This window comes from Maridesulfovibrio ferrireducens, from assembly GCF_900101105.1.
Taxonomy (GTDB): Bacteria; Desulfobacterota; Desulfovibrionia; order Desulfovibrionales; family Desulfovibrionaceae; genus Maridesulfovibrio; species Maridesulfovibrio ferrireducens.
Map to the genome: position 1 here is coordinate 57672 of NZ_FNGA01000001.1, position 922746 is coordinate 980417.

843 protein-coding genes, 5 tRNA genes, 1 other RNA gene and 3 pseudogenes (2 of these 852 running past the window's edge) are annotated in these 922746 nt (G+C 43.6%); 509 read left to right on the forward strand and 343 right to left on the reverse strand.

Annotation, left to right across the window (positions count from 1 at the left end):
• The 24 genes from BLT41_RS00210 to gltX all read left to right on the forward strand — a co-directional run.
• Positions 1-105, forward strand: the final stretch of a protein-coding gene (locus BLT41_RS00210) for a hypothetical protein (protein WP_092157127.1). 186 nt of this gene lie to the left of the window's left edge; only the last 105 of its 291 coding nucleotides appear in the window; its start codon lies beyond the left edge, outside the window; the stop codon is at positions 103-105.
• A gap of 30 nt (positions 106-135) precedes the next feature.
• Positions 136-2082: a penicillin-binding transpeptidase domain-containing protein gene (locus BLT41_RS00215; protein ID WP_092157128.1), complete on the forward strand. Its 1947-nt coding sequence runs from the start codon at positions 136-138 to the stop codon at positions 2080-2082.
• 12 nt (positions 2083-2094) lie between these two features.
• Entirely contained in the window at positions 2095-3552 is a 1458-nt protein-coding gene (locus BLT41_RS00220) for a UDP-N-acetylmuramoyl-L-alanyl-D-glutamate--2,6-diaminopimelate ligase (RefSeq protein ID WP_092157129.1), read from the forward strand.
• Positions 3549-4940, forward strand: coding sequence for a UDP-N-acetylmuramoyl-tripeptide--D-alanyl-D-alanine ligase (locus tag BLT41_RS00225; RefSeq protein WP_092157130.1), 1392 nt, complete (start codon positions 3549-3551; stop codon positions 4938-4940). Before BLT41_RS00220 ends, BLT41_RS00225 begins: the two co-directional genes overlap by 4 nt.
• Complete coding sequence (gene mraY, locus BLT41_RS00230) at positions 4937-6013, forward strand: phospho-N-acetylmuramoyl-pentapeptide-transferase (RefSeq protein ID WP_092157131.1); 1077 nt, start codon at positions 4937-4939, stop codon at positions 6011-6013. Before BLT41_RS00225 ends, mraY begins: the two co-directional genes overlap by 4 nt.
• Positions 6014-6018: 5 nt before the next feature.
• Positions 6019-7323: a UDP-N-acetylmuramoyl-L-alanine--D-glutamate ligase gene (gene murD / locus BLT41_RS00235; RefSeq protein ID WP_092157132.1), complete on the forward strand. Its 1305-nt coding sequence runs from the start codon at positions 6019-6021 to the stop codon at positions 7321-7323.
• Positions 7320-8435 (forward strand): putative lipid II flippase FtsW, encoded by a 1116-nt coding sequence (ftsW, locus tag BLT41_RS00240; protein WP_092157134.1) that lies wholly within the window; start codon positions 7320-7322, stop codon positions 8433-8435. The genes murD and ftsW overlap by 4 nt, the downstream gene beginning before the upstream one ends.
• Complete coding sequence (gene murG, locus BLT41_RS00245) at positions 8435-9517, forward strand: undecaprenyldiphospho-muramoylpentapeptide beta-N-acetylglucosaminyltransferase (RefSeq protein ID WP_092157135.1); 1083 nt, start codon at positions 8435-8437, stop codon at positions 9515-9517. The genes ftsW and murG overlap by 1 nt, the downstream gene beginning before the upstream one ends.
• 53 nt (positions 9518-9570) lie before the next feature.
• A complete protein-coding gene (gene murC, locus BLT41_RS00250; protein ID WP_092158752.1) occupies positions 9571-10992 on the forward strand; it encodes a UDP-N-acetylmuramate--L-alanine ligase in 1422 nt (473 codons plus the stop codon).
• A 29-nt stretch (positions 10993-11021) separates the two neighbouring features.
• Entirely contained in the window at positions 11022-11894 is an 873-nt protein-coding gene (gene murB / locus BLT41_RS00255) for a UDP-N-acetylmuramate dehydrogenase (protein WP_092157136.1), read from the forward strand.
• Positions 11891-12757, forward strand: coding sequence for a cell division protein FtsQ/DivIB (locus BLT41_RS00260; RefSeq protein ID WP_092157137.1), 867 nt, complete (start codon positions 11891-11893; stop codon positions 12755-12757). The genes murB and BLT41_RS00260 overlap by 4 nt, the downstream gene beginning before the upstream one ends.
• 39 nt (positions 12758-12796) lie before the next feature.
• A complete protein-coding gene (gene ftsA, locus BLT41_RS00265; protein WP_092157139.1) occupies positions 12797-14026 on the forward strand; it encodes a cell division protein FtsA in 1230 nt (409 codons plus the stop codon).
• Between the two features lie 90 nt (positions 14027-14116).
• Positions 14117-15370 (forward strand): cell division protein FtsZ, encoded by a 1254-nt coding sequence (ftsZ, locus tag BLT41_RS00270; protein WP_092158754.1) that lies wholly within the window; start codon positions 14117-14119, stop codon positions 15368-15370.
• A gap of 68 nt (positions 15371-15438) precedes the next feature.
• Complete coding sequence (locus tag BLT41_RS00275; RefSeq protein ID WP_092157140.1) at positions 15439-17139, forward strand: radical SAM protein; 1701 nt, start codon at positions 15439-15441, stop codon at positions 17137-17139.
• A 189-nt stretch (positions 17140-17328) separates the two neighbouring features.
• The gene (locus tag BLT41_RS00280) at positions 17329-17814 is read left to right on the forward strand and encodes a Spy/CpxP family protein refolding chaperone (protein ID WP_092157141.1); all 486 of its coding nucleotides are present in this window, start codon (positions 17329-17331) and stop codon (positions 17812-17814) included.
• Positions 17815-18005: 191 nt separating this feature from the next.
• Entirely contained in the window at positions 18006-18887 is an 882-nt protein-coding gene (locus tag BLT41_RS00285) for a DUF4405 domain-containing protein (protein ID WP_092157151.1), read from the forward strand.
• 20 nt (positions 18888-18907) lie between these two features.
• Positions 18908-20623 (forward strand): two-component system sensor histidine kinase NtrB, encoded by a 1716-nt coding sequence (locus tag BLT41_RS00290; protein WP_092157153.1) that lies wholly within the window; start codon positions 18908-18910, stop codon positions 20621-20623.
• Between the two features lie 3 nt (positions 20624-20626).
• Positions 20627-22027, forward strand: a complete 1401-nt coding sequence (locus BLT41_RS00295) for a sigma-54-dependent transcriptional regulator (RefSeq protein ID WP_092157155.1) — start codon at positions 20627-20629, stop codon at positions 22025-22027.
• Positions 22028-22659: 632 nt separating this feature from the next.
• Positions 22660-23850, forward strand: coding sequence for a quaternary amine ABC transporter ATP-binding protein (locus tag BLT41_RS00300; RefSeq protein WP_092157158.1), 1191 nt, complete (start codon positions 22660-22662; stop codon positions 23848-23850).
• Between the two features lies 1 nt (position 23851).
• A complete protein-coding gene (locus tag BLT41_RS00305) occupies positions 23852-24682 on the forward strand; it encodes an ABC transporter permease (RefSeq protein ID WP_092157160.1) in 831 nt (276 codons plus the stop codon).
• 25 nt (positions 24683-24707) lie between these two features.
• The gene (locus BLT41_RS00310; protein ID WP_092157162.1) at positions 24708-25559 is read left to right on the forward strand and encodes a glycine betaine ABC transporter substrate-binding protein; all 852 of its coding nucleotides are present in this window, start codon (positions 24708-24710) and stop codon (positions 25557-25559) included.
• Between the two features lie 156 nt (positions 25560-25715).
• Positions 25716-26771, forward strand: coding sequence for an HDOD domain-containing protein (locus BLT41_RS00315; protein WP_092157163.1), 1056 nt, complete (start codon positions 25716-25718; stop codon positions 26769-26771).
• A 79-nt stretch (positions 26772-26850) separates the two neighbouring features.
• On the forward strand, positions 26851-27075 hold the full coding sequence (locus BLT41_RS00320) for a NifU family protein (protein ID WP_092157164.1): 225 nt from the start codon (positions 26851-26853) through the stop codon (positions 27073-27075).
• Positions 27076-27228: 153 nt separating this feature from the next.
• Positions 27229-28623: a glutamate--tRNA ligase gene (gene gltX, locus BLT41_RS00325; RefSeq protein ID WP_092157165.1), complete on the forward strand. Its 1395-nt coding sequence runs from the start codon at positions 27229-27231 to the stop codon at positions 28621-28623.
• Between the two features lie 60 nt (positions 28624-28683).
• Here the strand turns inward: gltX and BLT41_RS00330 are convergent, their stop codons facing one another.
• Positions 28684-29367, reverse strand: a complete 684-nt coding sequence (locus tag BLT41_RS00330) for a substrate-binding periplasmic protein (RefSeq protein WP_170830275.1) — start codon at positions 29365-29367, stop codon at positions 28684-28686.
• A gap of 237 nt (positions 29368-29604) precedes the next feature.
• Positions 29605-30276, reverse strand: coding sequence for a substrate-binding periplasmic protein (locus tag BLT41_RS00335; RefSeq protein ID WP_170830276.1), 672 nt, complete (start codon positions 30274-30276; stop codon positions 29605-29607).
• Between the two features lie 306 nt (positions 30277-30582).
• Here BLT41_RS00335 and ggt point away from each other — a divergent pair, with 306 nt between their 5' ends.
• Positions 30583-32253 carry a gamma-glutamyltransferase gene (gene ggt / locus BLT41_RS00340; RefSeq protein ID WP_092157169.1) on the forward strand — a complete coding sequence of 557 codons (1671 nt, stop codon included), beginning with the start codon at positions 30583-30585 and terminating at the stop codon, positions 32251-32253.
• A 36-nt stretch (positions 32254-32289) separates the two neighbouring features.
• On the opposite strand, the gene BLT41_RS17360 is transcribed toward ggt, so the two are convergent.
• From BLT41_RS17360 to BLT41_RS00345, 3 genes are read right to left on the reverse strand one after another with little or no spacing between them, the layout of a single operon-like run.
• A complete protein-coding gene (locus BLT41_RS17360; protein WP_170830277.1) occupies positions 32290-32433 on the reverse strand; it encodes a hypothetical protein in 144 nt (47 codons plus the stop codon).
• 18 nt (positions 32434-32451) lie between these two features.
• The gene (locus tag BLT41_RS17730) at positions 32452-32574 is read right to left on the reverse strand and encodes a hypothetical protein (protein WP_280141287.1); all 123 of its coding nucleotides are present in this window, start codon (positions 32572-32574) and stop codon (positions 32452-32454) included.
• A gap of 32 nt (positions 32575-32606) precedes the next feature.
• Positions 32607-32939, reverse strand: coding sequence for a CGGC domain-containing protein (locus tag BLT41_RS00345; protein WP_092157171.1), 333 nt, complete (start codon positions 32937-32939; stop codon positions 32607-32609).
• A gap of 558 nt (positions 32940-33497) precedes the next feature.
• Between BLT41_RS00345 and BLT41_RS00350 the strand changes: the two genes are divergently transcribed.
• The 3 genes from BLT41_RS00350 to BLT41_RS00360 all read left to right on the forward strand — a co-directional run bounded on the left by BLT41_RS00350 (position 33498) and on the right by BLT41_RS00360 (position 36908).
• Entirely contained in the window at positions 33498-34487 is a 990-nt protein-coding gene (locus tag BLT41_RS00350; protein WP_092157173.1) for a TAXI family TRAP transporter solute-binding subunit, read from the forward strand.
• A gap of 29 nt (positions 34488-34516) precedes the next feature.
• A complete protein-coding gene (locus tag BLT41_RS00355; protein ID WP_092157174.1) occupies positions 34517-36445 on the forward strand; it encodes a TRAP transporter permease in 1929 nt (642 codons plus the stop codon).
• A 100-nt stretch (positions 36446-36545) separates the two neighbouring features.
• Positions 36546-36908, forward strand: a complete 363-nt coding sequence (locus BLT41_RS00360) for a SpoIIAA family protein (RefSeq protein ID WP_092157175.1) — start codon at positions 36546-36548, stop codon at positions 36906-36908.
• Positions 36909-36986: 78 nt separating this feature from the next.
• Here BLT41_RS00360 and rpmB read toward each other — a convergent pair whose 3' ends face one another.
• A complete protein-coding gene (gene rpmB / locus BLT41_RS00365) occupies positions 36987-37208 on the reverse strand; it encodes a 50S ribosomal protein L28 (protein ID WP_092157176.1) in 222 nt (73 codons plus the stop codon).
• 183 nt (positions 37209-37391) lie between these two features.
• Between rpmB and BLT41_RS00370 the strand changes: the two genes are divergently transcribed.
• The 24 genes from BLT41_RS00370 (at position 37392) to BLT41_RS00485 (ending at position 59293) form a co-directional block, all read left to right on the forward strand.
• Positions 37392-37910 carry a YceD family protein gene (locus tag BLT41_RS00370; RefSeq protein ID WP_092157177.1) on the forward strand — a complete coding sequence of 173 codons (519 nt, stop codon included), beginning with the start codon at positions 37392-37394 and terminating at the stop codon, positions 37908-37910.
• A gap of 47 nt (positions 37911-37957) precedes the next feature.
• On the forward strand, positions 37958-38137 hold the full coding sequence (rpmF, locus tag BLT41_RS00375; protein WP_092157178.1) for a 50S ribosomal protein L32: 180 nt from the start codon (positions 37958-37960) through the stop codon (positions 38135-38137).
• A complete protein-coding gene (gene plsX, locus BLT41_RS00380; protein WP_092157179.1) occupies positions 38130-39155 on the forward strand; it encodes a phosphate acyltransferase PlsX in 1026 nt (341 codons plus the stop codon). Before rpmF ends, plsX begins: the two co-directional genes overlap by 8 nt.
• A 114-nt stretch (positions 39156-39269) precedes the next feature.
• A complete protein-coding gene (locus BLT41_RS00385; RefSeq protein ID WP_092157180.1) occupies positions 39270-40253 on the forward strand; it encodes a beta-ketoacyl-ACP synthase III in 984 nt (327 codons plus the stop codon).
• A 190-nt stretch (positions 40254-40443) separates the two neighbouring features.
• Positions 40444-41187, forward strand: a complete 744-nt coding sequence (gene fabG, locus BLT41_RS00390) for a 3-oxoacyl-[acyl-carrier-protein] reductase (RefSeq protein WP_092157181.1) — start codon at positions 40444-40446, stop codon at positions 41185-41187.
• A gap of 30 nt (positions 41188-41217) precedes the next feature.
• On the forward strand, positions 41218-41445 hold the full coding sequence (locus BLT41_RS00395) for an acyl carrier protein (RefSeq protein ID WP_092157183.1): 228 nt from the start codon (positions 41218-41220) through the stop codon (positions 41443-41445).
• A gap of 128 nt (positions 41446-41573) precedes the next feature.
• Positions 41574-42812, forward strand: coding sequence for a beta-ketoacyl-ACP synthase II (gene fabF / locus BLT41_RS00400; protein WP_092157184.1), 1239 nt, complete (start codon positions 41574-41576; stop codon positions 42810-42812).
• A gap of 45 nt (positions 42813-42857) precedes the next feature.
• Complete coding sequence (glyA, locus tag BLT41_RS00405; RefSeq protein WP_092157186.1) at positions 42858-44096, forward strand: serine hydroxymethyltransferase; 1239 nt, start codon at positions 42858-42860, stop codon at positions 44094-44096.
• Positions 44097-44219: 123 nt separating this feature from the next.
• Positions 44220-44675, forward strand: coding sequence for a deoxycytidylate deaminase (locus BLT41_RS00410; protein WP_092157189.1), 456 nt, complete (start codon positions 44220-44222; stop codon positions 44673-44675).
• Positions 44650-45792 (forward strand): bifunctional diaminohydroxyphosphoribosylaminopyrimidine deaminase/5-amino-6-(5-phosphoribosylamino)uracil reductase RibD, encoded by a 1143-nt coding sequence (gene ribD, locus BLT41_RS00415; protein ID WP_244512157.1) that lies wholly within the window; start codon positions 44650-44652, stop codon positions 45790-45792. The genes BLT41_RS00410 and ribD overlap by 26 nt, the downstream gene beginning before the upstream one ends.
• 11 nt (positions 45793-45803) lie before the next feature.
• Positions 45804-46469, forward strand: coding sequence for a riboflavin synthase (locus BLT41_RS00420; RefSeq protein WP_092157190.1), 666 nt, complete (start codon positions 45804-45806; stop codon positions 46467-46469).
• 220 nt (positions 46470-46689) lie between these two features.
• On the forward strand, positions 46690-47910 hold the full coding sequence (locus BLT41_RS00425; RefSeq protein ID WP_092158758.1) for a bifunctional 3,4-dihydroxy-2-butanone-4-phosphate synthase/GTP cyclohydrolase II: 1221 nt from the start codon (positions 46690-46692) through the stop codon (positions 47908-47910).
• 12 nt (positions 47911-47922) lie between these two features.
• Positions 47923-48393, forward strand: a complete 471-nt coding sequence (gene ribH, locus BLT41_RS00430) for a 6,7-dimethyl-8-ribityllumazine synthase (protein ID WP_092157191.1) — start codon at positions 47923-47925, stop codon at positions 48391-48393.
• Between the two features lie 182 nt (positions 48394-48575).
• On the forward strand, positions 48576-49037 hold the full coding sequence (nusB, locus tag BLT41_RS00435; RefSeq protein WP_092157192.1) for a transcription antitermination factor NusB: 462 nt from the start codon (positions 48576-48578) through the stop codon (positions 49035-49037).
• A gap of 70 nt (positions 49038-49107) precedes the next feature.
• Positions 49108-51606 carry a leucine--tRNA ligase gene (gene leuS, locus BLT41_RS00440; protein WP_092157193.1) on the forward strand — a complete coding sequence of 833 codons (2499 nt, stop codon included), beginning with the start codon at positions 49108-49110 and terminating at the stop codon, positions 51604-51606.
• An 86-nt stretch (positions 51607-51692) separates the two neighbouring features.
• The gene (gene lptE, locus BLT41_RS00445) at positions 51693-52199 is read left to right on the forward strand and encodes an LPS assembly lipoprotein LptE (protein ID WP_092157197.1); all 507 of its coding nucleotides are present in this window, start codon (positions 51693-51695) and stop codon (positions 52197-52199) included.
• A gap of 112 nt (positions 52200-52311) precedes the next feature.
• Positions 52312-53298 carry a DNA polymerase III subunit delta gene (holA, locus tag BLT41_RS00450; RefSeq protein WP_092157198.1) on the forward strand — a complete coding sequence of 329 codons (987 nt, stop codon included), beginning with the start codon at positions 52312-52314 and terminating at the stop codon, positions 53296-53298.
• A gap of 245 nt (positions 53299-53543) precedes the next feature.
• A complete protein-coding gene (gene radC / locus BLT41_RS00455; RefSeq protein WP_092157199.1) occupies positions 53544-54221 on the forward strand; it encodes a RadC family protein in 678 nt (225 codons plus the stop codon).
• 28 nt (positions 54222-54249) lie between these two features.
• Positions 54250-54522: an acylphosphatase gene (locus BLT41_RS00460; RefSeq protein ID WP_092157200.1), complete on the forward strand. Its 273-nt coding sequence runs from the start codon at positions 54250-54252 to the stop codon at positions 54520-54522.
• A 148-nt stretch (positions 54523-54670) separates the two neighbouring features.
• On the forward strand, positions 54671-57190 hold the full coding sequence (gene lon / locus BLT41_RS00465; RefSeq protein ID WP_092157201.1) for an endopeptidase La: 2520 nt from the start codon (positions 54671-54673) through the stop codon (positions 57188-57190).
• A gap of 167 nt (positions 57191-57357) precedes the next feature.
• Entirely contained in the window at positions 57358-57606 is a 249-nt protein-coding gene (locus BLT41_RS00470) for an FmdB family zinc ribbon protein (RefSeq protein ID WP_092157203.1), read from the forward strand.
• 31 nt (positions 57607-57637) lie between these two features.
• Entirely contained in the window at positions 57638-58570 is a 933-nt protein-coding gene (gene hemC, locus BLT41_RS00475; protein WP_092157206.1) for a hydroxymethylbilane synthase, read from the forward strand.
• Positions 58539-58820, forward strand: coding sequence for a helix-hairpin-helix domain-containing protein (locus tag BLT41_RS00480; protein ID WP_244512158.1), 282 nt, complete (start codon positions 58539-58541; stop codon positions 58818-58820). The genes hemC and BLT41_RS00480 overlap by 32 nt, the downstream gene beginning before the upstream one ends.
• A gap of 248 nt (positions 58821-59068) precedes the next feature.
• Positions 59069-59293, forward strand: a complete 225-nt coding sequence (locus BLT41_RS00485; RefSeq protein WP_092157209.1) for a hypothetical protein — start codon at positions 59069-59071, stop codon at positions 59291-59293.
• A 110-nt stretch (positions 59294-59403) separates the two neighbouring features.
• Here BLT41_RS00485 and selD read toward each other — a convergent pair whose 3' ends face one another.
• Complete coding sequence (selD, locus tag BLT41_RS00490; RefSeq protein ID WP_139167309.1) at positions 59404-60447, reverse strand: selenide, water dikinase SelD; 1044 nt, start codon at positions 60445-60447, stop codon at positions 59404-59406.
• A gap of 23 nt (positions 60448-60470) precedes the next feature.
• On the reverse strand, positions 60471-61550 hold the full coding sequence (cobT, locus tag BLT41_RS00495) for a nicotinate-nucleotide--dimethylbenzimidazole phosphoribosyltransferase (protein WP_092157218.1): 1080 nt from the start codon (positions 61548-61550) through the stop codon (positions 60471-60473).
• 84 nt (positions 61551-61634) lie between these two features.
• Here cobT and BLT41_RS00500 point away from each other — a divergent pair, with 84 nt between their 5' ends.
• Complete coding sequence (locus BLT41_RS00500; RefSeq protein ID WP_092158760.1) at positions 61635-62468, forward strand: WcbI family polysaccharide biosynthesis putative acetyltransferase; 834 nt, start codon at positions 61635-61637, stop codon at positions 62466-62468.
• A 34-nt stretch (positions 62469-62502) separates the two neighbouring features.
• On the opposite strand, the gene BLT41_RS00505 is transcribed toward BLT41_RS00500, so the two are convergent.
• From BLT41_RS00505 to pyrR, 3 genes are read right to left on the reverse strand one after another with little or no spacing between them, the layout of a single operon-like run.
• Positions 62503-63102: a hypothetical protein gene (locus tag BLT41_RS00505; protein WP_092157219.1), complete on the reverse strand. Its 600-nt coding sequence runs from the start codon at positions 63100-63102 to the stop codon at positions 62503-62505.
• 24 nt (positions 63103-63126) lie between these two features.
• The gene (gene thrB, locus BLT41_RS00510; protein WP_092157220.1) at positions 63127-63663 is read right to left on the reverse strand and encodes a homoserine kinase; all 537 of its coding nucleotides are present in this window, start codon (positions 63661-63663) and stop codon (positions 63127-63129) included.
• Positions 63664-63707: 44 nt separating this feature from the next.
• Positions 63708-64247 carry a bifunctional pyr operon transcriptional regulator/uracil phosphoribosyltransferase PyrR gene (pyrR, locus tag BLT41_RS00515; protein ID WP_092157221.1) on the reverse strand — a complete coding sequence of 180 codons (540 nt, stop codon included), beginning with the start codon at positions 64245-64247 and terminating at the stop codon, positions 63708-63710.
• Between the two features lie 136 nt (positions 64248-64383).
• Between pyrR and BLT41_RS00520 the strand changes: the two genes are divergently transcribed.
• Positions 64384-66870 carry a heavy metal translocating P-type ATPase gene (locus BLT41_RS00520; RefSeq protein WP_092157222.1) on the forward strand — a complete coding sequence of 829 codons (2487 nt, stop codon included), beginning with the start codon at positions 64384-64386 and terminating at the stop codon, positions 66868-66870.
• A 67-nt stretch (positions 66871-66937) separates the two neighbouring features.
• Here BLT41_RS00520 and BLT41_RS00525 read toward each other — a convergent pair whose 3' ends face one another.
• Entirely contained in the window at positions 66938-67492 is a 555-nt protein-coding gene (locus tag BLT41_RS00525) for a TetR/AcrR family transcriptional regulator (RefSeq protein WP_092157223.1), read from the reverse strand.
• Positions 67493-67686: 194 nt separating this feature from the next.
• On the opposite strand from BLT41_RS00525, the gene BLT41_RS17575 reads away from it, so the two are divergent.
• The gene (locus BLT41_RS17575) at positions 67687-67998 is read left to right on the forward strand and encodes an IscA/HesB family protein (RefSeq protein ID WP_244512159.1); all 312 of its coding nucleotides are present in this window, start codon (positions 67687-67689) and stop codon (positions 67996-67998) included.
• Positions 67999-68103: 105 nt separating this feature from the next.
• Here BLT41_RS17575 and BLT41_RS00535 read toward each other — a convergent pair whose 3' ends face one another.
• Positions 68104-68760, reverse strand: a complete 657-nt coding sequence (locus BLT41_RS00535; protein ID WP_092157226.1) for a CBS domain-containing protein — start codon at positions 68758-68760, stop codon at positions 68104-68106.
• Positions 68761-69076: 316 nt separating this feature from the next.
• Here BLT41_RS00535 and BLT41_RS00540 point away from each other — a divergent pair, with 316 nt between their 5' ends.
• The 8 genes from BLT41_RS00540 to BLT41_RS00575 all read left to right on the forward strand — a co-directional run bounded on the left by BLT41_RS00540 (position 69077) and on the right by BLT41_RS00575 (position 75517).
• The gene (locus tag BLT41_RS00540; RefSeq protein ID WP_092157227.1) at positions 69077-69424 is read left to right on the forward strand and encodes a hydrogenase maturation nickel metallochaperone HypA/HybF; all 348 of its coding nucleotides are present in this window, start codon (positions 69077-69079) and stop codon (positions 69422-69424) included.
• A gap of 20 nt (positions 69425-69444) precedes the next feature.
• Positions 69445-70101: a hydrogenase nickel incorporation protein HypB gene (gene hypB, locus BLT41_RS00545; RefSeq protein ID WP_092157228.1), complete on the forward strand. Its 657-nt coding sequence runs from the start codon at positions 69445-69447 to the stop codon at positions 70099-70101.
• A gap of 116 nt (positions 70102-70217) precedes the next feature.
• Complete coding sequence (locus BLT41_RS00550) at positions 70218-71552, forward strand: sigma-54 interaction domain-containing protein (RefSeq protein ID WP_092157229.1); 1335 nt, start codon at positions 70218-70220, stop codon at positions 71550-71552.
• Between the two features lie 235 nt (positions 71553-71787).
• Positions 71788-72132 (forward strand): NifB/NifX family molybdenum-iron cluster-binding protein, encoded by a 345-nt coding sequence (locus BLT41_RS00555; RefSeq protein ID WP_244512160.1) that lies wholly within the window; start codon positions 71788-71790, stop codon positions 72130-72132.
• Positions 72129-72488, forward strand: a complete 360-nt coding sequence (locus tag BLT41_RS00560; RefSeq protein WP_092157231.1) for a NifB/NifX family molybdenum-iron cluster-binding protein — start codon at positions 72129-72131, stop codon at positions 72486-72488. Before BLT41_RS00555 ends, BLT41_RS00560 begins: the two co-directional genes overlap by 4 nt.
• Before the next feature lie 164 nt (positions 72489-72652).
• Complete coding sequence (locus tag BLT41_RS00565) at positions 72653-73906, forward strand: iron-sulfur cluster carrier protein MrpORP (protein WP_092157232.1); 1254 nt, start codon at positions 72653-72655, stop codon at positions 73904-73906.
• Positions 73907-74091: 185 nt separating this feature from the next.
• Complete coding sequence (locus BLT41_RS00570; protein ID WP_092157233.1) at positions 74092-74814, forward strand: SDR family oxidoreductase; 723 nt, start codon at positions 74092-74094, stop codon at positions 74812-74814.
• Positions 74815-74935: 121 nt separating this feature from the next.
• On the forward strand, positions 74936-75517 hold the full coding sequence (locus BLT41_RS00575) for a flavodoxin family protein (protein WP_092157234.1): 582 nt from the start codon (positions 74936-74938) through the stop codon (positions 75515-75517).
• A 22-nt stretch (positions 75518-75539) separates the two neighbouring features.
• Here BLT41_RS00575 and BLT41_RS00580 read toward each other — a convergent pair whose 3' ends face one another.
• The 6 genes from BLT41_RS00580 to rfaD form a co-directional block, all read right to left on the reverse strand.
• Complete coding sequence (locus BLT41_RS00580) at positions 75540-76724, reverse strand: ABC transporter substrate-binding protein (RefSeq protein WP_244512161.1); 1185 nt, start codon at positions 76722-76724, stop codon at positions 75540-75542.
• Positions 76725-76815: 91 nt separating this feature from the next.
• On the reverse strand, positions 76816-77004 hold the full coding sequence (locus tag BLT41_RS00585) for a hypothetical protein (protein WP_092157235.1): 189 nt from the start codon (positions 77002-77004) through the stop codon (positions 76816-76818).
• Positions 77005-77062: 58 nt separating this feature from the next.
• Positions 77063-78187, reverse strand: a complete 1125-nt coding sequence (gene alr, locus BLT41_RS00590) for an alanine racemase (RefSeq protein WP_092157237.1) — start codon at positions 78185-78187, stop codon at positions 77063-77065.
• Positions 78188-78219: 32 nt separating this feature from the next.
• Positions 78220-80103, reverse strand: a complete 1884-nt coding sequence (mutL, locus tag BLT41_RS00595; protein WP_092157240.1) for a DNA mismatch repair endonuclease MutL — start codon at positions 80101-80103, stop codon at positions 78220-78222.
• 146 nt (positions 80104-80249) lie between these two features.
• Complete coding sequence (locus BLT41_RS00600) at positions 80250-82562, reverse strand: LPS-assembly protein LptD (RefSeq protein WP_244512162.1); 2313 nt, start codon at positions 82560-82562, stop codon at positions 80250-80252.
• A 36-nt stretch (positions 82563-82598) separates the two neighbouring features.
• Positions 82599-83576, reverse strand: coding sequence for an ADP-glyceromanno-heptose 6-epimerase (rfaD, locus tag BLT41_RS00605; RefSeq protein ID WP_092157242.1), 978 nt, complete (start codon positions 83574-83576; stop codon positions 82599-82601).
• Positions 83577-84210: 634 nt separating this feature from the next.
• Between rfaD and BLT41_RS00610 the strand changes: the two genes are divergently transcribed.
• The 3 genes from BLT41_RS00610 (at position 84211) to BLT41_RS00620 (ending at position 87244) form a co-directional block, all read left to right on the forward strand.
• Positions 84211-85530 (forward strand): L-cysteine desulfidase family protein, encoded by a 1320-nt coding sequence (locus BLT41_RS00610; protein ID WP_092157244.1) that lies wholly within the window; start codon positions 84211-84213, stop codon positions 85528-85530.
• A 113-nt stretch (positions 85531-85643) separates the two neighbouring features.
• Entirely contained in the window at positions 85644-86708 is a 1065-nt protein-coding gene (locus BLT41_RS00615) for an OmpA family protein (RefSeq protein WP_092157245.1), read from the forward strand.
• A 116-nt stretch (positions 86709-86824) separates the two neighbouring features.
• Positions 86825-87244: a PH domain-containing protein gene (locus tag BLT41_RS00620; RefSeq protein WP_092157246.1), complete on the forward strand. Its 420-nt coding sequence runs from the start codon at positions 86825-86827 to the stop codon at positions 87242-87244.
• Positions 87245-87339: 95 nt separating this feature from the next.
• On the opposite strand, the gene BLT41_RS00625 is transcribed toward BLT41_RS00620, so the two are convergent.
• Both BLT41_RS00625 and BLT41_RS00630 read right to left on the reverse strand, forming a co-directional pair.
• The gene (locus BLT41_RS00625; RefSeq protein WP_092157247.1) at positions 87340-89343 is read right to left on the reverse strand and encodes a methyl-accepting chemotaxis protein; all 2004 of its coding nucleotides are present in this window, start codon (positions 89341-89343) and stop codon (positions 87340-87342) included.
• Between the two features lie 10 nt (positions 89344-89353).
• The gene (locus BLT41_RS00630) at positions 89354-89833 is read right to left on the reverse strand and encodes a cytochrome c family protein (RefSeq protein WP_092157248.1); all 480 of its coding nucleotides are present in this window, start codon (positions 89831-89833) and stop codon (positions 89354-89356) included.
• 522 nt (positions 89834-90355) lie between these two features.
• On the opposite strand from BLT41_RS00630, the gene BLT41_RS00635 reads away from it, so the two are divergent.
• The 8 genes from BLT41_RS00635 to BLT41_RS00670 all read left to right on the forward strand — a co-directional run bounded on the left by BLT41_RS00635 (position 90356) and on the right by BLT41_RS00670 (position 97579).
• The gene (locus BLT41_RS00635; protein WP_092157249.1) at positions 90356-90916 is read left to right on the forward strand and encodes a 4Fe-4S dicluster domain-containing protein; all 561 of its coding nucleotides are present in this window, start codon (positions 90356-90358) and stop codon (positions 90914-90916) included.
• Positions 90913-91803, forward strand: coding sequence for a CoB--CoM heterodisulfide reductase iron-sulfur subunit B family protein (locus BLT41_RS00640; protein WP_092157251.1), 891 nt, complete (start codon positions 90913-90915; stop codon positions 91801-91803). The genes BLT41_RS00635 and BLT41_RS00640 overlap by 4 nt, the downstream gene beginning before the upstream one ends.
• A 41-nt stretch (positions 91804-91844) precedes the next feature.
• The gene (locus tag BLT41_RS00645; RefSeq protein WP_092157254.1) at positions 91845-93803 is read left to right on the forward strand and encodes a CoB--CoM heterodisulfide reductase iron-sulfur subunit A family protein; all 1959 of its coding nucleotides are present in this window, start codon (positions 91845-91847) and stop codon (positions 93801-93803) included.
• A complete protein-coding gene (locus tag BLT41_RS00650; RefSeq protein ID WP_092157256.1) occupies positions 93791-94255 on the forward strand; it encodes a hydrogenase iron-sulfur subunit in 465 nt (154 codons plus the stop codon). Before BLT41_RS00645 ends, BLT41_RS00650 begins: the two co-directional genes overlap by 13 nt.
• A 29-nt stretch (positions 94256-94284) precedes the next feature.
• Complete coding sequence (locus BLT41_RS00655; RefSeq protein WP_092157257.1) at positions 94285-95244, forward strand: 4Fe-4S dicluster domain-containing protein; 960 nt, start codon at positions 94285-94287, stop codon at positions 95242-95244.
• Positions 95244-96308: a 4Fe-4S dicluster domain-containing protein gene (locus tag BLT41_RS00660; RefSeq protein ID WP_092157258.1), complete on the forward strand. Its 1065-nt coding sequence runs from the start codon at positions 95244-95246 to the stop codon at positions 96306-96308. Before BLT41_RS00655 ends, BLT41_RS00660 begins: the two co-directional genes overlap by 1 nt.
• 2 nt (positions 96309-96310) lie before the next feature.
• A complete protein-coding gene (locus tag BLT41_RS00665) occupies positions 96311-97141 on the forward strand; it encodes an FAD/NAD(P)-binding protein (RefSeq protein ID WP_092157259.1) in 831 nt (276 codons plus the stop codon).
• Positions 97142-97204: 63 nt separating this feature from the next.
• A complete protein-coding gene (locus BLT41_RS00670; protein ID WP_092157260.1) occupies positions 97205-97579 on the forward strand; it encodes a response regulator in 375 nt (124 codons plus the stop codon).
• A 123-nt stretch (positions 97580-97702) separates the two neighbouring features.
• Here BLT41_RS00670 and BLT41_RS00675 read toward each other — a convergent pair whose 3' ends face one another.
• Positions 97703-98890 carry an aminoacetone oxidase family FAD-binding enzyme gene (locus tag BLT41_RS00675; protein ID WP_092157261.1) on the reverse strand — a complete coding sequence of 396 codons (1188 nt, stop codon included), beginning with the start codon at positions 98888-98890 and terminating at the stop codon, positions 97703-97705.
• Between the two features lie 283 nt (positions 98891-99173).
• Between BLT41_RS00675 and BLT41_RS00680 the strand changes: the two genes are divergently transcribed.
• Positions 99174-101651: a tetratricopeptide repeat protein gene (locus BLT41_RS00680; protein ID WP_092157262.1), complete on the forward strand. Its 2478-nt coding sequence runs from the start codon at positions 99174-99176 to the stop codon at positions 101649-101651.
• A 112-nt stretch (positions 101652-101763) separates the two neighbouring features.
• Entirely contained in the window at positions 101764-102864 is a 1101-nt protein-coding gene (gene ychF / locus BLT41_RS00685; protein WP_092157263.1) for a redox-regulated ATPase YchF, read from the forward strand.
• A gap of 75 nt (positions 102865-102939) precedes the next feature.
• Here the strand turns inward: ychF and BLT41_RS00690 are convergent, their stop codons facing one another.
• A complete protein-coding gene (locus BLT41_RS00690; RefSeq protein ID WP_092157265.1) occupies positions 102940-103866 on the reverse strand; it encodes a DMT family transporter in 927 nt (308 codons plus the stop codon).
• A 197-nt stretch (positions 103867-104063) separates the two neighbouring features.
• Here BLT41_RS00690 and BLT41_RS00695 point away from each other — a divergent pair, with 197 nt between their 5' ends.
• Positions 104064-105227 carry a DUF697 domain-containing protein gene (locus BLT41_RS00695; RefSeq protein ID WP_139167310.1) on the forward strand — a complete coding sequence of 388 codons (1164 nt, stop codon included), beginning with the start codon at positions 104064-104066 and terminating at the stop codon, positions 105225-105227.
• 9 nt (positions 105228-105236) lie between these two features.
• Here BLT41_RS00695 and BLT41_RS00700 read toward each other — a convergent pair whose 3' ends face one another.
• A complete protein-coding gene (locus BLT41_RS00700; protein ID WP_092157266.1) occupies positions 105237-105683 on the reverse strand; it encodes a PACE efflux transporter in 447 nt (148 codons plus the stop codon).
• A 194-nt stretch (positions 105684-105877) separates the two neighbouring features.
• Between BLT41_RS00700 and BLT41_RS00705 the strand changes: the two genes are divergently transcribed.
• From BLT41_RS00705 to BLT41_RS00850, 30 genes are all read left to right on the forward strand, one after another.
• Positions 105878-107053: a CDP-glycerol glycerophosphotransferase family protein gene (locus BLT41_RS00705; protein WP_092157267.1), complete on the forward strand. Its 1176-nt coding sequence runs from the start codon at positions 105878-105880 to the stop codon at positions 107051-107053.
• Between the two features lie 19 nt (positions 107054-107072).
• Entirely contained in the window at positions 107073-107759 is a 687-nt protein-coding gene (locus BLT41_RS00710) for a phosphocholine cytidylyltransferase family protein (protein ID WP_092157268.1), read from the forward strand.
• Between the two features lie 25 nt (positions 107760-107784).
• Positions 107785-108468 carry a pseudaminic acid cytidylyltransferase gene (pseF, locus tag BLT41_RS00715; RefSeq protein ID WP_092157270.1) on the forward strand — a complete coding sequence of 228 codons (684 nt, stop codon included), beginning with the start codon at positions 107785-107787 and terminating at the stop codon, positions 108466-108468.
• Positions 108461-109498: a PseG/SpsG family protein gene (locus BLT41_RS00720; RefSeq protein ID WP_092157273.1), complete on the forward strand. Its 1038-nt coding sequence runs from the start codon at positions 108461-108463 to the stop codon at positions 109496-109498. The genes pseF and BLT41_RS00720 overlap by 8 nt, the downstream gene beginning before the upstream one ends.
• A complete protein-coding gene (locus BLT41_RS00725) occupies positions 109495-110418 on the forward strand; it encodes a class I SAM-dependent methyltransferase (protein WP_092157274.1) in 924 nt (307 codons plus the stop codon). The genes BLT41_RS00720 and BLT41_RS00725 overlap by 4 nt, the downstream gene beginning before the upstream one ends.
• Before the next feature lie 6 nt (positions 110419-110424).
• Complete coding sequence (locus BLT41_RS00730) at positions 110425-111174, forward strand: SDR family NAD(P)-dependent oxidoreductase (protein WP_092157275.1); 750 nt, start codon at positions 110425-110427, stop codon at positions 111172-111174.
• Positions 111175-111212: 38 nt separating this feature from the next.
• Complete coding sequence (locus BLT41_RS00735; RefSeq protein ID WP_092157276.1) at positions 111213-112043, forward strand: transketolase; 831 nt, start codon at positions 111213-111215, stop codon at positions 112041-112043.
• Positions 112043-112975: a transketolase family protein gene (locus BLT41_RS00740; protein WP_092157277.1), complete on the forward strand. Its 933-nt coding sequence runs from the start codon at positions 112043-112045 to the stop codon at positions 112973-112975. Before BLT41_RS00735 ends, BLT41_RS00740 begins: the two co-directional genes overlap by 1 nt.
• 26 nt (positions 112976-113001) lie before the next feature.
• Entirely contained in the window at positions 113002-114531 is a 1530-nt protein-coding gene (locus BLT41_RS00745; protein WP_092157278.1) for a TIGR04372 family glycosyltransferase, read from the forward strand.
• A 19-nt stretch (positions 114532-114550) separates the two neighbouring features.
• A complete protein-coding gene (locus BLT41_RS00750) occupies positions 114551-115756 on the forward strand; it encodes a methyltransferase domain-containing protein (RefSeq protein WP_092157279.1) in 1206 nt (401 codons plus the stop codon).
• A gap of 4 nt (positions 115757-115760) precedes the next feature.
• Positions 115761-116996, forward strand: coding sequence for an ATP-grasp domain-containing protein (locus tag BLT41_RS00755; protein ID WP_092157280.1), 1236 nt, complete (start codon positions 115761-115763; stop codon positions 116994-116996).
• 1 nt (position 116997) lies between these two features.
• Positions 116998-118947, forward strand: coding sequence for a glycoside hydrolase (locus BLT41_RS00760; protein ID WP_092157281.1), 1950 nt, complete (start codon positions 116998-117000; stop codon positions 118945-118947).
• Positions 118947-119924 (forward strand): UDP-N-acetylglucosamine 4,6-dehydratase (inverting), encoded by a 978-nt coding sequence (pseB, locus tag BLT41_RS00765; RefSeq protein ID WP_092157282.1) that lies wholly within the window; start codon positions 118947-118949, stop codon positions 119922-119924. Before BLT41_RS00760 ends, pseB (BLT41_RS00765) begins: the two co-directional genes overlap by 1 nt.
• Before the next feature lie 19 nt (positions 119925-119943).
• A complete protein-coding gene (locus BLT41_RS00770; RefSeq protein ID WP_092157283.1) occupies positions 119944-120963 on the forward strand; it encodes a sialidase family protein in 1020 nt (339 codons plus the stop codon).
• An 8-nt stretch (positions 120964-120971) separates the two neighbouring features.
• The gene (locus tag BLT41_RS00775; protein WP_092157284.1) at positions 120972-121847 is read left to right on the forward strand and encodes an N-acetylneuraminate synthase family protein; all 876 of its coding nucleotides are present in this window, start codon (positions 120972-120974) and stop codon (positions 121845-121847) included.
• 46 nt (positions 121848-121893) lie between these two features.
• Complete coding sequence (locus tag BLT41_RS00780) at positions 121894-123423, forward strand: PfkB family carbohydrate kinase (RefSeq protein ID WP_092157285.1); 1530 nt, start codon at positions 121894-121896, stop codon at positions 123421-123423.
• Positions 123424-123429: 6 nt separating this feature from the next.
• Entirely contained in the window at positions 123430-124422 is a 993-nt protein-coding gene (locus BLT41_RS00785; protein WP_092157286.1) for a GSU2086 family protein, read from the forward strand.
• Positions 124412-124978 (forward strand): SIS domain-containing protein, encoded by a 567-nt coding sequence (locus BLT41_RS00790; RefSeq protein ID WP_092157287.1) that lies wholly within the window; start codon positions 124412-124414, stop codon positions 124976-124978. The genes BLT41_RS00785 and BLT41_RS00790 overlap by 11 nt, the downstream gene beginning before the upstream one ends.
• A 14-nt stretch (positions 124979-124992) precedes the next feature.
• Positions 124993-126063, forward strand: coding sequence for a radical SAM protein (locus tag BLT41_RS00795; RefSeq protein WP_092157288.1), 1071 nt, complete (start codon positions 124993-124995; stop codon positions 126061-126063).
• 10 nt (positions 126064-126073) lie between these two features.
• Positions 126074-126703 (forward strand): HAD family hydrolase, encoded by a 630-nt coding sequence (locus tag BLT41_RS00800; RefSeq protein WP_092157289.1) that lies wholly within the window; start codon positions 126074-126076, stop codon positions 126701-126703.
• Entirely contained in the window at positions 126690-127724 is a 1035-nt protein-coding gene (locus BLT41_RS00805; protein ID WP_092157290.1) for a hypothetical protein, read from the forward strand. Before BLT41_RS00800 ends, BLT41_RS00805 begins: the two co-directional genes overlap by 14 nt.
• A 42-nt stretch (positions 127725-127766) precedes the next feature.
• Positions 127767-128573, forward strand: coding sequence for a transketolase (locus BLT41_RS00810; protein WP_092157291.1), 807 nt, complete (start codon positions 127767-127769; stop codon positions 128571-128573).
• A complete protein-coding gene (locus tag BLT41_RS00815; RefSeq protein WP_244512163.1) occupies positions 128563-129489 on the forward strand; it encodes a transketolase family protein in 927 nt (308 codons plus the stop codon). The genes BLT41_RS00810 and BLT41_RS00815 overlap by 11 nt, the downstream gene beginning before the upstream one ends.
• Positions 129490-129516: 27 nt before the next feature.
• Positions 129517-130164: a class I SAM-dependent methyltransferase gene (locus tag BLT41_RS00820; RefSeq protein ID WP_092157297.1), complete on the forward strand. Its 648-nt coding sequence runs from the start codon at positions 129517-129519 to the stop codon at positions 130162-130164.
• Between the two features lie 2 nt (positions 130165-130166).
• Positions 130167-130775: a hypothetical protein gene (locus BLT41_RS00825; RefSeq protein ID WP_092158766.1), complete on the forward strand. Its 609-nt coding sequence runs from the start codon at positions 130167-130169 to the stop codon at positions 130773-130775.
• Between the two features lie 20 nt (positions 130776-130795).
• Positions 130796-131455, forward strand: a complete 660-nt coding sequence (locus BLT41_RS00830; RefSeq protein WP_092157299.1) for a class I SAM-dependent methyltransferase — start codon at positions 130796-130798, stop codon at positions 131453-131455.
• A 20-nt stretch (positions 131456-131475) separates the two neighbouring features.
• Entirely contained in the window at positions 131476-132543 is a 1068-nt protein-coding gene (locus BLT41_RS00835; RefSeq protein ID WP_092157301.1) for a radical SAM/SPASM domain-containing protein, read from the forward strand.
• An 18-nt stretch (positions 132544-132561) separates the two neighbouring features.
• On the forward strand, positions 132562-133413 hold the full coding sequence (locus BLT41_RS00840) for an SDR family oxidoreductase (RefSeq protein ID WP_092157303.1): 852 nt from the start codon (positions 132562-132564) through the stop codon (positions 133411-133413).
• Positions 133410-134537: a class I SAM-dependent methyltransferase gene (locus BLT41_RS00845; protein WP_092157305.1), complete on the forward strand. Its 1128-nt coding sequence runs from the start codon at positions 133410-133412 to the stop codon at positions 134535-134537. The genes BLT41_RS00840 and BLT41_RS00845 overlap by 4 nt, the downstream gene beginning before the upstream one ends.
• Positions 134538-134603: 66 nt before the next feature.
• Positions 134604-137189, forward strand: a complete 2586-nt coding sequence (locus tag BLT41_RS00850; protein ID WP_092157309.1) for a radical SAM/SPASM domain-containing protein — start codon at positions 134604-134606, stop codon at positions 137187-137189.
• Between the two features lie 82 nt (positions 137190-137271).
• On the opposite strand, the gene BLT41_RS00855 is transcribed toward BLT41_RS00850, so the two are convergent.
• Positions 137272-137655, reverse strand: coding sequence for a pancreas/duodenum homeobox protein 1 (locus tag BLT41_RS00855; RefSeq protein ID WP_092157317.1), 384 nt, complete (start codon positions 137653-137655; stop codon positions 137272-137274).
• A gap of 147 nt (positions 137656-137802) precedes the next feature.
• On the reverse strand, positions 137803-139755 hold the full coding sequence (locus tag BLT41_RS00860; RefSeq protein WP_244512164.1) for a methyl-accepting chemotaxis protein: 1953 nt from the start codon (positions 139753-139755) through the stop codon (positions 137803-137805).
• A 170-nt stretch (positions 139756-139925) separates the two neighbouring features.
• Here BLT41_RS00860 and BLT41_RS00865 point away from each other — a divergent pair, with 170 nt between their 5' ends.
• Together BLT41_RS00865 and BLT41_RS00870 are read left to right on the forward strand one after the other, a co-directional pair.
• On the forward strand, positions 139926-140285 hold the full coding sequence (locus tag BLT41_RS00865; RefSeq protein ID WP_092157319.1) for a translation initiation factor Sui1: 360 nt from the start codon (positions 139926-139928) through the stop codon (positions 140283-140285).
• A gap of 100 nt (positions 140286-140385) precedes the next feature.
• Positions 140386-141777: a two-component system sensor histidine kinase NtrB gene (locus tag BLT41_RS00870; RefSeq protein ID WP_092157320.1), complete on the forward strand. Its 1392-nt coding sequence runs from the start codon at positions 140386-140388 to the stop codon at positions 141775-141777.
• Positions 141778-141832: 55 nt separating this feature from the next.
• Here BLT41_RS00870 and BLT41_RS00875 read toward each other — a convergent pair whose 3' ends face one another.
• The 5 genes from BLT41_RS00875 to BLT41_RS00895 all read right to left on the reverse strand — a co-directional run bounded on the left by BLT41_RS00875 (position 141833) and on the right by BLT41_RS00895 (position 149342).
• Positions 141833-143023 (reverse strand): anaerobic nitric oxide reductase flavorubredoxin, encoded by a 1191-nt coding sequence (locus BLT41_RS00875; protein WP_092157321.1) that lies wholly within the window; start codon positions 143021-143023, stop codon positions 141833-141835.
• Between the two features lie 52 nt (positions 143024-143075).
• On the reverse strand, positions 143076-146321 hold the full coding sequence (locus BLT41_RS00880; protein ID WP_092157322.1) for an efflux RND transporter permease subunit: 3246 nt from the start codon (positions 146319-146321) through the stop codon (positions 143076-143078).
• Positions 146318-147478 (reverse strand): efflux RND transporter periplasmic adaptor subunit, encoded by a 1161-nt coding sequence (locus BLT41_RS00885; protein WP_092157334.1) that lies wholly within the window; start codon positions 147476-147478, stop codon positions 146318-146320. Before BLT41_RS00885 ends, BLT41_RS00880 begins: the two co-directional genes overlap by 4 nt.
• A 95-nt stretch (positions 147479-147573) precedes the next feature.
• A complete protein-coding gene (locus tag BLT41_RS00890; RefSeq protein ID WP_092157337.1) occupies positions 147574-147951 on the reverse strand; it encodes a cupin domain-containing protein in 378 nt (125 codons plus the stop codon).
• 152 nt (positions 147952-148103) lie between these two features.
• Positions 148104-149342 (reverse strand): alpha/beta hydrolase, encoded by a 1239-nt coding sequence (locus BLT41_RS00895; protein ID WP_170830278.1) that lies wholly within the window; start codon positions 149340-149342, stop codon positions 148104-148106.
• Positions 149343-149572: 230 nt separating this feature from the next.
• Between BLT41_RS00895 and BLT41_RS00900 the strand changes: the two genes are divergently transcribed.
• The 3 genes from BLT41_RS00900 (at position 149573) to ablB (ending at position 152939) form a co-directional block, all read left to right on the forward strand.
• The gene (locus BLT41_RS00900; protein WP_092157341.1) at positions 149573-150409 is read left to right on the forward strand and encodes a LuxR C-terminal-related transcriptional regulator; all 837 of its coding nucleotides are present in this window, start codon (positions 149573-149575) and stop codon (positions 150407-150409) included.
• A 390-nt stretch (positions 150410-150799) separates the two neighbouring features.
• Positions 150800-152113 (forward strand): lysine 2,3-aminomutase, encoded by a 1314-nt coding sequence (kamA, locus tag BLT41_RS00905; RefSeq protein ID WP_092157343.1) that lies wholly within the window; start codon positions 150800-150802, stop codon positions 152111-152113.
• Positions 152103-152939, forward strand: coding sequence for a putative beta-lysine N-acetyltransferase (ablB, locus tag BLT41_RS00910; protein WP_092157345.1), 837 nt, complete (start codon positions 152103-152105; stop codon positions 152937-152939). Before kamA ends, ablB begins: the two co-directional genes overlap by 11 nt.
• Before the next feature lie 17 nt (positions 152940-152956).
• On the opposite strand, the gene BLT41_RS00915 is transcribed toward ablB, so the two are convergent.
• Both BLT41_RS00915 and BLT41_RS00920 read right to left on the reverse strand, forming a co-directional pair.
• A complete protein-coding gene (locus tag BLT41_RS00915; RefSeq protein ID WP_092157347.1) occupies positions 152957-154036 on the reverse strand; it encodes a protein-tyrosine phosphatase family protein in 1080 nt (359 codons plus the stop codon).
• Positions 154020-156479, reverse strand: a complete 2460-nt coding sequence (locus BLT41_RS00920; RefSeq protein ID WP_092157349.1) for a PEP/pyruvate-binding domain-containing protein — start codon at positions 156477-156479, stop codon at positions 154020-154022. Before BLT41_RS00920 ends, BLT41_RS00915 begins: the two co-directional genes overlap by 17 nt.
• Before the next feature lie 325 nt (positions 156480-156804).
• Between BLT41_RS00920 and nhaB (BLT41_RS00925) the strand changes: the two genes are divergently transcribed.
• The 14 genes from nhaB (BLT41_RS00925) to BLT41_RS00990 all read left to right on the forward strand — a co-directional run bounded on the left by nhaB (BLT41_RS00925) (position 156805) and on the right by BLT41_RS00990 (position 178363).
• A complete protein-coding gene (gene nhaB, locus BLT41_RS00925) occupies positions 156805-158427 on the forward strand; it encodes a sodium/proton antiporter NhaB (protein WP_092157351.1) in 1623 nt (540 codons plus the stop codon).
• Positions 158428-158663: 236 nt separating this feature from the next.
• The gene (locus BLT41_RS00930) at positions 158664-160343 is read left to right on the forward strand and encodes a DUF389 domain-containing protein (RefSeq protein WP_092157353.1); all 1680 of its coding nucleotides are present in this window, start codon (positions 158664-158666) and stop codon (positions 160341-160343) included.
• A 327-nt stretch (positions 160344-160670) separates the two neighbouring features.
• The gene (locus BLT41_RS00935) at positions 160671-161702 is read left to right on the forward strand and encodes a response regulator (RefSeq protein WP_092157355.1); all 1032 of its coding nucleotides are present in this window, start codon (positions 160671-160673) and stop codon (positions 161700-161702) included.
• 51 nt (positions 161703-161753) lie between these two features.
• Positions 161754-166559 carry a PAS domain S-box protein gene (locus BLT41_RS00940; protein ID WP_139167311.1) on the forward strand — a complete coding sequence of 1602 codons (4806 nt, stop codon included), beginning with the start codon at positions 161754-161756 and terminating at the stop codon, positions 166557-166559.
• 134 nt (positions 166560-166693) lie between these two features.
• Positions 166694-168061 carry a sigma-54 interaction domain-containing protein gene (locus tag BLT41_RS00945; protein WP_092157359.1) on the forward strand — a complete coding sequence of 456 codons (1368 nt, stop codon included), beginning with the start codon at positions 166694-166696 and terminating at the stop codon, positions 168059-168061.
• A gap of 423 nt (positions 168062-168484) precedes the next feature.
• The gene (locus BLT41_RS00950) at positions 168485-169414 is read left to right on the forward strand and encodes a DMT family transporter (RefSeq protein ID WP_092157361.1); all 930 of its coding nucleotides are present in this window, start codon (positions 168485-168487) and stop codon (positions 169412-169414) included.
• A 175-nt stretch (positions 169415-169589) separates the two neighbouring features.
• Entirely contained in the window at positions 169590-170087 is a 498-nt protein-coding gene (locus BLT41_RS00955) for a (2Fe-2S)-binding protein (protein ID WP_092157363.1), read from the forward strand.
• Positions 170087-172456, forward strand: a complete 2370-nt coding sequence (locus BLT41_RS00960; protein ID WP_092157365.1) for a xanthine dehydrogenase family protein molybdopterin-binding subunit — start codon at positions 170087-170089, stop codon at positions 172454-172456. Before BLT41_RS00955 ends, BLT41_RS00960 begins: the two co-directional genes overlap by 1 nt.
• Positions 172456-173439, forward strand: coding sequence for an FAD binding domain-containing protein (locus BLT41_RS00965; RefSeq protein WP_092157367.1), 984 nt, complete (start codon positions 172456-172458; stop codon positions 173437-173439). The genes BLT41_RS00960 and BLT41_RS00965 overlap by 1 nt, the downstream gene beginning before the upstream one ends.
• A gap of 10 nt (positions 173440-173449) precedes the next feature.
• Positions 173450-174079: a nucleotidyltransferase family protein gene (locus tag BLT41_RS00970; protein WP_170830279.1), complete on the forward strand. Its 630-nt coding sequence runs from the start codon at positions 173450-173452 to the stop codon at positions 174077-174079.
• Between the two features lie 9 nt (positions 174080-174088).
• A complete protein-coding gene (yqeB, locus tag BLT41_RS00975; protein ID WP_092157371.1) occupies positions 174089-174901 on the forward strand; it encodes a selenium-dependent molybdenum cofactor biosynthesis protein YqeB in 813 nt (270 codons plus the stop codon).
• 2 nt (positions 174902-174903) lie between these two features.
• Positions 174904-175728, forward strand: coding sequence for a selenium cofactor biosynthesis protein YqeC (gene yqeC, locus BLT41_RS00980; protein ID WP_092157373.1), 825 nt, complete (start codon positions 174904-174906; stop codon positions 175726-175728).
• A 21-nt stretch (positions 175729-175749) separates the two neighbouring features.
• Entirely contained in the window at positions 175750-177318 is a 1569-nt protein-coding gene (locus BLT41_RS00985; protein WP_092157375.1) for a BCCT family transporter, read from the forward strand.
• A 25-nt stretch (positions 177319-177343) separates the two neighbouring features.
• On the forward strand, positions 177344-178363 hold the full coding sequence (locus BLT41_RS00990) for a molybdopterin-binding protein (RefSeq protein ID WP_092157377.1): 1020 nt from the start codon (positions 177344-177346) through the stop codon (positions 178361-178363).
• 109 nt (positions 178364-178472) lie between these two features.
• On the opposite strand, the gene ptsP (BLT41_RS00995) is transcribed toward BLT41_RS00990, so the two are convergent.
• The 3 genes from ptsP (BLT41_RS00995) to nagE are packed head-to-tail and all read right to left on the reverse strand — an operon-like array spanning position 178473 to position 182358.
• The gene (gene ptsP, locus BLT41_RS00995) at positions 178473-180185 is read right to left on the reverse strand and encodes a phosphoenolpyruvate--protein phosphotransferase (RefSeq protein ID WP_092157378.1); all 1713 of its coding nucleotides are present in this window, start codon (positions 180183-180185) and stop codon (positions 178473-178475) included.
• A gap of 44 nt (positions 180186-180229) precedes the next feature.
• Positions 180230-180487: an HPr family phosphocarrier protein gene (locus BLT41_RS01000; protein WP_092157380.1), complete on the reverse strand. Its 258-nt coding sequence runs from the start codon at positions 180485-180487 to the stop codon at positions 180230-180232.
• 11 nt (positions 180488-180498) lie between these two features.
• Positions 180499-182358, reverse strand: a complete 1860-nt coding sequence (gene nagE / locus BLT41_RS01005; RefSeq protein WP_092157382.1) for an N-acetylglucosamine-specific PTS transporter subunit IIBC — start codon at positions 182356-182358, stop codon at positions 180499-180501.
• A 258-nt stretch (positions 182359-182616) separates the two neighbouring features.
• Here nagE and nagB point away from each other — a divergent pair, with 258 nt between their 5' ends.
• From nagB to BLT41_RS01020, 3 genes are all read left to right on the forward strand, one after another.
• Positions 182617-183414 (forward strand): glucosamine-6-phosphate deaminase, encoded by a 798-nt coding sequence (gene nagB / locus BLT41_RS01010; protein WP_092157384.1) that lies wholly within the window; start codon positions 182617-182619, stop codon positions 183412-183414.
• Between the two features lie 8 nt (positions 183415-183422).
• Complete coding sequence (gene nagA, locus BLT41_RS01015; protein WP_092157386.1) at positions 183423-184559, forward strand: N-acetylglucosamine-6-phosphate deacetylase; 1137 nt, start codon at positions 183423-183425, stop codon at positions 184557-184559.
• Between the two features lie 90 nt (positions 184560-184649).
• The gene (locus BLT41_RS01020; protein WP_092157388.1) at positions 184650-186623 is read left to right on the forward strand and encodes a 7TM diverse intracellular signaling domain-containing protein; all 1974 of its coding nucleotides are present in this window, start codon (positions 184650-184652) and stop codon (positions 186621-186623) included.
• Between the two features lie 55 nt (positions 186624-186678).
• Here the strand turns inward: BLT41_RS01020 and BLT41_RS01025 are convergent, their stop codons facing one another.
• The gene (locus BLT41_RS01025; protein WP_092157390.1) at positions 186679-189291 is read right to left on the reverse strand and encodes an FG-GAP repeat protein; all 2613 of its coding nucleotides are present in this window, start codon (positions 189289-189291) and stop codon (positions 186679-186681) included.
• A gap of 442 nt (positions 189292-189733) precedes the next feature.
• Between BLT41_RS01025 and BLT41_RS01030 the strand changes: the two genes are divergently transcribed.
• Genes BLT41_RS01030 through BLT41_RS01045 form a run of 4 tightly spaced genes read left to right on the forward strand, consistent with a single transcriptional unit; the run spans position 189734 to position 194703 of the window.
• On the forward strand, positions 189734-190528 hold the full coding sequence (locus BLT41_RS01030) for a FadR/GntR family transcriptional regulator (protein ID WP_092157392.1): 795 nt from the start codon (positions 189734-189736) through the stop codon (positions 190526-190528).
• A gap of 6 nt (positions 190529-190534) precedes the next feature.
• On the forward strand, positions 190535-192172 hold the full coding sequence (betA, locus tag BLT41_RS01035; RefSeq protein WP_092157394.1) for a choline dehydrogenase: 1638 nt from the start codon (positions 190535-190537) through the stop codon (positions 192170-192172).
• Between the two features lie 52 nt (positions 192173-192224).
• Positions 192225-193706 (forward strand): betaine-aldehyde dehydrogenase, encoded by a 1482-nt coding sequence (betB, locus tag BLT41_RS01040; RefSeq protein ID WP_092157396.1) that lies wholly within the window; start codon positions 192225-192227, stop codon positions 193704-193706.
• A 46-nt stretch (positions 193707-193752) separates the two neighbouring features.
• Entirely contained in the window at positions 193753-194703 is a 951-nt protein-coding gene (locus BLT41_RS01045; protein WP_092157398.1) for a glycine betaine ABC transporter substrate-binding protein, read from the forward strand.
• A 134-nt stretch (positions 194704-194837) separates the two neighbouring features.
• On the opposite strand, the gene BLT41_RS01050 is transcribed toward BLT41_RS01045, so the two are convergent.
• The gene (locus BLT41_RS01050) at positions 194838-195083 is read right to left on the reverse strand and encodes a GlsB/YeaQ/YmgE family stress response membrane protein (RefSeq protein ID WP_092157399.1); all 246 of its coding nucleotides are present in this window, start codon (positions 195081-195083) and stop codon (positions 194838-194840) included.
• Positions 195084-195521: 438 nt separating this feature from the next.
• Between BLT41_RS01050 and BLT41_RS01055 the strand changes: the two genes are divergently transcribed.
• The 3 genes from BLT41_RS01055 (at position 195522) to BLT41_RS01070 (ending at position 199560) form a co-directional block, all read left to right on the forward strand.
• Positions 195522-197084: a sigma-54 interaction domain-containing protein gene (locus BLT41_RS01055; protein WP_092157401.1), complete on the forward strand. Its 1563-nt coding sequence runs from the start codon at positions 195522-195524 to the stop codon at positions 197082-197084.
• 392 nt (positions 197085-197476) lie between these two features.
• Complete coding sequence (locus BLT41_RS01065; RefSeq protein ID WP_092157405.1) at positions 197477-198370, forward strand: sugar phosphate isomerase/epimerase family protein; 894 nt, start codon at positions 197477-197479, stop codon at positions 198368-198370.
• 143 nt (positions 198371-198513) lie between these two features.
• Positions 198514-199560 (forward strand): tRNA dihydrouridine synthase, encoded by a 1047-nt coding sequence (locus BLT41_RS01070; protein ID WP_092157407.1) that lies wholly within the window; start codon positions 198514-198516, stop codon positions 199558-199560.
• A 98-nt stretch (positions 199561-199658) separates the two neighbouring features.
• On the opposite strand, the gene BLT41_RS01075 is transcribed toward BLT41_RS01070, so the two are convergent.
• On the reverse strand, positions 199659-204893 hold the full coding sequence (locus BLT41_RS01075; protein WP_092157409.1) for a hypothetical protein: 5235 nt from the start codon (positions 204891-204893) through the stop codon (positions 199659-199661).
• 275 nt (positions 204894-205168) lie between these two features.
• Between BLT41_RS01075 and BLT41_RS01080 the strand changes: the two genes are divergently transcribed.
• Both BLT41_RS01080 and BLT41_RS01085 read left to right on the forward strand, forming a co-directional pair.
• Positions 205169-207187: a sensor histidine kinase gene (locus BLT41_RS01080; RefSeq protein ID WP_139167312.1), complete on the forward strand. Its 2019-nt coding sequence runs from the start codon at positions 205169-205171 to the stop codon at positions 207185-207187.
• A complete protein-coding gene (locus BLT41_RS01085; protein ID WP_244512165.1) occupies positions 207180-207809 on the forward strand; it encodes a response regulator in 630 nt (209 codons plus the stop codon). Before BLT41_RS01080 ends, BLT41_RS01085 begins: the two co-directional genes overlap by 8 nt.
• 449 nt (positions 207810-208258) lie before the next feature.
• On the opposite strand, the gene BLT41_RS01090 is transcribed toward BLT41_RS01085, so the two are convergent.
• The 9 genes from BLT41_RS01090 to BLT41_RS01130 form a co-directional block, all read right to left on the reverse strand.
• Positions 208259-208588, reverse strand: coding sequence for a hypothetical protein (locus tag BLT41_RS01090; protein ID WP_092157415.1), 330 nt, complete (start codon positions 208586-208588; stop codon positions 208259-208261).
• Positions 208589-208712: 124 nt separating this feature from the next.
• A tRNA-Thr gene (locus BLT41_RS01095) sits at positions 208713-208788 on the reverse strand.
• 46 nt (positions 208789-208834) lie between these two features.
• Positions 208835-209758, reverse strand: a complete 924-nt coding sequence (locus BLT41_RS01100; protein ID WP_092157417.1) for a formate dehydrogenase accessory protein FdhE — start codon at positions 209756-209758, stop codon at positions 208835-208837.
• 63 nt (positions 209759-209821) lie between these two features.
• Positions 209822-210556, reverse strand: coding sequence for a 4Fe-4S dicluster domain-containing protein (locus BLT41_RS01105; protein ID WP_092157419.1), 735 nt, complete (start codon positions 210554-210556; stop codon positions 209822-209824).
• A gap of 47 nt (positions 210557-210603) precedes the next feature.
• Positions 210604-213642, reverse strand: coding sequence for a formate dehydrogenase-N subunit alpha (gene fdnG, locus BLT41_RS01110; RefSeq protein ID WP_092157421.1), 3039 nt, complete (start codon positions 213640-213642; stop codon positions 210604-210606).
• A 141-nt stretch (positions 213643-213783) separates the two neighbouring features.
• A complete protein-coding gene (locus tag BLT41_RS01115) occupies positions 213784-214203 on the reverse strand; it encodes a winged helix-turn-helix domain-containing protein (protein WP_170830280.1) in 420 nt (139 codons plus the stop codon).
• A 10-nt stretch (positions 214204-214213) separates the two neighbouring features.
• On the reverse strand, positions 214214-215902 hold the full coding sequence (locus BLT41_RS01120; RefSeq protein ID WP_092157423.1) for an FmdE family protein: 1689 nt from the start codon (positions 215900-215902) through the stop codon (positions 214214-214216).
• A gap of 190 nt (positions 215903-216092) precedes the next feature.
• Positions 216093-216608, reverse strand: a complete 516-nt coding sequence (tpx, locus tag BLT41_RS01125; RefSeq protein ID WP_092157426.1) for a thiol peroxidase — start codon at positions 216606-216608, stop codon at positions 216093-216095.
• Positions 216609-216691: 83 nt separating this feature from the next.
• Positions 216692-217738 (reverse strand): TOBE domain-containing protein, encoded by a 1047-nt coding sequence (locus BLT41_RS01130; protein WP_244512166.1) that lies wholly within the window; start codon positions 217736-217738, stop codon positions 216692-216694.
• Between the two features lie 134 nt (positions 217739-217872).
• Here BLT41_RS01130 and modA (BLT41_RS01135) point away from each other — a divergent pair, with 134 nt between their 5' ends.
• From modA (BLT41_RS01135) to BLT41_RS01240, 22 genes are all read left to right on the forward strand, one after another.
• Entirely contained in the window at positions 217873-218607 is a 735-nt protein-coding gene (gene modA / locus BLT41_RS01135; protein ID WP_092157428.1) for a molybdate ABC transporter substrate-binding protein, read from the forward strand.
• 1 nt (position 218608) lies between these two features.
• The gene (modB, locus tag BLT41_RS01140; RefSeq protein ID WP_092157430.1) at positions 218609-219262 is read left to right on the forward strand and encodes a molybdate ABC transporter permease subunit; all 654 of its coding nucleotides are present in this window, start codon (positions 218609-218611) and stop codon (positions 219260-219262) included.
• Complete coding sequence (locus tag BLT41_RS01145) at positions 219262-219966, forward strand: ATP-binding cassette domain-containing protein (RefSeq protein ID WP_092157432.1); 705 nt, start codon at positions 219262-219264, stop codon at positions 219964-219966. Before modB ends, BLT41_RS01145 begins: the two co-directional genes overlap by 1 nt.
• Positions 219966-220688 (forward strand): molybdate ABC transporter substrate-binding protein, encoded by a 723-nt coding sequence (gene modA, locus BLT41_RS01150; protein ID WP_092157434.1) that lies wholly within the window; start codon positions 219966-219968, stop codon positions 220686-220688. Before BLT41_RS01145 ends, modA (BLT41_RS01150) begins: the two co-directional genes overlap by 1 nt.
• Positions 220689-220696: 8 nt before the next feature.
• Complete coding sequence (locus BLT41_RS01155; protein ID WP_092157436.1) at positions 220697-221368, forward strand: molybdate ABC transporter permease subunit; 672 nt, start codon at positions 220697-220699, stop codon at positions 221366-221368.
• A 30-nt stretch (positions 221369-221398) separates the two neighbouring features.
• Complete coding sequence (locus BLT41_RS01160) at positions 221399-222130, forward strand: Rossmann-like domain-containing protein (protein ID WP_092157438.1); 732 nt, start codon at positions 221399-221401, stop codon at positions 222128-222130.
• Between the two features lie 486 nt (positions 222131-222616).
• Positions 222617-223636 (forward strand): molybdopterin-binding protein, encoded by a 1020-nt coding sequence (locus tag BLT41_RS01165; protein ID WP_092157440.1) that lies wholly within the window; start codon positions 222617-222619, stop codon positions 223634-223636.
• Between the two features lie 68 nt (positions 223637-223704).
• On the forward strand, positions 223705-226428 hold the full coding sequence (locus tag BLT41_RS01170; RefSeq protein ID WP_092157442.1) for a molybdopterin-dependent aldehyde oxidoreductase: 2724 nt from the start codon (positions 223705-223707) through the stop codon (positions 226426-226428).
• A 74-nt stretch (positions 226429-226502) separates the two neighbouring features.
• Complete coding sequence (locus tag BLT41_RS01175; RefSeq protein ID WP_092157444.1) at positions 226503-228782, forward strand: pyridine nucleotide-disulfide oxidoreductase/dicluster-binding protein; 2280 nt, start codon at positions 226503-226505, stop codon at positions 228780-228782.
• Positions 228779-228994, forward strand: coding sequence for a DVU_1557 family redox protein (locus BLT41_RS01180; protein ID WP_092157446.1), 216 nt, complete (start codon positions 228779-228781; stop codon positions 228992-228994). The genes BLT41_RS01175 and BLT41_RS01180 overlap by 4 nt, the downstream gene beginning before the upstream one ends.
• A gap of 2 nt (positions 228995-228996) precedes the next feature.
• Positions 228997-229668, forward strand: coding sequence for a DVU_1556 family methyltransferase (trsM, locus tag BLT41_RS01185; protein WP_092157448.1), 672 nt, complete (start codon positions 228997-228999; stop codon positions 229666-229668).
• An 18-nt stretch (positions 229669-229686) separates the two neighbouring features.
• A complete protein-coding gene (locus BLT41_RS01190; protein ID WP_092157450.1) occupies positions 229687-230151 on the forward strand; it encodes a DVU_1555 family C-GCAxxG-C-C protein in 465 nt (154 codons plus the stop codon).
• Positions 230141-231505: a radical SAM (seleno)protein TrsS gene (trsS, locus tag BLT41_RS01195; RefSeq protein WP_092157452.1), complete on the forward strand. Its 1365-nt coding sequence runs from the start codon at positions 230141-230143 to the stop codon at positions 231503-231505. Before BLT41_RS01190 ends, trsS begins: the two co-directional genes overlap by 11 nt.
• Positions 231498-232811: a DVU_1553 family AMP-dependent CoA ligase gene (locus BLT41_RS01200; protein WP_244512167.1), complete on the forward strand. Its 1314-nt coding sequence runs from the start codon at positions 231498-231500 to the stop codon at positions 232809-232811. Before trsS ends, BLT41_RS01200 begins: the two co-directional genes overlap by 8 nt.
• Before the next feature lie 24 nt (positions 232812-232835).
• Positions 232836-233882: an XdhC family aldehyde oxidoreductase maturation factor gene (locus tag BLT41_RS01205; RefSeq protein ID WP_092157456.1), complete on the forward strand. Its 1047-nt coding sequence runs from the start codon at positions 232836-232838 to the stop codon at positions 233880-233882.
• Between the two features lie 2 nt (positions 233883-233884).
• Positions 233885-235066 (forward strand): DVU_1551 family NTP transferase, encoded by a 1182-nt coding sequence (locus BLT41_RS01210; protein WP_092157458.1) that lies wholly within the window; start codon positions 233885-233887, stop codon positions 235064-235066.
• Positions 235063-235665: a histidine phosphatase family protein gene (locus tag BLT41_RS01215; RefSeq protein WP_092157460.1), complete on the forward strand. Its 603-nt coding sequence runs from the start codon at positions 235063-235065 to the stop codon at positions 235663-235665. Before BLT41_RS01210 ends, BLT41_RS01215 begins: the two co-directional genes overlap by 4 nt.
• Positions 235666-235745: 80 nt before the next feature.
• Positions 235746-236888, forward strand: a complete 1143-nt coding sequence (locus BLT41_RS01220) for an iron-containing alcohol dehydrogenase (protein ID WP_092157462.1) — start codon at positions 235746-235748, stop codon at positions 236886-236888.
• A complete protein-coding gene (locus BLT41_RS01225; RefSeq protein ID WP_092157464.1) occupies positions 236888-238072 on the forward strand; it encodes a two-component system sensor histidine kinase NtrB in 1185 nt (394 codons plus the stop codon). Before BLT41_RS01220 ends, BLT41_RS01225 begins: the two co-directional genes overlap by 1 nt.
• A 10-nt stretch (positions 238073-238082) precedes the next feature.
• Entirely contained in the window at positions 238083-239423 is a 1341-nt protein-coding gene (locus BLT41_RS01230) for a sigma-54-dependent transcriptional regulator (RefSeq protein WP_092157466.1), read from the forward strand.
• Positions 239424-239724: 301 nt separating this feature from the next.
• Positions 239725-240906: an iron-containing alcohol dehydrogenase gene (locus BLT41_RS01235; RefSeq protein WP_092157468.1), complete on the forward strand. Its 1182-nt coding sequence runs from the start codon at positions 239725-239727 to the stop codon at positions 240904-240906.
• Positions 240907-241266: 360 nt separating this feature from the next.
• Positions 241267-242436, forward strand: a complete 1170-nt coding sequence (locus BLT41_RS01240) for an ATP-grasp domain-containing protein (RefSeq protein WP_092157470.1) — start codon at positions 241267-241269, stop codon at positions 242434-242436.
• A 69-nt stretch (positions 242437-242505) separates the two neighbouring features.
• Here BLT41_RS01240 and BLT41_RS01245 read toward each other — a convergent pair whose 3' ends face one another.
• Positions 242506-244185: a SulP family inorganic anion transporter gene (locus tag BLT41_RS01245; RefSeq protein WP_092158772.1), complete on the reverse strand. Its 1680-nt coding sequence runs from the start codon at positions 244183-244185 to the stop codon at positions 242506-242508.
• A 202-nt stretch (positions 244186-244387) separates the two neighbouring features.
• Between BLT41_RS01245 and BLT41_RS01250 the strand changes: the two genes are divergently transcribed.
• Positions 244388-244681 carry a hypothetical protein gene (locus BLT41_RS01250; protein WP_092157472.1) on the forward strand — a complete coding sequence of 98 codons (294 nt, stop codon included), beginning with the start codon at positions 244388-244390 and terminating at the stop codon, positions 244679-244681.
• 109 nt (positions 244682-244790) lie between these two features.
• Here BLT41_RS01250 and BLT41_RS01255 read toward each other — a convergent pair whose 3' ends face one another.
• Positions 244791-245657, reverse strand: coding sequence for a hypothetical protein (locus tag BLT41_RS01255; RefSeq protein ID WP_244512168.1), 867 nt, complete (start codon positions 245655-245657; stop codon positions 244791-244793).
• A gap of 172 nt (positions 245658-245829) precedes the next feature.
• Here BLT41_RS01255 and BLT41_RS01260 point away from each other — a divergent pair, with 172 nt between their 5' ends.
• The 6 genes from BLT41_RS01260 to BLT41_RS01280 all read left to right on the forward strand — a co-directional run bounded on the left by BLT41_RS01260 (position 245830) and on the right by BLT41_RS01280 (position 252283).
• On the forward strand, positions 245830-246660 hold the full coding sequence (locus BLT41_RS01260) for a hypothetical protein (RefSeq protein ID WP_092157476.1): 831 nt from the start codon (positions 245830-245832) through the stop codon (positions 246658-246660).
• A gap of 373 nt (positions 246661-247033) precedes the next feature.
• The gene (locus tag BLT41_RS01265) at positions 247034-248509 is read left to right on the forward strand and encodes a class I SAM-dependent methyltransferase (RefSeq protein ID WP_092157478.1); all 1476 of its coding nucleotides are present in this window, start codon (positions 247034-247036) and stop codon (positions 248507-248509) included.
• Positions 248509-249276, forward strand: coding sequence for an exodeoxyribonuclease III (locus tag BLT41_RS01270; RefSeq protein ID WP_092157480.1), 768 nt, complete (start codon positions 248509-248511; stop codon positions 249274-249276). The genes BLT41_RS01265 and BLT41_RS01270 overlap by 1 nt, the downstream gene beginning before the upstream one ends.
• Positions 249277-249451: 175 nt before the next feature.
• Positions 249452-251608, forward strand: a complete 2157-nt coding sequence (locus BLT41_RS01275) for a methyl-accepting chemotaxis protein (protein ID WP_092157482.1) — start codon at positions 249452-249454, stop codon at positions 251606-251608.
• Positions 251609-251824: 216 nt separating this feature from the next.
• On the forward strand, positions 251825-252001 hold the full coding sequence (locus BLT41_RS17365; RefSeq protein ID WP_170830281.1) for a hypothetical protein: 177 nt from the start codon (positions 251825-251827) through the stop codon (positions 251999-252001).
• Between the two features lie 84 nt (positions 252002-252085).
• Positions 252086-252283 carry a hypothetical protein gene (locus tag BLT41_RS01280; RefSeq protein ID WP_092157484.1) on the forward strand — a complete coding sequence of 66 codons (198 nt, stop codon included), beginning with the start codon at positions 252086-252088 and terminating at the stop codon, positions 252281-252283.
• A 26-nt stretch (positions 252284-252309) separates the two neighbouring features.
• On the opposite strand, the gene BLT41_RS17370 is transcribed toward BLT41_RS01280, so the two are convergent.
• Both BLT41_RS17370 and BLT41_RS01285 read right to left on the reverse strand, forming a co-directional pair.
• A complete protein-coding gene (locus BLT41_RS17370) occupies positions 252310-252486 on the reverse strand; it encodes a hypothetical protein (RefSeq protein WP_170830282.1) in 177 nt (58 codons plus the stop codon).
• Between the two features lie 172 nt (positions 252487-252658).
• The gene (locus BLT41_RS01285) at positions 252659-253978 is read right to left on the reverse strand and encodes a malic enzyme-like NAD(P)-binding protein (RefSeq protein ID WP_092158774.1); all 1320 of its coding nucleotides are present in this window, start codon (positions 253976-253978) and stop codon (positions 252659-252661) included.
• A gap of 259 nt (positions 253979-254237) precedes the next feature.
• On the opposite strand from BLT41_RS01285, the gene BLT41_RS01290 reads away from it, so the two are divergent.
• From BLT41_RS01290 to BLT41_RS01325, 8 genes are read left to right on the forward strand one after another with little or no spacing between them, the layout of a single operon-like run.
• Complete coding sequence (locus BLT41_RS01290) at positions 254238-255008, forward strand: RNA methyltransferase (RefSeq protein WP_092157486.1); 771 nt, start codon at positions 254238-254240, stop codon at positions 255006-255008.
• Between the two features lie 57 nt (positions 255009-255065).
• A complete protein-coding gene (locus BLT41_RS01295) occupies positions 255066-255809 on the forward strand; it encodes a tetratricopeptide repeat protein (RefSeq protein ID WP_092157488.1) in 744 nt (247 codons plus the stop codon).
• Between the two features lie 27 nt (positions 255810-255836).
• Positions 255837-257213 (forward strand): cobyrinic acid a,c-diamide synthase CobB, encoded by a 1377-nt coding sequence (locus BLT41_RS01300; protein WP_092157490.1) that lies wholly within the window; start codon positions 255837-255839, stop codon positions 257211-257213.
• A gap of 44 nt (positions 257214-257257) precedes the next feature.
• Positions 257258-258436: a DNA polymerase IV gene (gene dinB / locus BLT41_RS01305; RefSeq protein ID WP_092157492.1), complete on the forward strand. Its 1179-nt coding sequence runs from the start codon at positions 257258-257260 to the stop codon at positions 258434-258436.
• A 12-nt stretch (positions 258437-258448) separates the two neighbouring features.
• Entirely contained in the window at positions 258449-259549 is a 1101-nt protein-coding gene (gene cbiD / locus BLT41_RS01310; RefSeq protein WP_092157494.1) for a cobalt-precorrin-5B (C(1))-methyltransferase CbiD, read from the forward strand.
• Between the two features lie 14 nt (positions 259550-259563).
• Complete coding sequence (cbiE, locus tag BLT41_RS01315; RefSeq protein ID WP_092157496.1) at positions 259564-260784, forward strand: precorrin-6y C5,15-methyltransferase (decarboxylating) subunit CbiE; 1221 nt, start codon at positions 259564-259566, stop codon at positions 260782-260784.
• 3 nt (positions 260785-260787) lie between these two features.
• Positions 260788-261546, forward strand: a complete 759-nt coding sequence (gene cobM / locus BLT41_RS01320; RefSeq protein ID WP_092157498.1) for a precorrin-4 C(11)-methyltransferase — start codon at positions 260788-260790, stop codon at positions 261544-261546.
• 2 nt (positions 261547-261548) lie between these two features.
• Positions 261549-261950, forward strand: a complete 402-nt coding sequence (locus BLT41_RS01325; RefSeq protein WP_092157500.1) for a secondary thiamine-phosphate synthase enzyme YjbQ — start codon at positions 261549-261551, stop codon at positions 261948-261950.
• Here BLT41_RS01325 and BLT41_RS01330 read toward each other — a convergent pair.
• Positions 261925-262194, reverse strand: a complete 270-nt coding sequence (locus BLT41_RS01330; RefSeq protein WP_092157502.1) for a hypothetical protein — start codon at positions 262192-262194, stop codon at positions 261925-261927. The two genes, BLT41_RS01325 and BLT41_RS01330, sit on opposite strands and share 26 nt — an antisense overlap.
• Positions 262195-262384: 190 nt before the next feature.
• On the opposite strand from BLT41_RS01330, the gene BLT41_RS01335 reads away from it, so the two are divergent.
• From BLT41_RS01335 to amrA, 4 genes are read left to right on the forward strand one after another with little or no spacing between them, the layout of a single operon-like run.
• Entirely contained in the window at positions 262385-262699 is a 315-nt protein-coding gene (locus BLT41_RS01335; protein WP_092157504.1) for a DUF4389 domain-containing protein, read from the forward strand.
• A 13-nt stretch (positions 262700-262712) separates the two neighbouring features.
• The gene (locus BLT41_RS01340; protein ID WP_092157505.1) at positions 262713-264851 is read left to right on the forward strand and encodes a SpoIIE family protein phosphatase; all 2139 of its coding nucleotides are present in this window, start codon (positions 262713-262715) and stop codon (positions 264849-264851) included.
• Position 264852: 1 nt separating this feature from the next.
• Entirely contained in the window at positions 264853-265110 is a 258-nt protein-coding gene (locus BLT41_RS01345) for a cysteine-rich small domain-containing protein (protein WP_092157507.1), read from the forward strand.
• Complete coding sequence (gene amrA / locus BLT41_RS01350) at positions 265107-265664, forward strand: AmmeMemoRadiSam system protein A (RefSeq protein ID WP_092157509.1); 558 nt, start codon at positions 265107-265109, stop codon at positions 265662-265664. The genes BLT41_RS01345 and amrA overlap by 4 nt, the downstream gene beginning before the upstream one ends.
• A gap of 14 nt (positions 265665-265678) precedes the next feature.
• On the opposite strand, the gene BLT41_RS01355 is transcribed toward amrA, so the two are convergent.
• From BLT41_RS01355 to BLT41_RS01370, 4 genes are all read right to left on the reverse strand, one after another.
• A complete protein-coding gene (locus BLT41_RS01355; protein WP_092157511.1) occupies positions 265679-266584 on the reverse strand; it encodes a phosphotransferase in 906 nt (301 codons plus the stop codon).
• Between the two features lie 18 nt (positions 266585-266602).
• A complete protein-coding gene (purN, locus tag BLT41_RS01360; RefSeq protein ID WP_092157512.1) occupies positions 266603-267286 on the reverse strand; it encodes a phosphoribosylglycinamide formyltransferase in 684 nt (227 codons plus the stop codon).
• 178 nt (positions 267287-267464) lie between these two features.
• A complete protein-coding gene (gene cobA, locus BLT41_RS01365; protein WP_092157514.1) occupies positions 267465-268979 on the reverse strand; it encodes a uroporphyrinogen-III C-methyltransferase in 1515 nt (504 codons plus the stop codon).
• 31 nt (positions 268980-269010) lie between these two features.
• The gene (locus tag BLT41_RS01370) at positions 269011-271665 is read right to left on the reverse strand and encodes a valine--tRNA ligase (RefSeq protein ID WP_092157516.1); all 2655 of its coding nucleotides are present in this window, start codon (positions 271663-271665) and stop codon (positions 269011-269013) included.
• A 194-nt stretch (positions 271666-271859) separates the two neighbouring features.
• Here BLT41_RS01370 and BLT41_RS01375 point away from each other — a divergent pair, with 194 nt between their 5' ends.
• Entirely contained in the window at positions 271860-273101 is a 1242-nt protein-coding gene (locus tag BLT41_RS01375) for a BPL-N domain-containing protein (RefSeq protein WP_092157518.1), read from the forward strand.
• 142 nt (positions 273102-273243) lie between these two features.
• The gene (locus tag BLT41_RS01380; protein ID WP_092157520.1) at positions 273244-275193 is read left to right on the forward strand and encodes a FapA family protein; all 1950 of its coding nucleotides are present in this window, start codon (positions 273244-273246) and stop codon (positions 275191-275193) included.
• On the opposite strand, the gene BLT41_RS01385 is transcribed toward BLT41_RS01380, so the two are convergent.
• From BLT41_RS01385 to BLT41_RS01405, 6 genes are all read right to left on the reverse strand, one after another.
• Positions 275194-276990: a hypothetical protein gene (locus tag BLT41_RS01385; RefSeq protein WP_092157522.1), complete on the reverse strand. Its 1797-nt coding sequence runs from the start codon at positions 276988-276990 to the stop codon at positions 275194-275196.
• Entirely contained in the window at positions 276938-277741 is an 804-nt protein-coding gene (gene truA / locus BLT41_RS01390; RefSeq protein WP_092157524.1) for a tRNA pseudouridine(38-40) synthase TruA, read from the reverse strand. The genes BLT41_RS01385 and truA overlap by 53 nt, the downstream gene beginning before the upstream one ends.
• Before the next feature lie 101 nt (positions 277742-277842).
• Positions 277843-278484 carry a MotE family protein gene (locus BLT41_RS01395; RefSeq protein ID WP_092157526.1) on the reverse strand — a complete coding sequence of 214 codons (642 nt, stop codon included), beginning with the start codon at positions 278482-278484 and terminating at the stop codon, positions 277843-277845.
• Entirely contained in the window at positions 278441-278878 is a 438-nt protein-coding gene (gene fliJ / locus BLT41_RS01400; RefSeq protein ID WP_092157528.1) for a flagellar export protein FliJ, read from the reverse strand. The genes BLT41_RS01395 and fliJ overlap by 44 nt, the downstream gene beginning before the upstream one ends.
• A gap of 28 nt (positions 278879-278906) precedes the next feature.
• A complete protein-coding gene (locus BLT41_RS17375; RefSeq protein ID WP_170830283.1) occupies positions 278907-279071 on the reverse strand; it encodes a hypothetical protein in 165 nt (54 codons plus the stop codon).
• A 29-nt stretch (positions 279072-279100) separates the two neighbouring features.
• Entirely contained in the window at positions 279101-280324 is a 1224-nt protein-coding gene (locus tag BLT41_RS01405) for a hypothetical protein (protein ID WP_092157530.1), read from the reverse strand.
• 167 nt (positions 280325-280491) lie between these two features.
• Here BLT41_RS01405 and larE point away from each other — a divergent pair, with 167 nt between their 5' ends.
• Positions 280492-281247 carry an ATP-dependent sacrificial sulfur transferase LarE gene (gene larE / locus BLT41_RS01410; RefSeq protein WP_170830284.1) on the forward strand — a complete coding sequence of 252 codons (756 nt, stop codon included), beginning with the start codon at positions 280492-280494 and terminating at the stop codon, positions 281245-281247.
• A 51-nt stretch (positions 281248-281298) separates the two neighbouring features.
• Here larE and BLT41_RS01415 read toward each other — a convergent pair whose 3' ends face one another.
• On the reverse strand, positions 281299-281490 hold the full coding sequence (locus tag BLT41_RS01415) for a ferredoxin (protein ID WP_092157534.1): 192 nt from the start codon (positions 281488-281490) through the stop codon (positions 281299-281301).
• A 399-nt stretch (positions 281491-281889) separates the two neighbouring features.
• On the opposite strand from BLT41_RS01415, the gene BLT41_RS01420 reads away from it, so the two are divergent.
• On the forward strand, positions 281890-282330 hold the full coding sequence (locus tag BLT41_RS01420) for a hypothetical protein (RefSeq protein ID WP_092157536.1): 441 nt from the start codon (positions 281890-281892) through the stop codon (positions 282328-282330).
• A 122-nt stretch (positions 282331-282452) separates the two neighbouring features.
• Here the strand turns inward: BLT41_RS01420 and BLT41_RS01425 are convergent, their stop codons facing one another.
• The 11 genes from BLT41_RS01425 to aprB form a co-directional block, all read right to left on the reverse strand.
• A complete protein-coding gene (locus BLT41_RS01425) occupies positions 282453-283166 on the reverse strand; it encodes an ABC transporter ATP-binding protein (RefSeq protein WP_092157538.1) in 714 nt (237 codons plus the stop codon).
• A 3-nt stretch (positions 283167-283169) separates the two neighbouring features.
• Entirely contained in the window at positions 283170-284339 is a 1170-nt protein-coding gene (locus BLT41_RS01430) for an ABC transporter permease subunit (RefSeq protein ID WP_092157540.1), read from the reverse strand.
• Positions 284340-284367: 28 nt separating this feature from the next.
• Entirely contained in the window at positions 284368-285270 is a 903-nt protein-coding gene (locus BLT41_RS01435) for a branched-chain amino acid ABC transporter permease (RefSeq protein WP_092157542.1), read from the reverse strand.
• Between the two features lie 66 nt (positions 285271-285336).
• Positions 285337-286470 (reverse strand): branched-chain amino acid ABC transporter substrate-binding protein, encoded by a 1134-nt coding sequence (locus tag BLT41_RS01440; protein ID WP_092157544.1) that lies wholly within the window; start codon positions 286468-286470, stop codon positions 285337-285339.
• A gap of 27 nt (positions 286471-286497) precedes the next feature.
• Entirely contained in the window at positions 286498-287253 is a 756-nt protein-coding gene (locus tag BLT41_RS01445) for an ABC transporter ATP-binding protein (protein ID WP_092157546.1), read from the reverse strand.
• Between the two features lie 574 nt (positions 287254-287827).
• A complete protein-coding gene (locus BLT41_RS01450) occupies positions 287828-288508 on the reverse strand; it encodes a hypothetical protein (RefSeq protein ID WP_092157548.1) in 681 nt (226 codons plus the stop codon).
• Positions 288509-288529: 21 nt separating this feature from the next.
• A complete protein-coding gene (qmoC, locus tag BLT41_RS01455) occupies positions 288530-289750 on the reverse strand; it encodes a quinone-interacting membrane-bound oxidoreductase complex subunit QmoC (protein WP_092157550.1) in 1221 nt (406 codons plus the stop codon).
• A 14-nt stretch (positions 289751-289764) separates the two neighbouring features.
• On the reverse strand, positions 289765-292065 hold the full coding sequence (locus BLT41_RS01460) for an FAD-dependent oxidoreductase (RefSeq protein ID WP_092157552.1): 2301 nt from the start codon (positions 292063-292065) through the stop codon (positions 289765-289767).
• 6 nt (positions 292066-292071) lie between these two features.
• Entirely contained in the window at positions 292072-293310 is a 1239-nt protein-coding gene (locus BLT41_RS01465; RefSeq protein ID WP_092157554.1) for a CoB--CoM heterodisulfide reductase iron-sulfur subunit A family protein, read from the reverse strand.
• A 162-nt stretch (positions 293311-293472) separates the two neighbouring features.
• Positions 293473-295464, reverse strand: a complete 1992-nt coding sequence (gene aprA, locus BLT41_RS01470; RefSeq protein ID WP_092157556.1) for an adenylyl-sulfate reductase subunit alpha — start codon at positions 295462-295464, stop codon at positions 293473-293475.
• A 67-nt stretch (positions 295465-295531) separates the two neighbouring features.
• Positions 295532-296017 carry an adenylyl-sulfate reductase subunit beta gene (aprB, locus tag BLT41_RS01475; RefSeq protein ID WP_092157558.1) on the reverse strand — a complete coding sequence of 162 codons (486 nt, stop codon included), beginning with the start codon at positions 296015-296017 and terminating at the stop codon, positions 295532-295534.
• Between the two features lie 889 nt (positions 296018-296906).
• Here aprB and sat point away from each other — a divergent pair.
• The 13 genes from sat to BLT41_RS01540 all read left to right on the forward strand — a co-directional run bounded on the left by sat (position 296907) and on the right by BLT41_RS01540 (position 310805).
• Positions 296907-298184 carry a sulfate adenylyltransferase gene (gene sat, locus BLT41_RS01480; RefSeq protein ID WP_092157560.1) on the forward strand — a complete coding sequence of 426 codons (1278 nt, stop codon included), beginning with the start codon at positions 296907-296909 and terminating at the stop codon, positions 298182-298184.
• 181 nt (positions 298185-298365) lie between these two features.
• Entirely contained in the window at positions 298366-300087 is a 1722-nt protein-coding gene (locus tag BLT41_RS01485; protein ID WP_139167313.1) for a chorismate mutase, read from the forward strand.
• The gene (locus tag BLT41_RS01490) at positions 300047-300307 is read left to right on the forward strand and encodes a hypothetical protein (protein ID WP_092157562.1); all 261 of its coding nucleotides are present in this window, start codon (positions 300047-300049) and stop codon (positions 300305-300307) included. Before BLT41_RS01485 ends, BLT41_RS01490 begins: the two co-directional genes overlap by 41 nt.
• Before the next feature lie 70 nt (positions 300308-300377).
• Entirely contained in the window at positions 300378-302294 is a 1917-nt protein-coding gene (locus tag BLT41_RS01495; protein WP_092157563.1) for an aconitate hydratase, read from the forward strand.
• A gap of 104 nt (positions 302295-302398) precedes the next feature.
• A complete protein-coding gene (locus BLT41_RS01500; protein ID WP_092157565.1) occupies positions 302399-304303 on the forward strand; it encodes a SurA N-terminal domain-containing protein in 1905 nt (634 codons plus the stop codon).
• Positions 304304-304461: 158 nt separating this feature from the next.
• Positions 304462-305646, forward strand: a complete 1185-nt coding sequence (gene argJ / locus BLT41_RS01505; RefSeq protein WP_092157567.1) for a bifunctional glutamate N-acetyltransferase/amino-acid acetyltransferase ArgJ — start codon at positions 304462-304464, stop codon at positions 305644-305646.
• 65 nt (positions 305647-305711) lie between these two features.
• Entirely contained in the window at positions 305712-306326 is a 615-nt protein-coding gene (locus tag BLT41_RS01510; RefSeq protein WP_170830285.1) for an HD domain-containing protein, read from the forward strand.
• Between the two features lie 217 nt (positions 306327-306543).
• A complete protein-coding gene (locus BLT41_RS01515; RefSeq protein WP_092157571.1) occupies positions 306544-307356 on the forward strand; it encodes an MlaE family ABC transporter permease in 813 nt (270 codons plus the stop codon).
• Between the two features lie 9 nt (positions 307357-307365).
• A complete protein-coding gene (locus BLT41_RS01520; RefSeq protein ID WP_092157572.1) occupies positions 307366-308205 on the forward strand; it encodes an ABC transporter ATP-binding protein in 840 nt (279 codons plus the stop codon).
• Positions 308206-308224: 19 nt separating this feature from the next.
• On the forward strand, positions 308225-308671 hold the full coding sequence (mlaD, locus tag BLT41_RS01525) for an outer membrane lipid asymmetry maintenance protein MlaD (protein WP_092157574.1): 447 nt from the start codon (positions 308225-308227) through the stop codon (positions 308669-308671).
• Positions 308672-308705: 34 nt separating this feature from the next.
• The gene (locus BLT41_RS01530) at positions 308706-309356 is read left to right on the forward strand and encodes a Tgt2/MlaC family protein (RefSeq protein ID WP_092157576.1); all 651 of its coding nucleotides are present in this window, start codon (positions 308706-308708) and stop codon (positions 309354-309356) included.
• 30 nt (positions 309357-309386) lie between these two features.
• Positions 309387-310307, forward strand: coding sequence for an MlaA family lipoprotein (locus tag BLT41_RS01535; RefSeq protein ID WP_092158776.1), 921 nt, complete (start codon positions 309387-309389; stop codon positions 310305-310307).
• Positions 310308-310313: 6 nt separating this feature from the next.
• Positions 310314-310805 (forward strand): YfcE family phosphodiesterase, encoded by a 492-nt coding sequence (locus BLT41_RS01540; protein ID WP_092157578.1) that lies wholly within the window; start codon positions 310314-310316, stop codon positions 310803-310805.
• Positions 310806-310912: 107 nt separating this feature from the next.
• Here the strand turns inward: BLT41_RS01540 and BLT41_RS01545 are convergent, their stop codons facing one another.
• The 6 genes from BLT41_RS01545 to BLT41_RS01570 all read right to left on the reverse strand — a co-directional run bounded on the left by BLT41_RS01545 (position 310913) and on the right by BLT41_RS01570 (position 317872).
• Positions 310913-311134 carry a hypothetical protein gene (locus tag BLT41_RS01545; RefSeq protein ID WP_092157580.1) on the reverse strand — a complete coding sequence of 74 codons (222 nt, stop codon included), beginning with the start codon at positions 311132-311134 and terminating at the stop codon, positions 310913-310915.
• A 30-nt stretch (positions 311135-311164) separates the two neighbouring features.
• Positions 311165-311764 (reverse strand): MarC family protein, encoded by a 600-nt coding sequence (locus BLT41_RS01550; protein ID WP_092157582.1) that lies wholly within the window; start codon positions 311762-311764, stop codon positions 311165-311167.
• 92 nt (positions 311765-311856) lie between these two features.
• Entirely contained in the window at positions 311857-314370 is a 2514-nt protein-coding gene (secA, locus tag BLT41_RS01555; protein ID WP_092157584.1) for a preprotein translocase subunit SecA, read from the reverse strand.
• A 78-nt stretch (positions 314371-314448) separates the two neighbouring features.
• Positions 314449-315585, reverse strand: coding sequence for a (Fe-S)-binding protein (locus tag BLT41_RS01560; RefSeq protein ID WP_092157586.1), 1137 nt, complete (start codon positions 315583-315585; stop codon positions 314449-314451).
• Complete coding sequence (locus BLT41_RS01565) at positions 315585-316973, reverse strand: FAD-binding oxidoreductase (protein ID WP_092157588.1); 1389 nt, start codon at positions 316971-316973, stop codon at positions 315585-315587. Before BLT41_RS01565 ends, BLT41_RS01560 begins: the two co-directional genes overlap by 1 nt.
• Before the next feature lie 20 nt (positions 316974-316993).
• On the reverse strand, positions 316994-317872 hold the full coding sequence (locus tag BLT41_RS01570) for a LysR family transcriptional regulator (RefSeq protein WP_092157590.1): 879 nt from the start codon (positions 317870-317872) through the stop codon (positions 316994-316996).
• A 181-nt stretch (positions 317873-318053) separates the two neighbouring features.
• On the opposite strand from BLT41_RS01570, the gene BLT41_RS17380 reads away from it, so the two are divergent.
• Positions 318054-318212 (forward strand): hypothetical protein, encoded by a 159-nt coding sequence (locus tag BLT41_RS17380; protein WP_170830286.1) that lies wholly within the window; start codon positions 318054-318056, stop codon positions 318210-318212.
• 100 nt (positions 318213-318312) lie between these two features.
• Here the strand turns inward: BLT41_RS17380 and smpB are convergent, their stop codons facing one another.
• The 13 genes from smpB to ffh all read right to left on the reverse strand — a co-directional run bounded on the left by smpB (position 318313) and on the right by ffh (position 328165).
• Positions 318313-318780 carry an SsrA-binding protein SmpB gene (gene smpB / locus BLT41_RS01575; RefSeq protein ID WP_092157592.1) on the reverse strand — a complete coding sequence of 156 codons (468 nt, stop codon included), beginning with the start codon at positions 318778-318780 and terminating at the stop codon, positions 318313-318315.
• Between the two features lie 8 nt (positions 318781-318788).
• A complete protein-coding gene (ptsP, locus tag BLT41_RS01580) occupies positions 318789-320573 on the reverse strand; it encodes a phosphoenolpyruvate--protein phosphotransferase (protein WP_092157593.1) in 1785 nt (594 codons plus the stop codon).
• Positions 320573-320890, reverse strand: a complete 318-nt coding sequence (locus tag BLT41_RS01585) for an HPr family phosphocarrier protein (RefSeq protein WP_092157595.1) — start codon at positions 320888-320890, stop codon at positions 320573-320575. Before BLT41_RS01585 ends, ptsP (BLT41_RS01580) begins: the two co-directional genes overlap by 1 nt.
• Positions 320891-320939: 49 nt before the next feature.
• Positions 320940-321695: a PTS system mannose/fructose/sorbose family transporter subunit IID gene (locus tag BLT41_RS01590; RefSeq protein WP_092157597.1), complete on the reverse strand. Its 756-nt coding sequence runs from the start codon at positions 321693-321695 to the stop codon at positions 320940-320942.
• A gap of 29 nt (positions 321696-321724) precedes the next feature.
• Entirely contained in the window at positions 321725-322567 is an 843-nt protein-coding gene (rsmI, locus tag BLT41_RS01595; protein ID WP_092157599.1) for a 16S rRNA (cytidine(1402)-2'-O)-methyltransferase, read from the reverse strand.
• Positions 322509-322931: a YraN family protein gene (locus BLT41_RS01600; RefSeq protein WP_092157601.1), complete on the reverse strand. Its 423-nt coding sequence runs from the start codon at positions 322929-322931 to the stop codon at positions 322509-322511. Before BLT41_RS01600 ends, rsmI begins: the two co-directional genes overlap by 59 nt.
• A complete protein-coding gene (locus BLT41_RS01605) occupies positions 322913-323581 on the reverse strand; it encodes a ribonuclease HII (RefSeq protein ID WP_092157603.1) in 669 nt (222 codons plus the stop codon). The genes BLT41_RS01600 and BLT41_RS01605 overlap by 19 nt, the downstream gene beginning before the upstream one ends.
• Positions 323582-323728: 147 nt before the next feature.
• Positions 323729-324076 carry a 50S ribosomal protein L19 gene (gene rplS, locus BLT41_RS01610; protein ID WP_092157606.1) on the reverse strand — a complete coding sequence of 116 codons (348 nt, stop codon included), beginning with the start codon at positions 324074-324076 and terminating at the stop codon, positions 323729-323731.
• Between the two features lie 48 nt (positions 324077-324124).
• On the reverse strand, positions 324125-325435 hold the full coding sequence (gene trmD, locus BLT41_RS01615; RefSeq protein ID WP_092157608.1) for a tRNA (guanosine(37)-N1)-methyltransferase TrmD: 1311 nt from the start codon (positions 325433-325435) through the stop codon (positions 324125-324127).
• 43 nt (positions 325436-325478) lie between these two features.
• Positions 325479-326012, reverse strand: a complete 534-nt coding sequence (gene rimM, locus BLT41_RS01620) for a ribosome maturation factor RimM (RefSeq protein ID WP_092157610.1) — start codon at positions 326010-326012, stop codon at positions 325479-325481.
• A gap of 35 nt (positions 326013-326047) precedes the next feature.
• The gene (locus BLT41_RS01625) at positions 326048-326281 is read right to left on the reverse strand and encodes a KH domain-containing protein (protein WP_085102901.1); all 234 of its coding nucleotides are present in this window, start codon (positions 326279-326281) and stop codon (positions 326048-326050) included.
• Between the two features lie 75 nt (positions 326282-326356).
• Positions 326357-326593 carry a 30S ribosomal protein S16 gene (gene rpsP, locus BLT41_RS01630; protein ID WP_092157612.1) on the reverse strand — a complete coding sequence of 79 codons (237 nt, stop codon included), beginning with the start codon at positions 326591-326593 and terminating at the stop codon, positions 326357-326359.
• A gap of 69 nt (positions 326594-326662) precedes the next feature.
• Positions 326663-328165, reverse strand: a complete 1503-nt coding sequence (gene ffh / locus BLT41_RS01635; RefSeq protein WP_092157614.1) for a signal recognition particle protein — start codon at positions 328163-328165, stop codon at positions 326663-326665.
• 286 nt (positions 328166-328451) lie between these two features.
• Between ffh and BLT41_RS01640 the strand changes: the two genes are divergently transcribed.
• The 6 genes from BLT41_RS01640 (at position 328452) to BLT41_RS01665 (ending at position 334436) form a co-directional block, all read left to right on the forward strand.
• On the forward strand, positions 328452-329021 hold the full coding sequence (locus BLT41_RS01640) for an OB-fold protein (RefSeq protein WP_092157616.1): 570 nt from the start codon (positions 328452-328454) through the stop codon (positions 329019-329021).
• Positions 329014-330087 (forward strand): (Fe-S)-binding protein, encoded by a 1074-nt coding sequence (locus BLT41_RS01645; RefSeq protein WP_244512169.1) that lies wholly within the window; start codon positions 329014-329016, stop codon positions 330085-330087. The genes BLT41_RS01640 and BLT41_RS01645 overlap by 8 nt, the downstream gene beginning before the upstream one ends.
• 66 nt (positions 330088-330153) lie before the next feature.
• On the forward strand, positions 330154-331317 hold the full coding sequence (locus BLT41_RS01650; protein ID WP_092157620.1) for a hypothetical protein: 1164 nt from the start codon (positions 330154-330156) through the stop codon (positions 331315-331317).
• A gap of 428 nt (positions 331318-331745) precedes the next feature.
• The gene (locus BLT41_RS01655; RefSeq protein WP_092157622.1) at positions 331746-331982 is read left to right on the forward strand and encodes a hypothetical protein; all 237 of its coding nucleotides are present in this window, start codon (positions 331746-331748) and stop codon (positions 331980-331982) included.
• A gap of 54 nt (positions 331983-332036) precedes the next feature.
• Positions 332037-332525 carry an acyl-CoA thioesterase gene (locus BLT41_RS01660; protein WP_092157624.1) on the forward strand — a complete coding sequence of 163 codons (489 nt, stop codon included), beginning with the start codon at positions 332037-332039 and terminating at the stop codon, positions 332523-332525.
• 405 nt (positions 332526-332930) lie between these two features.
• Positions 332931-334436: a catalase gene (locus BLT41_RS01665; protein WP_092157626.1), complete on the forward strand. Its 1506-nt coding sequence runs from the start codon at positions 332931-332933 to the stop codon at positions 334434-334436.
• Between the two features lie 92 nt (positions 334437-334528).
• Here BLT41_RS01665 and sfsA read toward each other — a convergent pair whose 3' ends face one another.
• A complete protein-coding gene (sfsA, locus tag BLT41_RS01670) occupies positions 334529-335236 on the reverse strand; it encodes a DNA/RNA nuclease SfsA (RefSeq protein ID WP_092157628.1) in 708 nt (235 codons plus the stop codon).
• Positions 335237-335666: 430 nt separating this feature from the next.
• Between sfsA and BLT41_RS01675 the strand changes: the two genes are divergently transcribed.
• From BLT41_RS01675 to dsrP, 6 genes are all read left to right on the forward strand, one after another.
• Positions 335667-336197 (forward strand): RsbRD N-terminal domain-containing protein, encoded by a 531-nt coding sequence (locus tag BLT41_RS01675; protein WP_092157630.1) that lies wholly within the window; start codon positions 335667-335669, stop codon positions 336195-336197.
• 48 nt (positions 336198-336245) lie between these two features.
• Positions 336246-337241 (forward strand): sulfate reduction electron transfer complex DsrMKJOP subunit DsrM, encoded by a 996-nt coding sequence (dsrM, locus tag BLT41_RS01680; RefSeq protein ID WP_092157632.1) that lies wholly within the window; start codon positions 336246-336248, stop codon positions 337239-337241.
• Positions 337242-337303: 62 nt separating this feature from the next.
• On the forward strand, positions 337304-338911 hold the full coding sequence (gene dsrK / locus BLT41_RS01685) for a sulfate reduction electron transfer complex DsrMKJOP subunit DsrK (protein ID WP_092157634.1): 1608 nt from the start codon (positions 337304-337306) through the stop codon (positions 338909-338911).
• A gap of 3 nt (positions 338912-338914) precedes the next feature.
• Positions 338915-339292, forward strand: a complete 378-nt coding sequence (gene dsrJ / locus BLT41_RS01690) for a sulfate reduction electron transfer complex DsrMKJOP subunit DsrJ (protein ID WP_092157636.1) — start codon at positions 338915-338917, stop codon at positions 339290-339292.
• Positions 339292-340077 carry a sulfate reduction electron transfer complex DsrMKJOP subunit DsrO gene (gene dsrO / locus BLT41_RS01695; RefSeq protein ID WP_092157638.1) on the forward strand — a complete coding sequence of 262 codons (786 nt, stop codon included), beginning with the start codon at positions 339292-339294 and terminating at the stop codon, positions 340075-340077. The genes dsrJ and dsrO overlap by 1 nt, the downstream gene beginning before the upstream one ends.
• A 12-nt stretch (positions 340078-340089) precedes the next feature.
• The gene (gene dsrP / locus BLT41_RS01700) at positions 340090-341262 is read left to right on the forward strand and encodes a sulfate reduction electron transfer complex DsrMKJOP subunit DsrP (protein WP_092157640.1); all 1173 of its coding nucleotides are present in this window, start codon (positions 340090-340092) and stop codon (positions 341260-341262) included.
• Positions 341263-341463: 201 nt separating this feature from the next.
• On the opposite strand, the gene BLT41_RS01705 is transcribed toward dsrP, so the two are convergent.
• Complete coding sequence (locus BLT41_RS01705; RefSeq protein ID WP_092157642.1) at positions 341464-341946, reverse strand: hypothetical protein; 483 nt, start codon at positions 341944-341946, stop codon at positions 341464-341466.
• A gap of 285 nt (positions 341947-342231) precedes the next feature.
• Here BLT41_RS01705 and BLT41_RS01710 point away from each other — a divergent pair, with 285 nt between their 5' ends.
• The 4 genes from BLT41_RS01710 (at position 342232) to BLT41_RS01725 (ending at position 346212) form a co-directional block, all read left to right on the forward strand.
• Positions 342232-342672, forward strand: coding sequence for a universal stress protein (locus tag BLT41_RS01710; protein WP_092157644.1), 441 nt, complete (start codon positions 342232-342234; stop codon positions 342670-342672).
• A gap of 171 nt (positions 342673-342843) precedes the next feature.
• Positions 342844-343938: a histidinol-phosphate transaminase gene (gene hisC, locus BLT41_RS01715; RefSeq protein WP_092157646.1), complete on the forward strand. Its 1095-nt coding sequence runs from the start codon at positions 342844-342846 to the stop codon at positions 343936-343938.
• A complete protein-coding gene (gene cmk / locus BLT41_RS01720; RefSeq protein ID WP_092157648.1) occupies positions 343938-344609 on the forward strand; it encodes a (d)CMP kinase in 672 nt (223 codons plus the stop codon). Before hisC ends, cmk begins: the two co-directional genes overlap by 1 nt.
• Positions 344610-344769: 160 nt before the next feature.
• A complete protein-coding gene (locus BLT41_RS01725) occupies positions 344770-346212 on the forward strand; it encodes an HAD-IIB family hydrolase (protein ID WP_092157650.1) in 1443 nt (480 codons plus the stop codon).
• A 117-nt stretch (positions 346213-346329) separates the two neighbouring features.
• Here BLT41_RS01725 and glf read toward each other — a convergent pair whose 3' ends face one another.
• The 3 genes from glf to hflK all read right to left on the reverse strand — a co-directional run bounded on the left by glf (position 346330) and on the right by hflK (position 349542).
• Positions 346330-347454, reverse strand: coding sequence for a UDP-galactopyranose mutase (glf, locus tag BLT41_RS01730; protein WP_092158778.1), 1125 nt, complete (start codon positions 347452-347454; stop codon positions 346330-346332).
• Positions 347455-347608: 154 nt separating this feature from the next.
• Positions 347609-348466 carry a protease modulator HflC gene (hflC, locus tag BLT41_RS01735; protein ID WP_092157652.1) on the reverse strand — a complete coding sequence of 286 codons (858 nt, stop codon included), beginning with the start codon at positions 348464-348466 and terminating at the stop codon, positions 347609-347611.
• Positions 348466-349542 (reverse strand): FtsH protease activity modulator HflK, encoded by a 1077-nt coding sequence (hflK, locus tag BLT41_RS01740; protein ID WP_092157654.1) that lies wholly within the window; start codon positions 349540-349542, stop codon positions 348466-348468. Before hflK ends, hflC begins: the two co-directional genes overlap by 1 nt.
• Before the next feature lie 265 nt (positions 349543-349807).
• Between hflK and BLT41_RS01745 the strand changes: the two genes are divergently transcribed.
• The 3 genes from BLT41_RS01745 to rnhA all read left to right on the forward strand — a co-directional run bounded on the left by BLT41_RS01745 (position 349808) and on the right by rnhA (position 352344).
• Positions 349808-351175 (forward strand): phosphomannomutase/phosphoglucomutase, encoded by a 1368-nt coding sequence (locus tag BLT41_RS01745; protein ID WP_092157656.1) that lies wholly within the window; start codon positions 349808-349810, stop codon positions 351173-351175.
• Positions 351176-351282: 107 nt separating this feature from the next.
• On the forward strand, positions 351283-351855 hold the full coding sequence (locus tag BLT41_RS01750) for a hypothetical protein (RefSeq protein ID WP_092157658.1): 573 nt from the start codon (positions 351283-351285) through the stop codon (positions 351853-351855).
• A gap of 24 nt (positions 351856-351879) precedes the next feature.
• Positions 351880-352344, forward strand: coding sequence for a ribonuclease HI (gene rnhA, locus BLT41_RS01755; RefSeq protein WP_092157660.1), 465 nt, complete (start codon positions 351880-351882; stop codon positions 352342-352344).
• A gap of 1 nt (position 352345) precedes the next feature.
• On the opposite strand, the gene hemW is transcribed toward rnhA, so the two are convergent.
• The 5 genes from hemW to BLT41_RS01780 form a co-directional block, all read right to left on the reverse strand.
• Positions 352346-353542, reverse strand: a complete 1197-nt coding sequence (gene hemW / locus BLT41_RS01760; protein ID WP_092157662.1) for a radical SAM family heme chaperone HemW — start codon at positions 353540-353542, stop codon at positions 352346-352348.
• Between the two features lie 31 nt (positions 353543-353573).
• Positions 353574-354410, reverse strand: coding sequence for a universal stress protein (locus BLT41_RS01765; protein WP_092157664.1), 837 nt, complete (start codon positions 354408-354410; stop codon positions 353574-353576).
• 112 nt (positions 354411-354522) lie between these two features.
• Complete coding sequence (locus tag BLT41_RS01770) at positions 354523-355077, reverse strand: epoxyqueuosine reductase QueH (protein ID WP_092157666.1); 555 nt, start codon at positions 355075-355077, stop codon at positions 354523-354525.
• A 93-nt stretch (positions 355078-355170) separates the two neighbouring features.
• On the reverse strand, positions 355171-356637 hold the full coding sequence (locus BLT41_RS01775; RefSeq protein ID WP_092157668.1) for an Rne/Rng family ribonuclease: 1467 nt from the start codon (positions 356635-356637) through the stop codon (positions 355171-355173).
• Positions 356638-356694: 57 nt separating this feature from the next.
• Positions 356695-357675, reverse strand: coding sequence for a radical SAM protein (locus tag BLT41_RS01780; RefSeq protein WP_092157670.1), 981 nt, complete (start codon positions 357673-357675; stop codon positions 356695-356697).
• 430 nt (positions 357676-358105) lie between these two features.
• Here BLT41_RS01780 and BLT41_RS01785 point away from each other — a divergent pair, with 430 nt between their 5' ends.
• The gene (locus tag BLT41_RS01785) at positions 358106-359101 is read left to right on the forward strand and encodes a tRNA (adenine-N1)-methyltransferase (RefSeq protein WP_244512170.1); all 996 of its coding nucleotides are present in this window, start codon (positions 358106-358108) and stop codon (positions 359099-359101) included.
• Between the two features lie 149 nt (positions 359102-359250).
• Here BLT41_RS01785 and BLT41_RS01790 read toward each other — a convergent pair whose 3' ends face one another.
• From BLT41_RS01790 to BLT41_RS01820, 7 genes are all read right to left on the reverse strand, one after another.
• Positions 359251-359949: a hypothetical protein gene (locus BLT41_RS01790; RefSeq protein WP_092157672.1), complete on the reverse strand. Its 699-nt coding sequence runs from the start codon at positions 359947-359949 to the stop codon at positions 359251-359253.
• A 1-nt stretch (position 359950) separates the two neighbouring features.
• Positions 359951-360697, reverse strand: a complete 747-nt coding sequence (locus BLT41_RS01795) for a hypothetical protein (RefSeq protein ID WP_092157674.1) — start codon at positions 360695-360697, stop codon at positions 359951-359953.
• Positions 360698-360761: 64 nt separating this feature from the next.
• Entirely contained in the window at positions 360762-361424 is a 663-nt protein-coding gene (locus tag BLT41_RS01800; protein WP_092157676.1) for a hypothetical protein, read from the reverse strand.
• A 158-nt stretch (positions 361425-361582) separates the two neighbouring features.
• The gene (locus BLT41_RS01805) at positions 361583-362221 is read right to left on the reverse strand and encodes a hypothetical protein (RefSeq protein WP_092157678.1); all 639 of its coding nucleotides are present in this window, start codon (positions 362219-362221) and stop codon (positions 361583-361585) included.
• 62 nt (positions 362222-362283) lie between these two features.
• Positions 362284-362976, reverse strand: coding sequence for a hypothetical protein (locus BLT41_RS01810; protein WP_092157680.1), 693 nt, complete (start codon positions 362974-362976; stop codon positions 362284-362286).
• Positions 362977-363290: 314 nt separating this feature from the next.
• The gene (locus BLT41_RS01815) at positions 363291-364205 is read right to left on the reverse strand and encodes a caspase family protein (protein ID WP_092157682.1); all 915 of its coding nucleotides are present in this window, start codon (positions 364203-364205) and stop codon (positions 363291-363293) included.
• A 42-nt stretch (positions 364206-364247) separates the two neighbouring features.
• Positions 364248-364712, reverse strand: a complete 465-nt coding sequence (locus tag BLT41_RS01820) for a DUF2628 domain-containing protein (protein ID WP_244512171.1) — start codon at positions 364710-364712, stop codon at positions 364248-364250.
• Between the two features lie 244 nt (positions 364713-364956).
• On the opposite strand from BLT41_RS01820, the gene hisS reads away from it, so the two are divergent.
• The 6 genes from hisS (at position 364957) to BLT41_RS01850 (ending at position 371817) form a co-directional block, all read left to right on the forward strand.
• A complete protein-coding gene (hisS, locus tag BLT41_RS01825; RefSeq protein ID WP_092157686.1) occupies positions 364957-366189 on the forward strand; it encodes a histidine--tRNA ligase in 1233 nt (410 codons plus the stop codon).
• A 19-nt stretch (positions 366190-366208) separates the two neighbouring features.
• Positions 366209-368032, forward strand: a complete 1824-nt coding sequence (gene aspS / locus BLT41_RS01830; protein WP_092158780.1) for an aspartate--tRNA ligase — start codon at positions 366209-366211, stop codon at positions 368030-368032.
• 164 nt (positions 368033-368196) lie between these two features.
• Positions 368197-368718: a peptide deformylase gene (gene def, locus BLT41_RS01835; RefSeq protein ID WP_092157688.1), complete on the forward strand. Its 522-nt coding sequence runs from the start codon at positions 368197-368199 to the stop codon at positions 368716-368718.
• Complete coding sequence (fmt, locus tag BLT41_RS01840) at positions 368682-369695, forward strand: methionyl-tRNA formyltransferase (protein ID WP_092157690.1); 1014 nt, start codon at positions 368682-368684, stop codon at positions 369693-369695. The genes def and fmt overlap by 37 nt, the downstream gene beginning before the upstream one ends.
• A 2-nt stretch (positions 369696-369697) precedes the next feature.
• Complete coding sequence (locus BLT41_RS01845) at positions 369698-370516, forward strand: DUF116 domain-containing protein (RefSeq protein ID WP_092157692.1); 819 nt, start codon at positions 369698-369700, stop codon at positions 370514-370516.
• Positions 370517-370533: 17 nt separating this feature from the next.
• Complete coding sequence (locus BLT41_RS01850) at positions 370534-371817, forward strand: transcription antitermination factor NusB (RefSeq protein WP_092157694.1); 1284 nt, start codon at positions 370534-370536, stop codon at positions 371815-371817.
• Positions 371818-371840: 23 nt separating this feature from the next.
• Here BLT41_RS01850 and BLT41_RS01855 read toward each other — a convergent pair whose 3' ends face one another.
• The gene (locus tag BLT41_RS01855; protein ID WP_092157696.1) at positions 371841-372593 is read right to left on the reverse strand and encodes a tetratricopeptide repeat protein; all 753 of its coding nucleotides are present in this window, start codon (positions 372591-372593) and stop codon (positions 371841-371843) included.
• A gap of 328 nt (positions 372594-372921) precedes the next feature.
• On the opposite strand from BLT41_RS01855, the gene BLT41_RS01860 reads away from it, so the two are divergent.
• From BLT41_RS01860 to BLT41_RS01890, 7 genes are all read left to right on the forward strand, one after another.
• Positions 372922-373488 (forward strand): helix-turn-helix domain-containing protein, encoded by a 567-nt coding sequence (locus BLT41_RS01860; RefSeq protein WP_092157698.1) that lies wholly within the window; start codon positions 372922-372924, stop codon positions 373486-373488.
• A gap of 21 nt (positions 373489-373509) precedes the next feature.
• Positions 373510-375156 (forward strand): AMP-binding protein, encoded by a 1647-nt coding sequence (locus BLT41_RS01865; protein WP_092157701.1) that lies wholly within the window; start codon positions 373510-373512, stop codon positions 375154-375156.
• A gap of 105 nt (positions 375157-375261) precedes the next feature.
• Positions 375262-375819 (forward strand): helix-turn-helix domain-containing protein, encoded by a 558-nt coding sequence (locus tag BLT41_RS01870; protein WP_092157703.1) that lies wholly within the window; start codon positions 375262-375264, stop codon positions 375817-375819.
• Between the two features lie 18 nt (positions 375820-375837).
• On the forward strand, positions 375838-377484 hold the full coding sequence (locus tag BLT41_RS01875; RefSeq protein WP_092157705.1) for an AMP-binding protein: 1647 nt from the start codon (positions 375838-375840) through the stop codon (positions 377482-377484).
• Positions 377485-377555: 71 nt separating this feature from the next.
• Positions 377556-377963, forward strand: a complete 408-nt coding sequence (locus BLT41_RS01880) for a hypothetical protein (RefSeq protein WP_139167314.1) — start codon at positions 377556-377558, stop codon at positions 377961-377963.
• Between the two features lie 117 nt (positions 377964-378080).
• Positions 378081-379415, forward strand: coding sequence for a MerR family transcriptional regulator (locus tag BLT41_RS01885; protein ID WP_170830288.1), 1335 nt, complete (start codon positions 378081-378083; stop codon positions 379413-379415).
• A gap of 62 nt (positions 379416-379477) precedes the next feature.
• Positions 379478-379678 carry a MerR family transcriptional regulator gene (locus BLT41_RS01890; protein ID WP_092157711.1) on the forward strand — a complete coding sequence of 67 codons (201 nt, stop codon included), beginning with the start codon at positions 379478-379480 and terminating at the stop codon, positions 379676-379678.
• Between the two features lie 106 nt (positions 379679-379784).
• Here the strand turns inward: BLT41_RS01890 and epsC are convergent, their stop codons facing one another.
• The 5 genes from epsC to buk all read right to left on the reverse strand — a co-directional run bounded on the left by epsC (position 379785) and on the right by buk (position 385151).
• Entirely contained in the window at positions 379785-380681 is an 897-nt protein-coding gene (gene epsC / locus BLT41_RS01895) for a serine O-acetyltransferase EpsC (RefSeq protein WP_092157713.1), read from the reverse strand.
• Positions 380682-380691: 10 nt separating this feature from the next.
• Entirely contained in the window at positions 380692-381615 is a 924-nt protein-coding gene (gene cysK, locus BLT41_RS01900; RefSeq protein WP_092157715.1) for a cysteine synthase A, read from the reverse strand.
• A gap of 164 nt (positions 381616-381779) precedes the next feature.
• Positions 381780-382967: a cysteine desulfurase NifS gene (gene nifS, locus BLT41_RS01905; protein WP_092157717.1), complete on the reverse strand. Its 1188-nt coding sequence runs from the start codon at positions 382965-382967 to the stop codon at positions 381780-381782.
• 1 nt (position 382968) lies between these two features.
• Complete coding sequence (nifU, locus tag BLT41_RS01910) at positions 382969-383805, reverse strand: Fe-S cluster assembly protein NifU (RefSeq protein ID WP_092157719.1); 837 nt, start codon at positions 383803-383805, stop codon at positions 382969-382971.
• Between the two features lie 233 nt (positions 383806-384038).
• Complete coding sequence (buk, locus tag BLT41_RS01915; RefSeq protein ID WP_092157721.1) at positions 384039-385151, reverse strand: butyrate kinase; 1113 nt, start codon at positions 385149-385151, stop codon at positions 384039-384041.
• A gap of 234 nt (positions 385152-385385) precedes the next feature.
• Between buk and BLT41_RS01920 the strand changes: the two genes are divergently transcribed.
• Positions 385386-386006 carry a TetR/AcrR family transcriptional regulator gene (locus BLT41_RS01920; RefSeq protein WP_092157723.1) on the forward strand — a complete coding sequence of 207 codons (621 nt, stop codon included), beginning with the start codon at positions 385386-385388 and terminating at the stop codon, positions 386004-386006.
• Positions 386007-386045: 39 nt separating this feature from the next.
• Here BLT41_RS01920 and BLT41_RS01925 read toward each other — a convergent pair whose 3' ends face one another.
• Positions 386046-386345 carry a hypothetical protein gene (locus BLT41_RS01925; RefSeq protein ID WP_092157725.1) on the reverse strand — a complete coding sequence of 100 codons (300 nt, stop codon included), beginning with the start codon at positions 386343-386345 and terminating at the stop codon, positions 386046-386048.
• Positions 386346-386618: 273 nt separating this feature from the next.
• On the opposite strand from BLT41_RS01925, the gene BLT41_RS01930 reads away from it, so the two are divergent.
• From BLT41_RS01930 to BLT41_RS01945, 4 genes are all read left to right on the forward strand, one after another.
• A complete protein-coding gene (locus BLT41_RS01930) occupies positions 386619-387200 on the forward strand; it encodes a TetR/AcrR family transcriptional regulator (protein WP_092157727.1) in 582 nt (193 codons plus the stop codon).
• A gap of 121 nt (positions 387201-387321) precedes the next feature.
• On the forward strand, positions 387322-387960 hold the full coding sequence (locus BLT41_RS01935) for a DUF1007 family protein (RefSeq protein ID WP_092157729.1): 639 nt from the start codon (positions 387322-387324) through the stop codon (positions 387958-387960).
• Positions 387957-388922 carry a nickel/cobalt transporter gene (locus BLT41_RS01940; RefSeq protein ID WP_092157731.1) on the forward strand — a complete coding sequence of 322 codons (966 nt, stop codon included), beginning with the start codon at positions 387957-387959 and terminating at the stop codon, positions 388920-388922. Before BLT41_RS01935 ends, BLT41_RS01940 begins: the two co-directional genes overlap by 4 nt.
• 140 nt (positions 388923-389062) lie before the next feature.
• Positions 389063-395470, forward strand: a complete 6408-nt coding sequence (locus tag BLT41_RS01945; RefSeq protein ID WP_092157733.1) for an ATP-binding hybrid sensor histidine kinase/response regulator — start codon at positions 389063-389065, stop codon at positions 395468-395470.
• A 6-nt stretch (positions 395471-395476) separates the two neighbouring features.
• Here the strand turns inward: BLT41_RS01945 and BLT41_RS01950 are convergent, their stop codons facing one another.
• A complete protein-coding gene (locus tag BLT41_RS01950) occupies positions 395477-396451 on the reverse strand; it encodes an SAM-dependent methyltransferase (protein WP_092157735.1) in 975 nt (324 codons plus the stop codon).
• Between the two features lie 418 nt (positions 396452-396869).
• On the opposite strand from BLT41_RS01950, the gene BLT41_RS01955 reads away from it, so the two are divergent.
• From BLT41_RS01955 to BLT41_RS01965, 3 genes are all read left to right on the forward strand, one after another.
• Positions 396870-398471, forward strand: coding sequence for a peptide chain release factor 3 (locus tag BLT41_RS01955; RefSeq protein WP_092157737.1), 1602 nt, complete (start codon positions 396870-396872; stop codon positions 398469-398471).
• A 375-nt stretch (positions 398472-398846) separates the two neighbouring features.
• The gene (locus BLT41_RS01960; protein WP_092157739.1) at positions 398847-399443 is read left to right on the forward strand and encodes a 3'-5' exonuclease; all 597 of its coding nucleotides are present in this window, start codon (positions 398847-398849) and stop codon (positions 399441-399443) included.
• Between the two features lie 73 nt (positions 399444-399516).
• Positions 399517-400683 (forward strand): hypothetical protein, encoded by a 1167-nt coding sequence (locus BLT41_RS01965; RefSeq protein ID WP_092157741.1) that lies wholly within the window; start codon positions 399517-399519, stop codon positions 400681-400683.
• Between the two features lie 86 nt (positions 400684-400769).
• Here the strand turns inward: BLT41_RS01965 and BLT41_RS01970 are convergent, their stop codons facing one another.
• From BLT41_RS01970 to BLT41_RS01990, 5 genes are all read right to left on the reverse strand, one after another.
• Positions 400770-401735, reverse strand: coding sequence for a hypothetical protein (locus BLT41_RS01970; protein WP_170830289.1), 966 nt, complete (start codon positions 401733-401735; stop codon positions 400770-400772).
• Positions 401736-401741: 6 nt separating this feature from the next.
• On the reverse strand, positions 401742-402011 hold the full coding sequence (locus BLT41_RS01975; RefSeq protein WP_092157743.1) for a hypothetical protein: 270 nt from the start codon (positions 402009-402011) through the stop codon (positions 401742-401744).
• A 53-nt stretch (positions 402012-402064) separates the two neighbouring features.
• A complete protein-coding gene (gene panB, locus BLT41_RS01980) occupies positions 402065-402919 on the reverse strand; it encodes a 3-methyl-2-oxobutanoate hydroxymethyltransferase (RefSeq protein WP_092157745.1) in 855 nt (284 codons plus the stop codon).
• 192 nt (positions 402920-403111) lie between these two features.
• Positions 403112-403798, reverse strand: a complete 687-nt coding sequence (locus BLT41_RS01985; RefSeq protein WP_092157747.1) for a LexA family transcriptional regulator — start codon at positions 403796-403798, stop codon at positions 403112-403114.
• A gap of 458 nt (positions 403799-404256) precedes the next feature.
• Positions 404257-405648 carry a sensor histidine kinase gene (locus BLT41_RS01990; RefSeq protein ID WP_092157749.1) on the reverse strand — a complete coding sequence of 464 codons (1392 nt, stop codon included), beginning with the start codon at positions 405646-405648 and terminating at the stop codon, positions 404257-404259.
• 174 nt (positions 405649-405822) lie between these two features.
• On the opposite strand from BLT41_RS01990, the gene serB reads away from it, so the two are divergent.
• Positions 405823-407034 (forward strand): phosphoserine phosphatase SerB, encoded by a 1212-nt coding sequence (gene serB / locus BLT41_RS01995; protein ID WP_092157751.1) that lies wholly within the window; start codon positions 405823-405825, stop codon positions 407032-407034.
• A 60-nt stretch (positions 407035-407094) separates the two neighbouring features.
• Here serB and rlmN read toward each other — a convergent pair whose 3' ends face one another.
• The gene (gene rlmN / locus BLT41_RS02000; protein ID WP_092157753.1) at positions 407095-408132 is read right to left on the reverse strand and encodes a dual-specificity RNA methyltransferase RlmN; all 1038 of its coding nucleotides are present in this window, start codon (positions 408130-408132) and stop codon (positions 407095-407097) included.
• Between the two features lie 24 nt (positions 408133-408156).
• Entirely contained in the window at positions 408157-410085 is a 1929-nt protein-coding gene (locus tag BLT41_RS02005; protein WP_092157755.1) for an ArnT family glycosyltransferase, read from the reverse strand.
• A gap of 167 nt (positions 410086-410252) precedes the next feature.
• Between BLT41_RS02005 and BLT41_RS02010 the strand changes: the two genes are divergently transcribed.
• Positions 410253-412961 (forward strand): tetratricopeptide repeat protein, encoded by a 2709-nt coding sequence (locus BLT41_RS02010; RefSeq protein ID WP_092157757.1) that lies wholly within the window; start codon positions 410253-410255, stop codon positions 412959-412961.
• Positions 412962-412974: 13 nt separating this feature from the next.
• Here the strand turns inward: BLT41_RS02010 and BLT41_RS02015 are convergent, their stop codons facing one another.
• Positions 412975-413217 (reverse strand): phage regulatory CII family protein, encoded by a 243-nt coding sequence (locus BLT41_RS02015; protein ID WP_092157759.1) that lies wholly within the window; start codon positions 413215-413217, stop codon positions 412975-412977.
• A gap of 361 nt (positions 413218-413578) precedes the next feature.
• Here BLT41_RS02015 and BLT41_RS02020 point away from each other — a divergent pair, with 361 nt between their 5' ends.
• Genes BLT41_RS02020 through BLT41_RS02030 form a run of 3 tightly spaced genes read left to right on the forward strand, consistent with a single transcriptional unit; the run spans position 413579 to position 417337 of the window.
• The gene (locus BLT41_RS02020; protein WP_244512172.1) at positions 413579-415354 is read left to right on the forward strand and encodes a sensor histidine kinase; all 1776 of its coding nucleotides are present in this window, start codon (positions 413579-413581) and stop codon (positions 415352-415354) included.
• Between the two features lie 47 nt (positions 415355-415401).
• Positions 415402-416637 carry an inorganic phosphate transporter gene (locus tag BLT41_RS02025; RefSeq protein ID WP_092157761.1) on the forward strand — a complete coding sequence of 412 codons (1236 nt, stop codon included), beginning with the start codon at positions 415402-415404 and terminating at the stop codon, positions 416635-416637.
• Positions 416638-416659: 22 nt separating this feature from the next.
• The gene (locus BLT41_RS02030) at positions 416660-417337 is read left to right on the forward strand and encodes a DUF47 domain-containing protein (protein ID WP_092157763.1); all 678 of its coding nucleotides are present in this window, start codon (positions 416660-416662) and stop codon (positions 417335-417337) included.
• A gap of 104 nt (positions 417338-417441) precedes the next feature.
• Here the strand turns inward: BLT41_RS02030 and acs (BLT41_RS02035) are convergent, their stop codons facing one another.
• Positions 417442-419325 carry an acetate--CoA ligase gene (gene acs / locus BLT41_RS02035; RefSeq protein ID WP_092157765.1) on the reverse strand — a complete coding sequence of 628 codons (1884 nt, stop codon included), beginning with the start codon at positions 419323-419325 and terminating at the stop codon, positions 417442-417444.
• Positions 419326-419481: 156 nt separating this feature from the next.
• A complete protein-coding gene (locus BLT41_RS02040; protein WP_092157767.1) occupies positions 419482-420348 on the reverse strand; it encodes a LytR/AlgR family response regulator transcription factor in 867 nt (288 codons plus the stop codon).
• Between the two features lie 231 nt (positions 420349-420579).
• On the opposite strand from BLT41_RS02040, the gene BLT41_RS02045 reads away from it, so the two are divergent.
• The 18 genes from BLT41_RS02045 to BLT41_RS02130 all read left to right on the forward strand — a co-directional run bounded on the left by BLT41_RS02045 (position 420580) and on the right by BLT41_RS02130 (position 433940).
• Positions 420580-420966, forward strand: coding sequence for a Fur family transcriptional regulator (locus BLT41_RS02045; protein ID WP_092157769.1), 387 nt, complete (start codon positions 420580-420582; stop codon positions 420964-420966).
• A 163-nt stretch (positions 420967-421129) separates the two neighbouring features.
• Positions 421130-421705, forward strand: coding sequence for a rubrerythrin (rbr, locus tag BLT41_RS02050; RefSeq protein ID WP_092157770.1), 576 nt, complete (start codon positions 421130-421132; stop codon positions 421703-421705).
• A 27-nt stretch (positions 421706-421732) separates the two neighbouring features.
• Complete coding sequence (locus BLT41_RS02055) at positions 421733-422116, forward strand: desulfoferrodoxin (RefSeq protein ID WP_092157771.1); 384 nt, start codon at positions 421733-421735, stop codon at positions 422114-422116.
• A gap of 26 nt (positions 422117-422142) precedes the next feature.
• Positions 422143-422322 carry a rubredoxin gene (locus BLT41_RS02060; protein WP_092157773.1) on the forward strand — a complete coding sequence of 60 codons (180 nt, stop codon included), beginning with the start codon at positions 422143-422145 and terminating at the stop codon, positions 422320-422322.
• Positions 422323-422354: 32 nt separating this feature from the next.
• A complete protein-coding gene (gene rd / locus BLT41_RS02065; protein WP_092157775.1) occupies positions 422355-422513 on the forward strand; it encodes a rubredoxin in 159 nt (52 codons plus the stop codon).
• A gap of 93 nt (positions 422514-422606) precedes the next feature.
• Complete coding sequence (locus BLT41_RS02070; protein WP_092157777.1) at positions 422607-423809, forward strand: FprA family A-type flavoprotein; 1203 nt, start codon at positions 422607-422609, stop codon at positions 423807-423809.
• Positions 423810-423870: 61 nt separating this feature from the next.
• The gene (locus tag BLT41_RS02075; protein WP_092157779.1) at positions 423871-424569 is read left to right on the forward strand and encodes a DVU0298 family protein; all 699 of its coding nucleotides are present in this window, start codon (positions 423871-423873) and stop codon (positions 424567-424569) included.
• A gap of 27 nt (positions 424570-424596) precedes the next feature.
• Entirely contained in the window at positions 424597-425907 is a 1311-nt protein-coding gene (locus tag BLT41_RS02080; protein WP_092157781.1) for a cytochrome ubiquinol oxidase subunit I, read from the forward strand.
• A 36-nt stretch (positions 425908-425943) separates the two neighbouring features.
• Positions 425944-426957 (forward strand): cytochrome d ubiquinol oxidase subunit II, encoded by a 1014-nt coding sequence (gene cydB / locus BLT41_RS02085; protein ID WP_092157783.1) that lies wholly within the window; start codon positions 425944-425946, stop codon positions 426955-426957.
• A 34-nt stretch (positions 426958-426991) separates the two neighbouring features.
• The gene (locus BLT41_RS02090) at positions 426992-427501 is read left to right on the forward strand and encodes a ferritin (protein WP_092157785.1); all 510 of its coding nucleotides are present in this window, start codon (positions 426992-426994) and stop codon (positions 427499-427501) included.
• 185 nt (positions 427502-427686) lie between these two features.
• A complete protein-coding gene (locus tag BLT41_RS02095; RefSeq protein ID WP_139167315.1) occupies positions 427687-428529 on the forward strand; it encodes an RHS repeat domain-containing protein in 843 nt (280 codons plus the stop codon).
• A 145-nt stretch (positions 428530-428674) separates the two neighbouring features.
• Positions 428675-429088 (forward strand): hypothetical protein, encoded by a 414-nt coding sequence (locus BLT41_RS02100; RefSeq protein WP_139167316.1) that lies wholly within the window; start codon positions 428675-428677, stop codon positions 429086-429088.
• Between the two features lie 80 nt (positions 429089-429168).
• A complete protein-coding gene (locus tag BLT41_RS17790) occupies positions 429169-429468 on the forward strand; it encodes an RHS repeat-associated core domain-containing protein (protein ID WP_425283306.1) in 300 nt (99 codons plus the stop codon).
• A gap of 29 nt (positions 429469-429497) precedes the next feature.
• Positions 429498-430607, forward strand: coding sequence for an iron ABC transporter substrate-binding protein (locus BLT41_RS02110; protein WP_092157793.1), 1110 nt, complete (start codon positions 429498-429500; stop codon positions 430605-430607).
• Between the two features lie 3 nt (positions 430608-430610).
• On the forward strand, positions 430611-431678 hold the full coding sequence (locus tag BLT41_RS02115; protein ID WP_092157795.1) for a FecCD family ABC transporter permease: 1068 nt from the start codon (positions 430611-430613) through the stop codon (positions 431676-431678).
• A complete protein-coding gene (locus tag BLT41_RS02120; protein ID WP_092158786.1) occupies positions 431678-432508 on the forward strand; it encodes an ABC transporter ATP-binding protein in 831 nt (276 codons plus the stop codon). The genes BLT41_RS02115 and BLT41_RS02120 overlap by 1 nt, the downstream gene beginning before the upstream one ends.
• Positions 432509-432517: 9 nt before the next feature.
• Positions 432518-433129: an FmdE family protein gene (locus BLT41_RS02125; protein ID WP_092157797.1), complete on the forward strand. Its 612-nt coding sequence runs from the start codon at positions 432518-432520 to the stop codon at positions 433127-433129.
• Between the two features lie 67 nt (positions 433130-433196).
• Complete coding sequence (locus tag BLT41_RS02130; protein ID WP_092157799.1) at positions 433197-433940, forward strand: substrate-binding periplasmic protein; 744 nt, start codon at positions 433197-433199, stop codon at positions 433938-433940.
• 76 nt (positions 433941-434016) lie between these two features.
• On the opposite strand, the gene BLT41_RS02135 is transcribed toward BLT41_RS02130, so the two are convergent.
• The 5 genes from BLT41_RS02135 to arfB form a co-directional block, all read right to left on the reverse strand.
• Positions 434017-437052, reverse strand: a complete 3036-nt coding sequence (locus BLT41_RS02135) for an efflux RND transporter permease subunit (RefSeq protein ID WP_092157801.1) — start codon at positions 437050-437052, stop codon at positions 434017-434019.
• Positions 437049-438158 carry an efflux RND transporter periplasmic adaptor subunit gene (locus BLT41_RS02140; RefSeq protein ID WP_092157803.1) on the reverse strand — a complete coding sequence of 370 codons (1110 nt, stop codon included), beginning with the start codon at positions 438156-438158 and terminating at the stop codon, positions 437049-437051. The genes BLT41_RS02135 and BLT41_RS02140 overlap by 4 nt, the downstream gene beginning before the upstream one ends.
• A 64-nt stretch (positions 438159-438222) precedes the next feature.
• The gene (locus tag BLT41_RS02145; protein ID WP_092157805.1) at positions 438223-438804 is read right to left on the reverse strand and encodes a TetR/AcrR family transcriptional regulator; all 582 of its coding nucleotides are present in this window, start codon (positions 438802-438804) and stop codon (positions 438223-438225) included.
• A 57-nt stretch (positions 438805-438861) separates the two neighbouring features.
• Positions 438862-439434, reverse strand: coding sequence for an OmpA family protein (locus BLT41_RS02150; RefSeq protein WP_092157807.1), 573 nt, complete (start codon positions 439432-439434; stop codon positions 438862-438864).
• A 105-nt stretch (positions 439435-439539) separates the two neighbouring features.
• On the reverse strand, positions 439540-439956 hold the full coding sequence (gene arfB / locus BLT41_RS02155; protein ID WP_092157808.1) for an alternative ribosome rescue aminoacyl-tRNA hydrolase ArfB: 417 nt from the start codon (positions 439954-439956) through the stop codon (positions 439540-439542).
• Between the two features lie 113 nt (positions 439957-440069).
• Here arfB and BLT41_RS02160 point away from each other — a divergent pair, with 113 nt between their 5' ends.
• Positions 440070-440429, forward strand: a complete 360-nt coding sequence (locus BLT41_RS02160; protein ID WP_092157810.1) for a NifB/NifX family molybdenum-iron cluster-binding protein — start codon at positions 440070-440072, stop codon at positions 440427-440429.
• A 47-nt stretch (positions 440430-440476) separates the two neighbouring features.
• Positions 440477-440959 (forward strand): YchJ family protein, encoded by a 483-nt coding sequence (locus BLT41_RS02165; RefSeq protein WP_092157812.1) that lies wholly within the window; start codon positions 440477-440479, stop codon positions 440957-440959.
• Between the two features lie 117 nt (positions 440960-441076).
• On the opposite strand, the gene BLT41_RS02170 is transcribed toward BLT41_RS02165, so the two are convergent.
• The 7 genes from BLT41_RS02170 to BLT41_RS02200 all read right to left on the reverse strand — a co-directional run bounded on the left by BLT41_RS02170 (position 441077) and on the right by BLT41_RS02200 (position 445145).
• Positions 441077-441664, reverse strand: coding sequence for a peptidylprolyl isomerase (locus BLT41_RS02170; RefSeq protein ID WP_092158788.1), 588 nt, complete (start codon positions 441662-441664; stop codon positions 441077-441079).
• A 155-nt stretch (positions 441665-441819) separates the two neighbouring features.
• Positions 441820-442185 (reverse strand): Hsp20/alpha crystallin family protein, encoded by a 366-nt coding sequence (locus BLT41_RS02175; RefSeq protein WP_244512173.1) that lies wholly within the window; start codon positions 442183-442185, stop codon positions 441820-441822.
• Between the two features lie 9 nt (positions 442186-442194).
• Positions 442195-442608, reverse strand: coding sequence for an Hsp20/alpha crystallin family protein (locus BLT41_RS02180; RefSeq protein WP_092157814.1), 414 nt, complete (start codon positions 442606-442608; stop codon positions 442195-442197).
• A gap of 157 nt (positions 442609-442765) precedes the next feature.
• On the reverse strand, positions 442766-443443 hold the full coding sequence (locus tag BLT41_RS02185; RefSeq protein ID WP_139167317.1) for a hypothetical protein: 678 nt from the start codon (positions 443441-443443) through the stop codon (positions 442766-442768).
• The gene (locus tag BLT41_RS02190) at positions 443394-444284 is read right to left on the reverse strand and encodes an RHS repeat domain-containing protein (protein ID WP_483127845.1); all 891 of its coding nucleotides are present in this window, start codon (positions 444282-444284) and stop codon (positions 443394-443396) included. The genes BLT41_RS02185 and BLT41_RS02190 overlap by 50 nt, the downstream gene beginning before the upstream one ends.
• Positions 444285-444453: 169 nt before the next feature.
• Positions 444454-444888 (reverse strand): FKBP-type peptidyl-prolyl cis-trans isomerase, encoded by a 435-nt coding sequence (locus BLT41_RS02195; protein WP_092157820.1) that lies wholly within the window; start codon positions 444886-444888, stop codon positions 444454-444456.
• A 71-nt stretch (positions 444889-444959) separates the two neighbouring features.
• Positions 444960-445145: a Trm112 family protein gene (locus BLT41_RS02200; RefSeq protein ID WP_092157822.1), complete on the reverse strand. Its 186-nt coding sequence runs from the start codon at positions 445143-445145 to the stop codon at positions 444960-444962.
• Positions 445146-445277: 132 nt separating this feature from the next.
• Between BLT41_RS02200 and BLT41_RS02205 the strand changes: the two genes are divergently transcribed.
• The 6 genes from BLT41_RS02205 (at position 445278) to BLT41_RS02230 (ending at position 451706) form a co-directional block, all read left to right on the forward strand.
• The gene (locus tag BLT41_RS02205) at positions 445278-446135 is read left to right on the forward strand and encodes a PHP domain-containing protein (protein ID WP_092157824.1); all 858 of its coding nucleotides are present in this window, start codon (positions 445278-445280) and stop codon (positions 446133-446135) included.
• Positions 446136-446154: 19 nt separating this feature from the next.
• The gene (locus BLT41_RS02210; protein WP_092157826.1) at positions 446155-447438 is read left to right on the forward strand and encodes a peptidase U32 family protein; all 1284 of its coding nucleotides are present in this window, start codon (positions 446155-446157) and stop codon (positions 447436-447438) included.
• Positions 447439-447597: 159 nt separating this feature from the next.
• Positions 447598-448275, forward strand: coding sequence for a CBS and ACT domain-containing protein (locus BLT41_RS02215; protein WP_092157828.1), 678 nt, complete (start codon positions 447598-447600; stop codon positions 448273-448275).
• Between the two features lie 211 nt (positions 448276-448486).
• Positions 448487-450463, forward strand: a complete 1977-nt coding sequence (locus BLT41_RS02220) for an RHS repeat-associated core domain-containing protein (RefSeq protein WP_092157830.1) — start codon at positions 448487-448489, stop codon at positions 450461-450463.
• A 49-nt stretch (positions 450464-450512) separates the two neighbouring features.
• Positions 450513-450875, forward strand: coding sequence for a hypothetical protein (locus tag BLT41_RS02225; RefSeq protein WP_092157832.1), 363 nt, complete (start codon positions 450513-450515; stop codon positions 450873-450875).
• A gap of 177 nt (positions 450876-451052) precedes the next feature.
• Entirely contained in the window at positions 451053-451706 is a 654-nt protein-coding gene (locus BLT41_RS02230; protein ID WP_092158792.1) for a DUF2959 domain-containing protein, read from the forward strand.
• Positions 451707-451764: 58 nt separating this feature from the next.
• Here BLT41_RS02230 and BLT41_RS02235 read toward each other — a convergent pair whose 3' ends face one another.
• The 13 genes and pseudogenes from BLT41_RS02235 to BLT41_RS02295 form a co-directional block, all read right to left on the reverse strand.
• On the reverse strand, positions 451765-452148 hold the full coding sequence (locus BLT41_RS02235; protein ID WP_092157834.1) for a hypothetical protein: 384 nt from the start codon (positions 452146-452148) through the stop codon (positions 451765-451767).
• A 21-nt stretch (positions 452149-452169) separates the two neighbouring features.
• Positions 452170-452406: a helix-turn-helix domain-containing protein gene (locus tag BLT41_RS02240; protein ID WP_092157836.1), complete on the reverse strand. Its 237-nt coding sequence runs from the start codon at positions 452404-452406 to the stop codon at positions 452170-452172.
• Positions 452407-452684: 278 nt separating this feature from the next.
• Positions 452685-454277, reverse strand: coding sequence for an ArnT family glycosyltransferase (locus BLT41_RS02245; protein WP_092157838.1), 1593 nt, complete (start codon positions 454275-454277; stop codon positions 452685-452687).
• A 175-nt stretch (positions 454278-454452) separates the two neighbouring features.
• Positions 454453-454698, reverse strand: a pseudogene (gene fliN / locus BLT41_RS02250) (flagellar motor switch protein FliN); the annotation flags it as partial.
• Positions 454699-454829: 131 nt separating this feature from the next.
• The gene (locus tag BLT41_RS02255; protein WP_342025600.1) at positions 454830-455474 is read right to left on the reverse strand and encodes an AAA family ATPase; all 645 of its coding nucleotides are present in this window, start codon (positions 455472-455474) and stop codon (positions 454830-454832) included.
• A gap of 2 nt (positions 455475-455476) precedes the next feature.
• Positions 455477-455782, reverse strand: coding sequence for a hypothetical protein (locus tag BLT41_RS02260; protein WP_092157844.1), 306 nt, complete (start codon positions 455780-455782; stop codon positions 455477-455479).
• The gene (locus BLT41_RS02265) at positions 455769-456737 is read right to left on the reverse strand and encodes a metallophosphoesterase family protein (RefSeq protein WP_092157846.1); all 969 of its coding nucleotides are present in this window, start codon (positions 456735-456737) and stop codon (positions 455769-455771) included. Before BLT41_RS02265 ends, BLT41_RS02260 begins: the two co-directional genes overlap by 14 nt.
• Complete coding sequence (locus BLT41_RS02270; protein ID WP_092158794.1) at positions 456727-458067, reverse strand: AAA family ATPase; 1341 nt, start codon at positions 458065-458067, stop codon at positions 456727-456729. Before BLT41_RS02270 ends, BLT41_RS02265 begins: the two co-directional genes overlap by 11 nt.
• A gap of 120 nt (positions 458068-458187) precedes the next feature.
• Positions 458188-458922, reverse strand: a complete 735-nt coding sequence (locus tag BLT41_RS02275) for a tRNA1(Val) (adenine(37)-N6)-methyltransferase (RefSeq protein ID WP_092157848.1) — start codon at positions 458920-458922, stop codon at positions 458188-458190.
• A 3-nt stretch (positions 458923-458925) separates the two neighbouring features.
• On the reverse strand, positions 458926-460449 hold the full coding sequence (gene murJ, locus BLT41_RS02280; protein ID WP_092157850.1) for a murein biosynthesis integral membrane protein MurJ: 1524 nt from the start codon (positions 460447-460449) through the stop codon (positions 458926-458928).
• A 36-nt stretch (positions 460450-460485) separates the two neighbouring features.
• Positions 460486-461310: a bifunctional DNA-formamidopyrimidine glycosylase/DNA-(apurinic or apyrimidinic site) lyase gene (gene mutM, locus BLT41_RS02285; protein WP_092157852.1), complete on the reverse strand. Its 825-nt coding sequence runs from the start codon at positions 461308-461310 to the stop codon at positions 460486-460488.
• A gap of 38 nt (positions 461311-461348) precedes the next feature.
• Complete coding sequence (locus BLT41_RS02290) at positions 461349-462527, reverse strand: ChaN family lipoprotein (protein WP_092157855.1); 1179 nt, start codon at positions 462525-462527, stop codon at positions 461349-461351.
• 13 nt (positions 462528-462540) lie between these two features.
• Positions 462541-463806, reverse strand: a complete 1266-nt coding sequence (locus BLT41_RS02295) for a phenylacetate--CoA ligase family protein (protein WP_092157857.1) — start codon at positions 463804-463806, stop codon at positions 462541-462543.
• Positions 463807-464223: 417 nt separating this feature from the next.
• On the opposite strand from BLT41_RS02295, the gene BLT41_RS02300 reads away from it, so the two are divergent.
• The 4 genes from BLT41_RS02300 (at position 464224) to BLT41_RS02315 (ending at position 468483) form a co-directional block, all read left to right on the forward strand.
• Positions 464224-464299 (forward strand) — tRNA-Lys (locus BLT41_RS02300).
• A gap of 137 nt (positions 464300-464436) precedes the next feature.
• Positions 464437-464512: transfer RNA gene (locus tag BLT41_RS02305), tRNA-Lys, on the forward strand.
• Between the two features lie 285 nt (positions 464513-464797).
• Complete coding sequence (locus BLT41_RS02310; protein WP_092157859.1) at positions 464798-467044, forward strand: hypothetical protein; 2247 nt, start codon at positions 464798-464800, stop codon at positions 467042-467044.
• Entirely contained in the window at positions 467041-468483 is a 1443-nt protein-coding gene (locus tag BLT41_RS02315) for a hypothetical protein (protein WP_092157861.1), read from the forward strand. The genes BLT41_RS02310 and BLT41_RS02315 overlap by 4 nt, the downstream gene beginning before the upstream one ends.
• Positions 468484-468619: 136 nt before the next feature.
• On the opposite strand, the pseudogene BLT41_RS17795 reads toward BLT41_RS02315, so the two are convergent.
• Together BLT41_RS17795 and BLT41_RS17800 are read right to left on the reverse strand one after the other, a co-directional pair.
• Positions 468620-469522: pseudogene (locus BLT41_RS17795) on the reverse strand (methyl-accepting chemotaxis protein); the annotation flags it as partial.
• 318 nt (positions 469523-469840) lie between these two features.
• A pseudogene (locus tag BLT41_RS17800) lies at positions 469841-470491 on the reverse strand (CZB domain-containing protein); the annotation flags it as partial.
• A 426-nt stretch (positions 470492-470917) separates the two neighbouring features.
• Between BLT41_RS17800 and BLT41_RS02325 the strand changes: the two are divergent.
• Both BLT41_RS02325 and BLT41_RS02330 read left to right on the forward strand, forming a co-directional pair.
• Positions 470918-471589, forward strand: a complete 672-nt coding sequence (locus tag BLT41_RS02325; RefSeq protein ID WP_092157865.1) for a tetratricopeptide repeat protein — start codon at positions 470918-470920, stop codon at positions 471587-471589.
• Positions 471579-472952: a glycerate kinase type-2 family protein gene (locus BLT41_RS02330; protein WP_244512174.1), complete on the forward strand. Its 1374-nt coding sequence runs from the start codon at positions 471579-471581 to the stop codon at positions 472950-472952. The genes BLT41_RS02325 and BLT41_RS02330 overlap by 11 nt, the downstream gene beginning before the upstream one ends.
• Before the next feature lie 94 nt (positions 472953-473046).
• On the opposite strand, the gene BLT41_RS02335 is transcribed toward BLT41_RS02330, so the two are convergent.
• The 3 genes from BLT41_RS02335 to BLT41_RS02345 form a co-directional block, all read right to left on the reverse strand.
• Positions 473047-473478 (reverse strand): glycine zipper domain-containing protein, encoded by a 432-nt coding sequence (locus BLT41_RS02335; RefSeq protein ID WP_092157867.1) that lies wholly within the window; start codon positions 473476-473478, stop codon positions 473047-473049.
• Positions 473479-473579: 101 nt separating this feature from the next.
• Positions 473580-474383: a class I SAM-dependent methyltransferase gene (locus tag BLT41_RS02340; protein WP_092157869.1), complete on the reverse strand. Its 804-nt coding sequence runs from the start codon at positions 474381-474383 to the stop codon at positions 473580-473582.
• 158 nt (positions 474384-474541) lie between these two features.
• On the reverse strand, positions 474542-475174 hold the full coding sequence (locus tag BLT41_RS02345; protein WP_092157871.1) for a peroxiredoxin: 633 nt from the start codon (positions 475172-475174) through the stop codon (positions 474542-474544).
• 250 nt (positions 475175-475424) lie between these two features.
• Here BLT41_RS02345 and BLT41_RS02350 point away from each other — a divergent pair, with 250 nt between their 5' ends.
• Positions 475425-478310, forward strand: a complete 2886-nt coding sequence (locus BLT41_RS02350) for an insulinase family protein (protein WP_092157873.1) — start codon at positions 475425-475427, stop codon at positions 478308-478310.
• Between the two features lie 76 nt (positions 478311-478386).
• On the opposite strand, the gene BLT41_RS02355 is transcribed toward BLT41_RS02350, so the two are convergent.
• From BLT41_RS02355 to BLT41_RS02365, 3 genes are read right to left on the reverse strand one after another with little or no spacing between them, the layout of a single operon-like run.
• Complete coding sequence (locus tag BLT41_RS02355) at positions 478387-479019, reverse strand: LysE family translocator (RefSeq protein ID WP_092157875.1); 633 nt, start codon at positions 479017-479019, stop codon at positions 478387-478389.
• 4 nt (positions 479020-479023) lie between these two features.
• Complete coding sequence (gene asnB / locus BLT41_RS02360; protein WP_092157877.1) at positions 479024-480877, reverse strand: asparagine synthase (glutamine-hydrolyzing); 1854 nt, start codon at positions 480875-480877, stop codon at positions 479024-479026.
• A 51-nt stretch (positions 480878-480928) separates the two neighbouring features.
• On the reverse strand, positions 480929-482074 hold the full coding sequence (locus BLT41_RS02365) for a glycosyltransferase (RefSeq protein ID WP_092157879.1): 1146 nt from the start codon (positions 482072-482074) through the stop codon (positions 480929-480931).
• A gap of 358 nt (positions 482075-482432) precedes the next feature.
• Here BLT41_RS02365 and BLT41_RS02370 point away from each other — a divergent pair, with 358 nt between their 5' ends.
• The 3 genes from BLT41_RS02370 (at position 482433) to BLT41_RS02380 (ending at position 484604) form a co-directional block, all read left to right on the forward strand.
• Positions 482433-482648 carry a flagellar biosynthesis anti-sigma factor FlgM gene (locus tag BLT41_RS02370; RefSeq protein WP_170830291.1) on the forward strand — a complete coding sequence of 72 codons (216 nt, stop codon included), beginning with the start codon at positions 482433-482435 and terminating at the stop codon, positions 482646-482648.
• A 103-nt stretch (positions 482649-482751) separates the two neighbouring features.
• Positions 482752-483618, forward strand: a complete 867-nt coding sequence (locus tag BLT41_RS02375) for a ChbG/HpnK family deacetylase (RefSeq protein ID WP_092157883.1) — start codon at positions 482752-482754, stop codon at positions 483616-483618.
• Positions 483618-484604 (forward strand): glycosyltransferase family 2 protein, encoded by a 987-nt coding sequence (locus BLT41_RS02380; RefSeq protein ID WP_092157885.1) that lies wholly within the window; start codon positions 483618-483620, stop codon positions 484602-484604. Before BLT41_RS02375 ends, BLT41_RS02380 begins: the two co-directional genes overlap by 1 nt.
• A 152-nt stretch (positions 484605-484756) precedes the next feature.
• Here BLT41_RS02380 and BLT41_RS02385 read toward each other — a convergent pair whose 3' ends face one another.
• The 3 genes from BLT41_RS02385 to BLT41_RS02395 are packed head-to-tail and all read right to left on the reverse strand — an operon-like array spanning position 484757 to position 487455.
• On the reverse strand, positions 484757-485497 hold the full coding sequence (locus tag BLT41_RS02385; protein WP_092157887.1) for an OmpA/MotB family protein: 741 nt from the start codon (positions 485495-485497) through the stop codon (positions 484757-484759).
• Between the two features lie 18 nt (positions 485498-485515).
• Positions 485516-486292, reverse strand: a complete 777-nt coding sequence (locus BLT41_RS02390) for a motility protein A (protein WP_092157889.1) — start codon at positions 486290-486292, stop codon at positions 485516-485518.
• Positions 486292-487455 (reverse strand): cyclic nucleotide-binding domain-containing protein, encoded by a 1164-nt coding sequence (locus BLT41_RS02395; RefSeq protein WP_092157891.1) that lies wholly within the window; start codon positions 487453-487455, stop codon positions 486292-486294. The genes BLT41_RS02390 and BLT41_RS02395 overlap by 1 nt, the downstream gene beginning before the upstream one ends.
• A gap of 233 nt (positions 487456-487688) precedes the next feature.
• On the opposite strand from BLT41_RS02395, the gene chrA reads away from it, so the two are divergent.
• The 11 genes from chrA (at position 487689) to BLT41_RS17805 (ending at position 498887) form a co-directional block, all read left to right on the forward strand.
• The gene (gene chrA / locus BLT41_RS02400; RefSeq protein ID WP_280141298.1) at positions 487689-488816 is read left to right on the forward strand and encodes a chromate efflux transporter; all 1128 of its coding nucleotides are present in this window, start codon (positions 487689-487691) and stop codon (positions 488814-488816) included.
• A gap of 21 nt (positions 488817-488837) precedes the next feature.
• The gene (gene cls / locus BLT41_RS02405; RefSeq protein WP_092157895.1) at positions 488838-490223 is read left to right on the forward strand and encodes a cardiolipin synthase; all 1386 of its coding nucleotides are present in this window, start codon (positions 488838-488840) and stop codon (positions 490221-490223) included.
• Between the two features lie 127 nt (positions 490224-490350).
• Complete coding sequence (locus tag BLT41_RS02410) at positions 490351-491271, forward strand: zinc dependent phospholipase C family protein (protein WP_092158798.1); 921 nt, start codon at positions 490351-490353, stop codon at positions 491269-491271.
• Between the two features lie 660 nt (positions 491272-491931).
• Positions 491932-492186: a hypothetical protein gene (locus BLT41_RS02415; protein ID WP_092157897.1), complete on the forward strand. Its 255-nt coding sequence runs from the start codon at positions 491932-491934 to the stop codon at positions 492184-492186.
• 157 nt (positions 492187-492343) lie between these two features.
• Positions 492344-493309, forward strand: a complete 966-nt coding sequence (sppA, locus tag BLT41_RS02420) for a signal peptide peptidase SppA (protein WP_092157899.1) — start codon at positions 492344-492346, stop codon at positions 493307-493309.
• A 121-nt stretch (positions 493310-493430) separates the two neighbouring features.
• A complete protein-coding gene (locus BLT41_RS02425) occupies positions 493431-493778 on the forward strand; it encodes a hypothetical protein (RefSeq protein ID WP_244512176.1) in 348 nt (115 codons plus the stop codon).
• Between the two features lie 77 nt (positions 493779-493855).
• Complete coding sequence (locus tag BLT41_RS02430; protein WP_244512177.1) at positions 493856-494962, forward strand: amidohydrolase family protein; 1107 nt, start codon at positions 493856-493858, stop codon at positions 494960-494962.
• A gap of 62 nt (positions 494963-495024) precedes the next feature.
• The gene (locus tag BLT41_RS02435; RefSeq protein ID WP_092157902.1) at positions 495025-495948 is read left to right on the forward strand and encodes an aspartate carbamoyltransferase catalytic subunit; all 924 of its coding nucleotides are present in this window, start codon (positions 495025-495027) and stop codon (positions 495946-495948) included.
• Positions 495949-495963: 15 nt separating this feature from the next.
• The gene (locus BLT41_RS02440; protein WP_092157904.1) at positions 495964-497232 is read left to right on the forward strand and encodes a dihydroorotase; all 1269 of its coding nucleotides are present in this window, start codon (positions 495964-495966) and stop codon (positions 497230-497232) included.
• Positions 497233-497312: 80 nt separating this feature from the next.
• Positions 497313-498647: an HD domain-containing protein gene (locus BLT41_RS02445; protein ID WP_092157906.1), complete on the forward strand. Its 1335-nt coding sequence runs from the start codon at positions 497313-497315 to the stop codon at positions 498645-498647.
• Between the two features lie 87 nt (positions 498648-498734).
• The gene (locus BLT41_RS17805; protein WP_092158802.1) at positions 498735-498887 is read left to right on the forward strand and encodes an RHS repeat-associated core domain-containing protein; all 153 of its coding nucleotides are present in this window, start codon (positions 498735-498737) and stop codon (positions 498885-498887) included.
• A 250-nt stretch (positions 498888-499137) separates the two neighbouring features.
• On the opposite strand, the gene BLT41_RS02455 is transcribed toward BLT41_RS17805, so the two are convergent.
• The 11 genes from BLT41_RS02455 to BLT41_RS02505 form a co-directional block, all read right to left on the reverse strand.
• A complete protein-coding gene (locus tag BLT41_RS02455; RefSeq protein WP_092157907.1) occupies positions 499138-500478 on the reverse strand; it encodes an ATP-dependent 6-phosphofructokinase in 1341 nt (446 codons plus the stop codon).
• A 48-nt stretch (positions 500479-500526) separates the two neighbouring features.
• Positions 500527-501912 (reverse strand): WD40 repeat domain-containing protein, encoded by a 1386-nt coding sequence (locus BLT41_RS02460; protein WP_092157908.1) that lies wholly within the window; start codon positions 501910-501912, stop codon positions 500527-500529.
• Positions 501909-502307 (reverse strand): DnaJ family domain-containing protein, encoded by a 399-nt coding sequence (locus BLT41_RS02465; protein WP_092157910.1) that lies wholly within the window; start codon positions 502305-502307, stop codon positions 501909-501911. Before BLT41_RS02465 ends, BLT41_RS02460 begins: the two co-directional genes overlap by 4 nt.
• Before the next feature lie 14 nt (positions 502308-502321).
• Positions 502322-502936 carry a hypothetical protein gene (locus BLT41_RS02470; protein ID WP_092157912.1) on the reverse strand — a complete coding sequence of 205 codons (615 nt, stop codon included), beginning with the start codon at positions 502934-502936 and terminating at the stop codon, positions 502322-502324.
• Complete coding sequence (locus BLT41_RS02475) at positions 502933-503892, reverse strand: MlaD family protein (RefSeq protein WP_092157914.1); 960 nt, start codon at positions 503890-503892, stop codon at positions 502933-502935. The genes BLT41_RS02470 and BLT41_RS02475 overlap by 4 nt, the downstream gene beginning before the upstream one ends.
• Positions 503893-503908: 16 nt before the next feature.
• The gene (locus BLT41_RS02480) at positions 503909-504712 is read right to left on the reverse strand and encodes an ABC transporter ATP-binding protein (protein ID WP_092157916.1); all 804 of its coding nucleotides are present in this window, start codon (positions 504710-504712) and stop codon (positions 503909-503911) included.
• Between the two features lie 6 nt (positions 504713-504718).
• Positions 504719-505468, reverse strand: coding sequence for an MlaE family ABC transporter permease (locus BLT41_RS02485; protein WP_092157918.1), 750 nt, complete (start codon positions 505466-505468; stop codon positions 504719-504721).
• Positions 505469-505520: 52 nt separating this feature from the next.
• Positions 505521-505829, reverse strand: coding sequence for an STAS domain-containing protein (locus tag BLT41_RS02490; protein WP_092157920.1), 309 nt, complete (start codon positions 505827-505829; stop codon positions 505521-505523).
• A 27-nt stretch (positions 505830-505856) separates the two neighbouring features.
• Positions 505857-507116 carry a GAF domain-containing SpoIIE family protein phosphatase gene (locus BLT41_RS02495; protein ID WP_092157922.1) on the reverse strand — a complete coding sequence of 420 codons (1260 nt, stop codon included), beginning with the start codon at positions 507114-507116 and terminating at the stop codon, positions 505857-505859.
• Between the two features lie 120 nt (positions 507117-507236).
• Complete coding sequence (gene rfaE1 / locus BLT41_RS02500) at positions 507237-508247, reverse strand: D-glycero-beta-D-manno-heptose-7-phosphate kinase (RefSeq protein ID WP_092157924.1); 1011 nt, start codon at positions 508245-508247, stop codon at positions 507237-507239.
• Positions 508248-508292: 45 nt separating this feature from the next.
• Positions 508293-509207: a ParB/RepB/Spo0J family partition protein gene (locus BLT41_RS02505; RefSeq protein WP_092157926.1), complete on the reverse strand. Its 915-nt coding sequence runs from the start codon at positions 509205-509207 to the stop codon at positions 508293-508295.
• A 133-nt stretch (positions 509208-509340) separates the two neighbouring features.
• Between BLT41_RS02505 and BLT41_RS02510 the strand changes: the two genes are divergently transcribed.
• Positions 509341-509778: a hypothetical protein gene (locus BLT41_RS02510; protein WP_092157928.1), complete on the forward strand. Its 438-nt coding sequence runs from the start codon at positions 509341-509343 to the stop codon at positions 509776-509778.
• Between the two features lie 64 nt (positions 509779-509842).
• Here the strand turns inward: BLT41_RS02510 and BLT41_RS02515 are convergent, their stop codons facing one another.
• From BLT41_RS02515 to BLT41_RS02550, 8 genes are all read right to left on the reverse strand, one after another.
• Positions 509843-510622: a ParA family protein gene (locus BLT41_RS02515; RefSeq protein ID WP_092157930.1), complete on the reverse strand. Its 780-nt coding sequence runs from the start codon at positions 510620-510622 to the stop codon at positions 509843-509845.
• A 294-nt stretch (positions 510623-510916) separates the two neighbouring features.
• Positions 510917-511924 (reverse strand): NAD-dependent epimerase, encoded by a 1008-nt coding sequence (locus tag BLT41_RS02520; protein ID WP_092157932.1) that lies wholly within the window; start codon positions 511922-511924, stop codon positions 510917-510919.
• On the reverse strand, positions 511921-512709 hold the full coding sequence (locus tag BLT41_RS02525) for a slipin family protein (RefSeq protein ID WP_092157934.1): 789 nt from the start codon (positions 512707-512709) through the stop codon (positions 511921-511923). The genes BLT41_RS02520 and BLT41_RS02525 overlap by 4 nt, the downstream gene beginning before the upstream one ends.
• 27 nt (positions 512710-512736) lie before the next feature.
• Positions 512737-514050, reverse strand: a complete 1314-nt coding sequence (locus tag BLT41_RS02530; protein ID WP_092157936.1) for an NfeD family protein — start codon at positions 514048-514050, stop codon at positions 512737-512739.
• A 98-nt stretch (positions 514051-514148) separates the two neighbouring features.
• On the reverse strand, positions 514149-514922 hold the full coding sequence (locus BLT41_RS02535; RefSeq protein WP_092157938.1) for a hypothetical protein: 774 nt from the start codon (positions 514920-514922) through the stop codon (positions 514149-514151).
• Positions 514898-516109 (reverse strand): bifunctional phosphopantothenoylcysteine decarboxylase/phosphopantothenate--cysteine ligase CoaBC, encoded by a 1212-nt coding sequence (gene coaBC, locus BLT41_RS02540; protein ID WP_092157940.1) that lies wholly within the window; start codon positions 516107-516109, stop codon positions 514898-514900. The genes BLT41_RS02535 and coaBC overlap by 25 nt, the downstream gene beginning before the upstream one ends.
• A complete protein-coding gene (locus tag BLT41_RS02545; protein WP_092157942.1) occupies positions 516109-516600 on the reverse strand; it encodes a hypothetical protein in 492 nt (163 codons plus the stop codon). The genes coaBC and BLT41_RS02545 overlap by 1 nt, the downstream gene beginning before the upstream one ends.
• A 172-nt stretch (positions 516601-516772) precedes the next feature.
• Positions 516773-517450, reverse strand: coding sequence for a hypothetical protein (locus BLT41_RS02550; protein ID WP_092157944.1), 678 nt, complete (start codon positions 517448-517450; stop codon positions 516773-516775).
• 145 nt (positions 517451-517595) lie between these two features.
• Here BLT41_RS02550 and queA point away from each other — a divergent pair, with 145 nt between their 5' ends.
• The 7 genes from queA (at position 517596) to BLT41_RS02585 (ending at position 523376) form a co-directional block, all read left to right on the forward strand.
• On the forward strand, positions 517596-518681 hold the full coding sequence (gene queA, locus BLT41_RS02555) for a tRNA preQ1(34) S-adenosylmethionine ribosyltransferase-isomerase QueA (RefSeq protein WP_092157946.1): 1086 nt from the start codon (positions 517596-517598) through the stop codon (positions 518679-518681).
• Between the two features lie 165 nt (positions 518682-518846).
• A complete protein-coding gene (locus BLT41_RS02560; protein WP_092157948.1) occupies positions 518847-519080 on the forward strand; it encodes a 4Fe-4S binding protein in 234 nt (77 codons plus the stop codon).
• Position 519081: 1 nt separating this feature from the next.
• The gene (locus BLT41_RS02565; protein WP_092157950.1) at positions 519082-520149 is read left to right on the forward strand and encodes a 3-methyl-2-oxobutanoate dehydrogenase subunit VorB; all 1068 of its coding nucleotides are present in this window, start codon (positions 519082-519084) and stop codon (positions 520147-520149) included.
• A gap of 2 nt (positions 520150-520151) precedes the next feature.
• Positions 520152-520916: a thiamine pyrophosphate-dependent enzyme gene (locus tag BLT41_RS02570; RefSeq protein WP_092157952.1), complete on the forward strand. Its 765-nt coding sequence runs from the start codon at positions 520152-520154 to the stop codon at positions 520914-520916.
• A 4-nt stretch (positions 520917-520920) separates the two neighbouring features.
• Positions 520921-521466 carry a 2-oxoacid:ferredoxin oxidoreductase subunit gamma family protein gene (locus BLT41_RS02575; protein ID WP_092157954.1) on the forward strand — a complete coding sequence of 182 codons (546 nt, stop codon included), beginning with the start codon at positions 520921-520923 and terminating at the stop codon, positions 521464-521466.
• Between the two features lie 99 nt (positions 521467-521565).
• Positions 521566-522384 (forward strand): shikimate dehydrogenase, encoded by an 819-nt coding sequence (gene aroE / locus BLT41_RS02580; protein ID WP_092157956.1) that lies wholly within the window; start codon positions 521566-521568, stop codon positions 522382-522384.
• A gap of 35 nt (positions 522385-522419) precedes the next feature.
• Positions 522420-523376, forward strand: coding sequence for a sensor domain-containing diguanylate cyclase (locus tag BLT41_RS02585; RefSeq protein WP_092157958.1), 957 nt, complete (start codon positions 522420-522422; stop codon positions 523374-523376).
• An 83-nt stretch (positions 523377-523459) separates the two neighbouring features.
• On the opposite strand, the gene BLT41_RS02590 is transcribed toward BLT41_RS02585, so the two are convergent.
• Positions 523460-525076 carry a LysM peptidoglycan-binding domain-containing protein gene (locus BLT41_RS02590; RefSeq protein ID WP_244512178.1) on the reverse strand — a complete coding sequence of 539 codons (1617 nt, stop codon included), beginning with the start codon at positions 525074-525076 and terminating at the stop codon, positions 523460-523462.
• Positions 525077-525529: 453 nt separating this feature from the next.
• Between BLT41_RS02590 and rlmB the strand changes: the two genes are divergently transcribed.
• Positions 525530-526285, forward strand: coding sequence for a 23S rRNA (guanosine(2251)-2'-O)-methyltransferase RlmB (gene rlmB, locus BLT41_RS02595; protein WP_092157962.1), 756 nt, complete (start codon positions 525530-525532; stop codon positions 526283-526285).
• Positions 526286-526370: 85 nt separating this feature from the next.
• Here the strand turns inward: rlmB and fliQ are convergent, their stop codons facing one another.
• From fliQ to BLT41_RS02685, 18 genes are all read right to left on the reverse strand, one after another.
• Positions 526371-526640, reverse strand: coding sequence for a flagellar biosynthesis protein FliQ (fliQ, locus tag BLT41_RS02600; RefSeq protein WP_092157964.1), 270 nt, complete (start codon positions 526638-526640; stop codon positions 526371-526373).
• Between the two features lie 72 nt (positions 526641-526712).
• The gene (fliP, locus tag BLT41_RS02605; protein ID WP_092157966.1) at positions 526713-527498 is read right to left on the reverse strand and encodes a flagellar type III secretion system pore protein FliP; all 786 of its coding nucleotides are present in this window, start codon (positions 527496-527498) and stop codon (positions 526713-526715) included.
• On the reverse strand, positions 527440-527808 hold the full coding sequence (gene fliO, locus BLT41_RS02610) for a flagellar biosynthetic protein FliO (RefSeq protein WP_244512179.1): 369 nt from the start codon (positions 527806-527808) through the stop codon (positions 527440-527442). Before fliO ends, fliP begins: the two co-directional genes overlap by 59 nt.
• On the reverse strand, positions 527801-528478 hold the full coding sequence (gene fliN / locus BLT41_RS02615) for a flagellar motor switch protein FliN (protein ID WP_092157968.1): 678 nt from the start codon (positions 528476-528478) through the stop codon (positions 527801-527803). Before fliN (BLT41_RS02615) ends, fliO begins: the two co-directional genes overlap by 8 nt.
• A gap of 98 nt (positions 528479-528576) precedes the next feature.
• Positions 528577-529077, reverse strand: coding sequence for a flagellar basal body-associated FliL family protein (locus tag BLT41_RS02620; protein WP_092157970.1), 501 nt, complete (start codon positions 529075-529077; stop codon positions 528577-528579).
• Between the two features lie 34 nt (positions 529078-529111).
• The gene (locus tag BLT41_RS02625) at positions 529112-529843 is read right to left on the reverse strand and encodes an OmpA family protein (RefSeq protein WP_092157972.1); all 732 of its coding nucleotides are present in this window, start codon (positions 529841-529843) and stop codon (positions 529112-529114) included.
• Positions 529844-529857: 14 nt separating this feature from the next.
• Positions 529858-530697, reverse strand: coding sequence for an OmpA/MotB family protein (locus BLT41_RS02630; protein WP_092157974.1), 840 nt, complete (start codon positions 530695-530697; stop codon positions 529858-529860).
• Between the two features lie 64 nt (positions 530698-530761).
• Entirely contained in the window at positions 530762-531523 is a 762-nt protein-coding gene (locus BLT41_RS02635) for a motility protein A (protein ID WP_092157976.1), read from the reverse strand.
• A 35-nt stretch (positions 531524-531558) separates the two neighbouring features.
• Entirely contained in the window at positions 531559-532260 is a 702-nt protein-coding gene (locus BLT41_RS02640) for a YggS family pyridoxal phosphate-dependent enzyme (RefSeq protein WP_092157978.1), read from the reverse strand.
• A 178-nt stretch (positions 532261-532438) separates the two neighbouring features.
• Positions 532439-533353: a GTPase Era gene (gene era, locus BLT41_RS02645; protein ID WP_092157980.1), complete on the reverse strand. Its 915-nt coding sequence runs from the start codon at positions 533351-533353 to the stop codon at positions 532439-532441.
• Positions 533354-533644: 291 nt separating this feature from the next.
• The gene (gene topA / locus BLT41_RS02650) at positions 533645-536038 is read right to left on the reverse strand and encodes a type I DNA topoisomerase (protein WP_092157982.1); all 2394 of its coding nucleotides are present in this window, start codon (positions 536036-536038) and stop codon (positions 533645-533647) included.
• A gap of 116 nt (positions 536039-536154) precedes the next feature.
• Positions 536155-536454: an Hpt domain-containing protein gene (locus BLT41_RS02655; protein ID WP_092157984.1), complete on the reverse strand. Its 300-nt coding sequence runs from the start codon at positions 536452-536454 to the stop codon at positions 536155-536157.
• Positions 536455-536503: 49 nt separating this feature from the next.
• Complete coding sequence (locus BLT41_RS02660; protein WP_092157986.1) at positions 536504-539677, reverse strand: efflux RND transporter permease subunit; 3174 nt, start codon at positions 539675-539677, stop codon at positions 536504-536506.
• A gap of 52 nt (positions 539678-539729) precedes the next feature.
• Entirely contained in the window at positions 539730-540743 is a 1014-nt protein-coding gene (locus BLT41_RS02665; RefSeq protein ID WP_092157988.1) for an efflux RND transporter periplasmic adaptor subunit, read from the reverse strand.
• Positions 540727-541377: a TetR/AcrR family transcriptional regulator gene (locus BLT41_RS02670; protein ID WP_092157990.1), complete on the reverse strand. Its 651-nt coding sequence runs from the start codon at positions 541375-541377 to the stop codon at positions 540727-540729. Before BLT41_RS02670 ends, BLT41_RS02665 begins: the two co-directional genes overlap by 17 nt.
• Positions 541378-541554: 177 nt before the next feature.
• Positions 541555-542178, reverse strand: a complete 624-nt coding sequence (locus BLT41_RS02675) for a DUF3431 domain-containing protein (protein ID WP_342025610.1) — start codon at positions 542176-542178, stop codon at positions 541555-541557.
• Between the two features lie 35 nt (positions 542179-542213).
• A complete protein-coding gene (nhaA, locus tag BLT41_RS02680) occupies positions 542214-543590 on the reverse strand; it encodes a Na+/H+ antiporter NhaA (RefSeq protein WP_092157994.1) in 1377 nt (458 codons plus the stop codon).
• 198 nt (positions 543591-543788) lie between these two features.
• Positions 543789-544178, reverse strand: a complete 390-nt coding sequence (locus BLT41_RS02685; RefSeq protein ID WP_092157996.1) for a hypothetical protein — start codon at positions 544176-544178, stop codon at positions 543789-543791.
• Between the two features lie 171 nt (positions 544179-544349).
• Here BLT41_RS02685 and BLT41_RS02690 point away from each other — a divergent pair, with 171 nt between their 5' ends.
• From BLT41_RS02690 to hisG, 3 genes are all read left to right on the forward strand, one after another.
• Entirely contained in the window at positions 544350-544787 is a 438-nt protein-coding gene (locus tag BLT41_RS02690) for a Fur family transcriptional regulator (RefSeq protein WP_092157998.1), read from the forward strand.
• Positions 544788-544924: 137 nt separating this feature from the next.
• Positions 544925-545329 carry a phosphoribosyl-AMP cyclohydrolase gene (hisI, locus tag BLT41_RS02695; protein WP_425283307.1) on the forward strand — a complete coding sequence of 135 codons (405 nt, stop codon included), beginning with the start codon at positions 544925-544927 and terminating at the stop codon, positions 545327-545329.
• Positions 545329-546204: an ATP phosphoribosyltransferase gene (gene hisG / locus BLT41_RS02700; RefSeq protein ID WP_092158002.1), complete on the forward strand. Its 876-nt coding sequence runs from the start codon at positions 545329-545331 to the stop codon at positions 546202-546204. Before hisI ends, hisG begins: the two co-directional genes overlap by 1 nt.
• A gap of 192 nt (positions 546205-546396) precedes the next feature.
• Here hisG and BLT41_RS17385 read toward each other — a convergent pair whose 3' ends face one another.
• A complete protein-coding gene (locus tag BLT41_RS17385) occupies positions 546397-546534 on the reverse strand; it encodes a hypothetical protein (protein ID WP_170830292.1) in 138 nt (45 codons plus the stop codon).
• A 62-nt stretch (positions 546535-546596) separates the two neighbouring features.
• Between BLT41_RS17385 and BLT41_RS02705 the strand changes: the two genes are divergently transcribed.
• The 4 genes from BLT41_RS02705 to BLT41_RS02720 all read left to right on the forward strand — a co-directional run bounded on the left by BLT41_RS02705 (position 546597) and on the right by BLT41_RS02720 (position 552433).
• On the forward strand, positions 546597-548486 hold the full coding sequence (locus tag BLT41_RS02705) for a molybdopterin-dependent oxidoreductase (RefSeq protein WP_092158004.1): 1890 nt from the start codon (positions 546597-546599) through the stop codon (positions 548484-548486).
• Positions 548487-548771: 285 nt separating this feature from the next.
• The gene (locus tag BLT41_RS02710; RefSeq protein WP_092158006.1) at positions 548772-549722 is read left to right on the forward strand and encodes a MerR family transcriptional regulator; all 951 of its coding nucleotides are present in this window, start codon (positions 548772-548774) and stop codon (positions 549720-549722) included.
• Between the two features lie 175 nt (positions 549723-549897).
• Entirely contained in the window at positions 549898-551241 is a 1344-nt protein-coding gene (locus tag BLT41_RS02715) for a glutamine synthetase family protein (RefSeq protein ID WP_092158008.1), read from the forward strand.
• An 85-nt stretch (positions 551242-551326) separates the two neighbouring features.
• A complete protein-coding gene (locus BLT41_RS02720) occupies positions 551327-552433 on the forward strand; it encodes a hypothetical protein (RefSeq protein WP_092158010.1) in 1107 nt (368 codons plus the stop codon).
• Positions 552434-552459: 26 nt separating this feature from the next.
• Here the strand turns inward: BLT41_RS02720 and BLT41_RS02725 are convergent, their stop codons facing one another.
• From BLT41_RS02725 to BLT41_RS02740, 4 genes are all read right to left on the reverse strand, one after another.
• Entirely contained in the window at positions 552460-553833 is a 1374-nt protein-coding gene (locus BLT41_RS02725; protein ID WP_092158012.1) for a sigma-54-dependent transcriptional regulator, read from the reverse strand.
• 47 nt (positions 553834-553880) lie between these two features.
• The gene (locus BLT41_RS02730) at positions 553881-555314 is read right to left on the reverse strand and encodes a sensor histidine kinase (RefSeq protein WP_170830293.1); all 1434 of its coding nucleotides are present in this window, start codon (positions 555312-555314) and stop codon (positions 553881-553883) included.
• Between the two features lie 243 nt (positions 555315-555557).
• Positions 555558-556901, reverse strand: a complete 1344-nt coding sequence (locus tag BLT41_RS02735) for a glucose-6-phosphate isomerase (protein WP_092158014.1) — start codon at positions 556899-556901, stop codon at positions 555558-555560.
• 110 nt (positions 556902-557011) lie between these two features.
• Positions 557012-558187: a pyridoxal phosphate-dependent aminotransferase gene (locus BLT41_RS02740; RefSeq protein WP_092158016.1), complete on the reverse strand. Its 1176-nt coding sequence runs from the start codon at positions 558185-558187 to the stop codon at positions 557012-557014.
• 314 nt (positions 558188-558501) lie between these two features.
• On the opposite strand from BLT41_RS02740, the gene BLT41_RS02745 reads away from it, so the two are divergent.
• From BLT41_RS02745 to ilvD, 4 genes are read left to right on the forward strand one after another with little or no spacing between them, the layout of a single operon-like run.
• Positions 558502-558861 (forward strand): hypothetical protein, encoded by a 360-nt coding sequence (locus BLT41_RS02745; protein ID WP_092158018.1) that lies wholly within the window; start codon positions 558502-558504, stop codon positions 558859-558861.
• Positions 558862-558888: 27 nt separating this feature from the next.
• Positions 558889-559575 carry a cell division ATP-binding protein FtsE gene (ftsE, locus tag BLT41_RS02750; protein WP_092158020.1) on the forward strand — a complete coding sequence of 229 codons (687 nt, stop codon included), beginning with the start codon at positions 558889-558891 and terminating at the stop codon, positions 559573-559575.
• Positions 559572-560453 (forward strand): cell division protein FtsX, encoded by an 882-nt coding sequence (locus BLT41_RS02755; RefSeq protein WP_092158022.1) that lies wholly within the window; start codon positions 559572-559574, stop codon positions 560451-560453. The genes ftsE and BLT41_RS02755 overlap by 4 nt, the downstream gene beginning before the upstream one ends.
• Positions 560454-560478: 25 nt before the next feature.
• On the forward strand, positions 560479-562146 hold the full coding sequence (ilvD, locus tag BLT41_RS02760) for a dihydroxy-acid dehydratase (protein ID WP_092158024.1): 1668 nt from the start codon (positions 560479-560481) through the stop codon (positions 562144-562146).
• An 88-nt stretch (positions 562147-562234) separates the two neighbouring features.
• Here ilvD and BLT41_RS02765 read toward each other — a convergent pair whose 3' ends face one another.
• The gene (locus BLT41_RS02765; RefSeq protein WP_092158026.1) at positions 562235-562903 is read right to left on the reverse strand and encodes an HAD family hydrolase; all 669 of its coding nucleotides are present in this window, start codon (positions 562901-562903) and stop codon (positions 562235-562237) included.
• A 111-nt stretch (positions 562904-563014) separates the two neighbouring features.
• On the opposite strand from BLT41_RS02765, the gene BLT41_RS02770 reads away from it, so the two are divergent.
• Complete coding sequence (locus tag BLT41_RS02770; protein WP_092158028.1) at positions 563015-564157, forward strand: geranylgeranyl reductase family protein; 1143 nt, start codon at positions 563015-563017, stop codon at positions 564155-564157.
• Here the strand turns inward: BLT41_RS02770 and BLT41_RS02775 are convergent.
• Positions 564154-565035, reverse strand: a complete 882-nt coding sequence (locus BLT41_RS02775; protein WP_092158030.1) for a DMT family transporter — start codon at positions 565033-565035, stop codon at positions 564154-564156. The two genes, BLT41_RS02770 and BLT41_RS02775, sit on opposite strands and share 4 nt — an antisense overlap.
• Before the next feature lie 154 nt (positions 565036-565189).
• The gene (locus tag BLT41_RS02780) at positions 565190-566362 is read right to left on the reverse strand and encodes a homocysteine biosynthesis protein (RefSeq protein ID WP_092158032.1); all 1173 of its coding nucleotides are present in this window, start codon (positions 566360-566362) and stop codon (positions 565190-565192) included.
• Between the two features lie 252 nt (positions 566363-566614).
• Between BLT41_RS02780 and BLT41_RS02785 the strand changes: the two genes are divergently transcribed.
• The 5 genes from BLT41_RS02785 (at position 566615) to BLT41_RS02805 (ending at position 574974) form a co-directional block, all read left to right on the forward strand.
• Positions 566615-567919, forward strand: coding sequence for a DnaA ATPase domain-containing protein (locus tag BLT41_RS02785; protein ID WP_092158034.1), 1305 nt, complete (start codon positions 566615-566617; stop codon positions 567917-567919).
• 134 nt (positions 567920-568053) lie between these two features.
• The gene (dnaN, locus tag BLT41_RS02790; RefSeq protein ID WP_092158036.1) at positions 568054-569217 is read left to right on the forward strand and encodes a DNA polymerase III subunit beta; all 1164 of its coding nucleotides are present in this window, start codon (positions 568054-568056) and stop codon (positions 569215-569217) included.
• A complete protein-coding gene (gene gyrB, locus BLT41_RS02795) occupies positions 569217-571610 on the forward strand; it encodes a DNA topoisomerase (ATP-hydrolyzing) subunit B (protein WP_092158038.1) in 2394 nt (797 codons plus the stop codon). Before dnaN ends, gyrB begins: the two co-directional genes overlap by 1 nt.
• 35 nt (positions 571611-571645) lie before the next feature.
• Complete coding sequence (gyrA, locus tag BLT41_RS02800) at positions 571646-574096, forward strand: DNA gyrase subunit A (protein WP_092158040.1); 2451 nt, start codon at positions 571646-571648, stop codon at positions 574094-574096.
• Positions 574093-574974 (forward strand): tetratricopeptide repeat protein, encoded by an 882-nt coding sequence (locus BLT41_RS02805; protein ID WP_139167318.1) that lies wholly within the window; start codon positions 574093-574095, stop codon positions 574972-574974. The genes gyrA and BLT41_RS02805 overlap by 4 nt, the downstream gene beginning before the upstream one ends.
• Positions 574975-575038: 64 nt before the next feature.
• On the opposite strand, the gene BLT41_RS02810 is transcribed toward BLT41_RS02805, so the two are convergent.
• Positions 575039-577852 carry a DEAD/DEAH box helicase gene (locus BLT41_RS02810; protein WP_092158808.1) on the reverse strand — a complete coding sequence of 938 codons (2814 nt, stop codon included), beginning with the start codon at positions 577850-577852 and terminating at the stop codon, positions 575039-575041.
• Positions 577853-578321: 469 nt separating this feature from the next.
• Here BLT41_RS02810 and BLT41_RS02815 point away from each other — a divergent pair, with 469 nt between their 5' ends.
• Entirely contained in the window at positions 578322-578831 is a 510-nt protein-coding gene (locus tag BLT41_RS02815; protein WP_092158042.1) for a nitroreductase family protein, read from the forward strand.
• 58 nt (positions 578832-578889) lie between these two features.
• Here BLT41_RS02815 and BLT41_RS02820 read toward each other — a convergent pair whose 3' ends face one another.
• The 4 genes from BLT41_RS02820 to BLT41_RS02830 all read right to left on the reverse strand — a co-directional run bounded on the left by BLT41_RS02820 (position 578890) and on the right by BLT41_RS02830 (position 582328).
• Positions 578890-579633, reverse strand: a complete 744-nt coding sequence (locus BLT41_RS02820) for a dienelactone hydrolase family protein (protein ID WP_244512180.1) — start codon at positions 579631-579633, stop codon at positions 578890-578892.
• Entirely contained in the window at positions 579626-580561 is a 936-nt protein-coding gene (locus BLT41_RS02825; RefSeq protein WP_092158044.1) for a cation diffusion facilitator family transporter, read from the reverse strand. Before BLT41_RS02825 ends, BLT41_RS02820 begins: the two co-directional genes overlap by 8 nt.
• 162 nt (positions 580562-580723) lie before the next feature.
• Complete coding sequence (locus BLT41_RS17285; RefSeq protein WP_139167319.1) at positions 580724-580819, reverse strand: MetS family NSS transporter small subunit; 96 nt, start codon at positions 580817-580819, stop codon at positions 580724-580726.
• A gap of 3 nt (positions 580820-580822) precedes the next feature.
• Positions 580823-582328 (reverse strand): sodium-dependent transporter, encoded by a 1506-nt coding sequence (locus BLT41_RS02830; RefSeq protein WP_092158046.1) that lies wholly within the window; start codon positions 582326-582328, stop codon positions 580823-580825.
• A 630-nt stretch (positions 582329-582958) separates the two neighbouring features.
• On the opposite strand from BLT41_RS02830, the gene BLT41_RS02835 reads away from it, so the two are divergent.
• Both BLT41_RS02835 and BLT41_RS02840 read left to right on the forward strand, forming a co-directional pair.
• A complete protein-coding gene (locus BLT41_RS02835; protein ID WP_092158048.1) occupies positions 582959-583315 on the forward strand; it encodes a response regulator in 357 nt (118 codons plus the stop codon).
• A gap of 358 nt (positions 583316-583673) precedes the next feature.
• Complete coding sequence (locus BLT41_RS02840) at positions 583674-584597, forward strand: ACP S-malonyltransferase (protein WP_092158050.1); 924 nt, start codon at positions 583674-583676, stop codon at positions 584595-584597.
• 52 nt (positions 584598-584649) lie between these two features.
• Here the strand turns inward: BLT41_RS02840 and BLT41_RS02845 are convergent, their stop codons facing one another.
• A complete protein-coding gene (locus BLT41_RS02845) occupies positions 584650-584916 on the reverse strand; it encodes a hypothetical protein (protein ID WP_092158052.1) in 267 nt (88 codons plus the stop codon).
• A gap of 269 nt (positions 584917-585185) precedes the next feature.
• Here BLT41_RS02845 and BLT41_RS02850 point away from each other — a divergent pair, with 269 nt between their 5' ends.
• From BLT41_RS02850 to BLT41_RS02865, 4 genes are all read left to right on the forward strand, one after another.
• Entirely contained in the window at positions 585186-585623 is a 438-nt protein-coding gene (locus BLT41_RS02850; RefSeq protein WP_092158055.1) for a 4Fe-4S binding protein, read from the forward strand.
• Positions 585620-587401, forward strand: a complete 1782-nt coding sequence (locus tag BLT41_RS02855; protein WP_092158057.1) for an aldehyde ferredoxin oxidoreductase N-terminal domain-containing protein — start codon at positions 585620-585622, stop codon at positions 587399-587401. Before BLT41_RS02850 ends, BLT41_RS02855 begins: the two co-directional genes overlap by 4 nt.
• A 63-nt stretch (positions 587402-587464) precedes the next feature.
• Positions 587465-587540, forward strand: a tRNA-Phe gene (locus tag BLT41_RS02860).
• A 160-nt stretch (positions 587541-587700) separates the two neighbouring features.
• Positions 587701-587776: transfer RNA gene (locus BLT41_RS02865), tRNA-Phe, on the forward strand.
• Positions 587777-587992: 216 nt separating this feature from the next.
• Here the strand turns inward: BLT41_RS02865 and BLT41_RS02870 are convergent.
• A complete protein-coding gene (locus BLT41_RS02870; protein ID WP_092158059.1) occupies positions 587993-588349 on the reverse strand; it encodes a winged helix-turn-helix transcriptional regulator in 357 nt (118 codons plus the stop codon).
• A 508-nt stretch (positions 588350-588857) separates the two neighbouring features.
• Between BLT41_RS02870 and BLT41_RS02875 the strand changes: the two genes are divergently transcribed.
• Together BLT41_RS02875 and BLT41_RS02880 are read left to right on the forward strand one after the other, a co-directional pair.
• Positions 588858-590012: an iron-containing alcohol dehydrogenase gene (locus BLT41_RS02875; protein ID WP_092158060.1), complete on the forward strand. Its 1155-nt coding sequence runs from the start codon at positions 588858-588860 to the stop codon at positions 590010-590012.
• 120 nt (positions 590013-590132) lie between these two features.
• Positions 590133-591368 carry an NAD(P)-dependent oxidoreductase gene (locus BLT41_RS02880; protein WP_092158061.1) on the forward strand — a complete coding sequence of 412 codons (1236 nt, stop codon included), beginning with the start codon at positions 590133-590135 and terminating at the stop codon, positions 591366-591368.
• 70 nt (positions 591369-591438) lie between these two features.
• On the opposite strand, the gene BLT41_RS02885 is transcribed toward BLT41_RS02880, so the two are convergent.
• Positions 591439-591861 carry a GNAT family acetyltransferase gene (locus tag BLT41_RS02885; RefSeq protein ID WP_092158062.1) on the reverse strand — a complete coding sequence of 141 codons (423 nt, stop codon included), beginning with the start codon at positions 591859-591861 and terminating at the stop codon, positions 591439-591441.
• A 110-nt stretch (positions 591862-591971) separates the two neighbouring features.
• Here BLT41_RS02885 and BLT41_RS02890 point away from each other — a divergent pair, with 110 nt between their 5' ends.
• The 15 genes from BLT41_RS02890 to BLT41_RS02960 all read left to right on the forward strand — a co-directional run bounded on the left by BLT41_RS02890 (position 591972) and on the right by BLT41_RS02960 (position 606982).
• Complete coding sequence (locus BLT41_RS02890) at positions 591972-592316, forward strand: DsrE family protein (protein WP_092158063.1); 345 nt, start codon at positions 591972-591974, stop codon at positions 592314-592316.
• A gap of 42 nt (positions 592317-592358) precedes the next feature.
• Positions 592359-592742: a hypothetical protein gene (locus tag BLT41_RS02895; RefSeq protein WP_092158064.1), complete on the forward strand. Its 384-nt coding sequence runs from the start codon at positions 592359-592361 to the stop codon at positions 592740-592742.
• On the forward strand, positions 592723-593328 hold the full coding sequence (locus BLT41_RS02900) for a hypothetical protein (protein WP_092158065.1): 606 nt from the start codon (positions 592723-592725) through the stop codon (positions 593326-593328). Before BLT41_RS02895 ends, BLT41_RS02900 begins: the two co-directional genes overlap by 20 nt.
• Positions 593329-593549: 221 nt before the next feature.
• Positions 593550-595850, forward strand: a complete 2301-nt coding sequence (locus tag BLT41_RS02905) for an Orn/Lys/Arg family decarboxylase (protein WP_092158066.1) — start codon at positions 593550-593552, stop codon at positions 595848-595850.
• A 75-nt stretch (positions 595851-595925) separates the two neighbouring features.
• Entirely contained in the window at positions 595926-597392 is a 1467-nt protein-coding gene (locus BLT41_RS02910; protein ID WP_092158068.1) for an amino acid permease, read from the forward strand.
• An 82-nt stretch (positions 597393-597474) separates the two neighbouring features.
• Positions 597475-598818 (forward strand): amino acid permease, encoded by a 1344-nt coding sequence (locus BLT41_RS02915; RefSeq protein WP_092158070.1) that lies wholly within the window; start codon positions 597475-597477, stop codon positions 598816-598818.
• 207 nt (positions 598819-599025) lie between these two features.
• Positions 599026-599817 carry a hypothetical protein gene (locus tag BLT41_RS02920; RefSeq protein ID WP_092158072.1) on the forward strand — a complete coding sequence of 264 codons (792 nt, stop codon included), beginning with the start codon at positions 599026-599028 and terminating at the stop codon, positions 599815-599817.
• A gap of 400 nt (positions 599818-600217) precedes the next feature.
• Positions 600218-600997: a molybdate ABC transporter substrate-binding protein gene (modA, locus tag BLT41_RS02925; protein ID WP_092158074.1), complete on the forward strand. Its 780-nt coding sequence runs from the start codon at positions 600218-600220 to the stop codon at positions 600995-600997.
• A gap of 80 nt (positions 600998-601077) precedes the next feature.
• Entirely contained in the window at positions 601078-601767 is a 690-nt protein-coding gene (locus BLT41_RS02930; RefSeq protein WP_244512181.1) for an ABC transporter permease, read from the forward strand.
• Positions 601764-602825: an ATP-binding cassette domain-containing protein gene (locus tag BLT41_RS02935; protein WP_092158077.1), complete on the forward strand. Its 1062-nt coding sequence runs from the start codon at positions 601764-601766 to the stop codon at positions 602823-602825. The genes BLT41_RS02930 and BLT41_RS02935 overlap by 4 nt, the downstream gene beginning before the upstream one ends.
• A 14-nt stretch (positions 602826-602839) precedes the next feature.
• Positions 602840-603334: a tRNA (N6-threonylcarbamoyladenosine(37)-N6)-methyltransferase TrmO gene (tsaA, locus tag BLT41_RS02940; RefSeq protein ID WP_092158079.1), complete on the forward strand. Its 495-nt coding sequence runs from the start codon at positions 602840-602842 to the stop codon at positions 603332-603334.
• A gap of 37 nt (positions 603335-603371) precedes the next feature.
• Entirely contained in the window at positions 603372-604424 is a 1053-nt protein-coding gene (locus tag BLT41_RS02945; RefSeq protein WP_092158080.1) for an ABC transporter substrate-binding protein, read from the forward strand.
• Positions 604405-605454: a FecCD family ABC transporter permease gene (locus BLT41_RS02950; RefSeq protein WP_092158081.1), complete on the forward strand. Its 1050-nt coding sequence runs from the start codon at positions 604405-604407 to the stop codon at positions 605452-605454. Before BLT41_RS02945 ends, BLT41_RS02950 begins: the two co-directional genes overlap by 20 nt.
• Complete coding sequence (locus BLT41_RS02955; protein ID WP_170830294.1) at positions 605445-606224, forward strand: ABC transporter ATP-binding protein; 780 nt, start codon at positions 605445-605447, stop codon at positions 606222-606224. Before BLT41_RS02950 ends, BLT41_RS02955 begins: the two co-directional genes overlap by 10 nt.
• 41 nt (positions 606225-606265) lie before the next feature.
• A complete protein-coding gene (locus BLT41_RS02960) occupies positions 606266-606982 on the forward strand; it encodes a substrate-binding domain-containing protein (RefSeq protein ID WP_092158083.1) in 717 nt (238 codons plus the stop codon).
• Between the two features lie 71 nt (positions 606983-607053).
• On the opposite strand, the gene BLT41_RS02965 is transcribed toward BLT41_RS02960, so the two are convergent.
• Positions 607054-607932: an NAD(P)-dependent oxidoreductase gene (locus BLT41_RS02965; RefSeq protein ID WP_092158085.1), complete on the reverse strand. Its 879-nt coding sequence runs from the start codon at positions 607930-607932 to the stop codon at positions 607054-607056.
• A 104-nt stretch (positions 607933-608036) separates the two neighbouring features.
• The gene (locus BLT41_RS02970; protein ID WP_092158086.1) at positions 608037-608627 is read right to left on the reverse strand and encodes a LysE family translocator; all 591 of its coding nucleotides are present in this window, start codon (positions 608625-608627) and stop codon (positions 608037-608039) included.
• 90 nt (positions 608628-608717) lie between these two features.
• On the opposite strand from BLT41_RS02970, the gene BLT41_RS02975 reads away from it, so the two are divergent.
• A complete protein-coding gene (locus BLT41_RS02975; RefSeq protein ID WP_092158087.1) occupies positions 608718-610079 on the forward strand; it encodes an aminotransferase-like domain-containing protein in 1362 nt (453 codons plus the stop codon).
• A 119-nt stretch (positions 610080-610198) separates the two neighbouring features.
• Here BLT41_RS02975 and BLT41_RS02980 read toward each other — a convergent pair whose 3' ends face one another.
• Positions 610199-610582 carry a hypothetical protein gene (locus BLT41_RS02980; protein ID WP_092158088.1) on the reverse strand — a complete coding sequence of 128 codons (384 nt, stop codon included), beginning with the start codon at positions 610580-610582 and terminating at the stop codon, positions 610199-610201.
• A 54-nt stretch (positions 610583-610636) separates the two neighbouring features.
• Positions 610637-611662, reverse strand: coding sequence for an RHS repeat domain-containing protein (locus BLT41_RS02985; protein WP_139167320.1), 1026 nt, complete (start codon positions 611660-611662; stop codon positions 610637-610639).
• A gap of 155 nt (positions 611663-611817) precedes the next feature.
• Between BLT41_RS02985 and BLT41_RS02990 the strand changes: the two genes are divergently transcribed.
• Entirely contained in the window at positions 611818-612759 is a 942-nt protein-coding gene (locus BLT41_RS02990; protein ID WP_092158090.1) for a sulfite exporter TauE/SafE family protein, read from the forward strand.
• Between the two features lie 376 nt (positions 612760-613135).
• On the opposite strand, the gene BLT41_RS17735 is transcribed toward BLT41_RS02990, so the two are convergent.
• Both BLT41_RS17735 and BLT41_RS17810 read right to left on the reverse strand, forming a co-directional pair.
• On the reverse strand, positions 613136-614323 hold the full coding sequence (locus tag BLT41_RS17735; protein ID WP_092158091.1) for a helix-turn-helix domain-containing protein: 1188 nt from the start codon (positions 614321-614323) through the stop codon (positions 613136-613138).
• A complete protein-coding gene (locus BLT41_RS17810) occupies positions 614304-614618 on the reverse strand; it encodes a type II toxin-antitoxin system HigB family toxin (RefSeq protein WP_425283308.1) in 315 nt (104 codons plus the stop codon). Before BLT41_RS17810 ends, BLT41_RS17735 begins: the two co-directional genes overlap by 20 nt.
• 120 nt (positions 614619-614738) lie before the next feature.
• Here BLT41_RS17810 and BLT41_RS03005 point away from each other — a divergent pair, with 120 nt between their 5' ends.
• The 8 genes from BLT41_RS03005 to BLT41_RS03040 all read left to right on the forward strand — a co-directional run bounded on the left by BLT41_RS03005 (position 614739) and on the right by BLT41_RS03040 (position 622596).
• Entirely contained in the window at positions 614739-616034 is a 1296-nt protein-coding gene (locus BLT41_RS03005; protein WP_092158093.1) for an ATP-binding protein, read from the forward strand.
• 265 nt (positions 616035-616299) lie between these two features.
• Positions 616300-616857: a GAF domain-containing protein gene (locus BLT41_RS03010; RefSeq protein ID WP_092158094.1), complete on the forward strand. Its 558-nt coding sequence runs from the start codon at positions 616300-616302 to the stop codon at positions 616855-616857.
• A 26-nt stretch (positions 616858-616883) separates the two neighbouring features.
• A complete protein-coding gene (gene gap, locus BLT41_RS03015) occupies positions 616884-617903 on the forward strand; it encodes a type I glyceraldehyde-3-phosphate dehydrogenase (protein ID WP_092158095.1) in 1020 nt (339 codons plus the stop codon).
• 90 nt (positions 617904-617993) lie between these two features.
• Complete coding sequence (locus BLT41_RS03020; protein ID WP_092158097.1) at positions 617994-618758, forward strand: RHS repeat-associated core domain-containing protein; 765 nt, start codon at positions 617994-617996, stop codon at positions 618756-618758.
• A gap of 334 nt (positions 618759-619092) precedes the next feature.
• On the forward strand, positions 619093-619452 hold the full coding sequence (locus tag BLT41_RS03025) for an RHS repeat-associated core domain-containing protein (RefSeq protein ID WP_280141299.1): 360 nt from the start codon (positions 619093-619095) through the stop codon (positions 619450-619452).
• Positions 619373-619777 (forward strand): hypothetical protein, encoded by a 405-nt coding sequence (locus tag BLT41_RS03030; protein WP_092158101.1) that lies wholly within the window; start codon positions 619373-619375, stop codon positions 619775-619777. The genes BLT41_RS03025 and BLT41_RS03030 overlap by 80 nt, the downstream gene beginning before the upstream one ends.
• A 258-nt stretch (positions 619778-620035) precedes the next feature.
• Positions 620036-621595: a hypothetical protein gene (locus BLT41_RS03035; protein ID WP_092158103.1), complete on the forward strand. Its 1560-nt coding sequence runs from the start codon at positions 620036-620038 to the stop codon at positions 621593-621595.
• A gap of 110 nt (positions 621596-621705) precedes the next feature.
• Positions 621706-622596 (forward strand): alpha/beta fold hydrolase, encoded by an 891-nt coding sequence (locus tag BLT41_RS03040; protein ID WP_092158105.1) that lies wholly within the window; start codon positions 621706-621708, stop codon positions 622594-622596.
• A 12-nt stretch (positions 622597-622608) separates the two neighbouring features.
• Here BLT41_RS03040 and BLT41_RS03045 read toward each other — a convergent pair whose 3' ends face one another.
• Together BLT41_RS03045 and BLT41_RS03050 are read right to left on the reverse strand one after the other, a co-directional pair.
• On the reverse strand, positions 622609-624279 hold the full coding sequence (locus tag BLT41_RS03045) for an FAD-dependent oxidoreductase (protein ID WP_092158107.1): 1671 nt from the start codon (positions 624277-624279) through the stop codon (positions 622609-622611).
• A 159-nt stretch (positions 624280-624438) separates the two neighbouring features.
• A complete protein-coding gene (locus BLT41_RS03050) occupies positions 624439-625470 on the reverse strand; it encodes an elongator complex protein 3 (RefSeq protein WP_092158109.1) in 1032 nt (343 codons plus the stop codon).
• 177 nt (positions 625471-625647) lie between these two features.
• Between BLT41_RS03050 and BLT41_RS03055 the strand changes: the two genes are divergently transcribed.
• Both BLT41_RS03055 and BLT41_RS03060 read left to right on the forward strand, forming a co-directional pair.
• Positions 625648-626067: an HIT family protein gene (locus tag BLT41_RS03055; protein WP_092158111.1), complete on the forward strand. Its 420-nt coding sequence runs from the start codon at positions 625648-625650 to the stop codon at positions 626065-626067.
• Between the two features lie 125 nt (positions 626068-626192).
• Positions 626193-626483: an integration host factor subunit alpha gene (locus BLT41_RS03060; RefSeq protein WP_085103387.1), complete on the forward strand. Its 291-nt coding sequence runs from the start codon at positions 626193-626195 to the stop codon at positions 626481-626483.
• Between the two features lie 100 nt (positions 626484-626583).
• On the opposite strand, the gene BLT41_RS03065 is transcribed toward BLT41_RS03060, so the two are convergent.
• The 6 genes from BLT41_RS03065 to BLT41_RS03090 form a co-directional block, all read right to left on the reverse strand.
• A complete protein-coding gene (locus tag BLT41_RS03065; protein ID WP_092158113.1) occupies positions 626584-627453 on the reverse strand; it encodes a septal ring lytic transglycosylase RlpA family protein in 870 nt (289 codons plus the stop codon).
• A gap of 110 nt (positions 627454-627563) precedes the next feature.
• Entirely contained in the window at positions 627564-628076 is a 513-nt protein-coding gene (locus BLT41_RS03070; RefSeq protein ID WP_092158115.1) for a cyclic nucleotide-binding domain-containing protein, read from the reverse strand.
• Positions 628069-629217 (reverse strand): ion channel, encoded by a 1149-nt coding sequence (locus tag BLT41_RS03075; RefSeq protein WP_092158117.1) that lies wholly within the window; start codon positions 629215-629217, stop codon positions 628069-628071. The genes BLT41_RS03070 and BLT41_RS03075 overlap by 8 nt, the downstream gene beginning before the upstream one ends.
• Positions 629218-629408: 191 nt before the next feature.
• The gene (locus BLT41_RS03080) at positions 629409-629879 is read right to left on the reverse strand and encodes a LysM peptidoglycan-binding domain-containing protein (protein WP_092158119.1); all 471 of its coding nucleotides are present in this window, start codon (positions 629877-629879) and stop codon (positions 629409-629411) included.
• Between the two features lie 58 nt (positions 629880-629937).
• Complete coding sequence (locus BLT41_RS03085; protein ID WP_092158121.1) at positions 629938-630708, reverse strand: hypothetical protein; 771 nt, start codon at positions 630706-630708, stop codon at positions 629938-629940.
• A 26-nt stretch (positions 630709-630734) separates the two neighbouring features.
• Positions 630735-633149 carry a Lon protease family protein gene (locus BLT41_RS03090; RefSeq protein WP_092158123.1) on the reverse strand — a complete coding sequence of 805 codons (2415 nt, stop codon included), beginning with the start codon at positions 633147-633149 and terminating at the stop codon, positions 630735-630737.
• A gap of 384 nt (positions 633150-633533) precedes the next feature.
• Between BLT41_RS03090 and BLT41_RS03095 the strand changes: the two genes are divergently transcribed.
• The 5 genes from BLT41_RS03095 (at position 633534) to BLT41_RS03115 (ending at position 636259) form a co-directional block, all read left to right on the forward strand.
• Complete coding sequence (locus BLT41_RS03095) at positions 633534-633794, forward strand: AtpZ/AtpI family protein (protein WP_092158812.1); 261 nt, start codon at positions 633534-633536, stop codon at positions 633792-633794.
• Positions 633784-634203 carry an ATP synthase subunit I gene (locus tag BLT41_RS03100; RefSeq protein WP_092158125.1) on the forward strand — a complete coding sequence of 140 codons (420 nt, stop codon included), beginning with the start codon at positions 633784-633786 and terminating at the stop codon, positions 634201-634203. Before BLT41_RS03095 ends, BLT41_RS03100 begins: the two co-directional genes overlap by 11 nt.
• Positions 634204-634208: 5 nt before the next feature.
• The gene (gene atpB / locus BLT41_RS03105) at positions 634209-634895 is read left to right on the forward strand and encodes a F0F1 ATP synthase subunit A (RefSeq protein WP_092158127.1); all 687 of its coding nucleotides are present in this window, start codon (positions 634209-634211) and stop codon (positions 634893-634895) included.
• Positions 634896-634970: 75 nt separating this feature from the next.
• Complete coding sequence (gene atpE, locus BLT41_RS03110) at positions 634971-635294, forward strand: ATP synthase F0 subunit C (protein ID WP_092158129.1); 324 nt, start codon at positions 634971-634973, stop codon at positions 635292-635294.
• 335 nt (positions 635295-635629) lie between these two features.
• Positions 635630-636259 carry a redox-sensing transcriptional repressor Rex gene (locus BLT41_RS03115; protein ID WP_092158131.1) on the forward strand — a complete coding sequence of 210 codons (630 nt, stop codon included), beginning with the start codon at positions 635630-635632 and terminating at the stop codon, positions 636257-636259.
• Positions 636260-636343: 84 nt separating this feature from the next.
• Here the strand turns inward: BLT41_RS03115 and BLT41_RS03120 are convergent, their stop codons facing one another.
• Together BLT41_RS03120 and BLT41_RS03125 are read right to left on the reverse strand one after the other, a co-directional pair.
• The gene (locus tag BLT41_RS03120; RefSeq protein ID WP_092158133.1) at positions 636344-637819 is read right to left on the reverse strand and encodes a sigma-54-dependent transcriptional regulator; all 1476 of its coding nucleotides are present in this window, start codon (positions 637817-637819) and stop codon (positions 636344-636346) included.
• An 82-nt stretch (positions 637820-637901) separates the two neighbouring features.
• The gene (locus tag BLT41_RS03125; RefSeq protein ID WP_092158135.1) at positions 637902-639065 is read right to left on the reverse strand and encodes a lysylphosphatidylglycerol synthase transmembrane domain-containing protein; all 1164 of its coding nucleotides are present in this window, start codon (positions 639063-639065) and stop codon (positions 637902-637904) included.
• A 207-nt stretch (positions 639066-639272) separates the two neighbouring features.
• On the opposite strand from BLT41_RS03125, the gene BLT41_RS03130 reads away from it, so the two are divergent.
• The 3 genes from BLT41_RS03130 to rsmG are packed head-to-tail and all read left to right on the forward strand — an operon-like array spanning position 639273 to position 641886.
• Entirely contained in the window at positions 639273-639728 is a 456-nt protein-coding gene (locus tag BLT41_RS03130) for a MarR family winged helix-turn-helix transcriptional regulator (RefSeq protein ID WP_092158137.1), read from the forward strand.
• 31 nt (positions 639729-639759) lie between these two features.
• Positions 639760-641196 carry an MFS transporter gene (locus BLT41_RS03135; protein ID WP_092158139.1) on the forward strand — a complete coding sequence of 479 codons (1437 nt, stop codon included), beginning with the start codon at positions 639760-639762 and terminating at the stop codon, positions 641194-641196.
• On the forward strand, positions 641197-641886 hold the full coding sequence (gene rsmG / locus BLT41_RS03140) for a 16S rRNA (guanine(527)-N(7))-methyltransferase RsmG (protein ID WP_092158141.1): 690 nt from the start codon (positions 641197-641199) through the stop codon (positions 641884-641886).
• On the opposite strand, the gene BLT41_RS03145 is transcribed toward rsmG, so the two are convergent.
• From BLT41_RS03145 to BLT41_RS03155, 3 genes are all read right to left on the reverse strand, one after another.
• On the reverse strand, positions 641883-642074 hold the full coding sequence (locus BLT41_RS03145; RefSeq protein ID WP_092158143.1) for a hypothetical protein: 192 nt from the start codon (positions 642072-642074) through the stop codon (positions 641883-641885). The genes rsmG and BLT41_RS03145 overlap by 4 nt on opposite strands.
• A gap of 138 nt (positions 642075-642212) precedes the next feature.
• Positions 642213-642683 (reverse strand): 23S rRNA (pseudouridine(1915)-N(3))-methyltransferase RlmH, encoded by a 471-nt coding sequence (locus BLT41_RS03150; protein WP_092158145.1) that lies wholly within the window; start codon positions 642681-642683, stop codon positions 642213-642215.
• Between the two features lie 6 nt (positions 642684-642689).
• Positions 642690-643361, reverse strand: a complete 672-nt coding sequence (locus BLT41_RS03155; RefSeq protein WP_092158147.1) for a metallophosphoesterase family protein — start codon at positions 643359-643361, stop codon at positions 642690-642692.
• 287 nt (positions 643362-643648) lie between these two features.
• Here BLT41_RS03155 and BLT41_RS03160 point away from each other — a divergent pair, with 287 nt between their 5' ends.
• Together BLT41_RS03160 and BLT41_RS03165 are read left to right on the forward strand one after the other, a co-directional pair.
• On the forward strand, positions 643649-644233 hold the full coding sequence (locus BLT41_RS03160; RefSeq protein ID WP_244512183.1) for a 5-formyltetrahydrofolate cyclo-ligase: 585 nt from the start codon (positions 643649-643651) through the stop codon (positions 644231-644233).
• Positions 644221-644967, forward strand: coding sequence for a purine nucleoside phosphorylase YfiH/LACC1 family protein (locus BLT41_RS03165; RefSeq protein WP_092158151.1), 747 nt, complete (start codon positions 644221-644223; stop codon positions 644965-644967). The genes BLT41_RS03160 and BLT41_RS03165 overlap by 13 nt, the downstream gene beginning before the upstream one ends.
• Positions 644968-645055: 88 nt before the next feature.
• On the opposite strand, the gene BLT41_RS03170 is transcribed toward BLT41_RS03165, so the two are convergent.
• The 3 genes from BLT41_RS03170 to BLT41_RS03180 all read right to left on the reverse strand — a co-directional run bounded on the left by BLT41_RS03170 (position 645056) and on the right by BLT41_RS03180 (position 648986).
• Positions 645056-646027, reverse strand: a complete 972-nt coding sequence (locus BLT41_RS03170; RefSeq protein WP_092158153.1) for a chemotaxis protein — start codon at positions 646025-646027, stop codon at positions 645056-645058.
• A 212-nt stretch (positions 646028-646239) separates the two neighbouring features.
• A complete protein-coding gene (locus tag BLT41_RS03175; protein WP_092158155.1) occupies positions 646240-647334 on the reverse strand; it encodes a glycosyltransferase in 1095 nt (364 codons plus the stop codon).
• Positions 647328-648986 (reverse strand): glycosyltransferase family 4 protein, encoded by a 1659-nt coding sequence (locus BLT41_RS03180; RefSeq protein ID WP_092158157.1) that lies wholly within the window; start codon positions 648984-648986, stop codon positions 647328-647330. Before BLT41_RS03180 ends, BLT41_RS03175 begins: the two co-directional genes overlap by 7 nt.
• A gap of 352 nt (positions 648987-649338) precedes the next feature.
• Between BLT41_RS03180 and BLT41_RS03185 the strand changes: the two genes are divergently transcribed.
• The 4 genes from BLT41_RS03185 (at position 649339) to BLT41_RS03200 (ending at position 653599) form a co-directional block, all read left to right on the forward strand.
• Positions 649339-650823: a GGDEF domain-containing protein gene (locus tag BLT41_RS03185; protein WP_092158159.1), complete on the forward strand. Its 1485-nt coding sequence runs from the start codon at positions 649339-649341 to the stop codon at positions 650821-650823.
• A 319-nt stretch (positions 650824-651142) separates the two neighbouring features.
• Positions 651143-651814 (forward strand): queuosine precursor transporter, encoded by a 672-nt coding sequence (locus tag BLT41_RS03190; RefSeq protein WP_092158161.1) that lies wholly within the window; start codon positions 651143-651145, stop codon positions 651812-651814.
• An 83-nt stretch (positions 651815-651897) separates the two neighbouring features.
• Positions 651898-652746, forward strand: a complete 849-nt coding sequence (dapF, locus tag BLT41_RS03195; RefSeq protein ID WP_092158163.1) for a diaminopimelate epimerase — start codon at positions 651898-651900, stop codon at positions 652744-652746.
• 367 nt (positions 652747-653113) lie between these two features.
• Entirely contained in the window at positions 653114-653599 is a 486-nt protein-coding gene (locus tag BLT41_RS03200; protein ID WP_092158165.1) for a phage regulatory CII family protein, read from the forward strand.
• Between the two features lie 116 nt (positions 653600-653715).
• Here BLT41_RS03200 and BLT41_RS03205 read toward each other — a convergent pair whose 3' ends face one another.
• Positions 653716-653931, reverse strand: a complete 216-nt coding sequence (locus tag BLT41_RS03205; RefSeq protein ID WP_092158167.1) for a hypothetical protein — start codon at positions 653929-653931, stop codon at positions 653716-653718.
• Positions 653932-654216: 285 nt separating this feature from the next.
• Between BLT41_RS03205 and BLT41_RS03210 the strand changes: the two genes are divergently transcribed.
• The 9 genes from BLT41_RS03210 to BLT41_RS03250 all read left to right on the forward strand — a co-directional run bounded on the left by BLT41_RS03210 (position 654217) and on the right by BLT41_RS03250 (position 666981).
• The gene (locus tag BLT41_RS03210) at positions 654217-656439 is read left to right on the forward strand and encodes a methyl-accepting chemotaxis protein (protein WP_092158169.1); all 2223 of its coding nucleotides are present in this window, start codon (positions 654217-654219) and stop codon (positions 656437-656439) included.
• Entirely contained in the window at positions 656439-656924 is a 486-nt protein-coding gene (locus BLT41_RS03215) for a chemotaxis protein CheW (RefSeq protein ID WP_092158171.1), read from the forward strand. The genes BLT41_RS03210 and BLT41_RS03215 overlap by 1 nt, the downstream gene beginning before the upstream one ends.
• Positions 656925-656927: 3 nt before the next feature.
• On the forward strand, positions 656928-658172 hold the full coding sequence (locus tag BLT41_RS03220; protein ID WP_092158173.1) for a CheR family methyltransferase: 1245 nt from the start codon (positions 656928-656930) through the stop codon (positions 658170-658172).
• Positions 658172-658828, forward strand: a complete 657-nt coding sequence (locus tag BLT41_RS03225; RefSeq protein ID WP_092158175.1) for a chemotaxis protein CheW — start codon at positions 658172-658174, stop codon at positions 658826-658828. Before BLT41_RS03220 ends, BLT41_RS03225 begins: the two co-directional genes overlap by 1 nt.
• Before the next feature lie 39 nt (positions 658829-658867).
• Positions 658868-662140: an Hpt domain-containing protein gene (locus BLT41_RS03230; RefSeq protein WP_092158177.1), complete on the forward strand. Its 3273-nt coding sequence runs from the start codon at positions 658868-658870 to the stop codon at positions 662138-662140.
• Entirely contained in the window at positions 662137-663141 is a 1005-nt protein-coding gene (gene cheB / locus BLT41_RS03235) for a chemotaxis response regulator protein-glutamate methylesterase (protein WP_092158179.1), read from the forward strand. Before BLT41_RS03230 ends, cheB begins: the two co-directional genes overlap by 4 nt.
• 22 nt (positions 663142-663163) lie before the next feature.
• Complete coding sequence (locus tag BLT41_RS03240) at positions 663164-664357, forward strand: SpoIIE family protein phosphatase (protein ID WP_092158181.1); 1194 nt, start codon at positions 663164-663166, stop codon at positions 664355-664357.
• Positions 664358-664390: 33 nt separating this feature from the next.
• A complete protein-coding gene (locus tag BLT41_RS03245; protein WP_092158183.1) occupies positions 664391-666211 on the forward strand; it encodes a methyl-accepting chemotaxis protein in 1821 nt (606 codons plus the stop codon).
• Between the two features lie 83 nt (positions 666212-666294).
• Entirely contained in the window at positions 666295-666981 is a 687-nt protein-coding gene (locus BLT41_RS03250; protein WP_092158185.1) for a response regulator, read from the forward strand.
• A 106-nt stretch (positions 666982-667087) separates the two neighbouring features.
• Here the strand turns inward: BLT41_RS03250 and BLT41_RS03255 are convergent, their stop codons facing one another.
• The gene (locus BLT41_RS03255) at positions 667088-667813 is read right to left on the reverse strand and encodes an SPOR domain-containing protein (protein WP_092158187.1); all 726 of its coding nucleotides are present in this window, start codon (positions 667811-667813) and stop codon (positions 667088-667090) included.
• 35 nt (positions 667814-667848) lie between these two features.
• Entirely contained in the window at positions 667849-669492 is a 1644-nt protein-coding gene (gene argS, locus BLT41_RS03260; RefSeq protein ID WP_092158189.1) for an arginine--tRNA ligase, read from the reverse strand.
• 205 nt (positions 669493-669697) lie between these two features.
• Between argS and BLT41_RS03265 the strand changes: the two genes are divergently transcribed.
• The 4 genes from BLT41_RS03265 (at position 669698) to BLT41_RS03280 (ending at position 673621) form a co-directional block, all read left to right on the forward strand.
• Entirely contained in the window at positions 669698-670552 is an 855-nt protein-coding gene (locus BLT41_RS03265; protein ID WP_092158814.1) for a YitT family protein, read from the forward strand.
• A 3-nt stretch (positions 670553-670555) separates the two neighbouring features.
• Positions 670556-671362: an SAM hydrolase/SAM-dependent halogenase family protein gene (locus tag BLT41_RS03270; protein WP_092158191.1), complete on the forward strand. Its 807-nt coding sequence runs from the start codon at positions 670556-670558 to the stop codon at positions 671360-671362.
• Positions 671359-672102, forward strand: coding sequence for an adenosylcobinamide-GDP ribazoletransferase (locus tag BLT41_RS03275; protein ID WP_092158193.1), 744 nt, complete (start codon positions 671359-671361; stop codon positions 672100-672102). Before BLT41_RS03270 ends, BLT41_RS03275 begins: the two co-directional genes overlap by 4 nt.
• A gap of 106 nt (positions 672103-672208) precedes the next feature.
• Positions 672209-673621 (forward strand): sensor histidine kinase, encoded by a 1413-nt coding sequence (locus tag BLT41_RS03280; RefSeq protein ID WP_092158195.1) that lies wholly within the window; start codon positions 672209-672211, stop codon positions 673619-673621.
• A 77-nt stretch (positions 673622-673698) separates the two neighbouring features.
• Here the strand turns inward: BLT41_RS03280 and BLT41_RS03285 are convergent, their stop codons facing one another.
• The 3 genes from BLT41_RS03285 to acs (BLT41_RS03295) form a co-directional block, all read right to left on the reverse strand.
• Positions 673699-676233 (reverse strand): cache domain-containing protein, encoded by a 2535-nt coding sequence (locus BLT41_RS03285; protein WP_092158197.1) that lies wholly within the window; start codon positions 676231-676233, stop codon positions 673699-673701.
• 116 nt (positions 676234-676349) lie between these two features.
• Complete coding sequence (locus tag BLT41_RS03290; RefSeq protein WP_092158198.1) at positions 676350-676835, reverse strand: pyridoxamine 5'-phosphate oxidase family protein; 486 nt, start codon at positions 676833-676835, stop codon at positions 676350-676352.
• Positions 676836-676855: 20 nt separating this feature from the next.
• On the reverse strand, positions 676856-678835 hold the full coding sequence (gene acs / locus BLT41_RS03295; protein ID WP_092158200.1) for an acetate--CoA ligase: 1980 nt from the start codon (positions 678833-678835) through the stop codon (positions 676856-676858).
• A gap of 224 nt (positions 678836-679059) precedes the next feature.
• Between acs (BLT41_RS03295) and BLT41_RS03300 the strand changes: the two genes are divergently transcribed.
• Complete coding sequence (locus BLT41_RS03300) at positions 679060-681765, forward strand: bifunctional acetate--CoA ligase family protein/GNAT family N-acetyltransferase (RefSeq protein ID WP_092158202.1); 2706 nt, start codon at positions 679060-679062, stop codon at positions 681763-681765.
• 80 nt (positions 681766-681845) lie between these two features.
• On the opposite strand, the gene BLT41_RS03305 is transcribed toward BLT41_RS03300, so the two are convergent.
• From BLT41_RS03305 to BLT41_RS03330, 6 genes are all read right to left on the reverse strand, one after another.
• Positions 681846-683582: a dipeptidase gene (locus tag BLT41_RS03305; protein ID WP_211477645.1), complete on the reverse strand. Its 1737-nt coding sequence runs from the start codon at positions 683580-683582 to the stop codon at positions 681846-681848.
• A gap of 61 nt (positions 683583-683643) precedes the next feature.
• Positions 683644-683814, reverse strand: a complete 171-nt coding sequence (locus BLT41_RS03310) for an RHS repeat-associated core domain-containing protein (protein ID WP_092158206.1) — start codon at positions 683812-683814, stop codon at positions 683644-683646.
• A gap of 50 nt (positions 683815-683864) precedes the next feature.
• The gene (locus BLT41_RS03315) at positions 683865-684167 is read right to left on the reverse strand and encodes a hypothetical protein (protein WP_170830296.1); all 303 of its coding nucleotides are present in this window, start codon (positions 684165-684167) and stop codon (positions 683865-683867) included.
• A gap of 64 nt (positions 684168-684231) precedes the next feature.
• Positions 684232-684987 (reverse strand): RHS repeat-associated core domain-containing protein, encoded by a 756-nt coding sequence (locus BLT41_RS03320; RefSeq protein WP_092158209.1) that lies wholly within the window; start codon positions 684985-684987, stop codon positions 684232-684234.
• Positions 684974-685369 (reverse strand): hypothetical protein, encoded by a 396-nt coding sequence (locus BLT41_RS03325; protein ID WP_092158211.1) that lies wholly within the window; start codon positions 685367-685369, stop codon positions 684974-684976. Before BLT41_RS03325 ends, BLT41_RS03320 begins: the two co-directional genes overlap by 14 nt.
• 12 nt (positions 685370-685381) lie before the next feature.
• A complete protein-coding gene (locus BLT41_RS03330; protein WP_211477646.1) occupies positions 685382-686242 on the reverse strand; it encodes an RHS repeat domain-containing protein in 861 nt (286 codons plus the stop codon).
• 249 nt (positions 686243-686491) lie between these two features.
• Here BLT41_RS03330 and BLT41_RS03335 point away from each other — a divergent pair, with 249 nt between their 5' ends.
• Positions 686492-687190 carry a carbonic anhydrase gene (locus tag BLT41_RS03335; protein WP_244512185.1) on the forward strand — a complete coding sequence of 233 codons (699 nt, stop codon included), beginning with the start codon at positions 686492-686494 and terminating at the stop codon, positions 687188-687190.
• A 7-nt stretch (positions 687191-687197) separates the two neighbouring features.
• Here the strand turns inward: BLT41_RS03335 and BLT41_RS03340 are convergent, their stop codons facing one another.
• The 4 genes from BLT41_RS03340 to BLT41_RS03355 form a co-directional block, all read right to left on the reverse strand.
• The gene (locus tag BLT41_RS03340) at positions 687198-688583 is read right to left on the reverse strand and encodes a sigma-54-dependent transcriptional regulator (RefSeq protein WP_092158213.1); all 1386 of its coding nucleotides are present in this window, start codon (positions 688581-688583) and stop codon (positions 687198-687200) included.
• 11 nt (positions 688584-688594) lie between these two features.
• Positions 688595-689998 (reverse strand): HD domain-containing phosphohydrolase, encoded by a 1404-nt coding sequence (locus BLT41_RS03345; RefSeq protein WP_092158215.1) that lies wholly within the window; start codon positions 689996-689998, stop codon positions 688595-688597.
• Positions 689999-690138: 140 nt separating this feature from the next.
• The gene (locus BLT41_RS03350; protein ID WP_092158217.1) at positions 690139-692331 is read right to left on the reverse strand and encodes a sensor histidine kinase; all 2193 of its coding nucleotides are present in this window, start codon (positions 692329-692331) and stop codon (positions 690139-690141) included.
• 19 nt (positions 692332-692350) lie between these two features.
• Positions 692351-692959, reverse strand: coding sequence for a DUF4390 domain-containing protein (locus BLT41_RS03355; RefSeq protein ID WP_092158219.1), 609 nt, complete (start codon positions 692957-692959; stop codon positions 692351-692353).
• A 167-nt stretch (positions 692960-693126) separates the two neighbouring features.
• Here BLT41_RS03355 and BLT41_RS03360 point away from each other — a divergent pair, with 167 nt between their 5' ends.
• The gene (locus tag BLT41_RS03360; RefSeq protein ID WP_092158221.1) at positions 693127-696807 is read left to right on the forward strand and encodes a DUF748 domain-containing protein; all 3681 of its coding nucleotides are present in this window, start codon (positions 693127-693129) and stop codon (positions 696805-696807) included.
• Positions 696808-696836: 29 nt separating this feature from the next.
• The gene (locus tag BLT41_RS17390) at positions 696837-697007 is read left to right on the forward strand and encodes a hypothetical protein (protein WP_170830297.1); all 171 of its coding nucleotides are present in this window, start codon (positions 696837-696839) and stop codon (positions 697005-697007) included.
• Positions 697008-697092: 85 nt separating this feature from the next.
• Here the strand turns inward: BLT41_RS17390 and BLT41_RS03365 are convergent, their stop codons facing one another.
• The 8 genes from BLT41_RS03365 to BLT41_RS03400 all read right to left on the reverse strand — a co-directional run bounded on the left by BLT41_RS03365 (position 697093) and on the right by BLT41_RS03400 (position 705110).
• A complete protein-coding gene (locus BLT41_RS03365; RefSeq protein WP_092158223.1) occupies positions 697093-697659 on the reverse strand; it encodes a hypothetical protein in 567 nt (188 codons plus the stop codon).
• Positions 697660-697799: 140 nt separating this feature from the next.
• Positions 697800-699782 carry a transketolase gene (gene tkt / locus BLT41_RS03370; RefSeq protein ID WP_092158225.1) on the reverse strand — a complete coding sequence of 661 codons (1983 nt, stop codon included), beginning with the start codon at positions 699780-699782 and terminating at the stop codon, positions 697800-697802.
• A 91-nt stretch (positions 699783-699873) separates the two neighbouring features.
• The gene (gene rpiB, locus BLT41_RS03375; RefSeq protein WP_092158227.1) at positions 699874-700305 is read right to left on the reverse strand and encodes a ribose 5-phosphate isomerase B; all 432 of its coding nucleotides are present in this window, start codon (positions 700303-700305) and stop codon (positions 699874-699876) included.
• 144 nt (positions 700306-700449) lie between these two features.
• Positions 700450-700773 (reverse strand): hypothetical protein, encoded by a 324-nt coding sequence (locus tag BLT41_RS03380; protein ID WP_092158229.1) that lies wholly within the window; start codon positions 700771-700773, stop codon positions 700450-700452.
• 21 nt (positions 700774-700794) lie between these two features.
• Positions 700795-701607, reverse strand: coding sequence for a hypothetical protein (locus tag BLT41_RS03385; protein ID WP_092158231.1), 813 nt, complete (start codon positions 701605-701607; stop codon positions 700795-700797).
• Entirely contained in the window at positions 701604-703358 is a 1755-nt protein-coding gene (locus tag BLT41_RS03390) for a tetratricopeptide repeat protein (protein ID WP_092158233.1), read from the reverse strand. Before BLT41_RS03390 ends, BLT41_RS03385 begins: the two co-directional genes overlap by 4 nt.
• Entirely contained in the window at positions 703355-704143 is a 789-nt protein-coding gene (locus tag BLT41_RS03395) for an HD domain-containing protein (protein WP_092158235.1), read from the reverse strand. The genes BLT41_RS03390 and BLT41_RS03395 overlap by 4 nt, the downstream gene beginning before the upstream one ends.
• The gene (locus BLT41_RS03400; RefSeq protein ID WP_092158237.1) at positions 704136-705110 is read right to left on the reverse strand and encodes a sigma-70 family RNA polymerase sigma factor; all 975 of its coding nucleotides are present in this window, start codon (positions 705108-705110) and stop codon (positions 704136-704138) included. The genes BLT41_RS03395 and BLT41_RS03400 overlap by 8 nt, the downstream gene beginning before the upstream one ends.
• Before the next feature lie 181 nt (positions 705111-705291).
• Here BLT41_RS03400 and BLT41_RS03405 point away from each other — a divergent pair, with 181 nt between their 5' ends.
• The 9 genes from BLT41_RS03405 to BLT41_RS03445 all read left to right on the forward strand — a co-directional run bounded on the left by BLT41_RS03405 (position 705292) and on the right by BLT41_RS03445 (position 715736).
• Positions 705292-707712 (forward strand): homocysteine S-methyltransferase family protein, encoded by a 2421-nt coding sequence (locus BLT41_RS03405; protein WP_092158239.1) that lies wholly within the window; start codon positions 705292-705294, stop codon positions 707710-707712.
• 117 nt (positions 707713-707829) lie between these two features.
• Positions 707830-708315, forward strand: a complete 486-nt coding sequence (locus BLT41_RS03410; protein ID WP_092158241.1) for a TlpA family protein disulfide reductase — start codon at positions 707830-707832, stop codon at positions 708313-708315.
• Between the two features lie 5 nt (positions 708316-708320).
• Positions 708321-708779 carry an N-acetyltransferase gene (locus BLT41_RS03415; protein WP_092158242.1) on the forward strand — a complete coding sequence of 153 codons (459 nt, stop codon included), beginning with the start codon at positions 708321-708323 and terminating at the stop codon, positions 708777-708779.
• Between the two features lie 28 nt (positions 708780-708807).
• Entirely contained in the window at positions 708808-709332 is a 525-nt protein-coding gene (hpt, locus tag BLT41_RS03420) for a hypoxanthine phosphoribosyltransferase (RefSeq protein WP_092158244.1), read from the forward strand.
• Positions 709333-709406: 74 nt separating this feature from the next.
• The gene (locus BLT41_RS03425) at positions 709407-710792 is read left to right on the forward strand and encodes a DUF3426 domain-containing protein (protein WP_092158246.1); all 1386 of its coding nucleotides are present in this window, start codon (positions 709407-709409) and stop codon (positions 710790-710792) included.
• A 132-nt stretch (positions 710793-710924) separates the two neighbouring features.
• On the forward strand, positions 710925-712247 hold the full coding sequence (radA, locus tag BLT41_RS03430; RefSeq protein WP_092158248.1) for a DNA repair protein RadA: 1323 nt from the start codon (positions 710925-710927) through the stop codon (positions 712245-712247).
• Between the two features lie 68 nt (positions 712248-712315).
• Positions 712316-713419 carry a non-hydrolyzing UDP-N-acetylglucosamine 2-epimerase gene (wecB, locus tag BLT41_RS03435; protein ID WP_092158250.1) on the forward strand — a complete coding sequence of 368 codons (1104 nt, stop codon included), beginning with the start codon at positions 712316-712318 and terminating at the stop codon, positions 713417-713419.
• 167 nt (positions 713420-713586) lie between these two features.
• On the forward strand, positions 713587-714033 hold the full coding sequence (trxC, locus tag BLT41_RS03440) for a thioredoxin TrxC (RefSeq protein ID WP_092158252.1): 447 nt from the start codon (positions 713587-713589) through the stop codon (positions 714031-714033).
• A 26-nt stretch (positions 714034-714059) separates the two neighbouring features.
• Entirely contained in the window at positions 714060-715736 is a 1677-nt protein-coding gene (locus tag BLT41_RS03445) for a mechanosensitive ion channel family protein (RefSeq protein ID WP_092158254.1), read from the forward strand.
• Positions 715737-715774: 38 nt separating this feature from the next.
• Here BLT41_RS03445 and BLT41_RS03450 read toward each other — a convergent pair whose 3' ends face one another.
• Together BLT41_RS03450 and BLT41_RS03455 are read right to left on the reverse strand one after the other, a co-directional pair.
• The gene (locus tag BLT41_RS03450; RefSeq protein ID WP_092158256.1) at positions 715775-716749 is read right to left on the reverse strand and encodes a ketoacyl-ACP synthase III; all 975 of its coding nucleotides are present in this window, start codon (positions 716747-716749) and stop codon (positions 715775-715777) included.
• 278 nt (positions 716750-717027) lie between these two features.
• On the reverse strand, positions 717028-717618 hold the full coding sequence (locus BLT41_RS03455) for a hypothetical protein (protein ID WP_092158258.1): 591 nt from the start codon (positions 717616-717618) through the stop codon (positions 717028-717030).
• A gap of 208 nt (positions 717619-717826) precedes the next feature.
• Here BLT41_RS03455 and BLT41_RS03460 point away from each other — a divergent pair, with 208 nt between their 5' ends.
• The 36 genes from BLT41_RS03460 (at position 717827) to BLT41_RS03635 (ending at position 756416) form a co-directional block, all read left to right on the forward strand.
• On the forward strand, positions 717827-719350 hold the full coding sequence (locus BLT41_RS03460; RefSeq protein WP_092158260.1) for a glycosyltransferase family 39 protein: 1524 nt from the start codon (positions 717827-717829) through the stop codon (positions 719348-719350).
• A complete protein-coding gene (locus BLT41_RS03465; protein ID WP_092158262.1) occupies positions 719347-720321 on the forward strand; it encodes a glycosyltransferase family 2 protein in 975 nt (324 codons plus the stop codon). The genes BLT41_RS03460 and BLT41_RS03465 overlap by 4 nt, the downstream gene beginning before the upstream one ends.
• Positions 720314-720685: a GtrA family protein gene (locus BLT41_RS03470; RefSeq protein WP_092158264.1), complete on the forward strand. Its 372-nt coding sequence runs from the start codon at positions 720314-720316 to the stop codon at positions 720683-720685. The genes BLT41_RS03465 and BLT41_RS03470 overlap by 8 nt, the downstream gene beginning before the upstream one ends.
• Before the next feature lie 142 nt (positions 720686-720827).
• The gene (locus tag BLT41_RS03475; RefSeq protein WP_092158266.1) at positions 720828-721862 is read left to right on the forward strand and encodes a glycosyltransferase family 9 protein; all 1035 of its coding nucleotides are present in this window, start codon (positions 720828-720830) and stop codon (positions 721860-721862) included.
• 32 nt (positions 721863-721894) lie between these two features.
• A complete protein-coding gene (gene mrtJ / locus BLT41_RS03480; RefSeq protein WP_092158268.1) occupies positions 721895-722347 on the forward strand; it encodes a JDVT-CTERM system glutamic-type intramembrane protease MrtJ in 453 nt (150 codons plus the stop codon).
• 174 nt (positions 722348-722521) lie between these two features.
• On the forward strand, positions 722522-724531 hold the full coding sequence (gspD, locus tag BLT41_RS03485) for a type II secretion system secretin GspD (RefSeq protein WP_244512186.1): 2010 nt from the start codon (positions 722522-722524) through the stop codon (positions 724529-724531).
• Between the two features lie 12 nt (positions 724532-724543).
• The gene (locus tag BLT41_RS03490; protein ID WP_092158270.1) at positions 724544-726028 is read left to right on the forward strand and encodes a GspE/PulE family protein; all 1485 of its coding nucleotides are present in this window, start codon (positions 724544-724546) and stop codon (positions 726026-726028) included.
• Positions 726029-726315: 287 nt separating this feature from the next.
• Positions 726316-728205 (forward strand): STT3 domain-containing protein, encoded by a 1890-nt coding sequence (locus BLT41_RS03495; protein ID WP_280141301.1) that lies wholly within the window; start codon positions 726316-726318, stop codon positions 728203-728205.
• Positions 728206-728336: 131 nt separating this feature from the next.
• Entirely contained in the window at positions 728337-730352 is a 2016-nt protein-coding gene (locus BLT41_RS03500) for a hypothetical protein (RefSeq protein ID WP_092158274.1), read from the forward strand.
• 237 nt (positions 730353-730589) lie between these two features.
• Entirely contained in the window at positions 730590-732233 is a 1644-nt protein-coding gene (locus tag BLT41_RS03505; protein ID WP_092158276.1) for a hypothetical protein, read from the forward strand.
• Positions 732234-732458: 225 nt separating this feature from the next.
• Entirely contained in the window at positions 732459-733064 is a 606-nt protein-coding gene (gene cysC, locus BLT41_RS03510; RefSeq protein ID WP_092158278.1) for an adenylyl-sulfate kinase, read from the forward strand.
• A gap of 389 nt (positions 733065-733453) precedes the next feature.
• The gene (locus BLT41_RS03515; RefSeq protein WP_092158280.1) at positions 733454-734455 is read left to right on the forward strand and encodes an AAC(3) family N-acetyltransferase; all 1002 of its coding nucleotides are present in this window, start codon (positions 733454-733456) and stop codon (positions 734453-734455) included.
• Complete coding sequence (locus BLT41_RS03520; RefSeq protein WP_092158282.1) at positions 734452-735144, forward strand: SDR family NAD(P)-dependent oxidoreductase; 693 nt, start codon at positions 734452-734454, stop codon at positions 735142-735144. Before BLT41_RS03515 ends, BLT41_RS03520 begins: the two co-directional genes overlap by 4 nt.
• The gene (locus BLT41_RS03525; protein WP_092158284.1) at positions 735141-735854 is read left to right on the forward strand and encodes a methyltransferase; all 714 of its coding nucleotides are present in this window, start codon (positions 735141-735143) and stop codon (positions 735852-735854) included. Before BLT41_RS03520 ends, BLT41_RS03525 begins: the two co-directional genes overlap by 4 nt.
• Positions 735855-735866: 12 nt before the next feature.
• On the forward strand, positions 735867-736106 hold the full coding sequence (locus BLT41_RS03530) for a hypothetical protein (RefSeq protein WP_092158286.1): 240 nt from the start codon (positions 735867-735869) through the stop codon (positions 736104-736106).
• On the forward strand, positions 736099-737067 hold the full coding sequence (locus tag BLT41_RS03535; protein ID WP_092158288.1) for a 3-oxoacyl-ACP synthase III family protein: 969 nt from the start codon (positions 736099-736101) through the stop codon (positions 737065-737067). Before BLT41_RS03530 ends, BLT41_RS03535 begins: the two co-directional genes overlap by 8 nt.
• A 17-nt stretch (positions 737068-737084) precedes the next feature.
• Entirely contained in the window at positions 737085-738185 is a 1101-nt protein-coding gene (locus BLT41_RS03540) for a DegT/DnrJ/EryC1/StrS family aminotransferase (RefSeq protein WP_092158290.1), read from the forward strand.
• A 39-nt stretch (positions 738186-738224) separates the two neighbouring features.
• On the forward strand, positions 738225-738761 hold the full coding sequence (locus BLT41_RS03545; RefSeq protein ID WP_092158292.1) for an acyltransferase: 537 nt from the start codon (positions 738225-738227) through the stop codon (positions 738759-738761).
• 1 nt (position 738762) lies between these two features.
• Entirely contained in the window at positions 738763-739506 is a 744-nt protein-coding gene (locus BLT41_RS03550) for a polysaccharide deacetylase WbmS family protein (protein WP_092158294.1), read from the forward strand.
• Between the two features lie 20 nt (positions 739507-739526).
• The gene (locus BLT41_RS03555; protein WP_092158296.1) at positions 739527-741305 is read left to right on the forward strand and encodes an HAD-IIIC family phosphatase; all 1779 of its coding nucleotides are present in this window, start codon (positions 739527-739529) and stop codon (positions 741303-741305) included.
• A gap of 3 nt (positions 741306-741308) precedes the next feature.
• A complete protein-coding gene (locus BLT41_RS03560; protein WP_092158298.1) occupies positions 741309-741533 on the forward strand; it encodes an acyl carrier protein in 225 nt (74 codons plus the stop codon).
• Between the two features lie 3 nt (positions 741534-741536).
• A complete protein-coding gene (locus BLT41_RS03565) occupies positions 741537-742403 on the forward strand; it encodes an LbetaH domain-containing protein (protein WP_092158300.1) in 867 nt (288 codons plus the stop codon).
• A gap of 25 nt (positions 742404-742428) precedes the next feature.
• Positions 742429-743535 (forward strand): glycosyltransferase family 4 protein, encoded by a 1107-nt coding sequence (locus BLT41_RS03570; protein WP_092158302.1) that lies wholly within the window; start codon positions 742429-742431, stop codon positions 743533-743535.
• Positions 743536-743548: 13 nt separating this feature from the next.
• The gene (locus BLT41_RS03575; RefSeq protein ID WP_092158304.1) at positions 743549-744268 is read left to right on the forward strand and encodes a class I SAM-dependent methyltransferase; all 720 of its coding nucleotides are present in this window, start codon (positions 743549-743551) and stop codon (positions 744266-744268) included.
• A 168-nt stretch (positions 744269-744436) separates the two neighbouring features.
• Positions 744437-745030, forward strand: a complete 594-nt coding sequence (locus BLT41_RS03580) for an acyltransferase (RefSeq protein WP_092158306.1) — start codon at positions 744437-744439, stop codon at positions 745028-745030.
• A 2-nt stretch (positions 745031-745032) separates the two neighbouring features.
• Positions 745033-745770, forward strand: a complete 738-nt coding sequence (locus tag BLT41_RS03585; protein WP_092158308.1) for a polysaccharide deacetylase family protein — start codon at positions 745033-745035, stop codon at positions 745768-745770.
• A complete protein-coding gene (locus BLT41_RS03590; RefSeq protein WP_092158310.1) occupies positions 745767-746783 on the forward strand; it encodes a methionyl-tRNA formyltransferase in 1017 nt (338 codons plus the stop codon). Before BLT41_RS03585 ends, BLT41_RS03590 begins: the two co-directional genes overlap by 4 nt.
• Before the next feature lie 25 nt (positions 746784-746808).
• Positions 746809-747804 (forward strand): Gfo/Idh/MocA family protein, encoded by a 996-nt coding sequence (locus tag BLT41_RS03595; RefSeq protein ID WP_092158312.1) that lies wholly within the window; start codon positions 746809-746811, stop codon positions 747802-747804.
• 5 nt (positions 747805-747809) lie between these two features.
• A complete protein-coding gene (locus tag BLT41_RS03600) occupies positions 747810-748772 on the forward strand; it encodes an NAD-dependent epimerase/dehydratase family protein (RefSeq protein ID WP_092158314.1) in 963 nt (320 codons plus the stop codon).
• A gap of 88 nt (positions 748773-748860) precedes the next feature.
• Positions 748861-749979, forward strand: a complete 1119-nt coding sequence (locus tag BLT41_RS03605; protein ID WP_092158316.1) for a radical SAM/SPASM domain-containing protein — start codon at positions 748861-748863, stop codon at positions 749977-749979.
• Positions 749980-750554: 575 nt separating this feature from the next.
• A complete protein-coding gene (locus BLT41_RS03610) occupies positions 750555-751601 on the forward strand; it encodes a glycosyltransferase family 2 protein (protein ID WP_092158318.1) in 1047 nt (348 codons plus the stop codon).
• Positions 751598-752443: a hypothetical protein gene (locus BLT41_RS03615; protein WP_092158320.1), complete on the forward strand. Its 846-nt coding sequence runs from the start codon at positions 751598-751600 to the stop codon at positions 752441-752443. The genes BLT41_RS03610 and BLT41_RS03615 overlap by 4 nt, the downstream gene beginning before the upstream one ends.
• A gap of 27 nt (positions 752444-752470) precedes the next feature.
• Positions 752471-753457, forward strand: a complete 987-nt coding sequence (locus BLT41_RS03620; RefSeq protein WP_092158322.1) for a lysylphosphatidylglycerol synthase transmembrane domain-containing protein — start codon at positions 752471-752473, stop codon at positions 753455-753457.
• A gap of 201 nt (positions 753458-753658) precedes the next feature.
• On the forward strand, positions 753659-754423 hold the full coding sequence (gene rfbF / locus BLT41_RS03625; protein WP_092158324.1) for a glucose-1-phosphate cytidylyltransferase: 765 nt from the start codon (positions 753659-753661) through the stop codon (positions 754421-754423).
• Positions 754408-755493, forward strand: a complete 1086-nt coding sequence (gene rfbG / locus BLT41_RS03630) for a CDP-glucose 4,6-dehydratase (protein ID WP_092158326.1) — start codon at positions 754408-754410, stop codon at positions 755491-755493. The genes rfbF and rfbG overlap by 16 nt, the downstream gene beginning before the upstream one ends.
• Entirely contained in the window at positions 755493-756416 is a 924-nt protein-coding gene (locus tag BLT41_RS03635) for an NAD-dependent epimerase/dehydratase family protein (protein ID WP_092158328.1), read from the forward strand. The genes rfbG and BLT41_RS03635 overlap by 1 nt, the downstream gene beginning before the upstream one ends.
• Before the next feature lie 74 nt (positions 756417-756490).
• Here BLT41_RS03635 and BLT41_RS03640 read toward each other — a convergent pair whose 3' ends face one another.
• The 31 genes from BLT41_RS03640 to BLT41_RS03790 all read right to left on the reverse strand — a co-directional run bounded on the left by BLT41_RS03640 (position 756491) and on the right by BLT41_RS03790 (position 791094).
• Complete coding sequence (locus BLT41_RS03640; protein ID WP_092158330.1) at positions 756491-757354, reverse strand: polysaccharide deacetylase family protein; 864 nt, start codon at positions 757352-757354, stop codon at positions 756491-756493.
• Positions 757351-758772, reverse strand: coding sequence for a capsular polysaccharide export protein, LipB/KpsS family (locus BLT41_RS03645; RefSeq protein WP_092158334.1), 1422 nt, complete (start codon positions 758770-758772; stop codon positions 757351-757353). Before BLT41_RS03645 ends, BLT41_RS03640 begins: the two co-directional genes overlap by 4 nt.
• A gap of 25 nt (positions 758773-758797) precedes the next feature.
• Positions 758798-759583 carry an imidazole glycerol phosphate synthase subunit HisF gene (hisF, locus tag BLT41_RS03650; protein ID WP_092158336.1) on the reverse strand — a complete coding sequence of 262 codons (786 nt, stop codon included), beginning with the start codon at positions 759581-759583 and terminating at the stop codon, positions 758798-758800.
• 4 nt (positions 759584-759587) lie between these two features.
• Positions 759588-760205: an imidazole glycerol phosphate synthase subunit HisH gene (gene hisH / locus BLT41_RS03655; protein ID WP_092158338.1), complete on the reverse strand. Its 618-nt coding sequence runs from the start codon at positions 760203-760205 to the stop codon at positions 759588-759590.
• A 2-nt stretch (positions 760206-760207) separates the two neighbouring features.
• Complete coding sequence (locus BLT41_RS03660) at positions 760208-761413, reverse strand: N-acetyl sugar amidotransferase (RefSeq protein ID WP_092158340.1); 1206 nt, start codon at positions 761411-761413, stop codon at positions 760208-760210.
• Positions 761414-761445: 32 nt separating this feature from the next.
• Complete coding sequence (pseI, locus tag BLT41_RS03665; protein WP_092158342.1) at positions 761446-762495, reverse strand: pseudaminic acid synthase; 1050 nt, start codon at positions 762493-762495, stop codon at positions 761446-761448.
• Between the two features lie 7 nt (positions 762496-762502).
• Entirely contained in the window at positions 762503-764029 is a 1527-nt protein-coding gene (gene pseG, locus BLT41_RS03670; RefSeq protein WP_170830300.1) for a UDP-2,4-diacetamido-2,4,6-trideoxy-beta-L-altropyranose hydrolase, read from the reverse strand.
• Positions 764016-764786: a cytidylyltransferase domain-containing protein gene (locus tag BLT41_RS03675; RefSeq protein ID WP_092158346.1), complete on the reverse strand. Its 771-nt coding sequence runs from the start codon at positions 764784-764786 to the stop codon at positions 764016-764018. The genes pseG and BLT41_RS03675 overlap by 14 nt, the downstream gene beginning before the upstream one ends.
• A gap of 8 nt (positions 764787-764794) precedes the next feature.
• Positions 764795-766117 (reverse strand): aminotransferase class III-fold pyridoxal phosphate-dependent enzyme, encoded by a 1323-nt coding sequence (locus BLT41_RS03680; protein ID WP_092158348.1) that lies wholly within the window; start codon positions 766115-766117, stop codon positions 764795-764797.
• Positions 766110-766673 carry a GNAT family N-acetyltransferase gene (locus BLT41_RS03685; protein WP_092158350.1) on the reverse strand — a complete coding sequence of 188 codons (564 nt, stop codon included), beginning with the start codon at positions 766671-766673 and terminating at the stop codon, positions 766110-766112. Before BLT41_RS03685 ends, BLT41_RS03680 begins: the two co-directional genes overlap by 8 nt.
• Before the next feature lie 12 nt (positions 766674-766685).
• Entirely contained in the window at positions 766686-767588 is a 903-nt protein-coding gene (locus BLT41_RS03690) for an aldo/keto reductase (RefSeq protein WP_092158352.1), read from the reverse strand.
• Positions 767589-767591: 3 nt separating this feature from the next.
• Positions 767592-768743: a UDP-4-amino-4,6-dideoxy-N-acetyl-beta-L-altrosamine transaminase gene (pseC, locus tag BLT41_RS03695; RefSeq protein WP_092158354.1), complete on the reverse strand. Its 1152-nt coding sequence runs from the start codon at positions 768741-768743 to the stop codon at positions 767592-767594.
• A gap of 9 nt (positions 768744-768752) precedes the next feature.
• On the reverse strand, positions 768753-769745 hold the full coding sequence (pseB, locus tag BLT41_RS03700; RefSeq protein ID WP_092158356.1) for a UDP-N-acetylglucosamine 4,6-dehydratase (inverting): 993 nt from the start codon (positions 769743-769745) through the stop codon (positions 768753-768755).
• A 24-nt stretch (positions 769746-769769) separates the two neighbouring features.
• Positions 769770-771461 (reverse strand): ABC transporter ATP-binding protein/permease, encoded by a 1692-nt coding sequence (locus BLT41_RS03705; RefSeq protein ID WP_092158358.1) that lies wholly within the window; start codon positions 771459-771461, stop codon positions 769770-769772.
• 27 nt (positions 771462-771488) lie between these two features.
• Positions 771489-772448 (reverse strand): NAD-dependent epimerase/dehydratase family protein, encoded by a 960-nt coding sequence (locus BLT41_RS03710; RefSeq protein WP_092158360.1) that lies wholly within the window; start codon positions 772446-772448, stop codon positions 771489-771491.
• A complete protein-coding gene (locus BLT41_RS03715; RefSeq protein ID WP_092158362.1) occupies positions 772441-773619 on the reverse strand; it encodes a glycosyltransferase family 4 protein in 1179 nt (392 codons plus the stop codon). Before BLT41_RS03715 ends, BLT41_RS03710 begins: the two co-directional genes overlap by 8 nt.
• Positions 773620-773623: 4 nt before the next feature.
• Positions 773624-774781 carry a glycosyltransferase family 4 protein gene (locus BLT41_RS03720; RefSeq protein WP_092158364.1) on the reverse strand — a complete coding sequence of 386 codons (1158 nt, stop codon included), beginning with the start codon at positions 774779-774781 and terminating at the stop codon, positions 773624-773626.
• A gap of 17 nt (positions 774782-774798) precedes the next feature.
• The gene (locus BLT41_RS17740) at positions 774799-776367 is read right to left on the reverse strand and encodes a Gfo/Idh/MocA family oxidoreductase (protein ID WP_092158366.1); all 1569 of its coding nucleotides are present in this window, start codon (positions 776365-776367) and stop codon (positions 774799-774801) included.
• A 12-nt stretch (positions 776368-776379) separates the two neighbouring features.
• The gene (locus tag BLT41_RS03730; protein WP_092158368.1) at positions 776380-777537 is read right to left on the reverse strand and encodes a DegT/DnrJ/EryC1/StrS family aminotransferase; all 1158 of its coding nucleotides are present in this window, start codon (positions 777535-777537) and stop codon (positions 776380-776382) included.
• Between the two features lie 41 nt (positions 777538-777578).
• Positions 777579-778106: a winged helix-turn-helix domain-containing protein gene (locus BLT41_RS03735; protein WP_092158370.1), complete on the reverse strand. Its 528-nt coding sequence runs from the start codon at positions 778104-778106 to the stop codon at positions 777579-777581.
• A gap of 135 nt (positions 778107-778241) precedes the next feature.
• Entirely contained in the window at positions 778242-780113 is a 1872-nt protein-coding gene (locus BLT41_RS03740) for a polysaccharide biosynthesis protein (RefSeq protein ID WP_092158372.1), read from the reverse strand.
• 3 nt (positions 780114-780116) lie between these two features.
• Positions 780117-781256, reverse strand: coding sequence for a DegT/DnrJ/EryC1/StrS family aminotransferase (locus BLT41_RS03745; protein ID WP_092158374.1), 1140 nt, complete (start codon positions 781254-781256; stop codon positions 780117-780119).
• Positions 781257-781390: 134 nt separating this feature from the next.
• Positions 781391-782014: an acetyltransferase gene (locus tag BLT41_RS03750; RefSeq protein ID WP_092158376.1), complete on the reverse strand. Its 624-nt coding sequence runs from the start codon at positions 782012-782014 to the stop codon at positions 781391-781393.
• Positions 782015-782149: 135 nt separating this feature from the next.
• The gene (locus tag BLT41_RS03755) at positions 782150-782749 is read right to left on the reverse strand and encodes a sugar transferase (protein WP_092158378.1); all 600 of its coding nucleotides are present in this window, start codon (positions 782747-782749) and stop codon (positions 782150-782152) included.
• A gap of 3 nt (positions 782750-782752) precedes the next feature.
• Positions 782753-783862, reverse strand: coding sequence for a glycosyltransferase family 4 protein (locus BLT41_RS03760; protein ID WP_092158380.1), 1110 nt, complete (start codon positions 783860-783862; stop codon positions 782753-782755).
• Complete coding sequence (gene asnB / locus BLT41_RS03765; protein WP_092158382.1) at positions 783859-785820, reverse strand: asparagine synthase (glutamine-hydrolyzing); 1962 nt, start codon at positions 785818-785820, stop codon at positions 783859-783861. The genes BLT41_RS03760 and asnB (BLT41_RS03765) overlap by 4 nt, the downstream gene beginning before the upstream one ends.
• 6 nt (positions 785821-785826) lie before the next feature.
• Positions 785827-786828: a KpsF/GutQ family sugar-phosphate isomerase gene (locus BLT41_RS03770; protein WP_092158384.1), complete on the reverse strand. Its 1002-nt coding sequence runs from the start codon at positions 786826-786828 to the stop codon at positions 785827-785829.
• Positions 786829-786840: 12 nt separating this feature from the next.
• Entirely contained in the window at positions 786841-788052 is a 1212-nt protein-coding gene (locus tag BLT41_RS03775) for a type II secretion system F family protein (protein WP_092158386.1), read from the reverse strand.
• Positions 788053-788066: 14 nt separating this feature from the next.
• The gene (locus BLT41_RS03780; RefSeq protein ID WP_092158388.1) at positions 788067-788843 is read right to left on the reverse strand and encodes a PDZ domain-containing protein; all 777 of its coding nucleotides are present in this window, start codon (positions 788841-788843) and stop codon (positions 788067-788069) included.
• Positions 788844-788914: 71 nt separating this feature from the next.
• On the reverse strand, positions 788915-789820 hold the full coding sequence (locus tag BLT41_RS03785; protein WP_092158390.1) for a response regulator: 906 nt from the start codon (positions 789818-789820) through the stop codon (positions 788915-788917).
• A complete protein-coding gene (locus BLT41_RS03790; RefSeq protein WP_139167322.1) occupies positions 789817-791094 on the reverse strand; it encodes an ATP-binding protein in 1278 nt (425 codons plus the stop codon). The genes BLT41_RS03785 and BLT41_RS03790 overlap by 4 nt, the downstream gene beginning before the upstream one ends.
• Positions 791095-791273: 179 nt before the next feature.
• Between BLT41_RS03790 and BLT41_RS03795 the strand changes: the two genes are divergently transcribed.
• From BLT41_RS03795 to mnmM, 10 genes are all read left to right on the forward strand, one after another.
• Entirely contained in the window at positions 791274-792650 is a 1377-nt protein-coding gene (locus tag BLT41_RS03795; protein WP_092158391.1) for a WD40 repeat domain-containing protein, read from the forward strand.
• 36 nt (positions 792651-792686) lie between these two features.
• Positions 792687-793148: a type II secretion system major pseudopilin GspG gene (gene gspG, locus BLT41_RS03800; RefSeq protein WP_092158392.1), complete on the forward strand. Its 462-nt coding sequence runs from the start codon at positions 792687-792689 to the stop codon at positions 793146-793148.
• Between the two features lie 23 nt (positions 793149-793171).
• A complete protein-coding gene (locus BLT41_RS03805) occupies positions 793172-793600 on the forward strand; it encodes a pilus assembly FimT family protein (RefSeq protein ID WP_092158393.1) in 429 nt (142 codons plus the stop codon).
• A 1-nt stretch (position 793601) separates the two neighbouring features.
• A complete protein-coding gene (locus BLT41_RS03810; RefSeq protein WP_092158394.1) occupies positions 793602-793967 on the forward strand; it encodes a type II secretion system protein in 366 nt (121 codons plus the stop codon).
• The gene (locus tag BLT41_RS03815) at positions 793964-794548 is read left to right on the forward strand and encodes a prepilin-type N-terminal cleavage/methylation domain-containing protein (RefSeq protein ID WP_244512187.1); all 585 of its coding nucleotides are present in this window, start codon (positions 793964-793966) and stop codon (positions 794546-794548) included. The genes BLT41_RS03810 and BLT41_RS03815 overlap by 4 nt, the downstream gene beginning before the upstream one ends.
• A complete protein-coding gene (locus tag BLT41_RS03820) occupies positions 794535-795482 on the forward strand; it encodes a type II secretion system protein GspK (RefSeq protein ID WP_092158395.1) in 948 nt (315 codons plus the stop codon). The genes BLT41_RS03815 and BLT41_RS03820 overlap by 14 nt, the downstream gene beginning before the upstream one ends.
• Positions 795483-795563: 81 nt before the next feature.
• The gene (locus tag BLT41_RS03825) at positions 795564-796679 is read left to right on the forward strand and encodes a hypothetical protein (RefSeq protein ID WP_092158396.1); all 1116 of its coding nucleotides are present in this window, start codon (positions 795564-795566) and stop codon (positions 796677-796679) included.
• A gap of 22 nt (positions 796680-796701) precedes the next feature.
• On the forward strand, positions 796702-797199 hold the full coding sequence (gene gspM, locus BLT41_RS03830) for a type II secretion system protein GspM (protein ID WP_092158397.1): 498 nt from the start codon (positions 796702-796704) through the stop codon (positions 797197-797199).
• 9 nt (positions 797200-797208) lie between these two features.
• The gene (locus BLT41_RS03835) at positions 797209-797943 is read left to right on the forward strand and encodes a hypothetical protein (protein WP_092158398.1); all 735 of its coding nucleotides are present in this window, start codon (positions 797209-797211) and stop codon (positions 797941-797943) included.
• Positions 797944-797980: 37 nt separating this feature from the next.
• A complete protein-coding gene (gene mnmM / locus BLT41_RS03840; RefSeq protein ID WP_092158399.1) occupies positions 797981-798556 on the forward strand; it encodes a tRNA 5-(aminomethyl)-2-thiouridylate-methyltransferase MnmM in 576 nt (191 codons plus the stop codon).
• 92 nt (positions 798557-798648) lie between these two features.
• Here mnmM and BLT41_RS03845 read toward each other — a convergent pair whose 3' ends face one another.
• From BLT41_RS03845 to BLT41_RS03870, 6 genes are all read right to left on the reverse strand, one after another.
• On the reverse strand, positions 798649-799746 hold the full coding sequence (locus tag BLT41_RS03845; RefSeq protein ID WP_092158400.1) for a DegT/DnrJ/EryC1/StrS family aminotransferase: 1098 nt from the start codon (positions 799744-799746) through the stop codon (positions 798649-798651).
• The gene (locus BLT41_RS03850; RefSeq protein WP_092158402.1) at positions 799733-800155 is read right to left on the reverse strand and encodes a sugar 3,4-ketoisomerase; all 423 of its coding nucleotides are present in this window, start codon (positions 800153-800155) and stop codon (positions 799733-799735) included. Before BLT41_RS03850 ends, BLT41_RS03845 begins: the two co-directional genes overlap by 14 nt.
• Positions 800152-800907: a glycosyltransferase family 2 protein gene (locus BLT41_RS03855; RefSeq protein ID WP_092158404.1), complete on the reverse strand. Its 756-nt coding sequence runs from the start codon at positions 800905-800907 to the stop codon at positions 800152-800154. Before BLT41_RS03855 ends, BLT41_RS03850 begins: the two co-directional genes overlap by 4 nt.
• A 128-nt stretch (positions 800908-801035) precedes the next feature.
• On the reverse strand, positions 801036-802016 hold the full coding sequence (fliM, locus tag BLT41_RS03860) for a flagellar motor switch protein FliM (RefSeq protein WP_092158406.1): 981 nt from the start codon (positions 802014-802016) through the stop codon (positions 801036-801038).
• Between the two features lie 211 nt (positions 802017-802227).
• Positions 802228-803073: a M15 family metallopeptidase gene (locus tag BLT41_RS03865; protein ID WP_092158407.1), complete on the reverse strand. Its 846-nt coding sequence runs from the start codon at positions 803071-803073 to the stop codon at positions 802228-802230.
• Positions 803074-803219: 146 nt separating this feature from the next.
• Positions 803220-803609 (reverse strand): Ros/MucR family transcriptional regulator, encoded by a 390-nt coding sequence (locus tag BLT41_RS03870; RefSeq protein WP_092158408.1) that lies wholly within the window; start codon positions 803607-803609, stop codon positions 803220-803222.
• Between the two features lie 572 nt (positions 803610-804181).
• Between BLT41_RS03870 and BLT41_RS03875 the strand changes: the two genes are divergently transcribed.
• The 3 genes from BLT41_RS03875 to BLT41_RS03885 are packed head-to-tail and all read left to right on the forward strand — an operon-like array spanning position 804182 to position 806027.
• Complete coding sequence (locus BLT41_RS03875) at positions 804182-804478, forward strand: hypothetical protein (RefSeq protein ID WP_092158409.1); 297 nt, start codon at positions 804182-804184, stop codon at positions 804476-804478.
• Positions 804479-804530: 52 nt separating this feature from the next.
• Positions 804531-805784 (forward strand): response regulator, encoded by a 1254-nt coding sequence (locus BLT41_RS03880; RefSeq protein WP_092158410.1) that lies wholly within the window; start codon positions 804531-804533, stop codon positions 805782-805784.
• 9 nt (positions 805785-805793) lie between these two features.
• The gene (locus BLT41_RS03885; protein ID WP_092158411.1) at positions 805794-806027 is read left to right on the forward strand and encodes a hypothetical protein; all 234 of its coding nucleotides are present in this window, start codon (positions 805794-805796) and stop codon (positions 806025-806027) included.
• Here the strand turns inward: BLT41_RS03885 and BLT41_RS03890 are convergent.
• Both BLT41_RS03890 and BLT41_RS03895 read right to left on the reverse strand, forming a co-directional pair.
• Positions 806024-806494, reverse strand: a complete 471-nt coding sequence (locus BLT41_RS03890; RefSeq protein ID WP_092158412.1) for an HAD family hydrolase — start codon at positions 806492-806494, stop codon at positions 806024-806026. The genes BLT41_RS03885 and BLT41_RS03890 overlap by 4 nt on opposite strands.
• Before the next feature lie 40 nt (positions 806495-806534).
• Positions 806535-808298, reverse strand: coding sequence for an N-acetylmuramoyl-L-alanine amidase (locus tag BLT41_RS03895; protein WP_092158414.1), 1764 nt, complete (start codon positions 808296-808298; stop codon positions 806535-806537).
• A 289-nt stretch (positions 808299-808587) separates the two neighbouring features.
• On the opposite strand from BLT41_RS03895, the gene glpX reads away from it, so the two are divergent.
• Positions 808588-809571 (forward strand): class II fructose-bisphosphatase, encoded by a 984-nt coding sequence (gene glpX, locus BLT41_RS03900; protein ID WP_092158416.1) that lies wholly within the window; start codon positions 808588-808590, stop codon positions 809569-809571.
• Between the two features lie 92 nt (positions 809572-809663).
• Here glpX and BLT41_RS03905 read toward each other — a convergent pair whose 3' ends face one another.
• Positions 809664-809903, reverse strand: coding sequence for a hypothetical protein (locus tag BLT41_RS03905; protein WP_092158418.1), 240 nt, complete (start codon positions 809901-809903; stop codon positions 809664-809666).
• A 186-nt stretch (positions 809904-810089) separates the two neighbouring features.
• Between BLT41_RS03905 and BLT41_RS03910 the strand changes: the two genes are divergently transcribed.
• The 4 genes from BLT41_RS03910 to BLT41_RS03925 all read left to right on the forward strand — a co-directional run bounded on the left by BLT41_RS03910 (position 810090) and on the right by BLT41_RS03925 (position 814016).
• A complete protein-coding gene (locus BLT41_RS03910; protein WP_092158420.1) occupies positions 810090-810485 on the forward strand; it encodes a YidH family protein in 396 nt (131 codons plus the stop codon).
• A 40-nt stretch (positions 810486-810525) separates the two neighbouring features.
• Positions 810526-811581 carry a lipopolysaccharide heptosyltransferase II gene (gene waaF, locus BLT41_RS03915; RefSeq protein WP_092158824.1) on the forward strand — a complete coding sequence of 352 codons (1056 nt, stop codon included), beginning with the start codon at positions 810526-810528 and terminating at the stop codon, positions 811579-811581.
• Positions 811575-813425: a C25 family cysteine peptidase gene (locus BLT41_RS03920; protein WP_244512188.1), complete on the forward strand. Its 1851-nt coding sequence runs from the start codon at positions 811575-811577 to the stop codon at positions 813423-813425. The genes waaF and BLT41_RS03920 overlap by 7 nt, the downstream gene beginning before the upstream one ends.
• A gap of 102 nt (positions 813426-813527) precedes the next feature.
• Complete coding sequence (locus BLT41_RS03925) at positions 813528-814016, forward strand: hypothetical protein (RefSeq protein WP_092158424.1); 489 nt, start codon at positions 813528-813530, stop codon at positions 814014-814016.
• A 93-nt stretch (positions 814017-814109) separates the two neighbouring features.
• Here the strand turns inward: BLT41_RS03925 and BLT41_RS03930 are convergent, their stop codons facing one another.
• From BLT41_RS03930 to rimO, 3 genes are all read right to left on the reverse strand, one after another.
• Complete coding sequence (locus BLT41_RS03930) at positions 814110-815516, reverse strand: alanine/glycine:cation symporter family protein (RefSeq protein WP_092158426.1); 1407 nt, start codon at positions 815514-815516, stop codon at positions 814110-814112.
• A gap of 123 nt (positions 815517-815639) precedes the next feature.
• Positions 815640-815954, reverse strand: a complete 315-nt coding sequence (ppnP, locus tag BLT41_RS03935) for a pyrimidine/purine nucleoside phosphorylase (RefSeq protein ID WP_092158428.1) — start codon at positions 815952-815954, stop codon at positions 815640-815642.
• Positions 815955-815988: 34 nt separating this feature from the next.
• On the reverse strand, positions 815989-817305 hold the full coding sequence (gene rimO / locus BLT41_RS03940; RefSeq protein WP_092158430.1) for a 30S ribosomal protein S12 methylthiotransferase RimO: 1317 nt from the start codon (positions 817303-817305) through the stop codon (positions 815989-815991).
• A gap of 198 nt (positions 817306-817503) precedes the next feature.
• Between rimO and BLT41_RS03945 the strand changes: the two genes are divergently transcribed.
• The 3 genes from BLT41_RS03945 (at position 817504) to glmS (ending at position 821546) form a co-directional block, all read left to right on the forward strand.
• Positions 817504-818958 (forward strand): two-component system sensor histidine kinase NtrB, encoded by a 1455-nt coding sequence (locus tag BLT41_RS03945; RefSeq protein ID WP_092158432.1) that lies wholly within the window; start codon positions 817504-817506, stop codon positions 818956-818958.
• Between the two features lie 101 nt (positions 818959-819059).
• The gene (locus tag BLT41_RS03950) at positions 819060-819668 is read left to right on the forward strand and encodes an XTP/dITP diphosphatase (RefSeq protein WP_092158434.1); all 609 of its coding nucleotides are present in this window, start codon (positions 819060-819062) and stop codon (positions 819666-819668) included.
• A gap of 54 nt (positions 819669-819722) precedes the next feature.
• Entirely contained in the window at positions 819723-821546 is a 1824-nt protein-coding gene (gene glmS, locus BLT41_RS03955; protein ID WP_092158436.1) for a glutamine--fructose-6-phosphate transaminase (isomerizing), read from the forward strand.
• Between the two features lie 180 nt (positions 821547-821726).
• On the opposite strand, the gene BLT41_RS03960 is transcribed toward glmS, so the two are convergent.
• The 7 genes from BLT41_RS03960 to BLT41_RS03985 form a co-directional block, all read right to left on the reverse strand.
• The gene (locus BLT41_RS03960; RefSeq protein ID WP_092158438.1) at positions 821727-822416 is read right to left on the reverse strand and encodes a GntR family transcriptional regulator; all 690 of its coding nucleotides are present in this window, start codon (positions 822414-822416) and stop codon (positions 821727-821729) included.
• A gap of 270 nt (positions 822417-822686) precedes the next feature.
• Positions 822687-823919: a dicarboxylate/amino acid:cation symporter gene (locus BLT41_RS03965; protein WP_092158440.1), complete on the reverse strand. Its 1233-nt coding sequence runs from the start codon at positions 823917-823919 to the stop codon at positions 822687-822689.
• Positions 823920-824083: 164 nt separating this feature from the next.
• Positions 824084-825085 (reverse strand): D-cysteate sulfo-lyase, encoded by a 1002-nt coding sequence (gene cuyA, locus BLT41_RS03970; RefSeq protein ID WP_092158442.1) that lies wholly within the window; start codon positions 825083-825085, stop codon positions 824084-824086.
• Positions 825086-825109: 24 nt separating this feature from the next.
• On the reverse strand, positions 825110-825286 hold the full coding sequence (locus tag BLT41_RS17290) for a RidA family protein (protein WP_139167323.1): 177 nt from the start codon (positions 825284-825286) through the stop codon (positions 825110-825112).
• A gap of 441 nt (positions 825287-825727) precedes the next feature.
• Positions 825728-826633, reverse strand: a complete 906-nt coding sequence (locus BLT41_RS03975) for a cation diffusion facilitator family transporter (RefSeq protein WP_092158444.1) — start codon at positions 826631-826633, stop codon at positions 825728-825730.
• The gene (locus tag BLT41_RS03980) at positions 826630-827808 is read right to left on the reverse strand and encodes an HlyD family secretion protein (protein ID WP_092158446.1); all 1179 of its coding nucleotides are present in this window, start codon (positions 827806-827808) and stop codon (positions 826630-826632) included. Before BLT41_RS03980 ends, BLT41_RS03975 begins: the two co-directional genes overlap by 4 nt.
• 85 nt (positions 827809-827893) lie before the next feature.
• On the reverse strand, positions 827894-829213 hold the full coding sequence (locus tag BLT41_RS03985; RefSeq protein ID WP_092158448.1) for a hypothetical protein: 1320 nt from the start codon (positions 829211-829213) through the stop codon (positions 827894-827896).
• Positions 829214-829581: 368 nt separating this feature from the next.
• Between BLT41_RS03985 and BLT41_RS03990 the strand changes: the two genes are divergently transcribed.
• From BLT41_RS03990 to BLT41_RS04035, 9 genes are all read left to right on the forward strand, one after another.
• Complete coding sequence (locus BLT41_RS03990; RefSeq protein WP_092158450.1) at positions 829582-829815, forward strand: thioredoxin family protein; 234 nt, start codon at positions 829582-829584, stop codon at positions 829813-829815.
• 43 nt (positions 829816-829858) lie between these two features.
• Positions 829859-830269, forward strand: a complete 411-nt coding sequence (locus BLT41_RS03995; RefSeq protein ID WP_092158452.1) for a thioredoxin family protein — start codon at positions 829859-829861, stop codon at positions 830267-830269.
• Between the two features lie 4 nt (positions 830270-830273).
• Positions 830274-830990, forward strand: a complete 717-nt coding sequence (locus BLT41_RS04000) for a cytochrome c biogenesis CcdA family protein (RefSeq protein WP_092158454.1) — start codon at positions 830274-830276, stop codon at positions 830988-830990.
• 173 nt (positions 830991-831163) lie between these two features.
• On the forward strand, positions 831164-831886 hold the full coding sequence (locus tag BLT41_RS04005; RefSeq protein ID WP_092158456.1) for an urease accessory protein UreH domain-containing protein: 723 nt from the start codon (positions 831164-831166) through the stop codon (positions 831884-831886).
• Between the two features lie 15 nt (positions 831887-831901).
• Positions 831902-832318 carry a MarR family winged helix-turn-helix transcriptional regulator gene (locus BLT41_RS04010; protein ID WP_092158458.1) on the forward strand — a complete coding sequence of 139 codons (417 nt, stop codon included), beginning with the start codon at positions 831902-831904 and terminating at the stop codon, positions 832316-832318.
• A 557-nt stretch (positions 832319-832875) separates the two neighbouring features.
• Positions 832876-834966: a ribonucleoside triphosphate reductase gene (locus tag BLT41_RS04020; protein ID WP_092158462.1), complete on the forward strand. Its 2091-nt coding sequence runs from the start codon at positions 832876-832878 to the stop codon at positions 834964-834966.
• Between the two features lie 175 nt (positions 834967-835141).
• Positions 835142-835372, forward strand: a complete 231-nt coding sequence (locus BLT41_RS04025; RefSeq protein ID WP_092158464.1) for a hypothetical protein — start codon at positions 835142-835144, stop codon at positions 835370-835372.
• Between the two features lie 243 nt (positions 835373-835615).
• Positions 835616-837931 carry a methyl-accepting chemotaxis protein gene (locus BLT41_RS04030; protein ID WP_092158466.1) on the forward strand — a complete coding sequence of 772 codons (2316 nt, stop codon included), beginning with the start codon at positions 835616-835618 and terminating at the stop codon, positions 837929-837931.
• 268 nt (positions 837932-838199) lie between these two features.
• Complete coding sequence (locus BLT41_RS04035; protein WP_092158476.1) at positions 838200-840512, forward strand: methyl-accepting chemotaxis protein; 2313 nt, start codon at positions 838200-838202, stop codon at positions 840510-840512.
• Positions 840513-840608: 96 nt separating this feature from the next.
• Here BLT41_RS04035 and nhaB (BLT41_RS04040) read toward each other — a convergent pair whose 3' ends face one another.
• From nhaB (BLT41_RS04040) to BLT41_RS04070, 7 genes are all read right to left on the reverse strand, one after another.
• Complete coding sequence (gene nhaB, locus BLT41_RS04040) at positions 840609-842099, reverse strand: sodium/proton antiporter NhaB (protein WP_092158478.1); 1491 nt, start codon at positions 842097-842099, stop codon at positions 840609-840611.
• Positions 842100-842152: 53 nt separating this feature from the next.
• Positions 842153-843592, reverse strand: coding sequence for a transferase (locus tag BLT41_RS04045; RefSeq protein ID WP_092158480.1), 1440 nt, complete (start codon positions 843590-843592; stop codon positions 842153-842155).
• 134 nt (positions 843593-843726) lie between these two features.
• A complete protein-coding gene (locus tag BLT41_RS04050) occupies positions 843727-845199 on the reverse strand; it encodes an SLC13 family permease (RefSeq protein ID WP_092158482.1) in 1473 nt (490 codons plus the stop codon).
• 6 nt (positions 845200-845205) lie between these two features.
• On the reverse strand, positions 845206-845775 hold the full coding sequence (locus BLT41_RS04055; protein ID WP_092158484.1) for a CBS domain-containing protein: 570 nt from the start codon (positions 845773-845775) through the stop codon (positions 845206-845208).
• A gap of 31 nt (positions 845776-845806) precedes the next feature.
• A complete protein-coding gene (locus BLT41_RS04060) occupies positions 845807-846184 on the reverse strand; it encodes a response regulator (RefSeq protein WP_092158486.1) in 378 nt (125 codons plus the stop codon).
• A gap of 263 nt (positions 846185-846447) precedes the next feature.
• Positions 846448-846783 carry a dinitrogenase iron-molybdenum cofactor biosynthesis protein gene (locus BLT41_RS04065; protein WP_092158488.1) on the reverse strand — a complete coding sequence of 112 codons (336 nt, stop codon included), beginning with the start codon at positions 846781-846783 and terminating at the stop codon, positions 846448-846450.
• Between the two features lie 4 nt (positions 846784-846787).
• Entirely contained in the window at positions 846788-848188 is a 1401-nt protein-coding gene (locus BLT41_RS04070; RefSeq protein ID WP_092158490.1) for a sigma-54 interaction domain-containing protein, read from the reverse strand.
• Positions 848189-848338: 150 nt separating this feature from the next.
• Here BLT41_RS04070 and BLT41_RS04075 point away from each other — a divergent pair, with 150 nt between their 5' ends.
• Together BLT41_RS04075 and BLT41_RS04080 are read left to right on the forward strand one after the other, a co-directional pair.
• Positions 848339-849328 (forward strand): glycosyltransferase family protein, encoded by a 990-nt coding sequence (locus BLT41_RS04075; protein WP_092158492.1) that lies wholly within the window; start codon positions 848339-848341, stop codon positions 849326-849328.
• A gap of 12 nt (positions 849329-849340) precedes the next feature.
• On the forward strand, positions 849341-850165 hold the full coding sequence (locus BLT41_RS04080; RefSeq protein ID WP_092158494.1) for a TatD family hydrolase: 825 nt from the start codon (positions 849341-849343) through the stop codon (positions 850163-850165).
• A gap of 22 nt (positions 850166-850187) precedes the next feature.
• On the opposite strand, the gene BLT41_RS04085 is transcribed toward BLT41_RS04080, so the two are convergent.
• Positions 850188-852833, reverse strand: coding sequence for a cobyric acid synthase (locus tag BLT41_RS04085; RefSeq protein ID WP_092158496.1), 2646 nt, complete (start codon positions 852831-852833; stop codon positions 850188-850190).
• Positions 852834-853264: 431 nt separating this feature from the next.
• Between BLT41_RS04085 and BLT41_RS04090 the strand changes: the two genes are divergently transcribed.
• The gene (locus tag BLT41_RS04090) at positions 853265-853984 is read left to right on the forward strand and encodes a hypothetical protein (RefSeq protein ID WP_139167324.1); all 720 of its coding nucleotides are present in this window, start codon (positions 853265-853267) and stop codon (positions 853982-853984) included.
• A gap of 43 nt (positions 853985-854027) precedes the next feature.
• Here BLT41_RS04090 and BLT41_RS04095 read toward each other — a convergent pair whose 3' ends face one another.
• The 3 genes from BLT41_RS04095 to BLT41_RS04105 all read right to left on the reverse strand — a co-directional run bounded on the left by BLT41_RS04095 (position 854028) and on the right by BLT41_RS04105 (position 857437).
• Positions 854028-855035: a sensor domain-containing diguanylate cyclase gene (locus BLT41_RS04095; protein ID WP_092158500.1), complete on the reverse strand. Its 1008-nt coding sequence runs from the start codon at positions 855033-855035 to the stop codon at positions 854028-854030.
• A gap of 151 nt (positions 855036-855186) precedes the next feature.
• Positions 855187-856608, reverse strand: coding sequence for an NADPH-dependent glutamate synthase (gltA, locus tag BLT41_RS04100; RefSeq protein ID WP_092158502.1), 1422 nt, complete (start codon positions 856606-856608; stop codon positions 855187-855189).
• Entirely contained in the window at positions 856598-857437 is an 840-nt protein-coding gene (locus BLT41_RS04105; RefSeq protein WP_092158504.1) for a sulfide/dihydroorotate dehydrogenase-like FAD/NAD-binding protein, read from the reverse strand. Before BLT41_RS04105 ends, gltA begins: the two co-directional genes overlap by 11 nt.
• A 278-nt stretch (positions 857438-857715) precedes the next feature.
• Between BLT41_RS04105 and BLT41_RS04110 the strand changes: the two genes are divergently transcribed.
• The 6 genes from BLT41_RS04110 to BLT41_RS04135 all read left to right on the forward strand — a co-directional run bounded on the left by BLT41_RS04110 (position 857716) and on the right by BLT41_RS04135 (position 864258).
• The gene (locus BLT41_RS04110; RefSeq protein WP_092158506.1) at positions 857716-858135 is read left to right on the forward strand and encodes a hypothetical protein; all 420 of its coding nucleotides are present in this window, start codon (positions 857716-857718) and stop codon (positions 858133-858135) included.
• A gap of 418 nt (positions 858136-858553) precedes the next feature.
• The gene (gene lepA / locus BLT41_RS04115) at positions 858554-860359 is read left to right on the forward strand and encodes a translation elongation factor 4 (protein ID WP_092158826.1); all 1806 of its coding nucleotides are present in this window, start codon (positions 858554-858556) and stop codon (positions 860357-860359) included.
• Positions 860360-860422: 63 nt separating this feature from the next.
• Positions 860423-861025 carry a signal peptidase I gene (lepB, locus tag BLT41_RS04120; protein ID WP_092158508.1) on the forward strand — a complete coding sequence of 201 codons (603 nt, stop codon included), beginning with the start codon at positions 860423-860425 and terminating at the stop codon, positions 861023-861025.
• A 202-nt stretch (positions 861026-861227) separates the two neighbouring features.
• Entirely contained in the window at positions 861228-861722 is a 495-nt protein-coding gene (locus tag BLT41_RS04125; protein ID WP_139167325.1) for a bacteriohemerythrin, read from the forward strand.
• A gap of 117 nt (positions 861723-861839) precedes the next feature.
• A complete protein-coding gene (locus tag BLT41_RS04130) occupies positions 861840-863366 on the forward strand; it encodes a YifB family Mg chelatase-like AAA ATPase (protein WP_092158512.1) in 1527 nt (508 codons plus the stop codon).
• Between the two features lie 13 nt (positions 863367-863379).
• Complete coding sequence (locus BLT41_RS04135) at positions 863380-864258, forward strand: 4Fe-4S binding protein (RefSeq protein ID WP_092158514.1); 879 nt, start codon at positions 863380-863382, stop codon at positions 864256-864258.
• On the opposite strand, the gene BLT41_RS04140 is transcribed toward BLT41_RS04135, so the two are convergent.
• On the reverse strand, positions 864251-864736 hold the full coding sequence (locus BLT41_RS04140; RefSeq protein ID WP_092158516.1) for a methyltransferase family protein: 486 nt from the start codon (positions 864734-864736) through the stop codon (positions 864251-864253). The two genes, BLT41_RS04135 and BLT41_RS04140, sit on opposite strands and share 8 nt — an antisense overlap.
• Before the next feature lie 221 nt (positions 864737-864957).
• On the opposite strand from BLT41_RS04140, the gene murI reads away from it, so the two are divergent.
• Complete coding sequence (gene murI / locus BLT41_RS04145) at positions 864958-865788, forward strand: glutamate racemase (RefSeq protein WP_092158518.1); 831 nt, start codon at positions 864958-864960, stop codon at positions 865786-865788.
• 2 nt (positions 865789-865790) lie between these two features.
• Here murI and BLT41_RS04150 read toward each other — a convergent pair whose 3' ends face one another.
• The 4 genes from BLT41_RS04150 to BLT41_RS04165 all read right to left on the reverse strand — a co-directional run bounded on the left by BLT41_RS04150 (position 865791) and on the right by BLT41_RS04165 (position 869337).
• The gene (locus BLT41_RS04150) at positions 865791-866408 is read right to left on the reverse strand and encodes a TetR/AcrR family transcriptional regulator (RefSeq protein WP_092158520.1); all 618 of its coding nucleotides are present in this window, start codon (positions 866406-866408) and stop codon (positions 865791-865793) included.
• Between the two features lie 141 nt (positions 866409-866549).
• A complete protein-coding gene (locus BLT41_RS04155) occupies positions 866550-866828 on the reverse strand; it encodes a DUF4911 domain-containing protein (RefSeq protein ID WP_244512189.1) in 279 nt (92 codons plus the stop codon).
• Between the two features lie 75 nt (positions 866829-866903).
• Positions 866904-867980 carry a M24 family metallopeptidase gene (locus BLT41_RS04160; RefSeq protein WP_092158522.1) on the reverse strand — a complete coding sequence of 359 codons (1077 nt, stop codon included), beginning with the start codon at positions 867978-867980 and terminating at the stop codon, positions 866904-866906.
• Positions 867981-867984: 4 nt separating this feature from the next.
• Entirely contained in the window at positions 867985-869337 is a 1353-nt protein-coding gene (locus BLT41_RS04165) for a protoporphyrinogen/coproporphyrinogen oxidase (protein ID WP_092158524.1), read from the reverse strand.
• Between the two features lie 217 nt (positions 869338-869554).
• Here BLT41_RS04165 and BLT41_RS04170 point away from each other — a divergent pair, with 217 nt between their 5' ends.
• The 3 genes from BLT41_RS04170 (at position 869555) to pstA (ending at position 872856) form a co-directional block, all read left to right on the forward strand.
• The gene (locus BLT41_RS04170) at positions 869555-870376 is read left to right on the forward strand and encodes a PstS family phosphate ABC transporter substrate-binding protein (protein WP_092158830.1); all 822 of its coding nucleotides are present in this window, start codon (positions 869555-869557) and stop codon (positions 870374-870376) included.
• 574 nt (positions 870377-870950) lie between these two features.
• Positions 870951-871868, forward strand: a complete 918-nt coding sequence (gene pstC / locus BLT41_RS04175; protein ID WP_092158832.1) for a phosphate ABC transporter permease subunit PstC — start codon at positions 870951-870953, stop codon at positions 871866-871868.
• Between the two features lie 139 nt (positions 871869-872007).
• On the forward strand, positions 872008-872856 hold the full coding sequence (gene pstA, locus BLT41_RS04180) for a phosphate ABC transporter permease PstA (RefSeq protein WP_425283309.1): 849 nt from the start codon (positions 872008-872010) through the stop codon (positions 872854-872856).
• 64 nt (positions 872857-872920) lie between these two features.
• Here the strand turns inward: pstA and mnmL are convergent, their stop codons facing one another.
• Entirely contained in the window at positions 872921-873895 is a 975-nt protein-coding gene (gene mnmL / locus BLT41_RS04185) for a tRNA modification radical SAM protein MnmL/YtqA (protein WP_092158528.1), read from the reverse strand.
• Positions 873896-874127: 232 nt separating this feature from the next.
• On the opposite strand from mnmL, the gene BLT41_RS04190 reads away from it, so the two are divergent.
• The 23 genes from BLT41_RS04190 (at position 874128) to BLT41_RS04295 (ending at position 895337) form a co-directional block, all read left to right on the forward strand.
• Positions 874128-875168 carry a rod shape-determining protein gene (locus BLT41_RS04190; protein ID WP_092158530.1) on the forward strand — a complete coding sequence of 347 codons (1041 nt, stop codon included), beginning with the start codon at positions 874128-874130 and terminating at the stop codon, positions 875166-875168.
• A 205-nt stretch (positions 875169-875373) separates the two neighbouring features.
• A complete protein-coding gene (gene mreC / locus BLT41_RS04195) occupies positions 875374-876219 on the forward strand; it encodes a rod shape-determining protein MreC (RefSeq protein ID WP_092158532.1) in 846 nt (281 codons plus the stop codon).
• A gap of 1 nt (position 876220) precedes the next feature.
• Positions 876221-876685 (forward strand): hypothetical protein, encoded by a 465-nt coding sequence (locus BLT41_RS04200; RefSeq protein ID WP_092158535.1) that lies wholly within the window; start codon positions 876221-876223, stop codon positions 876683-876685.
• Entirely contained in the window at positions 876669-878480 is a 1812-nt protein-coding gene (mrdA, locus tag BLT41_RS04205; protein ID WP_092158537.1) for a penicillin-binding protein 2, read from the forward strand. Before BLT41_RS04200 ends, mrdA begins: the two co-directional genes overlap by 17 nt.
• Positions 878480-879595 carry a rod shape-determining protein RodA gene (rodA, locus tag BLT41_RS04210; protein ID WP_092158539.1) on the forward strand — a complete coding sequence of 372 codons (1116 nt, stop codon included), beginning with the start codon at positions 878480-878482 and terminating at the stop codon, positions 879593-879595. Before mrdA ends, rodA begins: the two co-directional genes overlap by 1 nt.
• Before the next feature lie 49 nt (positions 879596-879644).
• Positions 879645-880013, forward strand: coding sequence for a bactofilin family protein (locus tag BLT41_RS04215; protein ID WP_092158834.1), 369 nt, complete (start codon positions 879645-879647; stop codon positions 880011-880013).
• A 142-nt stretch (positions 880014-880155) separates the two neighbouring features.
• Positions 880156-880572: a F0F1 ATP synthase subunit B gene (locus BLT41_RS04220; protein WP_092158541.1), complete on the forward strand. Its 417-nt coding sequence runs from the start codon at positions 880156-880158 to the stop codon at positions 880570-880572.
• A 30-nt stretch (positions 880573-880602) separates the two neighbouring features.
• Entirely contained in the window at positions 880603-881175 is a 573-nt protein-coding gene (locus tag BLT41_RS04225) for a F0F1 ATP synthase subunit B (RefSeq protein WP_425283305.1), read from the forward strand.
• A complete protein-coding gene (locus tag BLT41_RS04230; RefSeq protein ID WP_092158545.1) occupies positions 881172-881723 on the forward strand; it encodes a F0F1 ATP synthase subunit delta in 552 nt (183 codons plus the stop codon). The genes BLT41_RS04225 and BLT41_RS04230 overlap by 4 nt, the downstream gene beginning before the upstream one ends.
• A 4-nt stretch (positions 881724-881727) precedes the next feature.
• The gene (gene atpA / locus BLT41_RS04235) at positions 881728-883236 is read left to right on the forward strand and encodes a F0F1 ATP synthase subunit alpha (RefSeq protein ID WP_092158547.1); all 1509 of its coding nucleotides are present in this window, start codon (positions 881728-881730) and stop codon (positions 883234-883236) included.
• 15 nt (positions 883237-883251) lie between these two features.
• Positions 883252-884130 (forward strand): F0F1 ATP synthase subunit gamma, encoded by an 879-nt coding sequence (locus BLT41_RS04240; RefSeq protein WP_092158549.1) that lies wholly within the window; start codon positions 883252-883254, stop codon positions 884128-884130.
• Between the two features lie 17 nt (positions 884131-884147).
• Entirely contained in the window at positions 884148-885551 is a 1404-nt protein-coding gene (gene atpD, locus BLT41_RS04245) for a F0F1 ATP synthase subunit beta (protein ID WP_092158551.1), read from the forward strand.
• A gap of 14 nt (positions 885552-885565) precedes the next feature.
• Complete coding sequence (locus tag BLT41_RS04250) at positions 885566-885994, forward strand: F0F1 ATP synthase subunit epsilon (RefSeq protein ID WP_092158553.1); 429 nt, start codon at positions 885566-885568, stop codon at positions 885992-885994.
• A 364-nt stretch (positions 885995-886358) separates the two neighbouring features.
• Positions 886359-887741: a bifunctional UDP-N-acetylglucosamine diphosphorylase/glucosamine-1-phosphate N-acetyltransferase GlmU gene (gene glmU, locus BLT41_RS04255; RefSeq protein ID WP_092158555.1), complete on the forward strand. Its 1383-nt coding sequence runs from the start codon at positions 886359-886361 to the stop codon at positions 887739-887741.
• A 31-nt stretch (positions 887742-887772) separates the two neighbouring features.
• On the forward strand, positions 887773-887949 hold the full coding sequence (locus BLT41_RS17395) for a hypothetical protein (RefSeq protein ID WP_170830301.1): 177 nt from the start codon (positions 887773-887775) through the stop codon (positions 887947-887949).
• 97 nt (positions 887950-888046) lie between these two features.
• On the forward strand, positions 888047-888295 hold the full coding sequence (locus BLT41_RS04260; protein ID WP_092158557.1) for a cell division protein ZapA: 249 nt from the start codon (positions 888047-888049) through the stop codon (positions 888293-888295).
• A gap of 40 nt (positions 888296-888335) precedes the next feature.
• Positions 888336-888517: non-coding RNA, 6S RNA (gene ssrS / locus BLT41_RS04265), on the forward strand.
• Positions 888518-888711: 194 nt separating this feature from the next.
• Positions 888712-890268, forward strand: coding sequence for a ribonuclease Y (gene rny, locus BLT41_RS04270; RefSeq protein WP_092158559.1), 1557 nt, complete (start codon positions 888712-888714; stop codon positions 890266-890268).
• Positions 890269-890363: 95 nt separating this feature from the next.
• Positions 890364-891155, forward strand: a complete 792-nt coding sequence (locus BLT41_RS04275; protein ID WP_092158560.1) for a TIGR00282 family metallophosphoesterase — start codon at positions 890364-890366, stop codon at positions 891153-891155.
• A gap of 65 nt (positions 891156-891220) precedes the next feature.
• The gene (gene tyrS, locus BLT41_RS04280) at positions 891221-892489 is read left to right on the forward strand and encodes a tyrosine--tRNA ligase (protein ID WP_092158561.1); all 1269 of its coding nucleotides are present in this window, start codon (positions 891221-891223) and stop codon (positions 892487-892489) included.
• A gap of 145 nt (positions 892490-892634) precedes the next feature.
• A complete protein-coding gene (locus tag BLT41_RS04285) occupies positions 892635-893078 on the forward strand; it encodes a DMT family transporter (protein WP_092158563.1) in 444 nt (147 codons plus the stop codon).
• Positions 893079-893180: 102 nt separating this feature from the next.
• Positions 893181-894002, forward strand: a complete 822-nt coding sequence (locus BLT41_RS04290) for a UbiA-like polyprenyltransferase (RefSeq protein ID WP_170830307.1) — start codon at positions 893181-893183, stop codon at positions 894000-894002.
• A gap of 15 nt (positions 894003-894017) precedes the next feature.
• Entirely contained in the window at positions 894018-895337 is a 1320-nt protein-coding gene (locus BLT41_RS04295) for a mechanosensitive ion channel family protein (protein WP_092158567.1), read from the forward strand.
• A gap of 108 nt (positions 895338-895445) precedes the next feature.
• On the opposite strand, the gene BLT41_RS04300 is transcribed toward BLT41_RS04295, so the two are convergent.
• Together BLT41_RS04300 and BLT41_RS04305 are read right to left on the reverse strand one after the other, a co-directional pair.
• Positions 895446-896765 (reverse strand): histone deacetylase family protein, encoded by a 1320-nt coding sequence (locus BLT41_RS04300; RefSeq protein WP_092158569.1) that lies wholly within the window; start codon positions 896763-896765, stop codon positions 895446-895448.
• Positions 896766-896777: 12 nt separating this feature from the next.
• Complete coding sequence (locus BLT41_RS04305; RefSeq protein WP_092158571.1) at positions 896778-898442, reverse strand: hydantoinase/oxoprolinase family protein; 1665 nt, start codon at positions 898440-898442, stop codon at positions 896778-896780.
• Between the two features lie 84 nt (positions 898443-898526).
• Here BLT41_RS04305 and BLT41_RS17400 point away from each other — a divergent pair, with 84 nt between their 5' ends.
• Positions 898527-898667, forward strand: a complete 141-nt coding sequence (locus tag BLT41_RS17400; protein WP_170830302.1) for a hypothetical protein — start codon at positions 898527-898529, stop codon at positions 898665-898667.
• An 18-nt stretch (positions 898668-898685) separates the two neighbouring features.
• Here BLT41_RS17400 and BLT41_RS04310 read toward each other — a convergent pair whose 3' ends face one another.
• A complete protein-coding gene (locus BLT41_RS04310; RefSeq protein WP_092158573.1) occupies positions 898686-900236 on the reverse strand; it encodes a sigma-54-dependent Fis family transcriptional regulator in 1551 nt (516 codons plus the stop codon).
• A gap of 321 nt (positions 900237-900557) precedes the next feature.
• On the opposite strand from BLT41_RS04310, the gene BLT41_RS04315 reads away from it, so the two are divergent.
• Positions 900558-900791 (forward strand): hypothetical protein, encoded by a 234-nt coding sequence (locus BLT41_RS04315; protein ID WP_092158575.1) that lies wholly within the window; start codon positions 900558-900560, stop codon positions 900789-900791.
• A 223-nt stretch (positions 900792-901014) separates the two neighbouring features.
• Here BLT41_RS04315 and BLT41_RS04320 read toward each other — a convergent pair whose 3' ends face one another.
• Positions 901015-901896, reverse strand: a complete 882-nt coding sequence (locus BLT41_RS04320; protein WP_092158577.1) for a metal ABC transporter solute-binding protein, Zn/Mn family — start codon at positions 901894-901896, stop codon at positions 901015-901017.
• Between the two features lie 404 nt (positions 901897-902300).
• Here BLT41_RS04320 and BLT41_RS04325 point away from each other — a divergent pair, with 404 nt between their 5' ends.
• The 6 genes from BLT41_RS04325 (at position 902301) to purE (ending at position 909930) form a co-directional block, all read left to right on the forward strand.
• Complete coding sequence (locus BLT41_RS04325; protein ID WP_092158579.1) at positions 902301-903503, forward strand: ammonium transporter; 1203 nt, start codon at positions 902301-902303, stop codon at positions 903501-903503.
• A gap of 22 nt (positions 903504-903525) precedes the next feature.
• The gene (locus BLT41_RS04330; protein ID WP_092158581.1) at positions 903526-903864 is read left to right on the forward strand and encodes a P-II family nitrogen regulator; all 339 of its coding nucleotides are present in this window, start codon (positions 903526-903528) and stop codon (positions 903862-903864) included.
• Positions 903864-906386 (forward strand): [protein-PII] uridylyltransferase family protein, encoded by a 2523-nt coding sequence (locus BLT41_RS04335; RefSeq protein ID WP_092158583.1) that lies wholly within the window; start codon positions 903864-903866, stop codon positions 906384-906386. The genes BLT41_RS04330 and BLT41_RS04335 overlap by 1 nt, the downstream gene beginning before the upstream one ends.
• A 35-nt stretch (positions 906387-906421) precedes the next feature.
• Positions 906422-908098 carry a methyl-accepting chemotaxis protein gene (locus tag BLT41_RS04340; RefSeq protein ID WP_092158585.1) on the forward strand — a complete coding sequence of 559 codons (1677 nt, stop codon included), beginning with the start codon at positions 906422-906424 and terminating at the stop codon, positions 908096-908098.
• 66 nt (positions 908099-908164) lie between these two features.
• Positions 908165-909436, forward strand: a complete 1272-nt coding sequence (gene purD / locus BLT41_RS04345) for a phosphoribosylamine--glycine ligase (protein ID WP_092158587.1) — start codon at positions 908165-908167, stop codon at positions 909434-909436.
• Entirely contained in the window at positions 909433-909930 is a 498-nt protein-coding gene (gene purE / locus BLT41_RS04350; RefSeq protein WP_092158589.1) for a 5-(carboxyamino)imidazole ribonucleotide mutase, read from the forward strand. The genes purD and purE overlap by 4 nt, the downstream gene beginning before the upstream one ends.
• A 97-nt stretch (positions 909931-910027) precedes the next feature.
• Here purE and BLT41_RS04355 read toward each other — a convergent pair whose 3' ends face one another.
• The 4 genes from BLT41_RS04355 to BLT41_RS04370 form a co-directional block, all read right to left on the reverse strand.
• Positions 910028-910393 (reverse strand): response regulator transcription factor, encoded by a 366-nt coding sequence (locus tag BLT41_RS04355; RefSeq protein ID WP_092158591.1) that lies wholly within the window; start codon positions 910391-910393, stop codon positions 910028-910030.
• A gap of 105 nt (positions 910394-910498) precedes the next feature.
• On the reverse strand, positions 910499-910852 hold the full coding sequence (locus BLT41_RS04360; RefSeq protein WP_092158593.1) for an Hpt domain-containing protein: 354 nt from the start codon (positions 910850-910852) through the stop codon (positions 910499-910501).
• A 191-nt stretch (positions 910853-911043) separates the two neighbouring features.
• Positions 911044-912942: a molecular chaperone HtpG gene (gene htpG, locus BLT41_RS04365; protein ID WP_092158595.1), complete on the reverse strand. Its 1899-nt coding sequence runs from the start codon at positions 912940-912942 to the stop codon at positions 911044-911046.
• 126 nt (positions 912943-913068) lie between these two features.
• Positions 913069-913701 carry a MerR family transcriptional regulator gene (locus BLT41_RS04370; protein ID WP_092158596.1) on the reverse strand — a complete coding sequence of 211 codons (633 nt, stop codon included), beginning with the start codon at positions 913699-913701 and terminating at the stop codon, positions 913069-913071.
• A gap of 464 nt (positions 913702-914165) precedes the next feature.
• Here BLT41_RS04370 and BLT41_RS04375 point away from each other — a divergent pair, with 464 nt between their 5' ends.
• The 4 genes from BLT41_RS04375 (at position 914166) to BLT41_RS17295 (ending at position 917700) form a co-directional block, all read left to right on the forward strand.
• Positions 914166-914951 (forward strand): type III pantothenate kinase, encoded by a 786-nt coding sequence (locus tag BLT41_RS04375; protein ID WP_092158597.1) that lies wholly within the window; start codon positions 914166-914168, stop codon positions 914949-914951.
• A 90-nt stretch (positions 914952-915041) separates the two neighbouring features.
• A complete protein-coding gene (gene eno, locus BLT41_RS04380) occupies positions 915042-916334 on the forward strand; it encodes a phosphopyruvate hydratase (RefSeq protein ID WP_092158598.1) in 1293 nt (430 codons plus the stop codon).
• A gap of 106 nt (positions 916335-916440) precedes the next feature.
• Positions 916441-917298, forward strand: a complete 858-nt coding sequence (folD, locus tag BLT41_RS04385) for a bifunctional methylenetetrahydrofolate dehydrogenase/methenyltetrahydrofolate cyclohydrolase FolD (protein ID WP_092158599.1) — start codon at positions 916441-916443, stop codon at positions 917296-917298.
• Between the two features lie 132 nt (positions 917299-917430).
• On the forward strand, positions 917431-917700 hold the full coding sequence (locus tag BLT41_RS17295) for a hypothetical protein (protein WP_139167326.1): 270 nt from the start codon (positions 917431-917433) through the stop codon (positions 917698-917700).
• 90 nt (positions 917701-917790) lie between these two features.
• On the opposite strand, the gene BLT41_RS04390 is transcribed toward BLT41_RS17295, so the two are convergent.
• A complete protein-coding gene (locus tag BLT41_RS04390; protein ID WP_092158601.1) occupies positions 917791-918978 on the reverse strand; it encodes an iron-containing alcohol dehydrogenase in 1188 nt (395 codons plus the stop codon).
• A 212-nt stretch (positions 918979-919190) separates the two neighbouring features.
• Here BLT41_RS04390 and BLT41_RS04395 point away from each other — a divergent pair, with 212 nt between their 5' ends.
• From BLT41_RS04395 to uvrA, 3 genes are all read left to right on the forward strand, one after another.
• Positions 919191-920063 carry an AraC family transcriptional regulator gene (locus BLT41_RS04395; RefSeq protein WP_092158603.1) on the forward strand — a complete coding sequence of 291 codons (873 nt, stop codon included), beginning with the start codon at positions 919191-919193 and terminating at the stop codon, positions 920061-920063.
• Between the two features lie 100 nt (positions 920064-920163).
• The gene (locus tag BLT41_RS04400; RefSeq protein WP_092158605.1) at positions 920164-920973 is read left to right on the forward strand and encodes an HD-GYP domain-containing protein; all 810 of its coding nucleotides are present in this window, start codon (positions 920164-920166) and stop codon (positions 920971-920973) included.
• A gap of 168 nt (positions 920974-921141) precedes the next feature.
• A protein-coding gene (gene uvrA, locus BLT41_RS04405; protein ID WP_092158607.1) for an excinuclease ABC subunit UvrA crosses the window boundary here: on the forward strand, positions 921142-922746 show its 5' portion. The gene runs 1143 nt beyond the window's last position; only the first 1605 of its 2748 coding nucleotides appear in the window; it begins with the start codon at positions 921142-921144; its stop codon lies off the right edge, out of view.

Consider the following 922746-nt stretch of genomic DNA (forward strand, 5'->3'; position numbering starts at 1 on the left):
AACCTTCTCTCCCCGATAAGATTAAGAAAATTGGCGAAAAAGTACGGATTCGGCCCAGCCTCACAGGGGCAAATAAGAAGACCCCGTGAGAACAGAAAGCAATAGCACCGACAACTAAAAACAGGAGCCTGAATCGTGGCAAAAAGGAAAAAAGAAAACCTGAAGTCGAGCAAAAATAAAATGCTCTTCGTCATGGTTCTTTTCGCCCTTTTGTGGACAGGGCTACTTGGTAGAGCCGCATGGTTGCAGCTTTATAAAGGCGCTGATCTTTCACGACTTGCACTGCGCCAACATCTTGCGGCGGAACTTGAACGCGGAGAACGCGGTTCCATTTTTGACCGAAACGGTAATTTACTTGCAACAAGTGTTGAAGCTTCATCGCTTTATATACGCCCTGTAAATGTCAAAGACGTTGGAAGGACTGTAACTAAGCTTTCAAAGATCCTTGGAATATCAAGGTCTAAACTTAAAAAAAGTCTTTCCAAGAAATCGAATTTCATCTGGATTAAAAGGCAGCTCGACGATAGAGCCGCCAATAAGATAAAAAAGGCAAAATTGCCTGGAGTTTACCTGACAACGGAATTTGTCAGGCTGTATCCCTACAACCATCTGGCAGGACAACTGCTCGGATTCGCAGGGATTGACGGAAAAGGTCTTGAAGGTCTCGAAAAAGAATTTAATGACCGCCTTGCAGGACGCAAAGCACAATTCGTGGTTCAAAGGGACGCATCAGGACGCAGGCTCTATCTTGATGAGATGGGTCGTGAAGTTGATATCAGAGGCAAAGACATTCACCTGACTATTGATTCGCATCTGCAATCAGTGGCTGAAAATACTCTGGTTGAAACTATAAAAAAATACGATGCGAAATGGGGTACGGCAATTGTTGTGGAAGTTGCGACAGGAGAAATCCTCGCACTGGCCAACTGTCCGAGATTCAACCCGAATATTTTCCGCACCAGCTCTCCTAAGACATGGAGAAACCGTGCGGCGATTGACGTGGTCGAGCCGGGTTCTACAATGAAACCCTTCTTGATCGCCGCCGCTTTAAAACATGGAGTAATAACTCCTGAAAAACTCATCGACTGCGAAGGCGGAAGATGGAACCTGAACGGAAAGTACATAAAAGATACGCATAAATATGGCTGGCTGCCGGCTCATAAGGTGCTCAGATATTCCAGCAATATCGGCTCAGCAAAAATCGGACTTGAACTTGGTGCTCAAAATTATCACAAGTTTCTGATCGACGTTGGATTCGGTAGAAAAACAGGTTTGCCTCTACCCGGTGACCGGGTCGGTTCAATCCGCCCTGCCGCAGACTGGAACGAAATTGATCTTGCAGCGGGATCATTTGGACAAGGCATAGGGGTCACGGCTCTACAAATGGCGAAAGCCTTTTTATGTGTTGCCAACAAAGGAATTGCGAAACCTTTGAGATTGGTGCAATTGCCCCGGTCCGAAGAAGACGAAGCACCTAAAAGAATTTTCAGTGCAGACGTAGCAGAAAAAGTTCTCTCCATGATGCGTGAGGTTGTTCAGGAAGATGGGACTGGAAGACGCGCCAGAATCAGCGGAACAACCGTTGCTGGTAAATCCGGAACGGCGCAAAAAGCAGGCAAAGGCGGATACGGCGATCAATATATGGCCTCTTTTGTCGGCATGGTTCCGGGATACAACCCCGAATATATCGTGGTTGTACTAGTCGACAGCCCGACTGTGAATCATTACGGCGGAACAGTTGCCGCGCCTGTAGTTAAAACAATCATGACCGAGGCTCTTGCCTACTACGGCAAGTTGCCGGAAAAGCAGAACTCGCTTCCGGTCATGGCGGCAAAGATGGAAACATCTTCTGAAATGCCCAAAAAAGCGGTGAGGTTAAACTCAACGCTTAAAGCTGTTTCCGGAGAAACAGTACCTGATGTAAAAGGAATGCCCATTCGCAGGGCTGTTGAAATAATGGTGAAGAAAGGATTCATTCCCAAACTGAAAGGTCAGGGAATGACAATAATCAAACAGGTTCCCCCCGCAGGCGATAAATGGCCTGAGGAAAAGAACGCAGAAATCGTTCTCTGGTTATCTTAAAGAAAGGCGAAGATGTCAGACATTATTATGGACATAGCAAAATGGAACAGACTCCTCGATAAAGTAAAAGAGGGGCTCATGGTTCGTACCGATTCGCGGGAAGTGCAGGATGGCGACGTTTTTGTCGCTATTTCCGGCCCTCTTTGCGATGGCGCTGATTTTGTGAAACAAGCCATTAAGAACGGAGCCGCATATATTGTTTGTGCCTCTCAGATCGACACAGAATCAGCAGAACTGATTCTTCACTCTGATCCCCGCAAAGCGCTGGTGGATCTCGCTAAAGCATATTTCAAGACCGACAGCAGCACAGTTAAAATTGTCGGGATTACCGGAACAAACGGTAAAACAACTACATCTTACCTCATCGAGCAGATGCTTACCTCAGCAGGTATGAAAGTGGGAGTTATCGGAACCGTCAGTTACCGCTGGCCCGGTTTCGAGATGGATGCACCTCTCACCACTCCCGGCTGTTGGCAACTGCATGAAATGCTCGCGCAGATGAACGAAGCAAATGTCGACGTCATGGTGATGGAAGTGTCGTCACATGCCCTTGATCAGGAACGCGTCGCCGGGCTGAATTTTAATGCGGCTATTCTGACAAATGTCACTCAGGATCACCTTGATTATCATGGTGATATGGAATCATATTTTGAAGCTAAATCTCTGTTGTTCAGCCACTATCCTCTGACTGACAAGCGTGGAATCATAAATTTTGATGACCCATACGGGAAAAGACTTCTGGAATCTTACTCTCCTTCCATCGGATTCGGGCTTGGATCTCCTGACGAACTCAGCGGTGACAATCTTTGCGGTGAAATGATTTCATGCACTGGCAAAGGAATGGTTCTGAAAATGACTTTCGGTACGGATACATGGGAAATAGAAACCGACTTTATCGGTAAGCATAACGGCTCAAACCTGCTTGCAGCTCAAGCAGTGGGACTGCATCTGGGCCTTACGCCTGAACAGCTGAAAGCAACATCTTTTCATGGAGTTCCCGGAAGGCTTGAAAGAGTAAGAAATGATCACGGGTTCGATATTTTTGTGGACTACGCTCATACTCCCGATGCTCTTAAAAATGTACTTTCCACTTTGAAGGATTTGAATTTCAAAAGAATCATCACTGTTTTCGGATGCGGCGGCGACAGAGACAAAACAAAACGTCCTCTCATGGCAGAAGCTGCATGCAAATATTCGGATGTGGCTGTGCTGACATCAGATAATCCGAGAACAGAAGATCCCCTTGAGATAATCAAAGACGTCCGCCCCGGCATGAAAGGTTGCCCTATGACTATAGAGGAACCGGACAGAGCTGTAGCGATTCGTAAAGCTGTAAAAGAAATGACCTCCGAAGATGTCCTGCTTATAGCCGGAAAAGGTCATGAAACATATCAGATCATAGGAACGGAAAAACGCGACTTCAGCGATGTGCAGGAAGTCACTCTGGCAATCAAGGAGATATACGGTTGAAACTAACCTTATGTGAACTTGAAAAACAGCTCAGAGGGGGAAGTGAAATCCCCTGTGCAGAAGACACCGAAATCACAGCCGTGCGTATAGACAGCAGGCTCGTGAGAAAAGGTGATGTTTTCTTCTGTGTAGACGGTGCAAATTACGACGGCCACAATTTTGCGGCAGCCGCTCTTAAGGCTGGAGCTGTTGCAGTTGTTACATCACAGCATATGCCGGAGCTTGATGGCAAACCGGTCATTATGGTGAGAAACACAGTAGCGGCTCTCGGTAAACTTGCTGCATATTGGCGCACTCGCTCAAAAGCAAAAATGATCGCGGTGACAGGTTCAGCCGGGAAAACCACCGTTAAAGAAATGCTGGCTCATGTCATTGCCGGAAAGCACTCTGTTCACAAAAATTTCATGAACCTGAACAACCAGATAGGACTGCCCATGTCCATGCTGGAAGCTACAGGTGACGAAGATTTCTGGGTAATGGAACTTGGAATAAGTCTTCTGGGAGATATGGCGGAACTCGGACCCGTGGCAATGCCGGACATGGCAATTATCCATAACATCGGTCCCGCACACCTTGAAGGTCTAGGCTCAATGGAAAACGTTGCAGCTTCAAAAGCATCGCTTTTCAAATATCTGCAACCGGATGGAAAAGGACTGTGCTGTAAAGATCACACTCTGCTCTGGAACGCAGCATCCGAGCTGACCGAACCGATTTCTTTTTCTTCTCAGGATAAAAGAGCATTTTATTATAGCGAACTGCTTGAAACCCTGCCGGACGGCACTGGACGTTTCCTTATTAAAGCCGGAAATGAAACGGCTGAGACAATTTTGCCGACCTGCGGTTCTCATTTCGCTGAAAACGCTGCCGCTGTAACCTGTGCGGCTTCACTGCTCGGGTTCAATCTGCAGGAAATTGCTGACAGATTAAATACTGTACAATTGCCGAAACAAAGATTTCACTGCCACGCTCTCGGAAAGTGGACACTTATAGACGATTCATACAATGCGAATCCTCTTTCCATGAACAAGGCAATAGACACAGCAAAACAGATTGCTAAAGAAAGACCTCTGGTTCTGGTACTCGGAGATATGCTCGAACTTGGTGATGATGCTGTGGAGGCTCATCGCGAACTAGGCAAAAAAATCGCTGCGATCAAACCGGATGTAACTTTCTATTACGGTAAACATTACGATGATGTTGCTTCAAGCACAAACGGCTCAACTTTTGTTCCGGTGAACAAGCCATCGGAATTTTTGAACGGAATACATGAGCTTGGACTGAATGATGCGGTGGTTCTTTTTAAAGGGTCAAGATCCTGCCGCATGGAAAATTACTTCCACGCACTTAATAACGAGGTCACTGGGGAGACCGGAGGAAACAAAGCATGATTTATCATTTTCTTGTCCCCCTGAGCGCACAAATCAGTGCTTTGAATGTTTTCAGATATATCACATTCAGATCAATCTACGCCCTGCTGACTGCACTGATAATTACTATCGTTCTCGGCCCTGCCATGATGCGCTGGCTGCAAAGAATCAAGTGCGGTCAATACATTCAGGAAGACGGCCCTCAGCATCAATGCAAAGCTGGAACCCCTACCATGGGCGGCCTGCTTTTAGGATTCGGAGTATTAATTTCCACCCTTCTTTGGGCGGATCTTTCAAACGTATATGTATGGTTGACAATGTTCGTGTTTGTGGGATTCGGAGCTGTCGGTTTTGTCGATGACTACATCAAAGTGGTCAAAAAACAAAATAAAGGTCTCTCAGCCGTTGCAAAACTCGGAGGACAGTTGATCGTTGCCGGAATCGCAGTTGCGCTCCTTATTATGCAGCCCGCTTATTCCACGGAACTTTCAGTCCCGTTCTTTAAAAACATAAGCCCTGATCTAGGCTGGTTCTATCTGCCGTTTGCACTGCTGGTTCTCATTGGTTCATCCAACGGAGTAAATCTTACAGACGGACTCGACGGACTGGCTATCGGACCTTCCATTGTCGGAGCGAGTTGTTTTGCATTTTTTATTTATGTTGCGGGACATGTCGGAATAGCAAGTTACCTGAACGTCACCCACGTTCCCGGAGTGGGAGAAGTAACCGTTTTTTGCGGAGCTTTGGTCGGAGCAGGACTGGGATTCCTCTGGTACAACGCCTATCCCGCTCAAATTTTCATGGGTGATGTGGGATCGCTCAGTATAGGTGGAGTTTTAGGTTTTATCGCGGTTCTAGCCAAACAGGAACTTCTCTTGACCATCGTAGGCGGAGTTTTTGTTTTCGAAACTCTCTCGGTAATTCTTCAGGTTGGATATTTTAAATTCAGCGGTGGCAAACGGATTTTCCGCATGGCTCCGCTTCATCATCATTTTGAACACAAAGGCGTTCCTGAATCAAAGATCGTCATAAGATTCTGGATACTTTCAGTATTAATGGCCTTAATGGCTTTAAGCACCCTGAAACTCAGGTAAATAAAATGGATAGCGAATTCGTCAAACAGGTCACTAAGACCCGCATGTTTACTAACCGACTGGCCGTTGTTGCCGGAGCCGGACGCTCAGGGCTTGCCGCCGCAAGGTTGCTTCACGCCCTCGGTGCGACAGTGCGTATTGTTGATGAAAACAAAAATATTACTGAAGATATTCTGAACGGTCTCGGTGCGGATGCACAGCTTATGATCGGCCCCGCTTGCCCGGAACAATTCAAAGGAGCCGACGTTATAGTCGTCAGCCCCGGTGTTCCTGTCCGGAAAATCAAACCGATGCTTGGCGACATGCCGGAAAGAAAAATCATTTCCGAATTGGAACTGGCTTCATGGTTTGCAGACGAGCCTATGATTGCCATCACCGGAACGAACGGAAAAACAACGACCACTGCACTCATAACGCACATACTTGAACACTCGGGCAGAAAAGCATTTGCGGGAGCCAACTACGGAACTCCCCTCTCCGAATACATTCTGGCTAAAGGACAGTGTGATGTTCTTGTTCTTGAAGTTTCAAGCTTTCAATTACAAAACTGCCACCTTTTCAGACCTGATGTTGCGATTCTTCTTAACATTTCAGCTAATCATCTGGATTACCATCTGGATATGGATGAATACGTTTCCGCTAAGCTTAAAATCTTCGAACGGCAGGCTCCGGATGCACTTGCAATCCTTCCGGCTTCGATGTGCAATGAACTGAATCCGGCTGAATTCACAAAAGCTTCAGTCAAATGGTTCGACGGAAAAAACGTTAAAGAACAACCGAATCTTCCCGGCATACATAACCGCTCTAACATCGAAGCGGCATGGCTTGCCCTTGAAAAATTAGGACTGACCAAAGAAGAAATTCAAGCGGGTATTGATTCATTCAAAGGAAAACGCCATCGCATTGAAAATCTAGGTTCTGTAAACGGAGTAACCTTTATTAACGACTCAAAAGGTACAAACCTTGATGCGGTCGTTGCCGCGCTCGGCAGCTTTGACGGTCCTATAAGACTCTTGCTTGGCGGAGTGTTTAAAGGCGGAAAGGTTGCGGATCTAATTCCTGCTATGAAAGGAAAAGTTACAGAAGTAGCGCTGTTCGGAGCTGGACGGGAACATTTTGAATCCCCTTTGAAAAACGATTTTAAAATTTCGTGGCACGAGAATCTCGAAAAGGCAGTTAATACTCTTTTCGCAAACTCAATGGCAGGAGATACAATTCTGCTTTCACCTGCCACTGCAAGCTTTGACGCATACACAGGATATGATGCCAGAGGCGATGATTTCAAAAGGATCATGGAGGAGCTGTCTTGAATAAAAAGAAGACACTTTCCGATAAACCGGAACGCCCGGACTATTGGCTCTTAGGTGCCGCATTATTGCTGGCATGCTTCGGGCTTATGATGGTTCTCTCTGCCAGCGGCATTATGGCGGAACGGTTTTTCGATGATAAATACCTGTTTTTCAGAAAACAGGCTATCTTCCTTGCGACTGGCGTCTTTATGATGTTCATATGCTCAAAACTGCCTAAGTCCTTTTTTTACAATATGGTTTATGTATGGCTTATGGTGGCGTTCCTGCTATTATTTCTATGCGATTTCACGCCTCTTTCTATCTCAGCCGGCGGAGCTAAACGGTGGATTGCAATGGGACCGCTAAGAATACAGCCACTTGAGTTCTGTAAACCAGCGCTAATACTGTATCTGGCCTACTTTTTCTCGCGCAAGCAGGACATGATCAGATCGTTCAGCATAGGCTTCCTGCCGCCTTTCGCCATTACCGGTGCATTGTGCCTGCTGCTTATGCTTCAGCCTGATTTCGGTGGAGCAGTATTCCTTGCCATGATCCTGTTTTTCATGAGTCTGGTTGGCGGAACCCGCATATCATATCTGTTTACCTCCCTCCTTTTCGCAGGCGGCGCAGGATATCTGCTGATTACAAGCTCGCCTTACAGACTAAAGCGTATGACAGCTTTCATGGACCCCTTTAAAAGCGCTCAAAACGAAGGTTATCAGCTAGTTCAGTCGCTATATGCTTTCGGTTCAGGAAACATTTTCGGACAAGGTCTTGGCGCCGGTAAACAAAAATTATTCTTCCTACCGGAAGCACACAATGACTTCATCATGGCTGTAGTCGGCGAAGAACTCGGTTTTGCGGGAGTTACAGTCGTATTTCTTGTTATCGGATTCCTGCTTTGGCGTGGCTTTAAAATAGCTCTGGCACAGGATGATCTTCAAGACAGATTCACAGCTTACGGAATGACAATCATGCTTGCACTCGGATTTACTCTGAATCTAGCTGTGGTCATGGGCGCTGTACCTCCGAAAGGAGTCCCGATGCCCTTCGTAAGTTACGGTGGTTCCAGCATGCTGATATCATGCGTTTGTATAGGCATTCTCCTCAACCTTTCGAGGGGGAAAGTCTGATGAAACGCATCATCATCACCACAGGAGGCACCGGTGGACACGTTTTCCCTGCTTTGGCAGTTGCTGCTAAAATTCAGGAAAAACACCCACACTGTGAAATCCTTTTCCTCGGCGGCAAAGGGCCGGAAAAAGACATGGTAAGACATGCAGGAATCGAATTTATAGGTCTTCCGGCAAAGGGAGTTCTAGGCGGCGGGTTTAAAAGAATTTTCGGTTCGTTTTGGATATTTAAAGCTTTTGTTCTTTCAATAAAAGAACTTGTAAATTTTAAACCGGAAGCAGTCATAGGTTTCGGTGGATATGCCGGATTCTGTCCAGTGCTCGCAGCATGGATGCTCGGAATTCCTACTGCGATACACGAACAGAACAGCATTCCGGGAATTACAAACAGGATACTCGGTAAAATTTCAAAGGCAGTCTTCACCTCTTTTGAAGATGAAAACGAAGCTTTCCCGGCAGAAAAGGTTGATGTTGTCGGAAATCCTGTTCGTAAAGAAATAATTGATTTCGGCAGTCAGGCAAAAGAGATGAATGTACTTATTTTTGGCGGAAGTCAGGGTGCGACCGCAATCAACAATGCAGTTATCGAAGCACTGCCCATGCTCAAAGATGCAGATATCAATCTGCGGCACCAGACAGGGAAAGAAGATTTTGAACGAGTTAAAACTGAATATAAAAAGGCAGCTGTAAATTCCATGACAGTGTCTTCGTTCATTCATGATATGTCCGCCGCATATTCAGACGCTCAGCTTGTGGTTTGTCGCGCGGGAGCATCTACAGTTTTTGAAATTGCGGCAGCAGGAAAACCGGCGATTTTTATCCCGTTTCCACAGGCCACGCATGACCACCAGACCGCCAATGCCGATTCTCTGGAAAAACTCGGCGCGGCCAAGGTCATTCCACAGAATAAACTGACCGGAAAAGTGCTGGCCCATGAAATATTGAACTTAATTTTAGATCAGGACGCGCTTCAAGAAATGGGCAAACAGGCCCTCAAATTTGCACGCCCGGAAGCAGCCGCCGCAATAGTGGACGGCCTCGAAATAATTATTCGCATGAAAAAGGTGAGAGGTTTAGCATGATCGCAGCAGAAGGACCTAACGTACCGGCAAATATGGACACAGCATGTCCCCTTATGCGCAGCAGAGTAAGTACCATTCATATGATCGGTATCGGCGGCTCAGGCATGAGCGGAATAGCCGAAGTTCTGATCAATATGGGCTTTACCATTACAGGCTCTGACCTTGCGGCAGGAGATCCGGTTAAAAGGCTTCTCAAAATGGGCGCACAGGTTTTCATCGGACACGGCGCTGAGAACGTAACTGACGCGGATGTTGTGGTAAAATCCACTGCAATTGCAGATGATAATCCAGAACTGATCAAAGCTCGCGAACTGGGTATTCCAATTATTCCAAGAGCGGAAATGCTTGCTGAGCTCATGAGACTGCGCTCCGGTATAGCCGTTGCCGGAACACATGGCAAAACAACGACAACTTCATTGCTTGCAACAATTTTTACTGAAGCAGGACTTGATCCTACTGTAATTATCGGCGGCAAATTAAATACATTCGGCAGCAACGCCCGCCTAGGCGATGGACAGTTTCTCATCGCGGAAGCAGACGAATCAGACGGTTCATTCCTCTGCCTGTCACCGATCATCACCGTTGTGACCAACGTTGATATGGATCACATGGATTTCTATCCTGATCAGGAAGCCATAGACACATCATTCAGAACTTTTATGAATGCCATTCCTTTCTATGGAATGAATGTTGTCTGCGGAGATGATCCCGGAGTAATGAGACTTCTGCCTTCCATCAAACGTCCGTACATCACTTACGGTCTGGGCAAGCAGAACAGACTCAGAGCTGAAATCCTTTCTTGCGAAGTACGCAGTCTTTTTAAAGTTTTTCTTGATGATGAACTTCTCGGTGAAGTTTCACTTGCCCAGCCCGGGAAACACAATGTGCTGAATGCTCTTGGAGCAATAGGCGTGTCCCTTGAAGCCGGACTCGATAAAAAAGCAATTCTTCAAGGACTCTCAAACTTCATGGGAGTCGGGCGCAGATTTGAAAGAAAAGGTGAATGCAAAGGTGTTCTGGTTGTGGATGACTACGGACATCACCCCGCAGAAATCAGAGCGACCATTGAAACAGCAAAAGCCTGTTATCCTACAAGACGACTGGTCATAGCTTTTCAGCCGCACAGATTTACACGGACACAGGCACTTTTCGGAGACTTCTGCAAGACTTTCGAACTGGCTGATGAGCTTCTGCTCACTGAAATTTATCCGGCATCTGAATCCCCAATTCCCGGCGTTAACGGGATGTCACTGGCTCAGGGAATCAGACAGGTGAGTTCAACTAAAGTACGTTTTTATCCAGACTTTGAAATGATGGAAAATGAGCTCCCGAACATTTTGAAACCCGGTGATATTTTCATAACCCAAGGTGCAGGATCTATTTATCGTATCGGTGAAAACTTTTTGAAATATCTGGAAAATGAATCTGAAAATGATTCAGCATCCGAAACAGCTGAAACAATTACTCAGCTTTAAAAGCGAAGAGTAATGGCAGAGGAAAAGTAATGACACTTGAATTGCTTCATGAACCGAAAATGGCAGACCTTACCTCTTTAGGTATAGGCGGAACTGCCAGAGCGCTCGCAAAAGTGCGGGACGAAGCGGGTCTGGACGAGCTGGCTTTCTTTCACGAGAAAGAGGCAGCCGGACTTATCGCTATCGGGGAAGGAAGCAATATGCTCGCAGCTGATGGAAAGCTGAATATTGCATTCGTGCATATGGCCCTTGCAAAAAAAACCGAGCCTGAAATATCCGGTCTGACAGTCAGAGTCTCTGCCGACACAAGACTGCCCGGTTTGCTCGCATTTCTAATTCGCAACGGCCTCAGCGGAATGGAAGGATTAGCAGGAATTCCCGGTTCTGTAGGCGGCAGCATCGCCATGAATGCCGGTTCGTACGGCACAGACATGGCTGCTTCAGTCACGAGAGTACGACTCTGGACTCCAAGCAAAGGGCTGTTCTGGAAAAACGTAGATGAAATGAACTTTGGATACAGACACTTTTCTCCCGAAACAGGTGAATTCACCTTGATATGGGAAGCAGAATTTTTACTGAACCGCTCCACTGAAGCAGTAGTTAAGAGCAAAGTTCAGGAAGTTTTCAGTAAAAAGAAAAGCTCACAGCCTGTTCTTGAAAAAACAGCAGGCTGCGTTTTCAAAAACCCGGAAGGTTACAGCGCTGGAAAACTTCTGGATGATGCAGGATTCAAAGGCAAGACTTTAGGGGGCATGGCTTTTTCTGAAATGCACGCAAATTTTCTGGTGAATAAAGAACAGGGGACGGGAGCAGAGGCATTAGAGCTTTTGGACATGGCCACCGAAGCCGTTAGTAATAAATTCGGTATAACTCTTGAGACGGAGGTCATAGTACTACAATGAGCGTTGCAAGATTAAACAAAAGCCGTCTGAACCTGAATAACACCGACAGGAAAACACGTGCCCGCAATGTCAACAAGATGCGTAGAGAGCCGTCTCGTCCGCTTTCAGATGTTTTAACAACTCTGTTTCGCAAGACGTGCATATCTTCCGTCTGCCTGCTGATGCTGGCAATAGTAGGACTCGGCTGCCTTGCCGGATATCGCTGGCTTACAGCACATCCCTACTTTGCATTGCAGGATATCAAGGTCACTGGAAACCATCGACTGTCTTATGGGGAAATTCTTGGAATTTCTGAGGTTGGACTGAATAAAAACAGTCTTGCTGTTAACATCGGAGACGTTGAAGGCAGACTGAGCCAGAACCATTGGATTAAATCCGCAGCGGTAAAACGTGAACTTCCGGGCAATCTGTCTATCCATGTAAGGGAAAAAACTCCTCAGTTCATGGTTAGACAAAGCGACAAACTTTTCTATTGTGACAGTTCAGGAGAACTGATTGCACCGGTTGCACCGGGCAAGTTCACCTCTCTGCCATTTTTAAATATTGAATCAGATGCCATGGGAAAAGCTGAAATACTTCCGGAATTTATGGCAGTTTTAAGCAGAAGAGAGCTTCCTTTTGATCCGGGCCAAATCGCATGGATCAACATCAAAGGCGGCGACAGAATGGAAATTTTCATGGACAACCTCGGCCTGACAATTAGGCTGGGGCTGGACAACTGGCAAGAACATCTTTCGGACCTGAACATCGTCTGGCATGACCTTAAAAACCGGGGAGAGTTCAGGAATGTTGCGACTATATCAGCTGGAAATGGTAGGGTCTGGGTTGAAAAACGGACTTCCGGCCAAGTAGCGTCGCAATGAAAAATGCCCCAATATCTAAGGTGATGAGGAGAAAATATTATGGCCAAATCTGATCTGATAGTCGGCCTCGACGTAGGCACCACTAAGATCTGTGCTGTTGTCGGAGAGGCTACAGCTGACGGAGTCGATATTGTAGGCATCGGCACTGCACCTTCTACGGGACTTCGTAAAGGGGTTGTGGTTAACATCGAGCAGACAGTTCAGTCGATAAAGAAAGCTCTTGAAGAAGCTGAACTGATGGCTGGATGTGAAATCCGTTCCGTTTACGCAGGCATAGCAGGAAGTCACATCAAAGGTTTTAACAGCCATGGAGTCATAGCTGTTAAAGGCGGAGAAGTGACGCAAAAGGATGTGGACAGAGTTATCGACGCAGCGAAAGCTGTTGCTATCCCACTTGATAGGGAAGTAATTCACACCCTGCCGCAGGAATTTATAGTAGATGACCAGCGCGGTATTGCAGATCCGCTGGGCATGGCCGGTGTGCGCCTTGAAGTTAAGGTTCACATTGTAACCGGTGCTGTGACATCAGCGCAGAATATCATTCGCTCATGTCACCGTTCAGGACTGGATGTATCAGACATCGTCCTTGAATCGCTTGCTTCAAGCAAGGCTGTTCTTTCTGAAGAAGAAAGAGAAATCGGCGTTGCCATTGTAGATATCGGAGGCGGCACAACCGACCTCGCAATTTTTGCAAATGATTCAATTAAGCACACCTCGGTTATCGCCCTGGGAGGCAATAACCTGACCAATGATATCGCTTTCGGCCTTAGAACGCCCATGGGTTCGGCAGAACAGATCAAGGTCAAATACGGAACGGCTCTGACCGATCTCGTCACAACTGATGAGACCATCGAAGTTCCTTCCGTTGGAGGACGTGACCATCGCAAGATGTCTAAACGTGTTCTTGCTGAAATATGCGAGCCGCGTTGTGAAGAGATCATAGCCTTGGTGGATCAAGAACTGGTTCGAAGCGGCTACAAGAATCTGATTGCAGCCGGAGTTGTACTTACCGGTGGAACTTCACTGGTGGATGGCATGCAGGAACTTGCTGAACAGGTTTTCGACCTTCCGGTACGCATTGGTTATCCAGCCGGAATCGGAGGCCTTAAAGACGTTGTTCACAGTCCCAAATACGCAACTGCGGTGGGTCTGCTTATGTACGGCGCTGAAAAGGAAGGCAGCACTGAACAAGTATTCCGTATTCGAGATGAAAATGTTTTCAACCGCATTCTGGGCAGGATGCGTAAGTGGTTCACCGATATAGCTTAGTCACGGCTGCATCAGGTGAAGGCTTTCCCGGACCCGATCATCCGGGGAATTGAAATTAATGGAAGCTTAAACAGGGGAATGAAAATGATGATGGATTACATGGAAATCGAAAACGACGGTCATGCAAAAATTAAGGTAATCGGTTGTGGTGGCGGTGGTGGAAACGCTATCAACAACATGATTCAATCCGCTCTTACAGGCGTTCGCTTTATTGCTGCGAACACCGATGTTCAGGATATCAACAAATCTCTTGCTGAATACAAAATTCAGCTCGGCGACCAGCTGACTAAAGGTCTCGGCGCCGGCGCCAACCCGGATATCGGTAAAAATGCCGCACTCGAAAGCATCGAGCTGATCCGTGAACTCGTCTGCGACTGCGACATGGTTTTCGTCACAGCCGGTATGGGCGGCGGAACCGGAACCGGAGCAGCTCCTGTTATCGCTCAGATTGCGAAAGAAGCAGGCGCCCTCACAGTAGCAGTTGTCACCAAACCTTTCTATTTTGAAGGCAAACGCAGACTTCTTCAGGCTGAAAAAGGTATTGAAGAACTCAAAAGCGTTGTTGACTCAATTATCACTATTCCTAACGACCGCCTTCTCCAGCTTGCAGCTAAAAAAGCAGCCTTCTCGGAAATGCTGAAAAAAGCTGATGAAGTTCTTTACTACGGTGTTAAAGGTATTGCCGATCTGATTACTGTTCACGGTTTAATCAACCTTGACTTTGCTGACGTTAAAGCAGTTATGTCCAGCTCAGGTCTCGCTCTCATGGGAACAGGAATCGCAAGAGGCGAAAACAGAGCTCGTGAAGCTGCAATGAAAGCTATCACAAGTCCTCTTCTTGAAGATGTTTCCATCGAAGGCGCTAAAGGCGTACTCATCAACATCACCTGCTCTCCTGACATGACCATTGATGAAGTCAGCGAAGCAGCAAGTATTATTTATGAAGAAGCTCACGAAGATGCACAGATTTTCTTCGGAACTGTTTTCGACCCTGAAGCAGGCGACGAAATGCGCATCACAGTTATTGCAACAGGCATCGAAACTGCTGAAGAAAAAACTATGCAGCCTGTGTGCGAAATACAGCAGCCTGTCCGCTCGAACATTACTCCGAGAGGAATGGCTCCAAGAGCAAAAGAACACGGTAACGTAAGACAGCTCGGTAACCCTCATTCAGAAGAAGACCGTTCTATCCCCGCATATCTGCGCACCGGTGCAAAACCTGCGGAAGCAGCCGGAAAACCGGAATCAGTTAGAAGTGCTGCAAACTCCGGAGGAGAAGAATTTATCTTCCACGATGATGACGATTTTGAAGTTCCTACTTTCATCCGCAAACAGGCTGATTAATTCTGTCTGCATATGAATAATAATACGGAAACAACTCGGATGAACCGGAACACATCGGACCTTGATACATGTCAGTAAAAGAAGATTTCTTCTATTATGGACGTGAAGAACCCGCAGCCGAAGAGACTGGTGGACGTCTGCCCACGGCCCTAGTCTTCCCCGGCAGAAAGGGTGCTGCGCTCTCCACTTTAGGATGGCAGGCTGTTTATCGCCTGCTGGCTCCTGATACGGAACTTGCAGTAGAAAGGTTTTTTATAAGTGAACCGGGTAAACCTGCTGTTTCCATGGACAGTGACAAAGATCTGTCCGAGTTTCCCCTGATCGGCTTCAGCATAAACTTCGAGGAAGAGTATCTCTACCCCGTAAGAATGCTGAAAGATTCGGGTGTTCCGGCCTTAGCGTCGGAACGCCCGGGCTTCCCGCTGGTTATGGCCGGAGGTCCGGTTGCATTTTTAAATCCTGCACCCATTGCGGCTTTTTTCGATTTTTTCTGGGTTGGAGAAGCCGAAGCCGGACTTAAAGATTTATGCGTCGAACTTAAACGGCACATATATGACGGTGGAAGTAAAGATGACTTTCTTGAACTAATTAAGGACAGATACGGAGTATATGTTCCGGGTAAGACCATGAATAAGGTCAAACGAGCCGTTGTTCTCCCTGAAACCAACGCGGAAAATAATCAAGTCCCTTTATTAACAACACCTGCATACTCATGCTTCATCAGTCCTGAAGCTGTTTTCAAAGACATGTTCCTCGTTGAAGTAAACAGAGGATGTCCTTACGGATGCCGTTTCTGCGCGGCAGGATATATTTATAGACCTCCCAGACACGCATCTATTGATAAGCTGAAAGAAATTGTTGAACTCGCAGATCCGCCTAAAGTGGGACTAATCGGAACAGCTCTTACCGACTGGCCCGATCTTCTTCCATATATCAACTGGCTCAAAGACAGAAAAACAAAATTTTCCTTATCCTCAGTCAGAGCTGACGGACTTACCGAAGAATTGCTCGACACTTTACGAGCTTCCGGTGTTCGCACTGTGACCTTGGCTTTAGAAGGTGCAAGTAAGCGACTGCGGGACAGTGCAAGTAAAAATCTTGAAGAAGAGGATTTCCTGCGCGCTGTAGAACTTTGCGCATCCAAAGGTGTAAATCATTTAAGAATTTACATCATCGTAGGTTGGCCCGGTGAAACCGACGAAGATTATGAAGAATTTGCCTGCATGCTCGAAAAAATTGATCAGGCCCGTAACCGCGGACAGGGTAAAAAGAAAAAGCAGTACATGCGCATCACCCTTGGCGCCAGTTGCCTCGTGCCGAAACCGTGGACTCCATTACAATGGTCTGCCATGCCTTCTGAAAAAGAGCTTAAAGATGTCCTTTCAAAAGTGAGTTCGCTTACAAAAAAATATAAAGGTATCGCCTTTTCCGGAGATTCGCCTTTCCAAGCCAGACTGCAAGGAATTCTTGCCCGCGGAAACGAAGAACTGCATAAATTTATTATGATAGCAGCAGAAAAAGGCGGCTGGAAAAAAGCTTTCAAATACTACGAAGGCGACCTTGAAAATATTATTGACCACAATCTGGATAAAAACGATCCGCTACCATGGGATTTTATTGATACGGGCATAAACAAAGCTTATCTGTGGCGTGAATGGGAACGCTATCAGCAAGGAGTTATTACACCTCCATGTCCTCCGAAAGGTTGCGCCGAATGCCGGTCCTGTGGAATGTACAAATGGATCACAGACGAAGCTGAAAACCACTAATCAGCCTGCACCATAGCTCTCCTCAACCTGCACTTGTGCAGTTAATGTGCAGACAACTGCACATAAACAGACACTCACATCTTACGTAAAACAACATAAGACCCTAATATTACATAACTAAAAATTTTGGCACGCATACTGCTATAAGTTAATTCGAGAGGGCAACAACTTTTAACAACAGGAGATCATATGAATAAAAAAACCTTGATCCCATTAATAGTCGTGTTTGTATTATCAATGGCAGCAGTAGCCATGGCACGCGGTGGCTCCCAGAACGGATACCACAATGGGGGCAACAGGGCTGTATTCAACCAGCTAACGCCAGAAAAACAGCAGCAAGCTCAAGCAATCATGGACAAGTACACACCTACTTTCCAAACACTCCAGAATCAGCAGTGGGCCAAACGGACCGAACTTAATGCTCTTGTAAATTCAGGCAAGGCAGACAAAGAAACAATCCATGCATTGGTAAAAGATCTCTCTGATGTAAGAGAAAAAATGTTTACCACTCATCAGAAGATGGCCGCTGAATTAGAAAAAGAAACCGGAATTACTTTCTCCGGACCAAGAAACGGATCTAGAGGGATGATGCAGGGCGGCAATAATGGCTGCGGCAACAATTACCAAAAAAATCAAAATTGCGGTTCACCGCAGGGATGTCCCCGCTTTAACTAAGCAATTGAATTAAGCGTTCATCTACACATAATTAGGAAAACGGGTAAAAAGGAGGACTTCTTAGTCCTCCTTTTTTATTAATTGCCTTTCTAACACGACAAGATTTACGCTATACGTAACAGAACGAAAACAAATGAATCAGGTTACTCAATATTTTTCATTAAACGTTCCATACGAATAGGAGGCTTTGCATGTTTAGAAAAATCACTTCACTAATCAGTTTCTTCGCAATTATCGTTATGTCTTTAACAAGTGTAATTCTCTACCTCGTGCCTCAAGGAAGAGTTGCATACTGGGCCGACTGGAAATTTCTATGGCTTACAAAAGAACAATGGGGTGATATTCATATCTGCACCGGAGTCCTATTTCTTTTTGTTTCAATCCTTCATATCTGGCTCAACTGGAAACCCATCACCGCATATTTGAAAAAAAAGGCAGCAGCAGCGACCTTTTCATCCACAGCTTTCTTTATCAGCATTTTCATCACTCTGTACGTAGTAGTGGGAACTTTAGCCGGACTGCCCCCTATGAAACAAGTACTTGAATTTTCGACACACCTGAAAACTCAGGGAGAAATTAAATACGGAGTTCCACCTTACGGTCATGCAGAACTCAGCCCTCTTTCAGTTTTCTGCAAACGCATGGAGCTAGATATTGATAAGGCTGTTGCTTCAATCAAAGCAGCCGGAATTGAAATTAAAAATCCCGCACAATCAATCAAAGAAATTGCCCATAAAGCCGGACTTACTCCAAAAGAACTTCACGAAATTATTTTGAAAGATCAGCCGAACCAAGCTGCCAATATAAAATCCGGAGCTCCGATCAACAAATCCGGCATAAATCAAAATTCAGGGAACATTAAAGGCGCTGGAATGCATAACGGTGCCGGAACAGGTCTAGGCCAAATGACACTTGAGCAATATTGCGAAAGACAGAATCTTGATCTGAATACGGCTCTCGGAATACTTAGAGAAAAAGGTGCGGTTGTTGACAAGTCTACAACCATCCGAGACATTGCCGGGATGCTTGAAATGACATCTCCGCGTCAAATCGGAATACTTCTGCACCCTTAAGAGAATAAATAGAATCATCCATGGAATTAAGTTCACAAAGATCACAAAAACTGCCGCTCGCTTTAGCGCTTCTGGCTCTGCTGTTACTTGGAGCAGGTTCCCTCTACCTTACGTGGCAGAACCTGCGTCAGATGCACCAGACTGTGTTTGAGCATATGCTTCTTTCTGCTAAATCCATCACCCGCGGGCTTGATATTCAGCTCTCCGACGGAATGCGCAGAATGAGACGGCAGGGAATGCACAACAAACAGGCACAAGAAAACCTTACTCCGGCGGCAAGAGATCTTTTCAAAGAAATGGTTGCACAGGGAGATCTGCTTTTTATCGGGTTATACGGTCCCGATAACAAACCTATCGTGGTCGTCGGACAAGGAAACGCTGCGACATCATTCACTCCCCCGGCCCCCATCTTTAATATGATCCAAAAACTCAACGAATCCAGTACTCCGGCTATGATCAACGGAAAAGCGGCTTTACTGTACGGTACGCTGGGACAACCGCATCTGCTCAGATTATACGGTCATAGAAACAACAAATTTCTACCACCTCAAAAAAGACAGACCTATCTACTGCTTGGTTTGAATGCCGAAAAACACCTCGCCCAGTTTAAACAGTACAGGCGTGCGGCACTCATGCAGACTGGCTATATTTTTCTAGCTGGATTTGTTCTATGGCTACTTGCCGTCGCCTACTTTCAACGCCGGGAAGAAGACAAACAGCTTATGAAACTTGAAAGATTTCAGGCTAATCTACTCGACAATATGCCGGATGGATTACTTACCCTTTCACCGGAGGGATCTATTTTAGCTGCCAACGGATCTGCCCATTCACTGCTCAACAGCACAGATGGAGAAACCCTTGTCGGCCGGAACTGGAAAAATTTTTCTTTTGAACCAATTCAAAAATTCAGACGGGGTGAAGTTCTTTGGGAGCATGTTAAACTTAATGGAAAAAATCTTGAGCTGATCATTTTCCCGTACTTTGAAAGTCCCGAAGAATACCGGACCATGATCATTATAAGAGACAGAACAGATATCGCCGTACTGGAAGACGACCTCAGCGAAGCCCGGAGACTGGCCTCAATAGGCTCACTTGCAGCAGGTGTCGCGCATGAAATCCGCAATCCACTAAGTTCTTTACGAGGTTTTGCTCAACTTTTTGCTGACAAATTAAAAGATGAAAAACCTTACGGAATGTATGCAACCACCATGCTCGAAGAAGCCGACAGGTTAAACCGGGTTGTTACCGACCTGCTGTACCTGTCAAAACCTCATGAGCTGGAGCCGCAAATCGTTAACTTAAACGACATATGTGAAACCATGAATACCCTTATGGGGTTTGAACTGGAACACAAAGGGGCTACCATTGAAAGTAACCTTGAAGTGCATGAAGTTTTTGCAGATCCAGACGGAATTCGTCAGGTTCTCTTAAATCTTCTGGTAAACAGCCTTGACGTCGTCCCGGAAGGTGAAGGTAAAATATTCATCAACGCAAAAACAGATGAACACGGTGTCTGGATAAGCGTCTGTGACAACGGTCCCGGCATGCCAGAAGATATACGCAAACATGCGCTTGAACCTTTCTTTACGGCTAAACCGAAAGGGACCGGACTCGGTCTTGCCATAGTAAACACCATTATGCGCGGCCATAGCGGCCGAGTAACAATTCCTTCTTCCGCTTCGACGGGAACGTGTGTAGAACTTTTCTTCCCAAGCTTACGCAACGAAGGATCATAACATATGACCATAAATGATAAAAATGTACTTATTGTAGATGATGAGCCCTCTCTGAGATTGCTGATCAGAGCTATTCTTGAAGATGACGGCTGGACTGTTCACGAAGCTGTTTCAGGCGAACAAGCCCTTAAAATGCTTCCCTCCCTTACACTGAATACCGCACTGATTGATATGCGCATGGACGGCATGGACGGCATGACTCTACTCACAGAGATACATGCAAAAGTTCCGGGACTCCCGATCATAATGCTCACAGCTTACGGCAACGTCGGTTCTGCGGTTGTGGCAATGAAGCATGGCGCTTTCGACTACCTCACTAAACCGGCAGACAATGAGGAGCTTAAAGCCGTTATGGCAAAAGCTCTCGATTATTCCAGACTTGTGGGCGAAAATAAGAGGTTGAGATCTGCGGTTGAAGCTACTGAGCGGATGATCGGAAACAGTCAGGCGATGCGAGATGTTAAGGAACTCATAGAACAGGCCGGACCTTCCGAAGCAACAATTCTGGTGCTCGGAGAATCCGGTACAGGTAAAGAACTTGTAGCCGAAGGTCTGCACCGCGCAAGTCACAGAGCGAACAAACCTCTTATAAAAGTCAACTGCGCCGCCCTTCCTGCCAACCTTCTTGAAAGTGAACTGTTCGGTTATGTAAAAGGAGCCTTCACAGGAGCCACAATAAACAAACCGGGTAGATTTCAACTGGCATCCGGCGGCACTCTTTTCCTCGATGAAATCGGAGAATTGGAACAAGTTCTTCAAGCAAAAATTTTAAGGGCAATTCAAGAAAAAATAGTTGAACCCCTAGGCAGTGTTGCTCCTGTCGAAACAGATGTCCGCATAATTGCCGCAACCAACCGGAACCTGAAAGCGGAAGTGGAAAATGGAACCTTCAGAGAAGACCTTTTTTACAGACTGAGTGTTCTGGAAATACGCATTCCTCCTTTGAGAGAAAGACCCAGCGACATTCCCGCTCTGGTTGCACATCTACTGGAAAAACTGGGACGCAAGAATAACAAAAAAGTTCGTTCAGTCAGCCCTTCTTTCCTTGATGCTCTCAGCCGTTACGGATGGCCCGGCAACGTCCGCGAACTTGAAAATGTACTTGAACGGGCTATCATACTAAGCAGGTCGGAAGTACTCGGCACCGAACTTCTGCCTCCGCAAGTACTTAGTCCTTCTCCTGCCCCGGTAAAAGGGGGCTCAGCAGAACCTGCTTCTAAACCCGACTATGTACCGTTGCCGCGCAAGACAACTTCGACATCACTTGATGACGCAGAACGCCAGGCATTAATTGACGCGCTTGAAGCAAATCAAGACCACCGCGAACGGACTGCGGACGCGCTCGGGATCAGCCGCAGAACGTTGCAGTACAAACTTAAAAAATACGGGCTTACCAGAAGGTAATTTTTCTACCCCGAACAGACTCCCGTCTGCACTAAAAAAACCTGCAATCAGGACAACTCAATACAAGTTGTCCTGATTTTTTTTAGCCTCATTCTATGCTTACCCTTTGAGCAACTTTAATTCACATAAAAAGGATGATTTTCGAGATTTTAGTAACACCTGCTTAACCCCCACCATGCCTACATTCACACGCTTTTATGTATTAAAATAATTTTTGCATTTTTATCGATTTAATTCTCAAAAAATCTAGCCTTTTTTACGCAAAACTTGTAACATTTGACAACGTACTCTTATTTAACTAACCTTAATAAAAGAAAAGACCCGTTCACTTCCCATAAAAAACAACAAATTGCTGTTTCAAATCAAACTTGTTTAGCAATTAAAAATCAAATTTTGCATCCAAAGTAAAACACATATACATATAGCATCATCCCCAATTTACAACAGTAAAACAAACACACAACAATACTTCATAATGTTAATTTTAAATACTACATTAAAAGTTACTTTAAAAGTACATTAAATACATTAAAAAGGAGAACGGACGCAGAAAAAAAATCTGCGAACCTCTTCTTTTTGCCCGCTTCAAAATAAAACGAAAGCGGCTCTTTTTCATTTTAACCGGAGAAGTCATGGAAAAAATTCGCGTAGAAAACCTTTACAAAATCTTTGGCCCGCAATCGGGAAAAGTCATCCCGATGCTCGAACAGGGAATATCTAAAGATGAGATCATGAAAAAAACCAAACACGGTGTCGGCGTAAATAACGCCTCATTCTCAGTTGAAGAGGGTGAAATCGTGGTGGTAATGGGCTTATCGGGTAGCGGAAAATCCACTCTCGTCAGGTGTATCAATAGACTTATCGAGCCTACTAAAGGCCACATTTATATCGATGGTATCGACATCACAGCTTTAGATAAAAATGAACTTCGTAAAGTAAGACTTCAAAAATTGGGAATGGTTTTCCAGAATTTCGCTCTCTTCCCTCACCGTACAGTCCTTCAAAATACTGAGTACGGACTTGAAATCAAAGGGATGGACCCCGAAGAACGGAGCAAAAAAGCATATGAAGCTCTTGAGCTTGTAGGACTTAAGGGATGGGAAGAATCACTTCCCAGTCAACTTTCCGGAGGAATGCAGCAACGTGTGGGATTAGCCCGCGCTCTGGCTTTAGACCCGGACATCCTTCTTATGGATGAAGCATTCAGTGCACTTGACCCACTCATCCGCCGCGACATGCAGGATGAGCTTATCAGCCTTCAAGAACGCATGCAGAAAACCATCCTTTTTATCAGCCACGATCTTGATGAAGCCCTGAAACTGGGCGACCGTATTGTGCTTATGAAAGATGGTGAAATTGTTCAGGTCGGCACACCGGAAGACATTCTCACCAGTCCAGCTAATGATTATGTACGCCGCTTTGTTGAAGATGTAGATATAACAAAAGTACTCACAGCTGAATCAGTAATGAAGAAAAGTGAAGCAGTTGGACATATCAAAACTGACGGACCAAGATCTTCTCTGAGAAAGATGCGCAAAAACAACATCTCCAGTCTTTTCATTTTAAATGAAGACCGCAGACTCATGGGCGTAGTAAACGCACAGGACTGTGCCCGTCTTGTTGAAAAGGACTGCCGCGATCTTACAAGCGCCATCTGTACATCCTGCAAAACAGCTCACCTTGATACCCCGGCTCAAGATCTATTTATCATCATGCAGGACCTCGGCTACCCGCTGGGTATTGTTGATGACGATAACCGTTTCAGAGGCGTAGTTGTCCGAGGTTCTCTAATAGCCGCCTTGGCCGAAAGAGGAGGTAATTAAAATGGATATACCACGTATTCCCGTAGGAAAAACAATTGAAGCCGGTATTGATTTTCTGGTCGAACATTGCTCATTTGCAACCAGAGCTTTCTCTGACGTGCTTGATACAGGTTTGGATATTGTCCAGACCGGCATGCTCGCCCTTCCTCCATTGGTCTTTATCCTCATAGTCGGACTGGTCACATGGAGACTTTCTAAAAGCTATAAAATTGGTATCTTTTCAATTGCCGGACTGCTGCTGATCCTGAACATGGGATTATGGAAAGCAACCGTCAGTACCATAGCACTGGTCATAGTCTCAACCCTTATGGCTCTTATGATCGGCGTGCCCACCGGCATTCTTGCCGCCATGAACAAATACGTAAACAAGACAGTCATGCCTGTGCTCGATGTAATGCAGACCATGCCGGCTTTCGTATACCTCATTCCTGCAATCCCTTTCTTCGGACTGGGTAAGGTTGCCGCTATTTTCTCAACTGTCATTTTCGCAATGCCTCCGGCCATCCGGTTCACATGTCTCGGCATTCAGCAGGTTCCAAAAGAACTCATTGAATGTTCAGAAGCCTTCGGTTCCACCCGCTGGCAACGACTGGTTAAACTTGAACTGCCGCTTGCTACCCCAACTATTATGGCAGGAATCAATCAGACTGTTATGCTGTCTCTATCCATGGTCGTTATTGCCGCCATGATCGGAGCCAAAGGACTCGGTGGAGAAGTCTGGAAAGCTATCCAGCGCCTCCAGATGGGTAAAGGATTTGAAGCAGGCATCGGCATTGTTATCGTTGCCATAATCATGGACCGCGTACTTCAGAAATTAGGTTCAAGAAAATAATCACTCTTACAACACGGAGAAACGCATGAAAAAGATTCTTACACTTCTTATGGCTGCCCTGCTTATTGCCTCGCTCAGCGCTACGGCTTTTGCTGGCGATAAAAAAGTTAAACTAGCCTACGTCGAATGGGACTGCGCAACAGCAACAACAAATGTAATCCAGGCAGTACTTCAAGAACGCATGGGATACGAAGTAGAAATCCTCCCCGTTGCAGCTGCAATCATGTGGCAGGCTGTCGGAACAGGTGATGTTGACGCTACAGCAGCAGCATGGCTACCTATTACTCACGCTGACTATTTGAAAAGAGTTGAAAATAATGTCGTAGACCTCGGCCCTAATGTAACCGGTGCAAAACTCGGATGGGCTGTTCCTTCATATGTAACAGTCGATTCAATTGCAGACCTCAATCAATATGCCGACAAATTAGACGACAGAATAATCGGAATTGATCCCGGTGCCGGAATCATGACTCTGTCTGAAAAGGCTATAGAAGAATATAAACTTAAAGATTTGGAATTAATGGAAGGCTCAGGAGCAACCATGACTGCAAGTCTTAGCAACGCAATCAAGAACAAAGAGTGGATTGTTGTTACAGCTTGGTCTCCTCATTGGCTTTTCGGTCGTTGGGATATGAAATTTTTAAAAGATCCTAAAGGCATCCTCGGCGGAGAAGAAACTATTAACACTGTCGTTCGCAAAGGACTCAAAGAAGACAAACCTGAAGTATACGCATTTCTGGATAAATTCGCATGGAAAGATGCTAAACAGTTTCAGATGGTGATGGCTTGGAATCAGGAAGAAGGCGCTGATCCTTATGAAAATGCTAAGCGTTTCATCAAGGAAAACAAAGAACAGGTCGACTCCTGGCTTAAATAAGCTCTATCTATAGTCTCTCAAAATTCAAAGCCCGGGAAAAGTTTTTTTCCCGGGCTTTGTTATGGACTTCGCATTAATTGCAATCACTGCTTTGCTAACAACTTTTTTTAATGTAATATTAATATAGAGATTTAACCTAAAGCAAGGCGAAACCATATGACCCAAGATACAACCATCCCCGAGCACACACTTCAAGCAGCTACAGCCCTGATGGAAGATCGCTTTGCACATGCCGACAAAAACAAGCCTGTCCTGAACACACTATTTGAACTCGGAGTTGCTCAGGTAGCAAGGGATTTGGCAGAGCACCCGGAACTTTATAAAGAATCCCCTCCCTTGCCCATGCCCACGGAAAGATTTGAACCGGTCGACCCCATATCGCTCATGCATTCCGATATAAAACTCCCATCCCTGCCGCAGGTTTTTCTTGAAATGAGACAGGTTATTAATGATCCGGCCAGTTCCGCAACAGACGTTGCTAGAGTTATTTCACAGGACACAGCTTTATCCGCTTTTCTTCTACGCATGGTAAACAGCGCTTTTTACAGTTTTCCTTCCCAGATAGACACTATTTCGAGAGCTGTAGCGGTTATCGGAACAAAACAACTTTCGACTCTTGCTTTAGGCACCTCCGTAATGGACATGTTCAAAGGCATTCCTACCAACATACTTGACCTTGAACTCTTCTGGAGACACAGCTTTGCCTGTGGCATCATTGCCAGTCAATTAGCTAAAATGTTCAAAAACGGTTCGCCGGAAAAATGTTTCGTAGCAGGACTTCTGCACGACATAGGCCGCCCTGTATTCATGATGGCCCTGCCGGACAGAGCTATTGCCGCAACAGCCATATCCAGAAACAAAAAAGCTCTGATGTTCAAGGCCGAAAGAGTTGTTGCCGGATTTGACCATGCAGAACTTGGCGGCATGCTTCTGCGCAAATGGAATCTCCCCTTCTCTCTTGTTACAGCTGTTCTTTATCATCATAATCCTGCCAAAGCTGTAAAAACGCCCGAAGCTCTCTATGTTTACTTTGCCAATATTATTGCAAAAACACTCGGCATAGGCGGCAGCGGAGACTTTTTTATTCAGGACGTAAAAAACCAGAGATGGGAAGAGAACGGCCTCACCCCGGAAAAAATTAGGGAGCTTAACAGCGGGCTTGCCCCGATTCTGGATGACGCCTTTGCTATTTTGACCACCATGAAATCTTAACCAACTTAAATCCTCCCTGCGTTGACAAGGTCAGTTAAAGGCATTATTTGACAATGCATAACAAACCGGAGGATTTACCATGTACGATAAAGTCGAAGCTGCACTCGAAAAAGTCAGACCCTTTTTACAAGCTGACGGCGGCAACGTTGAACTCGTTGAGGTAACAGATAAAGGCTTTGCAATGGTCCGGCTTCAGGGCGCATGTAAAGGCTGTCCCATGTCTCAAAAGACATTGAGAAGTGTTATCGAACGCACCTTACTCAAGGAAATTCCTGAACTTAAAGGTGTTGAATCTGTTGATTAAATACATGTCCGGGACTTTAAAACCCCGGTCAATTTAATATAAAAAAGCACTTACGCGTTATAAAGCGCACTGACTTCAAGTACTCTGACCGCCCTACGAGGCGGATTTTTCAATTATAAGCCTTTTTCATAACAAAGGTCAGGAGATATTCCGATGAGCAATACAGTAACACGCTTCGCCCCCAGCCCTACCGGGCATTTACATATCGGCGGCGCAAGAACCGCACTTTTTTCATGGCTTCTGGCCCGTCGCAACAACGGAAAATTTGTTCTGCGTATTGAAGATACAGACCAGAAAAGATCTACTCAGGAATACACAGACGCCATTCTTGATTCCATGAGATGGCTTGGCATAGATTGGGACGGCGAACTGATGTATCAGAGCGAACGATTTGATCTATACAACAGCTACATAGACAAGCTCCTTGAAGATGGAAACGCCTATTGGTGTGACTGTACATCCGAGCAGGTTGATGCCATGCGCGAAAAGGCCATGCTTGAAAAACGCAAACCTAAATATGACGGTTCCTGCCGCGACAAAAACATCGGCCCCGGCGAAAACCGGGTAGTCAGATTTAAAGCTCCTCTCGAAGGGCGTACCTCTTTCAATGACATGATCAAGGGGCCTATCGTCATAGAAAACGCTGAAATGGATGACATGATCCTTCGCCGCTCCGACGGTGCTCCGACTTATAACCTCGCAGTTGTGGTTGATGATCATACCATGGGAATTACGCAAGTTCTGCGCGGAGATGACCACATTAACAACACTCCCCGCCAGATTCAGATATACAAGGCTCTCGGCTGGGATATTCCGCGCTTCGGTCATGTCCCTATGATTCTGGGACCGGATAAGAAAAAACTTTCCAAAAGACACGGCGCTCTTTCCGTCATGGAATATGAAAAGATGGGATATCTGCCCGAAGCTGTTGTGAACTATCTAGTGCGCCTCGGCTGGTCACACGGTGATCAAGAAATATTCTCCAAAGAAGAACTGTTCGAACTTTTCAACACTGAACATCTCGGCAATTCACCATCAGTTTTCGACACCAAGAAACTGGACTGGGTGAACTGTGAATACATCAAGGCAAAAGCTCCGGCGGAACTTATTCCCGGAATGCGCTCTTTCCTTCCTGAAGGAACTGAAGTTGCGGATGAATATCTGGAAAAAATTATTCCTCTGCTTCAGCCACGCGCAAGCAACTATAAAGAAATGGCCGACATGTGCGATTTCTTCTTAGTAAGCGCTGATAAATTGGAATATAATGAAGCTGCTGTTGCAAAAGTATTCACACCCGAAGCGATAGCTCACCTCAAAGAGTTGACCTCTAGAATTGAAGCAGACACTGAATTCAGCCATGACTCTCTTGAGGCTATTCACACTGGATATCTTGCTGAAAAAGGACTCAAATTCAAAGCAATCGGACAGCCTGTACGCCTCGCACTCTGCGGAAAAGTACAAAGCCCCGGTGGACTTTACGATCTGATGCTCGTTATGGGTAAAGATGAAAGCATTGCACGTATGAAAAAAGCTATGACACTAGTCTAAGCCTCTATTCCCAATTACCAAAAACTGAAAAAGCTCCGTACTTACTAAGTACGGAGCTTTTTATTTTTCCTTACATGGCTCAAAATAACTGTCTATTATGAGCTGATAAGCTCCGCCTTTTTTTATTCCGTCTAAAGCTTTCTGCCATTTCAAAACAACTCCATCCGGAATGTGAGCTGCAAAAGCAATATACCCTTCCGCCTTCATCACACATGGACCTACTTTTTCGAACATTGACTCATCAATATCCGGAACCTCTTTTAAAAATTCCCGTATGATTCTATCGCCCATTGGAACAAGGTCAACATACCCTTTTAATAACTTGCGGAAATCTGATCTCTGACAGGAACTCACATCAAGATTAGTAAATCCCTTCTCTTTTAAAAATTGGTGATAAAGATCATCGCGAGTAACAGAAATTTTGCCTACCTTTTTAGCATCTTCAAAGCTGTCGATATTAATAGATGATCCTTTTTTGCGATAAAAATGAACCTCATTACTGAAAACAGGGCCTACAAACTTAAAAAACTTCTCCCGTTCCGGCGTGCGCGCCATAGGAAAAAGCACATCACTCGAGCCATCTCTAAGTTTTTGATAAGCTCTGGGCCAAGGATAAAAGACTATTTCGGAAGAATGCTCACCAACCTGCCCCATAAGCAAACGAACAATATCCACAACAAACCCTTCGGCATGATCATCAACTTGATAGCTGTATGGAGGATAATTCTCCGTCATTATCTTCATATGGCCTGCAAAAACCTGAACAGGCATAAGTAATAAAAAGAATACGAAGACTGATGTGCGGATATGATTATTCATGATTTAAAAATAGATCAGAGAAAAATAAAAAGCAATTCCTTATGGAATTTAATCCGCTAAAATGCTTTTAATCCGTATTTAGCCAATTTTTTCAGCACAGCAATATCAAATTTCTTAAAATTTAAGCAGCATAACCGCTTAAACGACACAGGAGAATAAACTTTATTCGTTGTGCAAATTTAGATATTTATCCACAATTTTCTGATATTCTCCCGATTCTTTCAATTCATCTAAAGCCTTTTGCCATTCCAAAACTACCGTATCCGGCACATGAAGACCAAAAGCAATATACCCCGAAGCGGAGCAGATTGGAGGACCGACTCTTTCAAACATTGACGAATCAAGATCAGGCAAATCAATAAACATCCGTTGCAACATCTCGTCAGAAATAGAAATTAAGTCAACACGCCCTTTCAAAAGTTTATGAAATCCTGCTTCATAAGACGACCCGGCATCAAGATTAGTAAAGCCTTTCTGGGCCAGAACCTGATGAGGAAAAGTGCTGCGGACTACTCCGATTTTACTCACTGCTTTAGCGTCATCAATAGTTACAACATTAACATTTGAACCTTTCTTGCGATAAAGAAACTCAGAAGTTTTAAAAACAGGTCCCACAAATTTAAATTTATTTTCTCGCTCAGGTGTTCTGGCCATGGAAAAAAGAACATCACCAGATCCATTCTCAAGGCTACGATACCCTCTTGCCCACGGAACAAATACAATATTGGTTTCACTCTCTCCGACATTTTCCATAATCAAACAGACTAGATCGTAAACGATCCCTTTTGCTATCCCGTCTTCTTTATAATTATATGGAGGATGGTTTTCTGCCATTACTTTTAAATCTCCGGCACAGGCAGGAGAGTTATTCAGCAGCAAAACAAAAACTGAAAGAAAAATAATTATTTTTTTTATCATTATTATTCAGAACTAAAACAAAGATAATTTAAAATCAATTCTTGCATGAACTTTTCAACAAGAATATATTACTGGTACAATATTAATGTAACTAAAAAATAATACACATACACTAAATAATGCTATCAACATTTCTGCAATAGCCATTTTCACCTTATGTAATTAATCATTTTCAGGTAAATTCAAGTTTGCAATAAGCTAATTTAAAATGGAGAATTATATATGTCCTCCTTTGAAATATCCCGACACGCTCAACCGGAATTCACCTTCAATTCTAGAAGAACACCAGTCTACTCTACCAAAGGTATGGTTGCATCCAGCCAGCCGGCAGCCACCGAAGCGGGACTTGAAATGCTTCGCGCTGGAGGAAATGCGGCAGACGCTGCCATTGCTACTGCCGCCGCTCTTGCTGTGCTGGAACCATGCAGCACAGGTCTCGGCGGAGATGCATTTGCTCTCTTCTACAATGGAGCAAACAATAAAGTCTCAGCCCTTAATGGATCAGGTAAATCGCCACGTGAAATGACTCTTAAAAAGATTCAAGACATGGGCATCAAACACTCACTGCCCACGCGCCATGCCCTGACTGTAAATGTTCCGGGAGCATGTGCCATGTGGTGCGACATGGTAGACAGATTCGGCAGCCTGCCGCTTTCAAAAATTTTCGCTCCGGCAATACGATATGCAGAAGAAGGCTTTCCCGTAAGCTCTGTTACAGCAAGCCTCTGGAAAAACGGGGAAGAAGAAATTCTCACCACAAGCCCCGGCGGAATGACTTTGCTTCTGAACGGCAAAGCTCCCAAAGCCGGAGATATCATGCACAACAGAGCGCTCAGCGAAGTATTGCGACAGCTTTCATCGCACACCCCGCAAGAAGCTAAAAAGCTATTTTACACCGGAGAAATTGCAAGAAAAATAGTAAAGGCCGTCCGCGAAAATGGAGGTATGCTTTCCACCGAAGACATGACTTCTCATGAAAGCTTATGGGGAGAATCCATCAAAACCGACTACAGAGGTTACGAAGTTCACGAATGTCCGCCCAATGGACAGGGACTCGCGGCTCTGCTTGCTTTAAACACCCTCGAGAACATCGATCTTGCGGGTAAAGGTTCTCCATACTCCGCTAAAAGACTGCACTACCAGATAGAAGCAATGCGCCTCGGTTTCGCAGATGCAAGACAGCATATTGCGGACCCTCATGTATATGAAACTCCTTTGAGCGCTCTCCTTTCTAAAAAATATGGAGCTAAAAGAGCTGAGGAAATATATTCAGACAAAGCAAACCCGGATGCGAAACACGGCGTACCCGTAAACAGTTCCGACACAGTGTATTTTAATGTTGTGGATAAAGAAGGCAACGGATGTTCCATGGTCAACTCAGTTTACATGAATTTTGGAACCGGCATTGTCCCGGAAGGGTTAGGATTTTCATTGCAGAACCGTGGACACAACTTCTCTCTGAACCCTGCTCACCCGAATGTGCTGGCTCCGGGCAAAAGAACCTATCACACTATCATTCCCGGTATATGCTTGCGCAAGAATGGATCACTCCACTCTGTTTTCGGGGTGATGGGCGGTTTTATGCAGCCGCAGGGACATTTGCAGGTAATATCAGCCATGCTGGATGACGCAGCTAATCCGCAAGAAGCTCTTAACCGTTTACGCTTTTGTATTGAACCGGGCGAGGCTGGAGGAAAAGTTTGCGTCGAGGAAGGTTTCCCCGCTGAAACGCTCAATCAACTTTCACAAATGGGACATAAAATTGAGGTTAGAGAGGGATATAAACGAGTACTTTTCGGACGTGGACAGATCATTTCAAGAGACGAAACAACCGGAATACTTTGCGCAGGATGTGATCCTAGATCAGACGGAACGGCAAACGGTTTGTACTAAAAAGGCCACCTTATTAAAAGGCGGCCTAATAAAAATCTAAGAATTATCCAATGCCGTTACAATCGCAGCACATACAGCAACTGCAGCACGGGCATCATCCACAAAAAAGTCCACACCGTCTTTTGAAAACTTTGCGCGCCACATACAATCATCCATGCTCCGTCGGCAGAGATCTTCCATTTGAAAAGAATATCCCTTCTACTTCATATTTTCCGCAGCCTGCAAGGCGATATTAACATCTTGCGCAGCATGGGCAGGAGCATCCGCACCCATAAGTTCTACAAGACGTTTTTCCAATTCTTCAGTCTTTAATTCGGGCATTTAATGTCTCTCAATAAAAGTTTTCAATTCACCTAATGGGTGTAATCCAGAATTTCAATTTCCGGGCCTACTTTCCGAATAACAGCACTCTTAATCTCTTCAAAAAAAGGGCAGGCATATCCAATTGGATTTCCTTTCGAGATACATGAAGCAAAAGCAATAATTTCTGCACCCCGATCAACCATCATTTTTGCACGGGCTACAGCCCTTTTTCCCGGACAGCCACCGCAACTGACAAAACCGACAATTTCAACAGGACCAGTAGACTCAAATCCTAGTGTCCCATTTGCTGTAACTTTGAAATCCATTGATCCCGGGCAGATATCCTCTGTTTGCAAACACCGAATAATTCCAACTTTTTTCATTTGATCTATTTCCCGTACTCAGTACTTGGTACCCATCCCTCAAGAACGGAACAAAACATCCTTTGAATCGAACCAATTAAATTAGCTTTGCGACTAATTTAATACACGCTTATAACACTCAGACCACTTATGACAAGAATCATACTCTATTACGAGGAAATACTAATAATTAACTTAGAAATCTTAAATTAATATTAAAGTATCCAACAAAAAAACACTTCACTCATTTCACATTACAATATCCAAAAATGCTTTTATAAAACATTTCATTTTTACTATATTGTAAAACACACATCACTTCCTTTAATCTTTACGCAAAAACACAACATTATTATGTGTTTTTTAACATTCCTATGCATTAAAATTTCTTATTACATAATAACAGAAGAACAAACATATTGTTACAGTTGTGTCTGATTCCCCAATCAAAGAGAAGAAAACGTCACAACTTCATTACAACTGGAGTTTTAAACAATTTTATAATACATATTTTCATACTTAAAAATTTTAAAATAGCCATTGATCTCAACTGATAAACAAAGCAACTCTGGAGAAAACATGTTTAAAAGACTTTCCTGTCTGCTCTTAACCTGCATCATCGGTATAACCTTTTCCGTAGCACCTTCACAGGCAAGCGATAAAAACCTCATCATAGCAACTGCAACAACGGGTGGAACTTTCTACCCCGTCGGAGTTGCAATCGGCACGCTCATAAGTATCAAGCTTTCAAAAAAGGATAAAATAACCGCCACTGCTATCAACTCCGCAGGTTCCGGTGAAAACATCCAGATGCTTAAAAACAAAGAAGCCGATGTTGCTATCCTGCAAGCTCTTTACGGCCTCAATGCGTATAAAGGAGAGGGACCATACAAAGGAAAAGCATACAAGGATTTCAGATCCATCACTATGCTCTGGGAAAACGTTGAGCATTTCCCGTTGCTGAAAAAGTACGCAAAGAAAGGTAACATTGAGGACCTGAAAAATCTGGATCAAAAATTTTCAATAGGTAAGCGAGGCAGCGGATCCGAAGGTTCAGGACGGACTCTGCTAAAGATCATGGGAATAGATGTAGACAAAGACGTTATACTTGAATTTATCGGCTACACTCCTTCCGCACAGGCTATGATGGACGGCCGTATTGCCGGTGCAAACATTCCTGCCGGACCTCCTGCCGCAGCCATTACTCAACTTTATGCACAGCTCGGTTCAGACGATGTAACCGTTCTAGAATTCACTGATGCTCAGCTTGCCAAAATTCAGGAACAGTACCCCATCTGGAACAGATATGTGATCCCCGCCGGAACATACCCTTCACAGAAAAGCGACATCAACACTATTGCGCAGCCTAACTTTCTGGCATGCCGCGCCGACCTCTCCGATGAAGTTGTCTACCTAATGACTAAAACTATTTATGAGAATCTGTCTTTCCTGAACAATATCCACAAGGCAACCAAAGCAATGAGCCTTGAACGAGCCACAATAGGTCTTCCCGTTCCGCTCCATCCCGGCGCCGAAAAATATTACCGCGAAGTCGGTATAATTAAATAAAAGTTTCAGACCAGATTTAGGAAAAACTCATGGCTGAAATTAAAAAAGCACAACCCGAGGTTAAAGAAGATTCCGAAGGGGAAACTCTGGCTATAAAAAGAGTTCTGGAAGGCCGAACCGCTCAAATTATTTATGCAATGGGCATAATTTGTTCATTGTTTCATCTATGGGTAAACACAATCGGAGTGATGCCCGAGATTCAGCGAAATGCTATCCATTATTCTTTTATGCTGTTTATCGGATTCCTTCAGTATCCGCTTTTAAAAAAACATGGACGGGCAACCCTGCCTATAGATTATTTTCTGGCAATCCTGTCTTTTGCAATAGGTCTTTATCTGGTCTTTTTTGAAGATGCCCTGCATATGAGAAATGAAGTCCCGATCATGGTGGACCTTATTGCGGCAGGGCTGGCTGTTGTTCTGCTCATGGAAATAACCAGACGCACGACAGGATTTTTAATACCGGCTCTGGCAATCGTATTTCTGGCATACGGCCTCGGCGGCGGGCGCTACCTTGACGGATTATGGCATTTCCCGGGCGTAACAGTGCCTAGAATGCTTTACCGCATGTATTTTGCTCCTGACGGAATATTCGGAACCATTGCGACAATATCCAGTACATTTGTATTTCTCTTTGTTCTTTTCGCATCATTTCTAATTAAATCAGGAGCCGGAGATTTTATAATAAAACTGGCTTTAGCAACTATGGGCCGGACCATCGGAGGTCCTGCCAAAATGGCTGTTTTCGCCAGCGGAATAATGGGATCTATATCCGGCAGCGCAGTTGCAAACACAGTCGGAACAGGTTCCATAACCATTCCCATGATGAAAAGAACCGGATTTCCAAGCAAGTTTGCAGGAGCAGTTGAAGCGGCCTCATCCACAGGGGGACAGCTGATGCCCCCGATTATGGGTGCGGGAGCGTTTATAATGAGCCAATGGACTCAAATCCCTTACCTTACAATCGTCGGAGTGGCATTCATTCCTGCAATTATGTACTTCGTCAGTGTGGCTTTCTTCATCCATCTTCGGGCAAAAAAATTAGGTATAAAGCCTATCCCGAAAGAAGATATTCCGAAACTTCGCGAAGTAATAAAAGAAGGCTGGAATTTTTTCATCCCCATCGGGATACTGATGGGACTGCTGATGGTAGGATACACGCCTACATTTGCAGCCTGCGGCGGGATAGTCGCAATTGTGATATCCAGCTGGCTTAATCCCAGAACACGCATGTCGGGCAGGGATATCCTCGACGCGCTTGCCGGCGGCGGCGTGAACATGGTCACAACAGGTGTAATTCTGCTTTGCTCCGGCATTGTGGTAGGCGTCGTTCTCATGGTCGGCATGGGAATCAAGTTCTCAATGCTGATAACAATGCTCGCAGGAGACAGCCTGCTTCTAACCATCCTGATGGTTGCCATAGCATCCCTTATTTTGGGAATGGGACTACCCGTAACCGCGTCCTACATAGTTTTAGCGGTGCTAGCCGCCCCTGCCATGCAAATGCTCGGCACAAGCCTGATTGCAGCTCACATGCTTATTTTCTGGTATTCGCAAGATGCCAACGTAACCCCTCCTGTATGTCTTGCGGCTTACAGTGCAGCTGGAATATCCGGCTCGAAACCTCTTGAAACAGGCATTGAGTCATGGAAAATTGCTAAAGGGCTTTATATTATACCGCTACTATTCTGCTACACCCCGATCCTTTTTGAAGGCCCTTTATGGATGGTTGCGGAAACAGTTATCACCGCGACAGCAGGCTTATTCTGTTTTGCTGTGTTCTTTGAAGGATTCAATACATATACCCTTAATATTCTTCAAAGAACTGCCTATGCAGGCGTGGCGGGACTGCTCCTCTGGCCCGACATAAAACTTCATGCGCTGGGCGCTGTTTTATTGACAGCCATGTTTTTGCGGGAACGGTCAATATTTAGAAAACAGGCTTTCGAAGTTGCATAATTATTTTTTTTTAACATAGAAAAAAAGATGAAAAAGTTTTATACAGTCAAGTAGCGCACTCTCTCTTTAATGCACAATTGAAAACCAATGGAGACTGACCATGATTGAAATTATGCCTGAAAGTAAAGGTCGTATGCTGGCTGTAAGAGCAAGTAAGAAATTAACTGAAAACGATTACGCGGAAGTTTGGATTCCAGCTCTTCAAAAAGTAATTGAGGAACATAAATCAGCCAATGTACTGCTCTACATGGATGAAAATTTTGAAGGATGGGAACTCAAAGCCATGTGGGAAGACGCCAAATTCGGCTTTGCCCATCGCAATGATTTCAATAAAATTGCAATAGCAGGCGGATCGGCATGGGTGGAATGGGGATCAAAAATAGCTTCGGCTCTCATAAATTGCGAACTTAAAGTATATGAACCGGAAAAATTATCTGAAGCTCTAATCTGGGTGGCAAAATAACATTTCGTATGACAAAAAAAGCCCCGACCAATAAAGATCGGGGCTTTTCACACGGCAGCCGTGTAGAAATTAAGAAGTCTAATCAGCTTTATTTTCAGCTTTCTTAGCAACGGGCTTAATGACCGAGCCAGAACGAATGCAACGAGTGCAAGCTTTGATGCTTTTTACTTCACCGCTAGGGAGCTGAGTGCGAACACTCTGAAGATTAGGCATAAAACGTCTTTTGGACTTGTTGTTAGCGTGAGATACGTTGTTGCCTGTCTGGGGCCTTTTACCACATATATCGCATACTTGGGACATGATGAACCTCCTTATTGAACTTACCTTTTCGTATTTGCATGAAACTCACAAACCTTGCCAAGAAGAATTGCTCCTGCCACGCAAAAGAGGTATCATTTAAACGTTGGCTCAGAAAAATGCAAGCTCTTTTTCCTTGACATTAGAAAAAAAACTCATATAGGAAACCATTCCGCGAGGAAAAATATGGCAGAACTTTGGATTACATTAAACGACATCCCTGAAGAGGGCAAAGATTTAGTTTTTGATGATCAGACCTTTTGGACTGATGCATGGAAAAACTATAACATAGACGCTCGTCCAGCGACACCTCTTATTTCGGAAGTATTTATACTCCCACAGGATAACGGATGTCTCGTCCGGGGTAAAACATCCGGAGCAATCACACTTGTTTGCGACAGATGCACGGCAGACTACAAGCAGAATATTTCAACCAAGTTCGATGAATTTGAGCAGGTTGCAACCGCCGAGGACACGGAACCGTCCCCGGTTGTTAAAACCAAAGAAGGCTTAAAAATCGAAATTGGGGCTCTCCTCTGGGAGCATTTCGTCATGGCTCTACCCGTAAAACCCTTATGCAACAACGATTGCAAGGGACTTTGCGACAAATGCGGAGCTGATTTAAACAAAGACGGATGCTCCTGTAAAAAAGAAGAGGGCGATCCAAGGCTTGCGGTTTTCCGCAATCTTAAGATAAAGAACTAAATTCCGGTTCGAATGGACCGGGTCAAAATCACTCTCAGGAGACAGTCATGGCACAGCCTAAAAAGAAAACTTCCAAGTCCCGTAGAAATATGCGCAGGTCTCACGACCACGTAGAAACTCCTAACATCCTATTCTGTGATTGCGGTGAACCTATCATTGCTCACAGAGCTTGTTCCTCTTGCGGTACCTATAAGGGTCGCCAGGTAATCACTTCTGAAGATGCCTAAAACCCTTCCCCGCATTGCAGTTGACGCCATGGGTGGCGATCACGGTCTTACGGGAATAGTTTCCGCTGCGGTTAGTTCCGCAAAGAAAGGAACTCCGATAACTTTGGTTGGAGATGAGTACATGATCCGGTCCGAGCTTGAAAAGCTTGATACCGGATCATGTACTATTGACGTTGTTCACGCATCACAGGTTGTCACAATGGAAGACAAGCCTGCCGATGCCATGCGTAAAAAAAAGGACTCGTCAATTCAGGTTGCCTGTAGACTTGTTAAGGATGGCCTCGCTGACGGAGTTGTCAGCGCAGGTAACTCCGGAGCAACTGTAGCCGCCGGCATGTTTATCATAGGAAGAATCAAAGGTGTGCTAAGACCCGGAATGGCCGGTATTCTGCCCACCGAAAAAAGACCTATGGTGCTTATCGATGTTGGAGCCAACGTCGATTCCAAGCCGGAACACCTTCTCCAATTCGGAATTATGGCCGATGTTCTTGCCCGTGACGTTCTTGGTTTTAAAGAACCTCGCATAGGACTTTTGACCATTGGTGAAGAAGAAGGCAAAGGGAATACTCTGGTAAAAACCACCTACAATATGCTCAAAAGTTCTTCACTGAATTTTGTCGGTAATATTGAAGGCAGGGATATTTTTACCGGAGATGTTGACGTTGCAGTCTGCGACGGATTTGTCGGCAATGTTGCACTCAAGCTTTCAGAAGGTCTTGCCAACAGCCTTGGCAATCTCCTTAAAGGAGAGCTAAAACGCGATATTGTTTCAAAAATCGGTGCAATGCTGGCAATGAAGGCTTTCAAAAGATTCGGTAGACTGGTAGATAAATCTGAATATGGCGGAGCACCCGTACTCGGATTAAAAGGTATTGTCCTTGTCTGCCATGGTAAAGCCGATAGTCTGGCAATTGAGCGAGCCATTGAAATGGCCGCACGATTTGTAAAAAACAATGCTGTTGCTCATCTAAAAGAAGGTCTGGCCGCGCACAGTGCAATAACCGAGCGCAAACTATAAAAAGTAGCCGGATAAGTTAATTCTTCATACCCGGATGTATACAGATATTTTTTACAGGAAGGCTTCGTTCACAGGAGAACTTCACCCTCCCAGTCAAAAACAGGAACTGTAACAATGAGTAATTTCTCCTATATCAGAGGGCTTGGCTATCATGTCCCTGAAAGAGTTTACACTAATGCCGATCTTGAAAAATTTGTCGACACCACAGATGAATGGATAAGCTCTCGAACTGGAATAAAACAGCGTCACGTTGTTGAAAATGAAACGTGTCTTGATCTGACTTTTGAAGCGACTCAGAAAGCTCTCAAAAATGCAGGAATGGAAGCGGACGAACTTACGCACATTTTAGTTGCAACTTTCACCGCCGACACAATAATCCCCTCAACAGCATGTCTGCTGATGGAACGACTAGGCCTCAAACATAGAATCCCGATGGATATCTCTGCAGCTTGCTCGGGCTTTGTATACGCCGTAGAAGTTGCCAGAGCTCTTATCAATTTAAATCCCGACTCTAAGATCCTTGTCTGCGGAAGCGAAGTCTTAACCAGCCGCGTAAACTGGGAAGACCGTTCCACCTGCGTTCTCTTTGGGGACGGAGCCGGAGCAATCATCCTCACCTCGGAAGACTGCGAGAATTCAGGTAAAGTAATTGACGTACTGCTTTCCTCCGAAGGCGAAAGTGAAACATTGACTGTAAGAGGGTCCGGCTCAGCCTACCCATACAAGTTAGGTGATGTTGTCGGAGAAGAACACTTTATCCAGATGCAGGGTCGTTCAATCTACAGAAAAGCTGTCAGATCCATGTCTTCTATTTCAAATGAAATACTCGCAAAACATGGTTTTACAACTAAAGACGTAGATCTACTCATTCCGCATCAGGCCAATTTGCGCATTATTGAGGCTGTCGGTAAAAAACTTGAACTTCCTACCGAGAAAGTTTTTGTAAATGTTGATAAATTCGGCAATACCTCAGCAGCATCAATCCCGATTGCTCTTGCAGAAGCAAAGGAAATCGGCGCGATAAAAAGTGGAGATCTCGTCCTGTTAGCCACTTTCGGAGGCGGATTGACCTGGGGATCAACCTTGATTCAATTTTAAATTTCATACATTTGCACGGTTCTGTCTACCAAAACAGACACTCTCAACAGTCAGAAATAATTAAATTTTATTTAATTTATTAAACATATTGAGATCAACTTTCGCAGAACGCGGATAGATTAAATTTGCAGTCAAAGCCGCTTTAGGCTATGAGACGCAGGACTAGACAAATTATACAGAGGAAATACCTATGAGTGATCTGCCAAGCACCGCCCTTATTACGGGCGGATCAAGAGGCATAGGAGAAGCTTGCGCCAAGAAAATGGCTAAAGACGGCTTTGAGGTAATCATTACCTACGTGAGCCGCCCTGACGGAGCGGACAGAGTCTGTTCCGAAATTGAAGCCGCCGGCGGAAAAGCAAAATCCTACAAACTGGATTCTTCTGACAGTGAAGCTGTTACCTCCTTTTTCAAAAATGAAATTAAAGGAAAGGTAAAACTTGACGTTCTGGTAAACAATGCCGGAATCACTAAAGATGGACTCCTTGTCCGTATGAAAAACGATGACTGGAACAAAGTTCTGGACATCAACCTTACAGGCGCTTTCACTTTTCTACGCGAATCCGCAAAGATTATGATGAAACAGCGTTATGGAAGAATCATTAATATTTCCTCAGTAGTAGCTCAGGCCGGCAATGTCGGTCAGGCAAACTACGTTTCGGCCAAGGCCGGTCTTATCGGACTGACTAAAGCCAGCGCCATTGAACTTGCTCCGCGCAATGTCACCGTGAATGCCGTCGCACCGGGATTCATAAAAACAGACATGACCGCTGAACTGTCTGAAGAAGTGGTGGCGCATATGCTGGAAAATATACCGCTGAAAAAACTCGGAACATCCGATGATATAGCTAATGCAGTTTCCTTCCTCGCGTCGGAAAACTCCGGTTATATTACGGGACAGACTCTCGCTGTTAACGGCGGGATGTACATGTAAAGAAACAAACTTAATGATTTGGAGGGGACCATGTCCGCAGCTGAAAAAGTAAAAGCAATTATCGTAGACCAGCTTGGCGTATCCGCAGATGAAATTAAAGACGAAGCTTCCTTTGTTGAAGATCTCGGTGCAGATTCTCTTGATCTGACCGAACTCATCATGGCAATGGAAGAAGAATTCGACATCGAAATCGAAGACGAAGACGCTCAGAAGATCCTTAAAGTCAAAGACGCCATCAGCTTTGTTGAAGGCAAATAGTCGACTCTACTTGATCTAGACAAGGCTTTTGAATGAGCGCCTTACTCAGCCCTAGCGGGCGTAAGGCGCTCCTTTTTTTCAATGGCCATTGATAATAATCTCCAACACATCTTACAGGCTATAATACCATGAACAGGGTAGTAGTAACCGGCCTTTCCGCCATCACCCCTATCGGTAATGACATAGATACCAGCTGGAACAACCTCCTTGCTGGTAAATCCGGCATCGCTAAAATAACATCTTTTGATGCGAGTGAATTCACATCTCAGATTGCTGGCGAAGTCAAAAATTTTGACCCCAAAGATTTCATCCCTCACAAACAGGCTAAACGCATGGAACGGTTCACACAGCTAGCTGTGGCCGCTGGCGAGCAGTTGCTCGAAAATGCGAAGTTTAAGCCTGAAGGTGATGATTGCAAACGCACAGGCGTGGTTATCGGGGTAGGTCTTGGCGGTCTTCAGACCATTGAGACCCAGCACGCAAAACTGCAAAAAAGCGGTCCTAGAAAAATTACTCCTTTCTTTATCCCAATCATCATCGGAAATATGGCAGCCGGACAGGTCTCCATCTTTTCGGGAGCACGTGGACCGAACATGTGTATGTGTACAGCATGCGCTTCCGGTACACATTCCATCGGCGCAGCATATACCGACATTATGCTCGGACGTGCAGACGTTATGATTTGCGGTGGTACAGAATCAACCATTACTCCTTTGGGTTTTGCAGGATTTACTTCCATGAAAGCCCTTTCCACCCGCAACGACGATCCCGAAAAAGCTTCTCGCCCATTCGATAAGGGTCGCGACGGGTTTATTATGGGTGAAGGATGCGGTCTGCTCCTTCTGGAATCACTTGATCACGCAAGAGCACGCGGCGCTGAGATCCTTGGTGAAGTCGTAGGTTTCGGAGCTTCATCCGATGCTTACCACATGACTGCTCCACCGGAAGATGGACGCGGAATGGCTTTAGCCATGGAAGCTGCCATCCGCGAAGCGGGCATTGATCCTTCACAGGTTGATCATATCAACGCACACGGAACTTCTACATATTTGAATGATTTTTGCGAAACGAAAGCTATCAAAAAAGTTTTCGGAGACCATGCACGCAACATCGCGATAACCGCGAACAAATCCCAGACCGGCCATCTCCTCGGCGGAGCGGGCGGCATGGAAGCTGTCTTCAGTATAAAAACGCTTGCAACCGGCATTATCCCCGGAACAGCAAATCAGCTTGAAGCAGATCCAGACTGTGATCTTGATTACGGCAAAGACGGAATGCGCAAAAAACAAGCAAATTACGTTCTGAGCAACTCATTCGGATTCGGTGGAACAAACGCCTGTATGCTCTTCAAAAAATTTGAAGATTAATTGGCCCCCTCTTTGTAAGGGACCGTCAAACTCTTGGAGCTTGTCATGGAAGAACTAATGATGAAAGATCCGGCTGTAGCCGCAACCATCGCCCGCGAAGTAACTCGCCAGATGACCGGCCTTGAACTTATCGCTTCGGAGAACTTTACCTCCACCGCGGTTCGTCAGGCAATGGGCAGCGTTATGACACATAAATACGCTGAAGGTTATCCTGGCAAACGTTATTACGGCGGTTGCGAGTTCGTTGATCAGGTTGAAGATTTAGCACGCGACAGAGCTAAAGAAATCTTCGGCTGTGAATATGTCAACGTTCAGCCTCATTCCGGTTCACAGGCCAATATGGCTGTATATTTCGCTGCGCTTAAACCCGGCGATACTGTCCTCGGTATGGATCTTTCTCATGGTGGACATCTTACCCATGGAAGCCCGGTAAACTTTTCAGGTAAACTTTTTGATGTACACTTCTACGGAGTGGACCCTGAAACTAAAACTATCAACTATGACAACGTCTTGAAGATTGCTAAAGAATGCAAACCCAAGATGATCATAGCCGGTGCAAGTGCATATCCCCGTATTATCGATTTCGCCCGCTTCCGTCAGATTGCTGATGAAGTAGGAGCTGTCCTCATGGTTGATATGGCTCACATTGCAGGACTTATCGCCGCAGGCGTTCATCCTTCCTGCATCGAGCATGCACACTACACAACCACTACCACTCACAAGACCCTTCGCGGGCCTCGCGGCGGTATGATTCTTTCCAGTGAAGAAAATGCAAAAGCACTGAACTCCAACATCTTCCCCGGAATTCAGGGTGGACCGCTGATGCACGTAATTGCAGCTAAAGCAGTTGCTTTCGGTGAAGCTCTTTCTCCTTCATATGTTGAGTACCAGAAACAGGTTGTTGCTAATGCTCAGGCTTTAGCCGGACACCTCACCGGAGCAGGTTTTGAACTTGTCTCTGGCGGAACCGATAACCACCTTATGATGGTCGACCTGACAAACAAGAACATCACCGGCAAAGATGCTGAGATTGCTCTTGATGTAGCAGGAATCACCGTCAACAAGAACACCATTCCTTTTGAAACTCGTTCCCCGTTCGTCACTTCCGGAATCCGTATCGGAACCCCGGCTTTGACAACAAGAGGAATGAAAGAAAAAGATATGGAAAACATAGCATGCTGGATTACCGCTGCTATCGGTTCCATCGGCAACGAAACTAAACTTGCCGGAATACGTAAAGAAATCGCTGACTTCGCAAAAGATTTCCCATTATTTGCTTATTAGTAAATATTGGAAATCAGCTGATATTCAGCTGAAGTCTTAAATTACATATCAAATTCATTGACATAAAGGCGGATTCGGGAGTTATTCCGAATCCGCCTCAGCTTCAAAAGCAGGGTGCTTCCCATGGATAATAGACTTCCTTGGCCTGAATATTTTATGCGCATAGCGCATCAAGTTGCGGAACGTTCCACATGCATAAGACGCAAAGTCGGTGCTATTGCGGTCAAAGATAAACGAATCCTTGCCACCGGATACAACGGATCTCCCTCCGACATAGCACATTGTATCGATATAGGCTGCCTGCGTGAAACACTCGGAATACCTTCCGGGCAACGTCACGAACTCTGCCGAGGTTTGCACGCTGAACAGAATGTCATCATTCAGGCTGCTGTTCACGGTATCAAACTTAAAGGCTGTGAAATCTACTGCACCACTCAGCCCTGCCTCATCTGCACAAAAATGCTTATCAATACCGGCGTAACAGCTGTATATTTTTCAGAAAGCTACCCTGACGAATTATCTGAAGCCATGTTTAAAGAAGCCGGAGTAAAGTTTGAACTTCTGCAGTTCGACATTTAATTCATCTGAACAGTTCATGGCTCGCGCCGTGACTCTGGCCTTGCGCGGCAGGGACCGCACAGCACCCAACCCGACGGTTGGAGCTGTCATGGTTCGTAACGGGCATATTGTCGCCGAAGGCTGGCATCATTACTGCGGAGGACTGCACGCAGAACGCGAGTGCATAGCCGACGCAATCAGTAAAAATGTGGACATGACAAAATGTACCATGTTTGTAACTCTTGAGCCATGCAACCATTTCGGCAAAACACCTCCCTGTACCGAAGGAATAATTGAAGCCGGAATTCCGCACATTGTCATAGGTACAAGAGATCCTAATCCGAAAGCTGCCGGTGGACTTGAATTCCTCGAATCCAAAGGCGTTAAAGTTGAAACCGGCGTGCTTGAAGAACAATGTCTCGACCTCATCTCCGACTTCCTGCTCTGGCAGAATAACGACCGTCCATATTCAATTTTAAAACTGGCCTCGACAATCGATGGTAAAATCGCCGGAACAACAGGCAAGCAGGAAGCTGTATCCTGCCCTGACTCTTTCGCTGATGTACAAAAACTTCGTGCCATGGTCGGTGCAGTTCTTATCGGCGGCAACACCCTGCGCGAAGATAATCCGTCCCTCAATTGCCGACTTGAGATCAAGCCGGAAAATTTTGTGCAGCCTAAAGCCGTGGTTGTAACTACCAGACTTCCCGAAAATCACGACGAATTCACACTGACGACAACACGCGCCAAAGAAACAATTTTCTGGACAACCGCAGAACAAGCCTCCTCTGAAACAGCAAAAGTGCTTATTAATAAAGGTATTGAAGTTATAGGTCTTCCCTGTGACGAAAAAGGACTTATCTTTAAATGCGGATTCAAATTTTTGCGCGAAAAACACGAAGTGCTCCGTACCCTCTGCGAAGGCGGCGGAAAACTGGCTTTATCACTTGCCGAGCAAGGGCTGATTGATGAATTCGTAATGTATCAAGCGCCGCGCATTCTGGGTAACACACTCGGAAGACCTAATTTTGCAGGATCAGATAGACAGTTTATGGAAGAGGCCCTTAATTTCAGGGTCAACCGTGTAGAACAAAGCGGCTTGGATTTAAAAATAGTTTTCAAACCCGCTGATAGATAAAGGACCAATAAATGTTCACCGGACTTATTCAGGGTAAAGGTTCTATTGCAAAGGCTGAAAATAGGGGGAAAGAAACCCGTTTTACAGTTAATGCCCCTGATATTAAAGATTATGCAAAAGGTGAGTCCATCGCTATAAATGGAGTTTGCCTCACAGTTGAAACTTTCAGTGACAGCTGGTTTTCATGTTACGCAAGTAAAGAAACCATGGACTGCACCAATCTCGGCAGCTTAAAACCGGGATCTAAAATCAACTATGAGCGGGCACTGGCTATGGGTGACAGACTCGGAGGACACATCGTCAGCGGACACGTTGACTGTATAGCTTCTGTGGAATCTGTGCGCCCTGCCGGAGAATCCCAAATATACAAAATCAAATTTCCGGCTGAACACGGACCTTTCGTTGTACCTAAAGGGTCCATCGGACTGGACGGAATAAGCCTTACAGTGAACGACTGCGGTCCTGATTTCCTTGAGGTCAACATCATTCCTGAAACTCAGGAACAGACCACAATTTCAGACTGGAAACCGGGATACCCCGTTAATATGGAAACAGATGTTATCGGCAAATATGTTCAGAGAATGCTGGGACCATGGACCGGTCAATCCGGATCGGCTAAATCCAATAGTCCGGAAAGTAAGTTAACTATGGATTTTCTCCAAAAAAACGGTTTTTAAGACCGTTTATAGAACAGACTATTGCCATCAGATGATAATTTAAATTTAAAAACATGTTTTATCTCTTTTTAAGCACCTAATATAAAAAGATATTTAAACATAAAAAAACATATTTCACCCTTTTTGTTTTTTAAGGTAAGAAGACTTCTCCTGTTCGTAAAAATTGAACTGGGAAAATATAATGAACTGCTCCGAGATGCCGGAGCATGAGGATATCAAAATGCCTTTCTGTACAATTGAAGAAGCGATTGAGGATCTCCGCGCAGGTAAAATGGTCATCATGGTCGATGATGAAGATCGTGAAAACGAGGGTGATCTCGTTTGTGCAGCGGAAAAAGTAACTCCTGAACTCATCAACTTCATGGCCACTCACGGCAGAGGTCTTATATGCCTCTCCATGTCCGGTGAAATGGTTGATGCTCTCAAGCTCCCGCTGATGGCTCAGAACAACGACTCTCAGTTCGGAACTAACTTCACGGTTTCCATCGAAGCCCGTAACGGCGTAACAACCGGTATTTCCGCGCAAGACAGAGCTACAACAATTTTGGCAGCAGTCGCTGACGATGTCCAAGCTGACGACATAGTTTCTCCCGGTCATATCTTCCCTCTCCGGGCTAAAGATAGCGGAGTTCTTGTCCGCGCAGGTCAGACTGAAGGCAGTGTAGACCTTGCTCGTCTGGCAGGCCTCAAACCTGCGGGTGTCATTTGTGAAATCATGAAAGATGATGGAACAATGGCCAGACTCCCTGATCTTAAAATTTACGCAGAAAAACACGATCTTAAAATTTGCAGCACCGAAGATCTCATCAAATACCGCATGAAATTCGGCAGCCACACCGTAAAACGTCAAGCTGAAGCAGAACTGCCTACCCGCTGGGGTGATTTTAAAGCTGTGGCTTTCCATTCCACTGAAGACAACCGCACACATATAGCATTGATTATGGGTGAACTTGATCCCAAAGAACCTACTTTGGTCAGAGTCCACAGCGAATGTTTAACTGGTGACGTTTTCGGATCAATGCGTTGCGATTGCGGAGATCAGCTTTCTGCAGCAATGTGCATGATCCACAAAGAAGGCAAAGGCGTTTTCCTTTACATGAGACAGGAAGGACGCGGAATCGGCCTCGGCAACAAAATCAAAGCCTACCATCTTCAGGATCAGGGTTGCGATACTGTTGAAGCAAACGAAAAACTCGGATTCAAAGCTGACCTTCGTGAATACGGTACAGGCGCACAGATTCTGGTACAGCTCGGAATTTCTAAAATGAAGCTTATGACCAACAATCCTAAAAAGATTGTAGGTCTTGAAGGATACGGACTTGAAGTAACCCAGCGCGTTCCGATTGAAATGGATGCGTGTGAAGTTAATTTAAAATATCTCAAGACTAAAAAAGAAAAAATGGGCCACCTTCTGACTCACTTGGATGACAATAAGAAATAACGGAGACGGGACATGCATCATATCAAAACTATCGAAGGACAGCTTGACGCAAAGAATCTTAAAATTGCTCTGATTGCCGGACGTTTCAACGACTTTATCGTTGAAAGACTCGTCGGCGGAGCTGTTGATTACCTCGTGCGTCACGGTTGTGACAGAGCAAACATCACTTTGATTAAAGTTCCAGGCGTGTTTGAAATGCCCGTTGTCACCAAAAAAGTTGCAGAAACAGGCAAGTACAACGGAATAACTTGTCTCGGAACTGTTATTCGTGGTGCAACACCTCATTTTGATTATGTTTGTAGCGAATGCGCGAAGGGAGTTGCTCAGATAAGCATGGACAACAACCTGCCCATCGGATTCGGAGTCCTTACTTGTGACACACTGGAACAGGCTATCGAACGTGCCGGTACCAAAGGTGGAAACAAAGGTGTTGAAGCTGCTTCTGCGATGCTCGAAACCATCAGGGTTATGGAGCAGATCTAAGCAACTTATTTTAAGCTGCTACAGCCTTCATATGGCTGTATTCTTTAAGAATATCCACATGGGCAGCCGGACTCCGGTTAAAATCGGAGACCGTTTGCCCATTGTGTTGTTTTAAAAACAATTTAATTGTATCTTACGGACACGGCGCAAGTGCGCCTGAACCGACAGGATTATAAAGTCAGATGTCCCAGACAAAAGGTTTACGCAGAAAAGGCCGTATTTTAGCTTTTCAAGTTCTCTACGGCATTAGTTTTGTCCCCCCTCACGGTGGCTGGACATGTGAACGTATATACAACCAGAGCCCGGCAGTTACCAGGGAAACAGATGAAGACCTCATTCTGTACGCCCGTGAACTTCTGCTTAATGTTTGGAATACGCTTGAAGAATTAGACGAAATCATCTCAAAGTACTCGAAGCACTGGAAGATTGAGCGGATAGCTAAAGCTGAACTCGCAATCCTCAGACTCTCCGTATATGAGCTGCTCTACAAGGCGGATATTCCCCTTAAAGTAGGCATCAACGAAGGGATTGAACTTGCTAAGAAATTCGGTGATGACAATTCACGCAATTTTATCAACGGTATTCTCGATGCTGTGGCTCGCGATATAGACAGCGGAAAATTTTCAGTTACTAAAAAATTCTGATTAAAAACATCCTTTCAACGGGAGCATGTCGTTTTTCCGCTCTCATAAAAGACTAAGCAAGGATTCTACAATGGGCTTCGGGAAATACAACCCAGAAATAATTGAACAAAAATGGCAGAAGGCTTGGGAAGATCAAGGATCTTTCCATGTTGAAACAGACACATCACGCCCCAAGTATTATGTCTTGGAGATGTTTCCGTATCCTTCCGGCAAAATTCACATGGGACACGTGCGTAACTACTCCATCGCTGATGTAGTTGCCCGTTATAAACGAATGAAGGGATTCAACGTCCTTCATCCCATCGGTTGGGATGCTTTCGGTCTGCCTGCAGAAAATGCGGCGATCAAAAACAACACCCATCCGGCAGAATGGACCTATGCCAATATAGATGACATGCGTACTCAGCTTTCACGCCTCGGTTATTCCTATGACTGGAGCCGAGAAATGGCGACCTGTCATCCCGGATATTATAAATGGGAACAGCAGTTTTTCCTGGATTTCCTGAAAAAAGGTCTGATCTACCGCAAAAAATCTCCAGTTAACTGGTGTGAAAACTGTAATACCGTTCTTGCAAACGAACAGGTTGAAGACGGTCTTTGCTGGCGTTGCGAAACTCAGGTTGAGCAGAAGGAACTTTCCCAGTGGTTCATGCGCATCACCGATTACGCAGAAGAACTCCTTGAAAGCCTTAACAAGCTTGAAGGCGGATGGCCGGAAAGAGTTCTGACCATGCAGCGTAACTGGATCGGTAAAAGTGTCGGTGCTGAACTTGATTTTGAAGTTGCCGACAGCGATGACACAATCAGCGTTTTCACCACCCGTCCCGATACACTTTACGGTGCGACTTTCATGTCTCTTGCCGCTGAACATCCCATGGTGGAAAAACTCATCAAGGGCAAAGCTGAAGCCGACAAGGTACGTGAATTCGTAACAAAAGTTTCAAACATTGATCGCATTGTTCGTTCCGCTGACGACCTTGAAAAAGAAGGCGTATTTACCGGCGCGTACTGTATCAACCCGCTTAACGGCGCAAAGATGCCGATCTATGTGGCAAACTTCGTGCTCATGGGTTACGGAACCGGCGCAGTAATGGCCGTCCCCGCACACGATCAGCGCGACTATGAATTTGCTAAAAAATATGACTTGCCGATACAGGTTGTAATTCAGCCTAAAGGTGAAACTTTAACTCTCGATGAAATGACAGAAGCTTTCACCGCGCCCGGAGTTCTGGTTAATTCAGGTGAATTCGACAATCTGCCCAACGACGAAGCAAAGAAAGCCATTGTTGATTACTTAGGCAAGAGCGGCAAAGGCAAAAAATCTATCAACTATCGCCTGCGTGACTGGAATATTTCCCGCCAGAGATTCTGGGGTTCTCCTATCCCGGTTATCTACTGTGATCATTGCGGAATTCAGCCTGTCCCTGAAGAAGATCTTCCAATTATTCTGCCGGAAGATGCGATTATGAACGAAGATGGACGCTCTCCACTGCCGCAGATGGAATCTTTCATCAACACAATCTGCCCTAAGTGCGGAAGACCTGCCGAGCGGGAAACCGACACAATGGACACCTTTGTTGAATCGTCATGGTATTTCCTGCGCTATACTGACGCGCGCAAAGACGACGGAGCTTTCAACCGTGACGCTCTGGATTACTGGTTGCCTGTCGATCAGTATATCGGCGGAATTGAGCACGCTATTTTGCATCTGCTATATGCCAGATTTTTCACTAAAGCCCTGCGTGACGAAGGTTACACAGGCCTTGATGAACCTTTTGCAAACCTGCTCACTCAGGGAATGGTACTCAAAGACGGCGCCAAGATGTCAAAATCCAAAGGCAACGTTGTTGACCCCAAAACCATGATTGAAAAATACGGAGCAGATGCAACAAGACTTTTCATTCTGTTTGCTTCGCCTCCTGAAAAAGATCTCGAATGGAGTGATCAGGGACTGGAAGGAGCTTCCCGCTTCTTAAACAGAGTCTGGAGACTTGCTGAAGCCTTGGAAGACGTAGTTTCTCCGGTCGGCTCATGCGCCTCTCCCGAAGGAATAAATCTTTCCTCCGAAGCGAAAAAACTTCGCCGGAAAGAACACGAAACCGTCAACCGCGCAAGCCGTGACATGGAAAACAAATTCCAGTTCAACACGGTAATTGCCGCGACAATGGAACTCGTCAACGAAATGTACGCCCTTAAGGAAACACTCGTTGAAACCGACGGCGGTAAATTTGCTTTGTCATCAGCTTTCAGCACTGTCCTTACTGTGCTGGCTCCCATAACTCCGCACATGTGCGAAGAACTCTGGGAAATTCTTGGTTACAAAGGAAGCGTTGCTGAAGCCGCATGGCCTGAATATGATGAATCTGCACTCGTCACTGACGAACTGCTTATCGTCATTCAGGTAAACGGAAAAATGAGAGCAAAACTCTCTGTTCCCGCTTCCGCCTCAAAAGAAGAAATTGAAAAAGAAGCTCTTGCCCACGAAAATGTTGTTAAAAACATCACAGGCAAGACCGTCAGAAAAGTGATCGTTGTTCCGGGTAAACTGGTCAACATCGTAGCTAATTAGTTTATTATTGCGGGACGGTTTTTGCCGTCCCGCATTTCCACTTTAACAGCAACCCGCCGAACGCGGCTTACAGGGAAACCCTCAGAATGATCGCCATTAACACCGTAAAACGACTCTTATTACTTCTATGTCTCGTTTTCTTCGTCAGCGGATGCGGTTATCATAATTCTGCGAGCGAACCTAACAGACTGCCTGAAGCGTTCCGGGAAGTTGCTATAGCTGAAGTGACCAACCCAACTCTTGAACGCTGGCTTGAACCTAAAATCAGATCCGGCCTCAGAGATGAAATCACACGCCGCGGACAGCTCACATGGGTTGAAAAATCAAAAGCAGAAGCACTTTTCAACATTAGAATTGTAAGTTATTCAAATGGCAGCCGCGTGCTCGGTGACAAAGACAAAACTCTGAAATATGACGCGACCCTCAAAGTCCAAATGAAAGTAGTTGATGCCGCTGACGGTCATCTCATCTGGAATTCCGGCAATGTTGAGGTTACGGAATCCTATTATACCGGACAGGAAGATGCTACAGATCAGCTAGTCGTAAAGCTTCTGATCCGCAGACTTGTCGACCGCATGAATCAGGCTTACTAATTCAAAAATTTCTCTGCAAAATAGATCTGTATCCGTCGCAAAATCTTTGTGACGGATACAGTTAAACCAGTAAAAAACAATAAATCAGAAGCAACACTTAAGCAGGATAAACATGTCCAGACCGGGATACATTTTTCTCACCTGCCCTGATGCGGAGCTGCTCCATAACCGCATTACCGAAATTCTTGAAAGTAACAAAGCTTCTGATTTTGAAAAAAAAGTATATTGGGCTGACGACGAACTTCCTTCACAATTCTGGGACGACCTCACTCTCCAGACCCTTTTCGGTTCCAGCAAAGCTATAATCTTAAGGCGTGCCCACACTCTTAAAGTTGCTACATGGAAAACTCTCGACAAAGCTCTATCATCTCTTTCAGAGTCTTCTTTTCTATTCTTATGCCTTGAAGGCAAATGGGATAAAAAAGGCGCTCCTGTCCCTGCCGTCCTAAAAAAACGCAACTGCTGGAAATATGCTGAAAAGCAAAAATGGTTCTGGAACTCCGCAGGACTTGATGAAAAATCCATTACAGGATTCGTTAATAAATGGTCTGCACAAAATTCCATCATAATGGATAATGCGGTCAAACACGCCCTGACTAAAGCTTTACCCAAAGACGCACGAGCAGCGAAACTCGAACTTGATAAGCTGGAACTTGCTGCCGGACCTGAGAAAAAACTACTCATGGATCACTTGAGTCTGATAGCTTTTTCCGAAGAGATGAATTTTTTCGAGTTTATGAGTTCCATGTCACAGGGCGGCGACCCTGTAGAAATATGGAGACGTGTTCTAACAAATCACATGGAAAAAGATTCCATGATCTTTATGCTTACCGCATCTCTTACCCGTGAAGCCAGAGCCTTATGGATGATGCTCCACGGAGAGGACTCCTCTGTGAGACTGCCTCCCTTTGTTAAAAAACAAAAAGCAGCGCTCGCTCAGCGCATAGGTGCGGCCCGCATCGCAAAAATTTTCGACATCGTTATGGAAGCTGAAATAGGAATTAAAACAGGAAACCGCAGACCTGATCAGGCTCTCGAACTTCTTGTAGCCGCGCTCACAAATCTTTTTGCAATACAGCCTTCAAATCGGCGAAGATAACCTTTCCCCTCACTTTCTGTCCAAAAAACACATTATTTAACGCCAAATGATGTTTTTTTATCAAAATAAGCCAAAATCCCTACTCACGCAGGTTGATTTGCCGCGCCATCCGGTTTATCTCTTAAAAATAGATATCAGCGTTAAAAACATTAATTTCATGCTTTTTACACCTTTTTTTAATGTTTTTACTCTTTTTACATACTTTTTAACTATACGACTTGCCAAAGCAGACTTACTATCTATTTATGAATGACAAACCGCACTACCATGGACACCGTCAAAGGCTTAAAGAGCGGCTTTGCGTTAATTCACAAAATCTGGCGGACTATGAGATTTTAGAACTTATGCTCGGTCAGGTGCTTCCAAGGCAGGACACAAAACCTATAGCCAAAGAGTTACTTTCAGAATTCGAAACTCTGGGCGGGGTTTTCAAAGCTTCGGATGAAAGGCTTAAAAATATCAAGGGTGTCGGCCCCGGAGTTTTAACTTTTTTTACACTTCTTCGTGAATTCTGGGCAAGAATGGCCGAAGAACCCATGTTTGTTCAAAGTGCACTTTCATCACCAGACACGGTTTCAAAGGCAGCGATGGCCAGAATTGGAAATTTAGCGATTGAACAATTTTGGGTAGCACTGGTCAACAATGGTAATAAAGTGATATGCTGGGAAAAGCTTACGGAAGGAACAGTTGATAAAACTGCTGTCTTTCCCCGCGAGATAGTTGCTCTGGCACTCAGAAACAACGCGAGCGGAGTTATCCTGGCCCATAATCATCCCGGAGGAGACCCTTCGCCGTCTCCTGAAGACCTTGCAAGAACTATGGAAATTGCATCGGCTTGCCGGGAACTTGAAATACGTCTGCTTGATCATGTTATTGTCACCGCAGACAGATTTTACAGTTTTATGGAATCAGGACGATTATAATTCCACCTCAAGCCAAAAGGAGAGCTCGATGATTAGAAGTTATCATTGTGTTGTTACCGGTAAGGTTCAAGGCGTTTTCTTTCGTTCATGGGTTAATGATCAGGCGGTAGCACTGCACTTAGGCGGCTGGACTCGCAATTTAGACGATGGGCCAATTGAAGTTCTGCTTCAAGGCCGTGAAGCCGATATTGCAGAAATGAGAACAAGGCTTCTTGTCGGTCCTCCTTTGTCACAGGTTACAGACCTTAAATGCAATTGGATCGACTACGACAAAAAGCATGATTCATTTGAAATTAGGTAATTTGGTAGCCAACGGGATTTTTTTGCTAAGTTTCTGAAATGCATTTTATAGTATACTTTTTCAGCCTCTTACTTAGAGATATGAGGCTGAAAAAGTATGCTCTTTATATAGTTAAATAAATAACCACTTTTGACATAAGGATCTTCCGTTGAAAAAAAAGAAATCCCCGATCAAACCTCTCAAGCTGCGTAAAAAAGACAAAGCTGGTTCAATAAAAAATATTAAGGCGACAAAAATATCTGATGCCGGAAACAATCAGGGACTGAATAAACCGCCTGTTTCTCCCCTGAATGTTCTTCATGACGCAGCTGATCTGTTGGACGATGCAGGGAATATTTCTGAAAACGTACATACAAACATTCCTACAACTCTTCCAGTTTTGGCAGTACGCGATATAGTTGTATTCAACTACATGATTCTGCCTCTGTTTGTAGGCCGTGAAAAATCCGTCAACGCGGTTGAAGCTGCAATGACCGGAGACCGCTATGTACTGATTCTCACACAGGAAGATGAAAGCATCGAAGCGCCTGAACATGACGATCTTTATACAACCGGAACAGTCTGTATGATTATGCGCATGCTCAAAATGCCTGACGGCAGACTGAAAGTGCTGGTACAAGGCGTATCAAGAGCTAAAGTAAAAAGATTTATTGGTTCCGAACCGTTCCATATTGCTGAAATAGAGACCATATCTGAAGCAGAAGCGGGAGCTGTTTCCTCCGAACAGGAAGCACTGGTCAGATCTTCACGCGAGCAAAGTGAAAAGATTCTCTCACTGAGAGGCATTTCTTCCACCGACATTATGAGCGTGCTCAATAATGTTAATGAACCGGGAAGACTCGCCGACCTCATCGCTTCCAACCTTAGAATGAAGGTTCCTGTTGCGCAGTCCATCCTCGAGTGCGAAGAACCTGTCGCGCGCCTAACTCTGGTCAACACACAACTTACTCAGGAAGTTGAAGTTGCCTCCATGCAGAACAAGATTCAGAACAGAGCCAAAGAAGGCATGGATAAAGCTCAGCGCGATTTTTATCTGCGTGAACAGCTCAAGGCCATCAAGGGCGAGCTTGGAGAATCTGCTGACGAAGCGGAGGAAATGGACGAAATCAGAAAGGCAATTAAAAAAGCTAAAATGCCTAAAGATGTGCGCGTTGAAGCGGAAAAACAGCTCCGCCGTCTTGAAGCAATGCACCCTGATGCATCCGAAGCCACCGTTATCAGATCTTATCTTGACTGGATGACTGAAATACCTTGGAAAAAACAGTCACGTGACCGCCTCGACATCAAAGAAGCCAAACGAATTTTAGATGAAGATCATTACGATCTCGAAAAAGTAAAAGAACGTATCCTTGAATATTTGAGTGTCCGCAAATTAAACCCTGCGATGAAGGGTCCTATCCTTTGTTTCGTAGGCCCTCCCGGTGTCGGTAAAACGTCACTTGGACGATCAATTGCGCGAAGCCTGCAACGTAAATTCCACCGTATGTCCCTCGGTGGTATGCGCGACGAAGCGGAAATTCGCGGCCATCGCAGAACCTACATAGGTTCCATGCCCGGACGTATCATTCAGGGAATGAAACAATGCGGAACTCGCAATCCGGTTGTAATGCTGGATGAGATTGATAAACTAGGTTCAGATTTCCGAGGCGATCCTTCTTCCGCACTGCTGGAAGTTCTCGATCCTGAACAAAATTTCTCTTTCACCGATCATTACTTAAACGTTCCTTATGATCTCTCGAAAGCAATGTTCATTTGTACTGCCAACGTTCTGGACTCTATCCCCCGTCCTCTTTTGGACCGCATGGAAGTTATCAGGCTTCCCGGATACACTGAGCACGAAAAGGTCAAAATCGCCCGTCGTTATCTTCTTTCCCGTCAGGCAAAGGAAAACGGACTCGGCGAAGATGAACTGGTTATGGACGATGAAGTTTTAGCTAAGATTATTAAAGAATACACCCGCGAAGCAGGTCTTAGAAATCTTGAGCGCGAAGTAGGCAGTGTCTGCCGTAAACTGGCCCGCAAGAAAGCCGAAGGCGAAGAAGGCCCGTTTGAAGTAACTATAGATAATCTTGAGAAATTACTGGGAATCCCCAGATACCTTGAAGATGAAAGAGAACACATACTGCCTCCGGGCGTAGCAGTCGGTCTTGCGTGGACTCCAGTGGGCGGAACAACCCTGCATATTGAAGTCTCAGCCATGCCCGGTAAGGGTAAGCTGCTCCTGACCGGACAGCTTGGCGATGTAATGAAAGAATCTGCGCAAGCCGCAGTATCCTTTGCCCGTCGCCATGCGGATGAATATGGAATCAGCCCTAAGTTCCACGAAGAGCAGGATCTACATATTCACGTTCCTGACGGCGCAACTCCGAAAGACGGACCTTCTGCCGGTGTTACACTGGTAACGGCGCTTCTTTCCGCGCTCACGAATACTCCGGTTAATCCGGAACTTGCGATGACAGGTGAAATCTCTTTGCGTGGACGCGTTCTGCCCGTTGGCGGAATCAAAGAGAAAATCCTTGCCGCTGTATCTCTCGGAATGAAACGGGTTCTTATCCCGTCACAGAATGTGAAAGACCTTGAAGATATTCCAGACGAACTTCGCAGCATGATCGAAATTACCCCGATCGAAAGAATAGAAGAAGTATGGCCGATAGCTAAAATGAAATAGCATTGGTATTTAATTGCCTTAAATTAAACGCGGCTTACCTACAGGTAGGCCGCGTTTTTTTATTGCATTTCTCAGAACCGGACTTATATGGGTTCAAGACATTGCCCACCCGACTGTTTTGGGCTATGCAATTTTCTCCACTATACTTTCAAAACATGGAGTAATTCATGCCAATATACGAATATAAATGCGCGGACTGCGGAAAAGAGTTTGAAGAGCTTGTCTTTAAACGTGACGAATGTCCTCCCTGCCCCGAATGTAAATCAGAAAAAACCGGAAAGCTTATTTCAGCCTGCAAGTTCAAAAACGGCGGAGCTTCGGACTCAAGAGATACGGGAGCATCTGCCCCATCTTCGTCCTCATCAGGCAGCGGCTGTGCAGGATGCTCCGGTGGCAACTGCTCCACTTGCGGTTAATTAACTAATTTTTAAATAAAACGGCGGCACAATGAGAAAAATCACCATCGCGACCCGCGGAAGCAAACTTGCTCTCTGGCAGGCCAATCATATTTCGGACCTCCTTCGTAACGAATATCCCGGTATCGAAGTTCAGTTGCTCAAGATAAAAACCAAGGGCGATATAATTCTGGACGTTCCACTTGCAAAAGTCGGTGGCAAGGGTTTGTTTGTGAAGGAAATCGAAGAAGCTCTGCTCGCTAAAAAAGCCGATCTTGCAGTACACAGCATGAAAGACGTGCCGACAGAACTGCCTGAAGGACTTGAAGTTGGGATCATCCCGCCGAGAGAAGCTGAGACAGATTCCCTGCTCTCCGTCAAATATGATTCACTTAAAGACTTGCCGATTGGCGCGGTTGTCGGAACAAGCTCCCTGCGCAGACAGTCGCAGCTCCTCACCCTGCGTAGCGACCTCAAGATTGAATCACTACGCGGAAACCTTGATACCCGTGTAGGCAAACTTCTCGCTGGCAAATTTGACGCCATTGTTGTTGCCACAGCAGGTATGAACAGACTGAATCTCACCGCCCCTAAAAGCGAAATACTCGGCCCTCCTCGGTTCCTACCGGCAGTGGCTCAGGGTGCACTCGGAATCGAATACAGAATTGAGGACACGGAAATTCAGGATATTCTCGGATTCCTTCACCATGAAGAAACTGCGCGGCAGGTTCGTGCTGAACGCGGTTTCCTGACCGGCCTTGACGGCGGTTGTCAGGTTCCCATCGCAGCATGGTCTGTGCGCGAAGGTGACAATATTAAACTAACCGGATTTGTAGCGGATATCGACGGTAGCAGTCCTATCAGGCTCGAAAGAACCGGCCCCGCAGATGAAGCTTGGGATCTTGGAATGAGCCTTGCTGATGACGTTCTTGCTGCCGGAGCCAAAGAGATTCTTGATCGCGTCTATGACAAGTGCAAAGCCTGATATCCTGAAAAGTTTCCGCACCCTGCCCGGGGTAGGTAAATCAATTGCCGAAGATCTCTGGGATATGGGTTATCGCTCCCTTGATGAAATGAAGAGGGAAGATCCGGAAACCATGTATCTCCGGCTTGAAGAATTAGCCGGAAAGCATGTGGACCGTTGCATGCTTTATGTTTTCAGGTGCGTTGTCTACTGCGTCAATAACGAACAACGCGACCCGCATCTCGAAAAATGGTGGAGTTGGAAAGACTGATTATTTCTACCTTACCTAAATATAATTTTAAGCCCGAAATCTTTTGCATTCAATATAATGCATGGATTTCGGGTTTTTTATTTTAAAAACAAAATAAATTGTGTGTCAAAACGACAACCATGTTAAATCGTTAATCATATATATTTAGTCCACATCTTAAGTTTTGAGGGTCTCAACCGATAAGATTATTAAAGGGGAAACATTTACTAATGCATTCTACTTATAACTTCCACGGACGGAGGTCTTAAATGACTAACTCTCTAGATTTGACACAAGTGGCTCAGGCCCCTCCTCAAAGGGAAACAGAAAATCTGGCTAACACGATGAAGACGCTGCAACGCAAGAGACTGCATAGACAAGCTTTTGCCGATCCTTCCATGCACCGCGAGCTCGTAAAGATTGAATCCTCGCCGGTATATAATGCCAGCGGAAATCTAATTCAGGCTGTAACTTCCAGCCACGGCAGTGCATAACTTTCAGGACCTCCTCCATGCGACTTTAAGACTTACTTATCTATGATTAAAGCGCGAACCTGCATAACAGATTCGCGCTTTATTATTTCTATAAATAGCAACAGGCAGGCTTATCCGATTCTGAGGCGCCCTCGCTTCTTATCAAATGAAACAACCTGCCCCACATGCTCGGCTAAGTCTCCAGCTTCAAGCAACATGTCCTTAGCCTGCTGTAGCTGAGCCGCAGGAACAGCTAAAATTAATCCGCCCGATGTCTGAGCATCAAAAACAAGATCAGTCTTAATCAGATCCGCGCCTGCCGCAGTTTCCACCTGTGAACTGCAAAAATTGCGATTGGCAAAACTTCCGGCCGGAATCAAGCCCATGGATGCAAGATCAATAACATCATCCATGAACGGAACTTTATCCAGCCACAACTCAACAGCTACGCCGGAGGCATCAGCCATTTCAAGAACGTGACCGCCCAGACCGAATCCTGTGATGTCCGTAGCCCCTTTAAGGCCGAGTTCACGAATTACCCTTCCACCCGCGATATTCAAACGGGATGCCCACTTATAGACATCCTTTTCAAAGCGTTCAGCGCCGTCCCAGTCGGCCTTTAAGGCTGTTGCCAGCACACCTGTCCCAAGAGGCTTGGTCAGAAGTAACTGATCGCCTTCCCGCAATCCTTTATTCGAAGCAAACTGGTCTGGGTCAACAAAACCTGTGACGGAAAGACCATACTTCATTTCGTCATCTTCAACACTGTGACCGCCTGCGAGAACAGCTCCGGCCTCACGGGTTTTATCCATACCGCCTTTGAGGATTTCGCGCAGAATCTCGCCGCCCATTTTTTTCATGGGATAACAGACGATGTTCATCACAGTCCAAGGCTCACCGCCCATTGCGTAAACATCAGAAAGAGAGTTAGCTGCAGCAATCTGCCCGAACCAATACGGATTATTTACAACAGGTGTAAAAAAATCCACGGTCTGAACAAGAGCTTTGCCCGCAGGAAAAGACACTATGGCGGAATCCTCATTCCCCCCCAGTCCGGTCAGCAGACGTTCGTCTTCCACAGCCAACCCTTCAAGCACCTGCTCCAGGTCCCCCGGAGCAATCTTGGCGGCTCAACCCGCGGATTTGACAGTCTTGACCAGTTCCCAAGCGGACATAGTCATTCTCCTTTCAGTAAAAATTAGTTACCGGAATCAACTCCGGCATCATCAAATGTCGCCATATCATTATAAATATTAGCCGCTGCCCGAAGCATAAACATGCTCAATGCGGCTCCTGAACCTTCACCTAAGCGCATATCAAGGTGCAATAAAGGCTTTCTGCCGAGAGCTTTTACAACTCCAGCATAACCAGGCTCTGCGGACGCATGACTCAAAACAGAATAGCCACCGACAGCGGGACAAAGCTTACACGCGACAGCATACGCGGCTGTTGAAATAAAACCGTCAATACAAACCATCTGCCTGTTCTTTGCGCCGCCGATAATCAGTCCTGCAAGAGCGGCAATCTCATACCCGCCCAAGGCTGCCAGAATAGAAAGAGAATCACCAGCTTCAATAACAGCTTTATTCGCCGACAGCGCGCGATGTATTACTCCGGTTTTCCTGATCACGCCTTCGGCATCTATTCCGCCACCGGGTCCCGTCACAGATTTTGGATCAAGTCCGAAAAAAGCGCAATAAAGAGCTGTGGAAGGCGTAGTATTTGAAACGCCCATCTCACCGGTTCCAAGAGTATTTATACCTTCACGGTGAGCCTCATCCGCCAGATCAATACCAAGGAACACAGCCTTTAAGCAATCACCCTCAGTCATGGCAGGGCCTTTAGAAATATTTGCTGTTCCGCAATTGATTTTGCGCTGAATCAAACGGGGATGCTCTGGAAAAGTTCCGCCCATACATCCGGCATCAACCACCACAAGCTCTACGCCGGAAGTCGTTGCAAGCACGTTAATTCCAGCTCCGCCTCGAAGAAAATTTTCTACCATCTGACGGGTTACTTCCTGCGAAAAGAAACTCACATTTTCGGCATTAACACCGTGATCTCCGGCAATTGCATATATACGCGCCGGATCAGACTTTGGTGGATTACCGCCGGAAGCCATATACATCTTGACCGCAAGGTCTTCAAGCCGGCCAAGACTGCCTATCGGTTTAGTCAAATTATCCAGATGAGCGCGCGCAGATTTCTCAAGCGCAGGATCAACTGCTGCGACTTTTGAAATTACCGCTTCTAAGTCTGTTCTGGAATAATTTTTCATATATTTTGCCTTGAAGTAATCATAAGGGAAGAGGGTTATCTTTATTGTGCTATCATAATGGATTATGCTAATCTGTGTTCCATAATGAAAAGGAAAATCTGCATATTACAGGCGAACTGCCAAGGTGAACCTATTGAAAACCTTTTGAACTTAAGTTCTAATTTTACGGAAACTTATGAGGTTCACCGTTTCACCAATTATATAAGAGAGCCGATCCCCGATGAGCTTCTCACAAAATGTGATCTTTTTCTGTACCAGCATCTTGCCGAAAATTGGGGAGAATTATCCTCGGCAACCCTTCGCAACAAGCTGAAACCTGAATGCAAAACCATCGCCTTTCCAAGCATGCTTTTTATTCACTACTGGCCGCTCTGGTCCGGCAAAAAAGGATTCGACTACCCAGATACTTTTCTGGAGTCTCTATTTGAAAGAGATCTCAGCGAATCTCAGATTCTGCACCTTTTCCTGAATGCCAAGCTCACAAAAATATACGATTTCGATTCAATCATTGCTAAATCTGAAAAAATAGAAAGACAAAAAGAAACCTACTGCTCTACAAAATACGTTGATTTCATCCTTTCGAATTACAAACATAGAAAACTTTTCAATACAATAAACCACCCCGGAAAAGAGCTGCTGCTTAACACGGCAAACGGGGTTCTGTCCGAACTCGGTTTCTATGAACTTGGAACAGGGCTTACTGAATCAGTCGCTGACCCGTTCCCCGATTTTGAACAACCTATCCATCCGCAAATCGCAGAGTATCTAGGCTTGGAATTCTGCGGACCTGACACACGCTACCATGTATACGGAGCGGACCTGACCTTTAAAGAATACGCCATACGCTATATAAAATGCCGCCGAATGGGCATGGAAGATTTCATAGGATTTCTGCAAGCTACGGCTCGTAACCGCTAACACTGAAAAAACTATTTAGCGAAATCACCCAATCTTATTTCTTATTCAAATCAGGCGGGCCCATGACTATCATCTCAGCTAGAGTCAGATCTACTTTGGGCATAGTCTTGATTTTGTTGCCGAGCAAAGCCATTTCAAGCCCTACTAAATCTCTGTAAAGCGGGGTTCTATCAAGAACCGGCACATTCTCCATATTTTCTGTGAGAGCCTGACACTTAAAACATCCGGGGAAAGCATGCTGCTTGCCATTCGGCTGACGTAAAGTATTCACAACTCCGTGCATACGGCAGATCATGAGGCGATGTTTGTAAACTCCGCAAAGACCGTTATCATTCAAGGGGCACAGAATCTTGGGACGTACTCCGGTTTCGAGCATGGCACGAGAGCCGCGCACGTAATCCTCAGCCCGCTGCACGTATTCACTTCTTTTTTCTTCAGTAAGCAGGTTTAACCCCTGCCATAGGTACAGCCATTCAACATATGTATGGTGCTGAAAATAACTGGTACAGCAATTGTCTTCACAATTTTCACACGAAAGACCGATACGTGCGGAAGTATCTGCATAAACGGAGGCCATGCGTTCATAAAGGGAATCAAGTTTACGATAAACGGCTTGTCTTGTAATTTTTTTCATGAATTATTAAACCCTAACTTACTTTTATTCTTGTATTGATTTCAACCACTGGAAAATTTTCTCAGCACATTCATCAGACGAAAATTTATCTGTATCTACCGTAAAATCAGCATAACGCGCATAAAGAGGGACGCGTTCATTGTATAGACTTTCAAGACTTTGATCTGGCTTTATAGCAAGCCCACGACCATATCCCTCTCCGACCCGCTGAAGGCAGGTTTTGCATTCCATGCGTAGATAAACAACAGGCCCGAGACTTTTAAGCCTTTCCATCGCTTTTTCACCGTAAACAACGCTCCCTCCAGTGGAAACGACTGTTCTGAGAACTCCGAGGGTGGAAAGTATTTCTTCTTCGGCCTTACGGAAATCTGCAAGACCCAGATAATCAACAATATCCTGCAACGGTTTACCGTAAAAAGACTCAACGACTTGATCGGTATCGATAAACTGCCAATCTAATTTGGCAGCAAGAAGCGGTGCAAGAGTGGACTTACCGGCTCCGGCCATGCCTATAAGGCTGACTGCGCATCCATCTGAAAAAACTAATTCCCTGTCACTCATATAGAAACGGACCTTCCGGTTTTAATACAATTTTTAAGCGGAAATTATTCAGGTAAAAGAAGAACAACTTTATCCTCATCATCACGTTCTTTCACCAGCACATTTACATGCTGATCTTCACCAGTCGTAACTTTTTTACCCACATAATCAGCGCGAATTGGCAGTTCGCGATGCCCACGATCAACCAAAACAAGCAATTCAACTCTGCGTGGCCTGCCGAAATCCAAAACAGCTTCAAGGGCAGCGCGGACTGTTCTTCCAGAAAAAAGAACATCGTCAACCAGAATAATTGAAGTTCCTTCTATCTCAAAAGGAATCTCTGTACAATTAATGCTTGGCTGGCGACTCAGATTTGTCCAATCATCACGATAGAGATTGATATCAAGCTTACCTAAGGGTATTTTCCTACCAAGCCGCTCGTCCAGCAACTCTTTAAGCCTTTGGGCTAAATCTGCACCTCGGCGCTGAATACCTATAATAGCAAGCTTTTCGCAATCACCTCGGCGCTCTGTAATCTCAGAAGCGAGTCTATCAAGGGTGCGAGTCATATCTACTTCTGAAAGGACAATCTTTTCTTTTTGCATATTACTCCGCCTTAAAGAGGTTGAGAATTATTATCAAAGCTGTTTTAATCTTTAAACGAGACTCCCCGTCGGGAGTAGCTATAAAAAATGTAACCGGGTAATGCAATCCCCGCGAGTACCCCAAACAGGATATATTATGGATGCACTTTTTGAAATAAAAGGGATGACCTGCTCTGCATGCTCATCAAGACTTGAAAAAGTTATCAACAATATGGATGGAGTTAACCATGCCAGCGTCAATCTGGCTACTGAATCCTTAGCCGTAAATTTTGATAAAGAATCAACTTCCGTTACGGAAATAATTAAATCCGTCGAAATGTCCGGTTTTGAAGCTACTGAAAAAATTGAAGGAACTGAAGTTGCTCTACCCATATCAGGAATGACCTGCTCTGCATGTTCATCAAGACTTGAAAGGGTTTTAAATGCGACTGACGGGATAGTCAAAGCCGGTGTCAGCCTGCCGGGAGAATCCGCAACAATAAAATTCAATTCCGCAATTATCTCACTGAGACAAATCAGACAAATCATAAAAGATATCGGATTCGAGGCTGGAGAAATTCAATCCGCACAGGATGCACAAAAAAACTTTGAGACACGACGTAAGCAAAATGAAGCAAAATTAGCTTTAATGAAAAAAAAGCTGATCTATGCTCTGACATTTACCGTCCCGCTGCTCATCATAACCATGGGACACATGGTGGGCATGCCCCTGCCGGACTTTATAAGCCCCCATCATTCACCGCTTGGCTTTGCCCTTATTCAACTTTTTCTGACTATGCCTGTACTTTGGTTCGGTAAAGATTTTTATATTCACGGATTCCCGAATCTCATGCGCGGCACACCCAATATGGATTCCCTCATTGCTGTGGGAACCTCTGCGGCTGTCGTTTATTCACTTTGGAACCTTATTGAAATAGTATTAGGAGTTGATCCTCAGGCAAGAGCTATGGATCTTTATTTTGAATCCGCGGCAACAATTATAACCCTTATTTTACTTGGCAAATTTCAGGAAGGACGAGCTAAATCACGCACATCAGAAGCCATTGAAAAATTAATGGACCTGACTCCGGCAAAAGCCATCCTACTTGAAAACGGCGAACAAATTTCAACACCTATCGAAGAAATCGGTCCCGGTGATAATATTCTAATCCGGCCCGGTGACAGAGTCAGCGCAGACGGCACTGTATATGACGGGCATTCAGAAATAGATGAATCAATGCTTACAGGTGAAAGCATGCCTGTCTCCAAATCTGAAGGAGACGCAGTTGCCGGCGGTACTGTTAATACTGGCGGGGGTGCACTTAAAGTACGAGTGAAAAATGTCGGAGAAAACACAGTACTTTCCCGCATCATCAAGCTTGTACAAGATGCTCAGGGGTCCAAAGCTCCGATTTCCTCCCTTGCGGACACCGTAAGTTTTTACTTTGTGCCAACGGTAATGACTATCGCGGTTCTTTCCGGTCTCAGTTGGTACTTTTTCAGCGCTGAGCCTTTTTCCTTTGCTCTGCGCATTTTTATCAGCGTAATGGTCATTGCCTGCCCTTGCGCGATGGGACTTGCCACCCCGACCGCAATAATGGTCGGAACGGGGCGCGGGGCACAGCTTGGCGTGCTTGTAAAATCTGGAGAAGCCCTTGAGACTGCCGGAAAGATCAACACCATGATCTTCGACAAAACCGGAACTCTTACCTACGGACAACCCGAGCTGGTGGACACCTTTGTCGCTTCAGGCCAAAACGGAGAAGAATTACTGGCACTGGCTGCTTCGGCAGAAAAACAATCCGAACATCCTCTTGCAAGAGCAGTACTCCGCGCAGCCGAAAAGACAGGCATATCGTTACCGGAAACAACATCATTTAATGCTGTAGCAGGTCTTGGCATTGCCACAAAAACAGGTGGTCATTCCATGCTGCTCGGCAATCAAGAATATCTGAACCGCAATTTTGTCGGCGGACTTGACGATAAAAACGCCAGAGATGCGGCCTCCAGTTTCGAATCTGCGGGGCAAAGCCCGCTCTACATTGCCAAAGACGGAAAGCTTGCCGGAATTATGGCCATCGCTGATAAAATAAAAAAAGAAGCCCCCGCGACAATCAAAAAACTTCACGCTCTAGGCGTAAAAACTGTCATGCTTACCGGAGATAACGAGAAAGTAGCCCGCACAATCGCAAAAAGCGCAGGAATCGACGAAGTGGTCGCGCAGGTTATGCCGGACCGTAAAGCTGAAGTTGTGAACAGAGAAAAGGCTCAGGGTCGGAAGGTGGCTATGATAGGCGACGGCATCAATGATGCGCCCGCTCTTGCCTCGGCAGACCTTGGAATTGCCATGGGCACCGGGATTGATGTCGCAATTGAATCCGGCGACATTGTGCTTATGAAAGGGGATCTATCAGGTGTTTTAACAGCTCTGGCACTAAGCCGGGCTACGGTTAGAAATATCAAACAGAACCTTTTCTGGGCTTTTGCTTTCAACGTACTGGGAATTCCTGTTGCAGCCGGAGCACTCTACATTTTCGGAGGCCCGACTCTTTCACCTATGTTCGCCGCTGCGGCAATGTCGCTCAGTTCAGTAACAGTGGTGACAAACGCACTGCGGCTGAAATTTTTCACTATCGAAAATTAAAAATATAAAAACATAAAAAAAAGGCCGCTCATTACTGGGCGGCCTTATAAAAAACTTTTTAAAAAAACTATTTGAGAAGACTGCGACGACAGAAATCAATAGCTTCTGTACGAACATCTCTCTGGTTAGGCCAGTACAGATGCATTCTGGTCAGACCAAAAATAATTGTCATGATAATTGTGGAATTTTCCTCCACAGCAACATCTCTGAGGATTCCTTTTCTGATCCCTACCTTGATACAATCTTCAAGGATAAGTTCTAGATTTTTAAGGAAAACAGCCATCAACCGCTTAGAAGAATCAAGCAATCCGTATGTGGAAAGCATAATCTTCATGTCAACTTCATTATCTTCAACAAAAGTGAAATAATCAGCCATTATCATGTCAAACGAACATTCATCTTTATCAAGCTTCTGACGGACGCCTTCAATATAATATGAGAAACTCTCTTCAAGCTCTGCAAGAATATGAAGAAGAATGTCTTCTTTACTTTCAAAGTGCCTGTATATGGTACCTTCCGAAATATTAGCAGCCTTAGCTAAATTAGAAGTCGTGGCTCTATGGAAACCCACCTGAGAAATCATTTCTTTGGCTGTTTCCAATATAAGATCTTTAGTCTTCATTATGATGACTCCCTATAAACGACGGAAGCGTTTAATTTGTCTTGTTGAAATATCTGAAACAAATAATTATATTGGTAAAACTGAACAGGAGTATATTTCCTACCTTAAGAGACTATCAAGGTCAACATGGAGCATTTGACAAAACCAAATAGAAAACTTATTTTTGGATCGAGAAGTCCTATAAGGAGGGAATAATGGTTGAAATAACAGAAGCTGCCTCTAAACAGCTTGAAAGCTACTTTGCAGATAAAGAAAGAACCCCTATACGCATCTACCTCTCTACAGGTGGCTGAGCAGGCCCCAGATTGGCATTGGCTCTGGATGAGCCAAAAGACACTGACGAGAACCTTGATGCAGCGGGATTCACCTTTCTGATAGACAAAGAACTTAACGGACAGGGAAGCCCTTTCAAAGTCGACCTTAGCTATAGCGGATTTGTTATCACTTCTGCTATGGAAATGGGCGCCGGCGGAGAATGTGGTTCATGTTCAGGAACCTGCGGTTAATAAGCAGACAATTATACCGTTTAATTCCGGGGTCGCAGACCCAATAGGAAAGGGCCGCATCATAAAGATGCGGCCCTTTTTATTTTCTAAAAAAAGAACTAAAAACTATGATTTCCATTCATGTTTAAAGTCATCGGGACCGACAACCTTATGCCCGCGTTCCCTTAAAGCTTCTATTATAGGGGAAGGGTCTTCAGTATCCACACGAACAACAACCATTCTGCGGTTTTTATGGTAAAATAATCCGGTACTGATAATGCTGTATTTCATATTTGAAATAATTCCAGCGAGTTCATAAAGAACTCCGGTCCTTTCTTCCGCCTCAACGACAATACGCGAACCACCTTGCTTAAGTCCCATTTCTTCGACAAGAACTTCCAGCATCTTGTTCCGGTTAATATAGCCGATGAGTTTTTCTTCTTTATCCACCACGGCCAGACCAGAAAGATTCATCTCATACATAAGATCTGCAGCAGCTTCGATGTCGGTTTCAGGCGGAATTGTGGTTATGTTTTTACGAACTACGTCCCTGACAGTAATTTTACTGAGCAAGTAATTCAGCTCATGCTTTTCAAGAGAGCTGATAACTGAGGGCAAAGCGGCCCGGACGTCCTCTTTTGTGACATAACCAACCAGTTCGTCACCATCTTTGACAAGAAGCATCCACAACTGATTATCTTCGAGAAGTTTGTCCGCATCCTTCACTAAAGTTTCAGGAGTTACCGTAACAAAATCCTTGAGCATTTTCAGTCCTACATACATCTATAAGTCCTCCAGAATCCGGTAAAACCGGGTTCGTAAAAAGTTATGCTTCAAGCATTAACATTAAATCTGAATACGTGTCTAAAAAAACGCACAGCCCAAACGTTTGCAGCGCATTAATGGTCGATAAAACACTCCCATCACTTACGCAAGGTTTATGAGAGTGTAATAGAATCCTGAAGAACATTATATCAATCCTATTGATCTCTTATGTATTTTCAAAATAAACCACCTTAGATATGAAATAATAAAATTCCATTCAATTTCTACTTTGAAGTATCTTGCCCCTGATACTTTTTTGGGGTAGTCCAAATTCATGCATGAAATGTCAATAGCTCAAAGCATACATACGATAGTCCTAGAGGAATTAGAGAAGCACCCGGATGCCACACTTAAAAAAGTATTGGTAAACAACGGAGCTCTCGCGGGAATCGTCTCAGAAGCTCTGACCTTTGGCTGGGAAGCCATTACCATGGATACCCCGCTTCAAGGCTCGATTCTCGTTGTTAACGAAATCCCTATAAAAGTCAGTTGCGGCTCATGCCAGAAAGAGTTTACCCCCAACGATAGACTTTACATGCCCTGCCCTGACTGCGGTCTCGAAATCGGACATAAAGTTCTTCAAGGAAAAGAATTGCAGATCGAAGGTATCGAGATTGAATAAGATTTAATAAGGAGACTCGAATGAGTGAAATACCTATTGTACGAAATATTTTAGAAGCCAACGATAGAATCGCAGCGGAACTGAATAAATTTTTTACTGAGAAAAAGATCTTGTGTCTGAATCTCATGAGTTCCCCAGGATCAGGTAAAACCAGCCTTCTGGAAAAAACCCTCGCAGACCTCAAGGGTGAATTCAAAATGGCTGTTATCGAAGGTGATCTTCAAACAGATAACGATGCCCGTCGCGTAGCAGCGACCGGAGCACAGGCTGTACAGATCAATACTGAAGGCGGCTGCCATCTTAATTCAAATCAGGTAAAAGAAGCTCTTTCTCTTATCGATACCGATGGACTGGATATTCTTTTTGTAGAAAACGTCGGAAACCTCGTATGCCCTGCAGAATTCAATGTAGGTGAGCATCACAAAGTTACACTGCTGACTGTAACTGAGGGCGATGATAAACCTGAAAAATATCCTCTCATGTTTCATATTTCTTCTGTCATGATCCTCAACAAAATAGACTTGCTTCCATATGTTGATTTTGACCTTGAAAAGGCAAAAAAGCATGCCCGCAAGCTAAACAGTGACATTTCTATCTTCCCTCTTTCCTGCCGCTCACGCGAAGGACTTGAAGGTTGGTACCAATGGCTCAGAGAAGCCAGAGCATCAAAGGCATAAAACCGTAAAAAGGTTTTGTCCGCTGTAAATAAAAGCTGAACGCGCCCCTTGAAGATGACAAATCGATAGGGGCGCATTAATTAGATAAGAACAACCGGAATAGTGCGGAGCGGAAAATGAGATTTCCCAGCAACCTTCCTTGTTCTGCAGTACTCGACTCCCTCGCAGACGGAGTTTTCACTGTGGACAAAGAATGGAACATTACGTTCTTCAATGAAGCCGCCAGCCGAATCACAGGAATCCACTGTGAAGAAGCTGTCGGCTACAAATGTTGGGAAGTATTTCACTCCAGCCTGTGCGACGGGAATTGTGCACTGCGCTCCTGCATGAAGCACAACGGACGAATCAGTAACAAATCTATCTTCTTTATCCACGCTGACGGTAAAAAAGTACCTGTATCCATAAGCGCGGCCCCGCTTGTTGATTCCGCGGGCAAGATTATCGGCGGAGTAGAAAGCTTTCGAGATCTCACTGACATTCAAATTATGCGCCGCGAAGTTCAGGACTCGTGGAGATTTGAAGACATTATCGGTAAAAGCAAACCCCTTGCCAAAGTTTTTTCAATAATGCCGCAGGTAAGTAAAAGCGAAGCTACCGTTTTGCTTTTAGGCGAATCCGGCACAGGAAAAGAACTCTTTGCCAGAGCCATTCATAATCTCAGCGACCGTAAACACGGCCCATTCGTTGCCGTAAACTGCGGAGCTTTACCTGACAATCTGCTCGAATCTGAACTTTTCGGATATAAGGCCGGAGCATTTACTGATGCCCGTAAAGATAAACCAGGAAGGTTTGAACTTGCAGCCGGTGGCACTATTTTTCTTGATGAAATTGGAGATATGCCGCCAAAACTTCAGGTAAAACTACTTAGAGTCCTTCAGGAAAAAACTTTTGAGCCGTTGGGCGCTGTCTCCAGCGTTAATGCTAACGTTAGAATTGTAGCTGCTACAAACCGCAATCTTGCAGAACTTGTAGAAAATGGAACCTTCCGTCAGGATCTATTTTACAGGCTTAACGTTGTAACCCTCAATCTTCCATCTCTTAAACAACGGGCCGAAGATATTCCCCTGTTAATCAACCACTTCATAAACAGGCTTAATGCACTGCAAGGCAAAAACATCGACGGCCTTTCCGAAGACTCTCTGCAAATACTCATGCGGCACCCCTACCCCGGCAATGTTCGTGAGCTTGAGAATATCCTTGAATTTGCCTTTATCCTTTGCCCGTCAGGCTTCATTCAAATTGAGCATCTACCCGAATATTTGCAACCGCAATTAAAAAGCTCTCTTTCTTCCGGTGATCAACCAATGACGCTGGAAGAAGTTAAATGCCTCGCCATCAGTCGCGCCCTTGAAAGAAATAACGGCAAAAAAATGGCCACCTGCAGAGAGCTTGGTATTTCCAAAGATACCCTGCGCAGATCTATCTCCCGCTGTGAAGAGATGGACGCATAACAAGCCCTAATCTTATTTTACAGACGCAAAAAAAGCCTTAAGCACTCTCTCTTCACACCTCTATATCTAACCAAGTATCCAGAATATCAATATTATTTTAAACAGGCACGTCCAGTGCTTTGTCGTTGTCATGAGAGGACACAAAGAACGCAATATTAATTCGGCGACAACACTTTGTTTAGCTTGTTTTGAAAACAGGTTGGCCTCTGTATTTGACAACGCAACGGAACTTAAAATGTTCCAGTTAATCGACAATAAAATTTGCCCCGCAGGTCTCCTATCCCTTCCCTCAAAAGACCCAAAGGACAGGACATCCGCCACTTTGACCTGCGGGGCAACATTTCTCATATGCGGCGCTATTTGCGGCTGCACACGAAACGCCCTGGAGCACGCCGGAATTAAAGTTATTCCATGGGTACGAGGAACAGTCGATGAAATCCTCGAGGCCTACAGGCTGAATCTACTTGAAAACTTTATCATGCCCGGTTGTTCGGGAAGATTAGGAAAAAACGGCAGATGCAGACAAAGACAAGGCAAAGAAATTAATCCCAAACATAGGTTCAAGGAGAAAATAAAATGAAAATTGCAATCAGCTGCCAAGGTCCAAACCTGAGTGATTCAGTTGACCCCCGTTTCGGTCGCGCTAAAGGTTTTGCTATTTTAGACACCGACAATGACGCTTATGAATTTGTAGATAATACTCAGAACTTAAACGCCCCTCAGGGAGCCGGAATCCAGTCAGCGCAGAATGTTGCAGCGACAGGAGCAAAGGTTATTATTACCGGACATGTGGGCCCAAAAGCTTTCACAGCTCTGGAAAAAGGCGCAATTAAAATTTTCTTAACTGGAAACGGTACTGTTGAAGATGCTTTTTCAGACTATAAGAATGGCAAACTGGAAGAAGCTTCAGGCGCAGACAAACCAGGCCACTGGTAGAAAAGACAAAGCATAATAAGACTCGTTACATCCGCACATTGACAACTCGGTAACGGGTCTTATTTTATACTAATATTTATTATCATTCAGACTTAGGCCGCTCTCAATTTTTAAGTGACCTAAGAAAAACATTACCCCTAATATTAAGGGGCAGGAGATTATATATGAGCGATCATGCTTGCGGAAGTTGTTCTTCCTCCGGTTCAGGATGTTCCTCTCAGGATTGCAGTCCTGAAGATATGAAACTTAAAAAGACTCTTTCCAAAATCAAACATAAAATCGTTGTCATTTCAGGCAAAGGCGGAGTCGGCAAAAGTACTGTTGCAACAAATATTGCTGTAGCTCTTTCACTTGCCGGAAAACAAGTCGGTTTACTTGATGTTGACGTTCACGGACCAAGTGTCCCTAGATTGCTTTGCCTTGAAGACCAGAAACCTCATATCGGTCATGAAATCATCGAACCTATTTCATACAGTAAGAATCTTTGGGTCATGTCTCTCGGATTCATGCTTCCAAGTAAAGAAGATCCTGTCATCTGGCGTGGACCTGTAAAAATCGGTTTAATAAAACAGTTTGTTCAGGACGTAGCATGGGGAGATCTTGATTTCCTTATTGTAGACTGCCCTCCCGGAACTGGTGATGAACCTCTTTCCGCACTCCAGACTCTCGGATCTGATGCTCAGGCCATAATCGTTACAACTCCACAAGGCGTTGCAATTGATGATGTCCGCCGCTCAGTTAACTTTTGTAAGCAGGTCGGTAACCCCATCCTCGGACTCGTTGAAAACATGAGTGGTTTTGTCTGCCCGGATTGCGGCAGCATTCATAATATTTTCAACACCGGCGGCGGTGAAGCTCTTGCAAAAGAAACAGGTGTTAAATTCCTCGGAAGAATTCCTCTTGATCCAGAAGTAGGACGCTCCGGAGATGAAGGCTACCCTATTGTTCGAGTTGATCACGAAGGAATCACTGGTAAGGCATTAAACGCAATAATTAAGCCTATACTAAACATTTCTGAAACATTGCAGGAGAATTTAAAAATGCCTTCCGTTAATGATTTAAAAGCTAAAAACGGCATGATCAGAATCGCTATCCCTGTTGCAGGCGGAAAACTCTGCATGCACTTCGGACATTGCGAACAGTTTGCACTGCTGGATGTTGACACTGTGACTAAAGGCGTTGTCGCCACTAACATGGAAACACCTCCAGCTCATGAACCAGGCATTTTGCCTAGATGGATTGCAGATCAGGGCGTTAATCTCGTACTTGCTGGTGGAATGGGCGCAAAAGCTCAGTCCCTGTTCACTGATGCAGGTGTCAGAGTAGTTGTAGGCGCCCCCGCAGAATCTCCTGAAAATGTAGTTGCAAGCTATCTTGCAGGAACTCTTGTCACCGGACAAAACACCTGCGATCACTAAGATACTTTTGTAGTACAAAGTATATCGCTATTCCTACTCCTTAAGTACCGATGGCCCACAGAACTCATCTTCTGCGGGCCATCGGGCTTTTTAGGTTTTACCCTTCCAAACTTTAAGTCTGAATCACTTTATGATAACATTTCAAACTGTTTCAAAATCAACTTAAACCGAAAAGGACATATCACATGAGCAAGGAACTCGTAGTCATCACCGGAGCAAGTTCAGGAATAGGAGAGGCCACAGCCAAAGCCTTCTCACTTGCCGGTCACCCTTTACTTTTACTTGCGCGCAGAGTTGAAAGACTGGAAGCTTTAGAACTGCCAAGCACCATGTGTGAAAAAGTTGATGTAACCGATCTTGATTCTTTTAAATCCGCCGTTAAAAAAGCCGAAGCCAAATACGGTCAGGTAGACTGCCTTGTTAACTGCGCGGGTCTTATGCTCCTCGGCAACATTGACACTCAGTCTCCCGCAGAATGGAAAGCCATGTTTGATGTAAATGTCATGGGAGTTTTGAACGGGGTAAAATCAGTAATTTCTGAAATGAAAGCTCGTAAAGGCGGCACAATTGTGAACATAAGTTCCGTTGCAGGCCGAAAAACATTCCCCGAACATGCAGCATACTGCGGCACCAAATTCGCGGTCCATGCAATGACCGAAAACATTCGCGAAGAAGTCTGCGGTTCAAATGTCAGACTCGTTACCATCGCACCCGGAGTCGTTGAAACAGAACTTCTAAGCCACACAACCTCTGACGAAATCATCAGCGGATACAACGAATTTAAAAAATCAATGGGATCTGTTCTAATTCCGCAGGATATTGCCGGAGCAATTATGTTTGCCTACCAGCAACCTCAAAATGTCTGTGTACGTGAAATAGTTATTGCCCCCACAGGACAACCTCAGTAAACAAACGCTAATCGGCTTTAGCTGCTAACTCATGCTGAAGCCGATTTTACTTTTGCTCTACAGACCTAATTAATACCAATAATTCAAAAAATTCAGTTTGTTAAAACAAGGATACGATTAAATGATCACCGCAATTGAAAGTAGTCCCAGGAAAAAAGGCAACTCACACACTATGTTGCAGGCTGTACTCGCTGGAGCACACGAAGTGGGCACCATTACCAATGAAGTACATTTGCGAGATCTTAAATACGATCCTTGCGTAGGATGTGAGGCTTGTAGAAAAGCAAAAGCTTGTACCATGTTTGATGACGGTATGACGACATTATATCCGCTCATTGAAGAATCTAAAGGGCTGGTTCTTATCTCGCCGGTACATAACTACAACGTAACGGCATGGATGAAAGCCTTTATTGACCGCATGTATTGCTACTATGATTTCACCGACTCACGCCCAAGAGGATGGTCCAGCAGACTTGCCGGACAAGGACGCAAAGCTGTCATCGGAGCTATTGCCGAACAAGCTAATAAAAAAGATATGGGCTTTACCTTGGATGCCATGCGCATGCCGCTGGAAGCGCTTGGTTACGAAGTAATAAGCGAAATTTCAGTATTAAGACTCTTTGATAAAGGAATCATAGTAAATCACGCGAACATCATGGAAGAAGCAAGACTTGCAGGTAAAAATCTTGCGGAAGCTTTGTAAATTCTAGAGCACGACAGCGAACCTACTCCACATAAATAGTATCACTCAAAACAACACGCCCGTTCTTAATGTGTGAAATGAATACATCTTTATCAGGATCGCCATTGTTGTTATAATCGAAAGTGCCAGTCACCCCTGCATATGGCGGCATATCGACAAGACCGTCGTGTATTGTTGCCGGATTTGCAGAATGAACATATTTAACTGCAGCGAAAAGACTCATTGCCGCATCATAGGTTAGAGCTTCAAGCTCTGTGGCTTCAACTCCGTTTTTTTTCTTAAAATCAGCTTCAAACTCTGCATCTCCGGGAATAGGAAGACCGGGAAACCAGTGATCTGTAAAATAGCTATTTTTGAAAGCATCATTTCTCAACAAATCCACAGAGTCCCATGAATCACTGCCCAAGAAAATTCCTTTGAAACCTAGTTTTCTGGCTTGACGCGCCTGTAGCTGTACTTTCTTTGTATTATTGGGAAGAAATAAAATTTTAGGATGAGTTGCAATAATTTTCTTGAGCTGCTCCGCATACTCGCGCGCGCCTTCAGGATAATTTTCAAAAGCAGCGATAATGCCGCCATTCTTTTCATAATTATTTTTGAATAAAGTCGCTAATTCAACACTGTAAGGATTGTCAGCTCCATATAAAACAGCAACCGATTCACGATTTAAAGATTCACTCACAAACGTTGCAATCGCCGCAGCCTGTACTGAATTTGTATATGAAACTCTGAATGAATATTTAAATGCAGTCAGCTTATTTGTACTGGCGACCGGAGTAATAAAAGGAACTTTCTTTTTTTCGCAGACTTCGGCGACAGCCAAAGCAACGGAACTGCTTGCTCCGCCGATAATAACTGAAACTTTATCCTTCTCAATCAAACGGAGTGCCATCCGAGTCGCAATTTCGGGAGATCCGCCGCTATCAACAGGATAGAGAACGACCTTATGCTTAACACCGGAGATATCTACCCCGCCTTCGGCATTAACAATATCAGCAGCATAACGAACAGCCGTTACTATATACGTGCCTCTTCTGAACAACTCACCGCTGGTAACAGCAATGACGCCCACCTTGAACTCAGAAATTTTTTTAGCTTTATCACTGGAACAGCCCCCCAAAAAAGAAACCATCATAATTGTCAGACATAAAAATGCCAGACATATAATCTTGGGGCACGAAATCATCGCTGCTTTTTTAATATTCATGGGCAGAATGACCTCCGGTGAGAATTTTAAAAGAATCTATACAATAGCAAAACATTAAGGGGCGGTTCCAAAAAAAACCACCCCTTAATAACTAAATTCCAGCCATACAATCCCATAATTCTATGCTTACTTCGATGCGGACAATACCGTCTTCGATGTAAACTCGAACATTTTTTTCTGGAATTAAAGCCATATCAATTGCAATTTCTTCCCATTTATACCTAAGTTCAGCAGGATCAACATCCTTAAGGGGATAACTTTCAGCTACTTTCCAACTCATATCAACATCCTCCAAAAAACAGTTTTAACTTCAGTTTGAAGCGTATTCAATGCACCATTTATTCAACATAACTCTTCGGGTTAAGCCCCAGAAGACAGAAAACTTCATAAGTAATTGTGCCCCACCAAGAAGCCAAATCATCGGGAGAAATAGCACCTTCACCTTCTCCGCCAAGCAAATAAGCTGTATCACCGAATTTTACGTCAGGAATTGAACTGACATCCACTGCGGTAAGCTGCATGCACACACGCCCGACAATCAAAGCCCGCCGACCATTTATGCACACTGCTCCTTTACTGGAAAGCCCTCGGCTGTACCCATCGGCATATCCGGCACAGACAATGGCAACTTTCATATCTTTCTGCGCGGTATAAGTACAACCGTAACTGATCGATTGCCCTTTTTTAAGTTCACGCACAGCAGCAATCTTAGTACGGACCTGCATTGCAGGCTTCAAACGGGAACCAAGATCTTCCCATGATGTTCCGCTGAGTGGATTGGCTCCATACAGAGCAATTCCGCCCCGTTGAGCCGTAAAATGAACATTATCATGTTTTAAAATTCCCGCTGAATTTGCAAGACTAGCTTCAACCTTAAATCCGGCGGACTCGAGAGTATTCAAAATAAACATGAACTTCTCAGCCTGCTTATCCACATAACCTTCGTAAGCCGGATCATCGGAGGTTGCAAGATGTGAACTGGCCATTACAGGTCGAATCTGCGGACCAGCTTTAAGGGTCTTAATCAATTCAGCAAGCTCATCAATACTAAAACCCAAACGAGACATTCCTGTCTCAAATTTAAGGCTGATTTCAATCTCAAGCTGATGCTTTTCCGCTACAGAAACAAGCATATTAAGTTGATCAAAACAACCTACAAACGGAATGATACTATCTTCAGCAAGAGCTAAACAATCAGCCTCATTAAGCGGACCGAGCAAAGAAATAATTCTCTTTTCACATCCACTGCGCCGTAACTGAACAGCTTCGCCGACAGTTCCCACAGCAAAAGTGTCAGCGCCTTCGCTTTCAAGAGCACGCGCAACCTCAATCATTCCGTGACCGTATGCGTCAGCTTTAATCACTCCGTAAACATTAGATCCTTTCTCGCAAAGGATTCTGTAATTATGCCGTATAGCTCTTAAATCAACGCCGACTTCAAAAGTATTATATCGAATTGCCATTTTTTTTACCGTATGCCTGTCTAAAACATATTCTATTTACGTTTAAATAGTTTTTCCATTTCAGAAAAAGACCAACTTATTATTACAGGTCTGCCGTGAGGACAATATTCACGCTGCGGGCATTTTGCCCATGCCTCAAGCAATGCCAAAGCTTCATCCAAAGCAAGAGGCTGATTTGCCTTAATGGCCGACTTACAGGAAAGCATAATCCAGAGATCGTCAAGATTTTTAGCCTGCCCGTCAACCGCTGCTTTCAAATACCCTTTAGCTTCTCCGGTTTCAAGACTTGGCGGTATTCCGCGCATAGAAAGATTTGAGCCGTTTTCAAGTTCGAGCATAAAGCCGGCCTGACGCAATTCTTCCCACATCTCCTGAACTCGAGCCACTTCACTTGGATGAAGCGTCAGTTCTATCGGAATGGCAAGGGGCCGGGAATCCCCCTTAGTACGCTCAGCACGCATATGATAGTAGATTACCCGCTCATGAGCCGCGTGCTGATCAAGAAGCCCGAGTGATCCGTTTACAAGCTTAAGAACCAGATAAGTATCAGCGACCTGTCCCAGATATTCAATTGATGTGCCGGGCACAAAGTGACTTCGCCTGCCATCAGAAACGCTTTGAACGTCTGTTGAATATACAGGTGAATTATATTCAGATTCGCTCGAAAGACCAGACTGAGACATCATTTCATTGTGAGCTTCATAACCGACAGGTTGCTCGCGAACAAACTCCCGAGAAACATCTTTTGCCTCGCCTGGGGGAGCAGACGGAGCCGTAAAGTCGAGTTTCTCATCAGAATAATCAGTATTCTTGAACTCATTCCAACTGGAAAATTTTGCGCGAGGTTCAATGGGCAAACTTGCACGTGAGGCAGCAGGTATATTTTGTGACGGAGTATCCAATCCTTCAACAACTCCAAGCTCATAACGGGAAAGGGCCTGAGAAATACCATTATGAATGATGCTGTAAATTGAACGTTCGTCCTGAAAACGAACTTCCATTTTTGCGGGATGAACATTCACATCAACCAGATCAGGTGGAAGCTCGAGAAAAATTACAGCTTGAGGGTATTCACGGGAAATCAATCTCCCCTTGTAAGCGCCCCTGATAGCACTGAGTAGAAGCTTATCCTGAACAGGACGCCCATTCACAAACATCAAAATTCTATCGCCGCGACCCTGTGCCAGCGAGGGAATTCCGGCGCACCCGGACACTTTCATTTCTCCGGCCTCGTGCGAAAATGTCAGCAAAGATTCACAAATATTACGCGGCCAGAATACGGCAAGTCTATCAGGAAGCGTTTGATTAGGAGGAAGTCTGAATTGTTCCCTGCCGTTTGAAATAAAAGAAAAACCTGTTTCAAGGTTCGCAAGACTGATCTTGAACAAAACCTGATTACAGCGACGGGCTTCGGTAGATTCAGTTTTTAGAAATTTAAGTCTGGCAGGCACATTATAAAACAGATCCTTAACCTCAACCGATGTCCCAGCGGGCATAACTGTCGGACCTTCATCAACGACTTCTCCGCCTTCAACATTTATGAACCATCCTTCCTGTGCATCCGCTGTGCAGGACCCCATTTTAAATCTTGAAACCGATGCGATACTGGGCAACGCTTCGCCCCTGAAACCGAAACTTGTAATGGCGGAAAGATCTTCTACATCCGATATTTTACTTGTGGCATGTCTTGTTACCGCAAGATTGAGCTCATCCGAAGAAATTCCAAAACCGTTATCGCGCACAGCAAGAAGCCCCTGTCCACCGCGCTCGACGGTAACATCAACCTGAGAACTTCCTGCATCAATAGAATTCTCCACCAGCTCTTTAACCACGCTGGAAGGACGTTCTACAACTTCACCGGCAGCAATCTGATTTCTAAGTGCAGCGGGAAGAACATGAATTTTACTTCTAGTCATATCCAGATACTCAAATCCTTGATGTTGGCTTATTAAAATTACAGCTCTCTTTCATTACTTGTACTGAAAACAACCTACAAGAAGGAAGGCCCCCCGTCCATCATATGAACGGGGGGCCTAAAATTTTCAAACACTTTTTTAGTGAACTAGAACACTCCGAAATCAACAAGATTGAAGTTCACAGCGTATCGTTCGTCAATAGTCGTTTTTGAAGCGAGAAACTCAACGAAGAAACATTGATGATTCCATCCGAGTGAAACAGTCTTTTCAAGGTCTTTGCTGTTGTTGATATCGGCGCGATATTCACCACCGACAACCAATCCCCAAGGCAGGTAAGCTTTAGCCGCGTACCTGACAATCTGCATGTCTGATTCCTGTTTACGCTTATATTCATCAATCTTACGCAGGTAGTCATATCCAAACAGAATTTCACCGTATGAGTCATTGAAAAGTTTCAAAATATTTTCATGCTCTGTAACATCACCGAGATAAGGGGAGACCCAAGTACGGGAGGTCAAATTCACATAATTATACGGGGTCAGAATAATTTCACCCATGACATCCGAGAACGGGCGGCGTTCATACTGACTGAGGTCTGCGGAACGTCCAGCTTCGTCAATGTCATAACCCTGTTCTAAACGGAATCTGAAAAATTCGAGATATTCGCTTTCCAGAACAGCCTCACCGTCTCTGCCAGCCACAACCGTGGACTGACTGCGGTCCAAAACATTTGTCAGCGAGAAAGTAATATCATTAGACTTTGTAATGCGGTCTCTGGAATCGAAATAAGGAAGCTCTTTCTGGTTAGGATCATCCTGTACCCAGTTATATTCGAGACGAGGAACAATATTATGTTTCATTTTGGTCCAGCTGCTTTTCCCGATATTCTCTTTGGAAGCAACCGGGTCTGAACCTACATCAAAAACTCTGAAAAATTCGGAAAACGCGGTGATACCGGCATCAGCAATCAAGCGGCCTTGAGTTGAGTCTCGTTTAATATCTGAGCTTGCGTTCTGATAAGAATCCATCAGATACGAAGTAGCTCTTACTCCTGCACGAGGAATGAAGGTAACGCCGCCAGCTGTAACCGGCATGCTGAGTGTAGGATGAACATCAAAACGAGCACCGGTCATACCGAATTCACGCCAGAAATAGTTAGCGCTGACTTCAGCTTCCCACTCGAGAGGAGTTCCCATCAGATTTTCTTTGAAAGCGAACGCATCCAACTGAGGCAGCTTTTGCAAAGTAGGATTTTTATCACCGGGATTATTATCGTTACGGTAGCGCAAGTCTTCATCATATTGAACGAGTCCTGAAACCGCGAATTGATCCCAGCTTTTAGCGACTAACGCGGTACTGATTCTATGATTGGAATCCATCGGGTTAATATCACGACCGAATTCATCAAGGAAACCTTCCCTACTTGCTTCGTAACCGTTTGCACCGGATCTGAATTCACGCAGGTAATCCTGATCAGAAACCAAATCAAGGTCAACGATTGTCTGCCAATCAGGTGAGCCTACGTATCCGTTATATTTTGATCTGATCCACCATCTGTTATTGTTGGGTCTGATCATCCCTTCGTCTTTGAATACACTCTCGGAATCAGCGGCGTTGTCATATGTTTTACCGTCATACAACCAATCGGCCCGCCATTGCCCTTTTGTGTTCACATCTTCTGTGTGTCGGAAATCTACGCCGGGTCTGAAACCACGTTTGGCCAGATATTCACCGTAAACGGTAAGATCCATTTCTTCGTTAATAGCCCAGTAATAAGGAATACTAACCTTTGTGCCCATCTTTTTAGAGGAGCCCACTTCAGGAGTCAGAAAACCGGACTGACGCTTTTGATCAATCGGAAGACTCATATAAGGCGTATACGCAACCGGCACACCTTTAATTTTAAACTTGGAATGCCAAAGTCTTGCATATCCATTGAGAGTAATATCACCTTCTCCGGCCTCAAAAGACCAGGCAGGATTATCTCCGTCACAGGCAGTCACTTTTGCATCTTTAAAGCTGTAAGTGGCGCCGTTATGTTTTTCTATAAATTCACTTTCAAAATAGACATGAGGCTTTGCAACAAAAACACGCCCTTTTTTCAGCCATCCGACCATGTTATTCAGATCGAATTCAGCTTCAGCAGCATCGTAGAAATCGCCTTTCCACTGAGCTTTGACATTGCCTTTCAGGTAAATCCATTTGGTAGCCTGATAAAAGCGTGCAAAGTCAGCTTTGATATAACTTGTTCCGCTTCGGACCGTTACATTACCATAGGCCTGCACATACTCACTGTCATTCTCGGCGACAACCTTATCCGCAGAGAACTGCCACTCCTGTTGTGCCTGAGCTGTACCGTTACCGTCAGGCGCAGATATTATTACCTGCTCTTGGGCAAAGGCATATCCCGAAGTGCACAAAAGGAGGCAAAATATGAGTATGATAAACCTTGATTTCAAAACGACCTACCCCTGATATTCAACAAATTTAAACTGTTAGCTTTTTAGATACGGATCTTCTTGAGCGAGATAGTTCTGCACATAATCTTTAGCCGCGTCTTCAAGTGAAGTGAACGGTTTTTCATACCCGGCAGCAACCAGCTTACTCATATTAGCTTGAGTAAGGTACTGATATTTATCCCTGATTGACTCAGGCATTTCGATGTAGCTGATATCCGGCTTAACATCCATGGCAGCAAAAACAGAATTAGCAAGTTCATTCCACTGACGAGCCTGCCCGGTTCCGATGTTGAAGATGCCGTTCTTATCCTTGTTCTGAAGAAACCACCACATAACATCCACGCAATCTTTGATATAAACAAAATCGCGCTTCTGTCCGCCATTGGAATATTCAGGTTTGTAGGATTTAAAAAGCTTCATCTCACCGGTTTCGCTAATCTGGCGGTGAGCTTTGCAGATGACACTTTTCATATCATCTTTATGATACTCATTCGGTCCGAATACATTGAAAAATTTGAGACAGACAAGCTTATCCAGAATCCCGCCGCGAAGAGCCCATAAATCAAAAAGCTGTTTGGAATAACCATACATATTCATGGGTTTAAGCTGCTGAATCCCAGCATGGTCATCATCAAACCCGAATCTGCCGTCACCATATGTTGCAGCACTGGATGCGTTGATAAAACGAACATCGTGCTGGAGACAGAAACGACAAATCATCTGGGTATAACGATAGTTGTTCTCCATCAGAAAATCTGCGTCCAGTTCTGTGGTGGAGGAACAAGCTCCCATATGAATGATTGCGTCAGTTTGAAAAGGATCTTCCCCTTCGAGAAGAATCTTATAAAACTGATCTCTATGAACATAATCTTCGTAACGAAGATTTACTAAATTTTTCCATTTATCGCTCTTTGCAAGGTTATCAACGATCAAAATATCGTCAATTCCCATCTGATTGAGCTTCCAAACCATGGCACTGCCGATGAAACCGGCACCGCCGGTAACAATATACATATATCAATTCTCCAGCTTTTTTAAGCAGATATGACTATTTATCTAAGTAATCTCACAGTTCAAGATGACGGATGTTACTTATTTTTCTATCTTTTTTCAACTACATTTCGACACTTAAACAAAGATTAACTGATACTTGCTAGTCCAGACATAAATATAATAGCCCGGAAACAATGCTATGAAATTTTAAATTAGAAATTATCACCCCGTAAAAACTAACTAAAATCCATAAAACTCTTCACGCTTTGCAATTTTACCCGAAACATTTTTACAGCTTACACCTATAAAATCTTGTAAACACTGCAACACATTAATATACACCAGTTATATCATACATTAGTTTTTATTGTATAACGCATTATCCATACTATTGATTTACATATGACGAACATTTCATACATAGTAAAATAAATTTACAACATTATTAACCTTAATAGCACCCGTTCAACAGGGAATCACAGGTCAAAAAAAATTAAATTAATGCTTGATTGCTTTTCATACCATGCTATAATCAAAGAAATACTTACTTTTATCATGATTATTTCTAGACTTTCTTAATAGTAACGGTATAGATTCTTCACACAAAAGGATTGCCTTAAACACTTATAGAACTCAGCACCAAACGAGAACGAATATGAATTATACCGTAAAAGAAATACTCCACCTTGAGGTGGCTCCGGCACTTGGGTGTACTGAACCTGTAGCAATTGCCCTTGCTACAGCGGCGGCCGCTTCAGTTATTAATAATGAACGCCCGGATCATATAGAAATATGGGTTGATCCAAACATTTATAAAAATGGACTGGCTGTTATTATTCCCGGAACGGGTGGACTTAACGGGCTTGATACTGCGGCGGCTTTAGGAGCTTTATGCGGCGATCCGGCTCTTGGACTTGAAGTTCTGGAACCCGTCACTGATGAGGGTGTCAACGCAGCCTGCAAATTTAAAAATGAAAACAAAGTTGCAGTTAACCTGCTTCAGGATCAAAAAGGAATCTATGTCAGAGCCTTATTGACCTATAAAGACCACGTAACCGAAGCAATCATCGAAGGTGTTCACGACAATATCACCAGCCTCACGATGGATTCTCTTCCGGTTACAGATTCTCCGCTGGTAAAAAGAACACAAGCTGAAAAAGCTGACGTGTTCAAGCTTGAAGATTTCATTAAAAAACTTTCTCTGGATGACTTGATCGATATGATCAACGACCTTGATAAAGATGATTTTACTTTTCTCAAAGAAGGTATCACATATAATATGAGGCTCGCCGACTACGGCCTCAAACACGGTTCGGGACTTGGTGTAGGTCTTGCCCTTGAAAGACTTGCCCGCTTGAAACTCCTGACTCGCGATATGATTCTTTCTGCCCGGATTATCACCTCCGCGGCGGCAGATGCAAGAATGGGTGGAATTAAACTCCCCGCCATGAGTTCCGGGGGATCTGGAAATCACGGTTTAACAGCTATTTTGCCGATTTATGCGGTCAGCAAGTTTGTCGACTGTGATGAAAAGACCCTACTCGAAGCAATCGCACTCAGCCACCTTGTGACAGCTTACGTTAAAGCTCAGACAGGCAGACTGTCAGCTGTCTGCGGATGTTCCGTTGCAGCAGGCGCAGGAGCTACAGCAGGTACTACCTATTTAATGGGAGGAACTTCAAGCCAGATGGCCGGAGCCATAACCAACCTCACTGAAGATCTGGCAGGCATAATTTGTGACGGAGCAAAATCAGGTTGCGCTTTAAAGCTCGCAACAGCTGCCGGAACTGCTGTTCAAGCCGCACTGTTTGCAATCCACGGTGTAAATGTCCATTCGACTGATGGTATTATCGGAACATCCCCCGAGCAGACAATGCAAAACATAGGAACTCTCAGTACGCAGGGAATGATAGACACAGACAGAACAATCCTTAAAATAATGCTCGAAAAACACTTTGCGGCTACAAATATTTAAGAACTAAATAAAATAACACAATAATTGTTGCCTAAAAAAAAATAATGCCTTAATAATTAAGGTCTAAATATACATTTAAAACCTATTACCCTACTGATCGGAGGAATGTAATAATGAAAAGTAAAAAACTAATTTCACTTCTGGCTCTTACACTGATTACCTTCATGGCCCTTGGTTCAATGGCTTCTGCCGAAAGCAAAATTGTGCTTAAACCTAAAGTTGATGCCTTTGCATTATTTGTAGATACTTCACCTTCAATGAATGAAGCATACAAAGCTACCGGTAACTCTAAAATAATTGCCGGACTCAATGCATTAAAACATTTGAACGGAGTTATTCCTAACCTTGGATACCAGTCAGCGCTTTACACAATGCCTGATTTTATAACTTATTCTCCAAAGGCTACTTACAACAAAAGCGCAATAGCAAAAGGATTGGCCTCCACTCCTACTGACTTGCCTTTTTTCAAGTCTACACCAATGGGCAAAGGCTTTGCTGACTTAGACGGCGTACTTTCCACATGGAAAGGGAAATTAGCTGTAATCTTTGTTTCTGACGGTCTTTCCAACACCGGTAGAAACCCTGCAGCGATTATTTCCAACATGTCCAAAAAATACGGTGACCGTTTCTGCCTACACACAATCAGTGTTGCTGACACTCCAAAGGGACTCGCAATGATGAAACGTCTTGCTTCCCTCACTCCTTGCGGAGTATTTGTTGAAGCATCCGACCTTTCCAACAAAGCAGTACTTGATAAGTTTGCTCAGGATGTTTTCTACACTCAGGAAGAAGAACTTATCGTTGAAATCGTTCCAATTGTAGTTGTTCCACCTGTTCAGGAAAAAATTGTTTTCCGTAACCTGAACTTCGGCTTCGACAAGTTCCAGATCACCGAAGAAATGGAACCTTCCCTCGTTGAAGCAGCTGCAATGCTCGAAGCATATCCTAACCTGAAAGTTATGGTAGGCGGACACACTGACAGCACCGGCCCAGAAGCATACAATAAGGGTCTTTCCGAGCGCAGAGCAAAATCTGTAGCAGACTGGATGGCTGCCAACGGAATCGCATCAGATCGTATTGTTGCTACCGGATACGGCGAAATGAATCCTAAGTACGAAAACACCACTAAGGAAGGCCGTAAGCTTAACCGTCGTGTTGAAATCGACGTAGAAGAGTAGTATAAAAAGTAAAGATTAAGACCTCTTGTCGGGTTCTTGTTTTCAAATTCGATTTAGAGTAACAATAGGGTGGAAAGGGCATTGCTCTTTCCACCCTTTTTTTAGTTGGAGAACAAATGAACCTTACCAAAATAAAAACGTTTGCAGTCATACTTTGCCTACTACTTTCTACAAATGCACTCGCCAGTGAACTAGCCGGACAGACCGAACTGAGCCACTTCCAAGTCTTCTCTCAGAGCTGGGTAACCAAGCTCAACCGAAGTCATATAAAAGGCATACAGCGAATGGAGATCCTTCCGCGAGAGAACGGAGCATACCTCGCCAGATATCATGCCATAGACCCGGGCAGCATTAAGTGCATTGTCAAAAGAACAAGCTCAAAGAAAAAAGGTCTTATAGGTCTTCTTAAATATATAGAGACCGTATATGAAAGTACCGGTAAAACGCCTGAAATAGCCCGTAATAACCACTTCACGGCAACAAAGAGAACCCGCATCACAGAAATTTTCAGTAATACCGGCAAGGGCTGGCGTTAAGAGCCAGCGCTTCATACCTTTTTAACTGCTCACAAAAAAACCGCCCCGCTGAAATATTTCAGCGGGGCGGTTATTTTTTACTCTTTATTCAGAATCTATTTGAAGCGGGAGACAAGCTCACTTAAGTGTTGAGCCATTTCAGATACTTCCTGAATTCCCTCATTCGCATTCATGATCCCCTGTGACAAAGTCTGTGAGAGGCCGTTAATCTCAGTAACGCTGTTGTTAACCTCGTCACTGGTTGCAGACTGCTCTTCAGCCGCAGTGGCAATTGCTCTTACCATGTCGGCAATATTTTCAGATTCCTTGACGATAGCCTCAAGAACTCCACCTGCACCTTCAGCCATCGTGACGGTTCTGCCGACACGCTCACGGGCATCAGACATTTCCGTTACGACTTTTTTAGTACTCTGCTGAATCAAGTCGATAGCGCCCTCAACCTCATTGGTTGCGGACATCGTCTTTTCTGCAAGTTTACGGACTTCATCCGCAACAACCGCAAATCCTCGTCCGGCTTCACCGGCACGGGCTGCTTCAATAGCTGCGTTAAGAGCCAGAAGATTAGTCTGGTCTGCTATATCATTAATTACCGACATAACGGCACCGATATTCTCAGCGCGGACAGATAGATCATTCAAAAGTTCCGCAAGCCTATCAGTGGTCTTGGTAACCATATGAATTTCTTGAACGGTATTCCTGACAACTTCACCGCCATCACGGGCAACGGTGTTAGCTCTTTCAGAAGCCTCAGCTGTTTCACCGGTGTTCTGCGCAACCTCAAGAACAGTTGCATTCATCTGCTCCATAGCCGTTGCAACCTGTCCGGTCTGCATCGCAGTGGTATCAACACCAATAGTGAGTTCATTCATCTGCTGTGACAGTTCTTCAGAATAGGAAAGCAGTTTCGCTGAAACTCCGGTAACTTCGTTGGCAACCTCAAGAAGAGCTTCCTGCTGCTTCTCAATATGCATCCGGCTTTCTTCTTCTTCAGTGAGATCAACCATGACGGCAATAGCTCCGACAATTTTATCCTCAGCATTTAAAAGAGCGCAAACCTGATACCTAAGCGGGAATTCAACTCCGTCTTCCCTAATATAGCGAAGCAAGTCTTGAGGGCATCCATCATTTTGAAGGGCATCGGTAGTAATAGCTTTGCCGTCTTTCATAAAGAGACTACCGACCGGTGAACCGATAATTGCTGCTTCTGTTTTTTGCAGAATCTTAAGCATCGGTCCATTTACAAACCCGATATTATTATTTTCATCAGCTACAAACAAAGGCACGGTTATTCCGTTCAACACACCCTTATTATATTGTAGCTGATCTTTAATCTGTCTGGCCATTTCGCCGAGATTGTTTCCGAGCAAACTAAGTTCATCACTTCCGGCCACTTCAAAGTGAGCATCAAGGTTGCCGCTTGTAAACTCATCAGTAGCTCCGGTGATAACTTCAATCCTGTTAACAATAGACTTGCGCATAAAGAACAGTAACGCTCCAAGCAAAACTACAAACCCGGTAAAAGAAAGCATTGCCGCTTTAATCTGGGAGTCTACCAAGGAGCCAAACTGACTGGATACATCCTGAACCATTACTAACGAACCAAGGATCTGCTGCCTGCTACCATGGCAATGATAGCAACGTTTTTCATTTTTTACTGACTCTACTTGAACAAAAACGTCCTTACCACCAATCTCGGAAAGCATTCCTCCCTTAATCACGGACTTAAGGCTCTTCGCGTAGAGGGCTTTAATTTCAGGATTATCAAATTTAGGAGCTAACTCTGAGCGCAAATCATTTTTAGAAGTAGAGTAAGTAATATTACCTTTATAATTAGTAAGATACACACTTACATCATTATAGTTTTCTGCAACTGTGACGAACTTTTCAGTGGTCGCTTTATTGTTACCCTTAGCCATAGGCTCTCTAATCGCAAGCTGCAACAAATCGGCAGTTCTTACAGCTGAACCTTCAATCTCGTGCAACATTGAATTTTTCTGCCAGTAAGAGTTTGCTGCAAACAGACAAATAAAAACTGTCGCTGTCAACAAAGAGGTCAAAACCAGAACTTTGTTTCCAAGGGAGTCTTTGATAAAATTCATAATCCCTCCCTTAGTGTGCGCCGCCATAAATCAGCGGTTTAAAGTTAAAGTTCTCAACTCTGTCGGCATTATGACAGGTTTCACAGTCCTTGATATCAACCTTAGCTTTAATAAGCTCAGGATCTCCATCTTCAACATGAAGTGACCCCGGTCCATGACAAACTTCACAACCGGCATCAGCTAACTGAGGCGTTTTTTCAAATGAAACAAAACCGCCGGGTTTGCCATATCCTGTGGCATGACAGGAATAACAATCCTTAAGTTCGTCCTGAGCAAGATCAGAAGCCATAATTTTAATACTTGCACTGGAGTGAGCTTTTTTAGAGTACTTGCTATAGTTTGAAAATTCTTTCTCATGACACTCTGCACAAGCTTCTGATCCAACATAGGTTGCCGAATTTGTGACACCATAACCAACGAACGACAGCCCGAACACGGTCAGTATCGTTAAAAAAACACCGATTCGTATGGTATAGCTTTTTCCTCGCATAAAGATTCACCCCAAATTTAAATGTAAAAATTACACTTCCCCTTCACCCAACTCAACCTCGCGTTATTCACCGTCCCTAAAAATCTTTTACTATGAATTCAAAGAGATTGCCCTATTACTCTATAAATAATTCACAGCTTCATTAATCATATATCGACCATTCCATTACTAGCTTTAGGGGTATATGTGAAGAGAAATATAACTATACGACTATCCACTATGTAATAGCCAAAACAACAGTGGTACTACAAATTCAATTCTCAAATAGTTTTACGTTTATACATTAAAATATTCTTTATGCACACTCCTTTTCACATGATTATGCAATCAATTTAGTACTTTGACAAAAAAACAATTTTATACAAAGGTTCAAAGTCTGTGAATACTACTTGCGGTAAGGATGGATCTTCTGGCAGTATGCCTCATCTTAAGAATCCATCCTCTGTTATGAATCTTTAAGCCAATCTACACACAGCAAGTTCGCTCCACCGGACTTCAAAGCGTAAAGGCGGCTACTCATTTATGGAAATAGTTAATATTACCAAAACTTACGACGCTAATTTTGTAAGGCAAGTCGAAGAAGAAAGCGGCCAGAACATGAGCCTCTGCTATCAATGCGGTAACTGTACCGCAGGGTGCCCATATACATTTGTATATGACATACCTGTGAATCAGATTATGCGCCTTGTACAAACTGGGCAGAAAGAAACTGTTCTGAAATGTAAATCTCTTTGGCTATGTGCAACATGTGAATCATGCACAACAAGATGTCCAAACAACATTGATGTAGCACACATAATGGACGTATTACGCCACATGGCCCGCCGTGAAGGCTATGCTCCAGTGCCTACTGTTAAATCCTTCTGGGACAGTTTCCTGTCATCAGTTGAAAATAACGGACGAGTCTTTGAAATAGGGCTTCTAGCGTCCTATATCACTAAAACCGGACGCTTCTGGACAGACGTCGATCTGGGACCAAAAGTTCTGCCCAAAGGGAAAATGCACTTCACGCCTCCCCAGATACAGGGCAAAGAAGAAGTCAAAAAGATCTTTAACCGATTCAAAGAGGAGTCTCGTAAATGAGTGATTCCTTAACTTATGCGTATTATCCAGGTTGCTCCGGTACCGGAACTTCTATTGAATATGACATGTCCACCCGCGCAGTCTGTGCAGAACTGGGCATAACGCTGACCGAAATCCCCGATTGGAGTTGCTGCGGTTCCACCCCGGCACACACAGTCGATCATACTTTGTCCTCAGCTCTTTCGGCCCGCAATCTTGCTCTGGTCGAAAAAATGAGTCTGGACACAGCGATCACACCTTGTCCCAGTTGCCTGACCAACCTCAAGACAGCCACTCATAGAATGAAAAATGACGGCTTTCGCGACAAGGTAAACAAACTGCTCGACACCCCCTATCAGGGCGGAGTCGCAACGAAGTCCGTATTGCAGATTATTGTTGAAGACATGGGACTCGAAGCTCTGAAAGCCAAGGTTGTTAAACCACTTAAAGGACTTAACGTCGCGGCATATTACGGTTGCATCATGAACCGCCCGCCGGAAGTCATGAACTTTGACGACCCTGAGCACCCCATGGCAATGGACAATATCATGACAGCTCTGGGAGCAACGGTCCTTCCTTACCCGCTTAAAGTTGAGTGCTGCGGAGCCTCATTCGGTATCCCTCGTAAGGATATTGTTATGAGCCTTTCCAGCAAACTGCTTGACGCAGCAAAAGACATCGGAGCTGAAGCGCTGGTTACGGCCTGCCCTTTGTGCCAGATGAATCTTGATCTGCGACAGGATCAGGTAAACTCTGCTGCCGGAACCAATCACCATATCCCGGTGTTTTACTACACCCAGCTTATCGGATTGGCTCTCGGACTAAGCGAAAAGGAACTCGGAATCGACAAGCTCTGCGTGGACCCTCGCAAAGTCATTAATGCCATCGGCAGGGACGAGACCTCCTAAGAGCTCCCACCCCGGTCAAGAACGTCAAGGAGAAGACTTAAATGAAAATAGGAGTCTTTATCTGCCACTGCGGAACTAATATTGAAGGAACCGTGGATACTGCCGCGGTTGCTGAAGCTTCCCGGGAATTTCCCGGCGTAGTATTCGCAACAGATACAATGTACGCCTGCTCCGAACCCGGACAGGATGGTATAATAGAAGCTATTAAAGAACACCGTCTAGACGGTGTGGTTGTTGCATCCTGCTCACCAAGAATGCACGAACCTACTTTCCGCCGTACTTTGGAAAGAGCGGGTCTGAACCGCTACCTTTTCGAAATGGCGAACATAAGAGAACACGTTTCATGGGTAGGGAAGGACAGAGAAGCCAATACCAACAAGGCATCTGATCTTGTTCGGATGGCGGCTGCAAAACTTCTCAAGAACCGTCCACTGTTCTCCAAACAATTCCCTGTAAACAAGAGTGTCATGGTCATCGGTGGCGGTGTCGCCGGTATTCAGGCAGCTTTGGACTGTGCCAACGGTGGACTAAAAGTAGTCTTGGTTGAAAAAGAAACCACCATCGGCGGCAAGATGGCTAAACTGGATAAAACATTCCCTACTGTGGACTGTTCCAGTTGTGTCCTCGGACCTCTCATGGTTGATGTTGCACAGCATCCGAACATTACTCTCCACGCATATTCAGAAATCGAAGAAGTTAACGGTTATGTCGGAAACTTTGAGATCCAAATTAAAAAGAAAGCCAGCTACGTTAACTGGGATCTTTGCACAGGCTGTGGTCTATGTATTGAAAAATGTCCCAGCAGAAAAGCTACTGACTTCTTTAACGAAAAACTTGCAACGACAAAAGCTATCAATATCCCGTTCCCGCAGGCCATTCCTAAAAAAGCAAAGATCGACCCTGAATTCTGTATGAAAATACAGAAAGACAAATGTGGCGTCTGTGCAAAGGTCTGTCCTTCGGAAGCAATCGATTTTACTCAGCAAGATGAAATTATCACTGAAAATGTCGGCGCAGTTGTCGCGGCAACAGGATATGACCTCTTCGACTGGACTGTATACGGAGAATACGGCGGCGGAAAATACCCCGACGTTATTACCTCCCTGCAATACGAACGCATGCTTTCCGCTTCAGGACCAAGTGAAGGACACATCGTACGTCCTTCCGATGGCAAAGAACCTAAAGATGTTGTTTTCATCCAGTGTGTAGGATCTAGAGATAAATCTGTCGGCCGTCCGTATTGTTCCGGCTTCTGCTGTATGTACACAGCCAAGCAGTCAATTCTGACCAAAGACCACCTTCCCGATTCTCAGTCACATGTATTCTATATGGACATCCGCTCTCCCGGTAAAATGTACGACGAGTTTACCCGTCGCGCTATGGAAGAATATGGAGCCAACTACATCCGCGGTCGCGTTTCAATGGTCTATCCTAAAGGGGATAAACTGGTTGTCCGCGGTGCAGATACTCTTATGGGTGCTCAGGTTGAAATTGACGCAGATCTCGTTGTTCTCGCAGTTGGAGTAGAATCCTCTGTCGGAGCGACCGATCTGGCTAAAAAACTGCGTATCTCATACGATGCTTACGGCTTTTATATGGAAGGACATCCTAAACTTAAGCCTGTTGAAACAAACACTGCCGGGGTTTACCTCGCCGGAGCCTGTCAGGGACCGAAAGATATCCCTGCTTCAGTAGCACAGGGCAGCGCGGCAGCATCTAAAGTTCTGGGATTGTTCTCGCAAGACATGCTTGCAAGCGACCCGCAGGTTTCAGTAGTTGATATCAAGCGCTGTATCGGATGCGGAAAATGTATCCAGACATGCCCCTTCGGAGCCATCAAGGAAATTGATTTCCGCGGCATGAAAAAGGCCGATGTGATTGAAACAATTTGTCAGGGTTGCGGAATCTGTACAGCCACCTGTCCTCAGGGCGCAGTTCAGCTCCAGCATTTCACTGATAACCAGATTCTCGCGGAGGTTAACGCAGTATGCCGATTCTAGAAGGTAAAGAACTTAGAATCGTCGGTTTTCTCTGTAACTGGTGTTCCTATGGCGGTGCTGATACCGCCGGAGTAGGAAGATTCAAACAACCGACAGATTTGCGAGTTATAAAGGTTCCCTGTTCAGGTAGAATTGACCCCCTGTTTATCGTCAAGACTCTCATGTCCGGCGCTGACGGAGTGCTGGTTTCCGGCTGTCATCCTAGAGACTGCCATTATACCGAAGGCAACTTCTACGCCCGCCGCAGATTGGAAATGCTGAAAAGATTCCTTCCGATCATGGGTATTGATGCCAAGCGTTTTGAATACACTTGGGTTTCAGCCTCTGAAGGGCAACGCTGGCAGGAAGTCGTGACGAAATTCACCGAGCAAATCCATGAGCTTGGACCCGCCCCTAAAATAGCTGGAGCGGATGCAGAAGAGACTCTCAAATTGATGGAAGCGGCTCTTTAAGCTGCCGTTTTCAACCAAGGAGATACAGGGTGCAAAATCTGAAAGATCTGAAAGAACAAATCAGGAAAGCCCTGCCGGAATTAGATGTTGTGATAGGATGGACGGGTGGATATGACCCGCTTCACGCCACTCCGCATTTCATTCGCAGGGATGAAGATATTGATAAACTTCAAGTGGACGCGCTTTGCGTTCATAACCTTGCCACCTATCTGCCCGCCCTGCGCGGCAAAAAGGTCGGCATTGTAGTAAAAGGTTGCGACAGCCGCTCCGTAGTTGAATTACTACAGGAAAATCTTATCGACCGCGCAGATGTAACCATCTTCGGGTTCGGTTGTAACGGTGTCGTAGACCAGACCAAAATCCGTAGAATAGTAGGAGACGTTGGAAACATCGACTCCTGTGAAATCTCCGGATCAGACGTCACGGTCAGCGCTTCCGGCGCAGAACACAAACTCCCCCTGGGAGATGTTCTTGCCGACAAATGCGCAACCTGCCGTTACCCTAATGCAGTGCTGAGCGATCACTTTGCAGGAGAAGAAGTAACAACCACAGCAACATTTGAAGACGGTTACAAAGATGTAGTCGAATTTGAAGAAAAGCCTGTGGAAGAAAAATTCGGATTCTGGCTGAAAGAAATGGACCGTTGCATTCGCTGTTACGCATGCCGCAACGCATGCCCGTTATGCGTATGCCGCGACCACTGTGTTGCTCAAAGCCGCGATCCTCACTGGCTGAGTCAGGAAGCCCATGTTCGTGACAAATGGATGTTTCAGGTTATCCACGCCTATCATCTTGCCGGACGCTGCACTGAGTGTGGAGAATGTCAGCGGGCATGTCCTGTAGATATTCCCATCCTCCTGTTCAAGAAAAAAATGAACAAAGAGATCAAAGAAGTCTTCGACTATGAAGCCGGAATAGATCCGGAAGCGACACCACCGCTCATGACCTTCAAAACCGAAGAAGATAAGATCAGAGAGAGGAAATGGTAATGGCGCAGACTAAATTCATAAAAAAAGAAAGTTTGTCGGCATGGCTGGAAGAACTGGGACAAGATCACGAAGTGCTCGCCCCCCGGTTCGAAGGTGACTCTATCATTTTCCGGCCCTATGATTCAGAGAAAGGTTTCTTCATTGACAGGGAAGCAACTGCCCCTCCTAAAAAGGCAATCTTCCCGCAAAGTGAAACACTTCTTGAATACAGCCAAATAAAAGACATGGAAAACCTTTCCAAGATCGCTATGGATGTAAAGGAAACTATTCCGACCACATCCTACGTTGTTTTTGGAAACCGTCCCTGTGATGCTCGCGGTTTTACTATGTTCGACCGTGTTTATCTGAATGGCGATAAAGTCGACGTATATTACAAGGCTCGTAGAGAAAACACCTACTTCATCACTCTGTCATGCGAAAAAGGTGAAGCCACCTGTTTCTGCAACGCAGTGGGAAGCGGGCCGTCTGATCCTTCAGGATCAGATCTTCTCATGACTCCTGTAAAAGACGGCTATTATATCGAATCTATCAGCAAACGAGGCGAAGAACTTCTCAAAAGTTCTCTGCTCACTGACGGCTCCAAAATGAAAGCCGAAGCTGAAAAATATAAAAAAGCTGCTGATGCTTCCATGAACAAAGCTCCTGATTTCGCAGGCAGCCCTGAAAAACTTCTGGCTGTTTTTGATAACGGTGCGTTCTGGGAAGAAATGTCAGACAAATGTATTAGCTGCGGAGCCTGCACATACCTGTGCCCCACATGCTACTGCTTCAATATAACAGACGAAGCAAACGGCCTGAAAGGAACACGCATCAGATCATGGGACAACTGTATGTCAGCCCAGTTCACATCTGAAGCAAGCGGACACAATCCGCGTCCCGCCAAGGCCAACAGGCTCAAGAATAGAGTCGGTCACAAATTCAGCTACTATCCCGACCTGCACGACGGAGTTATCTCCTGCTGCGGTTGCGGACGCTGTATCAAGAGCTGCCCGGTCGGCGTTGATATCCGCCAGATAGTACTGAGTGCAATCGCCTACAAGCCAGCAACCAAGAAGGAGGCCTAACAATGAATAGTAATCCTTATCTGCCGGCAATGGCGACTATTCAGGAAGTAATTGAAGAGACTCCGACTATCAAAACCTTCCGCGTTACGCTGAACAACCCGAACTTGAAAAAAGATTTCACTTTCGGTCCGGGTCAGGTCGGACAGCTGTCCGCATTCGGAATAGGAGAGGCTACTTTTGTAATCAATTCCTCCCCTACCCGCATGGACTACCTGCAATTCAGCGTAATGAAGACTGGTGAAGTGACTTCAATGCTTCACACCTTAAGCGCCGGAGATCAGATCGGAGTTCGCGCTCCGCTCGGCAATGCGTTCCCTTACGAAGATATGAAAGGCAAAGACATCGTCTTCGTCGGTGGCGGAATCGGTATGGCACCGCTTCGCACACTGCTGCTTTTCATGCTCGATAATCGTAAAGATTACGGCAAAATCACTCTGCTCTACGGAGCAAGAAGCCCGGTAGACATGGCGTTCAGCTATGAACTTCCCGAATGGCTGGAAAGAGATGATCTTGATACGCATCTGACCATTGACGCAGCTTTTGAAGGCTGGGAGCACAACGTGGGTCTAATCCCGAATGTACTTCTGGATATTAATCCTTCTCCTAAAAACTGCGTAGCGATAACTTGCGGTCCGCCGATCATGATTAAGTTCACAGTTCAGGCGCTCGCAAAACTCGGCTTCGAGGATGAGCAGATTTATACCACCCTTGAAAAACGCATGAAATGCGGTGTCGGCATATGCGGACGTTGTAACATCGGAACCAGCTATGTTTGTCAGGATGGCCCGGTTTACACATATGCACAGCTGAAAAAGCTTCCTAACGAAATGTAATTTAATTCAGCGCCCTGTTTCCAAAAAACGGGGCGCTGTTAAAAAATCAAGCACACGAGCTGGATGAAAATACTTTTAGCCGACGACGAAAAAATAAATCTGCTCTCCGCCTCCAGACTGCTGGAAAAACACGGATATACGGTGACCACGGCAGTAAACGGCTTGCAAGTGCTTGAGTTGCTAAAAGATAACGACTTCGACTGCATCCTCATGGATATAGAGATGCCGGAAATGAGTGGACTTGAAGCCGCCACAAGGATTCAGGACAGTTCCGTTTTCGGAGAAAAATCAAAAACGCCAATCATTGCCATGACCGGACATTCCTTACAAGACACTCACAACGATTTTGAAAAAGCAGGCATAAAATATTATGTCAGCAAACCGTTTGATATCGAAATATTAATTCAGACCATAGAAAAATCGACTTCCGGTAATTAATATTTACCAAAAGTCGATTTATATTTTCAGCTACAAGCCTTCCCCCTAATAGGGATTCCAAAGGGGATTATTCCCTTTGGTCCAGCCGAAGGCGAAATCACCCATTCTTTATTCTTCTATTCTTTACACATACTCAGCAGCAGCAAAAGCAGATGACCAAGCCCATTGCAGATTATATCCGCCCAGCCAGCCTGTTACGTCCAAAACTTCGCCGATAAAGTATAATCCGGGAACCTTCTTAGATTCCATTGTCTTAGACGACACTTGATTAGTATCCACTCCGCCCACAACAACTTCAGCCTTGGCGTACCCTTCTGTTCCCTCTGGCTTAAGAGTCCAGCAATGAACACGTTCAGACAATGCAAGACGGCGCTCTTTAGTAAGCTGGCTGACGGGAGTTTCCTCGTCTTCACCTGTGAGCAGTACGTCCACGAGTTTGCGGGAGAAATATCTAGCCATGAAAGAATGCAAAGCAATATTTTCAGTGCGGAAATCTTCAAGCACATCACCAAAGTTCTGACCGGGCAGCAGATCAATATCTATGCTGGAACCTTTGCGCCAGTAAGATGAAATCTGTAATGCCGCAGGGCCGGAAATTCCTTTGTGAGTGAAAAGCATATCACCTTCAAAGCTCACACCATCGCAACTGATGCGGACAGGCAGTGAGTTGCCGCTAAGCTCTTCACATATTTTACCGTTCGGGCCGCCAATCATAAGCGGAACAAGGCCGGGATGAGGGTAGACAATGCGGTGTGCGTACTGGTCGGCAATGTTATAACCGAGAGCTGTTGCGCCCACAGAAGGCCAAGTAGGTGAACCGAGCGCCACAACAAGTGATGGGGCTTCAAAAATTTCAACACCGGTTTTCACGGTGAAAGGTCCACGCCCTTCTACGGAATCAATGTTGCGGTCAAGCAGAGTTTCGACACCAAGGCGGTGACATTTGGAAACGAGAAGCCCGGCAATCTGTCCGGCACCATCCAAAGTGAAAAGCTCACCTTCGTTACGATCTTCGTAAACAATGCCCGCTTCGGTGATAAATTCTATAAAGTCCCACTGGTTATGACGAGCCAGTGCGGATTTACAAAAATGAGGGTTTGCACCGAGATAATTCTCAGGCTCGACACTCAAGTTAGTAAAGTTACATTTTCCGCCGCCGGTAACCCGGAGCTTACAGGCAGCCTTGCCCGCATGGTCCAGAACCAGCACACGTTTGCCCCTTTTGGCAGCGTGCATGGCACAGTAAAGACCGGATGCGCCCGCACCTAAAATAATTACGTCGAAGTCAGTGTTAATATCGGAGTTGTTCATACGCGCTTTGTAGAATTATTGTGGGAATGCGTAAAGGGGATTGTTTAGGGTATGAAATGCGGGAGATCGTGCGAGGGCAGCTCCCCGGCAGCTAAAAAGGCATGCCTCTTTAGAATCTCAATTAAGGGGAAGGTTCATTTGTTTAGGTAGTTAGCGGGATATGTATGGGTTATTTTATTTATTGAAAGACTAGACCTGCCTCAGTAGAGACAGTACAAGAGTTCAGATATTATTTTTTGATAAATATAATTTTAGATATTAATGGTTGAGTAAGGATATAAATATGTGCGGTTTTAATATTCGGTTTGCGGGATTTGGGCGGATTGTTATTGCTGCTATTGCTGTTTGTTTCGTGATGGGGGTTGTGGGGTCGGCGGTTGCAAAGCCGCTTGTCGAAACTAAAACTCAAATGCCAACTGCAACTATAAATTCTGTTAAGATTGAAAGTGTTCAGAAAGATATTTCTGTTGTTAAGACGCAGGTTGAAAAGATTCGTGATGCTCAGCTTAAGGATAGTGGGCAGATGTGGTTTGAGCGGACGAAAGATAAGGCTGAACATGTAAAAGAATGGGTTGAAACTCAAAAAAATTATACTGAAAGATTTTATGAAATACTTACATATATAACTATAGCAGTTGGACTGATCCTCACCTTTTTGGGTATTTTATTTATTCGCCAACAAAGACAATCCGCAATAGAAAACAAAAGAAAACTTGAAGATGAAATCAAAGAATTTACAGACGGTGCAAAAAATAAAAAAAAAGAAATAGAGATCTTAGCCAGTAAATGTGAAGAAATGACAAAACAATGCGAACTAAAACTTTCAGAAATAGATGAGATAGTTCAAAAAGGGAAAGTAATAGTTCATGATTTAAACACACCTGAAGCAAAAGACATGTCAGATTCGGACAAAGAAGCTGTCAAAACTGTAGCTGAAAGTGAATCAAAATCATTTTATACTCACCTTAAAGCAAAAGCTCTTTACCATGAATTAAAAAAAGAATGGGATAAAGCTATCACTTTGTGGAAGACTATATCCCAAGAATTTCCTATTGATATAGAAAATAACTTTAAGCTGGGGTATTTATTCCAAATGAAGGTCGACCAATATTCTAACTTTGAAGAAAAATCTCATTATTTTAAGTTAGCAGAAGATAAATACCAAATTACTACCGAATTAAATAAAAATCATTCTATAGCATGGAATAATTGGGGCTCATTACTAACAGACATGTATAAAACTGCACCAGAGGAGCAAAAAGAAGCTTTATTTATTAAGGCCCAAGATAAATACAAAAAGACCACGGATGCAGACGGAACTTTCGCTAGCGCATGGAGTAATTGGGGATCATTACTAACATACAAATATAATAATGCACCAGTAGAACAAAAAGAAACGTTATTTATTCAGGCTCAAGATAAATACAAAAAGGCCATTTATGCAGACGAAAGTTTCGCTGGCGCATGGAGTAATTGGGGATCATTACTAACAGACAAGTATAAAAATGCACCAGTAGAACAAAAAGAAGAGTTATTTATTCAGGCTCAAAATAAATACAAAAAGGCCATTGATGCAGACGGAAGTTTCGCTGGTGCATGGAATAATTGGGGATACTTACTGGCTGAAAAGTATAAAAATGCACCAGAGGAACAAAGAAAAACTTTATTAATTGAGGCCCAAGATAAATACAAAAAGGCCACTGATATAGATGGGAGTTTCCTCAGCGCATGGAATAATTGGGGTGAATTACTAGCATACAAGTATAAAAATACACCAGTAGAACAAAAAGAAGAGTTATTTATTCAGGCTCAAGATAAATACAAAAAAGCCACTGACATAGATGGAAGTCTCCTCAACACATGGAATAACTGGGGTGACTTACTAGCATACAAGTATAAAAATGCACCAGAAGAACAAAAAGAAGAGTTATTTATTCAGGCTCAAGATAAATACAAAAAAGCCACTGACATAGATGGAAGTCTCCTCAACACATGGAATAACTGGGGTGACTTACTAGCATACAAGTATAAAAATGCACCAGAAGAACAAAAAGAAGAGTTATTTATTCAGGCTCAAGATAAATATAAAAAGGCCACTGATATAGATGGGAGTTTCCTCAGCGCATGGAATAATTGGGGGTACTTACTAACATACAAGTATAAAAATACACCAGAAGAACAAAAAGAAGAGTTATTTATTCAGGCTCAAGATAAATACAAAAAAGCCATTAACGCAGACGAAGAGTACTCTAAAGCATGGAATAATTGGGGATACTTACTGGCTGAAAAGTATAAAAATGCACCAGAGGAACAAAGAGAAACTTTATTCATTGAGGCCCAAGATAAATACAAAAAAGCCACTGGTACAGACGAAGGTCTCCACAACGCATGGAACCTTTGGGGAATATTATTAGTCTCAAAAGCAACTCACAATCAAAACAAAATCGACAATTCTTTATTAGAAGAAGCCAAAGAAAAATGTCTTAAAGCTGAATCTATTAAAACAGGATACGGAGCATACAACCTTGCCTGCATAGCCTCGCTACAAAAAGACTTTAAAGAATGCCAAAAAAGGCTTGAGTTCTCAAAAGAACAAAACAACAACTTTGTGGACAGCAAAAGCCTTAAAACAGAGAATTTTCTAGACAACGTCCGCAACAAACAATGGTTCGAAAATTTCCTAGCCGAAGTATGCCGCGAAGAACAAGAAGCCAAAGACGCTGACTCAAATAATACCGAGGGCGACCCCGAGCCAAAATAACGTGCCACCCATTCTTCCCTTGCCCATCACAGCGAAGCAAGGTATTGAGGGCCGCGTAGGTCTGTTTTAAACACCCTACCCCCACAATAAAGAATTCAGGAGTACCACCGATATGGCCCTTAGTATAGGAATCGTGGGCTTGCCAAATGTCGGCAAATCCACACTTTTTAATGCCCTCACAAAAGCTCAGAACGCAGAAAGTGCAAACTACGCATTCTGTACCATTGAACCTAATAAAGCTGTTGTCCCAGTGCCGGACGTTCGCCTTGATAAGCTTTCCGAGCTTGTTAAGCCTCAGCGGGTTCAAAGTTCCACTGTAGACTTCATCGATATCGCCGGACTTGTTGCCGGAGCTAGTAAAGGTGAAGGACTCGGTAATAAATTTCTTGGTAACATCCGCGAAACACAGGCCATTCTCCATGTTGTCCGCTGTTTCGACAACGACGATGTTATCCATGTTTCCAACTCTGTCGACCCTATCCGCGACATTGATATCATTGAAACCGAACTCATTCTTTCCGATGTTCAGGTTCTTGAAAACCGTGTTGAACGCATGGCTAAGCAGATCAAAGGCGACAAGTCTTTCGGTCCTAAAGTTGAAGAAGGCAGAAAACTGCTTGAGTTCATGAACGAAGGCAACCAAGCCAACACATATGATAAACTCGACACCGACATCATGGATGAGCTGCTCAAAGACCTGCGCTTGATCACTTCTAAAAAAGTTATCTACTGCGCGAACGTTGATGAAAACGGTCTGACAGATGATAATGATTACGTTAAATCCGTAATGAAGTTGGCAGAAGAACGCGGCGCTGCGTTCGTAAAAATTTCCGCCAAGATGGAAGAAGAACTTATCGGTCTTGAAGATGAAGAATATCAGGATTTCCTTGAATCTTACGGCGTGACCGAATCCGGCCTTGCTAAAATCATCCGCACAGGGTTCTTGACCCTCGGCATGATCAGCTACTTTACTGCCGGAGTAAAAGAAGTTCGCGCATGGACCATTAATGACGGGGATAAAGCACCACGTGCTGCCGCCGCTATCCATACGGACTTTGAAAAAGGATTCATCCGCGCTGAAGTTATCGGTTACGAAGACTACGTCACGCACGGCACAGAAGCAGCCTGCCGCGCGGCCGGAGTTCTGCGTTCCGAAGGTAAAGAGTACGTCTTCAAAGATGGCGACGTTGTTCATTTCCTCTTCAACGTATAGAGATTTTAAAAAGCACCAAATTAAAAGGGGAACCGTTCGCGGCTCCCCTTTTTTTATGACCAATGATGTATAATTTTAATTTCGCCTCTTAAGCAGAACAACCCCGCCGATAATCATAAAGCACCCCGCCCACTGCATCGTGGTCATAAATTCTCCCAAAACCGGAATGGCAACCAGTGCTGTCATCATGGGTTCTGTGGTCAATAAAATATTCACCACTGAAGGAGACAAACGGGACATACTCATATTGATGAGCATCCAGCCGATCATGGTCGGCCCGATAGCAAGTGTCAAAATGATACCCCACACCTTAAGTGGCGCATCGGGCAATAGAATCTGTGCAGGTTCGCTTGCGGCTCCGGGTATCGCCCCGCCCGAAAATAAATTTGCGATGAGCATAAAAAACGCGGCAAAGCCGAAAATATACATGAGCACGGTAAATGGATTCAGCCCTCGAAGGGCACACGCTCTGCCCATAAGACCATATGCCGCATAAAAAATGCCCGAAAATAATCCCAGAAAAATGCCTATAGGAGTCAGCGCAAAGTCTGAAATACCTTGCACTCCGCAAACAAGCGCGCAACCTACCAAACAAAAAACAATGGAAGGAATAATCTGAGCAGAGGGTTTTCCGCCCCCTAGCCACCATTGGCCCAGAACAGTGATAGGCACGGAAACATACACCAGAACTGTTGCCACTCCAGCCCCGTTGAAAAATACGGACCCGCCCCATATACCGTTCAACAACGCCAGAACCAGCCCGTAGCTTCCCAGCAAAAAGATATTTTCACGTCCGGCACGCAACAATGCGGGACGCTTAATTTTCAGCGCCACCAGCAAAATTAAGCAGACGAACAAATTACGCCAGAATCCCATAACCAGAATGGGCAAAGCGTAATCAACAACTAGTATTTTTATAAAAATGCCCACCAGTGAAATTAGTGCAGATCCGGCAAGAACCTGTGCTATTCCGACTCGTACGGCTGACCTTTCGCTATACAATTACTACTCCATTGCGAATTTACGCAAAGTGCTACAATGATTTTAAAAATTGACGATATTGAATTTGCTTGAGAGTTAAAAGAGAAATTAAGCGTAAAAAAATATATTCATGATTTTTCCCTGTTTGACGTATGAGACTGCAATTATATAGAAGGGAATAAGACCGACTAAAAAGTCCGAAACGGGCGAGGTATATAATGTCAAAAACGCTGACCAGATTAATATCTGCCGGAATGTTTCTGCTGCTTGCAGGTTTTATTCTATTCATGCTGAATCAGATTTCAGCGCTGGCACAGCTTTGTGCCTCATACTTTCCACAGTCATATGATTACATTTTATTCGGACTGAGCGGGTTGTTTTTGATCATATGTATCAGTCCTCTGGTGATGTTCATTTTCCGCCCCGGCCCTTTGACCATGCCGGACAACCCCACTCCCGCCGAACAAGAAAAATATATTCGCAAGCTGTGTAAAAGACTGCGCAGTAATAAACACGTGCGAAAAATGAAGCTTAATCTTTCAAGAAATGAGGACCTCGACCTTGCTTTGAACGGTCTGGACGAAATTTCCACAGAAAAAATGAAATCCGTAGCCTCGCGAATATTTCTAAGCACGGCTATTTCGCAAAACGGCAAGCTTGATTCATTTATCGTGTTGGGTTCGCTCACCAAGCTGGTATGGGATGTCTCTAAAATATACAATCAACGCCCGTCCTTACGGGATATGATTTCCGTATACTCAAATGTCGCGGTAACGGCTTTTTTTGCAAGTGCAGTGGAGGATCTGGACATTCAATCGCAAATTGAAGCGATAATGTCGCCCGTTCTGGCAGGTTCAGCACTCGGTATGATTCCCGGCGCCGGCGGGCTGACCTCTATAATAACCGCGTCTATACTGGACGGTTCCACAAATGCGTTTCTAGCTCTGAGAGTGGGCATTATCACACGGGGTCATTTCAGTTACAGGGCGGACAAAAAAACCGCCGGATATCGCAGAGGAGTGCTCAAAGAGGCCGCAGGCTTGCTGCTCTCCATTGCCGTCAATTCTACAAAAATGATAACCTCAGCCTACTTGAAAACAATTACCCGTTCAGCTGGTGATAAGGCCATGAGTGCGGCAAGAAAGGTTGTGGATTCAAAAGATAAGGCATTCGAAGCAACAGGAAAGGCCGCACGTTATTCAGCACGGCAAGCCCAGAAGGTTGCACATTTTGCAAGTTTTTCAGGAAAGAATAAGGAAGAAGCAACAGAACCTGATTATCAGGAAGGGAACAGTGCTCAAGAAGAAAATTGTGACCACGACGAAAGTGCAACAAGCAAAAAGAAATCTGTTCTCGGGAAATTATTTAGACATAGAAAATAAACAACTGAATTAACTATTTTCAGCCGTAGCAGGAACAAGAGTTACCGGCATTGGAAACACAACATCGTACGTCCAGTTAAAGAAAAAGGCATAAACCAAAAAGAATAAAGCAAAGCCCAAATCCGTAACAAACGCATCCCACATAGTCATCTCCAGCCACCATGCAACGCCGGGAAGAGTGAGGGCAAGCAAGGTAACCTCAAACAACGTAGCATGAAATATTCTCATCCATGCCGGCCTGACATTTACCGGCCTTCCAAGCTTGATCAACGCTTTATCAAATGACAAATTAAAGATAAAATTCAGACACATTGCGGTAAATGAAATCGCTAAACTCATTGTTCCCAACTGCGCAATACCTTTATCAAGAATCCACGATGCAAGAGGAACGCAAGCAGAAATGCCAATTATTTCAAAAAGTAACGTATGTCTAATTCTATCAGCTGTGTTTCGCATGGGCGGAAACTAGCGTACAATAATACGATTAACAAGGCCATTTTTATAAAATTTAGTAATTATAAATAGTAAATAAAATAATGAATTATTATGTACTATTCACTTTTCATTGTTTTTGGCATTTAATTTGAATAGCCTATGAATAAACGTCAAAAAAATCATACTTTTCAATAAAACCTTAATAGAGAGCTTTCATGCCGCAAAATGAAATGACAAAAATTCAAGAACTGGCTTCATCCATTCCCAAACAAAAGAATCTCACCATATTCTTTGGACGTGCGGGCAGTCGTTTCATGGATAATGTTAAATATTTCTTCCTTTATTGTGTGAAAAAACGACCGGAACTGGAGTGCCATTTTATGGCCTTCGACAGAAAAGAAGCTGATATTCTTAAAGCGCAGGGACTACCCGCAACATGGGTGAATCATCCTGATGCCGCGGATATTATGGCAAGAACAGGAATTGTTGTTTCCGATGATTTTCATTGGAAAGATCAAGAGTTTCTGTGGGCCTTACTCTCAGGCGCAAAAACAGTACAACTCTGGCATGGCATCCCCTTAAAAGCCATCGGCTTTCCAGAAATAAACTCCACTGTGAACATGAATCCTGAAAAAGCGAAGCATTTAACTTTCGTATACTCAGGTTATGATGCTGTGGTATCAACTTCACCATTTTTCACTGAAAAAGCTTTTGCAAAAGCATTTAAAGCCGAAGAATTTATCGAATCAGGTTACCCGCGCAACGATGTTCTCAAACGTCGCCCGACAAAATACGACATGATCAATGCCGACCGCGATCTTTATGGAGAGCTTGTAAAGTTTCGTAAGCTTGGTGGCAAAACTGTATTTTTCATGCCTACTTTCCGAGACACCGGCGGCAGCCCATTCGAAGACGGAGCCATAGACTTGATGCGCATGTCAGAATTCTGCAAAAAGAATAATATTATGTTCATCTGTAAATTTCACCCATATCTGACAATCAATAAGGTAACCCTGCCGGAAAACATCCGGTTGATGGATTCAAAAAGTGATGCATACCCGCTCCTTCCGCTTTGCGATGTTCTGCTCACAGATTATTCGTCCGTTTATTTCGATTTTCTGCTGGTTGATAACCCTATGGTTTTCTATCCATACGACTTTGAACAGTATGTCAGTAAAAACAGAGAACTGCTTTTCGATTACGACTCAATGACACCGGGCAAAAAAGTTATGAATGAGAATGATCTCTATACCGCTTTTGAAGAGATCATGCTAAATAACATTGATGATTTCGTAGATGTCAGGCAAAAAATTAGAGACTTATCTTTTAGCAATGCGGACGGTCTCGCGGCAGAAAGACTTGGTAAACATGTAGTTTCTAACTATCTCTAGCAAACAGGGAGTAAATATCATGAAAGCAGTCATCCTTGCAGCAGGTATCGGCAGTCGGCTCAGCAGACCTTTCCCGAAATCTCTTTCAGTTCTGCCTTACGGAGAAACCATTCTCGGTAGACAGGTCAGAATTCTCAAAGATCTGGGAGTAAATGAAATCATCATTGTCGTGGGTTTTAAGATGACCCTGATCATGGAAAATTTCCCCGAAGTCTACTACAAATACAATCCCAACTACTACATCACCAATACCTCCAAGAGCCTCCTTTGCGCCATTGAAGATCTGGATGATGACATTCTTTGGATGAACGGGGATGTTGTTTTTGATAAAGCAATTATTCGCGAAGTTTTAAGTATTAAAGATGACAGCTTTGTCTGTGTTGATTGCAAATCCTGCGGCGAAGAAGAAGTCAAATATACTCGCGACGATCAAGGTTACATCAATGAAATTTCTAAAGAAGTCGTAAACGCGGAAGGCGAAGCGGTCGGTATAAACATGATCCTCAAAAAGGATCTCAAGACTTACGCCGAAGCACTGCGCAAATGTGACGACAACGACTACTTCGAAAAAGGCATTGAAATGATTATTCATGACGGTGTTAAAATTAAGCCCGTAGATATCTCTAATTACAAGTGTATTGAAGTTGATTTCGAAGAAGACTGGGTTTCCGCACAGGCATCTTTCCAAACACGCGATAACAAATAATTTTAAGCATCGGACAAGTGAAAATATGCAGGTAGCAATCATTCCCGCTCGCGGCGGCAGCAAACGTATTCCTAAAAAATCGATCCGCCCGTTTCTGGGAAAACCTCTCATTGCCTATGCCATTGAAGCCGCCCGCGAGAGCGGCTTTTTTGATCACATCATAGTGAGCACCGACAGTGAGGAGTTTGCCGAAGTGGTGAAAGAATACGGCGCAGAAGTTCCGTTTATGCGCCCGGCAGAGCTTGCCGGAGATTTTGTTGCAACTGCTCCGGTCATAGAACACGCTCTCGACTGGGTAAAAGAAAACCTTGGTCAACCAGAAAGATTCTGCCAGTTTTTTGCAAACCCCTTTATCACAGCTGAGACTTTGCGCGGAGGCTACAAACTGATGCGCGAAAAAAAAGCAAACTGCGTTCTGGGCGTAACAGAATTTGCATATCCCATACTTCGAGCTTTTAAGCTGAACGAACAAGGCGGAGTGCAATACGCATTCCCCGAATATGCACCAAGTAGATCTCAGGATTTACCGACATTCTTTCATGATGCGGCGCAATTTTACTGGCAGGAATTAACTGACCTTCCTCCCGACAGAACTGAAGGTCTGAATCTGCCCTACTTCCTGCCCCGCCACATGGCCGTGGACATTGACACAATTGAAGATTGGGAAATTGCCGAGCGGCTATACAAGGCTTTCGTCCTCGATGCGTAAACCGCTCAAAATACTTTTATTCTGCGAAGGTTCCCTCGAAAGAGGATTCGGACATGTAGGAAGATGTCTGGCCCTTGCCACTGAGCTTAGAGATGAACACGAAAGCAAGTGTATTTTCGTATTCAGAGGCAATGAAGCCGCCCGGAACAAAATATGTAATGCTGGATTTGAGGTCATAGAAGTCTCGGATTTCAACTCGTATAAATTTACAGACGAAGCCGCCGTTGTTCTCGACCTGCTCATTTCTTTAGAAGAAGCTTTCTTCGCGAACGCATCTGCTAAAAATATACTCATATGCACTATTGATGACCCCACACCGAATCGGTTAAAAAGCGAGTTGGCTTTTTATCCTCCTGTCCCGCAAGTTCAAGAACTGGACTGGGATAACTTTTCAGGTGAACTTTTTTGTGGCTGGCAATACATCCCCTTACGTAAAGAATTTACAGCTATTGCCGGAATAGAATCACATAAGGAAGAATCTTCCATACCCAAACTTCTTATAACGGCAGGCGGAAGCGATCCGGCAGAACTGACCGCAAAAATATTACAAAGTTTATCCTCCGTAAAAGAACCTTGGCATGCAAAAGTCATCATCGGTCCCATGTTCAAAAATCTGGACAGAATCAAAAAGATAGCGGTAAAGCTTGGCGACAGGGTTGAACTTATTAGCAATGTTCAAAATATTGCCCGGCTTATGGTCCAAAGTGACGCGACTGTGGCCTCATTCGGCATAACAGCTTATGAACTGGCTACCTGCCGCACTCCGCAATTGCTATTAAACCTGACTGACAACCACGTCCGCTCGGCATCAGCATTGCATGACACTGGTGCAGCTATATCACTCGGCAGATATGACCTTGTGACAGATCAAGAACTTATAGAAAGCCTTCAAAAATTTATTTCCGATGCGAAACTACGGGCGGAAATGGTTTCTAATGCCGAAAAATTAGACATAGGACACGGAGCCTCAAACATTGCAACAGCCATAATCAAGCGGCTGGAATCCAGAAACATTGGTGATGAAAAGTGAGTGATAAAAAAAGCTGGAAAGAACACGAAGGAACAGTCCTGCACAGCGTGGAAGATTTTGATGTGATAGACTGCGAACTTTGCGGTTTCAAACACATCATTCCTATCCCGGATGAGGATGAACTTCGTGAAATTTACAAGCACGATTATCATGTAAAAGATAAACCTCTCATGCTTGAGCATCAGCTTGAAGACAGAGAATGGCTGGACAGCATTAATGATGCACGGCTTGCAACTCTCGAAAAAATTTCAAACGGAACTGGCAGCTTTTTAGACATAGGCTCCGGTAATGGATTCCTGCTCGGTCAGGCAAAAAAACGGGGCTGGACAGTTAAAGGAATTGAGCCTTCCGATAAGGCCGCACAGTATTCCTGCTCGCAGGGACTTGATGTGGAATGCGCTGTCTTTGATCAGGAATGTGCAGATCGTCTGGATCAATTCGATGTGGTCCACTTAGGCGATGTTCTGGAGCATGTTCCGTATCCCCGCGCAATACTGAACCTCTGCAATCAGGTTTTGCGTCCGGGCGGACTTATCGCTATCGGCGTTCCAAATGAATATACTCCCGTTCAAAAAATTTTAAGCGAAGATATGAGTACACGCCCTTGGTGGGTGAATCCTCCGCATCATATTAATTATTTTGATAAAAATTCACTCGAAGGATTGCTCTCCCGTTGCGGTTTTACTACCTGTCATTCAGAAGTTTCGTTTCCGATGGAACTCTTTCTACTCATGGGTAAAAATTATCTCGATGACCCCAAGCTCGGACGAGAATGCCACGCCATGCGCAAACAACTTGAGCTGAATCTGACTAAAAGCGGAAACAGAGATTTTCTGGACAAAATATACGGCTGCTTTGCCGAGGCTGGAATGGGCCGAACCGTACTTGTGATTGCACAAAAAAATACCGAACAGGAATAATTTCCAATGAATAGATTGAAAAACAAAATAGCTTTGGTCACAGGCGGCGGACGGGGAATAGGTAAAGCTATCAGTTCCAAACTGGCTGAAAACGGTGCAGAAGTAATTCTCACATGGGTATCAGACCGCAAAAGTGCAGATGAAACCGTCAACTCAATCATTGCAAACGGCGGCAAAGCCCGCACTCTCCAACTTGAAGTCTGTGACGAAGCTTCTGTCGACGCAGTTGTTGCTAATATCGCTGAAAAAGAGGGACGACTGGATATTCTGGTCAATAATGCCGGAATTAATAACCCAACCGACTTTGATAAAATAACTTCTGATGACTGGGATAAAATTTTAGGGGTAAACCTCAAAGGCCCGTTCCTTTGCACTCAGCGTTGCCTTGAACTTCTCAAAAAAAGTAATGCCGGAAGCATAATCAATATAGGTTCGGTCAGCGGTCAATACGGCGGACCACGTACAGCTCACTATGCGGCAAGCAAAGCCGGACTTATCTCCCTTGGGCAAGTTGCCGCCAGATTCGGTGCAGAGTGGAATATCCGATGCAACACAATATCCGCAGGCCTCATTGCTTCCGAAATGGCCGATGCAGGGCTTAAAGATCCGGCTGTTCAGAAAGCGGCTGAAAATGTGCTCATGAAAAGATTCGGTGGAACTTCTGAAGTTGCCGACACCGTAGTATATCTGGCTTCCGATGATTCATCATACATCACAGCGCAGACAATTAACGTCAACGGCGGCCTTTATTTTTAACAGGTGCAGTATAGATATCGACAGGAGAAATCATAAACGTGTCCAAATATGACGAACTTAAAAACTTTGCTGCCGAACTGAGAAAGTCAATCATCATAATGAATTGCCATGCAGGATCAGGACATCCCGGCGGTTCACTGTCGTGTGTTGAAATCATCAGCTGGCTTTATTGCAACGAGATGAACTACTGCACGGGAAATATGAATAATCCTGCACGTGACCGGTTCATACTATCCAAAGGACACTCCTGCCTTTCTCTTTATGCGGCTCTTGCTGAAAAAGGATTCTTCTCCAAAGAAGAATTCAAAACTCTGCGCCATGCCGGGGGAATGCTGCAAGGTCATCCCGACCGGATCAAAACTCCCGGAGTGGAATTCAACTCAGGCTCACTTGGTCAGGGTTTTTCCTTTGCTATCGGATGCGCCCTTGGAGCCAAAAGAGCAGGCAGAAAAAACCGCACATACACCCTGCTCGGTGACGGCGAATTAAATGAAGGTCAGATATGGGAAGGCTGCATGTTCGCTGCTCATCATAATCTGGACAACATGGTTGCCATCGTTGATTACAACAAATTTCAAAGTGATGATCTGAACACCAATATTACCGCCCTCGAACCTTTGAACGATAAATTCAAAGCGTTCGGATGGCATGTAATTGAAATTGACGGTCACGATTTCCGAGAAATTGATAACGCATTCGGACGAGCAAGAACTATGGCCGGAAAACCGACCATGATTATAGCCCACACAGTTAAGGGAAAAGGAATTTCGTACATGGAAAATGTGCCGAAATGGCACGGCAGCCTCTGCCCCACCGGAAAAGAAAGAGAATGTGCCATGCGTGAATGTGGCTGCGAGGATCTGATATAATGGAAAATATGAGAGACGCGTTCGGGAAAATACTTACCGAACTTGCCGGACAACGCGATGACTTCGTTGTTCTTGATGCTGACGTTGCGGGCGGAACTGGAACTTATCATTTCCGCGAAGCATATCCTGACAGATTTATTCAATGCGGAATCGCAGAGCAAAACATGTTCTCAATGGCCGCAGGTCTTGCGGAATCAGGGATTATCCCGATTGTTACCTGTTACGCTGTTTTTGCATCCATGCGGGCACTGGAACAAGCCAGAAACTCAATAGCCTACCCTGAATTCAATGTAAAAATTGCCGCCAGCCATCTAGGACTGGATGTAGGCCCGGACGGAGCAACCCATCAGGCTCTTGAAGATATAGCCATATATCGCAGCATCCCCAAAATGAGCGTTGTCTCACCTGCCGACCCGATAGAACTTAAAGCACTGATGCCATATCTGCTCGACAATACAGGGCCGTTATACCTGCGAACCGGACGCAGTCCGCTGCCTAATGTTTTTGACGAAAATACATTTTTTGAACACGGCAAAGCCCACGTTCTCCGCGAAGGAAACGATGCCACAATAATGGCTGTCGGAGTCATGGTTCACCGCGCACTTAAAGCCGCAGAACATCTCGCGAAAGAAGGTATATCATGCCGCGTATTGAACATGTCATGGCTTAAACCTATGGACGAAGCGGCTGTCATCAAGGCCGCAAAAGAAACAGGCGCAATAGTTACTTGCGAAGATCACAACAAGTACGGTGGACTCGGCGGGGCTGTGATGGAAATAGTTTGCGAAAACGTTCCGGTTCCTGTTGAACGAGTGGCTGTGAATGACATTTTCGGTGCATCTGGCGAGCCGGAAGATCTGGCTAAAGAATACGGCCTTACATCCGAAGATATTGTTAAAGCAGTTCACAGGACTTTGACCCGCAAGAGATAAGCAAAAACAGGATTAATCGGATTTCAATGAAAAAAAAACGTTTGCTTATTATAGGTACAGCTAAACAAAGCTATATCAAAGACTATCTAGCAAAGGTTGACTACAACACTACGGAAGTCCACCTTCTTGTCCCCGAACGGGACAGGGAAACCTACAGCCTGCCCAATATAAGTTATTTCAAAGGTAATTTTCACCCACTTTTTCTGCCACTCTTAAAAACGATGCTTTTTTTCAAACCTGATGAAGCCGTCATTGTCTGCGGCATGACTTATGACCATGACAATGTGGTCAAAGCTGTCAGTTTCTATTCATGCTTTAAAAGTCTTAAAGTTAAAATTTCAGTCAGGAATATTGATGTACCAGCCGATGCAAACCTGCGCCCCTCACCTGCAAAAGAAATAGCTAAGTGGGCTGGGTTAGGGACAATCGCCCTGTTGATTAAAGCTGTAAGCTTTTTTAAAAAAATCAGAGTCGGTGAAATATATTCAACCCGTCTTGGGCACTTGACTCTGGAATGTGAAATTTATCTATCTGAGACAGATCTAGGCAGGCATGATGGTTACTTAGACCTCTTTTATTTTAAAGATGACAAAGTCGCCAACAAGACAATTGCCTCACTTTATGCCCGGAAAATGAAAATTCACAGATTCAATAAACATCTGCTCGACGCAATCCGCCGTTTCAATATGGCCGAGCAACACGAACTCCTTTTGAATACCCGTATTATTGCGTTTTCCCGCGATTTCGAGTGCATGCTGCAGCAGGCTGACCGTCATATAGCTTTTACCGAAGCTCAGGTAATCAAGGGGAGTGAAACGCTGAAATCAATGGGTGTTGATCCGACTCTCCCGCATGTATGTTTGCTGGGGCGCGATTCCGTATTTCTTCAAGGGGCTATTCCTGTCTTTAATGATGGCGATATGCAACGGCCTAGAAATATGGACATAGACACTTTTAAGTCAGGAACGGAAGAACTGCTCAAACATGATTACAATGTCTTGAGGATGGGAAGTGTTGTCAAAGCTCCGCTCCAAATTGATCACCCGAACTTTATAGACTACGCCACAAGCGGAATTCGTTCTGATTTCATGGACATTTATCTCACCTCTAAATGTTCGTTCTTTGTGGGGATTCAAAGCGGCTTACAACATGTCGCCAGCGCTTTCAGAATTCCCTGCCTGAGAGTTAACGTTGCCCGTCTCGAAATGATTGAATATTGCTACCCTGAAGATTTAATTCTTTTTAAATTGCTCTGGTCCAAACGCGAAAAAAGGATTCTCAAAGTTTCGGAACAATTGGAATCAGGAATCAGCCGCTGGCCGATTGAAAAGTTCATAAACTCCGACATTGAGGTTATAGACAACACAGGGGATGAACTTCGCGAGGCAATGCTTGAAATGCACCAGAGAATTAACGGTACATGGAAAACCTCTCCCGAAGATATTGAACTACAGAACAAATATAGATCGTTTTTCAAAGTTTCTGAATTGAACAGTCGCTTTGACACTCCTGTCAGCTCATACTTTTTGCGTAAACATGCAGCAGAACTCTTTTAACAGGCACAAGAGGGATTAAATGAATAAACCGATCATTCTGATACAGGCAGCATCCCGTGCATGGAGCGGTGCGCCGGACTGGTGCATGAATGAAATAGATGGTCGCCCTGTTGTTGCCCTGACAGTTGAAAGCGCACTCAATCAATTTCCCGACGCTGAAATTCATATAGTTGCACCAGCTTTTGATAAAGGGGGACGGCTTGACGACCTGCCTTCAATGTTTCCTACACACAAAATTAAAGTTTTTTACGGCTTTGATGACAGCCCCTTGGAACGCATGATCAATGCTCTTCAACATGTTCCTGACGAGACATTATTCATGAGAGTTGATGGACTTCACTTCGGATGGCTTCCTGAACATGCGGCTGAAATGCTGAAAATTGCGGAGCAGAATAATCTGGACTGCATAAAAATGGAGGATGATTTTCCCATCCAGCTTACCGCGGACATATACAGGCTGAGCGGGTTAAAAAAAGTTGTATCCATGCTCAAAAATTTACCGGAAGCAGGAGTCTTCAAAGTTCATCCAAAATTTTTCATGTTCAGCAACAGCGCAGATTTCAAGTGCGAACGATTCAAATCATACTCCCCTGTCAGCGATGAATGGCTTAAAAAATGCCGAAAAATTGCGCATGGTGTTTATGTTGAAGGAAGAATGCAGGTCAGCAATAAAAGCATAAAAACCGGCGACCAGCTCAGGTTTCATTATGAACTGGCTCTTGACTTCATCAATCCGAAAATGACCGTTCTCGACTGTGCCTGCGGGCCGGGTTACGGAGCAAAAATGCTTGCTGAAAAAGCTGCGCATGTTATTGCTGCCGACCTTGATGAAACAACTGTCAGCAACGCGGCCGCCGAAACAACACAGGAGAACCTGACCTTTAAAATTGGTGATGCTACCGCCTTTGATTGTGCGGATCAAACCTTTGATGCAATCACCAGTTTTGAAACAGTTGAACATGTTGATCCGGCCCCTTACTTCAAGGAAATGTTCAGAATTCTTAAACCCGGCAGACGGCTGATTTTGAGCACTCCTCAAAACAGTCTGGGACATATTCCAGTGAACTCCCAGCACCTGAGAGAGTTTTCACTCGAAGAAATTACAAATCTCTGTTCGGAACATTTCGAAATAGAAAAGATTATAGGCATAAAACAGGGAAGAGTCGTGTTCCCTCACGATCACAAGGGACAGAACACTTTTATGGTCTGTAAAAAACCGGAATAATCTTATGAAAAAGACTCTGATCATAATTGGCGCAGGACTAGAAACAATCCCTGTAATTCAAAAAGCTGTTGATATGGGACTCCATGTGGTCGCCACCGACCTGAATCCCGAAGCGCCGGGGTTCAAATATGCCCATGAAACTGTGATCGGATGCGTCTACACCTCTGGAAAAAGCGTCGAAGCTCTCAAGCTTTGGGCTAAACAAGGGAGAAAACCTGACGGAGTAATGTGTGCGGCTGTTGATGCCCCGCACACCGTAGCGGCTGTTGCTGATTTTTTTGGCATTCAGGCAGTAAGCAGCGAAACGGCAGCCCTCGCCACTGACAAATTGGCAATGAAAAACCGCTTCAAAGAAACAGGCATACCCATTCCGTGGTATAAAGAAATTTTTGATGCCGATGAACTTAGAAAAAATTTAAAAAAACGAAAAGAAAGTCTCGTCATCAAACCGGTGGATAGCAGAGGAGCCCGCGGAGTGTTGCGCCTTGAATATGGTTCAAACACCCTCCCCGATTTGCAATGGGCTTTTGAACATGCACAACATGAATCACCTGCCGGACGGGTCATGATTGAGAGCTATCTGAACGGTCCACAAATCAGCACCGAAGGTTTTGTGGTAAACGGAGAAACATACACTCCCGGATTTTCAGACAGAAACTATGAATATATTGACAGATTTTCTCCGCATATAATTGAAAATGGCGGACAACTGCCCTCATTTCTATCAGACGAAACCCAACAGGAAGTGAAAGAACTTACCGGAATGGCGGCAATTGCTTTGGGTATCAATAACGGGGTATTCAAAGGTGACATGGTTGTTCATAACGGCAAACCTTACGTAATCGAAATAGCGGCTAGACTTTCCGGAGGATACTTCTGCACACATGAAATACCGTGGAATACAGGTGTGGACTTTATCGGAACAGCCATTCGCCTTGCAATAGGTGAAACTCCCGCGCCAAAGGACATGATTCCTGTATTTCAGGAAGGAGTAGCACAGCGTTACCTCTTCCCAGATCAGGGGAAAGTTGTCAGAATAGAAGGAATCGAAGAGGCTCGTGCTGTTGACGGAATCCGCATGGTCGAAATCCGTACGCAAACAGGTTCCATTATTCCTCCGACGACAAACCATCCCGCCCGCGCCGGAGTCGTTATGGGTGTTGCTGAAACAAGAGAAAAAGCTGTCGAGAACGTGAATAAAGCTGTTAACTGCATAAAAATAATCACCGAAAAAAGTTGATATGAAACTGTTTGCAATATTTCATCTCAACCTCATGTTCTCTTCCATACCGGAAGAAAGCCGCATGGAGGTAATTGAACGCTGCTATTGGCCGCTGCTTAATCTTATTGAAAAACACGACTTTCCGCTCGGTATTGAAGCCTCGGGCATAACTCTTGAAATAATTAAAGACCTTGCACCGGAATGGATTGAAAAATTTAAAGACCTGCTCAAAGACAATAAAACTGAATTAATAGGCAGCGGCTATGCTCAAATAATAGGGCCTCTGGTTCCGGCATCGGTTAATGAAGCGAATCTGCGCATCGGTAGAAACGTGTGCAGCGATATTCTGGAGACGACACCCCGTATAGCTCTTGTTAATGAGCAGGCATGGTCCGCAGGACTTGTGGAACATTATATTAATGCTGGCTATGAAGGGGTCTTTATGGATTATGACAACCCCGCCAGATTCTCCGGATGGGATGAACATATTCAGCATTTCCCGCAACGGGTCTCAGGCATTGACGGTGAATCAATCCCCGTGCTCTGGAGTCGCTCAATGGTCTTCCAGAAACTGCAACGGTTTGCCCACAAAGAATTGGAACTGTCCGAATATCTTGAATACGTTGAAAGTCTTGGGACCGAATCAGGCTGGCTGCCTGTTTATGGAAACGATGCCGAAATATTCGACTTCAGGCCGCAGAGATATAAAACCGAAGCAGTGCAGGAAGCAGACAGTGAATGGTCCCTTCTTCTGTTAGCCTTCAAGGCTCTTCAAAACAGAAAGCATACATTTCACCTGCCCTCGGAAGTTCTGAACGACCTTGATCATCCGCAGGGGGGCAACAAACTTTCATTATGCTCGGCGCAGCAACCCGTCCCTGTAAAAAAACAGAGTAAATATAATATCACCCGCTGGGCAGTCAGCGGACGAAACGATTTCTACATAAATTCGCTATGCCGCGCAGTTGCCGCCAAACTTGAACAGCACTCCTGCTCTTCCCCTGAGACAGAACAAAAATGGCGGAAATTATGTTTCTGCTGGTCCAGCGATTTCCGCACCCACATAACGAAAGAAAGATATGCCGAAGCCATCCAAAAGCTTACAAATATAGCAGAAAAATCAAGTGCGATTGTAGAAGAACCACTTTTCAAAGTTGAAGGCGACACCGTTGCCATGAGGGGAAGAAAGCTGAATGTGGACACCCCCTCTGTTTCAATAACACTGAATACAGCCAAGGGGCTGGCAATACATAAAGCATCCTTTGCTTCACACAACCGGTATCCTTCGTTCGGAACCCTCGGGCATGGCTACTTTAAAGATATAGATCTCGGAGCAGATTTTTTCTCCGGCCACATCATAATGGAAGGCCCCGGAATACCTAAAGATACAGATCTTGCTAAAATTACCCCCAGAATAAAAAAAACTTCCGAATTCACAACCATCTCCTGCACCATGAATCTATATCAAGGCTCCCTTGATAAGGCTGTCAGAGTTTACAGAGATAAACAGCAGATTGATGTTCTTTACAAATTTTCTTTAAACGGACCGCCGCGAGGTTTTATGCGTCTGGGGCATGTGACCCTTCTCACCGGAACAATGAATCCGAACAAGCTTTTTTACGCAACTTCAAGCGGCGGCAAACGGGAAACACATTTCCTGAAAGACTACTCTTTCGATCATAGCGACCATGTTTCTTTTCTCGTATCGTCATCTCAAGCTATCGGAATGACCGACTCAACCGTGATTCTGGGAGGAGAGGAAAGAGCTCTTGAAATATCCCCTCTGATTAAAGAGCATGCGTTCATCGGTATGATTAAATGCCAGCAGGCAACCCCCTCTCCTTTTGTCAGAGTTTTTTTCTCTATGCAGGAAATGGATGAAACCAGCCTGCAAACTTCCTGCGAAGGTTCAAATTATATTTTTTCCACCGGCTTTTCTATCAAGCCATACATGGAGGATAAGTTCTAATGATTAACAACAAGTCTGTATTAATAACCGGCGGAACAGGTTCCTTCGGGCAAAAATTTGTGGAAATTGCTCTCACCCAATATAGACCGCAAAGACTTATCATCTTAAGCCGCGACGAACATAAACAGCAGGAAATGCAGGAAAAATTTTCTCCGGAAGATTACCCATGCCTTCGTTATTTTATCGGAGACATCCGCGATAAAGACCGGCTTCTCAGAGCATTTTGTGGAATTGACCTTGTCATCCATGCGGCGGCGATGAAGGCTGTTCCTTCCTGCGAATACAACCCCTATGAGGCTGTAAAAACTAATATTTTAGGGACTCAAAACATCATAGAAGCGGCTATAAACGAAAAAGTCTCGCGGGTAATAGCCCTCAGTACCGATAAAGCTTCAAATCCGATGAACTTGTACGGAGCAACAAAATTATGCTCTGACAAATTATTTATCAATGGCAACAGCTATGCAGGAGTCAACGGAACAAGATTTTCAGTCGCCAGATATGGAAATGTTCTCGGAAGCAGAGGAAGCATCGTTCCCAGATTTTTAAAATTAAAAAAAACAGGACGGATTACCATAACTGATCCGGATATGACACGATTCTGGATTACTATGGAACAATCGATAGATTTTGTTATCAACAGTCTGGAAGTAATGCAGGGCGGAGAAATTTTTATACCTAAAAGCCCAAGCATGCGCATAGGCGACATGGCGGAAGCCCTCTGCCCCGACTGCGAAATGAACATAATCGGAATACGCCCCGGCGAAAAAATGCACGAACTTATCATCCCTGCAAACGAAGCCGTAAATACTTACGAATTTGAAAACTATTACGTAATCCAGCCGGCCTACCGCTACTTTGAACGGGATAAAATAACCTGCAACGGTGTTAAAGTTCCCGAAAAATTCGAATACAGCTCCGACACCAACACCCAATGGCTGAGTAAAAGCGACCTTCTTAAAATGGTTTCAGTATAAAAACGGCACGGCGAAAAATATGAATCAATCACGACCTAAATTATCTGTTTCCATACTCGACACGAAACGAATTACTCCGGCGGAATGGGACGGCTATCAATCTTTTCCGACTATCACAAAAGTTAACGAAGACTTTCTGGTGGGTTTCCGCAGAGCTGTTAATATCCACCCGGATTTACGGGGAGTGATGGATCACGGCATGGCCGGAGATATTTATACAACCAGATCAACCGATGACGGTCTGACTTTTGAAAAACCGAACCTTGTAATCAGCCATGCCACGGACAAAACCAACGAACATGACGCTCTGGTCACAGTTCTTGATGCAGAGCGAGTGGCAATGATCACCCGTACTCATACCTCTGAACTGCGCCGGAACTATTTTTCGCTGAGCACCGACGGAGGGAAGAGTTTCCCGCAAAGACGCCCCCTTGATCCTCCCGGCGGAGAATGGGCATCCTTCGGACACTTCATCCCGTCGCAGGACAAATCCGTTTTTATCGGAACATTCTATAATGGAACAGGATGCGGAACGTTCAGGTTGAATCCTGAAACGCTTGAAATATCTCATCAGTCATTTATGTTTAAACACACCGCAAATTTCAGAATGAACGAGACATCTATCACTCGTTTAAAATCAGGCAGAATTCTTGCCATGATCAGACAGCAACCCTGCTATGAAGGTATCTTCAAATCTCACTCTGATGACGAAGGACTGACATGGAGCACGCCTGTTCCTGTAGGTCTATACGGAGAAGCCCCTGCGCTCCTGTTGCTACCGAATGGAAACGTTCTGATGATATACAGAGGAATGATCCGCAAAAACCGCCGATGCCGCGTTGCACTGTCCCTGTCCAAAGACGGGGGAGAAACTTGGAGTCATCCGCAAACCCTTGCATGGTACAAAGGCGGCAGATTTCACGGTGGATACGGAGACCTTGCTCTGAATTCAAAAGGACAAATTATTGCCGTATATTATATCTCAAGAAAACATGAAGCCCCTACAGTTGAGCGGATGATACTTGAGGTTAATCAATAAAAACAAAAATGAAGAACACCCCCTCCAATCACCCCATCTTCGTATCAGAAGTTTCAAGCAACCATGCCTGTGACATAAGCCGTTGTTTCGAATTTATAGAAACCTCCGCCCGCATAGGATGCGATGCTATAAAGTTTCAACTATTCAAAATTGATAAGCTTTTTGCTCCTGAGATTTTAGCAAAAAGCGAACAGCACAGAAACAGATCTGCGTGGGAACTTCCTGAACCTTTTATCCCTGCAATCGCAAAACGGTGCAAAGAAACAGGAATAGGCTTTTCATGCACCCCCTTTTATCTGGGCGCTGTCGAAATTTTAACTCCATATGTAGACTTCTTTAAAATTGCCTCATACGAACTGCTCTGGAATGACCTGCTTATTGCTTGCGCGCGGACAGGAAAACCCGTTGTCCTCTCAACAGGGATGGCTGATATGGATGAAATATCCACAGCAGTTTCCACCCTTCGCAACGCCGGCTGTAAAGATCTTACCCTGCTGCACTGCGTTTCCGGTTATCCGGCACCTGCGGAACAGGCAAATCTTTCGGCAATAAACACGCTGAGAAATGAATTCCATTGCAAAACAGGCTGGTCTGACCATACAGTAAGCGAAGGTGTTGTCCAACGCGCAGTGCATAAATACGGTGCTGAAATGATTGAATTTCACCTTGACCTGGATATGTCAGGGGCTGAATATTCTTCGGGGCATTGCTGGCTGCCTGATGATGCAGAGAGACTTATAAAAAATACACTGACAGGCTTTAAAGCAGACGGCGATGGAATAAAGATTCCTACCCCTGCGGAACAGCCGGACCGGGAATGGCGCGCGGACCCCGAAGACGGATTGCGACCGACAAAATCAATCAGAGAAAGCTGGAAAGCTTAAAATTAAATTGCAAGATCTGAATTAAGCGGTGGAAAAGGATATAGAAATGACAAGTATTGATAATAAAATAAAAAGCATCTCTGAGCTTTCTGAAATTGCGGCAGAGCTTAAAAGTCAGGGCAAAAAAATAGTTCTTTGCCACGGGGTATTCGACCTTCTCCATATAGGACATATCCGTTACCTAAGTCAGGCCAAAGAACATGGTGATATTCTCATCGTGAGCCTAACGCCTGATCACTATGTTGATAAAGGACCGGACCGTCCTGCTTTTACTGAAATATTGCGTGCAGAAGCGCTGGCTTCACTGGGTGAGACTGACTATGTAACCATCAATGAATGGCCTACAGCCGAAGAACTTTTGCGACTCATCCGTCCTGACGTTTATGCGAAAGGTGATGAATTCAAAGATGTTGATAGCGATCCTGCCGGGAAAATAGGTGGCGAGGCTGACGTTGTTAAAGAGATTGGTGCAAAACTTATATTTACTTCGGATATTGTTTTCAGTTCATCAAATCTGATTAATCGCTACCTGACTAAAAACAGCGAAGAACTTGACGAATATCTCAAAATGTTTCGGAATCGCTACGAGTTGAACGATCTTCTGACCATGCTTGATGATATGAACAATTTAAAGGTTCTGATCGTCGGCGATACTATTCTCGATGAATATCAGATTGCTTCAACTCTGGGTAAATCATCCAAAGATCCTATTCTTGCTCTCAAGTATCAATCCCATGAAATGTATGCAGGCGGCGCTCTGGCAGTTGCAAATCATGTGGCAAATTTCGCGGGAGAAGTTACCCTGCTGTCCATGCTTGGTGACACAGACCGTTACGAAGATTTTATCAGAGAAAAACTTAATCCCAAAGTCGTTCCTCACTTTTTCACACGCTCCAAAGCTCCTACCACTCTAAAGAGAAGATTTATTGATGCATATTCCCTGAGCAAGATCATGGAAATCTACATAATGAATGATGATCCATTAGCCAAAGATCTTGAGCAGGATATATGCAGCCAGCTTGAACAATTGTTAGACGGATATGACATTGTTATCGTCGCTGATTTCGGACATGGTTTCATAACTCCGGCGATGGTCAAACTGCTCTCTGAAAAAGCTCCGTATCTTGCCGTAAACACACAGGCAAACGCCGGGAACAGAGGTTTTAATACTATCGGTAAATTTCCCCGCTTAGATTTTTTCTCTCTGGCAGAGCATGAATTAAGACTTGAATCCCGTGATCAGATAAACGAACTGAGACCATTGCTGATAGAAGTCGGCGAGAAATTAAACGCAAAGCTGGCAATGGTAACTCAAGGCGGACGCGGCTGTTCCTTATGGAATCCTGCCAGTGAATTTGTCAGGATACCCTCTTTCAACTCTAATGTAGTAGACAGAGTCGGAGCAGGAGATGCACTGTTCTCCATATCCGCAATGGCAGGATGCATGGGACTTCATGAAGAGCTTGTAGGATTTTTCGGAAACATCGCAGGTTCTCTGGCTGTTCAGATTATGGGGAACGATAAATCCATAAGTAAGCAGGATATGCGAAAATATATTACAGCCACGCTAAAGTAGGTTTTTATGTCCAGCAAATATCAATTATTCGATCGCTCAAAACTGAGGGTTCTTCCCATTTCTGAAAGGAAAAGCCTCCTCGACACTTCAATAATAGCCATTCCAACGCCTTGTGAAAAAGTCCATCCATCGCTGGAAATAATCGCTGAAAGCTTAGCTACGGCACGCGATAACGGCAATTCCAGAATCCTCATGATCGGAGCTCATGTTCTGCGTTCAGGGATGCAGAAATACCTGTTCGATATAATGGAAAAAGGATTAATCAGCTGTATTGCTGTAAACGGAGCGTGTGCAATTCATGACTTTGAATATGCGCTGCACGGCAGCACCACCGAAAGTGTTGCAACTTATATATCAAACGGACAGTTCGGATTGTGGCAGGAAACAGGTATACTGAACGACATTATCAATGAAGCCGCTAAAAACGGACGAGGTTTCGGTGAGGCTGTTGGTGAATATATCGTAAAAAACAAACTGGACCATGCAGATATCAGCCTTTTTGCCAAAGCTTATGAACTGAATATTCCCATAACGGTTCATGTCGGCATAGGCTATGACATCGTCCATGAGCACCCGAATTGTAATGGTGCGGCAGTCGGACAGGCAAGTTATACTGATTTTCTGATTTTTGCAGCGGCTCTTGAATCCCTTGAAGGCGGTGTTGTTATGAATTTCGGAAGCGCAATTATGGCTCCTGAAATTTACCTCAAAGCCTTAGCAATGATTCGCAACGCAGCTACAGTTTCCGGCAAAGAAAAAGCCATTTGCCATTTTACAACCTTAGTATGCGATTTGCATGATTTACCTGAAAAGGTAAATATTGAAGCCCCCAAAACAAGTGCCGAATATTATTTCAGACCATGGAAGACTATGCTGATACGAACTGTTGCAGATGGCGGAAGGAGTTACTATGTCCGAGGATTTCATGCCGACACAATCCCGCAGCTCTGGACAGCAATCAAAAAACAATCACCCGCAGGACAAGACTTTGTGGAATAACCATACAGATTTATTACAGAACTGCCTGAACTCTCTGGAAGTGGAATGTAAACCGGAATTCAATACCACCTGTGATCAAGCCTTTGAATTTTGGAAGGAAAAGACTGTTAAACTTCGCAGCAATGGAAATATTATCTATCTTATCGGCAACGGCGCCAGTGCATCTATGGCAAGCCACATTTCTGCCGACCTTGCAAAAAATGCCCATGTACATACGCAAGTCTTTACCGATCTGGCGCTTATTACCGCCCTTGCCAATGACATTTCCTTTGATCAGGTTTTTGTCGAGCCTCTGAGACGAAGGCTGACTCCATCTGACATGCTTGTGGCTATCAGCAGTTCCGGCAACTCGCCCAATGTTGTTAATGCCTGCCGCTTTGCTTCTGAACTGGGAGCTGCGGTTGTAACTCTCACGGCCATGGCTCCGGCAAACAAGATGAGGCAGATCGGCGATCTCAACTTCTGGCTCCCCGCCGAAACATACGGCATGGCAGAGACAGGACACGCCTGCATCCTGCACTACTGGATGGATTCTGTTTCTGTTAATAATATCTGATAAAGGAAAATTTCATGAGCGATAAATATAAAATTGATTCACACAAACTGCATCTCCACCCTGCAAGAGTTGCAAAATGGCTCGCCGGAGAAAATATCGGCCCCATTTATATGGAAGTCAGTCCAAGCGGATGCTGCAACCATCGCTGCCGATTCTGCGGCTATGATTTCATGGAATATGTACCTAAATTTCTTGATTATGAAATCTACAAGAAGCGCATAAACACAATTGCTGACACAGGATTAAAAAGCATCGTGTTCTCGGGTGAAGGTGAACCGTTCATGAACAACAAATTCACCGACATATGTATTGCTACGACCGAAGCCGGAATAGATATAGGAATCGCCACCAACGGAGTTCTCATGACTCCTGATAAGCTGGAAAAGATAATTCACGGCTTGTCATGGGTAAAAGTCAGTTGCAATGGAATAACACCCGGAAGCTATCAGGAAGTACACAAGTCACCTGATGGAGACTTTCAAAAGGTTATGAACAACCTTAAAGAAGCCGTCGCCATCCGCAAAAGAACAGGCTCCGACTGTGTTTTAGGACTGCAAAGTTTGCTGCTACCTGAAAACGCATCCGAGATGACAAATCTGGCCGAAATGTGCCGGGACATAGGTTTAGATTACATTGTAATAAAACCCTACTCTCAACACCCTCAAGGAATTACAAAAGAATTTGAGGGACTTACTTACGAAGAATTTGTAGATCTTGGAAATGAACTCAGAGCACTGGAAACAGACTCATTCAAAGTGATATATCGCGAAAAGACCATGGACAGACTGCAAGAGCAGGACAAAGGATATGAACGCTGCCTTGCTCTCCCTTTCTGGTCTTACATGGATGTTGATTTAAATATCTGGGGATGCGGAATTTTCATAGGCGATAATAAATTTTTATACGGCAATCTCCGGGAGCATAATTTCAAAGAAATATGGGACGGCGATAAGCGTGCCCAGTCACTCAACTGGTGCAATGACAACCTTGATCCGCAAAAATGCAGAGTAAACTGCCGCATGGATAAAATGAACATATATCTGTGGGAATTGTGTCACCCCGGACCTCATGTAAACTTCATCTAGGCGGCCTATTGTGCTAATCGGATTTGATCTGGATAACACCATCATACGCTATGATAAGTCTCTGCATAAAATTGCACTTGAGCGTGGGCTTATTCAAAAAGACGTGCCGAGGCTCAAGCGTTCCATACGCGATGAAGTCAGGCGGCTGCATGGAGATGAAGAGTGGCAGAAGCTTCAAGTAGCAATATATGGAACTGAGATTGATAAGGCTGAGCTGATGCCCGGAGTATGGGATTGTCTTCTCACCTTAAAACAAGCCGGACACTCCTTTCAAATTGTCAGCCACAAAACCCGTTACCCCAACTACGGACAACTGAAAATTGACCTGCGAAAATGTGCTTTGAATTTTTTAACGGAAGCAAATTTTTTCTCAAGTGACACACTTTCAATGTCAGTAAATGACATATTTTTTCTTTCTACAAGAGAAGAGAAAGTAAGAAAAATAGCCGACCTTGATCACCATTATTTTATTGATGACCTTGAAGAAGTTTTCACTGAACCTCTTTTCCCTGACAGTGTTCATAAGATCCTTTTTTCTCGTGAAAAAAACGGACGCAAAATACCCGGCTGTTCTGTCTTTTCAACATTTGAAGAAATCAGTAATTTTATTTTAAAAAGGACAGCTAATGGGACAATCTGAAATTGAACAGCTTGTCCATAATTCTTTAAGGAAAAAAGTCCTTTCAACAAAAAGAATCTATGCCGGACGAAACAGCAAAGTATACAAAGTCCTTTGTGAGTCAGGAGAAACTTACGCCGTCAAATTCTACACCCAGCTTACAGCTGACGGGCTTAGCAGACTTGAACAGGAATGGGCTGCAATATCTTTTATGACACAAAGCGGGATTGAAAATATTCCAGCTCCGGTTGCCATTGATTCCTCTAAACAGGCCGCCATCTATACGTTTATAAATGGAACGCCTGTTGATAGAATAAAAGATAATGATATTCATGAAGTTTTGACATTTCTTAAGAAATTAAAAAAAAGTTCCGCTAACGAAAAGGCGCCAAATATATCTTCTGCAGCGGAAGCCTTTTTTTCTCCGGCGGAAGTTGTGGAGAATATTTACAAACGGCTTAATATTCTTACGGCACTCCCCGGCGAGGATGAACTTTTTCGTGAAATGCACCTTTTTCTGGAAAAAGATTTTTCAGAGGAACTAGAGAAAAGCACAACCTTTGCAAAAAGCCAGCTCGGAATTGAAACTTGGAACTCCCCTCTGCCCGAAGAATTAAGGACATTAAGTCCATCCGACTTAGGATTTCACAATGCGTTACGCACCAGTCATAACAACTTATATTTTGTAGATTTTGAATATTTCGGATGGGATGATCCTGTGAAAACAGCTTCTGATTTCCTGCTCCATCCTGCTATGAACTTAACGGAAACAGATATAAAAACATTTTATGACGGTATTAGTGAAATTTTTAGGAACGACAAAAACTTTGAAATTCGATTTAAATCACTTTTACCTCTTTTCCGTTTAAAGTGGAGCTTGATCCTGCTTAACGAATTTTCTAATAAAACATTGAAAAGACGAGCTTTCGCATCTGGAACACCGGACAATGTCCAAAGTTTGAGAAAAGCTCAACTTGAGAAAGCAAAACTTTTTTTAGCTAAAGATAAAAAGATACTTAATACTCTTTTTGAGACTTATTGAACCATTATTACATTTTATTTTTAATAATACAGGAGGTCGACTTTGGATCAGAGATCAAAGTTGCTCAGAAAAAAAATTGTAGATGTTTTGCATAGTGCAGGACGAGGTCATATCGGCCCGTCTCTTTCTTTAGTTGAGATAGTACGGGTTCTCTACGACTCAGTACTCAAATATAACTCTGCCTCCCCTGAACACAGCGACAGGGATCGCTTTATCCTCAGCAAAGGACACGGCTGTCTTGCTCTATATGTAATGCTGGAAGAAAAAGGCTTCATCACCGAGGATGAACTATTCAGCTTCTGCCGCTTTGACGGACTACTGGGCGGACATCCAACAGCGAAAATTCCCGGAATTGAGTTTGCCACCGGCAGTCTGGGGCATGGTCTATCCTTTGCCGTGGGAATAGCTTCTGCGCTAAAAATAGACGGATCAAGCAGCAAAGTTTTCACGGTTCTCGGCGACGGAGAATGCGGTGAAGGTTCTGTATGGGAAGCAGCAATGAGCGCAGGAAAACAAAAGCTCAGTTCTCTAACCGCCATTATTGATTACAACAAGCTGCAATCATATGGATGCACTGAACAAATTTCGGGATTGGAACCTTTTGCGGACAAATGGAAAAGCTTCGGCTTTGCGGTAAAAGAAGTAGACGGGCATAATGTTAAAGAACTTGAACAAACATTTACAGCACTTCCCTTTCAACAGGACAAACCTTCAGCCATAATTTGCCACACGGTGAAAGGTAAAGGAATTCCGTTTGCTGAAGGGAATCCTGCATGGCATCATAAAACAAAAATGTCTGCGGAAGAACATGAGCAGATGATTAAATGTATCGAGGATTATGATGCGTAAAGCTTGTCTGGAGCAGGTCTACGAGCTTGCAAAAAAAGATAAACGGGTTGTCTTTATCGGCTCTGACCTCGGGGCGGGAACTCTGTGTCATTTTCAAGAAGAAATGCCGGATCGCTTTTTTATGGAAGGCATAGCCGAAGGACACGCTGTCGGCATGGCAAGCGGCATGGCCCACGAAGGCAAAATTGTTTACATCAATACAATCCAGAGCTTTCTGACTCGCCGCTGCTATGAACAAATTGTTCTTGATGCCTGTCTGCACAACTTAAACGTAAGATTTATCGGAAACGGCGGCGGGCTGGTTTATGCCCCGCTAGGTCCGACTCATTGGGCCACCGAAGATCTGTCCATTTTAAGGGTCATCCCCAATCTGACTATCCTGTCTCCGGCTGACGCTGAGGAAATGGTAAGAATCATGCCTCACACACTCAGCCATCCGGGCCCCATTTTTATCAGACTCGGCAAAGGATATGACCCCATCGTTACCAAAGAGAAGTCATTTAAAGTAGGTAAAGCCTACAGCTACGGGGAAGGTAAAGATGTACTGCTTGTCGGGTGCGGAGTGACGTTGGGAGTGATGCAAAAGGCAGGAGAAATGCTAGCAAAAGAAGGCATTGAAGCCTCAATTCTTCACACGCCCACAGTTAAACCTCTTGATGCTGAAATGATTATTTCCAAAGCCCGCAACACTTCATGTGTCATCAGTGTAGAAGAAAATACAATACTCGGCGGACTAGGCGGTGCTGTTGCTGAAATTCTTGCGGAAGCATGCCTTGATAAACCTCTAAGGTTTAAACGTATCGGGTTGCCGGACACTTTTTCTGCTCATTATGGTTCGCAGCTTGAACATTTTGCTCACATAGGAATCACTGCGGAAAATATTTTATGCGAAGCGCAAAAACTGCTCCGAAAATAACATCGGCATAACTAAAAAGAATCCACAATGAAGAACAAAAACAAACAGGCAGATAAGCAGATCAGATTGTCTCCGCACATGGCCTACAATCTGAAAAAAGATCCCAAAAGACTTGCTTTTGTGCTGGCTCGCTATGCCTTTGCCGCCCAAATGACAGATAATTGCGAAAGCATTCTTGAACTGGGTTGCAGTGAAGGGGTCGGCGCACCGATGCTTCATAAAGGGACAAAAAAATATTTAGGGTTGGATCTCGATGCACCTGCAATTGAAGCCGCTGAAAAGAACTTTTCAACTGATAATGTACGCTTTGAAAACACAAATTTTTTAGGCCTTCAAGAAAGCATTTTCGATGCCGTCGTCAGTCTGGATGTAATAGAGCACATTCTCCACGGCAAAGATGAAGACGCATTCTTTAAAACCATCAGTGATAACATCCATGCTGACGGTGTATGCGTGATAGGCACTCCCAATGAAACGAGCACTCCTTACGCATCCCCTGAAAGTCAAAAGGGACACGTTAATATGTTTGATGCCAACCGGCTCAAATCAACAGTTGAAAAACATTTCAAAACAGTGCTCATTTTTTCAATGAATGATGAAGTTGTCCACACAGGCTACTACCCTATGTCCCATTATCTTTTTGCTGTGGGTTGTAACAAGATAGAGCAAGGATGAATATGACTGATCAAAAAGCAAACAATCCGGAAGAAAGCTGGAAAGAAATGATTGAGGAATTCGGGGATGATCACTCCCCTCTCGGTCCTAAGCTTTCCAAAGCTTTTACTGAGGATTCATATTCTCTTATGTGGCATATTTCATGGTTCAAATTTGCAGGCAAAATGATTGGCGAGAAAGGTAAAACGCTTGTCTTTGATCCACTTGAAGGACTTGGAGCATGGACTGTTGCCTGCGAAACTAAAGATGTTATCGCGGTCCTTCCCGTCATTGATTCATACGAAAAAATACGGGCTGATTGGCCTTCCGAAAATATTATTTTTGAAAAAAATGCGGAGATACTGCTTTCCGCTGACAAACTTTTCGCCGGAGTGGTCTGCTTTGACATTACCGAACACAAAAGCAGGACAGAATGGGATTCGTTTTTTGAGGACGGTTCCCGTATTGTTGTTGACGGAGGAATAGTGATAGCAGGAGGAAGAGGCGACGGACTTGCACAAATTTTGAAAGAAACTGCTTCTGCAAATTTTAAACATGTATTCATGTTCGGGCAGGGACAGTCTCATCCTTGCATATCTCCCGCCGATGCAGTGATTGTTTTGGCCTGTTAATTACAAAAGATAGGATACGCATGGGCAAACTGCTAAATTTAATTACTCCGGTTCACACCGGCACACACCGCGAATATCTGCCGCGTATGGTGGACGATAAAGTCGGTTGCATGCTCAAAGCCAAAGAGTATGAACTTGACTACTGGGACGGCAGCCGTCGTTTCGGATACGGTGGTTACAGTTATATGGAGGGACGCTGGACTCCAATGGCTCAGGGGCTAATTGATACTTATTCGCTCAAAAAAGGAGCGAAAATTTTAGACGTGGGATGCGGCAAAGCCTTCCTGCTCTATGAATTACATAAGCTGGGCATGGATGTGCACGGTTTTGATATTTCACAACATGGACTAAGCGGAGCTCCAGAAGCAATCAGGAACAGACTTTTCACTCATAGAGCTGAATCTGCCTATCCATTTAAAGACAATAATTTTGATCTGGTTATTTCAATAAATTCATTACATAATCTTCAAATTTTTGATCTTAAAAAAGCACTCAAAGAAATGGAGAGAGTTGGAAAGAATAAGTATGTATGCGTTGAAAGTTACAGAAATGAACAGGAACTATTCAATCTCCAATGCTGGGCTCTGACCTGTGAATCTTTTTTCGACAAACAGGAATGGGAATGGCTTTTTAAAGAATTTAATTACGCAGGCGATTACGAATTCATATATTTTGAATAATTTTTATATAAGGATATTTCATGCAGCTCTACACGAACCTCAAGATATTTCACTATCAGGACAAGCTGGATTCTCTCCCCCGCGAAGCTGAAGAATCAACAGCCCCTATCCACATACGCATTAAACCGACCAACACCTGTAATCACAACTGTTCCTACTGCGCCTATAGGGCTTCTGACATGCAGCTTGGAAAAGATATGGTTATCAAGGATAAGATACCTGCGGAAAAAATGGCTGAAATCGTAGAAGACATCATTGAAATGGGAGTTAAAGCTGTAACATTCAGCGGTGGCGGAGAGCCTTTTTGCTACCCTCACCTTGCCGAGACCGCACTAGCTCTTGCGGACGGAAACGTCAGTATTGCGGCTCTGACCAATGGCAGCCTGCTGACAGGTGAACCTGCCGAGATATTTGCACATAAAGGAACATGGATACGGATTTCCATGGACGGCTGGGATGGCCCCAGTTATGCAAAATATAGAAGTGTACCTGAGGATGAATTCAATAAGGTTTTGAAAAATATCGAAAATTTCAAAGCGCTAAAAGGCAAATGCTTTCTCGGTGCCAATTTCATCATTAACAAAGACAATGCTGATCATGTTTTTGAAATGGGACAAAGATTGAAAGATCTAGGCGTCGACAGTTTAAAATTTTCGCCTTGCATCGTAAGCAATTCCGGCAAAGAAAATAATGATTACCATGATCCTATTTTTGATAAAATTAAAGAGCAGACTCAACGGGTGGTTGCAGATCTTTCAGATGCAAACTTTGAGATTTTCGACTCGTACCATCGGTCAGAAGTCTTTTTTAATAAAGAATACAATTGGTGTCCTTACCAGCAAATGCAACCAATCATTGCCGCCGACCAAAGAATATATTCCTGCCACGACAAAGCATATAATTTAGATAGCGGAGTTCTTGGATCGATTAAGGATCAACGCTTTAAAGAGTTTTGGTTTAATGATCGAGAAAAGTTTTTCAGCATAGACCCCAGCCGGGACTGCAACCATCATTGTGTTGCAAACAGCAAAAACATGCTGATTCATGAATACCTGGAAGCCGCTCCTGATCATCTGGCTTTTGTATAATTAAAGAGCGGAGTTTTGATGAAAATTCTTGTTATCGGAGATGGAACTCTCGGGAAAAGTCTGGCAAAAGAGTCGGTAAAACGGGGCCACTCCGTTTTCACAACTTCACGTAAAGATTCAAGCTGCCTTTCTCTCGACCTGTCTCGCGAAGTGGATGTAACCACTCTCCCGGAAACAGAATGGGCCATTATTGCTGCGGCAGTATCCGGCTTTGAGTCATGCGAAAAAGATCAAAAAGCTTACACTGTAAACGTTACAAACACCATTAATCTCACCCATGATTTGATGCAACGAGGAACAAAAATTCTTTTTCCGTCAAGTACTGCTGTTTTCAACGGAGAAGAACCTTTTTATACCCCAACTGCGCATCCTTCCCCGCAAACTGAATATGGACGGCAAAAGGCTGAAGTAGAACGATTCTTGAATAAAAATAGCGGCAAAGCTTTGGTTGTAAGGTACACAAAAATCCTGACTACCGAATCTGGAATACTTTATAACTGGCTAAACTCGTTTCAAAAACAAGAAGAAATTACGGCCTTCACCGATTTATCTCTTGCTCCGGTCCTGATCGGAGACGCGGCTTTTGCGACATGTAGACTTATGGAAGAAAATAAAACAGGTGTTTATCACTGCTCGTCATCTGAAGAAATCAGCTATTACGATTTGGCGCAAAGGCTTTGCAAACACTATGGCTTTGATAAAAGACTCATTAAAGAAGCCACGTGTAAAAGCAATAAGAACATGTATTGTCCTCCTTTTTCTTCTTTGAATGCGACAGAAACAGAAAATATTATCAACTGGAAATTCCCCAAAACCCCGAAACTGATTCAAAAATTATTACCACCTAAAAACTCAAAGGCGAAGCTGTGAGACATTGTTTAATATGCGGAAACTCTGAACTGCATATATTCGAAAACCTTATTCCTTTTCACGGAATAACATCCGATTGCAAACCATGGCCGAGAGCCGGACAATTTATGGTGTGCAATTCATGCGGACACCCTCAAAAAGATATTTCTGAGCAATGGCTGGCTGACATAAATGAAATATATTCCAAATATGAAATGTACCCGTTAAGTGAGGGGAGTGAACCTCTCCTGTTTTCCGACACCGGCACTCCCACCCCCAGAAGCAGAGTTCTACTGGAAAATTTTCTCTCAACGTTTCCTTTAAACCAATCAGGAAAACTACTCGATATAGGGTGTGGCAACGGATCTTTATTAAAACAATTTCATAAATTAAAACCGCATTGGAACCTTTACGGACATGAGCAATCCGGCAGACAGGAAGACATACTTTCCTTGGATGGAGTAGAAGGATATTACTCCGGTGAGCTGGATAGCATTTCAAATCAATTTAATGTGATTATAATGACTTATGTAATTGAACATCTTATCAACCCAATTGAAATTTTAAAAAAGATACAACATCTGCTGCTTCCGGGCGGACTCTTTGTGGTGCAAACCTCATATTTTAATGACAACCCTTTTGACTTGATGGTTTGCGATCACTGTTCCCACTTTACGCCTGAAACTCTTGCTGTTGCAGCCCAAAAATCAGGTTTCTCCATAAAGCATGTAACTGATCAATGGATAGCAAAAGAAATAGGTTTCGTTGCTCAAGCAGGAACAGACAAAGAAATATCAATTGATGCAGATAAAACTAAAACGAATCTGGACAACGGTCTGCTATGGCTGCAAAAACTTGCGGAAGATTCAAAACACAAAGCCAATGATAAGGTCGTGGGCATATTCGGAACAGCGGTAGCAGGAACATGGCTTGCCGCGTCTCTTGAGGGAAAGGCTGCTTTTTTTGTCGACGAAAACCCGACTCAACATGGAAAATTTCACATGAAAATTCCTATTATTTCCCCTGAAAAAGTTCCCGCAGGCGCAGCAGTCATAATGGGCTTTCTGCCAAACCTTGCATGCAAAATTGCCGCCCGCTTGAGCATACAATATCCTGAAATAGAATTTATCATACCCAATTCATAAGCTTTTTATTGCCGTTCACATTGATATTTAACCTGTTTAACGTTTTTATTCTCATTCGGAGAGAAAATGAAAAATACAGAAATACTGGATAAAGCCTCTATTCTTCTTACTGAAAAAAAATTTCTGGATGCTGAAATATTAGCTAAAAGAGTTCTTAAGTCCGACACTAACAATACCAGCGCTCTAAAAATTCTGACCAATATAGCTTTACAGTGCGGAGCCCCCTCCCTTGCTACTTGTTTTTTTGAAAAGTATTCGGCTTTAGCTGAGCCGGATTTAGATTTTTCAAATAATCTGGCTGAGACCTATGCCATCCTGGGACAACATGAAAAAGCAAAAAAAATGTTTTACAAAGCATTTTCTTCGACCCCTGAGAATGAAACAATCCGCAAGCAATACTTCCAACACGGATACAATTCCGCCGACTTTGATATATTCCCTTATGAAGATTTCAGACTCAATCCTGATGAGCCTCTAAATAAACCTGATAAAATTTATTTCCATGCGATAATTGTTGTGTGGGGCGAAGAATTTACTTCCTGCTTTATGAACTCCATATTGCCAACCCAACTCGGTGCCGGAAATATCGATGCCCTGAATACAGATTCGAGATCGCTGTACATTATCTACACAACCCCTAAGGATGCTAAATATATTAAATCTTCTCCAACTTTTACTAAGCTTAAAGAAACCATAGACGTTCGCATTTATTCAATAGATTTGTGCTACACAGACAAAAAAAACAAGCATGAAATGATGATTCTTTGCCATAAACACTCTGTCCGCAAAGCTCACCTAGCCGGAGCTCGTTTAGTTTTTCTGGCTCCTGATGCAGTTTTTTCTGGGTCAACATTTAAAAAAATTTATCAGAAAGCTTCAGAAGGATATAATGCGGTCATGATAGGGACAATGCGGGTCAGTAAAGAAGACTTTTTGCCTGCTCTGAATAATATTTTTTTGTCTGACGACAAGCTCGAAGTTTCTATCAAAGAAAGAGATTTAGTTGAAATGGCTCTTGATCGTTGGCATCCTGACACAAAAAGTTGTTTTATTGATGCGGAAAAGTTCAGTGGATGGCCATCTCAACTTTTCTGGGAAGTCCCAGGTGAAGGGGTCGTTGCTCACAATTTTCACCTGCACCCATTAATGGTATATCCTATTAAATTGCAGGCTTTTAAAGGAACAGTTGATGATGATTGCGTTCAAAAGATATGCGGAGATTTCAATGACATTTATATTGTACAGGATTCCGATGAAATGGTCGGCTTTGATTTGAGCAAGTGCGAAACGAGAATTATTCAAACAGACGCAAAGGTTGAGATGAGTTCTCTTTTGGGATGGATAAAGGATTATACTGATGAATTCCATCGGAAATATGTAACACATGAAATTTATTTTCACTGTAATCAGATAAGTGAAAAATGGAATGAAATCAGCCGGAAAGCAGAAGCTACCATCAGCTCTCTTCTTGCATACCCCGAGAATGAAAAAAGTCATTGTTTTTCTGAAATTCTTACTGACCATGACTTAAAATACCCGGCTCCAGTTCTTGATACTGTTTGTTTTCAGCTCACCTCTAAAGGTACTAAGGACATGGACGAATTAATGGTTCGTCAAATCGTTGATTATATTAAAAACACAGGTGTTAAACACTCTACTCTTGGTTTCTACGGTGAAATGCTGAACCGTAAAGGGTGGACTAAGTATGCACAGGAACTTCTGGATCAAGGAGTTAAGTTACATATCTGTTCAAATTTTAATATGAAATTAACGGATGAAGAGCACCTCATTTTAAGCCAATTCGATCACATCCAATTGAGTATTGATACTGCTGACGAAAAAACACTTAAAGAAATTCGCCCCCCTGCCAGCCTTAAAACCATGCTTTTAAACATGCATAAAATTAGTGCCGCAGCTCTTAAAAATGGCCGGAAACAGCCAATAATTCAATGGTGCTGCACCCTTGTTGATGAAGTTGTTTCACAATTAGGAGACTTGGTAAATATGGCGAATTCTAATAATGTAACGGAAATACAGCTCAACGAATTAGGCTATTTCGATGAACATAATTTGCCTGTAAACAGTATTTTTGCATTGAAAGATGACCATTTCCTTAAAGCTGTAGAACAGGTCAACGCCGCTCGCAAACTTGCAGAAGAAAACAATATTTCACTTAATCTCATAGCAAATTGGGACCAGATGGTTGAAAGCAAGATAGCCATTGAGCAAGCGAAATCTGAGTTCGATGTCGACATTGATATAGCCGTAAAACCTGTTGAACTCGGATCACCGATGCAAAACATTCAGGGCGTTGGAAGATTTTATGAACAGAAAGCGACAATCCCCGGACTGGGAGAAACAAGAGAGTGTATGTATCCGTGGAACTCTGCTTACATAATGCCCGACGGAGATTTATACTCTTGTTGTATACGTGGTAAATCAATGGGCAAGATAGGGCCTGACAATTCTATAAGTGAAGTAATGCATAATGCAGAATACTATGATTTGCGAAAACAACTGATAACCGGAAATATTACCGATCCGGTGTGCCTGCGTTGCCCGGCGACAGCTGTTGTTCCTGTAAGAAGACTTAAATATCTGGTTGCAAATTTAATCCGCAGAAGCAAAAAGTCACAAAGAGCTCACAAATAGACCATAAAACAAATAAAAGCCTTAAGACCTTGGCTCCCGCCAAAGGTCTTCCAACCCGAAAAGTCTATTTTTCAATAATTGATTATGAAAGGGAAACAATCAACGGGATGACGTGCAACTGCTTATTCTTCTCTTGCGTGGAACCGAGTTTCCAACTTACGTTTTCGCTTTTACCTACTGCTTCGCCAATTTTTTCAGCCAGCCCTTGAATATTAATAATGGGGTGACGCGAAAAAACCTGTGGCAAACCATAAGTCAAATTACAAGCAAGACAGCATCCGGGACGCTCTTTTAGACGCAACTCAAAATTCACAATATCGCCTGAATCTCCAACATATCCAAGCTCAATATCATAGCTGCCTTCTTCCGCATCTCCGAACAGAGCCTCAAAAAAATCATTAGAACGGCTTGCCGGGAAAAGAGATTCAAGCAGTTGATCGATAAAAACATCACCATACTGACCCATAGATTTTCTCCTGTACTGTCTATTAATAAAAGCAATCTAGTGTTGCCATACAAAAAAGCATAATTCTTTTCAACCATAAATAAAAAATAAAGCCGGACAGAATCAATATCCTGCCCGGCGTTCATCTTTTATTTACTCAAAAACCAACTAGAATTTATCGAATTCATTATCGCTTATTGCACGCATATTTTTAACACTTGTTGCACCATATGCATTTGTATCATCGATCTTGAAGAAGGACATAGTCTGGTGCAAATGGGAAGCCTGCCCCGCTAACTCTTCAGATGTAGCGGACATTTCTTCCGCCGCCGAGGCTATCTGCTGTATTACTTGATCAAGCTGGGTTACCGCACGATTGACCTGCTCAGCTCCCGAGTCCTGCTCTCTTGATGCAGCAGCAATTTCTTGAACAAGTTCTGCTGTCCGCTGAATATCAGGAACCATTTTGCTAAGCATGTTCCCGGCAGACTCAGCAACAGCAACACTTGAGGCGGATAGAGCATTAATTTCGGCAGCAGCCTGTCCGCTACGTTCGGCCAGCTTGCGGACCTCTGCCGCGACAACGGCAAATCCTTTACCATGTTCACCGGCACGAGCCGCTTCAATAGCCGCATTCAAGGCCAGTAAATTTGTCTGGCGGGCAATATCTTCAACAATTGATATTTTATCTGCAATCTGACGCATAGCCTCAACAGTCTGGGTCACAGCCCTTCCGCCTTCTTCAGCATCCTCTGCCGAACGACGAGCCATTCTCTCAGTCTCAAGAGCATTCTCGGTACTCTGGGTAATATTCGTCACCATTTGAACCATGCTTGCTGCAACTTCTTCGACATTAGCCGCCTGCTCAGTTGCACTCTGCGAAAGAGTTTCAGCAGTGGCAGATAATTCGCTACTGCCGGAGGCAACCAAATCAACAGATTCACGTACATTGCGGACTACTGCCCGGAGCTTATGCCCCATCCCTGTCAAATCGGCAGCAAGCTGACCTATTTCATCCTTTTGTTTAATATCAAGTGAAGCATTCAGATTTCCTGAAGCTATCTGCTGAGAAAAAGCAACTCCTTCGCGTATGGGAGCTACGATAGATCTGGCAAGAATATAAATAATGAAAATCAAAATAAGGATAGAACCAATACTCATAAATACGGACAGCCAGACAACTTCATTAGAAGCTGCAAGCACTTTGCTCATGGGAAGAGCAACGCCGAGACACCATCTCTCGTCAGTCCCGCTAATCGAAAATGGCGAAAATATCAGCTCGTATTCTTCCCCGTCTTTCTTCAAATAATTAATAGCAACTTTACCAGTCTTCAAAGAAGAAGAAATTTGCTGCGCCATTTGAGAAGGGACAATTTTGCGAACGCTTTTCCCTATATAATTTGAGTCAGGATGCGCTACCACTTTTCCAGATTGGCTTATCAAAAACCCGTACCCTGTTCCGAATGGAGCAACTGACTCTGTCAGCTTAGCCATCTGCGCTACGTCCATATCGACACCGGCCACACCGATAACAACTCCATTGTGTCTAATAGGAACACATGCAGTAACCAGCGTAACTTTTGATCCCCCAAAATCATATTCTGTAGGATCTACAAGATAATCTTTCCCCGTGCGAAAAGAGACCTGATACCAGTCCCCATTCAACCCTGTAGCATATGACATACTCTGTCCGGTACGATACCACGGAACATATCGCCCATCTTTATTAGCCCCGGGAGTTCCAACAAAATCAGCATCCCTACCGTCAAATTGATCAGGCTCAAAAGCCACCCATGAACTAACTATCGCTGGATTAGAATCAGCAACTTTTTTGATAATTTCATTAGCTAAACCGCGTTCTGGTGTGGCTGAAAATTGTTTTATACCTTCAAAAGTCTGAGCTAAAGATTTTGCGGCAGTTAAAGCTCCATCCAAATCAATTTTGATAGTCTGCCCATACCGCGCAGACATCTCCATACCGATACTTTTTGCATCATCATGGGTTACATCCTGAAAACGAGTAACCAGCACAGCAAGAGTAATCCCCATAACCAACAGGACTACAAAGCCCACAGGAACCATAATTTTATTCCGTAAACTCATATTTCTATATAACTTCATACCTCTCCCGACAGGAACAACCTATTAAAATTACAGACACTATGCCATTTAAGCGAACCTCTTATACATCTCAATTTAAAAATAATAAAGAGCGATTAAGGTTGTAAAATAAAGTGGAAATAATTATCTCCATCAGAGACTGCAAACCCAAAACAACTAGGTTAAAAAATATGGCTCAAAACAAAAAACAATCCACCATTGTATATTCCACCGACCACGGAACCATATGTCCGGCCTGCAATCGCCCAAAAGCAAACTGCACCTGCGGTCAAAAATCCATCCCCAAAAGCGACGGAATTGTACGTATTGAACGCCAGACCAAAGGACGCAAAGGTAAGGGAGTCTCACTTATTACAGGTCTGCCTCTTGAAGGGAACGATCTCAAAAAGCTAGCCAAGACTCTAAAAGCTAAATGCGGAACCGGCGGAACTCTCAAGGACGGAATTATTGAAATTCAGGGAGACCACAGACAAGCTCTGAAGCTTGAACTGGAAAAACTCGGTTATAAAGTCAAACTGGCTGGAGGGTGAAACGTAAAATTAAAATTCTCAAGGTTGCGTAGAATTCTTAATAAATGCTACATTACCTGTAAGTCTCTTTTTTTGAATTAACTCAATTCGGAGAACACAGGTGGCGGGTAAAACCAAGCTTTCCTTAATAGCTATCAGAATAGCATCCATTTACGCCGCTTTCGGTTGTTTATGGATACTTTTATCCGACAAAATTTTACTACTCCTTGTACAGGATGCAGACAGGGTTAACCGTCTTCAAACTTACAAGGGATGGTTTTATGTCTTTGTAACGGCTTTATTAGTTTATGGATTGATAAAAAAACACCTTCGTTCACAGCAACTAAGCCACAGGCGCTACCAACGATTGCTGAACAATATCGCTGATCCTATCTATCTGGCAGATTCACAGGGAAATATCATTGATGTCAATAATTCTGCATGCGAAAAGCTAGGCTATACCCGGGAAGAAATACTTGGCCTTGAACTTAATGACATTGATGCCGATGCCAATCTTCACGAGTGGTCTGATTTTATTAACACAGTTAATAATGATCACTCCTTTTCTCTGGAGAGTCACCACAAGCGTAAGGATGGATCGATTTTTCCCATCGAAATATCTGCATACATATTTGACGAAGATCAAAATCGTTACTGCTTGGGGGTCGCTCGAGATATAACCATGCGGAAAAGAACTCAGGAGCTTCTGGTTCAAAGTGAAAAAATGAGTTCTTTAGGTGAATTGGCAGCCGGTATCGCTCATGAAATTAATAATCCTCTCTCTGCAATCATGGGGGCATCTCAAAACATTTATAATCGTATATACGCTGACACAGACAAAAATATTGCAACAGCGGCAGAAAACTCAATTTCATTAAATGATATGCGTAGCTACCTAAACAAAAGAGAGGTCAATCGCATGTTAAATTCTATTTCTGATTCTGGATTAAGAGCTTCAAAAATAGTGCACAACGTGCTCAGTTTCAGCCACAAGGCCGTTAAACAACTTTGCATTTGTGAAATCAATGAACTTTTAAATGAAACAATTGAATTAATTTCTAACGACTACAATTTAAATAAAGAATTTGACTTTAAACAGATAAAAATCACGCGCGAATTTGGAAAAGATATTCCCCAGATCTGCTGCCTTGCGAATGAGATCCAGCAAGTTTTTCTGAATGTGCTAAAAAACGCCACGGAAGCGATGTCTGAAAAAAATTACGAGAAAGGAACAGCACCAGAACTTATACTGCGGATAAGTTCAAAAGAGTCAAAGGTTACTCTTGAAATCGAAGACAATGGCCCGGGGATGACTGAAGAAATCCAAAACAAGATTTTTGATCCATTCTATACATCAAAAGAAGTAGGAAAAGGAACCGGATTAGGCTTATCTATCTCCTATTTTATCATCACAGACTTACATCACGGCCAAATGAGTGTAACCAGTGTCCCAGAAGTGGGAACATTGTTTACCATCACACTGCCAAGCAGAGTAGAAGAGAAGTGCTCTTAAAGATCGCACCAGCGCCAAAGATAAAACCTGATGCGATCCGTATAAAACATCTATCTTATTTAAAAGAGCTTACAAATTGACGACCGAATTCTCGACATTTTTCCGAGGCTTCATCATCCGGTTGCCACATTATTTTAAGTCCTTCCCCGACAAGTTCAAATCCGGCTTCATCTAATCTGTTCGCGATTGCCTTCGGAGATTCCCCACTCCAACCATAAGACCCGAAAGAGGCAGCTTTTTTGTTCTTAAAAGCCAATCCGCGCATTTCTTCTAAAATTCCAGCAACAGATGCCAGCATACCTTTATTAAACGTAGGCGAACCGACAAGAACACCCTTGGACTTGAAAACTTCAGTGATAATATCGTTCATATCTCCGGTGGCGCAGTTATAAATCTTAACTGCAAGCGAGTCATCAGCTTCACGAAGACCCTGCGCAATAGACTCCGCCATAAGTCTGGTTCCGTCCCACATGGTGTCATATATGACAGTAATCTGGTTTTCCTGATAATCTGCGGCCCACTCCAGATACTTATTTACAATCTGCATAGGGTCGGACCGCCAGACCACCCCGTGGCTGGGACAGATAAAATCTACCGGCACGCCCAGACTGACAACTTCATTAATCTTGGCGGTTACAAGTTTGCTGAACGGAGTAAGTATATTCGCATAATATTTCATTGCTTCCTGAAACAATTCGCATTCATCAACAAGATCATTATATAATGATTCTGTGGCAAGATGTTCCCCGAAGGCATCATTACTGAAAAGTATATTATCACCTGTCAGATAACACATCATTGTATCAGGCCAATGCAGCATCGGCGCAGGAATGAAAACCAGTTCACGTTTTCCAAGCGAAAGAGTCTCACCCGCTTTAATTACCTTGAAATTCCAATCACCATGATATTGCCCTTTAAGAGACTTAACGCAGTTGGCTGTACAATAAACCGGAATATCCGGAATACGCCGCATTAATTCTTTAAACCCGCCACTATGATCAGGTTCGCCATGGTTCATAATTACATAGTCGATATTCTGTAGACCTACTTCTTTTTCAAGCAGATCAAGAAATTCAGAGGTAAACGGGGTCCAAACGGTTTCCACTAACGCTATTTTTTCATCCCGAATCAGATAGGAGTTAAAACTCGTTCCATGGTGAGTTGAATACTCTTCACCATGAAATTTTTTAATCTGCCAATCAACCTTGCCTACCCAACTGACTGCATCCGTTATCTGTACTGACATACTTCCGCCTTTGTTAGATGGTTCAGTAGCAATTCAAGAAACGTAATTTTAATTAATCCCTCTCAAAAACATAATATCCAACGGGAATAACAACCAAAGTAAACAGAGTTGAGGCCAGCAATCCAAAAATCAAAGCCCATGCGAGGCCGGAAAAGATCGGGTCCAAAGTAATGGGCCATGCTCCGAGAGCAGTTGTGGCAGCCGTCAACACTATAGGGCGTAAACGCACAGCCCCGGAACGGATAAGAGCCGTTTTAAGTTCCATTCCTTCAGCCATCGATTTACGCACAAAATCAATAAGAACCAGAGAGTTACGAATAACAATTCCACCCAGCGCAATCATCCCGATCATACTGGTCGCTGTAAAAAATATCGGATCAGCAAAAGCTTCACCGACCATTCCCGCAACTTCTCCCGCCCCTATCAGATTGAGCAGCCAGAATCCGGGCATAATTCCCAGCAAAGTCAAAGGTATCGCGCTCATAATAAGAAGAGGCATACCGAATGAACCTGTCTCCACCACCAATAAAATATATATACCGAGCAGGGCCGCGGCAAAAGCCAGTCCCAGATCACGGAACACATCAAGCGTGATCTGCCATTCACCTTCTCCCGCCCATTCAGACCAGATAAACGGCGGCAGGGGATCAGCTTTCAACTTCGACTGCATATCAAGCACAGCTTCACCCGGGGCACGCCCGGCCATTTCAGCGAACACATAAACAACCCGTTTAAGATTCTTATGATAAATCGGTTGTTGCTGATCAATCTCTACAAGTTCACCAAGTTCAGCCAACGGAACAGATTTACCATCTAAAGTTTTAACTTTGATTTGTGAAAGAGTACCCGCATCAGAACGACGCACTCGCGGAAGAATAAGTTTCACAGGCAAGGGGCGACGTTCCCCTTCAACATGCACCGTAGCCGGAACCATACCGGATAATGCCATTTGCAAGGTCGCCACGACGCTACGAGCGGTAACCCCGTGCAAAGCCGCTTTTTCTTTATCCAGCACAAAATCAACCATGATCCGGTCAGCTTCGGTGGAATCATCCACATCGACTACCCCGGATTCAGTTGCCATAATCCCCTCAATCTGATCCGCCCCTTCAATCAGAGCTGAATAAGGACGGTCCTCTGCACCATAAACTTCTGTAGTAATGGTCGATATAACCGGAGGTCCGGGAGGAGATTCAACAATTTTAATCCGACCGTTGTTGCGCTCGGCAACAGCTTCAAGTTCATTCCGAAGCCTGAGCACAATGGCATGACTCTGTTCACTGCGTTGAGATTTATCCGCCAGATTAACGCGGATATCTGCCATATGCCCACCGTTTCTCCAATAATAATGGCGGACCAGCCCGTTGAAATCCATTGGAGAAGGCTCGCCTGCATAAGTTACGAAATTTGTAACCTCCGGCACACCCCGCAAAATCTGCTCGAACTCACGAACCACTCTGTCGGTCTGCTCGAGAGGTGTTCCCTCATCCATATCAATAACAATCTGAAATTCATTTTTATTATCAAACGGAAGCATTTTGAGTGGAACAAATCGCATTCCAGCAAGCGCAATTGAGAAGACCAGCCCTAAAACAATACCACATAACAGCATCCAGCGTTTAACTGATGATTCAAGAAACGGTGTAATAATCCATGAATAAAAACGCTCAATTTTACCGGGACCGGAATCAAGCTCGGAGCCGGGTTTAGGCTTAATATCTTTTAAAAGGCGGAAGGCCAGCCACGGCACAATAGTAAGTGCGCAAATCGTTGAAAATATTACTGTCAGTGGCACATTGGCAGCCATAGGGGCCATATAAGGCCCCATCATTCCGGTAATAAAGAAAAGCGGAACAAAGGAAACTATAATTGCCAAAGTGGACATGATCACCGGCGGCAGAACTTCGGAAACAGCATCAAGGGTAGCCTCGGCCGGCTTCTTTTTTTTCATGAGAATGTGGCGCTGAATGTTGTCCACATTAGTAATAGGATCGTCCACCACCAGCCCGAGTGAAAGAATCAAAGCAAAAAGAGTTACACGGTTAATAGTGAACCCCAGCATATAATTGACGAACAGGGCCAGAGAAAAACTGACAGGAACAGCAAGAGCAACAATCGCCGCTTCTCGCCAGCCGAGAGTGAAAGCAAGTAAAAGAACCACGGTAAAAACCGCAAAACCGAGCGAATTTAACAGATCGCTGACTTTCGCATCAGCAGTTTTGCCGTAATCACGGGTGATTTCCACCTCAATTCCAGCGGGTAATACTGTCGTTCTAAGCTGATCAAGGCGTGCAAGAACAGCTTCGGAAACGTCGACGGCATTGCTTCCTTTCTTCTTTGACAAGGCAATAGTCACTGCCGGAAGTGAAGGCTGTTCTGCATCCTGTTCTATGCGGGATAAATAGAGCCTTGAGAAACCTATCCTTGAATAAGACGAAGGTTCTTCCGGTCCGTCCTCTATAACTGCAACATCACGTAAGTAGACAGGCTTTGAATCAAAAACCCCAACTATCAAATTGCGTACATCTTCCGCAGATTCAAGAAAAGAATTGGCTGATATAGTTATCTCACGGTTACCCGAAAGAACAGTTCCGGCCACGGCAGACTGGTCTGCGCCGTCCAAGGCTTTGACGATATTCATGGGCGAAACATTTAATCCCGCCATACGTTCGGGATAAAGCTCAACCCGAATCTCACGGGATCTACCGGAAACCAGAGAGATACGCGAAAGATCTTCCACTTCCGCAAGTCGCTGCGACAGTTCTTCTGCCACGCGGCGCAGTTCAAAATCTGAAATTTCGGGATGATCGGAAGAAGGATATAAAGTTAACGCAACTATCGGCACATCATCAATCTCAACAGGCTTAATAGCCCACCCTGAGACTATACCCGGAACAAGCTCTGCGTTTTTAGTAATGGCATTGTGCAGCTTGATAAGTGATTCTTCCCGATTCTCCCCGACAAAAAAGCGAACCGTCACCATAGAGGTATCGCGGCGGGAAATGGAATAAACATACTCAACACCGTCAATCTGCCACAAAAGGCGTTCAAGAGGCGTGGTAATAAGCTTCTCAACCTCCTCCACCCCCGCACCCGGCGCCTGAACCACAATATCCGCCATAGGCACAACGATCTGTGGTTCCTCTTCTCTCGGGGTCAATTGAATAGCGGCAACTCCGAGCAGGACAGAAGCGATCACCAGAATAACGGTAAGTTTTGAATGTAAAAAGAAACGGACAGTCGATGCAATCAGACCTTTGGACTTTTCACCTTCATGGTTTGCGTCAGGAGTACTCATTTTGATTCTCCACCTGCCTCCAGTGCGGTCATCCCCAGAGTCTCATTACCTCGCAAACCGGACAAAATTTCTATCTTATCTTCGTAGACATTTCCGGTACGGACATACACGGGTTCCCATACTTCTCCGTTCTTTATCAAAACAGTTTCAAGCTGCCCCACCCGCGAAACTGCATGCACTGGCACAACTACAACGTCCTTTTCCCTGAGCGGAACGAGCAGACGCCCGAACATACCGGGATATAATCCGGGGATAGGGTCCAGTCCTATTTTAACCAGAAAAGAGCGTGTGGAAGGATCGGCAGACGGAACAACTTCTTCTACAATTCCGACTGTCCGCTCACCGAGAGCCTGAACCTCGACCGACAATTTTACACCGGGCCTGACCTTTCCGATTACTCCTTCACGAACCAGAGCTTCCAGACGAAGCGATCCGCTGGTCTGAATAAGCATAAGACTTTTACCGGGAAACGCGATGTCACCAGGCTCAACCATCCGCTTGGCAACTTCACCATCTGTATTAGCGGAAATTGTAGTATACCCTAAATTTATTTGGGCTTCTTCTACAGCCTTCGAGGCTTGCTTAACTCCGGCAGAGGCCGCCGCAAGCCCGTCATTAGCCTGTGCAAGATATGCCTTTGCCTGTAAATATTGAGCTTCAACGCGATCAAGTTCGTCAAGTGTGGCAACCTTACTGTCAAATAAGGTCTTCATGCGCTTCCATGTGGATGTTGCTGTATATGATGCAGCCTTTGCCGCGTTGATAGCCTCTCCTGCCTGACGGTGTGAAGCTTCGGCAGACTTGAGCCCCTGCTCGGCACTTTCCAGACGGGTCTGAAAACCGCGACTATCGAGCACTATAAGCTTGTCATCCTTGCGGACTTTGTGACCGGCGCGAACCAGTACACTAAGAACTTTACCTGTGACTTGAGCTTCAATATTGGTTTCGGTCTTAGGCCGTATAGTTCCGACAGCTTCATACATAACCGGAACTACGATTATTTCAGCCTGATCGGTCAAAGCCGGTTCTTCAACGGGTCTGGTAGGAACAACCCGCCCCGGCTGAATTACACCTGAATTAAAAACACCTGCCAGCCATAAGACCAGCAGTGTAACTCCGACTCCCAACCCGGCAACCAAAAAACATTTTTTACCCATCTTAAATCTCCGAGAGTCAAAGACTTCTCAACCCTTTAAAACATAAAAAGGAGAAGGCCCATTTGAACCTTCTCCCGTTTAAAGTTATTTATAAATTATACTGCTTTTTCTTTAATAAGGGTCAGCAACATTTTAAAGCGCTCCTTGGCCTTAAGGCCATGAGGAGTATTCGCAGGCATAACAATCGACTGTCCTGTCCCGACAGTGAAAACATCCCCGTCTATTGTAACCTCGGCGGTGCCGTCAAGCACCTGAACCATGGCATCACCCGGAGTAGTATGAGTGCTGATCCCTTCTCCAGTTTCAAAGGCGAACAGGGTAAGAGTCACTGTTTTGTGTTGCGACAACGTTCTGCTGACGACCTGCCCATCCTGATAGGTAACCAGATCAACCAGATTTACAACTTTGCCATGATCAATATTTTTAATAGTCACCGGATTAGGAACTTTTGAAAGGAAGCTTGAGTCTGCCATGACTTCTCCTTTGAATGAATTTTCGAACTATGAAGACAGAATACACCATTTTTTAAAACATAGAAAACGAAACTCGAGAATTACATGTATTAATCATAAGGATACTGAAAATACGACACAACGATTATATCGTAATTATACGAAGGGCCGCATTATTCAGCATTTCTCGGAGTTTTTGCGAGAGCTCCATCTGAAGTACTTTTGGACAGTCTCCGCGTTAGATCTTCCTTCAATCTTTCCATGTAATCAGCCGGGAATGTCCAGACAGGCCACCCTTCTTCCATTACTAATCCTCGCTCCTTCGGCGATGCATTATACATAAGCGTCATCAAAATATCACTGCTGACCCACGGACTTTGCCGAAAATAGGCATGACCGTTTCCTGTATTTGCCGAGGAAGCCTTAGTAACGTCTATCAGTCGTAGCTTAGGATTATCTTCAAGATATGTTTTCACAGACTCCGCCATATCCTTGGGAGCCTGTCCAAGTCTGGCCCTGTTAAATATCCAGCTTGAAAGACCTAAAGCAGTATCAGTTCCAGACATATAAACAGTCATGTCATCCGCCACATCAAGCATTCCTTCCTGAAGATTGGCTCCGAATATCTCCGCATCAAGATCACTTCCTACAAGCATAATATGCCCGAGACGGAGATTCTTGATAGAGTCCTTAGGCGCATGCTTATATGCAAGTGTCAGTTGAAACATAGCTTTTTCCACAACCTGAGTTCCGGCACTATATCCTAATACGTGAATTCGTTCAGCCTTGGTTGATTTTGCCAGATATTCAATAAAAATCCGCAAATAATAAGATGACAATTCGGCTGTTTCAAGATCCGACAAATAAGCAAGCGTCTTTGGAGTTGCAGGCCATGAAAAAGCCACGAAAACACCTTTATAGCCAAGAAAATGCCAAAGCTCCGAAGCCACGAGAATCGGGTTATCAAAGTTAACCTTGTACCCCGGAACATATATATAAATATCTTTGCCGCGTGATTGGGCTAACTGACGATTAATTCGAGAAGCAAATTGAACATCTTTGACAACAGCTCCCTTTTCTAGAATTTTGTCGGCGTAAAAAGGAGTTAAACTGAGACCGAGGATACCTATTTCGTTTACACTTCTAACTTTAAGCGGATACTTGTCTGTTCTGTTTTTAAGCAGAGAAATACGACGAGCCTCTTCCCAACTGAAATCCCCCTTGCCCATCATAATCTCGGCAGTACCCAAATGAAGCACTCCTCCGCGTTTAACTCCATACATTTCAGAAGGGTCAGGCGAAGGCTCTCTATTCGTTGCATAAAACAACTCAGGTAGATCCGCCCCTGTAAAAGGATAGGTTAAATTGAAAACTTCCGAAGTATTCTGATGATACAATAAAGGAGCAGGCATTAAATCTATAGTATAAGAGCTTTTCGCGGAACAACCTATTACGAAACAACTTAATGTTGCCAATAAAATCAATATATAAGGTCTGATATATGAGAATATTTTTTGCATAATTATTACAATAAAGGGCTCTTAATCTTTTGTCTATACAGGTTGTACTTTTTTACGACCATTGTATTCAGTGCAAAAGAAATCTATATACAGTAAATCAACATTAAATAAGGAGATACTTTTTGGATTCTGAATATCAGGACAACCCAGATCGTTTGCCGGAACAAATATCAGAAGTATTTGAATCTTTTTCTGATTTCATTCTGTTTGCAGACAACGAAGGAATTATCTGCCGCGCCAATAAACCCGCGCAATCTTTTTTCGAGGACAAGTTAATCGGCAACACTCTTTGGAGTGTCTTCAGAGTAGAAACTGACAACATATCTAATTTTGTTAAACTCTACCCCACAGAAAATGTTCATGAAATACCATACGGAGAAAGCGGTGGGAGCTATTCCTTAAGACTCATCTCACTACCTGTCCCGTTTTGCTCAGACGGATTTTTAGCCATTGTTACCAACAATGCCCCTCTGGTTGAACTCCATGAGACATATGAAGAACGTCTTGAAAGTGGACTTGAAAAAACTCGTGAACAGGTCGACGGTATGAATGTTGCCTTACGGTCCGTCATCGAATCGGTAGAAGAAGAAAAAAAAGACATGCACGAAGATTTTGCATTGCAAGTACGCGAGCAGATCATACCCGCTCTTGATAGAATGATTAAAGAACCACTCCCTCAAATGCGAAAAAGCTTCGGAAAATTTATTAAAGAACGATTAGAAGCTCTTACAGGAAAAACAGGAGATCAATTCGAAGATCTTCTACTTAAGCTTACTCCTCGCGAAATTGAAATATGCCGCTACATAGAAGCGGGAAAAAGCAGTGAACATACCGCGGAACTGCTGGGTCTTTCTGTAGATACGATTCTGACTCATCGTAAAAATATCCGGCGCAAGCTCGGCCTGCGCGGGAAAAAAATTTCACTCATTTCCTACCTCAAGCATCAAAACAACTCATAGTTTAATGGGTACCAAAACTACCCATTAAGTACCCAGTAAGTCACCTTGTGACTTACCTGTTAGTTTGATTTAATTAAAAAATAAGAACAATTACTCAATTTATTTTTGTTTTTTTTAATGCTTTACACTCTAAAATTTAATTTTACTGATGTAAAACAAATTACTTTTATTGCTATTTAATATCTATTTGCATTCTCAATGCGTTAAAATATATATTTTACATACTCATAATATGCTTACAAAGCATATTACTGACTTTTTTTACGACATACAAAAATTTAACATTAAAAATTATCGCGTGTAACAACAGGCTTTAATAACCCTTTTTAACGCCTTCTACCTTATCGATTTTACATTATTTATAACGACACGGCTGTCAAAGGACTTACAATGGAAGTATACAATTCACATCAGCAGCAATTATCCGACATTTTAGACGAAGATTCGTCCAAAACGGACTGGACTGATTGGAAATGGCATATCCGCAATTCAATAAAGACAGTTTCCGGTTTTGAAAAAGCGCTCGGCATAAAATTCACCGATAAGCAACGAAGGTTACACGAACAAACACTCAAGAAATTCCCTCTTGCTGTAACACCTTATTATTTATCTCTTATTCATACAGATAATTACGAAAACGACCCAGTATTCAAGCAGTCATTCCCAAATCCGCGCGAACTGATAATCAGCCGCTGCGACATGGTTGACCCCTTACATGAAGATGAAGACAGCCCTGTACCGGGCCTTACTCATAGATATCCGGATCGAGTTCTATTTCATGTCAGTAATCTCTGCGCAATGTATTGCAGACATTGTACCCGCAAAAGAAAAGTGGGAGATGTAGACTCCATTCCCGGCGAAGCCCAGCTTGAAGCAGGGTTGGAATACATCCGCAACACTCCGCAAATCAGAGATGTTCTGCTTTCCGGAGGAGATCCATTCATGCTCTCCGATGAAAAACTGGACTGGTTGCTCACTAAAATAGGTGAAATTGACCATGTGGAAGTTGTAAGAATCGGAACACGTATGCCTGTTGTCCTGCCGTATAGAATAACGGACAAACTCGTAAATATGTTGAAGAAGCATCATCCTCTTTGGATCAATACCCATTTCAACCATCCACGTGAACTGACTGCATCTTCGCGAAGGGCTTTAACAAAACTTGCCGATGCCGGAATTCCACTCGGTAATCAAAGTGTCCTTCTAGCCGGAGTCAATGACTGTCCGCGTCTTATAAAAACGCTCAATCATAAATTAGTAAAAAACAGAGTCCGCCCATATTACCTTTACCAGTGCGACCTTTCCGAAGGGCTGTCACATTTCAGAACTCCAGTGGGTAAAGGGATAGAAATCATGGAAAGCTTACGCGGACATACCAGTGGATTTGCTGTTCCGACCTATGTCATTGATGCTCCCGGCGGTGGCGGTAAAATTCCGGTAATGCCGAACTATATTGTATCGTGGGCTACAAACAAGGTCATTTTGCGAAATTACGAAGGAGTAATAACCACTTACGCCGAGCCTGATTCCTACGAATGCAATTATTGCGACCGCGACTGTGAGAATTGCAACCTGCAATTAATGGAAGATGACGCAGAAGAAAACCCCATCGGAATTGCAAAACTGCTCTCCGATTGGGATGAAACACTCAGCCTGACTCCTGAAGAAAACGAAAGAACTGAAAGATGTGCCAATGATTCCTGATAAAATAATTTCAATCGGTCAAAGCAAAATTCAGATTGGTCCGCTTAATGACAGAATTTATTTGATGGACCTGTCACCGGACGATATGCCTGAAATTCTTTTTAAGCTTAAAAGCAGAGCCGAAGCAGCCAATGTCTCAAAGATTTTTGCTAAAATTCCAAGAGCTTGCTTGCCAGACTTTGTAGCAGAAGGATTTACAGAAGAAGCGTCAGTTCCGAATTTGTTTTCTAATGATGACGGATCTTTTTTAAGCTTATACAGACAACCTTGGCGTGAAACCATTAAAAATCAGAGTGAGCTTGATAAAGTCATTGCTGTTGCTAAAAGTAAATCCGGAGCAGGGGTTGATAACAAACTTGAAGAAGGGTTGAAACTTAGAAAATTAACTGCTCAGGATTGCCAATCCCTAGCGGATTTATACAAAGAGATATTCAGCACCTATCCCTTCCCTGTCCATGACGCTGATTTCATTAAACATGAAATGGATCAAAACGGTTGTTTTTATGGAGTTTTTCACAATGACAAATTAATCGGCGCGGCTTCAGCCGAAGCTGGATCAGACGGTTGGAGTGCGGAACTAACCGACTTTGCAGTTCTACCCGCATATCGCAAAAAAGGCATAGCCGGGTCATTACTGCACAAGCTCGAAAAAGAATCCGCCGCAACAGGTAAAAAGTGTTTTTTCACAATTGCACGGGCCTGTTCATATGGAGTAAATTCTCTTTTTGCCAAAGCCGGATATACTTATTCTGGAACAATCCCGAATAATACTAATATCAGCGGAGGACTGGAAACAATGAATATATGGTTTAAGCATCTATCCTGAAGAGCTTCATTTATAAGCTACTCACTAATACCCTGCTCCATCATACGTTTGAAAAGAGTTTCTATAAACTTACCGGAAACAACGTCCGGCAAAGAAAAGAGCGGCATTTTTGCGTCAGACAAAACTCCGGTGTAAGCAAACCAAATCTCCGAAGAAATCTTATTCAATGCGGGAATCAGAAACTCGCCCCACAATTCTCCATCCTCTGAAAGATCCAACCCGAAAGCCCTGCATTGCAAAGGACGATCATCAAATAGAAGGCAGGATTTATTTTTAAGCAGCGGACAAACAGAGCCTGCCCCGGACAAACAAAACTCAAGAACTCCTTTTTCTTTGCTCAATTCAGATGAAGCCCTCCTTTCAGCCCAAGCCGTTTCAACAGCCTGTTCAATAACAGCAAGACGTTCTTCGTGACCAAGCTCCAGATTAATCTGATGACTGAGATGTACGGCTTCCACCAAGGTGAGACTGACCGGAGTCCGGCAACACTGATCATTATTAAGTCCACAGGCTACAACTTGTGCAGACTCACGAGCTACAGATTCAACGCGCTGAATCAATTGATCATAATCATTAAAAAAAGGTGACAGATCAACCAGCCTTTTGAATTCCAGATAAGGTTCACGAATCGTTAACTTGCCGCTCTTTTTGCCGTATTTACGAATGACCCACCACTGCTCGAAATTGGCAGGTTTGGATCTCAGTTTTCTTAAAGCTTTCCAAGCCAGTCTGTGACCCAGCCCCCGACGAAGCAGATAAGCATTGAGAATTGTTCCGGTCCGCCCGATACCGTGACGACAATGAATCAAAACCTTTTTACCTAGATAAATAGCTTCATCCAGCCATTCCAGAGTCTTTTCAAGTTCAATAAGCCCCGGAGCCTCTTCATCCTCGAGCGGAAGATAATAGACATCAAACCCGGCATCTTTCTCGATGTCATACAGGTCGCAAAACTCACCGCACAGGTTCAGGATGGCATCCACCCCTTGCTCCTCCAGAGATTTAAGCTGGACAAAGCTCATGGGAGCACACCCCACGGCAAGCTGATCCGTAACCCATGTCAGATGATAAGCCGGTTTATTATGAACAGTTTCCATCAAGCCTCTCCGCACTCTCAATAAACAGCCGGACTTCGGCTTTCACTTGTTTTTCATTTTGAAGACGCATATCCATCAGTCGCGTAACCGCCAGCAGATACCCCAATATATTTAACAAAACACAGGTATCTTTCTCACTGATTCTGGAACATATGGCGTCAAGCATATCCCCGTGTATTTCTATTTCGAATCCGTAATGATCAAGCACACGGCGAATAAACTCCAACCGTAAAAGCCTGTTTTCAAGTTCAGATCCGCCGCCTCTAAATCTAAAATTAATATAATTCGCCCCTGCGTTGGGTCCGCAGATGGAATCCACTACAGAAAAATGATAGCCGAAACGAATCATAAGATGAAGATAGTCTTCCGAAACAATGCCGTAACTAGCAAGCAACTTAGAATTAACACTGAATATTCCGGCAGAGACCCGGTCAAACTCCTCCCAGTCTATGTGAGTCAGTCCCTTTGACCATTTCACCATAGGACTGGCCAGCCCCCTCCAAAGCTCCAACATCGGCTGACTCTTTATATCCTGAGGAGTTATGTGACCCCTTTTAGTTGTGTTTAAAACCAATCCCTTACCGAGATCAAGAATATACATAACCAGAGGTAATTCACTTTTCAATTCCTTTGCCGCGCCCATACCGCGACCCATTTTATCCACCAATGAAAACATTTCTTCTACTGATTTTTCATGGCAAAAACGAACTAAATCATGCAGCGAACAACACCCTTCAGCCGTAAAATCAGCAGACTCAGGGTCCGTAAGGTCCAGTTTTACAGTAAAAGGCGCAACCTTGGAGGAAAAATCAAAGACTCGCTGTGCAACTTTCTCTTTCTTAAAATTTCTAGTTACCACTTCCTCCACACAGCCATCGAACACCGCTCCATCCACCCCGTCAACCGTCACAAATTGTCCTGCTGAAAAACTCCCTAGAGTGTCGCCGACCAAAACAGGTAGACCACACTCACGTGCAACGGATGCAAAATGACTTGCCCGGCTGCCTGTGCCGGCAATAACCCCGTTCATTTTAGAGATAAACAGAGAAAGTACGGGCTTAAGAGTCGGTGTAACAACGATCGACCCTTCAGGAATATTCGCAAAATCCTTACCGGTTACTGCAAAATAAATCTCACCGCATCCCACTCCCAGTGACGCACGCTCAAGCCCTTTGACTATAGGAGTGTTCTCTATTGGTGAGTGAACCTCGGCAGCTTTATCTGTATTCTGCTGTATCGGACGTGTCTGTAAGATATAAACATTGCCGGAAGAATCTTTAGCCCACTCAATGTCTTGCGGAAAGCCGAAAAGAGATTCAAGCCGCATGGCAATCCGTCCGAGCTCAAGAATAGTTGCCTCACTTGGAAGAGCATCCCTCTTTGTAGAATTGATTCGGATCAATTTAGGTTCAGGATCTCGGGAGAGAAAAGCTTTTGCCGGAGAAATACTTCCATCTACCAAAGAATCACCAAGCCCGTGAACTCCATAGATACAGATATTTTCACTACGGAACTGAGAGTCAGGATTCTTAGAATAGATAACCCCCGCTTTTTCAGCTTCAACCATAGGAAGAATCAACACAGCCATAGCCGTTTCGCTGTCGGAAAGTCCGTTAGAAATCCGATAAAAAACAGCTCGAGGGCAGAATTTACCAGCCAAAACCCGTTTATAAGCTTCAAGCACATCTTTTTTCTGCACACTGAGTTCACTGGCATATTGTCCGGCAAAAGAAATATCACCGTCTTCGGCCAACGCACTTGAGCGGACAGCTATCAACCCCTCCTCCGAAAACATCTCCGACATAGCCAAACTGATACCGTCCGCAATTTCATCGGGAACATCCGCGGCCAAAATCAGTTCCTGTATTTCAAGGGTAAGCTTCGCAAGGAGGGAATGGTTATCAACTTCCATGAGACTTAAACGACTTTCTATAGCCTCTCTCAACCCGTTAAAATCAATAAACAGATTAAAAGCATTCGCAGTCACAACAAAACCGGGCGGAACATTAACACTGCTTTCATTAAATGCACGCCCAAGATTAGCCCCTTTGCCTCCGGCCAAACCAGGAAAGTCTGCTGCACTACCAAGAGAGAGAATATAAGGAGGGGTTGAGTCAGGCAGATCATGATCAACAGCAAGCTTTACGCAGTCGTCTATTCTACGAAAATTTTCCGCTAAATTCATATAACGAAGGGGGTTCATTTCGACCAGTTGCCCGGTCATAGCCTCAACTGCCAATGATAACCGATGAATCAGCCAGATCACGCGCTGATTATCAACCTTTTTTTTACTGTAGAAGACGTCTTCAAGATCAGCAATTAATTCAAGGGCAGTAGCATCATGGACTAAAAGAGACTTAAACGCCGAATACTTATGCCTAAGGTGAGCGCCCGGAGCAAAAAAAAGATACGTCCAATATTTAAAAAGTTGTTTGACCTGCATGAGCCCCGTTCCCTTTCAAGAATTTATACACTCTTGGATTCGAGTTCATCGACACTAAAGATCCAGAGATATTATTGCCTGCTATGCAACCCTACTCCAAGATGGCAGAAAACCAACACTAATTTTATATATGAAAATAATAATCTCAAATCAACAACCTATTATTACACTGGACTGATTAAATACTCAGGAGTAAAACACTTTTGCGTTTTGTATGCTATAGCCGAAAGGGAGTAAGTCCTTATAATTATTGCGGTAATAAAATATATTAATAACGACAATACTCGCTAACAGCCTAATTATGTCCATCAAAAAGGAGAATTTGATGCAACCTACATTTTTGCAAGCACTAGGCAGCAACTTTCTGGGAGCTGCCCCTAAATGGTACAAACTGACCATTTTATTTTTTCTGGCCTTGAACCCGTGCCTTATGCTCGTTGCCGGACCATTTGTAGCTGGCTGGGCACTTATTGCAGAGTTCATTTTTACACTGGCAATGGCTCTGAAATGTTATCCTTTGCCAGCCGGTGGATTACTTGCATTTGAAGCAGTCTTTCTGGGCATGACTTCAAGTGAGACAATTTATCATGAAGCTATCAAAAATTTTGAAGTAATCCTGCTGCTGATCTTTATGGTCGCAGGGATCTATTTCATGAAAGAATTTCTGCAATTCACATTTACCCGCATTCTCGTTCGAGTTCGTTCTAAGATAGTTATCTCAGTACTGTTCTGTCTTGCGGGTGCTGTGTTATCAGCATTTCTTGATGCTTTGACTGTAACCGCTGTTATTATCGCCGTGGCTTATGGATTCTACAATGTCTATCACAGATTCGCCTCGGGAAAGACCCTGCACTGTGACCATGACCTGTGTAACGATCAGGCTGTCATTGCTAAAAACCGTGAAGATTTGTTGGAATTCCGAGCTTTTCTGCGCAATCTTATGATGCACGGTGCTGTAGGAACAGCCCTCGGCGGAGTTTGCACACTGGTCGGAGAGCCTCAGAACCTGCTCATCGCCAGTGAAATGGGCTGGCACTTCGTAGAATTCTTCATGAAAGTCGTGCCTGTATCAATGCCTGTTTTAGCTACAGGACTGCTGACCTGCGTAACCGTTGAATACTTTCATATCTTCGGCTACGGAGCACAGTTGCCCGGAAACATTCGTTCTCACCTACTTGAAACAGCTATTAAAATGGAAGAACAACAAGGGCAGAAAGGTAAGGTCCGTTTATTCATTCAGGCAATAACAGGTATATGGCTCGTTGCTGCCTTAGCTTTACACCTTGCTGCGGTCGGTATTATCGGCCTGTCAGTTATTATTCTGCTCACTTCTATGAACGGTGTTATTGAAGAACATCATTTAGGAAAAGCTTTCGAGGAAGCACTGCCTTTTACCGCTCTTCTCGTAGTATTCTTTTCAGTTGTAGCCGTAATCCATGATCAGGGTCTATTTCATCCTATCATTAATTACGTGCTCAGCCTGCATGGCCAAACCCAGCTTGTTGCATACTATATTGCCAACGGCTTGCTCTCGGCTATTTCTGACAATGTCTTTGTCGCTACCGTTTATATCTCCGAAACAAAAATGCACTTTGTTCACTTGCTCGGAGCCATTCCCGACATCGGAATGACCGGGCAGGCTCTGATGGACAAACTGACCGACCCTCATATTGCAAGGGCTGATGCAGTTGCTGGCTTACCACAGGCAGCAGCAACTCAGGCGCTCAGTATTATGACAAATCTGGATAAGCTGGCAGTAGCAATCAACACCGGAACCAATATTCCAAGTGTTGCAACTCCTAACGGTCAGGCAGCATTCCTTTTCTTGCTGACCTCGGCTCTTGCTCCGGTTATCAGGCTTTCTTATGGTCGGATGGTGCTTCTGGCTCTACCTTACACCATCACTATGTCTCTCATGGGTCTCGCGGCTGTTAACTATTTGTTATAGTTTTGATCTAAACATTTTAACTACAAATTACTTTGCAAAAAAAGGCTGTCTCCATCAGGAGGCAGCCTTTTTAATATATTAAAAAACAACTTGGATCACATCATAAAACACAGCACTCAACCTAAAAAAAACAAGGATTAATAGACTCCTCAATTAAAAAAGGCTAACAACATATAACCAATATAATCTTCAATTTTGTACCCCGAAACGATTAAACTTTTTAATCGGAGGAAATAATGGGCTTTTTTTTTATTAGAAAACCGAGAACAAAAGCCAAGGTTCCTTTACTGTTTGTCAGTGATGCCCGTCGTGAATTTCTTATCACTGACATCACCCGCAACTCAGTAGCCAGCGGCATGTACTATCTGCTTATGGTGGTTGCCGCTTTCATTGCCTCCATAGGACTTATGGCAAACAGTCCGGCGGTTGTTATCGGGGCCATGCTCGTTTCTCCTCTTATGATGCCCATCTTTGGAGTATCTCTAGGACTGGTACGCGGAGAATTTCCCCTTATACGTGACTCTGTTTTTTCCGTGACCGCTGGGATTTTGCTTGGAGTAGGCGGAGCATTCCTGATTGGGTGCTTCCCGATATTCTTTGAAATAACTAATGAAATTATAACCAGAACAAAACCCAACCTGCTGGATCTCGGTGTAGCAGCATTTGCCGGAATTGCCGGAACAGTGGCCCTGATTGATGAAAAAGTAAGTCCGGTCATGCCGGGGATCGCTATCGCAACCGCACTGATGCCTCCTCTCTGCACCAGCGGCCTATGTCTTGCCCTTCACCAATACACTAACGCCTGGGGAGCATTTCTGCTATTTTTTGCCAACTTTCTGGTTATTCTTTCAGTGGCAAGCGCTTTGTTCATTATGACCGGCTTCATTCCACATTCCGAAAATGAACCGCTACCAAGACTTATCAAACATTTTTCAATAACGACTATCGGGCTTATCCTTGTAGCGGGACTTCTCACCAAATCACTCATAGAGGTCTCGACTTCCCGGAAAATAAACAAAAACCTGAGAACAATCACCATGCAGGCCATTTCCTCCACTCCCAATACGGCCATTAAGGACGTGCAGCATGAAATTACAGACGGCATTATCAGCGGATTTATTATCTTACAAGGACCCAAGTCATTAGATGCAAAGGTGGTAAATAAAATTGAAAAAGAATCCTCACAGACCCTTAATATGCCAGTACAAATCATCGTACGCACAAATATAACCCAAAGCATTTCATCAAGCACCAAAATCAACAGCAGTGCTCTTGTCAATGCAGAAGAAAAAAAGAAAGGAATTAAAGCTGACAGCAAAGTCATAATTCTTGAGCACACAGAACTATTACTACGCAGTCTCATGTCTGACTATCCGTGGTACACTCTCTCCTCTATTAACCATATGAATCTTAAAAATGGGCACGCAGTCATCGCAGAAATCAGCGGACCGGAAAAACCGCTGCCTGAAGATGTTGAAAAAATTGAACGTATGCTGAGAGACAGAACTAAACAAAAAAACCTGACTTTAATCGTCCGTTTCTTCAAAAGTAATGACATCACACGTAACGGCAGAAACCTTTTTGGAACAGTCTACTCAGAAAAAGAGTCCCCAAAAGCGAAAAAAGTAAAAGATTCAGCCATGCAGCTTCTCAAAAACATACGTAATATTTTCCCTATCTATGTTGACACACAAAAAACTGCAGATGGCTGGAAGGTCCTTGCCGACATCACAGGCGAGCGATTGATTACCAGCAAAGAAATCAACAGCATAGAGAAAAAACTTACTAAAGAAATTGGAGCCCCGGTCAAACTTTATGTCTACTCAAGAACTGAGGCAATTATCAGTAGAGAGGGGCTAAAACCTCTTGAATTCTTTTCAACCACAGGCTCCCGTAAACGATTCAAAGTGGACTGATCACTTTTCACTGGGAAGACATCGTTAATTTCAGACATAGTTGATTTATGAAAAAGGCTTGCACATTTTCAAGTGCAAGCCTGCATCGCCCCACATTAGATCGTTAATAGATGACGTTTGCACCATGTGTTGATAATGAATTAATAAATTTAATAAGTATGAGTAAACATTTCGCAAAGAAAATGGTATCAAATTAAGTAAACTTTTACCTAAAATATTGTTGGATAATATAATTCAAAAAACTCCAATTTCTCAACCGAGCAAACGGAATGTGCTCTAAAAGTTGTTTTATATAACAAACCACAAGCAGAAAATAGAGAGCAGAAAATGAATGATAAAATGTCCAGACAGACGGTTCTTGTCGTTGACGATGCCTCTAATAACATTGCTATTTTTTCTAATATTCTATCCCCAAAATACAGAGTTAAAGCAGCTAAAAACGGTTCAAAAGCACTGCAAATAGCTTTTGAAACCATTCCCGACATAATCCTGCTGGACATAATGATGCCGGAAATGGACGGATACGAGGTCTGTCGCAAGCTCAAACAAGACCCGCGAACAAGAAATATTCCGATTATTTTTGTTACAGCGATGGTGAACGTTGAGGATGAGGCTCACGGATTTGAGATTGGGGCTGTCGATTATATAACCAAACCTGTAAGCCCTCCGATTGTGCTGGCCCGGGTTAAAACTCATTTACAACTATACGATCAGAACAGGTCACTGGAAGAAAAAGTCCGCCGGCGGACCACAGAACTGGACAACAGCCGCCGTGAAATTATCCGCAGGCTGGGCAGAGCTGCCGAATATAAAGACAACGAAACAGGCATGCATGTTATTCGCATGAGTTACTATTCGCACATTATTGCCAAAGGGATAGGCATGAACGAGGTTGAAACCGACCTTATACTGAATGCCACTCCCATGCACGATATCGGCAAGATCGGAATCCCGGATATAATTCTGCTCAAAGCAGGCAAACTCGATGAGCATGAAAGGAAGATCATTCAGAAGCATTGTGAATTCGGAGCCGAGATTATAGGAAAGCATGACAACCCCCTACTGCAAATGGCTTACTCAGTGGCTCTTACACATCATGAAAAATGGAATGGAAAAGGCTATCCTCACGGTCTCAAAGGGGAGGACATTCCTCTAGAAGGAAGAATTGTCGCAATTGCTGATGTATTCGATGCCTTGACCAGTGAAAGAACCTACAAAAAAGCCTGGCCTGTTGAAAAAGCAGTCGCTCTTATTCTGGAAGAATCCGGACAGCATTTTGACCCGGCACTCGTGACAGTGTTTATGGATAATCTGGAAAGTATTCTTGAAGTTAAAGATCAGCATGCTGAAAAAGAATAACTTCCTTACATATGTCCACAAGTAGCTAAAAAACGAATTCGGAGGTTACCATTGAAGCTACGCCATATGACCATACTGAGTATTATTTTTATAACATTATTTTTTGCAGTCGGTCATTTCCTAGTTTCCACTTTAGTTGTCGAAAAAGGATTCCAAGACCTCGAAAATGAAAAAGTCTTTGCCAGTATCAATTCTGCGCAAAAAAGTATCCAAAATGAATTACAAAATCTGGATGATCTTGTCTTGGACTGGTCTGCCTGGGATGATACTTATTTATTTGCACAGAACCTTAACTCTGCCTATATCGAATCAAATCTCAGCATCGAAACATTTCTGAATCAATCTCTTGCTGCAGTGATTCTACGAGACACAAGTGGAGATATTCTCTTTGCAAGAGCAGTCAATACTCACGGTGAAATAAATGAAGCTTTGGCAAACACTATTATCCAGCGCTGTAGTAAACAACTGCCGATAATAGCAGGTAGTGAAGGCGCGCGCGGTGGAATAATTGAGCTGGACGCTGGAGAACTCGTATTAATCTCAGAACGACCGATTTTAACAAGTGACAGTGAAGGCCCCGCTATGGGGACGTTTATCACAGCCCGCCCTCTCTCCTCTAAAATACTTGAAACCTCTTCCAGCTTGTTAGGTTTTCCCATTACAATTCAGCCTGTAACCACTCATTTAGATTTGCTGAACAGGCTTTTAAGCACAAACCAAAACAAAACCATCACATATCCAGACGAGGATATTGCCACCGGCTCAGCGCTCATTTTTGATGTGAACCAAAAAGCTGTCGCAATATTGAAAACCACTGTTAACCGCCGAATTTCTGAATATGGCAAAATTATATCTCTTTATAATTACGGGGTTGCGACCTTTATTATTCTTACAGTGGCCTTTCTTGGTTATTTTCTGCTTCACCGAAAAGTCCTTGCCCGTTTAGAGAAACTTAGCGAACAGGTCTCATCTATAGGGGAAACCGGATATGCAAAAGGGAGAGTAAGTGTACTCGGAAATGACGAAATTTTTGAGTTAAGTAAAAACGTCAATTCAATGCTGGATTCAATCGAATATTCTCAAAATGAGGTATTCCTGAGATCCGAAGAAGTTGCAAAAAATGAACAATACTTAAACCAGCTTTTCAATTCAATATCAGCCGGGGTTTTTCTTGTTGACCCTGAAAACAGAACAATACTTGATATTAATGATTTTGCATTGAAAATGATGGGCCGCAGTCGTGACGAAATTATAGGAAGTCATTGCAGCAAGCTTACTTGCTCAGCGACCTCCAGAACTTGCCCTATTATTGATTTCGGCCAACCGTATGATTCCTCCAAACGAAGCCTTCTTTCAAAAAACGGTGAAATAATTCCGATCATGAAATCTGTTTCCATTATTGATAAAGGCGGACACCAAGTCTTATTGGAAACATTTATCGATATAACCGAGATGGAAAAATCGCGACGCGATTTGGAAAAAGCCAAAAAAGAACTGGAAGAAAAAGTAGCTGAACGTACTGCCAGCCTGCGCGGAATTATCGACACCGCCAAAAATGGAATTATTGTCATAAATTCTAAAGGATTAATCTCTGAATTCAGTCCCGCTGCCGAAGAAACATTCGGCTATAATAAAAATGAAATTCTCGGCAAAAATATCAGTTTGCTCATGCCTTCCCACATTAGTGGGAAGCATGATCAGTATATCAAAAACAACCTTCAAAGCGGTTTATCCAAAATAGTTGGAAAACAAGTTGAAGTGCCTGCAAAACGTAAAAACGGATCTATCTTTCCCATGGAAATTGCTGTCAACTCGGCAGTCGTTAATCAAGATACCATTTTTGTTGCCGTCGTCCGTGATATAACTGACCGCAAAGAGATGGAGGAGGCATTAGCAAGCGAAAGGGAACGCCTGAAATATCTATTTGAAACCAGCCCGGTAGGAGTGGGTGTTACGGTGAATGGAATAACCCAATTTGCCAATCCTGCTATGGCACAAATGGGCTTCAAGGTCGGCGAAAATGCGGTAAATAATTATGTACATCCCGAAGAACGGAATTACGTACTGGATGAGCTGAAAAGAAGCGGAAGTTGTAAACATTTTGAGACTCAACTCTATGGAATAAATGGAAATATAATTGAAGCACTGCTTTCTTATTATGATTTTGACTACCAAGGAGAACATGGAATTCTCTGCTGGGTCGTCAACATTTCAATCCGTAAAGCAATGGAAAATGAAATACGCCACAGTCAGGAAAAATATCAAAAACTGGTAGAAGAAATCGGCAATAAGTTTGTCATTTTCAGTCATACACCTGATATTAAACTGTTGTTTGCCAGCGAAGGTTTTGTCTCAGTATTCGGGCTTGATAGAGACGCACTGTTAGGCAAAACATGGATAAATCAGATCAGCTGGCTGCCGGGAGAACTTGAAAAAGCCTCAGAACTGGTTCAATCAATGGTAAATGAAAAGCTCAATTTTCAACAGTTTGAGATGAACTATATTCATCAAGACGGCAATGAGCGAGTCATTCTTGTTTCCGAGCACCCAGTCTGGGATCAAACAGGTACCCTTTTTTCTATTGATGGAATTATCGAAGATATTACTGACCGCAAGAAGGCTGAAAAAACACTGGCAGAAGCCAAAAAACTTGCTGAAGAAGCCACGCAAGCCAAATCGGATTTTTTGGCAAACATGTCACATGAAATTCGCACCCCCATGAATGCCATCATAGGCCTGTCTCACTTGGCCTTGCAAACGGATCTTAACGAAAAACAACTAGGCTACATAAACAAAGTAAACCGTTCAGCTGAAAACCTGATGGGCATCCTTAATGAAGTCCTTGATTTTTCTAAAATTGAAGCCGGTAAACTTGACATGGAAAATATTAACTTCCGTCTGGAAGATGTACTGGACGATCTTGCCAATATCATAGGACTTAAAGCGAAGGAGGAAGGGCTTGAGTTACTGTTCGACATACCTTCTGATTTGCCGACAGCTTTAGTTGGTGATCCGCTACGCTTGGGGCAGGTGTTGTTAAACCTCGGTAACAACGCACTGAAATTTACTGAACAAGGTGAAATTATCATTAGTGTCAGGATGACCGAACAGGATGGACAAAACATCACGCTGCATTTCTCGGTGCGGGATACCGGCATAGGTATGACTGAAAAGCAGCAAGAAAAATTATTCAAACAATTCAGTCAGGTTGATGCCTCCACCACCCGTGAATACGGAGGAACAGGACTGGGGTTGGCCATTTCCAAAAAACTAACCGAGCGAATGGGTGGAGAAATATGGGTCGAAAGCGAACCCCGCAAAGGAACGACCTTTAACGTCACCGCCCGTTTTATAATGCAGGAAGACTTTAAGCCTAAGGTCGAATCAGCTAACATAGATTTGGGACCACTGAGTATTCTGGTAGTGGACGACAATGCCAATGCAAGAACAATCCTATCGAAAATGCTAACCAGTTTCGGCTTCCGGGCCGAGGAAGCAGACAGCTCCAGTGTAGCTATTGATTTACTGGAAAAACAAACTGATTCTAAAAAATACGATCTGGTACTCATGGATTGGAACATTCCAACTATGGACGGAATTGAAATATCCCGTGCCATGCAGGACAATAATCAGCTTAAACATATACCGAAAGTTATCATGGTGACTGCCTATGGCCGTTCTGAAGTAATGTCTGCCGCTGCCGGTATTGAAAACATAGTTGGTTTTTTGAGCAAACCGGTTATGCCCTCAATGCTGCTCGATTCCATCATGATTGCAAAAGGTCGCAAGGTTAAATCTGAAAGACGTGCGGCATCCCGACAGGACAAAATTAATGAAGCTACAGCAAAACTTCAGGGAGCAAAAGTCCTTCTGGTTGAAGATAACGAAATCAACCAGAATGTAGCAGTTGACCTACTGTTAAGCTACGGTGTTTCTGTTAAAATTGCAGGCAATGGCAAAGAGGCTCTGGATATACTCGAAAAAGAATCATTTGACGGAGTGCTGATGGATTGCCAGATGCCAGTAATGGATGGTTACACAGCGAGCCTGAAAATACGTGAGCAAAACAAGTTCAAAGATCTTCCGATAATAGCCATGACCGCCAACGTCATGAAGGGAGACCATGACAGATCGCTGCAAGCTGGGATGAATGACCACATAGGCAAGCCCATTCAGATTAATGAGATGCTTTATATCATGAGCAAATGGATCACCCCTTCCCGCCCTTCTATAATCCCTGCTTCAAAGAATTTGGAAAAAGGGCTTGAAGAAAAATCTTTTTACGAACTGCCCGGTATCGATGCAAAGTCCGGCCTTGCAAGGCTTCAGGACGACACCAAGCTATACACTAAAATATTGTCCATGTTTAGTAATGAATACAGTGACTTTAAAACCTTATTCCGCACGGCTCAACACGATGCAGATACCAATGCAGCCGCTCGTTGCGCCCATACACTTAGAGGAATTGCAGGCAATGCCGGAGCCGAAGAGGTGCAGAAAACCGCAAAAGCTTTAGAATCTGCCTGCAGCAACAAAAGACCTAGTCCGGAAATTGATGAATTGCTGGACAATGTCCTCACATCTTTGGCTCCGGTTCTAGCCGGGCTGAAAAGGTTTGCAGAGACTGACAAACCTCACATTGAGCGAAGTGGGAAGCTTGAACCGGAGAAGATCAAACTTCAAATTGAACAGTTGCGGACACTGCTGAAGGAATCGGATACTAATGCCGTCGCACTGCTGGAAGAGATACAATCGTTATCCGGGTGGGGTGAGCTGGCTGACAAATTAAAACTTATGAAGAAAGCCCTTGATAATTATGATTTTGAAGAAGCACTGGCAATACTTGATCAATTGTAATTTTTTGAAAAGGTACCTGCAATCACTGGATTGACTTGTCATATGCGTCAGACTAAAGATCATAATTTCAAGAACTGCAGCTAGATATAAATATAATACGACAACACGATTTTCAGGGGCGGATATTAAAAATCATGAACAAGACAGAGCATTTCGGACTTGATTTTGAAACATTTGCAAAACTTATCGACAACCTGCACGATGAGATAATTATCTACGATAATAATTACCGCATGCTCTACGTAAATAAAGCTTGCGAACGTCACTACGGATTCTCGCAACAGGAAATGATCAACATGCCTTTCTGGGATGTAGTGGAAAAGCATAACTCCTGGGACCGCCCCATTCTGCCCCTTGTTTACGAAAAAAAAATTCCGGTTAAACAAGAACAAAAGACCTATCTGGGTCTTGACGTTTTAACCATTGCGATCCCTCTTCTGAATGAAAACAGGGAAGTACAATACGTCCTTTTAAGTATCAGGGACAACTTTCACGAAGGCCGGATTCTCCACCCCGAAGATCTGATTTTCGATCAGGAAGACCCTGCTTCAGCCAGGCCTGAAGATCTTATCTACCATAGCAAACTGATGGAACAAACTGTCAACGCGGCTCGCAAGGTAGGCAGCATCAGCGCTCCATGCCTGCTTCTGGGCGAATCCGGTTGCGGCAAAAGTCTTTTAGCAAAATTCATTCATGCCAACGGAAAACGGGCCGACAAACCCTTTATCGTGGTCAACTGTGCTGCCATTCCTCAGGAACTTTTTGAATCTGAACTTTTTGGACATGTAGAGGGAGCTTTTTCCGGTGCAACCAAATCCAGAGGCGGACTTTTTGCCAAGGCAGAAGGAGGAACTCTTTTTCTGGATGAAATATCCGAACTCCCTCTCCCCATGCAGGCCAAACTTCTTTATGCGGTGCAGGAACTTGAATACCGCCCGGTAGGCAGCTCCTCCACGGTGAAAGCAGACGTGCGCATTTTAGCTGCCTCCAATCGCAATATGGACCGCATGGTCGAGTCTGGAGCCTTTCGACAGGATTTATATTTCCGGCTCAATGTCTTCGATATCATAATCCCCCCGCTGCGAGACAGACTGGATGATCTCATTCCCTTGTTACACTTTTTTCTAAACCGCTACGGAAAAGCCCACGGCAAAGGAAAAAGATTTTCCTCCAATGCCCAGAAAGTACTCTGTCTCTACTCATGGCCCGGCAACATCCGAGAACTGGCCCACCTTGTGGAACGACTTGTCGTCACAGTGGAAGATGACATTATCAACGTGGATCACCTGCCCTCATCCATCTATGAAACAACATGCAACTACTTATCTCCCATTCTTGGAGCAGGCTCCCTTGACGAGGCCATGCAGGCTGTTGAACGCCAACTGGTTCTTGATGCCTATGCCGAACACGGCAGCAGCCGCAAAGTTGCTGCAGCCCTTAAAATAAGCCAGTCACGAGCCTCCCGCCTGATTAGAACGTATACACATACCACAAAGCCATAACCTCCGAGTCAACACAGACTCACCGAGTCACTATAGACTCATCCTTTGTCATAACAGCACCCACATCACTTTCGCCAATAATCGAGTCTAAAATGACTCAATTCACAATTATTGATTGAATGATCATACAGTGGTTATATTCCTTAACATGCTAAAATTAAAGACTTTAGTTTGGGAAAAACTTCACTTTTCCATTGGCACACACTTTGCTCATACAGAGTTAAAGACATAACCCAAAAACAAGATGCAAAGCCTGCCGTGAGGGAAGGTAAAGTTATGGAGGTAACTTTTTCAGGCAGATTAAAATGCATAGCATTTATCTGCATTCAGGCAGCATCATAGTTATGTGAGTGGAGGCGGCCGCAGCAATAGACATGTGTGGCAATTAAATAAGGCGACTTACTTATCAAGGGAGAAGACTGTATGTTTAAGAATCGCAGATACTACGGAATGGCGTGTGCACTGCTTGCCACAATGCTTTGGGCAGGTGCTTTTGTTGTCGCAAGACTGGCTGTAGGACAAATTTCCCCAATGACACTTGGAGCAACCCGCTGGTTTATAGCTCTTCTTATTTTGTGTACTTTCACACTGCCGAGAGTGAAAAAAGAATGGCATGTTGCCAAAAAATTTCTACCCCAGATTATAGCAGCGGCTCTTACCGGTGTAGCGGCATATTCCCCGTTAAGCTACTTTGCAGCCCAGACGACTTCGGCTATCAATCTATCCCTGATTTCTGTTACCACACCGATCTTTATCGTAATCATCTCCTCAATAATGGGACAAAAACAGTCAAGCAACACTTGGATAGGCTGTACAATCGCCCTTTTCGGCTCATTTTATCTTGTCTGTAACGGCGACATAGAAAGACTGGTTGGACTGCATTTTGCCGCAGGTGATATCCTCATGCTTCTGGCAGCAGTCGGGTTTGCTATATACAGTCTCATTCTGAGAAAGATCCCCGAAGGACTCTCCCAGATCACTATCATGTCTCTCATGTCCTTCTTTGCCGTACTGATGCTCATCCCCTGCGTTATCTGGGAATCCACTCAGCCTTCCATGATTTTCAACATGAACGGCATAGTATTCTTCAGCATCGTGTTCTCAGCTGTCTGTTCCTCAGTCATCGCATGGCTCACATGGAACATCGGCCTTGAAAACGCCGGTCCTGCAACCTCCGGTATGATTTACTACAGTCTCCCTCTCTGGGGTGGACTCTTTGCCTTCCTTTTCCTTGGCGAAACAATGGGCATGGTCCATCTTGTCAGCGGAATCATGATTATCGGCGGTATCTTCTGGGCCAGCCGTAGCCCCAAGACAACACCCGCCAAAGACGCATTACCAAACGAAGCTTAACCGCATCTCGACTCCATAAATAGACGGGCGGGCATATTGCCCGCCCCGCCTGAAACTTATTCAGCTTCCATCCGGGGACTTTTAACCCGGAAACAGGAGCGGTGCGTTCTGCAAACTATATACTTCGGCCTGTAAAAGGCTCCATCGATTAACGAACCACTTAAGGAATTGGACTATGAATCGCGACGAACAACAGAAAAAGCTCATTCACCTGACAGTAAACGGGGAAACCTGCTCGCTTCACGTAGAGCCACACTGGACTCTCTCAAAAGTTCTGCGCAACGACTGCGGTCACACCGGAACAAAAGAGGGTTGCGGCGAAGGTGCTTGCGGCTCCTGCACTGTCCTTATCGACTCTGTGGCAGTACCGGCATGTATGATTCTTGCTGTTGAGCAGGAAGGTAAAGACATTGAAACCATCGAAGGACTGTCCAAAGACGGTAACCTTCATCCCATTCAGGAAGCGTGGCTTGAAGAGTACGGTTCACAATGCGGTTTCTGCTCTCCCGGCATGATCATGTCCACCAAAGCACTACTGCTGAAGAACGCTTCTCCGACTGACGATGAAATCAAAGAAGCCCTCGGCGGCAACATCTGTATCTGCAGCAACTACGAGCACATCATCAATGCAGTAAGAAGCGCAGCCAAGAAAATGGCAAAGGAGCAGATCTAATGATTGAAACAAAATCCATCGGAACATCAGTCCGCCAGAAAGACGGCCCTGCGCGCGTCACCGGATCAGCAAAATATTACGCCGATTTCATCTTTCCGGGCATGCTCCAGACACGCATTCTGCGCAGCCCCTATCCTGCAGCCGACATTATATCTATCAATACCAGTGAAGCAGAGGCTTTACCGGGTGTACGCCTCGTAATGACTCACGAGAACTACCCCAAGGCTTTCCGCTCTTCACTTTATTATGTAGGCGATCTCGTTGCCGCAGTCGTTGCCGACGATGAAACCATTGCTCAGGAAGCCATGGCTCTCATCAAGGTCGAGTACAATAAAAAGAAATTTGTGCTGAGCATTGAGGACGGCATCAAGCCGGACTCCCCACAGGTTTTCGAAGGCATAGACAACTGTCAGGACTGGGCATTCCATGCAATACTGAGTGATCGAGATCCTGAATCCCGCCTTTTCAAGACCAAAACTCCTTCAGACTACAACGGATTCGGAGACATTGAGCAAGGTTTTGCCGAAGCGGACGTCATCGTCGAGCAGAAAGGTCTGAAATATGCTTATTGCAAAGGTCCGGCAATGGAACCTCGCGGATGTTCAGCCAATTTTGATGGCACCAAGTTGCATATTTATACTCATTCACAAGGACTGCATGATGAAAAGCTCTGCCTTGCTCAGGCTCTCGGCATAAATGCCAACATGCTCAACTACGTGTCCCCTTTCACCGGATCAAGTTTCGGTGGCAAGAACGCTTTCCCGCTGGACCGCAATATTGCGTCGCACTATCTGGTGATTGCCGGATTGGCCTGTCTTGATCTGAAAAAACCAGTGCACTGCCCTTATTCCCGCGAAGAAGAAATGGTTTCCGGCTGGTCGCGCGGTAGTATCGGAAACGTAAAAATAGGTTTCAAAAAAGACGGAACCCTGACCACCATGGATCTGGAACACTGGCAGGAAACAGGCTCAGGCGGCGACAAATATCCCGCCAAAAACGCCATGCTCGCCACGGGATCTGTCCTTTATTCCCGTAACTGCAAGCACTTGCGCGGCAAAATAAGATATGTAAATACCAACCGCTTTCCCGCTTCCGGATGGCAGGGCTACGGAGCTCCCGAAGGAGTCTTCGCGGTTGAAACAACCATGGATATAGCCGCTGACCAGATGGGAATTGACCCGGTAGAAATCCGCAAAATGAATTGTATGCGCACCGGAGATATCGATTCCGGCTGGGATACGCTATCCTATAAGTCATGTTACATTTCCTCATCCGGTATCCGCGACTGCCTCGATGAAGGGGCCAAGCATCTGGACTGGAAAAATAACTGGCAGCACCCCAGCAAAAAAACCGGACGTATCCGTCACGGCCTCGGGGTTGCAATCTTCGCCATGGGCGCAGGTCGTCCCGGACCGGGCAACTCCAGTGAAGCCATGGTCAAAATATATCCTGACGGTTCAGCCGCGCTAGTTTGCGCAATCGCCGATATAGGACAGGGACAGCACACAGTACAGTGCCAGATTGTAGCGGATGTCCTCGGACTTCCTTATAAGAATATCGGCATTGTCTGCCATGACACCGACTCTACTCCTTTTGCAACTCTGGTTGCCAACAGTTGCGGAACATGGATTCAGGGCTGGGCTACTTACGAAGCAGCAATCGACGCTAAACGTCAGGTGCTTGATCTGGCTGCGCTAAAACTCGGAGTCCCTACGCAGGCCCTTTCCATGAATGAAAAAGGTGTCTTCGTAACCGCTGAACCGGAAAAATGCCTGACCTTTGCCGAAGCTTTCGGAGCACGCGGTCATTACGGCGGTATCCATGAAGTCACCGGATACTACATCAACAACTCACCGCACCCGAATGGACTCAAAGACGGCAAAAAAGATCAGGTTTATATCCCAAAAGAAAAGGGAGCACAGTTCATTTCTCTGGATGTAGATACTGAAACAGGTATGATTTCCAACGTAGAAGTAGTCATGGCTCAAAATGTAGGCAAGGCTCTCAATCCTAAAATCGTAGCAGGACAGCTCTCAACTTCCAGACATGGTGTAGAGAATGCCATTCTCGCCAACGACTGCATTGTGGATAAACGCAATGGCTGGCTCATGACCCCCAACTGGGTGGATTACCGCCACTGCACGTCCATGGACTGCGACGTTAAACCTATCGTCATCGAGAAACCCGGAGATCCTACGCATCCGTTCGGCGCAACAGCCTGTGGTGAAGGCGCAGCCTGCCCTTCGCTTGCTGCTTTTTCCAATGCAATCTTCAACGCCACCGGTGTGAGAATTATTGAAACTCCGTTTACACCTGACAAAATCCTCTTGGGCCTTGGTAAAATTCAGCCCAAAAGGAGGGCAAAATAATGAAACGTTTTAATCACTATGATGCTTCCAGCGTGGAAGAAGCTGTTTCCCTTTTACAGGAACACAAAGGTTCTTCGTACGTAATCGCAGGCGGAAGTGACCTGATGGGCTGTCTGAAAGATCACCTCTGGATGGAATATCCCGAAGCGATCATCAACCTGAAGACCATTCCCGGCCTGAAAAAAATTCAGTTGAAAGAAGACGGACTGCATCTCGGCGCACTGGTTACCCTCACCGAGCTTTCCGAGTCGCACACTGTTAAAGCAACGTGGCCCGGTCTTGCAGAAGCTGCGAGGCGCACAGGCTCTCCCATTCTTCGCAACATGGGAACTTTAGCCGGAAATATCTGTCAGGAAAACCGCTGCTGGTACTACCGCTATCCCGATAAAATCGGTGGACGTATCGACTGTGTACGTAAAGGCGGCAAACGCTGTCTTGCAGTCCCCGGCGATCACCGCTTCCACTCCATATTCGGCGCAGTGAATAAGTGTATCGCAGTTAATCCCAGTGATACTGCTCCAGCCTTTGTAGCTTTAAATGCCGTAGTTAAAACAACTAAGCGTGAAATTCCCATTGATGAATTCTTCACCGCAGAAAATGGCGCAGCATCAACCATTCTGGACCGCGACGAAATAGTAACGGAGATATTCGTTCCCCGTCCCGCAGAAGGTTCAAAAAGTGCGTTCATGAAAATATCATACCGCAAATCCATCGATTTTGCGCTTGTTAACTGCGCTGCAGCTTTAACCATTGTAGACGGGAAAATCAGTGCAGCCCGCATCTGTTTGAACGCAGTGCACAATAATCCCCGCCGCTGTGAAACTTCAGAAGCTGCTCTCATCGGTAAAGAGCTTACTGAAGAAACAGCACAGGAAGCAGGTCAGCTTGCTGTAGCAGAAGCAAAAGCCCTGATCCAGAATATATACAAAGTTCAGATAGCCAAAACAATCGTGGCTGACACTCTCATGGAGTGCACCCGATAGGGGCATGAAAATGAAGAACCAAAGCTTAAAGCAAGAAATAGCAAGAACATCCGGTATTATACTCGCAGCCGGTAGTGCAACCCGTATGGGCAGGGATAAATTATCCCTGCCCTTCCGGGGAATACCTATGGTACAGCACGTAATCAATGCTGCAAGAGAATCTCAACTTAACGATGTAACCGTCGTGCTGCCCTGTGATTCAGAGCTGGAAAAAATACTCGACCTCGAAGGGTGTACAGTAGTGACCAGCCCGGACCGTAAACAGGGACAGGCTGAATCCTTCAAGGCCGGACTGCGTCACGTAAAAGACCACACGCAAGGGGCCATGTTCTTTCTCGGAGATCAGCCACTGATCACTTCTGAAACCATTGACCGTCTGGTCTGGGCTTTTTCACAAGAGCCTGAGTGCTGGGTGGCTCCCATTCAGGAAGGTATGCGCGGTAATCCCATAACTATTCCGGCAAGCTGGTTTGATAGAGCTCTTGAGCTGAAAGGTGATACTGGTGCAAGACCTCTGCTGGCTGCTCAGGGTCTGGCTCTGCGATTGGTGCGAATTCACGAAGTAGGACCGTTCCTTGATGTCGACACCGACACCGAATACCAGCAACTACTTAAACATTACGACAGAAAAAGCGCTTAGGAGTATGAAATGAATAAATTAACTCCTCCAATTATAGCTATTCGCGGAGCAGGAGATCTCGCCACGGGCGTGGCCTTGCGTCTTTACCGTGCAGGTCTGAAACGTATTGTAATGCTTGAAACAGATCACCCATTGGCAGTACGGCGTACAGTTGCACTATCTGAAGCAGTCTATCATGGACAGGTTCAGGTGGAAGAAGTAAATGCTCAGTTTGCTGATGCAATAGAGAATATTCCGGCAATCTGGGAAGCTGGGAAAATTGCCATTATATGTGATCCCTCTGGATTGCACCTGCCGGCTATCAAACCTCAGATTCTCATTGATGCGATCATCGCCAAACGAAACCTTGGCACCGAAATAACGATGGCTCCGCTCGTAATAGGTCTCGGCCCCGGCTTCACGGCAAGAAAAGATGTACACAAGGTTGTTGAAACCAAACGTGGTCATCATCTAAGCAGAGTTATTTCATCAGGCTCAGCGGAACCCAACACAGGAGTCCCCGGCAACATCGGCGGCTACACTATTGAACGGGTTTACTGGGCTGAACATGGCGGAATCTTTTCCACCCGTCACGATATCGGTGATAAAATTTCTAAAGGTGACGTTCTGGGTGATGTGGACGGAACAGAAGTGATAGCTGCCATTTCCGGTGTAATTCGAGGCTTGTTAAGCAACGGAACCCCGGTCACGAAAAAGACCAAGCTCGGTGATATCGATCCGCGGGCGACCATCTCATATTGCAACGAAGTTTCCGACAAAGCTCTCTCCATTGCCGGCGGAGTTCTTGAAGTCGTAAGCGCACATATTTTTTCACAGGAGTAATTATGAGCAACTTTATGGACTTATCAGGTCCGAACTCGCTCATATCAGATAAACACAGACTCATTGCCCTCACTGGAGCGGGAGGAAAGACTACGCTTGTGCGCTGGCTGAGCATGTTTTTCAAAGCAGAGAAAAAACGTGTTATTTCCACCACCACAACAAAAATACTCCCGCCCCCTCGTGGACATATTGTTTTGCAAAGTGACGGCCCCCATTTTGCCGAGCGGATTCACTCCGCTCTTAATTTATTTTCTTCCATTACCGTCGCACGTGATTTTGATACGGCCTCCGGCAAGCTTCTCGGCTTAAGCAGGGAGGCCATTTCTGCTTTATACAAATCAGATACAGCAGACATCATTCTAGTGGAAGCAGACGGTGCAGCCCGCAAACCACTCAAAGCCCCAGCTGAACATGAACCTGTTATCCCGCTTGCGGCCGACCTCTGCATCGGAGTCATGGGACTTGATGCGGTCTATCGCTCTCTGCATGAAGCAAATGTCCACCGCAGCGAAATATTTTCAAAAATCACTGGAGCTGGAAAAGGGTGCGGAGTTACCCCTAATCATCTGATTGCGCTGGCTGAATCAAAAAACGGACTATTCAAAGAGTGCCCTGAAAATTGTGACAAAATCGCCTTTCTTAACAAAACCGACAGCCCCGGCGGTGAAGAGCTTCTTTCCGAATTTGCACGCCTGCTGCCGACACGAAAAAAAAGATCAATTAAATGGTTTGCAGGCAGCGCACGAAACGGGATTATTTTTCCTGTTTTAAACAATATTCAAAAACCGCTGGCCACGCCGGAAATCCGGTTTGCATTTTCACAATAGTTCTGAAAGGAGGAGGTCTCTATGGATAATCAAACAAAGAATAATGAACTCGCACCATGCCCCACCGGCAGAAAGGGAGTCTGTAAAATATGTTTTTACGGAGCCTTTTCCCTTATTATTGCCACCTGTATCCCTCTTCTCACCTATCCGAAAGAGGGCGAACTAATCATCAATAAACTTTTCAAGTTTGTAACAGTGCAGATGGGCTGGCTATACATGCTCGCCGCCATAGGCTCCTTCGCTTTGATTCTCTGGTTCGCTTTCGGTCCCTTAAGTTCTAAACGACTCGGCGACAAAATCGAATATTCAACCTTTTCATGGATTGGAATGCTCTTCTGCGCCGGAGTCGGAGCGGGAATCATGTTCGGCGGCTCCATCGACTGGGCTTATTACATGGCCTACCCCATGCACGGCGAACCTGCCGGATCATGGAAAGCTGCGGAATGGGGCACTGCTTACGGCATGTTTCACTGGGGACCGATCTGCTGGTCCATTTACGCCATCCTAGCTATCCCCATCGGCTATAGCTACTATGTAAAAAAAGTTCCCATTCTAAATATTTCTCAAGCATGTAAAGGACTTCTGGGTGAGCGTGTTCACGGCTGGCCCGGCAAGATAATTGATATATTGTTCATGACCGGACTTGTGGCAGGTTCCGCCACTGCGCTTGGACTGGGTATCCCTATTGTTGCGGCGGGAGTCGTCTCGGTTACCGGACTGGAGCACTCTTTTCAGTTAGAATTCGGCATACTTATTTTCGTAACTCTCATATTCTCGATTACTTCCTGTCTGGGTCTGAAAAAGGGTCTCAGCAAGCTTTCTGACCTCAATGTTTACATAGCATTAGGATTGATGCTTTTCGTATTTATTGCCGGCCCCACAGTGTTTCTAACCGACATGGCAATTTCATCACTGGGGCTTATGATTTCCGAGATCGTGACCATGGCAACATGGATGGACCCAATCGGCAACAAAGGATTCACTCAGGACTGGACAGTATTCTACTATGCATGGTTTGTGGCCTACGCCCCGTTTATGAGTCTGTTCATCGCGAAAATATCACGAGGCCGGACAGTACGCGAAGTGGTCCTCGGCCCGGTTATCATTGCGTCCCTCGGTTGCGGATGTTTCTATCTCATCTTCGGAAACTTCGGATTATATCTGCAAATAACCGGACAACTTGATGCGGTCAGCATGGTTCAACACCTGAAAGGCGCTACCGTCATCATGGCTATTGCCGATTTCCTGCCCTTTGCCTCATTGTATAAACTAGTATTCTCCGCAGTCACGGCTATCTCCATGGCCACTACATTCGATGCTGTTTCTTTTGCATTGGCCGCAACCACAACAACTATGCTTTCCCCCGACGAGGAACCAGCACGCTGGAACCGTCTGTTCTGGGCTATTTCATTAGGACTGGTCCCCACGGGGATTATGCTTATCGACGGCCCGCTTTCCGTATTGCAGACCGCATCAATCGTTGTGGGTCTGCCTGTGCTGGGAATCATTATCATCGGTGTGACGGCTTTCCTGAAAGAATACAAAAGCACCGGATGGGTTGAAGCCCGCTGTGCACCTATCAATAAATAATTATTCGAATATATAGAGGTTAAAAATGAAAACCATTAATGTACAGGATGCGATAGGCACAGTTCTCTGCCATGATATAACCCGCATTGTTCCCGGAGATAATAAAGGACCGGCTTTCCGCAGAGGTCATGTCGTCTGTAAAGATGACATTTCCACCCTTCTGGATATCGGCAAGGAGCACCTTTATGTATTTGATCCCGAAGACGGTTATGTGCATGAAGATGACGCGGCTCTGCGCATAGCAAAAGCAGCCGCAGGTCCGGGCATTGAACTCAGCCTTCCCACTGAAGGAAAAATCAACCTCACCGCCGCATATGACGGACTCATCGATATAGACACCGACACTCTGTTCAAACTGAACTCTGTAAAAGATGTCATCTTCGGCACCATACACAGCAACCAGTTGGTAAAAAAAGGCCGAGGCCTTGCCGGAACACGGGTTATTCCTCTAGTCGTGCCCGAAGAAATTATTGCTGAAGCAGAACAAATATTACGTGCAAATTCTCCGCTGATTCAGGTGCGCCCCCTCAAAACCTGTAAAGTCGGTGTTATTACAACGGGAAGCGAAGTCTTCAACGGACGTATCAAAGATAAATTCGGCCCGGTAGTGACCAAGAAATTTGAAGGGTACGGCAGCACAATTATCGGACAAACCTTTGTTTCCGATCAGCAAGAAATGACAGTACAGGCTATCCACGACTTTCTTGAACAGGGCGCTGATTTCATCGTGCTCACCGGAGGCATGTCAGTTGATCCAGATGACCAGACCCCGTCATCCATCCGCGCCGCCGGAGCTGAAGTTGTAACTTACGGAGCTCCGACCTTCCCCGGTGCCATGTTCATGCTCGCCAAAATCGGAGACATCCCCGTAGTAGGGCTGCCCGGTTGCGTCATGTACTATAAAGCAAGCATCTTCGACCTGATAATCCCCCGCATTCTGGCAGGAAAAGAAGTGTCCCGCGATGACATCATAGCCCTTGGACACGGCGGATATTGTGAAGGTTGTAAAGAATGCCGTTATCCGGTTTGCGGATTCGGGAAATAATGATTTTAAAATAACTGCCACTGCAATCACAACAAAAGCTCCAAAGGTGACAATTCCCTTTGGAGCTTTTACTAAAAAACTTTTCACTATGATCTGAACAAAATTATTCTCAGCCCAGACATTTCTCCAATTTCATTTTGACCTCAGTGGCGGTGGCCAGTCCCAGCACTTCTTTTGCAATTTCGCGGAGTCTGACGCGGCTGTGTTTTCTTATCGCGTTTTTCACCCTTGGAATATGCACAGGACTCATACTGAGTTCCTCCACTCCCAACCCCACTAAAAGCAGAGCTGAATTAACATCCCCAGCCATCTGTCCGCAGACGCAGACCGGTTTACCTGCCTCGCGGGCGGCATCGACAGTATACTTAATGCCAAGAAGAACCGCTGGCGAAAGTTGTTCAAAAAGATCAGCTATGCGCTCATTCTGGCGGTCCACAGCCAGAGTGTACTGAGTCAGATCATTTGTGCCGATACTGAAAAAATCCGTTTCACGAATAAGGTGCGGTGCCAGAAAAACCGCTGCCGGAGTTTCGATCATCACTCCTAATGGCAGTTCCTTGGCGTGGGCAATCCCTTCATTCTCCAAAGAACTTTGGGCCTCGGCGAGAAATTTCTTAAACCTGCGGACTTCATCCAGAGATGAAATCATGGGGATGAGAATTCTGATATCACCATGCACTCCAGCGCGGAGCAAGGCTCTCAGTTGACTGAGTAGCAGACTAGGACGCTCAAAACATAAGCGTATGCCACGGCAGCCAAGGAAAGGGTTCTCCTCTTTGGGAAGAGCCAAGTAAGGTAAGCCTTTGTCTCCGCCCACATCCAGCGTGCGAATAACCACTGGCATACCTTTCATGTCGTCAACAACAGACTTGAAGGCCTGATATTGCATTTCTTCATCAGGGGCTTCGCTGGTTTCCATGAATAGAAACTCAACCCTATATAAGCCTACGCCCTCGGCCCCTTTGCTTAGGGCTGGCCCGCTATCTGCGGGCGAACCGATATTAGCAACCAGCTTAATCATTACTCCGTCACTGGTCTGGGCGGGCAGATCACGCAACTCTTCCAGCAACGTACGTTCCTGTATATATTGCTCGCGCCAGTACTCAACCAGCTCAAGCTGAGACGGGGTGGGATTTACAATAATCCGATTCTGCTCAGCATCCAGCACGACCATATCACCATTCTGGATTGCAGTGGTGGCCCCTTCAGCTCCGACGATAGCCGGAATTTCCATAGAACCCGCCATAATCGCAGTATGCGAGGTGCGGCTCCCACGTTCAGTGATAATCCCTTTGACCTTGGAACTGTCCAGCACCGCAGTCTGTGACGGAGTAAGCTCCTCAGCCACGAGAATGATCTCACGGTCAAAAGTATCAAGACTTTGCGGAACAATACCCAGACAATTAGACACAAGCCTTTGTCCTAAATCTCGCATATCCACGCCACGGGCTCTGAGATACTCGTCCTCCAGTTCTTCCATGGCAGAAGCATGTTCATTAATGACTTCCTCTACTGCCGCCGGAGCCGGAAAATGCTGTTCACGAATCTTTTCAATCACTGCTTCGGATAATTCTTCATCCTCCACCAGCATAAGGTGGCCCTCAAATATTGCAGCCTTATCATCACCCATTTTTTTACGCACATGAGCTTCGATCAAGGTCAGCTGTTTAACGGATTCAACTACCGCATTCTTGAACTTATCAATTTCTCTTTCAATAAATTCAAATGCGACAGGAGAACTATCAAAACTGACCGGTTCACTGCTCAGCACAAATGCCTGAGCAAGAGCCACTCCCGGCGATACAGATATTCCACTAACCATTGCAATACCTCCGCGTCCTGATTTCAGATCATGGCTTTAGGTGGTTATTTCAAAGACACTAAAAAATCTGAAAGAGTTTCAACAGCGTTCTGCTCATCACTACCCACCGCTTCAATAAGCACATTCGCGCCCTTAACAAGCTCCAGCAATTGCAGTTTAAAAAGACTTTTGGCGTTGGCAGACTTACCAGCCACGCTCACTTTAATATCAGATTCAAAACCCTTGGCCATTTTGACGAATTCTGCCGCAGGTCTGACATGCAAACCATCTTCGGCCTGAAGTGTGATTGTTTTATTAGACATAATATTACGCTCTATTTTTTCTTGATAAACAGAATGGGATCGCCGACAGCGACCTTGCCGCTAACCTTGGTCATCTCCCCGAACTCGTCCATATTGCTTATGACTACAGGGGTAATTACAGACTTAGCTTTTTCGGAAAGAAGCTCCAGATCAAAACGGATAACCGGATCGCCCTTTTTGACGGTTGCCCCTTGTTCAGCCACCCGGGTAAATCCTTCTCCCTTGAGATCTACGGTATCTAAACCAAAATGAACAAACAACTCGATTCCGTCATCGGTGAGCATACTGAAAGCATGATTGGTCGTGTAGATCTTTTCTATTGTTCCATCAGCCGGAGCAAACATAGTGTCACCGCTCGGAATGATCGACACACCGTCTCCCACTATTTTTTCAGCAAAAACAGGATCAGGAGTCTCTTCAATAGGAATGACCTCTCCTTCAACAGGAGAAAAAATCTTAAAAGCTTGAGATTCCAGAAGTTCGGTTTCTTCTCTTTTCATGCCGCCCATGGCGATAGCCACCAGCTCTGCCTGCGTTCCGAGAATAACCTGAACGCCCTTCTTGCCGACACGGACAATACCTTTGGCTCCGCAACGCTTTAAACCTTCATCATTAATGATAGAAGGATCATTCACTTCAAGGCGAAGTCTGGTAATACAGGAATCAATGGAAACAACATTGGAAAGACCACCCAATTCCCTGATGCATGACTGGGCAAGGGTTAATGTCTCCTTATCCGAAAGATCCACAAGAGCAGTGCTTGCGTCGTCTTCTCTACCGGGAGTCTTAAGATCGAACAGCTTGATAGCGAAAACAAACAAGAAATAATAAACAAAGAAAAAGATTACTCCAAGCCCTAACCCGAACAAAGGATTCGTGGCGAGCCCGTAATTCAACACATAATCAATGGCACCTGCTGAAAACCCGAACCCGAGTTTGATGTCGAACAATGTACACAAGGCAAGAGAAACCCCGGTCAACACTGCATGGAGAGCATAGAGAACCGGAGCAATGAACATAAACATATATTCGATTGGTTCCGTAACTCCGGTGAGAAATGCAGTGAAGGCAACGGAAAACAGTATCCCTGCAACTTGCGCCCGATGTTCAGTTCTGGCTGTTTTGTACATTGCAAGGGCAATGGCGGGCAGACCGAACATCATTATCGGGAAAAATCCAGCCATAAATCCGCCTGCGCTGGGATCTCCTGCAAAGAATCTGTGCAGGTCACCATGCACAACCTGACCGGCGGCATTGGTGAAATCTCCGAACTGAAACCACACGATATTGTTCATGATATGATGCAATCCAGTAGGAATTAACAGTCGGTTCAGGGTTCCGTATACAAAGGTTCCGATAGGACCGGACCCGATAACCCAGTTAGCGACAGCGTCAATTCCGGCTTGAAACGGCGGCCATGCAAAATTGAAAAAATAGGCCAGAATCAGAGCACAACCAGAGGTGGCAATCGGCACAAACCTTCGGCCTCCAAAAAAAGCAAGCCATTCAACAAGTTTGATTTGATAAAAGCGGTTATACAGCGTCCCGGCTACCAGCCCCATAATTATACCGGACAGAACCCCCATGTTCACATCTTTGTTCAGACTGCCTATCGCCGCAGTAAAAACAAGATAGCCTATCGCCCCGGCAAGAGCTGCTGCTCCGGCATTGTCTTTGGAAAGTCCCACCGCAACACCGATTGCGAAAATCAGCGGCAGATTAGAAAAAATTGCATCTCCGGCTTTAAAAATAAATGGGATATCAAGCAGATCCCCCGCTCCAAGGCGTAGCATCAAAGCTGCAACCGGCAAAACAGCGATGGGCAACATCAATGAACGGCCCAGCTTCTGCAATCCTTCCAAAATCCTCATAATTATTCTCCTGACCTTTTTTACTTTTACCGGACACAAACCTCAAAGAAATGGACCCCGCCACCCCAAACAATCTATGATATGAATTGCTACTTACATAAAAACAGCACAACATTAAAAATAGTTCAACAAAAAAAAGAAGTTATACCTTTACGCATAGCTCAATATGACTAAAATAAGTCCGCTAGGTTGTACAATTTACAGTATAAGTAATAGTCTCAAACTGAAAATGGGTTTTGAAGTTGCAAGGAGAAAAGTATGAGACTGATTCCAGTTCAGAAAAACCCCGGTTGGTGGGCTGCTCGTTACATTGCAAGGAAAATAAAGAAATTTAATCCTCATAAAAATAACCCCTTCGTTCTCGGACTGCCGACCGGAGGAACCCCCATGAGTATGTATAAGGAATTGATCAACCTGCATAACGGAGGCGAGATCAGTTTCAAAAACGTCATCACCTTCAATATGGATGAATACGTAGGACTGCCCGAAAATCACAGCCGGAGCTATCGGCGATATATGTTTGAAAACTTCTTCAACCACGTGGACATACGACCGAGCAATATCAATATGCTGAACGGCGGAGCCGATGATCTGGATACGGAATGTGAAGAATATGAAGAAAAAATCAAAGCGTGCGGAGGAATACAAATTTTTGTCGGCGGAGTTGGCACTGACGGACACATCGCCTTCAACGAACCAGCCTCTTCTCTTTCATCACGCACACGCATCAAGACCCTGACCATTGAAACTCGTCAGGCAAATTCACGATTCTTCGACAACAACATTGAAGAAGTCCCGCGATACGCCCTGACCGTGGGCATTGGAACTCTACTTGATTCAAAAGAAGTCATCATTCTGGCTTCCGGCCTGAACAAAGCTTTGGCTGTCTATTACGCAGTTGAAAACGGGGTTAACCACCTTTGGACCGTTTCAGCCCTCCAGCTTCACCGCAAGGGAATTATTGTCTGTGACGACGAAGCCACCATGGAACTCAAAGTAAAAACACTCAGATACTTTCAACAGATTGAGTCTGAAAACCTGCTAGACCCCAAATAGGCAAGGCCATGTACGCACTTACCAACTGCACTATTTTCACCGGACTGAAAATTCTGAAAGACTCGGCAGTCATAATTGACAACAAACACATCCTTAATGTGGTGAATAAAAATTCAATCCCGACGCGGGCTGAGATCATTGACCTGAATAACGCCATACTCGCACCGGGTTTCATTGATCTGCAACTTAACGGATGCGGCGGGCGTTTTTTTAATGATGACATTTCAGAGGAGACTCTGGACATTATGACCGAAGCGATTCTGCCGACGGGGTGCACTTCATTCCTGCCGACTCTGGTAAGCGGACCGGAAAAAGACATCGTAAAAGCACTAGAAATCGTGCGTAAATATCGGGAAAAGAATGGCGAAACTGTTCTCGGCTTGCATCTGGAAGGCCCCTATCTCAGCCAAAAACGCAGAGGGATACACAATCCGGAAATGATCAGCCGACCGAACGACAAAATGATTTCTCTTATTGCTAAATATGGCCCGGAAGTGACCAGAATATGCACCATGGCTCCTGAAAAAGTAGAACTGAGACATGTTGAACAGCTTGAAAATGCCGGAATAAGAGTTTCCGCCGGACACAGTGCCGCAAGTTGCCCGCAAGCCCGTAAAATGTTCAAGGCCGGAATAAGTATGGCTACTCATCTTTTCAACGGCATGGAACCGTTGCAGGGACGGGAACCAAGCCTCGTAGGGGCGATATACCTTGAAAAGCCATGGACCGGAATTATCGCCGACGGTGTGCATGTCTCTTGGGACAACATAGAACTGGCAAAAAATATTCTGCAAAACAAACTTTTTTGCATTACTGACGCAACTTCAGCGGTGGGAACGGATATCACAGAATTCGTTCTGGGCAATCAGACTGTTTATGTGAAAGACGGCAAGTGTTCCGCCGCTGACGGCACCATCGGAGGCTCAATGCTGACCATGGATAAAGCTGTGTTTAACTGCGTCAATCACGTAGGAATAGAGCTTGCCGAAACACTTAAAATGACCTCGTTATACCCGGCCAGAGCTATCGGAATTGATTCGGAATATGGAATGATAGCCCCAAACTACCACGCTGATCTGGTTGTTCTGGACCATGAAAGTCTTAAAGTCCGTTCGGTAGTGAAAGGTGGAAAACTACAACTTTGACAAGATTGAATTATTTTGCAACAAATTCATTAACAACTACTAGCAGTTCAAATCCGATCAGATTTCAACAACATAGCTCAGTCGGAATAAATGCCCAACACGAAGTTCACCCGTCTATTTTTATTAGCAGCTTTTTTATTTTTGTTACTGCTCAGCGGGTGTGTTCAAACAACCGACAACAACCACTTTAAGGCTGTAAAAGGCTACCTTGACCTTTCCGGCTGGGACTTTAACACACAAGGCCCGGCTCCGCTGGATGGCGAATGGGAATTTTATCAACACTCTGCCGCACTCCCCCGTAATCCTGAAAAAATATTACTAAACGAAAAAAAAGATTTCTTCCCCCTCCCCTCAATCTGGAAAGGAAAAACAGCTCAAGGTATTCCCCTGACGAAACAAGGACAGGGAACATATCGCCTGAAAGTAAAGTTTGAACCCAATTTTGAAGTAAATTCATTATATATTTCCGGCGTACTTTCTGTGTGCCGCGTCTGGGTAAACGGGAACGAAATTGCCTCCTCGGGTACTATTGGCAAAAACAAACAATCCGAAATTCCACGCAAGCACTTCCTCTCCCCGATTTTCCCCTCCGCAAACGGATATGCTGATATTGTTCTGGAGGTTTCCAACTTTCACAATGAAGAGGGAGGGATCAATTCCTGCATACTCCTCGGCAGTAACGAACAAATTCAGGATGTTCTTAGTTACCGCCGAATTTCTGGAGCCATTCTCAGCGGAGTACTTTTCATCATGGGGCTCTACCATCTTATCATCTTTCTGGTAAGACGATCCAACAAAGAAAACTTATACTTTGGCCTTTTTTGCCTTGTCTGGTGCATCACAACAATTTTCAATCCTCCATCCGCTTTTCTAGTAACCAAATTTATAACAATGGACTGGAGTTGGTACATAAAAGCATGTCTTTTACCTCCTGGTATTGCGATCCCTTTACTGCTTATATTTTATCATTCACTTTTTCCTAAAAAATATGGAAAAATTATCAATTGGACATATAGCGCATTGGGAGGATTATACATTATGTATATTCTCGTCGCACCTCCAATTGCTTATTCTGCTGTAGCTGTTTCATACTTCATCATCAGCAGAACCGCTTACCTCTATCTTTTCACAACATTCTTAGTAGACCTGTTCCGGGGTAAAAAAGGAGTTATATTTTTAGCTCCCGGCTATGTGGCTTTGGCATATTCTGAATTAGATGAAATTCTTTTTGACCTTAACATCATCAGTTCAGCGGAATTCGGCCTTTACGGAGCATTTATTTTCATCATTTCGTATTCAATATTTATGTCGGTACGTTTTGCAGAGGCTTTATCCAGAGTTGAAAAAATTTCCGGAGAATTGGAAGCGCAAAAAAAGACCGAACAAAGCCATAAACTTATACAGATACGGCTTTCGAAAATGCTGGATTCAGTTGATGACGCAATATTGGCAGTAAATCGTAAATACGAAATAAATTTCAGTAACCGCGCTTTTACAAACCTCACGGGCTATCACACCGAAAATCTTCTGGGACAGCAATTAACAAGCATACTTAGCAAACCGGACTGCGCAACAGTTACGGATTTTATGCGAAAAATCCCACAACTGCATGCCACGGCTGAGAGCAACATCAAACAGGATAATTTTCAAATAACCACTGCCGGCGGGAGCATCCTGAACACCTCTGCTCTTGTAACTCTGCTGGATGTTGAAGATGAGCTTATCTATACGCTGGTGCTACGCCCGGAAGAAAAACCACTCGACAAGCGACAATTTGCTGTGTGGATAATGAAAAAGACTCTCAAAGACTGGGAATCAGCAACAAAATTTAGCAAAGCAGACCTAGCCTTCCGATCAGGCTTATGGAACGTTTACATGGAAAAAGACGGTTACGCTCGTACTCAGACTCTGGATAGGTATTTAAGTGAAGAGACTCTTCCAAGTCGTCCAAGGTGGAAGAATGTTTATGCGACAGTTGAGTTTGTTCTTGCCAATAGTCAGCTTTCGGAGGATTCATCCTCAGAGTTACAAAAAGCTCTTGCGCGGTTAAAAAAGATGTCATGATCAAATATAAAATATGACCATGACATCTTTGGAATAGATATTTTTTTAGTGATATTTAAGCCGTTTTGCGGCGCAGACATAGCCCTATAAGGGCAACGATAAACAGCCCGACCAGTTCCATAGAAAAACCCGCCTGCGGGTTCAGCACACATCCGGAACTACTGCCACTGCTTCCACTACTGCTACTACTCGCACCCCCGACTGTTCCGGGTACAACCGGGTCGGTAATTATGCCTAGTGCACTGTTTAAATCGTATTCTCCGTTATCTTTAACAGCATAGTTGACGGTGTAGGTACGTGCTCCCACCAGAATAGTTTTGGGGTCAATATATTGTCCGCTGTTCCCTTCGTCAGTAATCCAGAAATACCCTTCACTATCGGGATTCTTGCCCGAACTGTAGGTGAAACTTTTAGACGGCTTGTCTGGAAATAATTTAAACAGACTTACTTCTCCAGCCGCGCGCTCACCAAGGCTTGAGCTGTTAAAACAAAAATAGGCGATCTTATTGGCTGTAACTGTTGCAGTAAATTCGTAAACATTAGCTCCGAGCATACTGCCCATGGCCGGGGTCTGATGTTCATCCTTAATTTCTTTAGTGGTCTTTACTCTCTTGGCTACTGAATTCATTAGAACAGATGTTCCCGTGGGTTGAACTTCAGTTGGAGTAACTGTTTTGTCAGCGCAACCGGAAGGTTTCATTACGTTGGGAGTTTTAAATATATATGCGGCTCCAGCATTTGCCAGAGTCAACTCAGTCTTTCCACTGGAACCAATAACGTAATCATCACCGCAAATGGCTACATTTGAATAAAGTGCAGAAGAAGGCTCGGTTTCACTCTCTCCTATTTTTTTAACAATTCCCCAAACGCCCACATCAGCCTGACTTTTAGAATAAAGGTATGCTCCGAAATTTGAAGACACAATTGCTAAATCACCAGAAATTGATACTTTTTTACCAAACTCTGCATCCTTAAAAATATACTCATCACCATTATCCTTTTGTGCTACTAACTTCTTAACAATTCCCCATTCATCTGCGCCGTCTTTATCCTTGGAATAAATGTAAGCCACTCCGGCTAATCTTTTTGCACCTATCTGATAGTCTGGAGAGCCGACTATAGCCAGATCTCCTGAAATATCTAATGATTCACCATAGCTTGACCACGATTGAACATCCACATCTCCATTATCTTTTCGTGCGATAATCTTTTTAACTATACCCCAATTATTGGGACTACCTGCATCTTTTGAATAGATATAAACAGCTCCAGCCACAGAGAGTCCGTACTCAGCATTGTCGGCACTCACAATAATTGCATTTTCGGAAACAGCAAGACTCTTAGAAAAACTCGCACCCCTTCTATAGTCAGGAGTTCCGGCTTCTGTCTGCGCTGTTATAAACTTGAGCAATTGCCAAGTGTTTGGAACCCCGGGATTAGGGATATATATGTAAGCAATTCCAGCATATACCTGACCTCCTACCGTTTGACTCTTACGCCCTATGACAAGAACATCTCCGCACACAGCAACACTGTTGCCAAAATGGCCGTTAAAAATTGCGCCATTAGTGATTCTTTGAGAAAACCCCCATTCATCAGCATGTCCTTGATCCTTGCTAAAGACATAAACTGCTCCGGACTCGTAATTTGTACCTATATTTTTTACGGGGCACGCTACCACAAGAGTATCACCGGAAAGAGCAATGCGCTCGCCAAACTTCATGCCTGATTGCAGCTCTATGTCTCCGCCAGCGTCAGCTGCGGTAATTTTTTTTATAAAACCCCAATTATTATCTCCGCCTTGGTTTTTAGAAAAAAGATACACCGCTCCAGCTTCAATAGTCGTACCGACTGTTTTGCCGTAAGCACTGATAGCAATAATATTCCCAGAGATGTCCACCTCATGCCCAAAAAATGCATCTTCTTGTGGTTCTCCAGCTCCGGCGCTTATTGCCGTTACTTTTTTAACATAAGTAACCGTTGGATCGATAGTTACGGGGTAGGCGGCATCTGAATCGTCAACAGCCCAAATCAATTTTCCATCAGCAACAGACATTGAACAAATAAGATCTTTTCCCGCAACATCCCAAGCCTTAATCCCTGCATAGCGCATGGAATCTTCACCGATAAAAACAATATCATGCCCATCTTGCTTCGGAGTCAGATTACCTGATGTAATGAAAGCAATATTTAGCAAACCTAAGCCTTTCGGTTTATCATTTAAAACCATGCCATGCTCAAGACTGGCTCCATGATTAACATACCACTCAGTCATACCTTTTCTGATAAGACTCAATTTTGTGCCGTCAGGATTAAGTGTCGGTTCGGCGGAATTTAACATCACTCCGGCCCGTCCTACTGAATGAAGCGACAGAGAAAACCAGCTGTTGCCACTTTTAAAGCGGGTGTCATATGTACTTACATTCAGACTTAAACCACCATCTATAATAGATGACGACAGAGAGTCATCAGTCTGTTGTTCAAAACGACACATCTCCTGTTTCAAATGGATTTGTATTTTAGAAGCGGCATCCTGCGGTACTTTTTCCCAGCCGGATTTTAAAGAGGACTCTACAGGAGCGATTGATTGAAAGGGCAATGCCGCCATACAGATATTTGGAAACACAAATAAGCCCAAAAGAAAGATGACGAAAGTTGTTTTCTTCAATTTTATGCTCCTGTCTTAAACAGAGTAAGAATGGTCAAAGTGTATTTTGAAAAAAGAATTGCGGCTGATCTTTTTGTTTTACATGAACGACGCTCTTTGCGCGTGCGCAGACATTTTATATAAAAACTCAGTATAATTCATCACTTTGAACAACTTACTTGTCAAAAACTTTTCACGTGAATTCACGTGAAAATACGGATATGCCTTCAATTTAATTAGTCTTTTAAAAAAAGACAAAGAAGAGCTAAATCTTTAGATATTAAGCACAACAAAAACATTTTGCCCCGGAATCTGCCTACCTGCTCAACCTTTTCCTGAAAAAATAAGTTGACATAAAAGCAAAATCACACCTATCAATGGTACGACCATTAGCGAAGAATAATATAATTTTTCGGTTAAAAACGACTTAAACAGCCTCAAAAAGAACATAAAGGTACGACCAATGAGTGAAGAAAAATCTATTAAACAACTTTTTATTCCTGTGTCCATTGGCCGGATAAGTGAAGAAGTTGTTTTACAGATTGAAGCCGCCATCTTTGATGGAAGACTTAAACCGGGCGAGCGGCTGCCCAGTGAACGGGAAATGCAAACCCAGTTCGGAACTGGCCGAGGCGTCATCCGTGAGGCTGTCAAAATTCTCAAACAGAAAGGGCTTCTTGAGGTCCGCAAGGGCGTCAAAGGCGGCGCGTATGTCAAACATCTGGAAGTATCAAATATTTCTGAATCACTGGCACTTTTTCTGAAACAGAATCAGGTGTCCCCTGAAACGCTCATTGAATTTCGTGAAAGCATGGACCGCACAATTACCACTCTGGCAATTGCCCGCTCCACCGCTGAAGAAAAAGAGGAACTGCTCAAAGAAGCTCTGCGCTTTGAAGCTATACTACGCGAACCTGAACCAGATCTGGAAGCCACTGCGGAACTAGACCGTAAGCTGAATATAATGCTGGCCTGCATGGCTGGAAACGATCTTTTTGAATGGGTGATGCGTGCGTTGCAAATGGGACTCAGTTCACACGATTTCACTTTGTATGAGAACGCTTCCTATCGTGACAAGGCTGCGACCAACTGGAGAGAGACAGCCCGTGCTGTTGCCGAAGGAGAACCGATGAAAGCTCTATCCTTCATCGGCCTGCACTATGCGCTGCTGCGTCAGTGTGTCGAAGAAATGAATGGCGATGCAGCCTCAAAGAATGCACCGTTTCTCGATGAAAATACCGAAGAAGAAAGGAGTTAACTACGTATGAAAAAATATAATTATATAATTGTCGGTGGCGGATCAGCCGGATCAGTTCTGGCCAACCGCTTGAGTGCCAATCCTAAGAATGAAGTACTCGTGCTTGAAGCCGGACTTCCCGATTACAAGATGGATTTTCGTATACACATGCCTGCAGCATTGACTTATCCGCTGGCAGGAAAGACATATAACTGGTGGTATGAATCTGATCCCGAACCACACATGAAAAACCGTCGCGTCTACCAGCCGCGCGGAAAAGTACTTGGCGGTTCCAGTTGTATTAATGGTATGATCCACATTCACGGAAATGCAATGGATTACGAAAAGTGGTCTAAAGAAGACGGCCTTGAAGACTGGTCTTACTCACATTGCCTGCCCTACTTCAAAAGATTTGAATGCCGGATGGCCGGAGCTACAGAATATCAAGGCGCTGTCGGCCCTGTTTACCTGACCACTCCCGAATGCGACAATCCACTCTTTGACGCTTTCTTCAGTGCAGTGCAGGAAGCTGGCTACCCTCTCACCGATGATGTGAACGGATATCAGCAGGAAGGGTTCGGTAAATTTGACCGCACCACCTATAAAGGACGTCGCTGGAATGCAGCCCGTGCTTACATTCATCCGGTTAAGAGCCGCAAAAACCTCACTGTAAAGTGCGGGGCCATGGCAACACGCATACTTTTCGAAGGTAAACGCGCTGTTGGTGTTGAGTATGAAAAAGGCAAAAAAACTATAAAAGCTTATGCCAAGGAAGTAATTTCCTGTGGTGGTTCAATCAACTCTCCTCAGTTACTTCAGCTTTCCGGTATCGGTAACGCAAAAGAACTTTCAGCTCTGGGCATTAATGTTGTTCATGATCTTCCCGGCGTTGGTGAAAACCTGCAGGATCATCTTGAACTATATGTACAGTATGCCTGCAAAAAACCAGTCAGCATGTACCCATGCCTACAATGGTACAATCAGCCTAAGATCGGTCTGGAATGGCTGCTTAAAGGAACTGGCGACGCTGCCACTAACCACTTTGAAGCTGGCGGTTTCATCCGCAGTAATGATGAAGTGGAATACCCCAACTTGCAGTATCATTTCCTCCCTATAGCAATCCGTTACGATGGATCAGCTCCAAACGAAGGGCATGGTTATCAGGTTCACGTAGGCCCTATGAACACAGATGTTCGCGGTCACGTGAAAATTAAATCCAAAGATCCTAAAGAATACCCAAGCATTTTGTTCAATTATCTCTCCACAGAGAATGAACGTAAAGAATGGGTTCAGGCAATACGCAAAACCCGTGAGATCATGACCCAGCCCGCATTCGACGAATATCGCGGCAAAGAATTATCTCCCGGTGAGCAAGCTCAGACCGACGAAGAGATTCTCGATTACGTTGCCACCGAAGGTGAATCTGCCTACCACCCAAGTTGCACATGTGCCATGGGAACCCATGACATGGCAGTTACGGATTCGCAGTTACGAGTCCACGGTGTAGAGGGACTTCGCGTTGTTGACGCCTCGGTCATGCCTTACGTGACCAACGGCAACATCTACGCACCGGTTATGATGATTGCTGAAAAAGCGGCAGACATTATTCTCGGGAACACCCCGCTGCCTACGGAAGACGCTCCTTACTACAAACACAGTAAATAAATATCATTTAAAGCTCTCCTGCATAGCGGGGGAGCTTTTTTGTGAGGTCATTATGATACAGGGAAAAATGTTCATCAACGGCGAATGGGTTTCGGCTCTTTCTGGTGCTGAGCGTAAAATTATAAATCCTTTTGACAGTTCTGTAATTGCCGTAGTTGCCGAAGGCGGACGGAAAGACTCAGCACTGGCAATCACCGCAGCAAGGCAGGCTTTTGACTCCGGCGAATGGAGCAAAACTCCGGCCTCTGAACGTGGCAGAATGATCTTCAAACTCGCTGATCTTATCGAACGTGATCGCGAAGAACTTGCCCGTCTTGAAAGTCTGGATACTGGTAAAACAGTTGAAGAAAGCCGCTGGGACATGGACGATATCGCAGGAATTTTCCGCTATTATGCGGGTCTTGCCGACAAAGATGGCGGCGAAGTTATAGCCTCCCCCGTACAGAACTCCACAAGCATAGTTGTCCGCGAACCTGTCGGTGTATGCGGCCAGATTTCCCCATGGAACTATCCTTTACTACAAGCCGCATGGAAGATGGCTCCAGCCCTTGCCGCCGGAAATACCATCGTGATGAAGCCCAGCGAGATAACCCCGCTGACTGCAATCAAAGTTACCGAACTTGCTGAAGAAGTCGGGTTCCCAAAAGGAGTAGTCAACCTTGTTCTTGGAGCCGGAGCCGAAGTCGGAGCCGAACTTGCCGAAAGCGTTGACGTAGACCTAATTTCTTTCACCGGCGGAATTGCAACAGGCAAAACCATCATGCGTGCAGCAGCCGGTAATGTAAAAAAAGTAGCCCTTGAACTGGGTGGCAAGAATCCCAATATTATTTTTGACGATGCCGACTTTAATGTAGCGGTTGATTACGCTCTCAATGCGGTGTTTTTCCATGCCGGACAGATCTGTTCCGCAGGAGCACGGCTTATGGTACAAGACGGTATTCATGATCGCTTTGTGGAAGAGTTACGCAAAAGAATTGAAGCTATTGTAGTAGGTAACGGCTTTGATAAAGGAACCCAGATGGGACCGCTGATTTCCGCTGAACACCTGTCGAAGGTGGAAAAATATGTGGAAATGGCCCCTTCCGAGGGAGCAAAGCTGCTTACCGGTGGGAAAAGACCTTCTGACCCGGCGTTAAAGGACGGTTTTTTCTTTGAACCCACTTTACTAACTGAATGCACGAACGAAATGAAGATCGTGCAGGAAGAAGTCTTCGGCCCCGTAATAACTGTAGAACGTTTTCATACTGAAGAAGAAGTTGTTCGCTGGGCCAACGACACAGTTTACGGCCTTTCCGCCGGATTCTGGACCCGTGACCCGGACCGTATTGAAAGGGTTTCCAAAGCTCTGAGATTCGGAACTGTTTGGATAAATGACTTCAATGTGTACTTTGTACAAGCCCCTTGGGGCGGTTACAAACAATCCGGAATGGGCCGTGAACTCGGTCACATCGGGCTGGAGGAATACACAGAGGTAAAGCATATATTTAGAAATCATGCCCCGGAACCATTTAATTGGTTCGGCACTTCCTCTTGATAGAAAGTGCTTTGTGAGAACTTAAACCTTCAACTCAGGAGTTATGATGTTAACCCACTCTAAGCGGGTTCTTTTTGTTTTAGTTTTAGTTGTTTCACTTTTCAGCTTTTCTGCCTTTGCACAGGCTTCCTCTAAAATCACCCTCGCCAGTGTTGGTTGGACAGGCGTAACCATCAAGACTGACATTGCCGTCTCCGTACTTAACAGTCTGGGCTATGACGCCGAAAATCTAATGGTTTCCGTCCCCATCGCCTACAAAGCGATGTCTACCTCCGATGCCGATGCCTTCTTAGGTAACTGGATGCCCTCCATGGCCTCTATTGCCGATAAATATTTTGAAAAAGGCACAGTACTCAAATACGCTATCAATATGGATGGAGCCAAATACACATTGGCAACCCCTACTTTCTGCGCTGATGCAGGATTGAAAGATTTCAAAGATATCGTAAAATTCGGTGACAAGCTTGACTGGAAAATTTATGGAATCGAAGCCGGAAATGACGGTAACCAAGTCATTCAGAACATGATTGACAAGAACATGTTCGGCATGGGTAAATTCACTCTTGTTCCCTCCAGTGAAGCCGCAATGCTTGCTCAGGTGCAGGGCATGGCAAGAGAAGGCAAATGGTCGATTTTCCTTGGCTGGGCTCCTCACAGCATGAACGAATATATCGACATGACTTATCTCACCGGAAGCACAGATGAAACTTTTGGCGGCAATGACGGTACCGCAACTATCTGGACCAACATCCGCTCCGGGCTTGTCAAAGATGAACCCAACGTAGCCAGACTACTCAAGAATATGACCTTTTCCGTTTCCATGATAAATCAGATCATGATCACGGTGGAAAAAGACGACTCTTTGTCTCTTGGACAAGCCGGCTTGAACTGGGTAAAAAAACACCCTGAAGTTTATAAAAAATGGCTTGAAGGAGTCACTACTATAGACGGAAAGTCCGCAGTAAACGCATTTGAAGCATCCCTGAAGAAACAATAGAATAGCTCTTTAAACAAAGCTCCACAGTATGTTAAATGCTGTGGAGTTTTGTCATTTCTGGTAAAACCACTTAAAACTGATACTAATTTGGTACTTCATTTTAACTCTGAAGAATGGACTACGGAGGGCAGTGATCAGCCCCTTCTGATTAGGCGCAAAATAAAGATCAAAACTAGCGCTCCGACTGTCGCGACGATTATCGCCCCAAGGAGCCCATTAGCGCCTATGCCAAGGAATCCAAAAAGGAAACCACCAATCACCGCCCCTAGGATACCTACAATAATATCCCCGATGATACCAAAGCCACCACCCTTCACAAGCACTCCGGCTAACCAACCCGCGACCAGACCTACCAAGACGAAAACGATTATTCCACTCATTAAAAACCTCCCATAAGTTAATTTTTATGACTATTAAATCCATAGCAGGCTTTCGGGGAACAATCAAAATTATTTGAAACTATGTTGGTACGTTGAGTACGAACTTCATAATCTCTGCGAATAATATCTAGAATGGTCGGAATATAAAGACGAAGAAAATGGATAATTTTAGCTATAGATTTTGTTACTACTCAACTATTGTGGTTTAATTACCTGTCCAGAAAGTGTAGCAAGATCGCTTGCTTACCATTCCCAAATCACATACTAATTATTAATCAATTACTTTTTTTGGGGACCATATGGGGACGGAGCTAAAAAAAGTGAAATCTTTCTTTACAACGTCAGAACCCTGAAACTCGACATGGGCCTTAATAAAACTGATATATTGTATTATACAAATGTTTTAACTAGCACCTTTTTTAAGCGGTAAAGATAACAATGAAGCCAATTGCGATTCATAACCTGTTCCCGGATGTCGACCCATCCTCAATTCCCTTCCTCTCCATCCTCGATCAGTTTTACGCGGGAGTGGTAATTGCGGACGCTGCGGGCAAGATTCTCTACTACAACGATGCCCAGGGATGTATCGACAATCTTGATCCGAACAAGGTGATCGGAAGAATGGTCACTGATTTATACCGCGTGGATGACGACGATACCCCCATCATCAATTGCATGGAATCCGGCAAACCCCTGAAAAATCATGCCTGCTATTACCGCACCTGGCTGGGAAAAATTGTCAACTCCATACACAATGTTTATCCCTTGTACTCCCATGAAAAACTGCTCGGAGCGATCTGTTTCGTGAGTGATTACAGCATCACCCGGCAGACCTTAGAAACCATTTCCCAACCCTATGCAAGCCGCGAAATAAAGACCTTCAAAATTCCAACAACTCCCGCCAAAAGTAGCGACAAGGGAAACGGAACCCGATTTTCGTTCAAAGATATCATCGGGGAATCCCCGGAATTAGTTAAAGCGGTAGAATCTGCCCGCATGGCCTCGGATTCGCCTTCCTCCATCATGCTCCATGGAGAAACCGGGACCGGGAAAGAACTTATGGCCCAGTCCATCCACAACACAAGCGCTCGGAAGGACAAGTCTTTCATTGCTATCAACTGCGCAGCAATTCCCGAACACCTGCTGGAAGGAATCCTGTTCGGAACCGCCAAAGGAGCCTTCACCGGAGCCTTAGACAAACAGGGGCTTTTCGAGCGGGCTGATGGCGGGACGCTGTTTCTCGACGAGATAAACTCCATGTCCATTGGCCTGCAGTCCAAGCTGCTGCGGGTTATCCAAGAACGCAAAGTTCGGCGTGTCGGCTCCTTGAAAGAGACTGATATGGATATCAGAATAATCAGTTCGGTGAACGAGGATCCCCACCAGGCCGCAGAAAGGGGGGCCCTTCGATACGATCTGCTCTACCGTCTGGGCGTCCTGATCATTCGGATTCCACCACTCCGGGAACGAATATGGGACTTGGAGAAACTGGTTCGCCATTTTCTCCATAAACACAGCACCCGTCTGGGCAAAAAGATTAACGCCATCTCGGCCGATGTGATGGAATTGTTTCACAATCACCACTGGATCGGCAATGTCCGGGAGCTGGAACATGTTATTGAAGGGGCCGTAAACTTGGTCTCGGATGGTGAAGCCATCAAAATTAGACATTTGCCGGATCACATCAACAAAACGACCGCTTCGTTGCCTAACGCATCCCGAACTCCCTCTCGTCTGACAGAAAAGGGGACTGCATTTTCAGCAGACCCGTTCAACGTTATCTTTCCAACGGATCACCAAGCACCTGCTACGACCGTATCCCCTCAGGGAAAATCTCTGGCGAAAATTCAGGCCGAAAACGAGAGCCGGACGATCCGAGAGATGCTGAAATTTTTTCAGGGCAATGTTTCAAAAGCCGCTAGAAAGCTGGATGTTTCTCCCCAGCTGCTCAATTACAAGATGAAAAAACACAACATCCATCGAAAAGATTTTCTCCTATAAAAATCACGGTTCCCGCTCAAGGACGCTTTATTTTTTTTCAGCCCCCTTCACGGGCGCAAACGTTTTAAAATGAGGTTTTGTCTTTTTAAAGCTGCACTTTAAAAAGACAAAACCTCATTTTAAATATCACTCCCCTATCTTATCCGTCCACTTTCACTAGTCATACCAATTTAATTTATCTTTTCAGCATGTTGAACAGTTTTACGCTGTGTGTTTTCGTAAATGGCATATCCATTGCTTTATTAGAAAGAATCAGAATTTGATGAGCAAGCTTCCCATGAAATTTCAGTGGGGGAATTGCAAGCAAGAGGAGTGTGCTGTTTTGAAGTGAAGCCTGAAACGTTTCACGGAGGAAGGGAAACATTTTAAACCTTAATCAAGGAGAGATCGTCATGGGAAAAAAAATGAAATTGGGATTGCACACCTATACCCTTCATCTTTGGGGACTCGGCCAGAACTGGGGCGTGGTAGCGGATCCTCGTCCCAAAGAAATGAACCTGATCCAGCTGATGGACAAGGGCGTTGAATGGGGTCTTGACGGGCTTCATATTACGGGTTGCGACCTGGAAACCAAGGACGATCAGCGTCTGAAGGAAGTAAAGGAAGCCGCCGAGGCCCGGGGCCTCTACCTGGAATACAACTTCTCCCTGGATGAAGAGTTCGACTCCCGGTTGACCGACAGTGTGAAGGAAGGCATCCACATCGCGGAGAAGATCGGTGCTAACCTAGGCAAGATCAGCCTGGACATCCGCCGCCCCACTCCGCTTTATGGCAGCTGTTTTCACCCAGAGGTCATGAGACAGCTTTGCGACATCCATGATGAGGTGAAGGCGGCCCTTCCCCTACTGGAAAAAACCGGCATAAAACTGGCTCTGGAAAACCATACCGAAACCTTTGCCGATGAAGTCCTGTGGCTGATCAAAAAAATCAATCATCCTCTTGTGGGGGCATGCGTGGACACGGTGAACTCCATGGGCGTCCTTGAAAATCCGGAGACGGCTGTGGAAAAAATGGCACCTTACGCATTTTGTAACCACTTCTGCGATCATAAGCTCGATCGCGACCAGTTCGGCATTCGATTCCACGGGGTCGCACTGGGCGACGGGGATATCGACTGCTTCAAAACATACAACACCATAAGAGAAGAGTCTCCCACCGATCGTATCACCTTCGAAATCGAATGGGATATGGGCGAAGACACCATTGAGGTTGCCCGGGTAAAACAGATGGATGCTTGCATCAGAAGCATCAAATATGCCCGTGAAGTTCTCAAGATAGGGATGTAAGAGAATCAAAATACCGCCTCCGGAAGCCCATGTGCACGGAGGCGGAAAAGCTCCTTTTCTAGGTCTCAAGACTTGCACCTTGTGCAACAACAGTATACGCAATGCTGCATCCCATGACACCCATAACTCATCTTGCAGCCTCTATGAACAAACCCATCCCCCCCCATTTCCCCAAGCTAGCGGCCCAACTCAGCACCCCCATTGCAATTGGCGAAAAAACCATTCCCAATCGGTTGTGGCTAGCTCCTATGGCCGGATTGAGCCACAGCGCCTTTCGTCAGGTTCTCGCCCACTATGGTTCCTGCGGCTTAATCTTTACAGAAATGTGCAACGCCAAGGCTGTGCCATCAGAAAACCCCAGGATATCCCCGGTATTTCGGTGGCATGAGTGGGAACTCCCAAATTTGGTCTGTCAATTGGCGGGGAGCACGCCCGAAGAATTTGTGATTGCAGCAAAGCGCGTAGAGCGCGAAGGCTTCTTTGGCGTGGACATCAACATGGGGTGCTCGGCACGGGGAATGATCAAACGCGAGGGGGGAGCTGCCCTGCTCAAGATGCCAGACAAAGCCATGGCCGTGGTGGAAGCAGTACGAAAGGCTGTATCCATTCCTGTTTTTGTCAAATTTCGCACCGGATGGTCCAAGGATATCGGCCCCGCAGTGGCTCTGGCCAAAAAGCTTGAGGCGGCAGGAGCCGATTGCCTGGTCTTCCACCCGCGTGTGGCCCCGGACAAGCGCACCCGTCCCCCTATCATTGACCACATACGCTTCATCAAGGAAGCGGTCTCCATTCCCGTCTTTGGCAATGGCAATGTAACAACCCCGCAACACTGTCAGGATATGCTGGACACGACAGGCTGCGATGGCGTGTCCGTAGGCCGTATGGCAGTGGCCCGCCCCTGGCTCTTTGCCCAATGGACAGCTGGCTACACGCCCGACGACAATATTTTTCAAGACTACATCCTGCGTCTGGCCACAGCCTTGGAACAGGAGTTCGATCCCGTCCGAAGAATCAAAAGATTTCGGATGTTCATACCCTATTTTGCAGCCAATTTCCTATTTGGTCACAGCTTACTAGCCACCTTTTCCACGGCAAAGACCATGGATGATGTCCGCCGGTTGGCTAAAGAACACATCAGGCCAGACATGCCCTTAAACCAGTCTCCCAACATGAATTTGTACAACCTCTGAGCCAAAACAAAAAAGCCCCCTTGGTGTGCACACCAAGGGGGCTTGAGATAAAAGGGAAACTTTATACGGGGAGTATTGTCTCTCTTTGGGGTCTTAGATTATTTCCGATAACCTTTACGCCTCCGCAGAACCATTCCTACCAGCGCAATCAAACACAATCCCGCCAGTTCTATAGATAAATCCGCTCGTGGATTAAGAACACAACCTGAATCTCCACTGGAGGACGATGCTCCGAGTACAACTGGATCGGTAATTTTACCTAGTTCGGTATTAATATCATATTCACCGTTGTCTTTTACTGAATAGTTCACCGTGTAGGTTTGCCCACCAGTCAGGACCATATTGGGGTCCATGTACTGACCGCTATTGGTTTCATCGGTTATCCAAAAAGAACCTTCCTCAGTGGGCAGTTTATCTGCGCTGTAAGTGAAAGTTTTGCTGGCTTTATCAGTGAATAATTTGAATAGGGCCACATTTCCGGCTCTGCGCTCGCCAAGGCTGGAACTGTTAAAGCAGAAATATGCCACCTGCCCTGATGTTACTGTAGCGTTGAATTCGTATACATTTGCACCGAGCATAGCATCCATGTTCACGGACTGATACTGTTCCTCTACCTCGGTCTTGGTGTGCACATTTTTGCAACAATTATCGATTGTTACAACAGTGCCTGAAGGCTGAGCTGTTGCGGGAACAACTATTTTATCGTGATTGTTGGTTATAGTGTATGTATATGCGGCTCCGGCTTTAGCCCGGGAAACGCCAGCCGCGTCGAGTTCATTATTCTTAGAAGCCCCCACAATTGCTATGTTTCCGGAAACAGACACCCCACAACCGAAGTTAGCTTTCTCCTGTATATCCGAATCTCCATCATCTTTTGTGGCAGTTATTTTTTTAACTATACCCCAATCGTTTGTCCCGCCTTGATCTTTGGAAAAGATATAAGCAGCTCCAACATCGGCATCAGCAGGAGAGGCGGATGCGTCCCATTCAGCAGACCCCACAATTGCTATGTCGCCAGAAATAGAGACGCTATCACCGAAATGAGCATCCTCCTGAATATCAGAATCGCCATTATCTTTTGTAGCTGTTAACTTTTTGATGCAACCCCATTTATTTAGACCGTCCTGATCCTTGGAAAATATGTATGCGGCTCCGACACTATCGCGTCCACTTAAGTCGAATTCATCTTTGTCATAATCTCCCACAAGGGCAAGGTCACCAGAAATGGAGACACTGTTACCAAAACGAAGACATGAAGCATAAGTTCCGTCATTTTTTCTGGGTTTCAGTTTTTTAGCTATGGTCCATCCATCTACAAGCTTGTTATAATATATATATGCACTACCGTCGTTCTTGGCCCCAACAATGGCTACGTCTCCGGAAACAGATACGCTGGAACCAAAGTAAGCATTAATTTTCACATCATTAATTTCAGTGCCAGATGCATCATAATATCTGGCAGTTATCTTTTTAACAAATCCCCAGCCTGTCGATGTACCTTTGGAAAAGATATAAACGGCTCCGGCATTAGACTTGAGATTGTTAGACCCGTCGGGTTCTTCGTTATACGTAGCCCCAACAATGGCTACGTCTCCGGAAACAGATACGCTGGAACCAAAGTAAGCATTAACTCGCTCATCACTAATTTCAGTGCCAAATCCATCATCTTTTGTGGCAGTTAGCTTTTTAACAAATCCCCAGCCTGTCGATGGATTCTTGGAAAATATATAAGCAGCTCCGGACCTTTCACCGATGCCTTCTGTATATGCAGCTCCCACAATTGCAACGTCTCCGGATATAGAGACGCTCTGACCAAAAAACTCAGCTGCAACCGGAGACTCAGGAGAAACAAGCTTTTGAACTAGTCCCCAAGTACCATCGCCGCCCTGATCCTTAGAAAATATATATGCGGCTCCTGCAGAATTCACATTGTCTTCATCCTTTAAGTACGCCCCCACAATGGCTACGTCTCCGGATATAGATACGCTGCAGCCAAAGTTAGCACCCGCTTCAACATCACCTACAGCTGTTAGCTTTTTAGCAATAGAAACAGTCGGGTCAATTGTAACCGGATACTTGGCTTTGCTGTCATCCACAGACCAGACGAGCGCGCCATTTTTTACAGACATGGAACATACAAGCTCTGTGCCTGCGCTATCCCAAGATTTGATACCTGCGTAGTTCAGGGTTTTGCCGCCTACGAAGGAAATATCTTTGCCATTCTGCTTAGGAGTAAGATTACCAGATGTGGCAAAATAAAATTCTAACTGCCCATTACCTGCAGGTTTCTCATTCAAAACAAGGCCGTGCTCAAGATTGCGACCGTGGTTGATGTACCATTCGGTCAACCCTTTGCGCTCGAGGCTGAGTTTTGCGCCCTCGGTATTCATGGTTGGCGTGGTGGCTTTTTTCATAGCGCCAGTACGCCCGAAAGATTTTAGGGAAAGTGCAAACCAATTATCACCGCTCTTGAAGCGGGTAGCTGTTGTGTCTGCGCTGAGTTGTAGCTGTCCATCTACAGTGGAGGCTACTGCGGGCGCGCCATCATTTTTTACGAACTTGCACATTTCATCATGCAAATTCTGCTGAATCTTAGAGGCGGTATCTTCCGGAACGCTGTCCCAGCTAGCCATGCTTACAGTGGGGAAAAGTAGAAAGCAGAAGAGAACAACTGGAAATAAATATTTCTTAGGTTTAAAATCATCAAAGTACCTATTGTACTGACTTGATGAACACTTTTTACGACGAAACAGGCGCAAAAATACACCCGCTAGCGCCACTAAGAACAACCCTGCCAGCTCGATAGAGAAGCCCGCCTGCGGATTCATTACACAACCGGAAGAATCGGAAGAAGTTGTTCCAGGCACAACGGGGTCGGTAATTTTTCCTAATGTATCGTTAATATCATATTCGCCGTTGTCTTTTACTGAATAGTTTACCGTGTAAGACTGGCCACCAGTCAGGACCATATTGGGGTCCATGTACTGGCCGCTGTTGGCCTCATCGGTTATCCAGAAACGCCCTTCTTCGGTGGGCATTTTATCAGCGCTGTAAGTGAATGTTTTACTGGCTTTGTCAGTGAAAAGTTTGAAAAGAGCCACATCTCCGGCCCTGCGTTCGCCGAGGCTGGTACTGTTGAAGCAGAAATATGCGACCTGCCCCGAAGTTACCGTGGCGTTGAATGCGTACACATTTGCGCCGAGCATGGAATCCATGTTTACGGACTGATATTGAGCCGTCACCTCGGCCTTGGTTTGTACTTTTTTGTTAGCACTATCTATCGTTACGACAGTACCAGAGGGTTGATTTTCTACAGGAATTACAGGGTTATCGTTTACTATAACATTATAGACATACGCGGCTCCGACGTTAGCCTTGGTAGATTCGACCTTACCATAAGCTCCCACAATCGCATGTTCGCCGGAAAGAGATACATTCCAACCGAAGAAAGCACTCGCTTCAATATCACTAGTACCGTCTGTTTTTTCAGCAGTAATTTTTTCAATTATGCCCCAATTGCCATTCCCGCCCTGATCCTTAGAAAATATATAGGCAGCTCCGGACTTTAAGCCAGGTTCATCCTTCCGGTAAGCCGACACAAGGGCAACATCGCCGAAAAGAGATACGCTATAACCAAATCTAGCATCAGCTTCACCATCATCCGTGCCATCATCTTTTTTGGCAGTAAGCTTTTTCACTATACCCCATTTATCGGCCCCGCCTTGATCTTTAGAAAAAATATAAGCGGAACCATTGAGAGTAGCATCATTGCCATATGCCCCCACAAGGACAAGATCACCAGAAACAGATACACTATGCCCGAAAGAGCCTTTTACCTCAGTGTCATCAGCATCAGCTTCGGTTCTGGCTGTAATCTTTTTAACTATACCCCAATTACTGACCCCGCCCTGATCTTTAAAAAATATATAACCGGCTCCGGCATCAGCCTTACCTGATTCGTCCTTATTCCTAGCTCCCACAAGGGCAATATCTCCAGAAATAGAAACATTGCTTCCGAATTCAGCGTCAGTTTCAGTGTCATCTGCATCCGCATCGGTTCTGGCTGTAATCTTTTTCACCATGCCCCAATTACTAGTACCGCCCTGATCCTTGGAAAATATATAGGCAGCTCCGACCCTATTAAGATCACCAAAAATTTTATCCTTCAAATAAGCCCCTACAAGAACGATATCTCCAGAAATAGAAACCCTATCCCCGAATGCCGCACCCGCGTCAGCATCAGCTCCGGCAGTAATTTTTTTGACTATGCCCCAGTTATCAACTCCGCCTTGATCCTTGGAAAAAATATACGCGGAACCTGAATCAGCCGGATCGTCATCTCCAGGAGCCCCCACAATTACATTGTCGCCGGAAACAGAGACGCTTTTACCGAAATAATTATACGCAAGGCCATCAAAATCACCAGAGCCATCATCTTTTGTGGCAACAATCTTTTTCACTATACCCCAATTGTTCGCCCCGCCCTGATTTTTAGAAAAGATATAAGCAACTCCAACATCAGTAACGGCAAATTCGTCCTTCAGATAAGCCCCCACAATTGCAACATCGCCGGAAACAGAAACTCTATGACCAAACCTCGCACCCGCTTCGATGTCATCTCCATCAACATCGGTTCGGGCTGTTAGCTTTTTAGCAATAGAAACAGTCGGGTCAATTGTTACTGGATACTTGGCTTTGCTGTCGTCCACAGACCAGATGAGCACGCCATCTTTTACGGACATGGCACAAACAAGCTCTGTGCCTGCGCTATCCCATGATTTGATACCTGCGTAGTTCAGCGTTTTGCCGCCTACGAAGGAAATATCTTTGCCGTTCTGCTTAGGAGTAAGGTTACCGGATGTGGCAAAAGAAAATTCTAACTGTCCATTACCTACGGGCTTCTCAGTTAATATAAGGCCATGCTCAAGATTGCTACCGTGGTTAATGTACCACTCGGTAACCCCTTTGCGCTCAAGGCTGAGTTTTGCGCCCTCAGTTTTAATGGTTGGCGTGGTGGCTTTTTTCATCGCACCAGCACGACCGAGAGAGTCGAGGGTAAGTGCAAACCAGCTCTTACCGCTCTTAAAGCGAGGTGCAGTTCTGTCTGCGCTGAGTTGTAGCTGTCCATCTACAGTGGAGGCTGCTGCGGGCGCGCCATCAGTTTTTACGAACTTGCACATTTCGTCATGCAAATTCTGCTGAATCTTAAAAGCGGTATCTTCCGGAACCTTGTCCCAGCTAGCCATGCTCACAGTGGGTAAAAGTAGAAAGCAGAGTAGTAGCAGCAAAAATTTAATTTTCATATTTTTACTCGAAAGATAAATTTTATTCATTAGGAATGATCTCCAACTTTTAATTTTACACCTAAAAACGCCGTAAAACGGCTGTCAGTGCTTTTTTCCTGCAAATTCAATAGTTTTAAGTAAAAAAATGTAAGAAACGAGTTCTTATTAACACTTAAAAACAGTCGTGTATGTACGGTAAAACACATACAAATGGCACTTTTTTCAAAAAACTTTTCGGAGTTGAAAAAAAGAGATGAGGGTTGTATGTACCAGCCATCAGATTTATTTTAAGAATAATTTTTAGCTGTAAACACGAGAAAGCATTGGCAAAAATATACGCTCCCCCTTTGAAGGGGGTATTCATTCAAGCAATAATCTCCATTTTGGTGGCGGGAGCATTGCTAATGCTTGGCGGCTGTGAACCAACGGACGATCTTAGTCCTCGCGCTGTGCAGGGTGTTTTCGATATGCGCGATCACTCTTTGTCCGCAGGCGAAACCGTAAACCTTGACGGTGAGTGGGAGTTTTATTGGGACCAGTTGTTGACGCCGGATAATTTTATATCTGGAAGCTCTAAGCCGGAAATGACAGGTTATTTCCTCATGCACAGGGCATGGAATAAATTCAATCTGAATGGAAAACGGCTGGGCGGAACAGGCCAAGCCACCTTTCGTTTACGGTTGCTACCGAATCGACCTGCCGGAAGGATTCATCTGCGTTTATTTGATATTCACGAAGCCTACCGCTTGTGGGCGAACGGCAAACTTATAGCTCAAAGCGGTGTGCCGGGTCGATCCGCTGAAACGGAAGTTCCGGGCGGATCACTTAAGCTTGCAGAGATTGAATTTCAAAGTCGCCCTGTTGAATTGGTGCTCCAAGTCTCCAATCATCATTTCCGAATAGGAGGGGTGCCGGAACCTATCAGAATAGCACTTCCCGGTACTTTGGAAACAATCCGCGCACGGGATTGGGGGATAGCCCTGTTTTTTGCGGGCTGCATGCTGATTATGGGCATATATCATTTTGTGCTTTATCTGTTCCGTAAGCGCGATAAGGCTCCTCTTTATTTCAGTTTGTATTGTTTGCTGGTGGTCAGCTACAGCGTGACCTCAAACACCTCCCAATGGGTGGCTTCTGCTATTTTGCCGTGGTGGAATCCAGTAATCATGGAAAATTTTTCGCTGACCTGTTTTGTAATATGGGCATCCTTACTTTTCCGTTTTTTAGAGACTCTTTATCCCAATGAATTTCATCACAAACTTGTTTATTTTCTAGATGCCAAAATAGTGATCTTTTTCTTTATGATGGGTTTTGCGCCCGGAGTTCCCCTTTACTGGTTCATTGCATTATGCTTGGTGCAAATGATGATTTATGCAGGATATTACCTACATCGCCTTCTACTGTGTGTGAAACGTGGCAGAAGTGGTGCCTTGTTTTTGCTGGCAGGTTTAAGCAGTCAATTTTTTGTAGGGTTGAACGACACCCTGACCCATATGGGTATTATAAAATCCACCTATCTTGCTGAACCTGCAGTGTGTTTTTTCGTGCTGACCCAGTCTCTCGCGTTGGCACAGCGTTTTTCCGCATCATTTGATTCTGTAGAGCATCTTTCTTTAGAGCTGGAATCAAAAAATATTTCCCTATGTGGAGAAATAAAGGAACGCAATAGGCTGGAGCGTAAAGTAGTAGAAACCAGTGAAGAAGAGCGTCGTCGCATAAGCCATGAGCTGCATGATGGGTTGTGCCAGCAGCTTACCGGAGCCCGTTTACGTTCTTCTGCCTTGGCTCATAAGTTCAAAGATAGTGATGACGCGCAAACGTTGATAGATCTTGCCGATTTGTTAAAAGAATCTACAGATGATGCATACAAAACAGCACGCGGGTTATGGCCCATAGAGCATGACGCTTCTATGCCTGGCCCCTCATTGAACGATTTGTTGCGCGGTATTGCTAAGTCTACGGACATTAACGTGACTTTTGACAAACAGAGCCATTGCAAGAAGTGTTTAAATCCAAACATGACAAAGCTGTATCGTATAGCGCAAGAAGCTCTGACCAATGCGGCTAAGCATTCCAAAGCACAGAATATCCGGTTAACTCTGCATTGCCACGGCAACGGGCAGGTTAAACTTTCAGTGCAAGATGATGGGATAGGCCGTAAGGCTGCCGGAACAATGCATGGAGGCTTGGGAATGAGTATCATGGCGCACAGAGCTAAACTTATCAATGCGGAATTACGCATTGAAAACGATCCGCAGGGCGGCACTGTTGTGACTTGTGTCGCTCCCTGTTCAGTGCACGAACTTTCTAGAATAAATCAAAATGGAAATGAAAATGAATAAAACAGTCGCCCGAGTTCTGCTTATAGATGATCATCCTGCCGTCTTACAAGGGCTGCGTATTCTTCTGGAAACTCACAGTCATAAGGTTGTTGCTGAAGCGGGAAGTTATTCAGAAACGGTGAAAAGTTTAGATGTCGAGGATTATGACGTGGCTTTGCTTGATTTGACTTTACAGAATCGTAGCGGGTTGGAGCTTCTCCCAGAACTGGAAAAACGAGGTATAGCTGCGCTTGTTTACTCTATGCATGAAGAACCCAGCATTATCGATCGTGCTTTTCGTGAAGGCGCTCTCGGTTATGTCACTAAAAGGGAAGATCCCTTCATCCTTCTCGAAGCCATTGATACAATACTGCTCGGAAAACGTTTTTTAAGCGAATACTCAGCTAAAATACTTCAGGAAAAAAGCATCGGAGATCAGTCTCTGGAAGAATTATTAAGTGACCGGGAACGGCAGATATTTGATCTAATGGGAAAGGGGCTCGGCAATGCAGAGATTGCAGAAAAATTGAAGATTAGCCCCCGCACAGTTGATACTTACTTTACACGCATGGTCAGCAAACTGGATTTTGAGAACCGACGTGATTTGCGCAAACATGCCATCTCATTGTCAGATCATGATTAAAAAAAGGTGTTGTTACCATTAAACTATTATTCATAAATAACCAGAAAAGCCCATTGCAATCGTTCCAGTTTCCCGAACATCTACACCTGAGATACGCAGAAACAACCCTAATTACGTTACGCTGCACCACAAGAACAGCATTAACACGGGCATGCTGCTGCTCTCTAGCCCAAAAAAATGGACTACGACCTACCTCAACGCCAAATCTAGACAAGAACGTTGCTAAAACTGCTATCGGATCAGCTTCTGAATATTCCGTGGCAAACTCCACAAATTCGCCCGCAAAACCATAAAACATAGCCTTATCGACAATAGGTCAAGGAAACACATTCAGTTCTTTGAGTGAACGCTTTAAGTCCGAAACTCCGCAGTAGGTAGCCCTGTTGCTTCAGCAGCAGCATAGAAATACTTGATGATTTCTTTCTTAGTAAAATCACCCTGTGATCCTGCTAAGAGTTTTCACTTTTAAAATTATCTCCCATTAACACCCATAAGTCATCGTATGTGCCAAACGTACTCTGAGTTGCTTCAAGTAAATCATGAATGGCAATTGCTAAATAAATATTAATCAAATTGAACTCAGGTCTTTCCCTTCTAAGTTCATCCAAAAAATTGATAACGACATCACTGTGACCTACTTTATTATCAATAGGACTAGCATTCTCTTCCTTTTCCTTCTGTGTCTCGACAAAATCCCGACTAAGAGCTTCATTAATTATTGAATACTCTCTCTTCATTTCTCGTCTATGGTTGAGAAAATGGACAATATCCTCAAGCACGAGAAAACCTGTACACGAATCAAAAAGGTAAACATAGCTCTCAAAACTGGTACCAAACGGGTACCTGAGGCAAAGACCACAAAAAAAGGTTTACACCTAAAAAGATGTAAACCTTTACTTTTACTGGAGCCAACGATCAGAGTTGAACTGACGACCTACTGATTACGAATCAGTTGCTCTACCAACTGAGCTACGTTGGCGACCACCGGGATTCTTAGTATATCGACTGTTATTTATCGTCAAGCTTTACAATACATTCCACGGAGTTTCTGCCATGGGTTGATACTCTTCTTCCTGAGCTTTAATATCCAGATAAACCAATCCAAGCGGAGCTATACGGGCATCCGGCATTTCGGCAAGTTCGCGAGTATCAATAGTCACGAAATAATGTTTGCAGCTATCACAAACGTCAAACCGCTCAGTCTTACGTTCTTCGGACTGGAAATATTTAAGTTTCTTATAATCTTCACTTTCACACCACGGGCAAATATTTCGCTTAATACGCCACTGATGATCACAACAGGAACAATGCATCCAACGCTGTCCGCCATGCCCTGCCATATATTCAGCATTTTCCGTCAACTTTTTCTTAAGTAATGACATATCCGGGAAAGATCCACAGATCGGACAATATCCCTTATCCCACTGCATTTTCTCAATCTTCAATGCGGCTTCATCCTTCATACGATTCATGAAAGGTTTAATTGCGAGTGACGCCAGCATCATTAATACAGACCCATCAAGGCTTAATTTTTTAGCCAAACCTTCGAAAACTCCGTTATTTTCATCCCACACAGCTCTTGCCAATTCATTTACATATTCTGAACCTTGCAAAGCATCTGTTATTACGCTGATTTTATCTGAAAGTGCTGGCATTCCTTCTGCAACAGCCTTGCTGAGCAACCAAAAGATTTCTGAATAATATTGTTCAAAATCAGGCATATCCATATCAGCCAAAAGAGGCACTCCCTGCTCAAAACGCAAGGCATCAGCTTCCGGAAGAATAAAATTATTCCATTTTACTAAGAGATTGCACCCATCTTCATGCGCTTTTGCAATCGGACCGAATGCGTCAAAAATATTTTCCAAAGCGGGAGTCTGCTCACGTAAAGCAAGGAGTCCAGTTCGAACATCGCGCTGACTGGAAGAAGGGGATTGTATATTATTCATGGAGATCTGCTCCTGCTTTAAAACGAGACCCGGATAAATCCGGGCCTCGGGTTATAAGTGCTACTATCCGAAGATACGTTTTGCGGGTTTAGTCATGCCGGCAAGAAAATTCTTGCGTGACATTGGTTGCCCTACGCCTGAATTGTCGGCGGTCACGTATTCATAATACAGTTCAGGCTTATCCATAACCAGATAGATTACGTTCACCTCATCTGCATCAACCACTTCAGCTCTAGGATATTCTTTTTTAACTTTGGCAAGAGTTTTTTCAGCCAAAGCAACCATCTCAGAACGTTCACCGAAGTTCATAGTTCCGGTTGGACAAGTTTTGACACAAACGGGAACAAGACCTGCCTGCTGACGATCAATGCACATATCACATTTAACCAGCATTCCGGTGTCTGTGTTATGGCGCGGAACATTGTAAGGACAAGCTTCGGCAATTTCTGCACACTCATCTTCTTTCAATTTCTTGCAAAGATCAGTGTAGAGAATAGCTCCAGTTTTTTTGTCCTGAATTACCGCACCTTCTACATAACTGTCGGCAACTTCTTTACAAGGAGCATCAAGACAATGACGACACTGATCGGGGAAGAAAAACCACTCGATCTTGCCATCTATGCGGTGTTCACTAAAGCGCACCACTTTATAAGTAAAAGGATTCAAATCAGGTGGATTCTGATGTGAACCGCGTTGTTTTGTTTCTGTCGCAGGTAGATCGTGCCATTCCTTACAGGCTATCTGGCAACCGCGACAAGCCGTACATCTCGATGTATCGACAAAGAATGCTTTAGGCATTTTTTACTCCCTATCGGACGGGTCTACTGACCCGGCTTAGTTGCGAATTACTCAAGTTCTGTGAGTTTATCCGCTTTGCGGACGTTCACAAGACTGGCCTTATACTCAGGAATAGTCGTATTTGGATCACCTACTGCCGGAGTCAGACGGTTAGTTGCGTCACCGACTCCTTTAGTTGTCCAACCAAAGCAGAACGGCATACCCACTTCGTGGATAATTTTGCCCTTAATTTTGAATGGAGTCATACGAACGGTAACCATCGCAATTGCTTCAACTTTGCCGCGAATACTTTCAACGATAACAGCATCACCGTTGGCAATACCTTTTTCCTTGGCAAGTTCGAGGCTCATTTCAACATAAAGCTGAGGTTCAGCTTCCAAAAGCGCCGGAATGTTACGGGTTTCACCGCCACCACACCAATGCTCGGTCATGCTGTAAGTGGTAAGAACAATCGGGAATCGTTTATCACCGGGTTCTGCAAGCTTATCCATGTCACTCTTAACACTCTTATAGCATGGACTGCTTAACTGCTTGGAGAATGGATGACTCGTAATCGGAGTTTCCACCGGCTCATAATGATCAGGGAAAGGACCGTCTTGAAGACCGGGACCATAAAGCTGACCATGTCCTTCTTTGCGCATGATAAACGGATAACGTCCTTTACCAGTTGCATTCGGTGGCCATCCACCATCAGGAACATCTCCTTCCCAGCCCTTGCCGTTCCATTCAATAACAGCTTTCTGAGGTGCCCAAGGCTTACCGTTTGCATCCACAGATGCACGGTTATAAAGAATACGACGGTTAACAGGCCAGCACCATGCGAAGTTCGGGAAAAGACCAATCTTGGCCTGCATTGGAGTCTGTGCCAAACTGCGCCGTTTCGCCTTGTTGCCGTCTTCTTCAGTATAACTTCCGGCATACAACCAGTTCAGACTGGATGTAGAACCGTCATCGCCAAGAGCAACAAATGAAGGTACCTGCTGGCCCTTTTTGTATTTCTTGCCTTTGAAGTTTACATCTTTAGTGAACCTGCCGTTAATTCTCTGAGCCACATCTTCAGCGTCATAGAAAGAAGGCCAGTCGAGAGTCAGGATAGGATCTGGATATGCACCATTTTTAGTGCTGTATAATTCACGGACGCGGTTAATAATATCCACGTACATGTTACCCATACTTCTGCTCTGCCCCATAGGTTTGCAAGCTTCATAATGCCACAGCAGCCAGCGGCCACTGTTACTGATGGAACCTGCTTTTTCTGCGCGCTGAGCGGAAGGCAGAAGGAATACTTCGGTCTTATTCTTAAGAGGATCGATTCCCGGACGATGCCAGTTATCGGATGTTTCAGTGTGATGCAGTTCACCAACAACCAGCCAGTCCAGATTATCAAGACCTTTGCGTGTTTTGTTGGAATTAGGAACACTCTGAGCAGGGTTGGTACCGAAGACGAATCCACCGCGGATTTCACCTTTATACATACGGTCGAAGAGGAATAGATATGAATAATCTACGCCGTCGTCAGCTTTAGGCAGCATCTTATAGCCAAAACCATTTTTAGCAGTAGCATTGTCGCCACGCCAAGATTTGAGCAAGCTAGCCATATATTTAGGCTTATGCTGCCACCAGTTCGCACTCTCAGGATCATGACTCACAGGCGTGGTTGCCTTGGTATATGCATCAAAGCTAGGCATACTTGCTTTAGGCACAGGCAGATATCCGGGCAGAATGTGCCACAGAATACAATGGTCAGTGGAACCCTGAACATTCGGTTCACCGCGCAGAGCATTGATACCGCCACCGGCAACACCTATATTACCAAGAAGAAGCTGAAGCATCGCGCTGGTACGAATATTCTGTACGCCGACAGTATGCTGGGTCCATCCCAAAGCGTACATGATGGTTCCGGCTTTATCTTTCTGACCTGTAGCGGCAAAAGTCTTCCAGACTTTGAGCAGATTCTCTTTGCTTACGCCTGTTGTCTTGGAGACATTATCAAGAGAATAGCGGGAGTAATGCTTCTTAAGCATCTGGAATACACAGCGAGGATCTTTCAAAGAAGGATCGCGCTTCGGCACACCTTTATCGTCAAGCTCGAAAGCCCACTTAGACTTATCATATGTGCGTGTTTTGGCATCGTATCCAGAGAACAGTCCATCTTTGAACTTGTAATCTTTACCTACGATAAAAGCAGCATTAGTATAGTTGGCAACATACTCTTTAAAATAGAGTTTGTTGGAAAGAACGTAATTAATCATACCGCCCATAAACGGAATATCCGTTCCTGAACGGAGAGGGACATGAAAATCACTTCTAGCGGATGTACGGGAGAATTTGGGGTCCACATGCATAACAGTGGCGCCTTTATCTTTGGCCCGTAAAACCCATTTAAAGGAAATTGGGTGATGTTCAGCAGCATTACTACCAATAATCATGATAGAATCTGCGTTTTCAATATCACACCAGTGGTTTGTCATCGCACCGCGCCCGAACGACTCTGCCAGAGCCGCAACTGTTGCGCTGTGTCAGATCCTTGCCTGATGATCGAAATGCACCAGGCCCAGTCCGCGCACGCCCTGATGGACTAATGCACATTCTTCGTTATCCATCTGCGAGGAACCAAGATGGAAAATGGATTCAACACGATTAACTTCCTGTCCTTTAGCATTATGAGTTTTAAAATCAGCATCACGAGTTTTTTTAACATTCTTCGCAATACGATCAATAACCCAATCCCACTCTTTTTCTACCCATTTATCACTGTAAGGAGCGCGATATTTAGGTTTCTGTAATCTGTGGGGACTATTGTGCATGGAGAGCATTGCTGCCCCTTTTGCACAGAGTGCGCCTTCACTGACCGGATAATCAGGATCGCCTTCGGTGCTGACAATTTTACCGTCTTTTACATGAGCGATAAAATGACAACTGACTGCACAGAATGGACAGATGGAGATGACTTCCTGAGCCCCCTCAATCTTGAGTCCGGCGGCATATGCCTGAACCGGAGAAAGATCGAGTCCCATCTGACCCAAACCGATGCTTGCCACGCCTATTCCGGCAAGCTTCATAAAGCCGCGCCGTGAAATATTCATGGAGAACCTCCTAGTTTTTACCGGACAGTGAGCGGCCTAGACTGCTTTTCGTCCGATATTTATGTTTATTCTCACACTAAAGAGGACATTAGAAATAAAGTCAATAATTCCAATATGTTAAAATAAACACATATCAAGACGTTAAGATTCTCCGAAACTTTTTGAGCGCCACGGAAAAATTTCATCGGCCCGTAAACGGGCATCACATTCTACCTTCCTGAACCATTCAAAATATTTGTCGCGCACAAGCCGCCCTGCATCCGTCAAACGATAACCGCTGCGTTTGCTGCCAACCCGCTCAATAAGCTGAAAACCAAGAACCTGCTCGGTCTGCTTAATTTTCCCCCATGCGGCTCTATAAGACATCCCCATAGCCTCGGAAGCTTTTTTCAAAGAACCGCATTTCTCGATCTGATCGAGAAGAAGTAAACGCCCGTAGCCAAAAAACACTCCTTCCCCACCTTCCAGCCAAAGATGAAGGCGGATTGTGGGACTATGAGAGTCTATTGCCGGTTGATCATTTAAATAATCAAATTGTGGATTGGAGGTGACTTCCTGCATTTCATTCTCCTTATTTTCCGAAAGGACATTTAGGGAACGTACAAGTCTTGCATTCCATACAATATCCGCCGTCGGCGAATGCGGTGAGATCTTTGCGGGTTAAGGTCTGTCCAGCCAGCACGCGGGGAAGAACAAGATCAAGACTGGTGCTCTTAAAGAACAATGCGCAGGCAGGAACGCCTATAACTTGAACATCACCTGCGCGGGCAAGAAGCAACATAGTTCCCGGCAGAACCGGAGCTCCATAAAGAAGATCTGTTACGCCTGCATCCACTAGTCCGTGCCGTGTCACATCATCGGGATCTACTGACATTCCGGCTGTAGTGATAATCAGGTCACATCCCTCGTCCATAAGAGACTTGGCTGCGTCCCGAATAAGATCCCGGCTGTCCGGACCAATCACTGTGCGAACTATTTCACTGCCCAAAGCCTGAACTTTGGCAGTAATAATTGCTTCGAATTTGTCCTCAATCAGCCCGTTAAAAACTTCATCTCCGGTAATCAACAAACCGACTTTAGCTTTACGCAACGGAGCAATTTTAAATAAAGGTTCACCATTCAATGATGAAACAGCTTGAGAAAAATTATTTCGGGATAAATAAAGAGGAATAGCTCTGGTTCCGGCGAAACGAGTACCTTTTTTTACAAGAGAGCCACTTTTACGGGCCGCTACCATGACATTCGGTACGAAATTAAAATGAGTCATCATTTCAAGATCAGTAACAAGAATACCATCCTGCTCCGCCACCAAAGTAACCTTTCCTTCACGCGGAGGGCCCGCCTGAGTGATTCCTTCGCCCGCCATGATACGGCCAAAGGTTTCAGCGACTTCATTTTCATGAACCCACTCACCATCGGGAATATCACCTTCATCTACATAAATATGATTTTTGCCGATAAGCTGTAAGCGACAGACATCTCCGGCACTGAAATTGTGATCTTTAAAGAACTCAGGCCCTTTGCTTTTACCGGGGACAATACGCGTCATGTCATGAACGGCTGTTTTACCCACGGCTTCACTGATAGGAACAGATTTAAGACCATGCGGCAGATTTTCAACCTTCAACTCACGACTGGATTCCTTTTCAAGATACGGCCCTTCTCCCTGACAAGTTCGACAGATAGCGCCGAATGATCCGGGGTAAGCATCTCCGCAAAGAGGACAAGTAGTTATGCCCCCCTTACTGCGATGCCCCATAACTTCGGGCTTCATCTGAATTGCTTCCAGCGAACAGAAGGAAGCTCCAGCCTGACGAATTTCAGATTGCAGTCTTTCAGTATCCTGCTCTTTTTTAGGCTTTAATTTATAGAACCAGGATTTAACTTCAGGCCAGTCCTCAAGCTTAACAGGGTCGACCCGAATGCGGATGCCCTTACCGGTATATTTGTCGTAGAGTGAAAGAGCATAAACGCCGAGATTTTTAATCTTGAGCCAGCCGTTACCGACACTGCAAAATGTGAGCATCTGCACGGCATCCGGCAAGCACCATGAAGTTTCGCTGACAGCATCAAATATAGTTCCCTCAGGAAGATGCTTACGGGCTTCTTCCATCATATACCCACCGAGCATCAAACCCGGGGCGGGATATCCATGAAACCTTCGGGCGGCTTCAAAGAACTCTTCGTAGGTATAAGACCCAATACAATCATCATGTGCGGGGATGTCTGTTTTTGATGTTACGGCGGCTTCAAGGTTCATGCTGTTCTCCATAGATAAACTTTATTATGTCGATATGGGCATAATAAAGTTTATCTATGACAAATCGTCAATGAAGGTGCCTATTGCTCTTAGTTTGGAACTAATAGTCGTATAATATATTATTTATAAACAAAAGAAGCCCCTTGCAGATATTCTGCAAGGGGCTTCTTAAAATCAATTTTAACTTAATCTAAACGAGTTTAGTCGCGGCAGCGAGAGCTGCGTCGTAATCAGGTTCTTCTGTGATTTCTTTCAAGTACTGAACATATTCAACTACGCCGTCTTTACCCACAACAAACACGGCCCTGCTGAGCAGGCGAAGTTCTTTAATCAACACACCGTACCCTTCACCGAAGGATGCGTCTTTATGATCGGAAAGAGTTTTAACAGCTTCAACTCCGGCAGCTCCGCACCAGCGAGCCTGTGCAAATGGCAGGTCCATGCTGAGAGTCAAGATTGCAATATCATCACCCAGCTTTGCAGCTTCATTATTGAATCTGCGGGTTTCCATATCGCACACAGGAGTATCAAGCGAAGGAACAGCACTGAGGATCAAAACCTTGCCTTTATAATCAGCAAGAGTCTTGGGAGCCAAACCGTTATCAGTCACGCTGAAATCAGATGCCTTGTCTCCAACTTTAACTTCAGCCCCGATAAGGGTGAGAGGATTGCCTTTAAAAGTTATTACTCCGGTTCTTTCACTCATGATGTATTCTCCATTGTTTGTTTTAATTTCTACTCAAAATACCATAGCTCATGAACTGCGGCAACGGGCAATTATAATTTAGGCTAAACTACATGTAGAACAATGGACAAAGCTTTAAAACTAAACTCCACCTTATCCCCTTTCTTTATTCCGTCTTCTTCAATGCTCCATGACTCAACAAGCGCACATAATCTTGTTCCGGCTTCTGTTTCACCGGAAACTTCGGCAAGTATTTCAGTCTTTTTTATGTCGGTAACTGCCGCACGGATACAGTTTCTCGCGCTTGAGTTTTTACCTTCGGATAACGGACGTACAGCCACAAGCGGAGCTTTAATCGTTGCGGAGACAGGAACGCCCACTTCAAGATCAAGTTTATACAAACTCTCAAGTGTAATAACGGAACTGATACATATATTTTCAGCAGTCTCAAATTCCACATCAGCAAGGATTCCATCACGCCTGATCTGCGTGACATGACCAATAAAAGTATTACGTGCGCTGGTTTTTAATGAAGATTCTTCAAGTGCCATACGCCGGACAATATTTTGCACATCCCCTTCAGGCCAATCCTGATAAACTGCTGACAGATCAGCAGAAGACTGCCCCAGCACTTTACGCATCACTCCTAGTGGCACCCCGTTTCTGAGCAATTCCACCGCACGCGAACGACGAAGCACGCTTGGAGCTCCCAGTTCACGGGGAATATTACAAGCCTCGGCCCTGTCATAAAAAATACGCCGCACATAACCAGGATCAAGGTGAAAAATATGCCCTTCAATCCCCATACCCATAGGGCCTTCTATGAGAGCTTTAAGCTCGCGGCAGACGTTTTGCGGAAGAGGAACCTCACGTTTGTTTTTCCCCACTCCCAACGAGACTGTCGCACGACCGAAATTAAAACTTTTGCTTTCATCCATTTTAAGAATTTCACCAAGCTTTGCTCCGGTATGACGCAAAATCAGAAACAGACAAAAGACTCGTGTGCGCGACCGTAACCGATCAGCCCGGCCTGCTTCATCCCGCCATGAGCGATAACCTGATTCCAGATAATCGAGCATTCTCGTATCAAGATGTTTTATATTTTCCGGCACATCAAAAAATTTAAAAGGAGCCAGCTTACCTGTTTTCACGGAATATCCCTTCGTAGAATCACGTTTTTTATAATTAACGTGACTGCATTGTTTCTTGCTGTTGATCTGAATAAGTATGAGATCGATCAATAATAGTAATCTAATATAATCACAATAAAATTGGAGATTTTACAATGAAACGCATTCTTACTCTGGTTCTCACAGTACTTCTGGCTCTGCCTGTCGCAGCGAATGCAGCAGACTTGCTGATCGCGCAAGCGGCCAACTTTACCCCTGCAATGCAGGAAATTATCCCCGCCTTTAAAAAGGCTACGGGCCTTGAAGTTCAGGCAACTTATACATCAACAGGAAAACTTTATGCGCAGATTACTAACGGCGCACCTTTTGATGTTTTCCTTGCAGCAGATGAAAAACGCCCGAAAAAACTTTATGCTGCCGGCCTCGCTGAAAAACCATTTGTCTACGCAAAAGGTAAAGTCGTTTTCTGGTCACTTAAAAAAGAAATAGGTTCAACACCTTGGCAGAAAGCAGTTATAAATCCCGATCTGCATAAGATTGCCATCGCGAACATTGAAACAGCTCCTTATGGGACCGCGGCAATGAAAGCTCTCCAGAAAGTAAAGCTCTGGAAAAAAGTAAAACCTGAACTCGTATACGCACAGTCAATTGCTCAAGCCTTTCAGTATGCGGCAACAGGCGCAGCGGATGCCGGATTTTGCGCCTACTCATCAGTGTTCACAACAGAAGGACGCAAAGGAACCTTTACTGTTGTAAACGAAGCTCCTCCAGTAATTCAAGCGGCCTGTATTCTCGACTCTTCCGAGCATAAAGACGTCGCTCAGAAATTCGTTAAATTCCTTGCAAGTCCCGAAGTTAAAACTATCAAAAACAAATACGGATACGAATAGCATGGATTTTTCTCCGCTCGTTCTGTCTGTCAAACTGGCTCTGGCAACAACTCTGTTAATTCCGATTGTTGCAGCGCCAACGGCATACATACTGGCGTTCTGCCGATTTCGTGGAAAAAGTTTGATTGATGCGATTGTGTCTCTCCCCATGGTTCTTCCTCCAACGGTCCTTGGCTTCGGGCTCCTCATTTTGATGGGCCCGCATGGACCGCTGGGGAAACTTTGGAAAGATGCCACGGACGAACGTATGGTTTTCAGTTTTTCAGGAATTTTACTCGCTTCACTGATTTATAATCTGCCCTTTGCGGTTCAGCCCATGCGCGCTGCCTTTGAGAAGCTGGATATCAGATTGCTGGAAAACTCGGCAGTGCTGGGCCTTTCATCCACAGCGACATTCTTCCGGGTAGTCCTGCCGAACAGTTTACCCGGGCTTGCGGCGGCAGCAATGCTTGTCTTCGCACACAGTCTTGGAGAATTCGGGGTAATTCTCATGGTCGGCGGAAGCATTCCTGGCACTACAAAAGTGGCATCCATTGCAATTTATGAGGCGGTGGAGGCCATGCGATATCAGGACGCATTATTCATGTCGCTGGCAATAATTCCAGTTAGTTTTCTGGCTCTGCTTGCCATTAACCGCATCAACGGAAGGCGCTGATGACTCTCCATTTAGATATTCGCAAAAAACTTGCAAACTTTACTCTGGACGTCTCACTTTCCTGTCCGGAAGGAACTCTTACCGCCATTGTCGGCCCGTCCGGAGCAGGCAAAAGCACTTTGATCAGAATCATTTCAGGCTTAGAACTTCCTGATGAAGGAACCGTTTCACTCGGAGGAACTTGCTGGAACGATACTTCAAAAAAATTCCACGCCACACCTCAAAAGAGAGGTTTAGGACTGGTTTTTCAGGAATACACCCTGTTCCCTCATCTGACGGTTCGTAAAAATGTAGCCTTTGCGGCAGTGGACAAAAACTGTGTTCAGGATCTGCTGAATAAATTCGGTATTGCCCACATTGCCGATCGCAAACCATCCGGTATTTCCGGTGGGGAAAGGCAACGAGCGGCCTTTTGTCAGGCTCTGGCGCGTGAACCGGTTTTACTGCTGCTTGATGAGCCTTTCTCGGCTCTTGATATTGCAACCCGCGAATCTTTGCGGCGTGAACTCAGGGAGCTGAAAAAAGATCTGAATATCCCCATGATTCACGTCACTCATGATCTGGAAGAGGCGTATTACCTCGCAGACAAGATATTTGTAATGGAAAACGGAGTTGCCTCCCCTCAATGGCTGGAACGGCAGAATACCCGCCGAAATATGAACTTTATCGTCCCTAATCAATATGAACTCGTGGAGAACATGTAATGCGTATCAATAAATTATTTCTGATCCTTTTATTAATTCTATGCGTTCCTGCGGCAGCACAGGCAAAAATAGTGATAGCATCCGGAGCGGGCTACCGTTCGCTCGTTGACGACCTTACCGCCTCCTATATAAAAGACACCGGCGATCAAGTGGAACGCATCTACGGGAACATGTCCCGCGTTACAGCTCAGGCCCGTATCAGCGGTGCTGTTGATATGGTTATAGGAGATTTAGATTTTCTGGAAAAAGCACAACTGGATTTCAAAACCACAGAGAAAATTGGAAACGGCAAACTTGTCGTAATATTCCCTAAAGGTTCAGCTTTTCATGGTGAAGCAGATCTGCTTGGTTCTAAAGTCACCCGCATAGCTCTTCCTGACACAAAAAGGGCCATATACGGAAAAGCAGCTCTACAATATATGCGCAACAAAGGAATCTATGACAAAATTGAACCCAAACTTCTTATCGTTGCAACTGTTCCTCAGGCCGCATCATACGTTATTGCCGGAGAAGTTGATTACGCCCTGATAAACATTACCCATGCTCGCAAAATTGCTAAATCAATAGGTGGATTCACTCTCCTTGATGAAGGAGCATACTCTCCTATCAGCATTGTCATCAGCCAGTTGAAAAGTTCAACAAATCAAAAAGAATGTGACTCCTTCTTGAAATTTCTAAAGACTGATAAAGCACAGAAAATTACTGTAAGCCATGGCATGTAGGTTATTTAATGGATTTCACGGCAATCATTTCTGACAGCGCAACTTTAAACCCGCTCATTCTTTCGGGCAAAGTTCTAGCTACCTCAGGGGTCCTTCAATTATTGCTGGGAATTCCACTGGCGTGCTGGCTTGCCCGTTCGCGCAGTACTCTCAGCAGCATAATGGATACAGTCGTTACGCTGCCCCTTGTCTTTCCTCCAGTAGCGATGGGATTCGGACTTCTTCTTTTACTTGGCAGAGAAGGCCCGATGGGCGCTCTATTTGGTGAAAGCATCATTTTCAGTTTTCCCGGTCTGGTCGTTGCGGCTTTCATTGCCGGACTTCCGCTAGCGGTTAAACCCATTCAAGCGGCACTTAAATCTCCTGAAGCCGCAAGGCTTGGCGAGGTTGCGGCCGTATTGGGAAAATCTGAAACAACGATCTTTTTATGCGTGCTTTTACCTTATGCAAAGCGCAGTATTGCAGCAGGAATGTTGCTGGCTTTAGGAAGATCTCTCGGTGAAGTCGGTATGACTTTAATGCTTGGCGGAAATATTATAGGCAGAACAAATACTCTTTCGCTCGAAATATACAACGCAGTTTTTAACGGAGAATTTGAAAGAGCCATAATGCTTTCACTGATGATAGGAACTGCATCAATTGCAATGTTTATCGTGCTGAAAAAAGTATCCGATACATAAACTTAAACACAAAAAAAGACAGGTAAGAAAATGAGTAAATCTATTCTGAAAACGGTACAGGAAAAGGCTCGCAAGATATGGGAAAAAGAAGGAATTCTGGATGAAAACATCACCATAACAGCCAGAACCCTCAGCACAGAAGAAGCTATCGGTAATCCAGAAGGTGACGACTTTCCTTTGCTGCGCGGAAAAGAAAAACTGATGGAAGCTGAATTTCGAGGCTCAAAAGGTCAGGCATTTACCGATCGTTTCGGCGATTTCAATTCTTCACTTCGCGAAGTTTCCGAAATGAAGCTCGAAAACAATTTCCGCCGTGCAATTTTCGTAGCCGCCCTTAATGCCGTCCAATCCAATCTGGGGCTGACAGACCGCGCCATCCACTGCAAAGACGAAGGCCCGGCGCTTTGCGCTCCCAAATTTGCTGATCATGTTATGGATAAATATGGTAAAATACGTATCACACAAATAGGATTCCAACCTGCCATGATTAAATCCTTTGCCGACAAATTCGAGCTGAGAGTGATTGATCTAGATCCGGACAACATAGGCAGTAAAAAATGCGGAATAACAATTGAAGGGCCGGATGACACAGCTGCGGCTATCGAATCTGCAGAACTGCTGATAGTGACAGGCTCGACAATAGTAAACGAAACTCTCACTGACTTTTTAGTGGAAAACAAACCGACAATTTTCTTTGGAACCACTGTAGCCGCTGCGGCCGACCTTATGGGTTGGACTCGTTTTTGCGCAGAAAGTAAATAAAAGAACCCCATGGCGACTTGTGACACACACACCTACTATTGTGAGACAAAACGATACACACCTCCTTAACATCAGTATTTATGTGTGCTTTCACATATTAACTTCGTTATAATAACAAACATTACCGACTTACAACTTAATTTCTATTCATGAAACGATCCACATAGCCACTTCCTCCCCCAGATAACACACCGAAATATAACCAATATTTTTTGGACTCCTTTTTGCTTAGAGAATCTCTTAATGAGCACATAAAAAAGTGCCAAGGTGAACTGTTACTAGATTTACGGATATAAAAGATAGAGCACTGAACTGCATTTCTTTTATATCTGCTAGAACTAACAGCTTGACTTATTATGTCCATATAGACATATAAATTCTAGTTATAACAACACAATTCACCGGAAAGATCACTATTTTGAGATTCTGTGCTCATACAAACGGTGCATATAATAAGTATAAAATAAGACTCTGGAGCCACTACTCATGATGAAAACAGTGCCTGTTGAAGATTCCATAGGAAACGTACTTTGCCATGATATGACCCGCATTGTTCCGGGCGAATTCAAAGGGCCCGCTTTCAAAAAAGGGCACATAATCCGGCAGGAAGACATTCCCGTACTGCTCGAAATAGGCAAAGAACATGTCTATATTCTTACACTTGAAGACGGTCAGCTGCATGAAAATGATGCAGCAAGACGCATTGCAAAAGCTGCCGCAGGACCGGGCATCACTCTTTCCGGTATAAGCGAAGGCCGCATTAATATGAAAGCTTCCCCGGGATTACTTTCTATTAACGTTGAAGCTCTTGAACGTATCAACTCTATTGAAGAAGTCGTAATTGCAACCATGCATAACGGGCTTCAAGTTTCCACACCGCGCGACGTTGCCGGGACACGCGTTGTGCCGCTGATTATTGATGAAAGTAAAATTATCGAAGTTGAAAAAATCTGTAGAGAATGCGGCCCTATTGTCAGCGTTAAACCTTTCAGACACCTCAAAGTCGGCATTATCACCACCGGCAGCGAAGTATACAGCGGACGCATAAAAGACAAATTCGGCCCTGTTATACGCAAAAAATTTGATGCTCTTAATTCTGAAATACTTTCTCAGACTTTTGTCAGTGACGATCCGGAAATGACCCGTGAAGCCATCTTGAAATCCATTGATGACGGCGCACAAATGGTCGTGTTGACTGGCGGAATGAGCGTCGACCCCGACGATCAGACTCCTTCATCCATCCGCTCAACCGGAGCTGAAATAATAACATACGGTTCCCCAACTTTTCCCGGTGTCATGTTCATGCTGGCATACCTGAACGGTGTCCCGATTGTCGGGCTGCCCGGTTGCGTTATGTACTACCGGGCCAGCATTTTCGATCTTGTCGTGCCGCGTATTGTCGCTGGCGAACGTCCTACACGAAAGGAAATTGCAGCTCTCGGGCACGGTGGATTCTGCGCCGGATGTGACACTTGCCACTACCCGCTCTGCTCCTTTGGTAAATAGCAAATTGACGTCTGTTTCAGGCGCCTAATTATATTAAAACAGCAATAATTTTAAGGAGGCTACTTCGTATGATCAAAAGAACTCTCAAAGTTAACGGCGTAGAACGTGTAGTTATCGTAGAAAAAGATACTGCGCTTGCTACTGTTTTGCGCGAAAGCTTAGGTCTTACCAGTGTTAAAATCGGTTGCGGAACCGGACAATGCGGTAGTTGCTCTGTCATCGTAGGCGGAAAACTGAAACGCTCATGTTCCCTGAAAATGACCCGGATTGAGGATTACACCGAAGTAATAACTCTCGAAGGTATCGGTACTCCACAGCATCTACATCCGATCCAGATTGCATGGATGGCACACGGTGGCGCTCAGTGCGGATTTTGTACACCGGGCTTTATCGTCTCAACTTATGCATTGATTCTGTCAAACCCTTCTCCAAGCCGTGAAGATATTCGTGACTGGTTCCAGAAACATCGCAACGCATGCCGTTGTACAGGTTACAAACAGCTTGTTGATGCAACCATGGACGCAGCAGCAGTTATGCGCGGCGACATGAAAGTTGACGAATTACTCTTCAAAATGCCTGAAGACGGTCGCATCTGGGGTTCCAAATATCCACGCCCAACAGCTGTTGCAAAAGTTACCGGAACACTTGATTACGGCGCAGACCTCGGCCTTAAAATGCCTGAAGGCACTCTCAAATGTGCTTTGGTACAAGCAGAAGTTTCTCATGCAAATATAATTTCCATCGACACCAGCGAAGCTGAAAAGATGGAAGGCGTAGTAAAGGTTGTTACTCATAAAGATGTTAAGGGTAAAAACCTCATTACCGGCCTGATCACTTTCCCCACCAACAAAGGTGACGGATGGGACAGACCTATTCTCGCTGAAAAGAAAATCTTCCAGTTCGGTGATGCAATTGCCATTGTTTGTGCAGATACCGAAAAGCACGCAAAAGCTGCTGCTGAAAAAGTTGTCGTAAAACTGGAACAGTTGCCTGAATACATGAGCGCTCCTGCTGCTATGGCTGATGATGCTATCGAAATTCATCCCGGCACTCCTAATATTTACTTTGAGCAGAAAGTTGCCAAAGGTGAAGAATCTGCACCTATTTTTGATAAAGCAGATGCTGTTATTGAAGATAGTTTCTACGTCTCACGTCAGCCGCATATGCCTATCGAACCTGATGTAGGTTTCGCTTACCTTGATGACGATGGTAAACTTTGCATTCACTCCAAATCAATCGGCCTGCATCTGCATGCTGCCATGATTGCTCCGGGTATGGGCGTCGAAGTTGAAAACCTCATCATGGTTCAGAACTTTGCCGGTGGTACCTTCGGTTACAAATTCAGCCCGACCATGGAAGCACTCGTAGGTGTTGCATGTCTTGCTACCGGTAAACCTGTCTTCTTGAACTACACATGGTTCCAGCAGCAGACTTACACAGGTAAACGTTCACCATTCTTCACAACCGTACGTCTTGCTGCCGATAAGGGCGGTAAACTTCTTTCCATGGAAACCGACTGGATATGTGACCACGGTCCTTACTCAGAATTCGGTGATTTACTGACCCTTCGTGGTGCTCAGTTCATCGGAGCAGGTTACAACATCGACTCCATCCGCGGTGAAGGTCGCACAGTTTGTACCAACCACGCATGGGGTTCTGCTTTCCGTGGATACGGTTCAACAGAAGTTGAGTTTGCATCCGAAGTTCTGATGGATGAACTGGCTGAAAAATTGAATATGGACCCATTCGATCTTCGCTACAAAAACATCTACCGCGAAGGTTCCACAACTCCGACAGGACAGACTCCTGACGTTTTGAGTCTGGAAAAAATATTCGACACAGCCCGTCCTCATTACGATGCAGCCAAAAAACGTGTTGCAGCTAAATCTACTGACGCAATCAAGCACGGCGTAGGTATCGCACTCGGAGTTTACGGATCAGGTCTTGATGGACCGGACTCCGCAGAATCTGAAATCGAGCTTAATGAAGACGGTACTGTAACTATGTATGCCTGCTGGCACGATCATGGTCAGGGTGCTGACATGGGTGTACTCGGAACAGCGCATGAAGCTCTTCGTCCACTGAAGCTTGCTCCTGAAGAAATCAAACTGGTTATGAACGACACCCGCACCTGCCCTAACGGCGGCCCAGCTGGTGGTAGCCGTTCACAGGTTGTTGTCGGTAACTCCATTATCGCCGCATGTAGAGCGTTACTGGACAGCATGCGTAAGGCAGACGGAAGCTTCCGTTCTTACGACGACATGCGCAAAGAAAACAAAGCTCTCCGTTACAGCGGTGTATGGACTGCTCCTTGTACTGAATGTGATGCAAACGGTCAGGGTAACCCATTCGCATGTTACATGTACGGCTTGTTTATCATGGAAGTAGCTGTTGAACTCGCAACTGGTAAAACTTCAGTTGAGAAAGCAACTTTCGTGGCTGATATCGGTAAAATCAACAACAAACTCGTTGTTGACGGTCAGATGTACGGCGGAATTGCTCAGGGTATCGGACTTGCTCTCAGTGAAGATTATGAAGATATCAAAAAGCATTCTACCATGGTCGGCGCAGGTTTCCCTTACATCAAGCAGATCCCGGACGATATGGAACTTATCTATATTGAAACACCACGTCCTGAAGGCTCACATGGAGCATCAGGAACTGGCGAACTGCCTCTGACGTGTCCTCATGGTGCTATCATCAATGCGATCTACAACGCATCTGGCGCACGCATTACTAAACTTCCAGCTCTGCCTGAAAAGATTCTCGCAGCACTGAAAGCTAAAGCTTAATATATAACAGGTCGCGGCCGAACGCTTTAAAAGCGTACGGCCGCGACCATCTTTTTTACAGCTATGGGAGTATTATGGAACAGGGCTCACTTCACGAATGGGAAGCCAAATGTATTCAGGAAGAACCTCCCCGTTGCAAAGCAGCATGTCCGCTTCACGTGGACGGACGGGAATTCTGTAAACTTCTTGCAGCCGGGCAAACTGACAAAGCGTGGGCGGTCCTCTGCCGTACACTTCCATTTCCCGCTATAACTGCGCGCATCTGTGATGCCCCCTGTAAAAAAGCCTGCCTTCGTGAAGAAGTCGGCGGCGGTATAGAAATGGGTAGTCTGGAGCGATTCTGCGCTGAAAACGCAAAACGTACTCCTCCATTCAGACCTCTGCCCGCCCGCGGAAAAACAGTTGCTGTTCTTGGAGGATTTCTACCCGGCCTTGCCGCGGCTTGGGATCTTGCCAAAAAAGGTTTCACGGTCACAGTTTTTTTGAACAATATTTATGAAGCATTCGAAACACTGCCTCAAAAATCGTTGAGCATAGATATTTTCAAAAAGGAAATCGAAGTCATCAAAAAAATGGGCGTGACTTTTATTGAAAACAGTAAGCCAGACGAAAAACTCACCGAAGAGTGCCTCCAAAATTTCGATGCGGTATTTTCAGACCCGCTATCTTGTTGCGCTGAAAAACTAAAAATAAAAGTTCCTTCCGTTACAACTCTTGAGACTGAAAAAAATGGACTCTTTGCGGCCTCAATGCCCGTGAACGGTACCTCACCAGTCGCACTCATAGCAATCGGTCGCAAGGGAGCTTTATCCATTGAACGGTTCATGCAAAATGCGTCTCTCTCAGCCGGGCGTGAACGCGAAGAACCTTTTGAAACCAGACTCTATACGAATATCAGCAAAGTAGAACCGCTTGCCCCCGTGACTATTCCAGAAGCAGGTTACACCACCGAATCAGCACACGAGGAAGCTTCCCGCTGTTTGCTTTGCGAATGTATGGAATGCGTAAAAAACTGCGCCTATCTCGAAAATTTCAAGGGCTATCCTAAAGTTTTTGCCCGCCAGATATATAACAATGCTTCCATTGTAATGGGTACACGCAGAGCTAACAATCTCATTAATTCATGCATGCTCTGCGATTTATGCACAGAAATATGCCCCGAAAATTTCTCCATGAAAAATCTTTGTATAGAAGCCCGGCAGGATTTGGTTGAAAAGGGACATATGCCGCCTTCCGCCCATGAATTTGCTCTGCGGGACATGGAATTTGCTGACAGTGAAGTTTGCACCATCAACAAACATCAAGCCGGATTTGAACAAAGCGAATGGGCATTTTTCCCCGGTTGTCAGTTGCCTGCGTCAGATCCGAATGCAGTTAAAAAGGTTTATGATTTTCTCTGCAACTCCTTAACGGGAGGAACAGGGCTTATGCTCCGTTGCTGCGCTGCTCCTGCGGACTGGTCTGGGCGCATTGAACTTTTCAATAAAAAAGCGACCGATTTGCAAACAGACTGGGAATCATTAGGAAAACCTAAACTAATCGCGGCCTGCCCTTCGTGTCAGGAAACTCTGCACAAAGCCATTCCAGAAGCTGAAATAACATCATTATGGTCTGTGCTCTTCCAGCATCGTAAAAAATTAAGCCCAGTTATACCGGACACAATTCCGGCATTGCAAGACCCTTGCACCGCGCGACACAATGATAAACTCTTGACCGATGTGCGCGTCCTGCTTTCAGATTTGGACATTGAATTCACTGAACCGGAACTTTCAGGCCTTCATACGGAATGTTGCGGTTTCGGAGGATTGCTCAGCAATGCCAACGAACCTTTATCGAAAACAGTGGCAGAACGCCGGGCTTCAAAGCTGGCCGGAGACGGCATCACGTATTGCGCCATGTGTCGTGATCTACTTGCAAAAAGCGGAAAACGCTGTCTTCACATATTAGATGTAATTTTCCCGCCAGAAAACCTCGATCCTGCGGCACGCACCGTACCCCAATACTCTGAGCGCCGCGAAAATCGAGTCAGGCTTAAGGAGCAGATGCTGGATGTAATCTGGAAAACCCCATCTGCTCCTCGCCCTGGCTATGAATCTATTGCTGTCTCTTTCACAGAAAAAGCTAAAAAGCTTATGGAAGAACGCCGCATCCTTATTTCTGATATTCAAAAGACAATTACGGCAGTGCAAAAATCAGGGCAAGAACTCGAAAATATCGAGACAGGACACAAACTGGTATATTACAGACCTGTCACAGTCACTTACTGGGTTGAATTCGAAAAAACAGGTGAAAACAGTTACTTAATCCACAAGGTATGGAGTCACCGCATGCGCATACTCGGAGGTCGTAAATGAGCACCTTAAAAGTCCTTGATGATGATTTCTCCTCATGGAAATGCTCAGCATGTGGAAAAAATCTTGAGCCTGCACCTGTTGAGCTTGAATATCTTGAAAGCAGATTCACTGTTGAACTTCCGTCCTGCCCTGCGTGCGGACTGGTTCTCATTCCCGAAGACCTTGCTCTGGGGAAAATGGCGGAAGTGGAGAGTCTTCTGGAGGACAAATAAAAATGAACCCTACGGCCCCGATTGTTCCTCTTTGGGAACGCTCAACTCTACGGGATGCCGCCGGAAACACTTTGCGCCCCGGAGGACTGAGCCTCACAGACCATGCTATCTCATTAGCTCATATCCCGCGTTACAGTAGAGTACTGGACGTCGGCTGCGGCCTTGGTGCAACAGTTCATCATCTAAATGAATCTCACTCTTTTGAAGCATATGGCATAGACCGTTCAGCCGGACAGCTGGAAAAAGCTCACTCAGGACTTGCTCTTTCACAAGCAGATGCTACGAATCTCCCTTATTCAAACAATTTTTTTGACGCTCTAATTTGTGAATGTGTGCTTTCTCTTTTACCAGATATGTCAGAAGCACTTGCTGAATTTAAACGGGTTCTGAATTCATCCGGCACACTGATTCTCACCGACATTTATCAGCGGGGCCAAAACAGTTCCGGCAGTATCTCAGGCTCGTGCGTAACAAATCCTCTGAATATAAATCAGTTGGACAAAGCTCTCAGTGATCACGAATTTCATACAATTATTAAAGAAGATCACTCAAAGCTGCTTGCAGAACTTGCGGCGCGGCTCATTTTTACAGGAGAAAAGTCCATTATTCCTAAAGGGAGTTGTTGCGATAAACCCGGCTATATGCTGCTCATTGCCAAACTGAACGAACTCTAATTACGGAGATTTTTTCATATGAATGATACAGATCTGCGCATCCTTCAATTAAACGGTTCAGGCTATTGCTGCGCCCAGATAATAACACTTCTTTGTCTTGAAAATTTACAGCGCGAAAACCCTGATCTTGTGCGCTCCATGCAGGGCCTCTGCCTCGGCACGGGAGATTGTTCAGGAACATGCGGAATTCTAACCGGAGGAATATGCGCACTTGCACTCTACGGAGGCAAAGGGCTTGATAACGAGGAAAAAGATGACCGCCTTCCGTTAGTTGTAGAAAACTTTAGAGAATGGTTCAAAAGCACATCAATTAAACAATATGGCGGCATCTCCTGTGGCGATATCATCGGCGACGAATGCGGAGCACCAAAACCGGACCGTTGCGGCAAGCTGCTTGTTGAGGCCTACGCTCAACTCATACAACTCCTTGTTGACGCAGGATTTGATCCCTATTCCGGCAGGGAAACAAACGATGAATACTGATTTTAATATTTATGAAACAGCAAGTGTCTGTCCCGTCTGTTTAAAAAGAATTTCGGCCCAAAGAATTACTAAAAACGGTGAAACCCGCATTGTAAAAAGATGTATCGAACATGGCGAGTTCAGCACACCGGTCTGGCGCGGGGAGCCTAATATTCAAAACTGGGCACGGCCTAAAATTCCATCCGCACCTCCGGTTACAGATACAACTGTATCAAAAGGCTGTCCTTTTGATTGCGGCTTATGTCCCGAGCACAACCAGCATACATGCACCACTCTGATTGAAATCACATGGCGGTGCGATCTTAACTGCAAGATATGTTTTGCGTCAGCGGGAAATTCTGAACACCAGACACTGGTTAGACCGGACCCGACTATTGATGAGCTTAAAGATTTACTGACAAAAGTTCGCGAAACGGCCGGACCTTGTAATTTGCAACTTTCAGGCGGAGAACCAGCTGTACGCGATGACCTTCCGCAAATTGCCGCAATTGCAAAAGAACTCGGTTTCCCTTTTGTACAAATCAATACAAACGGACTGCGCGTAGCCCGTCAGGAAGGATTAGCTAAACTCTGGGCAGACAGTGGCGTTGATTCCGCTTTTTTACAATTTGATGGCACCCGCGATGATATTTATGAATCAATTCGTGGACGCGCATTAATGAAAGAAAAAATGGAAGCCATTAAGAATCTGACCGAAGCGGGAATAGGAGTGGTTCTGGTTCCGACAATTGTTCCGGGCGTGAATGATGATAACATCGGCGAGATTCTGAAGTTAGCGATATCTCATTCTCCCGGAATACGCGGTGTGCATTTTCAACCCGTCAGCTATTTCGGACGCTATCCAGAATCTCCGTCAGATAAATCCCGCATCACATTGCCGGAAATCATGAGCAAGCTCGAAGAACAAACCTCCGAGCTGGTTCATAAAGTGGACTTTTTACCTCCCGCCTGTGAACACTCCTTATGTTCTTTTCATAGCAATTATATGGTGATGGAAGATGGAAAGCTCAAAAAACTTTCAGGCAAAAATGAAGCTTGCTGCGCTCCGCGTCCTGCTTCGGAAGGCGCAGAAAAATCGAGAACTTTTGTTCGCAGGCAATGGGCTGCTCCGGCAGTAGAAGAATGTGGATGTAAAAAACCGCTTGATGACTTAGATCGCTTTATTCAGCGGGCAAAAACACATATTCTAGCAGTGTCAGGCATGGCTTTTCAGGATGCGTGGACACTTGATCTCGAAAGACTCAGAGGCTGTTGCATTCATGTAGCATCGCCGAATGGAAAATTAATTCCATTTTGCGCGTATAACCTGACTTCAATGGATGGATCATCTCTTTACCGAGGACGAAATGATTAACAATCCCCTTGAGTGCTGGCTTAATCTGCGCATGGGACGGCCGCTTGATTCCGGAGCGGTTTCTCCCGAGGATCTGCGCGAGTGGCAATTTGAACTTCTACGTAAAACCATAAAACATGCCGCAAAATCTTCACAGTTTTATTCAAAACATTTAAGCGGCATAATCCCCGAGAATATTAGAACCCCAGCGGATTTAAGCGCATTGCCTTTCACTCTGCCAAGTGACCTGCGAAAGAATCCGAACAGTTTTTTATGTGTATCTCAAGATGAAGTTGCACGCGCCATAACTATTTCAAGTTCAGGATCAAGCGGGCCTCCTAAACGACTTTTTTTTACTGCCGGAGATTTAGAACGCACCATTGAGTTCTTTCATTACGGTATGGGGCCATTGGTAGGAAAGGGAGAAACGGTTCTTGCTCTGCTCCCGGATTCACGGCCCGGCGGAGTTGGAAATCTTTTCTCTGAAAGTATCTCAAGACTCGGAGCAAAGACTGTTTATCCAGAAGATCCTTCTGACATCCCTGCTCTTCTGAATTTACTTTTGAATTCTCGTGCAACTTGTATTTTAGGCCCGGCAATACATATTCACGCACTGTCCCGTCTTTGGAAAAGCAAACGGCTCCCTAAAAATCAAGTCCGCTCTGCCCTGCTGTGCTGGGATGTTTTACCAAGCGTTACAATTCAAACAATATCAAACACATTCGGTTGTGAAATTTTTTCTCATTGGGGCATGACTGAAACCTGTCTGGGCGGCGCAGTTGAATGTTTTCAAGGTTCCGGCATGCACCTGCGTGAACCGGATTTTTATGTTGAAATAGTTGACCCTGCTACCGGATTACCTGTGCCCGACGGAACCAGCGGAGAGATTCTGTTTACAACTCTCTCAAGAAGGGCGATGCCTCTTATAAGATATAAAACCGGTGATATCGGACAAATAATCTCGGGACCATGCACATGTTCCCTTCCAATGCGCAGACTTACCGGTGTAACAGGCAGATTAAACGGAGATATCCGCTTACCTACCTCCGAACAGTTGTCACTTTCAGAGCTTAACGAAATAATCCTACAGTTTGTCGGAGTGCTGGATTTTAAAGTCAGCTTTCAACAACATCCGCCCAGTCTCAACATAACTCTGGATATTTCTCCTGAAGCTAAGATTCCATCAGATCTTTCTAAATCCATAATTTCCTATCCAAAACTTAACCGGGCAATCGTCGAAAATGATTTGAAAATCAATATTGAAATTGATAATCATAATGGCAACATCAGTTCAGGTTTTGGGAAAAGATTAATAACATCGGCTTAAATAAGCCATAAAGGTCAGTCTCTAATGAAAAAACTCGTTCACAACATTCGTTTACAGTTGGAATCCGGCAATGATCTCATTCTTGCAAGCATTGTTGAAAGTTCAGGCTCCACGCCCCGTTCATCCGGCAGTAAAATGGCTGTCCGCCGTGACGGGAAAATTGACGGAACTATAGGCGGAGGGCTGGTGGAAGCCCTTGTTCAACGCGCAGCAGCAAAACTTTTTGATATCCAGAACATCGCTATTTCTTTTAAAGAATTTGACCTCTCAAATACACTTGCCGCGAACGCCGACATGATTTGCGGAGGACATGTCACCGTTATGATGGAACATCTCCATGCGGATAAAGAAACAACGGACATATACATTAAATTTGATGACTGCCTTAAGCTCGGACAAAAGGTTACCATTCTTTCACTCATGGACAACGAAGAAAACTCCACAACTTCAATTAGAATTTTACTAACCCAAAATCAGGCAATCCCTGAAGTTCAAGGGTTCTCCGAAAAAAGTGTTTCTGAACTGCAAGCTGCATCCCTGAAAAAAGACTCCCCCATCATTCAGGACAATCACAATCAACGCCTTATTGCAGAAAGTTTTACTCCACAGCCAAGTCTGTTTATTTTCGGAGCCGGGCATGTTTCCCGCCCAACCGCAGCATTGGCAACTACTGTAAATTTTAGAACCGTCATTCTTGATGACCGCATCGACTTTGCTAATATTGAACGCTTTCCTGAAGCGGACGAAATTGAGGTGCTTCCTGACTTTAACAACGCATTTGCAAATCTGGAAGTAACCGAAGATTCATATATTATTATTGTTACACGCGGACATCTACACGATAAAACAGTGCTGGCACAGGCTCTGAAAACTCCTGCCTGCTACGTAGGAATGATCGGCAGTTCCAAAAAACGCAATGCCATTTACGACGCTCTGCTTGAGGAAGGAGTCACACAAACAAGCATAGATCGCTGCCATTGCCCCATCGGCCTTGGTATCGGAGCACAGACTCCTGAAGAAATAGCTGTCAGCATTGTTGCAGAACTGATCAAAAAACGAGCCGGGGATTGAAAATGAAAATTTATGGGCTGGTTCTTGCCGCCGGGCTTTCCTCCCGTATGGGAAAGCTCAAGGCTACACTACCTCTGGATGAAGGAACTGTACTCTCAAACTGCATCCGTTCCTTGCTTGACGGAGGAGTTGCCGATGTATTTGTAGTTACAGGACACAAAGCAGAGGAAGTTGAATCCGAAGTTCATAAACTCGGAATGCACACAGTATATAATCCGGATTATGAAAACGGTATGTTTTCTTCTGTCATTGCAGGGGTAAAGGCTCTACCCGATGATGTTTCAGCCTTTTTGGTCTTGCCGGTAGACATCCCGCTCGTACGTTCCTCAACAGTGCGAGCTTTAACCTTCGAGTTTAAAGATTCTCCGGCTGATATTATTTACCCTGCATTTAAAAACGAAAGAGGACACCCTCCGCTCATAAGTGCAAAACTTATCCCTGAAATTCTCCTCCATGACGGGACTGGAGGTCTTCGCAAAGTACTCGAAAGACATGACTCAGGAGCCAGAAACAAAAACATGCCTGATCTCGGGATTCTGCATGATCTGGATACACCGGAAGATTACACGACTGCTCTCAAATTTTCCCGAAACAAGCGGTTCCCTCTCCCCGAAGAATGTGAATCTCTCTGGGAGCTGGCCGAAACGCCGCAAACCACACAGGAGCACTGTAAAGCTGTTGCTAAAGCAGCCTGCACTATGGCTAAAGCTCTTAATTCTGCCCGTAGAGAAGGTCCGTTATTAGATATGGATATAGTGCAAAGCGCAGCGCTGATGCACGACGTTGCGAAAATTCGCAGAAATCATGAAGCGAAGGGGGGCACTCTTCTGGCCGGATACGGATTTACAGGAATCTCGGACATTGTCGCCTCACATCGTGATACCAAAATAGATCCGACCTCTCCGTTGACGGAAAAAGAAATAGTATTTCTGGCGGACAAGCTTTTCGAAGGAAGCACATTGGTAACTATTAAGGAACGATATGGGAAAAGAATCAGCAAATGGGCAAATGACCCCGATGCGCTCAAAGCTATCCATGGCCGCCTTGAACGAGCAGAAAATTTATTGACTCGATATGAAAATGAAGCAGGAATTAAAACATCTGAACTTCTGACAAGTCCCGCTCACAGCCCTTTAAACTCTGCGACCTTTATGCAAGAAAACAACATCAAGGCGCAATTATGATTATACTCGTCCGTCATGGTGAAGCTGAAAAAGCTGAGGGACGCGCCATCGGACAAACGGATCTTCCGCTTTCAGAAAATGGACGCAAGCAAGCGACTCTTCTAGCTGAATATCTAAGTAATGTGCCGTTTGAACATCTCTATACAAGTCCTCTTCTGCGAACACGCGAAACAGCTGCAAAAATCGAAAAGACCTGCACTCCAAAGGCTGTCCTCTGTCCTGAATTTGCTGAAATAAATCTCGGAGACTGGGACGGAATCAGTTTTAAACAAATTAAAAATGAATTTCCAAATGAGTATATTAAACGCGGACAGGATCTTGCAAACTATCGCCCCCCTAATGGGGAAAGTTTTACTGATCTTAAAAAACGGGTTCAAAGCGGCCTTAAAAAAATCATCGACCTTGACAGTCCGGTCGTTATCGTTACTCATGCCGGAGTGATTCGGATCATGCTCCATATCGCATTAGAATTTCCTCTAAACAATATTTTTAAGATATCTCCCCTCCATTGTAACATCACTGTTTTGAAAATAAATCCCGCCGGATTAACGCTTGAAAACTTCAATATCCCCCCGGATAGAACTCCGCGTCCAGCTTGACTTTACACCCTCCAGCGGAGACAATAAAAAAAATATGATTTCAAAAATAATCCAACAATATTGAGCAACAAGGAGTCTTTGTGCAGATAACTAAATTCGCCATACCGGAGATAATATTCGGCAACGGCAGTATCAAGTACCTTGCTTCATGTGCGCAACGCTTAGGTGCAAAAAGGGTTTTACTGGTCAGTGATAAAGGGCTTGAAGCTTCGGGCTGGGTTCAAAAAATCCTGAATATTCTCAAAGAAGCAAATATGGAATGTGCCTATTTTAATGACCTTACCGCCAACCCCCGGGACTGTCAGGTCCATCAGGGTGCAAAAATGTATCTGGAGCACAAGGCCGATGTAATTATCGGACTTGGCGGTGGAAGCCCCATCGACGCCGCAAAAGGTATTGCCACCATAGTCAGCAATGGCGGTAAAATCAGCGATTATGAAGGTGCAAACCGCATAAGCCGTCCTCTGCCGCCCATGATTTTTATCCCGACCACTGCCGGAAGCGGATCAGATGTTTCACAGTACGCAATTATCACAGACAAAGAACGACAAGTAAAAATGGCCATCATCAGCCGTTCTCTGGTACCCAATATTTCAATCATCGACCCGGACCTGCTCGTTACAAAATCACGTAAATTAATTCTAGCCTCAGCTATTGACGCACTTGCCCACGCCATTGAGTCATATGTTTCGAGACTTGCTTCCCCCTTTACTGAATCCCAAGCCTTAAATGCTATTAAGCTGATTGCAGAAAACCTCAACCCTGCGGCAAATAACAAAGACCCTGAAGCTCTGAGAAATCTGGCTATAGCAAGCACCGCGGCGGGTATGTCCTTCAGTAATGCAGGACTTGGCGTAGGGCATGCTTTGGCACACTCACTTGGCGGACGCTATGATGTTATGCACGGCATGACTCTGCCTATACTGCTTCCGGCTGTAATACGCTTCAACATACCCAGCTGTAGAAATAAAATGGCTGTAATTGCCCGTACGATTAACGACGCACATATCTACTCTACTGAGATAGAGGCTGAGCAGGTATGCGACACATTACAACAGATGTTTGAAGAACTGGACATCCCCATGCGACTGCGCGACCTCCTTCCTGATGACTCTCATATGGAAGACATATGTCATATGGCTGTTCAGGATGCCTGCGCTGTTCCCAACCCTAGAAAAGCCGACTGGCGCGATCTTCTCGGCATCTGCATCGAGGCGTGGTAATGAGCAAGAACACTTCACTTCTCGACCTCATAGGAATCGAGCATAATAAGCTTAATTTCTTTCAGGAATTGCAAAATAATATTCAGGAACTCACGACTCTGAATCTTCAATCAGAAGACCAGCGGCGCGAAATTGCAGCCATTCTTGACGGCATAACAGACGTAATGATGGTTCTTTCTGAAAAATTGGAAATCATCTCGGTCAACCATGTTTTTGAACAGCTTTTTCCCGGCATCAATCCTATAGGTAAAACATGCTACAGCCTGTTTAGAAATGTCGATCATCCGTGTTCTGAATGTCCGGCTTTCCGGGCTCTTTCCACCAACTCTGTGTGTAAAGAAACAGCCATATTCCGTATCGACAACAAAAACATGCAGTTTGACATGGTAGCCTCGCCGCTAAAAAACCCTGATCTTACTGAAAACCGCATTCTCATTTTCAAACGCGATGTAACTTTAGAAAAAGAGTATCAAGCAAAATTTTATCAAGCAGAAAAAATGGCGACTATCGGTGTGCTGGCCGCAGGGGTTGCTCACGAAATAAACAACCCTATGGCCGCTGTAGCCGGATTTGCCGAAGGAATTCAGCGTAGACTGGCTAGACTGGATGACTCAGTACCGGAAGAGTTGGCAGAAGATCTTAACGACTACACAAACACTATTTTAAAAGAATGCCTGCGCTGTCAGGATATCGTAAAAACGCTGCTTTCCTTCAGCCGTCCCATTGCCGCAGATTTTCTTCCCGTTGACTTCAATCAAGTGGCAAAAGACACGTTAAGATTACTGGATCATCAATTTCGCAAAAGAAAAAACATCCACTTGATAATAGAATTGACCTCCCCTTTATCTCATATATATGGAGACGAAGCTCAACTTAAGCAGGTCATACTGAATCTCATGACCAACGCTATTGATGCGGTAGGCGAATCCGGCGAGATCCATGTTAAAACCTTTACAGAGAATAACCAAGTAGGACTGAAAGTCAGCGACTCAGGGTGCGGCATTCCTCCGGAAAATAAAGATATGCTTTTCGAACCGTTTTTTACGACTAAATCCGTCGGACACGGAATAGGCATAGGGTTATCTACCTGCTACAATATCGTTAGTGAACACAAAGGTGAAATCATCGTGGACAGCAGCCCCGGCAAAGGGTCCTGCTTCACAGTACTCCTTCCAATTCAGTGAGATAATAATAATGCCGGAATCATATAAAATTCTTGTTATAGATGACGAAGAATCCATACTGAAACTACTTAGTAAGGAGCTGGCAAGCCCTGAACGGATTCTCCATACTGCAAACTGCGCTGAAGCCGCCAGAGAGCAGATACGAAAAAACCGCTACGACGTAATCATTTCTGATATAAGACTACCTGACGGAAACGGGCTTGAACTTCTTACCGAATTCAAGGACATCGAGCCGGATGGAGAAGTCATCCTCATCACCGGGCATGGCAACATTGATAACGCAGTGGAAGCAATCCGCATAGGCGCATACGATTACATAACCAAGCCTTTCAGACTCGATAGAGTGGAACTGGTAGTTGAACGGGCATGGCAAAGAGTCTGCCTGCAACGAGAAAACCGCAGCTATAAACATTCTCAAAACGATACAGCCAGCACACAGCTTATCGGCAAAGCCAGTTCGATAAAACATATTCACCATCTAATCAGCAAAGTAGCTCCAACGGAAGTTCCTGTCCTTATCACTGGAGATTCAGGGGCGGGTAAAGACGTTGTTGCACGCAGTATTCATACGGCAAGCAGGCGTTCCGGCAAACCTCTCATAGTAAAGAACTGCGCAACTCTGCAAAAAGAACTCGCACGCAGTGAACTTTTCGGACATGCACGCGGTTCATTTACCGGAGCCACGGATAACAGTGACGGGCTTATGACCTTTGCCCATACCGGGACTCTTTTTCTGGATGAAATAGGTGAACTGCCGATGGAAGTGCAAGCTTCCCTACTGCGCGTGCTGGAATCACATACTTTCCGCAGAGTCGGAGAAAAAGACGAACGCACAGTGGATATACGCTTTCTTTTCGCCACGAACCGTAACCTTACGCAGGAAGTTGAAGCCGGAAGATTTCATGAAGCTCTCTTTCATCGCATCAATGTATTCAATATTAATCTGCCGCCCCTTAAAGACAGGCGGGAAGATGTGCCACTGCTCGTAGATTTTTTCCTTAGAAAACTTGGTCAGCAAATGGGGCAAGGTGAATACACTGTGAGCGAACGGGCCATGCAGTGCATGCTTTCCTACTATTGGCCGGGCAATGTCCGCGAACTCAGAAACGTTCTTGAACGAAGTATTATCCTGTCCGATAATTACGTGATTACCTGCAACTGCCTTCCCCGCGAAATTGCAGATCAACCGGAAAGGGATAGCGAAACAGGAATACTCTCATTAGAACGCATGGAGCGGGAACATATTATCAAAGCTATTGATTTCTTTAGCGGTAACAAACTTAAGGCTGCCGAAGCTTTGGGAATCGGACGTAAAACTCTGTACCGCAAAATTGATAAGTATAATCTTTAGTCTGACAAGACCTCCGCGTGTGACACACTGCCCTCATATTCTGTAGCAAAACGACACAGTAGCTCGCGAGTGCATATTCTATATACCTCGCGAGCTTCACTTCCTTCATTTTTTCTAAAAAAACGGACCGCATCCCTGATGTCCGAAGCGAATACAGATCCATTCCCGACTCTCCTCGAACCACTTAAGCATCTAGAATAAAAGAGTTTATACTTTGGCCCCCTTATTGCTAATAGAGAACTATTAATAAGCACTTGGCAGGTACAACCTTCAAAAACATGTAGCTCAAGGATGGTCCCAAATGGCAGTACGTGAAGAAGTATACGGTTTCTTTATTCCTAGTGTAACCCTCATCGGTATCGGCGCACACAAGGAAATTCCAGCCCGCATTCGTTCTCTTGGAGGCAAGAAGCCTCTACTGGTTACCGACAAAGGAATCACTGCAATAGGTATGACCAAACAGATTGCAGACATCTTGAAAGCTGAAGGCATGGAATGCGTTGTTTATGATGAAACTATCCCAAACCCAACCGATAAAAACGTTGCTGACGGTGTAAAGGTATACAAAGACAATAAGTGTGATTCACTTATCACCCTCGGCGGCGGAAGCTCACATGACTGTGGTAAAGGTGTAGGCCTTGTTGTTGCGAACGGCGGCACAATTCACGACTACGAAGGCGTGGACAAATCAACAAAGGCAATGCCTCCTTACATCGCAGTTAACACAACTGCTGGTACCGCTTCAGAAATGACCCGTTTTTGCATCATCACCGACACATCCCGCAAAGTAAAAATGGCAATCGTTGACTGGCGCGTAACTCCAGGTATTGCTCTTGATGATCCATTACTCATGATGGGTATGCCACCAGCCCTTACCGCTGCTACCGGTATGGATGCTCTTACTCATTCCATTGAAGCATATGTTTCTACTATTGCTACCCCGATCACAGATGCTTGTGCTGAAAAATCTATCAGACTCATTTCCCAATTCCTGCGCCGCGCAGTAGCTAACGGTCAGGACATCGAAGCCCGCGAAGGCATGTGTTACGCACAGTACATGGGTGGTATGGCATTCAACAACGCCAGCCTCGGTCATGTTCATGCTATGGCTCATCAGCTTGGCGGATTCTACGACCTGCCTCATGGCGAATGTAATGCTATCCTTCTTCCTTATGTTGAAGAGTACAACCTGATCTCTAACGTCGACCGTTTCTGCGACATGGCAGAATGGCTCGGAGCAAATATCACAGGACTCTCCAAGCGTGATGGAGCAGACGCTTGTCTTGCCGCAATCCGTAAACTCTCAAGCGATGTAGGCATTCCTTCCGGCTTGATTGCTCTCGGCGAACGTTACGGCAAGAAAGTATCTGAAAAAGACATCCCGACTATGACAGCTAACGCACAGAAAGATGCTTGTGGTCTTACTAACCCACGTTGCATGACAGACGCAGCAGTTGCAGCCATTTATAAAGCAGCACTTTAATTAAACGAGCTTCGGTCGGTTCCGGCGGGCAACCCGGAATCGACCGCTCATAATATTCAGTCAACGAACAGCCGGGTATACACAGAGAATGGATTGACTGAGGCAAGCCTGACTGTTCGAAAAGTCCGACAGTAGAGTTCGGGTGGAGCCGAATACTCACCACACTGCCGACAGACTACATATTTCCGAGGGGGGTTAACTCCCCCTCTGATCAAAAAAGCATCTATCCCCTTCTATTCCCCCAAAGCTTTTATAATCTACCGCTGTACAATTTCGCCCGCACTTATTATTGACATCTGACAAACCAAAATCACTTCATGATTTATGTTGAAACCCTATTCACAACCTATAGGATTACAGATGTTTATTTTAGAAAAACCATATGTCTCTGATTTACTTAAAAACACCCTGACCGAACTGAAAGCAAAAGTTCTGGAAAATGAAACAGCTCGCGCGGCAATGCAGGATTACCCTCTTTCGCTTGTGAACGAGCAGGATTTCATCAACTTTTATAAGGCAAACCCTGATCAGCCTGTCTATTCCAATTCTGAAAACGCTATCAACTGGATCGACAACAATTTAACTTCCAGTGATCTGTCACAAAAAATTCGCTTATTTAAAGACAAAGCCGCCTTTCGTGATCTCGTAAAAGATTTATATCCCGACTTTTTTTATAAAACAGTTCCATTCGAAGAACTTGATTCAATAAATCCCAAAGACCTGCCTATCCCCTGCGTAATCAAGCCGAGCGTTGGATTTTTCAGCCTTGGTGTGCACATGGTAGAATCAATTCAAGGCTGGCATGACGCCGTTTCCGCAATCAAAGAAGAAATTGAACACATCAAGACCATGTATCCCGCCAAAGTTCTTGAGCTGGATATGTTTATCATTGAGCAGTGTATCGAAGGCGAAGAGTTTGCAGTTGATGCATATTTCGACAAGGAAGGAAAACCCGTAATTCTCGACATTCTGGGACATCTTTTCGCATCAAGCGATGACGTAAGCGACAGAGTCTATATAACTTCCACTGATATCATCCAAAAGTGGCATGACAAGTTTGAAGGGCTGCTGACTGAAATAGGAAAACGCGCCGGACTCAAAAATTTCCCGCTCCATATTGAAATCAGAGGCGATGAAAAAGGTAATCTGGGAGTAATTGAAGTTAACCCCATGCGCTTTGCTGGCTGGTGCGTAACGGATCTTGCCTACTTCGCATACGGAATCAACCCGTATAAATATTTCATGGAAGGACTCACCCCGGATTGGGATGATATATTTGAAAAGAATAAAGACAAAGTCTGCGCCATGGCAATTGGTGAAATAGACTCAAGCGTTGACCGTTCAAAAATCAAAGGTGTGAACTACGAATCATTCAATTCATACTTCACTAAACCACTTGAATTACGAAAGATTGATTATAAAGAGTTCCCTATTTTCGCATTCATGTTCGCAGAATTTGAAAAGGACAATATGGCAGAACTTAAAAAATTCCTTCATGCTGATTTAAGTGAGTATTTGATTTTTGAGTAGACGAGATATTTAAACTAAAAAAGGCCAAAGCGTGAGCTTTGGCCTTATATGACTTAATAAAAATGTATATTAAGCTTTTTTAGGAGGAGAGATATGTAATACTGTCTGTGCTATAGCTGTTGGAAAATCAGGGAAGATATTTTCTGGCCCAACGAGCTTATCAGTGCCGAGCCGCTCCATAATTTTACGTATGTTGGAATGGACTCCTGAAAGTAAAATCTTGATCCCCTGAGCCTGCGTCTGACGAATTACTGTTTCCAAAGCTTCAATGCCTGTAGCATCTATGACCGGTACTAAGCGCATACAAAGAACGATAACCTCAGGTTTCTTTCGAGTAAATCTCATAACGTCGATAAAACGTTGAGCCATTCCGAAAAAGAATGGCCCTGAAATTTCATAAACAACAACTTTCTCACGACCATCCTTCCTGCTGAACCTCTCCTCTCTAGGCAATCCTGTATCCAAACTGTGTATGTCTGAAATTTCACTCATCCGCTTCATAAACAATAAGGCTGCAAGTACAACTCCAACCTCAACGGCAACTGTCAGGTCTACAAAAACAGTAAGTCCGAAGGCTATCAGCATAACCACAGAGTCAGACTTTGGAGCAAAGAACAAACGGCGCATACGATGAGGGTCACTCATATCCCATGCTACGAGCATGAGAACGCCAGCAAGACTGGCCAGCGGGATGTGCGAGGCCAGCGGTGCACAGGCCGCAATAAATAAAATTAATGTTAACGCATGGATAATCCCGGCCATAGGGGAATAAGCCCCGGCCCGAATGTTTGTAGCAGTTCTGGCAATTGCGCCGGTTGCAGGAATACCCCCAAAGAGCGCAGACCCCATATTAGCCAATCCTTGGGCCACAAGTTCTGTGGAAGAATTGTGACGATCTCCACTCATTCCGTCAGCAACAGTCGCACTGAGTAATGATTCAATACCCGCAAGTATCGCAATCGTGAGAGCATCAGGCAATAAACTTTGAATCTTTCCACTAAAATGCCAAAAAGGAACAAACGCAGGCAATGTTGAAGGAATCCCGCCAAATCGCGTCCCGATTGTTTCAATTTCAAGTCCAAAAATCCACGTTACAGCCGTAGCTACAAATATACCGACAAAAGGTGCCGGAATTTTCGGAATGTATCGCCGGACAAGTAGCATTAATAGGAGGGTAACGACCCCAAGGGTGAGAGTTGTGCTATCTGTTGTTGAAATATTCTGGGCACACACTTGAATACGTTCAACAAAATCCGAAGGTAACTGCTCAATTTTGAGTCCCAAAAAATCTTTGATTTGAGAAGTAAATATGAGCAGCCCTATCCCTGAGGTAAATCCAGTTGTTACGGGATATGGAATATATTGTAATAATTTACCTAAACCGAATACGCCCATTAATATCAGTAAGAAGCCAGCCATTAATGTCGCAACAATCATTCCTTCGTAACCTTGACGAGCTATAACCCCCGCAATGATAACAACAAAGGCGCCAGTAGGACCACCGATTTGAAAACGGGTGCCTCCCAATGCGGAAATAACGAATCCTGCGACAATAGCTGTTATGATTCCTTTCTCTGGAGGTGCTCCTGAAGCAATTGCAAACGCCATTGCCAATGGCAAAGCCACGATGCCAACAGTTATTCCTGCTGCAAAATCGCATCGAAATGATTGAAGAGAATATCCAGACTTAAAATAATTCACACTGGCTGGAATGAGAAAACGAAATCGGGACCGTAAAGATGAGTCCATTGAGAAACCTCCTGATTTGGTGGTGTCTCCGTGGGGCACAGTCGGTAGGCTAAATGGCCAAAGGCTGGAGGCTCGCGCGGGGAAGACACGGAACTTAATCCGTTTGTAACGGATGTCAAGAAATTCCAAATGATCACCTTTGACAAGACCGAACATTTACGGCAAATCCTAGAGTATAAAAACAACCCTCCAAGGAGATCATATGAGTTCCACAATCGAAGAATTGACCATACAATATGAAGAAGACGGCCAAATAGTTGTAAAAGAACTGGCAAAAGAAGTTCTAACCAAGGGTGCATGGACCACAATCCTCTTCCGTTACCAGCAGCTTGACCGCAAAACTGAAGAGTTTGGAAAGGATATGTACACAATCCGCCGCTTCCGCAAAATGAACGGCGAATACCGCCCTCAGTCCAAATTTAACATTTCCAGCCCTGCTCAGGCCCGCAAAATCATTGATGCTTTGGGCGAATGGCTGAAAGAAGTCGAAGACTAGGCTTACCTTCCCAGCTATTTTACGACTTTTCATATTCCATAAAAAAAGCTCCGTTCAGATTATATAATCTGAACGGAGCTTTTTTAACGCGTAAAAATTACCGGAATAACTAGTTAACGGTATATGCTCCGCTGGCTTCAACTTTTTGCACTGTAGAATTACTAATGGTGAACCATAAAAATTCGCTGATCCGTGAACCTATTTCATTTTGTTCGCTGTAGTTACAACCCACAAGCCAGCCGTTATCTGTGAAATAGCAATCTGTACATCGTTCCATCTGCAATGTTTCGGGAAACTCTGAATTTTCTTTCAGATATTTTTTAACTTCAATATAATAACCGTCTCCGGATGTTCTTTCAGGCTTTTCTCCAAACTTCTCCAAATCTTTCATGAACGCGTCATACATACTTTTATATCGGTCATATTTGCTTTGATACAGCCCTTCACCCGGATTCAACTGCATCAATTCGGCGTAAATATCCATATTGGCTTTATAGTCACGCATTGGAAGAGTCTGCGCCCGGGCATAAAGCTTTCTTTCCAGCTTTCGCTGAAGTTTCCTGTCATATCCTTTAAGCTCTTTAATATATCTTGAATTTTCCGGCTCAAGAGATGCCAACTGTGAATAATACTTAGCTAATTCTGAATAATTCCACTTAGATGTATTCTCAATTCTAAACAACAAATCTTTCTCTGTAGCCAGATGAATAAGAGCTTGAAGCTCATCATTCATAAGATCCTTATTTTTTTCCGCGACTGTAAGAGCCGTTTCAGCATGCCCCGTTTCTATAAGCCGCTTCATGCTGAAAACAACTTTTTCGCGAGCCTTATTCTGCAATTCTGTAAGGATGCGCTCCTGTTCAATACGATTTTGCTCAGCAATACGCGCTCTTTCCTCGGCAAAATTATTCTGCACAGTTATCACACAGAAAATTATTGCAATCAGCGCGATTACACCTGCAATTACAGCAAGCACTACCTTTTTACTCTTAATAAATTCTTTAATTGAGGGGATATTCATACCCGGGAAGATACGGTCAGCAATTAAGTCCGTCAATAAAAGGAATAATTTTTACGCTTTTTTTTCAAATCAACCTAAACAGATTTAAGCAATAGACCGATATATCCAGCAAGGAAGGAATACGGTTATGCATATCGACGCATCAGCATTAAAAAGTACATACGGAGCACCGAGCTGGCAAAATAACCAGGCTTCGCTTTTAGGCGGGAGCCGATCTTCCGGCGTGGGAGCGACGCGCCTGAATGTATCGGCCCCTCCTGTAAATACTGCTGACCAATTCGCCGATCTGATCGCTCAAAAGACCGTTGCAACGGAAACTTCAAGCAATAACATTCAAAAGGGTGCTTTGGAGAACGAACCTTCTTCCAAAGACCCTTCTGAGCTTGCCGGAGCCCTTGCAGACGCTTCCGACTTTATCGAAAACAAATTCGGCAAAGACGCCGCCACGGCTTTCAAAGGAATTGTCATAGCTAATTCAGGTGATCAGATTACTGAGGATTCCCTTAGTAACGGATTGTTGAAGTCCATCCAGTTCATTGACCGCAACTTCGGTTTTTCCGCCGGAGATCAAGTGATGGAACATTTCAACTCGAACCTCAACAATGCTATGAACAATCATTTTGAAAACGGCTTGCAGGAACATTTTTTTGCAGCCCAACCCGGAACGGCCGCGAAGATAAACCTCAGCAATACCTTTGCCCAGTTAAACAGACAATTCGGTGAAGAAACGGCCAATTCCATTGAAAGTATGATTGATCAAGTGCTGAAGACAGAAGGCAACTCACTAAGTTCCTTTAAAAAAGGACTCGATGAGGCTCTCAAAAAAGCCGAAGAACTTCACCCCGGCATAACAGCTCAAACAGCTCCGGCTGCAGCGGGTGAACTGATGGATAAAATCCAGAACACAGGCAACCTCGCGCCTCAGGCAAAAGGGGCTGTGCTGAACCTTTCAGTTTAATTCATACAAAGCTTTAATTACAAAACCAACTCTCCACTGAATACAGACTGTTCAAGCCCCTTTTTTTTTGCTATGAGATTAAGTCTATATTGACAAGCATTACATGGAGGAAACGGATATGATGAGTTTTTTCTGGTTTTTTCTCGGTCTCACTATGACTATTGCAGTCATCGCTTTCATCAAGGCTAGCAGTACTACTGACGAATAGTCTTAGTTCTCATTTACGGGTAACCCCGTTTTATTTTTCCAGAAAGGCCCGCTTTATGCGGGCTTTTCTCATTTATAATTATCCGCCATCGTTTAAAAAATACTTCTTCTGCAACGATCTATACTGTAGTAGTATATTAAGACTCGTAGACAGGCTGGTATAATAATGACTCAACAAGAAATATTAAAGGCACTTGAATCTCATCCCGAGACGTGGATGTCTATTCCGAGTGTATTCAAAAATGAATCAGGTGAGCCTGAATTTAAAATGCTGCTGGCTGAACCGGAAATGGGTGATGCCGGAGTATCTTCCCTGCACTTTCGCGAAACTAAAACAGGCGGCTTTGAATACGCTTCCCGGGCTTTCGTTCACGCCCACTTACAACCCGGTGATATTTTTATCGATGTAGGTGCTCATTTCGGATTATATACTCTGACCGCGGCTCTTAAATTTCCCGGAAAAGTTAAAGTTCTTGCTGTGGAACCACATCCCGCCAATATTAAACGGTTGCGATTGTGGACCGACTTCAACGGGTGTACCGACGATGTCACCATTGCAGAATGCGCAGCCTCAGACCATGCCGGATACAGTCTATTGCGACAAAACTCCTCCATGGGACACAGCCTAATGAATCATCCCGGCTTAACTGAAAAACTAAAACCGATAAAAGTACCGCTTGACTCAATAGACCAAATTGTAACCAAAACCGGATTCACTGACTGCGACAACAGAATTTTCCTTAAAATTGATACCGAAGGACATGAACTACAAACCATTAAAGGAACTTTAAACCTGCTCAAGACAGGGAGAGTTGCAGCTATCATATGGGAAAAAGGGCATTACCATATGACCCGGCAAGGCATGGACGATTTTGTAGAAATCATGACCATTCTGCGCGATCTGGGATATGACTCCTTCAGATTTCCTCATGAAGATATGGGAGGCCCGCTGGTTCCTTATGTCGCAAGCCACGAGTCGTGCAATATTGTAAGCCTTGACCGTTCAATCACCCCTTTACCCGTTTACGATAAACCGTGGATTGCACACTGCACCATGTCTCCATCCATGCGGCCTCCAGTTACAGCGGAAGTTTTTACGGCTTATACTGAACGGCTTATCAAAGCTAAATCCACAGATTGCGGACGCTGGTCCCGTTGGAACTCCTTATATAATGAATCTGATCTGCGTGCGGGAATAGCCGGACAGTTTGTGCCTGAGCATTCTACTGTTCTCGATGCCGGAGCAGGCCTTATGCTTTTACGGGATTACTTACCTGAAAACTGTACCTACATCCCGCTTGATATTGTCGCACGAAGCAGAAACTGCATTGTGGCAGACCTCAATCAGCATCAATATCCTGACCGGAAATTTGATGTTGTAACAGCTCTGTTCACCTTGGAATTTCTCCACGCACCCGCTGAATTTATGAAATGGGCGCACAAATCTTGCGAAACACTCATTTTCACATACTTTACGGCACAGCCTAAATCTGAAAAAAACCGTAGAATATCGGGCATTTTTAACGACTTAAACAACACAGACATTCAAAATATGACCCAAAAATCAGGCTGGAAAATTGTAACCGCCACAGGCATCTCCTCTGGACAAATTTGCTACCATTGCAAAAAAAGGACTAAGTAATGAAAATTTACTCTTGGAATATTAATGGATATCGAGCTATAGTTAAAAAAAATTTTACAGAATGGTTTCAACAGAGCGATGCAGATGTGGTAATGTTGCAGGAAACTAAAGCCCACCCGGACCAAATTCTGGACAATCATCGCGACTACGAAGGGTATGAATCGATCTGGAACTGGTCAAAAGGCAAGAAAGGATACTCCGGTACAGCCTGTTTTTCACGGACACCGGTTCTCTCACACTCTTTGGGCCTTCCTGAGGAGCTCTACCAAGGTGAAGGACGTGTAATTCTCATAGAGTATGAACACTTCTACCTTTTCAACATTTATTACCCTAACGGCCAGATGAATGACGGCCGGCTTGAATATAAAATGGGTTTTTATGACTGTTTTCTGGAATATGCAGAAAAACTGCGCAAAAAGAAGCCGATTGTGGTGGGAGGTGATTTTAATACCGCGCATAAAGAAATCGATCTTAAAAACCCTAAAGCCAACTCTGAACGATCAGGTTTTCTGCCCATTGAGCGGGCATGGCTGGATAAATTTATTGAGCACGGATATATTGATACCTTTAGAATGTTTGAATCTGAAGGCAGCAATTATTCGTGGTGGAGTTACCGCTTTAATGCTCGAAAGAACAATGCGGGTTGGCGGATAGATTATTTCTTCGTATCTGAGGAATTAAACAACAATGTAAAAAGAGCCTGGATAGAACCAAATGTCCTAGGTTCCGACCACTGCCCTATTGGAATAGAATTAATTTTCCCTTAAAAAAATGATTTAAACTCTAAACTCTACTGTGATCTTTCAAAAACAGAATCTATTTTAACAAAAATGTAGCCTATTCAAAAAATATATTATAAAAACGAATTAAACTAACTTACTAAACTAATTTACTGTTTAATAGTTGCTTGAGTTAAAAAATTTGCTTTGCAAGGAGATGGACATGCTGAAAAATTTGCGGATTGGGCCCAAAATTGCCATTAGTATGAGTGTTCTCATGATTTTAATCTTCGTTACTTTCACCAGTATTACGGTAACCAAAACCAGACAAATTTCCAGAGATCAAGCGACTGATATGGCTGAAGAAATGGCTGCCAGATATGGCAATCAAGTAAAAAACAACATTGAGAAAGCTTTGGATGCCGCACTGGCCGGATCAGCCGCGTTTATATCTTTTTCCAGTTATGGACATAACCTTGACCGCGAAATGGCTGACCATTTCATACAACAGCTGACTCTTTCTGATCCTATGTTTTTCGGAACTCAGGTTGTAATGGAACCGAATGCACTTGATGGCCGCGATGCAGAATATAAGGGAACAAAAGAATGGTACGGACCAAACGGTGAATATGGACCATACTTCTGGCGCGAAAACGGATCATTAAAAGCTGAAGATTTGATTCAATACAAGCCCGCCACAACCCGAGAATGGTACATGGGCCCAAGGGACTCACGAGGCCCTATCCTGACTGAACCATATTACACAGAAGTAGCCAAAACGAGCATGGCCACTATCAGTGTGCCTATGATCAAAAACGGTCGTTTTATCGGTATAGTAGGAATCGACTTCGTACTTAAAGCTTTCCAAAAAATGGTCGACACGATTCGCCCCATGGAAACTGGTTATGCTTTTCTGGCTTCCAACAAAGGATACTGTGTTGCCCATCCCGATAAAGGTCTGATCGGCAAAAATATAACTGACGCATTTCCACAAGATGTCCGTAACGAAATATCCTCCGCTATTAGTAACGGAAAGCCATTTCACAAAGATATTATTTCCCCGCTTGACGGAAAAGAATACTTTTTCCTGTTTGAACCTATCATGGTTCAAGGAACAAGCACTCCCTGGGCAATCGGACTCGCGATTCCAACACAAAAGATTTATGCCGAAGCTCAGCATTTCCTTACTATAAGTCTGATATTATCCGCTGCAGCCATCTTTTTAGTTTTAATAGTGGTACTTCTCATCGCCAACAGTGTAGCAAAACCTATCAATAGTATGGTCGGATTCGCGCAGGACATTGCTGACGGCAACTTTGACTCCAAGCCTGACAGCCGTCATTTCGGAGGAGAACTTCTTACCTTGTACGACGCATTGTCCAGCATGGTAAAAAGTCTTGTTGAACTGATAGGCACTGCTGAAGAAAAGACACAAGAAGCGGAACGCCAGACACAAGCCGCGCAAGTGGCGCTTAAAGAAGCGAGCGAAGCAAAAGAAGCCGCCGAAAGAGCTAAAGCAGAAGGCATGCTTCAAGCTGCAAATCAGCTTGAAGGAATTGTGGACCAAGTTACCTCCGCATCCGAAGAACTTGCATCACAAATCGAAGAATCCAGCAGAGGAACAGAAATTCAGCGTGAACGGACTTCTGAATCAGCAACTGCTATGGAGCAAATGAATGCCTCGGTTCTTGAAGTTGCTCAAAATGCTTCCCAAGCGGCAGAAAGCGCCATGGATGCTAAAGGAAATGCAGAAGAAGGCGGAAAAATCGTCGCGGACGTTGTTTCCTCTATTAATGCAGTAAACACCGCAGCTGAAATCATGGCTTCAGGACTGAATGACCTTGGTACTCAGGCTGAAGGAATCAGTCAGGTCATCACAGTCATCACTGATATTGCTGACCAGACAAACCTGCTGGCTCTGAATGCTGCAATCGAAGCTGCCCGCGCAGGTGAAGCCGGTCGCGGATTCGCAGTCGTTGCCGACGAAGTTCGCAAACTTGCAGAAAAAACAATGCAGGCCACTCATGAAGTAGGACAGGCCGTACACGCCATTCAAGCTGGAACCCGTAAAAGCATTGAAGAAATGAACAATGCAGCATCTATGGTAACCAAAAGCACCGATCTCGCGGGTAAGGCCGGAGACAGTCTACACAGCATTGTGGAAATTGTAGATTCAACCGCTGATCAGGTTCGAGCAATAGCCACAGCCAGTGAAGAACAGTCCGCTGCCAGTGAGCAAATCAGCAGAGGAACAGAAGAAGTAAACCGTATCGCCGCCGACACAGCTGAAGCTATGAATCAGTCTAGCCAGGCAGTTGCGGATCTGGCTCGTTTATCCTCTGACCTGCAAGCTCTGATTGAAGACCTTAAAAACGTTTAATTCATATTAAAAAAGAGAGCGGGACTCTTCCCGCTCTCACTAAAATATAACACTTATATTTTAGCACTTTAAGACATTAAAAAAGGCTTCTTCTGATATTCAGAAGAAGCCTTTTTTAATAATTTAATCAAAAAGTACTATTTTTTACTTGAAATTGATTCTCATATTCAGTAAAGAATATTCCTAACGGGAAACAAAAACGAAAGGAGCACCACTATGACTCAGACCACCAGCATTTCATCCATGAATAAAAGATCTTTTTTGAAAAAGGCATTTAAAGGTTTTTCAACAAATAATTCCACCAACCAAAATTCGGAAAGAAATTCGATCTTGCCAGCCTCAAATAAGCTTCATAACAATAAGTCTGAAAGCTTTCAGCAGGAAGAAGTTTAAATGGGATTATCACCTGACCAAAGTGATGATGAATGAGGAACTCAGCTTTCTAAGCTAATACTTGATTTAATATCGGAGCAGACAATGGCAGATGCTATAAAAGAAGCCGCACGAGTGCGCCGCGAATACGGCTGGAATACGTATTTGATAAAATTTAGAAACTACTACTCTTATACTTTTGACCCGACTCTTTTCCCTAACTTTGAACTCATAGGCGAAGTGAATGAGGAAGGAGCAGTTTTTCCAACTGATAAACCTAAAAAGTCTATATTCAATGGTTAACTAAAAACATTAAACTGTGCGAATTGTCAGGATTCTTCTTTCTCAAAAACCTGAGCCGTCTGCTCGGCAACTTTCTGGACGATCTCCAGAAGTTCCGCAGGAATCAGACTTTCACCTGTCAGCAATTCAACAAGTTCTTCTTCTGTAAGGCCGGAAGAGTTCGCAATGGCAAGTTGTTTTTCTGTTAATTTAATATGGTTCATAATGTTTAGATTACTTTCATACTCTCTGATTTGCAAAACATTAGATTGCCCAAAAAAAACGGCCCGATCCTCTTAAAAGAGGGTCGGGCCGTTTTATAAACTTAAATCAAAATCAACCGGCCTGTGTTTTTACAAACAAAACGGGCTGACGTTTCAATTAAAACCTTTTTAATTAAAAGTCGTAATTGAAGGATTCGACAACCATGTTGCCGCGAGCCTGAGAAGCTTTAATGCGTTCTTCAAGTTCAATTTTGTACTGATCAAGGTCAATCTGAATACGGGCGACGCCTGTTTCCATTGCGGCTTTAACAACAGCAGGAGCAACACGAGTCAGAACGCGAGGGTCGGTTGGTTTCGGAATGATGTAATCCATGCCGAACTCAAGTTTATCAACACCGAACGCGTCACAAATTTCCTGTCCGACTGGCTCTTTTGCAAGAGCTGCAAGAGCATGCGCTGCTGCGAACTTCATTTCTTTATTGATAGTGGTAGCACGGCAGTCCAATGCTCCGCGGAAAATGAAAGGGAAACAAAGAACATTATTTACCTGATTGGGATAGTCAGAACGACCGGTTCCCATGAGGATATCAGGACGGACTTCTTTAACGTCAGGATAAGGGATTTCAGGATCAGGATTAGCGCAGGCAAAAATAATTGCGCCTTCAGCCATGGTCTTAACCATATCCTGATTGATTGCGTCTTTAACAGAAAGTCCAAGGAACATATCTGCACCGACCATACACTCAGCAAGTGAACCTGCGTTTTCTTTCTGAGCAAAATCAGCTTTAAAACCGGTTACGCCAGCGCGCCCTTCGTACAGAAGTCCACGAGAATCAAACATGTAAATGTTTTCAGGACGTGCACCCATGGTCACATATAATGTCGAACAAGCAATTGCCGCAGCTCCGGCACCGGAAACAATAATTTTAATTTCGTCAATTTTTTTGCCGGTAATTTCAAGAGCATTAATAATACCCGCAGAAGAAATAATCGCTGTTCCATGCTGATCATCATGAAAAACAGGAATATTCATTTCTTCAATAAGTCTTCTTTCAATCTCAAAACACTCTGGAGCTTTAATATCTTCGAGGTTGATACCACCGAAGGTAGGCTCAATCATTTTACAAAATTCAATAATTTTTTCAGGATCGGAAGCATCAATGTTCAGATCATAAACATCAACATCAGCGAAAATTTTAAAAAGTACGCCTTTGCCTTCCATAACAGGCTTACCAGCTGCAGGACCTATGTTACCAAGTCCGAGAACTGCTGTTCCGTTAGAAACAACCGCAACAAGGTTTCCTCTGCCTGTATACTTGTAAGACAACTCTTCATCAGCGTGGATCGCACGGCAAGCTTCAGCTACACCGGGAGAATATGCCATTGAAAGGTCTTTCTGTGTACTACAAGGTTTGATGGAAATTACTTCCAGTTTACCTTTTCTGCCATCACTATGATACTTTAGAGCTTCCTCTTTTGTGAAAAGAGCCATACCTGAACCTCCATTGAAAGTGTTTTTGATGATTGACTGATCAATTACAGCTATCCTTTTTCTATTGATGAGATTCAAAATGGTCAAGCTTTCTTCCTAATATTGTAATACTTTCTATTCTGTCCATAATGTCCACGCATATGCTTTTATACAGTAGACACGAAGAGAAGATAAATTTACTAAGCCACCACTCGCTTCGCTTCTCACGAATGCGATTATACAAAAATTAATAAATTAGTGAGCCCCATTCGGAAACCTTATGTTAAAAAATATCAGTGTCGTACTTTTCAGAACAAAATATCCCGAAAATGTAGGATCAACAGCCCGCGCCATGAAAAACATGGATTGCTCTAATCTTATATTGGTTACTCCGCCACTCTGGAGCATGGATAGAGCCATGCCTCTGGCCACAGCTAAAGCTCATGTCATAGTTGAAGAAGCCCGGATATGCCCCGATTTAAATACAGCTCTTGCCGGACAGACCAAAATTTATGGAACCACCGCAAGAACCGGCGGCAGGCGAAAAGGCGTCTTAACTCCTGCCACCGCAGCTCCTTTAATTGTTCAACAACTTAAGAACGGAGAAAAAGTTGCGCTTGTTTTCGGCCCCGAAGACAAAGGACTGACAAATAAAGAAACACAGCTTTGCTCAAGGCTTATAAATATCCCTACAAGCGACGAAAGCAGCTCTCTAAACCTTTCACAGGCCGTTCTTATACTTCTCTACGAATGTTTCAAAGAAGCCCTTGACGCGCCGTTTACTCCTTCAGGCCCGCCGGAAGAACGCCCGACAACATTTGAAGAACAAGAAATTTTGGCTGCAAATTTGCAAGAGACTCTGTTGGCGATTGATTTTTTGAAAGAAGACAATTCTGACTATTGGATGCTTCCGGTCAAAAGATTTATGGCCAGAATTGATATTAAGCGAAATGAGTTTAACTTACTGATGGGAATTTGCAGACAAATCAAATGGATTATTGAAAAATCAAAAAAAATAATTGATAATGAACCAGAACGCCCTTCTCAATAACCTAAAATATCGGTATGATATTATCAAAAGTTTTCATCTTATCCGCGGAGCAGAGAAATGACTGATTCCAACACAATTCACGATCTCACAGGCGTTTTTTCCTGCCAGAAAGTTGCCAAGGTCGGCACAGGTACAACAACTAGAAGAGTTGCACAAATAGGCTATTATTTTGTTGAACAGATTGAAAGTGACCTCTTCGAGGTTCGCCCTTTGAACAACGAATTTGTACCCACCGGGAATTCGGAAAAAATCGCTCGCGACCAACTTTTGACAGACTACACCCCTGAACCGGAAATGTACCACAAACAAGTCCTTCCGAACATGAAGAACTTACAGAAAACCCTTGCCCGCGCGGATAGACATCGTAAACAAGGTAATTCCTTCAGTGCGGAAATGGAATACACAAGTGCTGTAAAAGTGGACGAATTAAACGTCCGTGGAAATTTCGGTGTGGGCCTCTGCTTTATGGAAAGAGGTGAAACAGAACGTGCAAACGATGTTTTTGCGCGACTGATATCTATGGACGCCGCATTTGAAGCCAAACACAAGCATTTATTCAATGATTTCGGGATAAACCTTCGCAAATCAAAAATGATTCCTCAGGCAATAGAGTACTACAGCAAGGCTCTCTCCCTCAGCCCTGATGATGAGAACCTGCATTATAACCTTGCAAGAGCTTATTTTGAAGCGGAAAACTACGCCAAAACGCGTAAAGAACTAAGCACCTGTCTGGAACTTAATGCAGACTTTGCAGAAGCAAAGAAATTTGTCGCTTATCTTGATAAAAAGAAGCTGGGCTGATTCGACAAAAAGCATTATAGAGGGATCATGAACTCTATTAAAGGCTTTATCGTCGCAGGCACACACAGCGGATGCGGCAAAACTTCCGTCACCCTCGGGCTGATGGCGGCTTTCGCACGCAAGGGTCTGAAAGTTCAACCTTTCAAGGTCGGCCCGGATTTTATAGACCCTGGCCATCATTCCCGGGCGGCAGGAAGAACCTGCCACAACCTTGATGGCTGGATGCTTTCAGGAGAAGTGCTGCGGGACATATTTTCACGGCATTCCCAAGATGCTGATGCCTGTATTGTTGAAGGAGTAATGGGCCTTTTCGACGGGTTTTCAGCTTTGGAAGAGACAGGCTCAACCGCCCACCTTTCAAAAGAACTCAATCTACCGATAATACTTGTTGTGGATGCCCGAGCAATGGCCCGGTCCGCAGCGGCACTGGTTAAAGGGTTCAGCGAGTTTGACCCGGACACAGCAATAGCCGGAGTTATCTTTAATAGAGTCGGAAGTGAAAGCCACGAACAAACTCTTCAGGAAGCCATTTCGCTCACAGATATTCCACTGGTAGGATGTCTGCCCAGAAGGAATGAAATAGAAACACCTTCTCGCCATCTTGGACTTATCACAGCTGAGCATCTCGAAGATCTGGAAGGAAAATACTCTGCCCTTGCCGACTGGGTTGAAGAACACCTCGACCTTGATACAATTTTAGAAGCCCTGCCAGACATCCCGATGCCTCCCCGTTTTGACGAGCTTCCCATGATTCCGCACACTAGAATCGGGGTTGCGCAGGATGAGGCTTTCTCTTTTTACTACGATGAAAATCTTCGTATGCTCAGATATGCCGGGGCAGAACTTGTTCCTTTCTCACCCATAGAAGATAAAGAGCTGCCTGATGATCTTTCAGGACTGTACCTCGGCGGAGGTTACCCGGAACTTTCAGCTTTTGACCTTGCTCAAAACACCCGTCTGCGCAGAGCCGTTGCAGAATTCTCCAAATCCGGCAAACCTATCTATGCCGAGTGCGGAGGTTTTATGTACCTGATGGACTCTATATCAAAAGGGGATAGACTTTTTCCAATGTGCGGAATCTTCCCTTTCCGATCAACCATGCAGAACAGATTTCAGGCGCTGGGTTATAAAGAAATTGAGATTGCCGAAGACTGCATATTAGGACCGATCGGAACTATCGCCAGAGGACATGAATTTCATTATTCAGCACTGGAAGACATGCCGGAAGATCTAAATAAATGCTTTATCGTCCGCAGTAGAAAAGGGGAACCAAAGAAAGAAGGATTCCTCACAGAAGGCAATACCTTGGGAAGTTATATCCATCTTCACTTTGCAAGCAATCCTGATATTGCCAAAAATTTTGTTGAGGCATGTATTAACTTTTCCCGGCAGGAAGAGATTTAATCAACCGCATCAAAACGGCCTCTTTTCATAATCTGAGCAAAATCATGCAAAAATATATTATGCACCTTGATATGGATGCTTTTTTCGCATCCGTAGAGCAGATGGATAATCCTGAACTTCGAGGAAAGCCCATTGCCATAGGAAGCCCGCACAAGCGGTCGGTGCTGAGTACCGCTTCATATGAAGCTAGAAAATTCGGCGTTCACTCAGCAATGCCCTCTCATCAAGCATTAAAACTCTGTCCTCACCTGATTCTTGTCCCGGGAAGGATGGCTCGATATAAAGAAATTTCGAATCAGGTCATGAGCGTACTCGGAAATTATTCCCCGATTGTCGAGCAAGCTTCAATCGATGAAGCATACCTTGATATTACCGGGACAGAGAAAATATTCGGACCGCCCCTTGCTCTGGCGGAAAGTGTAAAGCGGGATATACTCAAGACCGTGGGATTAACCGCATCCATCGGTATAGCACCCGTTAAATTTCTGGCTAAAATAGCTTCTGATCTAAAAAAACCAGCCGGAATATCCATTATCGAAGCTGACGAAGTAGATCAGTTTTTAATAACGTTACCCATTGAAAAAATCCCCGGTGTAGGAAAAAAAGCCCTGCCCCGCCTGCATTCTTTCGGCATCAGATATGCCGCAGATATGCGCAGATATCCTCCGGAATTCTGGAAAGAAAGATTCGGCGAACGCGGACTTGTTTTGCATGCAAAGGGAGCCGGAATAGATCCCACTCCCGTAGCTGTCGGCGGACAAATGAAATCATCCAGTGCCGAAAACACCTTCGGGGATGATGTTCGTGATCCGCAGATATTAAAAACATGGCTGCTCAAACAATCCGAGCGCATCGCCGCGGATGTCCGCAAAAAAAGTCTTAAAGGCCGGACCGTAACTCTAAAAGTTAAGTTTCCTGACTTCAGACAAATTACCCGCAGTAAAACTCTCGATCAAAGAACATCCAATGCGGGAACTATCTTTAAAACGGGCTGCGACCTTCTTGATGCGGAAGGCTACCTCGGACCGGTAAGATTGATAGGGATAGGAATCTCTAATTTTGATGAACGCAGTGAACAGCTTTCACTACTGACACCGGAACAAAATTTAAGTGATGACAAAAAACTTGAAGACCTCGATAAAGCGGTAGATAAAGTGCGCGAAAAATTCGGCAACGCAATGCTCACCCGCGGCAGTCTGTTAAAACTTTCTTCCGGTAAATAAAGGACAGAGATTATGAGAAAAAATCTCCGTGAAGGATTCACTACAGGTTCTGCTGCAACAGCTGCGGCAATGAGTGCTCTTCGAGTTCTGCTCGGCGGCCATAAGCCTGACTCCATAGAAATACCCCTTCCTGAGAAAGGATGTCTCGTCATCCCAGTTGAGCGTGTAGAACTGTCAGGACTAAACGCACGTGCCGTAGTAATAAAAGACGGCGGAGATGATCCCGACGCTACAAACGGACATGAAATTCATGCTGTAGTCGAACATATCGCAGGAAACGATGATTTACGCGTTGAAATTTCAGGCGGCATAGGAGTCGGCAAAGTGACCCTGCCCGGACTGCCCGTCCCTGTCGGTGAACCAGCCATTAATCCAGCCCCGCGTAAACAGATCATTACCGGAATTTTAAAAGAAATTTCTGAAACAGCTCCGCAATTGCGCGGGACGATCAAAGTCCGCATTGAAGTGCCACAAGGTGAAGCAATAGCGCTTAAGACTATGAATTCACGGCTCGGAATTCTGGGCGGAATTTCAATTCTGGGAACACAGGGAATAGTTCGCCCGTTCAGCCATGCTTCATGGGAAGCGTCCATAGCACTGGCTGTCAGCGTTGCAAAAGCCGCAGGAATTGAAAAAATAATTTTCACAACAGGGCGCAGAAGTGAACGGTTCTATCTGGAGCACTTTCCCGAAACACCGCAACTGGCAATGATTCAGGCCGCTGACTTTTTCAAAGGGTCCATGCTGGAGGCGGAAACAAAAGGAATACGCGAAGTTCATTGGTCTATTTTCATAGGCAAGCTGGTCAAACACGCCATGGGATTTCCATACACACACGCCAAAGATTGGCGCATTGATTTTGCCCTGCTTGCTAAATGGTGCGAAGAATTAAATATAGACCGTACAATCACAGCAGAAATAGCCGGAGCCAATACCGCGCGACAAGTTTTTGACATGATCACCGAAAGCTCAAAAAAAATGTTCATAGATATGCTGATTGCCAAGGCTGAAAAGAACGCATTATTTTTTACGTTAAAAAAACATATGATAATCAAGTATCACCTGTTCGATTTTGATGGTAATCTACTAAACGGTAATGACAAGAATTGTTAGTATACGAGGCTGAAATGAAACATGTTGTACAAATAATAGGGTTGCATCCCGGCAGTCTCGAACCTCTGGAATCCTCACGTAAAATTATCGAGGAAGCTGATGTGCTGGCTGGCGGTAAACGATTATTGGACGAATTCCCCGACTTTGAAGGTGAAATTCTGCCCTTTTTTTCGCCGGTGGCAGCCTTTGCTGAAAAGCTTGAGGAACGAAGCCAATCAGGCAAAAGAATTGTGCTGCTGGCTGACGGCGACCCGTTACTCTTCGGCATTGCCGAAAGCATGATCAGACACCTTGGTAATGACCACGTCTGCGTTACCCCTTGCGTTTCCACGGTTCAACTTGCGGCTTCAAGGCTCGGTAAGACTTGGAAAAATTTAGACATAATTTCCCTACACGGCAGAACCAATTTTTCACCATTGTTCGGATCGCTGCAACGCAAAGCAGATTGCGCGGTTTATACTGACAGCATCAATTCCCCTTCAGTAATCGCTCGCGCCCTGCTTGAAAAATGTGTTACAGATTACACGATGACCGTTCTGGCTGAACTGGGTACGGATTCGGAAACAATCACGACAGGACCGCTGGAAAATTTTATAGATTTCAATTGCCCAGACCTTAATATCGTAATGCTGACAGTTGAATCAACATTTAACGAACACCCCGTTATTGGCCGCAATGATGACGATTTTACACGCCAGAAAGAGCTGATAACAAAGCTGCCCGTTCGCGCGGCAGGGCTCGCCCTGCTGGGATTGAACAAAGGGCAGACTATCTGGGACCTCGGCGCAGGATGTGGTTCCGTTTCTATTGAAGCTTCTTTTCTTGCTGAGAATTCACAAGTTTTTGCAATAGAAAAAGACACTGAACGATTTGAAATGATAAAAGAGAATATCCGCAAATTCAGAGCGTTCACAGTTGAACCGATTCAAGGAACAATGCCGGAAGCTCTCGCCGAACTGCCGGAACCGGACCGTATTTTCATCGGCGGCGGAATAGGCAAGGGCAGTGCTACTATCAGCGAAGCAACCGCTCGCTTGAAACCGGGTGGAAGAATTGTAGTGCACGCCATTCTTATGGGTTCCGTTCAACGCACAAAAGAAATTTTTGAAAACTTAGGATGGCAGTGGCAAGCAATGCTGCTTCAAGCCAGTGTCTCGGACAAGCTAGCTGGAGATATCCGATTTAAGGCACAAAATCCTGTCACAATAATGTGGGCTGACAAGCCAGAGGCATAAATTATGGGCAAAGTATATTTCATTGGAGCCGGACCGGGCGATCCCGAACTTATCACAGTAAAAGGACAGCGCATTATCCGCGAGGCAGGACTTGTTCTTTATGCAGGCTCACTTGTGCCGGAATCGGTAATTGCCGAAGCCTCACCGAGTGCGCGCATTGAAAACTCAGCGGCAATGTCACTTGAAGAGACTAACTGCCTTATGACTCTGCATGCTTTAAAAGGCGAAACAGTTGCCCGGGTTCACACCGGCGACCCTTCCCTTTACGGGGCAATACAGGAACAGGCCAGATTGCTGAAACAAAGTTCAATTGAATATGAAATTATCCCCGGCGTGACTTCCGCATGTGCGGCGGCGGCGGCCTCCAGTGCCTCCTTTACCGTCCCGAACGGCACGCAGACTCTTATCATAACCCGTATGGAAGGACGCACCCCTGTTCCGCAAAGTGAAAGCCTTGAAAAACTTGCGGTTCATGGCAGTGCAATGGCTATTTATCTCTCCGCAGGCAATCCTGAAAGGATTCAGGAAGAGCTTATCAAAGGCGGCATGGACATTAAGACCCCTGTAATCATAGGCTACCGCATCGGCTGGCCCGAAGAAAAATCCGTTGAAACTACTCTCGGGGAACTTGCTGCAACTGCGTATAAAAACGGTTTCAAACGACAGACCATTTTTCTCATTCTTCCGGGCAAAAACGCAGAAACGGAATCATTGCTTTACGATTCCGGATTCAGCCATCTGTTCAGAAAAGGTGAAGTTTAGTTATGGAAATTATCGATATCAGAACAAACGTCAGAGATGAAATGATAGACATCACCGGCGCAGTCAGAAAGATCATTCGCAAAAACGGATGGCTATCAGGGGCGATCCTTCTATATTGCCCGCACACAACCGGAGCTGTCACGGTAAATGAAGGGGCTGATCCAGACGTCGTCAGGGATATCATCGTGAATTTGCGAAAACTTGTTCCGCATGCCGGAGATTATCAACACGCAGAAGGCAACAGCGACGCGCACATTAAGACCAGCATGTTCGGCCCCGAACAGATGCTTATTGTGGAAGGCGGAGAAATTATGCTCGGCACATGGCAAAAAATATTCTTCTGCGAATTTGACGGCCCAAGAAATCGCAAGCTGTGGGTCAAATGGCTAGCGTCGAGTGATTAATCAGCGGACCCCTTTTGTCGCCCTCCGCATTATTTGATTCACACTGACATTCCGGTGCTATACGCGCCTTTGCAGCTTGCAGACACATACGTAAACAAAAGCGGGAACCATGCCCTTGGCCCGCTCCGAAACGAGTTAAAATTTCTTCTCCGGCACGATCAAGAGCTTCTGAAATCGAGGCTCCGTCAGACCTGAAAGACTGCGCCTTTCTTCTTACCAATTCTTCCAGCAACATGGTGTTCATCAAACGCCTCCCATAGGTAGAAGTAGAAACATAAGTTGTGATGCAATTATCAATCCTTCATTGCCGTCTGAAAACAAAGAAGGTACAATCTATTGCAAAACAGATTGCATAGAATCTCGGAGATAGTTTTAATCTAACACTTTTAATAACCTTTTGTGAACTTTTTTTATAAAAGGATGCAGGAATAAATATGGACAACTTCACAGATCTTAAAAACAGCCGTTTTGACATACTGAAACGTTTACTAAGAACCATTGTTTGTATGGTCGCTTTTGAGCTGGTCAGACTCCTGCTTCAAGCAGTAGTTCTGTTTCAATATGCCTACCTGCTAATATTGGGAAAATCTTCCGCCCCCCTGCGCAGATTCGGAAACAGACTCAGCACCTACACATATCAACTATTACGCTACGCAACATTAAACGATAATATGAAACCTTTCCCGTTTTCCGATCTGCCCGAGACTACAAGGTGTGAACCTTCTGTTTCCAGAATAGACTTCTCCTAAAATTTAAAGAGCTATGAGCATACGTACAAAACTATTCACGCTACTGCTGGCCTTCAGTCTGGTCCCGCTTCTGGTTGTATCCATCATCAGCAGGCAGGGGATTCTCAATCTCGGACAGACCCAGTCCGAAAGACTGCGCTCCGGCATGATCAACATCCTCCAGGGTGAAATGCGCCAATCCGCAATGGATTCTGCCAAACTGGTACAACAGCAGGCAGTCTCCCTCGAATTCGCGCTGAAAGCCATTGTAGCGGAATCTGAAGATGTACTGAATGACCCTGTAAACGGACTGCCCGAAGTCTTTTTTTCAGAGGACTTTAAAACAAAAGGTAAACAGCCTTTTGATCTGGCCCCATCAGATCAATATTTTAAAATTAATGAATCAGGTTTGCGGACACCTTCTTCAATAAGCCTCGAAGAGCCTGTATTCTTTTTCCCAAATGGCAAACAAAGCCTAAAAAAAGATCAGAATATTGCAAGGCTGAACCTTTTAAAACCTGAGCTTAAATCTTTTTTTGCAGAAGCTGGAACATCTCTGCACCGTATTTATATCACTCTTAATTCAGGTCTGCACATGGCATACCCGGGCCACGGCAATTATCCTGCAGACTATGATCCGCGTAAAAGATCATGGTTCACAAAAGCCATCGAGACTAATCACCTTGTATGGGACAGATTTATCGACGTAAGCACAGGACAGCAGGTCTACACTATTTCTATGCCTATTAAAGGCAGAGGCGGCAAAATTTTGGGAGTTGCGGCAATCGACATTCAGTTGGTTGAAATGCTGCGTAAAAATGACCTGTCATCACAATGGTCTTCTGCAATTCAAGCTTTTGTGGTGGGTCCGGCAATCTCAAACGGCGAAGCAAAGCTTCGAATTTGGGCTGAAGCAGGACATGAACAAAAATCTATTTCGTGGCGTGCCCAACTTCCAAACGATATCAAGTTTTTGCAATCCACAAATCAAGCAAAACTGGCTAAAACGACACAGGATATTTTAAACGGGAAATCCGATGTAATAAGAATGCCCCACAACGGAATTGATTCCGTCTGGGCTTACGCGCCGTTCAGAGGACAGGGCAGTTATGTACTAATTGTTCCTGAACAGGTCATAACAGAAATACCGGATGCCGCAGCAGAACAAACTCTGGATCTCAGCCAGAACCTTTACCTTGCAGTAGGAACTGCGGCTTTTATTATTCTGGTTTTGGTTGCGCTTGTTGCCTACTTAGGAAGTAAAAAAATCATCGGACCTCTGATTCTTATGACCAATGCGGCAAAAAAAATTGCTGATGGTGACCTTTCAGTACACGTGGACATTAACACCCGCGATGAACGGCAAACCCTTGCCGATGCTTTTAATTCGATGATTCCTAAACTTCAAGATCATCTGCGTATAAGTAAATCAATGGAACTTGCTCAGGAAGTTCATAATAATCTGCTGCCCGAAATTTCGCCCCAAATTGCCGGACTGGACCTTTCTGGTATCAGCATTTCCTGCGATGAAACCGGAGGAGATTACTTTGATTACTATAAGGTCACAGCTGACGGCGGAACAGGGATACTGGTAGGTGATGTAACAGGACACGGAGTTTCGGCGGCGCTGCTCATGGCAACAGGCCGTGCGCATCTCAAACACGCATCAACGCACAACGGCCCCCTTCCCGAAAGAATTGCCGACGTTAACAAATTGCTCTGTCACGATATAGGAGTTACCGGAAGATTCATGACTCTTTTCTGCATGGAAATTTCACCGGATAACTCTACAGCCACTTACGTCAGAGCCGGTCATGATCCAGCCATGATCTACACTCCTGCCACAGGTGAAAAAAAAGAACTTATCGGCGACCCCATGCTCGCTCTCGGCATCTTTGAAGAAAGCGAGTATGAAGAATACAAAGTTAATCTCTCGCAAGGTGAAATCATATTCATCGGCACAGACGGCATATGGGAAGCCCGTAACAGCGATAACGAAATGTTCGGTAGACAAAGACTTGACGATCTGATTATGAAAAGCTCCGCGAAACCTGCATCTGAAATTCAAAACGAAATAATCAATGCTGTCGTTGAATTTCAAGACGGCATGGAACAGGAAGACGACATAACTCTTGTCATTATCAAAGTTAACCAACTGAATTGCGAGTCGTAACATGGAAAACAGTTTCAAATTTTTTAGAAATCACCAATGCCGTTATTTCCCCTGTCACGAAGTAGAAAACGACTTCGAATTCAACTGCATGTTCTGCTTCTGTCCGCTTTATCATCTGAAAGATTGCGGAGGAAAACCTGAGATCAAAAACGGTATCAAGAGCTGTTCGAACTGCACACTCCCACACCGTCCCGAAGGTTATGATTATATCATCAGCAAGTTGAAAGAAAAGAGAGAGCAGAGTAAGGAGACAGCATGACAGATGAATTCAGTTTCTCAATCAGTGATGAAGAAAAAGATTACCTTAAAGAACTCGTAAAACTGAGCATCGTCAGTAAACTGCGGGACGGGCAGGAACAGGAAATACCGGAGCCGCCGACAGCTCATCTGAAAGAAAGTCTCGGGGCTTTCGTTACCCTGAAACTTGTCGGACATCTTCGCGGCTGTATCGGTAATGTTCAAGGAAGCGGACCGCTCTACAAAACAGTTTGGAATATGGCCCGCGCGGCAGCATTTGAAGACACCAGATTTCCGACGCTCACTCTAGGTGAGTACGAAAAGCTGGACTATGAAATTTCAATTCTAAGCCCTCTAAGCGTTTGCCCGGACACTGATCAAATAGAGATAGGAAAACACGGTCTAATCATGCAAAGAGGCAGAAATACGGGACTACTATTGCCGCAGGTTGCCGTTGAATGGAAGTGGAATCGTCAGCAGTTTTTAGCTCAAACTTGCCAGAAAGCCGGAATGAAACCTACGGCATGGCAGGATGAAGCCACCACCATATTTTGGTTTGAAGCTGTAGTTTTTTAGGGGAGTTTATAACCTCAGGCGCGATCCAGTAATATTTCCATGAAATCAAGTTCCATGGACAGCATTTCCCAATCTTTTTTGCGCAGCCATTCGGACAGCCATGCAAAACGCAGTGCCGGAATGAAATAAGGGAGCATTGCAAAGCTTTCCGGGGCAATATCAGTGTCGCGCTTGAGATTTTTCATAAAAGCCGGAATCAGCCCCGAATCAAATGCATCAGGATTCTCAAAAGCCACGCACCCGACCATATTTGCCACGTCATATATTTCAGGACGCATATCTGAAAATTCCCAGTCTATTACTGCGCCGACAGTTTTGCCTTTCCACAAGACATTAAGCGGATGAAAATCCCCGTGACAAAAAGCTGTCGGCAATGATGGAAACTTTTCCATCTCAGGAAACAATTTTTCGCAAATAGGTTCCAGCCTTTCAAAAACTTTCGGCTCACGCTCAGAAATAGTTTTGACCAATGTGGTTGCATACTCCAGCAAATCAAAAGGGACAGCCCCTTTCTCGAAGGTTTTACCCTTCCCATGCTCCCGCAATGAGCAAAGAAATTCAGCAAGAACCTCACCTCTTTCCGCTTCATGAATAAACTCGGGCCGCGGCAATTCATCTGATTCATAATATGGTGAAAGCTGCCAAGGAAAACCCATGATATCGGCGATATAAGAATCATCATCAGTCAGTTGATATAGCAATAGTTTATCAAGACCTGAATCGTGAAGGGATTGTAAATTACGCGCAATGGCTGAGCGACTCTCAATCTGTTTAGTCGCAATACGTTCCATCAACCATAAATTGTTATTGGTATCTTCTATGACTGAGCGGGATATAGCTCTTTCAGGACTGCCCGGAATATTCTTTTCAGTATGGCGGCGAAGAGTTTTCCGCGCCCAAGGTTCAAGCGGGTCGAGCATTGCTACTCCTATGAAATATTAAAATCCTTCTTCCAAAGGCGGATTAATCAGACAGGGAAAATCTGCATTCAATTCAGCTTTAACAACATTTGCAGAAGCGAGTTTTACAAATCGTCCTTCGAGACTGAGCCTTCCTTCTGCCAGCCACTTTGTAGCCTGCGGCAGAACTCTGTGCTCAACTTGCAAAATGCGTTCGGTCAGAGTTTCAACATCTTCACCGGGCATGGCCGGAACTGCGGCCTGAATAATGATCGCCCCGTGATCCATTTTTTCGTCTACAAAATGAACGGTGCAACCTGAAATTTGAACCCCATATTCGGACGCTTCGACCTGACCGCCTGCACCTGCAAAACTAGGTAACAGCGCAGGATGAATATTAATAATTTTACCGGGGAAAGCACTTAAAAAAACAGGAGTAATGATGCGCATGAATCCAGCCATAACGATGGCTTCGACACCTGCATCCTTTAAAACACGCACCATTTCACCGTCGAAATCTTCACGGCTGCTATAATCTTTATGGCTGAGAGTACAGGTAGGTATGGAATGCTTTTTAGCACGTTCAAGACCATAAGCTCCGGCTCTATTCGAAAGAACCATTTTGATATCGACATCAAGTGTTCCGTCTTCCACCTTATCAATTAAGGCCTGAAGATTGGAACCTCCGCCGGAAATAAGTACAGCAATTGGTAATTTGCTCACAGCAGCACTCCAAAGCAATTAAGAATAGATGATTTCGCTTTCAGCTGGACCAAAGGAGATAATCCCCTTTGGAAACCCTATCAGTAAAAAAAGGATTCTTGCCTCTAGCCCCACTAAAAAGCAATTTAAATCGCCGGAGGCATAAAAAAAGGAGGAGCAAATGCTCCTCCTTGGTAATTTACTCTGCGGATTCTTTGACCAGTTCGTCGACCAGTCCGGGAATCGTGTACTCTTCTGGCTGAATATCCGGCTCAAACCCGAACCCTTCGAGGGTCTTGGTTGTGATAGGCCCGATACAGGCTATTTTAACTGAATCTTTGAATTTGTGAAACTGCTCAGGCTCAACAAGGTTGAAAAAGTTCTCAACCGTGCTGGAGCTGGTGAAAGTGAGATAATTAATTTTACCGCTTTCAAGAGCTTCCAAGATTGGAGCTGGATCATTTTCAGAAAGACCTGTTTCGTAAACAGGCAGAATCTGAACATGTGCTCCGGCTTTTTCAAGTTCCTGAGGCAAAACTTCACGCGCAATCAAAGCTCTTGGGATCAGAACTTTCTTGCCCTTAACTCCTCTTTCGAGAAGCCCTTCAACAACACCTTCTGCAATATACTTTTCAGGTACAAAGTCAGGCTTGATACCTTTTGCGACAAGCGCAGCAGCCGTTGCAGGTCCGATTGCGGCAATCTGGAGCCCGGCAAAAACACGAGCATCGAGACCGCTTTCATCAAGCTGCTTGAAGAAATGTTTCACACCATTGACGGATGTGAATATTAGCCAGTCCCAATCGGAAAGCGAACTGATAGCTTTCTGAACAGGCGCATAATCAGCCATAGGCATAATTGTGATGGTAGGGAATTCATGAACACATGCACCCAGTTTGCCGAGAGTGGAAACAAGTCCGCTCGACTGTTCACGTGCGCGGGTGACAACAACCCCTTTACCAAGCAGAGGTTTCTTTTCGAACCAGCCAAGTTTGTCATGCAGAGAACAAACTCCGCCGACAATAATGATGGAAGGAGCTTTAAATTTACGATTCGCGGCTTCTTCTGCAACATTTTCAAGAGTGGAAACAAAACTCTGCTGATTACAGCGAGTTCCCCAGCGAACAAGGGCAACAGGAGTTTCGGGATCGCGTCCGTTGCTGATCAGATTTTCAGCAATCATGGGCAGATTTTTAACGCCCATGTAGAAAACTAAAGTGCTGTTGGACTTAGCATAAACTTCCCAGTTATGACCGGACTTCTCCTTGGTAGGATCTTCGTGTCCGGTGATAAAACAAACGGAAGTAGTAAAATCTCTGTGAGTAACGGGAATTCCGGCATAAGCAGCAGCGGCAACACCAGCGGTGATACCGGGAATTACTTCAAACTTAATTCCAGCTTCGACAAGCTCTTCAGCTTCTTCTCCGCCGCGTCCGAAAACGTAAGGATCGCCGCCTTTGAGACGGGCAATGACTTTGCCTTCTTTCGCTTTTTTAACGATAAGCTCGTTAATTTTATCCTGCGGAAGAGTATGGTCGCCGCCTTTTTTACCTACATAAAGAATTTCTGCGCCTTCTTTGCAGTAAGAAATAAATTCTTTATTTGCCAGATAATCATAAATAAGGACATCTGCACATTCCAGAATTTCCTTGGCTTTAACTGTCAGCAGACCGGGGTCTCCGGGACCCGCACCGATGAGATATACTATGCCCATATATACATCCTGTTTTTTATAACTATCGTGGCTATTTCATTACACTTACGAGTCTGTCTTTCAGCTCGGTAAGCTTTTGCTTCTTATCATCAATTTCAGCAAGTCTTTCACGTTCCTGCGCTACAACCGCAGCCGGAGCGTTGTTTACAAAAGCATCATTTGAAAGCTTCTTTTCTATCACAATCAAATCTTTGTCCAGCTTGGCAAACTCTTTATCCAGTCTTGCAAGCTCGGATTCGAAGTCGACAGCACCGGCGAGAGGGATAAATATTTCATTACCCTGAACAACTGCGGTGCCGGAAGCTTCAGGTCCGCGCATATCCGGTCCGGCTTCAACGGTCTCCAGACGGGCAAGGAATTTTACAAGCTCAGCGTTATCATTAATAAGGCTCAAAGCTTCATCAGAGCTTGTACGCATGATCATTTCCAGTTTCTTGGAAGGTGCGATCAAAAGCTCTGTGCGGATATTACGAACACCCGAAACTATGCCCTGAAAAAGTTCCATCTGCACAACAGCATCTTTACTGCGGCAATGATCTCTTGTTTCAGGATAAAGAACGGTTGCAATGTCTTCATTTTCAATACCGGGAAGAACAGACCAGATTTCCTGCGTTACAAACGGCATGACGGGATGCAACAGAACCATTGTCTCGGAAAGAACTGTCCACAGAACTTTCAGAGTCGGGGCTTTGCGGGATTCATCATCGCTGTAAAGGTCAGGTTTGATCATTTCAAGATACCAGTCGCAGAACTCGTTCCAGATAAATCTGTACATGGTCTGAGCAACTTCATTGAAACGATATCCTTCGATTCCTTCACGCATGGAGTCTTTAACTTCTTCCAGACGGTGCAGAATCCATTTATTAGCAAGTCCCTGCGCATCATCAATAGAGGCTTCGGGTTTCTTGCCGTCAAAGTTCATCAGCGCAAAACGGGCTGAGTTCCAAATTTTATTTACAAAATGACGGTACCCTTCAATTCTTGATTCTGAAAGCTTGATATCGCGGCCCATGGCTGCAAAAGCTGTCAGGGTAAAGCGCAAAGCATCCGTTCCGTATTTATCACTCATTTCAAGCGGATCAATTACGTTACCGGTGGATTTACTCATTTTCTTGCCGTTTTCATCACGGACAAGAGCATGAATGTAAACATGCTTGAAAGGAACCTGATCCTGAAAATGAATTCCCATCATCATCATGCGTGCAACCCAGAAGAACAGAATATCAAATCCTGTGATCAGCACGGATGTGGGATAATATTTAGCGAGTTCGGGAGTATTATCAGGCCATCCCATAGTGGAAAAAGGCCAGAGTGCAGAAGAAAACCATGTATCAAGAACATCGTCTTCCTGAGTAATCTTGGAACTTCCGCATTTGGTACATTTATCTGGATCGGTCAAAGTAACGATCAGTTCGCCGCACTCTTCACAAGTCCACGCCGGAATACGATGTCCCCACCAGATCTGACGGGAAATACACCAGTCGCGGATATTGTCGAGCCAGTCATAATAAACTTTTTCCCAGTTGGGAGGGAAAATCTGAGTATCATTCGGAACGGCTGCGCGAGCTTTTTCAGCCAGAGGTTTCATGGAAACAAACCACTGCTCTGAAACATGAGGCTCAATCACAGACTTACAACGGTAACATTCACCGACAGAATGTTCATGATCTTCAATAGAAATAAGAGAACCTTCAGCTTCGAGGTCCGCAACAATTACTTTGCGGGCTTCGTCTTTGTAGAGTCCCTGATATTTTTCAGGAGCGTTCTCGTTAACATTTCCTGCATCATCAAATATAGCGATAACTTCAAGATTATGTTTACGCCCAAGTTCCCAGTCATTCATGTCATGAGCAGGGGTGACTTTCAGTGCGCCTGTTCCGAATTCCATATCAACATATGTATCGCCGATAATAGGAAGTTCGCGGCCTACAAGCGGAAGTATTGCAGTCTTACCGATCAAGTGGTTGAAACGTTCATCTTCGGGGTTAACGCAGATAGCGGTATCGCCGAGCATTGTTTCAGGACGGGTTGTCGCAACGATCAACTCACCGGAACCGTCAGAAAGTTTGTAACGGACATTATAAAAGTGACCCGGCTTCGGTGAATGTTCAACTTCGTCATCAGCAAGAGCAGTGTGGCAACGGTTACACCAGTTAATGATGTAATTACCTTTGTAGATCAGCCCTTCTTCAAAAAGCTTAACAAAAACTTCACGGACGGCTTTAGCGCGCTGTTCATCAAAGGTGAAACATTCACGGCTCCAGTCAACAGAAGCGCCCATACGGCGAATCTGTTTGAGGATGTGTCCACCCTTCTCTTCTTTCCAGTCCCAGACCCGTTCAATAAATTTTTCACGGCCGAGGTCATCACGTGTCAGACCTTCAGTCTTAAGCTGACGCTCAACAACATTCTGAGTGGCAATACCAGCATGGTCAGTGCCTGGAACCCACAGAACATTTTTACCCTGCTGTCTCTGATAACGGCAAAGAATATCCTGCAAAGTCAGATTGAGAGCATGCCCCATATGCAAAACGCCTGTTACGTTCGGCGGAGGAATAACTATAGAAAAAGGATCACCGTCAGCTTCGGGATCAGGAGTAAATGTTTTATTTTCTTCCCAGTGATCAAGCCATTTTTTTTCAACATCCCAAGGTTCATAACCTTTAGGCAGGTTAGATTCAGCCATAACAGGACTCCTATATTATCTTAATTCTCAGCCTTCCGGTTTTTCGATTCGGATGCTAAGTTGTGTTCAGTAATGAAATAATTAATAAATGATGTGCATTGACAGCCTGACATTAACGTGGTTTCAACGGTCAGACTCACCGCCAATCTGTTACATTGTCAACTTGCGCTACACACTTATAGAGAGACTCGAACATGTCAAGTATCTATATACTATGGGACGACTCCCACATCTGGGGACTTCTGATCCACCGGGCACTGAAAGCATGGAACATAGACTATCAATTAGTACGTGCGCATCAAATAGCGCAGGGACTGCTTTCAAGCAAGCCCCCAAAGGCTCTCATCGTTCCGGGCGGCTGGGCAAAAGGCAAAGCCGGTAGACTCGGCGGACCCGGGATACTTGCTGTTCAGCGCTATGTAAGCGAAGGCGGAAACTACCTAGGCTTCTGCGGAGGCGCGGGCCTCGGCCTTTCCGGTGCAGGCGGACTGTGTCTCACCTGCTGGGAACGCAAAGGATTTGAAAATAGACTTCATCATTTTTTAAGCGGACATATACATTTAAGCTTAAATCAAGACCACCCGCTTGTTCCAGACTCCCTCGGTAAAGAAGCTCTTGTTCCTGTATGGTGGCCCGGACAATTTTCGCCGCAGGGGAAAAGCCCCACAACTGCGCTCGGAAGATACGGAGAACCCGGCCCGGACTTCTGGGTGGCGGATCTTTGCGTCGGTTCACTGCCTGAAGGAACTCTCAGCGACTGGGAGAATCTTTACGGGATCAGCTTAATGCCGAAGTTTTTACAAGACCGGCCCGCAGTTGTTTCCGGAGAATTCGGTAAAGGCAGATTTATTCTCAGCTATCCCCACCTTGAAACACCGGCATCCCCGCAAGCCAACACATGGCTGTCTCATATACTGGATCAGATGCAAAATGATCCTCACACCAAAAGACCTCCGGTTCCAGCATGGGAACTGGCTGACACTCCAGTATTATGGAACGACCCGGCACTGTCCGCCGTACGCAAATCAATGGAAACAATCATCGCTACCGGACAAGGTCATTTTCTACTCTTCTGGCGTAATCCATGGCTATTGGGATGGCGCAGAGGTATCCCGGGAGCAGCTTTAAACAGCCTTTACGCCCTGCTTTGCGAAGTCACGTCACTTGAACCCAACGATGAAGCCCTGCAAATGTGGTCTTCCTGTAAAGATGCTTTTTTAAGAGACATGGAAATCTTTAAGAAAGGAGTTACAGGATATCTGCTAGCCGAAAGATTTGCGATGACCATGCGCAGTCTTGAACCGGATACGGTGTTCCCGAAGGGGCTGCAAGAGCAACGTAATGCTCTCTTCGGCCCTCCTCCCGGCGCAGGAGGAATGTATGCAAAACTGCTCTCCACACTGGAAGAGATTGTCTGGGTTATTCATAAAGACTAATCGCAACACCTATAGAAAGAATACCTGCCTATCTTTGTTGAACAAACTGACAACATGATATAATGTAAACTTTATTGGGATAGTATTATCAATATACTATAAACGTTGCTTATAATTTTTAATCAAAAAGAGTTTAACTGAAATGGCTGACCAAGAATCCACTATAAGAGGTTCTGAACTACGCTCTTCCTCCGCAACAGAGGAAGAAGAAAGCCGTGATGCTCAGCTAGAATTCAGTATTACCGCCGACAAAATGGCGGCTTTCATCTCAAGCTATACCCCCGCGCAGGGCAACGGCGCACCTCTTTCTATCGAAGTAATGGAAAAAGAACTTGAAAAGGCTGGCTATAAAGGGCAGCTGGACCCCGACGGCGCAAGGTTCGCGCTGCAAAGAGCAAATGAAGGAAAATCCATTCTGAATGTTGCACTTGTTCGCGGAGCATATCCGCAAGAACCTGAAGACGGAACTATTATAGGTGATGCCGATTTCAGTCTTCCTGTTTTGCCCGGTATGATTTTCGGAACACTGGTCCCTCCCGTCAAAGCTTCAAAAGGTGCCAATCTTCTTGGCGAAGAAATTCCCACAAAAAAAACCACCACTCCCGAAAATATTACAGTTGCTGCTGGTGGAGGCTGCTCTCACGACAAAGAAATAAATGCTCTTGTTTCGGATACGTATGGATTAGTGCAGATAATAGACAATCAAATTTATGTTGAGTCTCTTATTCACGTTTCAGCAGATGCAATGCAGGTCAGAGCAACACTTTTTCCACGTGACTGCTTCGGCGCAACCATTACATTGCAACGCATAGAACCCGCTTTGCAAGCCATCGGAATTTCACGCCCGCTTCTACTGGTGGCAGGAGAATCTGCACTTAAAACAGCCAGAGAAACCGGAATTGCGCAAGAGTCCGTTATTGCAAAAGGAACTGAACCGATTGCAGGCAAAAACGGCTGGTTTGAATATGAAAGAGAAGAAACCAAGTCTATCGGCACATCACTTGATAATGATCGTATAGATTTCAAAGAAAGGGGCACACACCCTATGGTGAACCCCGAAGATATCATAGGCAAAATTCATCCTCCTGTAGAAGGCAAGGCGGGTGAAGATGTATACGGAAGACTGACGCCTCCTCCAGGCGGCCAGCCTTTCGAAATTAAACCGGGCGCGCACGTTGCTCCCATGCCTGACGGAATAACCTACAAGGCCTTAGCCACCGGCATGGTTCATCTGGAAAAGGGAGAACTCTCTGTAATAGATGTTCTTGTCACACAGGGAGACGTAGACTACTCCACCGGAAATATCAGACTCGAAAAAGGCTCCGTGCATGTTACGGGATCAATCCGGGAAGGATTTGTCGTAGAGGTCCCCGGACATATTCTCGTCAAAGAATCTATTGAAGGAGCGGAAGTCAACGCCGGCGGAGATATCGACGTTAGCGGCGGCATCATCATGGCCGGAAAAGGACATCTGAAAGCTGGTAATAACATAACAGCCCAATTCGCAGCCAATGCCCGCATTGATTGCGGAGACGGACTCACTATAGCTCATGAACTCAGTAATTGCCTTGTCCGTTGCAAAGGACCTATCACGGCTACAGCGGGTAAAGGCGTTATTCTGGGGGGGGCCATTGCTTCTGCTACGGGCATAGAAGCCAACGAACTCGGCTCTGACATTGGTGTTCAGACAGTTTTAAGTATAATATCAAGGGCGCCTGTTAACAAAGAAATGGTTAAAGAGAGAGAAGATCTTCGAGACAGATTAATGAAGATCAACACTGCAATCGGGCAGAGTTCCGACGAAGATATTCTAGCGCAAACTCCATCAGATAAAATTCAGCAAATGGAAAAAATTCTTCTTCTACGCGCCCAGATCAAACGTAAACTGAAAGATGTCCGCAACAAACTGTCTCACGATCTTGCAGATTATTATCAATCACTGGAACGATTATCTATCAGAGCCAAAAGGGCTGTTCATCCGGGCGTGCAAATAAAAATCGGGGGCAAAGCCCTTACAGTTACCCAGCCCATGAACAGAGTTAAATTCTATTTTGATTCAACGACCAGAACGATTGCTGCTGTAAACCTTTAATCACCCCTTTCGGGAAATCAATCTTCCCGTACTTTCCGGCATTTTATCAAAATCAAAACTAAGCGCTGTATCAAATGTATCGACCAACTCTCTTTTCTGTTCCAATTCCAGCTCTGTACGAGGTGAGGGTTCTGGCAACCACGGCCCGGGCAAAGAAGTTTCAGGTATCAAATAAGTGCTGACTTTATTTTTTAAGACATTCTCATTAATTTCTTCCCAGAGCGGAACCAGCCCATTTTCCACGCCGTCTAAAAGATCGCGAACCTTTTCCGGCTCAGCGCCTATAGCAGAATAAAACACATCTGAATCGAACCAGAGAACCTTATCCTTCTCAGCTTCTCTAAGCCCCATCCATTCGTAATCAACTCGATTATCATCAATAGGCTTGCGCCACATATCTGCAAAGCCTTCTCTGAAAAGGTCTTCGGACGGCAGTATAGTTTTACGCAAGTCATTGTAAGCATCGGTAAATGAGCCGATATTTTCTTCCATCTGAGAAACAGCATCCACCACCCGCAGAGGCAGAGTGTCGCCGAAAGACTCTTCAAGCTCAACAATAACGCGGCCATGATCGAGAGCAAATTCTCCGGGAGCGCGGGTTTCGCTAACTCCGTTAACCACCATAACCGAATCTGTGCCGGGCTGAGATGTAACATTCAGCCCCAGAACTTCCAGACCGGCGTCTGGCTCAAGAACCAGTCTTTCACCGAGTTTTGGAGATACCGCAGTTATGGACACAGCTTTCCCGTCGATCAGATAATAATCATCTCCGGTGTATACAGGGGATGGAAGCTTTGTATCGATAACTTCAGCCGTAATCTTTTCGGATGTTCCACCGGCTGCGCTTTGAATACTGCCTAAAACAACCTCCCATGTGTCGCCTTCTTCAACACTGAAATCAAGCGTTCCTGATTCTTCTCCTATGGAATAACCTATGGAGTGAGAACCGATCGCCAATGTCGATACTGCATTAACGTCAAAGCCCTTGCTCACAAATTCCGAGACAGATCCAGCCATTGTGCCGGATAAATCGTAACGTCCTTCTTTTGCTGACCCAATAGGCAACAACGTGCCATCAAGCTTGAGGTGGGAGATAAGGTGTCCGCTGGTATCGCTGAATGAAAGCTGGCTGTTAATTTCACTTTCAGTGCTGCCGTCATAACCGCCGACGATATTACTGTTATTGTTGCTGTAGGCGGTATTCACAGAGAAGGCCAAAGATGAGCCGACTCCAAGCAGATCGTCAAGATTTGCTCCCGGAACATTTTGAGTAAATTTGCGAGCCTGAACAGGAAGAGTGCTTTCGTTTACCGCGTCACGGACGGCTTCAAGAACTGCGTCATTATCCATCCCGCTTTCAACGGTAATGTTCAGCTCCTTGGTTGCGGAGCCGTATGACATATCAAACTTATATATTCCCGGATCAAGAGACGTTCGGGAACCTCCCGTAAAACCACGGGAATACGTGCGGTAATAACGGGCAAACTCATTTTTAGGAGTTACAGAAGCTGAAATTTTATTATCAAGGAAAGGATCATTTACAACCAGACGGGCATCATTCAAACCAAAGCCATCATCAGACCAGCGAAATTTACCAAGGGACTCGCTTAAACTTTTGATGCGGCTTTGCACTTCCATGACTGTGGAACTGCCGGTTGATTCATATTTATTTTTAAGCGCAGCGCGAGAGAACCTGTCATCCCAATAAGAACTTATTAATGTTCTTTGTGGAGATTCAACAGTCTCAGTCTGTCCCGTCAATACGAGATTCGTTCCGTCCAGATTCAGGTCCGCCACTCTTCGGCTCCCCGTAATACACGTGAGAAAGACACAACCCCTGCGGAGGAGCTGTGGCCGGTGCTAAAGTTCTATCTTTCGCCTCTAACACTGATCGGACAAAACCCGGCTCAGCTTTACCCCGGCCTATATCCACGAGGCAGCCCACCATGTTGCGCACCATCTGTTTTAAAAAGCCTGTCCCGCACACCTGCAACTTAATTTCATGCTCGTTTTCACCGGGAAGGCGGACAAATTCAAGAATGGTTCTGATCGTATTCTTCACCGGAGTTCCGACATTCTGAAAAGAAGCAAAATCGTGTTCACCAAGAAAATATTTCATGGCTGTATCAAGAGCATCAATATCAAGCGGACCGCATCCCCACACATAATTTCGACGACATGGGAACAAAAATTTATTTTCCAGCCAAAGAGTATAAACATATGTTTTACGAATTGAACTGAACTGAGCGTGAAAAGATTCATCGACATAAGCCACATCAAGGACTGTCACGTCGTCCGGCATAATAGCATTCAAAGCCCGCTGCCACGGGACTTCAGCCCTGCTTTCAGGCAACGTAAAATGAACGACCTGCCCCAGAGCATGAACACCGCTGTCAGTGCGACCTGATCCGTAGACTCGTACAGGAGCACCGGTTATCCGCGAAATGGCTTTCTCAAGCTCATTTTGAACAGTCCGTACTCCCGGCTGAATTTGCCAGCCGCAAAACTTAGTACCATCGTAAGCAATAGTTATTTTGATTCTTTTCAATTTTAAACCGATTAAGCCCTTATCTATGCAAATATTAATGCTCCAGCCGCAAAATACAGCTGGAGCAATTATTAAAAACTTATTTATAAAACTTCAGACTGCTAATTTCCAAGAGGAACCTGAAGCTTGGTCAACTCTTCGGAAAGAGTCGCAGCTTTCTTCGGTGCAACAAATCCGAGGATTTCACCGGCATTACGTCCCCGCATGCCAGACAAAATCTTGACAGCCAAGCGTGTATCCAGTGATTCAATAACCAGAGCCGCACTTTTAGGCTTCATAGCTGTATATACACCGACCAGATGTTTAATCTTCTGATCTTTGAGAACATCAGCATCAGCAAGCATTTTCTTAAGACGAGTTTCAAGACTGTTAAGTTCAGCAAGTTTTTTATCTAAATTCTTTTCAAGAGTACGAAGAGATCTCTCTTTACGAGCCAACTCGTCCTCTTTGCTCTTAAGAGCCTTCCAGTCGGCTTCCGGCATCCTTTCAGGACGTTTATCCACTTTGGAAGCCGATTCAGCAGCAGGCTTGTCTTTAGCCTCTGCAGCAATGGCTTCCGGGGCAGAAACTGCGTCACGCACCACACTGCTTTCAATTACGGCTTCAACCACATTTTTAGCGGGAGTTTCCAAATCAAAACCTAAAGCACCTATAAGAGAAAGCTTTAAAAAAGCTAATAAAACCAAGCATACAAGAATCTTAGAAAGTCTTAGACTTGAACCGAAGCGTTGCCATTTCGTCATACTCTTTCTGCTCTTTAAGATTTTCTTCTTCATAGTATTTTTTCGCCTGATTCTCTTTGAGTTTTTCCAGCAACTTACGGTCTTTTGACTTTTGAACAGCTTCTGTACGGCATTTTTGCAAGTTAAGGGCCAATTGCTTAAAACGATTTTGTGCCGAATACAGATCTTTAGTCAAAGCATCATCATACTGCCGCCACAGCCACAAATTATCTGCGGAGAGCTTCTCGTATTCTTTTTTCTGATGATTTATCTTTTTTTCTTCGATTTCGAAGACGACTTTTTTTTGTTCGGTGTGCAGTTTATGAGCTTCGGCTAAAGCCAAACGAGCCTGTTCCTCGATTTGCTTTCTAAAATCGAGAACTTTTTCAAGCTTAAAAACATAAGGCTTCGCCATTATAGATAATTACCCCAACTAGGCAGGACTATTTACTTTCTTCAGGTTTGCCAGCAAGGCCGCAATACCCTTTATTGCCATCGCAGGAACGCCACATCATACACATGACACCCTGACAGAATTTCATTTTATCATCACTTGTCATAAGATACGGACAATATTTGAACTTAGCTTCACTTTCTGAACAAATCATAAAACCTTCCTGATAAAAAAGAAGCAGAATTAATTCTGAACAACCGCGTCATAAATCAAACACTGTTTGCCCATAGCCCGTTTAACGTATTCCTTTACAAGGATACCGATGCGCTCTTCTCTTGTAAACGAATTAGCATAGTTCCCGTTTGTGTAGACTTCAGGGAATTTATCGGAAAGCACTGGATTCTTTCCGGCAAGAGCTTCTATGCTTTTTGAGTATTCTGAAATATACTTATCAATTTTCTGATCTGACATGGACTCAATCCCTTTAACCTTTTCAGAAAAAACTGCAGCTTCAGGGAGTTCTTTTGATTCCATCAACGCGCGAAAGGCATTGGCAAAACGCTGACTGCCTTCAAATATATGCTTGGGACGGACAACATTAAGCCCTGCCCAACCGGCACGGAGCCACTTGAACAGATAGTTGACAGTATACTCAGGATTATTTTTATCTTGTATATAGACTGAAACAGAAATGGAATCGTACATAAAAGTATCCATCCAGCCCATGCCTCCGGCCGTCAGACCGGGAATTCCACTATAGAAATAATTCCACTGGTTATCGTCCATGACAAGACCTTTCATTCCGACGCTAGACTTATCAGCCTGTCTGGCAATCGAAAAGAAAACATTACGCCCTTCGTACTTCATAAGCACGAGCAGACGGTTCAGGTCATATCTGTAATATGCGCCGCCGAAAGAATCCGGAGTATTCACCTCAAATTCTTTCCCGCGCCAGACTTTCGGAACTTCGCAGTCATTGAGAGATTTCCAAGGCTTACCTTTGTCTGCAAAAAACTCACTATCAGGATACCAGCCGCTTAGACGGATAACCGAAGGGTAAACTGCGTAGCCGGGGATTTCCGGATTATATGTATACTCCAGAATCCTCTTTAAAGAAGCCTTTACGTTGATGCGCATTCCGGCGCCGTTAGCAGACTCATACTTGGGAAGTTTGATTATTTTATCAGTGGGAGCAGATTCATCCACGTAACGGATCAAAGCATTTACCTTGCCCGGGTCAAAATATTTTGTTTTGACCGACAAAGTATCCAAAAGGTAATCGATACCTTCAGACACAGGCTCTGGAAGCTTAACTTGTTTTTTTTCTTTGTCTTTTTTACTTGATAAAAAAGCAGAACACTCGGCATTATTATTGCCGAAAATAAACATTGAAACTATAAGAACTGCGAGCATTGCTGCAGTTTTTGAAAACACCCGGAGACACATCGGGCTTAAATTAATGAGCATTTTTTTATTTACCTTTCCGCTTTACATGAAGCAGTTTATAAACGTGTATCTTTACTAAATAAGCACTTATTCCCGTATTGGCAACCCTTACGCATCAAGGGTTTTATTGATTATAAAATCAGTAAGCTCTACATGCACATAACTATAATCAAGCAAAATAGATGCCCATGACGAATTCACATATTATTCAAAAACAATACAAAGACCTACTCAAGATATTTAAATTACACGAAAGAGCTTTTGTTGCATTTTCAGGTGGAATTGACAGCTCTTTGGTAGCTAAGGCGGCCTTTGATGCTTTAGGAGATAAGGCTTTTGCCATAACAATTGATTCTGAACTTACTGCGAACCGTGACATTTCATTCGCCTGCCGATCAGCAGCCTCTATCGGTATTAACCACCAAGTTATTAAAATATCAGTGCTTAAAAATTCTCTAATCAGCGATAATACAAAATCTCGCTGCTACTATTGCAAGAAGGCTATTATCGATACCATTAACAGATGTCCGCTTTTTGACGGCAGTCACGCTGACGACCCTGTTGACCGGGCCGGTTTAAAAGCCATTCGTGAAGCATCCGTAATTTCGCCTTTAGCTCTTACCGGATTTACTAAAAAAAATATCATCGAAGCGGCCGGTTTCTTACAATTGCTCTCACTTAACCGACCTTCTAACAGTTGTCTCGCAACTAGAATCGAAACAGGAATTCCTTTAACAGCAAAAAAAATCTTCATGGTAGAACGAACTGAGGAATGCATGTTTGAAGCAGGGGCAAGATGGTGCCGCGCTAGAACAGATGGGAATAAATTTCAAATAGAATACGGATCTGACTCGCCGCTTGATGAATTTAATATAAAGGCAAAACTGACAACGTTACTGCCGCAAGTGAGTCAAAAAAATATTCAATTTATTATAAAAACATAAAAAAAGGCACCCAACAAAGATGCCTTTCTGTTCAACAGTCGAGTAATCCTTTTATTCTATAGATATACACTCCACAGGACAAGAATCCATAGACTCTTGAACGCAGTCCAAATCGACAGCATCTTCTTTAATCACTTCAGCTTTTTCGCCATCTGAATCAAGTGCAAAAACTTCAGGACAAAGTTCTACACAAGTTTCGCAACCGATGCATTCATCTTGATCAATTACTACTTTCTTAGCCATTGTAAGCCTCCAGATCTTTGCAAGAAGTATAATATTAATAGACGAAACAAATTAAGCACAAACTGCTTATGCTTTGCAAGTCTTTCCTGTAGGTTCCTACATTTCAAATGCTCTTGAAATTGTACATAGTAAACATTTTTCTATCTTATAACTCATCAGTATCAAGAATAGAAGGAAAAGAATCTATACTCCCTTTAATTCTCGTAATCCTGAAATCGACAATCATTCCTCTCCAGCTCCTAAGACCCATTATATTTGAATCTTTTTACAACTTAAACGAACGATTTTTTTACTTTTCCGTTCACTCTTATAAGATTTTTGCATTTTATTTTGCTTCAACAATTAAAAAATAGTATAGTGATAAATAGTATTCTCTATTAACTACACAAAGGAGTTATTATGAAAAATTTATTGTTTGTTTTCTTCTTAGGATCGTGTCTCCTTCTTGCTGCTACTTCAGCTTATTCATCAATGACTTCAAGTGCGAAAACAGAAGAATTCATTCTTGTAGCAAAGAATAATGACAAAAAAGAGATGAAGGAAACGCGGAAAACAGAAAAAAAGGAAAAGCGAGATACTCGAAAAGAGGAAAAGAAAATAAAGCATGACACGCGCAAGTCTGACAACAAAGCAGCCCGTGATGAGGCAAAAGAAGAACGCAAAGAACGTAAAAAAGAAGAACAACTTAAACGCGAACAATTAGATGATGATCGTAAAATAAAAAAGCAATCTGACAAAGAAAATCGTGAAGAGAGAAAAACAAAGAAAGAACAAGATCGAGACGAATACAAGAACGCAAAAAAAGCCAAGAAATCTGGCAAGAAAGGTAATAAGGATTAGTTCGCTGCTTTGGTTTCCCATAACTAATCCTGAACAGTGCATAGATGAATAAAAAAGACTCTCAATCCGTTAAGGCTTGAGAGTCTTTTAAAAACGCAAACTAATTACCTGAAACAATAGATTTACTCGCCGAGATACGCCTTTTGGATATCAGGATTGTTTAAAAGCTTATGAGCTTCATCTTCCATAACAACATGCCCGGTCTCAAGAACATAACCTCTGTTGGCCATGCTCAGCGCCACCTTTGCATTCTGCTCTACCAGAATAATTGTTGTCCCAAGCTTGTTAATCTCTTTGATAATATCAAAAATCTGCTTAACAATCAGCGGAGCAAGTCCCAAGGAAGGCTCATCCAGTAAAAGGACTTTCGGCCTGCTCATCAAGGCCCTGCCGATAGCAAGCATCTGCTGCTCGCCGCCTGACAAAGTTCCGCCGGCCTGCCTGCATCTTTCACGAAGGATAGGGAACATGCCGAAGACTCTTTCTTTGTCATCTTCAATTTCCTTATCATTTCTGAAAAAAGCCCCCATATCGAGATTCTCTTCAATAGTCAGACGCGGAAAAATCCTGCGCCCTTCAGGAACCTGACAAAGTCCCATTGCAGGCAATTTATCAGATGCAACCTGATTTATCCTTTTACCTTTGTAAAAGATGTCACCGCTTGTGGCATGAACAATATTACATATCGTCATGAGAGTTGTACTCTTACCCGCACCATTCGCGCCGATAATCGATACAATTTCCCCTTCATAAACTTTAATATTTATACCTTTGAGGGCCTTAATGCTTCCATAACCGGCCTTAATGTCCCGTAATTCTAATATTGGTTCAGTCATGACTTAATCCTTTCCAGCACGCATTTTACGTGTGGGTGGTAAAAGTCCCTGAGGCCTGAAGAGCATCATAAGAGTCATTACTCCCCCGAAAACCAGCATGCGATATAATTCAAATTCTCTGAATATTTCCGGAAGTGCTATAAGTGCCAAAGCTCCCAGAATAACGCCCGGAATTGATCCCATACCCCCGAGAACAACCATGGAAAGCACCATTGCAGATTCGAGGAAAGTGAAAGATTCAGGGCTTACAAATCTCATCCGTGCAGCATAAAAAGCCCCGGCCAGACCACCGAAACACGCCCCTGTACAATATGCCAGAAGCTTCATGTAAAAAGTGGGAACGCCCATAACTTCTGCAGCTGTTTCATCTTCACGAATAGCTTCCCATGCTCTACCTATACGGGAATGCTGTAAGCGATAAACTGCAATAATCGTAAATACTACAAGAAGAAGTATCACATAGTATACAAGTGAAAGTTTTTTAAGCCAGAGATGTTCCAGAGTCATGCCATTGGTAAAATCAAACCAGTAAAATCCGGGAGCCTTAATACCAGTTATGCCATTAGGACCATTGGTCAGACTCATCCAGTTATTAAGCACCATGCGACAAATTTCAGCAAAACCCAGCGTCACGATAGCCAGATAATCTCCCCTCATTCTCATAGAGCAATAACCGATCAGCCATGCTCCTAAGCCCGCAGCAGCAGCACTTATGGGCAGACAAATCCAGAATGAAAGCTGAAATTGAACTGAGAGTATAGCGTAAGTATAAGCTCCGATGCCGTAAAATGCGATATATCCAAGATCGAGCATTCCTGCCAAACCGACAACCACATTAAGGCCAAGGCCGAGACAAACGTAGATCATACAGTTTATCGCAACATCCTGAGCATAACGCCCGGTGAGCTGAGGCAATAAAGCAACACAACCAATGCCTATAACAAACCAGACGGCAAGAGGCACAACAGAGGAAGCACTTTTCATGCTACCCGCTACTGCTGACACAGGTCTGGATATAAACTTAAATGCTCCGGCCTTATTTAATTGATACAAAAACAATATAAATGAACAGCCTAAAGCGATTCTCCACCAGACATTAAATGTTCCGGCAATCTCAAGGCCTTCAGGCTTAACGCCAAGCAGGGGCCACAACAGGATGAACAGCCAGACCATTCCTATCCCTAAGGAAGTCCAGTGTTTTTTAAACTCTGGTATCGTCAACGTTCTCTCCCATGATTCCTGAAGGTCTGAAATAAAGAACCGCTATAAGTATCACGAACGCAAATACGTCCTTATATTCACCTGAAATATAACCTGCGGCAAAAATCTCTACCATTCCAATAATAAAACCACCGATCATCGCACCGGTAATATTTCCGATACCACCTAATACGGCAGCAGCAAAAGCCTTGATACCGGGGACAAACCCCATATCGTATCGAACTGAACCATAATAAAGCCCGACCATTATTCCGGCTGCAGCAGCAAGACTGGCTCCTATTGCGAAAGTGATACTGATTGTACGGTTGGCATTAATTCCAACAAGCGCAGACATTACTTTATCCTGCGCAGTGGAGCGCATCGCCTTACCTATTCTGGTTTTAAAAACAAGAACATTAAGGGCCACAAGCAAAAATGCTGTCAGACTTACAATAAAAAGCTGCATGTACGAAAGCATTACATTACCAAGCTCAAAGCCACCCTGAGTCAACTCGGTAGGATAAGGCTTGTCATACACTCCCTGAGTAAGCATCAAACCGTTCTGAAGAAAAATAGACATACCCAATGCGGAAAGCAGAACAGAAAGTCTGGATGAGTTTCTCAGTGGTTTATAAGCTACCTTTTCTACAGCCACAGCAAGCATTGCGCAGTATGCCATCGCCAGAATCAAAGATCCTGAAAGACAAACCCATGCAGGAGCCCCCTGAGACACAAGATAACTCATGAAAATAACGCCTACATAACCGCCAGCCGCAAAAAATTCGCCATGAGCAAAGTTAATGAGCTGAATAATGCCATACACCATAGTATAACCGAGAGCGATGAGCGCATATACGCTACCGAGTGTTATACCATTGATGAGTTGTTGAATAAAATATTCCATGGATATCCGGGGGCTGTTCGTAATAGCCCCCGTCAATTAAGACGGGGGCCGGTCATTGCTTAAACTCTAGTAAAGCTCACCAGTTGCTGGGTTCCAGTAATTACGGAACTTTCCGTCTTTAACAGTACGGATAATGTAGTTAGAACCGGAGTCTCCGTTAGCTTTAAACTTAACGTGCTTTGTAGCACCTTCATAATCAAGCTTCATAAGCTCAGCTTTAACTTTAGCCGGATCAGTGGAACCGGCAGCTTCAACTGCTTTCAAGTATGCAATAGCACTGTCATATGCATAACCGGAATAAGCACCGGGACTACCGAACTTAGGCTGATATGCAGAATAGAATTCTTTGTATGCAGGTGCGTTGTCATCGATATAACCGAAGGTAAGATATACATTTTCAGCAGCATCTTTTGCAATTTCGATCAACTGAGGATGATAAACTGCATCCTGTGCGAGAACAGCAGCCTTTATACCCATGCGCTTTGCCTGAATAAGCATCAATGCACCAGTAGCTGAATTCTGCATACTCATGTAAAATACGTCAGGTTTTTCTGTTTTTACTTTAGTTAAAATAGCTGAAAAATCTTTATCGCCCTGATTCACATGCTCATGGCCAAGAACTTTCAATCCTGCAGCAGCACTCATTTTTTCTACACCGTCAGCAAGTCCCTGTGAATAAGCAGTCTTATCATCTACAACGTAGATAGATTTAGCTCCTAACTTTTCGATCATGAATTTTACGGCGATTGCACCCTGATCATCATCACGCCCGCACATGCGGAACATATAAGGAAGACCGCGGGAAGTAACTTTTTCATTAGTGGAAGCAGGTGTAATCATGATGATGCTTTCTTCATCAAGAACTTCAGATGCGGGGAGGGTTGCGCTGGAACAATATGATCCGATAACGCCGTTTACGCCTTCATTGATCAGTTTATTTGCTGTGGCTACTGCCTGACGGGGTTCGCATGCAGTATCCTGTGGAAGAACTTCAATTTCGTCAAAACCGGCAATGCCACCGTTGGCTTTAATAACTTCAACAGCAGTTAAGACACCGTTCTTAATATCATTACCATCAGCTGCGTAAGGGCCGGTTAGAGGCCCCATTGTACCGACTTTGAGTGTTTTTGCGAATGCCATGCCGGAACCGAGCATTACTACAGCCGCGGCCAGCAAAACGGTCAGAAATAAACGTTTCATAAAAGCGCCTCCCAAAAGTAAATATGGTTAATTACCGAGATATGCCTCAATTACAGCAGGATTCTTCTGAATTTCTTCAGGATTTCCCTTTGCAATCATTACTCCGTGATCAAGAACAACAAGTCTCTGGCAGATTCCCATGACAACTTTCATGTCATGCTCCACCATCAACACATTTATCCCTCTACCGGAGATTCTACGAATGGTTTCCATTAACTCGGAACTTTCAGCAGGATTGAGTCCTGCCGCCGGCTCATCAAGCAGAACCGAACTCGGCTCTGAAGCCAAAGCGCGTGCTATCTCAAGCCGCCTTTGATGACCGTAAGGAAGGTTGGAGGCGACTTCATCAGCGAAGTCCTCCAGTTCGGCAAACCGTAACTCTTCCATCGCCTTTTCTTTAATTCTTTGCTCTTCACGCTTCTGACGAGGAGTACGAAAAATCGCGCCAAGCACCCCGCACCCAGTGCGGGAATGTTGAGCAACCATTACATTCTCAAGAGCTGTCATATTCTGGAAAAGACGAATATTCTGGAAAGTACGGGCGATCCCCTTTGCAAGCACCTGATACGGCTTGAGCCCTTGGAGACTCCCACCATCATAAACAACATCACCGCCGGAAGCATTGTACACTCCGGTAATAACATTAAACACCGTGGTTTTACCTGCACCGTTGGGACCGATAAGCCCTACAATTTCCCCCGGCATAAGAGAGAAGTTAACCTCTGACAAAGCCTGCAATCCGCCAAAACGGACGCTCACGTCGTGTAAATGTAGTTCTGCCATATTGGTAACACCTATACACTTTATTGTTCTCGGGATCAAGCACTTGTACGATTTTTATTCCGTACTAGCCCGTTCTAATGATTAATTATTCGTACAACTATTGATTCATCAAACATTAATACTGCATTAACTTTATACAATAACGAGGAATATTAATACATCAGAGTACAAAAGCGATCAACGAATCAAGTTTATTATTAAATAAAGATGGATGCATTCGATAATCCAGTGAAATTCTATAGCATCATTCCTCTTTTCTTTCAAATATCATTTACAATCTACTTTTTTGAATCACTCTATATTAAATGATCCACCTCTTCTTTTATCAAGCGTGTATTTAACAAGGTAAAACGTATATTTTATTCTACTACCAATCTATTTAAGTAAAATCTGCTCTGTTTTCTATCCATTTGATGGATATTCGTACAGGATGAAACAAACTGTCTCGAATGAAATTAGTACGGGCTGTTGAGCTTATTGCCATATATAATTCGGCAAAAAAAAGCCCTGTCCGCTAATGCGGACAGGGCTTTTAAAAACTTCAACCTAAAAGGCTAAAGACGGGTAGATCGCTCTACCAAGAGGAGTCACCGAATGGGTCACTACCGAAACCGAAAGAATCAGCAGGAGTTCCACCTGTTTCAGGAGCATTAGAGCCTCCAGCTGCAGGAGCTGCGCCGTCAGCAGGTGCGCCGGCAGCAACAGTTACAACACCATTCTTTTTAACGTCTTCGATCAAAGCGAGAAGTTCATCAACTTTGCCGATGTACTCTTCAACTTTAGCCTGAGAAGTAACGATGACTTTGTCGCCTTCGCCTTTTCCGGAAGCTTCAAAAGCTTCACATTTGCCTTTGAATTCAGCGAGAGCTTTATCGGAAACACTAAGTTTTCCTTCTGCTGCTGCAAGCTTAACTTCAAGATCTTTAATAGTATCAGCCTGTGCTACAACGGTAGAACGGTAGTCAGCAAGTTTAGTGAAAATGCTGTCAACCTGTACCATCACGTCACCTGGAAGAGCGCCTACAGAAACGTTCTCGCCAAGACCTGCAACCTGACCTGTTTTCATTTTAGCTAGTTCAGGATGCTGTTCATAAATCCAAGCTTTTGCAAGAGCTGCTGCAAAAGGTTCGAATTCAGCGTCAATATCCTTCTGTGTCATATAGGACAGAAGTTCCTGAACGGAGTTATTGCTTTCGCCACCTTTAACATAAGCTACAAATGTGCTCATGGGGAAAGTTTTACGTGCTTCAGACATGGTTAAATCCTCCTTGCTCTATTACAGAGTAAAAGTCTTTTCTTCACGGACCGGCATTGGTAGACGGCCGATGTGTTTTGCATAAGTTAAAGCTGCAGTCCTGTAGACCAGATGTCCAAGCTTGGACCACGGCAGATAGACAAACATCATAAACACGGCGACAAGATGCACATAGTACATGGGGTATGCAAGAATCGCGATGCCGAAGAGGCGAAGCAATTCACACATGATACCAGTTCCTGCAATTGTCCAGATAAGTCCAAGTAAGTACCAGTCATAATAGGTAGATACATGCGAGGAATCATCCTGATTCAAGCGGCGTTTGGTAAGCAGCAACAGTGAATAAACAAGCATTACTGCGCCAATGTTGGCAAGAATCTTAACCGGGTGCCACAGAGGCATCGGAGTATGACCGATAGCGGTAAGGAAGGGTATAACCTTTCCTCCCCAATGGGTAACAGCAACTATGCCTGTTACTACCATCAAGCAGATGAATGCGAGCATAAGGAACCTATGTCCATTAAACTTCTGTTCATCAGCTTCATCGGATTCACCGCATTCTTTCCATTTGGAATGTGTCAGAAGTTCATTTCTGCAAACATCCACAAAGCACACCAAAAGACTTGGTCTTTCAGATTTATCACCGACAGCAAAGACCTTTGGTTGATCTGCGAATGATCCGATAAGGTTTTTTACTCCTTTATAGAAGGTCCAAACCATGAAACCGAAAGCAATCATGAAGATCGGGTCAATAGTAAAATCGCCGGGGAAAAGATGCCCGTAAACGACTTTTCCATCTTTAAGAGGGAAGAAGGAACCACGAACTCCTGCCATGATGAACCAAATCACCATGTAAATAGCTGCCGGGATAGCAATAAGCTTCGGCAGATGTTTCGGAGAGCTCATCCACTTACCAATAAAGGTTGGAGTTGCTATCTTCTGATAGGCTAGATTACGCATAGCTGCGAGCAAATCAGCAGGACGTGCGCCACGTGGGCACAAGTCGGAGCATGCTCCGCAGTTATGGCAAAGCCATATATCGATATCCTTAACAAGTTTATCTTTTAGGCCCCACTGAGCCCATACCATTTCCTTACGCGGATAAGGGTTGTCAGCAGGCGACAGAGGACAGGCTACACTGCAAGTTGCGCACTGATAGCACTTTTTGACTGCGTCTCCACCGACTTCCTGGAGCTCTTTGATAAACTGCAGATCCGGTTTGATGCGAACATCTTTTTCCATATCGCGTCTACCTCCTAGTAGCCCTTGAACGGGTTGGGACCAATCTTGATCATGTCATTAACAAAGGTATCGATAAGGTCAGAAACCTTGTCGTATTCGTCAATGGCGAGTTCGGACTGGACAACACGTTCAGGTTCGACGCCAAGTCTCTTGAGAGAATCAGCAACGTTTTCCATACGGCGGTTACACAGTTCAGAACCTTTCACAAAGTGGCACTGATAATCTTCACCGTACTTACATCCGAGCAACAGAACTCCATCAATACCCTTACTCATAGCATCTGCAATCCAGATGGTATTCACAGAGCCGAGACAGCGAACAGGAATTACACGAACATAAGGGGACCAGCCTTTACCTCGCATGGCAGCCATGTCGAGTGCAGGGTAAGCATCGTTTTCGCAAGCGAGCACGATAAATCTAGGACCACCTTCTTCCATGTCATCAGGTACTTGAACCTGCTTAATCATGGAACCGATCATGTCGATATTGTAATTGTCAAATCCGATTACACGCTCAGGGCAGGCACCCATACAGGTACCACAGCGACGGCAGCGTGACGGATTCGGCTTTGGTGTTCCTTTTTCATCATCATCAAGTGCACCGAAAGGACATTCTTCTGTGCAACGTTTACACTGTGTGCAACGCATGAAGTTGAATACAGGATAGGTATTGTCACCGGAGCGAGGGTGAACAGCTACACCGTGATTGGCGGAGTTGATACACTGGATCGCTTTGAGAACAGCACCGGCTGCATCTTCCCTTGCAAGTCCCATAGTCATGGGCTGACGAACACAACCGGCGGCATAAACACCGGTACGGCGTGTTTCATAAGGGAAACAGATGTAATTGGAATCTGCAAATCCGTCGAACTGTTTGAGATCGGGGAATGCAGGTCCTTGTCTATATACGAGGTTGATGGTCGGATCGTGAGCAGTGGTTGGAACCATGCCTGTAGGAACAACGACCAGATCAGCCTGAATTTCAATATTTTCACCGAGAAGAGTATTGCTTGCAGCAACAACCATGGAACTGCCCTCTTCCGTAATGGAAGTAACAGTACCTTTGGTCAGCATGATGCCTGGATCATCCTGAGCAGCACGATAGTAACGCTCATTCACACCCGGAACCATCATGTGGTCATAGATGATGTATGCAATGCCGTTTGAGTTCATTTCACGAACGTAGTTGGCCTGCTTGAGAGCTACAAGACTGCTGAGTTCTGCGCTGTAAGGAAGATGTTTATAGGATTCCATATCCTCGTAAACGAATGCGTCTTCTTCTCCCTCTACTTTTGCAGCATCAGCCACTACTTTTGCGTCAGCGTCATCAGAAGCAACCTGCTCGTCAGAACGATTAGCATAAGCATCTTCTTCTGCTGCAAACTTTGCTTCACTGAGGCGTGTATCAAGAACAAAAGCAACAGACGATGCGTCCATTTTTCCTGCTTTGACCATTGCTTCAAATTCAGCAGCAGTAACAACTTTGGAAGAACCGTAACCCATAGGCTCAACATACTTAGTATCCTGAGGAACCCAACCGGTAGCAAGAACAAGTGCACCAACTGGCAGTTCTTCTTTGCTGGAACCAACTGTTACGCTGGCTGTATAATCACCGGGAGCACCTTCAAGAGTATCAAGATGAGCGGATTTTAGAACTTTAATTCTGGAGTTTGATTCAACTTCAGCAATCAGAGCTTCAATTCCGGTTTCATGAGCTTCGAGGTAGGGATATGAAAGTGGGAAAGTCTTATACATAGTGGCAGCTTTACCGCCAAGAGTATCAGCTTTCTCTACCAGAATTACGTCGTGGTTGGTCTTTGCTGCATAAAGAGCTGCGGTAAGACCGGTAAAACCACCACCAAGAACCATAACAACCTTAGTAGAACCTATAATCTGATTTTCAGAGGTGTTACCTTTGGTTAGTTTAGTGATTCCCATTCTGACATATTCATTTGCCATTATTTTGAGGAGTTCAGGAACTTCTCCGTTTGGATCAGGCAATGTGCCGTCAGGGTTCCTGAAAACCTTGATGCACTGTTCACGTAGATTAACACGTTCAACCATGACGTTGTCAAAATTGAAAATGTCCCAATCTACGCGAGGGCTTGTGCCGCAGATACAGACTGCATCGACGTTGCCAGCGTCGATATCTTCCTGAATAAGCTTTCTTCCTTCTTCGCTGTTTAGTCTCGGGTGACACTTGATCACCGGACACTCGCTTGCGCAAACCTTACTGACTACTTCAGCAAGGTCTTCAGCTATAAGGTAAGGAGAAATGCTTGCTTGGTCGAAATAAACTCCGATTTTTTCGGGCACGTCGACTTACCTCCCTATCACCGTTTGAATCGCTTTCAGAGCGGCGGCGGTACCTGACTGGGCTGTCTTTGTGACGTCCAGAGGTTGCCTTGCACACCCGGCGGCGAAAATGCCTTGTTCTTCTCCGCCTATAATGAAGCCCTGATCATCAACCTGCACTCCGGAAGGAACCGGAACACCTGCGAGACTAGGCTGCATTCCGGTAGCCAAGACAATGAGATCATGCTCATTCTGCGCCTTAATACCGGTTTCAGCATCCTCAACTGTGACGAGAACATTGCCAGAACCGGAAACTTCGATAACTTCAGCGACCTTACCTTTAACGGCGTTGATCTTGTCATCAGAAAGAATACGTTTGGCAAATTTATCGTAACGGCCCGGAGTACGAAGGTCGATGTAATAAACAGTAACCTTTGCATCAGGGTACTGCTCACGAACATAAGCGGCCTGCTTCAAAGAAGCCATGCAGCAAATGTATGAACAGTAATTGAGATGATTTTCGTCACGTGAACCCGCACATTGTACGAACGCGACATTTTTTGGCCGAGCACCGTCAGAAGGACGGACAATCATGCCGCTTGTAGGACCACTGGGAGCTGCAAGACGTTCCATCTGCATATTAGTAATGCAGTTCTGTACAGTTCCAGCACCAAGATTTGAAAGTTTAGTTACATCGTAAGGCTTCCAACCGGTAGCATAAACGATGGAACCGACATTGAGAGTGATGACCTTTTCTTCGTCTTTGAGATCGATAGCATCGATTCCTTCGAGAAGTTTGAGGTCAGCATCAGTACAGTTTTCCTTTTCAAGGACGTATCTTGCGGGGAACGCAAAAGGAACATCCATGTAAAGGGCTTTACGGTCACAGAGTTTGAATTCGAATTCATCGGTAACGTTATTGGAAAGTTTTGCGATGACTTCGGTTAAATCAATACTGCCGGGACCGACATACCTAGGCTTGATGCGGATTTTGACTTCAAAATCCCCTTTAGAACCACTGATGGATTCTACTTCAGCCAAGGTAAAGAACTTTACGTTCTTATTGTTTTTGATTCTCTGAAATTGAATCTCCAGACCGCAGGAAGGGGGACACAGCTTTGGAAAATACTTATTCAGCTGCATCACTCGGCCACCCAGGAATGGCGCCTTCTCCACGATGAAGACTTCATGGCCTACTTCAGCGGCTTCGAGTGCAGCAGTTATTCCGCTGAACCCGCCACCAACGACAAGTATGCTTTTTGACATTCTCTATCCTCCTGAACTCTTTGAGGCCTTAGCCATAAAATGGCCCAAATCCGGACACCGACCGCTTTGGTCGCAATTCGGATTCAGACCATTTCAGCGCTCCCGCCAGATAAGAACGGCTGCGGGCCGTTAAGCCCGCAGCCGCGTAGTCTCATGCCTATATTAAACAGGGATGATCTGGTGGTATGCTTTCTTGAAAATGACGGTTTCGCCTTTTTCAACATCGTATTTGGAGTTTACGAAGCATTTCCAGTTGGTGTCATCAAGACCCATGAAGTCTCCGCGGTAGTAGAATCCAGGATAACGGGATTCTTCACGGAAGCTGATGTGCTGCAAATGCAGGCGTACAGTCCACAATCTGTGGAACTGTTCCCAACAACGCATCAATTCGTGGAGGTCACGTGCAGCCAATTTCAGACTATCTTCTTCCAGCATTCCAAGAAGCTTGAAACCTGTAGTTAGAAGAGCGCCGGAAGTGACGTACATTGTTCCACAACCACCACCGTACTCATCGGTGCACTTTACGAGGCGCATCATGAAGTTCTTAGGAGTGATATAACTAGGATTGACAACTGGGCAAGTAGAAACAGATTTGCCTGCTTCGTAAGTGTACCAAGGCTGGTACAATTCTTTAGCGAGGTCAGCAATGTTTTCTTTCAGTGTTGGTTTGAAGTCTTTGTGATCTACACACCAACGAACCATCTGCTTACCAACTATACGGCCTTCAGCATGTGAACCGGAAGAGAACTTATGGCCGGAAGCACCGACACCATCAGCACAAGTGAAGAGACCGTTAACAGTAGTCATACGGTTGTAGACTTTACCGTTATCAGCTTTCACTTTGTAATCTTCAGGAACCCATTCTTCGTCAGGACCGGATGTCCAGATACCACAACAACCGGAGTGAGATCCGAGAAGGTATGGTTCAGTAGGCATGATTTCAGAACCAGATTCTTCTGGTTTGATATTCATACATGCCCAGAGGTTGGCCTGGCCAACACACATGTCAAGGAAATCTTCCCAAGCTTCAGACTCAAGGTGCTTCTGCTCAGCGGGAGAAAGTTCTTTGAAAGTGTTCTGAAGCGCAGTAGCGGTATCCATGTAAATTGGACCGCGACCTTCGCGCATTTCACGAAGCATCATGTGGTTACGGAGACAAGTAGGAATTACATGTCCTTTAGCGTATCCACGATCTTCATAAGGTTTGAGCATTGCGCGGTTTGTTTCGCAATAGTCTTCACCTTTATAGTTGGTTGCTTTAGCTTTGAAAAGCAAGAACCATGCACCAACAGGTCCGTAACCGTCTTTAAAACGAGCAGGTACGAAGCGGTTTTCCATCATGGTCATTTCAGCGCCAACCTGAGCACACATAGTATAAGTGGAACCTGCGTTCCATACTGGATACCATGCACGACCCATACCTTCACCAGTGGAACGAGGACGGAATACGTTTACAGCACCACCGCAAGCTACTACAGCTGCGTTGCACTTGAATACGTATACTTTGTTCTCACGAGTGGAGAAACCAACAGCACCAGCGATGCGGTTTGGCTCATTAGCGTCGAGGAGCATTTTTACGATGAAGATACGTTCCATGTAGCCATCTTCGCCGAGAGCTAATTTAGCTGCTTCAGCAACGATACACTTGTAGGATTCACCGTTGATCATCATCTGCCAACGTCCGGAACGAACGCAAGCGTCGCCGTTACGCAGGGAGAGGCCAGCAGCCTTTGCCTGAGCACCGTCGAGGTTTTTACCATCTTTTTTGATCCAGCAAGGAAGGCCCCACTCTTCAAAAAGATGAACGGAATCATCAACGTGACGACCTAAGTCAAAGATAAGGTCTTCACGGACGATGCCCATGAGGTCAGTACGAACCATGCGGACGTAATCGTCAGCATTGTTTTCACCGAGGTATGTATTAATAGCGGAAAGGCCCTGTGCGATAGCACCGGAACGTTCCATGGCGGCTTTGTCGAGAAGCAGGATGGAGAGATCTCCACCAGCTTTCTGGATCCAACGGCATGCTTCGTAAGCAACACCGCAGTTACCCATACCACCACCGACGAGAAGAAGATCAACGTCTTTTTCTATCAGTTCTGGTTCTGCAAGCGCAACGCCCTTGGCAGCTTCTTTAGTAGGGAGCAGAGGCATGTGTCCTCCTCAGTATGTTACAAATTTCTTAGATTTAATCACAATGTTGCGAACAACAAATTAATGATTAAAGCAGATCCTTTATTACTAAAGTCTTACCTGCATCGCCAACTTCAAGTTTATTACCGGCAACAACCTGCGGTACAGCAAGTTCTGTTTCGGTGAAAAGAAGTTCGCTATCAAGATCAGCTGGTTCTGGTTTTCCTTCGTAAGGATTAATAGAACCTTCAGGAGTAGTACGGATAGGAAACTTGAAACGTTTAACATCACCATTACGGAACTTAACAGTCCACATAATGTCTTCAGCTGAACGCATAGGAATAGAAGTTCCGCCCATAGGTGCGAAATCGCCATAAGGACGAGCTTCGATAGCGCCCTGAGGACAAATTTTCACGCAGGAGTAACACTCCCAACATGCATCTGGTTCCTGATTGTAAGCCCGCATTTCTTCGGGGTCCAATATCATGAGATCATTCGGGCAGATGTACATACAGGCGGTCTTTTCTCCACCCTTGCAGCCATCACACTTTTCCGGATTGACAAAGGTCGGCATACCTAGTCCTCCTAAAAGTTAAAGTTATCAATCACCGACAACATCCTTAACCATTTATATTCTTGCCTTTAAGTTCAAGGCTCGAGGTCAATTGACTATCAAGCCCGACAAAAGGTGTCAAGACGAAAGTGAAATTTAGAACAAGCTCATTTCAACGAACAGTTGCAACCCGAGAGAAAACAACATTTTGGAGAAGCGGAAAGCGCTACGATAAATTAGATGAGACCAAAACAAGCGCTTAAGCGTGTTCTATTATTCAGAGCTTTTAGTTCATTCCAGCCTTCCATTGCAAGCCTTTTTTTAAGTTTGTTACATAAAGTTAACTTTTAACCTAACATCCCGTAATTGAAATAAAATTATTTGGATTTTACCCAGACCTTATCTAGACTTTATTACACATAATTCTATATAAATACTAAACTAGAAGCTGTTTTGGCTGCGAGTCATCACCTGAATCTATCTTTAAAAATAAATTGGAAGATTTAATTCAATACTATTCCCAATCAATAGTACCCAGCAAACAACTTAATAAGACCATTCTCCCCCTCATCGTGACGCATAAACACTCAAATTAAAACAGATTAACTCCAGCACTGCAGTCCGACCAAAAGACACTTTGTGAAAAAAATGCTTTCCTTTTAATTTTGCCCTTGACATTTCTTTCACAAAGGATTCATAAGTCCATTTAAGAATTATGAAAAAGCAAATAACGATGCGCTTTGTATCTGAATGAGCTCTACTAATAATACTTGTTTTAAAATTTCGTTCTGCGGACCGTGCCTTCTATAATATGAAGAGCAGACCTCATTTAAGAGGCGGAGAGATATTCCTCTAATGGTTCCGCGGACAGGCCCAGGTGTTGAAAATAATTACAAGTAAGGAGACACACATGTCTAAGCTCGTAGCCCCTCACGGTGGAAAAGGTCTCGTATGTTGCCTTCTCGAAGGCGCAGAACTCGCAGCAGAACAGAAAAAAGCTGAAGGTCTCAAAAAGATCGAAATTTCCGGACGTGCTAAGGGTGACCTTATCATGATGGGTTGTGGTGGTTTCAGCCCTCTGAACGGCTTCATGAAAAAAGCTGACTGGAAAGGCGTTTGTGAAAGCTTTCTGATGGCAGACGGCACATTCTGGCCAGTTCCTGTAACACTTGACGTTGACGAAGACGTTAAAGTCGGCGATGAAATCGCTCTCGTCCGTAAAGGCGAAGCTTACGCTACCATGAAAATCGAAGAAGTCTACGAAATGACTGACGACGATAAGAAATGGGAATGTGAAAAAGTTTTCAAAGGCGAAGGCGAAGAATCTGCTGATGACGTTTTCTGGAAAGTTGCTCTTGAAGACCATCCAGGTGTTAAGATGGTTATGGCTCAGAAAAAATTCAACATCGCAGGTCCTGTTAAAGTTCTCTCCGAAGGCGAATACCCTGAACAGTACAAAGGCGTTTACCTCCGTCCTGCAGAAACTCGTGCAGCTTTTGAAGAAAAAGGCTGGTCCATCGTTTCCGCACTTCAGCTTCGTAACCCAATGCATCGTTCACACGAATTCCTCGCAAAGATTTCTATTGAAGTCTGCGACGGTTGCTTGATCCATTCTTTGATCGGTAACCTGAAACCAGGAGACATTCCTGCTGACGTTCGTGTTAAAGCAATCGACACTCTCGTTGAAAAATACTTTGTTAAAGACAACGTTATTCAGGCTGGTTACCCTCTTGATATGCGTTACGCTGGTCCTCGTGAAGGTCTGCTCCACGCAACTTTCCGTCAGAACTACGGCGTTAACAGAATGTTGATCGGTCGTGACCACGCTGGCGTTGGCGACTTCTACGGCCTGTTCGAAGCTCAGGAAATTTTCGACAAAATTCCTTATGCAACCGAAGCATGCCCAGAACCAGGCAAAGCACTTCTTTGTCAGCCAATGAAAATTGACTGGACTTTCTACTGTTACAAATGTGACGGCATGGCTTCTCTCCGCACATGCCCACATAACAAAGAAGAACGCGTAATCCTTTCCGGAACTAAACTCCGTAAAGCTCTCTCCGACGGCGCAGAAGTTGTTGATCACTTCGGTCGCGAAGAAGTTCTCGTTATTCTCCGTGCTTACTACGAAGGCCTCACTGAAAAAGTTGAAGTCAAAATGCAGGGCGCAGCTTCTGGCGACGCAATGTAATTAAAGTAGTACCACTACTTGCTTTTATAGGGAGGAGGCGGTTACCGCTTCCTCCCTTTTCTTTTGCTGTATTTTCAACTATATAAATACAGCATATTTTGTCATATCTTTGGGGCTTGCTCATCGGCGAGTTTCAGGCTAGAAAGGCGTTCTTCCCTATATCACTCATCAGGAACAAAAAATGCCCAATTACAAAAAATTTGATAGCCCCGATAGATCCGATAGACCTGGTCGATCCGATAGATCCGACAGATCCGATAGATCCGACAGACCCGGTAGATCCGGTGGCGATGCTCCGCGCAAACCGTCTCTCCTCCATGAAATTAGAGACCTTGACGAACGTCTAATTTCAATGATTTCACGCAGAAACACCCTTATGGGTAAAGCTGCCTCTAAACGTAAATTGAAAGGTCTGCCTCTCGCTGACCCGGATATGGAAAGACGTATATTTGAAATCTGGACAACAAAGTCCGCAGATGAAAAATTTAATCTCAAGGCTGCGCGCAGAGTTTTCGAACAACTCAACACTCTCGCATATACTTGTGTAGCCAAACCTGAAAACCGCAATCTGCCTTCTTATTCGCTATCACCGCCAAGAAGACCTGTTAAAGTCACCATTGACGGCCCATGCTCTCTTTTCCAGTCACAGCTATGGATTGCCCTTGCTGCGATGTGCTCAGCTGACGCCAAAATGTCTCCCTTGTCTGTTAATGATCAGTTGACGGAGCTTGCTAAAGCTTTCAATCAGGCTGGAGCTCACATTTCATGGGAAAATGATACTATCGAATCCCGCTCTGGCGAAGGAGTTTTCTTCGAAGACAAACTTGTCTTCGCAGGCGATGACGAAATGACCTTATATCTTATTCTTGCTTTCGGGCTGAAATCTCCCGGCAAATTTAAAATTGCAGGCGGTCCCATTCTTAAACAGTATGACTCCAGACAGTTGACATCATTACTGTCACCACTTGGAGCCCGCCTCAACACTCTTGATCTTCAGAGCCACGGACTGCCTGCCAGACTTGAGTGCGGTGGAAATATGGTTTCTTCTCTTACATTGACTGAAGAGACCCCACCCAAATTTGCGGCAGCTCTTACTCTTGCAGGATGGACATATCCACAAGGTATGAACCTCAAATTCGACAAAGACTGGGCTGGAATCTCTGAAATACGTGATGCAGTCGAGGTTCTTAATACTTGCGGTATCAAAGCTGTTCTTACTGAAACAGAATGTACTGTTCCTTTCAGCAACTCCTTCTCCTTCCCTGAGCAGCCAAACATTGCTCTAGACCCGGAACTGAGTGCAGCTCTGCTTTCAATCCCTGCTTTTGCCGGCGGGAATGTAACTATCAAAGGAACATGGCCGAAAACTTCACCTAAAGCGAAAGATGCTCTTAAAGCTCTTACTTTAGGAGGCTTGGTTGTAAAGGTTTCCGATACTGAAATCAGTTCCACCAAAGGCGAACAGCCACAGTCGGTAAACATTGACTTCGGACAGGCATCAAAACTTTTCCCAATCGGAATTGCGCTGGCTGTTAACTCCGGAACTCAGTGTTCACTTCAGGGAATTAAGGACGTGGCATTATTTGAACAGGGCATAGAACTGCTCGAACGCCTCGGACTTCAATACGCCCGCACCGAAGACGGAGTTCAGATTACTCCCGGCAGATTGGAATGGGAAGATGCTTGGACTGCTCCGACTCCTTATTTCGGAATAGCTCTGGGACTGATGGCCTGGATTCGCCCGGGACTTTCCTTATTGAACCCCGGAGATATCACCGAATTGTGGCCTCGTTACTGGACTCTCTACAATAGTCTTCCTGAAATTGACGGACTGAAAGACCCCGAAGTGAAGGAGCTGAACGATGACGCAAAATCAAACAGAAGAAGAATCAAAATTGATTAGTATTCCTGAAATAGAAGAAGCTATCGAGTCTTTTAAAAAAGAACTTGAAACATGCATAAATAGAATTCAGGAACTTCTCAAAAGCGAAGACCCTGTTAAGGGTATTTATTTCGCACAAGAAATCTTTGAGAGTCAAAGAGACAAGCTTCGTCTCGAAGTCGAAATCGACTCTCGCAGAAAAAAAATTAATCGGATCAAACTCGGAATGACCGAGTATTAATCCTAAATCATATTGAACAGGTCTGTTTATTCTTAAATTGGAATAGCGCATAAGCAACTTTGGAGGCATCATGGGTTTAAATATTACTGAAAAAATTATTTCCAGCCATCTGATAACTGGAAAAATGGAACCGGGCTCTGAAATCGGCCTTAAAATCGACCAGACTTTGACCCAGGATGCCACCGGAACCATGGCGTATCTACAATTTGAAGCCATGGGTATTGCCAAAGTACAGACTGAACTTTCTGTAAGTTATGTTGACCACAACACCTTGCAGATGGGGTTCCGCAACCCTGATGACCATCAGTATCTCAGAACAGTAGCTGCCAAGTACGGAGTAGTTTTCTCGCCAGCAGGAACAGGCATCTGCCACCAGCTGCACCTCGAGAATTTTGCTAAACCGGGTGCAACTCTGATCGGTTCTGACAGCCACACCCCCACTGCCGGCGGACTCGGTTCTCTGGCTATGGGCGCAGGCGGACTATCCGTAGCTCTTGCTATGGCAGGCCAGCCTTATTCTATCCCCATGCCTAAAGTTGTTAAGGTCGAACTGACCGGAAAGCTGACCGGCTGGGCAACCGCTAAAGATATCATCCTCCACCTCCTTGGGCTGCTCACAGTCAAAGGAGGCGTAGGAAAAGTCTTCGAATTCGGCGGCAAAGGTGTTGAAACTCTGACAGTTCCAGAACGCGCGGTTATCACTAACATGGGCGCAGAACTCGGAGCAACAACCTCCCTTTTCCCAAGTGACAAGCAGACTGAAAAATTCCTCAAAGCTATGGGCCGCGAAGAAGATTTCAGCGAACTTATCGCGGATGCAGATGCAACATACTCTGATACCGTTGTAATCAACCTTTCCGAACTTGAACCGTTAGTAGCGCAGCCTCACATGCCGGACCGCGTAGTAAGTGTTAAATCTCTTGCCGGTCTCAAAGTCAGCCAGTCTGCAATCGGTTCCTGTACCAACTCTTCATATTCAGACCTCAAGACAACAGTACTGATTCTAAAAGACAACCAGCTTCCTCAGGGTGTTGATCTGATGATCTCCCCCGGTTCCAAGCAGGTGTTAAAAATGCTCGCGTCCGAAGGACTTATCGGGCCTTTACTTGATTCAGGAGCAAGACTTCTTGAATGTACTTGCGGTCCCTGTATCGGCATGGGCGGGTCTCCTGTCTCCGCCGGAGTCAGCGTAAGAACTTTCAACCGTAACTTTGAAGGCCGCAGCGGAACTCAGGATGCCAAGGTTTACCTTGCGTCCCCTCAGACCGCAGCCAAACTGGCTCTTGCAGGCGAATTCACAGACCCTGCAACATGGGGAACTCCTCCGGAAAAGATCGAATTTCCTGCTGAGATTCCTTCTATTCGCCACCTTTTCATTTTCCCTCCTGAAAACGATGAAAAAGTAGAGATCGTTCGCGGTCCTAATATTATACCTCTTGAATCCTTTTCAGCTTTACCTGAAATAATCACTTCTGAAGTACGTCTTAAAGTCGGTGATGACATCACAACTGACCATATTCTCCCTGCCGGAGCACAGATAACAGCTCTGCGTTCAAACATTCCTGCCATCAGCGAATACATTTTCAGCCGCGTTGACGAAAACTTCGTCAGCAGAATGAAAAATTCTGACAACGGAATAATCCTCGGCGGAGAAAACTACGGACAAGGCTCAAGCCGCGAACACGCTGCTCTGGGACCGCGTCACCTTGGTGTTGTGGCTGTCATTGTTAAGTCTCTTGCACGCATCCATAGAGCAAATCTTATCAATTTCGGCATTCTACCCCTTGTACTATCTAACAAGAGCGATTACGACAAACTATCCGAAGGAAGCGGTCTGTCCCTCGAAACTACATCATTGACTCCGGGCGGAGTGGCAGAAATGACCACTACAGACGGTCTCAAGATCAAAGTCGAGAACGATCTTTCCGAAAAAGAACTGGCTATAATCTTAGCTGGCGGTCTGCTTAACTACGTTGGCAGAAAATAATAAATGAGAATGACACAGCGATCAAAACATATTTGATTGCTGTGTCTTACATGTATACCAACATTTAAAGCAGTACTAACTGCTAACTGGAGTACGGAGACGTCATGCTGGACATTATGCGCCAAAATGCCCAAGGCTGGGGCATTAAAGTTTTATTCGGTATCATCATTCTGGTTTTCATTTTTGCCTTCGGCATGAGCGGTTTTGACGGCAACACTGATCCTGTCATCGCTTACGTAAATGACGAACCGATCCCCACGCAGGAATTCGTTAAAATCTATCGCCAGACTGCTGAGATTCTCAGAGAACAAGACCCTACTATTGATCCTGATCAGCTCCAGTCTCCTGAATTTAAAAAAGCAATCCTGAATCAGCTTATTAATTCAAAAATTCTTGAAGCTGAAGCTAGACGTCTTGGAATTTCCATTTCAAACAGCGAACTCTATTACGAAATCAGCAAAATACCTGCTTTTGCCACTGCCGAGGGTAAATTTGATAAAGCGCGTTACCAAGGCTACCTGCAGGGTAGACAGATGTCTGCCTCAACTTTTGAAAACGACATGCGTAGCAGCAATCTTATTCAGAAGATTCAGGAATATGTAGCGATTCCAGCTGTCCCTACCGAAGCTCAGGCTCGCGCGCTCTTCGACTGGGCTGGCGAAAGAGCTCAGATCGATTACTATTATGTATCCGGTGCTGACTTTCTAGACAAAGCAAAAATCGAAGACGCTGCGATTGAAGCTTACTACAAAGCTAACCCCAACAGCTTTACTGTTCCGACTCGCAGTATAATTGAATACATTTCCTTCACTCCTGAAGAATTATCTGTATATGAAGATGTAAGCCCTGAAGAGCTAAGCAGCTACTATGCCGCAAACAAAGATCAGTATGAGCAGGATGAACAGGTAAAAGCCCGTCACATTCTGCTGCTTGTTGATGAAAATGCCAGTGCTGCCGACATTAAAAAAGCAGAAAATAAAATTCAGAAAATTCTAGCGAAAGCAAAATCCGGTGAAGATTTTGCAAAACTTGCAAAAAAATATTCCGAAGGCCCCAGCAAGACAAAAGGCGGAGAACTCGGATGGTTCAGCCGCGGCGCAATGGTTAAACCTTTCGAAGATGCAGCTTTCAAGCTTAAAAAGGGTCAAATCAGTGAGCCTGTCCGTACACGCTTCGGCTTCCACATAATCAAAGTTGATGACACCCGCGAATCGGGACAGAAAGCTTTCGATCAGGTCGAAACTGAAATTAAAAATACAATTGCTCAGGAAAAAGCTGCTGATTCAATCAGCACAAAGCTGGACCATGCAATCGACCTCCTCGCTTCAGGCATGAAACTTGACGCCGTTGGCGAAGAACTCGGAGTTGCAATCCAGAAAAGTGAAAAAGCAACCCTTGAGAACCTCACCCGTGCGTTCGGTATGACTGAAGACGCAGCACAAACAATTATAGCTCTTCCTAAAGGTAGCTCTACCGAGATGCCTATTGCAGTAGATAATGGATATCTTATAGCTCAGAAAGTTGAAGAAATCCCTGCCTCTCTCAATCCGCTTGAAGAAGTTAAGAAAGACATCAACGACTTTCTTGCTCAGCAGCAGGCAATGCAGATGGCAAAAATTAAAGCAACTGTTATCATGGGCAAGCTTTCCACTCCGGCAACAGCTGAACAGGGACTTAAATCAATCAAAAAAGACCTCAAAACCTCTGAGCCTTTCGGTAGAGACGGTTTTATTCCCGGTCTTGGTATGAATCCTAAACTGGCTGAAACTGCATTTGCGTCAACCAAAAACACTTGGTTGCCACAAGCTTTTGAACTTCCCGGCGGCTACATTGTCGCAAGGCTTGATGAACGCATTCCGCCAAGTGAAGAAACATGGGAAAGCCAGAAACAGGCTATCCTCACAAGCCTCGAACGCCAGCAGGCTAATGAAATGATTAATTCATTCATGACAGAATTGCGATCCAAAGCAAAAGTCGAAGTTGTCCGCCCGGACATTCTTAATAATTAATCTTTAGTTAACGATTAGTTAAAGGGTCTGTTCTTACGAGAACAGACCCTTTTTTTTGAGCAGCAACACTCTTGCAGATGAGCCGCCAAAAGCGTAACTAAAACTTTCAAACTTATACTTTTTTAAGCAAGTGAATAAAACAAACTGGAGACGCACATATGCTGTCCATTCCTAAAGGATTCAAATTTTCCTGCATTAACGCAGGGTTCAAGTATATTAATAGAAATGATTTAACCCTGATCCTCAGCGAAACTCCCGCCGCCGGAGCAGGTGTTTTTACAAAAAACAAATTTCAGGCTGCTCCGGTAACGGTTTGTAAAGAGACTCTTAGTAATTCCTCCTATGTTCGTGGAGCATTAATCAATGCGGGGCAGGCTAATGCCTGCACCGGAGCGGAAGGAATTACCGATTGCAAAAAGACACTTGAACTTGTTGCCAAAGGTCTGAACCTCAAATCCTCCGACCTGCTCCCTGCATCAACTGGTGTTATCGGGCCGCGTTTTGATATGGATAAATGGGAACTGGCCGCGCCTCGTCTTGTTGAAACTCTGGGTGAAGCCGATCCTGTGCAGGCCGCTAAAGCCATCATGACAACTGACAAATTCCCCAAACTTGCATGGGGTTCAGTAAAATCTGAAAACGGTTCAGCTCAAATACTGGGCATGTGTAAAGGCGCTGGTATGATCTGCCCGGACATGGCAACCATGCTCGGATTTATTATCTGCGATGCCGAAGTTGATCCTGTCTGGTGGCAAGAAACCCTTAAACGCTGCGTTGATAAATCTTTCAATTGCATCACCGTTGACGGCGACACAAGTACCAACGATTCAGTTATGGCTTTTGCAAACGGAGCTTCAAACTATAAAACTGATTCACCTGAAACACGTGATGCGCTTGAAGCAGCACTGCTCGATGTCTGTCAGTCGTTATCTTACATGATTGTTCAGGACGCTGAAGGCGGAACAAAAGTCATGTCTATAAAAGTTTCCGGCGCCCGCAGTGATGATGATGCAAAACTTATTGCGCGCGCAGTGGGTAACTCTCCACTGGTAAAAACAGCTCTGTTCGGTGAAGACCCCAACTGGGGCCGCATCGTCGCAGCGGCCGGACGAAGCGGAGCAGAATTTAATCCAGATATGTTAACTCTTCGTTTCGGCAAGATCACCGTTTTCAAGGAAGGCAAACCGGTCGAAGGCGACATGGATGCCCTGCTTGACCCGATCATGCGCAAACAGGACATAGAAATCATCATAGATTTAGGTGACGGAGACGGAACAGCCCGGCTTATGGCATCAGATCTCACCAACGAATATATCAGCATTAATGCCGACTATCGGTCCTAATCTGTTTTTTAATTTTACGTCAGCCTGCCAAACACAGGCTGACGTTTTTACTGAGAATTACCATTATGAAAAACATTAAAAGTCGCGACAAAATGACCCGACTGGCCGATTTCCTTTTTGAAGTCGGCATGCTTAGAAAAACTCCGCGCACAGGATACCAGTTTCTAGGATCAGGCTCTGAATCTGTTGCGGATCATTCATACAGAGTTGCCGTTCTTGGATATGTCCTTGCTGATATGGCTGAGGCGGATATGGCCCGCACTGTTTTCATGTGTCTATTCCACGATCTGCATGAAGCCCGCACCGGAGACTTCAACTACGTCAACCGGATATATAACAGAAGCTACCGTGATAAAGCCCTGCGTCATACCCTCGAAGGAACAGGCCTTGAAGATAAAATTTATCCACACTGGGAAGAACTTGAAAAATGTGAATCAATTGAATCACTACTTGCTCAGGATGCTGATCAGATAGATTTTATTTTAAATCTCAAAGAAGAACACGATATGGGGAATCCATACGCGGCCACATGGATGGAATCCGCTCTTAAACGGTTGCGCACTGAGCAAGGTAAAAAACTTGCTGAAACCATTTCTAAGACTGATCATAAAGAATGGTGGTATCTAGGACCGCCCCCGAGTTGGTGGGAAAACAAAAGCGGTCCGGACGAAGAGGAATAGTTGATTATTCCTTCCACTTATTGACGCGCTATTTTTTCTCCTAACTATATTTAACCTATGCTTATAAAAATTAAGGCTTTCCTGCCGACAGCTACTTTTATTTTCCAGATCATTATGCTAGGAGTAGAGCTTGCTCTGAAAGGATTTGATGTAAAATCATGATTAACACGACTTCCTTCAATAGAAATATATAAACAAACAAAAAATATAGACACAAATGCCGCATTTCGCCTCAGACAAACTGATTATGCAGCCCTTCGCATTAGTGGGAAGGATCAGCCTTAATATCCTCGGAGAAGCCGGTGCAATGTGCATCTTCCTTTTCGAGACGATTCTGCATGTTTTCAGTTCGTTGTCCATTTTTCCGAAAATTATTAAAGAGCTTTATTTTATTGGAGTCAGGTCTATAACCGTTATTTCCTTGATCGGTGTGTTTACGGGGATGGTTATAGGTCTTCAGACATACTATGCTCTTTCTAAATTCGGGTCTGAAGGCTTTCTGGGAGCTGCGGTAGCCCTTTCTCTGGTCCGCGAATTAGGACCAGTCCTGACGGCAATAATGCTCACAGGGCGCGCCGGTTCATCTATGACAGCTGAAATCGGGGTGATGCGCATATCCGAACAGATTGATGCGCTTGAACTGATGGATATCAACCCCATCAACTATCTGGTAAGTCCGAAACTGATCGCATCACTTATTTCTTTCCCGATTTTAACTGCTCTTTTTGATCTCATCGGGATTGTAGGCGGTTACATAACCGGAGTGGCCCTTCTTGGCGGCAACTCAGGCGTTTATTTTCATAGAGTCTACACCTCACTTAGCTGGGAAGATATTTCTGCCGGATTCGCCAAATCTCTTGTTTTTGCTGTTCTCGTTTGTACAGTCTGCTGTTTTCAAGGATACTTCACCCATTTCCGTAAAGATGGAAAAGGCCCCGAAGGAGTCAGTCAAGCAACAACCTCAGCGGTTGTTATGTCCTGCGTAATGGTGCTTGTGTCTGACTACATTTTGACCTCGTTACTTTTTTAATTACTCTCCATGAAAAACTCAGCACCTGATATACGCATTGAAAACCTGACCATCGGATATGATGGAACTCCTGTGGTTAATAACATTAATGCAACTTTGCCCGGTGGCGGTGTTACCGTAATCCTCGGTGGATCAGGATGCGGAAAGTCAACACTGCTGAAAAACATACTTAGACTTAACACTCCTCTCGGGGGAGCCGTTTTTCTTGGCAAACACAATATTTTAACATTAAAAAGAAAAGCATTTCGATGTCTGAAACAACGTATAGGCGTACTTTTTCAGGACGGTGCTCTTCTTGGTTCTTTGAATTTATTTGATAACGTGGCTCTTCCGCTCAGAGAACATACACGACTTAAGTCCTCCGAAGTTTCTAAAGTTGTCAAAGCGAAACTGAATCTTGTCGGACTTGAACCTTTCGTTGACTATTTTCCAAATGAACTTTCAGGTGGAATGAGAAAGAGAGCAGGACTTGCAAGGGCCATGGTTATGGACCCTGATATCCTTTTCTGCGATGAGCCTACATCAGGCCTTGATCCTATAAATTCTGCGGAACTGGATGAACTGCTTCTGGAACTTAAAGAGAGCTTTGATATGACAATCGTTGTTGTCAGTCACGACCTTGCTAGTATGAAAACAATTGCAGACCACGTTCTTGTTCTCGGTGAAGGCACGGCTCTTTTCGAAGGAAGCAAGGAATCTCTTTTAGCAACGGAAAACCCTTATTTACGACAGTTTCTTGATAGACAAGGGCAAAAAAGGGAAGCACCAAGACTAACAATGCCCCCTCTCGACCCATCAGTAATGAAAATGGACTGCACCAGATATCTTGGTGATCAGGATAATAAATGATAATCATACGGACTCAGGCATGAAAAAATACTCTAAGGAAACAACTGTTGGATTATTCGTACTCATAGGACTGCTGCTGATAGTCTATATGAGTGTTAAACTTGGAGACGTGCGCATTTTATCAGACAGCCACTATCACGTGAGTGCCAGTTTTAATGATATATCCGGACTCAGGATAAATGCTCCTGTTGAAATAATGGGAGTCCCAGTTGGCTTTGTCGACAATATTTCCTTAAACCTTGAAACTCAAAAAGCGGTTGTAGGACTCAGTCTGGAAAAAAAGATTGAACTTACGGACGATGCAATTGCATCTATAAAAACCAGCGGGTTGATAGGCGATAAGTATGTTAAAATTGCTCTCGGCGGTGTCGGAGACCCCATTGAACCGGGCGGAACGATTATCGAGACAGAATCGGCGATTGATGTTGAAGACTTGATTAGTAAATATGTTTTTGGCAAGGTCTAATAAAAATTACAAGAAAACATAACCGAATATATATATGAAAAGAATCACAACCATATCCATCTTCCTCCTGCTTTTGAGCCTGGCGTCACTCCCATGTTTCGCCGCAACTGCAAATTCACCACTGGAACGGCTGCGTTCCGGCGTACAAAGCGTTATTAATGTTCTTAATGACCCTCAATATAAAGGCGTTGTTGATAAGCAGGATGAAATGAACGCGAAAGTCCGGGAAGCAGTCAAAAGCTTTTTCAATTTTCGTGAGCTGTCAAAAAGGACAATAGGCCGGCCATGGCTTAAGTTTTCCCCCGAAGAACAAGACAAGTTTATTTCTCTTTTCACTCAACTGCTTGAAGAAACTTACCTTGGTAGAATTGAAGATTATACCAATGAAAAGGTCTCATTTGACAAAGAGACAATAATAAAGGCAAAATACGCTCAGGTAGACACTAGATTGCTTACAAAGAAAGAAGCTGTTCCTGTCATTTATCGTCTAAAATTGATCGATAATGCTTGGAATGTTTATGATGTAAAAATTGAAGGTATCAGTCTAGTCAACAATTACAGATCCCAATTTGCTGGAATCCTTGACACAAGTTCGGATGACAAATTCGAAATAAGCAAAAAAGAACTGTTTACGCGCCTCGAACAGAAGTGCCATGAATTGAAATACCAACAAGCAAAAAAATAAAACGGACTTCAATCAATAATGAAAAAGCCCATGACTATAAAAAATTCAGCTTCAAATGCGCTTCTAGCTTTTTTAGTGCTGACCTTCATCCTGCTGACCTTTCCCTCACAGGTAAGATCCGCCGAAAGCACTGACCCTATACTTGTCGCACAAGTCGGTTCAGGGGTTATCGGCGCAGTAGAAAAAGATAACGAATCATCTCCGAGCGATGATGATTTCGATGATGACATCTGGGGCGATACGGAAGCACAGCAGCAAACAGGTGCTTCTGACCCATGGGAAGGCTACAACCGGGCAATGTTTACGTTTAATGATTTTATGTACTTTAAAATCACTAAACCCGTAACGCAAGGGTACATGTATGTCATGCCTCTTCGCCCGAGAACATGGATAAACAACTTTTTCCAGAACCTGCTTTACCCTGTTCGAGTAACAAGCTGTCTGCTTCAAGCCAAATTTTTCACTGCCGGCGCTGAAACATCTAAATTCGTGGCCAATACCGTTGTCGGTATGGGCGGTCTCGGTAATGTTGCAGGATCACGCCAGTCTACCATGCCTCTCTACTTAGGTAATGAAGACATGGGACAGACTTTCGGAGTATGGGGAATTTCGAATGGCCCTTACTTTGTCATTCCTGTTCTTGGACCATCTACAGTGCGTGATGCTGTCGGACTTGGAATTGATACATTCGTGCTCAATCCTTTCTGGTGGTTCGGTATTCCTTGGTATTATTCAGTTTCAGCCGGAGCTTACAATCAGATCAACAAGCTTTCATTCCACCTTGGTGAATATGAATCCCTTAAAGAGGGTGCTATTGATCCTTACCTTGCTCTAAGAAACGCATATTTGCAGTATAGAACAAAGCAAGTTAATGACGCTAAACGCGGACGTCCGGCACCGGCTTCAAGCATTGTGACCGACCCTAATGCGGAAACTCAGCCGGCGAACTAAACAGACGTGAAAATAGCTGTTATCTCTGATACACATCTCCGTGAGCCTGATTCCAGACTCACGGAGATTTTTAATGAACATCTGGCAGATGCAGATCTGCTCATTCATTGCGGTGATTTAGTCTCTTTTTCAGTCTGGCAATTCTTCTGCCAGCATCCCAATTTCTATGCCGCGCTGGGTAACTGTGACGACTGGAAGCTCTCGGACCAACTGCGCCCACTAGAATCACTTTCTTTCCAAGGACTCAGGATCGGAATTGCTCACGGATGGGGAAGCCGCTCTCAAGTATCGAGGAATGTAGCTAATTCCTTCAGTCCTGATTTTGACCTTCTCTGCTACGGGCATACTCACATTCAAGACTGGTCGGTTGTTAACGGCATTCAAATGCTGAACCCCGGGAGCCTTACCTCACCTCGAGATAGCAAGCCGCCGAGTGTTGCTATTCTAGAAGTTGCAAAAAATATGAACCTTTCCTGTTCCTTTATCCCTGTCGACTAATTTCATCAAAGAAAAAGCCGCTGAAGAAAACTTCAACGGCTCACAACTTTTCCAAAAACTTCTAAAACAATTACAACAAAATATATACTGAATCTAGGCTTCGGATGCTACGCAAAAGGATCATTGATAAGTTTATATTCTCCGTCTTTCAATTCAAGAGAACCCTGCTTAACCATTTCTGTCAGCATAGTGAGAAGCTTATCAGTTTCACCTTTGCTGAGCACTTTATCTCCCTGCTCCTTAAGGTACGAAATAGGAAGATAAGGAGCTTGTCCCCGTCTAAAAAGAGCCACCAAAAATCTCTCTGTAAGAGTCTTGCTGCTGTCCATCTAAAATTCCTCCTTTGAATAAGCGGTAACTTAATTCAGCATAAAATTTCGCAGTCCAGTGAAAAATATCTGAGCTGCAATCGAGGCGACTAACAGTCCGGTCAGTCTGCTCAAAATATTCAGTCCGCGCTTACCAAGTAAACGCTTAAGACCCGAAGATACAAACAAAAGAACACCGACTGTTAATACCGCGCTTAGAAGAGCTGCGCAAGCTAAAGCCTGATCTTTCAGACCTTGAACAGTTGACCCCATTACGAGAAGTGCTCCGATGGTCCCCGGACCGACTACGATAGGAATAGCTAAAGGAACAACTGCAATATCATCATCATCATTGCCAGCTTCAAATTTTTTCCCGCCACCGCCGACCATGTTCATGGCAGACAAAAAGAGGATCGCGCCTGCTCCAATTCGGAAAGCATCAAGAGTGATGCCGAACAGTTCAAAAATATAACGTCCATAGAGATAAACCACCAGAGAGCTTATTATGACCGCCAGTGTAACCTTTACAGCAGTTTTTTTTCGATCCGCAGGACTCAGATCCTGCGTCAGAGATAAAAATGCAGATATGGCAAAAAACGGGGTTAGGATAAAAAACAATTTTAAATATGTTTGAAAAAAGACTGCGAGCATCGTTATTACCACCTGAACATAATTTTAATGTTAAAAAAAAACCCCTGACAGCAGAAGCCGTCAGGGGTTTTAGTCTACTAATCTAAAAGTAACTATTTACCGCAACACTTCTTATATTTCTTTCCGCTTCCACAAGGGCAATTTTCATTTCTACCGACCTTGGGTTCGGATCGTCGCACCGGCTGTTTTTTCTTTGGTTCGCCTTCTTCTTTATCAGAATACTCAAGCCCCTTCTGATCTTTATGCTGAAACTCTTCATCACGAACTTCGGCTTCAATTCGAAGATGGCAAAGAGCTTTCACAGTATTCTCTTTTATACGCTCAAGCATATCCCGGAAGAGATCGAAACCTTCACGTTTATACTCATGCTTCGGATCTTTCTGTCCGTATCCGCGAAGACCTATACCTTCGCGCAAATGATCCATATTCAGAAGATGATCTTTCCAGTTACGGTCAAGAGATTCAAGCATGAAATAGCGCTGAATTTCATTGTAATGATCTTCAGCGTTGCTTTTGAGTTCGCCCAGAATGTCCTTAATCCACTCCTCAGCCTGCTCACGTTCCGGCACACCTTCTTTAAACTCAACCTTACGGTTGAATCCGAAAACTTCATCAAGCCCCATTCTAACCATTTCTATAGTCTCTTCGTCCAAAGGTTTACCTTTAGCTTCAGCAACCGGAAAATAGCTTTCATCCAAAAGTTCTTCAACGAACTCGAAAATCATGTCATCCATGTCTTCAGAATTCATAACTTCACGACGAAGTGAGTATATAACTTCACGCTGCTGATTCATAACATTGTCATAATCAAGCAACTGTTTACGTATTTCAAAGTTATGACCTTCAACACGCTTCTGAGAATTTTCAATAGCTTTGGAAACCATTTTATTCTCAATAGGCTCCCCTTCCTGCATTCCCAGCTTATCCATAATGCCGGCAATACGCTCAGAACCGAAAAGTCTCATCAGGTCATCATCAAGAGCAAGATAAAAACGGGAGCTTCCCGGATCACCCTGTCGACCGGAACGGCCTCGAAGCTGATTATCGATACGACGGGATTCATGCCGCTCTGTTCCGATAATATGCAATCCGCCAGCTTCCGTAACGCCTTCTCCGAGTACAATATCAGTACCACGACCAGCCATATTCGTAGCGATAGTGACATGCCCCTTAAAGCCGGCTTCTGCTACAATCTCGGCTTCCTTTTCATGCTGCTTTGCATTCAGCACGTCATGCGGAATTCCCCGTTTTTTAAGCAGAGTTCCAATCAACTCTGATTTTTCAATAGAAACAGTACCAACCAGAACTGGCTGGCCTTTCTTATAAAGATCAGCAATTTCGTTCGCGATAGCCGTATATTTTTCCATCTGCGTCTTATAGATGGAGTCAGGATAATCCTTACGGACCATATCCGTATTAGTAGGAATTACAATGACGTCAAGATTATAAATCTGCCCAAATTCAACAGCTTCAGTATCCGCAGTACCGGTCATACCTGAAAGCTTGTTATACATGCGGAAATAATTCTGGAAAGTGATCGAAGCAAGTGTCTGATTTTCAGACTCAACTTTTACGCCTTCCTTTGCTTCCAAGGCCTGATGCAGTCCGTCTGAAAAACGTCTGCCGGGCATTAAGCGGCCCGTAAATTCATCAACAATGACAACCTGATCATCTTTTACGATATAATCAACATCGAGTGAAAACAGATGATGCGCTTTGATTCCCTGCATTATGTGATGCTGAAAAGAAATGTGCTGAGAATCGTAAAGATTATCAATTTTAAGGATTTCCTCGCACTTGGTAACACCTTCCTCTGTCATCGTTATGGAGTGACCTTTTTCATCCACTTCAAAATCGACGTCCCGCTTAAGAAGAGGGATGATGGTATCAACCTGAGCATACATACCGGTTGCTTCATCAGAGGAACCGGAAATAATAAGCGGAGTACGTGCTTCATCGACTAGGATGGAGTCAACTTCATCGACAATGGCAAAATTAAGTTCACGCTGAACAAGCTGTTCTTTGTAAAACTTCATGTTGTCACGAAGATAATCAAAACCGAACTCATTATTCGTACCGTAGGTTATATCACAAGCGTAAGCGTCCTGCCGTTCCTGATCAGTTTGACCATGAACAACAACACCGATTGTGAGACCTAGAAAATTATAAAGTTTACCCATCCAGCCCGCATCACGAGTGGCAAGGTAGTCATTGACGGTGATAAGGTGAACACCTTTACCGGAAATAGCGTTAAGAACAGCAGGCAAAGTAGCCACGAGGGTTTTACCTTCACCAGTTTTCATTTCCGCAATTCTTCCGCCGTGCAAAACCAGCCCACCGACCATCTGTACATCGTAGTGGCGCATACCGAGAGAACGTTTTCCGGCTTCACGGACTAAGGCAAAAACTTCAGGCAGGATATCATCAAGATCTTTTCCCGCTGCGACTTCTTCTTTCCACTGAGCAACTTTCTGCGGAAACTGCTCATCAGTCAGCTTTTCCATTTCCGGTTCAAATGAAGCAATTGCTTCAATCTGCGGTTTAAGCTTTTTAATAAACCTTTCATTACTGGAACCGAATATCGTCGAAACTATGGCGTTAAACATTTAATATCCTTTTTTCTCGGCGGCGATTCCCGCGTATTTTTCTTCAATGAAAACGAGCAACTGTTCCCAAATAAGTCTTTATTCCAAAATATCAAGCCAATGACCCGTAAAAAAATCAGCTTTTGCTAGAGTTGCAAGCTGAATAACGCAGGCTGAGCAGCCCGTCAAAATATGTGCCCCGGGTGATACTGATTTTGTAAGCGCATCTATGCAATAATCTCCCACCTGCTTCGAAAGTTCAGGTGCGCCGAGCTGTAGAATTCCACCGAAGCCACAGCAAAGATCGCTGTTGACAGGCATCAACTTTTCACCCGCGACAGCTTCAACTAATGCCTGATCTGAATCCGGCTGAGGTGCATGGCAGGGTTTATGATAAATTACCTGCTGTGGACTGTTTTCTAAAAGTGTCACATCCGCATCAATCAACAAAGATGACAATGGAATGAGACATGAAACCCATTTATTATGAAGCTCTCTATCTCCGTCAAAATCGGCCAAAGAATACTCCTTAAGCCCTTTCAGGCAGGTAGTACAGAAAATGATGACAAGCGGAAAATTTGAGTCCTTCCATGCTGTGATGTTGGCCTTTCTAGCCTTGCGTTGCCGGTCAAGCAGCCCGGCACCACCATAAGACGACCCGCAACAGACAAAATCAGGTTTATCAGCCCTGACCAAACCTAGCCCGTCCATAAAACGTTCTGCCTTACGAGTCCAATCTCTGCGCGCATACCTGCCGACACAACCTTCAAAGAGTACGACTTTCTGCTCTTCAAATTTGATATCAGGAACAAGTCTGGCCCAAGGCTCAGGGCTTTTTGCAAAAAGAGCTTCCATTCTTTTTTTAGCAGAACCGACAGGCTCCGGCAGATTGGCAGGAGAAAATTTTGATAAAGCTGCCACCATAGGCCAAATAAACCCGGGTTTCGAAAGCCATAAATCCCAGCAAGTTTGAGTAAATCCTTTAGACTCTGCTCTCAATGACGACACCAAATCAGGACCGGACATATTTTGTGGACAAATCTTTTCACACCTTCCACAAGAAAGACACATGGAGGCTAGAGACTTGAAATCTTTTTCATTTAAACCTTCGGAAGGATTCAACCCTTCCAAGAAAAATTTTGCACGCGGAGTCAGTTCTTCCCGCCCTGTAACCTTAAAAAGGGGACAGACTTCAAGACATTTACCGCACTGAACACAGCTTTTGGAGACAGCCATTATACAGCCTTCCCGGGATTCATTATCTTCAACGGATCAAAAACGTCTTTAATTCGGTGCATTAGATTTAATTCTGTATCACCAATCTGCATTCCGAGATAGTCTGCTTTCGTCAAACCAATACCATGTTCTCCAGATAGTGTTCCGCCAAGCGCCAGAGTGCTGCTGAATATGGCTTTTTTTGCCTTTAACGCATTATCAGACTGACCGGGAGCAGATTTGTCATACATCACACTGACATGAATATTCCCGTCACCGAGATGACCGAAACACATAACAACAAGACCCAGTTTCTTACCGATTTCATGATAACTTTCAATAGCCTGTGCAACTTTTCCGCGAGGCACAGCAACATCTTCGCCCTGTTTATCAGGAGCAAGATTGAAAGCAGCAGGACTTATAACTCTGCGCAATTCCCACAAACGTTCCTGATCCTCTCCGCTCCCCTTTTCAAGGAAAGTAGTAGGCTCATTTGAAAGAGCTTTTTCAATCTGTCTGAGATCAGCTTCAACGGATTCACTAGAGCCATCAATTTTAAGAAGCAGCACCCCTCCCGTCTCTTCAGGCCAAGGTACATCAGAATGAAGTTTAAGAGCTTTCAACGTATTGCGATCCATAAGTTCCATAGCCGTAGGCAAAATACCGCACCCGAAAACAGCCTCAGCGCCTTTCAGACAGCCGGGTAAATTCTCGAAACCGATAAGAACAGATGCGGATGTTTCTGGAAGAGGAAGTAATTTAAGTGTCGCCTGAGTAATCAACCCCAACGATCCAGCGGAACCTACCATCAGCCTTGTAAGATCAAGCCCTACGACATTCTTATGCGTACGCCCGCCAGTGTGAATTACCTCGCCTCCTGGAATAACAACCTCAAGGCCGAGCACGTAATCACGGGTAACACCGTACTTAACTGCCCGCATTCCACCGGCGCATGTAGAAATATTCCCGCCGATAGTTGAAATTTTAAGACTTGCGGGGTCGGGAGGATAAAATAATCCTTGTTTTTCTACGGATTTCTGCAAATCCGCAGTAATGACTCCGGGCTGAACCACTGCGACAAAATCCTGCGGATCAATATCTAAAATAGAATTCATCCCCAGCATGGAAACAACAACACCGTTCTTAACCGGAACACAGCCGCCGACTTTATTTGTGGCTCTTGCTCGTGGATAAATAGGCATGCGCTCTTTCTGCGCCCAAGCCAGAAGCTCAGAGACCTGCTTAACAGAGTGAGGCTTAACAAGTGCAAGCGGCTTAGCATGCTTACGACTGGCATCAACTCCGCAAGAGAGAAGCTCTCCGTCCGAAAAGCCGCTTTCACCTTCAGGGAAAAGCTCTTTTAAAAACTTACGTTGTGCTTTGGATAATTTTTCTGGATAAAATTTCATTAAATCTCCACCGAAAAAGCTCAGGACTTCCAGACTTTTTCAACACAGTCAATCAAAGCTTTTACAATCGGGTCAGCCATGCGCTGCTTATGAAATCCAAAATACAATCCCACTTCGAGATACCCGCCGGGCCATATATAAAAAGACCCGCCTTCTTCCCCTTCGCGAGCTTCATCATCACGCATGACAGTTACCCCGTTTTCAAAACGCACCAAAGCATTATGTGCGTCCTCGCTGTCAGCTATCATAGATTTACTGGCCTCAAGCCCGAGAGAATGAAATTTTTCGTTCAATTTCTGACTAAATGAACACTCGGCAGGAGTCCAAATCCACGGCAGTTTTGCAAGATCTTCCCATTTGGCGTTTTCCATTTTATCCCGCCATGAAACAGGCCCTACAACCCTAAGCACGGTATTTTCTAAAATAATTCCTTCCATTTCATCAGGCGGATATACCGAATAAAAAAAGCCGCCCTCAATAGCTCTACCCACTACTTCACGCCGGATAGTCCATGTATGATTCTGAATAAATTGTAGGTTAAGGCCGGGATAATATTCTTTAATACACTTAATAAGCTGGGGAGTTCTTAAATAAACAGGTGAAGTCTGCAATCCCACACGGGCTTCTCCGGACACATCGCCGCGAAGAGAATTAGCTTCGGCCCGCATTTTTTCTACGGAATCAAGAACATCCTGCGCCCTTTTCAAAAGAACCTCACCTTCCGGAGTGGGAACCATTCCCTTGGGAGTACGCAAAAAAAGACATACATCAAGTTCTTCTTCAAGAGATTTAATATGCAGACTGATTGTCGACTGACTGGCATGAAGCCGTTTAGCGGCGCGGGTTAAATTGCCTTCACAAGCGACAACCACAAAGGTTTTTATTTGGTATAGTTCCATAATTCAGGCAGCTTATGTAATCTTCTTTAAATTTGTCCGAAATTGGTTTCAAGGTCTATCGATAAACTTAAAGGGGGGGTTCTATTATTCCCGTTGGATAGAACGAAATAAAACAGGCATTAACAATTCATCAAGTTCGTGATTTTTTTTAAAATCAACATCACGACAGAGGAGAATCGTCATGGGAAACAGCGTCAGCACCTTCGTAATGGAAATATTAACTCCCGAAGACAGCATTTCAGGCTATAAAAGACTCGATCCCGTAACCGGCACGATTAAACTATTTTTCTGGATCGGAGCTACAATGGCCCTCACCGTTTTAGTTTCGAGACTTCAGTAAAAATTTCGCTCCTTGACGGACGAAAGATTACTATCCCATACCCTACTTTATCCACCTACCGGCAAGGGGTGGTAAAAGTTTTTACGGCTCGTCCGCTAGATCAATATTTGGCTAGCTGGCGGGCCGTGTCTTTTGCTATATCACGCCTTTTCAGTTCTTCTTTACGACTATGAACATTCTTACCTTTGGCAAGAGCTATCTGTAATTTAATTTTGCCGTTAGAAAAATAAAGGCTCACAGGAATTACAGTCAGCCCTTTCTGCTCGGACTTTGCCTGTAGTTTTATAATTTCATGATCATGCAGCAACAGCTTACGAGAACGGTCCGGGTCATGTTGCAAATGCCCTGCGTGATCATAAGGGGCAATGTGAATGCCCACCAGCCACGCTTCGCCGTCTTTAAAATTTATATACCCGTCATTAAAACTGATCTGCCCTTGGCGCAGAGATTTAACCTCTGTTCCCACAAGTACAAGACCTGCTTCCAAAGTCTCTATAAAATCATAATTTCGACGAGCAATCTTATTCCGTGCGATGGAAGAAGGGCTTTTCTTTTTAGCTTTAGCCATAATAAATTTTAACCTGCGATATCTTCATTATCCAGAAGCGAAGCAAAAAAGATTAGCTCTTCCGGATATTTTTTATAAATATTTTCAGTAACAAGACGGTTAATATGAGCAACCGTGCGACACTGCAGAACCTCTTTCAACAGCTGTTTACATTCAGGCATTCCAAGTTGACGTAAAATTCGCTTAATTCCCGGAATTGCCTGCGGAGTAAGACTGAGACTGTCAATCTGCATACCCATCAAAATAGGCACACAATACGGATCAGATGCGACTTCTCCGCACAGACTTACGCCTATCCCTGCTCTATGTCCCGCGTCAACAACATACTTAATGGAGCGGACTATCGCCGGATGCAAAGGCTGATAAAGATAAGAAACATGCGGATTAGTACGATCGATACCCAAACTATACTGAATCAGATCATTTGTTCCGATACTGAAAAAGTCGACTTCCTGCGCCAAAATTTCTGCAATCATCACCGCAGCAGGAAGTTCAATCATAACACCTACCTGCATGTCATGATCGTACGGAATGCCTTCTGCCGTAAGTTCTATCTGGGCGCGGGCTAAGGCGGCTTTTGCCTGATGGACTTCTTTCAAACCGGAAATCATTGGGAACATGAGCGACACATTGCCATGCACACTTGCCCGCAAAATAGCCCTCAGCTGAGTATGAAAAAGTTCTTCATGCTTCAGACAAAACCTGACCGCTCTAAGTCCCATGGCCGGATTAGCTTCATCAAGCGGACCGAAATAAGACATAAATTTATCAGCACCAAGGTCAAGAGTTCTCAGAACAACCTTACGGGGTGACATAATAGCAGCAAGCTCAGTGTATTTTTCGCAAAGCTCTTCTTCATCAGGCAGACTGCTTCGGTTCAAATAGGCATACTCTGTTCTGAACAGCCCGATCCCTTCTCCGCCATTATCGATAACAGCTGAAACTTCTTCAAAAAGTTCAATATTAGCTAAAACCTGAACTCTGTAACCGTCTTCCGTTTCAGCCGGAAGATGACAACTTCTTATAATAGTGGCCTGATAACTTTCGAATTGATTCTGTAAGTTGTAATAATGCTCGAGTTCGTCTTCATCGGGATCAACTAAAATTTTACCCGAAAGGCCATCCACAATTACAAGATCACCATCAACGACGCAGCTTTCGAGTTTCTCAGCACCTACCAAAGCCGGGATATTAAGAGTGCGGGCTAAAATTCCGGTATGAGAAGTTTTACCGCCGAGAGTTGTAACAAAAGCCATAAGCTTATTGATTTCCAACTCGATGGTATCAGCAGGTGACAAGTCGTGAGCCATAAGCACTGCACGCCCCTGAATAGGGCTTACGCTCGCTTCTCCGCCTATAAGCTTAGTCTGAACCCTCTGAGCTACCTGACGCACGTCCTGCATGCGTTCACGGATATATTTATCTTCCAGCGCACCGAAAGTTTTATCAAGATCATTTACAGCCTTATCAAGTGCCCATTCAGCATTAATACAAAGATCATCAATATATTTTATGGCTCTTTTGGAAAACTTAGGGTCTTTGAGCATCATCAAATGAGAATCAATAATGAGCTGATGCTCTTTGAGTTCAGCAGGAACTTTTTCACGGACAGCCGCAAGCTCTTTAACTGCTTCAGTAAAGGCATACGTCAGTCGCTCTTTTTCATCGGCAACCATGTGCACAGGCACAGTTTGTCGCGGCAACCTCGAGGAGATGCTGCGATTCAAAAAATAGGCTTTACCGATAGCAATACCCGTTGAAACGGAAATGCCTGAAACGACTTCCCTGGCCACTACTTTTCCTCTCCAAATTTTGACTTAAACATTTCTTCCAGACAATCAAGAGCTGCGCCGGCATCAATACCGTCGGCCCTCAATTCAAGAGTGCTTCCCTGTGCAGCTGCAAGAGTCAGAATGTCAAGAATGCTCTTAGCATCCACTTCCTGAGAATCACAAATAATTGCAATCTCAGCCTGAAAATTCTGAGCTTCCTGTGCAAGCCGCGCCGCCGGACGAGCATGCAGTCCCAATTGGTTAACTACAATAACAGTCCGGGCTACAGCGTTCTCCGAATCAGGGGAACCTTCCCGCAGCGCGCTATTCTCAATCATTTTCGACCATTCCTTTATATCATAATTCTGCAAACGCAAAAGTCTTAACTTAAATTAAGTTTATTAGAAACAAACTTGCTACTACAAAAAGAACTGCAATAACTTCTCTGGAAATCTTTCCGGTTGCGATCAACCACCCTAGGGAGCCTAATATTGCGGCTCCGCCATACCACTGGAAAATTCCCATACCCGAAGGCCATAATTGGGTCCAAATTATTAAAAGAACGAACGCATTAACATATTTTAGACGCTCTCCCCAATTGATCAGATCCCACCTTTTCAGTTGATCCAAAAAACCGAGGCCCTTATATAATCCGCCCCAGAAAATATATATTTTAAAGACCTGTAAACCCACAAATGATATCAACCCGAGTAGCATAGCCGGAACAGTATTGCCAGCAAGCAAAAGAGATATCGTGGCTAACGCCCAAAAAATCAGGGCACTTCCGGCAAAGACAGAATCACCGATGGCAGAAAGTGTATAACTGGTCGTATTTTTAACTTTATTCAAAAGCAAAACCGGAAACTTGCCGTCTTTAATCTGAATTTCCACAGCCAGAAAAATCGCAATCAACAGCGGAGCCCAGAACGGATGAGAGTTATAGTGCTTAACATAACGCTTACGAGCTTTAGACAACTCCAATGAATCCGAATATATAGCTTCAAGACCCGGTTGCATGGCGTAAGAAAAACCGATATTCTGCAATCCGCGGGTATTGAACCCCGCGCCGACAAAATAACTGCGCAAAAAGCACCTGGCACAAGCCCGGCCTAGAGACTTTTTATCTTTTACTTTTTCACTCACGTCCACTTTCACCGTACAACTCGAACGACCTAACTATTTGTTTTTCTTTCAGTCACTTTTTCATAGACAGCTTTGGCTGTCCACCCCTGAACTCGATCTGCCACTCTTCGAGCTATAACTTTCGGTTTTTCACCTGACAACATTTCTTGATCTATGAGACGAAAAATTTCCTCTTCGCTGGCCGGACCGCTTATAACCGGAGGCCCCACGACGACCGTTATCTCGCCCTTAAGTTCAGCTGAAACATCTTCATGACCGGACAAGCTTCCTGAAATAAATTCTTCATAATCTTTAGTCAGCTCACGGCATATCACAAAGTCTCTGTCTCCAAGTACTCTGTATGCCACTGCAAGAGTTTCACGCAGTCTCGATTTCCGTTCAAAAAAGACTATCGTTGCACCCGTTGCACCGTGAACTTCAAAAAGCTTAGTCATCTGCCCGTCCTTGCGAGGCATAAAGCCCAGAAAAACAAACGGGTACGGAGGAAGTCCGCAAGCACTCAAAGCCGTAACAGGGGCACAAGGTCCGGGTACAGGAACAATCTTTACGCCATGTTCACGGCAAGCTTTGACAAGACGATAACCGGGATCACTCATAAGAGGTGTTCCGGCATCTGAAACGAGAGCAGCATTGCCGCCTTCGTCAAAAAATTCAAGAACCTTTGCTATGCGTTTTTCTTCGTTATGATCGTGAAGACTGATAAAACCTTTTCCCTTGATATCAAGATTAGTCAGCAGTTTTCCGGTCCTGCGAGTATCCTCGGCCAGAATAACATCTGCCGAAGCCAGAATCTTTCTTGCACGATCTGAAATATCACCAAGGTTGCCAAGCGGTGTTGCCACTACCCATAAAGTCGGAGATTTCGAAGGCATTTTTTATGTGCTCCGCGTTCATGCCGTTTCCGGCATCATTTACAATAACGAGATCAAAACGGCACGGTCTATGCCATAGGTCCATTGCCGACAAATAATGTGAAGCAGCTTTTACTAATTTACGGCATTTTGCAGGAGTTACCGCCTGCAGCCCTTTTTGCACGGAATTTCCGGCTCTGGTCTTCACTTCTACAAAAACAAGATCACGTACACCGTCAGAATCAGCCGGACCATCGCAAACGATATCCAGTTCCCATTGATGCCAACGCCAGTTCCGATGACGGAGAGAAAAACCTCTGCACTCAAGGTAGCGAGCAGCAAATTTTTCTCCGGCCTCGCCGAAATCTAAATGCCGGGGAGACATAAACTCTCCTGCCCTGATTTCTTCTTTTCAGGAAGCACGCCTTTAAAAGTAAGCCGATGAATCAGACAGGGACCATTTTCCCGAACTGCATCCATATGAAATTTGGTTCCATACCCTTTATGAATAGCAAAGCCGTATCCCGGATATCTCTTTTCCAGCTTAACCATCAGGGAATCTCTAAAAGTTTTAGCAAGAATTGATGCGGCTGAAATTTCGGGGATTTTTTCATCACCTTTGATTATCCATTCCTGTTGATAACCTGCCACTCCATTAAAGTGACTTACCGGAATAGTCTTATTTCCATCAATAAGCAAAATTGAAGGACGAACTTTAAGATGAATCACCGAGCGGGCCATAGCCCTGAATGTCGCCTGAAGAATATTTATCTGATCGACCACCTGCGCCCGGCAAACTCCCAAAGACCAGCAGACCGCCTGTTTGCGAATTTGATCAGCAAGCACATCACGCGCGGCTTCACTGAGTTTTTTAGAGTCAGTAAGCCCCGGCAGATCATAATCAGCGGGAAGAATTACAGCCCCCGCCACAACAGGACCAGCCAGACATCCTCTGCCCGCCTCATCAATTCCTGCGATAAGTCCGGCTTCATCTGCCAGTCCCGGCAATATTCCGTGCAATAATCCTTGCGACATCCTGATTGCTCCGTCGTAAATCCAACAAAAAAACCGTCTGCTCCTGAACCTTGCGATCCGGGAGAGACGGTTTTCAACTCGTAGTTGCGTACTCGGCCGGACAGATTGCCCGGATGAGTGAACCGCGAAGATTTAAATCTTCGGGTGCTACCAAGCGTTCTTTGATTTGATACGTGCTGCTTTACCTTTAAGGTCACGAAGATAGTAAATGCGGCTACGACGAACTTTACCCTCAGTAACAACTTCAATACGTTCGATGTATGGAGAGTGTACTGCAAATACGCGTTCTACGCCGATACCGTCGGAGATCTTACGTACTGTGAAAGTTGAATCGGTTGTACCGTTACGGAAACGAAGAACAGCACCCTGGAAAACCTGAATACGTTCTTTTTCACCTTCGATAATACGAAGATGTACTTTTACGGTGTCCCCTGCTTTAAATGCAGGCATATCAAGACGCATGTGTTCGCGTTCGATCTTTGTAATTACATTCATGTTGCTACTCCTTATATAAATTCAATTTGCGGTATCAAAAAACGAAATCTACCAAGCGTCTCCCAAAAGCCTGTCAACCGTTATCGCTACCGCACTTCTTACTGATAAGTGATTGTATCCATCCATGAAACGAAGAGGTCTAAGACAGCCCGTTGCCATTTCAAGAATTTCGGGAGCCAACCCATGCCCTGTTCCGAAGACCAGTAACACAGGATTGTCATAAAGCATTTCACGGACCTGACGGGGAGTCACATTACCCGCGCCCCGAGCACTGGTTGTCACCAGTATCGGTTTTTTACCCGTTCCCGACTCAATATGCTCCACCACATCGATCAGGGAGTCCATCACACTGACCTTTGCCAGAGCGGCGGCTCTGTCCGGGTTAGTTTTGCTACCCGGTCCCGAGGTCCAATGAGAAATTATTCTGTCAGCCAACTTCTTCTGGTCCTCGATAGGAGTCACCGCATACATCCCTGCCAATGAGTAAGAGCGGGAAACGCGGGACATATCGTGAATATCGAGGTTTGTCAAAGAAACAGCTGCTTTTTCACCAAATTTATTTAGCACTGGATAGTGTACTAAAGCCATTGAAAGATGTTTTCCTAAACGTTTACGGGGTATTGACCGTAAATAATGAACATCTTCCTTTTTTAAGCCGTCAGCTTCGGAAAGCAATTCCGGGCGGGAATCCAAAGTCTCATCAAGAGACCTTTTTTTCCTCCATTCTTCAATCAAAGCATGATTCCCAGAAGAGAGAATCTCCGGCACTTTCAGTCCTTCATATTCAGCAGGACGAGTGTAGTGCGGATACTCCAAAAGTCCCGAAGAAAAACTTTCCTCGGTACTTGATTCAGAATGGCCCATGAAATCCGGCAGCAATCGGGCAACAGCTTCAATAAGACACAGTGCTCCGGCTTCGCCTCCGTTAAGAACAAAATCTCCGACAGAGACAGTCTCAACAGGAAATATCTCTTCAAAACGAGCATCAATTCCTTCATACCGTCCACAGACAAGAGTCAGTTCCTCTTCCCCAGCAAGTTCAGTAGCAAGTTTCTGAGTAAGCGGACGTCCTTTCGGCGACAGCATCAGCAACCTTTTACCCTTACCACAGCCTCCCTGAACGACAGGCTTGATACCCACAGAATCCAGACTGCGAGCTATCGGATCAAGAAACATTACCATACCCGGCCCGCCCCCGTAAGGACGATCATCCACGCTCTTATGCTTATCAACAGCATAATCGCGGGGATTGACAGTATTGAATGAAACGATTCCTTTTTCGACAGCCTTACTCATAAGACCATGCGAAAGCGGGGAATCGAAAAATTCCGGAAAAAGCGTAATCAAATTGAAATTCACAGACTAATTAACCGGCTTTTTTAAAAGACATAGGGTCGTCCCATTATTTAACAGGCGCGTTCAGATACAGATCAAGCAGCCCTTCAGGCGGATCGATCACAACCTTTCCCGCATCTACATCCACAGACAATACAAACTCAGCAACAGCAGGAAAAAGAATTTCTTTTCCGTCTGAAGACGAGATCACCCAAGTCTCTTGACCCGGCGCAAAAAGAAAATCCGAAATGGTCCCAACCGCTGTTCCGTCTTTAAGTTCGACGGCAGCATTCTTCAACTGGTACATGTAGACTTCATCATCCCTGAGTTCAGGGAGATCTTCCTTCTGCACCAAGACATCCATGCCGCGTAAGGTATCAGCCTTATCCCGGTCATTGATGCCTTTAAAGATTACTAAAGCGCGGCCTTTGTGCCTCCGAAAGGATTGCACAACAAATCGACGGGGTTTCTGTCCTTTACTTTGTAAATAAAGGGTAGACACCTCATCGAAGGAAAAAGGGGAGTCCGCATGGGAATCGATGCAAACTTCCCCCCTAAGACCGTGTGATTTGACCACTTCGGCAACTAGTAGCAAGTCCATAGCAGCCTACTGGTTATGGTCCGGGTTGAAGCCGTCTACTCTAGAATTTCTAGAACAGAACGTTTTCTCACCTTGGTTGATGCAGCACCAAGCAAAGTTCTCATCGCTCTTGCGGTGCGGCCCTGCTTGCCGATAACTTTACCCAAGTCTTCTTTCGCGACTTTGAGTTCGATTACAGATGTCTGCTCCCCTTCAATCTCGGTGACGACTACATCATCGGGATTATCAACAAGAGATTTCGCAATGAATTCTACTAAATCCTTCAACATGCCAACAACCTCCGCTTCAGATGTCGAGAGTAAACCTTGAGTGAAGAAAAAATCGAACCGTTGTGAGAACTAACTTTAAGAATTTTTCTTAATAAGTGCTTTAACAGTATCGCTTGGTTTTGCGCCTTTATCCATCCAAGCCTGAACTTTTTCCATGTTGATCTTAAGTTCAACAGGTTCAACCATAGGATTATAGTAACCTATGAATTCTAAAGGACGACCATCGCGTCTTGTGCTGCTGTTAATAGCTACAATACGATAAAAAGGGCGTTTTTTGGACCCCATACGTGTCAATCTTAGTTTTAAAGCCATTGTGTACTTCCCCCATATAAACTTAATTTAAGAGATTCATTAATAAAATGCAAGTAAGGCCAAAAAAGATTATTTTTTGTTCTTCTTGCGACTTTGCTTCTTGAGCTTTTTCTTTTTACGGGCGAGCAGGGTTTTCTTGCTTTTCTCTTTTGAAGGCTGACCAGCTCCTTCCATGCCTTCCATCCCTTCCATACCGGGTAATCCCGGCATACCGCCACCGCCTAATCCGGGCATTCCGGGCATATTCGGCATCTGAGGCATTCCGCCTTTTCCGCCTTTTCCGCCCATCATTTTTTTCATCATCTTGCTCATCTGATCAAAATTCTTGAGCATCTGATTAACTTCCAAAACCTCAACACCCGAACCTTTAGCAATTCTCTGCCTGCGGCTGGGGTTGATAAGCTTGGGAGTTTTGCGTTCCTCCGGAGTCATGGAGGAGATGATTGCTTCTATCCTGTTCAGTTCCTTGTCCGGCATATCAAGATCGCCAAGCTGTTTGGTCAATCCGCCAAGTCCCGGAATGAGCTTCATAATGCTGCCCATAGAACCGATCTTCTTCATTCTACGCATCTGGGTGCGAAAATCCTCAAGGTCAAATTTTGCCTTGCGAAACTTTTCAGTAAGCTTTTCAGCTTCCCCTTCTTCCATAACGGACTGAGCTTTCTCGATCAGGGAAAGGACGTCCCCCATTCCGAGAATTCTAGAGGCAGCCCTGTCTGGATAGAAGTGTTCAAGCTCGGAAAGCTTCTCACCCACGCCGACAAACTTGACGCACTTGCCGGTAACAGACTTGATAGAAAGAGCAGCACCGCCTCGGGCGTCTCCATCCATTTTAGTCAGTACCACACCGGTAACATCAAGCTTTTCATCAAACGTTGCAGCAACATTGACAGCGTCCTGTCCTGTCATTGCGTCTGCTACGAAAAGTATTTCGTCAGGCGAACATGCTTCCTTGATGGCAGCAAGTTCATCCATGAGCACTTCATCGATATGCAGCCGTCCGGCTGTATCGAGAAGCATTACGTCACATCCTGCCTCTTCCGCTTTGACAATAGCATCGCGGCAGATATCCACCGGATTCATGTCAGTCGTTGAAGGATAAACGGGAAGATCCAGCTGCTTAGCCAGCACAGTAAGCTGTTCAATAGCAGCAGGACGGTAAACGTCTGCGGGAACGAGATAGGGCTTATACTTCTTGCGTCTAAGATACAAGGCTATCTTTGCCGCGGAAGTAGTTTTACCCGCCCCCTGCAACCCGACCATCATAATTTTGGCAGGTTTACCTTTAAGAATCAGTCCTTCCTGTTCTCCACCAAGCAACTCGGTCAGTTCGTCATTGACGATCTTTATGACCTGCTGTCCGGCAGAGAGGCTTTTCTGGACTTCCTGTCCTAGGGCCCGTTCCTTTACCTTCTCTACAAATTCTTTAACGACTTTGAAGTTAACGTCCGCTTCTAAAAGAGCGAGCCTAACCTCACGCATTCCGGCCTGGATGTTTTTTTCATCCAGTCGGCCCTGCCCTTTGAAATTTTTGAAGGCTTCGGAAAGTCTATCTGATAGGCTATCGAACAATTATCTTACTCCGCCGGCTTGAGCATTTTTACGCACAAGAATCACTAAAAATCCACCTCTTCAGTGACCAATAAAGATTGCGTAAAGAAAGGGGTTGAGTGTTAAGGTTTTTGCTTCTCCAAGTCAAGCTCGAAGACCAATATCAACTTTTTTAAAAACAAAAAACTGTTATCAGCAGCCCAAAATACAAAAATTTACATTATTTCTTGCCTTTTTCCGCAAGGGCTTAGTAAATTAATTAACATGTCATCCGACACGCTAACGAGCGATACAGGGAGAAACACGAATGAGCAACATAGTTAAAGCAGAAGAATTCCATCTGGTAGACCCGATGGGCCGTGTCAGATCAAAAATTTATATCTCGGATGACGGGAAGCCGACAGCGGACATCTTTGACTCGACAGGCCAACTCGTAAACAGAGTCGATCTTCAAAAAACACAGAAGCTTGGCCCCACTGCTCATCAACCAACGCTCCCTCATCAAAAGGAAACCCTCAGCTCATGGCATGCACGGATAGCAAATGAAGTCATTACTAGCCAGCCAAAACTTCGTGTAGGTTCATATAAGCTCTATATCGACTTTGTCGAAAACAATACGGTTGCAAGTGGTAAGTATTTAAATGAAGTCATTGAAATTACCGGCGAAGTCGTTGATGTTTCCGCTAAAAACTTTGGAGATTTACACATCGGTCTAAAAGGAATATCCAATTATACCGCTGAAGTAATCTGCCATTTTACAGAAGATCAGACCGCAATTGTCAGCAACATGAAACCCGGAGTAAAAGTTCACCTCAAAGGAAAATGCACCGAATATGTCAACAAACGTGTTAAAATCTGGGGCTGTCAGGTTGTCTAATATAAAAATTACAGCTGAAAAATGTATCGGCGGCGGAAAATGTGTTTCCGAATGTCTTTTTTTGCAGAAATATGGATCACCTGACAAGATAGCCGAAGCATGTCTTGCGTCCGCACAAAATTATGACGAAGCGGCGATAAACGCATACAACTGTTCTGCATGTTCGCTGTGTGATTCCGTCTGCCCGGCAAATGCTCAACCTTCCAAAATGTTTGAAATGCTCCGTAATCATGCTCAGAAAAACTCTTTATTCGGCCTTGACTCCTACTCGCCCCTTCTAAGCTACGAACGAATAGGGGGCAAATTCCCGTTCAAAGACAACCTTCTACCCGATGGATGCAAAACCGCTTTCTTTCCGGGATGCACATTGCCTGCTCTGTTTCCCGAGGCAACCCGCGCGGCCTACTCAGCCTTAAAACAACGTGATCCTTCTTTGGGATTAATTCTTAACTGCTGCTCTAAGCCTTCAAAAATGCTGGGACTTTCCGATTCTCATGCCGAGGCTATTTCAGAGTTGTCTAAATTTATTGAATCTCAAGGAATCACTAAAATCCTGACCGCATGTCCTAACTGCCACATAACTTTCAAAGAATTTTCCCCTTCATTTAAGATTGTATCTATTTACGAAGAATTACTTGATTCAAACATTCCCCTCAATAAACCCTGGCTTCAAAAAGCAACGGTACATGATCCATGCGTCACCCGCTTTGAATCAGATTTACAGGAAAGCGTCAGAAAGCTCTTAACTCAAAACGGGGTAAGCCTGATCGAAATGGATCACAGCAGAGATAAAACAATCTGCTGCGGAGAAGGGGGAGGCGTAGGATTTCACAACGAATCTTTCGCACAGACTTGGAATGACAAACGAAAAGCTGAAGCCGCGCAAACTGGAGCTCCTATGGTCACCTATTGCGCAGGATGCACAAATCATCTTTCCGGCACCGAACCTGTAGCACATATACTTGATTTGCTCTTTGTAAAAAGAAATGAAACCCCCATCCTTCCACGATTTCCATTCAATTATTTCAACAGATTAAAACTCAGAATTTCAGCACGATTTGCTTAACCATTTATTTTTTATTTTTTTTAGGGCTTCTCATACTAAAAAGATCAAGGTAACAGCCTTTTACAAATGAATTCCAATAACAAAGCCGTTTCAGCCTCTGAATTCCCCATCGCCCTTTTCAGCTTAGGTCTGCCTATTTTACTGGCAGCCTACGGTATGAACGGTTCCGCTGCGCCCCAAAACCTTGCAGAAATACTTGTCGCGGGGCTTGCGGTACTTGGACTTCTGGTCGAACCTTACAGAAACAAACAAGCCCCTATTTTTCCGCTCTGGCTTAAAGCAGGTATTCCCTGTGTCCTTCTTTTTTGGGCCTTTTCTAAACTCTTTACGCCACTGCTGTTTCCGCTGGCGCCCTCACTGCCCTTTCTCATGGAAATACGCCCTTTGTTATACGGGCTTGTGATTGTACTCTGGATAACTAATTTTTCTATACCCAAGCCGGAACACTTCTACTTCTGGGCATCATGGCTTGCTGTTCTTGTCATCTGCAACTTTCTATATCTCTTTTTAGTGACAGGACTTACAGCCCCTCCTAATCTTTTTGGAAACGCTGAACTGACCGGACCTATTCTGCTGGCCGGATTATGCTCAACACTGCATGAACCTTCAAAACTTAAGATCACAAGACTCCTGATATTTACAGGAATTATGTGCACTCTGAGCAGGGATGCCGGCTTTGCGGCGGTTCTGGTTCTTTTATTTTTCGGCCCAAAAGGAGCTATCAAGAAAACCATTCTCGTGCTGGCTCTTGTGCTTTTTAATTTTCTAGCACTTGCTTCACATGAAATGACCTTTTTCAATCCAAACGACCTTCCAGCCTATTGGCTCTGGTTTTCTATTTTAGACCTATTTGAAAAAACTCCATCCCGGCTTCTGATAGGCCATCCTCTCGCAGCGCCTTTACCGCTGAACATTCCGGCTTCTATATGGGAACTATGGCATAAACAAAATTTTGCATGGACCGGTTCAGGAACATACATATTCCATGTAACTCCTATATGGCTTCACATTCTGACCGCATGGGGGATTGCAGGAATAGCCGGAGCGTCGGCAATTGCAACCACACTTTCCATAAAATATTCTTCGGACACCATGGCCTCTCTTGTTACTGCTGTCATTATCACAGGATTCTTTTCCCCCCTCTTCTACAGTCCAGCCACTGGCATCGTTTTGATCATGGCTTTTATATGCGCAACCCAACCAGCAGTGCGCTCTTTCAAGTTCGAATAAACTCCTCATCCTCTATCCATTCTTACTTCTCTCGGTAAAATCTTCTCGCATTCACGAGCAGATATCTTTGGATCTTGGCTTTTAAAACAAAGATATGTCTTGAATACTCACGCCTACTTAAAAAAGACTTAGTTCTTTTCAGATATCTAAAATAACTAACTTTACCCCACTTACAAAACTCACCAGCTACCTTACTAATACTAGACACTAGCAATCAAATTACAAATTGTAACTCTTTATACTTACTATTTAATAGATTTATTGACGCTGTTTTGTATTACTTTTGAACTACTTTTATTTATCAAAAAATCATTAATAAAAACTTTATTTAGCACTACGAAACAATATTTATTTATTTTCAATTTGTATGACAAATGTATTGACAATTCTACCCAATCTGGCAAAAGTCTTATCAACGAAGCAAAAACATGAGTAAAAAAGTAAAATCCGTAAGGATACCTATAGAGCTGGAGGCGATGAACCTCTCCAAGCTAATCCGGGAATGTGAGAATTATCTCAGAGACTTGGAGTCTGCTACGTTGCTCAAATCCGGGGGAAACCGGGACGCAGCCGAAGCTCTGCTGAGCACAAGACAGCTCGATTTAGGTAAACGAATTGCTAAAATGATATGGGAAGCGCGGGTAGAATATGGTAAGATCCGGTAATTTTGTAATATAAAAATATCACTTCAAAAGAGACTCAGGATCAGGAACAGCTCAATGAAAGAAAAAAAAGTCAGTGAAAGCAGAGCATACACAACCTACAGGGTGCTCCCGCAGGATACGAATCCAGCTGGCAACCTTCATGGTGGGGTTCTTCTGAAACAGCTGGATCTCATTGCTGCCACCTGCGCCATGCGTCATGCCCGTAAACCTGTGGTCACAGCCTCTATTGACAGGATGAACTTTCTTAGACCCGCATATGTCGGCGAGCTTATCAACCTTCATGCGAACGTGAATATGGTAGGCAGAACTTCAATGGAAATCGGAGTGCGGGTCGAAGCTGAAAATCTTCTTACAGGAGAACTGCGGCATACAAATTCAGCATATCTGACATTTGTTGCCATAGGCGAAGACGGAAAACCTTCCCTTGTACCTCAGTTAGTCCTTGAGACAGGTGTGGATCACAGAAGAAACAAAGAAGCAGTTGAGCGGCGAGCCGTGCGTAAGCAAGAGCTGGTGCGTGAACGGGCCCCTTCAACTGATTAATATATTTAACAGCTCGAACAAATGTAGAACTCGTCCAAAGTCATCGTTCTGCATGTTGCCCCTAATTTCATGAGGCAAGCTACTCCGAGACTGGTTTCATGCCGGGAGCTCCACCCTCCCGGCAAAAATTTCGGCATCCAGCTCCTATGGTGTCCGGTCGGATTAACCCGGTCCCGGCCGGGCACCAAGCTTTTCAACACCCGTCAGGTCTGAAAATCCCTATTCTTTTACACTAAGAGAATAGGGATTTTCCCTTTTGTTTCAGGCGTAAAGAGAACTTCTCAACCAAACATTTGTTCACTCTTCATGCAAATCCTCAATTACTATTCCAATTACGCATTCAGAGTGCTACAAGGAAGGCTGATAAAGAACCAACCGTTTACACAAATAAAAAGGAGTTCTGCCATGAAAAAAAAGAAAATGACGACAGCCTTCGGGAAACCTGTAGGTGACGACCTAAACTCCCAAACAGCCGGAGAAAAAGGCCCGGTCCTAGTTCAGGATATGCACCTTCTAGAGAAACTGGCCCACTTCGACCGCGAGCGCATCCCTGAACGCGTGGTTCATGCCAAAGGAGCCGGTGCATACGGCTATTTTGAAGTAACTGCTGATGTTACTAAATACACAAAAGCGGCCTTCCTCTCTGAGGTTGGCAAAAAAACTGATCTATTTGTGCGCTTTTCAACAGTCGGAGGAGAAAAAGGCTCTGCTGATGCCGAACGTGATCCGCGTGGTTTCGCCATCAAGTTTTACACTGAAGAAGGCAACTACGACATGGTCGGCAATAATACCCCGGTCTTCTTTATTCGCGACCCAATGAAATTTCCTGATTTCATACATACCCAAAAACGTAATCCTGCAACCAATTTAAAAGATCCCGACATGTTCTGGGATTTCTTATCCCTCACACCTGAATCAATTCATCAGGTAACTATTCTTTTCTCGGACAGAGGAACCCCTATAACCTTCCGCCATATGAATGGTTACTCGAGCCACACCTACAAATGGTACAATGAAAAAGGTGAATACGTCTGGGTCCAATATCACTTTAAAACAGACCAAGGCTCAAAAACCATGACTGCGGCCGAAGCAGGTGCGATGTGTGCCAAAGATCCTGATCATGCCACCCGGGATCTGCATGAATCCATTAAAAATGGGGACTTCCCGTCATGGACGCTGGAGATGCAGATACTGACTCCCCGGCAAGCCAAAGATTTCAAATGGGATATCTTTGATATTACCAAAGTATGGCCTCATTCCGAAGTACCACCCATCACTGTAGGGAAGATGGTCTTGAATCGAAATCCGGAAAATTATTTTGCCGAAGTAGAACAAGCGGCATTCACCCCCGGCAATCTTGTACCCGGCATCGGAGCCTCACCTGACAAGATGCTCCAAGGGCGCATGTTTTCGTACCACGACACCCATCTCCACAGACTTGGAACAAATTACCAGCTCATCCCCGTAAATATGCCCAAAAACGCTCCTGAGCTTAATTACCAACGCGACGGAGCTATGCGTGTAGATGATGGCGGAGGCGGTGGACCTAATTACTGGCCGAACAGCTTCGGAACCGCTGGACCGGATGAAACAGCCCTTGAACCTCCACTGCCGATCGAAGGCAATGCAGCGCAACATAGTTATAAACTTGTAGACGATGACTTTGTTCAGGCCGGCAATCTGTATCGCAATGTTATGAGTGAACAGGACCGGGTAAATCTGACGAGAAATATTATCGGACATTTGAGCGGAGCACAGAAACGCATCCAGCTCAGACAGGCTGCAATCTTCTATAAAACAGATAAAGACTATGGCACCCGCATCGCAAAAGGGCTTGAGCTTGATCTTGCTAAAGTTGAAAAGCTGGCAAATATGAATCAAGCCGACAGAGTAAAGGCTACAGCTTCTTAACCGCCCTACAAACTGAAAAAACAAAAGTCCGGAAAATTTCATAAAATTTTCCGGACTTTTTAATTGTTTTATATCAGCTTATTATACTCACATTAAAATTTCATTTTCTCACCGATTGAAATTCCTTTTTCACTGAGTTCTGCCTGATACGGCCAGCATTCAACTCCCTCCGCAAGAGCCTGCTCAAACAATTTTGCATATTTGGGGTCGATAAAATCAGCAGGACCGAAACATTTTCCATCATTACGCTGAACAAAAAAGAACATCGCGACCCTATACCCTTCGGCGGCAAGAGCCATCAATTCAACAAGGTGTTTCTGTCCCCGTTCAGTGGGCGCATCAGGAAAGCAGGCCACATCCTCTTCTACAAGAGTGACATTTTTACACTCAACCCATAAATCCGGCAGACGCCCTGACTCATCGGTAAATTTTGCATCAATACGACTTTTACCGACTACAGCCTCACGCTTGATTGCGGTGTACCCTTTCAATTCAGGCAAAACCGCAACCTCAAAGGCTCTCTGTATCATTTTGTTTGGAACAGAAGTGTTCACGCCAACCCACGAACCTGACAGATTAACCATCTCGAGAGTCCATTTAAGCTTACGCGCCGGATTCAATGCCGGAGAAATAAATATCTCCTGCCCTTCCCGCAGCAAGCCAAGCATAGAACCGGTATTATTTGTATGAATAGATATAATCTGACCATCAAGCAAAGCTTCGACGGTAAATCTTTTATATCTTTTTATAAAAACAGCTTTCCGGCAGCCTTCCGGATAAATAATCAATGATTCAGACATCTGCCCCTCATGTATATATCCTACACCTCAAAAAAAATACCCCGGGTCATTTAACTAATAATATTATTTTATTCTCAAAAAAAAATATCCGTAAATTTTGAATGCACGAAAACTCCTGACAAAAAAAGAATTAATTATCTCGCAAACGTGATAAGCCCTACCTAAAACGGGCAGTTTCCTTATTGGTATGGTTCCTTATTCGGAGATTAAAATCCTTGTTACACAAAGAGTTTCATACCTCTAAGGGGGTCATTATATCTGGAAAATACCTTGACGAATCACTAGGTATCTGGAATATCGTGCTGTTAGTCACAGCGTGACAGAATTCACATTTCCAGCCTCATTGTCAGGCCGGAAAATCTTTATAAGACCTAAGCAAGAGCTTGAGGATCCTTATTTCTGTCGTAGACAATTAATTCAGGAACTTACAATGAACCTTGAAGAAAGATTGTTAGAAAAAAGAAATGTTCTGACTAAAAAATGGTTTGATTTGGTCCTGTCTTCCTATCCTGAAACAACTCAGAAGATATGGAAGAGCAACAGCGATCAGTTCACAAATCCTGTCGGAATTACCACTCAAAGGGTCACGAGAGAACTTTTTGACCTTATTATTGAATGGAAAGATGTAGACGCAATTGCAAAATCTCTGGAAGACCTAATTAAAATAAGGGCTGTTCAGGAATTTGCACCATCAAGAGCTTTAAGTTTTGTTTTTCTTTTTAAGAAACTGCTGAGAGATGAGTTTATGCAGGATCTTAAAAAGGAAGGTAGACTTGACGAGTTGCTCGCGTTTGAGACCAGGGTTGATAACCTAGGTCTGATCGCGTTCGACATCTATACCAAGAATAGGGATTTGATCACGCAGATGAGAATTGGTGAAGTTAAACGCTCTCACCACATGCTCTTAAGGCGGGTCAACGAAATCGAGGATGCTTCGGCCAAAGGGGCCGGACAGGTGTAGTGGCCGGCTTCCCCGGGAAGCCAAACGTTATAAGCGAGGTGAAGGTAGATGAACGCTTTGTACTCACTCGTTTTAGTTTTTGCCCTAGTGCTGCTGGCTCTTTTTGGAGTAGAAACAGCGCATATGGCAAAACTCTTCGGCATCGGCTTACCTTTGGTAGCTGTTGCCGTATTTCTGGTAGGTTTCGCTTACCGGATGATTAAATGGGCGAAAAGCCCGGTTCCTTTTTGTATTCCGACCACGGCCGGACAGCAGAAGTCTTTGGACTTCATCCATCACAACAAGTTCGACAACCCCGTGACTCCGTGTCAAACTTTTATCCGTATGTTTCTTGAGGTCTGCTGCTTCCGCTCTTTGTTCCGGAACACAAAAGTAGGTCTCAAAGACGGCAAAGTGACATATGCTTCCGCCAAATGGCTGTGGCTGTTTTCACTTATGTTTCACTACTCATTCCTGCTTATTGTAATCAGGCACATGAGACTTTTCTTTGAGCCGATTCCCGCCTGTATCGGCTGGGTTGAAATGCTTGACGGGATCTTCCAGATCGGAACACCCAGAATGTACATGAGTGATATCCTTATCATTGTCGGTGTGGCTTTCTTGCTCGCACGCAGACTTTGGGATGCAAAACTCCGTTACATTTCTCTGGTTACTGACTATTTCCCACTGTTACTCATTATCGCCATCGGCCTTTCCGGTATCTACATGCGCTTTATCGCAAAAGTAGATGTTATGGCTATTAAACAGCTTACTATGGGACTTGTAACCTTCAACCCAGTAATTCCCGCAAATGTGGATGTATCTTTCTATGTACACCTATTATTAGTCTGTACACTGCTCATTTACTTCCCATTCAGCAAGCTTATGCATGCAGGTGGTATCTTCCTTTCTCCTACAAGGAATATGCCTAACAACACCCGCATCAAGCATCACGAGAACCCTTGGAATGATCCGAACATCAAGCCACATAGCTATGCGGCTTATGAAGACGACTTCAGGGAACCTATGATTGAAGCGGGTCTCCCTGTGGACAAAGAGGCATAATAAAGTCCAGCGGACTTTATGTGTTGGTTGGACCTTATAATACCTTTTGTTGAGGAGTTGACATGGCTGACCTCCCAAAAGCTGATGAGCTTTTTAAAAGCATTAACTATACACCACCTTCCACAGGTTGGATGGATACCCCGGTTGACTGTTCTCCCGGGAACTGGTGTTACCCTGCTAAGGCAGATAAACTCGAATACTTAGGTTTCCCGAACCCACGCCAATGGTCTCCTGCTGACGTGGACTGGAAACTCCCTGAAAACTGGCAGGACATTGTCCATCAGGGATTCAAAGAGAGACTGGATAAATACCGTTCTCTTAAAGTATTCATGGACGTCTGTGTGCGTTGCGGCGCTTGCGCTGACAAATGCCACTTTTTCATCGGTTCCGGCGATCCTAAAAACATGCCGGTCCTTCGTGCAGAACTTATGCGTTCTGTTTACCGTAAGGACTTCACCATGGCCGGAAAAATTCTGACAACCCTCACCGGTTCCAGAGTTATGACCGAAGACGTTCTTAAAGAGTGGTTCATTTACTTTTACCAGTGTACTGAGTGTCGCCGTTGCTCACTGTTCTGCCCTTACGGCATCGATACAGCTGAAGTAACAATGATGGCACGTGAACTGCTTCACCTTTGCGGCGTGAATATTAACTGGATCATGGAACCGGTTGCTAACTGTAACCGTACAGGTAACCATCTCGGTATCCAGCCACACGCTTTCAAAGATATCGTTGAATTCATGGTTGACGACATCGAAGAGATCACAGGCAAAAAACTTAACGTTCCAATTAATGAAAAGGGACATGAAGTTATCTTCATCACTCCTTCCGGGGACGTTTTTGCTGACCCGGGCATCTACACCTTTATGGGTTACCTGATGCTCTTCGATCATATCGGTCTGGACTATACTCTTTCCACTTATGCCTCTGAAGGCGGTAACTTCGGCCTGTTCACATCTGCGGACATGATGAAGAAACTCAACGGGAAGATGTACGCTGAAGCAAAACGCCTAGGAGTCAAATGGATTCTCGGCGGCGAATGCGGTCACATGTGGCGCGTAATTAACCAGTACATGGATACAATGAACGGCCCAGCGAACTTCCTCGAAGTTCCTAAAAGTCCGATCACCGGTACTGTTTTCCATAACGCTGCTCAGACTAAAATGGTTCACATCGCCGAGTTCACAGCTGACCTTATGAAGCATAATAAGCTGAAACTCGATCCGACCAGAAATGATCATATTCGCGCAACCTTCCACGATTCCTGTAACCCTGCTCGGGCCATGGGTCTTTTGGATGAGCCTCGCTACGTTCTCAATAACGTTGTTAAAAACTTCCATGAAATGCCAGAACAGACCATTCGTGAGCAGACATTCTGCTGCGCAGGCGGAGCAGGTCTGAACACTGACGAAATCATGGAAATACGCATGCGCGGTGGCTTGCCTCGCGGCAACGCATTGAAATCAGTACAGGAAGAACATGATGTAAACATGATGGCCTGTATCTGTGCAATTGACCGTGCAACGCTTATTCCGCTTGCCGACTACTGGGCTCCGGGCGTTGACATCTGCGGTGTTCACGAACTTGTCGGTAATGCTCTTATTCTCGACGGCGAGAAAGAAAGAGAAACTGACCTTCGTTTGAACCCTCTGCCTAAGAAGGAGGAATAACAGATGCAATACGGTGGAAAAATAATTACTGGTCTGGTTCTTTTCCTTGGGCTCATCTCTCTCCCTTTCTGGTTCAATATGGGAGGAACGTACGAGCAGCCTAAGGTTGAACTGCCTAAAAATGCGAAAGAATGTGTCGCTCCCAAAGAAGAAATGCGTACATCACATATGCAGCTTCTTAACGAGTGGAGAGACATGGCTCTTCGTGATGGCAAACGGACATATATCAGTGCAAACGGCAAGGAATACACTATCAGTCTCCAGAATACCTGTATGGAATGCCATACCAGCAAAGTGGAATTCTGCGACAAGTGTCATACTGACGCTGGTGTAACCCCGTACTGCTGGGATTGCCACGTACCTCCAAAGGAGGCAAAATAATGAAACAGAGTAGAAGAAACTTCCTCAAGTTTGCAGGCCTCTCGGCAGCAGGACTTTGTCTTGCTCCCACAGCTGCAGCTCTGGCATCAGGCGGAGGCGGATATGGCAAAGCACATGCTGTTGTCAACGCTAACTCCAAACATGCCAAACGCTGGGCTATGGTTATCGACACCCGCAAGCTCAACACTGATGAAGCAATAAACGCTCTGGCTGAAGTTTGTCACCACATCCACAACGTTCCAACGATTCCTGGTAAACAGGACGTCAAATGGTTGTGGGAAGGTACTTATTCCGAAACATTCCCATATCAAACAAATAACTTCCCTTCGGAAGAGCTTGAAAAACGCAAATTCCCGTTGCTTTGCAACCACTGCGAAAGCCCTTCCTGTGTACGCGTCTGCCCCACAAAGGCGACCTTCCAGCGTGCTGACGGAATCGTAGCAATGGATTACCATCGCTGCATCGGCTGTCGTTACTGTATGGCTGCTTGCCCCTTTGGTGCTCGTAGCTTCAACTTCATGGATCCAAGACTCCATCTCGATATGGAAAAGATCAATGTGAAGTTCCCCACCCGCATGCGCGGTGTTGTTGAAAAATGCAACTTCTGCGTAGAGCGTCTCGCCGTTGGCGAAATGCCCGCTTGTGTGGAAAAATCCAGTGGCGCGATGACCTTTGGTGATCTTCAGGACCCTGATTCAAACGTCAGAAAGGTTCTTAGGGAGAACTTCACCATCCGTAGGAACCCCGCTGCCGGCACCGAGCCCGGCGTGTACTACATCATTTAGGGGGAAACTGATATGCTCGAAAAAGCACTCAAAGGTGGCCCGAAATATTGGAGCTGGATTTTCTTCCTGCTTCTTATTATCGGCGCAGGCTTCACTGTATATCTGAATCAATTACAGGAAGGACTTACCGTCACGGGCCTTAGCCGTGATGTTTCCTGGGGATTCTATATTGCCCAGTTTACCTATTTGGTCGGTCTCGCCGCTTCCGGTGTTATGATCGTTCTGCCTTACTACTTCCATCACTATAAGAAGTTTAAAGGCATGGTAATCATGGGTGAATTCATGGCTATTGCAGCTGTCATAATGTGTCTCGGTTTCATTATCGTAGACATCGGGCAGCCACAGCGTATGATGAACATGATTTTCCATCCGACTCCTAACTCAATCCTGTTCTGGGACATGATCGTTCTTAACGGTTACCTGCTCCTGAACGTAGTTATCGGGTGGACATGTTTAGAATCTGAACGCCAGCGTGTGAAACCGCCAAAATGGATCAGGCCTTTGGCTTACACATCCATCGTATGGGCGTTCTCTATTCATACGGTTACCGCGTTCTTGTATGCAGGACTTCCAGGCCGTCATTACTGGCTTACCGCCATTCTGGCTGCCCGCTTCCTAGCTTCTGCATTCTGTGCTGGACCTGCTATTCTTCTTCTGGTTGTATTCATTACCCGCAAGGTTACTGATTACGATCCAGGAAAAGCTGCAATCAACACACTTACAAAGATCATTACTTATGCAATGCTCGTGAACGTATTCTTCTTCTTGCTTGAAGTGTTCACCGCATTCTACTCCAATATCCCAGGTCATACTCATTCCCTCGCATACCTATTCGTAGGTAGCCATGGACACACTGAACTGGTTCCTTGGATGTGGACAGCAACAGTATTTGCATTCATCAGTTTAGCTCTGCTTGTTCCGCCTAAATTGCGCGACAATCAGAAACTGCTGCCATGGGCACTTATCCTCCTCGTTATTGCAACATGGATCGATAAGGGTCTAGCACTGCTGATTGGTGGTCTTACTCCAAACCCATTCAACGAAATCACCACTTACTGGCCTACCGGCAAAGAATTGATGGTTTCCTTGATGGTCTACGCTATTGGTGCTCTTGTCCTGACAATCCTTTATAAGGTTGCCACAGACATCAAACGCGACCTTGGCGAGCTAGTTGAACCTGAGTAATCAGGCCAGCTCACCTCTTAGGTAATTAAAAAGCCCGTTCCTTTATTGGAACGGGCTTTTTTTGTATTTAATGATCAGCACTTTTTTTACATAAAAAAACCGAACACCCATCTGGATATTCGGTTTTTTGCGTAATTTTAATCACGCTTACGGAGACGCTCAAAGAACTGTCAGGTTCTCCGGTGTTCAGTCGAAGCTCGACTAAACGTAATCCCCGCGGTTAAATTTGATTTGTTCGGTCATCGCCATTACTTCGAGTTCGTTAACAATACTGTTCAATTCAGGATTCTCACTGGCTACGCCCGGCCAATCCTTCTTAAGGGATTCAACACCACCTTGAACACCTTCAAGAGTCTTGTAAGCATTCTTCAGTCCACCAGAATCAGGGGAACCGAGATGCTTGGCATAGTTTTCCAGCTCTCCGAAAAGATTTTCAATCTTGCCGACAAACTCGCCTTCATTCACTGTTGCAGCCTGCACGGATGCGACCTGCTGCATCTGAAGAAGGGGATTAATGGACTGAAGACCCGGAACCGGAGGAAGATTTGAAGTCTGTTGCCCCTCTACTTGCTGGGCTTCCTGATTCAAAACTTCCCCAAATGCCGTCCCGTTTACCTTCTTAGTCTTATTAGCTTGCTGCTGTTGTTGCTGCAAAGCCTCAATCTGATCAGGACGAATCTTCATCTTTTTACTCCTCAGCCTTTGGTTTCACACTAATTTTGCAATCATCATGCCAAAGTCTAGACTTTAGTCAACCAGCTGAATTGATGACCTTTTATATAAATACAGACCGGAAATTATTTCCTAGATCATAAACAAATCGTAACCATACCTGTTTTCTCTGATACAATGATAAAACATAAGAAAAAGCTTGTCCATGTCATGAAGAATCAGTTATTATTTAATTAAAGAAAGATTTTTCCATATACTTAACTCATTTGCACAACTAAATAATCCGGAGGGATATTTATGATTACCATCAAAAAGATACTCTGCGCAGTGGACTTTTCGGAACACAGCCCGGTAGTAGCTGATTATGCAAACACTCTTGCCAAAACTATGGGATCTAAAATCATTTGCCTGTATGTTGCTCCTTCACTCGATCAATATGTAGGATTCCATGTTCCGCCAAGTTCCATTGAAAATTTTGTCGGCGAAATAGTTACCGGAGCAGACACAACCATGGAAACCTTCATCGAAGAAAACTTTAAAGATGCAAAGGTTAACGGAAAAGTAATGACCGGTTACGCAGCTGAAGAAATTTTAACTCTCGCTAAAGCTGAAGAAGTAGACATGATTATCATGGGAACCCACGGCAGAAGAGGAATTGATCGTATTCTATTCGGTTCCGTTGCAGAAAAGGTCGTTAAAGCTGCAAAATGCCCTGTGCTTACCGTCAGACCTGAATAACTAGTCGTTTAAAGTTAAAGCCGATACGATACCGACAACTATCAAGGCATAAACCTGCAAGCGGTCCTCTTATCCAAACGGATAAGAGGGCTTTTTTTTGACAAAAAACATGTTCCAAACTACTAGAGAACTTCGCCCCGTATTAATAATCAAAAGAAAAAGGATATCAGCATGTCCCCTATCAAAGTCCGCCCTGACGTGATGGAGACCAAACCCTACGCTCCTGGACTTACCATCGAAGAGATCAAAGAGAAGTACGGTCTGGATAATGTTATTAAACTCGCGAGCAATGAAAATCCGCTCGGAGCCTCTCCACTCGCTCAAAAAGCAATAATACGTCATGCCCCTAATATTTTTCGTTACCCGCATAACGGCAACCCCCGCCTGAATAAAGCTATTGCAAAACGGTACGGATTTGCTGAAGAAAACATCATATGCGGAAACGGTTCTGACGAAGTTATCGACCTGCTGATTAGAGTTAAAGCCGAACCCGGTCGTGACGAAGTGCTGACCTATGAATCATGTTTCAGCATGTACAGCCTTATGTCTCGTCTTTGCGGTATAAATTTCCGACAGCTTCCCCGCGAAGCTGATCATAAACAGCCTCTTAAAGCTATGGCCGCTGCGGTTACAGACAAAACTGCCATAGTTTTTGTAACGACTCCTGACAATCCGACAGGGCTTGCAGTCACGGCAAGAGATGTCCGCGAAATGGTCATGGCTATTCCCGAACAAACTATCCTTGCCATAGACGAGGCATACATTGATTTCGCAACCCCTGCGGAAGAATATGACATGCGTCCGCTGTTAAATGAATTTCCGAATATCGTCCTGCTCAGAACATTCTCTAAAGCCTTCGGACTGGCTGGAATGCGGGTCGGATTCGGCATAATGAGTACAGAGCTTGCCGGTTACATCAACCGCGCACGTGCTCCTTTCACCGTCAGCCTCCTTGCAGAAGAAGCAGCCCTTGCTGCACTCGACGACGACGCGTTCTATAATGAGACTCTGGACGTTGTTCTGCGCGGCAGAAAACTCTTCACAGACGAAATTACAGCTATGGGATGTGAAGTTCTGCCTTCGCAATCCAACTTTATTATGTTCAAACCCACCCGCGATGCCGGAGAAGTTTTTGAAGAACTTCTAAAACGCGGTCTCATTGTGCGCCCGCTTAAAAGCTTCGGCCTCGGCGAATATATTCGTGTGAATATGGGCACAGATCGTGAAAATAAAATATTCTTACAAAACCTCAAGGAGCTTCTGTAATGGCGGTCCCTTTCATCATAACTATCGACGGCCCTGCCGGTGTAGGTAAATCAACACTTGCTCAACGTCTCGCAGATCATTTTAAAATTGCCTATCTGGATACCGGAGCAATGTTCAGAGCGACCGCTTGGAAACTGGGCGAAGATTCATGGGACTGGGACAGCTCTAAAATTGAGACTGCTCTTAAATCCTTCTCGTTCACTCTGTCCGGTTCTGGAAGCAACTCTGTGCTCAGCCTTAACGGAACAGCGTTAACAAACGACATTCGCACAGAAACAGTGGGTATGTGGGCCTCTAACGTTGCTAAAATTCCAGCCGTCCGCGTTTTCCAAAAGATAGCACAGCGCGAGATTGGAAACACGACCTCTCTTATTGCAGAAGGCAGAGACATGGGCACGGTTATTTTCCCGCAAGCTCCCTGTAAATTCTTCCTTGATGCTGACTTAGAAGAACGAGCCCGCAGACGTTTTTCTCAGCTTGAAGAAATGGGCAAACCTGCAAATCTCACCGAACTGATTGAACAAATCGGAGCAAGAGACGATCAGGACCGCAACCGCAAAGAAGCTCCTCTGAAAGCCGCAGATGATGCCATCATTGTTGACACAACAAAGCTTGATATCGACGGAGTTTTTAAAAAACTTGTCGCAGAAGTTAAAAAAATATCAGCTTAATTATATTTTACAAACTCAATATATCAGGCCGCTTGAATCACTATATTCAAGCGGCCTGATTCTTTTGTAACAGCAACAGAACTTGACTTTGACGGACGCGCCATTACTCAATTAGCTGAACTTTCAAACGACCTTTAAGAATAATAAATCGGAGAATTCCTTGAACCTTTCCTGCAAATTAAAAGAACTGTTTCCAAATATTTCAAATATAGTAAACCAGCCTCTAACAGAAGATCTTGCCGGTTCATTTTTCCCCGCAAACTCGACACGCTTTGCTCATATGAAACAAGCTGCCCGGACAGCTGAAAGAATCGCCAGACAGACAGGACTGGACGAAGAGCAGGCGGAAAAATTGATTACTGCGGCACTTTTCCATGACGTCGGTTACTCTGAGAAGCTGGGACAGACCGGATTCCACCCTTTAGACGGCGCAGCCTTCCTTGCACATGCCGGAGCGCAAGATGAAGTCATAGAAGCTGTTTTATGGCACTCCAGCACACAACGAGACATCCACTTCTATCCTGAAATTGAAAATATATATAAAAATTTTCCTGATCCTTCTGAAAACAACCACACACTGAAAGGTGTCAGCTATTGTGATTTCCGAACTTCGCCAGTGGGACAATCTTTTTCTTTCGGACAAAGAATAAGTGAATTTAAAAAAAGACCCGGAGCCAGTAGTTACGCTCAGGAAACAGCCAAGTGGACACTTCCAAAAGCGCGGGCAACACAAGCTGCTTATGTTAAGGCTATCTCCAACCAACAGCAAACGTCCCTGCCATGGATTTTCTGCGATATTGACAGCACGCTCATATATCCGGGTCAAACGATCAATACAGCCACAACCGAGGCCTTGTACAGATATGTTGAAGCAGGTGGAAAGATGTCCCTTATTACGGGAAAGCACCTTATCAGCATCCGTGATTTTCTACGGGAATCAGGCATGGAAGGCCCGCATTCAGGGGTAAACGGCTCGATGATCATTAAAGATGATCACCTTACTTCTTACGGACCTACGGTCGAAAATTACAAAGCTATTGAAGACATTCTTATTGCAGAAGGAATCCACTACGCAACCTATGTTGCTGGTGGAATATGGACCAGATCGCCATTAACAGAGGCTGAAATCGAATCTTATAAGTTTGTCGGAGAAATTCTTCCACAACCGGGCACAACTCCGGACAAAGGCGGAATATTCAAAGTTCTTACCTTCTCCCATAAAAATGACAGAAAACGATGCGCTTTCGTTCGAGATCTTGCTGCCAAACAAGGACTTGCTTGTGTGCGCACTGCTGATGGATTTCTAGAAATATGCCCCAATGGACACGGAAAACATGCCGCAGCCATGCATATTATGAACGAAGCAGGCTGGTCTGATTTGAACAGTATCTCAATCGGCGACAGCGAAAACGATCTCAGCATGTTCGGCGTTACGGGTCTAAGCGCGGCGGTTGCCAATGCAACTGAAGATGTCCTCCCAGCCGCCGACCTGAATATTCCTTCCTGCATCGACAACGGAGTCGCACAGTTGTTGGATGCTCTTGTTGAATCCGCAAAAGGTGGAAGTTGGGAAATTCCAAGTAAATGGCTGGCACAATATTAGTAAACAGCAACACTGACGGACCAGAAAAAAGAGTTCGTTTATTTAATAAAAAACTCGTTATCAGCCCCCGTAATACAAGGCTTAATTTAGACTAAAAAAACCCTCTCCTGAAATATTTCAGGAGAGGGTTTTTAGTTCAATCTCAAGCGCCGCCAGCACAGCCTTATCCATATCGTAATATTTATACTGCCCGAGTCTTCCAGTGAAATGAACTCTCGGTAGTTTTTGCGCTTCAGCCTGATACAATTCCAAGATCTTGCGGTCCTCTGCGGTGTTGACGGGATAATATGGTTCTTCACCCTGCTTCCACTTCATGGAGAACTCGCGGGAGATGACGGTTTTGCCGCTCTTGTTTTCCCTTTCTGGATGGAGGTGCTGATATTCATGAATGCGAGTATAGGGCACATCAATATCGGCATAATTCATAACCGATGTTCCCTGATAATCTACCACATCTTCTGTCCCATATTCAAATCTCAGCGAACGCCAAGTCAGCTCCCCGTGGCAGTAATCAAAAAAGCGATCGACCGGACCGGAATAGTAGACCGTGCAATCTTCCGGCAACTCATTACGGATATCAAAAAAATCTGTTTCAAGCTGAACGGTGATCAACTCATGATCCAGCATATTCTCAAACATCTTGCCATACCCTTGATACGGCAACCCCTGATAGCGGCAGGTGAAATAATCACATTCGTAAGTGTGGCGAAACGGCAATCGACTGATTATATCGGCGGAAAGTTCACGCGGATCACATTCCCATTGCTTAAGCGTATACCCTTTGACAAAGGCTTCATAAAGATCACGACCGATAAGACTGATGGCCTTTTCTTCTAAATTTTGAGGATCGGTGATGTTCTCTTTTTCGCTTTGCTTCTGAATGAATCCGGCAACTTCATGCGGGCGTAAACTCAGATTAAAAAAAGAATTAATCGTCTGTAAATTTACAGGCATATGGTAGGTGCGGTTCTTATAGGTAGTCAGAACTTTATGGCGATAGCTGTTGAATTCCGTGAAGCGGTTCAGATAGTCCCAAACTCTACGCTCGGAAGTATGAAAAATATGAGTTCCGTAGCGATGAACTTCAATCCCGGTTTCAGGATCAAACCGACTGTAACAATTGCCTCCGATGTGGTTACGGCTGTCAAGAACCAGCACCTTCTCTCCACGCTCTTCAGCAATGCGGCGCGCTATGACTGAACCCGTTATCCCTGCTCCAACGACTACGTATTTATGCGACACAATTCGGACTCCCATATAAAAAAAGGTTCCTCAAGAAACATATTTTCTTAGAGAAACCACTGATTATAACTTTACGAAGCAATCAACATTTTGAGCAGCTAAATATGGGAGGAGTCTTTTAGAACTCCCCCCACATTATTTATAATAATCTAGACTACTTCATGTATTTCAAGAATGGATTATCCTGTGAAAGAATGATCCGTGTGTTTTCCTTGAAACCTTTTTCATATGCTTCCAGAGACTTCTTGAATTCGTAGAATCCAGGAGCCTTTCCGAAACTGTCAGCGTATGTTTTAGTAGCGATTCCGTCACCCTCACCTCGAAGAATTTCTGCTTTGAGGTTGGCGTCAGCCAGAGTGATTGCTCTTTCTTTATCAGCTTGCGCAGTGATGCGGGCTGATGCTTCACTACCCTGAGAGCGGTACTGTTTTGCCATACGTTCTCGTTCCGCCCTCATACGTCCGTAAATAGCACGGGCGTTCTCAGGAGGCAGATCAGTACGTTTAATACGTACATCAATGATTTCGATTCCGTAATCTGCAACCAGTTCATTAGATTTCAGAGTAACCTCTGTCATAATGGCAGTACGGTCACTGGAGATAATCTCAATCAAGGTATATCCACCAAGAGCGACTCGAAGCTCAGCATAGATGATGTCATCAAGACGAGCCTGAGCACGAGGAATAGAAGTAACAGTGCGATAAAACTGCAAGGGGTCAGTAATGCGCCACTTGGAGTAGTTATCCACAACCATGTTCTTCTTATCTTTAGTCAGAATTTCAGCAGGACGAGCGTCATACTCAAGCAAGCGCGAATCAAAATAAATCACGTTCTGAACGAACGGGAGTTTAAAATGAAGTCCCGGTCCAAGTGGTCCGGCTTTAGGCTTACCAAGCTGCAATACGATTGCTTTCTCAGTCTGCTTTACAATAAATGCACTTTGCGCAACTCCCAAAACTAAAAATATAAGTAATATTGCCAGGGGTGCGGAGCTTTTTTTAAGTAAACTCATTACTTTACCCCCTTCTTATTAGTTATAGCTTTAACAGGGAACGACCCTCCGTCCAAAGACAGAAACGGCAGCGCTCTTTTAGCAGCACTATCTGAAAGAATAACCTTGGTCACATCAGGATTGGAAAGGATGTTTTCCATTGTTTCCAGATACAAACGTTTAACTGTAACGTCCTTAGCTTTTGTGTATTCGCGATAAACAGCCATGAATCTCTTAGCCTGACCTTCTGCTTTACGTACTTTAGTTTCCTTGTACGCTTCAGCTCTGTTCAGGATAACAGCGGCCTGTCCACGAGCTTTCGGCAGAATATCATTACGATATGCTTCAGCTTCGTTGATGTAACGGCTTTTATCTTCACGAGCACTTGCAACGTCTTTAAAGGCGTCAACGACTTCAGCCGGTGGATGCACATTCTGCAACTGCACGGCAAGCACATTAACACCAAGCTCATACGAATCCACAATGGACTGCAATAAAGCTCTGGTTTCAGTCTGAATCTGTAACTTACCTGTAGTAAGTGCCAATTCAATTTTGGTCTTACCGATAATTTCACGCATGGCGGCTTCGGCTGCGTCCTGAAGAGTCTTATCCTGATTGGTTACCTTGAAAAGGTACTCAACAGGATCTTTAATCTGATATTGAACGATGAATTGAACATCAACGATGTTTTCATCACCTGTCAGCATCAGAGATTCTTCGGGAACGTTCCGGGACTGCCCCTGTGTGAATGAGCGGGAAGATCCAAAGGAACGGAAACCGACTTCCACTCGCCTGATGCGTGTGACCTGCGGTTTCATTACCGATTCAATAGGAACCGGTAGGTGGTAGTGCGGTCCGGGGTTAGTGGTGGCAACGTATTTACCAAACCGGGTTACCACTCCGACTTCATCAGGTTCTACAATGTAGACTCCTGAAAGAAACCAAAGCACGATAATTCCGATTATGACATACTTTCCGCCCGGCAATCCGGTTCCGCGAAATTTTTTGATCGTGGAATTTATTTCATCCACACCCGGCGTTTTAGAGCCAGTGTTCCTCTGCCGTTGTTCCGATAGTTTATCCCAGTCCCAGTTCATGTTATTTTGATATGCGACACAATGGAGCAGGTCAAGGAAGATCGGACATTAGGCGGTAAGATTATCAAAAAACAGCAGTAACAATTTCTCTGAAGACCCCTTATAATCACAACTTTTGAAGGAACATACAAATAATACAGCGAACTACCCTAAAAACAGGCCACAGTTGACATATTCGCGATTAATGTTTTTACCTGTATTAACATTACGAATACCGTCTACTAAGCAAAATCAACAATTCATATCTTTTTGGAGACTTCAATACATGAAAGCCATCAACAGAGAAATTTTCAGAGCATACGATATACGCGGAGTTGTAGACGTTGATTTTGACGAAGAATGGGTCGAAAATCTTGGACGTGCCTGCGGAACATGGTTCAGACGCAAAGGCTGGAACCGCGCTGTTGTCGGACATGATTGCAGACACAGTTCTTCTGCCTATCAGGCAGCAATTCTACGCGGACTCAACATGTCCGGAGTTGATGTCCTTTTTCTGGATATGGTGCCAAGTCCGGCTTTCTATTTTGCGGCAAAAAAACTGAACTACAAGGCCGGAGTAATGATCACCGCCAGCCACAATCCTCCTGAATTTAACGGCTTCAAGGTATGGGGAGAGGATACAACCATCCACAGCGGTGACATTCAAGAAATTTATAAGCTTATGGAAAATAAAGACTTTATTGACGGGACCGGAATGGGATCATTCCATAATATCATCCCATATTACATTGAAGATCTGCTTTCAGGTATAAAACTGAAACGGCCTGTAAAAGTCGTGCTGGACGGTGGCAACGGCGCGGGCGGACACATTGCGCTTGAACTGCTCAGACAAGCTGGCGCAGAAGTCATTCCCTTATACTGTGAGCCTGACGGAGACTTCCCCAACCATCATCCCGACCCTGTGGTTGAAGCCTACATGGGCGATCTGCTGAAAGCTGTTGTGGAACATGGAGCAGAAGCAGGGATCGGCCTTGACGGTGACGCGGACAGGATAGGAGCCGTTGATGAGACTGGCAAATTAATGCCCGGAGATCGTCTTCTCGCCATCTATGCGAGGGACATGTTAAGCAAAATACCCGGAGAAATGGTCGTTGCGGATGTTAAATGCAGTCACTTGCTGTTCGAAGATATCAGCAAGCATGGCGGCAAACCTCTCATGGCGAAAACAGGCCATTCAATTATGAAAGCTAAAATGGCTGAAACCGGCGCGGGACTCGGCGGAGAGATGAGCGGACATATATTCTTTGCCGATCGTTTCTACGGGTTCGACGACGGTTTATACGCAGCACTGCGGTTAATTGAAATTCTTTCACAGGAAGAAAAACCACTTTCACGGATGCTTGAAGACTGGCCTGAAACATTTTTCACACCAGAACTGCGCATTGACTGCCCCGAAAAAATTAAATTTGAACTTGTCGAACTGGCAACCACTCAATTTAAAACAGAATACGATGTTATAGACATAGATGGAGCAAGGATTCTTTTCGAAGACGGCTGGGCGCTTATCAGAGCATCAAATACACAGGCGGCATTAACTCTGCGCTTTGAAGCTTCTTCACCTGAGCGTCTGACACAAGTCAGAACTATAGTTGAATCACTTTTAGCCCGTTTGACAGATGAATTAAGTTCTTAGTTCGTGCTGACTTTTACAGTACAGTTAATACTTGCTATTATACGTGCATACAGTTTTATTAAACATGGTGCAGAAGCAATTTATCAACTATCGAAAAGGTATACAAAATGGCTCTAAATATAGTCCCCAAAGGCAACTCGCGCAAAGAAAAAGTTCTGAGACTACTTGGAATGATTGTAATTTTTGCAATCGTAGGATGGGCTTTCTGGCAAAACAATGAGCGCACCCTTGAAAAACTTCAAGGAAGAAACTCCATTTGGGATCAAACCAAAAGCTTAAGCAAAACTGACCGGGATTTCATAAATGGATTTATAAGAAGTATGCGCTCTGAATTCGGAGTAAAGACAAAAGTGCATATCATGACAGGTAAAATTCCCGAAATAACACCTGACTCTAAAGAACTGTTTATAGGACTTTCTCCAGAATACGAACAGGTTGTTTTTTATTTTCCAGGACTCGTGCGTCACGCGCTGGGTGCAAATTTTATTAATGACCTCAAGCATAATCATTTTACAGGCAACTTCAAAAACGATAAGTGGCCTGTGACGTTGCAAACAGCTCTTGCCATGATTTGGGAAAAATTAATCAGCGTGGACAGTTCTCCGCCTCAAACTACTCAGCAACAGGAAGATTACAACAGCGATCTGCACGATCCTGAATCCTCTCCAGTAAAAGAATAACTACTTAATTAATAAGGTTTTTTGATGTCAAATAAGAAAATTACCATATACACCGACGGTTCCTGTCTCGGAAACCCTGGTCGGGGTGGATATGGCGCGGTTCTACTTTTCAATGAGCACCGCAATGAACTCTCTCAGGGATACAAACATACGACCAACAACCGTATGGAAATGCGCGCAGTGATTGCAGCCCTTACAGAACTTAAAGAGCCATGCGACGTCATACTTTATACAGATTCACAGTATGTAAAAAATGCTTTCACAAAAAAATGGCTGGATAACTGGCTTAAAAACGGCTGGAAAACAGCGGCAAAAAAACCTGTGAAAAATAAAGATCTCTGGCAGCAGTTCATTCCGCTGATGGACAAGCACAACGTGACTTTCCGCTGGGTCAAAGGCCATTCAGGCGACCCGGAAAATGAACGCTGTGATGACCTTGCGCGCAACGCCGCCGGTTCATTAGATTTGATTCAGGACGAGGAAGAATAGGCTAATCAAACGCAAGAGACTGCAATATAGAGTTGGAGACCAGCATTCCGTTCTTGGTAAGTCTTAGGAAGCCAGCACTTATGCGGACAAGTCCGTTTTGATGCAGTGCGGTTATGATCGAATTCTTCTCTTTCATCAGATCTCTGCCAGTCATATCCTTGTAGTCTGAGAGCTTAAGGCCGCGTGTAGTTCTCAGACTCAGCATTACCAGTTCCTGAGCTTTTATCACGTCTGTAATTTCTTCAAAATCTTCACCGAGAAATCCGCCGCGCACGGCGGCATCATATTCATCCATATAAATTGGATTGGTAAATCTGCGATTGCCTATCGTGGATACGGCAGAAGGCCCAAGCCCCAGATAATCCAGCCTGTCCCAATAGCCCTGATTGTGGCGGGAAGTGAAACCCATCCTAGCGAAATTTGATATTTCGTATTGAATATATCCCATTCCTTCAAGAAATTCCGCTCCGTATATAAACATACGGGCCTGTTCACTATCCGGCGGAAGCTCCGGCTCAACGGATTCCCTGTTATTCCCGAAAACAGTATTAGGCTCAATACTAAGCCCATAAGACGAAATATGTTCAGGCTTAAGCTTTACCACGGCTTTAAGCTCATTGTTCCAGTCCTTCATTTTCTGCCGGGGTAAGCCCCACATGAGATCTATGCTGATGTTGCCGAAACCAGCTTTACGCGCCATGTAATAAGTTTCTGCGGCCTGTCTGGCAGAATGAGGCCTGCCGAGCACCACAAGATTCCGGTCATCAAGACTCTGAAACCCTATGCTTAAGCGGTTGAATCCCATGGAAAGCAGGTTCTTAAAATAAGATTCATCATTGGCAGAATCGGGGTTAACCTCAATGGTTATTTCCATCCCCCGGACAAAAGTGAAATGCTTACGAAGCGCATCCATTATCAGCTCAAGCTGAAAAGGAGGGATAAGGCTTGGAGTTCCGCCCCCTAAATAGACTGTTCCTATTTTCGGGTTTTTAAGTCTGCGTCCCCAAAGCTCAATCTCAGCCAAAAGAGTTTTAAGGTACCATGCAAAAGTTACCTGATTAAAAATCTGAGAATGAAATGCGCAATAATTACACTTGCGCACGCAAAACGGCACATGAATATAAACAAGAAGATTCTTCGCCTCTTTTCCATCGCCTTGCAGCAGAGGGGCGTTAAAAAATGCAGGAATGAGAGACATTAAAATTTTACCCTTCCGTATATGATGACTATTACTTGCTGATCCAAAGAGTGGCACCCTCAAGCTTTCGTAGAAGTTTCACACTGACAGATTCAGGGAGCATCTTCTCTTTAGCGGTTTTGTCATGAAAATCGCGGCCGATAGCAACCACGGCATAATGCCCTTTTGCAGCTTCAGCCAGTATAGCCTTTGTCACATTGGCCCCTTCAACTACACAATCCGTAATACGGGAATCTTCAATTCCGTTGGCCTCAAGGTGCTCGCGAGCAACTGCAAACAATTTTTTTGAATTTTCAGCTTTCGCCTCTTTAGACTTCTGCACATGCAAAAGAGTTATATCGTGGACCGAATCATCACTAAGAAGATACCCGACATGATCCGTAATTCTCTGTGAAGGTTCACCGTCACCAAGACACAGCAACACATTCTTTTTAGGGATTTCCTGTGGACATTTGCAGAACCACAACGGGAAGGTTACGTCCTCCCATATCATTCTGTGCGCAACGCTGTAATCAAATAACTCTTCAAACATAAAAGTAGCCTGCCGCCCGAAGATAACGGCATCATACATCCCTTTATGTCCTTCCTGAACTATTTCTCTGGCAACGCCGCCTCTGGAACTGATGCTTTTTATATCTATCTTGTTTTCTTTACAAAAACTGTTGGCTATAAAATCGTCTTTAACTTTTTCAAGTAATTTTCGACCCTTTTGGGCAGAATTATGAACACCCCATGATCCCCCGTGCGGCGCTACATGAAAAAGAGTTAAACGCACATCACACGGAGAGTTAAAAAAATCTCTTATAAATCTGACTGAATACGATACGGTTCCATCATCACACACACAAACCAGAAGATGCTTTTCCATGCTCGTCCTTCCTGTTGCCTTGTTTTTAAATGTCGCGCTTTCGTCCTTTCACAATATCTTAAGAAACTGCCACAACTCTTCATAAATAGCGAGAGTTCAACATAATATTTGATTAGGAATTTTTCAGATCCTTAGCATAACGCTCATTTTCACTGAAAAGACACCCGCAATACTGCTGTCGATAAATATCCCATTCTTTAGAACGTTCTATGCCCTCTTTCCAGCCTTCGCGAAAATCATAATAATAAAATTCACAACTGCCGCCCCCTGCCATATCCCGGCCAAGCGCTGCAATGCGGTCATGTTTTTGAAATTTACTGTAAAGGAGAGTCGTTGTAAAAAAATCAAAACGCCCTCTTCTTGCAAGAGACAGCGTGCGTTCAAGCCTGTCTGCATAGCAATGGAAACAACGGTTTTCCTCACGAAATGATACATTCCTAAACCACTTCTGGGAATCATACTCTGTAGTGCTGCCGATAACCTTAAGATCCATTTTATCAGCAACTTCCAAAAAAGTATCCCTGCGCCGGACATATTCTTTAAGTGGATGAATATTAGGATTGTAAAAAAAAGCGGACACTTCAAAACCCTGCTCTCGTAAAATTTCAATCGTTGTAATTGAGCAAGGACCGCAACAAGCGTGAAGTAATATTTTTTTGGAAGCCATTACATTGAACTCCGCAGTTCGGTTAAAATAAAAAAGGGCAGTGTTCCTGCTCTGGAGCAAAAACACTGCCTTATTAAAAACATATTACATTTATTATTCAGCCCACTGAATCTCTATATTGATCTTGGTGCCGAACGCTTTCTCGTAATTAACAATTGCGGGCCGTTTATGATTCAAAAGATACAAGGCAAGTTCTTCTTCCGCTTCATAATTAAGAGGAGAGGTACTGCCCGGCCTTCTGAGCATTCTATAAATATCTTTCAGAGCCTGCATAGACTGCCATTCCATATTGCGCCGCATACCTGTTCCCTGACAACAAGGGCAGGGTTCGGTGCTGACTGCGATGGCGGAAGAACCTAAACGCTGACGAACAAGTTCCATCAGTCCGAAGCGCGAAATACGGCCAACATCCGTCCGTGCGCGATCAGTCTTAAGAGCCGAGCGCATGGTTTTTTCAACTTCACGGCAATGCTTGGGATCTTTCATTTCAATAAAGTCGATAACCACCTGACCGCCGAGATCACGAAGCTTAAGCTGACAGGCAATCATTTCAGCACTCTCTTTATTCGTCTTGAGCGCCATCTCTTTAAAATTACGTTCTCCGCCGATCTTACCGGAGTTGATATCAATCGCGGTAAGAGCTTCTGTCTGGTCAAAAACAAGCCTGCCGCCGGAAGGAAGATTTACTTCGCGTCCGTAGATCTGCTCGATCTGTTTAACCAGATTAAACCGTTCCCAAAGAGATTTATCTGTATCAGAATGAAGTTTAACCAGATTATTGCGTCTCGGGAAAGACAATGTGGCAAGCTGTTGCACCTGATCTGCCGTGTCTTTATCATCCACCCAGATTTCAGTGACATCGGAAGAAAGGTAATCACGAACAGAGCGTGATGCCAGTCCCATTTCTTCATACACGAGCGCAGGAGGCTGAAGATCCTGCCCCTTTGTTCTGATGTCATTCCAAAGTCTGGTAAGGAATTTAAAATCTCTGGTCAGCGCAGATTTGCTCTGGCCCATACTTGCAGTACGGACAATAACGCCTACACCGTCACCGGGACTAACTGAATCGATAATTTCTTTAAGTCTGGTACGTTCTTTTTCGTCTTCGATCTTACGAGAAATACCAATCTGCTCTCTTCCGGGAGTAAGCACAAAATAGCGACCCGGAATAGACAGATACGATGATAAAAACGCACCTTTCTTACCGGTAGGTTCTTTAACAACCTGAACAAAAATTTCCTGTCCGGGTTTTAAAACCTTTTGCAATAAAGGATACCTGTGCCCTTTTTTGAGCGTGTAGGTTCCTTGATAGTATTCGGGGTGAATTTCATCAACCTGGAGAAAACCGTTACGTTCGGCTCCGTAGTTGATAAACGCCGCTTGAAGCGCGGCATCAATGTTATGGATATACCCTTTGTAAATATTACCTTTGGTCTTGGCCTGATGGAGCATTTCAACATAATACTCGATGACCTGACCTTCCTGAGTCAGCGCAACCTCTACCTGTTCTTCAGGTAGGACGCTTATAAACATTTTTTCTTTTCTTTTCTTGTTTGTCATTTTCTAATTCCGGGAAAAGTTTAAATATTCCGCGGATTCAGAAGCTTAAATCACGTATCAACCATCCGGCTTAAACTTGTAATAAATTTCATCACCTGCCTGCCTTACGGTCAACTTGCCGCTGTTCTCCAACTTTTCAATCACCTGCATCACTCCATCAAAGGAGATTTCAAGGGCTTTTGAAAGTTGTTGCGCTGTCTGCGGTCTACGCATGAGAGAAGCCTGAATCCGGTCAAATGCTGCGGAGTCTCCATCCTGCACATGGACGGATGTATCCGAGCCGTTCCTTCCCTTTGCGCCTTCATCGGAACCGCAATCCCTGTCAGTGCAGGGCGCGGCATCAAGAGCCTTTTTCCAAAGATCTAAAGTCCCGGGATCAACCGGTAAAGCAACCTCTAGAGTTCCGGGGCGCGAAAGTGTGACCACATCAATGCGGTCCGGGGAAAGTTCAGAACAAAAAGCTTTCATTTTAGAAAGATTTTCAGCCGAATCATTGTATCCCCTTGAAAGGAGCACTTCCAGAAAAATCTTACCTTTGAACTCCTTACGGAATTCGATCAGGGCCTTGGCTACGTCTTCAGGATCAATTCCTTTACACGGCCTGTTTACGGCCCGAAATTCCGAAGCAACAAGAGAATCCATCGACGGAAGCACAATATCTGCTTCCAGCAGTTCTCTGCGAACTTCGGGGTCCGTCATCGGGGTGGCGTTTGTTAATACAGCCACGGGCAAAGACGGGAAAAGTTTTTTAACTCCACCGATAATCTCGGGCAAATCGGAATTGAGAACCGGCTCCCCAAGACCTCCGAGAGTAATCACATCGGGCAAAAGATGTCCTTCCTGTTTCCAGCTTGCAAGCTCTTCAAGAATTGCAGCAGCGGAAACATAGGGCCTGCGCTCACTCACCAGAAACTCTGTCGCTCCGACTTCGCAATAAACGCAATCCATGGAACAGATCCGTTTTCCAAGCAGATCCAAACCAAGCGAACGACCTATTCTACCGGAAAAAACCGGCCCGAAGATATACTTATAACCCATATTCTATCCGTCAAGAAGCAAAAAATTCAATTTTATGGAAATTATCTTCCAATATTGTCGATCAAAACCTCTAAAAAGACTCAAAAGGACTGTATTTACAGACTGATCGCCAAATCTTAAATAAAAAATAATCACATGCTAAAAAACACAACTTTCATTGAACACATTACCACTAGTCCTATTGCATTAAAAACTCAAGATTTTATATATGCCGCAACAATTTGCTGATTAATGTTTTTATCAACAATTCCGGCAATTCAAAAAAAATAAAATTTAAATTAGGCAGGGTAATAAATCGGTATTGAATATATAAGGCAGAGCATTTAAGTGCTCCCCGACCAACATTCCAACCCAATATTATAAAAGTCAGGGATTGACTTACGTGCGTTTCAACCGTAATCCGGCGGAATATTCATTCAGGAGGAAGTCAATGCTTAATGCTGGACAAGTGGTACTGCTCATAAACCCCAAGGGCAAGCGTTATTTACGCGTAGTAAAGGATGGGGATGATATTCATACCCACGATGGCAAGATTCTTATGGAAGACGTCATCGCTGCAGGATATGGAAGAATGGTTAAGACCCACTTGGGGCGCAAGTACCAGATTCTTAAGCCGACAGTCCATGATTTGATCAAAGGCGTAAAACGCCAGACTCAGATTATGTATCCGAAAGAAATCGGATATCTTCTGCTTAAACTGGGAATCGGTCCAGGGTGCAGAGTTATTGAATCAGGCTCAGGATCAGGCGGCCTGACAACCGCTTTAGCCTACTATGTAGGTGACACCGGTAAAGTTTATACCCATGAACGCCGTCCTGAATTCTTTAAACTTGTCAGCAAAAATCTTGAATGGTCAGGACTGTCACATCGTGTTGAACAGTTTAATCTTGATATTGAAGAAGGCTTTCAGGCAACTGACTGTGATGCTCTTTTCCTCGACGTCCGCACTCCATGGGACTACCTGCACCACATTCCTAAAGCAGTTATCCCCGGATCAATGCTCGGGTTCCTGCTGCCTACAACAAATCAGGTCAGCGAGCTTATTGCCGCTCTTGATAAAGGCCCTTTCACTGACATTGAAGTTGTTGAAATTCTTCTTCGCCGCTGGAAACCTGTCGCAGAAAGACTGCGCCCTGATGACCGCATGGTCGCTCACACAGGCTTCCTTGTTTTCGCCCGCTCCCTTGATAGTTCAGTAATGTCAGGTGACGATCAGAAAGCAGAAGAAAAAAAAGAAGCTACTCCTGAGATCGCAGAAACTACAGTTGAAGCTCAGACAGAAACAGCTCAGCCAGAAACTGCCCCGACAGAAGAAACTCCGGTCACCGAAGCTCCGGCTGTCGAAGCAACTGAAGCCGCAACTCCGGAAGCCGCTCCAGAAGTAAAAGCTGACGAGACTACAGAAGAAACTACTGACAAAGCTTAAATCGCTTTCAGTTAATATAGAATTTGAAAAGGGCTTGGAGTGTAATAACTCCAAGCCCTTTTTTATGAGCTAAAATCGACAGCTTAATTCAGGACGACACAATATAATGGAAAAGAGCCAGCCTCAAAAAAAGTCTCACAGAGATAAATTTAATTTTCTTTTAAAGTATATAAAACAGATTTTAAACCATAATTCGTTATCGATATATAAATAAGACCTAACCCCGACACGAATCTATAACTACTACTAATCGGCCCATCATGTAATTTTCCGTAAGACTCGACATAAAGACTACTACGTTTTTTGCCTCTGATAAATTCCTCTTTAGTCTCTACAATACGGCTCTCCATCTTAATATCTCCCTCGGAGGAGCTTAAGTATTCAATCCCTTCTCTGCTTTCTAAATCCAGCATTATAGAGACTTTTCCGTATCTGGAGAGAATAATTCTGCTCCCCTTAACCTGTAACGTATAGTTATCAACAAGGTCCTCTTCACCTCGCATGATACGCACAACCTTTTCAGAGAACTTATGTTTTATAATGTCCTCTTGCGTAACTTCGCACTTCGGGGTTCTCATTCTATCTTCAATCGAGTAAATTCCTGACTCGGAAATAGCGATGGTAGTCCGTTTAATATCCATTCCATCGCCACCATCTAGAATAATCGTTTCACCTAGTGGTGGACCAAAAAAAATGGACGCATCAACAGTTTTAGCTTGAACATTTTGGCAGGTAAAAAGAGTGATGAGACAAATAAATAAAAGGCTCGTGCTCAGAAATCCAAACAACCGCGTCTGAGTCTTAAATCTGTCATGTGTCAGGATATTCTGTTTTGGAGTCGCCATCATATTACTGAGTCTCTTTTTCAAATCTGGCTATGTTCAGATCATTTTGTTTAATAACGGCTATTATGAACATTTTTATCACAAACAAATATACACCAAAATGTACGATGGATAATATCCTGGTACCAATACCAATTTGCAGTCGGTAACTTAATTCATTCAGAGCTTCTGGATCTATAACGATATATTGACTAAGGAAAAAGAATTTAGAGCTTTCTATAAAAATATAATAGGGGGCGCAAATCAGCAGAGTAAACAAAAAAAGACACCCGAAATGAGTTTCTCTATAATCAGAATGCAGCTGTTTTTTCAAAGCAAATATTGCAGATAACGACAAACAAAATATAAACAACAGACCTCTTACCAAGTAAGAAAAATCGACAGCAGAACCTCTCAAGGAATGAGACATTGTTCCAATTATATCACTCATTAAAAACGCTAAAAATCCAAAGGCAAAGCAATTCGTGACTTTATTATCAAATAAAAGAATAAAATAATTATTACTTTTTGGAACGACCTTTTTATAGACATAGATAGTAGTATACAAGAAAGGCGCCATCACAAAACAAAATAATATAACAAATAAATTTAACTTCCAAACAAGCTCAAAAGGAAGAAATACAAGAAGGAAAGGTAGATAGGTATATGCTAAATACAATTTAATTATCTGCCATTTAGTAAACAAATTTTCGCAGAATGTATCCCGCACTACATCCTTGCAATATGAAATAAATAAGTCTCTAAATGACATTATCCCTCTCCCTTTATAACACAAAAGAGCCAGCCTCTTTTGTGGCTGACTCTCGGACATAAAATCAATTTTCTTTTAAAGTAAACAAAACCAAAGGATCATCAGGATCAACAACTTCATAATGAATTATCCCTAGGCCAGATGCTACTGTGTAAACGCTCTTAACAGCATACCCACCGGCATTGCAAAACGTTTCCACATATATAACCTTGCGCTTTTTACCATGAATCAGCTTTTCTTTTTCACCTACAAGGCTACACTGAATTTCAAAATAATTACCGGATAAATCATCCCCACGATGCGTCCACTTTCTGTTGAGCAAATCAACCACTGTTTCAGCTTCATTACATCTGGTAATAACAATTTTGCCCTCCACAGCCTGAAGCGTATAATTATCAACGATATCTTCCTCGCCTCTCATAATACGCGCGTTTCTACCCTTAAATAAACCTTCCTTTATTTCTTTCACAGGCAGTCTAGTTCTTTCTTCAATAGAATAAACTCCGGTATCCGAAACAGCTGTGGTAGTTCGTTTTGTCACTGTTCCATCGCAACCATCTAGAATAATTGTTTCACCTAGTGGCGGGCCTAGAAAAATGGACGGATCAACAGTTTTAGCTTGAGCATTTTGGCAGATAAAAAGAGTAAAGATGCAAACGAAGAAAAAGCTAGTGCTCAGAAATCTAAGCAGGCGCGGCGGTGGTATAAACGAATCTTTTAGCGACATGAATTAATCTCCATCGAAAAATCATTAAGAGCGAACCCCCAACACTATCTCCGTTTTATGCGTCTTTGAATTATGGATTAGCAAACTTTCACTTAATATAGAATTTGAAAAGGGCTTGAAGTTTTACACTCCATGCCCTTTTCACCTGAATTCAAAAACTAGGGAGATATCCTCAGCCTACCATTCTTTGTTACTTCACTCGGTTTGCAATTTGTTTTGAAGTCATCGCAATTCCTGCCTTCTGCAAGCCTTTTGCTGCATCGAGAAAGAATTTTCTCATACTCCTCACAAGAAACCAACTCCCCTTTACACTCTTGTCCGGTCTTCATATCGATCCCTAAAGCATCAAACACGTCATAGGTATAATACGTTCTAGGCTTGATTTTAGAACAAGCGTTATCGACGACTTCTAAAGCGGCTTTTTTAGCCAACTTACTGATACTTATACTCTTCTCATTAAATAAACTACCCTCAATATAATCCGAAGTAACAACCCCATCTTTAGTATGTAACGAAGCTCGCACAATGTCATATATGGTTCCATTAACGTCCACTTTATCAGGTTTTGTCGCTTCTCTTATTGCGGAAAACCGCGCGCCTGCTTCCGGCTTTAAGCTAAATTCAACAGCATAAATATATTGCTTAACGCTCGAGTCAACGAACGGAGGCTCTCTCATAATTTGCACAATATCTATACCTTCAATATCTTCACACGAAATAAAAACATCTGCTCCGGCAAAACAAAACTCGTTAAAAACCAGTAATAAAGTTAGCGCGCATATGATATTTTTGATCACTTTTAACCCTTCTTAGAACGAAAAGAGCCCGCCTCAAAAGAGACTGGCTTGCAAACATGAATCTAGTTTTCTTTTAATGTGTATAAAACAGAAGTTAAGCCAGAAACCGTTAACGACATATGAGTAAGACCTAAACCAGACACGAGCCTATAATTACTATTAACTGGCCCATCATCTAAATTCCCATAAGACTCGACGTAAATACTACTACGTTTTTTGCCTCTGATAAACTCTTCTTGCTCATCTACAATATGACTCTTCATTTTAACATCTCCATCGGAGGTGCTTAAATATAAAAAACCCTTCCTGCTTTCTAGATCAAGTATGATAACAACTTTACCATGCCTGCTAAGGATTATTTTGCCAGCCTTCGCTTGTAGAGTGATATTATTAACAAGGTCTTCTTCGCCCCGCACAATGCGTACGATCTTTTCAGAAAGATTATTTTTTATAATATCCTCTTTCGTTACTTTACCAGGCAAAAGCCTCCTTCTATCTTCAATCGAGTAAACTTCTGATTCAGATACAGCTGTCGTCGTCCGTTTTATATCCACTCCATCGTCAACATCGAGAATAATCGTTTCACCAAGTGGTGGACCAAGAAAAATGGATGCATCAACTGCGCGGGCAACAGTCACATTTGAAAACATCAAAAAAAGAATAAAGAAACAAACAAAAAAACTACTACAATTATATCGGACGACTCTCGCCAGTCCATGGATTAATCGTTGAAAATAATTCTTTATAAGGCTCATCACCTTCCATCCTTGGCTTTTAACATGACGGCACTTCTACATTATTCATAACATCAGAACCGTGACCATATACCTATCTTAATCTTCCGTGTAAATCCGATCCGAAGGATTCAATCCTTCCCTTCTCTTCTTATGCAAAATAAAATCACGCTGTTTATTCATAAAAAAATCCCATCATTAGGGTTAACAAACAAATTCTCTCAAAATCATTGATTCTGAGAGAATTCACCATTTCCACTAATAATAGGATAATAAATACATGCGACAAAATCTGACAGGTTATGTCGTGATCTCAATCAACACATATCAAATTTTTAGTTCAGCAACATATCCAGTATTTGATCGTCCTTAGATTTTTTAGGCTTAGCTGGTCTGGGGGCCGGAGTCGGAGCAGATTGACTCTGCGGAGGTTTGTTACTTTGCACAGTACTCGGTTGCGATTGAGTCTGAGCCGCCGCGCTTTTACCTGAGAAATAGAAATCGCCCACCAGTGATGAAGATTCCCACGGAGTCTGTTTACGGCTTGTATCTTTTATGACCCCGATACGGACTGTTTTAAAAAACTTCTCGATAGTTAGATTCTTTTTGCCCATATTTTTCACCATGTGTGAAACGTACGGGCTATTCGAACCTTTACCGTCAAGAGCGACCGTTCCCGGTGCGGTGGCAAAAGCTATGAAAGATCCGGTTGGAGCATCCATCTGGGCCAGACCATTTTGGGCAGACCTGAAACTGCGCTTAAATGGATTGTTCCGGCAAGCGTCAAGAATCACGATATTCATTCTGTTGCCAGCATCTTCCATTTTAGCCAGTACCCTTCCGGCATCGATGGCTTCATACTGAACATCAGCTTCGCCCTGAACTTTCATGCCGATGGGAACAAGATAGTTGCGCCCTTTAACCTGCAACCCATGTCCTGAAAAATAGAACAAGCCTACATCTTTTTTTGTAAGTTTACGGCCGAATTCATCTATAGCTCTCCCGATTTGAGCACGATTTCCGTTTTTCAACACCATCACTTCAAACCCGGATTTTTTGAGAGCATTGGACATTGCATTAATATCATTAATGGGATTTCTGAGCGGGCCGTTCTTGTAAGCAGCATTCCCCACAAGGAGGGCCAGTCTTGATTGAGCGTGTGAGGTTTGAGCTGAACCGAAGAACAGACAACAACCGGTTAGAAACACGAAGAAATAAAAATTAACTTTCGATAACAATAATTTTTTCATATATCTCCCCTCACAGAGCTAAAAATAAATACTACCCCTAACTTACATTATCACCTGTTGAAATGACATCATAAACGCTCCGCCGAACAATAACGAAACAACAAATATCCATGCCGGTTGCAGGAAAAAACAAAGAATTCCCACGATTTTAACCCAGCCATGCACCCCGCCAGTCTCTTCTAAAATCATGCGGGTATTCTGCCCCGGATATGTAGACATTACCGCATAAGCCTTAGCAGTGCTATCCCTGTAATATAAAAAGTACGCACTAAGCCCATATCCGAATTGAGCGATTAAATTACCGAAAGGCAAAAATCCTAATAAAAATGTGACAAATGCCCAAAAATACATTTTACGGTATAAGAACCACCAGAAACCGAACAAAAACGCCGGCCAGTGCCAAGTGGCTGTAAATCCGTCACGCAGGGATTGGAATTTGGCAAAATTAAATAAATATTTTCCTGCATTAGGCCCAATAAAACTTGCATAATCATCAGTAGTTATCATGTTCATAATATATTCTCCGGTAATTTTCAGGACAGTCTAAATTTTTAATCTATATTTTAACATCATCCGGTTAATGCCGCACGCAGAAAAAATTGGCAACACCAGTATACATAAAAATCCCGCAGAGCCTGCTTTTTTTGACATTCGCACCATATTGGACTAACGAGATTTGGTTCCACGCCCCGAACCGGGATCGGGCCGGTTTTATTCCCAATTACCCCGAAAATCCGCAAAGAGAAGAATTATGGCAAAAATACAAAAAATTAAAGGTGTTGCAGACCTTTTCCCTGAAGAAAGCGCAAAATATGCCTTCATGGAAAAAACAGCCAGAGACGTTTTTTCAAGTTACGGTTTCGGAGAACTGAGAACTCCAATTCTCGAAAAAACCGAGCTGTTCTGCCGCTCCATCGGTGAAGAAACCGATGTTGTGCAAAAAGAAATGTATACTTTTCCTGACCGCAAAGGCCGTTCGCTCACCATGCGTCCTGAAGCCACCGCAGGTGTTGTCCGCGCATATGTTGAAAATAAAATTTATCAGCCGGGCAAAGTAAGCAAATTATTCACTGTCGGCCCCATGTTCCGATATGAAAGGCCTCAGGCTGGACGCATGCGCCAGTTTCATCAGATAAATGCAGAAGTTTTCGGAGCCAGCCAACCTCAGGCTGATGCGGAAGTCCTTCTCATGCTCTCAACTTTTCTCAGCAGAATCGGCCTTAGCAAACTTTCTTTCGAGCTGAACTCACTTGGCTGCCCTGAATGCAGACCCGTTTTCAGAAAAGCCCTTGATGATTATTTCAGCGGAGTGGATCAGGATAAATTATGTGAAGACTGCACCCGTCGCGTCAAAACCAATCCACTCAGAGTTCTGGACTGCAAAAGCAAAGGTTGCAAAGAGCTTACAAAAGACGCTCCATCCATCCCGGATCACCTTTGCGGAGATTGCCGTGATCACTTTGATGCGGTAATTGCTCTTATTAATGAAGCGGGACTGGATTACACTCTGAATCCACGACTCGTTCGCGGTCTCGACTATTACCAGAGAACAACTTTTGAAGTAACTTCCGGCGACATCGGCGCACAGACTGCGGTTGCTGGCGGCGGAAGATATGACGGACTGGTCCACAGTCTCGGCGGAGCACAGGTTCCGGGAATAGGATTTGCCTGCGGAATGGAAAGACTGGCTATGCTGCTGGACGGAGAATTTCAGGAAAAACTTGATTTCTACATAGCTCTCGTTGATCAGAGAGCGGCCGGAGATGCCTTGATTTTTGCAGAAAAACTGCGCAAATCAGGACTCAAAGGAGAAGCGGCATTTGTCGCCACCAGTATGAAAAGTCAATTACGTCAGGCAAACAAGCTTGCTGTAAAGAAATGTTTTATATTCGGAACGGACGAAGTTGAGAACGGAACGGTCACAGTCAAAGACATGATCGAAGGCGGACAGGAATCCCTGCCGCGTGATGAATATTTCAAATAAAATCCCGGGAGAGACTACCATGTCTGAACAAAATGAAGAACGCAGTTACGACGAATACCGAGTGATTGAAGACCTTGGCGGCTGGAAAAGAACTCACAATTGTAATGAAGTAACCGCAAAAAACCTCGGCGAAGAAGTCCTGCTCATGGGCTGGGTTCAATTTCGCCGCGATCACGGCGGCCTTATTTTCATCGACTTGCGTGACCGTGAAGGTCTCACACAGGTTGTTTTCAGCCCCGAGCACAACACTGATGTTCACGAACGCGCTCACGCTATCCGTTCAGAATACGTTGTTGCTATCAAGGGTAAGGTCAGAGCCCGTCCCGACGGCATGATCAACAAAGGTCTGACAACAGGTGAAATTGAAATCATCGTTGACGAATGGAAGCTTCTTAATACTTCTGAAACTCCTCCTTTCGCCATTGAGGACCGTACAGACGCGGCTGAACAGCTTCGTCTCAAATATCGCTTTCTGGACTTGCGCCGCCCTATCCTTGCCAAGAACTTTATCTTGCGCAACAAAGCCGCACAGTCAGTTCGCCGCTTCCTTGACGGACTTGGATTCCTCGAAGTTGAGACTCCTGTTCTCACCAAGAGTACTCCTGAAGGAGCACGTGACTTTCTAGTCCCGAGCCGCATGAACAACGGTGATTTTTACGCTCTGCCACAGTCTCCACAGCTCTTTAAACAGATGCTCATGGTTTCCGGCCTCGACCGTTATTTCCAGATCGTTAAATGTTTCAGAGATGAAGATCTCCGCGCAGACCGTCAGCCTGAATTCACTCAGATTGATATTGAAATGAGCTTCACTGACGAAGAAACAATCATGGGCATGGCTGAAAACATGATCCGCACAGTTTTCACCGAAACCATTGAAAAAGAGCTCCCTTCTGCTTTCCCACGTATGACCTATGCTGACGCAATGCGCGATTACGGTGTGGACAAACCTGATGTACGTTTTGAACTGAAACACCTCGAAGCTACTCAGATTTTTAAAGGATCTGATTTCAAAGTTTTTGCTAAATCTGAACTGATCAAAGTTCTGCGTGTTCCAAACGGGGCACAGCTCAGCCGTAAAGAAATCGACGAATACACTAAGTTTGTTGAAATCTACGGTTCCAAAGGACTTGCATGGATTAAAGTTAAAGAAAATGGCGAATGGCAGTCTCCGATTGTTAAATTTTTCAACGAAGAAGAAATTGCAAAGCTTTCTGAACTTACCAAAGCAGAAGCCGGAGATATTCTTTTCTTCCAGGCCGGATCAACTGATATCGTAAATGCTGCGCTTGGAGCACTTAGAATTAAGATCGGTGAAAGATTGGAGCTTATTGATGAGAGCGCATATGCTCCATTATGGATTACCGACTTCCCGCTGCTTGAGTACAACCCTGATGAAAAACGCTACGTTGCTAGACATCATCCTTTCACCTCTCCGCAGGTTGGACAGATGGATACCATCAGCGAAAACCCAGGAGAAGCTCTTGCCCGTGCATATGACCTCGTAATTAACGGTTACGAAATAGGTGGCGGTTCCATCCGTATCCATACCCCTGAAATGCAGCAGAAAATGTTTTCAGCTCTCGGTATTGGCGAAGAAGAAGCCCGTTCCAAATTCGGATTCCTCATGGACGCCCTTAAATTCGGAGCACCGCCTCACGGAGGCATTGCCTTTGGTCTGGATAGACTTATTATGATACTATGCGGAGCCAAATCCATCAGAGACGTTATAGCCTTCCCTAAAACTCAGAAGGCTACCTGTCTGATGACTGAAGCTCCTTCAGCCGTTGCAAGCACTCAGCTTCGCGACCTTGGAATCAGACTCCGCGAAAAGAAAGAAGCTTAAACCAAGAGCCTCTTTACAAGTCAAACGATAAAAAGATAACATTCCGGTCTGCATAGAGCAGGCCGGAATGACTACGTCGCGATAAAAGCGACTGTAAGACTTTAATAATTACGGAAATCCTAAACACCTTGTGTACAGAATTTCCAAGGAAAATCTCAAGTACTATGAAACTCGGTATTCTCAAATATCCTGATCCTAATCTTGCAGATCCATGCGCCGTTGTAGAAAAGATTACTCCTGAGCTTAAAGTGCTCATCGATAACATGGTTGAAACCATGTACGAAGATGACGGAGTCGGTCTCGCAGCGCCGCAGATCGGAGAAAAGCTCCGCCTGATAGTAATTGACCCTTCAGGCCCTAAAAACAGGGAAGATCTGCAGATAATTATCAACCCTCAAATCATTGACAGCGAAGGAAAAGTAGATTCCGAAGAAAGCTGTCTGTCCTGTCCTTCTTTCAGTTGCGTCATCAAACGCAGCGAAAAAGTTACTGTGACCGGAATGGATGAAAACGGGAAAGATATCAGAATTGAAGCAGACGACTTTCTGGCAATCGTTCTTCAGCACGAATTAGATCACCTTGACGGAACTCTCATAGTAAACAGAGTGGGCCGTCTTAAAAAAGCAATGTACGATAAGAAGATCAAAAAATGGCAGCAACAAGAGAAGAACCACGCTGGAAAATAGTTTTCATGGGCACTCCGGACTTCGCGTCCACCATTCTTGAATACCTTCAGGAGTGGGACGATTGCGAAGTAATCGGAGCTTATACCCAGCCTGACCGCCCTTGCGGAAGAGGCCACAAACTTAAGCCTTCCCCTGTGAAAGAAGTAGCTCTGAAACATGACATCCCTGTGTTTCAACCGCTCAATTTCAAGGACAAGACTGATATTGAACAGCTGCGTTCACTAAAGCCGGACTTCCTTGTTGTGGCTGCGTATGGCCTGATTCTTCCTCAGGAAGTTTTGGATATACCTACGGTATTGCCCATCAATGTACACGGCTCTCTGCTTCCCAAATACCGTGGAGCCGCTCCTATTCAGCGCAGCATCCAGAACGGTGACGTCGCAACAGGCATCACCATCATGAAAATGGAAGCAGGGCTTGATACCGGCCCCATGCTGCTCCAGCAAGCGTTAGGAATTGCGTGGAACGACCACGCCGGAAAAATCCATGACGAACTGGCTGCAATGGGCGGACCGCTGATAATGGAAACGATTCTTCGTTATCATAGCGGCAAATTAGCTATAATAAAACAGGATGATGAAATCGCCACTTACGCCGCCAAGCTTACAAAAGAAGACGGATTGATAGACTGGAATAAAAGTGCAAAGGATGTGCATAATCAGATCCGCGCAATGCACCCGTCACCCGGTGCTTATTTCTTCTGGCAGGCCGAAAGCGACAAAGAACCGGTTCGTCTGGTCATCACTCCCGGCAAAATAAGCGATAAAGAAACCGTAGACACTACTCCGGGAACAATCCTCGGTGAAGATGACGGTTTTCTGGAAATAGCCTGTAAAGATAAAATATACCTTGCAGAAAAGGTAAAACCGGCTGGCAAAAAAGCCATGGACGGACGTGCTTTCATGTGTGGATATATGAGCAAATTACATACACAACCAACTAGTACGGATGGACAGACATCCGGTTCGGATTGCTAAAAGTGAGTGTCGAGAAAGATTCTAAAAAACGCTTGTTCATCGGCCTGATTACCGGCACATGCATTCTGCTCTGCCTGTTTTTAGCTTCGTTGTGGTATGTGCCGTATGTCGGCATTTCCGCCTTCGGTTCATGGGCTTCATGGATATTAGGTGTAATCGTTACAATTCTCATATTGCTCGTCGGATGGGCCTATCTGGCTCTACTCGCGAATGTGGTTCTTGGAAAAACTTTCCCTTTTTCCACTAAAGCACGGGGCCTTACGATTAAACTTTTTCTGCCGCTTATGACCATACTGGGTAGAGTCTTCGGCCTCTCCAAGCGTAAAATAAGAGCATCCTTTATCAAGGTTAACAACGAACTGGTTCAGTCAAAAGCCGGAACCTGCGACCCTGATAAAATATTAATGCTAACTCCGCACTGCCTGCAAAACAGCCGTTGCGACATGCGCCTTACTTATGATGTGGACAACTGCAAGCGTTGCGGACTTTGCACCATCAAAGGGCTTCTTGAACTTCGCGATAAATACGGTGCCCATTTCGCTGTAGCAACCGGCGGAACCATCGCAAGGCGTATAGTTGTCCAGAAAAGACCGAAACTGATTATAGCGATTGCCTGTGAACGGGATCTTGCCAGCGGAATTCAGGACACTTATCCGCTGCCGGTGTTCGGAGTTCTTAATGAACGTCCACACGGGCCTTGCCTTGACACACAAGTATCTCTTATAGCAGTTGAAAATGCACTGCGAAAATTTATTAAAGCTGAAAAATTACCTGTCGACGCAGAAAAAAATGTCGGCATGACACCCCTTAGCGGCCTCTAAAAAACGGAATCTATCAGATGAAAAATTTATCCCTGCCGGGGCCCAGAGGGCTGGCTTTTGATTGTGTATCCAAAACTCTTGATAGTGGATTGGATGCTCAGGCCATACTGGACTCTGCCCTTTCATCAAACGATCTGGCTCGACGAGACCGCGGTTTTATTACCGAAGTTCTATACGGCTATCTACGAATGAGAATCCGTCTGCAACACGTGCTGGGCTGTTTTCTTTCGAGACCGGAAGGACTTCCTGCACCTGTTCTTCAAGTCTTAGGAATTGCTTCATATGAAATTCTGCACATGGATGTTCCCGCTTACGCATCAGTAGACTGGGGCGTTGATTCAGTAAAAAGGCTGACCCGCGGTAAACTCGGAGGTCTCGCCAATGCTGTGCTTCGTAAAGTTGCAAGACTTGCTGAAGACGGTGTGGATATCGAATTTTTCCGCAGAAATCTCCACAATGAAATGAAAGCTCTTTCCGCTTACTACGCATGCCCGCAATGGATTGTTGAGCTATGGATTGACAGTTACGGCAGAGAAACGGCGATTCAATACCTCGAGGCTCAAATTTGTCCTCCTGCTGCCGGATTTGCAATTGATACTTCAAATGATGCGGGACAGGACGCTGCTGCGGCACTGCTTTTAGAAAAAGAATTTATTGCTTCTGACGGAGAAGCTTTTGCCTTTCATTCAGGGGTTCGCCCTGCGGCGCTGGAAGGACTGCCGGATAAAGTTCTTTTCAGACAAAGTTACGCGGCAAGAGTTGCTCTTTCCATACTTGAACCTTCAAGCTGGCCTACTCCTGTATGGGATGCATGCTCCGGTCGCGGCGGCAAATCACGATATTTGATGCACAATGACATTAAGCCGGTTCTCGCCAGTGATCCACACCTCGGAAGGCTCACTGCTCTGAAAAATGAATTTCCTTCCATTTCAGCGTTCAGAGGCTCTGCAATCAATCCACCGATTGCTGCTGGAACCGTCGGCACAGCCCTGCTCGACGTACCTTGCTCAGGTCTCGGCGTTCTTTCAAGAAGACCGGATACTAAGTTCAAACGCTCATTTGAAGATACAGAATCTTTAGTTCTTTTGCAGTCTAAAATACTTGATAATGGCTGGAAAACTGTTCGCAAAGGTGGATTTTTAGCATACATAACCTGCACACTTAATCCTGCGGAAAACCACGGGCAAATCGCTAATTTTTTAAAAAAGAACAAAGATGCCCGTCTGAAAAAGGAATGGACAACATCTCCGGATTCACAGCTTAAAGAGTTTTTCTATTCTGCCCTGCTTGAAAAAATATAAAAGCAGTCTAAGCAAAAGAGCTACTAATTATTCTGTGTACTCTTGATATAATCCAGAAATTTTTGAGCTTCAGGATGATCAGGATTAAGACTGAGAGCTTTCTCCAGATGTTCAACACTTTTGTCAAAAAGACCTTTTTCAAAATAAGCTCGAGCCATATTGTAATGCAGGTTCTCGTCATTTGAGGTCATTTCCAGTGCCCGATTATAATAATCTATGGCCTGATCCTGCATTCCGGTCTTCCTCAGATTAATACCGAACTCGTTAAAAAGATGCTTATGCTCGGTTTCAAATGCGGCATCAAGACCAACGAGCCTTTCAAAGATATCATTAGCTTTGCTGGATTCTCCGCGCTCCATGTAGGTAAGTCCCAAGCCGAAATTTGCGCGGACATTGTCTTCATCCACACCTAATGCATTTTGAAATTCAAACTCGGCACTGTACGTTGCTCCGGCCTGTCTAGCTTTTTCACCACGCTGAACAGTTCCGCTAAGCTCTTTCATTTTAGGATAAACTGTAGAAACATAAAACTCCGGCTCAGGAGAATACTTTGAAAGAAATTCTTCCATAGTCGCCGTTGTTTTAGGACCGGAAGGAATATAACTGGTATTAAGAGCCTGAACTTCTACATTTCCATCATCCATTTCTGTCGCCATCCAATACATCTTACTGATTGTACGACGCACAGTTGTCCCGGTTCCAATCTTTTGTACGTTCTGACTGGAAAAGACACCTTGGATTTTTTTTCTTCCCTTATTCTCATCTACAGCAGCCATTGATGTTTCCTTTATTTTTTCAAAATGTAGCGATAAACATAGATAATTTCTTTAAGGAAAGCCACTAACAAATGTAACCAAACAGTGTGAAAGAAGCTTTACTCCAACCAGTTATAAAAATATCTTATAAATTTGCAATTTATCTCTTCATTTTTACTTCGCTAAGTTTTACCCTGCGCCGAAGTGATCATATCATTATAATAATTTCCCGCTACGCTATGGACTAATGACAAAATTATATTGTTAATGTAAGTACTCATTGCTTAACGATTTACCATTATTTATGCACAATTCCGTAAAAAGCGGACATAGACCAGCAGAGGGCAGTATGACAAAAGCTAAAATAGGACATCGTATTAAAACTTTCAGAGAAAAACAGAGCATCAGCCTCGAAGAATTCTCGAAACGCACAGGGCTTGGAGTTGATTTTCTCGAAGCCGTCGAAGAAAAAGACAAATACCCCTCACTCGGACCACTGCTTAAAATTGCAAGAGCTCTCGGTGTAAGGCTCGGTACTTTTCTTGATGACCATGTCAGCAAAGACCCCCTAATCGTCCGTTTAGATGAGCGCCAGGAAGAACTGACCATGCATTCAGAGAAAAAAGAAGCCGCTTCCATGAAATACTTTTCCCTTGGTAAAGGAAAAAGTGACCGTCACATGGAACCTTTTTTTATCCAAATTGAACCAAGCAACGAAGAACACCGGCTCACTTCTCACGAAGGAGAAGAGTTTATCATTGTTGTTTCCGGTCAGCTTGAAATTGTCTACGGCAAGAAAACAAGCGTCATAGAAGCAGGCGACAGCACATATTTCAATTCTGTAGTTCCTCACAGCGTTGCTGCTTACGGCGACAAAAAATGTGAAATCTACGCAGTTCTGTATTTCCCTGAATAAGATAATAAGGTGGAGAATCTCATGGAAAAATCACACCTCAGGGAAATAACTCTCGGGGCATTGCTTGATGAAGCGGTTGAAAAATGGCCGGATAATGAAGCAGTTGTTTACGTTGATCGCGACTTCAGACTCACTTACAGCGAATTCGGCGAACTGGTAGACGAGCTCGCTATGGGGCTCATGGCTCTCGGTATCAAAAAAGGTGAAAAAGTTGCTATCTGGGCAACCAACGTTCCTTACTGGGTGGCATTGCAGTTTGCCACAGCCAAAATCGGCGCCATTCTGCTTACAGTTAATACTTTTTATCGCACGACTGAGCTGGAATACCTGCTCAAGCAGTCCGAATGCGAAAACCTCGTCATAATCGATGGATTCAGAGACATAGACTACATCCATACGACTTATGACCTTATTCCTGAACTGCGCACGAATGAAAGAGGTTACCTTCAGAGCGAAAAATTCCCCGACCTCAAAAGGGTATTCTTTCTCGGACAGGAAAAACATCGCGGTATGTACTCAATGCCCGAAGTTATCAACCTCGCTGTTGTGACTTCAGACGAAGAATACGAAGAAAGACAAGCGACTCTCGACCCGCATGATGTTATCAACATGCAATACACCTCCGGGACCACAGGCTTCCCCAAAGGCGTACAGCTTACGCACTACAATATAGGCAACAACGGATACTGGATCGGAGAAAATCAAGGATTTACTTCGAACGACAGGCTTTGTCTGCCGGTTCCCCTGTTCCACTGTTTCGGCTGTGTGCTCGGAGTTCTTGCCGCGATCAATCACGGCACGACTCTCGTCATTCTCGAAGGGTTTGATCCACTGTTAGTCATGGCTTCTGTTGATCAGGAAAAATGCACCGCCCTTTACGGCGTGCCTACCATGTTTATTGCCATCCTTGATCACAAGCTTTTCAATAAATTTGATTATTCATCTCTGCGTACCGGAATTATGGCCGGTTCTCCCTGCCCTGTTGAAGTGATGAAAAAAGTCATGGACAAAATGAACATGAACGACATCACCATCTGTTATGGATTAACCGAAGCCTCTCCGGTTATGACACAGACCCGCATGGACGATGACATTGATCGCAGAACAGCGTCAGTAGGCCGCGCAATGCCGGAAATAGAAGTAGCTCTATTCAACCCCGAAACAGGTAATCAATGCGCTGTCGGTGATACAGGTGAAATCTGCTGCCGCGGCTATAATGTGATGAAAGGGTACTATAAAAACCCCGAAGCCACTGCTGCAAACATTGATGTTGACGGCTGGCTGCATTCAGGCGACCTCGGAGTTATGGACGAGCAGGGTTATCTTGCTGTTACCGGACGACTCAAAGATATGATCATCCGCGGCGGTGAAAACATCTACCCCCGTGAAATCGAAGAATTCCTCTACACAATGGATGGAATACTCGATATTCAGGTTGCCGGAGTTCCAAGCAAAAAATTCGGGGAACAGGTCGGAGCATTCATCATTCTTAAAGACGGAGTCGATATGACTCCTGAAGATGTTGTAGATTATTGCAGGGGCAAGATTTCAAGATATAAAATTCCTAAATTCATTACATTCATTGAAGCTTACCCCATGACAGCAAGCGGAAAAATACAAAAATACAAGCTCAGAGAGCTTGCCGAAGAGATGTTCCCCGACGCTTAACGGCTGCAAAGGAATATTTTTATATAAATATTACGGGGAATTTTGCTTAAATCCGGCAAAACCCCCGGTTCTTTTAATCGGATTCACCCATATCAGGGAGACTGTATGAGTAATGATCAGGCATACAAAGAAATTGCTCCGCGACTCAGAGGCATTAGAGATGCCGTGGACATGACTGTGGCGGAACTGGCTGAAAAAGTCGGTGTAGAAGCAGCTCTGGCTGAAAAATATGAGTCAGGTGAAATTGAAATCCCTGTAAGCTATCTCATGGATGTAGCACACGTATGCGGAGTAGGACTGACTGTCCTGATTTCCGGCAATGAAGCCCATCTCAAAAACTATGCTCTGGTTCGCAAGGGTAAAGGTTTCAGCGTCGACAGGCGTAAAGACTACGACTACAAAAACCTCGCTTCAACCTTTGTCGGCAGACGCATGGAACCTTTCATGATTAACGTTCCTGCTAAAGACCCTGCTGATATGAATTTTACCACTCACCGCGGACAGGAATTCATCTATGTACTTGAAGGCCGGCTCGAACTGAGACTGGACGACAATGTACTTGAACTTGAAGCCGGCGATTCTCTATATTTCGATTCAAATACTCCTCATGCTTTGCGCGGCTTAGATGGCGAACCTGCCCGCATGCTGGACGTAATTTTATAACTCGATCAGGAGCATAACATGCAGAAAGAAAAATTCAGCTCCTATCCGGAGTTCTGTGAGAAATACAAAATAGAAGTTCCCGATAATTTCAACTTCGCTTTTGATTTTGTTGATAAAACCGCAGCGGAAGACCCTACACGTTTGGCAATGATTCACATTGACCCTGATGGTGTCCGCGCTGAAAAAGATTTCGAATTCTTCTCCAAAGCATCTTCAAGACTCGCCAACGGTCTTGCAAAAGCAGGAATAGGCAAAGGCGACAGAGTCATGGTTATTCTGTATCGCCGCATAGACTGGTGGGTTTCAATGCTTGCCTGTCACAAAGTAGGTGCAGTTCCTGTTCCTTCGCCCAACCTGCTGACAGTTAAGGACATTGAATTTCGTGTTAATTTTGCGAAAATCAAAAGTATTATTGCGGAAGATTCTGTTGCAGACAGAGTTGAAGAAGCAAACGCAAGCTGTCCGTCCTTAAAGGTTCTTATTCAGGCTGGAAAAGGCAAACTTGCAAAAGGCTGGCTCGACATAGACGGTCTCTGCGCTGAAAACTCAGATTCCTTTCCACGTCCCGCAGACTGTGCAGGCGGTGACGACGCTCTACTGATTTTCTTTTCATCCGGAACCACCGGGCAGCCTAAAATGGTGGAACACACTCACACCTATCCGCTTGGACATTATACCACAGGCGCATACTGGCACGACCTAGAACCCGGCAACATTCATCTGACCCTTGCCGACACAGGATGGGGAAAAGCTGTCTGGGGCAAATTCTACGGACAGTGGATGGCCGGCGCGACTGTCTTCACATGGGATTTCCGGGGTAAGTTTAACCCTGCGGAGCTGTTGCAGATTATTGCCGACCACAAAGTAACATCTTTTTGCGCACCGCCCACAGTATACCGATTCATGATCCGTGAAGATCTCACTAAATATGACCTTTCAGCCCTGACTCACTGCACCACCGCAGGAGAGCTTCTCAATGCTTCTGTCTTTGAAGCGTGGCAAGAAGCAACAGGTAAGCCTCTTTACGAAGGATACGGTCAGACTGAGTCCACACTACAGATTGCAACTTTCCCCCACATGACTCCGAAACCGGGGTCTATAGGTAAACCCTGCCCCGGCTGGGACATCGCTCTGATTGATGTGGAAGGTAACAAATGTGCTGCCGGTGAAGAAGGCCAGATCTGCGTAAGAATTGATCCTGCTAAACCGGTTGGACTGTTCAACGGATATCTGGACGAGCCTGAAAAAACCGCAAGCGTTATGGTAAACGGTTACTATCAGACCGGCGACAAGGCTTGGATGGATGAAGACGGTTACTACTGGTTCCTCGGCAGGACTGATGACCTTATCAAAAGTTCCGGTTACCGCATCGGACCTTTTGAAGTAGAAAGTGCGCTCCTCACCCACGCTGCCGTCATTGAATCCGCAGTAACTGGCGTTCCCGACCCAGTACGTGGTCAGGCTGTTAAGGCAACAATTGTTCTCGCCGATGGTTTTGTCGGATCTGCGGAACTCACCAAGGAACTACAGAACCATGTAAAAAAGGTCACAGCTCCTTACAAATACCCCAGAGTTATCGAATACGTGGATGAACTGCCCAAAACTATCAGCGGCAAAATTAAACGGGCTGAAATCAGAGCTAAAGACGAAGAAAAATATAAATAACGACGTTCAATAACAATTTAAACCCCTCCATTGCATTTGCTTTGGAGGGGTTTTTTGTTGTATTAAAGAATATGAACACAGACAAAATTTTAGTTTTCATACAAAAGCTACCCACCACGCTTGCTGCAATTTTATTGATAACTTGGAGCAAACCCTATTCAAGTGATCTACCTTTACCACACTTGTGGGGCTACACTTTCAGCATGCCTGTCCGCTTAGGCCTTACGGCTGTAGGCGGAGCTTTTTTATATTATAGTCTTTTTTATATAAAACCTAAAAAAATCAAAAAAATAGAAACATACAATGACAAGATATGCCCTAAATGCAGTGAAGTTTTTATAGCTGGCTACATTCCAGAAGATGATCTTTGTTCAAAATGTAAAATCCCTTTAGAGCCTCTTAAAGATTTTTATAAACGCCACCCGGAATTAAAAGACCTTGAAGAAACGCCTCCTGAAATAATGAACGACATAAAGTAATTTAATCAGCCTCGACTTCGGTCGAGGCTTTTTTTTATTTTCCCGCTTGACCTGTCTATAGCTTTACAGTGCAACATGGTTTTCAACATCAGCTGATAAACACGAATGAGGCTCTGCATGAAAACAAAAAAAATAACTGAAACGAACTCGAAAAACCGGACAGTAGGAAGACTTGCCAAGAAATTCGGACTGTCCCGCAGCACCCTTCTCTACTATGACTCAATCGGACTGCTTTCCCCTTCTTCACATTTGAAAGGTGAGTATCGTACTTATTCAAATGAAGAAGAGGAACGGCTTTCTCAAATCTGTCATTATCGAAAGGCCGGAATTCCGTTAAAAGACATCAAAAAGATTCTTGATGCTCCGGGTAATGAAATTTCGTCAATTCTTGAGAGCAGACTTAAAGAATTAAACGATGAGATCGGCTCCCTGCACGAGCAACGGCAGTTCATTTCAGGCATTTTAAAAAACACTCCTAACGTGAATATCTCAGGACAACTAAGTAAAGAGCTTTGGACAGAATTACTTCGAAGCTCTGGATTCAGTGAAGACGATATGCACGAATGGCATAAGGCTTTTGAAAAATCACACCCGGATAAGCATCAGCAATTTCTGGAATATCTTCAAATTCCTGAGGATGAAATCGCGCTTATCCGTAAATGGTCAGTTGGACCGCAACTAATTCTCAAAATTAAAGACGCAAGTGAGAGATATATGAACTTATTTTTTAAATTCTTTGACCAAATGCCAAAGCTTGGGCCGGGCAGCACCGAATCAACCTTAAAAGCCCTTTCGCTCCTCGGGCCGCTGAAAAAAGATATAAACATTCTGGATATCGGCTGCGGAACAGGCACTCATACTATTGACCTTTGTCAAAATACTACGAGTCATATTACAGCAGTGGACAACCGCGAAGCTGTGCTCGAAACACTCAAAAACAACGCGCGTGAAGCTGGGTGTGAAGATAGAATAACAACCACTATCGGAGATATGAACGATCTCGGATTCGCTCCCGAAAGCTTTGACATCATCTGGTCCGAAGGGTCGCTCTTTATCATGGGATTCGAAAACGGACTGTCTAAAATGAAAGATTTTTTTAAACCTGAAGGGTTTCTGGCAGTATCAGAACTGGTCTGGACAAGCGAAAACAAGCCGGAAGAAGCCTTTAAATTTTGGACAGAAAGCTATCCTGAAATGAAAACCATTGAGCAAAATATCGAACTTTTTGAAAAACATGGTTACGAAATAATAGCACATTTCATTCAGCCTGCATCTGACTGGTGGGACGAATATTATGCAGGAATAGCTAAAAAACTTCCTGAATTTATCGAAGAACATAAAGATATTTCAGAGGTGAATATACTTTCTGAAAATCTTAATAAAGAAATGGATATGATGCGCAAATACCCAGACTCGCAGGGATACGCTTTTTATTTGGCTCGAAAAAAATAACAAACGTAAACGCTGATCATTCCAACAAACCTGATCTTATATTTAATCAAGAGGATAATGACATGAGTATCAATAAATCTGAAAATTTTACTAAAGAACAGTGGACCGGAATATTCCGGGAAGCCGGATTCGGTGATGAGGACATGCACCGCTGGCACATTGCATTTGAAAAACTTCATCCCGTTGTTCATCAGCAGTTTTTAGAACACTTACATGTTCCGGAAAATGAAATAAAACAAATTCGAGAATGGTCTAAATCATAACGTTATCTTGAATAATGCTCGCGGATTATAAAAAAGAAAGGCGGAAAGTTTTAACTTTCCGCCTTTCAATACTTTGAAACAATAAATTCAAGTCAGTTAGCTGCAATCACAAAGAACATTTATTTTGAAGCAATCTTTCACCGGCTTCAACAGATCTCGTAATCCAAACATTACCGCCGATAACGGAACCTTGACCGATAGTGACCCGGCCCAGAATAGTTGCGCCTGAATAAACAATCACGTCGTCTTCGACTATAGGATGACGGGCAATGCCCTTAATGAGTGTACCGGAATCATCCTGCGGAAAGCTTTTTGCTCCAAGGGTCACACCCTGATAGAGACGAACATTACGCCCGATAATACAGGTTTCCCCGATAACAGTACCCGTTCCATGATCAATGAAAAAATGTTCCCCGATCTGTGCGCCTGGATGGATATCAATACCGGTCTTAGAATGAGCCATTTCACCGATAATACGGGGAATCAAGTCCACCTTAAGTTTATAAAGCTCGTGCGCAATGCGGTGATGAGTCAGAGTCGTAATGCTTGGATAACAGAAAATGGTTTCGCCCGGACTTTTGGAAGCAGGATCACCAACGTAAGCAGCCTGCACGTCAGTTGCCAGAAGTTTACGGATCTGCGGAAGCTTCGACATAAATTCACCGGCAACACGCTTGGCCTCTACTTCGCAATCAATGCAGGTACGGTCGTCTGTGCTGCAAAAGAAACAATGGCCGCGTGAAATCTGCTCCACAAGCAACCTGTATGCAATATCAAGACTACCGCCGATGTGATAGCGCATAGTCTCAGGACGGATCTCTGAATCTCCGAAATATCCGGGGAAAATCACCGCCCGAAGGCGTTCCACGAGTTCACCCAAAGCTTCAAGCGAAGGCATCGGGCGATCATGTTCAGGCATATGATAAACAGCCTGATAAGATTCTTCCTCACAAAGAGCATCCACTACATCCGACAACATTGGAGCACCGAGCTTAGTTACCATTTTATTGACCTTAATCCTGAAAAAGCGCGGTACTTAAATAACGTTCTCCAGTATCGGGAACGATGAAAACGACCAGCTTATCTTTGTTTTCTTCACGTTTTGCGATTTCAACAGCAGCATGAGCCGCTGCCCCGGCAGAAATGCCACATAAAATGCCTTCTTCCTGCATAAGCCTGCGTCCCATCCCCAGAGCATCAGCATCGTCAACTTTGAATATCTCGTCAATAACATCTGTCTGGAGCACTTCAGGCACAAACCCGGCCCCGATACCCTGAATTCCGTGAGGAGCAGGAGCACCGCCAGAAAGAACTGGAGATTTAGAAGGCTCAACAGCTATGATCTTTATAGCAGGATTATATTTTTTAAGAACTGAACCGACTCCAGTAATCGTTCCGCCAGTACCGACTCCGCACACAAAAATATCTATCTTACCATCGGTATCCCGCCATATTTCTTCTGCGGTTCCGGCACGGTGTGCTTTGGGATTGTCGGGATTAGCAAACTGCATGGGCAAAAATGAACCGGGATTTTCCTCGGCAATTTCGCGGGCTTTATTGATAGCTCCGGTCATGCCCTGAGGAGCCGGGGTTAAAACAAGCTCCGCTCCGAAACCTTTAAGCAGGTCTTTGCGTTCCTGGCTCATACTTTCCGGCATAGTCAAAATCAGCTTATAGCCTTTTACGGCGCAGACAAAAGCAAGACCGACCCCAGTATTTCCGCTGGTAGGCTCAACAACTACAGAACCCTTTTTAAGGTCACCGCGTTTCTCGGCCTCTTCAATCATGGAAACACCGATCCGGTCTTTAATGGACGAACACGGATTAAAGAACTCAAGCTTGGCAGCAACTGTGGCAGCGCAGCCTTCTGCCGTACTGTTAAGTTTAACCAGTGGAGTATCGCCTACTAGAGAAATCATTGATTCATGTATGTTCATTTGTCCCTCGTTTAATTTTAGTGCTTATATAGCAGACTGTTCCGTCTGACATATATAGGTAGCAACTTATTTTGCCGAGTCAACTCCTGCTCCAAAAAACACGGACGAGAAACTTGTTCAAAATGTTTCCCGTCCGCGCAAATAAACTTTTTTGAACATCCATTTTAATGATCTTCTACCCAGTCCAACCCTTCATCACCGCGTCTGAACGGTGAAAACTCACGCAACCGACTGATAATCGGAGGAAGCTCCTTAAGTACCAGATCAATATCTTCATCAGTATTGTACACCGACAAGGAGAATCTGAGTGATCCGTGAGCATAAGTAAACGGAACGCCCATTGCGCGCAAAACGTGCGAAGGCTCGAGGCTTCCCGAGGTACAAGCTGAACCGGAACTGGCACAGATACCGAATTGGTCGAGCAGGAGGAGCATTGCTTCGCCTTCAATATACTTAAACGCAATACTCAAAGTGTTAGGCAGTCTTGAGGCTTCAAAACCGTTCACCATAGCATCAGGAATAGTTGCCATAAGGCCCTTTTCAAGCCTGTCGCGCATTGCCCGAACTCTGGTATTCTCTTCTTCAATATGATTAACGGCAAGATCCATAGCCACACCGAGTCCTACAATACCCGGAATATTCTCAGTGCCGCCCCTACGCCCAAGCTCCTGATGTCCACCCAGCATAAAGGGTCTGAACGGAGTATTACGACGCAAAAAGAGAACACCTACTCCCTTCGGAGCGTGAATCTTATGGCCTGACAAAACCAGATAATCTACCGGCAGCGTCTTCAAATCAATAGGAATCTTGCCTACTGCCTGAACGGCATCGGTATGAAACAGAACGCCGCGTTCCTTTGTGATCTCGACCATTTCTTCAATGGGAGAAATAACGCCGGACTCATTATTCGCGTACATAACAGAAACAAGAGCAGTATCTGGTCTAATCGAATCGCGAAGCTGATCAAGGTCCATACGCCCTTCAGAATCAACGCCGAGCAGAGTTATATCATACCCTTTGCGCTCAAGGTGCTTGGCAACATTCAAAACAGCCGGATGCTCTACACGGGTAGTGATAATATGCTTCTTGTCAGGCTGCGACTCAATCGCAGAATGAATCGCAGTATTATCACCCTCTGTTCCACAAGAGGTGAATATAATCTCCGACGGACTGCAACCCAACCCGGCAGCTATCTTTTCCCGCGCCTCAGACAACAACTTTCCAGACCTGCCGCCGAGACCGTGCATGCTGGACGGATTTCCGTATTCATCCTCGAGCAAAGGAAGAATTGCTTCCCTGACTTCAGGAGCGACCATTGTTGTGGCATTGTTATCAAGATATACTGGTCGCATCTTACGCCTCCCGGACAATTATAGCGTCTTCCACGGTTTCCTTCAGTCTGCGCTCAACAAAATCCTTAAGCGTCACACCACTGGAGGGGCAGCCTACACAGGCTCCACGTAAAGAAACAATTACTACCGTTCCTTCAATATCAATAAGTTCTATATCTCCGCCATCCTTATGAAGGGCCGGACGGATTTCTTCGTCAATTGTCTGAGTAACAAGCTGAAAACGCTTGATGTTCGTGAGCTTAGCCGGCTTTTCAATAACAGGCTTTAATTCTGTTACGCCAAAACGGATTTCATCTATGAGTTCCTTAATCCTGCCGTGACAGTCTTCGCAGCCCCCGCCGGCCTTGGTGAAGTTGGTAACTTCTTCCACGGTGGTAAGCTTATTTTCAACAACCGCGTGCCTGATCTGCACATCGGTCACTCCAAAACACTTACAGATGATTTCACCTTCCGGTGCCGGAACAGCGTCCAGCCCTCTATAGCTTCTTATTGCATCCTCAAGAGCTTCCTCTCCCATAACAGAACAGTGCATCTTTTCCTTAGGCAATCCGCCAAGGGCCTCAGCAATATCCTTATTGGTGACCTTCTCAGCTTCTTCGACGGTCATTCCCTTTATCATCTCAGTCAGCACCGAGCTTGAGGCAATGGCACTGGCACAGCCGAATGTCTGAAACTTCGCATCTTCAATACGGCCTTCGTCATCTATCTTAAGGAAAAGACGTAATGCGTCTCCGCAGGAAAGACTTCCTACTTCACCGACAGCATCCGCATCATCAATGGTACCGCTATTCTTCGGATTCAAAAAATGTTCTCGAACCTTATCAGTATATTCCCACATGATATTCTCCGGGTCCCGATTGCAGGGATGAATATTTTTAAGCCACATTCCGGAACAGGCCGGACGGCTTTGTTATACTTAAAATATACGCATTTCTCAGCTATTGTGAAGACAAAAAAGCATCTTAATCTTTGCTTCAACATTAGCAGGGTTAAACGGCATATTCTTATTTCCCACCATTTTGGTATGATTTATACTACTCTCAAACTTTTCGGTACGCAAGAATAATATCCTTACTTTGTTTTTTCCGAAGAAACGGCAGCAAAATATTCAGCAGGAACAAGTTCATTGCGAAGAACAGCCAGCCCTCCGCGACCCATAACTTCCATTTCTTCCAATCCGGTTATAACATGCACATTCGCAATGGAACCGACCATATCTTCAACAGCATTAACAAGCCGAAGACTTTTGGCTCCTCCACCTGTAAGAATTATCGCAGTCACAGGTTTTTTAGCCGAGTCTTCCTTCATCAAAACCGGAACAAATGAGCTTATGTATTTTGAAAGATTATAAGCCAGTGCTTCAAAAACAAGCTTTGCTTCTTCATCTCCCGCAACAATACGGGCTTCAACTTCACGCAGATCATTGGTTCCAAGCAACCCGAGAAGTCCCGAACCGGAAGTAACCTTTTTACGCAATTCATCATAAGAAAATTTTCCTGAAGCAAGAAGTTCAAGCACGGGCAAAACAGGCAAACTACCAGATCTCTCGGGGCTGAAAGGGCCTTCTCCGTCAAGAGCATTTACCACATCGACAACGCGTCCGTTTCTATGAGCTCCGATAGAAACTCCGCCCCCTAAATGGGCCACAATAAATTTCCCTTTTTCATATTCAATGCCGAGTTTTGCGGCAACAGTCCGGGCCACACCTCTTTGACTGAGGGCATGGAAAACGCTTCTGCGGGTAATTTCCGGAAAACCCGTAATTTTAGCTACCGGGTCCATCTCGTCTGTAACAACCGGGTCCATTATCATAGCAGGCACGCCCCATTTTGCTGCCAAATCGCGGGCAATCATTGCACCGAGATTGCAGGGGTGAGCACCGTATTTTGCACTTTCAAGATCAGCAATCATTTCATCATTTATTAAGTAAGGTCCACCAGGAATAGCTCTAAGCAAACCGCCTCTACCGACGACGATATCAGGCTGTCCTTCTTTTAAGGACTCATCAATAAGAGATAAAACCTGCTCAGTGCGGAAACTTTTCTGGTCCATTACTGTTGAATATTTATCTATAATCTCTCGAGGATGCCGCACTTCAGCATCAAAACAAACTTCATTGTCACAAAAAATAGCAACCTTTGTAGAGGTGGAGCCTGGATTTATAACAAGAATTTTTTGCGCCATTACTTTTCCCCGTAAGAATAATTCAAATTTTGATATCGTTACTATGCGAGAAAAAACAAAAAGTTTAAAGTTTATTTTTTTTGGCTGCAATAACGCTGATGGCTTTTTCTGCGCTGCGTGCTAACTTACATAAACTTATAATGAAATATCCTTGACTAAGGTCAAACAAATAATACGTTTCAAAAAAAGACCATTTCTTTCACGTCATAATTTAAACTCTGCAGGCGGACTCAAATGCCCTTTAAACTTGTTCCTATCAATACACTCACCGCTACACGCAAAAAAATTCTTCATGCAACATACAAATGTCTGGCGCAAACAGGATTCAACAATCTCACTGCCGATGAAATCGCTTTGAGATCAGGCATTTCGAGAAAAGTTATTTTCCATTACTATAAAGGGATTGAAAATATTTTAAGCGACCTTGCCGAATCAAGTTTTTATTGGCCCAGCACAGAAGAACTTTTAGCGAATACCCCTGATGAATTCCCTGACATATGCCCGGAAAAGCAGGTGGGAGCCTTTTTTCTTTCACTTCGCAAAGAACTTGAAGAAAGACCTGAAACCCTAAGAATACTGGCTTGGGAAATGCTTGAACGCTCTGCCTTATCAGAAGAGCTTGAAGATGTAAGGGTTAGAACTGCATTGGAGTTCTTTGAGCATTTAGGGCCGGACGTACCTGATGAAGTTGATCTCGCGGCAGCCGTCGCCCTGCTCGGCGGCGGAATTTCGTATCTTGCCATTCGCTCGCTTAATACCAAGACATACGGCGGCGTAAGCCTTCAGGACGAAATTGGCTGGGAAAGACTTGAGCATGCGATGCATTGCATGCTCAAGGGGTTACTTTTCCCGTAAAAATTTCAATTGGTAAAAAAGATTTTACCAGCCATTTTTCTACCTGCTTAACCGATAAAACATAACAAGCGGTGAAGAAAGCAGCATAATAATCATTGCGAAGTTTGGAGGAAGCAACTGCTGCACTCCAATCAACACCCCCAGAAGAATAAGTATCCACGGGATACAGCCCTTAACATAAACCTGCCCCAACGGACCGAACAACAAACAAAGCAGCATGCCTATCCAGAGAATTCGCGGTTTGATTTTTCTTAACCTGAGACCTAACCATATCGGAATAATTGTGGCCCCTATAATCAACAACAAAATCGGTATATCACTTACATTGAACCCAGACATAGCAATTCCTCCGTATTTTTAAGAACAAACAGATCCAGTATAACAAAAAACCGGATTCAATTGACATTTAATTTCAAAAGACAACAGGCAACTCTTTCTTTATCAGTTAAAAAAGCTACAACAGTTCAATCTCATTAAGCAAACCTAATCATGTACATGCTTATTTTGTATCAAGATATTACACAGATAATTTGACCGGAAAACGAAAGAATACTATTGAACACATCGAATCGCTGAAAAGACCTTCAACCTCAACTTTGCCAGAGAGAGTCTATGAAAGGTAAAAATAAAAAAGATGCTATCCTTTACGCTGCTCAGGAAACCTTTGGGCGTTACGGATATGCAGGAACTACCGTTAAAATGATTTCTGAGCGGGCTGGCGTGGCATTCGGCCTTGTCTCGCACTACTTCGGATCAAAAGAAGAACTATTTCTTACCGCCGGTATTGCCATGGTAGAAGACCTCATGGAATATTTGAATGCAGAAATCAGTGAAACTACCTCAGGAATTGACGGTGTTGCAGCCTTCATGAAAAGTTACCTGTACTACACTTTGAAACATCGCAACACATTTCCGATCCTGCTTCGCTGCTCCCCTTTCAGTGATGTGCAAATAGACATGGACCGGACAAGAATCGCGCTTAAATTCCAGCAACTTCTTAACATTATCCGCGAATGTGTAGACCGGGGAATCGAAGACGGCTCCATCAGGGAACTCTCCATCGACGATACCACCACTATCATTTATTCCAACATTGTCGGTACGGTCAGAACCAGATTTCTGTCCCCTTACGACCTGCCGAACTTGTACGAAGAAACAACTGAATTTGTTACCAGAAGTATCAGATCACGCTAATCGTTTTATAAAAAAGACAGCCGGAAAGAAAGGTCTCTGTACATATGCGGCAGAGACCTTTTCTATTTAGAGCAGCCGTCTTAAACTTGACACAATCAATATCCTCTACCATTGTCGCCGCATGAGAATTGACCCACCGCAACTGTTTAAAAAAAAAAGCCTTACTCTTTTATTGTTTTTTTTAGTTGCGACAGCACAATTAATTCCGCTTGCCCCGACACAAGCTTACGCACATCCGCATGTTTTTGTGGACTGCTCTTTAATTTTTGAATTCGACTCAAAGGGATTGAAAGGGGTCAGGCAAAAATGGAGTTTTGATGAAATGTTCGCGGTCATGATCCTTGGTGATTTTGATACGGACCGTAATAACATCCTCTCTCAGGACGAGGCAGAAGCAATTGAAAACGGGGCTTTCGTAAATCTTAAAAATTTCAATTACTTCACAACTATAATAATTGATGGACAGCCGTACACAATCAATGAAGTGACCGAATTCACTCCATCAATTGAAAAAAATACTCTTGTTTATGAGTTTTTCATCCCGTGCCGCGTGGAAGAAAAAGGAACAAAACACACCGTCATAGCCGCCATATATGATGACAGCCTCTACACCGCCATTCAACTAGATTATAAAAATCAGATTAAATATCTGCCAAACACAACTTCTGCTCAGTTAGACGTTGATTTAGCAAGTGAATTAACCTCGACATATACCCAAATGGCACCTGAAGCTGCCTTTCTTACCTTTAGCCCAAAATGAAATATAAAATAATTTTCTTTCTCTTACTGCCCCTGATGCTCATCACTGCGACAACTTCGTTTACCCCTGCTGCTGTTGCTGCGACCAACCCTTTTCTTTCTCAAAAAAAAGAATCAGTTCAGTCGCCAAGCTCAAAGACAGAAACGGCAAAGAAGTTTTCCGATTCCACCAAGATCAAAAACAATCATTCAAAAAGTTTTTACGACTCTGCCATAACAAAAGTAATCCTTTTGCAAAAGGACATACGGGCAAAACTGACTGTCTTTTCCCGTGACATTAAAAAGAACTCCTTCGGAAAATCATTCTGGTTTTTTCTACTTTTTTCCTTTGCATACGGAGTTGTCCATGCAGTCGGCCCCGGACATGGTAAATCTGTGGTCTGCGCTTACTTTCTTTCACGCCGCGGGACAATATACACAGCAGTGTTCATGTCCTGGGTCATCACCCTCGTGCATGTGGGATCTGCAACTGTGGCTGTCTGCCTTGCATATTTACTTCTCAGCAGCGGAATGTCCGGTTTTGAAAATTTCAACTATCACTTGCAGACTGCAAGCTTTGCGCTGGTTTTACTCATCGGACTATGGATGTTGTTTGGCGTAATCGAATCCTTCTTCAAAAGAAATCAGGAAAACCGCTCCGAACCGACAAAATGCGCTTCACTAAAAGAAATCACTGCTGTTGCGTTTGTAACAGGACTTGTTCCGTGCCCCGGAGCTGCAATTATTCTTGTTTATACTCTATCCTCCGGGATTTTATGGGCCGGATTGACTGCCATGCTTTTCCTTGCAACGGGAATGGCTTTGACTACCTCAATTTTTGCACTTACCGCCGCTAAAGCAAGATCCTTTATGGACCGTGCCGCAAGAGGGAAGAAGGCTCAAATATTCTACACAGCTATATCCCTTTCCGGCTCACTGATAATTATTTCCTTCGGTGCCCTCATGCTGAGTTCTCACCTCTAAAACAAATACGCCAGATTCGTCCGCAAGATTCCCACTCTTTTCATGACAGCCTACTCCATTAATGATACAAAATAATTTGATTCCTTTATATTCAAGATAAAAATCTAATGCGGTCACCTAACAACGGGGAGCTGTTTTTTATGATTGATCTCGTCGGCTATGAAAAAGTCAGTCCCCTTTTTAAAGAAGAGGAACTTTCCTTATGCAGAGCTGTGAGAGATTACGACGGGTCTACTGTCCTTATCAAATATCCGACTTCAAAATTCCCCTCACCCAAACTGCTATCTGAAATAAAAAATGAATATGCTACTTCACTGGAAATAGGAAAACAGGGAGCAATATATCCTATAGCTCTCCACCAGACAGATAATTCCCTAGCCCTCATCCTTGAAGACAAGGGCTACTCTTTACTTAATAATTTTATTATAAACACAGACATTGACCTTAAACTAAAAATCCTTCTCGCAATAAAAGCTCTGACAGCTTTAAACTGCGTCCACTCGAAAGGATTCCTGCATAGAAACGTTAAACCTGACAGTTTTGCGGTATCCCGTGACATGCATGAAGTGGTCATGACCGGCTTACAACGTTGCTCACGCTTCCCGGACAGCGCATCACGGATAAATATAGGATTAATTCCTGATAATTTTCTTCCGTATATTTCTCCGGAACAAAGCGGCAGAATAAGTGAAGACTCTGATCACAGATCGGACTTTTACTCTTTTGGAGTTTCTCTTTTTGAACTTTTCACAGGCTCACTTCCTTTTTCAGCAGAAGATGCATCGGAACTCATACATTGCCATCTTGCACAGGAACCGCCTATTCCTGACATGATAAACCCAGAAATACCGGAACAGCTTTCCGCGGTAATATTAAAGCTTCTGGCTAAAAACCCGGAAGATAGATATCAATCCGCCCACGGAATAAAACAAGATTTAAAAATCTGCTTAAAAATATGTGATAAATCTTTTCTTCCTGAAGGATTCAAGGCTGGGGATAAAGACATTTCGGACACATTCACCCTTTCACGCAGACTGTTCGGAAGAAAAGGAGAAAAACACCTTCTTTTGAAAGCTTTCAAAAAATCAGCTCTGGGCAGTTGTGAAGTGGTCATGGTCAAGGGAGAGCCTGGATCTGGAAAAACATCTCTCATCAATCATATTCACAAACAAGTCGACGAAGCTCGTGGAGAGTTCATTTCAGGTAAATTTGATCAATTCAAACGTAACATTCCGTACAGCGCGCTGATTCAGGCTTTTCAGAAATTAATCCGTAAGAGATTAACAAATTCAACCCCCGTAATAAATGCGTGGGGGAAATGCATTATCAAAGTACTGGGCTCAAATGCGGGGCTCATTACCGAAGTCATTCCCGAGCTGGAATTGCTTATCGGGCCACAGCCGCCACCTGCAAAATTGCCCCTAACGGAGGCGCGCAGCCGATTTAACTTGGTTTTTAAAAATTTTATTAAAATTTTCCCAAATCTGGATCACCCTCTGGTTCTATTCATTGACGATCTGCAATGGGCGGATGCTTCAACAACCGGCCTGATCACAGAACTGATTGCAGACAAAGAAACTACACACCTTTTGTTTATCGGGGCATACAGAGACAGCCAATCGTTGAACAGCGATGTCCGTGATATGCTTACGGATCTTAAAGACCTATCCCCCAACATTATAACAATCCCTCTTAACAGGCTAAAACAACAACATGTTTTAGGCTTCATCAGCCGAACCTTTAGAACAGAACGGTCACGTGCCAGCGAACTTGCAAAACTGATATTCAACAGAACAGGAGGCAACCCTTTATTTGTACGCGAATATATTCGTAATCTTTACAGGGCTGAACTGATAAAATTCAACTACGAAAAGACCCGATGGGACTGGGATGTTAAAGCCATTCGCAAAATTTCCATGGATGGAAATATCGTTGAACTCATGGCCGAAAAAATCAAGAATCTCGCACCGGACGATCAGAAAATCTTAAAGACCGCTTCATGCATAGGCGGCAAATTCGACATGAATACATTAATTGCGGTCACCGATCTTCCTAAAGAGGAGATCGTCTCTTTTTTAAATATCGCGCTCCGCAATGGATTGCTCCTTTCAAGCGAAGAGTCCCCTGAAGGTGCAGACCTGATCAGTTCTGATCTCAAATGGACTCCTCAACTCTCCTTCATGCACGACAGAGTTCAGCAGGCTGCATATTCCATGCTCACGAAACAAGAAAAAACAGCCCTGCATTTAAAAATCGGTCGCAACATGCTGCGCATTTTCGATGATTCAAAAATAGAAGAAATCATTTTCGATGTTGCAATGCAGTTCAAAGAAAGCCTTTCAGAATTAACAGAAGAAGATGAACGGTATCAAGTTTCAGCCATTTTTCGACGTGCGGGCAAAAAGGCTAAAAGAAGTTCTGCATTTGATCTGGCTGCAAATTACTTTGCAACAGGAATTCAGTTGCTTAATCAGGACTGCTGGATAAAAAACTACGATCTGACTTTTGACATGCACCTTGACTGGCTGGAATGTGAATACCTGAACGGCGGGACAAAACATGCTGAAGAGATTTTTACAGACATACTTGAAAAGGCTGCAAACAAACACGACATTTCAAAAATTAAGCTCGCTAAAATAATGCGTTATACAAATCAGAGCAAGTATCAGGAAGCAGTCAAAATGACTCTTGAACTCCTGACATTGTTCGGCATGAACATTCCTGAACATCCGGCCAAGTTTGCCCAGACCTCTGAACTGCTCAAAACAAAAACACTGCTTCATAACAAATCAGTCAAAGATCTTTATAATCTCCCCAAAATGAAAGATCCTGAACAACTGGAAATAATGAAGCTCTTAATGCACATAATTACTCCGGCATACATGTACAATAAACAGCTTGTTTTTTTCATTGTATTAAAAATGCTGAGACTTTCTTTAAAATACGGCAACGCACCTTCATCTGCGTTTGGATATATGTTTTATGCAATGTTTTTAGCGGCTAAAGATTTCTCCTTTGAAAAATCTAAAAATTATACACAACTCGCTGTCGACTTAAACAAACAGTTTGAAAACAAGGAGTTAGATACAAAAATAAACCTCCTTCGCGGATGTGCTCACGATCACTGGCACGTCCCGATAGCTCAGAATATCCGTACGCTCGAAACAGCCTTTCAATCCGGACAATTAAACGGTGATGCAACCTACGGAAGATATGCCAGCTACTTTGCAGTCTACTATAAATTCCTTCAAGGCTCCTCGCTGTCCGATGTAAAATCGGATGCTGATAAATACCTAAACTTTCTTCAGAACTCTCCCAACCAATTCACAACAGGGGTTCTCCAGTTAATTAAGCAAATGTCCAAAAGCTTTGAAGGCACAACCCATACTCCCGGTTTTTTAAACGACGAATCTTTCCATGAAAAAGAACTCATCGGAATGGCCAAAAATAGTGGCTCCGAAGTAATTGAATACTGGGCCAAAATATCTAAAATTATCACCCTCTCTTTTTTCGGATACAATCATCAAGCTCTTGAACAAATTGAAAACATACAAAAAAATATTGAAAAATATTTATTCGGAATGCTTAACGTTCCAATTTTTCATTTTTTCAGTGTCATCAATATGACCGCTCTCTACAACGATTCCTCAGTTTCCAAACAAAAAATATTCAAGAAACGCATAAAAAATTCACTGACTAAACTTAAAATATGGGAACAAAATTGCCCTGAAAACTTCAGCCACCTTTTTCTTCTTGCAAGTGCTGAGCATCATTCCTTAACAGGGCAATCAAGCTCAGCTCTGCGTCTTTACGAAGAGGCTATCCGCACAAGCATAGAGAACGGGTTTAATAATTTTGCAGCCCTTTCCTGTGAACTGGCCGCAAAATTTCACTTCACAATTGGCAGTAAGCGGACCGGGATATCTTTAATAGATGAAGCCTGCGAACACTATAAAAACTGGGGAGCCTCTGCAAAGGTTCACCAATTAATAACAGACTACCATTCACTGCCGGAAGAATTACCCGCTTCTCTCATGGAGACAAAGTCTGAGCAGGCCCGTTGCAATACCAAAAACTCATGTTCTTTAGATCTTTCCGCTGTAATGAAAGCCTCTCTTGCTATTTCAGGAGAAATAGTCCTTGAACGGTTGCTCGACAAATTAATGCGCATTGTCATTGAAAATGCCGGAGCACAAAAAGCATCTCTTCTTCTCAACAATAAAAAGAACACGCTGGAACTGGTCGCTCATGCTGAAGTTTCCAAACACGGAATATCGACACAAGTAAAATCTACCCCTAAAGCAAACTCATATTGCGAAAGTATTGTTAACTACGTTTTCCGATCAAAAGATAACATTGTTCTAAGGGACGCAAGTTCACAGGGCCCTTTCATCATCGACAGCTACATAATTAAACATTCTCCTAAATCTGTTTTGGCAATGCCGATCATTAATCAACAAGTTATGCGTGGAGTTTTGTATCTTGAGAACAATCTCAGCCCCGGAGTTTTCACCGAAGAACGGCTCGAAGTATTAAACCTGCTTTGTTCTCAAGCTTCCATATCAATCCAGAATGCAAGCCTGTACTCCGATCTCAGAGAATCCGAAACACAGTACCGCACACTGCTGGAGAGCATCAACGTAGGAGTATACCGGGCTGAAGCCAGTCTTGAAGGCAAACTTATCAGAGGCAACCGGGCCTTAGCTAAAATGTTCGGCTATTCAGACTGGGACAGCTTCCATATGACTCCGATAAAATCTTTATTTATTCATCAAGAAAACCACTATTCAATTCTCAACGAACTGCTCAGTGGAAAGAGCGTGCGCGACAAAGAAGTCCAGATGCAAAAAACAGATGGAACTCCGATATGGGTAAATATAACGGCATCATTATATCTGGACGAAAATTCAAAAACAAAATGGATGGAAGGGGTTATTGAGGACATTACCGAACAGAAAAAAACTCGAGAACTCGAGCGCGCGAAAGTTGCGGCAGACGCAGCAAACAAGGCTAAAAGTGATTTTCTCGCCAGCATGAGCCACGAAATACGGACTCCTATGAATGCCATTCTCGGAATGGCTGATCTGCTATGGGAGTCAAGACTTAGCAAAGCTCAAAAAAACTATGTAAAGATATTCAAAAATGCCGGTGAGAACCTTCTCCTGCTCATAAACGACATTCTAGACCTTTCAAAAATCGAAGCAGGACAGATAACACTTGAAAAAATAGACTTCGAACTGGAAGACATTTTCGAGGAAATAGGCTCTATCTTCGCACTGAGAGCACAAACCAAAGGTATTGACCTATCTTGGTATATTACACCCGAACTGCCTAAAACAATTAACGGAGACCCCACCAGAATAAGACAAGTTCTCGTAAACCTTATAGGAAATGCCCTTAAATTCACTGACCAAGGTTCAGTCACTTACGAAGCATCTATAACTGAAACAGGAATGCTCAAAATTATCATAAAGGATACGGGTATAGGCATCCCGGACTCAAAAATGAATCAGATATTTGATACTTTTTCTCAGGCAGACTCCTCCACAACCAGAACGTTTGGAGGAACAGGACTTGGTTTATCAATCTGCACGCAAATGGTTAAATGTATGGGCGGCGGACTATTCGTCAGCAGTCAGAAAGACCAAGGTTCTTCCTTTTCTTTTACAATGCAGCTTACCTTTCCACAGAATCAACATAAATCTCTCCCCTTGAACGGAATCTCAATTCTATTAATTGATAAAAATTATCCATCTAGAAAATATCTGAAAAACGCCCTAACCGATTTAGGAGCATCCGTTAGCATTGCCGAAACGATGAATCAGGCGACAACAACGGCTGCGGAGCTGTCTCTTGCAAAAAGCAGCCGTAAGGCTCTTATAATTGGAGAACCGGCATGGGATGCAAATAGTTTTGATGTCTTAAGAACTCTGAAAAAAGATTTATGCAAAGGCTGGTCACTGATCATGATCATGGAATCCAAACCTGTGCCCAGAGCAACGGTAAGAGCCAGACAGCTCGGGGCTTCGTATATTCATAAACCAATATCGCCTAGAACTATCGCAAATGAAATCAATGAATCAGATTCAGATAAAAAAACACTTGAAGACCTGAATGACTTTGATCTTAACTTTGAAAATGAAACAAACCGGGCAGACTCCTTCAGGGAAAAGGAGGCTTCCATTCTTCTGATTGAAGATTCCGAAGACAATCGGAGGGTCGTGGATCTGTATCTGAAAGAAAGCCCCTACCAGATTACTATGGCAGAGAACGGCAAGGAAGGACTGGAAAAATTTATACTCGGAAACTACGATTTAGTTCTTATGGATATCCAGATGCCCATAATGGATGGGTACGAAGCAACCAAAGCTATCAGGCAATTTGAACTGGATAACAAAAAAAAGATAACTCCAATTTTAGCATTAACCGCAAACGCTTTTCTGGAAGATGCCCAGAAATGTATAAATTGCGGATGTACAGATCACTTGGCAAAGCCGATAAAAAAGAAAAAATTAATTTCGACCCTCGAAGATTACCTCGAAAAATAACTACTGTTACCAGCGGCGAGTCAGAACTGTTTTCCAAACCTCCGGTATATATTTCTCATACGCATGCCCTATGGATTCCAAAGGAATCATACTTCCTGAAAGACTGATAGCATAAGGTTTCATAAGCCTGAGTGGATAATCGCCACTTTCCAACTGGAAACCGTTACCACTGTTCAAAACCGTAAGCATATCTGTTGAACTCCGCCCAACTAAAACAGAGTCCGGGAAGAAATTAGCATTCTTTATCTGAGAATAAAAACCATCATAAAGAGTTTTGCATATAAAAATAAAATCTTCTTTCCAAAGGCTTCTGTTAACGCTCGGCAGAGTTTCATTAGTCACATAATGAATTTTTTTATCTTCAAGAAATCCGTAAGTGTCGTTTTTTTTGGCATCAGCAACAATAATATTACCTAACCCCATTCTTCCCATAATTTCATTTGTTCTTTCAGCTACAATCTGGTTGCGCTCTATTCCGACCAAAGAAGTACTTGAAAAACCATTTCTTTTTGCAAAAACACTCATTGCAAGCATCAAAACACCAGTTCCAGAGCCGATATCAAGCCCCGTAAAAGTATCCCCGTCTAAAGTTGTAGCCCCTTCTGCAATAGCTTTAAAAATATGCGCACTCTTGGGTAAATCGGCCAGCATACACAAAGCAAACCCGTATGAAAGCAATGTCTTGCGAATATCTAAACATCCTTCAAGAACATCACTTCCAAGCCTGCGGTGCACAAACTGATCAAAAATCAATGATATCTCTTCAAGAGTAAGCACTCTTTCATGCGACCCCGGATAAACATAAGCATGAAAAAATTTCACGAGGATATTCAGCAGCAATGGCCCGTCTAATTCGGTGCCTGCGTCCCCCGCCTCTTCAATATCATTGAGGAGTGAAGTTTTCCTGTAAATATCACTTGAAAGAACCGTTGTCGGCATTGCCTGACGTTGCAACAAACGGAGACTGGCTTTTTGAATCATTGCTAAATACCCCGACTAAAATAATAAATGGATTCCTGCTTCTGACGATACTACTTAAGTATACCCTGATTTTAAATCCATTTCCACAAATCACATCATCTGGCAGGTCTTTTTCTCAAGAAACAGATTCAAACCGGATCACAGTTTGAATACAATGAAGTAATATTACAACCATTTTAAAACAATTACAGTTCAATAAAATACGAATTCAGTAAAATATTTCAGCTGCTAACAAATAAACCAAAGCAATCTAAAAAGCAAAAATTGAGCTATACTTTGCACCGACGGAGCAAAAACTTGCACTTGACCTTTGCGCTAATCCTGATACGGACTTTCAAGACCCTGAAAAAGACAAGGGTTTTATTAAAAAAAATAATCAAAAGTCACACTGGAAAAGCCCGGTAAAGGACATATTCTCATGCAGGAACAAGTAGATAAAATCATCAAAAAAGAAGTTGAGCGCAGACGCACTTTCGGCATCATCAGCCACCCTGACGCAGGTAAAACAACTTTAACTGAAAAACTGCTCCTTTATGGTGGAGCTATTCAGATGGCGGGAACAGTAAAATCCCGCAAAGCAAACCGCCACGCAACATCCGACTGGATGGCAATGGAGCAGGAACGCGGCATCTCCGTAACAACTTCTGTTATGAAATTTAATTATCGCGATTATGAGATCAATCTGCTTGATACTCCCGGCCATCAGGATTTCTCCGAAGATACATACCGTGTTTTAACAGCGGTAGACTCCGCTCTTATGGTTATCGACTGCGCAAAGGGTGTTGAGAATCAGACAAAAAAACTGATGGAAGTCTGCCGCATGCGCGATACTCCCATCATTACTTTCATTAATAAGATGGACCGCGAAGGAATAGATCCCTTTGACCTGCTTTCCGACATCGAAGAAACTTTAAAAATTGAGTGCGCTCCGTTGAGCTGGCCCATTGGTATGGGTTCAGATTTCAAAGGAACATACAATATGCATAAAGGCGAACTTCACCTTTTTTCTGCAACTCACGGCGGCTCTATTCAAAAAGGGGAAGTCATAACTGATCTGAATAGTCCGCGCCTTGATGAACTGCTTGGATCGCAGGCTGATCAACTACGCGAAGAACTGGATCTGCTGCAAGGCGCCGGTTACCCGTTTGATAAAGAACGCTATCTCGCAGGCAAGCAGACTCCTGTATTTTTCGGTAGTGCCATCAACAACTTCGGTGTTCAGGAAATGCTGAATTCCTTTGTTGAACTGGCTCCATGCCCCGGCCCCAGAGCGAGCACAACCCGCGAGGTTTCGCCATTTGAAAGCGATTTTTCAGCCTTTGCCTTTAAAATACAGGCCAACATGGACCCCGCGCACCGTGACCGCATAGCGTTCATGCGCATTTGTTCGGGTAAATTTACCCGAGGAATGAAGGTCCGCCATCATCGCATCGGTAAAGATTTTCAAATTGCCAATGCAACCATCTTCATGGCTCAGGACCGTACAGGAGTTGAAGAAGCATGGCCCGGCGATATCATAGGTGTTCACAACCACGGAACCATCAAAATCGGTGATACCTTTACTTCTTCGAAGGACGAATTGAAATTTACCGGAATACCTAACTTTGCCCCTGAACATTTTCGCAGAGTTCGTCTTAAAGATCCGCTGAAAAGCAAGCAGCTAAATAAAGGGTTGCATCAGCTCGCGGAAGAAGGCGCTGTTCAGCTCTTCAAACCCCTGGGCAACAACGATAATATTCTCGGAGCTGTCGGGCTACTCCAGTTCGAAGTAATCATGTCCCGCCTGAAAGGTGAGTACAGCGTTGAAGCACTTTACGAACCAGTAGAATTTCACACGGCAAGATGGCTTTCCAGTGACGACATTAAAGAACTGGAAGGAATTAAAAAGCGTTATCCACGCTTTGTAGCTCTTGACGGAGATGACAATCTGACCTTTCTTGCCCCCAGTCAGTGGAGATTACAACAGGCGGAAGAAGAATGGCCGAAGATCTCTTTCCAAAAAACGAGAGAGCATCAATAGCCTTCACAATCAACCCCGCATAAAAATATAAGCATCAAATTTGTTACACGGGGTTGACGAAGCCGTCATAGGCTAATATCCAACTAGGTGATTATTAAAAGCTCTAACTTCGTTATCCTCGTTAAATACAATTAAACTCGGATATCAGAGGCAGCGCAAAAAGCAAAAAAGAACAAAAAGTTACAGCAGACAAACAATCTGCGAAATATTTTTTGCTCGGTATTTAACACAACTTTGGCTGTATGCGACTTAAAATTAGCCGTTTTTTGTTACCATATCCTGCCGAACCGTGATCTTTCAGGTTCTTTAAGCCTGACAAATCACGGTCCGGCAGGAACTAATAAACCGACCGTCAGGAACAGACCCTTCAACCTTATGCAATTACCTGAAAAATATAAAAAAAAATTTACCAAAGAGGAAATCAACGAGCTTCCTTTGCGACAGTACGAAGGACCTATCAAGCTTATTGATTGTGAAGAAAATATTCCTGAAATTATCGCTGAAATAAGTGAATCAGGATTACTTGGATTTGACACAGAAACCAGACCCGTCTTCCGCAAAGGGCTTTCGTATCCTCCATCACTGATTCAGCTTGCGACAGCCAACTGTGTTTACCTTCTGCACCTGAATCACATTCCGCTATCAATCGAAATAAAAAAACTGCTTTCCTCCGCCAATATTATTAAAACCGGAGTTGCAGTTATAAATGATGTAAAAGAGCTGAAACAAGTTTCTCACTTTGAAGCAAAAGGATTTGTTGATCTGGGGGATCTTGCAAGATCTCTTGAAATGCAGACTAACGGACTTCGCAATCTTGCTGCCAATCTGCTCGGCTTCCGCATTTCCAAAGGAGTTCAATGCTCTAACTGGGGGCGCAAAGATCTCTCTCCGCAGCAAATCACGTATGCAGCGACCGACGCATGGGTAAGCAGAGAAATCTATTTAAAATTTCAGGAAATGGGAGCTCTTTAACCCCACTCTCTGTAGGACTTGCAACTCTCAAAAACGGGCATCAAAACACCCCGAAGTAAGGTCTCACATTACAATGAAAGGTAAATTTTCCGTCATTATAGCGTTTTTTATTTTGCTCACCGCAACCTCCGCATTTGCGCAGGACGGCTGTGACAATTTATTGAAAACGGAATTGACTAATATTCCCGGCGTTCAAACGACTATTCAGGAAAACGGCAAATTTCTCACAATACTGGCAACTTCAGATAAAGCTGAATCCATTAAAATTGCTTCACGCATTACAGCTCTTCATAGTCGCACTTCTTCTACAGGGTGTGATTTCAACTCATTCCCCATTGCCGTATTTAACAGCAACCTCCTTTCTGTAAAAACAAAAACTGCCGATAACCTGAGCAACGCTGATATTGAAAAGCTGTTGTATAAACATGTCTACGCACTCAGCCCTGTTCAGGTTGATGAAAACCTTAAAGGGTACACTAGACTGGCAGAATTGTTCCCGCTCAACAGTTATTACGCAGCCCGGGTGGAGCACTATAAAGAACGCAGTGACCTTCAAAAAACCAGAAATAACTTTATCAAAAAATGCCTTAGAGAAGCGGCTAAAGATAAAAATATTCGCGATCTGAAAATTAACCGCGATGTTTATCTTTTCATCACAGATGATGACACTCCTCAAAAAACATCTTTAGCTTTTCTTGATAAAGTTGAAAAAATTACTCCCAGACCTAAAAAAGAACTCTGTCTGTTTTTCTATGATTCTGAACTGAACCGCAAAGGAGATTCCTGCCCCGCAGAATATCAACAGAATCTGGGCAATACCGAAGAAACTCTTTTGATGAATTATGTTCAATCAATTCCAAGCTATCGTATTGAGCAGAATATAAATGGTTACAAAGCTCTCAAGAAACTGAATCCAGCCTCAACGTTGTATACGAGCAAGCTTGATTCATATGAATCCAAACTGCGTGGACTGAACAATTTTTTAAACATTCAGACATCGTCAGGTGAAAAACTGTTTCTAAAAAATATTCTAAGAGGATCAACTCTTTTTGTCACACTTGACGATAAAGCCATTGAAGGGAAATCCAGAAAGTCTTTAAAAAGCTTCTATAGCGCTCTCAACAGCTATTATGCTTATTCCGGCAGCCCTTATCAAAGATGCATGCTAAAATCTCAGACAGGCGCAACTCTGGGCAAAATTCAGTGTACCAAGAACGGACGTTGCAGATTCAAAGAGTAAACGGCACTTAGACTACTTCTTAAATAATAAAAGCCTATCCCTTGTAAAAAGAGATAGGCTTTTTCTTTTCCATTTCAGACAAAAATCTAACTTGTCACGTAAAAATAAACAGCCCCGACAACAAACAAGCTTGAAGCTCGCAATGCCTGATTGTAGATAATTAGCTTCAAAGCCATTCTGCCTTTGAAAATTCCCGCATAATATGGAAGCTGATGACGCAACGCCCGCATAGGAGTTGATAAAATATTACCGATCATCAACGCCAGAACAATATCACGAGGCCCCAGCGTACCTGCCCCGAGAAGAGAGCCCGCCGCGGCTAGTCCGGCCGTGAACTCAGCCGCCAGACTAAAGACTACTATTCCGAAAATTTCCGGATTAAGCCACGATAGAAAGCTCAGGTGTTCGCTTAAAAAAGTCTGAAAAGAAGCAAGCACGCCGTAATGGCGCAAGAAAAAAAATGCCGTATAAATAGGAACTGTAATAAAAATTACACGTGGCAACCTTTTGCGCAGTCTCTTTAATGCAGTAGACGCGACAGCAACTAAATCACGAGGTTCCTGACTTTTCAGTTTTGCTGAAATACTGCCGCAACATCCTTCCGGAGAAAGTGACATGCGGCCCCACAGGATAATCAGCCCGGTACGAAGAAATGCTGCGAGAAGCGTCAGCCCGACATAAATAAAAGCAACCCGCCCGATAAAAGGAGCGGCTATAAAAAAGACCGTGGGCATATGCAGAAAGTAAGTCGGTAAGCTGTTGAAAAGGTTAGAAACAACCAATTCCTTATCAGATATTTCACCTTTATCATAAGCTTCCGAAAGCATGGAGTTAGCGGCAACTCCTGAAAAGAAAGCCAAAGCAAAGCTGGCTCCGCTGATATCTTTAAGCCTTCCCATGCGGATAAGAGGAGTGGCAACTTTACCCATAGCCCTTGTCCAGCGAAGCCCTTCCAGAATATTCCCGACCAAAAGACCAATACTGATAAACATCACGAGCCGGACCAGAGGCCAGCCCAGCCCGTTCCATAAAATTTCAGGAGAAAAAGACAATTAAACCTACTTTGTTATCCATACATCAGAACTTAATATTTTGAATTCAGAATGAGCATCAGAAATAACATTCCGCGCGACAAGTTCCTTTACAGCACTATGAAAATCGCCTTCATCAGCATTCCACTTTTCAAGACAGTTCTTAGTGGTGACAACCTGACGGGGAGCTGTGCAATTCTGTGATGCATCTATCTTGCCGCCTTCAAGGCTTTCAATCATAAGAAAAAGAGAAACCGCTTCCACAGATAGTCCAATATCAAAAACTGCAATTGCCATAACAACCTCCATATTTAAGAAAAGTGCAAGAAACTACAGTTGCAACCGAACGCTTAATTCTTATTTTTTTCCATAAGCAAAGTTTTAAATATCTTCAATTCGTCAGCATTCATATTAGTAAAGTTTTCTTTTCCCGGGAACTCCCCTGCAAAAACCTCATCACAATAAGTCTTTATCGCGCCGATACTCTCACCGCGAAGCTGAGCAAATTTCTTAACAAACATAGGTACAAATCTATCAAAAAGGCCCAAAATATCGTGATAAACTAAAATCTGCCCGTCTGTATCAGGTCCTGCCCCGATGCCTATTGTGGGAATCGAAACACGATTCGTAATCTCCTGCGCAACTTCAGAGGGAATGGCTTCAAGCACAATGGAAAAACATCCGGCAGCTTCAAGCGCAAGAGCTTCATCAACAAGAGCCGCTGCCGAACGGGCAGTCTTGCCCTGAGCCTTAAATCCACCGAACCGGGCAACATGCTGAGGAGTCAGGCCGATGTGTCCCTGTACAGGCACGCCGGAACTGACAATTGCGCGAACATGCTCAAGAAAAGGAAACCCGCCTTCAAGCTTAACGGCACGCGCGCCCGTCTTGCTTAAAAATTTTCCGGCATTCTCAACCGCCATACTAACAGAGGGCTGGTAAGACATGAAAGGCATATCTCCGATAATAAGCGCCCTTGAAGCCCCGCGGGAAACAGCCGCCGTATGATGAAGCATATCTTCCATAGTCACGGACAGAGTGTCTTCGTAACCTAGAACAACCATCCCTAATGAATCTCCGACAAGAATCATATCCACTTCCGCAGCGTCGGCAATTTGTCCCGAAGAATAGTCGTAAGCGGTTATTGCTGTGATTTTTCTCTTACCTTTCAAGTCTATGATTGCAGGAGCTGTAACTTTTTTCATACCATGACCTCATATATAAATTTAATGATCTCGCACAGGGGCGCACTTATAATCAAAAAGATTCCAAATTAACAGAAGCGAAGTCACTTGAGCAAGAGCAAGCCTAATCGTCAAGTTAAAGGAAAAAGTTCACAAAGCAAAAAAAAAGACCCGGAAAATCCGGGTCTTTTAAAAGATACTGATAAAATAGAACTAAACTTCCTGCATAACCCAGACAACACGTCCGACAACCAGCTTATTCTGATCCTGAACAGCTATGTACAGTTCGGGATGCTGAGGGTCTTCCGGGCGTAAAATAAAGCGTGAATTTTCAGGATCAAAAAAGACTCTGCGGATGACCACACCCTGATAAGGAACGTGGACAGCATAAATATCACCGGCCATAAGCCGCTTCTGAGTCTCGTCGACTCCCGCAAAAGCATTTCTTCTAATGGCTGGTTCCATTGAAGAACCTTCTACTTTGAGAACAACCATAGAAGGTCTGTAAAATGTCTCAGGGATATTCAATTCCCCGACCTGTTGCGGTGCCCATTGTTCAGAACCGGACTCTTCGCCGGCCATTGAAGAAACAGGAACAACCCTTCCTCTTGACGGAACCTGTCCGTACTGTGCGGTTGTTTCGCTCAGAATATTATCAGCTGAAATTTTGCCTTTACCCGGCTTCATATATACGGGCTCAACACCATCGGAAAGCCACTCAGGATTCAATCCATGAGTTTTGTATAATTTAATATACCATTCCGCAGGAATAGAACTGCGTCTTTTAGCATCGGAAATACTTGACTGCCTGATGTTTAAAATTTCAGCCAGCTGAACCTGAGTTCTTGTTCCGGTTGCTTTTTTAATTCTTTCTAATGTTTCGTCGAACCATTTAGACATATATATATCCTCCTACGGGTCAGGCTATTTATCTGGAGTTGGCTGTGTTTCCGAAAAAGATAATGCACAGGTACACTATAAAACCGATTAACCGCAACTCATATGTATGAAGTGATAATCTTTCTCACCCCGTACACAAACAAATAAAACCAACACAAACGCGATATTTTGAGAGAGCTTAAAAATGAACCTATATAGGCACCCATATGAAGGACAACTAAATATATTCTCCAACACCGAAAATCATGCAGCAACACCTACATTATACAATAAAACAAATTCAACAAACTTGTTTTCAAAATATTTTTTGGGAAAAAATAAATATAAATAAAAATCGGGCGCTGCAATTTTCAAGAAAAAAACTCAATATTCTGAATTTAACAATCTAAGAGCTTATAATCCTCTGCCAAAAAAATTATTCTACATGAGAACTTTCAACAGGTCTTAGTTGAAATGTATTATTCCGGTCCAAAAGGAAGAATAAAATAAAAATTATTCCCACGTTCACCGCTTTCATATCCTACTTTTCCCCCATGAAGCTCCACAACCTGCCTTACAAAAAACAAACCATGCCCGGAACCATATTCACTTCCTGTATTTTCACATCTAAATCCGGCTTGAAACAACTTTTCACTATCTTCTAAAGAAAGAGGAGGACCGGAAGTAAACACATTCAGCTTTAAACCATCCCATCCATTTTCAAAAAATTTCTTAAGATGATCCCACCCGTATGCGGTGAACTTGTCATGACTGCCATTGTGCAAAACGACTTCACGGGTATATTTAACCGCGTTTGAAAAAAGATTCGCATAAACCTGAGAGATCAACCCGACATCGGCAACAATGCGCACTTCACGATCAGGCACGCCTCCCATGCTCATATCAATCCTGATTCCCCGCTCCTCAAAGCGTGATTTATACCGCTCCAACTGCGGCTCGATTATCTGCTTAAGGAGGTTACACGGCCTCTTCTCAACTATGTAGCGCCCTTCTTCAAAATGTCTGCGTCTAAGTAAAGTTTCAAGAAATAAACTTGTCTGCTCATAATGACTGTGAATTTCATTAAACTGAGAAACCAAACCGGCATACAGCGTATTAAGTTCATTTTTAATTTCGCCGGAAGACTTGCTATCCAGTTCATCACTAAGCTTCTGAATGTTCTCAATACGGTCTCTAAGTCTATTATAAAACAATTTAAAATACATATTAGGAACAATAACGTTATGCCCTACGTCTTTAACAAGATTACGGACAAATTCGAGATGTTCCTGCCCTTTGCGACGCAAAAGCTTGCTATGCAACTGGAAACCGATACGGTTAACAAATTTTTCAAAAAAAAGTGACTGATGATCTGAAAGATCATTAAAATTATAAATTTCAAAACAACCGATAACATCTCCGGACGGCTTAAAATCAAGTTGGCCGATAAGGTCATGGTTTCCGCGGATGGGAATAAAAAGATGACCCCCCTTGAACTCTTTTTCAAGAGGCACAGAGGTACAAATCGGAGATTTAGCTTCTGTGCCGCCAACCGGAACAAACTCGTCCTTTCCAATTGCAATATAAAGCCTGCAATCAACACCGAAAAGGACTTTAGGAACCGAGGTACATACAGTGAAAAACTCTTCAAGCTTATCAAATTCCTGAGCTAAATCAAAAAATATCATCAAAGCACGCTTCTCTACCGTAGAAAAGCTGTAACCTTTGTAATCATCCATTTTCTCATGAACACGGCGCTGTATAATTAACAGTTCTTCCGGCCCAACCTCCGAAATCAGGTGTACACCGACACCAAGTGCATCTTTTGTCTTAATTGAATAAACATCAGCACTTTTTTTTGCATCATTCATAACTTATTCCTGCGGGTCTATAAGGAGGGACGTTAAACTACTCTGTGATACTATACGGCCCAGACAGAAAAGGAGCAAGCCGAACTACTCTTTTTTTATAGATGAAGTCTCATGTTATTTACGGCAGACTGATTTTATGAGAAAGTCCGCCATCCTGATCAACATGGAATGAACATGCCTGAAATTATCCTTATTCAAATATCCGGTGAAGACAAACCCGGCCTGACCTCGTCTCTGACAGAAGTTCTGGCGGGCTACAACATTGATATCCTTGATATCGGTCAGTCTGTAATCCACAACCAACTGGTACTCGGAGTTCTCATAAGACTGCCTCGCGAAGCAGAATCCGCTCCGGTACTCAAAGACCTTATGTTTAAAGGTTATGAGCTGGGTGTTAATGTTAAATTTAAGCCCATTGAAAGCGATAGATACAAAGAATGGGTCGACGCACAGGGCAAGCCCAGACATATCATTACTCTGGTCGGAAACAAAACGACTGGGCGTCTGATTTCAAAAGTATCTGACATTATAGCTGAAAACGGCCTCAATATAGATTTCATCCATCGACTGTCCGGCAGAATCCCCATGAACGGAGAACCTGCTCCAAGGCATGCATGTGTTGAATTTTCCGCCCGTGGCACTCCGCTTGATCCCGACTTAATGCGTGCAAGAATCCTGACCATGGCAACTGAGGAACAAGTTGATATTGCTTTGCAGGAAGACAACGCCTTCCGCCGCAACAGAAGACTTGTCGCTTTTGATATGGACTCGACACTTATTCAGGCTGAAGTGATCGACGAACTGGCAAAAGCCGCCGGTTCCGGTGAGGTTGTCAGCCGTATTACCGAAGCAGCCATGCGCGGCGAAATAGATTTTAAAGAAAGTCTGCGCCAGAGACTGGCAACGCTCAAAGGACTGGACGAAGCTGTGATGGAGGATATCGCTAAAACCCTGCCTATCACAGAGGGAGCCGAGCGCCTTATCTCAAACCTGAAAAAGTTTGGGTACAAAACAGCTATTATTTCTGGAGGATTCACCTATTTCGGGAAAAAACTCCAAAAACATCTGGGCGTTGATTACATATACGCAAACGAGCTTGAAATAATCGACGGCAAGCTGACCGGTAATGTCATCGGTGACATTGTAGACGGTCCCAAAAAAGCCGAACTGCTCACTGAAATTGCAAAAAAAGAAAAAATCAGTCTTCAGCAGGTAATTGCTGTGGGAGACGGAGCGAATGATCTGCCCATGCTCTCAATTGCGGGCCTCGGCATTGCTTTCCATGCCAAACCAAAAGTCAGGCAGGATGCGCGCCAGTCCATTTCACACTTCGGGCTTGATTCAATTCTATATTTAGTCGGCCTTCGCGATCGTGAAACGGATTAATATCTGTTCAACAAAATCTTAATAAAAAAAGCCTCTCAAAATTATTTGAGAGGCTTTTTTTTAACTGTCTTTTCTATCCGCTTTCAACTGCCCGCATGCGGCTTTAATATCCTGCCCCATTGATCTGCGGATGGTTGCGGTAATTTCTTTATCCCATAAATATTTTTCAAAGGCCAAAACCTGTGCCGGATCAGGAGCTTTATAAACAGGCTTATCACCCGGATTGTAAGCGATAAGGTTCACTTTGCATTTACGATGCCCTAAAAGACGCACAAGCTGCTTGGCATGCTCAATCGAGTCATTAACTCCGCCGAGAAGAAGATACTCATACGTAACCCGTTCACGAGGCTTAAGCGGATAACGATCCATTGCCGAAAGCAGTTCGTGTATATCTGTTTGCGCCGCTTTAGGCATAATTTTTGCGCGCAATTCCTGAGTCGGAGCGTGCAGGGATATTGCGGGAAGAGTCAAACCGGATTCACCCAGAATTTCAAGCGGCTTTATAAATCCCACCGAAGAAACCGTTATACGACGAGGCACAAAACTAAGCCCGTCAGGATTATTCAAAGTTTTGAGCGACTTGATAAGTACATCGAGATTCAGCAAAGGTTCGCCCATACCCATGAAAACTAAGTTCTTAAGCGGATTGAGATTCTTTTTATGTAAATACGCCCTGCCGACTAAGACCTGACCGAGAATTTCGGACATGGTCATATTACGCTCAAAACCCATAAGTCCGGTATTACAGAAGGTGCATCCCATAGCACAGCCAACCTGCGTTGAAAGACACTGAGTGTAACGACCTTCCATAGGAATAAGAACGGTTTCAACCAGTGCTCCATCAGTAAGACGCAACAAAATTTTAATTGTTCCGTCCTTACTTGTCTGGACAGTGTCAACTTCAGGATGATGCAATACAGCTTTGCTTTTTAAATTTTCACGAAGTCCCTTGGCAATATTCGTCATGTCATCAAAGCTACCCACGCCTTTCTGCCACAGCCATTGCCAAATCTGTTTAACTCTGAATTTAGGACCTTTAAGTTCTACCGAAATAAATTTTTCCAGCTCTTCGTAATCAAGACTCAGTATATCAATCATAATGTAATATCTTATTATTTAAATTTATTGTTTTGGAATAAACCGGACTATCCGAATCTGTGTATCTACCCACTTAACAGAAAGCATATTCATTTCTTCAACTACTACCATATCTTTAATCATTGGTGGAAGTGTCTCTAAAAACTTATAAAACTCAATATAATCATGAGAACTTAGCAGCATGACCGCGCTATCAAATTTTGTTTCTTTAAAATACTTATAGGCAGGATATTTTTCAGCATCCGGGTGCTCTTTTTTAAAGAGATCTGCCGCCTTCTCAGGCGTTGCAATTGCTTGCAGCATTTCAGCAGGATGAGCACTTGAGCCGAGCGAGTACATGCAGCCGGAACCGTTATCAAGCTTTTTCAAAAAGTAAACAACATCAGGAAAAGCCTTGATAAAAAAGGGCCTGTGCAAAACAAGTGTGTTCCCTTCTGTTATTTCTTTAAGCCCGTCGGTCAAAGCCTGCCCCATGATAGGCAGAGGTTTGTTCTCGCTGATAGAAACATATGACGGCAACGTTCTATAATAGAAAGGCATAACTGCAACAATAGCCAAAGCACCGCCTATTATATGCAAAGCCGGACGTTCGGTCTGCTTAATGCTGACCACAAGCAGAATCAGAAAAAAACATCCGAAAGCAAGGAAAAACGGAACCATGGTATCCATGTACTGTTCAACCGGAACGCCGTCTGCGAGGTTGACTGAAACCTTCATAGCCTTGAAAGATCGATACGAAAGCATCGCCCCCATGGAACAAAGCCATATAAAGCCCATTTCAAAGAACGTTCTATATGATTTATCCCGCTTGGCATTCACCAGCCAGTCACAAACAAGAATGGAAAGTATCGGAAGAACCGGCAGCATATAACGGTTAGACTTGAGTTTGAACAGCAATGTGAAAGTTAAAAGATATACAAGAAAAACACAGACCATAAAAACATATCTTTCGTCATACTTTTCTTTAATAGATTTCCAAATTCCAAACACTGCCCCGAATACATACCCGCCCCAAGGGAAGAAAATTACGGTCAGAGTATCGAGATAAGGATCAAGCCGTCCAAGCTTATCAACCAGCTTTGAACTTGAAGTTGAAGTGTTGTGGAAAAACTGCCCGACCAATCCTTGTGAATAGTCAAATCCGCTGCTCATCCATGCTGCATACAGCCAAAGTCCGAAAGGTATACATCCGGCCAGAAACCAGATCATTAAAATTTTGCGATCATTCCACTTGGCAGTAATAATCCCGCCTAAATTCATGGACGATAAAAAGGAAGCGGATTGTCCCGCTTCGTGCTTCGCGCGGACATTATGCCTGATGCCGACAGCCAGAACATATCCAGCCAGCGGGAGAAATGCGAACGGCCCTTTTGCAAGAACTCCCAAAGCTGTAACAACTGCTCCGCCGATAGAAACAACTTTGCGCTTATCTCCAAGATATCTCAGCAAATAACAGTAAGTAGCCCATGTCACACAGCAGGCGAACACAACGTCCACCTTCATCATTACTGACATAAATTTAAAAAGCACCGAACTTTGGATCATCACGGCCGCAAGCAACCCTGTTGCTGCACCGAACAGCCTTCTTCCGGTAAAAGCAGTACCTAGTACTATGAGCATTGAACAAATAACCGTCGGTATTCTCAAAAGGAAAAGAGTATTGCCGCTGAAACCTTTCAACGAAGCCAGCCAGGCAAAAGGATACATCACCCAATAGGTAAGCGGCGGCTTCTCCATTCTGGGCATACCGTCGAACATAGGGGCAAGGAAATTACCCTGCGAAAACATTTCATAAACAGCACGGGCATATTTAGGTTCATCAATATCATAAAAATAGTTAAGACATATCCCGTAAAAAGACACTGCAAATGAGAAAAGTAGTAGTAAGCCTAAAAGGATTTTCCAGTTTTTTTGACAGAAATCGTCAGAACCGTGCTTTGAATCATAATTCATATATATGTGTTCCTAAAATAATTTAAATCTTAAAAAAAGAAATTCCCATGCGGGGCTTAAGCTCTATCAAGTTTTCCAAGCCAAGTCGAAAAGCGTGGCACTGGATTAAATAAGCATCATAGGTTAGTTAAGAACTTAGACCTTATCCTATATTAAAAGAGGCTGACATGCGTTTTCAATCTATATTACGGTTGTTTTGCTTTATTACCATGTTACTGGCATTCAATGCGATTGCGGCTACAGCCTCGCCTACCATTGCAATCGAAGATTTTAAAGACAAATCAGGTCAACCGGCATCAGAATTTAAAGAATTCCTCATTAACTCCCTTACGGAAGCCGGTTTCTTATGCAGCAACAGTTCCGAGATCAGAAGCGACGTCCGCTACACTCTTGCCGGAATCGTTAAAAAAAACAAGAAAGGAACTTCATACTCTGCGCTGCTGACGGACCGTTTTTCCCTTGAACCGGAAGTTTTTTTCAATGGGAAACAAATCGGAGGCACAAATACCGCTCCTGCCGCATCTAAACTTTCTAAATCTGTCGAAAGCCTGCTTTCGAACCAGATTATAACCTCCGTTGAAATTTTCGGAGATTCAAGACTCACACCGAATGCAATAATGGCCTTAGCGCAAATACGCCCCGGTGAAACCGCTTCTCCTGAAAAGCTTATAGCTGGAAGAATCATTCTTGAAAATTGCGGATTATTCGAAAATGCACAACTCTACATCACTCCCGGACCAGAAGGACGTAAGCTCAAAATCACAGTAAAAGAAGGAGTTATGGTTATAGCAAGCAGCATGCCCGGTCCCGGAAAAGCTGTTCTTGATAACATTCTTGGCCCGCCTGTAAACGATTTACCCAAGTTCCCGGATCTTCCCGAAGCTCTTGCACAAAAAATCAGCAATACCAACTCCACCGGCTTTATTGCTCACGAAGCAGAAAAAGCCCTCGCTAAATTTGAACTGAGTGACTCAAACTATACACCTGAAGACCTTGAACATTTAATCTGCGTTGCTTCCGCCATTCGAAATAAAATTTATTCTTATGACCGCTCATGCAATAACATGTGCATCATTCTCTTGAAGCTATGCTCAGTTCTTGATTCAAAAACAGTTAGAAACATAACTGAGCAACTGCAAAGCAATCTACCCTTAACAGCTTCAGACTCTAATACGATGGAAAAAACCCTTGCTCGTATAGAGTTTCTAAATCAATCCTATAGTGCAGCAGCAGAAACACAAATAAGTCTCGCCTCTCGATTATATACTGAAAGTCCTCATGCTCCGACCATCCCGTGGATTTTATTTTCTCTCGGTGAACAAGCGTTGAAGGCGGAAGATATTAAAAGATCTGCCCCGCTACTTAAAGCAGCCATATCTGTTTCCTCTCTTCCTGTTTCACCGGAAATGCTTATTCTCACAGCGCAAACTCAGTACAGTAACCTCGATCGCAGTTCGGGAGACACAGCGTCAGCACTGCTTCGTCCATTGCTTGCAGAACCGAATCTGAACTTATTTATTCAAAAACAAATTAAAATGATGCCCCATTGGGCCGCATTATGTGAAACAGTCATAGCCATTACCGATGACGACGACTTCAGACTGCAACTAAAAAAAGGGGATGCTTTAATTCTTCTGGACAGACCGGATCTGGCTGAACCTCTGTTTCATCGTCTTCACGAAGAACGCCCTGACGATGCAAGGCCTTTCACCGGGTTCGGAAGACTTGCTTTCCAAAGAACAGGCAACCTTTATTCAGCCCGCCCTTATATTGAAAGGGGTTCTAAGCTGAAGCAACGCGACCGTTTCTTCTACGAATTAGCTCTTGCCTACACGCTGAAAAGAATCGCCGGAGAAGCTCTCCCTACCATTCGCATCAAAGGCAGACATTCGGAAGAAGCCTCCGCCACCAGATTTCTTCTACCCAGAGCCGCCCTTTATGCCGAAGGTTATGAACAATTCAACAAGGCTCAGGCTCTACTTATAAAATCCGGGATAACTGTTCTTGACGAATGGCTTTCTTATACAACAATGGAAAACGATGCGGCATGTGAAAACATGTTTATGCAGACAGATCTTTTAAAAAAGGAGCTTCCTGATTCTGAAGAAATACTTTCAGCTAACTATTTCTTTTCAACCTTTTCAACAGACAGAGATTCAATCAGAAAAATGCTGATACTCCCTCTCGTCAACAGTATCGGATTGAAACCAAGAATTGCACAGCTCAACCTGCTTATAAGAGAAATGTCGATATCGCCGACGAAAGAGCTTGCTGAAGCAACTGAAGCCGCGGTTGTGTCCATTGCTACCGATGCAGAAAATAGAAGCAGAGTTGTCGCTCTTCAAGCCGATGCTCTGGCAATAGTCGGTCTATATATGAACTCAGAAGAAAATCTTATCAGAGCAAAATCTCTTTATGACCTGGCTGTAGACCTAAGTAACAGTCCCGAAAAAGGAAGATTGTTAAATAATCAAGCTTGCGTATATCTGACTCTCGGTAAAAAAAGTGAGGCTGATGACCTCTATGATGAAGCTATGGACAATTCTCCTGACTTTCCAGAGGTTGTGACTCTAGGAAAGACAGTTTCATCCTTTCCACAAAAAGAACTTGAAACGGAACTTTTAGCCTATATTGAAAAAGTAGAGACTATGGAACTGAAACAGGCGGCGAAAGATATACTCGGGACAAAGCCCGAAAAAACTGATGAGAACTCAGCGTTAAATATTTCCAGTCAATCAGGTTCACTGCATGTTCTGCTTAAAGAAACATCCGTAACTGATTCAGATTATGACAATCTTGAAGGGTTACAATTGAACTTTTCATATGAAAGCAACCCATGGCTGCTTCCCGCAAAAACAAAAGAAAAACAGCAATAGCCTTTAAAATAAATTAATCTTCAGACTCCAGAGTGTAATTCATCTCTTCGGCCATCAACTTAAGAGGCTCAACCCTTCCGGTAATTATCATAATTTCCATCAGAGTCTCGGCTCCAAGTTTTGCCTTCGGATCGTCAGGATTCACCTCACGCAGCAAGGTCTTAGGACTTTTGCCCACTTTTTCAGCAAGAACTTCTAAAGGAACCGGTCCGTTTATTACAAGCTCCTGTATTGCTCTTTCAATCCTTTCAGACATTGCGTTAAACCTCTTTCTATATTGGTTATTAAACCACCAAACTACTTATTTATATCTCAAAAATTTTAAACATTCAACAGGACAAAACCATGTCTGACTATGCTTGTATTTGTACATACATTCTAGTGTTATTTTTTTCGGAAATGAGATACTTATTCGAAAGGCAAAATTGTCACTAGATTGTAACAATTGATATTTACATACCAATTGCAGCAAACATCACTGATTATAAGGGCTCAGAGCTTTAGTAGTGTTTTTTTCAAAACTTGACCTAACCACTTTAACGTGATTGTTACTGCTCTGTAACAAGACACGTGAATGATGCGGGATCTTAAAGAAGCACACAGGTTTGGAGGGAGCGTTGCCCAAGAAATCTTTACATATGAAAATCCTACTCTGGGGCTGGGCAGTAATGCTCTGCGCCCTGTTGCTTACTTTCTGGTTTTATTACGGAACAGTGGCTGAAGAACTTGCCAATTCAAGCGGCCAGAACACTTCTCGATTGCTCAATTTTGTAAGAAGACAAATCAGCAAAAGCGAAACCTCTCCGGGCACATCCTCATTCCAAAAAGAAGTAACGGAACTGGGGCATGATCTTGGGATCAGAATTACCTACATTAAAGACGGCAAAGTTTTAGCAGACTCCGAAGTTCAAGAAAAAAGACTCTCCAAACTTGATGACCATTCCGATCGTCCCGAAGTTATTGCTGCTGAAGCAAGCGGTTCAGGCGAAAACATAAGATACAGCACCACGCTCGATACCCGCATGCTTTATGTCGCAAAAACCATGAGCAAAGAGGGTGAATTTCTGCGTTTGGCATTGCCCTACTCCGTAATCGGCGAGCGTTTGGATCGCGTAAAATGGAACTTTGCTCTCGTCCTGCTGCTGATCGCCATCGGATCAGCCCTGCTTCTCATATATATAGGTAGACGGACTTCCGCCGCTGTAACTGAAATTTCCGCAACAGCACGAGCTATCGGCGAAGGGGACTACAGCAAGCGTATCCGAATTATCCCCGGCGGTGAATATCAACTGCTGGCGGATTCGATCAATACAATGGCCCGTAAAATCCAAGGCCACATAGAAATAATCGAAGATCAGAAAAACAAGCTTGATGCCATGTTTGACAACATGAAGGAAGGCATCATGGTTCTTGACACGGACGGTAAAATTGAATCTGTAAACCGCTCCATGGTCGAAATTGTTCCAGAGACAAAAAACAGCAAAGGGCGCATGCCTCTTGAAGTCCTCACCCGTCATGAAATTCAGGACTCCGTCGACGTCATCATCAATAATCTAAACAACGTCAAATCCGACTCAATAATTTTAGACTTCCCTGACGGCCGTTCAATGAACGTCACGATATGTTCCTTCAATGACTCCAATAGTCGCCGCAAATTAATTCTTGTTTTCCATGACATCAGTGAAGTCCGCCGGATTGAAATGGTACTTAGAGACTTTGTATCCAATGCTTCGCACCAGCTTCGTACTCCGCTTACAAGCATCAAAGGATATACTGAAACCATTATAGACAATCCACCGCAGGACAATCACACTCTTTCAAAATTTTTGAACATAATTCTCGACAATGCCAACCACATGTCAAAAGTAATTACAGGCATGTTTGCACTTGCCCGCAGCGAATACTCCGGCAAAAAGCTTCGCTCAGAACCGACGAGTCTGAATGAAACGATCACTCACAGCATTAACAATCTGACAAAACAAGCTGCCTCAAAAAAAATAAAGATAACAACAGGACATATTGCTGAAAATCCTGTTGTAGGTACAGATGAAGGATTAATTCAGATTTTTGAAAATCTGCTGGAAAATGCTATCAAATATGCTCCGGAAAACAGCTCTATCAAAATAGAAACAGAACTGAAGGGAGACTCGATAACTACAAAAGTTATTGATGAAGGCCCTGGAATTACTCCTTCCGATACTGAAAGAATTTTCGAACGTTTCTTTAAATTGGATGAAAATGCTGTCGAAAACGGCAGCTCAGGATTGGGACTTGCTATCTGTCGCAGTCTTGTTCGTAACTTCAATGGTGACATATGGGTTGAAAGCCCTGCTGATACAGCTACCGGAACCGGCTCCTCATTTTGTGTGAAGCTCCCGGTAGCAAACGGCTAATCACGCCGACAAAACTTTATAAGTTTTCAATAAGAGGTTTATCTTTAATGGATATTTATGATGTGTTTTTCTACCTGTCCCTGTTCGCAGGGTTCATGATGGCCTTTAACCTAGGTGCAAACGACGTGGCGAACTCCATGGCGTCTGCGGTTGGGGCAAAAGCTATCAGCATCAAACAGGCGGTTTTCATTGCAGGAACTCTAAACTTTGCCGGAGCCGTATTCCTAGGTTCGCAAGTAACTGCAACGGTTAGTAAAGGAATCATCAACGCAGATGTAATCGCAGACCCTAAAGTAGTTATGGTAGGCATGTTTTCTGCGCTATTAGCTGCGGGTTTATGGGTCTTAATATCAACACTTACAGCCCTGCCGGTATCTTCGACCCACTCCATTGTGGGTAGTATTCTGGGGTTCGGACTTGTTGCAGGCGGACCGGATGTAGTAAATTGGATGAAAATGGTCGGGATCGTTATGTCTTGGATTATTTCACCTTTTTTCGCTGCAACCATCGCTTATCTTATATTCACCCACATTCGAAAAACAATCCTTTTTCAAAAAGACTTTATTCATCAAGCCAAAAAATGGGCTCCAATATGGATGGGATTAACGGTTCTGCTTATCGCTCTTTCCTTTTTATATAAAACACCGGTCGGCAAAAGTTTAAACCTTCCATTCTTCGGCTCGCTGGCACTTGCTTTTGCTATTGCCGGAGTTGTTTGGCTTGGCGGAAAACTGGCTGTTAATAAACTGGTGGGAGATCCTGAGCAGGGAGCTGAAGCTGTCGAAGAAACATTCAGAAAACTCCAGATCGGAACATCCTGCTATGTGGCCCTGTCTCAGGGCGCAAATGATGTTGCCAACGCAATCGGCCCAGTGGCAGCAATCTATCTCATATCAAAACAACATGTACTCCTCGCCAAAGCAGATGTTCCCCTCGGATTGCTGGTCATGGGTGGAGTAGGTATAGCGATAGGTATTGCTCTTCTCGGATACAAAGTAATGGGAACAGTCGGCACAAAAATCACTGTACTTACAAATACTCGAGGATTCGCAGTTGATTTTGGTGCAGCAACAACAGTTCTGATTGCTTCAAACATGGGTCTTCCTGTATCATCTACCCATGCGGCTGTAGGTTCAGTTGTCGGAGTAGGTCTGGCGAGAGGTTTTTCTGCGGTTAATTTTCAAATTCTTGGTAAAATTGTCCTTTATTGGGTACTAACAGTACCTATCGCAGCACTTACAAGCATTATCATATTCACAATACTCAAGTGGATTTGTTTATAATATTAAATTTAAGGAGGCCAACATGCGTTTTCGTCTGCCCTTTCTAGCTCTTATAGTTTCTAAAAATCCTATGGAAGGATTAACAAAGCATTACAATAAAATTGCTGAATGCATTCAAATAATTAATGACTCAGTTGAATGCTATGTAACAGGAGATTCAACCTGCAAAGACTTCGGAGATCTTATTGCTCAGATCGACAAGGTAGAGAGTGAAGCCGACAAGATCAAAAGATCTATTCGTAATCACCTGCCGCACAGTATGTTCATGTCTGTTGATAAGACTCTGTTCTTTAACTACACACGCAGTCAGGACAACATCCTCGACTACGCACAGGAAGCTCTTCACTGGCTCGGCATGCGTAAGGTCAGTATCCCTGAAATCTATCAGAAAGATTTAATTATCCTTCTTTCAGAAGTTAACGATACTACTATGCGTCTCGGTCCGGCACTCAAGGCAACCATCGAACTCAACGACGGGACTTCCCTTGATCGTGCAAATACCAAAAGAAAGATCAGAAAAGTCCGCAGGCATTATGCCAAAGCGGTCGAACTGAGAAAGGCTCTAACCGACAAGATCTATAAATCTGATATGGATTTTAAAGACATCTACCAGCTTATGCACTTCGTAGATTGCCTAAGCGAAATGGCTCACGAAGCAGAAGGATGTGCAGATATCCTTCGCGCAATGTTAGCCAGATAGATTCTCATTATATATCATGCAAAAAGCCCCTGAAAACTATGTTTTCAGGGGCTTTTTTATTAAGAAATAACTTTCCCGGCCCGACTACAAAACCGCCGGACGATCTATGAATCTTCCCGTTCTTTTAAAGTCAGCCGTTTAATTTTACCGCTTGAAGTCTTTGGCAGTTCATCGCAGAATTCGATGCTTTTAATTACAACGATTGGTCCAAGTTCGCGGTGAATATGATCTACAAGTTCTTTGTGTAACTCATCAGATTCCATAGCATCATAAATAAGGGTGACAAAAGCCTTTGCAACTTCTCCCTTGATCTTATCCGGCACCCCGATAACAACGGCTTCGGCAACATCCGGATGACTCGTCAAAGCACTTTCCACTTCAGCTGAACCGACGCGATGCCCTGAAATATTAAGCACGTCATCCGCACGGCCTTGAATCCAGAAATAGCCATCTTCATCTTTGCGGGCCACATCTCCGGCATAGAACATCCCCGGAATAATTCCCCAGTAATGATCCACCAATGCGCGGTCATCATTTAAAACAGCACTGAACATGGCGGGCCATGGCTTTTTGATTACGAGAAATCCGCCTTTGCCGGCAGGAACAGAATTGCCTTCCAAATCTACAACATCCGCGTCAATTCCCGGAAGAGCCCGTGTTACGGAACCAGGTTTAAGAACTGATACAGGCATAGGGCTGATCATAATCATACCCGTCTCGGTCTGCCACCATGTATCAAGAACCGGACACTGACTTTTCCCAATATTTTCGTAGAACCAAATCCATGCTTCAGGATTGAAAGGCTCACCAACCGCCCCGAGAATGCGCAGGGTGGAAAGGTCGTGCTGGTCCGGGTAACGATGCCCGAATCTCATTAAAGTACGAATCTGAGTAGGAGACGTGTAGAAAATCGAAACACCGTACTTAGAAATAATATTCCAAAGCCTGTCGGCCTGTGGATAAAGAGCATGCCCTTCATACATTACAGTGGTAGTGCCCGCTAAAAGCGGCCCGTAAACCAGATAACTATGACCGGTTATCCAGCCCGGATCAGCTGAACACCAAAAAATATCTGTCGGCTTAAGGTCAAAGACCCATTTGAAAGTTCTATGCACACCAACCATGTAGCCACCGTGAGAATGAATGATTCCCTTTGGCTTACCCGCTGTCCCTGAGGTATGCAAAATAAAGAGCGGATCATTGGAGTCCATTATTTCAGAGGAGGCATGAGCCCGCTCGTGGCGGACAATATCTTCATACCAATAATCTCTGGCTGAATCCATCTCCACTTCAACGTTCGCCCTATGAACAACCACCACTGACTCAAGCTTTTCTGCCGGACTATCAAGAAGTGCGTGATCAACGGCTTCTTTCAGCCTGATAACCTGTCCGTTACGGTAAAAACCATCAACAGTGACCACAACGCGTGGCTGAATTTCTCTGATCCGCTCACGAAGATGTTTTGCGGAAAAACCGGAAAAAACAAGTGAATGCACCGCTCCGATTCTAGCACAGGCAAGCATTGAAATAACTGTTTCAGGGAGCTGAGGCATATAGAGAACAACTCGGTCCCCTTTAGTTACGCCAAGAGCGCGCAAGCCGTTGGCGAATCTGTTTACCGCGCGGTAGAGTTCATAATATGTAAACTGGCGGGAATCGCCCGGCTCACCTTCCCATATAAGGGCAAGGCGGTTTTTATTAACTGTCTCGATATGACGATCGAGCGCATTGTAAACAATGTTACATCTAGCCCCCGTGAACCATTTGTAATCAGGAGCTTTTGAGTCGTCGAGCACCTGATCCCATTTGGTGAACCAGTCCAGTTCTTCGGCGGCTTCTTCCCAATAGGCACAGAGGTCAGAATCCGCACGATCACGAGCAGCCCGTAAATCCTGTGGATTTATACCGGCCTCGATTATCATCTGCGGCAAGGGTCTAAAAACCCGCTCTTCGTGCAGGAGACTATCCAGAACTTCAGGATGACTCATACCACACTCCCTTTGTTGATGCGCCCAAGCAAACCTCAATTGAAAATATCTTTTTAAAAACGGCAGTCATTCTTCCAGCTTCATTAATACACATACCGGTAGATCTTTGCATATCATATTCGACAAACGGCGGAGGAAATTCGATGAACGGCATCACTACATCCCCAATATTTGTTTCAGCTTACCGATTCGTCTTCTACTGATGGGCAGCTCGATACGAGTACGCCCTGCCGTACGCAACATAAAATTGCTACCGGGAAGAGAAGCTATTTCCGTCACCATCTCAAGATTTACCAGATATTTGCGATGAACTCTAAAAAAACGGTGAGGCTCAAGACGCTCTTCAAGAGTCTTAAGCCTGTGTGAAGTCAGAAATTTTTGAGTTGCGGTATGTACATAGGAATAATCTTCGTAAGCTTCTACAAAGATTATCTGAGTATACGGGATAAGAATCATGCGCCCGTCCTGATTAACGGGAAGCTTTTCAATTTCCGGCTGACGGGTCTGAGAATAATCCCATGCATGCTTTAGAGCGGCCAGGAATCGGTCCTGCTCTTCCTCTTCAAGAGGGAGCTGCAAAGTCTCTTCGCCTGTTTCAACGCCGGAACCGGACTCTTTCCAGTCCGAAGGTTCAGGAACCTCGCGGAAATGACTTTTAAATCTGGAAATACGCTCGACAGTCTTAGCCATTCTTTCTTCATCAGGCGGCCAGATAAGATAATCAACAGCTCCAAGCTCAAAAGCCTGATAAGCTTTGGTCTCATCTTCCGCGATAAAAATAAGGCCCGGTTTATTCTTGCTGGCCCCCATAGCCTGCGCCAGTTCTATTCCGCTGATCCCTTCAGGAAAATCAAGGGCAACAAAAATAATACCGTAACCGACTTCTTTATGCAGCTCGAGAGCTTCGTCAGCGAGTACCGTTTCACCGAGAACACGCACAACTTTCACACCTCGCAGGCTCTGCCGGATAACCGAGCGGACCTCTGCGTCCGGGTGGAGAATTAAAGTCTTGAGACTGGGCAAAACTTCTCCTTAACAACAAATTAATCTAATTATTAAAGGGATAGCTCTAATTGTTGATGACTGCAAGAGATCTATTAATGTTCATAAGGGTTAATTTATAATATCCACATAAAGCCCGATCATTCATATTAATGCAATATTTTTGTGTTTCCTCCATTAAAACAAGCTAATAATCTCAAAAGGCATTGACACTAACGAGAATTATTACTATCAGTATTAGCAGAGGTCATTATGAAAATAGGACAAAGAAGATCAAAACAACGAGAACTGATTCTTGAAGAATTAAAGGGTGTCACATGCCATCCGACAGCCGATGAACTTTATGAGCTGGTCAGAAAAAGGCTTGCTAACATCAGCCTGGGTACTGTTTACAGAAATCTGGAGTTGATGGCTTCAAACGGAGTAATCCTCAAAATCGAATCCGGCGGAAAAAACAGGTTCGACGGGAATGCTATGCCGCATCCTCACATGAGATGTACTGAGTGCGGCAAAGTCGACGACATCACTTTTGATGTGAATGTCCCGATCCCGGACCAACTTGAAGCTAAAGGGTATAAAATTACCGGATGTACAATTGAATACTATGGATTATGCCCGGAATGCAAAAACAGCTGTTAAAAACAGCCCTTTAGACTCGATTGTATTTCTAAAACAACAGTTGTTTATGTCAGTTGATAATTTACAAAAAAAAAACTGACATATATTTTATTAGCTGATACTTTTAATAGTAGTGCAGCATAATAACACCGAATCTAAAAATAAGTTCAAAGGAGAAAGCATCATGGCTGGATTAAAAGGATCTCGTACCGAAAAGAATATACTGACTGCTTTTGCCGGTGAATCACAGGCCCGCAATCGCTACACATATTTTGCTTCACAGGCCAAAAAAGAAGGTTTCGTTCAGATTTCTAAAATTTTTGAAGAAACGGCTAATCAGGAAAAAGAACACGCTAAACGTCTGTTCAAACTTCTTGAAGGCGGAGATGTAGAAGTAACTGCAGCTTTCCCTGCCGGAATTGTCGGAACAACAGCTGAAAACCTCATGGCTTCTGCCGCCGGTGAAAAAGAAGAATGGGAACACATGTACCCTTCTTTTGCTAAAATTGCAGAAGAAGAAGGGTTCACATCAATTGCCGCCATCTTTAAAGCTATCGCTGTTGCAGAAGAATTTCACGAAAAACGTTACGTAGCCCTTGCTAAAAATATTGAAGACGGTAAGGTTTTTGAAAAAGATACATGCGTGGTATGGCAGTGTCAGAATTGCGGTTACACTCGCGAGGGCAAAGAAGCTCTTAAACAGTGTCCAGCATGTGCCCATCCACAGGCCCACTTTCAGCTTGTTTGTGAAAATTACTAATTTTTAACCCCTGCAACGGAGAGTACAATGGCCCAATTATTTGAAGTCTACAAATGCGAAGCTTGCGGTAATATCACAATGGTTATGCATGCCGGACCCGGCAACCTCGTTTGCTGCGGAGCTGACATGAAACTCATCACTGAAAACACCGTTGATGCAGCAAAAGAAAAACATGTTCCCGTCATTGAAAAGATTGAAGGCGGATACAAAGTTAAAGTCGGTTCTGTAGCTCATCCAATGGACGAAAAACATTATATTGAATGGATTGAACTTGTTTCAGGAAACGATCGCTACCTGAAAAAACTCAATCCGGGCGATACTCCCGAAGCTGATTTCTGTGGCTGTAAATTTGGTTCCGCTCCTGTTGCCGCCCGCGCATACTGTAACCTGCACGGTCTCTGGAAAGCTTAACCCTTATTAAAAAAGAGGATATTAAAATGGCTGAACCAAGCGAAATGTACCAATGCCAGGTGAGCAACTGTGGTTATATTTACAACCCTGATAAAGGGGATAAAAAAGGCAAAATCGAAAAAGGGACACAGTTTAAAGATCTCCCTGAAGATTGGAAATGCCCTATTTGCGGATCTACTAAAAAATCTTTTAAGCCCCTTGGTTAATCTACCTTTAATAACTGAACGGAGTTTTTAAAATGAAATACTTATGCACTATTTGTGGTTGGGTTTACGACCCTGCTGTTGGTGATCCTGATGGCGGAATTGCTGCTGGAACAGAGTTTAAAGATATCCCGGAAGATTGGGAATGTCCTGTCTGCGGAGCATCCAAAGACGATTTCGAGCCTGAGTCTTAAGACTCCTCGATTTTTAATTAGTATCATTTACACAGAAAGCCGGGAAAATCCCGGCTTTCTATCTTAAACTTCTAAACGTAGTAGGGATTAAAAGTGAGACCTGTTGAAATTAAAGAAGGAATACATTGGGTAGGAGCCGTTGATTGGAATTGCCGCAACTTTCATGGCTATGCTCTGTCTTCCAAAGGCACAACATACAATGCCTTTTATATTGATGATGATAAGAAAGTCCTAGTTGATACAGTTCCGGCTGCATTTGAAAGTCAGTTTCTTTGTTCTGTCTCCAATCTGACTGAACTTGAAAAGATCGACTATATTGTTGTTAACCACCTTGAACCAGACCATTCAGGCTGCCTTGCCCGTATGGTTGAACTTTGCAAGCCTGAGAAAATTTTCATTTCTCCTATGGGAGCCAAGGCTCTCAAAACATTCTTTGACTGCGAAGACTGGCCTATAGTTGTTGCAAATTCCGGAGATGAAATATCTCTGGGTAAAAAGACACTTCGTTTTTACGAAACCAAAATGCTGCACTGGCCTGACAACATGTTCACCTTCATTCCTGAAGCAAAAATGCTCATCTCAAGTGATGCTTTCGGACAGAACTGGGCAACCAGCGAAAGATTCGTGGATGAAGTCAGCAAAGAAAAAGTATCTGACCTCATGGCTCAGTACTATGCAAACATCGTTAATCCTTATTCCTCCAAAGTTCTGAAAACTCTTGAATTCTTCGGAGAACTGAACCTCGACATCGACATGCTCTGCCCTGATCACGGTTTGATGTTCAGAGGCGAAGATGTTGGATTCGCTCTTGGAAAATACGCAGAATACGCAGCACAAAAAACCACAAACAAAGCTGTTATCTTTTACGATACCATGTGGAAATCCACAGAAAACATGGCAATAGCAATCGCTTCCGGTATCGCAGACGAAGGCGTCAGCGTTAGACTTATGAACGTTAAGGCTAACCACCACAGCGATGTCATGTCCGAAGTTTTTGACGCGGGCGCAGTCATTATAGGCTCCCCTACTCATAACAACGGAATTCTCCCCGGAATGGCTGATGTTCTGACTTACGTAAAAGGGTTGAGACCTCAGAACAAAATAGGGGCTTGTTTCGGTTCATTCGGCTGGTCCGGAGAATGCGTCAAGATTCTCAAGGACTGGCTTGAAAAAATGAACATGGACATCATTGAGCCTAATATTAAAGTTAAAAACCGCCCTAATCATAAATCCTTTGAGGAATGTTATGAACTTGGCCGCGAAATCGCAAAAGCTGTAAAAGCTAAAAACGCCTAATTATCAGGCAACCAACGGGCGGAACATATGTTCCGCCCGTACAACAAGGAGATCAAACTTCATGGCAGTTGGACGGCAGGTAAAAAAAGCGGTCATAACGGCCCTTGCAGATGAAAACTGGGAACAGAAAATTTCTGAACTCATGAAAGATCATCCTATGCAAACCCTCATCGCCCCTCTTTTTTCCTCTCTTTGTGCTCCTTCTGAAATTGTCCGCTGGCACGGAATTTCATCCTTCGGACAAGTGGTTGACCGAATGTTTGCAGAAGATGCTGCGCGAGCCAGAATAGTCATGCGCAGAATAATGTGGATGCTCAACGAAGAATCAGGCGGATGCGGATGGGGCGTACCTGAAGCAATGGGCGAAATTACAGCTTCAAACAAAGTTCTGGCTGATGAATATGGCAGAATCCTTCTCAGCTACATCCATGAAGAGGAAGGAAAACCGGAAAACTATCTTGAGTTTACCTTGCTGCTTCGAGGGGCCATTTGGGGAGTTGCCAGACTTGCACAAAACAGACCTGATATCGTCAAACCAGCGACCGACGATCTAATCAAATTTCTTGGCAGTAGTGACCCTGCGCTTGTCGGGATTGCCTGCTGGGCCCTTGGGGGGCTTAAATCTAAGGGGGCTGTAACACAGCTTGAAAAACTCACAGACAGGCAAACTTCTATTAATATTTATAAGGATCGATTGCTGCAATCTGTGGCTGTCGGACAATTGGCGCAAGAGGCCCTCGAAAAAATTTCCGGGGAATAATTGTAACTCTGAACAAGGAGAGGAATGATGGATGTTCTTATGCTGTCAAGGCTTCAATTCGCCATGGCAACTATGTTCCACTTCATTTTTGTGCCCCTTACTTTAGGTCTTTCCGTAATGATTGCCATCATGGAAACCTACTATGTGCGCACCGGAAAAGAAGTTTACCTGCGGATGACTAAATTCTGGGGAAAATTGTTTGTCATTAACTTTGTTCTCGGAATAGTAACCGGACTAACCCTTGAATTTCAATTCGGAACCAACTGGTCCCGCTACTCAATATATGTTGGTGACATCTTTGGTTCACTGCTGGCGATTGAAGCCACCGTCGCCTTTTTTATGGAATCAACTTTCATTGCTGCATGGATTTTCGGCTGGAAAAAACTTTCCGCTAAAATGCACTGCGCCTGTATATGGATTGTTGCAATTGCCTCAAATATTTCGGCTATATGGATTATTCTTGCCAACGGGTGGATGCAGAATCCAGTTGGATATGTAATCCGTAACGGACGCGCAGAACTCGACGATTTTGTTACAGTACTTTCAAATCCTTTCGGGTGGTCACAATTTCTTCACAACGGCTTCGGCGCCTTCGTTGTTGCCGGATTCTTCCTCATGGGAGTCAGCGCCTACCACCTGCTCCGCAAAAATGAAATTGAGTTCTTCACCAAGTCATTTAAAATGGGCATGATTTGTGCCTTCATATTCTCCATCGCGGTTGCGGTGCAGGGTCACGGACACGCACAGGAAGTAGCACACACGCAACCTGCCAAACTTGCTGCAATGGAAGCTCTCTGGGATTCAACAGACAGCGCTCCCATGTATCTTCTTGCAATGCCTGATGAAGCAAAAGAAGAAAACGCAGTTGAACTTTTCGGAATCCCCGGCGGACTTAGCTTCTTAGCTTTCAACTCCTTTGATGCTCCTGTTAAAGGACTCAAAGAATGGCCGAAAGAAGACCGTCCGCCTGTTTTGGTTACTTTCCTTTCCTTCCGCTTAATGGTCGGACTAGGGTCACTCTTCCCGCTCCTCTGCATATGGGCTTGGACAAAGAGAAAAAATCTAGTTGAAAACAGACTGCTGCTTCGCGTCATGCTTTACGCAATCCCCCTTCCCTACATTGCCATATGGGCAGGATGGGCTGTTGCGGAGGTCGGAAGACAACCGTGGATTGTATACGGCATAATGAAGACCAGCGATGCGGTTTCTCCCATCGTGACAAGTCAGGTCGCATTCTCTTTCATCGGGCTTACTTTACTTTACACCATGCTCGGTGCCTGTGAAATATTCCTGCTGACCAAGTTTGCACGCAAAGGCCCTGAACCAACGAAGGCTTAAGAGCTTTAATAAACTCTGCAAGTCAAGGAGATTAATATGCTGGAAACTATATGGTTCTTATTATGGGGAGTGCTCTGGGCCGTCTATTTCATGCTCGATGGGTATGATCTGGGACTAGGGTCAGTGATGCCTTTTCTCGCCAAAAGCGAAAAAGATAAAAAGACAATTTATAATTCAATGGGCCCCTTCTGGGACGGTAACGAAGTTTGGCTGGTCACAGCGGGCGGAGTTACCTTCGCAGCTTTCCCGAAAGCTTATGCTGTAATGTTCAGCGGACTATACACAGCTCTGATGCTTCTGCTTATGGCGCTTATTCTTCGCGGCGTAGCATTTGAATTCAGAGGACTGGTTGAATCCGACTGGTCCCGTAAATTCTGGGATGGCGCTATGGTCGTCGGCAGTGCGCTTCCGGGGCTTCTTCTGGGTGTAGCTTTCGCGAACATATTCCAGGGAATTCCAATCAATGCAGAAGGCGTTTTTCAGGGCGGTCTGCTGACTCTGCTGAACCCTTACGGACTCGCAGGCGGAGTGCTGTTTGTACTTCTGTTCGCAATACACGGATGTTTATGGCTGGCAGTACGTACGACAGGTGATCTAAATGCACGCGCAGGCAACCTTGCAGCTGCAATCTGGCCTATATTAGTTGCTGTATATGCTGCTTTTCTGGCCCTCACCGGAATCTACACCAAGCTGCTCAGCAACTATCTGACAAATCCGATTCTGCTGCTGATCCTGCTCATTCCGATTTTTGCAATCGTTATGGTCAGAACATACATATCGGCCCAGAAATGGTGGCTGGCTTGGACCTGCTCCGCAGCGCTCATTTTCTCCACAACAATGTTCGGAATTATCGGACTGTTCCCGGCACTGCTGCCTTCAAGCATCAATCCGGCTTTCTCGATTACCATTCACAATGCCGCTTCAAGTCAGTTGACCCTTAAAATCATGCTGACCGTGGCTCTGACAATGGTACCTCTTGTAATCGCTTATCAGTTCTGGATGCACAAGATTTTTGCAACCAAAATTACTGATGAAGATATCGGCTACTAAACAACAATTTTAAATAAATACGGAGACTTAATAAATGTCTAATAAAGTTCTTGAAAAAGCTCTTAACGAACATCTGAACGCTGAAATGTACTCAGCATACCTCTATCTTTCCATGTCCGCTTACTTCAGCGACACCGGACTTAGCGGCTTTGCAAACTGGATGAGAGTACAGGCTAAAGAAGAACAGTTTCACGCCATGAAATTCTACGATTACATCAACGAACGCGGCGGAAAAGTTTTACTGACAGCGATTGAAGCTCCACAGCAGGACTGGGCCAGCCCGCTTGAAGCTGTGCAAGCTGTTCTTGAGCATGAAAAGAAGGTAACCGCACTTATCAACGGCCTTGTTGATCTTGCTATTGATGAAAGAGATCACGCAACAAACATCTTCCTGCAATGGTTCGTAACTGAGCAGGTTGAAGAAGAAGATAACGTTAACGAAATTCTGAACAAGCTTAAGCTTGCCGGAACTCAAGGAAACGGTATGTTCATGCTTGATAAGGATCTTGCAGCACGTGTTTTCACTCCTCCGACTGCGGCATAAGTTTAATTTAAAAGACCATACGTAATTAAATCCCCTTGAGGCTTAATGCTTCAGGGGGATTTTTTTGTTTTTTTTACAGGGGCGGAATCTCAAACCTATCACCAAACGAAAGAAGAATTGCGAAATCTATCAACGGTAAGGTCGTAGAAAAATATCTCTGGCAGGATTTAACCACGTTGGTTGCCGTGACAGACGGGGAAGGATTACACCCGAAAGTATTTTCCTATAACGAAGAAGGCGATCCAGTTGCAATGACTTACGAAGGAAAAACCTTTTATTTCGCTACCGATCAAGTCGGTTCAATTTTCATGGTTGCGGATGAAAGGGGTAATGAGGTAAAGCGGATTATATATGATTCGTTTGGTAATTTGCTATTCGATAGTAATGAAAAATTTGATACTTGCGTGGGCTTTTCCGCAGGTCTGGCCGATAAAGACACGGGATTAATTCACTTCGGATATCGTGAATATGATCCCGCCATCGGCCGCTTCATAACCCCCGACCCAATCGGTTTCGCTGGCGGGGATGTGGATGTTTATGGTTTTTGTTTGGATGATCCTATTAATTTTGTGGATCGGACGGGGTTGGCTCAAGTTTATGAAAGAAGATTAAAGGGGCTTGAATTTTTAGATGAACCAAGTGGCATAATGCTCAAAGAAGCTGTATATGCAACAACGCCCCTTGGTCGCCTAGCAAAGGGGTTTCCTAAAAAACTTGACCAACTTCTCGACGACAACAATATTAAACTCAAGCATGAATTTATAAAATACGATGATGCCGATGAAACTAAGGGAGAAAAGACTAATTCAGGATTTTCTAATAAAGGGATTACACATGACGAAGTGGGTAAATCTACTCCGATAGGAAAACACTTTGACGACAAAATAGCACGGCAAGCTGAAAAAAATATTACCAAAACTGGAAAGTATACACCAAAAAATTATAAGGGAAAAGATAATAACTGTCAGGATTATACTGAGGATTTTACAAACGAATGTGAAAATATTCAGAAAAAAGATAAAAAATAACAATTAAAAAAAAGGGGGGGGAGATGCTTTAGGTTTTCTCCTCCTAACATAAGGATATATGAAAATTTTAGCCGCTATCTATATAGTCTTAGGTTTTATCCTTTCCATTTATATATACAATTCCAATGTATTTCAGGCAAATTTTATGGGCGATAGATACTATAAACCTATTTTTGAAGGCCATTTTGACGCAGCCAAGAAAGGTGAAAGGCTGTCTATACCGATCAACTTCAAATATAAAACCGAATATGATCTTCTAATCTCAATACCTAAAGATGATATAAAATCATTTTACTCAGAAAAAGGCACTTTAAATTATAAATTTACTTCCAAAGGAAAAATTTTAGAAAAAGGAACAACCCTTTCTCCTTCAAATACAGTTTCTTACTCCGCGTCCATAAATGGCCCTCTTTCTGCTGTTCTATTAACATTTAATTTACCGTTTCCAGGAGCTGGCGATGATTTAGTTTTGGTCATTGAAGCAATCAATCCACTAACAGCTTTAAATAAATATTCTGGATCTATTCTTTGCACGGTTGAACCATCTTTGATGAAATAATTTGATATTAATTACTTAACACCGATTTTACATTGGAACATTTTTCCCCACACATATGGATAATAAGCTAAAAACAAATTATATATGATTCGTTTGGCAATGCATTACTCGATAGCGGAGTCAGTCTGGATGTATGCCTTGGATTCGCAGCGGAATTGACAGATAAAGATACCGGATTGGTTCACTTCGGATATCGTGAATATTCTCCCGCCATCGGCAGGTTCATAAACCCCGACCCAATAGGTTTAGCTGGCGGAGATGTGATGCTTCAGGGGGATTTTTTATGTTCATGTGTACAACTTTTACCCCGCTCGTCCTTGACACGATTTTCTATTATGTATACGTCTAACGTGCAATTATACTTGATATATCCACACTAAAAGACTCCAAATTCAAATTAGAGGTGTACATGAGTAAGCTCCTATTGGTTCTTCTGACAGCACTAACCTCGCTTTGCATGTCCCTGCCGGCGTATGCAGGAACAAGAACTATCACCGACATGGCCGGGCGCACCGTTGAAATTCCTGACAAAGTTGATCGGGTTCTCTGCTCAGGGCCGGGATGCTTGCGCTATCTTACTTATCTTCAGGGACAAGATCTTATTGTCGGAGTCGACAGCATTGAAAAAAGGAAAAGCAGATTTGATTCGCGTCCATACGCAATGGCTAATCCGCAGTTTAAAGATCAACCGCTCTTCGGCGAATTCAGGGGGCACGACAATCCTGAACTGATTCTATCCCTTGAACCGCAACCACAGGTTATTTTCAAAACATTTAAAGGAATGGGCTTCGATCCTGACAAATTGCAGGAAAAAACCGGAATTCCGGTGATCTGTCTGACATACAGCAGCATCGCAACCAAAAGGCAGTTGATCTACAACTCACTCAAACTTATGGGTGATGTTGTCGGCAAATCTGAAAGAGCTGAAAAAGTCTGTAATTTCATCGAAAAAAACATCAATGATCTGGAAAAGAGAACTGCGAACGTCCCTGAATCACAGCGCAAATCCTGCTACATAGGCGGAATTGCAAAAAAAGGGCCTCACGGTTTTCAATCCACTGAACCGGCCTATCCTCCTTTTCTCTTCGTTAATGCTAAAAACGTAGCCTGTCCGCCGAAAGAACAGGGCAAACCATTGCAACATGCAAATGTTTCAAAAGAACAGATTGTAGCGTGGAATCCTGAAATTTTATTTATGGACATCTCAACCTGCCAGCTTGGCGATGAAGCAAGCGCCATTAATGAACTTAAAACTGATCCAGTTTACAAGAGCCTTGATGCCGTAATTAATGATCAAGTTTATACAGTTCTGCCTTATAACTGGTATTCGCGGAATTACGGTTCAATAATCGCAGATGCTTTTTATGTAGGTAAAGTTTTGTACCCTGAAAAATTTGCGGACATTGATCCTAAAGCTAAAGCCGATGAAATATACAGTTTCATGGTCGGAAAGCCTGTATTTAATGAGATGGATAATGCCTTTAAAGAAAAAGCATTCGACAAGCTGGTTTTGAGGTAGTCAATGCACTTTAATGACGGACAAATCCCGCCGGAGTATGCAAAACATATTAGGCGCAAGTCTTTATTCATTGTCGCAGGATTTATTATCACTGCGATAGTATTTACTTCGTCCATCGGAATGGGACCTGTTTCTATCTCATTTTCGGAAACGCTTCGTACTCTGTTTGGAGAAACTATATCCAAACGATTCGATCTCATAATATGGAATATCAGACTGCCCCAAGCCCTCACAGCAATTGCTGCCGGGGCGGGGCTTTCTGTTTCCGGCGCAGTAATGCAGGCAATTCTCCGAAATCCTCTCGGCTCACCGTTCACCTTGGGGATTTCACATGCGGCAGCTTTCGGTGCCGCTGTTTCTGTCATGATCCTCGACTTTGGGACCATGGCCAGCTCAAACGTCGGCGCAGTGACTATTAACAGCCCTTATTTAACGACAGCAGTTGCATTCTCTTTCAGCCTGATTGCCACCTTTGCGATCATTGCAATATCGCGGCTTCGTCGGGCTACGCCGGAAGTAATGGTTCTCACAGGGGTTGCCTTGGGAGCGTTGTTCACAGCTGGAACCATGTTTCTACAATACTTTGCAGATGACGTTCAACTGGCAGCCATGGTTTTCTGGACTTTCGGAGACGTTGCCAGAGCAACATGGACTGAACTTGGAATAATAAGCGTAGTAACTTTCATTGCCTATATCTGGTTCACCCTGAACCGCTGGAATTTCAATGCCATTGAAGCTGGCGACGAAACAGCAAAAGGTCTGGGTGTAAAGGTCGAACGTATAAGACTTACAGGAATGCTGCTCGCCTCGCTTGTGACTTCCGTAATAGTTTCATTTCTGGGAATTATCGGATTTGTAGGGCTAGTCTGTCCGCACATGGTCAGGCGTATGATCGGTGATGATTATAGATTTCTGCTTCCGGGGTCATGTCTGCTCGGAGCCGCCCTGCTCTTAACAGCGGACACAGCCGCACGTCTTATGCTCGCACCAAACGTACTGCCTGTGTCGGTACTGACAGCATTCCTAGGAGCTCCGGTCTTTATCTGGCTGATAATAAGGGGAAATAAATGATAAACCTCAAAGTAAACGGCCTTAATTTCAACTACAACGGAACTTCGATTCTTGAAGGAATTAATTTTTCCGTAGATAAGGGTGAACTTCTTGCCATTCTCGGTCCCAACGGAGCTGGAAAAACAACCTTACTCAAATGTCTGAACGCCATCCACAAGCCCGAACAGGGCTGTGTTCTCGTTAAAGAACGGGATGTTTTCAAACTCAGTTCAGACGACATCGCAAAACTGCTGGGATATGTCCCGCAAAGGGTTGAACCAGCACGACTAAGTGTCTTCGATGCGGTCCTTATGGGGCGCAAACCACATATTAAATGGCGGGTCCGCGACCACGACATCTGCATTGTGGATGCGGCATTAAAACGACTTTCTTTATGCCATCTATCGTTGAGATATATCGATCAATTAAGCGGCGGAGAACTGCAAAAAGTCAGCATTGCGAGAGCCCTTGTTCAGGAGCCGGAAGTTCTTTTGCTGGATGAACCCACCAGCAGTCTTGATCTTAAAAACCAATTGGAAATTCTGCGGACCGTCAGGGGGGTTGTGAAAGGGCACATGGTTTCAGCCATCATGACCATGCACGACCTGAATACAGCACTCCGCTACGCCGACAAATTCATTTTTCTCAAAGACGGAACAATTTACGGATGCGGCGCAACTGAATGTGTCACACCGGAAATGATCGAAGCGGTATATGGAGTGCCTGTTGAAATTGAAATCAGAAACGGATGTCCCGTTATTCATCCCATTGAAGATTTAAACGCAATTGACCACAGCCATACGCACAGCCACGACCATGTACACGCAACAGCCTCAATTCATAACCAATAGGAACTACAAATGAATAATTTTTTCAGCCCCGAAACAATTAAAAGAGTTATAGAATTCCACGGTCATCAGTGCCCCGGACTGGCTGTAGGTATTCGTGCATCAGAACTGTGTTTAAACAAACTGGGACATAACAAGGATTCCTCGCTTGTAGCCATTTGTGAAACAGATATGTGCGGAGTGGATGCAATCCAGTTTCTCACCGGATGCTCAGTAGGAAAAGGCAACCTGCTCTTTAAAGATCACGGGAAAATGGTTTTTACATTTTTCAGACGCGAAGACGGGGAAGGGTTTAGAGCATTGCTGAATCCCGACTTTTTGGAAAAAAACAGAGCGAAAATGAACAGACTGATGGAGGTCTCTTCCAATGGTACGGCAACAGACGAAGAAGAAAAACAATGTACAGCTGTTCGGTCTGAAGTCGAAACCCAGTATTTGGAAGCAGATCTTGAAGAAATGTTCATTCTAGATAAACCGCAAATAAACATGCCCCGCCCTGCCCAAATTCTGCAATCTCTTAACTGTGAAATTTGCGGTGAAAAACTGATGGAATCACGCTCAAGAAGATTCTCAGGGCAGACACTGTGCATCCCCTGCTTTACTAAAGTTGAACAGAAAATCTGATCTACCACTTGACCCTCATAATAGAGATAGCGCATATAATATAGTATATCTCTAATGAGGAGTCTTTATGAAAATTTCAACATTTTTGATATTCATAATCCTGATATTTGCTTCTCCCTGCACGGCGACAGCTCAGCCTGCTAAAATAACTCTGGCGACACACAACCTGTGTCCCTATGGTTGCTACGATGAAAACGGGGTATTTGATGGATGCGCTGTAAGGGTAGTCAAGTATGCCTTCAACAAAATGAATATCAAACTGAATATTGTTGTAGTTCCGTGGATCAGGGCGCAACGTTTAGCTAGGGACGGGAAAGTTGACGGTTTTTTCGCAGCCTCTAAGAGTGAAGACCGTGACCAATATGGAGTGCAGTCCGCCATTATCGCTGAACAAAGATGGAACTGGTATATGCTTCAGGAAAATCCATTGGACCCAGCTTCTGAACACTTCAAAAAAAGAGCTACAGTCGCCAGTTTTCGGGGATCAAACATGCTCAAATGGCTTAATACCAACAACTACAATGCCACATCATCCCCCCCCACCACAGAGCTTCTACTCAATATGCTTTTGCTTAAACGCTTTGATGCCATGCTTGCAAACGATATGGTTATGACTGATAAAATCTTAAAACATAATATTCATAACCGCTTAAAAATTATAACTCTTTTAAGCAAGCCTCTAGGTGTTTATTTTTCTAAAAATTTCATAAATGAAAACCCGTATTTTCTGAATCAATTCAATAAACATGTTGAAAAATACATGAAGGATCACCCTCTCCCTCTGAATATCTACGCCTGCCCTTTGCTCTAATGATTAATATTGCCACGGCAATCAGCACAAAGCCTCCTGATATAAAAGTATCAAGAGGCTTTGTTATATACTGAAGTTATACAGGATTTTTTATTTTATAAAATACAGCATAAAGCACAGGAACTACGAGCAACGTAAGCACTGTTGCAAATGCAAGCCCCGACATAATCGTCACTGCCATTGCCGAGAAGAAAGCATCTGTTACAAGAGGCAGCATACCGAGAATGGTAGTAACTGCCGCCATTGCGACAGGCCGGATACGGCTTACACACGAATCGACAACGGCCATGTAGGGTTCCTTGCCTTCCTTGAGCTCAATATTGACCTGATCAAGCAATACAACCGCATTCTTAATGAGCATACCGGACAGACTCAAAAATCCGAGAAGAGCCATGAATCCGAAAGGCTCTCCCGTGAGAAGTAATCCCACGGTAACACCGATGATAGACAACGGAACGGTCAGCCAGATAATAAGCGGAATCCGCAAACAGTTGAAAAGCATTATGGTTACAAGAACCATAATTGCAAAAGGTAAAGGCAGACACCCACCTAAACTGGCTTGAGCGTCGGTCGAATCCTCATACTCTCCGCCCCATTCCATAGTATATCCGGCAGGGATTTTAATGGATTCAATTTGCGGTCTCAGCTCATTAAATAAAACCGAAGGCAACCCTGAAACAGGCTCACAGGAAGCAGTAACCGTCAACATCCTATTTCTTGTTTTAAGCATTCCGTATTGCATTTCAGTGGCAAAGCCTGAAACAATCTCTTCAACCGGAATCATACGCCCAGCGACAGGACTGAAGACCTGCACATCACCGATCTGCTCAACATTCAGCCGCTCATTTTCAGGAGGCCGCATGACAATCGGTAACAACTTATCCCCTTCTCTGTAGACTCCGGCTCTTGCCCCGGAAAAGAACATATTCATAGCCCTTGCAAGGTCAGGGCGGGTAATCCCGGCAATTTTAGCCTGAGCTTCCATGATCACCGGAGTGAGGACTTTTACTTCCTGTCTCCAGTTATCTCTTATGGATTCAGCCTTGCCGGATTTAAGCATTACCTGCTGAGCTTCACGTGAAAGATCACGAAGAATTTTCGTATCCGGTCCGCTGAAACGAACTTCGAACGAAGCTTCTCTCCCCGGTCCGAGTTTAAATTTCTTAAACTTCGCTTCTGCTTGCGGATACAAGGCGTTAACCTCTTCTTTGTACTTGGTCATCACCTCGTCAACCGTACTATAATCTTTCACTTCGACTAAAATCATTCCATACGAAGAATTCGACTTTTCTGGGGCATAAGTAAGAATAAACCTAGGCGCACCTTCTCCTATAAAAGAGGTGATATTCTTAACTCGTTTATCCTTTTTAATGAAACGCTCAATCTCAGCAATATCATCACGAGTTGCCCTTACATCTGTGCCTTGCGGTAACCAGTAGTGTATAAAAAAGCGTGGCTGAGTAGAATCAGGAAAGAAACTCTGCTTCACGAAACCGAACCCGTAAATGGACGCAACCAGCATCCCGCCAAGAACAAGCAAGGTGAAAGCTCTACGCCTTAGACAAAACTCTAATACTTTTTTATATACCCGGAAGATGAAACCTTTATAAAGATCTCCGCCTTCGCTGACCTTCGGTTTCAAAAACATTTCGCAAAGCAACGGGGTAATGGTTACCGCCGTAATCCAGCTCATCATCAGAGAAATCAGCAGAACTACGAACAAAGATCTACAAAATTCCCCAACACTGTCCTGACTCATACCTATTCCGGCAAAAGCCAGCACGGCTATGACTGTCGCTCCAAGTAAAGGCCATTTATTCTGCTCCACTACATCAACAGCTGACTGAATTCTACGGCCACCCTTTTGATAACGAATCAGGATACCTTCGATAATAACGATAGCGTTATCTACAAGCATCCCCAAAGCGATGATAAGCGCCCCGAGCGAAATACGCTCCAAAGCGACCCCCGCCATCTGAATAAAAATAAATGACCCGCAAATTGTTATCAGCAGAACAGCTCCTATAAGAAGCCCGCTCTGCATTCCCATAAACAAAAGAAGTACAATGATAACAATCACTACAGCTTCGCCAAGATTAAGAACAAATGAATTTACAGCGTCCTCAACCCTTTTCGGCTGGAAATAAATATTTTCGACATTTATGCCGATCGGAGTTTCACTCTTTAACTCTTCAAGCTTAAGGTCTACCGCTTTCCCGAGATCAACCACATTACTTGAAGGAATCATCGAAATACCCAGAGCAATCGAAGATTTCCCGTTGAAATGCATTATCCGTGACGGCGGGTCCTGATAACCTCTATGAATGGTGGCTACGTCTTTCAGAGGAACAAGCATTCCACCTTTCACGTCCCGTATAAATAAATCTCCCAGACTTTCTACAGACTCGATCCCGCCTGTCGGAGCTATTTCAATATACTCCCTTCCAACCCGTACATTACCAGCTTTAACAACCAGATTCCGCTCAGAAAGCATTTTGTAGACAGATTCCAGAGACAGCCCGAGTTGAGCCATTCTAGCCCGCGAGATCTCAACAAAAACCGTTTCCTGCCGATCTCCCCAGATGGAAACCTTTGCCACATTATCTACCAGCAGCAATTGTTTACGCAAGTAACTGACATAGTCCTGAAGATCCTGCTGAGAATAGCCGTCACCTGAAACCGAAAGCAAAATTCCGTAAACGTCACTGAAATCATCAATAACAAACGAAGGCCCGGCTCCCGGAGGGAGAGCTCTCTGTGCATCATTCACCTTTCTCCGCAACTCATCCCAGACCTGCGGCAAGGTGTTCTTGTCGTACTTCTCTGCAACTTCAACCGTAACAATGGACTGCCCGCGATTGTTAATAGAGGTAACTTCTTTGAGCTGTTTTAGCTGCTGAGCCGCACTCTCAATAACATCCGTTACTTCATCTGCAACTTCCGCCGGAGTCGCTCCCGGATAATTAGTTATAACCAACGCTTGTTTAATGGTGAATTCTGGATCTTCCAATCTGGACATATTCAGAAAAGCCATAATCCCGCCGAGCAAAAGAACCAGAGTCAAAACTATTGAAACAGTCTTCTTTTCAATTGTATATCTTGCCAGACTCATCCTCTACTCCCGATTCTACCCTTGAGCACCTTAACTTTCTGACCTTCATACAAATATTTTACACCGGAAACGACTACGATTTCACCGGGGTTGATTCCCTTGTGAACTTCAAACATATCTTTAAATATTCTTCCGACTTCAATCTCACGCTTCTGAACATCTCCATTATGGAATATCCAGACATACGTTTTCTCCCCGGGAGCCCCTGAAACAGCGGAAATGGGAATAGCCACGGACTTAACTCCGTCAGCTTCGGGCATACTAGCCACAACTTCAGCAGTCATACCGGGATGAATTGAAACGCCGTCAGGGTTTTCCATATTCAGTGTAACTTCATAGGTTTGTGTTTGAGGATTAGCCTTGGTCTGAAATTCTTTTACCTGCAACTTAAAGGTTTCATCCTGATATGATTCAAATCTGGCTAAAGCCTTTACATTCTCAATAGTCTTACCGCTGAATGCCCTGACCCATACGGCTTCAGGAATATCAATCACCACATCCAGAGTCGAAAGATCTTCGAGTTGAACAATAGGCTCTTTGGCTTGAATATACTCGTGATTATCAACAGATTTATAAGCAATCGATCCGCTGAAAGGTGCTGTTAAAACGGTATATTGAAGATTCAGTTTCGCCCTCATAAGCTCCTGCAAAATTGAATTCATGCTGGCGCGGCTTGTTTCAAATGAACTTTGTGCTGAATCAAAAGAGGCTTGTGCAATGGTATCTGAAGCAAGAAGTTTACGATTCCGCTCATAATTCAATTTAGCTTCATTCAATATAGACCGTGCGCCGTTAAGTTTGGCCTGCAAATCAGCTACTGCGGCCTGAAAATCACGTTGATCAAGCATTGCAATTGCTTGTCCCTTTTTCACATAATCGCCTTCTTTCACATTAAAACGAACAATCTGCCCGGGAACTCTGAACGCAAGGCCTACTTCTCGCACAGCTTTAACTTTCCCGGGAAAAGTACGCAGTTCAGGGCTTGTATTATTAGATATTTCCAAAACCCGAACAGGCCGGACAGGAAGTTCTTTTTTTACTTCTTCTTTACACCCCGGCAATAAAAACAACATCGCCAGCAAAGTAAATATCGTCATTTTACGCATGATTTTTTCCTCTATGAATGGGCTGAATTAATCAATCAGTTGATTAGTTAGTGGGTAAAAAAAATTACTTCCAGAGTTCCGGTGTTCCCAGCCTTAAAATACTGGAAATGACACCTTTGTAAGTTTCCACCAATTCATCATTATCAATAAAAGTTCCGCCACCAAGCAGATAATCTGAAAAAATAATCCCCATTACCGCTGTAAAGGTAATATCTCTTACTATTTCAGGATGTTTAACACTTGAACCCATTCTTGAAAGATGATTTGAAAAGTGTTCCCACCCTTTGGCCTGCAACGTATCTCTTAAATCCTGTAAATCAGGACTGTCATGATTAAGTTCTCTGAGTCCGACCAGATAAACATCCCGGTTTTTACGGGCATTATCTATAAATCTTCTTACATTGTTATCACACAATTCATAATGATCTGCCGACTCGTCCATGGACTTCTTAACAACAGCCAAAACCAAATCGACAAAGGAAGAAAAAATCTCCCTGAGCAAACCGGTTTTACCTCCAAAGTAATAAGAAATCATAGCACTGTTGACCTCTGCCTCTCTGGCTATATCCCTGATTCCGACAGAGTTGAACGAACGCTCGGCGAACAACTTTGCGCCAGCGTTAAATATTTTCTCTTTCTTAGTCATGCGATTCAATTAATCGGTTGATTAACTCTTGTCAACCATCTATTAAAATCCTGAAAATTACCAGTCAACCTTCGTTCCCTGCTTAGGATCTGGCATTTTAACGTTCTTTGTGCCTGTGGTATTTACCACTTCAACTCTGCGATTAAGGGCTTTGCCTTCTTTGGTGTCATTGGAGATAAGCGGCTCATCCTCACCAACACCTTTGACTGATATCCTAGCCGGATTTATCTTGAACTTCTCAACAAGGTACAACCGCACAGCCTCGGCCCTCTTAAGACTCAATTTACGGTTATATTTTTTATCTCCGTCAGAATCAGTATGCCCTTTCAACAACACAGACATCAAGCTCCCACGAGGCGAAATCATTGCAGCCCCCAGAGCGTTTGCAATAGGCAAGGCGTCCTTTTTAATCTTGGCGGAGTTCACATCAAATTCTATTTTCAAATTAGCTCTGCCGATCATGCCGGAATTGGCTGTTAAACCATAAATATCACCCGCAGAGTCTCCGGGGCCGAGAAGCATTTCCAAAATCTGGTCAGAGTTGCTGGCAAAACCATCTCCCTGTGCATGCAGAGCGGAACCTGTCAGCAAAATTAACAAGCAAAAAAAAGAACTTAATGCAGTTTTCATATGTTCCTCCATTTATATTTCCAAAATTACGTTTGAAAACATAGTACCACGCAAAATATTATTTAAAAAACTATTCTTAACGAAGAACGGAGGTAGTCCTTTCTTTTAATAATCAGGCTTTGAACGCTGCTTTTTAGTTGTCGCACGTTTATTTTTATTGTCCATCCGTTTACGCTTCGTAGAATTAGGGACTTTGGTTTTACGCCTTTGCTTGATTGGCTTTAATCCATCCGCCAAAAGACTTTTAAAGCGCTCAAGAGCTTCCTCTTTGTTGCGGAACTGACTGCGATGCTCCTCGCATGATATCTGCAACTCTCCTTTACTATTAATCTTATTACTGATTCTTAAAAGAAGAATCCTTTTTTGATGGTCACTGAGGGATGCAGACTCTTCCAAATTAAAAATAAGAGTCACGCGTGAAGACGTTTTATTAACGTGCTGCCCTCCCGGACCGGAACTGCGGCTCGCAATAAAAATAATTTCGCTGTCAGGTATGGACAATGCTGGTGTGATAGTTATCATAGCTTCGGCTGGATCGTTCTGTTTTATTTGTTAATTTAAGCAAATAAATATTATATACAGATACAATACATGGATCTGTATTATTTTTACCTTTTTTTTCAGGAGACACAATTATGATAATTGCACTTCCATCCAGAGATGGTCAAGTTGACGGACACTTCGGTCATTGTGAAGCCTTTACACTTTTCACATTGGATGAAAATAAGAATATTATTGCGGAAGAAACTCTTACACCTCCTCCCGGATGCGGTTGTAAATCCAGCATAGTTCCCACACTTGCTGAGAAAGGCGTTACCGTCCTGCTGGCAGGAAATATGGGACAGGGAGCTGTTAACCTCTTGCAGGCCAGCAATATAAACGTTATCCGCGGTTGTAGCGGAGATTTGAAAGCTGCCGTAGCGCAGTGGGCAGAGGGAAACCTTACCGACTCAGCAACTGTTTGCGATGATCACGAGTCCTGCGGCAACCACTAAGCCGTTCAAATAAACTTATACGGGTTGATTAAATATTGGAGTAAAACATGAGTGAATGTCCATGCGGTTCCGGGATTGTATACGCCGAATGCTGTGAACCATATATTACCGGAACTAAACCAGCTCCTACAGCTGAAGCTTTGATGCGTTCCCGTTACACATCTTTTGTTGTGCATAACGTAGATTATCTCGGTGATACTCTAGCCCCGGAAAGCAAACATGACTACGAACCTGAGCAGGTAAAAGAGTGGGCGACATCTTCCACTTGGCTCAGCCTTGAAATTGTTTCTACCTCAGAAGGTCAGCCCGAAGACACTACAGGTGAAGTTGAATTCATTGCGAATTTCAAACAAGGCGGAGCTACTCACAAACATCATGAAGCAAGTCACTTTGAAAAAAGAGACGGCAACTGGCTTTACATTGATGGAGACATGGTCGCCCCGAAACCTGTTGTTAAAGAAAACAAAGTCGGACGTAATGAGCCTTGCCCATGCGGCAGCGGCAAAAAATATAAAAAGTGCTGCGCTTAATTAAGCTCTCAGCATAATAATTACGACTTAATCGTTATTAAAAAAGACCCGGCAGAAATATCTGCCGGGTCTTTTATTTGACTTAGAAAATCCAGTCTTGAAACAAATCAATAAAGCTTACTGCTTAACTTCGTCAGCCTTGATAATCATCACAGGCTTGACCGGAACATCATCATAACGACCTTTACGGAACGTCACAACTTTTTCAATCTTATCAACAACTTTCTTACCGCCGAGAACTTTTCCGAAAACAGCATATCCCCAGCCTGAAGAAGTCGCAGACTTAAAGTTCAAAGCTCCATTATCAGCAGTATTGATAAAAAACTGGTCTGTAGCGGAATGAGGATTACCTGTACGGGCCATAGAGATGGTATACTTATCGTTATAAAGACCGTTACGGGCTTCATTCTCAATAGGAGCGTAAGTATCCTTACTATTCATGTGTTTATCCATGTTTCCGCCCTGAATCATGAATCCGCTGATTACTCTGTGAAAAATAGTTCCATCATAATGGCCTTCGTTCACATATTTGAGAAAATTAGCCACGGTTTTTGGAGCCTTAGCTCTATCAAGTTCAAGAACAATGTTTCCTTTGCTGGTTTGCATCTTAACGTAAACTTTAGAACTTTCAGCTTGAGCAGTTGCTCCCACAGAAAGAGCTATGCAAAAAAGGGCCGCAACCAATAATATTTTGAATCTTTTCATATCCAGATTTTCCTCCGTAACAGTTTTATTGGCATTTACCAGAAACCGAAAAGACGAGCAAACAAAGAACGCCTTATTATTTAAAATCATCAATAGACGTAAAAAAAGGCTCCCGAACTAGAGAGCCTTTCAATTACCATTTTATTTAAACCTGTCTAGCTGTATGAAACCTCAATTTTACGCGGTTTTGCCTCTGGAATTTTCGGCAGAAACAGCTCAAGCACACCATTTTTTAAATTCGCTTTAATATTTTTGCTGTCCACAATATCCGCAACAGTAAATCTTCTTACATATTCACCTTCACCAAACTCTTGGAGAAGATATTTTTCGCCTTCAATCACTGATGTTGCGGCCTTCCCTTTAACAATCATCACATTTTCTTCAACATCAATATCGAGATCTTTTTTCCCGACTCCGGGAAGATCCATATACATATAAAAACCATTTTCAGTTTCAACGATATCCGTTGCGGGGCTGAATTTTTCCAATTCTTTATCAGTCATAACTATTTCGTTACTCATAATCCCCCCTTACTCGATTTCTACAGCGATTTTCTTAGGAACAGATGACTCGGCCTTAGGCATTATTATCCGCAATACCCCGTCTTTCATAGAAGCAGAAACATTATCCACATCAACAAGTGTATTGATAGAAATAATCCGCTGAAAAACTCCGGAAATCCTTTCCTGACGAAAATATCTGCCTTCCGGCAGTTTGCGCTCACCCTTGATTACAAGATCTTTTGCTGTGATCTCTATATCCATATCTTCGATTGCAAGTCCGGGCATTTCCGCATGCACATAAACATTCTTTTCATCTTCCCCTATATTTATAGGAGGGTATGATGATTTTCCTCGTTTATACTGCCGGGGATTAAAAACTTCATTAAACACTTTGTCGAACTCATACGGAAAGTTATAAACCGAGCCTAAATCAATGACCATAAAACACCTCCTAATTATTTTCGTATTAATACAAAATACGCTATAAAAGTCGGTTGTCAATAAACATCCACATCCTCGCCAGCAAAGCCAATCGGGTCGGAAGTTATTAATCTAGAATAAGTAGAACTAGTGTGGTGAATATAATAAACTGGCGATCTTAAATTGTTTCTTTTTTAAACTTAAAAACACTGTTTAATGCAAATATAAAACTGCCAAGATTGAATGTTTTTAAGCCCATGTCTATAAAATAAGACCTAAAACTCTCGAGAAGATAAAAATATTCGTGATGCACTTCTCTTAAAATCCAAGCTGCTAACGTTGCTAGCAAAGCAATAACAAAATCTTCTTTATTTAAATGATACATCAAATATCTTTTAAAATTTCTATAAAATAAATATAAAAACAATATCAAAAACAAAAAATACATAATGTCGTTGATGTCAAATAGACCTTTATAGTAACCAGCTATAGTATTAGTACAAACAACTAGCGATACAACTATCAAAGCAATATCAATTGAAATAGAAATTTTTATCAGACCATGTTTTGAAAAAATACTTTTTACATATGCTAAACAAGTCATCGCCTTTTCTGAGAACAAAAACGGAGATACTAATACAATATTTGATAAAATAAGAATAAAAAATCGGTCTGGCAGATAACCCGCGATTCCCATAAGAAGAATAACAAGTGCCCATACAGCTATTTGTGAAGTGTAATACTTTATAAAACTTTTCATCTCTTGTCGTGGAGGGGGGGAAACCCCCTCCACTCCTCCCTTATTTTTATTTTTTATTAACAGTTGTCCGTGAAGGAAGATCTCTCGACTTATCACGATTGTAACGTCCTTCCATCAAACTTTTGATATTCACATCAAGATCTTGTTCTCCAGCGTAATTCATAGTTCTTTCAATAAGCTCACTTTTAACCGAAGGAGGGTTCTCTTTGCTGATATATTCATCTGCAAATTCAGTACCTTTATGAAGTAAAGGAGCAGCACCCGATTTTATTGTAGCATCTGAGATTCTTTCATTAACTGCTTTTTTTGTCTCAGACACTTTCTTACTGACTTCTTTAGAACCCTTTATTGTTTTTTCAACAACTTCTCCAGCCTTCTCACCAACCTTTTTCCCCGCAGTATTAACTCTTTTAGCACTGTTTTTAGCCAAATCTTTTGTAGATTTGCCTGCTCTGCCAACTTGCTTAGCTAACTTAGAACCTGCTTTAATAACACTTTTACCAACTTTCTTTATATACGGAGCTGCCGCCCTTATAGCCCGTAACCCGGTATTGATAATAGGATTTAACCCCGTCCTATCCACAAAATTAATAGGATCATCCAAACAAAATCCATAAACATCCACATCCCCGCCAGCGAAACCGATTGGGTCGGGGGTTATGAATCTACCGATGGTGGGATCATATTCGCGATATCCAAAGTGAATCAATCCTGTATCTTTATCGACCAATCCTGCGGAGAACCCCACGCAAGTATCAACTTTTTCATTACTATCGAATAACAAATTACCAAACGAATCATATATAATCCGCTTTACCTCATTACCCCTTTCATCCGCAACCATGAAAATTGAACCGACTTGATCGGTTGCGAAATAGAAGGTTTTTCCTTCGTAAGTCATTGCAATGGGATCGCCTTCTTCGTCATACGTGAACACCTTGGGCCGGACATGAATAAGCCGACTCAGGTCCGGCTTTGCAGATTTTTTGAATAAAAAAACAAATCCCCCCTCGAACAAATATTCGAGGGGGGATCATACAATCTTAAAAAATATTATTTCTTAAGGCTGTCGGAGGAAACAGATTGTCTCCTCTTTATATTCTCACTTAGGAAGCGAGAATTTCAACCAATTCAATTTCAAAGATCATGGTCTGACCGGCAAGAGGATGGTTGCCATCAAGAACAACTTTATCATCGGTAGCAGACTTAATTGTCACGTTAGTAACGCCCTGCTCAGTATTAACCTGAAGCATCATACCGACTTCCGGATTGATTTCAGGTGGAATCTGGCTGCGTTCAACTTCAAAAGTATGTTCTTCGTGGTAAGGACCGTAGCCATCTTCAGGGCTGATGGTTGTCTTTACTTTTCCGCCGCCTTCAAGGCCGAGAACTGCGTCTTCAAACCCTTTGATCAGCATTCCCTGTCCGAGAACGATTTCAAGAGGTTCGCCTCTTTTATATGAAGAATCGAATTCTGTTCCGTCTTCGAGGGAACCAGTATAATGAACGCGGATTTTGTCGCCGTCTTTGGCTTGAGACATAGAAGCTCCTTGTGTTTTCCGGTTCTCCTGAATCGGAAAACCGCACTGTTTTTTTGTTTAAATCTAAAAAATTACTTTTTGTCCCATTTGTCGGCTGGAATAGCCTCATCTACGAGCATAATGGGAATTTCATCTTTAACGGGATAGACGACTTCGCATGCACTGCATTTAAGTCCGGTCTCTCCATTCAAAAGTTCCAACTCGCCTTTACACTTAGGGCAGACGAGAATATCAATCAGTTCTTTATTCAGAGCCATTTTAGGTACTCCTTGCATATTGTCTAATCAGTACCCTATAACGATAGAAAACAAATTCCTCAAGCCCACATTTGTGCTATAAGAAAATTGAGACTAAAAATTTGCCCTCCGGCACCCAATTTGGAGAAGATAATGCCCGGAATAGACCTGCACACACATTCTACAGCTTCAGATGGAACTCTTACCCCGGTAGAGCTGGTTCTAGCTGCAAAAGAAGTGGGACTTGTTGCTATAGCTCTCACAGATCACGACACTATTGCAGGCCTCCCTGAGGCTGTCAGGGCTGGAGAGAAACACGGTGTGGAAGTAATCCCCGGATGTGAGCTGAGTGTTCATTCCGATGTCGGAGTTCTACATATAGTAGGTCTGTGGGTAGACCCTTATTCCTCTATTTTACAAAACAAATTTGAATCCATTCGCAAAAAACGCGGCCTGCGAAATGACGAAATAATAAAAAAATTACAAAAATTGGGCTTAAATATAACCATGGACGAAGTTCGGGAAAAAGCCGCCGGAACCGTCGGCAGACCTCATATTGCATCGGTTCTGCTTGATAAAAATTATGTTAAATCTTTTGACGATGCTTTCAATCGCTACATTGGGAAAACAGGTAAGGCGTATATTTCGAGAGAAAGTCTTGCACCGGATGAGGCTCTTAATCTTTTAAAGGCAACAAATGCGACCTCGATTCTAGCCCATCCCGCCCTGCTCAGCACTAATGAAACTGTTCTTAATGAACAAGTTAAGGAACTTAAAAGACTGGGACTTGACGGAATAGAAATTTACTGCAGTTCACACACCACCGAAATGATGGGAATATGTAAAAAAATTGCCCGCAAATATAATCTGCTAGCCAGCGGGGGGTCTGATTTTCATGGATCAGTAAAGCCGGAAATAAAACTCGGTCGAGGTACTGGAAAATTATTTATACACCACAGTGTGCTTGACGATCTTAAAGCCCTAAGGCAATCGAAGGGTCTGGAAATTTAATCTATTGCCCCACAGAGCTATGAACAAAATTAATACTGAAAATTTAACAGACAAATCAAAATCAATGAAACCAATAAATAGTGAAATGCCCGAATTGCTGTGCCCGGCCGGCAACATGGAAAAACTTTCTGCCGCGGTAACATACGGCGCAGATGCCGTTTACTTAGGAGCTGGCGACCTGAACCTGCGCTCAGCAGGAGCCGGCTTTCAATGGGAAGAACTTCCCGAGGCCTTTGCTCTGACTAAAGCAAACAATGTTCAGGCATATTTCTGCATCAATGCTTACCCGCGTGAAAAAGATCTTGATCTGGTAAAAAAAGATCTTGAAAAGCTGGCTGAATGTCCACCCGATGGAATAATTGCCGCCGATCCCGGAGTAATTCGAATTGCCCGACAAATTTTACCGGGCATCCCTGTACACGTCAGTACTCAGGCAAACACCGGAAACAGCGAGTCCGCAAAATTCTGGAAAGAGTTCGGAGCATCAAGAGTAAACCTTGCCAGAGAACTATGCGTCACCGACATTGCCGACATTGCCGCAAAATGCCCGGACATTGAACTGGAACTTTTTGTACACGGCGCCATGTGTATGGCAATTTCAGGTCGATGTTTTCTCAGCTCGTGGCTGAATGACAGATCCGCCAATATGGGACGCTGCACACATCCATGCCGATTTGAATACAAAGCAACAGGTCTCCGTGTTGAAGAAAAAACCCGCCCCGGAAAAGACGTGTGGGAAACAGTTGAACATGACGGACATACAACATTTTTTGCAGCCGAAGACCTTTGCCTGATTCATTATGTACGCTGGCTCTCCAGACTCGGAGTTGCTGCACTTAAAATTGAAGGACGCACCAAAAGCTCATCATACATCGCACAGGTTGCAGATGTTTACAGAGCCGCAATTGATGCGGCTAAAACAGGCCTTCCGCTACCGGAAAGAACGATGTTTGAGCTTACCAATGCGGCGACCCGCCCGCTCAGCACCGCATTCTTTAAAACATCAGGCCCCAGCACAATCACTCAGCCTCCAACCGCAGAGGAGCGCAAACCTGTTGTAGCCAGAATTCAGGAAAAACGGGGCGATGACTGCTGGCTCGTTTCAGTTAAATCCCGCTGGGAACTTGAAAAGAATACGGAAGTACTTGTTCCGGGACTGAAAAGACCTGCAATGAATACGGGAAGCTATTCTTTTGAAACAATTCATGGTGAAGCTGTGGACGTGATTCATTCCGGCACGCAAGCACTGCTGAGGACTGACCACCCTGACATTGCGACAGGATTTTTTGTCCGAAGTGCTTAATTAATCCTTAAACTGTAAGAAGCTTTTATTTTTAGACAGTTGTAGATTGACCATAGAGATTTGTTTCTATAATCATAGAAATATTGAATTGGAAAAGTAGGCGATACAAAAGATATCCAAATCCGAATCTCATGCAAGGCAAAATCAAGGAGGACTCTAATGCTCGTAAAAAACTGGATGACTAAGGATGTAATCACCCTTACCCCCGAACGTTCAATGATGAAAGCTGCCAAGCTAATGAAAGACAAAGAAATAAGCAGGCTGCCGATTGTTGACGATGAAGGTGTTCTAGTTGGAATAGTTTCCGACCGCGACATAAAGGAAGCTTCTCCTTCAAAAGCCACAACCCTTGATATGCATGAACTTTATTATCTTCTTTCCGAAATCAAGCTTAAAGATATCATGTCACGCAAAGTTTTAACTGTTTCTATTGAAGATACAGTTGAAAAAGCTGCTGTGGTTCTGGATGAAAATAAAATCGGCGGAATTCCGGTTGTAGACGCTGAAAACAAATGCGTAGGAATCATCACCAACACCGATGTTTTCAGAGTCCTGATCAATATCACCGGAGTTCTTCACGGCGGAGTACAGATGGGTTTAGCCCTCTCTAACAAGGCTGGATCGCTTAGTCTGGTCATTGACTTCCTGAAAGAGAACAAAGCCCGTGTGATGTCCGTTCTGACCAGCTACGAGCCTAATCAGGAAAACACTCGTCAGGTTTTTATCCGCATCATGGACATGGAAAAAGCAGAGCTTAACAAACTACGTGAAGGCATAGATAAAAACTTCAACCTGCTCTACTGGGTTCGCGACTCCGTTCACGGCCTGACTTCATAAATTAATCGCATATAAAACTTTAAAGTCCCCGTCACATTTTGTGGCGGGGACTTTTTTATGACCTGTAATAAATCTGCAAAGCCGGACCTGAGTCGGCTTATTCATGTCCGGCCTACGCGATATTCTTTCTTTATAGGAGAAAACGCCATGCCGTTTAAACGCAGAATAGGTCTGTGTTTAATTAGGAAGGCAATAAAGAAAGGAATTTATTTTGAATAAATTAAACGGCTATTGGTTACGTAAAAAAAATCGCGGAGAATTATCAGCAGGTGCTCGCTTGTATGGCAAATCCATGAAGCCGGAGGCACAGCTCGAAGAAATGTATGAAGTTATGCAAAACGTAGGACTTGGTGAAGAACTTGATCCTGAAGACATGTCGAGCCTTTTTGCAGAATTCTCCAATGATGAAAAAATGTATCCAAGCATGATGCTACCTGAACGCCGAAGTCTCTGGGAGCAAAGAAAAAGACAAATGGAACAGATTCAGGAAAGACAGAAGAATGCTAAGCGTCAACTTCATGCGCAGTTCATGATGAAGAATCCAGAACTTCCACTCGCTCAGGAACTTCGCAAAACTGAATACGGGCAGGAATTGCTGGCTGAAATTGCAATGACTCAGCCTCGTCAGCTCGAAACAGGCACGGGGCAGAATATTGTAGATGAGCAGGAACGAGATTCCGTGGAGATGGAAGAGGTTGAACAATTTGAAACTAAACCGTTTATTGTTCCCGGAATGGAAGCTCCTTTTTCTTTGCTTGCAACTGAAAGAGATGAGAACGGTAGAATTATTCAAAAAGCACTGGCACTCGCCCCTAAAGCCATAATGCGCGAATATGAATACGACAATGGCGGTAGACTCAGCAAAGTTCTTTGCGAAAAATCCGTCATCGAGCAATACCAGTACGGAAAATGTGGGGAAAGGCTTACCTCGGAAACTCGGCACACAAAACCGCAACTGTTAAAGTATAACAGCAGATTACAACTTATCGAAGCTGGCAATGTAAAATATTCATACGACAACCAAGGCCGTATGATCGAAAAAAACGAACTTGGGAAAATTACTCGTTATTCATACTTGGAGTCAGGGCCGTTGCATGAAGTTATTTTGTCGGATGGACGCAGGGTTGAATATACCTCCGATCCTGCGGGAAGAAGGATTTCCAAATCTATCAACGGTAAAACTGTAGAAAAATATCTCTGGCAGGATTTGACTACTTTAGTTGCGGTAACGGATGCCGAAGGACTGCGTCCCAAGGTGTTCACGTATGACGAAGAAGGCGATCCCGTTGCAATGACTTACGAAGGAAAAACCTTCTATTTCGCAACCGATCAAGTCGGTTCAATTTTCATGGTTGCGGATGAAAGGGGTAATGAGGTAAAGCGGATTATATATGATTCGTTTGGCAATTTACTATTCGATAGTAATGATAAATTTGATACTTGCGTGGGTTTTTCCGCTGGATTGACCGACCAAGATACCGGCTTAATCCACTTCGGATATCGTGAATATGATCCCGCCATCGGCAGATTCATAACCCCCGACCCTATTGGCTTCGCTGGCGGGGATGTGGATGTTTATGGGTTTTGCTTGGATGATCCTATTAATTTTGTGGATCGGACTGGATTGGCTGGGGAGAGTGAGAAGAACGAAAAAGATGATCAGACTAAAGCAAATACACGTAGCAAGCTTGCCGGGACTGATCGGGATTACAAAGAAAAAAATCGAAAGAAAAATATTAAAAAGAAAGGAAAAGAAAATTCTGAAGAAGATGACTCATATTCAGTTAAAGAGCTTCGTGCTTATCACGGAAATGAAACCCTTGAAGTTTATTCTGAAGATGGTCCCCGAGATACTTACAAATATACTTCAGGACGGCCCGGAGAAACGGATCAGACAATAAAGAATAAAGGTCCGATGCCAAGTGGCGAGTACGAAGCTGATCCTAAAGAAATTTCTGAAGTTGAGGGACTAAGTTATTTGAAACGACGGTTTAAAGGAGACTGGGGGCATGGGCGAGTTCCGCTCCATCCTTCTAATAGAACTAAGACCCATGGAAGAGACGGTTTTTTTCTTCATGGAGGGGACACTAAAGGCTCAGCTGGATGCATTGATGTAGGAAATAAAGATAGAGCTCTTTTTAAAAATTTAAGGAAAACAAAAAATAAAATTAAAGTAATTGTTCACTAACAACGAGAGGCAGGCCGTGCTAGCACGGCCTGCCCTTAGGATAAATAAAATGGATATATTTTTAGCATTTTTAATAGGAAACTTGGGAAAGTTTGGTGGCTACTTCTTTTTTTCTCATGAGGATCTAGCAGATATGATAATATATCCACTAAGCTGTGTAGCCGTCTATATAATAGCAAAAAATCGTATATGGGCTTATTTGGCCGCAGCTTTAGGGTTTGCTGGGCATGAATATATTTTTTCAACCGTAGGCAGATCCATGGGGTTCTTTTATCAACAGTATCCTTGGGATAGTTTTGTGTTGTCTTTCGTCTTTTTCCTAATCTTACAGCTAATTGTCCACGGCACATTTATGCTTGGCAGGCGTAGCATCCATTTTATCAGAACTCGTTTGAAAAAGCAGAAACCATAACCGATACTTTTTGCAAGAGGCCATCGGCAGATTCATAACCCCCGACCCAATTGGCTTCGCTGGCGGAGATGTGGATGTTTATGGATAATTACAAAAACTCCTATCCTACCAATTAACGACACAACCTGTTCCTTTTTGACAACACTACCCCTATCCCTTTATGTAAACCCCATGCACATGAAACAAAAACTTACATACGCCCTTCTCATTACACTTACGCTGGCCCTTTCCGGCTGCCAGTCTACTTATTACAAAACAATGGAAAGCTTCGGCTACCACAAACGCGATATCCTTGTTTCCAACGTTGAAAAAGCGCGTGAGTCGCAGGAAGAAGCCAGCGAGCAGTTCAAAAGCGCATTGGAAAAATTCAGCGCACTGACCGGATTCCACGGTGGCGACCTTCAAGATATATACGAACGGCTTAATGATGAATTTGAACGCAGTGAAGCCGCGGCAAAAGATGTTACTAATCGCATTGATGCTGTTGAGCAGGTCGGGAATGATTTATTCGGTGAATGGAAAGATGAGCTTTCGAAATATTCAAACACAAAGCTTAGAAATGAAAGCAGAATCAAACTTTCAAAGACCAAAAGCAAATTTACAAGGCTTCTCTCAGCCATGCGCAGAGCTGAAAAGAAGATCAAGCCTGTTCTTGATGCATTCCGCGATCAAGTGCTTTACCTAAAGCACAACCTCAATGCACAAGCTATAACCTCGCTTCAGTCGGAAATTAATTCTTTGGAAGCTGACATCGGCAGGCTTATTAAAGATATGCAGAAATCCATTGATGAAGCTGACGCATTCATTAAAGAACTTAAGAAAAACAGCTAAAAAAAAGAGGGGAAGTCAGAACGACTTCCCCTCAACTTAAATCTATCTTCGAGCTAACCTATCCGTTAACAACTTCCAGCTGCTTGCGGATATACTCCAACTCATCAGCGGACTTCTCAGTAGCCTGTTCATCCAAGACCTTGGCAAAAAAAGTAATCAAATTATCGGTATCCATACCCAGAAGGATAGATCCATTTGAAACTAGACAGGTCTCGCCCTGATCTTCCATCAAATAAGCACGTTTTTCACGCGCCTCATCTTTTCTGGTGGCAACAGAATACCCGGTACGCCCCTTTTCGCTCATGTAAATCTTTTCTGAAACAAGCTCCCCGCTTCTCTCACAATAATTCATGGCTTCGTTTTCAAGCTTTCCGGTAAAAGAAATCGGACCACCGAAGTCGTTTTCCAAAGTGACTCGTTTAAGTCTTCCCGTTTTTTTCATGATCACGTCCACCAATTTTGCTTAAATGGGCAGTTTCAGTTGTTTAGAACCAGTCTTTTCGTCTTTTTCCTTACTGCGAGGAGCTTGCAAGCCCGACTCGATATATTCCAGCAAAGAACTTTCAGGTACGCGCCACTGACTACCTACTTTGATACCGCGAATCTTCCCTTCCTGAATCAGCCGATAAGCCGTTCTGGAGTGGATTCGAAGCGTATCAGCGATCTCACGCACCGTGTATAAAGTTGGCGACGGAGTCAAAGACTTGTCCTAATTTTTCAGTATTACACTACAATGTACTTTCTATGACACAGTTTGTCAAAAAATGTCAAAGAATGTCACTCCTGCTCACATTTATCTGCCACAACACTCCAACAATCACCAAATTCACTAGAATTACACACAAAATAACTCAAAAGAGAGGTCTAACAAGTTCATAACCACAAGCTTTACGGAAATTATTTTTATTTTATTTCACAAAAAAACCCCTCCGAACCATGGTTCGGAGGGGTTTTTATGAATTATATAGAATTCAGGTTCTAGAACCTGAGCCGTTTATCTCTCGGCCAGTAACCATTATAATCATAGCACAAATAAATTGTGAACTTTCGAGCAGGCTTCCCGCGGAAAGTTGTCTGAAAATGAATAGGCGGGCTGATGCGGCCAAACATTTTAATCAACTCATTATCAGGTTTTTCTTTAAAATCTTTAAGGACATAGATTGCGTCCCATCCAAGCTTTTCTTGAGGACCGGGCCACAAATCATACTGGTTCATGCGCCGATCTATCCATGCACAATAGGTTCTAGGCTGCCCCGGCACATAAAAGGCCAGTGCGGCGGTCATGTCATACTGCTCACTCATTATAAAAACCTTTGAAGGATCTTTAAACTGGGACTTCTCAAGCTCAATTACCTGTTGTCCCAGATCCGTCCAGCCTTTTAGACGATGAGTCGGATTAAGGTGATCAGGAAGCGGAACAAGATTCTGAAAATGCAATAAACCAAAAATTAAAATACCCAGAAACAACCAGACTGAACGGAGGTGACCACGTCTATTCCAAAAAGCATCAAAGACTAATCCTGCAAGCATAACTCCGGAAACATATGAAATTACAGCCCAGTTACCGAGAACTTTGGTATGAAAACTCCACATAAGGAAAAAGAACCAGACCGGCAGGAAAAACACAGAAAGAAGTGCGGCCTGTTTATTATTCAATCCCAAAAGATTTTTGGATTTCTTCTTTAAAACAACAGCTAATGCTCCGAATCCACCAGAAAGCATAAAGATAAGCCACCACGGAGTCGCCATGCCAATCTGTTCCCCAAAATAAGGTAGAACCCTGTCAAATCTGACCAGCTGTGAAGCGCTGGCTCCCGAAGCACCTATCAAATACAAAACATGCTTATATCCAACGAAATCATTCTGAACATTCCAGATAAGGGTCGGCAAAAAACCGACAAAAACCCCTACCGAAAGCGCTATGAACAACTTCTTTACAAATCCGATAGGAAGCCCTTCTTTCTTCATCAGGATCAATGCGTAAATAACCGAAAGACCGGTAAAACCGAGCATTGTATATTTCGCAAGTATGCCCAGCGCCAAGAAGAAAGCAATCAGAACAAAAGGAAGCGTTCTGGATTCATTTGAATCTCGCTCGATACCCGGAGAATAAGGAATGGTTGCAGAATAAAGAGCAAAAACAGCGCAAGTCCAACACAGAATAAAAGGATTATCTGTTGTCATCAATATTCCAAGCGCCAGAAAAACGGGCATGGTATTATAGACAACAAGCGTCCAGACTGCCGCACTAGGCCGCTTCCAAAGCTTTGCCATTCCCCAGAAAAGAACCATCTGAGTTATCATCGACCCCACGACTGAACCGAAGCGCACTCCGAATTCCGTGTTGCCGAAAATAAAAGTCCAAGTGGAAATAATCCACGCAATCAGCGGCCCCTTGGAATAATAGGTAAGCTGCATGTTGCGGGTCCAATCCCAATACTGGGCTTCGTCCTGCACCAAATTAAGCTGCCCAGACCCCAGAAACCAGATTCTGGCAAAAGTAGTAAAAACAATTATTATAAAAGCCCACATCAGGGGCTTATTTTTAAACGAATGAGTTAATGATAGCACTTATGGAGACCTCCTTGCGAGGAAACTTTTATCCGACCCTGCCGCGGTTGACAACCTGTCGCAGGGGTCGAAAAATATAATATTGAATCAGAAAAAATAAAACCCCCGAAAATCGGGGGCAAAAGACCGACAAAAAAAATTCTTTAAAAATAAAAAGAACTTTCTATATGAAATATTAAAGACCGAGGCTCTTAATTCGCGCTTCCGGTGTAATAATCTCAGTAATCCTGAATCCGAAATTTTCGTTGATAACAACAAGTTCCCCACGAGCAACCAAACGCCCCTCCACGTACATATCAAGAGGTTCGCCAGCCAGCTTATGCAACTCGATTACAGTTCCCTGACCGAACTGAATAATCTCGTTAACCAGCAGTTTTGTCCGTCCCATCTCGACTTTTACTTCGAGAGGAATATCCAAAATTCGTCTAAGTCCGTCTTCCGATCCCATACGGCTCCAAGGGGGTTAATAGTTAAACTTTTGAAAATGTACCCCAAAAGAAAACAAACGACCAGCAAAACCACACACGCTATAATTTAGAGTGTAACCGTTTGCTATTTAACTCTTTCAATCTTTACGCCGCACTCACGGTTAGGCTCAAGCGCAAGAATACTATCAGCGCTGTTTGCAAAAAGATCCAGAGGATGATGGCTTATTACCAACACCTGAAAGCCGAGCCTTTTCGAAATTGTGCTTATCAAATCCATAAACCGGGGAACAAGGTTCGGCCTGAGCCAGCAATCCTGTTCATCAAGCACCAGAAACGGACGATGTATATCAGGATTCAACCTTGAAAGAGCAATGAGCCGCAGCCCCACAGAAAGAATATTACAGACCGAACCGCCCTGTCCGACCATAATATCTTCTTCGCCGCCCTGATTAAGAATCTGAAAATCAACCTGAAGTTTCTTGTCTCTGATGGAAGCAATAGCCTTAACTTCTCTATCCTGCCCGAGAATTTCCCTTATGGCGTGAGTGAGATTTGTTTCAAGCTCAGTTAGAAGCTCACCGAATAGCGCAGTTGTAAGCTCTTCCATCTTTTTTTCAGCTTCGGGCGCAACTTGCAGGAATTCATCAACCTTCTGAATTTCAGAACGAAGTTCAATCCAGTCATCAACTCTAGCAGAAGCCTTCGCTGCAAGCTGATCGACTCTGCGCTCAAGGGATTCCAAAGACGGAATATCTTCAACAGAATGCACGACTATTTCCCGCCGCCGTTTTCAAGCTTCTGCAAACCGTCTACAATAGAATTTATATGTGTTCTGTACTCTGCGACGAGTCTAGAATTTTCGGCCCTTTTTTCTTCGAGCATCCGGCTGAGCTTTTCAGGATCAGATGTTCCATATTGCTGAGCGGCCTGCTCTTCAAGTTCAGTAAGCTGTCTGCCTATATTATCAAGATTCTGCTCGGTGCGGACTTTATCCTCACGAAGCCTTTCATATTGCTGCTTAAGCAGATTAAGTTCCTGCTCAAGGCCATTATCATTTGCTGCATTACCGATTGCCATCAGTTACCTCCGTATATAAATCCCAGATCAATTTACTTTCCGGCTCTTCCGGATCAATATTCTCTTCCAAAAATTGTTTAAGCCCTGAACCTTCGTGAGTTCTCTTCCATGCAAGCCTTTCAAGCCCCTGCAAAAATTTTGATTCAGCCGCATCAGCGTCTTCTATCTCCGGCAGAAAATCCTGATTTGGAAAGACCTCATAAAAATCCCGGTGAGGTATGTCCCATTTTTCCAGATCAATACACTGCGGAGTCCAGATAGCCGCTTGCGGTTTGCGCTCAAGTGCAAGCTTAGTGAATGCCAGACGCGAGATATTACCGGGGTTAGCCCATGTTGTAGACCCTGCGGTAATAGTCGGACGCGGCCTGTGAATGTGCCCGTTTATCACCCAGTCAATTCCGGGTATTTCTTTGATAGCATAGTGCGGCTTTTTATATTCAGGGAAAGCCACATTATGATGAGCTACCCACACAACCTTGAGAAGTTCACCATTCTCCTGCTCAAATTCCTCACGCCCGAATTCTTTGGGAATGGGGAACCCGTCCGGACTTGCCCCGACCAGAACCTTACCCTCCGGAGTTTCAAGCACAAAAGCTGGGCCCGGCTCATTCATCATTCTAATGACATTTGAAGCGTCCAGCACAGCCATTGAAACATCAGGTGTAAATCTTGCCTGATATTTGTCGTGATTACCAATCAGCACAAAAGGCTTATACGGACCGAACAGGGCTATTAAATCAACCAGAAGACTATTCGAATTATCCCGGGGCCAATGAAAAAGATCACCCAAAAGAAGCGGGACCATATTCAAATCTTTCGCATGCTTTAAGCATGCTTCCAGCTTATCCAGAATATCGGCGGTGTAACTACTTAAACGCTGTCCGGGAGGAGTCGCCGCAATATGTGGATCTCCAATTAAAAGAAGCCCTTCAGCTTTTATTACTTCAAGACTCATGGACCACCTCCCCTATCAACTTATCCGCAGCCAGCTCATTTCCGCAAAGCGGACAGCTACCTATTTCAGCCAACCTTTTCTTTATTTTGGCCTCAAGCATAATTCTGGACTCTTCCAGTTTTTGCAAAGAAACTCTTGAGAGTTCCTGAGTCTTTTTAAGTGAATCAATGTTCCTGATTATTTTAATTAAATTAGCATCTTCAAATAGTTCAGGTGCGGGTGCGATCGGTTCAAGAACCCGCGCTCTGTGTGAAATATTTTCTACAGAAACCTTGTTGCGGGAAAGATTGCTGATTGTTGCAGAAAGAGCTGAGATATCATCCAATACAGGAGGAGAAGCCAACAAGGACAGGCTATTACGTCTTTTATTCTGAATATTCTCTGCTAGAGACAATTGTTTATGGTGTGCAATTCTGGAATCCAAATCCTTCACAGGGAAAAGCTGTGGCAAAGGCGCAAGGCTTTCTAAACTCTGTGACCGTTTCTTAAGACTTGTCTTTTGACGACTAAAACTTTCAAGCTGCTGACCTGTTTGCTCAAGCGGCTTAACAGGAAAAAGATCCGGCCCCTTAGCAAGTCCGCATAAACTCTTTTCTCTAGCGGCAAGCGCCTCCTTAACGGTTTGAAGCTGAGTTTTGCGGTTCAGCAAATCTTCAATGCGCGGGATTTCACTTAAAATCTTTTCCGAATGCCCTTTTAATTCACGGGCAGATTCAAGCTCAAGATTCACATTCGGCAAATCCTGCAAATCATTAAGTTCGGAAGCGATATGGACCATTTTTTCCTGCTGAAATTTTTTCTCGCGCTTTGCACTCTTGACCCGATTCTTCAGTTCCGTCTGCATAGCCAGCAAATGCGATGCTTCCGACGAAGATGCAAAAAACTGAGCCGCAACACTTGCAGGCTGATCAAGCAGAAAAATAGGTTTGCGCTGATCACCGATATGAACATCTAAAGATTTATCACCCTCTAAAGGCACCTGATTAAGGCGCAAAATAGCCATTACATCTTCAGGAGGTTTGCGACCGAACTTTGCATAAGTCTCATGCTCATCAGCGCCGGGTTTAGTCACTTCATACCAGGCTGTAGCTTTCTTCCGAATCCATGCAACCTTTGTCCCGTCATCCATCTCAAGTTCAACCCGCGCGACCTTTGCGCCGTGCCGGACAAAATGCTTCGGCAACGGATTAGTCGCAATGCACCGCAAGGCCTCAACAACAGAAGATTTGCCGCTGTTATTAGGTCCGGTCAGCACAGTCATGCCCGAGCCGAGTTCTATCTCGGTATATGCGTGGGCTAAGAAATTTTTTAGGATAATTTTTTTAATCATTTTTTTTCGAGCAAGAAAAGATTTGATATAGGATTTCGCCTTCGGCTGGACCAAAGGGGATAATCCCCTTTGGAAACCTTATCGGGAAGAAGGTTTCAAATTAGAAAACATGCCTAGCAATCACTTCATTATAAATTTGCAAAAATCTAATGCACTTTGGTTATAAACTGAACCTTTGCTTTTATCTTGAAAAAGTATCAAAGGCGGTTCTACTATCAACCCCGTCTTACCATTTTTCACAGCTTCAACTAAAACGACCTTGGCCGGACGATCCATATGACTATGCACAAACTTTATTCTTTTCGGTTCCAGCTTGAAACTGGTCAATACGGCTAACAGCTGAGTAACTCTTTCCGCAAGGAATACAAAACAGACTTTGCCCCGAAACCGCACCATACGTGCCGCAGTCTTTGCAAAATCTTCAAGTTCGGCTTCAACCTCGAATCTGGCTCTATTCCTATCAGCATCAGGACAAGGCCTCCCTCTTCCTTCACACCAATATGGAGGATTGGACACAACCACGTCATAGCTTTCCGCAGAAGCAAACTGTGGATTACAAACATCGCCCTCTAAAATTTCTATTCTATCCGCAAAACCTGACTCGGCAACATTATGGTTCGCACATTCAAGCATCTCCGGGCTGATATCAACTCCGGTAATATTTAATTCTATATCCGGATTACACAAAGCTATTCCCAATGGAATGACTCCGCATCCTGTGCCTAAATCAAGAATACGGCACTTACCTGATGCCTTCACAAAACTGCTAAGCAATAATGAATCCGTAGAAAATCTAAACCCTGTTTCAGGCTGTTTGAGCCCTTTCGGAAACATCTGTCGCGCTTCTTCGCTCACTTGCTAAGCTCTTCTACGGCGTAATGCGTTCATAAGCATTAATGCATCATCAGATTTAAGAAGCAGAGAACCGAAGCCGTAAATCAGCACCCACACAGGAATCATAAAGAACCATAATATTCCGTATGAAACAGAAAACCAAGCTCCCGCCCCGATCAAACAGCTGAGCAAAAGACTTTTAAACGCTCCCGCCCACGGCAAAGGACACACGCCGGTTCTGCGCCACATGATTCCGGCAAGTAACAAAAAATTGAGTGTGGACGATAATGAAACAGCTAAAGCCAAGCCCACATGAGCTATAGACTGCATCAACACATACCCGACACCCACGTTGGCGATGAGACACAATATTGCAATCTTAACCGGAGTTTTGGTGTCTTCCTGAGCATAAAAAGCTGAAACCAAAGGGCGGGACATAGCTATAAAAGGAAGCCCTATGCCATAAGCAACCAAAGCCTGCGCAGTAGCAGTAACAGCCACAGCATCGAAAGCTCCGCGCTGAAAAAGTAATCTAATAAGTGGTTCGGCAAGGGTTACCAGTCCAGCCATTGCAGGCAGGCTGATAAAAAGAGTCAGACCTACAGTATGTTTCAAGGTCTCGGCAAATTCACGGTCTTTTCCTTTAGCGCAGAGAGCAGAAAGGCTCGGTAATGCGGCTGTTCCAACGGCAATCCCGAAAACTCCCAGCGGAAATTGAACAAGCCGGTCAGAATAATAAAGATAGGAAACACTACCCACGGGAAGAAATGAAGCCAGAAGTGTGCCCAGAACAATATTAATCTGATACACAGCAGCTCCGAAAACAGTAGGCAGCATTAGTTTGCCCATGCGCTTAACGCCCGGATTATCAAGGCTGCGATTGCCGCGCCATGAAAGACCGACTCTGCGCAAATAAGGCTGTTGCAGGAGCCATTGCAAAACCCCGCCAATCAGAACGCCCCACGCCATAAACACGGCCACATTGTTTCCGGTAAAATAGCCGACGAGCGCGGAGCCGATAAGTGCGACATTTAAAGCACACGGGGCTAGGGCAGGAGCCAGAAAATGGCCCATGCTATTCAAAACTCCCATGCACAATGCAACACCGCAAATAAAAATTACATAAGGAAAACAGATTCTTAAAAGATCAACCGTAAGAGACATCAATTCGGGATTACGATCAAAACCCGGTGCAATCATCAAAACCAGCGGTTTTGCGCCAACAATTGCCAGAACCGTAATCACTCCCAGAATCAGCACCAGCCAGACAAGCGCCGAACGGGCCATATCAAAAGCTGCGTCCTGCCCCTGCTCATTCTTCACACGGCTGAAAACGGGCACAAAAGCCATGGTCAACGAACCTTCCCCGAACAAGCGACGAAGCAGATTCGGAATACGAAATGCCACAAAAAAAGCATCCGCAGGCAAACCGGCACCCAAGGCAAAGGCCACAATCAAGTCCCGGACAAATCCGAGTATCCTTGAAAGCAAGGTAGCTCCGGCAACAACCGAAGCGTTTCGAACAATTTTAGCTGATTCAGCTGTCATACAAGAGAAGGCCTCCGGTAGGCTGGGGCTTTAATATTAATCACTCATTTTCTGACAATTACTGCAAAAAGTCGTTCCACGCCCGGCGACAGTACCGCTTTCAAATGTTTCTCCGCAATTAGGGCAAGCTTCACCCTTTTTGCCGTAAACTTTGAAACTGTTCTGAAATCCTCCGGCGTCTCCACCGGCATCAACGTAATCACGGATAGAACTGCCGTTTTCGCTGATAGCTTGTTTCAGCACCTTTTGAACTTCTACGAATAAATTTTCAAGTGTTTCTTTTGAGAGATCAGAAGCTTTGGCTTTGGGATGAATTCCTGAACGGAAAAGGGACTCGTCAGCATAGATATTGCCTATTCCGGCAACAACTGACTGATTCAGCAACAGCCCTTTCATCTGAGCCTTTCTTCCGACCAGAATGTCAGCAAGATCGGCGGCGGAAGTTTCAAGAGGTTCCGGCCCGAGCTTGCGGTAAAAAGACCACTCTTCGAGTTCTGCCGTGCTCAGTGCGCGAACTTCCCCGAATTTGCGGGTATCGTGAAATTCAATTGAACCGCCATCTGTCAATCCGAAAACAACACGGGAATGTTTGTCAGGGGAAATAGCACTTTCATGTGCCAGCACTCTGCCTGTCATTTTAAGATGAAAGGTTACGTGCAAATCCTCTCCCAAATCCATGATAAGCAGCTTTCCCCGTCTGTGGACACGGCTAACTGAACAACCGGCAACCCTTGAGGCAAACACATGCCACGGCATTTTTACAGTGCCGTGATTTAATATTTTAACGGATTCAATGGTTTTGCCTACAAGAGCTTTGGCAAGACCGCGTGAGATAACTTCTACTTCTGGTAATTCTGGCATTATGTACTCGGATTTATGATAATTTATAGATGAACGGGCTACTTTTCTTTAGATCTGACAAGCAACCCTAAATCGATACTAAAAGTCATGCCTCTTCTGTCCAACTTAAAAACAAGAGGCTTATTCTCTTTGTGCGCTTTTGCCCCGGCCATGTGCATAGCGAAAAGCGAACGCACAGGAATTCCTTGCGCCTTCAGCAACACGTCTCCGGGACGAATGCCATACTTAAACGCTTTCTGATCACGCTTAACAGCAACAACCACGGCTTTTCCCTGACGCATTTCCACGGTCATCCCCAGTCTGCTTTCATAAGAGGGAGGGCAATAAAAAAATGAATCTGCGGCAGTGGGATAAAATTCTTCGCCACGCCACGGCATGAACATAAAAACCTTTGCTTCAGGGTCCAGCTCTTTAAGCCTATGAGCGATCCCCCAGCCATGTTCAACATGCCCCGCTCCCGCAAGAACAACAACTGGATTTTTCGAACTTCGACGCAGGCTAATCGCCCGCTCCGCCATCGCGGTATCCCATAAAGACTGAACCAGTAAAAATCTTTCAACCTGCGTGGGGTCAGATGAATCCCGATTGGCGTGCATAGAAAGAACTTCTTTTAAACTTTCTTCCTGTTGCTCAGGCGCCGGAATAACTTTTTGCGGCAGCAATGCCCGGTCCGGGACGGACAACCTTTCAAGCCCCTTTTCACGAACTTCTTTCGTAAGTCTAAAAGGAAAATTCAAAGCGGCTACAGTAAGTTCTCGTTTTTTCGCAAGCTCAAACACAGAACGGAAAAAATTAAAATCATATCTCCACTCGTTTTTCCAATCCAGCTTTTCCGGCAACTCGTCCACACTGAGTTGTCCAAGATTGAAACGATTAAGAACATCCTGCTTTTCGGAGCTGATCATTTCAAAACCAATGGAAACTTTGCGGTTATTACGTGTAAGCCCTTGAATCAGATTAAATTGAGCTGCGTGATCGCACCTGTTTGTGTGACCCTCGCCGATCAGCACATAGTCAGCACGACTGGCATTCTGCACAACTTCCGCAAACGAAAGTTTCTCTCCCGCTGAACTTATATATTCACCGGAACAAGGCAAAAAAGATACTGCCATATCGGGGTGTATCGGCTTGGTACATCCTGAAATGGCAAAGATAAAAAAAAGCGCGCAAAGAGTCCGAAGACCCCTTGCGCGGATATTAATATTATATCGGAACATTCAAACTTCCGAATTAATCCCAAATACGCTTATCTTCAATAGGTTTGACCTGAGGAGGCAGTGAGCCCGGAGTCAGCACCTTGAGAATAGGACGCAGTTTAATTTTTTCACGGAACATGTGCAGAAGCTCATCTTCACGTTTAAAGTTGGAAACCTCAATATTGAGGATCATTTCATCAATACCGCCGGGGTTGGTAACTTCAATCTGCCAACGCTTAACTTCATCAAAATGAGCCATAACCTGCTCAACCTGATGAGGATAGACAAACATACCCTTAATGCGGGCTGTAGTGTCCACACGACCGACAATATTTCCAAGCCTTGGAGTGGAACGACCACAAGGACAAGGTGAACGGTCAATATAACTAAGATCACCGGTAGCGAGTCTGATCAAAGGATAAGTTTTGTTGAAAGCGGTAATAACTATTTCACCGACTTCGCCGTCCTTAAGAGGAATACCTGTGTCAGGATGGCAGATTTCAACAAACGCACGGTTGGTGATATGCAGACCGTTCTTATGGTAACATTCGTAACCGATACAACCGACATCAGCAGTTCCATAACCCTGACGCATAATAAGATCGAATTTTTTCTCAAGTGAGGTACGAACCTTTTCAGAGAATTTTTCGCCTGTAACAAATGCAACTTCAAGGTAAAGATCTTTACGCAAATTGAGTCCGGCTTCTTCAGCCTTCTGAGCAAGGTGCATAAGATAACTGGGAGTTCCGACATATCCGGTAACTCTAAGCTTCTGCATGATTTCAAGCTGACTGTTGGTACTGCCTGGTCCGGCAGGAACAACCGCACAGTTCAAATTACGCAAAGGCTCTTCAAACATCAGTCCGGCAGGAGCCAAATGATAGTTCAAAGTAATCTGAGCAACATCACCTGAGCGGAAACCGGCTGCATAAAAGCCTTCAGTCCATCCCCAGTAATCTTCACTGCGGTCTTCAGGGTCGAAAATAGGACCGGGGGAAAGAAAGATGCGGCGAAGCTCACCGAGATCTTTAGTCAACAATCCGCCAAGACGTGGCCCCATGGACTGCAAAAATATAAGTTCTTTCTTTTTTAGTATAGGAATGAGTTTAAGGTCAGAAAGGTCTTTAAACTTTTCAACCTGAAACTGAGCTCTATCGAAACGCTTTTTAACGTCTTCAGAATAGCGGTAGGCATAGGTCAGAAGCTCTTTAAGCTGCAAAGCGCAATATTGACGCCTTTCGCCCTCATCCAGCACTTCACGACGGCTGTATATGCCTTCGGTGCGGTCTTTACGAGTCATTAATAGGTTTCCTCCAAAGTTTATTGCCGAGAAAGGAGCGCACTCTTCACTCAGCATAGACAACATATAAAGATTTTACGTATTTGTCAACACCTTTATATGAATAGTAATATATTTCAGCTTGTTATGACATTATTTACTCTTTTATACTATTAGCCATTTTTTAAAACAGACAAACATTAGGGCTTTTACGATTTGATTAATTTAGCTCGTCAACTCTTAGCAATTCTCAAATTAACTGTGTTCAAATAACAATATTCTTAACATTTCTTATACCGAGAACCGCTTTCGGCACATATCTGCAGCTTTTCTTTCAGAGCTTGTTTTTCCCTATTTTAAAAAAATTTACACCTTTTTTACCCTTTTTGCTTGACAGCAACGGACGGTGTAGATAGACACTACTTCGTTCACAAGGAAGGGCCGTTAACTCAGTTGGTAGAGTATCTGACTTTTAATCAGAGAGTCGCTGGTTCGAACCCAGCACGGCCCACCATGAACTTTAATATACACCCCCTCACCATTGAGGGGGTTTTATTTTTTTAAATAAAATTACAAAAATTCATAAATTTTCACTTTCTTACTTGACACAAACAGCTAGTATCGATAAACCCCTACTTCGTTCACACGGATGGGCCGTTAACTCAGTTGGTAGAGTATCTGACTTTTAATCAGAGAGTCGCTGGTTCGAACCCAGCACGGCCCACCAAGAACTTTAATATACACCCCCTCACCATTGAGGGGGTTTTATTTTGCCCAAATTCTTTTTCAGCACATCTACGAAATTCGGTTCCGACCTCCTCTCCCTCCATCTCCAAAAAACTTACTCCTTATACTTATACATCAATATATATGATAGGCTTTTTATATAACCAGTTGTCACTTAAGTATTTATCACTTATTGCATATTATATATTTGACCTAGTCCATCTTATACTGATACAAACGGCATCTGCTTATCGCAATGTCTATTTACAGAAAAGGGGGTTAAGCAATGGGGAGTCCATATAAAAGATGCAGTATCAGCAACTTTACATCACGCAAAGGAGGAGTTGGTAAAACAACTCTAGCTTTACTGAAGGCAAAAGCAATATTGGATGCTAACGAAGGCGAAGCTGTAAAAATTCTTTTCTTCGATTTAGATATAAATGGGACAAATACCATTGAAATGGTAAATAGTCTTAATAAGATGGGATTCTGGGACAACAAGCTCAAAGAAGTTAAGCATCCCTGTGAAAACAACGAAAACTCATCGGACAAGAAAGAAATCCGGGCAAACATTGTAACACTCTTCGAACGTTACATGTCCGGTGCAGAATTTTCCGTCAAGTGGGCTACAGAAAAACTCTCCGCTGAAACTTTTTGCCCCTCTAATCCTGAACACACTTTATGCCTTTTTAAAAATAAAATTAATATTATCGGATCATTTCTTGAGAAAAAATCGACATATACACCCGATGTTCTTTTTGATCAGATGCACTCTCTCTGGCTGATTGAAATGATCAGGTCTATTATCCGCTCTGCTCTTAACGGGTCTGCTGAAAAACTATACGTGATTTTCGACAATTCTCCCGGATATACAGGACTACTTCCTGCTCTTGAAGATTGGTTGACAGATCTCGGACCAGATATTTGTAAATTCTACTTTATAACGACTTTAGATGGGCAGGATTTCTTTGGAGCTATGAATTCACTTGAAAAAGTTAAAGGCCAAATACAAGCAAAAACTTACGCTGTTTATGATTACATGGGAGCGGTAGAGGAACACGAAACAAAGCCAAAAGAAGACCCCCCTTATAAACATTCGGCATTCAGAGAATCCAAAGCCGAAGAAATAAAAGACTACCTTGAAAAATATGATCTTTTTTATAATAAGCTGTTATCTCTAGCAAGCGAGAATATTGACTGCCCATATCCTACAATTAAAACTGGAGACTCGAACTCCCGAGAAAGAAAAGATGAGATTCATAAATGTCAGAAATGCAATTTCTGTTATTATAGACAAGAAATAGCACCGCTCTTTAAGGTCTTTTTGAAAGAAACCTCGGCCTATAATAAAAATCCTGAGCTAGAAGTGCCAGAATTAAAAGCTCCAGTTGTCAGCTTCAATATAATCACGAACAAAGCTATTTCATCGGAGATAGCTCGCTTATTGTATAAAGCATACGTCGACGAACATAAGCCTATGATAGAAACGTACAACATAATTAAATTAAATTCAGAAGAGAGCCTTTCATTGCTATACTCACTTTCTGAATTTTCTAAAAAGTACGACTATACTATTATAAAAAAAGACCAGACTGATGTCATAACTGACTTTATGCGCCAATTTAAGGATAAAATTCTTCCCAAACAAGTTTTAGAACTGAGGGAGAAAAATGATTCAAAGAGTATTAAACCTCCAGGGGTTTTTATGAAGGACTTTCATGACTCAGTCGCATATTATGACAAAACTATTAAAGACCTTCTTTCCGACGCTGGAATTAAGTCTAATTTTGATGCTTCAATGCAGGAATTTAGTTTAAAAGCTAAAATTCAAAAATTTATTAACTCCAACCATCTTGACTCTATAATTATTGATGAGAATTCAGCTTCAAAATTAGATTCAACCGGAAAACCTGATTACAATCAATTGTCTGAAGAAATATACAACCAAACCCCAAATTACTCACGAAATAACATTTCACAGACTTTGGCATCTTGCCTTAAAGCCTCCGTGGCATGCCTTAGCTCTTATAGCCCGGAAAAAATAACTGCAAAAACAATTAGTGATGTTTTTTTGCTGCAAATTGTTAACTTTATACAAGAAGACAATTCTCCCGAAATAAAAGAAATGAACAACTCTATGTGGTTTTCAATTCACTCCTTAGTGAAAGAAAAATCTTCTCAGCGACTAAGAGATTCAGGCATGAATATAGATTATGAAAAACTTGAGACACTTACCACCCTCTTAAATGCTCTTTCAAGGGCCACTAACGACATTCCTTTTATACAAATTGCATGCGGAAAATTATTTCAACAAGTAACAACAATTGATGAAAAAATATTCATCCTGCGTACACTTCATTCTATGCTCGAATTCGAATCCTTTTATGAAGGGAAGACTGCCGCTGAAGTCCTTACCCAATTATACGAAGCCTTTGAAAAAGATAACCCGACAACCTTAAGCATAAGTCTATCACTCAAAAATATGCAGAACAGCCTTTGCGGAAAAGCTGTAAACATGGAGTGGACAGCATGAATAAAACTTTCACTCCGCAAAATAGTGCTGATAATATTGTTTCAACTACTCTATCAGAAAAAAGCTTTAATCAGTTCATTCAGCATCAGGGAAAAACCCTTACAACTCCGCAACACCTCAGCCCGTTTATTAATGTTGACCGTCAAAAATATTTCGAATGGGAACAAAAAAATTCTTTTAACAAATCCTTTTTGGATGACTTCAAAAAAAGAATGGATTCGGCAACATATGCTAAAATGAGAGGAGGAATCAGTCATACTCTCTTAACAGCACAACGCAGCTTCCCCGCATATAAATTTCTAGTAAAAGAATTTATTAATGACGAATGGACCTCGGCCGTCAGCCCTCACAAAGCCTTTCACCGGGATCACATTGTTCATCAGCCGATGACTGCTTACGTGGCTATGGTGTTACTTGGAGGTGTTAGAGAAGATCACGGTAGCAATAAAAATTTCAATCTCAACCTCTTAAGTAAAGCTGCAACCCAGCTTAAAGAAGCGACAGACTGCCAATATTTAAGGGATTACATGAAGGAACTGCGTTTTCCAAAGCAGATCTACCAAGGAAATTTTCCACAATCTCTCTATGAACAATGCGTAAAAGAATCAACATATCTTGCCTCTCTCTTCCATGACATAGGATATCCTTATCAATTTGTCGGAAAAATTCAGAACAATTTACGAGACCATTCACAAGTTTTAGTTTCACTCGACTCCCTGGCAGGATCAATCGGAAAGGCATATAAAAACAGATTAGTTTTTCATCCTCTTGATGGGTACAGAACTCACTCCCGATCAGCTCCAAGCACATGGAAAGATAAATATTTTGAAATCATTAAGGAAGGGTTGCGCAGCACTCACGGAATGCACAGTGCTCTTAATTTTCTTTTTTTAAATGATAGAATAAGAAAATTCCCGGATGACCCGGACCAAAGTCCGCTCAGCAGATTCTGCCTTGAATGGGCTGCAAAAGCGATTCTGATGCATGACATGTGCGGGCTTTACATCGGCCGGGACAAAAAAGGCAAAATTGAAATTAAACATAAACATTTGAGAATACGATTTCGCACATCACCACTCTCATACATTCTTGCTCTCGCTGACTGTATACAAAATTTCGGGAGAGTTAATGCGAAATTCAGCAAGATTAAAAGAATGTCCGAACAAGACAAAACAAAAGAAGAGATTTTACAGATTCAATACGGATCTAAGTGTTCCAAAGTTGAACTTGAATTTGATACCAAATCAAAAGAACTAACAATTGTAAGCTATTACCCCAACATTGGAGATGTGATAGAAAACAACACAAAATACATGCCTGAACAGGAGCGCCTCTTTTTCAACCCTGACTTTGGCTACTTAGATTCCGAAGGGACAGGCATAAGCAGAATACTTCTTAGAGCTAAACATGATCCTGATCATACACCTGCAAGTCCTTAAAATATTACCGGCAAAAAATCCCGCCCCGGAATCTTTCCGGAGCGGGATTACTTTATTAAAATCTATCAAACCCGTCTTCATCACTATCATAGCCGCCTGAACTTGATGGAAGCCTTTTTGTTCCTATCCTCTCAAGCTTGAAAAAAGACATGCTCTGCTGCAACATCTGTCCTTGCGCTGAAAGCTCCTCAGAAGTTGAAGCCATTTCCTCGGAAGCTGAGGCGTTCTGCTGGATAATCTTATCAAGTTGCTGGATAGCCTGATTTATCTGCGTTACACCCGTATTCTGTTCGTCACTGGCGGCGGCTATTTCCTGCACAAGCTCTGCGGTCTTGCGGATACTCGGAACAAGCTCTTGAAGCATTCCTCCGGCCCGTTCTGCCACAACCACAGATGAAGAGGACAGTTCGCTAATTTCGGATGCGGCGATTCCGCTTCTTTCGGCCAGCTTTCTAACCTCTGCCGCAACAACCGCAAATCCCTTGCCGTGCTCTCCGGCCCGGGCGGCTTCAATTGCAGCGTTAAGTGCAAGCAAATTAGTCTGCCTTGCTATCTCTTCAATTATCATAATTTTTTCAGCAATACTCTTCATGGCTGTAACAGCTTCACCTACGGCCTGCCCACTCTGTTCAGCCTGCTCCTGTGCCTTCTCTGCAACACCTTCAGTCTGCTTTGCATTATCAGCATTCTGTTTAATGTTGGCCCCCATTTCCTCCATGGAAGAAGAAACCTCTTCAATCGAAGCAGCTTGCTCCGTAGCTCCCTGCGAGAGGCTTTCTGCCGAAGCAGACAACTCTTCACTTCCGCTGGCAACATTTTCAGTTGCACTGTTTACACTGGAAACAACAGCTCTAAGCTCGTTCACCATGTTCCGCATTCCATCAGCAAGCTTACCCAGTTCATCGTTACGCTTTAGATCAACATCGGCAGAAAGATCTCCTGTGCTGACCAGACTGACGAAGTCGAGTCCTTTGCGCAAAGGAACAAGTATCCCGCTGGAAATAAGCCAAGCCATAAAAATTCCTGCAACAGCAGCAAGAATTACAACGATCACGATCATGCGCTTCGTACTTTCTGCCTGACGGAGCATCTGCTCATCTGTCATAATATTGTCCGCAACAGTAGCTCGGATTTCTGTCAAAATACTTTGTACTGATTTAAGGGCCGGAACGGTTTGCGTCGCATAAATACTGGCGGCTTCATCAAGAGCTTTCAATTTAGCATCATGCCAGGAAATCAAACCGTCGACTTTTGAGAGTGTATCTGCGGCAGCTTTTTCAACTTCAGTTATAAAATAATTCTGAGCTCCGGCACGATCATTATTTTTCAACAAGTTATTAAGAGTTATTACGGAATCATGAAGCCTGCTATGCGGGCCCGTGATGGATTTAAGCAAGGCTCCATACTCTGGATCGTTATCCGCTTTTGCCTGATTTTCAGTGGAGTAAAGCCACTTACCCAGCCCGCACTTATGCGGATCAGCCTGAACATCAATGAACCTGACTTGTGGATTCATAAGTTCTTTAACAATTGTGTTCATCCATTTGAGATGATCCAACTTTTTTTCTCTTAAAAAACTTCCCAGTTCAGGGTCTACAGGCTGATACTTCTCCTTAATGGCAATAGCAGATTTATGAAGTTTATTATGAGGGTCTTCGATTTTTGCTAAAAAAGGTTTAATCGCCGGAACAAGGTCTTCCGCTTTTTTCCGGGCATCACTATAATACCATTTTCCGAACCCGCATTTATGAGGATCACTCTGCACGTCCAGCGTATTTACATTTTTATCAGTCAGAAGACTGTTAACCTGATTGGCCCAATTCAGGTGATCTACAATCTTTTGAACAAAATCACCCCGAAGCTTATTCCCCGCAATAACATCTTCAGCGTTATGCACGATGTCTCCAATTCCAAGGACTGACCAAACGCCAAGCAAAACTAATAAGGTTATTACTGAACCAAATCCCACAGAAAATTTATAAACGAGATTCAAATCCTTCCAGCTCATAATAAACTCCTTAAAAGCAATAATTGCAGGGAACTTCGCGCTCAAAAATATATTATTTAAATTAAAACAACCCACCCTTGAGGAGTTGAGCGCTCACACCTCTTTAAAATATAACACGTCTCTACTTTAAATGAAACAAAATATGCAGCTACCATTATCTTATTAATTTTTTAAACACAAAAACATTCATCCTCGCCTTGACTAAAAATATTCACGATAAAAAGGGTAGGACCAGCAGACAAGAAGCTCTGAAAAAGAATTATTATAGGGTTAGGTTTCCCTGTTTCCACGTTCAAAGATTTACCCGGTGGTTTCCATTCTTTGCGTTGCAGCCTCGTCTGTTGTATTCTAGTAACAGCAAAACAACTCGGGCAGGGACGGTTTTCAGCCGTTCCTGCCTTCTGATTAATTACTCCAAGGTGCACAATGTTTAAAAAATTTCGTTTAAAATATCATGAAAGAATGGCCTTCAACGGTTTCGTTAAATCTGAATTTAAAAAAGCAATTAAACACTTTAAGAAAATTGCAGCCATTGCACCTGAAAGACAAGGTATCAACTTCAACATGGCTGTCTGCCTTATTTCTCTTCGTAAATATGAAGAAGCTGAAGAGTATCTGCAAAAAGAACTTGAATGCGGAACACCCGGCCTCCCCCTGCTACAGGCTCTAGCCGAAAATTCATTTTTGTGCGGCAACCGCAAAGAAGCACTCAGCCGCTACGAAAGAATACTTAAAGAAAATATCCCGGATAAAACTCGCAGATTCACTGAATTAAAAATTAAGATCATGGAAAATGAAAAAACCTTTAAAAATGCTTTAAAAAGCCGCAACTACATAGATAAAGGCGACATATTTCTTGAACAGGGCGATTTCGTAAATGCCCGCAAAAACTTCACCAAGGCCACAAAATTGGACCTGACTTGTTTTCAAGCTCACAACAACCTCGGCGTAATCGCCATGAATCATTTCAACGACTACAAACTGGCCCTGACTCATTTTGAAAAAGCTGATGAGCTGAATGATATTCCGGCTGTTCAAATGAATATTCATAAGCTTAATGAAGCAATACTTAAGGAGCAAAATAATAATGATGACTAAAGAGCAGGACCATCTCGCACAGATCTTCTCCGAAGCACTTGATCGCGTTGATCCCTACAAAATCATTACCAACCGGTTAAACCTTTCAAATGAGATTCTGACGGTTGCCATGGATGAAGGGGATATCTCGGTCAACCTGAACGATTTTGAGCGCATTATTGTTATAGGTGCAGGTAAGGCCACAGCAAAAATGGCCCTTGCGATCGAAGAAATTTTAGGAGATCGCATTGAATCCGGCATTATTTCAGTTAAATACGGACACACCGAAAAACTCCAATATATCAAAACAATTGAAGCAGCACATCCTGTTCCTGATGAGAACGGAGTCAAAGCTGCTCACATGATCGAGACTCTGGCCTGCTCCGCAACAGATAAGACACTGGTCATAAACCTTATTTCGGGTGGAGGTTCAGCCCTGCTGACCAGCCCTATGAGCGCAGAAATAGACGGTGAAAAAATAGCCATTACTCTTGAAGACAAGCAGGCTGTGACCAAATCCCTGCTGGCCTGCGGCGCGGACATCAGCGAGATCAACTGTATCCGCAAACATCTTTCTAACCTTAAAGGCGGCCGCTTGCTGCGCTGTCTACGCCCCGCACGATCTCTGAATTTCATTCTTTCCGATGTCGTCGGCGACAATCTCGACACTATTGCCTCGGGTATGACCAGCTTTGACAACTCCACATATTGTGATGCCATATCTATTATTGATCATTATGAAATCAGAAATAAAATACCGCCCCACACACTCAAAGCTCTTGAACTGGGCAATCTTGGAAGACTTGTTGAGACTTTAAAAAAAGAAGAATTCAATAAGGTACAAGCCGATAACATCCTCATCGGAACCAACCGCATTGCTTTATTGGGAGCGCGGGATAAGGCCATAGAGCTAGGCTACAATGTCCAGATTCTAACCTCACGCCTCGAAGGTGAAGCCGCCAATGCTGCCGACATGTTCTGGGCTATTGCGCAAGATGAAAGACAATGGGAACTGCTTGAGAAAAAACCGGCCTGTATTATCGCAGGCGGCGAAACAGTTGTGACCATCAAAGGAAACGGCAAAGGCGGCAGAAATCAAGAAATGGCTCTGACGTTCCTAATGAGACTCGGGCAGGATAAACTTGAAGGAAAGGGTATACACTTCCTTGCGGCCTCAACCGACGGCAACGATGGACCGACCGATGCGGCTGGAGGATTTGCTGATGCTGCCGTTCTGGAAAAATCCCGTAAAATGGGACTTTCCATCGCCGACTATCTGAAAAACAACGACTCTTACCATTTCCTTGAAAAAGTAGGAGCGCTCCACAAAACTGGACCGACAAATACAAACGTCTGCGATGTGCAGGTGCTTATCGTTAAGTAGTTTTCTGAACGAATCAGCTAAAAAAAAGACCCCACTCCGATAAGTTTAATTTATCGAAGTGAGGTCTTTTATATTGGTTACTGTAATCAAAAAGTTACTGCTTAAGTCTCCAAACTCCATCATCACCACGGCAGGCTTTCGCCATAACCTTTTCCCCGCCATCTTCGGTGATGGTCACATCACGGCAGATTTTATCCTGATTAACGTAAGCAGGAGAAGGTTCTGCGGTATAAGATTTTCCGGTATCAGGATTCTTCCATGAAACAGTTTCACCGGATTTAGTGTTCTCTAAAGAATGAGTTACTTTTTCCTCGTCAGATTTATCCCATTCATTACCGACAATATAACCCATAAGAAGGCCGACACCTGCTCCGATAGCCGCTCCTGAAGCCTTATTTTTAAAGGTCAAAGCTCCGATTGTTGCTCCGGCAAGCGCGCCAATCCCAGCTCCGGACTGAGCTTTATTTGCACAGCCTGAACCGAGTAAAAGAAGACAGATTATCGCAAGTGGAATCATTTTTTTCATTTTAATACACTCCTGATTAAGTAATTCTCAATATTAATATCAAAAAGCTCGTACAAGGTCACGCTCAAGAAAAAAAGATCCCGAGCTAATCCCTCTAAAAACTACTCATCAAAAGAGCATTTTGAGCCTCTATAGCATCCAGGCTTGAAAGACTTTCTTTTTGCGGAAGATATACCGGACGGGGCGGATTTCCAAGCATGAAGAGGATTAAGAGGTATCCTGTTACAAAAATCAACCTTGCACGCGGTGAATGCTCCGACATAAGGAGGATATATAAGCCCGTTCAGGAACTTCCAAGGAATTTTGGTTTTCCAGCTCCACATGGGGCCGGGCAAAACAGAACGGGTCATGGAAGGCTTATACCCTGTTCCTCCGTACAATGCTCCCCGCATTTCGGAAGGTGAAAACCAGTGCGCCTTCCTTAATGTGTTTGCAGAAGCCCAAGGCCACATTCTTCCGTGAGTAAAAAAATATATGGAATGACGGTTAAGAAAACCAACCAGAATACCACCCGCAGAAACTCTTGCAGCCTCAGCTATCACGGCTTCAGGGTCGGAACAGAATTCAAGAACGGTCCAGAGCACCGTAAAATCGAACTCATTATCATCAAAAGGAAGAATTTCACCGTTACACTGATAAAGAGTTGCTCTTTTTCCGAGCCTTTCAATTGCAGCATCAAGCATAACAGAAGACTTATCAACTCCGGTCACATCAAAACCGCTTCGATAAAGATGCTCTAAAAATATTCCTGTTCCACAACCGACTTCAAGTAATTTTCTTTTGCGACGGGGCCAACCTGAGATTAAGTGATCCATAAGGTTCACTTCCTGTTCGAGAGCAAAACGCCCTTCAGGAGTTCTAAACCACTTATCAAATTTTTCGGCGTCAGATCCGTCCCAAATCATAAGCAATTACCTTCAAAGTTAAAAAACAGGTGCGTTTAAAGATGAACCAGCATTATACATATAAACAGAGAGCGGATTCCGGTCAAACCTTATCGGTAACCGGAACCCGCTTAAATCTGACTGTAATTAAGTAATGCTTTTAAGGAGAATCTTAATTCTTAATCATTCAGCTGTTCGTAAACTTTACCCACCAACTTCTCGGAAGGAGTCAACGTCTTTGCTCCGGGAGTCCACTTCGCAGGGCAAGCTTCCGCAGGATGATCTTTTAGATACACGTTTGCTTCAACCTTACGTAAAAGCTCATCAGCATTACGCCCGACATTGTAAAAATTGACTTCAGATGAAACCAGAATTCCGTCAGGATTGATGATAAATGTTCCGCGCAGAGCCATACCTGTTGCAGGATCATAGACACCGAAGAAATCAGCCACTTCACCGGTAGGATCTGCTGCCATTTTGAACTTAACGTCTTGCAGCAATCTTTCGTCGGTCTTCCATGCGAGGTGTACAAACTTTGTGTCTGTAGAAACAGAAATAACTTCGCATCCCAATTTTTCAAGGTCTGCATGCTTGGAAGCTAGATCGGCCAGCTCTGTGGGGCATACAAAGGTAAAATCCGCAGGGTAGAAGAAAAGAACCGTCCACTTACCTGCTTTCTGAATTTCTTCAAAATCCACTTCGCAGAAACCGCAATCACAAGGATCGAAAGCTTCCATTACAAAAGTTTCAACTCTTTCACCGATTATTGCTTCCGGAATAAAATCACCTGAATACTCGTTTTCACAACTCATGTTTTATCTCCGTTTGGTTTTAAGTTTTAAACCAATATCAAATTTGTTTATTAACATATTTCTTTCATTGCTTGCAAAGAAGATTATAAAATAGTTCCTCAACAGTCAACGATAATCATAATCTTTCGCATTAAGACTACAACTACCTGATTAACCGTATTTAATAATAGTTAATAAGGTTACTTGAGCTATTGCTTTCAATATTTTTTTTATGTAATTTCATTCAATCAAAAAACATGGAGCATACTAAATGACCAAAGTTTATGGATTCAAAGAAATATCACGCGAAACTCTTCCCGAGCTGAACGGTGATGCAGTTATATATGAACATGAAAAAACAGGCGGCAGAGTTCTTTCTGTCATCAATGCGGACGAAAACAAAACATTCGGAATTAGCTTCCGCACTCCTCCGGCAGACAGTACAGGTCTTCCTCATATTCTTGAACACTCTGTTCTATGCGGATCACGCAAATATCCTGTGAAGGAACCATTTGTAGAGCTGCTCAAAAGCTCACTGCAAACATTCCTCAACGCAATGACTTATCCGGACAAAACGGTATACCCTGTTGCAAGCCCGAACGAACAGGATTTCCGCAATCTGGTCGGTGTTTACCTTGATGCTGTTTTCTTCCCCAATCTTACTCCGAACACTTTGATGCAGGAAGGCTGGCATTACGTTCCCGAAGAAAATGGCAAGCTCAGTTATAAGGGTGTTGTATTCAATGAAATGAAAGGAGCTTACTCCTCCCCTGACAGCCTGCTCTATGAACACGCTCAGCATTCATTGTTCCCCGACACCACCTACGGACTTGATTCCGGCGGTAACCCAGAAGTTATCCCGGATTTAACTTTTGAAGATTTCATGAACTTCCATAAGAAATATTATCACCCTTCCAACTCGTATGCCTTTTTCTATGGCGATGACGATCCCGAACATCGTTTGAAAATGCTTGATGAATACTTCAATCAATTTGAAAAAATTGATCCTGAATCTGCAATCGGAATTCAGGCTCCTTTCACGACTCCAGTTGTTATTGAAGATAAATATGATGCGTCCGATGATGGCAATCAAAAGGCCATGTTTGTTGTAAACTTCGGACTCGGACATGAACGGAATGCCCGGATTGACCTTGAGCTCGAAGTTCTTGAGCTGGTTCTTATCGGTCTACCTTCTTCACCTTTACGGAAAGCTCTCACAGATTCTGAACTAGGAGAAGATATTGCCGGAGTCGGGCTTGAAAATGAACTTCGTCAGCTTTACTTTTCAACAGGGTTGAAAGGCATTGAAACTGAAGACGCACCAAAGGTTGAAGAGCTGATCTTTTCCACCTTCAAAGATCTCGCGACAAATGGAATAAACGCCGAAGACCTCGAAGCCGCTATCAATACTATTGAATTTGATCTGCGCGAAAACAATACAGGTTCCTACCCTCGCGGACTGTCGGTAATGACAACAGCCATGACTTCATGGCTTTATGACGGAGATCCGCTGGAGCACATCCGTTATGAAAAACCTATTGCTGATCTTAAGAAAAGATTAGCCGATGGTGAAAAAATATTTGAACCGCTCATCCAAAAGTTGTTTGTCGACAACAATTACCGCTCCACTGTTCTGCTGACCCCTGATACAAAGGTCGGCGCGGAAAGAGAAAAGCGTGAAGAAGTTAAGCTTGAAAAAGCCCGCAGTGCCATGAGCGACGCTGAATTCAAAGCCGTCATAAAAAAAGCCGATGAATTACAAGAAGAACAGGAAGCTCCTGATTCTCCTGAAGCTCTGGACACCATTCCGCGCCTTAAGGTTGCTGATCTTCCTCTTGAAGGTATTGAAATCGTTTGCGAAAAAAAAGGTGAACTGCTTTTCCACGATCTCGACACCAACGGCATTCTCTATCTAGATTTAGCTTTTAATTTCTCAGGACTGCCGGACAGATTACTTCCTTATCTCTCTGTTTTCGGACGCATTTTACTGCAAACAGGAACCAAATCCACTGACTTTGTAACCATGAACAGACGCATGGCTGCCAAAACAGGCGGAATTTCACCATCTTCCATTGTTGCGACCAAACACGGCACAACCGATACATTTTCCCGCTTTGTTCTGCGCGGTAAAGCAACCGCAGACAGAACCGGCGACCTGATTGAAATCATCAGCGAACTTCTGCTCGAAGCTAACCTTGATAACCGCGACCGGGTTCGTCAGATAGTTCTTGAATCAAAAGCCCGCATGGAACAGCATCTTATTCCGTCCGGTCATATGATTGCGGCTCTCCGTATGAAAGCCAGATTCAGCGAAGCAGGATTCATCAACGAACTGATGAACGGAGTTTCCAATCTGCAATTCTTAAGAGAACTTGCCGAACGTGTGGAAAATGATTTCGCATCAGTTGTTGCTGATCTTGAAGAAATTCGCGCAACCATACTTAATCAGGCCAACCTACTTTCAAACGTCACGCTTGATGGGAAAACATACAACACAATCAGTTCCGCTCTCGGTGACCTGTCTTCCGCCCTTCCGGCTGGAAGCAGTTCCACAGCAAAACGCAACCTTCTCTCATTTGAAAAAATGGAAGGGCTGTGCATCCCTGCTCAGGTCAACTACGTTGCCAAGGGAACTAATGTTTATGATTACGGATACAAATATTCAGGTTCCGCTCAGGTCGTCAGCAGATACTTACGCACAGGATATCTTTGGGATAAAGTCCGCGTGCAGGGCGGAGCTTACGGCTCCTTCTCCATGTTTGACCGCACAGCCGGAAGTCTCAGCTTTGTTTCCTACCGTGACCCTAATTTAAAACGCACTCTCGACACTTACGACGGAGTTGCCGACTATCTTAGAAAAATTGAAGTAAACAACGACGAGCTTGAAAAAACAATCCTCGGCGGAATCGGTGATATTGACAGCTACATGCTGCCCGACGCCAAAGGTTACACCTCAATGGTTCGTCACTTGAGCGGAGAAGACGCAGCCTTCAGACAGGAATTGAGAGAACAGGTTTTAGCTTCCAGTGAAAACGACTTCCGCCTCTTTGCAGAAGCAGCACAATCGGTTGCGGATCATGGTGATGTTGTGGTTCTCGGCAGCAGAAAAGCTATGGAAGAGTCAGGCCTTGATCTAAAATTAGTCGATATACTATAGTAAATTAAGAAATATAAAAAACGGTAGCAGCCTTTATTATATAAGGGTTGCTACCGTTTTTTTATTGCTACAAATTCTAATTTATTAAATTCAAAAATCTTAATCCGTCCCGCAACAGGAACAATGCAAAAGCGAAAAGAGCCAAACCAAGTACCCGCATAATGATTAAGTAGGTGCGACTGGACAGCAATTCTCTGAAACGTCCTGCAAGATATGCCACCGTAATCTTTGCACCGATAAGACATACAAAGAACCCTGATAAAAATAAAACCGGAGCGAGCATTCCGGAATCTGAAGCTAAAAGAGTTGACGGAGCGCCTACCGTTGCCCAGAAAATATAAACATGAGGGTTCATGTAATTAGTAAGAAGCCCTTTCTTGAATGAGCCGGGTTTAATATTCATTTCAGGTAGAATGATGGCACGAGTTTTAAAACAGTCATAGCCGAAAAGAGTTACAACGATTGCTCCGGCTATGGAAATGATGCCCATCACCGATGGGTGCGTTTTAATCCACGACATCGCCAGCAACGACAGGCAAAGAATGGGTATGTCAGTAAGAAGCGGTGTAAAGGCTACCTTTGCGCCTTCCTTAGGGCCGTGAGAGAATGTCTGGGTTAAAACGAGCGTAAGCAAAGGGCCGGGAGTTAATCCCGCACCAAGCCCAAGCGCGGCCCCTGCGGCCATATATCCAAGTGCATCGGGATTCATCTTTTTACCTCTTTGCGTGAGTTTCAGTCCAAGCGCAAAGAACCGACAACAGCCAAATTCTGTGCCCGTTTTTCCTAATCTGCTCAGGTGATCCTTCCGCCATTTTCTTTACGAAATCTCTGTTCAAGTAATTCCACAAAGGGTGATTGGGGTTAGCTGTTGCCGCGGATACTTTCTGCTTGAAAACAGTCTCCGCCCAATTACTTACAGGGACTGAAAAACCTGTTTTAGGTCGATAAATAATTTCACGCGGAAGGTATTTAGCCGCCAGTTTCTTGAGCAGATACTTTGTTTCGCCATTTTTTATTTTGAATTCAGGAGGCAGAGTTGCAGCAAATTCAAATAGCTTGTGGTCCATTAAAGGAGAGCGGGTTTCAAGAGAATTGCGCATCCCGGCAATATCCATTTTAGCCATCAAATCGCCCACAAAATAATGGCGGTAATCAATACTCTGCAACCTACACATCAACGGACCTGTCAGCGGAAGTTCCGAAATGAGTTTTTTCTCGTACTCAGACCTTATATCAAGCACCTCTTTAAAAACTTCCGGTCTGTAAAGAGCCTTACGGTACTGTGAAGAAAAGAAGTGGTTGAACCTTACCACCTTGATATACGGAGACAAGCTTGAACCCAATCTATCCGCAAACTTAAGAATGCCGGGAGAATTAAAAAGCCTGTTTGCTGTAGTATCTAAATCGCACCCGACCTTATATCCGAATGAAGCGAACGGAGTCATAAGCCGCCGCATAGCTTTAGGGCTGTATTTGCCGTAGCCGCCCATCAGTTCGTCACCGCCGTCACCGTTAAGCGCAACCTTAACTTCAGAAGCGGCATGAGCGCATACAAAGAGACTCGGCAGAGCTGAATTGTCACCGTATGGTTCACCGTAAGCGTTAACCATATCCGCAAATAACGATCCGGCTGTTTTTTCATCAAGCGAAGCCGGTTTATGAATTGAATTACAAGCCTGCGCAGCCTTTGCGGCATGTTCAAGTTCACTCTTACCGTAATCGAATCCAACAGAAAAAGTCTTAAGACGCTTACCCGATTCTTTTGCCGCCACAGCCGCAACTAAGCTTGAGTCCACACCGCCGCTGAGCAGTACGCCAACTTCAACGTCAGAACGCATTCGGAGCTTCACAGACTCGCGAACCTGCTCTTCTAAACTTTCAAAAGCTTCATCTTCAGTGATGCTGTAATCAGGATCAAATTTTATGGACCAATATCGCTGAATTGTCAGTTGACCGTCTTTATATTTAGCAAAATGGGCAGGCGGCAACTTTTCGCAATTTTTATAAATAGTAAAAGGATGCGGTATAAACTGGTAAGCCAGAAATAAATCCATAGCCCGAGGATCAATCTCAGGCTTTTGAGGCAATAAACCTACCAGCGCATCAAGCTCGGAAGCAAAACTTAAAGAGCCGTTACCACAACTGAACACAAGCGGTTTTTTCCCCAGCCTGTCACGAACTAAAAACAGCTCTTTTTCTCTTCTGTCCCAAATTGCAAAGGCAAACATACCTCTAAAATGCTTTATACAATCAGGCCCCATAAGCTCCCATAGCTCCAGAAGCACTTCGGTATCCGAGGTAGTGCGAAAATCAAAATCCGGAAGAAATTCTTTCTTAATTTCCTTGTAATTGTAGATCTCACCATTAAACACAATCACAAAACGGGAGCTGCGACTGACCATTGGCTGAGATGCTCGCTGATCAAGATCAATAATTGAAAGCCGGGTATGTCCTAGACGGCAACGATCGTCATCTTCCCATACACCCTGCCCGTCCGGGCCTCGATGATGGAGAGATGAAAGATCAAATTTAACCGACGAGTTAATTGCTCCGAGAATTCCGCACATTACTATTCACCAGTCTCACATATTACAATTTTTCTACACCGAACTCGGCAATTACTTGGAAGGAGCCTGATCAAATTCGCTGAAATCAGCCTGACCATTCTTTCCGTTTTTGATGAGAGCCTTATAAAATTTAAGCAACCTTTCCAGATAACATGTCATTGAATAGGCGGGCGATATCTCTACGGCTTTGGCCGAAAGCCTATCATAGAGATCTTTGTCGTTAATCAGGGACAGTATCAGCTCTGCAATATGATCCGGTTCTCTGCGACACACTAATGACGCTTCGGACGCTATCTCAATTGAAGGGACAAATCTTGATATCACCGCCGGAACACCACAGAAAAGAGCTTCAATATGGGTAATCGGCAGTCCCTCATAATCAGACGGCATGACAAGAATGTCAGTCGAACGCATAAACTTCGGCACATCACTGCGGTATCCGGGGAAAATCACCAAATTTTTGATGCCAAAAGATTCTACCATTTTTTCAAGCTTATCTTTTTCCGGGCCGTCACCTAGTAGAACCAGAGAGGTATCAGGACGTTCTTTAGCTACAATTGCAAAAGCTTTTATTAGCAAATCAAAATTTTTCTGAGGAACAAATCGTCCCACACCTGAAATTATTATATCTTTTGCGCCATACTCTTTTTTTAAATCAATACCTTCAACCTGCAATTTTTCAGGATCAGCAGAATTATAAAAAACTAATGAAGGCTTGCCGCAAACATTGTGATCAAGACTTACACACTCTTTTTCCACCTGACCTGAAACCGATAAAAAAGCATCGGTAAAGCGGCAGAGAAATTTATTTGCAAAACGGCGAAATGATTTCTTTTGACGATGAATATTTCTAATGTGCGTAATAACTGGAACACCTAACCCGATAGCGGCCAGTCTGCCAAAGTAGTCCCCTGAAAAATGAAGAGTATGAATAACATCCGGCTTTTCAACTTTTAAAATTTTTCTAAGTTTGAAGGCCGTACTTACTTTAAATGTTTTCAACCCTTTTTTGGAATCGCAGACATCAATGACTCTGATTCCCTTCTCCTTGTATTCAGGAGCTTTAATCCCTGTTCCGGAAACGTTGATCACAACAGCTTCAACATCTGACCTGCCTTTCAATCTAAGGGTCAAATCAAGAAGCCAGTTTTCAACTCCTCCGAAAGGAAGTCCGCCTATAACGTACGCTATTTTCATTACTCGAAGCTCCACTCTGATAACAAGGGGCAGTATACCGCTCATAACAATTATTGACTTTTAAAATCCGTTTTGCGGACGCCACATTAGATTAAATCAAGTTTCACGGCAACTTCGCTCAATCCCTGTCCCCTTTATAAACACTTACTAAAAAGATAAATATTTTCAGGTATATATATTGTGTCATAAATTTATTAAGATAATTCTATTTTGTGGGTAAATATCTCTATGGATCGTCCGATAGAGTGAGTACCAAGCGTTAATAGCACTATAACGACATCCTAAAATTTAATAAAATAGACATGTAAAAAGCAGTTATTTAGACCTATTAATAATTATGAAGCCCCACGGAGTGGATATGCCTTTCGATGAAAAAAACAAAAAAAACATACCTATTTCATACGAACTTACAGCTAAAAAAGACGATTCAGCTATATCCCAAGAAGATCTGCTTGAACGCAAAAGAATGGTCCAAAAACTCAAAGAGAAGATTCGAGCAGGAACGTACAAACCAACGATAGGCGAAATCGCTGTTCACCTCGTAAGATGTAATCTTAACGCTGAGTGCTTTTAAGTTACTTAAGCTCTCCTCACAAGTAATTACCCCTTTTGTTACGCAAAGCTTTACCTTCGTCTCACATAGATTTAGACTACCGCCTTCTGAAACCGGAGGTATAATGTTTGTTGTAATCAATGTGGACGATCTGGGATTGCATCCCGCAGTACGCAGAGCAGTGGATCAGTTAGCCCGAGCTGGAGTCGTGACTTCTTCAACTCTGCTTGCCAACGGACCCGACCTTTCTGAATCCGTACTACTTCAAGATACCCATCCCTCACTTGGACTGGGCGCGCATCTGAATTTATTGCGCGGTAAACCCATCTCCAACCCCGACCATATACCGTCCCTCGTTGATGACGACGGCCTTATGTTCGGCAGCTACACATCTCTTCTCCTGCGGTACCTGACCGGACAGATTAAACTTGCAGAAGTTGAAGCTGAATGGTCAGCTCAAATCGAATACCTTCTGGATCATAACGTGCGGCTTACTCACTTTGACAGTGAAAAACATATCCACGCATGGCCCGGCCTGTTCGGACTTGCCGGAAAACTCGCCCGGAAATACAATGTGAGCTGGATTCGCAATCCATTAGAAAAAACGGATATCAGCCGCTTAGATAAAGGAATGCTGAGAACGCGCTTTCTGCAAACATGCCTTCTCGGGAGCCAATCCTTTGAAACTCCGCGCACAGCTTACGGAGTCTGGGGCATTGCTGACCAGAAGGATAAATTAGACCCGATACTTTTTGAAAAGTATATTGATACATATAAGCCGAATGTTGTTGAAATTGTATGCCATCCGGGTAAACCCGAACCCGGAGACGGACCTCTGCCTTCTGACTTCGGCCCCATGCGCGTAGAAGCTCAGTGGAAAGAAGAATTTAACTCGCTGTCTCAAAAGGGATGGCTCAAAATATTTGAAAAAATCGGAGCAACGCCCGTAAATTACGGTCAACTTGATCCCCGAACCGGAGTACTTAAATAATGCAGGATAATGTAAAACAAGAAATTGAAATCAGTATCGTCACCCCCATGCACAATGAAGAAGGCTGCGTAAGAGAATTCCACAGCAGAATCTCCGCAGCCCTGAAAGGCATGAATACTACATACGAAATTTTGCTGATCAATGACGGGTCCACCGACTGCACCGAAGATATCATTCGCGAATTGTCCTTAAATGATCCCAATCTCAAAGGCATCATGCTTGCCCGCAACAGAGGACAATGTACCGCAATCTACGCCGGTATTCAGGAAAGCAGAGGTCAATACGTTGTGATAATGGACGGTGATCTTCAGCATAAACCTGAAGAAATACCTTCTCTTATCTGTGAAATACGCAAAGGATACGACCTTGTTTCCGGTTGCCGCACCAATCGCGGTGAGTCCATGATCAAGCGTAAACTGCCCAGCAAAATTGCCAACTATCTCATGCGGACCACCAGCGGATGTCAGGTTCAGGATATGGGCGGTCTTTCCTGCCTTAAAGGCAAGCTAGCACGTTCCATGACCCTGCGCGAAGGACAGCACAGACTTATTCCCGCCCTCGTCTATTCAATGGGCGGGTCTGTATCTGAAGTGCCAATCTCAGCTCCTCCCCGTTTTGCCGGGAAAAGCCATTACGGCATCGGACGCTCAATAGATGTCCTCTTCGACATCGTAATGTTATGGTTCCAATCCTCTTTCAAACAAAGGCCTATTTACCTTTTCGGACGCATAAGCCTGCTTATGTTCATGGTCGCATCGCTCATCATGGTCTGGCTGCTATACGGAAAAGTATTTTTCGGCGAACACATGGGAACACGCCCTCCTTTCATGGGCGCAATTCTCTTATATCTCAGCTCACTCGGTTTCATGTCCACAGGATTCATCCTTGAATCTCTGGCAAATACCTATGAGGCAGTAATGGGTACTAAAACTTACCAGATTCGTGAAACTATTTCGCAGGGAATTGCAGAAAAACCAAAGAATTAGGTTCACACCAATCTGCTACGTTAGGCCTCCGGCGGCCAAAGGGGCGTGCCCCTTTGGAATCCCATTCTGGGGGGAATTACATCTAAAAACAAAAGGCTGAGCTTTCCTATTTGGGAAAACTCAGCCTTTCTTCTTTGAAATATCATTTAAGGCTATTTTACGGAACCGACCTTAGGAGGGAAAACCAGAAGAACAACACGGCGGTTACGCTTTTGATTATCAGGGATGGGGTTTCCTTTCACGTCGATGTTAGGCCACATCGGACTGGTGTCAGCCATTCCTAAAACTTTGATCCTGTTCTTATTAAAACCGTTTGCAAGAAGATATCTGGCGACAGCACTTGCTCTGGCAGAAGAGAGTTCCCAGTTCGAAGGGAACTGCTTGGAAAACATCGGTATGTTGTCTGAGTGACCTTCCACAACCACGTCATACGGAGATTTAGCAAGAGCCGGAGCTATTCTTGCCAGCACACTTTTAGCGCGGCCAGTCAAATCAGCCTTACCCAGCCCGAAAAAGACATCACCTTTAAGTACGATAGCTACAGAATCCGCCCTAAGTTTGATTTTTAGGGCATCGGCCTCTCTACCTACAAGCCGGGCCATTTCAAGCTGCATTTGAAATAGATTTCTTTGCTCATTGCTTATTGTTCGCCTGACAACAGGAGCGCCTTCTTCCGTCTTAACTTCAACTATTCCCTTGGGCGGAACCTTCACGCCCATCGCTGTTGCAAGAGAATCTGAAACATTCTCATATTTACTTTCATCAATGTCAGCGATGGCAATGAGCATTACAAAAAAACATAGCAAAAGCATCATCATATCAGCCAGCGTCAAAGCCCAGCCGAGATCTTCTTTCTTCGTATTTTTTCTATTTAATATGAAATCGTCAGACATTAATATTTACCGCCGCCTTTACTTGGAAGCCTTGACTGTCGCCCATTTACGCGGAGGCAGATACCCCTTAAGCTTATCCATAACAATTGCAGACGGAGTCTTATCTTTTATAAAAAGGATACCGTCACGGATTACACGCATAAGAAGTGTGATTTCATCAATCCGGTTTTCAACCTTAATCGCGATAGGCATGAAAAGCATATTCGCGAATAAAGCTCCATAAAGAGTCGTGGTAAGAGCTGTCGCCATTGCAGGACCGATGGAACCTATATTCGTGCCCATTCCCTGCATCATAGCGATAAGACCGATAAGAGTCCCGATAATCCCGAATGCCGGGGAAAGAATCGCCATTGTTCTATAAATACCGGCAGCGCCGTGTTCCTGCTCATGATATTGCTGAATGCGGTTATCAAGGATCTCTTTGATCTCCTCTTTAGAATAACCGTCCACAAGCATCTGCAACCCTTCCCGCAAGAACTCATTTTCAATGTTTTTAAGACTTCCTTCCAGATTCTCTTCACCTTTGGCTGCGACCTGTTTGGAAAGATTCACAATAACATTAATGTAGTTTTCAAGTGGCAGTTCATCAGCTCCCATAGCCATCATGAACACCTTTAAAACACGCATAACTTCGCGCAGAGGATAGCAGATAAAAGTGGCGGCAATGGTTCCGCCGCCTACAATCGCAATACCCGGAATATTGATAAAGACTCCGACGGAATCTGTAGAGGTGTAAGTTGCCACAGCCAGAATGGCCATACCGAAAATAATACCTATTATGGTTGCAATATTCATTACTTACTGCCCCCTTTTATTTCTCTCACCAGTTCAAAAAGCTCAGTAACGGTGTCTTCTGCTTCAGCCTCATCCACCGATCCCCGAACTTCATCCTGAACAATCCGGGCTATTTTTCTAGCGAGATTCAATAAAATTTTCTTGCGGGCGTCATCTTCTGCAATGCTCATGAGTACCCCTAATTTATGGTACCCCAAGCGATTGAAAACTTCTTTAAGAGTGCTGTTGTCCACAAAAACAATATCTTCAATATCTTCCAGATCTTCAAGGCTCTTTTTCTTTTTCTTGACCTTACTGAAATACCCGGGTTCTTTTTGGGAAGCCCATTCACTTACCTTGCACCGGTCAAACAGGAACATGGTTTCTGGAAAATCCTCATTCGCGATCTTCTTATAAAGAACCTTCGGATCACTATTAAGCATCTCAGCTATTTCATATATATCAACTGTTTGTAGTTCTGAAGTGGACGTATACGCCGTTTTTTGCAATTCTTTGAAAAGATTATTGGTAATTTCAGGGAAATTCAGAGGATCAACAATCTGAACAAATCTGTCAGGAAAAGCTCTTCCTGTCCGAATATCACTGACTTCGACAATTCTAAGACTTTTAAGCTTGTTAATTACAGTATCGATTTCGCCTTGAGAAACCAGAATAATGCCACGAATTGTTTTACAAAGCTTATTATACTCAAGCCCCATATCATGGTTGCGTTCTTTCTTGGCTTGTTCACGGGGCATATTTAAATGATTCTGGTAGGAAAGATTCATAATTCTACAAATACTTGTAAAATTACTCCGATGGCCCTTGGCTGAAATCATATCTCCTGTACGTGCGAGACGTTTTACGAACAAACGAATCATGTACTGGACTGTTTTAGGGCACTGATCGAGGAGTTTCAGAATTATCTGGTCGGTAAGAATAACGAGATCACAATATTCAGCGGCTTCGGCATTTGCGGTGCGGGATCCTTTTGCAATTATCCCCATTTCCCCAAAAATTTCTCCTTCGCCCAATCTCGCAAGAATTATCTTTTCGTTGTTAAGGACCTTGTAAATATTTACCGCGCCTTTTTTGATCATATAGGCAACGGAGCTTTCCTGTCCTTCCTTAAAAATCTCCTGACCTTTGAAAAAGGACTTAATATTTGGACTGCTGGCCCCCATGGATAACTCCCAAAGTAATGCTCCGGCACGGGAGCTAAATAAAAGATTTTAACCACGTCTATTCAGTAAATATTCATCAACTTTATTTGACAAACAAGTCTATTCTGCCACAAGAAGATTCATGGTTTCTAGCTATATATATCGCAGTTTGATATAAAGAACAATATGATAACTATTTACGTCCTATAAAGAGAGACAATCCAATTTCTAAAGCATCGTTTACCTCAATCTTCATCACTTTTCTTAAACTCGGACTGACCGCTTTCGGCGGCCCTGCCATGATCCCTTACATCCGAAAGGAAGTTGTGGACAACAAAAAATGGGTGTCAGAAGAAGACTTTTCAGCCGGAACAGCTCTGGCTCAACTGGTGCCCGGCGCAACCGCAATGCAGGTTACGGCATGGGCGGGTCTGAACACCAGAGGAATTTCAGGTTCTTTCGTCGCATATCTGGGATTCGGACTTCCTGCTTTCGTTATGATTTGTGCCCTGTCCGCAGCGTATATATCTCTTGATCACATCCCTGCCGTCGAATCAATGTTCGCCGGGTTAAAAGCCGTTGTTACAGCCCTTATTGCTCACGCTGCCATTAATTTTTCAGTACGCTATCTGAGCAGAAATTCTGCAAAACTTATGGCCTTTACGGTCGGGTGCTGGCTCGCTTTCAAGGGTAACCCCATCACAATTCTGGTCATTATGTGCACCCTGTCCGCCCTTTTTTTTACTGATATCACCGGGCAGCCTTCAAAGAAACATTCGCAAATCAAGTCCGGTTTAAAAGGTCCGTTGTTTCTGACTGCCGGCTTTCTTCTCTTTTTAGCTGTTCTTTTTCTCACAGAGAACAAATTCTTCCCGCTTGCTTTTACCATGGCCAAAGTCGACCTTTTTGCTTTCGGGGGCGGGTACGTATCCCTTCCGATAATGCTCCATGAGGTTGTAAACAACTATCACTGGATGACTCAATCCGTATTTATGGACGGTATTGCATTAGGCCAGATTACTCCCGGCCCTGTAGTTATGACCTCAGCTTTTATCGGCTATATGCTCGACGGAGTTCTCGGAGCAGCTGTCGCCACAATTTCTGTTTTTGCGCCATCATTCATCATGATCAATCTGGTTGCGCCGTTTTATGACAGACTGCGCTCTTCCGCTCTTCTGCAAAGAGCATTATACGGAAGTTTAATATCACTGGTCGGCCTTATGGCGGCTATGGCGGGGCAATTTCTCCTGACGGTAAAGCCTCAGGCCGGAAATATCGTTATACTCATCACCGCTTTTGTACTATTAAGACGCGGAACAAACATCATTCTCGTCGTGCCTTGCTGTGCACTCTTGTCACTTCTTTTCGGAACGATTTTATAAATTAAAGGAGCTACAAACGTTATGGAATGGAATTTACTTTTCTGGCATTTTGCTATCGTTTGCGGTTTTTTGCTTGCCGCAGTTCTTGTAATGTCCATTCTGCGCAAACAAAGGACCTCATCCGCAGCATTTGCGTGGCTGATGGTTATCTTTTTCGCTCCTTATATAGGTGTTCCGCTCTACCTTGCTTTGGGTGGTCGCAAGCTTAAACGAGATGCTCGCACCAAAGAAAACATCCATCTAGTCGGACAGGAAACCCTCCCTCTGGAAAAGGCTGATCCCATCGATGCTCTTCTGCGCGAATATGATATTCCCGGAGCAACCTGCGGTAATAAAGTCCGGCTTTGCCAAGACGGAGTTGAAACTTACAACGAACTGGTTAATCTGATCGACACAGCCGAACACCAAATTCTGATCACAACTTTCATTCTTTCCCGCGATGAAATAGGAAAAGCAATTGTAGACAAACTGGCAAAAAAAGCAGCAAGCGGCGTTACAGTACGACTGCTGCTCGATGATATAGGATCGCTCTTCACCTCCAGAAGATTTCTGGCTCCCATACTTCAAAACGGCGGTAAGGTCGCCTATTTCATGCCTGTTTTACGAGCTCCTTTTCATGGACGAACCAATCTGCGCAATCATCGCAAAATAGCCATTGCCGATCAGAAACTTGTTCTCGCCGGCGGAACAAATATAGCCAAAGAATATATCGGTCCCACTCCTTTTAAAGACCGCTGGACAGATCTTTCCTTTGTCCTGAAAGGCCCTGCGGTACGCCATTATTTAGAAGTATTCCAATCTGACTGGGAATTTGCCGCACATGAAACAGTTAATATCATCCCTCCCTGCCTGAAAGGTTCCGCCATCAGCGGAGAAGGAGTTGTACAGGTGGTGCCATCAGGGCCGGACGTTCCTAAAGACCCTGTTCATGACGCTCTGCTCACTGCGGCTTATACTGCCGAAAAAAGACTCTGGATTGTAACCCCTTACTATGTGCCGGACGAGGCTCTTGCTCAGGCGCTTAGACTTGCCGCTCAACGTGGTGTTGATTTAAGAGTTCTGGTCCCGGCCAAGTCCAATCATAAACTTGCCGACCTTGCCCGTGGCACACATCTGCGTGAACTGGCAGAATGCGGTGGAAAAATTATCAACTACCCGCACATGGTACACGCCAAAGTTGTTGTAGTTGACGACAGACTTGCTGTTGTCGGTTCAGCAAACATGGACATGCGCAGTCTGTTTCTAAACTATGAAATAGTAATGTTCTCATATTCCAAAGCAGAAATTAAGCCTGTACATGACTGGGTCGAAGGGCTCATGAAGGAAGGAACACAGGGAGTTAATCAGGTCGGCCCAGTGCGCGACACTGCTGAAGGCATAGCCAGACTGATAGCTCCGCTTCTATAAGAAGCCTTCATTTTCTTTATAACTTGACCGCACACCAACGCGGCATTATTCTTTACAATTAGGTCCTCTTTATAATTTAAACGGACCGCAATGCTTGAAAAAAAGAACAACTATAATCGTAAAGAATATGAAAAAAACAGTTCTGATTTTATTTATTACTTCGCTGGCTATTCTGGGTTTTGCCGCAACCTCTTTTGCATGGGGACCGGGAATTCACATGGCGATAGGTAATGCTGTAATTGCCCGCCCGGAACTTCTTCCTGCCTCCATTGCAAGGTTGCTTCTCGCAAATGCACCCATCTTTTTATATGGATGTTTGAGTGCTGATATATTTATCGGCAAAGGAAGCAAGGCCAAAAAGAAACACAGCCACAACTGGCAGACGGGATTCGCACTGTTTGACGCTGCCAAAGATCCACACCTTAAAGCATACGCCCTAGGCTACCTGTCACACCTTGCGGCAGACATTGTTGCTCACAACTATTATGTACCCAACCTTATGAAGCAGGCTCCATCCAGCGGAAAGCTGAGCCATGTTTATATTGAAATGCTCGCAGACGATCAGGCGAACTGGTCAGTGCAGCAAGCGGCAAGGCTGTTCAAGCACTCCAATCAGGATGCAGACCTGAATCTTCGTGAATACATGGATTCTAAGAAACTAAGCTTTTTCCTTAAAAAAAGAGTCTTCCGCCAAACCATAGGATTACTGGAATATAAATCCATTAATGCCTCTCTTAATTTTTCAAAAAAAGTCATTCCAGCGTATCAGGCTGAATACCTTCAATCCATACTGGACTATTCATATAGACTGGTTGTGAACATGCTTAACGATCCTCATAATGCCACCGCACTGAAATTTGACCCCATCGGCAGTGACCACCTGGCTCTTGCCAAGGCTGATAATAACTGGCGCCATTCCCTTAAACGGACGCTCCCCTTCATACCCAGATTTGAGGTGGATGAGATTATTACCGAACTTCCGAAATGCGAAGGGACTGAGTGCCTGCTTAAGACTTCTCATTTGAAACATTTGCGGTTACATGGATAGGGACGCTTTCTCTAGAATTTTATTCTAGAGAAAAGCTATAAGCTATTCTAGAATTCTTTGTTTCAAACAAAAATACAAACTTTATTCGCTAAGCAACGTTTTATTTTTTATTATCTTTTATCAAAGAAAGACTTCTACATAATTACTGCAACTTTTATATTTTCAATGCAACTCACACAAATAATACATTAGAGATACATCAACACTGCATTACCACTATTCACACTGCTATCAAACAACATTAAGAAGCCGTGATTGACTGATCACTCAAAGCTTTCGTCTTCGTGCACGGCTGATGACAAAAATGTTATCTTTTCCGCACAAATAAAAATAAACATCATTATTTCAATCCATTAAGACAATTTATCTTTTGTCAATATTGTTAAACCGTACATGTGAAAAACATAACAAAAGAGACTTAGCTCTATGCAATGATTATTAAATCAACCCTTCATAAAAATGAAAACCAAGTCGTAAACCAGCCTTAAACTTACAAATAAACACAAATATTTCATTATGTTAACAACAAAACAAATTGCTGAACAATATTTACTATACTTTTGATGCTGCTACATTGATTACTGTTGACTTGCATTAATACCGGACATAGGTGGGAATTGTGAACGACACAAAACCAACCAGTTTTTTGAGGATATAAATATGTACATATTAAGAACTATCAAAGCATGGGCTGCTAAGCGCCACGCTCTTAGCGGAAGTAATGTTAACCACAGCCTCCACGCTGTTCTTACCCTCGCAACTTTGGGACTTTGGCTTCCAGCTTGGACAATCTTATGTATCCGTAGCGGACAGCAGTCCCGTGCAAAAATGAGAGGAAATCTTGTTAATCTTCGCGACATCGAAAGACTCAACATTTCTCCAGAGTACAGACGTCAACTCGCACGCATGTCTTAGCATCTTGCTAATTTAAATATACTGACCCCGTCACATCAGGCCCCTTGAAACTCACTTTTCAAGGGGCCTACTCATTTCTGCTTTCTTTAAAACATACATCCTTTGCTTAAACACTCCTGTTCTGCTATTTTCAGACAAAAAAACGGAGTGCTCCCAAATGAAAAAAATATTTCTTTTGATACTGCTGGCTACAACCCTGATTTGCGGTTGTCAGCCCAAAATGAGCTTGTTTCCTGACGGCACTGATCCATTGCTGGAAAAGACCATCCAAGGCGAAGCTGCCGATAAAGTTCTAGTCATCTCAATCGACGGAACAATATCTGATCGAGCTAAAAGAGGACTTTTCGCTGCAAGGCCCAGTCTGGTGCAGGAAGTTTCCTCGCGCCTGAAACTCGCAGAAAAAGACGATGCCATCAAAGCTGTGGTGCTCAAGATCAATTCTCCGGGGGGCTCGGTCACAGCAAGCGATGTCCTGTACAATGAACTCATGCTGTTTAAGAAAAAAACCGGTGCAAAAATTGTTGTATCAATGATGGATGTAGCGGCTTCCGGCGGATACTATGTCAGCCTTCCTGCCGATGAGATCATGGCGCATCCGACAACTTTGACGGGGTCAATCGGAGTTATTTTCATACGCCCCAAATTTGATGGACTAATGGATAAAATCGGCGTTTCTGTTGAGGTCTCCAAATCAGGCCGCAATAAAGATATGGGATTCCCTTTTAAACCGGATACTCCTGAGCAGAAAGAAATTATAAATAAAATTATCACCAATTACGCGAACAGATTTAAGACCCTTGTTCAAAAGCACCGCTCTGTATCAAAAACAAATATGGAACAAGTCTCCACGGCACAGATTTTCAGTGCTGACGGCGCGAAAAAAGTCGGCCTTGTAGACAGCATAGGCTATGTTCCCGACGCGGTAGCAAAAGCCTGCGAACTTGCCGGAATTCCACAAAATGCAAAGGTTATAACTTACAAACGTAAAACATATCCTAATGACACTTTGTACAACTCCGCATCATCTCAAGCTGTTGCGCCTGCTCTTATAAATATTGATGCCGGACATCTTCTGCCGCCTAAAGCCGGCTTTCATTATCTATGGTATCCAGCCGCAGAATAGCGGGTTAATATCAGCTAAAAAAGCGCGGACCCACTACCGACATCCTTTGCTTTAATCATAAAAAGATGTATGAACTTCCAGCTTGTCGCGCAATGCGGCGAAGACTCTCAGGAGGGCCTCAGTGAACAAAATTAAGACCATACTTGCAATGCTTATTCTCTTATCTTTTGCTTTACTCGCAGGATGTACTCAAGAAGCTCAAAACAAATTCGGCAGATCTATTCAGAACTGGACCGGTGTTAATGGAGTTCTTGAAGTTTATTCCGGCGGAAAACTTGTCAGAAAATTTGTAAAAATTGACAAACTCTCCACCGCGACCGGAACCAGCGAAAAATATGAACGCCCTTACCGTTTCGGCTACGGAGTCCTTGATGCCAACTTCAACGGCATAAAAGATCCTGACGAAAAGAAAGTCTATTTCGAGTTCAGTGACTACTCCACCAATTATGTATTTTATGAAAACCCATAAGTAAACATAGCCGGGCCGCATGGCCCGGCATTTTTTTGCCCATGAACAAATGTATAAGAGCGGCTAGAGCCGTCACAATGAAATCCGGAGAAAGTCTTATCCACGACTTTGCTCTGATCCACAACGGAACCGAGATTCTGGAAACGGGAACATGGTCTTCTATTAAAAACCATTTTTCCGGCGACGTAACCGACCTCGGAGATGTGACTATTGTTCCCGGCCTTATCAATGCACACGTTCACCTTGAGCTTTCCCATCTCGAAGGAAAAACTGTTCAGGGTCAAGGGTTTCTGTCCTGGATTACATCGCTACTGAAAAACCCCACTTACAAGATTGAAACAGATGCCATCAATAAGGCTTTGTCCGGCATGCTTGAAAGCGGAACAGTTTTTTGTGCGGATATCTCTACCTGCAACTGTTCAAAAATGTCTGAACTGATGAACGAATCCGGGATTGGTTTTTACAGTTTCTGCGAAGCTATAGGCCAGAAAATTCCAAAATCAGGTGCATCTTTTTTTCCTGACAAGGTTTATCCGCGGGGCAAGACAGCCGGAGCAGGACACGCTCCCCACTCAACTTGTGGAGAGCTTTTAATCGCGGTAAAAAAAGCTGATTCTGCGGCAAAACGCCCCTTCTCAATTCATTTGGCAGAAAATGAAGAAGAAGACGAAATCGTAGGGCAGGGAACCGGACCTTTCGCCGAAATGCTCCGAAAAGCCGGGATACTCTCTGATTGCGGAAGCAAGGGGCTGTCCCCTGTAGAATACATTCATTCACTTGGAATACTTGATGAATCTACCCTTGCGATTCATTGCGTAAAAGTTTCTGAAAGTGATATAAAAATTTTAGCAGACACCGGAACCAACGTCTGCCTGTGTCCACGCAGCAATGAATTCATCGGCGAAGGTCGCGCTCCGTGGGAAAAGATCATTAATTCAGGTATTAACACATGCCTTGGCACTGACAGTATTGCATCCAACCACGATCTTAATATGTGGAATGAATTGGAATATCTGTTAAAAGAGATCCATATAAAGCTTACATCGCAGCAAGCTTTATCAATGATCACTAAAAACGGTGCCAAATCATTAATGATAGAAGATTTATACGGATCTCTCGAAGTTGGTAAAAGGCCGGTCTTTGCGACCGTCCCCTCCCATCTTAAGAATCTTTTATTTCAATAACTCCGTTATATACGGCAAACCACTAATCCCGTCTCGAAAGAGGCGCAAACAGAGGACAGCTTATGGAGTGGCGACACAAAGACCTGCTGGATATTACACAACTCTCGAAAGAGGACGTGTGGCACATTTTCGAAACAGCTACATACTTTCAAGAAATTAATTCCCGCCCGGTAAAAAAAGTACCGACATTAAAAGGCCATAGCGTGGTCCTTTTTTTTGCCGAACCAAGTACCAGAACTAAAACTTCTTTTGATATGGCAGGGAAAAGACTTTCCTGCGATACTTTCTCCCTTGCCAAAAGCTCAAGCAGCTTAACCAAAGGCGAAACACTTAAAGATACAGCTCTGACTCTGGAGGCCATGAACATTGACGGGATTGTTATCCGTCACTGGGCCAGCGGCGCCGCGGCTTTCCTTGCCGAAAGGCTTGATTGCAGCGTGATCAATGCCGGAGACGGCAGACACGCCCACCCTACCCAAGCTCTGCTGGACGGCTTTACGCTCTATCAGGAATGGGGCGCACTGGAAGGTAAAACAGTGCTCATTCTGGGAGATATCGCGCATAGCAGAGTTGCCAGATCAAATGTCATTATGCTCACCATGATGGGAGCTAAAGTCAGATTTTGCGCTCCTAGAACTCTTCTTCCACCAAACATCAAAAGCTGGCCCGTAGAAGTCTATTCAAATGTAAACGAGGCTTCTAAAGGCGTTGATGCTATCATGTGTCTGCGACTGCAGCTTGAAAGACAGCAGGCCGGACTTCTTCCTGATGTGCGGGAATACTCACGCTATTTCGGACTCGGGCCAAAACAAGTGGAACTAGCTTCACCAAATGTAAAAATACTGCACCCCGGACCGATGAACCGCGGCGTTGAAATAGACTCAGCACTGGCCGACTCAACTTCGAGCCTTGTACTTGATCAAGTTGCAAGCGGTGTCGCCGTGCGTATGGCTCTTCTTTATCTCTATCTTACTCGCAAGAAATAATAAGGAGAATTGACTATGACCAATCCTGAACTGGTTATCCGCAAAGCGGTATGGAAAGGTGAAGAGGTCGATCTCCTCGTAGCAGACGGAAAAATACTCGAAATAATCCCTTCATCAGACGCTATGTACGAAGGAGCCGAGGTTGTCGCTGCCAGAGGATACCTGCTCATGCCGAGCCTTACGGATGTTCACACGCATCTGAGAGAACCCGGCTTTGAATATAAAGAAGATATAGCTTCGGGCCTCAAAGCCGCAGCACACGGCGGTTTTTCCAACATAATGTGTATGGCTAACACCAGCCCGGTAAATGATAATGCCGTGATCACAGCCGAAATGCAGAACAAAGCTCACGCGGCATTTCCAAACGGTCCGCGTCTTTTTCCTATCGGTGCACTGACCAAAGGACTTGAAGCCAAAGAGCTTTCATCCATGCACGACCTTGCTGATGCTGGATGCGTTGCCTTTTCAAATGACGGCGTACCCGTAAAGAATACCGAGCTTTTCCGAAGAGCTTTAGAATACGCTTCCGACACCGGAAAACCAGTAATCGATCACTGCGAAGATCCATATCTTGAACTGGGCGCAGGAATGAACGAAGGCGCAGTATCAAGCCTTCTCGGCCTTGCCGGACAGCCCGATGTTGCGGAAGCGGCGCAGGTTGCCCGCGATCTGCTTTTAGCTGAATATCTCGATATTCATATCCATCTGGCTCACATTTCCTGCCGGAAATCGATTGACCTTATCGCATGGGCCAAGAAGCGCGGCGTTAAGGTTACAGCGGAAACCTGCCCTCACTATCTGCTGCTCACTGAAGAAGCTGTGGAAGGATATGGAACGGATACAAAGGTAAATCCCCCGCTACGTACAGCAGACGATGTAGAAGCTCTCCTGCAAGCTATCCGTGAAGGCATCATCGACATGTTTGCAACCGATCATGCTCCCCATGCGGCACATGAAAAAGAAGTTGAGTTTATGGTCGCCCCTTGCGGAATCTCAGGACTTGATTCAGCCTTATCCCTGACATGGGAACTTGTTGCTTCCGGCAAAATAACATTTGATGACTTTATACGAATGTGGACCACCGCCCCTTGCGAAACTTTCGGCCTGCCGCTGAACAGTTTCAAGAAAGGTGATGTTGCCGATTTCTTCCTATTTGCCCCGGACGAAGAATGGACTCTTTCCCCTGAAACAATGCACTCTAAAGGCAAAAACACACCTTTCCTAGGCCAAACCCTGAAAGGACGGGTGATAAGTCATTTCCTTGGCGGCAAAAAAATAGTATGACACCATGAAAAGGCAGAGGAAAACTCTGCAACCTAGGTAAACGATTAAAGATTTAATATATTTCGCCTTAAGGAGACACTATGAGCGAACCCTTTAAAGACGCGGTTGGAATTTGTAAAACCATTATGCGCAATGGCTATGACGCCTACATTATCAGCGAAAGGCTTCAAAAGCTTACCATTGACGATAAAGGTAAAGAAATAACCCTTGATATTTCCACCGAGCTTGATTTCAAAGGTCTGAGCAAATTTTTTCCAAATGTTCAGGTCGCAGGAAAAGATGAAATAACAGCGATTCTGACAGAAGGAGAAACCACCTTCAATTTCTACATGTCGGATACCAGCAACTCTTCACATCCCGAAGAGTGTGTTTCCCGCATGACCCCGAGACTGCTTAAGGCTCTGGAAAAGAAGAATGAAATTCCAATGTCTTCCGCCTGTCCTTACATCCCTAAAGCAAGAGATTCTTATGAAGGATTTGCTGAACTCAGCACCGGGCAAGTTTGCTTTCTCGGAATTCCTGACCAGACTCTAAAAAAAGACTACCTCATGGGAATTAGAGCGCTGCGTTTTGCTGCCAACTATAATCTTCCCATTGAAAGCAACACCAAAGCTTCCATCATCAGAGCTTGTAAACGAATTCTCGACTATGTTCCCATCCCTGAAATTATGGATGAATGGCGCAAAGTCGAAGCAGAAAATATGTACACCTTTATTTCTCTGCTTTTCGAAACAATGCTTCTGCACGGACTAATCCCTGAAATTGCTGCTCTCTCTCGCTTTACACAGATTAAAAACAGCAAAACAGGTGAAACTGAAACCGTATTCAATCACACACTTGATGTAATGCGCCTCTACCCTGAAGAACTTCCGTATGACTGGTTTGGCGTGGCAGCATGCCTTTTCCACGATGTCGGTAAAGTTTACACTGCGGAAGAAGTGGACGGAGAATGGCAGTTCCTACAGCATCACCGCGTTGGAGCTAAAGTTACCAGAAAGATTCTTACCCGCCTCAACTTCCCACAGGAAGATGTAGATCTTATCTGCGACATGGTTCGCAATCACATGCGTTTCCATTTCATGCTGACTGATAAGGGTATCAGAAAATTCAAGGCAATTGACGAATACCCCCGTCTCATCGAAATGGTTCGTGCTGACATCAAAGCGCGCGGATCACAGTACAAAGAATTCAATCACAATATCAAAATGCTTGAACGTGCTGATATTCCAGAAGAAGCGCTCGATCCTTTCCTTAACGGAAATGAAATCATGCAGCACACCGGCCTGAACCCCGGTCCAGTTGTAGGTATCATCCGCGAATCTCTGCTCACAGCGCAGATTTCCGGAGATGTTTGCACAATGGAAGAAGCTATCGAGTATGTAAAATATCAGGCAGATAAAGAAAAACTTCTTTAACAGCTGATAAAATTAGTTAATTTAAAAGCCCGTGCCTAAATTTAGGCACGGGCTTTTTTGCGTTCTGTGAAAAAGTTTTAAGAGCGAATCAATAAAAACTCTAAACTTATTAGCTTTGGCTATCACGAATATGACCCCATCATCGGTAGTTTCATTACCCCGGACCCGCTAGGATATGATGGCGGAAATGTGGATGTTTATGAGTATTGCCTTGATAATCCGATTAAATTTACTGATTAGACGGAAAACCGTTGGAAATAATTAAAAATATGAATTATAAATAATATACACAAAAACATTCACGCCCATTTCGGATCATGTTTATTTCACCAGCATGAAGTATTTTTAAAATTACACTTGACTAGTTATTTAAACTCTCATAAAGATATAGACAGACTGAGTATCCATGTTCAATCCATGGTTACTTAAGCTTAAAAAAAAACCCGCTAAGCTTAAAGCTCAGCGGGTTTTTTTTACATTTCATACTCAACTAAAGCTGACAAATATCCTTTTCCATATCGTTACGCAGATGCCCCTGCCCTGTGGATTCAAGCACTGCTCTCCAATAATCAGACTTAACATTCAATTTCTTTCTTTTCAGCGTGACAAGATCAAGTGGCAAATGGACATACCTAGCCTGTAACCGGCTTACCACCATATCGGTTTTTCCTGCCATTGCCGCATGTACGGCATGCTGTCCTAGAAAACCGCAATAAACGCAGTCATTTGCATTGGCTGGAACTGACCGAATTATATAACTTGGATCAATAAATTTAAGGGTGAAATCTTTTCCAACTTCCTTAAAATGCTCCTTCACTTTGCGGATGAGCAAGGTACAAACATCGCAAAGAATAGGATTGCCGGAAGCATCCTTTTCTCCCGTATATTCACACTGTTCCTGCCCTGCTCCCTCTGCACACACAATTACGGCATGCTGTCTTTCATCAAGCCTTTTCTCAAGAGATCTCAGTAATCCGTATTCACCGTCAAACTCAAAGGCATGCTCGGGAACCAGCACGAAATTTACATCTTTAAGGGCAAGTGTCGCCTGCGCCGCAATAAAGCCTGACTCACGCCCCATCAGTTTTACTAAGCCAATGCCATTGACGACGCCTAAAGATTCAACATGAGCCGACTGAATGGCTTCTGTGGCCTTATCTACAGCTGTATCGAAACCGAAAGATTTTGTGACGAAACCGATATCATTATCAATGGTTTTTGGAATACCGATTATTGATATTCGAACATTGCGCTTATTGATCTCTTTTACAATCTTCTGAGCGGCGCGCATGGTTCCGTCTCCGCCGATCATAAAAAGAACACTGATATTCATGCGTTCAAGAGCGTCCACGATCTCTTCCGGGTCCTGAGGGCCGCGAGAAGAACCGAGCATAGTTCCGCCGAATTGATGAATATTTGCTACTTTATCCGCTGTAAGCTCAACCACATCATGCCCATATTTGGGGATAAAACCCTGCAAACCGAATTTGACACCCAGCACGGAAGATACTTTATAAAGATAGTGAGCTTCGAGAACAATTGAACGGATAACATCATTCAATCCCGGACAAAGGCCACCGCATGTAACAACAGCACACTTTGTTTTTGAAGGATCAAAATAAGTGAACGCACGTGGACCGGATTTTTCAAACTCCTGATAGACAGTTCTGTCATCAGTCAGTCCCATATCTTCTTCAGCTAAATTAACAAGAGTTCTATCGTTATCGTCTATGAAATAGCACCTCTTCAAAGGAGAAGGTATTTTCGCCTTTCCAAGAACAGCTATCTCGGTATTTAATAATTCTTTCTTTTCGGTCGAGTTTTTTGCCACTTTTAAACTCCTCCGGACTAACTGTCCGGCCTCCAGTAATAGGTGAGGTTACCGTATTTCGCCCTGAATCAGGGGGGTCCAAATTGCGGGCTGATCTGCCAGAATACTTTCTCTGACTGGCAGTTCCATAGGGTGAGGAATTCTATCAACTACATCCCCTGCCTGCTGCCACCATAAATAAAAACCCTTTCCTTCAATATGTCGGCAATAAAGCTTTTGAGCTCCTTTTTGACACACAAGATCATATAAACGAAACAAAGCTTTTCCGGCCTTATAAACTCCGTTTTTAGGAGATATAAATTTCCAGTCAGATGTCTTTATTTCCGAAAACTCTTTTCCGTCTAAGGCGCTATAGTAACGAGTTTTAGAGTCAAGGTCACGAACTCTGAACAATTTTTCCTTTGCAGAGTAAGAAACAATAAACAAGGGCCTTCCGAAATGCTCAGCAACTTTCCAACGATCTACCCCGGTAGAATAAACAAGTGATCCTTCTTTTTCGTAAATCCAGGAAGAAGATTCCTTCAAGGCCTCTGATTTTTTAACCAAATCACGCTTGCGAAGATCCCAGTAAACTTCTTTACCGTCATCACGGCGCAGACAGACAACATATCCAGACATCCTCACCGAAGCAAAAGGGCCTCCGGCTACTTCATCAGAATTAATACGGGACAAATTCTTCATGCCCCACATAACAATTTTACCTGAAGCTTCAACAGCAACTAAAATTCCCTGCCCCGGTGTATATCCAAGGAAAAGAGGAGTTCCTTCCAGCACGGACATTTCTTTTAAAGGGCCGTTTGAAGGGCCGCTCAAAAGTGCATTAAAACTATCTATCAATCCCAGCCAGTCGCCTGTGCGTGAAATGGCCATCATTTTAACAGGGCCATGCTCAACGGGAATATCTCCCGGTATTCTGGAACAGGTTTTCAAATCGTAAATAAAGAGATTATCCCCTTTGCTATCCGTCGCGGCTAAAACAGGACTTCCCGGCGCATATGCGACAAGTGCTGCCCCTTTTCCAGAAGGCAGTCTCAATTTTTTGCAGGGATAGCTGCTCCAAAGCCGGATAGAACCGTCATAAAGAGCCGCGGCAAGACCTTCCTCCGTACCGGAATAAGAAGAGACCCCTCCGGCAATAATAGGAATAGCTTTTTCCCTTGTGACTGAAATATACATATTGTCCGCAAGCGCTTCAAACGGAGGAGTATACAATTTTCCTGTGCTGACATATTTCTTGCCCAGCAACTCGGAAACATACTTTTTCAAGGATTTAACTGTTCCCTTACGCAACTGAGGAGGAACATCTATATAGGTTTGCCCGACTCTCTCTTTAGAATTTGCAGAGCTTTGTGCGTCGGATGAAACCGGAGCACTTATCAATATCAGAACAAATAAAAAAATAATAATCTGAACCTGTGAAAATCTGAGGATCATCCCTTTTTTTCCTTGAATTTATTGCTGCTCAGGGTCATCCGTTCGACGATATTCTGGTAATATGTATCTTCAGTGTCGATTGAAATTTTCTGCCCGCGCATTTTTTTTATTTTCCCGAAAAGAACATTTACTTTCTGCATCTGGCAATAGCGCTCTTTTTCTTCCTCCATGCTTTCAAGCAGGTCAAGAGCTGAATAAATATCCTTTCGAAGTTGCATTTCCGGCGGAAGATAGCCGGCATTTTTCAAAGCTTTATATGCCATTCGCAACTCAGATGGAATCATTGAATCATCTTCAAGTTTCAAAGGCTTTCCGCTACATGGAAGATTTTTAAACTCTCCCTTTCTCTCTGATTCTTTAATCTTCGCCTCGGCAAGAGCCGCAATAAAAAACATTACAGGCCGCCCTCCTAGGGGTTGGCTTCTTCACTGTACCCGTCAATCCATGTCGCCGTCTGAGCCAGAATAGACTCTAAAGCTGTTCCGGCGGCGTTCGCAATGGCTCGACCTGTCAAACTTTTAACCGGAACCGAGGCCTCTATCAGCTTCCTTGCAAGCAACCGCTTGCCTGCGCCGTCCCATAAAGAATACCTGACAGCACCCTTAAAAATATTTCCTCCACTGCGCTGCACTTCAAAAGCCATAACCACGCCTGAAAGAATCAATGCGCGTTCAGCACCGGGTCGATACGGAGCAACGACTTCGTAATTCTTCATACAGCTAAGAGCCGTACCTGTTTTAATATCAAATATTTCAGCAGGTGTTCCTTCCCAGCTCCATCTGTAATCGGGAGTCAGCACCGGACCATTTGCAAGAATAACCGTTTCGCGGTCTAGAGCAGGAAGACTCGTAAATCTCTTCACCGCCACGGCTGGCAAGTCAGGTCTCACTTCTTCGCAAACTGTTTTAAGCTCAGCGTTTGAACCGACCCGTAAATAAGAACTCTCCACAGATTTTCCGCCAATACAACCGGCAGCAAATAGAACAACAACCAGTAAGGATATGCTTAAAATATTTTTTATCATTTTCCGGCTCCTTCAGGAGGATTGAGAACCTGCCACGGACGTTCCCGAAGCGATCTGGCCAACCTGTTCATTTCTCGAGAAAGTCTGTTTACATTTAAAAGAATAATTTCAATTTCTTCCTGATCATATTCTAGATTTTTGCGAAGATCTGATGTCAGTCCGTCAACGCCATCCGCCACTCTCGTGACTTCACCGTTCATGCTCTGCAAAGTGTTTTTCATATCTCCTTCAAGAGATTGAAGGACCTTTTCGACCTTTTGCAAAGTGTCGGAAATTTCAACTGTGATATCCCCAAGATTTTTTGTTCCCGATTCTATCCCTGTGGAAGCTGTTCGAGAAAGCTTAACCCACTCTTTTTGGAATGAAACCAACGTAGCGTTAGTTTGCGCAAGTACATCAGGAGCAATTTTTAAACTTTTTTCAAGGTTTGCCCTGTTCTCACCGGAGAAAAGAGCCTGAAGGCCTTCTGCGGCCTTTTCCAGCTTTGGAGCAACGGCAGCAACTGCTTTGCCTATTTCAGCAGCAACATCATTCATACTTAAAGTCACTGCAACTGGAATCATTGCTCCGGGCGCAAGTTTAGGCCCCGGATCACGTTCAAGTTCCAAAAGAATATAATTATCACCCACAAGTCCTTTCTGAGTGATTGTTGCAACAGTGCCTTCATAAAGTGCAAAATCCCTGTCCACATTAATAACCACAGAAATACGGCCCGGATTCTGCTCATCAATTTCTATGATTCCAACCTTACCGACACTAAGACCCGCATATTTTACAGGCCTGCCGGAAGTAAGATCTTTCACATTACGGAATGAAATATTGTAAGTGGAATAATCAGCGAAGAAATCATGACCGCCGAGAAAAACAATAAATAACCCCAACACAGCTAACCCGCCTAAGGCGGCTAAACTTGCTTTAATAATATCTGTCTTTGAACTGCGCGGATTGAGTACCATTTTTATCCCCCAAAAATCATAATCTACTTCTAAACTTTACTGATCTTGCCATTGAATTATCTATTATAGTCGGCCGTCTTTCCAGAAAATCAATCAGATACTCATCGTCCGAATCTCTAAGGCCATCCAGATCACCCTGATATAAACATCTGCCCTGATGCAGCACCACAACATGGTCCGCAATATTAAACAAGCTGTCGAGATCATGCGTAACAACTACAGTCGTAACATTAAATGTCTCTTTAAGTTTCAAAATTAATTGATCAAGATCGGCCGCTGTGATCGGATCAAGTCCCGATGAAGGCTCATCACACAACAAAGTTGTCGGGTCCATGACCATTGCTCGAGCAAGCCCTGCTCTTTTTCTCATTCCGCCGGAAAGCTGGTTAGGGAAATAATGTGTAAACTCACCAAGCCCAACCATTCTAAGCTTCATATTTACAACTTCCTCGATAATTACATCCGGAAGCTCCGTATGCTCTTGAAGAGGCAAAGCCACATTTTCACCCAAAGTGAGAGACCCGAGCATTGCCCCGTCCTGAAAAAGGACACCCATGCGAGTTCGGATAAGTCTTAACTCATCTTCATCTTTCAATTTGGTGAGGTTTGTTTCACCAAGGAATATTTCGCCTGAAACTGGAACATTCAAACCTAAAATATGTCTCAGTAATGTCGACTTGCCACATCCTGAACCGCCAAGAATTACGCTGATCTTACCTGCCGGAAGTACGGCATTAAGATTCGCCATCAGCACTTTTCCCGGATACCCGAGGCTGAGTTCTTTTAATGTTATGTCTTGTGCAAGTCTTGATACTTTCATGATCACTTAACGAAAAAGAAAATTCAGTGTTGTAAAAAATAGGTCTAACAAAATAATCATAAATATTGATATAACTACAGAATTTGTGGTTTTACGCCCTACATCAACCGCTCCTTCCCGAGCTAAGAACCCCTGCCAGCACCCGATCACAGTAATTGCAACGGCAAAGCCTCCGCTTTTGACCAATCCGGCAAAGACATCCCGTAACTTCAAAAATTCCACTGTGTTATTGAAATATGTAACTTCGTTTATCCCGAGAGCAACAGAGGAGAAAATGCCGCCTGAAACAATTCCTACAAAATCAGCCCAGACTGTAAGACAGGGGACCATAATGAGCATGGCTATCAATTTGGGAACGACAAGAAAACGAACAGGTTCGATACCCATTACTTCAAGAGCATCGATCTCTTCAGATATCTGCATAGTGGCAATTTCGGCAGTAAAAGCGGCACCGGATCGCCCGGTGATAATAATCGCTGTGAGCAACGGCCCTAACTCGTTGATAATCGTAAGCCCGACAAGGCTGGCAACATAACTGACAGCCCCGACTTTCTCCAACTGCTGTGCTGCCTGCAAGGCCAGAATAATACCTGTACAGCCGGCAATAACACTGACGATAGGTATTGAGTCGGCCCCGACGCTGGCGAGATCTTTGTAGAGTTTTTTACGATAGAAAGATTTTTTAGGACCGGGTTTCAGGCGCAGGCATCCCAAAAGTCGGGAAATCATCCATGCCAGAACCTGCAATCCTTTCATAACCTTTGACTCCGTTTGAAAATATCAACTTTTCATGAAGCAAACGCCTTAACTATTCCATACCAAATAATGATTTAACCTGAGTAAGATGCAAAAGTTTATCAACCTGTTCCGTAACGGAAATGATCACAACAGTTCGATCTTTTAGTGTCAGCATTCTTCGCAGCTCAATCAAAGAAGCAAGGCCGGAGCTGTCCAGATATTCCAACTCAGAAAGATCAACCCGCACTTCTCCCGATGAGATTTCAATAAATTTATGCAACTCTTCACGAAGAGCCGGAGTTCCTGTAAAATCAATTTCCCCGCTGATTTTAATCAGAGCTTCTTCGGCACTAACATCTAGTTTCCAACCAAAACTCATAGACATCTCCTTAATAAAAATGACCCATCAAGATTTATATATTTCAACAACGGTTGTATCATCATTCGGCGGAGTTTTTCCTCTCCATCTGGAAACAGCTTTAAGTAAAGATTTACCTAAAGGAGGTTTTCCCTCGATTTTCAAGGCTTCCGCCAGACGCTCTGTTCCGAAAAAATCTTTGTCTTTATTCCGGGCTTCATCAACCCCGTCTGTGACGACTATCAAGGACTGTCCTTTTTCAAGAGAAATCTCAGCTAAACCGAACTCCCCGTCATCCAGAATTCCGACAGGAAGTCCAAGAGGCCTGTCCATTTCTTTTACTTCACCGTCTGCAACAAGCAACGGAGCGGGATGACCGGCAACGCAATAACTACATTTACCCGTTTCAGGATAGAAACGAACAAGCACCATTGTAGCAAAAACTTCGCCGCCCATAAATTCAAAGGCAGCTTTATTAATCTCTGTCATCATTTCGTTCGGAGACAGCTCTTTAACCGCCGCAGCCCTGATTCGTGTCCATAACGCAGACATGATCAGCGCAGCAGGAAGTCCTTTTCCAGAAACATCCGCAACATAAACATACCAGCTTCCATCTGAATTGGGTATAAAATCATATAAATCACCGCCGACAAAATGTGCCGGGACGGAATTTCCCCAAATATGATTGCCACCGGTAAGTTCAGGAGTTTTAGGATTGAATTGTTTCTGAATTCGGGAGGCAGCCTCAAGCTGTGTTTCAAATTTTTGTTGATTGAGCCTCTGAATCATCAGCTCAGAGCGTACCAGAGCAACTCCGGCCAAATGCCCAAAACTCTCAAGAAGCTCCTGATCTTCGATATTAAAGCAATCTTTGGAACTTGAGTTTAAAACTTGAACAACGCCTTGAAGTTCACCTTTATGAATTATAGGCACACATAATATACAGCGAGTTTCAAAACCTGTTTTTTTATCCGCGTCGCGAGAAAAACGAGCATCATTTTGAGCATCGACGACATTTAAAGACTTCTTATGCAGAGCCACCCACCCGGCAATACCTTTACCAAGCGGCAACTCAATACGAGTTTTTAAAATATCCATACTCATTTCGCTCAACACATCATTCATAGCCAAAGCAAATTCGAGAACATTTTTCTCTTTATTATAGAGCAGAATAGAAGAGGCTTCAGCTCCGGTGACATCTTGTGCCAACCTTAAGAGTTGAGGCAACAAATCGACCAGCGATTCAATGCTCGCCAGCACTTCGTTTGCTTGAATCAATTTTTTTAATCTACGGGCTTGGCTACTCACCACCCTCTCCCTATTTACTTTCGACCAAGAATAATGCCCGATTCGTCAAAATTTAACTCTTCGGTTTCATTTAAGCTTTTACTGTATACTATTTCAACATAATTTAAAATTACTTCTAAGTTATTCACTCCAAGCTGTAACTTTCGGCTTAGACCAGTTACGTACAGCTTCTGCGAGTTCCTCAACAGTAGCAGTCGCCGCACCGACCTGACCGACAACGATGCCGGCAGCATAGTTTGCAAGCACAGCGGAGGTAAGCGGATCAAGCCCCGCAGCAAGTCCCAATCCCAAAGTTGCGATAACGGTATCGCCTGCCCCGGTTACATCAAAAACTTTTTGCGCAAAAGTCGGAACATGTTTAACCACATCACGCGATTCAAAAAGAGCCATACCGTCACCACCGAGAGTGATGAGCAGATGAGTTGGATCAAGCCGATCAAACAGCTTTCTGCCCGCTTCAAGGACATCTTCTTTGCTTTTGATCACCATACCTGCGCCTTCACCTGCTTCTTTGGCATTAGGCGTAAGAAGATTGACGCCTTTATAATGATCATAGTTAACGGTCTTGGGGTCAACCAAAACATGCGGTTTATGGCTTTTCACTTTAAGTAAAGCCCAGAATCTATCAAAAAAGTTCTGAGACAGGGTCCCTTTCCCGTAATCAGACAATATTACAACACTGTAATCGCAAATTTCATTATCTAGAAATGAGAACAGCTGATCCATATGATAGACTGAAAATTCATCTGTTTTCTCTCTATCAACTCTGACCATCTGCTGATTATGAGCCATTACCCGTGTTTTCTTTGTGGTAGGACGATCCTCAGATTCGAACAAACTACATGAAATGCCTGAATCAAGGCAGAGTTTGTTGAAAACATGCCCCTCTGCATCCGCTCCTATGAAACCAGTCAAATGAGGATCACCGCCCAGCGCGACTATATTTCGAGCCACGTTTCCAGCTCCGCCCAGAAGATACTTTTCCTCAGTAACCTGAACAACGGGAACCGGAGCTTCAGGCGAAATGCGATCCACGGAACCAATCACGTAATGATCAAGCATCACGTCACCAACAATCAACACCTTCTGCCCTTTCAGTTTGGGCAATACGCTTAAAATTGTTTTATCCATATCTTAAAAATATCCTTATATATCTTAATCTGACATCAAGCGGAGTTACACTTCAAGCAGTGCCAGAATCTTTTCAAGCTCTGCTTCTGACGAATATTTAATCGTCAGATTTCCTTTATCTAAAGATCCGCTGAATGACACTTTTGTTCCCAAAGAATCTTCCAGACGGGCTTTTACATTTGCCAGTTCTGCGTCAATTTGTTTTGGCTCTTTCTTCGTGCGGCTGGCAGATTTAGCGACGACAGGTACTTCACCTTTCGGCAGAGATCCATGTTCTTTAAAAAAAGAAACAGAACTTTCAGCCTGTCTGACAGATAAGCCATCCGAAAGAACCGTTTTAAATAATTCTGTGCGGGCATCATCATCTGCAATTGCTATCAGGGCACGACCATGTCCTGCTGAAATATCACCCTTTCCAATAGCGCTCTGAATCGGTTCGGCAAGAGTCAATAGCCTCATAGAGTTTGAAAGAGTCGATCGGCTTTTACCAACCTGCCCCGCAAGCTGTTCCTGACTTAGTCCAAACCTCGTGATCAGTTCTTGAAAACCCTTAGCTTCTTCAATTGGATTCAAATCTTCACGCTGTAGATTTTCAATCAAAGCAATCGCCATACTCTCAAGGTCTGTCATTTCTTTTACAAGCACAGGAATCTCAGTCAAACCAGCCAGCTTAGAAGCTCTTAAACGACGTTCTCCAGCTACCAGTTCAAAGGAGTCTCTGCGTCCTGCAATTGAACGGACCAAAACAGGCTGTATTACACCTTTTGCTTTTATTGATTCTGCAAGATCCTTTAAAGCCTCGGGAGCAAACTCCTTGCGCGGCTGATTGGGATTTGCAATAATTTTATCTATATCTATCTGCCGGGCATCTACAGATGTAGAGTTGCCCTGGGCATCAAGTTTTGATCCACCAAGTAGTGCGTCGAGTCCTCGTCCGAGTCCTCCGGTTGCGCCTGCCATGGTTTTCTCCTTCTTTTTATGAATTTACGCCTTCCGAAGGGAAAATTCGATATATTATTTCCTTTGACTTGATCGAAAGCGTGATTAAAGTAGCATTTAACAATGTTACATTAAAATAAACGTCGGAGGCTACATGTCTAATCACGATGATAATCTTACAGAACTTTTCGATAAAAAAGGCAACCTCATCGGAGCCTTGATCACAGCTGAATTATGGACCAAGGTTAAGCCGCATATAACAAAACTGCTCCCCAAAGCTGAACCTGAAGAACGCCCTGAACCAATAAGAGCTTGGAGACAGCTCAAAGAATACTGGGACTTCCCTTACCCTATTGACACCAATGTAAGCTGCGATATTTGCAACAACTCCACAGAGAACTGGGAAACTGACGAACCTCGCAAGTTTAGACTTGTATCAGCCAACCTTGGTGGACTAGTATCTTTTAAGTGTTCAAAATGTCAGGGACGTATCACTAAAAGACATTTCAAAGATGAAGTAACTACTCAGTGCACTGCTTTTGTCGAAGAAAAAGATAACAACTTCGAAGCCAAGTACACCAATAAAAAATAATTTATATAAAAGTTTCCAAATATTTGAACAATTAGGCCGACAAATGTCGGCCTTTTTATTTATCTTAATCTACTTCCATAGCCGCATGTCTTTTAACAACTTCCTGAGCGAGACTTATATAAGCCTTTGCTCCATTCGATTTTGCATCATATGAGATTGCAGGTTTGCCGAAACTCGGAGCCTCAGACAAACGAACGTTTCTCGGAATAATCGTTTCGAACAGACTATCGGGAAAAGCTTTTCTAACTTCGTTCTTAACCTGTCTGGCAAGCCTGTTACGGCGATCATACATGGTTAACACAACTCCCAAAACAGTCATGTCAGGATTTAATCTTTTCTTAACCAATTCGAAAGTCATTAAAAGCTGAGCTACACCCTCAAGCGCATAGTACTCGGTCTGCAAGGGAACTAAAAGCTCTCTGGCTGCGCAAAGAGCGTTCACCGTAAGCAGCCCAAGCGAAGGAGGACAGTCGAATATTATATATTCGTATTCATCCTCAACCCTATCGATCAACTCCCGCAAATAATACTCACGCCCCATTTTATCAATCAACTCTATCTCAGCACCAACCAAGTCCTGACTCGCAGGCATCAAGGAAAGAAACGGAATGTCAGTTTGAAAAATTGCGTCTTTGACCCGCTCCGGCTGAAATAAGACAGAATATACATTTTCTCTTGAGTCGCCGGGATAAAAGCCCAGCCCGCTTGAACAGTTTCCCTGCGGATCACAATCCACAAGCAAAACTTTTTTTTCCATTACAGCTAATGAAGCTGCCAAATTGATTGATGTCGTTGTTTTACCAACTCCACCTTTCTGATTCGCTACAACAATTCTTTTTGCCACTGGAAACCACCTTGTTCATGAGATTCCAATTTTCATGTTTCACGTGAAACATCACGTCAAAAACTGATATGAAAACATTTAAAGCAAATTAGACTGAAATTTTGTTTAAATCAAGAAATCAAAAACAAAAAAGAAGCTGATAACCCAAACAATCACCAGATCATTAGGCTTAAACCTCTTTAAAAAAGTACTTTTAATAAAAAAACTTAATAAAAAAATTATCTGATCATCACAAACAAAAAAAGGCCGCTGAAAACAGCGGCCTTAAAAAACTTACTTATGAAGACAAAAACTCTAAACTTTGTAGTACTCTCTATACCAAGCAACGAATTTTGCAATGCCTTCTTCAATTGTGGTGCAAGGTTTAAAACCTACATCTTTAACAAGATCATCAACATTAGCATATGTGCAAGGAACATCACCTGCCTGCAAAGGCATCATGTTTTTCTCAGCTTTCTTGCCAAGGCAGTCTTCAAGCACTTCAATATAACGCATCAACTCAGTTGGCTGATTGTTACCAATGTTATAAATTCTGAACGGAGCCGGACTTGTACAAGGATCAGGAGCATCCCCGGACCAGTCAGGATTCGGCTGAGCAGTGTTCTTAAGAACTCTCACAACGCCTTCAACTATGTCATCAATGTAAGTGAAATCGCGAAGCATTTTTCCGTGATTAAAAACATTGATAGGCTCATTGTTCACGATTGCCTTGGTAAAGAGGAACAAAGCCATGTCAGGTCTGCCCCAAGGTCCGTATACAGTAAAAAATCTAAGCCCTGTTGTAGGGATATTGAAAAGATGACTATATGAATGAGCCATCAATTCGTTAGATTTTTTAGTTGCAGCATACATGGAAATCGGATGATCAACATTGTCATGAGTACTGAAAGGCATGCTTGTATTAAGACCGTAAACAGAACTTGAGGATGCATAAGCAAGATGCTTAACTCCGTTATGTCTACACCCTTCAAGAATATTCATAAAACCGACAACATTTGAATCAATATATGCCTGAGGGTTTTCGAGCGAATAACGAACTCCGGCCTGAGCAGCAAGGTTAACAACATGTGTAAACTGATGCTCGGCAAAAAGTTTCGCCATGGCTTCTCTGTCAGCCATATCAATATAAGCAAATGTGAAGTTTTCATGATCTTCGATCTGTTTCAAACGATTCTTTTTGACCTGAACATCATAGTAATCATTTAAAATATCAAGGCCAATGACTTCGTGTCCTTCAGATAAAAGGCGCTTAGAAAGGTGGAAGCCGATAAATCCGGCTGCTCCGGTTACAAGAACTTTCATTCTTCGCTACTCTCTTGGATTTTTTTTTCAATTAACTCCCCACTGCCGGCACCAGGTGCCAACATCCTCATCAAATCAAGGGGGAGTGGGATTATAGTAGAAGCCTTACCCTCAGCAGACATTTCTCGAAGAGTCTGTAAATATCTGAGTTGCAAAGCTTCAGGGTGAGCTGAAATAATTTTAGCTGCCTGCGAAAGCTTTTCCGCAGCCTGAAATTCACCCAATGCATTAATAACCTTAGCTCTGCGTTCACGCTCGGCCTCAGCCTGCTTGGCCATCGCCCTCTGCATTTCCTGCGGAAGATCGACATACTTAAGCTCAACGGTACTGACTTTAATTCCCCAAGGATCAGTATGAATATCCAGAATCTCCTGAATTTCATTATTTACTTTTTCTCTTTGAGAAAGGATATCGTCAAGCTCGACTCCCCCACATACGCTACGCAAGGTGGTTTGGGCAAGCTGAGAAGTGGCGAACATAAAATCCTCTATTTCAAGGATAGCTTTAATCGGATCGGTCACTCGAAAATAAATTACAGCATTAACCTTAACACTGACATTATCTCTAGTAATCACATCCTGACTGGGCACATCAAGAGTCATAATTCTAAGTGAGACTCTAACCATTTTATCCACAATAGGAATCAGAATGATCAGCCCGGGCCCCTTGGAGTTTATGACTCTACCAAGCCTGAAAATCACGCCCCGCTCATACTCATTCAAAACTTTAAGAGCTGTTACCAGAAAAAAAACAAGAAAAAGAATAATAGGAATCGTATAAGTCATGACAGTCCTCCATTTTAAAAGTTAAAACTAAGACAGACGCGTCACTGTTAAAGTTAATCCTTCAGCATTAATAACTTTTATTTTTGAACCAAGCTCCAGCCTAGATTCATCCGCGTAAACCGCATTCCAGATTTCACCACGAACACGAACTTTCAGTTTTGTATCCTGAACGTGAATGACTTCACCCTCAAGGCCGATCATCCCCTGCATACCTAAATCGGATTTACGGGAATGAGCTTTTGCAACAAGATAAACAACACTACCCACAAAGACCGCAAAGGATAAAACCGTACCGATAATTGTCCCAAGTGGTAGCTGTTGAATCTCGCCTCCCCTGAAAAGCACAAGAGAACCTACAAAAAGGCTAATAATGGCTGCAACACTGAGTAAACCGTAACTGATAATAAAAACTTCGAGGATAAAAAACACTCCGCCAAGAAGCATTAAAAGCAGCCCTGTAGCGTTTGTGGGAAGGATAGACATGGCATAAAGAGCTGTTACAAGACAAAAACCACCGACAACTCCCGGGAAAATGGCTCCGGGGCTAACCAGCTCAAAAAAGAGGCCTACAATACCGGCTATCAACAAAAAATAGGCAACCTGCGGATTGAGAAGCCACGAGAGAACAGAATAACTCAATCCGGCTTCATAATTTACAAGAGAATAACCATCCTTGGAAAATTTCACTTCCTCCCCATTCAAGAGAAGACCCTTCGCTCCAAGCTGCTCAAGAAAATCATCAGGTGAAACAGCTATAAAATCAATCACATTCAGTGTGACTGCCTCCTGAGCATCAATACTGACTCCTTTAGTGACAGAATCAGCGTACCAGTTGATATTCCTAGCTCTTTTACGAGCAACTCCTTTGATCAGGCTGGCTAAGTCATTTGTCACCTTCTTGCTCATAGTATCCGGAAGATCATCACCGGAAGATGACACCGGCGAAGCAGCTCCTACTGTTGTACCGGGAGCCATCGCTGACACGTTAGCAGCCGCAACCATAAATGCTCCGGCAGAGGCCGCATGTGAACCTTCAGGGCCAACCCATATGCAAATTGGAACGGGTGGATTCATCATGATCTTGACGATATCGCGCATCGAAGTTGTAAGTCCGCCCGGCGTATCTAATCGCAACAAAATCAAATCATGTTCATCATCAACCGCCAGCTTAGCCATATTCTCAATCAGGCTGACCTGAGCAGGACTTATGGCCCCTTCCAGCTGGCCGTATAGGACTTTTAGCCCATCTCCGGCATAAGCTGATCCTGACATGAAGATGATAATCACAAGAGTGATAATCATACATGAGTAACGTTGTCTTAGATGTTTGAAAAATAACATGTGCGTTCTCCCTGCCTAATGCTTTTGTAATCCATCATGCCAAATCAGCGCTGATAAATAAACAAAACAAATTAAAAAAGGCAGGTTCCCGCTTATATTTAAAAAAGAGGAAGGCGTAAAAGAGGAATAGAAAGAAGCTGCTGCTCTTCAGGTGGAAGAACTTTGAGGAGGTCCGGGTCTTGTAAAACTATGACCTGCACGCCGTTAACATAAGCGGAAGAAGCATTTTCGGGAGCCTCGGGTGCGATAACTGAAAGCCCCTTTACACCGAAACAAGCTACGAATTTTACACCGTAGGACTCGACGCCTTTCCAAAAAATATCCGGCCTGTTTTCAAGAGCGTTACCGTTCCAAGTTGTACACGGCCAAAAAGAAATAGCTCCTTTAGGAAGCCCCATGTACCCGATAAGGGATTGGAAAAGCTTACGCCTTGCAGGATCTGCATCACCTGAAAGATCCTTCCCAAGTTGCGGGTAAGTCCAAAAAATCTGCAATCGCGGAGTTATGCGCGATGCAAGCAAGCTCCATGGATCAGGCCATGAGCCGGCATCAGGGTGTTTTATTGGCTGTATACTCTGCTTAACAGGCGGAGGCGGAATGCGAGAAGGCTTCAAAGGCGGCGTTGACTGCTTAAAATGAGTTGGCATAGGCGCGGCAGGTGCTCTGCTGACAGGAGACGATTGCGGCCCTCTATTCACATTTGATTGCGAAGAATTCGGAGAAGCCTGGACTGCACTTATATTTTTCTGCGTAGCAGCAAGCTCGAGCTGTTCAAGCCCGGGCAAAGCGTCCTTAAATATAAAACGCAGGCCGTTTTGATACCACGGCCTGACGCTTTCGAGCACATTTAATTCTGCAGAAGGAGATCCCATATTCGCCACGCTATTTCTGTTTTTGGAAGATTAGGCCATTCTTCGGCCCGACCAGACTTGTCTAAGACATAAACAGAATTTGTGAAAGACTCAAATCCCGCTCCCGGCATATTTATGAGGTTGGCAATTATCATGTCCAAATTTTTAGCTTTAAGCTTTCCGGCAGCAGCTTTTTCAATGTCAGAAGTTTCAGCAGCAAAACCGATAAGTTCCTGATCATCACGCTTCGTAGCTCCGAGAGTCTTTAATATATCAGAGTTGGATTCAAAATTAACGCTGAGTGAATCTTGACCAGCTTTTTTAAACTTGCTGTCACCATGAGGAACAGGCCTAAAATCTGCTACTGCGGCAGTGAGGCAACCGGTTGTACACTCGGGCCATACGTCGGTGGCGGCCTCGAACATCTGGCGCGCACTGTCGACCTTGATCACGTTAACATCGGCAGGAAACCACCAGTTAACCGGACCGGAGACAACAGTAACTTTAGCTCCCCTGAGCCATGCCGCCATTGCGATACAAGCGCCCATCAACCCCGAGGAAGGATTAGACCAAAAACGGACCGCATCCCATTTTTCACGTGTAGGCCCCAAAGTAATCAGCACATGTTTACCACTCATATCATCGGGTGAAACAGCTCTGAGAGAATGCACAAAAATTGATTCGAGAGTAGCAAGCCGCCCGCTTCCGTGATCACCGCAAGCAACATCGCCGCAGTCCGGACCTATAAACTCAACTCCGCGCTTAGCAAGCAAAGCACAATTATCGCGAGTCGCAGAAGCATTCCACATGGCCGGATTCATAGCCGGAGCAACAAGCTTCGGTCCGGGAAAAGCAAGAGCCTGACAGGAAAGCATATCATCCGCCAAACCGTAAGCCATGCGGGCAAGGGTGGAGGCTGTAGCAGGAGCTACAACTAAGGCATCGGCAGCCTGACCGGGTTCAAGATGTCCGAAAATTTCATCTCCGGCAGGAAACATCGAGTCCCAAACTTTAAAAGCACCAAGGGCCTCAAAACTGAGGCCCTTAATAAATTCCTGTGCACCTGAGGTTAAGGTGGCGCTGACTTCTATCCCGGCCTTGCGATACATTCGCAAAAGATCCAAAGACTTATAAGCTGCAACGCTTCCGCAAACCCCGAGGTGAATCCGTTTTCCTAGAAAACAGTCAAAATTTAGATGTTCATTCATTATTTTATATTCTGCTCGTGAACCCCGCCACTATCGCGAAGAGATTCAGCTTTAAGTTCTACAGCATAAATTTCAACTTCGGTGTTGTACGAACCGTCAGTGATACGAATCATGCAGCTTTTGTAAGGCTTCTTAAAAACAATGGTGGACATGCTGGAAATTATAGAGCTTTCTTTTGTCCAGTTGTCTTTTGCCATCTGATTCACGAAAAAGTCGATCAATGACTGATTTTCAACACGGCCTTTCATTACGATCATGCCGGTTTTGAATTCTTTATTTTCATATATAAAGGTTCTTTCAGGCACACGGCTGAGTTCGTTTGGAACTGCTATATCGTCAAATTCGGTATAAGGTACAAATTCTTCATAGCTTTCAGTTGCACCGACAGCCGCAACAGCTGGTTCTTCCGGGCTAGTTTTTTTCCCGCTGACACAACCGAAAAGCTGCATAACCAACATTGAAACAACTAATAATCTGATAACATTACGCATATTTGTTCCTCCGGTATTAAAAACCAAATCAAGTTGTAATAATTACACTCAAATAAAGAGCTTTAAAAGATGTCAATCAAGGAAATTAAGCTTTATATAAGTCATAAGCAGAATATCTTCTAGACTTTTTCTACAGACTCAAAGATGAAAAATCAATTGCCATCAACCGGATCTAAGGTTTAAGACGTTTGATTTTATCCAGGAAATAATTTTCCATCTCTCTACGATCACGGCGAAGCCTGACAAGCTCAGCTTCCATAACTTCAACTTTGTTTCGCAAATTACTGTTTTCTTGAGATAATTCAGAAGTGACTTCTTCTAATTCAACATCCTTCTGCTCAAGAGCACACGTTCTTTCGTCGTATCCCTCAGTAATTGAACTGATGTCAAGCTGAGGAAGAGCCTTGATTTTTTTCTGACTGCGGGCAAGAAGAACAAAAGCTTTTTTGAGCTTATAAATATCTTCACGCTGTTCATCAATGATGGACTTCTGATTGGCAACCATTTCAAGTGACTTTGTCATGTTCGCCATCATATCAGCAAAAGCTCCGCTCAGCTCTGCCTGAATATTCATAGAAGGCTGAGAGGCAACGGATCTTTCGGTTGAGCTGATTTCGATTGTACGAGGGAATTCAGAACGAAGTATTTCCTCTATCTCGGTGGTAACCAAACCATCATTATAAAGGGAAACAATACGTTTAAAAATTTCAACAGCAGATTCCGGGTATTTTGTTACCCTGCCCATTTTTCTGCAGGAAAGGTACTCCTTGAACAGCGAGGCGTAACGTCTGGCCGTGGGAGCAGGAATCATAGTAATCTTGGATATTTCCGCAACTGATAACCATTTCATAGTATAATCCGTAAGTTCGTGATCAACGTGAGAATGAAACAACCTAATTGAACAGCAATCAAGCATTAAACAACGTCCTAAAAGAGTCCATCTGCTTGTTGGAAAGATTCTTACCAGATTATCATCAATAAAGAAAACTGAAAAAATGAAGACAATCCCAAAAGATTTAAATTTAGAAAGCTACAACTTTGAATTACCGGAAGAACGCATTGCACAATGCCCTGCCGAAAAAAGACACGGTTCAAAGCTGATGGTTCTGGACAGAATTACAGGTGAAACTGAAATCAAATCATTCACCGACGTTCCTGACCTTTTACCTGAAGGAGCGCTTCTGGTTGCAAATAACTCAAAAGTTATCCCTGCCAGAATTTTCGGTAAAAAGCCTTCAGGCGGAAGAGTTGAATTTCTACTCCTCTCTCCGATTCCCTTAATTGTGCCAACTGCAACTCCGCAAGGTTATAAAGCTGTTGTCAAAGGATTACTGCGTTCCTCAAAACCGACAAAAATCGGCAGCGAAGTTAAATTCGACTGCGCCATGAAACTTACGGTTTTAGGCAAAGGTCAATTCGGGCTGTCTGATGTTGAGCTTGAATGGCAGGGAAGCTTAAAAGAAATATTTGAAACCTGCGGTAAAATCCCCCTTCCGCCATATATCAGACGTGTTGCTGATGAAACTGATAATGAAAGATATCAGACTCTCTACGCCTGTGATGATAAAGCAGGATCAGTGGCAGCTCCGACAGCCGGACTTCATTTTTCAAAAGAAATTGAAGAAAGACTGCGCGAGAAAAATATCGAGCGGGTCGAAGTTACTTTATATGTAGGGTACGGAACATTCAGCCCGGTCAGAACGACCGACATTCGCGATCATGAAATGCACAGCGAATATATTGAAATTCCCGAAGAAACAGCCCGCGCAATCAAAAAAGCTAAAGACGAAGGACGTCCTGTTATTGCCGTAGGGACAACTTCCGCCCGCACGCTTGAAGGAGCTTTTCAGCAGACTGGTAAAATATGTGCATTCAAGGGTGAAACTAATATTTTCATCTATCCCGGCTATGAATTTAAGGTTGTAGACCGCATGTTGACTAATTTTCATTTGCCAGAATCATCACTTGTAATTATGATTTCCGCTCTGGCTGGTAGGAATAACGTTTTGAATGGATATCAAAAAGCCATAGAAAACGAATTCAGATTCTTTTCTTATGGTGATTCAATGTACATCAGATAATCTGATCCAGTACAATCCCAAAATTTGCACCTAACAGTAAATCGTTATACGCTACTTATGAAATAGTCGGCCTCTAATGCAGACTGTTCTAAAATTATTAATGACCGTAATGGTCCTTGGCCCGTTTAATTACGGGCTTTTCTGTCACGGTAACAGGAGTTTAGGATGTCCCGAGTTGAATTTTTGGAAGAACGGTGCAAGGGTTGCCTGCTCTGCACAGTTGTCTGTCCAAAGGAAATTATAAGGCAATCCGACCGTTTCAATCAGCACGGCTACAAAGTGGCCGAAGTTCCGGCTGAAGACATGGATAAATGCACAGGCTGTACGTCTTGCGCACTTATATGTCCGGACGTGGCTATCCGCGTCTACAGGACCCCGAAAGCCAAAGGAGCAGAATAAGATGGCTAATAACGGCGAAAAACTTTTTATCAAGGGCAATGAGGCTATTGCACGCGGCGCGATCGCTGCCGGCCTCAAATGCTACTTCGGCTACCCCATCACACCGCAGAATGACATCCCTGAATATATGTCAGCAGCACTTCCCGCAGTCGGCGGTGAATTTGTGCAGGCGGAAAGTGAAATTGCGGCGGCAAATATGCTCATCGGAGCGGCTGCATGCGGCGTTAGAAGCATGAGCTCATCATCAAGCCCCGGCATATCACTAAAACAGGAAGCAATATCTTACCTCGCAGGTAGTCAGCTGCCTACAGTCATAGTCAACATGAACCGCGGTGGACCGGGTCTTGGCGACATCGGACCTAGTCAGGGCGACTATTTTCAGTCTGTAAAAGGCGGCGGTCACGGCGACTACAGAATGCTAGTCCTCGCTCCCGGCACATGTCAGGAAGCATATGACCTGACAATCAAGGCCTTTGACCTTGCTTTCAAATACCGCAATCCCGTCATGATTCTCGGTGATGCCATTCTCGGACAGATGAAAGAGCCTGTCATCACATGGACTCCAGACGAAAAGGACGAAAAAGAAGGTCACGACTGGCGCATGTGCGGAGCCAAAGGCCGCGAAGGCCGTATACTTAAATCCCTGTTCCTCAGTGAAGGCTCTTTAGCTGCTCACAATCAGATGTTGCAGGACAAGTATACAGACATGGCTTCATACACTCAGCAGGAAGAATACCAGATCGATGATGCTGAACTTGTTGTTGTAGCCTACGGCTCCATCGGCAGAATTGTAAAAAGCACAATCAAAAAACTCAGGAACGAAGGACATAAAGTCGGCCTTTTCAGACCGATCACACTCTACCCGTTCCCTTCCGACGATCTCAAGAAACTTGCTGAGCAAGGTAAGAAGTTCCTTACAATAGAACACAACCTTGGACAGATGGTTGAAGATGTCCGTCTTTCAATCCGTACAATCACGGATTCAGACTTCTTCGGCTTCCTGCCGGGCAACCTCCCCACTCCCGATGACTTCGAGGGACCGATCCTTAAAAGTCTTGGAGGTAAATAGATATGAGCGAACAAGAAATTATAGCATTCGAAAGAGCTGATGCTCTTGTAGATGTGCCTACTCACTACTGTCCGGGCTGCCAGCACGGTGTAGTTCAAAGACTCGCAGGAGAACTGCTCAGCGAAATGGGCCTTACCGAGAACACACTTCTCGTAACTTCCATCGGCTGTTCTGTTTTTCTCTACAACTACCTTCGTGTCGACAGCGTGGAAGCTCCTCACGGACGCGCTCCTGCTGTGGCAACAGGTGTAAAAAGAGCACGTGCCGACAAATTCGTTCTTTCCTATCAGGGAGACGGCGACCTTGCATCAATCGGTATGGCTGAAATTATGCACTGTGCAAACCGTGGTGAAAACATCTCCATCATCTTCGTAAACAACACTGTTTACGGAATGACAGGTGGCCAGATGGCCCCGACCACAATGATTGGGCAAAAGACCACAACCTCACCTGCCGGACGTAATGCTGCAAAAGAAGGCATGCCTATCCGTATGGCTGAAATTATCAGCCAGCTCGGCGGAACCGCTTTCTCAGCTCGAGTGGCTGTGAACAATGTTAAAAATATCCGCAAAGCTAAAAAGGCTATGAAAAAGGCTTTTGAAGTTCAGCAAAAAGAACTCGGATTCGGATTCATTGAGCTTTTGGCAACCTGCCCGACCAACTGGAGAATGACCCCGATCAAGGCGAACGAAAGAATCGAAGAAGAATTGATTCCTTACTTCCCTCTGGGTGTGTTTAAAGATTTAACAGTTGAAGCGGAGGACTAGCCAGATGAGCAAGTATCTTGACAGCATTATTGCCGGATTCGGCGGACAGGGCGTCATGCTTATCGGCAACCTGCTGGCCTACGCGGGCATGAATGCCGGACTCAATGTAACCTACATCCCAGTATACGGCCCTGAAATGCGCGGCGGAACTGCCAACTGTACAGTTGTTCTTTCCGAAGAAGAAATTGGTTCCCCAATCATCCGCAGCCCGCACAGTCTGATTATGATGAACCGTCCTTCACTGGAAAAATTCCAGCCAGTTCTGATGGACGGCGGAGTTCAGATCGTCAATTCCTCTCTTATAGATAAAGAGCTGGTTGATACTGACCGCATCAAATCATACCTTGTTCCTGCCAACGATATTGCCGACAAAATAGGCAATACCCGCATGGCAAACATGGTCGCTCTGGGCGCTTTCATCAAGGCAACAGGAATTATGGACATTAAGGCTGTTATCGACAGTCTGCCAAACGTAATTTCCGCTCACTACACTCACCTTATCCCCAAAAATGCCGAAGCTCTGCAAGCAGGCGCTGACGCTATTGCTTAACCAAAAGATTCAAAAGAATCAGTAATGGCTATCAAGGCCCGGATAGAAAGGCTTTATGTCCGTCTATCCGGGCCTTTTTTTTAATCGTAGGAGCCAAGAATGAACGTTTTCAGACCAGAAAAACTTTTCGGGATAATCGGGTTTCCACTAGGACACTCGATGAGTCCTCTTCTGCATAATTGGGGATTTTCGCAAAAAGATATTAAAGCCGCATACATGGCTTGGCCTACTACGCCGGAAAAACTCGGTGACTTCATGACAGCTCTGAAAACTCTGCCTATTTCAGGCGCAAGCGTAACCATTCCCCACAAGCTTTCCGTAATGGACTACATTGACGAGCTTACTCCCCGCGCAAAGGCAGTTGGCGCTGTGAACACACTCTACTGGAAACAGGATAAACTGATTGGTGACAATACGGATACAGCAGGTTGCTCTGAACCACTGCGTCCTCATTGTGATCATGTGGAAAGAGCTTTGCTCATTGGCGCAGGAGGGGCGGCGCGCGCAGCGATTGTAGGACTTAAAAGCCTTAAAATTAAAGACATCTTCATTACAAACAGAACAAAATCAAAAGCCGAAGCTCTGGCTGATGAATTCGGAATATCATGTATCGATTGGGATGAAAGAGGCAATGAACATTATGATCTAGTCATAAATTCAACACCACTCGGCATGTCTGGAGACAAGCAGCAGATCAACCCCATGATCATGGATCATATTGACGAAAAAACAATCGTCTATGATCTGGTCTACAACCCTCTTGAAACCGTTTTTCTTAGAGACGCGAAAGCAAAAGGCAGTAAAACTATCAGCGGAATTGAAATGTTTTTACATCAAGGCCTAGCTCAATTTAAATTGTGGACAAATTATGATTTAGATGAATTAGAAGCTCGCAAGCTTTTACTTAAACACCTGTAAAGACTCCGTGAGTCCTGCCCCAGAGGAAGATAAATATGAAACATATTGATGCCGATTTATTAATTCAAGAATGGCAAGATGTTGTCGATTTATTAGCAGCCATTATCAATGTTCCTGCGGGCTTAATTATGAAACTTGATAAGGGTAAGCTTGAAGTTTTCGTATCAAGCAAAACACCAGACAATCCATATAAAGTTGGCGCAAATGAAGTAATGGAAAATTCTGGCTTATATTGTGAAACCGTCATCAAAACGAATAAAAAGCTAAAAATAACTAACGCTCTTACAGATGAAAGGTGGAAAAACAATCCCGATGTAAAGCTAAACATGATTTCTTACTTAGGATTTCCCATACTCTACCCAGACGGAAACCCCTTTGGAACTATTTGCATTCTTGATTCAAAAGAAAACAACTACAGTGACAACCATGAAAAATTAATTGAGAAACTTAGAGATCTGATCGAAAAAGAACTGACTATTCTCGATAATAACTACCAATTAAAAAGAATTTCTGAGATTGATGCGCTAACTCAAATAGACAACAGATACTCTTTTCTTACAAAAGCCGAAATAGAGATAAACAGATCAAAACGCTATAACCATCACTTCTCATTTATTTTCTTTGACTTAGATTGGTTTAAAAAAATAAATGATAAATATGGACATCAAATTGGGGACACTGTTTTGAAAGAATTTTCAAAAACTGTTAACTCACAATTAAGAACAACCGACCTTTTCGGCAGATATGGTGGAGAAGAGTTCATAGTTGCTTTGCCTGAAACAGACTTAGCTTCAGCAAAGTTGTTAGCAAATAGAATTCGTGAACGTGTTCAAAAAATGAATATTGTCTACGAAAGTAGTAATGTGTCTATCACTGTGAGTGCAGGAGTCAGTGAACTGACCGATGATGACCGTGATATAGACACCGTCATAAACAGAGCTGACATGGCTCTTTATGAGGCAAAACAGTCTGGAAGAAACAAGGTCTGTTAATACCTTTGACTCGTCTCAAACTCAAAAAGAAAGCCCGCTGCAATCACTGCAACGGGCTTTCTTTATAAACAAATTATTGAAACTTACTGAACGTAAACCTTAATCTTGTCACCGGGTCGAATAATGCTCTTGGAATTAAGGCGGTTCCACTTCATAAGTGAAGAAACCTTAACACCGAAGCGACGGGCTATTCCGTAAAGATTATCCCCGCGTCTAACCTTATACTTAACTAGCTGATTATTAACAGTTCCGGCTTTAACTTTAGATGATCTGGAACTCTTAGCTGAGTTGTCAGGAATATAAAGTTTCTGGCCAATTTTAAGTCTGGATGACCGAAGTCCGTTTGAGCGTTTAAGTGTGTTTACACTTACCTGATAGCGGCTTGCGATATCCCAGAGAGTATCCCCTTTGCGCACTCTGTAGTTTGCCCTGCTTTGAGCTGTGCGGCGGGTTTTTGTAACCTGTCTTGTATAGAGAGAAGCTGTCGAGCCTTTACCCGGAATCATAATAAACTGACCGGGTTTAATCAGATTTGACTTGCGATTGTTAACACTTTTCAAAACCGCGACAGGCACTCTGTAGTTATGAGCAATGCGATGCCAAGAGTCGCCTCTTTTAATCTTGTAACGTTTGTAACCGGCAAAAGGTCTTGAGCGTGGGCTTTCAAGATAACTGGAAGCTTTAACCATCACCTGCAAGGGAAGATAAGCATTGATGGCTGCATCAGGCGGGCTGACTTGTCTGCGGAAATGCGGGTTATATGTGTGGAAATCATTCCATTTCATATCACAGGCTTTAGCCAGAGCAAGTAAATCAGTTCCTCCGGGAACCTTAACTGTTTCTACTTTAATGCCATTATTCCAATTAATTTTCTCAAACCCGAGCGGTTCAAGATTTTTAAATATCTTGGAAATAGCGATAAATTTAGGGACGTAATTTTTAGTTTCTGCTCTCAGTCTATATTTTCTACTAAGCTTATGATTCTTTTTGGTGAGATCAAAAAAGTCTTCAGCACCGGTCTTTTTCAAAGCCCGGCCAATCTTCCCTTCACCCGCATTATATGCGGCGAGTGCAAGATACCAGTCTCCGAACATCTCATGAAGGATATTCAAATACTTTGCGGCAGCTAAAGTGGATTTATAAGGATCTCTGCGTTCATCAACCCACCAGTCGACCCGTAAGCCGAAGTGACGACCGGTATAAGGCATAAACTGCCACATACCTGCTGCTCCGACTCTTGAATAAGCCATAGTATTATAGCCGCTTTCCGCGAAAGGCAGCATGGCCAGATCTTCAGGAATATTGTTCTTAGAAAGAACTTCACGGATATAAGGCAAGAAGGGTTCAGACCGCTTAAGCCAACGAGTAAAAGTCTTACGAGCCTTATGGGTAAAATATCCAAAATACTGCTGAACTTCTTTTGTATCATGAACATCAAGATTAAAATTGATGCCTGAACTGCTGGCAAGAAGAGCTTTCTGCTCTTCCGGTGTCAATTCTTCAGTTTCGGCTGGAGTTGACTCAAGTTCAGGATCAAGCTTTTCTACTTCGGAATCTTTATATTCAGACTCGGCAGCGCTGTTCTCAGAAACATTAATTTCAGAATCTGATTCAGGAGTTACTGTCTTATGTGCACAACCGGCAAAAAGAATAAAAATAGCCAACAGCGCAACTAAACGAAATAATTTCGGGCTATTCACTGTCTGCTCCAACCTTGCGTTATATGTATTGTTTTTTTTCATAAATTATCTAGAAAAACTATAGATTCTAATTGTTTAATTAGGCAAAAAAGTCTCAAAGACCTAAAAATAATGATTTTTTACAGAAATTAATGATGATTATCAAACAATAGTAGAGCTATCCTAAAGTTTGAAGGTTTGCAATAGCAAAATAAAAGGACTAGATTGCCGGAAACGGCTCAACGACAAGGTTTTAAGGGCTTTTAAAAGTGTTTCAGGTACATACCTGAACAAATGAAATAGAAACCATTTTTCTCTAAATATTAAATCTTATTTTTTTGCCAATTAATACGGACGAATAAGGTAAACACAAATTTTTTGTTCATTTACCTTGATTAATCGGGTTAAAATCAGCGAGAACGCTCGCAACAGAAAGTGCTATAAAATAATATTTTTCAATATAAGGTATTTTTAATGAAAAACAGATCTCAAGAAGATGAGAACACCATCATTGTAGGGCGCAAGCCCGTTCAGGAGCTTCTTTTAAACGATCCTAAGAGCATTGACATGCTTTACGTGCAAAAAGGCCGTCAGGACAAAAATTTCGAACGAACCATTGAAAGATGTAAAAAATTCGGCATTAAATATAAAATTGCAGACAAAGAAGAATTAGCTCGTATTTTTACGGGAAATCACCAAGGGATGATTGCGAAAGTGGCCGCTCTTTCATTTGTCGACTTTGATGAATTGTTAGCAACACTCGCCGATGCACCTCTTCCCCTTCTGGTGGTCCTCGATCAGGTTCAAGATCCCGGAAATGTCGGAACGCTCGCCAGAACACTGTATTCACTCGGTGGAGCAGGAATAGTTGTGGCTCGCCACGGCGCCGCATTCCTCGGACCGGGAGCTGTTAAAGCTAGTGCCGGAGCGTTGACCAAGTTACCTATAGCCCGTGTATCCAATATATCTCAGGCTTTGGATAAAGCTCTTGATATGGGCATAAATGTCTACGGGGCCGGATTGGCTGACGATTCCAATCCTGTATATGACGTTAAACTCATGGGACCGGCCATACTGGTTCTCGGAAATGAGGAAAAAGGTATCAGGCTGGGTGTTGAAAAACGCTGTCAGGAACTGATTCACATCCCGTTCAAACGTGAGTTCGACTCTCTGAACGTCGCTCAAGCCGGTGCCATCCTCATCAGCGAATTTTGCAGAACTCTGGGCTGATCAAACCAACACTACTCAGATTAATTAAAAAGCCCTTGAAGACTAATTGCTTCAAGGGCTTTTTTGCGGAAAAATTTTATAATAATTATCGTATATAATTAGGCAGATTCAAAAAAATATTACGGGTAAAATCGATCATTTTATCCATAATCCACGGGAATGCGATCAAAAGAGCAATAAACATTGATACAATTTTCGGAACAAAAGTAAGAGTCATTTCCTGAATCTGAGTAGCGGCCTGAATTACACTGACAAAAATACCTACGACCAAACCGACGCCAAGCATTGGCAATGCCAGCGTAAGAGCCAATTCAATTGACTGTCTTGCGAATCCGATAACGAATTCAGGGGTCATAAATATCTCCGTGTATTAACAAATCCACTTTTAAGAAAAACTCTGACGGCTTAAGACAAACCAGTCCCTTCGTCACTGAAATGTATTAACAAGAGACCCTGTCAGCAAGGACCAGCCGTCTACCATAATAAACAAAAGAATCTTAAACGGCAGCGAAACCATCGCAGGCGGCAACATCATCATCCCCATTGCCAGCAGGATACTTGCTATAACCATATCAAGAATCAAGAATGGAACATAAATCAAAAATCCAATGGTAAACCCTGTCTTAAGCTCACTGATGGTGTAGGCAGCAACCAAAAGCATGGTATTAACATCTTCTTTTGTTTCAGGTCGGGCTTCACCTGTGATGGAATAAAAAATCGAAAGATCTTTTTCGCGAGTATGCTTGAAAAGAAATTTTCTTACTGGGATCTGCGCATTCTCCAGCGCCTCTTTAAAACCGATTTCTTCATTTAAATAAGGCTGTAATGCCGTGTTATTAACCGCTTTACCGGTTGGCATCATGATTACCACAGTCATAAAAATGGCAAGACTGGCTAGAATCTGGTTAGGCGGCATCTGCTGTGTGCCCATTGCCTGCCTTAAAAAGTGGAAAACAATAATAATTCTAGTAAACGAAGTCATGGTCAAAAGTATGGATGGAGCCATACCCAGAACGGTCAGCAAGAATAGAATTTCAAGCAGACGCGAAACCTGTTCAGGCTCATCCTGCCCGGCAGCAAGATTCAGCGTCAAAGTAGGAATGGTCTGATCCTGAGCAAATACAACCGCAGGCAGAACCAGCAATAATATTGCGCTAAGAGTCAGAAGAGCCGGTATTTTCTTTTTTAAGAAATCCGGCAAAATCTTTTTCATCCTTTCCATGAACTTCTTCCCTTGCTTGAAGCAGAGTAATTTTATCCTGAGTAACACCAAGCACAAGATCCTGACCGCGATACTTAATAACTGTAATATTCTGACGCGGTCCGAGCGGAAGACGTTCTACAATCTGCAACTCTTTGTTCCGCACACCGGAAAAGGATACGCCAAGATTAAGACGCCGCATAAAATAAAAAACCAAAAGAAGCATTCCCAGAATAAAAAAAAGTGCTCCCGACATTTTAAGCACGGAACTGACCCCAGCATCAGGGACAGACATAGCAAGCGGCACAGAAGCGTTAAGCAAGGTGTTTAACCCGCTCAATAGGACTGATAATATCGGTAAGTCTGATACCGAATTTCTCGTTAATTACAACCGCTTCCCCTCTGGCAACCAACTTTCCATTCACATAAATTTCAAGAGGCTCACCTGCAAGCTTGGTAAGCTCTACAACAGAACCTGCTCCAAGCTGTAAAAGCTCATTAATAAGCATTTTAGTGCGGCCAAGTTCAGCTGAAACATCAAGAGGAATATCGAGAATAAAATCAAGGTCACGTCTTGAACCGTCATGACGAGGATTTTTTGCTTCGCTTGTAAAATCATTAAAATCTGCGTCTCTGGTCTGAGTACGAAGAAACTCCTGTTCCTTTTCTTTCCGGATATCATCTCCGGTATCCTCAGCCAATGCGGAAGCCCACTCATCAGCAAGAGCGTCGTCACTTCCCCCGCCGGCATCTCCGGCTCCGGCATCGTCGTCCTGTTCACCAAGAGCTGCCGCCCATTCATCGGCAAGAGCATCATCGCTGCCGGCATCGTCACCCTGCTCAGAAAGAGCAGAAGCCCATTCATCAGCAAGAGCGTCATCATTGCCGTCACCGGGGTCTGATCCCAAAGCATCACCGCTATCCGTATCTTCGGTTAGCGCATCCGCCCACTCCTGTGCGAGTTTATCCTGATCAAGATCATCAGACATCATTCCCGTAAACCTCCGGCTTTATCATTTATTGCCTGCCGAATAATCTGTATTAAACGCCAATTACTCGACAGAGCAATACAGCAATTGCAAAAAGCGTGCTACTGAATAACCATATCTGTAAAATATACCTGCGAAACCTTAGCTCCACCCATAATCTGGTTGAGCCGGTCTACAATTTCTTTCTTTAGGAGAATCTTGTTCTCCATACTGGACAAATCCTGAAAAGTTTTACTGGAAAGAAGCAGAATAAGCGTATCCTTAACCATCGGCTCTTTCTTATTAAGCTCCGCAACAGCTTCTTCGCTGATGACTTCTACATCAATACCCAATTTCAAATATCTTCGTCCAAGCGGGTCAGCAAGGTTTACAACAAAAGTCGGCAAAGTAACGGTGAAACCATCACCGGGCAAGGGAGCAGCATTAGGATCAACTGCTTCTTCGGTTTTTGAAACTTCAGCCGCATCTTCCGGCGCTCCTGCAAAAAACTTCTGATAGGCGAAAAATCCGCCGCCGCCGAGAACTGCAAGAAGCAGAACAAGAATAATCCACTTCAGCATGCTGCCTTTTTTCTTCGCTTCCTGTCCATTTTCTTCGGCCATGATATTCAGCCCTCTCCAGTGTTACTTTACTAAATTACGAATACCCGCCCAAATGGGGAGTTGTTTTAATCAAAATTTCTACTCGTCTGTTCTGGCCCCTGCTTTCCGGCGTTGTATTACTATACATCGGATAGGTAGGGCCATAGGCTGACATAGTAAGCCTGTGGTTAGAAATACCCTGTTCAACAAAATAAGTAAGCACGGCTATTGCCCGCTGTCCCGAAAGTTTAAAATTGGAAGGACTCATTCCCCCCACATCATCAGTGTAGCCAGAAATATTGATATCCGCCGCCCCTAGATAACCAAGAACAGGAATCAGTTGGTAAAGCAGAACTTTTGCATTGTCATCAAGTTCATACTTGCCCAGCGGGAACAGTAGCTTGTCTGTAAGTACAAGGGCAACCCCTTCCGGCTTTGCAAGAACTTTCAAATTCTCTTCAAGTGTCGCCTTATCCATATCCGGGGGAAGAATCTCATCGGGAAACAACAAGTCCTTAATTCTGTTTTGCTTTTCCAGAACTTCCCAGGGACGCTCAAGCATTTCACTGACCATTGCAACTTTGGCTGTAACCCGCCCAGATCCTCTTTTTGAAAGAAAACCGAGCTCCGCCGGAGTAATCGTAACCCTTGTAATAAAACTCTGATCCATGGATGCCATACTGAGCAAGAGCACAAAAAATGTCAAAAGAAGCGTAACAAGATCAGAAAATGTGACCAGCCAGGCTCCACCCGGATCAGGAAATTTTTTCTGTTTTTTTTTAGCCATAATTTGAATAATCGCTACTGCTTGCTCTGTTTTGGCTTCGCGGAATCCTTTATCGGAAAAACGAAACCGTCATAATCAAAACTACCATCGCGCTTTTCTATTTTTTTAGGCTGATATTCCTTAAGTTCCCGCTCAACAGAAGGATTTCTTGTATCCAGCACAATATCAACCCTGCGATTTTTAAGCCGCCCCTCCGGAGTAACATTGGGATAGCGGGGATTAAACTTTCCAAAAGCTTCTATTTTAAGCATCTCTGGATTCATGCCGCTCTGAACAAGATGAGTGTAAACAGAAAGCACCCTGTCCAATGAAATTTTCCATGAAATATCAGGAATAAGATCCTTATCTTCCACCCTGTAATCGTCACCGAGTTCATCCCGTAAAATAGACGTATGCCCGGCAAGCATAATAGGATTGGTAACACGTTTTAAAACCGGAATAGCTGTATCCAGTATCTTCCGGCCTTCAAGTGAAAGTTCGGAACTGTCCGGCATAAACAAAACATCCGCACCGATAGAAATAATCTGAACAAATCTATTAGACTCAAAGCGCAAATCATCTTCTGTAAATTCCCAGAGCATCGGTTTTACGGGCTCAAGATCATTCTTAACTTCAAGCGGACCGACTTCAATAGTTCTGCGCGTATCTGTCGTGGAAAGAACGTCATACCCTTTAGTTCCAAAACCGAAAGTTCCGATAATTGATCCGAGAACAACCAACTTTCTGCGTTCATCAACCACCGACATACTTACCAAAAGCACAAAAAAAGTGAGCATCAATGTCATGAGATCACTGAATGTAATAAGCCAGAGCGGCTGCCCCTCAGGAGGTACCTGTTTTTTCTCTCTACCCATTCGCCCCCCGATCAAATCCCTTAAAACATATTATGAACCGGATTTGAAAAAATACACTTCAAGCCTAATCTACAATTCTACGAATTTTAGGAGGCAGGAAGCTGTTGAGCTTTTCTTCAATAATCTTGGGATTCTCACCTTTTGAAATAGAAATGATACCTTCCATTACCATTTCACGCAGAAGCACTTCTTCCTTACTGCGGGTTTTAAGCTTACCGGACATCGGAGTGAACACAAGGTTGGCCAGAATCGCTCCGTAAAGCGTAGTAAGCAGCGCAACAGCCATCGCAGGTCCGATTGAACTAGGATCACTCATGGTCTGGAGCATCTGCACCAAGCCGATAACAGTTCCGATCATTCCCATTGCAGGGGCAAAATCAGCAAAGACTTTCAGAATTTCAGCCCCTGTTTCGTGCCTGTTTTCAAGGTACTGAATTTCCGTTTCAAGAATTTCCTGAATTACCTGAGGCTCAAGACCATCAACGGTCAGCTGCAAACCTTTACGTAAAAAGTCATCTTCAATGCTTTTAAGTGCAGGTTCGAGAGAAAGGATTCCTTCGCGGCGGGCGCGATTGGCAAAATCCATAAATTTAGCAATGATATCAGAAGGAGATTCAAGGCTTGAGAAAAAGGTTTTCTTGATGACTCCTACGACACCGATAATGTGTCCTGCAGGATAATTAACAAGAGATGCTCCGATAGTTCCTCCGATAACAATAAACACAGAAGGAACAGAAATAAAAATACCCAAAGGACTCCCGACAAGGATAGCCGCGATTACCAGTCCAAATGAAAGAACTATTCCTATTACGGTACCCAGATCCATTTAGTCCGCCTATCCCTGTGTTGTGAGTCGGAGACTTAACTCAATCTCTGACCAAAAATTCTTGTTCCGACTCTGACCATTGTAGAGCCTTCCTCAATCGCAACTCTGAAATCCCCGGTCATCCCCATGGACAACTCAGGAAGCTTGATGCCGAACAACTTTTCCATGCCCTCGGAAAGCATGCGAAGTCTTGCAAAATATGGCCGCGCTCCTTCCGGGTCTCCGAAAAAAGGGGGAAGAGCCATAAAACCCGTCAACTTTAAATTATCCAAAGCAGATATTCCTTCAATTAACGAAGGGAGCTGCTCTTCGGACACTCCGCTTTTCTGCTCTTCTCCGGCGGTATTAACCTGAATCAGAATGTTTTGAACAACACCAAGTGATTGTGCTTTTTTATTCAAAAGTTCTGCCAACTTAATTGAATCAACACTATGTATAGCGCAAAACCTTCCGGAAACATACTTCGCTTTCTTGGACTGAAGACCGCCGATGTAATGCCAGTCAATATCCAAAGAAGCCAATTCGTCCTGTTTTGCGAGAGCCTCCTGCACGTAAGACTCACCAAAACATTTATGCCCGGCTTGATACAAAATTTCAATATCAGAAGCCGGATGCAGCTTCGAAACGGCCATCACAGCAACAGATCCGGTCTTTCTTCCAGTCTTTGCAACTGCGTCAGCAACGTCTTCATTAACTGCCGCGAGGTTTTCTATAAGTTCTTTTTCCCTACTTTCCATCTGCTTACTACCAACCGTATTGAACCGGCTTATATTAAATTTCGGTTGTTATTAAATATTTCTTTAATAAAAAGAAAATAAAAGAACAAGAAAGCTCTTCATTTACCACTCTAAAACAAATCACTCAGGTTAAAAAAAGCTTTCTCGTTTTTATGACCTCAACAAAACAGATTGTCTGCTATTCTCCAAGACCGATCGATCTCAAGAACCCAACGTCTTCTGTCCAGCCTTCTCTAACCTTAACCCAAAGTTCAAGCATAACCTTCTGCTCAAGCATTTCTTCTATTTCAGTACGGGCCTTGATACCTATTTTCTTAAGGTTTTGACCGCCCTTACCGATGATCATGCCCTTATGGTTACTCTTAGTGGTGTAGATAATGGCACCGATATTAACAAGATTTTTCTCTGGATCTTCATTCCAGAACTCAATCTCAACGGCAGTGGAATAAGGAAGTTCCTGCTGAAGACTCATGAAAAGCTTTTCGCGAATAACTTCGGCAGCCATGAAGCGCATTGGAACTGTAGAAATCTGATCGTCAGGGAACATGGGAGCGCCTTCAGGCAGTGCTGCTTTGATCTTATCAAGCAATACGTCCGCGCCGTCTCCTTTGCGTGCTGAAATCGGGAAAAATTCAGCATCAGGCCACATTGCCTGCGCCTTTTCCATGACCGGCAAAAGCATAGCCTTATCTTTAACTTTATCGATTTTATTTACTGCAACATAAACAGGACGGCCTGAACCGTTGACCGGCTTTACCAAAGGAGCCAGTTCCTGTTCCATCAGGTGAGGTTTGGATGCAAAAAAGGCGGCATCAAAAAGAACGACAATGATATCTGAACTTGAAAGAGCATCCCATGCGGTCTCAAGCAGAAAGCGATTCATCTTTCCGCGCATTCTATGAATTCCCGGAGTATCAAGAAATACTATCTGAGACTCGTCATCACTGAGAATCCCGCTGATACGGTTACGGGTGGTCTGGGGCTTGGGAGAGACAATCGCCACTTTCTGCCCGAGATAATGATTCATAAGTGTACTTTTGCCCGAATTCGGGGGTCCAAGAAGCGCTACAAATCCGAATTTAAATTCCGACATTTATTTATCCTCATTTATTATTTCAACCCGCATATTTTTTTAAAAAAGCGGAATAAAAATTATATTTTCTTGTTTTAAAATTATTCTCTACCGAAATAACTACACGAAAAAAACGGTACACGCCAATTTTCTTATCGTCAGTTATTTACAACTAAAGGCAACCATACTTTTAACAATCAAGCCCTTCCCAAGCATGCTCGGGAAGGGCTTTGAAACACATTTATAACCTAGACAAAATCTAGCATTTGTCTAGAACCATACAAATATACTTATAAAACAAACAGATATTCACTACTCTTCTTCTTGAGTATAGCCACATCCTTTTTCAGGACAGGCAATGTGAGTTCCTTTTGCTTTTGTTGTCTTTTTGACAAGCACAGGGTGTCCGCACTTAGGACAAGGTCCATCAATAGGCGGATACCACACGGCATAATCACAATCAGGATACTGATCGCAAGAGAAAAAGATTTTCCCCCGGCGAGAACTTTTTTCTACAAGCTCACCTTTGCAACCTTCTTTCGGACATTTAACTCCGGTAGAAAAAGGCTTCGCAAACTTACAGTCAGGATAATTGCTACAGGCAATAAAGCGACTTCCTGTTCTGGCTCTCTTTATTATGAGATCACCCTTACAGTCCGGGCATACACCCACAACCTGCGATTCTTCCGTTTCAACAACTTTAATAACGCCGTCATCATCACGCGCAAAGTTTTTAATACTGCGACATTCAGGATAACCCGTGCACCCGAGAAATTCACCTCTGCTGGAACGCTTGATTGCCATAGGCAAGCCGCACTTTTCGCAGAGAACTCCGGTATCTTCGGCTGGCTGATCTTCCAGAACTACAATCTGACCTTTATCATCACGAGTAAAGTTAACAATACTTTTGCATTCAGGATATTTTGAACAACCTAAAAATTCTCCGGTACGTCCGAACTTGATAACCATCGGAGCACCGCATTTTTCACACATAATCCCGGTATCCTCGCCGCCGCGCTTCATCTCTTTCTGCGCAGTTTCAAGGGTGGGATAGAATCCATCAGCAAAGGTTCTCATCAAGGAAGTCCACTGAAGTTTACCTTCAGCAACATCATCAAGCTGTTTTTCCATGGCGGCGGTAAACCCGACATCCATCAATTCCTTGAAATGCTCACTGAGCTGATCGCTGACAACAAAACCGAGTTCGGTCGGTACAAATTTTTTCTCTTCAATGACCACATATTCGCGATCCTGAATTGTAGAAATAATCGCAGCGTAAGTAGACGGACGCCCTATTCCTTTTTCTTCAAGCTCACGAACAAGCGAGGCTTCGGAATAACGGGCAGGAGGCTGAGTGAACTTCTGTTCTTTATCAATTTTATTGACCTTGAGATTCTCACCTATTTCCAACTTCGGAAGCTCGATAAGTTTCTCATCGCCAGTCTTACCTGTTACGCGCATAAATCCGGGGAAAAGTAATCTTTCGCCCTTGGAACGCCAGATGGTTTCGCCAGCTTCAACGGTCACTACAGTATCCCAGAAACGGGCCTGCGCCATCTGTGAAGCAATGAACCTGTCCCAGATAAGTTTATAAACTTTAAACTGATCAGCCGGCAAAAACGGCTTTACATCATCAGGCTGAATCGCGGCATCAACAGGTCTGACTGCTTCATGAGCATCCTGCGCGCTGCCTTTTGATTTGAAAACTCTGGCCTTAGGTGGATAAAATTCTTTTCCGTACTTCTCGAGGATGAGTTTTTTCGCTGCATCACGAGCTTCATTCGCGATTCTGACTGAGTCAGTACGCATATAGGTGATAAGAGCTGTTGTGCCTTTATCGCCCAATTCAACCCCTTCATAAAGTCTCTGGGCAAGAGTCATGGTGCGCTTGGCAGAATATCCTAGTCTGCGGTTAGCATCCTGCTGAAGAGTAGAAGTAATATATGGAGGCAGCGGGTTACGCTTGCGTTCTTTTTCAGTAAGGTCGGTAATTTTAAAAGGAACATCCTGAACGGACTTCTCAAGTGCTTCAGCTTGCTCAGCAGAACTGATCTCGGCCTTTTTCCCTTTAAACTTCCAAAGATCGGCACTGAACGGAGGAGGATTATTGCCTTCCAGTTCAGCTTTAAAGAGCCAGTATTCCTCAGGAATAAACACTCGCCTTTCTTTTTCACGCTCGACTACAAGTTTAAGCGCAACGGACTGAACCCTTCCGGCTGAAATTCCGCGCTTAACTTTTTTCCATAAAATAGGAGAAATTTTATAACCGACAAGACGGTCGAGAATACGGCGGGCCTGCTGAGAATCAAAAAGCTGCTCATTAAGCGGCTGAGGATTCTCAAGGGCTTCTTTAACGGCACGCGCTGTAATTTCGTTGAACTGAATACGACTTACGTTTTTATTAACGTCCTCAAGAATGGCCGCAACGTGCCATCCAATAGCTTCCCCTTCTCGGTCGGGGTCAGGTGCCAGATAGACGTGGTCAGCTTTGGCTGCCGCTTTTCTCAGTTTACTTACCACATCCTCTTTACCGGGGATGATCTGGTATTGAGGTGTGAAATCACCTTCTTCATCAACACCAAGCTTATTCTTTGGCAAATCTCGGACGTGACCGACTGAAGCGGCCACTTGATAGTTTTTACCAAGGAACTTGCTGATGGTCTTCACCTTTGCTGGGGACTCGACGACAATAAGATCTTTACTCATAGTTTGGAGCCTATAACCATCAAGAGGACACTATGCAACCATAAAAACAACATGAAAACAAATTATAGCCCTTAAAAAGAAGTGCATAGAGGGTGTAAGGGTTATTATTAAACCCGCTAACAATCAGGAAGAAATGATTTTTTTAACTTGGACAACTTAGTCTGTAAAAATTTTACATCATTTGAATCGCGTGCAGATAATTCAAGCTCCTTAGCAGCCACACTTACATCAGGAAGTCCGAAAGTTCTGGCTGAACCTGCAAGAGCGTGGGCTCCTTTATATAAGTTTTCAAGAGCATCTTCGCTGCCGGATGAAGCATACTCGGATAAAAATCCTTCAATCTTCATAACTCGATCTCCAAGATCAGCGGCATATCGTTCATTCAATTCAGCCAGTTTTTTTTCCAATTCATTCACGTTTCACCCCTGTAGACAATAAACTTTGTGGACCGTTGTAGATCTATTTTTAAGATTGGAGACTCTGCTTCCGTTCTTTGCGCTTTTCTTTCCATTCCATGAATCCCATAAGAAGATCCCATTCGACCGGTATAATGAACAAAGTCAGGAAAGTCGCAGTACAAAGCCCTGTTACAAAGGTTGAAGCCATGGCTCCCCAGACCAGTGAATACGATGGAAAACCTATCGCCATCGGCAATAACCCGAGAGTTGTGGTCAAAGTTGTAAGCAAAATCGGCCTGAGTCTTATTCTGACTCCTTCACGGAGTGCTTCTTTGCGGCTCAATCCGGCCTGATAAAGTTTATTAATAAAATCCAGTAACACTAGCGAATCATTAACAACAATCCCTGTGACACCCACAGTTGCGATAAAGCTGTTCACCGTAAATATGGTTTGCGACAAGAATGTGCCGAGTATAACCCCTGTCAGTGAAAAAACAACCGCGGAAAGTATGATCACAGGTTGAAGGTATGATTGAAACTGAGTCGCTAAAACCAGATAAATTATCAATATTGCGGTAAAAAAGGCGTATATAAGGGAAGTATACGATTTTCTTGTAGATTCAAATTCACCGGAAAAATTAATAGAAGCTCCGGGAAAATCTCCGCGCACGGATTCATAGAATTTTTTAATCCTGTTTACCGCAGTAGGTGAAGAAAGCCTTGAACCCGGTTTAATATTGGCTGTGATCGTCACAGCACGCTGACTCATAAACCTGTTGAATTGCCCCGGCTCCATATAAATAGATGCCTTACACAAATCTCCGAGCCTGAGAGGACTTTCGTTATGCTCCAGTACCGGAATGCTGAGAGCATCCTCAGGTGAAGTTAGAAATTCAGGATCTATCTTTAGACGCAGGTCTACATCTTCGTCAGCCAGTCTGAATTCTCCTACAAAACGACCATCCAAAACCGAGCCGGATAATCTTGCAACCTGCTTCGGGTTAAGCCCGTATTCTGCGATACGTTCATTTATGGGTAAAAATCTGAAGATTCTATTGGGAGTACCATCATCTTTACCAAGATTAACAAGCTCAGGCCCTAATTCTTCATTTCCTTTTATAAAATCAAGTATTACTTTTGTCAGTTCCTGCACTGCCCCATGATCAGCGCCGAGCACTCTAATGTTTAAATCTTTTCCGGTGGGGGGCCCGTCTTTTTCAGGACGAACGCGAAGAGTCCAGCCCTCTTCACCGAATTTTTCAATTTCCTTTCTGATAAATTCCAAATGAGTTCCGGGATCATTTTCAGGAGCATCAGCAAAGACCTGTTTATTTTTTGCGGGCAGTTCAATTACGATATTTCCTAAGTTGCTGCCATGCACCATTTCATAATCTTCATTTTGATAGAATCCGGCAAAAGCAGTAGCTGATTTAGACATGCCCGGTCCCATTTTTTCAATATACACCGACATTCTTTTCAACTTGTCAGATGTAATTTCAATGGGAGTTGCAACCGGACCTTCCATTTCAATATAATACAGGCTGTAATCATCAGGGAAAAACTTGATTTTAATCAGCGGAATTGCACCGGAAACAGATACCCCCAGAATAAATATCGCCAGAACAAAAGCAGCAAAAACTACAGAGAGTGAAGTAAAACGGAACCGCATAACAAGTGAAAGCAATTTATCAGTCCAACGCCTTAAAGGACGCATAAAAACAGGCTCGTGTGCTAACTTATCGCTTCCCTTGGAAAGTTTTTTAGCTCCCGGCCAATCGAGAAAATGAGAAGGAAGAATCACCAGACACTCAATCAGAGAAGCAATCAGCGCAAAGGTTACGGCTTTTGGAACCTGAGCAAAAAATTCACCTGTCGATCCAGACATAATAAGCATGGGTAGAAACGCCGCAACAGTCGTGGCGGTGGCTGAAATAACAGGCCAGAAAACCTCAGAGGTCCCATCCACAACAGCTTCCCGCAGATTTTTGCCTTCCTGAACATGACGAAAAATATTCTCAACGACTACGATTGCGTCATCAACAATTATTCCGCTGACCAGCACAAAGGAAAAAAGAGTAATCTGATTAAGAGAATTACCTGTAAGATGCATGATTGTCATAGTCACAAGAAAGGCAAAAGGAACTCCGATTGTAGTCAACATCGCGTTACGGAACCCCATAACAAGATAGATCACCACAAAGACAAGCCCGATACCTACAAGCAGGTTAAGTCCCAGCGTTTTCATGGCCTCATCAATATGAAGTCTCTGATCGTTGGTCAGTACAAGCTTAACCCCTTCACGCTCAAGAGCTTCTTTAAATGAAGCCACGACAACTTCGACTTCTTCCGCAATCGTAACCGCGTTTCCGTCTCTGGTTTTAACGATTTTAAGGGTTACGGCATTTTGACCGTTAATGGACGTTATCACCTGCGGATCACGGTAGGAAACCCGCGCATCACTCATAACATTGCCAATCGTTACAAACGAACCGTCTCCGTCCATGCGAATAATAGTCTCCGCTATCTCCTCTCTGGTACGAAACCGTTCATCAACAACAATTACATACTCTCCGGTATTAGAAACAAAGTCTCCGGCAGGAATAGAAATATTTGCATCTTCCAAAGCTCTGGCAGCATCTTCGAAAGTTATCTTAGTGCGAATTAATTTTTCAGGATCTAAATTTACATGGAATTCACGTACATATTCACCCTCAATCTCGACTTGATTGACTCCTTGAATTTTACGCAGCGGCACCTTCATTTCGTCCGCCATCATTGCAAGAGCACGGTTGGCTCTATCACCCACAAGGCATACCCTGATAACAGGGAGCCATTCACTCACATTAATTTCCATAAAGGACGGCGGGTCCATCTCTTTTGGCAGGTCATTTTGAATAGAAAGAACTCTGAAACGCAGTTCATCATAACTTGTTTTGTAATCTGTATCATCGATGAATTTTACAAGAACACTGGACCGTTCACGAAAGGAGCGTGATCGGATGTATTCGACGTTCTCCAGATCATCAAGCGCGTCCTCAATCTTCTTTGTTACTAGAGCTTCAACGTCTGCGGGGGATGCACCCGGTAAGAATCCCGTGATCACAACCTTACCCATGTGAACATTCGGATAACGTTCAACAGGAAGATCATATGCACAGAAAAGACCGACCACCATCAGCAATATAAAAATTATATTTATAAAAACAGTCTGTTTCAGAGTAAACCGCATCAGTCCCTTCATGTGAAGGCTCCTTGTCAGATTGAAATTAACCTTGATAACCGTTCAAGAAATACTATGGCTTCAATAAAAACTGTTCACCAGCTTTGACGGCTCTTGAGGAGACACGGACTTTGCCATCCTTTGTTTTGCCAAGAACTAAAACTTTAACCCTTACGCCGTCGGGTCTGACAAGAAACCGGTCATCATAGGCTTTAACCATCGCAGATTCGGGGACAATCACAGAGCCGCCCTGATCAGGCATTTCAATCTTTAATTCTGTACGAAGCCCGCCTCTGAACTTAAAATCTCCGCTGGAGATTTCAAAACCTACATCAATTTTACGAGTTTCAGGATCAAAATCAGGAGAAATACGCTCAAGCTTTGCTTCAACAGATTTATCAATATCAGGGAGATCAAGAGTAACCTTGCCTTCCATTTTATTAATTTTTTCAAGTTCTTTCACTGTAAGGGCATAAGGAACTAAAAGAATTTTAAAATTACCGAGTTCTGCGACCTTTTCACCTTTAGTCACCCACTCTCCCGGCTCAATATAGCGCTTAACGACCTTCCACCCTACGGGAGCACGCAGGGTATAGCGGCGTAAATGCTCCTGATCAACGTTAAGCTTAAGCTGTAGCGACCTGAGAAGGCTTTCGGCGCTTTTAAGATTACGGATATGCAGATCAAGCTCAGACTGAGCGGCCGTATTCTTTTTAACCAGCTTAATATAGCGCCCTGCCTCTTTATGATAATAATGCACATCGGACTTAAGCCTCTCGGTGTCAGCCTTCAACTGCGCAATTTCGAGCTTGATAAACTTTGGATCAAGATCCGCAAATAAGCCATCTGCACCGATTGTGTCCCCGATATCTGCATGAACGTTGATACACATAGCGGACTCTTCACTCACCAGAGTCATTTCGACTCTAGGCCGAGTAAATCCGGTTAAGGATATAACCCGTGCAGCCGGTATGGCTTCAAATACTTCCGGCGAAGAAGCCCCAACCGTTGTAGGAACTGTCAGACCAAGCAGCACAACCAAAAGAAAAGAAAGAAAAAAATCAATACAGCTATGTTTTATCTTCATATTGCTTAGCCTTTTTCAATTTTTCACGCTCAATTTGCGGAATAGTTATAAAATCTAAAACATCTTCAAAAATATTATCCATATCTATATCAGGTAAACAACATTGCAGTTTGCCGGTTGCCGCCAACGAAGCCAGCCCGTGAACAGAAGCCCACAAAGCCGCCACAGCCGTATCAACCGAAATATCTCCCACAACTCCGGTTGCAATACACTCGCGCACGGTCTCTTTAAAATTCAAGAAATTCTGATGAGGCTTGCCTAACCATTTTTCAGAGGAACAAAACGATGGAGTCGCTTTGATAAAAAGAAGATCATAATATTCAGGCTCTTCCCTTGCAAAATTAAGATAAATACGCCCACCTTCTCTGACCCGCTGAAAAGGATCTTCAATATCTGGCAGATGCTTTTCCATTTCAGCAAACCTCTGCTGTCCTTCCTCTCGAAGACAAAGAACAAGCTCTTCTTTGTTCTTAAAATAACGGTAAAGAGCAGCGGGGCTGTAATCTATCCGTGAAGCTATTTTGCGCATCGAAACATTATCAAAACCGTCCTTGGCAAAAAGCTCTTTTGCAGCATCAATAATCAGCTGCCTCATACGATCATGTTCTATTTTCTTTCTGGTGGATGTTGTCATGAGAATAGAACTAGCAAGCAGTGTTCACTTTGTAAACACCGTTCACGCTTCTTCTGACACCCTTTTGGGGGGCAAAATATACATGCATAGGTCACAGCTGACCTTGCATTTTTGATCAACTCTGTTTGTGAATAATGAAAGAAGGAGGGTAAAATAAATGTGAAAGAAATATGAACATTACGGATTTATAGCTTTGCTGCCGTTAAAAATAACCTGCCATAAACGTTCAAAGGCGTGCCCGGTATTATTCGTATCACGGGGATCTGCTTCAATTATCGAAAGTGCATTTTTATAAAAGTCCAAGGGCCGGGTAAGAATTCGATCCCTTCGAACCATAAAAAGACCTGTAGCTGCGCTCGCAATAAATTGCTCAGGGGATGTACGGTTGAAAAGCTTTTCATACAAATCACCTACAGGAATATCTTTACCCCACCCTGACCATTTTCCTCTGCTTGCAGGATCAGACATTTGATGAGGTCTCCCTAAACGGTCACAACGAAGTCTAAACCAGGCAAATCCCTTAAAAGGAACATTTTTTGAAACTGATTCCTGAATAAGATTGACCAACGTAGTGCAATCAGCCCCCTCTTCCATATGAAAAAAGGGTGCCCCCTGCAAAAACACCGTAAATTCTGGAAGGTCAGAATAATTCCTTACAATATGAGTCAGATAAGTATGGGCCTCCCTGCCTATATTGGGCAAAGAAACCGCGCCTTCCACAACTGTTTCTCCTTTGTTATAAACAGTTGCGAAGCAATGAAGATCCTTAACCCATTCAAGATCTTCACTGTAACGAGCCACAACAGCCTGCACCTGCTTTTTGCTGAACTCGGAGATCATAACGGATTAGATTTGTTGCAGGTAAGTGAGAGTGAACAGCTGCGTAAAACAAGAAAACCAAGAAGCCCTGCAACCGCGGAAGCTGCCAGAATACTGAATTTTGCATCCACAATAAATTCAGCATGATTTCCCCATGCAAGAGTGGCAATAAAAATAGACATTGTGAAACCGATACCGGCAAGCAGCGCTGCTCCTAAAAAATGCCCCGTCTGCATGGTCACAGGTCTATCCGCAATACCGATTTTAATAGCTACCCAACTGGCCAGACAAATCCCGACAGTTTTACCAACAATAAGCCCGAAAAAGATACCGATGCTTACCGGGTGAAAAACATCAAGTCCACCGCCGCCGCTATCCGAAGAAAAACTTATTCCGGCATTTGCAAGAGCAAATATCGGCATAATAGCGAAGGCTACAAAATAATGAAGATTATGCTCAATCCTTTTCAAAGGGGGTGAAGCCATTAAAATATCATTGTGCATCTCCTCAAGCGAGGAAAGCATTTCCTTATTAGAAAGAGTAACCGGGCTCTTACCTCCTGCAAGTTCATATTCCATAAGACTTTTACGAATCGAAGAAACAAAGTTTCCACAGCAAAGAGTTGTGGAAGCTGGAATTGTCATTGCTGCCAAAACTCCGGCAACAGTCGCGTGAACTCCGCTTTTTAAAAATGCGAGCCACATAAAAATACCCAGAATTAAGTAAGGAAAAGGAGCTCTGACCCCCATCCGGTTGAGCACGATCATCATCAGGAAAAATAAAAGTCCGAGACCTATAATCCAAAGAGATACACCAGAGGAATAAAAAATAGCGATAACCAGAATGGCCCCGATATCATCAACGATAGCTATTGCTGTTAGAAAAATTTTCAGACTGACGGGCACGCGGTCACCCAGCAGAGAAAGTACCCCGAGACTGAACGCAATATCAGTCGCCATAGGAATGCCCCAACCGCCTATAGAGGACGTACCGTAATTGAAATAGACATAGACAAGAGCAGGAACAACCATTCCGCCCACAGCTGCACAAATCGGTAATGATGCCTGCCTCAAGGAATTAAGCTCTCCGACTAAGACTTCACGCTTGATTTCAAGCCCCACCAAAAAGAAAAACACAGCCATAAGACCGTCATTAATCCATAGAATTGCTGGCTTCGAAAGAATAAATTCCCCGGCTCCGACCGTAAGAGGAATATTTTTGAATTCTTCATAATAATGAGCCAAAGGTGAATTCGCCCATATCAAAGCAATGATAGTACAAAGTATAAGTACAACCCCACCGGATGATTCAATTTTTACAAATTGATTAAACGGCAGCAGCATTTTTTCAATAACAAGCAAATCTTCTTGAGTATGAATTTTCTGTTCACTCATAATCACTCCGTATTTTTTCAATAGCAATGAAACAAAACAATCTACGGGATACCAATAAAAAGCTCAGTTATTCAATCAAAAATCTAAGAAACCTCTTATTAATTTCGAACTCGCAGAAAAAAAAATAAACCGGCATGTATTTAAATACGTGCCGGTTTATTTTTTTAGAGTAAAAGAGAAGCGTAAGCCTTCATCAGTCTACTGATTGGAGTGAGCTTCCGTAACTTTGGCTACAAGGAAATCCTTCATTTCAGGGCTATCTGCATCGAAACAATGTCCGTCTTCACCGAGAAGTCCACCGGGAACAAGATCACCAAGTTCGTCAGGGTCGGTTATTGTATCACCGAAAAAGCAAACTGAAAGCCAGCGATCGGCCGGATCATCATCTATTACATCAACCATGACATAGAGAGGCCACTTGCTCTGAGTATTTTTAACTCCGCGAAGGGAGTAAGTTACACCCGGTCTGGTCTTAAAAACCAGATCAGTTGCATCAAGAGATTCAAGCAAAGTTTTTAATGTAATAAACGTTTCTTTAACACCGGCGGGGTCTTGAACCCATTCGGCTATAAATTTATCAAGTTCCATTTCTAAACTCCTTGTAAAATTCTTACCCATATATAACTTCAAATCGCCTTTAAGTTGCGACATTGATACTATTATGTCGAAATATGAGCAATGAGGATTTGACATTTACCTTTATTACATTGTAGAAAAATTTATCAATAACGGTAATAATCAGTCAATCGAGTACAGTTAATGAAATCAGCGAAAGACATTTTTTCAGAATATCTGTCCAAACAGAGACTTAAAATGACCCCTCAGAGACGAGCTCTTCTTGAAGCTTTTCTTAATGAAGAAGGACATATTTCGTCTGAAGAACTGTACAATCTTATCCGTAAAGAAGACTCTTCCATCGGACAGGCGACTGTTTACCGTACCCTTAAACTCCTAGCCGAATCCGGCATTGCCAAGGCTGTTGATTTCAATGATGGCGTGCTCCGTTATGAGCATAAATATGGTCATGATCATCACGACCATTTAGTTTGCGAACATTGCGGCAAGACCATTGAAGCCGTTGATCCTGAGATTGAACATCTTCAGGAAGAACTCGCAAAGAAGCACGGATTTGTGCTTACCCATCATGAAATGTACCTCTTCGGCGTTTGTAAGGAGTGTCAGGATAAAAGCGAATAAATCGCATTTACCTACAAGCACACTTAAAAGCGCCGCCTGAGACTCAGGCCGGCGCTTTTTTTTCGCTTATAGGGACTAATTCAGATTGGTGAGTATCCGAAGTAATCTTCCCTTAAAAAACTTTAAAATTCACGCGGCTGCAAACGCCTACCAAATCAGAGGATTGTATGATGAAGCCTGATTTTGAAAAAATGAACGGACTCGTACCTGCCATAGCACAGGATGCCGAAACAGGAGAAGTCCTGATGATGGCATACATGAACGAGGAAGCATGGAACAAAACCCTTGAAACCGGTGATGCTCATTATTGGAGCAGAAGTCGTAACACCCTCTGGCATAAGGGCGGAACATCAGGCCATGTTCAAAAAATAAAGTCCATCAGAATTGATTGTGATGACGATACGTTAGTCTTGCTGATTGATCAGATCGGTGGAGCTGCGTGCCACAAAGGTTATAGAAGTTGTTTTTTCCGCGAACTTAAGGACGGCGCCGTTACAGAATGCGCGCCCTATATTTTTGACCCCAAGGAGGTTTACAAATAATGTCCAATATGCTCAAAATCGGCCTTCCTAAAGGCTCCCTACAAGATGCTACAATCAAACTTTTTGAAAAATCCGGCTGGAAAATTAACCTGCACCACCGCAATTATTTCCCGGATGTCAACGATGATGAACTGACATGTGCCATGTGCCGTGCGCAGGAAATTTCTCAGTATGTTGAAAACGGAACACTTGATGTAGGACTTACCGGAAAAGACTGGATCCTCGAAAATGAATCTGATGTTGTTGAAGTCTCGAGCCTTGTTTACTCAAAAGTAAGCAATCGCGCAGCACGCTGGGTTCTGGCTGTTGCAGGAGATTCTCCTTACAAGACAGCACAAGACCTTGCCGGCAAAAGAATATCCACAGAACTTATGGGCTTCACCAAAAGGTACTTTGAATCAATCAACGTTCCCGTTGAAGTTTCATACTCCTGGGGCGCAACAGAAGCGAAGGTTGTAGAAGGACTTTGCGATGCTATCGTTGAAGTTACCGAAACAGGTACAACCATCAAAGCAAACGGACTTCGCATTATATCCGATCTGATGTCCACAAACACCATGCTGATTGCCAACAAAAAAGCATGGGAAAACCCTTGGAAACGTAAAAAGATTGAAAACATCAATTTACTTCTACAGGGCGCACTTAAAGCTCAGAAAATGGTCGGCCTTAAGATGAATATGCCTAAAGCTATTCTTCCCGAAGCAATGAAAGTTATGCCAAGCCTGAACTCCCCTACTGTTTCAGAACTTTCCGATGCAGCATGGGTTTCAGTTGAAATCATGATAGAAGAAGTTGCTGTACGCGAACTCATCCCTGAACTCATAACAATGGGCGCAGAAGGAATTATTGAGTATCCGCTTAATAAAGTAATCTAACATACTCTATTTAAAGGGGAAGATATTCTTCCCCTTTAATCAAACCATTCATTTAATCACTCCGGACACAACTTCAAGCAGATAAAACTCTGGCGGACCGTATTTAAATCGTGCAAACTGATTTAAACGCGTCAGATGAGAATTTTACTTAAATAATATTTCAATGGCTCCCTCTATCATATGTACAAGCTGCTAATATTCATATTCATCCTCTTTCTGATATTCGGGTACCGGAGAAAACAGAAACTTAAAGGCGGCATCAATATCAACACTATTTTGATGGCGGCGCTGGCTGTTCTTTTCATCATTTCCCTGCTTACACGCTTTCAAAACTGATCCCCCTGCGGACTCATATTTAAAGAAAAAAGCTATCCAATTTTAAGAGGTCATCAATGAAAATATCCGCATGTTCATTAGATTGCCCCGACAGTTGTTCATTCGTAGTTGAAACTAAAAACAATAAAATTACCCTGAAAGGCAATCCGGAACATCCCGTTACCAAGGGATTTATATGTGCAAAAGGGAAAAACCTTTTAAAACGCATCAATCATCCAGATAGAATTACTAATCCCCTATTAAAAAAAAACGGTTCCTTTGAATCAATCTCATGGGAAGAAGCTTTTAAACTCTGCGCTGACAAACTCAATTCATTAGATCCTCAAAAAATTCTGCATGTCCGTGGTTACGGCTATAGAGGCGTGCTTGCAGATGCCAGCAATGTTTTTTTTAGAACACTTGGCTCTCTTGAAACTTACGGCTCCCTTTGCGACGAAGCCGGATGTGAAGCAATCGTCAAAACCTTCGGCTCACTTGAACAAAACGATTTATCTGAACTCAGCAATGCCGATATAATAATCAACTGGGGCAAAGATCTTTCCCGAAGCTCTCTTCACACCGCTGCGTATATCAAAGATGCCAGAAAAAAAGGCAAACTTGTCATTTCCATTTCTCCGGGCGGCGACGGCAACGAAAAATTCAGTGACAAAATCATTACAATCCGCCCCGGCACAGACAGATTTCTGGCAGCGGCGTTAATCAAAATTTTACTTGAATCGAATGAAGTAAGCCCTAAAGCAATTGAAAAATGCAGCGGACTTGAACCTTTTAAAAAGCTCATTCAAGGCTATGATCTTAACCTACTATGCGAACTCTGCGGAGTTGAGTTAAAAACAGCTCGAGAACTTAGTAACGCATATATATCAGATAAAAAAGTATCGTCACTTATCGGTTGGGGTGTACAAAGATACACCTTCGGAGGTGAAAACATTTCCTATATCTGCTCACTATGCGCGCTAAGTGGACAAATGGGACAATCCGGGACAGGCTTTTATTATAACATTTCATCAGGCCGAAATTTTTCATCTTGGGCGGCTACTCCCGAAACAAAAAACGATAACAATGTTCTCCTACAAAAACTTGAAAGCGAACTATCGAAGAGAGAGAAAAAGGTAAAATTTATCTGGATAGACGGTGTAAATTTGGCAAACCAGACTCCGAATTGCGAATCCGCCGCCCGCACACTTGAAAACTGCGAGTTCGTTGTCACAGTTGACGCTTTCATGAATGACACCGCCATGCGTTCTGATTTAATCCTGCCCTGCGCCCTGACCATGGAACGTGATGAAATTATTGGCAGTGCGCTTCACAATTACATCAACTGGTCTGCAAAAGTTTTAACTCCGCGAGGCTCAGTAAAATCTGATTTTGAAATAATCAGAACACTGGCAACTATGATTTTGGAAAAAAACCTGATTCCGGAAGCTGAACTTTGTTTTAAAAAAGCACTTGAATCTTCAAGCACCCCTTTTACTTTTGAACAGCTAAAGAAAAAAGGATTTGCGAAATGTGACTGGCCTTCAGTTGCATACGAAAACCTTAATTTTAAATCCAATGATGAAAAGTTTACGCTTCCCATAAAGCTCAGTGTCGAAGAATCGAATGGGAAAGGCTTTAATTTATTATCCCTGCTCAGAAAAAATTACCTGCATTCACAAATTCCAGAAGAATATCAAACTGGAACACCTGAACTTTTCATATCTCCTGAATCTCCATACCTTAATGACTTAAAAGAAGGAGAGGAGGCCATGCTGACCACAAAACTTGGCAGCATGAAAATTAAAATATGTTTTGATGAAACAATACACCCGGACGCTGCAATCATCAGAAGAGGCGGCTGGCTGAAGCATGATCGCAGCTCTAACAAAATCATCGAGCCGCTGATCACAGATTTAGGATTCGGAACAGCTTACTACAGTCAAAAAGCGTGGCTTGAAAAGATATAGACAAACACCCTACCTATTGACCTGCCAGACGATTACAGTTATCGATAACCCATAGAGAATAAAAATTTCATTGCATCGCACTCTGAAGGCGACGATCTACCTCCCATAGATCTTTCCTAAATAGACAGAATGCGGTATTGGGCGGAACCGGAAAGGGTTTTTATTCGCGCCTCAGTTAAATGGGTACCCGACTCAAACAAACTAAACGCGAAATTCTGAATCCGGTCCGTCCAGCCCCATTAAGATTCGACTTAAGAAAATTCAAAAACAGGATAATCCTGACCGATGGGCACAGACACACTCACACACAAAGATCTCGCCGCGACCACAGGCGTATCTGTCACCACAATTAAAAGCTATCGTAAAAAATTCCCTGAATTCTTCCTGATTGCCGGACACGGTAAACCTCTGCGGTTCAAAAAAGGCGCAGACAAACTTTGTTTGCGGATAAAAGAGCTGTTTGAGAAAAGCCTATCGACAAAGCAGATACGCGGTAAACTTCTTATTGAATTTGAGTCAGTTAAAGAAAATCAACACTTATCGGTAACCACAGAATCAAAGAACAATTCCAGTCTGGAATTAGAAAAACTGACCCGTATAACAATGCAAATGATGAATGGCATGGCAGGGCTTGTAACAGCTCAGGCTAAAGCCGAACATCGGCTTGGTAAAATTGAAAAAGGGTTATTTAAGCTTATAGAAAAACATGATTCTAATAATTCAGATAATGAACACTTAATCTCAGAGATTAAAAATATCTTTTCCTCTGCTACTGGATTGCCCCAATCCGAGAGAGTTACCGCCAAAAAACTTATTACTATTAAGAAGGATCATGGCGACTCCAGTTCGTACACTCTGGAATCAGACTCCAGTCAGATTTATCCTGAAAATGACTTCCTTGAACTTCCAGTTGTAATCCACTCTGAAAACGGTGATTTTCTGGGTATGCCGGGAAAACCCGGTCAGCCTTTTACACTTACAGAGCTGGTTGAACTCGTAACAACCAAAAAAGCTCTTAATTCTAATAAAATATGGCGCAAAGAGGGGCGTGAATGGATTCTTTCTTTTAAATCCCCGACAGGTCCACTCCACGAACTTTTTTTCCAACGCACAAAAACACCTAAAGGAAACATCGTTTCCTTCTTTAACCGGCTGGATATCAATTCCGAATCTAAAGACCAAACCTTCCTTCTTTCGTTCTTCCGTGAAGTTCGTGACCTGATTGATGAAACATAACTTCCCCACTTAAAAATTCTACTAATATCATTTGCAAAAATACCGTTGACTCAGCTATAATCTAATGATTAGTAAAGCCTTCATATTTTTTTTAAATATATGACAATACGTTAAACATATTTGACGACGTCAACACATACTAAACATAACTTCTTCAATCAGGAGGAAAGCAACTATGGATGCGCCTATCTTTAATTGCAAAAATGCAGATGATGTTCTTAAAGCTGTACGAGACTACAATATCAGCTTTGTTCAGTTCTGGTTTGTAGACATTCTCGGAACACTGAAAAGCTTTCAGATCACTCCTAAAGAACTAGAATCAGCATTTGAGGAAGGAATGGGATTTGACGGCTCCTCCATTCTTGGGTTCACCAGAATCGAAGAATCAGACATGATCGCATTGCCTGACCCTAAAACTTTCCAAATATGTTCATGGAGACCATCCCAACGCCCTGTCGCCCGCATGTTCTGCGACATTCAAAACCCCGACGGAACTCCTTACGAAGGAGACAGCAGATGGGTACTCAAAAAAACCCTCAATAAAGCCGCTGACAAAGGATACACATTCTATGTCGGACCAGAGCTGGAATTTTTCTTATTCGCTAATGAAAAGGGTACCCAAATAATCGATAAGGGTGGTTATTTTGATGCCCCCCCTCTTGATCTTGGTAATGATATCCGCCGCGATATCATCTTTTCTCTCGAAGAGATGGGATATGATGTCGAATACAGTCATCATGAAGTAGCTCCGAGCCAGCATGAAATTGATCTTCGCTATTCTGAATGTATGAGAATGGCCGACACCGCCATGACTTACCGTGTAATCGTTAAAAAAGTCGCCCGCAAACACGGTATCTACGCGACCTTTATGCCGAAACCTATGTATGGCGTTAACGGTTCCGGTATGCACGTTCACCAATCTCTGTTTAAAAACGGAAGAAATGTATTTTTTGATCCCAATGATGAATACCATCTCAGCCCTGAAGGAAAAAGCTACATTGCAGGAATTTTAAAGCATTGTCCGGAATTCACCTGCGTGACGAATCAGTGGGTAAACTCCTACAAACGCCTTGTTCCGGGTTATGAAGCGCCAGTATACGTAGCATGGGCCAGAAAAAACCGCTCTACGCTTGTACGCGTTCCTATGTATAAACCGGGTAAAGAATGCGCGACCAGAATGGAACTGCGTTCTCCTGATCCGGCAGCAAATCCGTATCTCTGTTTTGCTGTTATGCTCGCTGCCGGCCTTAAAGGAATAGAAGAAGAGTACAAACTTCCGGACCCCATTGAAGAAAACGTCTTCGCAATGGATGCTCCAACTCTTGAAGAACACGGAATAACGGCTCTTCCCGGCAACTTGTATGAAGCTGCTGTGGCTATGAAAAAGAGTGAACTGGTCAAAGAATGTCTCGGCGAACACATTCATACCAATTTATACAAAAATAAAATTAAAGAATGGGATGCCTACAGGACTCAAATCACTGAGTACGAACTCAAAACATACCTGCCCGTTCTTTAAATCTCGCTATTACGAAGAACATATTAAATCCCTTCCGTGTCATGCGGGAGGGATTTTGAGTTTATAAACAATGGAGAAAGCTTTCATGATCAAAATGTCTGACCTCAACACCGATCAAAGGCTGGAATCTCTGACCTTGATGCCGGATTACTATCTTCAGGAAATATTCACACGCGATATCAGTAATGAAACAACTGCAAAAATTCTCGTTATTCTTTCAGAACAATCAAAAGAAATAATCCTTTCAAATTTGAATACTGTCCGCAGAGAAAAAGTTTCTTCCTTGCTTGAATCTTATTTTTCAGAACAATTATCACTAAGCGCCATTGAAATTGAACATGGATGCGAAGCTTTACTTGATCGTGTAGAAAATCTTGTAAAATCCGGATTTATCAGACCGGCACCGACTGTTGAGATAGATGATTCTTTTTTTGATCTGTCAGCAGAGATGAAACATTTCTCAGACTCACTTCCAAGATTTGATTTTAACCAAAATGATTTACATGATCTTATTTCGTGGTGGAATCTGGCTGCTGAAAACAGCAAAAATCTTTTCGGCAGGAAACCTGAAGTTCAAAACCTCATTTTAGAGCGACTGGACGACACATTCAGCTCATCAATTTTCAGATTATCAATTGATGACGCTAGTGACATGCTTGTTCTTAAAGAATCAAAAAAATTACGCGCTCAGATTCTCGAAGACTATAAGAAACGGGTGGACCTGATTGAAATTTTCTTTCTTTCGATTAACAGCAAACAAGACTCAAACGAACTTGCTTCAAAATTGGCCGCATTCTTTCCAGACAGTGCAGCGATGCTGAGCCGTTTATTAAAACACGGACCACTTCTGCTTTATCCAGCGGTAAAAGATCGCCTTCCGCCCGAAGATATTGCAATGAGTCTTTTCAAACTGAAGCTTATTGAAGATGAAAACGGGCAAGCGGAAATGGAAAAATACACCCAAAAGTTTGATGACCAATTTTTCAACAAAGGATTGTCACTGATTCTAGCAAAGATGGATGAAGAATATCTGCGAAAAATATTAGCCGAGCGCAAAAAAGCGTATACTTTGGAGCTTGAAATTAAAATGAAAATGATAACTGACGCTGTAATATGTATTAGAAACAACGTCAGCCCATATATATTGCTCGAGCTTATGAGCAGCTATACTGTCTACGATTTTCAGGAATAACGAATGTTTGTAAACCTTCAATCAAACTATTTCCCGCTGATACTATATTTTTTCAGCTTATACTGAAGCAGGCTTTTAGAAAGTCCCAACATTTCAGCGGCATCAACCTTCACAAAATTACTTTGCACCAAAGCTCTGCGAACAAGAGTTGCCTCAATTTTATCTAAAGCCTGAGCCAGATTGATTTTGGTAGGTAACAAATCGACAGCACTTTTAAACTGTGCTTCTTCGTCTTTAATTTCAGCGGGAAGATCATCCGTATTGATAACCGTTCCGGAAGTAAGAACAACGCAGCGCTCAATAACGTTTTGAAGCTGACGAACATTTCCCGGCCACTCATAAGCGGACATGTAATCCATCGCAGCAGGTGAAAATCCTTCAAACTTTTTATCATTCTCCGCTGAATACTTAGCTAAAAAATGATCAATCATAAAAGGAATATCTTCTCTGCGCTCACGAAGCGGAGGAAGTTCAATACTCACAACATTAAGTCTGTAATAAAGATCTTCGCGGAAAGTTCCATTCTCAACAGCTTCCTTTAAATTTTTATTAGTCGCAGCAACAATTCGGATATTTATTTTTATAGACTCAACTCCGCCTACCCGTTCAATTGTTTTTTCCTGCAATACTCTTAAAAGCTTAACCTGCATGTCATGAGAAAGTTCGCCTATCTCATCAAGAAACAGTGTTCCCTTGTCCGCCATTTCAAAACGTCCGCGCCTAAGAGCTACAGCACCGGTGAAAGACCCCTTTTCATGACCGAAAAGCTCACTTTCGAGCACCCCAGCACTAAGAGCCATGCAGTTTACTGAGATAAAAGGATTATCACAACGCGGAGAGGACTGATGTAGAGCCTGAGCTACCAATTCCTTACCGGTACCGGATTCTCCTGTAATAAGAACTGTCGAATTGCCCGGAGCAGCTTTTTGAATCATCTCAAAAACCTGAAGCATCGGCTTTGAACGACCAATTATATTATTCGGAGAGTAGCGATCTTTAATCTGTTCGCGAAGCATTCTGTTTTCACGCTGCGTTTTCGCGAACTGGGCGGCCTTTGTTACTGAGAGCATCAGCTCTTCATTGGCAAAAGGCTTGGTAATATAATCAAATGCCCCTATTTTCATAGCTTCAACTGCTGACTCAATTGAACCAAACGCAGTCATAATTATCACAGGAATATGAGAAAAATTCTTTTTAACATGCTCAAGTACATCGCGTCCGGTGAGCTTCGGCATCTTCATATCGGTTATAACCAGATCCACTTCTGATTCATCGAGAAAAGCCAGACCTGTTTCGGGGTCTGAAAGCGCAGTAATATTATATCCCTCATCGGAAAGCATAGCTTCAAGAATGAGGAGGTAATTTTGTTCATCGTCCAATATCAAAATGTTAGTAGCCATAAATTATTACTCTATCCAAAATTTTAAAATCAGCACCAATAAAAGTGCTAGCAATCATGTTTTGCAGATAAAAAGACTTCTATCCGCGCGCCGCCTTCAGGATTATTCCCTACAGTTAATCTTCCCTCATGGTTTTCCACAATATTACTTACAATGGCAAGCCCGAGGCCCGTTCCGCTGTCTTTAGTTGTAAAGAAAGGATCTTTAACTTTATCAACTATATCAGCGTTAAAACCCGGTCCTGTGTCTGAAAAAACAATTGATAAACCATCTGCAACTTCATTGATAGAAATACGTATACTGCCGTCCTTCTCTATGGCCTGCACAGCATTCCCGACAAGATTGTAAAAAGCACGATAAAGTAAATCCTCATCAGCACATATTTTATGACCATGCACATATTCAAGCTTAATCTCAATACCGCTTTCGTGACATTTCGGTTCTAGAAAAGTAGCTATTTTATCAAGTAAATCAGAGGTATCAATTAAAACAAACGTTAGTTTACGAGGTCTTGCGTAATCAAGAAAATCGCTAACAGTACGGCTGAGCCTTTTACACTCTTCATGAATAGCCGAAAGAATTCTCGTATTCATCGGATCGACATCTTTCATTCTTTTAAGAAGCAGTTCTGAACTGGAACTTATTATTCCTAAAGGATTACGAATTTCATGCGCAACGCCCGAAACCATACGCCCTATACTTGCAAGCTTTTCACTTTGATTCAGTTCCCTTTCAAAGGCCTGCCTGTCTTTCATCCGCTGTGCATTAATGATATCTGCACGCTTGATAATCATCATGATGGTAGCAAATAAAATCAACGCTGAACAACACGATGTAAAGAGTATCAGCCTCTCAAAATTTATAACTGACTGGTAATCCTCAGTAATATCTTGAGTAAGGACCAAGGCTCCCATAATGATATTTTCTTCAATATTCAAACTCTGTTCTGAACGCAGAGGATAAACTATCTTCAAAAGCATTGTTCCCGGACGCATATTAAAATCAAAAATCGCGCCTATCGCAGACTTTTTACTTATAAATTCATATTTCGGCTTACCGCTTTCAAGAACGGAGGTAATAACTTCACCGCCTAAATCTTCTTTCCCTATATTCTCTTTATTCAATGAATACGAAATAATAAGGCTGGGATCATAAATACGCACTTCACTGACTTTATAACTATGAACAGTAGAACGAATTACCTGATCCAGACGGTCCATCTGTTCTTCGTTTTTTAACCCGATTTTACCATAACCGATGATCGTCGGCAGAATAAAACGCCTATATATCTGATGATTAAGGTTTTCAGCCTGTAACAGTGCAAATTCCTTATGCTTTTCCAGAAGGGTTTCATCTGCATGCTTCGCAAGAAAAACAGAAAGGCCCAAGCTGCTTGCTACAATAACTACCAGCAAAGTCCATGATAGTAATTTAACCAGCTGAAAAGACTGCATCTGCGGATCTTTAGGTTTGGAATTCAAGTGTTGAAGCTCCTTATTAAAAGGCAATAATGCCGACTTTACCCTTTAAAAATCATAATTATGGCAAACTAATTTCATTATTCAGCTCAATCCTGTGAAATCATCTTTATAAGCCTTATGCAACAAAATCAAATCGGTCATCCATTAATATGAACGACCGATTTTAAAATATTCTACCAAATAGGGTTTCCAAAGGGGATTATCCCCTTTGGTCCAGCTGAAAGCGAAATCATTTATCAAATCTTAAAAAATCTGTTCTTCGCGTTTGGTGCTCAAAAAAGCTTCCAGATCGTTTTTTTCTTCCTGCAATCCATCTGCTCCTAAACGAGCTTTGGCAAGACGCTTTCCAAGTTCAACAGCCGGCTGATCAATCGGATTAATACCCATCATCCAGCCTGTGAAAATGGTTGCCGCCATAAGAACCCCCATCAATCGTCCGGCTGATTCTTCGGAAGCCTCAGCCATCTTAAATTCTACCAAAGGAACATCGTTGGCCGACAGGGCCATTTTTGTTCCGAGCCCTTCAGCGTGAATCAGATCTCCAAAACTTTTTCCTTTGATATATGAAAATTTATCCGGGATATCCTCAAGGAACTTTTCTCCGTGAGGAAGAGAATCACAAGTTAAAAACAAACACCCCTTGTTCCGCGGCCCGTCTAAAAACATCTGATTAACGGAATGCTGATCAGTTGCACCGACTGCCGGAATAGGCTGACTGCCTTTACCTTCCTTGCCTAAACTTTCAGCCCATAGCTGTGCAAACCATTGCCCGAAACAGGCCCACTGAGGGATATAAGAGAAAAATATCAGCTCATTGTAACCTTTTTCCATCAGCGTGGCATTCCAGCAGGCTATTTTATATGATGGGTGATTAAGAAGTGTCTCAGCATCAAGAGTGGAAGATGCAAGCGAAGACAATACAGCGGAAGCTCCTTCCACCAGCGAGCGATAATCAATTCCCATAAACATAGCCGGAAGTAAGCCTACAGCAGAAAGGACAGAATACCTTCCGCCAAGATTGTCAGGAACTTCTAAAGTACGAATAGAAAGCTCATCAGCCTGTTCACGAAGAAAACCGCTTTTCTTGTCTGTTACAAACAAAAAATTACGATTCCATTTCTCACCCAGCTTCTTCTGCATCTTTTTACGGATTAGAAAATATTGACTGATAGTTTCAATTGTTCCACCAGATTTGGAAACAACTGCAACGAGAGTTTTTTCAAGAGGGAGTTTTTCAAGATAAGATTCAAGGGTCTTGGCGCAGACGTTATCACCTATCCAAAACCAGGGGCCTTTGTGACAGGGCTCATCCTGCTCTGAGAAAAAAGCTTTCTGCAATGCTCTTGCTCCGAGGACGGAACCGCCGATTCCGAGCAGCAGCATGTGATCAAAGCCTTTAACATAGTCCTCAAGACCTTCAAGATCGTATAAAAGTTCCGCCATGTATGGCATGGAACAGAATGGTAATTTACCTTCGGCAACTTCTTTGCTGAATCTGGCGGAAATTGCATCCGCAGAAGCATACTTTGATTTTATATCAAGCTTATCCTGCCAACTGTCAGTCCAGTCAATAATGTTCGTTGCCATACTCAATCTCCGCGATTAATGGTTCGTAAGCCTCTCCCGGAAAGATGTAATCTTTTCCGGGAGAGGTAAGATCCTATTACTAATCAAATATGACTATCTTTACGAACATTTTATTTTTTCATCAACACTTTCCCGACTTTTTCCAATGAAGTTTTGAGAACCTCATCATCAAGAGCATAAGAAAAACGAATACAACGGTCATCGCCGAAAGCGGAACCGGGAACTAAGGCAATGCCTGCTTCTTCCAGAATTTTAGTACACATGGAAGCGGAATCAGGTGTTTCTTCGTCGAAGAAAGTATTCAAAACGGGGAACAGATAAAATGCTCCATCAGGTTTAGGACAAATAACTCCGGGCCATGAAGAAATAATATCATAAGCAAGATCTCTGCGTCTCTGGAAGGCAACAGTCATTTTATCAATCAAGTCCCAAGGACCTTCGAATGCTGCTACCGCGGCTTTCTGTGTCATGGAATTAACATTCGAAGTGGACTGTCCCTGAATCTTAATCATTGCTTTAACTAAGTCAGGATGAGCAAGAGAAGTTCCAACGCGCCATCCTGTCATGCAAAAACTTTTGGACAATGCGCCGACAATAGCTACGTCTTCAGGATACTTTTCCCAGAAATTAGAAAGTGTAGAATAAGTCGCAGGTTTGTAAACAAGTCTATCGTAAACTTCATCTGAAATAATGAAAATTCCTTTCTTTCTAGCCCATTCAGCAATTTCAGTAAGATGATCCTGAGGGTAATGTCCGCCTGTCGGATTGGAAGGAGTGTTTAAAACAAGAACTTTTGTTCTAGGAGTACAAGCCGCTTCCAAATCTTTAACCTGAGCAAGAAAACCGGATTCAGCCGTTGTCGGAACAATTACTGGTTTGCCTTCTGCAAGTTCAACCATCGGAGGATAACTAACCCAATAAGGAGCAGGAATAAGAACTTCATCGCCTGGATCAATCAGAGCCATGAACAGATTGTAAAGTGAATGTTTCCCGCCATTACTGATGATTGTGTTTTCTGCTTTGGCTGTAACATCGTAAAATCTTTTGTAGTAACCGGCAACAGCTGTGCGCAGTTCAGGAATTCCGGGAACCGGGGTATAACGGGTGAAACCTTCATCGACAGCTTTTTTCATAGCATCACAAACATGTTGTGGAGTCTGAAAATCAGGTTCGCCAACCGCAAGGCTGACAATTTCTTTGCCCTGTGCGCGCAGTTCCTGTGCTTTTGCATTGACCGCCAAAGTTGCGGACGGCTTTGCTCTCATAAGTCTTTCAGAAATTTTCATATCGCTTTCCTGCTGCTTCAGTTATATGTTATTCCCCGATCAATGACTTGCTTTTGCCCCACTGACATCGGGAGCAATTTTCACAAAAATGACCGGTTACCGATTACCACTCTTTTTTATAAAACAAATTTGGGTTAGAAATCTTGAACATACTTTGCTTATATGACTTATTAAATATAATTCAAAAGAAGATGAACGTAAATCTTTCTGTGGGCTATATCCTGCTTTCCACCGTAACTTTATAACCATTAACCGAAACAAACCTTTTTGCAAATCAGGTTCACCCCTGCTAAGATCTCAAATCAGGAGCTAAAATGACCTACAGAATAATATTTTTGATTACATTGCTTATGACCCTTGCCGCATGTGCGGCCGTTCCCATGAATGGTGACGTTACAATCGGAGACAGCGATCTGGGATCAGCTAAAATGTCTGCAACCAGAAACCCCACCTTGAAATCACACGCCACATACTCCATCGTTTCAGAACTTCCGGACGGAGCAGTATACAAAGGTAAAATACAAAGTGATCTTAAATCTGTCACTATGTTCAGTAACGACGGTAAAAGCATGAAATGCAACTTTAAAGTAAATGATTTAGTCAAAGGATTTGAATCCGGCGGAACAGGATCATGCACAACTTCTGAAGGACAGAACTTAAACGTAAAATTCTAGCCTTTCAACAACAAGGCACTATTTAATATGATCCGACTTAATCGCCTGTCGTACAGCTTCGGCTCAAACTGGGCACTCAAAGATATCTCTCTGCATGTTGATAAGGGAGAATTCATATTCCTCACCGGACATTCCGGGGCAGGCAAGACTACACTTATGCGTCTGCTTTATGGAGCTCTGCCGGTAACAAGAGGACAGGCAAGCGTAGCAGGATATGACCTTCATAATATAAAACGTAAACATATTCCAAATCTGAGGCGTGAACTCGGAGTGGTTTTTCAGGATTTTAAAATTTTACCGAACCGCTCAGTTTATGAAAATGTGGCTCTGGCGCTTACAGTCAGAAGTATGCCCAAATCCATAATTGATAAAAGAGTAAGGGCTATCATACGCGCTCTGGGTCTCGAAAGTAAAACCTATTCCAATTGCCACAAACTTTCCGGCGGTGAACAGCAACGTGTGGCAATAGCAAGATCAATGGTAGTTAATCCCAAACTGATCCTTGCAGATGAACCCACAGGCAATCTAGATTTTGAACTTTCCATGCACCTGATGGATGTGTTCAAGCAATTTCACACCCACGGAACAACCATAATAATGGCCACTCACAGCCGTGAAATACTCCGCACAGTGCCGGATGCAAAAATTATTCACCTTGAAGACGGGCAGATATGTGAGCCTCCGGATTATATCCTTTCGGAGTTAAACCTATGATTTTTCTTCTTTTCAGACTGATAGGCAGAGGGATACGGGACTTAGGACTTCATCCCTGGGCAAACCTTTTTACGCTTATCGCAGTCACAATGGTTTCTCTGCTTGCAGGACTTTTTATGGTCACCCTGCATAACGTAAATCAGGAATTACTGAAAAGCAGAGGACAAGTTCAAATCCAGCTTTTCTGGCAGGCTGAAACTTCTTCTGACGAATACAGCAAGCAATGGGAAAATCTCTCAAAACTTGAGGGATTAAAAGAAATTAGAACATTTACACCTGACGAAGCATTGAAACAGCTTTCCGAAGCCCTAAGCGGAACCGATGACTTTTCATGGATGAAAGAAGGTAATAATCCACTTCAACCAACCGCACTGCTGGCTTTTTCAGTTGAGCCGGGGGTTGAAAATGAAATGTGGGCAACCGATCTTCTCAACCAGCTTAAAGCTCTTCCTTTTGTTGATAAGGTTCATTACAATCCTTTGCAGATCGATTTAGCCAGAGGTTGGATCAACCTTACACAATCCGTAATATGGCCCATAATCGGATTTCTGGGACTAGTCGTTGCACTTGTAGTCGGTAACACCATCCGCCTCTCACTCATGACTCGTAAAGACGAGATAGAAATTCTTTCTTTAGTAGGCGCAAAACAATGGTTTATCCGTCTGCCCCTTCTTACCGGAGGAGCACTGCTCGGGTTATTGGGAAGTTCCATAGCACTCGGAACACTCTACGGTGCGCAAAGATTTTTCGAGGACGCCTTAAATTTTCCGCCGCTGTTTATGAAACTGACATTTCTGCCGCCTGAACAATGCGGAGCTCTCATCGGAGCTGTCACTCTGATCGGAATGCTGAGCAGTTTTGTCGCTGTACGCGGCTAATTTTAATAATTTGATAGAGGACTTTATGAGAAGTAAAAAAATGACAGGCGGGCTGGAAAAAGCCCCTCACCGTTCCTTATTATATGCACTGGGTCTTTCTAAAGATGAAATGAGCAGACCTCTTATCGGTATATGCAACTCAGCCAACGAAATTATTCCCGGTCACATTCATCTACATACAATCGTCAGAGCCGTTAAAGACGGTGTCCGACTTGCCGGTGGTGTTCCCATGGAATTTCCCGCCATCGGAGTCTGTGACGGACTGGCAATGAACCATGCCGGAATGCGCTATTCCCTGCCGAGCAGAGAAATTATTGCTGACTCCATTGAAATCATGGCCACCGCTCATCCATTTGATGCTCTGGTTCTGGTTCCCAACTGCGATAAAATCGTACCGGGAATGCTCATGGCAGCTCTAAGACTCAATATTCCTACAGTTATTGTCAGTGGCGGGGCCATGCTGGCAGGTAAAAAGGACGGCAAAAAAGTCGACCTGATTACTGTTTTCGAAGGAGTCGGTCAGGTTAAAACCGGCAGCATGACTGAAAATGAACTTTCTGATCTTGAACAAAGCGCCTGCCCTACTTGCGGGTCATGTTCTGGAATGTTCACAGCAAACTCAATGAACTGTCTATCCGAAACAATCGGGCTTGCATTGCCCGGTAACGGAACCATACCGGCTGTAATGGCTGACCGTATCCGCCTCGCAAAAAGAGCAGGCACACGAGTAATGGATCTGCTGGAAAAAGATATTAAACCACGCGATATCGTTACTGAAAAAAGTCTCACAAATGCGGTTACAATGGATATGGCACTCGGCTGTTCAACTAACACCGTGTTGCATCTCCCCGCAATATTTGATGAAGCAGGTCTTAAGCTTGACCTGACTATATTTGACAAAATCAGCCGCAGCACACCTAACCTGTGCAAACTTTCACCGGCCGGACCTCATCATATTCAGGATCTGCACGATGCAGGCGGAATTCAGGCTGTGCTTGCCGAGCTGGCAAAATCAGGACGCATCGAACTGGATGCCATGACAGTCACAGGCAAGACCATCGGCGAAAATATCAAAGAACTTAACGCATGCGTTAAAGACCACGAAATCGTCCGCCCTATTGATAATCCCTACAGCAACGAAGGCGGAATCGCGATTCTGTTCGGTAACATCGCCAAGGAAGGATGTGTTGTTAAACAGTCTGCGGTTGCTCCTGAAATGATGAAAACAACCAGCAATGCCAAAGTTTACAACTCGGAAGAAGACGCTGTTGAAGCTATTCTGGGCGGTAAAATTGTCAAAGGCGATGCAATTGTCATCCTTTATGAAGGACCAAAAGGCGGACCGGGTATGCGCGAAATGCTGACACCAACATCCGCCATATCAGGCATGGGCCTTGGCGCAGACGTAGCACTCATAACAGACGGTCGCTTCAGCGGCGGAACACGCGGCGCAGCAATCGGACACGTTTCACCGGAAGCAGCATCAGGCGGAACCATCGGTATTGTTCAGACCGGAGATAAAATAGAAATCGATATTCCCGGCCGTTCAATAAACGTAGTTCTAACTGATGAAGAAATTGCTGACAGAATGAAAACATTTAAACCTATCCAGAAAGAAATGCCTTCCGCATTCCTGAAAAGATACAGCGAAAACGTAACTTCAGCGTCTACAGGCGCTATTTATAAAAAATAAGTTTTATTAGCTTTCAGCATATAAAAAGGGGACTATTTTCAAAAATAGTCCCCTTTTACTCTCCTACGAAAAATTTTAGCAATCCAGCCTAAAACCTGCCCGATTCTTTCAAAATACCCATCAATTCTTGACAATCTTTTGCCATAAAATCCGGCTTTACTTTTTTCAAATCTTCGAATGACATTCTGCCTGTTGCCACAGCTGCTGTCAGTGTTCCCGCTCTTTTTCCCGTTTCAATATCAATCAAGTGATCACCTACCATCAACGCATTTTCAGGACATAAATTTATGACACCAAGAGCTTTTAAAATATGCTCTGGATGAGGCTTCACATTGTCCACATCATCTCTGGATAAAAAACAACCGCACAGTTTTTCAACATCCGGAAGTATTGTTTTTACCGCAACCGAGGTGTTACGTGTAATGATTCCGGTTTTTATGCCGCTTTGCTGCAATCCGCATAAAATCGGATAAGTGAACGGAAACAGTTTTCCATGTTTTGCCGCTTCAATTTCCATTGAAATTATTAAAAACCTGCATCTTGTGTGAAATTCTTTCCCGAGATCAGGATCATCTGTTGCAAGACAGGCTGCAATATGATCAACCCACTCAAGTGCCGGAAGATTATCGGTTTCAGGTAAAGGGTCCAAAAAAGCTTTACCAATAGCCTTTAATCTCTTTTTCATTTCATTGAAATCAATGGTTAATTCTGCGAGAGTTCCATCAAAATCAAAAATTATTCCTTCAATTTTTTTCATAGTTTAAAAATTTCCAAGGTGTTGCTTGCGAAAGCAGGTTTCTAAAGGTTATGAATGCAAATCTTGTTAGAAGATTTTACGAATTAATAACTGATTTTATCAGGAGTTCTTGTGTCAGGTAAATTTGATGTCATTATTGCAGGGGGAGGCCCGGCAGGCTCATCAGCCGCATATATCCTCGCTGAAAAAGGTTTTAAAGTAGCTATTATCGACAAGGCAAAATTCCCCAGAAAAAAGCTTTGTGGTGGACTTATTACCGACAAGACCATGAAAACTCTGGAAAAAATATATGGTTGTGACGAAAAAAATATAATTGATAATGGACTTATCGACTACGAAGCAGCCGAATATTCCGTTTATTACCGCGAGCATAAAATACAGGACGGAACATCACCGGTTCCTTTCCGTTTCGTAAACAGAGAAATCTTTGATTACTTTCTTCTTAAAAAAGCTGCAAATGCCGGAGCGCAGATTTTCACCTCGGAAGAAATAGTTCACTGTAATTATCAAGATGCTGAAATAAAAACTAAAAGTAACAAAATTTTTAAAGGTAAATATCTTCTGGGAACTGACGGAGTTAATTCCACAATCAGAAAATTTGTTCCTTATGACAAAAAAGCGTGGAAAGAGAACATGGCTTCCACCATCGAAATCACTTTCGATGCCAAAGATTATCCCAGAGAAGTAAAATGGCCTGAACTATACATAGGATGTCTTAAAGCTGGGTACATCTGGGTTTTTCCGGCAAAAGACAAGGTTGTGGTAGGTATCGGCAGTTTGAATCGCTGTACAACAAATTTTAAAGCGACTTTCATGAATTTTCTTAAAACTCAGGGAGTCGAAAATCCTGAGTCCATTCCTTTACACGGCTTTCCACTTCCGTACGGAAATTACATCAAAGATCCCTGTTATGGCAGAACCATACTGGCAGGTGATGCGGCGGGACTGGTAGAGCCTCTTTTCGGAGAAGGAATATTCTACGCATTACAGACAGGAAGATACGCTGCGGAAGCTATCGCCAAAGGCATTTCAGAAAATAAAAATCCAGCTCAGTTCTATATTCCACGACTACAAAAATATATTTTCCCTGAAATTATCTATTCAAACAGATTACGCTGGACGCTCTTCTATTCTCAAAGACTGCTCAAACACATTTCGTTTAAAATAGCGTTTAAATCGCTACCCACAAAACTTGCAGAAATGATCCACGGGATCAGATCATATAAATTTCTTTTGAAAAAATATTGGGATTAATGCGACTTAACCTGCGATATCAACATGCCGCAAAGCATAAGCCCGCAACCGAAGAGTCCTTGCGTTGTGAGCACCTCGCCTAAGAGCAGACATCCGCCTATTGCCCCGAAAACGGATTCTAAACTCAATATGATTGCAGCGTGTGCAGGCTTCGCATCCTGCAAAGCTATTACCTGCAAGGTATACGCGACACCTACAGACATTAACCCGCCGTATAGAATAGGAATAGCTCCGTCAAAAATACCGCTTAATGAAACATCTTCTAAAATAAACGCGCCTATAAAACTTAATATTGAACAAGCTACAAACTGGCCGATTGCAAACTTAATCGGTTCTATTTTTGATGAAAAAAGTGAAATTACAATTACGTGAGCGGCCCAGAAAAAAGCACTGATCAGTACTAATAAGTCACCGAAAGATATATTAAATCCTTCGTTAACACTCAGCAGATACATTCCGACTACCGCCAGTAAAGCACCCACCCATGTCGGCAATCCTGTTTTCTGCTTAAAGAAAAGCCCCATTATAGGAACGATTACGACATATAGGCCTGTAATAAATCCGGCATTTCCGGCAGTGGTGTAAACAATACCCCACTGTTGCAAAGAAGCTCCCAAAAATAAGACCACTCCGGTAATCAAACTTCCCTTGAAAAACTGATTCATATCCAGCTTTTTGTAAGTTCCGTCTTTCTTTTTTTCCCTGTCCATCCTGTAGACAAGCGGAAGAAGCGCAATGGCGCCGAGAGCAAAGCGAACAGCATTAAAAGTAAGCGGACCGACATAGTCCATCCCTACTCTTTGCGCCACAAATGCTGTTCCCCAGATCATTGCTGTAATCAGTAAGAGTACATCAGCTTTTATATTTTTAGACTGCATTTATTTTAACTTAGGTTTGAGTTTTAAAACAAGCGGGAAGAATGAACGCAATTATCTAATTTCGCAAGACAAAAAGTTCCGTAGAAAAATTAATTTCTACGGAACTTTTATTAAAAACAACAAACTCAATTACAAATAAAAACAATCTGAAAATCTAAGTGGATTCAATCTCTTCAACTGGCTCAGTCAAAAGGAAATCACCCTTCTGAATCCATGATTTAAGCTTATCTGCAATTTCAAGAGAAATGACATGACTTGTTAACGGCACAGTCGGAATAACTTTCCCGTTAACTGTTATTTCACCTGATTTAAGTTCTTCAAAAGTTACGTGAGCAAGAGCACGTCCAATTCCATTAGGATAATCATAGCCGTAATCTTTCACAGGCATCTGAATATCAGCATCACTTACGCCGGTATACCAGGCCATTTCTTCATTAAGAATCGGAATAGGAATACCGATACCTACTGAAGCTGTACAACCGTAACCTTGGAAGCTCAAACCGCGGAAATAACGTGGATCCATTCCTTCTAAATCACCTTTGATCATAAGAGTTCCGGATCCGCCGAGAGGTATACCTCTTTCATTACGGGCTGGGTTCTTAACATGCTGAGTTCCGGCACCGATAACATACCCTTTAGAACCAGCTAAAAAGATGCGTGTTCCAAGACCGATAGTCTTCAAATACGGATCATTGAAAAGCGGTGAAAGCTGTCCGGCTGTAGCGAAATTAGCATTACGCTGATTGGCTTTGAGCGGCCCCATATATGTGTAAATTGTACGACTGGTCATATTAACTGCACAATTGTAATTTTGATAACAATTACGTGGGTTTAACATAACCGCATTTGGTAAATCTTTCAGCGTGATATCTTTTTCAATCTCTTTGCGCGGATAACAATCTGTTCCGTAAGCTTTGGCTTTAAGACGAACAGTCTTACCTGCAATCAAATCTTCGATTACATGACCGCCACCGTAAGCAAATCTTCCGGGGTATACTTTGTTAAGCGGGTCATCCTCAGCAGGCTCTGTAGCTCCGATATAAGCGTCCGCAGCTGCAATTCCAGCATAACATGGAACGTTATTCAGCCAGACCTGTGAAGTCTTCATTGTAGGCGGTTCCTGTCCAATATTGAACAGCATACCTGAAGAGCACATCGGTGAAAAAGTTCCTGTTGTTACAACATCGATTTCTTTAGCTGCTTCAACTTTACCTTTGGAACGGACGATTTCGACCATTTCCTCAGCGTTGACAACTACAGCCTTACCATTTTTGATGCGCTCGTTTATTTCTTTTATAGTCTTGTTGACTTCAAAGGTCTTCGCCATTGAAAAGACTCCATTTTGATTAAGTTTTAGAAGAACAGATATTGTGGCTTAAAAGCCCCTTGAATGCAATTTTATTTTTAAAATGGAATTTATCCTGTCAGTAGTTTTTTAAAACGTTTTTAAGGGCATATCCGTCTTGGCTAAAGCTTTCTTTTAATGTATAAGAAACAATGCTTTTTAAGGGAAAAATAAACTAATTTTTTCCTCTTTAATTTCAACAACTTACATCATTGGTATAAAAAAATAAATCACTTGAAGAATGCACTTAGAAATCACCTTCTGAATACATGCTCCGATTCAGACTTAAAACGCTGGTTTGACCCTATTAATCTCGATATTTCCGACGACACCGGAGATGTAGTTGTAACTTTTCCACATGCTTTTTTCGCTCAATGGTTCAGATCCAGCATCCAAGACAGATTTGAAGAGCAGTTAGGTCTATTCCTCGGAGGCGGATTTTCCGTTTCATACCTAAACAGCAGCGCTTCAAGAACTCATACAGCCGGGCAAATTACCGACACTAAAAAAATTGATTTTCCTTTCGGCCATAAATTTACTTTTGAAAATTTTCTAATCAGCAAGAGTAACTATTTTCCTCTGGCTTCCGCAAAAGAAGTAACACACGTCGACAGTGTTGCATTTAATCCCTTTGTTATCTGCGGTAAAAGCGGTTCAGGTAAATCCCACTTACTTAAGTCTATTGCAAACGAGATCAGCAAAAAAGTTGAGTCTGATAAAATATTTCTCGGAAATATAGACGATATTCAAAATATTTATTCCGTCCGCTTTGGCGGAGATATGATTCGCGCCAGAAACTACTTTTTCGATTTTGAATATTTCTTTCTCGATGATCTTAAACAAATCCAGAAATACGAAAAACTCCAACAGGAGTTAATTTCTATTTTTAATAATTTCTATGAAAATGGAAAACAGATGGTTTTCTGCTGCACCGATAAATTAGCCTCCTACAGCTTTCTTGATCAGAATCTGAAGTCAAGATTGGAGTGGGGACTTATTGTGAATCTGAAACGCCCTGATCTCGAAATAAGGGCTATTTACATTCAAAAGCAGTGCAAACTTAAGAAGCTTCCGCTTACCAAAGACCAAATCCTGACACTTTCACAGAGATTTCAGGATTTCAGATATCTTCAGGGGATAATAATAAAACTTTCAGCATTCAGAGAACTTGTCCGCAAGAACATGGATGAAAAAGATTTTGAAAACATTTTGAACAACACTGAAGAAAAAACAGATGAGACTCTCACTCCCGAGTATGTGATCAAGTCTGTTGCAACACATTTTAATCTCAAACCATCTGACCTTACCGGTAACAAACGGCATAAGATGACTGCACACGCAAGGCAGATTGCCATGTATGTTTGCAGGGATCTTTTAGGAATATCTTACCCTGCACTCGGAAGGATATTTGGAGGTAAAGACCACAGTACAGTCCTATATTCTGTTAAAAAAATACAGTTATTACAAAAGGATGATAAGGTTTTGAAAAGGGTGTTGATAGATTTGAAGAATACGTGTCTATTACGTGTTTCAAACTGAACAAGTTCATAAACAGTGTCTATATGTTCACAATGAATGACATTGAATGTATAAAAAAAAGTAAATGTTTTTAAGTATTTAACTCAATAAGAAACATAAGAACCGACCTTACTAAATCTACAAGGAGAATACATATGTATTTAAAGGTGAATAGGGACGAAGTCATCGAAGGATTGCAGAAGTCTGCCAGCATCATTCCCGCAAAAACCGGAGCTGCATATTTGCGGACAATCTGGCTGAAAAGTGAAGAAGGAAATTTGAGGATTATGTCCACAGATTCCAATCTTGAATTTTGCGGAACTTATCCTGCTGAGATCATCGAAGAAGGTCTTGCCGGAGTTCAGGGACGTGCTTTTTATGATCTGGTAAGAAAACTTCCTTCAGGGGAACTGGTAATCAAAAGTGATCCTGACGGATCAAGTATTCTGGTAGAGCAGGGATCAAGGAAATACAAACTTCCAGTAAATGATCCAACATGGTTTCAGAAATTTTCCACTTTTCCTGCTGAAGGAGCTGTGTACTGGTCAGGTGACTTTCTTCTTGAAATCATCGAACGCATTGCATTCTGCATAAGCGACGAAGACAGCATGGAAGCAATTGCTTGTATGAACATCGTTCCTTCTTCTGATGAAAACGGAAACTATGTTGAAGCATGCGGTCTTAACGGACATCAATTCGCAAGACTTAAATTTTTCAATGATGATATTCATGCTCTTCTTCCTGAAGAAGGCATTCTTATTCAGAAAAAATATCTTTCTGAACTTAAAAAATGGCTCACTGATGATGAAATTGAAATGAGCCTTATTGAAAAGAGATTATTTTTTAAGACTGCTGATGGAAAAGAAACTTTCAGCATGCCTCTGAGTTATTATCAGTATCCAAATTACAAGAATTTTCTGGCAAAGCTTAATGACGATGATGTTTCTTGTATGAAAGTGGCAAAATCAGAGCTTTCAAACGCTCTTGACCGTATTTCCATTTTTAATACCGATTCAAATCGTTGTGCGTCTTTCATGTTCAACCCCGGTGAACTTATTCTTTTCAGTCAGGGGCAGGAAGTCGGAACAGCAACAGAATCCATAGAAGTTGAGTTTAGCGGTGAAATGGAACGTATTGCATTTCCTACAAAGAATCTGATTGAGATCCTCGGTCATTTTCAATCTGGAAAAATCAGCTTTACTCTGACAGGATCTGAAGCTCCTTGCGGTTTAACCGGAGATGAGGACAATGAGTACCTCGTAATTGTTATGCCGATGAAGGTTCAGGAAGAGACTTACTACAGCGAGGAAGATGTTTAATGGCTCAAAACAAAGATCAGTATACAGCCGATTCGATTACCGTCCTTGAGGGATTGGCAGCTGTAAGAAAAAGACCTGCTATGTATATCGGTTCAACCGATACAAGGGGTCTTCATCACCTTGTATACGAAGTGGTGGACAACTCTATCGATGAAGCCATGGGTGGTTATTGCTCAAAGATTAAAGTTAAACTGCACATGGATAACAGTGTAACCGTTTCAGATGACGGCCGCGGTATTCCTGTTGATATGCATCCGAAAGAAAAAAAACCCGCTCTTGAGATCGTTATGACTCTTCTTCATGCGGGTGGTAAGTTCGACAACGATGCTTATAAAGTTTCAGGTGGCCTTCACGGGGTCGGAGTGTCATGTGTAAACGCTCTTTCCGAACATCTTGAGGCTACGGTCAGGAGAGACGGTAAAATGTATCGTCAGTCGTATGTGAGAGGAGTTCCGACAGGCCAAGTTGAATGCATCGGTGATGCTGTTACAACCGGAACAACGATCCGTTTCAGACCTGATGAACAGATATTTGAAACTAATCAGTATGATTTCAATACCTTAAAAAAACGTTTTCAGGAGCTTGCTTATCTAAACAAAGGTCTTGAAATCGAGTTCCTCGATGAAAGAACCAATGAAAAAGCAAGTTTTAAAGCTGAAGGCGGTATTGTTGAGTTTATTAAAGATCTTAATAAAAGTCAGACAGCTGTAAGTGAAGTTGTATATGCTTACACTGAAGTGGATAACGTCGTTACCGAACTGGCATTGCAGTACAATACAGCCTACAAAGAAAACACTCACACTTTTGCCAACAATATTCGCACAGTTGAAGGCGGAACTCATCTGGCCGGTTTTAAAACCGCGCTGACAAGAGCAATCAACACTTACATTCAGAACTCTGATTTGCCTAAAAAGCTTAAACAAAAGCTTTCCGGTGAAGATGTTCGTGAAGGTTTGACTGCTGTACTCAGTGTTAAACTTTGTGATCCTCAGTTTGAAGGGCAGACCAAGACCAAACTTGGTAACTCTGAAATGATGGGTATTGTTGCAACTATGGTTTACGACAAACTTTCATCTTATTTTCAGGAAAATCCGAAAGATGCGAAGTCAATTGTCGAAAAAGTTGTTGATGCTGCAAGAGCAAGAGATGCGGCCAGAAAGGCTCGTGAACTTGTCCGCAGAAAAGGCGCTTTGTCTGACCATTCGCTTCCCGGTAAGCTTGCTGATTGCCAGAGTAAAGATCCTTCAGAATGTGAATTATTCATAGTTGAAGGGGACTCTGCTGGTGGTTCAGCTAAGCAGGGACGTAATCCTAAACATCAGGCAATTCTTCCGCTCAGAGGTAAAATTCTGAATGTTGAAAAAACCCGCTTTGATAAAATGCTCGGTAATAAAGAAATCCGTGCTCTTATCACTGCTATGGGTATCGGCATAGGACAGGAAGAAGGCGAAAAAGATTTTAACAAGCTCAGATATCACAAAGTTGTAATCATGACTGATGCTGATGTTGACGGCTCGCATATCCGGACACTTCTACTTACTTTCTTTTTCAGACAGTATGAAGAACTCATCCAGAGAGGGCATTTGTATATTGCTCAGCCTCCTCTTTATAGAATTGCAAAAGGTAAATTCGAAAAATTCATTAAAGACGATATAGAGCTTTATACTCTGCTTATTCAAAGAGTTGCAAAAGATATAATTATCAAAAGTAGTAACGACAAAGAATACACAGGTGAAAGACTTGCCACTCTGCTTGAGGATATCCGTTTTATTAAAAATAAAGTTTTTGATGCTATAAATATGGGTATTTCTGATAAACTTTTTGCTGCTTTAATCAGCTATGAAGGTCAAATAACTCCTGCTGATTTTGCTGAAAGTGATCCTGAAGAATTTATCAGTAAAATGCTTAAATCCGGGTTTAAAGTTTTTATCGAACGTGAAGATGATGATGGGGAAGAACGGGTTTATGTTACTTTTGAAAATGAAAACGGAAACCGCACAAGACTCGCCGTTGAATTCTTCAATTCCAAACTTTTCAGACATTCTTTTGAAAAGAACAGGAACATTGTAGAAGAATGTGCCGGAAACGATTTTGTTATTGAACGCGGTGAGACGACTATACCTGTCACCGGAATATTCAACCTTCTCGATGCAGTTCTTGAAGAAGCATACAAAGGAATCAATCTCCAGCGCTATAAAGGTCTAGGTGAAATGAATCCTGAGCAGCTGTGGGAAACCACAATGGACCCTGATAAAAGGTCTATGTTGCAGGTAACTATCGAAGATGCTGTAGGTGCCAATGAAATCTTCATGGATCTGATGGGAGATAACGTTGAGCCGCGCAGAGAATTTATTGAAAGAAACGCTCTTGCAGTTCAAGAGCTTGATATTTAATTCCGGCAATTTCCGTTTCCAATCGGAGGAAAATAGTGGATCAGATTACTATCGAAGAAGAACTTAAAAAATCGTACTTAGAGTATTCTCTAAGCGTCATCATAGGGCGAGCTATCCCTGACGTAAGAGATGGTCTAAAGCCGGTTCACAGGCGTATTCTTTACGCTATGCACGAACTGGGAAACAGTTATAACAGAGCATACAAGAAATCGGCTCGTATCGTCGGTGACGTAATCGGTAAATATCACCCGCATGGTGATTCTGCCGTTTACGATGCTCTTGTACGTATGGCGCAGGGATTTTCCATGCGCGATCCGCTTGTTGACGGTCAGGGGAACTTCGGTTCCATTGACGGCGACGCTGCGGCAGCAATGCGTTATACTGAATCAAGAATGTCAAAGCTCAGTTCTGAGTTTTTAGCTGACCTTGAAAAAAATACAGTCGATTTCCGAGACAACTATGACAACTCTCTGCAGGAACCGACTGTTCTACCTACTAAAGTTCCTAACCTTCTGCTGAACGGAACAACCGGTATCGCAGTCGGTATGGCGACAAATATTCCGCCTCATAATTTAGGTGAATTATTAGACGGAACTTTGCATCTTCTGGATGCTCCTGAATGTTCTATTGATGATCTTATGAGATTTATCAAAGGGCCTGATTTTCCTACATCGGGATTGTGTTTCGGTGGTAAAGGGCTTGAAGAAGCTTATAAAACAGGTCGCGGAAGTATTAAGATCAGGGGTGTGTTAGGAGTTGAAGAGCTTAAAAACGGTCGTCAAAGTATCGTTATAACTGAAATTCCATATGCTCTTAATAAATCAACACTTGTTGAAAAAATAGCACTTCTCATCGGAGAAGGTAGAATTGAAGGTGTTTCTGATCTTCGCGATGAATCAGACCGTAAAGGTATCCGTATTGTTATTGACCTTAAAAGAGGTTCAATAGCTGATATCATTATCAATTCACTTTACAAATTCACTCAGCTTGAAACCAGTTTCGGTATCAACATGATGGCTGTTTCCGGTAACAGACCAATGTTGATGAACCTTAAGAATATTCTTAGTTTCTTCCTTGAACATCGCCGGGAAGTTATTATCAGGCGTACAAGGTTTGACCTTGATAAGTGTGAAAAGCGTGCCCATATACTCGAAGGTTTAAAAATTGCCCTTGATAATATTGATGAAGTTGTAAAAATCATCAGAGCATCAAGCAATGGCGATGAAGCCAGAATCGGACTTATCGATCGCTTTGAGTTTTCAAGAGTTCAGGCTCAGGCAATTCTTGATATGAGATTGCAGAGACTGACCAACCTTGAGCATGAAAAAATTCTTGAAGAATATGCTGAGATTCTTAAAAAGATTGAATACTTCAAAAGCATCTTGGAAAATGAAGACGTTTTGAAATCTGTAATAAGGGAAGAGCTTACTGATATAAGAGCTTCATATTCAACAGATCGCAAAACCGTGCTTATGGATCAGAATCCTGATGATATTGATATCGAAGATCTGATTCCTGATGATGACGCAGTTATCACTCTTTCAAGACGCGGCTATATCAAACGTACTCCTCTTTCCAATTATCAGCAGCAGAAGAGAGGCGGAAAAGGTATTGCAGGAGTTCAGACAAAGGATGGAGACTTTATCCATACTTTCCTGACAACTTCGAATCACCAATTCCTGGTGCTGTTCACTACGAAAGGGAAGATGTTCAAAATTAAAGTACATCAGGTTCCCGAATCCAGCCGTATAGCCAGAGGCGCACATATTGCCAATCTGCTTCCGTTGGAAAAAGATGAAGCGATAGCAACAGCTCTTACTATGCGCGAGTTTGAAGAAGACCGCTTCTTCCTGTTCGTGACTAAGAAGGGAATGGTAAAACGTTCCAGCATTGCTCTTTACCGTAATTGCAGACAGTCCGGAATCCGGGCCGTAAGCATGAGGGAAGACGATCAGCTGATCACGGTAAAAGAAGTTTATGCTGATTCCGAAGCAATTCTTGTTACCAAGAACGGTACTTCTATTAGGTTCAGCTGTCAGGATGCCCGTGCAATGGGTAGAGTTGCCAGCGGTGTGAAGGGTATTGCCCTTCGTCCTAAAGATGAAGTCGTTTCAGGTGTTGTCACCGGTGATGAAGAACGTACCCAGCTCCTCACAATCTCTGAGGGCGGTTACGGTAAGCGCACAAATATTGAGCAGCATCGTCTCCAGACCAGAGGCGGTAAAGGTATAATCAGTATGCGCGTTACAACCAAGACCGGTAAGGTTCTTGGTTCCATTATGGTTTCACCTGACGATGAAGTCGTTATTCTTACTTCTGCTAATAAAATTATTCGCCTCGGAGTTAAAGACGTAAGTCTTGTAGGAAGGGCAACTCAGGGCGTAAGACTTGTTAGAATGGATGAGAATAATCATGCAGTCGGATTTGATCTTGTAATGGATGACGGCGTTGAAGCTCTTGTTGATGAGGAAGAAACCGAATCATGAGACAATGGTTTATATTAATTTTCGTATCCCTGTTCCTTATGGTTCAGGGGTGCGAAAAACCCGCTGATGATAATTTTAAGGTAATTGAAAAAGCGCGTAAAAATTTTATCAGCGGGTTTTATGTTGATTCTGAAAAAGGCTTTGAAAGGTATCTTCAAGATAATCCACAAGGTAAATACAGGCTTGAAGCGTGGAATTATCTCGTAAAAATAGATTCAGAAGTACGTCATGACAGTGAAAGAGGTGCTTCTTTACTGGAAGCTATGTATCTTGAATTTGGTCACAAGAACGATCTTGCGGCTGATTTAAAGGGTAAGCTCGCGGAGATGTACATAAGAAACGGTCAATATAAATTAGCCGTTGAAGCTCTTGAAAAAAGTTTAGAATTTCCAGATCAATCGTCTGAGCAGCTTGATTCAACAAGAACATTATTAGCTAAAACTTTTCGTGATTTAAGAAATTATGATTTAGCAATTTATACCTATAATGATCTTGCCGATAGTACTGCTGATCCGAAAATAAAGGCGAAAGCTCTGTATGAAATGGCGCATACTCTGACACTGATTCAAGCGTGGGAAAGAGCTGAGTCAGAGCTTAATGAAATAATACAGATGGAAGATGTTCCAGAAAATATTCATGCAAAAGCAACTTTTATGCTCGCTGATATTTATGAACAAAAACATGATTACAAAAAAGCAGTAGAATTACTGAAAGGTATTGTTCAGACTTATCCTAACCCGCAAGCTGTGCGGTATAAGCTTGAATATTTGAAGAAACTTGAATTGTCCGGCGGAAGAGCAATAAAACAATTCAAAGATCGTAATATTAGAATTAAAGATACCGGCAGAGACCAAAACGATGCTGATGGGGCTATTTGAATTAAAGCTGGTGGCTGAGATATTTAATCTTTAAGAAAAAATATCCCGCCACCATTTTTTTTCTTTACCAATCCACCGGCAACCGCACTTTTTTCTTATCTTTATTAGTGAAAAGTACATACCCGTTTTCTTTCCCGAATAGATAAACATCTCTGGTTACAGCAACATCCTGTTTGCAATAATCAGTAATGAGATCCAGCCTTCCTTCTTTCCACCATTCCAGAGCTTGTAATCCATCTGCGCTTTTAGCTGTGTCTAATGTTGCCTGCGCGATGTTATCAAGTTTCAGTCTATATCCCAGCTTTTCGTGTACTTTTATAAGCAAATCCAGAGTGGGTAAACCTTTGTAATGAAAAGCATGTACTCCTGAGAGCACTTTGTAATCAAACCTATCGATATTAAAGCCGATTATCAGGTCTAGTTTTTGAAGGCGATCTATCATTTCCGGTATTTGATGTTCTTCATATTCGAAGAATTTATCTTCGTCAGAATCATAGAGAACCGCGATTGAGATACCCATGCGTTCAGCTTTATTCCAGCCGCCAACTTCTTGAGCTGAGCGTCTTGTTTCAACATCAAGAACTCCGAAATTTTTCGGTTCAATAACTTCCTTTTTAATTTCTTCGCCGAAAGGTCTGAGAAGCATATTTATATCCTCAATATTTTTAGGTGTTTCACCATGTATCATATTTTGCAGAACAAAAATCGCGGCACTCTTATCGATAGGACGATTACCTGATCCGCATTTCGGAGAATGCACGCATGTCGGGCAGCCAAGTTCGCATTCACAGTCTAAAACTATTTGTAAGGTCCGTTCAAGTAGTTCCTCTGCATGTTCGAAAGCCTGCATAGTCAGCCCTGCACCACCGGGAATGCCATCATAAATAAACACTGCCGGACCATCCACCTGCTCGTGCATGGGGGTTGAAATTCCGCCTAAATCGTTGCGGTCAGTGAGAACCATTAAAGGAAGAATTCCGATTGCGGCATGTTCCACAGCATGAATACCGCCCATGAAATGAATGAATTCATCCTCGGCTCTGCGTTTAATTTCAGACGAAATTTCCATCCATAACCCTTGCGTTTCAAAAATAATCGGAGGCAGATCAAGCGGGACAATTCCTAATAATTGTCCGCCGCGCACAGCTCGTTTTTCATACCCTGTCACTTGTTCAGTTACTTTCAGTTTACCGAAACGCATTACAATGCCGAATACTGTTTTTTGAGAGTATATTTCGAGTATCTGTGTTGATTTATTTTTACGCGTGCGGGTGTAATAACCAACTCGTTGTTTGACAGCTGAAATTTTTCTGGAAGCTAAATCCAGTTCTTTAATGCAATATGTATTGCCGCGATGAATATACACTGCGCCTTCGTGAGCCTCGGAGTATGCTTTAACTTCGTCAATGGTACCGATAGGTTCTGATGTATCAGAGTCTTCGATGTGAATGGTACCGCCGGCACCGCGTAGAGATATTTCACGGTGAGGTCTTTTGCGTTTGGAATAAATTTCATCGCCGCGCTTGCTTCGCAGAAGTACGCCTTCCTGCTCAAGTTCAAGAACTCTACTTCTGATTTTATCATCTTTGAGCAGATAGTCATTTTCGCGCATGGTAAGTTCAGAAGCTGCACAGATGAGGTGTTTTTCCATAATCACGGGGTTATATGGATTGAGTACTGCGTTCTCAGGCGGCCGTGAGAAAAAGTCTTCAGGATGGCGCATAAAATATTGATCAAGCGCGTCTTCCTGTCCGATAAGAATTACCGCTGATTCCTGATTACTGCGCCCGACGCGTCCGCCTCTTTGTAAGGTGGCCATAATTGATCCGGGATAGCCGACCATAATACAGAGATCGAGTCCGCCGATATCAATTCCGAGTTCAAGCGCGCTTGTAGATATTACTGCAAGTAATTCGCCTGATGACATTTTTGATTCAATTTCTCTTCTTTCCTCAGGAAGAAATCCTGCTCTGTATGCACTTATTTTATCCTGATATTTACCGGCTTTTTCACTCACCCACATAGCTATTAGTTCAGTCATTTTGCGGGACTGTGTATAGACTATTGTTCGCAGTCCTCTGGCAAGTGCGGCTTTGAGTAGTTGTATGGCTGCATTGGAAGGGCTGACCACAGGATTGAAAAAAACGAAATTGCGTTTTCCTGATGCGGCTCCGCTTTCAGTGATTGCTGTAACTTCAAGACCTGTCAGAGAATTACAAAGAGCGGCTGGATTGCCAACTGTTGCTGATGAAAAAACAAACGAAGGGGTCGCTCCGTAAAAGTTACATATTCTGAGCAGTCTGCGAAAAACCATAGCCATGTGTGAACCCATCACGCCTCGATAAGTATGCACTTCATCCACAACTATATGTGTAAGCCCGGCAATAAAAGGTGCCCATCGTTCGTGATAAGGCAGGATGGATAAGTGAAGCATTTCAGGATTGGTAAGAATAACAGACGGTGGATTATCGCGTATTTTTTTGCGCTTATAGGGTGTGGTGTCACCGTCATAAATTGCTGCATCCGGTCTGATATTTTCTGGCAGAAGGGCGGTCATTTCATTGAAAGTTTTAAGCTGATCCTGTGCAAGAGCTTTGAGCGGAAAGAGGTAAAGAGCGTGGTTATCAGGATTACGCAGACATTGTTCAAGAACAGGCAGATTATAAGTAAGTGTTTTACCACTGGCGGTAGGAGTCGCAACTACGACATTTCTTCCGGCACGGGCGTAGTCAGTTGCTTCTGCTTGATGAGAGTAAAGATTCTCTATTTCTCTGAAATTCATAACGCAATCAAGAGATTCAGGCCATTTATGACGCGATTCACCGTACAAAGCACTATTACCGTCAATCACTCTGTGATGAACGACCTGATCCCCCATCACCGGAGAGGCGAGAAGTGAATTTATGTATTCCTGTACTTTGTCTTGCTGTTTCAAGTGGCAACTCGGTTTATGATTCAAGATCAATTAAGAATCATACCGGATGAGCACTTCGTCAAGGATTAAGAATGGAGTTAAAAGGCAAAAAGGATGGCGGCATCGAGTGGTGAGGGAGGAGGCTCGACACCGCCAAAGGGGTTGAACTAACAATTCCAAATGAGTAAGGCTTGTGTAGTTATTTCTATAATATAATAAATTCAGCGAAAATCAAGAATATTTGGTATTTTTTTTAAGTAATAAAGGTTTAAGAAAGATATATATTAGTAATTGTTTAAATACAGTATATTACAAAAAAATATGAACATCACAAAGAATGAATATACGGGCTTGCGCTTATAAAATTTGAATGTATATTGAAGTTTATATTTTTAATCATTTTGATAGAATCTAAAATCCGGAGCGAACCAAAATGGAAGTATTAGAAGCGATCCATACTAGAAGAAGTGTCAGGAAGTACGAAGATAAACCTATTTCTGAGGAATTGATTAAAGAACTTCTCAGCGCGGCTATGGTTGCGCCAAGTGCGGGCAATGCACAGCCGTGGCAGTTTATTGTAATTGATGATCATGAAAAATTAGCTGGAGTTAAGGAATATAGTAAGTATGCCACAATGGTGGAGCATGCGCCTGCCGGTATTCTTGTTTGCGGTGACTTGAGTCTTGAAAAATTTCCCGGATACTGGGTGCAGGATTGTGCCGCAGCTACTCAAAATCTGCTGCTGGCAGCTCATGGAAAAGGGCTGGGCGCAGTCTGGACAGGTATTTACCCGATGGAAGACAGGGTGAAAGCTTTTTCACAGCATTTTAATCTACCTGAAAAAGTAATACCTCTCAGTTTAATAGTAATCGGCTGGCCGGACCAAGAGCAAAAGTACAAAGATCGTTACAAAGAAGAACGAGTTCATAAGAATAGTTGGTAGTTGATTTCTATAAATTGATATTTGGAAAGCCTCGCAATATGCGGGGCTTTTTTATGTTTTAAAGCCATTTCTTAAAAGTATCTAAAATAATACCCCATGCCTTTTCAGCTAGAATGGGATCAAAAGCTGTGTCGTCAGGGTTTGCAAAGCCGTGCTTGGCGTTTTGAATGCGTATCATCGACCAGTCAGCCTTCACTTCATTCATTTCTTTTACGAACATTTCAGCGTGCTTTTCGGGCACTACAGGGTCGTTTTCAACATGAAGAGCAAGGAGTTTCGCTTTGATTTGTCCATGTGCGGCTGGATGAGTTGTGTCTAAATATCCGTAAACACTGATAGCGCCGTTTATTGTTCCTGCTAACTGCTCATCGTGTTTATTAAGTTGTATATTGCAACGGGCGAGTTCCAATACAGCACCGCCTCCGAATGAAAATCCGAGAGCTGTAATTTTTGCGGAATTGGTTTCAGGCTGATTAATTAGAACTTCAAGGCATGCTTGTGCTCGTTTGCGCATCAAAAGCCGATCATCACGGTAAATTCTGTGGATAACGCGCGCTTCATCGATATTATTAGGTATTTTATCCGGGCCGTAGAAATCTGCGGCAAGTACGGTGTAACCGGCACGGGCAAGTCGTCTTGCGTGGTCTAAAGTTACTTTATTCAGTCCGGTATATTCATGAATTAACAGAACAGCGGGGAACGGTCCTGAACCGTCCGGTGTAACGAGTACGCTTTCGAGCTGTTCGTCTTGGTGTGTATGTTTAATTGTTCGTTCTTTAAGCACTGTGAAAAAATTATTCATTATTTGATCTGAGAATAGAGCCGCATAAGCCGCCGGTTTCTTCGCAGTCATAAGAAGATTTATCTTCTTCCGGCTCAACATGAATAGTTACGTGGCAATTTTTAAGCTCGTCTTTTATGCAAACTTCAATTTCACTGCAAAGCGTATGAGAACTGGCAATGGTTGATTTGCCGGGCAAAAGTAGATGAAAATCAATAAATCGCTGAGAACCAGCCTTACGGGTTCTCAACCCATGGTAAAGAATTTCTTCTCCTGCACATTTCCTGATAGATTTATCAATAAGTGAAAGCTCCGACTTAGGAAGGGTATTATCCATCAATCCTGAGTATGATTTTTTTATCAGGTAGAATCCTGTGAAAATAATATTCAAAGCCATTATAATTGCGATGATGGGATCAAGGATAGCCCATGATGGCGGGGTGAAAAGCATAACACCGAGTCCGAGCACAAGACCTATTGAAGTCCATACGTCTGTTAATAGATGTTTAGCATCTGCTTCAAGGGTAATTGAATCATGAATTTTAGCGCCCTTCAGCATAATTTTAGCGGTAACAAAATTAACTGCTGAGGAAAGCAGGGCAAGAAGAAGACCGGTCAATAAATTACTGGGAATTGACGGTGAGATAAATCTTTCAATGGAAGCGTAAACAATACCTATTGCCGCAATTAATATAAGCATCCCTTCTGCGCCGCTTGAAAAATATTCTGCTTTTCCGTGTCCGTATGTATGGGCGTGGTCAGCCGGTTTCATGGCGAGAGTCAGCGCTGCTAAGGCGAAAAGACCGGCAGAAAGGTTAACAAGTGTCTCCATTGCATCTGAAAGCAAGCCTACAGAATCAGTGATATGCCATGCCCAGAATTTAAGAACCAGCGTGACTATCGATGCAGTAATGGAGTAATATATATATTTTTTGGGAGATTCTGACATAAGATGCAGCCTGATAAGAGGTTAAGAGAAGCTTTTTAATAGTCTTGAATTACATTATCATTTGAAGATTGAGCTTAGCAAGGAGTTCATAAGTATATAAATAGAATTATAAAAAAGGCCGCTCCATCTGGAGCGGCCTTTTAACTTGTATATCAACTGTGGTTATTTATGCTTAAGAGCTATGCGGAAACAGATTATTGCGCCGCCCCAGGTGATGCCGAGTCCGAATACCATCATAATTATTGCGCCGGTAGTCATAATCTATCTCCTTTTGAGGAAGTGGTTGTTTTCTGATTTTTTCACAAAAGCAAAATCTTTGTGTGCAAATGTCATTGAGAATATTGAGCAGACAAAAAGGACAGCCCATCCGAATAGTATGATGGCTGTGTTTGAGTATCCGCCGTAGTTTGTCTGAAGATCACCAATGAAGTTGTTGATGACCATGAAGCCGAGCATAACAGGCACAATGTACCGCAGGCAGGTTTTCCATAAGCCACCGACTTTCAATTCAGAAGTGGTGTTAATGTGCTGGCTGAGGGCGTCCAGATCGCAGAACCATGCGATGAAGATGATTTCAATAAATCCGCCGATGAGTATTCCGAAGTTGTTCACAAAGTGGTCAACAATATCAAGCAACAGAAGTCCGCTGCCGGTTGTGAACATAATACTTATGAGGAATCCGATAAGGCAGAAAATAATTGCTGCTTTTTGACGAGTAACGTTCAGTTTATCAATAATAGCTGAAACAACTGCTTCTGTGATGGAAATCATGGAAGACAGTCCGGCAACTACGAGAGCCAGAAAGAACATTACACCGAAGAAAACAGGCATCGGCATCAGATTGATTGCAGTCGGCAAAGTAATGAATGCCAGACCAACACCGGAACTGGTAACGTCACTGACGGGAACACCCTGCTGTAGAGCCATGTAACCGAGAACACTGAAGATCATTATACCTGAAAGCATACTGAACCCGCAGTTGATGAAAACAGTCATACAGGCGTTATTGGTGATGTCAGATTTTTTTGGAAGATAACTGGAATATGCCAGCATGATGGCAAAACCTATTGAAAGGCTGTAGAAAATCTGTCCGAAAGCGTCAGCCCAGACTTTTCCTTTTAAAAGTGCGGAAAAATCAGGTTTGAAGAGCCAGTTTAAACCATCTGCAGCTCCGGGAAGCATTAATCCGCGGGCAATGAATATAAAAACCAGCAGGAAAAGAAGCGGCATAAATATTTTATTAGCTCTTTCAATTCCTTTTTTAACGCCGGTAAAGACGGCAAGAAAAGTACAGAACCAAGCAGTCGCAGTTGCTGCAAAAATAGCCCACTGTATACCACCGACTTCCATAGGTGAATTACTGAGATGTAAAAAATCACCATAGAAGAAATCTTTCGGGTTCATCCCCCAGCCTTGCGTGAATGATAGAATTAAATAATTCATGGCCCACGCGATGACGACTACATAATATGTGTCAATAATGAAGGCGACCATGATCTGCCACCAGCCGAGCCATTCCCAGCGTTTAGATATGGAAGCGAAAATTTTGGGAGCTGATCCTTTGAATTTCTGACCGAGTCCAAACTCCAGAATCATGAAGGGAATACCCGCAGCGAGCATAGCTACAAAGTAAGGAATAAGGAAAGCACCACCACCGTTTTCATAAACTATGTATGGAAAACGCCAGATGTTACCTAGCCCGATTGCAGACCCTACAGCGGCTAAAATAAAGCCGGAACGTGAACCCCATGTTTCTCTTTTTTGCATTTTGTTTGAACTCCTTTCGAGAAAAGACAACGGATTAAGTAGAAATTATACGTAATCCGCAAAAATATGTATATTAATGTGCTAAACGCACGAATGGTGATTCGCATAAAATACATTTTGACAATTGTCTATTAAAGAAAGGTGCTATTTTTTGAAGCTACGACTGAGGGATGCGGAGAAAATTGATTTTTTTAATTTATAAAAACAAGTTAATTAAGTGAATTTTATATAAAAAGATAAGTTTTAAGCAATAAAGAGTTAATGTACTATTAAGAAAAATTATATCTTTTAGAGAGTTGCATAGAAGAGGGTAAATTTTTAAAAGACTAATAGTTGCGATAGTTTAATGTTATATTCTAATATACTGATTGCAGGGAGGATACTATGCAGGAAAAGTTTTATATTGGTGGTATCTTTTCAATGTTGTGTAGAGTTGTTTTTGCATCGCTTTTATGAATACGCTAAAGCTAATTCGGTTGGACAGTCTTTGAGCTGGTTGCAATGGGTGCAATGCAATTAATATGTCTCAGTGCATTTATTTAATTAGCCATTTTTTTTATAATTAGATGGTCGACTTATAGGGTCTGAATGGAATATGCTTTTCTAAGTAGTTTTTAAGGAGCATTAAGCATGGCAAATATTTTGGTTCTTGATGATGTAATAGACGCTGGAGTCCTTCTGAAACGTATTCTTGAACGTAAAGGACATGAGGTTTCGGTTTTTTCCGAAGAAGAAGAAGCTCTTAATCATGTTGCAAAGAATAAAGTTGATTTGGCGATTCTGGACATAAAGCTTAAAAAGATGACCGGAGTGGAAGTCTTGGAGCTGATGAAAGAAATATCACCGGATATAAAAGTGATCATGCTTACTGGATATCCTACTCTGGAAACAGCCCGTGCATCAGTTAAACACGGTGCCAATGAATACTGCGTAAAGCCTATTGATAAGGAAGAGCTTGAATCGAAGGTTGCGGATGTTTTGGGCTAGATAGTTATTTTTTGCGCGCAAGATTTGTTGATAATAGTAAATTGCTATTTTGTATCTTCAGGTTTTTCAAGTTGTTCAACTGTACAAATTACTTCATTTTTATCAAATTAAAGCAATATAAGATTGATTTTTTTTAATATACGGTTTTTTACGTGTAAGGTTTTTTCTATAGCTTTTTATTAAGAAAAATAAATTTCAGCCTGATTTTATATAGAAGATAGAGCTTGAATTGATCCGCTAAATTTGCTTTTTATAAGCTGCTTTTAGCGGATTATTTAGAAAGAACAGTCATTTTAAAATATAATTTATATACAGCGGTGAAAATACCGTAATGCAACTATAATCATAAGGAGAAATAATGTCTGATTTATCAATACTTTTCCCCGGTCAGGGATCACAGGAACTTGGAATGGGGCGTGAGCTTGCAGAAGATTGGTCTGTTGCAATGGACATGTGGAAATTTGCTGAAACCGAGAGTGGACTGCCTTTAAGAGAAATTTACTGGCAAGGTTCCCCTGCGGATATGTCTAAAACCGAAGCACTTCAGCCCGCGCTGACAGTAGTAAACCTGTCACTCTGGCTATATCTTAAAGACAGCCTTACTCCCGCGGCAACAGCCGGACACAGTCTCGGTGAGTTTGCTTCTCTCGGGGCATCCGGCATTCTCAGCATTAATGATACAATAAAAGCTGTATCATTGCGCGGTAAGCTTATGTCACAGGTCGCAAATGCGGATCATGGCATGGCCGCTGTTCTTAAGCTTTCACAGGGAGACGTTGAAGAAGCCGTTGAAGTCGCCAGAAGTGAATCCGGTAAAGAACTTAGAATTGCAAACTACAACTCTCCGGCTCAGTATGTGATCAGTGGTGAAAAAGCCGCTCTTGATGCTGCCGGTGTAGTAATAAAAGAGAAGAAAGGACGTGCTATAGTTCTGCCTGTCAGCGGTGCATTTCATAGTCCTCTTATTCAGGAAGCAGCGGATGAATTTGCTGCTTATCTTAAGAAGATGGATTGGAATATTCCAGCCTTTCCTGTTTATTTTAATGCGACTGCTGCACCGGAAAAAAATCCAGAAGAGATTAAAAAGATCATGTGTGCTCAGATGACTTCATCAGTGCGCTGGATTGAAATTATAGCCAATCAGTATGAAGCCGGTGTAGATACTTTCTTTGAACTCGGTCCTAAAGGAGTTCTTACCAAACTTCTCGTAGCAAACCTTAAGGGCAAAGAATACGAAGGTAAGGGAATCGGTAATCTTGCGCAGGCTCAGGAAGTTAAATAGTTATAAAGTACAAGTGGAGGACAGCTTAGCAGTCCTCCACTTGTTTTTAATGCTAAACCTTACAGGCATCACTGCCGGAGCAATAAGCGTCAATAAAACCCATTAATTGATTTCCGAAGTAGACACATTTTTCACCTTCGATACATTTTAAAGCATCTCCGGTTTTGATGTGGGTCTGGAGGGTGTCTTTTCCTTTGCTCAGAGTGATGATCCATTCATTTTTTTCGTCGCTGAATTCGGCGGCAACATCCAGATTAAATTTTTTGATTTCAGGGTAAAGCTCAATAATTTTTCCCGTTATCTGTGAACCTACTCTCATGATTTCCTCCGTTCCGGTTACCTGTGAACGCGGGGCCTATGCCACACATTAAATTGTTTTGCTTAGATATTAAATAATATAATAATGAGACGACAGGTCAAGGGTAATTTGATTAATCTTTGAAGGAAGAGCTCTTTGTTGCGATAATAGTGAGTGAAATTAATTTTCATATTTTTTCAGTTGTGTTAATAGTTGTTTCTGATTGTGTTGCTGGAAAAAAAATTAAAATTTATCCATAAATTGTTTAATTGAACTTCTTGGAGTTTATTATGAAAACCCTGACTGCTGCCCATATGGAACGATGCATAGGATGTCATTCATGCTCCTTTGCGTGTGCGCGGCAAGTGCATAAGTTGCTGTCATGGAACACCGCAGGAATCAGAATTTCCTCTTCCGGAGGGTTATCTACCGGATTTGTGGCGAAAGTCTGTCTTGCCTGTGATCCTGCGCCTTGTGCAGCTGCCTGTCCCACTGAAGCTATGTCGCCACGCAAGAAAGGTGGCGGAGTTATATATAAAAAAGATTTGTGCATACGTTGTGGAAAGTGTGCAGAAGCCTGTCCTGTCGATGCTATTTATTTAGATCTTAAGGGGCGCCCGTTTGTCTGCATTCATTGCGGAAGATGTGTAAAATTCTGTCCTCATGAATGTCTTGAGATGCGTGAATCCGAGAGCACGAAAAGAGCAAAGAAGGAGGACGCATTATGATTCGCGATTATTTTAGAGTTCTCGTGGTTGATCTTGCGACCGGTAAGGGAAAGGTTGCTAAGATTGAGGGACGTAACGAATTTGCTGGTGGAAGCGGGGTAGGCGCGCTCCTGTTCAATATTTATGGACATGCTCAGCGTCCTTGGGATGACCCGGATCAGCCGTTGATTTTTTCAATTGGTGCACTGACCGGACTTTTTCCGCTCATGAGCAAAACTGTTTGTTCCTTTAAATCTCCGTATCATGATCAGTTTGCCGAAAGTCATGCCGGAGGGCGTTCAGCACTTGCTATCCGTTTTGCCGATTATGATGCCATTGTTATCAAAGGACGCGCTCCGCGTTTGTCCTGTCTTTCCATTGGAATGAGTCATCTTGAAGTTAAAGATGTTCAGTTTCTGGCCGGGAAAGATGTTTTTTCCACAGGTAAGTTGCTGCGCCGCATGTTCCCCGGATCGGGGCATCGGTCTATTTTACGCATAGGGCCTGCTGGTGAAAGTTTATCAGGCATGGCTTGTATTAATGCCGATACATATCGTCACTTCGGTCGACTCGGCTCCGGCGGAGTGATGGGGTCAAAAAATCTGAAAGGTATTGTTATTCAAGGTGACGGTTCATTCGCATTGCCGGATAACAAAGATTATTCAAAGGTTTTTGATGAAGTTTATGAAAAAATGACCGGTACAGATATGATGAGTAAATATCATAACTTAGGTACTGCCGCGAATCTGAATGTTCTTAATGAGCTTAAGTCTCTGCCTTGGCGTAATCTTCAGGCCACTAAAGATGATGACATCGCCGGAATTACGGGTGAAAAATTTGCGGATGATACTTTGCTCAGGAATGCCGCTTGTGCCGGTTGTCCTGTCGGTTGTATCCATTTAGGTTTTGTGCGCGAAAAATTTATGGAACAGAATCAGTATATGTACCGTCAGGTGGCCTATGATTACGAGCCGATTTTCGCAACAGGCTCCATGCTTGGCGTGACGGACGCATTTCATGTCCTCGCCATAATGGACGAAATTGAAAAAGTCGGGCTTGATGTCATGTCGGGCGGAGTTGCTCTTGCTTGGGCGACCGAGGCTTTTGAAAAAGGTATCATTACTGAAAAAGAAACAATTGTTCCGCTCGCTTTCGGTGATGCCGAAGGATATAAAAAAGCGGTTAATTATCTAGGACAGGCAGCGAATGAATTTTACACCGCACTCAGTAAAGGAACTCTCGTAGCCACCAAAAAATATGGCGGAGAAGACTTTGCATGCGTACTTGGTCAGGAAATGGCGGGATATGCCACAGGAGAGACTTTTTACGTTGCGGAGAGTCTAGGGTTCAGACATTCACATCTGGACTCAGGAGGATACGCCTGGGATCAGAAAAACGACAAGAAGGATGTTGACGCAGTCTGTGATTTCCTTATCGGGGATGAAACAGGACGCGCTTTCATTACTTCAATGGTCGCATGTCTGTTCGGTCGCGGTGTGTATAATGATGAGCAGCTTTCCGCCTGCCTTAAATCTGTCGGATATACTGAAATTGCCGAGAACATGGATACCATCGGGGAAAGAGTCCGGGCAATGCGGTGGAAGGTGCGTTTTGATACCGGCTATGATCCGGACGCCATATCCATTCCGAAAAGATATAATGAAGTGACCACCTGGAAAGGTAAAACAGATCCTGAATATCTGGCCGAGTTAAAGAAAGAATACGGCAATAGAATACGTAATCTGGTCTCAGAAGAGGCCTTAATCAGGCTCGGATTGGATAAATACGAAAAAAATTAAGTGAAAACTAAAAAAGTACTTGCCAAGGCGAGCATGTTTAGTTAGTTATCTCTCCTCAGCGGCGCCGAGGTAGCTCAGTCGGTAGAGCAGTGGACTGAAAATCCACGTGTCGGGAGTTCAATTCTCTCCCTCGGCACCATCTGTAAAGAACAGCCCTCATAATTTATTATGAGGGCTTTTTCTATTGTGGAAGAGTTCAATCTAATTTGAGTTGTTTTTTTGGTAAGCTTATAAATTTCTTTAGAGCTGAAATTCTCAGTTGACATAAATCAATGTTATGATAGGACTTACCTATCGGCGCCGAGGTAGCTCAGTCGGTAGAGCAGTGGACTGAAAATCCACGTGTCGGGAGTTCAATTCTCTCCCTCGGCACCACTTGGAAATTTAAGGGTTAAGCTAAATCAGCTTAGCCCTTTTTCTTTTTGTTTTTTAGTACCTTACAGATAAAGTATAGTTACTCATCGTTAGAAATAAGTCTCTTATCCAATCCGCTAACGTTATCAATAGTCTTTATTTTACGGACCTTGAAGATTAATTTTAGGGCATCCCTGCGCTTTTATTCTGTCTTCCATATAAGAAACTGCCATGGAGTTAGTCCTGCGGTTTCCGCCTTGTCAGGTATTCAACTGTCCAGGCATTCATATCTTCGAAGAGCGGAATTAGTTTTCGTCCCATTTCAGTCAGTGAATACTCTACAGTCGGGGGAACGCCCGGCTGTTCCTCTCTGTATACAATTTCATACCTCTCCAGATTTCGTAGCTGTTGGGTCAGCATTTTTTGAGTAACTTTGGGCATAAGCCGCCTGAGTTCACCAAAGCGGCGGTTTTCTGCTTTTGACAGGTGCCAGATGATCAGCGGCACCCATTTACCGGACAAGATCTCAAAAGCGACTTCAAGTTCATGGGTGTAGCTGCTGCAACTGACTTTATTGGTTCTATCCGCTGGCATATGTTTTCTCCTTGTAAATTCCATCCCCCTACACCGCATAGACCTTTCGTCTTTTTTTTATGAGTGGAATCAAATTTTTTTATTATCAAATATTGACCGAATCGCGGCACAGGATGTGCGTCTGCGTATCGACCTCAATGATTGTAGGTTTATCATTTATCACACTTTTTGGGTAGTCGGTTTAATAATTAAAGTAGTGGTTCCCATTTGTATACTGCCCACCAATTGCATACTACGTTTCCGAAAAGTGCGTACTTTACAGAATGATTATTTTGATGTGTAAGCCTTTCACAGAAGAATTTATCACATTTTGTTCTCTGTCTTTTTCATATGTCAACGGTGAGAAATAAAATTCACTGATGCACATTTGAAAAAGAGTAATGTAGTATGCGTTTTTTTATCTGCACTGTTTATTGAATTTTCATATTGTTGCGCATCTAATTAATAAAGTTCTCAACAATCAACAGTGGGCAAACTGTTTTTATTAAAGGTTTAAGGAGTATTAAAAATGGCAAGATTTACTATCCCCCGCGAAGTTTACTTTGGAGAAGGCACTATTGCGGAGTTGAAAAATTTGAAAGGGCACAGGGCTGCAATAGTCATCAGCGGAGGCTCCATCAAACGCAACGGCGCTCTTGACAAGATTGAAGGGTTCCTGAAAGAATCTGGTATGGAAACAATCCTGATCGAAGGCGTTGAGCCCGATCCGTCTGTCGCTACCGTCATGAAGGGTGTTGAAATCATGAATGATTTCCAGCCAGACTGGATTGTAGGCGTAGGCGGAGGTTCCCCTATCGATGCAGCCAAGGCCATGTGGATTTTCTACGAAAATCCTGAGTTTACCTTTGAAGAAGCTGCCAAGCCTTTCAACCTGCCGGAGCTCCGCAAGAAAGCTCACTTCGTCGCCGTGCCCACTACCAGCGGAACCGGAACCGAAGTCACTTGTTTCTCCGTCATTACCAATGAGAAAAACGGCATCAAGTACCCCATCGCCGACTTTAATATCACTCCTGATGTTGCCATCGTGGATACTGACCTTGCTCAAACCATGCCCGCAACTTTGGTCGCATACACTGGTATGGACGCACTGACTCATGATCTGGAAGCATACGTTTCAACCATGTCTAATGAGCTGACTGATTGTCTTGCTATAAAGTCCATGGAAATGATTCAGGAACATTTACCTGAATCATTCAAAGGTAACACTGAGTCCCGTGCTAAAATTCATGTAGCACAGTGCCTCGCAGGGATGTCCTTTTCTAACGCCATTCTGGGCATTGTTCACAGCATGGCTCACAAGACAGGTAAAACATTTGACATTCCACACGGTTGTGCGAATGCTATCTATCTTCCAGTGGTAATCAAATTCAACGCCGAAGTCGCAGGCGAAAAGTACGCCGATGCCGCCAAACGTCTTGACTTGGCAGGCAACTCCACTGAAGAACTGGTGGGCTCTTTGATCAATTTTATCGAAGGCCTGAGCGCAGACATGAAGATCCCGGCAACTCTTAAGGAGTTCGGTGTCGACGAAGGAGACTTCCTTAAAAATCTGGATATGATCTCCGAAGGCGCAGTGGGCGACCCCTGCACCGGCACTAACCCTCGTGAAATATCTGTCGAACAGATGAAAGAACTGTTCAGAATTTGCTACTACGGCAAATAATCAACCCGCAATAAGCGTTCATAATTAAGCAGCGGGACGGTTTTTGAAACCGTTCCGCTGCTTTGCAATTCGGACCTTGAAGCCAACGCTATCCACTAAAGCCATAAAAGGGGTAATATAATGGGAAAACATATTATTGAAGAAGCAAGCCGCTGCCTGCAATGCAAGCGGCCTTTGTGCACTAAAGGATGTCCGATCAGTACCCCGGTCAATAAAATGGTGAAGGCGTTGCTGGATGGGGATATGCAGAGAGCTGGCGAATTACTTTTCAGAAATAATCCACTTTCTGTAGTCTGTTCACTCATTTGTCCTCATGAAAACTTTTGCGAAGGGCACTGCATTCTCGGGCGAAAGAGTTCTCCCGTACAAGTGAGTGACATTGAAAATTACGTATCCAGATATTATCTGGATCAATATCAGCCAAGTCAGCCTCAAAATAAGAATAACGGCAAACGAATAGCCATCATCGGATCGGGACCAGCCGGTATTTCTGTTGCTTTTATACTTGCTTCTAAAGGTTTCGCCGTGACCATTTTCGAGTCTGAAGAAAAGATTGGTGGTGTCCTCCAGTATGGCATCCCTGACTTCCGGCTCCCTAAAGATATTTTGGAAAAACTCAAAAAAAGATTACTTAAATTAGGCGTGAAAATTCGCCCTAATACACTCATTGGTCCGGTGATAAGTATTGATGACCTGTTCCGTGATGAATATCAGGCCGTCTTCATCGGAACTGGAGTATGGAATCCCAGACCGTTGCGTCTCAAGGGAGAAACGCTTGGGCATGTTCACTATGCTATAAATTATCTCAAAAATCCGGATGTTTACACATTGGGTAAAAAAGTTGCTGTCATCGGAGCTGGTAATGTTGCCATGGATGTGGCGCGAACCGCACTACGGAAAGGGGCGGAGGAAGTTACCATTTTGTATCGGCGCGGCGAAGAGGATATAAGTGCTACCAAGTACGAATATGAATACGCTAAACTGGATGGCGTTAAGTTCAAATTCTACACTTCTCCTCTTGAGATAGAAGATACTCGCGTATTGTGTGCCAAGACGCATAAAGTTGAAGATGAGCAAGGTAAAACACGCCTCGAAACAATTGCGGGAGCTGAGGAATATTTTGATGCAAACTCAGTGTTTGTTGCTGTCAGTCAGACTCCGAGGGGCAACTTATCTGGCCTTGAAGTAGGCAAAACCGGTCTAGTCATTACAGATGAAGAAGGGCGTACAACCCGGGAAGGGGTTTTCGCATCTGGAGATGTTGTGACCGGTGCTAGGACAGTGGTTGAAGCTGTCAATTGTTCAAAGCGTTCGGCGCAATCAATTCTTGAGTACATTGAGAAGAATGCTTCGTAGAAGATTTTATTAAGGGTTAAGCTGAATCAGCTTAGCCCTTTTTCTTTAGGATGTTACAGATCAAGTGTAATTATTCCTCATCAGAAACAAGTCTCTTGCCCAATCCTATAACGTTATCAATTTCATAGCCCAGACCTTGATAGAAAGCTAAAACCTCAGTATTTGTTTTACGGACCTGAAGATTAATTTTAGGGCATCCCTTCGCTTTTATTCTGTCTTCCACACAATTCATTATCTTTTTTGCAAATCCTTTTTTTTGAACTTTTGGAGACACAGCCAGATAGTTTATCCATCCTCTATGTCCTTCGTAACCGCCCATCACTGTGGCTACAATTTCGTTTTTGTATATACCTACCAAAAATAAATCAGGATCAATTATCATTTTTCTGCGAATATCATTTTTCGGGTCATTCCACGGTGCAACAAGATTGCATTTTTTCCATAATTCAATGACTTTTTCTTCGTCTTCCTGTTTGAATTCTCTTACTTGCATTAATTAATCTCATTTATGACTGAAGGGTTGCTTTTGGTATTTTTAAAAACAAATGATAACAAAAAAGTATCTTTAGCAGCAATAACTAAAACATAAACACGGGGGTGATAATGAGCGATAAAACACATTTGTATATTCTATGGACTAATGCTGATGTTGAAGCTGCAGAAAAAATGGTATTTATGTATGGTGTTAATTCATTACTTAAAGGATGGTGGGAGGAAGTAACCATTATTCTCTGGGGCGGTTCGGTAAAGCTTGCAGCTGAGAACGAGACAATAAAACAACTTATTTCAAGTGCGCTAAAAGCTGGCGTAAATATGAGTGCGTGCCGTTCCTGCGCTGATATGTATGGTTTGGTCGGAGAAATCGAAGCGCAAAATATTGAAGTCATTTATTGGGGAGAGCCGTTGACTGATCTTCTTAAAAACAATGAAAAGTTACTGACAGTTTAATTTTTTATAAGTTATTATTTGGCAGAAGAACGAGGAGCAAAAATGAAAATACGGATATTTACATTGGTGATGTTGTTTTCAATCGTATTCGGGTTGTCCGCTTGTGCAAGCTATGAGCGAACTACCGGGGTGGATAATACATGGCGATCAAAGGATGTGCCTGTCTTTGAGATTGGTGTGACTACTCAGGCGGATGTAATCAAAGCTTTGGGGCCTCCTTCACAGATTATTACTCTTAAAGAAAAGCCTGTTTTTTATTATTTGCATGAGCACAGAAAAGGTGGCGGAGTCTTTTTGCTTATATTCAACTATGCCAACGATAAGGCTGTTTACGACCGGGCCGTATTCTTTTTTGATGCCGAGGGAGTTATGGAAGATTTCAGCTTTAGCAAGGAAAGCGTGCCTTATGAGCCAGAGAGCGAGTAAAATTTTTACAATACTCCTGCTTTGTCTAGTCTTGTTTTCAGGCTGTACTATTATCAAAAAAGAAGGCTTGAATTCGATTGTTTTTGATCCGGCTGAGTATGAGCAGGGTAAATCCTCATGGAATGAGCTTCTTGCCGATTTAGGTCCACCTGATCAGATCGGTGAAATGGGCAGTGGTATGGTATGGCTGTATGAAAATATTGATATCAGTGAATTTCAAGTGGGTGCTTCTCTGCAATATGAATGGCTATCACTTATTAAACTTGTTCACGCAACAGCTGATGCCAGGCGGGTGGCTTTATTGCTGACTTTTGATGAAGACAGGATGTTGAAAAGCGGTAATCTTTTTGAGTGGGAAGATGATCTCGGTCACGATAATGCCATTCAATTTTTTTTGGTTGTAACAAGCCTTGCGGATGCAGATCATTTGTCTCGTGAACCGCAACAGCTTCGATGGGGTAAAAACCTTCTTGCACCATTGCCGGAGGGATTGAATGCCGGGTGGCTACCTGAATTAACCGGGAAAGGTATAGAGCTTAGAGGAACTCCTTTAAAAGCAGGGCAACACACTTTAGAAATGCACTAAACTAGGTGTATATGAAATTTTGATTTGGTAATGTAATTAAATCAGTTGAATTTGTTTTGCTGTTGATAGTCCCTTCATGAGAAATCATGGGGGCTTTTTTTTGATAGTATAGCCATCATTCCAAATTTGATGTAATTGTAATTAATATAAAAAGGTCTTTAATGAGGGATGAGTATTTTGTCAGGGCATTAAATATAAAAGATTAAAAAGGAGTATGCGGGATGAAGATAACCAAGCATTCTTGGCCTGTTTTGATTGTTTCCGGTCAGTTTGAAGCATCAAATGATGAAGGACTTCGTCTTCGTGAGTTAGAAGAAGAACTTATCGGAGAGCAGGAGTGCTCAGTAATCCCTTCTTACAGTTATGAAGATGCTATTGAAATTTTCATGTCCCGCGCAGACCTTGGCGTAGTTGTTATTGATTGGGATATTCAGGGAGAGAGAGCGGATGAAATAATGCCTCCTGAATTGCTTCTCGATGAAATCCGTAAACGCAATAAGACCATCCCTATTTTCCTGCTGACTGATCGAACTGCAATGGAAGATTTACCTACGAAGGTGTTACGTCAGATCAATGAATGCCTTTGGAAAACAGCCGATACTTCTGAATTTCTTGCCGGACGCATTGAAACTTTGCTCATTGAGTACGTAAAGAGTGTGTATCCGGTCTTTTTCGGTCAAATGGTTAAGTATTCAGAGGCGTACAAATACGCTTGGCATACTCCCGGACATATGGGCGGTGAAGGGTTCCTCAGAAGTCCTGCCGGTGTTGCTATGCACAAATTTTATGGTGAAAATGTTTTCCGTTCCGATCTTTCCATTTCCGTTCCAGAGCTTGGTTCCCTGCTCGATCATGAGGGCGTTGTGGGCGATGCTGAAAAGAATTCAGCGCGGGTGTTCGGTGCCGATCAGACCTATTATGTTCTTAACGGAACCTCAAATGTAAACCAGATTATCTGGCGCAGTCAGCTGGTGCGGGATGACATTGCTTTTGTTGATCGCAACTGCCACAAGTCGCTCAACTACGCCATGGTCATAACCGATGCTTATCCGATTTATATGGTTCCTCGTCGTAATAAACGCGGAATTATCGGTCCTTGCCGTTTGTCAGAATTTTCCGAAAAATCTATTCAAACTAAAGTTAAAGAAAACAAACTCATACCTGATAAGATTAAATCGAGCAGCGTAAAAATGTCTGCGCTCACCAACTCCACTTATGACGGCATTTGCTACAACGTAATCAATATCAAAAAGCAGTTGCAGAAAAGTGTTGAGAATCTTCATTTTGATGAAGCTTGGTATGCTTACGCTCGTTTTCATCCGATTTACAAAGATCATTTCGGCATGGCCGACGATGATCTCAATGAAAACCATCCGCCTATTTTCTGCTCGCATTCTACTCATAAGCTGTTGATGGCATTTTCACAGGCATCCATGCTTCATGTCAGAGACGGAAGTCATGTAAAAATTGATCCTGATGAGTTGAATGAATCGTACATGATGCATGGCTCTACTTCGCCTCAGTACAGCATGATAGCCTCGCTCGATGTTGCAACCAAAATGATGGAAGACAGCGGCGAAGTCTTGATGAATGATACTATTCTGGAAGCTATTAATCTGCGCAAAAAAGTTTCCAAAATTGCTAAGGAAATGAAGGATGAGAATGATTGGTTCTTCGAAATGTGGCAGCCCGCCAAGGTTGATCAGGACGGGGAAATCAAAAATTTTGAAGATGTGCCGACACAGTATCTTTGTGAAAATCAGAAACCGTGGGTTTTCAGTTCAAAAGATGACTGGCATGGATTTGATGACATTGAAGATAATTATGCCATGCTCGATCCTATCAAGCTCACTTTCACAACTCCGGGCTTGAAAGAAAACGGTGAAATGCTGGATGAAGGTATACCTGCTTCCATTGTCACTAACTATCTTATTAACCACGGAATTGTTTGCGAAAAAACAGATTACTATTCCTTCCTGCTCCTTAATTCAATGGGAACAACTAAGGCGAAGCAGGGTTCCCTTTTGGCCGGATTGCTCAAGTTTAAAGAGCTTTATGACGGCAACGTTTCTTTGAATAAAGTGCAGCCCGATCTGGTGCAGAGTTTCCCGGAAGCTTATGACGGAGTGGGCTTGAAAGATCATTGTAACTCCATCCATAAATATTACAAAGAGCACAAGCTGCTTGATAAGATGCAGGCCGCATTTCAGGTAATTCCTGATCAGGCTATGAAGCCTTCGGAAGCTTACCATAATGTTGTCCGCAAAAATGTTGAATATGTTGAACTGAAAGAAATGAAAGGCCGTATTCCAGCTGTTATGGTTGTTCCTTATCCTCCCGGTATCCCGGTGATTATGGGGGGGGAAATTTTGAATGACAAGGCTGATGCTATTTATGAATATTTGGAAACCCGTCAGAACTTTGAGAACGTGTATCCCGGATATGAAAGCGATATCCACGGCGTTGAGCGTATAGAACGCGACGGCAAAAAGTACTTTAGAACCATGTGCGTAAAAAAATAATAATCAAGAAAAGAAGTCCTTCGTAATATACGGAGGACTTCTCTTTTTTGAGATAAACGGGGCTGAATAATATAAATGGCTGAACTGAATAATCCACAGAAATCGAGCAAATTAAGCGTATTCACCCTGATGATGATCAACGTTGCGGCGATTATGTCGCTGCGCGCTTTGCCGGGGCTTGCTGAGTATGGCTGGTCATTGATTTTTTATCTTACTTTAGCGTCACTTTGTTTCTTTATTCCTTCTGCTCTGGTTTCAGCGGAGCTTGCTTCCGGCTGGCAGGGCGAGGGGGGTGTGTATCTCTGGGTGAAGGAGGCTTTCGGCCCGAAGTGGGGATTTGTTGCCATTTTCATGCAGTGGGTGGAAAATCTTCCTTGGTTTCCGGCAGTGCTTGCTTTCGGAGCGTCTGCCATAGCTTATACTTTCAATCCGGAACTTGCTGAAAACAAGTGGTTTATTGTCGGAGTTATTCAGATCGCGCTCTGGGTTACTACTTTTCTTAATTTCAGGGATATGAAGCTGTCAGCTTTTTTCAGTTCTTCAGGTGCTATTGTAGGCACAATTATTCCCGGAATTTTGATTATTGTTTTGGGAATTATCCACGTGCTGTCCGGTAAGCCTTCGGAAATAGTTTTTTCAATGCCCGCGCTGGTCCCTGATATCGACAGCCTGCAACAGCTTATGCTGCTTGCGGCAATGCTTGTTTCATTTCTGGGCATTGAAATGTCTGCGGTTCACGTGAACGAGGTGAAAAATCCTGCGAAGAATTATCCCCGTGCAATTTTCGCGGCCTGTCTCATCATTATATTACTTTCAACTTTTGGATCACTTGCAATTGCGTTGGTTATTCCGGCTGACGGGGTAAGTCTCAGTGCCGGAGTGTGTCAGGCTTTTGATAAGCTTTTTAAAATCCATAACATGCCGTCTATGACTCCTATTATCTGTTTTCTTCTGGCTTATGGGGCGCTTACAATGGTTGTGACGTGGATGGTCGGCCCTTCAAAAGGGATTCGGGAAGTTGCAAAGGAAGGGTATCTTCCAAAATCGTGGCAGAAAACCAACAAGTACGGAATTCCAACAAATATTTTAATTATTCAGACGAGTCTTTCAGCTATTCTTTCTTGCGTAATCCTGTTCATGCCGACAGTCAGCAGTGCGTTTATGCTTATGAGCGCTCTGGCGGCTCAGCTTTATCTGATCATGTATTTACTGATGTTTGCCGCGGCCATTCGGCTTCGCTATACGCATCCCGAAGTAAAACGCGGCTATACCATTCCGGGCGGCAAGATAGGTATTTGGATTGTTTCGACCGTAGCAATGGTTACGTGTCTGTTTGTCATTGTGTTCGGTTTTATTCCACCTCATGCCGTTCGTTCACAAGGAATGTGGCCCTCACTTTATTATGTCGGGTTTCTTTTAACAGGCGTTGTTGTTTTCACACTGGTTCCATTAGTTTTTTATCATCGGGCAATAAGGAAGAAGGCTATGGCGGGAGAAGATATCCAAGTTGAAACTATAATACCTGTTGAAGCTAATTCCTGAGAAATTAAGCGTTTTTATTCTCTGATTATTACATAGCATTACGATTTAATATCCCAATTTAACGAAGATAAGGAGATGCAATATGGCTACTGCTGAACACAAAAAAATGGGCGTGATTGCGTGTACCGCAGTTGTAGCCGGAAACATGATGGGGTCGGGAATTGCACTGCTCCCTGCAAACTTAGCCGCCATCGGCAGTATCTCTTTAATCGGATGGGGAGTTGCTCTGGTCGGAGCGTTGGCGCTGGCATATGTGTTTGCAAGGCTCGGGATGGAAGATCCGCAAGAGGGCGGCCCTATCGCTTATTCTGGCGAAGTTGCTCCTATTCTAGGATACCAGTCCGGCCTGCTTTACTATCACGCTAACTGGATAGGTAATATTGCGATTGCTATAACAGGCGTGGATTATTTATCAATTTTCTTTCCCATTCTGCAAGACCCTCTCTACTCGGGTATAACTTCCATAATAATTATCTGGATATTTACCGGTATCAATATTCTCGGAGCTGACTGGATCGGGCGGCTCGTTTCTGTCGGAGTTGTACTGCTTTTAATCCCGGTGATAATAACGGGTACAGCCGGCTGGGCCTTTTTCGATATGGCACAGTTCAACAGCAATTGGCTTGTGGAAGGTCAAACCTCGGAATCAGCAATTCTAGCGGCTATTATTCTATGTATCTGGAGTTTTATCGGTGTGGAAAGTGCCTCGGTAAACACCGCAGTTGTAAAAAATCCGAAACGTACAATTCCTATTTCAACGATGGTAGGGACGGCTGTGGCGGGGGTAGTATATATTCTTTCCTGTACCACGATATCAGGCATGTTTCCGGCAAGTACGGTTGCCGCGTCGGGAGCACCGTTTTCGCTGGCAATGGGCCATATATGCGCAAATATCCCGTATGCTGAATATGTTCCTAAACTGGTTTCCGCTGTCACGGCGTTTGCCTGTCTGGCCTCACTCGGTTCATGGATGATGCTTGTTTCGCAGGCTGGTTGCAGAGCTTCAAATGATGGAACTCTTCCTAAAGTTTTCGGCAACCGGAATAAGCATGGTGTTCCCGTTGAAGGTCTTGTTTTTTCATCCATTATGATGAGCGTGCTGCTTGTTGTGTTGATGGTTTTGTCCAAAGGCGGAAGCACGCAAAGTATGTTCGGAAATATCATTAATATTGCAGTATTATTGACTCTTCCTCCGTATTTCTACTCAGCACTTAATTTGCTGCGCCGTTATGGATTCAAAGCTAAAAAAGCATGGCTGCAACTCACTTCAGCACTTCTGGCCTGTGGATTTTGTCTGATAGCCCTATCCGGTGCGGCAAAGGACGCATTAATCGGGTGTATGGTTGTAATGCTCTGCACGTTTATTTTCTATGTAGGCAAGGATCGTAGTGGTTTTGAGAAGAAGGTCCGGGCGGAAAAAGAATAATTCAGACTTCTTAATAGAAATCAAAATCCGGGGAGTTCATTTTCTATGAATACCCCGGATTTTTTTGTTTTTCATAATTAGAAGGTTTTATTTTCTAAGTAGCTCTGTTATATCATGTCACAGAGTTAATAAGAGTGTTTAGGGGAAATGAAGAGCTTTTTTTGCCTTAGTAATGCCTACCGATTTGGCACGTATGAGGAGTAAAATATGAGCACTGTAAATTCTATGAAGGTAAGCGAAATTCTTGCGTTCACTCTTGCTAATGGACTTCAAAGTGAATATTTTCGTATTTTTAATAATTATCAGTGCAATTTGCCTGATAAGGAAGTTGTTGCACATATTTCAATACGTGCGAGCCTTACAAAGAATCCCGACAGCATTGCAAAATTAAAAAATTGCGGGAAAAGAGTTTTAGAAAAAACAAATTTGCGCACCAAATTGAATCTACAAGCCAAGTGCAGCTCATCTGACGTAATAAAGGTGCAAAAAGAGCTGGTAGAAGAGTATCCATTTTCGTTTCAGCTTTTACATAATTTCATTGAAGAATACATACTTAAGAACAAAGGAATAGACTATGACATGCTGGATTACTTCAGGAAAGTGTACGGCAAAGTCCCGGACGCAATTATTGTTCTAGACCTTCTTGAAATAGTTGCTGACTTGTTAGCGGGAAACAAATTTTTCTTCTATGCAAAATCAAACAACTGGATTGAAAAATATTGTACGAAAGGGCCTTCGTTTTTTGCTGACTGGAACGCCACCCATCTGCTCGTAAGCCTATATAAAATGAAGCACTGGAGAGCATTTAGTTGGCTTGTGTATTCACATGTCATGAGAGTAATGCACGGCAGGGATACTTACAGGATTAATTTGAAAGAATTTCCTTCCGAATTGCTATGTAAGTATAAATCGTTTTTTTGCGAACACAAAAAGAAAATCATTTTGAAAAAGAATATAGCGACAAGGCCTACAAAGTTTTTCGTAAATTTTGCTTGTTAGCCTTTTCCGGTGCGTGAAAGGGTGCATTCATTGGATGTATGTTTGTAAGTTTCGACCAAAAACAGCTTCCGCATTAGTGCGGTGGCTGTTTTTGTTTTATTGTGTCTATTCTGACATAATAAAACAATGTTGAATGATAATGATGACTATCTGTCTGCATGTAACTGAAGCGAGTGCTAGTGTATGATGCTTGGCTTGGTGTTTATATTTATTATAAAGATTAAAAAAATGAATGATAACAGAAGAGCAGGTTGTTTTATATTTTATTCTAGTACCATCTTGTAACTAATAACAGACGCATTGCTATTAATAGTCTTCCTTGTTATGTCAAAAAACACATATAATATTGACCTATTATAAATATTATAGAGTTTTTTATAATTAATTTGGGGGATTTAAAATGTATAGATCAAAGTTACGTGTACTAACCGTTTTTATGTTTTGCTTATTCTTTTTAGGATTAACAAGTGTCGTAAAAGCTGAGGAATTAAGAATTTTTTCCGGTGCCGGACTTATGAAACCGATGGAAGAGTTGCGGCAGAATTTTGAGAAAAAAAATAACGTTACAATAAGTGTTCATTACGGCAGTTCCGGTGAAATTTTCGGAATGATGTCTATGGGCCAGACTTGTGATGTATTCATTCCCGGCGCAGAAAAATATACAAATGATGCCGTTAAAAACGGCTGGCTCTATAAGCCCAGCATCATCAAAATAGTTAAGCATATACCTGTGATTGTCGTTCCTGCTGGAAATCCGTTAAATATTAAGAGTCTTGATGATCTTGCCCGGCCCGGTTTGAAAGTTGCGCTTTGCGATCCTAAATCTGCTGCAATAGGAAAAGTTTCTAAAAAACTTCTCGGCAAATGCAAGCTTTGGGACAAAGTTGAGCCGAATGTCGTTGTTTTTGCTCCCACCTGCAATCAGCTTCTCATCTACACTGCTCTTGATCAGGCTGACGCCACAATTAACTGGTTAGACGTAACCACTTGGGCGGAAGGCAAAGGCAAAGTTCAGACTGTTAAAATTGATCCAGCCCGCAATATGATTAAGACTATTCCGACCGCTCTTCATATCTCGGCAAAAGATAATCCTCTAGCTGTTAAGTTGAATGACTATATTGCTTCCTCTGAAGGAATGGTTGTATGGGAAAAATGGGGATTTGAGCCTTGCACAAGGTAAACTTTTTTAAGATCTGGCTTCTTTTCTGTACGTTTTTTATAACAACGCTCCTGGTTCTTGCAATCGGAGCGTTGTTTACAGTGCCTACTTTTGAAGATGTCTGGATGAATCTCCAAAGTGAAGAAATGCGTTTTTCGCTTAGTTTATCCCTCATTACAGGGCTTATTTCTTCTGTTTTGGTGATGTTGTTTTCTCTTCCGATTGGCTTTGCTCTTTCCAGGCTTAGCTTCCCCGGTAAGGGAATAGTTAGAACTATTATGGATCTTCCGATTGCTTTTCCAGAACTTGTTTTGGGGCTTTGCCTGATTTTACTTTTTGGGAAAACCCCTATTGGTACTGCTCTTAAATCCATAGGAATTAATTTCGTTTTCACGCAGGAAGGCGTAGTCGTTGCGCAGTTTTTTACGGCGCTGCCCTATGCTATCCGCATAATGAAATCGACATTTGATTTTATCAGTCCCCGTATGGAATTTATCTCACGCAGTCTCGGCTATACTCAGTTTGAAACATTTATAAAAGTTTCATTACCTCTTGCCGGTAAAGGGATATTGGCTGCTTCAGTTATCGCTTTTGCCCGCTGCATCGGAACGTTCGGTACTGTTCTGATTTTAGCCGGTGGGTCATATATGAAAACTGAAACGCTGCCTGTAACCTTATATCTCAATATTTCTTACGGAAACATGGGAATGGCATTAACTAGCGGATTGCTGCTGGTAGCGGTTTCATTTGCGGCGATTTTTGTATTTGAAATGACGGAAGTGAAGCTATGAGTTTTCTAAGTGTAAACGATTTGCATATTGATCTTGGCCAGTTTTCTCTCAAAGGAGTGTCCCTTGATCTTAAAAAAGGTGACTATCTCGCGGTGATGGGACCGACCGGTTCGGGTAAGACCATTCTTCTCGAATGTATAATAGGTTTTTATAAACCTAGGCAGGGTCAGATTTTTTTAGAAGGGCGTGACATTACTAATGAAAAACCTGAAAAAAGAAGAATAGGCATTGTCTATCAGGATTACGCGCTTCTGCCGCATTTAACCGTATTTAAAAATATTGAATATGGTTTGAAAAAAATTGATGCCGGAAAAGAAAGCAGAAAAGCTAAGATTATCAAGATGGCTGAATTACTTAATATTAGTCATATTCTGCACCGTAAACCTGAGACTCTTTCAGGGGGCGAGCAACAGAGAACAGCGCTTGCCCGCGCCTTGGTTGTTGAACCGAAACTTTTGCTTATGGATGAGCCGCTTTCAGCCCTTGATCCTAAAACAAGACATAATATTCGTTCACTGCTCAGAAAAACAATCGAGAAGCTCGATATTACTGTGCTTCATATCACACATGATATGGACGATGTCTGGTCTATGGCAAATAAAGTAGCCATTTTTAAGAACGGAGAATTGTTGCAGCACAATACCAGAGAACAGGTATTCAACTGTCCGGAAAGTTCTTTCCTTGCCGATTTTGTCGGGGCGGTCATTTACGATGGAAGGGTTGTCAGTAATTGTGGCGGGAAAAGTCTGGTTGATATTCAGGGACTTGAGCTTTCAGTTGTTGAGAAGGTAAAAAGTGATCCGGCTGTAAAAGTAGCATTGCGACCTGAAAATGTGATGGTTTTCAGAGAAAAGCCGACAGATGCTTTTGAGCGGAATATTTTTGAAGCAACTCTGGATGATTTTTATCACGAAGGGAATCTTTGCCACCTTTCATATAGCAGTAAAGGCGTACGGATACCGGTTATGATGATGACTAATTCGTTTTATGAAATGGATTTGAAAAAGGACCAAAGTTCTTTTTTGGCGATCCGTTCTCATGATTTAAGAATCTTGTAAGGCGGGAGCACTTTATGGACACAATTAATTTTCACCCGATAGGCTACATTCACTCCCCGTTTGATAAACTTGATGGAATGCCTATACAGCCGTCAGGGGCAAAGGATGCTCTCGGATATATTGAGCTTTCTGAAGATCTTCAAGAAGGTTTGAAAGATTTGGAAGGATTTTCACATATTATTCTATTGTATCATTTCCATAAAAATGAGGGGTACAAGCTGAGTGTGAAGCCTTTTATGGATACTGTTGAGCGAGGATTATTTTCGACCCGTGCTCCCCGCAGGCCGAATATGATAGGAATGTCTACAGTTGAACTCCGTGAAATAAAAGGAAATATTATTAAAATTAAAGGGGTGGACGTTTTAAACGGAACTCCCTTGATTGATATTAAGCCGTATGTAGCAAAATTTGATGCAGTTCCGGCTGATCGTTTCGGCTGGTTGGAAAAAAATGCGAAAAAGTCGGAAACGCTTAAATCCGATACAAGATTTGTTGGCGATAGTGATTGATAATTTGGATTTAAAATTTATAAAGAGAGAATGTTTTATGAAGAATTTAAGAATGTTAGGTGTGTTGAGTTGTTTGGCTATCAGTTGTTTAGTCCTTTTTGCTGCTCCTGCTATGGCGCAGAAGACTGTAACTGATCAGCTTGGCAGAACAGTTATTGTTCCGGATGTAAGTAAGCGTGCGGTTGTTTTGCAGCATCAGGCTTTAGATATTATGATTCAGCTTGGCGCAGCCGATTCTGTTGTCGGTATTCTTGATAAGTGGGATAAATATCTGCCCGGCGCACGTAAAGGTATCAAAAATATCGAAAGCATGCCTACTCCCGGCGGCCTGAAAAGTGTGAATATGGAGAGCCTGTTAACTCTGAATCCTGATCTCGTAATTGTTACCCATTACGCTTCGAAAGATATGATTGATCAGATTACAAATGCCGGAATACCTGTTGTCGGGATATCTCTTTACAACGCAGGATATGAACATACCTCTGTTCTCAATCCTGATTTGAAGGATGCGAGCAAGGCTTATAATGAAGGATTGAAAGAAGGCGTTCGACTTATTGCTAATCTTTTCGGCAAGCAAAAGAGGGCTGAAAAATTAATCTCTGTTATCGATTCAAATCAGAAAATATTGAAAAAACATCTCGGTAAAATTTCCGAAGATAAACGTGTAAGATGTTACATGGCTCATTCCAACCTCGGAACCTATGGTCGCGGCAAATATACAAGCGTAATCATGGAACGTGCCGGTGGAGTGAATGTTGCTGCTAAGGATATTGTCGGATTCAAAAAAGTTACCATGGAAGATGTCTTGCGCTGGAATCCTGAAGTTGTATTTATCCAGTGGCGTCATCGTAAAATAGTAAAAGACTTGATTAATGATCCGATTTGGAAAGAAGTCAGTGCTGTTAAAAACAATCGGGTCTTTATTTGTCCTGAGTATGCAAAACCTTGGGGACACCCACTGCCTGAGTCTATGGCTTTAGGTGAATTGTGGATGGCTAAAACATTGTATCCTGAAAAATTCAAAGATGTAGATCTGTCAGCTCTTGTTCAGTCTTATTATAAAGAATTCTATGGCACAGATTATAAATAAATCCGCAATCGCAGGCGGCAGGAACCTTCGGAGTAGATGGACTATTCTGCTCTGGGTGGCTCCTGCCGCCGTTTTCTGTCTGGGGCTTGCATGGGGACGATATCAAGTTGACCTTTTGGATGTGTTGTTAATTTTAGGGGATGCTTTAGGGCTGCCTGTGAGTGGAGAATGGTCCTCAATTGTCCAGACCGTGGTGCTTAATGTTCGTTTGCCCCGCGTCCTTGCGGCCATGATTATCGGAGGCGGGTTATCTGTTTCAGGAGCTGCCTTTCAAGGGCTTTTCCGTAATCCGCTGGTCTCTCCTTATGTGCTTGGTGTTGCTTCCGGCGCAGGTTTCGGAGCTGCTTTAGGTATAATCATATGGAATCAGCCGGTGATGATTCAAGGTTGTGCGTTCTTTTTTGGAATGACTGCCGTAATTGCCGCATGGTTGATGAGTCGTTTATATAAGGCCAGCGGGTCAATGATCATTGTTCTTGCCGGGGTGATAGTGGGAGCTTTTTTCCAATCGCTTCTTTCCCTTATCAAGTACCTTGCAGACCCTGATGATAAGCTTCCTGTGATTATCTACTGGCTTATGGGTTCTCTTTCCTCAATTACGATGGAAGATCTCTATACTGTTCTTCTGCCTATGGGAGTCTGTATTGTCGGGCTTTTGATGGTGCGGTGGCGGCTTAATGTTCTTTCGTTCGGTGATGAGGAAGCCAAAACGCTTGGAGTGGAAGCCGGACGGTTGCGTTTCGGGGTGGTTGTGGCGGTCACGATTATTACAGCCAGTGCTGTTTCCGTCAGCGGAATTGTGGGCTGGGTCGGACTCGTTGTGCCTCATCTTGCCAGAATGATGGTCGGTCCTGACTACAGAAAATTAATACCTGCAAGCCTTGCATTAGGTGCGTGTTACCTTGTGTTGATTGACGGCATTGCCAGAAATATAAGTTCAGCTGAAATTCCACTGGGAATCCTTACTGCCACAGTGGGAGCTCCTTTTTTTGCTTGGCTCTTAGGAAGAGGGAGGACAGGTTGGGCATAGTTTTAACGGTTTCAGATCTTTCTTTTGCTTATGAAGGTGGAAAGTCGGTCTGGACAGATATTTCATTGGAAGTTCATGCTGGAGAGGTTCTTTCTATACTTGGGCCGAATGGAACCGGTAAGTCCACTTTGTTAAGATGTATGGCTGGATTGCATGTTCCTTCGGTCGGTCAGGTTTCGATCGAGGGGCGGCAAGTGCAAAAGATGAGTCGCAAAGATGTGGCTCGGGCTATTGCTTTTGTGCCGCAGATGCACACTCCTGTGTTTTCTTTTTCAGCTCTTGATGTTGTTGTTATGGGCCGCACTGCGCATATTGGTGCTTTTTCGTCGCCATCTGCTAAAGATTACGCCATATCAGAACAGGCTATGGAAACTCTTGGAATTTCATCCCTTGCGCATAAGTCCTACGACGAAACAAGCGGCGGGGAGCGGCAGTTGATTCTTTTTGCAAGAGCGCTTGCTCAGGAAGCACGCATTCTTTTGCTTGATGAGCCTACTTCGCATCTGGATTTCGGCAATCAGGCCCGAACATTAGTGCTTGTGCGTAAACTTGCAGATCAGGGTTTAGCAGTTGTAATGACCACTCATTTTCCAGATCATGCTTTAGGTTTTTCAGAGCGAACCGCATTGATTGCAGATGGAAGATTGCAAGGTTATGGAAGAACTGAGAGTGTTCTTAATTCTGAAAAGCTCAGTGATTTGTATGGACTGCCCGTTGATGTGTTTACTCTTGAAGCTGGAGAAAAAGTGTGTATTGCCCGGGCAACATGATCAGGCAAAAAATGCTTAAGTAAAAAATGGAAGATTAGAATATGACAAAAGAAATACTTGTTTTTGCGGCTGGAAGTTTGCGTAAAGTTTTGCCCGCTATGGCCGGACGGTCCGGTTTTTCAATAAATTCTGTCTTTGGTCCTTCCGGGGTTTTAAGGGAACGGATAGCACAGGGAGAACGCCCCGCTCTGTATTTGTCTGCAAACCTTAAGCACTGTCAGATTCTTGCTGATATGGGCCTTTGCTCCGAGCCGATAGTTTTTACTGAAAATTCGTTGTGCTTGTTCGGGCGTCCGTCAGCTTTGCAACGCGGGGATGCTTTGCAGAATATGCTGAGTTCTGAGAACAGGCTTGGAACATCAACTCCAGTCGATGATCCCGGAGGAGATTACGCTTTTTCAGTGTTCGACAGAGCCGAGGTTATACAGCCCGGAAGCCGTGAGTTTTTGAGAAGTAAAGCTCTGACGCTGGTCGGAGGAAAGAATTCTCCCAAAGCGGCTGGACCGCATTCTCCGGTATATGGCTTATTTGCTGAGGACAAAGTGGATCTTTTCTTGGGATACCGGACAACCGCAATGGATATTGCTGGAAGAATGGATGATGTTGAAATTATGGATTTGCCTGATTCACTTAGTGTAAATGCGCAATACTTTGCTGTTGTTATAGAAAAAAATAATGATGGAGTTGAACTTCTTAAGGGTTTGCAGGCTAGTTCTGCCCAGAATGCGCTTGAAGAGTTCGGGTTTAAAAGACTTTAATATCTTTTTCAAAAAAGAACCCCGCTGAGACCTCTTTTAGATAAGAAATTTCAGCGGGGTTTTTATTTAATTTAAATCGCGTTCATTTTCTCAAGAACCTTATAAAGTCCCTGTGTTCCGAGCTCTTCATGTCCCATTGCCATGGCGGAAATGTAGAACTGATTTACAAGCGCAAGTCCGGGCAGTGAAAGCTTCATGCGTTTTGCTTCATCGAGGGCAATACCCATGTCTTTTACAAAATGCTTGATGAAAAAGCCGGGGTCGAAATCGCTGTCGGCAATTCTGCGGCCTAAGTTGTTGATGGACCATGAACCGGCAGCTCCGGAACCGATGACATCAATTACTTTGTGAAGGTCCATACCCGCTTTTTGAGCATAAAGCAGTGATTCCACAACGCCGATCATGGTTCCGGCTATTAGAATTTGATTGCACATTTTGGTGTGCTGTCCCGCCCCTGTTTCGCCCATGAGTTGAACATTATCGCCCATTATATTGAAAAGATCTTTGACCTTATCAAAAACTTTTTTATCGCCGCCGACCATAATTGCCAATGTTGCATTGCGTGCTCCGAGATCGCCGCCCGAGACAGGAGCATCAAGGGAACCTACATTTTTATCAGCAGCTTCGGCGTGAATGAGTTCCGCTAAAGCAGGTTCGGAGGTTGTCATATCAACGATAATTTTTCCGGAATCAGCATTGGCAAGCACGCCTTTAGTTCCGAGGATTGTCTGTTCAACATCGGTTGGGTAGCCAACTATGGTGAAGATAATGTCAGCCTTCTGCGCGACTGTAGCGGGAGAGTCACACCATGTTGCTCCGGCTGCAATAAGATCGGCAGCTTTGGCTTTTGTGCGGTTGTAGATAAAAGCTTCGTGGCCCGCTTTTACAAGGTGCATACACATAGAGCTTCCCATTACGCCCGTTCCAATCCAGCCTATTTTCTTACTCATAATCCTGATCCTCACATAAAATTATATTTCAACAGTACTTAAAAGTTCATATCCTAATAAGTTCAAAACGAAAACCATTTGATACCGAAGTCCGGCTATATATTTTATTTATACAAAGCATATAAAGTTGCGCCGACCATAAGCACCACCATTGATGAATTGATGCATAGTCTAAGTTTGCGGGTGCGCATTAGACTGAGCAATGATGATCCCGTGTAGCCCCAGAAACAGTTAAAAATTAGTCCTCCGAGAGTTGAAGTCAGCACAAATATGCTTATTTCTAAAAATTGGGGAGCAGATGGATCAGCGAACTGGCTGAACGCGGAAATATTCATAGCCCAGTTTTTAGGGTTCAGAGGATGGAGCATTAAGCCGTCGTAAATTGAGAAAGGTCTTATCTTTTCTGGAGACTGCACATTCATACGCATTATTTTAAAAGCTAAATAGAGGATATAAATCAGGCTGATAGTTTTTAAAAAATAGGCTGTTTCCGGTGACGTAGTATATAGTTTGCCCAAGCCCATGGCTGTGAGTATTGCGACAAGAAAGCCACCCCCATTCATCCCGATCATAAACGGAATAGATTTTTTGAAGCCCACGGTCTGGCCTAATGCCAGCATCGATAAATTGCCGGGACCGGGGGTTCCGGTCATGACGATAACAAAGAGTAAAAACGGCCAGTAATTTTCCTGCATAATATTTTCCTTTCGAGATTGTGTGCATCAATTTTTCTGATTGTAGACATATTGTTGACATTGTGTGTAGTCAATGGAATTATTGTGTGCATGACAAATTGGAACCCCACACTTGAAGACGGGACCGGTCCGAAATATCGCGCACTGGCTGATGCCATTGAGCGTGATATCTTTGCAGGCAAGCTTAAACCGGGGGATCGCCTCCCCACACATCGCGAACTGGCTGACGAGCTGGCAATCAATGTCAGCACCGTTACACGCGGTTATGTTGAGGCTGAGCGGCGCGGTCTGATTTCGGGAACTGTAGGGCGCGGAACCTTTGTGGCTTCAGATGCGCGGATTTCTTCTTCTATGGTTTCATTCGAACCGCATGCTCCCGGTCTTATTGAGATGGGTATGGTTAATACCTTCTACGATCTGGACCCGGATATTCAAGAGGGAATGAAAAGGCTTATCCGGCGGCGTAACTCGAATGCCTTTATGCGTTACACTGATCCACGCGGGTTGCCGGAGCATCGCGGAGCAGGTGCAGAATGGTGCAAGCGTTACCGTCTTGATGTCACTCCGGATGATGTGCTCGTCTGCTCAGGCGCACAGCATGGACTCACTTGTTGCCTGACAGGGTTGTTTCGCGCGGGGGATCGTATTGCATCGTCCGCTCTCACTTATCCCGGCATGAAAACTCTGGCAGCCATGCTTGGCATCCGGCTTGTTCCGATTACAATGGATAAGGAAGGTATGCTTCCCGAAGCGCTGGATACTGTCTGCCGCAGAGAGAATATCAAAGGGCTTTACCTAATGCCCGGGGTGCAGAATCCCACCACTGCGTGTATGTCTGCGCAGCGGCGCGAAGCAATTGCTTTGATCGCGCGCAAGCATTCTCTTATTATCATTGAAGATGATGCTTATGATTTGACCACGCAAAGTTCTCTGCTTCCGGTTTCATCTCTGGTCCCTGAAAACAGTGTTCATATTGCGGGACTTTCCAAGTCACTGGCAGTGGGATTGCGGGTGGCTTTTATGTCCGCTCCCAATCATCTGCGCGATCAACTGGCACATGCGATTTTAAATACAGTATGGATGACTCCGCCTCTTAACGCAGAGCTTGCTTCTGAGTGGATAAAGGATGGCACCGCCGATAAGATTATTAATCTTAAGCAGGATGAAGCTAGAAAGCGTTTTTCAGCGGTTAAAGGTCTTCTTGACGGGTTGATCTACTACGGTCAACCAACGGGATTTTTTATCTGGCTTCAATTGCCGAAACCGTGGCGGGGTTATTTGTTTGAAGCCCGCGCCCGTGAGGCTGGAATAAATATATTCGGCGCGGAAAAGTTTGCAGTGGGTGACAGCGTTGTTCCCGCAATGGCTAGGATTTCACTTAGCGGGCCGCGTACGACAGATGAATTGTTGAGGGGGCTGACAGTTTTGCGGGAGATTTTGTCGCAGCCTTAGCGTGAGCCATAAACATCCACATCTCCGCCAGCAAGACCGATTGGATCGGGTGTTATGAATCTGCCGATGGTAGAATTCTTGTTAAAAAAAAGCCCCAACCTAAGTCGGGGCTAAATTGGTTAGTTGTCTTTCAACTCGGGGTGCCTTTTATAAAAACCTTCCAAGGGTTCAATCTGAACTTTGCACTTTGAACACAGATTGTTATTAGGTTTTTCACCTTTAAGAAAGACTTGTTCACAATTAGGGCAAATATGATCTGTATATAATCCAAGCCCTCTATCTTTTATGGTAGATTTGTCCAACACAGCATACACAATAGCAATAGTGCAGAGAACAGTAATTGCCCAATTTGCGGTGGTGTCAGTAGGGTATCCGCCTCGATGATAAAGAATATTTTCTTTATTCCACGGTGCGGCTGCAAATATTCCAAATATTCCTCCTACTATAAGAAAAATCCTTATAAAGATGGAAGAGTTCTTTTTTTTTATTATTTTATTTTTCATCTCTATCCGTTTTGTCATAGTCAACTAGTCAAGAATTTAAGAGTGGCTTTCATGCTATTTTGAGTGATGTTTGGTTATAGATGTTCGAGAAGGTAATATTTTGCTTTTATCAATATTAAAATTATTCGCGTAACTATTTTGTACGTTTTTATTATACTGCTCTCCAATTTTATCCCAAGCACCTAATTCATCAATTCTTTTTACTAGATAAGGACCAATAATCCCAGCGGCTTCACTGGGAGAGCTAGGTTTTGGAGCTTCTCCGCTAAACGGGTTAAGCCCCTTTGCAAAATCTAATACAGTTTGTGCCCCCGGAGTCGTAGCGATCTTAGTTGCAACAGATGCTGCTGCACTTGAAACAGCAGGGCCTGCTGCTATTCCTGAAGCTAATGCAATAGGCAGCGCCCCTGCCCCGAGAGCTATCTCTGTATATTTTTGTAACTCTTTATTTTTCTTAAATTCATCTACAGTTTTCCCAACAGCCTCACCCGCTGCATCTGCCCCCTTATCAAGAGCTTCTGCCGCAGCTTTTCCACCTTCGACAGTAGCTTTTTTGATACCCTTAATGCTTTTCTCCGTTGCTCCTTCAAGTCCTTTCGGTATCGCAGTAGAAGCTTTACGTAATCCTGAAACTATTTTTGAAAAAGCTCCTTCCTTTTTTTCTTCGCTCTTCCCAGCCAACCCCGTCCGGTCATGAAAATTAATCGGATCATCCAAACAGTAGCCATAAATATCCACATCCCCGCCAGCCAAACCGATTGGGTCGGGGGTGATGAACCTGCCGATGGCGGGATCGTATTCACGATATCCCAAATGTACGAGTCCGGTATCTTTGTCTGTCAGTCCCGCGGCGAATCCTAAACATACCTCTAAACTGACTCCGCTATCGAGTAATACATTACCAAACGAATCATATATAATCCGCTTTACATCATAACCTCTTTCGTCCGCAACCATGAAGATTGTGCCGACTTGATTAGTCGCAAAAAGAAAGGTGCGTCCTTCAAAAGTCATGCTGACGGGATCGCTTTCTTCATTATATGTGAACACCTTCGGGTGTAATCCTTCCCCGTTTGTCACGGCAATAAGCCGAGTCAGGTCCGGGGAACTACATTATGCTTAAATTGATGTTGTTTTCTACTCACAAGGTATGATATTAGGAAGTCAACGAGTGAAGATTATAATAACAACGCTCTATTTGTGAGCTGTACAATCTGAAAAGCGAGAATAAGCCTATGTATTTTCCCGTTGCAGGAATCGAAGTAAACCCTCTTGTCCCTCCGTTAGTGGCTTTCGTAGTATCTTTCTTCACTTCTATGGGGGGAGTTTCAGGCGCATTCCTGCTTATGCCTTTTCAGATGTCGTTTCTCGGCTATACGTCACCATCCGTTTCGGCAACGAATCAGCTCTTTAATATAGTCGCTATTCCGTCAGGTGTTTTGCGCTATATCCGTGAAGGGCGTATGGTTTGGCCTCTGACGATTGTCGTTATTGTGGGAACTTTGCCCGGCGTGCTTGTCGGAGCTATTGTTCGCGTCAAGTGGCTTCCTGATCCAACAGCATTTAAACTTTTTGCCTCAGCAGTGCTGTTGTGGATCGGCGTTAAACTTGCCTTAAGCATACTCAAAAAAGATAAAAGTCCTAATAAAGGTGCTGAAGAAAAGTTTCAGCAACTCGTCAAAGATCATTCAAAGAGAAATGATGAAGGTGAAAAACTTCCGACCGTACGCGTTCTGAAATTTTCAGTAACCCGCATCAGCTATGAATTTTATGGCGAGGTCTATGATTGCTCATCAATCGGTCTTCTTTCGCTGTCTTTGATAGTTGGAGTTGTGGGCGGTATTTATGGTATCGGGGGCGGGTCTATAATTGCACCGTTTTTTGTGACCATCTTCGGGTTGCCGGTTTATACCGTGGCAGGGGCGGCGCTTATGGGTACTTTTGTTACTTCGGTAGCGGGAGTGTTGTTTTATCAGGCCATCGCTCCGCTTTATCCGAATATGGCTATAGCTCCAGACTGGACGCTGGGTATTCTTTTCGGCATCGGCGGCATGGCGGGTATGTATCTCGGAGCGCGTTGTCAGAAATTTTTTCCAGCTAAAATTATCAAATGGATGCTTACGGTCATCATTTTATTTACCGCGGCTAAATATATTTCTGAGTTCTTTTTGAAGTAAAGAAAGTAAAATGATGAGAATTGAGTAAAGTCTGTAATGTATATGGTGACAAAGGAACCCGGTTCCAATTGTCACGAATGATTATTTTTTTTTGATTGTTTCTACTACTGCAGTTGCTTTACGACGTTTTGCTTCTTTAACTGTTATGAATTGTCCATTTTTGGCATCTCTACCAATTTTTCTGGTTTTTTCTTTTGACATGTTTACTCCTTAACAACTGATATTGCTATTGCGTGATGCTCCGATGTCATGGTAGCTATGCTTACTTTACAAGGAGCTACCCGGGTCATGATTTGGGAGCAATTTGTGCCGCGACCCCAGTTGCTTAGATAGGTCGCTTTATTAAAAAACCACTCACTGCTATGAGTGGTTTTTTTTAATTAAATTGGCTTCTTATTTTTCCATGTCCAACATAGCGAGAAAGAAGTCGGTAGTTCTTTTTTTCATATCTAATTCTTCCAGCAACAATTGCTTGATGAATATCTGCTTCTCTTGCAAGACAAATAATATCAGCAATTTTTGCAGATTTAGGTGCGTTAGATGCTACCCATAGTTTTTTAGGGATTAACACTTCTTTTGCAAATTTATCAGCTTCTTTTTCTATATTATCTAGCGAGTTATGCAATTCTAAATCATCAATAATGCAATCGTCGGAGGCTGTAAGGTGGTTCAGTGCTAAGTGAGCTAGTTCATGCAGCAAGGTAAACCAAAAATAGTCAATTCTATCATATCGTAAACTCATTCCTATTACGGGAATTTTTCCTTTTTCCAGAAGAAGTACAGCATCAACATATGTTCGCTTCAGATGAGGCACTATGACCAGTTTTATACCTTTGTTTTGCAAATATTCTTTAGCGTTTGCTGGGCCAGAGGAAAGAGTGCTAAGCTGAACGACCTTGCGTAAAAAATCATAATTAAGCTCAGATTGATTGAAATTTGAGTCAATTTTAATATTATGAGCTTCAGCCAGAACCTTGAGAATCCAAGTTTGAAGAGCAAACGAATCATCTTTTGCGTTACGGCGAGTTCCTTGACGAAAACAGGCTGTTTGGGTCAAAAAATTATCAACCCCTGCTTGAGCCGCAAGGTTACGCATTATTTCTTCTTGCTGTGTACGAGGATCGAGATCCGTCACCCATCCATTCGAAACTATTTCAGATGTTGGAAATTTTTTCCAATCAACGTCATCCCCGTCTTGGTAAAAAGGACTTCCTTCTTGTATTAGTGTTTCAGCGGGAATAGAAAGTCCTGTGTGCAAGGCTCTAATCATTGAAAGAGTTAAGGGCCTTTTTCCACTAAGCACTTCTGAAACTTTAGACCTACTCCCTATAAATGGAACTAAATCGGATTGATTTAATCCTTGTTGATCTATCACGAACTTAATCGCTTCAATAGGGTTTGGTTGAGGAACAGTGTGATGTTCATTTTCATAAACAGATACAAGGGTAAGAAGAATATCAAGTTCGTTGCCTTCTTGAGTATTAGCCTTTGCTCCCCATAGAGATTCAATGCGTTCGAGGGCGAGTTCATAGTCGCCTTCTGTCTTAACAGGGCGGATATTCATGTTTCACCTCCGAAGGGTTAATTTTGTTATAGTCTTTATGTCTGCCAAACCATTTTACGTAGGCAGATTGGCGAAGGAAATCTATATTTACAATTAATCTGAAATGATTACCTTTTATATTAAAAACGATCACGTCATTAGTGATTAAATCAGCTGACCCAAAAATTTGTTTTAATTCTGAAAAATGTTTGAAGTTACTTTTTTTCATAATTACAAGCCATGTTCGCAAGGCTTGATCCGCCTCAGGATAACAGTTGCGATAAGCATTTAATGTTTTGGTTGAGATTACGTTCACAACCAATATATATGTTCCCAAAAAAGATAAGTCAAGAGTGTTCCCATAAAAAAAGTTTGTTCTTTTTGAAGTAAGCGGTTGCCACTTGCTAACAGATACGTCTCAATGTAACTCGTTTTCATGGGACACATCATTGGAAAAGATATTTATCGGCAGTTAGGTCAAAAGGTTGATAATACCACGGTTCGTATGCCGTGGTCTGAGCCTTTGCATGAGCTTCTTAAATCTCTTTATTCTCTCGCAGAAGCGGATCTGATTGTCCGCATGCCCTATCGCCCTTCCAGTCTTCAGCGTATCTCAAAAATTACAGGCATTAATCAAAAACAGCTCCAGCCTATGCTTGAAGACATGTGCTTCAAAGGGCTTGTTTGCGATATGTGGGAAAAAGATGAATATCTCTATATGATCAGCCCGTTTGTCATCGGTTTTTTTGAATTTACCATGATGCGTACGGGCGGCAATCTTGACTCCAAAAAATGGGCAGAATTGTTCCAAAGTTATATGTTCGGAGACCGATCTTTTATCGACGCAAATTTTGGCGACGGGCAGCAAATTTCAGTTATGCGCGCATTGCCTTATGAAGAAACTATCCGCGATGTCGATCATGTTGAGATTCTTGATTATGAGAAAGCATCAGCTTTGATTGAACGGCAAAATCTGTTCGCTGTCGGTTTATGCTCTTGCCGGCATGAAAAAATGCACCTCGGCAAACAGGGTTGCGATGTCCCCCTTGAAACTTGCACTTCCATGGGTGACGCGGCGCAGTTTTTGATCCGCAATAAATTCGCCCGCGAAATTTCACGTTCTGAAATGCTCGATATTCTTGCCCGTTCTAAAGAAATGGGATTCACGCTTTCTACGGACAACGTTAAACAGAATGCAGGTTTCATCTGTCATTGTTGCGGTTGCTGTTGCAATCTTATGCAGGGCATTAAATATTCAGGTTACCCGGGCATGCTTGTTTCTTCATCTTTCATTGCAAAGTGTGATCTTGAAGAGTGTAATGGTTGTGGATTGTGCGCCAAGGCGTGTCCGATCGATGCCATCACCATGCTTGAAAAAGCTGGCGTTGATTCTGTTACAGCTCCTGCTAAAAACCGAAAATATGCTGAAATTAATAACAAACTCTGCCTTGGATGCGGAGTCTGTGCTTTAAAATGTGAAACCAGAGCATTGCAGATGGAAAAGCGCGAGCAGAAAGTTATTCATCCCGAAGACAGCTTTGAGCGCGTTATCCTGCAATCCCTCGAACGGGGTACTTTGCAAAATCTTATTTTTGATAATCCCAACAGTCGCAGTGAATCATTTATGCGAGCTGTTGTTGGTGGGTTCCTTAAACTTTCTCCAGTTAAAAAAGGACTTATGAGTGAAGCCTTACGGTCTCGTTTTCTCGGAGCAATCAGAGATAAAAATTAAAACAAAAAAATACGAAAGGCTTTGCTTTTAATGATTCCATATGCAACATTGTGAGCTATAGTGAATCTTAAATTTAGTTTTAATGTTGCAAAGTGAACATAATTCTATTTTTTGCTTAACAATCTCTTTCGTTCTTTTACATGCAATATCGAGCACAATGTGCTAGATTGCTAATAATAAAGATTGACGTGTTTTAAAAATTGAAGTGCCGTATTTCCCTAAGACGGTCTTTTTTATGAAATTTAAAACAAGGTAGGTTTGAGAAATGGGTAAAACCAGACTCTACAAAGCGATTTATGAGATTACCAGAGCTATCAATTCCAGCTTGGAACCGAAGAAGGTTCTTTCTAGGATAGCCGAGAAGGTTGCTACGGAAATGAATCTGAAAGGTTGTTTCATTCGTTTGCTTGATCGTAGCGGTGAGCTTCTTTTAGCGGATGCCTCATACGGACTGAGTGAAAGATATGAAAAAAAAGGGCCTGTAGAGGTTTCTAAAAGTCGTATCGATCAGGAAGTTTTGAAGGGCGCAATTTTAAGTATTGCCGATGTCCGCAGTGATGACCGTTTTCAGTACCCTGAAGAAGCAGCAAAAGAAGGACTTGTTTCCTTGGTTGTTCTTCCGCTTACAGCCCGGGGTGAAAAGGTTATCGGTGTGCTCAGAGTGTATTCGGGCGAAAAGCGTGAATTTTCAGAAGAGGAACTTGATTTCCTCAAATGCGTTGCAGATCTTTCAGGGCTTGCGCTGGAAAATGCACGCATGTTTCATGCACTTAAGAGGGCAAGTGAACTGGCTAACGATTACACCTACCGGGTCGATGACTGATCCGTTCCTTTTATGAGGATAGCAATATGAGTAAAGTAAAAGTTGGGATTAACGGATTCGGGCGTATTGGCCGTCAGGTGCTTAAAACCATTTGGGAAAGGCATCGTGATAATATTGAAGTTGTTGCAGTAAATGACCTTTTCGATATTAAAACCAATGCGCTGCTTTGTTCCAGAGATACAAATTACGGTAAATTTCCGCCTGAAATCACTGTTGATGGCAACATCATGCAGATTGGCGATGATTTCACTATAAAGAATTTTGCTGAACGCGATCCGCGCAAAATCCCTTGGGGAGAATGCGGTGTGGATGTGGTTGTGGAATGCACGGGTATTTTCAGAACCGGAGAAAAAGCTGCTCAGCATCTGCAAAGCGGAGCAAAAAAAGTTGTAATCTCAGCTCCTGCACAGGATGAAGACATCACTGTTGTTATGGGTGTTAACCATAAAGATTATGATCCAATAAAGCATAATATTATTTCAAATGCTTCTTGTACAACCAATTGTCTTGCTCCGATTGTAAAGGTGATTCACGAGAAGTTCGGCATTGAAAAAGGTGTTATGACCACCATTCATGCCTACACAAACGATCAGCGTATTCTCGATCAGCCGCATAAAGATTTAAGGCGCGCGCGTGCTGCTGCTTGTAATATGATTCCTACGTCCACCGGAGCGGCTAAGGCTGTTGCGTTGGTTATTCCTGAAATGAAAGGCAAGTTTGAAGGATATTCTGTACGTGTTCCTACACCGACAGTATCTCTTGTGGACTTTGTTGCAATACTTAGCAAAGACACCACAACTGAAGATCTTAAAGCTGTGCTTAAAAGTGCGGCTGAAGGCGAACTCAAGGGCATTCTCGGTTATTCCGAAGAGCCGCTTGTTTCTTCTGACTATCTGGCCGATCCTCGTTCAGGTATTGTGGAAGCTGATTTCACAGTGGTTCAGGGCGGAAATCTTGCCAAAGTATACGCATGGTACGACAACGAGTGGGGTTACTCCTGCCGCGTTGCAGACCTGATTGATTACATGGCGAAGTGCGGATTGTAAGAATTCTTATTAAGTAAGTTTATTTAGAGATAAGCCCGTTGAAGTTTGTGCTTCAACGGGCTTTTTTTTGTGTAATCAAGCCCCTATGGTATGGTTGCGGACAAAAGAGGTTATGATGTAAAGCGAATTATATATGATTCGTTTGGGAATGTATTGCTCGATAGCGGAGTCAGTCTGGATGTATGCCTCGGATTCGCCGCCGGACTTCACGATAAAGATACCGGACTCGTACATTTGGGCTATCGCGAATACGCCCCCATCATCGGCAGGTTCATAACTCCCGACCCCATCGGTTTAGCTGGCGGGGATGTGGATGTTTATGGTTATTGTTGGGATGATCCGATTAATTTTTATGATCGGACGGGGCTTGCTGGGAAGAGTGAAGAAAAGAAAAAAGAGAATTATAAAAGTGATTCTATTACTGGGCTTGATATGCATGAAGTGATTAAAAAATACGGGAAAAAACCCTACTCTGCAATAAAATGGGGAGGAGAAGGTCGAACTTTAAAAGATGGTCCAAAATATGGAAATTGGGGAGGAGGGCTCCATAGTGGAGGTGTAGACGGAGGAAAGGTTGGTTCGAAACCTCCTGTAGATAGCTCAGATGAGGCCTATAAAAAACATGATCTTGCGTATGAGCGTATAAAAAATATAGAAATATTGGGAGATGTTAATGAAGTACAAAAACAAAAAATTAAGGAAGCTGACGAAATGTTGGTAGAAGATCTTGAAAAACTAGGTGATGATCCAAGTAAGTGGACTAATCCACCAAAAGGAAAAGATAAGGAAGATGCAAAAGATTACAGAAAAGCTGCTAAATTAATTTTTAAAATGAAAAATTATGTTAAGCAATAAAAATGTAATTATACTTATGTGGGTAATTATCGCACCAACATACTATTTGTTTAAGTATTTATTTCATCTAATAAATGAGCCTCTTACTATTTTGGTAGTTCCAATTTTGCCATATTTCTTTTTGCTATTTTTGCTTTTGAAAAACAAAGACAAATCCTCAGTGAATTTATTTTATGTGATTACGCCGGGGGTAATTTGTTGCCTTCCCACACTGTACTTATTTTTTATATTTTGGTGCTGGCTCTATAGTGGCTTTGCTCCATAGAATATAATTAATTTTAACAACCTGTTATCTCGCTAAAACTCCTCCTAGCTGCTATTAGGAGGAATTTTTATAGCCCAACGAGGCTTCTCCGCAGGATTGACGGATAAAAACACAGGACTCATACATTTGGGATATCGTGAATACTGTCCCGCCATCGGCAGGTTCATAACCCCTGACCCAATTGGCTTTGCTGGCGGGGATGTGGATATTTATGGCTATTGCCTCGATGATCCTATTAATTTTCATGACCGGACGGGTCTTGCTGGGAAGAGTGAGGAGAAAAAAGAAGGAGTTTTTTCAAAAATAATCTCAGGATTACGTAAAGCTTCAACTGCAATCCCGAAAGGACTTGAAGGGGCAGCGGAGAAAAGCATTAAAGGTATCAAAAGCTACTACCGAAGGTGGAAAAGCTGCGGTAGAAGCTCTTGATAAGGGGGCAGATGCAGCGGGTGAGGCTGTTGGAAAAACTGTAGATGAATTTAAAACAAATGATAAATTACAAGATGCAACTTTAACAGCTCTTGGAGCCGGAGTCCTTCCTATTGCACTAGCTTCAGGAATAGCAGCAGGCCCTGCTGTTTCAAGTGCAGCTGTAGCTATTGCTAATAAGGTCGCCATGACTCCTGGAGCAAAAGAAGTTATTGATTTTGCGAAAGGAGCAAATCCTATAAGTGGAACCGCCCCTAATCCAAAATCAATTTTTGAAGGTGCCGGAGTAATTGTCTCTGACCTCTTTCAGCGCTATTCAAAATAATAATTTATAGGTATTTATGTTTTTAACATTCGAAGATTATCAATTAAGGGATGAGTAGTGATTAATCGAGGTTTATATATAGGACTCAGTTTATTTATGATTTGTGTATTAGCCCCGACTTCGGTCGGGGCATTTTTTTTAACTTTTTTTAACCCCCGGACCTGACTCGGCTTATTCATGTCCGCCCTGCGCGCTATTCACCTGTTTCAACAGATGTATTTTTGTAAATAAATCAATTGTTAACAGGGAGCTTAAGTAATGCCAAAAGTTTCAGCGGGTGGAATGGGTAAATTTTCAGCGGAGCAGGGGCGGCGCGATGTTTTAGGTGCGGACGGGGCGGCAAAGGTAGTTAGCCCTGAGGTTGAACTTCTGCTTAGTAAGAAGGATATAGCTCCTGAACTTATGAAGCGTGCTCATGACAGGCAGGATGAAGAGCGTGATTTGCGGGTGCTTGATGCTTATAATTCTTTTGAGGCAGGATTGCAGGAGATTCTAAATTCTCCTGAAACAGGAGTGTTGCAACGGCAGGCTGGAGCGGCGCAAACTGCAACCAATGAGGTGAATGATTATTTTTCAGAGGAAGGCGGCAAGCATCTCGATAAGCTGCCTGATGATGAAGCTCGTGTAAGGTTTACGGCTCTTTTGAATTCGCGCAGGAAAACAGCGATAAATTTTGTCGCACAGCATCAGAGTCAGGAATATCAGAACTGGAAGGATAACACGGCCCGTGACACCATTGATTCTGTGCTTAAATCGGTAAATCTCAGCCCGGATTATGCAACACTTGTGCATGGCGAGAATCTTTTGGAAGGGGCGGTTTTAAGGCTTTATCGGGGAAGCGATCCCGCTGTTTTGAACCATCGTCTCAGTAGCGCAAAGCAGGCTATGTATGGCGGTGCAATCGAATCTATCGGAGCAAAAGATCCGATATCTGCCTTGCTGGTGGCTGTAAGCTGGAAAGATAGGCTTTCAGAAGAAGTTTATGCCCGCCTTGAGGAAAAATTAAAACCTCTCGCTTGGAATCAAAGTCTTAAACAGGAATTTGCTGAGTTACGCGGATTAAGTGATGAAGAAATGCAGGCCAACATTGATGAAATAAGTGACCCGGCAATGCAGCAGGAACTGGTTGAAATGGTTCGGGCTGATAAATTTCAGCAAGCAGCTATAGCCAAGAAGGCGGAAGAGGAAAGGCTGAATGCATTAAACCGTGCTCTTTTTCAGCAATATAGTGAGGGTCGATTAACTCCAGAAATTATTACAGATTCAGGCTTGCCGGTAGAGTTCCGTCAAAGATGGCGCCTTGTTATCGAACGAAAAGATACGGTCGGCGAAGATGGACCGTTTATTACTGCAGTAGATGGAATAATTTCCCGTGCAATTGCTGTTGAGTATCAAATTTATTCATTAATGGCTGAAGGACTTGGAGCTGGAGATGCCGCCATGCTCACAGCTTTATTCAGTATGCGGGATAATCCGCAGGCAAAACTCATTATGAATTGTCTGAAAGATCTTGCGGAAGCGAATGAATCGGCTGGAGGTGATGCGGAAGATTATGCCGCCGCCATTCGTGATTTGCTTCACCGTGTTCAGTATTTTTTACAGAAGGGGGAAGTCTTCAGTATCACATCAATACGGAACGAAGTCAGAGATGATTATTTTGGAGAGAGCAAACATGTTTTTAAAGAATCTTCGGTTTCGGAAGTAGAAGATGTGGAAGGTGATGAAATTGAAATAAAGAATTCTGAACCTGCTGAAATCGAAGACGCTGAGACAGAATCCGATGATTCTAAAATAGATGAAATTGAAGTCGAGGGTTAACTGATACAAAGAGCACCCTGTCGTTGGCAGGGTGCTCTTTCCAAAACTATCTCTACGAGGTAATGTTCCTTTAAGTATAAATTAATTTATGAAATATATCAGGAGCCGTCATGCAGCGCTATTTTAACTTATTTGTTTTATTTATTTTGTTATCCAGCATGGCTGCTTGCGGACCTAAAAATAATATTAATACCGCGCCGGATATTAGCTCGCTTCCGTATTCAACGGTGCAGGTTGCAGACGCACAATTAGCTTACCGGGTGTACGGAAAAGGCGAACCGCTGCTTATGATCATGGGTTTTGCCGGAACTATGGATTTATGGGATCTGGATTTAATCCGTGAACTTGCTAAAAATCATAAGGTGATCTTGTTTGATAATCGGGGCATGGGTGGGTCATCACTAGGTACGGAATCTATTTCAATAACCCGCATGGCGGATGACAGCGCGGGGTTGCTGGATGCACTGGGTTATGAAAAATCACATGTTCTGGGCTGGTCTATGGGCGGATTAATCGCTCAGGAACTAGCTTTGAATCATCCTGAAAAGGTTGAAAAATTGATATTGATGGGAGCAGCCTGCGAGAGTGAGCCTGTAGCAAAAATTACAAAAGAATTGATGAAAATGGATACAAAAGAACTGCTTTCCCATTTTTTTCCTAAGGCATGGCTGGATAAGCATCCTGATGCGATCTCAAAGTTGCCCTCTTCCAAAAATCCTCCGAATATTGAGATTATAAAGGCGCAAGGTGAGGCTTTGATTAATTGGTCTGGAACCTGTGACAGGCTTGAATCACTACATAAAGATACATTGATTATTTCAGGTATGCAGGACGATATTCTTCCTGAAACTCTGAGCTTTGAGCTGGCAGAGAAGATTCAAGGAGCATGGCTGGTCCGTTTTAAAAACGCGGCTCACTGGCTTATGTATCAAGCCCCTGTGAGCCTTGCCCGGACCATTTCCACATTTCTTATTGTGCGGGAAGACATGCTTGCACAGTAATTTTAAATTTATTTACCAGATATTTTTTGGGATTTTATTCTCATCAGCATAGAAGCGGTTGAAATCTTCAAATGCTGTCAGCGCTGCCGCCGCTCCCTGTCCTGTGGCAGTGATAATCTGACGGACTCCGCCGGTAACATCTCCGGCTGCGTAGACTCTTTCAATGTTGGTCCGTTGTGAAGTGTCTACTTCTATGAATCCGTCATCACATAACTTAACACCAATTTTTTCGGCAAGAACAGTGTTCGGTGTTTGCCCTATAGCAACGAAAAGACCGTCCGTTTCTCTATCAAATTCAGAGCCGTCTTTAGTGTTTTTAAGGCGTGCACCAACAACTTGATCTTCTCCCAGCACCTCAGAAACAACACAATTCCATAAAATTTCAATTTCCTCGCGTGCTACTGCGTCCTGCAATACTTTTTCGCCTCTGAAAGAGTCTCCGCGGTGAACTATCGTTGTTTCGACACCAAGTTTTTTTAAGTGGAGAGCATCAGTCATGGCTGTATTCCCTCCGCCGATAACAAGAACTTTTCCGCCGCGATAGAAATTTCCATCACAGGTGGCACAATAACTGACGCCATGTCCGTAGAATTTGTCTTCGCCGGGAACGTCGAGCATGCGCACTTTTACACCTGTCGCCAGCAATATGCCTTTGGCGTGATAAGTTGTCTCGTCGGTTACAACTTTAATACGTTCTCCGTATTGAAGGTCAAGAACTTCAACAAATTGTTTGATTTCTGTATATTCCCGGGCATGCGTGCTGAGTATTTCAACAAGATCAATTCCCTGAATATTCGAAAAGCCTGGATAATTTTCAACTTTAGGAGTGAGGGCGATTTGTCCTCCTATTCCATGCTTATCGAGGATGACGCAACTCAGCCCGCTTCTTTTAGCGTATATTCCTGCGCTCATTCCAGCAGGGCCGGAGCCTATAATTACCAGATCAATGTCCGTTTCGTTCTTTTTCTGTCCTGTCTCTTTTTTTATCTCGCGCTGATTTTTAAGTATATCATCCAGGGGCTTGAGAAAGAGCAGTTGTGTCATGAATTTTTCTTCGGCTTCAAGGCCGATAAATGAAATCTCGTTGTTGAAATCTGTGTGAGGCACCGAGCCTACTTTATATTTTTCAGCTAAATCTGAATTTTCCAAGGTGGATATGCACCATGCTGAAACCTTATCAGGGCTGACGACAGCTGCTTTGAATGCGTTTATAGCCTGTCCGGGGCAGTAGGGGCAGGTCGGGCTGGAAAATATTTTAATTTGTCTTTCAGATTCAAGCTTTGACATAATTTCTTTTGTACTGTCTGAAATGACAGCTGTTCCTCGCGAAGCAAGGTTCAGAGCTTCAACAAGAGCTCTACCTTCTTCGCCCGCCGGAGCACCTAAAAAGCGGATGTCATATGATTCAGGGGATATAAGGACTGTGGGGGTTGTGTCTACTCCGCGTTTGCGAGCCATGTCAGAGTCGAGGGAATATTCGGAGATCTCGATCTTATCCGTAAGAATAGCGAGGGCGCGGCAAAGATTCAGTGTAAATTCATTGTATTCGTCATGAGGGCCTTTTTGAGTGTAGACTTCAATGATTACATCTTTATCAAATTCGGAAAATAATTTTTCTAAATATTTACGGCTCTCATCGGGAATAAAATTACGATATTTATCTTCAGCAGTTAATGCGCTCATATAATTCTCCTGTTACTTTATGATGAGATTAACTCATGGAATCCTTTTCTGAAAGAATTAATCTATTAATTATGAATATGTGATATCCATATCAAAAAGTCTTAACAGGAATCATTACTAAATAAAAATAAAAAGTTTAATAAATAATACGGATAGATTTTAGTAATGCAGTTCAAACTGTCGTCCCTTGCTGAAACGAACATTGCCGGGGGTAATGTTGAGGCGTGAGTAGAGGGGTTTAAGTGTTCCTTTGTGTCCCCAGAATTCACCGGAGTATTTAGATGGAACAACAACCTGTTTAACTTCTGAATTTAATAACGGCAAGCGTGAGCGAATGAATAGGTATAGGGCCTTCGAGCGTACGAGTTGTCCGAGTGCCGGATGTACAGGGCCTGCTACAATGTTATCTTGAAATCCATCTTCGGAGGCAACGCCAAGCCTGATAACGTGAATTTTTTTGTTCCAAAGCCTTAGCAGTGCAAAGGAAAGCTCTTCTTCTGTTCTCGTCAAGCTCCAAGGTTTATATCTGTCTGCATTATAAAGTTTTTCGAGCGCAGTCCCTTTTACGGTGAGACATGGATAAATTCTTACAGCATCCGGTTCTATGGAAATTGTTCTGTCGATATCGTTTTGAAATTCACTTTTTGCTGAACCCGGCAAACCCGGTAAAAGCTGAATGCCCAGAGAAAGACCTGCTTTTTTGACTGTTTCACAGGCTTTACGAGCTGTTTCAGGAGAGTAGTTGCGTCCCGATCTTTTTAAAGTGTGTGCTGAAAAACTTTGAATGCCCAGTTCGATCATATCCATTCCGGATTCTGCCAACTTCGTTAAATTATCAAATTCGATGAAGTCCGGTCTGGTGGAGCATCTTATTTTTGTGATGAAACCATTTTCTTTATGTTTTTTAACAGCGCTTAAAAAGCGTAGCTGCCATTCCATTGGAAGAGCTGTAAATGTGCCACCAAAAAAAGCCAATTCAAGAGGTTTTCGGTTTGAATTTGAAAAAAAAGCGGGTATATCTTCGGTAATAGCTTGATATATTTTGTTTAATCCCTTAGCGCCTGTACCAGTTTGTCTTTCTTGTGAACAGTATACGCAGCGTGACGGGCAACCCATAAAGGGCATAAAGACAGGCCAGATACGGGTTTTCGGGCGGCTAGGTTCAGGGTGTTTGAAGAGGAGACAGCTCATTTTTTTGGGGTATTCCTTAAATAAAAAACACTAATCATGTCTTTATTTAATAAATTAGCTTGATTAAAAAAAAATGGTTAGGTAAATAATTAGTAATCTTATCACTGTGGAACGAGTTATACTCGTTTAGAATTATTTATCACAACACGCAACACAAGTATTTCAACATTAATTAATATGAACAATCAAGACTGTATTTTTTGTAAGATCGTTGCTGGAGATATTCCTTGTTTTAAAATTTATGAAACAGAAAATATTCTCAGCTTCTTAGATATCGGGCCTGTTAACAAAGGACATGCGTTGGTAATTCCTAAAGGGCATTATAAAAATCTTTGGGATATTCCTGCTGACCTTGGAAAAGAGCTTATGACAGCTGCGCAGGTAGCTGGTGATGCTATTGTTAAAGCCACCGGAGCTGATGGGCTGAATTTGCTTATGAACAACAATGATGCCGCAGGGCAGCTTGTTTTCCATGCGCATTTCCATCTTATTCCCCGTTTTAAGGACGATGGATTAAAACTTTGGGATCAAGGTGAATATAATGATATGGATGAAGCAATGGCCCTTGCCCAAAAGATAGAAAAGATGATAAAGTGAATAAATTGATAGGTAATTTATTCTGGAGATAACGTTTTAGCTAGTATAGCCGCTGGGCAAAACCAGTGGATAACTTAAAAACCGCCGCCCCTGACCACAGGGCCGGGGATACCGGAGGAGAGGAAATGGCGAACGGAAATACTCTTACAAAAGCCAGTGTCGTTGATTACATCTATGAGAAAACCGATCGGAATAGAGCGGAAATCAAAGATCTGGTTGAAAGCATCCTTGACATCATGAAGCAGGCGATCAAAAGCGATCATGCAATGCTTGTCAGCGGTTTCGGTAAATTTGAAGCTTATGATAAGAATGCAAGGAAGGGGCGTAATCCCCAGACAAATGAGTCAATAACATTGCCTGCGCGCAAAGTTGTTGTCTTTAGACTTTCCCGCAAATTCAGATCAGAGCTTAACTAATAACATCCGGCTTTCCGGCAGCTATTAGCTAGACCCGTTTTTTCAATTAAATAAGGGTCCCGAATTGATTATTCGGGCCCCTTAATTTGTTGTCTATTTTCTATTCCGTTACAATGAATATGTCTGTGAATTCAGATCCGAGAGAATTCAGAGCTTCTTCTGCTGCGAGCAGTGTCTCAAAGTGCCCGGCTTGAACCCTCATATATGTTGCTCCGTTCACACTTACTTCCACCATTCTTGATTCATTGTAGCCATTCCTGCGCAGTCCTTCCAAGATTGATTCAGCGCGTGCGCGTTCAGTAAAAGAACCTACTTGAATGAAGTATTGCGTTTCGTTCGTTGCGGTTTCTGAAACTAAAATTTCTTCTATTTCCGGTTCGGCTCGAACGGTTTCTTCTATCACGGCGATTGTTTCAGGAGCCGCGGTTACGGCTACAATTTCAGAAGCCGCCACTGGTTCAACATTAACATCATTGATGGTGCGAAGGTCAACGCGGGTAATCCCTTTGTTGGCAATGCCCAGTTTTGATGCTGCCGTATAGGACAGATCTATAATTCTCATGTCCGGGTCAGCAAAGGGGCCGCGGTCATTGATGCGTACAACAACTTTATTGCCGGTTTCATGTTCAGTAACTTCCACCATGCTGCCCATAGGAAGGGTTCTGTGTGCTGCGGTCATTGCATACATATCGTATGTTTCACCGTTGGCTGTGGTCCGGCCATGAAAGTCATCACCATACCACGAGGCAAGGCCTTCTGCCTTGTACCCTTTAGAGGTGAGGTACGGCACGTAGGTTCGTCCGTCTATTGTATAAGGATCGGTTTTTAAAATCGGTTTTACAGTGTTTGGAGTATCCCTGTGCACAATTTTAGGCTGCGCGAGCGGCCTTGAAGAGTGGATGACTTTTTTACCGCAACCTGCTGCAAATAGAAGTAGCAACGAGCAAAAGCAGACTATTAATTTTTTCATTTATTCCTCCGGAAGATCAAAAGAAGTTATTTCCTCTGTGCTGTTCAGTTGATCTGATTCAGAACAGAGGTGTAGGTTTCATAATTGGTGAATTTACTTAAGTCCAGTTGTTAACGAGTGCGGGATAAAGCAAGGGCCAGCGCGGTCGTCAATTTTACAAGTTCGCCATTATTTTTACGGACCGTTGCCGCCAGCCGCTTTCCTATGGTCAAAAGAAGTTTATTACCTGTGGCAGGGTGTTTTTCAATCAACGCGAAAAATTTTTCTCTATCTGTAATCAAAAAATCAGAGTCTTCAACAACCGTAACAGTTGCGGAACGATGGTCGTTATCAATAAGTGCAATCTCACCAAAAACAGGAAAAGTTGAATCATCAAGACTGGCAAGAACTTTGCGTGGATTTTCCATTTCTAACAATGGGACACTCATACCTTTCATAAGCATGGCTTTTGAAATTTTAACTTTTCCATCGACCAGAATGAACATTTCATGTCCTTCCTCGCCTTCAGATATGATATTCGTGCCGGATCTGACTGATATTTTTCTAAAAATATTTTGAACGTGAAAAAGTTCTTCATCTTTAAGATCATTGAATATCGGTATTAATTTCCATGAATCAGTCATGATCAAAATCTCCTGCCGCGCTGATAACCAGAAGAGCGTCATACTGGGCCATCGGTTCGCTGTCAGCAGGGTTCATTTTTACTTCAGGCCCTTGCAAGCCCAGTGATGTATCCTGCCCAGAGTTTTCAAAGAGTTCTATTATGAATTGATCGAGAGCTGAACTTTCATCCATAACGTCTTGCAGCGAAAGATTTTTACCAAGTTTGCAAGCTGCAACAGGAAGGGCTCCGTCAGTTGTCCGGAGGATGGAGCTGAGTTCTCCCCAGTTTTTGCGTTTATCATCAGAAGTGCAGGGTCTAAAAAGTAATCTTCCTGAGTTTCCGATTCCCAGAAGGTTGCGGAAGAAAGAGAGCATTGAGGAGTTAATTCCCATCATGCCCATCATGCGGGCAGAAATTTCACCTCTGTGCAGAATTTCATTTGCGCCGGCCCTGCGGAGGTGTTCCCGGTTTTCATATTTGGCGATTTCAGCGTAAATCGGGACTTTCGGCGACATTGTTCGAAGAGCCAGTACTGCGTAAATAGCTTGCTGGTCAGCCTCTTTGCTTTCAATATTATCCTGACAGAGAACATAGATAGTTTTTGCAAATTCAGGATTTGCTCTGGCAATAACACTTGCCTGGCATATGGAGCCGTGCACAAAGTGCAGTTTGTCGCCAAGATCAAGCTTAAAAGCGATCTCGTCTCTTTGCTGTTCAAGCAGATCGCAAACAATGACAAGGTTGAAATTTTTCAGCGCGGTTTGCTTTAGCAGTGATTCAACCAGCCCGAAAGCATAATCATTCCAGCCCAGTATAATAACGTGATCGCTGATTTTCACAGTTAAAAGCCCCTTACGTTTTTTAGCTTTCTGCTCAACCAGCATGGAAGCCATATTACCGGTTAGCGACGTGACCAGCCCGATGCCTGACAGCATCACCAATGCGCCCAGAATTCTGCCCGGTACAGTTGCAGGAACTAGATCTCCATAACCTACAGTTGTGAGGGTTACGATCGACCACCAGAACGCATTGGAAAAATTTGCATTTGCACTTTCTTTAAGCTCAAGCCAGTAGAATCCGAAGGTGCTGAGCAACAGCAATCCGGCTGTAGCCAGCACCAGTTTTCCAAACCCTGTTTTCAGCCATTCAATAAAATTCATTCTTCCCCGCGGGTGAATTAATAAACAAGATTACCTGAAATCATTATTCGGGATCTGCGATTTATTTTAATATAGTCTTTTTTCCGGGGGGGATTCAAGCTTGATTTGCTTTTAGGGGCATAAAACAGAGAAACCCGATTTCCGTTTAAACGGAAATCGGGTTTTAATCGCAGAATAAAGGCTGTGTATTTCTACAGATAGCCGAGAGCTGCTTTCATTTCACCGGGAACAACTGCATCCTGCTGAGGTTCCAGGGTCTTCCATGAAGCACCAGCTGCTTTACGGGCATCCTTAACTTCGTCAAGGCTGTAACCTACGCGGGGAACTTCAAGGCTCTGTCCTGCATAAATCAGGTCAGGGTTTTTGATCTGATCTCTGTTTGCCTTATAAATAAGGGGCCACATGAAAGGATCATTGTAAATCTGCTGGTATTCAGCAATCCACCAGAGACATTCACCTTTTTCTACAACATGAGAAGTAGGAAGGTTTCTGTACTCAGCTTCATAAATTTCCATAGGTGTTGGGGGAACAACTGCTTCCTCAACAACTATAACTTCAGTTTCTTCAACAACCACAACTTCTTCCTGGACAACTTGCTTTTTAGCACAGCCCATTACGAACATCAGGCTGAGAACAACTGCGAGCCAGATAAGTTTTTTCATTTTTTAGAGGCCTCCTCTACGTGATAGAAATTTAAACTAGGGTACCCGTTGATTACAGTTAAACTTTAACTCTTTTCGTCCAATTATCAACTATTTCTTTTTCTTGCAACACCTTGGGATTTTTAGGGTTCAATTTATACGCTTGTTTTGTCGCATCAATAGCTTTTTCCATCCAGCCGCCCATTCTTAAACTTCTGGCGGCAAGAACATAAAGAATTTCAGGCTCTTCCTCGTAAATTGTCTCCACTAGGTACTCATATTCATCACGAAAAACTTCCCGTATAAGGTGATTTTGTGAGTAAAGGAGCCGTCCAAGAAGAGCATTTTCTTTATGATCTCGCAGAAATAAAGGTAAAAGTTTTCTGCATCTGGCAATAATAAATCTGATGCGGCTTATTTCCCGCTCCATACTTTCTTCGGTCTGTTCAACTACCTGAACAAAATCCTGCCCGATTGAAGATTCCTGCAGAGCAATATCTTTGCCTCTCAAATTAGAAAAAAGAGGTGCATAGTTCAAATTTTGATAAGCATCTTCTCTCAGTTTGAAGGCTTCATGGAAAATATATCCCAATCCCCAATCCAGAAATCTACCGGACAAGGGATCTTCCTTTGTATTGCGGAAAAGCAAATGGGCTGTATCTTTGAGTCTCCAAAGCAACCCTTTATTCATTGCGGTTCCGATTAAATCATTCAGAACTTCAAAGCTGACACTGCGTTCCCGGTCGAAAGTTTCGAATTGTTCTTCGAGTGCGCTTCCGGCCAGACAGAAGTCTCTGAATGTATCACGAACAAATTCCGGCATTTTCGCCTGTATCCATGAATTGGACATAGGGGATTCCTATACTTTTAAATTGTTTATATTGTTTTGCATTCCGACCTGCGCGCAATTTCAGCGAGTTGCGCAAGTCTGTCATCGGCTTTGCGGTAGAGAGATCCTAAAGGAAATTTCTTGCCGCGGCTTATTTTTCCAATTTTTACGCCGGTTAGAATAGACAAAGCATCTTCTATGGTTTTTATCGGATAAATATGGAATTTGCCTTGCTCGATAGCCTCAACGACTTCGTGCCTGAGCATCAAGTTTACTACGTTATCAGCTGGAATCAAAACGCCCTGTTCCCCGTTTAAACCTCTGCGGCGGCAAACTTCATAAAATCCTTCAATCTTCCGGTTAACTCCGCCGACAGCCATGATAGAGCCTGTCTGACTGACTGCTCCGGTGAAAGCATATTTGAATTTGATCGGAACTCCTGAAAGAGCAGACAGCAGGCTTGCCAATTCGGCACCGGACGCGGAATCTCCCTCGATTCCGGCATAGCTCTGTTCGAAACAAAGACTTCCGGTCAGAACAATAGGCTTATCCTGTGCAAAAAGTCCGACAAGATAACTTTTGATGATCATCATTCCTTTAGTATGAATGGGACCACCCATGCGGGCTTCACGTTCAAGGTCAAGAATTCCGCCATGACCTACGCCGACTGTGCACGAAATCTGATGCGGCAGGCCGAACTCATAGTCTCCGAACATGGTTACAGATAATCCGTTGACTCTTCCGACACCTTCACCGGAAGTCGCGACTTTGATAACTTCACGGTCATATTCGGTCATGAACTCATCTTCATAAAGATTGGAACGGTAATCGCGCATTTCGATAGCTTCATTGAGAGAAGCCCGGTCAACAATCGTTTTTCCGTCAAGTCTGGTTAAAGCGGAAGCTTCGACCATCATTTCTTTCATGACCGGGATACGAAGCGATAGTCTTTTCTGATCTTCTGCAAGCCTGCTTGAGTAATCCACAACGCCTGCAAGAGCTTCTTTGTTGAATGGAATAAGCTTAGTATCCTGAATAACTTTTCCTAATACTTCCACAAAACGGCGAATATTAGCTGCGTTTCTTTCCGCAGTAAGCTGCATGTGAGCTTTCAGTTTAAAATATTTACCGAATCTTTCATCGTTATAGAGCAGAAGTTCATACGTTTCTTCTGAACCGATTAAAATGACGGTAAGCTCAAGCGGGATCGGTTCCGGCTCAAGTGTCTTGGTTCTGATATGATCTCCGTCACCCGGATCTTCAATTTTAGCCTTTCCGGTTCGTAAAGCTCTAAGCAATCCTTCCCATGATGAAGGCGTTGTCAGAATATCTTCGGCGTACATGATCAGATAGCCGTGGTTCGCTTTATGAATTGCACCTGCACGGATAAGAGTGAAGTCCGTATAAAGGGCGCCCATTTCGGATTCGCGGTCAATGCTGCCGAGAAGATTAAAGGCGGTAGGATGGTCAGCCATCACGACCGGAGCACCTTTAGTCATACTGTTATCAACCAAAAGGTTGACCTCGAAACGGGAAAAAAGATCGTCCGTAGGTGAAGACTCCGGAAGGTGCAGTCCTGTGGGCAGGGCGACAGGCTGAGCATCTTTAGCCATGAAAAGGTCTATATTGTCGAGCAGTTCGTCTTCAACTTCTTTCAGGTAGCTTTTTATTTTTTCGTATTGATTAAAGTCTTTATGCAGGGGATTCATAATATCTTTTAACAGTTCTTTTGCTGAGTCCTGATGAAGTTTACGTTCATCTTTTCGGAACCCTTCCTCTGTCTTGCTGATCTGGCGGAGGATGGTAGTCACTTCTGCGAGCAGATCATCTGCTGATTTGCGAAGTGTTTTTCTCAGTTCGGGATCAAGGCGTTCGAATTCCTCATCGGATAAAATTCGGCCTTCAATGAGAGGAATTAGCGTTAATCCGTCTTGATCATCAACTTCAAGGCTGAACCCATTTTTTTTGGCGAGTTCTTCCATGTCAGAGAACAGGTCGTCACGTTCATCCTGAAAAGTACGCGAAATCCGCTCGTGCGCCTTTAGATGAGGTTCGCGCTCAAACCATGCCGGAAGTTTTTCCTTGATGTGGGAAACGGCATCAGACAGAGCTGTTTTAAATTTTTTGCCACGGCCTGTCGGAAGAGATACGGCTATAGGCTTATCCTGATCCGCAAAATTATATAAATAAAGCTGATCCGGCGGAACAGGTTGCTTAGCGGCTCTAAGTTCAAAATATTCACGGACAAAATAACTTCTGCCGAGATTCGATTCACCTGAGAGATAAACGTTATGACAACTGCCGGATATGGCAAGAGCCATTCGGAAAGCTTGTAGAGCTCTCGGTTGAAAAGGGTCGTAAGCTCCAGTTGAAGTGGGTATTTCGGAGCTGTCGGCAAACTGGATTTTTTCCGGATCGAGTTTCGATCTGAGCTTTGAATGGGATAGCTGTTTTGCAGTCATATTTTTTTATTTTCCTGTGTATTCGAATCTTGAGCATAAGCTCATAGATTTATGTTTACTTGGTTACGGAAGAATTGTCACTTGGCTTAATCAGATGATTTGTGAAATTTTATACAATAGTCGTTGATCAGGTTGGTTTTTCTGTGAGCAAAGGCGGAGCGGAAGGATAAGCTAAAGTTGAAAAAAGTGTTGGGTAACTAAGCGTGCTGATGGATAATATTTTTTTGGATGAGCGGCAAAAAAAAGTTCAAAAAACAGTGCTTATGACAAAGAAGCCGTTGACGCACATCAAATGATTATGCTAGACGAATCTCACTTGTGAAGGTTTGCGCAAAGTCAGTTTGCGTCACAAGTGCATCTCAAGTTTCAGAAAAAAGTAGGCACATATTGTTTTTTAAAGGAAACAAAGAGGCTCTGGATCTCCTCGGCAATGCCGCGACAATCGGAACTCATCTTGTCTGTTCTACTTTTGTTGGGATGGCTATCGGGTGGTATCTCGATAAATGGTTGGGCACAAAGCCTTGGTTTCTACTTATTTTCTTGTTATTTGGAATTGGAGCTGGATTCAAAAACGTTTTTGATGAAGTGCAAAAAATCCAACGAAAGGATCAGGGGAAAGGTCCAGGAAGTAACAATGAAAGTTAATCAAAAACTAGAAACATTTCTCCACAGGCGAGGCTTTACTCATCCGGACGTACGCAGTTTGGTACGCAATCAGTTGTATCTCACTGCCGGAACATGTCTTTTTGCTGCTGTAGCCTTCGGGTTTGCCCCTTGGGCATTGGCTTTGGCAGCCGGAACTGTTCTGACCACGTTCAATTTCTGGTCGCTGGCTAAATTTGGTCAGCATCTGGCGTATATGCGCAAGGGGGCGGTTGTTTCCTTGCTGATTCGTTTCTACGGTCGGATGTTATTATCCGGACTGGTCATATACGGGCTTATAGTCTGGGGGCAGTGTTCAATAACTGCACTTTTGGCCGGGCTCAGTTCCGTAGTTGTGAATGCAATATTTTGGGGCGTTGCCGGATTTCGGCAAAAAGCGAAGGAGGCATAAGGATCATGGCTGCAGGATTACCACATCCATTATTATTCATGACAGAGTTGAACAATGCTTTGGGAACTCACATCCCCATTCATGTATGGTATACATGGTTAGCAATGCTCATTCTGTTCACTATCGGGTTTCTCGTTTCCAGAAAACTTAGTCTGGTTCCGGGCGGGCTTCAAAATCTAGTCGAGATAATTGTCGGCGGTCTTGAAGACTTTGTTGTTGCGAACATCGGTGAGGGTGGGCGTACAGTTTTTCCTTTCATGTGTACTTTGTTTGTTTACATCCTTGTGATGAACCTTTTAGGCCTTGTTCCCGGTTGTGACGCTCCTACAGCGAACGTCAACACCAATGCGGCAATGGCTGTTTGTACTTTTCTTTACTACAACTACATTGGTATCAAGCAACATGGTGCAGGATACATCAAGCATTTCTTTGGGCCGGTTCCAGCACTCGCTCCTTTGATGTTTATCATCGAAATCGTTTCGCACATTTCTCGTCCGCTTTCACTTACTCTACGTCTGTTCGGTAACATTCGCGGTGAAGAAATTGTTCTCGTGCTCTTGTTCATGCTTGCTCCCGTAGCTTCTACCTTGCCCATGTACTTCTTGTTCATGCTTGCAAAGGTAATCCAGGCATTCATCTTCTTCATGCTTACCATGATTTATTTGAAGGGCTCTCTGGAACACGCTCATTAGAATTAGTGAGCACTAATATTGGGGAAATGGTCTAACGACTACTTAAATAAACGTACTTTTTTGGAGGTTTTTATTATGCGTAAAGCTCTACTTATCGTTGTGAACACAATGGCTCTCGTACTCGCAGCTGGCGCAGCATTTGCTGCTGGCGTTGCTCCTGAAGTTGCTTCCGCTACTGCTTCCGCTACTGCTATCGGTATGGCTATTGCTGCTGCTGGTTGTGGTATCGGTCAGGGTCTTGGACTTAAAGCTGCTTGTGAAGGCACTGCACGTAACCCAGAAGCTGGTGGTAAAATCACAGTTACTTTGATTCTTGGTCTTGCATTCATCGAATCCTTAGCTATTTACGCTCTCGTTGTTAACCTCATCCTTCTCTTCGCTAACCCACTTATCGGTTAGTTTTCAGGATTTGGAAATATTTGAAGGAGGCCTTCGGGCCTCCTTTATTAGGGCTATAATTGTTAATTTTTTCACATAGTTCTGGTTTGCTGCAAGAGAAGTTCTATTTCTAGACACTTATAATATAAATAGATGTCAAAAAATGTTTTTTGGGGTATCGGAAAGCTACTGCTCTAGTGTATAGTTTTATCCGATTGAAGGTGGAGTTTGACTAGTCAATTAATAATCTAGAGCCAGATTTGTAAAAGCGAGCATAGTTTTAGCTTTTTGCAATCTGAGATTTCCAACATTTTATTTTTCATGACTATGCGGGACATGAAAAACAGGTACTTATTGTGAAAACCCAAAATATCCCCAAAGCGACAATCAAACGACTCGCAGTTTACATACAAGTTCTCTCAGGGCTGAAGCGTGACGGTGTTGAAGTTGTGTCCTCAGAAAAGTTAGCTCGCGCATGTTCAGTTAATCCTTCCCAAATTCGCAAAGATTTAGCTTATTTCGGAGAGTTTGGTGTGCGTGGTGTCGGCTATTATGTGCATGAATTGATTTCTTCCATTAAGCATTCTTTAGGTGTCGACCGAGTTTGGGGCTGTGCCCTTGTCGGGGTCGGTAACCTTGGACGGGCTTTGCTTCGCCATAAAGAGTTTGCATTAAGAGGTTTTTCTATCAGGGCTGCATTCGACTGTGATCCTTATAAAATAGGTGAAATCGTTTCAGGACTTGAAGTTGTTTGTACACGCCAGCTAAAGGGCAGAGTTGATGAGTTCGGCCTTGAAATCGGAATAATTACTACACCTCCTGAAAGGGCTCAAAGAGCAGCCAATTATCTTGTTGATGGCGGCATAAAAGGGATTGTAAATTTTGCTCAGGCAAGAATTCAAGTTCCAAAAGAAATTACTGTTGAGTACGTCGACTTCACTCATCATTTTTATTCAGTTGCATTTAATATCAGCTCATCAGATTAATAATCAGCTGTGAACTAGTTTGCTTTATAAGAAGTTTTTTTCTTCAAAAAGCCCGCAACACATATGTGTTGCGGGCTTTTTGAATTAATTGCTGAAAAATGTTTTTTTAATTTTGTACTTTTTAAGGAGTGCATAGATTCGGGAATTTGAAAGACCTGAAACCTGCGCCGCCTGACTAATATTACCTTTGCAATGTAGAAAAAGACTTTCGAGATAGAGTTTTTCAGCTTGTTCAAGTGCTTGTTCCCGATAATCTTTCAGAAGAGGAAAATTATTTTTTATAGGGACTTGGTAGGCAGGAATATTTGTATCTTTGTTTAATATTTGTTTTTGTGTAAATTTTTTGTTTTGAATTACAGTTAGAACAGGCTTGTTTTCTGTTTTGGGCAGAACGGAATGCTGCGCAGCCGCAATTCTCACACGGACAGGCAGATGTATCGGCAAAAATTCTCCAGCCTCGGTATTGGTGGTGAAAACCTGTTCAAGAACATTGAAAAGCTCTCTGATATTTCCGGGCCATGCGTATACATCAAGTGCCGCGAGAAATTCCTTTGAAACGGATATCGGTGAAGTATTAAGATCTGCACTAAGCTTGTTAAAGAAGTATTTCGTAAGTTCAGGGATGTCTTCCTTACGCTGTCTCAGTGGAGGAAGCTGAATAGTAAACGTCTGTATTCGATACAGTAGATCCTGTCTAAAACGTCCGGTTTGAACAAGCGCTTCAAGATCTAGATTTGTGGCTGTGACCAATCTGAAGTCGCTTTTGATTTCTTTGTGATCACCTACAGGGCGGAATGTGTGCTCTTGAAGAACTCTTAAAAAAGATTTTTGAAGTGACAGTGGTAGTTCCCCTACTTCATCCAAGAACAGAGTCCCTCCGTCAGCTTTGGCAATCAAACCTTTATGCGATTCTTCAGCACTGGTGAAAGCTCCTCGTTTGTGACCGAAAAGTATACTTTCAACAAGGTTTTCAGGAATTGAAGCACAATCGACTATAATGAAAGGTTTGTTTCTGCGTGAACTGTTGTCGTGAATCGCTTTAGCGAAAAGTTCCTTACCAGTACCTGTTTCACCTAGAATTGAAACACTAACATGGCTTTCAGCCGCTTGTGCCGCCTGTTCCAGACAGCGGGTAGTAGCTTTGGAACGTCCAACAATGTTGTGGTGTCCAAGTTTAGGACGAGATGCTTGTTTTTCCGTTCTGTATTGCAGTACTCGTTGCATGTGAAGGAGATATTGTTCGGCTGATGCAGGCTTGCTTATGTAGTCCCATGCACCGGAGTTGATAGCTAATTCTGCCCCTTTTGAATCACCTTTGCCTGTAATAATAACAACTTCAGGAGAGTTTTTTAATTTTTGTAATTCAGGCAGAGCATCAAGTCCGTTACCGTCAGGAAGAACTACATCGAGAAAAACGATATCGAATCTTTCCTCATTAGCAAGGGCCAGCCCCTCTTTAAGAGTAAGAGCTTTTTCTCCACTGTGTCCAAGGTGTTTAGCAAGGGCAAGGAGCAGATCCCCTATGTGTGGATCATCGTCGATTATTAGAACGTTAGCCATATTAGTCTTTTGATGGTGGTAAAGTTGGTAAGATTAAAGTCCAAATTGATTGTTTAATTTATAAACCAAAGCATACTCACAATCAGCTTGCAACTCTTTTTCGATTTTCACGAAGTATAAATGGAATCCCCGATAAACTGAACAGGGTAGTCCATATTCGCATCATAAGGTAAATTGAAGCTCCAGCTGAGACGGTTCCGCTGGAAACAAGTGACAGAAGAGTTTCAAAAGCTGCTTCGTTGACACCGAGTCCGGCCGCAGGAGCTGGAATTATTCCGGCAAGAAAAGCAATCGGTGCCGAAAAAAATATTTCATGGAAATTGGGAATCGCAGGTAAGTTCTGAGCCTGTGAAAAGAAATATAGCGATAAAATTAAGAGAAAGTGTTGCACCGCAGTTATTAAAACAGTTTTTAAAAGTATTAAGGGGCAGTTCCGGTATATCAGCAGTGCGGATACAAGCTGACCTATTTTAGAGCCTATCTTGGAGCTGTTGAAAAGGTTTCTATAAAACCATCCGTTTTCTAAAAATTCCGGTGCGATTAATGCCGCAAAAATTGAAATAATCGATACGAGAATAAGCATAGGGGTTAATTCGACAGCTAAAAACGATGCCCTGTCAGTATATGATATTACGATGATAGAAACTAAAATAGGAATGCCTATGTAAAGTGCGGCGTATCTACCCTTTATTAATGACAGAATTCCAAGAAAGAACGAGAGCCAGAGGCCGCATAGAAGGCCGAGCATGGGTACTGCTACTGAGCGGAGTTCAGGTGAAGATTCCACTAGCGACCAGTTGAGAATCATGCCTAGGCCGGATAGACCGAATAGTCCCATGGTTCCGATGATCCTGTCAGCCATAATTGCGGCGCCGGTTTGTGTCCCTTTTTCTGTTTCTTTTACTGTATAATAATATCTTGCGAAGTCACCACTTGTCGGACCAAGTACGCATTGAGAAAAGAAATACATAATAGATGTAATTTTTAAACATTTCAGAGTATTAATGGGTGCTCCAGCTCCCTTGAGCAGCTCCTTAAAGCGAAAAGCGCTGATAGATAGTCCAATGAGAAGAATGACACATCCTGTAAGCAGCGCCGGGAGTTTATCTAAAGATACAAAAAGAAATTCAAGACGGATGCTGCCGGATTTTATGAGCCAGTAGATTAAGCCCGCTGCAATGGCGGTCTTAATACTTGATGAAAGGAGAGCTCTGAAGCGATTTGTCTTTGGCTCAGGGTAATTCAATATGTTTTCTCCGGAAAATAGGCTTAGTATTGGTCTGAAAATTATTTAAAAGAGCTATTACGGTTTTTTGTTCTTACAAATTTTGGCTTCTATAAGCAACAGAAAGCAATGATTGTTTAGGCATCTATTGTTGACATCTGCAAATTTACCATGTTAGTTGCTTAGTCAACAGTTGACCTGTCAACGGTCATAATGTGAAGGGGAAATATGAAAAAATATGCATCGTTTGGATATATGAACGCACAGATGGTGCGTCTTCACAAGGCTATTCTGGCTGATAAATTGAGCGCAATCGGTATTACTTACGGTCAGATAGGTTTTATTATGCAGGCTCTGAGGAATCCCGGGCGGAATCAAGATGAACTTTCGCATGTACTGAGCGTGGATAAAGCTGCGACCGCACGTGCATTGGCTAAACTCGTAAAACTTGGTTTTTTAGTCAGAGAAGAAAATCCTGAGAACAGGCGGGAAAAATTAGTTTACCCGACCGAAAAAGCGGAAGGAATAAAAGAAGATCTTCACCAAGCATTGCAGGCCGCAAATGAGTTGATGATGTCTGATCTGGATGAATCTGAAAAAGAAGTTTTAATGAAAATGCTTAAAAGAATGATCGATACCGGGCGGGAATCTTTAGGAATGTCTTCAGTTTGGGATATCCTTTAAATATATTTGAATTTAATTGAGAGGTTTTAGTATGGATGATGCAAAAAAAAAGGGCGTAATCTTAGCCGTTTCTGTTACTCAATTTACGATGCCGTTTATGTTTTCCGCAGTTGGAATTGCATTACCTGCAATCGGTCGTGAATTCGGGGCAAGCGGACTTGATCTAAGTCTGATTGAATCAATATATATCGGTGGAGTTGCCGCGTTGCTTCTTCCTTTCGGAAGATTTTCAGATATGCACGGAAGGCAGCCTGTTTTCAGGCTGGGCGTGCTTTTATATGCGATATTTACGCTTTTGTTAGGTTTTTCGCAGGACATCAATACTGTAATTCTGCTCAGGTTGGGTCAGGGTATTTCAGGTGCATTGGCAATTGCTACAAATATGGCTCTGTTAACTGACTGTGTTCCTCTGAAAGAACGTGGTCGAGCGATGGGGCTTGCGGTTGCCGCTGTTTATGTAGGCCTATCCGTAGGGCCTTATTTAGGTGGATTAATTGCAACTCATCTGGGCTGGCGTTGGATTTTTTATATGGGAACAATTCCCTTAGGCATAAGTTATATTGTTGCCCATCGGAGTTTGAATGGAAAATTTCGTTCATCCGATGAAAAATTTGATTATGCCGGAAGCGCGGTAGTAATCTTTTCAGTGGCGGCATTGGTTTTCGGTGGAACCAGTTTGAATGCCGGGTGGCCGGGAGTAGTCATGCTGTTGTCCGGAGTGGTTGGATTCACAGTTTTTATTTTCATGCAGGATCGAACAGAGTTTCCACTTGTAGATTTGGTGCTCTTTAAGGAACGAAGAGATTTTTCGGATGCAGCTCTTGTGCAGTTTATAAGCTATGCCGGGACATTCGGGATTGTTTTCCTTTTCAGCTTATATTTACAGAGTGTTAAGGCAATGACACCGCATCAAGCCGGAGTTGTTCTGGTTGTGCAGCCTATCGTTCAAGCTGTTTTATCGCCTCTTGTCGGGAGATTGTCCGATAATTTTTATCCGCGTATAATTGCAATGGCAGGAATGATTGTGTGTACAATTGGATCTATCATGGGTGCGGCTGTCGGACCTGAAACTTCGCTTGCATATTTGTACACAATGTTTGTCGTGCTAGGCGTTGGATTTGCACTGTTTTCTTCCCCCAATATGATCATAATGATGGGGAGCGTGCCGCCTTCGAGATTTGGTTTCGCGTCAGCTATAACTGGCGGGTTGAGAACCCTCGGTATGGTTGCAAGTATGGTGATTATAGCAATTTTTATTTCAATATATATGGGAGATACTCTCGTATCTCCTGAATCTGCTGTTTCATATATGAAAGTTATGCACTATTCACTGATAACACTTTCAGGCTTATGCGTGCTGGGTGTTATTATCTCAATTCTCTGTGTTTACAGACGTTTTTACGGAAATTGCGAGGTTGCCAAGGATGACCTTTGTGTGCAATCTGCGGTCAGCAGAAAGGAGGATTAAATGGCGGAATCAAATGTCAGTGCAGCAGATATACTAGGTGCTTCAATCAAGGCCAAGAGAAGGCTTGAGGATGATACGCGGCTTGATTCCGGATTTATCGCCGCAACTGATCAGGCTCGTGTTTTGGCTTATTATGTAAACATGCTGGTGAAATGGAATAAAGCCATGAATCTGGTCGGCCCTAAGAGCTGGGATGATATTTTTCATTCGCTTATAATTGATAGTCTGCATCTGGCAGATTTTCTTAATGATCTTGATCTTCCCAAAAATCCGGTAACACTGGATCTCGGGGCTGGAGCAGGACTTCCGGGGCTGCCTCTCAGAGTCGTTTGGCAAAAAGGAACGTATCATTTGGTGGAATCCCGTCAAAAACGTTCAATCTTTATGCGTACTGCTATGCAAATGATGAAATTACCGCGTACAGAGGTCTTTCAGGGAAGGGCGGAAGCCATTCCACAGGAGGCACTCCCCGCAGATCTTATCCTAAGTAAAGCCTTCATGCCGTGGAAGGAGCTTATGCCGTTTGTAAAACCTATGCTCGCCGAAACCGGAAGGCTCGTAATCTTATCAAATGACAGCGCTCCGGCTTCTGCTGAGATTGCAGAATGTGGCTATGAGCTGGAATCAACTATGGAATATAAAGCTCAAAAAAAGACTCATTATTTTTGGTCACTGTTGCCGTTAAGCTAACCGGGCATTCCGCCTTTGAATATAAGTTTAGTGGCATGTTCATCAGCTATTTCAGCTACATCCATTAACTTTTCCAGAAACTCAAGGATTTCAAATCTTTTTTCTTCGGTTCCGTTATCGAATTCAAACTGCATGTCACCCGAGGTCATGTAAAGTTCAAGTTTTTCAAGATATTCCGGTTTAAGCATGTTTTTTCCTTTGTACCTTCAAGGGGCTTTAAATTTATCAATTTACGTCTCGACGCCTATCTCAATAATAAGGGATTCTAAAGGGGGTAACCCTTTAGCCTCCGGAGGCCTACCCTAGCAGTAACTTTGTAAATAAATTTACACGTGATGGTAAGGCGAGCCTTTTAATATAGAAGACGCGCGATAAAGCTGTTCAAGCAGCATGGTGCGGGCCAGCTCATGCGGCAGAGTCATCTTGCTCAATGAAAGTTTGATTCTAGCCACGTTTTTTACTTCATCAGATAGCCCGAAAGGTCCGCCGATTACAAAGCAGGGCGTAAGGTTCGGGTCTTCCGTCCATTTTAGCAGACGCTTTGAAAGATCAACTGAGGTTATTTCTATGCCGGTTTCATCAAGGCAGATGACCATGTCCGAAGGGCGAATTTTCGTTATGATGGCTTTACCTTCGCGCAGCACTTTGTCTTCCGGTGGAAGTTTTCCCGGAGCATCTTTAAGAATAGTTTCATCAAGTTTATGAAATCTTCCCAATTTTTTTGCATAATGAGCGCAAGCCTCATTAAAAAAAGGTTCCTTAAGTTTGCCTACCCAGATGAATCTTAATTTACTCATATAATACTATTTCCCTTTCAAGGTTGCTTCAAGCTTGCCGTCTTTTAATGTGATCAGCACATACCCGCCGCCGGAAGCCATGCCCGGATTAAAAATACGTGATTTTCCTATGACATCTTCACCTTTTGATTCGTGAATATGCCCACTTACGACAATATCAGGTTGAACTTTTTCAATGAAGGCTCGAACAGAGTGGCTGCCTACATGCTGCCCGTTTGAAAGCATGTCCAGCTTGGTATTGTAGGGCGAGTCATGCACGGCGAGAATAAGTTGATTGTAGTCACCGATTTTTTTGTATGTTTCTTCAAGCCATTGTCCGAGCTGTTTTTCGCTTACTTCGCCGGGAGTGCCGAATGGAGTCGGAATAGAAAACCCCACTCCCATGATTTTGATTCCCTCAGCCAGTTCGCGGAATTCCAGATGAAGATTGGCATTTTTATTTTTGAGGAATTCTGTAACATTATTCCGATCCATATTTCCCGCTTGAGCGAGTATATTAGGATTTTTATCGGAAATGGTTTCCCAGAATTTTTCCATTGCACCTAAGGGAGAGTGGTTCGTAATATCTCCAGTGACAATGATTCCAGTTGCATCATGAATTTCAGGAATTAATGATACAAAGTTAAGACTTTGGTGAATGTCACCTAAAGCAATCCAGTTCATTATATTTTCAGGCATATCGTCTCCTGCTGTTTTGATATATGGTCGTCGTTGAAAATGATGTTAATTTTCAGTAGCGTTGCGCCATAGTGATTGCAAGGTTCAATTTAATAGCATTAATGGATTCAAAAACCAATGATGCCAAATCCTGACAATCAGGTTGCCAATTTTATCTGAGAAGGTCTAAGTTGTTTTTATAGTATGCAAATTTTTGTGTAGATTCAGAGTATGTTCAAGCGTATATTTTTCAAAATAGATTATGGAATTTAAATTATGCAACTGAATAATTGTATATATAAAATCGGGTGATAAATTTGGATAAGAATGAAATAAGACGCAGTTTGCAAGTTCAGCGAGAACGGTTGTCTAAATCAGAAGTTGAATCCATGAGCCGTGAGATAGTCTTTTCTGTGCAGTCTCTTGCAGAGTGGAAGAAGGCCAGGGAAGTCCTGCTGTACTGGCCTATCAAAAATGAGGTGGACGTAACCCCGCTGTTTCATGACGCATTGGAATCAGGTAAAAAAATTTTCCTGCCTTGTTGCCGCAAAGATGAACCGGGCATTATGGATTTCGGTGTTGTTAGGGCGGAAGAGGATCTTTTACACGGTTCGTTCGGTATAAAGGAACCATGTCGAAGTAAATGTGAATTTCCTGATGTTGTATCGCCTGATATTATGATAATTCCTGGTGTTGGATTTGATCGCAGAGGTTACAGAATAGGATTCGGAGGCGGGTATTATGACAGATTTCTTGCCCGCCCGCAGAAGTCCATTCTTTTAGCTGTGGGAGTCTGTTATTCTTTTCAGATTATTGATGAAATTACGGTCGAAGCGTGGGATAAACCAGTGCAGTCCATCTGTACAGATAAGGATATTATATGGCCAGAATAGATTGTATACCTTTTACTTTTCCGGGGCTGGAGAATATTTCGTGTGTATTTACAACGAGAACCGGCGGAGCCTGTAAACCTCCGTTTAATCAAGGTAACTTGTCCTTTGATGTAGGCGACAACCCTTACGACGTAAGAGCTAACAGGACTTCTCTGGCGGCCTCTTTGGGAGTTACGCATTGGCACGAGTGCATACAGGTTCATGGTGATGTTTTGCATTTTGAGTCTGAATCTCAAACACCTGAGCAGCAGTCCTCTCTGGAAGGAGACGGTTTTACCTCTTCTGAGCGTGGACATGCTCTTGTTATTAAAACGGCTGACTGTCAGCCTATTTTGATTGCTCACAATAAAGGTGATTTTGTGGCGGCATTGCATAACGGCTGGCGAGGTAATTCAATAAACTACCCGGGTAAAAGTGTTACGCAGATATGTGAGCACTACGGATGCAGTCCTTCTGAGCTTATGGCCGTCAGAGGGCCAAGTCTTAGTCCTGCTTTGTCGGAGTTCGTGAATTTTAATTCTGATTTTGAACCGGGATATGAAAAATATTTCAACAAAGAAAATAACACGGTTGATTTATGGAAGTTAACCCATGATCAGTTGGCTGGCGCAGGAATTGATCCACAAAATATTTTCGGTATTGATATGTGCACGTATTGTATGAGCGACACTTTTTTTTCATACAGACGCGACAGGAACACAGGGCGGCAGTTGTCCGTAATTTGGATTAAGTAATCGTTAAAGTCCTTATTTAAATAGAAAACCCCCTTTGGCGCATGCGTCAAAGGGGGTTAATTTTTAATTTGAAAACTTTTCCTGATAATTAATTTCGTGCAGCTTGAGACTTTTCAATCAGTTTGAAAACTCGTTCAGCTAACTGATTGATCTCGGCTTTTGAAATCTGGTCGTCGGCTCCGACAGACTGTCCTTTATGGTAGAGTGTGTCGGTGATGATGGAAGAACAAAGCAATACCGGAAGATGTCTGAGTTCCGGGTCATCCTTTATTCTCTTTGTAAGGTTATGTCCGTCCATGACAGGCATTTCAATATCCGTGACAACTATGTCGATGAAATCATCAATGGTTTTTCCTTCGTCTTTGGCCTGATTTCTCCACTCGTTGATTTTATCCCATGCCGTTTTACCGTTGTGAGTTCTTGTTACCTTGAAACCTGCATCTTCGAGCATTTGCCCGATCATGCGGCGAATCATGGTTGAGTCGTCAGCGATGATAGCCTTGAGTTGCTGGGTCTCGATTTTTTTGACCAGTTCGGCATCAGGTACTTCTGCGAGATCCATGCCGGGGTTCAGGTCAGCAACGATTTTTTCCAGATCAAGCAGGAATACAATACGCCCTTCCAGCTTAACTACCCCGGTGATTGAGTTTGCTGTGAGGGATGATACCTGTTTGCTTGGAGCTTCCACCTGTTCCCAACTGATGCGGTGAATTCTTGTTACACCGGAAACTAGAAAGGCTGTAGAAATTTTATTGAATTCGGTAACGATAACTTTAGGAGCTTCGCTTTCAACTCTGTTTTTACCTACTCGGCTGCTAAGATCGATCAGAGGGATAATTTCAGATCTGAGATCAAATGCCCCCAGAACAGCTGCATTTGTAGCATCAGGCATATCCGTGAGTTCCGGCAGACGGATAATTTCTACAACTTTAGCGACATTTATGCCGTAAAAGTTACGTCTGGTTGTGCCACCATGTACACTGTCAGTCTCATCAATGAAAAATTCTACGATTTCAAGCTCGTTAGTGCCTGATTCAAGAAGAATATTTGTTTGGGACATTTTTCATCCTCCCCCGAAATTCATGTGAAGTCAGCATTCAAATAAATTTATTTGTTTCGCTCAGTTTAAGATTAGCTCGAAAATACTGTTTATGAAAGATATTTTTCAAGATTATAACAAGACTCGTCCTTTTAACTCAAATAGAAACCATAGTGTAGTCAATCTAATTAAGCATCAAATATTAAATATGAGTAAAAAAATAACACAATAAACTAATTGTGGTCTAGTCGGTAATATACTTTTTTATAATCTTTAAGCATTCTTATTTGGTTATATCGTTTTGAGCCGGTTTGAAATCCGACAAGTCCAAGTTCACGGGAGAGTCTTTGGTTGAGCAGTAAAGTGGAAATTTGTTTGATGAAATCGTCTTTATTAGAAGGGGTTACCAATATCCCGTTCTTTTCGCTGATGATCTGTTCGACAACCCCGCCGACCGCATAGCTGACGGGAGCGAGCCCTTTGGACATGGCTTCAAGGATCACCAAAGGATGATTGTCTGCGAGAGTCGGGTATGCAAGAACATTTGCCGCCGTCATAAATTGACCGAGTGTCTCTCTGTCCACATAGGGAATGTTTATGAAATCGCCTTCCCTTGAAGTTTTATTTCCGCCTATGGCAAATCCGATAGCATCAGGAACCCTCTTTTTGATTCCGTTCCAGTAAGCTTTCCATTCCGAACCCGACTTATAAGCAGCGTTAACTCCTCCGTGAGCAATGAACAGCACGACTTTTGCCGCAGGGTGTAAGCCGAATTTTTTTCTTGCGAGTTTTTTATCTCCGATGGAATCAGGCCAGGGAATACCATTTGGGATAATTTTTACTGCAAGTCGTGAGTCTGCTATTCGGGCCTGATTAGCCAGCCATTTAGATGGAGAAATTAAAACGGCTTTCCGTTTCAGCAGGGTTTCGATGCTGGTTTTGCGAACAGTTTCAGAGTCTTGAAAACCTCTCGGACAAGGGGGCCGGCAACCCTTTTTAAAGTGCGCGCAGTCAAGAGGGTGTGAGCATCCTCCTGTTATCATTTGGGAATCATGAAGGGTCACGATAAGAGGTAATCCCTCTGGGAGTGCGGAAAGAAATTTTGCGGGATTTGCAGAGGAGTGAAGATGTACTATGGCATTGGCAGGAATTTTTTTTGCTGCTTCTTCTGGAGAAATGAGCGGATCAAGCGGATTTTCAGATGCTTCAAAGGAATGCAGTGATTTATATCCTGATTCTTTCATTTCATCATGAATGAGCAGGGCAATTCTTGTTGCGCCTCCGCTTTTTTTGAGAGCGGTGTGGTGAATAATTGTCCGCGCTAGCATGCCTTTTCCAGAATATCATGCTTAAGGGACCATAGAATATGAAATTCGGCTTCCCGTTTGTCTAATTCCGGTGCCATGGATTTAATTTTGGTGATAAGTTCTAATGTGGTAATGGGTTTGCGGGCAAAGAAAGCCATTTTGCGGACAACTTCCTGATTAAGATATCTTTCAATTCCTTGATATATTAGCGGAAATTCTTTTCCCTGATAGATTGCCAAGCCTGTAGAACCTGTTACAACCATTGTTTTTTTGCTGATAGTCGAGGTCGGATAGTGGGAAAAGATCTCACCGAATCGGACCTGAGCGGGATGTAGTATTTCCGAAATTCCCTTGGTTTCAACAGGGGCTGTATTCAGTTCTTCCCATAACTGTATGTGCTGACGAATTACTTCTTTCCATGTAAATTTTTTGTTTACTCTCGCTGCTCCGGCAGTGCCCATGGCGGATCTTAATTGCGGATCTTTTATCAGCTTTTCAAGTCCTTTTGCCAGTTTGGGTGTGTCTATTGCTGTTTGCTGTGAAATAAGCAGGTGGTAATGACTATCGAAGCATAACGGAGCCATAAGATCCACGGCAGGTGTTGCCTCTGCCCCTATGGTTTCAATTAAAAATCCTGTCTCATCGTGAACAACCAGATCTTTATAACCGTCATAGTCTGAAGCGATGATGGGAAGCCCCATTGCTCCGGCTTCAAGTATCGTCAGTCCGAAAGTTTCCTGCGGGTTGTCGGAAATGGACACATAAATGTCTGCCGCGCGATAAAGATTAAGTTTTTGAAGGTCGGTGGGGCGGGCAAAGATTGACAACTCCAGTCCCATATTCCGGCTGAGCTCCTTCAGTGTCTGCGGAAAATCGTCTTCGTCATCCATCCATCCGGCCAGAATAACTCTCACATCTTTTCTATCTATTCCGGCTTTAAAAATACGCTGCATGGCCCGTAAAAGAGGTAGAATATCCATTTTGGAGTAGTGCGCAATGCGGCCGAATACTAAAATATTAACTCTGTTGTCCCCGGAATTCAGTTCCAGCGCATTTAGAGCTTCAAGTTTTTGCTGCGGAGTCGGGGGAGTAAAAGTTGAGGGGTTAATTCCAAGAGGAATTTTTCTGATTTGCGGAGAAGGAAACTTTTTTTCATCCAGTTCAAAACCTTCGCGCAGATGCAGGAAATATTTTTCGACAACCTGCATTCCGGGGGTGGAGGTGGCAACGATGCAATCACGGGCGGTAGTACCCTTCCATATATAATTAAGGAAAGCTGAACCGTAGTTGCTGTAACTCAAAGAATGGGTTGTTCCGGTGATAGGGAAGATGTTTTTTGCAAAAGCGTTTCTTACTCGTGCAAGGTGCGGTGGATATAAGATGCAGTCTGACTGATGGAAGCAGAAGTATTCCTGCTTACTTATATATTCAGGAAGATCTCGTCGATCCAAAATTTTGACTTTATTATTTTCAATTAATTTAGGGAAGTTTTCCTTTATAAAACCGATCAGGCTGTCGCGGACGTTCCCGCTGCTTAGAAAGAAGTGGTATTCATCAAAAGGGTCTTCAGTCATTAATTCATTTAAAAACCCGATGTTTGCTACTTTCCGCCCAAGAACCGGTCCCGTTTCATAAAAGGGGTCCAAAGTTCCCCATATTCTTTGAGTTTTCATACCTTATTTCAAGCCATATTTGGGCCTGCTTTGTCAAAGGGTTTTATTTTCCGAAATAGATGCAGGTGACAAAAATCTGGCAGACTTTGCCACTTTATCATATTTGCTCAGGCTGCATATTTAGCGTGGTCCTCGTGGTAAAAGATTATAATACGATTTAAATTATAAGGTCTTTTGTGGATAACTGCTTGTAACATAGCGGTTTTTAGAGATTACGATTTGGTTGCCATGGGGCTATTGATTTTGCGAGCTGGTTTTCAAAAGGAGTGACTCTTTTATTTGGTCTTTTTTTTGCATTATAGAAGGCAGTAAACCCTTCTGACAGTATTTGGAATGCACAAGGAGACCCGATATGAATAGAGGAGAAAGACCTGAACTGCTTTGGGGGTTCGGTCTAAACAGTATAGAAGCCGACAAGATTGAAGACTCCCTCGGACCTGGATTTTTCTTGAGGAATTTTTCCGAAAGAGCTCTTCCCGGTGAGAAAGAATTTCTTCAGCCTGAAAAGCCTTCCGCTACATGGATTCCGCTCCGGGTTTGGAACGAGCTTTCTGAAGCGCGCCGGGCAACTTATCGTAAGCTGGAATCTACTCAGCGCATTCTTATACAGGATGAGTCTCAAAAAAAGGTTGATCTGGAGAGTGTTCTTGAAGATGGATTTCTTGCGGTAGTAAGTTCTCCATTAACAAGCTCCAAGGTTCAGGATGCCCTTTTCAGAGCAAAGGAAGTATCCGGACTTTATGGAGATCTCTATAGAATGACCGAAGAGATCATTATGGAACGTGAGCTTCTTTCCCGTAAGACGGAACAGTTGATGTTTTTAAATACCGTTCTGTCCAATGCTACCGAGCGTCTTGAAGTTTCGGACATCCTCGGACAGGCTGCAGAGGATTTGAAGCTGTTGCTTCCGGTTCTTTCTGTTCAAGGTGTTTTTTGGGAAGTTGTTCCTGCCGGAAAGCAGACCGAAGCAGAAATATTTGTCAATCCCGGTCTTATTCCAGCCGTTCAGGCCGAGTGGACCGAATTTATGATTGGAAGTGTTACACAGCTTAGCGGAATTGAAGTCGGTGGATATAATATTTCTGAAACTACTCCTGTCGCAGACCTTGCAATGTGTTACGGTCCGACCGGAGGAAGAGTGCTGGCGCTCCCCTTGATTTCTCGCGGGGAAAAGTTCGGTTGTCTGGTTATGCTTTGTGATAAGTCTGTAAGACTCGCAAAGGACCAGGTTAATACACTGAACGCTGCTGTGAATCATTTGTCACTTGCACTTAGCAATGCTCTGATGTTTACCAAGATTAAGACTCGCGCGGACCGCGATGGACTTACCAGAGTTTACAATCGGCGTAGTTTTGATGAAAGACTTGTTGAAGAACTCAGACGTCATCAGCGCCATAATATGGATCTATCATTATTGATGGTCGATCTCGATCATTTCAAGAGTGTGAACGATACATACGGGCATATGGCTGGCGACCTGGTGCTTGAGACAATAGCCAGAATTTTTGAAGAGACATTCAGAACAACTGATTTCATCGCCCGTTACGGCGGAGAAGAATTTGTTATTCTACTTCCTCATACCAAAACGGATCAGGCAAAAATGCTGGCTGAACGTATCAGGGAGAAGATAGAATCTAAGAATATGTCTTATCGGGATGTTAATTTTAATGTCACGGTAAGTGTCGGAGTCTCTTCTGTCCGTCCCGGAAGTCTTGCGAAGGAAACTGAAATAGTGCGTAAGGCAGATGATGCTTTATACATCGCAAAGGAACAGGGGCGTAACAGGGTTGTTGTTTCCGCTGCTTCGGCGGCGAGGTTGAAGGTTATATCGGCTTAAGGGTTTCTGTAGGCTTGTTACTGTCAGTGTTTACGAAAGGACGGTGCGAAATGTTCGCACCGTCCTTTTTTTTTGCTAATTTGGTGTCCTGCTTGACCTAACTCCTGAATGGGTGCAAATCCACCAAGTTATATTTTGGATCGGGTTCTTAACCATATTCGGAATAGAGTTGTGGACATACTACTTTTGTTTGGAATTTATGACAGGCATAAATTCTGGCAACGTATCCGTAATTATATAAATTTCTGGATATACTAATTATTTCAACAGATAGCGCTTTGACTGTTTTCAATGTCGCTGCTGAGGGAGCATCAATTTCATGAATGAGATACTTTGGATTGGATTCGCTTTGCTGGATTTGAGTCTTGTGCTTGTTGTTTATAAATTTTTCGGCAAAACAGGCTTGTTCGGGCTGATCGTTTTTAATCTGATACTTTGTAATATTCAGGTCTTAAAGACTATTGAACTTTTTGGAATGACCACAACTCTGGGTAATATTTTATATGCCAGTGTTTTTCTTTCAACTGATCTGCTGAGTGAGTTTCATGGAAAGAAAGAAGCGCAGAAAGCGGTTTTTCTAGGTTTTATGATTCTTGTAATGGCTGTTGTTTATATGCAATTGGCTTTAATGTTTAAGCCGTCAGCCGATGATTTTGTTCAGCCTCACCTTGAAGTTATTTTCGGTTTTCTGCCGAGACTCGCACTGGGAAGTCTTTGCGCTTACCTTCTTTCACAGCTTCATGATGTTTATGTTTTCCATAAGCTTAAAGAAAAGTTCGGAGACAGACATCTCTGGCTTAGAAATAATGCCAGCACACTGCTTAGTCAGCTCCTTGATTCCGCTGTTTTTTGTTTCGTTGCGCTATGGGGAGTTTTTCCTTTTGATATTTGGGTTGAAATCTTTTTTACCACGTATCTTTTTAAAGTTATTGTGGCTGTTATGGATACTCCTTTTATATATCTGGCCCGAAGAATTCGCTGTCGCGCATAATGAGTCAGGCGGCAAAGCTTGACGAATTCTCGCTTGAGATTAATACTTCTGTAAAAGTAAGTCATATTTAAGAGAGGCCATATATGAGTCAAATGTTCGGTAAAAGTATTCCTTTTTATAAAATGCAGGGTTGCGGTAATGATTTTGTTGTAATCGATAACCGCGAACTCGGTGTTCCCGTGGAAAAAATGCCTGAATGGGCTGAAAAAATTTGTAAACGGGCTTTTGGAATTTATGCTGACGGGCTGTTTTTTATTGAAAATGCGGGCGAAGGTTCCGGTTTAGATTTTAAATGGCAGTTTTATAATTCAGACGGATCAAGAGCTGAGATGTGCGGAAACGCTTCCCGTTGCGTCGGACGACTTGCTCACGCTCTCGGTATAGCCGGAGAACAGCATACTTTCGGCTCTGATGCCGGTCCTATCAAAGTGCAGGTGTTTCCTTTGCAGGAAGAGGTTAAAGTACAGTTAACCGAACCTAAAGATGTGAAGCTTAATCAGACTCTTGAGATTGATGGAGTGGAACATCATTACCACTTTGCGAATACCGGAGTACCTCACATAGTCGTTCAGGTTGCGGATGTTGCGACCGTTGACATCAAAAAACTGGGAAGTGCATTCAGATATCATAAAGATTTTGCACCGGCAGGAAGCAACGTTAATTTTGTTCAGATTGATGACAACGACAGTCTTATCGTGCGGACCTATGAACGCGGTGTTGAAGACGAAACATATGCTTGCGGAACAGGCGTCAGCGCGGTGCAAGTTACTTTGCATAGGCTGGGGCTTACAGATGCGGCGGTCCGTGTCAAAACTTCCGGCGGTGAAATTCTTAAGGTTATAATCGAAGGCGAAGGTGTTTTTCTTCAGGGCGGCGCTGAACTTACTTTTTCAGGGCAACTATTTTTAGAATCACTGAATCTTGATTGCTAGATCACGTATGATTAAATATTAAAGGGCGTTGCCGGCTGGTGACGCCCTTTACTTTTGATGAAGATTCCATACTAAAATAGAATAATTTAAAAATTGATTAATTCTATACTTGCAAGGGCTGAGTATTCGCTGTATAGCCTTGTTTACGAGCTGGGTGTGATTTACAGGATAATAGTTATTCCTGTCTCGCAGTAAAAGTTCTTGTTTGGTAGTAAAATAATAATAAGCCTTTTCGGTTAAGTTTCTGTAACATGTTTTAATTTAAGACTTAATGATCCTAAGTTATTTTAGAATGCAATGGCATGATTTTAGCTTAACATTCTTAAGATTAAATAAATATATTATAATAAAGTCAAGGAGACACACTATGGGAAATAATGAACTTACTAAGCTTTTGCAGGATGTTGTACTTAAAAACGAAAAACCTGCTCGTGATGTTGCTACTGAAATAAGCAAACCTTACCCAACACTTCTTCGTGAGATTAATCCTGAAGATAAGGGTGCGAAGGTTGGTATTGAGGAGCTTGTTCCTCTCATGAGATCTACAGGAAGTATTCGTCCTCTCACCAGACTTGCCAACATTATGGGTTACGTACTCGTTCCTATGGACATCAATCCTGGTGATCCTGATGAAGCAAACTACATGGCGCTTGATTTGATGGACGGTTTCGGAAGATATTCCAAGGCTCTCAAGAGCGCTTTGCAGGCTGACCCTAAAGAAGACTTGGTTAATATCGTTGAGCAGGAAGGCTTTGAAGCAATCACAGCAATTCTCACAATGGTTCACTACCTGCGTAAGAGAGCTGAAGAAGAAAAGGCTAAAAACGCTCCCCGTCTTGCACAGGTAAGCTAGTCTATTCATTTTAGTTCAAAATGCTCCGAGAAAAGAGCAAATGTCTATACAAAAACCCCGACTACCATTGGTAGCCGGGGTTTTTTTGCATTTGCTGAAAAAGTGCAGTCTGTAGCTCAGCAGTTATGAACGTCTTTATTAATATAAAAACATAAATCAAAAAGGTTGTTGACCATCTGTTCTACCAGCTGGTCCTGTTCCGGAGCGATTTCGCAACTGGTAACGGTTTTGTTGATGATTTTTGCGAAGAGCGAGGATACTAGCTCATCATCCTTGCTGGTCCAGTACTTGTTGGCAGATACAGTTTTATTATCAAATCCGTGATAATACATACACTCCTCCATGAGTGGCGACATTCATCCGGCGTGGAGATGCCTCACGTGTTCATAGTTAAAATATCGGTCAAAAGAACGGATCACTTTACGGGTAAAAAAAATATTTTTTAATAAATATGGATAGATGCTGCTTAACGTTGATTTAATCAAATAAAATAAATAGAAAGGGTTTGTGAGTATAGCCGTTGCTTAGTACTTTTGTTATGGTTTAAAAATATTTTTGTAATCTGTAATAATAACCCTCTGCCAAGCCTTTTCAGGTGAGAGGACGGGAATTCCCTGATGCGCTTTTCCTTAAGAAGAAAAATAATCATGATTGCCTGTGGAGCTGCTGTAATTCCCATTGTGGCAATGCTTTTTCTCACCAATATTTTGGAATCCAGTTTAAGAGAAAGTGTCGCTTCGGAAATTCACACTCTTATAACATCCCATGTTTCTCAGGTAACCGGTGATCTTTACGAGGAGTGCCGAACTTCGAATGAGTTGCTTGTGCTTGAAACAAAGCGGGCTGTAATGGCCTTGCAGGCAATGATTGACGAGGGCGGCGACATCAGATTTTTGAAACAAGAATCGGAATGGTCGCTTGTAAATTCGCGAGTAAAACAGAAAAAAATTACCGTTCCCGTGCTTATGATCGGTGATTATAGTTTGACTTATAGTAAGCGCAAAAAAGAGTCACTTCCCCTATTGGTTAATGCCTCTAAAATTTCCGGAGCTTATTGCACTGTTTATCAGCGTATTAATCCTGAAGGAGACATGCTGGTTGTCGATACGACTTCTAAAGTTGAAAACGAAAGCATGAAACTTGGCAGTGTCTATTATTCACTAAGTGCCGAAGGAAACAGAAAATTTATTATTGATGAGATTCTTTCCGGACGGCCTGTAAGTCTGCATTGTGAAGAGGATGACGGCATCAAGTTCATTGCTTTTTCACCTCTCCGGGATCAGGAAGGGGCTGTTGTGGGTATGCTTAGTGTCCACATGCGTGATGATATTTCTGACAATCTGCACAAGTCCATCCTTAAGACTTCTATTAATAAATCCGGTTTTGTCTGGGTTCTCGGCACCAAGGGAAAAGATCGCGGGGAATATATTTTATCACATTTCAGCAGTTCTGAAGAAGAAGCAAAATCAAAAATAGGAAAGGAACACAAGGCTTTTGTCGCAGAGTTGATTACGCAAGCAGTCAACGCCGGAGAAGGTAAGCTTTTGACTAAGGAATATCTTTGGAAATTAAGCCCTGACGATGAAGGGCGGATGAAACTTTCTGTTTACACATATTTTGCGCCGTGGGGCTGGGTCATCGGTTCCGGAGTCTATCTTGATGAATATAACGGTATTCGCGATCGACTGTCCGGGGCAATGGAGAAACTTACTCAGTGGCTTGGCATTACGGGTTTTGTCTTGCTGCTTTTGACACTGGCAGTGTCAATGTATGCGAGCGGGCTTATCGCCAACCCCATAAGCCATATGGTTGGTATCTCTAAAATGATTGCAAACGGAGATATTTTCGAAGCCAAGCGTTCTATTGAGATGATTGAAAAGGTTTGTCCTAATGCCCGCAAAGCAGCCCGGAATGTCGATCGGCAGGAGAATCTTGATGAGACTGGGCAGCTATATCTAGCGGTCAGGGATATGGTCGAGAACCTCGGTTCCCTTGTGGGACAGGTTCAGCGCTCAGGAATTCAGGTAACGACTTCTTCTACGGAAATTGCCGCTTCGGCCAGACAGCTGGATATCACCTTTAATCAGCAGGCTTCTGCAACTACTCAGATAAGCGCGACCAGTACGGAAATTTCTGCAAATTCGGGCGAATTGGCCGGAACCATGCAGGAAGTTACCGCCTCTGCTTCAAACATGGCTCTGCTGGCACAGGAAGGTCAGGATGGGTTGAAGACCATGATTCGAATCATGAATGATCTAAGCGTTGCCACTTCAAGTATCACTGATAAATTAGCCGGAATTAATGAAAGGGCAAATTCTATTGAGGGGATTGTCGGGACAATCACAAAAGTTGCGGACAGGACAAATTTACTGTCCCTGAATGCGGCAATTGAGGCTGAAAAGGCAGGAAAGTTCGGACAGGGCTTCTCTGTTGTTGCCGGAGAGATAAGGCGACTTGCGGATCAGACTTCTGTAGCGGCTCTTGAAATTGAGAATATGATCGGTAACATGCGTGTTGCGGTTGATTCAGGAGTTGTTGAGATGGATCGTTTTGCTGATGATGTCCGTTGCGGAGCCGGAAAGGCCGTAAAGCTTGGAAAGAAGCTTGATGGAATTATGATGGGAGTTCGAGATCTTAACCCCAGAATTGAGTTGGTGAATGACGGTATGTCTGCACAGGCCGAAGGCGCGGAACAGATAAGCGAGGCCCTGGGGCAACTTTCAGATACGGCAACTCATACTTCCGAAGCGCTTGGAGAGTTCAACCGGGCTGCATCTCAGCTTAATGAGGCTGTTCAGGGGTTGCGTGATGAAGTTTCGCGTTTCAAGGTGAGTGAGTAATGCTCGTTCTTACTTTCAGAATAGGACAATACGCTTACGGACTTGAAGCCCGCTTTGTCGCTGAGGTTGTTCCTCCTACTATTTATAAAGAACTTCCGCGTTCTCCGGGGTATGTTAAGGGAATATTTAACTATCGTGGTACAATTACACCTGTTGTGGATCTCTCAATGCTTGCGACTGATACGGCTTGCAAACCTTTGATGAGTACCCGGGTAATTATTTTAGATTTTGCGGATATTGATTCTGCTGAAGAGCGGGGAGAAAGGTATCTGGGTTTGCTTGCGGAAAATATAACTGAAACTGTAAAACTTTTTGATTCGGATTTTGAATCTTCCGGCTTAGAAATTCCGGATGCTCCGTGGCTTGGAAAGGTTGCGAGAATTGAAGGTGGTATGCTTCAACTTATTAAACCGGGCAAACTGCTTTCTGATGAGTTGCGGACAGTTCTTTTTTCCAAGTCAGAAATAGAACAGGTTGATGGTTAAAATATGAATCTTGAGCCGTTTCAAAAAATCCTTAAAAGGGCCATGGGCCTTGCTCCGGAATCTCTCGGAAAATCAGGAGTCTGTCATGCCTTGCAGGTAAGGATGCGGGCGGCTGGTTGCAGCGAACTTGAATATCTGAGGCTGCTTCAAACTGATGAACAGGAAATTTCAGAGCTGATTGAAGAGATTGTTGTGCCTGAGACGTGGTTTTTTAGGGATACAAAACCTTTTGAACTGCTTTCAGAAACAGCCGTGAGTTGCCGCAGAGACGTGTATAAAGTGTTAAGCGCTCCATGTTCTACAGGAGAGGAGCCTTATTCTGTTGCTATGGCTCTTATGGGGGCTGGACTGTCTACAGATCGCATCAAGGTTGATGCTGTGGATATCAGCAAACGTGCATTATCCAGAGCTAAAGACGGAATTTATACGGACAACTCGTTTAGATCAGAATTGCCTGTTTACGCTAAAAATTGTTTTAAAAAATGTGAACAAGGGCGGAAGTTGGTCGATAGGGTTAAGGATGTTGTAAGTTTCTATTCAGGGAATATTGTTGAGGGGGAGCTTCCGCTTGGACAATACGATGCTATTTTTTGCAGGAATTTGATCATTTATCTAGATGAAAGTTCAAGGGAATGTTTAGCTGAACTGTTTAATGAAAGATTGAAAAAGGACGGGTTGCTTTTTGTGGGGCATGCTGAGGCCTTACCGCTTTTTAATAAATATTTCACTCAGGTAAAAAGGTCCGGGGTTTTTGCTTTTAAGAAGACAGAAAAGAAAAGCGTAGACAGGGCAGTTAAGTCTTTTAACTGCATCAAACCGAAATATCCGGCTTATCCAGTTCGTAGTGACTTGGTTTTGTCTGAACAACGTAAAAAAAGATTAATTAAGAAGCCGTTGGTTGATAAAGATACATCTCAACAGCTTGAAAACATGAAGTTTTCATTAGATGAGGTTAGGCTTTTGGCAGACAGGGGAGAAACCTCAAAAGCCTTGTCATTATGTCAGAATATTCTGGTGAGTGACGGTCCTGAGGCGAATGTTCTGCACTTGTGCGGTTTACTTTATGAAGCACAGGGAGAGCCTATGCAGGCTGAAGAGTATTATGGAAAAGCATTGTATTTGAATCCGCAGCACTTGGATTCTCTGGTGCACCTTGCGCTGCTGGTCGAAACCAGAGGTGATGAACGTAAGGCTGTTCTTCTTCGTAACCGGGTCCGGCGGGCCGAAAAGCAAAATGAGGCCGGCTAATGCTCGATACCTGTTGGAATGAAATAGGTTATGTCGGTGACAGGTCATGTCCAGAGCTTACGAAGTGGAGCCATTGCTTTAATTGCCCGCAGTTCACTCAAGCCGGATTGAGCCTTTTACATAGAGAACCTCCCGAAGGGTATCTGGCTGAAAATTCTGTGGCGGTTTCAATTGCCAAAGATGAAGAGGTCGCAGAAACTTCCGGGGCCGTTGTATTTAGAATTTCAAAAGAATGGCTGGCTCTGTCATCACTTGTTTTTGTTTCAGTTCTCGAACTTAGAAAGATACGGCCTGTTCCTCATAAAAGTGGTAAATATTTTAAAGGATTATCAAGTCTTCAAGGGCAGATAGTCCCTGTTGTTTCAGTCCGTGACCTTTTGGGGCTTGAAAGGGAATATCTTACTGAAGAAGAAAAAGGGTTCAGAGTTTACAGCAGGTTCATCTGTTTAGATCGGGGACTTGGCCGGTGGATTTTTGAAGCTGACGAGGTTTTGGGAGTGCATCATTACTTTGCTGATGCTTTGCTTGATGCCCCTGCTACCGTTTCAAAAGCTCCTGCTGCGTATACCAAAGGGTTGTTTGATCTTGATGAAAAACGGGTATCTCTTCTCGATGAAGAGTTGTTATTTGAAGCATTTAATCGCATCATAAAATAGTGGCGGAAATTTTGGACAGCCTGACAGGGAGTATTTAACGTGACGCGCGATATGGGCGATCTTTCCATGCTTGAGCTTTTTCGCATGGAGGCTGAAAACCACACTAAGGTGCTATTCTCGGGCTTGCCCACCCTTGCAGAAGGAGATCACTCCTCTGAACTGGTGGAACCTCTTATGCGTGCGGCAGCGTCTCTTAAAGGAGCGGCTCGTATAGTCGGCCTTGCTGACGCAATAGAAGTTGCCGGAACGCTTGAATCCGTTTTGGAACTATGCCGGAGCGGGAAAGTTGCGGCCTCGGCAAGTCTTATTGAGGGGATGCTTTCAGCTACTGAATTTTTATCCAATCTTGCCGCTGTGGAAGTGGAAGAAATGGATAAGTGGCTTGAAGATAATAGTTCCTCCCGCACGGAAATAGTCTCTTCTTTGCAAAAAGGAAAAGACGTTGAACCTATACCTGTGCCCACGCTTAAACCAGAACCAGAATCTAAACCCGAAATTTTAGAAGCTTCACCCAAAAAGAAAGTAGCACTGGCGGATGCCTCTATGCTCGATCTTTTTCGTATGGAAGCGGAGAGTCACTCTCAGTCTTTATCTTCCGGTCTGCTTGAACTTGAAAAGGATCAGTCTCCTGAGAATGTGGAACCGCTCATGCGGGCCGCCCATTCTTTAAAAGGAGCGGGGCGAATTGTCGGACTGAACGGAGTCGTTGAACTTTCTCACGCTATGGAGGATGTCCTCGAAGCGTGTCGTAAAGGCGAACGAGTTTTAGTTTCTCAGGATATAGACAGATTGCTTGCCGCAACGGATTTCTTTTCTGAAATGGCTAAAACTGAAGCTGATCAGCTCGAAACATGGCTGTCTGATAATTCTTCTTCTATGCAGAGTGTAGCTAAGGAATTAGCCAAACCTCCGTCTGTTCAAAGTACTGTTCCAGAAATTTCTGAGCCTCAGGTTGTGGAGCCCCCAGTTGTAAAACTTCCGGTTGAACAAGCCTCTCCGGTTGAGCCCAAAGTGGACATTCCACTTGCAGATCTCTCCATGCTCGATCTTTTCCGCATGGAAGCAGAGAGCAATTCACAGTCACTTACAGCCGGTCTTCTGGCACTCGAAAAGGATCAGTCTGCCGATAAGGTTGAACCTTTGATGCGCGCAGCCCATTCAATGAAAGGGGCTGCCAGAATTGTGGGTCTGACGGATGCAGTTGCTCTTGCACATGCGATGGAAGATTTGCTGGTTGCCTGTCAGAAAGGTGAAGTTAAGCTGACGGCGGATCAAATAGATGTTCTGCTCGCCTCAACCGACATTTACGGGGAAGTTGCCCAGCTTGATACAGATGCTATTCAGGGTTTTTTGACAGATGAGAAGCCCACAATGGATCTGCTTGAAAAAGGACTTCGTGGTGATGAAGCTGAGGTTAAAAAGGTACTTTCGGAGATAAAATCTGTCCATGCTGATATTGCTTCAGATAAGGAAACAGCGGTCTCTTTGCCGGAAGAAAATGAAAAAGAAATTTCTGATAAAAAAAGTAAGCCTGAAGTTAAAGAGCCTGCTTCACCGCTAAAAAAGAGTTTAAAAAGTAATGACGCAGTTGTTAGAGTCTCCGCAGGCAACCTTAACAGGTTGATGGCTCTTGCCGGAGAAAGTCTGGTTGAGGCCGGAAGGCTCGGTACTTTTGCCTCCTCGTTACTCAGGTTGAAATCCGGTCAGCGCGATTTGATGAAAGCCTTTGAAAGCGCGGGAGAAAGAGTAGGAAACGGCGAATCTTTGTCATATATAATGGACGAGATAAAGGCTGTTATGAGTGAAAATCAAATATTACTGGCAACGTATTCCAGTGATTTTGATACCTATCGCAGACGTTCGGATAATATTTCCGGCAGACTTTATAATGAAGTTGTTGCCAGCCGTATGCGGCCTTTCTCCGACGGGGGACGTGGTTTTCCCCGCTTGGTGCGGGATCTTGCCCGTTCTCTTGGAAAAGAGGTTGATTTTGTGGTTGAAGGAGAAGCCACAGCCGTGGACAGGGATATCCTTGAACGGCTTGAAGCTCCGCTGAATCATATAATCAGGAATTCGGTTGACCATGGTATTGAAATGGGACCGGACCGGATTGCCGCTGGAAAACCTTCGAAAGGTACCATTAAAGTTATTGCCGGACACAGGGCGGGAATGCTTTTCATTGAAGTTCGTGATGACGGCAAAGGGATAAACCCCGAAAGTATCAGAGCCAAGGTCGTTGAAAAGAAACTTGCACCGGGCAGAATGGCGGCTGAAATGAGTCGCGCTGAACTGATGGAATTTTTGTTCCTTCCGGGCTTCTCGACCGCTGGAAAAGTCACTGAAATTTCAGGGCGTGGAGTCGGGCTTGATGTTGTGCATGCCATGGTTCAGGAAGTTGGCGGAACAGTAAGAGCTGATTCTGTTCCCGGTGAGGGAATGTCTTTTTCCATGCAGTTACCGCTGACCCTTTCGGTCATACGCACTCTTCTGGTTGAAATTTCCGGTGAACCATACGCCCTTCCGCTAAGCCGTATCAGTCGGATTGCTTCTATTCTACCTGCTCAGTTGAAGCTCGTCGAAGATAGACAATATGTCTCTCTTGATAATGCTAATGTCGGGCTTGTTCCGGCTTCGCAAATTCTTGGTACAGAGACTTCAAAAAAAGAAGAAGAGACTGTTAAGGTAGTTGTTATCAGTGATCGTATGAATAAATACGGGCTGGTTGTTGATGATTTCATGGGAGAGCAGGACCTTGTAGTCAGGCCGCTTGATCACAGATTCGGCAACGTGCCTGATGTTAATTCCGTAGCGCTCATGCCTGACGGTTCGCCTGTTCTGATTTTAGATGCTGAAGATCTTGTACGCTCAATTGATAATCTGCTTTCAGGCGGAAGACTCAGCAAAGTCGGTATGGATGTCGTTGATAAAGGTCCGGTTCAGCGAATTCTGGTTGTTGATGATTCTCTAACTGTTCGGGAAGTTGAGCGTAAGCTTTTAACCAATCACGGCTATGAAGTAGATACCGCAGTAGATGGAATGGACGGCTTTAACGCCCTTGCTACAGGCCATTATGATCTGGTTGTTACGGATGTTGATATGCCTAGAATGAACGGGCTGGAATTGACCAAAAAGATAAAATCCGATTCTGACTTGAAATCCATTCCGGTGATGATGGTTTCATATAAAGATCGGGAGGAAGATAAATTGCGCGGGCTAGAAGCAGGAGCGGATTATTATTTTACGAAAAGCAGCTTCCATGATGAGACTCTTTTGACAGCTGTTGAAGATCTGATCGGTGAGGTTATGAAGTGAGAATTGGTATAGTCAATGATATGGCAATGGCTGTGGAAGTCCTGAAAAGAATTGTTAACGGGGCTGGATTTCAAGTGGCGTGGGTCGCATTTAACGGTGAAGAGGCTGTTACTAAATGCTGTAGAGATGTTCCTGATATTGTGCTGATGGATCTGATTATGCCGGTGATGGACGGAGCAGAAGCAACCCGCCGCATAATGAAGGAATGTCCCTGTTCCATATTGGTTGTTACAGCCAGTATTGAGAGCAATGCTTCAAAAGTATTTGAAGCAATGGGTGCCGGAGCGCTCGATGTTGTTACCACTCCTGAGATGGGAATAGGTGGTGCGCTTGAAGGGGCAAAAAATCTTACTGCTAAAATTTCACTGATCAGAAGATTGCAAGGCGTTGAGGTAGAAAAAGAGGTTAAACCGGTTACTGTTGCTTCTTTAAAAAGAACTCCCAGACTGCTTGCAATCGGAAGCTCTACAGGTGGGCCGACGGCTTTGGCAACAGTTCTCGGAGCTTTGCCGTCTGATTTTCCTGCTGCGATTGTCATTATTCAGCATGTGGACGGGAGTTTTTCGGAAAATCTCGCTAATTGGCTTAACGGACAGACTAAATTGGAAGTTAGCCTGGCAAAAAGAGGCGACATTTTACACGCTGGTAAAGTTCTTCTGGCTCCCGGGAATAGAAATATGCTTCTGGGAACGGGCGGGATTGTTCATCTTACAGATGGACCGGGGGAGAGTTTGTATGTTCCTTCGGTGGATATTTTTTTTAAGAGCCTCTGTTGTGCCGGGATACCCGAAGGTTCAGCCGCAGTTCTTTTGACGGGAATGGGCGCGGATGGTGCGAAAGGTCTTCTCGAGTTAAGAGAAAAGGGCTGGATGACCATTGCACAGGATAAAGAGAGCAGTGTTGTGTGGGGAATGCCCGGAGCAGCGGTGAAGATAGACGCGGCTCGGAAGGTAAGCTCTATTGATAATATGGCGCAGGTTTTGATCAGACATTTTAAGTAAACTATTTCACGGAGACTGTTAAATGACAAATTCTGTTATGAATGAAAAGTTGCTGACTGAGCATAAAATCAGCGTACTTTTAATAGATGATCAGCCTATGGTGGGCGAAGCTGTGCGTAGAATGCTGGCTGAAGAAAAGGATATAGATTTTCATTTTGTCAGTGATCCTACTATTGCAATTCCCACTGCCGAAAAGTTGGAGCCGACCGTTATTTTACAGGATCTGGTTATGCCAGAGATTGACGGTATGACCATGGTAAAGTTTATGCGGGCCAATTCAAAACTTAAAAATATTCCGCTGATTGTGCTTTCCACCAAAGAAGAAGCGACCACTAAAGCTGAAGCTTTCGCTCTCGGCGCAAATGACTATCTGGTTAAATTGCCGGACAGAATCGAACTTCTCGCACGCATCAGATATCATTCAAAAGCTTACATCAACCTGCTTCAGAGAAATGAAGCGTATAAACAGCTTCTTGAAAGCAGGGATGCCATGCGTAAAGAGCTGGCAGTTGCGGCTGATTATGTAACTTCTCTTTTGCCACTTCCAGTTGCGGAGGGCGAAATTCAGGCCGATTGGAGATTCCTTCCGTCAGCCTCTCTCGGCGGAGATTCTTTCGGGTATCACTGGCTTGATGATGATCATTTTGCCATTTATCTGCTTGATGTCTGTGATCATGGAGTCGGTTCTGCGTTACTCTCCGTTTCCGCCATGAACGTTTTGCGTTCACAGACTCTTCCTGACACAGATTTTCATAAGCCTGATGAAGTGCTTTTCGCTCTGAATGAATCCTTTCAGATGGATCAGCAGAACAATTTATATTTCACTATGTGGTATGGAGTTTATAAAAAATCAGACCGCACTTTGACCTATTCCAGCGGCGGACATCCACCAGCTTTACTTATGAACGGAGATGAAGTTGCACAGCTCAGAACTCCGGGCATGATTGTGGGCGGTATGCCGGATATGGAATATACCAGTGACTCAATAACGGTAAAGCCCGGAGCTCGTTTTTTCCTCTACAGTGACGGGGTATATGAGCTGAAAAAAGTATCTGACGGTAAAATGTGGGACTTTGAAAGTTTTGTAAATTTTATGGCGTCAACAACAGGCCCGCTCGGCAGTCCTATTGATATGCTTATAGGTCACACCAAAGAACTTCAGGGACGCGAAGAGTACGATGACGATTTTTCAATGGTCGAATTTGTTTTTGAATAGCAGCTTTGTTTTGAGTCACAAAGAGGGTGGAATATGAATATCCGCAAACAGTTCATGATAGGGTGTGTTGTTTTTTGTTTGGTCCTTACTATGGCCATTTTGTTTTTGATTTCAAATTATACCCATAAAACGCTTATGCAGGAATATCGGGGTAAAGCTGAAATCATGTTGCACTCCATGATGGCTGTTCGTAAGCATACCAGCGCAGTGATCCGTCCTAAGGCTACAGAATTGTTGCCGAAGAATCAGTTCATGCCTGAATTACAGTCCACTTCATTTACTGCCAACGGAGTTTTCAGTCGCATTCCGGATCAGTTTAAGCATGAACTTTTGTATAAGACGGCTTCAACCAAACCGCGAAATCCTGAAAATATGGCGACTGAGGATGAATCCCTTATAATTGAGGATCTTGATAAGCTTGCAAAGAATGGTCAGCGGCCTTTTTTTGAAGGAATCAGAAATGTAAACGGTGTGGATTATTATGTAATTGCCGAAGGGGAAGCCAACAAGCCCGGGTGTATGGTTTGTCACGGCAAGCCATCTGAAGCTCCGCAGTCCATGAAAGACCGGTATCCGGTTGAAAAGGATGGTGGATATTACCGTAAACCGGGGCAGGTGGAATGTGCTCAGCTTGCTTCTATTCCGCTTTCAGCAATGGATGTAGTTGCTAATCAAACCCTTGGATCAGTTGTTTTTATAGGCTTTTTCTTTATTGCCTTTGCTTTGGCTTTTTTACTGTTCGGGCTTAATTTAATTTTTAATCCTATTTCCAGAATTACCGGCATTGCTAAATTTATTGCGGAAGGCGACCTTGAAAGCGCTGATACGGCAATCCATAATATGAGGCGGGCCGCTCAGGGTAAATTCTTTGCGGGTAGAATTATAAAATCCGGAAATGAAATTGGAAATTTAGTTCAATCTTTTGAAATAATGATTGAAGGTCTTTCGGATTTGATAACCGAAGTGCGGGATTCGGGAGATAATGTCTCTGTTTCCGGTAGAAAAATAAGTGCGACAGTCGGGGATATTGATTCCGCAGTGACCAGACAGGCTGCTTCCACTAATGAAGTTACGGCAACAAGCAGTCTTATCCGCAAAACATCAAGGAATCTTGTTGATGTAATGGAAGAAGTTGCTGTGAATGCCTCAGAGTCTGCTGATTTAGCAGAAGTGCTTCAAGGTAATATTTCACTGCGTGAGAAATCACTGATTAATCTCGTTAATTCCACAGATAATGTTTCTTCCAGACTTGGAGCTATAAACGAGAAAGCTAATAAAATTAATCAGATTGTAACAACTATCGCCAGAATTGCGGATCATACCAATCTTCTTTCACTTAATGCCGCTATTGAGGCTGAAAAAGCAGGCCAGTTCGGTCAGGGTTTTTCTGTTGTAGCTCGTGAAATCAGAAGACTTGCAGACCAGACGGTTATTGCCGCGGAAGATATTGAATTGATGGTTCGTGATATGCAAAGTGCGGTAAGTTCCGGTGTGATGGAAATGGAAAAATTCAATCACGAAGTCCGTTCAAGTGTGGATGAAGTGGAGAAGATGAGCCTTGACCTCGGGCAAATTGCTGAGCAGGTGAGAGTTCTCAAACCCAAGTTTGCCGAAGTTTCACGGGCAATGGGAGATCAGGCCGACAGTGCTGAGCAGATTAATGAAGCGATGTCTGATTTAAGTGAATCCGCAGTCGGAACCACAAGCTCAATTGAAGAGTTTAAGCGCACTGTTGCCAGTTTGAATTACACGGTTCAGAGTTTAACAGGAGCTGTTGACGGGTTCAGGGCTGTAGAGTCTGACACAGGCAAGCAGTCCGGCGAAACTCCTGAAACTGAAAAGGAACAATCTTAACCGAGATAATTAACACACTTGTAACAATACCGCCTTATTAGAGACAGTTGTTACAGGTATGGTCTGTTCCAAAGGAGATCATTGTGTCAATTGATAAAATATTGGTCGTAGAAGATCATCATGATACTATTGAATTACTGAAATATAATTTGACCTCATCCGGTTTTGACGTTGTTACAGCAATGGACGGGCATAAAGCTCTGGAACAAGCCAGAAATGAAAAGCCTGACCTTATTCTGCTTGATCTTATGCTTCCGGGCATTGATGGGCTGGAGGTCTGCCGCAGGCTTAAACATGAAGCGGGAACGCAGCACATCCCTGTTGTAATGCTTACAGCTAAGGGTGAAGAAGTAGATAGGGTCGTGGGGCTTGAACTCGGGGTTGACGATTACATTGTAAAACCGTTCAGCCCGCGTGAATTGGTTCTCAGAGTAAAAGCTGTTTTAAGGCGCGGTTCAGAAGTTGAAACGAAACGTCCCGGTAAGTGGAATCGTGAAGGTCTCGTGGTTGATTTCGAGGCTCATACTCTGGAATGCGACGGAGAACTGGTGGCTCTTACTGCAACAGAATTTAAGCTGTTTTCAGAACTATTGCAGCATGAAGGAAAAGTTCGCACCCGCGATCACCTTCTTGATAAAGTCTGGGATACTCATTTTGAGGGATATTCGAGAACAGTTGATACGCATATCCGGCGATTACGTCAGAAGCTCGGCCCCTATGCCGATTACATCGAGACTGTGCGCGGTGTCGGATATCGCTTTAAAAGCTGATTGATATCTATCTGTACTCTTTCTGAGTTTATTATAAAAAAAACCCGCTTGAAACTAAGTTTCAAGCGGGTTTTTTTTATTGCATATTGAATTTGACTTATCAGGCTTATTGAACAGCTTTTTTGCTTTTCAACATCGGTTTTTTGATACCGTATTTAGCCAGAACATTTCTCATGCTCTGAGTGCTTTCAGATGATCCGATATGTCTGACAAGGACTCTATGCCATGTTTTAGTTCCGCTTTTGCCTGTCTCAATGGAGGAATCAAGGCCGTCAGTAAGAAGCTTGTCTCTAAATTCCTGAGCTTTGCTTTCTGATCCGAAGGATGCAACCTGATACAGATAGTTGTATACCGGAGCAGCGACCGCTTCCGGATTATCCATTTCTACCGGAGGTTCAGGAACTGAGACAGTCTGTTTGGGCTCAGCTGGAACTGTAACGGCAATTTCTGTTTTTACTACAGGAGTTACTCGTGTAGTTTTTGTTTCAGATTTTGCAACAATTACTTTAACCGCAGGTTTCTTATCAGGCTTAACAGAGGTTTCAGGCTTTATTTTAAGCTGATCCATATACTGTAACTCTTCGGGTTTCAGAATACCGCCTTTCACTTCACCTGAGCTGTTTACCGATTGTGTAGGCATCATCATTGCCAGTTCCGGGACGTCTTTTTCCGGCTGATATCCTCTGCCGAGCAGAATTCCGAGTACGAAGAAAGCACATAATGCCGCTACGCATACTGAACAAAGCCCAATGACTTCCGCCACAGTAAAGGTGAAAGTATAGGTCTTTTCCTGAGAGGAATCTGATCCGGTCTTTTTTTTGCGGATAGCCACGAAGTCGCTCCGTTTTGTTGCAGACTTACAGTTAGTTACATTTGTTCCGGCGCGGAAACACCAAGCAGGTTCAAACCATTGGCAAGTGTTTTTGCCACGGCCTGCAACAAGAGGAGTCTTGCCGCGATAATTTCTTTTTCAGCTGAAAGAATATGGTGCATGGAGTAAAATCTATGCAGCGCATTAGCAAGATCTCTCAAATAATAGCTGATGGTATGCGGGCTCATATATCCGCCTGCGCTTTCCACCACATCATTAAATTGATCCAGAAGTTTCATGAGGCCCAGTTCTTCAGTATTGCCTAAGTTGCTCAGAAGGGCCGGATCACACGAACCTACTTCGATTCCCTGTTCTGCGGCCTTGCGTATTACTGAGCAGATACGCGCGTGAGCGTATTGCACATAGTAGACTGGATTTTCCATGGTTTTCTGTTTGACCAGATCAAGGTCAAAGTCGAGATGACTGTCGCTTTTGCGAGAGAGAAACATGAAACGTGAAGCATCACGGCCAACTTCGTTGACCACGTCTTTAAGTGTCTCGAATTTTCCGGCACGGGTGGACATTGCAATCTGTTCTCCGCCGCGCAGCAAGTTAACAAGCTGTACGAGGATAACTTCAAGATGTCCTTTTTTACCGAGAGCTTCAACCGCCGCCTGCATGCGAGGGACATAACCGTGATGGTCTGCACCCCAGATGTCGACTACTTTGTCGAAACCGCGTTTGTATTTATCGTCATGGTAGGCGATATCGGACGCGAAATAAGTCAGGTCTCCGTTTGATTTACGAAGTACGCGGTCTTTGTCGTCACCGAGGTCAGTACTCTTAAACCAGAGCGCTCCGTCTTTTTCGTAGGCCATTCCTCTTGATTTGAGGTCAGCGAAAGTTTCTTCAACTTTACCGACTGAAACAAGGCTTGCTTCAGAGAACCATACATCATGACGGACATCAAAAGCTGCGAGGTCTTTCTTGATACCTTCAAGAATCTGGTTCATTCCGTATTTACGGCAGATTGCGATCGAATCTGCTTCGTCCATTTCAAGAATGGTCGGATTGAGTGCCAGCACTTCTTTGGCGATATCAATGATATATTCGCCCTTATAAAAATCTTCAGGATCGACAATGTCGCGTCCTTCGGACTGCTGTAATCTTACCCAGATTGAGTTACCGAGGATAAGCATCTGGCGTCCGGCGTCATTGACGTAGTATTCTGCTTCAACGGTATGTCCGGTAAATTCCAGAATACGGACAAGGCAGTCTCCGAGAGCGGCTCCGCGTCCGTGGCCGATATGCAGAGGTCCTGTCGGGTTGGCAGATACGTATTCAACTTGAACTTTTATGCCTTTTCCTATTTCGGAGCGACCGAAATCAGCACCTTTTTCGAGAACTTCAGGAATGAGGTTCTGCCAGAAGGCGTTGGAAAAAGTAAAGTTCAGGAAGCCCGGTCCTGCAATGTCGACTTTTTCAATATATGGATCATTGTCCAGTTCATTCTTAATTTCTTCGGCAATGGCACGCGGGTTCATTTTTGCCTGCTTGGAAAGCATCATGGCAAGATTCGCGGACATGTCTCCGAAATTTTTATCTCTAGGGGGTTCGAGAACAGCTTTTTCAGGCCATTCCCAGCCCTTGTTTTCAAGAATGGAACCGAGGACGTTTTGAAGATGAAGTTTGGCTTTCATTATGGATCAAAAATCTCCTTATCTAGATATGGTAAAACGGCTTATCACTTTTCGCCGAGCCTTCCAAGTGCATAAAACAGGGTAAAAAGGGGCGGAGGTAGAACTAAGACTCTTTCATATTTATAAGAAAAGTGTAAATCTCAAGTTCAAGCCTTTTATAAATTAATAATTTTTGCTTGAATGGAGATCTATTTTGGATCCAGTTATGAACCGTTTTCAAAAGATGAGTTATTCTATTCCGTGGAATATAGCCCTTTTAACGCTAGGTTCTTTTCTGACAGCCTTTGCCATTAAAGCGGTTGTTATTCCTAACGCCTTTTTACCAAGCGGCATTTCAGGGCTTGCTTTGCTTATATATTATATTTTCTCGTTTCTGTCCTCTGGAGTGTGGATTTTTTTACTGAATATACCAATTTTTTTGATAGGTTGGTTTTTTGTAAGCAAGAAATTTTTTTTCTATAGTCTTTACGGTATGGTAACTCTCAGTGGATTCATAGATCTTATACCGTGGACTCTTGCTTTTGAGGATAAATGGCTTGCAGTTCTTGCCGGGGGGATCGTTCTTGGAGCGGGATCGGGGATAGCGCTGCGTTCACTCGGCTCTACCGGAGGGTTGGGAGTTTTGCAGATTGTTGCCCGTGAAAAAATGGGCATCAGGGTTGGACAGTTCGGAATGGTTTTCAATGCGATCGTTTTGGGAGTTGGGACTGTCTGGCTTAACTTGAACGATGTGCTTTATTCTCTTGCCATGATTTTTATAGCTTCTTCAGCTACTGACTTGGTGCAAGGGTTGTTTAACCAGCGCAAAATGGTGCTGATCGTAACGTCTTTTCCAGAGGATGTTTCCGGCGCAATAATGACACGGCATGGGCGGGGTACTACCTTGCTGAATGCTCGCGGGGGCTACACCGGTCAGGAGCGCACTGTTGTAATGACTGTTGTTGATTCTTTCAGACTTAAAAGACTTGAATCGACAATCTTTAATGTTGACCCGGCCGCGTTTGTAATAATCGAATCAACCTTCAGCGTGCTCGGAAAAGGCTTTTCCGTGCCGAGGTAGCTTATGAGTAGAACTATCGCGCTTTTAACTGATTTTGGACTGGATGATCCATATGTCGGTCAGATGAAGGGTGTTCTTGCAGACAAAGCTCCTGATTCCCGGATTATTGATGTCAGTCATGGCATTGCGCCTTTTTGTATTTCTCAGGCTTCTTTCTTTTTAGCAGCGGCGATAAAACATTTTCCTGATGATACGGTTTTTGTCGCTGTGGTTGATCCCGGAGTCGGGAGCGGGCGAAGAATAATTGCCGCAGAGTTTGGCGACACCATTGTTGTTGCTCCAGACAACGGCATAGTAGAGCTTGCCGAGGCGGATTATTGCGGAACTATGATTGTTACTGATCTCAGCGAAACCGCAAATCAGATGAGAAGTTCATATACATTTCACGGGCGGGATATTTTTGCCCCTATTGCAGCGAATATAGCTTGCGGAAGCTCTCTTGAAATGCTCGGATCGAAGCTTCCGCTTCGTGATGTTGTGCGGACAGGGCTCAAAAAGCCTTTATGGATGGAAAACGGAGTGGAAGCGGTTGTTTTGCATAAGGATAGATTCGGAAATCTTGTGCTGAATATTCCTGAAAATCAGATTATGCCTGAGCGAATGTCTATACCTGATAAAATTCCATGTGTGGGAATAGATGCCGGCTGCGTTAGACGCGCATGCTGTTATGCAGAGCTTGAATCCGGTGTTTTAGGTTTGATTGTAGGTAGTCAGGGGTTTTACGAACTGGCACTTTATCAGGGCTCAGCGGCTGAAAAATTGAATTTTGGTCCGGGAGATTCACTTGTGCTTAAATGGGGCGGTATATGAGAATTGGGATTGTTCGGGACTTTTTGATTACTCTCGGGTTTATGACCAGAATCGGTCCGATACTTGAGATTGAACCGGAAGATTTAAGGCGGACAGTAAAATGGATGCCTCTGTGCGGGCTTGCTCTCGGCGCAGTGATAATTATTCCTTTTTATCTGGGATTGTTTGCGGGGAAGTTCTGGATCCAGGCATGGTTGACACTTGCTGCGTCTATTTATCTGACTCGGGGGCTGCATTTTGATGGCATTGCCGATATTGCAGACGGAGCTGGGCCTTTTCCTGATCCAGATAAATTCTGGCGCATAATAAAAGACAGCTGTTCTGGAGTGTTTGGAATTCTAGTTTTAGTCGTAATGCTTACCGGTCAGCTTATTGGTTTTTATTATGTATTTGAAGCAGGGGCGTTAGGTGCTGTACTATGGGTCTTTGTTGTTGGAAGGCTTGGGAATGCCGTAATGTGTATGGCCGGAAAATCCTTTGCAAGACCGGGGCAGGGATCTCTCTTTATGTGTGGAGCTGATAAGTTTTCTATTGCTTTTGCTTTTATTACAACAGTTGTAGCTGGGATCTTTGCTGTGGATCTCAATACTCAGATTCTAACTTATCTTCTTGCTGCATTATGTATTTTGTTTTTATACAGACTTGCAAAGAAGGTGAACGGTGCAAACGGAGATTTTTTAGGCGGGGCTGTTGTTCTTTCCGAAACAGCCGCATTGCTTGCTTTTGTAGCTTGTCATTAGTCGGTATATTTTCTGCTTTATTTTTGTGTTAGTGTCTGTATAATGTGCTGTGAGTTTGACGTATTTTAAAGCGTAATTGGAATTTTCAATAGATTGGGGACAGCTTATGAATGATTTGCCTACGCTTAGAAAGTTCGGGGAGCAGCTTGATGTTCTCAAGCTGTTTGCGGAGCAGGGCGAAGTAAAAAAGGCTTCAGCTTTAGCACAGTCTATTTTCGAAAACTATGTGTTTGTAAGAGACATGTTTCTTCGTCAGGAAGATGAGTTCCTTTCTGCGGGCAATGCCCTTGCCGAGAGTGAAGACAAAGTTGAAAAGCTGGAAGCAAAGCTGAAGCTGGCGCTTTCAGCTTATAATTCTGATTTTGAGTTGTTCCGTAAATTTTGTCGCGCGCTGGATTATGCAAATACACTCAAAGATCTTTCAGATTTACCAGACATGTTGAAAGATATTGCCAATGAATTGGGAGTTCACAGAGTTACAGTTGTATTAGACCGCAAACTTTGTGAAGGGTTGCCGGATTCAGGAATACCTTCATTTTTTTTAAAAGGGTGTATGCGTTTCATAGACTCAACTCTTCGCAACACTGGTAATAGAGTTTTTATAGGCCCTCTTTCACGTATGATGCGGCCTGATGTTTTTTTTGGAGACCCGGAAATGAGCCCTGAAAGTGGTGGGTCGTGTTTTGCTTTCGGGCTGATGGATAAGTATAGCCCTGATGAAATGATAGGGCTCCTTTCTATTTATGATCCTTCTGTCAGCAGATTTAATCCTGAAATGGGAACGGATTTTCTGGAACATTTTTGTAGTTCTATAGCATCGACATTAATAGATGTAATAAATCACCAGAAGGCGATGATTTTAAGGGAAGATGTGAACAGAATAACTCATCACGATCTTAAAACTCCGCTTAATGCAGTAATAAATCTGCCTCATCTGCTTCTTGCTGAAGAAGAAGATCCAGATAAAATAGAAATGATACAAGCTATTCAAGACTCTGGTTATCGCATGCTTGGTCTTATCAACAGATCGTATGATTTATATAAAATGGAATCAGGAACTTATAACGTCGTTCCCGAAAATGTTAATATTATTCCGATGATACAGCGTATTGAGCTTGATCTTATAGATGTGATTAAGTCTAAAAATTCTGCTTTGCATATTTTTGTGAATAAAGCGAAATGGAACGGCGAAGAGAGCTTTTACGTCAGAGGCGAAGAGTTGCTTCTGTTCTCTATGCTGGCGAATCTTGTGAAAAACGGATTCGAAGCGACTCCTGAAGGAAAGCCCGTAACAGTTGCTTTTTCCGGTGAAGATGATTTTTCAATTGCTGTTCACAATTACGGAGCTGTCCCTGCTGCCATACGAAAAACTTTTTTTGAAAAATATTCAACAGAGGGTAAAAAAGGGGGGACAGGTCTCGGAACCTATTCCGCCAGTCTTATTGCCCGGGTTCATGGTGGTGAGATCAATATGACCTCTTCTGATGAGGAAGGGACTCTTGTTACCGTGAAAATTTAAGTTGTGCCTCTGCTACAAAGCAATGGATACACGGGGACATCTTTGAATGATTTTTATGAGCGGCTTTGGAAACAGTCTTAGCGATTTATAGGTAGCTGAAAAATAAATTCAGTTCCTTTGCCCGGGGTAGAGTCTACTGAGAAAGTTCCGCCGTGATTCTGAGTGATTATGAAGTATGAAACAGAGAGTCCTAAACCTGTTCCAATCCCTTTCGGCTTAGTTGTAAAGAATGGTTCGAAAACTCTCTTGCGGGTCTGTTTGTCCATTCCCGGTCCATTGTCTTTAACTTCAGTTGTTACATATCCGTCTTCTTCTTTTACTCTGATAGTGATCTGTGCAGGGGCTTCCGGATTTTCCACACTACTTATAGCGTGAGCCGCATTGCCTAAAAGATTCAGCAATACTTGTTCTATTTCAGTTGGAGCACAAACAACAAAAGGCAAATCGTTATTGTAATCTTTTACAATATTGATTTGTTTGAAGTCGTAGTTTTTCTTTAGGTTATAATCCTGCTCGGCCAGAGCCAGAGCTTTATCAACGAGATCGCTCATCTGACATGAAGTGTGGCGCACATCCGTTTTGCGGCTGAAATCGAGCATATTTGCCATTATCTTCGCGGCCCTCTCGGCAGCACTTCGTATATTGTTCAGCATTTTGAATATCTTGCGCTCTTCCATATAATTTTGCATGACTTCAAGGGAGAGTCCGCGTTCTTCAGCCGCTTTGATATTACCAGGCAAATCAGGAGAAAGGCGTCGTTCAATGTTTTGCGCGCCTTGGAGAATCCCTCCGAGAGGATTATTTATTTCATGGGCCATGCCTGCCGCAAGTCCTCCCACAGACATCATTTTCTCGGTCTGAATCATAATTTCTTCGATTTGGACGCGAGCCGTCACATCATCCAGGCGGATAACTGCTCCTTCTATGTCGTCTCCTATAAGTGGGTAGATAGTGATGTTCCCATAATGTACTTCGTTGTCCACCTTGCGGGGGGTGCGGACCCGTTCGTATGTTTTTCCGTTTTTAACGACTCGCTTTGCACGTTTTAATTCGTAAGACAATTCTGGGAAGACATTGTATAGGCGACGATTCAGCGCTTCTTCTAAAGAAAATCCTGTTGCAATTTCTGCCCCGGAGTTCCATTGGGTGACACGATCTTTGTTGTCGACCCCTACGAGAATTGAAGGCATGGAATCAATAATGTTTTTAAGGTGATTGCGAAGTCGCAGAAGTTCTTTTTCAACTCGTGCATGTTCGTTTATTTCTATTTCAAGATGTTCGTTTGTGGATGACAGCTCTTCGTTCCCTTTCTCCAGTTCTTCCACCAGATGCTCTTTTTCGAGAATGCCGCGTCTGACGGAATTTATCATTTGATTGATGACGATTCCCAGTTCTCTGGTTTCTGTGGGGCCGCCGACAGGAATGTTTGCCGCTGATATGCCGTTTTCCCCGATTGCACGGCTGGCCGCAGTTAATTTTAAAAGAGGCTGTGCAATTCTTCTTGAAAGTATAGTGGCAAAAGCGAGAGCAAGGGCAAGAAAACCCAAAGAGAGAAGAATTATTTTATTTCTGAGTTCTATTCCCGGTTGTTCTAATTCTCCTACATAAATAGAGGAACATACATACCAGTCCAGTGGTTCGAAATGTCTGACGTAGGTACGTTTTTTGAATTTAAACTCACCGAGGTGGTATGGAGGTTTATCCCACATGTATTCAAGTACTCCGGTTTTATTGGAAGACTCGATCAGCTCCTCACCTATAAGTTCTCCTGTTTCTGGATTTCGTAATGTTGAGGTGTTCATACCTGCATATGTGGGATGCACAACTAATTCTTGGTTTCCGGTAAAGATAAAGATGTATCCGCTTTCTCCAAGTTTAATCTTTGCCAATGAGACTTGCAGTTCATGCAGCATTGCATCAAAGCGTTTGCGAACATCCGTTTCAATGTCATCTACGTAAACGCCGGACCCTATAATCCAGTTCCATTCTTTAAAAATTTTAACGTACGAAATTTTAGGCTGGTCTTCGGTTAGGCCGGCAGGACTTGGCTTAGGCCATAGATATTCGACGTATCCGGCCCCCTTTTCTTCGCATATGTCTCTGGAGGCTGCGAATAGATTTTTGCTATTACCTGATGCGGTGTTGAAGCTAGGATCATCCAAAATTTTGCCGTCAAGTTCCGGCAGTGTTGTGTGCATTATCATGCTTGGGACAGGCTTCCCAGTGTCGTTAATCCAGATATAGCCGACCCCGTTGTCATAGCTCATATTTTTAAGCTGTTCGAGACTGAGAGTCTTGGCTTCCTTCTCTGTAAGTGTGCCTTGTTTATATTTTTCATAATTTAAAAATACAGCTGCGTATGCTATACCTACAATGTCTTTTAGCTCACTCTTGCGGCTTTCAAGGGTGGCTTTTTCAAAAAAGAGTAAGCTTTGGTACTCGTTTGAGACATTGAGCAGAGTTGAATCGATGAGAGCTTGTGCATTGTTGTATTCAGACTGGTATACTGAGTTAGTTACTTCTCTTTGCGCAAAGAAAGTAATCCCCGCGGTTGTTATGATAACAAGCCCGGCGACAAAAAGGAGTATAATTGCTCTCATGGATTTAAACATACCGTCTTCTCTCTTCGTGCAAATGAGGCTGATGAATCTAGTGAGTCGATGATCTTTTTTATTATTAATAAACAATAATAGCTAGATACTTATGTTTGTATGATATCATATAGCTGTTATGAGGTAAAATCGTTTAGAGGCTTTTTCGTCAATTTTGTTCGTATAAAAGCCTTGTCAGGGCCATCGAGAAGCTGAAAAGATTCGGCTTTTATCCTGATAATTTCACATTCCGGTCCCGAGAAAAGATCCGCGATGTTCGAGTTCTCTTTGGAGATAAGTTCTATAATATCAGCGCGTTCGCTGATGGATGAGATGGGAGTATGTATGCCTGTTATGGTTAATGCTTTTATTTCTCCCTGTCGTTTTTCAAGTTTACCGTCCCGGTCATCGATAAGCAGGCTCACTTGTGGGTTTTTCTCGATATTCTTCCATTTGTTGCTGTTTTTGCGGCTGATCATGTATATCTCAGACGCATCGTCGGAGTTGGCATAAGTCATAAGCGAGGAAAGAGGGTAGGGTTCTCCCTGTGTAGAGAGAACCAGAATATTATTGTTTCTGATGAGTTCAAGGCAGGTTTCGAGTTTGTCCTTTTCGTTTGGCATGTATCCTTACCTGAGTTGTTTTATTCAAACAGGACTTTTTGTCCTTCTATCAACTGACTGATAACAGAAGAGTCTGAGAGCGTTGAGGTGTCTCCGAATTCGTTTTCTCCGGCTGCAATTTGACGAAGAATTCTGCGCATGATTTTTCCAGAGCGTGTTTTAGGGAGTCCTTCGGAGAATTGTATGGTCTCCGGAACAGCAACCGCTCCGATTTCTTTGCGGACCCAGTCACGAAGAATCTTGCCCATTTCTTCGTCTTCATCGAGGCCGGGACGCAGGGTTACGTATGCATATATGGACTGTCCTTTAATCTGATGTGGAACACCGACTACAGCCGCTTCAGTCACATCGGGATGAGCAACAAGGGCTGATTCAATTTCCGCAGTTCCGAGCCTGTGGCCTGAGACGTTTATAACATCATCAAGTCTGCCCATAATCCAGAAGAAACCGTCTTCATCAATCCGTGCGCCGTCTCCGGTTTCATACATGCCGGGGAAACGTTCGAAGTATGTCCTGTTATATCGTTCGCGGTCGTTGTTTATAGAATGCAGCATTCCCGGCCAAGGATCTGTGATAACCAGATGTCCGCCCTCGTTCACTTCTGCGGGAGTGCCGTCACTGCGGACTACTGCGGCATTGATTCCGGGCAGCGGTTTTGTGGTGGAGCCCGGTTTAAGCGTGGTCGCATAGGGCAGCGGAGAAATCATGATGCCACCCGTTTCTGTCTGCCACCATGTATCGAGCAGTGGCAGTTTTTCTTTGCCCACATGGGTATGGTACCACATCCAGACTTCCGGGCTGATTGGTTCTCCGACGGTTCCGAGAATTCTAAGTGACGAGAGGTCGTATTTTTCGGTCCACTGCCTGCCCTCCCGCATAAGCGCTCTTATGGCTGTGGGGGTGGTATAGAAAATATTTACGCCAAATTTATTTATGATGTTCCAGAACCTGTCCGGCTTCGGATAGGTCGGGACTCCCTCAAACAGTAAGGTTGTAGCTCCGAGAGCGAGCGGTCCGTATACGGTATAACTGTGGCCTGTGACCCAGCCGATATCCGCCGTGCACCAGTGAACATCGTCTTCTTTAAGATCGAAAACCCACTGAGAAGTGTGTGCCACACATGTGAGGTATCCCCCGACTGTATGAACTACCCCTTTGGGCTTTCCGGAGCTGCCGGATGTATAAAGAATAAAAAGTGGGTCGTTTGAGTTTAGAGGAACAGGTTCGCAGCAATCAAGGATATCATCAGCAGCCATTTCTTCGTGCCACCAAGTATCTCTGCCTTCGATAAAGTTTATTTTCTCACCGGTTCTCTTGACGACTATGACTTGTTCAATCGACGGGCATGAAAACAGAGCTTCATCCACATTCTTTTTCAGGGGAATTGTTTTTCCGCCTCTGAGTACGCCGTCTCCTGTAATCAGGACTTTGGCATCGCAGTCAAGAATACGGTTTTGCAGGCTGATTGCTGAAAATCCGGCAAAAACAATGGAGTGTACAGCGCCGATACGGGCGCAAGCAAGCATGGCTATAACCAGTTCAGGAACCATAGGTAGATATATTACGACCCGGTCTCCTTTGCCGATACCCATTTTTTTCAGAACATTGGCAAATCTGCACACTTTGCGATGCAGCATCTGGTAAGTGAAAACAAGTACATCTTCTTCCGGTTCGCCCTGCCAGATGAGCGCGGCTTTATTTCTGCGTCCGGCTGTCAGGTGACGGTCCAGGCAGTTGTATGAAGCGTTGAGTCGTCCGCCTTCAAACCAGCTGTATTCATGTTTTTCAGGGTCGGAGACGAGAGTCGTGCGAAAATCACGGTTCCAGTGGAGTAGTTCCCGCGCTCTTTCCGCCCAGAATCCTTCGGGGTCTTTTACTGCTTTTCTGCAAGCTTCGTCATATTTTTCCATGCTTCCGATAAAAGCCTGATTTTGCATATCTGCAGGCGGATCAAAGGTTCTTTGTTCCGTCATCAAATTCTCGATGGATTTTTCACTCATATTTTTACTCTGATATTTCCTGTCTTTTCGGGGGTTGTGCACCTCAACTCAATATATACTCTGTTTCTATCGGGATGGATAGTGCTGAACTCGTAATTTCAATCCTGATAATTTTCTGTTACCACTAAAACTCAAGGTAGTTTATGCTTGATAATGGTTTCAATACATAGGTATGACGATATTAGAGCTGTTTTTCATCTTCTGAATATTAAAAAGAGGCTTTCATGAGTGTTGTTAATCTGGGATTCCTTTTTCAGCCTAGGTCCGTAGCCGTTATCGGTGCCACCAACGAGCCTGGTAATCCGGGCAATATTCTCATGCGCAATCTCATGGGAGGCGGGTTTCTCGGTCCGGTCATGCCTGTAAGTACGGATGCGGAAGCCATTTCAGGGGTTCTCACATATAAAGACGTGGAAGCTCTGCCTAAAGTTCCTGATCTGGCTATTATCTGCCGCCCTTTGGCAGAATGTCCGGAGCTGCTCATAAAATTACGTAAAAGAGGCGTAAAAGCTGCTGCCTTGATTGGTCCCGGATTCAGTGAAATGACCGAAATGGAAAGGGGTAAGCTCAGCAGAGAACTTTTGAAAGCCGCGAATTCTCCACAGATGAGGATTTTAGGTCCGAAAAGTCTGGGATTTATTATTCCATCTTTGAATCTGAATGCCAGCATAGCTCCTCTCCCTGCAAAGGCAGGCAAAATAGCATTTGTTTCACAGTCTGACAGTTTTATTCCGACAGTTCTCGACTGGGCGCATACTAACGATATCGGTTTTTCCCATGTGATATCTATGGGAAGCCGAATTGATTTAACTTTCGGAGATGTTCTTGATTATCTGGGGTCTGATTCTCAAACCCGCTCTATTCTGCTCTATATTGAGTCAATTAACGATGCCAGAGACTTTATGTCCGCTGCCCGTGCAGCGTCCCGCAACAAGCCTGTACTGGTAATTCGTCCCGGTCTTGCCTTGCAGCAGGTGACGCAGGAACTGTCTCAGCTTGGTAATACCATGAGTGCAAGGGCAGATGAAGTTTTCGATGTTGCTTTCCGCAGGGCCGGAATGTTGCGAGTGCAGACCATTGATGGTCTTTTCGATGCAGCCCAGACTCTAGCCAGTCTTCGACAGCCTGTTCGCGGTAATCGCTTGGCAATTCTTGCAAACGGTACAAGTGCAGGGCTGACAGCCGCAGACGGACTTATCAGCCGCGGCGGCAAGCTGGCTAAGATTTCAGATGAGACAATAGAGAAGCTTGATAAACTTTTTGCAGGAAGATGGGGCAAAGCAAATCCGGTCAGTGTGGGTTTTGATACTTCGGGGGAAACATATCTTGAAGCTGTTAAAATTCTTATTAAAGATAAGGATGTGGACGCAGTTTTAATTGTCAATGTTCCTTTTTCAGGTCTTTCAGGGGTGGAAACAGCTGAAACGATAGCCAAGGGGCTTAAAAAAATCAGACGTATGGTTCTGACCGCGTGGCTTGGTTCAGGTATGTCCCGTAAAGCCAGAAAAGTTTTTTCTTTTGCGGGAATACCGACTTATGAAAGTGCAGATCAGGCTGTGCGCGCGTTTATGTATATGGCTGAGTATCAGCGAAATCAGGAACTACTGACTGAAACACCGGATTCTCTGCCTTCTGACTTTTTTCCCGATACTACTTCCGCCCGTGAGATTGTCCGCAAAGCTCTTACACAGGGCCGTGAATCCTTAAATGAGCCGGAGTCCCATAAAGTCCTTGCGGCTTACGGTCTTCCTGTCGTTGAAACCAAAATAGCTGTTTCAGCGCGTGAGGCCGTTATTGCTGCGGATGAACTGGGTTGTCCTGTTGCTCTTAAAATTCGGTCCCCTCAAATCAGCCAGCCCTATGATGTGGGCGGCGTTGTTCTCGATCTCGACAGTCCCGAAAAAGTCTGGGAGACAGCGGCGAATATGTTGACCCGTGTGAACAGACAAAGACCTGATGCCTATATTGAAGGATTCACTGTTCAGAAAATGGGCAGAAGATCCAGAGCACATGAGTTGTTTATTTCAGCCTCTGTCGATCCTACTTTCGGGCCGATTATTCATTTCGGACATGGCGGAATGACCAGAGAGGTTGTTCGGGATCAAGCCATCGCAATGGTGCCGCTTAATATGAGTCTGGCCCGTGAACTTATCAGCCGGACCCGTATTTTCAGGCTTTTATCAGGAACACCTACTCAGCCTCCCGTGGATATTGAAGATCTTTGTCTGACTCTTATTCAGGTATCGCAGCTTTTCATTGATATTCCACAAATTGTGCATCTTGATATCAATCCGCTTTATGCTGATGATACCGGAGTTCTCGCTTTGGGTGCGAAGGTAAGGATTGCAGAATGCGGGGAAAATTGTCCCGAACTGGCAATCAGACCTTATCCTAGAGAGCTTGAAGAATGTGTGGTGCTGAGAGACAGCAGACAGGTAACATTACGTCCCATAAGACCAGAGGATGAGCCTGCACATTATGTCTTTTTAGATCAGGTGTCGGATGAGGATATGCGGATGCGCTTTTTCGGAGTGGTCCGCAGGGATTTCGACCATAAAGATATGTCACGTTTCACCCAGATTAATTATGATCGCGAAATGGCTTTTATTGCCACAGCGATAGGGCCGAAAGGAATACCGGAAACATTGGGTGTTGTGCGAACATCAACCAAGCCGGATAATTCAGAGGCAGAATTTGCTATATTGGTCAGGTCCGATCTTACGGGAACCGGTCTTGGCAGTATGCTTTTCCATAAAATTATCCGGTACACCCGCGAAAGGGGAACTCATTGGCTGGTTGGGCAGACTTTGTTTGAAAACAAAGCAATGCAGGGGTTGTCGCGTAAGTTCGGATTTGAGATCAGCGAAAATTATGAAGAAGATCTGGTTGAAATGAGGCTGGATTGTTCTAAAGATCCTGAGAAGAAATAGTTTATACGTATCTTTTTTTACTTAAGTATTAATAATTAAAAACCCGGCCTTGAATAAGTTCAAGGCCGGGTTTTATTGTTTTAATGTTCTCCGGGATGTTTGGCGTAGGTCAGCGGACCTTTTTCATATCCGACTTGTTTCAGCCACCATGCCGGATAGAATACGGACTGGGCAATTCCGGCAGAAGTGTTGAGATAGCCGTCATTGTATTTGATGTAGAGATGTTCGGACAGCTTCCACCATTTGTTCAGCACTTTTTGAGCATTATCGTCACAATATTTTGTGAGCATTTCTTTTGCTTCGGCCTTTTTTTTGTTTTTGATCAGACTGAGTGCGGTCTGCTCAATTCCTAATTGTCTACCGAATGCTTCCGCCTCAAAACGATCACGCACAGAGTGAATGTCTTTTATCATGAAAGAATATTTGAGCATTGCATAATTGGCGACGTAGTTGAAAGCGGTCCACATGCTGTTGCGGTCGAATTTTAGAATGTCACCCTGTTGCAGCGGGGCGGGCAGGTTGTTAACTCCGGCATAAAAAGGCATCAGACAGGCCGTTGCCGGACGGTCCGGTCCATACCATGTTAATCCGCCTATGGAGTCAGGAAGCCACTTGCGGGACTGGTTTACGTAGGCATAAACACATCTGTAAATGTTCAGCGGACGTTCAAAGGCTCCTTTGACAGTGCTGAGTTCACCTTCCTTTTTGGAAACGGATTCGGCTTGCCCCTCAAATCGGTTGGGATCGTTAAAAGGTCCGGCAGCCAACCCTTTTGTCAGGTCGAATTCAGTACCTTCGTAGTTGTCTCTGTGAATAGTAAAAATATTTTCTACACTTAGTTTATTATCGGGCTTGATTGCGAAGGGGTATTTTTTTGTTAACGGACCTTTCACCCACGCTGAAAGTTTTTTGGAAGGTGCAACAAGGGATTGCGCTCTCCAGACTCTGCGTAATGAGTAATAGGGGTGATGATATTCACCGTCACCATATGTTTTAGTCCAGTCCAGCGGGCCGTTTTTAGGTGACCACCAGCCCTTTTCTTTTGCTGCGGAGAATACATTTTTGGAATGCATCATGTCCCGCGAATCTCTTATATCGCGGATGCGGAACTGATTTGCAGCTACAAAAAAACTGTCGTCAGGAACGCGCTGGGCAACCCATACACCGCCTGTTCCATCCTTTTCATAGCCGCACATTTCCATAACCCATCCTTCTTCGGTGTCGGCAACAAGAAGTGTTTCTCCTGTTCCGTAATAACCGTATTTATCGATGAGTTTGCCCATAAGTTTTACGGCTTCGCGTGCTTTTGTGCATCGCTCTAAAGCGACCCGTGAAAGTTCAGAGGAGTAGAATAAGCGTTTACCCGGAGCAGGTTCCGGCTCGACTTTAGCCTTATCAGTACATTCTCCGATAGAAAGCTGGTGTTCATTCATAATGCCGTAGTTGGCATCAAAATATGCGTAGGTATGTTTAACCTGCGGGATATACCCGATGGGGACGCTGTGTGTGTAGCCTGCTGTGTCATAACCGGGGCCGCGGTCCTTTGCTACAAGGCGTTGAGTTTCGCTCCCGCCCCATTCCGGTTTGTATCCCAGAGAGCAACCGTCGTAATATACAGCACGCATGCTCCCTTTTTTATGGTCCATTGCGGGGACATAAATAAGTCGTCCGTCTCCGAGGCCGTCATCTGAGTGCGAAACCATTACAGAGCCGTCAGCAGAAGCTTTTTTACCTGTGAGAGTGGTTGTGCATGCTGCCGCAGGATATGTTGCAAGCAGTAAAGCACCAACTACAAAGGTCAGCAGAAATGTTTTCATAATGAACCTCATGACAAGTACTGAAATTGAAATAATTATTTTTTAAATCAAGTCTGTCATATCATATGAAAGAATGGGGTTCAAATGTTGAGGTAATATTTTTGTAAGTATGGGAGGGATGAAAAAGCCCCGTCCGGTCATGAAAATTAATCGGATCGTCGAGGCAGTAGCCATAAACATCCACATCCTCGCCAGCTAAACCGATTGGGTCGGGGGTTATGAACCTGCCGATGGTGGGGTCGTATTAAAAAAATGCCCCGACCGAAGTCGGGGTTGATGTAATTAATTCTTATCACTCTTAATATTTTTTAATTCAGGATGCCTGTCATAGAAACCTTTTAGAGGTTCCAACAGATCCTTGCAATTGGGGCAAAGTTCGTTTTTGGGAGCTTCTCCTATACCAAAAGTAGTTTCACATTTTGGACAGATTGTGTCTTCTAATTCTACCATTTTGTTTGGTAATTTTGGTTTATAAAAAAGACTGTAGCCGATCAGGATTAGCCCTATAATCGTCATAGTCCAACGGCCAGCCAGCCCTACAGGGTTTCCCTTTATATGAGTCGTCGCTGTTTCTGAAAAAGGCATACTCCAACAAAGAAGGAAGAACCCTAATAAAATGCTAATTGCTTTGGAAAAGTATGATCGTATTTTATTTTGATGATTTTTTATTTGTTGAATGTTCATTTTTTTTCACACCATTTGATTTTGAAATAAGTTTTTTAATATTATTATATGCTTCCATACTTGCTTCTCCTGCGGCTTCCGCAACAGAGTTCGGAGCTGTGGCAAGTCCGTCTTCAACAAGTGCTCCCTTTGCAAAATCTAATAAAGTTTGTGCTCCTGGAGTCGTAGCTATCTTAGTTGCAACAGATGCCGCTGCACTTGAAACAGCAGGGCCGGCTGCGACTCCCGAAGCTAAAGCAATAGGCAGCGCCCCTACCCCGAGAGTTATCTTAGTATACTTTCGTAATTCTTTATTATTTTTAAATTCATCTACAGTTTTCCCAACAGCCTCATCCGCTGCATCTGCCCCTTTATCAAGAGCTTTTACCGCAGCTTTTCCACCTTCGGCAGTAGCTTTTTTAATGCCCTTAATGCTTTTTTCCGTTGCCCCTTCAAGTCCTTTCGGGATTGCAGTTGAAGCTTTACGTAATCCTGAGATTATTTTTGAAAAAGCTCCTTTTTTCTTTTCTTCACTCTTCCCAGCCAATCCCGTCCGGTCATGAAAATTAATCGGATCATCGAGGCAATACCCATAAATATCCACGTCCCCGCCAGCTAAACCAATTGGATCGGGTGTTACGAACCTGCCGATGGTGGGATAGTATTCGCGATATCTGTGGTCAAAATAGCAATCCCCGCACTTTTGGGGTACGGGGATTACTAGACGGTTATTCTGGTTTATGGTTCAAATTTATATCTTCCATATTCGGTATTTGTTTGTGATCAATTTTATTGTTTTTTATTATAAAAAGATCAAATGAATCTAGCCCGCTAGTCATATAGCCGGATGATATATTTATACGTTTACCTGATTTAAGAGTCGCGTTTACTTCATAGTGCGAATCTCCAAGAATCAAATATTTCCCATAGATAATTTTCTTATCTGGAATATGGGGTAAAGAGAATATAAGTTCTCTTATTTGGACTGTTGATTTCGTTATATCTTCACCACTTTGATTTTCTATAAAAATAAATCCGTAATTATCCTTAGGTAGCATTTCGTTAATGCATCCACCAATCCATGCTGCAAAAAATATTGAAATAAAGTAAAAAATTATTTTCATTTTTTACTCTCTTTACATGTCATTATAAGGATTTACATCAACTTCATTCTTAGGTTTCTTTTGAAGTTTACTACGGTCTACAGGCCTTTTTTCTGATGAGGCAGCCCGACCTTCTGCATTATTTTTGAGATCCATCATTGCTTCCCCCCATGGTTGACCTTTCTTTACTAGGCCCTCTATTTCATGTGCAACACCGAATGCCCATGCTCTGGCAGAACCAAGCTCGTTAGTCATACGTCTACTCCATTCAGCGTGACGCATCGCGTCTCCTTCATTATTATGATTCCCTTTACCCCTCTTTTTTACCTCTTCAATTGCGATTTCGGTAGCTCGTTTGAATCCTGGAATTTTTTTGATAATTTTATCTGAATAACTTTCTTTTTCTTCATTTTCACTCTTTCCAGCAAGCCCCGTCCGGTCATGAAAATTAATAGGATCATCGAGACAGTAGCCATAAACATCCACATCCCCGCCAGCTAAACCGATTGGATCGGGTGTTATGAACCTGCCGATAGTGGGACAGTATTCGCGATAGCCGAAGTGAACGAGTCCGGTCTCTTTATCTGTTAGTCCCGCGGCGAATCCTAAACACACTTCTAAGCTGATCCCGCTATCGAGCAATACATTACCAAACGAATCATATATAATCCGCTTTACATCATAACCTCTTTCGTCCGCAACCATGAAGATTGTGCCGACCTGATTTGTCGCAAAAAGGAAGGTGCGTCCTTCAAAAGTCATGCTGACGGGATCACCTTCTTCATTATAGGTGAACACTTTCGGGTGTAATCCTTCCCCGTCTGTCACGGCAACCAGCGTAGTCAAATCCTGCCAGAGATATTTTTCTAAGACCTTGCCCTGTGAAAAAAGCAAAAAAATACCACGTTAGATCCTTAAGCTTAATCAGGTGCAAGTGATGGACTTAACCTGACGGGGTGAAGGATCGAACATGGTATTTGTTACGGACTGTCCGTGAGGACGTTCCGGACACCTCCCGATTTGATGTCTTACTAGCTAAATCGGTGAATTATTATATTTCTTTAGCCTGCTTGCAAAAACATGCTTCCGGTATGTATGGTATCTTTATAAAGATTAAACTTACCAAACCGGCGGAGACTCAAATTGAGAAAATCGTTTTCAATTTTTATAATATTAATCCTGCTATCGATGACAGCGGGAATTAGTTTTGCTCAAAACGGTTCCGCCATCCTTGATCAACCTTTGCTTGATGCGGATCAGGCCTTTGTACTTTTGAAGGAAGGTAATCAGCGTTTTGTAAAAGGTTCCAGTGTATATCCGAATCAAACTTCCCATCAGCGAAAAGTGCTGGCTCTGAAAGGGGAGCAGCCCTTTGCAACGGTTGTTACCGGAGCAGATTCGCGGGTAGATCCTGTGCTGATTTTTGACCGGGGGTTGGGTGATATTTACACAGTGCGGACCGCTGGAAATGTGGCAGGAACAGATACTCTGGCCTCTGTGGAATACTCAATGCTTGCGCTTGAAACACCGCTTCTTGTCGTCATGGGACACACAAGAAGCAGTATCATTAAGGCTGCGGTCGAAAAGATGCCCGTTAAGGGATATCTGGTTCAACTGATGGGTAAAATGGAGCCGGCCATAAAAATGACCAAGCTTATGTATCCTTCATTAAAAGGAAATGAGCTGGTTGATAAGGTTGCTGAAACGAATGTTCGGCAGGTTTTACGTGATATTTTAGGGCACTGCCCCGGAGTGCTTGATAAAGTCCGGTCAGGTAAAGTTCAGGTTATGGGAGCTGTTTATAATACAGATACCGGAGCCATTAACTGGCTCGGACCCTAATTTTTATCTAATCCGTCTGAATCTCGTAAGATTTAAGTTTGCGATATAATGAACTTCTTTCAAGTCCGACAGCTTCTGCCAGTTTTGAGACACTGCCGTTGAATTCTTTCAGTTTAGTTTCAAGGAACTGGGCTTCAAAGTCCGCGCGGGCTTTTTTGAAATCCAGTTGGCCTTCAGGAAGCGGAAGAGGCAGTTGATCCTGTTCGATACTTTCAACTTTGGGGTTGTCCGCAATCTCGGGGGGCAGTTTATCCGGTCCCACTTCCTTGCCGCCGAATATAATAAGCATCCGTTCCACAAAATTTTTCAGTTCACGGACATTTCCGGGCCATGCGTATTCGGACAGAACTTTCAATGCCGCGTTTGTAAACGTCAGCGGTTTGAATCCATGCTGTCTGTTGAGGCGGGTTATAAATTCTTCGATAAGTAGCGGAATATCTTCCGACCGGTCTCTTAGAGGAGCAACTTCGAGAGGGAAAACTTTAAGCCTGTAGTATAAATCTTCGCGGAAATTACCGTTTTTAATTTCCTGAAAAAGGTCTTTGTTTGTTGCAGCGATAACGCGCACATTCACATTGATTGTTTTACGACCACCGACTCTTTCAAAACACTGTTCTTGAAGAATCCTTAGTATTTTGGCCTGTGTTTTCAGGCTCATATCGCCAATTTCGTCGAGAAAGAGAGTTCCGGTGTCCGCCAGCTCAAATTTGCCTTCCTGTGCTCTTTCGGCTCCCGTGAAGGCTCCTTTTTCATGTCCGAAAAGTTCTGATTCGATAAGTTCTTCCGGTATTGCCGCGCAGTTTACGGCAACCAGCGGCCTGTCTTTACGAAGGCTTTGCGAATGGATTGAGCGAGCGACAATTTCTTTGCCGGTCCCGTTTTCGCCGGTGATGAGAACCCACGCGTCAGTCGGAGCAACTTGCCCGATAATTTCGCGCAAGGATACGATTGCTTCGGAGCGGCCTGTCAATTTGGCAGGTTGTTCAGTTTCAATACGGGTTCGCAGAGCTTTGTTTTCAGATTGCAAGTTCGAAAATTTGACTGCTTTTTCAGCAGTGATAACTACTTTTTCCAGTGAAAGGGGTTTTTCAATGAAATCAAAAGCGCCTTTTTTGATTGCAGAAACAGCTGTTTCGATATTTCCATGACCGGAAATCATCACTACGGGTAGCCAGTCCCATTCTTTTTTGATGCGGTCCAGAACTTCAAGTCCGTCCATTCCGGGCAGCCAGATATCCAGAAAAACCAGATCCGGCATATCGTCCGATATAGATTTCAATGCGTTTTCGCCGCTGTCAGCTTCGCTTACGGAAAAACCTTCATCTTCTAAGACGCCTCTAAGAGAATATCTGATTCCATCTTCATCATCGACTATAAGTATGCTTTTGCTCATTTGGTGTCCGTTTATTGGCCGAAGGAAAAAGTTTCGTTTTCAATAATATCTATACAGGCATCAACTACGTCCGCATCATATATAATTCCGCGTCCTTTTACAATTTCTGCGATAGCTTTACCAAATCCCAGAGCGGGGCGGTAAGGGCGGTGTGAACTCATCGCTTCCACAACATCTGCAACTGCTATTATTTTTGATTCAGGCAGAATTAATTTTTCCGATAGTCCATCCGGGTAGCCGGTTCCGTCAAGTCTTTCGTGGTGCTGTCTAACTATATCTGCAACAGGCCAGGGGAAAGAAATTCCTTTAAGGATTTCATAACCTATTTCAGGGTGAGTTTTTACTAAGCTCATTTCCAGATCAGTAAGTCTTGTGGGTTTTGATAAAATTTCAGCCGGGATAGAAATTTTTCCTACATCGTGAAGGATTCCGGCAATTTTGATGCAGTGAATTTTTTCTACCGGTAGATGAAGTTTTGCCGCTATTCTGGAAGCCAGTTCGGCAACCCTTTGCTGGTGCCCGGAGGTGTACGGATCGCGCTTTTCGGACATGGTAGCAAGGGCTGCTACAGTTTCGTCAAATGTACGGCGTAACCGCTTAAGGCTGTTTTTCAGTGCGACTTCACTTTCCTTGATCTGTGAAATGTCCCTGAATATAATAACAGTACCCATGATGATGTTTTTGTCTTGAATTTTGGAAATATTTACTGAAACAGGAATAGTTTTGGTTTTTGTTTTCAGAGCAATATTTTCAATTAACAGTGTTTTTTCAGGTTCTGACCTGAAATTTGTTAAAAGACTAATAGGTTTGAATGTTGAAGAATCCACCATATTGATTTCTTCGCTGAAATTTTTTGCGAAAAGGTCTTCAGGTGAAGATTCCAGCATAAGGGAGGCGGTTTTGTTCACGGATTTTATTATTCCGTTTTGGTCTGTCGTTATAACTGCGTCGCCTATGCTCTCAAAGGTTGTTTTAAGCCAGCGGCGATTTTCTTTGAGGGAACATTCCGTTTTGTGCTTATAAAGAGCTATTTCGATAGTCAGGTTTAATTCCCTGTCTTCAAAAGGCTTAATGATGTAACCGAAGGGTTCTGTTATTTTGGCTCTTTTCAGCGTTTCATTGTCAGCGTAAGCGGTAATATAAATTACCGGAATGGAGCAATCTCCGCTAATTGCTTTGGCTGCATCAATTCCGTCCAAGTCTCCTTCAAGCATTATATCCATCAGGATAAGGTCAGGTGCCAAGTGAAGAGCCATTTCAATGGCGGTTATTCCATTGGAAGCTATTCCGACTACAATGTATCCTAAGGCGACAAGTCTGCTTTTGATATCAAGTGCAACAATAGCTTCATCTTCTACGATAAGAACTCGTGGCATTTGATTGCTTGCTTCCGGTTTTTCTGGGTAGGGGATCATATAAAACTCGGTAGTTATAGCTGATCATATAATAAGGTATTAAGTCCAACAACAGCTAGACGCATCCAATTTGAGTTGGTTTATAGCTGATATAGTATAATCACGAGTTTTGATTTCAGGCAAGTGTAAGGAGTATTTTATTAGGTAGGAAGTTCGATAACAAATACTGTTCCATGCGGTTCAGCCGGTTTTACTCTTATAAATCCGCGATGATCGGTGATAATAGATTTTACAATGGTAAGTCCTAGGCCTGTGCCGCTTTTTTTGCTTGAAAAGTATGGTTCAAACATTCTGGAGCGTTCGTCCGAAGATAGACCCGGTCCGTTATCCTGAACCTCAATTCTCAACCATCCAAGTGTGGAATCGTGCATAGCGCTGATGTTTACAGCCGGATTTTCGCAGTCTCCCAGAGCCTCGGTTGCATTCGTCAGTAAATTGATAAGTGTTCTGCGCAAGGCTTCACGATCCAGTTCCAGATCCGGTATTTCTGATAATAATTCAAGATTCCACGAAATATCCGTGTGACTGTTGCGGTACATGCTGACAACTTCTTCAAGCAAAGGAGTGATACTGCCGGGCGTTAACTTCACTTCCGGCAGCTTCGCATAGGCGGAAAACTCCTGAACCATCTGCTGCAGATGTTCAACCTGCGAAATAATAAGGTCTGTACTTTCGCGGTAAACTTCGTCTTTTATCTGCGGCCCGAATTTTCTTTGCAGTCTTTGCGCTGACAATTTGATAGGGGTCAGCGGATTTTTAATTTCGTGAGCGATGCGTCTGGCTACTTCGCGCCAAGCGGCAATTCTCTGCATTTTTTCAAGCTCGGTAATATCTTCAAACACGGCAACAATGCCGTTACTGCCGCTTGTGGATTTGAGTGCGACAACATTGACCAGAAATTTGCGGTGCCGCCCGTCAACAGTAAGGGAAAGCTGTCTCTGCCATTGTGAATAAGGACTTGAGGCCATGTGAGACCTTGCATCTGAAATGAGAGACGCTAAATCTCCTTCAGGCAGAAGGGCCAATGGATCTTTTCCATGAACAAATCTGGCGGTAATACCGAGCATTTCTTCAATGGCATTGTTTACCGTGCTGATTTTTCCCTGCTCATCAAGAGAGATAACTCCCGCTGTGATGTTGTTGAGAACCGCTTCCATGTAACGGCCTCTGCGTTCGAGTTCCTGATTCTGCTGTGCCAGCCGTTCGTTGGCTGTTTTAAGGCTTTTCTGACTTTCTTCAAGGTCTTCAGCCATGCGGTTGAAGGACTGAACCATAAAACCCAGCTCGTCATCTGAGTTGTCCTCAAGGCGGACGGAAAGATCTCCGCGTGCAATTCGCTGTGAACCTGCCGCGAGAGCTTGAATTGGGGCGGATAATTCTTTTGAAAGTCTGAATCCGAACCAGATAGAGCCGAGAATAATGAGCAGTGTCGTTACACCGAGAGTGAGATACAGGCTCATCTTAAGGGGATATTTCAGAGTCTTGAGCTGTTTATATTCGTCAAGACCCCTGACGACTTTGTCCAGTTTAAAAAGCAGTCCCTGCCCGATATTTTCACCGAGGATCAGGAATCCGGTCCGTGCTTCATCAACAGGTAACACCCCGATAACCATGTCATTACCGGGCATTGGGTGTATGGTTGACCAGAAATGAGGGTGTTCTCTCATGTTGTCCCAGTCAACTTTGGCATTGATTTCAGACCATGCTTTTTCCCATGAACCTTCAGAATGCCAATTTATTTTTTCCCCGTCAGGCTGTATTACACCCAGAAGACCGAGATCATACTCGCCTAGTTTGGTGGCGAGAAAAAGGTTCATGGTCTTGCCGCCCCATGCGTAACGGCTTTCTTTGATGGCTCCCAGAATGTTGTTTCCTCTGCGTTCAAGCCCTTCCTGAGCCGAGGCGTAAAAGGCCCGGCCAAGTTCAAGTGATTGAACCATTGAGTCTTCGACCTGATTCTTAAACCAGTAGTCCACTGAGACCTGCACAAATTGCATTGCCATAAAAAACATAAGCAGAGTCGGTATAAGGGAAAGTGACATAAACGAGAGGACCATTCTCGTTCGAAGTTTTGAACCCAGCACTTTTCTGCGACGCTCTAAAAGCAGTTTTACTCCGTTGCGCACAACAATAAAAAGTACAACCAGCAGCAAAATGAAGTTCAGGTTGAAAAGTCCGACAAAGAGATAAGAGTTAACCCCGATATATTTGAGCTGAACAAAGCTTAAAGCCACGAAAATGAGAAGGCAGAGGAAGGCTAAAAAGTATTCCCGTTGTCTTTTCTTGCGTTGTTTTGTGTCCGGCACACTTACTTTGATGGATTTATCGGTCATAATAAATTTAAGTTCTTATCTAATATGTAAAGTCGAGCTGATATGTTGCGGAAGGAACAATGTCCCATGACCAGAAGAAAAGAGTTTTTTTCAACCATTCGGGAACGTCTGTCTGATCAAGGTGCACGTCAAGTTTGAGTCTGTAGCGCTCACCTCGTTTAAGAGTGCTCCACGGCCCTAAATCCATCACTATGGAGTCCCATCCTTTCTGGAGCAGCAGAGTGAGTTTTTTGTTTCTTAAGGGTGTCGTCTTTCCAGACTGTTCAAGGACAAAGTTCTTGGAGAGGGAATCGTAGAAAAGTTTATCGGAATATATTTTACTTGCAATCTTCGAGTTCGGCCACAGACTTTTATGAACAAACAGAGTTGCTTCACATTCAAGCTTCAGCCTGCCCCCGTTTTCAAGAGCTTCTTCTGTTTTTGTGTCACCTTTGAGATCCAGTCCGAACCGGGCCATGATCGCTCCGGCCTGATTGTCCAGAATCAGATTTTTTAAATCCAGCGAAGCCGCATTTGCAGGAGAAGAAAAGAACAGCATTGCGAACAGGGCACAGGTAATGACCAAAATATTAATTGGTAAAGTGTATGTTGAAGAGATTTTGTGTGTGGTCAGTTTTTCAGCCGTCATTTGGTGTCCTTTAAAAAGGTCTTTCTTTTAAGTAGACTACCAGTCACCCTTCAATTGTTCAACACTATGATTACTTATGCATTAAATTTAGAGTTGAACTGTCTTTTCGTGAAATTATAATGTAAAAGACAGGGATAAAGGTTAATCAGATAGTGACGGAGAGTCATATGTTAAAAGAGCTATATACCAAATGGAAGAATATTGATCGCAGAATCCGCTGGGCCACGATTATTTCTTCAGTATTGATTGTATACACTTTAATCGGTTTTTTGCTTGTTCCGGTTGTATTAAAGAGTGTGGTCAGAAATAAGTTACCTGAGTTGTTAAACAGACCTGTAGAGATTCAGGATGTTGATTTCAATCCTTTAACTCTGCATTTGTATCTTGAAGGGTTTAAGCTTGGCAAAAAGAGTGGCGAAGGGAATCTTTTTGCTTTCAAGTCTTTTGATGTGAATTTTGATTCATTCTCAATTTTCAGGCTTTCTGCCGTATTTGATGAAGTCAAAATATGTGATCCGCAAGTGGATATTACCATTTTCCCGGACGGCAGCAGTATTTCAGACCTTATCCCGGAAGCGGAGGAGGAAGCGGTTGCGGAGCAGGAAGAGACAAGTCTTTTCCCGTTCATTATCCGTGATTTTGTAGTCAGCAACGGGACATGCACAGTGCATGATGATTTTAGAAATTTTAATCATCGAATCACTGGTTTGAATCTTATTGTTCCCTTCACCTCATCACTTTCCAGCGATAGTGATGAATTTGTTCAGCCTTCACTTGAAATGGTTATTAACGGCACTCCTTTTGAGTTGAAGGGCAATACTCTGCCTTTTAAGGACACGCGTAGAACTGAGTTCAATTTCACTCTCGATAAGGCCGCACTCGGGGAATATTGGATTTATCTTCCTATTTATAAAACAACTGTGCTCAAAAGCGGAAATCTCAGCGCTGATTTAAATTTGATATTTGAGCGCAGTGCCAATTTGCTGCCGCGAGTTATGTTCGGAGGAAAGTTAGTTGTTAACGATTTTGACTTGGCGGACAAAAAGGATCTTTCGCTTTTAAAGTTTAAGCAGCTTGATATTGATTTCGCGGAACTGAGTCTTTTGAGAAGAATTTTAAAAATAAATACTGTTAAGTTAACAGATCCATTCTTGAAGATAGGCCTTAAGCCCGACGGTTCTCCTGATATACTGGATTATCTTCCTCAGCCGGCAAAAGGTCGTCAGAATGCGACGGTTGCGGCTGTTCCTCAAAAAGAGGACGAAAAAGGCCCGGATTTGCTGGCGGAAATTGCAAGTTTGAACGTTATCGGAGGGTCTGTAGATTTTACGGATAAAGCTTTCGGTAACGGATTTAATAAGCTGATCGGACCTCTCTCGGTTACTGCAAATAACCTCAGCACCGCGAAAGATAAGGCTGGAACATACAGCGTTAAGGTGGGCACTGAGGGCGGCGAAGTTGTAACCGTTGACGGTTCATTGGGGATTATTCCTCTAGTGGTCAAAGGGTTTGCCTCAGTTAAGAATCTTAATGTGCCTGACTATCATAAATATTTGGAACCCTCTGTTCCTCTGGCTGTAACGTCCGGTAAAGTCGGGCTGGGGGCAAACTTCAGTATTATTCCTGACAACAACGGACTGGTTCGTCTGGAAGGTATAAAGGTGGACGTGAAAGATCTTGAGCTTAGTCCGAAGGGCGGAGGTGATCCTCTGATCGGGCTGGGCGGGTTTGCCGTTTCCAACGGAACTATTGATGTCGGTGAAAAGTCGGTGTTCATAGGTTCAGTTGATTTGCATAAGGCTCTGATAAAATTGATGCGCGATAAGCAGGGGGTTGATCTTCTAAAGCTTATCGAAAAACATCAGCAGGAAGCCGATGCTGAAAAGGAGATTAAGCCCGTCGCGGATGAAGATTCAGATAAATCCGATGCGGGAGGCTGGAAGGTTGCTGTAAACAGAGTAAGTCTGACAGAATCATCTTTTGAATTGACCGATAAAGCTGCAACGAAAAAAACTTCAATCAGTATCCGTGAATTGAAGGGCGGCATCAAGGGAATCAGCTTTCCTGAGAACAAACCTCTGAACCTTGTTTTAGAGGGGGTTATCAATAAAAGAGGAAAGTTAAAAGTTAGCGGACAGGGCGTGTTGTCGCCTGTGAAAGTTACAGGAGATTTGGCTGTCCGCAAGCTCAGGCTACGTGATTTTAACGGCTATCTGCCACCTGAAATGCAGATGAATATTGCGCGCGGACATATTGATGTGTCCGGCGGGTGGGCTTTTTCCGCTGAAGATAAGCCTGTGGCAACTTATAAGGGCAAGGCGCAGGTGAAAGATCTGTTGCTGCGCGATAACAAAGGAGATCGCCAGTTCTTTCATTTATTTGAACTTGCTGTAAGGGACATAGATTTTGTTTCAGATCCTCTTAAGGTTGAAGTAAGACTTATAGACGTGCTTTCGCCTGAGCTTAATGTTGAGAAAGAGGCAGACGGCACTTTTAATATTTCCAGAATTCTCACAGGTCAGCTTGCAGTTCCCGTTGATGAGAAGGTGTTGGAGGAGCAGGCTGAAAAGGCTGCTGAAAAAGTTGTTGTTATGTCAGCCGGAGCTCCTGAACCAAACGCTTTAGTTGCTAACTCAACAGCGCAGGGAACAAGGAATGGAGCTAGTGCTGATAATTTTATTTTTCTGAATAAGATAGCTATGACTAACGGAACAGCTATATTCAAAGATCATACTGTTGAGCCTGCTTTCGAGCTTGATGTCACTAAAATGAGATCTGCCGTGCGCGGGCTGGAACTTCCTAACGGTAAGCGAACGGAGCTGTCGTTTAATGCAACAATTGATCAGCAGGCTCCTTTGGTCGCGGAAGGTTATCTTCAGCCTACGGAAGACGGCGCTGATACTGATTTAAAAGTTACTCTCATCAATCTGGATATGACTCAGCTTTCGCCTTATACCAGAAAATATATAGCCTATCCGGTCAGCACCGGAATGCTCAGTGCGGATGTGGGCGTCAGTCTCAGGGGTAAACTTTTATCCACCAACAATGTGCTTGATATTTATCAGTTCGAGGTGGGCAAAAAAGTAAAGAGTCCCGATGCTCCGAATATTCCTATCGGGCTCGGTTTAGCGTTGCTTAAAGACAGCAGCGGGAACATACGCCTTGATATCCCTGTTGAAGGTAACGTGGATGACCCTCAGTTCCGGCTGGGCAGAGTTATCGGGCGCGCTATTCTTAATGTTTTGGTTAAAGCTGTAACTTCGCCATTTGCGCTGATCGGAGCAATGTTCGGCGGCGGCGAAGATATGGATGTTCTGGTTTTTGAACCGGGCATAGCAGTGCCGAAGGAAGCATCAAACTCAAAAATTGAATCGGTTGCCAAGGCGATGAAATCCCGCCCGGGTCTTAAACTTGAGATCAGCGGGTTTACTTCACCGCAAGATATCCCCGCGCTCAAAGTCGCAATGTTTAAAAGAATGATCGCAATGCCGAAGTTTCTGGAACTTGAAGAGGACAGCAAAGCTCCGGCATCGATTGATGATGTGGTCATAAGTGAAGAGGAATATCCTGATTATCTCGAAGATGCGTACGAGAACGCTCCTTTTGAAAAGCCTAAGAATTTCTTGGGAATAATTGAAAGTCGTCCTGTGCCGGAAATGGAACAGGCCATTCGGGATAACATAAAAGTGACGGATACGGATTTGGCAGATCTCGCAAGGGAAAGAGCTGAAAAGGTCCGTGTTATCTTAATTTCTGAAAAGGGTGTAGAATCCGAACGGGTTTTCCTCAAAAGAGCAGCAACCGGCAAGGGGTCCGGCCCGAGGGTAGAACTCGGGTTGCAGAATTAAAACCTTAAACCGATTAGGAGTGGTGTCTCATGAAAATTATGAAAAAATTAGTGTTTGTTCTGTGTCTGGTCGCATTTATGTCAGTCGCTTATGGTTGCGAAAAAGAAGGCCCTGCTGAAAAAGCGGGTAAGAAAATGGATCAAGCCTTAGATAATGCCGGGGATTCTTTGAAAGAGATGGGTGATAAGATTAAAGAGTAAGTATGTTTTTTTAGTATGAAATTGAAAGGCCGCTGGAACTTTGGTTCTGGCGGCTTTTATTTTGATGAGAGGAACGAATAGCAGGTTAGAAATTAAAATGTTCTCTGTGGATTATATTTTTAGAGATGGTTTTACCTTTTGAAGTGATTACATATATGTATATATTTTCTGTTGTATAGATTGAAATGGTGAATACTGCATCTATGTTTTTACCATACGATGTGGCCTTGCTGTCTTCATTGGTTTGAAACTGATTTATAAAAATGTTGCATATAGAATCTTTTGAATTTTCTTTTACTACATCTCCAATTGCAATTGCTGTAGCTGCCGTTTTATCAATCCTATAAGGTTTATTTTTCGAGAAGAGATTGTTGATTTTTTTTGTAATTGAAATCCAGGCATCAATATTTTTATTAATACGTTTGCCTTGGAAAAATATAGCGAGAGAAGCAAGCCCTATTTGGGCCAGTTCTGGGAGATCCGTTAGAAGGGAAACAACTAGTGCAGGAAGGTCTGCTCCATGCCCAACGTCCGTTTCCTTGATCTCATAATTGGGGTCGATTTCACTTAGGGCGTTTAGGATTGTTTTGTGCTTAAATTTTCCTTCTTCACCAAATTCCTCATATGAATAATCAAGATAAATGAGTTTCATGGCTACTCCTTTTTTGAATTATTGTGTTTTTACATCAGATTGAAATTTTAGTAAATTTTCAAGTAATTTTATATTAAACAAAAAAAAGCCGCTGAAACAAACGTTCCAGCGGCTTTTCCAATTCTATTTATAGATCAGTATTAGAACTGATTCTTCATAATCTCAGCGAGGTTACCAGCGGTGAAGCCGTATTTCTCAGCGAGCTGGGATGCAGGTGCGGATGCGCCGAAGTGGTCGATTCCGAGCACTGCTCCGTCGAGGCCCACGTATCTGTACCAGATTTCAGGACGGCCAGCTTCTGCTGCAACACGTACTCTTACTTTCGGGTCTAAAACGGAGTCTTTGTAAGCCTGATCCTGTTCTTCGAACAGTTCCATTGACGGCATACTAACTACGCGAATTTTCTTGTCTTTGATTAGATCAGCTGCATCGATTGCAAGGGATACTTCTGATCCTGCTGCGATAGCGATCATGTCTGGGGTTCCTTCGCAATCTTTTACGATGTAACCGCCGCGCTTAACGCCTTCTTCAACCTGCGGGAATTCGACTTTATCCATCACAGGCAGTCCCTGACGGGTCAGCATGAGGCTGGAAGGACGATCAGTCTGGCTTATAGCAATCTGCAAACATGCGGCAGTTTCTCTTGCGTCGGCAGGTCTCAGGATCAACATGTTCGGGATGAGTCTCAGGGAGGCTACATGCTCGATAGGCTGATGAGTCGGGCCGTCTTCACCTACATAGAATGAATCATGTGTATAGATGTAGAGAACTGGCAGTTTCTGTAGCGCGGACATTCTCATACCGTTTCTGCAATAGTCAGAGAAGGTGAGGAAAGTTGCGCCGAAAGGAATTACGCCGCCGTGAAGGGCCATACCATTCATGATAACGGACATTGGAAACTCACGAACGCCGAAAGCTAAGTTTCTTGCGCCGTAACCGTCTAGTGCGAAATCACCCATTTTTTTGCGGAAGTTCGCAGTCTGGTTGGATGGGTCAAGGTCAGCGGAACCACCTATCAAGGTAGGAAGCTCGTCGGTGATAGCATCAAGGCATGCGCCCCATGCTTTTCTTGTCGCCATGGACTGACCGGATTCGAATTCTGGAAGATTCAGTTTAATTTCGTTGCGAGGCTTGAAAGCTTCTGCCCAGAAATCAGCGATTTCTTTGTTTCCGGCTAGGATGGATTCAAGCTTGGTCTGCCAGTCTGCGGACATTTTCTTAAGTTCTGGGAAGCGTGTGCGGAAATGTGCAACAACATCTTCAGGAACGTAGAAAAGTTCGTTTTCAGGGAGACCGAAACATTTTTTAGTAGCGGCAATTTCTTCATTGGAAAGCGGGCTGCCGTGTGTGCAGTGGTCGCCTTCGCAAGTTGCTGCTCCGGCTGCCATTTTGGTCTTACCGATGATGAGTGTCGGTTTACCGGTTTCAGCCTGACCAGCTTTAACAGCGGCGCGGATTTCATCGTGGTTATGACCGTCTACTTCCAGAACTTGCCAGCACATGCCTTCATAAACTTTTTTGAAGTCTGTGCAATCACAACGGCTGGTTGGTCCTGCTAGCTGGATGTCATTGCTGTCGTAGAAAACTATGAGTTTGCCGAGTTTCCAGAGTCCTGCAAGAGCAGCTGCGCCTGTGGATACAGGTTCCTGGAAATCACCGTCAGATGAAAGAACGTATGTGTAATGATCTACTACGTCGTCGTTGGTTTTAGCGTTAAGGAACGCTTCAGCAGTCGCCATACCTACACCGACACAGAATCCCTGTCCGAGAGGTCCGCTTGTTGCTTCAACACCGGGGGTGACATCATGTTCAGGATGACCGGGAGTGATGGAACCAAGCTGACGGAACTGCTTAAGGTCTTCAACTTTAATCAGACCGGCTAAGTGCAGTAATCCGTAAAGAAGTGGGGATTCGTGACCTGCTGCGAGTACGAAGCGGTCTCTGTTTTCCCAGCTTGGGTTGGTTACGTCGTAGCGTAAGAAATCTTTATAGAGGACGTATGCAAAGTCCGTAGAAGACATGGAGCCGCCGGGATGACCCGAGTTAGCCTTGCGGATAGAATCCATGATCAGGCCTTTAATAACGTTAACTGCTTTCTGGTCCATCTGACTGTTGTTACCCATTGTGAGTGTTCCTCATAAAGTAATGGTAAATTTTTGGTAAGTTTTCCAAAGGGGATTATCTCCTTTGGCGGGGAAGCGAGAGGTATATATCTTAAAGCTGATCGAAAAGATTGATTCTGCGCATGTGACGTTCACCTTCAAATTCGGTGGTCATATATGCACGGATAATTTCTTCAGCAAGGCCTTGTCCTATAACTCTTTCACCGAGACACAAAATGTTGGCATTGTTGTGTGCGCGGGCCATTTTAGCCATATATTCGTTTGTACACATAGCGGCGCGGACACCTTTATGTTTGTTTGCAGCCATAGACATGCCTAGACCTGTGCCGCAGACGAGAATTCCGAGCACATCGTCGGAAACTTTTGCAGCGACTTTTGCAGCATAGACGGGATAGTCGCAGCTGACGGCGGATTCAGGACCGGCATCTTCAACCTCGTACCCCATTTCGGTGAGCACTTTCTTGGCGAATTCCTTGAGAGCAAAGCCCCCGTGGTCTGATCCGATAACTACTTTAGCGGCCATCTTCATCTCTCCTGATTCTGTAGATTTACAGTCTGCTTAAAAATAGCATTTGTCCAAACGCCATAAAAATCTCAAGCGCCAGTAAGCCGTTAACTACCTGTCGATCTTGAGATTCTAAAGTGCCCGGAATCGAAGTTTTTTGAACTACAATTCCATATTACGTTCGTTGTCGCGATGTTTAACATCACGCTTTGCAGCCTGCTCTTTCTTGAGTCTGTTGATTTCTTCTTTGAAAAAATCAATTTGCTTTCTGCAAAGTTCAATATCGCCTTCTGCGTCGTCGCAATTAAGCTTTCCGAGAAGGGCGTATTCTCTTTCGAGACGTTTTTCAAGCTGGCTGACTTCGAAATTTCCGAGCAATCTGCTGAAAATAGCCTTTAATTCTTGAGTCCAGACGGTTAGACCCTTCTTAAAATTATCAATAAGTCCTGTAGCTTTGTCAGTACAAGAGCAGTTCTGGTCACTCATTTTATAGACTCCATAACAATGCTAATTATTTTTTGAAGAAATATTATTATTCGCGTTTTGATCAAGTTTTATGGTCTCTGTTCCATCAGGAAGAGCCATTTCAAGAGATTTTTCGGTCCATTTACGGTTTGTAAAAGATCGGGATTTTATCCGCAGCACGGCTTTATTTCCGTTTTCAGTATAAACGGTAATTTTATCCGGCAGATTTTTACCGGAATCATCCAGTTCATAGGATTCCATTTTCATTTTCCAAGGCAGCTCTCCGCGCCCGGTAATTTCTGTTGGAAGTCCTTGTTCCGTAAGCGTTATTGAACTGACTGGCCCTTTATCATAAAGATAAAGCAACCCTTTGCGATTCTTATCAAGTGTAACTGTATCGAATGTGTTTGGAATGAAATCGGGATAACAGCCGGCGATAAGTCCTGCAAGATCTTTCAGGGAGAAAGGAAATGGCAGTCCCAGCATTCTGACAGCCCTTTCGGGTGAGGAATGTGAATACGCTGTGTTTTGATCCGGGTAAAAAGCAGTCAGTCCTTTTTTATCTTCAAGAATGTGAGCGAGATACGTTCCGATTCCGGCCCTTACATCAAGGCGTAAAGGAGATCCGAGATCTCCCCACAAGTTCATTATTGTCCGGTGTCCTTGTTTCTGCGCTGTATAATAGAGGCTGGCTGTGAAGTTCACTCCTGTGGCATTACAGGTGCCGAATTCATTTCTGAATTTTGAGTAAACTTTATCCGGGTCATGAAATTGTAAATTTCTGGAACTACATCCGGCGGCCATAGTTGCTACGGCCAGAATAAGGATTGCAGTCCTCCATAATTTGGAAATCATAAGGAATCCAGTTTCCTGCGCAGTTCACTATTATTAGGAGCGAACTTAAGAGCTCTTTTGTAGGCTTTTGCAGCTTCCTTCTTGTTTCCCATGGCAAGAGCAATATCTCCGTAATGTTCCCACAACTCCGGCTGCCTTGGCTGAAGAGAAAGAGCACGCCCGATGTTTTTCCAAGCTTCATCAAAATTTCCGAGGCGGTAATGAACCCATGCCAAGGAATCTACTATGAAGCCGTTGTCCGGCTCAAGCTTGTTTGCTCTGGATATCAAAACCATTGCGCGATCAAGCTGTTCATTTCTGTCGGCAAGAATGTATCCGACAAAATTGAGTGCGTCTGCGTGATCCGGGTGCATGGATATTGTTTTTTCCATGTACTTCAAGGTATTGTCTATGTTGCCTTTTCTTTCTTCTATTGTGCCCAGCTGAAAAAGGATCTGGGGAGAATCAGGTATATTCTTGTATCCTCTTAAAAGAGTTTCTTCAGCTTTTTCAGGCTGCTTAAGCTCCATATAAAGAGCTGCTTCTATTAAAAAGAAGTTCGGATTATCGGGAAATTGTTCCTGTCCTTTTCTAAGAACGGTCAAAGCTTCCTTATCCTTTTTCAGGTCGATAAGCAGGTGTGCTTTGAATTGCAGACTGCGATCGTAATGGTCGCTGCTCGGTTTTACTTTGTTCAGGAAGTTAAGAGCCTTGGCGGGATCTTCTTCTCCTTCGTAGGCAATTGAAGCCTTGAAAAAGTAATAAGCGTCAGGGATTTCTTTTTCCAGTACAAAAATATCAAGGATAGTCGAGGCCTGTCCGTAGAATTTGCTGTTCAAGAAAATTTGTGCCGAATCGAGTAGGAAAGCTGTGTTGCGCGGGCCTTCCAGTACCAGCGACAGCCCTCGGTCGGGGTTGTTCAGCTTAAGGCTCAACTCTATAAGGCGCAGGCGGATATGGTTGGATGCTTCAGGGAATTCGAGCATCTTTGTGTAAATTTTTTCAGCTGCGTCATAGTCTTTTCCAAGCTCATATAGATAAGCCAGTTCGCCCCATGCTTCGAGGTAGTCAGGCTTTACTTTAACAGCTTTTTGCAGAGCTCTGATGGCTTGCTTGGTCAGTCCGAGTCCTGCACTTGCCTTTGCGTAATAATACAGAATTTCGGTTGTCCGTTTTTCTGCCGGAATAACTTTCAGCGTATCAAGAGCCTGTGCAAATTTTTTCTGTTCAAGCAGAATACGGGCAAGCTGGGTTATGACAATAAGATCATCGGGATGCTTGTGTATATATTCCTGGAGAACACTCTCAGCGTCCGTAGTTCTGTTTTCAACAAGGTAGGTGCTGGAAAGGCTCATAATCAGTTTTCGATCTTCAGGGAATTTTTCGAGGCCTTCCTTGAGAGCTTCCCGCGCTTCGTCAATTTGCTGGGCTGCCCAGAAAAGAGATGCTTTTTCAGCGTAAAGCTGAGCTTTGGGGTCAACTTTCAGGATGCGGTCAACAACAACGACAGCTTCCTGCTGCAGACGTGCGGACTCAACGGCTGCTTCCTGAGACCTGTCCCCGCTGCGCATGATCTGACTAAGGCGTGACAGGTAATCCTGATACACAAGGTAGTCAAAAGTCAGCTGAGTCTCGGGGGTTAATTGCGGATTTGCAGCCGAGGAGTTAATTCCGGTTTTTGCAGCACAACCGCTCAAAGCAATAACAAAGAATATAGCTAGAACTGCGGCAGAAGATATTGCTTTGCAATGTGTAGATGCTGGATAAATCATACAATAGGGTTTTGTTTTTTATAGGTAGAGTATTTGGGTGATTCTGATAATTCAATCAGACGCTTGTAAATCTTGGACCCGATAGTCATGCCTTGATCTATCATTTCCGGACCGTACTTTTTACCGGTATCGGTTCTGAAAGTGGATTCAATGGATTTTATCATATCCAGACCTTTGGGGAATTTTTCAATAATTTCCTGTAGCGACCAGTCTTCGTAGTCACAAATTTCCCAAAGAGTTGTTGAGAAATTATCTGGTCCCCATCGGAATTTGTCAGCGTCGTAGAGTGCGCCGCTTAACAGTTCCAGTTCCGGGTCGTCGATGATGGGGCTTGCAGGTTTGAAAGCTTCGTGCCGGGCAATAGATTCGGCAATAAGATCTTTGCTGCGCCCTGAAAGCGGATATTGATTCAGGATGACTCGTGAGGTTTCCGCTCCGCATAATGCGTGGTCTTCATCCAGTCTGCAAATGTCATGAAGAAGTCCGCAGAACTGGGCAAGCAGAACAAGTTCTCTCACAGTGTCAGGAGGCAGATGATCTCCGTTTTTAAGAACGATTGCTCCGGCTTCTATGGCCACTTTTTTAGAGTGGTAAATGCCGTGAGCATATTCATCATAAAGAAATGGAAGAACATCTTCCTGTAATCTGATTACAAGTGGATGATCAAAAAACATGCCGTGTGAAAATTCAAGCTGAGTCTCAGCATCGCGGTAAAATTGCGGTGTAGGGAGAGCGGCAGCTAAATTTTTGGCTTCTTTTTTCAGTTCAGTAAGGAGTTTATTCATTATCAGGTATCCAATCTTCAGAAAAATCTTTTACTGTTTCGGCTAGATGGTCTCTCAGCTTGTTTAATAACCGAGCTTCAATCTGGCGGACTCTTTCTCTAGTCACTCCGAATTCTTCACCTATTTCTCTAAGTGTGCGCGGAGAGTCAGAGAGCAACCTGTCGTCTAAAATAACTTGTTCTTTTTCATTTAATTTCGGAGCTACTGTTCTAAGCTGTTCAAGAAGTAAGGTGGAAATCTCCTTATTAGCAAGAGTTTCTTCTATGCCCGGTCCTAAATCCGGTAAAAAATCCATACGGGTGGCTTCTGAATCCTCTCCGAACTTGAGATTCAGGGAAAGGTCATTCTTCGCCAGCCTTTTATCCATTTCCGTAATCTCTTCTTCGGTCACATTGAGATTTTCGGAGAGCACTGATGTTGTCGGGTCGAAGCCAAGTGTCTGAAGTCTTTGGCGTTCTTTGTTCAGGTTGTAAAAAAGTTTGCGCTGGGTCTGGGTGGTTCCGATTTTAACCATGCGCCAGTTATCCATGATATATTTAAGGATGTAAGCTTTTACCCAGAAGGCTGCATAGTAAGAAAATTTGATACCTTTATCAGGGTCAAATTTATTTACCGCCTTCATAAGGCCGACATTTCCTTCCTGAATAAGATCCAGCACATTCTGCATCCAGCGGCGCTGGAAGTCCATGGCGATTTTAACCACCAGCCTAAGATGTGAAGATACAAGGCGAAATGCAGCTTCCTGATCTCCGTTTTCCTGCACTCTTTTTGCCAGTCTGAATTCTTCTTCAGGCTCAAGCAGAGGAAAGCGGCTTATCTCATTAAGATAGAGATGCAGCGGATCTTTGGTGGCTACTTCGCCTTTTGCTCTCGGAGTCGGTAGAAAATCGGGTTTGACATCTATGACATCGTCCTCGTCTTCTATAAGTTCCGGAACTATTGGTTCATTTTCTTTTTTTGATTTCATTGACCGGGTAATTTTCCTGTGCGGCTGATATTATTTGAACTTTAGTTTACATTGATGATCATATTTAGAACTTATAAGGATATAGTTTTTATTTGTCCTTTTCAATGTTTTTAAGTAGAAGCTATTCGAAACAATTGTGATCAGATTTTTCGGATTTTATTCATAACTTTTGGAGTACCTTATGCCGGATTTTCGTAAAGCTCTCAGCGACGATCGTGTTTATTTTTTCGATGGTGGATATGGAACACTTCTGCAGGGAAGAGGTCTTCCCGCTGGAATGTCTCCTGAAATTTTCGGTCTTGAGAGTCCTGAAGTTATAAAATCTGTGCATAAGGATTATGTTTCTGCCGGGGCGAATGTTCTTACCACTAACACCTTTGGCGGCAGCAGGCCCAAGCTCGGCTCGGGTGCTGATGTAATCGGCCTGAATAGAGAAATGGCTCTTATCGCCAAAAGCGTTGCCGGAGATAACGTCTTTGTTGCCGGTAGTGTCGGTCCAACAGGCTATTTTGTCCAGCCTCTAGGTGAAATGACCTTTAAAGAGATGGTCGAGATTTATAAAGAGCAGATCAAGGGACTGGTTGAAGGTGGAGTTGATCTGATTCTCGGTGAAACTCATTTTGACCTTGCCGAAGCGAGAGCTGTTGTTATTGCCGCCCGCGAAGTCTGCGACCTGCCCGTTGCTCTTTCCATGACTTTTGAATCTCCTGCCGCTTGTCTGACAGGTTCGTCTCCGCTGACGTTTATTGACACCATGCAGAATATGGGTGTTGAACTGATGGGAACCAACTGCAGTGCAGGGCCTGAACAGATATATGAAGTGCTGGAGTCCATGCAGCCGAGGCTTTCCAGTCCATTGCTGGTTGAAGCAAATGCCGGACTTCCTGAACTGGATGAAAACCGTCAAACCGTTTTCAGACTTCAGCCTGAGCCTTTTGCCAAACAGTCCGCTCGTTTTCTAGAAGTTGGTGCTAAATTTATAGGTGGTTGCTGCGGAACAACTCCTGATCATATCAGAGCGCTCAGAAATGCTGTGGGTGACGCAAAATGGAAGCGGCCTGTTCCTCAGGATAATTGCCAGATGGTTCTTACGTCCCGTGCACAGTCCGTTAAGATCGGATTTGATCAGCGCGGCGTAATCATCGGTGAGCGTATTAATCCCACCGGAAAGAAAGTTCTCAGTGCCGAGCTTCAAAAAGGGCAGTTCACCGAGGCTATGAAGTTTGCTGCAGAGCAGCTTTCAGCCGGAGCACCTGTGCTGGATATTAATGTAGGCGCTCCCATGGTTGATGAAGTTAAAATTTTACCAGCCCTCACCAAAGAAGTTATGGCGCAGTTTCCTGCTCCTTTAAGTATAGATTCTACTAATCCTGATGCTGTTGAAGCCGCTTTGTGGGCTTATGCAGGTTCTCCGCTTGTCAATTCTATCAGCGGTGAATCAGGACGTATGGAACGGCTTGGACCGCTTTGTAAGAAGTTCGGAGCTCCTTTTATTTTACTGCCCATAATCGGCAGCAAGCTTCCTTTCACCTGTGCGGAAAGAATTGAAGTAGTCGCCAAGCTTCTTGAAGAAGCGGATTCTTACGGTATTCCCCGCAGACTTATAATGGTCGATGCTCTTGCTTTGACTGTTTCGTCCAAGCCGGAAGCCGCAAGGCATTGCATGGACTTTATTCGTCATTGCAAAGAAGAATGGAATCTGCCGACAGTTCTGGGACTTTCCAACGTATCGTTTGGACTTCCCGCCCGTGAACTCCTCAACTCAAGTTTTCTGACTTTGTGTCAGGGGCAGGGGCTTTGCGCTTTTATTGCCAACCCTAACTCTTCCAGACTCAGAGAGAGCCTTTATTCCGCAGAAGTCCTGCTCGCCAGAGATCCTCAGGCAGAGCAGTTTATCGAGCAGTACTCCGGCTGGACTCCTTCCGGGGACGGTGGCCAGGCTACAGGTGGTGGCCAGAATCAGGGGAAACCAAAAGCCGTAGCTGATAATCTTTTTGACGCAGTCGTTTCAGGAGACAGAGGCGGAATCCTCGCTCTTGTTGAAAGAGACCTTGCAGGCGGACGTGATCCTTTTGAGCTGGTTAATGACGAACTTATTCCTGCGATTATGGAAGTCGGTGAGAAGTATGAACGCAAGGAATATTTCCTGCCACAGCTTTTACAGTCTGCCGAAACTCTCCAGAAAGCTTTTGAAAAGCTGAAACCTATCATGGAAGAAGCCGGAGGAACGCAGGAGCAGGACGTAATCGTTATGGCAACGGTTGAAGGGGATATCCACGATATCGGTAAAAATATTGTCTGCCTCATGCTTCGGAATCATGGCTTCGATGTGGTTGATCTGGGTAAGGATGTTTCGGCGGAAAAGATTGTTAATGCCGCGCAGGAAAAAGGCGCTAAAATTATCGGCCTTTCCGCGCTTATGACAACCACTATGGTCAGGATGGAAGATACCATAAATCTTTTAAAAGAGCGGAACCTTGATATCAAGGTCATGATTGGCGGCGCGGTTATAACCGGCGGGTTCTGTGATTCTATAGGCGCTGATGGCTGGTCTACCGACGCGGTTGCGGCGGTAAAAGTCGCTAAAGAGTTGTTGCAGTAATTAAATTATCCCAATAAGACCGCCGCAGAGGATTAGGGTCATTTTGAGTTCTATTAAAGAATCTGTTAGTGCAGACTGAAGTTGATCCTGACTAAATGATTTTATACTGGGAGTAGTATGAGATTTACAAATAAGATTTTCGCAATGATGGCGTTGGTTTTGGTGTTGGCGGTTGGTTGCAGCAAAGCTGAAACAACCGGTGAAGTTAAAACTTTGAATGCTCAGGCTGTTCAAGATGTTGTCGCGCAGTCAAAAGGGAAAGTCGTGATTCTCAATTTCTGGGCAACATGGTGTCCTCCCTGTCGTGCTGAAATTCCTGAATTGATCGAACTGCGTAAAAAATTCTCTGATGACGATCTGATGATGATCGGAGTTTCTGTTGATCCTGACGTTGCAGATGTTAAAGAATTTATGAGTAAAGATGCTCAGTTTAATTACCCTATTTATTTTGCTGACAGCGATGTAGGAAGCTTTTTCAAGCTTGAAAGTATTCCCAGAACTCTTGTTTTTGACACCAAGGGTAAGAAAGTTTTTGATAAATCCGGTAGTTTTCCCGGTTCAATGTTTGAGGCTTTCATTAACAAGCTGCTTAAGGATCGGTAAAATCTGTGACAATTATTAGAAAGGCTCGGATGGAAGATGCCGAAGCCATTCATTCAATCATAAAAGACAGTACTAAGAATGCAATGGTTCTGCCTCGTTCCCGGGCTTCGGTTTATAATCATCTTCGTGATTTTTTTGTTTCCGAAACGGATGATGGCAGAGTGGTCGGATGTTGCGCATTGGCCATCAGTTGGGATTGCTTAGCTGAAGTTCGTTCTATGGTGGTTATTCCTGAGGAACGCGGATCTAATCTGGGTGGCAGAATGGTTGAAGCGTGTATTCAGGAAGCTCGTGATTTGGGAGTTTGTGAAGTTTTTGTTCTCACAAACATTGAGGCCTTTTTTGCCAAGCAGGGATTCGTTGTGACGGATAAAAACATACTTCCGCAGAAAGTCTGGGCGGATTGTATTAATTGTCCGCTGTTTCCTGATTGTGATGAAATTCCAATGATAATGAAACTTTAAGTATATTAAATTAATAAGGAACTTAGTTATGGGCCATTGCCTTAAAGAAGTATTCTCTTCCGAAGTTATTGCGGCTAGAATTAAGGAAATCAGTAAAGAAATTTCTGCAACATACGGGGATCAGCCCTTAGTGTGTGTTTGCGTGTTAAAAGGTGCCTATCTTTTTTTTGCGGATCTTACGCGCAGTCTCGAAGCTGAGCCGGAAATAGATTTTGTTCGCCTTTCAAGCTATGGAAGCGGAACAAGCAGAACCGGAAGCATGAATTTTTCAAAAGATCTGGAAGGATCTATTGCCGATAAGCATGTTCTTATAGTAGAAGATATTGTAGATACTGGGCATTCTGTTGAATTTTTGAAGCATGTTTTCTCCAAGCGTAATCCGCTTAGCATTAAAACCTGTGCTCTGATTGATAAAGGAGAGCGCAGAGAAATTGATCTTAAAGTCGATTTTCCCGGTTTTGTTGTTGAGAATGGCTTCCTTGTAGGATACGGAATGGACTACGCTGAAAAATACAGGTATCTAAATGCTGTCTATGAATTAGAGAATGTCTAATTCTATAGTTTCATGTGTTATTTTTTTATGATTTGAGTTGATTTAAACCTCTTTAAGAGCAGGTAGAGCGGTCCATGATTATTACGTGTTCCAACTGTGAGACCAAGTTCAATTTACCGGATAGTAAAATTCCAGCAGGCGGAGTTAAAGTTAAATGCTCCAAGTGTGCGAATGTTTTTAAGGTAAGCCCTCCTGCTCTAGAGCCGGAAGACGAAGTTGCGTCTATGCTCGAAGAAGAGATTGTTAGTGAGCCGAAGCCGCAACCAAAACCTAAACCTAAACCTAAACCTGAGCCAGAACCTGAGCCAGAACCGGAAGCTCCTGCTGAAGAAGATCTTGATGAAGATTTGTTTGGCGAAGACTCAAGCGAAGAAACTGAAGAGGATCTTGATGAAGATCTTTTCGGTGACCTTGGAGCCGATGATGAGGCACCCGCTGTTGCCGGTACTGATGATCTTGAAGATGATCTTTTCGGTTCAGATGATAATGATGCCGACGCTGATTTAGGTGCGGATCTTTTTGATGATGATGAGCCTGCGGCAGCTACTGCTGACGACGAAGAGGCTTTTGATATAGACGAGGAACTTTTCGGCAGTGATGAAGATGATGAATTTTCAGAAGAAGCCGCTGAAGAAGAAGCTCCCGAACCAGCAGCCGAAGAAGAGTCTTTTGATGAAGATGAACTCTTTGGCGACGACGAAGAAACTGAATCTTTTTCCGAAGATGAACTTTTCGGCGATGATGAAGAAGTTGAAGACGAAGAGTCTTACGAAGAGGGAGAATCCTTTGAAGAAGAGGATGATGAGGAGCACGGGCTTCCCCTTGACGACGGAGAGATAAACGGTTTCGACCTTGATGAAGACTCAACCCGGTCTTCTGCGGGTAAAAACGGCGGTAAGAAAAAAGGAAAAGGAATGATCATTACTTTGATCATTGTCCTGCTTTTTGCCGGTGGAGCCGGGGCAGCCTGGTATCTTAAACTCTGGGAAAGTGTACCTTTCGATATTCCTTTTGTCTCTTCTACTGACAACGGAGAGATGGATGCTTCCGAGCCTCCGTCCAAAAGATTCAGTAAGTTCTCTTTTAAAGATTTGCGCCAATTTTATGTGAATAATGACAAAGCTGGACAGCTTTTTATAATTGAAGGCAAAGTGGTAAATAATTTTAATAAGCCTAAAGAGCTTATTGAAGTGGAAGCCCAGCTTTTTGATGATAAAGGGCAGGTGCTTGATTCCCAAAGACTTCTTTGTGGAAATACACTTTCATTGTTCCAGCTTGAAGTTCAGTCCCGTGAGGAAATTGATGCAGGGCTGACTTCGAAGGTCGGAGTTTTATCAAATAATACTCTGCTTAAGCCGGGCATGGATACTCCTTTCATGGTGGTATTCTTCAAGCCTTCTCCTGCTGTTAAGGAATATGTTATCAATGTGGTGGAAGCCAAAAATCCGCCTAAGAAATAAATATTGATTTGAAGCGTAATTCTTTAAATATAAAGGGCTGCGCAGATTAAATTGAATTGATAGATTTAAATATGAAAAGCCGGACTGCATGTCCGGCTTTTTGTTTATGGTTTTACCACTGCGGAGATATGAATGAAAACTAAAGATATTTATGTTTGTTCGGGTTGCGGAGCTCAGGCCATTAAATGGCAGGGACAATGCCCTCGTTGCGGTGAGTGGAATACCTTGCAGCAAAAGGTGGTTGTTCGCAAAAAAGGAGCAGTAAGCCATACTTATGCCGGTGTAAGAACTACTGCTCTGGCTGACATTCCGACTGAACATACAGAGGCCCGTTCAACAGGGTTTGCTCCGCTTGATACTGTGTTGGGAAAAGGCTTTGTTCCCGGTGGAGCGGTACTTGTCGGCGGTGAACCCGGTATCGGTAAATCAACTCTGCTTTTGCAGCTTGCCTGCGCTCAGGCGCAGATGGGAAACCGGGCTGTATACTTTTCCGGTGAAGAATCTCTGGCTCAAATCAGAGGGCGCGCCGAAAGGCTGGGCTTACTCGATTCAGGAATGCTTGCCATTGCCAGCACTAATTCCGAAGAAGCCCTTGCTATTCTCGAAGCTCCGGAGAAACCCGATCTTCTGATAATCGATTCCGTGCAGACACTTAATTCTTCGCGGGCGGAAGGTATTCCGGGATGCGTTAGTCAGGTGCGCGCTGTTTCGTCTGAACTTGTTGAAGCAGCTAAAAAAACCACTGCGACGCTGGTGTTAGTCGGGCATGTAACCAAAGACGGACAGATTGCCGGACCAAAATTACTTGAGCATATGGTTGATACCGTCCTTTATCTTGAAGGCGACCGTAAACATATGATGCGTATTATGCGCGTGCTTAAAAATAGATTCGGCCCCAGTGACGAACTGGTTGTCTTTTCCATGCGTGAATCGGGAATGGAAATAGTTGAAGATCCTTCAACACTTTTTCTTGGCGACAGGGACGATTCTTTTTCCGGTGCAGCCGTTGTTATGGCAATGGACGGGCACAAGCCTTTTGCTGTAGAAGTACAGGCATTAGCGAGCCGTTCCGTGCTTTCCATACCGCGTCGAACTGCGCTGGGATTTGACACAAACAGGCTCAACCTGATTCTTGCCGTGCTTGAAAAAAGGCTAAATTTAAATCTTGGACAGCTTGATATTTACGCAAAAATAGGCGGCGGTCTTGCCATGCGCGATCCCGGTCTTGATCTCGGAGTCGCAGCCGCAGTGCTTTCTTCTTTCTATGATCGTCCGCTTCCGGCAGGCTCAGTTTTCTGGGGCGAAGTTGATCTAAACGGCCGCATCCGTCCTGCATCAGGCGGAGAAACCAGACTCAAACAGGCTGACAGGCTTGGATATGGCCCTATTTTTCAGTCTGAATCATGCCGCACTTTGGATGAATTGCAGAATAAGCTTTTCGGACCTAATGGATAAGAGAATTAAGAATAGGTGATTTCGCCGGAGGCTTAACCCTTCGATTAATTTCAATTGAGAGTATATAAATGAAAAAAGTTTTTCTGGTAGCCGGAGCGCGGCCTAATTTGATGAAAGTAGCCCCTATTTTCAGGGCATCCCGCAATTTGGAATCCATTGAATGCGACATTGTTTATACTGGTCAGCATTATGATCGTCAGATGTCTCAGGTCTTTTTTGAGGATCTGGATATTGCTGAGCCTAAGTTTAATATGGGCAAATCTACCGGCACTCATGCTGAGCAGACCGGCGCGATAATGATCTCTTTTGAGAAGATGTGTATTGAGCATAAGCCTGATCTGGTCGTTGTTGTGGGCGATGTTAATTCCACTCTGGCTTGTTCTGTCACCGCGCGTAAATTGCATATTCCTGTGGCCCATGTTGAGGCCGGTCTTAGAAGCGGTGATCTGGATATGCCCGAAGAAATCAACCGTATGGTCACGGATTCGATCAGTAATTTATTTTTTACCACCGAAGAGCACGGGTTCGATAATTTGTTGCGCGAAGGTAAAGACCCTGCTTCGGTTTTTCAGGTCGGCAACGTCATGATCGACAATTTGTTCTATAATGTGAAGAGACTTGGAGACGACGTTACTTCCGGTTATGAGTCCAGACCGCTCAAAGAAAAGATTGGGAAATATGCCTTTTTAACGCTGCATCGTCCTTCAAATGTAGACTGTAAAGATGTCTTGAAGGGTATTGTTTCCGCGCTTAATAAAATTTCAGAGAAATTGCCTATTCTGTTTCCTATCCATCCTCGCACAGCCAAGATGATGGAAGAATTTTCTATTTCTTTTTCAGAAAATGTGCATACTTTTCCGCCTCTTTCGTTTCGTGAATCACTCTATCTGTGGAAAGATGCACAGGTTGTCATTACCGACAGCGGCGGTTTGCAGGAAGAAACGACAGCTCTTGGCGTTCCTTGTGTAACCGTTCGTGAGAATACAGAGCGTCCTGTCACTGTCGATCGTGGAACAAATGTTATTGCAGGAGTTTCGGAAGCTAAAATTCTGAGTGAAGTAGAAAAGGCTTTTGCTAAAACAGATGATCCTGCCCCTGAAATACCGGGTTGGGACGGGCACGCTGCTGAGCGTATTTGGGAAATTCTGATTGATTATTTGAATCGAGGTTAAGTAGTAAGATCAGTTTTTTTATTACGGGATAGTTCTTACAGGGATTGCCATAACAGGTGATCCCTTTTTTTTTGAAAAGTTATCTTACCCGAGCGGTGTTTTCATGGTATTAATCAATTTAGTTAATTTGCTTTTTCGAATGCTCTGGATTTTAGAAGGAGGATGTTATGGACGATACCACTTCAGGTGCCATACATGTTGTCTGTCCCAACTGCCGCGCTGTCAACCGTGTCTTGTCTAAGCGGTTCGGAGATCAGCCCGCATGCGGGAAGTGTGGAGGGCAGGTGCTTATTCCAAAACCAGTAGAACTGACAGCTTCAACTTTCGATAGATTCATATCAAAAACAGATTTGCCAGTGTTGGTCGATTTTTGGGCACCGTGGTGCGGTCATTGTAAGTCGATGGCTCCGGCTTTTCAAAGCGCTGCCGCAGAAATTTTCCCCAAAACTTTGACCGCTAAAGTTGATACTGAATATTCAAAAGAATTATCCGCCAAGTTCAATATACGATCACTCCCCACTCTACTTCTTTTCAATAATGGTCGCGAACAAAAACGTATATCCGGTGCTATGACCACACAGCAGATTGTGGCGTGGGTTAAACAATCGGGGTGACATTCTTGAAGATTTACGGAGAAAATATGATTCGTTCTGCAAAATATTTATTTCTGTCAATTCTGTTTATAGTGCTGACTCCTTCTGTTTTTTTTGCTTCCACCATGTTTCCGCTTGAACCGCCGGATACATCAAGTCCTCGGGCTACCTTAAAGAGTTTTATTCATTATACTAACGAGGTATATCTTGTTGCGTCGTCTCCTAATGAAGATTTTAAGCTTGAATTAGAGTACCTGCAGAGAGCTGCCCGTTGTTTTGATTTTAGCAAAGTTCCGCCCACTTTGCTAAGTGATGTGAGTGTAGAGTCGGTACTTAGGTTGCGCGAGATTCTTGATAGATTTGATTTGCCGGATATGAATGATGTGCCTGATAAAGAAGATGTAAAAAGTACCGGTCTTGATAAGTGGCGCATGCCGCATACAGAGATTATAATTGGTAAAGTAGTGAATTCACCAAGATCAGGGGCATTTCTTTTTACTCCTGAGACTGTACGCAGGTTGGAAGAATTTTATAATGAAATTAGATATTTACCATATGTAAAAAACGATTTAGATGTAAATTATAATGGTATTTATGAACAATATATTTATTCATCAGGCTGGATGATTCCTGATGGATTTTTAAGCGATTTGCCTGCGTGGATGAAGCGTGGATATTTTGGGCAGGCTGTTTGGCAGTGGGTAGGTATATTTTTGCTTTTGGGAGTAGGTTTATTTTTAATATGGGTGATGTGGCTGATCAATAAGCGTATGAAGTGTCGCTTTGATGGGTGTTCGTGGGAGATCGGGCGTTTGCTTTTTCCGTTTTCCGGGATGTTTATGTGTGGTTTTTTAGAGTATCTTATTGCCAGACAGGTTAATATTACAGGGCAGGTGCTTGCAGTCTTTATCATGGGACTTGAAGCGGTCTTTTTCATTTTTTCAGGAATTGCAATAATTGTGACCGGGAATGTCGTTATACATGGAATTATCTCTTCTTCGAAAATTAACGAAGAAGCTCTTGATGCTGACGTGATTAAGCTTGTTGTAAGGCTTGTTACTTTCTGTTTGGTCTTTATTTTGTTCTATAACGCCGGTAGCTATTTCGGGGTTCCTGTTACAGCGGTATTCGCCTCAGCCGGTATAGCTGGTGTTGCAGTAGCCCTTGCCGCGCGGGAAACTTTAGCTAATTTTTTTGGTGGGGTTTCAATTTTTATGGATAGACCGTTCAGGGCGGGGGATTATATAGTTCTTGAATCGGGCGAGCGCGGTGAGGTTAAGGCTGTCGGTATGCGAAGCACCCGTTTGCTTACTCGTGATGATATACTCATCACTATTCCTAATTCAGTTATTACTAATGTAAAAATTACAAATCAGAGCTTACCTGAACCGCATTTCAGGGTACGTATAAAGATTGGTGTCGCTTACGGTTCCGATGTGGATAAAGTTGAAGCTCTGTTACTTGAAGAGGCTCATAAAAATGCTCTGGTTGTCGATTCTCCTGCCCCTCGCGTTCGTTTTCGAGCTTTCGGAGATTCCTCATTGGAGTATGAGCTACTCTGCTGGGCTGGACATCCTCAGAACAGGGGGAGAGTCGTTCATGAAATCAGTCGTGATATTTATAAAAAGTTTAATTCGGAAGGCATACTGATTCCTTTCCCTCAGCGGGATGTGCATTTGCATGCTACGGACTGGAATTCTTTAAAAGAAAAAGATGAAGCATAAAAAAATAGGGACTTGCCATCTGGCAAGTCCCTTATTTATTAATATTCGATAATTGCGCCGGACCAGCTAAGTCCTATCCCGAATCCGAAGAGTAATACCTTATTTCCACGCTTAAGGACTCCCCGTTCTTCCGCTCTTTTCATGGCGATGGGGATTGAAGATGAAGTAATATTTCCCACTTCTTCAAGGTCTATGATCAGTTTTTCTTCTGGAATAGCAAGTTTTTTACCCATTTCTTCAAGTACACGGCGGCTGGCCTGATGGAAGATGAATAGGTCAATGTCTTCCAGTGAAACCCCTGCTGATTCTGTCAGCTTTATGATTTCCGGGGGGATTGTTTTAATTGTGAACTGAAGTACTTTGTAGCCGTCCATTTGAAATTCAGGACTCGGAATGGGAGTCTCGGGATCTTTTCCGGTTGTAACGCTTACACCTGAATTGCTACAGACAATAGATTGGTTACGGCTGCCGTCAGTTCCAAACTGAAAAACAGGGGAGACTTCAGGCTTATCAATAATGGTTGCAGAGGCTCCGTCAGAAAAGAGCAGGTAAGCTTTGTTCGTATCTGAATCGATTATTTTAGAGTAGTTATCAACCGTAACAAAGAGCACTCTTTTAGAGATATTTGCTGTTAGATAGGCGTAAGCTGTTGAAAGTCCATAACAGTATCCGCTGCAACCGAGGCTGATATCAAAACACTTGGTGGACGAAGGAAGTCCCAGTTCGTGTTGAAGACATGCGGATACGTGAGGAAGAAGATTGTCCGGAGTCTGAGTGCAAACTATCAGAGTGTCTGGAAGATCAGATTCTGTGAGGTCTTTGATTGCTTTTTCGGCTGCGTTGCGAGCCATTTGCAGAGTTGTTTCATCTTTATCTGCATGGTGAAGAAAGCGGACGCCTGTTTTAGGCAAAGAATTGCGGACGTGCCATTCGGGTTTGCTTTTATCAAGTTCAAAGCAGTCAACCGTGTTTTTCGGGATATAGTATTCTATTGTATTGATAAGGGCTGTCATTATTTTATCCGTAGTTATATTGTATTTGCCACTAACTATGTGGGAGCACGACTGTTTCTAACAGGTGCTGCGAGTGTTTATAAAGGAGAGGAATCGAAAGATACATTCAGTGGTGTATTTAATCTCCAGCATTGCAAACACGGCTCTAATAACGATTATTCAGACAGGGCGCAAGTTAATAAAAGTGAACATTCTGATGCTTTCCAAAAAAGAAAAGCCCGATGTGATACAGTCACATCGGGCTTTTTATTAATTATTATTAATATTAATATCAGTATTTAGTTGTTGTCATTGATGATTTTGATGGCTTGCGGAATAAATAGACTGAATGAATCATGGAGTCCGGCCATAAGTTTACCCGCATTTTGGCCGGTATTAGCAAATTCTTTTTCTTGCTTAGAAATGTAATTTTTTGAAAAAAGCAGCTTATTGTTTTTTGTTACCATGCCGTCAAGCTGGACTTTATATTTCATTTCCATTTGTCCGGGACGGGCTATGTACACTTTGTTGGCTACTCCGGTAATGATGACGCTGTCTCCTGCATCATCCATAGTTTCGAAGTACTCAACATTGTAGCCTTGAGATTTCAGCTGGGTGTATAGTGATTTTGCCATCCATGTGCCAATGTCAATGGAAGGAATGTATCTGAACAGTTTGCTTTGCCCTATTTCTTTAATGGGTTTGCTTTCTGTAAATTTTACTACTGCGATTTTGGTTGAACAAGGAGGAGCTTCTATTTCGATAGGAGTGTAATCAAGATTTAGAATAGTATCTTTTATCTTTTTTTCAGACGCAAAGCCGGATGAGGGAATCATAAGCACTGCTGCAGCAAGGAGCAGAACAAATATAGATAGGGTCTGTTTTTTCATGATATCTCCTGTTATTTGTCGGATGTGAATGGAATAAAACTGGTACTATTTATAAGAGTAATGGAACCTTGCGCTTATTGTCAAAGTTCTTTTAGGACAGAGGGTGATTTTTGTCTGCGGGTTGACCATGAACACTCACTGGATTACTTGCAATAACAGCCGTTGATAAGCGACTACTTAAAATAAAAATTAGGGTTTATAAGAATATATGACTGACAATCGCACGGATAAGAATTTTTCAGGATTTAGCATAAACATATTATACGTATTGAGTATCGCATTGCTGGCTGTTGCTGTGCGCGTTATGTCTTTGGAATATGTAGAGGTTGGCGGTGATTCCCTTTGTGTTTGGGAAAATGTCGTTAACCTTGTTAATTCCGGTAACTACATAGAATGGACTCATCATACCCTCAGGTGGGCCATAAATCTGCCGTTATATTTTATTCTGAAAATGTTCGGCACGACTCAGGTTAATTATTACATTCTGCCGATTCTTTATTCCACTATCAGCGCGATACTTGCTTTTTATATAGGCACAGTTCTGAAAGACAGACGGTTTGGTTTGCTCTCCGCTCTGCTTTTGATTTTATATCCCAAGATGACGACTATGGGCAGTCAGCTTTGGCCCGGTCTGTATGAAATGACCTACTTGTTAGGGTGTGTTCTTGCTCTGCTGTGCTGGCGGAAGTATGGAGGTTGGTACTTGCTTGCCCTTGCCGGAATGCTTGCCGGATGTGCATGGGGTTCCAGAGTTACGAGTATTTATTATGGTCCGGGAATTCTGGCTTTGCTTTATCTGGGCAAAAGAAGAGTGAAGCCTGTGATTATTTTTACAGCTTTTTTCTTTTTTGTTCTCGGGCTGGAATGGTTTTATTTTTACAATGCAACTGGTAACAGTCTCGGAAGGTTCGGAGTTATTACGCAGACTCATGTGACTCAGGATGAGTTGCTGGTAAGTGTCGGTCAATATCTACTTAATTTCTTGAAGCTGGTGAAGTTCAGAGGACTTCTGCCTGTAGTTTTGGCCGGATTAGGCGTAGCGGTCTGGTTGGTCAGACGGGGTGACGAGAATGAAAAGTGTATAGCAATATTGTTTCTGGGCGGTTTGTTTTTCAACGTTTATATGATTTCCAGCTTGAGTCCGCTAAAACTGGCGGCTCCGGTCGGCAGCAGGTACCTTACAGCGGGAACTCCATATTTGATTATGGTTCTTCTTTTAGGACTTAGAAAATGGCATGAGCTTTCTCCCCGTGCGGCAACTTTTTTCAAGTATGGACTGATTGTAGCTTTTGCAGCTTTTACTTTAAAAGAAGTTCCTTCGCAGAATACGTTCAGCCGTTTGCAGGAAGATGCGCAGAATGCCCGTATAATTACTGAAGAAAAGCTTCCCGTTCTTATGAGATATAATGCGTGGGCTCCTAATATTATAGAACAAAGTGTTATGGGTTTATTCGGTATTGAAAAGCGGGGACGGCTTAAGATAAACGAAGATGACAAGATGATGAAAAATGGACGCCGGATGCACATTATGCTTTTCGAGCAGCAGACGGATAAAGATTTTAAGCCTGAAACTATTAATGGATATTACTATTTTTATTCAGGGAATGAAAAGGATCTGGCTGGATCTTCACGAGTAGGTGTTTCAGATTTCAGTCGTAAGGATCACAAGTTGATAATAGTTCCGAAAGAATCATTACCACAGGGTATTTTGAAAGGGGATCCAGCAAAATGAAGACAGCAGTTTTAATTCCATGCCTGAATGAAGAAGAAGCCATTACGAAAGTTGTTCAAGATTTTGTTGAACAATTACCGGGGTGTGTCGTATACGTATATGATAACGGTTCCACGGATAGAACCATTGAGGTTGCAAAAGCGGCCGGGGCAGTTGTCGCCTCGGAGAAAAGGCGTGGCAAGGGTAATGTGGTAAGTCGTATGTTCGCGGATGTTGATGCGGATATTTATGTGCTGGTTGATGGTGACGATACCTATGAAGCCACCGCGGCTCCGGCTATGGTTGAAAGATTGCTAAGCAATAATCTTGATATGGTCGTGGGTATCCGTGATCATAAAGACGAGGATGAAGCGTATAGATCCGGTCATCAGACTGGAAACGCTATTTTTAATAAGTTTCTGGGCATGATCTTTGAGAAGACTTTTACGGATATCTTTTCAGGATATCGCGTGTTTTCAAGGAGATTTGTAAAATCTTTCCCTTGTCTCAGCCGTGGATTTGAAATTGAGATGGAAATGAGCATTCATTCTATTACTGCCCGTCTGCCCGTGGAAGAAATGGCGACTACTTACGGCAAACGACCTGAGGGGAGCCATAGCAAGCTCAATACCTACAGAGATGGAATGCGTATCTTTTTGACCATGCTGCGTCTGTTTAAACATATTTTCCCGTTTAAATTTTATGCGGGAATCGGAGCTGTTTTAGCCTTTGTTTCCCTGTCTCTGGGCATCCCTCTGGTTGGCGAGTGGTTGCTGACCGGGCTTGTTCCTAAACTGCCCACCGCAGTGCTTGCTGCTTCTGTGGGGGTTATTGCCTGCTTGTCTGTTGCAATCGGCATTATTCTGGATTGCGTGAGCAGGGGCCACATGGAAATGAGAAGATTGGAATATTTAAATTTCACATCGCCTGCTGTAATTTGTCCTGACTATTGTGTAAAAGACTATTCTGGTGGCGGCTCCGTTGATGAATAGCAGGTTTTTGCGGTTTTGCTGTATCGGCGGATTGGGCTTTGTCGTTGATTCCGGAATAACTTATGGACTTGTCGGGCTTGGTGTTCCGTCTCTTTACGCAAGAATACCGGCAATTTTAATAGCATTGACTGTATGTTACAGGTTTCATCACGGATTCACTTTTCGTAAAGAAGGCAAAGCGCCGTGGCGTGGCTGGTATAAGTTTTTGATCTCGAACAGTGTCGGCAGTGTTATCAATTATGGATGTTATGCCGCAGTGTTATTAATGTGGCCTGCCGCGCCCTTGATTATTCCCCTGGCTGTAGGGTCCGTGGTAGCTTTGATTGCAAATTATGTTTTATCAGTATGTTATGTTTTTCGTTGAGAGAGAATTGATAGATAAGCTTGTTTTTTGAAGTAAAAGTGCATCTGGACTTTGTTAAGAGGGTGTGCTTATTTCGAGCCTTCAAAAAAATAAACTGATTTTCTTTGAATTATTATAATTTTGAAAGTGAGCTTTTTAAATAGTGAAAGATATAACTGAAATTAATCCTAAGCGAATTCTGGTTTGTCAGCTCCGGCAAATTGGTGACGTTGTTTTAGCAACTCCGTCTGTTTCTTTACTGCATAAGAAATTTCCGCAGGCAGAGATTCATGTCTACACAGAAGAAAAATGCGCTCAAGTCTTTGCAAACAATCCAGCAGTTCAACATATTTGGTCCATTAAGAAAAATGAGCTTCGCAATCCATTTAAGGCATTAGCTTTTTATAGAAAAGTGGGGATCTCCGATTATGATCTGGTTGTCGATTTTCAGCAACTTCCCAGATGTCGCTGGATGCTTTTATTTTGCAATGCTCCGGTGAAGCTTTCTTTTAAACCGCCGTGGTATAATCGGTTTTTGTATACGAATTGGCCGGAATCCATTCCCGGTGGTTATGCGGCAAAATATAAGGCCGGAGTTCTAAAGCCTCTCGGAATAGATTGGGATGACGAATGTCCGCATATTTTTGTAAGTGATAAGGAGCGTGAGGAAGCTCGCGCCTGTTTGTCTTCTCTGGGAGTAAAAGACGAGGATTCGTTGATTACTTTAGACCCTTCTCACAGACGGTACACCAGAAAATGGCCCGCTGAGCATTATGGTAAATTAATTTCTTTGGTGGCCGAAAAGCGAAAAAATTTAAAGTTTTTCATTCTGTACGGTCCGGGCGAAAAAGATGTGGCGCTTAAAGTTAAAGCTGTGTCGGGCCTTGAAGACAGGTGTGTTCTGCTCGATAAGCCCGGTTCATTGAGACTTATGGCTGCTCTCATTGAAAGAGCTGTTCTACATATAGGAAACTGTTCCGCTCCGAGGCATTTTGCTGTAGGAGTCGGAACTCCGAGTATAACAATTCCCGGCTCATCAAGCAGTGCGTGGACTTTTCCTTCTTCTGATCACATAGAAGTTGTGCCTGACCTTGAGTGTCAGCCCTGCAGGCGTGAAAGTTGTGCCAGAGGTGATTTGGCGTGTCTTAATGATCTTGCTCCTGAAGATGTGTTTGTGAAGGTTTTGGATAAAATATAAATATTATAGCTGATTATAAAAACAGGGTATTTATGGTTTATGATTTTTTCGTAAACAGAATTCTTAAAGGAATTTGGCATCAGCTGAAGTGGGGCGTGTACAGTTTTACTGATCCCATTTTTTATCTGTTTTTATCTTTGGGTTTCGTTGGGCTGTACGTGCCCAGCCCGGATTTACAGCTTCCCCTTGCATTGCTATTGGGTAAAGCTTTTATAGAAGAATTATTCTTCAGGTTTCTTCTTCAAGAGGGGCTTGATCGGTTCTTCCACTATGGTTACAGATTCGGTCCTTTAAGTCTGGCGAACATTCTGGCTTCGCTTACGTTTTCATGTATGCACTTGATTAATCAGCCTTTGAATTGGGCCGTGCTTACCTTTATTCCTTCCCTTGCCTTTGGATTTATATGGCAGAGATATCGCAGTGTTGTACCCGGCACAATTATCCATTTTGCTTATAATGCATTTTTGTTTTATCAGTTCATGTAGAACTGTAATGGTAAAGATGAGTTCGCTTGACTGATTTTTGCAAGTGTAGGATGATTCTTAAGATATATATGAATGAAGCAACTGGTTCCTCAAATCGTTTTGGGGCTTTGGATTTACATCCGAAACTTCTTTTTAAGAAAAATTATTCTTTCCGAATTTTCTTCGGTGGAGATTGTGAAGCTGAATATGCTTAAATTATTGCACAAAATGGTTATTGCGCTGACTATATCCCTTACGCTTCTTTCGTCTGGAGCCTTTGCTCAGCCTGAAGGCGGAGATGCAGTTCATGCTAATTTGGAAAGTATTTCGCTTGTTGAATTTATCAAGTTTGTCGGGCGCTATACCGGGCGGAATATTGTCTTTAATAAAGGGTCTTTGCCGGGGACGCATGTAAGTATTTATGCTGGCGAGTCTTTGACAGAACCTGAGCTTATGGCCGTTTTTCAGCAAGTTCTTTCAGGTGCCGGATTTTATGCCGTCACGCGAGACAATGTAACTTATATATTGCCGGCCCGAGATGCCAAACTGATCTCACCTGATATTAAGTCAGACTCTTCAGGTGGTTCAGGGGAAGAGATCGTTACTTCTGTTTTTCAGCTTGCAGGTAAAATGTCTCCCGATAAGGTTACCGCGTTGCTAAAGCCTTTTGCTTCACAGATTGGGCAGGTTACCGCGGTCCCTATGGCTGACGCTGTGCTTATTCGTGATTTGCAGTCAAATGTTGATAAGATGCGTAAGCTGCTTGGAATTGTGCGCAAGGTAGGAGCGGGACAGTCCACAGTTCTTGTTGATTTGCAAAAAACAAATGCAAAATCTGTAGCCTCTAAGTTGGACTCTTTTTATAAAAAACTTTCTGCCGTTGGAAAAGTTGGGACTTCGCCTGTAATTGAACCTATTGAATGGGCGAACAGTATTCTTGTTTCAGGAAGTGAAGATCAATTAACCACGATACGAAGTCTTATTTCTAAACTTGATAAAGTTAGTGAATCATATTCAAAGCTTAAGGTTTATCGACTGCATAATATAGAAGCCGTTGTTGCTGGTGATGTTCTTAAAAGCCTTGTTACGGGTGGTGGTATTCCTACTGCAGAAGGTTCTTCTGTAGGGGGGGGCGGATCTGCAAAAGCGTCTACCAAATCAGTCTCTGCAGGGGCTAATGCTGAGGGCGGGGTTCAGGTTTCCGCTGATGAATCTACAAATACTTTGATTGTTATGGCTGATGCAGGTCAAATTCCCCAAATTGATAAATTTGTGGAGCAGTTGGATCAGGCTCAGGATCAGGTTTATATTGAAGCTCTTGTTTTGGAAACCACACTGAGTAATTCAAAGGATTTCGGGGTGGAATGGCAGGGAGCCGTCAAGGTTGGCGGCGGAGTTTCTACCTTCGGCTACACGAAGACAAAAGACAGTAATATGCCTGGCTATGCAGCTAACCCCAGTAATATGCCCGGTGGGTTTTCCATGGGTATTTTAGGGGATCTTATTTCATATGGCGGGAAAAGTTATCCCTCGATTGGTGCTTTGGTTAATTTCACCAAAGCTTCATCCGATTTTAATCTTATTTCAGCTCCTCAGATTATGACTCTGGATAACTCCGAGGCAGAAGTCTTCATAGGTGAGAACAGGCCCTTTAAAACAGGCGAGAGTACTACTACAGGTGGTTCTCTCGTGAATACTTACTCTTATAAAGATGTGGGTATAAAGCTTAATGTTAAACCTCATATTAATCGTGAAGACGGCTTGGTAAAGCTTGAAGTTTACCAGACATATAATACAGTGTCGACATCAGCGGGATCGAGCGATTTGCCTGTTACAAATGACCGAACCACTAAGACAACCGTTATTTTGGCTGATGGATCTATTATGGTTATCGGTGGTTTAATTCAATCCGATCAGAACAGGGGACAAAGCGCTGTTCCATATCTTTCCGATTTGCCATTGCTCGGCTGGCTTTTTAAGACTCAATCCAGAAGCGGCAAAAAGCAAACTTTAATGGTATTTCTTTCCGCTCGCATAATTAAGACGACTGAGCAGCTTGAAGCTATCAGTCAGGCAAAAATGGATAAATATCGTACTCAGAGAAAGCGTTTTAACGGTTTTATCGAAAAAGAATTCAACACCTATAAAAATAATGATGTACCGAAAGCTGAACCTGAAGCATCTTCAACCCAGTCTGATGGTTAATAGGTTTATAAATTGAGCATTTCATATGATCTTAGTAAGGTTCCGCGCGATGTGGTGGATCTCTTTTTGACTTTTCCTCAGCGTAGCGAATTTATTCCCGTGGAGGTTGGAGAGCGCGAAATCAAAGTGCTACTCCAGAATGAAAGCTCTTTACCTATGGCTGATTTTCTTGCGTGGAAGTTTGGAAAAAAAGTTGTCACGGAAGTTGTGGATGAAGATCAGTTCTTTCCGTTGCTTGAACAGGCTTTGACTGAGTGGGAAGAAGAAAGCTCGATAGAATCTGAATCGGAAGAAGGCGGAGCAGGGGAAGACGGAGAGGATCTACTCGGTTGGTCTCATGATGATGCTCCTATTGTTCGTCTCGTGAACAAAACAATGCATCAGGCAATTATATCCGGTGCAAGTGATATTCATTTTGAAGGACAGGGTAACGGTTTTGTAGTTCGCTATCGGCAAGATGGAGTTCTTAAGGCTGTTAAGCGCTTAGACAGGGGGCTGCAACCAACCATTATAGCTCGTATTAAAGTTATGGGCGAGATGGATGTTGCTGAAAGTCGTAAGCCTCAGGATGGTAGAATCTTTATTAAGCTCGGGCAGAAAGAAGTTGATGTCCGTGTTTCCACAATACCTACAATGAGTGGGGAGAAGGCTGTTCTCCGTATTCTTGATCGTTCAAAGAATATTCTTAATCTCGAAGATCTTGGTCTTAAAGGTAAGGACCTCGAACTTTTCCGAAAAGTACTTGCTCAGCCGCACGGTATTGTTCTTGTTACAGGTCCGACTGGTTCCGGTAAAACTACCAGTCTTTACGCTGGATTAAGTGAACTTCCACGTGAAGATAAAAATATTGTTACCGTTGAAGATCCGGTTGAATACCAACTTTCCGGCATAAATCAGGTTCAGGTCAATAAGGCCGCGGGCATGACTTTTGCCACTACAATTCGTTCATTTCTCCGGCAGGATCCGGACATCATTCTGGTCGGTGAAATTCGAGATCAAGAAACCGCCAGTACTGCAGTTCAGGCGGCGCTTACAGGTCATCTAGTCCTTTCCACCTTGCATACTAATGATGCGGCTACTGCCGTAACCAGAATGCTCGATATGGGAATCGAACCCTTTCTGCTTGCATCTTCTCTTTCACTGGTGCTTGGGCAGAGACTTGTGAGGGTCAACTGTTCTCATTGCTCTAAATCAATTTCCGTTTCTGAACATACCATTAAGCTTTTTGACGGCATGGAAGATTTGCCTACGACTCAAACTGCTGGAGCCGGTTGCGAACATTGCAACTTCACCGGGTTTAAGGGGCGTAAAGGTGTTTATGAGCTAATCCCGGTAACGGAAGATATGCGCGGATTGATCATGGATGTTGTTTCCGCTGATAGCATCAAGGCTTACGCAAAAGAGCAGGGGCGTGAAACCATGGCTGATCATGGAGTACGCTTAGTTCGTGAGGGCGTTACCACTCTTGAAGAAGTTGCTAGAGTGACGAAACAGTAATTGCTATTTATTAAACACGTCTAAATTATAATCTAAGATATAAATATATTGGAGTTAAGCTCATCATGAGACAGGATTTTCAAAAACCCGCGTGGATGAACGATTGGAAAGTATTTTTACTTTTTTCGTTTATAGCCTTCGCTTTTGCATTCGGATTGAGATGTTTGGATCTGCCTAAGTGGGATAATCCAAATTTTATGGTCAATGGCGAATATATCATGGGTACACATGACGCCTACTACTGGCTTGCCGGGGCTAAAGGTGTTGGAAGTGCCATAGGAAATCCTATGTCCGGGCTGATCCGTTTCCTTGGAAGCGTGACAGGCGCTCAATATGGAAATATTGCTTTCTGGCTCCCCGCTGTCTTTGCGGGGTTTTGTGCAATAGCAGCTTTTGCGTGGGGAATGCTTGTTGCCGGACCTTGGGTTGGCTTGGTTGGTGCTGTTTATGCGACGTCTATTCCCGCTTATTATTTTAGAACGAGACTTTCATATTATGATACAGATGTTGTAACTTTATTTTTTCCGCTTTTGATTTCAGTTCTTCTGGCACGCTGGGTAAGTTTAGGAATTAGGGATTCATGGTTGCCGAAAAAAACCAAAGAAGTTGAGTTTAAGCCGACTGTTTGGGGGTATTGCCTCCCAGTTGTTGCCGGGGCTCTTACTTCATATGGTTCACTTTGGCATGCGAATGTTTTGACTTTCGGACAACTTTCAATATTTGTCGCTTTTGGTTTGACTCTTTTCTGCGGCACTCAAAAAAGTCGTCCAGACTTGCTCAGAGGTCTCATTTTGTTCCTTGTCTCTTCTTTGGCAGGGTTGTTTGGGGTCGCTGCGGCTCTTTTGTTGATTCTAATTTTTACATTGCCTTCTGTAAAAGACCATAAATTATATCGTAATTTGTATGTTCTTCTTGCTTTTTTTGTTGCTATAGCCGCCCTGAATGGAATGGGACAAACTTTAGTAAGCACTATTTTAATAAAGATATCATCTTATTTAAAGCCTGTTTCTGATGTTGCAAGTACTGTTTCAGGTCCTCAATATCCGGGAATCACTCAGAGTGTTATTGAGGCGCAGAATGTAAGTTTTGATATTTTGTTTTCAAATCTGACTGGAAGCGAAGTTTTGGGTTGGTTTGGATTTGCTACGTTCTTTTTTGCCTTGTTTATGAGGCCGTTACTTGTCTTTTTACTTCCTTTTGTTGCCGTAACATTTGCTTCCGTATATATGGGTGGACGTTTTTCCATGTTCGGAGGAATAGTGCTAGGCATAGGTCTTAGCTTTGTAATATACTGGTTAATCAACCAATTTATTATTAATAAAAAACAAAAAATGTTTTTAGGGCTAGTGCAATCTGTAGTGATTATTGCTATTCTTTTCTCCAATCTTTATACAATGTATATTCAGGCTCCACCCACGCCTATTATGGGGCCAGCCCACGTTAAAGCGTTGATTGAATCCGGCAAAAATATGCCAAAGGATAGTACTGTGTGGACCTGGTGGGACTGGGGTTATGCCACAATGTATTATGCGGGAGTTAATTCTTTTGCTAATGGTGGAAATCATTATGGAACGGTTTTGTTCCCTTTGAGTTTTGCATATGCAACCCCTTCTTTTTTGCAATCAAATCAGGTTATTAAGTTTAGTGCGGTAAATGGCAATAATCCTGCTGCCGTATGGGGCAAAATGAGTGGAAAAGAAGTGCAGGAACTGGTTCAATCTTTTGGATCAGTAAGGTATGAATTTCCGAACACTGCAAAACAATATATAGTTGTGAGTTGGGAAAATATTAGGCTTGCGTATTGGATTTTATACTATGGATCTTGGAATGTTAGAACAGCAATAGGGGTTCACCCCAATGTTCTTGCTATTAATAGTGCCTTTGATTTTAATTACGAAGAAGGTCTCTTTACTACGAAGGGAGACTCTCCATTGAAGGTGAGTTCTTATGATTTTCTTAAGTCTAATCAAAGATTAACAAGGGCTTTTTCTCGTTCAGTTGGTCCGCACCTTTTGTTTAATGAAGCAATTAGTCAGGGCTTTTTGGTGGATAGCTTTGCTTACTCCAGTATGCTGATAAGATTGTTGTTAGATGATCCGACAAGTCCTGATATCGCGAATTATTTTAAAATCACATATGAAGGGTATCCCTCGGTCAGAGTGTACGAAGTAATTTAATCTTTTTTACAAAAACAATTGAAGTTTAAAGTCTATAAGTGTATGTTATTAACGTGTTTTGTGGTAAACCTCTGAAAACATTGTGCTTTCAGGGGGTTTGTTAATTTTAAAAATAAGGAGATCTTTTCATTATGAAAAAGATTACAGCTATTTTTACAGTATTGTTGATGTTGGCTGCTTCTAGCGCCTTCGCAGCAATTACAGTAGAAGCTCCTGCGGGTCTGGTAAACGCTTCAAAGTATTTTACAGGATTTACTTTCAATGCAACAGCGAAAATCGCTGTTTCTAACCAAACCATGATGGTCTACAATAGTACCACTGATGGTTTCTACTCCAACGGTACTCAGACTTCAGTTAACCAGTTCAGCATTGCCAGTGATGGCCATAATGATCTGTACGGTAACTGCACATTCAGTGTCTACAATGGTACTGACTGGGTGACCAAATGGACAAATGGTTCTGTTCCTACTGATAATTTAGGTGCAGGTGGTACTGGTGCAGGAACTTTCTCTTGGGCTGCAAACCAGGTTTACGGTAACATCCAGGGTGTCCTAGCAATGGGTCCTCAGGGTAACGGTACCAACGCTACTACTTACTTTACATACACTTCAGGCCAATCTTTCATGGTTGGTATTGCTAACGCTACTATAAACGCTACAGGTATGCAGGTGGCACAGAGCAGCCGATCCAACGGTACTCAGATGGCTATGCTTTACAACAACGGTTCCATTGATGGATCAGTTTGGGACAACACTTGGGATTATTATGCATTCGGTGTTGACGCAGATACCGCTCAGCCTGGTTTTATTGCAGGACAGGTTAAACTTGGTTCTGCAGGCGTAGCAAATAACGTGCAGGCTAAACTCACAGCTGTTGAAGGTGGCGCTCGTTCATTTTTGACTTCTTGGACAAATTACAACGCTACTACTTATAGCAATAAAAACTTGATTAGTATTCAGAGAGCTGACTCTCAGACTCTTCTTACTAATGGTACTGTAAATGCTGATCGTAACCTTATTACTGGTTACATTCTTGATGACGATGCCTCTGGTATTAACCAGCAGGGTGATAGGCTTTTCGTTGTAATGATCAAAGCAGGAAGCACTCTTTCTACAAATGATCTTACCAACAGAGCTTTCAAGTTGGTTTATGCTGGTACCTCCAACACAGTTGATTATGTTGGTAACGCTACCATGGGTATGATGGCTTTCTCTGCTGATGCGAACCTCAAGCTTGATGGTGACATCACTAGAATGAACCCAACTCCTACTGGCGCAAATTCTTTGAATCTCAGAACAGTTGATATGTCTGGCTATACTGTTGCTTTGGCAGACACTACTCAGTTTGGTCCAACTCAGTCTAACATGACTATTTATAATGCTGGCGGCGTTGCTGTAGGTTCATTCTACGGTAAGCAGTCTGCTGACAAGACCATGACTGTTGGTATCTACGAATCCTTAGGAACTCAGGAAACAGGATATTCTCTTGCATTCCTTATGCCTAACCCAGCTGTAACAGCTGTTGTTGGTTATGCTGCTGCTGGTTACCAGAGTAATGCTTCAGTAACAGCTCTTGTTACTCCTGCTGTTGCAAACACAACTGCATATTCACAGGTTGCACTTCGTGCACAGTGGTCTGGTCTTCCTTCTAACTTCACTCCTTTGACTGATGTTAAGAACGTTAAAGGTAACTTGCCTGCGACTTCAAAAGCTGGCTCTGCTTTCACTTTCCAGATGAAGTTCACTGGAATCGGTGACAAAATTAACAATCTTAAACTCTACAAGCTCTTCCCAACTGCTGCAGCAACTGTGCGTGGATTCAGCTACGCAAATTCTGCTACTCCTTCAGTTGACGGTGCATGGTGGATTTCAAATGCTGTAGCTGACGGTTACCTGAATAAGGAATCCGTTCTTGCTCCTAACGTTGAATACTACCTCAACTATGTTGTAAAAGATAACGGCAGCTTTGACGCTAACGGAACTGCATACGGTATTAATGACCCAATCGTTCTTGGTAGCGTACCTACTTCCTCCTCTTCTAGCTCCTCCGGTTGTGTATTCAACCCAGCAGCTGGTTTCGGTCTGGAATGGTTGTTGCTGATGCTCGCTCCTATGGTTGCTATCGTTCGTAGCCGCTTCAAAAAATAATTTGAAGTAAGCTTGAACAGCTAGCAGGTCCATTGGATCTACAGCTTATATTAGGGGGCCAACTGCAAAGTTGGCTCCCTTTTTTATAGATGATAAAAGATTAAAAAAAGTCGACTCATATTCATATCTATTGAAATGATATGGATGGAAGTTTGCTGGTTATTTATATTAATGTGTTAGGAATGTAAGTTTTTAAAAAATTTTATGAGGTTTCTCTCGATGTTAGGAAGCGACCAAATGAGTGATAGATCCTACCTGCAATACTTGCTTGCATTGATTCTTTTTGCTTTCTACTCGTATTTGTCGATGTTTGGTACGGCGTATTTTGGGGATTTTGGTTTTACTGTAACTAATTATAAATATTTTATATCGAACCCAGACAGTGTATATTTCTGGTTTGCAAACTGGGTGACTTTGGCGGCAGGATGGAGTGTTGAAGCGTTGTTTTCCCAGTATGGGATGAAAATTTTTATTATTGCCTGTGCTGCCATATACTCAGTTAATTTTTTACTAGCAGATGCAATTGTTAAGCTTTGTTTTGGTAAGAAATATACTGTTGTGGTTTTTTTAACTTCCTTATTCGTGCTTACAGGGTCTTCAGGGTATATAAATAGGTATTCGTTAACAGCTTTGTTTTTGAATATTCTCCTTTTTTTTCTTGCAAAATATTTATTTCAGGGTAAACGCGAATATTTGATTCTTGCCGGTTTTGTCGGAGGGGTTCTTTGCTTCGTGCGAATTCCTAATTTGGCAGTGATTAGTCTTTGTGTGGTCTTTTTTTTGGGTAATGATTTTAAAAAAGGAATTACGGACGCGTTATTTTTTATTGTTTCGTGGGTAGTAGGTTGTTGTGTCGTACTATTAGCAATCAAACTTGTTGGCCATTATGAATATTTTATACTTGGATTAAAAGTTCTGATTGCGAAAGGGAAAGGGGTAACAGAAAATCATAATCTCTTTACTATGATCGAAAGACTGTTAAAGGATACTTTATCCGCAGTTGCTTTGGGAGGTCCTTTTGCAATAGCCACTTTTGCTGTTTATTCTACTCTGAAAGGATCTACCCGTCTTGGTTTAAAAAAAATATTGACAGTGGCTGGTTTCATTGTCCTTGCGACGTTAATAGCTTATCTGGCTCACCGCTGGCTTGATCTTCGTTTTTGGCATCGATACCTTTTCACTGGGTATATTCTGATTTCAGGTGTCGTCTTATTAAGTATTACAAAAAATATTTCTTTCAGAATATTTATTGCAGCTCTCTTGATTGTTTCTTTTGTTCCAATGGTCGGTTCAGCAAATGGTCTGACTCGTAATATTGGTGGACTCTGGGTGTTGATACCCGTTGTTATTTGTAAGTTTTTAATCCCAATATTAAGTGAAGAAAATAACTTTCAAGTTAGATATAGAAAACTTGTTGCTGGAAGTATCCTGACCCTTGGCATTTTGTTGTGGGGAATCAGAATTTATCCTCACTTATTATATGTTGCGCAGTGTGATGTGTACGATAGTAAGTATACTAAGCAGTATGATACTGAAGAAAATGTGGGCAAATGTCAGGATGAGCTTGATAAAATAGGAAAGTTTACAAGTGTAGGCGATTCAATGATTACATATGAACAGTCAAGTATGCTTTATTATTTACTGGATACTGTCCCATATTTGCACTCTCCTGAACCCATTTTTTGGGGACCGCAGTTGCAAGGAGTCATAGACCAAGTCGTTGGTGAAAATTTAAATCTTCCAATTGTAGTTGAATCTGTAATTGATTTGAAGATTCTTGGGCATGAAAAAAATAAAGAAACAATGCATACTTTTTTGAGTAAAAATAAGTACAAATTAGTTTGGAGTAATGAGAATTTTACAGTTTATTTGCCTAAGTAATTTTGGACGTGAACGACCCTATAGATGACGTATACGACTCGAGAGGTTCAGGTTAGCTCATGCAGGAGAAACGTTAGGAACTGAAACATGCCGACATCGGTTATGTTTCACCGGAACAATTTGAGCAGGAATATTACCGTAAACAAAAGTTAGCTGCCTAACCTAAAACGGGTTATCCGTTATTTATGTAGCGTTTCACCCAGCCAAAAGGAATCATGATATTAAATGAATAACAGAAAGAATATTAAAAGGTATAGAGGAAGCGTAAATCGCGAAGATAGAGAGAAGCGTAATAAGCATAAGTCCGCTGTTTTTTGGATGACAGGCCTTTCTGGCTCCGGTAAGTCAACAATAGCTCATGCCGTAGAGAAAAAGCTCTTTGATATGGGGATATTGGTTTATGTTTTTGATGGAGATAATGTTCGTCATGGGGTATGTGATGATCTTGATTTTTCTCAGGAAGATAGAACCGAAAATATTAGGCGCATTTCAGAGGTTGCAAAGCTTTTTGTAGATCTTGGAAGTGTATGCTTTTGTGCTTTTATAACTCCTTTAGAGTCAGATCGTAGTATTGCTCGAAATTTGTTGGGTGATGACTTTAAAGAGATTCATGTCGACTGTTCACTTGAAAAGTGTGAGAAGCGGGACACAAAGGGGTACTATGCTAAGGCAAGAGCAGGTTCTATTCAAAGTTATACTGGAATTAGTGCTCCATATAACCCTCCAAAATTCCCAGACTTGCTCGTTAATACAGATACAGAGGTTTTGTCTGAATCTGTCGATAAAGTAATTAGTTTTGTTTTGAATTGCATTCAACCTGCGATGGATTAGCTATTGCGATGCAACAGTTTTAATTATTGAGATAAAAGACGAATGGTTGTCTTTTGAAATTTGATCATATTTGGTATGATTTTAATTAAAAGCTTGTTTATATTTGTTCACAATTTATCTAATCATATTTCTAATCTGTTTTGGCAGAAAAGAGGAATCACAAATTTATATGTTTTTAAATTTGTTTTTGAGTTTGTTGTTTTTAAGTGTCTAGTTTTAAAGTGTTAATGATGTTTAAAAACCGCTGCTCGAAGTGTAAATCAGCGTTTTATGATTGATATTGTGCTTGTTCTGTTGACAAGTTGTTCAATTTTACCTAACAAACTTGTCTAGGAAATAGGTGTGTTTTATACTTTGTCGGACATTAAAAATAGAAGAACTCAGCTAAGATGTTAAAAAAGACATACCAATATTTGTTTATGTTAGCATATCGTTATTATGGCCCTTTGAGAAAAAGAAAAGCCTCTATGATGATGAAAAGTAAACAATCTAGCGGTTTTAATTTGCCCGTTGATGTTGGTGGCATATCAAATAGAAAACTATTTCAGGCTCTCGAGCGGGCAGGAGTTCAAGCCGGAGGCACTCTTTTTATAAGAACGTCGCTTTCCGCAGCAAGTGCTTTTGAAGGTGGTGTGGTTGGGTATTTGAATGCTTTAAAGGAATACCTTACACCTTCTGGTAATCTTGTGATGTCATCCTATACATTTAGTAAAAGTCCATTGATGACCCTTGCCGATAACCCTTTGTTTGCCCCCGAATCTTCAATTGACCAGCTTAATCTTGTAAGTGAGTTTTTTAGACGGCAGAGCGATGTTTATCGCAGTATTCACCCTACTCACTCGGTATCAGCTTGGGGAAAAGACGCTCAGTGGATTACAAAAGATCATCATACCTCAAGTTTTTGCTACGCAGAAGTGTCGCCTTTTGCAAAATTGTATGCCCTTGATGCGAACGAAGTCTCCATTGGGGTTTTTCCAACTTCTCTTTCATATCATTATATTGAACAGTATCTTCCTGTGGGGCAGCCGGGGTTTCGTGATTTACCTTGCCCTGTAATGTGTCGGATCGTGGTTGATGGTAATGAGCGCACGATGCCTTTCAATGTTACAGATACATTCACCAGTATTTTGAGAATCTCTGAAACATTTGAAGGGACAAATGCTGAGCCTATTTCTTATAAAATTTCAGATAACCTTGATATGTATATTCATAATCTGAACAAGCAGCTTGGAGCCTTAAAGGATATTGTTAAAGAGAAAGGAAGTATTCACTATGTGACCAGTCCTTGTAAGGATCTGTTCTTGAGAAAAATAATTAAGCCGATGGTTTTAAATGCCGTTTTTAATAAAAAAGACGGAGTTCTTTATCCTGTTAAGGAGCCATCCAAATGATTATCCTGATCGGAGCTTCCAGTGATATAGGCAAGCAATTGCTCCCTATGCTGCTTGAGAATGATGAAGTATTAGGCACAACAAGAAATAGTGATAAACTCTCAGAATTTCTGGAGTGTAAAAATTTCACCTGTGCAGAACTTGATCTTATGGACAAAAATTCTATCAATTCCTTCTGTGAAATAATTAAAAACCTTAAGGGCAATATAACCCTGATCAACTTGTCTTCCATCTCAATAGATAAACTCTTCCTCGGCTATTCTTCCGAAGAATGGGACGCGGTGCTCAATATTAATCTCACAGGCGGGATTAAAATTTTACAAACAGCTATTCCTGTAATGATGCGTACAGGCTGGGGACGAATAATCAATGTCTCCTCAGTTGTTGCGCAAAGTTGTGTGGTAGGTGCAGCCGCATACTCCGCAAGCAAAGCAGCAGTAACAGCCATGACAAGATCCCTTGCCCACGAATACGGCAGATTCGGTATTACAGCCAACTCACTGGTCCTAGGATATTTCGACACAGGTCTAATTCATTCTCTTGATGAGACTAGACAGACAGCCGTTTTGGAACGAATTCCGTCAAAGCAATTCGGATCTTGCAAAGACATCTATTACGCTATTGAACATATTATAAAGTCAGGCTATCTAAACGGCTCGGAAATTACTATTGACGGGGGTTTAATGTGAGAACTTTTGAATACGAAGAGACCATTGTGGACGTACATGAGGGGTCCTTCTTTCCTACTGAGACATCCAAGCTTATTATAAAATATCTCAAGGAGCAGAAAGATCTTTACGGCTCGTCTCTGCTCGATCTTGGTTGCGGCTGCGGCATCGTCAGCCTTGTTCTTAAAAGGTTGGGCTTTAGCGGACCAGTCCACGCCTCTGACATTTCTGAATCAGCTGTTGCAAACGCTTTAGAAAATTTCAAAAAATATGACCTTGAAATGACCGGAAAAGCCGGCTCAATGTTTGATCCATGGAAATCCATGTCCTTTGATCTCATTGTTGACGATGTTTCAGGCATTGCTGAATCCATAGCAAAAATTTCACCGTGGTTCGGAACATCAATCAGCTGTGATTCCGGCAGCGATGGCACTGAACTTACAACGCAGATAATCCGCAACAGCCCCAGTTATCTAAAGGACGGCGGAAGACTTATTTTTCCTATTCTAACTCTTTCTAACTATCCAAAAATCATTGATGCGGCTGAAGAAATTTTCGAAGAGGTTAAGCTAGTTAACAAACAAAGCTTTCAATTCCCTCTTGATCTGGCTGCAAAACATAAAGACGTTTTAGAAAAAGCTATTGAAACAAAAGACATTATCGTCGACTACAAATTCGGCATGTATATATGGGAAACCCGTATTTACGAAGCCTCATCGCCCAGAAAATAAGGAGAATTAATTATGAATAAAGCAAAAGTACTTACACTCATTCAGGAAGCACTCGACCAGAAAAAAGCTGTCACAATGGCAGATTCCTCACAGACACTGGAAGCATGGGACAGCCTTGCACAGCTCCAGATTCTCATGCGTATTGATCAGGAAACCGACGGAAAAGCCGCAAATATCCCTGAGCTCGCTATCGCTCTTTCGGTACAGGCAATCATCGAAACTCTCGATTCTCATGGATTAATTGATGCCTAATTTAATTCATAGAGTTGAATATTACCTTCCGGAAAACACTATCGACTGCATGCTGCTCGATAAAGAAAAACCGGATTGGAATATTTCTGACACCCTGCCGAAGACAGGGGTAAGGTTTCTCCATCATACCGATGAAGAGGAAACAACTCTTGATATGGCCTTTAAAGCCGCATCCAAAGCTCTTGAAGGGCTTAAAGACTTGCCGGATACGTTAATCGTCTGCACGCAAACACCGGACACCCTGCTCCCGCATTGTTCCGCCATGCTTCAGGATAAGCTCGGATTAGATCGCTCGACAAAATGCTTTGATCTGAGTCTTGGATGCAGTGGTTACGGGTATGGGCTTGCAACGGGATACAGCTATCTCCGGTCTGGAATCTCAAAAAGAGTTTTACTGGTTACGGTTGATAATTATTCAAAAGTAATCAACCCCGAGAATAAAAAAGCTTTTCTTCTTTTTTCTGACGGAGCCAGTGCAACCATTCTCGACAGTCCGGATGAAGACCCCGTCTTTCATTTCGGAACAGACGGCAGCAGAAGCCAAGCTATTGTCTGCAAAAATTCAGGCATCAGCGTTGTCACCGGGGAATCGGCAAATCAGCCTATTCAAAAACCGAGCTTCGAAATGGATGGATACGGCGTATTTCTTTTTACGCTCGGAACCATTCCGTCCGAAATTTCAAAATTGATAAAAAAAGCTGATCTTACAATGGATGATATAGATTTATTTGTCTTACATCAGGCAAGCAGATACGTTCTCGAATCCATCGGCAAAAAGCTGAATATACCTGAAGAAAAACTTATTATAGATCTCGAAGAAGTGGGCAACACAACTTCTTCGTCAATCCCCATTGCTCTTAAGCGAGCAGAAGAAGCAGGCAGGCTTAAAAAGGGAAATAAGATCTTAACCTTCGGCTTCGGCATAGGACTCAGCTGGAGCGGTGCTGTTTTTAACTATTAAAACAAGGTTGTATCGGCATGAAAAAAATCCCTTTAATTAAGCCATATATTAGCTTCGAAGATGTAAAAACAGATTTTGAAGCAATTTTTGATTCGGGCTGGTTCACAAAAGGGCACTATATCGCTGACTTTAAAAAAGAAATGACGGAATATACCTCAGCTAAGTATAGTTTTCCAACAACATCCGCAACAACAGCTCTATACGCATGCCTTAAATTGATGGGCATCACAGCTGGTGACGAAGTCATCGTCTCTGATTTTTCATTTCCTGCAACAGTAAATGTCGTTGAAGAAATTGGTGCAAAACCTATTTTTGCGGATGTTTCTCTCGACACATATAACATGCTACCCGCTGAATTAGAGAATAAAATATCTTCTAAAACTAAAGCGGTCATTTTTGTAGACGCCTTTGGTAACCTCTCTGGATTAGATAAAATCAAAAAAATCTGCGAAAAAAACTCCCTTCCCTTAATCGAAGACGCAGCCTGTGCCATAGGAAGCTCCTTAAATGGGATCAAAAGTGGCAATATTTCAGACCTCACCTGCTTCAGTTTTCACCCGAGAAAGCTACTAACTTGCGGAGAAGGTGGCGCGATTATAACAAATAATCCAAACTACGCAGAAAAGTTAGAAATATTACTCAACCATGGTGCCTCTGTGCAAGACGGTAAATTTGATTTCGTTGAAGCAGGCTATAATTTTAGAATGACAGAATTGCAGGCTGCGATGGGAATTTCACAACTTAAGAAACTTGATTCCATTGTAGAGTCTCGTAACGCTATAAAAGAAAGTTATAACTCGGAACTTATTCAACTTGGTTTTATTCCTCAACTCGCCGAAGAAGGAATCACCCACAATATTCAATCCTTAGTGTACAGAGTTCCAGAAGGCTGCCACAGAGACAATCTAATCAAATATCTAGCTGCGGACAAGATAGAAACGACTATCGGCACATACTGTTTAAGTGGGCTGACATATTACTCAAAAAAATATGATTCTATATGCCCAAATTCAAAATATTTACAAGACAATTGCTTAACTGTTCCATGCTATGAAAAAGTTGATGTTCAAACCGTGTGTAATAAAATAAAACTTTTCCTCGGCAGAGACTCTAAATAGTATTTTAATACAACCACAACACAACTATAGGCAACCTTGATGTATAATTTTACTCCCAAACTCTTTCGTAGCGAAGGACCTGGAATTCCAGATTTATCTTTACTAAAAAGCTGTGGAACAAATGTCATAATTGAAGACGGAGTCCGTATCTTTCACCCTGAAAAGATTTCATTAGGGGACAATGTATATATCGGACACGATACCATCTTGAAAGGATACTACTCAACAGACATTGTTATTGGCAGCAATGTTTGGATAGGGCAACAATGCTTTATTATTGGAGCAGGAGGTCTAACTATAGGTGACTATGTTGGAATTGGACCACAAGTAAAAATTCACCCCTGTGAGCATGAACTAGAGCCCATTGAGATTCCGACTACTTTTAGAAAACTTTTCTTTGACCCAATCACTATTGAAGAAGATGTAAATATAGGGATAGGTGCCATGATTATGCATGGTGTCACATTGCGTAAAGGCTCCCTTGTCGGAGCGAATGCTGTAGTAAAAAAGAATTTCCCAGAATATTCTGTAATTGCAGGAGTTCCTGCAAAGTTGCTCAGAAATAGGAAAGGTTAATATGCCTGATCTGTCAGTACCTCAATACTGTATTACTCTCGATACGGATTGGGCTTCAGATGTTGCGGTTGAATATACAATTGAGCTCATAAACGGGTTTGGTATAAAGCCTACCGTTTTTGCTACTAATGCTAGTGAAGTGGTTAGTAAATACGCATCTGAAGGCAAGATTGAAGTTGGCTTGCACCCAAACTTTTTGCCTAATTCAACTCACGGCGATGACTATTTAACGGTTATAGACACGCTTTTTGAAATGTTTCCAGAGGCCAATACATTCAGAGCCCATGCTTATTTTGAGAACTCGTTAATCTCTAGAGAGTTTTATAAGCGTGGAATTAAGTATGATGCGAACCTTTGTCTCTATCTGCAGGAAGGTTTAACTCCCTTACGGCATGAGTCGGGGCTTTTGAGATTCCCTACATTTTTAGAGGATGGTGTTCATTTGTTTTACTACAAAAACAAATGCCTGTCTGACAATGTTAAAAAATTATTCTTTACAGATGGCTTAAAAATATTGAATTTTCATCCGACATCTATCTTTTTTAATATTGGAACGTTGGATGTGTACGATAAATACAAGAGCTTGAAAGATATAACTAGTGAGCATTTGAACCTTGCATGTGATGGATATGGGGCTAAAACTTTGCTTACCGAGACTATTAATCTTATTAAGGCAAAAGGGTGGGACTTTTACTCTCTAAATGAACTGTACCAAAATTATAAACATATTTTGTTGAATAGTTAAGTTACACTGGAGGATACCTCATGATGCCAACAATTCTTGAAATTGAGAGTAAATTACAGCAATCACAAAGTTTAAATTTTAAAAAGTATAATATATCCATATTAAGAAATATTACTATCGAGGGGCTTTCTGATTATTTGCAATATCTCGGGTTAGATCATCATGTTAAATGCAATGTTGCTTTTAACGATTTTGACAATACTTTTGTTGATGCTGTTGAAGGAAACGCTGACCTTCTTAATGTAGATACAGATTGTGTTATTGTTGCACATTTTCTTGATAAAATGTCTTGGGACCTTGCCCGAAACTTTACTAGTTTGTCCGAAGATCAGCAACAGTCTGAAATTGATAGGATTAAGTTTTTTTTCCAAGAGGTGGTCCAAGGAATAAAAAAGCAAACGAGTGCTCATATTTTATTTTTTTCGATCGGTAGCCCTAGAAATCCTGCATTCGGTTCTATTGATTTTCAAACTTCAAATGGCCAGACACAATGTATTAAAGTTTTAAACGAATGTCTTAAAGATATTTCAAAAGAGTTCAATTCCGTAAGTATTATCGATATAGATAGAATAATCCGTTGTCTTGGGGAAAATTCATTTTATGATGATAGATTTTGGCACATTGGACAGGCTCCTTACTCAAAGTCAGCTCTTTATGAGGTAGCTAAATCAGCATATGACTTTATAAGACCGACTTTGGGGTTGAATAAAAAATGCTTAGTTCTTGACTGTGACAACACGCTTTGGGGGGGGATTATTGGTGAAGATGGGTTGTCCGGAATAGCAATAGGGAGAACCTACCCTGGCTCTGCTTTTTATGAGTTTCAACAAGAAATTATAAATCTGTATAACAGAGGAATTATTTTAGCATTATGCAGTAAGAATAATTCTGATGATGTTTGGGAAGTTTTTCAAAAGCATCCAGATATGCTTTTAAGAGAAAAACATATTGCGGCAGCGGAAATTAATTGGGCGGATAAAGCAACCAACATTCGGAATCTTGCCAGAAAATTAAATATTGGTGTGGATAGCTTTGTTTTTATGGACGATAGCGACTTTGAAATAAATTTAATAAAATCCTCAATTCCAGAAGTTCACTGCATACAGGTTGATAAAAACAGACCTGAGACGCATTTGCAAAAACTTACGGAGTGCCGCCTCTTTGATGTAAATTCTTTCTCAAATGAAGATATGCAGCGCGGAAAAATGTATAAAGCAAACGCATCGCGGGAGAAGTTGAAAAGCAGCTCCTCCAGTCTGAATGATTATTATGCGATGCTTGAAATGAATGTATCTATTTTAATTTGTGATGAGATTTCACTTCCCCGGGTTGCGCAGCAAACCCAAAAAACAAATCAGTTCAATTTGACGACAAAAAGATATACCGAAGAGAACATCAATTTTTTTATTAATTCTTCTGACCATGACGTTATCACTTTACAGTTGGATGATAAGTTTGGTTCATCTGGAATAGTAGGAACAGCCATACTGTCCTATGAGGACGATAGTGCCCTTATTGATAGTCTTTTGCTTTCCTGTAGGGTTTTAGGACGTGGAGTAGAACATGTTTTTATTAATGAAATTATGCGCTGGGCTAAGTCGTTGGGTAAAGCCAAAATCAAAGGTAGTTACATTAGAACACCCAAAAATTCACAAGTTGAAAATTTTTATGGAAATGTAGGTTTTACTGAAGTGAGTGAGTCGTCTGATGAATCTTCTAAGTCGTATATATTTGATTTGCATAATAAAATTTCAGATAATCCAAAATACTTTGCAAATGTAAAAGTATCAATGAGGTAAAGTATGTTTGATAAAGTTAAAACCGTTCTTTCACAAATGACTGGATGTCCTGTTGATAAAATTCAAAAAGATACTGCAATTAAGAGTCTCGAAGGGTGGGATTCCTTAAAGCATATCAAAATTGTTCTGGCAATTGAAGAAGCCTTTGATACGGTTTTTACTGGCTCTGAAATTGAAAAGTTGACTGACGTTAAGTCCATTCTTGAAACGTTACAGCAAAGAGGGTAATCCATGAGACTCTCTGAAATAGGCAAAGTTTTCGGATTCGCAGCAACTCATGATCACGAAATTGAAAATCTTAAATTGTTATTTCAAGAAAAGAAAAACTCTCTTATTTTTGCTAGCGATTGCAGCATGATTGAGGGTCTTGTTAAGGATACCAACGTAAACGCGATCATTGCTCCCATTGGCTGTAAAAAAGTTAAAGGTTCAAATGTTGTAATAATTCCTGCTAAAAATCCCGCTGATTTGTTTTACGAAATTCATGAGTACCTTTTGAAGGAGACGGATTTTTATTATTCTGAATGCATAAACAAAATTAGTCCAAAAGCCCAAATTAGTCCTAATGCATCTATTGCTGCATATAATGTGACGATTGAAGAGGGAGTAGTGATTGGTGACTTTGTGCGTATTGAGTCTAATGTCCATATTGGTGCTGGATGCATAATTAAGCCAGGGGTCCACATTGGTGGGGACGGCCTATGCGCTGTGGGAGATTACGGTCATAAAAAAACAGTATCTCATGCTGGGTCTGTTTTCATAGGCAGTAATACGGTTGTTGGTTCTAATGCCATTATTGAAAGAGGACTGTTTAAAGATATTACCCATGTCGGTGACAGTACAATCATTGGGGCGCTTGTAGTTATTTCTCACAATTCAAGGGTCGGGAAGAATTGTGTTATCGCTAGTAATGCGATTGTTTGTGGATCTGTAATAGTTCATGACAATGTTACAATAGATCCTAATGCAACAATTGCTCCTACAGTGGTTGTACATGAAAAAAGCCGAGTTGGGATCGGAACTGTTGTTTTGGAAGATGTTCCTGAAGGAAGGCATGTTATAGGTAGATCTTGCGGTCACATACCGGTCTTAAAATGACCACTACATTGTTTGGGGCTTGCTCATGAGAATTGCGCACATTGGTAACTTGGCTAATATAGGTTTTTTACATTGCTGCTTTTTAAGAAAAGCAGGGGTTGACGCACATCTATACGTAAATGAGAATGTTAAAATATGTCCGCTTCCTTATAGTTCCTTAAATTTTTCTATTGATGAGGACTGGATTCATCGTTATCCCCGAAAGAACATTTTATCCATGATTGTCAATCAAGTTCCCTTGGCTTTAGAGCTTTCAAAATACGACTTGGTTCACTCTTGGACTTGTTCTTTGCTTCCTGCTGCAGAAGAAATGCTCAAGTTGAGAAACAAAAATTATATTGCTTCAGCAACAGGCAGTGACTTGCGGGAAGCTGCAACTACACGCACTTTTAATGGTGTAAGGGTCCGAAGACATTTTAAAAAAGCAAGCTATGTTTATCATGTTTTTGATCCGTTAACGAACAGTGTGGTCGAAAAATTAGATATAAAAGAATGTGGATTATTGAAAATCCCTGTAGGCGCTACAACTGCAAAAGAATATGATATAAATCCCGATCGTAAGACAGTTTTCTTTTTGCCTAGCAGGCTTCATTATACATCTTCTTCCAAGTCTGAAGCTGTGTTTAAAAATAACAACAGATTTTTAAATGCATATGCCCGTTATATCCACTCAGGAGGAAATGCACGCCTAATAATGCTTAAAAGGGGTGCTGATTACAGGAAGGCGGTACGTGTTATTGAAGACTTGGGTATAATTGAAAATGTTTCTTGGTTAGATGAGATGTCACCAAAGGCGTTGGCAGCTTTTTTTTATAAGTGTGATGTCGTTGTTGATCAGTTTAATGATCTGCCATATCCCGCGCCTGGAGGAGGCATAGCTATTGAGGCTATGGCTCATGGGACTCCTGTAATGATTGGCAGTAATGCGGAACTCAGTAATAAGTTTTATGGTTCTGTTGCTCCCAATTTGTCGTGCTCTACTGAAGATGAAATTTATGAAAGAATCCTTGAATGTGAAGACAAAAAATATTTGCGAAATGTAGGTCAAGCCTGTAAAGAGTGGATCAACAAGCATCATGGTTGGGAGCTTGTTACAAGCGATTTAATTAAAAAATATAAAGAATACCTTTAATAGGAGAATATCAATGAACGAAAAACAAATGCTTGATTCAGTTGCACATAATTATTTGAATCCTACCACATCCCGAGATACGGATAAAAATATACTAGATCTTATTGCTAAGCATGTTCTTAAGAATATGCCCTCTGAGAAAGATAGAATTATTGAAATGGGCATAGGGGACAACGTTTGGACTAAATATATTTTGGACAAGTTTAACAAGTCTACAATTATTGATGCTTCAGAAGATTTGATTGATGCGGTTAGGCCTACATATAAAAATGTTGAGTTCGTTAATTCATATTTCGAGAACTATAGTCCAGAGAATAAGTATGATCAGGTTGTCTGCTCTTTTGTTCTAGAGCATGTTATTGATCCGGTTGAAACATTGCAGAAAGTACGTACTTGGATTCATGATGAGTCTGTTGTTCACATTCTTGTGCCCAATGCAGACTCGATACATAGGCAGCATGCTGTAAAAATGAACCTTGCAGAAAATTCTTTTGATCTTGGGCCTGCTGATAAAAAAATTCATCATCGCCGAGTTTATACGCTGGAGCATTTACGCGGAGATATAGAAAAGGCTGGGTTAAAAGTTGTTAGTGAAGAGGGATTGTTTTTGAAAACTTTGCCTAATTCCTTTCTTTCTCAATTAAGTCCTGAACAACTTAAAGGTTTTTTTGACTTAGCTTTTGATTTTCCAGTAAAGAATGGCGCAGCCCTTTACTTAACTGCTAAGAAGTAGTTTTCAGTGCTTGCGGATTATCTGCTTAAGACTGCATGTTTGTTTTGTTGTATATAAAGTTGTTCTGAAATTATGAGCTTTGTTTTGAGGTTGACTAAATATAATTGTGAATTGATATAGTACAGTTTAATTTTAAACAATAATAAATATATATAAGAGAATGATAGCATGTTCATTGATAAAACAGCACATGTAGAAGACAGTGCTATTATAGGTGAGGGAACTTGCATCTGGCAACAGGTGCAGGTTAGGGCTAATGCAGTTATTGGGTCTGACTGTATCATTGGTAAAGGTGCATTCATTGATTTTGGTGCAGAAATAGGAAACAAAGTTAAAGTACAGAATTATGCAAATGTTTTTAGAGGGGTTAAGATTGATGATGGTGTTATGATAGGCCCTTCTGTTTGTTTTACCAATGATATGTTTCCCCGAGCCGTTGATCAAGACGGAGCCTTGCTGGATATTGGCGACTGGGAGTGTTTTAAGACTCACGTTAAAACAGGTGCTGGCATCGGTGCCGGCTCGGTTATCGTATGTAATAATACTATAGGGAAATGGGCCATCGTTGGAGCAGGCAGCGTTGTTACGAAAGATGTTCCTGATTATGGTCTTGTTTATGGAAATCCTGCGCGGTTAAGAGGTTACGTCTGTTCATGTGGCAATAAATTGGATCTTCTTCCGACCACGGATTCTAATGTTGAAGCGGTTTGCTCTGCTTGTAGCATGACTGTGGTTATCAATAGCCAGTCTCCTCAGGATTAACAATGTTTACCTATGATAAATATAGGGACTTTTTGTCGCTGATAAAGAAGACGTCAGAAACATATCTTTTTATGGATTTTGACTGGAACTCTAACGGGTTGATCTTAAGGCATGATATCGATCTTTCAATTGATTATTGTTTTAAATTAGTTAAAGCCGAAAAAGAGGTAGGAGTACTTTCAACTAATTTTATATTAATGACTTCTCCCTTCTATAATCCTCTTGCGGCAGAGAATGCTTCAATGCTTCAGGAAATGTCTGAATGGGGATTCGAAATTGGACTCCATTTCGATCCTACTTGCTACCCTGATGTAAGTTCGGATGAGCTACAGAAATATGCAGAGGAAGAGGCAGCAGGTCTGAGTCGTATCGTTGGCAAAGATGTTAAGTCCATTAGTTTGCATTGTCCTTCGGTACATGGTCAATTCCCTATGTTTGATGGGTTTATAAATGCCTATGATCCTGAATTCTTTTCTAATGAAAATTATATTTCCGACTCTTGCATGTCATTCAGAGGAAAAAATCCAGTTGAGTGGTTAAATCTTTCGCAGACAAAAGCTGTGCAGATGTTGTTGCACCCTCTTCACTATCAGAGTGAATCAGCTAATTATGTTCCTGTTTTTGAAGGATATATTAATCAACAGATTTCTACTATCAACACACATTTTTCGGCCAATTTTTCCTACAGGAAAGACATTGGAGAGCTTCCTAATTACAGTGTAGCTCACTTGCAGTCATGAAAAAAATAGCAATTCTTAACACCTTATCCTCTGGAGTAGACATTTTCAATGTTGTTTCTGACAAGTTGAATGTTTCTGCAATTATCGGGCTTTCCAGTTCGGTAAAAAAAGATGGAGTTTCTGGGTACATTGACCAGGAAAGTCTTTGTAAAGAAAGTGGAGTGGAACTAATTGAAATTTTTGATTACTCCTTGTCTGCCGCTGAAGACAAGGAAAAGCTGCTTGGATATGATATAGATATTTTGCTTGTTGCTGGGTGGCAACGCCTGATCCCAGACTGGTTGATTGATCATTGTAAAATATGTGCAGTGGGTGTGCATGGAAGTCCTTATGGAATTACTGAAGGGCGTGGTCGATCTCCGCAAAACTGGGCTTTGATTTTGGGAAAAGAAGAGTTCAGTCTTTCAATCTTCGAAATCACTCCTGGTATTGATGATGGGGCTATTATTAAAAGCTGCACTTTTGAAATATCACCATTTGATACAATTTCATCCATGCAGCATAAGGTCGCAAGACTTACTGCAAAAATGTTTATTGACTCTGTTTTGGATGGAGCAATCAGTTCTCGCCATTTTGCTGAGCAGGAAGGGGAAGCAAAATACTTACCTATGAGGCGACCTGAGGACGGTGAAATTGACTGGAATTTGTCTTCAGTTGCAATTTGTGATTTTATCAAGGCTCTTTCGCATCCCTATCCGGGGGCCTATTCTTATTGCGGTGAAATCAAAACAATTTTCTATGCCGCTGTTCCTTTTTCGTGTTCTGAAGAATATTCCTGTCCTGCAGGAACGGTTATACAAATTTTTACAAATGCTGATTTGCTCGTTAAGACCGGTGATGGGGCTGTTTTGGTTGTCGATTACATCGTCAGTGAGGCTCAACTATCCGCATTAAACACAAAAGTTTTTAGCTCAGCAAATTCAGCTGAACAGTACAAAAGGATTATTTCTAGGCATAAAGAAAAACATCCTGACTTAGACTTAGCCTCAGACATTTTGTCTTTAGCAAAATAACTTTAAACTTTTTAAGGATATAATCATGAAAGTAGCTGTAATTGGAACAGGTTCAATGGGTCAGAACCATGTTCGTTTATACTCAGATATACCCAATTGTGAATTAGTCGGCATAGCCGATCAAAATATCGAACAGACCGCAAAACTTTGCTCTTTATATGGTGGCCGAGCATATTCTGACTATCGGGATCTTATAGAAAAAGAAAAACCAGATGCTGTGACCATTGCTCTCCCTACTTTTTTGCACAAACAAGCGACTATGGATTGTTTGGATGCAGGAATAAACGTTCTAGTCGAAAAACCTATCGCAAAAACAGTTGAAGAAGCAAAAGAAATGATTGCTGAAGCAAAACGTGTTGGTAAGGTTCTTCAAGTTGGACATATCGAACGTTTTAACCCTGCCATTCAACAGCTAAAAGACCGGATAGCTGATGGACATCTTGGCAAAATTTTTACTATTCATTCACGTAGACAATCTCCTTACCCAGGAAGAATAACGGATGTGGGAGTTGCTAGTGATTTAGCTACTCATGAACTTGATATGATGCGAAATATTTCTCAATCTGAAGTAACGACTATGACTGCTGAAGTTTCAAAAGTCATGAATACTGATAATGAGGATATTGTCTTTGGCCTTCTTCGTTTCGATAACGGAATTCTTGGAATTCTTGATGTGAATTGGGTAACACCAACTAAAGTGCGCAAAATAACTGTTACAGGCGAAAATGGTATGTTTAAGGTGGATTATCTAAACCAAACTCTTTCTTTTTATTCTAACTTTGCTGCTGAGCAAAATGAAACAAAGAGCGAGTGGTTTAGAACAAAATTTGGAGTTTCAGAAGGCGATTACACAAGCTTCAGAGTTGAGAAGAAAGAACCTCTACGTGTTGAAATTGAGGCCTTTTTACAGTGTTGTCGTGACAATGATACGCCTCTTGTCACCGGTGAAGACGGTCTTGAATCGCTCGCATTAGCTCTTAAAATTGTTGAGTGCGGCAATAATTGTAAGTGCAGAAGGTAATATTTATGCGTCCTGAGATTAAAGGAAGTACTGTTCTGGTTACAGGTGGTGCCGGTTTTATCGGAAGCCATCTTGTTGATCGGTTGCTTGATATGGAAGCTAAAGAGGTTGTTATCATAGATAACCTTTTTCTCGGATCTGAGGATAATCTTCGCGAGGCCATTTCAAGAGGAGCAATTCTTTATAGAGACGATGCAGAGTTCAGTACTTCTCTCGAGTACATTTTTGAACGCCATTCTATTGATATTGTGTTCAACTGTGCCACTAAGGCTCTCAATTATTCTTTCATGAATCCATCAAATTCATTTGAGACAAATACGAAAGTAGTTCTGAATTTGCTTGAACTTCAACGCAAAAAAGTATTTTCAACTCTTTGTCATTTCTCAACGTCTGAAGTTTATGGAACGGCTGTCTACGAACCTATGGATGAAAAACATCCACGCAATCCAACGACCCTTTACGCGGCAGGAAAAGCTGCAGCTGATTTAGCTGTTGAAACGTATGTGCGCATGTATGATTTAGATGCTTTTATTATAAGGCCTTTTAATAATTATGGCCCTCGTCAAAATCATAAGGGTGAACTGGCCGGGGTGATTCCTCTTACTGTATACAGGGTGCTAAACGATATTCCGCTTGAAATCCATGGCGACGGCAATCAAAGTCGTGATTTCATTTATGTAACTGATACTGTCGAAGCAATACTCGCTGTCTATGGAAAGCTAGAGAAAGGTGAGTCTGTTAATATTTCGACCCATAATCAGGTTTGCATCAAAGAGGTAATTGAAACCATCGCAGATGCGATGGGTTATCAGGGTGAAATTTTACGAAAGCCAGCAAGAGGGTCAGACGTATACTGTCATAATGCCAGTAATGATAAGCTGATGGGCATGATTTCCTATAACCTTACTCCTTTTTCTGAAGGTTTGAAGAAGTCGATTGACTGGTATGTAGAGGTTATTAAGGGGTAGTCACTCCTTTTGTTTAGTATCTATTCAGATTTGTTAAGAAAAAAAATGTCGTTATATCTGATAAAGACTATGCGACTTAAGGTGAAATATGAAAATATCGTTTGGTAAAAAGAAGTCAGTTTTTATTCGCCGTTTTGGTAATATGGAGAAGCTCTCTTATCTTCTGACTGGACAGCATGTATTTTCAAAGCTTTTAAATATTGGTCTTTCTAAGTTAATGAGTAATTTTAAGTGGGCAGGATTTCTCCCATATTACCCTACTCAGATTTCAATTGAACCTACTATAGCCTGTAATTATAGGTGTCTAAGTTGTCCCCACGGAATGCCTTTAGAGGATAGAAAACAAGTTTTTCATCGTGATAAGTTTATGAGTCTTGAAAAGTATAAAAAAGTGATAGATTCAATTTGTGGAAAAACGTGGTATCTTTCTCTCACAGGCATTGGCGAAAGTTTTTTGCATCCAGAAATTTTTGAAATGATAGAGTATGCAGCCAACAAGGGAATGTTTGTTACGATTGAAACTAATGCTTCTGTCATGGATCCGGTAAGAGTAGCAGGTTTGCCTATACAATCTGTGCACCTTGCCTTGGACTGCATGAGTCAGGAATCATATGGCGAATACCGTATAGGTGGGCAAATTGATGTTGTTCGTGACAATATTATTGCTCTTTGCGAAGAAATTGAAAAATCAAATTCGGGTATGAAACTTCTTATCCGGTACCTCATAAACAAGTATACCGAAGATGAATTTGAAGAAGCAAAGTCTCTGGTTTCCAAGTATGACTTTGTAACTCTGTACAAAGGTAATTTTATAATTCCGCCGCCTGACTTTGAAACATTCAAAGTTAAACCTCAAGCCACAAGTGTGGAAAATTATGAGAAGTGGAAGCCTGTAAAGGATAGTAATTATGATAATTACCAATTAGATCCTACTACAGGGCTTATGCGAGATCGTTCTTATTTTAATGAGTTTACCGGTGGGTGTCCTGGGGTATACTCTGGAGCTTATATTAATTCTGATGGTGAAATGTTTCCCTGTTGTGTAGCTGCACCGTTTACTCCCAAGGAATTGAGCTACGGAAACGTGTTTGAGGATGATTTCGGAGCTGTCTGGAATGGTAAGAAGGCAAGGACCTTTAGACGAAAGTATAAGGCCGCTGCCGGTAATTATGGTTATTGCAGTGAGTGTTCGAGCAGTAAAATATAGTTAAATATTATATTGTGCCGTTCTAATATAGATTGATGGTTTTAGATTATTACCATTGGGCTGTGAGCTTAACCTCACAGTCCTTTTTATGGGTGATGTTTGGAGTAATCATGTGCAAACTAAGGTGCGGTCTTTTTGAGTTTTATATTTCGAGATATTCTTGCAGCATTTATTTACTTCGGTGTAAGTTTTTTAATATGTGAAAAATCTTGTTTTACGATTCCATTTGTCCTTTCAGCCATAGCGTTTTGGTAGCAATCATTACCGCCCGTCATAGAAGGTATTATTCCTGCTTTTTTGAGTTTATGTAATCCTCTCTTATAACAATCCCAGGGAAGTTAAGTCATTTGATAATCCCCTGAAATTTTTTCTTCCGATTAGTATTGAAGGATGAGAAATGTGCTGAGGTTGACTTGTTAATTTTTATAGTCCAAATTGATTAAGTTTTATATAAGAGGGTAATCTTGCTGACTAATGGCTTTCATGGTCATGCGCTTGTCTATGAGATTATGAAGTGGGCGTGGGCTGATCTGTAATCTGATTACAGTGGATATATATCAAAGGGAACAGTATCGATGAATGATGGTAATAATTCAAATGAAGGCAGGAAAAGACTTATTTCTTTGGTTTTTCCTGTTTTTAATGAAGCAGAAAATATTCCTGTACTTTTAAAAGAGGTTCGACGAGCCATTGAGTGTATCTCCAAGCGATATGAGTTTGAATTCATTTTTACTGACAATTGTAGTTCTGATGAGACATTCAAGCTTCTCGCTGAAGAAGCAAAGAGAGATAGGCGTATTCGGGTTTTTCGGTTTTCAAGAAATTTCGGTTTCCAGCGTTCAATTCTGACAGGCTTCTATAAAGCCCGTGGAGATGCTGCGATTCAACTTGATGCGGATTTGCAGGACCCTCCCTCAATGATACCGCAGATGATTGAGAAGTGGGAAGAAGGTTACGACGTTGTTTACGGGATTAGGGTTAAAAGGGATGAGTCCTGGCTTTTGGAAAAAACCCGTAAGCTGTATTATCATATTGTCCATGTTGCCAGTGAACAGCCATTACCGCGTAATGCAGGAGATTTTCGTCTTATCTCACACCGGGTTCTGACTGTCTTAAGATCATTACATAATGGAACCCCGTATTTGAGGGGAACAATTGGTGAGATCGGTTTTAGGCAGTGTGGTATTGAGTATGATCGAGCTCAACGCAGTGCCGGTGAGAGTAAATTCAAATTGCGGGCCTTAATGAACTTTGCTTTGGATGGCATTTTTCATCAATCAGTTCTTCCATTACGTATCTCTGCTTATTTTGGTTTTTTTCTTTTTGCATTAACTTCCGGGGGTGCTTTATACTATCTTATCCGGTATGCCGCAGCCTCCTCTGATTGGCCTCCTGGGTTTGCAACTTTGGTCCTGCTTCTTTTGGTTACACTTATGACCAACGCTGTTTTTTTTGCAATAATTGGAGAGTATATTGGTAGACTTTACAAATCTACCAAAGGGTTCCCGATAACAATTATTGATGTAAGCATAGATCCTTACTGTGAAAATGGGGCAAAATGTTCGGCTGAATCAAGGGCAGTAAATATTATTGATCCAAATTTCGGGAAAAGTGATTTATGAATGTAGTAACAGGTATGCATAGAAGTGGTACCTCCTTTATTTGTCAGGTTTTAAACTCTTTGGGTGCAGATTTCGGAGAGAGTGAGAAACTTTTCAGGGCAGATAAATTTAACGCGAAAGGTTACTACGAAAATATTGATTTTGTAGATGTTAATAATAAAATGGTGCTGGGATTGGGCACTGATTTTGCTAACTGGCAAAAAGAAAGTAACTCAAAACCTTTAATCCGGATGTTTAGAAATATTATTTCTGGAAAATTTAAATATTTGTTTCAGCCCAGTCTTAATAAAATTAATTCACGAGCTGACAGTCTAAGTGAGAAAATGGATCTTTTAGGACAGGAATATTTTGATCTCTGGGTTAAGGATCCCAGATTTTGTTTGACTCTTAGGTCCTGGCGCAAATTCACATCTGTAAATAAGGTCGTATTCTGTTTTCGTAACCCTTCGGGAGTGGCTTTTTCTTTGAAAAAAAGGGAACATCTTCCGTTGTCAGTCGGGTATTCTTTCTGGAATTATCATACATTGAATTTTTTTCGTGAGCTTCCTCCCGGGACGAAGGTTCTTCTGGTAAATTTTGATTATTTTTTTCATGAGCAGCATCAGGAAGAAGCTTTTCGTAGGATAGGCAGGTTTGTCGGACTGGATGAGGATGATAAAAGAATTGCCGAGTTGCCTTCAATTTTGGATATTCGGCTGTGGAATAAGCAAAAAGCCCTTCCGGACATGCCTGCAAAGTCTGAAGCAGCCTACAAAGCTCTGCTGTCACTTTATAGCAACTCTGAATCGGCTACAATGTTCGATGAAGGTTTACGTGAATTTTCTCTTTTACGAGAACTTTAGCGGCAAACGGGAATATTGTGAGAGGAGATGTTGTCTAACTTTGCGGTAAAAAAAGATGTGATCCGATTTCTTGTTAAAATACTGTCAATCTTGTTTATTGTCTGGTTGTGCTTTGCCTTTCGTAGTAAACTGCCCTCGGCTGAAGTCTGGAGATCTGTTTATTCTCAAGAGTTTCGCAGCGCTGGTTTTCATTTTATACTTTTGTTTTCTTTGGCTCTTTTCCTTCGCAGTATTCGTTTTGGGATACTTTTCCATCTCTGCGCATTTGTCAGCTTAGCAAGGTCAATTCTCCTTTTTCCATGGATATTTACCGTAGGTGCATTCACCCCTTTTCGACTTGGTGAAGGAGTCCGTTTGCTGTGGGTAAACAGGTTTGGAGGGAGCAAGTCACTGGCTTTGGTATATTTTTTTGCAGAGAGGTTCTCTGATCTGCTTTGCCTGCTTATAATCTTGCTGGTGGGCAGTTATCGTTTTTTAAGTTTATCAGAGTACTCCGCAGAAATTTTTTGCTTTATGCTGGCAGTTGTGCTCGCCGTATATTTAATTATTTGGAAATGGCACGATTTTATGGCGGAGTTGGCATATTCTCGTTTTGAAGGGCGATTTGGTAAAGTTCTTGGTGATTTTCTGACCGGATTCAATTACATGAATAATTTCCCCTTGCACATGAGTGTCCTGTTGCTGACCATTGCTATCTGGGTTATTATGATTACTGCTTTTTTTTGCATGTTTAATGCAACTTTGAGGCTCGATGAAACCCTTCCAGCTGCGGCTTTGACGTTGGCGTCTGTTAATTTGGCGGGGTTGTTCTCATTTATTCCGGGAAACACAGGCAGCTACCATTTGGCTGCCTTGGGTTCTTTGAGTGCTTTCGGGGTGCAGGTAGAAATTGGAATTGTGACTATCACAGTCATGCACGGATTGAATATTTTGACTACGTTTTTCTGGGGAGTGTTAAGTAGGTTAGCCATGTTCTTCATGGTCAATCAGAGTATTGACTCGGCACATGACTGATTGCTCTGCGTAAAGGAGCGGACATTTTATGACTATCCTAATATCGACCTTGCTGGTATTAGCTGTAGTGTATTTCAATGTGATTAAAGCTACAGATGGCTGGTAAAGCCAGTGCCTTTTGTTTTTGTGTTCTAATCATTACATAACCTGCTGGCTGCCAAGCGATATGGGTTATAAATTATATTGTAAGTAGGAAAACTTATGAAGACAGTATTGCTAGCTGGTGGATATGGTACAAGAATATCTGAAGAGAGTGCCACTCGTCCTAAGCCTATGGTGGAGATCGGTGGGAGGCCTATTCTTTGGCATATCATGGAGATGTATGCATCGCATGGTTATAATGATTTTGTTGTTGCTTGCGGCTACAAGTCTGCATATATCAAACAGTATTTTTCCAGTGTTACCCAGCAATTAAATAATCTGAGCATTAACCTTGGGACCGGGGTGATTGAAACTATCGGTAAACATGCTCCGGACTGGAAGGTTACGTTAATGGATACCGGTTTGAATACAATGACAGGAGGCAGGCTTCGTCGTCTGGCCCCTTATTTGGATTCAACTTTCATGGTTACTTATGGGGATGGTGTAAGTAATGTTGATATCACTAAGCTGGTAGAGTTTCACAAGTCTCATGGCAAGCTGGCCACAGTGACTGCTGTGCGTCCTCCTGCTCGCTTCGGAAGTCTTATTCTCGATGATAGCAAGGTTAAGTGTTTTTCAGAGAAAAACCCGGTTTCTGAAGGCTGGATCAATGGGGGATTTTTTGTTCTTGAGCCCGAAGTATTGGATTATATTAGTGGTGATGAAGTTCCTTTCGAAACAGATCCGTTGAGCAATTTATCAAAGGACGGACAGTTGATGGCTTATCTGCACGATGGTTTTTGGAAGTGTATGGATACATTACGTGATAAGGTTCAGTTAGAACAAATGTGGCAGAAAGGAGATGCACCATGGATGCTGCGATAGAAAGTCTTAACTCGGCACCTTGGTATGCAGGAAAGCGTGTCCTAGTTACCGGACATACAGGGTTTTGCGGTTCGTGGTTGAGTCAGTGGCTAATCCGTGAAGGGGCGTTTGTCACTGGGGTGGCGTTGGAGAATGACAGTCCTCATGCTCTTTACAAGGTCCTCGGTCTGACTGGAAAAATGGATTCAACTTTGGGAGATATCCGGGACCGTGGGGTAATTGCGGATGTTTTTCAAAGAAGTCGCCCGGATATTGTTTTCCATTTGGCAGCTCAACCCCTAGTGAAGCTTTCATATGAAGATCCAGAGGAAACTTTTGAAAGTAATGTCCTGGGGACATTGAATATTTTGCGGGCAGCGCACAAGGTTGGCACGGTAAAGTCCTTTGTGAATATAACAAGTGACAAAGCGTATCAAAATAATGAGTGGTGTTGGGGATATCGCGAAAATGACCGTATCGGCGGGCATGATCCGTACAGTTGTTCCAAGGCGTGTGCAGATTTGTTGGCAACTTCTTTTCACCTTTCTTACTGTCAGAGTGATTCGGCAATGAGCTTGGGAACTGCCCGTGCTGGTAATATCATAGGTGGCGGGGACTGGGCACAGGACCGAATTATCCCTGATATCTGCCGGGCTGCTATTGAAAAAAAACCGGTGGTTTTGCGAAATCCTCAGGGTGTGAGGCCCTGGCAACATGTGCTGGAACCCCTGCGGGGATACATGGCTCTTGGAAAGGCTTTGTATGAAGGCAGATTCAAGGGAGAGGCCTTTAACTTTGGCCCTGGAAGGGAAAGCTCGTGTACTGTGGATGAGTTGACCAAAGCTATGCATCGGTTGATTGGAGGAAGCATTGAATATAATGTTTCACCGGCGGCAGTGCATGAAGCAGGGCTTTTGACTCTTGATATTGCAAAATCAATTTCCAGATTGGGCTGGAAGCCTGTTTTAAAGATCGAAGAGTCGTTACAATTAACCGCAGAGTTTTATTTGGCGCAAATGGATTCTCCTGAAAAGGTTCCGTCTATGCTGGATAGTCAAATTGAATATTACTGCAACAGGTTGTCTGAGTGATGAACTTTCTTGTTACTGGTGCAACCGGCATGATTGGGAGAAGGGTTGTCCGCATTCTTGTTGAATCCGGAGACAAAGTGATAGCTCCGATAAGAAGTGTCAGGAAGGCTCAAGACTGTTTTAATGATTTAGGTGACGGCATTTTATTCGTTGACTGGAATACTGAAAATATTTCTAATCTTTTGAAGGATGTTGAGGATCTGCATGTGATTCATTTGGCGGCTCCGGGGGTGATTCCTGGTGAGCGTAATTGGGATAATTTAATTGAAGGGGCAGTATCTCTTAGTGTTCAGACAGTTCTAGCTTTGAAAAATGCATCTACAAAATGTTTTATTCATACTGGGAGCTGCCTTGAATATGGACCTTCCGCAACGATGACAACTATACCTGAAACACATTGTCTTGACGGGCTTTGCGATTATGGGGCCGCTAAAGCTGCTTCTTACCTCTGTGCTAAGGCTGCAGCAAGTAAGGTTGGTATCCGGTTTATATGCGCAAGGCTTTTCGGTGTTTACGGCGAAGAAGAAGCTCCGGGGCGGCTAATACCTTATCTTGTGAGTAAGCTCAGAAACGGTGAAGAAGTTGATTTGACTCTCGGCGAGCAAGTGCGTGATTTTCTTTACGTAGACGATGCTGCGAAGGCTTTGATTGAACTTGCCCGTAATGCAGAATGCCTTGAACATAGTGTTTATAATGTTTGTTCTGGAGCAGGAATTCAAATTTGTGATATGGCACTTAAAATTTCTAAGGCCGTAGGCGCAGATAATAGTTTGCTCAAATTCGGAGCACGTCCATACCGAGAAGATGAGCCTATGTATATAGTTGGTGATAATAAGCGCTTGCAGGATTCTTTGGTTTGGAGTCAGTCCTTTAGCATTGACGAAGGACTCAGGCAAACCGTAACCAGACTTCTTCAGAAGTAGTTGAACATTTATTTGAGCTGTTTCTAGGCAGTATTCATAATTATAGTATTAGTTTTTTAATCAGGCTGTTGTCGTTAAAATAAATCACAGTACCGGATTGTTTCTATTCCAGTTTTTTTCAAACACGAAATAATTCTTTCCAACTTATTATTTTCAACTATATCATATGGATCAAAGTAGTGAGTCAGGAATAAGCAGTGTTCACTGACGACTTTTATGGTTTTTTTGAATTCGTCCACAAACAGGTCATCATCACCCAGAAAGGGATTGTCTTTGCGTAACATGTTCCATGAATCAAAAATAGCTAATGGGAAGTTGAGACTGCATCCAGTGGGTATTTCTGTTATTCCATGAGAGTGAATGGAAGGCGCACCGAATCCCTTATAGCCGCAAGCGGCGGTAGAACTGCTGTACTTGTATCCGAGTTCTGCAAGTATGGGATAGACTGATTCAGTATGCAGATTGCCGTAATGGGGCGTTCTGAAGCCGATAGGGTCTATTCCTAAAATGTTATGGTAAATCTCGTGGGCTTTTTCGATTTCATCTTTTTGTTCTGCGTAGGTCAGTTTGTTAAAATACCTGTCCGGCGCCCAGTGTGGATTATCCGGATGGGTGTACGAGTGGTTAATAATTTCATGTCCATCGTCTACAGCTCTTTTGTGGATGTCAGGATATTTCTCAACGAACTTACCTATAACAGCAAATCCTGCCTGAATGTCGTGCTTTTTCAGTGTATCAAGCAGGTACGGAAATGCATCAATATCCTTTTCAAAGTCGAAATCAAACGTGAGGGCGTAGGCCGCGGTGCCAAGCGGATTTTTTTGTTTACTCATGAATTTGAGAAAAAAATCAGCCGGTGCGGTTTTGTGGATAACAGTTCTCGCTAAAAAGGCTGCATAGCGATTTTGGTAAGTCCTTAAGAGTGGCCCCCAAATCATTTTAAGGCTCCAGATTCATAGAGTTCTATTTCATCATCAAGAGCTTTTGCCATGATTTTTCCAATTCCTTTACCAAGTTCGAATTCTTCTGGAGTCTCAAATTGCGGGTGTTTGTATGTTGCCTGATGCATTGCAGCAATAAAGTTAATTTGTTCAGCTTCCTTGCTCTTAATTTTTTCCAGAGCATCCCATACTTCACGAGGGCTGTTTGCTTTAACGGTATTTCCGCAAATATTGAAATATGGTTTTCCAAGGCAGATAACAGGAACTCCGGTTGCAATGCTTTCTAGTCCAGGGCTTGTGCCGGTTGCCACTATAACTGCCTCGCTTCTGGTTATCAGGTTGCGAGTAGGAAAAGAGGGTGGAAGCAATACTACATTAGGTAGTAAGTTAAGTTCTTTGTAGAAGCGGGGACCTCTGTTGCCATAGCAGGCAGGATGTTCTTTCACCGCAACTGTATATCCATATTTTCCGTGTATTGCGATTTGTTCAATCAGATATTCCTGATCCGCAAACTCTGGAACTTGAGAGCACATGGATGCTTCTGGTGTAAGTTGTAAAAAATATGAGACAATTTTAGTGTCAGGAAGATTTTTTGAAAAGTATTTCGCTGACAAGATTCTGTTTTTCAACTTAATTGTTGCCGGAAGAAAAGATTCTCCGTTAAAAACTCTTTTTATTTTATTGCATATTTTTGCAACAGGAACTCGATTGATGATTTTCCCCAGATTTGTATGGTAATCGTCATATTTCGTCTTAGGTTTTTCATGTTTGTACTGCGCAACTGTTTTTTCAGCCCAGAGCAGAGATTCTTTGGACAGTTCACACGAGGTTAATGTGTGTTCAATTCTTGGACTTCTTCTGTACTGTCCTGTTGCAATTCTGAGGCGGAGTTCGCCTCCGAGTGATTCGACACTGTGTTCAAAAGCTTTTTTGATCATTCCTTGTTGTGCCATAGCATTGATAATCATTGAGTCAATTAAATCTAAAGTTTCATAGAACGCATATTTTATACTGTATTTATTTATTATTTCAGAAATGAAATTGTAATCTAAGTAGAGTCTTTGAGGAATGTGTTCATTTGGAAAAGCATGGACGTGAGCCGCCCCGTATCTGCTTACGAATTTTCTGTATAACAGATAGTTCACATTAAACTCATAGCAGTTTATTTCTAATTCTTTTTCTATTTTTTTGATGGATTCAAGCTGTGATGGGGTTACATTTTTACATGCAGCTTTAAGTTCTTCAATGCTTAAGGAAGACTCAATGCTGATATTGTCAATTTTAGAATAGATCTCATGATTAATTTGATTTGTAATAACAACAACATGATATTTGTCTTTGAGGATGTTGATTGTATCTATGAACATTGGATCACGTCTGCCACGGCTCAAAAATAGAATTGCTGGTTTGGTCATAGATCAAAGTCCTGCTTTCGGAATATTATGTTAATATGCGGATTGGTATTCCGGCATTTTTGATTTGAGAACGAGTTTGCATGGGGTTTTCATCTTTCATGCAAAAGTAAGTTCCGGCCGAAACCGCAGAAGCGTTTCCTGCAATAAAACCATCAATGAAGTGCTGAGCAAGTCCGCAGCCTCCCGAAGTGATTACGGGGATTGATACAGCGTCAGAAATATTTTTAGTCAACTCAATATCAAGCCCTTTGCGCGATCCATCGCGACTGATGGAAGTAATGAGAATTTCTCCCGCTCCTAAGTTTTGTCCTTGAATAGCCCACTCAACTGGATCGAGACCTGTATTAACGGTTCCGCCGCGTGTCCAGACTTCGTACTTTCCCGCAGAGTTGGTCTTTGTATCGATGCTCAAGACCACGCATTGATCACCAAACATTCGGGCTGAATTAGTTATAAATTCAGGATTATCAACTGCAACCGTGTTGATGCTGACTTTATCTGCTCCATTTGAAAGCAGAACTCTGATGTCTTCAAGGGTTCTTATTCCTCCACCTAGGGTGAAAGGCATGAAGATTTCTTCAGCGGCAGTTCTGGCAACTTTTGCCAGTCTTTCAATTCCTTGCTTGCCTGCTCTTATATCTATGAAAATAAGTTCGTCAGCAGCCTGTGCTTCATAAATTTTAGCTTGTGAAACAGGATCGCCGATTTCTAATGTTTTATCAAAGCCGACCGTGATAACCAGAACCATCTGCTCAGGATTAAATGAGCTTGGCATCATTTGCAGCTTAGGTATCAATCTTTTTTTCAGCATATATTTAAGGAGTCCATTCCAAGAAGTTTTCTAATACTTTTAATCCGTATTCCTGACTTTTCTCGGGGTGGAATTGTGTTGCGAAAATATTGTCCTTTCTAACTGCAGCAGTGACTTTTCCGCCATATTCACAATAAGCGTCCACGTCTTTTTCGTGATCGCAACGCATGAAGAAAGAGTGGACGAAGTAAAAGTCCGGATTAAGAGGAAGCCCTTTAAACAAAGGGCTGTTCTTTTTAAATGTCAGTGAGTTCCAGCCGACGTGAGGGATTCTCAGGCTTGCATCGGAAGGGGCAAGTTTTATAATGTCAGCATCAAGCCAGCCAAGCCCGTTGCATTTGTCATGCTCTTCACTTGATCTGGCTAAAGCCTGCATACCTAGACATATCCCTAGAAAAGGCTTCTTTTCATTGAAAACAGCCTGTTCAAGGGTTGGAATAAGTCCTGATTTTTTGAGATTGGACATCATGTCTCCGAAGGCTCCAACGCCGGGGAGTATGATTCTCTCAACGTCTTTCAGGCTGTCCGGAGATTCACAGATGATGACATCTTCACCGCACATTTCTACCGCATTGAAGACTGAGAGCAGGTTGCCCATTCCATAGTCTACGATTCCGATCATTTTTAGTCCTGTGTGTGACGTTTACGCCAGCGGGCCATTTGTTCGGAAGCATATTCTTTAGGCATTTCACCGGCTTTGGACCATGAATCGAAGTCGGAAGTTTTCTTTCCGGGCTTGTCGCTTGCTGGATCGTGTTTGTATGGAGAAACGCCGTGACTAAGAGCCACTTCATAAAATTCTGCTTCACTCAGTCCGATGTGAGTCAGGAAAAGTTCAAGAGACGGTGGTTTATAGCCTTCGTACTTACGAACAATTTCCATTGCTTCTTCACGAGAGATACGGTTGTTTCGAACATCAATAGTCGCAAGGTGTGATGGGCGGGTGTAGCCACGTTTAATAAATTTTATGTAATCGCGAACGCCCTGAAGGTAACACTCAATTTTTTCATATCCGTATCCCGGCGGAACGTTCTCAACCTCATCACCCTGCCAGCCAAGATCGTCAGAGATAAGCTTAGAGTTGGCTTTAACATCCCACGGGATATACGAGCCGAGACAGACGGATCTGTATTTTAGTTTTCTAAGTTCTTTGAGAGGAGGATAAGTATAAGGTTTGAGATCACGTTTATCCACGGCTCCGTTAAGTCTAACGTACATATCTTCGGCTGATATTCCGAGATTTACAAAACGGTTGAATCTTTTCTCATCAACTTCTTCAGCCTGATCGTAGCTGTAGTAAGCTGTGTATTCTGCTGATGGTTCGCCCCAGAAAATAAGAGGAATTTTCTTTTCGAGAGCTATCCACATAGGATAGGCGAAGATTCCTGTATGGCAGTGCCAGCAAAAGTCACCCTTGTCGAAAAAGCTCTGAAGCATAAGTTTCTGCACTATGCGCCAGTTTGGAGTGAAGGTTAGCACATCAACACCCAGTTCACGGATGGTCTTCATAGTGTTTTCATGAAGATTAGGGCGCAGGAAACCATGGTCAAAGCGGACAACAAGTGGTTTTAATCCGTATTCTTTAACTAGATAGTGGAGTGTATATGTGCTGTCTTTGCCGCCGCTGAATGGTACGAGGCAATCGTAATCACCCTGACCTTTGTATGTAGAAACCAGTTCATCCAGATCTTTTTTTCTGGAAGTCCAGTCTATTTTTTCTTCTTTGAATTCGTTCTGGCGACAAATATTGCAAACACCTTTTTCATCAAAGTGTATGGTCTCATGAGTTTCAGGGAGTACACATTGGGTACAGCGTTTAAGTTCGGTCATTTTTTTTCTCCGTTAGTTAGTGGAGTTGAATGTCAGGAAAGTTTATCCCAGCTTATGGGAGTTCCTAACCGTATGTCGTTAAGGGCTTTTTTGCCCATGATTTCTTCAAAGTGGCGAGTGTGCAATCCGTAACCGGGGCGTACACATTTAATATTATCAGCAGAGAGAGACTCACCTTTGAGAATATCTTTGCATGCAAAAATAGATTTTCTAAAAACCCTTCCGGCTTTTTCTTTTTCGGTTATCTGGTATTGCACTTTTCCCAGAGCTTTTTCAGCATTACGTATTGAAACTACCATTGCTTTCAGCTCTTCAGCTTCAAGAGAGAAAGAACTGTCAGGTCCGCCGTCTGCTCTGGATTTTATGAAGTGTTTTTCAATAACACAGGCCCCTAAAGCCACAGCTGTTATTGGTATTTCAATTCCGAGTGAATGATCGGACAGGCCGCATGGAACTCCAAATGTCTCCTGCATATTCATAATAGTATGCAGATTCATGGACTCAGGAGGAGCCGGATAGGCACTGGTGCATTTCAATAAAATCAGATCCGTTCCGCCCGCTTGGCGAAATGCGCTTACAGCTTCATCAATTTCCGAAAGAGTTCCCATGCCTGTGGACATGATTACAGGCTTACCTGTTGCGGCCACTTTTTTGATTAAAGGAATGTCTACAAGTTCAAAAGAGGCAATTTTGTAAACAGGTACGTCCATTTCTTCTAAAAAGTCGACAGCCGAGTCATCGAACGGAGTCGAGAAAAAATCAAGTCCAAGATCATCCGCAATCTTTTTAAGTTTGGGTTGCCACTCCCATGGGGTGTAGGCTTTACCGTAAAGAGAATGGAGTGTTTGTCCTTCCCATATGGTTCCCTTGCCTATTTTGAAAAATTCATTGTCACAGTCCAGTGTGATGGTATCCGGCGTGTAGGTCTGTATTTTAATCGCATCTACGCCGCATTCCTTGGCAATATTAATCAATTCAACCGCGGCATCAAAGTTCTGGTTATGATTGGCGGACATTTCGGCAATTATATATGTCGGATGTCCGGTCCCGATGGTCCGGTTGTTTATTATTACTTGTGACATCTTATCCTTACTCCTCAGGCATACCTGTGAATTTCATGACCACGCTTTCAGATCCGTTTACGGCAATTTTCCCGGTAATTATATAGCCTGCTTTCTGGAAAGATTTAATTGATGCAATATTATCTTCCTTAGCTTTGGCTATGATCTGTTTAGGTTCTTTTTCTTTTATGAGTCTTAAAGATGCGCTTCTGATAAGTTTTGCGCCGGCACCTTTACCTCTGCAATTTTTTGACACAAGTACGTGAGCTTCGTAGTTTTTGCCGATATTTTCGAAGCGAATCTGTCCGATATTCTGCCCTGATCCATTTTCAGCAATCAGGTATATAAACTCTTCGTCAGCTAAACGTGATGTGAACCATGCGTCGTGTTCTTCGGGCTTAATGGGAGCCTGATTATATGACCATTTTCTGGTTTCGGGATCATTTATCCATTCAAATATTTGGTCCCGGTCTTCGTATGTAGCAGGACGAAGGATGACAGCTTCCTGCATGGCAGAAATAATTCTTTGAACGCCGTTTCCGTCAATTAATTTTTTTGCGGATTCGGCAAGAAGTTTCATTCGGGCGGGAGCATCTAAAAGTTTTTTTATAGTTTCAGAAACAGTAGATTCTTTAAGTTCGTCTGCATTTCCAAGATTGATAGCCGCATCTGCTTTTGCCAGTCCGTTTGAAAGTTCTTTTTGGTTTTCAGCTGTAACTATAACTATCATCGGAACTGACATAGCACACATTTCCCAACAGGAACTGCCTCCTGCCGTGATTGCCAAATCACTTTTTGAAATTTGTGAGGACATATTTTTTACGTCCACAAGGACATCCACATCCAGTGAGCTGTTATCAACGAACTCAGTGATGGATTTTACGTGCGGGTTGGCAGGTCCAAGGATTGCCGACACTTTCAGGTCTGGTCTTTTCAGGGCTTCAATGGCTCGCAGAGTGGAAAGTGTTACGTTTCCTGCATCAGCTCCACCCATTGTGATTATTATACGAGTTTTTTGCTCATCCAGGGAATGACTTGTGTCATTTCTGAATTCATCTCTGAGCATTGCGTAGCTTGTCCCGGCAAGGATGCGAGTTTCTTCGTTCGTTTTGTAGCTAATATTTTCTGCACCAATGTTCTGGTTCAGAATCATGCCTGCACAGTATTCATTAATATGGTGATAGTCATCAATTACCAACAGGCGAGGAAAATTTTTCCAGATTTGTTTTTGATGGCCGGTCGTCAGGCTATAGTTATCAAGAACAATCCAGCTTCCTGTAACTGTTTTTTGAGCGTAATCGAGCACTGCTGAAATTACTGAATCAGTTGAACTGTCGGCTGAAAAAGAAATATGTTTCAGGCCGAAATCTTTAATTCTTTCGAGTAGTGACTTTCCCTCAATCCTTCCGATCAGAATTGCCGAACCTCCGCAATGAATCCATTCCTGTGCAAGAGCAAGGCATCTCATAACATGGCCTACTCCAATGGATGGGCCTGCATCAGCTTGGATGATCAAGGACTTGCCGGAAAGATTAATCAGGCTATTTTGCGTCATAGGACTTTTTTTCATCAGCCAAAGATTTAACTAACCCTTCGTTGCGGGCTATGTGTGCGTTGGTCGCAAGCATCTCGGGGTTGTTTTGTAATAACTCAATTACATCCTGCATTTTAAACAGCGGATTACGGAGATAGAGGTGCTCAAGTATAATCTTGATTAGCTCAAAATCTTCCCTGTTGTCCACGGTCCAGCGCAGGTGAGAATTATCTGTGGAGTTTTTCCACGATCCTATTTTGAAGTCATCGGGGTTGTCTTTGACATAAAGAGTCACATGCTCACGCTGAGACGGGCGAGTTGCTTTAGCATGCACCTCTTCAAGAGCTTTCATGCTTATTATCTCGGCATCAAGCCCGTCCGGCAAAGTCGGTTCAAGACAATTGAGGGCGTAGTCATATCCTCCGGCGAAATAAAAGTCTGCCAATTCATCAAGCAGGTCGGGATCGATGAGAGGGCAATCTCCAGTCAATCTCATGAGATGCTTGCCGCCGTATTGCTGGGCTGTTTTGAAAAATCTGTCCAGCACATCGTCTTCGGAACCACGGAAAACCTCAACGCCGAGCTTGTTTCCAAGCTCAGCGGTGGGATCATCCTCTTTATTGACAGTTGTGGCCAGCACGATAGATTCCACGCAAGAAGCTCTTTGCACCCTTTCAATCATATATTGAAGAAGAGGTTTTTCGAGAACAGGCATAAGAATTTTTCCCGGCAGGCGGGAAGATGTCATGCGTGCTTGTATGATGGCTGTGATTTTCATGGTTTTGCCTAGGTGAGCCTTTTGAAGCCGGAGCCGGAGGGGCGACCTTCCATTAGGGATTTAACCGTGTCATTTTTACAGGCATCTGCGATTGTGCTGAAGCTTTCGTCTACCGCTTCAAGATAGCGGCTGACATCCTCAAGGGTGTGCGCCAGCATCGGGTAGTAAATTGTAGAAGCCAGAAATCCTTTGTCGCGCATCAATTGGACAAAAAGAGATTTGACTGAAAGAGGCTCTTCCGTTTCAAAAGAGAAGTGGCTTAAAGGGTATATACCCCCTACATGTACGGGGATTCCGTTTTTATCGGCAACAGCCTGCCAGCCTTCCTGTACTTTTTGTCCAAACTCTAAAAGGTGTTCGTGTGCATTAGTTCTTCGGAATTTAGCGATAGTTGCCAATGCTGCGGTCGGACCTATTTTCTCAGTCCAGTTGGTGCTGCTGACGAAAGTTTTTTGAGCAGCTTCCATCACTTCACGTCTACCTATGATGGCAGCCATGCAATAGCCGTTACCCATAGCTTTAGAAAAAACAGCCATGTCAGGTTCACAGCCCAGTTTTAAATGGCCTCCACCTGCGCAAATTCTAAAGCCTGCAGAAATTTCATCAAATATGAAAACAGCCCCGGTTTTGCGGGCTAATTCTTTTATCCGTTGTAGAAATCCGGGATCAGGGTCGATGTTTCTGATTGGTTCCATTACAACGGCGGCAATTTCGCTACCGTGCTCAGCGATAATTTTTTCCAGTTCTTCAGGCTTGTTGTACCCGAATGGAAGAGCTGTTCCCGCTAACTGTGAAGGGACTCCGCTTGGATCCAGACCGGGGATGAGATGTTCACCCAGTGCGTTGTCGGTTCCGACGTTTGCAGCAAGATACCAGTCGTGCCAGCCGTGGTAACCGCAGAATGCGATTTTATCACGTCCGGTTGAGGCGCGAGCAATACGCACCGCGACAGTCATAGCTTCTCCGCCTGTGCGGGCGTATCTGGCCATGTCTGCCCAGGGGTGCAGTTCGCAAAGAACTTCTGCCAGTTCGATTTCTTCCGGGCAGTTGAGCGAAGATGCGACTCCGTTGGAAATAGCTTTAATTACGGCTCCATCAACGTCTGGGTCGTTGTATCCCAATACACACGCTCCGATTCCTGAGATACTCATGTCGGTGTATTCGTTACCGTCGAGATCCCATATTTTAGAGCCGGACGCTTTGCTGTAGTAAGCAGGCCATACACCCATGGAAAACATGTCCGGACGTTTAGACAACAATTGTGTCATACCGGGGATACGTTTTTTTGCCTTTTCCTGAGCTGCCAGCGACAAAGAGAATTTACTATTCATTTTCGTAGTTCGGATTAATAAGTCCTAGTTTGATGCAGTTTACGAAATTACCATTATGCCGAAAGTGGTCCTTGAGTGTTCCTTCAATTACAAAACCATTTTTTTCAAAAGTTCTTATTGAAGCAGAATTACAGGCGTAAGCGCCTGAAGTCAGCTTATGGATTTGCAATTGATTAAAAGCGTAGTGAACAACTAAACCTATGGCTTCCGATGCGTATCCTTTACCCCAACAGTCCCTTTGTCCAATCAGAATTCCTATCTCTGCAAAAGAATGGAGGGCGTTGATCGGTCCGAGCCTGATATTACCTACATGGCGATTCCCTTGTTTTTCGCAAATCGCAAAAAGAATATTGGCGGGGTCGCTGATCATGCTGGTGACAAAAGACGCAATGGATTCCAAGGTTTGTTCTGAAAAGCGGGATTCAAGAAAAGTCGTTATTTCTTTATCATTCATCCAACGGAGGTATTCTTCATTTACATCCGCCGGAGTTATCGGGCGAAGGTAGAGATTCTTCCCGTTGATGCGATTTTTATTTGTTTTATCCAGAGTAATCATGGCAGCAGTCTTTTATTTCCAGAGCACAGGGTTAATGACTTTTTCAGGCACAGAATCAAAAATATGTCTGACTTGATTAACAAGGTCCTCAGGTCCGTCTCCGAGCCATGCTTCCATGTTTTCAGTAATTTGTTCAGGAAGTTCAGCCCCGACAAGTATTTTTGCATGTGGATATGCCTGAGCGGCGTATTTTAGAGCGAGTTCGTGGATGCTCAGGCCGTTATCACTTGCCAGCTTTGTAACAGCCTGAATGAAGGGACTTGCAAAGATCATATGCTTTGGAAGGTTTTCCAGAGGCATAAAAAAGAGTCCCTGCAAGAAGACGCTGCGGACATAAAGAGTTTTTCCAAGCTGTGCCGCTTTTTCAAAAACTCCTGCCCGCTCAAATCGACGATCAAGAATGTTTGATGGAACTTGAATAATGTCTATGCCCTCAGTGTTCAATGCCTGAAGAGCCTTTTCCGTTGAGTATACTGAGACTCCGATGTATTCGGCTAATCCGTCAGCTTGGACTTTTTGTAGTTGTTCGCCAAGTCCTTCGTCCCACTCAGAAAGCTGGTCTTCTTTATGGAGCATGAATCCATAAAAGGACTTAATTTTAAGCCGCTCCAAGGATTCCCGTATTAATAGTTCAACAGTTCCTTTGCCCAGAAGGGATTGTTCAGGAGAAGGTTTACTTATAATTTTTGCTTTATCGGACAGGCCGAGGTTCTGTAGACTCTTACCGAGAATAATCTCGCTTTCGCCATAGATCTGAGCCGTATCAAATTCTCTTATGCCGCCTTGCCAGGCTTTGGATACGATTTCATCGGCAAGAGACTGATTCGGTTTTCCGGAAGTATTGGCAATTCCGTAGCTCATACCGAGTTGTACGGTGCCGAGTACAAGTCTGTTTGAATCAGTTAGGGAGGACATTTTTTAGAAGACTCCACTAGTTGATGCAGACTTAATTATGTCAACGACATGGTGCACATCAGAGTCTTCCATTGTCGGGAACATCGGTAATGAAATTATTCCCTTGTATGCTTCTTCTGCAACAGGGCACATGCCTTCGTGAGTACCGAAAGTCTTCTGGTAATACGGATGTAAATGGACAGGAATATAATGCACCTGAACTCCAAGTCCGTTTTCACGAAGATGGTCAAACAATGCCTTGCGCTTAGATGTGCAGTCAGAACCTTTCAGCCTGATTACGTACAGATGATAAGCGTGATTGGCTCCGGGTCTAAGGCCCAAAGGTGCTAATTCTTTTATTCCCGCAAATTCGGCAGCATAGAGAGCGGCTATTTCCCGTCTTCTTTCTACCCATTGTTCAAGCTTTTCAAGTTGACTTAGTCCCAGCGCACACTGGAAATCTGTGAGTCTGTAGTTGAACCCGAGGTCTTCCATTTCATAGAACCAGCCGTCCCGCTGTCTGAAATCAGCAGTGATTCCATGATTGCGGAAAATGCGCATACGTCTGTCATATTCAGGATTATCGGTAACGGCCATTCCGCCTTCGCCCGTGGTCATGTGTTTGACCGGGTGAAAGCTGTAAAGTGAAATGTCCGCAAGAGAGCCGACCATTTTACCGTTCAGGTTGCCTCCAATGCTATGACAGGCATCGGCGGCAAGGAATAGACCGTGTTTATCTGCAATGGTTCTAAGCGCGTCATAGTCGCAGGGCTGACCAGCATAATCTACGGCAATAATCCCCTTGGTCTTCGGGGTTATGAGCTGTTCAACTTTTTCAGGAGAGAGCAGCAGCGTATCCGGATCAACGTCGGCGAACACAGGAGTTGCGCCCATATATGCAACGCAGTTTGCCGAAGCAGCAAAGGTCATAGGAGGAACAATAACTTCGTCCCCCTCTTTGACTTCAAAGGCATACATAGCGGCGTGCAGAGCGGCTGTTCCGCTGTTCACAGCAACGCCATGCGCAACATTGGAGAGCTTGGCAATAGCCTGTTCGAACTCAGAGACCTTGGGGCCGGTGGTGAGCCAGCCGGAAGTGAGGGCGTCAGCAACAGCTTTCAAGTCGTGTTCGTCTATAGACTGACGTCCATAGGGTATTTTTTTGGGGTTACCCATAATTTTTCTCTATTTTTCAATCTGAAGGGTGGAGATCATTTCTAAAAGATTTTCGCCATTGATCCATTCAGTGTTTTTATCAGAACTGTATATAAATTCTTCTTCAACCGGTTTTCCACCGATCTGGTCATATTTATTTCTCATGAACTCTGAATCAGGTTTAATTACATAGTAGTTTCCAAATTCTGCGGTATTTCTGGAGTCATCTGCGGAGATCATTACTTCATGAAGTTTTTCGCCGGGGCGGATTCCGATATGTTTAATTTCGCAATCAGGGCCCATTGCTTTGGCAAGATCTACCATGTTCATGCTGGGGATTTTCTGAACAAAAATTTCTCCGCCTACCATTCTTTCAAACCCATCAAGAACAAAGTTTACGGATTGTTCAAGAGTTATCCAGAAACGGGTCATGCGGGGGTCTGTTATGGTCAGGACTCCGGTTTCTTTCTGTTTAAGGAATAAAGGAATAACACTTCCGCGACTTCCGACAACGTTGCCGTAACGAACAACACTGAACAGGGTTTCGCCGTCGCCTGCGTAGAGATTACCTGCTACAAAAAGCTTATCTGAACAAAGCTTTGTAGCTCCGTATAGATTTGCGGGGCTTACGGCTTTATCTGTGCTGAGTGCGATAACTTTTTTAACACCTGTATCAATGGCGGTGTTGATGATGTTTTGTGCACCGAGAACGTTGGTCTTGATTGCTTCAAAGGGATTGTATTCCGATGCGGGAACCTGCTTCATGGCAGCGGCATGAATGACGTAGTCTACTCCTTTGAATGCGCGCTGTAGTCTTTCTTTATCCCTTACGTCGCCGATAAAATAACGCATACATGGAAATTCTTTAGTGGAAAATTTGCGTTCCATTTCATATTGTTTAAATTCGTCACGGCTGTATATAATGACTCTTTTAGGAGAGAACTTCTTTAAAAGCATTTCAGTACATTTATGCCCGAAAGATCCAGTTCCGCCAGTGATCAGAATACTTTTATTATTAAACATTATTGCTCCTTAAGAAATAGGGTTCTATGTTGTGACAAGGCTGATGCCTTTATTGTCGATTTTATATACTTTGTCGCACTGCTTTATTGTCGAAAGCCTGTGCGCGATTATTATCAGAGTTTTATCTTCACTGACTTTGAAAATACGTTGCATAATCTTTCCTTCAGTCTCTTTATCCAACGCCGATGTTGCTTCATCCAGAACCAAAATGTCAGGCTCTCCGTATAAGGCTCTGGCAATGGCTATTCGTTGTTTCTGTCCTCCGGATAGCTGTGCCCCGTTTTCACCCACCTGAGTATTGATTCCGTTGTGCTTATTTAGGAACGTGGTCAATTCAGCCTTATCCAGCGCGTTTATAACTTTTTCTTCATCATATGTGCGTCCAAAGGTCACATTTTGCGCCACGGTTGAGTCGAATAAGTAGATGGATTGCGGGATATACCCAATTTTCTCTCGCCATGAAAGAAGATTTTTCTCTGTCAGAGGGATATCATCTGCTGCAAATTTTCCGGAAAAGGAGGTGTACATCCCGATAATAATATCGGCTAAAGTGCTTTTGCCTGCGCCGCTTTCACCTATGAATGCAATCTTTTCACCTTTTTTAATGGTGAGATTAATATTTTCCAGTATGACGTTTTCATCATATTTGAATGACAGGTTGTTCAGTGTAATATTCTTATTATATGTGAGAGGTGCAGACCCTAGTTTATGTGTGTCTATCTGGTAGTCCGCAAGCACGAGTTCCAGTGTTTTATTGTAGTAGATCATGTTGTTGTAGCCGCTTAGGATTCTGTTCACAGAAGGAAGTAACCGGTACATTGCCAGAGCATAAAGCGAGAGGATCGGAATAATTTGTTGCACTTCCATATTATAGTGGATGGCACAGATAATGGCGGCAATGAGTAAAGAAAATCCGATGCATTCGAGGGAAAGGCGAGGGATTGTATTATAAGTGGCGTTCATTATTGTGGCATTTGTAAGTCCTCCGCCTGCCTTGTCCAGAGATTTGATAGTCGAATTTTCGCAGGAAAGAAGTTTGATGAACTTTAAATTTCCAAAGGATTCATTGATTACTCTGTAAAAAATTTGTTGAAATTCGTTACGTTTAAGTCCTTCTTTTTTAATCAATGTTGAGACTGTTTTGATTAAAAAAAGAACCATTATTCCTAGAAAGCCTGTAATTGCTAGAGTTATTTTGTAGTTTACAACTAAGAGAGTCGCGTACAGAAATGTCGTAACAAATATTTCTGAGATAACCAGCAGGAGGGAGTAGTAGTAAGCGCCTGCATATTGTGCTTCGGAAACAAGATTTTTGGTTAGGTCGGAAGTATTTCTCTTCATCATATCTTGATATTTGATATGCATGTAGTTGGAGAACAGCTTCGTTGAAATTGAACGGAATACGCCTTGAGAGAATTTTTGAATAAGGTAGGTGTATCCGAGATTCATGAATCCGCGCGCAAAGTAGAATCCGATAAGTGCTATGCCGAAGCAAAGGACAAAGGTTCTGGGTTCAGTAAAGTTCAGAAAGCTGTAAACATATCTGTAGTACTCATTTGAGTGTACGAGATTGAAATCGTTAGCAAGTGTAATAAACGGTAAAATTGCAGAAATTCCAACGGTTTCAATGCAGGAAATTACTATTGATACAAAGGCCAGCATAATCATTTTTTTGCGCTGTGATTCGCTTAATATGGCAATGATAGTTTTAAACATTATTTGTTTTTAACTCCTGCTGCCTTTTTATTCTTCAATCTTATAATCATTCATATACCAATCAACAGTCTTTTTAAGGCCGACTTCCAGTGGTACTTCAGGGTCATATTTTAGTATTTTGTAAGATTTTGAAATATCAGAGAGGCGGTCTTTTACTGCGTCCCAGTCGCGTCTTTCAATGAATACTATTTCAGAAGAAGAGTTGGTGTATTTAATGATCAGCTTTGCAAGATCAATGATCTGGGTGGGTTTTCCGGTTCCGCCGTTGAATACGTCACCATTTGTAACTTCAGATGTTGCTGCCAGAGTTAAAAGCTGAGCGGTGTTGCCGACAAAGGTGAAGTCTCTGGTTTCCGTACCGTCTCCGGTGATATTAAGAGGCTCGCCTTTCATTGCGCGCACAATGAAATTAGGAATGACGTTACGATATGCACCGTGCGGTTCATATGGGCCGTATGTGTTGAAAACCCTTATGGATACACAGGGTAGTGAATACATGGACGCATAATATTTTACGTACAGTTCGGCGGTGTATTTGTTGATGGCGTATGGGGTTTCATGCGGGTAGATATAGTCATCTTCGCGCATGATAGCCGCGTCTCCGTAGACGCATGAAGATGATGTGTAGACGAACTTTTTAAGTTCAGTATTTTCTTTACATATTTCAAGCAGGTTCATTGTTCCGATGATATTTGCCTGAACATCTTTGAACGGGTGATCCACTGAGTTCTGATTCGCAAAATGGGCTGCGAGATGAAAAACATAGTTCGGCTTGAATTCTTCCATCACGGACCGATATGATTCGATTTTACCGATATCGGAATTATGAAAAATAATGCGCTCATCGTCAGGAAGATAATTCTTATAACCTGAAGAAAGGTCGTCGAGAACCAGAATTTGTCCGACTTCACAGCGAAGCAGTCTTTCAATTAAATTCAGGCCGATTGCTCCGGCTCCACCAGTTACAAGAATTTTGGCATTATTCATCTATCAAAGCCTCACGTAATTTTTCGTAGTTATTATTCATGTCGTAGAACTCTTTGCAGCCCTCTTTGAGAGTGGAACCGTCGGTATTTCCGAGCCGTCTCAGCAGCGCTGCTATTGCCGTAACATCTGAACTGTCCGCAATGAGCAGGTCTTTTTGAATCTTTCTAATAATGTCGGTTGTTGTGGAAGAAAGCGGAGTGAGTGCCGCAACCGGCTTTCCTGCTCCGATATAATCCGCAAGCTTAGATGGGAAAAATGGTGAATTATTCAGAGGTGCATCGATTACCAGCAAAATGTCAGCATCGGAAAGCACCTGAATGGATTTCAAATATGGAATAGGATCAAAAATTTTAATCAGATCAGGACACTTCTCGTGAGCCAGCTCTCGTTCGTCATCTTTCATGCGTCCGTAAAAATGAAATTCCAGATTTTTAGGTTGAACCTGTTCAATAGCTTCAATAAGTGGAATGACTGAGCGCAGTCCGTAAATGTTTCCTGTATGAGCAACTATTTTTTTGCCACTGCCAGATTCTTTTCGGCTGTAAAGCTCGGGATCAAAGACATGAGGCAGAACTCTTATTTTTGAACTGTCGGCTTTAAGTCTGTTAACAAACATGTCGCGGGTTTTTTCAGAGGTAACGGTAATTTTGTCGACCTTTGAAATTATGCCTGATTCAAGACCTTTGTTGATCTTTCTCTGGAGTCCTGTTCTGTAGGATATGTATGGATTCATGGTCCATGGATCGGAAAAGTGTGCGGTCCAGTGGATTGTCTTAATAACCTTTTTTACCTCAAATCCAGCCAGATGGTTAACCAGAGGAGTTGAGTGTGTGTAAAGGTTTTCGATTTTAAATTCTGATATAATTTTAAGCGCAGCTTTTACGGCAGGAAATTTCCACCAGAGTTTGCGGTCGGTAATTTCAAGTCCGCCGCAAATGTAGTGCAGTGCTTTTTCCGCGGGCAGCTTATTAACCCTGTGGATGGTCAGGTTTTCGTGCTCGCGGTTAAGCGTCGGGTCAATGAATTCGAAATCAGGATTATCACAGGCGGTCAGCACATGAACGTTGTGCCCTTTCTGAGCCAAAGCAATAGCTCTGCGTTGAACCTGAATTGATTCCGGCGACAGAATCGGCGGGAAATCATATGCTATAAAAAGTATAGATTTTTTCATGAGTTTATACAGCGCTGCTTTTCATGAGCTTTTTATAAAGTTCTGCGTATTTATTTTCGGTCTCAGTGGGATTCCAATGCGTGTTCGAGTATTCTTTTGCAAGAGTTCCAAGTTCATGTCGTTTGTCTTGATCCATAAGAGAACTTAGGGCGTCGCTGTATCCTTTGACTGAATTTTCAACGAGAGTAACCCAGCCGTCTCCGTATTCAGGAACCTGACCTTTCGGAAGTTTGTTAACTATGATGGGCAGGCCGCTAAGTGAAGCTTCAAGCACTGTTTTAGGGATTCCATCATAATCACAATGAATGGCGAATGCGTCAAAATCAGGTGTTTTTTCACAGAGTTCGTCGTTAGTCATTCGAGGAATAAAAATTACTTTTCCCGGACCTTCAAGCGAGTTTGCCTGTTCTTCAAGTTGTGCGCGAAGTGGCCCCTCGCCCACAATTGTGAGTTCAGTATTACCGGCTATCGCCGCTTTGATCAGGTGCTCAGGGTTTTTGCCGGGAATAAGTCTCCCTACAGATAATACGCGCAGAGGTCCTGTTGATGAATAATCATTTTTTGATCTTATTTTGTCAGGATTAACGGCGTTGTAAATAGTTTTATGTGACGCGGATTTTCTGCGGTTCACATAAGGCAGCAGGGAGCGGTAGATAACTACAACTTCGTCAGCATTCTCGAGAGTGACATTCTCAACTGCCGCAGTGAAATGATAGTAAAGGAAATTTTTAAGCCCGAAGCTTGGATTGGTCCGATTTTCGTCAGGATGTGTATGCAGAGAAACCACGTAAGGTATTCCGAGTTCTCTTTTGATTTCTGAGGCGACGTAGCCGTTAATGTAGTTTCCGTAGCAGCGGATAAGGTCGGGCTTGATTTTTCTGGCGAGTTCAATCCCTTCAGACGCCCACTCTTTTAAAAGAGCGGGACGCCAGAAGAGAGATTTTAACAATAAGGATTTGCCGGTCTGAATATTATGAAAATGCAGTTTGGCGTTGCCCGCCATTTTCTGCAGATGCTGTGGGTTGGGGGTATCCCCGTTTGTCATAAGAATATGCACGTCATCGAAGACTTCGCCGGGATTATAGTACCGTGAAGTCATTTCTCCCTTACCTTCAAGGTGAGAGAGACGGTCAGTGATAATATTCAGAAGAACTTTGCCCATCAGATTGACCTTTCAGCTTACTCGCAGGGAGTCAGGCTGTTTTCACCTTTTTCTTCATATTTAGAATTACAGCGTACACATTCCAAAGAGCTTGGCAGAATTTCTCCGCATTCACATACCCATCCGGTCCTATGGGCTGGATTTCCGACCATGAGAGCATAGTCCGGTACGTTCTTGGTTACTACTGCGCCAGCCCCGATGAGGGCGTATCTGCCTATCTGATTTCCGCAGACAATTGTGCTGTTTGCGCCGAGAGTCGCACCCTTTTTAACAAGAGTTTCGCGAACTTCGTTCATACGGGCAACATGTGCGCGGGGATTGAATACATTGGTGAAAACCATGGAAGGCCCGCAGAAAACGTCGTCTTCAAGGGTTACGCCCTTGTATACGGATACGTTATTTTGAATTTTGCAACCGTTGCCGATTTTGACATTCGGTCCGGCAACAACGTTTTGGCCGAGATTGCAGTTTTCTCCGATAATTGTTCCGCCGAGAACGTGCGAAAAGTGCCAGATCTTGGTTCCGTTTCCGATTTCTACGCCTTTATCAACCACAGCCGTTTCGTGAACGTGTGCGGAAGGAGCATTGGAACCGGAGTTGAGAATGACTTCTCTGCTATGTTCGTTAAGTGATTTCTGACTGGCATTCAGAACTTTTAGAACCCGTAAACCTTCTTCGGCATCGGTTCTCGGATTCTCTCCGGATTTCATGCAGTCCAGAAAATGTTTGCACTCAAGGAACAGCGGTTCGGCCTGAGGAATCTCAACCCTTTCTGCTTCCGCCTTAGAAGGAACAGGAACATTGTTTTCCCATTCTACTTTGTGCGGATAAAGCAGGAGTTTGTCTTCCCATGCTAGAGTGTCGTCAAAAACAGCCATTTTCTTGTCACCGACTACAACCAGTTTTTGTTCTTTAAACGGGTGCAGCCATGATACGAAAATGTGAGCTTTTGCGCCGGAAGGGAATTCAAGGTGCGTGGTGGTTGTGTCTGCAATATGGTTGTGCAGAAAGTTTCCACCGGTTGCGATAATCTTTTCCGGTTCTTCACCCAGAAGGGAAAGAATCATGGAAATATCATGAGGGGCAAAAGACCATAGAATATTTTCTTCGCGTCTGATTTTACCCAGATTCAATCTGTTGGAGTAAATATAGTTTATGCGTCCAAGTTCGCCGGAACTGGCGAGCTCGCGCAGTTTTACAAATACGGGATGGAACTGAAGCAGATGTCCTACCATAAGGATAAGTTTTTTATCCTTGGCAAGAGCTATCAGTTCTTCGGCTTCACCTTCATTTAAAACAAGCGGCTTTTCCACATAAACATGTTTGCCTGCAAGCAGAGCTTCCTTGGCAAGTGTGAAATGTGTCTCGGCAGGAGTGGCAATAACAATACCATCAATGGCTTTGTTGTTAAGCACTTCTCCGTACGCGAGAACGGTTTCAACTGCAGGATACTGTTCTTTAAATCTTGCAAGAGTATCTTCATTGGTATCGCAGATTACTTTAAGAGCGCCTGTGCGATCGTAATTGCGGACCAGATTTTTACCCCAGTAACCGGAACCTATAACGGCAACCTTGAGTTCGCTCATCAGGTTTCTCCCTTAAGCGTTTTTAATGGCGTCTGCGATGTATTCCTGTGCGTCCCTTTCGAGGTAGGGGTGCATGGGGATCGCAAAAATGCGTTTTGCAGCGTCTTCACTTATTGGACAATCGCCCGCTTTGTAGCCGAGTTCTTTGAATGCGGTCTGCAAGTGCAGCGGAATTGGGTAATATACTGGAGAAGGAACACCCTTTTCTTTGAGTGCAGCCTGAATTCTGTCGCGGTGTGCGCTGTCTTTTGCAAGCGGACAATACTGCGCCCATGCGGAACGGTCACCTTCGGGAGTGCTTGGAGGAGTCAGCCCGTCGATATCTTTCAGAAGTTCAGCGTAAGTTGCTGCAACTTTATCGCGCAGTTCAATTTCTTCGGGGAAAATATCAAATTTCGCATGAAGAGCGGCAGCCTGAAGAGTATCCAGTCTACCGTTGATGCCGAGGCGGACATTGTCATATTTGTCTGGGCCCTGTCCGTGTACACGGTGGGAGCGCAGGCGTTCGATCAGTTTGTCGTCGTCTGTGAAGCACATGCCGCCGTCTCCGTAGCATCCGAGAGGCTTGGCAGGGAAGAAAGATGTGCAGGTGATGTCGCCGAGGGAACAAGATTTTCTACCCTTGTATTCTCCGCCGAAGCTCTGAGCTGCATCTTCAACAATGAAAAGGTCATGTTTGTCAGCGATAGCTTTGATTGCATCATAATCAGCAGGCAATCCGAAAATTCCTACGGTGATAATGCCTCTGGCAGTGAGCCCTTCAACTTTAGGAAGAGGATAGCCGTTGTCGCTTCCCTTGAGAGCTTCGATAGTCTTTTCGAGCTTTTCGGGGTCGATATTGAAAGTTACGGGGTCAATGTCCACGTATACCGGAGTGGCGCCCAGAAGAGCGATAGCTTCAGCTGTTGCAAAAAAAGTGAATGGTGTGGTGAACACTGCATCGCCGGGCTTTACGTCAAGAGCCATGAGCGCAAGAGTCAGTGCATCTGTTCCGGATGCACAACCCAGTCCGTGTTTTGCTCCGCAATATTCAGCTAGTCTTTTTTCAAGAGCTGGAATTTCGGGGCCCATAATATAGGCTCCGTGTTCCATAACTGCGTCCATGTTGCTGCGGACTTGTTTTTCAATGCGGGCATATTGTTTTTTAAGGTCGATAAAAGGAATATTCATGAGATTAATTCTCCATTTTTAAGCAGATTCTTAGATAGTTATTAGACAACCTTCCAATTAGGCCGTCGTAAATAAATATTACTTGTATTTGTAAACTCTTCCGTGCCGAGGACCATGAACCTGATTTTGCGCTGAATGGCTTCTTCAGCTTTGGCGCAAAGATCAACGATTCTGTCCGAGTCTATATCGTCGCCGATAATGAGGACGTCAATCAGTCCAGAGTCAATGCCTTTGGCGTAGTCGTCAAGAACATAGACTGAATCAACATCTCCGATAGTGGAGAGTATGTATTCGAGGATCTGGTCGATTCCGATATATTTGCGGACTATTGAACTTATTTCTGGAAAGAAGGGGTGAGAGGAGTTGGCGTTGTAGAATATGTAACGCCCTTCTTTTTTTTTGTTCAGGTATCCGGCGTCACTTAAGCCGTCCAGTTCTTCCTTCATTGCGTTGGGAGAAACATCAAACTCTGCAGCTAATTCACGCAAATAGGAGGAAACTCCCGGATTGAGGAATAACTTAAGTAGAAGTTTGATTCTGGTTTTTGATGTAAATAGTTCCTTTAACATGATGCTAGTTTGTTAGGTTATTCTGAACAAACTGTCAACGAAAGGAGCAATTTTTGTTTTAAAATTGATATGTTTTAATGTGTAATGCACTAAAATAATTTATTTAATTTTAAATGTAGTATTGTTTTTAAGATGTCAGCCTTCTTCATCGAACTCAGCAACTGTCTCATGAAGTATTACGCGGACTTTTTCCCCATCAAAATTATTAGCAGCTTCAGCCATTTTATCCAGTAAATTATTTAGTTCCGCAGCGTAGGCTTCGATATCATTTTCTTCGGCTTTGAGGACCATTATTTTTTCATGCTCGGTGCTGACGATATCTTCACCTTCGGTAATAAGCTCTTCATAGAGTTTTTCACCTTCACGCAATCCTGTGAATATAATTTCAATATCTTTGTCCGGTTTTTTACCGGAAAGTTTGATCAAGTCACGGGCCATGTCTGCAATTTTAACAGGCATTCCCATTTCAAGGATGAAAATTTCTCCGCCTTTGGCCATTACTCCGGCTTGCAATATAAGCTGCGCCGCTTCTGATATAGACATGAAGTAGCGGGTAACGTTCGGATGAGTAACTGTGACCGGCCCGCCTTTTTCAATCTGCCTGCGGAAAAGAGGCACAACTGAACCTGATGAACCTACAACATTTCCGAACCTGACAGCCATGAAGGTTGTTTTGGAATTGTGGAAAAGGCGCATGAGCAGTTCGGTGACTCTTTTGGATGCGCCCATAATATTTGTGGGTCTGACAGCTTTATCTGTGGAAACGATAACGAATCTGTCTACGCCGTGTTTATCTGCTGCGGTCATTACCTTTTTTGTGCCGCAAATATTATTATTAACGGCCTGCCAAGGATTACGTTCGACCATGGGGACGTGCTTATATGCAGCTGCGTGGAAAACAGTATGCGGTTTATGTTCACCGAAGGTACGGTCAAGCAGGCTTGAGTTTTGAACAGAACCGAGAACCGTCACATAATCATGAAATTTAAGTTCGTGATGCAGTTCCATCTGTATGGAATAAAGGTTGGCTTCACTTGCATCGATAAGAATCAGTTTTGCAGGGTTAAAACGCACCACCTGTCTGACCAGTTCAGAGCCTATTGAGCCTCCGCATCCTGTGACAAGAACAGTTTTGCCGGAAATATACTGACTGATACGGGTGGTATCGAGCTGAACCTGAGATCTGCCCAAGAGATCCTGATAGCTGACATCGCGCAAAGCTTTGATGCCTACTTTCCCGTTAATAATCTCATCCATACCGGGCAGTATTTTGTAAGGGAGTCCTGTGGTTTTACAGGCATCAATGATGCTGCGCATCTGGGAACCGGAAGCTTCGGCAATAGCGATGAGAATGTTGTTAACGCATCTGTTTTCAATAATGACAGGAAGATCTTCAAGTCCTCCCAGTACTGGAATGCCGTGGATTGTTCTGCCGCGCTTGCTGCGATCATTATCAATAAAACCGATTGGTTTAAATCTCAGTTGTCCGCTTCCCATTATTTCGCGGGCGACTTTTTCTCCGGCCCGTCCGGCTCCGATAATGAGAGCGTTGTGCCCATCAGCAGGGCACGAAGCTGGAGCGAATTGTAATGAATTGCCTTCATGATAGGAATAAAAAGCTCTGATGAGAACTCTTACACCTCCGGCCATGAAGATGGTAAGCATCCAGTCTATTATGAAAACTCCGCGGGAAAATCCGTCGAAGCCGAATTTATAAAGAACCAGCGTAACCAGAATCAGCGACTGAAGGAATGTTGCTTCAAGAATATGCCAGAGGTCACGCAGTCCTGTATAGCGCCACATTCCTCTATACAGTCCAAGCCCTAAAAAGACAGAAAATTTAATTATTACAGCATATTTTAAAAGTTCTAAAAACTGAATAGTTGCATACTTTGGAAGCATAAAATCAAAGCGGAAAAGGTATGCAGCGTAAAAAGCAAGAGCGAAAATACAAAGGTCCAGAATGACCATCATGTAAAAATTAGCATTACGCAGGTTGTTGATCATTCTTTATTTCCCGCAATTCCTTATGCTTTCAATTGTTCTGTCCAGATCGGTTTTGCTCATGGCTGTACCGGAAGGCAGACAGAGTCCCCGCGTAAATAAGTCTTCGCTGACTTTTCCGCCGAAGGATTTGCAATCTTTAAATAAAGGCTGCATGTGCATGGGCTTCCAGACTGGGCGGGATTCAATATTATTTTCTTCAAGAGCTATGCGAATCTGGTCAGGGCTTGCGCCGAATTTGTCTTCGTCAATTAACATGGCTGTCAGCCAGCGGTTGCATTTGCCGTAATCAGCTTCCGGCATAAATGATATTCCGGGACTGTTTTCGAGGGCTTTCTTATAGTAATCAAAAATTTCACGTTTGCGCTCAACTCTGTCTTTAAGCACTTCAAGTTGACCTCGTCCAATTGCCGCCACAACGTTGCTCATGCGGTAGTTATAGCCGAGTTCTTTATGCTCATAATGGGGCAGAGGCTCTTTTGCCTGCTGAGAAAGCCAGCGGGCTCGGTCAATGTATTCTTTATTATCAGAGGCTAACAAGCCGCCGCCGGATGTGGTGATAATCTTATTGCCGTTAAAGGAATAAGCAGCCATAAGCGCATGTTTTCCGGCATGCTTGCCTTTATACATCGCCCCGACAGATTCTGCGGCGTCTACAACCAGCGGAATACCATGCGGTTTCAAAATTTCCAGAATGCGGTCATAGTCAGCGCACTGTCCGTAAAGGTCAGTAGGAATAACCGCTTTGGGCTTTTTGCCTATAGAAATATAATAATCAACGGCTTGTGCTAAAAGGTCAGGGTCCATGTTCCATGATTTGTAATCCGAATCAATAAAACACGGCTCTGCTCCGAGAAATTTTACAGGAGTAACGCTTCCGATAAAAGTCAGCGAAGAAGCAAGAACCACATCGTCTTTTTCGACTCCCAGAATTCTGAGTGCAAGGTGGAGGGCCGCAGTTCCGCTGGAAAGAGCGGCACAATGCGCGAGCCCTGACATTTTAGAAAAATCCTGCTCAAATCCGTTAACCTGCGGACCGAGAGGGGCGATGAAATTGCTGTCAAAGGCCTGTTTTACGAAGTCTTGTTCGGTTCCGCCCATGTGGGGGGGAGAAAGATATATGCGATCTTTATTGCTTGCGGACAATGTTCAAGCTTCCTTTTTATATGAAAATTATAGTTAACAACGGGTCTGATATTATAATTCAGAGCTTAAGTACAGTCTAGGATTAATGTATTAAAACTAACCGTAATGATTGTTTAAATATGGTTGTTTTTTTGTTAAAATTTCAATCTTTTTGCAGGCATTCCGGCGGCTGTAACTCCGTCTGGTATTTTGCGGGTAGCAGTAGATCCTGCTCCGAGCATGGCCTTATTTCCAATGATTACCCGCGGAAGTACAGTTGCACCTATGCCGACCATTGATTCTTCACCGACCGTAACTTCACCGCCCAAGGTAGAACCGGGAGCGATGTGGGCATGAGGTCCGATCATATTATGATGTTCAATGGTGCTGTTGGTATTAATGATTGTATTGTCTTTTATTTCCGCCCCGGTATTAATCACCGCTCCGGCAAGAATCATACATCCGGCTCCAATTTTAACGGATGGAGATATGATTGCTGAAGGGTGAATCACCGTAAAGAGGTTTTCTCCTGCTTTGGTAAGTTCCTCGAAGATCCGTTTACGCAGCGCGTTATTACCAAGCGCAAGAACCACGCCGTCATGTTCTATTTTTGAAAGATATGAATTGCCGCCCGGGACAGGAATTCCAAGTACTTCAGTCCCGATTAAAGCAGGATTTTCATCCAAAAACGCAACAGGTTCAGCTTCTTTCATGAGCAGCAGAGCATCCGCCACAACCTGACCATGCCCGCCTGCGCCAATAATAATAATTTTTTTCATATATAACCTTTGCCGATAGAAAAATAAAAGTGGCAGGGAAGATAACTTTTTTGTTTATTAAAAATTAAAAATATTAAAAAGTTTTGGGAGTCTTGACCCCTTTTCCAAAAGGGTTCGAGCCGCCGGAGGCATATCTTAATTCTTTTTTCCTTTAAATTCCTCAGCGGTCGCGTGTCCGGTCTGGCTGATTCCTTCCCGTTTAAATACACGGGCTACGGTCATGAAAAGTATTTTTATGTCCAGCGGGATACTATAATTCTCAACGTACCAGACATCAAGTTTGAATTTGTCGTCCCATGAAATGGCGTTGCGGCCGTTAACCTGTGCCCATCCTGTGATGCCGGGCAGAACGTCGTGCCTTCTTGCCTGTTCGGGAGTGTAACGCTCAAGGTACTGCATAAGCAATGGTCGCGGTCCTACTAGGGACATGTCACCGAAGATCACATTTACAAGTTCCGGTAATTCATCAAGGGAGGACGAACGTAGAAAGCGTCCAAATTTGGTGAGTCTCTGCGAGTCCGGCAGTAGATTGCCGTCTTTGTCTTTTGCGTCAGACATGGTCTTGAATTTAAGTATATTAAAAGGGGTGCCATGCAGCCCCGGTCTTCTTTGTAAAAAGAATATTCCGCCGCCCATTTTGCGATGAATGACAATGGCAATAATTATTAGAACAGGGAAAAATATTATGAGGGCAGGAACAGCCACTGCAAGATCAAATGCTCTCTTAAGTGTCATATTTTAGAGTCCCATTGCTTTCATTATGGTCGAGTTGACCTTGTTAACATCATATTTTTCTGCGGCAAGATCACAGCTTTTTCCGCCCATAGTACGAATCAGTTCGGGGGTGGTGATAAATTTTTCCATAGCCGTTTCAAGGGCAGGAACATTTTTCACCGGAACCAGAAACCCATTACTACCGTCAACAACTGTCTCGCGGCAACCGGGAGTGTCGGTGGTGACAATCGCTCTGCCCGTTGACATTGCTTCCAGCACTGAACGGGGAGTTCCTTCTCTGTACGAAGGCAGTACATATACTGAACAGTTCTCCAGCTCATCGCGCACATCGTCAACAGGGCCGACGCATTCAACCCCGCCGGATTTCCATTTTTCGATTACCTGTTCACTGATGGAATCAGGGCCCGGGTCGTGAGGCCCGACAAGTCTGAATTGTGCCTGTGGATATTTTTTCTTCAGGTGTATTGAAGCATGTGCAAATTCGCGTACGCCTTTTTCTTTCAGTAATCTTGATATGCACAGAAATACAGGCGCATCATGTTTAACAGGCATGGTACAAAAATGATTAAGGTCAACGCCTGAACCGTTTGTGATAAAAGTCGGCTTATTTTTTTTGATTATCCCAAGCTTAATAAATAGATTCCGATCATCGGGGTTTTGAAACATAACACCGTTATTCATAGCGAGGCCGCAACGGTACATGTTTTTAACCAACTGGAAAAGCAGAGCGCGTTTGCCGCTTGTCTCACCGAAAGCATAGCCAAGCCCGGTTATCATAGAAAAAATTGAGGGGATTCCGGCCATCTTAGCTGCCAGAGAACCGTAAATTACAGGCTTGATTGTGTAAGATAACACTGCATCAGGCTTAATCTCACGTAAAATACGAAATAAAGAATAGACGGTGGCAGCATCTCGCACTGGGTTCATCCCCGTGCGTCTGATCGGGGCCGGAATATATTTAACGCCCATAGCAGCAAGCTTTTCGGGAACATCCGGGCTGTCTTGAGGCGCAATTCCATAAACTTCATGCCCTGCGCTTTTCATGGCGCGGAGCATGGAGCCTCTAAAATTTATAAGCGAAGGTCCATATCCACCGATGACAGCTACTTTCATGAAACATCCCAGTGATCCATCCATGACTGGAATACAAGGATATTCCAAATCCGGTAATGGTTATCTTTTTCGCCGCTCAGATGTTCGTGCCATGCTTTTTGTACAGTCCTGCCGTTGAAATATCCGTCATCCGCTAAACGTTCCGGTGATAGCAGATTGTCAGCCCATTCGCGCAGAGGTCCGCGCAGCCAGTTGTCGATCGGGATACCGAAGCCCATTTTGGGCCGTTCAATGAGATTTTTAGGAACATATTTGTGTAAAATTTTGCGTAGAGCATATTTACCCTGTCCGTTCTGCATTCTGAGGTGCATAGGCAGCCGCTGAGAAAATTCAACTATCTCATGATCAAGGAAAGGTGCCCTTGTTTCGAGGCTTACAGCCATTGCCGCGCGATCTACTTTGGTCAGAATGTCATCGGGCAGGTATGTAGCCGCGTCCATAAATTGCATCCATGCGGTAAGGTTTTTTGTGCTCGGCTGCATAGAATAGTTCTGAAACGGACTGACAATTTCCCGACCGCTCATGACGGTTGTTTCAGGGTTCAGCCAGTTTGACGTGAGGGCTGTGTAATAATCCGAAGCAGATTCTGCGTCCATGACATGCGCAAGCTTATGCAGTTTCTGTCCGGGCAGTCTCATGCGTAGTTTTTCCGGTATGATAGGTTCGAGCATATCAAAAAGTTCGTTCAGAGTTTCCGGTGATACTCTTAAGATGGCTTCTGCCATAATTGAACGCAATGATACTGGAAAATGTTCAAGCTTATTCCATAAGGAACAGCCCCTGAAATGGCGGTTGTAGCCTGCGAAAAGTTCGTCACCTCCATCGCCTGAAAGGGCAACGGTTACATGTTCGCGGGTCATGCGCGAAACAAGGTGTGTCGGGATTTGTGAGGCATCGGAAAAAGGTTGGTCCCATATTTGCGGAATCGAAGGGATAATTTCAAGCGCATCTTTGGGCGAGACATATAGCTCGGTGTGCTCTGTTCCGATATGCTGTGCTACCAGCTTTGCATCGTTCGCTTCATTATATGCTTCGTCGTCAAAACCGATGGTGAATGTTTTGACAGGCGAGAGCGCACACTGCTGCATTAGAGATACGATAAGTGATGAGTCAATTCCGCCTGAGAGAAAAGCTCCGAGCGGAACATCCGAGATCATTTCACGCTCGACAACTTTCAGGAGCAAATCTTCCAGAGTATCGATTATGTCGGAATCTGGAGCTGTGAATATTTTGCTTTCAGCTTCACGTGCAGAATCAAGAAGAGACCAATATTCCGCAGGTTCAGAAATGGTTCCGTCGTGAGATACGCTCAGCCATGTGCCGGGCATGAGGACGTGAACATTTTTAAAAATTGTGTGCGGAGCCGGGACGTAGTGGTAGCGCAGATATGATGAAAGAGAATTACGGTCGACTTTTTTTTCAAAGCCTTCGTAAGTCATGAGCGCTTTAAGCTCTGATCCGAAAAGAAAAGTATTGCCTTGAGTGGAGTAATAGAGCGGCTTTTCTCCCATGCGATCACGGGCGAGAAACAGTTTGCGTTCCTCACGATCCCAGAGAGCTATGGCAAACATGCCACTGAAAGATTTCAGGGCTTTTTCCAGTCCCCATTGTTCGACAGCTTCGAGCATTACCTCGGTGTCGGAATGGCCTCTCCAGCCTTGGAATGTTGATGTTTTTTCAAGTTCTTCGCGTAGATCGCGGTAACTGTAAATTTCACCATTGTAGGCGGTTACAAACCGGCCCGAACGGCTGGTCATGGGTTGAACGCCTTCTTCGGTCAGGTCGATAATCGCTAGACGGCGGTGATCAAGGGCTATGCCGGATTCCGGGTCTGCCCATTGTCCTGAACCGTCCGGCCCACGTGAGCGCTGTGCATACCCCATGCTTTTGGCCATTTGGAGTAGCTGTTCAGAATTCGTACTTTTGGAAAAATCAATAAGTCCGGCGATACCGCACATGCAGGGTTACCCTCTCGTGGTTTCCGCGAATTTGAGTCTGCCTTTACCAAGCAGATCATGGAGATGGATCATGCCTGAAATTTTTCCGTTCTCATCCACAACGGGAAGAACTGTAATTTCTTTAGCTTCCATCAAATCAAGCGCTTGTGCTGCTGACATGTCAGGCGTTACCCGCAACGGGTTTTTAGCCATAACTTCGGAAGCAGGTTCAGATGAATTCAGTTTGCCTGCACATACTAATCTGCGAACATCCCCGTCGGTGATAACTCCGGCCAGTTTATTTCCGGCTGAAGTGAGGGCAATAAGACCTAGTTTTCCCGTATCAAGGATGTTCAGAGCTTCGGATAGCAGACAGCTTTCAGGCGCAGAAGGAATATTATCAGTGTGCATCAGTTCGCTTATGCACAGAGTAAGTCTGCGTCCAAGTGTTCCGCCGGGATGGAATTTTTTAAAATCTATACTGTCAAAATCTTTGTGATCCATGAGGCAGACAGCCAGAGCATCACCTAGTGCCAAGGCGGCAGTGGTGCTTGCGGTGGGAGCCAGACCGTGGGAACAGGCTTCGCAGGGAACTTTCGCTTCGATGACAACATCGGAGAGGCGGGCCATTGTGGATTCGCCGTTGGAAGTAATGGAAATGATCTTTGTTTCAAAGGAACGGATTGCAGGGAGCAGGGAGTTCAGCTCGTCTGTTTCTCCGCTGTTGGAAATGGCTATAACCACGTCATCTGACCGGACCATGCCTAAATCACCATGTGCCGCTTCGACCGGATGCAGGAAAAAAGAAGGGGAGCCGGTGCTGGACATGGTGGCGGCAATTTTGCGGCCGACAAGACCTGATTTTCCAAGTCCTGTAATGATTACGCGTCCTTTGCATCCAGCCAGCATTTCGACAGCTTTAGCAAAGCCGAGCCCCAGATTTTTTCTAATGGAAGCGAGTCCTTTTTCTTCAATAGCAAGGACTTCACGTCCCCGATCAATGAAATCAGAAAGTTGTTTATCCGTCATTATTTGAAATTCCTATTTTACGAGGGTTGTCAGGTCGAAAATGGGACCCATGATTGCGACAACGATAAAAGCGATGAGCATACCTATAAACAGCAACAGCATTGGTTCAGCCAGCGCAACGACTCGTTTCATAAAGTTATCCACATCGCGTTCAAAAATGGTGCCCATGCGTTGTAGAAACTTACCGAGCTGGCCGGATTTCTGGCCCGCTGTGAGAGTGAGTATGTAGATGTCCGGGTAAATTTTTTGTTCTGCAAAAACAGAGCTTAAGGTCCGTCCAGTGGCGACTTCTTCTTTTGCTTCTGCAATTTTTTTCCTGAAAAAAGATGATTTTACGGCTTTGGCAGAGCTTTCCATTCCCTGAACAAGAGGAATTCCCGCATCAAGCTGGAAGCCTAGAATGCCTGAAAAACGGGCAAGAGTGCTTTTTTGAACCAGCGGCAGTTTCCAGAGCATGGCATCAACTTTTTCTCTGAATGCAGGCACAGTTTTATATGCGCTTATTAATGCGAAAATTATGCCGGCAGGAATAATCAGAGCCATGATTCCAAGGTCTCCAAGAGTGTTGCCAAGTGCAACGACGATCTTGGTGGAAGTCGGCAGCTCGCTTTTTGATGCTTGGAAAATTCCGGTAATTTTAGGGAGAACCGCGGAAAGAAGAAAATATACAGCGCCTAGGCCGATCATAAGAATTACGCATGGATAAACCATGGCAGTCATAAGTCTGCCGCTTACTTCGGCCCGTTCTTCTTCGTACTGGGCAATGTTTTCAAGGACATCACCGAGCTTGCCGACTGATTCGGCAACCTGAACCATCCCGACATAAACTGGAGGGAACAGTTTTGGATATTTATCCAGACAGGATGAAAAGCTTTCACCGGATTGAACTGCGTCTCTGATTTCCATCCATATCCGGCTGGCAAATCCGGAGGTCATACGGGACATCATATCAAGTGACTGTGCCAGAGCGGTTCCGCTTTGGATCAAAATTCCTAAGTAATAGAAGGATTCACCAAGTCGTATTTTTCCGCCGATTGTAAGTGACGAGGTAATTGATTTACTAGAGGAAGAATCCTTTTGGGTAGATTTTACCTGCTCCAGCCGCAAAGGCATAAGCCCTTTACTTTGCAGGGTGGCAAAAGCTTTGGATTGCGAGGAGGCCTCGACGAATCCTTTCTTCTTTTTACCTTCGTTCGTTACTGCTCTATATTGATAAGTCGGCATTCCTGCTTAAATTCCTACTTGAGTTCAACTACGAGTGACAGGATTTGGCCTTTACGTTCCACGTCAATATAAATAGCAGATGCTCCGGCCATTGAACCGTATACCTGAAGCAGTTTAGTTGGCCCGTTGATCATTTCTCCGTTGATGCGCATAAGGACATCACCATTTTCAAGACCGAGTTTACGGAGCATTGAATTCTGTTTGATATTCGTTATGCGGAACCCTTGAGTTTTGCCGTTTTTATTATTGGGTTTAAACAGAGCCTGACTTAGAAATGCGTTAGGATCTTCAAGTACTGCGGAAGCTTCATTTTTATCAATAGTAAGTTTATTAGTTTTACCGCGGACAAGTTTCAAGCTCTGAACCTGATCCCACATGGCAACTTTCTTTTCTTCACGTCCAAATTTCCAGAGTACATACTGAGGCTTAATCTCATCAAGAGTCCAGCCTTCGTAATCTTCTCCTTCACGCAGAATAACAGTCTCAGTTTTTATTCTGAACACAGCCATGTCCACTTCACCAGTAATTATGCCGACTAGAGCCCATGTGCTTGGGGTCACGGTGGCTTTTTTCTGGATTTCAGCAGGATTATCGAGGCTTAATATGTTGCGTTCAAGGATAATCGCTGAATCTTTTGAAATTTTATCGGCTGTAGAGGTCGTAAAAGATTCACCCAGAATAGGAGCTGTGGGTAAAGGCTTTGGAATGTATGACGAGACAAGGTATGCAACAGCAAGCCCGAAAGCAAGCGGCCATAGCCATGCCGGAAATTTAGTGTCTTTAAGCTCCATGTCCAGTGAATATCCTGTTCTTATGTAGATCGTAATTTTTTGTTCGAAAGAAACAGCTTAGTGCACGGGCACTATTCTTCATTTTCAGCGTAAGAATGGTAGTTGTTTTTAATCCACTTGTCCATACCCTTAGTGTCATGGTAAATGTCCAGTCTTATTAGCCTTTTTCTGGCGGTCTTGGCTGAGCTATAATAGAAAAGGCGTACTTTTCGTGACAATCTTGCACTGAATACGTTTTGAGTACCTTGAACCTTGTGGATATTCATACCCGGAGTGCCGGAGTCCTGCACATCAAAGCGTATAAGGGTTTCAATAACTTTTTTGAATAGTTTGAACTGGGTTGAATAAAGCTTTTCAAGGTCTGCAATAAAGCTCGGCATAGGCTGACTCTTCGTTAGAAGAGATTCAAGAATGTCCGAGACTTTTTCAAATCCCTTACCATCTGATTTTTCTCCTTTGGAAAGAGATTCAAGCCTGCGTTGTTCCGTCTGGAGTTCTTCAACTTCCTGCTCCAGAAGCTGATGGTATCCTTTGACCTCTTCCATTTCATCCATAAGGGTGCTGATTTTTTCTGCACTTTTTTTACTCTTGCCGAGATAAAAGTGAAGCATTCTGAGAAGATGATCCTCAGTAACCGGCTTGGGAATGAAAAAAGTGAAAACATCAGACTGAGCTTCGTCTGTTGCTTCTGCGTCCATTCCAGTCAACAAAATAACAGGAATATACGGATATTCTTCACGGATAAAGGGAAGTATATCAACTCCGCTTAATCCTGATCCTTCGAAGTGCACATCGAGCAGAATTACATCCGGTTCTTCTTCGGATTCTTTTAAGAATGCCAGAAAGGAAACAGGATCATAGAAAGATTCATGCTTTTCGAGAAGTCCGGCTTCGCGAAGAATTGAAACTGTGTATTCATGCAAGCGTGGGTCATCGTCCGCCAATACAAAGAAGAGTTGTTCCTGAACCGGGCTCATGCTGTTTCTCCTGCGGGAATAGCCCCGGCGGGTCCGAATGTCCCGAGGGGTATAAGTATGGATACTTCGAGTCCTTTTGAACCGAGAGCTTCAGTATTTGAGGCTGAGATGTCAAATCCCATGTTGTCTCCGAAAAATTTTACAAAAAGAGTTCCCTGTCCCATAGCTTTGCCTTGTCGTTTTGTTGAAGGGACAGCCCTTTTAAAAAGATCCTGCAATCCGTCTTCAGGAACGCCGCCGCCAGTATCCAGAACTCTTATCCTTGCGTTTTTACCTGCGATATCGGCTATTATGGCAAGTCGCGGAACATAGGCTTTGAATTCTTCGCTTCCCTTACGGAGCAGTTCTATCTGTCTAAGTTCCATTGCTGTCTGGCTGTTTCTTAAAAGATTTAGCAGTATTTCCCAAGTTTTGTAACGGTCAATGTAGATTTCTTCTACTCTTGTTTCCCAACCTTTGAAATTGAAAGCGGCATCCAGTTTTTTCTGGAATCTTTTTTTGTCACTATCAAGATTCTGTTTCAGCAGTTTTGCCAGTTCATCAAGTCCTATCAGTTGAGGTCTGAAGGATAATCTGTTTTCAAGTCCTCGTAAATGTTCCACGATGCTTTCTTCGAAAGGAGTGACTATCTGATTATACAGTTCTCGCTCTTTTACTTTGGGCAGATCATTAATTATAGTATGAATTTGAGATTTCCATGAATTCTGAAGGACCATTAATTCATCTTTTACCATGTTCGCCTGTACGATCATGTCGCCGGTAAGCTTTTCGGTGGCAACCATTAGTTCCAGTTGTCTGCGTTTTTGCTGCTCATCCCGGATGGATTTTTCTCGGGTTATTTTATCTATGTCCGCCGGAGATTTCCGCTTGGTCATAATAAACATAAAAATAATCGCCGTGACGTACAGTACCATAAAAGAACGGCTCAAAAATAATTTTGATGAAAAACTTCCTGTCATGTAAAGCAGGCGCGAAAAAATAAAGGCAAAAAAGATATTAAAAAAACCTACGTAAGTCATGGTTTCTCTGCCGCCGATACGCCATGAGAAATAAAGACTCGAAACCACCAAGACTATGCAGAAAATGTAATGGCGGATAGGGCTGTCTACCATCATGTCGAAAAAAATGTACGCAAATATATAGAAAACAGCGAGGATAGGCAGTCGCCATCCTCCATTTTTAGTAGGACTTAATAACCTTTCGCCTAAGTTGCGGATGGTTTTCCCGTAGCTGTGTTTTCCCTTTGATTCGGGATTATTTTTTTTGCTTCTCATGTGACCAGTCGGAGGTTATCCTTTTTTTAGTAAGCCTGATGGGTTCTTTTGCCGTAATACAGCTTTATGAGCAAGGAGGAGTTTTAGATCAGGCTTGACTTTTATAAGCACTCCTCTAGAACCGTTATCTAATATCTAATACCTGCTGTTTAATAGAAGTAAAGGATCGGCTGCTTAATATGAAAAAAATATCCATGCTGTTTTTGATAATGTCTTTCATGTTTCTTTTTTCGGGTTGTTTCGGCTCAGGAGGACCGTCTCCGGCTATTGATGAGCCTTCTCTCATTTCAAATGATAGCCTTGACGTTGCCCACCTTGTCGGGAACAGGCCTGCCACTCTTCCTGAATTGGTGCAGTACGCCGCGTCCCAGCAGTACTCTTCACTGGATAGTATTTATAACCGTCCTCCCGAAGGTATGACCGGAAATTACTTTGTCCAGCTGAGTGAAGGGCACGAAATTGTGCATCTTTCGGAAAATGTAACATTCCTTGTTCAAAAGGAAAATGTTCTTGCGGAAGGTTTTAAAAATGGACTTATCAGAATTTATGGGGGGCCGGGCTGTCCTTCGGTGCAAACTTCCTCTGAGCCGGTTAATGAAATTTCATGGTTTCCGGGTTCTGCAGTTTTGGCTGCAACCTCAGGGACTAACGGTTTTGTAGAAGTTTTTAAAGTTGATAATTGCTCACGAATTTTAGTGGCAGATGTTAACAGTACTATTGATAAATTTGCTATATCTCCCAAAGGTTCCTGGCTTGCTATTATTGATGAGGCCCGCAGACTTTGGGTAGGACCAGCCTCCGGTCCTTTCAATCAGATTCACCGGTTTATGCGTGAGCCGCTTATGCTTTCTTTTTCCGATGGAGAAGGAATTTTAATGGCAGTTGATGTAGTCGGTGAATTGAATATGTGGAGCCCTCTTAAGGGGGGGCAGATTTTCAGTAATAAAATAAAGGGCGGACCTTTTTCTTCCGTTAAAGCAGATGGTCCTTATTTAGATATGGTCACGGAAGCGGGAGGCCGGTTTCGCTGGGATGTCGGGCAACGCGCACGGTCTTCATATAACGAGAGCGAAGATAGTTTTTATTTAAAAAACGGTGTTGTGTCGTATCGTTCGCCTAGAAAACGGCTTTCAAGAAAAGTCTTTTTCGGTCCTGTTTCTATTGAAGTGTCTAGATCTCCTTCAGCCAAAGCTTTCCGGGTTAATGACATCGACGGTGAGATGCGTTATTACTCCTCCGTTACAGGAGAACCTCTTGAAGGTATTCAGGATCTTGCAGACTGGAAGAAAGTCAGTGTAGGTAGAAATTTCTCTTTTTCGGAAAGAGGTCGTTCTTTTGTTCTTGCGGAGCCTATTGCACAGCGAGAATTTCAACGGTTGTATTGTCGGTTCATACCAAGTAAAGGATATTTTCTATGGTGGGATAAAGCAGCAAGGCCTGATGATTATTTCAGGTCTCGTGGCATGCTCCCCCGCCGTGAAGGTCTTTCGGAACAATCTCCTCTTAAGTGGGAACCTCTTGAAGTTGGTAAAATAGATATTCGGGATATTCATTAATAGTTTCAACTTTTCATCTTTAGATTAGAGGCAAAAATGGAAGAAAGAAAAATTCGTATTTTAGAACGTCGGAAAAGTCAGCGTGGATTCAGTCTTATCGAGTTGATGATTGTTATCGTAATTTTAGGGCTTTTGGCATCCATGCTTGTTCCTAAAATTATGGACAGGCCGAATGAGGCAAGAGTTACCAAAGCCAAGATGGATATGAAAGCTCTGGATTCAGCCTTGAAGCTTTATAAGCTTGATACCGGCAGATATCCTTCCACTGAGCAGGGGCTTATGGCTCTGATTACCAAACCTGATACCCGTCCGATTCCCCGTAATTACCGTAAAGGCGGATATCTTGATTCTACCACCGCTCCTGTTGATCCTTGGGGATATGAATATATTTACAGAAGTCCGGGTGAAGATGATCGTGATTACGAAATTATTTCGCTTGGAGCTGATGGAATGGAAGGCGGCGAAGATTTTGACGCAGACATCAATAGCTGGGAATAGGTATTTGTACTCAGGATTCATACATGCCTAAGCATTCAAAGCGAAACCGCTCGGGCGGATTTACATTTATTGAACTGTTGATTGTTCTTATAATTGTGGGCATAGGCTGGTTTACGCTTATGCCCAATCTTGATCTTGCGGGTAACGGGGAAGAGGATACTCTGAACCTTGTTAACGCTTTTGTTTATAAAGCACGGACCGATGCTGTTGAAACTGATTCCAGACAGACCCTTTATATCGATTTTGAAAACGGTATTTTGAGATGGAAGGAAGAAGAAACAGCCCTTCCCGGCAGAGTAGTCAGCGGGCACCTGAATGAAGAACCACTCGGCGGAGAGGGTGTTGATTTTTCCATTTATCCGGAAGGATTCAGTGACGAGGTCAGGCTTGTTTTTGCCGATGGCGTGACTTTTGTTCTGGACCCTTTGTCTGTAAGGTTTTTGGAGATGTAATTTGCCGGATAAAAATGGTTTTTCACTCATAGAAATTATAGTGGCTTTGACTATTGCTGCAACTCTTTCCATTACATTTCTAGGAGTGCAACGGCAAAGCGCTTTGATGGCTCAAATTTCTAAAGATTCATGGAATGTATTGAATCTTTCTCAGGATATTCTCGCCCACAAGTACCCCGATGGTCTTGCTGTGGTTTCTTCAGGATGGATTCCATGGCCCGGTCCTCCCGAGGGGCATTTTAGAGTCGGACTTGAAACAATTTCCTCCATAGGTGTCGGTCATTATTTAATAGAGACCCAAAGCGGAGACTATACTATGGGCTGGAAAGTCTATCGGGTTTCTCACAGGAATCAGAACAACCGATGAGTACTCCTTTTGCAAAAATGGAGTATCCCGATATGCGACAGGGCGGTTTTTCGCTTATTGAAGTATTAATCGGTCTGATGCTTTCAGGGTTGCTGATGAGTATGGTGGCGATGGTTCTTGGTCAGTCCATAACCAATAATGAAGTCATACGCTCAAATGTCAGCCTTTCTTCCCGCATGTTCACTCTTCGGCGTATTCTGCACCGCGATCTGCAAAATAGAATGATCGGGGGGGGGATAGGGGTAAACGCTGACGGTTTCGAACTTGTTTCTACAAATAATTTTCTTGAGGATGGAGCTGTTGCAGTAGACGTTTTATGGGATTTTTCCGGAAACATGATTCGTAGATCTGAACGATCTGAAAAAATTGAATATGAAAATTCATTTCAACTGATGCGCGGTGTTACTTCTTGGACTCTGGAATTATTAGACGGAAAAAATGGTTCATGGATTTCTGCTGCTCAGTACAAGGCTAGGGCGTTAAGTGCAAAATCTTCAATAAAAGCTTTAAGATTAAATTTGGTGTTTGAAGATGGTCAGCGCATTTTGATTGTTGAAAGGATTCCCTATGCTTTTGAATAAAAGTAACGAAAAATCAAAAGGTGTTGTGCTGGTCCTTGTGCTGGTTATTTTTATGGCTCTTTCAGGACTCACATTGATGACCATCGAGGTCAGTTCGCGTGGCGCTGTGGCGGCTTCCCGGATGCGCGGTGAATATGAAGCTCATTTTGCTGCGGAAGAAATATTATATCTGGTTTATCAGCGGCTTCGAGATGACAAAACTCCGTTTTCAGATTCTTCCAAGGAATCTTGGGTCGGAGCATGGGAGTCGGATGGTTCTTCTTATATTGTAACTCCTTGTAATGCGAAAGTTAATCTTAACGAATTGTCAAAAGTTTCGGACCCCAAAAAGATTTTTTCTATTATGGAAAGAATTCTTCCCGGCGGGGTTGATACGAATAGATTGCTTGGAAGTTTGGGAAATTGGGTAGGCAAACGTGTTAATCCTGTGCTGCAAAAAATGGATAGGTTTTATTACGCCTCTCAGTATCCTTCATATGCCCCATCAAAAAGTGAACTTAAAACCCCGGAAGAAGTTCTGCTTGTCAGTGGCTGGCGAGAGTTTGACCCTACATGGATAGGGGACACTTTTACGGTGTGGGGCAGTGAAAAACTTAATATAAATTTTGTTTCGCGAGAGACATTACTTGCTTATATACCGAAGCTTGGGCTGAAGGTAGACAAAATTATTTATTGGCGTGACACGAGAGGTTTTACGGATTTAAGTCAGGTTCTTTCTGTCGCCGGAATTCAGTCAGACTCTAACCTTTATCGTGATATGCTGAGTTATCTGACTGTCAGATCAAGTTATTTTGAGGTTCTGGTGACTTCTGAAGTGACAGGATGTAAGGTGATTAAAAGGTATATTCTTTCAAGGCCGGAGAATTTTCAGGATCAGCTTCCGAAACTTGTTTTTCAAAATGATGTGTCGGTTACTTTTACGGATAATCGTTAGTTAATCATAAATTGCCAATTCAGCTGCTCTTTCTGACAAATAGACAAACAGCTTGCTTACGGGTATAGGACAGAGCCATAGATGGCCGCAATAAAACATATATATATACTCTCTTTTACAGGACAAGAGCATCAGTGGATGTTGTTTGACGGTGCGAAGCTTTCCGAATCGGGAGAGCCGGGGCCTAAGAACAAATATCCGGTTGTTGCGCTGTTGCCTGATCCTCTTTTCTTCTTTTTTAAGCCCAGTGGTGTAACTAAATCCCGTCATGCCAAGTCTGCAACTCTGATGCAGATGAATTATTCTTTTCCAGAACAGGATGGTGGCTTTAAAGTACTGCGTCCTTCCGGGGGAGCTGTGCTGGGTTATACATCCCATGACCTTCTCAGCCGGTTTATGGATCGGCACAGAGAGATTCTTTCCAAGGCGACAGTTCTGACTTCCGAATTTGCTGTTTGCTGGCGGGCTGCGGCGGCAGAAGGTTTGTCCGTATGGAGCTGGAAAGGTCAGAGCGGAATGCGTATTCTTGCTTCCGGAGATGCTCTTACATATTTTCGCGGTGGGGATGAAGAGTTCCGCAATCGTTTCGATCGTTTGAATCTTGATGGTAAACCTGAAGTAATAGAACTTGAAAAAGCCTGCAAAGTTTTGACTGAGAAAAAAATTCGCTGGGCTCGATTAAATCTTTACTCAGATGGAAGTTCCAAAGAAGATAAAAGTGCGATTATTGATTTTAAACCGTTTATTATTGCAGCCGTTCTTACAGGTTTAATAGGAATTTTGTTTATTGTCGGTCAGTATCACCGATGGCAGCTAAGTCAGGGGGCGGCCAAAGAGTGGCGTGGCAAGCTACAGGACGTTTATGTCTCAGCGTTAGGACCTGCTCCCGGATCAGATCCTTACGGAAAGATCCTTTTCAAGCTTGACCAGCTTAAAAGCGGTGGCGGTAACAAGGGCGTGGATGTTCTTGGACTGCTTGCCCTGATGAGTGAGAGTTCTCCCGTTGGGATTGAAATAGAAAGCATTAATCTCGGAGCTGATTCCGGTAATATTCGGGGAAAAGTCAGTACTTACGAAGAGCTTGACGGTATGATGGAGAAATTTACTGCGAGCGGTCAGTTCAATTTTGTTCTTGAGCAGGCTACCAACGTTGAAGGTGGTATTAATTTCAGCTTAAGGGCTGAATATAATCGTTGATTTTTTACTAGGGTATTTTTTTATGGAACTGGAAAGATTTTTTATCTGGCAGGATTGGCCTGCTGAAAAGCAAAAGTTATTCTTCGCTGCACTTGTTGCGGCGTTGGCCTTTGTGCTTTTTCTGATCTGGTCCGGTTTGCATGAAAGTCAGTTAAGCGCAGGGCGGACAACCCTTCAAAGTAAGCTGCAATATAGTAAAACGGTTCCTCTTGTTGAGCAGCTTAAAGCTGGAGAAGCTTCACGCGGAGCTCTTATTGACCGTGAACCGATGACCGCCGCTCAGCAGGTTGCCCGGGATTTGGGGCTTGATAACAGGTTGACTTCTATCAGGCCTCTTCAGGCCGGAAGTAGCTCCGGTGAAGGGGTACAGGTTGTTCTTGAAGCTTTGAACCTGCCTGAAGTGGTTTCTCTCATGCGGGATTTTAATGTCCGCGGTGGTTTGAAAGTTACTTCGTTTACAATTAATCATAGGCTGGACTCGCCGGATTTGGCAGATGTACAGATTATTCTTGTCAGGTAGGCCGTCCATATGAAGTTTATACCAAAATTTTCGATTAAAAAAGCATTCGGCAGATTTTTTCTATTTCTGTCCGGACTGATACTCGGCATTTTTTTGTTTATGCCTTGGGAAGTTGTCTGGTCTCAAATTTTCAAGCAGGTAGACGCAAAAGTTTCTCAAGCGACCATTCAGTGGGGAGATTTTGTCAGTGCCGGGCCATTGTCTTTTGAAGTAACCAATTTATATGTTACTACGAATAAAGGGCTTATTATTACTATTCCGCAGCTTGGTATGTATTTGGGACTTTCTCCCTTGGTTGAACTCAGAGTTAAAACCGGACCTGTTCTTTCTGCGAAGGTTTTTAAATCAAAGTCGCTTACTTTAAGCGGCGGGTTGAATCTTGGCAAAGTATTGAAGCTGGATGGTCTTGGCGGAATAGTTAAGATAACATCAGATGTAGGTTTTCCTGAGTGGGGCGCTCCTCCTAAAACAGGAAGTCTTGTCGTACGTTCAAACCAGATTGAAATTCCCGGCGGGCTTGTTGCCGAAGATGTAAATGTTAATGCTGTTCTTTCTGGAAATCAGTTTCAGTTGAATTCTTTTAGCAGCGGGATGCCGATACCTACAAAGGCTAAAGGCTCTGCTACTCTTAACTGGAAGAATTTGCAGGGATCGACTTACAATATTTCCGGCAGTGCCACTTTCGGTAACACCGAGCGTCAGTTTGCGAAATCCGGCAATCTTTCTAAGTATTTAAATTTCTAGCATTGATTATGCTTACCCCTCTTTCCAAAGAGATAAAATGATTCTTAATAATATTCTATCCTACGCAAAATGCGTTCTTCTTGAAGTACTAGAACCTGGCTCTATCGCGATTGATGCCACTGTCGGGAATGGGTATGACACGGTTTTTCTTGCTCAGCAGGTGGGACGTGAGGGACGCGTTTACGGTTTTGATGTGCAGGAAGACGCTATTGAGCAGACTCGTGAGAAGCTTAATGAGGAATGCCTGCCTAAGAATTGGAAGTTATTTCATACCGGGCATGAAAATATGCTGGATGTTATTCCTGCCAAATATCATGGCGAGGTCAGCGTTGTAGTCTTTAATCTCGGTTTTCTTCCGGGTAGCGACAAGAGTGTTGTTACTAAAGCTGAGACTACTTTAAAGGCTCTTGAATCTTCTTTGAAGATGCTTGCTGTCGGCGGGCTTGTTTGTATCGCTATTTATGCCGGACATCCCGGTGGTGAAGAAGAGGATGTTGCGGTCCGGGAATTTTGCAGCACCCTTGATTATCATTCAGTGCGGGTAATTCAGAGCGAAATGACGAATAAACCCGGATTTCCTATCAGGCTGCTGTTCTTGGCAAAGCTTAAGTAGTTCGCAGGTATATGAATTTAAAAAGGCCGGCAGAGATTTTCTCTGCCGGCCTTTCTTTTTGATTGTGCTTAATTAATGTCTGATCCGGTTGGCTAGTGGTAGAATTCATTAATAGAGTTTACGACACGCTCCGCTTGTTCGGCGGTCATGTGCGGTCCGATGGGCAATGATACAACTTCGCGATGGATAGCTTCACTGATCGGTAAGGATAAGTGTGCCATGTGCTTGTATGCACCTTGTTTGTGCGGCGGAGTTGGGTAGTGAATTCCTGTATGAATACCATTCTCTCTAAGGTGAGAGATTAGTCCTTCTCTACCTTCACAGCGTACGACAAAAAGATGCCATACCGGTTGTGCCCATTCAGCAACAACGGGTAGAATCAGCGGGGTGTCTTTCAGTCCCTGCAAATAAATATCCGCAATATTCCTTCTGCGCCAGTTCCAGTCGTCGAGGACATCAAGTTTAACGCGCAGAAAAGCTGCCTGTATTTCATCTAACCGGCTGTTGAATCCAAGAGATTCGTGTACGTATTTTTCAGATGAACCATAGTTCCCGATTGAGCTTATTTTTTTAGCAATGGTTGCGTCCGTGGTTGTAATGGCACCGCCGTCACCGAATGCTCCGAGATTTTTGCCCGGGTAGAAACTGAAAGCCGCGGCATGGCCGAGAGTTCCGCTCATTCTGCCTTTGTAGAAGGAGCCGTGGGCCTGCGCGGCATCTGTTACAACAAAAAGAGAATGCTCTTCAGCAAAAGCCATGATGGGGTCCATGTCTGCGGGTTGCCCGTAGAGATGAACAGGGATGATGGCTTTTGTGTTGGGAGTTAAGGCCTGCTCAAGATTTTCAGGGTCCATATTATAGGTGGCTTCAATAGGTTCTACCGGAATAATATTTGCCCCGGTGCGGGTAACTGCGAGCCATGTAGCAATAAATGTATTTGAGGGGACAAGAACATCGTCTCCGACTCCCACTCCTGCCGCTCTGAGTGTTAGTTCCAGCGCGTCCAAACCGTTTCCGGTACCAATGCAGTACTTGGCTCCGGTATAGTGCGCAAATTCTTCCTCAAAAGCTTTTACTTCAGCGCCTAATACATACCATCCTGATTCAAGAACTCGTTTGGCTGCAGCATCCATTTTGGCTGCAAGAGTTGTGTAGGTCCAGCCGACATCAAGAAATTTAATTTGATTCACGTTCGTTCACCGCCTTTAAGAAGTCTTCGTAAGTGTAGTAATAGTCAGTAGGGTCATAGTATTCCGAAGCCAGAACCAGACAAACGGATCCTGATGAAAAATTTTCAAGTTCGCGCCATGTCATTTTGGGAATATACAACCCGTAGTAGGAACGATTCAGCGAAAATGTCGTTTTGTTTTTTCCGTCATCAAGGACAACATCGAAGCTGCCTGATGCTGCAATGATATATTGCCTTAACTCTTTATGAGCATGCCCACCCCGGGACTCACCACCCGGAACATCATATAAATAGTACACCCTTTTGATATCAAAGGGAATATGTCGGCTGTTTTCAATGAAAGTCAGGTTGCCACGGTTATCTTCTATTTTGGGAAGATCTATAATGTGAGGTTTGTCTTCATTTATCATTTCTTATCCTTCAGTTCCAGTTCGGTTAGCCGGATATATTTTTGAAAGGTGTAAAAGAAGCCGTGAACAGCAATAATAAATCCGGCGCGGCCATCCAGAAATCCCATTTTAAGCAGGTATTGCTTGAAAAATTTACCGATCCCATGTCCTACAGCTCCGGCTAAAGATCCTCGTTTACCCCGGGAGTAAAGGTCTTCAGCTGCGTCCTGAGTATAGTAGTTTATTTTCTCAAGGTGCTGGTTGAAGTTTTCATATGGGTAATGAATTATATCTCCCGCAATATTTCCGGCTTTTGTTTTAGGTCGAAGTTCCTCATGCGGTCTGATGCCTCCGATAGTGATTCCTTCCGGTCTATATATGCGGAAAAGTTTATCGGGATACCAGCCGCTGTGGAGAATGAATCTGTTAAAGTACCATGATTTTCGAGCACAGTAAAAACCGTCTACATCTGCGGGATTATCAAGTTCTTTAATTATGTTTTTTGCAAGTTCCGGGGAAACTATTTCATCCTGATCAATGGTCACGACCCACGGAGTCGTAATTTGAGTGACCGCGAATCGATGTTGCTCAATAGCTCCGCTCCAGTCATTGTGAACTATGCGGGCATTATGTTTTTTGGCAATTTCCAGCGTGGAGTCTGAGGAGCCTGAATCAATAATCAGTAGTTCAGAACAAAAAGAAAGGCTTGTTAGAGCTTCATCTAACAGCCGTTCTCCATTATACGTCAGGACTAATCCTGTAATGCGGTTCATTTGAGCCTTTTCTTTGATGGTAATCACGAAATAAGTATTTTTAAATACAATTAATAACCGGAAAATAATTATTTGATTGTAGATAGGGGCGAAGAGAGAGTCAAGAGGGTGGTGATAAAGTGTAGCCTTTAGGTCATCTTAGGCTCAATGGCCTTGGTTATTTGCAATGCCCGGTTGGCTTTTACTCTTCCTGGAATTCCGTAGTATTTTAAAACTCCTTCAACTTCACATTCAATCATATCTTCTTCGTCAGTGTTGAGAAGCAGGAGATCGCCTTCTTCGAGGTTTACAAGTTGGCGGCCTGTGATTTTTGTTCTGCCGAGGCGGACAACTAATTCAACAGGAGTTTCAAGAAGTCTTTCTTTAAATCTGCTTACCCAGACATGGTCGATTTCAAGTCTTTCAGACTGGAATGACGCGTGGAGTTTTGAGCGGATAGGCTCAAGCGTTGAGTAAGGCAAGCATACGATAAGTGAGCCGATTGCGTTTTCAAGCTCAACTTCAAAAGTGATGACGATAACAACGTCAGAGGGCGGAACGATTGCTGCAAACTGCGGATTAACCTCGGAGCGGATAAGCTCAAGATGAACTTCATGAACAGGGCGCCATGAGTCCTCAAGATTTGAGAGAGCAATTTTAACAACCCGGTCAACAATGGCCTGTTCAATGGGAGTGAAGTCACGCCCCTCGACTTTCGGCTGTGAGCCTGAGCCTCCGAAAAAACTTTCCACAAGGGCAAAAACAAGGCGTGAATCAACAACCAGAATGGCATTACCGCGCAACGGGTCCATTTTAAAAATAGAAAGTGAGGTGGGGACAGGCAGTGAGCGCATGAAATCCCCGAATTTGGACATGTCGATAGATATGGGGTTGATATCAACCCTTTTGCGCATGGTATTGGCAAGATTGTTGGTTGCCAGACGAGCGAAACGGTCGTTGACAATTTCGAGCACGGGCATACGGCCGCGAATAATGCGGTCCTGATTCGCAAGGTCGAATGTAACTACGCCGGAATCATCATCCGGTATATCTTGCTCAGCTTCAACTTCTCCACCGGAGAGGCCTCTAAGCAGCGCATCGACTTCATCCTGTTGAAGGATTTTGCTCATTCTTATGCGATCCGTGTTTTAACGTTTTGTTCCGGGTGTTTCTGTCGAAACAGTTCCATTGCCATTCACCATATTAATTAACTGCTTTATACGACAAAGTAAATGAAAGCTACAGTCGGCATATCAGAAATGAGATGATATCTCAGGTGTTCTGAGTATATATCATATCGTATTATTTGATATAATCTTTAGGTGAAGCCGTAAACTATTATTATAGTTTGATATCCTTTACTTTGATATGCCAAGGCTCAAACCGGACTCCGAGCATATTCTCCCTCGGGTAGCGCAGTTTCAGGTAACCTTGTTCGCGGAGTTGCATACACGTTTCCGTTCTGGCGAATTTTATGCTGAAATTTGCCACGCCAAGTCCCGCTTCTCCGACATCAAAATCTCCTACGCCGTGAAAGGAGTATCCGGGGGGGGCAAGAGAACGCGAAGCCAGTGAGAGGTTGCCGTTATTTGCTGCTGCTTTTGAAAGAAAAAGTATGAATTGTTTCATGGTCCCTCTGACCCCGGAGGTCAGATAAACTTTTTTGCCAAGCAGCTTTTTTATTGATTTGTAGGTTTCATGCGGTTGACCCCGGTATAAAAAATTTCCGCTTCCCTGGATTTTGACGAGATCTTTTTTTGATACACGCGAGGTTATGTTGGAGATAGTTCTTTCCCCGTAGAAACCGTAATTGGAGGCATCGAAGCTGAATGTATAGTCTAAAAAAGATAGTTCTTTTTTGGTGAAGCTGCCGATAGATGAATTTTGGCGGGCATAAAGCAGCGCCTCGTCAAAGCTGAGTATACAGAAATTTCCGAAGCCGACAGTGCGCTGGATTCTTCGCAGTCTTTTGAGTGAGGATTTTAGCAGGGCAAGCTGGGTATTTATGAGGATAATGTCGCCCATATGCGGCAGGTCGAAATTTGCCATGCTGTGAAGATAATCTTTCAGGTCTTCATCATCTACAGTACGGACAGCTCCTGACGCACAGGCAATCGTCTGCGAACCACACAAGGTGGTTGCAGCAGCAACTGCGCAAAGCGTTTTAATAAACGTTCGTCTGTTCATGTCTTAACTGGTTTCAGTCCCGTTGTGAGTTTATGAACCCGTTGTTTTTTTATATTGTTATAACAGATTGGCCTTGGTGGGAAGCATTTGAAAAGGCCACCCACAAACATGGATGGCCTTTTAGTAGTCATTTTGGAAAAAACGGATTATTTTTGGCCGCGTTTTGTCCAAAGCTGCATTTCTTTCATTTTTTTGCGACGTTCACGCTGAAGCGATTTACATACAAGAGGAGTTTTCTTTTTCATGCCGTGTCTTTCCCGGTATTCGTCAGGTGTCAGGTCATGTGAAGAAAGGTGCTTTTTAGTTATGATCTTAAAAGACTTACCACATTCACAGCAGACAATAGTTTTTTCTTTAATAGACTTTTTGGGATCGCATGCAGGAGCGTCTTCTTTCGCTGGAAGTGTATTTTCAGCAATTGCCTGAATGCCGGCAGACAGTTTACGAACCATTGAAGTCATTTCTTCTTCATTCATGGTTCTGACGCTGGCTTGTGCTTTGACTATTTCCAAAGCTTCTTTAAGATAGTCTTCCACTGGATATCTCCTTTGGGGATTATTTTTATACTAACGACTATACTGGAAAGACAAGGGATAAAGTAGATTATAGATGCTGTCAAATGTATTACGTCTTTTTTAGAAACATGTTTTGTTATTTTTATGTATAACTGCAAAAAATTGCACTGTTTCAAACGATACGATCACGTGAACGGTCTTTTTATACATCTTTTAGTTAATTTTATATTCTTTATGCATAGAATATGTGTGGCGTAAAAAATTATAAGTTGATTGAAAGTTGTAAATTAAGGGTATATGTGGTCAAATTTAAAACTGTTATAACAATTTGTTTATGTATAATGGTATTAACGTTGAAATTTGTTGGAGTTTTAAAGAGAGAATGTGAGTACTTCCATATGGATGCCGTTTAACTCATAATCTGTGACAGTTATTCATTGCAGAAAATTGAAAATAGTGAATTTTCAGAATATAAATCAAGACAGAGCAGTCTGTTGTGTTTAAGATTATCAGGGTTGAAGTTTTTAAGTTCATGGAGAAATAGTGATTATGCCGGTAAAATTTTCTGACAGACGAGAGGATAATACTGACTCGTGAAAAATGCACTGATTACTGCTTTATGCATTCTTGTGTTTTCTTCTATTTCTACCGGATGTTTGTGGGTTATGGCAGGGGCTGTCGGGGTTGCTGTCGTAAGTGCAAATCTTGATGAGTATGAGCATTCAAAGACCAATAGTACCGGAGTAGAGGCTTTGAACGAACATCTTGCAGATCAAAAAGCTGTTGATGATGCTTTGGCAGGAGTTGAGTCTGAAAAGATTGAAGTAAAAGAAAATGTTACAGTTGATGATGTTCTGATAAAATATGAAGGTGAAATAAGAACTGATTGATTTGGATCAGTTTTTGGTTTGTCTTTACCTTGTTATAAACAGGAGAGATTTTATGTCCGAGAGCGCAAAAAATACAGTACTCGTAGTAGAAAGTAGTCATACACAGGTTCGGATTATTACAGAACATATCGAGAGCCTTACTCCGTTTGATACAATAACAGCTTCTTCTCTTGATCAGGTTGAAGAGATGCTTGAAAATAACGGAGAGGACATTTTTATTGCTGTACTGAATCTGAATATTAAAGGAGCTCCAGACGGTGAGGCTGTAGATTATGTTCTTTCCCGTAAGATTCCCTGCATTGTCTTAACTTCAACTTTTGATGAGAAAATACGTAACCGGTTCATTGAAAAGAATGTGCTTGATTATTTCAACAAGGGGAATCGTACTGACCTTGACGAAATGGTGGATTTAATAAGCAGAATTCATTCTAACCGCGATATCAAAGTCGTTGTTGCTGAAGATAACGGCACAGCCAGAAAGATTATGTGCAAGCTTTTGGAACGTCTTAATTTTAATGTTTTTGCAGCTGAAGACGGAGCCAAAGCTCTGGATATTATTCGTGCTAATCCCGATGTTAAGCTTTTGCTGACCGATTATGAAATGCCGGAACTTGATGGATTTGAACTGGTCACCGAGGTTCGTAAAACTCATTACAGGGATCAACTCGCCATTCTCGGAGTTTCTGCTCATGATTCGGGCGCGATTACAGCCAAATTCCTCAAACGCGGGGCTAATGATTTTCTTAAAAAACCGTTTGAAGTCGAAGAATTTTCATGGCGTGTCACAAATAATATTAATGAGTTGGAACGCATCTCTTCAATCAAAGATGCTTATAGCCGTGATCCTTTGACTGGATTTGGCAACCTGAATACTTTTATAGAGCAGGGGCGCGAGATTTTTGAAAATTACAGCAATCAGGAACGTACTCCGGTTCTGGCTGCATTCAACGTGGATAATATGCTGGAAATTAATTCCAGATTCGGATGGGACGCAGGGGCTGCTGCTCTGAAAAAGGCTGCGGCTAATTTGGAGCAACAATCACTCGGCTGGCTGCTTTCCGCCCGTTGGGATGGCGGATTTATTGTTTTAGCTGAGGACTCCGAGATTTTGAAAAATGATCTTGTAGCCGCGCAGGCCGGATTTGCAAAAACTGCAATTGGTTCCGTGGGCGAACGCTTCAAGGGAACCGCGTCTTTTGCTGTTTGCAAAAAGGGTGAAAAAGATCTTGATATCACTATGTCTAAAGTTGTTGCAGTTCTTGAAAAAATGCAGAGTATCGGAGTGGATTCTTACCGCTTTGTGTAAATCCAAATCATGTTAATTCTTAAATGCGCCGCCTGTCGGCGAAAGCTCTTGAAGTATTATAAAATTGGGCAAGGCGAAGTGCACCGCTGTCATAAAGAACGGATTAAAAAAGTGTGGAATCTGGAAGAAAGAGACGGGAAGATTTTCTGTTCCTGCGGTAATTCTTACGGAATAGACAGGGGTACTTATTACACTATGGATAAGAAGGCTTTTACTTATTCAGGGACCAAGACGAACAATTAACATCTTAGAGTGGTCATGAGTCTGATGGGGTGTGTGAAAAGTCCCAGTGCGTGAATTATATCTGAAGCAGCTATATCTGCTGAACGTGCGGCTGTCATCGACATACATTCCGGTCCTGATATTGCAATTCCCAGAGCCGCTTCTTTCAGCATAAGTGTGTCGTTGCGACCGTTTCCGATGCACGCACATTTTTCAACTCCCACCGAGTTTATGTAATCAAGCTTGGCTTTGTCTTCTTCCGTTCCGCTTATGATGTGTATTGATACAGGGAGTCCGAGCAGATTCTCTTCGCATTGGCCGAAAGTGTCGGCCGTCAGTACATGGACTTCAATATCCACAGAAAGTTCTTGTATTATTTTACCGATTCCGGGCAGCAGGTTGCCGTCAAGGGCGATTGTGCCGTTGTAGTCCAGAACGAGATGTTCAATATTAAGAGCGCCGAAGCCGGGAATATTAAGGCTAATCATGGTCAGTTCCTTCCTGTTCTCGAATTTTAATTCTTAATATCTAGAGACTGGCGTATCTTTCAATTTGTTTTTTGTATTCCAAAACACCCTTTACTATTCCGTCGGCAACGTAGGCAAGATATCTGTCGGACTTGAGTCTTGAAGCTTCTGTTTTATTGGTAAGATACCCAAGCTCTACAAGTACGGATGGCATTTTTGCGCCCATAAGAACATAGAAGGGAGCTTCACGTACACCTTGATCTTTTACAGACCATCTTCGACGAATATTTGCTAATGATTTCGTATGGATATTTTTAGCTAAGTCTTTGCTTTCTTTCATTTTAGAATTCAGCATAAGGTCTGTCAGAATCACTTGAAGATCGCTGATCCGTTTCGCCGAAATAGAGTTTTCACGAGCTGCTACGCGGACAGCATTACGGTTGCGTGCAAGGTTAAGAGTATAGGTTTCAAGGCCGTTTATTGCTGAATTGCGGTGCGCATTGCAATGGATGGATATAAACATATCCGCCTTTTTGATGTTGGCCATTGCCGTACGCTCTTCCAGAGGAATGAAGACGTCAGTTGTTCTGGTGTAGAGAACGTTAAATCCGGCTTTTTTTAATTTTGCAGCCAGAATTTTTGAAAAGCGCAGGTTTATATTTTTTTCTTTGATCCGGTTCGCACTTGCTCCGGGGTCTTTTCCGCCATGTCCCGGGTCGATCATGATGGTTTTAAAGGTGAGTCCCAGTTGCTCAAGCAGATCTCCGGCCATGGCTTTACTGTTTGCGGGAGGAGTGTACTTGGTTGTGGTTGTCCGTTTCTTTCTTTGTTTAGTTGATTTGTTTTGTCTAACAACTGCCCCTGCTTCGGGGGCCTGCACATCCACGACCAGCCTGAAAGGATTTTCCAGCGGGAAAATTTTATAATCCTGCATGGCATTGAAATCCAGTACAACGCGGGTTGTTCTCGGATCTTTCTGTGCGGAGCGGATGTCTTTTAAAATACCGTCGGCAACATCTGTGGCCTTATGTACATTTTTTCCAAGTATTGTGTTTTCCAGATCAATATAAAGTCTGTGCGGACGGTTAACACTCTGATTCGGATTTAAAAGCTGGTAACGAAAACGGACTTCATCGTCGAGGTCCAGAACCACGCGGGTGTATGAGTCACTGCTGGTATATCGGACTGATAAAAGCTTGGCGCGTCTGCTTGATGAATCCTTTACTACCGGAGCAGAGGTCGGAACTATGGTGCTCGAAGGTTTTGTACGCTTACTTCGTTTCTGCTGTTTAGGAGACATGCCCTTGCGGTCCATGGAATCAAGCCTTGCACGGGCTTTGGAATACATGTCAGATTTGGAGTGACGGTGAACTATTGTCAGATAATCGGAATAGGCGAGGTCTTTTTCATTTAATTTTCTAAGTCTTATTTCCGCTCTCCGGAAAAGGCTGTCATCGGTCCATGCATGGGATGGAAAGTTTGAGATCATGCGTCCGTAGTAATCAACTGATTTTCTGAAATCTTTTTTTAATCCGCTGTGATAACCTAATTCTTCATATGATCTGCCTAGATAATAGAGGGCTTTAGGAGCATATTTTCCACGGGGGGATCTTTTAAAAACATTTCTGAATTTTTTAGCGGATTTGTCCCATTCTGAGCGATATTGAGATTTTTTCTTGTCTTTTGAAAGAGCATGGAATTGTTTCCATGCAACGGTGAATTGATCTTTAATACTTGCCCCGAATGCGCTGGCAGGAGTCACCGAAACAAGAAGTCCGGCAAGGAAAAGGCCCATCACAAGGTTTTGAAAGAAAATTTTGCGCATATATTTTATGGGGTAATTGTTTTTTTTGTTAGTTATCTTAGAGGTTTTTGAAGCCTTAAAGATGGACCTGTTGGTTCTAAAAAAAGTTTAGACGTTTTCTTAATAAGCTTGCATCGGCTAAAAATCAACCATGTATATATTAAGGTAACAAAATAGGATTGCAGGCCGTGCTTTTTTATACTTTTTAGGGTAACTATGAAAACTGGACTGACAGCTGTTTTTATGTAATTGCCATGACTGTTGTCGGTGGAAATCGAACCAATCAAACACTCATTTTGGAGATAGGCGAATGGAAGCTCCCCAGAGAAATTTAGCTCTTGATCTTGTCCGCGTAACCGAAGCTGCTGCACTGGCTTCTGCCAGATGGCTTGGACGCGGCGATAAAAATGCCGGCGATCAGGCTGCTGTAGATGCTATGCGTCTCAGTTTTAACAGTCTTGCAATCAGCGGAACTGTTGTAATCGGTGAGGGAGAGAAAGATCATGCTCCCATGCTTTATAACGGCGAAAAATTAGGCGCGGGCGAAGGTCCGGGAATGGATGTCGCTGTTGATCCGGTAGAAGGAACCAACCTTCTTGCTTACGGTCGGCCTAATGCTATTTCAGTCGTCGGAGTTGCTCCTACAGGCATGATGCTTGATCCCGGACCGAGTTATTATATGCAGAAACTAGTTGTTCCAACTGCTGCGCGAAATATGGTTGATATTAACGCACCTGTTAAGGACAACCTTGCGAAGATAGCAAAGGCTCTCAATAAAGATGTTGATGATCTCGTTGTTTTTGTTCTTGAAAAACCACGCCATCACGGCCTTATTCAGGAAATTCGTGATGCCGGAGCCAGAATCCAGTTGCATACCGACGGTGATGTAGCCGGTGCACTTATGGTCGTTGATCCTCGTTGTCCCGTTGATGTAATGATGGGAACAGGCGGAACTCCTGAAGGTGTTCTTGCTGCATGTGCCATCAGAATTATGGGCGGAGAGATGTTCGCTAAATTCGATCCTCAGGACGAAAGCGAAAAAATTGCCATGGAAGAGAAGGGATATGACCTGCGTGATATTATGACTGTTAACGATCTTGTTAAGAGTGATGATATTTTCTTTTCCGCAACAGGTATTTCAGGTGGAACATTTTTGCGCGGAGTTCGTTACCTCGGGTACGGCGCAGAGACAACTTCACTTGTAATGCGCGGTAAAACAGGAACTGTCCGTCAGATTGAAGCTGTTCACACATGGGACAAACTCATGAAGATCAGTGCTGTTAAATACGATTAGCAGTTTGTTTTTTTAGCAGAAATATTGAAATGAAAAGTAAGCGGCCCTGATACAATAGTTTTCAGGGCCGTTTTTTTATTTTTTCCGAAGTTCTAAGATTCAGCTGCATCCAGCTTTTCGCGGATTATTCCTGAATCTTCAAGGCGGGTTTCAGTGTTGAGTTCTTTGCATTCACCGTGACAGGAAATCCCTTCGGACCTGATTTGCACGTATCCTGCGGAAAGAACTTTTGTGTATGGAATTTGTTCTCTGAATTCCAAAAAGCCGATACGGTTCGGGAATAGGATCGGAAGAGCTTCGCCCGAAAAGTCCTCAAACATGATGTATTTCATGGAATATCCTTTTTGCGGCACAGAGCCGGAATTTATTTATAATTATTTTGAGCGTATTCCCGGAATTCTTGTGAACTTAATTCATGAAATATTCCGGCAACGGTTGTTGCCCGCAATCTTGTAACATACTATAGCGATATATCTTCTAGATCAAGAACAGCCTGACAGCAATCCCGGAGTTCTGAGATGACAGACGAAAAAAAACCGCTTCCGCTCGATACCAACAGTCTTGCCGTTATGAGAACTTTGCTTGCAAATGAACGGACTTTTCTTGCGTGGTGCCGCACTGCGCTGGGTCTTCTGGGCTTTGGTTTCGTGCTTGAGAAAGCCGGTCTTTATTTGAAACATTTTGTTCCTGATGCTAATCCGCTGATGTCTCAAGATCTAGGTATGCTCAGTCTTTTTGCTTTGTTTTCAGGGATGCTTGTTCTTGTGGGCGCTGCGGTCAGATTTTTCAGCATTGAAAAGCAGATAGGTTCTAAGCTTGGTAGAATGACCCCTTTTCCTGAGGTGCTGGTTTTGTTTGCTGTTGCACTTGTCCTGATCATCAGTGTTTTTTCCGGAAAAGTGATATTTAATTAGAAATATAAAATTCAAAAAAAATAAAAATATACAACTCTTAATGAAAGATAATTATAAAAAAATAGCTTTGTGGCAAACTGCATTTCTTGGAGACGCCGTTCTTACATTGCCCTTTATCAAAGCTCTTTCACTGCGTTTTCCAGAAGCTGAAATTCACCTTTTTGTGCGTAAGGGCGTTGAGCCTCTTTTTGAATCACAAAAGGAGCTTACTGCTGTTCACGGTTTTGCCAAACGAGGCAATCAAAAAGGAATGGGAGCGGCTTTTCGTCTGGGCAGAGAGCTTGGTGCGCAAGGTTTTGATCTTTGGATTTCAGCACATACAAGTATGCGCTCCGCCATTGTCAGCCGAGCTACGGGGATTCCTGAACGCATAGGTTACGATCAGCCGTGGTTCAATCGTTTTGCTTATACTCACAGAGTTATGCGCAGATTCGATAAATTTGAGGAAGTGGAAAGGTTGATGGCGCTTGGTTTGCCTTTGGGGATTAGCGGCACTGCTCCTTCCTTCGAACTGAATTTGTCTGAATCTGCACTCGAAGACGCATCAGCTTTTTTTGATAAAATTTCGGATACTCCGGTAATAGGTTTTCACCCCGGCTCAACATGGGAAACAAAGAAATGGCCCGAGCAGAATTTTGCATCAACTATTGCAAAATCACTGGATGCCGGGTTTCGGGTAATCCTGTTTGGCGGTCCCGGGGAAGAGGATATTTGTTCCCGGATTGCAGAGCAGTCAGGCAACCCTTCTGAAATAATTAATCTTGCCGGAAAATTGAGTCTTCCTCAGCTTGCAACTTACATTAAAAATCTAGATGTATATATCACCAACGATTCCGGTCCTATGCACATTGCATGGGTTCAAAATGTTCCCCTTATTGCCCTTTTCGGACCGACTGTCCGCAGATTCGGATTTTTTCCCAGAGGTGAATACTCTTCTGTTCTTGAATCCGGTGAAGTGTTGGATTGCAGACCTTGCGGTCTTCATGGCGGTAGTAAATGTCCAAAAAATAATCACAAATGTATGACAGATATAAGTGTGGAAATGGTTTGGGAGGAACTGCTGAAAAAAGTGGAAATTCGGAGGTCTGGGTGTTGATCAGTAAAATTAAATGGATCACATTGCCGCTTGTTTTTATCCTCTTAGCTGTTCTTATGTGCGGCTGTAAGTTGCGATCCTTTTCTCGTAATGTTCAGACAGCTCCCGTTGTTCCGGTAAAGGTTTCTACTGCGGACCTGACGGAGAAAGATAAATGTATAATCGTTTACACTGATGAGTTTAAGCAGGCTGCTTTGCTTTTTTCATATCTGCATCGAGAATATGAAGGTGTGGACTCTATCCTTCTAAATGCCGGAACGGTGAATGGCACTGCTGAGTCTAGCAGGGCTGTTGTTGCTGACATTCAGAATGAAATTACAGAACTGAATAAGAACGGCTCGATCATGTCAGTTCTTATTTTAGGTAATAAATTTGTTATTCCTGTTTCAGAGTTTCAGACTGGAAATGGAACCTCTGTTTATTCTTCTGATTACGGTTATGGAGGTCTAGCTGATTCTCCTGAAAACGTTGTGCCTGTAGGTAGAATTCCTGCTCGAAACGCAGCCGAGGCTGTGATTGTGGCTCAGAAATATGAACGCTGGTACGTGGATCGTGCTTTTCGTCCTGCTTGGCCTGTTTCGTTTATAGGCGGAGAAGGTTTTTCAGAAAATTATTTGTCTGATCCTGAACTTTTGTTCTTCAGTTTACAAGAGGAAGGCATGGCCGGACCGGAAGCTATACGCTATCTCGGCGGAGCCGGTGGTTGCCAGCCGGAAAGGCTTAGTCAGAGCCTTGCTGAGGATGATGCTTCTGTTCAGTGGCTGGCTATTGAGTCTGTCGCTGACGGTTTCAAAATCGGGAACGGAACTTTGCCCACATCTGCTATTTTAAGTCTCGATTACAAACCGGGATTGCCTATTGTGCTTAATCCTTCCTGTGAACCTGCGAGGATTAATTCAGCTTCTATCACCCCTGCCGAGGCGATAGTACTTTCAAGGGGAGCCGGACTGGCTGTTATGACCGGGTGCGGTGATTCCGGTAAAATAACGGCTGAACTTGATGACGGGCGGATTTCACGCGTTGATTTTGACGGAACTTCACGGATTTTGATTGAGTTCCATAAGGCATATTTCAGTGGAAAGTATAGAATTGCTGAGGCTCTGTCAGAGGCTCGAGCTCAGTTTGTGCAGAACCGTCGTCGCGGAGAAAATCTGGGGCCGATATATGATCTGATTTTTTATGGTGATCCTGTAATGAGTCTGCCACTTCCAGTTCGCACGGAGTCTCCTGCGTATACGGGGTTAAAACTACTGACAAAGCCTGAATCTCCTAAGGGTGTAGCTGTTTTTTCCGCTAACTCTACTATCTCTTTCGCCATGGAAGAAGGTGGAATATATCCCGGAGTTCAGCTTAAAGTTGTGGACAGAAAGACGGGTAAAACTGTTTCCTCCATGAAAGTGCAGGAAGATGATATTTTTAATTTTTTATCAGACAGCGAAGGAAGTTATTTAATTTATTCCAGGCCGCTTGACGGGCCTCTCGCGTGGCAGTTTTTTGATATCCGCGTAAAAAATATCAGCAGTGCAAAATTAAAAAAAACCGTTACTCCAAATAAGTTTTCCAAAATTTCTCCTATTGTTAAGGCCGGCCTTGAACCTGTCCGTTACTCTGTGCAGGTCAGTTCGAACAGGCGTGAGTCTTCGGCTTTGAAAGTTAGAAGGAATCTGACAAAACGAGGGTACTCGGCATATGTTGTGACTGTTCCATCCTCCAATAAGAGACCATGGTATTGCGTGCGGTTCGGTGAATTTGATTCATGGGCAGCTGCGGTTGAAGCTTCCGCAGAGTATGAGAAAAAAGAACAGGCTGATGTGAAAATAGTAAGATGCCGTATGGGTAGCTGATTTATGTAATATATTGATTGACTGTTCAGTTATAAAGTTTATAGTTAATTCAGGGGTATGAGGGGGAAACTTTGAAACTTTCTATTTGATGCAGGCAATATTTTGGATAGTAAAAAATCAAAAAAGATTTGGTGCCTTACTGTGGCGTTGGGTGTTTTTGTTTTGATAGGTACCGGGTTGTTCTTTGTAAACAAGATGTCTATTGCCAAACCTGTTCTTAACGCTGGATATAAATTTTTTTTAGGGGCTTCAGCTAAAAGTTTAGATCTTAACAGTTCTGAAATTAATAAATTAAATCGCTGTTTTGTCTTAAACAAAAAGGTAGTAGATAAGGCAGTCCTGATTATTGTAAATGATGATGTTACGATCAACGGTTCAACAGGCATTATTGGGCAAGACACAAAACTTAAATATAAAGTTGTACTTGAGGGTAAAGAGGGAATGAAATTTACTCCGCAAATGCGTAGTTGTTCCCGCAAAAATCTGGTTGGCAAAATAGTATATAATTTTGAGCGGGGAGCTGAGGCCATAGCGCAATATATAGATAACCCGGCTTTTAAAAACAGAGCTGTTGAGATTTTGGATATGTAAAGAATCCTAATAAGCTTATGATATGTTTATCAAAAAAAAGTCCCTGAAGGAATATCCTTCAGGGACTTTTTTGTTTTTTGGGTCAGCTTATAATTATTTTGATTTTCTTCCGGATGCTTGAAATTCACCCAGAGGGATGTCGGTATTCTTGTCCGTTTCTTTGTTTTTAAAGTACTTGTTTGTTTCTGATACAACCACTGGAGTCAGCAGAAGCAGACCTATAAGGTTCGGGATAGCCATTAATCCGTTCAGCGTGTCTGAAATGTTCCAGACCAGACTGAGTTTGGCGATGGCCCCAATGCCTACAAAACATACAAAAACCACTCGGTATGGCAGTACAGCCTTGATTCCGAGTAGATATTCAATTGACTTTTCTCCATAGTAGCTCCAACCGAGAATGGTCGAATACGCGAACAGGATTAAGCCGATTGTTACAACGTGAGCACCGCCGGGCATACCCGCAGCAAAAGCTATGGTTGTTAATTCTGCTCCGGTTGCGCCGCCGGACCATGTTCCGGTCAGAATCAAAACGAGACCTGTCATTGTACAAACTACGATGGTATCGATGAAAGTCTGGGTCATGGAAACCAGAGCCTGTGTGATCGGGCTTTTGGTTTGTGCCGCCGCCGCCGCGATAGGGGCACTACCAAGACCTGATTCGTTTGAGAATACGCCTCGGGCAACTCCCATTCTGATACACATCATGATTGATGCCCCGGCAAATCCGCCGATAGCCGCAGTAGGATTAAAAGCCTGCTCAACTATGAAAATCAGAGCCGCTGGAACTTCCGCTATTTTGGTAATGATGATGTAGGATGCTCCGGCCATGTAAAACACAATCATTACCGGAACGAGTAATCCTGTTACTTTACCAATCTTTTTGATTCCGCCGAGAATAACTGCGGCAGTACAAACCATCAGAATGATACCGGTTATGGTCGGTGAAATATTGTAAGTGCTTTCCACTGCATCAGCTACGGAATTGGACTGTACCATATTGCCTATACCGAATGCAGCGACAGAGGCGCAGATAGCGAAGATAGTTCCAAGCCACGGCATTTTCAGCCCGGAGGAAATATAGTACATCGGGCCGCCACTCATTTCGCCATTTTCGTCCACAACTCTGTATTTTACCGCCAGAACAGCCTCTGCATACTTCGTGGCCATTCCCACAAGCCCGGTAACCCACATCCAGAACAGAGCTCCGGGACCACCCATGGCAATAGCGGTGGCTACTCCGGCGATGTTACCGGTTCCAACCGTTGCTGAAAGAGCGGTCATTAAGGCTTGAAAGTGGGTAATATCTCCCGGTTCATCGGAGTCTTCTTTCCGTTTAACAAGGGCAAGGTATAGAGCGTGCCACAACTTGCTAAATTGAATTCCGCGCAGTGAGTAGGTGAGCCAACAGCCTGTTCCAACAAGCAGAATCAACATTGGCGGGCCCCATGCGAACGCACCAATTTTACCAATTACGACATCCAGTGTACTCAAAAAATCCATAAGCGTATCCTTAGGCTTTTATCAGGAATAAAAGCCTTTTATGAAATTAATTAGAAACGTTTGCACGCTAAAATCTATTGCAGTATTTTTTCTACCGGGACGTGTTCAAGGTCAAAACTTTATCTAATTTATGTATGAACAGCAGTAGTCTACAAGGGTTTCAACCACCAGTTTGAATTTTGAGTCGGCGGGCACATTGAAACTTTCTCCGGCGGTGACTGTCTGCCAATTTTCTGTGCCGGGCAAGAGAACTTTCATGGTGCCCTGCAGGATTTCCATCACTTCCGCTTGATTTGTTCCGAATTCATATTCACCGGGAAGCATGATTCCTAAAGTTTTGAACGATCCGTCTGTGAAGGAGACTTTGCGGCTGGTAACCTTTCCGTCAAAATAAACATTGGCCATTTTTGTAACTGTTACATTTGAAAATTCAGACATGAGCTCCTCTTAGTCTTTATTTTGTTGAATTATATTACGGAAGAACCAAGGTGACAAGGTCGTAGTCAGTAACGCTTTCTATTTCAGCTTCAACCATCATTCCGGGAGCAAGTTCAACTCCGCCTTCAGGTGCGCTGATATAGGTGATTCCGTCCACTTCCGGGGCTTGGAACCAAACTCTTCCGGTAAATAGACCATCCCATTCTTCGTTCGGTTCCTCGACCAGAACCTGAATGGTTTCGCCAACTTTTTCTTCCAGAATTTCATGGCTTATGGAAGCCTGCATTTCCATCAAAATTTTACGTCTTTCTTCACGCAGCTCTTCAGGGAGTTGCTCCATCTCTCCGGCGGGTGTGCCTTCTTCGGCTTGATAGGCGAAAACTCCCAAGTTTTGGAATCTGGTTTCTTTCACAAACTTTAGAAGTTCTTTAAAATGTTCATCTGTTTCACCGGGATACCCGACTATAATACTGGTGCGCAGGACCGCATCAGGAATGTGTTTGCGAACCCTGTCGATCACTTTACGCGGATCACGGGCAAAGGGGCGGCCCATTGAAGATAGTATATCCGGATGAGCGTGCTGAATCGGTATATCGAAATACGGCAGAAAGGGTTTGCCGGCCTTAGCCAGAAATTCCAGCATCGAGTCGGTCAGTCCTGCCGGATAGAGGTACATAAGTCTCAGCCACTCAAGACCTTCAAGAGGCAGAAGCTGTTCAATCAGATATTTTAAATTTGCATCAGGGTTGCTTAAGTCTGATCCATAAGCGGTGGAATCCTGTCCGACTATGACTATTTCCGGCACGCCTTGTGCGAGAATTTGTTTTGCTTCGGTTATTAAGCCTGCAGGTTCACGGCTGACTTGAGGTCCACGAATCGAAGGAATTGTACAAAAGTTACATGAATGAGAACATCCTTCACTGATTTTAAGGTAAGCAAAAGCAGGTCCTGTACTAAGTGCTCTCTGATGTTCTTGTGGTAGTTCTCTTTTAAGGGCTTTGGCAGCAAGAGCAGGCCATGTATCCAGGTCAAATGTTGAAAGCCACAGATCCACTTCGGGCATCTCTTCTTCCAGTTTGCCATATCTGCTGACAAGACATCCGGCTACGGCAAGAATAGGTTTAGGAGTAATGTCTGCGATGGCATCAGCGGATTCTAGAATGGACTGTACGGATTCTTCGACCGCGGGCTGGATGAAGCCGCATGTATTTATAAGAACAAGATCGGATTCTTCCGGAGATTCGGCTGCGATCATGTTGTCACCCAAGGCTCCGAGCATTCTTTCGGTATCTACTCTGTTTTTTGGGCAACCAAGGCTGATGGTGAAAACTCTGATTTTTTTAATAGACATGAAATTTGTTCCATTTGAGAAAAATATTTTAGATTTGTAATGATTCGGCGGTAAATTGTCTGCTAACTTGTGTTTCGCAATGTTTACCCGATTCTTTTATATCTGCAAAGCTGGAAATACATCGTTTCTCGATTGTGCTTTTCTTCGAAAATAGTTTATTCTCAACACGGATTATCTATCTATTGAAATGGAGAGATTATGTTTGAAAGCCTATTGCGTGAAACTCATTGCGATTACATCGGGATTCTTGGAGATTCTGCGGTGATATCTTCACTTGTCCAGTTGTTGCGGGAGAGCAAAAGGGAAGAGGACGATATCAAGTTGATTGCAGGGGTTCTTGCCGATTACAAAGCAAATGGCGTCGCTGCTGATTTTGATATCCCTATATATGAACAGATTGAGGATATGCTTACGTCCCACCCTGAAATTACCATGGTTTTTGAACTTTCCGGTGACCACTCGCGGGTGAACACTCTTCGTAAAATTTTGCCTGCTCATATTTCTCTGGTGGAGCTTCCTGCTGCCCGGTTTTTCCTTAAACTTCAGGCCACTGACCGTCTGTGGGTCGCTTGCAAAGTAGATCTCATGCAGACTCAGGCTTTGTTTAAATGTGTGGTGGATCAACTTCCTGAAGAGATTATGATAATTGGGTCCACAGGAATGATAGTGGATTGTAATAAGCATTTTTCTGATTTGGTCGGGGAAGAGATAAGAAAAATACGGAATAAGAATCCTTTGAAATATTATGAATCGATCGCAACTGTTTGCCCTGTAAAGAACGGTGTTATTGATGTCGGGGCCATGGAAAAAGGCAAGCGCGGAGAACTGATGCTTTCGGAAGAAGACTCTGAAGGCAAAGTTAATTTTTTCAGAATTTATATTTATCCTATTTCAGATGAACAGGTCGGACGGGTTGTTCAGCTTGTTATTATGCGGAGAAATATAACTCAAAGAACTCTCATGGAACAACGATTGCGGCAGGCTGAACGTATGGCCACAGTTGGTGAACTTGCTGCATATGTTGCACATGAGATTCGTAATCCTCTTGTGGCTATGGGGGGATTCGCAAAAGTTTTAATGAAAAATATGAGCATAGACCATGACGGGCATGAAAAAATAGAGATAATTTTTGAAGAGGCCAAACGTCTGGAAACCCTTTTAAAAGATATATTGAGTTTTGTAAGGTCGCATGACACTGAAATAGCTGCTTTTAATGTCAATGACGAGGTTGAAGGTGCTATGCGTCTGCTGTCTTTGGAGTGTAAGCAGCAGGGAGTTGACGTTGAGTTTGATTTGGACTCGCATAATCCGGTTGGACAAGGGGCTGCGGAGCAGGTGAAGCAGTGTCTTATAAATCTGGTTATGAATGCGATGGAGGCCATGCCGGACGGCGGTCTGATCCGCGTTGCAACCGGAGTAACCGATGATCGGGTATGGCTGAAAGTGAGTGATGACGGCCCCGGAATTCCTGCCGCAAAGCGTGAGCGGGTTTTTGATCCTTTTTATTCTACTAAAATTAATGGAAATGGATTGGGGTTGTCGATGGTTAAAAAAATTATGGAAGACTTCGGCGGAGAAATTGAACTGGTAAGCCGTGAAGGTGAAGGAACAAGTGTTACTTTGTTTTTGCCTCCGCCTATGGCGGTTGCGTAAAAAACTGCTAGCGAGTATTAGTCTCTCATCATATTATTGATGAACTTAATGGTGCGGATTTTTTCATCCGTAGATTTAAATATATTGCATGGGAGACGGGTTTGAAAACAGTAGTGCTTGCCACCAGTAATAAGGGAAAGATAGCTGAATTTAAAGAGCTTCTTAAAGATTTCGAATTAGAAGTAAAGGGTCTTGATGAGTATCCTGAGATCGGTGAAATACCTGAACCGGGTGAAACTTTTCTGGAAAATGCTATAATCAAGGCGCAGACTGTCGCTAATATCACAGGGTTTATTGCTGTTGCTGACGATTCCGGCTTGGAAGTTGACGCTTTAGACGGCAGACCCGGTGTCTATTCCGCAAGATATAGCGGAGAGGATGCAACTCCCGCAAAAAATAACAGCAAGCTTCTTGATGAACTTAAAGGTGTGGAAGAAGCAAAGCGCACAGCCCGTTTTGTGTGTGTGATGGTTGCCGCCACTCCTGACAATATCCGTATACAAAGCCGTGGTGACTGGGACGGACGTATCGCTTTTGAACTTTCAGGCGATGAAGGTTTCGGTTATGATCCTTTGTTTTTTGATCCGGAACTCGGTTGCGTTGCTGCAAAAATGACTCGTGAAACCAAAAATTCACGTTCACACAGAGGGAAGGCTCTACGGGCACTTATGGCTCAGTGGCCGGAGTTTCAAAAGAAAGTTCACGGTTAGATAAAATTTTTTGATATTTGCCTACCGAATATAATAATCAGGAGACATTTATATATGTGTGGAATCATAGGATATGCCGGGCATCGTCCCGCAGTGCCTCTAATAGTTGAAGGACTGAGAAGACTTGAGTATCGCGGATATGATTCTGCGGGGGTTGCAACCGTACAGAATAAGGAAATTGATCTTGTTCGTGCAGAAGGAAAGCTTGCGGCTCTTGATGAAAAACTGTCTCATATCAATGTCACCAATTCCACTTTCGGAGTAGGGCATACCCGCTGGGCTACTCATGGCGTTCCTGTAGAAAAAAATGCTCATCCTCATCTTGATCATGATAAAAAAATAGCCATGATTCATAACGGGATTATTGAGAATTATCAGGAAATAAAGGCCGAGCTTGCTACTAAGGGATATGAATTCCGCTCTGATACAGATTCAGAAGTTCTGGTAAATCTTATTGCTGAGGGCCGTAAGCATACTAAAACTATGCTTAAAGCTATTTCATGGGCTCTTAATCAGGTTGAAGGGGCATATGCGATTGCTCTCGTCAGTGTGGATGAACCCGGAATAGTCTATGCCGCCCGTGTTTCCAGTCCTCTGGTAATGGGTGTCGGAGTTGGCGAAAATTTTGTTGCTTCCGATATTCCTGCATTTCTTCCGTATACCCGCGAAGTTGTTTTTATTGAGGACGGCGAGCTGGTCAAGATTACTTCATCTTCATGGGAAGTTTTCAGGGCAGACACTCTTGAGCCTGTTGAAAAAGAAGTTCGCACTATCAATTGGGATGTTCAGGCCGCACAGAAGGGCGGGCATAAACATTTCATGATCAAAGAAATTTTTGAGCAGCCTAAAGTCATTTCAGACTGTCTGGCCGGGCGTATAGATACGAATAACCGTGAAGTTATTCTGCCGGAAATCGCAGACATGACGCCACCCGAAAGGTTGCATATTATCGCTTGCGGAACTTCGTATCATGCCGGACTTTGGGGTAAATACCTCATAGAACAGTGGGCTAAAATTCCTGTGGATGTCGAAATCGCTTCGGAATTCCGTTACCGTGATCCTATTTTGAGCAAGGGAGGCCTCGCGCTCGCTATCAGTCAGTCCGGAGAAACGGCTGACACCTTGGCAGGGATTAAGCTTGCAAAGCAAAAGGGACTTCCGATTCTTGGTCTTTGTAATGTGGTCGGTTCCAGCGTTGCCCGTGAATCAGACTACATTATGTATACACAGGCCGGGCCTGAGATCAGCGTCGCTTCCACCAAGGCTATGTGCAGTCAGCTCACAGCATTGTTGTTGCTGGCTCTTTACTGGGGAAAGCGCAAAGGGACAATCGATGAGGAAACTTACAGCCGCGCCGTTAAAGATTTACGCAATCTTCCTTCAATTCTGGATGCAGAACTTCCCGCTATGCGCCTCAGGGCTAAGGAGCTTAGCCGCGAATATTCCGAAGCAAGCAGCTTTTTCTATCTGGGTCGCGGACAGTACTTCCCGCTTGCCCTTGAAGGCGCTTTAAAGCTTAAGGAAATTTCCTATATCCACGCAGAAGGTTACGCTGCCGGAGAAATGAAGCACGGTCCCATCGCGTTAATTGATTCTAATTTTCCGACCTTTGCTATGGCCTTGAAAGACGATCTTTTCCCCAAGGTTAAATCCAATCTGGTGGAAGTGCAGGCCAGAGGTGGAGAAATCATCGCTCTTACCAATCCCGGCGTAGAGCTTGATGTTGAGCACCGTTGGATTTTACCCGAAGTATGGGGGCCGTTAAACGCGTTTATGGCTCTTCCTGCTTTGCAGCTATTCGCATATGAAACAGCGGATTATCTGGGTAAGGATGTTGATCAGCCTAGAAACTTGGCCAAGAGCGTTACTGTTGAATAAAGTTAAATAAATCAAGTGTTTATCTTGTTTTCGGTTGGTGCTGAATTAAGGATTCCAAGCCGCTTCTGGAGTACTCAATAATGAGTAATCAGGAGCGGCTTTTTTATGGCAAAAAAAGTGGTGGCGATATCATCCAATTCTAGAGTGTAAGTCGTCGCATATGACGCAGGGGTACAGTTATTAGCGAACCTGTTTCTCTATTTGAGTATCAATCACATCTACTCCGTAGCGAGACATACGCTCTCCTGAATCTGTATAATGCTTGCGGATTGTTTTTTCGAGCTTGTTTGGCTTGCCGGATTTTATTGCTTCTAAAATAATCAGATGGCGATCATATACCTGTTGCGGAGAATAAAGGTTTATCCAGTGTTTATAGAGCAGGAATTTTGAAATTCCCTGACAGGAACGGCGGCATAGATCGATAAGTAGATCGTTATCAATGCGTGAAAATAGGATATTATGAAAAGTACTGTCGAGGGCAGTAAGAGATTCGGTTGGTTTTTTTGACTCAACGACAAGGTGCATCTCTTGCACAACTTTTTCAAGATTTGAGATGTCTTCGTCTGTATAAAACTCTAAAGCCTGTGATACGGCGGCAGCCTCAAGAACTGCTCCTGTAAAATAGCTGTCTACTATTTGTTTGGAGGTCAGGGCTGAGACATACTTTTCTTTCTGAGGTTCAGAATGGATCAGTCCTTCGCGTGCAAGAATTTGAAGGGCCTCACGGATGGGGGCACGACTGATTCCAAGCTTTTTTGCAAGCATAACTTCTTTAACAGGATCTCCCGGAGATAATTTTCCCTCAAGAATGCACTGTTTGATATATTCGGCGACTTGTTCACTATAAATTTGTTTTTTTATGCCGGACACGGGATATCCTGAGCTAAAGGGAGCATCTTTACTGTTAATAATAATATTAAAAATTGTATTCATATAGATATAGAAAAGTTTAAGAATTGTCGAGATTGTCTCGTTTTAATTGTTATTCATTTATTTTGTAAATAAAATCGTGCAGGTTCGTGCGAGTGACATTAAGAATTCAATTATTAATCTAAGTCAACAGAATTAATCAGAAACAAAAATTGCGGGACTTTCAGTGATGAAAGCCCCGCAAAGATTAAGATATATTAGCGCTTTTAATTAGCTGTGAGACTCGATATCTTCAAGCTGATCAAGACTTGTAGCAGCTATTTTACGATCAAGCTCTCCACCGAGAGCAGCCACGACAACACCAGCAGAGTTATCGCCGAAGATATTGGTAGTTGTGCGGAACATATCTAGGACTCTATCAATACCGGCTACGATGGCGATACCTTCGAGAGGAAGCCCAACCGATTCGAGAACTAGGGTCAGCATGATCAATCCGCCACCGGGGATACTGGCTGTTCCAATAGAAGCAAGAACCGCAGTAATAACAATGGTTGCCTGCTGGGTAAGGGTCAGTTCAATTCCAAACGCATTAGCCACAAACATTGCTGCAACTGATTGATAAAGAGCTGTTCCGTCCATATTTATGGTTAATGCCATAGGCATGGTAAAACCGAAAACCTTTTTAGGAACTCCTAACTGTTTCTGTGCGCGCATGGAAAAAGGAAACGCTGCTGCTGCGCTACAAGTAGACAGTCCAATCATTGCCGGTTCCATGACTTTTTTAAGGAAAGACACAGGGGAGATCCGGCCAATTAGCACGATGAGTCCTGTATAAGTGAACAAAACATGAATGGAACAAGCTATAAAAGTTGCCAAAATGAGCTTGCCCATGGGCAGGAGAATATCAAGACCGAATTTACCTGTAGTCCATGCAATCAGGGCAAAAACACCATAAGGTGCAAAGCTGATAACGATGTCAGAGATTTTAAACATAACCTCAGCAACACCTTCAAAGAACTTTTTAACAGGTTCTCCAGCTTTTCCTGTCATAGACAGACCCGCTCCGAAAAGAATTGCAAAGACAATAATTTGAAGGACGCGGCCTTTCGCAAGAGACTCCATCGGGTTGATTGGGAACATGTTCACAATCATTTGCATGGGGGCTATTGTTTCTGGACGTTTGATAGTGGCAATCTCACCAAGGGAAAGGCCGGTTCCGGGCTGTATAAAATTTGCAACAATAAGGCCGATGATCACGGCAATGGTGGTGGTTCCCATAAAATAAGCAAGAGTTCTTATTCCAAGCTTGCCGAGGTTGCGAACGTCTCCGGTACTGACAACACCTGTAATAAGAGTTGACAAAATTAAAGGCACAACAATCACCCGGAGGCAGCGAATAAAAATGTCACCTATTGGTTTAAGATAAGCAGCTTTCTCACCTAAAATAAGTCCGGTGATAATCCCTAGTATCAGACCTAATAATATTTTGTGGTACAGTTTCATATTCATCCTCCTGAAAAGTTAATTTGTGTCTATTTCATTAAAAGAGTCAATTTTACTCTTTATATAGAACCAAGGGTGGTTTTTGGTTTTTCAAAGCGTGTAAAGCAAAGACTTTGAATTTACAAAAGAAAGGCCCGCACTTTTAAAGTGCAGGCCAGTAAAAACTAATCCATAAAAGTATCAAGGTACGCGTAAAGCGCGGGAGAGCCGCCAGTATGCAGGAACAGCACATTGGCTCCTTCGGGAAAATGTCCTTTGCGGACGAGGTCGATAAGGCCGGCCATTGCTTTGCCGGAATAAACGGGATCAAGTAGAATCCCTTCGGTGGAAGCAAGTAGTTTGACAGCTTCAACCATGCTGTCGGTAGGCAGGGAATAACCGGGGCCGACATAGCTGTCGAAACAGGTTATTTCCTCAGCGGCAATGGAACCCTTAACGCCAACGCGTTCTGCGGTTTCCTGAGCCAGTTTGTGCACAATTCCTTCCTGAACATCTTTAGGACGGCTAACGTTGATACCGGATACGGGGATACCTGCGTTACAACCGACCATACCGACAACTACGCCGGCGTGGGTTCCGGCACTGCCGCTGGGAACAATCATGTGGTCAATGTTAAGACCCATTTCAAAAAGCTGCTGTAGAGTTTCTTCTGCGCAGGAAACATAACCCGTTGCACCGATTGTGTTGGAGGCTCCACCTGGAATGATGTAAGGCTTTTTACCTTCACCGGAAAGTTTTGCTTCCAGTTTTTTCATTTCACCCATCATGTCGGAGCCGCCGGGAACAACTGTTACACTTTTCACACCCATGAGCTGAAAAAGAAAATTATTACCGGAAGCCTGAGGAGAATAAGTTCCCTTTACGCGTTCTTCCAGAATAAGGTGACAATCCATACCTTCTTTTACAGCCCATGAAAGAGTCAGGCGGCAATGGTTGGACTGAACAGCTCCGCAGGTAATGATGGTATCTGAATCCTTTTCGAGAGCATCAGCTATACAGAAATCGAGCTTGCGAGTTTTGTTACCGCCGGCGCAACCGGGAAGCAGGTCATCACGTTTGATAAAGATGTTTACTTTGCCACCGAGTGCTTTAGAGAAAGCAGGAACTGCTTCGATAGGTGTTGCATCTGTTACATATCCACGTCTGGGAAATTTAGCGAGATTCATTAAACCCTCCATGTTAAGTTAAAATTATTTGAGATTAATAATAGCTTCCATTTCGATGTTTGCGTTCAGCGGAAAGGCTGCAATTTGAAAGGAACTGTAGGCAGTATTTACAGCCTGAAAATCACTGATAGAAATTTTTTGTAAGTAAGAGTTTTTTGCAGCAGGAACTTTCGTTGTTTCGATAGTCTTATTGTTACTCATCTCTTTTCCCCAAACGGGAAAGGTTAGTGAGGTTGGTTTTTGTTAAAATGACGATTGTATGAATGTCGACATTCGACACTGAGTGATTACTTTCTAACGGAGCTGAAGAATGATGTCAATCCCCTTGGGTGATTTTTCACATGAGTTGTGAAACAAATAAAAAATCTCTCCATATATGACAGAGTCATACAGGAGAGATTTTTTATTAATAAGATAAAGTCGTGATCTAATTTAAGGATCTAGGTATATTCTTAATTTAATAGTGATTTTTTGCGGGTCTGTTTGTTGTTTGAAAAGCGGGTTTCAAAGAAAGTTTTTTGCCGAACCCAATTTCTTTTTAAATTTATTAATAACTTTATTTGCAACGATAATAGTTGAGGTTGCTATATTTTTTTCATTTATGATTATTCCAAGTATGTTGAGAGCGTAGCCCTGTAGTTTTTAGCTCATAATTTTAGATTCAATGGTAACGGTTGAACCTGGAATCTCGGAATCAATGGCTTGCCGGATTGGTAGCAGGCGTTTTTCGATTTGTTCTATTGTGCGGTTAGGTAAAAAATTCAGGCTCAGTAGAATAAATAAGTCTTTACCGGATCTGCGGGCTTTGTAGCCGTTAAAGCCGTCATACTGATCAAAGTTTTTAGCTAGGATTTTCAGCAATTGATAGTGTTCTGGTTCGGGAATTGTTCGGTCAAGAATTTCCGGCAAACTTTCCCTGATCAATTCGTAAGCAATGTAAATCATATAAGTTACAAGAAAAATTGAACCGATTAAATCAACAATTCTAGCTGATCTTGGGTCCGGCAGCCATAGTGTAAGCATTAGAACACACAGAACAACGGCTGAGGATACTGTTTTGGCTATTCTGGCTGCAATCTGGGAGGAAATGATCATTGAGGCTTCTGTTCTGTTAGACCTGATGAATGATATGGAAAAGTAGTAATTGGCCATGAGATTTATGGTGGCGCTTAGTATTGTTAAGATCAGGCAGTTCATTGATATCGGCGCGCCGTCATTTGAAGAAAATATTTTTGAAAGGATGTACAGGCTGCTTAAAAGCAGGCCGAATGCAACCATTAGGTTTGTTATGCGTTCTATTTTACCGGTTCCGTATTCGAATTCATTGAATCTGCCCCTGTGTGCCCGTTTCAACACAGCGTAGGAAACATATTCAATGGTTAATAGAAGCATGAATCTGATGATTTCGGAGAGCGCTGTCATTGAGCCGGAAAGAAGCCCTGTTATGGTGAAAAAAGCCAGAATTATTGTATCGAGAACTATGGCCCAGAATACAGCTTTTTCTTTTTCCATCTGGTCGGGGGTTAGCGCACAATCCCGAAAACTCATCTTAGAAATACTCCGAAATATTGTTCCATGAGTCCTATCCCTTCAAATTCAGCATACGCTGTCCGGCCTACTCCACAAAATTTACCAACGTGATTGTAAAGATTTTCATCCTTGATCAGAACCAGTACCCGGCCATCACGGGAAGAGCGGGATTTGATGTCGGCGGCAAAAAGACTGGTGTGCCAGAGACCTGCTGATCCCATGACCCGGATGACCTTTCCTTCGATAAAATCGCTCCGGCCGAACAGACGGACTTTAACAGCTTGGCCGGGTTCAATCAGCTCAAGTGTTGCGTCGTCAATGGCGACTTCAACCATAAGGCGGCTTCTGTCAATGTACGAAAGGAGGCGGTCTCCTTTGGCTACTTCCATGCCGTTTTGTACATCAACCTCCCATACTACAGCGGTATCAGGCAGTTTGACGGAAGCTCTTGCAAATCTATTATTTCGGTCAGTTTCAGGTTTTTGCTGATAAGTTGTGCCTGTCGTGAAATCAGTTTCAGATTCACTCATTCTTCTTTTGCAGGCGAGAATATTTTGGTGCAGTTCATTAATTCTCCTTTGGACCTGAAGTGCTCCGTCAGACAGGTCGTTGGGCAGCATTCCCTGATTCACCATATTACGCCGATGTTTTAGTTGTTCAATTTCTAAAAGGGTTGTTCTGACTTGAGAATCAGCTTTTTGAAATTTAGATTCGACTTGGTCGGCATCTTCCTGTGTTGCTACAGAGGCAACAACAAGTTTGTTGATTCGGTTCCGACGGTGTATTGATTCCACTTTAGAAGCTTCTTCTCCGGTCAGGCGGGCTTTCAGGATTGCAAGGCTTTGGTTTATGTCTCTCTCGAGCCTGTTTATATATTTTGAAAGCTTGTTTTTATTATCTTCAAGTTGTTTGCCCAGTGACAGCAATTCTTTTTCCAGTGTTTCGTATTGTCCTGTTGCCCGTCTGTTTCCCAGTGTTAAAATCGTTTTGCCGGCAGAAGACATTCCCGGGGTAACAGTAATATTATTAACTACTCCATCTATAGGGGCCCGTACTTCATAGCGATAAGCTGTGACAACTCCGTTGCGGACAACAAACCGCTGCATATAATTGGCGATGGAGGGGAGCGGGAGTAATGCAATGACTAGCAGTACTATCCATGTAGTTGTTTTTTTACTGAAAAAGACCTTCATATATGTGAACTCCGACAGGATTAGGCTGTTTATTAGAGGACATTACTGTCGAAAGCTTTTTAAAGCACTATATTTTTAGCCCATTTTAAGAACGGTGGGGGGCTGTTGTGTCAGGCCTGAAGAAATCCATTTCCTGTTTAGTCAGGCGCAGGCATGGTTTTGTTTCTTCGGCATAGAGATTGAATATCATCACACGCATACTTATTCTGCACGATTTATTGTTTGTTGCCTGCATGGTGAAATGCCATTCATTTTCATCAAATTCATTGTCAAAGGATATGAAATTAGGGTGTGTCTTAATCATCTGCATTGCGAGGTTCAGCACTTCTGCAAATTCTTTTTGGTTTTTATTGAATATGATTAGCGTGGTTTTGCAGTCTTGCCATGACTCACAATTCAGAAGCTGATTAATGGTTTCCATGAATCTTTTTTTACAGCTCCATATCTTGCAAATACCGACAAAGACACTTTTCCCATTTTTTGAGATGGATATGGATGTTTTGCCTTCCTTCATGAAAATATCATTTTCCGTGTTGCCTTCAAACTGAGTGTTGAGGGTGGAAATGATGATGTCGCGTAACTCATTTTCATTGTGAACTCTGAAAACTCTGGGAGTTCTTTCGCAACTGCAACCAGTATGCCTGATCACTTTGATAATATTTATGAAATCATTTTCAGTTATACATGGTTCAGGTTTTATGTCGTTACGGTTGCCAAGGAGACAGCAAAGTTTTTTTCGCACGTTGATCGGGCTGAAGTCCGCAGATCTGTCCCTATGCTTCATGTTTATAATAGGGCGTTTTCTTAACATTTCCAGCTTTTGGAGCTTGGCTCTTCGTTCCGCTACAGCTTCCTCTGCTGTCTCACGGATTGCCTCTTTGTATCGTTGGATATCCATATCCTGCCAGTGGAGATATTTTTTGATCTCGCTTAGATTCTGCAGGAATTCAGATTTGACCTGATCATGGTCAGCATGCTGTGGGTGGATATAATCTTTGACGATCCTGCCCTTTTTCACTCTGAAAGCCGGACCACCGCCCACGTGGAAAACGGACGGCTGCAACTGCCAAAGCCGCTCATCCCCGGAGAAGGGAATTTCGATACGGACCTTGATACCATCGATAAAGCTTTGACGGTTTCTGCCGTCGGTGAATCTTAAAGAGTCGTCCGAAACGTCGATCTTGCATTTGATCGGGCAGTGTGCCTGTATAAGGTGTTCGTAAAGCTTTAACTGGTTCAGTGAATTTTTCATAACCAGCCGGGCGATAATTTTATCCGCAGGTGTGTTAAGAAAATTTTTCCCTTTAATGGCATCTACCTGAGACTTGATGCTGTTTATATTATTCTCGAGCATTGATGCCAGTTCATACTCGTTGAAAAGTTTGTTGTGATCGCGCTTATCCATTTCGGCCTCCGCATTTAGTCCACAATGAGCTGACACACTGTGTAGAAGCTTTAGGAACATGTTGTAATCACAGGTGATCAGCTTTGTTATTCAATTCTGTCCGGCATGAGGGCTGAAGTCCGATAATATTGTTGCCGGATAGCTGGTTGCTTAATTCATAGTGGATTCAGCAATATAAATTGGGCAAATTTTGCTCCTTATAATAAAAATATGCACGTGTTGTACCAGTGGTCAAGAGTTATGGTTGACAAAAAGTGACGTTTGGCTAAATTGCCAAATAGACAAGTAAGTAAATCATGAATATAGTGGTGATATTGTTGTTTTTGTCAAAAGGTGTTGCTCTTTAGTAATCTAAAAGGAGAATAAGTATGAAAATTCAAGTTATGGGACCGGGGTGTCCCAAATGTGTGAAGGCTGAAAAAATAGTTAAGGAAGCTGTGCTTGAAGCAGGGCTTGAAATTGAAGTGGTAAAGATTTCAGATTTTCAAGAAATTGCTTCTTTCGGTGTTTTTTCCACTCCTGCTGTTGCGATTGATGGAGAAGTGAAGATTGTCGGAAGAGTTCCGAGCAAGAATGACGTTCTTAGCTGGATAACTGGTTAATATTATTGGTAAGCCCTTGCGGGTGAGCAAAAGGGGATTTTGTATGAAAGTGATTCAGATCATAAAACATTTTTTTTCAGTTTTAATGCTCCTCAGTATAGTTGTCCCTGCGAGTGCTTTGGCAAATCCCACAGCCGAAGAGCTTATATCCGGAGCTCCTCAGGCGGTTCCCGTTAAAGGCATTGTTACAATGGTTGATATCGGGGCTAAAGCGTGTGTTCCCTGTAAAATGATGATTCCGGTTATCGAGTCTCTGTCGAAGGAATATGAGGGTAAAGCGGCTATTGTCTTTATTGATGTCTGGAAGAATCCCGGCGAAGCTTCCCAATTTGGTATAAGTACCATACCTACTCAGATCTTTTATGATAAAGACGGCAAAGAGAAAATGCGCCACACGGGCTACTTCAGTAAGGAAGAAATTGTAAAAGTGCTTAAAGGGCTGGGCGTAGAGTAACTGTATGGATCAGTTCTTTATCCTTATTAATGAATGGATGACTGGCGGCCTGGTTCTCGGGGCGGCGGGATGTTTTTTGTGGGGAATGGTGAGCGTGCTTTTCAGCCCCTGTCATCTTGCATCTATTCCGCTCATTGTCGGCTATGTCGCCGGTCAGAATAAATTAGTTGAGGGTAGGCTGGCCACTCTTTATGCAGTGGTTTTCACTGTGGGGTTGTTTATTACAATTGCAGTCATTGGCGTGATATGCGCTTTCCTCGGGCGTATGCTGGGTGATGTCGGCCCATATTGGACGGTTATAGTCGGATTTGTTCTTATCTGGGTTGCCTTGGACATGCTGGGTTTTTCGGGATGTTCTATCTCCGGGGGGCTCATGTCCAAATTAAAGGTTAAAGGAATGTCCGGAGCCTTTATTTTGGGACTTGCCTACGGCGTGCTGTCCGGTTCATGCACTTTTGGTTTTATTGCTCCTATTTTGGCTGTTATTACAGTGCAGGAGAAGATTTTTACCGGTATTGTTTTTATTGTTCTTTTTGGCATCGGGCACTGTATACCTATTGCTGTTGCCGGTGGATCTGCGGCTCTGGTTCAAAAAATGTTGTCCAGTAGTACATGGCAACGTGGCGGAACTTTATTTCGCCGTTTTGCGGGTGTTCTTATCGCAGGTATGGGTATCTATTTTATTGTTCAACCTTTTGTTAATATAAATTTTATGGACTGATGAAATTGTCCAGCCTTTGAAAAGGGCGAAACCGCATTTGTAAAAAGAAGGATTCTTAATGAGAAAACTTCTTTTTTTTATGAAAATATTGTTTGACTATCAAACTAATTCTATGCAAAGAATCTTGAAACACTGATTGTTTGACTATCAAACAAAAAAACAAAGGGATTCTTATGGAATTTGAAACAATATTTCTCGTCGCATTGCAAAGCAGTCTTTTTCTGGGACTCATTCATGGGATTAATCCGTGCGGTCATTCCTGGCTTATTCTTGCACCTTTTATTTATGGGGAAAAGAAGGGCGGGCGCGTTTTTTCTCTGACCTCTGCTTTTATTATGGGTACAACTCTTGCCTGTCTTGTTATCGGCTTTACTTTGGGGTCGATATCCTTGACGATCCCTGCTTCGCTAACTTACGTCGTAGATGTTATCACCGTTTGTGTTTTGGTCGCTCTGGGGGCTGTTTTGATTATTAAGCCGGAGTTGCTTCACAGCCATGACCATGATCATGAGCACAGTCATAATCACGATCATTCTCACGGGCACGCGCATGGTTGTCAGTGCGGAGATCATCACTCTGAATCAACGTCTGCAATCCGCAGTGTGACTTTCTGGGGACTGTTTTCTGTCGGCTTTTTTAATATGGTCGTGCCGTGTCCGACTGTTGCAATTATGTATTCGTATGCTCTTGATTCCGGCAGTGTTTTGAAGGGGACAGCAGTCTTTGCAAGCTATGCACTTGGAACCGCTATTGCGCTTTCCGTTGTGATTTATGCTATTTATAAAGCAGCCGGATTTGTCCGTACGTTGGAGCAGGGCTGGGTGGAACCTCTTGTTATGAGAACTGCGGGTGTAATGACAATAGCTTTTGGAATATACAGCTATACAACGATGTAATGAAATGGAGAGTCAGTGGCCCTTTTAAGCAAGCTTAATCACTCGGTTATAGAATTTTACGAAAAGTTGTCATCATGGGAGCATGATATCGTGCGCGGGAAGGGGGTAACCCTGCCTCAGATGCATATTCTTGAGGTGCTCGGCATTCATAAACCCAAACGGATGAAAGAGCTTGCGCAACTTATGGGCATAACCACTGGAACTCTGACTGTTCTCGTTGACAGGCTTGAAACTAAGGGATTTGTCTGTCGTAAACCTCATGACTCGGATCGCCGGTCAATTGTTGTTGAATTGACTGAATCTGGCGAAGCGATGTTTGCAGAACATGATCGGTTGCATTTACGTCTGATTGATGAGCTTACTTCTGAAATGTCAGATTCAGAGCGTGAAGTTTTGTTGAGCTGTCTGGAGAAAATGAATAAGTCTTTTTGAGTTATTTAAAATTGTTATAAATATTTTGTTATAAAAACAGATTGTTAAAAAGTTATGAACAAGAAACGAACAATTGTGGATAAGTTGTGTTCGTTGCCTTCTCATCCTTACTCTCCCAAGGGCTGAGAGGAAACTTTCGAGAAAATGTCTAGAAGTTCTTGACCCAATGCGAAGGTTTGTTAGAATCTCCTAAGTCGTGTTTGTACTTCAGCTGTCCGACAATCTCGGACCATTCTAGGGAACCCGGTTAGATTCCGGGGCGGTTCTGCCGCTGTATAATTTCTTCGTTAAGGAGAATTAAAAGCCAGCCCCCTGACTGAAGCCTGCCTGCCTTTTGCAGGTATTTTTCCCATTTCCGGTTGCCCGTGTTTTTGACACTTAGGGTCTCCGGTTCAAAGTCCTGCGGGATGTGCCTTCCGGGCCGCCTGCGCCACAAGCTCAGATCATAATCTCCATGCGGGAGCCCTGTATTTCGGCAGTTTTTAAACTGCGCTAATTCTTGTGCTTTGTACTGTGGGTGATTTTCTGTGCGGACAACCCCTTAACAGGTAATATTGATGCCAAAACAAATTTTAAAACGTGACGGAAGACTTGAATCCTGGTCAACATCCAGAATTTCCGAGGCAATTTTCAAGGCGCTTAAAGCCAGCGGAATCAAAGATCCGCTGTTAAGTAAGCGTCTTGGTAAAAAAGTTGAGCTGAAGCTCGCTGAGATGGACGTTCCTGAGCAGGAAACAGTTCAGGATATGGTTCAGTTGGTGCTGATGGAGAGTCGTCTTTATTCCGTTGCTGAACGTTATATAATCTATCGTGAAAAAAGACGTGAACTGCGTAAGCAGGACGAAGCTTATCTGGATATCACCGGAACTATCGAAAGTTATCTGGACCGTTCAGACTGGCGGGTGAATGAAAACTCCAATATGGGGCATTCCTTTCAGGGATTAATGCTGCATATGTCCGGGGCTGTTCAGGCTCGTTATTGTCTTGAAAAATATCCTGAAGAAATCAGACTTGCTCACGAACATGGCTATTTTCATATCCATGATCTTTCTTTCGGGCTTGCCGGTTATTGCGCCGGTTGGTCTCTGCGTGATCTTCTTATCGAAGGTTTCGGTCTTCATGGACGTTGCTCGTCTTCTCCGGCTAAACATTTTGATTCTGTTACCGGACAGATGGTCAATTTCCTTGGAACATTACAGAATGAATGGGCTGGAGCGCAGGCTTTTAACAACGTAGATACATATCTTGCTCCTTTCATCAGATATGATGGGATCGATTATGCCCGTGTTAAGCAGATTATTCAGAAATTGATTTTTAATCTGAATACAACCTCTCGCTGGGGTGGACAGAGTCCTTTCACAAACTTCACTTTTGATATGGTTCCTCCGAAACATATTGCCAGCGAACCGGTTATCATCGGCGGAGAATTTCAGGATACGACATATGGTGAATATGCCGTTGAAATGGAAATGATCAATAAAGCGTTTGTTGAAGTAATGCTCGAGGGTGATGCTGACGGACGTATTTTCTCTTTCCCTATTCCTACTTATAACGTGACTCCTGATTTCCCTTGGGAAACAGAAGTTGGCGAGCTCCTTTTGGAAATGACAGCCAAATATGGTGCGCCTTACTTCCAGAACTTTATCAACTCCGACCTGAATCCCGAAGATGTGCGCTCCATGTGCTGTCGTCTACAGATGGATGTCCGCGAAATCCGTAAAAAGACCGGTGGTCTTTTCGGAGCAGGCGACCTGACCGGTTCTATCGGTGTTGTTACTTTGAATCTTCCTAAGCTTGCTTATCTTGCTCAGGGTGAAGAAGACTTCCTTGATCTGGTTGCTGAGTATGCGACTCTTGCCAAGGATTCTCTGGAGTTCAAACGTAAACTTGTTTCCGCCAATTTTGAAAGCGGTATGTTCCCGTTCTCCCAGCATTACCTGAAGAACGGATTCAAAGGGCATTTCAGCACAATCGGTCTGATCGGTGGAGCTGAGGCGTGTCAAAATCTGCTTGGCAAAGGGATTGAAACGGATGCCGGGGTCAGATTGATGCAGCGTGTTCTGCACCATCTTCGCGATCTCGTAGTTAAGTTTCAGGAAGAAACAGACAATCTGTTCAACCTTGAAGCAACTCCCGGTGAAGGCACTTGTTACCGCTTAGCCAAGATTGATAAGAATCTTTATTCGGATATTTATACTTCCGGAGATGATGTTCCTTATTATACAAACTCCACTTTGCTGCCCGTAGGCGCGACAGAGGATGTTGTTTATGCTCTTGAACATCAGAATAAATTGCAGACTCTTTATAATGGTGGAACAGTTTTTCATACTTTCCTTGGGGAAGCTGTTTCGGATACCAAGGCATTGCGTAATTTCATACTCAAAGCCATGACAAATACAAAGATCCCATATATCTCGGTAACTCCGACTTTCTCAATCTGCGAAGATCACGGTTATCTTTACGGGGAACACTTTGAGTGTCCTACTTGCGGCAAGGATGCGGAAGTATATACCCGTATTGTGGGTTATTATCGTCCTGTCAGCCGCTGGAATAAAGGTAAGCAGCAAGAGTACAAAGAAAGATCAGAATACGGTCATTCTTCTTGCGGATGCGGAGTGAATGGCGGAGTAGTGGTTGATAAAATCTGATTAGTTTAGCTTTGTTAAATAGATTAATGATTATCAGGTCCGGAAGGGAGTTCTCTTCCGGACCTTTTTATTAATAATTGAGCATGAAATGTTTTTCCTGCAATCCCTTGCAGAAGTTCCCGTGCGAAGGTAATTTGTATGTGTGAACAGTAAAACTCTAACCTCTTATTAATTTATGATACTATCTTCCAGCCAGATTCGGGCCTTGCGCCAGCGAAACGATGAAGAACTTCGTAAAGGTAATTTTGCGAAGCATGGTTATCCGGCGAACACAATACAGGACCTTCTTCAAACCATTGAAGCTTTAAAAAGCGAAAAGAAAAAATGGAAAAAAGTTGCTCAGGAGCGCGGAGAACTTTTAGGCAGGCTTACGGGGATGCTTGAGGAATATAATAAGCTGAAATAAATTTACCATTAATCAAAATCAGGAACCGCCTTGTGAAAACAAGGCGGTTTTTTTGTGGAACAGAACTGATTACGCATCAGAGCATTAGTTAAGAAAAATGAAATCGTGTTATTATTATTAGTTATTAAATGTATAGTTATGACCGTCTGATATGAATTGTGATAGTTAGACTATGTAAACGTCGGGGGGCGTTTCTAGGTGCGACCGCTGTAAGGAGTGAATCTTTTTAAAGAGGGTAGTCTTATGAAAATAAAAAGTATCAACACAAAACTTTCGATTTTAATCACAGGAATTGTGGCATTGTCCATTGCTGCGCTTGTTGTAGTTGTAAGTTCCATGACCAACTCAGCCATTTTTGATATTCAAAAGCAGAATATGGAAAGTGTGAATCGAAAGCTAGTTCAGGAGACGAATAGTATTATTGATCTTTCGTTACTTGATCTCAAGGGATATGCCTATGACCAAGCGTTTCATCGCGCGTTTGTGGATACTTATACCCGAAGTGAAGTGATAGATTCTGTGCGGCTCACACTTCAGAGTCATGGTGGCATGATTGCCATGGCGGCATTTGATAAAAAAGGAAAAGTTGTTTTTGGTTTGAACCATAACGGCAAAGATCTCACAGGACAGAATGTGGGGAATACAGAATATATTAGAAAGGTTCTCAATGGCGCAGATTCAGCTATCTCGGAGGTTATTAAATCAAAAGATGAGAATAAACACGTAGTTATGCTGGCGATCCCGATGAAAGATGCGACTGGGCGCTTGTTCGGTGGGCTTTTTGTTGGGCTGGATTGGGATAAGTACGCTCATGATTTAATTGGAAATATTACGATCGGCGAGAGCGGGTATGCATTTATTTTAGATGGTCAGGGCCGCATGCTTGCTCATAAAACTGATCAGAGTATTATTTTAAAAGACATGTCCTCGTATGATTCTGTACGGCGAAGTCTTGCATCTGAAAGTGGTTTTTTTTCGTATGATTACGAAGGTAAAGAGAAAGTTCAATCTTTCATGGTTGATCCTATGACTGGATGGGTTGTTTGTATGTCTGCATATGTTTCAGACTTAACGCGGGCCGCAATTCATCAGAGAAATATTTTAATTGTCATGGGGACAGTCATGACAATACTTTTGGTGGGGGTAATTATTTTTTACACTCGTAAACAGGTAATTACTCCCATGGCCTTGATTCGGGACTTTACTCATGAGATAGGGCAAGGCAATTTCAAAGCTGAGCTTGAAGGCGTTTTTACCTGTGAGCTTCTTGACCTTGCCAATAATGTGAAGCACATGGTTGCCGAACTTAAAAACAAGCTTGGATTTTCTGAAGGTGTTCTTAAGGGAATGACTATCCCGTGCATTGTTGCTGATCCTCATGAAAAGGCTCTTTTTTTGAATCAGGAATTTCTTGATCTGGCAGGTCAATCTGGTTCTCCAAAAGATTATCTGGGTAAAAGCGTTGGTGAAGTTCTTTACCGTGACCCATCACGAAAGACTGTTGCAGGCAAGGCTATTGCTGAGAATAGGTCCTTCTTTAATGTAGAAGCAGATATCAAAGCTGCCGACGGGACTGCCCATAATATTCAGGTGAATACAACTCCTTTGTTTGATCTGGACGGGCAGTTGATTGGAACATTCACCATGATTGTTGATATGACCAATATCAAAAAACAGCAGCGCATGATTGAAGAAAAAAATATTGTGATTTCTGAAGCTGCGGCAAGTGCCACGGACATTTCAAATCAGGTTGCCAGTTTTTCGGAAGCCTTGTCTGCTCAGATAGAGCAGTCCAGTAAGGGGGCAGAAGAACAGAGCTTTATGGCCAGCGAAGCTGCAACCGCGATGGATGAAATGAACTCAACTGTTTTTGAAGTTGCCAAGAATGCATCTACCGCTGCGGATCTTGCTGATGATTCTCAGAAGATGGCGCTTGAGGGCGATGGCATGGTTGTTAAGGCTGTTAAAACGATTACTGAAGTGCGTGATCTCTCTGAAGTTTTGAGAAAGGATATGGCTGAACTCGGCACTCAGGCGGAAGGGATTGGACATATTATGGGTGTGATCACCGATATTGCCGACCAGACAAATCTCCTTGCTTTGAATGCTGCTATCGAAGCCGCAAGAGCCGGAGAAGCCGGGCGCGGGTTTGCAGTCGTTGCTGATGAAGTAAGGAAGCTGGCAGAAAAAACCATGACAGCCACAACCGAAGTCGGAACTTATATCTCTCAGATTCAGAGTAGCACGCGTAAAAATATAGTGAGTGCTGAAAAATCTACAGAATCTATTCTGGAAGTTACCGATCTGGTGAATCAGTCCGGTGATATTCTAAAAGAGATTGTGAATAGTATATCTGAAACAAGTGATCAGGTACGCGGTATTGCGACTGCTTCTGAAGAACAGTCGGCAGCAAGTGAAGAAATCAGCCGTTCAACCAGTCAGATTAATACTATTGCCGGAGAAACATCGCAGGCTATGACTGAATCTGCTGAAGCAGTAAGCCGGATGACAGTTCTTGCGCAGGAGTTGAACACGACTATTGCAAGAATGCAGGATTGATAAGTTTAGATTAAAAGACTTGAATAAGAAAAGCCCCTGTCGAATTTGAATTCGACAGGGGCTTTTCTTGTTCTAAGATATGTCTCGTCCTAAAATAGATCCTTTTGTTTCAACTTATTTTAAGACGGTATAATATAACTCAATATTATTGAGTGTATAGGGGTAATAACTTGGTATAAATTGTGTTAGTTGCGACATATTAACGTCGGGGGGCGTTTTCTAGGTGTGAGAGCTGTAAGGAGTGAATCTTTTTAAAGGGGGTAGTCTTATGAAAGTAAAAAGTATTAACACAAAACTTTCGATTTTAATTACAGCAGTTGTGGCATTGTCCATTGCTGCGTTTGTTGTAGTCGTAAGTTCCATGACCAATTCAGCTGTTTTTGATATTCAAAAGCAGAATATGGAAGTTCTGAATCAGAAACTGGTTCAGGAAGCGGATCGTTTTGTAGATCTTTCGTTACTAGATCTCAAGGGATATACTAACAATCAAGAGTATCGCCGCGCGTTTGTGGATACTTATGTCCGCGGTGGCGTGGTCAATTCTTTGCGGGCTAGAATTCAGGATCATGGCGGTATGATTGCCATGGCTGCTTTTGATAAAAAAGGGAAGGTCCTTTATGGGCTGAATAGTAGCGGTAAGGATCTTACGGGACTGAATGTGGGTGATAGAGAATATATTAGAAAGATTCTCGACGGCGCGGATTCAGCTATTTCAGATGTTATTAAGTCAAAAGAAGATAATAAACAGGTAGTAATGATGGCTGCCCCTTTGAAAGATATGACCGGACGTTTGTTCGGAGGGTTCTTTATTGGACTGGATTGGGGTAAATATTCCCATGAGTTGCTTGATGATATTTCTATAGGCCAAAATGGGTATGCTTATGTTTTGGATGGGGATGGCCTTATCATCGGGCATAAAGATGATTCCCTTATTGGGAAAAATATGTCGTCACATGAGTTTGTAAGGAAAAGTATTGCATCTGATAGCGGGTTTATTTCTTATGATTGGCAGGGTAAAGAGAAAGTTCAGTCTTTCAGGGTTGTTCCCTTGACTGGATGGGTTGTGTGTATGTCTGCGTATGTTTCAGATTTAACACAGGCTGCAATTCATGAGAGAAATATTTTAATTGTTATGGGTTTTGTCATGACAATTCTTTTGGTGGGGGTAATTGTATTTTCAACCCGTAAGCAGGTTATTATTCCCATGGCCTTGATTCGTGACTTTACTCATGAGATAGGGCAGGGCAATTTCAAAGCTGAGCTTGAAGGCGTTTTTACCTGTGAACTTCTTGAACTTGCCGATAATGTGAAGCACATGGTTGCCGAACTTAAAAATAAGCTTGGATTTTCTGAAGGGGTCCTTAAGGGAATGACTATCCCGTGCATTGTTGCTGATCCTCATGAAAAAACACTTTTCTTGAATCAGGAATTTCTTGATCTGGCAGGTCAGTCTGGTTCACCAAAAGATTATCTGGGTAAAAGCGTCGGTCATGTTCTCTACGGTGAACCATCGCGAGTTACTATTGCAGGCAAGGCTATAGCTGAGAATCGGGCATTCATTAATGTAGAAGTCGATATCAAAGGTGCCGGCGGGGCAGTTTTTAGCACTCAAGTGAATACAACTCCTTTGTTTGATCTGGACGGGCAGTCGATTGGAACATTCACCATGATTGTCGATATGACCAGTATCAAAAAACAGCAGCGCATGATTGAAGAAAAAAATATTGTGATTTCTGAAGCTGCGGCAAGTGCCACGGACATTTCAAATCAGGTTGCCAGTTTTTCGGAAGCTTTGTCCGCTCAGATAGAGCAGTCCAGTAAGGGAGCAGAAGAACAGAGCTTTATGGCTAGCGAAGCCGCAACCGCGATGGATGAAATGAACTCAACTGTTTTTGAAGTTGCTAAGAATGCTTCTACCGCTGCGGATCTTGCTGATGAATCTCAGAAGAGAGCGCTTGATGGCGAAAACATGGTTGTTAAGGCCGTTAAAACGATTACTGACGTGCGTGATCTTTCTGAAGTTTTGAGAAAGGATATGGCCGAACTCGGAACCCAGGCAGAAGGGATCGGAAATATTATGGGTGTGATCACCGATATTGCCGACCAGACAAATCTCCTTGCTTTGAATGCTGCTATCGAAGCAGCAAGAGCCGGAGAAGCCGGGCGCGGGTTTGCCGTTGTTGCTGATGAAGTAAGGAAGCTGGCAGAAAAGACCATGACAGCCACAACTGAAGTCGGATCTTATATCTCTCAAATTCAGAACAGCACGCGTAAGAATATAGTTAGTGCTGAAAAATCTACAGAATCTATTCTGGAAGTTACCGATCTGGTGAATCAGTCCGGTGATATTCTGAAAGAGATTGTGACTAGTATCTCTGAAACAAGTGATCAGGTACGCGGCATTGCAACTGCTTCTGAGGAGCAGTCGGCAGCAAGTGAAGAAATCAGCCGTTCAACCAGTCAGATTAATACTATTGCCGGAGAAACATCGCAGGCTATGACTGAATCTGCTGAAGCAGTAAGCCGGATGACAGTTCTTGCGCAGGAGTTGAACACGACTATTGCAAGAATGCAGGATTGATAAGTTTAGATTAAAAGACTTGAATAAGAAAAGCCCCTGTCGAATTTGAATTCGACAGGGGCTTTATACTTTTAAGCAATTTAAAACGTTAACGTTTTACAATAACCACCAGACTGCGGCCAGACCGGTCAGTGACATGGTGACAGTATATGGGAAAGCGAGCTTAACCATTTCACCGTAAGAGAGCCTGATGAGAGGCGCAATGGCGGAGGTAAGCAGGAACAAGAATGCTGCCTGTCCGTTAGGAGTAGCAACACTTGGAATATTGGTTCCTGTGTTGATTGCTACTGCAAGCAGGTCAAACTGTTCTTGGTTGATGGCGCCGCTAAGGAATGCAGCTTTGGTTTCGGAAATGTATACCGTTGCAACGAATACGTTGTCCGAAATCATGGAGAGCAAGCCATTTGCTAAGTAATAAGCTGCGAGCTGAACTTTACCTTCAAGTCCAAGCACGTAGTGAATTACCGGTGAGAATAGATGCTGTTCATGAATAACCGCGACGATTGAGAAGAATACAACCAGTAATGCGGTAAAAGGAAGAGCCTCTTCAAAAGCATGACCGATACGGTGTTCTTCCGTTACGCCGTTAAGAGCGGTAAGAATAACAATAATAGTCAGGCCGATTAGACCGACTTCTGCAAGATGGAATGCAAGGGCAAAGATTAGGAATACAGCTGCGCATGCCTGAATAAGTAATGCACCTTTTTGTTTCAATCCCATCTTTGCGTCTTTTTTCCGGTCTTCATCTTCGAGGATTTCGCGAACGTTATCCGGAAGTTTGAAGCCGTATCCGAATATGCCGGTTACTTCGAGCATAACACAAGTCAGCAATCCTACAGCCAGAACAGGCATGGATACCGGGGCAGTTCTTACGAAGAACTCAATGAACTGCCAGTCCATAACATGTCCGATAAGCAGGTTCTGAGGTTCGCCGACGATGGTACAAACTCCACCGAGAGCAGTACCTACGGCACCGTGCATCAGAAGGTTTCTTAAGAATCCTCTGAATTCTCCCAAGTGACTTACGCATTCTCCTTTTAAAAGAGAGTCATCTGTCAGAGAGCAATGACCTGTTGATGCGAATTTGTGGTATATTCCATAAAATCCATACCCAACTGCGATAAGAACTGCGGTAACAGTCAAAGCGTCGAGAAATGCGGACAGGAATGCACCTGAAAAACAGAACAATAATGAGATTAAGATTTTCGATTTGATGCGCAGAAGGATCTTTGTGAAGGCGTACTGGAGCATATCCTTCATAAAGTAGATACCTGCAACCATAAACATCAAAAGAAGAATAACCGGGAAGTTATGTAATGTTTCGTTATAAACGGCCTGAGGGGAAGCCAGTCCCAGAGCAACGGCTTCAACTGCAAGCAGCCCACTGGCTGGTAACGGGTAGCATTTTAATGCCATTGCAAGCGTGAAAATAAATTGAGCTATTAAAATCCATCCAGTAATGAAGGGGCCGACTGCCGCCAGAAGAATCGGGTTAAGAACAAGAAAACCTATGATGGTCAGCTTGTACCAGTCTGGCGAGTTGCCAAGAAAGTTTTTTTGCAGTGCCTGCGATATCGTTTTGGGCACGATGTACTCCTTTTGCCTTTTTATAAGCGCGTTATAGTAGAACCATTTTGAAATTAAAGTTCACTAGGCTCTAACGGGTCGATTGACAGTTCCGGGTAAAGTCCTTTCAAATCTCCTTCTGGATAAGGCTGAAGGATGTTGAAAGAAATGTCCTGAGTTTGTTGGGCATGGCCCGCTGTTTCGTCTGATCCGTCCCAGAAGGCTCCATTGCATTCAAGGATATGTTCAATACGATGTCTGAATCCATCAACAAATTTTGCTCCGATACCTTCAAAGGTAAGGTTTCCGAGACGGAACTGGCCTTTTAGAGCAGCGAAATCAGTAAGTGGAATAGAGTGCATTTCAAGGTCTTCTTGTTTGCTGATATATCCCCAAACAAGACAGTTATCAGGGATTTTGACGGTCTCTTGAGTGTCGATAATTGTATGAGGCATGATGATTGATCCTGCTCCAATTTCAATTGGACATTCTTTTTTGCCGTTCAAAAAGGAGTTGAATCCGACAAAAACATTACGGTGTAGGTGGGTGTATATGACCTTTCCACCATGCGCTGTAACGTCTTCACCGTCATAAACTGAATTGATTATATAACAGTTTTCCTGCGCATTGGATCCCGGCCCGAGGGTTGAATCCTCAAGGTAAGCACGTTGAGCGACAAGAACATTCTTATCAACTTTGCATGTTCCTTTGATTACCGCGTAAGGGCTGACAGAAGCCCCTTCAGGGATATCAATCATGTTTTCCGGATTTACAGCAGAATAAATAGGAATAAAGTCTTCTTTTCTTTCATCAAAGAAGTCCATGAACATTCCTTTCGGTCTGCTTTTTTCAATACGGATATACTTATCGAGAACTTCTGTCGGGAACTGGTAGTTGAATTCAAATGCTCCGTCGGCTTTGACCCATATGCGTCCCGGGCGGATACGCTTATGATAGAGTTCGCCTGCTTGAACATAGGAATAAGCACCTATTGCGCAGTCATGACAGATTGATAAGTCCACGGTTGAAAAAGGTTCAAGGAAACAACCTTCAACGGATGTTCCGTGAATATTCGCGTAGTGTAGGGAAACGGTGTTTGATATTTTGAAGACTTCGAGATTTTCGGGGTCATGCGAGTTGTTGTGAACCAGCGTTTTCATGAGAAAGCTGTCTCTGATGTTAATAACTTCATCGTCACGAAGCTTTATGTTGTGCCCGTTACAGTCGACAACGTGTCCCTTCCTTTTCAGCTCATCTCCTCGAATATCGCTTTTATGAAGGATGGAATGGTCAACTACACATTTACCGAGGAAATAAGTTCCCCCCACACTGGAATGTCTGAAATGAAACTTCAGAGGGTGTGTGGCTGTTAAAGAGTAGAAGGCATAGTATAGGGCAAAACTGTTTCGAGGGATGAGGTCTTTAATAAAAGGTCCAACATCAACAAGAGGTTCGCGGAGATTGATGTTCACGCGATTAACAATATGATCAATCAGCTTATTAAGTTGTTTCATTCCTTTCTCGCTTTTTTTTGGGTGCCGGAAGTCGTAGGTGGAAACCGGAACGGGTTGATACAAAGTCGGGCGGTTTCAGAACATATCTGAACCGCCCAGACTCCATTGTGATCAATCCCTATACCTTGATATTATTAGCCGGGCAAGGTCACAGGCATGCCCATCATAGGCCAAAGAACAAGAACTGCAAAAGCTACCACCACCAGCAACATTATACTGGCTGGAATTCCGTATAAGAAGAATTCTCCGGGAGTGAACTGTCCTGAATCGTAGGCAATGGCGTTAGGCGCTGCACCTACCAGAAGCAGGAACGGCATACCCGCAACAACGAGTGCTACGAAAAGAATTACTTCAGGAGCAACTCCGAGGTAAGGAGCAATAACCAGTGCAACCGGTAGTGATATGGCAATTGCGGCTACGTTCATGATAAAGTTGGTCATCATCAGGACGAAGAACGCTATGGACATGACAAATACGAACCAGTGTGAATCCTGGAAAATTGTCAGCCAGTTAACAGCCATCCATTTAGCAGCGCCAGTTTCCCATAAGCAGAAGCCGATCGACATTGCGCCTGCAAAGAGAAGAATAATATTCCATGGGATATCTTCGAGGTCATTGATATCAAGGATTTTAAAGATGAAGAATGAAATTGAAGAAACCAGGATGAGCGCGGTTTTATCAATCGCCTTAAGTTCAGGAATAAATGATCTTAAACTCATGACAATGATTACTGAACCAACAAGAACTGCTGCCATGATTTCGTCACGGGTGAGTGGTCCCATTTGCTTATTCAGTTCTCTGGCCTTTTCGCGTAGTCCGGGAATGGTCGCTTTTTCAGGCTTGAGGAAGATCATAAAAAATCCCCAGAGCAGAAAGACCATGGTCCAACCAACAGGGGCCATGTAATATGTCAGTTCAAAGAAAGTGATGTCCTTTCCGAGAATTTCCTGAAAGAAACCAATGGCAACAGCTCCGCGGGCAGCACCGAGAAGTGTGACGATGGAACCTGCACCTGCGATATATGCCATGCCGATAAAGAGACCTTTACCGAATTTAGTGGGTTTATCACCTTCGCCATATAATGCATAAATGGCCAAAAGAAGTGGATAGATGGTTGCAGCTACCGCGGTGTGGGCCATGATATGGGTCAGCAGGGCGGTAACAACAAATACACCTAGATATATATTTTTTGTTTTTTCTCCGACAACCATAAGCATCTTATATGCAAGACGTTTGGTCAGTCCGGTTTTGGTAAAAACAAGTCCGATCATTATGGATGCAAAGATAAAAAGAACCGAGGGGTCCATGAAATCTTTAAATGCGACTTTGGCAGGGCGGATAAAGAACATAGCCTGTAATACGCCGATTGCCAGTGATGTTACACCGATAGGTACAACTTCAAAGACCCACCAGGTACCCGCTAGAAGGAAAACAGCAATTGCTCCCTTAGCTTGTTGGGAGAGAATAAAATGCTCGCCCATGGGGTCAATTGCATCGGGCCATGCAGGACAGTAGTAAACCACTGCGAACAGCGTTAGGCCGAGCATCATGAATATAAGTCTTTTAAAATCAAAAGACTTTGGTTGTGATAGAGTTGCAGCGCTCATATCTAATTACTCCTTGATCTTATCCGTAGTTGCAATTTCGCAAGAGAGAATTGAGTCTCGCACTTTTTCAAAGACATCACCCAGACGAAGAACTCCAGTAACTTCTCCGTCTTTTTGAACCAGAATAGGCTGATGAACGCCTGTTATATAAGCGTGAAGCGGCTTGTCCAGATTGTCCTCTTCGCTTATGAATTCATTCTGATCAGGTGTGTACATAATGTCTTCAATTTTGACTTTGCTGATGTTTCTGCAAAGATTTTTAAGCGGCTCAGACCAGAGATTAAAGTCTTTAAAAACTTTTTGCACATAACTTTTGTCCAGAAAAGCCTTTGGATTCTTTTCAAGAACTTTGAAATATGCTGGTTCCATATGGGAGAAGATATCAAGTATTGTAACTTTTCCGATTATCTTCCCTGTTTCGTCTTCTACCAAAAGGTCGCGATGAGGGTGTGGTAAGTGTTTATCCGTTCCCTCTTTGACCAATTTTAGCATTGCCTGAGAAACTGTCGTGCTTTTTTTGATCCGGCTGTATTCCTTTACCGGAATCATGAGATCTTTTACTTTAAAATTTTCCATGCTTACCCCCTGTATCGGTTGTTCAGTCGAGCTAACCGTCTTTTTGCTGCTGATTTTCAGCAGTGGCGGACTGTAATGTTTTCACTAACACTGCAATGTCGACCGGAACTGGAATTTCAGCACATGCCCCCAGATTCATAGCTTCAATTGATAGCGGAATCTTGTTGTGCCGATTAATTAAAATAACTTTTAAGTCAGGAACAATCGTTGAAATGTTTTTCATGAATGAAAGCGAACTTCTTCCAAAACCGGACAAACCCAAGACTATTGCCTGCACCTTGTGTTTTTTTACAAGCTGCTCGGCTTCATCCAGATTGCCGGAATCGAGAGAGCTAAGCCCCTCACTTGCGAGTCTCTGAACTAAGTGTTCGCGAAATTCCGTATCACTTTCAACAATCATTATTTTCATTTGGCCGAATGTTGGTTTTAGCTGCTCACCGGGGATTCGGTTTTTGCAACGTTCGCGTTATAACAGCATTCTGTATGCCATAAGAAAATAACCAATGCATAACAGGTTCTTAAGTGTTGCGGAAGAAATTTGATTATTTTTTGTTGAAACAGTTTGAAACTGTATGAAACATTATGAGTGACTCGTTTTGAAACAAAAAGAAACGTGGTAGTGTCATGTGTGAAAATATTATTGGAGATATAGGGAGTTAGGGGTGAGGCCGTTTAGAAAGAATAAAAATTAGATCCCGCTGTGATAGTCCCGGCTTTGTGGGCTTTCAGGATTACTTTTACCGGACCTATTACATTGTCGAGCACTTTAATGCCTTTCCAGATAAGGTATTGATAGTGTTCGTTATCGATTCCACCGCAGATGATAGTGTGGGCATGATCGGAGGTTGCAAGGGCACACAGGTCGTCGGCAGAAGCTTGAGGAAGGACAACAATTCGTTCGTCGTATTCACCTGTGGATCTGATTTTTACCAATAGAACATCTGTAGCCAGATCAAAGCGCGGGGCTACTTCGTCATTGAATAGTGGAATGAGCAGTTTTATATCCATCAGCTTACCCGTTAATGGCGTGTTTGTTCATTTTTCGCCAGAATGTGGACCTGCTCCAGCCAAGGGATTTGGCTGCATCGGCTTTTCGTCCACCATTTTTAATCAAGGCTTCGATAATCATTCTTTTTTCCGCATGGTCCCAGCTCTCGGCAGGGCTATACTCTTTTTGAGGGGGGAGTTCTGAAGATACTTTTGCCGATTCTATTACAGGGCGCAAAATGTCCTGTTCGGTGAGATAGGCTGGAAGATGTTCTGCCCCAATGCAGTCCCGGTCGCAGAAGTTTACAGCATATTCAACAACGTTACGCAGTTCACGGACATTGCCCGGGAAGTGATAACCAAGAAGTATTTTGGCGGATTTTTTTGTGAAGCCTCTGATTTTTTTGTTAAATTTTGTGCAGTATTCTTTCAGGAAATGATTTTTAAGCAGAAGAATATCTTCTCCGCGTTCTCTAAGCGGTGGTAAATGGAGGTGGACCACATTGAGTCTGAAAAGCAGGTCTGCGCGGAAAGTTTTGTCGAGGACCATCTGTTTCAAATCCCGGTGGGTCGCGACAATTATACGCACGTTTGCTTTAAATCCTTTTGAGCTTCCCAGTGGGTAAATTTCTTTATCATCCAGAAAAGAGAGCAGTTTGACTTGAAGAGCTAGAGGCAGATCGCCTATTTCTGTTAGAAAAAATGAACCGTTATGAGCCAATTTGATACGTCCGGGGCGATTTTCATGTGCTCCGGTAAAAGCACCTTTGACGTGTCCGAACAGTTCTGATTCAAGCAGTGTTTCCGGCAAAGCTCCGCAGTTAACTTTAATAAACGGAGATCCTGCGCGATCCGATGCGTTGTGCAGTGCCTCGGCAAGCACGTCTTTTCCTGTACCTGTTTCTCCGGTGATAAGAACAGATGAATCCGTACCCGCGATGCTCGGAATCATGCTGAAAACTTTTACCATTTGTGGACTTGTGCCGACGAGTCCCCCGAGTGAATATGCCTTGCTGGCACTGCTGCTCAGTTCCGCAACCTGCCGGATATCTTGAATTGTTTCTACAAATCCCGAGAGTTTTTTGTCGTTTGAAAAAAGGGGGGATATGGTCAGCCTGATAGGAATTTTGATACGTGACCTGTCAATAATATCGGCATCAGTTGCAATTGCGTCGAAATCTGTCTTGCCCGACATTATCGGGCAGCCTTTGAAACAGTAATCGCATCGCAGGCCGAGCATACATTTGAGTCCGGTTATTGAGTCCGGCTCAGCCCCGGTTATGGTTTGCCATGTGCGGTTTACTATTTTGATCTTGCCGTTGACATCAAGAATCGCAATGCCCACAGGAATCTCATCGAGGAGGTCCGGCAGAAGGAATTGCTGATTTAGAAGTCCGCTGACAAGATATGAGTTTTCGTTTTTCACAGAGACTAGGTAACATGTCTTGCGTTAGGAAGTCATCTTTCTGATTAAGGAAAAATGGTTTATTTATCGCGAACCGGTTGCAATGGATTGTACCTAGTTCGTACTTTTCAAATCCTTATTTTTGGGGTTATGTTCGGGCATGGAAAAACTATGAATACATATATATTTATACCGCCTGTCCGAAAGCCTACCGGTGGCATTACTGTTTTTTGTCAGATAGCCTCTATCCTTGCCCGTCAGGGAAAGAATGTGCGTCTTGTTTTGCGTGAATCCGGCAGTTGGATGCCTCCTCTATTGGAAGGAGATCCTGATCCTGTCATGTGGGATGATGTAAAACTCGGCAAGGAAGATCTCTGGCTAGTGCCCGAAGGATGGGTGAACAGTCTTGCTCCGGGTCTTAATGCCGGGGCAAAGTGCGTTGTTTATTGTCAGAACTGGGCATATCTTTTTTCATCTTTGCCGGAAGGCGTTTCATGGCGGAATCTGCCGGTTTCGTTCTTGGCTGTATCGCATCCGGTTGAGTGGTTTATGCAGCAGACTCTGTCCACAGTTTCGCCCATACTCAGGCCCGCTATAGATACAAATCTTTTTTATCCATCTGAAAGCATGGCTGACGGTCCGTTACGAATTGCCTACATGCCCCGCAAAAATAAAGCGCTGGTCAGTCAGATCAAGTCTATCTTTGAGGCCCGTAATCCGAATTGTGATATCCGCTGGGTCGAAATCGCTAACATGGATGCACAGGGCGTGGCTCAAGCTTTACGTGCCAGTCATATATTTCTGGTGACCGGATTTCCCGAAGGATGTCCGCTTCCGCCGCTTGAAGCTCTTGCGTCCGGCTGTATTCCCGTAGGCTTTTCCGGTTTCGGAGGGTGGGATTACATGCGTCAGCTTGAAGGAGCTGTTTTTAAACCGTGGTGGCCGCTGCGTGATGTTGAGTGGTCCGGCAATGGATTCTGGTCTGCTGATGCCGATGTGCTGGATGCGGCTTTGAATCTTGAAAAGGCGCTTAATCTATGGCGCGAAGGTGGCCCGGCTCTTGACAGCGCACTGGCGGCAGGGCAACAAACCGTTCGTTCCTATACGCTGGAGATTCAGGCTGAAACGGTTCGCGAAATATGGGATAATTTTCAAAGTTAATATTAGAAGAATATGTCTAAAAAAAAGAATAAAGTAAGACCCCTGCCGCAGACAGTCGGCATTAATGTTCCGGGCGTTGAAACTCATGCCCATCTTGATATGGAAGATTTTAAAGAAGATTTGCCCGAAGTAATGGCAAGGGCCAAAGAATGCGGAATTGCGAAGATAGGTAATGTCTTTTTGGGACCGCAGGCTTATGAGACGAATCGCAGTCTTTTTGATGCTTATCCCGAAGTCTTTTTCCTGCTGGGAGTTCATCCGAATGACGCCGATCAGTATACAGACGCTGATACTCAGGCCATGCGGAATGCTTTTAAGTCGGACAGCCGTTTAAAAGCATTGGGTGAGATTGGGCTGGATTTTTATTGGGACCGCGTTCCCGCTGATGTTCAGGAAAAAGTTTTTCGCACTCAGCTTGAGCTTGCGGATGAGCTTGATGTGCCCGTGGTCATTCATAGCCGAGATGCGCATGAAAAAACTCTTGAAGTTCTGGAAGATTACGGCTGGTCCGGCAAGCCTCTGCTCTGGCACTGCTTCGGTTCGGATGTGGCGACAGCTAAAAGAATTCTCGATAACGGCTGGTATCTCTCCATTCCCGGTCCGGTCACTTATAAGAAAAATGAAGAGGCACAGGAGGCCGTGAAGTTTATTCCGGCAGAAAGAATGGTATTCGAAACCGATTGCCCGTTCCTCACCCCTGAACCATGGCGCGGCAAACGCAATGAGCCTGCATATGTAGCCTTCACTGCGGCAAAAGTCGCGGAGTTGAAAGGCATGGACGTGAACGAGCTATGGGCAATTTGCGCTAAGAATGCTTATGACTTTTTTGGGTTGTAGGGATATGTAGTCTATAGCTGTTCTACATTCCAAGCGCGTTATAGACAGCCTTCATATCAACATTCTCCCGCACGATTTTAGCTAACCTGTCCAATTCGTCTTCCATTCCGAAGGTGGTTTGGATTGTTTCAAGCTTGGGCAGTCCTTTTTTATCGCGTAGTGAATCGATAAACCAGCGTCTGAATCCGTCTGCATCGAAAATACCGTGCAGGTAGGTTCCCCATATCATTCCTGATTTTAATCCGAATCCTAAGACTCTAGAGATAGGTACTGCCCCGGTCGACCCTTTTGGAACGATCATGGCGCGCACTGTGGGCATTAGCGGTTCGGTTTTGCCGTGATGGATTTCATATCCGCTGACATCCATTTTGCTCAACCCGTGAGTTCCGCTTGTGCGGGTCAGAGTCTTTTCCTGTGCCAGAGTGGTTTGGAGGGGTAACAGCCCTAAACCTTCCGCTGTTCCGTCCTGCGATTCTATTCCATCCGGGTCGTTGACGTATTGGCCCAGCATTTGAAGTCCTCCGCAAATGCCTATGATTGCGGATTTGCCTTTGAGATCTAAGACAGCCTGCGCCAGTCCGCTTTCCCGAATATGTGCGAGATCCGAGAGGGTGCTTTTGCTTCCGGGAATAATGATCGCATCGGGGGTGCCGATGTCTTTGGGGTTGTCTACTATTCGCAAGTTTACATCCGGCTCGCCTTTCAGCGCGTCGAGGTCCGTGAAATTTGAGATGCGTGGCAGGTCTATACAGACGATATCAACGCAGTCGCTACGTTTTCCTTTACTGCCGGATTTACTCAGATCCTGTTTGAATGAAACGGAGTCTTCATCAGGCAATCCTAAATGATCAATGTGCGGGATAACTCCGAGCACGGGTTTTCCGGTCCGGTCGAGAGTGAAATCCAGTGCAGGAGTGAGTAGTGAAGCATCTCCTCTGAATTTGTTGAGCAGGAACCCGCAAACCATCTTGCGTTCATGAGCATCGATTAAATCCATGGTCCCGGCAAGTGAGGCAAACACTCCGCCCCGATCAATGTCGCCGGTAATGATAACCTTGGCTTCGGCATAATCCGCCATAGCCATATTTACGATATCGTGCTGTTTGAGATTGATTTCTGCAGGGCTTCCGGCGCCTTCAATAACCATGATGTCGCGGTCCGTGCTTAAGGAATCGTAAGCATTTTTAACCGCTTCAAAAGCTGTGGGTTTGTACTTTACGTAGTCCAGAACTTTCATGTTTCCGACAGGTTTACCCATGACAATAATTTGTGAACCTGTGTCGCTGTTTGGTTTGATTAGGACAGGATTCATACGGACATCGGGAGTCTGTTTACATGCCGCTGCCTGTGTCACCTGCGCGCGTCCCATTTCTAACCCTTCGTCAGTGACGTAGGAATTGAGAGACATGTTTTGAGCTTTAAAAGGTGCGACTTTGTAGCCGTCCTGTAGAAAAATTCTGCAAAATGCAGCCGTAATAATGGATTTTCCCGCATTGGAGCAGGTGCCTTGAATCATCAGAGCCGGTGTCTTTTTCGGTTTGGGCGAGGATGCTACTTCCATGCCTGTAAAGGAGCGCAAACCGTCGATAAATTTGTTGTTTTCCTCTGCTGTCCTGACCGCTATACGGAAATATGTTGAATCGAGTCCGTCGAAATTGTCGCAGTGGCGCACGGCAATGTTATTTTTCAGAAGATGTTTAATGAGTCCTGTTGCATCCATGCCGACGCGTTGAACCTGACAGAGCATGAAGTTTGCCTGAGCAGGCAAGGTCCGTATTCCCGGTATTTTCGCGATACCTTGAACTAATTCTTCACGCAGACGAGTGGTTGTTTCGATCGTTTTGCGAGCATAGTCCTCATCTAGTATACATCTCACCCCAACTTTCTGAGCGAACAGGTTTACGGACCAGCATGGCAGGATGTTTTTCAGTTCCATGATGATGTCCGGCGAAGCAAATGCAAGGCCGAGCCGCAGTCCCGGAATGGCGTAAAATTTAGTCAGCGATAAAAGTGTAATGACATTGGGTGGCCGTTTGCCCGTGAGTCTTTCGAGGTTCGGAATAAAGTCGGCGAAGGATTCGTCAACAATAAAGCGAGAATCAGGGTGCGCGCGTGCAATTTTTTTTAGATCTTCAGGATCAAAGGCCGTGCCTGTCGGATTATTGGGCTGCGCCAGAAATACCAGCGCAGGGGATGCAGAAAGGAAGGATGAAAGAGTATCGAAATCGGGCGCAAATCCATTTTGCGGATCAAGCGGAATCTGTTCGGTTTTAAGACCGGCGACTAAGCAGGAACGCTCATAATCTACATAGCAGGGAACAGGAATGACAGCGCGTTTGAATCCACCTAGGCGGGTAATGGCGCTGATCAGTTCGGAAGCTCCGTTTCCGGCGATACATTCGGTGGGCCATACGGAATGCTTTTGACAGGCGGCAAGAGTCAGTTCTGCGCTTTCTGGATCAGGGTAGCGGTCTACCTCATCAAGGGCGTTGACTATGACCTGCTGCAACCATGGCGGTGGGCCTAGAGGATTTATATTTGCGGAAAAATCAAGAAGTTCGGACGAAGGACATCCTGCCCGTGCAGCAAGTTTTTTGATGTTGCCGCCATGAGCGTATTTCTTTTCTTGTTCTGCGAGAGTTGTAATGTGATCCTGTGAAGCCTGCATCCGCTCCCTCCATGGAGTGAAGATTCATGAACTTAATATTCTATAACGCTAATTGGAATTGGATTCAAACTAATCATTCAAAGTCAAAAAGAGGAAATAATATATTTTTTGTTAATAAAATAGAATGTTGACTATTTAATGTTTTTTTATACCAAGAGTTATTCTTTTAATAAAGTGGTTTTGATTTTTTGAATGTCTTTGGCTGATTAACTGATCTTAAGGCGTATAAATACGGTTGTTTTCTTAAGTGATCGCTTACCCCTTTTGAAGGTCTTGAGCATAATATATGTTTAGATCCAATTTATATAAATATTAACATTCACGTATGTTTAAAAATGATTTTTATGAATAAAATAGTTTTGTTGTCTATTGTTTTTGTTTTAATATTTTGTTTGCCGGTAGATTGCAGCGCGGATAAAATATCTTTACGGATGCCTTCTTATTCGGAGGGTTTTCATGAATATTATTACGAATTGATTGAAACAGCGTTGACTAACGCAGGGCATGAAGTTGTTATAGAAGGGGTTGTTGATCTTCCTCATCTACGTGAGCTAAGAATGCTTAGCCGTGGCTGTCTAGATATTTTATGGCTTGTCAGAACTCCTGAGAGGGATAAGACGTATATTCCTATTCCAGTTCCGCTTACGAACGGACTGTTTGGAAAAAGAGTGCTATTAGTTCCTGCTGAAGATTTGAATGCTTACAAGGACGTTAAAACGTTGCAAGATTTTTGTAATTTAAACAAAGTCGGGGGACTCGGTTCTAACTGCTTCGATGCAGGTGTTTGGAAGGAAAATAAATTGCCGTGTCAAGAAGTCGCGAACTGGAGATGTCTTTATAATATGATAGCGAAGAGATCGCGCGGTCTGGATTATTTTTCCCGTGGGTTTAATGAAGTCATCGATGACGTTAAGGCCCATGACGCGCTGGTGATCGAGCCTCATTTACTTCTTGAATATAATCGAGATGTTGTTTTTTATTTAAGTCCCCAAAAAGCCCATTTGAAACCAATTATTGAAGAAGCTCTTCTATGTGCAAAGAGTTCGGGACTTCTTGATAAATTGATTCGTAAATATTGGGCTGATAATTTTGAAATATTAAAACCCGAAGGGCGAACAGTGATCAAGCTTAAAAATATCGAAAAGCTTTAAAAGAGATCCCCTACTTCGTCACTCAAGCTGTAACGCGTGATTCTTACCCCTCAAAAATAACTCGGTTTCGTCCGGATTTCTTAGCCGCATACAACCGTTTATCCGCAATCCGCATCATAGTGTCACCGGAAATCAAATCACACTCGTCCAAGTTGGCTACTCCGGCGCTCAAGGTAATTTTAAATTCACCGCCGGAAGTTAGTAGTTTAGCCTCCTCGCATCCTGCCCGCATGCGTTCCGCCACTACCATGGCATCTTCTTTTTTGGAGCCGGGCATAAGTACTGCAAATTCTTCACCGCCGTATCTGCATACGATATCTGCGCCTCGTCTGGAATTCTGGAGCAGAACATTGGCAACTTGTTTCAAAGCTTCATCACCTGCGGCATGTCCGTAAGAATCATTGATAAGTTTGAAATGATCAATATCCACCATTATTACGGAAAGATCTCCGCCTCTGCGTTTAACTCTTTGGGTTTCCTCTTCGAGTCTTATGAAGAGGTAACGGCGCATGTATAAACCTGTGAGGCTGTCTTTTATTGTCTGCCTGAAAAGTTCAGAGTTCTCGTATGCTATGGCGGCAACTGTTGAAATTATGCCGAGCTGAAACAGTTCTGATATTGACCATGGTTTGTCATTTTCGCGATGCAGCGTGACAAAACCTTTAACAAGGTCACGTGACCCGACTAGTGGAAGACATAGACATGTTCCGTTACATGCTTCGCAGTCGTCACCGGGCAGTGGGTAAAATGAGTCTTTGCATTTTGGTCTGGCGACTGGGGAGCGGCTTTGTGCGGCTTCTTCCATTGCTTTGGTCATGGGTACTTTTTCGTTAGGAAAAGTTCTTTCATGATTAAGAGAAGCTGCCGCTACTATCAGGTTACCTTCACTATTATATGTCATTATGGCGGCGTCTTTGCACGAACCCATATCACAGAATGTTTCCAGAATGCGGTCCAGAAGAGTGTCTTTGTCTAGTTCCATTGCCAAAAGCCGGGTGGCAAAATTTATGGTCAGCAAGGTTGCATCAAAGTCGAATTTATCTATAGTCATAAGAGTTCTTTATATTTTAACAGGTGCAGGTTTGTTGAATCTGATAAAGAATTAAAGGAAGTTTTAACTTCCGGCAATGTTATTAATATAGTCACAAAAAAAGTCCCCGCCAGTGATCTGACGGGGACTTTCGAATTACTTTTTAATTCAACTAGAACTCAACTTTTAATCGTTCGGCAATTGTTTTAGCCGCTTTTCTACCTGCGCCCATGGCGGAGATTACAGTTGCTGAACCTCCGACGATGTCGCCGCCGGCAAAAACGTTGGGAATAGAAGTTTCACCTGTTTCAGGATTAGCTTCAATGTAGCCCCATTTGCTGAGATTGAGGCCCGGAGTTGCTTCGAGAAGCACTGGGTTGGCTCCGGTTCCGACTGCAAGGATAACCATGTCGACTTCGAGATCTCTGGTCTTGCCTTCAACCGCTACAGGTCTGCGGCGACCGGAATCGTCAGGCTCACCGAGTTCCATTACCTGTAAGGTCATGGACTTCACGTGTGAATTTTCATCACCGTTTATGGCTATAGGAGATGTGAGCAGCTCAAGCTGAACACCTTCTTCAATTGCGTGATGAAGTTCTTCGAGTCTGGCAGGCATTTCATCCTGAGTACGACGATAGGTAATGTATACATTTTCCGCGCCTAACCTGAGGGCTGTGCGGGCTGCGTCCATAGCAACGTTTCCGCCGCCGACGACTGCAACATTGCGCGGTCTTGGAGCAGGTGTGTCGTAGTTCGGGAAGTCGTATGCGCGGCCTAAGTTGATGCGGGTCAGGTACTCGTTAGAAGAGTAAACGCCGACGAGGTTTTCACCGGGAATGTTGAGGAACCAGGGGAGGCCCGCTCCGACACCGATGAAGACAGCATCGAAGCCGTCATCAATAAGGTCTTGAATAGTAATGGTTTTGCCGCCGACCCAGTTGGGAAGGAAGGTTACGCCCTTGGCCCAGAGTGCTCCGACTTCGCGGGCAACAACAGCTTTCGGGAGCCTGAATTCGGGAATTCCATAAACAAGAACTCCACCGATTTCGTGCAAAGCTTCATATACTGTTACAGGTACACCGCGAGCAGCGAGGTAACCGGCAACGGTAAGACTGGAAGGCCCTGAACCGATACATGCAACTTTAACATGTTCATTCGGCAGACTACATGCGGTGTCACCGGTGATCATTTCACATGCGGAGTCACTGTCGAAAGTGTCGGCAACAAATCTTTCGAGGCGGCCGATTGCGACAGGTTCATGTTTTTTGCCGAGAATACAGGAACCTTCGCACTGAGTTTCCTGAGGACAGACTCGTCCGCAGACTGCCGGCAGGGCATTGGTCTGCTTGAGTACTTTATATGCGGAAGGAATATCCCCCGCGGCCAGATGCCCAATGAAGCTTTTGATGTCGATTTCAACAGGACAGCCTTTCTGGCAAAGAGGTACTTTACACTGGATGCAGCGGCTTGCTTCTTCGATAGCCTGTTCGCGGGTGTAACCCAGCGCGACTTCTTTGAAGTTTTTGTTACGCACATTCGCGGGCTGTTCCGGCATTGGGGTACGGATCGGATTGAACTTTTTTTTATTTACCATGCTCGCTCCTGAACAAATCCATTGATTCGTTTTCCTGGTTTTTATACTGGGCAAGCCGCATTCTAAGTTCGTTAAAATCTACTTTGTGTCCGTCGAATTCCGGGCCGTCTACACATGCAAAGCGGGTTTCTCCCCCTACGTTGCAGCGGCAGGCTCCACACATACCTACGCCGTCAACCATAATAGAGTTAAGACTTACTACTGTCCTGACTCCGAAAGGTTTTGTGACTTTAGCGACGGCTTCCATCATAGGCACAGGCCCGATGGCGACGACTTCGGTTACGTTTTTGTCTTTTTCCAGACGATCACGGAGAACCTCGGTGACGAATCCTTTATGTCCGGTGCTTCCATCGTCTGTTGCGATCAGAAGTTCAGGACAGAATCCACCCAGTTCATCACAGAACAGGAGCAGGTCTTTGCTGCGTGCTCCGACGATGGCGACAACGTGGTTGCCGGCTCTGTGATGTCCTTTTGCAATATGGTGCATTGCGGCAATTCCGGTTCCGCCGCCGACACAGATGACCGTGCCGCACTTTTCAATGTGAGTGGGCTTTCCGAGAGGTCCGCAGACATCAAGGATGGTGTCGCCTTCTTTTAATGTTTCAAGAAGAGCCGAACTTTTACCTACGACAAGGTAAACAATGGTGATAGTTCCGGCTTCCGGGTCCGTATCGGCGATAGTAAGAGGAACGCGTTCCCCTTTGTCATGGATACGAAGAATGACGAAATTTCCCGGTTTTGCCTTTTTGGCAATTTGAGGTGCATCAATAACCAGCAGACTTGTTTGTCCGGGGATCAATGCCTTTTTCTGAAGAATTTTGTTGCTCATAGTCTCCTACACCGCTTAAGTTTAGGGGAAGATAAATCTTTGGTCCCCGGAAAGCAAGGAACTAAGTCGTTTGCTGCACTTGCCAAACCTGATTCAACGTATTATATTTAAATCAGTTACTAGGAAATAACTTTTCAGCTGCTTCCACGGATGGAAGCCGAAAATCCCACGTATCCTTCATGGATGATTGCGGCAATGCCGCAGGAACGCCGGGTTGCCTCTGTAGGCAGTCGGGCTTTTTTTGTGTGCGTGGATCGGTTTCTTTAGTGGAGAATGGTATGCGAATAGCAGCGCAAGGTATAAATTTATATACAGAAAATGCCCAGCGAGCGGCCGTGCGGCCAGACGTTGAAGTCGAAAGCGTACAGGCGCGTGTTAAAACGCGTAGTTTCGGATTTAATTTAGGTAAGCTGGGCGTAAATTTCACTGCAAAGGACCTCGAATTTGAACCCAGTGAAGCAGAAGTTGCCGCACAGGAGTTTCGTTCAAAATCATATCCCCGAACTCAGAGTGAGGAGCGTGACGTTCAAGATGTTGCTAATTATCTTGCGCAAACTCAATGTGCTCTTTCCGGGGAATCCGCCACATATTGTCCAGAAAACTCAGGTTACAGGTTGAGTAGAGCTATATCGGCCTATTCTCAGCAGTCAGGAGTGCTTAATCACTCACTTCCTGGGAGAGCATTAGGTAAAGTCTAATCCCTGAATATCATAAATTGTGCCTGCTGAAGCTATATTTTGGTGCAAGAATGTGAAAATTAATGTTTCTTCAATAATTGAAAAAATGTTAGCAGGCTATATCTGAAAAATAGTGAGGTCAGTGCATTTTTTTAGAGGTCTTGATCTCATCAATAATATAATTTGATGGGTCAATCAACCTTTTTTTGTAAGAAATTCCCTACAAAATTTATCCAGTTAAATCCGCTTTCTTTTGAATTTGGGCAAAGTTGATTTTATTATGGACTTCTTTTGTTTGATTGGAGGGGGCATTCCGTATTAGACAGTATGAGACAAATGCCGTAATAAGATCTCGCTTTAGGCCATATCTTGTGGCGAAAAATAACGTAAAATTAAAGGAGCCGACATTTCAGTAGAATGAATGTCGACCGTTTTTAGTATGGTAAAAATATCAAATATAAGAAATTTCAGTATCATAGCTCATATCGATCATGGTAAATCGACATTGGCCGACCGTATCCTTGAGATAACAGGTCTTGTCGGGGATCGTGAGAAGAAAGCACAATATCTGGATAAGATGGACCTTGAGCGTGAGCGTGGAATAACCATTAAAGCTCAGAGTGTCCGTATTCCTTATAAAGCTGCGGACGGTGAGGATTATATTCTTAACCTGATTGATACTCCGGGGCATGTTGATTTCAGTTACGAAGTTTCGCGTAGTCTTGCGGCTTCAGATGGCGCCCTGCTGGTTGTTGACGCAACTCAGGGAGTTGAAGCACAGACTCTTGCCAATGTCTTTTTGGCTCTTGATAATGATCTTGAGATTATTCCTATACTGAATAAAATTGATCTCGCCAGTGCCGATGTTGATAGAGTTGCGAGGGAAATTGAAGAGATTATCGGACTGGATTGTTCTGATCCTCTTATGATAAGCGCCAAAACAGGGCTTAACGTTGATCAGGTGCTTGAAGCTGTTGTAACTCAACTTCCCGCGCCGACCGGAGATCCCGACAAACCTCTCAAGGCCCTAATTTTTGACTCGTGGTATGATTCGTATCAGGGAGTTGTTGTTCTTTTCCGTATTTTGGATGGAACAATTAAAAAGGGAGATAAGATTCAAATCTTTTCTTCCAAGCTGGTTTTTGATGTCACAACGTTAGGCGTTTATTCTCCAGAGGCAATGAATGTAAAAAGTCTCAGTGCCGGGGAAGTCGGATTTTTATGCGCCAGCATGAAGGAGCTTAATGATGCTCCTGTAGGTGACACCATCACGCTTGCTTCGGACCCTGTTGAAGAGCCTTTCCCCGGGTTTCAGGAAGTTAAGGCGATGGTTTTTTGCGGTTTGTATCCGGTTGAACCGTCCGAATACGAGCCTCTCAAAGGCGCATTGGAAAAGTTACAACTTAATGACACTGCTTTTTCATATGAACCGGAGTCGTCAACAGCTTTGGGATTTGGTTTCCGTTGCGGTTTTCTCGGGCTTTTGCATATGGAAATTATTCAGGAACGTCTGGAACGTGAATTTCAGGCTAAACTGATTGCTACAGCGCCTTCGGTTATTTATCAGGCGAAGCTTATAAACGGTAAAGTTCTTGAAATTGATAATCCGAGTAAAATGCCGGAAGCAACTGAACTGGAATCTCTTTCCGAGCCTTATTGCCGTTTGGAAATTCATGTTCCAAATGAATATGTCGGGTCAGTGCTCAAACTTTGTGAAGAGAAACGCGGACTTCAGCAGGATATGCGCTATCTTTCTTCTTCAAGAGTTATTATCACTTACGAAGTTCCTTTTGCAGAGATTATGTATGATTTCTTTGACAAATTGAAGTCTCATACAAAAGGTTATGCTTCGCTTGATTATGAAATTATTGATTATCGTGTCTCGAATCTTGTGAAACTTGATATTTTGATTAACACTGAACCTGTTGACGCTTTTTCAGTAATTGTTCATAAAGATTCAGCATATGCGCATGGTAGAAGCCTTGCTTTGAAGCTCAAAAGAGCAATTCCGCGTCAGATGTTTGAAGTTGTAATTCAGGCTGCAATTGCTAGAAAAATTATTGCGAAAGAACGAGTGGCCCCGTTCAGGAAAAACGTTATTGCCAAGTGTTACGGCGGAGATATTTCCCGTAAACGTAAACTTCTGGAAAAACAGAAGGAAGGTAAGAAGCGTATGAAGAAGATGGGTAATATCGAAATTCCGCAGGAAGCTTTCCTTGTAGTACTTAAGGCCGGAGACGATTAGTCCCGATCGAAAAAATGATTATTTCCGAAGGTTTTACTTTGGAATTTTATAAGGATGAACAGTATGAATCCCAGATGGCAGAGCACCCTTAAAGAGTATATTGAAGCCCTTTTTATAGCCCTTTTGTTAGCCCTTTTTATAAGGACTTTTATAGTTCAGGCTTTTAAAATACCTTCCGGTTCCATGTTGCAGACCCTTCAGATCGGAGATCATCTTCTGGTCAATAAATTTACTTATGGAGTGAAGATACCGTTTACTTCAAAGGTTGTGATCGAGATGGGAGATCCTGAATATAAAGATATTATCGTGTTTAAATATCCGGGCGATACCAGCAAAGATTATATCAAAAGAGTAATCGGTGTTCCGGGTGATACTGTGGAGATCAAGAACAAGAAAGTTTTTGTGAATGGAAATCCGCTGGTTGAGCCGTATACTCAGTTTATTGATAATGCACATGTGTCCACGCTGCGCGATAATATGCCGCCTCGTCAGATTCCTGCGGGTGAATATTTCGTAATGGGTGATAATCGAGATGGCTCCAATGATTCCAGATTCTGGGGAAATGTTCCGCGTGATAATATTCTGGGTAAGGCCTGGATTATTTATTGGTCATGGGGTGGACCGGATTCTGTACGCTGGAATCGTTTAGGAAGCCTGCTTCATTAGGATTGATAAATTAGAATCTTGTAGAACCTATATTTAGGTTCAAAGAATTATTTTATACGAATTTAAGAAAGCCCGCCAATTTGGCGGGCTTTCTTTTTTTAAGCACCTCGCGCTTGTCAGCTATCAGTAAAATTGGCATATTATAAGCCTAGATAAAAGAGAATGTTGCGTATGAGAATCTTTCTACTGAGGAGAATGCGAAGTGGCTAAAATAGAGTGGAGTGAGTCCTTAAGTATGGGCGTTGCGGAATTAGACGGACATCATAAAGAAATTCTACGTATAATGAGCATGCTTCTTGATGCCTTGAATAGGGGGCAGGATGAAGACGCAATTACTCTGCTGCTTTCTAAGTTGCGTGAATACACTCTCTTCCATTTTGCAGCTGAGGAAGCTTTTATGGAAGAAATCGAGTTTCCTCAACGCCGTAAGCATATAGCTAGACACGCTGAATTAAAGCGTAAAGTTAAAGCCTTTCAGTATGCACGTTTTCATCATGAAGATTTAACTTCTGAAGATTATAAAAAATTTCTTTCGGCGTGGTTGCTTGAGCATATTCTTGATTATGATTTTAAGATTATTAAATATTTGCGTGAGCGAAAGATTGCTCCCGAAAATATTAAAGATAAGGGTAAGGCTGACCTGACGAAGGGTAAACTTGCGGCGGCTGAAGAAAGTAAAAAACAAGAGGAGGAGTAATTAAGAGGAGAAAATTTTTGATGTATTGCTCTTTTCTTCATTCTTTTCGGGTAATTCTTTACATTATAACAGAGAGTATATAACTCACGGGGGACTTATAATTCAAGGAGTTCTCCGTTGATAGCAAAAGTTGCCTGCGCCGCCCTGATGGGTATTGATGCCTTTAAAGTTGATCTTGAAGTTGACCTTGCCAGACAGGGGATGCCTGCTTTTACTATGGTAGGCCTTGCCGAAGGCGCTGTTAAAGAAAGTAAAGAGAGAGTCTTCTCGGCCCTTAAAAATAGCGGATACCGTCTTCCTCCCTCACGAATCACTGTAAATCTAGCTCCGGCGGATATCCGTAAAGCCGGTTCGGCGTATGATCTGCCTTTGGCTGTGGCCTTGCTTGGTGCAGCGGGGATTATTGATCAAGAGTTGCTTGAAGGCTGGTTTCTGGCTGGTGAGCTCTCGCTGGGTGGCGAGGTAAAGCCTGTGCACGGGGTGTTGTCTTTAGCACTCGAAGCCCGCAAAAAAGGGGCAAAAGGGCTTATTGTAGGAAGCGCGAATGCTCATGAAGCCGCAGTAGTTGAAGGATTGGATGTCTACGGAATTTCTTCTCTTTCGCATTTGGTTAAATTTTTGTTGAGTGAAGAAGTACTGGAACCCACTGTTGTTGATACTGCAACGCTTTGGGCCGGGCGGCAGGATTTCGGGTTGGATTTTGCCGAGGTTAAAGGGCAGGAGCATGCTAAACGGGCAATTGAAATAGGCGCTGCCGGAAATCATAATATACTTTTCATAGGACCTCCCGGAAGCGGCAAAACAATGCTTGCCCAGAGGATTCCTACAGTTCTTCCTCCTCTTGTTTTTGAAGAAGCTCTCGAAGTTACCAAAATTTACAGCGTGTCCGGTCAGCTTGATCGAGAGAAAGCTTTGATGGTTATTCGTCCTTTCCGTTCGCCCCATCATACAATTTCAGACGCGGGCATGATCGGTGGCGGGGCATACCCTAAACCGGGTGAAGTATCGCTTGCTCATCGCGGGGTGCTTTTTCTGGATGAACTTCCAGAGTTTAAAAAGAATGTGCTTGAAGTGCTTCGTCAGCCACTTGAGGGCGGAGAGGTAACCATTTCTCGCGCGGCTATGTCTTTATCATATCCGGCTGATTTTATGCTCGTTGCGGCTATGAACCCTTGTCCGTGCGGATATGCCACAGATGAAAGGCATGCCTGCACTTGTACTCCTGTCGCTGTGCAACGTTACGCATCACGTCTTTCAGGTCCGCTTCTGGATCGTATTGACTTGCAGATAGAGGTTCCGGCTGTTGATTATAAAGATCTGCGCGGAAACAAAGGGGTTGATTCAGCTACAATGCGCGGCAATATTGAAAGAGTCAGAGCTATTCAGTCAGAAAGGTATAAGGATCTCAATATTTTGACGAATAGTGAGCTTTCCGGTTCCTCTCTTGAAAAATTTTGCAAACTGACAGAAGCAGAGCATACCTTTCTTGAACAGGCTGTGCGCAGTCTGGGACTTTCAGCCAGAGCCTATACTCGTATACTTCGAATAGCCCGCACTATAGCCGACCTTGCTGAGGATGAATTGATTCAAGTTCCGCACCTTGCGGAGGCAATCAATTACCGGAGCATGGACAGGTGTAAATAGGCAGAGCTCTTTGATGAATAAAATTATTTCAGATTTTCTTCCGGCACTTATAGGCGTCTTGGTTGGGGGCATACTCTACTTCTCAGTCGGTTGGTGGGGTTTTTTGCTGATTTTCCCGTATATCGGTGGCTGTGTAACTTTGGGAATATTAGTTGGAAATCGTTTTAAGGGCGCTAAAAAAGATATTGGAAGACGAATCGCTATACTTGCAATCTCCCCGATATTTCTTGTTTTTTTAGGCTTATTGCAACGGGAAAACCTACAAATTGAGGAAACTGTTTTTTACGGAGCCTTTTTCTTGAGTTCAGGAATATTTACGCGGGTACTCATTCATTACGCTGTTGCTAAAATCGGTGGGCCATTTATATGGGGGCGTGGTTTTTGTGGCTGGGCTTGCTGGACAGCTGCTTTATTAGAGTGGCTGCCGATAAATGATAATAAGACTATCCCTCCAAAATATACATGGCTTAGATATCCAGTATTGGTTGTTTCTATCCTTATCCCTTTGCTTTTCCTTTGGTCAGGATATGATTATGTCGGGCGACAAATTGATCCTGCGCGTGGGAAAGAAGGTCAGTTGATATGGTTTATGGTCGGTAATGGCATTTATTATCTGACTGCTGTAATACTTGCGTTTTCATTTAGAAAAAAAAGAGCTTTCTGTAAAATTTTATGCCCTGTTTCATTGGTAATGAAGCCATCTTGTTCCTACGCACGTATCAAAAAAAAGCCTACAGAGAATGAATGCATAAAATGTAAAAAATGCAATGAATTATGCCCGATGGATGTTGATGTTATGGGAGCGATCAGTAATGGTCTCTCTGTAAATTCAACGGAATGCATTTTATGCGGACAGTGTTCAAATGTATGTCCCGTCGGCGCTATTAAATAGGATTATTCTTAAAGCTTGGAATGATAGCTGGAACAGCTTTTTTATACGTGAGAAATTCTTCTCCGAACGTTTCTTCAAGCATAGCTTCTTCTTGCGGAATCAATTTTATGAATAGGTAAAAGGCTATGGCGGACATGCCAAAAAGCAGCCATGCCTGCGAAGCTATGGCGCTTCCGGGAAAAATAAAGGCTATCCATGCAAAATAAAGTGGATTTCTAACTATTGCAAAAGTTCCTGTCGTTTCCAGCCTTCCCAAAGATACAGCTCGTTTCATGGCTGGTCCTGAGATAAAAATAAAAGCTATTCCAAATCCCAGAAAAATACCGCCTATAATATGAAAAGCTGTGCCGGATATAAAATTCATTAAAAAAAGTTCTGGGTAAAAGAGGGTCAGTAAAGTAGCAGCGATGCCGTAGGCTATGGTTGGTCTGATTATTTTAGGCCCTACTCCGAAAAAATTTACCTTTTGCTTTTCCATAAAAGATCTCCGTTTGAAGTGTGTAACCATCCTTAAATATTATTTATACCCATCTATAGTCTCAATTTTTCATAAATGCGTAAAGTGGTTTGTTAATATTAGAATAATCTTCATGGCGTTAAGAAATTCTTTACTACCATGCCCGTAGGGACTAATTAGTGCCGTGTTGTTTTGATCATTTAATAGATACGTTTTTAAATCTTGGTTCAGGAGATTCGAAGTTGTCAGTTGATAAGTGTAATTTACCTATAGGCGTTTTTGATTCAGGAGTCGGCGGGCTGACCGTTCTGCGGGCTTTGCAGGACTTGTTGCCTCACGAAAATTTTCTGTATCTCGGTGATACCGCAAGGGTTCCTTACGGTGCTAAAAGTGCAGATTCTGTGATCAAATATGCTCTGCAAGCCGGGGATGCGCTGGTTGCGGAAGGGATAAAGATGCTGGTGATCGCCTGTAACACGGCTTCTGCTGTTTCTTTGAAAAGCCTTGCGGATAAGTATAGTCCATTGCCTGTAATCGGAGTCATAAAACCCGGAGCTGAGGCGGCTTGTCAGGCAAGTGTGAATGGTAAAATTGCGGTAATAGCGACTGAAAATACTGTTAACGGCGGTGCCTATCAAAGAACTATTTGCAGCATGCATCCAAACGCTGAAATAATAGCACAACCGTGTCCTTTGTTTGTAGGGCTTGCGGAAGAGGGATGGACTGAAGGTGAACTGGTTGAGGCCATTGCAGCCCGCTATTTAGAACCGTTGTTTGCAAAATTTGGAGATGAGGGGCCGGATACTTTAGTCCTTGGATGTACTCATTTTCCAGTGCTTCGCGGTGCTATCGCAAATGTTGCCGGAAAGAATATTAAGCTTGTGGATTCTGCGGAAACAACGGCTAAAACAGTTAAGAATATTCTTGCTGAATCAAAGCTTAGCAATTGTTCCACCCAGCGTGGTCATGTTTCGTTTCTTGCCACTGATTCAGCGAAAAGGTTTGCCGCTGTCGGCGGTGCTTTCCTTGGTGTTGAGATAGATCCGGAAGACGTTAAGGTTATTGATTTATAGTCTTACTCGGATTGTTTCGCCGGATGAAATAAATATCCAGCACACATTTCAGTCAGTTCGTTGAATGTTTGTTCCTGATTTTCTTCCTGATTTTCTAAAAAACAGCGGTGCATAGTTTCTTCTATTGCGCCTGCAACCAGTTTTGCAGCTGTATGAGTATCTTTCACTTTGATTCTGTTGCCGCATTTTTCAAGTATCGTTTCAATTCCTTCTTGAAACGATAGAGTAATTCTTCTGTCGAGCTTAGCCATTTCCGGTTCACGGTTCTTTAAGGCCAGCATTTCTCTGTGTAGTTCTGTTGACAACGTATGTGCCTGCTTTGCTGAACTTACGATGTATTTGATGATACTATGCCCGTCTTTTGATACGGGAGCATCCTCTGCAATGTTTCCGTATATCCCTTTTATTATGCTGTTTCCGTATGCCTGCGAAACTTCAATCAGTAGATCTTTTTTGTTTTTAAAATATCCATAAAATGAACCTACCGATACATCGGCATTCTCGACAATTTCATTGATGCTTGTCTTATGAAAACCTTTGTCAGAGAATAGTTTCATCCCTGCTACGATGATTTTACGCTTCTTTTCTTTACTTCTACTTTGTACAGGAGCTCTTGGCATTGTCTGCTCTCTAGCTAAATGTGTTTTAGTTGTATAATATATGAATAATAGTTCATATTCATATTGTCAACAAACATGAAGATATATTCATATTTTAAATTAAAAGAGAATCAGCGGATTATTTGGAATTAGGGAAGGGGCTTATGAAGGGGTAGATGGATTGGGGAGGATTTTAATATCAATCTCCTCTTTTAGGTCATCCATAAATTCAAAGAATTCGCGTTCCTGATGGGCGCTGTAGCGAAGCATCAGTACTCCTTTGAATCTGTCGGCGACAGTGAAAAGAGCCAGATTCTCCATAGCTTCCAGAAAAAATCTAAAAATTGCAATGTCAGATGGAGCCATCTGAACATAGATACGACTTGAATACTTAGGGGGCGCCGGAAGAGGGCGCGGACGTGGTTTTCTTTTACGGGCCATAATTTTATTCAGAGTGGATTTAACCGGTTTGTGGTGATCAAAATAAGCAGGGTTCCGAAGAACCCTGCTCAAGAATTATAGAACTTTATGGCCGTCTTCAGTTATAAGGACCATATGTTCCCAACGGATGCCGCCCCAATCAGGGTAGTAAAGGCCGGGTTCGACTGTGACAATCATACCGGGCCTAAGCTCGCCTTTTGCAATCGGGCTGATGCTTGGTTGTTCATGGGTTTCAAGTCCCACACCATGTCCGAGAGAATGTGTAAAGTATTTTTCTACACCGTGTTTTTCAAAAACAGCTTTTGCGGTGTGGTAGGCGTGCTGAATCGGAAGTCCGGGGCGCAGAATGTCAATTGCTGCCATCTGAGCTTCTTGAACCTGCGCGCGCACAGTTAAAAAACGGTCAGAGGGTTTGTCTCCGATATAAAAAGTTCTGGTCTGGTCAGAACAATAATCGCCGAGTCTGCCACCCATATCAATGAGAATGAGTTCACCTTCGCGAAGTTTTGTATCACCCGGGCATGCATGCGGAAGCGCTGCATTCGGGCCGACTCCTACAATGGAAGGGAAGGACAGACCGGAAGCTCCGTTATTTCTGAAAAGCTGTTCAATTTCCCATGATATTTCAGCTTCTGTGCGTCCTTCCTGAAGTTTCGGTTCAATAAGTTCGTATACTTTATGGTTAAGAGCACACGATTCTTCCATCAAACGGATTTCTTCATCATCTTTAATCAGGCGCAGTTCTTCAACCAGCCCTGAAACAGGCTTAAGTTCACAAAGTTCGGTAAGTTTTTCGTGCTCGAAAATGTTTATCGATTTAGGATCGTAAGCGAGACTGGAAATAGAGTTTGATTTGAAAAACCCTTTAAGAGCGTCAAATTTACGCCCGGAATAAATGAAAACATCATCTTCATTCCATATTCTGCGTGCAGCATCCAAGTATCTGGGGTCAGTCAGAAGAAAATCTTTTCCGTCAGGGCAGATTATGAGCCATCCGGAAGTTTCGTTGCATTGCGAGTCGTGAAGTTCAAATCCACTGAGGTAATAACGGTTGGCAGCAAAATTTACCAATAAAGGAGGCAGTCCGCGATCATTAAGACGTTTACGGACATTTTCCCGCCTTTTTTCATAAGTGGCGGCAGATATGGTCATATGATTAGCTTATCCTGTAAGTGGTTTCGGGCTGTCCATTAATCATTCTCTCAGCCCATTCGACTCCCTGCATTACTGAGTGGTCCATGTTTGAGACTTCATATTTCCAGCCTCCGAAGCGGCCTCGGGAATAGATGTCCATGGATTCAAGTGCAGGCTGCAAAATCATTAACGCTTCATCGCGTTGCAGGCAAGGTATGGGATAGCCGTAATCCACATTTATTGACCAGCGGGAGATAATATTTTTCCTGTCTTCTTCATTAATCAGCGCAGTGTTGATCAATCCATCTTCCACTTCTTTAACTATTTGATTGTGATCAACTATTTTATGATTTGAGTAGGAAACTTCACACATCAGTGCTCGCCCCTGTCCGGGGATAGGAGTGTTGTTGGGTGAGTAGTTGTGAAAATTGGTGACACGGTAAAAAGGGCTGTCGTCTTCAGGGAAATACATCCAGCACCGGGAATCTTTTTTGGATGTAGAAAGTCCTAATCCAACGACTATAACGCTGTTATGCTTAAGCATCTCTGCTGCATTTGTAAGCGTGTCCGATGATTTTTCAAGCCATTTCTTGATCAAAATATCAATCGGTCCGGTACTTAGCAGATATTCATATTCAAAGGTGTTGCCTTCGGAATCGTAAATAATTTTATTTTTCTGATCAATTGAAGTTACACTGGTGTTATATAAAATATGACTGCTGACCGTTTCTGCCAGTTTACGATAAATTGACCCTGTTCCACCTTTCAGAGGGAAACGGAATTTATTGTTAGGCCCCCATGAAAGCTGATCCCGTTCAAGGATAATATTTTTTATCACTGTTTTAAGATCAATAACGCTTACTCTTTCTCCAATCCACGAAAATGACATTGATTCAGGTGGCGTAGCCCATACCTTATAATTATATGGAAGCATAAAATGTTTAGCGATGCCTTCTCCGAAGGTATTGTTAATCCATTCAAAAAAGTTTGAGGGGGCTTCTTCGGATCTTACACCGGGAAGAAGTCCTCTAACGCATTCCCATTTTTTGAGATTAGGTAAGTGTCTTATATTATTTTGAAAAGGGTAGGGAATCCATACTTTGGCGGCTCTTATCCATGATTCGCGTAGATGTTCTATATATTCATCTACCAAAATCTCGGCCAAGAGTTGATCGTAATATTCATAATGAGAAAAAACCACATGTCCGCCGATATCCCAAGTGAACCCTTTTTCATCGGTAAAACTGGAAGCTAGTCCGCCCGCATGGGAATTTTTTTCCAGTACAATGAATGATTTTTCACCTAGCTCTTTCAGTCTTCTTGCAGCACCGAGACCTGTTGGACCCGCGCCGACTATGGCATATTTGATCTTCAATGAAATTACTCCGCCTTAGGTTTTTATAATTAAAGGGAAGTAAGCAAGGTGTATGCCAGCATCAGAAATTTGATAAATTGAATATAAATTCTTCTGTAACCTACCTTTCTCTTTGTCGTAACAGGTTTGTAACCAAATTCAGATAGACCCTATCTCAATGACAAAAACGGACACGGTGAAACAGCGTCTGCAAAAATCCAAATTCAGAGGGAAAAAAATGAAATCTAGAATTATCGCCTTAGTAGCAATGATGGTAATGGCGTTTACAGGATCAGCTTTTGCAGGATCAATCCAAGTTAAAGGCTCTACTACTGTTCTGCCATTGATGCAGAAATCTGTTGAAACTTTTATGGCTGCAAATCCTAATGTATCAATTTCAATTTCAGGTGGCGGATCAAGTAACGGCGCAAAAGCTCTTATCGACGGAACAACTGATATCGCAATGATGTCCCGTGACATGAAACCCGCAGAAATTCAGAAAGCAACTGATAACGGCCGCAAGCCTGTTCAGTTCATAGTAGCTCTTGATTGCATCGTTCCCGTTGTGAATCCGGCTAACCCTGTTTCAGGACTCAGCGTTGAACAGCTTCACGGAATTTACACCGGTAAAATTACTAACTGGAAAGAAGTTGGCGGCGCTGATGATCAGATAGTTGTAATTTCACGTGACACTTCTTCCGGTACTTATGATTGCTGGAAATCTAAAGTCATGCGCGCTACCGGACTGAAAAGCCGTGTATTCCCCGGAGCTCTTCTTCAAGCCTCAAACGGTGCAGTTGCACAGGCTGTTTCCAAGAATAAAAAAGCAATCGGTTATGTCGGCCTTGCTTACCTTAATAAAGAACTCAAAGGTGTTTCTGTAAACGGCGTGACTCCTTCAGTTAAAACCGCAAAAGATAAATCCTACCCAATTTCCCGCGGTCTTAATATCTATACTCCCGGTGCTCCTGCCGGTGAAGCAAAGGGGCTTATCGATTACATGATGAGCCCGGCAGGCCAGAATCAGGCTGCTGAAATTGGATTTATACCAGTAAAATAATAATCGTTCAGTTTGGGATTTAGTGAATTCAAAAAATACTCCGGGAGGCTTTTCCTCCCGGAGATTTGTCAGTCTTACAATTCATAATTGCGTAATTTATATTTAATTCAAATTTTATATCAGGGGAATAGTCGTGATTACGTCCCGAAATATCTGTTTATTATTAATAATTTTTGCGGTGATGAGCGGTGTTTATGCGTATAAACTTTCCAGCTCTACCGAAGCCGAACAGATTTTTATTTCTGCTACTGAAAAAGTGGCTAAAAGGGGAGATTACTCAATGAGCTCTGTTGGAGGGCTCAAGAAAGTCATGATGCTGTCAGTTCATGAAGTGACGGAAGGATCAGAAGAGTTAAGCTTATCTGAGGCTGAAAAGGAACTTAGAGTCAGGGAACTTAATTCAGAGTTGAATAAAATTTACGCATATGTTCGCACTGATCGAGCTGTGATGAATAAAAGCAAGAATGGTGCAGATGCCGAACTGTTTACATTAATCAAGCAAAGTACCGAGAACATGATTTCTTCAAGGGCTGGAGGGTGGTATATATTCAGCTCCCTTCTCGGTTTTGCTGGAATGGTTCTTTTTATCTTGAAAGCTCTCAATCTCAGTCGTCGTTCTACAGAGCGGTTAATCCATTCCGCTTTTCTGGTAACAGCTTTTACTTCAATACTCGTTCTGTTTCTGATTATGGCGTTCTTATTTATTGAAGGGCTTCCGGTGTTCAACTTTGTTTCGGTAAAAGATTTTATTTTCGGAGTTGAATGGTACCCGACTGACGAACCTGCTGCGTTCGGGATATGGCCGCTTATTGTCGGGTCCGGAGCTGTTACATTGTTATCCTCTCTCATCGCGATTCCGCTTGGTGTGATGACCGCAATTTATCTTGCGGAGATTGCTCCTACAAAGGTGCGTGATATCGTAAAACCAGCAGTAGAAATGCTGGCCGCGTTACCTTCTGTTGTAATCGGTTTTTTCGGGATGGTTGTTGTCGCTCCTTTTTTACAGGAAACCTTTGATATTGCGGTAGGTCTTAATCTTTTCAATGCCTCGGTGATGCTGGCCTTCATGGCGGTTCCGACTATCACAAGTATTTCAGAGGACGCTCTTTATTCCGTTCCTCCAGAGCTTAAAGAGGCTTCTCTCGCTTTGGGTGCTACGCACTGGCAGAGTATTTATAAAGTCATGGTTCCCGCATCCTTGTCGGGTATTTCAACAGGAATAATTCTGGGCATGGCCCGTTCAATCGGGGAAACCATGGTTGTTTTGATGGTTGCCGGCGGAGCGGGAATGCTTCCGAATTCCATTTTTGATCCGGTGCGCCCGATGCCTGCTTCTATTGCGGCCGAGATGGGCGAAGCTCCTTTCCACAGTGAACATTACCATGCTCTTTTTGCCATAGGTATGGTGCTGTTTTTGTTCACAATGGTTTTCAATCTAATTGCCGATCATGTGGCTCATAAATATAAACAGGTCGGTTCAGCCACTCTTTAGTGGAAGCTGTCAGTAAACTTAATAACGGGGAATAATGATGAGTAACTCCGCTGAAACTATAGAGCAGGTTGATTTGATGTTTGGTAATGAGTGTGAAGCAAGCGAAAGTATGCTTGAGCCTGAGCAGGGCAATTATTCCATGAGAGAGAAAGTACAGAAGGTCGTCTTTATGCTGTTTAAAGCCGCCGCCGCTATTAACGGTCTGGCTTTACTCATTATATGTGGATTCGTTCTCTATTATGGGTTGCCTGCAATGAGCTGGGAATTTTTGACTGAAAATCCCAGAAATTCGATGACTGAGGGAGGAATCCTTCCATGTATCGTAGGGACGATTGTTCTTAGTTACGGAGCGTTGATGGTTGCATTGCCTTGGGGAGTCGCCACAGCAATTTATCTCAATGAATACGCTACATCACCCAGACTTGTGCGGATTTTAAGGTTGGGGATTAATAATCTTGCCGGAGTTCCTTCGGTTGTGTTCGGACTTTTCGGTTTGTCGTTATTTGTAACTGTGATGGGAATGGGCGTAAGTATTATGGCCGGAGTCTGTACGCTCGGGGCGCTGGCTTTACCGCTTGTTATCGGGGCATCCGAGGAAGCTTTACGTTCTGTTCCGCAAACTTATAGAGAAGCCTCGCTTGGGCTTGGTGCTACTAAATGGCAGACCATTTACAGGGTTGTTCTTCCCGCCGCTTTGCCCGGCATGTTGACTGGCGCAATTCTTACACTTTCACGGGCCGCAGGTGAAACTGCCGCGATTATGTTTACTGCCGCAGTATTTTTCACCCCTGAAATGCCTGAATCTCTTTTTGATGATGTAATGGCGCTGCCCTATCATATATATGTACTGGCAACAGCCGGAACAGAAATTGAAAAAACAAGACATATTCAATACGGAACATCCCTTGTTCTTATAACTTTGGTTCTGGGTATGAATATGATGGCTATATATATCAGAGCTAGAATGCAGAAAAAACTCGCAAGGTAATTCTCTCCATTTTAGTCTCGCAAGAAAGCCCGTATCAAAATGAATTTTTTACGGGCTTTAAACTTTATATTTTTCGTTTTCTACCGGGTGGAAGGTGGTCGGGACCAAACCATTCAGGAGGGGACGTCGGGCTGTCCTCTCTTGCACAACCCTGCCAGAGATCATTGTTTTCAAACATCATATCAATCGCGTTCTGAACATTTCTTTTATGTTCAATCCAGTCCGGTGCCACCAGTTCACCCGGCGCAGGGTCGGCATTCAGTCTGTGGATAACAATGTCGGTTCGTAAAATGGATACGGCAGTTTCAAGCATATCAAGGTATTCTTCCATGGAGAAAGGGGTGAATTCTCCCCGGTCATACATTTCCTGCAAGGGAGTGCCGTGACTTATATAGAGATTATGAAATTTGATTCCTGAAATAGGAAGACTGTTAATAAATTCAACCGTTGCAATGAAATCTTTCTTCGATTCCCCCGGCAATCCTGCGATAACGTGTGCACAGACCTCGATTTCATACGAGTCCGCAAGTATAACCGCATCAGCAAAACACTTTGCGTCATGCCCTCTGTTGATCAAAGCCAGAGTTGTATCATTTGAACTTTGAAGTCCCAGTTCAAGCCATGTTTCTTTTAGATTAAGATCTTTTATCAATTGGAGCTTTTCAGCATCAATGCAGTCAGGACGGGTTCCAATACATATGCCGGCAAGCCCGGGAAGATCCCGGAGTTGATCAAACGCGCACTTTACCTGTTCCAACGTTCCATACGTGTTGGTGTAGGATTGCAGGTAGGCTAGAAATAGTTTTGCATTGTAAAGTCTGGTAAATTTTTTCGTCCAGAAATCCCACTGTTCAGGAATGGGTGTAGACTGAGAGTGCATGCCTGATCCAGAGCCGAGGGGGTTGCAGAAAATACACCCTTTTGTGGAAATGTTTCCGTCACGATTGGGACATGAAAATCCGAAGTCCAGCGGTACTTTCTGGACCCTTTTCCCGAAATTTTGTCTTAGTCGGGCAGCAAGCCCGTAAAAACGATACATGAAGACTCCTTTTATTCTGAATCGAGGCAGTGTATTAAACTATTTTTTATTTATATCAAAATATACAGTGTGTTAACAGTGTTAAGAAGTGGTTGGCGTAATTGGTGTAATATGTTGCCTGTAGCAATTTCTTCTGCTAGTTATTACCAAGGAATTTCTTTTGATATAAGGAAAGTTAGCGTCTGCTGAGGCGTCGTTCGAATCACATTTTTTTTGGAGTTTCCAGTAGAATATGGCATCTATATTTGACAAGATACTCGGCTCGTTTTCCAATGACCTTGCAATTGATCTCGGTACTGCAAACACCTTGGTCTATGTAAAGGGAAAAGGCGTAATGCTCAGCGAACCTTCGGTTGTCGCTGTGAAGCGGGATGTTAATGGCGTAAGTAAAGTTCTCGCCGTAGGGATGGAAGCCAAGAAAATGCTTGGTAGAACTCCCGGTAACATTGTCGCGATCAGACCAATGAAAGACGGTGTTATCGCCGACTTCGAAGTAACTGAAGCTATGTTGCGTCATTTCATTTCAAAAGTCCACAATAGCCGTAGACTGGTAAGGCCCCGGATAATGATCTGTGTGCCTACCGGCATAACACAGGTTGAAAAGAGAGCTGTTAAAGAGTCCGCACAGAGTGCCGGAGCCCGTGAGGTTTATCTTATTGAAGAACCCATGGCAGCAGCAATCGGAGCGGATCTTCCCATCACCGAACCTACCTCAAACATGGTAGTTGATATCGGCGGTGGTACCTCTGAAATAGCAGTTATTTCTCTATCCGGTATCGTATACGCCCGCTCTGTAAGAGTCGGTGGAGATAAGATGGATGAATCCATCATGCAGCATGTAAAACGTAAGTATTCTATGTTGATCGGAGAAAGCACCGCAGAGCGTATCAAAATTAAAATAGGTTCCGCATTTCCTCTTGAAGAAGAGATTGAAATGGAAGTCAAAGGTCGTGACCTTGTGACCGGAATACCTCAGAATATTTTGATTACTTCTGCAGAGATCAGAAAAGCTATTTCTGAACAGGTCGACAGTATTGTTCAAGGAGTTCGTGTTGCTTTGGAACAGACTCCTCCTGAGCTTGCTGCGGACATAGTTGATAGAGGTATTGTGCTGACTGGCGGCGGAGCTTTGCTTAAGGGCTTAGATCAACTGCTCAGTCAGGAAACACACCTTCCTATCACTGTTGTCGATAATCCTCTAAATGCTGTAGTTATCGGTTCCGGAAAGGCTCTCGAGCATCTGGATATTTATAAAGAAGTTACAATCGATTAGCTTCAATTTTTTGCGGTGGATTAACAGAGAGTGCATTTTTTCTTGCTAAGTGCATAGTTTTGACGGTGATGAATTCGTCAAAACTATGCACTTAGAAATATGCTGTGCTGTGTCAGTCGGCGGCAATTTTTTTTGCTTAATAAATTTTCAAGAAACAGTGTCATGTGTTTGGTTCGATCCCTTTATGTAAGTTAGAGGATTTAGTTTGAAGCTCAAGCGTACCGCTATAGCCATCATCGTAGGCTTATTTATCTACCTCAGCCTTTATTCGTGGAATCTGCGATCAGGGCAACTCGATCGTTTAGCGGATTATACAGGGCTTGAAATTGTTAAGTGGTCCTTATGGCCCGGAGAATGGGTTCTCGATAAGTCTGTGGGCTTCTGGGATAGGTATATTTATCTCGTCGGGTTGAAGGAACAGAATGATCAGCTGAGTTCTCAAAATAATTTAATGCGTCTTGAAATTATGACGCTTAGAGAAAAGGCTGAAGAATCTGAAAGGTTTCAGGAACTACTCACTTTTTCACCGGAAGAGGGTTGGTACGTCGACGGAGCAAGAGTCATTGCCCATAGGATGGGCCCTTCTGCCGCTCTGGATTCTATCATACTGAGTAAGGGTGCTATTTCCGGCGTAGTTGCCGACACTCCTGTGCTGACGCCTCTCGGTGTCGTAGGCAGAGTTGTACAGCCCGGCCTTTCCTCTTCTAAAGCTTTGCTGATCACTGATCTTAACAGCAGAATTTCAGTCAGAGGGCAACTTCACAGATCTACCGGTTTGCTGGTGGGCAGTGGGGAAAGTGAAACTCTGAATGTAAAGTATATGAAGCTTAACGCTCCTGTCTCAGAGGGAGAAATCCTTGTTACATCTGGTCTGGCTGGACTTTATCCTCCCGGACTTCCTATTGCAAAAGTCGTATCAGTTGAACGGTCTGATATTTCATTATTCCTTAAGGTTGAAGCTGTCCCGCTGGTTGATATGGAGAATACAGAAGAAGTTCTTCTGCTTCATAGAAATGTTGCGGATAATTCAACTTCACCGGAAGGGAATTAGTATGTTTTCTTTTTTTTGGTGGGCGGCTTTTACGGTTGTCGGAATCTGGGCACAGAGAATTGTGCCCGGGGTAGATTTTCTCGCTCCGGGTCTTTTGCTTTGTATCCAGATGGAAAAGAAAACTTTATTTTTCTGGTTGATTCTTGTGTGGTCTTTAATACAGGAAGGGGCAGGCGGTCTGCCTTTCGGTTATTCTCTTCTCTGGTATTCCTCCATCTATGTCGTTTATCGTTGTGGAGCCATGTTCTTTGATGTGCAGAGTTTTATGTTTGCTCTACTTTGCGCCGCCGGATTAGGCGTTCTGCACCCTCTTCTTACAGGAATGATGGCGATGCTTGCGGATATGAACTGGGCTTCTGACCGCTATCTTTTTGAAGGAATTTTGCAATTTATTATATTCCCGCTAGAGTGGCTTTTTTTAAAATATATCTATCCGGAACGGTTGAAGCATGAGTTCACTGTATGAAGCAAAATCTCAGCAGCCTCCGAAAACGGGATTGCTGTTACTGCAGGGGCTTATACTCCTGCTTTTTTGTGTTTTTGCGCTTAGATTTTGGTTTTTGCAGATTCATAAAGGAGCTTATTTTGCAGAGCAGGCGAAAAATAATCAGCTCAGGCAGGATAGGCTGTATGCTCCACGTGGGCTGATCAGAGACCGTACTGGTAAACTTTTATCTTTAAATGAACCTGCATATGCTTTGGGTCTTGTGCGTGAAGACTGTAAAGACTTAGAGGCAACACTTAAAACTGTTTCTGAGTGGACAGGTGAAGATCTTTTAAAGCTCAAAGAAACTTTCAAGAAATCCCGCAAACGCGTAAAGCCGTTTGAACCACTGATTTTAGCTCCTAACCTTACTTTTAAGCAGGTGGCCATGATTGAGGCGAATGCATTGCATTGGCCCGGTCTTGAGGTTGTTGTGCGTCCTAGAAGGCAATACCTGCAAGGCCCGCTCTTGTCTCATGTCCTCGGCTATGTTGCAGAATCCGGAGAAGATGAACTTGAAGCTGACGAAGACCTTGCTGTGGGAGATTTTGTCGGCAAGCAGGGACTTGAATCTGTCCTTGAAAAAAGATTTCGCGGTGTAAAGGGACGAAGACAGCTCGAAGTTGACGCCACAGGAAGGCGGCTTAAAGAGAGAATTTTAAGTCCCCCTGTAGCAGGTGAAGATATAGATCTTTCCATTGATTTAGGGCTTCAGGAGTTGGGCGGAAAGCTTCTCAAAGGAAAAGCCGGGGCTGTAGTGGTCATGAACCCGGATAACGGACAGATACTGGCTTTTGTAAGTTCTCCTTCATACGATAATAATTCTTTCACCTCAGGGCTTAGTCAGAAAGAATGGGCTGAGTTGCGTGATGATCCTATGCACCCGTTGCAAAATCGCGTTATTCAAAGTGTTTATCCTCCAGGATCAGTTTTCAAAATAGCAGTGGCCGCATGCGGACTTCACTACAATATGATTAATCCGAAGGATACGGTTTATTGCCCCGGGTTTGTTAAGCTTGGTAAATATACTTTTCGTTGCTGGAAAAGGGGCGGTCACGGTGACGTGAATCTAGAGGATGCCTTGGTTCAGTCATGCGATGTTTATTTTTATAAACTTGGTATGAAACTCGGTGTTGACCGGATCAGTGACTTTGCAAAGAAAGCAGGGTTCGGTGAGCTGACAGGTATCTCATTGCCTCATGAGAAACCGGGGTTGATTCCGTCTCGTGTGTGGAAACGAAAGCGGTTCGGCGAGATGTGGCATCCTGGTGAAAATTTGAACATGGCGATAGGGCAGGGATATACACTTACTTCCCCTTTGCAGGTCGCGAGATTTCTTTCGTCAATTGTCAACGGCGGCAGATTGCTTCGTCCACAGCTTCTGGCGGGTGAACCGGCTGAGGAGCAGGGGCGGATACCAATGACAGAGGAACAGTTGCAAATCATTAGAAAAGCTATGATTGAAACTGTTGACGGACCTCGTGGTACAGCAAGAAGGCTCAGAATGAAGGGAGTTGTTGTGGGTGGTAAGACCGGTACAGCTCAGGTCGTTAAGCTTACTGATGAGCTGAAAAAAATGAAAGATGAAGATATTCCATACAAATATAGAGACCATGCATGGATGGTCAGTTTTGCTGAAAGAGGCGACCAGCGTTATGTTGTCGTCTGCTTGATAGAACACGGGTTGCACGGAGGCTCAGGAGCCGGGCCTGTGGTAAAAGCTCTTTATAAATATCTTTATGCCGAACAACCGAAAGACGAAGGGGTGGGAAATTAATGTCACCGATTGACAGAAGACTGCTCATCCATATGAACTGGTTTTTGCTGGGGCTCGCTGCATTACTGTTTTTTCTTGGCGTGATGAATCTCTATTCAGCCAGCGGATTCAGAATGGAAGACGGCATGAGTGTCAATTCCTTTTATCAAAAACAGCTGATCTGGGGGCTTATGGGGTTCGGCGGCATGCTAACCTTCATGCTCTTCGATTACAGGCATTTAAAGACTATAGCATGGCCTCTGTTCTGGGTTACAGTGTTGCTTCTGCTAGCAGTTCCTTTTGCGGGGAAAACTATTTACGGTGCACGTAGATGGATTGATCTGGGATTTTTTAATTTTCAGCCGAGTGAACTTGCTAAAATTACTATTCTGGTGATTGGAGCGAGAATTTTATCAAGAGATTTTGAGCCGCTCGGTTTCATGAAATTGGGATATGTATTTGTAGTGGGGCTTCTTCCGGCGGCAATGATTATTTTGCAGCCGGATCTCGGGTCCGGGCTTAATGTTCTGTTGATTCTGGGCGGAATGATTCTCTACAGAGGGCTTACTTCCAAAGTTTTCAAGACAATGGCCGTTGCGATTCCCTGTCTTATTCCTCTTGGGTGGCTTTTTATGCATGATTATCAAAAGAGACGGGTTATCTCTTTTATGAACCCTGCAAGTGATCCGCTCGGAGCCGGTTATCATATTATCCAGTCTGAAATAGCGATAGGTTCTGGAAGACTCTGGGGAAAAGGTTTTCTCGGTGGAACTCAAAGTCAGTTAAGATTTTTACCGGAGAAACATACTGACTTTGCTATTGCTGTTTTCGGAGAGGAATGGGGCTTTGTCGGAGCGATGTCTTTGCTTAGTATTTTCTGTGTTTTTTTATATCAAATGGTTGTAACCGCAAGAGATGCTAAAGATTTGTTTGGAAGCTATCTTGCGGCGGGCGTGTTCTTCTATTTCTTCTGGCAAATCCTTATCAATATGGGTATGGTCCTCGGATTAATGCCGGTAGTAGGCATCCCTCTACCATTTATCAGCTATGGTGGCAGTGCCACTGTGGTCAATTTTTGTCTTATTGGACTCGTTTTAAACGTGTCTATGAGACGTTACGTATTTAAACAGGGGTAGCCGCATGTTTGGGTTTTCTAAAATCGGCGCAGGGGGAAAAGGAGCACAAATGGCAAGAGACGAAATAAATGCTTTTCTAGGCAGCGGAACAGATTATCACGGGAAGCTGAGTTTTCAGGGCGCTGTGCGAATCGACGGGAACTTCAGCGGTGAAGTTGAGTCCGAAGGGACACTGGTCGTTGGTAAAGATGCCCGGGTTGAAGGTGTTTTGAGGATTGGTCAGCTTGTGCTGAGTGGCAAAGTTACCGGTGAAGTTTATGCTCGTGATAAAGCGGTACTCCACAAGACAGCCAACCTTCAAGGAGATCTGGTGACGCCGGTTCTTGTTGTGGAGGAAGGTGCAGTTTTGGAGGGGCGCGTTACTATGAGTTCAACCGGAGTTGAGGCGGTTGAAACTGAAACCGAAGAAATTAGTTAATTTTTTAACAAGCCAGTATTTACGGGGCTTGAAGGGGTAAGAGTAACCAGTTCAAATCGAAAAACCCTTTGACACGACCTCTAAAATTAGCTAAAGGGCCACTGACTTTGGACAAAAATTCACAACCTTTTCGGGAGCAGGCATGATTGATTTAGATATTAGCTTTTTTATTCAGTTAGCAAACTTCATCATCACCCTTCTTGTTCTCAACCTTCTTATGTTTCGTCCGATTCGTGAAATTATTAGAAAGCGCTCTGAGCTTATGAGTGACCAACTTTCTAAGGTAGAAAATTTCACAAATTCGGCGAATTCGAAGGTCAAAGACTACGAAGTCGCTTTGGATGGTACCCGTAGAGAGGGTATGGACATTCGGAACGACTTCAAAGAACAGGGTGCCAAAGAAGAGCAGGCATTACTTTCTGCGGCAGGTAAGGTTGCAACAGTGACCTTGAAAGAAGCCCGTGCAGAAGTTGCATCTGAAAAAGGTGCGGCCTTGAAAGTTCTTGATGGTGAGATCGAAGCTTTTGCTCAGAAGGTTACAGCCAAGGTTCTTGGCTAGGCCTAATCAATATCGAAGGGGGGTTTAGCCTTGAAGCGGAAACACATGATCATGGCAATTGCCACTCTTACTGCATTGTTGGTAGCAGGCGCAGCCTGTGCCAGTGGTGGAGCGGGGGAACATGAGATTCCCTGGATGAACTTTACTTGGCGCGTTATCAACCTGATTTTGGTTCTTGGAATTCTTTACAAGTTTGCCGGCGAAAAAATTGCCGGACTCTTTAAAGGGCGTCAGGCCGGTATCAGGCAGGAGCTTAACGATTTGCAGGCCCGTAAGGAAGCTGCAGAGAAGAAGTTGCTTGACGTTGAAAAGAGTATTGCAAATCTGGAACAGGAAAAGGATGCAATCCTTGCCGAAGCCAGAGACCAGGGCGAATCCATGAAAGCGGCGATTATCCAGAAGGCAGAGCAGAGCGCTGAGCAGTTAAAAGCTCAGGCGAAAGTCTCCGCTGAGCAGGAATTTGTGATTGCCCTCGACGAAATGCGTGCAGAAATGGCTGATAAAGTCATCGAAGCCGCTGAGAAAATCGTCAAGAGCAAATTAACAAAAGCTCAGCATGAGAATCTTGTGGATGAATACTTAACAAAGGTGGTGCTCAATTGACCGGGAACATAGTCTCGCGCAGATACGCTAAGGCGCTGTTCTCTGTTGGCCAGAAGCAGGGAGAAGCAGACCTCGCGGCGTATGGTAAGGCACTGACCGAGTTGTCCCAGATCCTGGAAGATTCCCCGGAGGCCCTGAGGCTCTTTCAGAATCCTGTTTTCAGTGCGGAAGAAAAAAAATCCGTACTTGATAAACTGCTGGAAAAGACTTCGGCAGGACCTGTGGTTAAAAACTTTTGCAACCTTTTGGCCGACAAGGGTAGACTCGACTGCCTTCCTGAAATAGCAAGTGACTATTCAGGAATGCTGGACGCTATCCAGGGTGTCGTCCGGGGTAAACTCGTGACTGCTATTAAACTGACTCAAAAACGTCAGGTTGAAATTAAAGAACGTCTCGAAGATCAACTTAAGAGTAAGCTCGAACTTGAGTTTGCAATGAATAACGATATCCTTGGCGGTGTGGTTCTTCAGGTTGGAGATAAAGTTCTTGATGCAAGCATTCGCGCACAGCTGCAAATGATGAAAGAACAGATTAAAAGGGGTGTGTAGGGCCATGCAGATTAAAGCGGAAGAAATCAGCAAAATCATTGAAGATCAGATTCAAAATTATGAGTCTAAGGTCGAAATGAGCGAAACAGGTACCGTTCTTTTGGTTGGTGACGGTATCGCTCGTGTACACGGTGTTGAGAACGCAATGGCTATGGAACTCCTCGAGTTTCCTGGCGGCCTCATGGGCATGGTTCTCAACCTTGAAGAAGATAACGTCGGTGTCGCTCTCTTGGGCGATGATACCGGCATTAAAGAAGGCGACCCAGTAAAACGTACTGGCAAGCTTTTCTCCGTTCCAGTTGGACCGGCTGTTATGGGTCGTGTTGTTAACCCACTCGGTGAGCCAATTGATGGACTCGGACCAATCGAAGCTACTGAAACCCGTCCTGTTGAGCTTAAAGCTCCCGGTATCATCGCTCGTAAATCTGTACATCAGCCAATGTACACAGGCCTCAAGGCTATCGATGCAATGACTCCAGTTGGACGTGGACAGCGCGAACTCATCATTGGTGACCGTCAGGTCGGTAAGACCGCAGTTTGTCTTGATGCTATCCTCGCACAGAAAGATTCCGGTATTCATTGTTTCTACGTAGCTATCGGACAGAAGAAAGCAGCGGTTGCTCTTGTTGCTGACATTCTCCGTAAACACGGCGCAATGGAATACACCACAATCATTTCTGCAACAGCTTCTGAGCCAGCTCCTTTGCAGTTCATTTCTGCATACACAGGTGCTACCATGGCTGAATACTACCGTGACGGTGGTAATCACGCTCTGATCGCTTATGATGACCTTTCCAAACAGGCTGTTGCATACAGACAGATGTCCCTCCTGCTTCGTCGTCCTCCAGGACGTGAAGCTTTCCCTGGTGATGTTTTCTATTTACATTCACGTCTCCTCGAGCGTTCTTGTAAAGTTAACGACAGCCTCGGAGCTGGTTCTTTGACCGCATTGCCGATCATTGAAACTCAGGCTGGTGACGTTTCCGCATATATCCCGACCAACGTTATTTCTATTACTGATGGTCAGGTTTATCTTGAGCCAAACCTTTTCAACGCAGGTGTACGTCCAGCTATTAATGTTGGTCTGTCCGTTTCCCGTGTTGGTGGTGCAGCTCAGATCAAGGCTATGAAGCAGGTTGCCGGTACACTCCGTCTTGACCTTGCTCAGTATCGTGAACTCGCAGCTTTTGCTGCATTCGGTTCCGACCTTGACAAAGCGACTCAGCAGAAGCTGAACCGTGGTGCTCGTTTGGTTGAGCTTCTTAAGCAGTCTCAGTTTAAACCTATGAACGTTATGCAGCAGGTTATTTCTTTGTACGCCGGTACTCGCGGCCACATGGATGATGTTCCTGTTACTGCTGTTCGTAAGTTCGAAGAAGAACTTCTCGAATTCATCGCAAGTGCTAAGCCTGAAATTATGGAAGGCATTAAGACTAAGCAGGCTCTTGATGATGATATCGAAGGTAAGCTGAAGGCCGCTCTTGAAGAGTTTAAAAAAGGTTTCACAGCTTAATCCTGGGAGGTACTGATGGCTTCTCTTAAGGATGTCCAGAATCAAATAGTCAGTATTAAAAAGACTAAGCAGATTACCAAAGCGATGAACATGGTCGCGTCGGCTAAGCTGCGTGGCGCTCAGTCTAGAATTGACCGCTTCCGCCCTTACGCAGACAAGTTCTATGAAATGCTTGGTGATTTAGCAGCCGGAGCGGACTCTAGTGTCCACCCTCTGCTTGAAGTCCATGAAGAGATCAAGACTGTAGGCATTATGCTTATTACGTCTGATCGCGGACTTTGCGGTAGTTTTAATACGAATATGATAAACTCGGCCTTGAAATTGGCCGCAGAAAAGAAGGCTGAAGGTAAAACTGTAAAGTTCTACTGCATTGGTAAAAAAGGCCGCGCAGCTGCTAATAAAACCGAACATGAAATCGTTGAATCATATGCTGATGAAATGGGCTCATTCGATTTTAACCTCGCGATCACTATAGGCAACAAAGTAATTGATGCCTACCTTGCTGAAGAACTGGATGAAGTTTACCTTGTTTATGGAAAGTTTGTAAGTGTTGGTTCTCAGGTGCCTACAAGACTTAAAGTTCTGCCCATGTCTTCGGATGTTGCAGCAGACGAAATTGAGTCTACATCTTCTGGCGATTACATTTATGAACCTTCTGTTGAAGGTCTTCTCGCGGAGCTTCTGCCCCGTTTTGTGAAAGTTCAGGTCTATCGCGGTCTACTTGATACGTCTACCAGCGAACATGCTGCACGTATGGCTGCTATGGATAATGCATCCAGAGCATGCGACGACATGACTGAATCATTGACCTTGCTTTATAACAAAACTAGGCAGGCCGCTATTACCGCGGATCTTATGGACATTGTCGGCGGCGCAGAAGCGCTGAAAGGATAATATAGGGGGTTACTCGGATGAGTAAAATTATAGGTAAAATTGTTCAGGTTATCGGCGCCGTTGTTGACGTCGAATTCCCTGAAGGGCAATTGCCCAACATTCTGACTGCAGTACAGATTGACAACCCGAACAACACTGACGCTCCTGACCTCATTTGTGAAGTCGCACAGCATCTCGGTAATAACGTTGTTCGTACCATTGCTATGGACGCTACCGAAGGTCTCGTTCGTGGAATGGATGTTAATGCTCTAGGTATCGCAATTACCGTTCCTGTTGGTGATGCAGTGCTTGGTCGTATCCTGAACGTTGTTGGTCGCCCAGTGGATGAACTTGGCCCGATCGCATCTGACAAGGTTATGCCAATTCATCGTGCAGCTCCTGCATTTACTGAGCTTTCAACTAAAGTTGAATTGCTTGAAACCGGTATCAAAGTTGTTGACCTTCTCGTTCCCTTCCCCAAGGGCGGAAAAATGGGTCTCTTCGGCGGAGCTGGTGTTGGTAAAACCGTTATTCTCATGGAAATGATTAACAACATTGCGAAACAGCATGGTGGTAAATCTTGCTTCGCTGGTGTTGGTGAGCGTACCCGTGAAGGTAATGACCTCTATCACGAAATGAAAGACGCTGGTGTTCTTGAGAAATCAGCCCTCGTATACGGACAGATGAATGAACCTCCAGGGGCACGTGCTCGTGTTGCTCTGACTGCACTTACCATCGCTGAATACTTCCGTGATGTTGAAGGTGAAGACGTTCTTCTGTTCGTTGATAATATCTTCCGCTTCACACAGGCTGGTTCCGAAGTCTCCGCACTTCTCGGACGTATGCCTTCCGCTGTTGGTTACCAGCCTACTCTGGGAACTGACCTTGGTGGACTTCAGGAACGTATTACTTCCACAAACAAAGGTTCTATTACCTCTGTTCAGGCTGTATACGTACCTGCTGATGACCTTACTGACCCTGCACCAGCAACAACATTCTCTCATCTTGACGGAACACTTGTTCTTTCCCGTCAGATTGCAGAGCTTGGTATTTACCCTGCTGTTGACCCTCTTGACTCCACATCACGTATTCTCGACCCCAATATCCTTGGTGCCGAACATTACAATACTGCTCGTGAAGTTCAGATGGTTCTGCAGAAATACAAAGATCTTCAGGACATCATCGCCATTCTCGGAATGGACGAATTGTCAGATGAAGATAAGCAGACTGTTGCACGTGCTCGTCGCATCCAGCGTTTCCTTTCTCAGCCTTTCCACGTTGCTGAAGTTTTCACCGGTACCCCCGGCGTTTACGTAAAGCTCGAGGAATCTGTTAAGGCATTCAGAGGAATCCTTGACGGCGAATACGATGATATGGCTGAAAACTCTTTCTATATGGTTGGCGGAATTGACGAAGCCATCGAAAAAGAGAAAAACAAATAGCATAGGACGCGATTATGGCTAGTAAGCTCCTCTTGGAAATCGTTACTCCTGATCGCAAGGTCCTTTCTCAGGAAGTCGACTATGTCGGCGCCCCTGGGATTGAGGGTGAGTTTGGTATAATGGCCAATCATATACCCTTCCTTTCAGCTCTCGGCGTTGGAAACCTTTATTATAAAGAAGGTTCTCGTACTCACTATATATTCGTTTCCGGTGGCTTCGCAGAAGTTGGAAACAATAAAGTGACTATATTAGCGGAAGTTGCTGAAAAGGCCGTTGAGATCGATATCGCTCGGGCTCAAAAAGCTCAGGAAAAAGCGAAACTTCGTATGACGAAAGCTCAGGATCGCATTGAATCAGCTCGTGCACAGGCAGCTCTTCAGAGAGCTCTTGCCCGCCTAAGCTGTAAAGATGCGGCTCAGCATGCAGGAACAACAACTCACTAGAGTTTAGTTTCAGCCTCAAAAGCCCCATGGCTATTTAGGAGCAGACTGTTTTAACAGTCTGCTCCTTTTTTTCGGAAAATTTATATTTATGTGAAAAACGACATTTATTCGTGGATTAATATTTGATTATTAAGTTTTATTTATTTCAATTTATGTGTTGTAAAAAATATGAATGCAATTGAAGTTATATCTAGTAAATATGCAAATCATTTAAATCGATCACAAGCACGTGTAAGTGTATGGAATTGTGTTGTTATATTTTGCAGATCATACCGAAAATAATTTAGATTTTAAATCTTTGTTCATTTACTCTGGTAATGCAACCTGATAACTAGTTGCCAGTAATAAATACGGAGAGATTATAATGCACGATTCATTTGCCTGTGCCCTCGTCCTCGCTGGAGGAAAAGGAACACGTATGCACTCTGAGAAGCCTAAGGTTCTTAAGACTCTTTTAGGCGAATCAATGCTCTATTATGTTTACAACGCCTTGCGTCCATCCATCGGTGATGAGATATTTACAATAGTTGGTTTCGGTTCCGAATATGTTGAAGATTCTTTTCCTCAAATGAAGGAGAAGTTTGTTCTTCAAAAAGAGCAACTCGGAACCGGGCACGCCTTGCAGCAAGGTTGGGAGCGGATTAAAGCTTCCGGTCTTGAATACTGTCTGGTCATAAACGGAGATACTCCGCTTATAGGTGCAAAATCTGTCAGTGATTTTCTGGAAGCGGTTAAAGAAGACGGTGCCGACTTGTCTTTTGTTACAATCACGCCTAAAGACCCGTGTCAGTTCGGGCGGGTGATTCGTAATAAGGCGGGTCAGGTTACGGCAATTGTTGAAGCGAAAGATTATGACGAGTCTGTTTATGGACCTGTCAGCGGTGAAGTGAATGCCGGAATTTACTGTCTGAAAATATCAGCTGTAGAAGAATTATTGTCCAAGCTTACCAATGAAAACAAAAGTGGTGAGTATTATATTACTGATTTGGTCGATCTCGCCGTTGAATGCGGAATGAATGTGACGGCCGTTGATTGTGGAGATTCAGTTGATCTCATGGGTATTAATAATCCTTATGAGCTTGCAAATGCGGAATCAACGTTAAGAATGAGAATTGCAGAAAATTGGTTGCGTTCCGGCGTAATAATCCATAATTGGGAGTCCGCAGTTATCGGGCCTCGTGTAAAGATCAAGCCGGGTGTAGAAATTACTGGACCATGCGAGCTTTATGGTGAAACTTCTATTGCATCGGGTGCAGTAATTAAATCTCACGTTGTAATTACTGATAGCAGTATTGCCGAGAATGCCGAAATTAAGGCATACAGTCATTTAGAAGAAGCAAATGTCGGCCCCAAGTGTGCAGTAGGTCCTTACGGTCGACTTCGTCCGGGGGCTGTTCTTGAAGAAGGGGCAAAGATAGGAAATTTTGTTGAGATGAAAAAGGCTGTCCTTGGAAAAGGAGCAAAAGCCGGTCATCTGACTTACCTTGGAGACAGTGAAATCGGGGCGGGGACAAATATCGGTGCAGGGACAATTACCTGCAATTATGACGGAAAAAATAAGTTTAAAACCATAATAGGTGAAAACGCATTTATCGGTAGTAACACAGCTCTTATAGCTCCTGTCACTATCGGACGCGGCGCACTGATTGCTGCCGGATCAACTATTACTAAAGATGTGAATGACGGTGATTTAGCTGTAGCTAGATCAAAGCAAGTCAACATTTCCCGGACTTCTCAGAAGTCTTGATTTTGTAAAGATAAGGTATTAGGTTAGAAGAATGGAAATAATCGCTCAATTGGAAGAACGTTTCGATAAAATGTTGCAAAAGATTAAACAACTCGAAGAAGAGAATGCTTTTCTTCTTGAAGAGATTGAGCAGGAGAAACAGCGCAAGGACGAAGTCCGAGGGCGTATTGAGTTTCTTCTGAGTAAAGTTGAAGGAAATCTTGAATAAGAGTTTTTGTTTTTCTGTCCGGGATGTATGACAATTTGTTATTATATTCTAGGTGGTTTAATGTAAAATTCTAGAGGATGATGGTAGTCATACAAATATGCCTCGTTATACGATACCGGTTCTCGGCCTTGAAATTTCTTTCAAGACCGATGCGGACAAAGTTAGAATAGAAGCCGCAAAGGATGTGCTTGAAGACCGGTTCGGTGAACTTACGCGGGGCGGAAAGGATGTTAGTAGGGAAAAATTGCTGACTTGTTTAGCCTTAAGCCTTGCTGACGACTACCTTGAACACGGCCGCAAGATCGAAATGATGGAAGAGAAGATAAACGCGCTATTAGAGAAGTGATTTGTGATCGCTCAAGTGATCATAATTAGGATATAGATATATTTCCCTGGGGAGTACGTGATTGCCCTATAGATTCTGAACCAATATATTAAGAAAGGGAGCATGTATCTTCGGAGTGGTGTGCACGCCCGGTTTACCGGGAAGCCTGAAGCTCCGAGTACCGCGCCCACCTGTTAGACTAGGTTCTAACTTATACGGCAACACGGCATCTCCGGGGTCCCTAACAGGGATCCGCAGAATTTATAGCAATTAACAGGATATTAATTGCTATAAAGCTGTTTAATCCACACAACTCCTCTGCTAAAAGCCTCCGTCTCTTTTCTATTCTCCATGGAAGATTGTTACCTCTGATCGTTAGTTGATCGGTAGTGAAAAATCAGGTCTTAGAGGGCCTGTCAACATAAAAGGAGAATGGCATGTTTGGGGATTTTTTTCTGATATTATTTGGAATGGCCCTAGGTGCCGCAGGCGGATATGCCCTGCACCGTTATGTGAATTCGAAGCGTTTAGCCGATTCACAGGGTTTGGCTGATAGAATTGTGCAGGAGGCTCGGAAAGAAGCCGAAGCCATGAAAAAAGAACTCAGACTTCAGGCCCAGGATGAAGTATATGCTCTTAAAAAAGAGCAGGAAAATGAGTACAAAGAAATAGAACGCGGCCTGAAAAAACAGGAAGAGCGTCTTCAAGAAAAAGAAGAGCGTCTTGAGAAGAAGCTTGAAACAGTTGCCGGGAAAGAGTCTGAGGTTTTGGCTCTTGAAAAGCGCATGATTAAGCAGGAAAAGAAGCTCGAAGAACTTCGCGAAGGTCTTGAAAGAAGAAAAGATGAGCATGAACGCAAGTTGCAGGAAGTTTCAGGACTGACTGTTGAGGAAGCTCGCGAAAAACTCATGACAGAAATAGAAAGCCGGACTCGTCACGAAGCTGGTAAAATGGTTCGTGCTATTGAAATGGAAGCAAAAGAAGAAGGCAGTCGTAAGGCTCGCAAAATTCTTGCTCTTGCTATCCAGCGTTACTCCGGTGACTACATTAATGAGCAGACAGTTACTGCTGTTGCTTTGCCATCAGAAGATATGAAAGGGCGTATTATCGGTCGTGAAGGTAGAAATATCAGAGCGCTTGAAGCCGCTACAGGGGTTGACCTCATCATTGATGATACTCCTGAAACAGTTGTTCTTTCAGCATACAGCCCGCTTCGTCGCGAAATCGCAAAGCAGGCTCTTGAAAGACTTATTCATGACGGTCGCATTCATCCTGCACGTATCGAAGATATCGTGGCTAAAGTTGAACAGGAAATGGATGTTAAGCTTCGTGAAATAGGTGAACAGGCTACGTTTGATGTCGGCGTTCACGGCATCCATCCTGAGATTGTAAAACTTCTTGGGCAATTACAGTATAGAACCAGTTATTCTCAGAACGTGCTTCAGCATTCTCTCGAAGTTGCATTCCTTTGCGGCATTATGGCTGCGGAACTCGGAATGGATGAGAAGATCGCTAAGCGTGCAGGTCTGCTTCATGATATCGGTAAGGCTGTTGACCATGAAATCGAAGGTCCTCATGCTGTAATCGGTGCTGATATTGCTAAAAAACATGGTGAATCCAAAGAGATTATCCATGCAATTCAGGCTCATCATGAAGACATTCCTCCTCAGTCAATTCTGGCAACACTTGTTCAGGCTGCTGACAGTCTTTCCGGTGCACGTCCCGGAGCAAGAAAGGAACTTCTTGAAAACTATGTGAAGCGCCTTGAAGAACTTGAAAATGTTGCTACCGGATTTGATGGAGTTTCTAAGGCTTACGCCATTCAGGCCGGCCGAGAAATCAGAGTTATGGTCGATGCTGAAAAAGTTACCGACGATAATACACATATGCTTTGTAAAGACATTGCTACTAAGATTGAAAACAACATGACCTATCCAGGTCAGATTCGTGTAACCGTTATTCGCGAACGTCGTTCCGTAGGTTATGCAAAATAGATGAGTTTTATAGCGGCCCGGAGGGTCTGCCCCTTCGGGCCGACTTTCCTGCCGCTTTTTTCTACAAATTTCAGATCTACCGCTAGGTGAACACAGTGCGGATTCTTTTTCTTGGTGACATATTCGGCAGACCCGGAAGAAAGGGTATTGCTTTAAAGATGACTGACCTTCGTAAGAGGCTCAGTCTTGATCTTATTGTGGCCAATGGAGAAAACGCTTCATCTGGAGTAGGTCTTTCTCTCAAAAATGCTAAAGAGCTTCTCGGTTGCGGAATTGATATCTTAACGTCCGGCAATCATATCTGGAAATTTCAGAATATATACTCCTATCTTAATACCTGTGATAAAATTGTTAGGCCTGCAAATGTTGCAGAAGGTGCACCCGGAAGAGGCTGGACTTCTTTTCAAATACGGGAAGGCTTATCTGTAGCTGTTGTAAATCTTCAGGGACGAACTTTCATGAGTGCGTGCGAATGTCCTTTTCGAGGCGCGGACAAAATTCTTGAAGAGATCCCGTCTGAGATAAAGGTGATTTTAGTTGATTTTCATGCTGAGGCAACGTCTGAAAAACAATGTCTCAGCCGCTATCTTGATGGACGGGTTTCAGCTGTTCTAGGCACGCATACCCATGTTCAGACTAATGATGCCCGAATTTTAGAAAACGGCTGCGGTTATATTACGGATGCTGGAATGTGCGGCCCTGTTGATTCCTGTCTGGGACTTGCTCCCGGCCCTGTTATTAAAAGGTTTGTGACCGGATTGCCTCAGAAATGGCGTGTTGCCGGTGGTCCTGTTGAATTGCAGGGAGTCGTGCTTGATATTGACGAAGAGACAGGAAAAACAGTTTCCATTGATGTCTGGAAGACCGATCCTATCATCGGTTGCTAATAATTTTTATGTTTAAAATTGCTTTTTAATAAGGCAATCAGGATAAATTCAATAAAGAGGTAAAAATGAATATTTATGATGAGCTTAAGTGGCGCGGGTTGATTCATCAGGTTTCTGACGAAGACAAGGTTCGTGAATATTTGTCTACTCCCGGAAGAAGCATGTATTGCGGCTTCGACCCCACTGCCAGCAGTCTTCACATTGGTAATCTGGTTCCTCTCCTTTGTCTCGTACGCATGAAAAGAGCTGGGCATAATCCTTTATTTCTGCTTGGCGGAGCAACCGGAAGGGTCGGTGATCCTAGCGGTAAAGATAAAGAACGTGAGTTTTTAAGTATCGAAAAGATTGAAGCTCAGGTGGAAAAAATCAAGACCCAGATTGAAGGGTTTTGTGAACGCAATACAGGTTCTAAAGCAGAAGTCGTTAATAATTACGATTGGATGAAAGATATTTCTTTCCTTGATATGCTCCGCGAGGTGGGTAAGCATTTCACTGTAAACTGGATGCTTGCCAAAGAATCGGTAAAAGGCCGTTTTGGACGCGAAGATGTCGGTATTTCTTATACCGAGTTCAGTTACATGCTCCTTCAGTCTTATGATTATTATCATCTTTATCAGGAAAAAGGCTGCCAGCTTCAGATTGGCGGCGGCGACCAGTGGGGCAATATTACTGCCGGATGCGAACTTGTCCGTCGTAAAGCTGCGGGCGAAGGTTATGCTCTGACTTTCCCGCTTATTACTACTGCTTCGGGTAAGAAATTTGGTAAGAGTGAGAAAGGCGCCATTTTCCTGAATGCTGAAATGACTTCTCCTTACACATTCTATCAGTTCTGGATTAATACAGACGACAGGGATGTTATTAACTTCCTTAAGTTCTTCACTTTCCTGACTGAGGAAGAAATTTCTGAGCTTGAGAAGAGTCATGAAGAAGCTCCGCACATGCGTATACCGCACAAGCGTCTTGCAGAAGAAACTACTATCATGATTCACGGCAAGGAAGAGCTTGAAAAAGTTCAGGCTGCAACTGTAGCTCTTTTTGGCGGAGGCGACGTTAAATCTGTAGATTCCGCGACACTTCGTGAAGCCATGGAAGCCGCTCCGGGCGTAGAATATGCTGCTGATGCTCTTCCTGATCTTCCGCAGATTCTTATGGATCTGGGACTCGTTAAATCAAAAGGTCAGGCTCGCAAAGATATTACCGCCGGCGGTCTTTATATCAATAATGAACGTGTCAGCGATTTTGGATACATTCCTGTTGATGCCGATTTTATAGGCGGAGAAGTTCTACTTATCCGTAAAGGTAAAAAGAGTTACGGCCTTGTAACCCGCAAGTAATTTTATTGTTTATTATGTTTTAATTACGGCCCGTTCAAGCTCAGTGCTTTTTCGGGTCGTTTTTTTTATAAGGTGCCAGCTTAGCTTTGCAACCAAGGTGAAGAAAGTTATCCTGCACCGTTGTTGCTTAAAAATTGGAGAAAATATGCGGCTGTTTTTTATAGCTATCGCAGTCACTTTCGGAGCTCTGGCTCCGACTCAGGCTGGAATAAACATGAAATTGCGAAATTTTGTGGGTGATCCGGTACTGGCGGCAACTATCTCGTTTGCAGTCGGAACACTGACGCTGATAGCCTATTCTTTTCTTGCTAAAACACCGATTCCAGCTTTTGAGGCGACTTTAAAAGGGCCTTGGTGGATGTGGACCGGCGGGTTGATGGGGGCATTTTTTGTAGCCGCAGCGGTGATTGTTGCTCCTGTTCTCGGCGCTGGAACCATGATGTGCTGGATGGTGGCAGGACAGATGGCCGCATCCATTTTTCTGGACCACTTCGGGCTCATAGGATATGCCGTCCGGGAAGCTTCTCCCATGAGAATTGCAGGTGTAGTTTTAGTTGTTACAGGTGCTGTGCTTATTGAAAAATTTTGATGAAGTATAAATCTCAGGTTGACTGATAAGGAGTTCGTTTTGATCGATTTATTGCGCGATACTTTAAAATTGTTATGGGTAAATACTGTCATTGTCTGCCGTATGATTAAAATTGAGCATTCAATTTTCGCTCTGCCGTTTGCTTATATTGGTATTTTCCTTGCGGCAGATGGTTGGCCGGGAATTAAGCCTTTCTTTTTGCTGACAGTTGCAATGATTGCGGTCAGATCTTTTGCAATGGCATTCAATAGACTGGTCGACATCAATATTGACAGTGAAAATCCCAGAACGCGCACCCGCCCTTTGGTTACAGGTGAACTTTCAACGTTTTTCACTTTTTGTTTTATTGCTGTTTGCGCTGTGATTTTTGTTGTTGCGTGTAAAAATATGAATGAGCTTTGTTATAAACTTTCTTATTTTGCTCTTGGTTGGTCAGCTTTTTATTCAATCACCAAGCGGTTTACAAAGCTGTGTCATTTCGTGCTCGGATCTGTTCTGGGACTTGCTCCTCTTGCGGGATGGCTATGTGTTGATCCTCAGTTCACTTTGCCTGCAATTTTATTTTTCTTCGGAGTTGTTTTCTGGGTGGCAGGGTTTGATATCCTCTACGCAACTCAGGACAGAAAATTTGATAGAGGCCGCGGGTTGTTCTCAATTCCTGCTTCTCTCGGAATTAATAAGTCGCTCACTATTTCGACTTTCTGTCACGTAAACACCGGAATTTTCTTTTTGCTTGCTGGATTATCTGCCGGGTTGGGGTGGATCTATTTTACTACTACTGCTATCATTGCGGCGATTCTGGTGTACGAACATCAAGTCATATCTGCCGATGATATGAGCCGTGTGAATATGGCTTTTTTTGCTCTTAACGGCGTTATCTCGGTGCTTTTATTTGTTGGGACTTTGTTTGATATTCTAATCTAGCACGAGGCTTAGTTTATGGACATTTCTACTTTCGAGAAGTTTTTAAGGGATGATTTAGTAAAATGGCTATTAGATTTAAAAGAATCTGTGGTAACGGATTTTTTTACATTTAATGGGGCTGAGGAACTCATTTTAATTCCTCTGATCTTCTTGCTTGGCAGAATTTTCAATAAAAAAATTACTCCGAAAATCCAAACCGCTGTGGACGGACGATTCCCTCAGATTGTCCGCGAAAGCTTGTTTGTAAAGACGGCAATAAAACAGACATGGCTTTTGTTTACTGTCCTGCTTTTTAAACTCTCAGTTTATGTATTGTTTGCTAAGGAATACAGGCCAGGATTATTGATAGTGGCCGGTTCATTAACAGCCGCTTGGGTTATTATAAAGATCGCCTCCAGTCTGGTTATGAATCAGTTCTGGGCTAGGTTTATTTCTGCGGCAGCATGGACAATGGCTGCTCTTAATGTATTCGGGGTGCTCGGTAAAACTGTAGCTTTTCTCGATACTGTCGGGTTTGTATACAATCAAAAGAATTTGTCCATACTTGTTCTTTTTAAAGGAATAATACTTCTTATTGCTTTGGTTCAGGTTGCAAGTTTTGTGAACAAAATTACTCAATCTAAGATTGAACAATCAAAAACTCTCTCACCTTCCTTACAAGTTCTTTTGTCAAAAGGGTCTAAATTAGGCCTTATGACTTTAGCGGTTTATCTGGGACTTAAAGGGATCGGGGTCGACTTTACCGGGCTGACTATTTTCTCTGGAGCTGTCGGTGTCGGTGTCGGTTTCGGTTTGCAGAAGGTTATATCCAACCTTGTCTGTGGCGTGATTCTGTTGCTTGAGCGATCCATTAAGCCCGGCGACATTATTGAAGTCGGAAATGCCCGAGGTAAGATTAAGTCACTTAATGCCCGTTTTATCTCAATGGAGACCTTTGATAAGAAAGAGTATCTGATTCCGAATGATTCGCTCATAACAGGGCAGGTTATAAACTGGACTTACGGAGATAATTCCGTGAGGCTTAGAATTCCTTTTGGAGTAGCTTACTCGTCTGATGTTCATGAGGCCATGAAGGCCAGCGTAGAAGCGGCTCGGACTGTGACCGGAGTTCTTAAGACTCCTGCTCCTGTATGTCGCATGACCGGGTACGGCGCCAGTTCTGTTGATTTTGAGCTGAGGATATGGATCAATGATCCTGAGAAGGGAACTGGCAGAGTTAAGTCGGATACGATGCTCGCCATATGGGATTCCTTTAAAGAGAAAGGTATTGAATTTCCTTTCCCTCAGCAGGATATTTATATCAAGAATCTTCCTCCGATGACGGAAGAAAGTTAATATCTGTTTTTATAATGTAAAATTAAAGCCCGCAATTATTTGAATTGCGGGCTTTTTCTTTGATCATTTGTTTTTGGCCATAATCCTAATGGTCGTGTTTTTATCTTTTCAAAATCCGTAGCGCATGTATTCTTTATCTTTGCGATTGATCATCTGCATGTAGCGGTATTTGCTCTTGATTTGTGCTTCTTCCAGCAAAGAATATCCGGTGTTCCGGCATTTATCACAGGCTCCGATGGGAATTTCAATCCCGAAGCCCATGGGGCCGTTTTCTTTTTGCGTTTCCACTTTCAATAAACCGCGACATTCGTCACAGAGTAATAATGATTCCGTCTGTGACTCTGTGAATCCTTCCGTGTCATAGAAAATGGTGCGGTGACGAACAGACCAGTTGCCGTTGATAATGCCTTCGTTGCTTTCTTTGGGCGGGTTGAAATAAATATCCGGGATACTATCACAAAGCATTCCAATATATTTCATTACATCATCGGGTTCTTTTAGCGTAATAGGGTTCCAGCCCGGTTCACGAACATGGGAGTAATCAACTCCCGCCATTGCAAGGCTGATTCCCAGATTGACATAGGGCAATGCTCCTTGAATGGCATATCCGCCTTCCAGTACAGCAATGTCGGGCTTCAGCATCGAGTTCAGTGCGGCATAGCCCTGTGCGGAAAAATTCATATTGGTGATCGGGTCGGTGAAATGATTGTCCTGCCCTGCGGAGTTTATGATTAGGTCCGGCTTAAAGTCATCCAGTATGGGCATGACTATTTTTTCCATGACCATCATAAATCCGGCATCGGAGGTTCCGGGCGGCAGAGGGATGTTGATAGTGCGTCCCAGTGCTTTAGGGCCGCCTGCATCCTTTGGAAAGCCGGTGCCCGGATAAAGTGTTCGTCCGTCCTGATGCATAGATATGAACAGAGTGTCAGGATCGTGCCAGTAGACATCCTGTGTGCCGTCGCCATGATGACAGTCGGTATCTACAATGGCTATGCGCTTAGGGCCGTATTTTTCGCGGATGTGTTCACACATAATCGCTTCAATGTTGATAGCGCAAAATCCGCGTGAGCCTTGGACTGTTTTCATTGCATGATGTCCGGGAGGACGTACTAATGCAAAGGCGCGGTCTCTTTCTCCCTGCATAACAAGTTCGGCGGCTTTGATGGCTCCGCCTGCTGAAATATAGTGAGAACGGGTGGCTATGGCTTCGGCTTCAGGAAAGCAGAAGTGAACCCTTTCGATGTCGACTGTTTCTGCTACTTCGGGCTTATATTCGCGGATTCCTTCAATATCAAAAAGTCCCTCTTCACGCAGTTGGTCCTGAGTATAGAGGAGGCGTTCTTCTCTTTCCGGGTGAGTCGGCGAGATTGCCCAGTCAAATGCAGGGAAAAATATGATTCCCAGACTGTTTTCAGCCTTGAGCATAAAAACTCCGTTTTATGAATATGTCCGGACCACGCCGGGTTTGATTTGACATTTAACTCTGATATTCCTGCCCACAGTGGTAGATCCGTTCATCATATTAAAAGAGGAAGACGATGTTATGAGCGCATTGGCCCCGTCTGCGGCAACGCTCATTTCGCCAAGATGGGCGAGCAGGTGGTTCATGGCGTCTTTTTCCGCGTTTTCAAGTTTGTAGTTGCGGGGAACATTTTCTCTGTAGCCAAGTGAGGGGATGAACATTACGCCGCGTTCAGTGTCGGCAAAAAGTTCAATCTCGGTGGTGGTTCGAGTCAAAGCCGCGCCGATTGCATTTGCTACATCGTAGTTTTCCGGCACTTCCGTAGAAAGCCGGAACTTGCGGAAAATATCCATTTTCATGGCTTTGGCTGGGCCGCCCATCATATAAATTTTACGTGGAACTATGCGTCTGTTTTCAAGCAGTTCATGAATGGTATAAACTGGTTGCTGATTAATTTCTTCCACAAGTTCACGGGTTGAATCGTGAATTTTATTAATGGCGTTTTCAATTGCTTTATCAGCCAGTTCTTCAGGATCTATGTCCATTTTAGAGGCAAAAGCCGCAAATCCTGCTTTGGATTTGCCGATATCTCCGCAGTCGCATGAATCTTTCCAGATAAGAGCGTCTGTGAGAGTCGGGGTTTTTCCTCCGAAAGCAATAGAAGGTCCGAGTCTTGTCGGTCCAACTCTGATAATCCCCTCAAGAATCGAAATAGCGGAGTCTCCTCCGACCCCGATGGAATGAACTTTTAGTGCGCGCACCAGTGTCGGGTAGGAGCCGATGTTGATTCCTTCCTGTTCGATAAGGGGCGTGCCGCCGACAAAGATGGCAATGTCAGTTGTTGTTCCGCCGATATCGTAGATGATGGAGTCGTGGGTGATTTTGCAAAGAGCTATAATGCCCATTACACTCGCGGCCGGGCCGGAAAAAATAGATTGAACCGGAACTTTTCTGGATAAAGGCAGCGGCATTGTTCCGCCGTCAGCTTTAAGGATGTTGACCTTTATGTGCCCCAGTCCCATTTCCTCAAGTGTGCCAGAAATAGCGTCTGCAAAATTGTTGAAAATTCGCCAGACAGCGCAGTTATAGAAGGCTGTTGCAATGCGTCTGGGGAAATTTAAGCGCCCTGTAATCTGGTGTCCGAGGGTTATAAAATCAGCGTTGTCACCCACGGCAAGTTCTATTGCTTTTTCGTGAGAAGGGTTGCGCGGAGAAAATTTTGTAACTGCTGCGTAAACCTTGACGCCGGACTTACGGCAGGAGGAAATAGCTTCTTCGAGAGCAAGGTTGTTCAGTTGTTTGGTTTCTGAGCCGCGGTGATCAAGCGATCCGGGGATCACATGAAAATCTTTGCAGGTCATAAAAGAATGCGGGTCGAGTCCGGGGCCTGCCGAAACAATCACTCCGACATCTTCAAACTTCCCTTCAACAATGGCGTTTGTAGAAAGGGTCGTACTTAGATTGAGCTGTTTGATGCGTGCCGGGTCGGTTTGGCGGACAATTTCACCTAGCGCATTTTTGATAGAAGAGAGGAGGTCGTCATGGTTAGTTGCGACTTTAACCTGAGCTTCTATACGGTCCGGGCCTAAAGCCACTGCATCAGTATGAGTTCCGCCGACGTCTATTCCAAGAAGGAGCATTTGATAAATCCTTGAAGTGGGAATTCACCCATGAAGAAGTATGGGAAGCTTATAATCTGTCATTACAATAGGTTTTAACCCGACATGCCAGCGCATTCACAGGGCGAAGATGGCTGGATTTCAGGAATTTTAATCAAGAGTAATAATAGCACCCCCGCGACTGAGCCGTCCAGAGGTTTTACTGTAAGTGGTATGAACCTTCACGTAAGCGGCGTTATACTTTGATCGGGATGAATCTCAGGCTTACTGATCGATATTTTTAGTAATGCCGAGCTTCTTCATGCGCGAATCAAATGTAGAGCGATTGAGATTGGCGGCTCGTGCAGCCTGACTGACGTTCCATTTATGTTTTTCTAAAAGTTTCAGGACATATGTTGATTCAAGTTCAGTCCATGTAAGCACAGAAATGTCCATTGCAGGGGTCTCCTTGCTGCTGGAGCGAAGAGCGGAACCTCGTTTCTGAGTCAGGGTGCTTATTGAGGGGGTAGTCACGGGAGAAGCAATGTGAGGGGGCAGGTCTGCCAGTTGAATAGTGTCTCCGGGAACCATGGCCTGAAATTGTTTAACTGCGTTTTCCAGTTCTCGAATGTTGCCCGGCCATTTATGACTTTTCATGGCGGTCCTAGCTTCAGGGGTTAATTTTTTAGGCAGCATGTGGCTGAAGGAAGCTTCTCTGGTTAAGAAGTATTCGGTCAGCAGGGGAATGTCTTCTTGTCTTTCGTTTAGGTTGGGGAGCTTCAGAGGTAAAACATTCAATCGGTAATAAAGATCTTCTCTGAACCGTCCAGAGCGTACTTCTTCTTCCAGTTTACGGTTCGTTGCTGAAATTATGCGAACATTTACCTTGCGGGTGCGAGTTCCTCCGAGTGGTTTTATTTCATTTTCCTGAAGAACTCTAAGGACTTTTGCCTGAAGATTGATGTCCATATCTCCGATTTCATCAAGGAAAACAGTTCCTTCGTCTGCTGCTTCAAAAAGCCCTAACTTGTTTGCAGTAGCTCCGGTGAAAGCTCCTTTTACATATCCGAACAATTCACTTTCAAGAAGGTTCTCCGGTATCGCGCTACAGTTCTGGGTTAAAAAAGGTTTATCAGCCCGTCCGCTTTGGGCATGGATTTCTTGGGCGAAAAGTTCCTTACCTGTTCCGGATTCCCCGGAAATAAGGACCGGATAGTTTGTTGCGGCGTAATTTTTAACAAGCTTAAGAGCTTTATTGACTGAGGCGCTTTTGCCCACAATAGAGTTTTTTTCTCTCAGGCAGCTTAAAGTCCTGCTGAGTTGTGCGTATTTGCGCTGTTGTGTTTGAAATTCTAAAGAATTGCGCAGGGCTATAGACCCTATATCTACAACATCTTGAAGCATTGTGAGATATTCAGGATTCAGGTTTAAGTGATCTCCGTCCGAACTGGTATCAATGACCTGAACCGCTCCGTAGACTTCTTTGCCTTTAAGTAGAAGCGGAAAGCATAATATATGTTTACTTTTCACTTTAAAATTATGTTCAAACTGGCTGTTGTGTCTGGTATCTGCTCCAGCTTCAGCGATAGTCATTTTGCCGTTTTGAATGACCCACCCTACAATGCTTTTTTTGTTAGGATTAAGCTTGATACCTTTAAGTTCTTCACTTTGATGGCCTAGAGCTTCAACACATTCATACATGTTGTCCCGTTCAATCCAAAGCGAACCCCGCTCAACATTTTGTAGTTTCAAAAGTAGGTTGAGAATGGTTTTCTGTAATTTTTCAGGGTCCAGTTCTTGCGATAATTCTTTGTAGTCGTCGATTGAAATGGTCATTTGTTTTTTTCTTTTGTCGTGTTTGTGTTATTTGGGTTTTTTTATGATATATCGTAAAGTTAATGAATTATCAAGGTTTGAAAAGAAGGAGATGGGATAGTTTTAAAATAACAAGAACGGTGGCCTGTATAGTGTGGCGCTCTTTTTAACGTAAATATCAAGTTTTGGCATGGATGGTGCTTTAAGGAAGTTAGCTTGTTAGTCAAGTATGGACCGGGGGACCCACTCCACCTCCCCGACCCCTTCGGGTCTCCCCGGTTCACAATCCTCTTAAGATAATCCGGTTGAGTTGTTCAGTATATAAGATGGAGTGATTTTTTCATGAATAATATTGAAAGCCTGCTTACAGTTCACAGGCAAGATATGGAACTGCTTCGAGGCGAATCCCGTCAGGCCAGATCTCTCAGAACAATAAAAGACCGCGAAATGAATAGAGAATTTAAGGCTCTCCGGTCAAAGATTGCAGCGGAAATGCCTAAGTCTGTGACTGCTTCTTTTATACTTCGCGGGCCTGTCACATTTATGCTTACTCTTCTGGCTGTACTTAGTTTTTAATTCGAAAAGTTAGGGTTTCCCAAAAAGGCTCGATAGCTAAGTTGTTTCAAGGTGGGCAGTACCTTGCGTACAGGATGTAAGCTCGGGTTATGCCCGTGTTATTACTCCTGGCCCTCGAGTCTTTTTGAGTAGTTCTAATTTATTCGTTATTTTAAATTTTTATGTCCAGTCTTGTTTTATCCTGTCTCGTCTTTTCTATTTGTCTTTACCCTTCTTTATATGATCAGCGGGAGCCGTTAAGAAAGGCTTTGGCTGTTTTTCTGAGATTTTCATCCCAATCTGCGGACAGAGGGTCTGCGACCAGAATTCTTGCACCTATTGAAGAGGCGATTGCCTGTGCGCTCTTCCTTGAGAATTGCGGCTGAATGAATATGGTTGAGACTGAATTCTTACGGGCAAAATCAATTATATGAGTCATTTCTTTAGGGCTGGGTTCTTTGCCTTCCAGTTCGATAGGTATTTGTCTGAGTCCGTAAGCTCTTGCGAAATATCCCCATGAAGGGTGGTAGACCATAAAGCTTTGCTGGTTGGTTGAGCCCTTGAAGGTGTTAATCAATTCATTGTCCAGCTCATCAATCTCTTCAGCAAATGTATAATAATTTTTCCTGTAAATATTTGCGTTTTGAGGGTCTGCTTCTATCAGAGAGTCTCTGATTTGAATGGATAGGATTCTGACCAGAGGCGGAGACAGCCATATGTGCGGGTCTGTGAGGAAATTTTCGCTATGGTCACGATGTTCTTTTTCTCCGTGGAGATGTTCCTGCATTGGTTGTTTGACGACGCATTCACTGAGATGAACGATTTTTAAGTTCGTATTTGCAGATTTAAATCTTGGAAGCCATGCCTGCTCAAACGGAACCCCTATGGCGAAATAGATAGCCGCTTTGCTGAGCTGCGCCATTTGTCGAGGCTGTGGCTCGTATATGGCAGGGCTACGGCCCGGTCTGACCATTATATTTACATCAACTAGATCTCCTCCAATTTTTTTTACAAAATACTTCTGTGGAACAATGGAAACCGTCACCTGTAAAGGAGCGGTGTGCGCAACTGTGCCGATTAACAGAAGCGCGATCGTAAATATGTATTTCAATTTGCAAGCGGACATGAGCTTCTCCATGTAAAAGATAAGAAATCAGTTAGCTGTATATTCGATGAACAGGTAAGGAATAATGTTAACTTTTTATAAATGATTTGGATAAATTTATCCCATTTGGGGTGAAAAACAAGTAGAATGATGCGGTGTTTCTTTTATATGGAAGCACCGCTTTCTTTTTGTCTAAAATGTATAAAATCCTTCCTCATCTCTGCATTTAATGTTCACCAAATGTCAAATATGTATAATTTGACTTATTTTGTTCTTATTTGGCACGAAGAGTGCTCTATACGTTTAGAATATGCGTATCTGAATTAGTTTTTTGCAAAATTGGCAAATATTATGTTTTTTGACGATATCAAAATACATAAATGTAAAAAATAGTAAAATGTCGAGATGAGTGGGAGGGTTTAAAAATGAATGCAGCGGATACTTCATTTATTCTTATTTGTGCCGCCTTGGTAATGTTTATGACTCCGGGGCTTGCACTTTTTTATGCGGGCATGGCGCGGAATAAAAATGTTTTGGGCACCATAATGCAGAGTTTTGTGATGCTCGGTCTTGTTTCAATTATATGGGCCGTCATCGGTTATACTCTGGCCTTTGGCGATGATATCGGCGGTATTATCGGTGGAATGAATTTCTTTGCTCTGGACGGTGTTGGAATTGATACGCTGAACAGTCCGGCTGATAATCTGCCCCATCTTTTATTTATGATTTTTCAGGGTATGTTTGCGGTCATTACCCCTGCGCTTATCACAGGAGCTTTTGCTGAGCGTATGAAATTTAAGGCTCTTCTGATCTTTTCTTCTTTATGGATCATTTTTGTATACGCCCCCATGTGTCATTGGGTTTGGGGCGGAGGCTGGATGGGGGAAAGAGGTGCGCTGGACTTTGCTGGAGGAGCCGTTGTCCATATGAGTTCAGGAGCAGCAGCTCTTGCAGCCTGCTTAGTGATCGGAAAAAGAAAAGGGTACGGAAAGAGGTCATTCATTCCGCATAATCTGCCTATGACTTTGCTCGGAGCAGGGATTTTGTGGTTCGGGTGGTTCGGATTTAACGCAGGCAGCGCTCTTGCTGCAAACGGTATTGCAGCAAATGCTTTTGTGACAACTCACCTCGGAGCCGCCGCCGGACTTCTCGGCTGGTTGCTTGCTGAAAGTTTGCATGGTGGCAAAGCGACAACTTTGGGGGCGGCTTCCGGTGCTGTCGCAGGGCTTGTTGCTATTACTCCTGCTGCCGGATTTGTCACGCCGATGGCTGCAATTCTTATTGGATTCGGCGGCGGTATAATCTGTTATGGTGGCATTCTGTTGAAATCTATTCTTAAGTATGATGATTCCCTCGACGTTGTAGGAATTCATGGCCTTGGTGGAACATGGGGCGCAATTGCAACCGGTCTTTTCGCGAGCGTGGGGGCAGAGGGTTTGTTTTACGGAAATCCTGCACAGCTTTGGATTCAGCTTGAATCTGTTGTCTGCACATGGGGGTATTGCTTCGTCATGAGCTGGATACTTCTTAAAGTCGTCGATGCTGTTTGCGGCCTTCGCGTCAGCGAAGAAGCTGAGTCCATCGGACTTGATGTCGCGGAGCACAGTGAAGCTGGGTATCAGTTCTAAATATTTTTAAGAGGTTACAATTATGAAAAAAATAGAAGCTATAGTCAGGCCGTTTAAGGTTGATGATGTGAAGGAAGCTATTGCCGCACTTGGTTTGAAAGGAATGACTGTCACTGAAGTTAAAGGTTTCGGTCGTCAGGGCGGTCATAAAGAAGTGTATCGCGGAGCTGAGTATCAGGTAGATTTTATTGCCAAGACTAAGATTGAAATAGTGGTTGAGGCTGAGAGGGTTCCTGAAGTGCTTGAAGCTGTGCGCAACTCCGCACTGACCGGAAAAGTCGGTGATGGTAAAATATTTGTTACATCTGTTGACGAAGTTGTGCGTATCAGAACCGGTGAAACGGGGCTGGATGCAATCTAATGTCGAACTTGTCCGGCTCGGAAGCATCGATTGAAAATCTTCGTGCAGGGCGGGATGCTCTCCTTGCGGCATGCTCTAAGAGTATGCCGCAGGATTTCTCTCAGCGAATGGCTCTTCTGGTGGATTGTTATTTCAACGCCAGACTTGCAGAAGCAGTTGTAAAAGGAATTTTACCTGATTGTACCGGGCTTTCCGTGCTGGCGGTGGGCGGTTACGGCAGAGGTAAGCTTTCACCTTTTTCCGATCTGGATGTTTTGGTGCTTACAGATTTGTCAAAGGCGGATGTCCTTGAAAATCTGGCCGCCTTTTTGTTCCACCCTTTGTGGGATTTAAAGTTTGAGGTAGGGCACGGCGTGCGCAGTGTTCCGCAGAATATAGAGCTTGCAAAGAGTGATTTTAAAGTGTTGGCGTCGCTTTTGGATTTACGGTTTATCGCCGGAAATGAAGAATTGTTTAAAACTCTTTCGGGTGAATTTACTCAGAAGGTTTTACCCGTAGCAGGAGATTCTTTTTGCAGGACTCTGTGGGAGAATCGTAAGGCTGTGGGAGTTGGTATGGATTCGGTTGTTCTTGAACCGGATTTGAAAAATGGATGGGGAACTCTTCGCGATGTTCAGTTTGTGCATTGGTGTGCCGGTGTAAAAGGCGATTACTTACCGTTAAATTCTGATGATCTTGCTGATTTGCGCAGAGACGAAACATTATTAATAAGAGTTCGTTCGGCGTTGCACCTGACCGCAGGGCGCAAGCAGGATCGTCTGGATATTGAAAGGCTTGCCGACGTAGCTTCTCTTTGCGGAGTAAAGGGATATTCTCCGGGAAAGCGCGGGAACGATCTTTTAAATGAGCTGCATGCGGCAATGATTCGCATCCGGTCTATGGGAGATGCTCTCTACCGGGAATCATTCATTAAAGATTCACAGCAGTTTATAAAATGGTCCGGCCCAATCAGTTTAAAATCAGCCCTCAATCTTTTTAAAATAAAATCTCGAAATGGCAACCCTTTAACTCGTGAAGCCAGACGGGCTGTCGCGAACCTTAATAGTGAAATAGATATTTGTTTAGGTGATGTTCTAAATTTATTGATTAAAATTTTAGAAGCTCCATATGGCTGGCGTTCTTCGCTCGAAATGCTCGACAGCGGTGTGTTTAATTCTTTCCTGCCTGAATTTTCCAAAGTTGCGGCTTTGATTCCGTATGATGGATATCATCGCTATCCACCCGGAAGACATTCACTGCTAACCGTTCATAAATGCTGCGACATAAATAAAGATGAATTTGAAGGGGAAACTCTTACTCCCGCTGATCTCGATATATTGATGCTCGGTGCCTTTTTTCACGACATAGGAAAAGGCGGTCGTGACCATCATAAACGCGGTGCTGAAATAACGGCAGAAATACTATCACGGACCACTTTCCCCTCTGAGTTTAAGGATGACATCATTTTCCTTGTACGGGAGCACCTGCTGCTCGTTAAGGGGGCAAGGCGTATTGACTTAAGTGATGGCGACTCGTTGCTTGAAATTGCCCGCAAAGTTGGAACCACCCGAAGGCTGAAACTTCTTTTTATTCTTTCAATGGCTGATTCAATGGCGACAGGCCCGCGCGTTTGGAATTCGTGGAGCGAATCACTGCTTAGAGAACTCTACTCTGGGCTGGAGCAGATTCTGGCGGAAGCGTCTGTTCATGAGTTTGATAATGATCAAAAAATTGGTGAAACACGAGCTAGAGTTAAGATTCTTTCCTCCGAAATTATGGAAGGTTCATTAGTAGACTTAATGCTTGATGCAATGCCGGACAGGTATCTTTTAAGTCTGGAGCCGGAAGAAATTGTTTGTCACATAGAGCAGGTTATTGAGTTTAATGCGGCTTATGAAAAAGATTTGATTCGCAAGCCGTGCGGAAAGGGCGGGAAAGGGTTGAATCTTGTTCGTTCAGTTGAAAATATTGCTGACGGCAGAACAAGAATTGTGATTACAGCCCGGGATCAGGATTTTCTTTTTGCTGCACAGGCCGGAGTGCTGGCTCTTCATTCAATAAATATTCTTTCTGCGGATATTTTTTCATGGTCTGACGGGACCGCTGTGAACATTTTTACAGTTGAAAGTCCCTCAGCCGAAAGCGCTCCAACGGATCTTTGGGCGCGTGTGGAAAGGGCCATAATGTATGCCATGACTGGTCGGCTTTCACTTGATTACAGGCTGCATAAGAAACGAAATTCATTTTTTGCGAAGACAAATTCCCAAAAAGTTCCCACTCAGATTTCTGTGGATAATGATTCAAGTGAATTATGCACCATCATTGAAGTAAGGACTCAAGATCGTTCAGGAATACTTTATGATATGGCTGTAACTTTCTCACGTATGAATGTTGATCTGCGGATGGCAAGGATTTCTACCACCGGAAGCAGTGTGTTTGATGTGTTTCATGTGGAAAACTCGGGTTGGGGTAAGATTGAAGACAGTGAGTATGTAAAGGAGCTTGTGGTTGCTTTGGAATATGCAGTTTCGAGTGCTCAATAAATGGCATTAAAAAGTTTTTTTCAAGGGAGTATCTCGTGTTTTATAAGACGATAATTCATATGATTATAGACGCTTTAATTATTCTGATTCTTGGTTTATTTCTAGTTTTTATGCCGGAATTGTTTGAATCTGACAGTGTGCTGCCTTTGGCAGGTCTTTTTGCCGGCGGATTGGCAATGATTCTTGTGGTCGATTTTGTGTTCGGTGCGCGGGCGTGCAGAGATTGCGCATCAGGAAATGAGTGGATGAAATGTTTATCCGGCGGGCAAACATTTGAAGGTGATTTAGAAACAGTTTTTAAAAATTATCCCGAAGCTGTGGTGCTGGGCGAGCTTGTAAAAGATTTGACTGTTAAACTTTATGATGCCGAACAACATCTTAAGATACAAAAAGATAAGAAAAGGAAAGCATATCGGCTTGCTGACGAGGCTCGTGGTAAGGCTGAAGAGGCTCGTTGCAAGGGGTTACTTTCCGCCGCAAAAACTTTGGAAACTGCTGTCGAAGGAATCCGCAATGAGTCCGCACTCCTTGGAGATGCTTCTGTTCGCGCTCGTGACGGGGCAGGAAGACAGCAGTCATTGCTGGCTTCGGTTGTATCCTCAATGGAACAGATTGATGTGTCCATAACCCAGTCAGCATCACGCGCGGAAGCTGCGGCTGACGATGCTGAAAGCGCTGCAACACAAGCTCAGTCCGGTGAAGTTGTGCTTAAGAAAACAATTTCATCCATCGGATCTGTTCTTGAAAATTCAAACGAGCTTAATGGGCTTGTTGCCGGTCTAGGATTACAGGCTGACGGAATCGGGAATATTATGAATGTTATTTCTGATATTGCTGATCAGACTAATCTTCTGGCTTTGAATGCTGCAATTGAAGCTGCCAGAGCCGGTGATGCCGGACGCGGATTCGCCGTTGTCGCGGATGAAGTCCGTAACCTTGCTGAAAAGACTATGGACGCCACCCGCGACGTTGGAACCGAAATAGGTAAAATTCAGAAACATGTTGAGCACACAATTGCCGGAGTAGATTCTATTGCAGGTCTTGCCGGGGAGGCATCTGATTTAGCTTCCATGTCCGGTGAAGCTCTTGTTGAAATTGTTTCGCTCGCAGGTAAAAGTTCTGAAAGGGTTCGCAAGATTGCGGAGGAAGCAGTGCAGCAGGCGGAAGCCAGCAACATTGTAAGAGAAGCAATAACTGGAGTTCATTCTATTTCTGATGAAACAGATGAAGCCATGTCCGGCGCAACTGAATCCGTGACCGTTCTTGGTGGACGCATATCGGACCTTGATGATATGATAGGTGTATTCCAGTTGGTTGGTAATGGTGAAGTTCAGGAAGTTATCAGCTTGCTTGCCAAGTCGCCGGATGTTCAGTCACGTTCCCGTGAATTGCAGGAACGAGCAATGAGGCGGGCTGTGCGCAGCAATCCATTCCTTGAACTTTTGTATATTACCGATCAGAGCGGAGTTCAGACAGTCAGCAATATTTCCGGTCATGGACAGAAGTATGAAGAAGATAAGTCTTCATTCGGTAAAAATTGGTCCAAACGTCCTTGGTTTTCTGGCCCGCTTGAAGATAAGACCTTGTATATTTCTGATGTTTATAAATCCGCAGCTTCCGGACATAATTGTATCACAGTGTCCGGGCCTTTTCTTAATTCAAAAGGTGAAGTGCTGGGAGTTATTGCTGCGGATGTGCGGATTACCGTATAGCTTTTCTTGCCAAAATGCCGATATTTATCTAAGTGAGCCCTAGCTTAATCAGTGGAGAGAGAAATCATGAAAGTACTTATAGTCGGTTCAGGCGGAAGGGAACACGCGCTTGCCTGGAAGCTCGGGCAGAGTCCAAAAGTTTCTGAAATTTTTATCGCACCGGGAAACGGGGGAACTCGTCTGGAAGGTACTAACGTTCCGATCAAAGACGATGATTTACCCGGACTGGTTAAATTTGCTAAAGAAAATAAAATAGATCTCGTAGTTGCAGGGCCTGAATTGCCGCTTGTTCTGGGCATTAAAGAGGCTCTCAGCAAAGAGGGTATTCCTTGCTTTGGTCCCGGAGCATACGCTGCCAATCTTGAAGGAAGTAAAGCTTTCTCAAAGATGGTTATGCGTGATTCCGGCGTTCCTACAGCTCCGTTTCAGGTTTTTGATGAATTTGAGCGTGCTAAATCTTTTGTAGAAAGCAAAGGCGCTCCGATTGTAATCAAGGCTGACGGGTTAGCCGCAGGTAAGGGAGTTGTTGTTGCTTCAACTGTTGAAGAGGCAATTGAAACTCTTGAATCAATGATGATTAAAAAAGAGTTCGGATCTGCCGGTGAAAGAGTTGTCGTTGAGGAAGCGCTGAAAGGTGAAGAAGCTTCTTTTCTGGCATTCTGTTCCGGTGAAGATTACGCACTTCTTCCTTCCGCTCAAGACCACAAGGCTGTGGGCGAAGGGGACACCGGGCCTAATACCGGCGGCATGGGCGCATATAGCCCTGCTCCGATTCTGCCTCGTGAAAAATATGAAGAAACAGCAGAACTGGTCATTAAACCGGTACTCAAACTTCTGGCGGATAGAGGGGAGCCTTTTGTAGGTATCCTTTACGCCGGACTTATGTATACCCCTGACGGCCCTTCTGTTCTTGAATATAATGTTCGATTCGGTGATCCTGAATGCCAGCCGCTACTTATGCGTCTGGATAGTGATATCGCCGAGATCATGCTTGCTTGTGTTGAAAACAGAATCTCAGAAGTGGAAGTTAAGCTGAAGCCTGAAACAACCATATGTGTTGTAATGGCTGCCGGCGGCTATCCCGGACCTTATGAAAAGGGAATGGAGATTACTGGATTTGATGAAGCTGAGCAGGTTGAAGGTGTGAAGGTTTTTCAGGCCGGAACAACTTACAAAGACGGCAAAACTCTTACCAACGGCGGACGCGTACTGGGAGTAACAGCTCTCGGTTCTGATCTTGCTGCGGCACAGGTCAGAGCATACGAAGCTGTATCAAAGCTCTCCTTCAAGGATGCGTATTTCCGTCGTGACATAGGAAATAAAGGTCTTAAAAAATGAGTGCAGTAAAAGTAGCAATCTTTATGGGGTCCATCTCTGACAGAGAGACAATGCAGCCCTGTTCCGACTTGTTGACCAAACTTGGCATTCCCCATGCTTTCACAGTTTCTTCCGCACACCGCACACCCGAAAGGACTGCGAAACTTGTGAAGGATTTAGAAGCAGAAGGATGTCAGATTTTTATCTGCGCCGCCGGACTTGCCGCTCATCTTGCGGGAGCCGTGGCTGCTAAAACTATCAAACCCGTGCTTGGAGTGCCTATTTGCGGCTCTGCTCTCGGCGGAATGGATGCGCTTCTTGCGACAGTCCAGATGCCTCCGGGATTTCCAGTCGGAACACTTGCTCTTGATAAAGTCGGAGCAAAGAATGCCGCATGGATGGCTGCTCAGATTTTGGCTCTGCATGATGATAAAATTGCTGAAAAGATTTATCAGGCTAGACGTGAGTTTGTCGAAGCTGTTGAAAAAGCTGCGGCTGAACTTGAATCAGCATAGCTTATCAATATAGATAGATTAGTTTTTAATTAGAATTACTGGAAACCGGGTTTGATGTCGTATCAAGTCCGGTTTCTTTTGTTGTTAAAATATATGACTAACCAATCATCTTGTGTGCGGTTTTTAGAAAATCTTCCTGAGTAAACGGCTTTACCAGCGCTTCTTTAGCTCCGAGAGCTTTGGCCTGTTTAAGATATTCCAGCCCTGTGTATTCTCCGCCTCCTGAAATTACCAATATTTGGCTATCACTCTTCTTTTGTTTGATCTCAAGTATTGTCTGAATTCCATCCATATTGGGCATGAAAATGTCAATTATGACAAGGTCTACAGCATTAGCTGTGAATAGTTCCAAGCCTTCTTCTCCGTCAGGTGCGGATAGAATATATACAGACTCTTTTCTCAAATAGTGTTTGAGAAGATCCAGCATTTTTGGATCGTCATCAATGAGAAGGATAGTTTTCATTCTTGTTTCTTTTTATTTTCAGCTAAAAAATTATGAATAATTAAAATTATAATATTCTTTCAAAAAATGGAAGGGTGTCCGCAAATAATGTTAGCTTTTCACATTTTATTCGATCACATCCGGCAATACTTGCAGCGCAATTGAAACCTCTTCCGAAACTTTTCTGTAAAGCTCGTTAACTCTATCTTTATCTATGTTTTTAATAGCCGTTTCAAGAGAGGAACTTCTTTGTTGGGCAGCAATTGCCCCGACAGCTCCTGATTCTCCTTTTAGCGTATGGGCTAGAATGCAAACTTTTTCCATATCGCCGACTTGAAGCGCTTCACCTATAGCTTTAAGGTGCTTAACGGCTTCTTCTTTGTAAATTGCGATTGCTTCACTGAGCAGTTCACTATCTCCAGAAAATCGGGCTAAGGCAGCCTCAATGTCAAAGCGGTCAGAATATTCTGCTAAATTCATATAAGCTACCTACAATTTTTGTATATTATACTTCTCGATATTGAATCTCGGTTCAATTATTCACTAATAATTTTTTTATAATAACATATCAATACATTGTATTCAATATGGACTTTGAAATGTTATCAAAAAAGGCCCTGATCGCAAATAAGCGGTCAGGGCCTTTTTAATTACAAGCTTATATGAGAAAACTAGTCTTTTTTCTCAAGTTCAGCGTACCATCCGCCGGCTTTGGTCAGCAGATTTTGAATTCTGCCTACAAGCGCATGCGGGTCGTTGAGGTATCCTTCAAGCAGGAGAGCGGATTCCAGTAGCTGTCTTGATGAAAGTTCAATGAATTCATCGTCAGCGTTCACTTTGAAAATCTCAAGCATTGAACGGAGCAGAGGATGGTCAGCATTGATTTCCATGGTCTTGGTGGGGACAGAACTATCCTTATTCATGACCTTCATGATTTTTTCCATGGAGGAAGTCATTGCTCCGTTCGGGCTGATCAGACGGCAAGGGCTGTCGCTCAGTCTTTCGGATATTTTGACTTCAGCTACCTGTTCGCCGAGAACTTCTTTCATCTTGGCGGCAAGAGCGTCCATGTCTTTAGCCTGCTCTTCACTTAGAGGAGTGGCTTCGTTTTCTTTTTTAGCTGATTCAAACTTATCCAGCTTTTCAAGGTCTGCATATTCAGCGGAAACAAGCGCGAACTCTTTGTGCTCGCGGAGGCTTTCCATAACGAATTCATCAATAGGCTCGTAGAGATACAGAACTTCGATGTCTTTGTTGCGGAAGATTTCAAGATGCGGGTTAAGGTTGGCAGCTTCGCGGCTGGCAACGAACGCATAGTAAATTTCTTTCTGTTCGTCTTTAACGCGTTCAATGTAATCATCAAATGATACGAAAGTTTCACCGTCAGATTTAGATGAATCAAAACGAAGTAGGTTTGCGTATTTGTCTTTGTTTAAGAAATCCTGATGCCCGGCTTTGAATATTTTCGCATGAGCTTTCCAGAATTTTGCATATGTTTCAGGATCATCTTTCGCTATTTTTTCAAGCTGAGAGAGAACCTGTTTAGTCATTGTTGAACGTATTTTACCGATGAGCAGGTTGTCCTGAAGAGTCTCGCGGGAAATGTTCAGAGGCAGGTCTTCGGTGTCCACAACTCCTTTGATGAAGCTGAGGTATTCAGGAAGCATATTTTTGTTCTGGTGTTCAATGAGAACTCTGCGGACATAAAGATCAATTCCCCAATTGTCGCGGTCCATGCCGAATATATCGAGATCTTTTTCAGGCACGAAAAGCAGGCTGTTGAACTGCACAGGAGCATCAACAGAGAAGTGAAGTGTGCTGATGGGGGGCTTGGGATCGTATGTGAGGAATTTATAAAATTCTTCGTACTGTTCCTGCTTGATCTGGAATTTAGGTTCACGCCAGAGAGCTGTTACAGTATTGACTCTTTCTCCGCCGATCATGATGGGGAAAGATACAAAGTTGGAATGCTTGGATACGATGCCTTTGAGTGTGTCTTCGGAACCGAACCGTTTAACCATGTCTTCTTTAAGGAAGATCTCAATGGATGTTCCATGAGTCATTTCTTCATCAAGAATGGTTAGTTCGTAATTGGTCTTGCCGTCAGAAGTCCACTGAATAGCGGGAGCGTCTTTTTTGAAAGATTTTGTGCGGACAACAACTTTGTCGGAAACCATATATGCGGAGTAGAAACCTACGCCGAAACGTCCGATCAGACTGTCCAGACTTTCATTGGTATCCGCAGCCTGTTTGATGAACTCAGCAGAGCCGGAATGAGCGATTGTTCCGATGTTAGCCATGACTTCTTCTTTGGTCATGCCTATTCCGGTGTCGGCAACGGTGATAGTTTTGGCTTCTTCGTTGTAGGATATGCTGATTTGAGATTCAATCTCGTCATCAAGAGCTGGATCGCGATTGATTTCAAAGCGCATCTTATCAAGTGCGTCGGACGCGTTTGATACGAGCTCTCTGAGGAATATTTCGCGGTTTGTGTAAAGAGAGTGGACCAGGATGTCCAGAAGCTGGTTGATCTCAGCCTTAAATTCGAATTTTTCTGTCTGTTCAGTCATCAGTTTTCCTCCAATAAGTAAATTCCTTCCGGCTGCCGGATTGACAGTCGGAAGGCGGAATTTGGTGTAAATGAGGGGGGAAGCCCTGCTCCGTGATAGCGGCAGCAATTCGGGCTTGCACGTAGGCTATTTAGTTACGGCTTTCATCTTGTCAAGAAGGTACTTTTCAAGTTCCCGTCTGTCTTTGCGTAATCTGACGAGTTCAGCTTCCATTATGGACAGCTTATCTTTGAGGCATGTGTTTTCTTCTTGAAGGGTTTGAATGTTCTCACCCTGTTCATTTAAATCTTTAGCTGTCTTTTCCATTCCGCAGCGGAGTTCTTCGGATATTGGTGCATCGGAAGGGAAAGAAAGTTGCGGTATATTGGAAAGTAACCCTCTCAACCCTTCAGTGATGGATTTAGATATTTCTGCGCCCATAGCGGCCGCCATCTGTACTGCCGGTTCCATATTAATCTGCTGAAACTGGGTGGAAGCTGGTTGCTGTGTCATATCGTACGCAGTCTGTTCAATGGCAACATTAACCGGATATTTTCTGGAAAGTTCAGCCATGACATCTTCAGCGGTATGGCCTTGTTTAAGCATGGAGGCTATGAGTGAAAAAATTTCAACAGCTTCAGGTTTAAATCTTTTTTGTCTGTTTCTTCCTGCGCTGGGCAAGTATTGGGCAAACCGGTTTTTCCAGTAATGAAGAGTTGATTCCGGGACTTCCAGTAAGCGGGATATTTCTGCTATGGAGAGAAGTTTCTTATCCGTCACGGTTATGCTCCGCAATGCTTTAGGTAATGTATTGAACAGTCTTTAATTGATCATTAATTGTTAGTTTTAATTTGTATTCAAGTCAATATGCTCTTTTTAAAACATCTATAGAATTAATGTATAATTAATCAAAATTACAACTACCGTAGTCAGTTAAGCGATCTTTCATTGATTACTGTTACGGAATGAAGTAGGCGAAATTCAGTTCTTGTTTATGTATCTGCAAAATCGGCTTTATAAATTGCAGCTATATGTGTTTAGTTTTCTCTGATTGTGATAATAGACCGAGATGAGTTTGGTCGAAATATTGTTTTTTGCTATCGGAAATTTAAGATTGTTGCCTTATTGTTGTAAAAATCTTCTTTGCTTTGGTTGTTATTTTTAATGAAAGGGTTAAAAGTGCTGTGAAAGCATGCAGCATGGACTGTTTGTAATTCGAATTTGTATTTATTCAGGAGATTTTGTTGAGTTCAGAAACTATTTTTCTTTTTGATGTGGGTAATACCAATACTAAAATTGGTTTTTCGACCCGTAATGAGATCGGCCCTTCTTTTGTTTTGCCTACTGATCCCGGCGGCACAGCTGATTCGTGGGGACTTAGACTTCTTGAAATATGCCGCGTAGCCGGATATGTTCCCGAGGATATTGTCGGCGGCGCAGTCTCTTCTGTTGTTCCTCCTATGAATCCCATTTTGAGATCTGCTGTTAAGAGATTTTTTTCATGCGATTTGAATTTTTTTCCTGAAGATATCAAACTGAATATCGACAACAGGTATGAACGCCCGTGGGAAGTAGGCGCGGACAGGCTTGTGACGGCCTTTTCAGGACGTTGTATAAGTGATAGCGAAAATATTATTGTAGTTGATTTCGGAACTGCAACCACATTTGATTGCGTTGTGGGCAATGCATATATGGGTGGTTTAATTTGTCCCGGAGTATTGTCGTCTACCAAGGCGCTTTCTTCCGGCACAGCAAAACTTCCGCATATTACTCTTGAGCTTGAAACAAATGTTATCAGGCCTGGTAAAAGTACCGCTGACAGTCTTAATCAAGGGCTCATTTTCGGATTTGCCGCTATGGTTGAAGGGCTGAGTCAGCGGTTAAGTGATACTTTGGGCGGTGAGGTTGAACTTATTGCCACCGGAGGCTTTGCCTCAAAAATAGCTGAAGTTTGCCGGGCCATTGACCGTGTAGAGCCGACCCTTCTTTTGGACGGGCTTCGCATGGGCTGGTTTGGCATAGAGGAATAAACGGTCGTAAGGTTTTTGTCGGAGCTTGTTACCGACATTTCGGAAGTAAACCGGAAAAGTAATGTTTATCTATTTTCAAGGAGAAATGTCATGAGCACTATCGTAGCTGTCTGGGCTAGAGAAATTCTTGATTCCAGAGGTAACCCCACAATTGAAGTAGAAGTGGTTCTTGAATCCGGCGCCACTGGCCGTGCTGCTGTTCCTTCCGGTGCATCCACCGGTACTCGCGAAGCTCTTGAACTTCGTGATGGGGATGAGGACCGTTACGGCGGAAAAGGCGTGCAGGTTGCTGTTGCCAATGTCCGTGAAGAAATAGCTGAAGCATTGGTTGGACAGGACGCATTGCGTCAGGTTGCAATTGATAACTTCCTGATTGATCTTGATGGAACCGACAACAAAGAAAGACTCGGCGCTAACGCAATGCTGGGTGTTTCCATGGCTGTTGCAAGAGCTGCTGCCAACTTGCTTGGAATTCCTCTTTATCAGTACCTTGGCGGCGTAAATGCAAAATTGCTGCCTGTTCCTTTGATGAATATCATTAATGGTGGTGAGCATGCTCCCAACAATCTCGATATTCAGGAATTCATGATTGTGCCTCTCGGCGCTGAAACTTTCGCGGAAGCTCTCCGCATGGGTTCTGAAACTTTCCACGCTTTGAAAGGTATTCTTGCTGCTGACGGTCATAACACCGCAGTCGGTGATGAAGGCGGATTCGCTCCGAATCTGAATTCTCACGCTGAAGCTTTTGAATACATTATCAAAGCTATCGAGAAAGCTGGATACAGACCCGGTCATGACATTGCTCTCGCAATCGACGCTGCTGCTTCCGAGTTCTACAAAGACGGTAAGTACGTGCTGAAAGGCGAAAACAAAGAGTTCACAGCTGATGAATTGACTGACTTCTATGTTGACCTTTGTGATCGCTTCCCGCTTATTTCCATTGAAGACGGTCTTGCAGAAGGCGACTGGGAAGGCTGGGAACATCACACCGAAGTCCTCGGTGAACGCATTCAGATCGTAGGTGACGATGTATTCGTTACCAACCCTGATATCCTTGCTGAAGGCATCGAACGCGGTGTTTGTAACTCTATTCTGATCAAATTGAACCAGATCGGAACTGTTACTGAAACTCTCGATACCATTGAGCTTGCAAAACAGGCCGGTTACACCACCGTTGTTTCTCATCGTTCAGGTGAAACCAGCGATCACTTCATTGCTGATCTTGCTGTCGGTCTCAATTCTGGTCAGATTAAATCCGGTTCTTTGTGCCGCAGTGACAGGCTTGCAAAGTACAACCAGCTTCTTCGCATTGAAGAAGATCTCGAAGATGAAGGTATCTACTACGGACCTGCTCTTCGCGAAGCATTCTTCCCTGAAGGCTAGAGTCACACTGTTTTATAGATTATTCAAAGGGCCGGAGTGCAATTGCGCTCCGGCCTTTTGTATTATATGGAACCAGTGTCTCGAACACCTCACCACGGAGTACGCTATGATTATTTTAAAAGGAAAAGAAACAGCACTCACTATTCGTGAAGAGCTTAGGGTTGAAATAGATTCATTAAAATCAGAACACGGCAGAGCTCCCGGTCTGGCCGTCATTCTTGTTGGACAAGATCCAGCATCAGAAGTTTATGTTCGCAACAAGAAAATTGCCTGTGAAAAATCAGGGATTATCTCTTATGCACATCACATTGATGGCGGAGTTGCTCAGCAGGAACTGGAAGATCTTATCAAAAAGCTTAATGCGGATGATAAGGTTGACGGCATTCTGCTTCAGCTTCCTCTCCCTAAAGGGCTCGACAGCCAGCGTTGCCTAGAACTCATTGATCCCGGTAAAGATGTTGACGGTTTTCATCCAATGAATGTCGGCAAGCTCATGCTCGGATTGCCCGGTTTTCGTTCATGCACACCAGCTGGAATTATGACCCTGCTCGAACGTTACAACCTGCCTACTTCCGGCAAAAAAGCGGTTGTAGTTGGGCGTTCAAATATTGTGGGTAAGCCACTCGCCATGATGCTGATGCAGTACGGTGATTTCGCAAACGCCACCGTGACAGTATGTCATTCACGCACCGCGAATCTGGCGGAAGAAGTTAAGAGCGCGGATTTCGTATTTGCCGCAATCGGCATCCCTAAATTTATCACCAAAGATATGGTGAAACAAGGCGCGGTCGTTGTTGACGTAGGTATCAACCGCACTGATGACGGTTTGGTAGGTGATTGCGATTACGCAGCACTTGAAGATGTTGCCAGCGCCATGACTCCCGTTCCCGGCGGAGTTGGACCTATGACTATCGCACAGTTGCTTATTAATACTGTTCAGGCTTTTCGGGAGCATAACGCTTAAGTGAGATTGAGCTTTATTTGGAATATAGAATTTGAAATCCCCCTTTCTTGTTGATTCAAGGGAGGGGAATTTTTTTTCAATATTTTTATGTTTGTTGCTGATCTTTTTAAATAAAAATACTAAATAAAAACTATGAAAAAAAATATTACAATAATTGTAGCCTTTTTACTTGGAGTGGGAGTCGCGACCCTTGTTCTCTCTGGTCAAATACAAAATAGATATAAAATGGGACTCAATGCAGGTCATCTCAACGGAGAGTTTGAGGTGATAAATTTTATGAAAAAGAATGTGCAAAATGATTCGTCAAAAGAAATTACAAAATCCGGAAAATATTTGGATTTTAAGGATGGACGAATTTCAATTGTTGAAATTGATGGTGTAGAAACCATTGTGATTGAATAGTTTGTTAAGAAATCCCCTCCTTCGAACCAACGATAGAGGGGATTTCTTATTACAATCAATCTTTTCTTAAAATTAAATTATATCTAAACCCTACGCATCAAAAGCACTCTCAAATATCCCCACAACCTCATCTTTATTCATCTGGTAAGGATCAAGCGTGAACAAAAATCCCATGGCGGTCATTGCGTTATCGGCAAGTGCTCCAGCCTGTGATTTATCCAGTTTGTAATCATTAAGATCCAGTCCGTCACAATTAATGTCTTTGATGAGCTGTTTGAGCGCGGAGATGAATGCCATAGGGCGTTCGCTTTCCGGCAGTTTGCTGACATCAACACCCATTGCTTCGGCAAGAGCCGGGAACCTTTCGGGTACTTTTTTCGCCATGAATGAGAAGTAGGAAACACTCAGCATGATCAGTCCTGCGCCATGCGTAACGGATGGGTCAAACGCGCTTAGTGCGTGTTCCATTGAATGCTGTGATATGCAGCTGGAGGTTGATTCCACCATGCCGGACTGTGTGCTGGCCCATGCTAGGGCGGTGCGGGCTTCCATGTTTGAACCGTCTTTTACTGCTGTCGGCAGATGTTTTGTTATCAGTTTGACGGAATCCAGCGCGAACAGATCGCTTGCCGGTTGGTGAACGTTTGCAAGGTATCCTTCTGCTGCGTGGAAAAAGGCATCCATGCCCTGATATGCTGTCAGGTGCGCGGGGACACTCAGCATCATTTCAGGGTCAACAATAGCAATTACGGGGAAAGTTCCCGCAACGCCGAAGCCTATTTTTTCCTTGGTTTCCAAGTTGGTGATAACGGTCCACGGGTCAGCTTCTGTGCCTGTTCCGGCGGTTGTCGGAATGGCGATGAGGGGTAATACTTTTTCAGTGACGGGTTTTCCTTTGCCTGTTCCGCCGCCAATGTAATCCCAATATGTTCCGGGATTATGTACCATCACCGCGATGCTTTTAGCTGAATCAATTGAACTGCCGCCCCCGAGGCCGACGATGAAATCACAGCCGTTTTCACGGGCCATCTGAGCGCCTTCCATGACGTGATCAACAATAGGGTTAGCGAGGATTTTGCTGAAAATTACAGTTTCAACTTTCTGTGCTTTAAGAGCCTTAACAACCGTATCAAGGTATCCGAAACGAGTCATTGACGTGCCGGAGCTTATTACTATGAGAGCCTTGGTTCCGGGCAGAGCTACTGTTGCCAGCTCTTTTATGCGTCCGGCTCCGAAAATAATATTAGTGGGTATGAAATAGTTGAATGAAGTATTCATTTAAATCTCCTTTATGAGTTTTGAATTAAATACACTATGACGACAATCGCATGGAATAAGAAGACCTGATTGTGCGGCAGGTGTGCCTAATTGTGCGATATTGCCAGTGCGGCTGTGGTTACCTGAAAGTTTGTAATACGTGCTTTGTTAGAGGTTGAAGTCTTTTGCTATTTATTCGGCCTCGCATTATACATGCTTTAAAGGATAAAGATATGATCAACGAACTTATTAATATATTGAATGAAATGACTCCTTCGGAGGGTTGTACAAATACTTTTCTGGAGAAGGTTACCATTTTTCGCTTAAATACGCATAGTGAAAAAAAACCTTTGATTTATGATCAGTGTATTTGCTTTATGGTTCAGGGTAAAAAAGTTGGACACCTCAGTGACAAAACAATCTCGTATGATTCAAATCATTTTCTGGTTGTTCCTGTAATTGTTCCTTTTGAATGTGAAGTTTTTGCTTCTGCCGATAAGCCCGTTCTCGGAATCACGATATCAATTGATTATGCAATGGTTCAGGAAATTGTTGATTCCGGTGTTGGCGGGCGTGATGATTTGGAAGAGTCCGATTTAAAACCGGGGACTTATTTAGAGTCATTAAATGATGAAATGATTGAAACGTTGATTCGATTGTTAAAGAATCTTAAAAATCAGGAAGAAGCACAAATTTTAGGGCCGCAAACCTTGCGTGAGATTTTTTATCGCACGCTGCTTGGAGAGCATGGATATATTCTTGCTTCTGCGGCCCGCGGTGAAAGTTCATATGCCAAGGTTGCTAATTCTTTACGGGCTATTCATAATGATTATTCCGCATCGCTTGATGTTCCACAGCTTGCTGGCAAGGCTAATATGAGTGTGCGTACATTTTATGACCATTTTAAAGCTGTTACCTCGTACACGCCTGTACAATATTTAAAAAGAATTAGACTTGAGAAAGCCCGGCAGTTTATTGTCAGCCAGAGATTACAGGCTAGCGAAACCGCTCGTATGGTCGGGTATGAGAGTGCTTCTCAGTTTAGCCGGGAATTTAAAAGGCATTTTGGATATTCGCCTACGGAGGCTCCGGATCATGCCGTTTAGTTGTCGAGTTTTGTGTTTTATTTTGTGACAGTAAAAATTTAGTTCAATTACTTATAAGAGATAGTAAATATATTATGAACTTTAACGGTGGTAATCCTATATGGAAGGTTTAACTCATCTTCTGGCTTGTATTCAGGATATTTCGGGCGGAAGTTATTCAAATGATATTATGGAACTTACTACCGATAAGTATAGTCCGTATGTTCGTGAAGTAGCTGAATCTGTCGGTATGATGATGGTTAAAATTGAGGCCCGTGAATTTGCTCTTGAGCAGGCCAATGAAGATCTTAAGCAGAATATTGTGGATACCGTTAAAGCCGCTGCGCGTGGACTGAGCCTGCGGGATAAATATACCCGTGGTCACGGCGAGCGGGTAGGGCAGTATGCTAAGAGGCTGGCTCTTCGAGCCGGATTTTGTGAGGACGATGTCTGGACTCTGAGGCTTGCGGGAATTCTTCATGACATAGGTAAAATCGGGTTCAGCGACAGGTTGTTTTTCAATGAAGATATTCACGTTGATGATGACATGCTCGCTGAAATAAGGCGGCACCCCGAAGCCGGGTTTAGTATGTTGAAAGGGCTAAAATTTCTCGGACCTGCAGTTGAATTTGTGCGCGGTCATCATGAAAGACTGGACGGGACAGGGTATCCGAACGGACTGCAAGGTGATGAAATCTCTAAGGGGGCGCGTATTTTGAGTATTGCGGATGTATTTGATGCCATTACTACGAGTCGCACTTATCAGGATGCAATGGGACTTGATAAGGCTTTCCCCATTCTTAGAAAGTTAGCAGGCCCTTCTCTCGACCCTGAACTGGTTGAAATTTTTATCAAAGAGATACAAGAGGGTGGCCTTGAAGTGGTGGAAGATGATTATTCTGACTGTTTAGATGATATAGAAATTAACTAAAATACTGATTGTTTTCATGTAGTAAAAAGATATTTAAGAATGATTCCTAATTAGCTTGCCTTTGATATGAAAATGCTTATTATTTCCACTCGCCGTTTTAGTCTTTAAATATCCTTGAAAAATTGAAAGTTTGTTCCGGATCAAAATAATTCGGACAGTGAGAAATATATGCAGAACAAATCAATTCATATTGAAGGTGCGAAGCATCACAATCTTAAAGATTTGAGTTTAGATATTCCGCGTGATCAGTTGGTAGTTGTTTGCGGGCCTTCGGGATCAGGTAAATCTACTCTCTCATTTGATATTGTTTATGCTGAGGGACAGCGTCGATACGTTGAGTCGCTTTCAGCATATGCTCGGCAGTTTCTGCCTCAGCTTGATAAGCCGAAAGTTGATAAGATTGAAGGTCTGTCTCCAGCCATTTCACTTGAGCAGCAATCTACTTCCCGCAACCCGCGTTCAACTGTCGGAACCGTGACAGAAATTTATGATTTTTTGCGCGTTTTTTATGCACGGCTAGGCAAATATCATTGTCCTCAGTGCGGTAAAGCTATTGAAGCTCAGACTTCTGATGAAATTCTGGATCGCATGATGTCTCTTGAAGCCGGCACAAAATTTATGCTCCTCGCTCCACTTGTTGATCATCAAAAAGGTACTCATAAAGATCTTTTTATTAAACTTAAGCGAGAAGGATTTGTTCGCGTAAGGGTGAATGGAGAAATTTCTTCGATCGATGAAGTTCCTGAGCTTGAAAAGAACCGTAAGCATAGCATTGAGCTTGTGGTAGATCGTCTGGTCATAAAAAATGATATTAAGAAAAGGCTGGGCGATTCACTGGAGCTTGCACTGCGCTATGGCGATGAATCAGTCATAGTTTCAATTGTCGGCGGTGAGGATATTTATCTTTCAACCATGTCGACCTGCACCTCCTGTAAGATCAGTATGCCGCGCCTGTCTCCGCAACTTTTTTCTTTCAACAGCCCTCAGGGCGCTTGTCAGACTTGTTCAGGAATCGGCAGTGTTGAGTATTATGAACCGGATTTACTTGCTCCGAATAAAGGTCTTTCTCTGAAATCAGGCGCGGTTATTCCTTGGAAATCGCCGCAAATGTTTGGGCGTTATGAGGCTGAATTTCGTGCTCTCGGCAAAAAATATGATTTTAAGATTGATACTCCGCTGAATGAATTTTCCAAAGAAGCTATGAATGCGTTGTTCTACGGGGACAAGAAGCTTGATTGGGAAGGGATAATTAATCAGCTTGATGCCGGGCGTGATCTGGGACGCATCTGGCGTGATGAGTTGGCTCGTTTTCGACAGAATATGCCTTGTCCCGCATGTAAAGGAGCCCGTCTGCGCCCCGAATCGCTTGCTGTACGTGTTGAAGGTGAAAGTGTTTTTGATTTCTGTTCCATGTCTATCAAGCGGGCGCTTAACTGGTTGGAAGGGCTGGAATTTAAAGGTCATGATTCGCTTATCGCCGAGCCTTTGCTTAAAGAATTGATTCACCGCATCGGCTTTATGGTTAATGTCGGGCTGGATTATTTAAATCTAGGCCGTAACATGGCGACTCTTTCGGGCGGAGAAGCTCAGCGTATTCGCCTGGCAGGACAGCTCGGTTCAGGACTTGTCGGCGTAACGTATGTGCTTGATGAGCCTTCTATCGGGTTGCATCCTCATGACAATGAACGGCTTCTCAAAACGCTGCGTTCATTGCAGGCTCGCGGGAATACCGTGCTGGTGGTTGAGCATGATGAATCTACTATCAGGAGTGCC

What these genes read in the sequence shown, in the direction of transcription:
- BLT41_RS00220 (WP_092157129.1), top strand. Translation starts at nt 2,095, where the DNA reads ATGTCAGACATTATTATGGACATAGCAAAATGGAACAGACTCCTCGAT.
- mraY (WP_092157131.1), top strand. Translation starts at nt 4,937, where the DNA reads ATGATTTATCATTTTCTTGTCCCCCTGAGCGCACAAATCAGTGCTTTG.
- murD (WP_092157132.1), top strand. Translation starts at nt 6,019, where the DNA reads ATGGATAGCGAATTCGTCAAACAGGTCACTAAGACCCGCATGTTTACT.
- murG (WP_092157135.1), top strand. Translation starts at nt 8,435, where the DNA reads ATGAAACGCATCATCATCACCACAGGAGGCACCGGTGGACACGTTTTC.
- murC (WP_092158752.1), top strand. Translation starts at nt 9,571, where the DNA reads ATGCGCAGCAGAGTAAGTACCATTCATATGATCGGTATCGGCGGCTCA.
- murB (WP_092157136.1), top strand. Translation starts at nt 11,022, where the DNA reads ATGACACTTGAATTGCTTCATGAACCGAAAATGGCAGACCTTACCTCT.
- BLT41_RS00260 (WP_092157137.1), top strand. Translation starts at nt 11,891, where the DNA reads ATGAGCGTTGCAAGATTAAACAAAAGCCGTCTGAACCTGAATAACACC.
- ftsA (WP_092157139.1), top strand. Translation starts at nt 12,797, where the DNA reads ATGGCCAAATCTGATCTGATAGTCGGCCTCGACGTAGGCACCACTAAG.
- ftsZ (WP_092158754.1), top strand. Translation starts at nt 14,117, where the DNA reads ATGGATTACATGGAAATCGAAAACGACGGTCATGCAAAAATTAAGGTA.
- BLT41_RS00275 (WP_092157140.1), top strand. Translation starts at nt 15,439, where the DNA reads ATGTCAGTAAAAGAAGATTTCTTCTATTATGGACGTGAAGAACCCGCA.
- BLT41_RS00280 (WP_092157141.1), top strand. Translation starts at nt 17,329, where the DNA reads ATGAATAAAAAAACCTTGATCCCATTAATAGTCGTGTTTGTATTATCA.
- BLT41_RS00285 (WP_092157151.1), top strand. Translation starts at nt 18,006, where the DNA reads ATGTTTAGAAAAATCACTTCACTAATCAGTTTCTTCGCAATTATCGTT.
- BLT41_RS00290 (WP_092157153.1), top strand. Translation starts at nt 18,908, where the DNA reads ATGGAATTAAGTTCACAAAGATCACAAAAACTGCCGCTCGCTTTAGCG.
- BLT41_RS00295 (WP_092157155.1), top strand. Translation starts at nt 20,627, where the DNA reads ATGACCATAAATGATAAAAATGTACTTATTGTAGATGATGAGCCCTCT.
- BLT41_RS00300 (WP_092157158.1), top strand. Translation starts at nt 22,660, where the DNA reads ATGGAAAAAATTCGCGTAGAAAACCTTTACAAAATCTTTGGCCCGCAA.
- BLT41_RS00305 (WP_092157160.1), top strand. Translation starts at nt 23,852, where the DNA reads ATGGATATACCACGTATTCCCGTAGGAAAAACAATTGAAGCCGGTATT.
- BLT41_RS00310 (WP_092157162.1), top strand. Translation starts at nt 24,708, where the DNA reads ATGAAAAAGATTCTTACACTTCTTATGGCTGCCCTGCTTATTGCCTCG.
- BLT41_RS00315 (WP_092157163.1), top strand. Translation starts at nt 25,716, where the DNA reads ATGACCCAAGATACAACCATCCCCGAGCACACACTTCAAGCAGCTACA.
- BLT41_RS00320 (WP_092157164.1), top strand. Translation starts at nt 26,851, where the DNA reads ATGTACGATAAAGTCGAAGCTGCACTCGAAAAAGTCAGACCCTTTTTA.
- gltX (WP_092157165.1), top strand. Translation starts at nt 27,229, where the DNA reads ATGAGCAATACAGTAACACGCTTCGCCCCCAGCCCTACCGGGCATTTA.
- BLT41_RS00330 (WP_170830275.1), bottom strand. Translation starts at nt 29,367, where the DNA reads ATGAAGATAATGACGGAGAATTATCCTCCATACAGCTATCAAGTTGAT.
- BLT41_RS00335 (WP_170830276.1), bottom strand. Translation starts at nt 30,276, where the DNA reads ATGGCAGAAAACCATCCTCCATATAATTATAAAGAAGACGGGATAGCA.
- ggt (WP_092157169.1), top strand. Translation starts at nt 30,583, where the DNA reads ATGTCCTCCTTTGAAATATCCCGACACGCTCAACCGGAATTCACCTTC.
- BLT41_RS17360 (WP_170830277.1), bottom strand. Translation starts at nt 32,433, where the DNA reads ATGGAAGATCTCTGCCGACGGAGCATGGATGATTGTATGTGGCGCGCA.
- BLT41_RS17730 (WP_280141287.1), bottom strand. Translation starts at nt 32,574, where the DNA reads ATGCCCGAATTAAAGACTGAAGAATTGGAAAAACGTCTTGTAGAACTT.
- BLT41_RS00345 (WP_092157171.1), bottom strand. Translation starts at nt 32,939, where the DNA reads ATGAAAAAAGTTGGAATTATTCGGTGTTTGCAAACAGAGGATATCTGC.
- BLT41_RS00350 (WP_092157173.1), top strand. Translation starts at nt 33,498, where the DNA reads ATGTTTAAAAGACTTTCCTGTCTGCTCTTAACCTGCATCATCGGTATA.
- BLT41_RS00355 (WP_092157174.1), top strand. Translation starts at nt 34,517, where the DNA reads ATGGCTGAAATTAAAAAAGCACAACCCGAGGTTAAAGAAGATTCCGAA.
- BLT41_RS00360 (WP_092157175.1), top strand. Translation starts at nt 36,546, where the DNA reads ATGATTGAAATTATGCCTGAAAGTAAAGGTCGTATGCTGGCTGTAAGA.
- rpmB (WP_092157176.1), bottom strand. Translation starts at nt 37,208, where the DNA reads ATGTCCCAAGTATGCGATATATGTGGTAAAAGGCCCCAGACAGGCAAC.
- BLT41_RS00370 (WP_092157177.1), top strand. Translation starts at nt 37,392, where the DNA reads ATGGCAGAACTTTGGATTACATTAAACGACATCCCTGAAGAGGGCAAA.
- rpmF (WP_092157178.1), top strand. Translation starts at nt 37,958, where the DNA reads ATGGCACAGCCTAAAAAGAAAACTTCCAAGTCCCGTAGAAATATGCGC.
- plsX (WP_092157179.1), top strand. Translation starts at nt 38,130, where the DNA reads ATGCCTAAAACCCTTCCCCGCATTGCAGTTGACGCCATGGGTGGCGAT.
- BLT41_RS00385 (WP_092157180.1), top strand. Translation starts at nt 39,270, where the DNA reads ATGAGTAATTTCTCCTATATCAGAGGGCTTGGCTATCATGTCCCTGAA.
- fabG (WP_092157181.1), top strand. Translation starts at nt 40,444, where the DNA reads ATGAGTGATCTGCCAAGCACCGCCCTTATTACGGGCGGATCAAGAGGC.
- BLT41_RS00395 (WP_092157183.1), top strand. Translation starts at nt 41,218, where the DNA reads ATGTCCGCAGCTGAAAAAGTAAAAGCAATTATCGTAGACCAGCTTGGC.
- fabF (WP_092157184.1), top strand. Translation starts at nt 41,574, where the DNA reads ATGAACAGGGTAGTAGTAACCGGCCTTTCCGCCATCACCCCTATCGGT.
- glyA (WP_092157186.1), top strand. Translation starts at nt 42,858, where the DNA reads ATGGAAGAACTAATGATGAAAGATCCGGCTGTAGCCGCAACCATCGCC.
- BLT41_RS00410 (WP_092157189.1), top strand. Translation starts at nt 44,220, where the DNA reads ATGGATAATAGACTTCCTTGGCCTGAATATTTTATGCGCATAGCGCAT.
- BLT41_RS00420 (WP_092157190.1), top strand. Translation starts at nt 45,804, where the DNA reads ATGTTCACCGGACTTATTCAGGGTAAAGGTTCTATTGCAAAGGCTGAA.
- BLT41_RS00425 (WP_092158758.1), top strand. Translation starts at nt 46,690, where the DNA reads ATGCCTTTCTGTACAATTGAAGAAGCGATTGAGGATCTCCGCGCAGGT.
- ribH (WP_092157191.1), top strand. Translation starts at nt 47,923, where the DNA reads ATGCATCATATCAAAACTATCGAAGGACAGCTTGACGCAAAGAATCTT.
- nusB (WP_092157192.1), top strand. Translation starts at nt 48,576, where the DNA reads ATGTCCCAGACAAAAGGTTTACGCAGAAAAGGCCGTATTTTAGCTTTT.
- leuS (WP_092157193.1), top strand. Translation starts at nt 49,108, where the DNA reads ATGGGCTTCGGGAAATACAACCCAGAAATAATTGAACAAAAATGGCAG.
- lptE (WP_092157197.1), top strand. Translation starts at nt 51,693, where the DNA reads ATGATCGCCATTAACACCGTAAAACGACTCTTATTACTTCTATGTCTC.
- holA (WP_092157198.1), top strand. Translation starts at nt 52,312, where the DNA reads ATGTCCAGACCGGGATACATTTTTCTCACCTGCCCTGATGCGGAGCTG.
- radC (WP_092157199.1), top strand. Translation starts at nt 53,544, where the DNA reads ATGAATGACAAACCGCACTACCATGGACACCGTCAAAGGCTTAAAGAG.
- BLT41_RS00460 (WP_092157200.1), top strand. Translation starts at nt 54,250, where the DNA reads ATGATTAGAAGTTATCATTGTGTTGTTACCGGTAAGGTTCAAGGCGTT.
- BLT41_RS00470 (WP_092157203.1), top strand. Translation starts at nt 57,358, where the DNA reads ATGCCAATATACGAATATAAATGCGCGGACTGCGGAAAAGAGTTTGAA.
- hemC (WP_092157206.1), top strand. Translation starts at nt 57,638, where the DNA reads ATGAGAAAAATCACCATCGCGACCCGCGGAAGCAAACTTGCTCTCTGG.
- BLT41_RS00485 (WP_092157209.1), top strand. Translation starts at nt 59,069, where the DNA reads ATGACTAACTCTCTAGATTTGACACAAGTGGCTCAGGCCCCTCCTCAA.
- cobT (WP_092157218.1), bottom strand. Translation starts at nt 61,550, where the DNA reads ATGAAAAATTATTCCAGAACAGACTTAGAAGCGGTAATTTCAAAAGTC.
- BLT41_RS00500 (WP_092158760.1), top strand. Translation starts at nt 61,635, where the DNA reads ATGAAAAGGAAAATCTGCATATTACAGGCGAACTGCCAAGGTGAACCT.
- BLT41_RS00505 (WP_092157219.1), bottom strand. Translation starts at nt 63,102, where the DNA reads ATGAAAAAAATTACAAGACAAGCCGTTTATCGTAAACTTGATTCCCTT.
- thrB (WP_092157220.1), bottom strand. Translation starts at nt 63,663, where the DNA reads ATGAGTGACAGGGAATTAGTTTTTTCAGATGGATGCGCAGTCAGCCTT.
- pyrR (WP_092157221.1), bottom strand. Translation starts at nt 64,247, where the DNA reads ATGCAAAAAGAAAAGATTGTCCTTTCAGAAGTAGATATGACTCGCACC.
- BLT41_RS00520 (WP_092157222.1), top strand. Translation starts at nt 64,384, where the DNA reads ATGGATGCACTTTTTGAAATAAAAGGGATGACCTGCTCTGCATGCTCA.
- BLT41_RS00525 (WP_092157223.1), bottom strand. Translation starts at nt 67,492, where the DNA reads ATGAAGACTAAAGATCTTATATTGGAAACAGCCAAAGAAATGATTTCT.
- BLT41_RS00535 (WP_092157226.1), bottom strand. Translation starts at nt 68,760, where the DNA reads ATGTATGTAGGACTGAAAATGCTCAAGGATTTTGTTACGGTAACTCCT.
- BLT41_RS00540 (WP_092157227.1), top strand. Translation starts at nt 69,077, where the DNA reads ATGCATGAAATGTCAATAGCTCAAAGCATACATACGATAGTCCTAGAG.
- hypB (WP_092157228.1), top strand. Translation starts at nt 69,445, where the DNA reads ATGAGTGAAATACCTATTGTACGAAATATTTTAGAAGCCAACGATAGA.
- BLT41_RS00550 (WP_092157229.1), top strand. Translation starts at nt 70,218, where the DNA reads ATGAGATTTCCCAGCAACCTTCCTTGTTCTGCAGTACTCGACTCCCTC.
- BLT41_RS00555 (WP_244512160.1), top strand. Translation starts at nt 71,788, where the DNA reads ATGTTCCAGTTAATCGACAATAAAATTTGCCCCGCAGGTCTCCTATCC.
- BLT41_RS00560 (WP_092157231.1), top strand. Translation starts at nt 72,129, where the DNA reads ATGAAAATTGCAATCAGCTGCCAAGGTCCAAACCTGAGTGATTCAGTT.
- BLT41_RS00565 (WP_092157232.1), top strand. Translation starts at nt 72,653, where the DNA reads ATGAGCGATCATGCTTGCGGAAGTTGTTCTTCCTCCGGTTCAGGATGT.
- BLT41_RS00570 (WP_092157233.1), top strand. Translation starts at nt 74,092, where the DNA reads ATGAGCAAGGAACTCGTAGTCATCACCGGAGCAAGTTCAGGAATAGGA.
- BLT41_RS00575 (WP_092157234.1), top strand. Translation starts at nt 74,936, where the DNA reads ATGATCACCGCAATTGAAAGTAGTCCCAGGAAAAAAGGCAACTCACAC.
- BLT41_RS00580 (WP_244512161.1), bottom strand. Translation starts at nt 76,724, where the DNA reads ATGAATATTAAAAAAGCAGCGATGATTTCGTGCCCCAAGATTATATGT.
- BLT41_RS00585 (WP_092157235.1), bottom strand. Translation starts at nt 77,004, where the DNA reads ATGAGTTGGAAAGTAGCTGAAAGTTATCCCCTTAAGGATGTTGATCCT.
- alr (WP_092157237.1), bottom strand. Translation starts at nt 78,187, where the DNA reads ATGGCAATTCGATATAATACTTTTGAAGTCGGCGTTGATTTAAGAGCT.
- mutL (WP_092157240.1), bottom strand. Translation starts at nt 80,103, where the DNA reads ATGACTAGAAGTAAAATTCATGTTCTTCCCGCTGCACTTAGAAATCAG.
- rfaD (WP_092157242.1), bottom strand. Translation starts at nt 83,576, where the DNA reads ATGTATATTGTTACCGGCGGTGCCGGTTTCATCGGCAGTGCCATGGTT.
- BLT41_RS00610 (WP_092157244.1), top strand. Translation starts at nt 84,211, where the DNA reads ATGAATTATACCGTAAAAGAAATACTCCACCTTGAGGTGGCTCCGGCA.
- BLT41_RS00615 (WP_092157245.1), top strand. Translation starts at nt 85,644, where the DNA reads ATGAAAAGTAAAAAACTAATTTCACTTCTGGCTCTTACACTGATTACC.
- BLT41_RS00620 (WP_092157246.1), top strand. Translation starts at nt 86,825, where the DNA reads ATGAACCTTACCAAAATAAAAACGTTTGCAGTCATACTTTGCCTACTA.
- BLT41_RS00625 (WP_092157247.1), bottom strand. Translation starts at nt 89,343, where the DNA reads ATGAATTTTATCAAAGACTCCCTTGGAAACAAAGTTCTGGTTTTGACC.
- BLT41_RS00630 (WP_092157248.1), bottom strand. Translation starts at nt 89,833, where the DNA reads ATGCGAGGAAAAAGCTATACCATACGAATCGGTGTTTTTTTAACGATA.
- BLT41_RS00635 (WP_092157249.1), top strand. Translation starts at nt 90,356, where the DNA reads ATGGAAATAGTTAATATTACCAAAACTTACGACGCTAATTTTGTAAGG.
- BLT41_RS00640 (WP_092157251.1), top strand. Translation starts at nt 90,913, where the DNA reads ATGAGTGATTCCTTAACTTATGCGTATTATCCAGGTTGCTCCGGTACC.
- BLT41_RS00645 (WP_092157254.1), top strand. Translation starts at nt 91,845, where the DNA reads ATGAAAATAGGAGTCTTTATCTGCCACTGCGGAACTAATATTGAAGGA.
- BLT41_RS00650 (WP_092157256.1), top strand. Translation starts at nt 93,791, where the DNA reads ATGCCGATTCTAGAAGGTAAAGAACTTAGAATCGTCGGTTTTCTCTGT.
- BLT41_RS00660 (WP_092157258.1), top strand. Translation starts at nt 95,244, where the DNA reads ATGGCGCAGACTAAATTCATAAAAAAAGAAAGTTTGTCGGCATGGCTG.
- BLT41_RS00665 (WP_092157259.1), top strand. Translation starts at nt 96,311, where the DNA reads ATGAATAGTAATCCTTATCTGCCGGCAATGGCGACTATTCAGGAAGTA.
- BLT41_RS00670 (WP_092157260.1), top strand. Translation starts at nt 97,205, where the DNA reads ATGAAAATACTTTTAGCCGACGACGAAAAAATAAATCTGCTCTCCGCC.
- BLT41_RS00675 (WP_092157261.1), bottom strand. Translation starts at nt 98,890, where the DNA reads ATGAACAACTCCGATATTAACACTGACTTCGACGTAATTATTTTAGGT.
- BLT41_RS00680 (WP_092157262.1), top strand. Translation starts at nt 99,174, where the DNA reads ATGTGCGGTTTTAATATTCGGTTTGCGGGATTTGGGCGGATTGTTATT.
- ychF (WP_092157263.1), top strand. Translation starts at nt 101,764, where the DNA reads ATGGCCCTTAGTATAGGAATCGTGGGCTTGCCAAATGTCGGCAAATCC.
- BLT41_RS00695 (WP_139167310.1), top strand. Translation starts at nt 104,064, where the DNA reads ATGTCAAAAACGCTGACCAGATTAATATCTGCCGGAATGTTTCTGCTG.
- BLT41_RS00700 (WP_092157266.1), bottom strand. Translation starts at nt 105,683, where the DNA reads ATGCGAAACACAGCTGATAGAATTAGACATACGTTACTTTTTGAAATA.
- BLT41_RS00705 (WP_092157267.1), top strand. Translation starts at nt 105,878, where the DNA reads ATGCCGCAAAATGAAATGACAAAAATTCAAGAACTGGCTTCATCCATT.
- BLT41_RS00710 (WP_092157268.1), top strand. Translation starts at nt 107,073, where the DNA reads ATGAAAGCAGTCATCCTTGCAGCAGGTATCGGCAGTCGGCTCAGCAGA.
- pseF (WP_092157270.1), top strand. Translation starts at nt 107,785, where the DNA reads ATGCAGGTAGCAATCATTCCCGCTCGCGGCGGCAGCAAACGTATTCCT.
- BLT41_RS00720 (WP_092157273.1), top strand. Translation starts at nt 108,461, where the DNA reads ATGCGTAAACCGCTCAAAATACTTTTATTCTGCGAAGGTTCCCTCGAA.
- BLT41_RS00730 (WP_092157275.1), top strand. Translation starts at nt 110,425, where the DNA reads ATGAATAGATTGAAAAACAAAATAGCTTTGGTCACAGGCGGCGGACGG.
- BLT41_RS00740 (WP_092157277.1), top strand. Translation starts at nt 112,043, where the DNA reads ATGGAAAATATGAGAGACGCGTTCGGGAAAATACTTACCGAACTTGCC.
- BLT41_RS00745 (WP_092157278.1), top strand. Translation starts at nt 113,002, where the DNA reads ATGAAAAAAAAACGTTTGCTTATTATAGGTACAGCTAAACAAAGCTAT.
- BLT41_RS00750 (WP_092157279.1), top strand. Translation starts at nt 114,551, where the DNA reads ATGAATAAACCGATCATTCTGATACAGGCAGCATCCCGTGCATGGAGC.
- BLT41_RS00755 (WP_092157280.1), top strand. Translation starts at nt 115,761, where the DNA reads ATGAAAAAGACTCTGATCATAATTGGCGCAGGACTAGAAACAATCCCT.
- BLT41_RS00760 (WP_092157281.1), top strand. Translation starts at nt 116,998, where the DNA reads ATGAAACTGTTTGCAATATTTCATCTCAACCTCATGTTCTCTTCCATA.
- pseB (WP_092157282.1), top strand. Translation starts at nt 118,947, where the DNA reads ATGATTAACAACAAGTCTGTATTAATAACCGGCGGAACAGGTTCCTTC.
- BLT41_RS00770 (WP_092157283.1), top strand. Translation starts at nt 119,944, where the DNA reads ATGAATCAATCACGACCTAAATTATCTGTTTCCATACTCGACACGAAA.
- BLT41_RS00775 (WP_092157284.1), top strand. Translation starts at nt 120,972, where the DNA reads ATGAAGAACACCCCCTCCAATCACCCCATCTTCGTATCAGAAGTTTCA.
- BLT41_RS00780 (WP_092157285.1), top strand. Translation starts at nt 121,894, where the DNA reads ATGACAAGTATTGATAATAAAATAAAAAGCATCTCTGAGCTTTCTGAA.
- BLT41_RS00785 (WP_092157286.1), top strand. Translation starts at nt 123,430, where the DNA reads ATGTCCAGCAAATATCAATTATTCGATCGCTCAAAACTGAGGGTTCTT.
- BLT41_RS00795 (WP_092157288.1), top strand. Translation starts at nt 124,993, where the DNA reads ATGAGCGATAAATATAAAATTGATTCACACAAACTGCATCTCCACCCT.
- BLT41_RS00805 (WP_092157290.1), top strand. Translation starts at nt 126,690, where the DNA reads ATGGGACAATCTGAAATTGAACAGCTTGTCCATAATTCTTTAAGGAAA.
- BLT41_RS00815 (WP_244512163.1), top strand. Translation starts at nt 128,563, where the DNA reads ATGATGCGTAAAGCTTGTCTGGAGCAGGTCTACGAGCTTGCAAAAAAA.
- BLT41_RS00820 (WP_092157297.1), top strand. Translation starts at nt 129,517, where the DNA reads ATGAAGAACAAAAACAAACAGGCAGATAAGCAGATCAGATTGTCTCCG.
- BLT41_RS00825 (WP_092158766.1), top strand. Translation starts at nt 130,167, where the DNA reads ATGACTGATCAAAAAGCAAACAATCCGGAAGAAAGCTGGAAAGAAATG.
- BLT41_RS00830 (WP_092157299.1), top strand. Translation starts at nt 130,796, where the DNA reads ATGGGCAAACTGCTAAATTTAATTACTCCGGTTCACACCGGCACACAC.
- BLT41_RS00835 (WP_092157301.1), top strand. Translation starts at nt 131,476, where the DNA reads ATGCAGCTCTACACGAACCTCAAGATATTTCACTATCAGGACAAGCTG.
- BLT41_RS00840 (WP_092157303.1), top strand. Translation starts at nt 132,562, where the DNA reads ATGAAAATTCTTGTTATCGGAGATGGAACTCTCGGGAAAAGTCTGGCA.
- BLT41_RS00850 (WP_092157309.1), top strand. Translation starts at nt 134,604, where the DNA reads ATGAAAAATACAGAAATACTGGATAAAGCCTCTATTCTTCTTACTGAA.
- BLT41_RS00855 (WP_092157317.1), bottom strand. Translation starts at nt 137,655, where the DNA reads ATGGGTCAGTATGGTGATGTTTTTATCGATCAACTGCTTGAATCTCTT.
- BLT41_RS00860 (WP_244512164.1), bottom strand. Translation starts at nt 139,755, where the DNA reads ATGAAGTTATATAGAAATATGAGTTTACGGAATAAAATTATGGTTCCT.
- BLT41_RS00865 (WP_092157319.1), top strand. Translation starts at nt 139,926, where the DNA reads ATGGCTCAAAACAAAAAACAATCCACCATTGTATATTCCACCGACCAC.
- BLT41_RS00875 (WP_092157321.1), bottom strand. Translation starts at nt 143,023, where the DNA reads ATGTCAGTACAGATAACGGATGCAGTCAGTTGGGTAGGCAAGGTTGAT.
- BLT41_RS00880 (WP_092157322.1), bottom strand. Translation starts at nt 146,321, where the DNA reads ATGAGTACTCCTGACGCAAACCATGAAGGTGAAAAGTCCAAAGGTCTG.
- BLT41_RS00885 (WP_092157334.1), bottom strand. Translation starts at nt 147,478, where the DNA reads ATGGGTAAAAAATGTTTTTTGGTTGCCGGGTTGGGAGTCGGAGTTACA.
- BLT41_RS00890 (WP_092157337.1), bottom strand. Translation starts at nt 147,951, where the DNA reads ATGGCAGACTCAAGCTTCCTTTCAAAAGTTCCTAATCCGGTGACTATT.
- BLT41_RS00895 (WP_170830278.1), bottom strand. Translation starts at nt 149,342, where the DNA reads ATGCCTGCTCCTTTATTGTATCATCAGAATACTTCGGAAGTTTTCAAT.
- kamA (WP_092157343.1), top strand. Translation starts at nt 150,800, where the DNA reads ATGGAAGTATACAATTCACATCAGCAGCAATTATCCGACATTTTAGAC.
- ablB (WP_092157345.1), top strand. Translation starts at nt 152,103, where the DNA reads ATGATTCCTGATAAAATAATTTCAATCGGTCAAAGCAAAATTCAGATT.
- BLT41_RS00915 (WP_092157347.1), bottom strand. Translation starts at nt 154,036, where the DNA reads ATGGAAACTGTTCATAATAAACCGGCTTATCATCTGACATGGGTTACG.
- BLT41_RS00920 (WP_092157349.1), bottom strand. Translation starts at nt 156,479, where the DNA reads ATGCAGGTCAAACAACTTTTTAAATATTGGACGTATCTTTTTTTTGCT.
- nhaB (WP_092157351.1), top strand. Translation starts at nt 156,805, where the DNA reads ATGCAACCTACATTTTTGCAAGCACTAGGCAGCAACTTTCTGGGAGCT.
- BLT41_RS00930 (WP_092157353.1), top strand. Translation starts at nt 158,664, where the DNA reads ATGGGCTTTTTTTTTATTAGAAAACCGAGAACAAAAGCCAAGGTTCCT.
- BLT41_RS00935 (WP_092157355.1), top strand. Translation starts at nt 160,671, where the DNA reads ATGAATGATAAAATGTCCAGACAGACGGTTCTTGTCGTTGACGATGCC.
- BLT41_RS00945 (WP_092157359.1), top strand. Translation starts at nt 166,694, where the DNA reads ATGAACAAGACAGAGCATTTCGGACTTGATTTTGAAACATTTGCAAAA.
- BLT41_RS00950 (WP_092157361.1), top strand. Translation starts at nt 168,485, where the DNA reads ATGTTTAAGAATCGCAGATACTACGGAATGGCGTGTGCACTGCTTGCC.
- BLT41_RS00955 (WP_092157363.1), top strand. Translation starts at nt 169,590, where the DNA reads ATGAATCGCGACGAACAACAGAAAAAGCTCATTCACCTGACAGTAAAC.
- BLT41_RS00960 (WP_092157365.1), top strand. Translation starts at nt 170,087, where the DNA reads ATGATTGAAACAAAATCCATCGGAACATCAGTCCGCCAGAAAGACGGC.
- BLT41_RS00965 (WP_092157367.1), top strand. Translation starts at nt 172,456, where the DNA reads ATGAAACGTTTTAATCACTATGATGCTTCCAGCGTGGAAGAAGCTGTT.
- BLT41_RS00970 (WP_170830279.1), top strand. Translation starts at nt 173,450, where the DNA reads ATGAAGAACCAAAGCTTAAAGCAAGAAATAGCAAGAACATCCGGTATT.
- yqeB (WP_092157371.1), top strand. Translation starts at nt 174,089, where the DNA reads ATGAATAAATTAACTCCTCCAATTATAGCTATTCGCGGAGCAGGAGAT.
- yqeC (WP_092157373.1), top strand. Translation starts at nt 174,904, where the DNA reads ATGAGCAACTTTATGGACTTATCAGGTCCGAACTCGCTCATATCAGAT.
- BLT41_RS00985 (WP_092157375.1), top strand. Translation starts at nt 175,750, where the DNA reads ATGGATAATCAAACAAAGAATAATGAACTCGCACCATGCCCCACCGGC.
- BLT41_RS00990 (WP_092157377.1), top strand. Translation starts at nt 177,344, where the DNA reads ATGAAAACCATTAATGTACAGGATGCGATAGGCACAGTTCTCTGCCAT.
- ptsP (WP_092157378.1), bottom strand. Translation starts at nt 180,185, where the DNA reads ATGGTTAGTGGAATATCTGTATCGCCGGGAGTGGCTCTTGCTCAGGCA.
- BLT41_RS01000 (WP_092157380.1), bottom strand. Translation starts at nt 180,487, where the DNA reads ATGTCTAATAAAACAATCACACTTCAGGCCGAAGATGGTTTGCATGTC.
- nagE (WP_092157382.1), bottom strand. Translation starts at nt 182,358, where the DNA reads ATGAGGATTTTGGAAGGATTGCAGAAGCTGGGCCGTTCATTGATGTTG.
- nagB (WP_092157384.1), top strand. Translation starts at nt 182,617, where the DNA reads ATGAGACTGATTCCAGTTCAGAAAAACCCCGGTTGGTGGGCTGCTCGT.
- nagA (WP_092157386.1), top strand. Translation starts at nt 183,423, where the DNA reads ATGTACGCACTTACCAACTGCACTATTTTCACCGGACTGAAAATTCTG.
- BLT41_RS01020 (WP_092157388.1), top strand. Translation starts at nt 184,650, where the DNA reads ATGCCCAACACGAAGTTCACCCGTCTATTTTTATTAGCAGCTTTTTTA.
- BLT41_RS01030 (WP_092157392.1), top strand. Translation starts at nt 189,734, where the DNA reads ATGAGTGAAGAAAAATCTATTAAACAACTTTTTATTCCTGTGTCCATT.
- betA (WP_092157394.1), top strand. Translation starts at nt 190,535, where the DNA reads ATGAAAAAATATAATTATATAATTGTCGGTGGCGGATCAGCCGGATCA.
- betB (WP_092157396.1), top strand. Translation starts at nt 192,225, where the DNA reads ATGATACAGGGAAAAATGTTCATCAACGGCGAATGGGTTTCGGCTCTT.
- BLT41_RS01045 (WP_092157398.1), top strand. Translation starts at nt 193,753, where the DNA reads ATGTTAACCCACTCTAAGCGGGTTCTTTTTGTTTTAGTTTTAGTTGTT.
- BLT41_RS01050 (WP_092157399.1), bottom strand. Translation starts at nt 195,083, where the DNA reads ATGAGTGGAATAATCGTTTTCGTCTTGGTAGGTCTGGTCGCGGGTTGG.
- BLT41_RS01055 (WP_092157401.1), top strand. Translation starts at nt 195,522, where the DNA reads ATGAAGCCAATTGCGATTCATAACCTGTTCCCGGATGTCGACCCATCC.
- BLT41_RS01065 (WP_092157405.1), top strand. Translation starts at nt 197,477, where the DNA reads ATGGGAAAAAAAATGAAATTGGGATTGCACACCTATACCCTTCATCTT.
- BLT41_RS01070 (WP_092157407.1), top strand. Translation starts at nt 198,514, where the DNA reads ATGAACAAACCCATCCCCCCCCATTTCCCCAAGCTAGCGGCCCAACTC.
- BLT41_RS01075 (WP_092157409.1), bottom strand. Translation starts at nt 204,893, where the DNA reads ATGAATAAAATTTATCTTTCGAGTAAAAATATGAAAATTAAATTTTTG.
- BLT41_RS01085 (WP_244512165.1), top strand. Translation starts at nt 207,180, where the DNA reads ATGAATAAAACAGTCGCCCGAGTTCTGCTTATAGATGATCATCCTGCC.
- BLT41_RS01100 (WP_092157417.1), bottom strand. Translation starts at nt 209,758, where the DNA reads ATGAATAATATACAATCCCCTTCTTCCAGTCAGCGCGATGTTCGAACT.
- BLT41_RS01105 (WP_092157419.1), bottom strand. Translation starts at nt 210,556, where the DNA reads ATGCCTAAAGCATTCTTTGTCGATACATCGAGATGTACGGCTTGTCGC.
- BLT41_RS01115 (WP_170830280.1), bottom strand. Translation starts at nt 214,203, where the DNA reads ATGCAGGAAGTCACCTCCAATCCACAATTTGATTATTTAAATGATCAA.
- BLT41_RS01120 (WP_092157423.1), bottom strand. Translation starts at nt 215,902, where the DNA reads ATGAACCTTGAAGCCGCCGTAACATCAAAAACAGACATCCCCGCACAT.
- tpx (WP_092157426.1), bottom strand. Translation starts at nt 216,608, where the DNA reads ATGAGTGAAAGAACCGGAGTAATAACTTTTAAAGGCAATCCTCTCACC.
- modA (WP_092157428.1), top strand. Translation starts at nt 217,873, where the DNA reads ATGAAACGCATTCTTACTCTGGTTCTCACAGTACTTCTGGCTCTGCCT.
- modB (WP_092157430.1), top strand. Translation starts at nt 218,609, where the DNA reads ATGGATTTTTCTCCGCTCGTTCTGTCTGTCAAACTGGCTCTGGCAACA.
- BLT41_RS01145 (WP_092157432.1), top strand. Translation starts at nt 219,262, where the DNA reads ATGACTCTCCATTTAGATATTCGCAAAAAACTTGCAAACTTTACTCTG.
- modA (WP_092157434.1), top strand. Translation starts at nt 219,966, where the DNA reads ATGCGTATCAATAAATTATTTCTGATCCTTTTATTAATTCTATGCGTT.
- BLT41_RS01155 (WP_092157436.1), top strand. Translation starts at nt 220,697, where the DNA reads ATGGATTTCACGGCAATCATTTCTGACAGCGCAACTTTAAACCCGCTC.
- BLT41_RS01160 (WP_092157438.1), top strand. Translation starts at nt 221,399, where the DNA reads ATGAGTAAATCTATTCTGAAAACGGTACAGGAAAAGGCTCGCAAGATA.
- BLT41_RS01165 (WP_092157440.1), top strand. Translation starts at nt 222,617, where the DNA reads ATGATGAAAACAGTGCCTGTTGAAGATTCCATAGGAAACGTACTTTGC.
- BLT41_RS01170 (WP_092157442.1), top strand. Translation starts at nt 223,705, where the DNA reads ATGATCAAAAGAACTCTCAAAGTTAACGGCGTAGAACGTGTAGTTATC.
- BLT41_RS01175 (WP_092157444.1), top strand. Translation starts at nt 226,503, where the DNA reads ATGGAACAGGGCTCACTTCACGAATGGGAAGCCAAATGTATTCAGGAA.
- BLT41_RS01180 (WP_092157446.1), top strand. Translation starts at nt 228,779, where the DNA reads ATGAGCACCTTAAAAGTCCTTGATGATGATTTCTCCTCATGGAAATGC.
- trsM (WP_092157448.1), top strand. Translation starts at nt 228,997, where the DNA reads ATGAACCCTACGGCCCCGATTGTTCCTCTTTGGGAACGCTCAACTCTA.
- BLT41_RS01190 (WP_092157450.1), top strand. Translation starts at nt 229,687, where the DNA reads ATGAATGATACAGATCTGCGCATCCTTCAATTAAACGGTTCAGGCTAT.
- trsS (WP_092157452.1), top strand. Translation starts at nt 230,141, where the DNA reads ATGAATACTGATTTTAATATTTATGAAACAGCAAGTGTCTGTCCCGTC.
- BLT41_RS01200 (WP_244512167.1), top strand. Translation starts at nt 231,498, where the DNA reads ATGATTAACAATCCCCTTGAGTGCTGGCTTAATCTGCGCATGGGACGG.
- BLT41_RS01205 (WP_092157456.1), top strand. Translation starts at nt 232,836, where the DNA reads ATGAAAAAACTCGTTCACAACATTCGTTTACAGTTGGAATCCGGCAAT.
- BLT41_RS01210 (WP_092157458.1), top strand. Translation starts at nt 233,885, where the DNA reads ATGAAAATTTATGGGCTGGTTCTTGCCGCCGGGCTTTCCTCCCGTATG.
- BLT41_RS01215 (WP_092157460.1), top strand. Translation starts at nt 235,063, where the DNA reads ATGATTATACTCGTCCGTCATGGTGAAGCTGAAAAAGCTGAGGGACGC.
- BLT41_RS01225 (WP_092157464.1), top strand. Translation starts at nt 236,888, where the DNA reads ATGAGCAAGAACACTTCACTTCTCGACCTCATAGGAATCGAGCATAAT.
- BLT41_RS01230 (WP_092157466.1), top strand. Translation starts at nt 238,083, where the DNA reads ATGCCGGAATCATATAAAATTCTTGTTATAGATGACGAAGAATCCATA.
- BLT41_RS01235 (WP_092157468.1), top strand. Translation starts at nt 239,725, where the DNA reads ATGGCAGTACGTGAAGAAGTATACGGTTTCTTTATTCCTAGTGTAACC.
- BLT41_RS01240 (WP_092157470.1), top strand. Translation starts at nt 241,267, where the DNA reads ATGTTTATTTTAGAAAAACCATATGTCTCTGATTTACTTAAAAACACC.
- BLT41_RS01245 (WP_092158772.1), bottom strand. Translation starts at nt 244,185, where the DNA reads ATGGACTCATCTTTACGGTCCCGATTTCGTTTTCTCATTCCAGCCAGT.
- BLT41_RS01250 (WP_092157472.1), top strand. Translation starts at nt 244,388, where the DNA reads ATGAGTTCCACAATCGAAGAATTGACCATACAATATGAAGAAGACGGC.
- BLT41_RS01260 (WP_092157476.1), top strand. Translation starts at nt 245,830, where the DNA reads ATGCATATCGACGCATCAGCATTAAAAAGTACATACGGAGCACCGAGC.
- BLT41_RS01265 (WP_092157478.1), top strand. Translation starts at nt 247,034, where the DNA reads ATGACTCAACAAGAAATATTAAAGGCACTTGAATCTCATCCCGAGACG.
- BLT41_RS01270 (WP_092157480.1), top strand. Translation starts at nt 248,509, where the DNA reads ATGAAAATTTACTCTTGGAATATTAATGGATATCGAGCTATAGTTAAA.
- BLT41_RS01275 (WP_092157482.1), top strand. Translation starts at nt 249,452, where the DNA reads ATGCTGAAAAATTTGCGGATTGGGCCCAAAATTGCCATTAGTATGAGT.
- BLT41_RS17365 (WP_170830281.1), top strand. Translation starts at nt 251,825, where the DNA reads ATGACTCAGACCACCAGCATTTCATCCATGAATAAAAGATCTTTTTTG.
- BLT41_RS01280 (WP_092157484.1), top strand. Translation starts at nt 252,086, where the DNA reads ATGGCAGATGCTATAAAAGAAGCCGCACGAGTGCGCCGCGAATACGGC.
- BLT41_RS17370 (WP_170830282.1), bottom strand. Translation starts at nt 252,486, where the DNA reads ATGAACCATATTAAATTAACAGAAAAACAACTTGCCATTGCGAACTCT.
- BLT41_RS01285 (WP_092158774.1), bottom strand. Translation starts at nt 253,978, where the DNA reads ATGGCTCTTTTCACAAAAGAGGAAGCTCTAAAGTATCATAGTGATGGC.
- BLT41_RS01290 (WP_092157486.1), top strand. Translation starts at nt 254,238, where the DNA reads ATGTTAAAAAATATCAGTGTCGTACTTTTCAGAACAAAATATCCCGAA.
- BLT41_RS01295 (WP_092157488.1), top strand. Translation starts at nt 255,066, where the DNA reads ATGACTGATTCCAACACAATTCACGATCTCACAGGCGTTTTTTCCTGC.
- BLT41_RS01300 (WP_092157490.1), top strand. Translation starts at nt 255,837, where the DNA reads ATGAACTCTATTAAAGGCTTTATCGTCGCAGGCACACACAGCGGATGC.
- dinB (WP_092157492.1), top strand. Translation starts at nt 257,258, where the DNA reads ATGCAAAAATATATTATGCACCTTGATATGGATGCTTTTTTCGCATCC.
- cbiD (WP_092157494.1), top strand. Translation starts at nt 258,449, where the DNA reads ATGAGAAAAAATCTCCGTGAAGGATTCACTACAGGTTCTGCTGCAACA.
- cbiE (WP_092157496.1), top strand. Translation starts at nt 259,564, where the DNA reads ATGAAACATGTTGTACAAATAATAGGGTTGCATCCCGGCAGTCTCGAA.
- cobM (WP_092157498.1), top strand. Translation starts at nt 260,788, where the DNA reads ATGGGCAAAGTATATTTCATTGGAGCCGGACCGGGCGATCCCGAACTT.
- BLT41_RS01325 (WP_092157500.1), top strand. Translation starts at nt 261,549, where the DNA reads ATGGAAATTATCGATATCAGAACAAACGTCAGAGATGAAATGATAGAC.
- BLT41_RS01330 (WP_092157502.1), bottom strand. Translation starts at nt 262,194, where the DNA reads ATGAACACCATGTTGCTGGAAGAATTGGTAAGAAGAAAGGCGCAGTCT.
- BLT41_RS01335 (WP_092157504.1), top strand. Translation starts at nt 262,385, where the DNA reads ATGGACAACTTCACAGATCTTAAAAACAGCCGTTTTGACATACTGAAA.
- BLT41_RS01340 (WP_092157505.1), top strand. Translation starts at nt 262,713, where the DNA reads ATGAGCATACGTACAAAACTATTCACGCTACTGCTGGCCTTCAGTCTG.
- BLT41_RS01345 (WP_092157507.1), top strand. Translation starts at nt 264,853, where the DNA reads ATGGAAAACAGTTTCAAATTTTTTAGAAATCACCAATGCCGTTATTTC.
- amrA (WP_092157509.1), top strand. Translation starts at nt 265,107, where the DNA reads ATGACAGATGAATTCAGTTTCTCAATCAGTGATGAAGAAAAAGATTAC.
- BLT41_RS01355 (WP_092157511.1), bottom strand. Translation starts at nt 266,584, where the DNA reads ATGCTCGACCCGCTTGAACCTTGGGCGCGGAAAACTCTTCGCCGCCAT.
- cobA (WP_092157514.1), bottom strand. Translation starts at nt 268,979, where the DNA reads ATGGGCATAGTATATCTCATCGGTGCGGGTCCCGGAGACCCCGGTCTG.
- BLT41_RS01370 (WP_092157516.1), bottom strand. Translation starts at nt 271,665, where the DNA reads ATGGCTGAATCTAACCTGCCTAAAGGTTATGAACCTTGGGATGTTGAA.
- BLT41_RS01375 (WP_092157518.1), top strand. Translation starts at nt 271,860, where the DNA reads ATGTCAAGTATCTATATACTATGGGACGACTCCCACATCTGGGGACTT.
- BLT41_RS01380 (WP_092157520.1), top strand. Translation starts at nt 273,244, where the DNA reads ATGGCTGACCAAGAATCCACTATAAGAGGTTCTGAACTACGCTCTTCC.
- BLT41_RS01395 (WP_092157526.1), bottom strand. Translation starts at nt 278,484, where the DNA reads ATGACGAAATGGCAACGCTTCGGTTCAAGTCTAAGACTTTCTAAGATT.
- fliJ (WP_092157528.1), bottom strand. Translation starts at nt 278,878, where the DNA reads ATGGCGAAGCCTTATGTTTTTAAGCTTGAAAAAGTTCTCGATTTTAGA.
- BLT41_RS17375 (WP_170830283.1), bottom strand. Translation starts at nt 279,071, where the DNA reads ATGATTTGTTCAGAAAGTGAAGCTAAGTTCAAATATTGTCCGTATCTT.
- BLT41_RS01405 (WP_092157530.1), bottom strand. Translation starts at nt 280,324, where the DNA reads ATGCTCATTAATTTAAGCCCGATGTGTCTCCGGGTGTTTTCAAAAACT.
- larE (WP_170830284.1), top strand. Translation starts at nt 280,492, where the DNA reads ATGACGAATTCACATATTATTCAAAAACAATACAAAGACCTACTCAAG.
- BLT41_RS01415 (WP_092157534.1), bottom strand. Translation starts at nt 281,490, where the DNA reads ATGGCTAAGAAAGTAGTAATTGATCAAGATGAATGCATCGGTTGCGAA.
- BLT41_RS01420 (WP_092157536.1), top strand. Translation starts at nt 281,890, where the DNA reads ATGAAAAATTTATTGTTTGTTTTCTTCTTAGGATCGTGTCTCCTTCTT.
- BLT41_RS01425 (WP_092157538.1), bottom strand. Translation starts at nt 283,166, where the DNA reads ATGACTGAACCAATATTAGAATTACGGGACATTAAGGCCGGTTATGGA.
- BLT41_RS01430 (WP_092157540.1), bottom strand. Translation starts at nt 284,339, where the DNA reads ATGGTCTGGCTGTTCATCCTGTTGTGGCCCCTGCTTGGCGTTAAGCCT.
- BLT41_RS01435 (WP_092157542.1), bottom strand. Translation starts at nt 285,270, where the DNA reads ATGGAATATTTTATTCAACAACTCATCAATGGTATAACACTCGGTAGC.
- BLT41_RS01440 (WP_092157544.1), bottom strand. Translation starts at nt 286,470, where the DNA reads ATGAAACGTTTATTTCTGACCGTTTTGCTGGCCGCGGCTGTAGTAATG.
- BLT41_RS01445 (WP_092157546.1), bottom strand. Translation starts at nt 287,253, where the DNA reads ATGGCAGAACTACATTTACACGACGTGAGCGTCCGTTTTGGCGGATTG.
- BLT41_RS01450 (WP_092157548.1), bottom strand. Translation starts at nt 288,508, where the DNA reads ATGTCTGAAGCACGTAAAACTTTCCCCATGAGCACATTTGTAGCTTAT.
- qmoC (WP_092157550.1), bottom strand. Translation starts at nt 289,750, where the DNA reads ATGGAAAAAGATGTTCGCATCAAACCGGATCTGCAGTTTATCAAAGAG.
- BLT41_RS01465 (WP_092157554.1), bottom strand. Translation starts at nt 293,310, where the DNA reads ATGTCAAAAAGCATACTTGTCGTTGGTGGCGGGTTCAGCGGAATAACT.
- aprA (WP_092157556.1), bottom strand. Translation starts at nt 295,464, where the DNA reads ATGCCTCTGCTCCCTACTAAAGAAGCTGCCAAGGGCGTTGCGCTTGCA.
- aprB (WP_092157558.1), bottom strand. Translation starts at nt 296,017, where the DNA reads ATGCCGACCTTTGTCAATCCGGAAAAGTGTGATGGCTGCAAGGGTGGA.
- sat (WP_092157560.1), top strand. Translation starts at nt 296,907, where the DNA reads ATGTCTAAGCTCGTAGCCCCTCACGGTGGAAAAGGTCTCGTATGTTGC.
- BLT41_RS01485 (WP_139167313.1), top strand. Translation starts at nt 298,366, where the DNA reads ATGCCCAATTACAAAAAATTTGATAGCCCCGATAGATCCGATAGACCT.
- BLT41_RS01490 (WP_092157562.1), top strand. Translation starts at nt 300,047, where the DNA reads ATGACGCAAAATCAAACAGAAGAAGAATCAAAATTGATTAGTATTCCT.
- BLT41_RS01495 (WP_092157563.1), top strand. Translation starts at nt 300,378, where the DNA reads ATGGGTTTAAATATTACTGAAAAAATTATTTCCAGCCATCTGATAACT.
- BLT41_RS01500 (WP_092157565.1), top strand. Translation starts at nt 302,399, where the DNA reads ATGCTGGACATTATGCGCCAAAATGCCCAAGGCTGGGGCATTAAAGTT.
- argJ (WP_092157567.1), top strand. Translation starts at nt 304,462, where the DNA reads ATGCTGTCCATTCCTAAAGGATTCAAATTTTCCTGCATTAACGCAGGG.
- BLT41_RS01510 (WP_170830285.1), top strand. Translation starts at nt 305,712, where the DNA reads ATGAAAAACATTAAAAGTCGCGACAAAATGACCCGACTGGCCGATTTC.
- BLT41_RS01515 (WP_092157571.1), top strand. Translation starts at nt 306,544, where the DNA reads ATGCCGCATTTCGCCTCAGACAAACTGATTATGCAGCCCTTCGCATTA.
- BLT41_RS01520 (WP_092157572.1), top strand. Translation starts at nt 307,366, where the DNA reads ATGAAAAACTCAGCACCTGATATACGCATTGAAAACCTGACCATCGGA.
- mlaD (WP_092157574.1), top strand. Translation starts at nt 308,225, where the DNA reads ATGAAAAAATACTCTAAGGAAACAACTGTTGGATTATTCGTACTCATA.
- BLT41_RS01530 (WP_092157576.1), top strand. Translation starts at nt 308,706, where the DNA reads ATGAAAAGAATCACAACCATATCCATCTTCCTCCTGCTTTTGAGCCTG.
- BLT41_RS01535 (WP_092158776.1), top strand. Translation starts at nt 309,387, where the DNA reads ATGACTATAAAAAATTCAGCTTCAAATGCGCTTCTAGCTTTTTTAGTG.
- BLT41_RS01545 (WP_092157580.1), bottom strand. Translation starts at nt 311,134, where the DNA reads ATGGACAGCAGCAAGACTCTTACAGAGAGATTTTTGGTGGCTCTTTTT.
- BLT41_RS01550 (WP_092157582.1), bottom strand. Translation starts at nt 311,764, where the DNA reads ATGCTCGCAGTCTTTTTTCAAACATATTTAAAATTGTTTTTTATCCTA.
- secA (WP_092157584.1), bottom strand. Translation starts at nt 314,370, where the DNA reads ATGTTTAACGCCATAGTTTCGACGATATTCGGTTCCAGTAATGAAAGG.
- BLT41_RS01560 (WP_092157586.1), bottom strand. Translation starts at nt 315,585, where the DNA reads ATGGCTGTCTCCAAAAGCTGTGTTCAGTGCGGTAAATGTCTTGAAGTC.
- BLT41_RS01565 (WP_092157588.1), bottom strand. Translation starts at nt 316,973, where the DNA reads ATGAAATTTTATCCAGAAAAATTATCCAAAGCACAACGTAAGTTTTTA.
- BLT41_RS01570 (WP_092157590.1), bottom strand. Translation starts at nt 317,872, where the DNA reads ATGGAACTATACCAAATAAAAACCTTTGTGGTTGTCGCTTGTGAAGGC.
- BLT41_RS17380 (WP_170830286.1), top strand. Translation starts at nt 318,054, where the DNA reads ATGGGAAACAGCGTCAGCACCTTCGTAATGGAAATATTAACTCCCGAA.
- smpB (WP_092157592.1), bottom strand. Translation starts at nt 318,780, where the DNA reads ATGGCTAAAGCTAAAAAGAAAAGCCCTTCTTCCATCGCACGGAATAAG.
- BLT41_RS01585 (WP_092157595.1), bottom strand. Translation starts at nt 320,890, where the DNA reads ATGATTGAGAATAGCGCGCTGCGGGAAGGTTCCCCTGATTCGGAGAAC.
- rsmI (WP_092157599.1), bottom strand. Translation starts at nt 322,567, where the DNA reads ATGCCTTCGAAATCTCCGACTTTATGGGTAGTGGCAACACCGCTTGGC.
- BLT41_RS01600 (WP_092157601.1), bottom strand. Translation starts at nt 322,931, where the DNA reads ATGTCTCCCCGGCATTTAGATTTCGGCGAGGCCGGAGAAAAATTTGCT.
- BLT41_RS01605 (WP_092157603.1), bottom strand. Translation starts at nt 323,581, where the DNA reads ATGTCGCAAGGATTATTGCACGGAATATTGCCGGGACTGGCAGATGAA.
- rplS (WP_092157606.1), bottom strand. Translation starts at nt 324,076, where the DNA reads ATGAATGTAATTACAAAGATCGAACGCGAACACATGCGTCTTGATATG.
- rimM (WP_092157610.1), bottom strand. Translation starts at nt 326,012, where the DNA reads ATGGACTTGCTACTAGTTGCCGAAGTGGTCAAATCACACGGTCTTAGG.
- BLT41_RS01625 (WP_085102901.1), bottom strand. Translation starts at nt 326,281, where the DNA reads ATGTTGAAGGATTTAGTAGAATTCATTGCGAAATCTCTTGTTGATAAT.
- rpsP (WP_092157612.1), bottom strand. Translation starts at nt 326,593, where the DNA reads ATGGCTTTAAAACTAAGATTGACACGTATGGGGTCCAAAAAACGCCCT.
- BLT41_RS01640 (WP_092157616.1), top strand. Translation starts at nt 328,452, where the DNA reads ATGAGCAACATAGTTAAAGCAGAAGAATTCCATCTGGTAGACCCGATG.
- BLT41_RS01650 (WP_092157620.1), top strand. Translation starts at nt 330,154, where the DNA reads ATGAATTCCAATAACAAAGCCGTTTCAGCCTCTGAATTCCCCATCGCC.
- BLT41_RS01655 (WP_092157622.1), top strand. Translation starts at nt 331,746, where the DNA reads ATGAGTAAAAAAGTAAAATCCGTAAGGATACCTATAGAGCTGGAGGCG.
- BLT41_RS01660 (WP_092157624.1), top strand. Translation starts at nt 332,037, where the DNA reads ATGAAAGAAAAAAAAGTCAGTGAAAGCAGAGCATACACAACCTACAGG.
- BLT41_RS01665 (WP_092157626.1), top strand. Translation starts at nt 332,931, where the DNA reads ATGAAAAAAAAGAAAATGACGACAGCCTTCGGGAAACCTGTAGGTGAC.
- sfsA (WP_092157628.1), bottom strand. Translation starts at nt 335,236, where the DNA reads ATGTCTGAATCATTGATTATTTATCCGGAAGGCTGCCGGAAAGCTGTT.
- BLT41_RS01675 (WP_092157630.1), top strand. Translation starts at nt 335,667, where the DNA reads ATGAACCTTGAAGAAAGATTGTTAGAAAAAAGAAATGTTCTGACTAAA.
- dsrM (WP_092157632.1), top strand. Translation starts at nt 336,246, where the DNA reads ATGAACGCTTTGTACTCACTCGTTTTAGTTTTTGCCCTAGTGCTGCTG.
- dsrK (WP_092157634.1), top strand. Translation starts at nt 337,304, where the DNA reads ATGGCTGACCTCCCAAAAGCTGATGAGCTTTTTAAAAGCATTAACTAT.
- dsrJ (WP_092157636.1), top strand. Translation starts at nt 338,915, where the DNA reads ATGCAATACGGTGGAAAAATAATTACTGGTCTGGTTCTTTTCCTTGGG.
- dsrO (WP_092157638.1), top strand. Translation starts at nt 339,292, where the DNA reads ATGAAACAGAGTAGAAGAAACTTCCTCAAGTTTGCAGGCCTCTCGGCA.
- dsrP (WP_092157640.1), top strand. Translation starts at nt 340,090, where the DNA reads ATGCTCGAAAAAGCACTCAAAGGTGGCCCGAAATATTGGAGCTGGATT.
- BLT41_RS01705 (WP_092157642.1), bottom strand. Translation starts at nt 341,946, where the DNA reads ATGAAGATTCGTCCTGATCAGATTGAGGCTTTGCAGCAACAACAGCAG.
- BLT41_RS01710 (WP_092157644.1), top strand. Translation starts at nt 342,232, where the DNA reads ATGATTACCATCAAAAAGATACTCTGCGCAGTGGACTTTTCGGAACAC.
- hisC (WP_092157646.1), top strand. Translation starts at nt 342,844, where the DNA reads ATGTCCCCTATCAAAGTCCGCCCTGACGTGATGGAGACCAAACCCTAC.
- cmk (WP_092157648.1), top strand. Translation starts at nt 343,938, where the DNA reads ATGGCGGTCCCTTTCATCATAACTATCGACGGCCCTGCCGGTGTAGGT.
- hflC (WP_092157652.1), bottom strand. Translation starts at nt 348,466, where the DNA reads ATGAGTTTACTTAAAAAAAGCTCCGCACCCCTGGCAATATTACTTATA.
- hflK (WP_092157654.1), bottom strand. Translation starts at nt 349,542, where the DNA reads ATGAACTGGGACTGGGATAAACTATCGGAACAACGGCAGAGGAACACT.
- BLT41_RS01745 (WP_092157656.1), top strand. Translation starts at nt 349,808, where the DNA reads ATGAAAGCCATCAACAGAGAAATTTTCAGAGCATACGATATACGCGGA.
- BLT41_RS01750 (WP_092157658.1), top strand. Translation starts at nt 351,283, where the DNA reads ATGGCTCTAAATATAGTCCCCAAAGGCAACTCGCGCAAAGAAAAAGTT.
- rnhA (WP_092157660.1), top strand. Translation starts at nt 351,880, where the DNA reads ATGTCAAATAAGAAAATTACCATATACACCGACGGTTCCTGTCTCGGA.
- hemW (WP_092157662.1), bottom strand. Translation starts at nt 353,542, where the DNA reads ATGTCTCTCATTCCTGCATTTTTTAACGCCCCTCTGCTGCAAGGCGAT.
- BLT41_RS01765 (WP_092157664.1), bottom strand. Translation starts at nt 354,410, where the DNA reads ATGGAAAAGCATCTTCTGGTTTGTGTGTGTGATGATGGAACCGTATCG.
- BLT41_RS01770 (WP_092157666.1), bottom strand. Translation starts at nt 355,077, where the DNA reads ATGGCTTCCAAAAAAATATTACTTCACGCTTGTTGCGGTCCTTGCTCA.
- BLT41_RS01775 (WP_092157668.1), bottom strand. Translation starts at nt 356,637, where the DNA reads ATGACAAACAAGAAAAGAAAAGAAAAAATGTTTATAAGCGTCCTACCT.
- BLT41_RS01780 (WP_092157670.1), bottom strand. Translation starts at nt 357,675, where the DNA reads ATGGGTTATAAGTATATCTTCGGGCCGGTTTTTTCCGGTAGAATAGGT.
- BLT41_RS01785 (WP_244512170.1), top strand. Translation starts at nt 358,106, where the DNA reads ATGCTTAATGCTGGACAAGTGGTACTGCTCATAAACCCCAAGGGCAAG.
- BLT41_RS01790 (WP_092157672.1), bottom strand. Translation starts at nt 359,949, where the DNA reads ATGATGGCGACTCCAAAACAGAATATCCTGACACATGACAGATTTAAG.
- BLT41_RS01795 (WP_092157674.1), bottom strand. Translation starts at nt 360,697, where the DNA reads ATGTCATTTAGAGACTTATTTATTTCATATTGCAAGGATGTAGTGCGG.
- BLT41_RS01800 (WP_092157676.1), bottom strand. Translation starts at nt 361,424, where the DNA reads ATGTCGCTAAAAGATTCGTTTATACCACCGCCGCGCCTGCTTAGATTT.
- BLT41_RS01810 (WP_092157680.1), bottom strand. Translation starts at nt 362,976, where the DNA reads ATGAGCCTTATAAAGAATTATTTTCAACGATTAATCCATGGACTGGCG.
- BLT41_RS01815 (WP_092157682.1), bottom strand. Translation starts at nt 364,205, where the DNA reads ATGAAAAAATTATTGTTATCGAAAGTTAATTTTTATTTCTTCGTGTTT.
- BLT41_RS01820 (WP_244512171.1), bottom strand. Translation starts at nt 364,712, where the DNA reads ATGATAACTACTGATGATTATGCAAGTTTTATTGGGCCTAATGCAGGA.
- hisS (WP_092157686.1), top strand. Translation starts at nt 364,957, where the DNA reads ATGGCAAAAATACAAAAAATTAAAGGTGTTGCAGACCTTTTCCCTGAA.
- aspS (WP_092158780.1), top strand. Translation starts at nt 366,209, where the DNA reads ATGTCTGAACAAAATGAAGAACGCAGTTACGACGAATACCGAGTGATT.
- def (WP_092157688.1), top strand. Translation starts at nt 368,197, where the DNA reads ATGAAACTCGGTATTCTCAAATATCCTGATCCTAATCTTGCAGATCCA.
- fmt (WP_092157690.1), top strand. Translation starts at nt 368,682, where the DNA reads ATGGCAGCAACAAGAGAAGAACCACGCTGGAAAATAGTTTTCATGGGC.
- BLT41_RS01850 (WP_092157694.1), top strand. Translation starts at nt 370,534, where the DNA reads ATGAAAAATTTATCCCTGCCGGGGCCCAGAGGGCTGGCTTTTGATTGT.
- BLT41_RS01855 (WP_092157696.1), bottom strand. Translation starts at nt 372,593, where the DNA reads ATGGCTGCTGTAGATGAGAATAAGGGAAGAAAAAAAATCCAAGGTGTC.
- BLT41_RS01860 (WP_092157698.1), top strand. Translation starts at nt 372,922, where the DNA reads ATGACAAAAGCTAAAATAGGACATCGTATTAAAACTTTCAGAGAAAAA.
- BLT41_RS01865 (WP_092157701.1), top strand. Translation starts at nt 373,510, where the DNA reads ATGGAAAAATCACACCTCAGGGAAATAACTCTCGGGGCATTGCTTGAT.
- BLT41_RS01870 (WP_092157703.1), top strand. Translation starts at nt 375,262, where the DNA reads ATGAGTAATGATCAGGCATACAAAGAAATTGCTCCGCGACTCAGAGGC.
- BLT41_RS01875 (WP_092157705.1), top strand. Translation starts at nt 375,838, where the DNA reads ATGCAGAAAGAAAAATTCAGCTCCTATCCGGAGTTCTGTGAGAAATAC.
- BLT41_RS01880 (WP_139167314.1), top strand. Translation starts at nt 377,556, where the DNA reads ATGAACACAGACAAAATTTTAGTTTTCATACAAAAGCTACCCACCACG.
- BLT41_RS01885 (WP_170830288.1), top strand. Translation starts at nt 378,081, where the DNA reads ATGAAAACAAAAAAAATAACTGAAACGAACTCGAAAAACCGGACAGTA.
- BLT41_RS01890 (WP_092157711.1), top strand. Translation starts at nt 379,478, where the DNA reads ATGAGTATCAATAAATCTGAAAATTTTACTAAAGAACAGTGGACCGGA.
- epsC (WP_092157713.1), bottom strand. Translation starts at nt 380,681, where the DNA reads ATGGTAACTAAGCTCGGTGCTCCAATGTTGTCGGATGTAGTGGATGCT.
- cysK (WP_092157715.1), bottom strand. Translation starts at nt 381,615, where the DNA reads ATGAACATACATGAATCAATGATTTCTCTAGTAGGCGATACTCCACTG.
- nifS (WP_092157717.1), bottom strand. Translation starts at nt 382,967, where the DNA reads ATGCGACCAGTATATCTTGATAACAATGCCACAACAATGGTCGCTCCT.
- nifU (WP_092157719.1), bottom strand. Translation starts at nt 383,805, where the DNA reads ATGTGGGAATATACTGATAAGGTTCGAGAACATTTTTTGAATCCGAAG.
- buk (WP_092157721.1), bottom strand. Translation starts at nt 385,151, where the DNA reads ATGGCGCAAAAAATTCTTGTTATAAATCCAGGCTCCACCTCTACAAAG.
- BLT41_RS01920 (WP_092157723.1), top strand. Translation starts at nt 385,386, where the DNA reads ATGCCCTTTAAACTTGTTCCTATCAATACACTCACCGCTACACGCAAA.
- BLT41_RS01925 (WP_092157725.1), bottom strand. Translation starts at nt 386,345, where the DNA reads ATGTCTGGGTTCAATGTAAGTGATATACCGATTTTGTTGTTGATTATA.
- BLT41_RS01930 (WP_092157727.1), top strand. Translation starts at nt 386,619, where the DNA reads ATGAAAGGTAAAAATAAAAAAGATGCTATCCTTTACGCTGCTCAGGAA.
- BLT41_RS01935 (WP_092157729.1), top strand. Translation starts at nt 387,322, where the DNA reads ATGAGAATTGACCCACCGCAACTGTTTAAAAAAAAAAGCCTTACTCTT.
- BLT41_RS01940 (WP_092157731.1), top strand. Translation starts at nt 387,957, where the DNA reads ATGAAATATAAAATAATTTTCTTTCTCTTACTGCCCCTGATGCTCATC.
- BLT41_RS01945 (WP_092157733.1), top strand. Translation starts at nt 389,063, where the DNA reads ATGATTGATCTCGTCGGCTATGAAAAAGTCAGTCCCCTTTTTAAAGAA.
- BLT41_RS01950 (WP_092157735.1), bottom strand. Translation starts at nt 396,451, where the DNA reads ATGATTCAAAAAGCCAGTCTCCGTTTGTTGCAACGTCAGGCAATGCCG.
- BLT41_RS01955 (WP_092157737.1), top strand. Translation starts at nt 396,870, where the DNA reads ATGCAGGAACAAGTAGATAAAATCATCAAAAAAGAAGTTGAGCGCAGA.
- BLT41_RS01960 (WP_092157739.1), top strand. Translation starts at nt 398,847, where the DNA reads ATGCAATTACCTGAAAAATATAAAAAAAAATTTACCAAAGAGGAAATC.
- BLT41_RS01965 (WP_092157741.1), top strand. Translation starts at nt 399,517, where the DNA reads ATGAAAGGTAAATTTTCCGTCATTATAGCGTTTTTTATTTTGCTCACC.
- BLT41_RS01975 (WP_092157743.1), bottom strand. Translation starts at nt 402,011, where the DNA reads ATGGCAATTGCAGTTTTTGATATTGGACTATCTGTGGAAGCGGTTTCT.
- panB (WP_092157745.1), bottom strand. Translation starts at nt 402,919, where the DNA reads ATGAAAAAAGTTACAGCTCCTGCAATCATAGACTTGAAAGGTAAGAGA.
- BLT41_RS01985 (WP_092157747.1), bottom strand. Translation starts at nt 403,798, where the DNA reads ATGTCTAAATGGTTCGACGAAACATTAGAAAGAATTAAAAAAGCAACC.
- BLT41_RS01990 (WP_092157749.1), bottom strand. Translation starts at nt 405,648, where the DNA reads ATGAATGATGCAAAAAAAAGTGCTGATGTTTATTCAATTAAGACAAAA.
- serB (WP_092157751.1), top strand. Translation starts at nt 405,823, where the DNA reads ATGCCTGAAATTATCCTTATTCAAATATCCGGTGAAGACAAACCCGGC.
- rlmN (WP_092157753.1), bottom strand. Translation starts at nt 408,132, where the DNA reads ATGATTGATATACTGAGTCTTGATTACGAAGAGCTGGAAAAATTTATT.
- BLT41_RS02005 (WP_092157755.1), bottom strand. Translation starts at nt 410,085, where the DNA reads ATGAATTATGATTCAAAGCACGGTTCTGACGATTTCTGTCAAAAAAAC.
- BLT41_RS02010 (WP_092157757.1), top strand. Translation starts at nt 410,253, where the DNA reads ATGCGTTTTCAATCTATATTACGGTTGTTTTGCTTTATTACCATGTTA.
- BLT41_RS02015 (WP_092157759.1), bottom strand. Translation starts at nt 413,217, where the DNA reads ATGTCTGAAAGGATTGAAAGAGCAATACAGGAGCTTGTAATAAACGGA.
- BLT41_RS02025 (WP_092157761.1), top strand. Translation starts at nt 415,402, where the DNA reads ATGGATATTTATGATGTGTTTTTCTACCTGTCCCTGTTCGCAGGGTTC.
- BLT41_RS02030 (WP_092157763.1), top strand. Translation starts at nt 416,660, where the DNA reads ATGCGTTTTCGTCTGCCCTTTCTAGCTCTTATAGTTTCTAAAAATCCT.
- acs (WP_092157765.1), bottom strand. Translation starts at nt 419,325, where the DNA reads ATGAGTCATCCTGAAGTTCTGGATAGTCTCCTGCACGAAGAGCGGGTT.
- BLT41_RS02045 (WP_092157769.1), top strand. Translation starts at nt 420,580, where the DNA reads ATGAAAATAGGACAAAGAAGATCAAAACAACGAGAACTGATTCTTGAA.
- rbr (WP_092157770.1), top strand. Translation starts at nt 421,130, where the DNA reads ATGGCTGGATTAAAAGGATCTCGTACCGAAAAGAATATACTGACTGCT.
- BLT41_RS02055 (WP_092157771.1), top strand. Translation starts at nt 421,733, where the DNA reads ATGGCCCAATTATTTGAAGTCTACAAATGCGAAGCTTGCGGTAATATC.
- BLT41_RS02060 (WP_092157773.1), top strand. Translation starts at nt 422,143, where the DNA reads ATGGCTGAACCAAGCGAAATGTACCAATGCCAGGTGAGCAACTGTGGT.
- rd (WP_092157775.1), top strand. Translation starts at nt 422,355, where the DNA reads ATGAAATACTTATGCACTATTTGTGGTTGGGTTTACGACCCTGCTGTT.
- BLT41_RS02075 (WP_092157779.1), top strand. Translation starts at nt 423,871, where the DNA reads ATGGCAGTTGGACGGCAGGTAAAAAAAGCGGTCATAACGGCCCTTGCA.
- BLT41_RS02080 (WP_092157781.1), top strand. Translation starts at nt 424,597, where the DNA reads ATGGATGTTCTTATGCTGTCAAGGCTTCAATTCGCCATGGCAACTATG.
- cydB (WP_092157783.1), top strand. Translation starts at nt 425,944, where the DNA reads ATGCTGGAAACTATATGGTTCTTATTATGGGGAGTGCTCTGGGCCGTC.
- BLT41_RS02090 (WP_092157785.1), top strand. Translation starts at nt 426,992, where the DNA reads ATGTCTAATAAAGTTCTTGAAAAAGCTCTTAACGAACATCTGAACGCT.
- BLT41_RS02100 (WP_139167316.1), top strand. Translation starts at nt 428,675, where the DNA reads ATGGGCGATAGATACTATAAACCTATTTTTGAAGGCCATTTTGACGCA.
- BLT41_RS02110 (WP_092157793.1), top strand. Translation starts at nt 429,498, where the DNA reads ATGAGTAAGCTCCTATTGGTTCTTCTGACAGCACTAACCTCGCTTTGC.
- BLT41_RS02115 (WP_092157795.1), top strand. Translation starts at nt 430,611, where the DNA reads ATGCACTTTAATGACGGACAAATCCCGCCGGAGTATGCAAAACATATT.
- BLT41_RS02125 (WP_092157797.1), top strand. Translation starts at nt 432,518, where the DNA reads ATGAATAATTTTTTCAGCCCCGAAACAATTAAAAGAGTTATAGAATTC.
- BLT41_RS02130 (WP_092157799.1), top strand. Translation starts at nt 433,197, where the DNA reads ATGAAAATTTCAACATTTTTGATATTCATAATCCTGATATTTGCTTCT.
- BLT41_RS02135 (WP_092157801.1), bottom strand. Translation starts at nt 437,052, where the DNA reads ATGAGTCTGGCAAGATATACAATTGAAAAGAAGACTGTTTCAATAGTT.
- BLT41_RS02140 (WP_092157803.1), bottom strand. Translation starts at nt 438,158, where the DNA reads ATGCGTAAAATGACGATATTTACTTTGCTGGCGATGTTGTTTTTATTG.
- BLT41_RS02145 (WP_092157805.1), bottom strand. Translation starts at nt 438,804, where the DNA reads ATGACTAAGAAAGAGAAAATATTTAACGCTGGCGCAAAGTTGTTCGCC.
- BLT41_RS02150 (WP_092157807.1), bottom strand. Translation starts at nt 439,434, where the DNA reads ATGAAAACTGCATTAAGTTCTTTTTTTTGCTTGTTAATTTTGCTGACA.
- arfB (WP_092157808.1), bottom strand. Translation starts at nt 439,956, where the DNA reads ATGATAACTATCACACCAGCATTGTCCATACCTGACAGCGAAATTATT.
- BLT41_RS02160 (WP_092157810.1), top strand. Translation starts at nt 440,070, where the DNA reads ATGATAATTGCACTTCCATCCAGAGATGGTCAAGTTGACGGACACTTC.
- BLT41_RS02165 (WP_092157812.1), top strand. Translation starts at nt 440,477, where the DNA reads ATGAGTGAATGTCCATGCGGTTCCGGGATTGTATACGCCGAATGCTGT.
- BLT41_RS02170 (WP_092158788.1), bottom strand. Translation starts at nt 441,664, where the DNA reads ATGAAAAGATTCAAAATATTATTGGTTGCGGCCCTTTTTTGCATAGCT.
- BLT41_RS02175 (WP_244512173.1), bottom strand. Translation starts at nt 442,185, where the DNA reads ATGAGTAACGAAATAGTTATGACTGATAAAGAATTGGAAAAATTCAGC.
- BLT41_RS02180 (WP_092157814.1), bottom strand. Translation starts at nt 442,608, where the DNA reads ATGGTCATTGATTTAGGCTCGGTTTATAACTTTCCGTATGAGTTCGAC.
- BLT41_RS02195 (WP_092157820.1), bottom strand. Translation starts at nt 444,888, where the DNA reads ATGTCTCAAGCCAAAGACGGCGACAAAATCCGCGTTCATTATACTGGT.
- BLT41_RS02200 (WP_092157822.1), bottom strand. Translation starts at nt 445,145, where the DNA reads ATGGCTCTGAATAAAGAACTGATTGATATTCTCGTCTGCCCTAAGTGT.
- BLT41_RS02205 (WP_092157824.1), top strand. Translation starts at nt 445,278, where the DNA reads ATGCCCGGAATAGACCTGCACACACATTCTACAGCTTCAGATGGAACT.
- BLT41_RS02210 (WP_092157826.1), top strand. Translation starts at nt 446,155, where the DNA reads ATGAACAAAATTAATACTGAAAATTTAACAGACAAATCAAAATCAATG.
- BLT41_RS02215 (WP_092157828.1), top strand. Translation starts at nt 447,598, where the DNA reads ATGCTCGTAAAAAACTGGATGACTAAGGATGTAATCACCCTTACCCCC.
- BLT41_RS02225 (WP_092157832.1), top strand. Translation starts at nt 450,513, where the DNA reads ATGGATATATTTTTAGCATTTTTAATAGGAAACTTGGGAAAGTTTGGT.
- BLT41_RS02230 (WP_092158792.1), top strand. Translation starts at nt 451,053, where the DNA reads ATGAAACAAAAACTTACATACGCCCTTCTCATTACACTTACGCTGGCC.
- BLT41_RS02235 (WP_092157834.1), bottom strand. Translation starts at nt 452,148, where the DNA reads ATGAAAAAAACGGGAAGACTTAAACGAGTCACTTTGGAAAACGACTTC.
- BLT41_RS02260 (WP_092157844.1), bottom strand. Translation starts at nt 455,782, where the DNA reads ATGGCAATCGGTAATGCAGCAAATGATAATGGCCTTGAGCAGGAACTT.
- BLT41_RS02265 (WP_092157846.1), bottom strand. Translation starts at nt 456,737, where the DNA reads ATGAGTCTTGAAGTAATAAAAGCTGAAGGGCTTCTTTTAATTGGAGAT.
- BLT41_RS02270 (WP_092158794.1), bottom strand. Translation starts at nt 458,067, where the DNA reads ATGATTAAAAAAATTATCCTAAAAAATTTCTTAGCCCACGCATATACC.
- murJ (WP_092157850.1), bottom strand. Translation starts at nt 460,449, where the DNA reads ATGACAGCTGAATCAGCTAAAATTGTTCGAAACGCTTCGGTTGTTGCC.
- mutM (WP_092157852.1), bottom strand. Translation starts at nt 461,310, where the DNA reads ATGCCAGAATTACCAGAAGTAGAAGTTATCTCACGCGGTCTTGCCAAA.
- BLT41_RS02290 (WP_092157855.1), bottom strand. Translation starts at nt 462,527, where the DNA reads ATGTTCCGATATAATATTAATATCCGCGCAAGGGGTCTTCGGACTCTT.
- BLT41_RS02295 (WP_092157857.1), bottom strand. Translation starts at nt 463,806, where the DNA reads ATGACTCGTAAAGACCGCACCGAAGGCATATACAGCCGTCGTGAAGTG.
- BLT41_RS02310 (WP_092157859.1), top strand. Translation starts at nt 464,798, where the DNA reads ATGGGGAGTCCATATAAAAGATGCAGTATCAGCAACTTTACATCACGC.
- BLT41_RS02315 (WP_092157861.1), top strand. Translation starts at nt 467,041, where the DNA reads ATGAATAAAACTTTCACTCCGCAAAATAGTGCTGATAATATTGTTTCA.
- BLT41_RS02325 (WP_092157865.1), top strand. Translation starts at nt 470,918, where the DNA reads ATGTTTAAAAAATTTCGTTTAAAATATCATGAAAGAATGGCCTTCAAC.
- BLT41_RS02330 (WP_244512174.1), top strand. Translation starts at nt 471,579, where the DNA reads ATGATGACTAAAGAGCAGGACCATCTCGCACAGATCTTCTCCGAAGCA.
- BLT41_RS02335 (WP_092157867.1), bottom strand. Translation starts at nt 473,478, where the DNA reads ATGAAAAAAATGATTCCACTTGCGATAATCTGTCTTCTTTTACTCGGT.
- BLT41_RS02340 (WP_092157869.1), bottom strand. Translation starts at nt 474,383, where the DNA reads ATGATTTGGGACGGATCTGACGCCGAAAAATTTGATAAGTGGTTTAGA.
- BLT41_RS02345 (WP_092157871.1), bottom strand. Translation starts at nt 475,174, where the DNA reads ATGAGTTGTGAAAACGAGTATTCAGGTGATTTTATTCCGGAAGCAATA.
- BLT41_RS02350 (WP_092157873.1), top strand. Translation starts at nt 475,425, where the DNA reads ATGACCAAAGTTTATGGATTCAAAGAAATATCACGCGAAACTCTTCCC.
- BLT41_RS02355 (WP_092157875.1), bottom strand. Translation starts at nt 479,019, where the DNA reads ATGAATCCCGATGCACTTGGATATATGGCCGCAGGGGCCGCGCTTGGG.
- asnB (WP_092157877.1), bottom strand. Translation starts at nt 480,877, where the DNA reads ATGTGCGGAATTCTCGGAGCAATTAACTCGTCGGTTAAATTTGATCTT.
- BLT41_RS02365 (WP_092157879.1), bottom strand. Translation starts at nt 482,074, where the DNA reads ATGAAAATAGCGTACGTTATAGGCGGACTTCCTTTCGGAGGAGTTGAA.
- BLT41_RS02370 (WP_170830291.1), top strand. Translation starts at nt 482,433, where the DNA reads ATGCCTTTCGATGAAAAAAACAAAAAAAACATACCTATTTCATACGAA.
- BLT41_RS02375 (WP_092157883.1), top strand. Translation starts at nt 482,752, where the DNA reads ATGTTTGTTGTAATCAATGTGGACGATCTGGGATTGCATCCCGCAGTA.
- BLT41_RS02380 (WP_092157885.1), top strand. Translation starts at nt 483,618, where the DNA reads ATGCAGGATAATGTAAAACAAGAAATTGAAATCAGTATCGTCACCCCC.
- BLT41_RS02385 (WP_092157887.1), bottom strand. Translation starts at nt 485,497, where the DNA reads ATGTCTGACGATTTCATATTAAATAGAAAAAATACGAAGAAAGAAGAT.
- BLT41_RS02390 (WP_092157889.1), bottom strand. Translation starts at nt 486,292, where the DNA reads ATGAATATTGCAACCATAATAGGTATTATTTTCGGTATGGCCATTCTG.
- BLT41_RS02395 (WP_092157891.1), bottom strand. Translation starts at nt 487,455, where the DNA reads ATGGGGGCCAGCAGTCCAAATATTAAGTCCTTTTTCAAAGGTCAGGAG.
- cls (WP_092157895.1), top strand. Translation starts at nt 488,838, where the DNA reads ATGGAATGGAATTTACTTTTCTGGCATTTTGCTATCGTTTGCGGTTTT.
- BLT41_RS02410 (WP_092158798.1), top strand. Translation starts at nt 490,351, where the DNA reads ATGAAAAAAACAGTTCTGATTTTATTTATTACTTCGCTGGCTATTCTG.
- BLT41_RS02415 (WP_092157897.1), top strand. Translation starts at nt 491,932, where the DNA reads ATGTACATATTAAGAACTATCAAAGCATGGGCTGCTAAGCGCCACGCT.
- sppA (WP_092157899.1), top strand. Translation starts at nt 492,344, where the DNA reads ATGAAAAAAATATTTCTTTTGATACTGCTGGCTACAACCCTGATTTGC.
- BLT41_RS02430 (WP_244512177.1), top strand. Translation starts at nt 493,856, where the DNA reads ATGAAATCCGGAGAAAGTCTTATCCACGACTTTGCTCTGATCCACAAC.
- BLT41_RS02435 (WP_092157902.1), top strand. Translation starts at nt 495,025, where the DNA reads ATGGAGTGGCGACACAAAGACCTGCTGGATATTACACAACTCTCGAAA.
- BLT41_RS02440 (WP_092157904.1), top strand. Translation starts at nt 495,964, where the DNA reads ATGACCAATCCTGAACTGGTTATCCGCAAAGCGGTATGGAAAGGTGAA.
- BLT41_RS02445 (WP_092157906.1), top strand. Translation starts at nt 497,313, where the DNA reads ATGAGCGAACCCTTTAAAGACGCGGTTGGAATTTGTAAAACCATTATG.
- BLT41_RS02460 (WP_092157908.1), bottom strand. Translation starts at nt 501,912, where the DNA reads ATGATCCTCAGATTTTCACAGGTTCAGATTATTATTTTTTTATTTGTT.
- BLT41_RS02465 (WP_092157910.1), bottom strand. Translation starts at nt 502,307, where the DNA reads ATGTTTTTTATTGCGGCTCTTGCCGAGGCGAAGATTAAAGAATCAGAG.
- BLT41_RS02470 (WP_092157912.1), bottom strand. Translation starts at nt 502,936, where the DNA reads ATGATAAAAAATATTTTAAGCATATCCTTACTGGTTGTTGTTCTATTT.
- BLT41_RS02475 (WP_092157914.1), bottom strand. Translation starts at nt 503,892, where the DNA reads ATGGTACTCAATCCGCGCAGTTCAAAGACAGATATTATTAAAGCAAGT.
- BLT41_RS02480 (WP_092157916.1), bottom strand. Translation starts at nt 504,712, where the DNA reads ATGAAAGTATCAAGACTTGCACAAGACATAACATTAAAAGAACTCAGC.
- BLT41_RS02485 (WP_092157918.1), bottom strand. Translation starts at nt 505,468, where the DNA reads ATGAAAGGATTGCAGGTTCTGGCATGGATGATTTCCCGACTTTTGGGA.
- BLT41_RS02490 (WP_092157920.1), bottom strand. Translation starts at nt 505,829, where the DNA reads ATGAGTTTTGGTTGGAAACTAGATGTTAGTGCCGAAGAAGCTCTGATT.
- rfaE1 (WP_092157924.1), bottom strand. Translation starts at nt 508,247, where the DNA reads ATGGATAAAACAATTTTAAGCGTATTGCCCAAACTGAAAGGGCAGAAG.
- BLT41_RS02505 (WP_092157926.1), bottom strand. Translation starts at nt 509,207, where the DNA reads ATGGCAGGCGCAACCGGAGGACTCGGACGAGGACTCGACGCACTACTT.
- BLT41_RS02510 (WP_092157928.1), top strand. Translation starts at nt 509,341, where the DNA reads ATGTCTAATCACGATGATAATCTTACAGAACTTTTCGATAAAAAAGGC.
- BLT41_RS02520 (WP_092157932.1), bottom strand. Translation starts at nt 511,924, where the DNA reads ATGAAAGTTCTTGTAACCGGAGCAGCCGGATTTATCGGCTTCCACCTT.
- BLT41_RS02525 (WP_092157934.1), bottom strand. Translation starts at nt 512,709, where the DNA reads ATGACTTATACGATTCCTATTATTCTTTTTCTTGTTTTTTTTCTGGTA.
- BLT41_RS02530 (WP_092157936.1), bottom strand. Translation starts at nt 514,050, where the DNA reads ATGTTATTTTTCAAACATCTAAGACAACGTTACTCATGTATGATTATC.
- BLT41_RS02535 (WP_092157938.1), bottom strand. Translation starts at nt 514,922, where the DNA reads ATGGGATCTCCTTCTGCAGAATTAAATGTGCTCGAAAGCGTCAGGCCG.
- coaBC (WP_092157940.1), bottom strand. Translation starts at nt 516,109, where the DNA reads ATGAATGAACATCTAAATTTTGACTGTTTTCTAGGAAAACGGATTCAC.
- BLT41_RS02545 (WP_092157942.1), bottom strand. Translation starts at nt 516,600, where the DNA reads ATGCGTAATGTTATCAGATTATTAGTTGTTTCAATGTTGGTTATGCAG.
- BLT41_RS02550 (WP_092157944.1), bottom strand. Translation starts at nt 517,450, where the DNA reads ATGAAATGGTTATCAGTTGCGGAAATATCCAAGATTACTATGATTCCT.
- queA (WP_092157946.1), top strand. Translation starts at nt 517,596, where the DNA reads ATGAAGACAATCCCAAAAGATTTAAATTTAGAAAGCTACAACTTTGAA.
- BLT41_RS02560 (WP_092157948.1), top strand. Translation starts at nt 518,847, where the DNA reads ATGTCCCGAGTTGAATTTTTGGAAGAACGGTGCAAGGGTTGCCTGCTC.
- BLT41_RS02565 (WP_092157950.1), top strand. Translation starts at nt 519,082, where the DNA reads ATGGCTAATAACGGCGAAAAACTTTTTATCAAGGGCAATGAGGCTATT.
- BLT41_RS02570 (WP_092157952.1), top strand. Translation starts at nt 520,152, where the DNA reads ATGAGCGAACAAGAAATTATAGCATTCGAAAGAGCTGATGCTCTTGTA.
- BLT41_RS02575 (WP_092157954.1), top strand. Translation starts at nt 520,921, where the DNA reads ATGAGCAAGTATCTTGACAGCATTATTGCCGGATTCGGCGGACAGGGC.
- aroE (WP_092157956.1), top strand. Translation starts at nt 521,566, where the DNA reads ATGAACGTTTTCAGACCAGAAAAACTTTTCGGGATAATCGGGTTTCCA.
- BLT41_RS02585 (WP_092157958.1), top strand. Translation starts at nt 522,420, where the DNA reads ATGAAACATATTGATGCCGATTTATTAATTCAAGAATGGCAAGATGTT.
- rlmB (WP_092157962.1), top strand. Translation starts at nt 525,530, where the DNA reads ATGAAAAACAGATCTCAAGAAGATGAGAACACCATCATTGTAGGGCGC.
- fliQ (WP_092157964.1), bottom strand. Translation starts at nt 526,640, where the DNA reads ATGACCCCTGAATTCGTTATCGGATTCGCAAGACAGTCAATTGAATTG.
- fliP (WP_092157966.1), bottom strand. Translation starts at nt 527,498, where the DNA reads ATGAAAAAGATTTTGCCGGATTTCTTAAAAAAGAAAATACCGGCTCTT.
- fliN (WP_092157968.1), bottom strand. Translation starts at nt 528,478, where the DNA reads ATGATGTCTGATGATCTTGATCAGGATAAACTCGCACAGGAGTGGGCG.
- BLT41_RS02620 (WP_092157970.1), bottom strand. Translation starts at nt 529,077, where the DNA reads ATGGCCGAAGAAAATGGACAGGAAGCGAAGAAAAAAGGCAGCATGCTG.
- BLT41_RS02625 (WP_092157972.1), bottom strand. Translation starts at nt 529,843, where the DNA reads ATGGCTAAAAAAAAACAGAAAAAATTTCCTGATCCGGGTGGAGCCTGG.
- BLT41_RS02630 (WP_092157974.1), bottom strand. Translation starts at nt 530,697, where the DNA reads ATGGGTAGAGAGAAAAAACAGGTACCTCCTGAGGGGCAGCCGCTCTGG.
- BLT41_RS02635 (WP_092157976.1), bottom strand. Translation starts at nt 531,523, where the DNA reads ATGGATCTGGGTACCGTAATAGGAATAGTTCTTTCATTTGGACTGGTA.
- BLT41_RS02640 (WP_092157978.1), bottom strand. Translation starts at nt 532,260, where the DNA reads ATGGAAAGTAGGGAAAAAGAACTTATAGAAAACCTCGCGGCAGTTAAT.
- era (WP_092157980.1), bottom strand. Translation starts at nt 533,353, where the DNA reads ATGTCGGAATTTAAATTCGGATTTGTAGCGCTTCTTGGACCCCCGAAT.
- topA (WP_092157982.1), bottom strand. Translation starts at nt 536,038, where the DNA reads ATGAGTAAAGATCTTATTGTCGTCGAGTCCCCAGCAAAGGTGAAGACC.
- BLT41_RS02660 (WP_092157986.1), bottom strand. Translation starts at nt 539,677, where the DNA reads ATGAAGGGACTGATGCGGTTTACTCTGAAACAGACTGTTTTTATAAAT.
- BLT41_RS02665 (WP_092157988.1), bottom strand. Translation starts at nt 540,743, where the DNA reads ATGAAGATAAAACATAGCTGTATTGATTTTTTTCTTTCTTTTCTTTTG.
- BLT41_RS02670 (WP_092157990.1), bottom strand. Translation starts at nt 541,377, where the DNA reads ATGACAACATCCACCAGAAAGAAAATAGAACATGATCGTATGAGGCAG.
- nhaA (WP_092157994.1), bottom strand. Translation starts at nt 543,590, where the DNA reads ATGAGTGAACAGAAAATTCATACTCAAGAAGATTTGCTTGTTATTGAA.
- BLT41_RS02685 (WP_092157996.1), bottom strand. Translation starts at nt 544,178, where the DNA reads ATGGAACTTGATAAATTTATAGCCGAATGGGTTCAAGACCCCGCCGGT.
- BLT41_RS02690 (WP_092157998.1), top strand. Translation starts at nt 544,350, where the DNA reads ATGAAATCAGCGAAAGACATTTTTTCAGAATATCTGTCCAAACAGAGA.
- hisG (WP_092158002.1), top strand. Translation starts at nt 545,329, where the DNA reads ATGTCCAATATGCTCAAAATCGGCCTTCCTAAAGGCTCCCTACAAGAT.
- BLT41_RS02705 (WP_092158004.1), top strand. Translation starts at nt 546,597, where the DNA reads ATGAAAATATCCGCATGTTCATTAGATTGCCCCGACAGTTGTTCATTC.
- BLT41_RS02710 (WP_092158006.1), top strand. Translation starts at nt 548,772, where the DNA reads ATGGGCACAGACACACTCACACACAAAGATCTCGCCGCGACCACAGGC.
- BLT41_RS02715 (WP_092158008.1), top strand. Translation starts at nt 549,898, where the DNA reads ATGGATGCGCCTATCTTTAATTGCAAAAATGCAGATGATGTTCTTAAA.
- BLT41_RS02720 (WP_092158010.1), top strand. Translation starts at nt 551,327, where the DNA reads ATGATCAAAATGTCTGACCTCAACACCGATCAAAGGCTGGAATCTCTG.
- BLT41_RS02725 (WP_092158012.1), bottom strand. Translation starts at nt 553,833, where the DNA reads ATGGCTACTAACATTTTGATATTGGACGATGAACAAAATTACCTCCTC.
- BLT41_RS02735 (WP_092158014.1), bottom strand. Translation starts at nt 556,901, where the DNA reads ATGGCAACGAACATTATTGACTGGACTGACAGTTGGCAGGATAAGCTT.
- BLT41_RS02740 (WP_092158016.1), bottom strand. Translation starts at nt 558,187, where the DNA reads ATGAAAATTTCTGAAAGACTTATGAGAGCAAAGCCGTCCGCAACTTTG.
- BLT41_RS02745 (WP_092158018.1), top strand. Translation starts at nt 558,502, where the DNA reads ATGACCTACAGAATAATATTTTTGATTACATTGCTTATGACCCTTGCC.
- ftsE (WP_092158020.1), top strand. Translation starts at nt 558,889, where the DNA reads ATGATCCGACTTAATCGCCTGTCGTACAGCTTCGGCTCAAACTGGGCA.
- BLT41_RS02755 (WP_092158022.1), top strand. Translation starts at nt 559,572, where the DNA reads ATGATTTTTCTTCTTTTCAGACTGATAGGCAGAGGGATACGGGACTTA.
- ilvD (WP_092158024.1), top strand. Translation starts at nt 560,479, where the DNA reads ATGAGAAGTAAAAAAATGACAGGCGGGCTGGAAAAAGCCCCTCACCGT.
- BLT41_RS02765 (WP_092158026.1), bottom strand. Translation starts at nt 562,903, where the DNA reads ATGAAAAAAATTGAAGGAATAATTTTTGATTTTGATGGAACTCTCGCA.
- BLT41_RS02775 (WP_092158030.1), bottom strand. Translation starts at nt 565,035, where the DNA reads ATGCAGTCTAAAAATATAAAAGCTGATGTACTCTTACTGATTACAGCA.
- BLT41_RS02780 (WP_092158032.1), bottom strand. Translation starts at nt 566,362, where the DNA reads ATGGCGAAGACCTTTGAAGTCAACAAGACTATAAAAGAAATAAACGAG.
- dnaN (WP_092158036.1), top strand. Translation starts at nt 568,054, where the DNA reads ATGTATTTAAAGGTGAATAGGGACGAAGTCATCGAAGGATTGCAGAAG.
- gyrB (WP_092158038.1), top strand. Translation starts at nt 569,217, where the DNA reads ATGGCTCAAAACAAAGATCAGTATACAGCCGATTCGATTACCGTCCTT.
- BLT41_RS02805 (WP_139167318.1), top strand. Translation starts at nt 574,093, where the DNA reads ATGAGACAATGGTTTATATTAATTTTCGTATCCCTGTTCCTTATGGTT.
- BLT41_RS02810 (WP_092158808.1), bottom strand. Translation starts at nt 577,852, where the DNA reads ATGGGGGATCAGGTCGTTCATCACAGAGTGATTGACGGTAATAGTGCT.
- BLT41_RS02815 (WP_092158042.1), top strand. Translation starts at nt 578,322, where the DNA reads ATGGAAGTATTAGAAGCGATCCATACTAGAAGAAGTGTCAGGAAGTAC.
- BLT41_RS02820 (WP_244512180.1), bottom strand. Translation starts at nt 579,633, where the DNA reads ATGAATAATTTTTTCACAGTGCTTAAAGAACGAACAATTAAACATACA.
- BLT41_RS02825 (WP_092158044.1), bottom strand. Translation starts at nt 580,561, where the DNA reads ATGTCAGAATCTCCCAAAAAATATATATATTACTCCATTACTGCATCG.
- BLT41_RS17285 (WP_139167319.1), bottom strand. Translation starts at nt 580,819, where the DNA reads ATGACTACCGGCGCAATAATTATGATGGTATTCGGACTCGGCATCACC.
- BLT41_RS02830 (WP_092158046.1), bottom strand. Translation starts at nt 582,328, where the DNA reads ATGCAAAAAAGAGAAACATGGGGTTCACGTTCCGGCTTTATTTTAGCC.
- BLT41_RS02835 (WP_092158048.1), top strand. Translation starts at nt 582,959, where the DNA reads ATGGCAAATATTTTGGTTCTTGATGATGTAATAGACGCTGGAGTCCTT.
- BLT41_RS02840 (WP_092158050.1), top strand. Translation starts at nt 583,674, where the DNA reads ATGTCTGATTTATCAATACTTTTCCCCGGTCAGGGATCACAGGAACTT.
- BLT41_RS02845 (WP_092158052.1), bottom strand. Translation starts at nt 584,916, where the DNA reads ATGAGAGTAGGTTCACAGATAACGGGAAAAATTATTGAGCTTTACCCT.
- BLT41_RS02850 (WP_092158055.1), top strand. Translation starts at nt 585,186, where the DNA reads ATGAAAACCCTGACTGCTGCCCATATGGAACGATGCATAGGATGTCAT.
- BLT41_RS02855 (WP_092158057.1), top strand. Translation starts at nt 585,620, where the DNA reads ATGATTCGCGATTATTTTAGAGTTCTCGTGGTTGATCTTGCGACCGGT.
- BLT41_RS02870 (WP_092158059.1), bottom strand. Translation starts at nt 588,349, where the DNA reads ATGCCAGCGGATAGAACCAATAAAGTCAGTTGCAGCAGCTACACCCAT.
- BLT41_RS02875 (WP_092158060.1), top strand. Translation starts at nt 588,858, where the DNA reads ATGGCAAGATTTACTATCCCCCGCGAAGTTTACTTTGGAGAAGGCACT.
- BLT41_RS02880 (WP_092158061.1), top strand. Translation starts at nt 590,133, where the DNA reads ATGGGAAAACATATTATTGAAGAAGCAAGCCGCTGCCTGCAATGCAAG.
- BLT41_RS02885 (WP_092158062.1), bottom strand. Translation starts at nt 591,861, where the DNA reads ATGCAAGTAAGAGAATTCAAACAGGAAGACGAAGAAAAAGTCATTGAA.
- BLT41_RS02890 (WP_092158063.1), top strand. Translation starts at nt 591,972, where the DNA reads ATGAGCGATAAAACACATTTGTATATTCTATGGACTAATGCTGATGTT.
- BLT41_RS02895 (WP_092158064.1), top strand. Translation starts at nt 592,359, where the DNA reads ATGAAAATACGGATATTTACATTGGTGATGTTGTTTTCAATCGTATTC.
- BLT41_RS02900 (WP_092158065.1), top strand. Translation starts at nt 592,723, where the DNA reads ATGAGCCAGAGAGCGAGTAAAATTTTTACAATACTCCTGCTTTGTCTA.
- BLT41_RS02905 (WP_092158066.1), top strand. Translation starts at nt 593,550, where the DNA reads ATGAAGATAACCAAGCATTCTTGGCCTGTTTTGATTGTTTCCGGTCAG.
- BLT41_RS02910 (WP_092158068.1), top strand. Translation starts at nt 595,926, where the DNA reads ATGGCTGAACTGAATAATCCACAGAAATCGAGCAAATTAAGCGTATTC.
- BLT41_RS02915 (WP_092158070.1), top strand. Translation starts at nt 597,475, where the DNA reads ATGGCTACTGCTGAACACAAAAAAATGGGCGTGATTGCGTGTACCGCA.
- BLT41_RS02920 (WP_092158072.1), top strand. Translation starts at nt 599,026, where the DNA reads ATGAGCACTGTAAATTCTATGAAGGTAAGCGAAATTCTTGCGTTCACT.
- modA (WP_092158074.1), top strand. Translation starts at nt 600,218, where the DNA reads ATGTATAGATCAAAGTTACGTGTACTAACCGTTTTTATGTTTTGCTTA.
- BLT41_RS02935 (WP_092158077.1), top strand. Translation starts at nt 601,764, where the DNA reads ATGAGTTTTCTAAGTGTAAACGATTTGCATATTGATCTTGGCCAGTTT.
- tsaA (WP_092158079.1), top strand. Translation starts at nt 602,840, where the DNA reads ATGGACACAATTAATTTTCACCCGATAGGCTACATTCACTCCCCGTTT.
- BLT41_RS02945 (WP_092158080.1), top strand. Translation starts at nt 603,372, where the DNA reads ATGAAGAATTTAAGAATGTTAGGTGTGTTGAGTTGTTTGGCTATCAGT.
- BLT41_RS02950 (WP_092158081.1), top strand. Translation starts at nt 604,405, where the DNA reads ATGGCACAGATTATAAATAAATCCGCAATCGCAGGCGGCAGGAACCTT.
- BLT41_RS02960 (WP_092158083.1), top strand. Translation starts at nt 606,266, where the DNA reads ATGACAAAAGAAATACTTGTTTTTGCGGCTGGAAGTTTGCGTAAAGTT.
- BLT41_RS02965 (WP_092158085.1), bottom strand. Translation starts at nt 607,932, where the DNA reads ATGAGTAAGAAAATAGGCTGGATTGGAACGGGCGTAATGGGAAGCTCT.
- BLT41_RS02970 (WP_092158086.1), bottom strand. Translation starts at nt 608,627, where the DNA reads ATGCAGGAAAATTACTGGCCGTTTTTACTCTTTGTTATCGTCATGACC.
- BLT41_RS02975 (WP_092158087.1), top strand. Translation starts at nt 608,718, where the DNA reads ATGACAAATTGGAACCCCACACTTGAAGACGGGACCGGTCCGAAATAT.
- BLT41_RS02980 (WP_092158088.1), bottom strand. Translation starts at nt 610,582, where the DNA reads ATGAAAAATAAAATAATAAAAAAAAAGAACTCTTCCATCTTTATAAGG.
- BLT41_RS02990 (WP_092158090.1), top strand. Translation starts at nt 611,818, where the DNA reads ATGTATTTTCCCGTTGCAGGAATCGAAGTAAACCCTCTTGTCCCTCCG.
- BLT41_RS17735 (WP_092158091.1), bottom strand. Translation starts at nt 614,323, where the DNA reads ATGAATATCCGCCCTGTTAAGACAGAAGGCGACTATGAACTCGCCCTC.
- BLT41_RS03005 (WP_092158093.1), top strand. Translation starts at nt 614,739, where the DNA reads ATGGGACACATCATTGGAAAAGATATTTATCGGCAGTTAGGTCAAAAG.
- BLT41_RS03010 (WP_092158094.1), top strand. Translation starts at nt 616,300, where the DNA reads ATGGGTAAAACCAGACTCTACAAAGCGATTTATGAGATTACCAGAGCT.
- gap (WP_092158095.1), top strand. Translation starts at nt 616,884, where the DNA reads ATGAGTAAAGTAAAAGTTGGGATTAACGGATTCGGGCGTATTGGCCGT.
- BLT41_RS03020 (WP_092158097.1), top strand. Translation starts at nt 617,994, where the DNA reads ATGGTTGCGGACAAAAGAGGTTATGATGTAAAGCGAATTATATATGAT.
- BLT41_RS03035 (WP_092158103.1), top strand. Translation starts at nt 620,036, where the DNA reads ATGCCAAAAGTTTCAGCGGGTGGAATGGGTAAATTTTCAGCGGAGCAG.
- BLT41_RS03040 (WP_092158105.1), top strand. Translation starts at nt 621,706, where the DNA reads ATGCAGCGCTATTTTAACTTATTTGTTTTATTTATTTTGTTATCCAGC.
- BLT41_RS03045 (WP_092158107.1), bottom strand. Translation starts at nt 624,279, where the DNA reads ATGAGCGCATTAACTGCTGAAGATAAATATCGTAATTTTATTCCCGAT.
- BLT41_RS03050 (WP_092158109.1), bottom strand. Translation starts at nt 625,470, where the DNA reads ATGAGCTGTCTCCTCTTCAAACACCCTGAACCTAGCCGCCCGAAAACC.
- BLT41_RS03055 (WP_092158111.1), top strand. Translation starts at nt 625,648, where the DNA reads ATGAACAATCAAGACTGTATTTTTTGTAAGATCGTTGCTGGAGATATT.
- BLT41_RS03060 (WP_085103387.1), top strand. Translation starts at nt 626,193, where the DNA reads ATGGCGAACGGAAATACTCTTACAAAAGCCAGTGTCGTTGATTACATC.
- BLT41_RS03065 (WP_092158113.1), bottom strand. Translation starts at nt 627,453, where the DNA reads ATGAAAAAATTAATAGTCTGCTTTTGCTCGTTGCTACTTCTATTTGCA.
- BLT41_RS03070 (WP_092158115.1), bottom strand. Translation starts at nt 628,076, where the DNA reads ATGACTGATTCATGGAAATTAATACCGATATTCAATGATCTTAAAGAT.
- BLT41_RS03075 (WP_092158117.1), bottom strand. Translation starts at nt 629,217, where the DNA reads ATGAATTTTATTGAATGGCTGAAAACAGGGTTTGGAAAACTGGTGCTG.
- BLT41_RS03080 (WP_092158119.1), bottom strand. Translation starts at nt 629,879, where the DNA reads ATGAAAAAACTTATCTGGCTCGCAGTTGTTCTCAGCCTGATGTTCGTA.
- BLT41_RS03085 (WP_092158121.1), bottom strand. Translation starts at nt 630,708, where the DNA reads ATGTCCAATTCATGGATACAGGCGAAAATGCCGGAATTTGTTCGTGAT.
- BLT41_RS03090 (WP_092158123.1), bottom strand. Translation starts at nt 633,149, where the DNA reads ATGACTGCAAAACAGCTATCCCATTCAAAGCTCAGATCGAAACTCGAT.
- BLT41_RS03100 (WP_092158125.1), top strand. Translation starts at nt 633,784, where the DNA reads ATGAAAGTTAATCAAAAACTAGAAACATTTCTCCACAGGCGAGGCTTT.
- atpB (WP_092158127.1), top strand. Translation starts at nt 634,209, where the DNA reads ATGGCTGCAGGATTACCACATCCATTATTATTCATGACAGAGTTGAAC.
- atpE (WP_092158129.1), top strand. Translation starts at nt 634,971, where the DNA reads ATGCGTAAAGCTCTACTTATCGTTGTGAACACAATGGCTCTCGTACTC.
- BLT41_RS03120 (WP_092158133.1), bottom strand. Translation starts at nt 637,819, where the DNA reads ATGGCTAACGTTCTAATAATCGACGATGATCCACACATAGGGGATCTG.
- BLT41_RS03130 (WP_092158137.1), top strand. Translation starts at nt 639,273, where the DNA reads ATGAAAAAATATGCATCGTTTGGATATATGAACGCACAGATGGTGCGT.
- BLT41_RS03135 (WP_092158139.1), top strand. Translation starts at nt 639,760, where the DNA reads ATGGATGATGCAAAAAAAAAGGGCGTAATCTTAGCCGTTTCTGTTACT.
- rsmG (WP_092158141.1), top strand. Translation starts at nt 641,197, where the DNA reads ATGGCGGAATCAAATGTCAGTGCAGCAGATATACTAGGTGCTTCAATC.
- BLT41_RS03145 (WP_092158143.1), bottom strand. Translation starts at nt 642,074, where the DNA reads ATGCTTAAACCGGAATATCTTGAAAAACTTGAACTTTACATGACCTCG.
- BLT41_RS03150 (WP_092158145.1), bottom strand. Translation starts at nt 642,683, where the DNA reads ATGAGTAAATTAAGATTCATCTGGGTAGGCAAACTTAAGGAACCTTTT.
- BLT41_RS03155 (WP_092158147.1), bottom strand. Translation starts at nt 643,361, where the DNA reads ATGCCTGAAAATATAATGAACTGGATTGCTTTAGGTGACATTCACCAA.
- BLT41_RS03165 (WP_092158151.1), top strand. Translation starts at nt 644,221, where the DNA reads ATGGCCAGAATAGATTGTATACCTTTTACTTTTCCGGGGCTGGAGAAT.
- BLT41_RS03170 (WP_092158153.1), bottom strand. Translation starts at nt 646,027, where the DNA reads ATGTCCCAAACAAATATTCTTCTTGAATCAGGCACTAACGAGCTTGAA.
- BLT41_RS03175 (WP_092158155.1), bottom strand. Translation starts at nt 647,334, where the DNA reads ATGCTAGCGCGGACAATTATTCACCACACCGCTCTCAAAAAAAGCGGA.
- BLT41_RS03180 (WP_092158157.1), bottom strand. Translation starts at nt 648,986, where the DNA reads ATGAAAACTCAAAGAATATGGGGAACTTTGGACCCCTTTTATGAAACG.
- BLT41_RS03185 (WP_092158159.1), top strand. Translation starts at nt 649,339, where the DNA reads ATGAATAGAGGAGAAAGACCTGAACTGCTTTGGGGGTTCGGTCTAAAC.
- BLT41_RS03190 (WP_092158161.1), top strand. Translation starts at nt 651,143, where the DNA reads ATGAATGAGATACTTTGGATTGGATTCGCTTTGCTGGATTTGAGTCTT.
- dapF (WP_092158163.1), top strand. Translation starts at nt 651,898, where the DNA reads ATGAGTCAAATGTTCGGTAAAAGTATTCCTTTTTATAAAATGCAGGGT.
- BLT41_RS03200 (WP_092158165.1), top strand. Translation starts at nt 653,114, where the DNA reads ATGGGAAATAATGAACTTACTAAGCTTTTGCAGGATGTTGTACTTAAA.
- BLT41_RS03205 (WP_092158167.1), bottom strand. Translation starts at nt 653,931, where the DNA reads ATGTATTATCACGGATTTGATAATAAAACTGTATCTGCCAACAAGTAC.
- BLT41_RS03210 (WP_092158169.1), top strand. Translation starts at nt 654,217, where the DNA reads ATGCGCTTTTCCTTAAGAAGAAAAATAATCATGATTGCCTGTGGAGCT.
- BLT41_RS03215 (WP_092158171.1), top strand. Translation starts at nt 656,439, where the DNA reads ATGCTCGTTCTTACTTTCAGAATAGGACAATACGCTTACGGACTTGAA.
- BLT41_RS03220 (WP_092158173.1), top strand. Translation starts at nt 656,928, where the DNA reads ATGAATCTTGAGCCGTTTCAAAAAATCCTTAAAAGGGCCATGGGCCTT.
- BLT41_RS03225 (WP_092158175.1), top strand. Translation starts at nt 658,172, where the DNA reads ATGCTCGATACCTGTTGGAATGAAATAGGTTATGTCGGTGACAGGTCA.
- BLT41_RS03240 (WP_092158181.1), top strand. Translation starts at nt 663,164, where the DNA reads ATGACAAATTCTGTTATGAATGAAAAGTTGCTGACTGAGCATAAAATC.
- BLT41_RS03245 (WP_092158183.1), top strand. Translation starts at nt 664,391, where the DNA reads ATGAATATCCGCAAACAGTTCATGATAGGGTGTGTTGTTTTTTGTTTG.
- argS (WP_092158189.1), bottom strand. Translation starts at nt 669,492, where the DNA reads ATGAAAGCCAAACTTCATCTTCAAAACGTCCTCGGTTCCATTCTTGAA.
- BLT41_RS03265 (WP_092158814.1), top strand. Translation starts at nt 669,698, where the DNA reads ATGAACCGTTTTCAAAAGATGAGTTATTCTATTCCGTGGAATATAGCC.
- BLT41_RS03270 (WP_092158191.1), top strand. Translation starts at nt 670,556, where the DNA reads ATGAGTAGAACTATCGCGCTTTTAACTGATTTTGGACTGGATGATCCA.
- BLT41_RS03275 (WP_092158193.1), top strand. Translation starts at nt 671,359, where the DNA reads ATGAGAATTGGGATTGTTCGGGACTTTTTGATTACTCTCGGGTTTATG.
- BLT41_RS03280 (WP_092158195.1), top strand. Translation starts at nt 672,209, where the DNA reads ATGAATGATTTGCCTACGCTTAGAAAGTTCGGGGAGCAGCTTGATGTT.
- BLT41_RS03285 (WP_092158197.1), bottom strand. Translation starts at nt 676,233, where the DNA reads ATGTTTAAATCCATGAGAGCAATTATACTCCTTTTTGTCGCCGGGCTT.
- BLT41_RS03290 (WP_092158198.1), bottom strand. Translation starts at nt 676,835, where the DNA reads ATGCCAAACGAAAAGGACAAACTCGAAACCTGCCTTGAACTCATCAGA.
- acs (WP_092158200.1), bottom strand. Translation starts at nt 678,835, where the DNA reads ATGAGTGAAAAATCCATCGAGAATTTGATGACGGAACAAAGAACCTTT.
- BLT41_RS03300 (WP_092158202.1), top strand. Translation starts at nt 679,060, where the DNA reads ATGAGTGTTGTTAATCTGGGATTCCTTTTTCAGCCTAGGTCCGTAGCC.
- BLT41_RS03305 (WP_211477645.1), bottom strand. Translation starts at nt 683,582, where the DNA reads ATGAAAACATTTCTGCTGACCTTTGTAGTTGGTGCTTTACTGCTTGCA.
- BLT41_RS03315 (WP_170830296.1), bottom strand. Translation starts at nt 684,167, where the DNA reads ATGCCTTTTTCAGAAACAGCGACGACTCATATAAAGGGAAACCCTGTA.
- BLT41_RS03325 (WP_092158211.1), bottom strand. Translation starts at nt 685,369, where the DNA reads ATGAAAATAATTTTTTACTTTATTTCAATATTTTTTGCAGCATGGATT.
- BLT41_RS03340 (WP_092158213.1), bottom strand. Translation starts at nt 688,583, where the DNA reads ATGAGCAAAAGCATACTTATAGTCGATGATGAAGATGGAATCAGATAT.
- BLT41_RS03345 (WP_092158215.1), bottom strand. Translation starts at nt 689,998, where the DNA reads ATGATCCCCTACCCAGAAAAACCGGAAGCAAGCAATCAAATGCCACGA.
- BLT41_RS03350 (WP_092158217.1), bottom strand. Translation starts at nt 692,331, where the DNA reads ATGACCGATAAATCCATCAAAGTAAGTGTGCCGGACACAAAACAACGC.
- BLT41_RS03355 (WP_092158219.1), bottom strand. Translation starts at nt 692,959, where the DNA reads ATGACGGCTGAAAAACTGACCACACACAAAATCTCTTCAACATACACT.
- BLT41_RS03360 (WP_092158221.1), top strand. Translation starts at nt 693,127, where the DNA reads ATGTTAAAAGAGCTATATACCAAATGGAAGAATATTGATCGCAGAATC.
- BLT41_RS17390 (WP_170830297.1), top strand. Translation starts at nt 696,837, where the DNA reads ATGAAAATTATGAAAAAATTAGTGTTTGTTCTGTGTCTGGTCGCATTT.
- BLT41_RS03365 (WP_092158223.1), bottom strand. Translation starts at nt 697,659, where the DNA reads ATGAAACTCATTTATCTTGATTATTCATATGAGGAATTTGGTGAAGAA.
- tkt (WP_092158225.1), bottom strand. Translation starts at nt 699,782, where the DNA reads ATGGGTAACAACAGTCAGATGGACCAGAAAGCAGTTAACGTTATTAAA.
- rpiB (WP_092158227.1), bottom strand. Translation starts at nt 700,305, where the DNA reads ATGGCCGCTAAAGTAGTTATCGGATCAGACCACGGGGGCTTTGCTCTC.
- BLT41_RS03380 (WP_092158229.1), bottom strand. Translation starts at nt 700,773, where the DNA reads ATGAGTGACCAGAACTGCTCTTGTACTGACAAAGCTACAGGACTTATT.
- BLT41_RS03385 (WP_092158231.1), bottom strand. Translation starts at nt 701,607, where the DNA reads ATGATTTCCAAATTATGGAGGACTGCAATCCTTATTCTGGCCGTAGCA.
- BLT41_RS03390 (WP_092158233.1), bottom strand. Translation starts at nt 703,358, where the DNA reads ATGATTTATCCAGCATCTACACATTGCAAAGCAATATCTTCTGCCGCA.
- BLT41_RS03395 (WP_092158235.1), bottom strand. Translation starts at nt 704,143, where the DNA reads ATGAATAAACTCCTTACTGAACTGAAAAAAGAAGCCAAAAATTTAGCT.
- BLT41_RS03400 (WP_092158237.1), bottom strand. Translation starts at nt 705,110, where the DNA reads ATGAAATCAAAAAAAGAAAATGAACCAATAGTTCCGGAACTTATAGAA.
- BLT41_RS03405 (WP_092158239.1), top strand. Translation starts at nt 705,292, where the DNA reads ATGCCGGATTTTCGTAAAGCTCTCAGCGACGATCGTGTTTATTTTTTC.
- BLT41_RS03410 (WP_092158241.1), top strand. Translation starts at nt 707,830, where the DNA reads ATGAGATTTACAAATAAGATTTTCGCAATGATGGCGTTGGTTTTGGTG.
- hpt (WP_092158244.1), top strand. Translation starts at nt 708,808, where the DNA reads ATGGGCCATTGCCTTAAAGAAGTATTCTCTTCCGAAGTTATTGCGGCT.
- BLT41_RS03425 (WP_092158246.1), top strand. Translation starts at nt 709,407, where the DNA reads ATGATTATTACGTGTTCCAACTGTGAGACCAAGTTCAATTTACCGGAT.
- radA (WP_092158248.1), top strand. Translation starts at nt 710,925, where the DNA reads ATGAAAACTAAAGATATTTATGTTTGTTCGGGTTGCGGAGCTCAGGCC.
- wecB (WP_092158250.1), top strand. Translation starts at nt 712,316, where the DNA reads ATGAAAAAAGTTTTTCTGGTAGCCGGAGCGCGGCCTAATTTGATGAAA.
- trxC (WP_092158252.1), top strand. Translation starts at nt 713,587, where the DNA reads ATGGACGATACCACTTCAGGTGCCATACATGTTGTCTGTCCCAACTGC.
- BLT41_RS03445 (WP_092158254.1), top strand. Translation starts at nt 714,060, where the DNA reads ATGATTCGTTCTGCAAAATATTTATTTCTGTCAATTCTGTTTATAGTG.
- BLT41_RS03450 (WP_092158256.1), bottom strand. Translation starts at nt 716,749, where the DNA reads ATGACAGCCCTTATCAATACAATAGAATACTATATCCCGAAAAACACG.
- BLT41_RS03455 (WP_092158258.1), bottom strand. Translation starts at nt 717,618, where the DNA reads ATGAAAAAACAGACCCTATCTATATTTGTTCTGCTCCTTGCTGCAGCA.
- BLT41_RS03460 (WP_092158260.1), top strand. Translation starts at nt 717,827, where the DNA reads ATGACTGACAATCGCACGGATAAGAATTTTTCAGGATTTAGCATAAAC.
- BLT41_RS03465 (WP_092158262.1), top strand. Translation starts at nt 719,347, where the DNA reads ATGAAGACAGCAGTTTTAATTCCATGCCTGAATGAAGAAGAAGCCATT.
- BLT41_RS03470 (WP_092158264.1), top strand. Translation starts at nt 720,314, where the DNA reads ATGAATAGCAGGTTTTTGCGGTTTTGCTGTATCGGCGGATTGGGCTTT.
- mrtJ (WP_092158268.1), top strand. Translation starts at nt 721,895, where the DNA reads ATGGTTTATGATTTTTTCGTAAACAGAATTCTTAAAGGAATTTGGCAT.
- BLT41_RS03495 (WP_280141301.1), top strand. Translation starts at nt 726,316, where the DNA reads ATGTCCGGGCTGATCCGTTTCCTTGGAAGCGTGACAGGCGCTCAATAT.
- BLT41_RS03500 (WP_092158274.1), top strand. Translation starts at nt 728,337, where the DNA reads ATGAAAAAGATTACAGCTATTTTTACAGTATTGTTGATGTTGGCTGCT.
- BLT41_RS03505 (WP_092158276.1), top strand. Translation starts at nt 730,590, where the DNA reads ATGAGTGATAGATCCTACCTGCAATACTTGCTTGCATTGATTCTTTTT.
- cysC (WP_092158278.1), top strand. Translation starts at nt 732,459, where the DNA reads ATGAATAACAGAAAGAATATTAAAAGGTATAGAGGAAGCGTAAATCGC.
- BLT41_RS03515 (WP_092158280.1), top strand. Translation starts at nt 733,454, where the DNA reads ATGTTAAAAAAGACATACCAATATTTGTTTATGTTAGCATATCGTTAT.
- BLT41_RS03520 (WP_092158282.1), top strand. Translation starts at nt 734,452, where the DNA reads ATGATTATCCTGATCGGAGCTTCCAGTGATATAGGCAAGCAATTGCTC.
- BLT41_RS03530 (WP_092158286.1), top strand. Translation starts at nt 735,867, where the DNA reads ATGAATAAAGCAAAAGTACTTACACTCATTCAGGAAGCACTCGACCAG.
- BLT41_RS03535 (WP_092158288.1), top strand. Translation starts at nt 736,099, where the DNA reads ATGCCTAATTTAATTCATAGAGTTGAATATTACCTTCCGGAAAACACT.
- BLT41_RS03540 (WP_092158290.1), top strand. Translation starts at nt 737,085, where the DNA reads ATGAAAAAAATCCCTTTAATTAAGCCATATATTAGCTTCGAAGATGTA.
- BLT41_RS03545 (WP_092158292.1), top strand. Translation starts at nt 738,225, where the DNA reads ATGTATAATTTTACTCCCAAACTCTTTCGTAGCGAAGGACCTGGAATT.
- BLT41_RS03550 (WP_092158294.1), top strand. Translation starts at nt 738,763, where the DNA reads ATGCCTGATCTGTCAGTACCTCAATACTGTATTACTCTCGATACGGAT.
- BLT41_RS03555 (WP_092158296.1), top strand. Translation starts at nt 739,527, where the DNA reads ATGATGCCAACAATTCTTGAAATTGAGAGTAAATTACAGCAATCACAA.
- BLT41_RS03560 (WP_092158298.1), top strand. Translation starts at nt 741,309, where the DNA reads ATGTTTGATAAAGTTAAAACCGTTCTTTCACAAATGACTGGATGTCCT.
- BLT41_RS03565 (WP_092158300.1), top strand. Translation starts at nt 741,537, where the DNA reads ATGAGACTCTCTGAAATAGGCAAAGTTTTCGGATTCGCAGCAACTCAT.
- BLT41_RS03570 (WP_092158302.1), top strand. Translation starts at nt 742,429, where the DNA reads ATGAGAATTGCGCACATTGGTAACTTGGCTAATATAGGTTTTTTACAT.
- BLT41_RS03575 (WP_092158304.1), top strand. Translation starts at nt 743,549, where the DNA reads ATGAACGAAAAACAAATGCTTGATTCAGTTGCACATAATTATTTGAAT.
- BLT41_RS03580 (WP_092158306.1), top strand. Translation starts at nt 744,437, where the DNA reads ATGTTCATTGATAAAACAGCACATGTAGAAGACAGTGCTATTATAGGT.
- BLT41_RS03585 (WP_092158308.1), top strand. Translation starts at nt 745,033, where the DNA reads ATGTTTACCTATGATAAATATAGGGACTTTTTGTCGCTGATAAAGAAG.
- BLT41_RS03590 (WP_092158310.1), top strand. Translation starts at nt 745,767, where the DNA reads ATGAAAAAAATAGCAATTCTTAACACCTTATCCTCTGGAGTAGACATT.
- BLT41_RS03595 (WP_092158312.1), top strand. Translation starts at nt 746,809, where the DNA reads ATGAAAGTAGCTGTAATTGGAACAGGTTCAATGGGTCAGAACCATGTT.
- BLT41_RS03600 (WP_092158314.1), top strand. Translation starts at nt 747,810, where the DNA reads ATGCGTCCTGAGATTAAAGGAAGTACTGTTCTGGTTACAGGTGGTGCC.
- BLT41_RS03605 (WP_092158316.1), top strand. Translation starts at nt 748,861, where the DNA reads ATGAAAATATCGTTTGGTAAAAAGAAGTCAGTTTTTATTCGCCGTTTT.
- BLT41_RS03610 (WP_092158318.1), top strand. Translation starts at nt 750,555, where the DNA reads ATGAATGATGGTAATAATTCAAATGAAGGCAGGAAAAGACTTATTTCT.
- BLT41_RS03615 (WP_092158320.1), top strand. Translation starts at nt 751,598, where the DNA reads ATGAATGTAGTAACAGGTATGCATAGAAGTGGTACCTCCTTTATTTGT.
- BLT41_RS03620 (WP_092158322.1), top strand. Translation starts at nt 752,471, where the DNA reads ATGTTGTCTAACTTTGCGGTAAAAAAAGATGTGATCCGATTTCTTGTT.
- rfbF (WP_092158324.1), top strand. Translation starts at nt 753,659, where the DNA reads ATGAAGACAGTATTGCTAGCTGGTGGATATGGTACAAGAATATCTGAA.
- rfbG (WP_092158326.1), top strand. Translation starts at nt 754,408, where the DNA reads ATGGATGCTGCGATAGAAAGTCTTAACTCGGCACCTTGGTATGCAGGA.
- BLT41_RS03635 (WP_092158328.1), top strand. Translation starts at nt 755,493, where the DNA reads ATGAACTTTCTTGTTACTGGTGCAACCGGCATGATTGGGAGAAGGGTT.
- BLT41_RS03640 (WP_092158330.1), bottom strand. Translation starts at nt 757,354, where the DNA reads ATGATTTGGGGGCCACTCTTAAGGACTTACCAAAATCGCTATGCAGCC.
- BLT41_RS03645 (WP_092158334.1), bottom strand. Translation starts at nt 758,772, where the DNA reads ATGACCAAACCAGCAATTCTATTTTTGAGCCGTGGCAGACGTGATCCA.
- hisF (WP_092158336.1), bottom strand. Translation starts at nt 759,583, where the DNA reads ATGCTGAAAAAAAGATTGATACCTAAGCTGCAAATGATGCCAAGCTCA.
- hisH (WP_092158338.1), bottom strand. Translation starts at nt 760,205, where the DNA reads ATGATCGGAATCGTAGACTATGGAATGGGCAACCTGCTCTCAGTCTTC.
- BLT41_RS03660 (WP_092158340.1), bottom strand. Translation starts at nt 761,413, where the DNA reads ATGACCGAACTTAAACGCTGTACCCAATGTGTACTCCCTGAAACTCAT.
- pseI (WP_092158342.1), bottom strand. Translation starts at nt 762,495, where the DNA reads ATGTCACAAGTAATAATAAACAACCGGACCATCGGGACCGGACATCCG.
- pseG (WP_170830300.1), bottom strand. Translation starts at nt 764,029, where the DNA reads ATGACGCAAAATAGCCTGATTAATCTTTCCGGCAAGTCCTTGATCATC.
- BLT41_RS03675 (WP_092158346.1), bottom strand. Translation starts at nt 764,786, where the DNA reads ATGAAAATCACAGCCATCATACAAGCACGCATGACATCTTCCCGCCTG.
- BLT41_RS03680 (WP_092158348.1), bottom strand. Translation starts at nt 766,117, where the DNA reads ATGAATAGTAAATTCTCTTTGTCGCTGGCAGCTCAGGAAAAGGCAAAA.
- BLT41_RS03685 (WP_092158350.1), bottom strand. Translation starts at nt 766,673, where the DNA reads ATGATTACTCTGGATAAAACAAATAAAAATCGCATCAACGGGAAGAAT.
- BLT41_RS03690 (WP_092158352.1), bottom strand. Translation starts at nt 767,588, where the DNA reads ATGTCCTCCCTAACTGATTCAAACAGACTTGTACTCGGCACCGTACAA.
- pseC (WP_092158354.1), bottom strand. Translation starts at nt 768,743, where the DNA reads ATGGGTAACCCCAAAAAAATACCCTATGGACGTCAGTCTATAGACGAA.
- pseB (WP_092158356.1), bottom strand. Translation starts at nt 769,745, where the DNA reads ATGTTTAATAATAAAAGTATTCTGATCACTGGCGGAACTGGATCTTTC.
- BLT41_RS03705 (WP_092158358.1), bottom strand. Translation starts at nt 771,461, where the DNA reads ATGTTTAAAACTATCATTGCCATATTAAGCGAATCACAGCGCAAAAAA.
- BLT41_RS03710 (WP_092158360.1), bottom strand. Translation starts at nt 772,448, where the DNA reads ATGAATAATGCCAAAATTCTTGTAACTGGTGGAGCCGGAGCAATCGGC.
- BLT41_RS03715 (WP_092158362.1), bottom strand. Translation starts at nt 773,619, where the DNA reads ATGAAAAAATCTATACTTTTTATAGCATATGATTTCCCGCCGATTCTG.
- BLT41_RS03720 (WP_092158364.1), bottom strand. Translation starts at nt 774,781, where the DNA reads ATGGGCAAAGTTCTTCTGAATATTATCACTGACCGTCTCTCTCACCTT.
- BLT41_RS17740 (WP_092158366.1), bottom strand. Translation starts at nt 776,367, where the DNA reads ATGAGCGAACTCAAGGTTGCCGTTATAGGTTCCGGTTACTGGGGTAAA.
- BLT41_RS03730 (WP_092158368.1), bottom strand. Translation starts at nt 777,537, where the DNA reads ATGAATATTCCTTTTATCGACCTTAAAAAACAATATGCCCGCATTGAA.
- BLT41_RS03735 (WP_092158370.1), bottom strand. Translation starts at nt 778,106, where the DNA reads ATGTTAAAGGAACTATTTACATCAAAAACCAGAATCAAACTTCTACTT.
- BLT41_RS03740 (WP_092158372.1), bottom strand. Translation starts at nt 780,113, where the DNA reads ATGATCAACAACCTGCGTAATGCTAATTTTTACATGATGGTCATTCTG.
- BLT41_RS03750 (WP_092158376.1), bottom strand. Translation starts at nt 782,014, where the DNA reads ATGAAAAAAATTATTATTATTGGCGCAGGCGGGCATGGTCAGGTTGTG.
- BLT41_RS03755 (WP_092158378.1), bottom strand. Translation starts at nt 782,749, where the DNA reads ATGACACTTAAGAGAGCATTTGATCTTGCAGTGGCTGTTCCTGCCCTC.
- BLT41_RS03760 (WP_092158380.1), bottom strand. Translation starts at nt 783,862, where the DNA reads ATGAAAGTAGCTGTCATCGGTGGATATGGACCTTCGCTTATAAATTTT.
- asnB (WP_092158382.1), bottom strand. Translation starts at nt 785,820, where the DNA reads ATGTGCGGTATCGCCGGACTTATTGATTTTTCCAAAAGTACGAATTCT.
- BLT41_RS03770 (WP_092158384.1), bottom strand. Translation starts at nt 786,828, where the DNA reads ATGACGGATAAACAACTTTCTGATTTCATTGATCGGGGACGTGAAGTC.
- BLT41_RS03775 (WP_092158386.1), bottom strand. Translation starts at nt 788,052, where the DNA reads ATGCCGACTTATCAATATAGAGCAGTAACGAACGAAGGTAAAAAGAAG.
- BLT41_RS03780 (WP_092158388.1), bottom strand. Translation starts at nt 788,843, where the DNA reads ATGGAGCTTAAAGACACTAAATTTCCGGCATGGCTATGGCCGCTTGCT.
- BLT41_RS03785 (WP_092158390.1), bottom strand. Translation starts at nt 789,820, where the DNA reads ATGAGCCCGGTTCAGGAACAACTCTTCTTTGTATTGGCGGACGATGAC.
- BLT41_RS03790 (WP_139167322.1), bottom strand. Translation starts at nt 791,094, where the DNA reads ATGAGAAGCAAAAAAAATAATCCCGAATCAAAGGGAAAACACAGCTAC.
- BLT41_RS03795 (WP_092158391.1), top strand. Translation starts at nt 791,274, where the DNA reads ATGAAAAAAATATCCATGCTGTTTTTGATAATGTCTTTCATGTTTCTT.
- gspG (WP_092158392.1), top strand. Translation starts at nt 792,687, where the DNA reads ATGGAAGAAAGAAAAATTCGTATTTTAGAACGTCGGAAAAGTCAGCGT.
- BLT41_RS03805 (WP_092158393.1), top strand. Translation starts at nt 793,172, where the DNA reads ATGCCTAAGCATTCAAAGCGAAACCGCTCGGGCGGATTTACATTTATT.
- BLT41_RS03815 (WP_244512187.1), top strand. Translation starts at nt 793,964, where the DNA reads ATGAGTACTCCTTTTGCAAAAATGGAGTATCCCGATATGCGACAGGGC.
- BLT41_RS03820 (WP_092158395.1), top strand. Translation starts at nt 794,535, where the DNA reads ATGCTTTTGAATAAAAGTAACGAAAAATCAAAAGGTGTTGTGCTGGTC.
- BLT41_RS03825 (WP_092158396.1), top strand. Translation starts at nt 795,564, where the DNA reads ATGGCCGCAATAAAACATATATATATACTCTCTTTTACAGGACAAGAG.
- gspM (WP_092158397.1), top strand. Translation starts at nt 796,702, where the DNA reads ATGGAACTGGAAAGATTTTTTATCTGGCAGGATTGGCCTGCTGAAAAG.
- BLT41_RS03835 (WP_092158398.1), top strand. Translation starts at nt 797,209, where the DNA reads ATGAAGTTTATACCAAAATTTTCGATTAAAAAAGCATTCGGCAGATTT.
- mnmM (WP_092158399.1), top strand. Translation starts at nt 797,981, where the DNA reads ATGATTCTTAATAATATTCTATCCTACGCAAAATGCGTTCTTCTTGAA.
- BLT41_RS03850 (WP_092158402.1), bottom strand. Translation starts at nt 800,155, where the DNA reads ATGATAAATGAAGACAAACCTCACATTATAGATCTTCCCAAAATAGAA.
- BLT41_RS03855 (WP_092158404.1), bottom strand. Translation starts at nt 800,907, where the DNA reads ATGAACCGCATTACAGGATTAGTCCTGACGTATAATGGAGAACGGCTG.
- fliM (WP_092158406.1), bottom strand. Translation starts at nt 802,016, where the DNA reads ATGAGCAAAATCCTTCAACAGGATGAAGTCGATGCGCTGCTTAGAGGC.
- BLT41_RS03865 (WP_092158407.1), bottom strand. Translation starts at nt 803,073, where the DNA reads ATGAACAGACGAACGTTTATTAAAACGCTTTGCGCAGTTGCTGCTGCA.
- BLT41_RS03880 (WP_092158410.1), top strand. Translation starts at nt 804,531, where the DNA reads ATGTCCGAGAGCGCAAAAAATACAGTACTCGTAGTAGAAAGTAGTCAT.
- BLT41_RS03885 (WP_092158411.1), top strand. Translation starts at nt 805,794, where the DNA reads ATGTTAATTCTTAAATGCGCCGCCTGTCGGCGAAAGCTCTTGAAGTAT.
- BLT41_RS03890 (WP_092158412.1), bottom strand. Translation starts at nt 806,494, where the DNA reads ATGATTAGCCTTAATATTCCCGGCTTCGGCGCTCTTAATATTGAACAT.
- BLT41_RS03895 (WP_092158414.1), bottom strand. Translation starts at nt 808,298, where the DNA reads ATGCGCAAAATTTTCTTTCAAAACCTTGTGATGGGCCTTTTCCTTGCC.
- glpX (WP_092158416.1), top strand. Translation starts at nt 808,588, where the DNA reads ATGGAAGCTCCCCAGAGAAATTTAGCTCTTGATCTTGTCCGCGTAACC.
- BLT41_RS03905 (WP_092158418.1), bottom strand. Translation starts at nt 809,903, where the DNA reads ATGAAATACATCATGTTTGAGGACTTTTCGGGCGAAGCTCTTCCGATC.
- BLT41_RS03910 (WP_092158420.1), top strand. Translation starts at nt 810,090, where the DNA reads ATGACAGACGAAAAAAAACCGCTTCCGCTCGATACCAACAGTCTTGCC.
- waaF (WP_092158824.1), top strand. Translation starts at nt 810,526, where the DNA reads ATGAAAGATAATTATAAAAAAATAGCTTTGTGGCAAACTGCATTTCTT.
- BLT41_RS03930 (WP_092158426.1), bottom strand. Translation starts at nt 815,516, where the DNA reads ATGGATTTTTTGAGTACACTGGATGTCGTAATTGGTAAAATTGGTGCG.
- ppnP (WP_092158428.1), bottom strand. Translation starts at nt 815,954, where the DNA reads ATGTCTGAATTTTCAAATGTAACAGTTACAAAAATGGCCAATGTTTAT.
- rimO (WP_092158430.1), bottom strand. Translation starts at nt 817,305, where the DNA reads ATGTCTATTAAAAAAATCAGAGTTTTCACCATCAGCCTTGGTTGCCCA.
- BLT41_RS03945 (WP_092158432.1), top strand. Translation starts at nt 817,504, where the DNA reads ATGTTTGAAAGCCTATTGCGTGAAACTCATTGCGATTACATCGGGATT.
- glmS (WP_092158436.1), top strand. Translation starts at nt 819,723, where the DNA reads ATGTGTGGAATCATAGGATATGCCGGGCATCGTCCCGCAGTGCCTCTA.
- BLT41_RS03965 (WP_092158440.1), bottom strand. Translation starts at nt 823,919, where the DNA reads ATGAAACTGTACCACAAAATATTATTAGGTCTGATACTAGGGATTATC.
- cuyA (WP_092158442.1), bottom strand. Translation starts at nt 825,085, where the DNA reads ATGAATCTCGCTAAATTTCCCAGACGTGGATATGTAACAGATGCAACA.
- BLT41_RS17290 (WP_139167323.1), bottom strand. Translation starts at nt 825,286, where the DNA reads ATGAGTAACAATAAGACTATCGAAACAACGAAAGTTCCTGCTGCAAAA.
- BLT41_RS03975 (WP_092158444.1), bottom strand. Translation starts at nt 826,633, where the DNA reads ATGAGTTTTCGGGATTGTGCGCTAACCCCCGACCAGATGGAAAAAGAA.
- BLT41_RS03980 (WP_092158446.1), bottom strand. Translation starts at nt 827,808, where the DNA reads ATGAAGGTCTTTTTCAGTAAAAAAACAACTACATGGATAGTACTGCTA.
- BLT41_RS03985 (WP_092158448.1), bottom strand. Translation starts at nt 829,213, where the DNA reads ATGGATAAGCGCGATCACAACAAACTTTTCAACGAGTATGAACTGGCA.
- BLT41_RS03990 (WP_092158450.1), top strand. Translation starts at nt 829,582, where the DNA reads ATGAAAATTCAAGTTATGGGACCGGGGTGTCCCAAATGTGTGAAGGCT.
- BLT41_RS03995 (WP_092158452.1), top strand. Translation starts at nt 829,859, where the DNA reads ATGAAAGTGATTCAGATCATAAAACATTTTTTTTCAGTTTTAATGCTC.
- BLT41_RS04000 (WP_092158454.1), top strand. Translation starts at nt 830,274, where the DNA reads ATGGATCAGTTCTTTATCCTTATTAATGAATGGATGACTGGCGGCCTG.
- BLT41_RS04005 (WP_092158456.1), top strand. Translation starts at nt 831,164, where the DNA reads ATGGAATTTGAAACAATATTTCTCGTCGCATTGCAAAGCAGTCTTTTT.
- BLT41_RS04020 (WP_092158462.1), top strand. Translation starts at nt 832,876, where the DNA reads ATGCCAAAACAAATTTTAAAACGTGACGGAAGACTTGAATCCTGGTCA.
- BLT41_RS04025 (WP_092158464.1), top strand. Translation starts at nt 835,142, where the DNA reads ATGATACTATCTTCCAGCCAGATTCGGGCCTTGCGCCAGCGAAACGAT.
- BLT41_RS04030 (WP_092158466.1), top strand. Translation starts at nt 835,616, where the DNA reads ATGAAAATAAAAAGTATCAACACAAAACTTTCGATTTTAATCACAGGA.
- BLT41_RS04035 (WP_092158476.1), top strand. Translation starts at nt 838,200, where the DNA reads ATGAAAGTAAAAAGTATTAACACAAAACTTTCGATTTTAATTACAGCA.
- BLT41_RS04045 (WP_092158480.1), bottom strand. Translation starts at nt 843,592, where the DNA reads ATGAAACAACTTAATAAGCTGATTGATCATATTGTTAATCGCGTGAAC.
- BLT41_RS04050 (WP_092158482.1), bottom strand. Translation starts at nt 845,199, where the DNA reads ATGAGCGCTGCAACTCTATCACAACCAAAGTCTTTTGATTTTAAAAGA.
- BLT41_RS04055 (WP_092158484.1), bottom strand. Translation starts at nt 845,775, where the DNA reads ATGGAAAATTTTAAAGTAAAAGATCTCATGATTCCGGTAAAGGAATAC.
- BLT41_RS04060 (WP_092158486.1), bottom strand. Translation starts at nt 846,184, where the DNA reads ATGAAAATAATGATTGTTGAAAGTGATACGGAATTTCGCGAACACTTA.
- BLT41_RS04065 (WP_092158488.1), bottom strand. Translation starts at nt 846,783, where the DNA reads ATGGATATAAAACTGCTCATTCCACTATTCAATGACGAAGTAGCCCCG.
- BLT41_RS04075 (WP_092158492.1), top strand. Translation starts at nt 848,339, where the DNA reads ATGAATACATATATATTTATACCGCCTGTCCGAAAGCCTACCGGTGGC.
- BLT41_RS04080 (WP_092158494.1), top strand. Translation starts at nt 849,341, where the DNA reads ATGTCTAAAAAAAAGAATAAAGTAAGACCCCTGCCGCAGACAGTCGGC.
- BLT41_RS04085 (WP_092158496.1), bottom strand. Translation starts at nt 852,833, where the DNA reads ATGCAGGCTTCACAGGATCACATTACAACTCTCGCAGAACAAGAAAAG.
- BLT41_RS04090 (WP_139167324.1), top strand. Translation starts at nt 853,265, where the DNA reads ATGCCTTCTTATTCGGAGGGTTTTCATGAATATTATTACGAATTGATT.
- BLT41_RS04095 (WP_092158500.1), bottom strand. Translation starts at nt 855,035, where the DNA reads ATGACTATAGATAAATTCGACTTTGATGCAACCTTGCTGACCATAAAT.
- gltA (WP_092158502.1), bottom strand. Translation starts at nt 856,608, where the DNA reads ATGGTAAATAAAAAAAAGTTCAATCCGATCCGTACCCCAATGCCGGAA.
- BLT41_RS04105 (WP_092158504.1), bottom strand. Translation starts at nt 857,437, where the DNA reads ATGAGCAACAAAATTCTTCAGAAAAAGGCATTGATCCCCGGACAAACA.
- BLT41_RS04110 (WP_092158506.1), top strand. Translation starts at nt 857,716, where the DNA reads ATGCGAATAGCAGCGCAAGGTATAAATTTATATACAGAAAATGCCCAG.
- lepA (WP_092158826.1), top strand. Translation starts at nt 858,554, where the DNA reads ATGGTAAAAATATCAAATATAAGAAATTTCAGTATCATAGCTCATATC.
- lepB (WP_092158508.1), top strand. Translation starts at nt 860,423, where the DNA reads ATGAATCCCAGATGGCAGAGCACCCTTAAAGAGTATATTGAAGCCCTT.
- BLT41_RS04135 (WP_092158514.1), top strand. Translation starts at nt 863,380, where the DNA reads ATGAATAAAATTATTTCAGATTTTCTTCCGGCACTTATAGGCGTCTTG.
- BLT41_RS04140 (WP_092158516.1), bottom strand. Translation starts at nt 864,736, where the DNA reads ATGGAAAAGCAAAAGGTAAATTTTTTCGGAGTAGGGCCTAAAATAATC.
- BLT41_RS04150 (WP_092158520.1), bottom strand. Translation starts at nt 866,408, where the DNA reads ATGCCAAGAGCTCCTGTACAAAGTAGAAGTAAAGAAAAGAAGCGTAAA.
- BLT41_RS04155 (WP_244512189.1), bottom strand. Translation starts at nt 866,828, where the DNA reads ATGGCCCGTAAAAGAAAACCACGTCCGCGCCCTCTTCCGGCGCCCCCT.
- BLT41_RS04160 (WP_092158522.1), bottom strand. Translation starts at nt 867,980, where the DNA reads ATGACCATATCTGCCGCCACTTATGAAAAAAGGCGGGAAAATGTCCGT.
- BLT41_RS04170 (WP_092158830.1), top strand. Translation starts at nt 869,555, where the DNA reads ATGAAATCTAGAATTATCGCCTTAGTAGCAATGATGGTAATGGCGTTT.
- pstC (WP_092158832.1), top strand. Translation starts at nt 870,951, where the DNA reads ATGGTTCTTTTTATCTTGAAAGCTCTCAATCTCAGTCGTCGTTCTACA.
- pstA (WP_425283309.1), top strand. Translation starts at nt 872,008, where the DNA reads ATGAGAGAGAAAGTACAGAAGGTCGTCTTTATGCTGTTTAAAGCCGCC.
- mnmL (WP_092158528.1), bottom strand. Translation starts at nt 873,895, where the DNA reads ATGTATCGTTTTTACGGGCTTGCTGCCCGACTAAGACAAAATTTCGGG.
- BLT41_RS04190 (WP_092158530.1), top strand. Translation starts at nt 874,128, where the DNA reads ATGGCATCTATATTTGACAAGATACTCGGCTCGTTTTCCAATGACCTT.
- BLT41_RS04200 (WP_092158535.1), top strand. Translation starts at nt 876,221, where the DNA reads ATGTTTTCTTTTTTTTGGTGGGCGGCTTTTACGGTTGTCGGAATCTGG.
- mrdA (WP_092158537.1), top strand. Translation starts at nt 876,669, where the DNA reads ATGAGTTCACTGTATGAAGCAAAATCTCAGCAGCCTCCGAAAACGGGA.
- rodA (WP_092158539.1), top strand. Translation starts at nt 878,480, where the DNA reads ATGTCACCGATTGACAGAAGACTGCTCATCCATATGAACTGGTTTTTG.
- BLT41_RS04215 (WP_092158834.1), top strand. Translation starts at nt 879,645, where the DNA reads ATGGCAAGAGACGAAATAAATGCTTTTCTAGGCAGCGGAACAGATTAT.
- BLT41_RS04220 (WP_092158541.1), top strand. Translation starts at nt 880,156, where the DNA reads ATGATTGATTTAGATATTAGCTTTTTTATTCAGTTAGCAAACTTCATC.
- atpA (WP_092158547.1), top strand. Translation starts at nt 881,728, where the DNA reads ATGCAGATTAAAGCGGAAGAAATCAGCAAAATCATTGAAGATCAGATT.
- BLT41_RS04240 (WP_092158549.1), top strand. Translation starts at nt 883,252, where the DNA reads ATGGCTTCTCTTAAGGATGTCCAGAATCAAATAGTCAGTATTAAAAAG.
- atpD (WP_092158551.1), top strand. Translation starts at nt 884,148, where the DNA reads ATGAGTAAAATTATAGGTAAAATTGTTCAGGTTATCGGCGCCGTTGTT.
- BLT41_RS04250 (WP_092158553.1), top strand. Translation starts at nt 885,566, where the DNA reads ATGGCTAGTAAGCTCCTCTTGGAAATCGTTACTCCTGATCGCAAGGTC.
- glmU (WP_092158555.1), top strand. Translation starts at nt 886,359, where the DNA reads ATGCACGATTCATTTGCCTGTGCCCTCGTCCTCGCTGGAGGAAAAGGA.
- BLT41_RS17395 (WP_170830301.1), top strand. Translation starts at nt 887,773, where the DNA reads ATGGAAATAATCGCTCAATTGGAAGAACGTTTCGATAAAATGTTGCAA.
- BLT41_RS04260 (WP_092158557.1), top strand. Translation starts at nt 888,047, where the DNA reads ATGCCTCGTTATACGATACCGGTTCTCGGCCTTGAAATTTCTTTCAAG.
- rny (WP_092158559.1), top strand. Translation starts at nt 888,712, where the DNA reads ATGTTTGGGGATTTTTTTCTGATATTATTTGGAATGGCCCTAGGTGCC.
- tyrS (WP_092158561.1), top strand. Translation starts at nt 891,221, where the DNA reads ATGAATATTTATGATGAGCTTAAGTGGCGCGGGTTGATTCATCAGGTT.
- BLT41_RS04285 (WP_092158563.1), top strand. Translation starts at nt 892,635, where the DNA reads ATGCGGCTGTTTTTTATAGCTATCGCAGTCACTTTCGGAGCTCTGGCT.
- BLT41_RS04290 (WP_170830307.1), top strand. Translation starts at nt 893,181, where the DNA reads ATGATTAAAATTGAGCATTCAATTTTCGCTCTGCCGTTTGCTTATATT.
- BLT41_RS04295 (WP_092158567.1), top strand. Translation starts at nt 894,018, where the DNA reads ATGGACATTTCTACTTTCGAGAAGTTTTTAAGGGATGATTTAGTAAAA.
- BLT41_RS04300 (WP_092158569.1), bottom strand. Translation starts at nt 896,765, where the DNA reads ATGCTCAAGGCTGAAAACAGTCTGGGAATCATATTTTTCCCTGCATTT.
- BLT41_RS04305 (WP_092158571.1), bottom strand. Translation starts at nt 898,442, where the DNA reads ATGCTCCTTCTTGGAATAGACGTCGGCGGAACTCATACTGATGCAGTG.
- BLT41_RS17400 (WP_170830302.1), top strand. Translation starts at nt 898,527, where the DNA reads ATGCCAGCGCATTCACAGGGCGAAGATGGCTGGATTTCAGGAATTTTA.
- BLT41_RS04310 (WP_092158573.1), bottom strand. Translation starts at nt 900,236, where the DNA reads ATGACCATTTCAATCGACGACTACAAAGAATTATCGCAAGAACTGGAC.
- BLT41_RS04315 (WP_092158575.1), top strand. Translation starts at nt 900,558, where the DNA reads ATGAATAATATTGAAAGCCTGCTTACAGTTCACAGGCAAGATATGGAA.
- BLT41_RS04320 (WP_092158577.1), bottom strand. Translation starts at nt 901,896, where the DNA reads ATGTCCGCTTGCAAATTGAAATACATATTTACGATCGCGCTTCTGTTA.
- BLT41_RS04325 (WP_092158579.1), top strand. Translation starts at nt 902,301, where the DNA reads ATGAATGCAGCGGATACTTCATTTATTCTTATTTGTGCCGCCTTGGTA.
- BLT41_RS04330 (WP_092158581.1), top strand. Translation starts at nt 903,526, where the DNA reads ATGAAAAAAATAGAAGCTATAGTCAGGCCGTTTAAGGTTGATGATGTG.
- BLT41_RS04335 (WP_092158583.1), top strand. Translation starts at nt 903,864, where the DNA reads ATGTCGAACTTGTCCGGCTCGGAAGCATCGATTGAAAATCTTCGTGCA.
- purD (WP_092158587.1), top strand. Translation starts at nt 908,165, where the DNA reads ATGAAAGTACTTATAGTCGGTTCAGGCGGAAGGGAACACGCGCTTGCC.
- purE (WP_092158589.1), top strand. Translation starts at nt 909,433, where the DNA reads ATGAGTGCAGTAAAAGTAGCAATCTTTATGGGGTCCATCTCTGACAGA.
- BLT41_RS04355 (WP_092158591.1), bottom strand. Translation starts at nt 910,393, where the DNA reads ATGAAAACTATCCTTCTCATTGATGACGATCCAAAAATGCTGGATCTT.
- BLT41_RS04360 (WP_092158593.1), bottom strand. Translation starts at nt 910,852, where the DNA reads ATGAATTTAGCAGAATATTCTGACCGCTTTGACATTGAGGCTGCCTTA.
- htpG (WP_092158595.1), bottom strand. Translation starts at nt 912,942, where the DNA reads ATGACTGAACAGACAGAAAAATTCGAATTTAAGGCTGAGATCAACCAG.
- eno (WP_092158598.1), top strand. Translation starts at nt 915,042, where the DNA reads ATGAGCACTATCGTAGCTGTCTGGGCTAGAGAAATTCTTGATTCCAGA.
- folD (WP_092158599.1), top strand. Translation starts at nt 916,441, where the DNA reads ATGATTATTTTAAAAGGAAAAGAAACAGCACTCACTATTCGTGAAGAG.
- BLT41_RS17295 (WP_139167326.1), top strand. Translation starts at nt 917,431, where the DNA reads ATGAAAAAAAATATTACAATAATTGTAGCCTTTTTACTTGGAGTGGGA.
- BLT41_RS04390 (WP_092158601.1), bottom strand. Translation starts at nt 918,978, where the DNA reads ATGAATACTTCATTCAACTATTTCATACCCACTAATATTATTTTCGGA.
- BLT41_RS04395 (WP_092158603.1), top strand. Translation starts at nt 919,191, where the DNA reads ATGATCAACGAACTTATTAATATATTGAATGAAATGACTCCTTCGGAG.
- BLT41_RS04400 (WP_092158605.1), top strand. Translation starts at nt 920,164, where the DNA reads ATGGAAGGTTTAACTCATCTTCTGGCTTGTATTCAGGATATTTCGGGC.